Source organism: Neobacillus sp. S1115, from assembly GCF_055385565.1.
This window is the reverse complement of the sequence record NZ_AP038275.1, coordinates 4,331,244-5,253,989: the sequence shown is the minus strand read 5'-3', so window position 1 is coordinate 5,253,989 and position 922,746 is coordinate 4,331,244. Positions and strand designations below refer to the sequence as shown.

938 protein-coding genes, 23 tRNA genes, 3 rRNA genes, 4 other RNA genes, 8 pseudogenes, 8 riboswitches and 8 other annotated features (2 of these 992 running past the window's edge) are annotated in these 922,746 nt (G+C 41.4%); of the genes and pseudogenes, 774 read left to right on the top strand and 202 right to left on the bottom strand.

Translation table 11 applies throughout. From position 1 onward, the window contains the following. The 16 genes and pseudogenes from ACZ5B7_RS25870 to ACZ5B7_RS25795 all read left to right on the top strand — a co-directional run. Positions 1-532 carry the 3' portion of a DUF6241 domain-containing protein gene (locus tag ACZ5B7_RS25870; RefSeq protein WP_464491473.1) on the top strand. It extends 11 nt beyond the left edge of the window, so the window shows 532 of its 543 coding nt (coding positions 12-543); its start codon lies off the left edge, out of view; the stop codon is at positions 530-532. A gap of 117 nt (positions 533-649) precedes the next feature. Then, complete coding sequence (secG, locus tag ACZ5B7_RS25865; protein WP_213117762.1) at positions 650-883, top strand: preprotein translocase subunit SecG; 234 nt, start codon at positions 650-652, stop codon at positions 881-883. A gap of 597 nt (positions 884-1,480) precedes the next feature. After that, positions 1,481-2,739: pseudogene (gene ltrA, locus ACZ5B7_RS25860) on the top strand (group II intron reverse transcriptase/maturase). A gap of 230 nt (positions 2,740-2,969) precedes the next feature. After that, positions 2,970-3,716 carry an alpha/beta hydrolase gene (locus ACZ5B7_RS25855; RefSeq protein ID WP_464491472.1) on the top strand — a complete coding sequence of 249 codons (747 nt, stop codon included), beginning with the start codon at positions 2,970-2,972 and terminating at the stop codon, positions 3,714-3,716. A 35-nt stretch (positions 3,717-3,751) separates the two neighbouring features. Next, positions 3,752-6,139: a ribonuclease R gene (gene rnr, locus ACZ5B7_RS25850; RefSeq protein ID WP_464491471.1), complete on the top strand. Its 2,388-nt coding sequence runs from the start codon at positions 3,752-3,754 to the stop codon at positions 6,137-6,139. A 176-nt stretch (positions 6,140-6,315) separates the two neighbouring features. Next, positions 6,316-6,609: a transposase gene (locus ACZ5B7_RS25845; protein ID WP_213140605.1), complete on the top strand. Its 294-nt coding sequence runs from the start codon at positions 6,316-6,318 to the stop codon at positions 6,607-6,609. Then, the gene (locus ACZ5B7_RS25840; RefSeq protein ID WP_464494429.1) at positions 6,546-7,496 is read left to right on the top strand and encodes an IS3 family transposase; all 951 of its coding nucleotides are present in this window, start codon (positions 6,546-6,548) and stop codon (positions 7,494-7,496) included. Before ACZ5B7_RS25845 ends, ACZ5B7_RS25840 begins: the two co-directional genes overlap by 64 nt. 322 nt (positions 7,497-7,818) lie before the next feature. Further along, positions 7,819-8,286 (top strand): SsrA-binding protein SmpB, encoded by a 468-nt coding sequence (smpB, locus tag ACZ5B7_RS25835; RefSeq protein WP_213144254.1) that lies wholly within the window; start codon positions 7,819-7,821, stop codon positions 8,284-8,286. A gap of 163 nt (positions 8,287-8,449) precedes the next feature. Continuing rightward, positions 8,450-8,785, top strand: a transfer-messenger RNA (tmRNA) gene (gene ssrA, locus ACZ5B7_RS25830). A gap of 522 nt (positions 8,786-9,307) precedes the next feature. Next, complete coding sequence (locus ACZ5B7_RS25825) at positions 9,308-9,598, top strand: sortase (RefSeq protein WP_464491470.1); 291 nt, start codon at positions 9,308-9,310, stop codon at positions 9,596-9,598. Positions 9,599-9,721: 123 nt separating this feature from the next. Continuing rightward, positions 9,722-11,140 carry a sigma-54 interaction domain-containing protein gene (locus ACZ5B7_RS25820; protein WP_464491469.1) on the top strand — a complete coding sequence of 473 codons (1,419 nt, stop codon included), beginning with the start codon at positions 9,722-9,724 and terminating at the stop codon, positions 11,138-11,140. Positions 11,141-11,376: 236 nt separating this feature from the next. Next, positions 11,377-12,141: an SDR family NAD(P)-dependent oxidoreductase gene (locus tag ACZ5B7_RS25815; RefSeq protein ID WP_464491468.1), complete on the top strand. Its 765-nt coding sequence runs from the start codon at positions 11,377-11,379 to the stop codon at positions 12,139-12,141. Positions 12,142-12,155: 14 nt separating this feature from the next. Further along, positions 12,156-13,742, top strand: a complete 1,587-nt coding sequence (locus ACZ5B7_RS25810) for a class I adenylate-forming enzyme family protein (RefSeq protein WP_464491467.1) — start codon at positions 12,156-12,158, stop codon at positions 13,740-13,742. Between the two features lie 36 nt (positions 13,743-13,778). Then, on the top strand, positions 13,779-15,086 hold the full coding sequence (locus ACZ5B7_RS25805) for an MFS transporter (protein WP_464494570.1): 1,308 nt from the start codon (positions 13,779-13,781) through the stop codon (positions 15,084-15,086). Between the two features lie 73 nt (positions 15,087-15,159). After that, on the top strand, positions 15,160-16,221 hold the full coding sequence (locus tag ACZ5B7_RS25800; protein ID WP_464491466.1) for an alpha/beta fold hydrolase: 1,062 nt from the start codon (positions 15,160-15,162) through the stop codon (positions 16,219-16,221). Positions 16,222-16,242: 21 nt separating this feature from the next. Then, positions 16,243-17,424, top strand: coding sequence for a M20 family metallopeptidase (locus ACZ5B7_RS25795; RefSeq protein ID WP_464491465.1), 1,182 nt, complete (start codon positions 16,243-16,245; stop codon positions 17,422-17,424). A gap of 64 nt (positions 17,425-17,488) precedes the next feature. Here the strand turns inward: ACZ5B7_RS25795 and ACZ5B7_RS25790 are convergent, their stop codons facing one another. The 3 genes from ACZ5B7_RS25790 to ACZ5B7_RS25780 form a co-directional block, all read right to left on the bottom strand. After that, entirely contained in the window at positions 17,489-18,178 is a 690-nt protein-coding gene (locus ACZ5B7_RS25790; protein ID WP_464494569.1) for a spore coat protein, read from the bottom strand. Positions 18,179-18,549: 371 nt separating this feature from the next. After that, complete coding sequence (locus ACZ5B7_RS25785; RefSeq protein WP_464491464.1) at positions 18,550-19,479, bottom strand: pilus assembly protein TadG-related protein; 930 nt, start codon at positions 19,477-19,479, stop codon at positions 18,550-18,552. 92 nt (positions 19,480-19,571) lie between these two features. Beyond that, a complete protein-coding gene (locus ACZ5B7_RS25780) occupies positions 19,572-19,910 on the bottom strand; it encodes a DUF192 domain-containing protein (protein ID WP_464491463.1) in 339 nt (112 codons plus the stop codon). A gap of 233 nt (positions 19,911-20,143) precedes the next feature. Here ACZ5B7_RS25780 and ACZ5B7_RS25775 point away from each other — a divergent pair, with 233 nt between their 5' ends. The 9 genes from ACZ5B7_RS25775 to ACZ5B7_RS25735 all read left to right on the top strand — a co-directional run bounded on the left by ACZ5B7_RS25775 (position 20,144) and on the right by ACZ5B7_RS25735 (position 26,874). Then, complete coding sequence (locus ACZ5B7_RS25775) at positions 20,144-20,317, top strand: Flp family type IVb pilin (RefSeq protein ID WP_464491462.1); 174 nt, start codon at positions 20,144-20,146, stop codon at positions 20,315-20,317. Positions 20,318-20,400: 83 nt separating this feature from the next. Beyond that, positions 20,401-20,907 carry an A24 family peptidase gene (locus ACZ5B7_RS25770; RefSeq protein ID WP_464491461.1) on the top strand — a complete coding sequence of 169 codons (507 nt, stop codon included), beginning with the start codon at positions 20,401-20,403 and terminating at the stop codon, positions 20,905-20,907. Beyond that, entirely contained in the window at positions 20,907-21,269 is a 363-nt protein-coding gene (locus ACZ5B7_RS25765) for a TadE/TadG family type IV pilus assembly protein (RefSeq protein ID WP_464491460.1), read from the top strand. Before ACZ5B7_RS25770 ends, ACZ5B7_RS25765 begins: the two co-directional genes overlap by 1 nt. Positions 21,270-21,420: 151 nt before the next feature. Continuing rightward, positions 21,421-22,044, top strand: a complete 624-nt coding sequence (cpaB, locus tag ACZ5B7_RS25760) for a Flp pilus assembly protein CpaB (protein ID WP_464491459.1) — start codon at positions 21,421-21,423, stop codon at positions 22,042-22,044. Then, positions 22,041-23,222 carry an AAA family ATPase gene (locus ACZ5B7_RS25755; protein WP_464491458.1) on the top strand — a complete coding sequence of 394 codons (1,182 nt, stop codon included), beginning with the start codon at positions 22,041-22,043 and terminating at the stop codon, positions 23,220-23,222. The genes cpaB and ACZ5B7_RS25755 overlap by 4 nt, the downstream gene beginning before the upstream one ends. 13 nt (positions 23,223-23,235) lie before the next feature. After that, positions 23,236-24,579: a CpaF family protein gene (locus ACZ5B7_RS25750; protein ID WP_464491457.1), complete on the top strand. Its 1,344-nt coding sequence runs from the start codon at positions 23,236-23,238 to the stop codon at positions 24,577-24,579. Between the two features lie 2 nt (positions 24,580-24,581). Continuing rightward, positions 24,582-25,541, top strand: coding sequence for a type II secretion system F family protein (locus ACZ5B7_RS25745; protein WP_464491456.1), 960 nt, complete (start codon positions 24,582-24,584; stop codon positions 25,539-25,541). A 5-nt stretch (positions 25,542-25,546) separates the two neighbouring features. Further along, the gene (locus ACZ5B7_RS25740; protein ID WP_464491455.1) at positions 25,547-26,476 is read left to right on the top strand and encodes a type II secretion system F family protein; all 930 of its coding nucleotides are present in this window, start codon (positions 25,547-25,549) and stop codon (positions 26,474-26,476) included. 59 nt (positions 26,477-26,535) lie between these two features. After that, complete coding sequence (locus ACZ5B7_RS25735) at positions 26,536-26,874, top strand: helix-turn-helix domain-containing protein (protein ID WP_464491454.1); 339 nt, start codon at positions 26,536-26,538, stop codon at positions 26,872-26,874. Here ACZ5B7_RS25735 and ACZ5B7_RS25730 read toward each other — a convergent pair whose 3' ends face one another. Both ACZ5B7_RS25730 and ACZ5B7_RS25725 read right to left on the bottom strand, forming a co-directional pair. Next, positions 26,875-27,504, bottom strand: coding sequence for a DUF2085 domain-containing protein (locus ACZ5B7_RS25730; protein WP_464491453.1), 630 nt, complete (start codon positions 27,502-27,504; stop codon positions 26,875-26,877). A 70-nt stretch (positions 27,505-27,574) separates the two neighbouring features. Then, the gene (locus ACZ5B7_RS25725; protein WP_464491452.1) at positions 27,575-27,796 is read right to left on the bottom strand and encodes a hypothetical protein; all 222 of its coding nucleotides are present in this window, start codon (positions 27,794-27,796) and stop codon (positions 27,575-27,577) included. A 301-nt stretch (positions 27,797-28,097) separates the two neighbouring features. Here ACZ5B7_RS25725 and ACZ5B7_RS25720 point away from each other — a divergent pair, with 301 nt between their 5' ends. From ACZ5B7_RS25720 to ACZ5B7_RS25700, 5 genes and pseudogenes are all read left to right on the top strand, one after another. Next, positions 28,098-29,096, top strand: coding sequence for a polysaccharide deacetylase family protein (locus ACZ5B7_RS25720; RefSeq protein ID WP_464491451.1), 999 nt, complete (start codon positions 28,098-28,100; stop codon positions 29,094-29,096). 131 nt (positions 29,097-29,227) lie between these two features. Further along, positions 29,228-30,229 carry an AI-2E family transporter gene (locus ACZ5B7_RS25715; protein ID WP_423799529.1) on the top strand — a complete coding sequence of 334 codons (1,002 nt, stop codon included), beginning with the start codon at positions 29,228-29,230 and terminating at the stop codon, positions 30,227-30,229. An 85-nt stretch (positions 30,230-30,314) separates the two neighbouring features. After that, the gene (locus tag ACZ5B7_RS25710) at positions 30,315-30,548 is read left to right on the top strand and encodes a hypothetical protein (RefSeq protein ID WP_464491450.1); all 234 of its coding nucleotides are present in this window, start codon (positions 30,315-30,317) and stop codon (positions 30,546-30,548) included. A gap of 230 nt (positions 30,549-30,778) precedes the next feature. Next, positions 30,779-32,351 (top strand): annotated as a pseudogene (locus ACZ5B7_RS25705) (IS200/IS605 family accessory protein TnpB-related protein). Positions 32,352-32,574: 223 nt separating this feature from the next. Next, positions 32,575-33,009, top strand: a complete 435-nt coding sequence (locus ACZ5B7_RS25700; protein WP_464491449.1) for a GtrA family protein — start codon at positions 32,575-32,577, stop codon at positions 33,007-33,009. A 14-nt stretch (positions 33,010-33,023) separates the two neighbouring features. On the opposite strand, the gene ACZ5B7_RS25695 is transcribed toward ACZ5B7_RS25700, so the two are convergent. Further along, the gene (locus ACZ5B7_RS25695) at positions 33,024-33,731 is read right to left on the bottom strand and encodes a DNA alkylation repair protein (RefSeq protein ID WP_464491448.1); all 708 of its coding nucleotides are present in this window, start codon (positions 33,729-33,731) and stop codon (positions 33,024-33,026) included. 121 nt (positions 33,732-33,852) lie between these two features. Here ACZ5B7_RS25695 and ACZ5B7_RS25690 point away from each other — a divergent pair, with 121 nt between their 5' ends. Beyond that, on the top strand, positions 33,853-34,824 hold the full coding sequence (locus tag ACZ5B7_RS25690) for a cation diffusion facilitator family transporter (RefSeq protein ID WP_464491447.1): 972 nt from the start codon (positions 33,853-33,855) through the stop codon (positions 34,822-34,824). A gap of 173 nt (positions 34,825-34,997) precedes the next feature. Next, on the top strand, positions 34,998-35,999 hold the full coding sequence (locus ACZ5B7_RS25685; RefSeq protein ID WP_464491446.1) for a DUF3231 family protein: 1,002 nt from the start codon (positions 34,998-35,000) through the stop codon (positions 35,997-35,999). A 56-nt stretch (positions 36,000-36,055) separates the two neighbouring features. On the opposite strand, the gene ACZ5B7_RS25680 is transcribed toward ACZ5B7_RS25685, so the two are convergent. Beyond that, positions 36,056-36,568, bottom strand: coding sequence for an acyl-CoA thioesterase (locus ACZ5B7_RS25680; RefSeq protein WP_464491445.1), 513 nt, complete (start codon positions 36,566-36,568; stop codon positions 36,056-36,058). Between the two features lie 126 nt (positions 36,569-36,694). On the opposite strand from ACZ5B7_RS25680, the gene nadE reads away from it, so the two are divergent. Beyond that, a complete protein-coding gene (nadE, locus tag ACZ5B7_RS25675) occupies positions 36,695-37,516 on the top strand; it encodes an ammonia-dependent NAD(+) synthetase (protein ID WP_464491444.1) in 822 nt (273 codons plus the stop codon). 48 nt (positions 37,517-37,564) lie between these two features. Here nadE and spo0A (ACZ5B7_RS25670) read toward each other — a convergent pair whose 3' ends face one another. Next, positions 37,565-38,338: a sporulation transcription factor Spo0A gene (spo0A, locus tag ACZ5B7_RS25670; protein ID WP_464491443.1), complete on the bottom strand. Its 774-nt coding sequence runs from the start codon at positions 38,336-38,338 to the stop codon at positions 37,565-37,567. Positions 38,339-38,700: 362 nt separating this feature from the next. Between spo0A (ACZ5B7_RS25670) and ACZ5B7_RS25665 the strand changes: the two genes are divergently transcribed. The 6 genes from ACZ5B7_RS25665 (at position 38,701) to ACZ5B7_RS25640 (ending at position 44,877) form a co-directional block, all read left to right on the top strand. Beyond that, positions 38,701-39,870 carry an MASE3 domain-containing protein gene (locus tag ACZ5B7_RS25665; RefSeq protein WP_464491442.1) on the top strand — a complete coding sequence of 390 codons (1,170 nt, stop codon included), beginning with the start codon at positions 38,701-38,703 and terminating at the stop codon, positions 39,868-39,870. Positions 39,871-39,983: 113 nt separating this feature from the next. Then, positions 39,984-40,814 carry an amino acid ABC transporter substrate-binding protein gene (locus ACZ5B7_RS25660; RefSeq protein ID WP_464491441.1) on the top strand — a complete coding sequence of 277 codons (831 nt, stop codon included), beginning with the start codon at positions 39,984-39,986 and terminating at the stop codon, positions 40,812-40,814. Next, entirely contained in the window at positions 40,801-41,496 is a 696-nt protein-coding gene (locus ACZ5B7_RS25655; protein WP_464491440.1) for an amino acid ABC transporter permease, read from the top strand. The genes ACZ5B7_RS25660 and ACZ5B7_RS25655 overlap by 14 nt, the downstream gene beginning before the upstream one ends. A gap of 270 nt (positions 41,497-41,766) precedes the next feature. Continuing rightward, the gene (locus tag ACZ5B7_RS25650) at positions 41,767-42,501 is read left to right on the top strand and encodes an amino acid ABC transporter ATP-binding protein (RefSeq protein WP_464491439.1); all 735 of its coding nucleotides are present in this window, start codon (positions 41,767-41,769) and stop codon (positions 42,499-42,501) included. Between the two features lie 290 nt (positions 42,502-42,791). Continuing rightward, positions 42,792-43,334 (top strand): NfeD family protein, encoded by a 543-nt coding sequence (locus tag ACZ5B7_RS25645; RefSeq protein WP_464491438.1) that lies wholly within the window; start codon positions 42,792-42,794, stop codon positions 43,332-43,334. Between the two features lie 25 nt (positions 43,335-43,359). Next, positions 43,360-44,877: a flotillin family protein gene (locus tag ACZ5B7_RS25640; protein ID WP_464491437.1), complete on the top strand. Its 1,518-nt coding sequence runs from the start codon at positions 43,360-43,362 to the stop codon at positions 44,875-44,877. A gap of 114 nt (positions 44,878-44,991) precedes the next feature. On the opposite strand, the gene ACZ5B7_RS25635 is transcribed toward ACZ5B7_RS25640, so the two are convergent. Together ACZ5B7_RS25635 and ACZ5B7_RS25630 are read right to left on the bottom strand one after the other, a co-directional pair. Beyond that, the gene (locus ACZ5B7_RS25635) at positions 44,992-45,921 is read right to left on the bottom strand and encodes an ROK family protein (protein WP_464491436.1); all 930 of its coding nucleotides are present in this window, start codon (positions 45,919-45,921) and stop codon (positions 44,992-44,994) included. 11 nt (positions 45,922-45,932) lie between these two features. Further along, positions 45,933-46,382: an AAA family ATPase gene (locus ACZ5B7_RS25630; RefSeq protein WP_464491435.1), complete on the bottom strand. Its 450-nt coding sequence runs from the start codon at positions 46,380-46,382 to the stop codon at positions 45,933-45,935. A 284-nt stretch (positions 46,383-46,666) separates the two neighbouring features. On the opposite strand from ACZ5B7_RS25630, the gene ACZ5B7_RS25625 reads away from it, so the two are divergent. The 5 genes from ACZ5B7_RS25625 to ACZ5B7_RS25605 all read left to right on the top strand — a co-directional run bounded on the left by ACZ5B7_RS25625 (position 46,667) and on the right by ACZ5B7_RS25605 (position 51,817). Beyond that, a complete protein-coding gene (locus ACZ5B7_RS25625) occupies positions 46,667-47,467 on the top strand; it encodes a UTP--glucose-1-phosphate uridylyltransferase (protein WP_464491434.1) in 801 nt (266 codons plus the stop codon). Between the two features lie 40 nt (positions 47,468-47,507). After that, positions 47,508-49,490, top strand: a complete 1,983-nt coding sequence (locus ACZ5B7_RS25620) for a galactosyltransferase-related protein (RefSeq protein ID WP_464491433.1) — start codon at positions 47,508-47,510, stop codon at positions 49,488-49,490. Between the two features lie 72 nt (positions 49,491-49,562). Then, positions 49,563-49,688 carry a hypothetical protein gene (locus ACZ5B7_RS25615; RefSeq protein ID WP_464491432.1) on the top strand — a complete coding sequence of 42 codons (126 nt, stop codon included), beginning with the start codon at positions 49,563-49,565 and terminating at the stop codon, positions 49,686-49,688. 67 nt (positions 49,689-49,755) lie between these two features. Further along, complete coding sequence (locus tag ACZ5B7_RS25610; protein ID WP_464491431.1) at positions 49,756-50,466, top strand: response regulator transcription factor; 711 nt, start codon at positions 49,756-49,758, stop codon at positions 50,464-50,466. After that, positions 50,444-51,817: a HAMP domain-containing sensor histidine kinase gene (locus tag ACZ5B7_RS25605; protein ID WP_464491430.1), complete on the top strand. Its 1,374-nt coding sequence runs from the start codon at positions 50,444-50,446 to the stop codon at positions 51,815-51,817. The genes ACZ5B7_RS25610 and ACZ5B7_RS25605 overlap by 23 nt, the downstream gene beginning before the upstream one ends. 42 nt (positions 51,818-51,859) lie before the next feature. On the opposite strand, the gene ACZ5B7_RS25600 is transcribed toward ACZ5B7_RS25605, so the two are convergent. From ACZ5B7_RS25600 to ACZ5B7_RS25580, 5 genes are all read right to left on the bottom strand, one after another. Next, the gene (locus ACZ5B7_RS25600; RefSeq protein ID WP_464491429.1) at positions 51,860-52,618 is read right to left on the bottom strand and encodes a (S)-benzoin forming benzil reductase; all 759 of its coding nucleotides are present in this window, start codon (positions 52,616-52,618) and stop codon (positions 51,860-51,862) included. Between the two features lie 366 nt (positions 52,619-52,984). Next, the gene (locus tag ACZ5B7_RS25595; RefSeq protein WP_464491428.1) at positions 52,985-53,728 is read right to left on the bottom strand and encodes an ABC transporter ATP-binding protein; all 744 of its coding nucleotides are present in this window, start codon (positions 53,726-53,728) and stop codon (positions 52,985-52,987) included. After that, complete coding sequence (locus tag ACZ5B7_RS25590) at positions 53,725-54,423, bottom strand: ABC transporter permease (RefSeq protein ID WP_464491427.1); 699 nt, start codon at positions 54,421-54,423, stop codon at positions 53,725-53,727. The genes ACZ5B7_RS25595 and ACZ5B7_RS25590 overlap by 4 nt, the downstream gene beginning before the upstream one ends. 63 nt (positions 54,424-54,486) lie before the next feature. Next, positions 54,487-55,356 (bottom strand): ABC transporter substrate-binding protein, encoded by an 870-nt coding sequence (locus ACZ5B7_RS25585; protein WP_464491426.1) that lies wholly within the window; start codon positions 55,354-55,356, stop codon positions 54,487-54,489. Beyond that, positions 55,353-56,297 (bottom strand): substrate-binding domain-containing protein, encoded by a 945-nt coding sequence (locus tag ACZ5B7_RS25580; RefSeq protein ID WP_464491425.1) that lies wholly within the window; start codon positions 56,295-56,297, stop codon positions 55,353-55,355. Before ACZ5B7_RS25580 ends, ACZ5B7_RS25585 begins: the two co-directional genes overlap by 4 nt. Positions 56,298-56,599: 302 nt before the next feature. Here ACZ5B7_RS25580 and ACZ5B7_RS25575 point away from each other — a divergent pair, with 302 nt between their 5' ends. Next, on the top strand, positions 56,600-57,262 hold the full coding sequence (locus ACZ5B7_RS25575; RefSeq protein ID WP_464491424.1) for an FMN-dependent NADH-azoreductase: 663 nt from the start codon (positions 56,600-56,602) through the stop codon (positions 57,260-57,262). Positions 57,263-57,299: 37 nt separating this feature from the next. On the opposite strand, the gene ACZ5B7_RS25570 is transcribed toward ACZ5B7_RS25575, so the two are convergent. Beyond that, positions 57,300-58,082 carry an undecaprenyl-diphosphate phosphatase gene (locus ACZ5B7_RS25570; RefSeq protein ID WP_423799502.1) on the bottom strand — a complete coding sequence of 261 codons (783 nt, stop codon included), beginning with the start codon at positions 58,080-58,082 and terminating at the stop codon, positions 57,300-57,302. 197 nt (positions 58,083-58,279) lie between these two features. Here ACZ5B7_RS25570 and ACZ5B7_RS25565 point away from each other — a divergent pair, with 197 nt between their 5' ends. Beyond that, positions 58,280-59,038 (top strand): DUF4931 domain-containing protein, encoded by a 759-nt coding sequence (locus ACZ5B7_RS25565; protein ID WP_464491423.1) that lies wholly within the window; start codon positions 58,280-58,282, stop codon positions 59,036-59,038. A 103-nt stretch (positions 59,039-59,141) separates the two neighbouring features. Further along, positions 59,142-60,311: a rod shape-determining protein RodA gene (gene rodA, locus ACZ5B7_RS25560; RefSeq protein WP_464491422.1), complete on the top strand. Its 1,170-nt coding sequence runs from the start codon at positions 59,142-59,144 to the stop codon at positions 60,309-60,311. A gap of 262 nt (positions 60,312-60,573) precedes the next feature. Here the strand turns inward: rodA and ACZ5B7_RS25555 are convergent, their stop codons facing one another. Then, positions 60,574-61,566: an ABC transporter substrate-binding protein gene (locus ACZ5B7_RS25555; protein WP_464491421.1), complete on the bottom strand. Its 993-nt coding sequence runs from the start codon at positions 61,564-61,566 to the stop codon at positions 60,574-60,576. Positions 61,567-61,820: 254 nt separating this feature from the next. Here ACZ5B7_RS25555 and ACZ5B7_RS25550 point away from each other — a divergent pair, with 254 nt between their 5' ends. Genes ACZ5B7_RS25550 through ACZ5B7_RS25530 form a run of 5 tightly spaced genes read left to right on the top strand, consistent with a single transcriptional unit; the run spans position 61,821 to position 65,725 of the window. Then, positions 61,821-62,825, top strand: a complete 1,005-nt coding sequence (locus tag ACZ5B7_RS25550; RefSeq protein WP_464491420.1) for a FecCD family ABC transporter permease — start codon at positions 61,821-61,823, stop codon at positions 62,823-62,825. Further along, on the top strand, positions 62,822-63,877 hold the full coding sequence (locus ACZ5B7_RS25545) for a FecCD family ABC transporter permease (RefSeq protein WP_464491419.1): 1,056 nt from the start codon (positions 62,822-62,824) through the stop codon (positions 63,875-63,877). The genes ACZ5B7_RS25550 and ACZ5B7_RS25545 overlap by 4 nt, the downstream gene beginning before the upstream one ends. A gap of 25 nt (positions 63,878-63,902) precedes the next feature. Beyond that, the gene (locus ACZ5B7_RS25540; RefSeq protein WP_464491418.1) at positions 63,903-64,724 is read left to right on the top strand and encodes an ABC transporter ATP-binding protein; all 822 of its coding nucleotides are present in this window, start codon (positions 63,903-63,905) and stop codon (positions 64,722-64,724) included. Next, positions 64,717-65,514, top strand: a complete 798-nt coding sequence (locus ACZ5B7_RS25535; RefSeq protein WP_464491417.1) for an IucA/IucC family C-terminal-domain containing protein — start codon at positions 64,717-64,719, stop codon at positions 65,512-65,514. The genes ACZ5B7_RS25540 and ACZ5B7_RS25535 overlap by 8 nt, the downstream gene beginning before the upstream one ends. Continuing rightward, positions 65,474-65,725 (top strand): DUF2573 family protein, encoded by a 252-nt coding sequence (locus tag ACZ5B7_RS25530; RefSeq protein WP_378582858.1) that lies wholly within the window; start codon positions 65,474-65,476, stop codon positions 65,723-65,725. The genes ACZ5B7_RS25535 and ACZ5B7_RS25530 overlap by 41 nt, the downstream gene beginning before the upstream one ends. A 164-nt stretch (positions 65,726-65,889) precedes the next feature. Here the strand turns inward: ACZ5B7_RS25530 and ACZ5B7_RS25525 are convergent, their stop codons facing one another. Further along, positions 65,890-66,021 (bottom strand): YuzL family protein, encoded by a 132-nt coding sequence (locus tag ACZ5B7_RS25525; RefSeq protein ID WP_213117818.1) that lies wholly within the window; start codon positions 66,019-66,021, stop codon positions 65,890-65,892. 220 nt (positions 66,022-66,241) lie between these two features. On the opposite strand from ACZ5B7_RS25525, the gene ACZ5B7_RS25520 reads away from it, so the two are divergent. From ACZ5B7_RS25520 to ACZ5B7_RS25485, 8 genes are all read left to right on the top strand, one after another. Further along, positions 66,242-68,629, top strand: coding sequence for a 3-hydroxyacyl-CoA dehydrogenase/enoyl-CoA hydratase family protein (locus ACZ5B7_RS25520; protein ID WP_464491416.1), 2,388 nt, complete (start codon positions 66,242-66,244; stop codon positions 68,627-68,629). Between the two features lie 108 nt (positions 68,630-68,737). Continuing rightward, positions 68,738-69,913, top strand: a complete 1,176-nt coding sequence (locus ACZ5B7_RS25515) for an acetyl-CoA C-acetyltransferase (RefSeq protein ID WP_423799493.1) — start codon at positions 68,738-68,740, stop codon at positions 69,911-69,913. Positions 69,914-69,986: 73 nt separating this feature from the next. Continuing rightward, on the top strand, positions 69,987-71,768 hold the full coding sequence (locus ACZ5B7_RS25510) for an acyl-CoA dehydrogenase family protein (protein ID WP_423799492.1): 1,782 nt from the start codon (positions 69,987-69,989) through the stop codon (positions 71,766-71,768). Positions 71,769-71,946: 178 nt separating this feature from the next. After that, positions 71,947-72,306 (top strand): arsenate reductase family protein, encoded by a 360-nt coding sequence (locus ACZ5B7_RS25505; protein ID WP_217032103.1) that lies wholly within the window; start codon positions 71,947-71,949, stop codon positions 72,304-72,306. 72 nt (positions 72,307-72,378) lie between these two features. Then, complete coding sequence (gene gcvH / locus ACZ5B7_RS25500; protein ID WP_464491415.1) at positions 72,379-72,762, top strand: glycine cleavage system protein GcvH; 384 nt, start codon at positions 72,379-72,381, stop codon at positions 72,760-72,762. Positions 72,763-72,871: 109 nt separating this feature from the next. After that, positions 72,872-73,111, top strand: a complete 240-nt coding sequence (locus ACZ5B7_RS25495; RefSeq protein WP_213144319.1) for a YusG family protein — start codon at positions 72,872-72,874, stop codon at positions 73,109-73,111. 145 nt (positions 73,112-73,256) lie between these two features. After that, entirely contained in the window at positions 73,257-73,613 is a 357-nt protein-coding gene (locus tag ACZ5B7_RS25490; protein ID WP_213117825.1) for a toprim domain-containing protein, read from the top strand. Between the two features lie 8 nt (positions 73,614-73,621). Next, positions 73,622-73,933, top strand: a complete 312-nt coding sequence (locus tag ACZ5B7_RS25485; RefSeq protein WP_464491414.1) for a thioredoxin family protein — start codon at positions 73,622-73,624, stop codon at positions 73,931-73,933. 585 nt (positions 73,934-74,518) lie between these two features. Here ACZ5B7_RS25485 and ACZ5B7_RS25480 read toward each other — a convergent pair. Further along, positions 74,519-75,298 carry a nuclease-related domain-containing protein gene (locus tag ACZ5B7_RS25480; protein WP_464491413.1) on the bottom strand — a complete coding sequence of 260 codons (780 nt, stop codon included), beginning with the start codon at positions 75,296-75,298 and terminating at the stop codon, positions 74,519-74,521. Between the two features lie 388 nt (positions 75,299-75,686). Between ACZ5B7_RS25480 and ACZ5B7_RS25475 the strand changes: the two genes are divergently transcribed. From ACZ5B7_RS25475 to yunB, 15 genes and pseudogenes are all read left to right on the top strand, one after another. Then, positions 75,687-76,043 carry an SCP2 sterol-binding domain-containing protein gene (locus ACZ5B7_RS25475; RefSeq protein WP_464491412.1) on the top strand — a complete coding sequence of 119 codons (357 nt, stop codon included), beginning with the start codon at positions 75,687-75,689 and terminating at the stop codon, positions 76,041-76,043. Between the two features lie 81 nt (positions 76,044-76,124). Then, positions 76,125-76,227, top strand: a riboswitch (SAM riboswitch). A gap of 69 nt (positions 76,228-76,296) precedes the next feature. Further along, positions 76,297-77,613 carry an O-acetylhomoserine aminocarboxypropyltransferase/cysteine synthase family protein gene (locus tag ACZ5B7_RS25470; RefSeq protein WP_464491411.1) on the top strand — a complete coding sequence of 439 codons (1,317 nt, stop codon included), beginning with the start codon at positions 76,297-76,299 and terminating at the stop codon, positions 77,611-77,613. Between the two features lie 125 nt (positions 77,614-77,738). After that, positions 77,739-77,845: riboswitch (SAM riboswitch) on the top strand. Between the two features lie 122 nt (positions 77,846-77,967). Next, complete coding sequence (locus ACZ5B7_RS25465) at positions 77,968-78,993, top strand: methionine ABC transporter ATP-binding protein (RefSeq protein WP_464491410.1); 1,026 nt, start codon at positions 77,968-77,970, stop codon at positions 78,991-78,993. Further along, entirely contained in the window at positions 78,986-79,651 is a 666-nt protein-coding gene (locus ACZ5B7_RS25460; RefSeq protein ID WP_213144325.1) for a methionine ABC transporter permease, read from the top strand. Before ACZ5B7_RS25465 ends, ACZ5B7_RS25460 begins: the two co-directional genes overlap by 8 nt. Positions 79,652-79,666: 15 nt before the next feature. Next, on the top strand, positions 79,667-80,497 hold the full coding sequence (locus ACZ5B7_RS25455; RefSeq protein WP_217032090.1) for a MetQ/NlpA family ABC transporter substrate-binding protein: 831 nt from the start codon (positions 79,667-79,669) through the stop codon (positions 80,495-80,497). A gap of 373 nt (positions 80,498-80,870) precedes the next feature. Beyond that, complete coding sequence (sufC, locus tag ACZ5B7_RS25450) at positions 80,871-81,656, top strand: Fe-S cluster assembly ATPase SufC (protein ID WP_464491409.1); 786 nt, start codon at positions 80,871-80,873, stop codon at positions 81,654-81,656. A 24-nt stretch (positions 81,657-81,680) separates the two neighbouring features. Then, positions 81,681-82,991: a Fe-S cluster assembly protein SufD gene (sufD, locus tag ACZ5B7_RS25445; RefSeq protein WP_464491408.1), complete on the top strand. Its 1,311-nt coding sequence runs from the start codon at positions 81,681-81,683 to the stop codon at positions 82,989-82,991. Continuing rightward, positions 82,991-84,220 (top strand): cysteine desulfurase, encoded by a 1,230-nt coding sequence (locus ACZ5B7_RS25440; protein WP_464491407.1) that lies wholly within the window; start codon positions 82,991-82,993, stop codon positions 84,218-84,220. The genes sufD and ACZ5B7_RS25440 overlap by 1 nt, the downstream gene beginning before the upstream one ends. After that, entirely contained in the window at positions 84,210-84,647 is a 438-nt protein-coding gene (sufU, locus tag ACZ5B7_RS25435) for a Fe-S cluster assembly sulfur transfer protein SufU (RefSeq protein ID WP_213144330.1), read from the top strand. The genes ACZ5B7_RS25440 and sufU overlap by 11 nt, the downstream gene beginning before the upstream one ends. A 71-nt stretch (positions 84,648-84,718) precedes the next feature. Continuing rightward, a complete protein-coding gene (sufB, locus tag ACZ5B7_RS25430) occupies positions 84,719-86,116 on the top strand; it encodes a Fe-S cluster assembly protein SufB (protein WP_213144331.1) in 1,398 nt (465 codons plus the stop codon). A 284-nt stretch (positions 86,117-86,400) separates the two neighbouring features. Next, entirely contained in the window at positions 86,401-87,246 is an 846-nt protein-coding gene (locus ACZ5B7_RS25425; protein WP_464491406.1) for a DUF72 domain-containing protein, read from the top strand. Positions 87,247-87,273: 27 nt separating this feature from the next. Continuing rightward, positions 87,274-88,097, top strand: a pseudogene (locus ACZ5B7_RS25420) (sulfite exporter TauE/SafE family protein). Positions 88,098-88,101: 4 nt separating this feature from the next. Next, on the top strand, positions 88,102-89,457 hold the full coding sequence (locus ACZ5B7_RS25415; protein WP_464491405.1) for a bifunctional metallophosphatase/5'-nucleotidase: 1,356 nt from the start codon (positions 88,102-88,104) through the stop codon (positions 89,455-89,457). A gap of 67 nt (positions 89,458-89,524) precedes the next feature. Next, positions 89,525-89,827, top strand: a complete 303-nt coding sequence (locus tag ACZ5B7_RS25410) for a YunC family protein (RefSeq protein ID WP_378582819.1) — start codon at positions 89,525-89,527, stop codon at positions 89,825-89,827. A 92-nt stretch (positions 89,828-89,919) separates the two neighbouring features. Next, complete coding sequence (gene yunB / locus ACZ5B7_RS25405) at positions 89,920-90,705, top strand: sporulation protein YunB (protein ID WP_213144336.1); 786 nt, start codon at positions 89,920-89,922, stop codon at positions 90,703-90,705. A gap of 155 nt (positions 90,706-90,860) precedes the next feature. Here yunB and ACZ5B7_RS25400 read toward each other — a convergent pair whose 3' ends face one another. Continuing rightward, entirely contained in the window at positions 90,861-91,841 is a 981-nt protein-coding gene (locus ACZ5B7_RS25400) for a M23 family metallopeptidase (protein ID WP_464491404.1), read from the bottom strand. A gap of 178 nt (positions 91,842-92,019) precedes the next feature. Here ACZ5B7_RS25400 and lipA point away from each other — a divergent pair, with 178 nt between their 5' ends. Continuing rightward, a complete protein-coding gene (lipA, locus tag ACZ5B7_RS25395; RefSeq protein WP_213144504.1) occupies positions 92,020-92,940 on the top strand; it encodes a lipoyl synthase in 921 nt (306 codons plus the stop codon). A 56-nt stretch (positions 92,941-92,996) separates the two neighbouring features. Here the strand turns inward: lipA and ACZ5B7_RS25390 are convergent, their stop codons facing one another. Then, positions 92,997-93,638 carry a YhcN/YlaJ family sporulation lipoprotein gene (locus ACZ5B7_RS25390; protein ID WP_464491403.1) on the bottom strand — a complete coding sequence of 214 codons (642 nt, stop codon included), beginning with the start codon at positions 93,636-93,638 and terminating at the stop codon, positions 92,997-92,999. 112 nt (positions 93,639-93,750) lie between these two features. On the opposite strand from ACZ5B7_RS25390, the gene ACZ5B7_RS25385 reads away from it, so the two are divergent. Next, on the top strand, positions 93,751-94,026 hold the full coding sequence (locus tag ACZ5B7_RS25385; RefSeq protein ID WP_213144339.1) for a YutD family protein: 276 nt from the start codon (positions 93,751-93,753) through the stop codon (positions 94,024-94,026). A gap of 34 nt (positions 94,027-94,060) precedes the next feature. On the opposite strand, the gene ACZ5B7_RS25380 is transcribed toward ACZ5B7_RS25385, so the two are convergent. Further along, on the bottom strand, positions 94,061-94,354 hold the full coding sequence (locus ACZ5B7_RS25380; protein ID WP_464491402.1) for a cytosolic protein: 294 nt from the start codon (positions 94,352-94,354) through the stop codon (positions 94,061-94,063). A gap of 58 nt (positions 94,355-94,412) precedes the next feature. Continuing rightward, entirely contained in the window at positions 94,413-94,679 is a 267-nt protein-coding gene (locus tag ACZ5B7_RS25375) for a DUF3055 domain-containing protein (protein WP_213144341.1), read from the bottom strand. A gap of 188 nt (positions 94,680-94,867) precedes the next feature. Here ACZ5B7_RS25375 and ACZ5B7_RS25370 point away from each other — a divergent pair, with 188 nt between their 5' ends. From ACZ5B7_RS25370 to ACZ5B7_RS25360, 3 genes are all read left to right on the top strand, one after another. Continuing rightward, positions 94,868-96,169 carry an EAL domain-containing protein gene (locus tag ACZ5B7_RS25370; protein WP_464491401.1) on the top strand — a complete coding sequence of 434 codons (1,302 nt, stop codon included), beginning with the start codon at positions 94,868-94,870 and terminating at the stop codon, positions 96,167-96,169. A gap of 27 nt (positions 96,170-96,196) precedes the next feature. Continuing rightward, positions 96,197-96,634, top strand: coding sequence for a DUF86 domain-containing protein (locus tag ACZ5B7_RS25365; protein ID WP_213144343.1), 438 nt, complete (start codon positions 96,197-96,199; stop codon positions 96,632-96,634). A gap of 61 nt (positions 96,635-96,695) precedes the next feature. Then, positions 96,696-97,460 carry a TIGR01457 family HAD-type hydrolase gene (locus ACZ5B7_RS25360; RefSeq protein WP_464491400.1) on the top strand — a complete coding sequence of 255 codons (765 nt, stop codon included), beginning with the start codon at positions 96,696-96,698 and terminating at the stop codon, positions 97,458-97,460. A 39-nt stretch (positions 97,461-97,499) separates the two neighbouring features. On the opposite strand, the gene ACZ5B7_RS25355 is transcribed toward ACZ5B7_RS25360, so the two are convergent. Beyond that, complete coding sequence (locus ACZ5B7_RS25355) at positions 97,500-98,000, bottom strand: phosphatidylglycerophosphatase A family protein (protein WP_423799470.1); 501 nt, start codon at positions 97,998-98,000, stop codon at positions 97,500-97,502. A 184-nt stretch (positions 98,001-98,184) separates the two neighbouring features. Here ACZ5B7_RS25355 and yutH point away from each other — a divergent pair, with 184 nt between their 5' ends. Next, positions 98,185-99,195 (top strand): spore coat putative kinase YutH, encoded by a 1,011-nt coding sequence (yutH, locus tag ACZ5B7_RS25350; protein ID WP_464491399.1) that lies wholly within the window; start codon positions 98,185-98,187, stop codon positions 99,193-99,195. 62 nt (positions 99,196-99,257) lie between these two features. On the opposite strand, the gene ACZ5B7_RS25345 is transcribed toward yutH, so the two are convergent. Next, the gene (locus ACZ5B7_RS25345; RefSeq protein ID WP_241114018.1) at positions 99,258-99,500 is read right to left on the bottom strand and encodes a NifU family protein; all 243 of its coding nucleotides are present in this window, start codon (positions 99,498-99,500) and stop codon (positions 99,258-99,260) included. A gap of 136 nt (positions 99,501-99,636) precedes the next feature. Here ACZ5B7_RS25345 and ACZ5B7_RS25340 point away from each other — a divergent pair, with 136 nt between their 5' ends. Further along, a complete protein-coding gene (locus ACZ5B7_RS25340; protein ID WP_464491398.1) occupies positions 99,637-99,963 on the top strand; it encodes a YuzD family protein in 327 nt (108 codons plus the stop codon). A 50-nt stretch (positions 99,964-100,013) separates the two neighbouring features. Here ACZ5B7_RS25340 and ACZ5B7_RS25335 read toward each other — a convergent pair whose 3' ends face one another. Both ACZ5B7_RS25335 and ACZ5B7_RS25330 read right to left on the bottom strand, forming a co-directional pair. Then, positions 100,014-100,379, bottom strand: coding sequence for a HesB/IscA family protein (locus ACZ5B7_RS25335; protein ID WP_464491397.1), 366 nt, complete (start codon positions 100,377-100,379; stop codon positions 100,014-100,016). Positions 100,380-100,516: 137 nt separating this feature from the next. Beyond that, positions 100,517-100,756, bottom strand: coding sequence for a YuzB family protein (locus ACZ5B7_RS25330; protein WP_213144349.1), 240 nt, complete (start codon positions 100,754-100,756; stop codon positions 100,517-100,519). 264 nt (positions 100,757-101,020) lie between these two features. Here ACZ5B7_RS25330 and ACZ5B7_RS25325 point away from each other — a divergent pair, with 264 nt between their 5' ends. Beyond that, positions 101,021-102,088, top strand: a complete 1,068-nt coding sequence (locus tag ACZ5B7_RS25325; protein WP_423799467.1) for an NAD(P)/FAD-dependent oxidoreductase — start codon at positions 101,021-101,023, stop codon at positions 102,086-102,088. Positions 102,089-102,135: 47 nt separating this feature from the next. On the opposite strand, the gene ACZ5B7_RS25320 is transcribed toward ACZ5B7_RS25325, so the two are convergent. After that, a complete protein-coding gene (locus ACZ5B7_RS25320) occupies positions 102,136-103,131 on the bottom strand; it encodes an NAD(P)/FAD-dependent oxidoreductase (RefSeq protein ID WP_464491396.1) in 996 nt (331 codons plus the stop codon). Between the two features lie 435 nt (positions 103,132-103,566). On the opposite strand from ACZ5B7_RS25320, the gene ACZ5B7_RS25315 reads away from it, so the two are divergent. From ACZ5B7_RS25315 to kapD, 10 genes are all read left to right on the top strand, one after another. After that, complete coding sequence (locus ACZ5B7_RS25315; RefSeq protein ID WP_464491395.1) at positions 103,567-104,784, top strand: NAD(P)/FAD-dependent oxidoreductase; 1,218 nt, start codon at positions 103,567-103,569, stop codon at positions 104,782-104,784. A gap of 84 nt (positions 104,785-104,868) precedes the next feature. Beyond that, entirely contained in the window at positions 104,869-105,360 is a 492-nt protein-coding gene (locus ACZ5B7_RS25310) for an NUDIX domain-containing protein (protein WP_423799465.1), read from the top strand. 155 nt (positions 105,361-105,515) lie between these two features. Continuing rightward, the gene (locus ACZ5B7_RS25305) at positions 105,516-105,644 is read left to right on the top strand and encodes a YuiA family protein (RefSeq protein ID WP_213144354.1); all 129 of its coding nucleotides are present in this window, start codon (positions 105,516-105,518) and stop codon (positions 105,642-105,644) included. Between the two features lie 135 nt (positions 105,645-105,779). Beyond that, a complete protein-coding gene (locus ACZ5B7_RS25300; RefSeq protein WP_464491394.1) occupies positions 105,780-106,103 on the top strand; it encodes a YuiB family protein in 324 nt (107 codons plus the stop codon). Between the two features lie 120 nt (positions 106,104-106,223). Beyond that, on the top strand, positions 106,224-106,832 hold the full coding sequence (locus ACZ5B7_RS25295) for a 3D domain-containing protein (RefSeq protein WP_464491393.1): 609 nt from the start codon (positions 106,224-106,226) through the stop codon (positions 106,830-106,832). A gap of 361 nt (positions 106,833-107,193) precedes the next feature. Then, positions 107,194-107,571 carry a DUF309 domain-containing protein gene (locus tag ACZ5B7_RS25290; RefSeq protein ID WP_213117866.1) on the top strand — a complete coding sequence of 126 codons (378 nt, stop codon included), beginning with the start codon at positions 107,194-107,196 and terminating at the stop codon, positions 107,569-107,571. A gap of 65 nt (positions 107,572-107,636) precedes the next feature. Next, a complete protein-coding gene (locus ACZ5B7_RS25285) occupies positions 107,637-109,145 on the top strand; it encodes a leucyl aminopeptidase (RefSeq protein WP_464491392.1) in 1,509 nt (502 codons plus the stop codon). A gap of 101 nt (positions 109,146-109,246) precedes the next feature. Next, a complete protein-coding gene (locus ACZ5B7_RS25280) occupies positions 109,247-109,492 on the top strand; it encodes a hypothetical protein (protein WP_464491391.1) in 246 nt (81 codons plus the stop codon). A 116-nt stretch (positions 109,493-109,608) separates the two neighbouring features. Next, positions 109,609-109,989: a hotdog fold thioesterase gene (locus tag ACZ5B7_RS25275; protein WP_464491390.1), complete on the top strand. Its 381-nt coding sequence runs from the start codon at positions 109,609-109,611 to the stop codon at positions 109,987-109,989. Between the two features lie 170 nt (positions 109,990-110,159). Then, a complete protein-coding gene (kapD, locus tag ACZ5B7_RS25270; RefSeq protein WP_464494568.1) occupies positions 110,160-110,783 on the top strand; it encodes a 3'-5' exonuclease KapD in 624 nt (207 codons plus the stop codon). 36 nt (positions 110,784-110,819) lie between these two features. Here the strand turns inward: kapD and kapB are convergent, their stop codons facing one another. Continuing rightward, on the bottom strand, positions 110,820-111,200 hold the full coding sequence (kapB, locus tag ACZ5B7_RS25265; protein ID WP_464491389.1) for a kinase-associated lipoprotein KapB: 381 nt from the start codon (positions 111,198-111,200) through the stop codon (positions 110,820-110,822). A gap of 127 nt (positions 111,201-111,327) precedes the next feature. Between kapB and ACZ5B7_RS25260 the strand changes: the two genes are divergently transcribed. The 7 genes from ACZ5B7_RS25260 to ACZ5B7_RS25230 all read left to right on the top strand — a co-directional run bounded on the left by ACZ5B7_RS25260 (position 111,328) and on the right by ACZ5B7_RS25230 (position 116,839). Continuing rightward, positions 111,328-112,068, top strand: a complete 741-nt coding sequence (locus ACZ5B7_RS25260; RefSeq protein ID WP_423799460.1) for a peptidylprolyl isomerase — start codon at positions 111,328-111,330, stop codon at positions 112,066-112,068. 79 nt (positions 112,069-112,147) lie between these two features. Next, on the top strand, positions 112,148-112,357 hold the full coding sequence (locus tag ACZ5B7_RS25255) for a hypothetical protein (protein WP_217032069.1): 210 nt from the start codon (positions 112,148-112,150) through the stop codon (positions 112,355-112,357). Positions 112,358-112,456: 99 nt separating this feature from the next. Then, on the top strand, positions 112,457-113,011 hold the full coding sequence (locus ACZ5B7_RS25250) for a superoxide dismutase family protein (RefSeq protein ID WP_464491388.1): 555 nt from the start codon (positions 112,457-112,459) through the stop codon (positions 113,009-113,011). 150 nt (positions 113,012-113,161) lie between these two features. Then, on the top strand, positions 113,162-113,491 hold the full coding sequence (locus tag ACZ5B7_RS25245; RefSeq protein ID WP_464491387.1) for a hypothetical protein: 330 nt from the start codon (positions 113,162-113,164) through the stop codon (positions 113,489-113,491). A 134-nt stretch (positions 113,492-113,625) separates the two neighbouring features. Next, positions 113,626-114,828, top strand: coding sequence for an alanyl-tRNA editing protein (locus tag ACZ5B7_RS25240; RefSeq protein ID WP_464494567.1), 1,203 nt, complete (start codon positions 113,626-113,628; stop codon positions 114,826-114,828). 147 nt (positions 114,829-114,975) lie between these two features. Beyond that, positions 114,976-116,388, top strand: a complete 1,413-nt coding sequence (gene gndA / locus ACZ5B7_RS25235; RefSeq protein ID WP_464491386.1) for an NADP-dependent phosphogluconate dehydrogenase — start codon at positions 114,976-114,978, stop codon at positions 116,386-116,388. Between the two features lie 73 nt (positions 116,389-116,461). Beyond that, positions 116,462-116,839 carry a PH domain-containing protein gene (locus ACZ5B7_RS25230; protein WP_423799456.1) on the top strand — a complete coding sequence of 126 codons (378 nt, stop codon included), beginning with the start codon at positions 116,462-116,464 and terminating at the stop codon, positions 116,837-116,839. Between the two features lie 74 nt (positions 116,840-116,913). On the opposite strand, the gene ACZ5B7_RS25225 is transcribed toward ACZ5B7_RS25230, so the two are convergent. Further along, positions 116,914-118,077 (bottom strand): MalY/PatB family protein, encoded by a 1,164-nt coding sequence (locus ACZ5B7_RS25225; protein ID WP_464491385.1) that lies wholly within the window; start codon positions 118,075-118,077, stop codon positions 116,914-116,916. Positions 118,078-118,169: 92 nt separating this feature from the next. On the opposite strand from ACZ5B7_RS25225, the gene ACZ5B7_RS25220 reads away from it, so the two are divergent. Continuing rightward, positions 118,170-118,433: a DUF1871 family protein gene (locus ACZ5B7_RS25220; protein WP_464491384.1), complete on the top strand. Its 264-nt coding sequence runs from the start codon at positions 118,170-118,172 to the stop codon at positions 118,431-118,433. A gap of 139 nt (positions 118,434-118,572) precedes the next feature. Here ACZ5B7_RS25220 and ACZ5B7_RS25215 read toward each other — a convergent pair whose 3' ends face one another. Continuing rightward, positions 118,573-118,794 (bottom strand): helix-turn-helix domain-containing protein, encoded by a 222-nt coding sequence (locus ACZ5B7_RS25215; protein WP_423799453.1) that lies wholly within the window; start codon positions 118,792-118,794, stop codon positions 118,573-118,575. A 229-nt stretch (positions 118,795-119,023) separates the two neighbouring features. On the opposite strand from ACZ5B7_RS25215, the gene yugI reads away from it, so the two are divergent. From yugI to ACZ5B7_RS25165, 10 genes are all read left to right on the top strand, one after another. Then, positions 119,024-119,422, top strand: a complete 399-nt coding sequence (yugI, locus tag ACZ5B7_RS25210) for a S1 domain-containing post-transcriptional regulator GSP13 (RefSeq protein WP_423799452.1) — start codon at positions 119,024-119,026, stop codon at positions 119,420-119,422. 181 nt (positions 119,423-119,603) lie between these two features. Then, positions 119,604-120,803: an ornithine--oxo-acid transaminase gene (locus ACZ5B7_RS25205; protein WP_464491383.1), complete on the top strand. Its 1,200-nt coding sequence runs from the start codon at positions 119,604-119,606 to the stop codon at positions 120,801-120,803. A gap of 79 nt (positions 120,804-120,882) precedes the next feature. Beyond that, on the top strand, positions 120,883-122,154 hold the full coding sequence (locus tag ACZ5B7_RS25200) for a Glu/Leu/Phe/Val family dehydrogenase (protein ID WP_464491382.1): 1,272 nt from the start codon (positions 120,883-120,885) through the stop codon (positions 122,152-122,154). Positions 122,155-122,278: 124 nt separating this feature from the next. Then, positions 122,279-123,442: an iron-containing alcohol dehydrogenase gene (locus tag ACZ5B7_RS25195; RefSeq protein ID WP_464491381.1), complete on the top strand. Its 1,164-nt coding sequence runs from the start codon at positions 122,279-122,281 to the stop codon at positions 123,440-123,442. Between the two features lie 196 nt (positions 123,443-123,638). Continuing rightward, positions 123,639-124,988 carry a glucose-6-phosphate isomerase gene (locus tag ACZ5B7_RS25190; protein WP_464491380.1) on the top strand — a complete coding sequence of 450 codons (1,350 nt, stop codon included), beginning with the start codon at positions 123,639-123,641 and terminating at the stop codon, positions 124,986-124,988. Positions 124,989-125,199: 211 nt separating this feature from the next. Further along, positions 125,200-125,607 carry a YugN-like family protein gene (locus ACZ5B7_RS25185; RefSeq protein WP_464491379.1) on the top strand — a complete coding sequence of 136 codons (408 nt, stop codon included), beginning with the start codon at positions 125,200-125,202 and terminating at the stop codon, positions 125,605-125,607. A gap of 183 nt (positions 125,608-125,790) precedes the next feature. Then, complete coding sequence (locus ACZ5B7_RS25180; protein ID WP_464491378.1) at positions 125,791-125,955, top strand: Spo0E family sporulation regulatory protein-aspartic acid phosphatase; 165 nt, start codon at positions 125,791-125,793, stop codon at positions 125,953-125,955. A 434-nt stretch (positions 125,956-126,389) separates the two neighbouring features. Further along, on the top strand, positions 126,390-128,063 hold the full coding sequence (locus tag ACZ5B7_RS25175) for a DUF6044 family protein (protein ID WP_464491377.1): 1,674 nt from the start codon (positions 126,390-126,392) through the stop codon (positions 128,061-128,063). Between the two features lie 18 nt (positions 128,064-128,081). Then, a complete protein-coding gene (locus ACZ5B7_RS25170) occupies positions 128,082-129,101 on the top strand; it encodes a glycosyltransferase family 2 protein (protein ID WP_464491376.1) in 1,020 nt (339 codons plus the stop codon). 91 nt (positions 129,102-129,192) lie between these two features. After that, a complete protein-coding gene (locus ACZ5B7_RS25165; RefSeq protein ID WP_213144376.1) occupies positions 129,193-129,816 on the top strand; it encodes a LysE family transporter in 624 nt (207 codons plus the stop codon). A gap of 43 nt (positions 129,817-129,859) precedes the next feature. On the opposite strand, the gene ACZ5B7_RS25160 is transcribed toward ACZ5B7_RS25165, so the two are convergent. Both ACZ5B7_RS25160 and ACZ5B7_RS25155 read right to left on the bottom strand, forming a co-directional pair. Continuing rightward, complete coding sequence (locus tag ACZ5B7_RS25160) at positions 129,860-131,224, bottom strand: amino acid permease (protein ID WP_464491375.1); 1,365 nt, start codon at positions 131,222-131,224, stop codon at positions 129,860-129,862. A gap of 34 nt (positions 131,225-131,258) precedes the next feature. Continuing rightward, positions 131,259-131,420 (bottom strand): hypothetical protein, encoded by a 162-nt coding sequence (locus ACZ5B7_RS25155; RefSeq protein ID WP_213144378.1) that lies wholly within the window; start codon positions 131,418-131,420, stop codon positions 131,259-131,261. 230 nt (positions 131,421-131,650) lie between these two features. On the opposite strand from ACZ5B7_RS25155, the gene ACZ5B7_RS25150 reads away from it, so the two are divergent. After that, positions 131,651-132,409, top strand: a complete 759-nt coding sequence (locus tag ACZ5B7_RS25150; RefSeq protein ID WP_464491374.1) for a TraR/DksA C4-type zinc finger protein — start codon at positions 131,651-131,653, stop codon at positions 132,407-132,409. A gap of 61 nt (positions 132,410-132,470) precedes the next feature. Here the strand turns inward: ACZ5B7_RS25150 and ACZ5B7_RS25145 are convergent, their stop codons facing one another. Further along, positions 132,471-132,677, bottom strand: coding sequence for a DUF4025 domain-containing protein (locus tag ACZ5B7_RS25145; protein ID WP_464491373.1), 207 nt, complete (start codon positions 132,675-132,677; stop codon positions 132,471-132,473). Positions 132,678-132,816: 139 nt separating this feature from the next. Here ACZ5B7_RS25145 and ACZ5B7_RS25140 point away from each other — a divergent pair, with 139 nt between their 5' ends. The 8 genes from ACZ5B7_RS25140 (at position 132,817) to ACZ5B7_RS25105 (ending at position 138,846) form a co-directional block, all read left to right on the top strand. Continuing rightward, positions 132,817-132,954, top strand: a complete 138-nt coding sequence (locus ACZ5B7_RS25140; protein ID WP_213144381.1) for a hypothetical protein — start codon at positions 132,817-132,819, stop codon at positions 132,952-132,954. Positions 132,955-132,988: 34 nt separating this feature from the next. Further along, complete coding sequence (locus ACZ5B7_RS25135) at positions 132,989-133,879, top strand: cation diffusion facilitator family transporter (RefSeq protein ID WP_213144382.1); 891 nt, start codon at positions 132,989-132,991, stop codon at positions 133,877-133,879. Positions 133,880-134,154: 275 nt separating this feature from the next. Then, positions 134,155-135,093 carry a magnesium transporter CorA family protein gene (locus ACZ5B7_RS25130; protein ID WP_464491372.1) on the top strand — a complete coding sequence of 313 codons (939 nt, stop codon included), beginning with the start codon at positions 134,155-134,157 and terminating at the stop codon, positions 135,091-135,093. 212 nt (positions 135,094-135,305) lie between these two features. Beyond that, a complete protein-coding gene (locus tag ACZ5B7_RS25125; RefSeq protein ID WP_464491371.1) occupies positions 135,306-136,562 on the top strand; it encodes a S8 family peptidase in 1,257 nt (418 codons plus the stop codon). A 188-nt stretch (positions 136,563-136,750) separates the two neighbouring features. Continuing rightward, complete coding sequence (locus tag ACZ5B7_RS25120; RefSeq protein WP_464491370.1) at positions 136,751-137,971, top strand: helix-turn-helix domain-containing protein; 1,221 nt, start codon at positions 136,751-136,753, stop codon at positions 137,969-137,971. A gap of 17 nt (positions 137,972-137,988) precedes the next feature. Continuing rightward, positions 137,989-138,141, top strand: a complete 153-nt coding sequence (locus ACZ5B7_RS25115) for a hypothetical protein (protein WP_464491369.1) — start codon at positions 137,989-137,991, stop codon at positions 138,139-138,141. A 73-nt stretch (positions 138,142-138,214) separates the two neighbouring features. Next, positions 138,215-138,388: a hypothetical protein gene (locus ACZ5B7_RS25110; RefSeq protein ID WP_464491368.1), complete on the top strand. Its 174-nt coding sequence runs from the start codon at positions 138,215-138,217 to the stop codon at positions 138,386-138,388. A gap of 59 nt (positions 138,389-138,447) precedes the next feature. After that, the gene (locus ACZ5B7_RS25105; RefSeq protein WP_378582753.1) at positions 138,448-138,846 is read left to right on the top strand and encodes a cytosolic protein; all 399 of its coding nucleotides are present in this window, start codon (positions 138,448-138,450) and stop codon (positions 138,844-138,846) included. 235 nt (positions 138,847-139,081) lie between these two features. Here the strand turns inward: ACZ5B7_RS25105 and ACZ5B7_RS25100 are convergent, their stop codons facing one another. The 10 genes from ACZ5B7_RS25100 to ACZ5B7_RS25055 all read right to left on the bottom strand — a co-directional run bounded on the left by ACZ5B7_RS25100 (position 139,082) and on the right by ACZ5B7_RS25055 (position 152,735). Continuing rightward, entirely contained in the window at positions 139,082-140,056 is a 975-nt protein-coding gene (locus ACZ5B7_RS25100; protein WP_464491367.1) for a nuclease-related domain-containing protein, read from the bottom strand. A gap of 268 nt (positions 140,057-140,324) precedes the next feature. Further along, positions 140,325-141,851 (bottom strand): MDR family MFS transporter, encoded by a 1,527-nt coding sequence (locus ACZ5B7_RS25095; protein WP_464491366.1) that lies wholly within the window; start codon positions 141,849-141,851, stop codon positions 140,325-140,327. Between the two features lie 164 nt (positions 141,852-142,015). Next, positions 142,016-142,579: an NAD(P)/FAD-dependent oxidoreductase gene (locus ACZ5B7_RS25090; protein ID WP_464491365.1), complete on the bottom strand. Its 564-nt coding sequence runs from the start codon at positions 142,577-142,579 to the stop codon at positions 142,016-142,018. A gap of 168 nt (positions 142,580-142,747) precedes the next feature. Further along, positions 142,748-143,950: an MFS transporter gene (locus ACZ5B7_RS25085; protein ID WP_464491364.1), complete on the bottom strand. Its 1,203-nt coding sequence runs from the start codon at positions 143,948-143,950 to the stop codon at positions 142,748-142,750. Positions 143,951-143,964: 14 nt separating this feature from the next. Further along, positions 143,965-144,369 (bottom strand): MarR family winged helix-turn-helix transcriptional regulator, encoded by a 405-nt coding sequence (locus ACZ5B7_RS25080; RefSeq protein WP_464491363.1) that lies wholly within the window; start codon positions 144,367-144,369, stop codon positions 143,965-143,967. 140 nt (positions 144,370-144,509) lie between these two features. Continuing rightward, positions 144,510-147,959, bottom strand: a complete 3,450-nt coding sequence (gene metH, locus ACZ5B7_RS25075) for a methionine synthase (protein ID WP_464491362.1) — start codon at positions 147,957-147,959, stop codon at positions 144,510-144,512. Next, positions 147,937-149,799 carry a bifunctional homocysteine S-methyltransferase/methylenetetrahydrofolate reductase gene (locus ACZ5B7_RS25070; RefSeq protein WP_464491361.1) on the bottom strand — a complete coding sequence of 621 codons (1,863 nt, stop codon included), beginning with the start codon at positions 149,797-149,799 and terminating at the stop codon, positions 147,937-147,939. Before ACZ5B7_RS25070 ends, metH begins: the two co-directional genes overlap by 23 nt. A gap of 2 nt (positions 149,800-149,801) precedes the next feature. Continuing rightward, on the bottom strand, positions 149,802-150,983 hold the full coding sequence (gene metC / locus ACZ5B7_RS25065) for a cystathionine beta-lyase (protein ID WP_464491360.1): 1,182 nt from the start codon (positions 150,981-150,983) through the stop codon (positions 149,802-149,804). Continuing rightward, positions 150,983-152,095, bottom strand: coding sequence for a methionine biosynthesis PLP-dependent protein (locus ACZ5B7_RS25060; protein WP_464491359.1), 1,113 nt, complete (start codon positions 152,093-152,095; stop codon positions 150,983-150,985). The genes metC and ACZ5B7_RS25060 overlap by 1 nt, the downstream gene beginning before the upstream one ends. Positions 152,096-152,177: 82 nt before the next feature. Then, positions 152,178-152,292, bottom strand: a riboswitch (SAM riboswitch). A gap of 98 nt (positions 152,293-152,390) precedes the next feature. Continuing rightward, positions 152,391-152,735 carry a helix-turn-helix domain-containing protein gene (locus tag ACZ5B7_RS25055; protein ID WP_464491358.1) on the bottom strand — a complete coding sequence of 115 codons (345 nt, stop codon included), beginning with the start codon at positions 152,733-152,735 and terminating at the stop codon, positions 152,391-152,393. An 819-nt stretch (positions 152,736-153,554) separates the two neighbouring features. Here ACZ5B7_RS25055 and ACZ5B7_RS25050 point away from each other — a divergent pair. The 3 genes from ACZ5B7_RS25050 to ACZ5B7_RS25040 all read left to right on the top strand — a co-directional run bounded on the left by ACZ5B7_RS25050 (position 153,555) and on the right by ACZ5B7_RS25040 (position 157,524). Beyond that, a complete protein-coding gene (locus ACZ5B7_RS25050; RefSeq protein ID WP_464491357.1) occupies positions 153,555-155,387 on the top strand; it encodes a polysaccharide biosynthesis protein in 1,833 nt (610 codons plus the stop codon). A gap of 84 nt (positions 155,388-155,471) precedes the next feature. Next, on the top strand, positions 155,472-156,629 hold the full coding sequence (locus ACZ5B7_RS25045) for an aminotransferase class I/II-fold pyridoxal phosphate-dependent enzyme (RefSeq protein WP_464491356.1): 1,158 nt from the start codon (positions 155,472-155,474) through the stop codon (positions 156,627-156,629). 127 nt (positions 156,630-156,756) lie between these two features. Then, the gene (locus ACZ5B7_RS25040) at positions 156,757-157,524 is read left to right on the top strand and encodes a tyrosine-protein phosphatase (protein ID WP_464491355.1); all 768 of its coding nucleotides are present in this window, start codon (positions 156,757-156,759) and stop codon (positions 157,522-157,524) included. Between the two features lie 31 nt (positions 157,525-157,555). On the opposite strand, the gene ACZ5B7_RS25035 is transcribed toward ACZ5B7_RS25040, so the two are convergent. After that, positions 157,556-157,789, bottom strand: coding sequence for an IS110 family transposase (locus ACZ5B7_RS25035; protein ID WP_464491354.1), 234 nt, complete (start codon positions 157,787-157,789; stop codon positions 157,556-157,558). A 299-nt stretch (positions 157,790-158,088) separates the two neighbouring features. Here ACZ5B7_RS25035 and ACZ5B7_RS25030 point away from each other — a divergent pair, with 299 nt between their 5' ends. The 13 genes from ACZ5B7_RS25030 (at position 158,089) to ACZ5B7_RS24970 (ending at position 170,200) form a co-directional block, all read left to right on the top strand. After that, positions 158,089-158,721, top strand: coding sequence for an acetyltransferase (locus tag ACZ5B7_RS25030; RefSeq protein ID WP_464491353.1), 633 nt, complete (start codon positions 158,089-158,091; stop codon positions 158,719-158,721). A gap of 28 nt (positions 158,722-158,749) precedes the next feature. Next, a complete protein-coding gene (locus ACZ5B7_RS25025; RefSeq protein WP_464491352.1) occupies positions 158,750-158,983 on the top strand; it encodes an acyl carrier protein in 234 nt (77 codons plus the stop codon). A gap of 33 nt (positions 158,984-159,016) precedes the next feature. Further along, positions 159,017-160,564: an amino acid adenylation domain-containing protein gene (locus ACZ5B7_RS25020; RefSeq protein WP_464491351.1), complete on the top strand. Its 1,548-nt coding sequence runs from the start codon at positions 159,017-159,019 to the stop codon at positions 160,562-160,564. Between the two features lie 107 nt (positions 160,565-160,671). Further along, positions 160,672-160,902, top strand: a complete 231-nt coding sequence (locus tag ACZ5B7_RS25015; RefSeq protein ID WP_464491350.1) for a hypothetical protein — start codon at positions 160,672-160,674, stop codon at positions 160,900-160,902. Then, positions 160,899-161,963 (top strand): 3-oxoacyl-ACP synthase III family protein, encoded by a 1,065-nt coding sequence (locus ACZ5B7_RS25010; protein WP_464491349.1) that lies wholly within the window; start codon positions 160,899-160,901, stop codon positions 161,961-161,963. Before ACZ5B7_RS25015 ends, ACZ5B7_RS25010 begins: the two co-directional genes overlap by 4 nt. 31 nt (positions 161,964-161,994) lie before the next feature. Continuing rightward, entirely contained in the window at positions 161,995-162,363 is a 369-nt protein-coding gene (gene acpS / locus ACZ5B7_RS25005; RefSeq protein WP_464491348.1) for a holo-ACP synthase, read from the top strand. Between the two features lie 67 nt (positions 162,364-162,430). Then, the gene (locus tag ACZ5B7_RS25000) at positions 162,431-163,177 is read left to right on the top strand and encodes a YveK family protein (RefSeq protein ID WP_464491347.1); all 747 of its coding nucleotides are present in this window, start codon (positions 162,431-162,433) and stop codon (positions 163,175-163,177) included. Next, positions 163,146-163,844, top strand: a complete 699-nt coding sequence (locus ACZ5B7_RS24995) for a tyrosine-protein kinase family protein (RefSeq protein WP_464491346.1) — start codon at positions 163,146-163,148, stop codon at positions 163,842-163,844. Before ACZ5B7_RS25000 ends, ACZ5B7_RS24995 begins: the two co-directional genes overlap by 32 nt. Positions 163,845-163,964: 120 nt before the next feature. Next, the gene (locus tag ACZ5B7_RS24990) at positions 163,965-165,497 is read left to right on the top strand and encodes a lipopolysaccharide biosynthesis protein (RefSeq protein WP_464491345.1); all 1,533 of its coding nucleotides are present in this window, start codon (positions 163,965-163,967) and stop codon (positions 165,495-165,497) included. A gap of 48 nt (positions 165,498-165,545) precedes the next feature. Then, positions 165,546-166,808 (top strand): O-antigen ligase family protein, encoded by a 1,263-nt coding sequence (locus ACZ5B7_RS24985; RefSeq protein WP_464491344.1) that lies wholly within the window; start codon positions 165,546-165,548, stop codon positions 166,806-166,808. Positions 166,809-166,847: 39 nt separating this feature from the next. Then, positions 166,848-167,969: a glycosyltransferase family 4 protein gene (locus ACZ5B7_RS24980; RefSeq protein ID WP_464491343.1), complete on the top strand. Its 1,122-nt coding sequence runs from the start codon at positions 166,848-166,850 to the stop codon at positions 167,967-167,969. Positions 167,970-168,185: 216 nt separating this feature from the next. Continuing rightward, positions 168,186-168,794, top strand: a complete 609-nt coding sequence (locus tag ACZ5B7_RS24975; protein WP_464491342.1) for a sugar transferase — start codon at positions 168,186-168,188, stop codon at positions 168,792-168,794. After that, positions 168,791-170,200, top strand: a complete 1,410-nt coding sequence (locus ACZ5B7_RS24970; protein ID WP_464491341.1) for a glycosyl hydrolase family 28-related protein — start codon at positions 168,791-168,793, stop codon at positions 170,198-170,200. The genes ACZ5B7_RS24975 and ACZ5B7_RS24970 overlap by 4 nt, the downstream gene beginning before the upstream one ends. 505 nt (positions 170,201-170,705) lie before the next feature. Here the strand turns inward: ACZ5B7_RS24970 and ACZ5B7_RS24965 are convergent. From ACZ5B7_RS24965 to ACZ5B7_RS24955, 3 genes are all read right to left on the bottom strand, one after another. Beyond that, positions 170,706-171,620: a beta-1,6-N-acetylglucosaminyltransferase gene (locus tag ACZ5B7_RS24965; protein ID WP_464494566.1), complete on the bottom strand. Its 915-nt coding sequence runs from the start codon at positions 171,618-171,620 to the stop codon at positions 170,706-170,708. Between the two features lie 238 nt (positions 171,621-171,858). After that, positions 171,859-172,728 (bottom strand): metallophosphoesterase, encoded by an 870-nt coding sequence (locus ACZ5B7_RS24960; RefSeq protein ID WP_464491340.1) that lies wholly within the window; start codon positions 172,726-172,728, stop codon positions 171,859-171,861. Between the two features lie 70 nt (positions 172,729-172,798). After that, complete coding sequence (locus ACZ5B7_RS24955) at positions 172,799-173,857, bottom strand: lactonase family protein (protein ID WP_464491339.1); 1,059 nt, start codon at positions 173,855-173,857, stop codon at positions 172,799-172,801. 179 nt (positions 173,858-174,036) lie between these two features. On the opposite strand from ACZ5B7_RS24955, the gene ACZ5B7_RS24950 reads away from it, so the two are divergent. Both ACZ5B7_RS24950 and ACZ5B7_RS24945 read left to right on the top strand, forming a co-directional pair. Next, positions 174,037-174,738, top strand: a complete 702-nt coding sequence (locus ACZ5B7_RS24950) for a DsbA family protein (RefSeq protein WP_464491338.1) — start codon at positions 174,037-174,039, stop codon at positions 174,736-174,738. Between the two features lies 1 nt (position 174,739). Continuing rightward, positions 174,740-175,162 carry a disulfide oxidoreductase gene (locus ACZ5B7_RS24945; RefSeq protein ID WP_464491337.1) on the top strand — a complete coding sequence of 141 codons (423 nt, stop codon included), beginning with the start codon at positions 174,740-174,742 and terminating at the stop codon, positions 175,160-175,162. Between the two features lie 115 nt (positions 175,163-175,277). Here ACZ5B7_RS24945 and ACZ5B7_RS24940 read toward each other — a convergent pair whose 3' ends face one another. Further along, the gene (locus ACZ5B7_RS24940) at positions 175,278-176,168 is read right to left on the bottom strand and encodes a DUF2935 domain-containing protein (RefSeq protein ID WP_213144436.1); all 891 of its coding nucleotides are present in this window, start codon (positions 176,166-176,168) and stop codon (positions 175,278-175,280) included. An 88-nt stretch (positions 176,169-176,256) separates the two neighbouring features. Next, the gene (locus tag ACZ5B7_RS24935) at positions 176,257-176,496 is read right to left on the bottom strand and encodes a glutaredoxin family protein (RefSeq protein ID WP_464491336.1); all 240 of its coding nucleotides are present in this window, start codon (positions 176,494-176,496) and stop codon (positions 176,257-176,259) included. 274 nt (positions 176,497-176,770) lie between these two features. On the opposite strand from ACZ5B7_RS24935, the gene ACZ5B7_RS24930 reads away from it, so the two are divergent. From ACZ5B7_RS24930 to ACZ5B7_RS24920, 3 genes are all read left to right on the top strand, one after another. After that, complete coding sequence (locus ACZ5B7_RS24930) at positions 176,771-177,367, top strand: cell wall hydrolase (protein WP_464491335.1); 597 nt, start codon at positions 176,771-176,773, stop codon at positions 177,365-177,367. A 194-nt stretch (positions 177,368-177,561) separates the two neighbouring features. Beyond that, a complete protein-coding gene (locus ACZ5B7_RS24925) occupies positions 177,562-178,980 on the top strand; it encodes an NAD-dependent succinate-semialdehyde dehydrogenase (RefSeq protein ID WP_464494565.1) in 1,419 nt (472 codons plus the stop codon). Between the two features lie 155 nt (positions 178,981-179,135). Then, positions 179,136-180,260, top strand: coding sequence for an HAD family hydrolase (locus tag ACZ5B7_RS24920; RefSeq protein WP_464491334.1), 1,125 nt, complete (start codon positions 179,136-179,138; stop codon positions 180,258-180,260). A gap of 295 nt (positions 180,261-180,555) precedes the next feature. On the opposite strand, the gene serA is transcribed toward ACZ5B7_RS24920, so the two are convergent. Continuing rightward, positions 180,556-182,199: a phosphoglycerate dehydrogenase gene (serA, locus tag ACZ5B7_RS24915; RefSeq protein ID WP_423799403.1), complete on the bottom strand. Its 1,644-nt coding sequence runs from the start codon at positions 182,197-182,199 to the stop codon at positions 180,556-180,558. Between the two features lie 102 nt (positions 182,200-182,301). Beyond that, positions 182,302-182,515: a binding site (T-box leader), on the bottom strand. A 291-nt stretch (positions 182,516-182,806) separates the two neighbouring features. On the opposite strand from serA, the gene ACZ5B7_RS24910 reads away from it, so the two are divergent. Genes ACZ5B7_RS24910 through thrB form a run of 3 tightly spaced genes read left to right on the top strand, consistent with a single transcriptional unit; the run spans position 182,807 to position 186,070 of the window. Beyond that, positions 182,807-184,102, top strand: coding sequence for a homoserine dehydrogenase (locus tag ACZ5B7_RS24910; protein ID WP_423799402.1), 1,296 nt, complete (start codon positions 182,807-182,809; stop codon positions 184,100-184,102). Next, entirely contained in the window at positions 184,099-185,169 is a 1,071-nt protein-coding gene (gene thrC / locus ACZ5B7_RS24905; protein WP_213144442.1) for a threonine synthase, read from the top strand. The genes ACZ5B7_RS24910 and thrC overlap by 4 nt, the downstream gene beginning before the upstream one ends. Then, positions 185,156-186,070 (top strand): homoserine kinase, encoded by a 915-nt coding sequence (gene thrB / locus ACZ5B7_RS24900; RefSeq protein WP_464491333.1) that lies wholly within the window; start codon positions 185,156-185,158, stop codon positions 186,068-186,070. Before thrC ends, thrB begins: the two co-directional genes overlap by 14 nt. Before the next feature lie 27 nt (positions 186,071-186,097). Here the strand turns inward: thrB and ACZ5B7_RS24895 are convergent, their stop codons facing one another. Both ACZ5B7_RS24895 and ACZ5B7_RS24890 read right to left on the bottom strand, forming a co-directional pair. After that, positions 186,098-188,638 carry a bifunctional diguanylate cyclase/phosphodiesterase gene (locus ACZ5B7_RS24895; protein WP_464491332.1) on the bottom strand — a complete coding sequence of 847 codons (2,541 nt, stop codon included), beginning with the start codon at positions 188,636-188,638 and terminating at the stop codon, positions 186,098-186,100. A 74-nt stretch (positions 188,639-188,712) separates the two neighbouring features. After that, positions 188,713-188,856: a hypothetical protein gene (locus tag ACZ5B7_RS24890; protein WP_423799399.1), complete on the bottom strand. Its 144-nt coding sequence runs from the start codon at positions 188,854-188,856 to the stop codon at positions 188,713-188,715. Positions 188,857-189,013: 157 nt separating this feature from the next. Here ACZ5B7_RS24890 and ACZ5B7_RS24885 point away from each other — a divergent pair, with 157 nt between their 5' ends. From ACZ5B7_RS24885 to ACZ5B7_RS24840, 10 genes are all read left to right on the top strand, one after another. Beyond that, the gene (locus ACZ5B7_RS24885) at positions 189,014-192,253 is read left to right on the top strand and encodes a BTAD domain-containing putative transcriptional regulator (RefSeq protein WP_464491331.1); all 3,240 of its coding nucleotides are present in this window, start codon (positions 189,014-189,016) and stop codon (positions 192,251-192,253) included. Positions 192,254-192,407: 154 nt separating this feature from the next. After that, the gene (locus tag ACZ5B7_RS24880; protein ID WP_378583421.1) at positions 192,408-193,604 is read left to right on the top strand and encodes a substrate-binding domain-containing protein; all 1,197 of its coding nucleotides are present in this window, start codon (positions 192,408-192,410) and stop codon (positions 193,602-193,604) included. A gap of 77 nt (positions 193,605-193,681) precedes the next feature. Next, positions 193,682-194,437, top strand: a complete 756-nt coding sequence (locus ACZ5B7_RS24875; RefSeq protein ID WP_464491330.1) for an ABC transporter ATP-binding protein — start codon at positions 193,682-193,684, stop codon at positions 194,435-194,437. Next, the gene (locus tag ACZ5B7_RS24870; RefSeq protein WP_464491329.1) at positions 194,434-195,141 is read left to right on the top strand and encodes an ABC transporter ATP-binding protein; all 708 of its coding nucleotides are present in this window, start codon (positions 194,434-194,436) and stop codon (positions 195,139-195,141) included. The genes ACZ5B7_RS24875 and ACZ5B7_RS24870 overlap by 4 nt, the downstream gene beginning before the upstream one ends. Before the next feature lie 17 nt (positions 195,142-195,158). Next, a complete protein-coding gene (locus ACZ5B7_RS24865; RefSeq protein WP_423799396.1) occupies positions 195,159-196,019 on the top strand; it encodes a branched-chain amino acid ABC transporter permease in 861 nt (286 codons plus the stop codon). A 4-nt stretch (positions 196,020-196,023) separates the two neighbouring features. After that, the gene (locus tag ACZ5B7_RS24860) at positions 196,024-197,022 is read left to right on the top strand and encodes a branched-chain amino acid ABC transporter permease (RefSeq protein WP_378582662.1); all 999 of its coding nucleotides are present in this window, start codon (positions 196,024-196,026) and stop codon (positions 197,020-197,022) included. Positions 197,023-197,034: 12 nt separating this feature from the next. After that, positions 197,035-197,214, top strand: coding sequence for a hypothetical protein (locus tag ACZ5B7_RS24855; protein WP_213117939.1), 180 nt, complete (start codon positions 197,035-197,037; stop codon positions 197,212-197,214). A 14-nt stretch (positions 197,215-197,228) separates the two neighbouring features. After that, positions 197,229-198,239, top strand: a complete 1,011-nt coding sequence (locus tag ACZ5B7_RS24850; protein WP_464491328.1) for a 3-oxoacyl-ACP synthase — start codon at positions 197,229-197,231, stop codon at positions 198,237-198,239. Between the two features lie 5 nt (positions 198,240-198,244). Further along, positions 198,245-199,147 (top strand): intracellular short-chain-length polyhydroxyalkanoate depolymerase, encoded by a 903-nt coding sequence (gene phaZ, locus ACZ5B7_RS24845; protein WP_464494564.1) that lies wholly within the window; start codon positions 198,245-198,247, stop codon positions 199,145-199,147. Between the two features lie 233 nt (positions 199,148-199,380). Continuing rightward, the gene (locus ACZ5B7_RS24840; RefSeq protein ID WP_464491327.1) at positions 199,381-200,865 is read left to right on the top strand and encodes a class I adenylate-forming enzyme family protein; all 1,485 of its coding nucleotides are present in this window, start codon (positions 199,381-199,383) and stop codon (positions 200,863-200,865) included. Between the two features lie 25 nt (positions 200,866-200,890). Here the strand turns inward: ACZ5B7_RS24840 and ACZ5B7_RS24835 are convergent, their stop codons facing one another. Then, a complete protein-coding gene (locus tag ACZ5B7_RS24835) occupies positions 200,891-201,202 on the bottom strand; it encodes a spore coat protein (RefSeq protein WP_464491326.1) in 312 nt (103 codons plus the stop codon). Beyond that, positions 201,199-201,405, bottom strand: coding sequence for a hypothetical protein (locus ACZ5B7_RS24830; RefSeq protein ID WP_464491325.1), 207 nt, complete (start codon positions 201,403-201,405; stop codon positions 201,199-201,201). The genes ACZ5B7_RS24835 and ACZ5B7_RS24830 overlap by 4 nt, the downstream gene beginning before the upstream one ends. Before the next feature lie 136 nt (positions 201,406-201,541). Between ACZ5B7_RS24830 and ACZ5B7_RS24825 the strand changes: the two genes are divergently transcribed. Genes ACZ5B7_RS24825 through ACZ5B7_RS24815 form a run of 3 tightly spaced genes read left to right on the top strand, consistent with a single transcriptional unit; the run spans position 201,542 to position 203,271 of the window. Next, entirely contained in the window at positions 201,542-201,745 is a 204-nt protein-coding gene (locus ACZ5B7_RS24825) for a spore coat protein (RefSeq protein WP_464491324.1), read from the top strand. A gap of 15 nt (positions 201,746-201,760) precedes the next feature. Next, entirely contained in the window at positions 201,761-202,120 is a 360-nt protein-coding gene (locus ACZ5B7_RS24820) for a spore coat protein (RefSeq protein WP_464491323.1), read from the top strand. A gap of 14 nt (positions 202,121-202,134) precedes the next feature. Continuing rightward, positions 202,135-203,271 carry a zinc-dependent alcohol dehydrogenase gene (locus ACZ5B7_RS24815; protein ID WP_464491322.1) on the top strand — a complete coding sequence of 379 codons (1,137 nt, stop codon included), beginning with the start codon at positions 202,135-202,137 and terminating at the stop codon, positions 203,269-203,271. Between the two features lie 73 nt (positions 203,272-203,344). Here ACZ5B7_RS24815 and ACZ5B7_RS24810 read toward each other — a convergent pair whose 3' ends face one another. After that, complete coding sequence (locus ACZ5B7_RS24810) at positions 203,345-204,229, bottom strand: selenium metabolism-associated LysR family transcriptional regulator (RefSeq protein WP_423799386.1); 885 nt, start codon at positions 204,227-204,229, stop codon at positions 203,345-203,347. A 215-nt stretch (positions 204,230-204,444) separates the two neighbouring features. Between ACZ5B7_RS24810 and ACZ5B7_RS24805 the strand changes: the two genes are divergently transcribed. Continuing rightward, positions 204,445-204,810 carry an SCP2 sterol-binding domain-containing protein gene (locus ACZ5B7_RS24805; protein ID WP_464491321.1) on the top strand — a complete coding sequence of 122 codons (366 nt, stop codon included), beginning with the start codon at positions 204,445-204,447 and terminating at the stop codon, positions 204,808-204,810. Positions 204,811-204,948: 138 nt separating this feature from the next. Beyond that, entirely contained in the window at positions 204,949-206,202 is a 1,254-nt protein-coding gene (locus tag ACZ5B7_RS24800; RefSeq protein ID WP_464491320.1) for a DEAD/DEAH box helicase, read from the top strand. 763 nt (positions 206,203-206,965) lie between these two features. Here ACZ5B7_RS24800 and ACZ5B7_RS24795 read toward each other — a convergent pair. From ACZ5B7_RS24795 to ACZ5B7_RS24780, 4 genes are all read right to left on the bottom strand, one after another. Next, the gene (locus tag ACZ5B7_RS24795; RefSeq protein WP_464491319.1) at positions 206,966-208,504 is read right to left on the bottom strand and encodes a solute symporter family protein; all 1,539 of its coding nucleotides are present in this window, start codon (positions 208,502-208,504) and stop codon (positions 206,966-206,968) included. After that, positions 208,504-208,830: a DUF485 domain-containing protein gene (locus tag ACZ5B7_RS24790; protein WP_464491318.1), complete on the bottom strand. Its 327-nt coding sequence runs from the start codon at positions 208,828-208,830 to the stop codon at positions 208,504-208,506. The genes ACZ5B7_RS24795 and ACZ5B7_RS24790 overlap by 1 nt, the downstream gene beginning before the upstream one ends. 303 nt (positions 208,831-209,133) lie before the next feature. Beyond that, positions 209,134-209,206, bottom strand: a tRNA-Ala gene (locus tag ACZ5B7_RS24785). Positions 209,207-209,287: 81 nt separating this feature from the next. Then, on the bottom strand, positions 209,288-209,983 hold the full coding sequence (locus tag ACZ5B7_RS24780; RefSeq protein ID WP_423799382.1) for an MgtC/SapB family protein: 696 nt from the start codon (positions 209,981-209,983) through the stop codon (positions 209,288-209,290). Positions 209,984-210,556: 573 nt separating this feature from the next. Between ACZ5B7_RS24780 and ACZ5B7_RS24775 the strand changes: the two genes are divergently transcribed. The 29 genes from ACZ5B7_RS24775 (at position 210,557) to ACZ5B7_RS24635 (ending at position 226,010) form a co-directional block, all read left to right on the top strand. Then, positions 210,557-212,106: ribosomal RNA gene (locus ACZ5B7_RS24775) — 16S ribosomal RNA — on the top strand. A 319-nt stretch (positions 212,107-212,425) separates the two neighbouring features. Then, positions 212,426-215,360: ribosomal RNA gene (locus ACZ5B7_RS24770) — 23S ribosomal RNA — on the top strand. A 132-nt stretch (positions 215,361-215,492) separates the two neighbouring features. Next, positions 215,493-215,609, top strand: a 5S ribosomal RNA gene (rrf, locus tag ACZ5B7_RS24765). The 16S, 23S and 5S rRNA genes sit together here with 21 tRNA genes alongside, the layout of an rRNA operon. Before the next feature lie 8 nt (positions 215,610-215,617). Then, positions 215,618-215,693, top strand: a tRNA-Val gene (locus ACZ5B7_RS24760). A gap of 21 nt (positions 215,694-215,714) precedes the next feature. Continuing rightward, positions 215,715-215,787, top strand: a tRNA-Thr gene (locus ACZ5B7_RS24755). Between the two features lie 4 nt (positions 215,788-215,791). Continuing rightward, a tRNA-Lys gene (locus ACZ5B7_RS24750) sits at positions 215,792-215,867 on the top strand. 9 nt (positions 215,868-215,876) lie between these two features. Continuing rightward, positions 215,877-215,961: transfer RNA gene (locus ACZ5B7_RS24745), tRNA-Leu, on the top strand. A gap of 10 nt (positions 215,962-215,971) precedes the next feature. Continuing rightward, positions 215,972-216,046 (top strand) — tRNA-Gly (locus ACZ5B7_RS24740). A gap of 5 nt (positions 216,047-216,051) precedes the next feature. Further along, positions 216,052-216,140: transfer RNA gene (locus ACZ5B7_RS24735), tRNA-Leu, on the top strand. Positions 216,141-216,154: 14 nt separating this feature from the next. After that, positions 216,155-216,231 (top strand) — tRNA-Arg (locus ACZ5B7_RS24730). Positions 216,232-216,247: 16 nt separating this feature from the next. After that, positions 216,248-216,324: transfer RNA gene (locus ACZ5B7_RS24725), tRNA-Pro, on the top strand. Positions 216,325-216,341: 17 nt separating this feature from the next. Beyond that, positions 216,342-216,417 (top strand) — tRNA-Ala (locus ACZ5B7_RS24720). A 21-nt stretch (positions 216,418-216,438) separates the two neighbouring features. After that, positions 216,439-216,515, top strand: a tRNA-Met gene (locus tag ACZ5B7_RS24715). Positions 216,516-216,668: 153 nt separating this feature from the next. Then, positions 216,669-216,745, top strand: a tRNA-Ile gene (locus ACZ5B7_RS24710). Between the two features lie 17 nt (positions 216,746-216,762). Then, positions 216,763-216,855, top strand: a tRNA-Ser gene (locus tag ACZ5B7_RS24705). Positions 216,856-216,880: 25 nt separating this feature from the next. Continuing rightward, a tRNA-Met gene (locus ACZ5B7_RS24700) sits at positions 216,881-216,954 on the top strand. A gap of 3 nt (positions 216,955-216,957) precedes the next feature. Further along, a tRNA-Asp gene (locus ACZ5B7_RS24695) sits at positions 216,958-217,034 on the top strand. A gap of 7 nt (positions 217,035-217,041) precedes the next feature. Beyond that, positions 217,042-217,114, top strand: a tRNA-Phe gene (locus ACZ5B7_RS24690). A 23-nt stretch (positions 217,115-217,137) separates the two neighbouring features. Next, positions 217,138-217,213: transfer RNA gene (locus ACZ5B7_RS24685), tRNA-His, on the top strand. Positions 217,214-217,220: 7 nt separating this feature from the next. Next, positions 217,221-217,294 (top strand) — tRNA-Gly (locus ACZ5B7_RS24680). A 4-nt stretch (positions 217,295-217,298) separates the two neighbouring features. After that, positions 217,299-217,375 (top strand) — tRNA-Ile (locus ACZ5B7_RS24675). Between the two features lie 9 nt (positions 217,376-217,384). Then, positions 217,385-217,459: transfer RNA gene (locus ACZ5B7_RS24670), tRNA-Asn, on the top strand. A 3-nt stretch (positions 217,460-217,462) separates the two neighbouring features. Continuing rightward, positions 217,463-217,553 (top strand) — tRNA-Ser (locus ACZ5B7_RS24665). A gap of 3 nt (positions 217,554-217,556) precedes the next feature. Then, positions 217,557-217,628 (top strand) — tRNA-Glu (locus ACZ5B7_RS24660). Positions 217,629-218,032: 404 nt separating this feature from the next. Next, a complete protein-coding gene (gene glgB, locus ACZ5B7_RS24655) occupies positions 218,033-219,982 on the top strand; it encodes a 1,4-alpha-glucan branching protein GlgB (protein WP_464491317.1) in 1,950 nt (649 codons plus the stop codon). Next, the gene (locus ACZ5B7_RS24650; protein WP_423799380.1) at positions 219,924-221,069 is read left to right on the top strand and encodes a glucose-1-phosphate adenylyltransferase; all 1,146 of its coding nucleotides are present in this window, start codon (positions 219,924-219,926) and stop codon (positions 221,067-221,069) included. The genes glgB and ACZ5B7_RS24650 overlap by 59 nt, the downstream gene beginning before the upstream one ends. Before the next feature lie 72 nt (positions 221,070-221,141). Further along, the gene (locus ACZ5B7_RS24645; RefSeq protein WP_464491316.1) at positions 221,142-222,176 is read left to right on the top strand and encodes a GlgC family sugar phosphate nucleotidyltransferase; all 1,035 of its coding nucleotides are present in this window, start codon (positions 221,142-221,144) and stop codon (positions 222,174-222,176) included. Continuing rightward, positions 222,173-223,624: a glycogen synthase GlgA gene (gene glgA, locus ACZ5B7_RS24640; protein ID WP_464491315.1), complete on the top strand. Its 1,452-nt coding sequence runs from the start codon at positions 222,173-222,175 to the stop codon at positions 223,622-223,624. Before ACZ5B7_RS24645 ends, glgA begins: the two co-directional genes overlap by 4 nt. Next, positions 223,614-226,010, top strand: a complete 2,397-nt coding sequence (locus tag ACZ5B7_RS24635) for a glycogen/starch/alpha-glucan phosphorylase (RefSeq protein WP_464491314.1) — start codon at positions 223,614-223,616, stop codon at positions 226,008-226,010. Before glgA ends, ACZ5B7_RS24635 begins: the two co-directional genes overlap by 11 nt. Before the next feature lie 45 nt (positions 226,011-226,055). Here ACZ5B7_RS24635 and ACZ5B7_RS24630 read toward each other — a convergent pair whose 3' ends face one another. Continuing rightward, a complete protein-coding gene (locus tag ACZ5B7_RS24630; RefSeq protein ID WP_213144519.1) occupies positions 226,056-226,994 on the bottom strand; it encodes a 1,4-dihydroxy-2-naphthoate polyprenyltransferase in 939 nt (312 codons plus the stop codon). Positions 226,995-227,339: 345 nt separating this feature from the next. On the opposite strand from ACZ5B7_RS24630, the gene ACZ5B7_RS24625 reads away from it, so the two are divergent. The 5 genes from ACZ5B7_RS24625 to ACZ5B7_RS24605 all read left to right on the top strand — a co-directional run bounded on the left by ACZ5B7_RS24625 (position 227,340) and on the right by ACZ5B7_RS24605 (position 233,688). Continuing rightward, entirely contained in the window at positions 227,340-228,740 is a 1,401-nt protein-coding gene (locus ACZ5B7_RS24625; RefSeq protein WP_464491313.1) for an isochorismate synthase, read from the top strand. 1 nt (position 228,741) lies between these two features. Next, complete coding sequence (gene menD / locus ACZ5B7_RS24620; RefSeq protein WP_464491312.1) at positions 228,742-230,493, top strand: 2-succinyl-5-enolpyruvyl-6-hydroxy-3-cyclohexene-1-carboxylic-acid synthase; 1,752 nt, start codon at positions 228,742-228,744, stop codon at positions 230,491-230,493. Beyond that, entirely contained in the window at positions 230,490-231,326 is an 837-nt protein-coding gene (gene menH, locus ACZ5B7_RS24615) for a 2-succinyl-6-hydroxy-2,4-cyclohexadiene-1-carboxylate synthase (RefSeq protein WP_464491311.1), read from the top strand. The genes menD and menH overlap by 4 nt, the downstream gene beginning before the upstream one ends. After that, positions 231,316-232,134 (top strand): 1,4-dihydroxy-2-naphthoyl-CoA synthase, encoded by an 819-nt coding sequence (gene menB / locus ACZ5B7_RS24610; protein WP_213144523.1) that lies wholly within the window; start codon positions 231,316-231,318, stop codon positions 232,132-232,134. The genes menH and menB overlap by 11 nt, the downstream gene beginning before the upstream one ends. A gap of 63 nt (positions 232,135-232,197) precedes the next feature. Continuing rightward, positions 232,198-233,688, top strand: a complete 1,491-nt coding sequence (locus tag ACZ5B7_RS24605) for an o-succinylbenzoate--CoA ligase (protein WP_464491310.1) — start codon at positions 232,198-232,200, stop codon at positions 233,686-233,688. 30 nt (positions 233,689-233,718) lie between these two features. Here ACZ5B7_RS24605 and ACZ5B7_RS24600 read toward each other — a convergent pair whose 3' ends face one another. Together ACZ5B7_RS24600 and ACZ5B7_RS24595 are read right to left on the bottom strand one after the other, a co-directional pair. Next, positions 233,719-233,877: a DUF1540 domain-containing protein gene (locus ACZ5B7_RS24600; protein ID WP_213144525.1), complete on the bottom strand. Its 159-nt coding sequence runs from the start codon at positions 233,875-233,877 to the stop codon at positions 233,719-233,721. Positions 233,878-233,998: 121 nt separating this feature from the next. After that, the gene (locus ACZ5B7_RS24595) at positions 233,999-234,934 is read right to left on the bottom strand and encodes a metal ABC transporter solute-binding protein, Zn/Mn family (protein ID WP_464491309.1); all 936 of its coding nucleotides are present in this window, start codon (positions 234,932-234,934) and stop codon (positions 233,999-234,001) included. A 196-nt stretch (positions 234,935-235,130) separates the two neighbouring features. On the opposite strand from ACZ5B7_RS24595, the gene ACZ5B7_RS24590 reads away from it, so the two are divergent. Beyond that, complete coding sequence (locus ACZ5B7_RS24590) at positions 235,131-235,703, top strand: beta-class carbonic anhydrase (protein WP_464491308.1); 573 nt, start codon at positions 235,131-235,133, stop codon at positions 235,701-235,703. On the opposite strand, the gene yidD is transcribed toward ACZ5B7_RS24590, so the two are convergent. Then, positions 235,700-235,939 carry a membrane protein insertion efficiency factor YidD gene (yidD, locus tag ACZ5B7_RS24585; RefSeq protein ID WP_213119822.1) on the bottom strand — a complete coding sequence of 80 codons (240 nt, stop codon included), beginning with the start codon at positions 235,937-235,939 and terminating at the stop codon, positions 235,700-235,702. The genes ACZ5B7_RS24590 and yidD overlap by 4 nt on opposite strands. 140 nt (positions 235,940-236,079) lie before the next feature. On the opposite strand from yidD, the gene ACZ5B7_RS24580 reads away from it, so the two are divergent. After that, on the top strand, positions 236,080-236,553 hold the full coding sequence (locus ACZ5B7_RS24580) for an S-ribosylhomocysteine lyase (protein ID WP_464491307.1): 474 nt from the start codon (positions 236,080-236,082) through the stop codon (positions 236,551-236,553). A 37-nt stretch (positions 236,554-236,590) separates the two neighbouring features. On the opposite strand, the gene ytzI is transcribed toward ACZ5B7_RS24580, so the two are convergent. Then, positions 236,591-236,758: a YtzI protein gene (gene ytzI, locus ACZ5B7_RS24575; protein WP_423799368.1), complete on the bottom strand. Its 168-nt coding sequence runs from the start codon at positions 236,756-236,758 to the stop codon at positions 236,591-236,593. Between the two features lie 107 nt (positions 236,759-236,865). Next, entirely contained in the window at positions 236,866-237,123 is a 258-nt protein-coding gene (locus ACZ5B7_RS24570; RefSeq protein ID WP_213119825.1) for a DUF6154 family protein, read from the bottom strand. A gap of 221 nt (positions 237,124-237,344) precedes the next feature. Here ACZ5B7_RS24570 and ACZ5B7_RS24565 point away from each other — a divergent pair, with 221 nt between their 5' ends. Together ACZ5B7_RS24565 and ytkD are read left to right on the top strand one after the other, a co-directional pair. After that, complete coding sequence (locus ACZ5B7_RS24565; protein WP_464491306.1) at positions 237,345-237,668, top strand: hydrolase; 324 nt, start codon at positions 237,345-237,347, stop codon at positions 237,666-237,668. Between the two features lie 81 nt (positions 237,669-237,749). Then, on the top strand, positions 237,750-238,229 hold the full coding sequence (ytkD, locus tag ACZ5B7_RS24560; protein WP_464491305.1) for an RNA deprotection pyrophosphohydrolase: 480 nt from the start codon (positions 237,750-237,752) through the stop codon (positions 238,227-238,229). A gap of 22 nt (positions 238,230-238,251) precedes the next feature. Here ytkD and ACZ5B7_RS24555 read toward each other — a convergent pair whose 3' ends face one another. The 3 genes from ACZ5B7_RS24555 to ACZ5B7_RS24545 are packed head-to-tail and all read right to left on the bottom strand — an operon-like array spanning position 238,252 to position 240,853. Continuing rightward, a complete protein-coding gene (locus ACZ5B7_RS24555) occupies positions 238,252-239,058 on the bottom strand; it encodes an ABC transporter permease (protein WP_378584374.1) in 807 nt (268 codons plus the stop codon). Next, positions 239,039-239,815: an ABC transporter ATP-binding protein gene (locus ACZ5B7_RS24550; RefSeq protein WP_464491304.1), complete on the bottom strand. Its 777-nt coding sequence runs from the start codon at positions 239,813-239,815 to the stop codon at positions 239,039-239,041. Before ACZ5B7_RS24550 ends, ACZ5B7_RS24555 begins: the two co-directional genes overlap by 20 nt. 21 nt (positions 239,816-239,836) lie before the next feature. Beyond that, entirely contained in the window at positions 239,837-240,853 is a 1,017-nt protein-coding gene (locus tag ACZ5B7_RS24545) for an ABC transporter substrate-binding protein (protein WP_464491303.1), read from the bottom strand. 747 nt (positions 240,854-241,600) lie between these two features. Here ACZ5B7_RS24545 and ACZ5B7_RS24540 point away from each other — a divergent pair. From ACZ5B7_RS24540 to ACZ5B7_RS24525, 4 genes are all read left to right on the top strand, one after another. Then, positions 241,601-242,389 carry an alpha/beta hydrolase family protein gene (locus ACZ5B7_RS24540; protein ID WP_464491302.1) on the top strand — a complete coding sequence of 263 codons (789 nt, stop codon included), beginning with the start codon at positions 241,601-241,603 and terminating at the stop codon, positions 242,387-242,389. 41 nt (positions 242,390-242,430) lie between these two features. Then, on the top strand, positions 242,431-242,673 hold the full coding sequence (locus ACZ5B7_RS24535; RefSeq protein WP_213144537.1) for a DUF2584 domain-containing protein: 243 nt from the start codon (positions 242,431-242,433) through the stop codon (positions 242,671-242,673). A gap of 99 nt (positions 242,674-242,772) precedes the next feature. After that, complete coding sequence (locus tag ACZ5B7_RS24530; protein WP_464491301.1) at positions 242,773-243,297, top strand: RNA polymerase sigma factor; 525 nt, start codon at positions 242,773-242,775, stop codon at positions 243,295-243,297. Next, positions 243,278-244,228, top strand: a complete 951-nt coding sequence (locus tag ACZ5B7_RS24525; protein WP_464491300.1) for a hypothetical protein — start codon at positions 243,278-243,280, stop codon at positions 244,226-244,228. The genes ACZ5B7_RS24530 and ACZ5B7_RS24525 overlap by 20 nt, the downstream gene beginning before the upstream one ends. Before the next feature lie 45 nt (positions 244,229-244,273). Here ACZ5B7_RS24525 and pckA read toward each other — a convergent pair whose 3' ends face one another. Then, the gene (gene pckA, locus ACZ5B7_RS24520) at positions 244,274-245,860 is read right to left on the bottom strand and encodes a phosphoenolpyruvate carboxykinase (ATP) (protein ID WP_464491299.1); all 1,587 of its coding nucleotides are present in this window, start codon (positions 245,858-245,860) and stop codon (positions 244,274-244,276) included. 263 nt (positions 245,861-246,123) lie between these two features. Then, positions 246,124-246,257, top strand: a riboswitch (SAM riboswitch). A 265-nt stretch (positions 246,258-246,522) separates the two neighbouring features. On the opposite strand from pckA, the gene metK reads away from it, so the two are divergent. After that, positions 246,523-247,725: a methionine adenosyltransferase gene (gene metK, locus ACZ5B7_RS24515; RefSeq protein WP_464491298.1), complete on the top strand. Its 1,203-nt coding sequence runs from the start codon at positions 246,523-246,525 to the stop codon at positions 247,723-247,725. A 232-nt stretch (positions 247,726-247,957) separates the two neighbouring features. After that, positions 247,958-249,856 (top strand): asparagine synthase (glutamine-hydrolyzing), encoded by a 1,899-nt coding sequence (gene asnB / locus ACZ5B7_RS24510; protein ID WP_464491297.1) that lies wholly within the window; start codon positions 247,958-247,960, stop codon positions 249,854-249,856. 24 nt (positions 249,857-249,880) lie between these two features. Here asnB and ACZ5B7_RS24505 read toward each other — a convergent pair whose 3' ends face one another. After that, positions 249,881-250,405: a gamma carbonic anhydrase gene (locus tag ACZ5B7_RS24505; protein ID WP_464494563.1), complete on the bottom strand. Its 525-nt coding sequence runs from the start codon at positions 250,403-250,405 to the stop codon at positions 249,881-249,883. Between the two features lie 153 nt (positions 250,406-250,558). Here ACZ5B7_RS24505 and ACZ5B7_RS24500 point away from each other — a divergent pair, with 153 nt between their 5' ends. Together ACZ5B7_RS24500 and ACZ5B7_RS24495 are read left to right on the top strand one after the other, a co-directional pair. After that, a complete protein-coding gene (locus tag ACZ5B7_RS24500) occupies positions 250,559-251,362 on the top strand; it encodes an alpha/beta hydrolase (RefSeq protein ID WP_464491296.1) in 804 nt (267 codons plus the stop codon). A 17-nt stretch (positions 251,363-251,379) separates the two neighbouring features. Then, positions 251,380-252,465, top strand: coding sequence for a tetraprenyl-beta-curcumene synthase family protein (locus ACZ5B7_RS24495; RefSeq protein ID WP_464491295.1), 1,086 nt, complete (start codon positions 251,380-251,382; stop codon positions 252,463-252,465). Between the two features lie 32 nt (positions 252,466-252,497). Here the strand turns inward: ACZ5B7_RS24495 and mnmM are convergent, their stop codons facing one another. Both mnmM and mnmL read right to left on the bottom strand, forming a co-directional pair. Continuing rightward, a complete protein-coding gene (gene mnmM / locus ACZ5B7_RS24490; protein ID WP_464491294.1) occupies positions 252,498-253,070 on the bottom strand; it encodes a tRNA 5-(aminomethyl)-2-thiouridylate-methyltransferase MnmM in 573 nt (190 codons plus the stop codon). Then, positions 253,067-254,029 (bottom strand): tRNA modification radical SAM protein MnmL/YtqA, encoded by a 963-nt coding sequence (gene mnmL, locus ACZ5B7_RS24485; RefSeq protein WP_464491293.1) that lies wholly within the window; start codon positions 254,027-254,029, stop codon positions 253,067-253,069. The genes mnmM and mnmL overlap by 4 nt, the downstream gene beginning before the upstream one ends. Positions 254,030-254,229: 200 nt before the next feature. On the opposite strand from mnmL, the gene ACZ5B7_RS24480 reads away from it, so the two are divergent. The 5 genes from ACZ5B7_RS24480 (at position 254,230) to ACZ5B7_RS24460 (ending at position 259,237) form a co-directional block, all read left to right on the top strand. Then, the gene (locus tag ACZ5B7_RS24480; RefSeq protein WP_464491292.1) at positions 254,230-254,511 is read left to right on the top strand and encodes a YtzC family protein; all 282 of its coding nucleotides are present in this window, start codon (positions 254,230-254,232) and stop codon (positions 254,509-254,511) included. Continuing rightward, a complete protein-coding gene (locus ACZ5B7_RS24475; protein ID WP_464491291.1) occupies positions 254,508-254,678 on the top strand; it encodes a glycogen biosynthesis protein GlgD in 171 nt (56 codons plus the stop codon). The genes ACZ5B7_RS24480 and ACZ5B7_RS24475 overlap by 4 nt, the downstream gene beginning before the upstream one ends. Before the next feature lie 192 nt (positions 254,679-254,870). Further along, positions 254,871-256,058: an MDR family MFS transporter gene (locus tag ACZ5B7_RS24470; protein ID WP_464491290.1), complete on the top strand. Its 1,188-nt coding sequence runs from the start codon at positions 254,871-254,873 to the stop codon at positions 256,056-256,058. 142 nt (positions 256,059-256,200) lie between these two features. Continuing rightward, positions 256,201-256,421, top strand: a binding site (T-box leader). A gap of 41 nt (positions 256,422-256,462) precedes the next feature. Then, positions 256,463-258,880, top strand: a complete 2,418-nt coding sequence (gene leuS, locus ACZ5B7_RS24465; RefSeq protein WP_464491289.1) for a leucine--tRNA ligase — start codon at positions 256,463-256,465, stop codon at positions 258,878-258,880. Between the two features lie 51 nt (positions 258,881-258,931). Beyond that, positions 258,932-259,237, top strand: coding sequence for a rhodanese-like domain-containing protein (locus ACZ5B7_RS24460; protein WP_378584352.1), 306 nt, complete (start codon positions 258,932-258,934; stop codon positions 259,235-259,237). Positions 259,238-259,264: 27 nt separating this feature from the next. Here the strand turns inward: ACZ5B7_RS24460 and ACZ5B7_RS24455 are convergent, their stop codons facing one another. The 3 genes from ACZ5B7_RS24455 to ACZ5B7_RS24445 are packed head-to-tail and all read right to left on the bottom strand — an operon-like array spanning position 259,265 to position 261,085. Next, entirely contained in the window at positions 259,265-259,789 is a 525-nt protein-coding gene (locus tag ACZ5B7_RS24455; protein WP_464494562.1) for a ferric reductase-like transmembrane domain-containing protein, read from the bottom strand. Beyond that, positions 259,782-260,669, bottom strand: a complete 888-nt coding sequence (locus ACZ5B7_RS24450; protein ID WP_464491288.1) for an FAD:protein FMN transferase — start codon at positions 260,667-260,669, stop codon at positions 259,782-259,784. The genes ACZ5B7_RS24455 and ACZ5B7_RS24450 overlap by 8 nt, the downstream gene beginning before the upstream one ends. Then, on the bottom strand, positions 260,669-261,085 hold the full coding sequence (locus tag ACZ5B7_RS24445) for a hypothetical protein (RefSeq protein ID WP_464491287.1): 417 nt from the start codon (positions 261,083-261,085) through the stop codon (positions 260,669-260,671). The genes ACZ5B7_RS24450 and ACZ5B7_RS24445 overlap by 1 nt, the downstream gene beginning before the upstream one ends. Before the next feature lie 145 nt (positions 261,086-261,230). Between ACZ5B7_RS24445 and ACZ5B7_RS24440 the strand changes: the two genes are divergently transcribed. Then, the gene (locus ACZ5B7_RS24440; protein WP_213144558.1) at positions 261,231-261,416 is read left to right on the top strand and encodes a sporulation protein Cse60; all 186 of its coding nucleotides are present in this window, start codon (positions 261,231-261,233) and stop codon (positions 261,414-261,416) included. Positions 261,417-261,425: 9 nt separating this feature from the next. Here the strand turns inward: ACZ5B7_RS24440 and ACZ5B7_RS24435 are convergent, their stop codons facing one another. Continuing rightward, positions 261,426-262,700 carry a BaiN/RdsA family NAD(P)/FAD-dependent oxidoreductase gene (locus tag ACZ5B7_RS24435; RefSeq protein WP_464491286.1) on the bottom strand — a complete coding sequence of 425 codons (1,275 nt, stop codon included), beginning with the start codon at positions 262,698-262,700 and terminating at the stop codon, positions 261,426-261,428. 193 nt (positions 262,701-262,893) lie between these two features. Between ACZ5B7_RS24435 and ACZ5B7_RS24430 the strand changes: the two genes are divergently transcribed. The 5 genes from ACZ5B7_RS24430 to ACZ5B7_RS24410 all read left to right on the top strand — a co-directional run bounded on the left by ACZ5B7_RS24430 (position 262,894) and on the right by ACZ5B7_RS24410 (position 267,603). After that, the gene (locus ACZ5B7_RS24430; protein ID WP_464491285.1) at positions 262,894-264,525 is read left to right on the top strand and encodes a putative polysaccharide biosynthesis protein; all 1,632 of its coding nucleotides are present in this window, start codon (positions 262,894-262,896) and stop codon (positions 264,523-264,525) included. Next, the gene (locus ACZ5B7_RS24425) at positions 264,515-265,234 is read left to right on the top strand and encodes a pseudouridine synthase (protein ID WP_464491284.1); all 720 of its coding nucleotides are present in this window, start codon (positions 264,515-264,517) and stop codon (positions 265,232-265,234) included. Before ACZ5B7_RS24430 ends, ACZ5B7_RS24425 begins: the two co-directional genes overlap by 11 nt. 566 nt (positions 265,235-265,800) lie before the next feature. After that, positions 265,801-266,283 carry a sigma-70 family RNA polymerase sigma factor gene (locus tag ACZ5B7_RS24420; protein WP_464491283.1) on the top strand — a complete coding sequence of 161 codons (483 nt, stop codon included), beginning with the start codon at positions 265,801-265,803 and terminating at the stop codon, positions 266,281-266,283. Positions 266,284-266,287: 4 nt separating this feature from the next. Then, on the top strand, positions 266,288-267,310 hold the full coding sequence (locus ACZ5B7_RS24415; RefSeq protein WP_464491282.1) for an anti-sigma factor: 1,023 nt from the start codon (positions 266,288-266,290) through the stop codon (positions 267,308-267,310). Further along, on the top strand, positions 267,295-267,603 hold the full coding sequence (locus ACZ5B7_RS24410; RefSeq protein WP_464491281.1) for a hypothetical protein: 309 nt from the start codon (positions 267,295-267,297) through the stop codon (positions 267,601-267,603). The genes ACZ5B7_RS24415 and ACZ5B7_RS24410 overlap by 16 nt, the downstream gene beginning before the upstream one ends. Before the next feature lie 49 nt (positions 267,604-267,652). Here the strand turns inward: ACZ5B7_RS24410 and ACZ5B7_RS24405 are convergent, their stop codons facing one another. Beyond that, complete coding sequence (locus ACZ5B7_RS24405) at positions 267,653-268,087, bottom strand: Dps family protein (protein ID WP_423799345.1); 435 nt, start codon at positions 268,085-268,087, stop codon at positions 267,653-267,655. A 92-nt stretch (positions 268,088-268,179) separates the two neighbouring features. Then, positions 268,180-269,433 (bottom strand): TolB family protein, encoded by a 1,254-nt coding sequence (locus ACZ5B7_RS24400; protein ID WP_464491280.1) that lies wholly within the window; start codon positions 269,431-269,433, stop codon positions 268,180-268,182. 189 nt (positions 269,434-269,622) lie between these two features. Between ACZ5B7_RS24400 and speD the strand changes: the two genes are divergently transcribed. Further along, positions 269,623-270,429 (top strand): adenosylmethionine decarboxylase, encoded by an 807-nt coding sequence (gene speD / locus ACZ5B7_RS24395; RefSeq protein ID WP_423799343.1) that lies wholly within the window; start codon positions 269,623-269,625, stop codon positions 270,427-270,429. 23 nt (positions 270,430-270,452) lie between these two features. On the opposite strand, the gene ACZ5B7_RS24390 is transcribed toward speD, so the two are convergent. The 4 genes from ACZ5B7_RS24390 to ACZ5B7_RS24375 form a co-directional block, all read right to left on the bottom strand. Further along, entirely contained in the window at positions 270,453-271,202 is a 750-nt protein-coding gene (locus tag ACZ5B7_RS24390) for an AAA family ATPase (RefSeq protein ID WP_464491279.1), read from the bottom strand. Between the two features lie 125 nt (positions 271,203-271,327). Further along, complete coding sequence (locus ACZ5B7_RS24385) at positions 271,328-272,698, bottom strand: amino acid permease (protein WP_464491278.1); 1,371 nt, start codon at positions 272,696-272,698, stop codon at positions 271,328-271,330. 113 nt (positions 272,699-272,811) lie between these two features. Then, positions 272,812-273,345: a hypothetical protein gene (locus ACZ5B7_RS24380; protein ID WP_464491277.1), complete on the bottom strand. Its 534-nt coding sequence runs from the start codon at positions 273,343-273,345 to the stop codon at positions 272,812-272,814. 141 nt (positions 273,346-273,486) lie between these two features. Beyond that, positions 273,487-273,708, bottom strand: a complete 222-nt coding sequence (locus tag ACZ5B7_RS24375) for a DeoR family transcriptional regulator (protein WP_173058944.1) — start codon at positions 273,706-273,708, stop codon at positions 273,487-273,489. A 435-nt stretch (positions 273,709-274,143) separates the two neighbouring features. Here ACZ5B7_RS24375 and dat point away from each other — a divergent pair, with 435 nt between their 5' ends. Then, positions 274,144-274,998 (top strand): D-amino-acid transaminase, encoded by an 855-nt coding sequence (gene dat, locus ACZ5B7_RS24370; protein ID WP_464491276.1) that lies wholly within the window; start codon positions 274,144-274,146, stop codon positions 274,996-274,998. A gap of 306 nt (positions 274,999-275,304) precedes the next feature. On the opposite strand, the gene cysK is transcribed toward dat, so the two are convergent. After that, entirely contained in the window at positions 275,305-276,234 is a 930-nt protein-coding gene (cysK, locus tag ACZ5B7_RS24365) for a cysteine synthase A (protein ID WP_464491275.1), read from the bottom strand. Positions 276,235-276,381: 147 nt separating this feature from the next. On the opposite strand from cysK, the gene thpR reads away from it, so the two are divergent. The 4 genes from thpR to ACZ5B7_RS24345 all read left to right on the top strand — a co-directional run bounded on the left by thpR (position 276,382) and on the right by ACZ5B7_RS24345 (position 281,037). After that, positions 276,382-276,951 (top strand): RNA 2',3'-cyclic phosphodiesterase, encoded by a 570-nt coding sequence (gene thpR / locus ACZ5B7_RS24360; RefSeq protein ID WP_464491274.1) that lies wholly within the window; start codon positions 276,382-276,384, stop codon positions 276,949-276,951. A gap of 14 nt (positions 276,952-276,965) precedes the next feature. Then, the gene (locus tag ACZ5B7_RS24355; RefSeq protein WP_464491273.1) at positions 276,966-277,949 is read left to right on the top strand and encodes a diacylglycerol/lipid kinase family protein; all 984 of its coding nucleotides are present in this window, start codon (positions 276,966-276,968) and stop codon (positions 277,947-277,949) included. After that, on the top strand, positions 277,936-280,071 hold the full coding sequence (pulA, locus tag ACZ5B7_RS24350) for a type I pullulanase (protein WP_464491272.1): 2,136 nt from the start codon (positions 277,936-277,938) through the stop codon (positions 280,069-280,071). Before ACZ5B7_RS24355 ends, pulA begins: the two co-directional genes overlap by 14 nt. Before the next feature lie 192 nt (positions 280,072-280,263). Beyond that, positions 280,264-281,037, top strand: a complete 774-nt coding sequence (locus tag ACZ5B7_RS24345; protein WP_423799335.1) for a phosphotransferase — start codon at positions 280,264-280,266, stop codon at positions 281,035-281,037. On the opposite strand, the gene ACZ5B7_RS24340 is transcribed toward ACZ5B7_RS24345, so the two are convergent. After that, a complete protein-coding gene (locus tag ACZ5B7_RS24340; RefSeq protein ID WP_213144573.1) occupies positions 281,034-281,312 on the bottom strand; it encodes a YtzH-like family protein in 279 nt (92 codons plus the stop codon). The genes ACZ5B7_RS24345 and ACZ5B7_RS24340 overlap by 4 nt on opposite strands. Before the next feature lie 158 nt (positions 281,313-281,470). Here ACZ5B7_RS24340 and trmB point away from each other — a divergent pair, with 158 nt between their 5' ends. Further along, the gene (trmB, locus tag ACZ5B7_RS24335; protein WP_464491271.1) at positions 281,471-282,130 is read left to right on the top strand and encodes a tRNA (guanosine(46)-N7)-methyltransferase TrmB; all 660 of its coding nucleotides are present in this window, start codon (positions 281,471-281,473) and stop codon (positions 282,128-282,130) included. A gap of 73 nt (positions 282,131-282,203) precedes the next feature. Then, a complete protein-coding gene (locus ACZ5B7_RS24330) occupies positions 282,204-283,043 on the top strand; it encodes a YtnP family quorum-quenching lactonase (RefSeq protein WP_464491270.1) in 840 nt (279 codons plus the stop codon). A gap of 46 nt (positions 283,044-283,089) precedes the next feature. Here ACZ5B7_RS24330 and ACZ5B7_RS24325 read toward each other — a convergent pair whose 3' ends face one another. Next, positions 283,090-283,419 carry a PepSY domain-containing protein gene (locus tag ACZ5B7_RS24325; protein WP_284036176.1) on the bottom strand — a complete coding sequence of 110 codons (330 nt, stop codon included), beginning with the start codon at positions 283,417-283,419 and terminating at the stop codon, positions 283,090-283,092. Between the two features lie 182 nt (positions 283,420-283,601). On the opposite strand from ACZ5B7_RS24325, the gene ACZ5B7_RS24320 reads away from it, so the two are divergent. The 12 genes from ACZ5B7_RS24320 (at position 283,602) to ccpA (ending at position 295,595) form a co-directional block, all read left to right on the top strand. Next, entirely contained in the window at positions 283,602-284,675 is a 1,074-nt protein-coding gene (locus ACZ5B7_RS24320; protein ID WP_464491269.1) for a M42 family metallopeptidase, read from the top strand. Positions 284,676-284,739: 64 nt separating this feature from the next. Further along, positions 284,740-285,261 (top strand): DUF84 family protein, encoded by a 522-nt coding sequence (locus tag ACZ5B7_RS24315; protein ID WP_464491268.1) that lies wholly within the window; start codon positions 284,740-284,742, stop codon positions 285,259-285,261. A gap of 62 nt (positions 285,262-285,323) precedes the next feature. Further along, complete coding sequence (locus tag ACZ5B7_RS24310) at positions 285,324-285,872, top strand: hypothetical protein (RefSeq protein ID WP_464491267.1); 549 nt, start codon at positions 285,324-285,326, stop codon at positions 285,870-285,872. 143 nt (positions 285,873-286,015) lie between these two features. Next, complete coding sequence (locus tag ACZ5B7_RS24305) at positions 286,016-286,330, top strand: thioredoxin family protein (RefSeq protein ID WP_213119873.1); 315 nt, start codon at positions 286,016-286,018, stop codon at positions 286,328-286,330. An 87-nt stretch (positions 286,331-286,417) separates the two neighbouring features. Next, a complete protein-coding gene (locus ACZ5B7_RS24300) occupies positions 286,418-287,212 on the top strand; it encodes a DUF1444 domain-containing protein (protein WP_378584324.1) in 795 nt (264 codons plus the stop codon). 154 nt (positions 287,213-287,366) lie between these two features. Continuing rightward, complete coding sequence (locus tag ACZ5B7_RS24295) at positions 287,367-289,892, top strand: DNA translocase FtsK (protein WP_464491266.1); 2,526 nt, start codon at positions 287,367-287,369, stop codon at positions 289,890-289,892. 289 nt (positions 289,893-290,181) lie between these two features. Beyond that, on the top strand, positions 290,182-291,483 hold the full coding sequence (murC, locus tag ACZ5B7_RS24290) for a UDP-N-acetylmuramate--L-alanine ligase (RefSeq protein WP_464491265.1): 1,302 nt from the start codon (positions 290,182-290,184) through the stop codon (positions 291,481-291,483). Between the two features lie 174 nt (positions 291,484-291,657). Continuing rightward, entirely contained in the window at positions 291,658-292,122 is a 465-nt protein-coding gene (locus ACZ5B7_RS24285) for a DUF948 domain-containing protein (RefSeq protein ID WP_464491264.1), read from the top strand. 20 nt (positions 292,123-292,142) lie between these two features. Continuing rightward, on the top strand, positions 292,143-292,607 hold the full coding sequence (locus tag ACZ5B7_RS24280; protein ID WP_464491263.1) for a YtxH domain-containing protein: 465 nt from the start codon (positions 292,143-292,145) through the stop codon (positions 292,605-292,607). Between the two features lie 86 nt (positions 292,608-292,693). Beyond that, a complete protein-coding gene (gene ytxJ, locus ACZ5B7_RS24275; RefSeq protein ID WP_464491262.1) occupies positions 292,694-293,026 on the top strand; it encodes a bacillithiol system redox-active protein YtxJ in 333 nt (110 codons plus the stop codon). A gap of 279 nt (positions 293,027-293,305) precedes the next feature. Beyond that, a complete protein-coding gene (locus tag ACZ5B7_RS24270) occupies positions 293,306-294,382 on the top strand; it encodes a bifunctional 3-deoxy-7-phosphoheptulonate synthase/chorismate mutase (protein WP_213144584.1) in 1,077 nt (358 codons plus the stop codon). Positions 294,383-294,590: 208 nt separating this feature from the next. Then, the gene (gene ccpA / locus ACZ5B7_RS24265) at positions 294,591-295,595 is read left to right on the top strand and encodes a catabolite control protein A (protein WP_213144585.1); all 1,005 of its coding nucleotides are present in this window, start codon (positions 294,591-294,593) and stop codon (positions 295,593-295,595) included. 707 nt (positions 295,596-296,302) lie between these two features. On the opposite strand, the gene ACZ5B7_RS24260 is transcribed toward ccpA, so the two are convergent. The 5 genes from ACZ5B7_RS24260 to ACZ5B7_RS24240 form a co-directional block, all read right to left on the bottom strand. Then, positions 296,303-297,178 carry an IS3 family transposase gene (locus ACZ5B7_RS24260; protein ID WP_464494408.1) on the bottom strand — a complete coding sequence of 292 codons (876 nt, stop codon included), beginning with the start codon at positions 297,176-297,178 and terminating at the stop codon, positions 296,303-296,305. A gap of 11 nt (positions 297,179-297,189) precedes the next feature. Then, complete coding sequence (locus tag ACZ5B7_RS24255) at positions 297,190-297,483, bottom strand: transposase (RefSeq protein ID WP_213140605.1); 294 nt, start codon at positions 297,481-297,483, stop codon at positions 297,190-297,192. 323 nt (positions 297,484-297,806) lie between these two features. Continuing rightward, positions 297,807-298,979, bottom strand: a complete 1,173-nt coding sequence (locus ACZ5B7_RS24250) for an acetoin utilization protein AcuC (protein WP_464491260.1) — start codon at positions 298,977-298,979, stop codon at positions 297,807-297,809. Beyond that, positions 298,976-299,623, bottom strand: a complete 648-nt coding sequence (locus tag ACZ5B7_RS24245; RefSeq protein WP_213144586.1) for an acetoin utilization AcuB family protein — start codon at positions 299,621-299,623, stop codon at positions 298,976-298,978. Before ACZ5B7_RS24245 ends, ACZ5B7_RS24250 begins: the two co-directional genes overlap by 4 nt. Before the next feature lie 35 nt (positions 299,624-299,658). Continuing rightward, entirely contained in the window at positions 299,659-300,291 is a 633-nt protein-coding gene (locus tag ACZ5B7_RS24240; protein WP_464491259.1) for a GNAT family N-acetyltransferase, read from the bottom strand. A 195-nt stretch (positions 300,292-300,486) separates the two neighbouring features. Between ACZ5B7_RS24240 and acsA the strand changes: the two genes are divergently transcribed. After that, positions 300,487-302,205: an acetate--CoA ligase gene (acsA, locus tag ACZ5B7_RS24235; RefSeq protein ID WP_464491258.1), complete on the top strand. Its 1,719-nt coding sequence runs from the start codon at positions 300,487-300,489 to the stop codon at positions 302,203-302,205. A gap of 203 nt (positions 302,206-302,408) precedes the next feature. On the opposite strand, the gene ACZ5B7_RS24230 is transcribed toward acsA, so the two are convergent. Then, positions 302,409-302,603: a DUF6954 family protein gene (locus ACZ5B7_RS24230; RefSeq protein ID WP_464491257.1), complete on the bottom strand. Its 195-nt coding sequence runs from the start codon at positions 302,601-302,603 to the stop codon at positions 302,409-302,411. Positions 302,604-302,709: 106 nt separating this feature from the next. Next, complete coding sequence (gene tyrS, locus ACZ5B7_RS24225; protein ID WP_464491256.1) at positions 302,710-303,969, bottom strand: tyrosine--tRNA ligase; 1,260 nt, start codon at positions 303,967-303,969, stop codon at positions 302,710-302,712. A 43-nt stretch (positions 303,970-304,012) separates the two neighbouring features. Next, positions 304,013-304,226 (bottom strand) — a binding site (T-box leader). A 146-nt stretch (positions 304,227-304,372) separates the two neighbouring features. Between tyrS and ACZ5B7_RS24220 the strand changes: the two genes are divergently transcribed. Next, positions 304,373-307,120: a transglycosylase domain-containing protein gene (locus tag ACZ5B7_RS24220; RefSeq protein ID WP_464491255.1), complete on the top strand. Its 2,748-nt coding sequence runs from the start codon at positions 304,373-304,375 to the stop codon at positions 307,118-307,120. 124 nt (positions 307,121-307,244) lie between these two features. Here the strand turns inward: ACZ5B7_RS24220 and rpsD are convergent, their stop codons facing one another. Next, on the bottom strand, positions 307,245-307,847 hold the full coding sequence (gene rpsD / locus ACZ5B7_RS24215; RefSeq protein ID WP_423802675.1) for a 30S ribosomal protein S4: 603 nt from the start codon (positions 307,845-307,847) through the stop codon (positions 307,245-307,247). Between the two features lie 350 nt (positions 307,848-308,197). On the opposite strand from rpsD, the gene megL reads away from it, so the two are divergent. Next, entirely contained in the window at positions 308,198-309,376 is a 1,179-nt protein-coding gene (gene megL / locus ACZ5B7_RS24210; protein WP_464494561.1) for a methionine gamma-lyase, read from the top strand. Between the two features lie 24 nt (positions 309,377-309,400). Here megL and ACZ5B7_RS24205 read toward each other — a convergent pair whose 3' ends face one another. Continuing rightward, a complete protein-coding gene (locus ACZ5B7_RS24205) occupies positions 309,401-309,880 on the bottom strand; it encodes a GAF domain-containing protein (RefSeq protein WP_213144593.1) in 480 nt (159 codons plus the stop codon). 153 nt (positions 309,881-310,033) lie between these two features. On the opposite strand from ACZ5B7_RS24205, the gene refZ reads away from it, so the two are divergent. The 8 genes and pseudogenes from refZ to ACZ5B7_RS24165 all read left to right on the top strand — a co-directional run. Beyond that, complete coding sequence (refZ, locus tag ACZ5B7_RS24200; protein ID WP_464491254.1) at positions 310,034-310,666, top strand: forespore capture DNA-binding protein RefZ; 633 nt, start codon at positions 310,034-310,036, stop codon at positions 310,664-310,666. A gap of 248 nt (positions 310,667-310,914) precedes the next feature. After that, the gene (ezrA, locus tag ACZ5B7_RS24195) at positions 310,915-312,603 is read left to right on the top strand and encodes a septation ring formation regulator EzrA (RefSeq protein WP_464491253.1); all 1,689 of its coding nucleotides are present in this window, start codon (positions 310,915-310,917) and stop codon (positions 312,601-312,603) included. Positions 312,604-312,782: 179 nt separating this feature from the next. After that, a complete protein-coding gene (locus ACZ5B7_RS24190) occupies positions 312,783-313,928 on the top strand; it encodes a cysteine desulfurase family protein (protein WP_464491252.1) in 1,146 nt (381 codons plus the stop codon). Further along, a complete protein-coding gene (gene thiI / locus ACZ5B7_RS24185) occupies positions 313,925-315,133 on the top strand; it encodes a tRNA uracil 4-sulfurtransferase ThiI (protein ID WP_464491251.1) in 1,209 nt (402 codons plus the stop codon). Before ACZ5B7_RS24190 ends, thiI begins: the two co-directional genes overlap by 4 nt. 97 nt (positions 315,134-315,230) lie before the next feature. Further along, a complete protein-coding gene (locus ACZ5B7_RS24180) occupies positions 315,231-315,434 on the top strand; it encodes a small, acid-soluble spore protein, alpha/beta type (protein WP_423799313.1) in 204 nt (67 codons plus the stop codon). 137 nt (positions 315,435-315,571) lie between these two features. Further along, positions 315,572-317,158 carry an acyl-CoA synthetase MbcS gene (mbcS, locus tag ACZ5B7_RS24175; RefSeq protein ID WP_464491250.1) on the top strand — a complete coding sequence of 529 codons (1,587 nt, stop codon included), beginning with the start codon at positions 315,572-315,574 and terminating at the stop codon, positions 317,156-317,158. A gap of 146 nt (positions 317,159-317,304) precedes the next feature. Further along, positions 317,305-318,228 (top strand): EamA family transporter RarD, encoded by a 924-nt coding sequence (gene rarD / locus ACZ5B7_RS24170; protein ID WP_464491249.1) that lies wholly within the window; start codon positions 317,305-317,307, stop codon positions 318,226-318,228. A 404-nt stretch (positions 318,229-318,632) separates the two neighbouring features. After that, positions 318,633-318,854, top strand: a pseudogene (locus ACZ5B7_RS24165) (hypothetical protein); the annotation flags it as partial. A 173-nt stretch (positions 318,855-319,027) separates the two neighbouring features. On the opposite strand, the gene ACZ5B7_RS24160 reads toward ACZ5B7_RS24165, so the two are convergent. After that, complete coding sequence (locus tag ACZ5B7_RS24160; protein ID WP_464491248.1) at positions 319,028-319,828, bottom strand: NAD kinase; 801 nt, start codon at positions 319,826-319,828, stop codon at positions 319,028-319,030. A gap of 156 nt (positions 319,829-319,984) precedes the next feature. Between ACZ5B7_RS24160 and sppA the strand changes: the two genes are divergently transcribed. The 9 genes from sppA to ACZ5B7_RS24115 all read left to right on the top strand — a co-directional run bounded on the left by sppA (position 319,985) and on the right by ACZ5B7_RS24115 (position 328,082). Continuing rightward, entirely contained in the window at positions 319,985-320,995 is a 1,011-nt protein-coding gene (sppA, locus tag ACZ5B7_RS24155; protein ID WP_464491247.1) for a signal peptide peptidase SppA, read from the top strand. A gap of 11 nt (positions 320,996-321,006) precedes the next feature. Then, positions 321,007-321,444, top strand: coding sequence for an RDD family protein (locus tag ACZ5B7_RS24150; RefSeq protein ID WP_464491246.1), 438 nt, complete (start codon positions 321,007-321,009; stop codon positions 321,442-321,444). 70 nt (positions 321,445-321,514) lie between these two features. After that, positions 321,515-322,210 carry a DUF2953 domain-containing protein gene (locus ACZ5B7_RS24145; protein WP_464491245.1) on the top strand — a complete coding sequence of 232 codons (696 nt, stop codon included), beginning with the start codon at positions 321,515-321,517 and terminating at the stop codon, positions 322,208-322,210. Positions 322,211-322,227: 17 nt separating this feature from the next. Further along, positions 322,228-322,707: a GerW family sporulation protein gene (gene ytfJ / locus ACZ5B7_RS24140; RefSeq protein WP_213144604.1), complete on the top strand. Its 480-nt coding sequence runs from the start codon at positions 322,228-322,230 to the stop codon at positions 322,705-322,707. 401 nt (positions 322,708-323,108) lie between these two features. Next, positions 323,109-323,609 carry a thiol peroxidase gene (gene tpx / locus ACZ5B7_RS24135; RefSeq protein WP_213119901.1) on the top strand — a complete coding sequence of 167 codons (501 nt, stop codon included), beginning with the start codon at positions 323,109-323,111 and terminating at the stop codon, positions 323,607-323,609. Between the two features lie 52 nt (positions 323,610-323,661). Continuing rightward, positions 323,662-324,645: a class I SAM-dependent methyltransferase gene (locus ACZ5B7_RS24130; RefSeq protein WP_464491244.1), complete on the top strand. Its 984-nt coding sequence runs from the start codon at positions 323,662-323,664 to the stop codon at positions 324,643-324,645. 785 nt (positions 324,646-325,430) lie between these two features. After that, complete coding sequence (locus ACZ5B7_RS24125; RefSeq protein ID WP_464491243.1) at positions 325,431-326,624, top strand: acetate kinase; 1,194 nt, start codon at positions 325,431-325,433, stop codon at positions 326,622-326,624. Between the two features lie 106 nt (positions 326,625-326,730). Continuing rightward, the gene (locus ACZ5B7_RS24120; protein WP_464491242.1) at positions 326,731-327,573 is read left to right on the top strand and encodes an EcsC family protein; all 843 of its coding nucleotides are present in this window, start codon (positions 326,731-326,733) and stop codon (positions 327,571-327,573) included. Next, the gene (locus ACZ5B7_RS24115; RefSeq protein WP_464491241.1) at positions 327,570-328,082 is read left to right on the top strand and encodes a MogA/MoaB family molybdenum cofactor biosynthesis protein; all 513 of its coding nucleotides are present in this window, start codon (positions 327,570-327,572) and stop codon (positions 328,080-328,082) included. The genes ACZ5B7_RS24120 and ACZ5B7_RS24115 overlap by 4 nt, the downstream gene beginning before the upstream one ends. A 69-nt stretch (positions 328,083-328,151) precedes the next feature. Here the strand turns inward: ACZ5B7_RS24115 and ACZ5B7_RS24110 are convergent, their stop codons facing one another. Beyond that, the gene (locus ACZ5B7_RS24110) at positions 328,152-328,466 is read right to left on the bottom strand and encodes a hypothetical protein (RefSeq protein ID WP_464491240.1); all 315 of its coding nucleotides are present in this window, start codon (positions 328,464-328,466) and stop codon (positions 328,152-328,154) included. Between the two features lie 117 nt (positions 328,467-328,583). Further along, complete coding sequence (locus ACZ5B7_RS24105) at positions 328,584-329,036, bottom strand: universal stress protein (RefSeq protein WP_464491239.1); 453 nt, start codon at positions 329,034-329,036, stop codon at positions 328,584-328,586. Between the two features lie 103 nt (positions 329,037-329,139). Here ACZ5B7_RS24105 and ACZ5B7_RS24100 point away from each other — a divergent pair, with 103 nt between their 5' ends. Next, entirely contained in the window at positions 329,140-329,298 is a 159-nt protein-coding gene (locus ACZ5B7_RS24100) for a hypothetical protein (RefSeq protein WP_378584303.1), read from the top strand. A 161-nt stretch (positions 329,299-329,459) separates the two neighbouring features. Then, positions 329,460-330,578, top strand: a complete 1,119-nt coding sequence (ald, locus tag ACZ5B7_RS24095; RefSeq protein ID WP_464491238.1) for an alanine dehydrogenase — start codon at positions 329,460-329,462, stop codon at positions 330,576-330,578. 98 nt (positions 330,579-330,676) lie between these two features. Here ald and ssrS (ACZ5B7_RS24090) read toward each other — a convergent pair. Then, positions 330,677-330,873: non-coding RNA, 6S RNA (gene ssrS / locus ACZ5B7_RS24090), on the bottom strand. A 55-nt stretch (positions 330,874-330,928) separates the two neighbouring features. Next, entirely contained in the window at positions 330,929-332,026 is a 1,098-nt protein-coding gene (locus ACZ5B7_RS24085; RefSeq protein WP_464491237.1) for a M24 family metallopeptidase, read from the bottom strand. 177 nt (positions 332,027-332,203) lie between these two features. Here ACZ5B7_RS24085 and ACZ5B7_RS24080 point away from each other — a divergent pair, with 177 nt between their 5' ends. From ACZ5B7_RS24080 to ACZ5B7_RS24070, 3 genes are all read left to right on the top strand, one after another. Next, the gene (locus ACZ5B7_RS24080; RefSeq protein ID WP_464491236.1) at positions 332,204-332,884 is read left to right on the top strand and encodes a metal-dependent hydrolase; all 681 of its coding nucleotides are present in this window, start codon (positions 332,204-332,206) and stop codon (positions 332,882-332,884) included. Positions 332,885-332,946: 62 nt separating this feature from the next. Continuing rightward, complete coding sequence (locus ACZ5B7_RS24075) at positions 332,947-333,183, top strand: hypothetical protein (protein ID WP_423799297.1); 237 nt, start codon at positions 332,947-332,949, stop codon at positions 333,181-333,183. Positions 333,184-333,430: 247 nt separating this feature from the next. Then, the gene (locus tag ACZ5B7_RS24070) at positions 333,431-334,747 is read left to right on the top strand and encodes a DRTGG domain-containing protein (RefSeq protein ID WP_464491235.1); all 1,317 of its coding nucleotides are present in this window, start codon (positions 333,431-333,433) and stop codon (positions 334,745-334,747) included. A 49-nt stretch (positions 334,748-334,796) separates the two neighbouring features. Here the strand turns inward: ACZ5B7_RS24070 and ACZ5B7_RS24065 are convergent, their stop codons facing one another. Beyond that, positions 334,797-335,105 (bottom strand): YtpI family protein, encoded by a 309-nt coding sequence (locus ACZ5B7_RS24065; protein WP_213144618.1) that lies wholly within the window; start codon positions 335,103-335,105, stop codon positions 334,797-334,799. A gap of 98 nt (positions 335,106-335,203) precedes the next feature. On the opposite strand from ACZ5B7_RS24065, the gene ACZ5B7_RS24060 reads away from it, so the two are divergent. Next, complete coding sequence (locus ACZ5B7_RS24060) at positions 335,204-336,136, top strand: DHH family phosphoesterase (protein ID WP_464491234.1); 933 nt, start codon at positions 335,204-335,206, stop codon at positions 336,134-336,136. A gap of 33 nt (positions 336,137-336,169) precedes the next feature. On the opposite strand, the gene ytrI is transcribed toward ACZ5B7_RS24060, so the two are convergent. Together ytrI and ytrH are read right to left on the bottom strand one after the other, a co-directional pair. Further along, positions 336,170-336,673, bottom strand: coding sequence for a sporulation membrane protein YtrI (ytrI, locus tag ACZ5B7_RS24055; RefSeq protein ID WP_213119916.1), 504 nt, complete (start codon positions 336,671-336,673; stop codon positions 336,170-336,172). Continuing rightward, positions 336,670-337,008 (bottom strand): sporulation membrane protein YtrH, encoded by a 339-nt coding sequence (gene ytrH / locus ACZ5B7_RS24050; RefSeq protein WP_213144620.1) that lies wholly within the window; start codon positions 337,006-337,008, stop codon positions 336,670-336,672. The genes ytrI and ytrH overlap by 4 nt, the downstream gene beginning before the upstream one ends. A gap of 160 nt (positions 337,009-337,168) precedes the next feature. On the opposite strand from ytrH, the gene dnaE reads away from it, so the two are divergent. From dnaE to pyk, 7 genes are all read left to right on the top strand, one after another. After that, positions 337,169-340,534, top strand: coding sequence for a DNA polymerase III subunit alpha (gene dnaE / locus ACZ5B7_RS24045; RefSeq protein WP_464491233.1), 3,366 nt, complete (start codon positions 337,169-337,171; stop codon positions 340,532-340,534). Between the two features lie 115 nt (positions 340,535-340,649). Further along, the gene (gene ystJ / locus ACZ5B7_RS24040; protein WP_464491232.1) at positions 340,650-341,888 is read left to right on the top strand and encodes an NADP-dependent malic enzyme; all 1,239 of its coding nucleotides are present in this window, start codon (positions 340,650-340,652) and stop codon (positions 341,886-341,888) included. A gap of 55 nt (positions 341,889-341,943) precedes the next feature. Next, positions 341,944-342,510 (top strand): FadR/GntR family transcriptional regulator, encoded by a 567-nt coding sequence (locus ACZ5B7_RS24035; protein WP_464494560.1) that lies wholly within the window; start codon positions 341,944-341,946, stop codon positions 342,508-342,510. Between the two features lie 189 nt (positions 342,511-342,699). Further along, positions 342,700-343,587 carry an acetyl-CoA carboxylase, carboxyltransferase subunit beta gene (gene accD, locus ACZ5B7_RS24030; RefSeq protein ID WP_464491231.1) on the top strand — a complete coding sequence of 296 codons (888 nt, stop codon included), beginning with the start codon at positions 342,700-342,702 and terminating at the stop codon, positions 343,585-343,587. After that, positions 343,572-344,549 carry an acetyl-CoA carboxylase carboxyl transferase subunit alpha gene (accA, locus tag ACZ5B7_RS24025; protein ID WP_213144624.1) on the top strand — a complete coding sequence of 326 codons (978 nt, stop codon included), beginning with the start codon at positions 343,572-343,574 and terminating at the stop codon, positions 344,547-344,549. Before accD ends, accA begins: the two co-directional genes overlap by 16 nt. Before the next feature lie 303 nt (positions 344,550-344,852). Beyond that, positions 344,853-345,812: a 6-phosphofructokinase gene (gene pfkA / locus ACZ5B7_RS24020; protein ID WP_423799292.1), complete on the top strand. Its 960-nt coding sequence runs from the start codon at positions 344,853-344,855 to the stop codon at positions 345,810-345,812. Between the two features lie 20 nt (positions 345,813-345,832). Further along, on the top strand, positions 345,833-347,593 hold the full coding sequence (gene pyk, locus ACZ5B7_RS24015) for a pyruvate kinase (protein ID WP_464494559.1): 1,761 nt from the start codon (positions 345,833-345,835) through the stop codon (positions 347,591-347,593). 242 nt (positions 347,594-347,835) lie between these two features. Here pyk and ytvI read toward each other — a convergent pair whose 3' ends face one another. Further along, entirely contained in the window at positions 347,836-348,939 is a 1,104-nt protein-coding gene (ytvI, locus tag ACZ5B7_RS24010; protein ID WP_464491230.1) for a sporulation integral membrane protein YtvI, read from the bottom strand. A gap of 627 nt (positions 348,940-349,566) precedes the next feature. On the opposite strand from ytvI, the gene citZ reads away from it, so the two are divergent. The 17 genes from citZ (at position 349,567) to thrS (ending at position 369,617) form a co-directional block, all read left to right on the top strand. Further along, on the top strand, positions 349,567-350,685 hold the full coding sequence (gene citZ, locus ACZ5B7_RS24005) for a citrate synthase (RefSeq protein ID WP_423799290.1): 1,119 nt from the start codon (positions 349,567-349,569) through the stop codon (positions 350,683-350,685). Positions 350,686-350,820: 135 nt separating this feature from the next. Next, complete coding sequence (icd, locus tag ACZ5B7_RS24000; protein ID WP_464491229.1) at positions 350,821-352,089, top strand: NADP-dependent isocitrate dehydrogenase; 1,269 nt, start codon at positions 350,821-350,823, stop codon at positions 352,087-352,089. Between the two features lie 93 nt (positions 352,090-352,182). Next, the gene (gene mdh / locus ACZ5B7_RS23995) at positions 352,183-353,121 is read left to right on the top strand and encodes a malate dehydrogenase (protein WP_464491228.1); all 939 of its coding nucleotides are present in this window, start codon (positions 352,183-352,185) and stop codon (positions 353,119-353,121) included. Positions 353,122-353,206: 85 nt separating this feature from the next. Continuing rightward, positions 353,207-353,683: a MaoC/PaaZ C-terminal domain-containing protein gene (locus tag ACZ5B7_RS23990; RefSeq protein WP_464491227.1), complete on the top strand. Its 477-nt coding sequence runs from the start codon at positions 353,207-353,209 to the stop codon at positions 353,681-353,683. Positions 353,684-354,615: 932 nt separating this feature from the next. Further along, the gene (locus ACZ5B7_RS23985) at positions 354,616-355,332 is read left to right on the top strand and encodes a response regulator transcription factor (RefSeq protein WP_213144630.1); all 717 of its coding nucleotides are present in this window, start codon (positions 354,616-354,618) and stop codon (positions 355,330-355,332) included. Further along, on the top strand, positions 355,329-356,753 hold the full coding sequence (pnpS, locus tag ACZ5B7_RS23980) for a two-component system histidine kinase PnpS (protein ID WP_464491226.1): 1,425 nt from the start codon (positions 355,329-355,331) through the stop codon (positions 356,751-356,753). The genes ACZ5B7_RS23985 and pnpS overlap by 4 nt, the downstream gene beginning before the upstream one ends. Positions 356,754-356,757: 4 nt before the next feature. After that, the gene (gene polA, locus ACZ5B7_RS23975; protein ID WP_464491225.1) at positions 356,758-359,394 is read left to right on the top strand and encodes a DNA polymerase I; all 2,637 of its coding nucleotides are present in this window, start codon (positions 356,758-356,760) and stop codon (positions 359,392-359,394) included. A 27-nt stretch (positions 359,395-359,421) separates the two neighbouring features. Continuing rightward, entirely contained in the window at positions 359,422-360,273 is an 852-nt protein-coding gene (gene mutM / locus ACZ5B7_RS23970) for a DNA-formamidopyrimidine glycosylase (RefSeq protein WP_464491224.1), read from the top strand. Between the two features lie 102 nt (positions 360,274-360,375). Then, positions 360,376-361,011 (top strand): sporulation membrane protein YtaF, encoded by a 636-nt coding sequence (ytaF, locus tag ACZ5B7_RS23965; RefSeq protein WP_423799283.1) that lies wholly within the window; start codon positions 360,376-360,378, stop codon positions 361,009-361,011. 26 nt (positions 361,012-361,037) lie between these two features. Next, positions 361,038-361,649: a dephospho-CoA kinase gene (coaE, locus tag ACZ5B7_RS23960; RefSeq protein ID WP_464491223.1), complete on the top strand. Its 612-nt coding sequence runs from the start codon at positions 361,038-361,040 to the stop codon at positions 361,647-361,649. A 167-nt stretch (positions 361,650-361,816) separates the two neighbouring features. Then, positions 361,817-362,848 (top strand): glyceraldehyde-3-phosphate dehydrogenase, encoded by a 1,032-nt coding sequence (locus ACZ5B7_RS23955; RefSeq protein ID WP_423799282.1) that lies wholly within the window; start codon positions 361,817-361,819, stop codon positions 362,846-362,848. A 101-nt stretch (positions 362,849-362,949) separates the two neighbouring features. Next, on the top strand, positions 362,950-363,348 hold the full coding sequence (locus tag ACZ5B7_RS23950; protein ID WP_464491222.1) for a hypothetical protein: 399 nt from the start codon (positions 362,950-362,952) through the stop codon (positions 363,346-363,348). A gap of 102 nt (positions 363,349-363,450) precedes the next feature. Then, positions 363,451-363,912, top strand: a complete 462-nt coding sequence (gene nrdR, locus ACZ5B7_RS23945) for a transcriptional regulator NrdR (protein ID WP_464491221.1) — start codon at positions 363,451-363,453, stop codon at positions 363,910-363,912. Between the two features lie 48 nt (positions 363,913-363,960). Further along, positions 363,961-365,349 carry a replication initiation and membrane attachment family protein gene (locus ACZ5B7_RS23940; RefSeq protein WP_378584422.1) on the top strand — a complete coding sequence of 463 codons (1,389 nt, stop codon included), beginning with the start codon at positions 363,961-363,963 and terminating at the stop codon, positions 365,347-365,349. Between the two features lie 16 nt (positions 365,350-365,365). Beyond that, positions 365,366-366,295 (top strand): primosomal protein DnaI, encoded by a 930-nt coding sequence (gene dnaI / locus ACZ5B7_RS23935; RefSeq protein ID WP_213144639.1) that lies wholly within the window; start codon positions 365,366-365,368, stop codon positions 366,293-366,295. Between the two features lie 116 nt (positions 366,296-366,411). Further along, a complete protein-coding gene (locus tag ACZ5B7_RS23930; protein ID WP_464491220.1) occupies positions 366,412-367,290 on the top strand; it encodes a putative sporulation protein YtxC in 879 nt (292 codons plus the stop codon). A gap of 87 nt (positions 367,291-367,377) precedes the next feature. Beyond that, positions 367,378-367,638: a binding site (T-box leader), on the top strand. Between the two features lie 47 nt (positions 367,639-367,685). Continuing rightward, on the top strand, positions 367,686-369,617 hold the full coding sequence (gene thrS, locus ACZ5B7_RS23925; protein ID WP_464494558.1) for a threonine--tRNA ligase: 1,932 nt from the start codon (positions 367,686-367,688) through the stop codon (positions 369,615-369,617). A 646-nt stretch (positions 369,618-370,263) separates the two neighbouring features. On the opposite strand, the gene ACZ5B7_RS23920 is transcribed toward thrS, so the two are convergent. The 3 genes from ACZ5B7_RS23920 to ACZ5B7_RS23910 all read right to left on the bottom strand — a co-directional run bounded on the left by ACZ5B7_RS23920 (position 370,264) and on the right by ACZ5B7_RS23910 (position 372,424). Beyond that, positions 370,264-371,139: an IS3 family transposase gene (locus ACZ5B7_RS23920; RefSeq protein WP_464494408.1), complete on the bottom strand. Its 876-nt coding sequence runs from the start codon at positions 371,137-371,139 to the stop codon at positions 370,264-370,266. Between the two features lie 11 nt (positions 371,140-371,150). Continuing rightward, entirely contained in the window at positions 371,151-371,444 is a 294-nt protein-coding gene (locus ACZ5B7_RS23915) for a transposase (RefSeq protein WP_213140605.1), read from the bottom strand. A gap of 65 nt (positions 371,445-371,509) precedes the next feature. Then, a complete protein-coding gene (locus ACZ5B7_RS23910) occupies positions 371,510-372,424 on the bottom strand; it encodes a nuclease-related domain-containing protein (protein ID WP_464491219.1) in 915 nt (304 codons plus the stop codon). 218 nt (positions 372,425-372,642) lie between these two features. Beyond that, positions 372,643-372,774 (top strand) — a sequence feature (ribosomal protein L20 leader region). 106 nt (positions 372,775-372,880) lie between these two features. Here ACZ5B7_RS23910 and infC point away from each other — a divergent pair. From infC to ACZ5B7_RS23880, 6 genes are all read left to right on the top strand, one after another. Then, positions 372,881-373,384 carry a translation initiation factor IF-3 gene (gene infC / locus ACZ5B7_RS23905; RefSeq protein WP_277398316.1) on the top strand — a complete coding sequence of 168 codons (504 nt, stop codon included), beginning with the start codon at positions 372,881-372,883 and terminating at the stop codon, positions 373,382-373,384. A gap of 16 nt (positions 373,385-373,400) precedes the next feature. Then, the gene (gene rpmI, locus ACZ5B7_RS23900) at positions 373,401-373,601 is read left to right on the top strand and encodes a 50S ribosomal protein L35 (RefSeq protein ID WP_213119942.1); all 201 of its coding nucleotides are present in this window, start codon (positions 373,401-373,403) and stop codon (positions 373,599-373,601) included. Positions 373,602-373,640: 39 nt separating this feature from the next. Further along, on the top strand, positions 373,641-374,000 hold the full coding sequence (gene rplT / locus ACZ5B7_RS23895) for a 50S ribosomal protein L20 (RefSeq protein ID WP_423799276.1): 360 nt from the start codon (positions 373,641-373,643) through the stop codon (positions 373,998-374,000). Positions 374,001-374,058: 58 nt separating this feature from the next. Next, complete coding sequence (locus ACZ5B7_RS23890) at positions 374,059-374,319, top strand: DUF1294 domain-containing protein (RefSeq protein WP_423799275.1); 261 nt, start codon at positions 374,059-374,061, stop codon at positions 374,317-374,319. 2 nt (positions 374,320-374,321) lie between these two features. Continuing rightward, a complete protein-coding gene (locus ACZ5B7_RS23885; RefSeq protein ID WP_464491218.1) occupies positions 374,322-374,813 on the top strand; it encodes a dUTP diphosphatase in 492 nt (163 codons plus the stop codon). A gap of 64 nt (positions 374,814-374,877) precedes the next feature. Next, positions 374,878-375,963 carry a M42 family metallopeptidase gene (locus tag ACZ5B7_RS23880; RefSeq protein WP_213119946.1) on the top strand — a complete coding sequence of 362 codons (1,086 nt, stop codon included), beginning with the start codon at positions 374,878-374,880 and terminating at the stop codon, positions 375,961-375,963. A 212-nt stretch (positions 375,964-376,175) separates the two neighbouring features. Here ACZ5B7_RS23880 and sspI read toward each other — a convergent pair whose 3' ends face one another. Further along, positions 376,176-376,385, bottom strand: coding sequence for a small acid-soluble spore protein SspI (sspI, locus tag ACZ5B7_RS23875; protein ID WP_213119948.1), 210 nt, complete (start codon positions 376,383-376,385; stop codon positions 376,176-376,178). Positions 376,386-376,614: 229 nt separating this feature from the next. Here sspI and ACZ5B7_RS23870 point away from each other — a divergent pair, with 229 nt between their 5' ends. From ACZ5B7_RS23870 to ltrA (ACZ5B7_RS23855), 4 genes are all read left to right on the top strand, one after another. Further along, on the top strand, positions 376,615-377,370 hold the full coding sequence (locus ACZ5B7_RS23870; protein WP_464491217.1) for a TrmH family RNA methyltransferase: 756 nt from the start codon (positions 376,615-376,617) through the stop codon (positions 377,368-377,370). A gap of 349 nt (positions 377,371-377,719) precedes the next feature. Beyond that, positions 377,720-378,757 (top strand): phenylalanine--tRNA ligase subunit alpha, encoded by a 1,038-nt coding sequence (pheS, locus tag ACZ5B7_RS23865; protein WP_423799271.1) that lies wholly within the window; start codon positions 377,720-377,722, stop codon positions 378,755-378,757. Between the two features lie 12 nt (positions 378,758-378,769). Then, positions 378,770-381,184 (top strand): phenylalanine--tRNA ligase subunit beta, encoded by a 2,415-nt coding sequence (pheT, locus tag ACZ5B7_RS23860; protein WP_464491216.1) that lies wholly within the window; start codon positions 378,770-378,772, stop codon positions 381,182-381,184. Positions 381,185-381,782: 598 nt separating this feature from the next. Next, entirely contained in the window at positions 381,783-383,042 is a 1,260-nt protein-coding gene (ltrA, locus tag ACZ5B7_RS23855; RefSeq protein WP_464491215.1) for a group II intron reverse transcriptase/maturase, read from the top strand. 73 nt (positions 383,043-383,115) lie between these two features. Here the strand turns inward: ltrA (ACZ5B7_RS23855) and ACZ5B7_RS23850 are convergent, their stop codons facing one another. Further along, positions 383,116-383,406: a 4a-hydroxytetrahydrobiopterin dehydratase gene (locus ACZ5B7_RS23850; protein WP_464491214.1), complete on the bottom strand. Its 291-nt coding sequence runs from the start codon at positions 383,404-383,406 to the stop codon at positions 383,116-383,118. 20 nt (positions 383,407-383,426) lie between these two features. Beyond that, positions 383,427-384,395 (bottom strand): ribonuclease HIII, encoded by a 969-nt coding sequence (gene rnhC / locus ACZ5B7_RS23845; protein WP_464491213.1) that lies wholly within the window; start codon positions 384,393-384,395, stop codon positions 383,427-383,429. Positions 384,396-384,499: 104 nt separating this feature from the next. Here rnhC and zapA point away from each other — a divergent pair, with 104 nt between their 5' ends. The 13 genes from zapA to ACZ5B7_RS23780 all read left to right on the top strand — a co-directional run bounded on the left by zapA (position 384,500) and on the right by ACZ5B7_RS23780 (position 399,466). Continuing rightward, the gene (gene zapA, locus ACZ5B7_RS23840) at positions 384,500-384,760 is read left to right on the top strand and encodes a cell division protein ZapA (protein WP_213144651.1); all 261 of its coding nucleotides are present in this window, start codon (positions 384,500-384,502) and stop codon (positions 384,758-384,760) included. Positions 384,761-384,765: 5 nt separating this feature from the next. Beyond that, complete coding sequence (locus ACZ5B7_RS23835) at positions 384,766-385,308, top strand: CvpA family protein (protein WP_378584258.1); 543 nt, start codon at positions 384,766-384,768, stop codon at positions 385,306-385,308. A gap of 82 nt (positions 385,309-385,390) precedes the next feature. Beyond that, positions 385,391-387,106: a DNA polymerase/3'-5' exonuclease PolX gene (gene polX / locus ACZ5B7_RS23830; RefSeq protein ID WP_464491212.1), complete on the top strand. Its 1,716-nt coding sequence runs from the start codon at positions 385,391-385,393 to the stop codon at positions 387,104-387,106. An 18-nt stretch (positions 387,107-387,124) separates the two neighbouring features. Next, on the top strand, positions 387,125-389,488 hold the full coding sequence (locus ACZ5B7_RS23825) for an endonuclease MutS2 (protein ID WP_464491211.1): 2,364 nt from the start codon (positions 387,125-387,127) through the stop codon (positions 389,486-389,488). A gap of 114 nt (positions 389,489-389,602) precedes the next feature. Further along, on the top strand, positions 389,603-390,010 hold the full coding sequence (locus ACZ5B7_RS23820; protein WP_423799264.1) for a DUF350 domain-containing protein: 408 nt from the start codon (positions 389,603-389,605) through the stop codon (positions 390,008-390,010). Between the two features lie 339 nt (positions 390,011-390,349). Continuing rightward, positions 390,350-392,056 carry an AMP-binding protein gene (locus ACZ5B7_RS23815; RefSeq protein WP_464491210.1) on the top strand — a complete coding sequence of 569 codons (1,707 nt, stop codon included), beginning with the start codon at positions 390,350-390,352 and terminating at the stop codon, positions 392,054-392,056. Positions 392,057-392,222: 166 nt separating this feature from the next. Beyond that, entirely contained in the window at positions 392,223-392,807 is a 585-nt protein-coding gene (locus ACZ5B7_RS23810) for a TetR/AcrR family transcriptional regulator (protein WP_378584250.1), read from the top strand. Positions 392,808-392,831: 24 nt separating this feature from the next. Then, the gene (locus tag ACZ5B7_RS23805; RefSeq protein WP_464491209.1) at positions 392,832-393,605 is read left to right on the top strand and encodes an enoyl-CoA hydratase; all 774 of its coding nucleotides are present in this window, start codon (positions 392,832-392,834) and stop codon (positions 393,603-393,605) included. A 113-nt stretch (positions 393,606-393,718) separates the two neighbouring features. Further along, positions 393,719-394,492: an electron transfer flavoprotein subunit beta/FixA family protein gene (locus ACZ5B7_RS23800; RefSeq protein ID WP_423799261.1), complete on the top strand. Its 774-nt coding sequence runs from the start codon at positions 393,719-393,721 to the stop codon at positions 394,490-394,492. Positions 394,493-394,533: 41 nt separating this feature from the next. Next, the gene (locus ACZ5B7_RS23795) at positions 394,534-395,511 is read left to right on the top strand and encodes an electron transfer flavoprotein subunit alpha/FixB family protein (RefSeq protein WP_464491208.1); all 978 of its coding nucleotides are present in this window, start codon (positions 394,534-394,536) and stop codon (positions 395,509-395,511) included. A 168-nt stretch (positions 395,512-395,679) separates the two neighbouring features. After that, the gene (gene trxA / locus ACZ5B7_RS23790; RefSeq protein ID WP_423799260.1) at positions 395,680-395,994 is read left to right on the top strand and encodes a thioredoxin; all 315 of its coding nucleotides are present in this window, start codon (positions 395,680-395,682) and stop codon (positions 395,992-395,994) included. 131 nt (positions 395,995-396,125) lie between these two features. Continuing rightward, positions 396,126-397,901: an excinuclease ABC subunit UvrC gene (uvrC, locus tag ACZ5B7_RS23785; protein WP_213119966.1), complete on the top strand. Its 1,776-nt coding sequence runs from the start codon at positions 396,126-396,128 to the stop codon at positions 397,899-397,901. A 66-nt stretch (positions 397,902-397,967) separates the two neighbouring features. Beyond that, positions 397,968-398,145: riboswitch (Lysine riboswitch) on the top strand. A gap of 103 nt (positions 398,146-398,248) precedes the next feature. Continuing rightward, the gene (locus ACZ5B7_RS23780; RefSeq protein ID WP_464491207.1) at positions 398,249-399,466 is read left to right on the top strand and encodes an aspartate kinase; all 1,218 of its coding nucleotides are present in this window, start codon (positions 398,249-398,251) and stop codon (positions 399,464-399,466) included. Positions 399,467-399,561: 95 nt separating this feature from the next. On the opposite strand, the gene ACZ5B7_RS23775 is transcribed toward ACZ5B7_RS23780, so the two are convergent. After that, on the bottom strand, positions 399,562-400,005 hold the full coding sequence (locus ACZ5B7_RS23775; RefSeq protein WP_464491206.1) for a YslB family protein: 444 nt from the start codon (positions 400,003-400,005) through the stop codon (positions 399,562-399,564). 420 nt (positions 400,006-400,425) lie between these two features. Here ACZ5B7_RS23775 and ACZ5B7_RS23770 point away from each other — a divergent pair, with 420 nt between their 5' ends. The 19 genes from ACZ5B7_RS23770 (at position 400,426) to yihA (ending at position 420,616) form a co-directional block, all read left to right on the top strand. Further along, positions 400,426-401,034: a succinate dehydrogenase cytochrome b558 subunit gene (locus ACZ5B7_RS23770; RefSeq protein WP_213144665.1), complete on the top strand. Its 609-nt coding sequence runs from the start codon at positions 400,426-400,428 to the stop codon at positions 401,032-401,034. Positions 401,035-401,093: 59 nt separating this feature from the next. Beyond that, complete coding sequence (gene sdhA / locus ACZ5B7_RS23765; RefSeq protein WP_464491205.1) at positions 401,094-402,845, top strand: succinate dehydrogenase flavoprotein subunit; 1,752 nt, start codon at positions 401,094-401,096, stop codon at positions 402,843-402,845. A gap of 21 nt (positions 402,846-402,866) precedes the next feature. Next, positions 402,867-403,628 (top strand): succinate dehydrogenase iron-sulfur subunit, encoded by a 762-nt coding sequence (sdhB, locus tag ACZ5B7_RS23760; protein ID WP_464491204.1) that lies wholly within the window; start codon positions 402,867-402,869, stop codon positions 403,626-403,628. Between the two features lie 126 nt (positions 403,629-403,754). Beyond that, positions 403,755-404,351, top strand: a complete 597-nt coding sequence (locus ACZ5B7_RS23755; RefSeq protein WP_464494557.1) for a class D sortase — start codon at positions 403,755-403,757, stop codon at positions 404,349-404,351. 175 nt (positions 404,352-404,526) lie between these two features. Beyond that, positions 404,527-404,751 (top strand): spore germination transcription factor GerE, encoded by a 225-nt coding sequence (gerE, locus tag ACZ5B7_RS23750; RefSeq protein ID WP_019154738.1) that lies wholly within the window; start codon positions 404,527-404,529, stop codon positions 404,749-404,751. Between the two features lie 143 nt (positions 404,752-404,894). Continuing rightward, positions 404,895-406,184 (top strand): NO-inducible flavohemoprotein, encoded by a 1,290-nt coding sequence (gene hmpA / locus ACZ5B7_RS23745; protein ID WP_464491203.1) that lies wholly within the window; start codon positions 404,895-404,897, stop codon positions 406,182-406,184. 168 nt (positions 406,185-406,352) lie between these two features. Next, the gene (locus tag ACZ5B7_RS23740; RefSeq protein WP_464491202.1) at positions 406,353-406,802 is read left to right on the top strand and encodes a MarR family winged helix-turn-helix transcriptional regulator; all 450 of its coding nucleotides are present in this window, start codon (positions 406,353-406,355) and stop codon (positions 406,800-406,802) included. Between the two features lie 103 nt (positions 406,803-406,905). After that, positions 406,906-407,700 carry a glutamate racemase gene (gene racE / locus ACZ5B7_RS23735; RefSeq protein ID WP_423799251.1) on the top strand — a complete coding sequence of 265 codons (795 nt, stop codon included), beginning with the start codon at positions 406,906-406,908 and terminating at the stop codon, positions 407,698-407,700. Between the two features lie 135 nt (positions 407,701-407,835). Then, positions 407,836-408,888: a GerMN domain-containing protein gene (locus ACZ5B7_RS23730; protein WP_213144670.1), complete on the top strand. Its 1,053-nt coding sequence runs from the start codon at positions 407,836-407,838 to the stop codon at positions 408,886-408,888. A gap of 133 nt (positions 408,889-409,021) precedes the next feature. Next, positions 409,022-409,780: a ribonuclease PH gene (rph, locus tag ACZ5B7_RS23725; RefSeq protein ID WP_464491201.1), complete on the top strand. Its 759-nt coding sequence runs from the start codon at positions 409,022-409,024 to the stop codon at positions 409,778-409,780. A gap of 11 nt (positions 409,781-409,791) precedes the next feature. Then, complete coding sequence (locus tag ACZ5B7_RS23720; RefSeq protein ID WP_464491200.1) at positions 409,792-410,403, top strand: XTP/dITP diphosphatase; 612 nt, start codon at positions 409,792-409,794, stop codon at positions 410,401-410,403. Further along, entirely contained in the window at positions 410,400-410,912 is a 513-nt protein-coding gene (locus tag ACZ5B7_RS23715; protein ID WP_464491199.1) for a metallophosphoesterase family protein, read from the top strand. Before ACZ5B7_RS23720 ends, ACZ5B7_RS23715 begins: the two co-directional genes overlap by 4 nt. A 106-nt stretch (positions 410,913-411,018) precedes the next feature. Beyond that, positions 411,019-411,095: transfer RNA gene (locus ACZ5B7_RS23710), tRNA-Arg, on the top strand. A 103-nt stretch (positions 411,096-411,198) separates the two neighbouring features. After that, the gene (locus ACZ5B7_RS23705) at positions 411,199-412,227 is read left to right on the top strand and encodes a tetratricopeptide repeat protein (protein ID WP_464491198.1); all 1,029 of its coding nucleotides are present in this window, start codon (positions 411,199-411,201) and stop codon (positions 412,225-412,227) included. 165 nt (positions 412,228-412,392) lie between these two features. Continuing rightward, positions 412,393-413,679, top strand: a complete 1,287-nt coding sequence (gene tig, locus ACZ5B7_RS23700; RefSeq protein ID WP_464491197.1) for a trigger factor — start codon at positions 412,393-412,395, stop codon at positions 413,677-413,679. Positions 413,680-414,055: 376 nt separating this feature from the next. Beyond that, positions 414,056-415,318 carry an ATP-dependent protease ATP-binding subunit ClpX gene (gene clpX / locus ACZ5B7_RS23695; protein WP_213144676.1) on the top strand — a complete coding sequence of 421 codons (1,263 nt, stop codon included), beginning with the start codon at positions 414,056-414,058 and terminating at the stop codon, positions 415,316-415,318. 486 nt (positions 415,319-415,804) lie between these two features. Further along, positions 415,805-417,472: an ATP-dependent protease LonB gene (lonB, locus tag ACZ5B7_RS23690; RefSeq protein WP_464491196.1), complete on the top strand. Its 1,668-nt coding sequence runs from the start codon at positions 415,805-415,807 to the stop codon at positions 417,470-417,472. A gap of 238 nt (positions 417,473-417,710) precedes the next feature. Continuing rightward, on the top strand, positions 417,711-420,038 hold the full coding sequence (gene lon, locus ACZ5B7_RS23685) for an endopeptidase La (RefSeq protein WP_464491195.1): 2,328 nt from the start codon (positions 417,711-417,713) through the stop codon (positions 420,036-420,038). Continuing rightward, the gene (yihA, locus tag ACZ5B7_RS23680; protein WP_423799244.1) at positions 420,035-420,616 is read left to right on the top strand and encodes a ribosome biogenesis GTP-binding protein YihA/YsxC; all 582 of its coding nucleotides are present in this window, start codon (positions 420,035-420,037) and stop codon (positions 420,614-420,616) included. The genes lon and yihA overlap by 4 nt, the downstream gene beginning before the upstream one ends. Before the next feature lie 38 nt (positions 420,617-420,654). On the opposite strand, the gene ACZ5B7_RS23675 is transcribed toward yihA, so the two are convergent. Then, positions 420,655-421,143: a LiaF transmembrane domain-containing protein gene (locus ACZ5B7_RS23675; RefSeq protein WP_213144680.1), complete on the bottom strand. Its 489-nt coding sequence runs from the start codon at positions 421,141-421,143 to the stop codon at positions 420,655-420,657. A 214-nt stretch (positions 421,144-421,357) separates the two neighbouring features. Between ACZ5B7_RS23675 and hemA the strand changes: the two genes are divergently transcribed. From hemA to ysxE, 8 genes are all read left to right on the top strand, one after another. Further along, positions 421,358-422,695, top strand: coding sequence for a glutamyl-tRNA reductase (hemA, locus tag ACZ5B7_RS23670; RefSeq protein WP_464491194.1), 1,338 nt, complete (start codon positions 421,358-421,360; stop codon positions 422,693-422,695). Between the two features lie 15 nt (positions 422,696-422,710). Next, the gene (locus ACZ5B7_RS23665) at positions 422,711-423,544 is read left to right on the top strand and encodes a cytochrome c biogenesis protein (protein ID WP_378584221.1); all 834 of its coding nucleotides are present in this window, start codon (positions 422,711-422,713) and stop codon (positions 423,542-423,544) included. 14 nt (positions 423,545-423,558) lie between these two features. Beyond that, positions 423,559-424,494: a hydroxymethylbilane synthase gene (hemC, locus tag ACZ5B7_RS23660; RefSeq protein ID WP_464491193.1), complete on the top strand. Its 936-nt coding sequence runs from the start codon at positions 423,559-423,561 to the stop codon at positions 424,492-424,494. Continuing rightward, positions 424,491-425,270 (top strand): uroporphyrinogen-III synthase, encoded by a 780-nt coding sequence (locus tag ACZ5B7_RS23655; RefSeq protein ID WP_464491192.1) that lies wholly within the window; start codon positions 424,491-424,493, stop codon positions 425,268-425,270. Before hemC ends, ACZ5B7_RS23655 begins: the two co-directional genes overlap by 4 nt. Before the next feature lie 132 nt (positions 425,271-425,402). Then, positions 425,403-426,383, top strand: coding sequence for a porphobilinogen synthase (gene hemB, locus ACZ5B7_RS23650; protein ID WP_464491191.1), 981 nt, complete (start codon positions 425,403-425,405; stop codon positions 426,381-426,383). Between the two features lie 24 nt (positions 426,384-426,407). Next, complete coding sequence (hemL, locus tag ACZ5B7_RS23645) at positions 426,408-427,694, top strand: glutamate-1-semialdehyde 2,1-aminomutase (protein ID WP_464491190.1); 1,287 nt, start codon at positions 426,408-426,410, stop codon at positions 427,692-427,694. Between the two features lie 797 nt (positions 427,695-428,491). After that, positions 428,492-429,625, top strand: coding sequence for a stage VI sporulation protein D (gene spoVID / locus ACZ5B7_RS23640; RefSeq protein ID WP_464491189.1), 1,134 nt, complete (start codon positions 428,492-428,494; stop codon positions 429,623-429,625). Positions 429,626-429,718: 93 nt separating this feature from the next. Next, positions 429,719-430,771: a spore coat protein YsxE gene (ysxE, locus tag ACZ5B7_RS23635; protein WP_464491188.1), complete on the top strand. Its 1,053-nt coding sequence runs from the start codon at positions 429,719-429,721 to the stop codon at positions 430,769-430,771. Positions 430,772-430,797: 26 nt separating this feature from the next. On the opposite strand, the gene ACZ5B7_RS23630 is transcribed toward ysxE, so the two are convergent. Beyond that, positions 430,798-430,986, bottom strand: a complete 189-nt coding sequence (locus tag ACZ5B7_RS23630; protein ID WP_213119996.1) for a hypothetical protein — start codon at positions 430,984-430,986, stop codon at positions 430,798-430,800. Positions 430,987-431,209: 223 nt separating this feature from the next. Here ACZ5B7_RS23630 and ACZ5B7_RS23625 point away from each other — a divergent pair, with 223 nt between their 5' ends. The 4 genes from ACZ5B7_RS23625 to ACZ5B7_RS23610 all read left to right on the top strand — a co-directional run bounded on the left by ACZ5B7_RS23625 (position 431,210) and on the right by ACZ5B7_RS23610 (position 438,760). Beyond that, positions 431,210-432,535, top strand: a complete 1,326-nt coding sequence (locus ACZ5B7_RS23625; protein WP_464491187.1) for an O-antigen ligase family protein — start codon at positions 431,210-431,212, stop codon at positions 432,533-432,535. A gap of 108 nt (positions 432,536-432,643) precedes the next feature. Next, positions 432,644-432,877 (top strand) — a binding site (T-box leader). Positions 432,878-432,928: 51 nt separating this feature from the next. Continuing rightward, on the top strand, positions 432,929-435,571 hold the full coding sequence (locus ACZ5B7_RS23620; protein ID WP_464491186.1) for a valine--tRNA ligase: 2,643 nt from the start codon (positions 432,929-432,931) through the stop codon (positions 435,569-435,571). Between the two features lie 67 nt (positions 435,572-435,638). Further along, entirely contained in the window at positions 435,639-436,967 is a 1,329-nt protein-coding gene (locus tag ACZ5B7_RS23615; RefSeq protein WP_464491185.1) for a bifunctional folylpolyglutamate synthase/dihydrofolate synthase, read from the top strand. A 71-nt stretch (positions 436,968-437,038) separates the two neighbouring features. Continuing rightward, positions 437,039-438,760: a sensor domain-containing diguanylate cyclase gene (locus ACZ5B7_RS23610; RefSeq protein ID WP_464491184.1), complete on the top strand. Its 1,722-nt coding sequence runs from the start codon at positions 437,039-437,041 to the stop codon at positions 438,758-438,760. Between the two features lie 70 nt (positions 438,761-438,830). On the opposite strand, the gene ACZ5B7_RS23605 is transcribed toward ACZ5B7_RS23610, so the two are convergent. From ACZ5B7_RS23605 to ACZ5B7_RS23595, 3 genes are read right to left on the bottom strand one after another with little or no spacing between them, the layout of a single operon-like run. Further along, positions 438,831-440,057, bottom strand: coding sequence for a hypothetical protein (locus tag ACZ5B7_RS23605; RefSeq protein WP_464491183.1), 1,227 nt, complete (start codon positions 440,055-440,057; stop codon positions 438,831-438,833). Next, the gene (locus ACZ5B7_RS23600; protein ID WP_464491182.1) at positions 440,057-440,512 is read right to left on the bottom strand and encodes a type II secretion system protein; all 456 of its coding nucleotides are present in this window, start codon (positions 440,510-440,512) and stop codon (positions 440,057-440,059) included. Before ACZ5B7_RS23600 ends, ACZ5B7_RS23605 begins: the two co-directional genes overlap by 1 nt. Before the next feature lie 12 nt (positions 440,513-440,524). Then, positions 440,525-440,953, bottom strand: a complete 429-nt coding sequence (locus tag ACZ5B7_RS23595; RefSeq protein WP_464491181.1) for a type IV pilus modification PilV family protein — start codon at positions 440,951-440,953, stop codon at positions 440,525-440,527. A gap of 350 nt (positions 440,954-441,303) precedes the next feature. On the opposite strand from ACZ5B7_RS23595, the gene ACZ5B7_RS23590 reads away from it, so the two are divergent. The 31 genes from ACZ5B7_RS23590 to pheA all read left to right on the top strand — a co-directional run bounded on the left by ACZ5B7_RS23590 (position 441,304) and on the right by pheA (position 469,265). Next, entirely contained in the window at positions 441,304-442,116 is an 813-nt protein-coding gene (locus ACZ5B7_RS23590) for a hypothetical protein (protein WP_464491180.1), read from the top strand. Positions 442,117-442,169: 53 nt separating this feature from the next. After that, positions 442,170-443,483 (top strand): G5 domain-containing protein, encoded by a 1,314-nt coding sequence (locus tag ACZ5B7_RS23585; RefSeq protein WP_464494556.1) that lies wholly within the window; start codon positions 442,170-442,172, stop codon positions 443,481-443,483. A gap of 12 nt (positions 443,484-443,495) precedes the next feature. After that, the gene (locus tag ACZ5B7_RS23580) at positions 443,496-445,160 is read left to right on the top strand and encodes a GspE/PulE family protein (protein WP_464491179.1); all 1,665 of its coding nucleotides are present in this window, start codon (positions 443,496-443,498) and stop codon (positions 445,158-445,160) included. A gap of 12 nt (positions 445,161-445,172) precedes the next feature. Further along, entirely contained in the window at positions 445,173-446,222 is a 1,050-nt protein-coding gene (locus ACZ5B7_RS23575) for a type IV pilus twitching motility protein PilT (RefSeq protein ID WP_464491178.1), read from the top strand. Continuing rightward, positions 446,215-447,432 carry a type II secretion system F family protein gene (locus ACZ5B7_RS23570; RefSeq protein ID WP_464491177.1) on the top strand — a complete coding sequence of 406 codons (1,218 nt, stop codon included), beginning with the start codon at positions 446,215-446,217 and terminating at the stop codon, positions 447,430-447,432. Before ACZ5B7_RS23575 ends, ACZ5B7_RS23570 begins: the two co-directional genes overlap by 8 nt. A gap of 134 nt (positions 447,433-447,566) precedes the next feature. Further along, a complete protein-coding gene (locus ACZ5B7_RS23565; protein ID WP_464491176.1) occupies positions 447,567-448,073 on the top strand; it encodes a prepilin-type N-terminal cleavage/methylation domain-containing protein in 507 nt (168 codons plus the stop codon). 16 nt (positions 448,074-448,089) lie between these two features. After that, the gene (locus tag ACZ5B7_RS23560; protein WP_464491175.1) at positions 448,090-448,842 is read left to right on the top strand and encodes a prepilin peptidase; all 753 of its coding nucleotides are present in this window, start codon (positions 448,090-448,092) and stop codon (positions 448,840-448,842) included. A 17-nt stretch (positions 448,843-448,859) separates the two neighbouring features. Continuing rightward, complete coding sequence (pilM, locus tag ACZ5B7_RS23555; RefSeq protein WP_464491174.1) at positions 448,860-449,843, top strand: type IV pilus biogenesis protein PilM; 984 nt, start codon at positions 448,860-448,862, stop codon at positions 449,841-449,843. Continuing rightward, positions 449,843-450,700 carry a PilN domain-containing protein gene (locus ACZ5B7_RS23550; protein ID WP_464491173.1) on the top strand — a complete coding sequence of 286 codons (858 nt, stop codon included), beginning with the start codon at positions 449,843-449,845 and terminating at the stop codon, positions 450,698-450,700. Before pilM ends, ACZ5B7_RS23550 begins: the two co-directional genes overlap by 1 nt. After that, positions 450,697-451,515 carry a pilus assembly protein PilO gene (locus tag ACZ5B7_RS23545; protein ID WP_464491172.1) on the top strand — a complete coding sequence of 273 codons (819 nt, stop codon included), beginning with the start codon at positions 450,697-450,699 and terminating at the stop codon, positions 451,513-451,515. Before ACZ5B7_RS23550 ends, ACZ5B7_RS23545 begins: the two co-directional genes overlap by 4 nt. Positions 451,516-451,637: 122 nt before the next feature. Then, the gene (locus ACZ5B7_RS23540; RefSeq protein WP_464491171.1) at positions 451,638-452,702 is read left to right on the top strand and encodes an SPOR domain-containing protein; all 1,065 of its coding nucleotides are present in this window, start codon (positions 451,638-451,640) and stop codon (positions 452,700-452,702) included. A gap of 237 nt (positions 452,703-452,939) precedes the next feature. Next, positions 452,940-453,512 carry a Maf family protein gene (locus ACZ5B7_RS23535; RefSeq protein ID WP_213144707.1) on the top strand — a complete coding sequence of 191 codons (573 nt, stop codon included), beginning with the start codon at positions 452,940-452,942 and terminating at the stop codon, positions 453,510-453,512. 43 nt (positions 453,513-453,555) lie between these two features. Next, positions 453,556-454,245, top strand: a complete 690-nt coding sequence (gene radC / locus ACZ5B7_RS23530; protein WP_213144708.1) for a RadC family protein — start codon at positions 453,556-453,558, stop codon at positions 454,243-454,245. A 149-nt stretch (positions 454,246-454,394) separates the two neighbouring features. Beyond that, positions 454,395-455,417 (top strand): rod shape-determining protein, encoded by a 1,023-nt coding sequence (locus ACZ5B7_RS23525; RefSeq protein ID WP_213144709.1) that lies wholly within the window; start codon positions 454,395-454,397, stop codon positions 455,415-455,417. A 149-nt stretch (positions 455,418-455,566) separates the two neighbouring features. Then, positions 455,567-456,448 carry a rod shape-determining protein MreC gene (mreC, locus tag ACZ5B7_RS23520; RefSeq protein ID WP_423799214.1) on the top strand — a complete coding sequence of 294 codons (882 nt, stop codon included), beginning with the start codon at positions 455,567-455,569 and terminating at the stop codon, positions 456,446-456,448. Further along, positions 456,445-456,963 (top strand): rod shape-determining protein MreD, encoded by a 519-nt coding sequence (mreD, locus tag ACZ5B7_RS23515; RefSeq protein ID WP_423799213.1) that lies wholly within the window; start codon positions 456,445-456,447, stop codon positions 456,961-456,963. Before mreC ends, mreD begins: the two co-directional genes overlap by 4 nt. Positions 456,964-457,161: 198 nt before the next feature. After that, a complete protein-coding gene (minC, locus tag ACZ5B7_RS23510; RefSeq protein ID WP_464491170.1) occupies positions 457,162-457,842 on the top strand; it encodes a septum site-determining protein MinC in 681 nt (226 codons plus the stop codon). A 1-nt stretch (position 457,843) separates the two neighbouring features. Then, a complete protein-coding gene (gene minD, locus ACZ5B7_RS23505) occupies positions 457,844-458,647 on the top strand; it encodes a septum site-determining protein MinD (protein WP_213120020.1) in 804 nt (267 codons plus the stop codon). 250 nt (positions 458,648-458,897) lie between these two features. After that, complete coding sequence (locus tag ACZ5B7_RS23500) at positions 458,898-459,314, top strand: type IV pilus modification PilV family protein (RefSeq protein WP_464491169.1); 417 nt, start codon at positions 458,898-458,900, stop codon at positions 459,312-459,314. Beyond that, positions 459,311-459,799, top strand: a complete 489-nt coding sequence (locus ACZ5B7_RS23495) for a PulJ/GspJ family protein (RefSeq protein WP_464491168.1) — start codon at positions 459,311-459,313, stop codon at positions 459,797-459,799. The genes ACZ5B7_RS23500 and ACZ5B7_RS23495 overlap by 4 nt, the downstream gene beginning before the upstream one ends. A 15-nt stretch (positions 459,800-459,814) precedes the next feature. Next, the gene (locus ACZ5B7_RS23490) at positions 459,815-461,332 is read left to right on the top strand and encodes a hypothetical protein (protein WP_464491167.1); all 1,518 of its coding nucleotides are present in this window, start codon (positions 459,815-459,817) and stop codon (positions 461,330-461,332) included. Positions 461,333-461,486: 154 nt separating this feature from the next. Next, a complete protein-coding gene (locus tag ACZ5B7_RS23485) occupies positions 461,487-462,272 on the top strand; it encodes a peptidoglycan DD-metalloendopeptidase family protein (protein ID WP_378584175.1) in 786 nt (261 codons plus the stop codon). Then, positions 462,265-463,134 (top strand): M50 family metallopeptidase, encoded by an 870-nt coding sequence (locus tag ACZ5B7_RS23480; RefSeq protein ID WP_464491166.1) that lies wholly within the window; start codon positions 462,265-462,267, stop codon positions 463,132-463,134. Before ACZ5B7_RS23485 ends, ACZ5B7_RS23480 begins: the two co-directional genes overlap by 8 nt. Positions 463,135-463,255: 121 nt before the next feature. Next, positions 463,256-464,701: an Rne/Rng family ribonuclease gene (locus ACZ5B7_RS23475; protein WP_464491165.1), complete on the top strand. Its 1,446-nt coding sequence runs from the start codon at positions 463,256-463,258 to the stop codon at positions 464,699-464,701. A gap of 35 nt (positions 464,702-464,736) precedes the next feature. After that, positions 464,737-464,818 (top strand) — a sequence feature (ribosomal protein L21 leader region). A gap of 13 nt (positions 464,819-464,831) precedes the next feature. After that, positions 464,832-465,140, top strand: coding sequence for a 50S ribosomal protein L21 (gene rplU / locus ACZ5B7_RS23470; RefSeq protein WP_213120024.1), 309 nt, complete (start codon positions 464,832-464,834; stop codon positions 465,138-465,140). A gap of 15 nt (positions 465,141-465,155) precedes the next feature. Beyond that, entirely contained in the window at positions 465,156-465,488 is a 333-nt protein-coding gene (locus ACZ5B7_RS23465) for a ribosomal-processing cysteine protease Prp (protein ID WP_213144716.1), read from the top strand. A gap of 12 nt (positions 465,489-465,500) precedes the next feature. Next, entirely contained in the window at positions 465,501-465,791 is a 291-nt protein-coding gene (rpmA, locus tag ACZ5B7_RS23460) for a 50S ribosomal protein L27 (protein ID WP_213144717.1), read from the top strand. A 191-nt stretch (positions 465,792-465,982) separates the two neighbouring features. After that, positions 465,983-466,510, top strand: a complete 528-nt coding sequence (locus ACZ5B7_RS23455) for a Spo0B C-terminal domain-containing protein (RefSeq protein ID WP_464491164.1) — start codon at positions 465,983-465,985, stop codon at positions 466,508-466,510. A 69-nt stretch (positions 466,511-466,579) separates the two neighbouring features. Then, on the top strand, positions 466,580-467,872 hold the full coding sequence (obgE, locus tag ACZ5B7_RS23450) for a GTPase ObgE (RefSeq protein WP_464491163.1): 1,293 nt from the start codon (positions 466,580-466,582) through the stop codon (positions 467,870-467,872). A gap of 23 nt (positions 467,873-467,895) precedes the next feature. Beyond that, complete coding sequence (locus ACZ5B7_RS23445; RefSeq protein ID WP_378584168.1) at positions 467,896-468,351, top strand: ACT domain-containing protein; 456 nt, start codon at positions 467,896-467,898, stop codon at positions 468,349-468,351. 59 nt (positions 468,352-468,410) lie between these two features. Next, the gene (gene pheA, locus ACZ5B7_RS23440) at positions 468,411-469,265 is read left to right on the top strand and encodes a prephenate dehydratase (RefSeq protein WP_464491162.1); all 855 of its coding nucleotides are present in this window, start codon (positions 468,411-468,413) and stop codon (positions 469,263-469,265) included. Positions 469,266-469,934: 669 nt separating this feature from the next. On the opposite strand, the gene ACZ5B7_RS23435 is transcribed toward pheA, so the two are convergent. Together ACZ5B7_RS23435 and ACZ5B7_RS23430 are read right to left on the bottom strand one after the other, a co-directional pair. Further along, positions 469,935-470,474 (bottom strand): transcription repressor NadR, encoded by a 540-nt coding sequence (locus tag ACZ5B7_RS23435; protein ID WP_378584166.1) that lies wholly within the window; start codon positions 470,472-470,474, stop codon positions 469,935-469,937. Between the two features lie 53 nt (positions 470,475-470,527). Next, on the bottom strand, positions 470,528-471,676 hold the full coding sequence (locus ACZ5B7_RS23430; RefSeq protein ID WP_464491161.1) for an IscS subfamily cysteine desulfurase: 1,149 nt from the start codon (positions 471,674-471,676) through the stop codon (positions 470,528-470,530). 101 nt (positions 471,677-471,777) lie between these two features. Here ACZ5B7_RS23430 and nadB point away from each other — a divergent pair, with 101 nt between their 5' ends. From nadB to yajC, 13 genes are all read left to right on the top strand, one after another. Then, complete coding sequence (gene nadB, locus ACZ5B7_RS23425; protein WP_464491160.1) at positions 471,778-473,346, top strand: L-aspartate oxidase; 1,569 nt, start codon at positions 471,778-471,780, stop codon at positions 473,344-473,346. Beyond that, the gene (gene nadC, locus ACZ5B7_RS23420) at positions 473,315-474,163 is read left to right on the top strand and encodes a carboxylating nicotinate-nucleotide diphosphorylase (protein ID WP_464491159.1); all 849 of its coding nucleotides are present in this window, start codon (positions 473,315-473,317) and stop codon (positions 474,161-474,163) included. The genes nadB and nadC overlap by 32 nt, the downstream gene beginning before the upstream one ends. Before the next feature lies 1 nt (position 474,164). Beyond that, positions 474,165-475,268 carry a quinolinate synthase NadA gene (gene nadA, locus ACZ5B7_RS23415; protein WP_464491158.1) on the top strand — a complete coding sequence of 368 codons (1,104 nt, stop codon included), beginning with the start codon at positions 474,165-474,167 and terminating at the stop codon, positions 475,266-475,268. Positions 475,269-475,420: 152 nt separating this feature from the next. Then, positions 475,421-477,091 carry a SafA/ExsA family spore coat assembly protein gene (safA, locus tag ACZ5B7_RS23410; protein ID WP_464491157.1) on the top strand — a complete coding sequence of 557 codons (1,671 nt, stop codon included), beginning with the start codon at positions 475,421-475,423 and terminating at the stop codon, positions 477,089-477,091. Then, positions 477,078-478,064, top strand: coding sequence for a phosphotransferase (locus tag ACZ5B7_RS23405; RefSeq protein WP_464491156.1), 987 nt, complete (start codon positions 477,078-477,080; stop codon positions 478,062-478,064). Before safA ends, ACZ5B7_RS23405 begins: the two co-directional genes overlap by 14 nt. A 99-nt stretch (positions 478,065-478,163) precedes the next feature. After that, positions 478,164-478,850 carry a YhcN/YlaJ family sporulation lipoprotein gene (locus tag ACZ5B7_RS23400; RefSeq protein WP_464491155.1) on the top strand — a complete coding sequence of 229 codons (687 nt, stop codon included), beginning with the start codon at positions 478,164-478,166 and terminating at the stop codon, positions 478,848-478,850. A 126-nt stretch (positions 478,851-478,976) separates the two neighbouring features. Beyond that, the gene (locus tag ACZ5B7_RS23395) at positions 478,977-479,507 is read left to right on the top strand and encodes an intercompartmental signaling factor BofC (RefSeq protein WP_213144731.1); all 531 of its coding nucleotides are present in this window, start codon (positions 478,977-478,979) and stop codon (positions 479,505-479,507) included. A 287-nt stretch (positions 479,508-479,794) separates the two neighbouring features. Further along, complete coding sequence (gene ruvA, locus ACZ5B7_RS23390; RefSeq protein ID WP_464491154.1) at positions 479,795-480,406, top strand: Holliday junction branch migration protein RuvA; 612 nt, start codon at positions 479,795-479,797, stop codon at positions 480,404-480,406. 10 nt (positions 480,407-480,416) lie between these two features. Further along, positions 480,417-481,418, top strand: coding sequence for a Holliday junction branch migration DNA helicase RuvB (gene ruvB / locus ACZ5B7_RS23385; RefSeq protein ID WP_213144733.1), 1,002 nt, complete (start codon positions 480,417-480,419; stop codon positions 481,416-481,418). Then, on the top strand, positions 481,418-481,621 hold the full coding sequence (locus tag ACZ5B7_RS23380; protein ID WP_213145286.1) for a DUF2905 domain-containing protein: 204 nt from the start codon (positions 481,418-481,420) through the stop codon (positions 481,619-481,621). Before ruvB ends, ACZ5B7_RS23380 begins: the two co-directional genes overlap by 1 nt. 18 nt (positions 481,622-481,639) lie before the next feature. Further along, positions 481,640-482,668, top strand: coding sequence for a tRNA preQ1(34) S-adenosylmethionine ribosyltransferase-isomerase QueA (queA, locus tag ACZ5B7_RS23375; RefSeq protein ID WP_464491153.1), 1,029 nt, complete (start codon positions 481,640-481,642; stop codon positions 482,666-482,668). Between the two features lie 127 nt (positions 482,669-482,795). Next, positions 482,796-483,935, top strand: coding sequence for a tRNA guanosine(34) transglycosylase Tgt (gene tgt, locus ACZ5B7_RS23370; RefSeq protein WP_213144735.1), 1,140 nt, complete (start codon positions 482,796-482,798; stop codon positions 483,933-483,935). 29 nt (positions 483,936-483,964) lie between these two features. After that, a complete protein-coding gene (gene yajC / locus ACZ5B7_RS23365; protein ID WP_423799193.1) occupies positions 483,965-484,243 on the top strand; it encodes a preprotein translocase subunit YajC in 279 nt (92 codons plus the stop codon). 46 nt (positions 484,244-484,289) lie between these two features. Here yajC and ACZ5B7_RS23360 read toward each other — a convergent pair whose 3' ends face one another. Then, the gene (locus ACZ5B7_RS23360) at positions 484,290-484,649 is read right to left on the bottom strand and encodes a TIGR04086 family membrane protein (RefSeq protein ID WP_213120644.1); all 360 of its coding nucleotides are present in this window, start codon (positions 484,647-484,649) and stop codon (positions 484,290-484,292) included. A 264-nt stretch (positions 484,650-484,913) separates the two neighbouring features. On the opposite strand from ACZ5B7_RS23360, the gene ACZ5B7_RS23355 reads away from it, so the two are divergent. Continuing rightward, positions 484,914-485,576 (top strand): DUF421 domain-containing protein, encoded by a 663-nt coding sequence (locus ACZ5B7_RS23355; RefSeq protein WP_464491152.1) that lies wholly within the window; start codon positions 484,914-484,916, stop codon positions 485,574-485,576. A 96-nt stretch (positions 485,577-485,672) separates the two neighbouring features. Here the strand turns inward: ACZ5B7_RS23355 and spoVB are convergent, their stop codons facing one another. Next, the gene (gene spoVB / locus ACZ5B7_RS23350) at positions 485,673-487,226 is read right to left on the bottom strand and encodes a stage V sporulation protein B (protein ID WP_464491151.1); all 1,554 of its coding nucleotides are present in this window, start codon (positions 487,224-487,226) and stop codon (positions 485,673-485,675) included. Between the two features lie 129 nt (positions 487,227-487,355). On the opposite strand from spoVB, the gene ACZ5B7_RS23345 reads away from it, so the two are divergent. The 6 genes from ACZ5B7_RS23345 (at position 487,356) to dtd (ending at position 495,916) form a co-directional block, all read left to right on the top strand. Further along, positions 487,356-487,640 (top strand): post-transcriptional regulator, encoded by a 285-nt coding sequence (locus ACZ5B7_RS23345; RefSeq protein ID WP_464491150.1) that lies wholly within the window; start codon positions 487,356-487,358, stop codon positions 487,638-487,640. Positions 487,641-487,770: 130 nt separating this feature from the next. Then, entirely contained in the window at positions 487,771-490,032 is a 2,262-nt protein-coding gene (gene secDF, locus ACZ5B7_RS23340) for a protein translocase subunit SecDF (RefSeq protein WP_464491149.1), read from the top strand. A 113-nt stretch (positions 490,033-490,145) separates the two neighbouring features. Beyond that, positions 490,146-492,509, top strand: a complete 2,364-nt coding sequence (gene recJ / locus ACZ5B7_RS23335) for a single-stranded-DNA-specific exonuclease RecJ (protein WP_464491148.1) — start codon at positions 490,146-490,148, stop codon at positions 492,507-492,509. Then, entirely contained in the window at positions 492,500-493,012 is a 513-nt protein-coding gene (locus tag ACZ5B7_RS23330; protein WP_423799187.1) for an adenine phosphoribosyltransferase, read from the top strand. The genes recJ and ACZ5B7_RS23330 overlap by 10 nt, the downstream gene beginning before the upstream one ends. Positions 493,013-493,266: 254 nt before the next feature. Continuing rightward, positions 493,267-495,462 carry a RelA/SpoT family protein gene (locus ACZ5B7_RS23325; protein ID WP_464491147.1) on the top strand — a complete coding sequence of 732 codons (2,196 nt, stop codon included), beginning with the start codon at positions 493,267-493,269 and terminating at the stop codon, positions 495,460-495,462. A gap of 13 nt (positions 495,463-495,475) precedes the next feature. Next, positions 495,476-495,916 (top strand): D-aminoacyl-tRNA deacylase, encoded by a 441-nt coding sequence (gene dtd / locus ACZ5B7_RS23320; protein WP_213120052.1) that lies wholly within the window; start codon positions 495,476-495,478, stop codon positions 495,914-495,916. A 43-nt stretch (positions 495,917-495,959) separates the two neighbouring features. Here the strand turns inward: dtd and ACZ5B7_RS23315 are convergent, their stop codons facing one another. Next, complete coding sequence (locus tag ACZ5B7_RS23315) at positions 495,960-497,747, bottom strand: SH3 domain-containing protein (RefSeq protein WP_464491146.1); 1,788 nt, start codon at positions 497,745-497,747, stop codon at positions 495,960-495,962. Between the two features lie 164 nt (positions 497,748-497,911). Here ACZ5B7_RS23315 and ACZ5B7_RS23310 point away from each other — a divergent pair, with 164 nt between their 5' ends. The 16 genes from ACZ5B7_RS23310 (at position 497,912) to trhO (ending at position 513,105) form a co-directional block, all read left to right on the top strand. Beyond that, positions 497,912-498,088, top strand: coding sequence for a hypothetical protein (locus ACZ5B7_RS23310; protein WP_464491145.1), 177 nt, complete (start codon positions 497,912-497,914; stop codon positions 498,086-498,088). 63 nt (positions 498,089-498,151) lie between these two features. Then, positions 498,152-498,391 (top strand) — a binding site (T-box leader). A gap of 78 nt (positions 498,392-498,469) precedes the next feature. Continuing rightward, complete coding sequence (hisS, locus tag ACZ5B7_RS23305) at positions 498,470-499,741, top strand: histidine--tRNA ligase (RefSeq protein ID WP_464491144.1); 1,272 nt, start codon at positions 498,470-498,472, stop codon at positions 499,739-499,741. Between the two features lie 15 nt (positions 499,742-499,756). Next, entirely contained in the window at positions 499,757-501,526 is a 1,770-nt protein-coding gene (gene aspS, locus ACZ5B7_RS23300; protein ID WP_464491143.1) for an aspartate--tRNA ligase, read from the top strand. A gap of 67 nt (positions 501,527-501,593) precedes the next feature. Next, a non-coding RNA gene (ssrS, locus tag ACZ5B7_RS23295) (6S RNA) lies at positions 501,594-501,791 on the top strand. 97 nt (positions 501,792-501,888) lie between these two features. Next, complete coding sequence (gene larC / locus ACZ5B7_RS23290; RefSeq protein WP_464491142.1) at positions 501,889-503,064, top strand: nickel pincer cofactor biosynthesis protein LarC; 1,176 nt, start codon at positions 501,889-501,891, stop codon at positions 503,062-503,064. A 2-nt stretch (positions 503,065-503,066) separates the two neighbouring features. After that, positions 503,067-503,693, top strand: coding sequence for a nucleotidyltransferase family protein (locus tag ACZ5B7_RS23285; protein ID WP_464491141.1), 627 nt, complete (start codon positions 503,067-503,069; stop codon positions 503,691-503,693). An 86-nt stretch (positions 503,694-503,779) separates the two neighbouring features. After that, entirely contained in the window at positions 503,780-504,547 is a 768-nt protein-coding gene (locus tag ACZ5B7_RS23280) for a tRNA threonylcarbamoyladenosine dehydratase (protein WP_464491140.1), read from the top strand. A gap of 103 nt (positions 504,548-504,650) precedes the next feature. Further along, positions 504,651-506,195 (top strand): spore germination protein, encoded by a 1,545-nt coding sequence (locus ACZ5B7_RS23275; RefSeq protein WP_464491139.1) that lies wholly within the window; start codon positions 504,651-504,653, stop codon positions 506,193-506,195. Between the two features lie 7 nt (positions 506,196-506,202). Beyond that, positions 506,203-507,312, top strand: a complete 1,110-nt coding sequence (locus tag ACZ5B7_RS23270; protein ID WP_464491138.1) for a GerAB/ArcD/ProY family transporter — start codon at positions 506,203-506,205, stop codon at positions 507,310-507,312. Continuing rightward, the gene (locus ACZ5B7_RS23265; RefSeq protein ID WP_464491137.1) at positions 507,287-508,534 is read left to right on the top strand and encodes a Ger(x)C family spore germination protein; all 1,248 of its coding nucleotides are present in this window, start codon (positions 507,287-507,289) and stop codon (positions 508,532-508,534) included. Before ACZ5B7_RS23270 ends, ACZ5B7_RS23265 begins: the two co-directional genes overlap by 26 nt. A 1-nt stretch (position 508,535) precedes the next feature. Further along, positions 508,536-508,691: a hypothetical protein gene (locus tag ACZ5B7_RS23260; RefSeq protein ID WP_464491136.1), complete on the top strand. Its 156-nt coding sequence runs from the start codon at positions 508,536-508,538 to the stop codon at positions 508,689-508,691. A gap of 148 nt (positions 508,692-508,839) precedes the next feature. Continuing rightward, positions 508,840-509,766, top strand: a complete 927-nt coding sequence (locus ACZ5B7_RS23255) for an ABC transporter ATP-binding protein (protein WP_464491135.1) — start codon at positions 508,840-508,842, stop codon at positions 509,764-509,766. After that, a complete protein-coding gene (locus ACZ5B7_RS23250) occupies positions 509,759-510,709 on the top strand; it encodes an ABC transporter permease (protein WP_464491134.1) in 951 nt (316 codons plus the stop codon). The genes ACZ5B7_RS23255 and ACZ5B7_RS23250 overlap by 8 nt, the downstream gene beginning before the upstream one ends. Positions 510,710-510,825: 116 nt before the next feature. Beyond that, positions 510,826-511,119: a HesB/YadR/YfhF family protein gene (locus tag ACZ5B7_RS23245; protein ID WP_378584136.1), complete on the top strand. Its 294-nt coding sequence runs from the start codon at positions 510,826-510,828 to the stop codon at positions 511,117-511,119. 150 nt (positions 511,120-511,269) lie between these two features. Then, entirely contained in the window at positions 511,270-512,109 is an 840-nt protein-coding gene (locus ACZ5B7_RS23240) for a 2OG-Fe(II) oxygenase (protein WP_464491133.1), read from the top strand. A gap of 21 nt (positions 512,110-512,130) precedes the next feature. After that, complete coding sequence (trhO, locus tag ACZ5B7_RS23235) at positions 512,131-513,105, top strand: oxygen-dependent tRNA uridine(34) hydroxylase TrhO (RefSeq protein ID WP_423799171.1); 975 nt, start codon at positions 512,131-512,133, stop codon at positions 513,103-513,105. A 58-nt stretch (positions 513,106-513,163) separates the two neighbouring features. Here the strand turns inward: trhO and ACZ5B7_RS23230 are convergent, their stop codons facing one another. After that, on the bottom strand, positions 513,164-514,435 hold the full coding sequence (locus ACZ5B7_RS23230) for a replication-associated recombination protein A (protein WP_464491132.1): 1,272 nt from the start codon (positions 514,433-514,435) through the stop codon (positions 513,164-513,166). Positions 514,436-514,590: 155 nt separating this feature from the next. Between ACZ5B7_RS23230 and cymR the strand changes: the two genes are divergently transcribed. The 5 genes from cymR to recD2 all read left to right on the top strand — a co-directional run bounded on the left by cymR (position 514,591) and on the right by recD2 (position 520,734). Beyond that, a complete protein-coding gene (gene cymR / locus ACZ5B7_RS23225) occupies positions 514,591-515,010 on the top strand; it encodes a cysteine metabolism transcriptional regulator CymR (RefSeq protein ID WP_213144757.1) in 420 nt (139 codons plus the stop codon). A 45-nt stretch (positions 515,011-515,055) separates the two neighbouring features. Continuing rightward, the gene (locus ACZ5B7_RS23220) at positions 515,056-516,198 is read left to right on the top strand and encodes a cysteine desulfurase family protein (protein WP_464491131.1); all 1,143 of its coding nucleotides are present in this window, start codon (positions 515,056-515,058) and stop codon (positions 516,196-516,198) included. A 41-nt stretch (positions 516,199-516,239) separates the two neighbouring features. Then, positions 516,240-517,358 (top strand): tRNA 2-thiouridine(34) synthase MnmA, encoded by a 1,119-nt coding sequence (mnmA, locus tag ACZ5B7_RS23215; protein WP_464491130.1) that lies wholly within the window; start codon positions 516,240-516,242, stop codon positions 517,356-517,358. Between the two features lie 260 nt (positions 517,359-517,618). Then, a complete protein-coding gene (locus ACZ5B7_RS23210; protein ID WP_464491129.1) occupies positions 517,619-518,272 on the top strand; it encodes a tetratricopeptide repeat protein in 654 nt (217 codons plus the stop codon). Positions 518,273-518,307: 35 nt separating this feature from the next. Further along, positions 518,308-520,734, top strand: a complete 2,427-nt coding sequence (gene recD2 / locus ACZ5B7_RS23205; RefSeq protein WP_464491128.1) for an SF1B family DNA helicase RecD2 — start codon at positions 518,308-518,310, stop codon at positions 520,732-520,734. A 33-nt stretch (positions 520,735-520,767) separates the two neighbouring features. Here the strand turns inward: recD2 and ACZ5B7_RS23200 are convergent, their stop codons facing one another. Then, positions 520,768-521,460 carry a peptidoglycan recognition protein family protein gene (locus ACZ5B7_RS23200; RefSeq protein WP_464491127.1) on the bottom strand — a complete coding sequence of 231 codons (693 nt, stop codon included), beginning with the start codon at positions 521,458-521,460 and terminating at the stop codon, positions 520,768-520,770. 147 nt (positions 521,461-521,607) lie between these two features. On the opposite strand from ACZ5B7_RS23200, the gene ACZ5B7_RS23195 reads away from it, so the two are divergent. The 16 genes from ACZ5B7_RS23195 to ACZ5B7_RS23120 all read left to right on the top strand — a co-directional run bounded on the left by ACZ5B7_RS23195 (position 521,608) and on the right by ACZ5B7_RS23120 (position 536,071). Next, complete coding sequence (locus ACZ5B7_RS23195; protein ID WP_213144763.1) at positions 521,608-522,084, top strand: PRC-barrel domain-containing protein; 477 nt, start codon at positions 521,608-521,610, stop codon at positions 522,082-522,084. A 12-nt stretch (positions 522,085-522,096) separates the two neighbouring features. Continuing rightward, positions 522,097-522,288 carry a hypothetical protein gene (locus ACZ5B7_RS23190; protein WP_213144764.1) on the top strand — a complete coding sequence of 64 codons (192 nt, stop codon included), beginning with the start codon at positions 522,097-522,099 and terminating at the stop codon, positions 522,286-522,288. A 179-nt stretch (positions 522,289-522,467) separates the two neighbouring features. Then, positions 522,468-522,602: a YrzQ family protein gene (locus tag ACZ5B7_RS23185; RefSeq protein WP_213144765.1), complete on the top strand. Its 135-nt coding sequence runs from the start codon at positions 522,468-522,470 to the stop codon at positions 522,600-522,602. A gap of 93 nt (positions 522,603-522,695) precedes the next feature. Then, entirely contained in the window at positions 522,696-523,775 is a 1,080-nt protein-coding gene (locus ACZ5B7_RS23180) for an AI-2E family transporter (protein ID WP_464491126.1), read from the top strand. A gap of 334 nt (positions 523,776-524,109) precedes the next feature. Beyond that, the gene (gene alaS / locus ACZ5B7_RS23175) at positions 524,110-526,749 is read left to right on the top strand and encodes an alanine--tRNA ligase (protein WP_464491125.1); all 2,640 of its coding nucleotides are present in this window, start codon (positions 524,110-524,112) and stop codon (positions 526,747-526,749) included. Between the two features lie 55 nt (positions 526,750-526,804). Next, the gene (locus ACZ5B7_RS23170; RefSeq protein ID WP_066311816.1) at positions 526,805-527,071 is read left to right on the top strand and encodes an IreB family regulatory phosphoprotein; all 267 of its coding nucleotides are present in this window, start codon (positions 526,805-526,807) and stop codon (positions 527,069-527,071) included. A gap of 3 nt (positions 527,072-527,074) precedes the next feature. After that, complete coding sequence (gene ruvX / locus ACZ5B7_RS23165) at positions 527,075-527,491, top strand: Holliday junction resolvase RuvX (RefSeq protein WP_423799162.1); 417 nt, start codon at positions 527,075-527,077, stop codon at positions 527,489-527,491. A gap of 12 nt (positions 527,492-527,503) precedes the next feature. After that, positions 527,504-527,806 (top strand): DUF1292 domain-containing protein, encoded by a 303-nt coding sequence (locus tag ACZ5B7_RS23160; RefSeq protein ID WP_213120080.1) that lies wholly within the window; start codon positions 527,504-527,506, stop codon positions 527,804-527,806. Between the two features lie 179 nt (positions 527,807-527,985). Continuing rightward, positions 527,986-529,110 (top strand): endolytic transglycosylase MltG, encoded by a 1,125-nt coding sequence (gene mltG, locus ACZ5B7_RS23155; RefSeq protein ID WP_423799161.1) that lies wholly within the window; start codon positions 527,986-527,988, stop codon positions 529,108-529,110. Positions 529,111-529,342: 232 nt separating this feature from the next. Then, the gene (locus tag ACZ5B7_RS23150) at positions 529,343-529,987 is read left to right on the top strand and encodes an O-methyltransferase (protein WP_464491124.1); all 645 of its coding nucleotides are present in this window, start codon (positions 529,343-529,345) and stop codon (positions 529,985-529,987) included. 2 nt (positions 529,988-529,989) lie between these two features. Continuing rightward, a complete protein-coding gene (locus tag ACZ5B7_RS23145) occupies positions 529,990-530,919 on the top strand; it encodes a peptidase U32 family protein (RefSeq protein WP_464491123.1) in 930 nt (309 codons plus the stop codon). A 24-nt stretch (positions 530,920-530,943) separates the two neighbouring features. Then, a complete protein-coding gene (locus ACZ5B7_RS23140; protein ID WP_464491122.1) occupies positions 530,944-532,212 on the top strand; it encodes a peptidase U32 family protein in 1,269 nt (422 codons plus the stop codon). A gap of 1 nt (position 532,213) precedes the next feature. Then, entirely contained in the window at positions 532,214-532,849 is a 636-nt protein-coding gene (gene udk, locus ACZ5B7_RS23135) for a uridine kinase (RefSeq protein WP_213144773.1), read from the top strand. Between the two features lie 166 nt (positions 532,850-533,015). Then, positions 533,016-533,492, top strand: a complete 477-nt coding sequence (greA, locus tag ACZ5B7_RS23130; RefSeq protein WP_423799157.1) for a transcription elongation factor GreA — start codon at positions 533,016-533,018, stop codon at positions 533,490-533,492. 66 nt (positions 533,493-533,558) lie between these two features. Next, complete coding sequence (locus ACZ5B7_RS23125; RefSeq protein ID WP_464491121.1) at positions 533,559-535,307, top strand: peptidoglycan D,D-transpeptidase FtsI family protein; 1,749 nt, start codon at positions 533,559-533,561, stop codon at positions 535,305-535,307. A gap of 95 nt (positions 535,308-535,402) precedes the next feature. Beyond that, positions 535,403-536,071, top strand: coding sequence for a YrrS family protein (locus tag ACZ5B7_RS23120; protein ID WP_464491120.1), 669 nt, complete (start codon positions 535,403-535,405; stop codon positions 536,069-536,071). Positions 536,072-536,101: 30 nt separating this feature from the next. On the opposite strand, the gene ACZ5B7_RS23115 is transcribed toward ACZ5B7_RS23120, so the two are convergent. Then, entirely contained in the window at positions 536,102-536,305 is a 204-nt protein-coding gene (locus ACZ5B7_RS23115; protein WP_213120089.1) for a YrzA family protein, read from the bottom strand. A gap of 188 nt (positions 536,306-536,493) precedes the next feature. On the opposite strand from ACZ5B7_RS23115, the gene mtnN reads away from it, so the two are divergent. After that, positions 536,494-537,186: a 5'-methylthioadenosine/S-adenosylhomocysteine nucleosidase gene (mtnN, locus tag ACZ5B7_RS23110; RefSeq protein ID WP_423799154.1), complete on the top strand. Its 693-nt coding sequence runs from the start codon at positions 536,494-536,496 to the stop codon at positions 537,184-537,186. A gap of 49 nt (positions 537,187-537,235) precedes the next feature. Here mtnN and ACZ5B7_RS23105 read toward each other — a convergent pair whose 3' ends face one another. Beyond that, positions 537,236-537,496, bottom strand: coding sequence for a YrhC family protein (locus ACZ5B7_RS23105; protein WP_464491119.1), 261 nt, complete (start codon positions 537,494-537,496; stop codon positions 537,236-537,238). Positions 537,497-538,017: 521 nt separating this feature from the next. On the opposite strand from ACZ5B7_RS23105, the gene ACZ5B7_RS23100 reads away from it, so the two are divergent. Beyond that, entirely contained in the window at positions 538,018-538,158 is a 141-nt protein-coding gene (locus ACZ5B7_RS23100) for a YrzI family small protein (protein WP_464491118.1), read from the top strand. 56 nt (positions 538,159-538,214) lie between these two features. Next, positions 538,215-538,355 (top strand): YrzI family small protein, encoded by a 141-nt coding sequence (locus ACZ5B7_RS23095; RefSeq protein ID WP_213144781.1) that lies wholly within the window; start codon positions 538,215-538,217, stop codon positions 538,353-538,355. A gap of 430 nt (positions 538,356-538,785) precedes the next feature. Here ACZ5B7_RS23095 and ACZ5B7_RS23090 read toward each other — a convergent pair whose 3' ends face one another. Together ACZ5B7_RS23090 and ACZ5B7_RS23085 are read right to left on the bottom strand one after the other, a co-directional pair. Beyond that, positions 538,786-540,588: a M3 family oligoendopeptidase gene (locus ACZ5B7_RS23090; RefSeq protein WP_464491117.1), complete on the bottom strand. Its 1,803-nt coding sequence runs from the start codon at positions 540,586-540,588 to the stop codon at positions 538,786-538,788. A 120-nt stretch (positions 540,589-540,708) separates the two neighbouring features. Beyond that, entirely contained in the window at positions 540,709-540,876 is a 168-nt protein-coding gene (locus ACZ5B7_RS23085) for a hypothetical protein (protein ID WP_464491116.1), read from the bottom strand. Between the two features lie 160 nt (positions 540,877-541,036). Between ACZ5B7_RS23085 and ACZ5B7_RS23080 the strand changes: the two genes are divergently transcribed. Next, a complete protein-coding gene (locus tag ACZ5B7_RS23080; protein WP_464491115.1) occupies positions 541,037-542,011 on the top strand; it encodes a F510_1955 family glycosylhydrolase in 975 nt (324 codons plus the stop codon). A gap of 223 nt (positions 542,012-542,234) precedes the next feature. Here the strand turns inward: ACZ5B7_RS23080 and sigK are convergent, their stop codons facing one another. Continuing rightward, positions 542,235-542,954, bottom strand: a complete 720-nt coding sequence (gene sigK, locus ACZ5B7_RS23075; protein ID WP_213144785.1) for an RNA polymerase sporulation sigma factor SigK — start codon at positions 542,952-542,954, stop codon at positions 542,235-542,237. A gap of 171 nt (positions 542,955-543,125) precedes the next feature. Continuing rightward, positions 543,126-543,665, bottom strand: coding sequence for a CDP-diacylglycerol--serine O-phosphatidyltransferase (gene pssA / locus ACZ5B7_RS23070; protein WP_213120099.1), 540 nt, complete (start codon positions 543,663-543,665; stop codon positions 543,126-543,128). A 131-nt stretch (positions 543,666-543,796) separates the two neighbouring features. Here pssA and ACZ5B7_RS23065 point away from each other — a divergent pair, with 131 nt between their 5' ends. Then, complete coding sequence (locus tag ACZ5B7_RS23065; protein WP_464491114.1) at positions 543,797-544,579, top strand: phosphatidylserine decarboxylase; 783 nt, start codon at positions 543,797-543,799, stop codon at positions 544,577-544,579. 64 nt (positions 544,580-544,643) lie between these two features. Here ACZ5B7_RS23065 and sda read toward each other — a convergent pair whose 3' ends face one another. Beyond that, positions 544,644-544,784 (bottom strand): sporulation histidine kinase inhibitor Sda, encoded by a 141-nt coding sequence (gene sda, locus ACZ5B7_RS23060; protein WP_213144787.1) that lies wholly within the window; start codon positions 544,782-544,784, stop codon positions 544,644-544,646. 488 nt (positions 544,785-545,272) lie between these two features. Between sda and ACZ5B7_RS23055 the strand changes: the two genes are divergently transcribed. From ACZ5B7_RS23055 to ACZ5B7_RS23020, 8 genes are read left to right on the top strand one after another with little or no spacing between them, the layout of a single operon-like run. Then, a complete protein-coding gene (locus ACZ5B7_RS23055; RefSeq protein ID WP_213144788.1) occupies positions 545,273-545,788 on the top strand; it encodes a YqeG family HAD IIIA-type phosphatase in 516 nt (171 codons plus the stop codon). Between the two features lie 3 nt (positions 545,789-545,791). Continuing rightward, a complete protein-coding gene (gene yqeH, locus ACZ5B7_RS23050; protein WP_464491113.1) occupies positions 545,792-546,898 on the top strand; it encodes a ribosome biogenesis GTPase YqeH in 1,107 nt (368 codons plus the stop codon). Positions 546,899-546,925: 27 nt separating this feature from the next. After that, positions 546,926-547,756, top strand: a complete 831-nt coding sequence (gene aroE, locus ACZ5B7_RS23045; protein ID WP_464491112.1) for a shikimate dehydrogenase — start codon at positions 546,926-546,928, stop codon at positions 547,754-547,756. A 3-nt stretch (positions 547,757-547,759) separates the two neighbouring features. Next, positions 547,760-548,050, top strand: a complete 291-nt coding sequence (gene yhbY, locus ACZ5B7_RS23040; RefSeq protein WP_213144791.1) for a ribosome assembly RNA-binding protein YhbY — start codon at positions 547,760-547,762, stop codon at positions 548,048-548,050. A 17-nt stretch (positions 548,051-548,067) separates the two neighbouring features. Next, positions 548,068-548,637, top strand: coding sequence for a nicotinate-nucleotide adenylyltransferase (locus ACZ5B7_RS23035; protein WP_423802666.1), 570 nt, complete (start codon positions 548,068-548,070; stop codon positions 548,635-548,637). After that, positions 548,627-549,196 carry a bis(5'-nucleosyl)-tetraphosphatase (symmetrical) YqeK gene (gene yqeK, locus ACZ5B7_RS23030; protein ID WP_464491111.1) on the top strand — a complete coding sequence of 190 codons (570 nt, stop codon included), beginning with the start codon at positions 548,627-548,629 and terminating at the stop codon, positions 549,194-549,196. The genes ACZ5B7_RS23035 and yqeK overlap by 11 nt, the downstream gene beginning before the upstream one ends. Continuing rightward, positions 549,197-549,553 carry a ribosome silencing factor gene (gene rsfS / locus ACZ5B7_RS23025; RefSeq protein WP_213144793.1) on the top strand — a complete coding sequence of 119 codons (357 nt, stop codon included), beginning with the start codon at positions 549,197-549,199 and terminating at the stop codon, positions 549,551-549,553. After that, positions 549,550-550,299, top strand: coding sequence for a class I SAM-dependent DNA methyltransferase (locus ACZ5B7_RS23020; RefSeq protein WP_464491110.1), 750 nt, complete (start codon positions 549,550-549,552; stop codon positions 550,297-550,299). The genes rsfS and ACZ5B7_RS23020 overlap by 4 nt, the downstream gene beginning before the upstream one ends. Before the next feature lie 314 nt (positions 550,300-550,613). Here ACZ5B7_RS23020 and ACZ5B7_RS23015 read toward each other — a convergent pair. After that, positions 550,614-550,918, bottom strand: a pseudogene (locus ACZ5B7_RS23015) (transposase); the annotation flags it as partial. A gap of 391 nt (positions 550,919-551,309) precedes the next feature. Then, entirely contained in the window at positions 551,310-552,134 is an 825-nt protein-coding gene (comER, locus tag ACZ5B7_RS23010; RefSeq protein ID WP_464491109.1) for a late competence protein ComER, read from the bottom strand. An 87-nt stretch (positions 552,135-552,221) separates the two neighbouring features. Here comER and ACZ5B7_RS23005 point away from each other — a divergent pair, with 87 nt between their 5' ends. The 3 genes and pseudogenes from ACZ5B7_RS23005 to ACZ5B7_RS22995 all read left to right on the top strand — a co-directional run bounded on the left by ACZ5B7_RS23005 (position 552,222) and on the right by ACZ5B7_RS22995 (position 555,803). Further along, entirely contained in the window at positions 552,222-552,875 is a 654-nt protein-coding gene (locus tag ACZ5B7_RS23005) for a helix-hairpin-helix domain-containing protein (RefSeq protein ID WP_464491108.1), read from the top strand. Between the two features lie 73 nt (positions 552,876-552,948). After that, positions 552,949-553,395, top strand: a pseudogene (locus ACZ5B7_RS23000) (ComE operon protein 2); the annotation flags it as partial. 77 nt (positions 553,396-553,472) lie between these two features. After that, positions 553,473-555,803 (top strand): DNA internalization-related competence protein ComEC/Rec2, encoded by a 2,331-nt coding sequence (locus tag ACZ5B7_RS22995; protein ID WP_464491107.1) that lies wholly within the window; start codon positions 553,473-553,475, stop codon positions 555,801-555,803. Between the two features lie 68 nt (positions 555,804-555,871). On the opposite strand, the gene ACZ5B7_RS22990 is transcribed toward ACZ5B7_RS22995, so the two are convergent. Next, positions 555,872-556,006: a YqzM family protein gene (locus ACZ5B7_RS22990; protein WP_213120113.1), complete on the bottom strand. Its 135-nt coding sequence runs from the start codon at positions 556,004-556,006 to the stop codon at positions 555,872-555,874. 341 nt (positions 556,007-556,347) lie between these two features. Here ACZ5B7_RS22990 and holA point away from each other — a divergent pair, with 341 nt between their 5' ends. Further along, entirely contained in the window at positions 556,348-557,364 is a 1,017-nt protein-coding gene (holA, locus tag ACZ5B7_RS22985; RefSeq protein ID WP_423799139.1) for a DNA polymerase III subunit delta, read from the top strand. Positions 557,365-557,398: 34 nt separating this feature from the next. Here the strand turns inward: holA and rpsT are convergent, their stop codons facing one another. Next, on the bottom strand, positions 557,399-557,659 hold the full coding sequence (gene rpsT / locus ACZ5B7_RS22980) for a 30S ribosomal protein S20 (protein WP_464491106.1): 261 nt from the start codon (positions 557,657-557,659) through the stop codon (positions 557,399-557,401). Positions 557,660-557,879: 220 nt separating this feature from the next. On the opposite strand from rpsT, the gene gpr reads away from it, so the two are divergent. The 12 genes from gpr (at position 557,880) to mtaB (ending at position 572,154) form a co-directional block, all read left to right on the top strand. Next, entirely contained in the window at positions 557,880-558,995 is a 1,116-nt protein-coding gene (gpr, locus tag ACZ5B7_RS22975) for a GPR endopeptidase (RefSeq protein ID WP_213144799.1), read from the top strand. A gap of 105 nt (positions 558,996-559,100) precedes the next feature. After that, positions 559,101-560,300 carry a stage II sporulation protein P gene (gene spoIIP / locus ACZ5B7_RS22970; RefSeq protein ID WP_464491105.1) on the top strand — a complete coding sequence of 400 codons (1,200 nt, stop codon included), beginning with the start codon at positions 559,101-559,103 and terminating at the stop codon, positions 560,298-560,300. Between the two features lie 18 nt (positions 560,301-560,318). Further along, positions 560,319-560,645, top strand: a complete 327-nt coding sequence (locus ACZ5B7_RS22965) for a DUF3679 domain-containing protein (protein WP_213144801.1) — start codon at positions 560,319-560,321, stop codon at positions 560,643-560,645. A gap of 110 nt (positions 560,646-560,755) precedes the next feature. Beyond that, a complete protein-coding gene (gene lepA, locus ACZ5B7_RS22960) occupies positions 560,756-562,591 on the top strand; it encodes a translation elongation factor 4 (RefSeq protein WP_464491104.1) in 1,836 nt (611 codons plus the stop codon). A 74-nt stretch (positions 562,592-562,665) separates the two neighbouring features. Then, on the top strand, positions 562,666-563,808 hold the full coding sequence (gene hemW / locus ACZ5B7_RS22955; RefSeq protein ID WP_464494555.1) for a radical SAM family heme chaperone HemW: 1,143 nt from the start codon (positions 562,666-562,668) through the stop codon (positions 563,806-563,808). 77 nt (positions 563,809-563,885) lie between these two features. Continuing rightward, positions 563,886-564,917, top strand: coding sequence for a heat-inducible transcriptional repressor HrcA (gene hrcA / locus ACZ5B7_RS22950; protein WP_213145290.1), 1,032 nt, complete (start codon positions 563,886-563,888; stop codon positions 564,915-564,917). Between the two features lie 101 nt (positions 564,918-565,018). Then, positions 565,019-565,645, top strand: a complete 627-nt coding sequence (gene grpE / locus ACZ5B7_RS22945) for a nucleotide exchange factor GrpE (RefSeq protein ID WP_464491103.1) — start codon at positions 565,019-565,021, stop codon at positions 565,643-565,645. A 34-nt stretch (positions 565,646-565,679) separates the two neighbouring features. Beyond that, positions 565,680-567,515, top strand: a complete 1,836-nt coding sequence (gene dnaK / locus ACZ5B7_RS22940; RefSeq protein ID WP_464491102.1) for a molecular chaperone DnaK — start codon at positions 565,680-565,682, stop codon at positions 567,513-567,515. Between the two features lie 303 nt (positions 567,516-567,818). Next, complete coding sequence (dnaJ, locus tag ACZ5B7_RS22935) at positions 567,819-568,955, top strand: molecular chaperone DnaJ (RefSeq protein ID WP_423799133.1); 1,137 nt, start codon at positions 567,819-567,821, stop codon at positions 568,953-568,955. Positions 568,956-568,972: 17 nt separating this feature from the next. Continuing rightward, positions 568,973-569,914 (top strand): 50S ribosomal protein L11 methyltransferase, encoded by a 942-nt coding sequence (gene prmA, locus ACZ5B7_RS22930; RefSeq protein ID WP_464491101.1) that lies wholly within the window; start codon positions 568,973-568,975, stop codon positions 569,912-569,914. A 109-nt stretch (positions 569,915-570,023) separates the two neighbouring features. Further along, a complete protein-coding gene (locus tag ACZ5B7_RS22925; RefSeq protein ID WP_464491100.1) occupies positions 570,024-570,773 on the top strand; it encodes a 16S rRNA (uracil(1498)-N(3))-methyltransferase in 750 nt (249 codons plus the stop codon). Positions 570,774-570,780: 7 nt separating this feature from the next. Then, entirely contained in the window at positions 570,781-572,154 is a 1,374-nt protein-coding gene (gene mtaB, locus ACZ5B7_RS22920) for a tRNA (N(6)-L-threonylcarbamoyladenosine(37)-C(2))-methylthiotransferase MtaB (RefSeq protein ID WP_464491099.1), read from the top strand. A gap of 35 nt (positions 572,155-572,189) precedes the next feature. On the opposite strand, the gene ACZ5B7_RS22915 is transcribed toward mtaB, so the two are convergent. Continuing rightward, on the bottom strand, positions 572,190-572,582 hold the full coding sequence (locus ACZ5B7_RS22915; RefSeq protein WP_464491098.1) for a hypothetical protein: 393 nt from the start codon (positions 572,580-572,582) through the stop codon (positions 572,190-572,192). A 195-nt stretch (positions 572,583-572,777) separates the two neighbouring features. Beyond that, positions 572,778-573,722: a Na/Pi symporter gene (locus tag ACZ5B7_RS22910; protein WP_464491097.1), complete on the bottom strand. Its 945-nt coding sequence runs from the start codon at positions 573,720-573,722 to the stop codon at positions 572,778-572,780. A 218-nt stretch (positions 573,723-573,940) separates the two neighbouring features. Here ACZ5B7_RS22910 and rpsU point away from each other — a divergent pair, with 218 nt between their 5' ends. From rpsU to ACZ5B7_RS22790, 24 genes are all read left to right on the top strand, one after another. Next, complete coding sequence (gene rpsU, locus ACZ5B7_RS22905; protein WP_007087607.1) at positions 573,941-574,114, top strand: 30S ribosomal protein S21; 174 nt, start codon at positions 573,941-573,943, stop codon at positions 574,112-574,114. A gap of 13 nt (positions 574,115-574,127) precedes the next feature. Then, on the top strand, positions 574,128-574,574 hold the full coding sequence (locus ACZ5B7_RS22900) for a GatB/YqeY domain-containing protein (RefSeq protein WP_464491096.1): 447 nt from the start codon (positions 574,128-574,130) through the stop codon (positions 574,572-574,574). 114 nt (positions 574,575-574,688) lie between these two features. Then, a complete protein-coding gene (locus tag ACZ5B7_RS22895) occupies positions 574,689-575,327 on the top strand; it encodes an NfeD family protein (protein WP_423799129.1) in 639 nt (212 codons plus the stop codon). Positions 575,328-575,358: 31 nt separating this feature from the next. Continuing rightward, positions 575,359-576,330: a flotillin-like protein FloA gene (gene floA, locus ACZ5B7_RS22890; RefSeq protein ID WP_372447637.1), complete on the top strand. Its 972-nt coding sequence runs from the start codon at positions 575,359-575,361 to the stop codon at positions 576,328-576,330. Positions 576,331-576,354: 24 nt separating this feature from the next. After that, positions 576,355-576,780, top strand: coding sequence for a hypothetical protein (locus ACZ5B7_RS22885; RefSeq protein WP_464491095.1), 426 nt, complete (start codon positions 576,355-576,357; stop codon positions 576,778-576,780). Between the two features lie 90 nt (positions 576,781-576,870). Further along, on the top strand, positions 576,871-577,155 hold the full coding sequence (gene yqfC, locus ACZ5B7_RS22880; RefSeq protein ID WP_213144813.1) for a sporulation protein YqfC: 285 nt from the start codon (positions 576,871-576,873) through the stop codon (positions 577,153-577,155). 15 nt (positions 577,156-577,170) lie between these two features. Then, positions 577,171-578,364: a sporulation protein YqfD gene (gene yqfD, locus ACZ5B7_RS22875; protein WP_464491094.1), complete on the top strand. Its 1,194-nt coding sequence runs from the start codon at positions 577,171-577,173 to the stop codon at positions 578,362-578,364. Continuing rightward, positions 578,361-579,323 (top strand): PhoH family protein, encoded by a 963-nt coding sequence (locus ACZ5B7_RS22870; RefSeq protein ID WP_464491093.1) that lies wholly within the window; start codon positions 578,361-578,363, stop codon positions 579,321-579,323. The genes yqfD and ACZ5B7_RS22870 overlap by 4 nt, the downstream gene beginning before the upstream one ends. Before the next feature lie 174 nt (positions 579,324-579,497). After that, positions 579,498-581,669, top strand: a complete 2,172-nt coding sequence (locus tag ACZ5B7_RS22865) for an HD family phosphohydrolase (RefSeq protein WP_464491092.1) — start codon at positions 579,498-579,500, stop codon at positions 581,667-581,669. 50 nt (positions 581,670-581,719) lie between these two features. After that, positions 581,720-582,136, top strand: coding sequence for an rRNA maturation RNase YbeY (gene ybeY, locus ACZ5B7_RS22860; RefSeq protein ID WP_464494554.1), 417 nt, complete (start codon positions 581,720-581,722; stop codon positions 582,134-582,136). After that, positions 582,114-582,503 carry a diacylglycerol kinase family protein gene (locus ACZ5B7_RS22855; RefSeq protein ID WP_464491091.1) on the top strand — a complete coding sequence of 130 codons (390 nt, stop codon included), beginning with the start codon at positions 582,114-582,116 and terminating at the stop codon, positions 582,501-582,503. Before ybeY ends, ACZ5B7_RS22855 begins: the two co-directional genes overlap by 23 nt. Positions 582,504-582,703: 200 nt before the next feature. Then, positions 582,704-583,105 (top strand): cytidine deaminase, encoded by a 402-nt coding sequence (locus ACZ5B7_RS22850; RefSeq protein WP_423799123.1) that lies wholly within the window; start codon positions 582,704-582,706, stop codon positions 583,103-583,105. Further along, positions 583,095-584,018: a GTPase Era gene (gene era, locus ACZ5B7_RS22845; protein ID WP_217033700.1), complete on the top strand. Its 924-nt coding sequence runs from the start codon at positions 583,095-583,097 to the stop codon at positions 584,016-584,018. The genes ACZ5B7_RS22850 and era overlap by 11 nt, the downstream gene beginning before the upstream one ends. 154 nt (positions 584,019-584,172) lie before the next feature. Next, the gene (locus ACZ5B7_RS22840; protein WP_213120142.1) at positions 584,173-584,316 is read left to right on the top strand and encodes a YqzL family protein; all 144 of its coding nucleotides are present in this window, start codon (positions 584,173-584,175) and stop codon (positions 584,314-584,316) included. A gap of 31 nt (positions 584,317-584,347) precedes the next feature. Next, a complete protein-coding gene (recO, locus tag ACZ5B7_RS22835; protein WP_464491090.1) occupies positions 584,348-585,100 on the top strand; it encodes a DNA repair protein RecO in 753 nt (250 codons plus the stop codon). 289 nt (positions 585,101-585,389) lie between these two features. Then, the gene (locus tag ACZ5B7_RS22830; protein WP_213144822.1) at positions 585,390-586,772 is read left to right on the top strand and encodes a glycine--tRNA ligase; all 1,383 of its coding nucleotides are present in this window, start codon (positions 585,390-585,392) and stop codon (positions 586,770-586,772) included. A gap of 205 nt (positions 586,773-586,977) precedes the next feature. Continuing rightward, positions 586,978-587,613: a helix-turn-helix transcriptional regulator gene (locus ACZ5B7_RS22825; RefSeq protein WP_464491089.1), complete on the top strand. Its 636-nt coding sequence runs from the start codon at positions 586,978-586,980 to the stop codon at positions 587,611-587,613. Between the two features lie 32 nt (positions 587,614-587,645). Continuing rightward, positions 587,646-588,455, top strand: a complete 810-nt coding sequence (locus ACZ5B7_RS22820; RefSeq protein ID WP_423799121.1) for a pyruvate, water dikinase regulatory protein — start codon at positions 587,646-587,648, stop codon at positions 588,453-588,455. 659 nt (positions 588,456-589,114) lie between these two features. Next, the gene (gene dnaG / locus ACZ5B7_RS22815) at positions 589,115-590,923 is read left to right on the top strand and encodes a DNA primase (RefSeq protein WP_464491088.1); all 1,809 of its coding nucleotides are present in this window, start codon (positions 589,115-589,117) and stop codon (positions 590,921-590,923) included. A gap of 43 nt (positions 590,924-590,966) precedes the next feature. Continuing rightward, positions 590,967-592,109 (top strand): RNA polymerase sigma factor RpoD, encoded by a 1,143-nt coding sequence (gene rpoD, locus ACZ5B7_RS22810; RefSeq protein WP_213144825.1) that lies wholly within the window; start codon positions 590,967-590,969, stop codon positions 592,107-592,109. A gap of 352 nt (positions 592,110-592,461) precedes the next feature. Further along, on the top strand, positions 592,462-593,601 hold the full coding sequence (locus ACZ5B7_RS22805; protein WP_464491087.1) for an acyl-CoA dehydrogenase: 1,140 nt from the start codon (positions 592,462-592,464) through the stop codon (positions 593,599-593,601). A 375-nt stretch (positions 593,602-593,976) separates the two neighbouring features. After that, a complete protein-coding gene (cccA, locus tag ACZ5B7_RS22800) occupies positions 593,977-594,345 on the top strand; it encodes a cytochrome c550 (protein ID WP_423799118.1) in 369 nt (122 codons plus the stop codon). Between the two features lie 79 nt (positions 594,346-594,424). Further along, complete coding sequence (locus ACZ5B7_RS22795) at positions 594,425-595,147, top strand: tRNA (adenine(22)-N(1))-methyltransferase (RefSeq protein WP_464491086.1); 723 nt, start codon at positions 594,425-594,427, stop codon at positions 595,145-595,147. Continuing rightward, complete coding sequence (locus tag ACZ5B7_RS22790; RefSeq protein WP_464491085.1) at positions 595,134-596,249, top strand: Nif3-like dinuclear metal center hexameric protein; 1,116 nt, start codon at positions 595,134-595,136, stop codon at positions 596,247-596,249. The genes ACZ5B7_RS22795 and ACZ5B7_RS22790 overlap by 14 nt, the downstream gene beginning before the upstream one ends. Before the next feature lie 30 nt (positions 596,250-596,279). Here the strand turns inward: ACZ5B7_RS22790 and ACZ5B7_RS22785 are convergent, their stop codons facing one another. Both ACZ5B7_RS22785 and vrrA read right to left on the bottom strand, forming a co-directional pair. Further along, complete coding sequence (locus ACZ5B7_RS22785) at positions 596,280-597,224, bottom strand: 4-hydroxy-3-methylbut-2-enyl diphosphate reductase (RefSeq protein WP_464491084.1); 945 nt, start codon at positions 597,222-597,224, stop codon at positions 596,280-596,282. Positions 597,225-597,350: 126 nt separating this feature from the next. Next, the gene (gene vrrA, locus ACZ5B7_RS22780; RefSeq protein ID WP_464491083.1) at positions 597,351-598,091 is read right to left on the bottom strand and encodes a VrrA/YqfQ family protein; all 741 of its coding nucleotides are present in this window, start codon (positions 598,089-598,091) and stop codon (positions 597,351-597,353) included. A 340-nt stretch (positions 598,092-598,431) separates the two neighbouring features. On the opposite strand from vrrA, the gene ACZ5B7_RS22775 reads away from it, so the two are divergent. Further along, positions 598,432-599,745 carry a DEAD/DEAH box helicase gene (locus tag ACZ5B7_RS22775; RefSeq protein WP_213144831.1) on the top strand — a complete coding sequence of 438 codons (1,314 nt, stop codon included), beginning with the start codon at positions 598,432-598,434 and terminating at the stop codon, positions 599,743-599,745. 17 nt (positions 599,746-599,762) lie between these two features. After that, the gene (locus tag ACZ5B7_RS22770; protein WP_464491082.1) at positions 599,763-600,656 is read left to right on the top strand and encodes a deoxyribonuclease IV; all 894 of its coding nucleotides are present in this window, start codon (positions 599,763-599,765) and stop codon (positions 600,654-600,656) included. Between the two features lie 763 nt (positions 600,657-601,419). On the opposite strand, the gene ACZ5B7_RS22765 is transcribed toward ACZ5B7_RS22770, so the two are convergent. Then, entirely contained in the window at positions 601,420-601,677 is a 258-nt protein-coding gene (locus ACZ5B7_RS22765; protein ID WP_423799111.1) for a DUF2624 domain-containing protein, read from the bottom strand. Positions 601,678-601,856: 179 nt separating this feature from the next. Between ACZ5B7_RS22765 and ACZ5B7_RS22760 the strand changes: the two genes are divergently transcribed. Genes ACZ5B7_RS22760 through ACZ5B7_RS22750 form a run of 3 tightly spaced genes read left to right on the top strand, consistent with a single transcriptional unit; the run spans position 601,857 to position 603,895 of the window. After that, positions 601,857-602,624 (top strand): metal ABC transporter ATP-binding protein, encoded by a 768-nt coding sequence (locus tag ACZ5B7_RS22760; protein WP_464491081.1) that lies wholly within the window; start codon positions 601,857-601,859, stop codon positions 602,622-602,624. 1 nt (position 602,625) lies between these two features. After that, on the top strand, positions 602,626-603,465 hold the full coding sequence (locus tag ACZ5B7_RS22755) for a metal ABC transporter permease (protein WP_464491080.1): 840 nt from the start codon (positions 602,626-602,628) through the stop codon (positions 603,463-603,465). A gap of 16 nt (positions 603,466-603,481) precedes the next feature. After that, complete coding sequence (locus ACZ5B7_RS22750) at positions 603,482-603,895, top strand: Fur family transcriptional regulator (RefSeq protein WP_464494553.1); 414 nt, start codon at positions 603,482-603,484, stop codon at positions 603,893-603,895. A 54-nt stretch (positions 603,896-603,949) separates the two neighbouring features. Here the strand turns inward: ACZ5B7_RS22750 and ACZ5B7_RS22745 are convergent, their stop codons facing one another. Then, positions 603,950-604,552 carry a 5' nucleotidase, NT5C type gene (locus ACZ5B7_RS22745; protein WP_464491079.1) on the bottom strand — a complete coding sequence of 201 codons (603 nt, stop codon included), beginning with the start codon at positions 604,550-604,552 and terminating at the stop codon, positions 603,950-603,952. Positions 604,553-604,923: 371 nt separating this feature from the next. On the opposite strand from ACZ5B7_RS22745, the gene ACZ5B7_RS22740 reads away from it, so the two are divergent. After that, entirely contained in the window at positions 604,924-605,283 is a 360-nt protein-coding gene (locus ACZ5B7_RS22740) for a DUF4190 domain-containing protein (RefSeq protein WP_464494552.1), read from the top strand. A 54-nt stretch (positions 605,284-605,337) separates the two neighbouring features. Here ACZ5B7_RS22740 and ispG read toward each other — a convergent pair whose 3' ends face one another. The 4 genes from ispG to ACZ5B7_RS22720 all read right to left on the bottom strand — a co-directional run bounded on the left by ispG (position 605,338) and on the right by ACZ5B7_RS22720 (position 608,556). Further along, a complete protein-coding gene (gene ispG, locus ACZ5B7_RS22735) occupies positions 605,338-606,438 on the bottom strand; it encodes a flavodoxin-dependent (E)-4-hydroxy-3-methylbut-2-enyl-diphosphate synthase (protein WP_213145294.1) in 1,101 nt (366 codons plus the stop codon). Positions 606,439-606,552: 114 nt separating this feature from the next. Further along, the gene (locus tag ACZ5B7_RS22730) at positions 606,553-606,882 is read right to left on the bottom strand and encodes a hypothetical protein (RefSeq protein WP_213144837.1); all 330 of its coding nucleotides are present in this window, start codon (positions 606,880-606,882) and stop codon (positions 606,553-606,555) included. 95 nt (positions 606,883-606,977) lie between these two features. After that, positions 606,978-607,751, bottom strand: coding sequence for a DUF1189 domain-containing protein (locus ACZ5B7_RS22725; protein WP_464491078.1), 774 nt, complete (start codon positions 607,749-607,751; stop codon positions 606,978-606,980). Between the two features lie 109 nt (positions 607,752-607,860). Beyond that, complete coding sequence (locus tag ACZ5B7_RS22720; protein WP_464491077.1) at positions 607,861-608,556, bottom strand: Crp/Fnr family transcriptional regulator; 696 nt, start codon at positions 608,554-608,556, stop codon at positions 607,861-607,863. 371 nt (positions 608,557-608,927) lie between these two features. Here ACZ5B7_RS22720 and ACZ5B7_RS22715 point away from each other — a divergent pair, with 371 nt between their 5' ends. The 21 genes from ACZ5B7_RS22715 to ACZ5B7_RS22615 all read left to right on the top strand — a co-directional run bounded on the left by ACZ5B7_RS22715 (position 608,928) and on the right by ACZ5B7_RS22615 (position 628,398). Further along, positions 608,928-609,536 (top strand): superoxide dismutase, encoded by a 609-nt coding sequence (locus ACZ5B7_RS22715; RefSeq protein WP_423799104.1) that lies wholly within the window; start codon positions 608,928-608,930, stop codon positions 609,534-609,536. A gap of 112 nt (positions 609,537-609,648) precedes the next feature. Next, entirely contained in the window at positions 609,649-610,866 is a 1,218-nt protein-coding gene (locus ACZ5B7_RS22710; RefSeq protein WP_423799103.1) for an MFS transporter, read from the top strand. Positions 610,867-611,039: 173 nt separating this feature from the next. Continuing rightward, on the top strand, positions 611,040-613,130 hold the full coding sequence (locus ACZ5B7_RS22705; protein WP_464494551.1) for a peptidoglycan D,D-transpeptidase FtsI family protein: 2,091 nt from the start codon (positions 611,040-611,042) through the stop codon (positions 613,128-613,130). 192 nt (positions 613,131-613,322) lie between these two features. Next, a complete protein-coding gene (locus ACZ5B7_RS22700; RefSeq protein ID WP_464491076.1) occupies positions 613,323-614,231 on the top strand; it encodes a phosphate ABC transporter substrate-binding protein in 909 nt (302 codons plus the stop codon). A 94-nt stretch (positions 614,232-614,325) separates the two neighbouring features. Next, complete coding sequence (gene pstC, locus ACZ5B7_RS22695; protein WP_464491075.1) at positions 614,326-615,249, top strand: phosphate ABC transporter permease subunit PstC; 924 nt, start codon at positions 614,326-614,328, stop codon at positions 615,247-615,249. After that, on the top strand, positions 615,246-616,133 hold the full coding sequence (pstA, locus tag ACZ5B7_RS22690; RefSeq protein ID WP_464491074.1) for a phosphate ABC transporter permease PstA: 888 nt from the start codon (positions 615,246-615,248) through the stop codon (positions 616,131-616,133). Before pstC ends, pstA begins: the two co-directional genes overlap by 4 nt. A 38-nt stretch (positions 616,134-616,171) precedes the next feature. Then, positions 616,172-616,969, top strand: a complete 798-nt coding sequence (gene pstB / locus ACZ5B7_RS22685) for a phosphate ABC transporter ATP-binding protein PstB (RefSeq protein WP_423802662.1) — start codon at positions 616,172-616,174, stop codon at positions 616,967-616,969. Between the two features lie 13 nt (positions 616,970-616,982). Next, entirely contained in the window at positions 616,983-617,756 is a 774-nt protein-coding gene (pstB, locus tag ACZ5B7_RS22680) for a phosphate ABC transporter ATP-binding protein PstB (RefSeq protein ID WP_423799099.1), read from the top strand. 13 nt (positions 617,757-617,769) lie between these two features. Then, positions 617,770-618,429, top strand: a complete 660-nt coding sequence (gene phoU, locus ACZ5B7_RS22675) for a phosphate signaling complex protein PhoU (protein ID WP_464491073.1) — start codon at positions 617,770-617,772, stop codon at positions 618,427-618,429. 250 nt (positions 618,430-618,679) lie between these two features. After that, complete coding sequence (locus tag ACZ5B7_RS22670) at positions 618,680-619,366, top strand: DUF4912 domain-containing protein (RefSeq protein WP_464491072.1); 687 nt, start codon at positions 618,680-618,682, stop codon at positions 619,364-619,366. After that, positions 619,308-620,600, top strand: coding sequence for a glycosyltransferase family 4 protein (locus tag ACZ5B7_RS22665; RefSeq protein WP_464491071.1), 1,293 nt, complete (start codon positions 619,308-619,310; stop codon positions 620,598-620,600). The genes ACZ5B7_RS22670 and ACZ5B7_RS22665 overlap by 59 nt, the downstream gene beginning before the upstream one ends. 16 nt (positions 620,601-620,616) lie before the next feature. Further along, a complete protein-coding gene (locus ACZ5B7_RS22660) occupies positions 620,617-621,255 on the top strand; it encodes a hypothetical protein (RefSeq protein WP_464491070.1) in 639 nt (212 codons plus the stop codon). A gap of 54 nt (positions 621,256-621,309) precedes the next feature. After that, positions 621,310-621,459: a 50S ribosomal protein L33 gene (gene rpmG, locus ACZ5B7_RS22655; RefSeq protein ID WP_082692947.1), complete on the top strand. Its 150-nt coding sequence runs from the start codon at positions 621,310-621,312 to the stop codon at positions 621,457-621,459. A 63-nt stretch (positions 621,460-621,522) separates the two neighbouring features. Further along, positions 621,523-622,089, top strand: a complete 567-nt coding sequence (locus ACZ5B7_RS22650) for a 5-formyltetrahydrofolate cyclo-ligase (protein WP_464491069.1) — start codon at positions 621,523-621,525, stop codon at positions 622,087-622,089. Further along, complete coding sequence (locus tag ACZ5B7_RS22645) at positions 622,086-622,871, top strand: DUF92 domain-containing protein (protein WP_464491068.1); 786 nt, start codon at positions 622,086-622,088, stop codon at positions 622,869-622,871. Before ACZ5B7_RS22650 ends, ACZ5B7_RS22645 begins: the two co-directional genes overlap by 4 nt. Before the next feature lie 27 nt (positions 622,872-622,898). Further along, complete coding sequence (locus ACZ5B7_RS22640) at positions 622,899-623,855, top strand: L-lactate dehydrogenase (RefSeq protein WP_464491067.1); 957 nt, start codon at positions 622,899-622,901, stop codon at positions 623,853-623,855. A gap of 90 nt (positions 623,856-623,945) precedes the next feature. Continuing rightward, positions 623,946-624,140, top strand: coding sequence for a hypothetical protein (locus tag ACZ5B7_RS22635; protein WP_213120176.1), 195 nt, complete (start codon positions 623,946-623,948; stop codon positions 624,138-624,140). Positions 624,141-624,478: 338 nt separating this feature from the next. Beyond that, a complete protein-coding gene (locus tag ACZ5B7_RS22630; RefSeq protein ID WP_464491066.1) occupies positions 624,479-625,861 on the top strand; it encodes a rhomboid family intramembrane serine protease in 1,383 nt (460 codons plus the stop codon). Positions 625,862-625,928: 67 nt separating this feature from the next. Further along, positions 625,929-626,138 (top strand): YqgQ family protein, encoded by a 210-nt coding sequence (locus ACZ5B7_RS22625; protein ID WP_423799090.1) that lies wholly within the window; start codon positions 625,929-625,931, stop codon positions 626,136-626,138. A gap of 9 nt (positions 626,139-626,147) precedes the next feature. Beyond that, positions 626,148-627,116 carry an ROK family glucokinase gene (locus ACZ5B7_RS22620; protein ID WP_464491065.1) on the top strand — a complete coding sequence of 323 codons (969 nt, stop codon included), beginning with the start codon at positions 626,148-626,150 and terminating at the stop codon, positions 627,114-627,116. A gap of 145 nt (positions 627,117-627,261) precedes the next feature. After that, entirely contained in the window at positions 627,262-628,398 is a 1,137-nt protein-coding gene (locus tag ACZ5B7_RS22615; RefSeq protein WP_464491064.1) for a YqgU-like beta propeller domain-containing protein, read from the top strand. Positions 628,399-628,429: 31 nt separating this feature from the next. On the opposite strand, the gene ACZ5B7_RS22610 is transcribed toward ACZ5B7_RS22615, so the two are convergent. Continuing rightward, a complete protein-coding gene (locus tag ACZ5B7_RS22610; RefSeq protein WP_423799087.1) occupies positions 628,430-628,606 on the bottom strand; it encodes a DUF2759 domain-containing protein in 177 nt (58 codons plus the stop codon). Between the two features lie 103 nt (positions 628,607-628,709). Then, a complete protein-coding gene (locus ACZ5B7_RS22605; protein WP_464491063.1) occupies positions 628,710-629,186 on the bottom strand; it encodes a hypothetical protein in 477 nt (158 codons plus the stop codon). Between the two features lie 94 nt (positions 629,187-629,280). On the opposite strand from ACZ5B7_RS22605, the gene ACZ5B7_RS22600 reads away from it, so the two are divergent. Continuing rightward, entirely contained in the window at positions 629,281-629,916 is a 636-nt protein-coding gene (locus tag ACZ5B7_RS22600; RefSeq protein WP_423799085.1) for an MBL fold metallo-hydrolase, read from the top strand. A gap of 186 nt (positions 629,917-630,102) precedes the next feature. Beyond that, positions 630,103-631,200, top strand: a complete 1,098-nt coding sequence (locus ACZ5B7_RS22595) for a class I SAM-dependent methyltransferase (RefSeq protein ID WP_464491062.1) — start codon at positions 630,103-630,105, stop codon at positions 631,198-631,200. 33 nt (positions 631,201-631,233) lie between these two features. Here ACZ5B7_RS22595 and ACZ5B7_RS22590 read toward each other — a convergent pair whose 3' ends face one another. Continuing rightward, a complete protein-coding gene (locus ACZ5B7_RS22590; RefSeq protein ID WP_213120184.1) occupies positions 631,234-631,476 on the bottom strand; it encodes a DUF2626 domain-containing protein in 243 nt (80 codons plus the stop codon). 85 nt (positions 631,477-631,561) lie between these two features. Beyond that, positions 631,562-632,260: a helix-turn-helix transcriptional regulator gene (locus ACZ5B7_RS22585; protein ID WP_213144859.1), complete on the bottom strand. Its 699-nt coding sequence runs from the start codon at positions 632,258-632,260 to the stop codon at positions 631,562-631,564. Positions 632,261-632,518: 258 nt separating this feature from the next. Between ACZ5B7_RS22585 and comGA the strand changes: the two genes are divergently transcribed. The 8 genes and pseudogenes from comGA (at position 632,519) to ACZ5B7_RS22545 (ending at position 636,901) form a co-directional block, all read left to right on the top strand. Then, entirely contained in the window at positions 632,519-633,571 is a 1,053-nt protein-coding gene (gene comGA / locus ACZ5B7_RS22580) for a competence type IV pilus ATPase ComGA (protein ID WP_464494550.1), read from the top strand. Further along, positions 633,555-634,589, top strand: coding sequence for a competence type IV pilus assembly protein ComGB (gene comGB, locus ACZ5B7_RS22575; protein ID WP_464491061.1), 1,035 nt, complete (start codon positions 633,555-633,557; stop codon positions 634,587-634,589). The genes comGA and comGB overlap by 17 nt, the downstream gene beginning before the upstream one ends. Before the next feature lie 147 nt (positions 634,590-634,736). After that, positions 634,737-635,093, top strand: coding sequence for a competence type IV pilus major pilin ComGC (gene comGC, locus ACZ5B7_RS22570; RefSeq protein WP_464491060.1), 357 nt, complete (start codon positions 634,737-634,739; stop codon positions 635,091-635,093). Then, on the top strand, positions 635,090-635,530 hold the full coding sequence (gene comGD, locus ACZ5B7_RS22565; protein ID WP_213144861.1) for a competence type IV pilus minor pilin ComGD: 441 nt from the start codon (positions 635,090-635,092) through the stop codon (positions 635,528-635,530). Before comGC ends, comGD begins: the two co-directional genes overlap by 4 nt. Then, positions 635,514-635,846, top strand: coding sequence for a competence type IV pilus minor pilin ComGE (gene comGE / locus ACZ5B7_RS22560; protein WP_464491059.1), 333 nt, complete (start codon positions 635,514-635,516; stop codon positions 635,844-635,846). Before comGD ends, comGE begins: the two co-directional genes overlap by 17 nt. Further along, positions 635,731-636,270 (top strand): annotated as a pseudogene (gene comGF, locus ACZ5B7_RS22555) (competence type IV pilus minor pilin ComGF). Before comGE ends, comGF begins: the two are co-directional and overlap by 116 nt. After that, positions 636,267-636,647, top strand: a complete 381-nt coding sequence (gene comGG, locus ACZ5B7_RS22550; protein ID WP_464491058.1) for a competence type IV pilus minor pilin ComGG — start codon at positions 636,267-636,269, stop codon at positions 636,645-636,647. Before comGF ends, comGG begins: the two are co-directional and overlap by 4 nt. Positions 636,648-636,703: 56 nt before the next feature. After that, the gene (locus ACZ5B7_RS22545; protein WP_213120191.1) at positions 636,704-636,901 is read left to right on the top strand and encodes a YqzE family protein; all 198 of its coding nucleotides are present in this window, start codon (positions 636,704-636,706) and stop codon (positions 636,899-636,901) included. A gap of 44 nt (positions 636,902-636,945) precedes the next feature. Here the strand turns inward: ACZ5B7_RS22545 and ACZ5B7_RS22540 are convergent, their stop codons facing one another. Together ACZ5B7_RS22540 and ACZ5B7_RS22535 are read right to left on the bottom strand one after the other, a co-directional pair. Further along, positions 636,946-637,737, bottom strand: a complete 792-nt coding sequence (locus ACZ5B7_RS22540; protein WP_423799078.1) for a YqhG family protein — start codon at positions 637,735-637,737, stop codon at positions 636,946-636,948. Further along, positions 637,715-639,403, bottom strand: coding sequence for a DEAD/DEAH box helicase (locus ACZ5B7_RS22535; protein ID WP_213144865.1), 1,689 nt, complete (start codon positions 639,401-639,403; stop codon positions 637,715-637,717). The genes ACZ5B7_RS22540 and ACZ5B7_RS22535 overlap by 23 nt, the downstream gene beginning before the upstream one ends. Positions 639,404-639,562: 159 nt before the next feature. Then, positions 639,563-639,652, top strand: a riboswitch (glycine riboswitch). 3 nt (positions 639,653-639,655) lie between these two features. After that, a riboswitch (glycine riboswitch) is annotated at positions 639,656-639,732 on the top strand. Positions 639,733-639,883: 151 nt separating this feature from the next. On the opposite strand from ACZ5B7_RS22535, the gene gcvT reads away from it, so the two are divergent. The 3 genes from gcvT to gcvPB are packed head-to-tail and all read left to right on the top strand — an operon-like array spanning position 639,884 to position 643,808. Beyond that, entirely contained in the window at positions 639,884-640,990 is a 1,107-nt protein-coding gene (gcvT, locus tag ACZ5B7_RS22530; protein WP_464494549.1) for a glycine cleavage system aminomethyltransferase GcvT, read from the top strand. Positions 640,991-641,008: 18 nt separating this feature from the next. Continuing rightward, complete coding sequence (gene gcvPA, locus ACZ5B7_RS22525; protein ID WP_423799076.1) at positions 641,009-642,355, top strand: aminomethyl-transferring glycine dehydrogenase subunit GcvPA; 1,347 nt, start codon at positions 641,009-641,011, stop codon at positions 642,353-642,355. Further along, on the top strand, positions 642,348-643,808 hold the full coding sequence (gene gcvPB / locus ACZ5B7_RS22520; protein ID WP_423799075.1) for an aminomethyl-transferring glycine dehydrogenase subunit GcvPB: 1,461 nt from the start codon (positions 642,348-642,350) through the stop codon (positions 643,806-643,808). Before gcvPA ends, gcvPB begins: the two co-directional genes overlap by 8 nt. A 136-nt stretch (positions 643,809-643,944) precedes the next feature. Here the strand turns inward: gcvPB and ACZ5B7_RS22515 are convergent, their stop codons facing one another. Then, positions 643,945-644,328: a rhodanese-like domain-containing protein gene (locus ACZ5B7_RS22515; RefSeq protein ID WP_213144868.1), complete on the bottom strand. Its 384-nt coding sequence runs from the start codon at positions 644,326-644,328 to the stop codon at positions 643,945-643,947. 181 nt (positions 644,329-644,509) lie between these two features. Here ACZ5B7_RS22515 and ACZ5B7_RS22510 point away from each other — a divergent pair, with 181 nt between their 5' ends. The 6 genes from ACZ5B7_RS22510 (at position 644,510) to ACZ5B7_RS22485 (ending at position 653,422) form a co-directional block, all read left to right on the top strand. Further along, on the top strand, positions 644,510-645,346 hold the full coding sequence (locus tag ACZ5B7_RS22510; RefSeq protein ID WP_464491057.1) for a lipoate--protein ligase family protein: 837 nt from the start codon (positions 644,510-644,512) through the stop codon (positions 645,344-645,346). A gap of 329 nt (positions 645,347-645,675) precedes the next feature. After that, positions 645,676-648,231, top strand: coding sequence for a vitamin B12-dependent ribonucleotide reductase (locus tag ACZ5B7_RS22505; RefSeq protein ID WP_464491056.1), 2,556 nt, complete (start codon positions 645,676-645,678; stop codon positions 648,229-648,231). Between the two features lie 365 nt (positions 648,232-648,596). Next, positions 648,597-648,803, top strand: a complete 207-nt coding sequence (gene copZ, locus ACZ5B7_RS22500) for a copper chaperone CopZ (RefSeq protein WP_213144871.1) — start codon at positions 648,597-648,599, stop codon at positions 648,801-648,803. A gap of 40 nt (positions 648,804-648,843) precedes the next feature. Next, positions 648,844-651,258, top strand: coding sequence for a heavy metal translocating P-type ATPase (locus ACZ5B7_RS22495; protein ID WP_464491055.1), 2,415 nt, complete (start codon positions 648,844-648,846; stop codon positions 651,256-651,258). A 101-nt stretch (positions 651,259-651,359) separates the two neighbouring features. Further along, on the top strand, positions 651,360-652,070 hold the full coding sequence (locus ACZ5B7_RS22490) for a response regulator transcription factor (protein WP_464491054.1): 711 nt from the start codon (positions 651,360-651,362) through the stop codon (positions 652,068-652,070). Then, complete coding sequence (locus ACZ5B7_RS22485; protein ID WP_464491053.1) at positions 652,046-653,422, top strand: sensor histidine kinase; 1,377 nt, start codon at positions 652,046-652,048, stop codon at positions 653,420-653,422. Before ACZ5B7_RS22490 ends, ACZ5B7_RS22485 begins: the two co-directional genes overlap by 25 nt. Positions 653,423-653,456: 34 nt before the next feature. Here ACZ5B7_RS22485 and efp read toward each other — a convergent pair whose 3' ends face one another. The 3 genes from efp to ACZ5B7_RS22470 all read right to left on the bottom strand — a co-directional run bounded on the left by efp (position 653,457) and on the right by ACZ5B7_RS22470 (position 655,673). Further along, positions 653,457-654,014, bottom strand: a complete 558-nt coding sequence (efp, locus tag ACZ5B7_RS22480) for an elongation factor P (protein WP_213144875.1) — start codon at positions 654,012-654,014, stop codon at positions 653,457-653,459. Between the two features lie 21 nt (positions 654,015-654,035). Beyond that, positions 654,036-655,097, bottom strand: a complete 1,062-nt coding sequence (locus ACZ5B7_RS22475) for a M24 family metallopeptidase (RefSeq protein ID WP_464491052.1) — start codon at positions 655,095-655,097, stop codon at positions 654,036-654,038. Between the two features lie 78 nt (positions 655,098-655,175). Further along, on the bottom strand, positions 655,176-655,673 hold the full coding sequence (locus ACZ5B7_RS22470) for a YqhR family membrane protein (protein WP_213144877.1): 498 nt from the start codon (positions 655,671-655,673) through the stop codon (positions 655,176-655,178). Between the two features lie 237 nt (positions 655,674-655,910). Between ACZ5B7_RS22470 and ACZ5B7_RS22465 the strand changes: the two genes are divergently transcribed. Beyond that, positions 655,911-656,855 carry a DUF1385 domain-containing protein gene (locus ACZ5B7_RS22465; RefSeq protein WP_213144878.1) on the top strand — a complete coding sequence of 315 codons (945 nt, stop codon included), beginning with the start codon at positions 655,911-655,913 and terminating at the stop codon, positions 656,853-656,855. 57 nt (positions 656,856-656,912) lie between these two features. Continuing rightward, a complete protein-coding gene (locus ACZ5B7_RS22460; RefSeq protein WP_423799067.1) occupies positions 656,913-657,302 on the top strand; it encodes an SA1362 family protein in 390 nt (129 codons plus the stop codon). Positions 657,303-657,334: 32 nt separating this feature from the next. Here the strand turns inward: ACZ5B7_RS22460 and ACZ5B7_RS22455 are convergent, their stop codons facing one another. Next, positions 657,335-658,219: a patatin-like phospholipase family protein gene (locus ACZ5B7_RS22455; RefSeq protein ID WP_464494548.1), complete on the bottom strand. Its 885-nt coding sequence runs from the start codon at positions 658,217-658,219 to the stop codon at positions 657,335-657,337. A 253-nt stretch (positions 658,220-658,472) separates the two neighbouring features. On the opposite strand from ACZ5B7_RS22455, the gene ACZ5B7_RS22450 reads away from it, so the two are divergent. The 36 genes from ACZ5B7_RS22450 (at position 658,473) to spo0A (ACZ5B7_RS22275) (ending at position 689,615) form a co-directional block, all read left to right on the top strand. Further along, positions 658,473-660,266 (top strand): urease accessory protein UreH domain-containing protein, encoded by a 1,794-nt coding sequence (locus ACZ5B7_RS22450; RefSeq protein ID WP_464491051.1) that lies wholly within the window; start codon positions 658,473-658,475, stop codon positions 660,264-660,266. A gap of 171 nt (positions 660,267-660,437) precedes the next feature. After that, the gene (locus ACZ5B7_RS22445; protein WP_338088289.1) at positions 660,438-660,890 is read left to right on the top strand and encodes a PCYCGC motif-containing (lipo)protein; all 453 of its coding nucleotides are present in this window, start codon (positions 660,438-660,440) and stop codon (positions 660,888-660,890) included. Between the two features lie 10 nt (positions 660,891-660,900). Beyond that, positions 660,901-661,554: a c-type cytochrome gene (locus ACZ5B7_RS22440; protein WP_464491050.1), complete on the top strand. Its 654-nt coding sequence runs from the start codon at positions 660,901-660,903 to the stop codon at positions 661,552-661,554. A gap of 251 nt (positions 661,555-661,805) precedes the next feature. Beyond that, a complete protein-coding gene (locus ACZ5B7_RS22435; protein WP_464491049.1) occupies positions 661,806-662,864 on the top strand; it encodes a hypothetical protein in 1,059 nt (352 codons plus the stop codon). Positions 662,865-662,877: 13 nt separating this feature from the next. Continuing rightward, positions 662,878-663,330 carry a cytochrome c maturation protein CcmE gene (locus ACZ5B7_RS22430; RefSeq protein ID WP_464491048.1) on the top strand — a complete coding sequence of 151 codons (453 nt, stop codon included), beginning with the start codon at positions 662,878-662,880 and terminating at the stop codon, positions 663,328-663,330. 25 nt (positions 663,331-663,355) lie between these two features. Beyond that, positions 663,356-665,338 carry a heme lyase CcmF/NrfE family subunit gene (locus ACZ5B7_RS22425; protein ID WP_464491047.1) on the top strand — a complete coding sequence of 661 codons (1,983 nt, stop codon included), beginning with the start codon at positions 663,356-663,358 and terminating at the stop codon, positions 665,336-665,338. Position 665,339: 1 nt separating this feature from the next. Continuing rightward, on the top strand, positions 665,340-665,843 hold the full coding sequence (locus tag ACZ5B7_RS22420) for a cytochrome c-type biogenesis protein (protein ID WP_423799058.1): 504 nt from the start codon (positions 665,340-665,342) through the stop codon (positions 665,841-665,843). 12 nt (positions 665,844-665,855) lie between these two features. Beyond that, entirely contained in the window at positions 665,856-666,227 is a 372-nt protein-coding gene (locus tag ACZ5B7_RS22415) for a hypothetical protein (RefSeq protein ID WP_213144888.1), read from the top strand. Next, a complete protein-coding gene (locus ACZ5B7_RS22410; RefSeq protein WP_464491046.1) occupies positions 666,224-667,219 on the top strand; it encodes a hypothetical protein in 996 nt (331 codons plus the stop codon). Before ACZ5B7_RS22415 ends, ACZ5B7_RS22410 begins: the two co-directional genes overlap by 4 nt. A gap of 25 nt (positions 667,220-667,244) precedes the next feature. Beyond that, positions 667,245-667,949 (top strand): ABC transporter ATP-binding protein, encoded by a 705-nt coding sequence (locus tag ACZ5B7_RS22405; protein WP_213120223.1) that lies wholly within the window; start codon positions 667,245-667,247, stop codon positions 667,947-667,949. After that, positions 667,946-668,626: a heme exporter protein CcmB gene (locus ACZ5B7_RS22400; protein WP_423799056.1), complete on the top strand. Its 681-nt coding sequence runs from the start codon at positions 667,946-667,948 to the stop codon at positions 668,624-668,626. The genes ACZ5B7_RS22405 and ACZ5B7_RS22400 overlap by 4 nt, the downstream gene beginning before the upstream one ends. Before the next feature lie 3 nt (positions 668,627-668,629). Continuing rightward, entirely contained in the window at positions 668,630-669,391 is a 762-nt protein-coding gene (locus tag ACZ5B7_RS22395; protein ID WP_213144892.1) for a cytochrome c biogenesis protein, read from the top strand. 12 nt (positions 669,392-669,403) lie between these two features. Next, positions 669,404-669,535, top strand: coding sequence for a CcmD family protein (locus tag ACZ5B7_RS22390; protein WP_213144893.1), 132 nt, complete (start codon positions 669,404-669,406; stop codon positions 669,533-669,535). A 43-nt stretch (positions 669,536-669,578) separates the two neighbouring features. Next, a complete protein-coding gene (locus tag ACZ5B7_RS22385) occupies positions 669,579-670,088 on the top strand; it encodes a TlpA family protein disulfide reductase (RefSeq protein WP_464491045.1) in 510 nt (169 codons plus the stop codon). Positions 670,089-670,265: 177 nt separating this feature from the next. Further along, positions 670,266-671,183: a stage III sporulation protein AA gene (spoIIIAA, locus tag ACZ5B7_RS22380; RefSeq protein WP_464491044.1), complete on the top strand. Its 918-nt coding sequence runs from the start codon at positions 670,266-670,268 to the stop codon at positions 671,181-671,183. Continuing rightward, complete coding sequence (gene spoIIIAB, locus ACZ5B7_RS22375; protein ID WP_213144896.1) at positions 671,184-671,699, top strand: stage III sporulation protein SpoIIIAB; 516 nt, start codon at positions 671,184-671,186, stop codon at positions 671,697-671,699. A gap of 11 nt (positions 671,700-671,710) precedes the next feature. Beyond that, a complete protein-coding gene (spoIIIAC, locus tag ACZ5B7_RS22370; protein ID WP_007084610.1) occupies positions 671,711-671,914 on the top strand; it encodes a stage III sporulation protein AC in 204 nt (67 codons plus the stop codon). Positions 671,915-671,939: 25 nt separating this feature from the next. Continuing rightward, complete coding sequence (gene spoIIIAD / locus ACZ5B7_RS22365) at positions 671,940-672,320, top strand: stage III sporulation protein AD (protein WP_241113860.1); 381 nt, start codon at positions 671,940-671,942, stop codon at positions 672,318-672,320. Positions 672,321-672,349: 29 nt separating this feature from the next. Continuing rightward, on the top strand, positions 672,350-673,558 hold the full coding sequence (gene spoIIIAE, locus ACZ5B7_RS22360) for a stage III sporulation protein AE (protein WP_213144897.1): 1,209 nt from the start codon (positions 672,350-672,352) through the stop codon (positions 673,556-673,558). A 15-nt stretch (positions 673,559-673,573) separates the two neighbouring features. Further along, positions 673,574-674,203, top strand: coding sequence for a stage III sporulation protein AF (gene spoIIIAF, locus ACZ5B7_RS22355; protein WP_213144898.1), 630 nt, complete (start codon positions 673,574-673,576; stop codon positions 674,201-674,203). Then, positions 674,196-674,858, top strand: coding sequence for a stage III sporulation protein AG (gene spoIIIAG / locus ACZ5B7_RS22350; RefSeq protein WP_378584028.1), 663 nt, complete (start codon positions 674,196-674,198; stop codon positions 674,856-674,858). Before spoIIIAF ends, spoIIIAG begins: the two co-directional genes overlap by 8 nt. A gap of 16 nt (positions 674,859-674,874) precedes the next feature. Then, entirely contained in the window at positions 674,875-675,435 is a 561-nt protein-coding gene (locus tag ACZ5B7_RS22345) for a SpoIIIAH-like family protein (RefSeq protein ID WP_213144900.1), read from the top strand. A 136-nt stretch (positions 675,436-675,571) separates the two neighbouring features. After that, positions 675,572-676,081 (top strand): acetyl-CoA carboxylase biotin carboxyl carrier protein, encoded by a 510-nt coding sequence (gene accB, locus ACZ5B7_RS22340; protein WP_423799051.1) that lies wholly within the window; start codon positions 675,572-675,574, stop codon positions 676,079-676,081. 13 nt (positions 676,082-676,094) lie between these two features. After that, positions 676,095-677,450, top strand: a complete 1,356-nt coding sequence (gene accC, locus ACZ5B7_RS22335; RefSeq protein ID WP_213144902.1) for an acetyl-CoA carboxylase biotin carboxylase subunit — start codon at positions 676,095-676,097, stop codon at positions 677,448-677,450. 18 nt (positions 677,451-677,468) lie between these two features. Then, positions 677,469-677,876 carry an Asp23/Gls24 family envelope stress response protein gene (locus tag ACZ5B7_RS22330; RefSeq protein WP_213120236.1) on the top strand — a complete coding sequence of 136 codons (408 nt, stop codon included), beginning with the start codon at positions 677,469-677,471 and terminating at the stop codon, positions 677,874-677,876. A gap of 187 nt (positions 677,877-678,063) precedes the next feature. Continuing rightward, positions 678,064-678,462, top strand: coding sequence for a transcription antitermination factor NusB (nusB, locus tag ACZ5B7_RS22325; RefSeq protein WP_213144903.1), 399 nt, complete (start codon positions 678,064-678,066; stop codon positions 678,460-678,462). A gap of 35 nt (positions 678,463-678,497) precedes the next feature. Next, a complete protein-coding gene (gene folD, locus ACZ5B7_RS22320) occupies positions 678,498-679,355 on the top strand; it encodes a bifunctional methylenetetrahydrofolate dehydrogenase/methenyltetrahydrofolate cyclohydrolase FolD (RefSeq protein WP_464491043.1) in 858 nt (285 codons plus the stop codon). A 123-nt stretch (positions 679,356-679,478) separates the two neighbouring features. Continuing rightward, complete coding sequence (xseA, locus tag ACZ5B7_RS22315) at positions 679,479-680,834, top strand: exodeoxyribonuclease VII large subunit (protein ID WP_464491042.1); 1,356 nt, start codon at positions 679,479-679,481, stop codon at positions 680,832-680,834. After that, positions 680,824-681,057 carry an exodeoxyribonuclease VII small subunit gene (locus tag ACZ5B7_RS22310; RefSeq protein WP_213144906.1) on the top strand — a complete coding sequence of 78 codons (234 nt, stop codon included), beginning with the start codon at positions 680,824-680,826 and terminating at the stop codon, positions 681,055-681,057. Before xseA ends, ACZ5B7_RS22310 begins: the two co-directional genes overlap by 11 nt. A gap of 2 nt (positions 681,058-681,059) precedes the next feature. After that, positions 681,060-681,953: a polyprenyl synthetase family protein gene (locus ACZ5B7_RS22305; RefSeq protein WP_464491041.1), complete on the top strand. Its 894-nt coding sequence runs from the start codon at positions 681,060-681,062 to the stop codon at positions 681,951-681,953. 158 nt (positions 681,954-682,111) lie between these two features. Then, positions 682,112-684,007 (top strand): 1-deoxy-D-xylulose-5-phosphate synthase, encoded by a 1,896-nt coding sequence (gene dxs, locus ACZ5B7_RS22300; protein WP_464491040.1) that lies wholly within the window; start codon positions 682,112-682,114, stop codon positions 684,005-684,007. Positions 684,008-684,010: 3 nt separating this feature from the next. Further along, positions 684,011-684,841 (top strand): TlyA family RNA methyltransferase, encoded by an 831-nt coding sequence (locus ACZ5B7_RS22295; RefSeq protein ID WP_213144909.1) that lies wholly within the window; start codon positions 684,011-684,013, stop codon positions 684,839-684,841. 141 nt (positions 684,842-684,982) lie between these two features. Beyond that, positions 684,983-685,432 carry a transcriptional regulator AhrC/ArgR gene (ahrC, locus tag ACZ5B7_RS22290; protein ID WP_213120243.1) on the top strand — a complete coding sequence of 150 codons (450 nt, stop codon included), beginning with the start codon at positions 684,983-684,985 and terminating at the stop codon, positions 685,430-685,432. A gap of 16 nt (positions 685,433-685,448) precedes the next feature. Then, positions 685,449-687,137, top strand: coding sequence for a DNA repair protein RecN (recN, locus tag ACZ5B7_RS22285; RefSeq protein ID WP_464491039.1), 1,689 nt, complete (start codon positions 685,449-685,451; stop codon positions 687,135-687,137). Between the two features lie 122 nt (positions 687,138-687,259). Beyond that, positions 687,260-688,549, top strand: coding sequence for a SpoIVB peptidase (gene spoIVB, locus ACZ5B7_RS22280; protein ID WP_464491038.1), 1,290 nt, complete (start codon positions 687,260-687,262; stop codon positions 688,547-688,549). 271 nt (positions 688,550-688,820) lie between these two features. After that, the gene (gene spo0A, locus ACZ5B7_RS22275; protein ID WP_213144912.1) at positions 688,821-689,615 is read left to right on the top strand and encodes a sporulation transcription factor Spo0A; all 795 of its coding nucleotides are present in this window, start codon (positions 688,821-688,823) and stop codon (positions 689,613-689,615) included. Between the two features lie 56 nt (positions 689,616-689,671). On the opposite strand, the gene ACZ5B7_RS22270 is transcribed toward spo0A (ACZ5B7_RS22275), so the two are convergent. Then, positions 689,672-689,812 carry a YycC family protein gene (locus tag ACZ5B7_RS22270; protein ID WP_213144913.1) on the bottom strand — a complete coding sequence of 47 codons (141 nt, stop codon included), beginning with the start codon at positions 689,810-689,812 and terminating at the stop codon, positions 689,672-689,674. A 35-nt stretch (positions 689,813-689,847) separates the two neighbouring features. On the opposite strand from ACZ5B7_RS22270, the gene ACZ5B7_RS22265 reads away from it, so the two are divergent. Next, the gene (locus ACZ5B7_RS22265) at positions 689,848-690,576 is read left to right on the top strand and encodes a glycerophosphodiester phosphodiesterase (protein ID WP_464491037.1); all 729 of its coding nucleotides are present in this window, start codon (positions 689,848-689,850) and stop codon (positions 690,574-690,576) included. 12 nt (positions 690,577-690,588) lie between these two features. On the opposite strand, the gene ACZ5B7_RS22260 is transcribed toward ACZ5B7_RS22265, so the two are convergent. Continuing rightward, entirely contained in the window at positions 690,589-690,837 is a 249-nt protein-coding gene (locus tag ACZ5B7_RS22260) for a DUF2627 domain-containing protein (RefSeq protein ID WP_213144915.1), read from the bottom strand. Positions 690,838-691,006: 169 nt separating this feature from the next. Between ACZ5B7_RS22260 and ACZ5B7_RS22255 the strand changes: the two genes are divergently transcribed. From ACZ5B7_RS22255 to ACZ5B7_RS22180, 16 genes are all read left to right on the top strand, one after another. Continuing rightward, complete coding sequence (locus ACZ5B7_RS22255) at positions 691,007-693,082, top strand: sigma-54 interaction domain-containing protein (RefSeq protein ID WP_464491036.1); 2,076 nt, start codon at positions 691,007-691,009, stop codon at positions 693,080-693,082. Between the two features lie 131 nt (positions 693,083-693,213). Continuing rightward, positions 693,214-694,113, top strand: coding sequence for a phosphate butyryltransferase (gene yqiS, locus ACZ5B7_RS22250; protein ID WP_464491035.1), 900 nt, complete (start codon positions 693,214-693,216; stop codon positions 694,111-694,113). A 35-nt stretch (positions 694,114-694,148) separates the two neighbouring features. Beyond that, complete coding sequence (bcd, locus tag ACZ5B7_RS22245; RefSeq protein WP_378584019.1) at positions 694,149-695,252, top strand: branched-chain amino acid dehydrogenase; 1,104 nt, start codon at positions 694,149-694,151, stop codon at positions 695,250-695,252. Positions 695,253-695,358: 106 nt separating this feature from the next. Next, positions 695,359-696,462 (top strand): butyrate kinase, encoded by a 1,104-nt coding sequence (gene buk, locus ACZ5B7_RS22240; RefSeq protein WP_464491034.1) that lies wholly within the window; start codon positions 695,359-695,361, stop codon positions 696,460-696,462. Positions 696,463-696,483: 21 nt separating this feature from the next. Beyond that, positions 696,484-697,905, top strand: a complete 1,422-nt coding sequence (lpdA, locus tag ACZ5B7_RS22235) for a dihydrolipoyl dehydrogenase (RefSeq protein WP_464491033.1) — start codon at positions 696,484-696,486, stop codon at positions 697,903-697,905. Between the two features lie 42 nt (positions 697,906-697,947). After that, positions 697,948-698,952, top strand: a complete 1,005-nt coding sequence (locus ACZ5B7_RS22230) for a thiamine pyrophosphate-dependent dehydrogenase E1 component subunit alpha (RefSeq protein WP_277398328.1) — start codon at positions 697,948-697,950, stop codon at positions 698,950-698,952. Positions 698,953-698,963: 11 nt separating this feature from the next. Further along, positions 698,964-699,947 (top strand): alpha-ketoacid dehydrogenase subunit beta, encoded by a 984-nt coding sequence (locus ACZ5B7_RS22225; protein WP_423799034.1) that lies wholly within the window; start codon positions 698,964-698,966, stop codon positions 699,945-699,947. Between the two features lie 18 nt (positions 699,948-699,965). Beyond that, a complete protein-coding gene (locus ACZ5B7_RS22220; RefSeq protein WP_464491032.1) occupies positions 699,966-701,270 on the top strand; it encodes a dihydrolipoamide acetyltransferase family protein in 1,305 nt (434 codons plus the stop codon). A 141-nt stretch (positions 701,271-701,411) separates the two neighbouring features. Then, a complete protein-coding gene (locus ACZ5B7_RS22215) occupies positions 701,412-703,268 on the top strand; it encodes a methylmalonyl-CoA mutase family protein (protein ID WP_464491031.1) in 1,857 nt (618 codons plus the stop codon). 37 nt (positions 703,269-703,305) lie between these two features. Beyond that, a complete protein-coding gene (gene scpA, locus ACZ5B7_RS22210; RefSeq protein ID WP_464494547.1) occupies positions 703,306-705,447 on the top strand; it encodes a methylmalonyl-CoA mutase in 2,142 nt (713 codons plus the stop codon). Continuing rightward, positions 705,448-706,572 (top strand): methylmalonyl Co-A mutase-associated GTPase MeaB, encoded by a 1,125-nt coding sequence (meaB, locus tag ACZ5B7_RS22205; RefSeq protein WP_464491030.1) that lies wholly within the window; start codon positions 705,448-705,450, stop codon positions 706,570-706,572. A 108-nt stretch (positions 706,573-706,680) separates the two neighbouring features. Beyond that, positions 706,681-707,118, top strand: coding sequence for a BrxA/BrxB family bacilliredoxin (locus ACZ5B7_RS22200; RefSeq protein WP_213144926.1), 438 nt, complete (start codon positions 706,681-706,683; stop codon positions 707,116-707,118). A gap of 255 nt (positions 707,119-707,373) precedes the next feature. Next, positions 707,374-708,150 carry a transporter substrate-binding domain-containing protein gene (locus ACZ5B7_RS22195; RefSeq protein ID WP_213144927.1) on the top strand — a complete coding sequence of 259 codons (777 nt, stop codon included), beginning with the start codon at positions 707,374-707,376 and terminating at the stop codon, positions 708,148-708,150. Positions 708,151-708,192: 42 nt separating this feature from the next. Further along, positions 708,193-708,852: an amino acid ABC transporter permease gene (locus ACZ5B7_RS22190; protein WP_213144928.1), complete on the top strand. Its 660-nt coding sequence runs from the start codon at positions 708,193-708,195 to the stop codon at positions 708,850-708,852. Continuing rightward, on the top strand, positions 708,845-709,567 hold the full coding sequence (locus tag ACZ5B7_RS22185; protein WP_464491029.1) for an amino acid ABC transporter ATP-binding protein: 723 nt from the start codon (positions 708,845-708,847) through the stop codon (positions 709,565-709,567). Before ACZ5B7_RS22190 ends, ACZ5B7_RS22185 begins: the two co-directional genes overlap by 8 nt. Positions 709,568-709,640: 73 nt before the next feature. Further along, complete coding sequence (locus ACZ5B7_RS22180; RefSeq protein WP_464491028.1) at positions 709,641-710,153, top strand: L,D-transpeptidase; 513 nt, start codon at positions 709,641-709,643, stop codon at positions 710,151-710,153. Between the two features lie 40 nt (positions 710,154-710,193). Here ACZ5B7_RS22180 and prli42 read toward each other — a convergent pair whose 3' ends face one another. Next, positions 710,194-710,292 (bottom strand): stressosome-associated protein Prli42, encoded by a 99-nt coding sequence (gene prli42, locus ACZ5B7_RS22175; RefSeq protein WP_213120267.1) that lies wholly within the window; start codon positions 710,290-710,292, stop codon positions 710,194-710,196. 160 nt (positions 710,293-710,452) lie between these two features. Here prli42 and mce point away from each other — a divergent pair, with 160 nt between their 5' ends. The 4 genes from mce (at position 710,453) to ACZ5B7_RS22155 (ending at position 715,426) form a co-directional block, all read left to right on the top strand. Next, positions 710,453-710,866: a methylmalonyl-CoA epimerase gene (gene mce / locus ACZ5B7_RS22170; protein WP_284036013.1), complete on the top strand. Its 414-nt coding sequence runs from the start codon at positions 710,453-710,455 to the stop codon at positions 710,864-710,866. 4 nt (positions 710,867-710,870) lie between these two features. Then, the gene (locus ACZ5B7_RS22165; RefSeq protein WP_464491027.1) at positions 710,871-712,418 is read left to right on the top strand and encodes an acyl-CoA carboxylase subunit beta; all 1,548 of its coding nucleotides are present in this window, start codon (positions 710,871-710,873) and stop codon (positions 712,416-712,418) included. Between the two features lie 99 nt (positions 712,419-712,517). Further along, on the top strand, positions 712,518-713,639 hold the full coding sequence (locus ACZ5B7_RS22160; protein ID WP_423799026.1) for a tripeptidase T: 1,122 nt from the start codon (positions 712,518-712,520) through the stop codon (positions 713,637-713,639). A gap of 518 nt (positions 713,640-714,157) precedes the next feature. Beyond that, positions 714,158-715,426 carry a DNA polymerase IV gene (locus tag ACZ5B7_RS22155; RefSeq protein ID WP_464491026.1) on the top strand — a complete coding sequence of 423 codons (1,269 nt, stop codon included), beginning with the start codon at positions 714,158-714,160 and terminating at the stop codon, positions 715,424-715,426. A 32-nt stretch (positions 715,427-715,458) separates the two neighbouring features. On the opposite strand, the gene zwf is transcribed toward ACZ5B7_RS22155, so the two are convergent. After that, on the bottom strand, positions 715,459-716,955 hold the full coding sequence (gene zwf / locus ACZ5B7_RS22150; protein WP_464491025.1) for a glucose-6-phosphate dehydrogenase: 1,497 nt from the start codon (positions 716,953-716,955) through the stop codon (positions 715,459-715,461). A 168-nt stretch (positions 716,956-717,123) separates the two neighbouring features. Between zwf and rnz the strand changes: the two genes are divergently transcribed. Further along, entirely contained in the window at positions 717,124-718,065 is a 942-nt protein-coding gene (gene rnz, locus ACZ5B7_RS22145) for a ribonuclease Z (protein WP_464491024.1), read from the top strand. A 19-nt stretch (positions 718,066-718,084) separates the two neighbouring features. Here rnz and namA read toward each other — a convergent pair whose 3' ends face one another. The 3 genes from namA to proC all read right to left on the bottom strand — a co-directional run bounded on the left by namA (position 718,085) and on the right by proC (position 721,230). Further along, positions 718,085-719,104: an NADPH dehydrogenase NamA gene (gene namA, locus ACZ5B7_RS22140; protein WP_464491023.1), complete on the bottom strand. Its 1,020-nt coding sequence runs from the start codon at positions 719,102-719,104 to the stop codon at positions 718,085-718,087. 75 nt (positions 719,105-719,179) lie between these two features. Then, the gene (locus ACZ5B7_RS22135; RefSeq protein WP_464491022.1) at positions 719,180-720,328 is read right to left on the bottom strand and encodes a glycosyltransferase family 2 protein; all 1,149 of its coding nucleotides are present in this window, start codon (positions 720,326-720,328) and stop codon (positions 719,180-719,182) included. Between the two features lie 62 nt (positions 720,329-720,390). Beyond that, positions 720,391-721,230 (bottom strand): pyrroline-5-carboxylate reductase, encoded by an 840-nt coding sequence (gene proC / locus ACZ5B7_RS22130; RefSeq protein WP_464491021.1) that lies wholly within the window; start codon positions 721,228-721,230, stop codon positions 720,391-720,393. 489 nt (positions 721,231-721,719) lie between these two features. On the opposite strand from proC, the gene ACZ5B7_RS22125 reads away from it, so the two are divergent. Further along, positions 721,720-722,682: an MBL fold metallo-hydrolase gene (locus ACZ5B7_RS22125; RefSeq protein WP_464491020.1), complete on the top strand. Its 963-nt coding sequence runs from the start codon at positions 721,720-721,722 to the stop codon at positions 722,680-722,682. A 35-nt stretch (positions 722,683-722,717) separates the two neighbouring features. After that, a complete protein-coding gene (locus ACZ5B7_RS22120; protein WP_464491019.1) occupies positions 722,718-723,512 on the top strand; it encodes an SDR family NAD(P)-dependent oxidoreductase in 795 nt (264 codons plus the stop codon). 35 nt (positions 723,513-723,547) lie between these two features. Here ACZ5B7_RS22120 and ACZ5B7_RS22115 read toward each other — a convergent pair whose 3' ends face one another. Beyond that, complete coding sequence (locus tag ACZ5B7_RS22115) at positions 723,548-723,739, bottom strand: YqzH family protein (protein ID WP_464491018.1); 192 nt, start codon at positions 723,737-723,739, stop codon at positions 723,548-723,550. 159 nt (positions 723,740-723,898) lie between these two features. Here ACZ5B7_RS22115 and ACZ5B7_RS22110 point away from each other — a divergent pair, with 159 nt between their 5' ends. After that, complete coding sequence (locus ACZ5B7_RS22110) at positions 723,899-725,158, top strand: Y-family DNA polymerase (RefSeq protein ID WP_464491017.1); 1,260 nt, start codon at positions 723,899-723,901, stop codon at positions 725,156-725,158. A 110-nt stretch (positions 725,159-725,268) separates the two neighbouring features. Beyond that, positions 725,269-725,604, top strand: coding sequence for a YolD-like family protein (locus ACZ5B7_RS22105; RefSeq protein ID WP_213144954.1), 336 nt, complete (start codon positions 725,269-725,271; stop codon positions 725,602-725,604). Positions 725,605-725,646: 42 nt separating this feature from the next. Here ACZ5B7_RS22105 and ACZ5B7_RS22100 read toward each other — a convergent pair whose 3' ends face one another. Then, positions 725,647-725,853: a CDGSH iron-sulfur domain-containing protein gene (locus ACZ5B7_RS22100; RefSeq protein WP_213120283.1), complete on the bottom strand. Its 207-nt coding sequence runs from the start codon at positions 725,851-725,853 to the stop codon at positions 725,647-725,649. 150 nt (positions 725,854-726,003) lie between these two features. Between ACZ5B7_RS22100 and ACZ5B7_RS22095 the strand changes: the two are divergent. After that, positions 726,004-726,330, top strand: a pseudogene (locus ACZ5B7_RS22095) (iron-sulfur cluster biosynthesis family protein). A gap of 21 nt (positions 726,331-726,351) precedes the next feature. On the opposite strand, the gene ACZ5B7_RS22090 reads toward ACZ5B7_RS22095, so the two are convergent. The 3 genes from ACZ5B7_RS22090 to ACZ5B7_RS22080 all read right to left on the bottom strand — a co-directional run bounded on the left by ACZ5B7_RS22090 (position 726,352) and on the right by ACZ5B7_RS22080 (position 728,468). After that, positions 726,352-727,272 carry an alpha/beta hydrolase gene (locus tag ACZ5B7_RS22090; protein ID WP_464491016.1) on the bottom strand — a complete coding sequence of 307 codons (921 nt, stop codon included), beginning with the start codon at positions 727,270-727,272 and terminating at the stop codon, positions 726,352-726,354. A gap of 88 nt (positions 727,273-727,360) precedes the next feature. Next, positions 727,361-727,501, bottom strand: coding sequence for a hypothetical protein (locus tag ACZ5B7_RS22085; protein WP_464491015.1), 141 nt, complete (start codon positions 727,499-727,501; stop codon positions 727,361-727,363). Between the two features lie 61 nt (positions 727,502-727,562). Then, positions 727,563-728,468, bottom strand: coding sequence for a hydroxymethylglutaryl-CoA lyase (locus ACZ5B7_RS22080; RefSeq protein WP_464491014.1), 906 nt, complete (start codon positions 728,466-728,468; stop codon positions 727,563-727,565). Positions 728,469-728,595: 127 nt separating this feature from the next. Here ACZ5B7_RS22080 and ACZ5B7_RS22075 point away from each other — a divergent pair, with 127 nt between their 5' ends. Then, positions 728,596-729,783 (top strand): acetyl-CoA C-acetyltransferase, encoded by a 1,188-nt coding sequence (locus tag ACZ5B7_RS22075; protein WP_464491013.1) that lies wholly within the window; start codon positions 728,596-728,598, stop codon positions 729,781-729,783. Between the two features lie 106 nt (positions 729,784-729,889). Further along, positions 729,890-730,141, top strand: coding sequence for a YqkE family protein (locus ACZ5B7_RS22070; protein WP_464491012.1), 252 nt, complete (start codon positions 729,890-729,892; stop codon positions 730,139-730,141). Between the two features lie 474 nt (positions 730,142-730,615). Here the strand turns inward: ACZ5B7_RS22070 and ACZ5B7_RS22065 are convergent, their stop codons facing one another. Then, positions 730,616-731,527, bottom strand: coding sequence for an aldo/keto reductase (locus ACZ5B7_RS22065; RefSeq protein WP_464491011.1), 912 nt, complete (start codon positions 731,525-731,527; stop codon positions 730,616-730,618). Positions 731,528-731,591: 64 nt separating this feature from the next. Then, positions 731,592-731,723, bottom strand: coding sequence for a Z-ring formation inhibitor MciZ (gene mciZ, locus ACZ5B7_RS22060; RefSeq protein ID WP_423799009.1), 132 nt, complete (start codon positions 731,721-731,723; stop codon positions 731,592-731,594). Between the two features lie 74 nt (positions 731,724-731,797). Between mciZ and ACZ5B7_RS22055 the strand changes: the two genes are divergently transcribed. The 18 genes from ACZ5B7_RS22055 to lysA all read left to right on the top strand — a co-directional run bounded on the left by ACZ5B7_RS22055 (position 731,798) and on the right by lysA (position 748,087). After that, the gene (locus ACZ5B7_RS22055) at positions 731,798-732,349 is read left to right on the top strand and encodes an NUDIX domain-containing protein (RefSeq protein ID WP_464491010.1); all 552 of its coding nucleotides are present in this window, start codon (positions 731,798-731,800) and stop codon (positions 732,347-732,349) included. Continuing rightward, positions 732,349-733,515 carry an endonuclease Q family protein gene (locus ACZ5B7_RS22050; RefSeq protein WP_464491009.1) on the top strand — a complete coding sequence of 389 codons (1,167 nt, stop codon included), beginning with the start codon at positions 732,349-732,351 and terminating at the stop codon, positions 733,513-733,515. The genes ACZ5B7_RS22055 and ACZ5B7_RS22050 overlap by 1 nt, the downstream gene beginning before the upstream one ends. A gap of 748 nt (positions 733,516-734,263) precedes the next feature. Next, a complete protein-coding gene (gene spoIIM / locus ACZ5B7_RS22045; RefSeq protein ID WP_464491008.1) occupies positions 734,264-734,905 on the top strand; it encodes a stage II sporulation protein M in 642 nt (213 codons plus the stop codon). A gap of 111 nt (positions 734,906-735,016) precedes the next feature. Continuing rightward, the gene (fur, locus tag ACZ5B7_RS22040; protein ID WP_423799005.1) at positions 735,017-735,508 is read left to right on the top strand and encodes a ferric iron uptake transcriptional regulator; all 492 of its coding nucleotides are present in this window, start codon (positions 735,017-735,019) and stop codon (positions 735,506-735,508) included. Between the two features lie 112 nt (positions 735,509-735,620). Further along, positions 735,621-735,848, top strand: a complete 228-nt coding sequence (locus tag ACZ5B7_RS22035; RefSeq protein ID WP_213120295.1) for a YqzK family protein — start codon at positions 735,621-735,623, stop codon at positions 735,846-735,848. Between the two features lie 4 nt (positions 735,849-735,852). Next, positions 735,853-736,746, top strand: coding sequence for a site-specific tyrosine recombinase XerD (gene xerD, locus ACZ5B7_RS22030; protein ID WP_464491007.1), 894 nt, complete (start codon positions 735,853-735,855; stop codon positions 736,744-736,746). 264 nt (positions 736,747-737,010) lie between these two features. Continuing rightward, positions 737,011-738,195 (top strand): phosphopentomutase, encoded by a 1,185-nt coding sequence (deoB, locus tag ACZ5B7_RS22025; protein ID WP_464491006.1) that lies wholly within the window; start codon positions 737,011-737,013, stop codon positions 738,193-738,195. A 33-nt stretch (positions 738,196-738,228) separates the two neighbouring features. Then, positions 738,229-739,047 (top strand): purine-nucleoside phosphorylase, encoded by an 819-nt coding sequence (locus tag ACZ5B7_RS22020; RefSeq protein ID WP_464491005.1) that lies wholly within the window; start codon positions 738,229-738,231, stop codon positions 739,045-739,047. A 26-nt stretch (positions 739,048-739,073) separates the two neighbouring features. Beyond that, positions 739,074-740,378, top strand: coding sequence for a pyrimidine-nucleoside phosphorylase (locus tag ACZ5B7_RS22015; RefSeq protein WP_464491004.1), 1,305 nt, complete (start codon positions 739,074-739,076; stop codon positions 740,376-740,378). A gap of 122 nt (positions 740,379-740,500) precedes the next feature. After that, positions 740,501-741,691, top strand: coding sequence for a D-alanyl-D-alanine carboxypeptidase family protein (locus ACZ5B7_RS22010; protein WP_464491003.1), 1,191 nt, complete (start codon positions 740,501-740,503; stop codon positions 741,689-741,691). Positions 741,692-741,821: 130 nt separating this feature from the next. Next, positions 741,822-742,172: an anti-sigma F factor antagonist gene (gene spoIIAA, locus ACZ5B7_RS22005; RefSeq protein WP_213144969.1), complete on the top strand. Its 351-nt coding sequence runs from the start codon at positions 741,822-741,824 to the stop codon at positions 742,170-742,172. A 1-nt stretch (position 742,173) separates the two neighbouring features. Continuing rightward, positions 742,174-742,614, top strand: coding sequence for an anti-sigma F factor (gene spoIIAB, locus ACZ5B7_RS22000; protein WP_464491002.1), 441 nt, complete (start codon positions 742,174-742,176; stop codon positions 742,612-742,614). Positions 742,615-742,626: 12 nt separating this feature from the next. Beyond that, entirely contained in the window at positions 742,627-743,385 is a 759-nt protein-coding gene (gene sigF, locus ACZ5B7_RS21995) for an RNA polymerase sporulation sigma factor SigF (protein ID WP_213144971.1), read from the top strand. Between the two features lie 112 nt (positions 743,386-743,497). Then, positions 743,498-744,118, top strand: coding sequence for a stage V sporulation protein AA (locus tag ACZ5B7_RS21990; RefSeq protein WP_464491001.1), 621 nt, complete (start codon positions 743,498-743,500; stop codon positions 744,116-744,118). Beyond that, a complete protein-coding gene (locus ACZ5B7_RS21985; protein WP_464491000.1) occupies positions 744,108-744,530 on the top strand; it encodes a stage V sporulation protein AB in 423 nt (140 codons plus the stop codon). Before ACZ5B7_RS21990 ends, ACZ5B7_RS21985 begins: the two co-directional genes overlap by 11 nt. A gap of 28 nt (positions 744,531-744,558) precedes the next feature. Beyond that, positions 744,559-745,164 carry a stage V sporulation protein SpoVABEA gene (gene spoVAEA, locus ACZ5B7_RS21980; RefSeq protein WP_464490999.1) on the top strand — a complete coding sequence of 202 codons (606 nt, stop codon included), beginning with the start codon at positions 744,559-744,561 and terminating at the stop codon, positions 745,162-745,164. Continuing rightward, entirely contained in the window at positions 745,121-746,608 is a 1,488-nt protein-coding gene (locus ACZ5B7_RS21975) for a spore germination protein (protein ID WP_464490998.1), read from the top strand. Before spoVAEA ends, ACZ5B7_RS21975 begins: the two co-directional genes overlap by 44 nt. Positions 746,609-746,782: 174 nt before the next feature. After that, complete coding sequence (lysA, locus tag ACZ5B7_RS21970) at positions 746,783-748,087, top strand: diaminopimelate decarboxylase (RefSeq protein ID WP_464490997.1); 1,305 nt, start codon at positions 746,783-746,785, stop codon at positions 748,085-748,087. Positions 748,088-748,132: 45 nt separating this feature from the next. Here the strand turns inward: lysA and ACZ5B7_RS21965 are convergent, their stop codons facing one another. Next, positions 748,133-748,999: a DUF1002 domain-containing protein gene (locus ACZ5B7_RS21965; protein ID WP_423802659.1), complete on the bottom strand. Its 867-nt coding sequence runs from the start codon at positions 748,997-748,999 to the stop codon at positions 748,133-748,135. A gap of 471 nt (positions 749,000-749,470) precedes the next feature. On the opposite strand from ACZ5B7_RS21965, the gene ACZ5B7_RS21960 reads away from it, so the two are divergent. Continuing rightward, on the top strand, positions 749,471-749,821 hold the full coding sequence (locus ACZ5B7_RS21960; protein WP_423798995.1) for a GNAT family N-acetyltransferase: 351 nt from the start codon (positions 749,471-749,473) through the stop codon (positions 749,819-749,821). A 21-nt stretch (positions 749,822-749,842) separates the two neighbouring features. Here the strand turns inward: ACZ5B7_RS21960 and ACZ5B7_RS21955 are convergent, their stop codons facing one another. After that, positions 749,843-750,364, bottom strand: a complete 522-nt coding sequence (locus ACZ5B7_RS21955) for a DUF309 domain-containing protein (protein WP_464490996.1) — start codon at positions 750,362-750,364, stop codon at positions 749,843-749,845. Between the two features lie 124 nt (positions 750,365-750,488). After that, positions 750,489-750,590: a YjcZ family sporulation protein gene (locus ACZ5B7_RS21950; protein WP_213144979.1), complete on the bottom strand. Its 102-nt coding sequence runs from the start codon at positions 750,588-750,590 to the stop codon at positions 750,489-750,491. Positions 750,591-750,786: 196 nt separating this feature from the next. On the opposite strand from ACZ5B7_RS21950, the gene ACZ5B7_RS21945 reads away from it, so the two are divergent. From ACZ5B7_RS21945 to ACZ5B7_RS21860, 18 genes are all read left to right on the top strand, one after another. Further along, positions 750,787-751,560, top strand: a complete 774-nt coding sequence (locus tag ACZ5B7_RS21945; protein ID WP_464490995.1) for a segregation/condensation protein A — start codon at positions 750,787-750,789, stop codon at positions 751,558-751,560. Continuing rightward, complete coding sequence (gene scpB, locus ACZ5B7_RS21940) at positions 751,547-752,134, top strand: SMC-Scp complex subunit ScpB (protein ID WP_464490994.1); 588 nt, start codon at positions 751,547-751,549, stop codon at positions 752,132-752,134. The genes ACZ5B7_RS21945 and scpB overlap by 14 nt, the downstream gene beginning before the upstream one ends. Before the next feature lie 92 nt (positions 752,135-752,226). Continuing rightward, positions 752,227-752,646 (top strand): hypothetical protein, encoded by a 420-nt coding sequence (locus ACZ5B7_RS21935; RefSeq protein WP_464490993.1) that lies wholly within the window; start codon positions 752,227-752,229, stop codon positions 752,644-752,646. Between the two features lie 17 nt (positions 752,647-752,663). Beyond that, positions 752,664-753,152: a YpuI family protein gene (locus ACZ5B7_RS21930; RefSeq protein ID WP_464490992.1), complete on the top strand. Its 489-nt coding sequence runs from the start codon at positions 752,664-752,666 to the stop codon at positions 753,150-753,152. A gap of 111 nt (positions 753,153-753,263) precedes the next feature. Beyond that, positions 753,264-754,160, top strand: coding sequence for a superoxide dismutase (locus ACZ5B7_RS21925; RefSeq protein ID WP_464490991.1), 897 nt, complete (start codon positions 753,264-753,266; stop codon positions 754,158-754,160). Positions 754,161-754,379: 219 nt separating this feature from the next. Next, positions 754,380-755,525 carry a D-alanyl-D-alanine carboxypeptidase family protein gene (locus ACZ5B7_RS21920; RefSeq protein WP_464490990.1) on the top strand — a complete coding sequence of 382 codons (1,146 nt, stop codon included), beginning with the start codon at positions 754,380-754,382 and terminating at the stop codon, positions 755,523-755,525. Beyond that, positions 755,518-756,105: a nucleoside recognition domain-containing protein gene (locus ACZ5B7_RS21915; RefSeq protein WP_464490989.1), complete on the top strand. Its 588-nt coding sequence runs from the start codon at positions 755,518-755,520 to the stop codon at positions 756,103-756,105. Before ACZ5B7_RS21920 ends, ACZ5B7_RS21915 begins: the two co-directional genes overlap by 8 nt. Before the next feature lie 6 nt (positions 756,106-756,111). Next, entirely contained in the window at positions 756,112-756,648 is a 537-nt protein-coding gene (locus ACZ5B7_RS21910; RefSeq protein WP_213144987.1) for a spore maturation protein, read from the top strand. A gap of 486 nt (positions 756,649-757,134) precedes the next feature. After that, positions 757,135-757,878, top strand: a complete 744-nt coding sequence (rluB, locus tag ACZ5B7_RS21905) for a 23S rRNA pseudouridine(2605) synthase RluB (protein ID WP_464490988.1) — start codon at positions 757,135-757,137, stop codon at positions 757,876-757,878. 98 nt (positions 757,879-757,976) lie between these two features. Then, positions 757,977-758,501: a thiol-disulfide oxidoreductase ResA gene (gene resA, locus ACZ5B7_RS21900; protein WP_213144989.1), complete on the top strand. Its 525-nt coding sequence runs from the start codon at positions 757,977-757,979 to the stop codon at positions 758,499-758,501. A gap of 22 nt (positions 758,502-758,523) precedes the next feature. Then, positions 758,524-760,143, top strand: a complete 1,620-nt coding sequence (resB, locus tag ACZ5B7_RS21895) for a cytochrome c biogenesis protein ResB (protein WP_464490987.1) — start codon at positions 758,524-758,526, stop codon at positions 760,141-760,143. After that, the gene (ccsB, locus tag ACZ5B7_RS21890; protein ID WP_464490986.1) at positions 760,144-761,328 is read left to right on the top strand and encodes a c-type cytochrome biogenesis protein CcsB; all 1,185 of its coding nucleotides are present in this window, start codon (positions 760,144-760,146) and stop codon (positions 761,326-761,328) included. 180 nt (positions 761,329-761,508) lie between these two features. After that, on the top strand, positions 761,509-762,225 hold the full coding sequence (locus tag ACZ5B7_RS21885) for a response regulator transcription factor (protein ID WP_213120323.1): 717 nt from the start codon (positions 761,509-761,511) through the stop codon (positions 762,223-762,225). Next, positions 762,222-764,003 (top strand): ATP-binding protein, encoded by a 1,782-nt coding sequence (locus ACZ5B7_RS21880; protein WP_464490985.1) that lies wholly within the window; start codon positions 762,222-762,224, stop codon positions 764,001-764,003. Before ACZ5B7_RS21885 ends, ACZ5B7_RS21880 begins: the two co-directional genes overlap by 4 nt. Positions 764,004-764,173: 170 nt before the next feature. Beyond that, positions 764,174-764,746 carry an RNA polymerase sigma factor SigX gene (sigX, locus tag ACZ5B7_RS21875; protein WP_213144994.1) on the top strand — a complete coding sequence of 191 codons (573 nt, stop codon included), beginning with the start codon at positions 764,174-764,176 and terminating at the stop codon, positions 764,744-764,746. Next, complete coding sequence (locus ACZ5B7_RS21870) at positions 764,721-765,899, top strand: negative regulator of sigma-X activity (RefSeq protein WP_464490984.1); 1,179 nt, start codon at positions 764,721-764,723, stop codon at positions 765,897-765,899. Before sigX ends, ACZ5B7_RS21870 begins: the two co-directional genes overlap by 26 nt. Positions 765,900-766,066: 167 nt before the next feature. Continuing rightward, on the top strand, positions 766,067-766,816 hold the full coding sequence (locus ACZ5B7_RS21865) for a peptidoglycan DD-metalloendopeptidase family protein (protein WP_464490983.1): 750 nt from the start codon (positions 766,067-766,069) through the stop codon (positions 766,814-766,816). Positions 766,817-766,944: 128 nt separating this feature from the next. After that, positions 766,945-767,077: riboswitch (FMN riboswitch) on the top strand. A gap of 167 nt (positions 767,078-767,244) precedes the next feature. Beyond that, positions 767,245-767,808 (top strand): ECF transporter S component, encoded by a 564-nt coding sequence (locus ACZ5B7_RS21860; RefSeq protein ID WP_464494546.1) that lies wholly within the window; start codon positions 767,245-767,247, stop codon positions 767,806-767,808. A 108-nt stretch (positions 767,809-767,916) separates the two neighbouring features. On the opposite strand, the gene ACZ5B7_RS21855 is transcribed toward ACZ5B7_RS21860, so the two are convergent. Continuing rightward, entirely contained in the window at positions 767,917-768,165 is a 249-nt protein-coding gene (locus ACZ5B7_RS21855) for a ferredoxin (protein WP_042355233.1), read from the bottom strand. Positions 768,166-768,412: 247 nt separating this feature from the next. Here ACZ5B7_RS21855 and ACZ5B7_RS21850 point away from each other — a divergent pair, with 247 nt between their 5' ends. The 5 genes from ACZ5B7_RS21850 (at position 768,413) to ACZ5B7_RS21830 (ending at position 772,821) form a co-directional block, all read left to right on the top strand. Beyond that, the gene (locus ACZ5B7_RS21850; RefSeq protein ID WP_464490982.1) at positions 768,413-769,459 is read left to right on the top strand and encodes a YpbB family protein; all 1,047 of its coding nucleotides are present in this window, start codon (positions 768,413-768,415) and stop codon (positions 769,457-769,459) included. Beyond that, entirely contained in the window at positions 769,450-770,958 is a 1,509-nt protein-coding gene (locus ACZ5B7_RS21845; protein ID WP_464490981.1) for a RecQ family ATP-dependent DNA helicase, read from the top strand. The genes ACZ5B7_RS21850 and ACZ5B7_RS21845 overlap by 10 nt, the downstream gene beginning before the upstream one ends. Beyond that, the gene (locus ACZ5B7_RS21840; protein WP_464490980.1) at positions 770,955-771,566 is read left to right on the top strand and encodes a lysostaphin resistance A-like protein; all 612 of its coding nucleotides are present in this window, start codon (positions 770,955-770,957) and stop codon (positions 771,564-771,566) included. The genes ACZ5B7_RS21845 and ACZ5B7_RS21840 overlap by 4 nt, the downstream gene beginning before the upstream one ends. Continuing rightward, positions 771,559-772,275 (top strand): LysM peptidoglycan-binding domain-containing protein, encoded by a 717-nt coding sequence (locus tag ACZ5B7_RS21835; RefSeq protein ID WP_464490979.1) that lies wholly within the window; start codon positions 771,559-771,561, stop codon positions 772,273-772,275. The genes ACZ5B7_RS21840 and ACZ5B7_RS21835 overlap by 8 nt, the downstream gene beginning before the upstream one ends. A gap of 90 nt (positions 772,276-772,365) precedes the next feature. After that, entirely contained in the window at positions 772,366-772,821 is a 456-nt protein-coding gene (locus tag ACZ5B7_RS21830; RefSeq protein ID WP_464490978.1) for a DUF2663 family protein, read from the top strand. 27 nt (positions 772,822-772,848) lie between these two features. Here ACZ5B7_RS21830 and ACZ5B7_RS21825 read toward each other — a convergent pair whose 3' ends face one another. From ACZ5B7_RS21825 to ACZ5B7_RS21815, 3 genes are all read right to left on the bottom strand, one after another. Next, positions 772,849-773,418, bottom strand: coding sequence for a manganese catalase family protein (locus ACZ5B7_RS21825; RefSeq protein WP_213145002.1), 570 nt, complete (start codon positions 773,416-773,418; stop codon positions 772,849-772,851). A 237-nt stretch (positions 773,419-773,655) separates the two neighbouring features. Further along, positions 773,656-773,916, bottom strand: coding sequence for a spore coat protein CotJB (locus ACZ5B7_RS21820; protein WP_213120334.1), 261 nt, complete (start codon positions 773,914-773,916; stop codon positions 773,656-773,658). Beyond that, on the bottom strand, positions 773,913-774,143 hold the full coding sequence (locus tag ACZ5B7_RS21815; RefSeq protein ID WP_423798972.1) for a spore coat associated protein CotJA: 231 nt from the start codon (positions 774,141-774,143) through the stop codon (positions 773,913-773,915). The genes ACZ5B7_RS21820 and ACZ5B7_RS21815 overlap by 4 nt, the downstream gene beginning before the upstream one ends. Positions 774,144-774,289: 146 nt before the next feature. On the opposite strand from ACZ5B7_RS21815, the gene ACZ5B7_RS21810 reads away from it, so the two are divergent. From ACZ5B7_RS21810 to fni, 15 genes are all read left to right on the top strand, one after another. Continuing rightward, positions 774,290-774,922 (top strand): CBS domain-containing protein, encoded by a 633-nt coding sequence (locus ACZ5B7_RS21810; protein ID WP_464490977.1) that lies wholly within the window; start codon positions 774,290-774,292, stop codon positions 774,920-774,922. Between the two features lie 64 nt (positions 774,923-774,986). Next, positions 774,987-775,343: a hypothetical protein gene (locus ACZ5B7_RS21805; RefSeq protein WP_464490976.1), complete on the top strand. Its 357-nt coding sequence runs from the start codon at positions 774,987-774,989 to the stop codon at positions 775,341-775,343. Positions 775,344-775,365: 22 nt separating this feature from the next. Next, entirely contained in the window at positions 775,366-776,154 is a 789-nt protein-coding gene (locus tag ACZ5B7_RS21800; RefSeq protein ID WP_464490975.1) for a metallophosphoesterase, read from the top strand. 75 nt (positions 776,155-776,229) lie between these two features. Beyond that, positions 776,230-776,811 (top strand): adaptor protein MecA, encoded by a 582-nt coding sequence (locus tag ACZ5B7_RS21795; RefSeq protein WP_423798968.1) that lies wholly within the window; start codon positions 776,230-776,232, stop codon positions 776,809-776,811. Between the two features lie 226 nt (positions 776,812-777,037). Next, the gene (locus tag ACZ5B7_RS21790; protein ID WP_213120339.1) at positions 777,038-778,315 is read left to right on the top strand and encodes a Glu/Leu/Phe/Val family dehydrogenase; all 1,278 of its coding nucleotides are present in this window, start codon (positions 777,038-777,040) and stop codon (positions 778,313-778,315) included. Between the two features lie 104 nt (positions 778,316-778,419). Further along, the gene (locus tag ACZ5B7_RS21785; RefSeq protein ID WP_464490974.1) at positions 778,420-779,391 is read left to right on the top strand and encodes a YpdA family putative bacillithiol disulfide reductase; all 972 of its coding nucleotides are present in this window, start codon (positions 778,420-778,422) and stop codon (positions 779,389-779,391) included. Between the two features lie 7 nt (positions 779,392-779,398). Further along, entirely contained in the window at positions 779,399-780,355 is a 957-nt protein-coding gene (locus ACZ5B7_RS21780; protein WP_213145009.1) for an asparaginase, read from the top strand. Positions 780,356-780,437: 82 nt separating this feature from the next. Beyond that, complete coding sequence (gene prsW / locus ACZ5B7_RS21775; RefSeq protein WP_213145010.1) at positions 780,438-781,127, top strand: glutamic-type intramembrane protease PrsW; 690 nt, start codon at positions 780,438-780,440, stop codon at positions 781,125-781,127. 93 nt (positions 781,128-781,220) lie between these two features. Further along, positions 781,221-781,976, top strand: coding sequence for a spore cortex-lytic enzyme (sleB, locus tag ACZ5B7_RS21770; RefSeq protein ID WP_464490973.1), 756 nt, complete (start codon positions 781,221-781,223; stop codon positions 781,974-781,976). A gap of 12 nt (positions 781,977-781,988) precedes the next feature. Beyond that, complete coding sequence (ypeB, locus tag ACZ5B7_RS21765; RefSeq protein ID WP_464490972.1) at positions 781,989-783,338, top strand: germination protein YpeB; 1,350 nt, start codon at positions 781,989-781,991, stop codon at positions 783,336-783,338. Between the two features lie 102 nt (positions 783,339-783,440). After that, the gene (locus tag ACZ5B7_RS21760) at positions 783,441-783,620 is read left to right on the top strand and encodes a DUF5359 family protein (RefSeq protein WP_213120345.1); all 180 of its coding nucleotides are present in this window, start codon (positions 783,441-783,443) and stop codon (positions 783,618-783,620) included. A 283-nt stretch (positions 783,621-783,903) separates the two neighbouring features. Next, entirely contained in the window at positions 783,904-784,578 is a 675-nt protein-coding gene (gene cmk, locus ACZ5B7_RS21755; protein WP_464490971.1) for a (d)CMP kinase, read from the top strand. A 1-nt stretch (position 784,579) separates the two neighbouring features. After that, a complete protein-coding gene (locus ACZ5B7_RS21750) occupies positions 784,580-785,161 on the top strand; it encodes a lysophospholipid acyltransferase family protein (protein ID WP_464490970.1) in 582 nt (193 codons plus the stop codon). Between the two features lie 121 nt (positions 785,162-785,282). Beyond that, the gene (rpsA, locus tag ACZ5B7_RS21745) at positions 785,283-786,422 is read left to right on the top strand and encodes a 30S ribosomal protein S1 (RefSeq protein WP_464490969.1); all 1,140 of its coding nucleotides are present in this window, start codon (positions 785,283-785,285) and stop codon (positions 786,420-786,422) included. A 12-nt stretch (positions 786,423-786,434) separates the two neighbouring features. After that, positions 786,435-787,487, top strand: coding sequence for a type 2 isopentenyl-diphosphate Delta-isomerase (gene fni, locus ACZ5B7_RS21740; protein WP_464490968.1), 1,053 nt, complete (start codon positions 786,435-786,437; stop codon positions 787,485-787,487). A 155-nt stretch (positions 787,488-787,642) separates the two neighbouring features. On the opposite strand, the gene ACZ5B7_RS21735 is transcribed toward fni, so the two are convergent. Further along, positions 787,643-787,789 carry a YpzI family protein gene (locus ACZ5B7_RS21735; protein WP_213145018.1) on the bottom strand — a complete coding sequence of 49 codons (147 nt, stop codon included), beginning with the start codon at positions 787,787-787,789 and terminating at the stop codon, positions 787,643-787,645. A gap of 106 nt (positions 787,790-787,895) precedes the next feature. Between ACZ5B7_RS21735 and ACZ5B7_RS21730 the strand changes: the two genes are divergently transcribed. The 29 genes from ACZ5B7_RS21730 (at position 787,896) to ACZ5B7_RS21590 (ending at position 813,458) form a co-directional block, all read left to right on the top strand. Continuing rightward, positions 787,896-788,504, top strand: coding sequence for a YphA family membrane protein (locus ACZ5B7_RS21730; protein WP_464490967.1), 609 nt, complete (start codon positions 787,896-787,898; stop codon positions 788,502-788,504). A gap of 161 nt (positions 788,505-788,665) precedes the next feature. Continuing rightward, positions 788,666-789,976 carry a ribosome biogenesis GTPase Der gene (gene der, locus ACZ5B7_RS21725; RefSeq protein ID WP_423798959.1) on the top strand — a complete coding sequence of 437 codons (1,311 nt, stop codon included), beginning with the start codon at positions 788,666-788,668 and terminating at the stop codon, positions 789,974-789,976. A gap of 19 nt (positions 789,977-789,995) precedes the next feature. Further along, positions 789,996-791,045: an NAD(P)H-dependent glycerol-3-phosphate dehydrogenase gene (locus ACZ5B7_RS21720; protein ID WP_213145021.1), complete on the top strand. Its 1,050-nt coding sequence runs from the start codon at positions 789,996-789,998 to the stop codon at positions 791,043-791,045. Positions 791,046-791,256: 211 nt separating this feature from the next. After that, the gene (locus ACZ5B7_RS21715) at positions 791,257-791,442 is read left to right on the top strand and encodes a DUF2768 domain-containing protein (protein WP_213145022.1); all 186 of its coding nucleotides are present in this window, start codon (positions 791,257-791,259) and stop codon (positions 791,440-791,442) included. A gap of 28 nt (positions 791,443-791,470) precedes the next feature. Next, on the top strand, positions 791,471-792,178 hold the full coding sequence (locus ACZ5B7_RS21710) for a hypothetical protein (protein ID WP_213145023.1): 708 nt from the start codon (positions 791,471-791,473) through the stop codon (positions 792,176-792,178). A 308-nt stretch (positions 792,179-792,486) separates the two neighbouring features. Next, positions 792,487-793,965 (top strand): stage IV sporulation protein A, encoded by a 1,479-nt coding sequence (spoIVA, locus tag ACZ5B7_RS21705; protein ID WP_213145024.1) that lies wholly within the window; start codon positions 792,487-792,489, stop codon positions 793,963-793,965. A 344-nt stretch (positions 793,966-794,309) separates the two neighbouring features. Then, the gene (locus ACZ5B7_RS21700; RefSeq protein WP_213120357.1) at positions 794,310-794,582 is read left to right on the top strand and encodes an HU family DNA-binding protein; all 273 of its coding nucleotides are present in this window, start codon (positions 794,310-794,312) and stop codon (positions 794,580-794,582) included. 362 nt (positions 794,583-794,944) lie between these two features. Next, positions 794,945-795,511 carry a GTP cyclohydrolase I FolE gene (gene folE / locus ACZ5B7_RS21695; protein ID WP_213145025.1) on the top strand — a complete coding sequence of 189 codons (567 nt, stop codon included), beginning with the start codon at positions 794,945-794,947 and terminating at the stop codon, positions 795,509-795,511. Between the two features lie 30 nt (positions 795,512-795,541). Then, on the top strand, positions 795,542-795,778 hold the full coding sequence (mtrB, locus tag ACZ5B7_RS21690; RefSeq protein WP_213120359.1) for a trp RNA-binding attenuation protein MtrB: 237 nt from the start codon (positions 795,542-795,544) through the stop codon (positions 795,776-795,778). Positions 795,779-796,002: 224 nt separating this feature from the next. After that, a complete protein-coding gene (locus ACZ5B7_RS21685) occupies positions 796,003-796,803 on the top strand; it encodes a heptaprenyl diphosphate synthase component 1 (RefSeq protein WP_464490966.1) in 801 nt (266 codons plus the stop codon). 3 nt (positions 796,804-796,806) lie between these two features. Continuing rightward, positions 796,807-797,511: a demethylmenaquinone methyltransferase gene (locus ACZ5B7_RS21680; RefSeq protein WP_213145027.1), complete on the top strand. Its 705-nt coding sequence runs from the start codon at positions 796,807-796,809 to the stop codon at positions 797,509-797,511. Between the two features lie 39 nt (positions 797,512-797,550). Beyond that, on the top strand, positions 797,551-798,513 hold the full coding sequence (gene hepT, locus ACZ5B7_RS21675; RefSeq protein ID WP_213145028.1) for a heptaprenyl diphosphate synthase component II: 963 nt from the start codon (positions 797,551-797,553) through the stop codon (positions 798,511-798,513). Between the two features lie 97 nt (positions 798,514-798,610). Then, positions 798,611-799,057: a nucleoside-diphosphate kinase gene (ndk, locus tag ACZ5B7_RS21670; protein ID WP_464490965.1), complete on the top strand. Its 447-nt coding sequence runs from the start codon at positions 798,611-798,613 to the stop codon at positions 799,055-799,057. A gap of 164 nt (positions 799,058-799,221) precedes the next feature. Further along, complete coding sequence (gene aroC, locus ACZ5B7_RS21665; RefSeq protein WP_464494545.1) at positions 799,222-800,394, top strand: chorismate synthase; 1,173 nt, start codon at positions 799,222-799,224, stop codon at positions 800,392-800,394. After that, positions 800,394-801,464 (top strand): 3-dehydroquinate synthase, encoded by a 1,071-nt coding sequence (aroB, locus tag ACZ5B7_RS21660; RefSeq protein WP_464490964.1) that lies wholly within the window; start codon positions 800,394-800,396, stop codon positions 801,462-801,464. Before aroC ends, aroB begins: the two co-directional genes overlap by 1 nt. A gap of 20 nt (positions 801,465-801,484) precedes the next feature. Then, the gene (aroH, locus tag ACZ5B7_RS21655; protein ID WP_213145031.1) at positions 801,485-801,859 is read left to right on the top strand and encodes a chorismate mutase; all 375 of its coding nucleotides are present in this window, start codon (positions 801,485-801,487) and stop codon (positions 801,857-801,859) included. Between the two features lie 44 nt (positions 801,860-801,903). Further along, positions 801,904-802,992 (top strand): histidinol-phosphate transaminase, encoded by a 1,089-nt coding sequence (hisC, locus tag ACZ5B7_RS21650; protein ID WP_464490963.1) that lies wholly within the window; start codon positions 801,904-801,906, stop codon positions 802,990-802,992. Positions 802,993-803,075: 83 nt separating this feature from the next. Then, positions 803,076-804,182, top strand: coding sequence for a prephenate dehydrogenase (locus ACZ5B7_RS21645; RefSeq protein WP_464490962.1), 1,107 nt, complete (start codon positions 803,076-803,078; stop codon positions 804,180-804,182). A 26-nt stretch (positions 804,183-804,208) separates the two neighbouring features. Further along, on the top strand, positions 804,209-805,498 hold the full coding sequence (aroA, locus tag ACZ5B7_RS21640; RefSeq protein ID WP_464490961.1) for a 3-phosphoshikimate 1-carboxyvinyltransferase: 1,290 nt from the start codon (positions 804,209-804,211) through the stop codon (positions 805,496-805,498). Positions 805,499-805,602: 104 nt separating this feature from the next. Then, positions 805,603-806,502, top strand: coding sequence for a hypothetical protein (locus tag ACZ5B7_RS21635; RefSeq protein WP_464490960.1), 900 nt, complete (start codon positions 805,603-805,605; stop codon positions 806,500-806,502). Positions 806,503-806,525: 23 nt separating this feature from the next. Then, complete coding sequence (locus ACZ5B7_RS21630; RefSeq protein WP_213145036.1) at positions 806,526-807,791, top strand: tetratricopeptide repeat protein; 1,266 nt, start codon at positions 806,526-806,528, stop codon at positions 807,789-807,791. 42 nt (positions 807,792-807,833) lie between these two features. Continuing rightward, positions 807,834-808,400 carry a ReoY family proteolytic degradation factor gene (locus ACZ5B7_RS21625; protein WP_213145037.1) on the top strand — a complete coding sequence of 189 codons (567 nt, stop codon included), beginning with the start codon at positions 807,834-807,836 and terminating at the stop codon, positions 808,398-808,400. A 138-nt stretch (positions 808,401-808,538) separates the two neighbouring features. Next, positions 808,539-809,003, top strand: a complete 465-nt coding sequence (locus tag ACZ5B7_RS21620; protein WP_464490959.1) for a YpiF family protein — start codon at positions 808,539-808,541, stop codon at positions 809,001-809,003. Positions 809,004-809,143: 140 nt separating this feature from the next. Next, positions 809,144-809,647, top strand: a complete 504-nt coding sequence (locus tag ACZ5B7_RS21615; protein ID WP_213145039.1) for a QcrA and Rieske domain-containing protein — start codon at positions 809,144-809,146, stop codon at positions 809,645-809,647. A 3-nt stretch (positions 809,648-809,650) separates the two neighbouring features. Next, positions 809,651-810,325 (top strand): menaquinol-cytochrome c reductase cytochrome b subunit, encoded by a 675-nt coding sequence (qcrB, locus tag ACZ5B7_RS21610; protein WP_213120374.1) that lies wholly within the window; start codon positions 809,651-809,653, stop codon positions 810,323-810,325. Between the two features lie 62 nt (positions 810,326-810,387). Further along, on the top strand, positions 810,388-811,164 hold the full coding sequence (locus tag ACZ5B7_RS21605) for a c-type cytochrome (protein WP_464490958.1): 777 nt from the start codon (positions 810,388-810,390) through the stop codon (positions 811,162-811,164). An 88-nt stretch (positions 811,165-811,252) separates the two neighbouring features. Next, positions 811,253-811,846 carry a lipoprotein heptaprenylglyceryl N-acetyltransferase LhaT gene (lhaT, locus tag ACZ5B7_RS21600; RefSeq protein ID WP_464490957.1) on the top strand — a complete coding sequence of 198 codons (594 nt, stop codon included), beginning with the start codon at positions 811,253-811,255 and terminating at the stop codon, positions 811,844-811,846. Positions 811,847-811,924: 78 nt separating this feature from the next. Then, positions 811,925-812,719 carry a sporulation protein YpjB gene (gene ypjB, locus ACZ5B7_RS21595; protein WP_241114049.1) on the top strand — a complete coding sequence of 265 codons (795 nt, stop codon included), beginning with the start codon at positions 811,925-811,927 and terminating at the stop codon, positions 812,717-812,719. 61 nt (positions 812,720-812,780) lie between these two features. Continuing rightward, positions 812,781-813,458 carry a zinc metallopeptidase gene (locus ACZ5B7_RS21590; protein ID WP_464490956.1) on the top strand — a complete coding sequence of 226 codons (678 nt, stop codon included), beginning with the start codon at positions 812,781-812,783 and terminating at the stop codon, positions 813,456-813,458. Between the two features lie 34 nt (positions 813,459-813,492). Here ACZ5B7_RS21590 and ACZ5B7_RS21585 read toward each other — a convergent pair whose 3' ends face one another. Then, a complete protein-coding gene (locus ACZ5B7_RS21585; RefSeq protein ID WP_213145043.1) occupies positions 813,493-814,365 on the bottom strand; it encodes a YitT family protein in 873 nt (290 codons plus the stop codon). A 217-nt stretch (positions 814,366-814,582) separates the two neighbouring features. Here ACZ5B7_RS21585 and ACZ5B7_RS21580 point away from each other — a divergent pair, with 217 nt between their 5' ends. The 16 genes from ACZ5B7_RS21580 to ACZ5B7_RS21505 all read left to right on the top strand — a co-directional run bounded on the left by ACZ5B7_RS21580 (position 814,583) and on the right by ACZ5B7_RS21505 (position 830,221). Next, on the top strand, positions 814,583-814,909 hold the full coding sequence (locus ACZ5B7_RS21580; RefSeq protein ID WP_464494544.1) for a nucleotide pyrophosphohydrolase: 327 nt from the start codon (positions 814,583-814,585) through the stop codon (positions 814,907-814,909). Between the two features lie 5 nt (positions 814,910-814,914). After that, on the top strand, positions 814,915-815,718 hold the full coding sequence (gene dapB / locus ACZ5B7_RS21575) for a 4-hydroxy-tetrahydrodipicolinate reductase (protein WP_464490955.1): 804 nt from the start codon (positions 814,915-814,917) through the stop codon (positions 815,716-815,718). Positions 815,719-815,741: 23 nt separating this feature from the next. Beyond that, positions 815,742-816,449, top strand: coding sequence for a bacillithiol biosynthesis deacetylase BshB1 (gene bshB1, locus ACZ5B7_RS21570; RefSeq protein WP_464490954.1), 708 nt, complete (start codon positions 815,742-815,744; stop codon positions 816,447-816,449). A 3-nt stretch (positions 816,450-816,452) separates the two neighbouring features. Beyond that, a complete protein-coding gene (bshA, locus tag ACZ5B7_RS21565) occupies positions 816,453-817,580 on the top strand; it encodes an N-acetyl-alpha-D-glucosaminyl L-malate synthase BshA (protein WP_213145045.1) in 1,128 nt (375 codons plus the stop codon). A gap of 12 nt (positions 817,581-817,592) precedes the next feature. Then, the gene (locus tag ACZ5B7_RS21560; RefSeq protein ID WP_464490953.1) at positions 817,593-818,807 is read left to right on the top strand and encodes a CCA tRNA nucleotidyltransferase; all 1,215 of its coding nucleotides are present in this window, start codon (positions 817,593-817,595) and stop codon (positions 818,805-818,807) included. After that, positions 818,777-819,754 (top strand): biotin--[acetyl-CoA-carboxylase] ligase, encoded by a 978-nt coding sequence (locus tag ACZ5B7_RS21555; RefSeq protein ID WP_464490952.1) that lies wholly within the window; start codon positions 818,777-818,779, stop codon positions 819,752-819,754. The genes ACZ5B7_RS21560 and ACZ5B7_RS21555 overlap by 31 nt, the downstream gene beginning before the upstream one ends. Before the next feature lie 249 nt (positions 819,755-820,003). Further along, positions 820,004-820,840 (top strand): 3-methyl-2-oxobutanoate hydroxymethyltransferase, encoded by an 837-nt coding sequence (gene panB, locus ACZ5B7_RS21550; RefSeq protein ID WP_464490951.1) that lies wholly within the window; start codon positions 820,004-820,006, stop codon positions 820,838-820,840. Next, entirely contained in the window at positions 820,837-821,685 is an 849-nt protein-coding gene (gene panC, locus ACZ5B7_RS21545; protein WP_464490950.1) for a pantoate--beta-alanine ligase, read from the top strand. The genes panB and panC overlap by 4 nt, the downstream gene beginning before the upstream one ends. A gap of 29 nt (positions 821,686-821,714) precedes the next feature. Continuing rightward, complete coding sequence (panD, locus tag ACZ5B7_RS21540) at positions 821,715-822,098, top strand: aspartate 1-decarboxylase (protein WP_464490949.1); 384 nt, start codon at positions 821,715-821,717, stop codon at positions 822,096-822,098. A 691-nt stretch (positions 822,099-822,789) separates the two neighbouring features. Beyond that, positions 822,790-825,588: an ATP-dependent DNA helicase DinG gene (gene dinG, locus ACZ5B7_RS21535; RefSeq protein WP_464490948.1), complete on the top strand. Its 2,799-nt coding sequence runs from the start codon at positions 822,790-822,792 to the stop codon at positions 825,586-825,588. A gap of 48 nt (positions 825,589-825,636) precedes the next feature. Then, complete coding sequence (locus tag ACZ5B7_RS21530) at positions 825,637-826,485, top strand: ComEC/Rec2 family competence protein (protein WP_464490947.1); 849 nt, start codon at positions 825,637-825,639, stop codon at positions 826,483-826,485. A 138-nt stretch (positions 826,486-826,623) separates the two neighbouring features. After that, positions 826,624-827,100 (top strand): cell wall elongation regulator TseB-like domain-containing protein, encoded by a 477-nt coding sequence (locus tag ACZ5B7_RS21525; RefSeq protein ID WP_213145053.1) that lies wholly within the window; start codon positions 826,624-826,626, stop codon positions 827,098-827,100. A gap of 29 nt (positions 827,101-827,129) precedes the next feature. Continuing rightward, the gene (locus ACZ5B7_RS21520; RefSeq protein WP_423802655.1) at positions 827,130-828,317 is read left to right on the top strand and encodes a pyridoxal phosphate-dependent aminotransferase; all 1,188 of its coding nucleotides are present in this window, start codon (positions 827,130-827,132) and stop codon (positions 828,315-828,317) included. Positions 828,318-828,440: 123 nt separating this feature from the next. Then, on the top strand, positions 828,441-829,139 hold the full coding sequence (locus ACZ5B7_RS21515) for a DnaD domain-containing protein (protein WP_464490946.1): 699 nt from the start codon (positions 828,441-828,443) through the stop codon (positions 829,137-829,139). A gap of 67 nt (positions 829,140-829,206) precedes the next feature. Next, positions 829,207-829,869 carry an endonuclease III gene (gene nth, locus ACZ5B7_RS21510; protein ID WP_464490945.1) on the top strand — a complete coding sequence of 221 codons (663 nt, stop codon included), beginning with the start codon at positions 829,207-829,209 and terminating at the stop codon, positions 829,867-829,869. Further along, positions 829,862-830,221: a YpoC family protein gene (locus tag ACZ5B7_RS21505; protein WP_423798930.1), complete on the top strand. Its 360-nt coding sequence runs from the start codon at positions 829,862-829,864 to the stop codon at positions 830,219-830,221. Before nth ends, ACZ5B7_RS21505 begins: the two co-directional genes overlap by 8 nt. 128 nt (positions 830,222-830,349) lie before the next feature. Here the strand turns inward: ACZ5B7_RS21505 and ACZ5B7_RS21500 are convergent, their stop codons facing one another. Both ACZ5B7_RS21500 and recU read right to left on the bottom strand, forming a co-directional pair. Further along, on the bottom strand, positions 830,350-832,908 hold the full coding sequence (locus tag ACZ5B7_RS21500; RefSeq protein ID WP_464490944.1) for a transglycosylase domain-containing protein: 2,559 nt from the start codon (positions 832,906-832,908) through the stop codon (positions 830,350-830,352). A gap of 35 nt (positions 832,909-832,943) precedes the next feature. Next, a complete protein-coding gene (gene recU / locus ACZ5B7_RS21495; RefSeq protein ID WP_464490943.1) occupies positions 832,944-833,558 on the bottom strand; it encodes a Holliday junction resolvase RecU in 615 nt (204 codons plus the stop codon). A 189-nt stretch (positions 833,559-833,747) separates the two neighbouring features. On the opposite strand from recU, the gene ACZ5B7_RS21490 reads away from it, so the two are divergent. From ACZ5B7_RS21490 to ACZ5B7_RS21480, 3 genes are all read left to right on the top strand, one after another. After that, on the top strand, positions 833,748-834,725 hold the full coding sequence (locus ACZ5B7_RS21490) for a DUF2515 domain-containing protein (RefSeq protein WP_464490942.1): 978 nt from the start codon (positions 833,748-833,750) through the stop codon (positions 834,723-834,725). A gap of 343 nt (positions 834,726-835,068) precedes the next feature. Further along, positions 835,069-835,341, top strand: a complete 273-nt coding sequence (locus ACZ5B7_RS21485) for a hypothetical protein (RefSeq protein WP_464490941.1) — start codon at positions 835,069-835,071, stop codon at positions 835,339-835,341. An 83-nt stretch (positions 835,342-835,424) separates the two neighbouring features. After that, entirely contained in the window at positions 835,425-835,796 is a 372-nt protein-coding gene (locus tag ACZ5B7_RS21480) for a DUF1798 family protein (protein ID WP_464490940.1), read from the top strand. 16 nt (positions 835,797-835,812) lie between these two features. On the opposite strand, the gene yppF is transcribed toward ACZ5B7_RS21480, so the two are convergent. Beyond that, positions 835,813-836,025, bottom strand: coding sequence for a YppF family protein (yppF, locus tag ACZ5B7_RS21475; protein WP_423798924.1), 213 nt, complete (start codon positions 836,023-836,025; stop codon positions 835,813-835,815). A gap of 175 nt (positions 836,026-836,200) precedes the next feature. Between yppF and ACZ5B7_RS21470 the strand changes: the two genes are divergently transcribed. After that, positions 836,201-836,752: a YppG family protein gene (locus ACZ5B7_RS21470; protein ID WP_464490939.1), complete on the top strand. Its 552-nt coding sequence runs from the start codon at positions 836,201-836,203 to the stop codon at positions 836,750-836,752. 56 nt (positions 836,753-836,808) lie between these two features. Here ACZ5B7_RS21470 and ACZ5B7_RS21465 read toward each other — a convergent pair whose 3' ends face one another. Then, on the bottom strand, positions 836,809-837,297 hold the full coding sequence (locus tag ACZ5B7_RS21465; protein ID WP_464490938.1) for an Hsp20/alpha crystallin family protein: 489 nt from the start codon (positions 837,295-837,297) through the stop codon (positions 836,809-836,811). 112 nt (positions 837,298-837,409) lie between these two features. Then, complete coding sequence (locus ACZ5B7_RS21460; RefSeq protein ID WP_213145064.1) at positions 837,410-838,108, bottom strand: Crp/Fnr family transcriptional regulator; 699 nt, start codon at positions 838,106-838,108, stop codon at positions 837,410-837,412. A 139-nt stretch (positions 838,109-838,247) separates the two neighbouring features. Here ACZ5B7_RS21460 and ACZ5B7_RS21455 point away from each other — a divergent pair, with 139 nt between their 5' ends. From ACZ5B7_RS21455 to ACZ5B7_RS21420, 8 genes are all read left to right on the top strand, one after another. Then, positions 838,248-840,527 (top strand): DEAD/DEAH box helicase, encoded by a 2,280-nt coding sequence (locus tag ACZ5B7_RS21455; protein WP_464490937.1) that lies wholly within the window; start codon positions 838,248-838,250, stop codon positions 840,525-840,527. Between the two features lie 14 nt (positions 840,528-840,541). Further along, positions 840,542-841,810 carry a ribonuclease H-like domain-containing protein gene (locus tag ACZ5B7_RS21450; protein ID WP_464490936.1) on the top strand — a complete coding sequence of 423 codons (1,269 nt, stop codon included), beginning with the start codon at positions 840,542-840,544 and terminating at the stop codon, positions 841,808-841,810. A gap of 377 nt (positions 841,811-842,187) precedes the next feature. Then, positions 842,188-842,565, top strand: a complete 378-nt coding sequence (locus ACZ5B7_RS21445) for a CotD family spore coat protein (RefSeq protein WP_464490935.1) — start codon at positions 842,188-842,190, stop codon at positions 842,563-842,565. 122 nt (positions 842,566-842,687) lie between these two features. Continuing rightward, entirely contained in the window at positions 842,688-843,248 is a 561-nt protein-coding gene (locus ACZ5B7_RS21440) for an SLOG family protein (protein ID WP_464490934.1), read from the top strand. 137 nt (positions 843,249-843,385) lie between these two features. Further along, complete coding sequence (gpsB, locus tag ACZ5B7_RS21435) at positions 843,386-843,688, top strand: cell division regulator GpsB (protein WP_213120405.1); 303 nt, start codon at positions 843,386-843,388, stop codon at positions 843,686-843,688. 80 nt (positions 843,689-843,768) lie between these two features. Continuing rightward, positions 843,769-844,161, top strand: an RNA gene (rnpB, locus tag ACZ5B7_RS21430) — RNase P RNA component class B. 158 nt (positions 844,162-844,319) lie between these two features. Further along, positions 844,320-845,465: a THUMP domain-containing class I SAM-dependent RNA methyltransferase gene (locus tag ACZ5B7_RS21425; RefSeq protein ID WP_464490933.1), complete on the top strand. Its 1,146-nt coding sequence runs from the start codon at positions 844,320-844,322 to the stop codon at positions 845,463-845,465. Positions 845,466-845,512: 47 nt separating this feature from the next. Next, the gene (locus ACZ5B7_RS21420; RefSeq protein ID WP_464490932.1) at positions 845,513-847,438 is read left to right on the top strand and encodes an ATP-dependent DNA helicase; all 1,926 of its coding nucleotides are present in this window, start codon (positions 845,513-845,515) and stop codon (positions 847,436-847,438) included. Between the two features lie 43 nt (positions 847,439-847,481). Here the strand turns inward: ACZ5B7_RS21420 and ACZ5B7_RS21415 are convergent, their stop codons facing one another. Genes ACZ5B7_RS21415 through ACZ5B7_RS21400 form a run of 4 tightly spaced genes read right to left on the bottom strand, consistent with a single transcriptional unit; the run spans position 847,482 to position 849,521 of the window. Then, positions 847,482-847,781 (bottom strand): metal-sulfur cluster assembly factor, encoded by a 300-nt coding sequence (locus ACZ5B7_RS21415; protein WP_213120408.1) that lies wholly within the window; start codon positions 847,779-847,781, stop codon positions 847,482-847,484. A gap of 14 nt (positions 847,782-847,795) precedes the next feature. Further along, positions 847,796-849,040: a hypothetical protein gene (locus ACZ5B7_RS21410; protein ID WP_464490931.1), complete on the bottom strand. Its 1,245-nt coding sequence runs from the start codon at positions 849,038-849,040 to the stop codon at positions 847,796-847,798. Between the two features lie 13 nt (positions 849,041-849,053). Further along, the gene (locus ACZ5B7_RS21405) at positions 849,054-849,260 is read right to left on the bottom strand and encodes a DUF2249 domain-containing protein (RefSeq protein WP_423798914.1); all 207 of its coding nucleotides are present in this window, start codon (positions 849,258-849,260) and stop codon (positions 849,054-849,056) included. A 24-nt stretch (positions 849,261-849,284) separates the two neighbouring features. Continuing rightward, positions 849,285-849,521: a DUF2249 domain-containing protein gene (locus tag ACZ5B7_RS21400; RefSeq protein WP_464490930.1), complete on the bottom strand. Its 237-nt coding sequence runs from the start codon at positions 849,519-849,521 to the stop codon at positions 849,285-849,287. Between the two features lie 228 nt (positions 849,522-849,749). Here ACZ5B7_RS21400 and ACZ5B7_RS21395 point away from each other — a divergent pair, with 228 nt between their 5' ends. Next, positions 849,750-852,113 carry a nitric-oxide reductase large subunit gene (locus tag ACZ5B7_RS21395; RefSeq protein ID WP_464490929.1) on the top strand — a complete coding sequence of 788 codons (2,364 nt, stop codon included), beginning with the start codon at positions 849,750-849,752 and terminating at the stop codon, positions 852,111-852,113. A gap of 20 nt (positions 852,114-852,133) precedes the next feature. Here ACZ5B7_RS21395 and ACZ5B7_RS21390 read toward each other — a convergent pair whose 3' ends face one another. Further along, complete coding sequence (locus tag ACZ5B7_RS21390) at positions 852,134-852,283, bottom strand: hypothetical protein (RefSeq protein ID WP_213120412.1); 150 nt, start codon at positions 852,281-852,283, stop codon at positions 852,134-852,136. Positions 852,284-852,401: 118 nt separating this feature from the next. Here ACZ5B7_RS21390 and ACZ5B7_RS21385 point away from each other — a divergent pair, with 118 nt between their 5' ends. Both ACZ5B7_RS21385 and ACZ5B7_RS21380 read left to right on the top strand, forming a co-directional pair. Beyond that, the gene (locus ACZ5B7_RS21385; RefSeq protein WP_213145314.1) at positions 852,402-852,635 is read left to right on the top strand and encodes a DUF2249 domain-containing protein; all 234 of its coding nucleotides are present in this window, start codon (positions 852,402-852,404) and stop codon (positions 852,633-852,635) included. Between the two features lie 189 nt (positions 852,636-852,824). After that, the gene (locus ACZ5B7_RS21380; RefSeq protein WP_464490928.1) at positions 852,825-854,324 is read left to right on the top strand and encodes a carboxypeptidase M32; all 1,500 of its coding nucleotides are present in this window, start codon (positions 852,825-852,827) and stop codon (positions 854,322-854,324) included. Between the two features lie 768 nt (positions 854,325-855,092). Here ACZ5B7_RS21380 and ACZ5B7_RS21375 read toward each other — a convergent pair. Genes ACZ5B7_RS21375 through ACZ5B7_RS21365 form a run of 3 tightly spaced genes read right to left on the bottom strand, consistent with a single transcriptional unit; the run spans position 855,093 to position 857,396 of the window. Further along, a complete protein-coding gene (locus ACZ5B7_RS21375) occupies positions 855,093-856,748 on the bottom strand; it encodes a b(o/a)3-type cytochrome-c oxidase subunit 1 (RefSeq protein WP_464490927.1) in 1,656 nt (551 codons plus the stop codon). Further along, the gene (locus ACZ5B7_RS21370) at positions 856,748-857,224 is read right to left on the bottom strand and encodes a cytochrome c oxidase subunit II (RefSeq protein ID WP_464490926.1); all 477 of its coding nucleotides are present in this window, start codon (positions 857,222-857,224) and stop codon (positions 856,748-856,750) included. The genes ACZ5B7_RS21375 and ACZ5B7_RS21370 overlap by 1 nt, the downstream gene beginning before the upstream one ends. A gap of 22 nt (positions 857,225-857,246) precedes the next feature. Beyond that, entirely contained in the window at positions 857,247-857,396 is a 150-nt protein-coding gene (locus tag ACZ5B7_RS21365) for a cytochrome c oxidase subunit 2A (protein ID WP_213120417.1), read from the bottom strand. Between the two features lie 657 nt (positions 857,397-858,053). On the opposite strand from ACZ5B7_RS21365, the gene ACZ5B7_RS21360 reads away from it, so the two are divergent. From ACZ5B7_RS21360 to ACZ5B7_RS21335, 6 genes are all read left to right on the top strand, one after another. Further along, positions 858,054-859,145, top strand: coding sequence for a type III polyketide synthase (locus ACZ5B7_RS21360; RefSeq protein ID WP_464490925.1), 1,092 nt, complete (start codon positions 858,054-858,056; stop codon positions 859,143-859,145). Beyond that, on the top strand, positions 859,142-859,711 hold the full coding sequence (locus ACZ5B7_RS21355) for an isoprenylcysteine carboxyl methyltransferase family protein (RefSeq protein ID WP_338088315.1): 570 nt from the start codon (positions 859,142-859,144) through the stop codon (positions 859,709-859,711). The genes ACZ5B7_RS21360 and ACZ5B7_RS21355 overlap by 4 nt, the downstream gene beginning before the upstream one ends. A 319-nt stretch (positions 859,712-860,030) precedes the next feature. After that, positions 860,031-863,708: a dynamin family protein gene (locus ACZ5B7_RS21350; protein WP_464490924.1), complete on the top strand. Its 3,678-nt coding sequence runs from the start codon at positions 860,031-860,033 to the stop codon at positions 863,706-863,708. 21 nt (positions 863,709-863,729) lie between these two features. Next, positions 863,730-864,557, top strand: coding sequence for a sulfurtransferase (locus ACZ5B7_RS21345; protein WP_464490923.1), 828 nt, complete (start codon positions 863,730-863,732; stop codon positions 864,555-864,557). Positions 864,558-864,626: 69 nt separating this feature from the next. Then, a complete protein-coding gene (locus ACZ5B7_RS21340) occupies positions 864,627-865,520 on the top strand; it encodes a 5'-3' exonuclease (protein ID WP_213145081.1) in 894 nt (297 codons plus the stop codon). Between the two features lie 100 nt (positions 865,521-865,620). Continuing rightward, positions 865,621-865,797, top strand: coding sequence for a hypothetical protein (locus tag ACZ5B7_RS21335; RefSeq protein ID WP_464490922.1), 177 nt, complete (start codon positions 865,621-865,623; stop codon positions 865,795-865,797). 171 nt (positions 865,798-865,968) lie between these two features. Here ACZ5B7_RS21335 and sspL read toward each other — a convergent pair whose 3' ends face one another. Continuing rightward, the gene (sspL, locus tag ACZ5B7_RS21330; protein WP_213120425.1) at positions 865,969-866,109 is read right to left on the bottom strand and encodes a small, acid-soluble spore protein L; all 141 of its coding nucleotides are present in this window, start codon (positions 866,107-866,109) and stop codon (positions 865,969-865,971) included. 82 nt (positions 866,110-866,191) lie between these two features. On the opposite strand from sspL, the gene ACZ5B7_RS21325 reads away from it, so the two are divergent. Beyond that, positions 866,192-866,683, top strand: coding sequence for a divergent PAP2 family protein (locus ACZ5B7_RS21325; protein ID WP_464490921.1), 492 nt, complete (start codon positions 866,192-866,194; stop codon positions 866,681-866,683). A 41-nt stretch (positions 866,684-866,724) separates the two neighbouring features. Next, positions 866,725-866,994, top strand: coding sequence for a DUF6123 family protein (locus tag ACZ5B7_RS21320; protein ID WP_464490920.1), 270 nt, complete (start codon positions 866,725-866,727; stop codon positions 866,992-866,994). Between the two features lie 34 nt (positions 866,995-867,028). Here ACZ5B7_RS21320 and ACZ5B7_RS21315 read toward each other — a convergent pair whose 3' ends face one another. Beyond that, on the bottom strand, positions 867,029-867,949 hold the full coding sequence (locus tag ACZ5B7_RS21315) for a DMT family transporter (RefSeq protein ID WP_464490919.1): 921 nt from the start codon (positions 867,947-867,949) through the stop codon (positions 867,029-867,031). Between the two features lie 178 nt (positions 867,950-868,127). On the opposite strand from ACZ5B7_RS21315, the gene ACZ5B7_RS21310 reads away from it, so the two are divergent. Beyond that, positions 868,128-868,784 (top strand): reverse transcriptase-like protein, encoded by a 657-nt coding sequence (locus ACZ5B7_RS21310; protein WP_464490918.1) that lies wholly within the window; start codon positions 868,128-868,130, stop codon positions 868,782-868,784. Beyond that, complete coding sequence (locus ACZ5B7_RS21305) at positions 868,705-868,992, top strand: zinc-finger domain-containing protein (RefSeq protein WP_213145086.1); 288 nt, start codon at positions 868,705-868,707, stop codon at positions 868,990-868,992. The genes ACZ5B7_RS21310 and ACZ5B7_RS21305 overlap by 80 nt, the downstream gene beginning before the upstream one ends. Positions 868,993-869,035: 43 nt before the next feature. Here ACZ5B7_RS21305 and cspD read toward each other — a convergent pair whose 3' ends face one another. Beyond that, positions 869,036-869,236 (bottom strand): cold-shock protein CspD, encoded by a 201-nt coding sequence (gene cspD, locus ACZ5B7_RS21300; protein WP_023627628.1) that lies wholly within the window; start codon positions 869,234-869,236, stop codon positions 869,036-869,038. Between the two features lie 261 nt (positions 869,237-869,497). On the opposite strand from cspD, the gene ACZ5B7_RS21295 reads away from it, so the two are divergent. From ACZ5B7_RS21295 to mntR, 3 genes are all read left to right on the top strand, one after another. Beyond that, positions 869,498-869,761, top strand: coding sequence for a hypothetical protein (locus ACZ5B7_RS21295; protein WP_213145087.1), 264 nt, complete (start codon positions 869,498-869,500; stop codon positions 869,759-869,761). A 161-nt stretch (positions 869,762-869,922) separates the two neighbouring features. Beyond that, positions 869,923-872,085: a DNA topoisomerase III gene (locus ACZ5B7_RS21290; protein WP_464494543.1), complete on the top strand. Its 2,163-nt coding sequence runs from the start codon at positions 869,923-869,925 to the stop codon at positions 872,083-872,085. Positions 872,086-872,179: 94 nt separating this feature from the next. Beyond that, entirely contained in the window at positions 872,180-872,602 is a 423-nt protein-coding gene (gene mntR, locus ACZ5B7_RS21285; protein ID WP_378583869.1) for a transcriptional regulator MntR, read from the top strand. A 109-nt stretch (positions 872,603-872,711) separates the two neighbouring features. On the opposite strand, the gene ACZ5B7_RS21280 is transcribed toward mntR, so the two are convergent. Next, entirely contained in the window at positions 872,712-872,960 is a 249-nt protein-coding gene (locus ACZ5B7_RS21280; protein WP_464494542.1) for a DUF3892 domain-containing protein, read from the bottom strand. Positions 872,961-872,997: 37 nt separating this feature from the next. Beyond that, complete coding sequence (gene metA / locus ACZ5B7_RS21275; protein ID WP_464490917.1) at positions 872,998-873,906, bottom strand: homoserine O-acetyltransferase MetA; 909 nt, start codon at positions 873,904-873,906, stop codon at positions 872,998-873,000. A 227-nt stretch (positions 873,907-874,133) separates the two neighbouring features. On the opposite strand from metA, the gene ACZ5B7_RS21270 reads away from it, so the two are divergent. The 23 genes from ACZ5B7_RS21270 (at position 874,134) to ACZ5B7_RS21160 (ending at position 896,442) form a co-directional block, all read left to right on the top strand. After that, complete coding sequence (locus tag ACZ5B7_RS21270) at positions 874,134-875,816, top strand: formate--tetrahydrofolate ligase (protein WP_464494541.1); 1,683 nt, start codon at positions 874,134-874,136, stop codon at positions 875,814-875,816. 17 nt (positions 875,817-875,833) lie between these two features. Next, a complete protein-coding gene (locus ACZ5B7_RS21265) occupies positions 875,834-876,367 on the top strand; it encodes a hypothetical protein (protein WP_464490916.1) in 534 nt (177 codons plus the stop codon). 14 nt (positions 876,368-876,381) lie between these two features. Continuing rightward, positions 876,382-876,861 carry a glutathione peroxidase gene (locus ACZ5B7_RS21260; RefSeq protein WP_423798891.1) on the top strand — a complete coding sequence of 160 codons (480 nt, stop codon included), beginning with the start codon at positions 876,382-876,384 and terminating at the stop codon, positions 876,859-876,861. 116 nt (positions 876,862-876,977) lie between these two features. After that, positions 876,978-877,826, top strand: coding sequence for a DegV family protein (locus ACZ5B7_RS21255; RefSeq protein WP_464490915.1), 849 nt, complete (start codon positions 876,978-876,980; stop codon positions 877,824-877,826). 98 nt (positions 877,827-877,924) lie between these two features. Next, positions 877,925-878,575 (top strand): HD domain-containing protein, encoded by a 651-nt coding sequence (locus tag ACZ5B7_RS21250; RefSeq protein ID WP_464490914.1) that lies wholly within the window; start codon positions 877,925-877,927, stop codon positions 878,573-878,575. Next, positions 878,572-880,464, top strand: a complete 1,893-nt coding sequence (locus ACZ5B7_RS21245) for an ABC-F family ATP-binding cassette domain-containing protein (protein ID WP_464490913.1) — start codon at positions 878,572-878,574, stop codon at positions 880,462-880,464. Before ACZ5B7_RS21250 ends, ACZ5B7_RS21245 begins: the two co-directional genes overlap by 4 nt. A gap of 265 nt (positions 880,465-880,729) precedes the next feature. Beyond that, positions 880,730-881,866, top strand: a complete 1,137-nt coding sequence (locus ACZ5B7_RS21240) for a conserved virulence factor C family protein (RefSeq protein ID WP_464494540.1) — start codon at positions 880,730-880,732, stop codon at positions 881,864-881,866. Between the two features lie 36 nt (positions 881,867-881,902). Further along, positions 881,903-882,337 (top strand): BrxA/BrxB family bacilliredoxin, encoded by a 435-nt coding sequence (locus tag ACZ5B7_RS21235; protein WP_423798886.1) that lies wholly within the window; start codon positions 881,903-881,905, stop codon positions 882,335-882,337. Positions 882,338-882,403: 66 nt separating this feature from the next. Continuing rightward, positions 882,404-883,177, top strand: a complete 774-nt coding sequence (locus tag ACZ5B7_RS21230) for a class I SAM-dependent methyltransferase (protein WP_464490912.1) — start codon at positions 882,404-882,406, stop codon at positions 883,175-883,177. A gap of 83 nt (positions 883,178-883,260) precedes the next feature. After that, positions 883,261-883,848, top strand: coding sequence for a YpjP family protein (locus tag ACZ5B7_RS21225; RefSeq protein ID WP_464490911.1), 588 nt, complete (start codon positions 883,261-883,263; stop codon positions 883,846-883,848). Between the two features lie 87 nt (positions 883,849-883,935). Further along, the gene (locus ACZ5B7_RS21220) at positions 883,936-884,517 is read left to right on the top strand and encodes a TerD family protein (protein ID WP_213145098.1); all 582 of its coding nucleotides are present in this window, start codon (positions 883,936-883,938) and stop codon (positions 884,515-884,517) included. An 80-nt stretch (positions 884,518-884,597) separates the two neighbouring features. Continuing rightward, entirely contained in the window at positions 884,598-885,371 is a 774-nt protein-coding gene (locus tag ACZ5B7_RS21215) for a TerC family protein (RefSeq protein WP_464490910.1), read from the top strand. A 76-nt stretch (positions 885,372-885,447) separates the two neighbouring features. Continuing rightward, the gene (locus tag ACZ5B7_RS21210) at positions 885,448-886,644 is read left to right on the top strand and encodes an HpcH/HpaI aldolase/citrate lyase family protein (protein WP_464490909.1); all 1,197 of its coding nucleotides are present in this window, start codon (positions 885,448-885,450) and stop codon (positions 886,642-886,644) included. Continuing rightward, positions 886,586-887,950, top strand: coding sequence for a phosphoribosyltransferase family protein (locus ACZ5B7_RS21205; RefSeq protein WP_464490908.1), 1,365 nt, complete (start codon positions 886,586-886,588; stop codon positions 887,948-887,950). Before ACZ5B7_RS21210 ends, ACZ5B7_RS21205 begins: the two co-directional genes overlap by 59 nt. Continuing rightward, positions 887,931-889,052, top strand: a complete 1,122-nt coding sequence (locus ACZ5B7_RS21200) for a cysteine protease StiP family protein (RefSeq protein WP_464490907.1) — start codon at positions 887,931-887,933, stop codon at positions 889,050-889,052. Before ACZ5B7_RS21205 ends, ACZ5B7_RS21200 begins: the two co-directional genes overlap by 20 nt. Further along, on the top strand, positions 889,049-889,843 hold the full coding sequence (locus ACZ5B7_RS21195; protein ID WP_464490906.1) for an HAD family hydrolase: 795 nt from the start codon (positions 889,049-889,051) through the stop codon (positions 889,841-889,843). The genes ACZ5B7_RS21200 and ACZ5B7_RS21195 overlap by 4 nt, the downstream gene beginning before the upstream one ends. Positions 889,844-890,306: 463 nt before the next feature. Further along, positions 890,307-891,944: a YceG family protein gene (locus ACZ5B7_RS21190; protein ID WP_464490905.1), complete on the top strand. Its 1,638-nt coding sequence runs from the start codon at positions 890,307-890,309 to the stop codon at positions 891,942-891,944. 3 nt (positions 891,945-891,947) lie between these two features. Further along, a complete protein-coding gene (locus ACZ5B7_RS21185) occupies positions 891,948-893,054 on the top strand; it encodes a toxic anion resistance protein (protein ID WP_464490904.1) in 1,107 nt (368 codons plus the stop codon). Positions 893,055-893,074: 20 nt separating this feature from the next. Then, on the top strand, positions 893,075-893,689 hold the full coding sequence (locus tag ACZ5B7_RS21180) for a TerD family protein (protein WP_423798876.1): 615 nt from the start codon (positions 893,075-893,077) through the stop codon (positions 893,687-893,689). A gap of 18 nt (positions 893,690-893,707) precedes the next feature. After that, positions 893,708-894,286 carry a TerD family protein gene (locus tag ACZ5B7_RS21175; RefSeq protein ID WP_464490903.1) on the top strand — a complete coding sequence of 193 codons (579 nt, stop codon included), beginning with the start codon at positions 893,708-893,710 and terminating at the stop codon, positions 894,284-894,286. A 117-nt stretch (positions 894,287-894,403) separates the two neighbouring features. Then, complete coding sequence (locus tag ACZ5B7_RS21170; protein ID WP_464490902.1) at positions 894,404-895,099, top strand: anthrax toxin lethal factor-related metalloendopeptidase; 696 nt, start codon at positions 894,404-894,406, stop codon at positions 895,097-895,099. A gap of 60 nt (positions 895,100-895,159) precedes the next feature. Next, positions 895,160-895,954 carry a thymidylate synthase gene (locus ACZ5B7_RS21165; protein ID WP_423798873.1) on the top strand — a complete coding sequence of 265 codons (795 nt, stop codon included), beginning with the start codon at positions 895,160-895,162 and terminating at the stop codon, positions 895,952-895,954. After that, entirely contained in the window at positions 895,951-896,442 is a 492-nt protein-coding gene (locus ACZ5B7_RS21160; RefSeq protein WP_464490901.1) for a dihydrofolate reductase, read from the top strand. Before ACZ5B7_RS21165 ends, ACZ5B7_RS21160 begins: the two co-directional genes overlap by 4 nt. Positions 896,443-896,474: 32 nt before the next feature. Here the strand turns inward: ACZ5B7_RS21160 and ACZ5B7_RS21155 are convergent, their stop codons facing one another. Next, positions 896,475-896,708, bottom strand: coding sequence for a hypothetical protein (locus ACZ5B7_RS21155; RefSeq protein WP_213145111.1), 234 nt, complete (start codon positions 896,706-896,708; stop codon positions 896,475-896,477). Positions 896,709-897,017: 309 nt separating this feature from the next. On the opposite strand from ACZ5B7_RS21155, the gene ACZ5B7_RS21150 reads away from it, so the two are divergent. After that, positions 897,018-897,212, top strand: coding sequence for a twin-arginine translocase TatA/TatE family subunit (locus tag ACZ5B7_RS21150; protein WP_213145112.1), 195 nt, complete (start codon positions 897,018-897,020; stop codon positions 897,210-897,212). Between the two features lie 108 nt (positions 897,213-897,320). Continuing rightward, positions 897,321-898,052, top strand: a complete 732-nt coding sequence (gene tatC, locus ACZ5B7_RS21145; RefSeq protein ID WP_464490900.1) for a twin-arginine translocase subunit TatC — start codon at positions 897,321-897,323, stop codon at positions 898,050-898,052. Positions 898,053-898,085: 33 nt separating this feature from the next. Here tatC and ACZ5B7_RS21140 read toward each other — a convergent pair whose 3' ends face one another. After that, positions 898,086-898,985 (bottom strand): MBL fold metallo-hydrolase, encoded by a 900-nt coding sequence (locus ACZ5B7_RS21140; protein WP_423798866.1) that lies wholly within the window; start codon positions 898,983-898,985, stop codon positions 898,086-898,088. Between the two features lie 181 nt (positions 898,986-899,166). Between ACZ5B7_RS21140 and ACZ5B7_RS21135 the strand changes: the two genes are divergently transcribed. The 8 genes from ACZ5B7_RS21135 to msrB all read left to right on the top strand — a co-directional run bounded on the left by ACZ5B7_RS21135 (position 899,167) and on the right by msrB (position 906,252). After that, entirely contained in the window at positions 899,167-900,681 is a 1,515-nt protein-coding gene (locus tag ACZ5B7_RS21135; RefSeq protein WP_464490899.1) for a spore germination protein, read from the top strand. 12 nt (positions 900,682-900,693) lie between these two features. Continuing rightward, complete coding sequence (locus tag ACZ5B7_RS21130) at positions 900,694-901,815, top strand: GerAB/ArcD/ProY family transporter (protein ID WP_464490898.1); 1,122 nt, start codon at positions 900,694-900,696, stop codon at positions 901,813-901,815. Next, positions 901,799-902,956: a Ger(x)C family spore germination protein gene (locus tag ACZ5B7_RS21125; protein ID WP_464490897.1), complete on the top strand. Its 1,158-nt coding sequence runs from the start codon at positions 901,799-901,801 to the stop codon at positions 902,954-902,956. Before ACZ5B7_RS21130 ends, ACZ5B7_RS21125 begins: the two co-directional genes overlap by 17 nt. A gap of 78 nt (positions 902,957-903,034) precedes the next feature. Then, positions 903,035-903,613, top strand: a complete 579-nt coding sequence (locus tag ACZ5B7_RS21120; RefSeq protein ID WP_378583805.1) for an SCO family protein — start codon at positions 903,035-903,037, stop codon at positions 903,611-903,613. 105 nt (positions 903,614-903,718) lie between these two features. Next, positions 903,719-904,549 carry an SGNH/GDSL hydrolase family protein gene (locus tag ACZ5B7_RS21115; protein ID WP_464490896.1) on the top strand — a complete coding sequence of 277 codons (831 nt, stop codon included), beginning with the start codon at positions 903,719-903,721 and terminating at the stop codon, positions 904,547-904,549. Between the two features lie 5 nt (positions 904,550-904,554). Then, positions 904,555-905,139, top strand: coding sequence for a YpmS family protein (locus tag ACZ5B7_RS21110; protein WP_464490895.1), 585 nt, complete (start codon positions 904,555-904,557; stop codon positions 905,137-905,139). A 145-nt stretch (positions 905,140-905,284) separates the two neighbouring features. Then, entirely contained in the window at positions 905,285-905,821 is a 537-nt protein-coding gene (gene msrA / locus ACZ5B7_RS21105) for a peptide-methionine (S)-S-oxide reductase MsrA (protein WP_464490894.1), read from the top strand. After that, positions 905,818-906,252: a peptide-methionine (R)-S-oxide reductase MsrB gene (gene msrB / locus ACZ5B7_RS21100; protein WP_423798858.1), complete on the top strand. Its 435-nt coding sequence runs from the start codon at positions 905,818-905,820 to the stop codon at positions 906,250-906,252. The genes msrA and msrB overlap by 4 nt, the downstream gene beginning before the upstream one ends. Before the next feature lie 135 nt (positions 906,253-906,387). On the opposite strand, the gene ACZ5B7_RS21095 is transcribed toward msrB, so the two are convergent. Further along, positions 906,388-906,987, bottom strand: a complete 600-nt coding sequence (locus ACZ5B7_RS21095) for a DUF502 domain-containing protein (protein ID WP_464490893.1) — start codon at positions 906,985-906,987, stop codon at positions 906,388-906,390. 119 nt (positions 906,988-907,106) lie between these two features. Here ACZ5B7_RS21095 and ACZ5B7_RS21090 point away from each other — a divergent pair, with 119 nt between their 5' ends. Next, a complete protein-coding gene (locus ACZ5B7_RS21090; RefSeq protein WP_464490892.1) occupies positions 907,107-907,268 on the top strand; it encodes a YjcZ family sporulation protein in 162 nt (53 codons plus the stop codon). Between the two features lie 39 nt (positions 907,269-907,307). On the opposite strand, the gene ACZ5B7_RS21085 is transcribed toward ACZ5B7_RS21090, so the two are convergent. Further along, on the bottom strand, positions 907,308-908,660 hold the full coding sequence (locus tag ACZ5B7_RS21085) for a TrkH family potassium uptake protein (RefSeq protein ID WP_464494539.1): 1,353 nt from the start codon (positions 908,658-908,660) through the stop codon (positions 907,308-907,310). Positions 908,661-908,830: 170 nt separating this feature from the next. Here ACZ5B7_RS21085 and ACZ5B7_RS21080 point away from each other — a divergent pair, with 170 nt between their 5' ends. The 10 genes from ACZ5B7_RS21080 (at position 908,831) to ACZ5B7_RS21035 (ending at position 918,259) form a co-directional block, all read left to right on the top strand. Then, positions 908,831-910,174, top strand: a complete 1,344-nt coding sequence (locus ACZ5B7_RS21080; RefSeq protein ID WP_464490891.1) for an aspartate aminotransferase family protein — start codon at positions 908,831-908,833, stop codon at positions 910,172-910,174. A gap of 17 nt (positions 910,175-910,191) precedes the next feature. Beyond that, entirely contained in the window at positions 910,192-910,884 is a 693-nt protein-coding gene (locus ACZ5B7_RS21075; protein WP_464490890.1) for a CoA transferase subunit A, read from the top strand. Continuing rightward, on the top strand, positions 910,869-911,534 hold the full coding sequence (locus ACZ5B7_RS21070) for a 3-oxoacid CoA-transferase subunit B (RefSeq protein ID WP_464490889.1): 666 nt from the start codon (positions 910,869-910,871) through the stop codon (positions 911,532-911,534). Before ACZ5B7_RS21075 ends, ACZ5B7_RS21070 begins: the two co-directional genes overlap by 16 nt. A 32-nt stretch (positions 911,535-911,566) precedes the next feature. Next, complete coding sequence (locus ACZ5B7_RS21065) at positions 911,567-912,835, top strand: peptidase (RefSeq protein ID WP_464490888.1); 1,269 nt, start codon at positions 911,567-911,569, stop codon at positions 912,833-912,835. 96 nt (positions 912,836-912,931) lie between these two features. Then, positions 912,932-913,792, top strand: a complete 861-nt coding sequence (ablB, locus tag ACZ5B7_RS21060) for a putative beta-lysine N-acetyltransferase (protein ID WP_464490887.1) — start codon at positions 912,932-912,934, stop codon at positions 913,790-913,792. Positions 913,793-913,855: 63 nt separating this feature from the next. Next, a complete protein-coding gene (locus ACZ5B7_RS21055) occupies positions 913,856-915,247 on the top strand; it encodes a sigma-54 interaction domain-containing protein (RefSeq protein ID WP_464490886.1) in 1,392 nt (463 codons plus the stop codon). 164 nt (positions 915,248-915,411) lie between these two features. Next, the gene (gene kamA / locus ACZ5B7_RS21050) at positions 915,412-916,845 is read left to right on the top strand and encodes a lysine 2,3-aminomutase (protein ID WP_464490885.1); all 1,434 of its coding nucleotides are present in this window, start codon (positions 915,412-915,414) and stop codon (positions 916,843-916,845) included. A gap of 12 nt (positions 916,846-916,857) precedes the next feature. Then, complete coding sequence (locus tag ACZ5B7_RS21045) at positions 916,858-917,139, top strand: YokU family protein (RefSeq protein WP_213145325.1); 282 nt, start codon at positions 916,858-916,860, stop codon at positions 917,137-917,139. Positions 917,140-917,213: 74 nt separating this feature from the next. Next, on the top strand, positions 917,214-917,444 hold the full coding sequence (locus ACZ5B7_RS21040) for a YozE family protein (RefSeq protein WP_464490884.1): 231 nt from the start codon (positions 917,214-917,216) through the stop codon (positions 917,442-917,444). A 119-nt stretch (positions 917,445-917,563) separates the two neighbouring features. Then, positions 917,564-918,259, top strand: coding sequence for a hypothetical protein (locus ACZ5B7_RS21035; RefSeq protein WP_213145134.1), 696 nt, complete (start codon positions 917,564-917,566; stop codon positions 918,257-918,259). A gap of 3 nt (positions 918,260-918,262) precedes the next feature. Here the strand turns inward: ACZ5B7_RS21035 and ACZ5B7_RS21030 are convergent, their stop codons facing one another. Beyond that, positions 918,263-918,427, bottom strand: a complete 165-nt coding sequence (locus ACZ5B7_RS21030; RefSeq protein ID WP_464490883.1) for a hypothetical protein — start codon at positions 918,425-918,427, stop codon at positions 918,263-918,265. 170 nt (positions 918,428-918,597) lie between these two features. On the opposite strand from ACZ5B7_RS21030, the gene ACZ5B7_RS21025 reads away from it, so the two are divergent. The 5 genes from ACZ5B7_RS21025 (at position 918,598) to ACZ5B7_RS21005 (ending at position 921,794) form a co-directional block, all read left to right on the top strand. Further along, positions 918,598-918,771 (top strand): YozD family protein, encoded by a 174-nt coding sequence (locus tag ACZ5B7_RS21025; RefSeq protein WP_213120491.1) that lies wholly within the window; start codon positions 918,598-918,600, stop codon positions 918,769-918,771. 172 nt (positions 918,772-918,943) lie between these two features. Beyond that, positions 918,944-919,120 carry a hypothetical protein gene (locus ACZ5B7_RS21020; protein WP_241114008.1) on the top strand — a complete coding sequence of 59 codons (177 nt, stop codon included), beginning with the start codon at positions 918,944-918,946 and terminating at the stop codon, positions 919,118-919,120. Between the two features lie 24 nt (positions 919,121-919,144). Then, a complete protein-coding gene (locus ACZ5B7_RS21015; protein WP_464490882.1) occupies positions 919,145-919,966 on the top strand; it encodes a serine/threonine protein kinase in 822 nt (273 codons plus the stop codon). Beyond that, complete coding sequence (locus ACZ5B7_RS21010) at positions 919,953-920,723, top strand: sporulation protein (RefSeq protein ID WP_464490881.1); 771 nt, start codon at positions 919,953-919,955, stop codon at positions 920,721-920,723. The genes ACZ5B7_RS21015 and ACZ5B7_RS21010 overlap by 14 nt, the downstream gene beginning before the upstream one ends. Before the next feature lie 747 nt (positions 920,724-921,470). Next, positions 921,471-921,794, top strand: a complete 324-nt coding sequence (locus ACZ5B7_RS21005) for a hypothetical protein (RefSeq protein ID WP_464490880.1) — start codon at positions 921,471-921,473, stop codon at positions 921,792-921,794. Positions 921,795-921,821: 27 nt separating this feature from the next. On the opposite strand, the gene ACZ5B7_RS21000 is transcribed toward ACZ5B7_RS21005, so the two are convergent. Further along, a complete protein-coding gene (locus ACZ5B7_RS21000; RefSeq protein WP_213120496.1) occupies positions 921,822-921,950 on the bottom strand; it encodes a hypothetical protein in 129 nt (42 codons plus the stop codon). Between the two features lie 177 nt (positions 921,951-922,127). Here ACZ5B7_RS21000 and deoD point away from each other — a divergent pair, with 177 nt between their 5' ends. Continuing rightward, positions 922,128-922,746: the 5' portion of a purine-nucleoside phosphorylase gene (gene deoD / locus ACZ5B7_RS20995; RefSeq protein WP_464490879.1), read on the top strand. 86 nt of this gene lie beyond the right edge of the window; only the first 619 of its 705 coding nucleotides appear in the window; it begins with the start codon at positions 922,128-922,130; its stop codon lies beyond the right edge, outside the window.

Below are 922,746 nucleotides of genomic sequence, written 5' to 3'. Positions count from 1 at the left end.
TCTGAAAAGGTTATCGAAGATACAGTGGGTGCTTATAATTGTTGCTGTTCTTGCTGCTGGATACTATCTTTTCAACGGAGCTTTGCCTTTTCAAAAAGCGGATGTCACCATGAAGGAGCAAAAAGCAAAGAGTGGGGAAACTGTCATCCAAATTGAGGATGCTGACCTCAGCCAAATTGCAGTGGAGTTCCCGATGGATATGTCAGAAACGGCAGTCATGGATGCCATTCACAAAATGTCTCACCAAAAGGTGATCGCCAATAAAAAGTGGGGAGCAATCCCTTTAACAAAGGAACGGGTGGAACGATTGCTGGAAATAGTCAATACACACCCTGCCAATTATGAAAATGCTGCCCTTTATATTGCTATATTGAACCGCTGGGAAAAAGGAGAGTTTTCAAGGGTTGATACTGATCACAATGCTATTTGGAACCTTCAAGGCGGAACGATTGGAAAAGCGACTGGAGTATTATCACTGGATGAGGAGAAAAAGTATATTGAGGCCAATTTCAATATTAAGGTGAAACAATAAGCCATTCGCACCGTCCTCCAATCCCAAAACCTGTCACAGAAACGTGTATTGTTAAAAAGGCTTAATTATGGTAAATTTAATATACTGTGTATTGTACGTCTACAGGAGGTGGCCTTCATGCATGCATTATTAGTTACATTATTAGTGATCGTAAGTATCGCACTGATTGTTGTTGTCTTACTTCAGGCAGGTAAAAGCGCTGGTTTATCCGGTGCCATTTCCGGTGGTGCTGAACAGTTATTCGGTAAGCAAAAAGCACGTGGACTCGACTTGATCCTTCATCGAATCACAGTCGTCCTATCAGTCCTATTCTTCTTGCTCACCTTAGCCGTTACCTACTTCAAAATCTAATATAACTAAACAAAAACCCGGCCCCGCGCCGGGTTTTCTGCATTGTGCGCCCGGCATGGGTGCAGTCTCTAGGGTGAAAGTCCCGAGCCATGAAGGCAGTAGTAGTGGTTAGCTTAACGCAAGGGTGTCCGTGGTGACGCGGAATCTGAAGGAAGCGAACGGCAAACCTCCGGTCTGAGGAACACGAACTTCATATAAGGCTAGGTATCATTGGATGAGTTTGCAATCCAAAACAAAGTCCATACTGCCGAAGGTGGTACAGAGTAAATGAAGCAGATAGATGGAGGGAAAGACTGCACTCTTACCCGGGGAGGTCTGATTGACAAGCCAAGTACACTTGGTAACCTGTCTAGCAATGGATAGCTGAACAATCAGAAGTCAGCAGAGGTCATAGTACCATTCTAACTCGAGAATGAATGGGAAGGACTGAACTATTAAGAGAGAATGAAGTCTGTACATTCGGCAATTGCATTGAACACAGACAATCCGAAAGGACCTACCTAAAGGAGGAAGCGATGAATCCGCTGGGGACTCTAGGAGGGTGGAGCAAGAGTCGGCATAAACAGAGCCTTCATTCACGTGGAAAGGAATATTATCATGTTAATGGAACGAATCTTGTCACGAGAAAATCTCTTAACTGCCCTTAAACGGGTAGAGCAGAACAAAGGAAGTCACGGCATAGATGGAATGTCCGTAAAATTCCTACGACGACATCTCTATGAAAACTGGGATTCCCTTCGGGAAGCTTTGAGAACAGGTAACTATCATCCTTCCCCTGTTCGCCGTGTCGAAATCCCGAAACCAAGCGGAGGAATAAGGCTTTTAGGCATACCAACTGTGACAGACCGTTTCATCCAACAGGCAATTGCCCAAGTATTAACCCCAATCTTTGACCCAACCTTTTCTGAAAACAGCTATGGTTTCCGTCCTAATAGGAGTGCCCATAATGCGGTAAGAAAGGCAAAGGGATTTATCAAGGAGGGTTTCCGTTGGGTAATTGATATGGACTTAGAGAAATTCTTTGATAAGGTCAATCATGACAAATTGATGGGGATACTCGCTAAAAGAATGGAAGACCGCATACTTCTCAAACTAATCCGGAAATATCTTCAATCAGGTGTAATGCTCAACGGTGTCGTTCAATCAACGGAGGAAGGTACTCCGCAAGGAGGACCTCTGAGTCCTCTCCTTTCAAACATAATTCTTGATAAACTAGATAAAGAATTGGAAACCAGAGGACATAAGTTTGTCCGTTATGCGGACGACTGCAACATTTATGTTAAGTCATTAAAAGCAGGAAAACGTGTAATGGAATCCGTTTCGACGTTTATCGAGCAGAAACTGAAGTTGAAGGTAAACAGGGATAAGTCGGCAGTTGACCGCCCGTGGAAACGGAAATTTCTTGGTTTCAGCTTTACTTTAAATAAAGAACCGAAGGTACGAATTGCGAAAGAAAGTATTAAACGCTTTAAGACGAAGATCCGAGAAATTACCTCTCGGTCAAAATCTTTTCCAATGGAAGTAAGGATTGAAATGTTAAACCGTTATCTAACAGGATGGTGTGGGTACTTCGCCTTAGCTGACACACCAAGCAAATTTAAAGAATTCGATGAATGGATAAGAAGAAGACTCAGAATGTGCAAATGGAAACAGTGGAAGAAACCTAAAACCAGAGTCAGGAAACTAATGGGTTTAGGTGTCCCTGATTACAAAGCATATGAATGGGGCAATTCCCGAAAGAACTACTGGAGAATCGCATGTAGTCCAATATTACACAAAACCCTCGATAACTCATATTGAGTCAACGAGGGTTGAGAAGTCTATATAATCGTTATGAATTTCTACGTCAATCTTAATGGAACCGCCGTATACCGAACGGTACGTACGGTGGTGTGAGAGGTCGGGGGTTAGTCACCCCCTCCTACTCGATTCTAGAAAGAACGTGTTGGAGGGGGTGTCCATATGGGGAGGACAATGTCCACGGACGGTGCCTGACAACTATTCAAGCATTTTGGTAGAATGTTCACTTCTTGTTTGATTAAACTAAGGAATAGCGATATTTTGTGTTAGTGAAGGAGTAGTAAGTATGAGAATTTCATTGCCTAAACCATTTACCTTTGAGGGAGGGAAGCGGGCTGTTTTGCTGCTGCATGGATTTACCGGTAATTCTTCAGATGTTCGGATGCTGGGCCGTTTTCTAGAGAAAAAGGGCTACACCTGCCATGCGCCGCATTATAAGGGACACGGAGTACCCCCAGAAGAACTGGTTCACACTGGTCCCGAGGATTGGTGGCAGGACGTATTGAACGGATATCAATATTTGAAAAATAAAGGCTACGATGAAATTGCGGTTGCCGGTTTATCCCTTGGCGGCGTATTTTCCTTAAAATTGGGATACACTGTACCTGTAAAGGGAATTGTCACCATGTGTGCCCCGATGTATATCAAAAGTGAACAAGTTATGTACGAAGGAGTTCTAGAATATGCCCGTGAATTTAAAAAGCGGGAAGGAAAATCAGACGAGCAAATCGAATTGGAAATGGATGAATTTAAAAAGACACCAATGGGGACGCTTAAGGCTCTCCAGGAATTGATTGCCGATGTACGCGACAACGTCGATATGATTTATGCCCCAACGTTTGTGGTTCAGGCCCGCCACGACAACATGATCAACACCGAGAGCGCCAATATTATTTTCGAAAATATTGAATCGGTAAAGAAGGAAATCAAATGGTATGAAGAATCCGGCCACGTCATTACGTTGGACAAAGAGAAGGAACAACTGCATGAAGATGTGTACGCCTTTTTAGAAAAACTAGATTGGCTCGTATAACGATTATTTAAAAACCTTTTAAAGGAGGGATTAATATGGAAGAAAATATTAAAAAGCATGTCGACAGGCTTTTGCAATATATGAAGGACGAGGCATACAAGCCGTTAACGGTACAGGAGCTGGAATCCGCGTTGGGCATATCGGATTCTGCTGATTTTAAGGAATTTGTCAAAGCACTTGTGCAAATGGAGGAAAAGGGTCTTGTTGTAAGAACCCGGGCGAACCGCTATGGTCTTCCGCAAAAAATGAATCTAATCCGTGGCAAGTTGACAGGTCATGCAAAGGGATTTGCGTTTGTTATTCCCGAAGAGCCAGGGATGGATGATATTTTTATCCCGCCGACAGAAACGAATAATGCCATGCATGGGGATACCGTGCTAGTTAGAATTTCCTCGGAAAGCTCTGGCCAGCGCCGCGAGGGAAGCATTATCCGGATCATCGAACGGGGCATACAACAAATTGTCGGTACTTATGTTGAAAGCAAAAGCTTTGGTTTCGTTATACCGGATGACAAGAAATTTGCTAGTGATATTTTTATCCCAAAAGAGGCATCCAAGGGTGCGGTCGAAGGACATAAGGTAGTCGTCAAGCTTACCTCCTATCCTGAGGGGAGAAAAAGTGCTGAGGGTGAAGTCGTCACAATCCTCGGCCATAAAAATGACCCTGGTGTAGATATTTTGTCTGTCATACATAAGCACGGGTTACCGATGGCGTTTCCGGATGAAGTTCTGCAGCAGGCCAATGAGACACCAGACACAATCGATGAAAGTGAGCTGGTAAATCGCCGTGACCTTCGTGGCGAAACCATTGTGACGATTGATGGTGCGGATGCAAAAGACTTGGATGACGCTGTTACCGTTACGCGACTCGAAAATGGTAACTACAAGCTCGGCGTCCATATTGCTGATGTCAGCTATTATGTAAAAGAAGGCACGCCGATTGATGTCGAAGCTGCGGATCGGGCCACTAGTGTTTATCTGGTAGACCGTGTAATTCCGATGATTCCACATCGGTTGTCGAATGGAATCTGTTCCCTAAATCCAAAGGTAGACCGGCTAGTGCTATCGTGTGAAATGGAAATCAACGAGGAAGGCCAAGTCGTCTCTAATGAAATTTTTCAAAGCGTGATTAAAACGACTGAGCGGATGACGTATTACGATGTCAACCGGATACTCGTCGATAAGGACGAGGAGACAAGGGAACGGTATAAAGCGTTGGTCCCGATGTTCGAATTGATGGGCGAGCTTGCTTCGATTCTTCGGGCTAAACGAATGAAGCGGGGCGCAATAGATTTTGATTTTAAAGAATCAAAGGTATTGGTAGATGAAGAAGGGAAACCAAGCGATGTGGTCTTGCGCGAACGTTCGGTGGCCGAACGCTTGATTGAGGAATTCATGCTGGCGGCCAACGAAACGGTAGCCGAGCATTTCCACTGGATGGATGTTCCGTTCATTTACCGTATCCACGAAGATCCGAAGGAAGACAAACTGCGCAAGTTTTTCGAGTTTATTACTAACTTCGGGTATTTTGTAAGGGGCACAGCAAACAATGTCCACCCGCGGGCATTGCAGGAAATTATTGAAGAGGTCCAGGGCAAGCCAGAGGAAATGGTTGTTTCCACTGTGATGCTGCGATCCATGCAACAGGCGAAATATGATCCGGAAAGTCTCGGACACTTCGGGTTATCTACACAGTTTTATACCCATTTCACCTCGCCAATCCGCCGTTATCCGGACACGATTGTGCACCGGTTAATCCGGACATATATTATTGAAGGAAAACTGGATGAGGCCACAAGGGCAAAATGGAATGCCGAGCTTCCAGATATAGCAATGCATTCTTCAAAAATGGAGCGCCGTGCTGTTGATGCGGAGCGCGAAACCGATGAATTGAAAAAAGCGGAATATATGGAAGATAAGATTGGCGAAGAGTACGATGGAATTATCAGCTCCGTCACGAACTTCGGTATGTTTGTAGAGCTTCCAAACACGATTGAAGGCCTTGTCCATGTCAGCTACATGACAGATGATTATTACCGTTTTGATGAGCGCCATTATGCGATGATTGGCGAGCGAACCGGGAATGTGTTTCGCATTGGTGATGAAATTACCGTTCGGGTGGTTAAGGTCAATAAAGACGAGCGCTCGATTGATTTTGAAATCGTCGGCATGAAGGGTACGCCACGGCGTGAGCGTTCTGATGCGCCGAAGGTCTTTAGGACGGGCAGCAATGAGTCCAAGCCACGCCGGAATAAGCAGGGTGAGCGCGGGCAGCAAGGCGGCCGAGGAGGCAAACAAGGTGACGGCAAGTCCGATGCTGGCGGCGGTGGCGGTCAGGGCGGCGGAAAGTCGAGAAAGAAACGTAAATTTTATGAGAACGTTCCGAAAAACAAGAGCACGAAGCGGAAGAAAAAGAAATATTAGGGGAGAGCCTATTTGGGCTCTCTTTATTAACTTTAATTGAGTATGAAGACGAAAGCTCAGTTGTGTGAGATAGAAAATGTCCTTCATGAGGAGGATGTGAGGTTAGTCTAAAAAGTGGACACGTAAAAATGAGATTTAGATTATAATACAATCATCATTTAAAAGGACGTGTTCACATGGGTAAACATCATTCTCAAGAGTATAAAGAATATGTTGCAAAGTTAATCGTTGAGGAGGGGAAAAAAGCCTCCCAGGTAGCTTTTGAACTCGAGATCTCCCCTAAAACTGTTAGTCGATGGGTGGCAGCTTACAGGACTAAAACAAGTGCTGGGAAAGCTGGAGAAAACTATCTTACACCCACAGAACTTGAAAAACTGAAAAAGCAACACGAGAAAGAGATACAAAAATTGAAAGAGGAAAACGAAATTCTAAAAAAGGCCATGCACATCTTCACGAAAAACCAAGCGTAATTTATACGTTCATTCAAGCCCACTCTGATGAGCACGCTGTGGCGAAGATGTGCAAAGTTCTTAAAGTATCATCAAGTGGCTATTATAAATGGCTAAGGATCCAGAATAAACCTCAATCTGAGAAAGATGCCTACCGTAAAGAAATCAAGCAAAAAATAAGTAAATCATTTCACGAGAGCTATGGTACGTATGGGAGCCCCAGGGTCCATGCCGACTTGGTGGAGTGGGGTTATACCATTTCTCAAAAGACGGTTGCACGTATGATGAAAGAGATGGGTTTAACAGCCACACCAAAAGAAAAGTTTGTCATTACTACTAATTCAAATCATGATTTACACATTTATCCTAACCTGCTTAATCGCCAATTTAATGTTGAAAAGCCCAACCGAGCATGGGTAACTGACATTACGTACATTTGGACGCTTGAAGGCTGGGTTTATTTATCATCCGTTATGGATCTATTCTCAAGAAAAATCGTAGGCTGGAGTATGGCTTCACATATGAAAAAGGAGCTATCCATACAAGCATTAAATATGGCGATTGTTACAAGGCAGCCTAGTGAAGGGTTAATCCATCATTCGGACCGTGGGTCCCAGTATTGTTCAAATGATTATATCGACATCCTGAAAGGGAAAAACATGCATATCAGTATGAGCAGAAAGGGCGATCCTTACGACAATGCATGTATTGAGTCTTTTCATGCCACAATCAAGAAAGACTTGATCTACAGAAGACGCTTTAAGACCAGGGCTGAAGCCGTAAAAGCCATTAATCATTATTTAAATAGTTTTTATAATGAAAAACGAAAACACTCTACTTTAGGGCACAATTCACCGAATCAATTCGAGAGAAACCACCGGCAAGATGAAGTTGCATATACCTCATAATATAGCCATTTGGTGTTAGGAAATGAGCAGTCATGCTTTTCGACTGATCATTTCTAATACCGTACCAAACGAAGTGCGGTAGTGGTTTGGTTTCTAAAAGTCTTAAATTTTACTGTCCACTTTCTTGACAGAAGACCAGATGAAGGACAAAGTGCAGAGGTGGAAGTCGAAAAATGTCCTTCATAAGGCGGATGAAGGACAAAAAGCAGAAGTGCAGGGCTGAAAATGTCCTTCATCCACCGCATCATCCCTTTCACCTTCTTTTCTAATTGTATAGACTCACCTGTTCTGTTAAAATTAACTCGTAAACGAGGTGAAAATTATGCCAAAAGGTGAAGGAAAAGTCGTCGCCCAGAATAAAAAGGCTTATCACGACTATTTTATCGAAGAAACATACGAGGCTGGAATCGTCCTGCAGGGAACGGAGATCAAGTCCATTCGTGCCGGCAAAGTAAACCTAAAAGACTCCTACGCGCGGATTCATAATGGAGAAATCACCCTTATTGGAGTGCATATCAGCCCATATGAGCAAGGAAACCGCTACAATCATGACCCAGAACGAGAACGAAAGCTGCTGCTTCATAAGCGCGAGATTTTAAAGCTTTTTGGAGATACTAGAGAAGCGGGCTATTCTTTAATTCCATTAAAGCTTTATTTGAAAAATGGTTTTTGCAAGGTGCTGCTTGGACTTGCAAAAGGTAAAAAGAACTACGATAAGCGTGAGTCTTTGAAGCAAAAAGAAGCAAAACGCGAAATCGAGCGTGCTTTTCGCGATCGTCAGAAGATGTAAAAAAGGCAATTCGATATGTCTTACAAATACTTACAATTGAAAAATCCTCTAAATGTGTTATAATAAATTTGTCGCTGAGATGAGCGGCAAACAACTTGGCTCAAGAGCTTGCCATTTTCCTAACGTCTTGCTTCATAAAAGCAACTTTTTATAATGGGGACGCTACGGATTCGACAGGGGTAGTTTGAGCTTAGGTTGCGAGTCGAGGGGATCGGCCTCGTTAAAACGTCAAAGCCATAACTGGCAAAACTAACAACAACTTAGCTTTCGCAGCTTAATAACTGCATAGCTGTTCGCCCCTCCATCGCCTATGTGGTAGGGTAGCGGACTCACTCTTAGTAGGCTACGCCGGAGTCCACCGCCTGAGGACAAAGGAAGAGAACAACCAGGCTAGCTGACCGGACGCCTGTCGATAGGCAGATGGATCAGCGAAGCGCGAATATGTCGACTACACTCGTAGAAGCTTAAGTGCCAATATTCTTGGACGCGGGTTCGATTAATTGATAGTCGCCTTATGTGGTAACACATAAGTGAAAATCCGGCTTTATCGGTGAAACCTAAGTCGCTTGAAAAAGCGATAAGGCAATGCCGAGCGGTATGTGGAGCAATCTAACAGCCGTGTATCGACTTATAGGCTGCCAAACAATCCATTGGTAGTACTAAGATGCGAAATCTCATGCCCCAAAGAAGGGTAAATCTACGTTTCGCATAAGACGCCGGAGGACCTGTAAACAATAAACAGGTTCAAGATATAGTCAGTGCCATGACGAAAGCATGGAAACGCACGTCCCGCCGTCTCCACCATACATAGGTGGATACAAGATCAGCAGAAATGCTGGTCTTTTTTAATGCTCTTTTTTCCCTAAATAAACCAAACACATCCTAACCAGACCTTCGCCTCTCGACACATCCCAAAAAGTTTGTCGAACAATATATTGATACGAAATAGTACTCTGGTAGTATAATGGAAATTAAATGTTACTACATAATTATGAATTTACCAAAAATTCTACAATTTTAGTTGAGTGCGACCGCGTTCCCGGGCCAAGGTGAGCAAATTCTTTTAGCTGGGCACAGAGACACGGTATTCCGAAAGTTTGGCGAACTGAAACCGGGAGATATTTTAATCCTTGAATTCCCTTATGGTACTTTTAAATACAAAATGGCTACTTCGAAAATTGTCGATAAAAATGATCGGACCATCATTAGAAAGGCGGGCAAGGAGGAATTGGACCTGTCCACCTGCTACCCGTTCCATTTTGTCGGGAAAGCGCCGAAACGATATATCATTTATGCCTATCCGGTTGAGTAAAACCGGATTTTTTGTATTTAAAAAGAGGAAATTTAGAATATTTGGAGAATATTTGATTAAAAAAGGAATCAAACAGAAAAGTTGATTCGAATTTTCATCAACAATCGTTAGGGGTGAGCGCCAGTGGAAAATGAGAACTTCTTTATATCAGAAGCCATGCGGATGAATGGAGTAGAAAAGTCGGATATCGAAACTATTTTGGTGTCGATATTTCATGGAAGCTACGATGGAGTCTATGTTGCGGATAAAAACGGTGTCGGCGTGATGGTCAACCGGGCTTACTCCAAAATAACCGGTGTGAAAAGTCACGAACTGCTTGGAAAAAGTATGGAGACTGTGGTGAAAGAAGGGATTGTTTCTGAGTCGGTCACATTAAAAGTATTGGAAGAAAAAAGACCGGTCACAATTATACAGACAGTAAGAGGCAAGGAACTATTGGTAACCGGGAGTCCGATTTTTGATTCTGGCGGTGACATAGCGTTTGTTGTCACGAATGTTAGGGATATATCAGATTTAAATCAAATGAAAAGCGCACTCTATCAATCTAGAAAATTAACAGAAAAATATTTAAGTGAAATTGAAGATTTCAAAAAACGAGAATTAATCCAGATGCATGTTGATGGAATTGTGGCACAAAGCCAGGAAATCATGAGGGTTTACCATCTGGCAAGAAAAGTGGCAAAGGTTGACTCGGGTGTGCTTATTTTAGGGGAGTCCGGGGTAGGAAAAGAAGTCATTGTTAATTATCTCCACAACGAAAGCGACCGGGCCGATAAGCCGCTAATTAAAGTCAATTGCGGTGCCATTCCGAAACACCTGCTTGAATCTGAATTATTTGGCTATGAAAAAGGGGCGTTTACCGGAGCGGACAGCAATGGAAAACCAGGATTGTTTGAGCTGGCAAACGGGGGCACCATCTTTTTAGATGAGATAGGTGATATGCCGATTGATCTCCAGGTGAAATTATTAAGGGTGCTGCAGGAGTTTGAAATCATGCGGGTCGGCGGACGAAAAAGCATCAAAATTGATGTTCGGGTCATCTCGGCGACACATATGAATTTGGAGGAAATGGTGGATAAGAATGATTTCCGAAGGGACCTTTATTACCGCTTAAACATCGTTCCTATCCGTATTCCGCCATTGCGCGAAAGGAAAGCAGACATTGTGCCGCTTGCGTTCTATTTTTTAAATAAAACGAATAAAAAAAGCAAGTCGAATAAGCGATTTCACCCTGAAATTCTGAATTTCTTTGAAAAATACCATTGGCCAGGAAATATCAGGGAGTTGGAAAACCTGGTTGAAAGACTGGTAATTACCTCTGACCATGACGAAATTCAGATAAAAGATCTGCCGCCAAATTTACTCAGAGGTTTGGAAAAAACAACAACAGAAAAGGGGAAGTTAAAGGAAATTTTGGCCAATGTGGAGCGGAAGGTCATAAAAGAACAAATGGAGGAATCCAGGACGACCAGGCGTGCTGCGATGGAATTAGGAATTAGTCAGTCTGCGCTAGTAAAAAAGATGCAAAAGTTAGGTATTTAAAATCTTTGATGAAAAAAGGAATCAAACCCTAATATCCTTATTTTAGAGCCGACGTTTATTTGTCGGCTTTTTTCTGTTCTTTTCAACATTGTTTGACAAAAATTTTATAAGAATTTGTCGATTAATATCTAAATATTGAATATTTTCCATTTATTCAAAAATTGGCACGATAATTGCAATATAAAAATATGGATTGTCATTAAAAAAATAAATTTGACGGAAGGTGATGAAAATTGATGGATTTTCCAACTTTTGAGCTTAGTGGAAAAGTGGCCCTTGTAACCGGAGGAAGTAAAGGAATTGGCTTAGGTATGGCACAAGCTTTGGGTCGTTATGGGGCAACGGTTGTCATTACCAGCCGGGGGGCTGATGAAGGAGAAACAGCCGTACAACAATTAAAGGAAGAAGGCATGAATGCTGCTTATATTCAAGCTGATGTGACAAAAAAGGAGCAGGTAGAAAAGCTTGTCAATGAAATCGTCGAGCGCTTTGGCACGCTTGATATCCTAGTCAACAATGCCGGGATGAATATCCGCAAGCCGTTGGTCGAAGTGGAAGAAAGTGATTGGGACCGAGTTTTGGGGGTCAATTTAAAAGGGATTTTTCTGGTCGGGCAGGCTTGTGCCAAGCAGATGATCAAACAAAACTACGGGAAAATCATTAACATCTCCTCCATTTTTGGAAGCGTGGGAATGTCGTTTCAAACTTCCTATGCTGCCAGTAAAGGCGGCATTAATCAATTAACAAAAATCTGGGCTGAGGAATTGGCACCAAATAACATTACTGTCAACGCGATTGGCCCTGGCTATATTATGACGCCGATGACGCAGGATTGGCTTTCTGATCCTGCGCGGGTCGAAAAGATCGTCAACTCTACGATGATCAAAAGATTTGGGGAAATATCAGACCTCGTTGGTCCAGTCGTGTTCTTGGCATCTGATACATCAAAATATGTGACAGGCCAAGTGCTCCACGTCGACGGCGGTTGGACGGCACGTTAAAGGAGGTTTACTACATGAAAATCGTAAAAGAGACCCATTTTAACCGAGAACTAAAAGTATTTGAGAACCGGCCCCGGAATCTTTTTGCAATGTTGGAGGAAGCATCTCGGGAGTACCCTGAACACGAAGCGCTGGTCATGAACGGAGTACGCTTGACCTACAAAGAAACGCACGATAAAGCACTAGAAATTGCCGGCAATTTACAAAGTTCCTTATGTGTAAAAAAAGGCGACAGAATTGCCCTTTTGTTGGGGAACAGTATTGAATTTAGTTTGCTGGTGTTTGCCTGCGCCAAATTGGGGGCTATTTTTGTACCATTAAATACCCGTTTAAAAGAAAACGAGCTTTCCTATATGCTGGAGCAATCAGGCAGCAAGCTTTTGTTTGTCGATGATGAATTTTTGGAAACAGTCGAAAGCATGAGGGACAGCAAGTCTATTGAAACGATTCAAAATTTCTTTTTAATCGGAAATAAAACTCCTAAACGAAAAGACTATTTACCTTTTGAAATCCTTGAGCAGCCTGCATCTGTCTCCGAGGTTCCTGTTTCAGAGGATGACCCACTATTTATTATGTATACTTCTGGAACTACCGGGTTGCCAAAGGGGGCAGTAGGAAGCCATTTAGGTGCCATTCACAGTTCCATCAATTATGAAACAGTCTTTAAAACAACGCACAAGGCAAAAACGCTGATTGCGGTTCCGCTTTTTCATGTGACCGGATTGATTGGCCAGCTTTTTCATATGGTACGAGTGGGCGGCACGTCCGTGATCATAAGGAGATTTAAGACGGAGGAATTCATCCGCCTGGCAGCCGAAGAACAGGTAACCTTCTTATTTAATGTACCGACCATTTATGTCATGATGATGGCCCATCAGGATTTTTCATTATACAGCTACACAAATGTAAACTGTATCGCGTACGGCGGCGCGCCGATGTCGACAGAAACCATTTATAAATTGAAAAAGTACTTTCCAAACGCCTATTTGCAAAATGCCTATGGCGCAACGGAAACTTCTTCTCCTGCGACGCTTATGCCACAGTCATATAACGAAGCGAAATTTCAATCGGTCGGCTTGCCGGTACCAGTTGGCGAGTTAAAGGTTGTAAATGATAACGATGTGCCATGCCCACCGGGAGAAGTCGGGGAACTATTAATTAAGGGGCCGATGGTTGTAGAGGGATATTGGGACAATGAAACAGCCAATCAAACCTCATTTGTTAATGGATTTTGGCGCTCCGGCGACCTGGCCAAAATGGATGAGGACGGCTTTGTTTATATAGTCGACCGGAAAAAGGATTTGATTAACCGCGGTGGTGAAAAAATATTTTCCATCGAGGTCGAAAATGTCCTTTATAATCACCCAAAGGTGCACGAAGCAGCCGTAGTCGGCGTTCCTGATGCCATTTTTGGAGAAGTGGTCAAAGCGGTCATTGTACCGAAAGACCAGGCGGTTATTGACCCTCAGGAAATAAGAGATTTTGTAGCTGAAAGATTGGCAAATTACAAGATTCCGAAACTAGTAGAATTTGTTTCCGAGCTGCCTCGCAACCCTGCGGGGAAGGTTTTAAAAAATGCATTGAAGAACCTGCAAAGCTAATTTTACATTCGAAAGGATTTGATTCCATTGTCCACCATGGCAAAAAAAGCTTGGAAATATCGTTATGTCGTTCTTGTCATTCTTTGGTTAGTCTACATTATTAACTATTTTGATAGAATGGCCGTTCTCACCTTCCTTCCGTTTATCCAGAAGGATTTAAATCTGACACCTGTTGAGGTTGGCCAGCTTGCTTCCGTGTTTTTCTTTGCCTACGCTGCCGCCCAAATCAGCGCCGGTTTTCTCGCTGATAAAATTGGTGCCAAAAAGGTTATGTATATCGCCATTACCGTATTCACCGCTGTTACAGCTGTAACTGGCGTGGTGAAAAACTTCGCCCAGTTTTTAGCTCTCCGCATCGGTTTGGGACTAGGGGAAGGGCATCATTTTGCACCAGCCATCCGCGCCATCAATAACTGGTTCCCATTCAAGGAAAGAGGAAGAGCGGTGTCGTTTTTTGCTACCTCTTGGGCTGTTGCACCTGCTATTGTTCCGGTTATCGTTACCAGCATTTCGGTTTACTTTTTCGCAGGAGACTGGCGTCCGGTATTCTATGTTCTGGCCATCCCGGGTGCACTTGGAATCTTTTTATTATGGAGATTTGTAGCAGATTCTCCAAAAGAAATGATTGAAAAGGGACGATTGAGCAAGGACGAAGATATTGAAGCTGGAGCAGTTTCTGCCACTCTTACAAAAGAAGAAAAAAGAAAGCAATACGGAGTTTTCTTAAAGGATAGTAATTTTTATGTGTATACGTTGTGCTTATTTTGCCAGCTTGCCGTATATTGGGGTTCATCCACTTGGCTGACTTCTTTCTTGGTTACCCAACACGGATTAAATATTAAAGAAATGGGCTTTTTCGCATCTGCTCCTTACATTGTGGCGTTCTTCGCGATGATGCTTGGCGGCTGGCTGATGGATAAAGTTCTACATCGTATGAAGCCTGTTGCCTTGATTGCCTATATCGGCTGTATTCCAGTTCTATGGATGCTTGGTGCTGTTGAAAAAGGGAATACAGGTATGTTACTGACGCTCCTTTTACTTACTGGTTTCTTTGTTAACTTAAACTTCGGTTCCATCTATGCTTACTTGCCAAAGCGCTATCCGAAGGAAATTGTCGGAAGTGCAACTGGATTAGCAAATGGTATTGGCCAATTGGGTTCGTTTGTATCGCCGCTTGTTGCCGGCTATTTAGTAAAAGTAGGTGCTAATGGTTCCCAGGATTTTAGTGGTGTATTCATTTTCTTTGCCCTGACGGCAGCGTTGGCGGCTGTGTGTGCGATTATTTTGAAAGAGAAGCAGATACATCAGCTTGCGGTAGTAAAAAATGAGAAATCTGTAATTTAATTTTTAGAAAATAGGGAATGAAGTCTTTTCTAAGTATCTTCGTTCCCGCTATTTGAAGCAAGGGGGACAAATCGTGCCAACAAATACAGCAAATAATGAGTCATCTATTCTTGAAAAAGAACAGAAGCGCTGGGAAAGATTTTTCAAAACTCTTAACAGTGGTGATTTCCGATTCGGTCATACGTCCAGACAATTAGTTTGGAAAAAGAATAAAGCCACCTTATGGCACTATCCAGCAGCAACAACAAAAAAATATGATGTTCCTATTTTTATTGTTTATTCGCTATTCAATCAGCCAACGATTCTCGACTTTGCTCCAGGCTCAAGTGTTCTCGAAGGACTGGTAAACAGGGGTTATGATGTCTATTTATTAGACTGGGGCGTCGCCGGGTACGAAGATAAAAATATTTCAATTGAAGATTATGTAGCCAGCTATATCAAAAAAGCGGTTCAGCGGGCATTAAGGCATGCCGGTGCGGAGGAAATATCGGTGGTCGGATATTGTCTGGGCGGTACGCTGGCAGCGATGTATGCTTCCTTAGCGGAAGAACCAATCAAAAACCTAGTGACGGCTGCTGTTCCAATTGATTTTAGTGTGGCGGCCACCTTGCCTGAAAATTGGGCGGAAGCAATGCTTGAAGGGAACATGGATCTTGACCGCTTTATCGAAGTGTATGGATTGGTACCGCCTGTTTATGTAGAGGCCATGTTCAGGTCAATCACTTCACCGGTGTACAACACCCCTTATACGCTCCTTTTATCACGGGCGCATGATCAAAGGTTTACGGAAAAATGGCACCGGATGAACACTTGGACAAAGGGGCACGTCCCGTTAACCGGCGGAGCGTTTAAGCAGTTAAACGAAGATTTGTTTAAAGGAAATAAGCTGGTTAAAGGTGAGTTTACCGTTCACGGCAAAAAAGCAGATTTAAAAAATATTAAGTCAAACCTTTTGGCTGTCAGCATGAAAAGCGACAACCTAATTCCAGAAGAGCAAAGTAAGCCAATTATGGATTTAGTTTCAAGTGAAGATAAAACGTTTTTACGTATAGAAGGCGGCCATGTGAACTTAGCAATGTCCGGTAAATTTGCTGGAATTTTGGATGACTGGCTCAGTGAACGTTCAACGAAATAAAATAGCAAGGTGGGGAAGCAAATGCAGAAGCTGCATTCGATATATGAGATGGTAAATGTAGAAGAATCGGTCCAATTTTTGCAATCTCTTATCCAAGTTAACAGTGTTAATCCTGACGGCAATGAAAAAAGGGTCGCTGAGGCTATTGAAACGTTTTTAGCTTCATCCAAGCTTCAAGTGGAGCTAGATGACCTAGGCAATAACCGGGCCAACTTGTTTGTTACTTATCCAGACAGAAAAACGGACGAGAGGTATTTAGTTTACAGCGGCCATTTTGACACCGTCCCAACCGGTAAAGTGGAGTGGCAGCATGGTCCTTTTTCCGGGGAAATCGTCGGCAACAAAATGTATGGCCGCGGCACTACTGACATGAAAGCTGGAGTTGCTGCAATGATTCTGGCGATGGAGTATTTATCTCGTGCCGGTGTGAAACTTAAGGGTAAGCTGCAGTTTGTTGGAACTGCAGGAGAAGAGGTCGACGGCTACGGTGCTAAGACGGTTGTCCAAAAGGGCCAGATTGACAAGGCTACAGCCATGGTCATCTCGGAGCCAAGCGAAAACGAAATCTATAACGCCCATAAAGGCTGCTTGTGGCTGGAGATTACTACGAATGGAAAAACTGCCCACGGTTCCATGCCAGATCAAGGTATTAACGCCATTTTGGCCATGAACGACTTAATTAACGAGCTTCTTAAGTATGAGTTTTCTTATATACCACATCCAATCCTGGGGCATCCAACCTTAAATATTGGCACCATTGAAGGTGGCGTCAAGACAAATGTAGTGCCTGACCAATGCAGCGTGACGCTTGATATTCGAACAGTTCCGGGACAGGATATTGACCGGATTTTAAAAGATATTGAAGATATGCTAAAGGGAATCACTGAAAAATCAAAGGCGTCTTATCAGATTAAAATAATTAATAGAATGGAATCGGTTAGTACAAAGGAATCCGACGAATTTGTCCAAATGGCGGTCCGAACTGGTAAGAAAGAGTTGAACTTGGACTTGAATCCAACCGGTGTTAATTATTATACAGATGCATCTGTTTATCAGCCTCATTTGCAGATTCCAACATTCATCTTTGGCCCGGGGCACCCAAAACTTGCCCATCAGCCGGATGAATATGTGGAAATTGACAAGTTCATTGAATCCATACGTTATTTTATGGCACTGGCCATTGAGTATTTAGGGGAGAAATAAAAGAGCTGGAGGCTGTCTTATTAGGGTCTGCCCCCCCCTTTAAGACAGTCTCCAGTTTTTATGTTTAATGCTTCAAATTCATGTTGTTGTTCATGCCCATATTCATATTAGGATTCATGTTCATATTCATGTTTTGAGTTTGCGGCATCCCTTGAGCAGGTGCAAAGGAATTAACGATTTGCGTCATATCCTGCTGGGCTAGCTGCGGTACCTGGTAGTAATGGTTTTTATTTTGATAAATGGAAAGCTCATAAGCCATTTCAATGCAGTTTGGCACAGAGTCCGCAAGCACGCGGCGGACAACCGGATTGGTCGTTTCACACGCAGCCATAGTCTTGTGTGTAGCACCGGATTTGCACGCAGTTAACATACAGCCGGAAATAAACTCATCGGAGATTTCCGTCATGTTCTGCATTGGCTTCTTCGGCTGGGTCGGAGTTAACCCATACACAAAGTCATTCCCCTGCTTCATTTTATAGCTCTGCGTCGGCTTTGACGGGTCCTGCCCGGATTGGAAGCACTGCAATGTTATATTATATTCATCCTGAATGAATTGATATTGACGGTCTAAAATATCAAGCAGCTCAGGATCTTTTACATGCGGGCGCAGCATCAAATACTGATTTAAGGTCCCAATTGACCCATTCAACACTTCATGTACATCAAACATTTCATGGCCGCCGTGGTTCAACTGTTGCGGCACAGCCCCTGTATGCATATTTTGGTGCATTTGCCCCTGCTGATTCTGTAACATCAATCGAATCTCCTCCTCAAAAAAATTGGACACAGCCACTCATTATTTTGGTTAATGGAGGGATTGTTATTCTCTATTGAAATTTATAAAAACTTTCCATTGAGGCATGGGGACTGTTTGCGCATCAACAGCTAAAATAAACTGTGTTACAAAGGGCTAGTTTTTTGAAAATATTGTAAGGTATCCCGAAGCAAAATTAGCTTAGTATAAGTATTATTCAGCTGACAGATTAATTTGAATTGCAATCCTTTGATTCGTGATACACATGAACATCGACGTTCTGGTTGTATTTTTTGATAAAACCAAATGATGCATAACACTCAAATAAAAAAGGACCTCATCCATTTCAGGGGATTCGGTCCTATTAAATGTTACATAACTATTTTTGTAGTATATTTTGCGTTATCTGACATTTCTTTAGGTGTTATAATTCTTATGAATTTCCCTCTCACAGATTGTGGTTTTGGCTTTGCCTTATCATCCACATGTTCTAGTTCAAAAGCTGCAAATCCAATCACCGTTCTAGTGCTAGTACCTGTACCGCTTCCACTAACAATTGGTACGATAACATAGTCTCTTTTGTTTAATTCAGTTAAGATGGGGTTACTATCTATCGGATCGCCAGTTTCTGTACAGATAATCATATTAACTGATATTGGTTCAGGAGCACCATCTCTAATGTAAGACGCAACTGTTGGGCTGCCACCGCTGTTACATTTTACATTTAAGGTACCAGGGGCTTCTATTATATCAAAATTTAATAAACCATAGTTTCCTGTCTCTCCATCTCCTGGTGGGTACGTTAAATCATAAATATTTCCGGGTTGGTCAGGAGTATATTTAATTCCAATAGGAATTACATCGGAGTAAGCAGGTGTAATAATTTTCACTTTTGAGAATGCCTTTACCTCAGAATTGGAAAATCCTAATACTTTCATTAAAGCGAAATCAACTGTAACTGTACCTCTCACTTGATAATAGTTTTCTTTTCGACCTTCAACATAATTGGCAGTTGGTTCATAGGAGGCAGTAAGGTTATTATTAGCAACAACAGTTGCGACCGCTTTTATCTTAGTGTCGTTACTAGGTTCAAATTCCTTTTTGGGTACCAAATAATCATCTATTAAAGCATCTGCACCAGCCAATGCCCCTGCATCAACGGCCTTCTGCAATTCTGACTTAGCAAGATATAATCTTCCGCCATCGATAGCTAAACCAGCAAATCCAATTAGGACAGTTAACATTAATGAAACTAGAACCAAAGATTGTCCTTTTTCATCTATCAATATTTTTTTTATCAAAAATATTCCCCTCCTTTTTGTTCTTTATAAAGAATGATAATACGAAACTATTTCATTGTATAGAAAATTCATAAATAAAATTCATTTCAAGTTTAAATGGTTTTGGAACAACTTATTATACTCCCGTTCTTTATTCCTAACTTTTTTATAGATCCTGCAGGAAGCTCCAGCGTTGAATGGGCAGCTTTTTCAGGTTTTGTAATTTTCCACGGCATTAAGTTTTCATATACTTTTACAACTTTATTTTGTTTGCTAAGAAAAACCACATCGATTGGAAATCTCACAAAAAACATATGCACAGCATTGCAGGGGATTATCCAAAGGCCTTCATTAACAATAGGTGCCTTTCTAAACATTAACCCAATAACCCTTTTTGTAATTGAATCCGCTAATTTTATCTGATAAGGAATGTTAACAATATCTCTTTCCATAAAAATGCCCCTTTCGATTATATATATTTATTATAGTGAACAATTAGTTTCTTTTAAAGAACAAAAAGTAAGAAATATTTAGATATTTTAAGAGAATCGTTGAAAAACATATAAAAATACGCTAAAACGAACAAAAATGAGAGTTTTCAATATATTTTGTTCATTATATATTTAATTTAAGTTCTGAATATAGAACAAACAAACTCTAAAAAAAGTAATAGGAGGAGAAAAGAATGAACATTGTTAAAAAGTTGTGGAAAGAAGAAGAAGGACAAACTTTGTCTGAGTATGGGTTGATAATTGGTTTAGTTGCTGCTGTTGTCATAGCTGCTGTAGTTACACTAAAAGCTGGAATTGACGATGTTTTTTATGATATTAAAACTAAACTTCAAGATGCAATAAAGTAAGAGAGTTCCAAAACTTATTTACATCAGCCCTGCTCATAAATTCACAGCAGGGCTGATGTTATAGAGGGAGGCGGTTTCAAAAAATGCAATCTATTATTTTGTGTATAGTCTTATTAATTTGTTTAGTTACAGATATTAAAGCACGAAAAATATTAAATATCGTTACAATACCAGCTATTATTTTTGGACTTGTTTATTCAGTAATTACATCTGGATTAAATGGGTTTTTATTTAGCGGCAAAGGTTTTCTAGTAGGTTTATGTTTACTGTTAATCCCATTTATTTTAGGTGGAATGGGTGCAGGGGATGTAAAGTTAATGGCAGCGATTGGGGCCTTAATGGGCACCGAATTTGTATTTTATTCGTTTATTTATACTGCACTGATTGGTGGAGTAATTGGTCTTTTATTAATTATAAAAAATAAAGGCTTTATACCCCTGCTTAAGTCTTTTCTTTTTAATTTAGTATTTTTAAGAAGCAATCTTGGGGAGATTATTATATCTCAAGATAAAAAGGGGAGTATTTCATTTCCTTATGGAGTTGCAATTGCCCTTGGTACACTATGCACACTGGTTTGGGGTGGATTTTAATGAAGTCGGAAAAAGGCCAATCACTAGTTGAATTTGCCTTAGTCTTACCGGTATTACTGTTACTATTATTTGGAATTGTGGACTTTGGACGAATTCTCCATGCATATCTTACGATTGATCATGCTGGTAGAGAAGCAGCACGTGCTGCAAGTATTGGCGGTGGAAATATTGAACAAGTCGCTGTTGATAATGCTGTAGGAATTAGCTTAACAACAGGAAATGTGAAAGTAACTAAAGGAGTACCAACTTCAAACGATGTAACGATTGCTATTACCTACCCAATTACATTTCTAACACCAATAATCAGTAGTGTAATTGGGGAAGTCGAACTAAAAGATAAAACGGTAATGAGAGTGGAATAAGAAAAGTTAAATTTGCAAGAAGCAAGCAGTGAAAGATTGTAATAGTTAGATTTTCATAACTATTATTTTTTCCACAGCTTTAAAGATAGATAAAGTGTGAGTAATTATATTAATGGAAATTCAGGTCATAAGGGAGTTAGGGAGGTTCACAATGAACACAAAAAAAATCTGGCTAATATCATTAATCTTCGGAATAGCTGTCGCGGGTGTTGTTTATTTTACAGTATTTTCAAAAGGAAACGGGTCCACCCCAGCAAGTGCACCAATCACCGAGAAACTGAAGGACGTCGCAGGTGAAAAGTCTAAGGAGGAAATTGAAAAAGAGAAACAATCTGAAAAAGAAAATGCGCTTGCTAGGGACTTTGTTAACCCAGTGGTCGATGTCAGCGAGGGGAAAAGAGCAATCTCAATAAGGGCTGAAAAGGAAGAAGGAGTTTCTGGGTATATAGCGCCAAATTCAATGGTCGATGTCATTGCCTATGAATCTACCAAAGACGATGCTACGGGAAAAGAGTTTAAATCCGCGGTGCTTGTCCTTGAAAATGTGAAAGTCCTTACGTCCGGTAAATCGGCAGATAATAAGGAAGCTGCTCTTAACTATGAAACGGTTACGCTAGAAGTGAAGCCTGAGGAAGGCGTCATGCTTAGTCTAGCCGCTAAGGATAAGGACGGTTTCTACTTAATGCTTCGCAATACAAAAGATTCAGAAACAGGAAAAGCTGGTATTAAACAGACAAGGGAAGTCATTAAAGAGGGGGATTCTGGTAAGAAATGAACATAAATTGGGTTTATTTTTCAGACTCTTACACTTTTCCGGAAGGCGTCAGTACATTTTTAGAAAAACAGGAATACACTCTGACCTTCGTTAATCAGATCGAAAAATTACGGCAAGCATTAGAAAGTCAAATAACGGTGTTATTTATTAATGTCCAATCACAATATGACGTCTATGAACTATCTCAAGAGATTTCGGTACTATACCCCCAGGTTTACATCATTCTTATGGTACCTGAGGAAATGGAAAATTTGAAAAAGGCAATGCAAGTAGGAGCTTCGGATACCCTTCGCACAAACTACAGAATCGAGGACCTTGCTGAAACAGTTGCCCATGCCAAGAAATTTATGCAGCATCGGGCAAAAATGGAGCCTAGTGTTGCCAGTCTCAGAAAGGACATCGGGAGAGTCATTGCGGTAACAGGTCCTAAGGGAGGCATTGGAAGAACGGTTCTAACCGTAAATCTGGCAGTTGCATATGCCAGATTGGGAAAAAAGGTTGCGGTGATTGATGGCAACTTCCAATTTGGTGAAATCTCTATCTTCTATAATGTGAAGCCTAAGCGAACCATTTACGAATGGGTCAAGGAGGGGTATGGGCAAGACCATTATTCCTTACGTCAATACATGACTCTTGTGGATGGGGACATCTCAGTTCTTGCCGCACCAACACGCCCTGAATTTTTTGAAGGGATTACAGAATTACATATGAAAGCGGCAATCGAGGAGGCAAGGGAACTATTTGATATTATCCTAATCGATTTGCCTGCCTATCTATCCGATATTCATTTGCGCAGCCTTAATATGGCGGACGAAATTTTGCTGATGACAGGAAACGATTTATCTGTTTTAAGGTTAACGAAGCTTTACCTGGAAACCTTGGAAGCCATTCAACTCAAGGAAAAAGTAAAGCTGGTATTGAATCGTTATGTTAAGGGTCAGGGGCTTGAGCTTAATCGAATTGAAGAAATTTTAGAATCTAAGGTTTATCATACTCTTCCGGAGCAGACTAATGTCGCAGCTTCCTCCATTAAGGCGGGGCAGCCATTCATGTTATCGAGTTCACGGAGTCAGCTTGGTAAGGCTGTTTGGCAAATGGCCGAAAACTCTAATTTCCAAAAGCCGGTGGTAGTTAACGGGAAAAGGAAAGAGAAAAAATGGTATCAACTAGGAAAGTGAGGCGGTGATGTAAGTGTCATTATTTAAACGATATTTAGAAGAGGCCCAGGGTAGTGCTCCCAAAATGGATGTTCCCGTTTTAACTGAGGCAAAAAAGTCCCAGGAATTTTGGGAGATTGAAACCAATCTTCATAATCATCTGCTGGAGGAGTTGAAGAAATACCCAGGGCAAGATAAGGAAAAGGAAAAACGTAAAATCGTGGAATTGGCAGATGCGTTCTTTGAACAGGAAGGCACCAGGCTTACCTTTGAAGAAAAACAGGAAATCATTGATTATGTGACAAATGAGCTTCTCGCCTATGGTCCCATTACTTCACTTTTGCAAAATCCATTAATTTCTGAGGTAATGGTTAATCATTTTGATGAGGTTTATTTCGAGCAGGAGGGGAAAATCTCAAAGAGCCATGTTCATTTTGTGGATAATCAGCATGTGATGCGGGTTATTGAAAGAATTGTCTCACCAATTGGACGCCGTATCGATGAAAGTTCCCCTATGGTAGATGCCCGCCTGCCTGATGGTTCTCGTGTTAATGCAATCATTCCGCCGCTGGCATTAAAGGGTCCAAGTTTAACGATTCGTAAATTCTCTGAAACCCCCTTTACGATAACGGATTTGATTGGATTTGGTACTCTTGATCAAACGATGGCGGAGTTTCTTGAAATTTGCGTGAAATCCAGACTTAATGTCTTTATCAGCGGGGGTACCGGTTCAGGGAAAACCTCGACATTAAATGTGTTATCCTCCTTCATTCCGAATAAAGAGCGGATTGTCACCATCGAGGATGCCGCCGAGTTGAAGCTTAATCAGGAGCATATTGTGGGATTGGAATCAAGGCCGCCGAATATTGAGGGCAAAGGGGAAATCACCATCAGGGATTTGGTAAGAAACGCCCTAAGGATGCGGCCGGACCGAATTGTCGTCGGAGAGGTTCGCGGTGCCGAAGCGCTGGATATGCTTCAGGCGATGAACACGGGCCATGACGGTGGACTCAGTACGGGACACGCCAACTCACCGCGCGATATCCTATCCCGGATTGAGACGATGGTATTAATGGCAGGCTATGAACTGCCGGTAAAGGCTATCCGGGAACAAATTGCGAATGCGATTGATTTAATTGTTCATCAAGCCAGAATGAAGGATGGAACAAGAAAAATCACTCATATTACCGAAGTTTTAAACTTGGAAGGGGATACCATTGTTCTTCAGGATCTATTTGTTTTTAAGGAACAAGGCTATACCGAAGATGGCAAGATTATCGGCAATTTTGTCAGTACCGGTATCCGCCCGAGGTTTACCGAACAGCTTGAAATGAATGGTTATAAACTGCCAGCAACATGGTTTTATGGAGGTTGGTAGAAATGGATACAGCGCTCCAACTGATTCTAATCTGTATTGGCGTAACCATTGGATTTTATTTATTTTTGAGAAGCTTTTCTGCGAAAAAAAGGCTGGATAACCGTATGAAAACCTTTTTGCACTCTTCACAAACAACGGAAGAGAGCGAAGAAGAGAAACAGCCTTTCATTTTTAAGAAATTCTTTTCCTCTTTTGCTGCTATTTTCAAAAATATTAAGGTTAGTAGAGATACAGAAAAATTATTGAATGAAGCCGGAAGCAGCTTTAAACCGGAAGAGTTTTTGGCTCTTAGATTTCTTGCCGCAGCCGGACTCATCATTTTGGTGTTCCTGCTAGGGCTCCCATGGTATCTGTGGATTGTGGCCTTTGTTATTGGATTTATCGTTCCCAAAACCTTCATGAAGCAAAAAAGAAAGAAGCGGTTAGCACAAATTAATTATCAGTTAATTGAGGTATTAGGGATGATGGCAAACTCCATGCGGGCAGGCTTTAGCTTCATGCAGGCCATGCAGCTAGTCGGCAAGGAAGTCCCAGATCCGCTTGGTCCGGAATTTGACCGAGCATTCCGCCAGGCAGGGTTGGGCATGCCGATGGAGGATATTTTCGAAGAAATGATGGAGCGTTTGCCGAATAATGAATTGGAGGTCGTAGTCAGGGCCATCTTGGCGCAAAGGAAGAGTGGTGGAAATTTGGCCGAACTTCTTGAAACAATGGAAGAAACCATTAGGGGCAGGATTCGGATATTAGAGGAGCTGCGGACGTTAACTGCACAGGGAAGAATGTCAACGTGGATTATTACTCTTCTCCCAGTAGCACTTGCTGCCTATTTATCTTTGGTAAACTGGGAATATTTTGCGCCGATGCTTCAGCACCCACTAGGCTGGATGATGATATTTGTTGGGGCAGCCGGAAATATCATTGGCTGGGTTTTTATCAGGAAAATCATCCAAATTGAGGTGTAATGAAGATGGGAGATTTGTTATTAGTTTTTTTAATAACCGGGTTTGTTACGACTTTGTTTGCTGCCATATTATTAACGATCTATAAAAGGAAAATTGCCTTTAATGAGCGTGTGAATACGTATTTTGGCAGCGTGGCAATAAAAAGTGATGAGCGAATCCCGGAAAAACAAGAGAAAGATGTCAAACATTTCTTTAGTCAATATTGGGAAAAAGGAACCGATGTTTTGAACAAAAAGGTTTCAAAAGAGGAAAGAAGAAGGCTTGATTCCTTACTAAGAGATGCGGGATATCCATTTAAGTCAGCTATCGATTTCAGGCTATTCCAGATACTCCTTAGTGCTGTAATGGGGCTTGTTGTTTTCATGCTTTTTATGCCGATAGCCGGGAATAAAACGTTAGCCTGGGTCATGGTCGCTGTCGTGGCATTATTAGGGTTCCGGCTGCCCATTTTTTATCTTGGAAAAAATAAAACGGCAAGAATCAAAGCGATTAACAAGGCAATGCCGGATTTCTTTGATACTGTTAATCTCCTGCTTGAAGCCGGGATGGGGCTTGATCTCGCTTTAAAAGAAGTTTCAAACAATATTAAAGGACCGCTGGCTGATGAGTTCTTACTTACATTAGAAGATATGAAACTCGGCAAATCAAGAAGGGAAGCATTTTACGAGCTAAGGAGGCGAGTTCCATCTCACTCCTTTCAAAGTTTGATTACTTCGCTTATCCAAGCCGATCAGCTTGGAATCGGAATGGCTAAGGTGTTAGGGAACTTAACAATACGGGTACGTGAGCAGCGGCGTGAGGCAGCCCGTGAGCAAGCTATGAAAGCTCCTGTTAAAATGCTGTTTCCAATGGTATTTTTCATCTTCCCTTCACTTTTTATCGTGATTTTAGGTCCTTTGGTTATTACATTGATTACTAAGGGATTTGGAGGTTAAGAGTAAGATAGTCTAGGATATTTTTGTATTGGAAGGTGTTAACAAAAGGGAGAGGTACGATGGATGGTGCAAAACTTAAGAGTCTCCGGAAAGAAAAAGGGTACTCAATCACAAAGCTTGGTCAACTAACAGGTATTTCGAAGTCCTATTTAAGCTTAATCGAACGTGATATTCAAACAAACCCAAGTTTAGAAATACTAGAAAAAATTTCAAAAGCTTTAGAGGTTGATGTTGAACATTTAGTGAAAAATAAAGAAGATAGTACCCTATCGAATAATGGAAAAAAAACAGTTAAGAGTGTGTTAAAGGTTGAAATCGAATTGTCTGAGAACCAATTGAGTCCTCAGAAATTAAAACAAATAAAGACATTGATTGCTGCGATAAATGCAGAAGAGTAATTAAATGACCAATTGATGCAATAGGGAAAGAATAGAAAGAAACGCAAAACTGCTCAATATAGATATTGCCCATTTTAGCGGTATTACACGAAGCCGTGAGAATAGGAATGAGGAGCATAAGCTAAACCATATGACGATCATCAAAATGATGAAGCCATCAAGTAGATAGTATGGGAGTCTTCCCCAATAGACCAAACTTCCAAGGCCAACACTTAGAAACAGGGGAATAAGTACATCCTTACGTTGATTTATAATTGGCAAGCTGACTGGATCAAGCGCTTTTGCCGAAAGTAACGGATAAAGAAAGTAGGGGAGTACCAATCCAAAGCATATCCCGGTCACTAGTCTCCGTGCATTCGTACTTTCAAACAAGTGCGCATACGAGCCTACACCGTCAATTATTAAAGGGAGCATAAATGAAAGAAGAAAAAAGCTTATTTTTATTGACGGAATGGTGATGCTGATTTTTCGTTTAACAAAATGTAAGTAAATGAGTGATGAAAAGATACCAATGTAGATTCCCGTGTCACGGGCACAGACAGACAGGACTCTCCCGGAGGCATGAAGTGAGCGTTCCTCGATTTGATGGCAGATCGCCCCGCCGAAAAAATGTAGAATCTCTTGCAGCATACACATCACTCCTTCCCAAAAGAACCCAACCTCATAGAGTTGGGTTCTTTACTTTAGAATCCAGCCTATCCTAATACCCCGTCATAAACGCCGGTGACAGTGACAACGCCGACAGGGCAAACCAACAGATGCAGCTTAACACAATGGAGACGATTCCAACAGTTAAACAAGTTTTCCCAATAGCCTTTTTCTCCATGTCTTTGTCATTCATCCAGATAATTCCTAATATAATTCCAACAACGGGTATGAAAAACGATAAAATGTAAAGCAGTGCTTTTAATCCACCCGACACGAGATCACCTCCAAATGTCGAAAACTTACGACGGGAAAATCCTCACACACTGATATGTATGTCATGGAAAAATGGAATTTGCCTGTACCATTTGGAAATTTCTGATTAATTTTCCACCCGTTTGCAGTGTTTTTGGGTTACAATGAGGAGGAAGGATTTTGTAAGTACTTGTCTAAATATCTATTAATCTGCCAGTTATCTTAATATAATTGTAATATTTTTAATAGATTTGTAACAACGTGGAGGGAAAATCGTCTATAATGGTGGATGAAAAATAAATACCTTCAAAGAGGGATGAACGATGGGGAAACTGAAGAGGAGAAGACAGGTGAGGGGGGCTGTATTCCTTCTTACCATGATAGGGCTGCTTGCCATTGGAATATTTGCCGTAAACTATTTTCAGGCAAACGCGGCAGGCAAATCTGCTAATCAGGCAAACAACGAGCCTATGAAAAAGGCAAATGCTGCGATGAAGGGAAAAGGGGCCCTTAATTACCAGCAGGAAAAAGAAATGATACGAAAACAAATGGAAAAAGCCATGGCGTCTAGAAATGAACAAGAGAAAAGAAAGGACCAGGAAAATCCACCATCTGATCCGGCTTCGGCCCACCCACCAGCAAATACACCTGCTCCTGAAACTACAACAGTACCCAACACGAATCCACCACAACCGGCAGCAGCCCAACCACCTGCTCAGCCAACTGGCAAAAGAACAATTTATTTAACATTTGACGATGGGCCGTCTGCCATATCGGGCGACATCATTGCACTCTTGGAGCAACACCATTTTAAGGGAACTTTTTTTATGATTGATGGAAATATCCGCAAATACCCAGATGCAGCGAAATTAATGGTTCAGACCGGAGAAGCGGTGGGACTGCATAGTGTCTCGCATCGGAAAGAAGTATTTTATGCTTCAGCCGATTCTGTTTTAGGCGAGTTGACCCAGAATCGGAAAACATTAAGGGAAATTACTGGGGTAGATTCTTTTTTAGCAAGAACACCATACGGAAGTTCGCCTTATATGACCCCTCAGTATAAACAGGTTGTTAAGGATAACGGCTATTTCATGTGGGATTGGAATATTGACAGTAAAGACTGGTATTATAAAGACGCGCGGTACATCGACAATGTTATTGCCCAACTCAATGCAAAGGCAGGCCACAATGGGCCTCTTGTGATTCTTCTTCATGAGAAAAAAGAAACGCTCGCCCATTTGCCGCAACTGCTCGATTATTTAACCCAGCAGGGCTTTGAAAGTAAGGCGATTGACAGCACGATACCACCTGTTCAATTTTAAAAAGTATGTGTTCACATTTAATCCAATATTTAAATTCGAAAAAATGTAAACAAATTTGATATAATAAATTTGTAAATTTCACAATTTTAGTGAAGGTTATAGAAAAACATAATGGGGTTCGATAATTACCGATGATGAATAAACTTTACCAGACCAGAGGCTTCAAGAGAATCTTAATCTTCATTGTGATTGCATTGGCTTTATATGCGATGAAATCAATTATTAATTTAATATTGCTGACCTTCATTTTTGCGTTTTTAATGGATCGGCTCGTTCAATTCATTGAAGACAAAATCCCACTAAATAGAAAGCTGCTGGTGGTTATTTCGTATGCTACCATTGTCGGTTTGCTTACCTATGGTTTGGTTATGTACCTGCCAATGATTGCGGGTGAAATCACGGCCCTCATTAAACAGCTGACGGCTTTTTATACATCGAAGCATGATAATGTGGTCCTGAATTATATTGTCAGCCAAATGAATGAAGTGAAAATCTCCAGTTACTTGGAACAGGGAGTCACATACCTTTTAAAGTACTTTACAGACATTAGCAAAATAAGCCTGCAGGTTTTGCTGGCGCTTCTATTAAGTTTATTTTTCCTATTGGAAAAACCTAGGTTGATTGAATTCACCGGGAAATTTAAGACGAGTAAGGTTGCATCGATTTACGTTGAAATTGAATTCTTTGCGCAGAAGTTTGTCCGGACGTTTGGTAAAGTAATCGAAGCGCAATTAATTATTGCGGTTGTAAACTGTATTTTAACAACTATTTCTCTTTGGCTGCTGGACTTCCCGCAGCTCGGCGGCTTGTCCATCATGATTTTCCTGCTCGGCTTGATTCCGGTTGCAGGGGTCATTATTTCTTTGATTCCGTTAACCATCATCGCCTATAGTATCGGAGGCCTGATGAAGGTCCTTTATGTTGGAATTGCGATTGCCATCATCCATGGCATCGAGGCCTATATTTTGAACCCGAATTTAATGAGCTCGAAAACGAATTTGCCGGTTTTCTATACCTTCATTGTGTTGATTTTTTCTGAGCACTTCTTCGGAGTTTGGGGGTTAATTATCGGGATCCCGGTATTTGTCTTCCTCCTTGATGTTTTGGAAGTTACCGAAACCAAGAAGAAATAATTTGCGAAAAGCCCTTAACCTGGGGCTTTTTTGTTTTGCTAGAAAAATGGTATTCTAATGTTAATTAGACATGGGAGGGAAGCTTATGAGTGAATGCAAATTGGATCATTCACATGAGGATGTGAAAAAGAAGTACGAATCACAGGCGGAATTCTTACCGGAAGAAATGAAGCCATTGTTTGAGCAGTTTTTCGAAAAAGAGCACACCCAAGAAATTTTTAATGAAATGTTTCATTTATTGAAAAAATATGATTTAGTATCCGAGGAAGAAAAGAGTGAACGGATAAACCGTTTGAATATGGTGTTGAGAAATTTATAAAATGAAGTTGTAGCCTCCCGTGTATTAAACTTGGGAGGTTTTCGTTGTTTAAGGTGGGGTATTCATGGGAACTTTAGAAACAATTGAATAGTACTTTACGGAGGTATAAGCAGTTAAATAATATTTTTAATTTTTTGTGAAACCTGGTGAATTTTTAATTCCAGTAATATACCATTATCTTAACAGTATATGGAAACCGGAATTTTAAAAAATGATCGAGGTCATGTTCAATGAAAATAACTCGAATCTGCCAGATTAAAGACGCTGATCAATCCGATGTACATTTCTTGAATCAGCTAATGCGGGTATTTTGTTCCGCCCAACGTTTTTCATTCAACCGTTTACTTGAAGGAGGAAATCCCGGTGAGTTAATCAAAAAGGTTCAGGAAAAGTTTCGCTTGAACAAGCGTTATGCGGAGGATGCCGTCATGCAGGCACAAGCGATTATTTCTAGCCAAAAGGAATTATTGCCTGTCAGGATTGAAGGCGTTCAAGGTAAAATCCATAAAACAAGACAGAAAATAGAAGATTATACAACTGGGAAGAAAAAACCGAAAAAAGTTGGTTTGGAATTGTGTCTAAAAGGTCTTCAATCACGTTTGGAAAAGCTGAAGAAACAAGAGGATCTTCTATTGCACCATAAAGGAAATGGAACGATTCCCCCTGTTGTTTTTGGCGGGAAGAAAAACTTTTATGAACGATTGAAAAACAAAATTTCTAAAGAAGAGTGGAAAGACCTCCGTTCGAACACGCTTTACTCCCGCGGGGATAAGTCCAAAAAAGGGAATTTGAATACAAGGATTGTTTTCGATGAAACAGAACAACAATTCTATTTGGAAGTAGCCAATCCGCTGCAGTTGGAAGCAGGAAAGAGAAATAATCCAAGATTGCGTTTTATGCTTCAAATTCCACATAAGTATTTTAAAGAAATCATTAATGTCGTCTTGCCTGAAATTACTGGGCAAAACGAAAAAGGCAAACCAATCGAGGAATACAAAGTATATTCTATTGAACTTAAGCGAAAAGGCAAAAAATATTACGTTCATCTTACGTATGATTTTGAAACACTAGCTTCAGAACTCAAATGGAATGAAAAAAATCTCTTCCGATATTGTAGCGGGTATTGATGTAAATATTGATCGAATCGCTGTTTCGGTTTTAACGAAGCAAGGAAATTTATCAGAATCCAAAACTTTCTATTGTCACGAAATGGAGTATGTAAAAAGTACAAGAAGAACAAATATAGCAGGCGAAAAGGCAAAAGAGGTGATTGATTACCTTCTACAATGGAATGTTGGAGCTTTTGTTTTAGAGGATATCAAACTAAAACAAGACCATGACACCAACAAACATTTTAACCGGATAGTCCATTCATTTGCAAAAAACAAGCTTCAAAAAGCTCTCATTTCAAGAGGATTGAGAAATGGTTTTAAAATTAAAAAGGTCAATCCAGCCTATACATCGGTCATTGGAAGATTTAAATACAGCCGAATGTACGGCTTGTCCGTTCATGAAGCGGCATCGTTTGTGATTGGCAGAAGAGGATTGGATTTGGAAGAAAAAATTCCAAGGGAATTAATTAAAAAGCTTCACTCGATAGTTAAAACACATTTGATTCACATTCTTGGGTCAATGGAAGAATCCGAGAAAAAATCAAAAACAGGGAAACAAAGGCGAAAATATATAGGTATGCTGCTTGATCATATTGTTCATTTCAAGGAAAACCACAGCTGGAAGCTATGGAATGTAATTCATAAAACATTCATGTTAAAGAACCAGGAATTACAATTGAAGGAGGTGTAATCCTGGTACTAAAATCTTTGTGGCAGGCTGACCAGTGGAAGGAATGGTCTGTCGCAATAAGCTGGCTCTAACAGAGCACTGCGGGGTGTCTTGGACAAAAGGTTCATGACAAGGGTTAATCCCTTCCTGACAGAATGGCGTGAGAATCGCCACGGAAGTCCCACTTTTCTTGGTTCGGGGGCGAGTTTTAGAAATCATTAGATTTTAGTAACCAGGTTCATTAATGAAGTACTCCTTTATTCGTTTTTTAATTGTCGGAGTCATTAATACGATTGTAGGGTTATCTACCATGTTTGTACTGCTTAACGGGTTCCGTTTGTCTTACTGGTGGTCCACGCTATTGGGTAATATCGTCGGTGCAGGGGTCAGTTTTCTATTGAACCGGACTTTCACCTTCAAAAATGAGGCGGCGATTGGGGGAAGCCTTATTCGGTTTGTCCTTGTGATTGGTATTTGTTACTTTGTTTCATACTCTTTTGGATTGAAACTAGCTATTTGGTCTTTAAAAAAATTGCCTTGGATTCCGAATGGGCTTACTAAGGATTTGGCTGTATTAATAGGGACTGGCATTTATACTATTATGAATTATTTAGGCCAGAAACATTTTGTTTTTAAAGGAGCAGAGAAACGCAAAACGGACCCCAATGTTATTACATAAGGGGTCCTTTCAAATTAGCAAATACACGTTTTCCTCTTAACGCCAATTTTATCTCGTTCTTCGATTTTCTTAATATATTCACTTGCCAGCGGTACCTTACAAGCTGTCCTGCCGACATTAACGTGAACTTTACCAATTTTCTCTGCCACACTTTTGGCTTCTTCATTCAGTTCAGTCACATAGGCACCGACACTAATAACAAACCCATTCATCACATAGCGAACACGGTTTTTCTCCTGATGGACTGTAGACTGGACCTGATCTAGTAGGCTCCGAATCTCCACAAGATCGAGCAATTCGTCAGGAGTTATGGAGAGATAGTTCGAATAGGTACTCCACCCAGCAACAGCAATCATTTCCTCATCCGATTTCATCCATTCCCGGGCCAGTTCAAGTGCATACGGGCTTTCTGCCGCAATTCCTGCAACCGTGTATTCGGCCAGCATGTACCAATCGGCCTTTTGAACCCATCGCTCGAGTGTTTCCTTCGACATTAATTTTGGATTAACAGATAGACCGGCCAGGTACATCGCATCACTATTCCCGGTTTCGTATAAAGCGAGCGCCAAGTCTTGATCCTTTTTTACATTTTTGACGAGTTTTTTTAAATCGCCTACTTTTACTCCAAATAAAGACCCGCGCGCCCCATGATTGATAAATATCTTCTTCGTTTGTTCCGAACCGAGCTCCTCGAGAGTCTGCATAATCTCTTCTAACTTCATTTTTTGCCTCCGGCTTTTCTTCTATTTTATCATCATTATGGAAATTTTTCTGTTATCGCATTCATTAAACCTTTTTAGAAAATATTAAGATTAGCCAATTTTAAGAGAAAAGGGGATACGGATGGGAGAACTATTTAAGTTATTAAAGCGTGGAAATAAATCGGCAATGCTGGCGGCTATTGTGAATACCGTTATTGCTATTATCAAAGGCGTAGCTTATATGTTTACCGGAAATGTAGCGATGTTTGCGGAAACCATGCATAGTTTAGGGGACGCTGCAAACCAGTTTTTTGTGTTTATCGGTTCGGCTTTAAGTAAAAAAGCCCCGACGGAAAAATTTCCAAACGGATTTGGCCGCCTTGTCAATCTAGTTTTGCTAGGTGCAGTGTTGATTGTCGGGATTATGGCGTTTGAAACGATTAAAGAAGGATATCACCACATGGTTCATCCAACTGCGTCTGGCGGTTTTATCATCAATATTATCGTTTTAGGGGTGGCGACCATACTTGAGACTTATGTTCTTTTTAAAGCGATGAAAGAGGTCCTCCATGAAATTGGCTTGGAAGCAAGCGGTCCTGGCGTATTTGCTAAGAGCTTTGCCAATCTGGGCAGAGCCAAGCCGGCGACGAAGCTTGTATTTATGGAGGACCTTGTTGCAACCATGGGCGGTTTGCTGGCCATTATCGCAGTAGTTATTGCCCATTTTTCCAACATCCATTGGCTCGAAGGATTAGCTTCCATTTTGATTGGAGCCATGATGTTTTTTGTGGTCGGCAGGGTCTTTTTGGACAATGCAGCAGGGGTAATTGGCCAAGCCGACGAAGAAATGGAGAACAAAATTGGCTCGCTTGTTATTGCAGATCCAGATGTCAAGGATATTCAGGGAATTACCGTCATCAAGGAAGGGGAAGACCTTCATGTTGAATTGGAGATCGAAGTCGACCCGCAGCTTACAGTTGCCGAGGCGGATGATATTAGAGACCGCTTAGCGGAAAAAATATTGGCTGAAAACGGCGTAGTCGATGTCAAGATTGAAATTGATGAAGAAGACGAAATTATGCATTGGGAAAACAAACCCCGGCCTACTGTGTAGCAGGTCTATTTTCCTGACGGCTTGTTCTTTATAATGAAAATTTGGTGTTTTTTAGGTGCATCTTACTGATGCACAAGAACCGTCCCCATGCTTCACCCATGCTTCACTTTGTATAAAATGGATGATTTACAGGGATTATATTCTTAGAGTACTTTTTTTAGGGAGGCTTACGTATGTCTGAGCGCAGCATTAGGTTGTCAAGTTCGGAAATTGCCGCATTATGGGCTACGTACATACAGGAAAACATGACGGTCTGTTTGCTCACCTATTTCCTGCATCACAATAAGGATGTGGAAATTAAGCCGATCCTTGAAAAGGCAATGCAGAATTCGGAAGCACACCTTCAACAAATTACTGACATTTTTGTAAAAGAAGGCATTCCAATACCCGATGGTTTTTCAGAAAAAGATGTGAATTTGACGGCTCCGCCTTTATTTTATGATATGTTCGGACTCAGCTTTGTTTATTCCTTGACCCGTCTACTGATGATTAATGGGAGTTTTTTGACGGCTAATGTGGCAAGGAAGGATGTTTTGGATTTTTTTATCACGATGAACTACAAATCAACCGAACTTTATAGGCAAGCAACTGAGCTAATGCTGTCAAAGGGGATTTACGACCGTCCGCCATACGTTCCTTATCCGGATAAGGTGGAATATGAAGACAAACTTTCCTATATTAATGGTTTTGGAAAAAAAAGGCCATTAAATGTAGCTGAAATAATGGAGATTTTCTTTAATATCGAACGAAATTATTTTTCGGTACTGCTTTGTATGGGCCTTCTTCAAGTAGTAAAGGATAAAGAAATTCATAGCTTTATTAAGGAAGGAAAAAAAATCTCTGAACAACAAATTAGAACGTTTAATGATATATTGATGAAAGAAGAGCTGTATGGCATTATTACAACCAATATTGAAGTGACGGATTCAACCGTCTCTCCATTTTCTGATCGGCTGGTTGTTACCCTTTTTCATTCCTTAAACGGCATTGATATCGCCCTGCTCGGTCATGCGGTATCGTTATCGATGAGAACTGATTTAGTGGCCTACTATCAGAAATATATTGCTGAAATTCTTTTATACTCTGCTAAGGGAGTGGACCTTTTGATGGACCGAGGCTGGTTCCAAAAGCCGCCTCATGCTCCTAGCAGACGAGATCTTCAAAAAATAGACTAGGTTCGAGCAGTGTGCGGTGAACCTAGTCTATTTTCTTACCTATTAAAGATTCCAGGTTATTCCCACGGTTTTTGCGTTGTAAAGTATCCGGCCAGTTCTTTACTGTGTCTCCGATGTTCTTTCCGTTTTTCGGCCCTTTCTTTCCCTGTATCATATAACTTTTTTTCTTCCTCAGTCTCAGGGATGATACCAGGGACTTTAGTTGGCTTGCCATCGTCATCTAATGCCACAAATGTTAAAAAGGCAGTGGCGGCAATTTTTCGATCGCCGGAAATCAGGTTTTCGGCAATAATTTTCACAAAAACCTCCATTGAAGACGTACCAGTCCAAGTGACAAATGATTCAAAGCAGACCGAATCCTGCGGTGTAATCGGATGAAGAAAGTCGACGGAATCTGTCGAGGCGGTAACACATTCGCTCCGTGAATGTCTTGTTGCCGAAATTGATGCGAGCATATCAACATCGCTCATCAGCTTTCCGCCAAACAATGTATTATGGTTGTTGGCATCGTTCGGGAACACCCGACTGGTCCTGACAACTCGAGACTCATTGCATGTTTTAGCTTCCATTTTATAAAAACCTCCATTTAACGTAACTACTTTTATTTTGCCCCAATTCCATTGTAATTTTTAGTGAAAAATCAGCGATTGTGGTACATTACAATATAATAGCACTTTCCAGGAGGTTTCAAATCAATGAGCATGCAGGAACAAATTATGAAGGAGTTAAACGTCTCTCCCAACATACAGCCGAAAGAAGAAGTCCGGAAGAGAATCGATTTCTTAAAAATGTATTTAACCAAAACAAAGGCAAAAGGCTACGTGCTTGGAATCAGCGGTGGTCAGGATTCCACGCTGGCAGGACGCCTGACGCAACTGGCGGTCGAAGAGCTGCGAAATGAAGGAACGGATGCCTTATTCATCGCTGTCCGCCTGCCATATGGAGTCCAGCAGGACGAGGAAGACGCGAAGCGGGCGTTAGAATTTATTCGTGCCGATCGGGAAATGGTGTTTAATATTAAAGGAGCGGTGGACGAGGTCCAGAAGGAATACGACACAGCTACACCAACACGGCCGTTGAGCGACTATCAAAAAGGAAATGTTAAGGCTCGAATGAGAATGATTGCTCAATACGCCGTCGGCGGGATGGAAGGGCTGCTTGTAATCGGGACAGACCATGCAGCTGAGGCGGTCACTGGTTTTTACACAAAATACGGGGACGGCGGGGCTGATGTTCTGCCGCTGACCGGCTTATCCAAAAGGCAGGGCAAGGCACTTCTGAAGGAATTGGGTGCAGACGAATGCCTTTATTTAAAAATCCCGACTGCCGACCTGCTCGACCAAAAGCCTGGTCAGGCCGATGAAACGGAGTTAGGCATTACCTACGACGAACTTGACGATTATCTTGAAGGCAAGCAGGTTTCCGAGGAGGTTGCGGAAAAAATCGAACAACGTTATATCTTGACTGAACATAAACGAAGACTTCCTGCCAGCATGTTTGACGAATGGTGGAAGTAATAACACGTAAAAATGAGACTGCCCTCTTAAATGGCAGTCTCATTTAAATCAACCCACTTTTTGCAGCCGCAGATGATCAGCAATCAGTGCAATAAATTCACTATTCGTCGGCTTGCCTTTTAAAGGGCTTACAGTGTTGCCGAAGACCAGATTTAAATGCTCGATACTGCCCCGGTTCCAACCCACCTCAATCGAATGCCGGATGGCTCTTTCAACCCGGCTTGGGGTAGTATTGTACAATTTGGCAATGGCCGGATAAATCAATTTTGTGATCCCGCCTAATAATTCCACATTGCGGAACACCATTTGGATGGCTTCCCGTAAGAAAATATACCCTTTTAGGTTTGCTGGGATTCCCATTGAGCGGAGCACATCGGTGATTCTTACTTCTAAGCTCTCGCCACTCTTATTTTCGTTCGCCGGTTTAGATTCTCTTGAGATTTTTATTGAATAACTTTCGTTTGAACAAATCGTTCTAAGTGTATCGGATAACTGAGATAGCTCAAATGGCTTTAACAGAAAATAAGATACCCCTAACTCATTTGCTTTCTTAATGATATCCTCTTTTCCAAAGGCCGTTAACATTAAGACTTTGGTCGAAATATGATCGGCATAAAGTTTTTCGAGTAAAGAAAATCCGTCGGTATGAGGCATGATTAAATCCAGAATGACCACATCCGGCTGTTCCCGTTTAATCAACTCCATTCCCTCCATGCCATTATGGGCGATTCCGACCACCTTCATATCGACTAGTTTTGACAGGTATTCATTAAGTATTTCCGTTAATTGAAAATTATCATCTATAATTCCAATTTTTATCATTTTTAACCAATTCCTTCCTAAAAATATCCCACTACTAAGTATTTTTCGATAAATTTCGTTAGGAGACAAGTAATACTTTCCAACAAAAAACTTAGTATTTATATAAAACCCCAATGGTATTTGTTTGTTCCTGTCGAACCTTTGCCTTTATTGTAAAAATAAAAAGGCTATTGACCTAGACTGTACTTTTCAATTTCGGTATTAATGTCTAATCCAAAGATAGTATAGAAGGATGGAACCTTTACTACATAAGTCCTATATTGAAAGCGATTGCTAAATAGTCATAAAAATGCAACAATTACAGATGTTGTAAGGGGCGTTTCCCGTTTTATAATAAAATCATAACGGGGAGGTGTACCTAAATGAGATCCCATTTAACGGAAGGTAAATTTCTAGTTTATTCAACCATTGCGATCATTCTGCTGTTAGCCATTCATTTATTTCAGCAGAAAATCATAACCCTGTATAATCCGGAAAACTACGTTGGCTTCCATTTCATCTTGGAGGTTTTCAGCATTTCCATATCTGTGGCCATCTTCCTGTATGCTTTAAAAACCTATGGGAAAACTCGGTCGAGAAGGATGCTTCTGCTAGCCTTTACTTTTTTCATTGTGGGGGCGCTAGATACAATCCACACCTTGTCCTTTAAGGGGATGCCTTTTTTCTTTACCGAGAGCTCTGTTGCAAAAGCTACTTGGTTTTGGGTAGCGGCAAGGGTTTTTCAAGCGCTGTTTATTTTTCTGATTCTTCTTCTCCCCGACAGAACACTAAAAAAAGACTATCGATGGCCAATGTTTATCTTTGCCACAACCTTGGTTGTGCTCATTAGTTCCATTTTTATTTTTTTCGAGAAAAGCCTTCCGCTGCTGGTGATTGAAGGAAAAGGAACAACACCGTTAAAAAATGGCTTTGAGTATTTTGTCAGCTTCGTCCAGTTTGTTTCACTCATTATTACCTTATATCAATATTATTTGGCGAAAAGTGAAGCGAAACTGGCAATCGCCTTGGCACTTGTCTATCTATTGCTAACAAGCTTAATTTTTACCGTCTATCAGAGTGTCTTTGATTTAGACAATTTTACTGGTCATTTATTCAAAACGATTGGATTTTACTATATATTAAGAGGTTTTTATTTTATCAGCAGTGAACAGGAACACGAGAACCAAAAGGAAAAAACGATTATCCAGCAGCTGCCTGGTTTTGTTTTTAAAGCTATAAAAAGCGAGAGTGAATTTATTCTAACTTATGGGGAAGGAAATATGACTGAACATTTGGGCCATAATCAGAAAAACCTGCTGGGGCAGCCGCTAGCTAATGTTTTTTGGGATTCTCAAGGTATTCTTAGTGATTACTGTCGCTTGTGCATAAACAGACAAGAGGAGCGTACTTTTGAAATAGACCTAAATGAGAAGGTATTGTTATTTTCCATTAAACCATTTGTGGAGAACGATCAAGATGTCATTCTCGGTACAATCGTGGATGTAACCGGAATGTATCAGGTGCCTCCCTCCAAACTGAACGCCATAATTTAAGAAATTTTAACCTATCAGAACCATTCTGGTAGGTTTTTAATTTTTATAAAAGGGCAAAATAAACCCATCACTTTTATGGGATTAGCATAACTCAAACTTGGGAGGTAATCATCATGAAAAAACTATCCATCATTTTCGCCTTGCTGTTGAGCTTCATGGTTGTATTGGCAGCCTGCGGCAAGGATGACAAGGCCGATAAAAATAAAAAGACGGACAATAAAACGGCAGAGAAAACGGAAAATGATTTATTAGCTAAGGTTAAGGATGACGGAAAAATTTTAATCGGAACAGAAGGTACATACCCACCATTCACCTTCCATGATACAAGCGGGAAATTAACTGGATTTGATGTGGAGCTTGCCGAAGAGGTGGCCAAGCGGATTGGCGTAAAAGCAGAGTTCAAGGAAACCCAGTGGGATGCCATGTTTGCCGGCCTTGATGCAAAGCGATTTGACATGATTGCCAATGAGGTCGGAATTCGTCCTGACCGTCAGGAGAAATACGATTTCTCAGATCCATACATTACTTCTGCTGCTGTTCTAGTTACCAACAAGAGCAACACAAAAGTTAAATCTTTTGAAGATATCAAAGGGTTAAATTCCGCACAATCATTGACAAGCAACTATGGCGATATGGCGAAAAAGTACGGCGCAAATCTTGTTGGTGTGGATGGCTTCCAGCAGGCAGTAGAGCTGCTTGCGCAAAATCGCGTCGATGTAACGATTAATGACAAAATTGCTTATTTGGATTATACAAAACAGAAGCCAGATGCACCGATTAAAATAGTGGCTACCGGTGAAGATGCGTCATCAAGCGGATTTATGTTCCGTAAGAAAAGCGACACGCTTGTTGATTCCGTGAACAAGGCCTTAAAAGACATGGTCGATGACGGCACCTACAAAAAAATCTCCGAGAAATGGTTTGGTGTAGATGTACTTAAATAGTATTTTCGCTGACCCGGAACGAACGGCCCGGTTAATGGATATCGCCAAAACCTCCCTCCAGCCAATGCTGGAGGGTGCAATTATGAACACCATTCCCTTAACCATTATTTCGTTTATTGTCGGGATCATTTTAGCTGTATTGACAGCCCTTGCCCGAATTTCGCAGGGGAAAGTATTACGGGGGATTGCCGGAGTTTATGTATCTGCCATCCGCGGGACACCTCTGTTAGTGCAATTATTTATCATCTTTTACGGGCTGCCGAACGTCGGAATTACACTCGATCCGTTTATATCTGCTGTTATTGGCTTTTCGCTGAGCGTTGGGGCATATGCATCGGAAATTATCCGCGCAGCGATTCTTTCGATCCCAAAAGGACAGTGGGAAGCCGGGTATTCCATTGGCATGACCTACACGCAAGCTTTAAAAAGAATCATTTTGCCGCAGGCAGCGAGAGTATCCGTACCGCCATTATCGAATTCATTTATTAGTCTTGTTAAGGATACTTCACTCGCATCGCTCGTGCTTGTAACGGAAATGTTCCGCCGCGCCCAGGAAATCGCATCACGGAACTATGAGTTTCTGTTGGTCTATACAGAAGCAGCCCTCATTTATTGGGTTATTTGCTTTTTCTTGTCTGTGCTCCAGCAATACATGGAAAAGCGGTTGGATCGGTATGTGTAATGAAACTTTTCGCTAAAATATGGTGAAATTTTCGCAGAATCAATAACAAAAGGGTTCAAATAAGTAAATTTTATTACTTAAAAAGGGTTTCGTTTACGATTTTTTGCTTTCGATAAGATTCTATCAGCAAATTTCAAGGGTCTATCAGCGAATTCGGCCGTTCTATCAGCGAATTTCACCGTTCTATTGGCGAATTAAGCCATTCTATCAGCGAATCGATTTTTAATGACCTTTTTTAGAAAAAACCCGATTGAAAAAGGGAGTATTCCAATGATTTCAATTAAAGGCTTACATAAGCAATTCGATCAATTAGAGGTATTAAAGGGAATAGATCTTGAGGTGGGGAAAGGAAAGGTTGTGGTTGTGATCGGTCCGTCCGGATCGGGGAAAACGACGATGCTCCGCTGCCTGAACGTACTTGAGATTCCTACAAAAGGTATCATTTCTATTGAAGGCAACAGTCTTGACTTTTCAAAAACCGTTTCGAAAAAAAGCATTGCCTCGTTCCGCCGTTTAACAGGAATGGTGTTTCAAAACTATAATCTCTTCCCGCATAAAACGGCTCTTGAAAATGTTATGGAGGGGCCGGTAGTGGTGAAGGGGATGGATAAATCGAAGGCCCGCGAGAAGGCGGCGGCCCTGCTTCAAAAAGTAGGCCTCGGCGATAAAATGGATTACTATCCTTCGCAGCTATCAGGCGGTCAGCAGCAACGGGTCGGAATTGCCCGGGCCTTGGCAATGGAGCCGGAGGTAATGTTGTTTGATGAGCCGACATCAGCGCTCGACCCTGAGTTAGTAGGCGAGGTGTTAAGGGTCATGAAGGACCTTGCCCAAGAAGGGATGACGATGATTGTAGTTACCCACGAAATGCGTTTTGCCCGCGAGGCAGCAGACGAAGTCATCTTCATGGACGGCGGCGTCGTTGTCGAGAGAAACAAACCGGAAGAAATCTTCACTAACCCGAAAGAGGAACGTACCCGGAAGTTTTTGAATATGATTCAATAAGTGCTTCAGCCGAGGGCTGGGGCACTTTTTGTTGTGCGGTCGGATTGGTCTGTTCTTATTGTCGTATAAACCTAGTTAACTGTCGGATAACTCGCTCTTACTGTCGCATAAACCATTTCAACTGTCGCTTAACATTTTTGTGAAAAATTTCATAAAAAATCCCCAAAAAGTGAAACTTTTCCCTTTTTTATCCGTATTATTGACTATACATATGACAGAGGAAAGGGACGGATGCCCTATGCTCAAATGAAAACAAACATTCCCCATTATGAAGGAAAAGGATGATGCACATGGAACTTTTCGGCTTGCCAATAGCCACGATTTATTTGTACGGTCTCATCATTTCTGGAGTATTAACTATTTTATATGTGCTGTTTGCTGATGTGTTTCATTTTGACACAGGAGACGGCGGCTTGCACTTTCTTAATCCGGTGCTTGTCTTTGCCTTCGTCACGGTACTTTCCGCAAGCGGTTACCTATTTGAAAGGCTGACGGCCCTTCATTACTTATTGATACTAGGAATATCGGCCGTTATCGCAATTATAGTAGTTACTTTATTAAATGTTTTTGTTCTTGTACCGTTATCCTCCGCTGAGGAATCGCTTGTTTATAAAGAATCTGATCTAAGAGGTCGGGTTGGCACCGTCATTACGCCGATTCCTGCTGATGGCTTTGGCGAGGTTATCATTGAAAATGCCAGCGGACGGATTGCCAAGCCTGCCACAAGCTTTGAAGGGGAATCCATACCAAACGGTGTGAAAGTGCTCATTGTTCAGGTGAAAAATGGTGTCCTTGAAGTAACCATTCACCAGGAACTTGAAAGCTTTTTATAAAAGAGAGAAAGAGGAGGTTTACAATATGGAATTTGGTTTTGTATGGGTAATTATTGGGATAGTAGCACTTATCTTAATCGCATTAATCGGAGTATTTATTACCAAGTACCGGACGGCCGGGCCGGATGAGGCGCTGATTGTAACCGGCAGTTTCCTCGGAAACAGAAATGTCCATGTCGACGAATCTGGTAACAAAATTAAAATCATCCGCGGTGGCGGTACGTTTATTTTACCAGTTTTTCAACAGGCAGAACCGCTAAGCTTGTTATCTAGCAAGCTAGAAGTAACGACACCAGAGGTTTATACAGAGCAGGGCGTACCGGTCATGGCTGATGGGGTATCCATTATCAAAATTGGCGGTTCCATCACAGAGATTGCCACAGCTGCTGAACAGTTCCTCGGCAAGCCGAAGGAAGAAAGAGAAAATGAGGCAAAAGAGGTTCTCGAGGGCCATCTGCGTTCCATTCTTGGTTCGATGACAGTCGAAGAAATTTATAAAAACCGGGACAAATTCTCGCAGGAAGTGCAGCGTGTGGCATCACAGGACTTGGCTAAAATGGGTCTTGTCATTGTCTCATTTACGATTAAAGATGTTCGCGATAAAAACGGTTACCTTGAGGCCCTTGGTAAGCCGCGGATTGCCCAAGTGAAGCGAGATGCTGATATCGCTACAGCTGAAGCGGAAAAAGAAACCCGCATTAAAAAGGCGGAAGCCGATAAGGAAGCGAAGCGTTCAGAGCTGGAGCGGGCAACAGAAATCGCCGAGGCTGAAAAAGTCAATCAGTTGAAAACAGCGGAATTCCGCCGTGAGCAGGATATTGCCAAGGCCCGTGCCGACATGGCTTACGACCTTGAAAGCGCCAAGGCCAAGCAGGACGTAACTGAGCAGGAAATGCAAGTAAAAATCATTGAAAGACAGAAGCAAATTGAACTCGAGGAAAAAGAAATCCTACGTCGTGAACGTCAATATGATTCTGAGGTGAAAAAGAAAGCCGACGCCGACCGTTATTCGATTGAACAGTCTGCTGCTGCAGAAAAAGCCCGGCAAATTGCTGATGCGGAAGCGAATAAATACCGGATTGAAGCGATGGCGAAAGCGGAGGCGGAGCGCGTGCGTTTAGACGGTCTTGCTAAAGCAGAATCGCAAAAGGCACAGGGTCTTTCTGAAGCCGAAATCATCCGCATGAAAGGTCTGGCCGAAGCGGAAGCAAAGCAAAAGATTGCGGAAGCATTCGAACAATTCGGCCAGGCTGCGATTCTCGACATGATTATCAAAATGCTTCCAGAATACGCGAAGCAGGTGGCAAGCCCGCTATCCAATATTGAAAAAATTACAGTCGTGGATACAGGCGGCGGTTCCGGCCCAAATGGCGGTGCCAATAAAATCACCGGATATGCTACTAACTTGATGGCCAGCCTGCAGGAGTCATTAAAGGCATCAAGCGGTTTGGATCTGAAAGAGCTGATTGAAAACTACTCCGGCAAATCGAACGTGAAAAGAAGCATTGAGGAATTAACAGACGAAATCAAAAAGAAAGATTAATAGAAAGGGGCTGACCGGCTTAACTTCGGTCGCCCCTTTTTCGATGTGCACAGCATGAGCGAAGTCCAGGAGTCGCAGCGGGATTCAACCCAAACACCACGGCTAACTCAGAACTTACCTCCCCTGTTTTTCAATAAAATTGTACATCGCGCCAATCATTCCAGCATCATTTTGATACTTGCAGCGCTCAACCGGTATCTTAATCCGTTTCCACCAAGGGAGCTGGTCAAGTTTATGATTGATTTTACTAATCAATCCTTGTTGGGCGATGACTCCTCCACCAATTAAAATCTTTTGCGGGTTTAAGGTTGCGGCCAGATTGAAAATTCCATAACTTATGTGTTGAACCCACTCATCAACTAGTTTTCGTACCGAACTATTTTTCTTGGATTCCAGAAACACTCTTTCTCCTTCAATATGTTCGTGTTCACTAATGCCCTTTAGGTGTTTATAGGCTTTAATTAAGGCATTCGTAGAAGCATTGGTATGCAATATGTCAAAGTTATAATTTCCTGCTCTAGTAATCATAAAGCCAATTTCGCCGCCCCTAAAACTGTGGCCATGTAAAAGGCTCCCGTTTACAAAGATACCGCCGCCAATTCCGGTACCAATGGTCATACAAATAAAGTCGCTGCAATCTTTGGCGTTGCCGCTCACTTTTTCAGCTAACGCCGCACAATTTCCATCATTTTCAACTTCAACTGGCAGATAAATTCTTTTTTCTAATAGTTTTTTTAGGTTTTGATGATCCAGCGCTGTGACCGCGCCCCCGCTTTCTGAGTAACCTGTATGCGGATTGATAAAGCCCGGTAAGCTAATGGCAACACCGCTCACTTGATGATTTTGGGTATACATTTGAATTGTTTCTGCCATTTCTTTTAAAAATAGGTCCAAGTTCGTGCAATTGGTATCGTAGCTGTCCTTTGAAAGAATGGTTCCATCTCCTAACAATAGCCCATGCTTTACTTTTGTCCCGCCAACATCAAAACTGATATATTTTTTAGCTTCAGTCCCATCCATTTCGAAACTAGTATACTCTTTCACCGTTCATCCTCCTATTTGCGATTATCAAGCCCAGAAATTTGACTAATAGTCCCCTCATCCGAAGTAGGCTTCTCGAATTCCTTGTATATTTGTTTTAAAACATTATCTGATAACCGCTTTAAAACTCTGTTTCGTTTTTTACAAGTTTCATAATCAGTATCCACATAGAAAATTTCCAAAGTAAGGCCAAATTCTTTTGCCACCCGCCTCCATTTTTTTCGTCTGTCTCTCGTTCTGTTGGTGGTATCAACAAGCACATCATGTCCGCTTTTCAGCAATGTCCGGACCATGAGTTCAGCGTTTTCCCACACGAGAGGTTCTGCCTCTGCTTTATAAACTTGGCCGTGTAAAGCAAGCCTAAGATCATCGAGAGATACGCGTACCCAACCTTGCTTTTGAAGGGTTTTGCCGTAGGTTGATTTTCCACTAAGCGGCATCCCGCACATAATTCCCAGTTTCACTGTTCATCCCCTCCAAAAAAAAATTCCTGCCTGTATTCGAAATGACAGGAACAGACACATCTTCACTTAAGCAGCAGGTTTTCTACTTTATTGAATGCGAATGAGCATACATTTGAAAGGTACAAAAAACTATGTTGAATTAATCGAAATATTCAGCTTGGGTGTGATACAAGCCGTTTCCATCCCATATCGGTTCACATAAGTATAAAAGAAACTTCTAATGTCCACTTAGAAGAAAAATGTTCGGTTGTTTATTAACAATCAGAAGAAGGTGAGAAAAAGTTATGGTCAGGAAAGCAATCATTCCTGCTGCAGGGTACGGCACGCGAAATCTTCCAATTACAAAAGTAATACCGAAAGAAATGCTGCCTGTGGGTTTAAAACCGGCCATTCATTATATCGTCGAGGAAGCAGTTCAATCGGGGATTGAACAAGTACTAATCATCACTTCAAATTCAAAAAACGCGATTATGGACTATTTTGATCATTCATTGGAGTTAGAGACATTGTTAAGAAGCAAAAACAAAGAATATTTGCTTAAACATTTGGAACTACCAAAAGTAGAAATTTTTTATACAAGGCAGTCCTATGCAAGAGGTCTTGGGGACGCGATTCGACTGGGCAAAGAATTTGTGGGAAACGAACCGTTTGGTGTACTGCTTCCGGATGATTTTGTCATTTCCAGCGAAGCCCCTGCTCTTAAACAATTAATTGATGTCTATAAGAAGACAAATAGCAGTGTTATCGGATTAAAACAAGTTCAACAAGAGCAATTAAAAAATTATGGTGTCATTCAATGTTCAAGTAAAAAAAATCCAATCGAAATCGAGAATATTGTTGAGAAACCTAAAACAGACCCACCTTCGGATATGGCTGTTATCGGGAGATATATTTTCACCCCAGAGATATTTAAATGTCTGGAGGGAATAAAAGCAGGGGTCGATGGGGAAATTCAGTTGACTGATGCTATTAAAAACTTGCTTGGCACAGAATCCATCTATGGAAAAATCATTTCCGGAGATCGCTACGATATTGGGGTTTTGGATGAATACGTTGAACTAATGAAAATCATGAGCAAAAGATAAAAAAGGGAGAAAAACGGGAGAAAAAAGGAGAGCGTTGTCGTTGTTAGAAAATGTATCAATCATTATGCCATTCCAAACAGACAATGGGCCAAGGGCGAGGGCTTTTGAATGGATCAAAAAGTACTATGCCAAGGTCATGCCCGAAGCTGAATTATGTTTGGGAATCATCAGTGGAGACATTAATAAAGCGAAAGCCATCAACTTAGCAGCTAAAAAGGCTACAAAAGATATTTTTGTCATAGCAGATGCGGATGTCGTTTATGACCCTTCACTTATTGAGGAAGCTATCAAAGTACTAAAAAAAGCAGCATGGGTTGTTCCTTTTACTGAGATATATAATGTTGAAAAGCAAGGCACTAAAAAATTGCTTCAAACAAAACCAAAATGGCCGATGGATGTAAACTCCGGAGATTGTACAAAAGCAAATTGGCTTTATCAAGGTTTTGCCGGTAAACTTTTTGTCATACCAAGGGCAAACTTTGAAGCAGTCGGTGGTTTTGATGAACGGTTTATTGGCTGGGGAGGGGAGGATGATGCTTTTTCACATTCTGTCCGCACCCTATGCGGGGACATTGTAAACGTTAAAGGAAGAATCTATCATTTATGGCACCCAAGTTCAAGCTATCAAACAAACCCAAATGGAAAGGCGAATGCCAATCTTCTCGGACGCTATCAACGTGCAAGTGGCAACAAGAAGAAGATGGCAGAGATTATTAATGAACGACGGGAAAGGAATAATCCTATAAAAATAGAAAATGTAAATGAATCAACAGCTTCCCCCAACAGTAAAATCTGTTTTGCCATTCTTGTTCATGAAGACAGAGAGTTAGTTAAGCAGCTAATTGATAATGTTCGCTATTATTGCCCAAGCTGTACCATTGTCTTATACAACGGGGGAGAGGACCCGAAACTATGTGAGGGATTAGGTGTTCCTGTCTGCCCTTCCAGCCATAAATTAAAGCGGGGATGGACGACCATTTATTTTTTGGAAACAATGGAATGGCTCGAGAAGCAGGGGATACAGTACGATTATTTTATTAATATTGATTCGGATGCCTTGTTTATCAGAAAAGGCTATGAGGAATTTGTTCAAGAAGAAATGAAAGATACGGATTATATGGCCGTCAAACTGAGAATCCCAAAAAGCGGCTGGTATATTGGAAAAGAACTGAAGAAGGACATTAATCGTTGGAAAAAATTATTTAATGTTAACCCTTTCTATGGCGTATTTAATGTGGGCCAGGTGATTTCAAGGCCGCTCGTTCAAGCTTTACTAAAACAGGAACGGCTGGAAAGGCTAAAAAATGCTCTAAACAAAACGATTTCCTTCGGCACAGATGAGGTCTTGTTTGTTAACATGGCAAAGGAGCTTGGCTTCAAAATGAAAAAATATCCAAATGATACGGCCTCAACGATGATCCGCTATCGTCCATACTTTACACTGGACGAGATGATATCCTGCCTGAACAATAACGAAACGGGCGGGCTGTGCCACCCGGTGATAAGAGATCATGACGATCCAGTCCGAAAACTAATCCTTCATATGAACAGTGGGACTCATACTAAACGATATAAAAGCAAGGAGTATCCATGGCACGATAGTAACCCCAATAATTATTCGATTACGATTCCAATCAAAAGTAAATTCGGAAACAATGAGCTTATCGTAAGGTCAGGTTCGTCCTTGACCCACTATTGGCAGGACCCGGATGGGGAATGGAATAAAAGTGAGACATTTGCTACTAACGTTGTCGGAACCCCGATATTTTTTCAAAATAATGCAGGTCAATTTGTAGTAGTCTGTAAATTAAAAAATGGCAGGCTTGGATTTTGGCTCAGGGACAATGAAGCATCCGGCTATCCTTGGTATGGACGGTCTGTTTCCCGGCAGGAGAATATCGATGAGCTGATCATGGGAACACAGCTTCAGAATAACGGCTGTGTCATCGTGTATAAATCCAACAATCAATTTTATTATTGGGAGTTTGATAAAAGTATATGGAAAGACATCTTTCCCAAATAAAAAAATTGGTGCCCCGACATCGGGACACCTTTTTATATTTTAAGAGAGGTATTTTGGGATGAGTAAGAGGCCATGAAGACCAACTACCATTCCGAAGAGGGGATTGCTTCGATAACTTGGGGGTCCGTCGAGAATCCCTTCTTCTTAGATGTCCTTATTTTAGCGGGAAAGATTGAAGATGTTATGAAGAACTTATGATGATTTTGTGAAGTTACAAAAATCACAGACCCAAGATGATATATTAATGATATGGGGAGTGATAATAATGAAAATATTATTAGTCGACGATGAACGTAGAATCATAGAAGTTCTCGAAGCTTACCTAGAAAGAGAAGGCTATGAAATTCATAGCGCAGATAATGGAATAGATGCTTTGAAAAAGGCGAAAACCCTGCAGCCGGATTTAATCATATTAGACTTAATGCTTCCCGATATTTCCGGTGAAGAGGTTTGCCGGCTTGTCCGCAAGGAATCCGATGTGCCGATTCTGATGCTGACGGCCAAGTCAGCAGAAGACGACCGAATTAACGGCATCGTAATGGGCGCTGACGATTATTTAACGAAACCGTTCAGCCCGCGCGAGGTTGTTGTCCGCGTTCAGGCTATATTAAGGCGCGTCAAAAAGACCGAAAAGGTAGACCGCCTTGAATTTAACAGAAGGAAACTGGCGATAAATTTAGAGAAAAAAGAAGTAACCGTTAATGGACAATATATTACGCTTACCCCCATTGAATACAAGCTGTTAACTAACATGGCGGGCAATCCCGGCCGGGTGTACAGCCGGATGGATTTGCTTGAAAAAATTCAGGATGAAGGCATCTATTATGAAGGATATGAGCGCAGCGTTGATACCCATATCAAAAACCTGCGCAAAAAAATCGAGACCGACTCACGGCAGCCGGAATTCATCATGACTGTTTTTGGCATGGGCTACAAATTTGGAGGGGTTCCCGATGTTGCAAACGCTCCGGTCTAAAATTCTCTTTTACCTGCTTTTGATTTCGATGATCGGTATATTGATCGTCAGCTTTTTTATACAGTACGGCTTTGAAGAGAGTTTTAATAGTTACTTGGATCGGAATCGGGAAAAAAAGATTGATAGGGTGATCACCGAAATTGAAAAGGATTTTCGGCAAAATGGCCATTTTACAAGGGACCCGGTGTTTGCGATGCTGCACGAATATGCGATGGGCGAGCAGCTTTATTTTCAGCTGTATGACCGCTACGGACAAATCCAGATGGACTCCTCCAATATCCGCAGCATGCTAAACAGTCTGGGCCTGACCGAACCGGAGCCAAGCGGTGAGGAATGGCATTCGAAAAATTATACACTCAAGGTCGACAACGCCATTATTGGTAAACTCGTCGCCATTTATCCGGAGGGCTTAATTGATGACGAGTATACATTTATCCAAACTATCCAGTTATACATATATGCCGCCGTATGCTTAACCGTTGTGCTGGCGATTGTCTTCAGTATGCTTTTTTCAAAAAAATTAACCTCTGGTTTGAAAAAGCTCTCGTTTGCGGCCGATGAGTTGCAGCAGCACAACCTCAATATCCGCATCCCATTAAAGGGGCTGCCAACCGAGATCAAGCAGCTGGCCATTTCCTTTAATAATCTGGCGCAATCGCTGGCAAAGGAGGAAATGCTGCGGAAACAGTTTACGGGGGACTTAGCCCACGAGCTCCGAACCCCGCTTGCTACCTTAAGAAGTCAGATTGAGGCTTTTCAAGATGGAATTTGGGAGCCGACACCACAGCGCCTGCAGGCAAGTCACGAGGAGCTGATGCGGTTGGTTAGGCTTGTGAACGAGCTGGAAAAATTGCTCGCCGCAGAAAACCCGCAAATGAAGCTCGAAAAAATAGAACTCGATGCCGGCAGCGTACTGGCGGCATTATGGGAAATGTTTATGCCGATTTTTAAGGAAAAAGGAGTTCAGTTACATATTGAAGAGCCTGAGCAGGAGGAGATTTTTGAAGCAGACAAGGATCGCCTCATGCAAATTCTCTCTAATGTTCTTAATAATGCTTTGAAGTACACGCCGGAAGGAAAAAATGTGACCATTTCGGTGGCAACGGACCGCGATGGCTACGTCGGCTTTAGGATACAGGATGAAGGCAACGGCATGGCGGAGGAAGACATCCCGCACATTTTCGAACGTTTCTATCGCGGAGATAAGTCCCGGGACCGAAAAACAGGTGGAGCGGGTATTGGACTTTCCGTTGTGAAAGCCTTAATGGACGCTCATAAAGGGATGATCAAGGTGAAAAGCAAGCTTGGAAAAGGAACAACTATGACGTTGTGGTTTCCGCGGGAAGATTAGTATAAAGAAAGGGCCGCAGCAGGTTGTGCAACGGCCCTTTCTTTATGTAAGTAAATCATTAATATGGTAAACCTTCCCGCTTTCAACAGTTCCACTTAAGACAAGGTCTACTAATGCTCCGGCCACTACATCCGCTTTTAAGAGGACATTTTTTTCCTTGAACTCGATGAATTTTTCGAGATCTTTAAAGGCATCTTGGGATGAAGAGCGAATCGTTTCTTGCATCTTTGTATCCATAACCCCGGGGCTGAAGGCAAAAATTTTATGATTGGTTCCAAGTTCCCTTTGCTCGAGAGCCACTGTTTGCGTAAACATATTTAACCCGGCTTTTGAGCTGCAATATACGCTCCAGCCTTCAATAGGGTGGACAGCAGCCCCCGAAGTCACATTGATGACCTGAATGGTAGTGTTTGTATGCAGGGCTTTATTTAAAAATAGATTGGTAATCAAGATTGGCGCAATTAAATTCACCTTGATGTTCCGAATAGTCGGCGTTTGGTCCAGGCTGCCAACCGTATGGATCGGCTCAATCACACCAGCATTGTTGAAAAGAAGAATTTCTTCAGGCTCACCTTTAAAGATAAAATGGGCAACTTCCATAAAAACTTCCTGAACTTCTTTATCCAAGGCAAGATTACAGGAAAAATGTCTATAATTTACGCCTTTTTCAGCAGCAAGTTTTTTTAGTTCCTCATTTTCAGTTCGGGACACCGATATCACGGCCATTTGTTCTTGGAAAAGGCGCTTCGTAATAGCTTCGCCCAATCCTTTCGAGGCTCCGGTAACAATCGCATATTTCATGGAAAAATCCCCCTTAATTTTCATCCTTTCATTATTTTATGTTTGTAAAAGCTTTAATTCAAGAAAGAGGTTTCGGGAAAAATAAGTTTTATCAGCGGATCTAAGGAGTCAATCGGCGAATTTTAGACGTTAATCGGCGGATTGAACCAGTTTATCGGCGAATCTAAGCATTCTATCGGCGAATTGAAGGGGGCAATCGGCGAATTAAAAATGTCTATTAGCGAATTGAAGGGTTCTATTAGCGAATCAAAGCATTCTATTAGCGTAATTCAGGCCCCCTATTAGCGAATCCAAATTCCCGCTCCTCATCAGTACAGAACCAACAACCAAAAAAAGCAGCCCCCCGTAAAGAGAAGCTGCAAAAACTTAACGTGCAATCGGATAGAACTTCTTCCACTCATTTAAGAAGGACTGGGTGGAAGAATTGGGATGTTCAAGGACCCGAGGGGTAGGTCCGGATTGCTTCACTTCGCCGCCAACGATAATTGCCAGCCGGTTTGTCAGATAATGAATTTCCATCAAATCGTGACTCACAAACACAGCAGTTGTCCCGGTTGTGGAAATAATCTCCTTGAAATCCTCCATCAGCTTGATTTTCGTGGGAAAATCTAAAGCAGAAAATGGCTCATCAAGAAACAGGATTTCCGGCTCGACAATCATCGCTCGCGCCAAATTCACTCTTTGTGCTTCGCCGCCCGATAAATAGAGGGCATTTTTTTTCGCCAAATGACTAATACCAAACAACTCAAGCCAGCGCGTAACTTTTTCCTTAATGACACTTTTGGGAATCTTTCTTAACGTTAAACCAATGGCAATATTATAAAAAACAGTACCATCTAATAGTAATGACTGCTGCAGGGCAATCGAAAATTTCCGCCGCAACTCAAGAGGAGCGCTGCCAGAGGGAATTGTCTCACCGCGGTAAAGAATTTCACCACCCGAAGGCTTCTCTAAAAAAGCAATCAGCTTCAGCAAAGTGCTTTTCCCCGCACCGTTCGGGCCCATAATCCCCAGAAATTCGCCGCTTTCAATTTGAAATTCAGGAATGTTAAGGATGCTCCGGTTCCCCGCATCATAAGTGATATTTTTCAATTCAATTAACGGTGTCACGAAAAACGCCTCCTTTGCTGCAGAAAAGTTAACGCCGCTGTAATCAACAGGGCAAGGGATAACAGGATAAACGACAAAGCCAATGCGATATCAAAGTTACCTTTTGAAACCTCCATCACGATGGTGGTCGTTAGGATGCGGGTATCTCCCTGGATATTCCCGCCGACCATCATCGCAGCCCCCACCTCGGCAATAACCCGGCCAAAGCCCGCCATTATAGCCGCCACAATCGCAATTTTCGATTGCTTTAAGAGAATCATTAATGTTTGCAGCTTAGTAGCGCCTAGGGCTTTAATCTGTAGTAACATTTTCTCGTTTATTTGCTGGAAGGCAGAACTTGTCAGGCTTGTCACGATCGGTAACGAGACTAGTACCTGGGCCATTACAATGGCGGTCGGCGTATACAACATCCTCATCTCACCCAGCGGACCGGATCGCCATAAAAACATCGTAATCCAAAGACCGGCAACAACAGGGGGCAGGCCCATTCCCATATTGATAAATAATAATAAAACTCGACGGCCGCGGAATCGTGACAACCCAAGCAGGATCCCAAGCGGCAAGCCAATCAGGGTGCTAATCAAAATGGCAATCAGACAAACTTTTAGAGTCAGCCATGTAATCGCAAAAACCTCTGGATTACCGGTAAATATCATCTCTATCGCTTTCTTCAGTCCATCGATTAGCAGTTCCATAAGTACCTCCTGGTGCCGGGAAGGCCGTCCAATTAAAGGGCGGCCTCAAGCTTTGTTAAGATTTTATTCTGTATAGCTAATAAATAAAGATTGTCCGTATTCTTTCTTGCCAAAGTTTTCAATGACTTCTTGAGTCTTCTTATCTACCATGAATTTAACAAACTTTTCTCCGTCCTTGCTGTTGACCATATTATGTTTTTCAGGGTTAACCTGCATGACATGGTAAATGTTCATTAAATCTTGGCCGCCTTCAACGACGATTTTCAACGTGTCTAAGTTTTTCTCTTGAGCTAACCATGTGGCACGGTCTGTTAATACATAGCCTTTTTTCTCAGCAGCAACCTGGAGGGTTTGTCCCATTCCTTGACCAGTGGACACGTACCATTCACCTTCTGGCTTTATTGTATCTGCCTGCCAGATGCTTAGTTCTTTTTTGTGTGTACCAGAGTCGTCACCGCGTGAAATGAAAACACCCTTCGTATCAGCAATCTTTTTGAAGGCTGCTTTAATATCCTGGCCGCTTACACCGGCTGGGTTTTCCTTCGGCCCTACTAAAACAAAATCATTGTACATAACGCGTTTGTAGTTGATGGCATCGCCAGCGTCAACTACCGCTTTTTCAGCTGCAGGAGCGTGAACTAACAGGGCATCTGCTTCACCTTTTGTTCCCATTTCAAGGGCTTGTCCAGTACCAACTGCAATTGTTTTCACTTTTACGTTATTTTCTTTTTCAAACATTGGAATGATAACATCAAGCAGGCCGCTGTCCTGTGTGCTTGTAGTGGTTGCTAAAATCATTTCCGTTGGAGCTGGCTTTTCTGCTGTCTTCTTTTCTTTAGGAGCAGCATTTGTTTTCGTATCGGAATTGCCGCACGCTGATAAAATTAGAAGCATAAAAGCAAATAGAGTAATCAACAAACGATTTTTTCTCATAAAATTAGTTCCTCCGATGTAGTAGTTTGATAGATGATTTTTCCTAAATCTGAAACATCATAACCTTCGAGATTGGTTAAGCTGTTTTTGAAACTGTCTGATTGCAGGAAGCGAATGAGTTCCGCCAGGCTTTGTTTGTTCTCTTCTGTGAAGCGAAAAACAAGGTCGAAATTTTCCTTTGCTACCGGTATAAAATCAAGCCCTAACTGAATGGCAGCGGACTGAATGCCAAAGGCGACATCGACAATTCCACGGCTTATGTAGGAGGCGGCAGATAGATGGTTCCATTCTTCGTTACCATAGCCAAAAATTTTACTAGGATCTATTCCATAGCTTGATAGTTTAGAATCTAGTAAAAAGCGCGTTCCTGCACCTTTTTGCCTGTTAATAAAATGCACGTCTTTTCTTGTTAGGTCGTGGAAATCCTGTATCCCTTTTGGATTCCCTTTATTTACGATGAAGCCCTGCTCACGGGCGGCCAATCTCATCACCAAAATCGATTCATAAATAAATAATTGATGGATAAATGGCAGATTATATTCTTGTGATGTCGGGTCCAATAGATGGATGGCGGCAATATCAGATTGCCCTCGATATAAGAGCATCAACCCTTCCAAACTTCCGATATAGGAAGGCTGGATTTGCAGGCTTAGGGCACTCGCTACCTGTTTGGAAATATGCTCAACTAGAAAATCGTGGCTGCCGGACAAACGAATTGGTGCTGTATGATGGTAAACGGGTGAAGCCTGTTCTGTAGCCGGTTTCTTTGTTGGCGCTTTCATGTTTTCTTTATATCTTTCCAGTTCCGCATGTTCAATTCTCATTTTATTTCCTATTTTGAAGGCCTGGAGCTCTCCGCGTTTGATGAGCTCATAAACGGTGTGCTTGGAAATTTGAAAAATCTGCGCGACCTCATCGGGAGTATAGGCCTTTTCCTCCATAACAATCCCTCCTTTTTCCTTAACGCATAAGTGCAACTACGCCTCATGAACCGTCCTTTGGGGTTCGCCAATCGGCTAGTTTTCTAATATTTTAAAAAAATCATATCATATTGAATGTGACTTTTGTTAAGTTTTGTAAGGTTTTATTAAGTTTTGTTTAGAAATGTCACGAATCGTTCATGGTTATAATTAGAATTCATAATACGTTCACAAACTTCACCTATTGTTCAATAATGAGCATATGAAGTTTGTTGTACTATTAATAGAAGGAGATTAATTTTTCAAAAAGGGAAGGGATTTGAATGTCCAAGCTTTTATATATAACCGCCAATCCGAAAGTAGATTCAAAGCTTTCAAAAGGGGCACAGATCGGGGAAGTGTTTCTTGAGGAATTCAAGAAAATACAGCCAGATGTTGAAATTGAGCATATGCACCTTTACAGCATGGATATCCCTGAAATAGACATGGATTTATTATATGGCCGGGCCAAGCTTTCTTTTATGGGTTATACGAAGGAGCAGTTGTCTGAAGGCGAGCGGACGAAACTTGAAAAAATGCATGCGCTGGCCGAACGATTTATCGCGGCCGATTACTATGTGTTCGTGACGCCAATTTGGAATCTCGGCGCACCGCCGATTTTAAAATCGTTTATGGATTGTATGTTTCTTCATGGAAAAACCTTTACGAACACGGAAAACGGCCCGAAAGGATTGCTGACAGGAAGGAAGGCGCTTCATATCCAAACCCGCGGCGGCATTTATTCAACCGGCCCATTGGTTGAATTTGAAATGGGTGACCGCTATTTAAGAAAGGCCCTAGAATTCCTCGGCTTTGAATTAATGGACACCGTCTATGCCGAAGGGCTGGACCATTATCCAAAACAAATCCCGGAAATCATGGCAGCGGCAAAAGAAAAAGCGGCTGATGCGGCCAGAGAAATGGCGAAAGTAATTGTTACAATATAAAAAAACACGGCTCGCACCGGATTGCGAGCCGTGTTTTTTAGAATTTTCCCGTAAACTGAAAGAACAGCACAATTAATCCCAGCACCCAAACGTACACCGCAAACGGCTTCAAGGAATGCTTTTTCAAATAGCCGATCATCCATCTGACCGCTATATAACCGAAGAACGCAGAAGAGACAATTCCGACGAGTAAGGCAGACAGTGAAATTTCCTCCGCACTGCCGCCAAACAAATCCTTTGTTTGCAGAACAATCGCTCCGGCAATCGCCGGTGTTGACAACAGGAAGGAAAAATAGGCTGCCGTTTCCCGGTCAAGCTTACGCCAAAGCGCCGCCACAATCGTCATTCCCGAACGCGAAATGGCCGGCATAATCGCAACCGCCTGAAATGTGCCGATGATAAAAGCATCCTTATAGCTGATGTCGTCCATTCTCTTATGGCCGTTTTTCGCTGAATCGGCCAGCCACAGGAATAAACCTGTAATTAAAAACTCCCAGCCAATCGTTACACCCGTTTTCGAAATTTCATCAATATAATCTTTAAAGGCCAGACCGAAGATCACCGCTGGAATTGTTCCGACAATAAGCAAAAACGTTAATTTACTGAACGGTTTCTTGATGATTTTAATAAATTCATCCTTATAAAAGACAAACACAGCCAGCAATGTTCCCACATGCAGCATTGTATCAAGCAATAGGCCCGCTTCCTGCAGCCCGAACAAATTTCTTCCTAAATAAAGATGACCGGTGCTGGAAATCGGCAGAAATTCCGTCAGCCCTTGAATAATCCCGAGGATAAGTGCTTCAAGTTTGGTTAACATATATTCCCTCTCAGTTCATATTTTTTTGGCAAAGCCTGTACATTCCATTCATATGCGTATTTTTACTTATTCATGAAAATCATCTGTGTTTTTACAGTTATGAAAAACAAAATATCTCCTAAAAGACAAAATAGGTGCAAAGGTGCTGTATTCTCCCATAAAATAAAAGTATAGTAATCCTCGAGAGGAGAATCGGGTTGGAAAATAAACATCTTTATTTTAATACTTCCATTGGGGTCAAAAAGCCGGAAAATTACCGTAATAAAGAGCAGGCCTGTCCATTTTGCGCCAGAGAAGAGCTTACCGACCTGATTGAGGTCGATGGTCCGATTATTCTCTTGAAAAATAAATATCCCGTATTGGAAAATGCCTATCAAACCGTGTTAATTGAAACGGACGATTGTCATGGGGAACTATCCACCTATTCAAAAGAGCATTTACATAGATTGATTAGGTTTGGATTGAAGCATTGGCTGGAGATGGAAGAAAGCGGAGGCTTTAAGTCCGTTATTTTTTTCAAAAATCATGGCCCGTTATCTGGAGGCACCCTGGCCCATCCGCATATGCAAATTATTGGACTGAATGATCTTGACTATAAAGAAAAAGTCGAGCCTGAAATGTTTGATGGCATACTGATTGCTGAAGAAAATGGGGTCCGCTTTACGCTTTCCACTAAGCCCCGTGTTGGTTTTTACGAGTTTAATGTGGAAATGCCGGAGTTCGGCTATCAGGAGCGCTTTTCGGAATATATGCAAATGGCTGCTCATTATATTCTTCATCATTTTCCCTTTAGGGCGACGAGCTATAATATTTTCTTCCATCATCTTGATGGGAAAATTTACGCCAAGGTTGTACCTAGGTTTGTAACGACGCCGCTCTATATTGGCTACGGTCTTCCGCAGGTGCCAAATAATCTGAATTGGATGGCGGACGAACTAAAGCGGATTTATTTTTAGATTATGTAAATTCACCCAAACACAGTTTGAAAGTTGTGATTTGTGTTCATTAAAAATATAATGGAGGAATGTACAAGTTCTTTTTTTAAGGTGGGACTTCTTCGTGACTTCAAAGAACACAACCTCCAAGATTGATTACAGTCTTGTTTTGATAGTTTTATTGTTGTTTTTGGCTAGCTGTGTGTCGATATATAGTGCGCAGGCGAGCGGTCAATACAAGGAAAACTTTCTGCTGAAGCAAATTGTCTGGTATGCGGTTGGCGGCGGAATTGTCGCGGCGGTAATGACGCTGGATTCCGATCAGCTCCGCAAATTAACCTGGTACGCTTACGGCTTTGGTATCTTTTTGCTCGGCTTTTTAATTGTTGCACCGACCAGCATTGCTCCTGTAATTAACGGGGCGAAAAGCTGGTATAAGGTTCCTGGCATGGGATCTTTGCAGCCTTCTGAGTTTGTAAAGATTTTTATCATTTTGGCACTGGCGCGGGTGATTGATGACCATCATCAAAAAAATCAAGTTAAAACGCTGCAGACTGACTTTTGGCTGCTGGTGAAGCTTGGTCTTGTGACAATGTTGCCGTTGCTCTTGGTGATGCAGCAGCCTGACTTAGGAACATCGCTCGTATTTCTGGCCATTTTATTAGGGATGATCTTTATCTCGGGCATTTCATGGAAACTGCTTGTGCCGATGTTCTCAGCCGGAATTGTGCTTGCATCAACCATTCTCTATTTTGTTTTATGGAAGCCTGATTTGCTGGAAAAATATCTAGGTGTCAAACAGTATCAGTTCGGCCGGATTTATTCATGGCTCGACCCTTATAATTTCCAAAGCTCGGCCGGTTATCAGCTAACCAAATCGTTAATGGCGATTGGCTCTGGGCAAACTGGAGGGAAAGGCTATGGCCACCGGGAAGTATATTTGCCGGAAAGCCATACTGACTTTATTTTCAGTGTTGTCGGCGAGGAATTCGGTTTTATTGGTGCAAGTGTGCTGATTAGTTTATTCTTTTTGCTAATTTACCATATTACAAAGGTCGGAATGGAAACAAAGAATCATTTTTATACCTACATTTGTGTTGGTGTCATCAGCATGATTACCTTCCACGTCTTCCAAAACATCGGCATGACCATCGGCGTCCTGCCGATCACCGGTATTCCGCTCCCGTTCATCAGCTACGGGGGAAGCGCGTTGATGGGGAATATGCTGGGGCTGGGATTGATTTTTTCTATCAGGTATCATTATAAAAAGTATATGTTTTCGACAACGGCATAATTGGTTTGAAAAAGAGCGACATGGTTTCGCTCTTTTTTTCTGTTTGAATGAGTTTGGCGGATACATTTGGAAATCGGCGGATATCCCCCTGAACTTGGCGGATATCCGGCCAGATTTGGCGGATAACTTCTACGTTTCGGCGGATATCAGCCCCAATTTGGCGGATAACCCCCAAAGACAAGTCTCAATAGGAGAAAGAGCAGGGCTATTGTCTTGCCCTGCTCTTTCAATGTGAATTGTATATGGGAAGTTTTTTTAAAAACTATTTCTTAAGCATGATTTTTTCAAGATCATCTAGCATCAAGTTTGCCGCAATAACCCCTCCGGCAGTGTTCCAAACAGCATCGCTAACCTCATGGGCATTGCCGTTTTTAACTACATTTAAATTTTTCCAAAGCGGGTCCGTTGTCCATTCCTTAGCGGTATTTAAAGCAGTCTGGTCGCCGTTAGGAGCGTAAGTGAAGTAGAAAAGAACGTCCGCGTCCATTTTCGGGATGACCTCTTTGCCAACCTCAACTGCCAGATTTCCAAGTTTATTAGAAGGTGTAAACAGCTCAGCCTGCTGGGCAGCACGCTTAAATCCTAACTCTTTAAAAATCACCCCAGAGAAGGAATCTGTATAATAGATTCGGGATTTTCCAGCCATAAAGCGGACGACTGAAACCTCCTGATTTACTTTGTCACCGAGTTTTTCCTTTAATGATGCAACTTTATTATCGAAATCACTTAACACTTTGTTGCCTTTTTCTTCTTGATTGACAGCTTTTGCATATAATTTAAAGTTTTCCTTCCAATCTCCCCGCAGCGTTTCAGAAAAAACGGTTGGGGCAATTGCACTAAGTTGATTGTATACTGCTTCCTGCCGCATCTTGGTACCGATAATTAAGTCCGGCTTCAGTGCAACAATTTTTTCCACATTAACTTCGCTTTCAGTTCCGACAACTTCTACGCCATTCATGTCTTTTTTAATATGATCATACCATGGGTCGCCCAGCCAGGATTGAACAGCGCCGACTGGTTTAATGCCTAAAGCTAATAATGCTTCAGTTCCTTCGTTTGTCAAAACCACCACGCGTTTAGGTGTGCCTTTAATTGTGGCAGAGCCCATCGCATGTTCAACTGTATACGATTTTTCGGTTGTAGTTTCATTTTCCTTCTTCTCTGTTGATTTTTCTGTATTCCCGCCGCCGCAAGCCGCCAATAAGAAAACAGCCATGACGGAAAAGAGGGTTAGAAATGATTTTAATGCTTTCATCTAGGTATGTATCCTCCCTTATCTAATTGTGAATGATAATCATTTTCATTTACAATTTAATCATAAAGTGCCTGCCGTTCAACTGTCAACAGTTTTATTGAAAATAACTTTCAAAATCAATGACAATTTCCTGAAGGCTGGCAGGATCATAATTGAAAACGGTTATCAATTCAATTGACAATCATTATCAATTAGCGATAGACTAAAGTAGTGAGAGGATTTGACTAAAGATAAAGAGAGAAAGGTTTTTTAACATGCTTTTAAAAAGTTCCTCCTTAAAATGGGCCGGCCTATTGGCGGCTATTATTCTAATGCTGTTACTTATGTGTGCCAGTGTCATCTTTGGATATACAGACACGAATTTGCAAATGGCGATTGACGCTTTTACAAACAATAATGGCTCAAATGAGCATATCATCATTCAAACGGTCCGGCTGCCGCGGGCACTGATTGCTTCCGTAGTCGGCGCAAGTCTCGCTATTGCCGGAGTGTTAATGCAAACCCTAACAAAAAATCCGCTCGCATCGCCTGGAATCTTTGGAATAAATGCTGGAGCAGGGTTCGCAGTAGTCGTTGCGATCACCTTATTTTCTATTGATAGTACCCAGGGATTTAATGCGTTAGCCTTCCTTGGAGCAGCGGTCGCGGCCATCAGCGTTTATGTCATTGGCTCCGTAGGTCGCGGCGGTTTAACACCAATGAAACTCACATTAGCGGGTGCGGCCATGGCGGCTATGTTCTCGTCTTTTACGCAAGGTTTGCTCGTTTTGAACGAAGCCCTCTTGGATCAGGTGCTGTTTTGGCTCGCTGGCTCGGTCTCCGGCCGAAAGCTGGAAACGCTTGTTTCAGTCTTGCCATACATAGGAGCAGGCTGGCTTGGCTCCCTCCTGATTTCTGGAAAAATGAATATCCTTGCTATGGGGGAAGACGTAGCGAAAGGGCTTGGGTTAAATACCGGGTTCATTAAAATCGGCATTGGGGTGCTTGTCATTTTATTGGCTGGCGGATCAGTTGCCGTGGCCGGACCGATTGGTTTTGTGGGAATTGTCGTGCCGCATCTCACGAGGTCGATTGTTGGCATTGACCATCGCTGGGTCATTCCAATGGCCGGGGTTTTAGGTGCCATATTACTATTGGCAGCCGATATTGCTGCCCGATATTTGTTAATGCCGTCAGAGGTCCCTGTCGGCGTGATGACTGCCATCGTTGGAACTCCGTTCTTCATATACATTGCAAGAAAGGGGTTCAATGCACGATGAGCAAATATAAAAATTTCCGTCTGTTTAATGGCAGGTTCTCCGTTTTAATGGACCGAAAAGCTGGAATTACTTTTACCGTCCTGCTGATCATCACGTTTGCGGTTTTTGTCCTGAGTACGGGATCCGGGGAAATGAAAATTAATCCTCTAACAGTTTTAAAGGTTTTATTTGGCTCCGGGCCGGATATGGAGACGCTGGTCATCACCTCCTTCCGCCTGCCGCGCATTATTGTCGCCCTCATTGTTGGCATGTGTTTAGCAACAGCTGGCGGTATCTTACAAGGGATGATCCGCAATCCGCTGGCATCTCCTGATGTGTTGGGAATTACCGGCGGGGCGGCGGTTGCTGTTGTCGGCTTTTTGGCGATATTTAGCGACAAAAACCACTCGCTGACCGTCAGCATTGCTTGGCTCCCGCTAGCCGCTTTTATTGGCGCTGGGGTTGTAGCATTTTTAGTTTATTTCCTTGCTTGGAAAAATGGAGTTTCACCGATAAGGCTTGTGTTAATTGGAATCGGAATTTCCACCCTTATGCAGGCATTAACAACCCTTTTGATGGTGATGGGTCCCATTTATCAGGCGAGTCAGGCAAATATTTGGATTACCGGAACCGTCTATGGATCCAATTGGAAAAACGTCGCCATTCTTGCCCCATGGGCAGTGATTTTTTTGATTATTGCCTTTGTGGCAGCGCGGACGCTAAATATCCAAGAGCTTGGCGATGACGTAGCGACTGGCTTGGGTGAAAAGGTACAGAAGCACCGCTTTCTATTATTAATGATTAGTACGGCATTAATCGGCGGTTCCGTGGCATTTGCCGGCGGCATTGGCTTTGTCGGGCTAATGGCACCGCATATGGCGCGCAGGCTTGTCGGGTCGTCCTTTGGTGCGTTGCTGCCGGTTTCAGCATTGCTTGGCGGAATCCTTGTGATGCTGGCAGACCTGATTGGCCGGACGATGTTTTCACCGTTGGAGGTGCCTGCAGGAGTATTTACAGCAGGAATCGGTGCCCCTTACTTTATTTACTTACTTTTTAAAACTAGAAATATCTAAATCTTGCTGAAGGAGCTGGCTTTATATGACAAGTTCGATTGAAACAAAGGAGTTGTCCATATCCTACGGAGAAACTCTCATCATAAAGGAATTAGATTTAAAAATTCCTAAGGGTGAAATTACTGTCTTTATAGGTGCAAATGGATGCGGGAAATCGACTCTGCTTCGTTCAATTGCCCGTCTTCTAAAGCCGAAAAGCGGCTCTGTTCTTCTTGATGGTAAAGCAATCTCCAAGTTATCGACAAAGGAGATTGCAAAAAAAATGGCGATTTTGCCACAGTCACCGACTGCACCTGAAGGCTTAACTGTCCTGCAACTTGTTAAGCAGGGACGCTATCCACACCAAACTTGGCTGCGGCAGTGGTCGGAAGAGGATGAGAAAAAGGTAAACGATGCCCTTAAAGCAACACGGCTAGAGGATTTAAAGGACAGACCTGTGGATTCCCTTTCCGGCGGCCAAAGGCAACGGGCTTGGATTGCCATGACCCTGGCTCAGGATACGGAAATTATTTTACTTGATGAGCCGACGACCTACCTGGACATGACCCACCAAATCGAGATTCTTGATTTGCTTTTTGAATTAAATGAGAAGAAAAAACGGACGGTGGTCATGGTGCTACACGACCTAAATCTTGCCTGCCGTTATGCCCATAATATTGTCGCCATCAAGAATCAAAACGTCTACGCCCAGGGAAAGCCGGAGCTTGTAATCAACTGCAGCCTGGTGAAAAACGTCTTTGATATGGACTGCGAGGTAACAATGGACCCGCTGTTCGGAACTCCACTATGCATTCCATATGGCAAGGGAAGATGTATATTAGATAAGGCGGCGGCTGCCAATGGTTAAACTGCTAACAGATGAAGAAATTGCTGTACTAAGTAAATACAGGCTTAAAGCTGCTTTGAAAGATTCCTTTGAAGCAGCTCATTTACTTGATGAAGCCTTCTTAAAAAATTTTATGGCGGACCTTTCCGATGCGATTGGTGCTCCTTCGGAAAAAATAGCTGCCTCGATTTTTATCAAAAGATATGCCTTTTTAGCGGTAATTTCGCTTTATGCGATGACCGCTTGGAATAAAAAAATCAATGTTTCGTTAGATAAAGTGAGGATGGCGTCAGCATCTAAATTGGAAAACTGGCTCCCGGCCTTTTCTCTCAAGGATTTTACAGCTGACGATTGGGATACCAGGGAAGCACGTTCTGAATGGCGGAAAGGTGTGATCAAAGAGCTTTTTGCAAAAAATATTTACCCGCTGATAACACTGTTTGAAAAAACATTTGGTATTTCGAAATTGATTCTGTGGGAAAATATTGCTGTTTATATATTTTGGCTGTACGAATCACAATTAAAAGAACATAAAAATGCAGTAGAGGATTTTTCGTTCTTAATTTTTGAAGCGGAAGGGTCTTTGTTTGGCCGCTATAAGCTGAACCCACTGCAAAAATATTACGTTGAAAAAATCTATTTGGATGAGCAGGCAGAGGAGGTACGTATCAGAAAAACGTGCTGCTTTACATACCAGCTTGAGGGCAGCAGCAAACGCTGCAAAACTTGCCCGTGCAGTCTAAATGTCAAGAATGGAAGGTGTCAGGAAGATGGAGAAGGATTTTGCTCAGCAGTTCGAGGCCTTGCTTGAGAAATATAGTGAGCTGTTGGTTGGGGAAACTGATGGAGAGACAAAAGAAAAAGTTAAGGCTTGGGCCCTGTACTCGCACATCGCCAAGTCGATGCCAGCGTTAATCGGCCACTGGAGTGCGCTTTATCCGGAAGCGCGCGCGGAAATGAAGGAAATTATTAATGAAATTAAGGTCTTAAATGAACAGCATCGGCAGTCTACGCAGAAGTAATTTTTCGATTCGCCGATAGAATTGCCGGATTCGCCGATAGAGACTTGAAATTCGCCGATAGAAGTCCAGAATTCGCCGATAGAATCGAAAAATTCGCCGATAGACAACTCCGAATGCGAATTTCCACCAAAAAAGGTGCTCCCAGAGCACCTTTTTTCTAACAATTATCGTTTAAATTGACTATTCTGGCTGTTTTGCTTGTCCACTCCGCTTGCTTCGCGGCCCGGTCCGGCATTTCCTTGCACACTCGCTGCGCTGACGCCTGCCTTAGACGGATTTTTCTTCATTTTCGCCATTGATTATCACCTCAAAACATAGGTTGCCCAGCACCCAAAATATATATCGTAGTGAGAAGAAGAATCATTATTCAAAAAAATTTCAATTTTCCACGTTTACCGATTGCACAATTTTTTGAAATATCTTATAGTAATTAGTAGTAAAACTCATTCAGGTGTTTGAAATTTTTTTTACCCAAAAAATGAATGAGGATTCATTCAAAGTTTGAAGGGGGAGACAATGTTGAACCAATTAATCAAAAAAGCAGCCGTTTTAGGATCCGGAGTTATGGGTTCAGGTATTGCGGCACATCTAGCAAATATCGGCATTCCAACACTATTATTGGATATCGTGCCACGTGAATTGACAAAAGAAGAAGCAGCCAAAGGACTTACATTAGAAGATAAACAGGTACGTAACCGCATCGCAGCCACAAACATACAAAAATTACTTAAGCAAAAGCCAGCACCACTTTCAGCCAAGAAGAATATCGCGCTAATCGAAGCAGGTAATCTTGAAGATGACCTAGAGAAACTGAAAGATGTTGACTGGGTGATCGAAGTAGTTGTTGAAAACCTCAATGTTAAGAAGCAAGTTTTTGAAAAAGTTGACCAATACCGCAAACCAGGCAGCATCATTAGCTCCAATACTTCTGGTATCTCTGTTGAAGCGATGGTGGAAGGCCGTTCAGAGGATTTCCAAAAGCACTTCCTTGGAACACACTTTTTCAACCCGCCGCGCTACCTGAAATTATTAGAGATCATCCCTACACAGTATACTGACGCAGAAGTGCTTTCATTCATGAAAACATTTGGCGAGGATGTCTTAGGTAAAGGTGTCGTTGTAGCGAAGGATACACCAAACTTTATCGCCAACCGCATCGGAACTTACGGCCTGCTCGTCACTGTCCGCGAAATGTTAAAGGGCGGGTACAGTGTCGGTGAAGTTGATTCCCTCACTGGTCCACTAATTGGCCGTGCAAAAAGTGCTACCTTCCGAACTCTTGATGTAGTTGGACTAGACACTTTCTATCACGTTGCTGGAAACGTGTACGAAAAAGTCGAAGGTCACGAGAAGGAAGTTTTTGAAGTACCTGCTTTCCTAAAGCAAATGATTGAAAACGGCTGGTTAGGAAGCAAGTCTGGGCAAGGTTTCTTCAAGAAACAAGGTAAAGAAATTCTTGAACTGGATCCACATACACTTGAATACGGACCGCGCAAAAAACTGTCCACCCCTTCCATGGAGTTGGCGAAACAGGAGAAGGGCACTGGCAACAAATTGAAAGCGCTTGTTTACGCAAATGACCGTGCCGGACAATTCTTGTGGAATACCAACTCTCAAAACTTAGTTTATTCCGCTAAGCTTTTAGGAGAAATTGCAGACAATATCGTCTCCATTGACCGTGCCATGAAATGGGGCTTCGGCTGGGAGCACGGACCGTTCGAAGCATGGGATGCCATCGGTGTTGAAAAATCGGTAGCGAAGATGAAGGAACAAGGCATGGAAGTCCCTTCGTGGGTAACCGAAATGCTCGAAAAAGGCTTCACTTCCTTCTATAAAGAAGAAAATAACGAGCTTTACTACTACGATAAAAGTGAATACAAGCTTGTTGAGTTCAATCCAAAAGCGATTGACCTTAAGAAAATTAAGAAACAAAAAGGCGTTATTAAGAAAAACAGCGGCGCAAGCCTAATCGATATCGGTGATGGAGTAGCACTCTTAGAGTTCCATTCTCCAAACAATGCACTTGGCATGGACACGATCCAAATGATTAACTTTGCTGTTGATGAAGTGGAGAAAAACTACAAGGGTCTTGTTATTGGCAACCAAGGCAAGAACTTCTGCGTCGGTGCTAACCTGGCAATGATGCTGATGGAAGCGCAGGATGACAACTATTGGGAGCTTGACATGGTAGTTCGTCAGCTTCACAAAGCATTATTAAAAGTAAAATACAGCGCCAAACCGGTTGTCGCAGCGCCATTTGGCATGACACTTGGCGGCGGTGCTGAGGTTTGCTTGCCATCTGCACATATTCAAGCTTCTGCTGAAACGTATATGGGTCTTGTTGAAGTCGGTGTCGGCCTGCTGCCTGGCGGTGGCGGAAACAAAGAGCTTTACATTAAGCACTTGGAAAACATTCCAAACGGCGTACAATTTGACCTGCAGCAGGTTGCCAATAAAGTTTTTGAAGCAATTGCAACTGCGAAAGTTTCCACTTCTGGTGAAGAAGCACGCGAAAACAATTTCTTAAGCAAAGCCGACGGCATCAGCGTCAACGGCGACCATCTTTTATACGATGCGAAGCAGGCTGTTCTTGCACTACATGAGAAAGGCTACAAAGCACGCGTGAAGAAAAAGGTTCCGGTTGTCGGTGAAACAGGCTATGCAACACTTTTACTTGGTGCAGAAGCGATGAAGCTTTCCGGCTACATCTCTGAGCATGATTTAAAAATTGCCAAGAAAGTTGCTTACGTCATTGCCGGCGGTAAAGTACCATATGGTACCGAAGTAGACGAGGAATATCTATTAGACCTTGAAAGAGAAGCTTTCTTAAGCTTAATCAAAGAACCTAAAACACAGCAGCGCATGCAGCACATGCTTGTGAAAGGGAAGCCGTTAAGAAACTAGAAAACGAGCTATAAGCATTAAAAAATATGTGACAGCAGGGGCCCTCGTGCCCTTGGCAGACATATAGATTCGTATATTCCAAGATTGGAAGAAAGAGAGGGAACTTGCATGAGAGAAGCGGTAATCGTTGCCGGAGCAAGAACACCGGTCGGCAAATCGAAAAAAGGAACGCTTGCCCAGGTTCGTCCTGATGATTTGGGGGCATTAGTCGTTAAAGAAACATTAAAGCGTGCCGGAAATTATGATGGAAATATCGATGATTTAGTCATTGGCTGCGCGACCCCTGAAGCAGAGCAAGGCATGAACGTGGCAAGAAACATTGGGGCATTGGCAGGACTTCCGCACACGGTTCCAGCCATCACTGTCAATCGTTTCTGTTCATCCGGTTTGCAGGCAGTTGCGTATGCAGCACAGTCCATCATGCTTGGGCACACTGACACAGCGATCGCCGGCGGCGTGGAATCAATGAGCTTGCTGCCAATGGGCGGACACGTGATCCGGCCAAACGCAAAATTAGTCGAAAGCGCACCGGAATATTACATGGGAATGGGTCATACAGCTGAAGAGGTAGCGAAAAAATATGGCATTTCCCGTGAAGAGCAGGATGCTTTTGCAGTAAGAAGCCATCAAAGAGCTTTCAAAGCTATCCAGGAAGGCAAATTTGTTGATGAAATCGTTCCAGTTGATGTTACTTTCCGTTCTGTCGGCAAAGACAATAAACTGGTTGAAAAAACAATCAAGTTTTCTGTTGATGAAGGTGTTCGTCCGGAAACAAATCTTGAAACACTTGCAAAGCTTCGTCCTGCATTCTCGGTAACAGGTTCAGTAACTGCCGGTAATGCATCACAAACAAGTGATGGTGCGGCTGCAGTTATGATTATGGACCGCGAAAAAGCTGAAGCACTTGGCCTTAAGCCATTGGCAAGATTCCGCTCCTTCGCTGTCGGCGGCGTTCCGCCGGAAATCATGGGTGTCGGTCCTGTTGTTGCCGTTCCAAAGGCACTTAAGCTCGCTGGCCTTGAGGTTTCCGATATCAACCTGTTTGAATTAAACGAAGCCTTTGCTTCCCAGTCCATCCAGGTCATCCGCGAGCTTGGCCTTGATGAAGAAAAAGTGAACGTAAACGGCGGTGCGATTGCATTAGGCCACCCGCTTGGCTGTACAGGTGCAAAATTAACCTTAACGCTAATCAATGAACTAAGACGCAGACAGGAACAATTCGGTGTCGTTACCATGTGTATCGGCGGCGGAATGGGTGCTGCAGGCGTATTTGAATTACTTTAATTTATTTGGCGGCGGCCCTCCCCTTGAGCGAGTCGCCCCCACCCTGCCAATTTAAAATTAGGAGGAATTTTCGATGACTGAAACTAAAAAAATCGTTAAAGGCGGAGCCTTTTTAATTGAAGATCTTACTTATGATCAAATCTTTACCCCGGAAGATTTTACGGAAGAGCATTTAATGATTGCTAAGACAGCTGAAGACTTTGTGGAAAAAGAAGTTCATCCTGTTCTTGAGCGTCTTGAAAACCATGAATTTGATATTACTGTCAAGCTTTTAAAGGAAGCTGGCGAACTGGGTCTATTAGCTGCTGACGTGCCTGAAGAGTACGAAGGTTTAGGCTTGGACAAAATCACTTCATCTTTAATTACTGAAAAAATGGCCGGCGGCGGCGGTTTCGCGCTTTCCCACGGTGCACACGTAGGTATCGGTTCACTGCCAATCGTTTTATTCGGTAACGAGGACCAAAAGAAACGCTATTTACCAGCCCTTGCATCTGGTGAAAAACTTGCCGCTTACGCACTAACTGAGCCAGGTTCAGGTTCTGACGCTCTAGGCGCAAGAACGACTGCCAAATTAAATGCAGAAGGCACTCACTATATTCTAAACGGCGAAAAGCAATGGATTACCAACGCCGGCTTCGCAGATGTATTTGTTGTTTACGCTAAAATTGACGGTGAAAAGTTCTCAGCATTTATCGTAGACCGTAGCTTCCCTGGAGTTTCTACCGGCGCTGAAGAAAAGAAAATGGGGATCAAGAGCTCATCCACTCGTACCCTTATTTTAGAAGATGTCCCAGTTCCAGTTGAAAACCTACTAGGTGAAATCGGCAAAGGCCACGTTATCGCGTTCAACATCTTAAATATCGGTCGTTACAAGCTTGCAATTGGTGCTGTGGGCGGTTCCAAGAAAGCATTTGAAATGACTGTAAAATATGCAAACGGCCGTCAGCAATTCAAAACACCAATTTCCCAATTTAATTTAACAAAAGAAAAATTCGGAACATTGGCTTCTGAAATTTATGCTGCTGAAAGCTCCGTATGGCGTACAATCGGCCTATATGAAGAAAACCAAGGCAAGCTTTCCGATGAAGAAACTAAAGATATTAAGAAACTTGCGGATTCTATCGCTGAATATGCCATCGAGTGTTCATTAAACAAATTCTTCGGCAGTGAAGTACTTGCCCATGTGGTTGACGAAGGTGTGCAAATCCATGGCGGTTACGGCTTCATGCAGGAGTATCCAATTGAAAGAGCCTACCGTGACGCACGTATCCAGCGTATTTTCGAAGGAACAAACGAAATCAACCGTCTTCTTGTTCCAGGAACGCTTGTGAAAAAAGCGATCAAAGGCGAGCTTCCATTATTCCAAAAAGCAATGGCCCTTCAAGAAGAATTAATGATGTTAATGCCTGAAGAGCCAGGCGATGAGCCATTGGCACAGGAAAAATATCTAGTAAAGCAAGCTAAGAAACTTGCGCTGGTTGCTGCTGGTTTATCAGCTCAAAAATTTGGCAAGGCCCTTGAAAAAGAGCAAGAAATCCTGGCAAATATCGCTGATATCATTTCAGATGTATATTCAATGGAATCTGTTGTGTTACGTACTGAAAAAGCAATTGCCAAAGACGGTGCAGAAAAGAACCAACAGAAGCTTCTTTACACTCAAATCTTCTGCCAAGAAGCGTTTAACCGTATCGAAGCTGTTGCTAAAGAAACCCTTGTGGCTGTTGAACAAGGCGACATGCTGCGCATGATGCTTTCCACACTAAGAAAGCTGACTCGCCACACTCCAATCAACGTAATTGCGAAAAAACGCGAAGCTGCCGATGTCATCATCGAAGCAGAACGTTATTTAGTTTAATATCTTGTAACAGGTCCCCTTTGTTCATGTAGGGGCCCTTTTTTATTTTTGAATTTTTTCGAAACTTGGCAGGATTTTCACGAAATTAGTCGAATTGTTTGGTTGGATATTTTTTATTTTGAAAATAGTTATGGTAATATTCAATTATGACTGAATTTTAGTAAAAGGCGGTGAAAGGATGTCTTTGACTTTTTACTGGTATCCGAAGTGCGGAACATGTCGAAACGCAAAAAAGTGGCTTGACCAGCATGAAGTTAATTACGAGCCAGTACATATCGTGGAAAACCCTCCATCCCGTGAGGAAATTCGAGATTTTTATCAAAAAAGCGGCTTGGAATTAAAGAAGTTTTTCAACACTAGCGGAATGAAATATCGTGAATTAGGCGTTAAAGACAAATTAAAGACCGCTTCCGAAGATGAACTGTTAGACTTGCTTGCGTCTGATGGCATGTTGCTGAAACGCCCGATTTTAACAGACGGTGAACATGTCACTGTCGGCTTTAAAGAAGATGAGTTTGAGAAAGTATGGACGAAATAGTCCACATTAAATTGGCAATCGATATATTTCGATGATAGATATTATTAGCAAAATCATGGAGGGATTTAGACAATGAGTACACCAAAAGAATTGCGTTATACTGAAGAACATGAATGGGTAAAAAACGAAGGCAGCCTCGTGCGTATTGGAATCACCGACTTTGCACAGCATGAATTAGGAGACATCGTGTTCGTTGAACTTCCTGAAGTCGGCGATGAGATCAATGCCGGCGAACCATTCGGCAGCGTTGAGTCTGTTAAGACGGTTTCCGAACTTTATTCTCCCGTAAGCGGCAAGGTTGTTGAAATTAACGAAGACCTGAACGATAACCCTGAATATGTGAACGAATCTCCATATGAAAAAGCATGGATGATCGTGGTTGAAGTCTCAAATAACGGCGAGCTGGATGAACTGCTGACTGCTGAGCAATACGAAGAAATGATTAAAGAAGATTAATTTTTTGAGCGAAAAAGCGCCCATTGCGGGTGCTTTTTCTTTTTATTACCACTTTTTCTTCTGCGTTAATGGGGAAACTATAAATAAAATTATATGGCAGGTGGAAAAAATGGCATTGAATCAACATAAGATAGACGTAACAGACCGGGTAGTGGGCAAGCTCAAAAATGGAGAATTAGAGCTGTTTTTGGAAAATCAGTCAATCGGCATATGTAAGCTTCCAGAGAATGTTCAAATGAAGCTCGAACATCATTTTGAAGCCGAAGGCCAAAAAATATATCAGCATGTCACCACAACAGAGGGCCGGGATGCCAAGTATACTGACTGTGATGATGGTGGATGGTGCTGAGACATGAAAAGATTCCATCATCTTTTAAGCAAATTCCTATTTTTAAAATACTAATGATGGTATAGTTGACATACAAAGATGTGTACACGTATTAGTAATTCCGGAATATGTTAACAGTAAACCACTTCATATCAGGTGATGGATGATGAATGATTCGTATGTTGACAAAGTTCTTATTGTGGAAGGAAAGTCGGACAAAAACAAGGTCAAGAATATTTTAAAAGAGCCCGTCGAAATAATTTGTACAAACGGGACCATTAGCCACACAAAGTTGGATGAGTGGATTGATATTCTTGAGGACAAAGATGTCTACATTCTTGTTGACGCCGATGCTGCAGGTGAAAAGCTGCGCAAGCTTTTTAAAAGAGAATTTCCAAATGCAGAGCATTTATATATAGACCGAATGTACCGCGAAGTGGCAACCGCCCCAGAGCACCACTTAGCAACGGTTCTGCTGGGGGCAAACATTGACGTGCATAAAGAGTTTTTAGAGATGGGCTGAAGTTACTGATGTTAGAATGGAATCGAGATGAATTTTCCGCGTTTTGGGAGAGCGGCGAGCGCGGCGTAGTTTACTTTTATACACCCATGTGCGGGACCTGCCAGGTGGCCGGGAAAATGCTAGTTGTCGCGGAGGCAGCACTTGGGGATGTTAGTATTGGAAAAATGAACTTAAACTACTACCCTGATTTGGCTCGGTCTTTTGCGATTGAGAGTGTGCCGTGTTTATTGTTTGTGGAAGGTGGGCGTGTTGCAGAGACGCTTTATGCATTTCATTCGGTTCCGTATGTGTTGGAGAAAATAAAAGGGTATTTGAGATGATGAACAGACGCCGGGCGGGGCGTCTGTTTTTTGGTTTGAGGAAAAAGATAACCATTAAGGCGTCTTAGAGCCCGAGCTGCCGAAAAATCGAGAGGAAGGGTAACCAATAAAGGGAATGGGTGCCCGGTCCGGTGCAAAATCGAGAGGATAGGTAACCAATAAGGGATATGGGTGCCCAAACCGCTGTAAAACCAAGAGGAAGGGTAACCAATAAAGGGAATGGGTGCCCGGTCCGGCGCAAAATCGAGAGGAAAGGTAACCAATAAGGGGAATGGATGCCCAAACCGCTGTAAAACCAAGAGGAAAGGTAACCAATAAAGGGAATGGGTGCCTGGTCCGGCGCAAAATCGAGAGGAAAGGTAACCAATAAGGGGAATGGGTGCCCAAACCGCTGTAAAACCAAGAGGAAGGGTAACCAATAAAGGGAATGGGTGCCCGGTCCGACGCAAAACCAAGAGGAGGGGTAACCAATAGGGGATATGGGCGCCCGACCCGCTGTAAATCCAAAGGGAAAGGTAACCAATAAAAGGAATGGGTGCCCTAGCCGTAAACTTATTATCCCCCAATACCCAAAAAGGTAATTATTTACTCAAAAAACGACCATTGACCATGTCCTATTAGTTTGTAGTTTTCCTTAAGAACCCTTCGAATCATTTTCTTAGAAAAAACACCCCCGCACCACTCAAACACCAAATTCGTCGTAATCTTAAACTCAGGAAAAAGCAACCTTAACTCCCCAACACTGCGCAGCACTACAGACTCCAGTTTCTCCTGACAACCACACGTATTACAAACCATTTTCCTCTCCCCAACAGAAACAGAAAATGAGCTGCACTGCTGACAATAAGGACCCTTTTTCAGTTCCTCATAACTATAAGCGGGCTTTGTAGCATTTGGATAATCACCTTGATCCAGAGAAATTAACAGGTCTGCCAATCTCTCATGGCCACCATTAAGGTTTGATGGGATATTTTCTAATTTTCTTATGAAGCGATTGAGTTGTGTTGGGTAAATAACATGATTGTTTTGAGGAGCATTGTATAAGGCGAACGTGGGGTTAATATGAACCACGTAGGATTCAACCGGCAAATTAAATCTGTATTCGTCGAGAAGCTGCCGCAGCTTTGACTCGCTCCGAATTAATTGAAGGATAGGGTCGTCAATTTCGGTATCATTTTTACAAAAACGGTCGGGATCAGATTTATAAATATAGTCTCCTTCAAAATTTTTAACATCAATCAGGTAAATTGTTTTTTGAAAAATAATAATAGTATCGATTTGAAAGTATTTTCCTTTCAATTTAAAGAGCAAGTCATTTAATACGATGCAGTTATTCTTCAATCCTTCGGTAATAGCATCAAACATCACTTCTCCTTGATAGCCTTTTTCAAGAGAGTAATACTGTAATACTTTCTCCTGTCTGTATCAGCAAGTGCCATACGCGGGTTTAAGGCACGTAACATAAGCAACTCCTTTGGTACTCCGCGCGATTTTTTTGGTATAGGCATAGTCCGCATCCTCTCAAATAATTAAAAATACCCATATCCAATTTTACTTCAACTTACTGAAACGCAAATTAGAATGTATGAATATTTTGTTAACATTACCAGCATCCAGCATAGTCCGACATATTTCTCGGGAAATGTTAATATTTCCCCACCCGTCCGAAGATAATGTCGAGCAATTCATAAAGGAATAGGCGAATCGCTGCTGAATAGTAATTGGTATAGACGTGGATTCCGGAGTGATTAAAATGATAGAAGAGGTTAATAGCTTTTTAAAAACATTAAAAGACCAAGGCCATATTCTTCCGCTAATTCAGCACGCAGAACTTAGGATTAGCCTAAGCACCACCGAACAGCAATCGGTTCAACTGGTTATTAAAAACGGGGAAATATTCGCCCTCTATGACTCACACTCGGATCAGGCAAATTGCCAAATCCACGGCGGCCCGCAAGAACTAAAGCAACTTCTCGGGGGGCAAGAAAGATTAAGGGTACTGCAACGGAATGGCGCCCTGAACGTAAAAGGCGCACTAAGGACCATATTACTACTGGAATCACTATTTTATTTAACTAAAGGTCAGACAAATCTTGCCAAAATAATTTAATCAAAGGTATTGACTCGGAATTAAAGTTCAGGTATTATTTTTTTAGAATATTCAAGCAACGAACAGCAAACTAAATATACATTCTTATCAAGAGCGGCGGAGGGACTGGCCCGTTGAAGCCCGGCAACCGGTGGACCACACGGTGCTAAATCCAGCAGAGCAAACGGGCTCTGAAAGATAAGAAGAGCGGAGAACCCCCATCTTCTTATAGGAAGCATGGGTTTTATTTTTATATTGGGAGGGAATAAGAACTATGTCAGAAAAACAAAAGAAGTTAAGGTTTGAAACATTAAGTGTTCACGGTGGACTCTCACCAGACCCTGTAACAGGAGCACGGGCGCTACCTATCTATCAAAATAACGCCTACCAATTCAAAAGCACAGAGCATGCCGCCAATCTATTCGCGTTAGCGGAACCTGGGTACATATATACACGGATTCACAATCCAACGACAACTGTTTTTGAAGAAAGAGTATCGCTTCTAGAAGGCGGCGTTGGCGCACTGGCAGTGGCAAGCGGTATGTCTGCCATCACATTGGCCATCTTAAACATTGCCGAAGCGGGTGATGAGATTGTTGCTGCATCCAATCTATATGGTGGAACGTATAATCTATTTGCAGTGACCCTGCCTAAATACGGGATTAATGTGAAGTTTGTCGACCCAGAGAATCCGGAAAACTTCCGTGCCGCCATTACGGAAAAAACAAAAGCTGTTTTCGCTGAAACGATCGGCAACCCAAGCTTAAGAATCCTGGATATTGAAAAAGTAGCCAATATTGCTCATGAAGCAGGGGTTCCTCTTATCGTGGACAATACCTTTGCAACACCATACTTGTGCCGTCCAATTGAGCATGGCGCTGATATCGTCGTTCACTCCGCAACCAAGTGGATATTAGGTAATGGAACAACTACAGGGGGCATTATTGTCGACGGAGGCAAGTTCGATTGGAATTCACCGAAATTCCCTGGCTTAACAACGCCAGACTCCAGCTATAATGACCTTGTTTATGCAGAGGCACTTGGACCAGTTGCTTATATTATTAAAGCACGCGTACAGCTTCTCCGCGACATGGGGCCGGCTTTAAGCCCGCAAAGCTCATTCCAGTTTGTTCTTGGGTTAGAAACGCTTCATGTACGGATGAAAGAGCATGTCGCCAACACCAAAAAGGTAGTGGAATACTTGCATAATCATCCTGCGGTTGAATGGGTTTCTTATCCGGGGCATCCATCACATCCTGACTATGAATTGGCACAAAAATATTTACCTAAGGGCGCTGGTTCAATGGTTGTATTTGGCATTAAAGGCGGAAGAGAAGCCGGTGCGAAATTAATCGATGCGATCACCCTATGGGCGCACGTGGCTAATGTCGGCGATGCCAAGAGCTTAATTATCCACCCAGCAAGCACCACACACCAGCAGCTGGATGCGGAAGGATTAAAGTCAGCGGGTGTTTCTGAGGACTTGATCCGTCTATCCATTGGAATCGAAAATGTTGAGGACTTAGTGGAAGATTTAGAGGACGCAATCGAAGCTGCAACAGGCTTAACATCTTTAAAAACCAATGCCTAAATTTTCCTTAAATAGTTTTTTGAAAATGTAGAATTTTGTCGTTGACACTACTATCTAACCGTGATACTATTACTTTCATAATAATAGTATTAATGCATGTATAATTAAATATAGGATAGCTTTTGCTCTTATCAAGAGAGGTGGAGGGATGTGCCCTATGAAGCCCGGCAACCGTCAATTTTATTGAAATGGTGCCAATTCACACAAAGCCTGCGGCTTTGAAAGATGGGAGAAAGGATTCATTTAATAATGATGCCTTTCTGCCTTTGCAGAGAGGCTTTTTATTTTACTAAAATAGAATTCTTTCATGAAAATTATCAAATCCTATAATAAGGACAAGAAGTAGGTGATTCAATGATTTCCATTAAAAATGTACGAAAGATTTTTTCTACCAAGCAGGGACAGTTAAAAGCTGTTGATGAAGTAAACCTGGATATAAAAGAAGGAGAAATCTTTGGTGTGATCGGATATAGCGGGGCTGGTAAAAGTACCTTAATCCGCATGTTAAATGGCCTTGAGCTGCCTACGGGTGGAACTGTCAACGTGGCTGGCCGGGAGATTTCAAAAATAAAGGGTGCAGAGCTTAGAAAAGCCCGTCAGGAAATCAGCATGATTTTCCAGCACTTCAATCTACTTTGGTCAAGAACAGTTAGCGAAAATATCTCTTTTCCATTAGAGATTGCCGGTGTGAGCGCACCGGAAAGGAAAAAACGAGTTGAAGAGTTGATCAAGTTAGTTGGCCTTGAGGGCAGAGGTGACGCCTACCCTTCACAGTTGAGCGGCGGGCAGAAACAGCGGGTCGGGATTGCCCGGGCCCTTGCCAATAACCCAAAGGTGCTGTTATGTGACGAGGCAACATCAGCGCTCGACCCGCAAACAACAGACTCTATTCTCGACCTTTTAGTGAATATCAATAAACAATTCGGCTTAACGATTGTGCTGATTACTCACGAAATGCATGTCATCCGGAAAATCTGTCATCGAGTAGCGGTCATGGAAAGTGGGCGGATTGTGGAGCTTGGTCCGGTGCTTGATGTATTTAAAAACCCTCAGCAGCCGATTACGAAACGGTTTGTCCAGCAGGTAACCGAACCGGAAAAAACAAAGGAAACAGCAGAGCATTTGCTAGAGCGCTATCCGCATGGAAAGGTCATTCAACTATCGTTTCTTGGGGAAGCAACAGAACAGCCATTAATCACACGTGTGATTCGTGATTTTGATGTCGTAGTAAATATTCTCCAAGGGAATATTTCTCATACGCAAAACGGGTCTTATGGAACATTATTTATTCATTTGGATGGCCAAGCTAATGAAATTCAGAAAGCCATCGATTATATTCACTCGCAGCAAGTGGGCGTGGAGGTGATCAGTAATGGCTGACTTTATGGAATTAGTTAAGTGGGATGAGCTGTTACTGGCAACACGTGAAACGATCTATATGACCGCCATCTCGGTCCTTGCGACATTTATTTTGGGCTTGCTGCTTGGCCTGCTGCTATTTCTAACGAGTAAAGGAAACATATGGCAAAGCCGCGGAGTAAACATTATTATTGCTGGCTTTGTAAATATTTTTAGATCCATTCCCTTTATTATCTTAATTGTTTTATTAATCCCTTTTACTAAAGTTCTCGTTGGGACAATGCTCGGTGCCAATGCTGCACTGCCGGCACTGATTATTGGAGCAGCTCCGTTTTATGCTCGAATGGTGGAAATCGCCCTTAGGGAGATTGATAAAGGTGTGATTGAAGCATCCCAATCAATGGGTGCAACACATGGACATATTATTTTTAAGGTATTAATACCAGAATCCTTGCCAGCATTAATTTCTGGGATTACCGTTACGGCGATTTCACTTGTTGGTTTCACTGCAATGGCTGGGGTCATTGGAGCTGGTGGACTTGGCCATTTTGCCTATCTAGAAGGCTTTCAACGCAACAGGCCAATGGTTACATTAGTGGCAACAATTGCTATTTTAATCTTAGTTTTTATTATCCAATTTATTGGAGATTATTTTACAAAGAGAACAGATAAACGTTAACAGGAGGAGTAAAAAATGAAAAAAGTTCTGGGTTTGATCTTCATTGCGTTTACCGTATTTGCCTTAGCGGCCTGCGGCGGTGCAAAAAATGATTCAGCAGATAAAGATGGGAACAAAAAATTAGTTGTTGGTGCAACTGCTGTACCACACGCAGAAGTACTTGAAGCTGCAAAGCCAATATTGAAGAAAAAAGGTATTGATTTGGAAATTCAAGTTTTCCAAGACTATATTCTGCCAAACGTAGCATTAAAGGATAAAGAAATAGATGCAAACTATTTCCAAACACCTGGGTATTTAGATCTGCAGATGAAAGAAAATAAAGATTTTGATTTTGTCAGTGTGGGCGGGGTTCATAAAGAACCAATCGGCATTTACTCAAAAAAGTATAAAAGTCTAAAAGATCTTCCAAATGGTGCAACCATTATTATGAGTGATTCTTTAAGCGACCACGGCCGTATCCTGCCGATTTTTGAAAAGGCTGGATTAATCAAGCTTAAAGAAGGCGTTGGTGCAAACGCAAGAATAGATGATATCGTTGAAAATCCAAAGAACCTGAAGTTCCCTAAATTAATTGAAGCAAAATTATTAGCATCTTCCTTCGAAAACGGTGAAGGTGATGCGGTTGCCATTAATACTAACTATGCATTAGAAGGCGGCATTGATATTGGAAAATATGGTATTGCCTTTGAAGGCAGTGACGTGGTTCCAGCCAACCTTGTAGTAGTTCGTTCAGAAGACAAAGACCGTAAAGAAATCAAAACACTTGTAGAGGTTCTTCAATCGAAAGAAATTCAAGATTTTATTAAGGATAAATACAAAGGTGCTGTTATTGCGGCAACCGAGTAATTATTAAATATGTAGCAATATTGCAGAAAAGTCAGTGAGGATTCACTGGCTTTTCTGCATTCATTACATGAAAGCTCATTAAGTAGTAAAAAATAGATGCCATAACCACCCATGGCATTTTAGCAAAAAATAAGGTATCATTTTATTCGGGCTTGTATTACATAAAAAGTCTTTATCTGAATTTTCTTTAAAAACTTCCTGCTATTCTCATTTAGCATGTTCTTAGTGAAAATACATGCTAGTTATTACTATTAAAAAGTTGCTAACAAATTTCATTTGTTATAAGATTGTAATGAGAATAAAGTGAGAATGAATGCGGAAGATCTTAAAAAATCTGTCTGCAAAGATACAATACATTTTCGGAGGTATGAATATGGCTGGATCAACTTTAACAATTAAAGATCTGCACGTAGCAATTGATGGGAAAGAAATTTTAAAGGGTGTCAACCTTGAAATAAAAGGCGGCGAAATTCACGCCATTATGGGTCCTAACGGAACTGGTAAATCTACATTATCTTCTGCTATCATGGGTCACCCTAAATATGAAGTAACAAGCGGCAGCATTACGCTTGATGGGCAAGATGTTTTAGAAATGGAAGTAGATGAGCGCGCTCGTGCTGGACTATTTTTAGCCATGCAATACCCAAGCGAAATTAACGGTGTAACGAATGCTGACTTCTTGCGTTCGGCGATTAACGCCCGTCTTGGCGAAGGTAACGAAATTTCTTTAATGAAATTCATTCGTAAAATGGATAAGCAAATGGAATACCTTGAAATGGATCTAGATATGGCGCAGCGTTACCTTAATGAAGGCTTCTCCGGCGGTGAGAAAAAGCGCAATGAAATCCTGCAATTAATGATGTTGGAGCCAAAGATTGCGATTCTCGATGAAATCGACTCCGGACTTGATATCGATGCCTTAAAGGTAGTATCGAAAGGTGTCAACGAAATGCGCGGTGAGGATTTCGGCTGCTTAATTATTACTCACTATCAACGTCTGTTAAACTATATCACTCCTGACCATGTGCATGTGATGATGCAAGGCCGTGTTGTAAAATCCGGCGGGCCAGAGCTTGCACAGCGCTTAGAAGCAGAAGGATATGACTGGATCAAGCAAGAGCTTGGTATTGAAGATGAAACAGTTGAGCAAGAAGCTTAAAAGCTTTTGTTAGGAGGGTTAGCAATGACAACAGAAATAACATTACCGTTTGATAAGGGTTTTGTGAGCTCTTTTTCAAAAGAAAAGAGCGAGCCTGCTTGGTTTGAAGAGCTTCGACTGAAGGCACTTGAGCATTTTCACGAACTGCCAATGCCTCGACCAGATAAAACAAAAATAGATAAATGGAATTTTACACAGTTTGAGCAGCATACAGTTAAAAGTGCTCCATATACATCTTTGGCAGAATTGCCAGAAGAGGTTAAAGCATTAGTTGATTTGGATGCGGCAAAACAAAATTTATATATTCAGCGCAACCAAACTCCAGCCTTTATTTCTCTTTCAGAAGACCTAAAGGCAAAGGGTGTTGTGTTTACCGATATTTTTACTGCTGCTAGAGAGCACGGCGATTTATTGAAAAAATATTATATGACACAAGCGATCAATGCTGATGAGCACCGTTTGACTGCTCTCCATGCTGCATTTGTCAATGGCGGAGCTTTCCTGTATGTTCCGAAGAACATCGAAATTGCGGAACCGATTCAAGCAGTGTTCGTTCATGACAATGTGGAAGCAAACCTGTTTAACCATGTTCTTGTCGTCGCAGAAGATAACAGCTCTTTAACATATGTGGAAAACTATATTTCCACAGTGGAAGAGTCCAATACCTTGGCAAATATCCTGACAGAGGTAATTGCCAATACAAATGCAAAGGTGCAGTACGGTGCTGTCGATACTTTGGCAAAAGGCATCACAACCTATGTGAACCGCCGCGGTGTCACCGGCCGCGATTCCCGAATCGAGTGGGCGCTTGGCATGATGAATGAAGGCAATACCATTTCTGAAAATACCACCAATCTTCTTGGTGACGGTTCTAATGGCGATTCGAAAACTGTTGTGGTTGGACGTGGTGAGCAGACCCAAAACTTTACCACAAAGGTTGTTCATTTTGGCAGACATACAATAGGAAATATCTTGAATCATGGCGTTGTTAAGGATAAGGCTACTTCTATCTTCAACGGAATTGGCAAAATTGAACATGGCGCCTCTAAATCTGACGCTGAGCAAACATCACGCGTGTTAATGCTGAGTGAAAAAGCTCGCGGCGATGCGAATCCAATTTTATTAATCGACGAAGATGATGTTATGGCTGGCCACGCTGCTTCTGTAGGACGCGTTGACCCAGTGCAATTATATTATTTGATGAGCCGCGGTATTCCGAAGAAGGAAGCGGAACGTTTAGTCATTCATGGCTTCCTAGCACCGGTGGTAAATCAGCTTCCAATTGAGAAAGTAAAACAGCAATTAGTGGAAGTTATTGAAAGGAAAGTAAGATAATGAATATCCAAGATATTCGCAAACTGTTTCCTATTTTAGACCAGGAAGTTAACGGCAAGCCATTAGTTTATCTGGATAGCTCTGCGACATCGCAGAAGCCCGTCCAAGTTATTGAAACACTTGACAGATACTACCGCGAGTACAATTCAAATGTCCACCGCGGTGTGCATACATTAGGTACAAAAGCAACAGATGCTTACGAAGGTGCCCGTGAAAAGGTCCGTAAGTTCATCAATGCTAAATCCATTCAAGAAGTTATTTTTACAAGAGGAACGACGACCTCCCTTAACACGGTGGCGGCAAGCTACGGCGCCGCCAACCTGAAGGAAGGCGACGAAATCGTCATTACCTATATGGAGCACCACAGCAATATCATCCCATGGCAGCAGGTAGCTAAACGGACTGGTGCCCAGCTGAAATACATTCCGCTCCAAGAGGATGGAACGATTTCATTAGATGATGTCCGTTCGACTATCACACCAAACACAAAAATTGTGTCGGTGATGCAGGTATCCAACGTGCTTGGCGTCATCAATCCTGTTAAGGAAATCGCCAAGATTGCCCATGAAAATGGCGCTATTATGGTAGTTGACGGTGCACAAAGTGCTCCGCATATGAAAATTGATGTTCAAGATTTAGATTGTGATTTCCTTGCTTTTTCCGGCCATAAGATGTGCGGACCAACCGGGATTGGTGTCCTTTACGGGAAAAAGCATCTGCTTGAAAAAATGGAGCCGGTTGAATTCGGCGGTGAAATGATTGATTTCGTGGAATTATATGAATCAACCTGGAAAGAGCTGCCGTGGAAGTTCGAGGGCGGAACACCTATTATTGCGGATGCCATTGGTCTTGGTGCAGCGATTGACTTTTTAAATGAAGTCGGCTTAGACACTATTGTCGAGCATGAACATAAGCTTGCAGCCTATGCGCTGCAAAAAATGTCAACTGTTGAAGGCATCACGATTTATGGACCACATGATCCGGCTAAACGCGCTGGTTTAGTGACTTTCAATTTAAGTGATGTTCACCCGCATGATGTAGCGACGGTTCTGGATGCGGAAGGAATCGCTGTCCGCGCCGGCCATCACTGCGCCCAGCCGTTGATGAGATGGCTTAAGGCATCTGCAACAGCTCGTGCCAGCTTTTACCTATACAACACAGAAGAAGATATTGATAAACTCGTAGAAGGGCTTGTCAAAACGAAGGAGTATTTCAGCGATGTCTTCTAACTTAGATGCACTTTACCGAAGAGTAATCATGGACCATTACAAAAACCCGCGCAACCGCGGGGTTTTGGAGGATGGAAGCCATACGATCAATATGAATAACCCGACCTGCGGTGACCGCATTCAATTAACATTGAAGGTGGAGGACGGCATTGTTGTTGATGCCAAGCAGGAAGGGGAAGGCTGTTCGATTTCCATGTCATCTGCTTCGATGATGACGCAGGCCATTAAAGGTAAGAAAATCGAAGACGCATTAAAGCTGTCGAAGATTTTTTCTGATATGATGCAAGGTAAAGAAGTGGATGATGATATCGATTTAGGCGATATCGAAGCACTTCAAGGGGTTGCCAAGTTTCCAGCCAGAATTAAATGCGCAACATTGGCTTGGAAGGCAATGGAAAAAAGCTTGAAAGAAGAGAATCAAGATTAAAACGGTTCTGAAAGTATCCTGCCTCTTGCCTGGAGCTTTCACCTCTCGTAAAAAAAGGAGGAATACTTGCGATGGCGAAGAAAATGCCGGAGATCGGCGAGTATAAATATGGTTTTGCCGATAAAGACGTTTCCATATTCCGATCAAAACGTGGTTTAACACGTGAGATTGTTGAAGAGATTTCAAAAATGAAGGGTGAACCTCAGTGGATGCTTGACTTCCGCTTGAAATCACTTGAAATATTTTACAGTAAACCAATGCCGCAATGGGGCGGTGACTTAAACTCATTGAATTTCGATGAAATTACCTACTATGTAAAACCATCGGAGAAATCAGAAAAGTCATGGGATGAAGTACCGGAAGAAATTAAAGCGACATTTGACAAACTTGGAATTCCTGAAGCCGAGCAAAAGTATCTTGCAGGGGTTTCTGCGCAATATGAATCCGAGGTTGTTTACCATAACATGAAGGAAGACCTTGAGGCATTAGGAATCATCTTTAAAGATACCGATTCTGCGTTAAGGGAAAACGAAGATATTTTCCGCAAGCACTGGGCAACCGTTATTCCGCCAACTGATAACAAATTTTCTGCATTAAACTCAGCTGTTTGGTCCGGCGGCTCTTTCATTTATGTACCGCCTGGTATTAAGGTGGATACACCATTACAGGCCTATTTCCGGATTAACTCAGAAAACATGGGGCAATTTGAAAGAACGCTGATCATTGTTGATGAAGGTGCATCTGTCCACTATGTTGAAGGCTGTACAGCACCAGTTTATACAACTAACTCCTTGCACAGTGCAGTTGTAGAAATCATCGTTAAAAAAGGCGGCTACTGCCGTTATACAACGATTCAAAACTGGGCAAATAACGTATATAACCTTGTAACAAAGCGGACTGTCTGCGAAGAAAATGCGACAATGGAATGGATTGACGGTAACATCGGTTCTAAATTAACGATGAAATATCCTGCTGTTATTTTAAAAGGCGAAGGTGCCCGCGGCATGACCTTATCGATTGCGATTGCTGGTAAAGGCCAAGTGCAGGATACTGGTTCTAAGATGATTCACTTAGCACCAAATACTTCTTCAACGATTGTATCTAAGTCGATTTCTAAACATGGCGGAAGTGTAAACTATCGCGGCATGGTCCATTTTGGCCGTAAAGCAGACGGCGCTCGCTCTAATATCGAATGCGATACGTTGATCATGGATAATCAATCTACTTCAGATACGATTCCATACAACGAAGTGCTAAATAACAACATCTCACTTGAGCACGAGGCTAAGGTTTCCAAGGTTTCTGAAGAGCAATTATTCTACTTGATGAGCCGTGGTATCTCCGAGCAGGAAGCTACTGAAATGATCGTTATGGGCTTCATCGAGCCATTTACAAAGGAACTTCCAATGGAATATGCTGTTGAGATGAACCGCTTGATCAAGTTCGAAATGGAAGGCTCAATCGGTTAATATTTTTGAAAAATTAAACCCGCTTGCTGGGATAGGCAGGCGGGTTTTTGCATTGGGAATGGGGTTACTCTCGGATGGGGGCAGGATACTCTCGGATGGGGGCAGGATACTCTCGGATGGGGGCAGGATACTCTCGGATGGGGGCAGGATATTCTCGGATAAGGGTGGAATACTCTCAGAAAGGATGCTTACTATCGTATAGGTCCTTCCAACTGTCGGATAAGCCCGCCCAACTATTCCCAACTAAAAAGTTTATGCTATTATAAAAAGCGGAGGTGAACTCATTGATATATATCGGTCTGACAGGCTGGGGCGACCACGACAGTTTGTATACAGGTCCAATCACGCCCAGAGACAAATTAAAGGAATACGCAGGCCATTTTCCAATCGTGGAAGTGGACACCGCTTTTTATGCGATACAGCCCCAAAGGAACGCCTTGAAATGGGTCAATGAAACGCCGCCTCAATTTCAATTTATCGTCAAAGCCTATCAAGGCATGACAGGCCACAATCACGGTGAAATACCATTTGAAAATAAACAAGCAATGTTTCAAGCATTTATAGAATCATTGGACCCTTATATTGAGAAAAATAAACTTGCCATGGTTTTATTTCAATTTCCTCCGTGGTTTGATTGCAAACGGGAAAATGTTGATTACTTAAGATGGTGCAAACAGCAAATGGGGGAAATCCCGTGTGCACTCGAATTCAGGCACCAATCCTGGTTTGCGCCGCAATACCGTAAACAGACACTGGAGTTTATGAAACAGGAAAATTGGATTCACAGCATATGCGATGAACCGCAATCCGGGGATGGTTCCGTTCCGACGGTTCTTGTATCCACAAACCAAGATAAGGTTCTTGTCAGATTCCACGGCCGCAATGTCCATGGCTGGCAAAAGAAAAACGCCGAGAATTGGCGGGATGTCCGCTACCTTTACCGCTATAACGAGCAGGAGCTTAGTGAATGGGCCGGACACATCCACAAGCTTGCCGAGAGATGCGACGATGTGTACCTCCTGTTTAACAACAATTCCGGCGGCGACGCAGCAGATAACGCCAAGCAGATGATGGACATATTAAATATTGATTATGAAGGATTGGCTCCAAGACAGCTGGACTTATTTTAAAAGCAGACATAGAAAGAAAGTGAAACAATGGAATGGATTGTTCTTCTGATCATCGGAATTTGCGCAAGCTCATTGGGCTCGCTGATTGGCCTTGGCGGCGGAATCATTGTCGTGCCGGCGTTGCTCTATTTGGCGACAGTAAACGGGTTTGCCCACATCACGCCGCAGGTTGCCGTTGGGACATCGCTTTTTACGATGATTTTCACGGGGCTTTCCTCGGTGTTGGCCTATGCAAAACATAAAGTGGTTGATTATAAGAGCGGTCTTATTTTTCTAATCGGCAGCGGCCCGGGGAGTATTTTAGGGGCGTGGGTAACAGAAAGAATGAACCTCCATGCTTTTAATTTATATTTTGGTCTATTTATTATTCTCGTCTCGATTATCCTGTTTATAAAAGATAAATTAAAGCCAATACCATATCGGAAGGACAGGGGAATTACCCGTACTTTTACGGATAACAGGGGTAAAACCTATGAATATGGCTACAGCCCCGTTGTTGCAGTTATTGTTTCGTTTGTTGTCGGGTTTTTATCAGGTATTTTTGGTGTAGGCGGCGGCTCGCTGATGGTTCCAACGATGATTCTCGTCTTTTTCTTCCCGCCTCATGTGGCTACAGCAACATCGATGTTTATGATTTTACCAACCTCCATTTTAAGCTCCATAACGCATATCTCATTAGGAAACGTCAACTGGCTTTATGCTTTAGCACTTGTGCCGGGGGCTTATATTTTGGGGCGAACATTGGCGTATTTTTAAATACGAGATTAAAGAGCAAAACGATTGTCTGGATATTAAGAACGGTTCTTGTCATCGTCGGGGTTCGGCTAATCTATGAAGGAATAGCAGGGTAGGTAGATGCAAATGGAAAGAATACATATATATCATACGAACGACATCCACAGCCACTTGGAAAATTGGCCGCGCATCGAGCAATTTTTGAAGCAGCAAAGGAAGCACCACCAAGATCAAGACGAGGTTTTCCTATTTGATATTGGCGATTTCATTGACCGCTGGCATCCGTTGACAGAGGCGACCATGGGTAAAGCGAGTATTGACCTCTTAAACGAATGCCAATATACTGCGGTCACAATTGGCAATAACGAAGGAATCAACCTACCCCATGACGGGCTCGATCAGCTTTATGATGATGCACAATTTGATGTGCTGGCAGCAAATCTTTTTCAAAAAAATAACCAGCAGCCAGGCTGGGTAAAGCCCTATCAAATTTATCGAACCAAATCGGGTACTCGCCTTGGCGTCATCGGCCTAACGGCTAACTTCGCGCGTCTCTACGAATTACTTGGCTGGAATCTGACCGAGCCGATTAATGAGCTTAAAAAATGGATCATAGCCGTAAAGGAACAATCGGACATGGTTATTCTGCTTTCCCACCTCGGTCTTCGTGATGACGAACGAATTGCAGCAGAATTTCCTGAGATTGACGTGATTCTGGGTGCTCATACTCATCATTTTTTGGAAAATGGGAAGCTTGTAGACAATACGCTTTTGGCGGCCGCGGGAAAATTTGGCTATTATGTGGGCCAGGTTACGATTACGTTGGACAGCCAGAAAACCATCCAAGACAAACAAGCCATTCTTTATGATACAAAGGAGCTTCCGGCCGCTCAAAATGAGGCTCAGATAGCAGAGGCCTTCCTAGATAAAGGGAAAAAGCTGCTTAATGGAAGAGTCACGACTCTAACGAAGCCATTCTTAAGCAATCCGTTTAAAGAAACAGAATTCTCGCATTTCCTATGCAAAGCTTTACGGGATTGGTGCCATACAGATTGTGCGATGATCAATGCTGGCCTTCTTCTTGGTCCGTTATCCGGCCATGTGACAGAATTTGACCTTTTAAACATCTGCCCGCACCCGATTAATCCATGTGTTGTCGAGGTTAACGGCGAAGAATTAAAAGATATATTAATTGAAACGATGGATGAAAGACTTCATCAAAGGCAAATTAAAGGGCTTGGTTTTAGAGGAAACATGCTGGGAATCTTTGTTTATGACGGATTCACGTTTCATTCCGGAGAAATTTTTATTAATGGAGAAAAGCTGGAGCCTCAAAAAATCTATACACTTGCACTACCGGATATGTTTACGTTTGGGCATTTTTTTAAAGGAGTTCTGCCTCATAAGGATAAGCAATATTTTCTGCCGGAATTTTTGCGCGATATCCTGAAATGGAAACTAAAGACCCAGTCTTAATCCTGGGACACACGCTTTTTCCTTTTCCTACATAATGTGATAGTAGGGAAAGGAGTGTGGAATCCTGATGATTGATCTTTCACCAATTGAAATTGACGGCCATACGTTCCTGGCGGTCTCCGTGTTACTTCCGAAAACGACCTTGCTTGCTGTGACAAGCGATAAAGGATATATAATGTGCGGTGCGTTGGATGTCGGCTTATTAAATGATAAACTAAAGGACCGTAACATTATCGCAGGAAGAGCTGTCGGAGTAAGAACGATTGACCAGCTGTTGAACGCGCCGCTGGAATCCGTCACAATTGGCGCGGAGGAATTAGGAATCTCAAAAGGCATGATCGGCAAAGACGCCTTGCTGAAAATGATATAAAAGTCTGCTATCGTAGCAGGCTTTTTACCATTTATTTATTGGGCTAGTTCACCCCTTTTTCGCATACACATACGATGAAGGGGTGATTTTTGTTGGCAAAATTTCGCATGTACCGGCGGCGAAGAGGTCCGTTGCCTTTCCGATATGTCATGCTTTTAACTTTTGTCTTTTTCCTGTTGACATCAGCAATCAGTGTATTGCTTGTGAACAAAGGGATTGAACCTACCTTAATGAGATATGCCGAATCCGAAACCCGGAATATCGCTTCACTTGTGATAAATAGAGCTATTACGAAAAGGACCACCAATGTCGGAGAAAATAATCAAGTCGTGCAAATCATCCCAGGCAGCGATGGGGAGAAACAAAACTTTCAGTTAAATACGGATTTAATTAACAGAGTATTGGCTGAAACAACGGCACAAATTCAAAAGAATTTGAAGGCGGCAAAACAAGGTAATCTTGCCCAGCTGGAACAGATTACAGATGTGGAAATTGAAACGGAGAACACGAAGGATGAGAACTCGATCACCTGGTATGTTCCATTAGGGCAGGCAACCAATATTGCTTTGCTAGGGAACCTTGGTCCGAAAATCCCTGTCAAATTTCAAGCCATTGGGGAAGTGGAACCGGATGTGCATATCCAAACGAAAGAAATGGGGATTAATAATACATGGGTGGAAGTCTCGATTGAGATTGAGGTATCCGTTCAAATTATTACTCCATTTGCTACGAAAATTACGAAACTGAAGCAAAGTATTCCAGTCGGAAGTGCTCTTGTCGAGGGAACGGTTCCGCAGTTCTATAACGGCGGAGGAGGCATGATTCCATCCATTCAGGTTCCCGAGAAAAAGCAGGATACCAAAAAATCAGGAAATTAGCAAAAGGACTATCCAAATCGGATAGTCCTTATTTGTCTAGCTCCAGCGCCTAGGGGCTCGGGGTCATAAGCCAATCCGTCAAGAAGGCTAAAAAGCTGCCTTCTCGCCGGCTCGTCTTATGCCTGTCGCCCCTGGTCAAGGCGCTTCCGCTTTTCTTATTTTCTAGCGTTTATTCGTTCAAGACGTTTCCACTTTGCCAAATACGGATAGGGGTCAAATGACCATTCGGTAATCCCATTATCTTTATACATGCCATAATGGAGATGCGGCGGGAATTTCCCTGATGTGCCTGGAGGGCCGTACCCGGAGCTTCCTACTCCGCCAATTACCATCCCGGGTTCAACAATTTGCCCGACCTTTAAGTCTTTGGCAAACCCACTGAGATGGGCAAAGTAATGATATGTGTTATTGATATCCCGGATGCCTATTCTCCAACCGCCAAATTTATTCCAGCCCTTCATTTCCACAATCCCGTAACAAGTAGCCCTTACCGGTACACCATAGCCGGCAAAAATGTCAGTACCCTCATGAATTCTTCGTCCGCCCCAGCCCCGGGCATCTCCCCAGGTGCTGCGATAGCTGTGATTGCTTCTTAAAGGAACTGGGAAAACATTTGTATCCAAATTCAGCCGTCCAAAATGACGGTACATTTTGGCATAGCTGACGATGCTGCCAACCGATCGATCCCGGTGGTAATAATCCCATAAACCGATTTTAATATTATCTTCATCTACTCCATAAGAAAGCAGATAATGAGCAAAGGAATACAATACATCTTCATCATTTTTCAGGCTGGCATTTCCATCTCCATCCCCATCAACTCCGACTCCATTAAAAAACTGGATAATTGCAGGATTCTCTTCGGATGGATTAGGATTAGTCAGCCCGGCCCATTGTTCAGGGCGAAAATAAATGCCAATCAGGCTCTCTGGTTTTGACAAATCGCGGCGTGCCAAGCGGACATTTCGTTCATATTGGTCAACCGCAGCTAAATAATACCAAGGAATTTGGGTGATGGTTTCAACCTTCTTATAAAGTTTCATTCGTTCTTGGTATGGATTGGCTTCCGCAGCTTTTGCCTCTATACTTGAGGTAAATAACAAAAGGAAAGCTGCTATTATCAGCACAGCCCGCATAGGAATTCTCCCTTCCCATTTATAGTTCAAGGTTAGTTTATGAATTCTAGAACATTTCATTATGGTCAATAATTGGAAATCGGGAAAATCATTGCGGCAGATGCTGACTTCTTGTCGTTGTCGACCCAAGTATGTTAAAGTGACATCAGGAGTGTTTAAACATAGTCGGGGGTGCATGATGAGCAAGAAAGAGGAAGTCCTGAGAAAACCTGATTGGTTAAAAATAAAGCTTAATACAAATGAATCATATACAGGATTAAAGAAATTGATGCGGGAAAAGAATCTTCACACCGTTTGTGAAGAGGCGCGCTGTCCAAATATTCACGAATGCTGGGCAGTACGGCGAACGGCTACCTTTATGATTCTCGGTGATACATGTACCAGGGCCTGCCGCTTCTGTGCTGTAAAAACAGGTCTACCTACGGAACTTGACTGGCAGGAACCGGAAAGAGTCGCTGATTCCGTTCAGCTTATGAACCTGAAACATGTTGTCGTAACCGCAGTTGCCAGGGATGATTTAAAGGATGGCGGTGCAGCAGTATTCGCAGAAACCATCCGGGCCATCCGCCGGAAAAACCCGTTTACAAGCATTGAGGTCCTTCCGTCTGATATGGGCGGAAAAGAAGAGAACCTTCGAACATTGATGGATGCAAAGCCAGATATTTTAAACCATAATATCGAAACGGTGAGACGCCTGACACCAAGAGTCAGAGCGCGTGCAAAATATGATCGTTCCCTAGAATTCCTGCGCCGGGCAAAGGAAATGAATCCAAGTATTCCTACAAAATCAAGCTTAATGATTGGCCTTGGCGAAACAAAAGAAGAGATTATTGAGGTTATGGATGATTTGCGGGCAAATCATGTTGATATCATGACGATCGGCCAGTATTTGCAGCCGACCAAAAGCCACCTAAAGGTTATAAAATACTATAGCCCTGATGAGTTTAATGAATTACGTGACATTGCCATAAGTAAAGGGTTCAGCCATTGCGAAGCGGGACCGCTTGTTCGTTCTTCTTATCACGCTGATGAACAAGTAAATGCTGCTGCAAAGCATAAGCAATTACTTGGCGAACAAAGTACGCAGGAAGCCCAATAACTTGAATTTAAAAAAGAGTTCAGCCCTTAGTTTAATTCGGGTCTGAACTCTTTTTATTAGCGTTTGTGATTATAATCCATATCGTCCTTTGTCAGACCGTTTTCATCTTCACTATCGTTCATTCTCGTCCCTTGTGGGGATTTTTTCATTTGTTTGATTACATAATTTACCTGATCCCGTGATTTACTGCTGAGGGAATCCAAACTAGCCAAGTTTTGGATATCTCGGATATGGACCTTATTATCACTGACATATACATGGTAATACCTTGGGACTACGGATAACGCTGTTTTCTTCACCTGGTCAGCAGTTAAGTTTCGGTTTTTCGAATCGGTATGGTAAGCGACTAGAACTTCTCTGTCCGTTACTAATGTAGCCACATCATTAACGTTTGGTATATTGGCACTTAAGCGGCTGATGACATGAGCTACCTGTTCACGGTCTAGAGCCGTGTAACCATCATTTGTGTTATTATCGTTCATCAGGGGACTTTTCTGATGACGTACAAAGCCATAGTCATTGCTGGCGTTACGGATATCCTTGCTTGCACCTTCACGGTAGAGCTCGTGACGTTTATTGTTCACATTGATGGTATTGCCAGACTCTTCATATACGTCGTTTTTACCCATGTCCTTTGTGCAGCCTGTCATTGCTGTCAGTGCACATAATCCAATGATTATGCTTAATTTTTTCAACATTAACACCTCCTTTTATTAGATTTTCCAAAGCACTCATTTTTTTTCTTAGTAATTGATGGTGAATCGGTTATAATGGGATAAAGAATAGCTGGCAAAATTTGAGGTGAAAACCATGATTCTTATTAATAACACTACTTATGAACTTGTACAGGAATTTCGGAATGGTTTTAATGAGGAAGCCCTAAAGGCTAGATATAGTGACATCTTATCCAGATATGATTATATTGTGGGAGACTGGGGCTATGGCCAGCTCCGATTAAAAGGCTTCTTTGAGGACCAAAATCAAAAAGCAACCTTTGATACAAAAATCAGCACTTTAAGCGAGTACCTTTATGAATACTGTAATTTTGGGTGTGCTTATTTTGTGTTAAAAAAGGTTAAAAAATAAACGAAGGGGCGATTTAATCCCCTTCGTTTATTTTTTAAGCTTCGTTATTGTTATACGGGGCCTGTTCATCGGTTTCTTTATCATCATGCGGAGGATGCGCTCCCGGGTATTCTCTTGGCAAATCCTGATGCAGGGCCTTAAACTCATAGTTAAATGCACTGTACCGGCGCTGCTCCTCTTTCCACGAGGTACTCTTCAGTTCGACAGGGTCTTCTTTACGAATCGGCGACCCTAAAGGGCCCTCGGGAAATTCTTCCGCAGTCAGATAGTTCCGCTGTACTTCCACATTCGAGAAATCCCCGTATTTATCGGAATCCTTTTCAGCCATGTTCCTCACTCCTTTTTCTTTTATTATTTCATCCTGAGTGAAAAACATGAGTCAACCTTTAGATAATCTCCTGTAAGAAGGATTTTAGCTCTTCTGCCTCTGCTTCATTAATATTAAAAGCATATTCTAAATATCCTTCCTCCTCGAGATCATCATGTCCAATGATGGCAAATCGATTTCCTTGCATATTCATTACTAGGGATTTGCCGTAGTGCCTGTCCGTTTTTACGACTGCTAAATCATAACGCTGATTTTCCCCGACAAAGCTGACAAACCTTGTTTTGGTATTTTCGGTATCATCATATAAGAAAAAACGCTCGCTCATTTCATATCTCCTTTTAAAAAATACTCTCACATTATCTATAGTAACAAATTCCTGCAGTGGATGGGAGAAGGATTAAATTTCTCAACCATTGGTTTAGGAATATTTTTCTTCGAAAAATACGGATAATGTAAAAATATGTTATAATATAACTAAATATGTAAGCTAAACTGGTTGTGAGGGATGAATGTATGGCTCGTCGCATCATGAATATGCTATTAGGGGTAATGGAATGGGGGAAGATTTTGCTTCCTGCTGGTTCCTTGCGCTTTTATCCGCCTCAATTTATAATGCGCAACCCTGTATTAGAGGGTGTAACAGCCGCCTTTCAATCAGGCTTGGAGGCAGCAGTTATTGTTTTTCACCTGCAAAATATGAATGAATTGTCGGTTTTAAAAGGCAAAACACAGCAAGGTTATTTCATGAAGCAGTTAAAAAAGTATTTTCGCCATGCTGTCCAAGAGGAACTGAAAGAAGAGGAGATCATCTCGCTGCATGACTTTTATGGCGATGTGGTGACCTTGATTATGAAGGTGGATGTTGATAAAAACACTTTGTCTGATATGGATCATGTCATAAACGGATTGCTTTATTATGTTGAGGGAAGTCTGCAAAAACATTATCCTTCACAGCAAATTCACTTTGAAACCGGATATATGTTTATTGACAAGAAACATTACTCCATTTCTGATTCCATCCAAAAAGCCCATCGACAGGCCATTGCGATGGCTGAAAAAAGACTGGCAGTAAAATATGATGATATAGATTATATGATCAATCAAATTATCACTAGTAAAAATATCCGTCTGCTGGCCCAGCCCATTATTGATGTGGCAACAAATGAAATACGTGCATGGGAGCTTTTGACACGGGGGCCTAAAGGTACGGCAGTAGAAAATCCTTTGCCGTTATTCTCGGTTGCAAGGCAGACAGGGACATTATATGCACTCGAAATGCTGGTATTGGAAAAAGCGTTTGAACAAATTAAGAAAGCAAAATGCAGACAGGATATTTTTATCAATTGTACTCCGTTAACCCTTGGAAATATTCGTTTCACAAGGGATATAAAGAATTTATTGCAAAGATTCACTAGTATATCACCAAAACAAATAACAATTGAAATTACAGAAAACGATTCAATCGAAGGTTTAAAGAATTTCATTTATAATATAAAAATGTTACGATTAATGGGGTTTCGAATTGCCATTGATGATACAGGCGCGGGATACTCCAATTTAAGTACCATTAGTGAAATTATGCCGGATATTATAAAAATTGACCGATCTCTTATTCAAAATATCGATAAAAACTCGCTTAAGGAATCGATGTTAAAGGGGATTCTCCTAGTCGCGCGGGAGGCCGGTTCACTGGTTGTCGCGGAGGGAATCGAAAATGAGGATGAGGCATCTGTCCTCACAAGAAACAAGGTCGATTTGGCACAAGGCTATTTCTACGCTCCGCCTACTGTACTAAACATGGAAATGGCAACTTAGAACAGAAAATAGAAGGAAGTGGAGTTCATGTACTTTGTTGACCGGGATAAAATTGAAACGACATTAGTTTATTTGGAAACACAGATCACTCATTTCTCTACCCAGCAGGTATGGTCGACCCCCATTGAAAAGGCGGCATTAGAAAGGCTTACGCACATGATGCTCGAGTCGGTATTGGATGTCGGTAATGCCATGATTGACGGCTTTATCATGCGTGATCCAGGAAGCTATGAAGACATTATAGATATTTTAATGGATGAAAAGGTCGTTACTGAAGAAACAGGAAGCAGCCTGAAAGCTCTAATCAGTTTTCGGAAAAAACTGGTGCAGTTTTATACGGAAATTGACCATAGCGAATTAACCCGGGAATTTTCAAATCATCTGCCTGCACTGACTATTTTTTCAGTGAATGTACGGGATTATCTTACGAATGAATTGGGACCAGTTTCAGCATTTAAAAACTAAGACCGCAATCGGTCTTTTTCTTTTTAAAGAGGAGGACAAGATCAATTAAGGAGTGGGATGATTGAAGAAATATAAAGGATATTTAATTGATTTAGATGGAACGATGTACAAAGGCACGGAGAGGATAGAAGCGGCTTCTGATTTTATTAAGAACCTTCAGAAAAAGGAAATACCCTATTTATTTGTGACAAATAATTCTACCCGGACCCCGGCACAGGTCGCGGAAAAATTAAACAGCTTTGATATTCCAACTACGGAAGATAGGGTCTTTACGACAAGTCAGGCAACCGCCAATTATATCGAGGAACTGAAAAAGGATGCCTCTGTCTATGTTATTGGTGAAGAAGGGATTCGCACAGCACTTGATGAAAAGGACTTTCGGTTTGCCGGGGAAGATGCCGATGTTGTCGTAGTGGGCCTTGACCGCTCGATTACTTATGAAAAGCTGACAATTGCCTGTCTGGCTGTCCGAAACGGAGCCACATTTATTTCGACAAATGGCGATATCGCCCTGCCAACTGAAAGAGGGCTAGTACCGGGCAATGGCTCGATAACATCGGTTATAGCAGTATCAACGCAAACAAAGCCGATTTTTATCGGAAAGCCGGAAGCTATTATTATGGAGCAGGCGTTAAAGGTTTTAGGTGTGGCCAAAGAAGATACGCTGATGGTGGGCGATAATTATGATACCGATATTTTAGCGGGAATAAATGCAGGGATCGACACTTTGCTCGTTCATACGGGCGTCACCACGAAGGAACTATTAAAAGGATATACTATTCATCCTACATATACAATCGATACACTGGACCACTGGGAACCATAAAAGGATGGCTGAAATAGCCATCCTTTATCATTTTTAAGCTTATTCACAATTGGCTGCAGCGTGTGCCAGTCTGCTTGAGGCGGCAGCGGCAATGGCGCCAACGATATCATCTAAAAAGGTATGGCATTGGCCAGTTGATTTATCATTTAAATGTGCCAAAATACCAGGCTTTTGCTTATCGATATAGCCGTAATTAGTAAAGCCGATTGAACCGTACACATTCACGATCGAAAAAGCCAAAATCTCATCCACCCCGTAGAGACTTTCATCTGTTGCGATAATTGATTGAAGCGGCTCCTCAAGCATCCCTTTTTCAGCTAAGACATCAAGCTGGATTCCGGTAATAATGGCATTTTGGACTTCCCTTTTAGTAAGTACTTTTTCCACGTTCGCAATACAGTCTTCCATTTGCAGGTTTTTATGATATTTTTCCTGGAGATAAAAAACCAAATTGGCAATATCTTGGATTTCTACTCCTCTTTCTTTCAATAACCTCCGAGCCGTTTCCTGAACAACATTTGTCTTTTTTTGTTCTGCCATCCCTTATATCACCTTTTCTGTAAATTTTTCTATAATTGCTCTATTAACTTATGATATGCAATTATCCTTTCAAGAATCAAATAAAATAACTTTATGATTTGTTATTACTAAAAGGAAGACAACAAGTTTTCTTGGCTTTACTCATATATATGACGTAGAGGTGAAAAGAAGAAGGGGTGGAGAGATGCTGCGAAAAATGCTGGAGGATCAATATGGAATCAAGGCTGAGGAACAGGTTAAAATAGATGCTTTTGATGCGCTAAGAGGAAATGGCTTGCTATATTTGATTGTAAGTCCTGGGGGCAGAGAGGAGGAGGATATGAAGGAACTGGCAAGCATTGCTGAACATATGCGCCAAACAGGTGACAAAAATGTCCCTGCATTCATGCAGACTAAGGATGGCAACTATATTACAACCTGGGAACAAAATAAATACTGCGTATTAGTAAACCGGCAGACGGCCCAGCAGCAGCGAATATCCAAATTGGGGCGGAAACTGGCAAAATTTCATGAGCGGGGCAGAAGGGTGCCTTTTCAGATTCAGCGGTCGAGCAGAGTTGGACAATGGAAGGGGATTTGGGAAAAACGTCTGGAACAGATGGAAAAAGTGTGGAGTGGACTGCTTTTTCAAACACCCGAGGATGAATTTGAAAAATTGTTTATTGAGTCATTTCCGTATTACATGGGATTAACAGAGAATGCGATCCAATATTTAGTGGATACGGAAATTGATGATTCCCCCTTGGAAACAGACAGCGGGACAGTTTGCTATGAACGTTTCACGAAAAAAACGTGGGGCGGGCAATATATGATCAGAAATCCATTTGAATGGGTATTCGACCACCGCAGCCGTGATTTGGCTGAGTGGACAAGGGAACAATATTTTAATAATATCCAGACATATGATATGGAATTAAAACAGTTTTACGATGAATATCAGGGGATATCCCCATTGTCCTCTTTTTCATGGCGGCTTTTATATGCCCGCTTAATTTTTCCGCTCCATTACTTCGAATGTGTGGAAAATTATTATATTACCCGCTCGGAACAGGAAAAAAAGCTGTTGGAGGATACTTTAGGGAAAATTTTGCGGCAGTCCTCCGAATATGAACGTTTTCTGGCAGGCTTTTTTCATATTTCAGGGGCGCCGGTGAAACATTTAAGCCTTCCGCAGCTGGATTGGTTATATTCTTAATGGGCTTTAACTGAATACAAAAAAGCGATTGCATCTTTAGGCAATCGCTTTATTATTATTTTTTAAAAAACTTGCTCGACTTCAACAACACCAGGTACTTCTTCTAGTAAAGCCCGTTCAATACCTGCTTTTAGTGTGATGGTAGAACTTGGGCAAGATCCGCAAGCGCCAAGTAAGCGAAGCTTAACAATGCCTTCCTCCACATCAACTAGTTCGCAGTCTCCGCCATCGCGAAGAAGAAATGGGCGTAATTTATCTAATACTTCTTGTACTTGTTCAAACATTTCCTGTTCTGACACTTTCATCGACTCCTTTCCTACTTATATTATACTGTCGGTGCAAGGAAAAATCCATTCTCAGAAACTGGAGAAATAAAGTCATTTTCTTAGGTTTTGAAGGGGCTATATTGTAAAATAAAAGAAAAATATAAGGAATGGTTTTATGGAATTTACGGAAGTGGAAATTATCCTATATGGAGCGGCAGTACTCTGCCCAAGCTGTGTGAATCTGCCATCCTCAAAGGAAACATTTGAATGGCTGGAAGCAGCGATTGCGAGAAAATTCCCGAAGCAACCTGTTAAAATGACCTATGTAGATATTTTTCAGCCGACTGAAGATAGCGATAAATCGCAATTTGCCCAGAGGGTTATTGAAGAGGATATGTTTTATCCGGTTGTGGTGATAAAGGATAAAGTGGTTGGCGAGGGTAACCCTCGTCTTAAAACGATTTTTTCCGAATTGGAAAAGTACGGGTACAAGGCGATATAAGAAGGAAAGAGGCTGTCTCGAAAGACAGCCTCTGATCTTAAAACAAAGTCTTAACACTCTTCAGGTGTTCCAGCCGCTGTTGCGGTACGGAAAGATGAACCACAGCCGCAAGACGCAATCGCGTTAGGGTTATCAATCGTAAATCCCCCGCCCATCATCGATTGCTTGTAATCGATTTTCGTTCCATTTAAGATTGGAGCACTCTCTTTATCGACAAGAACCTTTATGCCAAATTGTTCAAATTGATGGTCATTTTCTTTAACTTCGTGCTCAAAACCCATGCCGTAAGATAAGCCGCTGCAGCCGCCGCCTTTTACACTGACTCGCAAAAAAGCGCCTTCCTCTTCATTATGCTTCATCATATCTTTAATTTGCAGTGATGCTGCTTCTGTTAAAATAACGATATCTTTGCTCATAATCTGACCCCTCCTTAAATAATTGAGGCTTATAAAATTAGTATATACACTAGCTGAAAACTACTCAACTAATACGATTTTTTAGTAATAGGATATGCTGTCAATATAGAAAAGGGAGCGGCTAGCTCCCTTTATATTTAGAACATAGGATTTTCTTCGAGATACTGATAAATATTATCCACCAAATCTTCAGGGGTTTTACCCGTAACAACTTCTCCATTCACAAGCGCATAGAGAGTGGATGCGCATTTACCACAATAGCCGAGACATCCATATTCAATGATATCCAAATTTGGATCTCTTTCTAATATTTCTAGTGCTTTCTGTGCCCCACTAGCAAGATTACTGACACAAAATTCAATGATCGGCTTAATCATTACCTTCACCTCTCCACAACTTCTAATCCTACCGCTTTTAGGCTGCTTCGTCAATTATCACGTTCTTGGCAAACCTGTCAAGATGTATTTTAAATGTGTTGTTATTTAGCCATATTTTCGTTATACTCATATTTGTGTGTTAAATGGACGGAATATCTATTTCAATAAAATCCCACTCGTAATTTCAATTGAAATACTGTCTTTCTGAACAAAATAAAAAAATAGAAAAATCTATAGTACAGTTATGACAAAGGGGAAATAAGCATGAAAAAATTAGTCATTCTTGGAGGCGGTTATGGGGGCATGAAAATTCTCTCCGAACTTCTTCCCAATAACCTGCCTGAGGACGTGACCATCACACTTGTGGATCGTGTTCCTTACCATTGTTTAAAAACAGAATACTATGCTTTAGCTGCTGGGACGATTTCAGATAAAGAAATACGCGTTTCCTTTCCAGAGCATCCTAGACTTGAGGTAGTTTTTGGGGAAGTCATCGGGATTGACAGAGAAGAAAAAAATGTCCTGTTAAAAGACGCTCAGCCAATAAGCTATGATGACCTCGTTATCGGATTGGGCTGTGAAGATAAATACCATGGTGTGCCGGGTGCTGATCAATATACCTATAGCATTCAAAGTATCGGTAAATCACGGGAAACCTATTCTGTCTTGAATAATTTACCCCCTGGTTCAGTCGTTGGGATTGTTGGGGCAGGCCTATCCGGGGTGGAGCTTGCCAGCGAATTAAGCGAAAGCCGCGATGATTTGCAAATAAAATTATTTGACCGCGGGAAGCATATTCTCTCTGCATTCCCTGACAGGTTGAGCAAATATGTAGAGAACTGGTTTGTAAAGCATAACGTTGAAATCATTAATAATTCCAATATCACCAAAGTAGAGGAAAACACCCTTTATAACCATGACAAGTCCATTTCTTGTGATGTAATTGTATGGACAGCAGGGATCCAGGCGAATAAAGTTATCCGTGAAATGGAAGGGGAAAAGGATAGCTCGGGACGAATGGTGTTAACCCCGCAGCACTTTTTGCCTCATGATGAACATGTTTTTGTTCTCGGTGATTGTGCAAGTCTGCCGCATGCGCCAAGTGCACAGCTAGCAGAAGGACAGGCCGAACAGATTGTCGAAGTTTTAAAAAAGCGCTGGAACGGCGAAGAACTGCCTGATTCTTTCCCGCCTATCAAATTAAAGGGAGTTCTTGGTTCATTAGGGAAAAAGCATGGCTTTGCGATGCTAGCAGATCGGCCTTTAACCGGCCGCGTTGCCCGTCTGCTAAAATCAGGGGTACTGTGGATGTACAAATTTCATAATGGATAATACTAAAAAGGCGTCCTAATTTGGACGCCTTTCGTATTAGTTAATAATTATTTATCGAACATGGAAGAACTATGAAGTGGTTGGATTTTTGCTTTAGGGTCCATGTATGCCTTCGCATTATTTACAGCAGTTGGGGCTTCACCGAAGCCGCAGGCAATTAATTTTACTTTTCCATCATAGGTGCAGATATCTCCGGCAGCGTAAATTCCAGGGATATTGGTTTCCATCTTGGAATTTACCTTAATGGAATTCTTTTCAATTTCGAGGCCCCATTCTTTAATAGGTCCGAGGGAGGAAACGAAGCCATAGTTGCAAATAACGGCGTCAACGTCAACGGTTTCTTTTGTTTCTCCGTTTACGGTTTCAAGAACGACCTGTTTAATGCCAGTTTCATCACCGATTAATTCTGCAGGAACATATGGTGTTTTCACATCTACTTTGGAATTCATCAAGTTTTCTACGCTGTGTTCATGGGCGCGGAACTTGTCACGGCGGTGAACAATCGTTACTTTTTCGGCAATTGGCTCAAGCATTAGTGCCCAGTCGACCGCAGAGTCGCCGCCGCCAAATACAACAACCTTTTGTCCGGCAAATTGATTCAAATCATCGATAAAGTAATAAAGGTTTTTGCCATCATACTGGGCAGCGCTCTCAAGCTCCAAACGACGAGGCTGAAATGCACCATTTCCGGCAGTGATAATAACGGTTTTAGAATAGTGGACCTCTTTGTTTGTTGTTAATTTAAAGGTTCCATCATCCTGCTTTTCAAGCTTTTCCACGGATTGCTCCAGAGCAACAGTAGGCTCAAACTTGGCCATTTGCTCCTTTAAGTTATTTATTAACTCCTGTGCACGGACTTTTGGGAATCCGGCAACATCATAAATATATTTTTCCGGATAAAGCGCAGATAATTGACCGCCCAACTGAGGCAAGCTTTCTATAATTCTAACGGATGCTTGTCTCATTCCCCCATAAAAGGCAGTAAAAAGACCAACGGGGCCTCCTCCAATGATGGTAATATCATAAACCTTTTGCTCTTGCACTCCGTATCCCCCCAACTAGTAGTTACGATTCCACTCATATCATAACATAAAATATGTAAATCCTCATATCTTTGTTGAGAAAATTATGACAATGAATAATAATATGTGAAAATTTATACTATTTTTGCGATAAATATATTCGATAAATTGCTTGAATTTCGGATAGAAGTAGCATATGATGTATTGTGGATATATTGTTAAGATTTTGTGACAAAACAGGTACAATTTTTTATGAAATGTCTTGCTCTGTTTTTCACAAAATAGCATTTGTTTGGATTCCCAAACTTTATGTTTGCTAGGTTCTTTATTTTTATCCTCGTTCGTGAATTATATCACATACATTTTCCAGTAAACCAAAATAATAATCGACAAAGCTGTGGAAGATAAGAAAAAGAGGATTTATTAAAATATTTTATAAGGGTGGAAGTGATTGCGTTGAGAAAGCCTAAAATTGTTATTCTCGGAGCGGGCTACGGCGGGCTGATGACGACTGTACGCTTGCAAAAGCACCTTGGTGTTAACGAAGCGGATATTGTCTTAGTGAACAAAAATGATTACCACTATGAAACCACTTGGCTGCATGAGGCTTCAGCCGGTACATTGCACCACGACAAGGTTCGTTATGATATTCGCGATGTCATTGATCGCAGCAAGGTTGACTTTGTTCAAAGTACCGTTGTTGAGATTAAGAAGGATGAAAAGAAAGTTATTTTAGAGAACGGCGAAGTGGAATATGATTATCTTGTGATTGCACTTGGCGGAGAGCCTGAAACCTTCGGCATCAAAGGTTTGAAGGAATATGCTTTCGGTATTACGAATGTAAATTCCTCCCGTTTGCTTCGTGAGCATATGGAATATCAATTTGCCACTTACAATATGGAAGAGGAAAAGGATGATACACGCTTGACAATTGTTGTCGGCGGCGCTGGTTTCACAGGAATCGAGTTTCTTGGAGAATTGACCAATCGTGTTCCGGAATTATGTCATGAATACGATGTGGATCAGCATAAAGTGAAAATTATCTGTGTGGAAGCTGCACCAACTGTACTGCCTGGATTTGATCCTGAATTAGTAAAGTATGCTGTATCACAATTGGAGCGTAAGGGTGTTGAATTCTTAATCGGAACGGCAATTAAGGAGTGCACGCCTGAAGGGATTTTTGTTGCAAAAGGTGAAGATGAGCCTCGTGAAATCAAAGCGGGTACTGTTGTTTGGGCGGCCGGTGTCCGCGGAAACTCCGTTATCGAAAAGTCCGGTTTCGAAGCAATGAGAGGGCGTGTCAAAGTTCAACCTGATTTAAGAGTTCCTGGCTTCAATGATGTCTTCATTCTTGGCGACAGCTCGCTGGTTATTAATGATGAAATCAACCGCCCATATCCGCCGACTGCGCAGATAGCGATGCAGCAGGGTGAAGTGTGTGCACGTAATATTGCTGCACTTGTACGCAATAAGCAGGACCTTGAAGAGTTCAAGTTTGATAATAAAGGTACTGTCTGCTCTCTTGGTGAGGATGACGCTATTGGAGTTGTTTTTGGTAAGAAAATAACAGGGGCAAGTGCTTCTTTCATGAAGAAAGTAGTCGATAACCGTTCTCTTTATATGATTGGCGGAGCTGGTCTTGTATTGAAAAAAGGTAAATTTAATATCTTTTAATAAATCTCCGTAACAAAAAAAGGACAGGGCAGCCCTGTCCTTTTTTTGTTAGAATAGTTTTAAAAGCTTATAAGGGGGAAAATTATGAGCAGTCGGGAAAAACGCGGGAAGGTCTGGCTGGCTGTTTCCGGATTAGTTCAATCCGATGCGGGGGAATGGCTGGTAGTTAAAAAAAGGTATGGCGGGTTAAAAGGCAAGTGGTCCCTCCCTGCAGGCTTTGTGGAAGAAGGTGAGACGGCAGATGAAGCCGTGCTTCGAGAGGTGAAGGAAGAAACGGGAATTGCTTGTACCGTTAAAGGACTGATTGGGCTGCGTACGGGTGTTATTAAAAGTGAAATTAGTGATAACATGCTGCTTTTTTTACTTGAACCAGTCGGGAAAATGGACATTACCCATCAGGAATATGAATTATACGAAGCTAGATTTATGGCGCCGGAAGAACTGCTAAAGGAAAAGGAAGCCTCGATTCTTTTGGAGTATCTGATTGGGCAAAAGGATTTGCTTGAGAAGCCTATTATTAACGGCATAAATCCTGGTGACCAGTTTGGTTATACCGCTTATAAACTATTTTTATAATTTTTTGAAAATTTACGTCACACTTAGAAAATGAAAGAAAACGGTAGGTGTATCCGTTTTCTTCCGTCCGAATTGCCTGAATTTCGCTCTTTCCTTTTATTTGAATACTTGGTATATTATCAGAAAATTAAGTTAATAGAAAAGGGATGATGATAATGACAGTTCAAAGTGTTGACACAAAAACCTGTGATTATTGTTCCGGAAACGGCTATTTTCAATTGGTTCTCGGCGGAAGCGAAACCTGCGCAAGCTGCGGCGGTACTGGCAAGAAAGTTGAAAAATAACCGTTCCTAGGAAAAAAGGCAAACCCAGTTCTTCGAAAACTCGAAGGGCTATTTTTTTGCGTCCAAAATGCTGTTAATATTGACTCCCACATGGACATTGAGTACACTATATGTTGATGCAAAGGGGGAGTTTCAATGCAAATGAGCATTGTTGTCTTGATTATTTCAATTGTACTGTTTTTTGTGTTGTTTTTTGGAATTGGCTTTATTCTTAATATGCTTTTAAGAATGTCGTGGATTATGGCTGTCATTTATCCGATTGTCGCCATTTTTATCATAGATAAAGTCTCGTTTTTTGAATATTTCACCAATAGCAAAGCTGCCTTTTTAGACTTAGGACATAGACTAGGCTCCTTAGCAACTGCGGATGTCCTTATTTTATCTAGTGGTTTGGCAGGGGCAATTGCCGCAGGTCTTACTATCAAATTCTTAAGAAAAAATGGATATCAAATGTTTTAGACCTTCTCTTATATGAAGGTCTTTTTTAATATAAAATTTAATTGGTAATTTTTTTCACTTCTTTTTTGAATAATTCATTCCTACTTGGGAATGAATATTTTGGGAGGAGTGAAAAAGAGAATGAATAAAATGAAAAATTGGACGAAACGATTTGCTATGATTATTTTGTTCTTTTTGGCATTATTCGCGACGTTCCAATCTATTTCAGGTTTACCTGTGCAGACTATGTTTTTTCATTTAGTTAAAGCCGTTTCGGTAAGCGAGACAGTTACCGCGCCTGCCCAAACACTGGAAAATTCCATCGATTGGTCCCAATACCCTAAACATACGGTGACAGCAACCGGCTATACGGCAGGGGCAGAATCCACCGGGAAAAATCAGGGCCACCCCGAATATGGAATCACTTATTCCGGTGTTAAGGTAAAGCGTGATTTGTTTTCCACCATTGCAGCCGACCTAACTGTTTTTCCAATTGGAACCGTCCTTTTTATTCCAGGGTATGGGTATGGAGTGGTCGCTGATAAAGGCGGCGCTATTAAGGGAAATCGTTTGGACCTTTATTATGAAACAGTTGAGGATGTTTACAGCCATTGGGGCAAGAAAACGGTCGATGTATATATTGTTCAAAAAGGAAATGGCAAACTGACTGAGGAACAGCTGCAAGCATTAAATGAAGATAAATCCCTGCAGGTCTTCAGGCAGCAATATACAAGCTCAGAAAAAAAATAACAGGCCCTGTGCCTGTTCAGAATGTCGAGAAAGGGTATTTTTCTCGGCATTTTTTTATTTTGTCTAGATCTAAATTATTGTTTTTTTATTAATTGATTTTTTTCTGCAAACCGGCCTGTTGATTTACGCTCCGGGCACTCGCTTTCCGCGGGGAGGTCCTGGAGCCTCCTCGGCGCTATGGCGCCTGCGGGGTCTCCAGTGACCTCTATATCCCGCAGGAGTCGAGTGCCCTACTCTCCAATCAACAGACATGTTGAAAAGCTTAAATATAAGAACAGGCCTGTGCCTGTTTTAGGTTTTTGTGGAATTCTTAAAAACTATCTAATAAAATGATTAAAAAGGCTTAGGGGCAGGTGGTTTTATGGATTATCCAATCGAGTATTATGAGTTTTTTGTCAGTTTTAATGAAGGGGATTATTACACTTGCCACGACCTGCTCGAGGAAATGTGGCTGATTGATCGGGATAATCTTTTTTTAAAAGGATTATTGCAAATGAGTGTGGCCATTTATCACTATGAGTACGGAAATGTGAAGGGAGCCAGGCCTATGATGGCGACAGCCCACCGCTACCTGCAGGCATACCGTCCCAAGTTTTGGGGGCTGGACTTGGAAAAAGTCTATCCATTTATTGAACAATGCTTGGCTTTATTTCCTCAAGACATAGACAGTGTCCCGTTTGAACAGGTGGGGGAATTGCCAAAGCTGCCGCAGTTGTTTTTGTATTTGGAGGATGTTTAGAGTATCGAAATAAATTGCCTGATTCGGTATAATGGATTCGAATCAAAAAGCGGAGGTCGATTAAAATGTTTGATGTAAAAAAAGAATTCGATTTATCAGCAGAGCATGAAAGCTTAGTTATAGGTCTATTGGATAAACCGGAGAAGTTTTCCGGACTGCTGGCGAACTTGGATGAGGCTTTTGATGGGCAGTTGACAGAACTCGTCAAAGCAGGGGATCTCTCGGCAAAGCTAAATAAAATTAACAAAGTACATAGCTTCGGCAAAATCGGTTCCAAGCGGCTTTGGATTGTCGGTCTTGGCAAAGAAAAGGAACTATCCTTTGATAAATTGCGGAAGGCTTTTGGACGTCTGTTCAAAGAGTTAAAGGCGGGCAAGCAGACAGAAGCGTCCGTATATTTGGATTCTTTCATAAGCGAAAAGGTAGATGGACCGGATGCTGCTCATGCGCTAAGTGAGGCATATGCTCTAGCCACTTATCAGTTCGATGGCTATAAGCAAAAATCAAATGAACCTGAGAAGAAGCTTGAACAGCTAACAATTTGTTGTAACAGTGTTGATGAGGGGGAAATATTAGCCTCATTAACGGTTGGATATGCCTTTGGCAAGGGAACCAATTCAGCCCGCACGCTCGTTAACACTCCAGGTAATATGCTGACTGCTACTGATATGGCTGATTATGCTGTAGAACTCGCTAAAAAGTACGATTTTGAGGCAGAAATCCTCGATAAAGCTGAGATTGAAAAATTGGGTATGGGGGCTTTCCTCGCTGTCAATAAAGGGTCTGTAGAGCCGCCGAAAATGATTGTTTTAAAATATCAAGGTAAAGAAGAATGGAAGGATGTCATCGGCCTTGTTGGAAAAGGGATCACTTTTGATACCGGAGGCTACTCCATTAAAACGAAAGCAGGCATCGTTGGAATGAAATCTGACATGGGCGGTGCAGCCGCTGTTCTTGGTGCCATGGAAATTATCGGCGAACTTAGACCAGAGCAGAATGTTGTGGCTGTTATCCCATCAACGGACAATATGATTAGCGGAAATGCCTTTAAGCCGGATGATGTAATTACTTCTATGAGCGGGAAAACAATTGAAGTTTTAAATACAGATGCGGAAGGCCGGCTCGTCCTTGCTGATGCGGTAACCTATGCAAAGCATCATGGAGCCGAGTACTTGGTGGATGTTGCTACCCTGACAGGAGGTGTTATTACTGCCCTTGGTTTAAACACCACAGGCGCTATGACAAATCATGAGACGTTATATGAGCAGGTATTGGAAGCCTCGATGGAAGCAGGCGAGCAGATGTGGCAGCTGCCTCTGTTTGAAAGTGAAAAGGAACGGGTCAGGAACAGTAAAGTGGCTGACCTTAACAATTCTCCAGGCAGCGAAGGTCATGCCATTGTTGCTGGAGCGTTTATCGGCGAATTTGCTGAAAATACACCCTGGGTTCATTTGGACATTGCTGGGACAGCGACGACATCAAAATCCCATGACCTTGGCCCTGCCGGGGCAACAGGCGTCATGACCAGAACGCTCGCCCTTTTTGTTGAACGCTTTGAGCCTATTGAAAAATAGGAAAGGGGCTTGCCATAGACTAAGCCCGCCCACTCCAAACCAGTTATCCTTGCATATGAAATAGTATAGGCAAGTATAAAGGAAAAGGAGGAAAGGCCTTCATGTACCCATATTATCGAAATCCATACCCGGTCCAGGATCAAAGGTTTATTGGAGGATGGGGATGGGGCTTGCCGTTGGCTATTGGCGGGCTTAGTTTTTTAGGAGGTTTGATTGGCGGTGGATTAGGGGCTTCTTGGGCTGTTAGACCGCCGTTCTATGGTGGTTTTGGCTACCCTGGCATTGGCTATCCGGGCATTGGCTACCCTGGCATTGGCTACCCTGGTTTTGGTGCACCTTATTATTAATATTTGAAAAAGCAGCTCTGCGCGGGCTGTTTTTTCTTTTAAAAAAATATAAAGGAAATTGTTCGAAAAACGAGAATAGGTTAATGTGGACCAAATACATATCGGAGGGAAAATACATGATAGAAAATACATTATTACAAGCACTTGGAATTGAAGTCACCCACCTTGAAAAGGGAAAAGTTATTGCCACTATGCCGGTTGATGAACGCACCCGCCAGCCATTTGGAATTTTGCACGGCGGAGCATCAGTTGCCTTGGCGGAAACGGTGGCAAGTGTGGGTGCCTATGAGTTAGTTGACCATGAGACAGAGGTTGTCGCTGGACTTGAAATTAATGCCAATCATGTCCGCTCCAAACATGAGGGAGTGGTTACGGCTGTCGGAACTGTCCTGCACCAAGGGAGAACGACACAGGTTTGGGATATTAAACTTACTGATGAACAGGACCGCCTTATTTGCGTATCAAGGTGCACGATGGCTGTCATTAAAAAGAAATAGTCATAAGTGGGGATGGGGGATAATTCCCGTCCTTTTTTACCATATTGTACAAAAATTTAAAAAATTTACTTCAAATTCATGCTATAATGTAAGAAATGAGCACAATTTTTTGTACAGGTATCGTTATATAATGTAATAAGACGACTTAAATGGAAAGGTGGGTGAAAGTGATGAAGGCAGCGCGGCAGCATTTGTTTATTGATTTTGAATTTACAATGCCTGAACGGAATGTTCGAGTGAAGGACTTTTTTGCGGAAATTATTGAGGTCGGAATTGTTGCGGTAGTGGACGATCATATTACCGAGCAGTTTTCCTCTTTTGTTACACCGCTTAAATTTCCAAGATTAACCGAACGCTGCAAGTCCTTCTTACATATTACGCAGCAGCAAGTGGACACGGGGTTATCCTTTTATGAGTTTATCCGAAAGCTCGAGGAGTTTAATAAAAATAAATTGGATACCACCATTGTTACATGGGGAAATATGGATATGAAGGTACTTCGCCAGAATTGTTTAGCGGCAGGCGTTGTGTTTCCATTCCATGCCGCAGAATTAGATTTATCGATGGAGTATAAACGATTCTTCGGTGATCAAAATCAAACCGGTCTTTGGAAAGCGGTCCAGGAATATGGGAAGGAAGGGACAGGCAGGCACCACCGGGCCCTGGATGATGCGTTGACTACCTATAATATATTCAAGTTGGTAGAAAAGGATAAACGTTATTTAGAGAAGCCAAAACCAACGACCATTGGTGATCGTATTGATTTTTCAAAGTTCTTAAATGAATTCGCATAAAAGGCCAAATCACCTTAATGGATTTGGCCTTTACTATTACTTAAAATAATCCTTTTCAAGGGAATCCAACATGTTCAGGCTCATTTCGGCCCATTTGGTTTGCATCTCCTCTAGTTCGTTTCTCATTTTTCCACATGCTTCCTTCAGTGATGATAAATATTCAGGTACGTCTCCTTCGAATGGTTTGACCATTTGTTTCAGAATATTCGCCTGTTCCCGATGTGCCAGGGCCCGTCTTTCATGAAATATCATAACATCAGCATCCTTAGGATTATGTAAATCCCCCTGCATCGGGTGCTTGGCAACCGCCAAAACCCTTACCAAATAGGCTTGTGGTCTTACATCCGTGATTTCCCCGATATATTTTCCAGTCTTATAAATCCCCGTTACAATCGTTCCTAGTTCTAATTCTGACACAATAAAACACTCCTAACTCTAAATTCATTCTTTTGCTTCTTCCATTTTATTATGAAAAATAATAAATTAAAAACATGATGCAAAAAATTTAATCTCGTTTAAAGCGAGAGAATGGAGGAAAGCTAATATGAGAAGGAATGTACATATCTTTATTTTATTTTTAATCATGGTTGTTCTATTGGCCGCATGTGGGACAAGCAGTAAGACGGAAGAAAGTAAATCGGACACTGCCGCGCCAAAAACTGAACAGAAGAAAGGAGAGCAGCAAGTGGGAAATACAGTTTATCCACAGCTTACAACAGAAGTAGCTGAGAATGAACGGCTCGTGGAAATGGAAACTTCAATGGGGAATATCAAAATCAAATTATTTCCGGAGTACGCTCCAAAAGCAGTCGAAAATTTTGTAAAACATAGCGAGGCTGGTTATTATGACGGCCTGATTTTTCATAGGGTCATTAAGGACTTCATGATTCAAGGCGGAGACCCGAACGGGAATGGGACAGGCGGCCAAAGTATTTGGGGTAAGCCGTTTGAGGATGAGTTCTCGAAAAACCTGTTTAACTTGCGCGGGGCGTTGTCAATGGCAAACGCAGGTGCCAATACGAACGGAAGCCAGTTTTTTATCGTTCAAAGCACTAAGCTTGATCCATCGATGAAGTCACAAATGGAAAAGGCCGGTTATCCGAAAGAAATAATTGAGGCATATGCAGAGAATGGCGGGACTCCATGGCTCGACTTTAAGCACACTGTTTTTGGACAAGTGGTCGAGGGAATGGATATCGTTGACAAAATTTCCGATTCAAAGGTTGATGCAAAGGACAAGCCGGAAACAGATGTTGTGATTAAGCATGTTAAGATTCTAAAATAGGAGAATAAAAAATTGGTCTGAAACATCATTTATTGTATAATTAGGCTTTAGACAGGTCTCTGTAGAAAGGGAGATTAATATGTTTCAGCCATTTATTCTATCCTTGTTTTTATACTTCCCGGAAGATAAATCAGAATATATCCCAGCTGTCATCAGCTTTGCGATTTTCTTTGTGGCAGCCATACTTACGTTTCGCTTTATCATAAAGATTTCAAAGCGGGAAGCGCTGAAGGCAAAAGAATTAGAGAAACAGCTTGAACAAAATAACACTTCACAAAAGAACAGCTAAAATAGGCCGTTCTTTTTCTTTTTGGCACAGCGGGAATAGGACAATATTCGATTGTTCATACTAATCGCAAATTGTCTATTGTGGGGGGGATCCATAAATATGAAAAAACTTTGCCTGTTTATTCCGCTCCTGTTTCTGTCGGGATGTATGGAAAAGACGATTACAAAAGTGAATGTGGAAATGTATAATGCTTCAGGAGACTCGCTTGGAACGCTTGAATTGGCTGAGCAGTCAAGCGGGGTGAAATTGACTGGAAGCCTAAAGGGCCTGACGCCGGGTGTACATGCTATTCATATCCATGAAAAAGGCACATGCAAAGCACCCGATTTTAAATCGGCAGGGAACCATTTTAACCCGGAAAGCAAAGAACATGGCCTCCTTCATCCCAAAGGTGCCCATGCCGGCGATTTGCCGAATTTAATTGTTGAGGATGACGGATCTGCGAAAGTAGACCTGATGGCCCAGAATGCGACGCTAAAGGATGGGAAGAAATCCTTGTTCACAAAGGAAGGTACCTCCATTGTCGTAACCCAGAAAAAAGATGATGGTATGACGCAGCCGGCAGGCAATTCTGGAAAAAGAGTCTCCTGTGGGGAGATTTCCAATGATAAACAGAAACCGGGCCAAAAGAAAGCTCAGGATGAAAAAAAATAGTTGAAAAACTTTTCTTTGGAAAACAGGCTGAAAAGGTTAGGCTGTTTGCTTAAAGGGGGAACAGCCTTTTTTTATGAGAATAGGTATCTATCTATGCTTATCCCACTATTTGTACATACACTACCATGAAATAGTTTAGGAGGGATAAGGATGAGCAAGAGACAAATGGGTGGATTTCCAGGTCAGTTTGGACCAATGGGGTCTCCGCAAATGACAGGATTTCCACAAATGGGCGGTTTTCCACAGCAAGGATTCCCGCAAATGGGCGGCGTTCCACAGCAATACTACCCGCATATGATGGGCGGTTACCACGGCTATCCACAAATGGGCGGTTTTCCACAGCAAGGGTTCCCACAAATGGGCGGTTTTCCACAGCAAGGGTTCCCACAAATGGGGGGTTTTCCACAACAAGGATTCCCGCAAATGGGCGGTTTTCCACAGATGACTACTCCTACTGGCACGAGAAAAGAAAAAAAATAATCCCTCAATGAAATTAATACGAACTTAATCATTTTTGCCTGTTCCTTTATGGAGCAGGTTTTTCTCTGGCTTGATTAATTTATCATTTTTTTCCACAATGAGTATAGTGAAATTCTTCGGAGGCGAGATTTATGATGAAAAATAAATTGTACTATACTGACTCGTACATAAAATCCTTTACAGCGGAAGTTGTAAAGCATGAACAGGATTCTTCAGGCAATTGGTTCGTTGTGTTATCACAGACTGCTTTTTACCCGACCGGCGGCGGACAGCCTTTTGATACAGGCTTGATAGAAGGAGTCAAAGTGGTCAATGTGGAGGAAGTCGATGGTGAAATTCGCCATTGCCTTGAGGTCCCATTACCCTTGGATAAAATAGAAGTAAGCGGGAAGATTGATTGGGAGCGGCGGTTTGACCATATGCAGCAGCATGCCGGCCAACATATATTGTCCGCGGCGTTTGAGCATTTATTTGAGTATAAAACTGTTGGTTTTCACCTAGGTAATGAAACCCTCACGATTGACTTGGATACGGACCATTTAACCGAATTAGAAGCAGAAAAAGCCGAGGAATTGGCCAATCAAATTATTTTAGAAAATAGACCGGTTGAAACAAAATGGGTGACCGAGAAGGAATTATCTCAATACCCTTTACGAAAAGAGACGAAGGTTAAGGAAGATATCCGCCTCGTTATCATTCCGGATTTTGATTATAACGGCTGCGGCGGGACGCATCCGAAAGGAACAGGTGAGGTAAGGGCAATTAAGATTTTAGATTGGGAAAGACAGAAGAAAAAGGTCCGCCTTCAATTTGTCTGTGGTGAACGTGTCCTGAAGCAGTTTTCTCAGAAACAAAAGGTGTTGCTGAGCTTAACAAACCTTCTTAATACACCAGAACCAGAGATGGAACAAGCTGCCATTCGGCTACTGGAAGACAGGAAGGCAATGGAGAAGGAACTGGAGCAGCAGCAAGGGCTCCTACTAAAATATGAAGCTAAAGAGCTTCTGGGCAAGACCTCATCCGCTGGTGTTATTGGTGAAGTATTCCAAAACCGTTCGATTCAGGAACTGCAAAAGCTGGCAAGGCTTGTGACTGGCGAAAATGATGCAACGGTGGTTGTGCTGGCAGCAGAAAATGAAGACCGGCTCCAGCTAGTATGTGCTAGGGGGGCGTCCCGAACCGAAAAGATGAATAAGTTGATTCAAAGCGGACTGGAACTCATGAACGGCAAAGGCGGGGGCAATGACTCCTTCGCCCAAGGCGGCGGTGCCCCTCAAGTTTCAAGCGAAGTGCTTTTGCAGCATATACTAGATTCACTAAAAGTGGCATCCACATAAATTAAAAAATTTGGATGAACATCCCTTCTCAGTGAATACTAAAATTGAATTTTCTAAATTAGTGTATTAGAGTTGTTTGAAATATTTTTTCGTTTATAATAAAAAATGGTGAAATATTTTTTAAGCATCTTGAAGGGATGATTTAGATTGGCAAAACAACAAGTGGGCGTTGTAGGAGTCGGAGTGATGGGGAGAAGTTTGGCATTGAATTTTGAAAGCAAGGGTTTCTCCGTGTCTATCTACGACCTATCTGCCGAGAAAGTAAACGAAATATTAGAGCAGCATAAAGATAAAAACATTACCGGAACCACAAACATCGGGGAATTTATCCAATCGTTGGAAACACCTCGGAAGATTTTGTTGATGGTGAATGCCGGTGTGATTACGGATAAGGCAATTGAATCACTCGTTCCACATTTGGAGCAAGGGGATATCCTTATTGATGGTGGGAACAGCTATTATCAGGATACGATTCGCAGGAATGCGGCGCTTGCGGACAAAGGGATTCTTTTCATTGGTGCCGGAGTTTCTGGAGGAGAAGAAGGGGCATTAACGGGTCCTTCCATCATGCCGAGCGGTCAAAAAGAAGCATACGAGCACGTAGGGCCGCTGCTTACAGCAATTTCGGCACAGGTAGATGGTGAGCCGTGCTGTACATACATAGGACCAGATGGAGCGGGACACTTTGTCAAAATGGTACACAATGGCATCGAGTATGGGGATATCCAGCTTATTTGTGAAACTTACCATCTTATGAAATCAATGCTGGGCTTGTCCGCAAAAGAACTTCATGAAGTTTTTCATGAATGGAACCAAGGAGAGCTAGACAGCTACCTTATCGAAATTACTGCGGATATTTTTACAAAAATCGACCCTGACACCGGCAAGCCCTTAGTTGACGTCATTCTTGATACGGCCGGACAAAAGGGAACGGGAAAATGGACCAGTCAAAGTGCGCTTGAATTAGGTGTGCCGTTATCAACGATTACTGAATCGGTCTTTGCGCGGTTTATCTCAGCTATGAAGGATGAACGTATGAAAGCCAGCAAAATTTTAAGTGGGCCGCGCGAGAATAAGTTTGTTGGAAACAAGCAGGATTTTATTGAGCACATCAGAAAAACTTTATATTTTAGTAAAATCATTTCCTACGCACAAGGATTCAGTCAATATCAATCGGCCTCCAAGGAGTATAAATGGGACCTGAAGCCAGGTGAAATTGCAAAGATTTTCCGGGGAGGCTGCATTATTCGAGCGGCATTTCTGCAAAATATCATGGATGCTTATGACCGCGATCCGCATTTGGAAAATTTATTGTTGGATTCTTATTTTCAGTCGATTACCGCTGATTATCAAGAGTCTGCTAGGGAAGTGGTGGCAACTGCCGTAAAGATTGGAATTCCAGTTCCAGGATTGTCAAGTGCCGTTGCCTACTATGATAGCTACCGTTCAGCGGTATTGCCTGCCAACCTGCTGCAGGCGCAAAGGGATTATTTTGGAGCCCATACTTATCAGCGAGTCGATAAGGAAGGAACCTTCCATACCGACTGGCTGGAAATCTAGAAAAACTCACAGTATCTCTGTGAGTTTTCTTGTATACTTAAATGAGATAAGTTGGAAGAATGGGGGATTATTGATGGGATTTTTGGATGGCTTAATGGGTAACGCTTCGGAAGTAAATGTTGCAGAAATTCAAAAGGAATTTGCAAAGGTGCTGGCGCCGAATGAACAAATTGAGAAGGCGTATAAGCTGATTCGCGACTTGTTCCTCTTTACAAACAAGCGCTTGATTTTAGTGGACAAGCAAGGTTTAACAGGAAAGAAAGTCGAGTATCATTCGATTCCTTATAAGAGTATTACTCATTTTAGCATTGAAACGGCCGGGAATTTTGATTTGGATGCAGAACTAAAAATTTGGGTTTCTGGCAGCGCCCTGCCCTTGCAAAAACAATTTAACAAAAATTTAAATATCTATGAACTGCAAAGCGTATTGGCTGAATATGTACTAAAATAAAAAAATCCTGTCCCTGCTGAATTACGTGTGGGGCCAGGATTTCTTTTATTTAGCTATAGTCGGCGAGTTTTCATTTATTCAAATGCTTTTTTCAGCCGCTTCAATCCTTCGATTAAATCATCCATTGGGCAGGCGATGTTCATGCGGACGAAGCCTTCGCCGCCTGGCCCGTATTTTGGGCCGGGCTCGAGCGCCAGTTTTCCTTTTTGGAGGAGGCGCTGCCTAAGTTCCTTATCGCTAAGTCCAAGCTTTCGGCAATCCAGCCAAAGCAGATAGGTTCCTTCCGAGTCGATGCAAGTAATTTCAGGCAGATGCTTCTTAAGATAGGAAATTGCGAAATCTTTATTACTCTGAAGATAATCAAGCAAATCTTCGAGCCAAGCCTCGCCTTCACGATAGGCAGCTTCCATCCCGGTAATGCCAAAAGTATTCAGTGAAAAGGACCCCTGCCTCCTCATTGTTTCCTGGAATTGAGTACGCAAGGTCTCATTTTTGATTACAACAGCGGAAGCGTGCAGACCGGCAAGATTGAAGGTTTTGCTGGGGGCAATAAAAGTAATCACCTTTTCAGCTATTTCCTCATTCAGTGACGCAATCGGTATATGCTTATGCTTTTTATAGACGAGATCGGAATGTATTTCATCAGAAAGAATAAGACAGTTATACTTTAAACAGAGTTTAGCCATTTTCTCAAGCTCTTCCTTGGTCCAAACTCTTCCTCCAGGGTTATGCGGACTGCACAGCAAAAAGAGCTTGCAGCCTCGCTTTAAAGCATTTTCAAAAGCGGTAAAGTCAATCCTGTACCTATCTTCATCAAGAATAAGCGGTGCATTGATAATCTTTCGGTTGTTTTTTTCGATCATATCGAAAAAAGGTGTATACACTGGTGATTGGAGCAGTACCTGATCGCCCTCTTCGGTAAACGTTTGAATCGCCGTGCTGATTGCCTGTACTACGCCGCCGCAATACAGAAGCCAATTCGGCTCAATACTCCACTGATGCCTTTTCAAAAGCCATTCTGCTATCGCTTGAGATGTGGAGGGAGGTACAAATGTATAGCCGAAAATACCGTGCTCCACCCGCTCCTTTATTGCCGTGATGACAGCCTGTGGCGGCTTGAAATCCATATCTGCAACCCACATCGGCCACAGGTCCTCTTCTCCAAAAAGCTGCTTTGTTGCCTCCCATTTAACTGAGGAGGTATTCCTCCGGTTAATTCTTTCATTAAATATTGACATCTTTGTCCCACCACCCGAAATATTTTTATAGTACCTATCTCTTATGATAAAATATTTTAAGCAAAATGGAAAAGTAATAGGAGATTTTTAAGATGAGAAAAGAGATTCAAACAAATTTGAAGATCGTTGATTTATTGAATGAATGGAACCCATTTCAGTTGACAAACGCCAGTTATGAAACAGAGATTGCGGATGTGATTCAGGCTGTCCATGAATTAGATGAACCTGCCAAGCTGGCAAGGAAAATCCAAAGCATTTATGAATTTTCTTTTGAGAGAATCATTCCGTTGGAGAACTGCTTGAAAATGGCGGAAGAACTTTTAACCATTAAATCCAATGATTCATGTTCGATCTAACAAAAAAAGCGGACCAACTGTTAGGCGGTCCGCTCAAAAAGGGGGGGAATACTAGAAAGCTTATGTTATCATAATTTCCACATTTTCCCCTTTATATACATTGATAAATAAAAAAAGCGGATATTTCCGCTTTTTTTTATCAATCATTCACAGATGGTTCTTTATGGTTTTTTAAAAGCTCCGCGGCCGGAATATCGAGAACAGTAGATAGTTTTAAAATCGTTTGAGAGCTTGGCATTTGTTCCCCTGACTCATAATTCTCAATCGTTTGAGTCCCTACTCTAACCTTTTGTGCAAGTTCCTCCTGGGTCATGTGGCGTCTTTCACGGGCCTCTTTAATAATATGACCGATTGAATTCATACTGTTCACCCCTATTTTTGGATAGTTTGCTGTCTATTATTATATCATGGTAACAATCCTTTTTTTTAATCTCATTGCAAAATAATGTTACGATATTCTGACAATTTGAAAATATTGAAGAATTTGTTTATTTTTTGGAAAATAGTTTTTGATTATGACTAACTGATGTGATATAATTTTATAATGCGTATAAAAGGGATATATAATTTATTTACTTAGGAGTGTTTTCATGTCAGGAAAAATTGAAACCGGTAGTATTATAACAGGTAAAGTAACAGGTATTCAACCATATGGAGCATTTGTTGCTTTGGACGGAAATACACAGGGTCTTGTTCATATTTCTGAAATCACGCACGGATATGTGAAGGATATAAACGACCATTTAAAAGTAGGCGACGAAATAAAGGTTAAAGTTTTGTCGGTAGATGAAGGGGCTGGAAAAATTGGCCTTTCCATCAAAGCTACAGAAGAAGCACCAGTTCAACAAGCGGCACGCCCTAAAAAGCCGCGTAAGCGCCAGGCTGCTGCCATTATCCAAGAAGGCGATGGACAGCAAGGATTCAATACATTAAAAGAAAAGCTTCAGGAATGGATTGACCAATCTTCACGAGAAGAAATTAAAAAATAGTATTTTTAAAGCCTAGACTCAGCATATAAAGGGTCTAGGCTTTATTTTTTCTGTTAACCGTCGCTATTGATTCTTTTAAAGAAGAATATAAAAATTTTTGTGAACAAATTCATTCTTTTATCATGCTGGGCTACAATAAAGATGTATCTAACTAAATTGCCTGAAAACGGAGGATTCATAAATGCCTGCAAATATAAATTCGCAAGAAATTATTGAAAAAACCGAGAAGTATGGCGCTCATAATTATCATCCCCTGCCAATCGTGATTCATAAGGCCGAAGGAGTTTGGGTGGAAGACCCGGAAGGCAATAAATATATGGATATGCTAAGCGCCTATTCAGCGGTCAATCAAGGCCACCGCCACCCCAAAATTATTCAAGCGTTAAAGGAACAGGCCGATAGGGTAACGCTGACTTCCCGTGCTTTCCATAACGATCAGCTTGGACCTTGGTACGAAAAAATTTGTAAAATGACAAACAAAGAAATGGCTCTCCCAATGAATACAGGTGCTGAAGCTGTGGAAACTGCTGTGAAAGCAGCAAGGCGCTGGGGCTATGATGTCAAAAAGATTCCTGATAACCAAGCTGAAATCATCGGCTGCGTCGGAAACTTCCATGGCAGAACGATGCTTGCAGTTTCTTTGTCTTCTGACGACGAATACAAACGTGGTTTTGGCCCGATGCTTCCAGGGATTAAACTAGTTCCATACGGCGATATTGAGTCTTTAAAGTCGGCGATTACACCTAACACTGCGGCTTTCTTAATTGAACCAATTCAAGGTGAAGCGGGAATTATTATCCCGCCTGAAGGATATATCAAGGCAGCATATGACCTTTGTAAGGAAAATAATGTTCTGTTCATTGCCGACGAAATTCAAGCAGGCCTGGCACGGACAGGAAAGATGTTCGCCTGTGAATGGGAAGGCATTGAACCGGATATGTATATCCTCGGAAAAGCACTTGGCGGGGGCGTATTCCCAATCTCCTGCGTTGTGGCCAATAACGAGATTTTAGGAGTCTTCAATCCGGGCTCACACGGGTCCACTTTTGGCGGAAATCCGATGGCATGCGCAGTATCAATCGCAGCACTCGACGTTCTTCAAGAAGAAAAACTTGCGGAAAGGTCATTGGAATTGGGAAAATATTTCGTTAAGAAACTAAGGGAAATCCAGAATCCAAAAATAAAAGAAATTCGCGGGCGAGGCCTGTTTATTGGTATGGAACTCTCTGAACCTGCTAGAAAATATTGCGAGCAATTAAAAGATGAGGGTCTTTTGTGTAAAGAAACCCATGACAACGTCATTCGCTATGCTCCACCGCTGGTCATTACAAAAGAAGAACTCGACTGGGCAATTGAACGAATTCAAAAGATATTAGGATAACGACTTTCATTCATGAAAGCAGCGGGGCCTTAGCCCTGCTAAACGTATGGGGATTTTTTGATATAGTAGGGGTGCAGTGATGGGGAATACGGTTGGAGATGGAAAGGAAAAAGAGACATTAAGCCTGCTTACATCTACACAAATGGTCTTTCGCGAAGTATTAGATAAACTTGGGTTTAAACCGGAGATGTTTGATTTGCTGTCTGAGCCAATGAAGTCGCTCATTGTGAGAATTCCAGTGAGGATGGATGATGGATCGACACAAATTTTTACAGGCTTCCGGGCCCAGCATAATGATGCCCTTGGGCCAACAATCGGGGGAATCCGATTTCATCCCCGCGTTTGTGAAGATGATATAAAGGCATTGGCAATTTGGATGAGTTTAAAATGCGGGATTGCCGGTCTCCCTTTCGGAGGAGGAAAAGGGGGAGTCCTTTGTAATCCAAGAACCATGTCAATGGGAGAACTTGAACGGTTAAGCCGCGGTTATGTACGGGCAATCAGCCAAATAGTCGGGCCGACAAAAGATATTCCGGCACCGGATATTTACACGAATGCCCAGATTATGGCATGGATGCTTGATGAATATAGCAAGCTTAAACAGTATGGTTCAGCTGCATTCATTACTGGAAAGCCGCTCGTGCTCGGGGGTTCAGAAGGCCGTGATATAGCCGGAGCATTGGGGGCAGCAATCTGCATTGAAGAAGCAGCCGAAAAACAGGGGATAAGACTTAAGGGAGCCCGGGTCATCATTCAAGGGTTCGGCAATGCCGGAGGCTTTATTGCCAAGTTTCTGCATGAAGCAGGAGCAGATATTATCGGAATTTCGGATGTATATGGTGCCCTATATGACCCGGACGGCTTAAATATAGAGTACCTTCTTAAACGGCGTGACAGCTTTGGGACGATATCAACTCTTTTTGACGGTGCCATTACAAATGAAGAACTACTGGAGCAGGACTGTGATATATTGATTCCTGCTGCTGTCTCCAATCAAATTACGGCAGAAAATGCACATGCCATAAAAGCAAGGCTTGTGGCTGAAGTGGCCAACGGGCCAACGACCATTAAGGCAACCAGAATCCTTACTGAGCGTGGCATTTTTCTGGTGCCCGATGTTTTAACTGGGGCCGGGGGTGTAATTGTATCTTATTTTGAATGGGTTCAAAATAAACAAGGATACTATTGGGGCAGAGAAGAAATCCTGGATAAACTGCGAGAAAGAATTGTCCAATCCTTTACCACGGTCTATAACTTGTCGCAAAGTCGAAATATTAATATGCGTTTGGCTGCCTATATGACGGGAATCCAAAAAATGGCCGAGGCATCTATTTATAGAGGATGGGTTTAAATGAAAATAGGAATGCCCGCCTGCAGGCGGGCATTCCTTTGTCCCCATGGTTATGCAGGTCGCCAACTTTGCAAAAAAACTTAATATCCTTAATAATAAAGAATGGAAGGGAGTGTTCAAAAAAATGGATAATTTTATTTTTCAAAATCCAACCAAATTAATTTTTGGAAAAGATCAGCTTCAACAACTAAAAGTAGAAGTTCCGCGCTATGGAAAAAAGGTCCTGCTAGTTTATGGGGGCGGAAGCATCAAGCGTACTGGTCTCTATGACAAGGTCGTGACAATTCTAAATGAGATTGGGGCAGAGGTATTTGAACTTCCTGGAGTAGAACCCAACCCACGTATAACAACGGCCCGAAAAGGGGTAGAAATCTGCAAAACAGAAGGAATAGACTTCATTTTGGCCGTAGGCGGCGGAAGTGTAATTGATTGCAGCAAATTAATCGCTGCCGGAGCGAAATATGACGGCGATGCCTGGGATATAGTCATTAAAAAGGCATTTGCTAAGGAAGCGCTTCCGTTCGGTACCGTCCTGACACTGGCCGCAACCGGTTCGGAAATGAATGCGGGTTCCGTCATCACAAATTGGGAAACAAATGAAAAATACGGCTGGGGAAGTGCAGTAACATTTCCGAAATTCTCTATTCTTGATCCAGTTCATACTTATTCCGTTCCAAAAAATCAAACCATATATGGGATTGTCGACATGATGTCCCACGTTCTTGAACATTATTTCCATCTTACTGAGGAAACGGATTTTCAGGACCGCATGTGCGAATCTCTGTTAATTACAGTTATGGAAACAGCACCAAAATTGCTGGAAGACCTTGAGAATTATGATCACCGGGCAACCATTCTTTATTGCGGCACCATGGCTTTAAACGGTATTTTAAATATGGGCTACCGCGGCGATTGGGCAACCCATAATTTAGAGCACGCAGTGTCGGCAGTTTATGACATTCCGCATGGCGGCGGCCTTGCGATTCTTTTCCCTCATTGGATGGAGCACAATCTTAAAGTCAAGCCTGAGCGTTTCAAGCAGCTTGCCGAACGGGTTCTTGGCGTTAATTCTGAAGGAAAAAGCGCTGAGGAAGCAGGCCTTGAAGGTATTCGTAAGCTGCGGGAGTACTGGAACAGCATCGGTGCCCCTGCTCGTTTAGCTGATTATGACATCGATGAAAGTAAGCTTGACCTGATGGCAGACCGTGCGATGGCCAACGGGGAATTTGGCAGCTTTACCAAATTGAATAGAGAAGATTGCTTGGCGATTTATCGTGCAGCATTATAAGAAGAGTGGCTCGGGCATACTGCCCGGGCCTTTTTCTGCGGGCAAAACGCAAAAATAAAAGCAAAAGACGAAAAATGTCCAATTTTGTAAAAAAATCATCAAAATTGGGTACGCTTACAACAGGGGGCTTTCCTTGCTAATCCACCCCTTATTCGATAAAGTGATTTATGAAATATAAAATAATGGAGGATCATGCATGACACATGTTCGTTTTGATTACTCAAAAGCTCTCTCCTTCTTTGGAGAACATGAACTTACATACTTAAGGGATGCTGTTAAAGTTGCCCACCATTCCCTGCATGAAAAAACCGGAGCTGGCAGTGACTTTTTAGGGTGGATTGACCTGCCAACTAATTATGACAAAGAGGAATTTGCCCGGATCCAAAAAGCAGCTGAAAAAATCAAGACAGATTCCGATGTTCTGCTTGTTATCGGGATTGGCGGCTCTTATTTAGGAGCAAGAGCTGCAGTTGAAATGCTTCAGCACAGCTTTTACAATGCCCTGCCAAAAGACAAGCGAAAGACCCCGCAAATTATTTTTACGGGTAATAATATCAGCTCTTCTTATATGCGGGATATTATGGACCTTCTTGAAAATAAGGATTTCTCGATTAACGTGATTTCCAAATCCGGAACAACCACAGAACCGGCGATTGCTTTCCGTATTTTCCGTAAACTACTCGAAGAAAAATACGGTGTGGATGAAGCCCGCAAGCGAATTTATGCGACAACCGATAAAGCGAGAGGAGCTTTGAAAACACTTTCGAATGAAGAAGGCTATGAAACCTTTGTCATTCCTGATGATGTCGGTGGCCGCTATTCCGTGTTAACAGCTGTCGGCTTGCTGCCAATCGCTGCGAGCGGAGCGGATATTGTGAAAATGATGGATGGGGCTGCGAAAGCTCAAGAGGACTATAGCCATTCAGAGCTTGAGGACAACCAGGCTTATCAATATGCTGCCGTCAGAAACGTTCTCTATAATAAAGGTAAAACCATTGAAATGCTGATAAATTATGAGCCAGGGCTGCAATATTTCTCAGAATGGTGGAAGCAGCTGTTCGGAGAAAGTGAAGGAAAAGACCAAAAGGGCATCTATCCTTCATCGGCTAATTTTTCAACGGATCTTCATTCACTTGGTCAATATGTGCAGGAAGGGCGCCGTGACCTATTTGAAACCATCATCAAGGTAGAAAATCCACGTCACGAGATGACTATTGAGAAATTTGATAACGACCTTGATGGACTTAATTATTTAGCAGGTCAAACTGTGGATTTCGTTAATAACAAGGCATTTGAAGGAACAATGCTTGCCCATACCGATGGAGGCGTTCCGAATTTAATTGTATCGATCCCGGCAATGGATGAGTATACATTTGGCTATCTTGTCTATTTCTTTGAAAAGGCATGTGCCATGAGCGGTTACCTGCTTGGCGTCAACCCATTTGATCAGCCTGGTGTGGAAGCCTATAAAGTGAATATGTTTGCTCTTTTAGGCAAGCCTGGTTTTGAGGAGAAAAAGGCGGAACTGGAAAAGCGTTTGAAATAATGATTATTTGGAGTGCTGATTTAATCTACAGCACTCTTTTTTAGCTAATAAGGAATAATAAAATTTTTCCAAATTTTAATATTCCTTAACGCATAAATTCAACTACGCCTCATGAACCGTCCTATCGGACTTGCCAATCGGCGAGTTTTCATTTACTGAAATTTCTTCAAACGGGAATACTAACCTTAATGCTTAAAAGGGGTGATATGTTATGAAGGAATTGCCGTCTAAAGTTGAAGGAAAACAGTTTGATTTGTATAAGCTTGAGCAAAAGTTAAAACCCATCGGCTATTCGATTGGTGGGAATTGGGACTATGACCATGGTTCCTTTGATTACAAAATAGATGATCAAGATGGCTATCAATTTTTAAGGCTGCCTTTTACAGCGATTGATGGCAGCCTTGACAAAAATGGCTGCACGGTCGAACTTGGCAGACCGTTTCTGCTTGCTCATCAATATGAAGCAGGGGTTGATGTGCAAGGAACTTCCGGTAACTTTTCCGGTTCCTTTAATCAGTTCCAAGAGCCAACCGACAAAGATGCCAGTCTTTCAGATCATGCCTTGAACGCAGGGCAATCACTTGTAGCGGAACTGGAATCCGTATTGTTAACAGATTAGGCTTTGCTTAATAGGGAGAGGAGGAGGTGAAGACTGCCTCTCTCCTTAACACCAAGAATTCATGTTCACAAAATCTTCACAAAATGAACTATCTTTTTGGCATTAAGGTACTTGTATATATCTAGGAAAACTTGTAAATTATGTTTAATACTATTGTTATATTATGAAATTGAGGGTTGGAGCATGATGACGAGCGAGAATTCTTTGTTATCCATTATTGAAAAAACGAGGCAGGAAATGATTGAATTAGCTCATCTTTATGGGTACTCCAATCCTAATGTAGTCCAATGCAGTCAGCAGCTGGACCAACTTTTAAATACATATGACCGGAAAACTGTAAAACATTAATACACGAAAAAACCTTCCATTTGACGGAAGGCTCTGGCTGTCGGAAAACCTTCGATAGCCTTTTTTATTCTTTTTCTTTAATGATTCACCGCTGCTTTAATTTATTATCATATTTTTAATATAAAGGCTATGAAACAGGTCTGTTGATTTGCGCTACAGGCGCTTCGCTTTCCGCGGGCGTGCCGGGGAGCCTCCCCGCGGAAAGCGAATGCCCGGAGCGGAAATCAACAGGCCCACTAGCAGGGACAAAAAATAGATATTGATGTTTAGATTCTGAGAAGTAAAAAATTGCCGAAAAAAAATACTCTTACCAGACAATCTAATCCTTCCAATTGACGGAAGGTTTTTTTTATGGAATAATTTCCAGCCGAAATGCAAAGTTTAAAAGGGAATATGGAACTATTTACAATCATGTTTTTGAGGTGCAAAAAGTGATGATGGAAACAAAAAAAGAGCGAAGATATATCATCTTTGCCTTGCTTGTTTTAGCAGTCTATCTTTCTCCGTTATTTATCCTTCAGGAAAATGCTCATATTCGGGTTCACGATAATTTGGACTCTAACATCGCCTGGTATAAGGTCTTGGCAAGGAGCGGCGAAATATTTGGCGGTGTTGAGGGGGCAGTTCCGCAAATTATTAATGGGCTCCTTTCAAGGAATGCCTTTGGAACGGAGTACAGTGTCATTGTTTGGCTTCATTCTTTGCTGCCAACGATGACGGCCTATGCGTTGAGTCAGGCATTAACGAGAGTTACTGCATTTTTAGGGATGTATTTGCTGTTAAAAAATCATTTTCTTCCTGATGGGCGCTGGCTTTCATTAAACATTGCCGCGGCCCTGGCCTTTGCCCTGACGCCGTTTTGGCCATCTGGGATGTTGAGTACATTAGGGATGCCGCTTGCTCTGTGGGCGTTTTTAAATATCCGCAGCGGTAAAGGTTCTTTAAAGGATTATGCGGTGTTAACCTTCCTGCCTTTTTACGCCAGCATCGTTTTGGGTTTTTTCTTTTTCTTAAGTGCGATGGGAGTTTTTTGGCTGGTAGATTGTCTTCGTAAAAAGGACTGGAACCTTCCCTTCTTGTTTGCGATTGTTTATATGACATTTGTGTTTGCAATCGTTGAGTATCGTTTAGTCTATTCTTTTTTATTTAAAGGCGAACCGAACAGCCGCGACGAATATTTCCATGCGCACCTTCCCTTTTGGCGTGCTGTCCGGCTCACCTTTAAAAATTATCTACTGGGACACACCCATGTAATGACCGTGCATACTTTAATCATCCTGCCCGCTACTTTTATCGCCTTTTATTTTATTGTTTCAAAAAAGCTGTGGAGGCAGGAAAGAATCTTTGTTTTTCTATTTGCCCTAAATTTCCTATTGTCGTTATGGTATGCGTTCTGGTTTTATGAAGGCTGGCTGCCTTTGACGGAAAAATTCCACTTTATGGATACCTTTAATTTTGCCCGTTATCATTTTTTACGGCCGATGGTGATCTATGCAAGCTTTGCGTTAGCTCTAAAAATCATCACCATGCAAGGAATCAATTGGGCGAAAACAGCCCAGTGTTTGGCGGTCATGCAGCTTCTGGTGCTGGGATTTTTCAATGATGAAATCATTTACCGCGATAAACCGACAGTGAAACAGTTTTATGCCGAAGATTTATTTACGGAAATTAAAGATTATATTGCGCTGCCTCAGGAGGAGTATCGAGTCGCAAGTATTGGCATCCATCCGGCAATCGCCCAGTTTAATGGGTTTTACACACTTGATACCTATAATAATTTTTATCCATTAAGCTACAAACATCAATTTAGGAAAATAATTGAAAAGGAATTGGCTAAAAATAAAACCATTCAAAAGTATTTCGACCAATGGGGCGGGCGCTGCTATATTTATACGGCACAGCTTGGAAAGAGATATATGATAAAAAAAGATTCGAAGAGGCATCTGAAAAATTTGGAATTAAACACGGCTGTTTTTAAGGAAATGGGCGGGCGTTATATTTTTTCGGCTATCCCGATCGATAACGCTGCTAAAAATAAGCTGACACTTGAAAAGGTGTTTGTCACCAAAACGTCTGCCTGGAAAATTTACTTGTATAAGACATTTTAACATCGGGGGTATTAGCAGATGATGGAACCAATCCTTACTATTGTTGTACCGTGCTATAACGAGGAGGAGGTTTTGCCAGAAACGATGGTGAAGCTTCAGCAGCAGCTTGAGGAGCTGATTGCCGATTCGCTTGTTTCAAAGCAAAGCAAGCTTTTGTTTGTAGATGACGGAAGTAAGGATCGAACATGGGAACTGATTTATAAAGAGGGGCTGCGAAATAAGTATGTCCGCGGCTTAAAATTGGCCCGCAATGTCGGTCACCAAAACGCACTTGTGGCTGGACTCCATGCGGCCAAAGATTTTTCTGATTGCGTCATTTCGATTGATGCGGACCTTCAAGATGATATTCAGGCCATCCGCGAATTTGTTATTAAATTTAATGAAGGCAGCGAAATTGTTTACGGTGTACGAAAAGGCCGGGAAACGGACACCTTTTTTAAGCGAAGCACGGCCCAAGGCTTTTATAAAATGATGAGGAAATTAGGTGTTGACCTTGTATACAACCATGCTGATTTCAGGCTGATGAGTAAACGGGCCCTACATGAATTGGAGCGTTTTAAAGAGGTGAATTTATTCCTGAGAGGAATCGTACCGCTTCTCGGGTTTCGCACGGATGTGGTGTATTATGACAGGCTCGAAAGACAGGCAGGAGAGACTAAATATCCGTTAAAAAAAATGCTGGCATTTGCCTTTGATGGGATTACCTCCTTTTCTGTTTCGCCGATCCGTTTTGTGCTGGTAATTGGCTTTGTTTCTTTTTTGATGAGTTTATTCTTTGGCGGCTATTTCTTGACGCTAAAATTTTTAGGCAATACCGAAACAGGCTGGACCTCTCTGATTACCTCCATCTGGTTAATCGGCGGACTGCAGTTAATTGCGATTGGTCTAATCGGGGAATATATCGGAAAAATATATAAGGAAACAAAGCAGCGCCCTAAATACATTGTTGATATTGATACGTTAAATCTGCCGATTCCTCGGCGTCATTTACTGAACACCACCAATGATGAAGAACTATATCCTGTAAACCTAAAATAAGAGGAGGGCCTACCCTCTTCTTTTTTGTCGTACAACCTCCCTCCTATGAATACATATGGATAGACAGGCTTTTTTGGGGGGAGAAGAGCAAATGAATGTATTTTTGAGTTATATTTTACTTGGGTTATCGCTGGCTGCTCCCATTGGTCCAATCAATGCAGCGCAAATTGACAGGGGAATCCGGAGTGGCTTTATGCACTCATGGCTGATTGGAGTAGGTGCGGTCGTTGCCGATGGCGTGTATATGCTGGTCGTTTACATAGGAGTTGTAAAGTTCCTCGATACTGAGTTTATGCAGACATTTCTTTGGCTGTTTGGCTTTTTTGTGCTCATTTATACGGGGGTGGAAACAATCCTCAATGCTGGGAAAATTCATTTGAAGCACTATCGGGGAAAGGAACCGCTGTTAAAATCATTTTTGACGGGGTTCTTTATGTCGATTTCCAATCCTTTAACCATCCTTTTTTGGCTAGGAATATACGGCTCTGTTCTTGCGAAAACGGCCGCTTCTTATGATGCAGGGCGGCTTATATTGTACAGCAGCGCCATTTTTATTGGGCTGTTGATTTGGGACATCATGATGGCGAGTGTGGCCAGCAGTTTTCGAAACTTTTTAACCTCAAGGCTTCTCGTGGTAATTTCGATACTTTCAGGTCTATCTTTAATAGCGTTCGGCATGTATTTTGGTTTTCAGGCGATAAGTATTTTATTTTAATCACTTTAGGGAAAAGGCGGCATTTAGCCGCCTTTTTGCCGGATTAAGCTGTTGGCCATGGTTTAAGGATGGTTTTCTTTTTGTTCTTCTCGCTTCTTTTCCATTTCACTCTCATGATTAAGGTAATCGCACCAATCACTCCCACAAACGCAATGCTGATGAAGAAACCAGGTCTGCTTGAAGCATGGAATAAGGTGCCGCTTACCGCAATTAAAATCAACAGAATTCCAAGATAATATTTTATTTTATCTTTAGCAGTTATCTTAAGAATTTTTCTTGGAGAAACAAGAATAAACATCCAATTATAAAGCAGCATCAATCCGGCAGCCGTCGTTATATATTCATAAATTCGATTTGGCATCAGTAAAGCCGACAAGACAGATGCAGTAATGCCGAATATCGTAAGAATTAGTGTAGGCAGCGGAATCTTTAGCTTTCCTTCCTTTGCAAAGCTTGCCGGAGCATCCCCTTCTTTTGCAAGGGTAACTAAAACACTCGTAACTCCATAAAGAGAAGCAGCCATGGTAGAAAAGCCGGCAATTATTAAAGCTCCATTAAAGATATGCGGCACAAACGAAAGGTTGTAAGCATCCAATGCAATAACAAACGGGCTTTCCTTCGTATTAAATTGTTGCCAATTGACCATGGTGACGGCAATCCCTATCGAAAGGGCGTAGATGAACATCAGGGAAAAGAGCATAACCCTGCCGGCCTTTGGAGCTTCCTCAGGGTCTTTTAATTTAGTTGCCATCAGACCCAGAATTTCAATGCCGCCAAAAGCATAGTAGGCAAAAATAACAGCAGACCACAGTCCTTTCATTCCGCCCGGAAAGAAATCTTTTTTGCTGTTAGGATATTGAATCGGACGGTCACCATCAATCACGCCAAATAAGGCCAACAGGGCAATAATGATAAACATTAAAATGGCTGCCACCTTTAAGACAGCAAGAACATTTTCCAGCTTATTTAAAATGCCCACACCAATTAGAATGACGGCCAATCCTAGGATGGCGTAAACGGCGGCAAATACCCAGAGGGGAATGTTTGGGAACCAGAATCGTGAAAAAATAGATAGAGCGGTCATTTGGCTTCCCATAATCAAAACTTCTGAACACCAATAAACCCAGCCGCTGCTAAACCCAGCCCATCTGCCGTAAGCCTTTTTGGCATAAGACCGAAAGCCGCCCTCGAGCGGCTCTTTGGCGGTCATTTTTGATAGGGCATCAAATACAAAATAGGTGCCAAGCGCAGCGATTAAATAGGCAATTAAAATGGACGGTCCCGCCATCTTAATTGCCAAGCTCGAGCCCAGGAAAAAACCTGTCCCAATTGTACAGCCAATCCCAAACAAGGAAAGCTGCCACCAGCGCAAAGTAGTTTCCTTTGCGCCAGACGTTGACTTGCCCATATAATATCTCCTTTTATACTGATCTTTGCCCCGGCTATACGTTGCGCCCAGTGGCACCTGGTGATTTGTCAGTAATGCTTTGGTTATTATAGTCTTCATCATTTAGGCCAGGCATTTGTCTTCTATCTGACCCTAAATACTCTCCCTGGTGTTTTTCTTGCACCTTTTTAAACTTATCAAAGTTTTCATTTACCAAATTAATCCCTCTTTTCTAATGCTCAAATATATTTCTTAAGATATACTCCTGCCTGTTTCTTATTCAATCTTGAAAGGATGTTTGTTTGTTTTTTGATGGAATTAAATTTTTATTACATAAACCGCCGCGAAACAAATGAAACTAAAGAGGAACTAGACAAAATTGGACACATCAGGCATGATATAGATTTTTTATGACAAACGCTTTTCTAATGAAAGGGGTAGATTTGGATGTTATCGACAGAAAAGCTGGCTGGTTTGCGCTTGCAATTATTAGAGGAAAAGAGTGAACTGGAGGCACATTTGGAGCAAAATGACCACTTGGGTTTGGAAAGAGGACATGCTCATGAGTCAATGGGGGAATTATCCTCCTACGACAATCATCCGGCCGATGAGGCGACGGAGTTATATGAGCGGGAAAAAGATAATGCCTTACTTGAACACTATAAATTAGAGCTCCACAATGTTAACCAGGCTTTAGAGGCGATGGAAAATGGGACATACGGGAAATGTGAAGTATGCGGCAAAGAGATTCCACTAGAGCGTTTGGAAGCTTTGCCGAACACTACGTACTGCATTGAGCATAGCCCGGATCAGGTGACCTCTCATAAACGTCCTGTCGAAGAAGGTGTCCTCATGCCGCCATTTGGTAAATTTGATATGGATGAAAAGGACGAGAGCGTTGCCTTTGATGCAGAGGATTCCTGGCAGACAGTTGCCCAATGGGGAACGTCGGACACGCCATCCGACCTGGCCTTCCCGCAGGATGATTATCAGGACGTGTATGTTGAGGCAGACGAAAATATCGGCTATGTTGAGGACTATGAAAATTTTGTCGGCAATGATATGTATGGAAAAAATATCACCGTTTATCCGAATCCACAGCATGAAAAATATGAGGACTCACTTGATGAAGAAGGCATCATGACAAGCTTCGGGGATTTACCTGCTTATGAACATGACCCGTATGTGGACCGGGATGATAGATAGCAAAGGAACTGATTCTAAAAAAAGAAAACAGCTTTCAAACGAGAGCTGTTTTCTCTGATTTTTACTCTGATTTATTGTTATTCAGTGGAATGTCCGCACCGTCTTCATTTTCGATGACGGCACCGATTTCACCCTCAGCATAGACATCGCTTACCTGCTCATGCGTCGTGGCAAAACCGGAGGAAAGTGGATCGCTATTTTGATAATAACTGGCATGAAAGAAACTGCCCGCTACTTCAGTTCCTTTTTTGGGGTCTTTTTTCACCATGTATCTCTCTCCTTTTTGTTATAATTGTCTAGCTGCAGCGCCTGGTTAAGGCGCATTCGCTTTTCGTATTACATCTGTATTGTTTCTTTTTATTTTAGTATTACTCCTATAAAATAAATCCATGGAAGGGGCACTATATATGAAGAAGAGAAATGAATTTCCATCGCAGGAACAATTGGATCAGGCATTTCACTTTTTGCATGATGAAATTAACAGAATCTCGATAATCGAAGAAATTGAAATGATTAAAAAAGAAAAAGACGGGCATGAAGAGTAGAGGGAGCAGCTTGGGCTAGTTTTAGGGGGTTGTTATGGGAACAAGAGAAGCTTTGGCAAAAAAAATTGCCTGGATAAGTGTCATAAGTAATATTATCCTTACTTTAGGAAAAATGATAATAGGCTGGTATGGCCATAGTGATGCCGTATTTGCCGATGGAATCCATTCGGCTGCCGATGTTTTTGCATCCGTTATTGTTCTGCTTGTCATCAAAATTGCCAATAAACCTGCCGATAAGGAGCACCCATATGGACATGGGAAAGCAGAGGTCATTGTTTCAGGTATTGTGGGTATTTTATTGTTCCTTGTGTCCATTTATCTTGTATTCGAAGGGATTACAGGTTTCTTCAAGGAAGTCGAATCACCGAGCCTTTTGGCGATGTGGGTGGCGGTATTTTCTTACGTTGCAAAAGTGGTTTTATATAGAAGTTCTATGAACGTAGCCAAACAGAATAACTCAAAAGCAATTGAAGCAATCGCTTTTGATCACAAAGCCGATATTGTTGCTTCGCTTGCGGCTGCCATTGGTGTTCTGATGTCCATCATCGGTGAACGCTTTTCAATTCATCTTCTGCAGTACGGTGATAAGGTAGCAAGTATTTTTGTTGCCTATCTCATTTTTAAAATTGCCAAAGAAATGTTAACTGAAGCATTCGATATTTTACTGGAGCGGAATATTAACAATGAAACCATTCAAGAATATATTGCTATTATCAATGAATTTTCCGATGTGAGGCGGATCGACCGCATTAGAGCTAGAGAACTCGGCCATTACATTTTGGTTGACTTACGGATTTCCATCGACCATTTTAAGACCATTAAGGAAGGGCATGATCTTGCCAGATCTATCAAGGTAAAGCTGATGGAACAGCATGACAATATCGAAGAAGTGCTTATTCATTTAAACCCTTATTTTCCGGATTAAAAATAATTTACCAAAAAAAACTGATTTGTACTTTCGGAAATTTGGGTTTATGATAGGATTGGTATAGGGTGCTGCATCTGGCGGTACCCTTAAAAAAATAAAATAACACTACAGTAAAGGAGTTGATATTTTTGAGTTATTCCATAGACCCTGACCCTGAAAGGAGCGGGGAAGTCAATGTGTTTTTTGAATTGATGAAATTGGCTGCTGCAAGAATATCAACTCTAAAAAAAGGCGGTTGGCTTCCTCAAAAATGAGAGTGAGGAGGTTTTGGCATGTTGGAAATTTTTAAAAGCACTGAGACAAGAATGTTAGAAAAGGTGGATGCCATTTCAAAGGGCTGCTGGGTAAATATGTACGCCCCGACAGCAGAAGAAATAGCCAAAGTTTCAAATGACGCACAGGTCGACATCGACATTATCAAAGACGCGCTGGACGATGAAGAGCGCCCAAGGATTGAGCGTGACGATGGCAGAATCTATATTATCGTCGACTTTCCTTATATCGTTCATGACGAAACTGGCCTTGCTGTTTACGAGACAATCCCAATCGGCATTATTCTGACCGATGATAATATTATTACCGTTTCTTTGAAGGACTCGCCAATTATTGATGAATTTCGCAAAAACAGGGTAAAGGAATTTTACACCTTCAAAAAAACACGTTTTGCCCTGCAGATATTATTTGTCATTTCATCTTATTATCTTCGATATTTAAAACAAATCAATAAGAAAACCAATGAGATTGAGCGGGTTGTCCATCAATCCTTGAAAAATAAAGAGCTTTACGCATTTCTTGCGTTGGAAAAAAGCTTGGTTTACTTCACTACTTCTCTAAAGTCAAACAAGGTCGTTATGGATAAAATTTTGCGCTTTAATTACTTGAAAATGTATGAGGAAGATAAGGATTTATTAGAAGACGTGATTATTGAAAAAACACAGGCGATCGAGATGGCGGAAACCTATCATTCTATTTTAACGGGAATGATGAATGCATTTGCCTCGATTATCTCAAATAACCTTAACATCGTTATGAAATTCCTAACTTCCATCACTATTATTCTTGCACTGCCGACGATGGTGGCGAGTTTTTACGGAATGAACGTCGAGCTTCCATTTGAGAAAAACACCTATGCATTTGCCATCCCATTGATTCTCTCGGCTTGTTTAGCCTGTTTAACGGCCTATATCTTTTGGAAGAAGAAATATTTTTAAAAGTCAAAACCGCCCCTTGGAAAGGGAGCGGTTTTTTTGCTGTAAGAGCTCACGATTAGTAAGACTATAATTTTTTGCAGTTAATTATTAAAAAAATAAATAATTTTCCCAACATTAGATAGCTTGACTACCAGTCATCGGTTGTGATTTTGCCGAATAGTTTCTTGTATCAGCGCTAAACGCTGTACATACTTTTCGGAGGGAGTTTCTGGATGAAAAAAAGACGATTATTGGGGATGGTTCTACTCAGTGCAGTCATGGGAATTTCGACGTTTGCTTCAGGTGCCTTTGGACAATCAAGCAGTCATGAGTCTTACCGAGTATTCATTCAAGGCCCGGCAGTGGAAAAAGCCAAAGCCAAAGCCAACTATGGTGTCCGCTGGGATTTTGGAGCGGAGGGCTTTACGACTACTGTCAATTCCCAGCAATACCAAGCACTTTTGAAAAATAAAAACCTGACAATTGAAAATCTCCCGGAAATGCAGCTCACAGATAAACCAGAGCCTAAGGCAAAACCGGGGGGCGGGACTGCTACGGGACCAAGTGACAGGACGCCATGGGGAATAGAGGCAATTTATAATGATGCTGGTATTTCAGCGACATCCGGCGGAAGTGGAATAAAGGTTGCGGTGTTAGATACAGGGGTTATTAATCATAAGGACCTTGCTGGTAAGGTGGAACAATGCAAGGATTTTTCACAAATGAAGACCAATTTGGTGGATGGCAGCTGCAATGATGGAAACGGTCATGGCACCCATGTATCTGGCACTATACTCGCTAATGGTGGCAGCAATGGCACCGGGATCTATGGAGTTGCCCCAGATTCCAAGCTGTGGGCTTATAAGGTGTTAAGTGACCGCGGATCAGGATATTCGGATGATATTGCTAATGCCATTCGAATGGTTGCCGATGAAGGTGTTCGTACCAGTTCAAAGGTCATCATCTCAATGTCGCTCGGCTCAAGCACAAAGAGCACTCTCATTGAGGATGCTGTTAATTATGCATATGGCAAAGGAGTGCTTGTTGTCGCCGCCGCTGGGAATGATGGACCTGGTTCAAACACCATCGGTTACCCTGGCGCTCTTGTAAATGCCGTAGCCGTAGCTGCATTGGAAAATGTTCAGGAAAATGGCACCTATCGTGTCGCGGATTTCTCATCACGTGGAAATCCAGCAACTGCAGGCGATTATATCATTCAGGAACGTGATGTTGAAGTTTCTGCGCCGGGAAGAGCGATTGAATCGACGTGGAATGATGGCGGCTATAACACGATTAGCGGAACATCTATGGCAACTCCGCATGTTTCCGGGCTTGCAGCGAAGCTATGGGCGGCAAATCCAACCTGGTCCCATACCCAGCTTCGCACAGAACTGCAAAACCGGGCAAAATTAGTTGATATTAAAGGAGGCTCTGGAGCAGCAACAGGCGATGACATCGCATCAGGTTTCGGTTTCCCTAGAGTAAAATAATAATAATAGGTGGCGGGGGCACAGGTCCCCGCCGCTTTGACACATGATTCTTTCTCAGCTAAATAACCACTAGGTAGCGAAAAGAGCCTCTCCTTTACTATTTTACAAATAGTCTGAAAAAAATATATTTAAGAAAAGAAAGTATTGTTGTAAAATAGTGTAAAAAAGAGAGGCAAGCTGGTGACATAATGGAATTTGGAGCACTGATCAAATACTATCGTACCCAGAGAGGAATCACCCAGGCAGAGCTTGCTAAAGGGATATGCTCGGTTCCCCATTTAAGTAAAATTGAAAACAACTCTAAAGAAGCAAACGAAGAGACCATCGCCCTTCTGCTTGAACGGCTGCAAATTAGCATGGAAGAGATGGAGGAAAATGAGGAAAAAATAAAAGTACTCATACGAGAATTTAGCAACAGGATTAACTTTTATTTAAAAGAAGAAATAGAAGAGACTTATCAGAAACTAAAACTGATAGAACATTTAATTCCATTTTCTAAATATATCTATATTTGGGAATTATATAAGTATAGGTATCTATTATTTAAGGGGAAAATGGACGAAGCTGAGCATCAAAAAGATTTATTGTATAAACAAAAGAAAAATTTTTCCCAACATGAAGATTATTTATTTCGTTACTATAATGCGGTATTTTTAATACTAAAGGGCCAGTTTAAAAATGCAGATGATATTTTTGATACCTTGTATATCGATAATGAACATGAGTCAGCTAGCGGTGAATTCCTTTACCATAGAGCATTGGCAAAGAGTTCGCTTGAGCAATCTGGCCATGCCATTCATTTTGGCAAGCTGGCGCTGCAGATGTTCATGAATCAGCATAACTTTATCCGGATTCTTCATACACTTATGCTGTTAGGAATCAATTATACTAACTCAAATATATATGAAGAAGCGGAAGAATGTTTTCAGCATATTATTCGGAATGCTAAATTACTTAAAGAAGAGCAGTTACTTCCGCAGATTTACCACAATATGGGGCATCTGCAATTTAAAATGAAGCATCTTAATGAGTCACTGTTCTATTATGAAAAAAGTTTGGAACAGCAGCCGAATATTAATCAGCATTATCTCGTTACTTTGTATTCCATTGGAGAAATTAATTACTTTTTAGGGGCAAAGGAAAAATCGATAGAATGCTTTCAAGAAGTAAATTCTCTGGCAAAGGATCTAGGGGTAAAGAAATTTAGACTTTTAAGCGAATATTATCTGTTGCTTATGTCTTCTCCGGTAAAGGGCTATAAATACTTAGAATCAAAAGTAATACCCTTTTTAGAAGAGGAAAATGAATCCCATGAGGACCTTACTCATTATTATAAAATGCTAGCTGATTATTACTCAGAAAAGGGTATGGCCTTGGAAGCAGTCAATTATTTAAATAAAATAACATAAAAAGAGGAGGCAGATTTATGAAGAAGTTTATTATTGGAGTAGTTCTTTCTGTTTCAGTGCTTGGTCTGGTCACATTTGCAGGCAGTGGGAAGGTAGAAAAGGCAACTAACGATGTGGCAATTTCTACTTACATGTCTTCACCACCGCCAATCCAACCTCCAGTTGGTTGATGAAAAATCCCTGGTTATTCAGGGATTTTTTTTGTGCATACTAAGTAGTAAATTTTTTGAAGAGGTGTTACTGATGACCGATAGAAACAAAGAGCCGCAGTTTCAAAGCGGGGAGGCAGAAGTCAAGTCCGATAAAGGACTTTACGGATTAGATCCGGAAATGAGCTTATTATCTGTGAATTTTGCCACGACGGAAAATCCCTTCCTGAATGAATACTATCAGGAAGACTCGAAAGAAAACCAATAAAAATGGTTATGCTATTCATATGTGTTTAAATTTTTGGCAGTGATTTGGGAGGTATTTTAATGAAATCTTTTGTGGTAAGTTTTCATCAAGAAGATAATGTTGATACGATGCAGGTGCAGAAATTAAATCAAGAGGAATTTGAAAAAGCGACAGAAGGCGGTACAAGACATCTATTTGAACTGGACACAAACATAGGCCTTTTCATTTTTTTCGATGGAGCAGACAAAGATGGGGACATCTCCTACATGGTGCTCCAGTATGAAGAAGACAACGAAGATCCAGTTGCCTGCTATTCCTTCCAGCTTAAGGATTTTTACGAATTTATGGCTCTCTACCTGAATGATTTCGAATTTAATGAAGAACAAGATGAACAGGACGAAGAAGAATACGGCCCGGTTCATCATTTAGCGCATTTACTATTTCATATTGCGGGTGAGGGCAGGGATTTGGAAGTTTAAACAGTAAAAGGACGCCAATTTTAGGCGTCCTTTTACTGTTTTTGGTCTAAAAAATTGGTTACTGCAGTCTTTAAAAAGGGTAATTTCATGAATTTTGGGACTTAAGAAGGGAAAACTACATCTTTTAAAATTTCTATTAGCGAATTTTTGATGCCTATTAGCAGTTTTGGAACTTCTATTAGCGAATTTTAATCATATATTAGCGGATTTGACTCTTCTATTAGCGAATTGAATTTTACCAAGGAAAAGACTTTGGAAAATAAACTCGATACTTGTTTTTACCTGAATAATTGATTTTATCAGAAAGCAGCAATCTTTTAGCGGTATGAATCGAATCAATTTGCGCGAACTCCCTAAACTCCTTATTGGTAATTTTTAAATCATACAACAAAAAATAATCCATCAACGCATTCATATGAGCATCAGTTGAATATTTATCGCAGTGGGAGCAGTACCATTTTTGTTTTTTACGAATTAGTGGAAGATAGCCGCAATAAGGGCACTGAACTCCGGTTAGCAGATCTGACCTTTTAAGTCCAAACTTTTGTAATAGATACTTAGTTGGCGGTGTATTCAGCTTTACCAGAAGTTTGCAAAGTTTTCGGAGTTCTTTCGCGTTGAGGATTGCAGCTGGATACAATTTTTCGAAGAATTCAATTCTGTTGAGAAGAACATCAGCCTTACAGGTACGGGGCTTTACTTTGCGGGAATTGGGGCCAGATACGATATATGTACAATATGAATTACTAAAGACAATCAGATATTCAACGGGTAAAGGGGGAAAACCATGAGCCGCCAGCAACTTTTTAATATATTTTTGGTGCCTCTCTACTTGAGCAACCGGATAAGGATAACCCTTCTCTTTCTCATTAACGATTTGCGTAAATTGCTCATTTTCGGTATCAATTATTAATTTCCCGGCCATATGTTTAACTGAAATAACTAGGGCGTATGAAGGAGTAATCAGAAGGGTGTCAATTTGAAGGTTAAATTCATCATCAGGAAGATTTAAATCATGAAGTATCATATATTTGTCTTTCGGGAGCATTCGAAAATAGAAATCGAGTGATTTTTCTCCCTGGTATCCAGCTTCCCTTCTCCTAAGTTCATCCAAAATGTCTTGATACTTCTCGTTACTTAGTGGCAAACGCCGTAAAATGGCTGCCAAAATGAGTATCTTTAATGGAATTGACCTGTCTTTTATAAGCAAAATAATCTCTCCTTTCTTTTTGAAAAATAAATTCGAAAAAGAGAGGTAGAATCCTGCTGAATTTCATCGAAATTTGTTAAATATATGTGTCTGATATAATTAATTTAAAATTGTAAAGATCTAAATAAATTCTATTAGCGAATTTTAGAGGTCTATTAGCGAATTTCAGCCTCCTATTAGCGAATTTTAATGTTCTATTAGCGAATCTGACACTTTTATTAGCGAATCAATAAAGCACTGGCTCCCCAACAGGAATCAGTGCTCTAATTTACCCCCGCGAACCTTCTTTATTTACCTCAACCCGAGCTTTCCCCATAAAGAATATTGTCACAGCCGCCAAAGCAATAGGAATCAGCGTAAGCGTAAAGGTATAGGTAATTGATTCCGACAGCGCATGAATGATCTTATCTAAAATAACAACAGGAATTTTCGCACGTTCACTTGCTTCAAAGATTTCCCGAGGATCCCCCATTTTAAACCCACCGCCGCCCTGTCCGCCAGCGCCTTGCATTCCCTTAAATGCCTCTTTCAAACGATCTGTAAAGACATTATTTTGAATCGTACCGTAAATCGTTACCCCTAGCGTCATTCCAAACGAGCGCAAAAACGAGTTCGTGGAGTTCGCTGTGCCCCGATATTGCGGCTCCAGGTTATGAAGCGAGGCGGTCGGCAGAAGGGAGAAGGAGAAGCCGACGCCAAAGCCGACAAGAATCATAAAAATGGTCAACATCAAGCGGGACGTATCCTCGGTCATGGTACCAAGGCAGTACATGCCAACAGCATATGAGATTATCGATATCACCATCAAATTCCGATAAGACGTTTTTGTTAAAAAAATACCTCCGATAGAGCTCCCGGCAACAGACCCGAGCATCATCGGGGTTAAAATCAAGCCTGCATTTTTGGCTGTTCCGCCGTAAACTGCCTGCACAAAAATCGGAATAAACACTGTTAAAATAATAAACGTGCCGCCATATAAAAAAGCGAGAATCTGCGATGCAGCAAACAACCGTCTTTTAAAAAGCCATAACGGTAAAATCGGTTCTGCAGCCTTGAATTCCGCTATAAAAAATGCAACAAAAAAGACCACAAAACTAACAAACAGGCTGATAATCAGAGCAGAATTCCAATCATATTCTTTTCCGCCAAGCTCCAACGCGAACATAAGGCTGACAACCGAAATGACCAGGGTAACCGCGCCAAGCCAATCAATTTTTAGCTTTGAATGCTGTAAGGATTCATGATAATAACGAACAATTAAAATAATCGAAACGAGTCCAAGTGGGATATTAACATAGAAAATCCAATGCCAGCTGATATAATCCGTAATATAAGCACCCAATAGCGGACCAAGTACGCTTGACAGGCCGAAAACAGCGCCAAGCAGGCCGGTCATCTTTCCACGTTTCTCCGGCGGAAAAATATCAAAGACAATCGTAAACGCGATTGGCATTAAAGCGCCGCCGCCAATGCCCTGAATGGCTCGAAAAATACTTAATTGAACAATGGTTTGCGCGAATCCACAGAGGGCCGAACCAATCAAAAACACCGTTAATCCAAACAGGAAAAAGCGTTTCCGCCCATACATATCGGATAGTTTCCCGAAAATCGGCATGCCCGCCATGACGGCTACCATATAGGCAGAGGTGACCCAAACAAATTTATCGAGCCCGCCAAGGTCAGAAACAATCGTCCCCATTGCTGTGGCCACAATCGTGTTGTCCATGGCGGACATCAAAATAGCCAGAAGCAGACCGGCTGTCACCAGGTTAATATTGCTATCATGTTTGATCATAAAAGTCTCCTTATTTCTATTTTCATCTAATGGGCCATAGGCCAAGAAACCTCCTACGCCTCAATTTTAACTGACAGCCGACAGAAAATAAATTTGAATTTTTAATAAAAAAAATCCCCTAACAAAAGGGGATACGCTTATCACTGGGTAAACTCCAGTTATAATTAAGCTTTTAAAACATCATGGTCAACATAGCGCTCACCATTGATTTCGCTGATCACATTAATGGCAACCTTGGCGCCGTCACCGGCAGTAATAATTGTATGTACGCTGACACCAGCAGCAGTACCGGCAGCCCAGATACCGTCAATGTTTGTTTTTCCTTCGGTATTTACATCAAAAACTGTTTTGATTCTTGGTTCTGTACCTGGCTTTGTATTTATGCCAGCCTTTTCAGCTAGGTCAGTCAAAGCGCCAGTTGCAATAATGACATGTTTTGCTTCGAATGTTTTTTGATCTGTCTCTACTGAAAATCCAGCATCAGTTTTCGTAATGTTTGTAACGGTAGCTTGAACAATTTCAGCACCGAATTTGCGAGCCTGGTCTTTCCCGGTTTCCACAAGTTCAGGGCCTGTAATTTCTTTTACACCATAATGGTTTTCAATCCACGCGCGTTTAGTCATGCTCTTATCATTATCAATAACCAATGTTTGTTTCCCAGCTTTTGCAGTAAATAAAGCAGCACTAGCGCCAGCAGCGCCTGCACCAACGATGACAACATCAAACATATTAAAACCTCCAATATTTTATTTTCAAATATTAATGTAGCCAATTACAAACTAAAAGTAAAATGAACTGCCTATTTCAAACCTTTTGTAAACGAAATAAAAATAAAAAGAACCATCATTTCCGTCTAAGATTTGATGGTTCTTAGGTTCATTTCCTGTATAAGCATTTTATGAGATTTCCTGTGCTCTAGATTGCGCCTTTGCAGTCGTTTTCCTTTTTGTATGAAGAACATAAAATAAACCAACGCCGATTAAAATATAAAATGCGCAAATGAAATACATCGAGCTATATTCCATTTTGGCGGCAATTATGCCCACTAAAAATGACCCAAGTGCGATTCCTGTGTCGTAAATGGATAGGAACGTTGCTGTAGCCAAGCCTCTTTTTCGAGGTTGTGCATTTTGAATCGCAATCGTTTGGAAGGTTGGGAAAAGTGTTCCCCAGCCTAACCCGATTAGGCCTGCTGAGAGGAGGAACGTAAACGCTCCATTACTTTGGCTCAAGACGACCATTCCAATTGCAAATAGAATGAGACATGGATAAGAAATCACATTTGGACCATATAAATCCAGCCATTTTCCCGTAAATGGTCTTGAAATTAGCAGTACCACCGCATAAACGACAAAGAACAAGCTCGAAACATGCTCCAAATGAATTTGGGCTGCATAGATGGATACAAAAGAAAGCAGCGCTGAATAAACAATTGCCAGGAAACCGCCGACGATGGCAATCGGAACAGCGGAAGACTCAAACAGATTACGTACTGAGAAGGCTGCAGCCGCCTTTTGTCCGTCTTGTTCCTGTTTCGGAAGCTTAACGCTTAGCCCGGTAATCAACGCGCCAATTGCCACTGCAATGCTTATAATAAACATGATTTTAGCGCCCCATTGCTGCATCGTCATCAACCCGACAAATGGTCCTAATACCATGGCCATATTGGTTGATAAGACGAAATAACCCATTCCTTCCCCTCTTCGTGAAAAAGGAATGATGTCAGCAACGATCGCTCCTGCCGCTGTTGTTGCCATTCCAAAACCGATACCATGCAGCAGGCGGATCACTAAAAATCCAGCTGTTGTTTTAGGGAATAGGTAAAAGGGAGCCGCTGCGGCAAAAAGAATCAGCGCGGTTAACAGCACCTTTTTGTTTCCAGCACGTTCAAGCCAGTTACCTGCAAGCGGCCGCGAAATAATAGCAGAAAGCAAAAAGACGGTTGTCATTAATCCTGCCTGTGAAGCACTTGTGTGAAGCTCATTCAACGCATAGCTTGGAAGTGTCACTAGCAAAATATAAAAGGTCAAAAATAAGAAAAAGTTACTTGCTGAAATACCAATAAAATTTTTCGTCCATAATTTTGGTTTGTTAGACATTTAATGCACTCCTTTTAATAGAGCTGTTCAAGCCAGTTTTTTTGCAGCTGATAAAGCTCCTCCTTATGTGATTTTGGGAGCAACGATTTATTCAATTCGATGACGATTTTCTCCCACTCCGGATATTTGGCATGCGCCTCCTCCGTTAATTGAACTCGTTTTTCACGTTTATCCTGACCGGGAATCTGTTTAACGTAGCCTTGTTTAACCATGCGCTGGATCGTTCGGGTCATGGGAGGGGCTTCAACAGCTAAATATTCACTGAGCTCTTTTTGAGTTAATGAGCCTTTGTTTTTTAAAACAAAAATAACGGCCCATTGCGAACCGTATAATCCCGTTGGTTTCAGTGCTTCATTCAGTTTATTCGTTAGACGTCGTGACAATTGATGAAGGGTATGGATTAATTCGTGATTGATCATAAATACGCTCCAAATTAATATTAGTTACCTAGGTAACTATAATGGATATATTATTAAATGTCAAGAAATGTTCACAATATGTCGACCTTCCTAAACAAAAAAACTCCGCGGAACATTATTCCGCGGAATCTTGCATAAGACTATCTTAACACATTAAAATACCTAGCCTCTGGATGGGCGAAAACAATGGCAGAAACAGATGCTTCAGGTTCCATCATACAGCCATCTGTTAATTGGACACCGATATCCTCCGGCTGGATTAGCTTAAAGAGCTTCTTCTGATCTTCCAGCTCAGGGCAGGCGGGGTAACCAAATGAGAACCGCTGGCCTTGATAATGGGCCGCAAAACGGTCCTGCATGGTAAAGGTTAGAGGATCCGGGAAGCCCCAGCGGTCACGCATCTGCCGGTGAATCAATTCTGCCAGACCTTCGGCACTTTCAAGAGCGAGAGACTGCAGGGCATGGCTTTCAAGGAAGCGGCCGGACGCTTTAAACTGATCAGCTTGCTCGCGAATGCCCCTTCCGGCAGTTACCGTAAAGAAGCCGACATAATCCATCACGCCGCTATCGACTGGCTTTAGGAAATCTGCCAAACATAAATATGGTGCAGATTCCTGACGAGGAAAATCAAACGTCTCAATAACCTGTTCAGGATTTTCTGGATCATAAATATGAACTTTATTTCCCTCGGATTGTGCCGGGAAAAATTGATAGACGGCCGCAGGTGTAATCCAGCTATTTGCGCTGGCATCTGCGAGCAGATTATCAACCATGTCTTTTACTTTCCAAGCCTTCTCATCCTTCTCGGCCAGCAATTTTGAAATTTTTCCTTTAACTCCAAGATGGTGGCCCAACAGCATCTGCATATTGATATATGGTTCAATATGCGACAAGGAATAGGATTTTAGGACATGTCGTTTTGTATCTTTTGGAATAAAAACTGGAACCTCAGTAGAGATAGCAGCCCTTTGCTTTACAGCCACTGAGGCGGCAGACCGGACTGGCAGCTCTCTTGGAACATCTAGGGAGGCCAGCTTTTCCTGTTTTTCGGCAAATAATTTTTCAAGCTCCTCTGGGGATTGAAGCTGGTTGGCGAGTGCCAAGCCATTCATCGCATCCTTTGCGTAAAGAACAAGTCCTTCGTATTCCTTGGCAATTTTCGTATCCGTAAATTTGCGGGAAAGTGCCGCACCACCTACAAGAATAGGGAGGGAGATGCCTGCTTCCTTCATATCCTGTGCCGTTAACACCATTTGCTGGGCCGACTTTACCAAAAGACCGGAAAGTCCAACCATGTCCGGCTGTATCTCGCGAATGGATTTAATCAATTCAGCGGGTGCTACCTTAATCCCAAGATCAATGACTTCGTAGCCGTTATTGCTGAGAATAATATCAACCAGGTTTTTCCCAATATCATGGACATCGCCTTTTACCGTGGCCAAAATGACTTTTCCTTTTGAGGCAGACACATCGCCTTTTTCCATAAACGGTTCCAAGTGGGAAACGGAGGCTTTCATGACCTCTGCACTCTGGAGAACTTCGGCGACGATTAACTGGTTATCATTAAACAGCCGTCCAACTTCCTTCATCCCGTCCATTAACGGGCCGTTGATAATATCAAGCGGAGCAGGGTACTTCGCAAGCGCCTCATCTAAATCCGGAAGGAGCCCTTCCTTTGTACCTTCGACAATATAGTAGCCGAGCCGTTCCTCAAGACTCATATCGAGTGTAGTACCTTTTGCTTCCTTCTTTTTATCCCGATAAAAATCAGTGAAAACAGCCAATGTTTCATCGGTAGTATCGAATAATAGAGCTTCCGCCAGCGCCACTTCCTCTTTGGAGATGGAAGCAAAGCGTTCCAGCTTTTCTGTATTGACAATCGCATAATCCAGTCCCGCCTGGGTGCAATGGTAGAGGAATACAGAATTCAAAATTTCCCTGCCGACAGGGGGCAGCCCAAAGGATACGTTACTAATGCCGAGTATCGTTTGTACACCTGGAAGCTGTTCCTTGATTAACCGGATGCCATCAACCGTGGCTTTAGCGGAACCAATATATTGCTCATCCCCTGTACCTACAGGAAACACTAATGGGTCAAAAATTAAGTCCTGTGGCTTCAATTTATATTTGTTGACTAAGATATCATGAGAACGGCGGGCAATTTCCAATTTACGTTCTGCAGTAACCCCCATGCCGGTTTCATCAATAGTCCCGACAACAACGGCAGCCCCGTAGCGGTGAATTAACGGAACTACCGCTTGGAAACGTTCTTCGCCGTCCTCAAGGTTAATGGAGTTAATAATCGCTTTTCCCTGCGAGTACTTCAACGCCTTTTCAATAACCTTTTCATCTGTTGAGTCGATGACAAGCGGCACCTTTACCTTTTTGACGACTTCAGTGATGAATTTTTCCATATCGATAAGCTCTTCACGGTCCGGGTCAGCAAGACAGATATCGATGACGTGAGCTCCGCCTTTTACTTGGGCCCGGGCGATTTCTGCCGCTTCTTCAAATTTACCTTCTGCTATCAAACGTTTAAATTTGCGTGACCCAATAACATTGGTCCGTTCTCCGACCATGATTGGTCTTAAAGTTGGATCATCGTAAATGAAAGGTTCGATTCCTGAAACCATATGATGGGAGGATGGCTGGAATTCCCTTGGCTTGTAATCCTTCATTGCATCGGCAATGGCGCGAATGTGATCAGGGGTCGTACCGCAGCAGCCGCCGACAATATTGAGCCAGCCATGAGCGGCAAAGTCACCCAGCTTTTTCGCCAGTGTTTCCGGTGTCTCATGATAGTGGCCCTCCTCGTCAGGCAGGCCAGCATTCGGATAGCAGCTGACTGCCGTTCCAGACAGATTGGCGAGCGAGCGCACATGGTCCTGCATAAACTCTGGTCCTGTTGCGCAGTTCAACCCAACAGCCACTGGATTCATGTGTTCGATGGAAATATAAAAGGAATCAATCGTTTGTCCCGCCAAAGTCGTTCCCATTGGCTCGATTGTTCCAGAAATAAACAGTGGCAATGTTTTGCCGGTTTTTTCAAACGCTTTTTCGATGCCGACATAGCCAGCCTTAACATTCAGCATATCTTGAGAAGTTTCTAGAAGGAGCAGGTCAACTCCACCGTCAATCAAGCCAATAGCCTGTTCCTCATAGGAGGCAGCCAGTTCATCAAAGGTGGTTCCGCCGGTAACGCTTAATGTCTTTGTCGTCGGTCCCATGGAGCCGGCCACATAGCGAGGCCAATCCTCGCTGGAAGCTGCCTGAGCTTCCTTCACAGCAATCATCGCAGCAATTTTATTGATTTCATAAGCTTTATATCCAAGCTCATACTCATCTAAGACAATGCTGGTGGCACCGAATGTGTTAGTCTCGATGATATCAGCTCCGGCCTCTAAATATTCGCGGTGAATGCGCGCAATAACTGCTGGAGCAGTTAAATTGAGATTTTCATTACAGCCCTCGTATTGTTCACCGCCAAAATCATTAGCAGAAAGACCTGCTTGCTGCAGCATCGTTCCCATTGCCCCGTCCATGACAAGGATACGTCTTTTTAACTGCTCAATAAATGGTCTTTTCGACATAGCTGTTCCCCCTCAGTTCACACGCACGCTGTCGGGCATAAAGGGCCAGTTCAGCAGTAAGCTCATAGCGTAAAAATGGTGTGATTAAATAAATTCCATTAAATAAATCTAAGGCTGCATCGATTAACCCCTTGGTAATTTCAACGCCTTCTTTTGCCGCTTGGAGCGGGTTATCATGAAGCGCGGCCATCCGTTCACGAATAGAGTCGGCAATTTTAATGCCTGGCACTTCATTATGAAGGAACTCCGCGTTTTTACTGCTGGTAAGCGGCATTAAGCCGATGTAGATTGGTGCTTTTAAATGTTTTGTATGTTCATAGACTTCAAGCAGTTTTTCTTCGGAAAAAACCGGCTGGGAGATAAAATAGTCGGCCCCATGCGCAATTTTCTTCTCCAACCGTTTGACTGCTTTTTCCACTGAGCGGACATTCGGGTTAAAGGCTCCGGCAATGCTGAACGCCGTTTTCTGGCCCAAGTCCTTTCCGGAAAAAGATAAACCTTCATTTAATTGTTTAATCATTTGAATCAGTTCAAATGAAGAAACATCATAAACGGAAGAAGCCCCCGGAAAATCGCCGACACGCGCAGGGTCGCCAGTGATTGCCAGAACATCATGCATTCCTAACGTGTGTAAGCCCATCAAATGGGATTGTAGACCGATAATGTTGCGGTCCCGACAGGATATATGGATAAGCGGACGCATTCCTAGTTCTTTTTTTGCTAAATATCCTAAAGATTCATTGGAAATCCTCACTTGCGCAAGAGAATTATCTGCTAGTGTAATCGCATCAATTCCGGCTTCCTTTAGAACCTTTGCCCCTTCAAAAAACTTCGTTGTATCAAGCTTTCTAGGCGGATCTAATTCAACAATAACTGATGGCCGTTCCTTCACAATATCTTGAAGTGGGGCGTAATCCCGCTTGGCAGGACGATCTTCAACTATGATTTTCTTTGGTTTTAATTCTACTACTTTATCTGTTATCGGAGCGCTGTTTTTTAATTCGGTGGCAAATGCCCTGATGTGTTCAGGTGTTGTGCCGCAGCATCCTCCTAAAAGTCGGACACCTTGCTTGCGGAATTCAGCCGCTGACCTGCGGAAGTAATCGGCATCACCATCATAATGAAACTTTCCATCCGTATAAGCAGGGAGACTGGCGTTTGGATAGGCTGAAAGAAAGGCTCGCTTAGGCAGTTCGATTTGTTCGAGCGCAACCAGCATATGATGCGGGCCAAGCCGGCAGTTTAGGCCGACAACGTCAGCGCCTAGCCCTTCAAGTCTCTGCAGAGCATCATTGACAGGAGTACGGTCCTGCAGAATTCCTGGTTCTGCAAGGGAAACTTGCGAAACAATTGGCAGATTGGTTTCCTTTCTGGCGATGGTCAGGACGGTTTCAAGCTCTTCCAGGTCGTAGAAGGTTTCGAGTAAAAGCCCGTCAACTCCCTCTAATAAAAGGCAATACAGCTGCTCGCGAAAGCTTCGTTTAATTTCTTCTATTGAAATGGATTTGGGCTTGATGCCACGGTTGCCGCCCAAGGTCCCAAGCACATAGGCACGGTTCTCGGCAGCCTTTTTGGCATTTAGTACAGCGGCGCTGTTGATGTCCTTGACTGAATCCTCTAGCCCGTATCGTCCAAGCTTTAAATAGTTGGCCGCATAGGTGTTCGTTTGAATAATATCGGCACCGGCATCAATATAGGCTTTGTGGATATTCTGAATTTGCTCAGAGCGGGAAAGATTCAATTCTTCAAAACAGGAATCTTTGCCATAGGAATAAAGCATTGTTCCCATGGCCCCGTCGGCAATCAAAATTTGATTTTGTAATTTTTCTAAAAAACTCATCGTTATTCTCCTTGAGAGAGCTTATTCACCTGCAGCTTTTCCAAAGCTTGTGAAAAATCCTTAATCAAGTCTTCAGGCTTTTCAAGTCCGACTGAAAGTCGTAGCAGGCTGTTTTTAATTCCCCGCTTTTCCCTTTCCGCTTGCGGCATGGCCGCATGGGACATTTTAGCCGGATACGACAAAATGGATTCTACCGCACCAAGGCTGACAGCGAAGACAGGAATTTTTACATTTGAAACAAAGGTCCGAAGGGCATCCTCGTCAGCCAGTTCAAATGAAAGAACGGCACCCGCGCCACTTGCTTGCGCTTCCTGTAATTCCTTCTCTGGGTGATTTTCAAGCGCCGGATAATATACTTTTTCAATAAGCGGATGCTCTTCTAGGAATCCGGCAATCTCCAATACGGCTTTCTGTGATTGCTCAAGGCGGACATGAAGAGTTTTTAAGCCTCTCATCACAAGCCATGCGTCCTGTACGCCAAGCACTGCACCAAACGAATTTTGTAAAAAGTAAAGTCTTTTTGCCAGTGCTTCATCCTTAACTACCGCTAGACCCGCGACAACGTCACTGTGGCCAGATAAGAATTTGGTGGCACTGTGAAGGACCACATCGGCGCCAAGTTCCAATGGCTTTTGCAGGGCTGGGGTTAGGAAGGTGTTATCAACAAAAGTCAGGGCGTTATGTGCCTTTGCTAATTGGCTGATGGCCTGAATATCGGTCACCTTCAATAATGGGTTAGATGGTGTTTCTACATAAAATGCTTTTGTATTTGGCCTAATGGCTTGCTTAACCTGATCAAAATCAGTCATATCAACAAAGGTATGCTCAATTCCGAAGCGTGTTAGAACTTCAGTGACCATTCGGTAAGTACCGCCGTATACATCCTCTGTAATAACAACGTGGTCTCCGGAGGATAGCAACAGGAAGGCGGTGGAAATGGCGGCCATCCCAGAAGAGAAGGCAAACCCGCGGATTCCGCCTTCGAGTTCCGCAATGATATCCTCGAGAGCTTCACGAGTTGGGTTTAAGCTGCGGGCATAGTCATATTTTCCGAAACTATCAATTTCAAACTGATGAAAGGTGGATGCATGCTGGATCGGGACACTGACTGCTCCTGTTTGTGCATCCATTTTATGCCGATTATGAAGAAGTCTCGTTTCAAAACTAAATTCTTCGTGTTCCATCACACATTCACTCCTTCAACTAATTTGGCAAAAGCTTGCTCTAAGTCAAAAATGATATCTCCTGCATCTTCAATTCCTACAGAAAAACGCAGTAGACGGTTACAGACACCTTGTGCAATTCGGATTTCTTCCGGGATATCAGCGTGGGTCTGAGTCGCCGGATACGTGATAAAGCTTTCAGTTCCGCCAAGGCTTTCAGCAAACGAAATCAGTTTTATGTTTTGCAGGAACGGATTTACCCACGTTTCATCTTTAATACGGAAAGAAACCATTCCGCCTCTTCCTGGGTAAAGGACATCTGTCACCGCATCGCTATTAGAAAGAAACTCAACAACAGCCTTAGCGTTTTTCTCATGCCGTTCCATACGGAGCGACAATGTTTTCATCCCGCGCATTAACAACCAGGAATCGAAGGGGCTTAAAACGGCACCTGCACCGTTATGATGGAAGGCCAATGCCTCACAAAGTTCCTTACCCTTCGCGACAATCAGTCCAGCTAGAACATCATTGTGGCCTCCAAGGTATTTCGTTGCACTATGAATCACGATATCTGCACCAAGTGCAATCGGCTGCTGCAGAAGAGGGGTATAGAAAGTGTTGTCCACAATTAACAAAATGTCATGCGCTTTGGCAATTTTTGCAATGGCGGCAATATCAGCTTCCTGCATAAGCGGATTAGTTGGTGTCTCCAAGAAGATTGCTTTTGTATTTGGTGTAATGTTGTTTTCAACCTCTTCAGGACAACAGGTATTTACATATTGGCTTTTCAAGCCCCACTTTTGAAAGCCTTTTTCGAGCAAACGGTAGGTTCCGCCATATAAATCCTCGCTAACCAGCCATTCATCACCAGACTGAAATAAGGAAAGAATCGTTAAAATGGCCCCCATTCCAGAACTGCAGGCAAAGCCTTGGTCTCCGCCTTCTAAATCGGCGATAGTTTTCTCAAGGAGCTGACGTGTTGGATTTCCGGTTCGAATATAATCAAATCCTGTGGATTGTCCAATCCCCTCGTGCCGGAATGCAGTTGAAAAATAGACTGGGGGATTAACAGTTCCTGTTGTAGTTTCACTACGGTTCCCAATTTGAGCAAGCTTAGTATCGATTTTATACATTGTTGTCTACACTCCTTTTTGATATTAAAAAAAGGCCTTCTATAAGAAGAAGACCTTTGCATGTACAATACATCTGTCACTCTTCTTATCTCGCAAATTAGTAACAATTTGCAGGACTTAGCACCGTTTCAATGTAAAAGACATTGAAGGTTGCTGAGGTGTCACCGGGCCCTTCCCTCAACCTCTCTTGATAAGAACATATTAATATTTTGACTATTTATAAAATTTACTACACTAAATGCATGGTGTCAATGTATTTTCTTTATTTCTTGTTTAAGTTGTTGAAGTAAGCGTTTTATTGATTTTTTTCCCAGATTTTGAATTTAATATAGTTAATGTATTCTCGGAAATCATCTTTATTTATTCCGTCTTCAATTGCCTTTTCAATAATTTTCTTCCATTCTTCGTCCAGTTCATTTTCGCCGGGGGGGAAATCATCATTATCAAGTCCGGTCAGCAAATATTCTATAGTGACATCTAAAGGCCTTGCTACTTTTTGTAAAAAATAGATGGATGGGTTTTTATTAAGGTTCCGCTCGATATAACTTAGATATGATTTTGAGACGTTCGCGAGTTCAGCAAGCTCAGTTATCGAAAAGTTTTTTTGTTTTCGTAATTTTTTTATTCGTTCACCAATCATAGTAATCTCCCTTATTCCCTAAATTTCAATTGATTTGTTTGTTCCAGGAAAAGGCCTGAAAGAAACTAAGAATAATTAATTTTGATTGAAACGATGAAGAACGCCAAAAGACTTGGTTATAAGATTTAGAGGATAAATTAATCTAAATAGATAGGTTTCTAAGAACTTTGGTATTGGAAGGTGGAATTTATTGAATAAGTAAATTAATTATTTTTTCACAGTTGAGAATATTATAACTTACATTTTATTCTTTTTAAAGAACGAATCAAAAGAGAGTTGTACATTATTTTTACTTGATTTTCATAAAGAAGAGGTTAAAGGCCGTACAATATATAGAATTGGAGTAAATATTTTTTGGATATTTCAATAAAAAAGTGAGTCGAAAAATTTCACCCTTGATTGTTCTTTACCAAGAACAGTCCGTTTGTTATAATGTTAATATTAAAAGAGGAATTTATATTAATAAAAGTTAGGAAAAAAGTTTTAGGTAAAATTAACTAATTTATGTTATTGGTATTTTTTTAATTAATACGTTCTTTATATAGCACATATTTTTTATCTAACAAACAATAGAGTTTTCTATTAATAATGGGTGATGTCTCCTTACCACTATCAATGGAGACACTCGGTCATGCTGTGGGTTGAGAAAAACCTTAGACGCTTGTCGTCGAGAGTGTGATGTGAGGGGGGGTTGGATGCCCTGTTTTACCATTAAAGCTTTTGCTTAGGCGGGATTCAAGAACTCTTCTAATCAAAAGCTTTAATTTAATAATCAGCATGAACATGTTATTAAATTGCACCTAAAAAAGGGGGGGGATTATGACCTACCGACAGAGACTGTCTATATTTTTTTTGGTTGATTCTTGTATCGTCATTAGTGTTATCTTTTTTAGCCGATTTCTGGTTGATGCAACAACAAATGTGTTCACCGTCTTGAATTTATTTACCTCAATTGCCATTTTATTAAGTCATCATACTTTTTCATTTATCTTTAAGCTTTATAAAAAAGCCTGGCAATATGCCAGTATAGGGGAATCCATTCTTATTATAAAGGTAGTTTCATCTACTATCTTCATGGCGGCTGTTTTGCAGAAGTTGTTTTTCTATAAAGTTGATTTCAGGCTCTTGGCTGTTATTTGGTCCCTTCATATTTTGTTTATTGGCGGATCCAGATTTTGCTGGCGGATGTTTCGTGATTCCTTCATTATAAAAAATCAACATAAAAATCGAACACTCATTATTGGAGCAGGGGAAGCAGGAACAATGGTTGTAAGACAGTTATTAAAAAACCGCGACACTAATCTTCTTCCAGTGGGATTCATTGATGATGACACAAAAAAACAAAAGCTTGATATTCTGGGGATTCCCGTTGTCGGGGGAGTAGATTCGATAGAACAGGCTGTTCAAAATTTAAAAATTGAAAATATCGTCATTGCTATTCCATCACTTAGCCGAAAGCAATTAAACGTGATTTTTCAAGAATGTGCAAAAACGGCCGCAAAAACGCAAATCCTTCCAATGCTAGAAGACCTGGTTACTGGAAAGGTTTCAGTCAATCAATTTCGAGATGTTCTGGTTGAAGATCTTTTGGGAAGGGAGCCAATAGAGCTCGATATTACCTCAATTTCAAAAAACATCACGGGTAAAACAGTGCTAGTAACCGGTGCTGGAGGATCGATTGGGTCAGAAATTTGCCGGCAAGTCGCTAATTTTATTCCCAATACATTAATTCTTTTAGGCCACGGTGAAAACAGTATTTATTCAATTGAAATGGAACTAAGAGAAAGTTTTAGGGGAGCACCTATACAATTCTTAACTGAAATTGCGGATATTCAGGATGAAGTAAAAATGAACTCGATTGTTCAAATTCATAAACCAGACGTTGTGTATCACGCAGCTGCCCATAAACATGTACCTTTAATGGAACGCAACCCTGAGGAAGCAGTTAAAAATAATTTAATTGGCACAATAAATATTGCGAATGCTGCATCTGCAAATAACGTAGAAACGTTTGTCATGGTTTCCACCGATAAAGCAGTGAATCCAACTAGTGTTATGGGGTCAACCAAAAGATTAGCAGAAATGATTATTCAATGGATGGCACAAGAAAGCTCAACAAAATTTGTTGCCGTAAGGTTTGGGAATGTTTTAGGCAGCAGGGGGAGCGTTATTCCATTATTTAAACGGCAAATTGAGAGGGGAGGTCCTGTTACCGTTACCCATCCGGATATGGTTAGGTATTTTATGACTATACCGGAGGCTTCCAGACTGGTCATTCAGGCTGGGGCCCTTGCCCTGGGCGGGGAAATATTTGTGTTAGATATGGGGGAGCCAGTAAAAATAGTCGACCTTGCTAAAAATTTAATCAAGTTATCGGGAAATTCCATAGAGGAGATAGGGATTGAATTCACGGGTATTAGACCAGGTGAAAAGCTGTTTGAGGAACTATTAAAGGAGGAAGAAGTACATCAGGAGCAAATTTATCCGAAAATTTATATAGGAAAATCCTCTAATTTATATATCGAGGAAATAGAAGAATTGCTTACTCATTTAAATAGTCTTGATAGACATGAGCTTAGGGAGAAACTTTTAAAAATTGCTAATTATAATGCGGTTGCCCAACCGGTCTCTGTCCATTCCATTTTGGGATAGCATAAATGTAGCAATCTTCTCAAAAAATGGCAGGATAATAGATTTATAGCGGTTGCAGAAGATGAAATTTTGGGGGTGTTTAGCTTGCTGAAATCAACCAAGAAAAGTAGAGTCCTTCTATCTCCTCCCCATATGAGCGGGGTAGAAATGAAATACATCCAAGAGGCATTCGAATCTAATTGGATTGCTCCGTTGGGTCCAAATGTAGATTCATTCGAAAAAGAAATAGCCAGTTTTGTAGAGGTCAATGGTGCTGTTGCCGTAAGCTCAGGAACAGCAGCCATCCATTTAGCTCTTTTATTATTGGGTGTTCAAAAAGGGGATATTGTGTTCTGCTCTAGTTTAACATTTGTTGCATCTGCTAACCCCATTTTGTATCAGGGGGCAGAGCCAGTTTTTATTGACTCGGAACCGGACACCTGGAATATGTCTCCTGTAGCACTTAAGAAAGCATTTTTGGATGCTGTTTCTACAGGTAAACTACCAAAAGCTGTCATCGTTGTAAACCTTTATGGGCAATCTGCCAGAATGGATGAAATTGTTTCCCTTTGCCAGAACTATGGTGTTCCCATCATTGAAGATGCGGCAGAGTCCCTGGGAGCAAAATATAAAGGAAAAGCGAGCGGAACTTTTGGAGAGTTTGGAATCTTTTCATTTAATGGCAATAAAATTATTACTACTTCAGGCGGCGGCATGCTAATTTCCAATCATTTTGATGCACGAAACAAAGCCAGATATTTGGCAACGCAGGCCAAGGATCCTGCCCCATATTACCAGCATAGCGAAATAGGATATAACTATCGAATGAGCAATATTTTGGCCGGACTTGGGCGCAGTCAGTTAAGTGTTTTGAATGAAAGAGTTCATGCAAGAAGAGCTATCTTTAATACCTATCAGCAGGAGTTATCCCACCTTCCAGGTATTTCTTTTATGCCGGAATTAGAGAATACATTTTCTACTCGGTGGCTGACTGCATTAACGATAAATGAAGGTGAAACCGGTGTCTCCATAAAAGACTTACTTGCCCACCTCGAATCGGAGAATATTGAAGCAAGACATGTTTGGAAACCGCTTCATATGCAGCCGCTTTTCAGCAAGTGTAAGTATTATCCGCATGACGAACATGACAGTGTTTCGGAAAAACTATTTAAAACAGGAATATGCTTGCCTTCCGGTTCGAGCATGACATTAGAGGAACAAATGAGAGTGATTACCTGTATAAGACAAGTTATAGACTCTTAATTAAATATTTTGAAACCTGAAGTGGAAGGAAAATATTATATTCCGGTTTTTTTATTTATAAGGCAACAAATCTATGTTTTAACTATTTAAGATTAGTTAGGAATTACTCATAAGGGGGCATGGATAAATGATTGATATACATTGTCACATTCTTTCTGGACTTGATGATGGTCCCCAAGGTATTACTGAGTGTCTTAATATGGTGAATGCAGCAGTAGAAGCTGGAATCACTCATGTATTTGCAACACCACATCATTTGAATGGACAATATGAAAATTCAAAGAATGTTATTATGGGCCGTGTCAATGAGTTAAATCAGTATTTACTTAAAGAAAATATCCCTCTTACAGTACATTTTGGTCAAGAGTTAAGGATTCATCGGGAAATATTTCTGTCGCTAGAAATGGATGAAATACTCACCCTTGATAATAAAGGTAAGTACTTATTATTAGAACTTCCTTCGGGTGAGATACCCACTTACACTCTGGATATTGTCTACGAACTGCTATTAAAAGGGATTACACCTATTATTGTACATCCTGAGCGTAATAGGGGATTTATTGAGGACCATAATCGCCTATTAGAATTGGTTCAGGAAGGAGCGTTAACACAGCTTACGGCAGGAAGCATAATTGGTCATTTTGGCAAAAAGGTTAAATCCTTTGCTGAGAAAATCGTTGAACATAATTTGACACATTTAATTGCCGGTGACGCCCATAATACAACGACAAGGGGATTCCTACTTCAGGAAGCATATAAAACTATCAATAAAAAGTTCGGTATTGACCGCACTTTTTATTTTATAGAAAATGCTGAACTTCTTCTAAACGGTCAACAAATATATATCGAAAAGCCAGTTTCTATAAGAAAATTTTTAGGTATCTTTAAAATCTAAATATATATAGATAAAAAACTTACTAATTTGATTATCTTGCCTTAGTCCACAGGTGCCAGCTGTATAAATCCGTGGCTTCCATCCCAATTTTTAGTTGATCAACCTGACTTTTTTCCGCTGTTTCCAGCATTCTTTTGACCAGAGTTTCGGCCCCGTTTTGATCATTGGGAACAGAAAAGTCAGCAAGAGATGAACCGTCCTCAGACATGAAATGGAAATGATGGGACTTTAAACTTACGTCTACACCAACAAGCATTTGTGACATACTAATCACCTCCAGTATGTTAGTTAATCAAGTGCGTTTCAGACCTGGGTGCCCAAGGGAATCATCCCCCTGCGAAAAATGACCAACACATAAATCTAATAATAATCAATTAAATCTTTACTTCGGCTTCCCCATCAAGTGGGTGAAACAAGGGTAAAACAAAAACATTTTAAAGATGGGGAAGCCGAGAGGAAAACCTTGATAACCTATAGGAATCTAGAGTGAATTTTAGACGATCCGGATCAACTGGAAATTCTTCTAGAAGGAGCTCTTACTACTAATATACGAGGAGAATTAGTATGACAAGATTATTAATCGTTGGTGCCGGCGGTTTTGGTAAAGAGGTATTATTCTGGGCTAAACAAATTCAAAGGGAAAATAATTTATGGGAAGAAATAGGCTTTATTGATGATAACCTGGATGCTCTTAAAGGGATAGACATTGAAAATAGTGTAGTATCCACAATTGAGCATTATGAACCCCATGAAGATGATTATTTAATTTGTGCGATTGGGAACACAGCAGATAAAGTTCGTATTTGCGATCAACTTTTACAAAGAGGTGCCAAATTTACTAATTTAATTCACCCTACAGCGATAGTGGCAGAAAATGCGGTATTAGGGACAGGTGTCATATTAGCCCCTTATTCAAGTGTTTCTACCAACGCTGCGATTGGTAATTTTGTTACATTAATGAGTTACTCAATTATCGGTCATGATGCAAGAGTAGGTGATGGTTGCATAATTTGCGACCACTGTAATGTAATGGGCAACGTCAGTATAGAGGACTCTGTCTTTCTAGGTGGAAGTGCAGCCGTTTTACCAAATATTCATATCCAAAATAATGCAACAGTAGGTGCTGGAAGTGTAGTAACACGTAAAGTAAAAGAGTATACAACAGTATTCGGCAATCCAGCTATAAAGGTTTTTTAATTATATTAAATTAGAAAGGGAGTTCAAAATGAATAAAGAAGACTTTATTGTAAAAATTGCTGAAGCCTTATATGAGGAGGAAACGATCTTAACTAAAGATACCATTTTAGATGATTTGGATGGATGGGACTCCTTGGGCAGATTGGAGCTTTTTGCCCTAATTAAAGAGGAATTTGGAAAAACTATAGACCCTGAATCTCTTCGGAACTGTGAAAAGGTGGGAGACATTATTGACTTAGTAGTAGTAGGTTTAAAGGTTTAAAAAAAGATGATTTTGAAAGAGGAGAAATTTAATTTGAAAATCAATGCATTAGAATATTTAAGAGAGGCAGCAATAAAATCCCCCAATAAGCCGGCAATTATTGACAGAGAAAGAAGTATCACGTTTCATGAATTGAATTTAAAGTCAAAATGGTTAGGGTTTATTATTAGCTCGCAAACAAAAAAGCGTAATCAACCGATTGGGGTTTTTTTGCCAAAAGGATTAGATGCGATTGTTTCCTTCATGGGTGCGCTCTATAGCGGAAATTTTTATGTACCTTTAGATGTTAAGTCCCCCAATACAAGAATAAATGCCATATTATCTAATCTTAATCCTTCAATCATAGTTACAAATAAACATTATAAAAGTATGTTACTTTCTTATGGCGTACCAGAACATATAATAATACAAGTTGAGGAAATAGACGAGGAACCGGGTGACTTTGATCAGATATTTGGAGATGACATTACTTTTAATATTATTGATAAAGATCCAATTTATACAATTTTTACTTCCGGGTCAACGGGAATCCCGAAAGGTGTCGTCGTCTCACATAGGGGTGTTATTGACTATATTGATTGGGCAAAAACAACTTTTAATATAGACGAGGAAACGATTATTGGAAATCAGGCACCTTTTTATTTTGATAACTCAACTCTGGATATTTATCTTTCCATAGCAGCCGGCTGTACTTTAGTAATCATTCCGGAACATTATTTTGCATTTCCAGCAAAATTAATGGAATACGTTTATGAAACGAATATTAACTTCATATTTTGGGTACCTTCCATTTTAATAAATATTGCGAACTTAGATATATTAAGTCAAATTCAGAATGGCAGCTTAACGAAAGTATTATTTGCCGGGGAAGTAATGCCTAATAAGCAACTTAATTACTGGAGGGAAAAATTACCTAATGCCCTATATGCAAATTTATATGGTCCTACTGAAATTACTGTTGATTGCACTTATTATATCGTAGATCGCGAGTTTGATGATAATGAACCATTACCAATTGGAAAGCCTTGCCGTAATACTAATATTATTATTCTAAACGATGACAACAAGGAGGCCGGGGTTAACGAAATTGGTGAATTATGCGTAAGAGGTTGTTCTTTGGCCCTGGGCTATTGGAACGATCCTGAAAAAACAAATGCAAGTTTTATCCAGAACCCTTTAAACAGCAACTATCAGGAAAGAATATATAAAACTGGTGACTTAGTCTATCTAAATGAAAATAAAGAAATTATTTATGTCGGTAGAAAAGATACACAAATTAAACATATGGGCTACAGGATTGAACTTGGGGAAATAGAAATGGCAGCTTTAAGCCTGGAAACAATTTTTAATACGTGTGCGTTATATGATCATGAAAAAAAAGAAATTATTTTATTTGTTGAATCAGAAAATCAATTACCTGTTTCTGAAATTAGAAAAGAGTTGGTGAATTTGCTGCCTAAATATATGATACCAGCAACAATAATCCAACTAAGTAAATTGCCCTTAAATTCTAATGGGAAAATCGACCGAGTTTTATTGAAAGAGACTTACATGAACAAAGGATTTCCAATTGTACGATAGTGATTGAAATGTGTGTAATAATTACTGGGCATCGTTTTATCTGAATGTATCAAGAATTATTGAAAGGGCAAACATTTATAATTTTATTTTTTTTAAAGGAGATTATTATGGAAAAGGTTTTAAGAATGTTAGAAGAGATACGGCCTGAATTTGACTTTCGAAATACCAGCAATTTCATTCAAAATGGGCTCCTGGATTCACTGGATATCATTACTCTTGTTTCAATGTTGGATGAATTTTTCCACATATCAATAAATGGAATTGATATAATTCCCAATAATTTCGAAGATATCGAATCTATCAACAAACTAATATTAAAATGTGGTGGTACTCTATGAACCTAACTTTCCATAATAAAAAAATAACTGGTATATTGACAGTTCTTCCAAAAAATGAAGTAAAGTTTGATGATGAAGCGGCTAATTATAACTTTCCTATAGAAAAATCTTTAAGATTGAAAAAAATCATGGGATATAATAAGCATCGAATCGTCACAGGAGAGACATGTGTTTCGGACTTATGCGTTTTTGGCATGGAACATTTAATCGAATCAAATCTTTTAAAAAAAGACGACATAGACGCTTTAATACTAGTAACACAGACTCCTGATCATTTCATACCTCCTACAAGTAACATTATCCAAGGGAAGCTTGGTTTAAAACATGACATGATTTGTATGGACATTAATCAAGGATGTGCAGGATATTTATTGGGCTTGATTCAGGCTTTTATGCTTTTAGATCAAGACTCCATTAAAAAGGTCGTGTTATTAAATGCCGATGTATTGAGCAGAAAGACTTCATCAAAGGACCGAAACAGTTATCCGCTAGTAGGGGATGGAGCTTCTGTAACGATTGTTGAAAGAGGAGATCAAAACGTTCCAATATATTGCAACTTAAAAATGGATGGAAGCAGAGGGGAGTCTTTAATTATACCTGCCGGAGGTTTAAGAATGCCTTCTACGCCGGAAACTAGCAACTTGGAAGACACTGGTGATGGTAACCTTAGGAGTAAGGATGATTTAATTATGGATGGAACAAGTGTTTTTAATTTTGTTCAAACAGAAGTTCCGCCAATGGTAAGAGATTTATTTGAAATAAGTGGAGTTAACAAGGACGATGTCGATTATTTTATGTTTCACCAACCAAATAAATTTATGCTTGAAAAGTTAGCAGATAGTATGGAAATTCCTTCAGTGAAAATGCCAAATAATACTGTTACTAATTTTGGAAACTCAAGTAGTGTAACAATTCCAACAACTATTACACTCAATCTGGGGGAGCAGCTGCATGATGAATCATATAAGATTTGTCTAGCTGGTTTTGGTGCAGGTTTGACATGGAGTTCAATGATGATTGAACTAGGGAATTTAGACTTCAGCAATATCATTGAATATTAAATTTGCTTAATCTGGGATGTGGAAATTTTCCGTGTATATTGGCGTTGATATTATTGAAATAGATAGAATCTCCAAGCTTCTTGATTATGAAAAATCTCTATTGAATATTTTCACTAAAAATGAGTTAGATTTTGCAAATAAGCTCGGAAAAAAAAGGAAAATAGAAACTCTAGCTGGTAAATTTGCAGCAAAAGAAGCTACTGTAAAGGCTCTCGGAAGTGGATTTAATGAATGTATTCATCCAAGTGATATTGAAATTTTAAATAATGAAAAAGGAATGCCTTTTCTGATCCTTCACAATGAATCACTGGAATATGCAAAAAAATTAAATATTCATGAATATAAAATTTCAATATCCCATAATAAAACAATGGCTATTTCATTTGTAATGCTGTTATAAAACAATACTATACATTAACTGGTCAAATCGTGGCCATTTTTTTGAAACAAATATTTTGGAGGACAATATGGATAGCACAGTGAGTTTAATGGATATTTTCAAAACCTTGAAGAAGCGCTGGAAGTTAATTGTGCTTTTAACATTGACGGCTGCATTAATAAGCGGTGCTGTTTCTTATTTCTTAATGAAACCTGTTTATCAGGTATCGACACAAATTCTGGTTAATCAAAAAAATGCGGATAACCAGCTTGATCTTACTCTATTACAAAGTAATGTAAATTTGATTAATACGTATAGTGATATTCTGAAAAGTCCAGTTATTTTAGAAAAAGTCATTAATAATCTTAATCTATCTCAAAGTGTGGAGGAACTGAATAAAGATATTTCTATTACCAATCAAGCAAATTCGCAAGTCTTTACTTTAAATGTAGAAAATGCAAATGCCAGTGTAGCTGTCAAAATCGCAAATACATTGTCTGAAACATTTCAGCAGGAAATTAAAGGAATTATGAATGTGGATAATGTGAGTATTCTTGCAAAAGCCGAACTAAAGAGGAATCTTGACCCTGTCAGGCCTAAGCCGTTGTTAAATATCTTAGTGTCGGTCGCATTAGGTTTAATAGCTGGACTAGGGATTGCATTAATTTTAGAATTTTCTGATAATACATTAAAGGATGATCAGGATGTTACTGAATTAGGGCTGCCCGTTCTAGGGTCAGTTCAGAAAATGCCAGTAGTTCATAAAAAGGTGAAAGGAAAATCAATTACACCTTCAGTGAGGAGTGAAACAGTTGTCTCGTCGGGGGAAAAATAATTATAAAAGAATGGTAAATTTAATTACACAGTATGATTCTAATTCAGCCATTTCTGAACAGTATCGGCTAATTCGAAATAATTTACACTTTTCCTCTGTGGATAAGGATATCAAAACAATCGTTGTAACTTCACCGGATGCCTCGGAAGGAAAATCTACAACGTCTGCCAATTTGGCCATTGTTCTTGCTCAGAAAGGAAAACGAGTAATACTTGTGGATACAGATTTAAGGAAACCCACTGTACATCATTCATTTAGTACAAGTAATTTGGATGGTCTCACTAGTGTACTTACAAAGGACATTAACTTAAAACAAGCAATTTCGAAGACATTTATAGCAAATTTGGACATTTTAACATGCGGACCGATACCTCCAAATCCCTCAGATTTATTGGATTCAAAAGCGATGGAACAGGTGACGGATAAGCTAAAACAAACCTATGATTATATTGTTTTTGATACTCCGCCAATACTTTTGGTTACAGATTCGCAAATTATTGCAAGTAAAAGTGATGGAGTCGTGATGGTTGTTACCAGTGGGAAGACTAGAAAAGACAGGGTAATAAAGGCAAAGGAAATATTAGAAAAGGCAAACACTATGATACTTGGTGTTGTTGTAAATGGGGTAGAGACAAAGAAAAGTGATTACTTTGGTCATTACGCTTAATGGAAAGCTCAAATGAATTATTATTATTAGAATTTCCTTTGGTGATGTCCATAAATCCCAACAATGATAGCTGAGATATGATATTTGACAGGCGCTAAATAAAATAAAGGCGGCACTTTAATGAGAACAAAAAAAGCTTTTTATATAATAATTTCCAATCTGTCTTACCAACTGGTTTACACGCTAATTTGGCTGGTTTTACCAAGGCTGTTTATGACCGTTTATGGATCGATAATAAACGGTCTAATCTTATCAATTAGGCAATTTCTTAATTTTTTTAATATTGTTGAAGCTGGAATTGGACTTGCGTCGATAACCGCTTTGTTAAAACCATTAGCTTCTAACGATAAAACGGCTGTAAATCAGATTCTTTCCTCTACAAAAATATTTTACATACGGGCTGGTTATATATTTTTAGGTTTAATCACATTGCTCGCATTTATTTATCCTTTTTTCATTGCCAATCAAGTAAGCTTCCCAATATCATTTTCCCTGATTCTGATATTGGGAAGCAGTAATTTTTTGGATTTCTTCATTATCGGCAAATATAAAGTACTGCTTACAGCTGACCAAAGGGTTTATGTGCTAACAAATATCCAAATTATTAGTCAGCTATTAAATTTGGTATCCTACGTGGTCTTAATTAAATGTGGATTCAATATCCTTCTCGTAAATGGTATTGCAACCTTAATGTTTACATCGAGAACCTTTATGGTATTTGCCTATGTCAAAAAAAATTATTCCTACGTCAATTTTAAAGAAAAGCCAAATACCGCTGCATTAGCGCAACGCAGGGAGGTTTTTATTCAGCAAATTGCCGGTGTTTTTGTATATAATACCCCAGTTATTATCATTACAATCTTTTTGGGGCTTAAGGAAGTCAGCGTTTATACAACTTATAATATGGTATTTTCCGCGATTGTTTTATTGGTTAATTCCTTTTCTAGCGCATTATTCGCAGGTTTGGGGGATTTGCTGGTAAGAGGTGAAAAACAAAGAGTTATTGAGGTTTTTACTATTTTTGAATCGATGTTTTATGCGATTATTGCTTGGGTTTTTACGACGACTATTTTTCTAATCATTCCATTTATAAGAATCTACACTCATGGTGTTTCAGATGCCAACTATATACGGCCTAATTTAGCGATTTTGTTAATTGTTGTGGGGGTTATCAACAATATTAGAACACCTGCCTCTACACTCATTAATTCTGCTGGACATTTTAAAGAAACAAGGAATGGTGCAATTGCTGAAGCAATTATTAACCTTATGGCATCACTAATTTTAATTGGAAAATTTGGTACCGCAGGTGTACTGATTGGTGCATTTTGTTCTTCCATATATCGGACAGCAGATATCATTTTTTATGCTTCTAGAAAAATATTGAATCGTTCAGTAAAACCTACCATTTCTAAATTGGGTATCAATTTTGCTTTGTCATTAGTTGCTGTACTTCCTGTTCAATGGCTGTTAAAAATAAATCCGGAAAATGCTTATGAATGGGTTGTGTATGCTGTAATTCTATCCATATGGAATTTAATAGTCATACTGACCGGCAATATCATTGTCGACCTAAAAATGTCAAGAAACGTGTTCCATAGATGCAAGGTAGTTCTCTCAAGAAAAAGAGGCGTTACAACTGAAGAAATGTAAAGAATTAAGAAAGGATAAATATCCAAAATTCTAATATAGGAGGGGAGGTTGAGGGACATCTATAGTTTAACTGCCGTTAATCATAAGGAAATGGAAAGAAACCTCTTTTATTATTTTGTGGTTTTATTTTCCGTTTTTTTTAATCAAACGAGTATAGTTGGGGGAATTAATTTTTCATTAAGTGATTTAATTATTCCCTTTCTACTTTTTTTCTTGATCTGTAAAGGAATCAAAGTCCCCGGTTACCATTTCGTGTACTTTTTGTTTTTGTCTGTTGTTATCATTGCAACTTCTATATTCTATACCCCTTATAAATTCGGCGTTGTATCAAACTTAAGTTCAACAATGAAAGAATATATAAAACTGGCTGTAGAATTTATGTATTTGTTAGTAGGGTACAATTTAATTCAAGAAAAAATGGTCCGCTTATCATTAAAGTGGTATTCATATGCTGCTCTATTCATAGGAATATTGGGGGTATTCATTTATATCCTGGGAATGAAATTTCTTTTTCATATATATAATTTTGGTATATTTGATCGTTATAACGGTTTTATGAATGATCCCAACTATTTTGCTATTATTCAAATCAGCGCTCTGCCTTATTTTCTACGCTCCAAAAATATTTCATATAAGGCCAAAATAATCATTTATGCCATAATGACAGTCAGTGTTTTTCTGTCAGGATCAAAAACAGGGTTTATCACATTATTCCTCTATACAATGCTTTTTGTTTTAGGAGAGGTATTAAAAAACAAAATAAGCAAGAGGGCAATTTTATTTGGGTTTTCTGCCATATTATTTTTACCAATCTTAATTGCGGCTGTACAATTTATCGGTTCAAATTTTAATATAAATTTGGACAAATTCGTACAATTTCAAAGAATTTCCCTTCTTTTCACCAATTTTGATGCAGCCTTAAATCATAATGGTTCGGGAAGATTACCAATATGGATGGCAGGTATTCAGCTTATTAGTTTGTCTCCTCTATTTGGAGTCGGAGTAGGGAAGTATTTGGAGGTTTCTGAAAAAGTTTCAGGAATTGAAGAAGTTGCTCATAATACGTATATACAAATCTACTCTGAATGGGGAGGGGTATTTGCAACAATCCTTTTCTTGTATTTAGCTGCTATTTTGTTAAAAGTTACAATTAGCAAAAAAATCAAGAATGTGATCAATATTGTATTAAGGGATATATTAATCATTTTGTTGATTGGATCAATTGCTATCTCCTTAAATAATGCAAGAATGTTTTGGTTTTTCTTAGGTGTGTTGGCTTATAGAATGAATCAGATACAAGCAAAAAACTAAATTGCAATGTCGTATTATTTCTTAATGGAGGGCTATAAGTTGAAAAAAGTATTATTTGTTGCATCAGTATACAGCCATTTTGTAGCATTTCATAAACCATTTATGCAAATGTTTCAGGAAAAAGGATATGAAGTTCATGCGGCCGGCAGTAATTCCCAGACCCGCAAGGATGAACTGATTGAAATGGGTATTATATGCCATGACATCGAATTTGCCCGGTCACCATTCTCCAAAAATAATATAAAAGCCATAAAGGAACTGCATGCATTATTCCAAGAGAACCATTTTAATTTGATACATGTCCATACACCGACAGCAGCTTTTTTGACAAGATATGTTGCCTCTAAACATAAACAAGGAAAAGTTCTATATACGGCGCATGGATTTCATTTTTTTAAAGGAGCCTCTCTAAAGAATTGGCTCTTTTTTTATCCTGCAGAGAAAATGGCGAGACACTGGACTGACGGCTTACTAGTAATGAACGAGGAAGATTACCATTTGGGTAAAATGCTTGGGTTTAAAGAAAACGATAATATGTTTCACGTCCATGGTGTGGGTGTAGATTTACAAGAGTTTGGTGTAAGAACAGAAGAAGGGATGAATATTAAGAGCGAACTAGGTCTTGACTCAGATGCTGTTATTATCAGTTGTGTAGCGGAGTTAATAGCCCGGAAAAATCAAATGTTTTTGCTGGAAAACTGGAGGAACATTGTAAAGTACTGCCCGAATGCACATTTATTATTAATAGGCAATGGAATGGATTTTGAAAAAATTAAAATATTTATTCAGGAGCAGGGGATGAACAATGTTCACCTTCTGGGATATAGGCGTGATATACCAAAAATTCTTGCCGCCTCTGATATTGTAACACTTGTATCCAAACAGGAGGGGTTGCCCCGCTGCCTAATGGAGGCAATGGCCTGTGCAAAACCAATTATTACAACAAATGTTAGAGGGTCAAGAGACTTAATAGAAAATGGGCACTGCGGTATGGTCGTCAATCTAGGTGATCACGAACATCTTTGTAAAAGCTTTATTACATTAATCAACGATAAACAATTAAGGAATGTTTACGGGGAAAATGGTCAACAAAGAATCCAAAATTATAGTTTAATGAATGTATTAAGTGAAATGGAAGACATCTATACTCGTTATATATAATTCTTGGAATATGGAATTGATATCTACTATTTTAGGGAAATGCTTGATGTGATAACGCACATATATTTTTAAATAAAGAAGAATGACCTTTTTTGTTATGTATCACCGAAGGTTTAGATTTAATAAATCAAAATTTGTGGTGATTTTTTTTGCAATTGCCCTGTGCAAGAGTGTGCCTAAGGATTACTTGAATTCGAAAAGAATGGAAGGTATTTTATGAAAAGAACAGTAGATATCTTTATCTCATTATGTCTTTTAATTATATTTTCAGAAATACTAGTGATAGTAGCTCTAATGGTTCGGTGGAAATTAGGTTCTCCAATATTATTTAAACAGCAGCGTCCAGGACTTTATGGGAAGCCTTTTTATATATATAAGTTTCGAACAATGACGGATGCTAGGGATCATAAGGGGGAACTTCTACCGGATGAAATTCGCTTAACTTCTTTTGGAAAATTTTTAAGGAAAGCCAGCTTAGATGAATTACCCCAGCTTTTTAATATCCTGAAAGGAGATATTAGTTTAGTAGGCCCAAGACCGCTATTAATGGAATACCTTCCCTTATATACTTTTGAACAAGCAAGAAGACATGAGGTACGGCCGGGCATTACTGGCTGGGCGCAGGTTAATGGACGTAATGCGATAACTTGGGAAGAAAAGTTTAAGTTAGATGTATGGTATGTAGACCACCAATCATTATGGTTAGATATAAAAATATTAATTCTTACAGTGATAAAGGTTTTTAAATCAGAAGGAATAAATCAGCAGGGGCATGTTACTGCTGAATATTTTACTGGGAGTAAAGATAAAGAAGGGATCTCATGAGGAAAATTACCTTTATTGCAGCCATTAGTATTTTTCTTGTGTTACTAACAACTTTTATAGGATGGAAAATAAAAGTTGGAGAGTCATTTATTTCAGAGGTCAGAGATAATTTGATTCTGGAAAATCCCCTTTCCCTTTCAGCAAACCATCGAACAAATGTTAAGGATTTTGGAGCTAAAGGGGATGGCAATACAGAAGATACTGCAGCATTTCAATCAGCTATAGATGCGACGAGTAAAAAAGGCGGTGGGGATGTTTATGTTCCTGCTGGCACATATATATTAAATTCGTTTTATTTGAAGTCGAATGTGAAGTTAATTGGTGAAGGTCGGGATGTAGTTACACTAAAACTCACAAAAAATGCAAATGCTAAGAAACAAACCAGGCTATTAAATATCAAGAACATAGATAATGTATTAGTGAAAAATATAACATTTGACGGAAATTACGAAAACCACCGTAAAGGAACAGAACATATGCATGATGTTTTTATTTGGGATAGTAGTAATGTAGTTATTGAAAATTGCCGCATGGAAAATGCGGTTGGAGACGGCATTTCTGTTACAGGGTCTAAAAAGGCAAGCAATAATGTAACTCTTTCCAATAATATTTTCATAAACAATCACCGTTCCAATATAGTTGTTGAACAGGTAAACAATATAAAAATATTCAACAATCTTAGCGAGTCGGATATAGGGAGGCCAACCTTGCATTTCGAGCCCTTTGAAGAAGTCCAGGTTTATAACGCCAAAATTTATAATAATACATTTGTTACGAATGCAACTGAAAATAATTCTATACATATTAATGGAGGGGATGATAATGGGAGGTTTCATGAAATCGAATTCTATAACAATACAGTTAAAGGTGGGAATTCAGGAATTTTAATCAATAGAACGGTCGATACTAAAATTTATAATAATGACATATCCACCGATAATGTGAATATTTGGTTTGAGAATGATAATTTGGAACTCTACAAAAATAATTTAAAAACGAAGAACGGGATTTTAATCGAAGGTAATTTTGGAAAATCGGTTGGGACCAAAATTTACGAAAATAAAATTTCCACCAATAACAACGCAATGGTGATTCGGACTGAATCAGCTGATACCTTAATAAAAGGGAATACCTTCATTGGAAAAGGAAATAAGGATGCGATCTTTTTATGGGCAATTGGTGCATCAATCAAAAATACACATTTTATTGGTAATACCTTTACCAATTTTGATAAAGTTTTGTCAACTGATTTTTATAAAGAATCAAGTATTAATGGTTTGGTGTTTAATGGGAATCAATTCAATCAATTTATAAATAAAACGACATATTCAAGCAGACCCATTCAAAACTTGGTTATAGATGATAAAACTTACAGTTCTATTCAAAATATAACATTAATAAAGTGAGTATTTAAATTTATCAAAAAAAGATATTGTAAATGAATATCATACATACAAGTTGGTATTCTAGAAAGGTTATACGTAAAAAATTCACAAACTAGACCTTTCAATTCTCTTAATAGAAATATCTGATATTGGTATACTGGTTGGAAAATTGTTGATTCTTGCCTAACGAAAAGACTCGAATTGTAGTAGTTCTTCCAATGTTAAGAATTGCTATAGGTGAAGACTACTTAGTGCTACCAAATACGGCACGTTCTTTACTAACTACATTGCTTTTATATGTAATCTATCGCTTTGCCTGATATAAAAGCGTATAAGACCGCTGATGACCCCATGATGATGGCAGCTATAGAATTACCCTAAAACGGACAGAATAAATCTGTCCATTTTAGGGTGAAAGTCATAAAATCGCTCGGGTTGCACTTCTGCGTTGCCCAATCCTGATTTTATGGCAAAAGCCAATATTATTTTTTAAAGGATGACGCTTTTATAAATCTATTATATTTTTCTAAGCTAGATTGTTGGATTTTCCATAAACAAGATTTTCCGCAGACCTTTCTAAATTGTATGTTACATGATCCTTAAAATAGTGAATAACTTCATTATCAATATTCTCATCAAACTTCCTCGCAAAAAATTGGTTTGAGGTTTTTATAGATTTAATGTCGTCATTTTTTAAAATAATTGGATGTGTTTTATCTGTGTTTTTAAGTCCCCATTTTATGAACATTAAATTGTTATCCACTACTCTATTTTTATATGGCGAATTCATTAATAGCGTTTGAAAGAACCATTCATCTGGAATTAATGCATTTTGAAATGACTTGTAATACCAACTATTTTCCTTTAGAAAGTTCAATATATACCTAGCTGTTTCTAAAGGAATACAAAACCATTGGGATCCATGGTATAAAGAATAATCTTTTGGCAATTTATACTTATTGGGAGATAAATTAATGCCTCTTCTATAAAGGAAAAAAACTAAATTTCTAAAGATTCTAAACGGATGATAATAAGAATATTGATTTCTCATTACCGGACTCCATTGAATATCAAAATTAGGATGACGTAAATTCTTCTTAGCCGTCATAAAGATATTATTCTTATTATTGAATAAGTATTCTTTCAATCCATTTTTGACTACTAAGTCTTGGCCGCTCCTTAAGCAAACAAAATCATAGTCTACTCTCGAATTTACTACTTCTTTTAGCAGTAAAATTGTTGCGTCTACTTGACTTATATCCCCCCATATAACATCTATAGGCTCCTTTAAAATATATACATTTTTATCTTTTAAAATTTGTTTAGAGACAGAATCATAATGTTTCCTATCTATGTGAATGTAAACGTCTGCTAAATCCTGAGCAATTAGCTGTTTGATAAAAACATTTACCTGCTCAGGATTCTTATGAACTAGTAATATAAAAGCTGTCCGTTTGTCAATAATTTTAATCCCCCCTACAATAACTTTTTAAATGATTATCTTTAAATGAATTACATGTTAAAAAAAGCCTTCTTCCTTTCGTTCTTTATAATGAACTAATTTAATTTTATATCTAAAACTAATAGTTTTCAAGAACAAGGAGTGGGGAAATTTAAATTATTTTCTTGCTTCAATAAATAGTTATATCTATTATTTAAGAATCCTTTTTATACTAAATCTAAAGTGTCAAATGAAACACCGTTATTTCCGGTCTGCAAAAAAGGCGAATCGGTAATTCAGTGGTGCCAATCCCTCGATTCACATACAAGGGCATTTTTCTTTTGCCTAACAGATAAAATCCATCGGAATAGTTGCTTGCAAGTTCCGGTTTAAAAATCGGTCCATAAAAGGGAATTCGTACCTGCCCCCCATGAGAGTGGCCGGAAAATTGGGCGCTGATTGGATGGTTTATACATTCATCAGCAATATCGGGCTCATGAGACAGCAACAGCACACAATCTTGATCTGTTAAGCCCTTAACAGCCTTTTCGATATCGGGATTCCCATACAATACATCATCAATACCGGCAATATAAAGGCGCTGCCCGTTAATCTCGATAAAATCATGATTATTTTCCAATACTTTGAATTGTGATTTCTCCAATGTTTGAATCACTTCGTCCTTTGTATAAAAATCATGATTTCCAATGACAGCCCATTTTCCTCCATGAAGTCCCTTTAAAGATTGTAGTAATGGAATAGCAGCTTCAGGTTGCTGGTAACCCCTTTTGACGAGATCGCCTGTTAGGAATATAATATTGGGTTTTAATTCATTTATCTTACTTATAACCTGTTGAAATTCCTTCACCCCATAATGGAACCCCAAATGCACGTCACTGAATTGAACAATCTTCCATCCCTCAAAAGCCTTAGGAAGGTTGCTTATTCTCAACTGCACTTCATTAATTTGATACCAGAAACGTTCAACCTTGAATGAATAGGTTCCCGTCATGAATCCAGCCGCAAGGAGACCTGCAAACATTTTGAAAGATTTAGTTAAAAAAGTTCGGCGGCTAATCATCCGCTGTTTGAATTCTAATTCAGTCATGCAGGACTCCTTTTTATAAAATGTTCTTATTTAAGAACATTATATAAAAAAGTCAAATATTACTCAACTTTTATACATGCAAAAACTTTACACACACCGGAAATGGGACCATGATATCTGATTTTAACAATGAGAGTTTTCCTGTTTTGGGATCCCTTGCATATAAAACAAGATTCCCCGATTCTTGATTCGAAGCAACAATAAACTTTTCAGACGGATCCAGCGAAAAATCCCTCGGCCAATCTCCTTCGGTAGACGTATGTTCTAAAAAGGTAAGTTCACCTGTTTCCCCATTTACCCCAAAAACAGCTATGCTGTTATGTCCGCGGTTTCCCGCATATACAAACCGTCCATCAGATGAAATATGAATCGCACTTCCCTGATTATTTTCTGTAAAATCATCAGGGAGAGTTGAAATATATTGTTTTTCAGTGAAGTGGCCATTTTCCGGATGATAGGTCAAAACTATAACCTCTGAGCTAAATTCCGTCATTAGGTAGGCATATTGGCCGTTTGGATGGAATGTAAGGTGGCGCGGACCGCTGCCTGCTTTCAAGGGCAATAGCTTTACTTTTGTCAATGTGCCATCCTCCTGCACTTCATAGGTGATAAGTGCATCCGTTCCTAATTCAACAACTGCCAAATACTTTTCATCAGGAGTAAGGGTAGCATAATGGGTATGGGCTTTCTCCTGCCTTGGGTCCGGTCCGCGGCCTTCATGATTTATGCTGGATGCTGCCGGCTGAATGGACCCATCTTCACGGTTAATAAGATGTGACTCAACCATTCCCTTATGGTAATTGGCGGTAAAGACATATTTCGTTTTGCTGTCAACACTTACATGGCAGGGAGGAGATCCCAGGCTCATTTGCTGGTTTATGGCTATAAGCCCCCCGTCCTCGTTTATTTTAAATGCGGCCACCCCGCCAGCATCCCCATCTTTCCCCACGGAGTAAAGGAACCGATTGTCCTTGCTTATATTTATGTATGTAGGGTTCTCTAGCTCTGCTGCAACCTGAACATCTTCTATTTTTCTTCCCTCAGTGTTTAAAGTAAAAGAGTAAATTCCTTTGCTCTCTCCTTTTGTGTAGGTTCCTATATAGCCGATATAATTATTGTCACTAGTCATGTCTGAACTCCTTTATATGTGATCCCATTTATTTTATCAATTTTTAGTGAAAAATATAAAGAATACCAACTAATCGCAAAATCAATTATTTGATTTATTACAGTAGATAAGTAATATTAAATCTATCTGGGTTTAAAATTCACTAAACATATAATAGTTTTCATTAAAGGAGTTTGATCATGGCAAATAATAAAAATACGAAAAACCAGAAGAATTCTTCGTCGAAATTCATATTTTGGGTAGTAGGGTTGATAGCCGTTGGTGTTTTGGCACTTATTTTTCTTGGAAACCACTCTAAGGACAAAGAGACGGTGAAGTCTAATGAAATTGACTACAGCCATCAGCCGTTCTTAGGTAAGGAATCTGCCCCAGTATCCATCATTGAATTTGGGGATTATAAATGTCCGTATTGTAAGCAGTTTTCTGCATCTGCTATCCCGTTTATTGAAAAGGAACTGGTGGATACGGGAAAAGCTAAATTCTACTTCTTTAATGATTCCTTTATTAATGTGGATTCTGAGCGTTCAGCGAAATTTGCGGAATCTGTATATGCGGTTCTTGGAAACGATACATTCTGGAAATTCCATGAACTTCTTTATAAAAAGCAGCCAGAAGATCAGAAATATGAAAAAATCGATCTTTATACGGAAGAGTTCTTAACAGATACACTAAAGGAAGTGGCCAGTGACAAAGAAGTGGATAAGGTGGTTAAGCACTTCAAAGCCGACAAATCTAAGGATGCCTGGCAAAAGGATATGGATTATGTGAAAAAGTTAAATGTTCAAGGAACTCCCGCATTATTTGTTAATGGTAAAAAGTTCGAAGGTCAATCCATCGACGACTTAAAAGAGATGGTCGAAAACGCCGCGAAGGGGAAGTAATATGAACAAATCCCTGCTTCTTTCCTGGATTGCCGCGCTTATCGCCACTTTAGGCAGCTTGTATTTTAGTGAGGTTCTGCATTTTATTCCCTGTACGCTGTGCTGGTATCAGCGGATATTTATGTATCCATTGGCGATTATATTAGGAATTGCTGTCTATCGAAACGATCTTGATATATATAAATACGTACTGCCATTATCAGTCATCGGTATGCTGGTATCCGGCTACCATACACTGCTTCAAAAACTTCCTTTCTTACAAAGGTTTGAAATGTGTACCAGCGGCGTACCGTGCTCCAAAGATTATATTAACTGGCTTGGGTTTATTACGATTCCTATCTTAGCCTTTATTGCGTTTACAATCATAACAATCAGCATGGTAATCGTTGCGCGCAGCCAAAAAGAAGAGACTATCCGCGGATAGTCTCTTCTTTAGCTAATAGGAATTATAAATTTTTCAAATTTATAATTCCTAACGCATAAATTCAACTACGCCTCTGTCTTCGTCCTAACGGACTCGCCAATCGGCAAGTTTACATTTATAGGCGCTGCTGTTCCTGCTGTTTTACCTTTAATCGTTCTTCTAAAACATGCACGATTTGCAGGAAATGATCAGCCTCTCTAACGACATGGTCGGCTAACAGCGGGTCGATGACATTTCTAATTTGGCAGGTCTTAATAAAATCCAGGCCGGCTTGCTTGAAAGCACGCAGTTCCTGAGTGGCACTTTCACTGTCTTTATTGAGTTTTCCAATAATAGGATACGTAGGGCTTTTTTTATACAACATTGATTCAACATCACGTGCCTGATTTAGGAGGACCTCAAAATCATCCCCAAATTTTCTGGCGGTAATCACCAAATTCCGTTCAGATTGATCGAGAAGGGAGGCGATAAAGCGCGAATGCTCCATCATAATTTTTAACCAAAAAACATTTTCTTTGATAATCGCATCCTGGATAGGGTCTAATATTCCATCATTTAATTTTTTTAAAGTCCTCATAAAGTATTCAGCTTCACGGGCGATATGGTCCACAAGAAGCGGGAAGTTAAACCCCATGACTTTACAATTAATGATTAAGATGAGCAGGTTCCGCTTAAAATTCCGCAATCCTAATACTAACTGAATGGTATCTTCATTTAATTTCCGTACTGCTGTTACATTATAAGGCGTTTGATGAGCCCTTTTTTCCTGCTCTGCAAAGTATTGATAAAATCGGTCCGTTTGCTGGATAAGCTGCTTGTCTTTTCGATTGAAGCCTTCCCCTAAAAAATAGGAATGCTCCTTCATAATTCGCAGCCAAAATTTATTCTCAGTTAAAGAACGTTCAATAAACATTTGCTCTGTAAGAGATTCGGGTGGTGCTGCAAAGTTTTCTGGGGCAGTTAACATTTTGTTAAATTCCTGTTCGCTAAGTCCTTGATAGACCATGAGCCGCCCTCCTTAAACACGCATAGTACATTATATTGATGCTTTTAGTGTTTATGTTAGGCCTGCTTGGTCCAATTTTTAAGAATTCTTACGTTAATTCAAGAAGCTTGTTCAATTTCTTCTCCTGAAATCCCAATACCAGTTTTCCATCAATAAAGGTAGCGGGGGTAGCGAAAATTTTCTTTTCCTTTAACTGATCCAAGTACGCTTTATTAATAGAGGCATTCCGCTCTTCGAATTTAATTCCCTTTTCTTTTAAAAATGTTTTTACCTGATCACAGTAAGAGCAGCCATTGCTGCTATATACAATTACTTCATGTGGGGACACCTGAAAAACCTCCATATACAATCTTGTAATTAAAGATAATCAATCACTTACTATATTACAATCTTGAAACATTATGTAAAAAAAGGACCGGAATCATCCATTTTCTCCAACCACTGGATTAACAAATAAGTTGGTGATTAATACCAAAGAGCATGGGAAGCCTATTATGCTAGTTACTGCACGAGTTTTCCACTTTTTAGGTAATGAATAAGTGTGTTACAACTGATAGCCTTGGTTGTAGAGAAAACGAGCTACGAATTTAGGAGGTTATCAAATGAATAAACTTAAAAAACTAGTGATTGCAGCCGGGTTAATGTTATCAATGTCAGCTTTTACTTTAAATGGACAAACAGAAGCAGCAACAACTACACACACAGTACAATATGGTGAGACATACTGGAATATAGCAAAAGGATTCGGTGTTCCTGTCAACAGCTTAATGGCTGCGAATAATAGCAGACCATTGATTGCAGGTAAAAATATTACTCTGCCAAACTCTCCAGTTACTGCGGCAGACAAAGAGTTAATGGCACGTTTAGTCCGTGCTGAGGCTGTTGGTGAGCCATATGCAGGTAAGGTCGCAGTGGCAGTTGTCGTCTTGAACCGAGTAAAAAGTGATCAATTCCCAAATAGCGTTAGAGAAGTTATCTATCAAATTTCAAATGGACACTATGCGTTTACTCCTGTAGAAAACGGTCAAATCAATCAGGCCGCTGATGCTGAATCAAAAAGAGCTGTCAACGAAGCAATAGCTTTAATGGGTAAAGGGAATGGTTCACTATTTTTCTATAATCCTAATACCGCTCAAAGCTCTTGGATTAAATCACGTCAAGTGACTGTAAAAATCGGCAATCATGTATTTGCAAGATAAGCTTAGTATTTCCAATAAAATATTTTTTAATAAAAAGCAGTGGATTCCAACAATTGGAATCGCTGCTTTTTTGTTCCTTAATTTAGATGCTTCTAATAGCCGTGTGATTGGATGAGTTGATATAATGGAAGCAGTACAAAAGGGAAGGGGAGAATGCAATGGATACTTTAGGACAGAAATATCAAATTTACCCAATGTATCTTGATGGTAAATGGGTAGGCCAAGATTATGAAACGTTAACGGAAGTCGTAAACCCGGCGACCAAGGAAGTCATAGGAGCAGTACCAACCGGAGGTGCTTTTGAAGCGGAGCAGGCAGTCGATGCGGCCCACAAGGCATTTAAAACCTGGTCGAAAAAAACGGCTGAAGAACGCTATCAGCTCCTCATGAAATGGTACCAGTTGATTGATGAGAACAAACTTGAAATCGCTAAAATTATGACAATGGAGCAAGGCAAGCCGTTAAAAGAGGCAGTTGGTGAGGTCCAGTACGCCAATAGTTTCATTTCTTGGTTTGCTGAGGAAGGCAAGCGGGTTTATGGGGAAACGATACCTGCTTCTCATCCAAACAAGCGCATTCTCGTACGCAAGGAGCCTGTAGGTGTTATTGCGGCGATTACTCCTTGGAACTTCCCTGCGGCGATGATTACTAGAAAAGTGGGTCCTGCGCTTGCAGCCGGTTGTACGGCGGTAGTTAAACCAGCTAATCAGACGCCTCTAACCGCGTTAAAGATAGCTGAACTTGCCCATGAAGCGGGAATACCAGAAGGCGTATTAAATGTGATAACCGGAAAATCCTCAGAAATCGGGGATGTTTGGTTGAAAGACCCTCGTGTTACTAAAATTACTTTTACCGGTTCGACCGAGGTCGGTAAAACATTAATGAGGGGCGCTGCCGAAACTGTGAAAAAAGTATCACTTGAGCTTGGCGGAAATGCACCGTTTATCGTTATGGACGATGCCAATTTGGCTAAAGCTGCGGCAGGCCTTGTCCAATCAAAATTCCGCAATGCCGGACAAACCTGTATTTGTACGAACCGTGTCTATGTTCAGGAAGGTGTAGCAGAGGAATTCACGAAGCTATTCCAAGCGGAATTGGAAAAGCTTAAAGTAGGAAATGGACTTGAAGACGGTGTTGATATCGGTCCATTAATCGACCAAGCCGCCCGCAGTAAAGTGGAAGAACTCTTACAAGATGCAATCGAAAAGGGAGGCAGGGTCGTTTATACAGGACTAAAACCGGCAGAAGAGAATGGCTATTTCTATGCCCCAACAATTTTAACGGATGTGCAGGATGACATGGAATGCATGAAGGATGAAATCTTTGGCCCGATTGCACCGATTGCGACCTTTAAGACGGAAGAAGAAGTGATTGAACGTGCTAATAATTCAAACTATGGTTTAGCTGCTTATGTCTATACCGAGAATTTGAGCCGATCGTTTAGAATCACGGAGCAGCTTGAATACGGTATCGTTGGTCTCAACGATGCGCTGCCTTCAGTTGCGCAAGCACCGTTCGGCGGATATAAGGAAAGCGGTATTGGCCGTGAAGGTGGTCATTTCGGAATTGAAGAATTTTTAGAAGTGAAATATATTTCCATCGGTTTGGACTAAAATAAAAAGCAAGCCGTGCACCAGAATGAACACCGGCGCACGGCTTGTTTTTATTTTTGCTATCACTGAATCTTCTCTCTTTTTACTTTTATTCAGTTCGTTTACTGTGGTACGATAACGTATAAAAGCAGACAGAGAAATGGGGTAATAGGAAATTGATTAAAACGATTTTATTCGACGTTGACGGGGTTCTATTAAGCGAGGAACGTTACTTTGATGCATCGGCGCTAACCGTCTGGGAGATGCTTATAAGCAGTAATTACTTGGCTTTATCACCTGAAAAATTCAAAACAGATTATAGCGATAAAGAAATAGAAGAAATTCGAAATGTTGTATTTGAAAATGATAAAATCCTGAAATTCCAAAAATCACGCGGCCTGAATGCCAACTGGGATATGATTTATTTATCATTTGCCCACCAGCTAATTCATCTACTTTCACAAATCAAAGAATATGAAATTGAAAACATTAGAAAATGGTGTCAAGAACCAATCAATCATAAAACCTTACTTGAGATTGGTGGGGTGTTGAATAATTATTCGGTTGAACTGGATTTTGGTTTGTTTGTGAAGGAGTTTGAGAGGTCCGAGGCAACTAAGCAAGAACTGCTTGATTATTTGAATGTGCTGACCTTTGAGAAGCTTGGTGTTGAAACCTCTAGTTTTCAAAAAGGGGAGCTTTGGTCTGTATGTGAGCATGTTTCTCAGGAATGGTATGTGGGCGATGACAATATTATTGCTTCAACCGGCAAGCCTTCTGTTCAGAAAGGCAAGAAAGGCTTTTTAGTTAATGAAACAACATTGGCTCCTAAAGAAGATATAGGAGAGCTATTTCAATTTTTAACAGCCTCGGGGATTGAGATTGGGATTGGAACAGGCCGTCCCGAATTGGAAACGATTCAGCCATTTCAACACTTGGATTGGTTAAAGCATTTTGATGTGAGTCGGATTGTGACTGCGGATGATGTCGCCAAGGCTGAGCAGGAACTTCCAGAAGGGAAATCTTTATCAAAGCCGCATCCGTATACCTACATATTGGGTCTGCATCGCAAAGATCTGTCCGTGCAGGAGTGTTTGAACACGCCGCTGCCAATCAAGGATGGCTATTCTGTCCTGATTGTGGGGGATTCATTGGCAGATCTTCTCGCTGCAAGGCAAATGGGTTGTCAATTCGCCGCTGTATTAACCGGACTCTCAGGAAAAGACGCCAGAAGTGAATTCGAAAAGCATAAAGCGGACTATATTCTCGAATCTGTGCTTGATTTGAGGGGTATTCTTTAAAAAGTTGCCTGCTATTAGCGTTTTTTTAAGTTTATTAGCGAATTTGAGGATTCTATTAGCGAATCAAAGTCATTTATTAGCGATTTTTAACGTTTTATTAGCGAATCTAACAGTAAGAACCGAACCCTAAAATTTCTATCGGCGAATTTTGAGGTCCAATCGGCGAATCGAAGCTTTTTATCGGCGAATCTCCGCCCTCAATCGGCGAATTCAACCATTCTATCGGCGAATTAAAAAGTTCCAACATAAAAAGGCTGCCCCTATAAAAGGAGCAGCCCTATTCAAATCCAAAAAATCAAACACTCTCCACAGCCTGCGGCTCAACGCGGCCTGCCTCAAACGTATCGACATTTGATAACTCCAAAAATTGTGCTTCGTCTAAACCAGGAATTTGGACAAGTTCACGGCTGACTTCAGTACCGAGCGTCTTATCAAGCGTCAACACCATGATGGCCTCGCCGCCAACTTCTGTACGGCCAACCTGCATGGTACCGATGTTGATTTGATAGTCTCCAAGTAAAGATCCTACCTTTCCAATCATCCCCGGCACGTCCTGATGTTTAATATATAATAGATATTTCTCAGGCTTCACGTCAATCCGGTATTGATTAATCTTTACAATCCGGGCACCGTAGCCGTTTAACACAGTGGCCCCAATCCGAGCCGTTTCATCACCTTGCGAAACTGAAAGCTCCAAATAATTGGCAAAGCCTTTATTCGTAGCATTTTTCTGCACATTATATGAAACGCCCTGCTCCTTCAACAAATGAAGCACGTTGATGAGATTGACAGAATCGCTTAAATGATAGGATAAAACACCTCTAAGCATTGTCCGTGTCAATAATTCTGTATCCTCATCGATTAGATCACCATAATAATTGATTTCTATTTTTGTAGGTGCAGAGTTTTTTAATAATTGAATGACAAGCTGGCCCACTTGGTCGCCAAGGACTAAATAAGGCTGGAGCTTGGCTTGCGTTTCGCCGGACATTTGCGGCATATTTACTGCATTTTGGATCGATTGGTTTTCAAAAATCTCAACGATTTCCGCGCTGACTTCTTCTGCTACTTTCTCTTGTGCCTCAACGGTAGAAGCGCCAAGATGCGGAGTAACGATAATATTCGGATTTTGCAATAGCTCTGGGTCACCAACCGGTTCTTTTTCAAATACGTCAAGGGCAGCACCGGCAACATGGCCAGATTGAATAGCCCGAACCAAGGCTTTTTCATCAATGATACCACCGCGGGCACAGTTCACGAAGCGGACGCCTTTTTTCGTTTTGCTTAAAAATTCATCATTAATAATTCCGCGAGTATCATTAGTCAGCGGTGTATGGATGGTAATAAAATCAGCCTCGGCCGCAATTAAATCAAGGCTTGCTTTTGTAATGCCAAGCTTTTTCGCGCGGTCTTCCGTCAAATATGGGTCAAAGCCCAAAATATTCATGCCGAAGCCTTTTGCTCGTTTGGCCACTTCAGTACCGATCTTGCCCATACCAACAACACCAAGTGTCTTTTTGTACAGCTCCACTCCTTTAAAAGAGTTGCGGTCCCATTCACCGCCGGAGGTCTTTTGGTGGGCTTGCGGAATTTTTCTTGCCATCGCCAGCATCATCGCCAATGTGTGCTCAGTTGCAGCAATCGTGTTGGCACCAGGTGCGTTAATGACGATGATCCCTTTCTTGGTAGCAGCGTTGACATCAATGTTATCCACGCCGACACCTGCTCTAGCAATGACACGCAGGCGGCCTGCTGCCTCAAGAAGCTCTCCTGTTACCTTTGTTTGGCTTCTCACAATAAGGGCGTCGTAATCACCGATAATCTTTTTTAATTCATCTGTAGGCAGTGTTGGCTGTCTTTCCACAATGAAATTGGCATGGTCGACTAAGCATTTTAAACCTGTCTGGCTGATTCCGTCGGTTACAAGCACTTTGTACATTTTTAAAACCTCCAGTTTGTTTTTTTATAAAAATTTTAATAGCTTACGGTATTTCATTGAAAAATAAAAAACGCCCCTCATAACAGACACAGTGGTCGTGTTATGAGGGACGTAAGTTAACGTGGTGCCACCCTCTTTTGCCGCAACACCGGTGCGGCCTCTAAGCAAATAACGGGTTGGTTATACCCGGGCTAGCCTACTAAAATTTCAGCAGCCAGTTCAGAAGGGCTGGGCATTATAGAAATTAGCACCGGTTCGCAGCGTCCACCGGCTCTCTGAAACTATTTCCTATTGCCGTCTTCATCATCACTTTTTCATTAATAGAATACACCCAATTGAGTGAAATTTCAAAATTCAACTGAATATAGGCATTATTCTACATCCCGCTTTCGGGCTTGTAAAGGGGTTAAATTCAAAAAAATTTGCCAGTTTTCTCTGAAAATTTTTACTCAAAATGAAGAACCTTGCTATAATGCAATAGTAAGCGATTACAGCGGGGAAAAGTCAGAAATATATCTATTGTAAAAAAATGAACAGACCCTTATAATGTCTACAATAGAAATACAATTGTTCACACCAGAAGGACATAGGAACGGAGGGGAAATGGGTGAAAGCAATTTCGATTGGATTACTGGGGTTGGGTACCGTTGGCTCAGGTGTTGTCCAAATTATTAAAAATCATCAGGATAAATTAATGCACCAGGTGGGCTGCCCAGTAACGATTAAAAAAATTCTGGTTCAAAATTTAATTAAAACTAGACCTGTTGAAATCGAAGCAGGATTATTAACGAATAATGCTGATGACATCTTATTGGATGAAGAAATAGATGTTATCATCGAGGTTATGGGCGGAATTGACGCCACAAAAGACTATTTGATTACGGCCCTCCGTCAAGGCAAGCATGTTGTGACTGCCAATAAGGATTTAATGGCGCTCCATGGCTCCGAACTGTTAACGGTGGCATCAGAGTATGGCTGTGATTTGTTTTATGAGGCGAGCGTGGCTGGCGGCATTCCGATTCTTAGAAGTTTGGTGGATGGCCTTGCTTCTGATCGTGTTACGCAAATGATGGGGATTGTCAATGGAACAACAAACTATATTTTAACGAAAATGAGCAATGAAGGCCGCTCCTATGATGAGGTGCTGAAAGAGGCACAGGCTCTCGGTTTTGCGGAGACTGACCCGACATCTGACGTTGAAGGATTGGATGCAGCACGTAAAATGACCATCCTTGCTACATTGGGCTTCTCCATGCACATTGATTTAGAGGATGTAAAGGTGAAGGGCATTTCTGGCGTAACGGAAGATGATATCCGCTATGGGAAACAGCTTGGCTATACGATGAAGCTGATTGGATATGCCCACCGTGAAGGAGAAAAGGTCGAAGTCAGTGTCGCCCCTACTTTCTTGTCTGACAATCATCCGCTTGCTTCCGTTCAAAATGAATACAATGCTGTTTATGTGTACGGTGAAGCTGTGGGGGAAACGATGTTTTACGGGCCTGGAGCAGGCAGTCTGCCAACCGCAACCTCCATTGTTTCTGACCTGGTCGGTGTAGTGAAAAATTTGCGGCTCGGCGTGAATGGGAAAAGTGCCGTCACTCCGCAATATCCAAAGCAATTAAAGGATGATAACGAAAAATATTCGAAGTACTTCCTGCGTATCCACGTCCGCGATGAAGTTGGTGTTTTTGCCGATATAACGACGATTTTTGCCAAGTATGGGGTCAGCTTTGAAAAAATTCTTCAGCTGCCAATCAAGAAACATGAAACATCAGAAATTGTCCTAGTAACCCACAAAGCTTCTTTAACAAGCTACGATGGAATTCTACAGGAGTTAAATGACCTGCAAGCTGTAAAAGAAATAAAAAGTGCATATAGAGTGGTGAGGAAAACGATATGAGATGGCCAGGATTAATTGAAGCATATAAAGAATTTTTACCAGTAAATAATGAGACACCAAGGCTAACGCTAAATGAAGGAAATACCCCGCTAATTCACTTGCAGAATCTTTCCAAGGAATGGGGAGTAGAGCTTTATGTAAAAGTAGAAGGAGCCAATCCAACTGGTTCCTTTAAGGACAGAGGAATGGTAATGGCGGTTGCCAAAGCAATTGAGGAAGGCAGCAAAACTGTCATCTGCGCCTCCACCGGAAACACTTCAGCTGCCGCTGCAGCATATGCAGCCCGGGCGGGTATCAACTGTATCGTTGTGATTCCGGAAGGGAAAATTGCCATGGGCAAACTTGCTCAGGCGATGATGTATGGGGCCGAAATCATCTCCATAGAGGGGAATTTTGACCAGGCTCTTAAAATGGTGCGAGATATCAGCGAAGTAGAGCCAATCACATTGGTTAACTCAGTTAACCCTTTCCGTCTGGAAGGGCAAAAAACAGCTGCATTTGAGGTTTGTGACCAGCTTGGTTCAGCACCTGAAATTTTAGCGATCCCGGTTGGAAACGCCGGTAACATCAGTGCTTATTGGAAAGGCTTTAAAGAATATAACAGCAAAAAAGAAACTGGTCTGCCAAGAATGTTCGGTTTTGAAGCTGCAGGGGCCGCCGCTCTCGTACATAACCGGGTGTTTGAAAATCCGGAAACAATCGCAACAGCGATTCGGATTGGAAACCCGGCTAGCTGGGATTTGGCGGTTAATGCAGTAAAAGAATCTAACGGTCAGTTTGATGAGGTTACCGATGATGAAATCGTCGCGGCTTATAAAAAATTAGCATCCACGGAAGGTGTTTTTGCAGAGCCGGCATCCTGCGCTTCCATCGCTGGTGTTTATAAATCATTACAAAACGGGAAAATCGCCAAAGGCACCAAAATTGTCGCTGTTCTTACAGGAAATGGCTTGAAGGATCCGGACACAGCTATTCAGAGCAGTTTGGTGAAACCTGTTGTATTGCCAAACGATGAAAAGGCTGTAGCAGAGCATATTCGAGGGGTTGTCGGGCATGCCGCTGAATAATCAATGGTTGATCAAGGTTCCGGCAAGCACAGCCAATCTTGGTCCGGGATTTGATTCCATGGGACTTGCGGTAGATCTGTATTTAACTTTAGAGGTGGAGAAAAGTGACAATTGGGAATTCTTTTCTCCTAACCCTGAATTAAACCAGCTTCCAACTGATGAAACCCATTTTATTGCACAAATTGCCCTTGAGACAGCTAAGAAATATGGAAAAGAGCTAACTCCTTGCCGTGTAAAAATGGAAAGTGAGATTCCCTTGGCACGAGGACTAGGTTCCAGCGCTTCTGCTATCATTGCAGGGATTGAACTTGCTGATATCGTGGGTGGCTTAGACCTGACAAAGGAGGAAAAGCTTCTATTGTCAACTGATATAGAGGGCCATCCGGACAATGTCGGGGCATCCCTTTATGGGGGCCTTGTCATTGGAAGTTATCGGCAAAACGAAGTGGAGATGCTGAGCTTTTCTAATCTTTCCTTTGAAATGGCTGCTGTTATTCCAAAAGAAATCTTATTAACTAAGGATTCACGTGGAGTACTGCCAAATAGCTTTTCGATGAAAGAAGCGATCGAGGCTTCTTCAGCTGCGAACGTATTGGTGGCATCCCTGTTAAGTGAAAATTGGGAAATGGCCGGAAAAATGATGGAACGAGATCGGTTTCATCAGCCTTATCGGAGACCGCTAATTCCTTTTTATCAAGACGTTGAACAATTTGCAAAAGAGAATGGGGCATTCGGAACAGCATTAAGCGGTGCAGGCCCAACTGTCCTTTGCTTTGCTGAAAAGGGCAATGGCCGTCAGCTGGTTACAGATATCCAAAAGGCCTTCCCGGAAATGACCGTAAAGCTCTTGCAAATTGATTCCTCCGGCAGCAGAGTCTGTGAAACAGCGAAACGGAAGTAATTTAAAACAAAGCAAAAAGAGGCTGAATCATTCAGCCTCTTTTTGCTTTCTCAAATATTCCTCAAAATCGCTTTTATTTAATGGTCTACTAAATAAATAGCCCTGCATCAAACAACAATCTCTAGAAAGTAAAAATTCCTTCTGATATTCCTTTTCAACTCCTTCTGCAATTACTTGAAGCTTTAAGCTTCGGCCCAGATTAATAATCGCTTCGGGAATCTCGGAGTTCTCAAAATCTTCTTCGATATTCTGAATAAAGGATTTATCTATTTTTAAGCAATCGATCGGTAAATCTTTTAAATAGCTTAAAGACGAATAGCCCGTCCCAAAATCATCAATAGAAATGGAGATTCCTAAACTTTTAAGTGTACGAAGTGATTGAACAATTTCTCGTGAATTATTCAAAAGAATGCTTTCTGTAATCTCAATTTCAAAACAGTCAGGACGTAATTCACTATTGGCAAGAATTTCTTCAATCATCGTGACCATCTTACGTGGTTCCTGAAACTGCCGGGCAGAAAAATTTACCCCTACTGATAACGGAATAGGCAGATTCCTGTTCCAGACGCTTACCTGACTGCAGGCTGTTTTCATCACAAATTCCCAGATTGGCTGAATTAATTCTGTTTCTTCGGCAATCGGGATAAAAATTTCCGGCGAAACAATACCCAATTCATCATCCGTCCATCGCAGCAATGCTTCAACACCAAAGATGGTACCTTCTTTTACATTCATTTTTGGCTGGTAATAGACTTCTAATAATTCATTTTCAATCGCTTTTCTTAAGCGAGCCTCAAGATGTGGTCTTTTTATATTCGCCTTTCTTAACTGTTCTGAAAAAACAACAACTTTGTTTCCTCCCATTTTCTTCGCCGTATACATGGCCGTGTCTGCGTAGATAATGAGACTTTCGATATTATCTGTGTGCTCGGGGTAGATGCTGACACCACAGCTGGCTCCCATATAAATTTCTGTTTCATCAAGAAAATAAGGGGCTTTTAGGTTGGTAATAATGCTCTCTGCAGCACTCTTTGTATCTTGTAAATTATAATTGAACAATAAAATAATAAATTCATCGCCGCCCTGCCTGATGATGAAATGATTTTCATTATTGGGCAGGCTATCCTTTATTCGGCTGGCAGTCATTTTGAGGATTTCGTCCCCTTTGGAATGCCCAAAGGAGTCATTAACTTCCTTAAAACGGTCCATATCCATGAAAATAACCGATAAGGTTTCTCCATTTTCATTCGCCCTATTTACAATCGAAGGGAGTTTTTCTTGAAAATATCTTCTGTTAAGCAGTCCTGTTAACGCGTCATGATTCGCTTGGTATTCGATAAATTCCCTGCTCTGCTGGAGGTCCGTTACATAGTTGTGCAGGTCCTTAGACAAGGCATTGACGTTTTCCGCCAGCATGCCAAGCTCATCTTTTCGTTTTAAATGAAGGTTTTTTCCAAAATTGCCTTTGGCAATTTCATTGACCCGATCCACAATATAACCAATCGGCCTTGTAATAGAGCTTGAAAAAATAAAGCTGATAATTAACACGATAATCATAATGATGATGGAAAGCAGGATATGAACCTTCAGTTCATGCGCCAATTCGTTTTCTATCAGGCCATAATCATAGACAAGGCCAATCACAAAGGCTGTGCCATTGGCAGAAGCAGGGACAAAGGTTTTCATTACGCTTTTTCCATTTAATTGGGCTTTGTAGGATTGTGTTTTTCCCGTTTTCATCGCTTTTTGGACTAAAGGAGTATCCTTTTTATAGTTTTTGTACTTTTTATAGTCACCGTACCACCAAGGCCGGGCAGAAATGCGCATATAGCTGTTTCCGTTTAAAAAGACGAATTCCTTCTTTTTTCCGAAATTCTTTGGATTAAAAACAGTTAACTCCAAAATGCCTTTTTGCTTTGTATAATCTTTAATAAACTTTGTAGGGCCAAAAAGATCTTCGTATTCAATAGCTTCGCTGTCCCGGAAATAAGGGTTAATGATATAATTCGTTGTCCCATCATAATAATAGCCCCATTTGTCAATATGGTCCGGGTTCGAGGAAGCAACTTCGATCGGTCCTGACCAATAATTTGGCAGAGTTAACCCCTTTCCGACCGTAACTGGCTTTAAAGCAAAAAGCTGCTGATAGGCATCATACCAATAGCCCCATCCCTTGGTGGACATGTTAATTTCTTGAGGGTCGGATGATTTCACGCCAATAATGTCATCCTTTGTCTTTGCCATTAAAGTAATGTGTGAGACACCGACATCCTTGGCTATTTTTTTGAGCTGCTCGTTTGAGACATCCTCCCAGCGGGACGGAAGCTGATCCTTGATGGCGAGGGAGGCAATCCGTAAATCCCTGCCAAGAATATCTTCAACATATAAGGAGCCCTTGGTTGTATTTTTGACATGATAGGAAATTTCCTTTGTGATCATGGAAATCTCTCGATTGTTATTACTAATGAGCTGATTTTTTGACCGAATATAATGAAAGGCATTATTGGTAACTAAAATGATAAATACAAGCAGACAAAATAATAGCGGAAGTTTTTTCTTTATAGACAAGCTTTAACACTCCAATGAGCAGCATACACTTCCTTTTAATAAGGTGTGTATGCTGTTGTAGATTAGGGGACAGATTAACCCTTTATTCCATGGAGCCATTCTTCATAGCATTCATCACATAGCGTTTCATGCCTTTCTTGATCGGCTGAAACAAACGAAACTTGATGAAGATGTTTTTCCTCAAACTGGTTTGTGCAATAAAAGCATGTATCAGGCATTTTCTATCCTCCTTTATAAATATAGATAGTTTAGTTTCTTCCCGCAACCTTAGTTTTATAATAGAAAAAAATCTTTCAGTAACTCGTCCTATGATCTCCCAGTATGGTAAAATAGTGTAAAAATTGGGAATTTTTTTAGAGGGGGAGGCCTTCAAGTATGAAGCTTCCAATTATTCAAACGAAGCTGCGGGTTCCTGCGGTGAAAGATGAGTTTCTAAGAAGAGCAAATCTTACGAGGAAGCTGAAGAAAATACCAGAACATCCCTTAACTATTATTCATTCCGGGGCTGGCTTTGGAAAAAGCACCGCACTTGCCTTGTTCATGAAGGACGAAAATATTAATGGCTGCTGGTATTCCATCTCTTCTATGGATGATGATGTCCTTCCGTTTCTGTCTCATATTATCCATTCCATTCGAAAAGCTGCCCCTGAGTTTGGCAGAGAGTTGTTAACCTTTGTGGAAACCACAGATCGTTATATCCGCAATGAAGAAATAGGTTTCCTCTGTTCTTTGTTTATTAATGAAATCCTTGAAACCAGTTCTAAAATCATTTTGATTTTGGATGATTTTCACCAAATTGAACAGTCCTATACCATTAATAGTTTCATGGAAAATCTTCTCGAGCATATCCCCGCGAATTTGCATATTGTGATCTCCAGCCGAAGCCGTCCGGTTTGGAAGCCTCTTACAAAAATGAAAGTGTGCGGACAATTGCTGGAAATTACCAAAGAGGACTTAATTCTGACCATCGAGGAAATGGAATTGCTCTTGTTGGACTTATATGGGCTGTCGATGGAGCATCATCATTTATTAGCCATTTATCAAGTAACAGAAGGATGGATTATTGCCACATGTATGATTGCCCAGCAAATTCCCTTGAAACAGGACATTTCCGCTTTAATTGAGCAATCTTCCCTGTCCCTTCATGACTTTTTTCAGTATCTAGTTTTGGAAGTGTTTTCAAAGCAGCCGCCTATCATTCAGCAATTTCTTGAACAAACATCTATTTTTGAGGAGATTGAAGAGGAATTATGTGACGAAGTCATCGGCATTCAAGCGGCCTCAAGTATGTTGGAACAGTTAAAAGACCGAAACCTGTTTATCCAAAAAGTCGACTCAAAGCATTATCGTTACCACGCATTATTTAAGGATTTTTTAGAAAATCATTTTGAAAAGAATCATCCGGAAAACTTTATCTTCCTGCATGAACGATGTGCCCGTTTTTATGAAAAAAGGGAGCTTTGGGAAAAGGCACTTTATCATTACAAAAAAATAAAACAGTTTAAAGCGATTGCCTCCATATTGCAGGAAAAGGGCTTTCACATGCTGGAAAGCGGTAAATTGGAAAGCTTAGCGGATTTGTTAAAAAAAATCCCTGAGGATGAGTTCGATACCTACTATCTTCTTTGGCTATTGAAAGCGGAGGTATACCGATACCGTTCCCAATATCTTGACGCCGAAGAATGTTATCATGAGGCTTGCGAAGGTGCCCGGAGGAGAAATGATTTCCTAGGAATGAGCAGGGCCTTAGAGGGAAAAGCAAAGATTTACTTGGACACGATTCAGCCTCAGCGTGCAGAACAGCTTTTATATGAAGCGATTGCCCACCGAGAAAAAAGCAATAGCCCCGTGGAGGAGAGCGGCAGGCTTTATGAGTTATTATCCGAGAATCTGCTTAACTCCGGGAAAGCAAAAAAAGCGGAGGTTTGGCTAAAAAAAGCCAAGGAGTCAACTATTTCCAAGCTTGACGGAAGCCTCGAGGCAAGATTGTATCTACGAACAGGACGGTTTGAGGAAGCAAAGAAATTTCTATATATGAAAAAAGCTGAAGTGACTAATGTTCAACTTTCTTCCCTGCCGCAGGCACACCGTGAAATTGACTTATTGCTTTCCATTATCGAGGCGTTTACAGGAGAAGGGAATAAAGCAAAGGAGCTTGCCCAGGCAGGCATCCAGCAGGGAATCAGCTTGAAGGCTCCATTTGTGGAGGCCTGCGGGTGGATTAGGATGGGGCACGCTGTTCAAATTTTGAATAAATATGATTCTTCGTTAGCGGAAAACTGCTATCAGACGGCACTAGAATTGATGGATAAATTGCAAGTTGACCGTGGTAAGGCAGAGCCATTAATGGGACTTTGCATTTTATATGGCGTCAGAGGGGAATTCGAACGGGCGATGATGGCCGGTAAACGTGCTTTGCAGGAGACGGAAAGAGTGAATGACCTTTGGCTTTCGGCCATGATTACGCTTGGCATGGGAATCACTTGCATTCATAATGAACGATTCTCAAAGGCCCTGGATTACTTGGAACAAACGAATACCATGTTTGTACATTGTGAGGACTCTTATGGTCAAATGCTCAGCAATTTCTGGCTGGCCTATTGTTTTCACATCGAGAAAAATCGGGAACAATTCAGGACAGCAATGCTTGAGTTTTTAAATATTGTTCAAACACACGAATATGAATTCATTTTTCATAAAAGATCTGTCTTTGGTCCAAGAGATTTGCAGGTGTTCATTCCTATGTTAATAGATTGTTTAAAAGAAGACGGACAAACAGGATATGCGGCCAAAATTCTGCAGGATATGGGAATTGCCGCCTTAGAATCCCACCCTGGCTATTCCATCAGGGTCCAAACCCTTGGGCAATTCAGGATTTGGCTGGCGGATAAGGAAGTCGGTGAAAAGGAATGGCAGAGAGAAAAGGCAAAGGAACTATTTCAATTATTGATGACTACCGGTGAATTAATTTCAAAAGAAGAGATTATTGCAATCCTTTGGCCAAATCAAGAGCGAAAAAGTGCTGACCGGGACTTTAAGGTGGCCTTAAACAGCCTGCAGAATGTCCTTGAACCCGCACGGAAGGCAAGGGCTGCCCCTTTTTTTGTGATAAGAGAAGGAAGCTTTTATGGATTAAATCCACTGGCGGTGATTGAATTGGATACAGTCCTTTTTCAGGACTTGATTCAAAAAGGGCTTCAGGAAGCAGAACCTGAGAAAGGGCAGCTTTTTTTGGAAAAGGGCTTAAAGCTCTATCAGGGGGAGTATTTGCCTGACCGCCGCTACGATGATTGGTGTATCAGCAAAAGGGAGAGGATGCTCGTTTATTTCCTAAGAGGAGCGGAAAAAATGGCTCAAGCCTATGTTCGTCATGAAAATTATAATGGGGCCATTTTCTGGTGTGAAAAAATATTGGAGCGGGACCGTACCTGGGAAGAAGCATACCGGCTGCTCATGTACTGCTACTATCGTAAAAATAACCGGCCGCAGGCCTTAAAATGGTATCAAAAGTGCACCGAGGTCCTCGAAAAAGAACTAGGTGTTTCGCCGCTTGAGCCAACAAGGCATATGCGTGACATGATTATGGAATCTGACAGCTATATACAACCAATCTGACAGCCTGAAAAAAAGGCTGTTTTTTTTTGTAACTTCTTTGTAACTCCTATTTCCTATGATGAAGTCAAAGCATTTCCATGATTGACCTGAAAAATTTTAAGGGGGAAGAGATGTGAAGGGAAGCAGAAAAAGATGGGCATTTTTAGGATTACTAATGTTTGTGATGCTGTTTGCCAGTGCATGCAGCTCGGACAAATCATCATCAGAGCCGAAGGACAACGGTGGAAAGAAGGAAGAAAATAAAGCCCCAATTAAAATCGGTGTGCTTGCATCAAAAACTGGAGCCTTGGAGTCCTACGGTAAACAAACATTAAGAGGCTTTGAGCTGGGACTACAATATGCTACAGACGGAAAGATGGAAGTGGATGGCAGAAAAATTGAATTCTATGTGGAAGATACCGAAACGAAGCCGGAAGTAGCTGTACAAAAAGCAACGAAACTATTAGAAGAAGATAAGGTGGATTTCTTGGTTGGATCGTCTAGTTCTGCTGATACATTAGCAGTACTTCCGCTGGCTGAGGAATATAAAAGAATTATGGTGGTTGAACCAGCTGCAGCGGATACGATTACTGGATCCGAGTTCAACCCTTATATTTTCCGAACAGCACGGAACTCTTCACAGGACGCAGTTGCCGGTGCAGCAGCCATCGCGAAAAAGGGTGTCAAAATTGCGACCCTAGCTCCTGATTATTCATTTGGACGTGACGGGGTAGCGGCATTTAAAGAAGCGGCTAAGAAATTAGGTGCTGACATAGTAAAGGAAGAATATGCGGATCCGGCAGCAACGGATTTTACCTCTAATATTCAAAAAATCATTGATGCCAAACCTGATTACCTATTCGTAGTCTGGGCGGGTGCTAACTCTCCATGGAAACAGATTGCCGATATGAAGGTTCAGGAAAAAGGCATCAAAATCTCAACCGGAGCACCGGATATTGCGGCCTTATCTACAATGGCGCCGCTTGTAGGAATGGAAGGCTTCACTGTCTATTATCATGATCTTCCAAAAAATAAAATCAATGATTGGCTTGTCGCTGAACATAAAAAGAAATTTAACAATGAGGTTCCCGACCTATTTACACCAGGAGGTATGAGTGCGGCAATCTCCATTGTGGAAGCTGTCAAGAAAACAAAAGGCGATACTGACGCCGATAAATTGATTAAAGCGATGGAAGGAATGAGCTTTGAAACACCGAAAGGAAAAATGACCTTCCGACCTGAGGATCACCAGGCACTGCAGTCATTATATGCGATTAAGCTTGAGAAAAAGGATGGCGTGAATTATCCGGTTCCGGTATTAATGCGCGAGCTGACTCCCGAGGAAACCGCTCCGCCAATTCGTAATAAATAAATTTCACAGGTGAGTGGGGGGATTAAGGTTTAATCGGGTCCCCCTCTTCCTATTTGTAATCTAGGGTGGTGATATGTTTGGCAGCATTGATTGAAACAAATGATTTATCGATAACCTTTGGCGGCCATACCGCGGTTGATTCCGTTACATTAACAGTTCCTGAAAAACACTTTAAGTCAATTATCGGGCCGAATGGCGCCGGAAAAACGACCTTTTTTAATCTATTAAGCGGGCAGCTTACACCGACAAAAGGGAAAATTTATTACCGGGGGAAAGACATCACTGCTTTTTCACCGACGAAACGAACCAGGGCAGGAATTGGCCGTTCCTTTCAAATTACAAATGTATTTCCCAATTTAACCGTTTTGGAAAATGTCCGGCTCGCTGTCCAATCGCAGGCGGGAATCCGCTATCAAATGCTATTTCATTATAAAAAATATCGCCAATTTGAAGAGAAGGCGCTGGAATGGCTGAGGCTGGTGCTTCTCGATGACAAACAGGACTCACTTGCCGCTAACCTTGCCCATGGTGAAAAGCGGAAGCTGGAAATTGCCATGCTGCTGGCATTGGAAACAGAGGTTTTGCTACTGGATGAACCGACCGCGGGGATGTCCCTGGAGGAGGTTCCAGCGATTTTGGAAGTCATCAAGCGGATTAAGCAGCAAGGGGTTCGAACCATCATTCTAATTGAACACAAAATGGATATGATTTTAGATTTGTCCGATTCTGTAATGGTTTTGTTTAACGGCAGGCTTCTGGCTGACGGCACGCCAGAGGAAATCATGAAAAATGAGACGGTTCAGTCGGCCTATTTAGGAGGGCTTTACGAATGAGCGAACTACTGCAGCTAAAGGACATAGAAACACATATTGGCCAATATCATATTCTTCAGGGTGTTTCGTTGGAAGTGAAAAAGGGAGAAGTGACCGTTTTGCTTGGCCGAAATGGAGCAGGTAAGACGACCACTTTACGGACTATCATGGGGTTTACGCCTGCTTCCAAAGGAAGTGTGATCTTTAAAGGGGAGTCCATTCAGACTCTTGCCCCCTATACCATTGCCAAAAAAGGGATTGGTTTTGTACCGGAAGACCAAGGGATTTTTTCAGGCTTAACCGTTGAGGAAAATATGAAGGTGGCAATGCAAAAGGAAAATACAGAAACCTTGAAGAGAATGGATTGGATCCTGAAGCTGTTTCCCGACTTGAAAAAGTTTTGGAAAAAGCCGGGAGGGCTGTTAAGTGGCGGGCAGAAGCAAATGCTGGCCATTGCCAGGGCCTATATTAATGAGAATGAATTGCTGTTAATCGATGAGCCGAGTAAGGGATTGGCTCCAATCGTTGTGGAAAAGGTGATGGAATCCATTACCCAAATGAAGGAGCAGACAACCATTGTTTTGGTCGAGCAAAATTTCATGATGGCGAGTACGATCGGTGACCGTTATTACATTATTGATGACGGCCAGACAGTAAGCCATGGAACAATGCAGGAATTGAAAGAAAACGAGGAAAAGAAACGAAAATATTTAGGTATCGCCTAGGAAAGGGGAAGACCTTTGTGGATTTATTCTTCAATTTGGCCTTAAATGGGCTGGCGACTGGGATGCTCATTTTCCTGCTGGCGGCCGGGTTAACGCTAATATTTGGGTTAATGGATGTATTGAACTTTGCCCATGGCGGGTTATTTGCCTGGGGAGCTTACAGCGGTTTATGGATTTATGGAAAAACGGGGAGCTTTCTGATTGGGATTGCCGGTGCCATCCTGACCGGATTCCTTTTGGGAATCATCACGGAAAAATGGATTATCAAACCGGTTTACGGCAATCATGTCCAGCAAATTTTAATTACACTTGGGCTCATGCTTGTGCTTTCGGAAATGCTGAAGGTGATTTGGGGACCTAATCAAATTACCGCCACGCCACCGGATTATTTAAAGGGAAGCTGGGAACTAGGCGGCGTGATTATCATTAAATATCGGGTATTTATTATTTTGGCTGGCCTGCTTATTTATACGTGTGTGCAATTTTTGCTCAAAAAAACGAAAATCGGCCTTGTCGTCCGAGCTGGCGTAATGAATAAGGAAATGGTCCAGGCATTAGGTATTAATATTCAAAAGGTATTTATGTTTGTATTTATGATTGGTTCAGGAATGGCCGCTCTCGGCGGAGTTCTTTTGGGGCCGTATTCCGGAGTCATCCATGCCGGGATGGGAATGGAGTTTGCCATTTTAGCCTTTATCGTGGTAGTCATCGGGGGCATGGGCAATTTCAGTGGTTCCATTTTGGCGGCCATTCTGGTGGGGCTGTCCGGTTCGTTTATGGCGTACTATGTTCCGGATTTGTCGCTTGCTGTTAATATGCTGTTGATGGCAGTTGTATTGATTATTCGGCCGCAAGGGCTATTTGGGGCAAAGGGGTGAGAATATGAAGTGGTTACGAACCAATAAGGGGACAACATTATTTTGGATAGTTGCAGCATTTCTCTTCCTCTTGCCATTTGTCTATGAATCTCGTAATCTGATGATTTTATTAACGCAAATATTTATTTTTTCGGTATTTGCAATGAGCTATGACCTGCTCCTTGGTTTTACCGGTATTGTTTCTTTTGGTCACGCGATGTTTTTTGGAATCGGAGCTTATTCGATTGGGATTTTTATGAAGCGATTTGAGCCGACGATGCTGAATTTCCTGCTTGCACTATTGGCAACACTTGCTTTAACGGCGCTGGTCAGCTTTTTAGTCGGGCTTTTGACGCTCCGCTTAAAAAGCCACTTTTATGCGATGTTAACGTTGTCTTTATCGGGATTGTTTCTAGTAGCGGCGGAAAAATGGCGGAGCCTGACCCATGGGAATGATGGCTTTACATTTCGTGTTCCGGAGCAATTTATTGACCGGACCGATTACTATCTGATTTGTCTGCTGATTATGGCGGCGGTGTTTATGATTTTAAAGCGGTTTACCAATTCACCATTGGGACGGGTGCTTCAAGCGATTCGCGAAAATGAGCAGCGCACCGAGTCACTTGGCTTTCATGTCCTCCACTATAAAATTGCCGCAAGCATTGTTTCCGGAGTATTAGCTGGTGTTGCGGGTATTCTTTATGCGATGTCACTACGGTTTGTCAATACAAGTGTTTTTTCGATGGACATCACATTGGATGCGTTGTTAATGACGATTATCGGCGGTGTCGGCACACTATATGGTGCGATGATCGGTGCCGGATTAATTGAATTTGCCCACGACTGGCTGACAGAGCTGGCGAAAGAGCATTGGATTTTTGAACGCTGGATTATCTTTTTTGGCATTATTTATATTTTAGTCGTCATGTTTTTCCCGAAAGGAATTGTCGGTACGTTAAGGACCATAACCTGGAAGCGGAAAAAGCAGCAGGCAGTCAATAAAAAAGAAAAGCTGGCGGGCTAGAAGGAGGCGGCGATGGATACGAATCAAGTTACCTCCTTTGTCGTTCGTTTTCAATTAGCTGCAGTCGAAAAGGAGACTGGGTCACGGCACTGGAGGATTAAAGTGACCCATGTGCAGGAAGACCGGGAAACTTTATTCGAAACGATTGAAGAGGCGATGTCGTTTATGAAGGAAATTGCGGAAGATTCATAGAGTAGGTGATCGTTTTGCAAATAGGCATAGTCAGTACAGGGATATACTTGCCGGAAAAAACAATGACTGGTCGGGAAATCGCCGAAAAGGCAGGCATTCCGGTGACCGTTGTAGAAGAAAAAATGGGGATTAAGAAAAAGCATATTCCAAGTCCCGATGACCATACCTGTGAAATGGGCATCCTTGCTGCAAGAAAGGCGCTTGAGAAAGCCTCGTTTAATCCTTTGGATATTGACCTCGTCATTTATATCGGTGAGGAGCATAAGGAATATCCACTCTGGACGGCGGGAATCAAACTGCAGGAAGCAATCGGCGCTTTTAATGCCTGGGCGTTTGATACGGCTTTAAGGTGCGGCACAACCGTGATGGCGTTGAAGGTAGCGAAAAGCATGATGCTCTCTGACCCAGGTATACGCACGGTTCTTCTTGCCGGGGGTTACCGAAATGTTGATTTTATAGATTACGAGAACCCTAGAACAAGATTTATGTATAATCTTGGCGCTGGCGGCGGGGCCATTCTTCTTCAAAAAGATTATTCGGAAAATCTTTTGCTTGAGACGGTAATCCTGACGGATGGTTCTTTTTCCGAGGACGTCGTTGTCGTTGCCGGGGGCACTAAACATCCAATCTCGAGCGAGGCGATTGCCAAACGCTTGAACATGCTCGATGTACTTGACCCTGAGGGGATGAAACAGCGCCTTGAGGAAAAATCAATGAGCAATTTTTTAAAAGTCATTCGCGAATCGGTTCGGAAGAGTGGGTATACAGTGGACGATATTGCGTATTTAGCGATTCTTCACATGAAAAAATCCGCCCATGAATATGTTTTAAGAGAACTGGGCTTGTCCGATGAGCAGGCAATTTATTTGGAGGATTACGGTCATATTGGGCAGATAGATCAAATCTTGTCGTTGGAGCTGGCTTTACGGGAAGAGAAAGTGAAGGACGGTGATCTTGTCGTTTTTGTCAGCGCCGGGATTGGCTATGCGTGGGGAGCTACAACCATTAAATGGGGGAAGGGATGATAGGGATGGTAAACGTTTCAGTAAAGAGTGTCGAGCTTTCAAACGGAGAAACGCTTTTCTACCGGGAAAGGGAAGGCGGAGATATAAAGGTATTATTGGTTCATGGTAATATGACTTCATCCAAGCACTGGGATCTCGTTCTTGAAAACATGGATGAGAAATATAAATTGTTTGCCGTTGATTTGCGGGGATTCGGCCTGTCTACCTATAACAACCTAATTATGTCGATTAAGGATTTCGCTGATGATGTCAAGCTGTTTGTAGACGCGATTGGTTTGAAAGACTTTGCTCTTGTCGGCTGGTCAACCGGAGGTGCAGTGAGCATGCAATTCGCCGCTGATTATCCAGGATACTGCAATAAATTAATATTGCTTGCTTCCGAATCCACGAGAGGCTATCCTTTTGACGGGAAATTGAGTGATGCTGATGAGCCGCGACGATTTACCTTACATGAAGAGATAAAGCGAGACCTAGTTCGCACCATTCCTGTGCAAGCCGCCTATGATACCAATGATGCTGCGTTACTGAAATTAATTTGGAACGCAGTCATTTACACTCACAACCAGCCGGCACCTGATCTTTATGATGAGTATGTTCAGGACATGCGGACGCAGCGCAATTTGGCTGAGGTCCATCACTCCAACAATACCTTTAATATCAGCCATTTTCATAATGGACTTGTTCCTGGAAATGGCAGGGTCGACGACATTCATGTTCCTGTTCTGGTCTTATATGGTGAAAGGGATATGGTCATTGCCAGAGAAATGACGAATGAGCTTTTAGCAGATTTGGGAGATAAGGCGACCTATGTGGAATTGAAAAACTGTGGTCACTCCCCATTAGTGGATGACCTGCCGCAATTGTTGAAGGAGATGACAAAGTTTTTGGAGAAAGAAGTGCAGGTATAAGGGGTGAGTTAAGGGAACGGCCTTTCTGGGTCGTTTTTTTATTTGGCTTTTCCTGTTTGTTCCAAAATGTGTCGTGAAAGTCCGGAATTTTGTAGTAAAAACCTGAAATTATGTAGTGAGCACCCAAATTTACGTTGTGAAACCGTGATTTTATGTAATGAACTCTTCTGTAACTCCTCTGTAACCACCCCCAGCTAAAATAGCACCATCTAGTAGTGAAGGAGCGAGTTTTGGTGAGGTGGGAACTGGATTGGCTGGAAAATAGAGCGAGATTATCGCCGAATAAAGCTGCCATAATCGATGTTAAGACTAACGAGACTTGGACTTACGGACAATTGAGCGCACGGGCGAACAATACGGCAGCAAACCTGCAAAACAGAGGCGTAAAAAAAGGCGATCGGGTAGCTCTCTTGGCCCCAAACGATATATGCTATTTTGATTTATTATTTGCCTGCGGAAAAATTGGCGCCATTTTTGTACCGCTGAACTGGAGGCTTTCGGTTCATGAAATAAACGAAATATTGCAGGACTGCACACCGATTCTGATCGGGGTACATGAACAATTTATTCATATATATGATCAGCTTCCTGAGGAAAAACCACACTCTTTTATGGTCGGAGGCTCTATTTATTCTGAAATTAAATTTCTCCAAAAAGTAGAAGAAATTTCTGAAACCGACTCATTAGCGATGATTTACACGGGCGGTACAACCGGGAAGCCAAAGGGTGTTGTGTTAAGCCATCGCTCCATCCTCTGGAATGGGATAAATTCTATTTTGAGCTGGGGGCTGACGGATCAAGATGTCACAGTCAATTATATGCCCATGTTTCATACCGGCGGCCTGAATGCGTTAAGCATTCCTATCCTTATGATGGGCGGGACCGTTGTCATTGGGGACCATTTTGATGCGGCGGAAGCGGTAGAATCCATCAATCGTTACCGATGTACAATTATTCTCCTAGTACCAACGATGTATCATATGTTAATCCAATCGGAAGAATTTAAGAGCAGCCATTTTCCTTCTATGAAAATCTTCTTATCTGGGGCGGCGCCATGTCCTATGCAAATTTATGAGGCGTTTCAAAAAAAGGGCTTGGCTTTTAAAGAGGGGTATGGGTTGACAGAAGCGGGACCGAATAATTTTTATATAAGTCCCGAGGAAGCGCAGATAAAGCGCGGCTCAGTCGGCAAACCGATGATGTTTAATTCCATCATCCTTGAAAAGACAGATGGCAGGGAAGCCACAGCAAACGAAGTCGGCGAACTTTTAATCAGGGGCAAGCATGCTTTTTCGTTCTATTGGAATAATGAACAAGCGACGAACGAAACAATGACGGATGGCTGGATCCGCACCGGGGATTTCGCCAGAAGGGATGAACAGGGCTATTATTATATTGTCGGCCGGAAAAAGGATATGATCATCACTGGCGGCGAAAATATTTATCCCTTGGAAATTGAGCATTGGCTTACGGAACATCCAGCTATCGAAGAGGCTGCTGTCATCGGCCTGCCAGACGAAAAATGGGGCGAAGTGGTAGCTGCTTTTATAGTTTTTAAGGAATGGAGCATAACTGAAGGCGAACTAAAAACATATTGTGAAGCCAAACTAGGGCGTTATAAAATTCCTAAAAGATTTATTAAAGTAAATGAACTTCCTAAAACCCATGTGGGAAAGATTGATAAGAAGAAATTAAAGGAAATGGCCATCAAAATATAAAGGAGAACCGAAGTGTTCTCCTTTTCTATTGCTGACCCATTTTTTGCGCAAGATTTATGGCCGTGTCCGCAACAGTTAAATCAAGGTTCAATTGTTCACTTAAATCATGTGGATGATAAAAGCCTTTTGCCAACATATAGTTTGTTATTTTTTCATGCGTGGCGATTGCTTCGTTTAACTGTTCACGCAATGCCGCTTTTAATTCAGGTGTGGCGGTTTCTGTGATCGCTGCAGCATAATTCCTTATAGCCGCTTTGGCTGAAACAAGAAAATCAGTCGCGATGACCTGGTCTGTCAATCCGCCCATACCTATCAGGTTTTGGATTAATTGATTCACTCATTTTCCCCCCGATTTGTTAAAAACTCCTTTAGCCTTTCGATGTGCCGGATTCCTGCAGCGGCATCAGCCGTAAGAATGGCCTGCAGCTCCTCATCCTGCGCCAATTTACTCATTGTTGCCGTTTTCGTAAGGCAAAGATTTTTAAAAGCGATTATTTCATGGAGATCCACAGTTTCATGGAGTGCTAATCGTTTAATCACATAACTCCCCCCAATCGTACCTAATCGTTCTTGTTTATCGTTTCTATCCTTCCTGATTGTTATACACCTTCTGGTTTTGCATAAAAGAAATTGCCCTATGGAGAAAATAACAAGATATCAAATTGGAGGTGAATCCATGGACAGGTTGGCTTTGCATGAAACGATGGAAACGCATGAATTAATAAATTTTAAAACTGTCTGCTTATTGAAATCAAAATTAATGCAAGGTGTCTGCTTTGATAACGAATTAAAAGCCTTAATGGCCAAGGATGTAAAGCAGTCCATTCAGGATATGAACGAATTACTTCGATTTTATCAACAAAGCCAGTTACTGCAGTAAAGAGAGGTGAATGGAATGGAGGACTTTTTAGACCCAAGGAATGCGGAAGGGATGCCGAATCTGGCAGATTCAGCAATTGCGATGGACTTTTTGCTGGGCATCAAAACTGGAATCCGGACGTATAGCTTTGCCATTACCGAAACAGCCAACCCGGAGCTGCGGAGGACTTTACATCGGCAAATGGAAGCGGCCATTGATTTGCACACGGAGATTTCAGACCTAATGATAAAAAAGGGATGGTTGAATCCTCATAGCGTTAAAGAACAGTTTCCGGTCGATCTTAAAGCGGCAGAAACCGCCATACAGATTGCGGAGTTGGACATATATCCTAGTGACACAGATCGCCGCGGGATGTTTGCAACTCCAAACAAATAGGGAGGTGAAAATAAATGAAGGCTGTTACATACCAAGGTATAAAAAATGTAGAGATCAGGGAGGTGAAGGACCCGTCCATTAAAAATGCTGATGATATTATCGTAAAAATCACCACTTCGGGGATTTGCGGCTCTGATTTACATCTCATCCATGCGATGATTCCGAATTTGCCTACCGATTATGTGATCGGTCACGAACCGATGGGGATTGTCGAGGAGGTCGGCCCGGAGGTAACCAACTTAAAAAAAGGAGACCGGGTCATCATTCCGTTTAATGTCAGCTGCGGGCACTGCTGGTATTGTACTCACGACCTGACAAGTCAATGTGATAACGGCAACCCGCATGGTCAAGGGTCGGGCTTTTTCGGCTATTCGGAAACAACGGGCGGGTATGCCGGTGGTCAAGCAGAATATATGAGGGTTCCGTTTGGGAACTTTACACCTTTCAAAATCCCGGAAAACTGCGAAGTGGAGGATGAAAAACTGGTCTTACTGGCAGATGTTATGCCGACCTCCTACTGGAGTGTGGACCATGCAGGTGTAAAACCCGGTGATACTGTTATTATTCTTGGCTGCGGACCGGTTGGCTTAATGGCACAAAAATTTGCCTGGCTTAAAGGGGCAAAACGGGTTATTGCTGTAGATTATGTGGGCTACCGCCTTGAGCACGCAAAACGGACGAATAAAGTGGAAATTGTCAATTTTGAGGATCATGAAAATGTCGGGGATTACTTGTTGGAAATCACCCAGGGCGGAGCGGATATTGTCATTGATGCTGTAGGGATGGATGGGAAAATGACCCCATTGGAATTCCTAGCTTCAGGGATAAAACTGCACGGCGGGGCGATGGGGGCGGTTGTTATGGCCAGCCAGGCGGTAAGAAAAGGCGGTACGGTACAACTTACCGGAGTTTATGGCGGCAGATACAATGCCTTTCCGCTGGGGGATTTCTTTCAGCGCAATGTGGACATTAAGATGGGACAGGCACCGGTAATACCTTACATGCCGTTTCTGTATGACATGGTAAACAGGGGGGAATTTAACCCATCAGACATTATCACACACGTTCTTCCACTAGACCGAGCCAAGCACGGTTACGAAGTATTTGATACTAAAACCGAGGACTGCATCAAAGTAATCCTTAAACCTTAAATCATTAAAGAACTTGGGAACTGCCGGACGTAATACTTTACAGCAGCGGGGGCATGCCCCCCGTCAAAGTTTTTTAGAGCAATTCAGCGGCTTTTTCAATAAATAGTTTGGCTAGGATGGATTGGGTTTTATGGATGTTATAGGTGAGGTAAAAGTATCTTTCCTCATCAAATCCAGGAATTTCATACATTTTAAGTCTGTTTTGGGCAGCATATTCTCGTGCGGCTATTTCGGAAATAATCGAGATGCCAATATCTTGTATGACAAACTGTATTAAGCTCTGACTGGAATCTGTATAAGCAATAATATTCAATTTATCCTTTGATATTTTATGTTTCTTTAGAACCCTTTCAAGGATGGCATTTGTTCCAGACTCGGAGTTCCTCATGATAAATGGATACTTCAAAATCTCTTGAATGTTTACCGGTTCTGTTATATTTCGTTCATTTGCTGTAATCAGAACAAGCTTCTCCTTTAATAGCGGTATATAGTGAAGTTTATCGCTTTCATACTTTTCTCCTAAGACCCCAACTTCGACGGATCCGTTTAGTACTTTTTCCACGACATTTTTTGAGGAGGACTGGCTAATATGAAACATGGCATTTTCGTAACCTTCTCTAAAACTCTTGACCATTTTCGGCAGAAGGAACTGCCCCGGCACCGAGCTTGCGGCAACCCGAATCATGCCTCGAAGTTCAGTCATTCCTTGTTTTAAATCCATTAAAGCCTGGTCTTTTAAGAGCAATAGTTTAAGCGCCCACTGATAAAGCCGCTCACCGTGGGGAGTCAGTATACTTTCACGGCCAACGCGATCAAAAAGCTGTACATTTAATGTTTTTTCCAAGGCCTGAATATGGGAACTGACAGTTGATTGACTTAGAAAAATATCCTCAGCGGCCTTCGAAAAGCTTTTATGTTCAACCACCTTTGTAAACACATATAACTGGTGTAAATCCAACGAGAGTTCCTCCTATGTTTCATTCGTGAAAATCGATAATTGCTACCCGAATTAATAGATAGTTTAAATATATCATTGATATTTATGAATCCAATATTTCAAGTAGTTAATTTTTTTATTAGGTATTTTAAAGAGTTCATAAAATTGTCACTTTATCCTTGTGATACGAAACAGTATCATTGAATTAAAGGTCTATTTAAAGGAGGACTTCCTTAATGGAAAAGGCGATTAAAGAGTATTCTTTAACGGATTTAATGGCAAGAATTGAAGAAATCTTTAATGAAAATCCAGGTCCAATCCAAGGTTTTAACGCTGTTGTTCAATACGATGTGTATGACCAGATGCCGTCAACCTATCAGCATTATTTTCAAGATGGTACATTAACAATTAAAGAAGGAGTCCAAGTCGCCCCTAACGTGACGATGTCTTTAAACTATGATACCTTCAAAAAATTTATTTTGTGTAAAATGAGCGGTACGATGGCCCTGCTGACAGGAAAAGTGAAGGTGAAAGGTGACGTAAGTACTGGTTTGAAAATAGAAAGCATTCTCAAAAAATATAATCTAAAAGAACCTTTATAAAAATACCAGGCTGCCTGAGATAGCTCAGCAGCCTTTTGCTTTTTTGCTGGTAAATTCAATTTTCGCAAATGAATAATTGAAATTACTGTGGAAAACAATCATTATTAGTGGAAGGTAATACAGAAAGTAGGCGGTTATTTGTCAGAATTTTTATCATTAGGGATTTCAACCACAGTAGTGGATAAATTACGCGGGTATGGGATTGCAACCCCAACACCGATTCAACACCGGGCGATTCCGATTATTATGAAGGACATGGATACAATTGCCCAAGCACAAACAGGTACAGGCAAGACGCTGGCCTTTATCCTGCCCATCCTTGAAAAATTGAATCGAAAGGACGGTCATATTCAAGCCCTTATTGTGACGCCAACGAGAGAATTGGCTTTGCAAATTACGGATGAAATTGAAAAATTGATTCATGATTTCGATGATATTAATGTTCTAGCTGTTTATGGCGGGCAAGATGTTGACAGACAATTAAAGAAATTGAAGAACCATCCACAGATTGTTGTGGGGACTCCGGGCAGGCTTCTCGATCATATTCGAAGGGAAACAATCCAATTAGCGAATGTATCTTATCTTGTTCTGGATGAAGCAGACCAAATGCTTCATATTGGTTTTCTCAGCGAGGTTGAGGATATCATTAAAGAAACGCCCGGAAGCAGGCAGACCATGCTTTTCTCAGCAACAATTCCTCCTGAGGTTAAAAAGCTTGCAAATAAATACATGCGGACCCCGGAATATATTCAAGTCGAAAAAGTTCAGGGACCAGCTGACAATGTGAAACAGATTGCCATTCATACGATTGAACGTGCGAAGCAGGCAACTCTTATCCAATTAATTGAAACGCATCGGCCATTTTTAGCAGTGATTTTTTGCCGGACAAAACGGAGAGTTTCCAAGCTTTATGAAATTCTAAAAAGCCATGGATTTCCCTGTGATGAGTTGCATGGTGATTTGTCACAGGCAAAACGAGAGCAGGTCATGAAACGGTTTCGGGATGCGGAAATACAATTGCTAATTGCCACCGATGTAGCAGCAAGAGGACTTGATGTAGAAGGTGTAACCCATGTGTTTAATTACGATATTCCTCAGGATCCCGAGAGTTATATTCATAGAATCGGCAGGACCGGACGGGCAGGGACGAAAGGACTAGCTATCACTCTTTATTCTACAAAGGACCGGCCGACTCTTGATTTAATTGAAAAAGAGCTAAATATTAGAATAAATAAACAAAATATAGGGAATGCGAATAAGGAAAAAGAAACTCAACGGGACACTTCTGCAAAAAAACGACAAGATGGACAACAAATGAAAATTGTCCATCAAAAGAAAAATGGTGAAAGAAAACATCAGAAGAAGAATTTCATAAGAAAAAAACCCCGTTAATGGGATTTCAGACTGTCGACAAATCCGAAGATTTTGGAAATCGACAGTCTTTTTTGTTTGGCTACATTAAACTTGTCTGTTGATTTCCGTTCCAGGCGGCTTCGCTTTCCGCGGGCGGTTCGGGGAGCCTCCTCAGCGCTTTCAGCGCCTGCGGGGTCTCCCCTGTCCCGTACTCCCGCAGGAGTCTTCGCCGCCTTCCACTCCAATCAACAGGTGTATTCAATAAAGACTTTCAACTCACAATATATTATTTATATGAGTGATAAACTTAATGTTACGCCAAAAGGGGCTGGTTAAAGTGAATATGAATTTGTTTTCTATTGAAAAGTAAGTTCAAGACGGCACCTTCTTTGCTTGATAGACAAATATATTGATTTTCGTTTATTTTTAAGAAGTTCGGATTATTGCGGCCATCTAATCCATGAAAAGGCTATCCTTACCATAACCTTCGCGACATATTTAGCAAGATTATAAAAATTGTGTGGCAAATCTTTATATTGATTTGCCTCCATGTTGATTGGAGCGGAGGGCACCGACTCCTGCGGGATACAGAGGTCACTGGAGACCCCGCAGGCGCCATAGCGCCGAGGAGGCTCCAGGACCTCCCCGCGGAAAGCGAGTGCCCGGAGCGGAAATCAACAGGCCCATTAGCAGAGGAAGTTAATTAATAATAAAAATCAGTTTTTAGACAAATAAAAAATTGCCGAGAAAATCCCATTCTCGGCAATCTGATCCCATTAATAGGTTTTTTTACCTTTATATTTTATCTACCTAAACCAATCCCTGTATTGGATTTAACGAGGACTTCCTCATATTTTTTAACATCAGCTTTTTGGCTGGAAAAGATGGTTCCAAGGTAACCAGCCAGGAAACCAAGCGGAATGGAAACTATCCCTGGTGTTGTGTAAGGGAATAATGGGTTCCCTACAAAAATAGCTTTACCAACTTCCGGACTGAATACATTCGGACTGATCAGCACTAAGCCGATAGCTGAAATTAGACCGACAACCATCGCCCACATCGCGCCGGTTGTATTAAAGCGTTTCCAATAGATGGTGAAAAGAATGACCGGTAAATTCGCGCTAGCTGCAACAGCAAAGGCGAGTGAAACAAGGAAGGCGACATTCAGCGTCTGTGCGCCTAAGGCAAGAATAATGGATACGACAGAAACCCCAATGGCTGCGTAACGGGCCATCAATACCTGTTGCTTTTCGGTTGCTTTTCCTTTTTTCAAAATTTCATTGTAAAAGTCATGGGAAAAAGCTGAAGCTGCTGTCAGCACCAGCCCTGCAACAACAGCAAGAATAGTTGCAAACGCCACCGCAGAAATAAAGGCAAACAACATATTACCGCCAATTGCTTGAGCTAATAAAGGAGCTGCCATATTTCCGGCTGGGTTGGCAGCAATAATTTTTTCATTGCCGACAAATGCTGCAGCACCGAAACCAAGGAAAATGGTCATAACGTAAAATATTCCAATAACCCAAGTAGCATAAACAACAGACGAGCGTGCCGTCTTGGCATCCTTTACGGTAAAGAAGCGGACAAGAATGTGCGGAAGCCCTGCCGTTCCAAGAACAAGCCCCATATTTAGAGATAATGTATCCAGGCCGTCTTTGTACTTTACACCTGGATTTAGGAAGGATTCCTTTAAAGGAGTTGCTGTTTTCATTTGGGCAAACATATCGGTAAGGCTGAAATTAAACTTGGCAAAAACAATCATAGAAATAATGAAGGTGCCGCCCATTAACAGGATCGCTTTAATGATTTGCACCCAGCTTGTTGCATGCATTCCGCCAAAGATAACGTATACCGTCATTAACACCCCGACGATTAAGACAGAGGTTGTATACTCCAATCCTAATAATAATTTAATAAGTGCACCAGCACCGACCAGCTGAGCAATCATATAAAAAATAGAAATCGTCATTGTATTCATGGCGGCGAAGCCGCGGATCTTTTTGGCATCAAAACGAGCCGCTATCATATCGGCAAAAGTGTATTTGCCAAGGTTTCTTAACGGTTCCGCTACCAAATAAAGAACGACAAGGTAAGCCACTAGAAACCCAATGCTATAGAAAAATCCATCAAAGCCGGTCAGGGCTACAGCTCCGGCAATTCCTAGGAAAGATGCTGCAGACATATAGTCACCTGCGATGGCAAGTCCATTTTGCCAGCCGGTAAGGCCTCCGCCAGCCGTGTAAAATTCACTGGCATTCTTAGTTTTCTTGGAAGCGAAATAGGTGATGACCAGCGTTACGAGAACAATGGCAAGAAACATAAGGAATGCAGGGGTATTCATTAGCTATTCCCCCTTTCTTGAATGACCTGGGATGATAACTCATCAAACCTTGCCGCTTTCTTAGAATAAAGCATGCACAAACCCCATGTCATAACAAACTGAAGGAAAGCAAATACCCATGCCCAAGTAATATCTCCGATAAATTTTGTATTAAGTATCGTTGAATATGAGGTTAAGATTGGCAAGGCAAAATAAAAACAGAAAAAGAAGATAGTAAATGGAATTATAAATTTTTTCTTTTCGGAGAGTAATGTCTGAAACGAAGAAGACTGGACAATAGAACTGTAATCGCTTTCAGTTTGAGCGTTTATTTTTTTAGCTTCCAAAGAGAAGCTCCCCCTTTCGTATAAACCACTGGATTAAGGAATGTGGAATTAAGATAAAAAAGATGATGACAGGTAATGATGCAGGGGCAAAAGGTGTTATAAAGCTTCTGATACAATAGGCTTGAGATTTCCCTCCTTTTGATTACAAATATTTCTAAAATTTGAAAATATTTTACGTTTTTTATTATAATTTTAAGAGAATCATAGTTGCAAGGGAATATTTTCTTATTTTGGAAATTTTTTATCAACTTTGGAGAACTAAAAAAAACCTTTGCAGTTGCAAAGGTTTTTTCTGAATAATGATGGAGACTATCGGGATCGAACCGACGACCTCTTGCATGCCATGCAAGCGCTCTCCCAGCTGAGCTAAGCCCCCGATGGATTAGTACAAGAAAAATTATATCTGCATTACGAGCGTATTGCAAGAGGAAATTTAGAGAATCACAAAAAAATATTTTTAACTAATGCTTTCAATTTCCACTTTTTTAACACCTTCTATATCGGAAACAGCCGTATATACATCTGTTGTTTTTTCGCGGTAGTCAACAGCAACTAAAATTTGTACCAGGTGATCACCGTTATCTAGATCCTTAATCCGTATTCTACGCAAAATATATTTTTTCTCAAGTAAATAAGATATAGCTTTTTCAATCTGATCCTGGTCTCGAATAAATAATTGAAGCATGATTTCTTTTTCCCGTAATTGCTTTGGTCCGAAAATTTTCATAACGGCAGGGATAAATTCTACACTAATTATAAGTAGGGCAACGCCGACGAATGCTTCTAAATAAAATCCCGCTCCTACGGCAATCCCGATACCGGCAGCCCCCCAAATCATGGCAGCAGTAGTTAGCCCGGAAATGCTGTCATTGCCTCGTCTTAAAATGACACCAGCTCCAAGGAAACCAATTCCCGAGACGATTTGTGCCGCCAGCCGCAAAGGGTCCATAGTAATTCTAACTCCCTTTGAATCAGGGAACATATAAGCCGATTCAATAGATACAATTGTCAGCAAGCAACTGACAACTGAAATGACGAGACTTGTTTTTAATCCTACTGGCTTTCTTTTTAATTCTCGCTCAAGGCCAATAATTAGACCGAATACAGCTGAAATTCCTAATTTCATCAGTATATCTAAATCCAAGCTGCTCATAAATTCACGTCCATTTTATATATTCGTTTTTGAAAACCCATTTGTTATTATATATACTCTGATTCTTGCATAAAGGACTGCAATATGGAAGAACAAAAGCGTACGCTTCATTAATTACATATACAATGTTTGTTTGTTTTATGTATTTGCAGTCTAGAATCTGTAATATGCTTCTAACATTTCTTAAGGATGAAATTACAAGGATAAAATTCGTTTCTTGAGGTTGATAATATTTTTTAATGGATATAAAGGTGGAGAACTTAAAATCATTTCAAAAAAAGTTATAAATTATATTGCAAACATTTATTTATCATGGTATATTAATTCTTGTCCTCTTCGAGAGTGTCAAACAACTGAAAAAGAAATTTAAAAAAGTTGTTGACATCAAGAAGTTGACTGTGATAAATTAAGGGAGTCGCTTTTGAGAGCGAGGCTAGAAAATAGCGAGTGAACAAACACTCAACAGTATGATAGTTCTTTGAAAACTAAACAAACAAAAACGTCAACAAACAATAATATTCGTTTCATTTGAAACGAAGCCAACGTAACATTTTTGAGCTAATCAACTCAACTTTATTGGAGAGTTTGATCCTGGCTCAGGACGAACGCTGGCGGCGTGCCTAATACATGCAAGTCGAGCGAATCATAGGGAGCTTGCTCCCGGTGGTTAGCGGCGGACGGGTGAGTAACACGTGGGCAACCTGCCTGTAAGACTGGGATAACTTCGGGAAACCGGAGCTAATACCGGATAATTTCTTCCCTCACATGAGGGAAGGTTGAAAGTCGGTTTCGGCTGACACTTACAGATGGGCCCGCGGCGCATTAGCTAGTTGGTGAGGTAACGGCTCACCAAGGCAACGATGCGTAGCCGACCTGAGAGGGTGATCGGCCACACTGGGACTGAGACACGGCCCAGACTCCTACGGGAGGCAGCAGTAGGGAATCTTCCACAATGGACGAAAGTCTGATGGAGCAACGCCGCGTGAGCGATGAAGGCCTTCGGGTCGTAAAGCTCTGTTGTCAGGGAAGAACAAGTATCGGAGTAACTGCCGGTACCTTGACGGTACCTGACCAGAAAGCCACGGCTAACTACGTGCCAGCAGCCGCGGTAATACGTAGGTGGCAAGCGTTGTCCGGAATTATTGGGCGTAAAGCGCGCGCAGGCGGTCCTTTAAGTCTGATGTGAAAGCCCACGGCTCAACCGTGGAGGGTCATTGGAAACTGGGGGACTTGAGTGCAGAAGAGGAAAGCGGAATTCCACGTGTAGCGGTGAAATGCGTAGAGATGTGGAGGAACACCAGTGGCGAAGGCGGCTTTCTGGTCTGTAACTGACGCTGAGGCGCGAAAGCGTGGGGAGCAAACAGGATTAGATACCCTGGTAGTCCACGCCGTAAACGATGAGTGCTAAGTGTTAGAGGGTTTCCGCCCTTTAGTGCTGCAGCTAACGCATTAAGCACTCCGCCTGGGGAGTACGGCCGCAAGGCTGAAACTCAAAGGAATTGACGGGGGCCCGCACAAGCGGTGGAGCATGTGGTTTAATTCGAAGCAACGCGAAGAACCTTACCAGGTCTTGACATCCTCTGACACTCCTAGAGATAGGAATTTCCCCTTCGGGGGACAGAGTGACAGGTGGTGCATGGTTGTCGTCAGCTCGTGTCGTGAGATGTTGGGTTAAGTCCCGCAACGAGCGCAACCCTTGATCTTAGTTGCCAGCATTCAGTTGGGCACTCTAAGGTGACTGCCGGTGACAAACCGGAGGAAGGTGGGGATGACGTCAAATCATCATGCCCCTTATGACCTGGGCTACACACGTGCTACAATGGATGGTACAAAGGGCAGCGAAGCCGCGAGGTGGAGCCAATCCCATAAAACCATTCTCAGTTCGGATTGCAGGCTGCAACTCGCCTGCATGAAGCCGGAATCGCTAGTAATCGCGGATCAGCATGCCGCGGTGAATACGTTCCCGGGCCTTGTACACACCGCCCGTCACACCACGAGAGTTTGTAACACCCGAAGTCGGTGGGGTAACCGTAAGGAGCCAGCCGCCTAAGGTGGGACAGATGATTGGGGTGAAGTCGTAACAAGGTAGCCGTATCGGAAGGTGCGGCTGGATCACCTCCTTTCTAAGGATATAAGCTGGACATATGAGCCAGACAATACATGTTTGTTTGATTGTTTCTTGTTTGTTTAGTTTTGAGGGAATTATCTCTCAAAACCTTATTTTTTTGCTCCTGCGCCGCAGTAACTCGAGGAAGTGAATCCTCAGCTCGTCGCAAGGCTGCAAGAAGTAACGCTCTGATGTTTAATCATGATGTGATTGAAGTCAGTAGCCTTGTTCCTTGAAAACTAGATAATCGTAAAAGAAGAAGTAACCAAGTAAGAACCGAGTAATCGCCATTTTAGTTTTTCTCTCTTATTTTTAAGAGTAAGTAAAACCTTTTAGGTTAAGTTAGAAAGGGCGCACGGTGAATGCCTTGGCACTAGGAGCCGATGAAGGACGGGACTAACACCGATATGCTTCGGGGAGCTGTAAGTAAGCGCCGATCCGGAGATTTCCGAATGGGGAAACCCACTGTTCGTAATGGAGCAGTATCTTTACCTGAATACATAGGGTATTGAAGGCAGACCCGGGGAACTGAAACATCTAAGTACCCGGAGGAAGAGAAAGCAAACGCGATTCCCTGAGTAGCGGCGAGCGAAACGGGAACAGCCCAAACCGAAAGGCTTGCCTTTCGGGGTTGTAGGACACTCAACATGGAGTTACAAAGGAACGGGGTAGATGAAGCGGTCTGGAAAGGCCGGCCATAGAAGGTAAAAGCCCTGTAGTCGAAACTTCGTTCCCTCCTGAGTGGATCCTGAGTACGGCCGGACACGTGAAATCCGGTCGGAAGCAGGGAGGACCATCTCCCAAGGCTAAATACTCCCTAGTGACCGATAGTGAACCAGTACCGTGAGGGAAAGGTGAAAAGCACCCCGGAAGGGGAGTGAAAGAGATCCTGAAACCGTGTGCCTACAAGTAGTCAGAGCCCGTTCATGGGTGATGGCGTGCCTTTTGTAGAATGAACCGGCGAGTTACGATTGCATGCGAGGTTAAGTTGAAGAGACGGAGCCGCAGCGAAAGCGAGTCTGAATAGGGCGAATTAGTATGTAGTCGTAGACCCGAAACCAGGTGATCTACCCATGTCCAGGGTGAAGTCCAGGTAACACTGGATGGAGGCCCGAACCCACGCACGTTGAAAAGTGCGGGGATGAGGTGTGGGTAGCGGAGAAATTCCAATCGAACTTGGAGATAGCTGGTTCTCTCCGAAATAGCTTTAGGGCTAGCCTCACGTAGTTAGAGTCTTGGAGGTAGAGCACTGTTTGGACTAGGGGCCCTCATCGGGTTACCGAATTCAGACAAACTCCGAATGCCAATGACTTATCCGTGGGAGTCAGACTGCGAGTGATAAGATCCGTAGTCAAAAGGGAAACAGCCCAGACCACCAGCTAAGGTCCCAAAGTATACGTTAAGTGGAAAAGGATGTGGAGTTGCTTAGACAACCAGGATGTTGGCTTAGAAGCAGCCACCATTTAAAGAGTGCGTAATAGCTCACTGGTCGAGTGACTCTGCGCCGAAAATGTACCGGGGCTAAACGTATCACCGAAGCTGTGGGTGGACACCTTGTGGTGTCCGCGGTAGGAGAGCGTTCTAAGGGCGTTGAAGCTAGACCGTAAGGACTGGTGGAGCGCTTAGAAGTGAGAATGCCGGTATGAGTAGCGAAAGATGAGTGAGAATCTCATCCACCGTATGCCTAAGGTTTCCTGAGGAAGGCTCGTCCGCTCAGGGTTAGTCGGGACCTAAGCCGAGGCCGAAAGGCGTAGGCGATGGACAACAGGTTGATATTCCTGTACCACCTCTTTATCGTTTGAGTGATGGGGGGACGCAGGAGGATAGGGTAAGCGCACTGCTGGATATGTGCGTGCAAGCAGTTAGGCTGGCAAGTAGGAAAATCCGCTTGCCATAAGGCTGAGCTGTGATGCCGAGGGAATTATAGTACCGAAGTTCCTGATTCCACACTGCCAAGAAAAGCCTCTAGCGAGATAAAAGGTGCCCGTACCGCAAACCGACACAGGTAGGCGAGGAGAGAATCCTAAGGTGAGCGAGAGAACTCTCGTTAAGGAACTCGGCAAAATGACCCCGTAACTTCGGGAGAAGGGGTGCTTTTTGGGGTGAATAGCCCCGAAGAGCCGCAGTGAATAGGCCCAGGCGACTGTTTAGCAAAAACACAGGTCTCTGCAAAGCCGCAAGGCGAAGTATAGGGGCTGACGCCTGCCCGGTGCTGGAAGGTTAAGAGGAGGGGTTAGCGCAAGCGAAGCTCTGAATCGAAGCCCCAGTAAACGGCGGCCGTAACTATAACGGTCCTAAGGTAGCGAAATTCCTTGTCGGGTAAGTTCCGACCCGCACGAAAGGCGTAACGATCTGGGCACTGTCTCAACGAGAGACTCGGTGAAATTATAGTACCTGTGAAGATGCAGGTTACCCGCGACAGGACGGAAAGACCCCATGGAGCTTTACTGTAGCCTGATATTGAATTTTGGTACAGCTTGTACAGGATAGGTAGGAGCCTGAGAAGCCGGAGCGCCAGCTTCGGTGGAGGCGTCGGTGGGATACTACCCTGGCTGTATTGAAATTCTAACCCGCACCCCTGATCGGGGTGGGAGACAGTGTCAGGTGGGCAGTTTGACTGGGGCGGTCGCCTCCTAAAGTGTAACGGAGGCGCCCAAAGGTTCCCTCAGAATGGTTGGAAATCATTCGCAGAGTGTAAAGGCACAAGGGAGCTTGACTGCGAGACCTACAAGTCGAGCAGGGACGAAAGTCGGGCTTAGTGATCCGGTGGTTCCGCATGGAAGGGCCATCGCTCAACGGATAAAAGCTACCCTGGGGATAACAGGCTTATCTCCCCCAAGAGTCCACATCGACGGGGAGGTTTGGCACCTCGATGTCGGCTCATCGCATCCTGGGGCTGTAGTCGGTCCCAAGGGTTGGGCTGTTCGCCCATTAAAGCGGTACGCGAGCTGGGTTCAGAACGTCGTGAGACAGTTCGGTCCCTATCCGTCGTGGGCGCAGGAAATTTGAGAGGAGCTGTCCTTAGTACGAGAGGACCGGGATGGACGCACCGCTGGTGTACCAGTTGTCTTGCCAAAGGCATCGCTGGGTAGCTATGTGCGGACGGGATAAGTGCTGAAAGCATCTAAGCATGAAGCCCCCCTCGAGATGAGATTTCCCATAGCGTCAAGCTAGTAAGATCCCTGAAAGATGATCAGGTTGATAGGTCAGAGGTGGAAGCGCGGTGACGTGTGGAGCTGACTGATACTAATCGATCGAGGACTTAACCAAGTCATGTTTTTAGGTGAACTCGTTCTTATTAACTTCTTCTGCATTATCTAGTTTTGAGGGAATGAAAAATTTTAAATTTCCTCTTGCAAAATATGAAATAGACATTATAATAAAATAGTGTCTGATAAATGGTCTGGTAGTAATGGCGAGAAGGTCACACCCGTTCCCATCCCGAACACGGAAGTTAAGCTTCTCAGCGCCGATGGTAGTTGGGACGCAAGTCCCTGTGAGAGTAGGACGCTGCCAGGCTGTTAAATGGAGGATTAGCTCAGCTGGGAGAGCATCTGCCTTACAAGCAGAGGGTCGGCGGTTCGATCCCGTCATCCTCCACCATAATAATTTAATTATCATTTTGCCGGCTTAGCTCAATTGGTAGAGCAACTGACTTGTAATCAGTAGGTTGAGGGTTCAAGTCCTTTAGCCGGCACCTTGAGCCATTAGCTCAGTCGGTAGAGCATCTGACTTTTAATCAGAGGGTCGAAGGTTCGAGTCCTTCATGGCTCACCATTTAAATATGCGGGTGTGGCGGAATTGGCAGACGCACCAGACTTAGGATCTGGCGCCGCAAGGCGTGGGGGTTCGACTCCCTTCACCCGCACCATTTATATATTGCGGAAGTAGTTCAGTGGTAGAACACCACCTTGCCAAGGTGGGGGTCGCGGGTTCGAATCCCGTCTTCCGCTCCAAAATTGCCGGGGTGGCGGAACTGGCAGACGCACAGGACTTAAAATCCTGCGGTAGGTGACTACCGTACCGGTTCGATTCCGGTCCTCGGCACCATTTAAAATCAAGATGCGCCCGTAGCTCAATTGGATAGAGCGTCTGACTACGGATCAGAAGGTTATGGGTTCGACTCCTGTCGGGCGCGCCATTTAAATTTAATAGTACGGGAAATAGCTCAGCTTGGTAGAGCACTTGGTTTGGGACCAAGGGGTCGCAGGTTCGAATCCTGTTTTCCCGACCATTCTCACTAAATTCAATGGGGCCTTAGCTCAGCTGGGAGAGCGCCTGCTTTGCACGCAGGAGGTCAGCGGTTCGATCCCGCTAGGCTCCACCATTTAATTTTAATATGTAATTTGGCGGTGTAGCTCAGCTGGCTAGAGCGTACGGTTCATACCCGTAAGGTCGGGGGTTCGATCCCCTCCGCCGCTACCAAGATTATTAGGACCTTTAGCTCAGCTGGTTAGAGCAACGAGCAAGGCTCCGCTGAATATGCTACGAGTTGTACCCATCGAGCTGCTGCTTGAATTTGCTTTCTGAGATGGGGACAGACGGGTTTTAACCATATAGGTTAAAGAACTTTAACTTGGACCTTTAGCTCAGCTGGTTAGAGCAGACGGCTCATAACCGTCCGGTCGTAGGTTCGAGTCCTACAAGGTCCACCATTAGTTTCATATTTTATGGAGGAATACCCAAGTTTGGCTGAAGGGATCGGTCTTGAAAACCGACAGGCGGGTTAAACCGCGCGGGGGTTCGAATCCCTCTTCCTCCGCCATAAAACATTTTATACTTTTTATTATCGCGGGGTGGAGCAGTCCGGTAGCTCGTCGGGCTCATAACCCGAAGGTCGCAGGTTCAAATCCTGCCCCCGCAATCCGGTCTGGTAGTTCAGTTGGTTAGAATGCCTGCCTGTCACGCAGGAGGTCGCGGGTTCGAGTCCCGTCCAGACCGCCACTAAAGTGGCTCAGTAGCTCAGTCGGTAGAGCAAAGGACTGAAAATCCTTGTGTCGGCGGTTCGATTCCGTCCTGAGCCACCTTTATTTTTAAAAACATCACGGCGGTTGTGGCGAAGTGGTTAACGCATCGGATTGTGGTTCCGACATTCGTGGGTTCGATTCCCATCAGCCGCCCCATTATAATGCGGGTGTAGTTTAGTGGTAAAACCACAGCCTTCCAAGCTGTTGTTGTGGGTTCGATTCCCATCACCCGCTCCATTATGGGCCTATAGCTCAGCTGGTTAGAGCGCACGCCTGATAAGCGTGAGGTCGATGGTTCGAGTCCATTTAGGCCCACCATAGTATTATTCCGCAGTAGCTCAGTGGTAGAGCTATCGGCTGTTAACCGATCGGTCGTAGGTTCGAGTCCTACCTGCGGAGCCATATAGAGAAGTACCCAAGTGGCTCAAGGGGCTCCCCTGCTAAGGGAGTAGGTCGCGTAAGCGGCGCGAGGGTTCGAATCCCTTCTTCTCTGCCATTTGGCCCCTTGGTCAAGCGGTTAAGACACCGCCCTTTCACGGCGGTAACACGGGTTCGAATCCCGTAGGGGTCATACGAAAAAGCTGATGACAATATGTCATCAGCTTTTTTGTTGTTTTTGAACATGCAAATCATTATATTAATATAACCTCTTTGCTATCTCTGCAATGCAATAAAGTGTTGAAATCGCTTGCAAGACTTCAATTTTCCGCAAATAAAGTTATCTATTTTTTCAAAAATTGAATAACTTTTCAAACTACTTTAACAAAAAAATCACAAAAAAACTTAATAGATTCCTGTCGAAACACGAGAGATTTTTTGTCGTATCCTGGTGATAGCTGTCAAAAAACATCTAATAGTGGAGCCATTCCCCGCTTGCTGTCAGAAAAGATAAAAAAGTTTTACAAGGAATATTTGTTATTTGCACTTATAATTGGTTTTTGAAATACATAATTTCAGGTGAGGATGAGGAGAGCCATGGCAGTGAATACATTTTTTCCGACTGATTACCAACTTCACTTATTTCACGAGGGAAATCTTTTTCAAAGTCATCAGCTTTTTGGCGCTCATATCTTTAAGGATTCCGCAGAGACTTATACACGATTTTGCGTTTGGGCTCCGAATGCCCTCCAAGTAAGGCTTGTGGGGGATTTTAATCACTGGAATGGTGATGGATATGAATTACAAAAAGTAAATGGTGAGGGTGTATGGATTATTGTCATCAAGCAAAATCTAGATGGCTGCAATTATAAATATGAAATCACCACAAAATCAAAGAAACAATTGTTAAAAGCAGATCCCTATGCTTTTTACTCAGAATTAAGGCCAAATACAGCCTCTGTCGTTTATTCGCTTGAGGGCTATAAATGGCAGGACACTCAATGGATGAACCGCAAAGCACAATCGAACTTCCTGGCGGAACCAGCCGTCATTTATGAGGTTCATGCGGGCTCATGGAAGACCAAGGATAATGGTGATTTTTTAACCTATCGAGAACTGGCGGAAGAACTTGTCCCTTATGTATTGGAGCTTGGCTTTACGCATATTGAGCTGCTGCCGCTGGTTGAACATCCACTTGACGCTTCTTGGGGGTACCAGGGGACTGGGTATTTCTCCGTAACATCGCGGTACGGGACTCCGGATGATTTCCGCTATTTCGTCGAACAGTGCCATCAGCATGGCATAGGGGTCATCCTTGACTGGGTACCCGGGCATTTCTGCAAGGACGCTCATGGGTTATACAATTTTGACGGTACACATCTTTATTCCTATTCCCATCTAAATGATAGGGAAAACCACATCTGGGGCACAGCCAATTTTGACCTTGGAAAAGGAGAGGTGCAAAGTTTCCTCATTTCAAACGCTCTATTTTGGATGGAACATTATCATATCGATGGCTTCAGAATGGATGCTGTTGCCAATATCATTTATTGGCCGAATGCCTCAAATAGACAAAGTGAAAACCCCTTCGGTATTGCTTTCTTAAAAAAACTTAATCAAGCAATAAACGACTATAATCCATATTTTTTAATGATAGGGGAAGACTCCACCGATTTTTCGAAGGTAACGACCCCAGTCCGTTATGGCGGTCTTGGATTTGATTACAAATGGAATATGGGTTGGATGAATGACATGCTTGAATACATGGAAACGCCGCCGTTTGCAAGGTCACAGGCCCATTCAAAGGTCACTTTTTCACTTTTATATGCGTTTTCAGAAAACTTTATGCTCCCGTTTTCACATGATGAGGTTGTCCACGGGAAAAAATCATTATTGGATAAGATGCCCGGTGATTATTGGGAAAAATTTGCCCAGCTAAGGCTTTTACTGGGCTATATGTTTGCCCATCCCGGGAAGAAGCTGCTATTTATGGGATTTGAACTGGGGCAGTTCGCGGAATGGAAAGATAAAGAACAGCTAGATTGGCATCTTTTGGACTATGAGCTGCACCGAAAACTGAATACCTATGTGAAAGTCTTAACGAAAGTTTACAAACGCACCAAAGCCCTCTACGAACTCGATCATCTGTGGGATGGATTTGAATGGATGGATGTTAATAATAACGAACAGTCGATGTTTTCCTTTATTCGAAAAGGGAAGAAGGCGGAGGATGCGATAATCATCATTTGCAATTTTACGGGTATTAGCTATCAGGATTATCAGATAGGTGTGCCTAACCCTGGTGAATACCGTGAAATTCTTAATAATGACGACCTAGAATTTGGTGGTGCCGGCCACATTAATAAGCACACCATTCCGGCTTCAGATGAGCCGTTCCACGGAAGACCGTATTCTATCAAGCTCACAATTGCCCCGTATGGGTTTCAGATGATAAGACAAGTGAAAAAACGGAAGGAGAGAAAAGGCAATGGAAAAGAAAAGGTGCGTAGCCATGCTGCTGGCAGGAGGGAAAGGGAGCAGGCTTAATGCTCTTACAAAGGACCTTGCAAAACCTGCTGTGCCATTCGGAGGGAAGTATCGGATCATAGATTTTACCTTAAGCAATTGTGCAAATTCCGGAATTGATACTGTCGGCGTCTTAACGCAATATCAGCCGCTCTTGTTAAATTCATATATTGGAATAGGCAGTGCATGGGATCTTGACAGTAAAAATGGCGGGGTTACCGTTTTACCCCCTTACAGTGAATCCTCAGAAGTGAAGTGGTACACCGGTACGGCAAGCGCGATCTATCAAAACCTTAATTACTTAAAGCAGTACCAGCCGGACTACGTTTTAATCCTTTCTGGTGACCATATTTATAAAATGAATTACGAATCCATGCTGGAATACCATATTGAAAAACGAGCAGATGTAACGATCTCCCTGATCGAGGTACCTTGGGCGGAAGCCAGCCGGTTTGGGATTATGAATACAAACGATGAACTAAGAATCCTGGAATTTGAGGAAAAGCCAAGTGAGCCTAAAAATAATCTTGCATCGATGGGCATATATATTTTTAGTTGGAATATATTGAAAGAATATTTGGAAATGGATGCACGAAATCCGGACTCCAGTCACGACTTTGGGAAAGATGTCATTCCAAGGCTTCTTGAAGAAAATAAAAAATTATATGCCTATCCGTTCAAAGGCTATTGGAAGGACGTTGGCACTGTTAGAAGTCTTTGGGAGGCCAATATGGATTTATTGGAGGAGGATTGCGAATTAGATTTATTTGACCATGACTGGAGAATTTATTCTGTTAATCCTAATCGTCCTCCGCAATATATTTCCCCGGATGCCATAGTAATGGAATCACTCATTAATGAAGGATGTACAATTGAAGGGGAAATTGAGAAATCAGTACTCTTCCAGGGTGTAACAGTAGGGAAGGATTCCACTGTTAAGGAGTCTGTGATCATGCCGGATGCAACAATTGGCAGCAATTGTTTTATTGAAAAAGCGATTGTGCCTTGTGACGTGAAAATACCGGACGGAACGGTCATTCGTTCCTTCGATGATGAAATCATCCTAGTCACAGAGGAAATGTTAAAAGCATTGTACTCTGCCTATTAAAAATAGAATGAAAGCCCAGTAGGACTGGGTGCTACAGATATTAGGTGATAAGAAACTGGAGGGGACTTTGGCGTGAAAAGAAAGCTTTTAGGTATTATTGATGCAACTACCTATCATGAGGATTTGGATGACCTATTAACACATCGTTCTTTGGCGGCGCTGCCTTATGCAGGCCGTTATCGTATTATTGACTTTGTCCTTTCAAATATGGTGAATTCCGGCATTCGCAGTGTCGCAATTTTTCCAAAAATGCAGTACCGTTCCTTGATGGACCACTTAGGGTCAGGGAAGAATTGGGATCTAAATCGGAAAAGGGATGGCCTTTTCTTTTTTCCTTCTCCAGTCGTAGGCAGCAGCAATCCTAAAGGGATAGGTTCCTTTGATCTTTTCGCGGCAAATATGGATTATTTTTATCGCAGCACTCAAGAATATGCGATTATCTCAAATTGTTACACTATTTTAAATATGAATTTTAAACCCATGCTGGAATGGCATATGCATGCAAACTGCGATATTACCGAAATCCATCATCAGGATGGAAGATCATTAGAAATGTATTTAATCAAAACCTCTCTGTTGATGAAGCTGATTGAAACTAGATTTGAGACTGGGTACAGTTGTATGAAGGATGTCGTCAGCGATATTCATAATGATTACACTGTTTGCCAATATGATTATGATGGATATGCCGTCAAGATAGATTCAATTGAGAATTATTACTCGACCAGCATGAATTTGCTAAAGCCTAACGTTTGGAAAAATCTTTTTAATAATGACCAGCCTATTTTGACAAAGGTTAAGGATGAGCCGCCTGCTAAGTATTTAAAAGGATCATCCGTAAAAAATTCAATGATTGCAAACGGCTGTTTAATTAGCGGCACTGTTGAAAACAGTATTGTCTCGCGCGGAGTAAAAATCGGCAAAGGTACAGTTATTAAGAATTGTGTCATCATGCAAAAATGCCAAATTGAGGACAATTGTTACTTGGATTCGGTTATTTTGGATAAAGATGTCCGGGTTGAATCAGGGACACATTTAACTGGCACAGCGGGGGCACCGTTTGTAATCAGAAAAGGTACAAAGCAAGGAGCGTTGATGAATTCGTGAAAGTATTATTTGCAGTGTCAGAGTGTGGACCATTCGCAAAGTCGGGAGGCCTTGCTGATGTAGCCGGATCTCTGCCAAAAGAATTAAAAAGTCTAGGTACGGATATAAGGGTCATTCTTCCCAAATATGGAACCATTTCGGACGAATATAAAAAAAGAATGAAGAAGATAAAGGAGTTTTCCGTTTCTGTCGGCTGGAGAAAGCAGTATTGCGGGATTGAGGAACTAGTCCATCAAGGTGTTACGTTTTATTTTGTTGATAACGAATATTATTTTAAACGTGAAGGATTTTACGGTTATTACGATGATGGAGAAAGATTTGCCTTTTTTAACCGTGCGGTGCTAGAGGTCATAGAAGAGTTGAACTTTTATCCCGACGTACTGCATTGCCATGATTGGCATACGGCCATGATTCCCTACCTGCTTCGAAAAGAATATTACAAGAAGACAGGTTATGGTCAGATAAAAACTGTATTTACCATTCATAATCTGCAATTTCAAGGGGTTTTTTCAAAAGAGGTCTTGAGAGACCTGTTCGATCTTGATGAACAATCCTTCCATTCTGGACATTTAGAGTTTTTCGGAAATGTCAATTTCATGAAGGGTGCGCTTGTTGCAGCGGACACCATCACAACCGTGAGTCCAACCTATCGAAATGAAATTCAAACAGTGAACTACGGAGAAAAGCTTGAGGGCTTGTTGAAGGCAAGAGATGAAGATCTTTTGGGAATTTTAAACGGAATTGATGATGAATTTTATAACCCTGAACATGATCCATTTCTTTTGCAAACCTATTCAAGCCAAGACATTAAGAAGAAATCCATTAATAAAAAGGAAATTCAAAAGCAATTTGGCCTAAAGCAAACTGCTGCTGCTCCGTTAATGGTGATGATTTCAAGGTTGACTAGACAAAAGGGACTTGATCTCATCAAATGTGTCCTTAGGGAGATTTTACAGGAGGATATCCAAGTTATTATCCTTGGAACCGGGGATTATGAATATGAAGAATATTTACGGCAGGCAGCCCGGATTTATCCGGAAAAATTGAAGGTTCATACCGGCTTTGATGAGGGACTTGCGCATCGATTATACGCAGCGGCAGACCTATTCTTGATGCCATCCCTATTTGAACCGTGCGGCCTTTCCCAGTTGATAGCCATGAAATATGGAGCCATCCCAATTGTTCGGGAAACGGGCGGTTTAAATGATACGGTGAAGGCATGGAATGAGTTCACAAAGAAGGGAAATGGGTTTTCCTTCCGTAACTTCAATGCTCACGATATGCTTTATACGATTCAGCGGGCAATTAACTTCTATCATGATAAAAAAACATGGGGATCAATTGTAAAACAGGCAATGGAAATGGATTATAGCTGGGCTCAATCCGCTTTCCGCTATAACCAGCTATATGCTGAACTCACCACAAGGAGTGAAACCCATGTTTTCTAATAAAGAACGGTTTAAGGCAGACTTTTTAAAAAGGCTTGAGATGCTCTGCGGGAAAAGCTTTTCAGAAAGCACTTCAAGGGATCATTACCAAACCCTCGGCAACATGATCAGAGAATTTGTTAGTAATGATTGGATTGCCACCAATGAACGTTACATGGCAGTTAGAGAGAAACAGGTATATTATTTATCGATTGAATATTTGCTAGGCAAGCTGCTCCGGCAGAATCTGCTTAATCTGGGCGTGGAGGAAACCGTTGAGGAAGGCCTAAGTGACCTAGGTATTGAACTGGCGGACCTTGAAGACCTGGAACCGGATGCAGGCTTAGGAAATGGCGGCTTAGGCAGACTAGCCGCCTGCTTTTTGGACTCACTTGCCTCCACTGACCTGCCGGGACATGGCCATGGAATCCGCTATAAACATGGGTTATTTGAACAGAAGATAGTCGACGGCTATCAGGTTGAACTGCCGGAGCAATGGCTAAGAAGCGGCAATGTTTGGGAAATACGCAAGGCCGATTTGGCGGTCAGTATCCCGTTTTGGGGGAAAGTTGAAACCCGGCAGGAAAATGGAAGGCTTGTTTTTCAACATATAAACACTGAGGTAGTTACTGCTGTTCCATACGATATGCCTGTTGTCGGCTTTCAGACAAAGACAGTTAATACCTTAAGGCTTTGGAGTTCAGAGCCCGCACAGTTTCCAGTTCATAAAGATATTTTACAATATAAGCGGAGGACAGAAGCCATTTCCGAATTCCTTTATCCGGACGATACCCATGATGAAGGCAAGACGCTAAGGCTAAAGCAGCAATACTTTTTAGTTTCGGCAAGCCTCCAGTCAATTTTAAGATCCTATAAAAAACAGCATGGCAGCCTTGAAGAGCTGAATCATCATGTTTGTATTCATATTAATGATACCCATCCTGTTCTAGCCATTCCGGAACTGATGAGGATTCTGATGGATGAGGAAGGCTTTTCTTGGGAACAAGCATGGGAGATTACTACTAATACAATCTCTTATACCAATCATACCACCTTATCAGAAGCCTTGGAGAAATGGCCGATTCATATCTTCCAGCCGCTCCTGCCGAGAATTTACATGATTGTTGAGGAAATAAATGAAAGATTCTGCAAGGAACGTTGGGAAGAGACCCCAGGCGATTGGGGGCGAATTGCGGGACTAGCAATAATAGCCGATGGCTATGTCAAAATGGCCCATTTAGCGATTGTTGGCAGCTTTAGTGTAAACGGTGTGGCAAGATTACATACCGAAATCTTAAAGGAACGTGAGATGCGGCCCTTTTTTCAGCTTTTTCCTGAGAAATTCAACAATAAGACGAACGGCATTGCCCACCGCCGCTGGCTGTTAAAAGCAAACCCCAAATTGTCCTCGCTCCTAAGCGAAACAATCGGGGATGGGTGGACTCACTCCGCACATGAACTGATGCAGTTCCTTAAATATCAAGACGATCACTCGATTTTAGGGAAATTAGCGGCAATCAAGCAGGAGAATAAGCAAAATATGGCTGAGGTGATTTATAAGCAAAATGGTATTTCCGTCAATCCTGATGCCATCTTTGATGTCCAGGTGAAGAGGCTGCACGCTTATAAAAGACAGCTTCTAAATGTTCTGCATATCATGCACCTATATAATCGAATTTTGGAAGATTCCAGTTTTTCCATGGTGCCGAGGGTATTTATTTTTGGAGCAAAAGCATCTCCTGGATATTATTACGCGAAGAAGATTATTAAATTAATCAATACAGTAGCTGAGAAAGTTAACCATGACCCAAAAGTCGGCGATAAGATGAAGGTTGTGTTTTTGGAGAACTACCGCGTTTCATTGGCGGAGAAAATATTTCCTGCTGCAGATATAAGCGAGCAGATCTCAACGGCCAGCAAGGAAGCATCAGGTACGGGGAATATGAAGTTTATGATTAATGGGGCATTGACGTTAGGGACTTTGGACGGGGCAAATGTAGAAATTCATGAAAGGGTAGGGGACGATAATATTTTTATCTTCGGTCTAACGGCCGAGGAGGTTCTTCATTATTATCGGCACGGCGGATATGAATCCGTAGAATATTATCATCATGATAACCGGATTCAGCAGGCTGTCAATCAGCTGGTGAACGGATTTTTCCCGGGCGTCCATAACGAATTTGAACCAATCTTTGACTCGCTGCTTGAAGAAAACGATCAATATTTTGTCTTAAAGGATTTCGCTTCCTATGCAGATACCCAGCGGAGGGTAGGAGAAGCCTATGCGGATTCACTAAAATGGCAGAAAATGTGCCTGACTAACATCGCCCATGCAGGCTACTTCTCGAGCGACCGAACGATAAAAGAATACGCCAAAGATATATGGGGAATCCATCCAGTAAAATAATATTTAAAAAGCTTCTGCTCTCGGCAGAAGCTTTTTTGATCTTATTTAAGAAAAAAAGTAACCGGCGAAAATCCCAATAGCCAGTAAGAAGCCGAAGATGGTGTTCGTTTGGGCCGTAGCTTTCATCGCTGGTGCCATTTGAATTGGCACTGTTCCTTTAATAAAGCCTTTAACTGATTTAATAGGTTTCGGTGTGCTTATTAATACGAGCGCCGTCCAAATTGGGGCAATATCCGCAATTATCAGCCCCAAAATCCAGACATACGAAAAAGCAAACATCCCGGCCAATAGGAAGATGGCCTTTTCTTTGCCTAGAAGAATGGCCAATGTTTTCCGGCCAAATTCTTTGTCGCCGTCAAGGTCGCGGATGTTATTGGACAAAAGAATTCCGCCGACCAAAATAAAACTTGGCACTGATACAAGAATACTTGTGCTGTCCACTGTCCCTGTTTGGATAAAGAATGAGATTAAAATAATCATCATCCCCATAAAGAAACCGGCAAACAATTCTCCGAAAGGTGTGTAGGCGATTGGCAGCGGCCCGCCTGTATATAAATACCCAATCAACATACATACCAAGCCCACTAAAGCTAACCACCAACTGCTGTTTGCACATATATAAACTCCCAATAATAAAGCAATTCCATAGAGTCCTAATGCCAGCTGCATCACAGTCTTTGGCTTAATTCCGTCCCGGACAATACTTCCGCCAATGCCGACAGAGTCCTCTGTATCGAGTCCTCGTTTAAAATCATAATATTCATTAAACATATTTGTAGCGGCTTGGATTAACAGGCTTGCAATCAGCATGGCGAAGAAAAGACCGAAATGAATTTTCCCATGCCGAAGTGCCAGTGCAGTGCCTAGCAATACAGGAACAAACGCTGCTGTTAAAGTATGGGGGCGGGTCATCTGCCACCAAACCTGGAAGCCGCGGTTTGAGTCAACAACAGGTTTAGAACCTTCCCGTAAATTTGGCTGCATATTTTTTTCTCCTCCCTTTTAAATGCATCTATCTGTACAAAACGAATTTATAAAGAATGGTTATTACCCAAACCTAAGTGTAGGAAATATCAAGTGGAGTGTCAATTAAATTTTACTTTCAAAACTAGAAGATAATCCCTTCTCGAGTAATATCCATATTTAGTGGAAAAATGAGTGTATCGAAGCCTTTTGCAACCGATTTTCGGAAATTTGACATATAATAAGGAAATGAAGCAGGAGAAGTAGTGACAACCATTATTGACTTCTTTACAATGGGAGTAGTATCTTTAAAAAGGTTTAAAATGAATGGAGACAGCCCTATTTGGCTGTTTTGGAGGGATTTGCTTGATTACCATTCAGGAAATCGAAACGAAGGAAAGAAGTCTTTTGGCGATGAAGCGCGCAAAAGAACTTGGCCGTCCCATTTTAATGAGTGAAGTTGAAAAAATGAATCATATCGACCCCCTTTTATTCTTTTCTAGTGGGAATGAACACTATTCAGGCGAACGGTTTTTTTGGAAGGATCCAAAGGACGAATTTATTTTCGCGGGACTGGGAATTTCTAAGCAATTTCAAATAGATCAGTCAGATGACCGTTTTGGCCTTATTGAAAGAGAATGGAAGGAATTTTTAAAGGACAGCCTTATTTCTAATCCATTTTCCGAAATTGGAATAGGCCCGCTGATATTTGGAGGATTTTCTTTTGATCCATACAAAGAGAAGACAGTGCTTTGGTCTAAATTTGATGATTCTTTATTTTATCTGCCAAAATATCTTTTGAGTGTTATTAAGGGACAAGTCTTTTTGACAACTAATTTTATCTTTACACCGAACGATGATGAATTGTTATATAAACATATAATCGATGAACGGAATAAACTTTTTCAGTCTCTTCAGAAACACCACCACACAGCTCTGCCTGCCCTTATGGAAACAAAGGAAATTTCACCTGAGAAGTGGAAAAATACAGTTGATGCAATGGTAAAGGAATTAAACAGAGGCCCGCTTAAAAAAGTAGTTCTTGCCAGGGAACTTCGGTTAAATTTTAATGACATTGTTGCTTCAGAGGCAGTCCTGCAACATTTAAATGAACAACAGCATGAAAGCTTTATCTTTGCTCTTGAATCGAATGGCGATTGTTTTCTTGGAGCATCTCCAGAGAGACTGGTGAAAAAGAATGGCACCGAACTTTTCTCTACCTGCCTTGCTGGTTCCAGCTCACGGGGACATAACCCGGAGGAGGATCGATTACTGGGAGAAAAATTGCTTTCTGACCAGAAAAACTTGCTTGAGCATCAATATGTTGTGGAAATGATAAAAGAAGCACTAGAGGAATCATGTGAAGAAATCATCCTTCCTGATAAACCTCAGCTAATGAAAATCAGGGACATACAGCATTTGTATACGCCGGTCATCGGAAAATGCAGTGGTGACAGTTCACTATTGCATTTGGTCGAAAGATTGCATCCAACCCCTGCTCTTGGCGGACTTCCGAAGAAAGAAGCGGTTGAAAAAATTCGTCAAGTTGAGGAGCTTGACCGCGGTTTTTATGCTGCACCTGTAGGTTGGCTGGATTATGAAGGAAATGGGGAATTTGCAGTAGCCATTCGCTCGGGTCTCTTACAAGGCAAGGAAGCATCCTTATTTGCCGGATGCGGCGTTGTAGCTGATTCTGATTCCGAAAGTGAATATTTAGAGACAAGCTTGAAGTTTAGGCCAATGCTTCGGGCACTTGGGGGAAAATAGTATGAATCATCAAGAATCGTTAACTGCTTATATCGCGGCATTTGTCGGGGAGCTGGTTCTTTCCGGGATTACCGATGTGGTGGTCAGTCCCGGGTCAAGATCCACCCCAATGGCATTGGTTATGGCAGAACATCCGGATTTAAACGTCCATATCCATGTGGATGAGCGCTCTGCCGCCTTTTTTGCATTGGGAATTGCCAAGGCGACAAATCGAACTGTTGCTATTCTTTGCACATCAGGTACCGCTGCAGCCAATTACTTTCCTGCTATTGTCGAAGCGCGTTATTCACGAGTCCCATTGCTGGTTTTGACAGCAGACCGGCCTCATGAGTTGCGAGAGGTAGGGGCACCGCAGGCGATTGACCAAATTCATTTGTACGGAAAACACGTCAAGTGGTTTGCAGAAATGGCACTTCCTGAGAAAAATGATGAGATGATCCGCTACGCGCGGACAGTCTGCTCCCGTGCTGCCGCATATGCAGCCAGCGCTCCACCTGGTCCGGTTCATTTGAATTTTCCTTTTAGAGAACCACTTATTCCTAAAATGGATGAGGAACTCTTTGCAGTGTGTGAGCGACCGGAAGGATATGTGCAGGTACATAATGGTGAACTTAACATAAACGAAATGGAGTATCAAGAAATCGCCGGGCGGTTGGCTGGCAAAGCGAAGGGGATCATTGTTTGCGGAAATGTTGCCGATGAACGTTTCGCAATTGCTGTAACAAAGCTCGCTAATCAATTAAAGTATCCAATCTTAGCAGACCCGCTATCACAGCTTAGAAGTGGGCAGCATGCAAATGATCAAATTATTGATACTTACGACACATTCTTACGAAATGAAGATGCGAAATCTTACCTTAAACCGGACGTGATTATCCGCATTGGTTCGATGCCGGTGTCTAAAGCGTTAACCATTTTTATCAAAGGAAATCCGAATGCAGATCAATTTGTAGTCGATGGCGGAGGCGGCTGGCGGGATCCTGCTATCTTGTCGACCGATATGATTTTTTGTAATGAAGCAATTTTTTGTGAAAAACTTTCAGCGTATTCCAAACCTCGGGTGGAGACGGGATATTTAGACGCTTGGAAAAAAGTAAATGACCTTACAAAAGAAAATATGTCTCCAATCCGGGATATTCCAGAATTAAGTGAAGGAAAACTTTTTTATCAGCTTGCTGAGATGCTGCCGGATGGTGCCGCATTATTTGTTGGAAACAGTATGCCAATTCGTGATTTGGACAGCTTTTTCTTAACAAATGGCAAGTCAATTAAGATTATGGCTAACAGGGGTGCGAACGGCATAGACGGGACCGTATCCACAGCCTTGGGTGCGGCGATGTACTCAAAGCCGTTATATTTGGTCCTTGGAGACTTAACCTTTTTCCATGATTTAAATGGACTTTGGGCAGCTATGAAGCATCAAATTAATATAAACATTATCCTTATAAACAATAATGGCGGCGGGATTTTCTCCTTCCTTCCGCAATCGGAACATCCGAAGCATTTCGAGCTTCTTTTCGGTACACCATTAAACATTGAATTTGAACATGCCGTCAAAATGTTTAACGGACAATTTACGAAAATTAAGGATTGGGATCATTTCCAAATTGAAATGGAAAAATCAAGAGATGCGGCAGGCATAAATGTCTTTGAAATTGTCACAAACAGAGACAAAAATCGAGACGAGCACCGCGAATTTTGGCATGTGGTTTCCCAGGAAATATCAAATTTTGTCAAAGGGGAGCAAAAATGAGGATAGTTACCGGCGGAATCCGCTATCATGTCGAGTTATGCGGGAAGGGATTCCCCCTCGTTATGCTTCATGGATTTACGGGAGATTCATCAACGTGGACTACTTTTTGCGAACGACTGGGAAAACACTCGCGGTTGATTATTCCTGATATCATCGGGCATGGAAAAACAGAATCTCCTGAGGCTGCGGGCCGATACCGGATGGAGGAGGCAGCTCAAGATTTAATTTCCATTCTTGATGAACTCCAGATTGAGCAAATTGATTTATTAGGTTATTCAATGGGGGGCAGGCTTGCCCTTTCATTTGCCTGTCTATATCCCGAAAGGGTTCGAAAATTGATTTTGGAAAGCGCTTCGCCTGGTCTTGAATCAGAGGACGAAAGAAAACAGCGCCGTTTGAAAGATGCCGAATTAGCCCATTTTATTAAGGATAAAGAAATAAAGGAGTTTGTTGAATACTGGGAGAATATCCCCTTATTTTCAACCATGAAGAGGCTGCCGGAGAAAGTACAAGGAAAAGTAAGGGAACAGCGTTTAAACAATTCTCCTATTGGTCTTGCCAATAGCTTGCTAGGTATGGGGACGGGTTCTCAGCCCTCTTGGTGGGGGCAATTAAATAAGCTAGCCTGTGAAGTTTTGCTGCTCACCGGTGAGGAAGATTTGAAGTTCTGCAGGATTGCTGAAAAAATGCACAAGGAGCTGAAAAATAGTTCTTTGGTAACGATTGCACAATGCGGTCATGCAATTCATGTGGAAGAACCCGAAAAGTTTGGTACAATAGTAAGTGACTTTTTGTCAAATACAAACAAAGGAGGAATTTATAGTGGCAGTTGAATGGATTCCAGTTCGTAAATACGATGAAATTATTTATGAAACGTATAACGGAATAGCTAAAATCACGATTAACCGTCCCCATGTACATAATGCTTTCACACCAAAAACAGTGATGGAATTAATCGATGCTTTTGCCTATGCCCGTGATGATTCCGAAGTCGGCGTCATTGTTTTAACAGGTGCAGGAGACAAGGCATTCTGTTCCGGCGGCGACCAAAGCGTCCGCGGACATGGTGGCTATGTTGGTGAGGACCAAATTCCGCGCCTAAACGTACTTGATCTGCAGCGTCTGATTCGTGTTATTCCAAAACCGGTTGTGGCAATGGTTAAAGGCTATGCAATCGGCGGAGGTCATGTTCTGCATGTAGTCTGTGATTTAACGATTGCAGCTGACAATGCTGTTTTTGGACAAACAGGTCCTAAGGTAGGCAGCTTTGATGCCGGCTACGGTTCAGGTTATCTTGCCCGTATTATCGGTCATAAAAAGGCACGAGAAATCTGGTATTTATGCCGCCAATACAATGCTCAAGAGGCGCTCGATATGGGCTTAGTCAATACCGTTGTTCCGCTTGAACAGGTAGAAGAAGAAACAATCAAATGGTGCGAGGAAATGCTTGAAAAGAGCCCAACCGCACTTCGTTTCATCAAAGCTGCCATGAATGCAGATACCGATGGATTGGCTGGACTTCAGCAATTTGCTGGTGACGCAACGCTGTTGTATTATACAACCGACGAAGCGAAAGAAGGACGCGATGCCTTTAAGGAAAAGCGCAAGCCAGACTTCGGCCAATTCCCTCGTTTCCCTTGATGAAAAAACGTTACAACAGCTTGATGGTCTCCATCAGGCTGTTTTTTATAAAGGATGATAAATATGAATAACGAAACAATGCCAAATTTTTTGATGAAAAGAGCCTTTCTAACACCGGATCGGACTGCCGTTTATTTTCAGGATAAAGCTTTAACATTTAAAGAGCTTTATAATTATTCACTTAATGTCGCAGGGCAACTTCAAGGGCTTGGCGTTCGAAAGGATGATTTTGTAGGTGTTCTGTTGAAAAATCATCTAGATACTGTCATTATATTTTTTGCTCTTCAACTTTTGGGAGTCAGATCAGTCATTTTAAATAATCGCTTAACACCATCGGAGCTTGTTTGGCAACTAGAGGACTCAACATCCTCTTTATTGATACTAGAGGATTCATTTACTGATATTAAAATGGTCATTAATCAACAGCTTGCATCTCTTGCCACAATTACAAAGAGTGATTTGTTTGCAAAAAAAGAAAATGAATACGCTGATATTCAAGAAGAAATCAACCTATCAGATATCTGCACGATCATGTATACCTCAGGAACTACCGGTCATCCAAAGGGTGTCTTGCAAACCTATGGCAACCACTGGTGGAGCGCAACTGGCTCGGCGTTAAATTTAGGCTTCGTAGAAAGTGACTGCTGGCTTTGTTCAGTGCCGCTGTTCCATATCAGCGGATTCTCTATTTTAATGCGGAGCGTCATTTATGGAATGCCGATTGTCCTTCATGAAAAATTTGATGTGCAGAAGACGATTGAAGATATTAGTGATAAAAAGGTTACGATTATGTCAGTTGTGGGAACGATGCTTACAAGTATTGTTGATGCTTTGACAGTTAGCGGACTGCCGGAACATTTTCGCTGTTTTCTGTTAGGCGGCGGCCCAGCCCCGCTGCCATTGCTAGAGGCGTGTGTTAAAAAGAATTTGCCTGTGTTCCAAAGTTATGGAATGACGGAAACTTCATCGCAAATTGTTACCCTTTCTCCGGAATATAGCCTAAGCAAGCTTGGTTCGGCAGGAAAACCGTTATTTCCATCCCAGCTTAGAATTGAACTGGATGACCACACGGCGGCATCGCCACAACATGCAGGAGAAATTGTAGTGAAGGGACCAAATGTAACCGCAGGATACTTGAAAAGGCCGGACGCAACCAAAGAGAAGATCCGTGAAGGATGGCTCCATACAGGTGATATCGGGTACGTTGATGAAGAAGGTTTTTTATATGTATTGGACCGGCGCTCCGATTTAATTATTTCAGGAGGTGAGAATATTTATCCTGCAGAAATTGAATCCGTTTTGCTCTCACACCCGGATGTAGCAGATGTCGGGGTTATTGGAGTGGATGATGCTAAATGGGGACAAGTGCCGATTGCTTTTATAGTGAAAAGGGAAAGTGCGGCATTGCCACAGAAGGAACTCCAACAATTTTGCCAAACACGGCTTGCCAAATATAAAGTGCCGAAACAATTCTATTTCACAGAACAGCTGCCGAGAAATGCAGCAAAGAAACTTCTAAGAAGAAACCTACGTGAAATGATAAACGAAAAATAAAGAACCAGCCATCGACTGGTTCTTTATCTTTTATAGTTCGCTCGCTTCAAATGTTTGACAATCAGTTTCTTTGCTTGTATCAGCCTTTTTACCAGTGTGGCTGACAACGTAAATTTGGTCGGCACTGCACTTGTTTCCCTTTGCCCAAAATGTACAGTTATTGACCTCGCATAAAACATCCTGTGCCATGTGTATCACTCCTTACGTATTTGGTAATACAGGTATAGCATTTGATGATTGTGTGATATGCATGTCAGTAAGTAATTGGGTGAAAACGTAAATCATTGGCCGGAAATCCAAATTGTTTCAATTAATTATTTAATGCTGTTTCCAATGTTTTTAAGTTTTTATTCATTAATGAAAAATAGGTTTCCTTATTTTTGATGTCGTCCTTTGTCAAAATCGCCAAGTTATGAATTGGCAGCGCACGTGCGCCAATTTCTTTTTGCACGACCTTGCCGAGCTTGGATTTGACATTTTGTTCAAACAGCATATAGTGAAGTCCTTCATGGTCAGCCATGGAAATGATTTTCTCTAATTCTTTTTGGCTTGGTTCGTTGGTTGTGGATAGTCCAGAAATGCTGATCTGTTCAATTCCATAGCGGGTTTCCCAATAGCTGAAGGCCGCATGGGTGACAATGATTTTTTTATGCTTTGCCTGCGAAATCGTATTGGCAAAATTTGCGTCTAACTCGTCAAGCTCGCCAGCAAGCTTTTGGTAGTTTTCATCAAAGTAAGCCTTTCGCTGTGGGAGTTTTTTTGCTAATTGGTCGCGGATTACTGCTGCCATTTCCTTTGAATAAACAGGGTCGAGCCAAACATGAGGATTAACCCCAGCATGATCTTCATGATCTTCCTCTTCAGATGAATGGTGATCTTTTGGCAGTTTCAGCCCTTCCGCAGCAGGTACTAAGGTAACATTTTCATCTTTTAAGGTACCTTTGGCTTTTTCCACAAATCCCTCAAGGCCAAGGCCGATATAGAAAAATAAGTCTGAATCAGCCAAATTCATCATATCCTTTTGCGAAGGCTCAAAGGTATGTTCATCAGCGCCTGGCGGGTAGATTGTAGCCACCTTTACATATTTTCCGCCAATCCGTTCCGTAAAATACTGCAGTGGAAAAACGGTCGTATATATCGTCAATAGATTTTTCTTTTTTGGAGTTTGTTGGGTATTATTTCCACATGCTGATAAAACCAAGCTTAACGGCAGTAGAAAAGAAAGAAAAAGAATTAGTTTTTTCATAAAAGCTCCTTTTTAAATCGTATTTATTCCGATTTAACAACTAAAAAATTTTAAATATTATGAATCTAATACGTAACAATTCCGATTTACTTATGTATCTTACAAAAAATTTGCCGTTTCTGCAAGTGAAAAAATTGTATATTCGAATGAATTTTATGTATCCTTAAAAAAGAGATACCTAAAGGGGAGTGAATAAATGGATAGTTCATCATTATTAAATGATATTCTTGACTTCAATAAAAAATTTGTGGAAGAGCGCGAGTATGAAAAGTATGAGACAACTAAATATCCGAATAAAAAAGCAGTAATCCTGACTTGTATGGACACAAGACTGCTGGAACTTTTGCCAAAGGCCTTGAATTTAGGGAATGGGGACGTAAAACTGATTAAAAATGCCGGGGCGATTGTGTCTCATCCGTTTGGAAGTATTATGCGGAGCATTTTAATTGCCCTTTATCAGCTTCAGGCAAAAGAGGTTTTTGTGATTGCACATCATGATTGCGGGATGAGTGGATTGAAAGCAGAACCAGTCGTGGCAGAGATGAAGGAACGGGGTGTTAGTCAGGAAACACTTGATACACTAGCCTATTCCGGAGTTGATTTTAATCAATGGCTGCATGGCTTTGATAGTGTAACTGAGAGTGTAAAGCATAGTGTCGAGATGATTAAAAAGCATCCGCTTATGCCGGGGGGTGTGCCTGTTCACGGACTCGTTATTGATCCAAGGACGGGAAAGCTCGACTTAGTGGTTGACGGTAATCTGGATTAATGTTTTTTGTGGTCCTGCCATTTTTCAGGAACAGGATCGACTCCTCCTGGGTGAAAGGGATGGCATTTCAAGATCCTTTTAATAGCCAAATATCCGCCTTTAATAGCCCCGAAACGCTGAACAGCCTCAAGACCATAATGAGAACAGGTTGGATAAAAGCGGCAGGAAGGCGGTTTTAAAGGCGAGATAGCTATTTGATAAAACCGGATAAGAGCGATGAATAATTTCTTTAACATATAGAGCTGCTCCTTTAATATAATTTCCTTCAAGATATCACAAAACCAATAAAACGTCTAAATTGGTAATTAATACGTTGCAGAAAAAATACGGAATTTATAGTATGATAGAGAATAGATTTATAGAGGAGATGATTAGGATGCCTTCAGTAGAGAGCTTTGATTTAGATCATAATGCCGTGAAAGCTCCTTATGTCAGACACTGTGGTGTCCATAAGGTAGGTTCTGACGGTGTTGTTAATAAATATGATATCCGCTTCTGCCAGCCAAATAAAGAGGCGATGAAGCCGGATGCTATTCATAGTCTTGAGCATATGCTTGCCTATACTATCCGCAAGCATGCAGAGAAGTATGACCACTTTGATATAATTGATATTTCTCCAATGGGCTGCCAAACGGGTTTTTATCTAGTCGTCAGCGGAGAGCCGACAGTGGAGGAAGTCATTGACCTTCTTGAGGATACCATGAAGGATGCTTTGGAACTTACCGAGGTTCCTGCGGGAAATGAAAGGCAGTGCGGTCAGGCAAAGATGCATACTTTAGAAGGGGCAAAGCGCCTAATGCGCTATTGGCTTGAGCAGGACAAGGAAGAGCTAAAGCAGATATTTGCATAAAAGAAAAAATTCCTATTCAGCAAGAATAGGAATTTTTTTATGCGTTCTTTGGCTCATCATCTTTTTCATTTGCATCGTTTAAATGTGGATTGTTTTCCAACGGGTCAACCGTATGCTTGTAGGTGTATGCTTTTGATGTTGTAATGACTGCTAAGAAAAGAACGACAAAAACAATAATGATTGATACGATCATCACAATAGACAAAGATTTCTCCCCCTTTTTACCCTCTATTGTAACATGTTTTTTATTTTTTAGTTGTAAATAAAAAGGAAACTGATGAATTCAGCTTCCTTTTTGCCATTATGTAGAAATCAATGAATATTTCGAGGATAGTAAGTATGAGTCCGCTGTCCGCCGTATTGTTCCTGAGCAAACTTCCCCTTTAAGCTTTCAATGAGGTAAAGCCCCATCAAATCGTATAGTTCCTGCTTATCCATGTCATGAATTAAAGCAATCAAGTCCTCGTGTGACATTTCTTCTAAAAAAGCAAAGGCAAGCATATCAATGTCCTCTTCATCGCCGGTCAGTTTGTTCCGGTACATTTCATACAATTCATCGACAAGTTTCATTTCCAGCACCTCCTATGTGCATTCAAAAATTTTCTTCTTACTTAATCCATTCCCATTCAAAGCTAAAAAAATCCATATTTCCAATTGTTTAAATTAACAGAAAACTCTGTCATTTTTTATTAGGATTATTATAACGTATTCATTTATAAAAAATAAATCGAATTTTGTAATCGAATAAATTTTTTATTTTTGTGGATTACTAAAGATTAAAAGGGGATGAAATGATGAGTGAACAAAAGAAAACCTATTATATAGATATTGGAACAGGTGAGATTTCACAAAGTGCGACTTCGTCAACTTGGAGCTATCAAATTCAAGCGAATGATGAAGAAATTACTCAGCTGCGTGAGTTATTCGATCAAAATTATTCGACAGAGTGGAAGAACTTTTTTCGAGCACATACACCATATGTTCAGTATCATTATGACCGTGAGAATGATGATTATGACAACACCATGCAGCAAATTTACGGAATGATTCATAAGCTCGGTGACGAGGACGCAAAAAAGCATATTGAAAGCATGAACATCTTACCCAACTCATAAACAATGAAAGGAAAATCCCTGCCTTTAGGATTTTCCTTTTTTCATTTATACTTAAATCAAAAAATAAAGCGGGGAAGAGGTATGATTCAGTTTTTGGATGATCATGGAAATACCGTGGAAATGGCTTTTAAGAAAGACGCCTTTTCAGATGAAGTAAAACATGTTCTTGTCATAAGTCAGTTTGGTGATGAGTGGATTTTAACGAACCATAAAAAAAGAGGACTCGAATTTCCAGGCGGCAAAAGGGAACCGGGCGAAACTTTGGAGGAAGCAGCTAAACGTGAAGCATATGAAGAAGCCGGAATATTTTTTTCAGATTTAATGTATCTGGCTGAGTATAAGGTGTATGAGGAAAATGGTTCATTTGTTAAAGCTGTTTTCTGGGGGAAAGTCAAAAGGATGGAGGAGACTGGCAGCTATCATGAGACATACGGACCTGTCAGGATCAAAGGAGACCTCCTTAAGAAGCGGTATGGTAAGGAATACAGCTTTATCATGAAGGACCAAGTGGTAGAGGAATGCCTGAAATTCATTGAGGCATATAAAAACGAAAAAGAATAGAAGAATGCCCTGATGCAATCCCCTATTCTTTGATAAGTTTTTTTTCAAGAAAATCAACAAGCTGATACATAATCGTGGCGAACACGGCAATAACCAATAGTGATAAAAAGACAAGGGTAAAATTAAAGACCTGGAAACCGTAAATAATCATATAGCCAAGCCCTTTAGAGGAAACGAGGAATTCCCCTACAATGACGCCAACCCATGAAAGTCCGACATTGACCTTTAAGGTAGAAATGATAGTTGGAAAGCAGGCGGGAATAATGGCTTCCTTAAAGCATTGAAATCTGGTCGCTCCAAAGGTTTGCAGCACTTTTAAATAATTGGGATCTACTTCTTTAAAGGCTGTGTATACAACGATGGTTGTGATGATGACAGAAATAATTGCACCCATCGCGATGATGGACGGGTACCCTGGGCTCAAAGCAACGATTAGTACGGGCCCAAGCGCCACTTTTGGCATCGCATTTAGGATAACTAGATAAGGGTCAAGGATTTTGGAAACCATCGGTGACCACCATAGGATTGCGGCCAGCAGCACACCAAGAAAGGTTCCCAAGATAAAACCAAATACCGTTTCAGTTAAGGTCACTCCCAAATTCGTTAACAGTGAACCATCCTGTAATTTATTAATAAACAGAATCCAAATTTTCGATGGAGAGCTGAAAATAAGCGGGTCAATCCACTGTTTTGCGCTAAAAAGCTCCCAGCTTGAGAAAAAGACCAGGAAAATGATGGCTTGGTAAAACCGTATCCACCTTTTTTCAACCTTTAATGAGCGAATATAATTTTTATGGAGGAGTTCCACCTTATCCGTTTCCTTGTTCAAGAGACTCCAACTCCTTCCATATCGTTTGAAATAAACTTGGATATGCTTCATGGTTTCTGGCATTAAATGGGGATAATGTTTTCAGTTCCTCAGGCATTTCAAACGTTTTGTGAATTCTTCCGGGGCGAGATGACAGTAAGTAAACACGGTCACTCATGGCAATGGCTTCCCCGATATCATGTGTGACCAAAATAGCTGTCTTTCCAAACTCATCCAATGTTTGCGAAACAAGATCCTCAAGCTTAAGCTTCGTTTGATAATCGAGTGCGGAAAAAGGCTCATCAAGCATCAAAAGCTTTGGCTCAGTTGCCAGCGTCCTTACAAGGGCAACTCGCTGCCTCATGCCGCCGGACAGTTGTTTTGGCAGTTGCTTTTCAACATCGCCCAAACCCATTTGCTGGAGCAGGCTTAATGCGGCTGACTTGTTTTTTTCAGTCAGCTGTTTTGATAATTTAAGGCCTAAAAGGATATTTTCTTCGATTGTTTTCCAAGGAAATAGATAGTCCTGTTGAAGCATGTAGCCAATATCGTTATTTGCGGTGGATACCGGCTTATTTTCAAGCAAAACAGTCCCCTGAGTTGGTTTAATCAAGCTTGAAATAATGGAGAGCAAAGTCGTCTTTCCACAGCCGCTAGGGCCGAGGATGGAGACAAATTCTCCCTCCTCAACCGTAAGCGAAATATCGGAGAGGGCCGTGGTTCTAGAGTCTTTGGTAAAATACGTGTGTTGTATATTTTGAACCTTTAAGAAGCTCATGTGCCGGCCTCCCTTTCGGAGTTATTTTTTCATGACTTGTTCGGCAATCTCTGTATTGACGAGCGTGTCATGTTTTACTTCTTTTGGAAGCTCCCCGGCTTCCTTCATGATGTTTTGCAGATTATTCCATTCTTCTTCATCAAGAATTGGATTAGTGGCAAAGGATCCCTGGCTCTTATAACGATCGACAACAGTTTTCATAATTTCAGGGTTTGTATCAGGGAAGAATGGTTCTACGGCTTTAGCAATTTCCTCAGCACTGTGGGACTGGACCCATTGCTGAGCTTTATAGACTGCTCTTGTGAATTTTTCGATAACGTCCTTGTTATCTTTTATATAGCTCTGTTTAGCCATGAAGGTCGTATACGGAACATGCCCAGATTCCTTTCCGAAGGAGGCAACAATATAACCTTTACCCTCTTTTTCAAAAATGCTGGCAGTTGGTTCAAATAATTGAACAAATTCTCCACTTCCTGAGGCAAAAGCATTGGCGATGTTTGCGAAGTCAATATTTTGGATTAGGTTTAAATCCTGATGCGGGTCAATTCCATGCTTCTTTAACACGAATTCACCAACCATTTGCGGCATGCCGCCTTTACGCTGGCCAAGGAAGGTCGTACCTTTTAATTGATCCCATGAGAAATTGTCAATTTTCTCTCTTGAAACAAGGAAGGTGCCGTCAGTTTGGGTGAGCTGGGCAAAATTGATGACCGGATCGTTTGCCCCTTGAGCATATACGTAAATGGAAGTTTCCGAGCCGACCAGAGCCACATCGGCGCCGCCCGAGATGAGGGCAGTCATTGTCTTGTCACCGCCGGGTGTTGTCGTTAATGTGACATCAAGACCTTCATCCTTGAAGAATCCCTTTGATAAAGCAACATATTGAGGGGCATAGAAGATTGACCTGGTAACTTCTGCAATACGGACCTTTTCCAGTTTCTTCGGTTCTTTAGCGGTATCTTTATTACAAGCAATTAGGGAAAACATAAGTATACTGATGAGGAGAAAGGAGAAACTGATTTTTGACCATTTTTTCATAAAATTAACCTCCTTATCTGGGCTGATTGCCTAGAATATCGTATGAAAAAGAAAAAAATGTGTGAATGCCCAGTTCCAGAATTTTTTTATTTAATGGGGTAGTACCTTAAAAAGGCTAAGTGCCAGTATATTGATTAAACGGTTAGGGATACCCGGTTCGGGTAGTTATGAAAGGTTTATAACGCCCGGACGGTAAAGGTAAATCAGGTTCAGGTAGTTATGAAAGGTTTATAACGCCCGGACGGTAAAGGTAAATCAGGTTCAGGTAGTTATGAAAGGTTTATAACGCCCGAACGATAAAGGGAAACAAGATTCAGGTAGTTATGAACAGTTTATAACGCCCGAACGGAAAAGGTAAATCAGATTCAGGTAGTTATGAAAGGTTTATAACGCCCGAACGGAAAAGGTAAATCAGATTCAGGTAGTTATGAAAGGTTTATAACGCCCGAACGGTAAAGGGAAATCAGGTTCGGGTAGTTATGAAAGGTTTATAACACCCGAACGGTAAAGGGAAATCAGGTTCGGGTAGTTATGAAAGGTTTATAACGCCCAACGGAAAAGGGAAATCAGGTTCGGGTAGTTATGAAAGGTTTATAACACCCGAACGGTAAAGGGAAACAAGGTTTGGGTAGTTATGACGGGTCCATAACTACTGGCTGATCGAAGTAAACACATAAACTCTAGCTATTGAAACATTAAACAAGAGTTAACAAAGGACCCTTAATATACAAAAAGGATTAGACACATATGACCCCATTCAACAGTAAAATAATCGATATTAAACGCTTTCCATCGCCAAACCCTAATGTAGAGTTAAAGGAAATCATTTACCTTTCAAACGGGTTAAGAGTAATAGGGATGCTGGCAGAGCCAAAGAACGAGCCAACGACTGATGGATTTCTTTATTTGCGGGGAGGAATCAAAAACGTCGGAAAAGTTCGGCCAGCACGGATTGCCCAGTTTGCTCAGGAGGGCTTTATTGTTTTTGCCCCCTATTATCGCGGCAATCAGGGGGGGGAAGGGAATGAGGACTTTGCAGGAGAGGACCGTGCGGACGCTTATGCGGCCTACGACCTGCTAAAATCACTTCCTAATGTAAAAAGGATACATATCTTTGGTTTTTCCCGCGGCGGAGTAATGGCGCTTTTGACGGGAATTGAATTCCCAGATGCATCTTCCTTAGTCACCTGGGGCGGTGTCAGTGACATGAGCTTGACCTACTATGAGCGGAAGGATTTACGAAGGATGATGAAACGGGTCATCGGCGGGACACCGGAGAAATTCCCTGACCGATATCAAGATAGAACACCTTTATTCGAGCTTGAAAGGCTGGCTGCCCCCGTCCTGATTATTCACGGTGTAAACGACCAAAATGTATCTGTCGAACACGCCTATCGTCTTGAAAGAAGGCTGCGAAGTCTGGACAAGCCAGTCGAACGCTGGTATTTTGATCATTTCACACATTATTTTCCGCCGGCAATTAACCGAAAAGTAGTGGAAGATTTGACGAAGTGGATGAAAATGCAAAACAAATAATGGTAATATAAAGATATAAATAGCAGAGGAGCGGATATGTTATGGGTATGCCTCTTGAATTAAATACTTTAATCGTCACAAAAGGGAATGAAAAAAGGATTGGAGAAAATCTGTTTGTACTTGTGAAAGAAGGATACAGATTATACCCGATTGAAATCCCTGTGGATGTCAGAAAAACACTGGACACAAACTCAAATGGTACAGCTTTAATAAAAAAAGTTGAATGGGAAAACAGCCGCACAACACTAACATATCAATTAATATCCTTAAACTCAACGAACTAGCAGGTGTTATCACCTGCTTTTTTTCTTTTGGAAAAGTGTAAGATTTGCCAAACAATAGCGTCTTATATAGAGATTAACAAATAGAGAGGGGGGGTAAGGTTGGAAGGGATTCAGCAAATAGAGAAATGGTTTATTCATTATGAGAAGGACGTTACCAATTTTCTTGTTTACTATACCGGAACGACAGATGTTGAGGATTTGGTACAGGAAACTTTTCTCCGTGCACTTCAAGCCTTTTCCCGGTTTAAAAATGAAGCAAGTCCCAAAACCTGGCTTATTTCCATTGCAAGAAATACAGCCATTGATTTATATCGAAAAAAATCAGTATGGCAAAAGCTGAAGGAACGATTAAACCGAGAATCAGCTGATCAAAAAGAACTTCATACTGAAGAGAAAATCTTAAAAAAGCAGGAGTATGCCCGCTTATATGAAGCAATTAACGAATTAAAGCCAAATTATCGGGATGTAATTTTGCTTAAGGGCATTGCCGAGCTTTCTTCACAGGAAACTGGCCACATTCTTGGCTGGTCGGAAAATAAAGTGAATGTTACCTTTTTTAGGGCCATGAAAAAAATAAGTGAGCAATTAAAGGAGGGTGAATATTTTGAGCAATTTATCGGATAAAGAGCTGCTGGAAATGATGGCGGATTTTCCGAAACATGAGCTTTCTACAAAACAGAGAACGGACATGTTAAAAAGGATTGGTGAAGCAGGCACAGTCAAGCCAAGAAAGCCGTTTAACATCCAAAGACTGGGGGCTGTGGCAGCATTGTTCATACTTGCTCTTATTGCCCCGATTTTCTATTTTACGAATACAGCGGAGGAAAAGAATCCCGGCGGCGGCAGTTCCGTTATAACCAAAGCCCAAGAGGGTGATTATTTCGCATTAAAGAATGAAGAGGGGAAACCTATTTATGCAGATAGTAATTTTGGTATCCCAAACAAGGTGAGCCTGCTTGCACCTCAGGACTGGATTGCAAAAGATAAAGGCACCGTTGCTAAGATGATGATTTTTTTATGGGGAAACTATGATTATTCGAAATCTCTCAAGGTCGATGCGGTCCACGTTAAAACAGGAGTCAAAGAGCACCTTGCTGAAACTCCTTTATCTGGAGGAATCTACGGAACGGATGCTCACACTGTAACAACCTTCAAACCATTGCCTTTTTCAGGAGTTTGGAATCTTCAATTCACAGTTGGTGATAAGAAGGTTGGTGCATTTTCCATTTATGTAAAGGAGCCGTATATCACAATTGGCAAATCAACATTAATGATTTCTGCGGAGGATCTTTATACCGGCTTTTATGAACACGAGTTTATTGAAATCGAGGGAAGCAATCTTCCCGATGAAATAGAATTGGAGATATTTCAATTAGAAACCGCTGAGGCATCGAAATTTACTTTTAAGAAGGTTGCAGACTATACAACAACGGATGGAAAGCATATTACGGAGTATGGCGGCGGGTTTACCATCAAAAAAAGCGGTAAATATCGTTTTACTGTTCTCCAGCAATCGGAGGCAGTCGAAGTAAGGAAACCAGTTGACGGGAAATAGAAAAAAGAGGCTGATTTTGGAGGTCAGCCTCTTTTTTTCTACTGTTTAAACGATTGGTCCGCCTTTTTCTTCAATCTCGACGGCAACGTTAGCGAATTTCTTAAAGTTCTCACGGAATTGCTCTGCCAATTCTTTTGCCTTTTTTTCATAAGCATTAGGATCTGCCCATGTTTTCATTGGCTGAAGCACTTCATCAGGGACCCCAGCAATATGGAGCGGGATATTTAGGCCAAAGAATGTATCCCTAACGGTTTCTACGTGATTTAGTTCTCCTTCAAGAGCTGCCTGCACCATTGCTCTTGTATATGAGAGTTTCATACGATTGCCGACGCCGTATTCTCCGCCAGTCCAGCCTGTATTAACCAAAAACACATTAACGTTATGCTCAAGTATTTTTTCTCCTAGCATTTCAGCATAGCGTGTAGCCGGCAGCGGCAGGAATGGTGCACCAAAACAGGTTGAGAAGGTTGCCTGCGGTGAAGTAATGCCACGCTCTGTGCCAGCAAGCTTTGATGTAAATCCGCTTAAGAAATGGTACATTGCTTGTTCCCTTGTTAATTTAGCGATTGGCGGAAGAACACCAAATGCATCTGCAGTTAAAAACACAATGGTATTCGGGTGGCCGGCAATGCTAGGCTGGACAATATTATCAATGGCCTCCATTGGATATGCGGCCCGAGTGTTTTCTGTTAATGTTCCATCATCGTAATCCGGAATTCTCGATTCCTGGTTAATCACAACATTTTCAAGAACGGTCCCGAAACGGATGGCATCAAAGATTTGCGGTTCTTTTTCACGGGATAGATTAATACATTTTGCATAGCAGCCGCCTTCAATATTAAAGACGCCGTTTGATGACCAGCCGTGCTCATCATCGCCGATTAGACGGCGATTAGGGTCAGCGGAAAGAGTTGTTTTTCCAGTTCCGGATAAACCGAAGAATAATGCTACGTCCCCTTCAATGCCGACATTCGCTGAACAGTGCATAGAGAAAATATTGTTTTCAGGCAGTAAATAGTTCATGACAGAGAAAATTGATTTTTTCATTTCCCCCGCATATTCAGTTCCTCCAATTAGAACTACGCGGCGTTCAAATGATATAATAATGAAGGTTTCAGAATTCGTACCGTCGACTGCCGGGTCTGCTTTGAAATTAGGGGCAGAAATTACTGTAAATTCAGCTTCATGAGTCAGAAGTTCATCTTCCGAAGGCCGAATGAACAACTGGTGGGCAAAAAGATTATGCCAAGCAAATTCATTTATGACCTGAATCGGCAGTTGTGATTTCTTATCAGCACCAGCAAAGCCTTTAAATACATAAACTTCTTCTTGCTGTTTTAAGTATTCTAATACCTTATTATAAAGATGATCGAAAGTCTCTTGTGAGATTGGCTGATTTAAAGAACCCCAGGCAATTTTATCTTTGGTTGACTCCTCCAAAACAGTGAATTTGTCTTCTGGAGACCGCCCAGTATATTTTCCTGTTGAAACACGAACCGCTCCGGTGGAAGTGAGTGTCCCTTCTTTTCTGCTGAGGATTTTTTCAACTAGCTGCGGCACAGATAATTGGACTTGGACATTACTTTCATTAAGTAATTCCTTTAATTCATTTGGGATATGAACAGAATTCATTTAATGAACCTTCCTTTTTATGGTTTTTTTAATTTGATATATTAATATTGAATAGTATAACACAATTAAAATAATAGTCTATACTAATTGACGAAATTATGCTGTATTTTATACCTTATTCTAAAGGTGATTAAAAAGTCATGAAAAAAACAGTTTAAGCATATTTTGTATCATACTCCATTGTATATTTTGGTTAATGTTGCTAAAAAATACATTGACATACTTTAAGAATCTGGGGTATGATTTAACCTTGAACGGATACTCTCTTATCCCGAGCTGGTGGAGGGACAGGCCCTATGAAACCCAGCAACCTGCAACTAGGAAAATGTCTATTTTTAGTCGTTTTTCGGGCAAAGGTGCTCAACCTGATGCAAGGCTTGTCCTTGAACGATAAGAGTGAAAGGCACGCAAAATGTTTGCATTCAACCTTTCCTCATGGAAAGGTTTTTTTGTCTATTTGGCAAACACACGTGCTGTTTGAATCGCTTTACTAATCTTCTAAAGAATTTCGGTTGGGTTTTTTCGGTAGTATTTCATAAAAACCTGATGTTTATTTCATACTATTAGGGATGAGTTCCGTATCAAAATGGAGGTTATTTGGAAAGGGTGTTAACCTTTGAAAAAAGCAGCCTCATTATTTCATTATTATAGGAGGAATTCAGATGTCACTAAAACGCCATTTGTTCACTTCTGAATCAGTAACTGAAGGTCATCCTGATAAGATTTGTGACCAGATTTCTGATTCTATTTTAGACGCCATTCTAGCAAAGGATGCAAATGCCCGCGTAGCTGCTGAAACATCAGTAACGACCGGTTTAGTTCTAGTTGCCGGCGAAATCACTACCTCTACATATGTAGATATCCCAAAAATTGTTCGTGAGACGATCAAAGAAATTGGCTACGTTCGTGCGAAATATGGCTTTGATTCGGAAACATGTGCGGTGTTAACCTCGATTGATGAACAGTCTCCTGACATTGCCATGGGTGTCAATCAAGCACTTGAAGCTCGTGAAGGTCAAATGTCAGATAAAGAAATTGAAGCAATTGGTGCAGGTGACCAAGGCTTAATGTTCGGCTTCGCCTGTAACGAAACGAAAGAGCTGATGCCTCTTCCAATATCTTTAGCCCATAAGCTTGCCCGCCGGTTAACTGAGGTTCGTAAAGAGGATATCCTTCCATACCTTCGTCCGGACGGAAAAACACAAGTAACGGTCGAATACGATGAGAACAACAAACCGGTTCGGATTGATACAATTGTTATTTCCACCCAGCACCATCCGGAAATTGGACTAGAGCAAATCCAGCGCAATGTTAAGGAACATGTCATTAATCCGGTTGTACCAAAAGAATTAATCGATGAAAATACAAAATATTTTATAAACCCAACCGGCCGCTTCGTAATCGGCGGACCGCAGGGGGATGCAGGACTGACTGGCCGTAAAATTATCGTGGATACTTACGGAGGCTATGCCCGTCACGGCGGAGGCGCTTTTTCCGGTAAGGACCCGACAAAGGTTGACCGTTCTGCCGCTTATGCTGCACGTTATGTTGCAAAAAATATTGTCGCAGCAGGTTTAGCTGAAAAATGTGAAGTCCAGCTTGCCTATGCTATTGGTGTAGCAAGACCGGTATCGATTTCCATCGATACTTTTGGCACAGGCAAAGTCAGCGAAGGGGTATTGGTTGACTTAGTAAGTAAAAACTTCGACCTGCGCCCTGCAGGAATCATTAAAATGCTGGATTTACGCCGCCCCATCTATAAGCAAACAGCAGCTTACGGACATTTTGGCCGTACGGATGTTGATCTCCCTTGGGAACGCACTGATAAAGCAGATGCATTACGTGAGCAGGCAGAAGGAAAATAATATGGAGTGGGAGTTGCATTAAGGTGTAACTCCCATTTTTCATTAAACGTCTATTTTCTTGTTCAGTGTTTTAAAAATTGGAATAAAATGTTTAAGTAGGACTATTGAAGTGAAAAATGATGATACATGATTTTCCTTTTGTTCACAGTGCCATTTTTGAAAAAAAAGTGGTAGTATTAGAGAGTATGTTTTTACAAAAGGATATTTTGAAATAGAGTAGGTGAGGTACATAATGTGCGGTTTTATCGGTTGTGTACATGACAAAACGCAAAATTATCGTGACGAAGAAAAGCAGCTTTTTAAAAATATGAACGATATTATAACCCATCGTGGACCAGATGATGATGGTTATTATTATGATGATCATATTCAATTTGGTTTCCGCCGGTTAAGTATCATTGATATTGAATCCGGGCACCAGCCGCTAACGTATGAAAACGAAAGATACTGGATTATTTTTAACGGTGAAATTTATAACTATGTCGAGCTTCGTGAAGAGTTGCTCAAAGAAGGACTAACTTTTTCCACAAGCTCTGATACAGAGGTTATCATTGCCCTCTACAGCCATCTAAAAGAAAAAGCAGTTGAACGCTTGCGCGGGATGTTTGCTTTTGTAATCTGGGATAAGCAGGAACAAACACTTTATGGGGCACGAGATCCGTTTGGAATTAAACCATTCTTTTATATGGAGGATGGTGACAGAACCTTCTTTGCTTCTGAGAAAAAGAGCATTTTGCTGGCTCTTAAAAATGATGTGCTGGATTATGATTCATTGCAGCATTATTTAACCTATCAGTTTGTTCCAGAACCTGATACCCTATCTGAAGGAATTAAAAAGCTTGAACCAGGCCATTATTTTACAAAAAAAATCGGCTCGAAGATGGAAATGAACCGCTACTGGAAGGCACATTTTCACCCAGTACTAAAATCGGAAGATGATTTCGTAAAGGAAATCCGTGATATTCTGTTTGATTCGGTTGAAAAGCATATGCGCAGTGATGTTCCGGTTGGTTCCTTCTTATCAGGTGGGATTGACTCTTCCATCATTGCCTCGATTGCAAAGCAATTCCATCCGTCTATTAAAACGTTTTCCGTCGGATTTGAGCACAATGGCTTCAGCGAAATTGATGTTGCCAAGGAAACAGCTGAAAAGCTTGGCGTAGAAAACATCAGTTATATCATTACGCCTGAGGAATATATGAAAGAAGTTCCGAAAATTATTTGGCATATGGATGACCCGCTTGCCGACCCAGCCTGTGTTCCATTATATTTTGTCGCCCGTGAAGCGAGAAAGCATGTTACGGTTGTTCTTTCAGGCGAAGGCGCTGATGAATTGTTTGGCGGCTATAATATTTACCGCGAACCTGGCGATTTGGAGATTTTTAATAAAATTCCTAGAATCGGAAAGGTCCTTTTAAAAGGAATTGCCGATATGCTTCCGGAAGGGATGAAAGGAAAGAGCTTTATTGAACGCGGGGTGACACCGATGGAGCAGCGCTACATTGGTAATGCCAAGATGTTCGACGAAGCGGAAAAACGTGAGCTTTTGAGTGTCTATCGTGAAGGCTTGAACTATACCGATATCACCAAGCCTCTTTATGAGGAATCAAGAGGCTATGATCCGGTTGACCGGATGCAATATATCGATATCCATACTTGGATGCGCGGCGATATTTTGCTAAAGGCTGATAAAATGACAATGGCTCATTCATTGGAACTGCGCGTGCCGTTCTTAGATAAAGCAGTATTTGAAGTGGCCTCGAAAATCCCAACTAGCTTGAAAACAGCTAACGGCACTACCAAGTATGTTTTGCGTAAGGCTGCTGAAGGGGTCGTTCCTGACCATGTTCTAAACAGGAAGAAGCTTGGCTTCCCTGTTCCTATCCGCCATTGGCTAAAGGCTGAGATGAATGATTGGGCAAAAAATATCATTCGTGAAAGCCAGACAGACCATTTAATCAATAAGACGTACCTGTTAAAGCTTCTTGATGACCATTGTCAGGATAAAGCAGACAACAGCCGAAAGATTTGGACTGTTCTTATGTTTATGGTTTGGCATCAGGTGTATGTTGAAGGAGTATATTCCTTTCAAAGCGAGTATAAAAAAGATATAGTATTAGCGAGTAGATAAATGGAAAAGTAAAGGCACCCATCGTTAAGATTGGGTGCCTTTTTGCAGGGATTTATAAAATTGCCCTTTTTCTGCATATTCTCTTGTGATTCTTTCCATTTCCTTAATGTCTTCAGGCGTGATTTCCCTAATAACTTTAGCTGGTCTTCCAAATGCTAATGTATTAGGAGGGATTTTTTTGCCTTGCGGAACAAGACTGCCAGCACCAATAAAGGCACCTTCGCCAATTTCCGCCTGGTCCAAAATAATCGATCCCATTCCAATAAGTGCACCTTTTCGGATGATGCAGCTATGTAATATGACCTGATGGCCAACGGTCACTTCATCCTCTAAAATAAGTGGGTTATTTGGGCTTTGATGCAGGACGGAATTGTCCTGGATGTTTACTTTGTTACCGATTCTTGTCGGCGCTACATCGCCTCTGATAACGGAATTAAACCAGACGCTGGATTCATCGCCGATTTCAACATCTCCTGTAATGGTTACATAATCTGCAATATAGGCAGTGTCGGAAATAACAGGGTATTTATCTTTAAAAGGGTAAATCATCATGCTCGCTCCTTTTTGAATGATAATTCTATTTTAACGAATCAAGACAAGGAATGACAAAAAATATCACAATTAAAAAATTCATTTAGATTCTTATTCGTCTTTCCTATATGGTAAAATACAAAAAATGATAACGTTTTAGGGGGATCAGTTATGTGGAAGTGGGAAGCAGAAGGGGAAGCGAAGGCTGTTATTGTCATGGTTCACGGCGCCATGGAGCACCATCGCCGCTACGGATGGCTGATTGAGATGTGGCGCACGTCCGGCTTTCATGTCATTATGGCCGACCTTCCCGGGCAGGGAATGACAACGCGATCGCGCCGCGGACATATCGATTCCTTTGATGAATACATATTTGAAGTAAAGGATTGGGTTCAAGCAGCCTATCGATATGAATTGCCTGTTTTTTTGCTGGGCCATAGTATGGGCGGATTGATTACTATTCGACTCCTTCAAGAAGAAAGAGTAAACATTGCTGGCGTGATTTTGTCCTCTCCATGTTTAGGCTTGATCAAGCCGCCATCCAAATTGTTAAACTTTCTTTCCTATGCCTTAAATGTGGTTTTTCCGTCCTTTAGAATGAATTCAGGGCTGACAGTACAAATGGCAACGAGGAATGAGGATGTCAGGGAAGCTGATTCGAATGATACTCTTTACGTGACAAAGGTTTCGGTAAGATGGTATCGTGAACTTGCGGATGCTATTAAACAAGCTTTCCTTAACCTCGGAAAAACACGTGATGTCCCTATGCTGGTAATGCAGGGCGGGGATGACAAAATTGTGAATAAAGGCAGCGTGAAAGAATGGTTTAATCATGCGCCATTATCGGAAAAAAGATTTAAAGAATGGCCTAAATGTTACCACGAAATTTTTAATGAACCTGAACGGGAAGAAGTATTTGAATATGCTAAGGATTTTGTTTACAGCCAGTTAAAAGCCATCGGTTATATCGTATAGAATGGGGGGACTTTTCCATGAAGCCAATCACCCTTATGTCGAGGGTTTATCGCAAAATCATTCCGACTGTCCATCAAGAATTGGCGTATTGGAAAAATCGCGCCGAAAAAATTCCTAATCCGGAACTCAGGAAGCAGGCACTTGCCAGCATCGAGCATAAGACATTTCATTGTGAAGGCGGTGCGATAATGGCATTGACCGCAAACGAGCACTTTAAAAAAGCGGTCAAGTTTATTGTCGCCTACCAAACAATTAGCGATTACTTGGACAATCTTTGTGACCGGAGCACATCACTTGATCCAAATGATTTTGCGGCTCTTCATGAATCGATGTCGGATGCCCTAGTATTACATGCGGATCGGAAAAACTATTACCGTCTTCGCGAGGACCAGGATGACGGCGGTTATTTAAATGATTTGTCAGAGAAATGCCGCAGTGTTTTAAGGGAATTGAAACATTATGAATTTATAAAAGAATATCTGCTTGAACTTTGCGAATACTATTGTGATTTGCAAATTCACAAGCATGTAAAAAAGGAAGAACGGGTGCCCAGGCTTGAAAATTGGTTTCAACGCCATCAAAACAGCTTGCCGAAAATGGAATGGTACGAGTTCTCAGCCTGCTCGGGTTCGACATTGGGAATATTTTGTCTAGTGTCTTACGCGATGCGGGATGATTTTACAGCCAGCGATGCTGAAAATATCCGTAATGGCTATTTCCCTTACATACAAGGCTTGCATATTCTTTTGGATTATTTTATTGACCAAGAGGAGGATATGGCCGGAGGCGACCTAAATTTCTGCTTTTATTACGAAAACCAGGAAACCCTGTTTAATCGCTTAAAGCATTTTGTCGTGGAAGCGGACAGGCATACCGAGTTTCTTCCTCACAAAGGATTTCATCAGCTTATTAATCGCGGCTTGCTTGGCATCTATTTATCCGACTCGAAGGTCCGTAAGCAGAGGGATGTCAGGAAGCTTGCCAAAAAAGTCATCAAAGCAGGCGGCTGGATTAGCTATTTCTTTTATTTTAATGGACTAATGTACCGTTCTTTGCAAAAAGCGATGCCATCATTTGTGACTCGGCTGCTTTTAAAAATGTAATAATAAAAAACCAGGCACCCGCCTGGTTTTTGCTATTTTTTTTCAATCGCCACAATAAATGGCGGATTATTTTTTTGATTGATGAATTGATATTGCAGGACATGGGCTATATTTTGGTCCAGGCTGCGGCAGTATTCCAAAAGGGCATCGCGCTCAATCGCGCCTCCTTCATGACCATGGTATATAACAAGAACGATAATTCCTTCAGGAGCCATCAGTTCAAGTAATTGTTCGATCGCGGTGATGGTTGTTCCGGGCCGAGTGACAATCGTTTTGTCGCTGCCAGGCATGTAGCCGAGGTTAAAAACAGCACCCGTAATCTTACTGTGATAAACAGCTGGTATAAGCTCGGCGGATTTTTCATGACCGGCGTGAAAAAGAGTGGCCCTTTCTGACAGCATTTGCTGTTTTAATCGATCTTGAGCAGCCTGGACTGCTTGTTCCTGAACATCAAAACCGAAAACATGGCCGCTTTCTCCAACCAGGTCAGCGAGAAATACAGTATCATGCCCATTCCCTAATGTCGCATCCACAACTATATCCCCTTCGCTAACTGCTTTTTGAAGTAGTTTTCTGGCATAGGGAAGAATTCTTTCCAGTTTCATCGGTCAACAAACTCCTTTTGAAAAAACTTACCTTGCCAGCTGTCCCGTCTTTTTAATTCCGCATCAATACTGTTTAAGACTTCCCACTTATTAACGCTCCACATCGGTCCAACCATTAAATCAATCGGTCCGTCACCGGTAATTCGGTGAACAATCATTTCCGGCGGTAAAATTTCCAATTGGTCACATACTAAGTTTACATAGTCTTCCTTTGATAAAAACTCGAGCATGCCTTTTTCGTATTGCTTTACCATTGGTGTTCCTTTTAACAGATGCAGAAGGTGGATTTTAATGCCCTGCACATCCAACTTTGCGACCTCTCGCGCAGTTTCCATCATCATGTCATAGGTTTCAAGCGGGAGTCCGTTAATAATATGGGTGCAAATTCTAATACCATGCTTTCTTAATTTGGCCATACCATTGACATAACACTGAAAATCATGGGCACGATTGATGAGCCCAGCGGTTCGTTCATGAACAGTCTGCAAGCCAAGCTCAACCCATAGATAAGTTCTTTCATTTAGTTCGGCTAAGTATTCCACAACATCATCAGGAAGGCAGTCAGGCCGTGTTGCAATCGACAAACCTACCACTCCTTCCTGCTTAAGAACCGTTTCGTATTTTTCACGAAGAACCTCGACAGGAGCATGGGTGTTGGTGAATGCTTGGAAGTAGGCCATATATTTGCCGTCTTTCCATTTCGTGTGCATTTTTGTCTTTATACCGTTGAATTGTTTCTCCAAGCTTTCGACCCGGTTTCCGGCAAAATCGCCTGAACCTGCGGCGCTGCAAAACGTACAGCCGCCGTGGGCAACGGTACCGTCACGATTCGGGCAGTCAAAGCCGCCGTCTAAGGCTACTTTAAATACCTTGTGCCCAAATTGCTGGCGCAGGTGATAGTTCCATGTATGGTAACGCTTATCATCAGTTGCATATGGAAAAGGTTTTGTCTGAAGCATTCAGGAAAACTCCTTTATATTTAATTGCATAAATTCAATTTTATCATGAAGGAATTCCTTATCCAACTGTATTAATCACTGCCAGGATTTATCAATTTAATCGTGTAATAGGAAAAAGATTGAGGAACAAAATAAGAAATGAAGCAGTGCGCTTCAATTAGTGATTTTAAGTCGCGCCATATCAAGAAGGGGGTTCTTACATGGCTACTCGCGAATCAATGGAAAACTTAACTCAGCAGGTGGAGGATTGTCTTCGCTGCGCCGAGCAGCAGTATAAGCAAAGCAGTCTTCAGGAGCATTACAATGATAATGATTATACGACGGCGCTGCAAAATCTTGAGCAGACGTATCAGGATATCTGTACGATGGCTCATAGCGCTAATGGACAACAGCGGGAACAGCTGCACAGAATGAGAATGCAGGTTCAGCAGCTGCAAAATAGTTTGATTTTACAAGGGACCCGAGGAGGAGAACAGTTTTGAAAAAACGTTCAAAACAGCAAAACCCTGAACAAAAAACGCGGAACGGAATTAACAATCAGGACATTGAGTTTGGACAAGATACAGACATCATTAAACAAGCTAAAAAGAAGTATGAACAAACTGGCGGGCAGCCTGTAAAATCGAAATTCCACCAGGAAAATAATTAATCTTCATAAATTTGTCAAAATCTCTCAACGTATTGTTGAGGGATTTTTTCCATTTACAAAACCTCAACGAATCAATTTTTTCATAATCTCTTCCATGCGAAAAATGGTAATCGAAAATGATTGCGGTGCTACTAAAAAAGGGATAAAATTACCAAGGATATCGAAATATTTTTTATCAAAGGAGCGTTTTTCATGCCACGTGCCTTATGGCTTTTAATCATTGGGATGGCAGTGAATGTAATAGGCTCTTCTTTTTTATGGCCTTTAAATACAATCTATATTCACGATTATTTAGGTAAGTCCCTATCGGTAGCGGGAATCGTCCTGATGTTAAATGCAGGAGCCACCGTAATCGGAAATCTGTTTGGTGGAAATTTATATGATAAACTAGGCGGTTATAAATCGATTCTGCTGGGAATTGGAATTTCACTTCTAGCCTTGGTGGGATTAACCATCTGGCATAGCTGGCCATCCTACGTTGTCTTTTTAACTATTGTTGGTTTTGGAACAGGTATTATTTTTCCTTCGATGTATGCCATGGCAGGTTCGGTTTGGCGAGAAGGAGGCCGGAAATCCTTTAATGCCCTCTATGTTGCACAAAACCTCGGGGTTGCTGTTGGTACTGCTTTAGGAGGCATTGTTGCCGACTATTCCTTCCAGCTAATCTTCCTAGCTAATACCATCATGTATGTGATCTTTTTATTTATCGCAGTTTTCGGATATAAAGGAATTGTGGTTGACTCAGCTAAGCGTGAAACTAACACCAAAACTGCTCCAACCATAAAAAGCAAAGCCAACCTGCAAGCTTTACTTATTATTAGTACGGGATATTTACTATGCTGGGTTGCGTATGTCCAGTGGACCACAACAATTGCTTCCTATACGCAGGAAATCAACATCACCCTCACACAATATAGCTTGTTATGGACGATAAACGGGGCATTAATCGTATTGGGGCAGCCTGTTTTAAATGGTATTTTAAAACATCTTAGTGCTTCCCTTAAGGTGCAAATTCTGATTGGAATCGCCATCTTTATCATATCATTTATAGTTGCTGGAAATGCGGGGGCTTTTTCCGGCTTCCTAGCCGCAATGATTATTTTAACAATTGGGGAAATGTTCGTTTGGCCGGCGGTGCCAACCTTAGCCTTCGCTCTTGCTCCTAAGGGCCGCGAAGGATTTTATCAAGGCATTGTTAACAGTACAGCAACCGGCGGAAGAATGATTGGACCACTCCTTGGCGGCGTCATTGTTGATTTGTACAGCATGTCTGCTTTATTCACAATTTTAATCGGATTATTTATCATCGCGATTGTTACCACGCTAATATATGACCGTCATTTGAAAACACAAGAGCAGGTGACGGCAAAAGCGTTATAAATACTTTACGCAACCAAAACCACAGCTGATTGACTGTGGTTTTTAATGTTTAAAATCAAGTATCCCTGTCAACCATGAAAATAGGCTCAAGTTTACTTGCATACTGTTAGAAAATTTAATACAATTACGTTATATTTATATTTTAATAACAGTGAGTAGGAGTAGTAGTGATTTAAGTCCCGTATTTAGAGAGTTGACGGCAGGTGCAAGTCAACCGGGAGGGTCATGAACTCGCCTAGGAGTTGCAGGCATGAATGAAAAGTAATGTTTGCCGTTTTCCGCGTTAAGGATTAATGAAGCGAGTGCATTGCACTAATGTGGGTGGTACCGCGGGAAGATACATACAGTCCTCTCGTCCCTGTTGGGGATGAGAGGTTTTTTATTTTTTAAGGAGGATTACAGATATGAGTTTCGATCATCAACAAATCGAAAAGAAGTGGCAAAAGAAATGGGAAGAAGAAAAAACATTTAAAACAAGCGAAGAGCCGGGCAAACGGAAATTCTACGCTTTAGATATGTTCCCATATCCGTCAGGGGCCGGACTGCATGTGGGGCATCCGGAAGGTTATACTGCAACGGATATCCTTTCACGGATGAAACGGATGCAGGGCTATAATGTCCTTCACCCAATGGGCTGGGATGCATTCGGGCTGCCTGCTGAACAATACGCTCTAGATACAGGCAATGACCCTGCTGAATTTACTGCGAAAAACATTGACACATTTCGCAGACAAATTAAATCTCTTGGTTTTTCCTATGACTGGGATCGCGAAGTCAATACGACTGACCCTGAGTACTACAAATGGACACAATGGATTTTCTTGAAGCTATGGGAAAAAGGTCTCGCCTATGTTGATGAGGTACCGGTCAACTGGTGTCCAGCGCTTGGAACTGTTTTAGCCAACGAAGAAGTCATTGATGGAAAAAGTGAACGCGGAGGCCATCCGGTTGAACGCCGTCCAATGAGACAGTGGATTTTAAAAATTACAGCTTATGCCGATCGTCTACTTGAAGATCTAGAAGAACTGGACTGGCCGGAAAGCTTGAAGGAAATGCAGCGGAACTGGATTGGCCGTTCCGAGGGTGCGGAAGTGACTTTCCAAATCGATGGACACAATGAAACCTTCACGGTATTTACGACCCGCCCTGATACACTATTTGGTGCCACTTATGCTGTGCTTGCTCCAGAGCATGCTTTGGTGGATAAAATTACAACTGCTGAGCAGCGGGAGGCGGTTGACGCTTATTTAGATAAAGTAAAATCAAAGAGTGACCTCGAGCGTACCGACCTTGCAAAGGAAAAAACAGGGGTATTCACGGGCGCCTACGCCATCAATCCTACTAACGGCGAGAAAATGCCAATCTGGATTGCCGATTATGTATTAGTCAGCTACGGTACCGGTGCGATTATGGCCGTTCCTGCACACGATGAACGCGACTATGAATTTGCGAGAAAATTTGAACTGCCAATTAAGGAAGTTGTTGCCGGCGGAGATGTCGAGAAAGAAGCCTATACCGGTGATGGCGAACACGTCAATTCCGATTTCTTAAATGGTCTAAACAAAGTAGATGCGATTAAAAAAATGATTTCCTGGCTTGAGGAAAAGGGCATTGGTACGAAGAAGGTAACCTTCCGTCTCCGCGACTGGCTGTTTAGCCGCCAGCGTTATTGGGGTGAACCGATTCCAATTATTCAATGGGAAGACGGCACCATGACAGCCGTACCTGAAGAAGAGCTTCCATTAATGCTGCCAAAAACAACCGAAATCAGACCGTCCGGGACAGGTGAATCACCGCTAGCCAATATTAAGGATTGGGTAAATGTGGTTGACCCTGTTACAGGCAAAAAGGGCCGCCGTGAAACCAACACGATGCCGCAGTGGGCTGGCAGCTGCTGGTACTTCTTGCGCTATATTGATCCGAACAATAAGGAAGCATTAGCTTCACCGGAAAAATTAAAGCAATGGCTTCCAGTTGATATTTATGTTGGCGGTGCAGAGCATGCCGTACTTCATTTGCTATATTCACGTTTCTGGCATAAATTCTTGTATGATATCGGCGTTGTGTCAACTAAGGAACCATTCCAAAAGCTGTTTAACCAAGGAATGATTCTTGGTGAAAACAATGAGAAAATGAGTAAATCAAAAGGCAACGTCGTCAATCCGGATGACATCGTCAATACCCACGGTGCAGATACGCTGCGCCTATATGAAATGTTTATGGGACCGCTTGATGCTTCAATCGCTTGGTCCACAAACGGCTTAGATGGATCCCGCCGCTTCCTCGACCGTATCTGGCGTTTGCTGGTAGAGGAAAACGGTGAATTGAATCCAAAAATTCAGCCGAACGAAGAGGCTTCCAATCTGGAAAAAGCCTACCATCAAACCGTAAAGAAAGTAACTGAGGATTACGAAGGAATGCGCTTCAACACTGCCATTTCTCAGATGATGGTATTCATTAATGAAGCATATAAAGCAACTGTTCTTCCAAAGCATTTCATCGAAGGCTTTGTTAAGCTTCTTTCACCAGTGGCACCGCATATTGCTGAGGAACTTTGGGAAAAACTAGGGCATAATGATACAATTTCCTATGAAGCTTGGCCTGCATATGATGAAGCAAAGCTAGTGGATAACGAAGTTGAAATCGTGATTCAGGTCAACGGCAAAGTAAAAGCGAAGCTATTGGTTCCGACTGATGCAAGTAAAGAAGCACTTGAAGGAATTGCAATGGATGATGACCGGGTTAAGGAACAAATCGAAGGGAAAACTGTTCGCAAAGTGATTACTGTTCCAGGAAAACTTGTAAACATTGTCGCTAACTAATATTATAGGAGGCTGTCCTTGGGGCAGCCTCTTTTGAAGGGGATGGATAAAATGGAAGAAATCAAAACAATCACTACTGAGGAATTGAAAAAGAAGCTTGAAGCAGGAGAAAAACCTGAAATGGTGGATGTCAGGGAAGACCACGAGGTTGCTATGGGCATGATTCCAGGTGCCAAGCATATCAAAATGGGCGATATCCCGATACATCTCGATTATTTTGATAAAGACAAAGAATATATATTTATCTGCCGTTCCAGCGGCCGCAGCGGTAATGTCTGCCATTACCTGCAGGAGCAAGGATATAAGGTCCGCAACATGGTCGGCGGCATGCTTGAGTGGACGGGTGAAACAGAATAACCGATTCCTTTTTGGAATCGGTTTTTTTTATGAATATGGAGCGTCAAGTTCCTTTTTATCTTTTAATAGCAAAATCCCAAAAAACATAAATGGAAGAAGGTTTACAGCTGCTACAATAATCCCTTGAAAATCTGAACCCATCATGAGTCCATGCATGGTTGTAAAAATATATAGAATCGGGTTTAAAGCATGTACTTTCCGGAAAGCCTGATAGCCGATTGCTTTCCGAGCCTTTGATGTTACTATGGTTAAAATCAAGAAGTAGAGGGCAAGTATGCCTAGTGCCATTGGGATTGGCTGATAGTCTGTTTGAAATGGAATCAGCACTTCGAACCACTGAAATGACATATACTGATCAATAAGTGTAATGACGACATGTCCTAAAGTAAGGATAAAAGCCCAGTTCGACAATGACTCATGCCAGATTAAAGGTACAGCAATTTTTTGCTTTCGTTTTTTCTGTACTTGTGTGTAAAGACCAATCATGACAGACAAGTAAAGCAATACATAGGCAATAGTTCCTGTCGTACGTATTAGGTACCACTCAAACATTTCCAAATAAATTTCCTCCTTTCCAGATGCCGCAGTTTTGATTGATTAAAACGGCTCCAAGTCCTTTTTCCAAAACCTTTCCCGGTCCGTCCTTTTCCCCAATTAAAAGGATGATTTTAGCCCAAACATCCGCTTCTATAGCAGTCGGGGCAGTGATAGTGGCGGAAATAATGGAACTTTCGGATGAATGACCTGTTCTTGTGTCAATTAAATGGTGCTTTAATTTTCCATTTACAAACCACTTTCGCTTTGCTGAAGTAGAAGTGGCGATGGCCCCTTCGTGAACCTGAACAGAAGAAATCATATTGGATAGATTCATTGGATGTTCAATCCCGATGTTCAGCGGGCGGGGCAGTGTTCCAAAAATTCGCATGTCACCGCCAACATTGATGAATCCATAGCCATATTTTTCGAGCATTTCAGCGGCACGGTCAATCACCCATCCCTTGGCAATGCCGCCAAGGTCGATTTTCGTGTGCAGCGTAACTGCCTGCCGCTCCCGGTTTAACTTAAATGGCTGGGATGTTACCCCAACAGCATCTAGAGGCAGGTCCATATTTTGACCTCTGACAAATTCAATAGATTGATAATATCCATTTGTTTCAAGAGCAGATAAAATCCCTGGATTGAAGATTCCGTTTGACTCCCAGAAAAATTTATCCGCTTCCGTTAAAATCGAAAACATTTCAGAGGAGACAATGGCCTCCTTTTCAATTTGCCTGTTTAAAAGGGACAACTCACTGTCGCTTCTAAAGCGGCTGCAGGTTTTTTCAATTAATTCAAATAGCTGATAGATTAAGCTCAAATCATGGTTAGAAAGCTCATAGCTAATGGCAATTTTAACTGTAGTACTCATCGAGTTAAATTGATAGTTAAACATCAGGTGCCACCTGTCGTTGTGTCAAAGCTCCCATGATGCCCAAATCCAGAGTCGCTATTTGAAAATTGATTTTGCCCGTTGTCATCTTGAGAGAACCCGCTGCTGGAGTCAAAGGAGCCATTATCTCCGTTTGTTTGTCCGGAATAATCCCCGCCAAAACGGTCATGGCCATGCCGGAATCCAAAGCTTCCTTGCCTATCTTGGGATTGGGAGCCAAAGCTGTTCTCTCCCTGCCCAGATTGGGTTCCAAATTGCTGTGGCTGGTTTCCGGACCCATCCTGCTGCAGCAAGGCAGCCCCCTGATTCGCGGTAAATGGATTGCTGCCGTTTGAAAATCCTAGATATGACATCATTCCTGCTACTAATGCTAAACTCCCGAAGCTAACTCCCCAGGAAATCTTTTGTTTTTTATCCAAGTGAATCTCTCCTTTCTGAACTAACAACCTACAAAAAGAAGTGTATAGGCTTAACCTTAACTTCATCTTAATTTTTAGCGGAAGTTAATTTTTAAAATTTTGAGAAAATGGTCATAATGATAGAAAAAAAGAAAGGGAGAGCCCGATGATTCAGGTAAAGTTGTTTGACCGTGAGCATGAGAAGGATTTGGAGAAAGAAATGAATAGCTTTTTAAGAGGTTTGGATGATAAGAGTCTCTTGGATATTAAATATAATGTTGCGGCATTTCAGGAAGATGAGGAGGAAGATCAGATTTATTGTTTTTCGGCGATGATTATTTACCGGGCCTGATATAAAGAATCAGGCCCATTGTTTTTTGGCAGAGAGGGCAGCGTTGGTCCCTGCAAGTCTCCCGGTCACAAGTGCAGAGGTAATATTATATCCGCCCGTATATCCATGGATATCAAGGATTTCTCCGCAAAAATATAAACCATTCATAAGTTTCGATCCCATTGTTTTTGGGTCTATTTCTTTGACAGAGACACCCCCGCCGGTGACAAATGCCTTTTCGATTGAGAGCGTTCCATTCACTTTAAATTCGAACTGCTTGCAGTTCTTAGCGAAACTGCGGATTTTTTCATGCGCAATCGTTCCGCCCTGTGCCGAAGTATCAATCTCGTTTTGTTCGAGCAGAAATAGCAGGTACCGTTCAGGTAATAATCCTTTTAACGTATTTTTGATGCTTTTTTTCGGTTCGGCTTTTACAAGCTTCATCATCTCTTGAAAAATCTCTTCCTCGTTGCGGTCAGGGAGAGCATCAAGACTCATTGTTACCTGTGTTAAATTCCACTTTTTCATCGCCTTGACAATAAACTGGCTGCAGCGCAGAACGGCCGGCCCACTGATTCCGAAATGGGTAAAAATCATGTCCATACGGTGGGAAATCAAGGGTTTCCCTTTTGGGTTCAATACACTTAGTTCAATATCCCGGAGTGACAAACCTTGAAGGGTTTTATTTTTAATAAAAGACTCAGCGGAAGTTACTGGCACTTCGGTAGGGAACAAATCTGTAATATTATGGCCAGCTTTCTCTGCCCAGGCATAGCCATCCCCGGTTGACCCTGTATGCGGAACGGATTTGCCCCCGACTGCAATTACAACCGATTTCGCGGCAATCGTTTGTCCGTCCCTTAACAGGACTCCTGCGGTTTGTCCATTTTCATATAAGACCTCGGCGACAGCGCAATTTTTAAAAATTTTAACCTGTAATTTTTCTAATTGAGATAACAGTGCTTCGACGACTGATTGGGCTTTGTCTGTTACCGGAAACATCCGCCCATGGTCTTCTTCCTTTAAGGTAATTCCCAACCCTTCAAAGAAACGAATGATATCTTCATTATTAAATATCGAAAAAGCGCTATATAAAAACTTGCCGTTTCCGGGAATATGCTTAATAATTTCTTCAACAGGCAGGCGGTTTGTGACATTGCAGCGCCCGCCGCCGGAGATCGCTAGCTTTCGGCCAAGCTTGTCCCCTTTATCAATTAATAGCACCTTAGCGCCTTTTTCCCCTGCGGCGATGGCTGCCATTAGTCCGGATGGCCCGCCGCCTATGACTATACAATCAAATTCCATATATACACCAACTTAAAATATATTCACTTCATTATAAGCATAACATAAGGAAAATAAACGACTTTTCATAAATTTGCTTTGGTTGTGAGTAGCATCGAGGGAGAAGAAGTTGTAAACTATCAATAGTGTGCAAAAAAAGTCGAATTTTTTCTAAACGAATGCGCACGTATTTCTGCAAGCAGGAAGGGATTCTATGCAATCTAAGCTATTAAGAGGAACCTTTATATTAACAGTTGGAACGATTCTTTCAAAAATTCTCGGACTTATTTATGTTATTCCATTCTTTCAAATAGTTGGCCGGGAAGGGACAGTTCTTTACCAATTTTCGTATGTCCCATATACCATTTTTATCAGTATTGCAACGGCCGGAGTTCCGCTGGCTGTTTCTAAATTTATTTCCAAATATAATGCACTCGAAGAGTATGCGGTTGGCAGGAAGTTGTTTAAATCCGGCTTAGTGATCATGCTGGCAACTGGTTTTGCCGCCTTCTTGGTAATGTATATTGCTGCACCCGTTTTAGCGGAAATGAGTATAGGTGATGAAAAAGCAAACATAGGAAATGTTACCACTGTCATGCGAGCAGTCAGCTTTGCCTTAATAGTGGTTCCATTTATGAGTCTCATTAGAGGCTATTTTCAGGGCCATCAATCAATGGGGCCTTCGGCTCTTTCTCAGGTAATCGAACAAATCGTGAGGATTACCTTTACGCTTTTGGGAGCCTATATCGTCCTTCAAGTTTTTCATGGAAAAATGGTTACCGCCGTCAGTGTTGCAACCTTTGCCGCCTTTACCGGGGCTATCGGGGGCTTGCTCGTTTTATTTTGGTATTGGTATAAACGAAAGCCACATTTGGACGAACTTCTAACCCATGACAAAGGCACAATAGATATATCACTAAAGGAAATTTACAAGGAAATCTTTATTTCTGCTTTTCCGTTTGTGCTGGTTGGAATTGCTAATCCATTGTTTCAAGCAATTGATCAATTTACCTTTACGAAGGCCATGGCTGCCATCGGAAAGGCAAAAGTGGCGGAAGATTATTTTTCTATTTTGAATTTTGAATCGCATAAAATCGTCATTATCCCTGTTTCGTTAGCTATAGGCTTTTCTTTAGCGCTTGTCCCAAGCATCACAAAGGCGTTTGTGGAGGGGAATGGAAAAAGTTTAAATCATCAGTTGAACCAAACCTTTCAAGTGCTTTTGTTTTTGACGTTGCCGGCAGCAATCGGGCTTTCTTTGCTGGCTGAGCCTGTCTATACGGCGTTTTATGAACATAATTTATTGGGCGCGGGAGTTTTAAGCACATATGCTCCTGTTGCGATATTGTTTTCGCTTTACTCTGTAACAGCCGCAATCCTGCAGGGAATCAATGAACAGCGTTTTACGATATTGAGTTTGCTTGTCGGCTTATTAATCAAATTAACCTTAAATATACCCCTGATTGAGCTGATGGAAATAAAAGGGGCGGTGTTGGCAACGACACTTGGCTACACAGCCTCCATAATCATTAATATCATTATCATTAAGAAATTTGCCAAATATCCGTTCCGGCTGGTTTGGCGGAGAAGCTTATTGATTGCCATTTTTGCCGGACTGATGTGGGTTGGCACCGAGGTTGTTTATCGATTTTTATTGTTATTTTTATCACCGGAATCAAAGCTTCAATCTGTGGCCATTATTTTAATAAGTGCAGGGGTTGGCGCTGGTATTTATTTTTACCTTGGAGTAAAATCGGGTCTGGCCCGCCGCTTATTTGGAAATAGAGTAGACCGTTTACTATCCAAATTAAAATTATTTGGAAGGAGAAAAGCTGTTGAGAATTGATAAAATGCTTGCCAACCTTGGCTTTGGCAGCCGTAAGGAAGTCAAACAGCTTCTGAAAAATGGTGCTGTTAAAGTAGATGATGTTGTCATCAAGGATGCCAAGCAGCATGTGGATCCAAATACACAAACCGTGACATTAAACGGGGAAGTGATTGAATACAAAGAATTTATCTATTTAATGATGAACAAGCCCCCAGGAGTAATTTCTGCAACAGAGGATAACGTAGATGAAACCGTCATTGATTTACTGGAGATGGAGGATCAGGTGTATGAACCGTTTCCTGTCGGCCGTCTCGACAAGGACACAGAGGGCTTGCTGTTGATTACCAATGATGGTCAATTGGCGCATCGACTTCTATCACCGAAAAAGCATGTTCCGAAAACCTATTTTGCTGTTATTGATCGTGAAGTAACAGAGGACGATGTGAAAGCCTTCGCAAAAGGTGTTGTCCTAGATGATGGCTATTTGACCAAGCCTGGTGAGCTGAAAATCATAAAATCCGGTATCCGCTCAGATATCGAGCTGACAATTACCGAAGGGAAATTTCATCAAGTGAAAAGAATGTTCGAAGCTGTGGGCAAAAGAGTCGTCTATTTACAGCGGATATCGATGGGACCATTGCAGCTGGATGAAACGCTCGAACTCGGAGAATATCGGGAATTGTCAGATGAAGAACTAGAGTTATTAAAAAATTACCAGTTGACTTAAAAAAGCAGCCTAAATTTCTAACGGGTTCCGTTTACTGTCGCAAACATTAAAAATGAATTGCAAAATGACCTTCAAATTGTATTTTGGAGGTCTATTTTTGTTAATATAAAGGGATTTTGATAATAATTTTGGGAGAATTTAAAGTGCAATTTGTATTTTAAAATGTGGGGGTACAATAGCCAGTGTTTCGCAGCAAAATACACTACATTTTTACATGCAAATTGAAATACAGAAAGTTTATTTAAGGTTAGGCTTTGTTTGAACTGAATGTTGATTTCACTGCGTATGAAAAATTAAACGGAGAAATTCCGGCTAAATTGGGAAATACCCATATTTCCTTAAAAATAAGGGGAGCTTTTCCGTTTATATTATCCTAATCTTTGGATTTTGTCTTATTTAGAGCAGTTAATCGGAATATCTCCGCTTATCTCCGCTTCTAAGCCTCCGCTGTATACATTAGCAGGAAATTCTCCGCCTATGAATTCTCATACCTACATTAAAAAATTTTCCAAAACTGCAACCTTTTGCTATCGTTAAACGTGGTTATGGTGAAAGGGGGAACAAAAGTGGAGCTAGATCAAGTATACCGCGACAATGTAAATGATTTATACCGATATCTGTACTCCCTTTCAAAGGATCATTTTTTCGCTGAGGATTTGGTTCAGGAAACCTTTTACCGAGCCTATTTGCATCTAGAGGACTATGAAATCTCAAATATCCGGGCGTGGCTGTTTAAGGTCGCCTACCATGCCTTCATTGATTTGCAAAGGAAAAATAAACGGTTCGTCATTCAGGAACCTAAAGAAGAGCGGCATTCATCTAAAGAAACGCCTGAAAAAAGATTGCTGGAAAAAGAAAGTTTTCAATTGTTGATTAATGATATTCACTCATTAAAGGAACAGGAAAAGCATGTTCTGCTGCTATGCGATTTACACCAGCTTTCTTACGGTGAGTCTGCAGAAATTTTGGAAATGAACTTAAATACACTGAAAAGCCATTTACATAGGGGACGGAAAAAAGTAATCGAAAGAGTGAAGGAAAGGAAGTAGTTAGATGAGCGAGGATAAGAATCAATTTGAAGATGATTACCAAAAACTTCTTAATGAAACACTGAATGAAGTAAGTGAAATACAACCTTATTGTAAAAATAGTCAAACTGAAATCGTTACGATCGGTAAGAATAGGGCCCGAAGAACAAATATCATGATCAGCCTTGCTATTATCTTATTAATCGTTCCCGTCATGACTTTAATGACCTCTTTGTATTACGCTATCGGCGGGCGTGCGGACCATCTGATAGACGTAGTCACAAAAACAATCTATGTAACGGAACCCAATATGGGCTTAGAAAAAATAAAGCTGGAAGATGAAATTGGTTTTTTTTCTATGAATATAAGCTTTGATGTTTTTAAAAGAATTGGGAAAGAGAATTATCGGGCGGGATACTATGAAATCGATTTTTTTCTAGACCATCCTAATTTTCCAAAGAAGAATATGCTTTTAGACCGTCCATTGCCTGAAAATCCTGACAAGGAAACCGAAGTGTTGTTTCACCCGAAGGCTTCTATTCCATTTAATAAAACAGATCAATGGGACATTTTAAATAAACTGCCGGACGGAACTGTTGCCGAAGTCTATGTGTCATTAAACGAGTTAATGAAGCCGGATGTGTTACAAAAGCAATTGCCAAAAAATATGGAGCTTCGTTGGCTGGCTGTTGATACGGGAATGGAAGCGGCCCAGGTAGATAAAGAGGGGGTACCTATAACGGCGCTCGGCTACCCGGCACAATATGATCCAACGATTTGGTCCCCATTTAGGACAGACGAGCAAACCAATGAAGAGGTGTTTGTGGACATTTTATCTTTGCTGGAAAAAAACGAACCGGTTGCAGAAAAAGTGGCCCGTGCCAAGTCCTTAGCTTTAAAAAGCAGGCTGGCCTACATTAAAAAACACGGAATAAATGTGTATGGGGTGGTTATTACCGGACCAACGGAGGAATTAAGAAAATTGCAAGACTTAAAGGAAATTCGTGCAGTGAAAGTGGGGGAAGTGAAATTATGGAACTGGGAGTAAAGAAAAAAAGGGGGGATAGACGCCTCCCCACCATTTCAGGATTTCTTTCTTTTTTGGTTGCATTAATATCATTGGCCGGTTTAAATGTGGCTCTGTTAATAAAAGAAAAAGTTTTCCCTGGAGTCTTTATTATCCAGATGCCGATTGTGGGATTTTTTCTTGGAGTCATTGGTCTATTTGCATTAAAAAGATCGCGACTGTATGCCATCTGGGGTCTTTCCCTTAACATCTTTCTGCTCATTTTTACCTTATTAATGATCATTTCATCGCTTGGAATAAATTATAAACCTTAATAAAAATAGGACAAAGCATCACACAATGCCTTGTCCTATTTTTTTTTGATTAAGCACCTAAAAAGGCTTTTAACATCCAGTTATGTTTCTCAAGTTTGCCTTTCAGTCCCAAGAACATGTCGCTGGTTACTTCGTCATTGTTTTGTTCAGCTGTTTCCATTCCAGCTTGTAATTCAGCGATGATTTGTGTGAAGTCCTTTACAATGGACTGGACCATTTCCTCAGCCTTCAAAGTATCTGTAGTTTCCTTGATTGTTGCGATTTCCAAATATTCCTTCAAGGTTGAGACTGGGCTGCCGCCGATGGTAAGTAATTGCTCAGCAAATTCATCAATGGTTGCTGCGGCTTCCTCATATAATTCCTCAAATTTAGCATGTAATGTAAAGAAGTGAGGTCCCTTTACATACCAGTGAAAACGGTGAAGCTTTGTATATAATACATTCCAGTTTGCAATTTGTTGGTTAAGAACTTTCTCTAGTGTCATTTAGCATTCCTCCTATTTTTCTATCTGTTTCAATTATAACATATATAAGATTATAATTAATACTAAATTATAATAATTATAAATAAGGATTTTTACTCAAAAAAATCATAGCCCCCGACGTTTTTAATCCATACCTTGGCGTTTTTACCATCAGGGTCTGAAATCCATAAGTCTCTTGTTGTCATGGCTATATCCTGATATCGCAGCCAAGTTATTTTACCAGCTGCAGGAAGATATATTGGATCGTAATCTCCAGAGTCCTTTGGCGGATAGGTAATTTGTTTCTGTGATGAATCACCGATTTTTATAAAAAATAACGATGGGTCAGGCCGCTGTTTTGGGTTATTTGACCATTCACTTTCTTTTACCCTTGAGACATAAAGAGAATGGTCATCCTTCCAAGAGAAGCCTAATTCTGCAAAATGGGCTGGTGTCAGGCTGGTGGTTTGAAAGGCAGGCAGATCCGTGACCTTCATATCTTTGTTCTTAAAGCCGGAGACAATTCTCCCGCCTCCCGCGATATATCCAATCCGATTTTGCTTAAACGCCCATTTGGGTGCCCCCACTTCCCAAATAATTTCGTCTAAAACCTCAAACGTTTGCCCATCAGACGAGATAATACAAACCAAATTGCTGTCCATTGACCAAGAGGCAGTAGGGCTGACCATAAAGGAAATCCATTTTCCATCAGGAGAAAATTTAAAATCAGTCGCATCAATTGCTAACAAACTGATGTCCCCTTTTTTCAATTCACTGGGAATGGTATAAAACTTGTTCACATTCTTAGTGAGGCTGGTGATTTTGTCTAAATTCCTTTCAAGCCCAATCTTGTAGAGAATAGGATTGGTCCATCCATCAGGCCTTAGGGAAGCCCCCGAGCTTGTGATGAAAGACCGTCCATCCGGAAACCAATTGTAGTCTCCCACACCAAGGGCAATATTATAAAAAGATTCAAGATTCGAGACATTTAAGACACCGCCGCTTTTAAAAGCAACAAGGTTTTCCACTGGGGACCATTTCGGATTAGTTCCATCTAGAGTTATTCTCTTATGTTTTTTCGTTTCTAGATTGTATACCCAAACCTCCGTCTGAAATTCTACATTGGGACTAAGCTTCTCTTTAGGTTCGACTTGATACACAATCCATTTGCCATCATGGGACCATTGGGGCGGATATGGATATTTTGCCGGCTCTTTTGTAATTTTTTCTTCCTTACCATCTATTTTTGTCCAGAGGAACCCATCCCTTACAAAGGCAACCATCCCCTTGTTGCTTCTTGGCTCTGCTCTTGCAAAGTTCGGCATTAGTATTAGGAAGATCAATACTATCAAAAACCTTTTTTTCATTTCTTCACCTCATTGTCAATCCTTCAATTATTTTCCTCCGAAATTTGAAAAAAATTAGGGTTTTCTTCAAAAAATAAAACAGAGGCAACACTTTGCACCTGTTTCTAAATGATAATTCCCATAAAAATGACGATTAATGGGTAAATTAATATTATTTATAAGCGAAAAAGGTCTTTAGGGGGAAGTGAAATGAAATTAACACATCAACAACGTATCGAATTACACGGCTTTAATAACTTGACGAAATCATTAAGTTTTAATATGTATGATATTTGTTTTACAAGAACGAGAGAAGAGAGGGAAGCATATTTAAAATATATCGACGAGCAATACAGTGCAGAGCGGTTAACTAGGATATTAAAGGATGTAGCAGACATTATAGGAGCACATGTATTAAACATCGCGAGTCAGGATTTCGAGCCTGCGGGAGCAAGTGTCACGATCTTAGTATCGGAAGGCCCGGTTGAAAATGCACCGTCTGAAATCTTTGAGGAATCACCTGGTCCGTTGATGGAATCTGTAGTCCTCCAATTAGATAAAAGTCACATTACCGTTCATACATACCCTGAATATCATCCTGACGAGGGAATCAGCACATTTCGAGCAGACATAGATGTTTCTACATGCGGAGAGATTTCGCCTCTTAAGGCGCTCCATTATTTAATCCGTTCTTTTGAAACGGACGTGATGACAATTGATTACCGTGTTCGAGGCTTTACGCGTGATAAGGATGGATATAAGCTGTTCATTGATCATGAAATTAGCTCCATCCAAAACTATATTCCTGAGGACGTCGGTGAAATGTTTGATATGATTGACGTGAATGTCTATCAAGAGAACATTTTTCACACCAAATGTAAGCTGAGGGAATTTGACCTTAATCATTATTTATTTGGCTATACAAAAGATAGATTGTCACCTGATGAGGTTATTGAAATAACAGAGAGAATTAAGTTTGAAATGGACGAAATCTTTTATGGAAAAAATATTATCTAAAAAAGCTCAGGTTCTCCTGAGCTTTACTCATTTAATAAATGATGCAGCATCCTATTTTTATCCTCAAAAAACTGCTTCATAAGCCTGTAATGATTTGTGTTCTCGAGCCGGCTTTCCCTAATGCCATCTTCAGTGAACTCGAAAATTCTCGCATTAGGGTAGGCCATGATGATTGGTGAATGGGTAGCAATGATAAATTGGGAATTCTCATTCACTAAATCATGAATCCGCGTCAGCATCGACATTTGCCTCAGCGGTGATAGAGCTGCTTCCGGCTCGTCCAAAATATAGATTCCATTGCCGCGAAAACGATGAAGGAACGTGGCAAAAAAAGCCTCACCATGAGACTGTTCATGAAGAGAAATACCCCCGAAAGAGTCAATCACCCGCCCGCCAAGGATTTCTCGGTCCATCTCTTCAATATTAGAAGCCACATTATAAAAGCTTTCCGCTCTTAGGAAAAAACCATCCCGCGGTTTTTCTGCGCCTTTAATAACTTTAAGATATTCTCCAAGTTCTGAATGGGAGTCATAGGTGGAAAAATTAAAATTGAAGGAACCTCCTTCCGGGTTAAAACCAAGTGCGACCGCAACGGCCTCTAATAATGTGGATTTACCCATTCCGTTTTCCCCGACAAGAAAAGTAACCTTTGGATGAAAAAATAGTTCATCCAAATTTTTTAAGCATGACAGATTAAAAGGATATCTTTTTGAAGGAATTTTTTCCTTTTTTAATTTGATGCTTCTAAGATATTGACTACCAATAAAATTCATCTGGACTACCTCAAGGCGTTTTTATCATTTTATCACTTTTGGAACTAAATTACTGTATTACTATCGCAAAGCCACTTCGAAACAAAAAGAAAAGGCAGACATGTAAGTCTTCCTCCTCTTTTTGTTTATATAGAACTAGATGGATTTATGTTTAGATTAGTTCCTCTGTTTTGTGTAAAAAATGAAAGGATAACTAATACTCCAACAGTAATTACACAAACACTTGACCCAATTAAATTGTTAGGGTTAAGCAAAAACATAATAAAAATGGTACTTAGAGAAATAACAGCGAAAATGGTAGTGTACGGGAACCATTTTACTAGAAATCTCGGTTTTTCGTTATAATATGGGCGGAGCTTTAATTGCGCAAGGCAAATACTAATCCAAATTAACATGATTGTAAATCCGGGGATGGTCATTAGATAACTGATGACCTGGCTGGGTGTTAAATAGGCAAGATAAACCCCCGCTGCAATAAAAACACTTGTAATGGAGATCCCTGCAATAGGAATTCCGTTTGCAGATGTCTTGGCTAGCCCTTTCGGTGCTACACCACTTTGGGCCATTGAAAACAGTGTCCTTGAAGTTGCATAAATGCCAGAATTGGCAGCAGACAAAACAGCTGTTAACAATACAAAATTCATGATGTGGGCCGCACCCGGCAGTCCGGCGCTGCTGAATACCTGAACGAAGGGGCTATCCTCGCCGGTTACCTTATTCCAAGGCATAATTCCGCAAATAATAAGGATTGGAAAAATGTAAAAAATGATTACACGGAAAATGGCACCTTTAATAATTTGCGGCAGAACACGCTCACTGTCTTTCGTTTCTGTAACGGCAACTCCAATTAGCTCTGCGCCTCCATATGAAAACATAACAACCAAAAAGGCGCTCATGATCCCGCCAATACCATTAGGGAAAAATCCACCGTTTCCTGTATAATTTGATACCGGGTCATGTACGGTGCTTGGAATAAATCCAAATATCAGTAACGCTCCTAATATAATAAAAGCCACTAAGGCAAGGATTTTGATTCCGGCAAACCAAAATTCAAGTTCACCATAATATTTTACTTGAAAAAGATTGATCCCAACTATTACCGCTGCGCATATAAAACTTAGTAGCCATAGCGGGGCAGTCGGAAACCAAAATTGCAAGAAGCTTCCTGCGGCCAGGAGTTCCACGATGGTGACGAGAATCCAGTTAATCCAATAAAGCCAACCGACGATAAAGGAAAAGCGGAATCCAAAGGCTTTATGGACAAGATGCTGGACGTTGTAATTGGGGTTTGCTAGCGCCATCTCTCCCAATGCCGCCATAACGATAAACAATAACAGTCCGCCGATTAAATAGGTGATAATGACACTCGGACCGGCAATATGCAACGTATCTGAGCTTCCTTTAAAAATACCCGTTCCAATCATTCCTGCTAATGCCATAAACTGTACATGTCTCGGCAATAGCCCTTTTTTTAAATCCTGTTGACCTTTTTTCACAATAATCCGACCTACTTTTTCTTTTTTACTTAAACGCTTTTAAGTGCTAAAGTATTTTATACTAATATACCATTTTTTCTTCGTTTGTCAAAGAAAATATTATACTAGTAATATTAATGTGCAACGATTCTAAGCCGATTATGTTCATTTACTCTAATATCCCATGAGGAATGTGAGAGATGAAATTTTTCATTAATAGATTTCCGGTTTTTTCTCATCCACCTGACGGCAAATTGGTTTGCGTCTTTTTCAACCCATTGTTGGCTGTAGGGTCCTGAATTTAATGAATATGAACGAAACTGCTGTTTATTAAGGGAAAACTGCTGATGGTGACGGATTTCATGAAATAAACAATAGGCACCATGGAGCTTGACTAAATGCTTATCTTTATAAGGTAAATTAAAAAGGTAAATGAATATTATATTATGTTTAAAGTTAAAAGTTGAAAAAACTCCTTTTTGAATAATAGATTTTAATAGACTGTAGCGTTCAAACAGGCTGGCGTGAGCACCTATTAATGAAACTACAGATTGGCAATTTTCGAAAAGATAAATATCAGGAAGAAGTTCTAAATTATTTGGCAATAGATTAAGAAGGAATTTCACATCTCCTTCAGTCAGAATAGAAGAGTCGCTATAAATATTCATGATAAATTCCGCCTTTTAGATTGTTTACCTATTTATAATATTCTGCCAAAAGGGGTGATTCCCTTGTTAAACAAAACAAAACAGCACAGGCAATTTTTCCCTGTGCTGTTTTTATGTTCAAATGAAATTTTAGTTGATAATTTAAGATGACATCTTCACTTTCTTTTCTGTTGTTGTCCATTTTCCGCGGCTTGGGCTGATTACCAAGTCATTGTAGGCTAAGACATTTAAATCTCGTTGTATGGTGCGAGGAGTGATACCAAATTCCTCTACAAGTTCCTGCGTTGTTACAGTGCCGTTATTGCGGATAAACATGTAGATACATTTGATGCGGTTTAACATCCGGTTAGTTGAAGGTTTCAAAGAACCACTCCCTATCCTTTTTTCAAACCTATGGCTTAATCCCTCTACCGACAGCCTCTTTGAAGAAGATTCTTCAACATATGTAGTTTTCTTTTCCGCGCAGACATCTCCTTTTTTGGAATCATTGAAGTGGTACTTAGATGTCATACATCTACCCATATTGTACCCATAATTTCAGAAAATTTCTACCACAATAGTAAAGTTTACGTAAAAATGCATACAAGGTTTCAAATTTTTTAGATTTTCTGCCTCCTTTTTTATTTTTATACTATAAGGTATGGGGATACATGTTTGGATTATGATAATTTTTTGAATTTTTAGTAAAAATTACTCTGTTTAAACTTTGAATAAATGTAAACAGGATGTCCGTGACTACGTTTTTTACGAAAATATTGGTAAAATAGTATAAAAAGCAGACAAAAAGGAGTATTGAATATGAATTTTGTCATTTTAAACGGTACACTGATAGACCGGTCAGAAGCTATGGTCGACATTGAAGACCGCGGCTATCAATTTGGTGATGGAGTATATGAGGTCATTCGCGTCTATAACGGAAAAATGTTTACCATTAATGAGCATTTGGATCGCTTTGTAAAAAGTTCAGAAAGTATTGGCATAATGCTACCATACTCTAAAGAACAATTATCAGAAATGCTGGAGGAAATGGTTGGTAAGAATAAGCTGCATACCGGCATCGTTTATATGCAGGTTACTAGGGGTGTTGCGCCTCGTAATCATTCTTTTCCGGCAAAAGAAGTTTTACCGGCCCTGACTGCCTATACGAAGGAGCTTCCAAGGCCGGCTGAGAATTTGAAAAATGGTGTGAAAACGATACTTACAGAGGATATCCGCTGGCTTCGCTGTGACATAAAAAGCTTAAATTTGCTCGGCAGTATCCTTGCCAAACAACAGGCCGCTGAGAAGGGCTGCTTTGAAGCAATCCTGCATCGTGGACAGGATGTGACCGAAGGAAGCTCTACTAATATCTTTATTGTGAAAAATGGCGTGGTCATCACGCATCAATCGGATAACTTGATTTTAAAAGGGATTACCAAGGACGTTGTTTTGCAGGTCTGTGCTGCCAACAATATCTCGGCTAAGGAACGGACCTTTACGCTGGATGAATTGGCTGCTGCTGATGAAGTGTTCTTATCAAGTACAACAGGTGAGGTTATGCCAATCATTGAAGTTGCGGGCAAAAAGGTTGGAAACGGGGTTCCCGGCCCGTTAACAAGCAGATTACAGGATTTATTTACTCAAGAAATTGAAAAACAATGCGGATCGTTATAAGGGAAAAGACGTGGATTAGGTTCCACGTCTTTTTATATTAGAGAATAATCGGCTTTCGAGAGTAAACCGAGCTTATCCGAGAGTAAACCGAGCTTATCCGAGAGTAAACCGAGCTTATCCGAGAGTAAACCGGGCGTATCCGAGAGTAAACCGAGCTTATCCGAGAGTAAACCGAGCTTATCCGAGAGTAAACCGAGCTTGTCCGAGAGTAAACCGAGCTTATCCGAGAGTAAACCAAACGTATCCGAGAGTAAACCAAACATATCCGAGAATAAACCAGGTTGTCCAATCATGAGGCCCTATGGATTAAAACTGAAACAAATCACTCGATAAATACCGTTCTCCTGTATCACAGGCGATGCAGATAACGATTTCATCAGGAGATAAACGCTTGGCAACCTGTAGAGCGGCAAAGCAGGCTCCGCCTGATGACGGGCCGACGAGTATTCCTTCCTCCGTCGCTAATCTCCGCGCAATATCGTAGGCATCTTCATCGCTAATTTGATGAATTTCATCATAAACATCCTGATTCAGAATCTCCGGAATAAATCCCGGGCTTGTTCCGACAAGCTTGTGCTTTCCGGGTTTGCCCCCTGATAAAACAGGCGATCCCTTTGGTTCGACGACGTGGACGGTTATATTCGCAAAATGCTCCTTTAACACTTCACCAGTCCCGGTAATCGTACCACCTGTTCCCGCTGTTGCAACAAACGCTCCAAGCGGCTTGCCAATTTCTTTAACAGCCTCGACAATCTCCAAAGCCGTGGAAGTCCGATGTGCATTGGGATTTGCTTCATTTTCAAACTGCATTGGAATAAAACTGTTTGGTATTTCAGCGGCAAGTTCCTGCGCCTTCCTAATGGCACCTGGCATTTTTTCATCTCCTGGGGTAAGCACAACCTCAGCCCCGTAAGCTTTTAAGATATTAATGCGTTCCTTGGTCATTGTATCAGGCATGATAATAATGGCTTTATATCCGCGTGCCGCTGCATTCATGGCCAGCCCGATTCCTGTGTTACCGCTTGTCGGCTCAATGATTGTTGCACCAGGAGTTAACTTTCCTGCCTTCTCTGCTTCTGCAATCATATTAAAAGCAGCTCGGTCCTTTACACTTTTACTTGGATTAAAATATTCCAGCTTCAAATAAACTGAGGCCCCGTCTCTAGGAGCAATCCGATTGAGTTTGACTAAAGGTGTTTCTCCAATTAAATCTGCAATATTACTGACAACTTTCACTATTGGGACCTACCTTTCCTTTACTTCTACTTTCTATAATAAATAAAAATAATTTCAATGTAAAAAATATCGGATAATCTTTGTTGCAAAATAGATATAATGAGAAGAAAAAATACTAAAATGGAAATAAAGGAATGAAAAAAGCCGGTGGAACATCAAACTCATTTTTTCTATGCTATAAGAATTCCTAAAGAAACGAAAGGAATTCTGAAAAATCATATCGAACAATTAAGGACAGCGCTTCCTTTCCAGCGCTGGGTGCACCATCTGGACCTGCACATCACATTGGCGTTCCTTGGGTCTGCACCAGCTGAAAAGCTTGAAGCTTCCGTAAACAATGTCAAATCAGCCATAAAATCTGAACAAGCATTTACACTTAAAATTAATGACCTGGGGATATTCGGTGCGAAGGATTCCCCGCGAGTGTTTTGGGCGGATACAGAAGAAAGCCCCGAGTTGCAAGCCCTTCGAAAAAAGGTATTCCAAGCATGCGAGGGAGCAGGATTTGCACTCGAAAAGAGGCCTTTTCGCCCACATATCACAATGGCAAGAAAATGGCGTGGAGACGTTCCCTTCCAAAAGGAGCAGCTCACAATTTGGGAAGAGCTTCAGCCCGAACCGCTCCCATTTCTAGCTGGAGAAGTGGTGTTATATCAAACCCATCTTAATCAAACACCGAAATATGAAGCCATTAAACTTTTTCCTTTACAAACATAAAAAAGGTTGGTTATATGAAAGAATTATACTTTGTGATAAATCCTAAAGCCGGCAATGGCCATTGTTATAAAATTTGGAGAAAAATTGAGCTGAAGTTGAAGTCAGAGGAAATTTCTTATTTGGCTTTTTTTACGGAGTATTCTGGACATGCTAGAAAACTGGCTGCGCAAATTGCGGTCCAGAATAACCATTCTAAAATCGTCGTCGCCGTCGGAGGTGACGGGACACTTCATGAAGTGGTGAATGGAATCATTAACCATCCAACTATTACGTTAGGATTTATTCCGGGCGGATCAGGAAATGATTTTTCTAGAGGATTTCAAATTCCAGCGGACCCAGCTGCCGCCCTAAAAGTGATGCTCCGTCTAATGAAAAGTGATGCTCCATCGATGGATGCTGGGAAAATTACGATGCAGGACAAGTCCGAACAATATTTTATTAATAATATGGGAGCCGGATTTGATGCATTGATTGCATATCAGGTCAATCATTCGCGGGTAAAAGCCCTACTAAACAAACTCTCTTTGGGCCGTCTGGTTTATGTTTACTTTCTTCTGAAAGAACTATTTTGTTATAAAACTTCTACAATTGATTTATCAATTGACGGTAAAGAGCATAAATTTAAACAAACATGGTTTGTGACTGTCTCCAACCAGCCTTACTATGGGGGCGGAATGAAAATTGCACCTGCTGCTGAACCGCAGGATGGTTTACTTGATATTACAGTGGTTCATGAGTTATCAAGATTGAAGCTTTTAATTGTTTTTATCAGTGTTTTTTGGGAGAAGCATATTTATTTCAAAGAGGTAAAATCATTTCAAGGAAGAGCAATAACAATTCGTTCAGATGTGAAGCTCTATGTTCATGGAGATGGGGAGCATTTTGGACATATTCCATTAAAGGCAGAGATTATTCCAAAAGCCTTACAAGTGTTAACGCGAATGCGCTATAAGGACGAAGTTGATTTGAAAGAGAGGGACTCGAATGGAATCCACTAAAAGGATCTTTCAGGCCTATTTGGATGAAATAACCATCATTACGATACTTCTTCCCCTTTCCTACCACAATGGCCAGTCATCTTCATTTTCTTTAATCTGCGGTGCGGAAAAGAGTCCTTTGAACATCATCGATAAAATTCCTATAGAAAATTATCTGAAATACACTTGCCGGTTAGCTGATGAGATTTGTTTTGGCAAAGAATATGTGATTGCTGATGACCATGGCGGCAGGACGGACCTTCAAATAGGGGCAGTTATTCGGACAGAAGCGTTTGATAATAAGTTTCTTTATGAAGGAAATGACTTGGGGGTAACGTATCAACGTGATAGGTCCCAAATTAAATTATGGGCTCCGACTGCCACGCAAGTGAAATTAAAATTGCGCCACCCCGCCACCCAGTATGCGGAAATCATAAAAATGAAGCTTGGGGATCGAGGCGTATGGTGTTTAGATATTAATCGCGACTTAGAATTGTATCAATATAGCTTCCTGGTACAGGTTAACAAAACATGGCGGGAAGCAGTGGATCCGTATGCTAAGGCGGTATCAGCCAATGGGGAGCATGGAGTTATTGTTAGTTTTGAGAAAACAGCACGGCCAAAGGTAGAACTGCCGCCGATGACCAGTCCAGTAGAGGCAATCATTTATGAAGCCCATGTCCGCGATTTTACGATTCATCCGGAAAGCGGTGTGAAAAATAAAGGACTATATCTTGGTGCTGGTGAACTAAATACCAAAGGTGTGGATGGAGAACCCACAGGCCTATCCTATGTAAAGGAATTGGGCATTACCCATCTTGAACTCCTTCCTTTCCACGATTTTGCAGGAGTCGATGAATGGAATCCAGATAAAGAGTATAACTGGGGTTATAACCCGCTCCATTTTAATGCTCCGGAAGGCAGCTATTCCACCAATCCCTCTGACCCGTATTCCCGGATATCCGAATTAAAAGATCTAATTGACCAAATTCACCGAGTCGGCCTCAGGGTCATTATGGATGTTGTTTATAATCATGTCTATATCCGTGAAGAATCCTCTTTTGAAAAAATTGTTCCCGGTTACTACTTCCGGCATAACGAAATAGGCCTTCCTGCCAATGGAACAGGTGTGGGAAATGACATTGCCTCAGAGAGGAAAATGGTCCGAAAATTTATTGTTGACTCCATCCGCTACTGGCTGGAGGAATATCATGTTGACGGTTTCCGCTTTGATTTAATGGGAATCCTGGATATTGAAACAATGAACGAGGTCAGAAAGGTATGTGATAGCCTGTCAAAGGGTATTATCATCCTCGGTGAGGGCTGGAACTTAAATACACCGCTTCCTTTTCAGAAAAAGGCAATTATTTCCAATCAGGCGAAACTGCCTAATATTGCCCAGTTTAATGACCAGTTTCGCGATACCATCAAGGGGAGTACCTTTAATATATTGGATAAAGGATATGCTTTAGGGAATAAACAATATCTCGAGGCGGCCTTTGAAATGATTACTGGAAGTATTGGGTTGAGGACCAAAGGGGCAGGAAGCTTTAATGAACCAGTCCAATCCATCAATTATGTGGAATGCCATGATAATCATACCCTATGGGATAAGCTGCAATCTTGTCTGCCGGATGTCGATGATGCTGTAAGAATGAGGTATCATCGTCTTGCAACAGGGATCGTTCTTCTCGCGCAGGGAATTCCTTTCCTTCACAGCGGTCAGGAATTTTTTCGAACAAAACAAGGTGAAGGTAACAGCTACCGATCTCCAGATTCCATAAACCAACTGGACTGGAATCGTAAAAGTCAATTTAAAGAAAATATAGATTATGTAAAAGGGCTTATTCAGATCAGAAAAGAATACCCTTGTTTCCGGTTTAGAACCGCAGCAGAAATTCGCAATCAAGTAAGCAGGTTGCCACTTCCATCGCCAATTTTGGGATGCTCTTTTCAACAGGGAGATTCTGTCGTTATTCTAATCACTAATCCTTCCTTAACTTCTCATAAGGTTAATATTCCAAACGGAGAATGGAGCATTTTAGCCGACAGAGATTCTGCCTGTATTATTGCAAAAAAAGTTTTTCAAGGCCCAGAAATTCAGGTAGAACCTATATCGTTAAATGTTTTAGTGAAAAAATAGTTTTCCAGGATTACTTGACGAAAAATAGCAATAGGAGATAAAATTTATTATGATGGCTATTGTATGCTATTATTCAATAGCTTTTTTTTATTAATAAAACAATTCGTAAAACCTTCGCACGTCTGGGTTTTACTTCTGATTTAGATGAGGGCCCCAACCTCAAAGAACGGCATAAGTTGAAGGTGAACAGTTTTGGAGCATATATTAGGACAAGAGTGGGAAATTATTCCTGCCGGCGGGGCCACCGGAGAGGCCTTTTATGCGAGGCATGAAGACCAACGGCTTTTTTTGAAGCGAAATTCGTCTCCATTCCTTGCAGTACTTTCGGCAGAGGGAATTGTCCCAAAGCTTGTTTGGACAAAACGATTGGAAAATGGAGATGTCATTACAGCCCAGCAATGGCTTGAAGGCAGGGAACTGAAATCGACGGAAATGAATCAAGAGGTTGTTGCCAAACTTCTAAAGAAAATTCATCGTTCTGAGCCTATGCTTGGAATGCTGAGCAGACTGGAAAAATCACCATTGCAGCCTGAAACAATCTTTCAATCGGTGGTCTCTGGATTGGATGAAGAGCTATTTATCCTTCCGGAAGTTCAAGAAACACTCAGCTTTTTAAAAAAAGAAGCGAAAAACGTTTATTGTGAGGAAAAGGTCGTTTGCCACGGTGACGTCAATCATAATAACTGGCTTTGGACTGATGACAATCAGTTGTACCTCATTGATTGGGATGGGGCGATGATTGCGGACCCTGCCATTGACTTAGGAATGCTCCTTTATTGGTACATTCCTGAAGAAAATTGGCAGGATTGGCTGAAAATGTACGGGGAAAACTTAACCGATGATTTGAAACTTAGAATGCAATGGTATGTGGCATTGCAGACCCTATCTTCGATCCAATTTTATAAAAATAAACATCGTATGGATGAGATGAATAAGTGGATTCAATTCTTAAGGGACATACTTTAAGAAAATTGCCCAATATCATCTACCCATTGTGACAGGTTTTCTTGATGGGCTGTAATATGCCCGTCTAAATCTGCGGTTTGCGCTCCTGCCTGGCTGTAATGGTAAACTTCCTGTAAGATCGATTTGACATTTTGATCAACCTGATTGTTTACCATCAAGGATTTGATTAATCGTTCCAATTGTTCACATTCGGCAACGGACCCGCAGCAATCTGTTTGATGATTGCTTAATATATCTTTGAGCAAGGTTACTTGGTCATGATGACTTAATGGCATAAAAAGCACACCCTTTCAAGTGGGAATGAAAAAAGAATTCACAGTTAGGTTGTGAATTCTTTTTTTATTTATTCACACCAGCATCACGGTTTTACTTGCAAGACAAAAATGAGCATGCTATGTATTAAACGATAATATTTTTTAGGAGTGGCAAATAAATGAGACTCAGAAATAAGCCTTGGGCAAAGGATAAAATAGAGGAGTATCCGCAATATGCAGTCCCAAATCCGGAATTAAACAAAGGAAAATGGGATGAAGTGTTTGGAAATAACAACCCGCTTCACATAGAAGTTGGCACTGGCAAAGGGCGGTTCATAACTGAAATGGCCAAAGCCCATCCGGACATTAATTATATGGGAATTGAGCTATATGACAGCGTGATTGTGGCGGCTTTGGATCGCTTGATTGAAGCGGAATTGCCTAATGTAAAGCTTCTTAATGTCAATGCTGCAGAATTAGAAAAATACTTCGCCAAGAATGATGTGGATCGGGTTTATTTGAATTTCTCCGACCCATGGCCAAAGACCCGTCATGAAAAAAGAAGATTAACCTACAAGGATTTTCTTAAATCCTATGAGAATATCCTCGTCGATGGCGGAGAGATTCATTTCAAAACGGATAATCAAGGTCTGTTTGAGTATTCCTTAATGAGTTTTTCTGAATATGGTTTGTTATTAAAGTTCCTTAGCCTAGATCTTCACAATAGTGATTTTGAAGGAAATATCATGACCGAGTATGAACAGAAATTTTCCGAAATGGGCAATCGAATTTATCGGTGTGAAGTGAAATACCAGAATGATACCGAGGGGCAGTCTTAAAAAAGACTGTCCTCTTTTAATTTTCATACAATTCCGGTAATGGTAAACTATAGAAAAGGGAAGGAGAGGAAACATGCAATCATTAAAAATTGGTACTGTTACTTTGACTTGGGTTTCAGGAGGGGTTACGAATTTGGATGGCGGGGCCATGTTTGGTGTGGTCCCAAAACCGTTATGGTCAAGAAAATATCCGGCGAATGAGAATAACCAAATTGAATTGCCAACAGATCCAATCTTAATTCAATTTGATGGAAAAAATCTGCTGGTGGAGTCGGGGCTTGGCAGCGGCAAGTTGACTGAAAAGCAATTAAGAAACTTTGGCGTCACAAAGGAATCCGAACTTGATGCCTCTTTAGAAAAAATAGGCCTAACTCCGAAAGACATCGATTATGTGTTAATGACCCATCTTCACTTTGATCATGCAGGCGGTTTGACTAAGCTTGTCAATGGGGAGTATGTATCAACATTTCCAAATGCCCAGATCATCGCTTCGAAGATTGAATGGGATGAAATGAGACAACCCAATATTCGTTCAAAAAATACATACTGGAAGGAAAATTGGGAAGCGGTGCAAACGCAGGTTGTCACCTTTGAGGAGACGTGGAGCTTTGGGCCGATTCAAATGTTTCGCACCGGAGGGCACAGCAACGGGCATTCGATCCTTATAATTGAGGATGGAGGCGAAACAGCCATTCACATGGCTGACTTAATGGCTACCCACGCCCATCAAAATGCTCTATGGGTAATGGCCTATGATGATTATCCAATGGACTCCATCCGGGCGAAGGAAAAATGGCTTCCATATGCACTCAAGAAAAATGCCTGGTTTACCTTTTACCATGATGCCTTTTACCGGGCTGTTAAGTGGGGACCGGATCATAAAATAGCGGAAAGCATTAAAAGGGAAGTTTAAAGCTTAATGAAAAATAGCCGTATCATTAAGATGCGGCTATTTTTCATTAAGACACCAAGTTCTCAGATAGCTTGCGGATATCCAAAATCGTTCCGGTTAAGGCATCGGCAATAAATTCATATTGTTCGTTGTTTCCATCATTATTTTTTGAAATACCGCCCTTATAGACCTGATATTGCACCTGATGCTGTTCATAAGGCTCCACTTTCATATGTATCCATGACCCATTGATTGGTCCGTTTTGTTTAAATTGTTCCTTCACATGCTCTAACACCTTTTCAGGTGAGACCTTGGTTTTTTGAGAAATAATCTGTTTCGCCGCATATCCCCCAACTATACCAACCGATACTCCGATTAAAAAAGACTTCCAGTTCATCACAAAGCCCCCTTTTCTTCAAAAAAATGCCAGGAATTTTTCTCCTTTCAGTATATCGTATTTTAAAATAAGAAGATAATAATACCTATAGAAAAATGAAATATTGGAAAGCTGTTTATAACTTCTGTAAAATAAAAATGATACATAGTATGAGATAAAAAGACTAAAGGAGTTTTCTACATATGAATGAACAAACCTTGAAGCTTTTTCAAACCTTAACCGAGCTGCCTGGGGCTCCAGGTAATGAACATTTAGTCCGCAAATTTATGAAAGAACAGCTTTCGCAATATGCCGATGAAATAGTTCAGGATAAGCTTGGCAGTGTTTTCGGCGTGAAAAGAGGGAATGAGGCCGGCCCGACAATCATGGTCGCAGGGCATATGGATGAAGTTGGTTTTATGGTTACGGCCATAACCGAGAATGGAATGATCCGTTTCCAGACGCTTGGCGGTTGGTGGAGCCAGGTACTTCTCGCCCAGCGCGTCCAAGTCATGACAAAAAACGGCCCGGTCATCGGTGTTGTAGGATCCATCCCGCCGCATCTGTTGGATGAATCAAAGAAAAACAAACCGATGGAAATTAAGAATATGCTGATTGATATTGGGGCGGATAACCGTGAAGACGCTGAAAGAATCGGCATTAAGCCAGGGCAGGCCATCCTGCCGATTTGTCCGTTCACTCCAATGGCAAATGAAAAGAAAATTTTAGCGAAGGCATGGGACAACCGCTATGGCTGCGGTTTGGCGATTGAACTGCTTCAGGAGCTAAAAGATGAAACATTGCCTAATATTCTTTATTCGGGAGCAACGGTTCAAGAGGAAGTAGGACTGCGCGGTGCTCAGACTGCCTCTAACATGATTAAGCCGGATCTCTTCTTTGCGCTTGATGCCAGCCCGGCCAATGATATGACTGGAGATAAAAATGAATTTGGTCAATTGGGCAAGGGAACATTATTGCGTATCCTTGATAAGTCAATGGTAACACATCGCGGGATGAGGGAATTTGTTCTCGATATGGCCGAGACGCACAAGATTCCGTATCAATACTTTGTTTCACAAGGTGGAACAGATGCCGGCCGTGTTCACCTGTCAAATGAAGGGGTACCAAGCGCTGTTATCGGAATTTGCTCCCGTTACATCCATACCCACGCTTCCATCGTCCATGTCGATGACTACGCTGCGGCTAAGGAATTATTGGTTAAGCTAGTAAAGGCATGTGACGAAACAACTGTGGAAACAATTAAATCAAACAGCTAATTTAGCGGGGGCGTGATGTTACATCATGCCTCCTTTGCTGTATTTCTAAAAAGGAGCAACGAGCATGAAAATTATTATTGGATCAAAAAATCCTACCAAAATTATGGCGGTCAAAAATAGCTTTCAACACCTGGAGGCAGAATTTATATCCTTAGACGTACAATCAGGGGTTAGCGAGCAGCCCTTCTCCGACGAAGAAACAATAAAAGGGGCGATCAACAGGGCAAAAGGCGCGCTTGAACAAGGAAATGGCAATATCGGCATCGGACTTGAGGGAGGCGTCCATGAAACTAGTCACGGACTGTTGCTTTGCAATTGGGGAGCGCTTGCCACCCTCGATATGGAGCCGATTGTAGCTGGCGGCGCAAGATTTTTACTGCCTGAGGAAGTGGCGGTAAGGTTAAGGGCTGGTGAAGAGCTTGGCCCGGTTATGGAGGATTACGCGAAAAAGAAAAACGTCAGCAAGCAGGAAGGTGCTGTCGGGGTCTTTACGAATGGAATGGTCAATCGGGCCGAGATGTTTACGCATGTTATGAAGCTTTTAGTAGGGCAATTTACCTATCAGCAAAAATTAAAAGTAAAATAAGGTATATTTTTCGACACTATTTTTCGACAAAGTCTTGTCATTTGAATATTCTGGCAGTTATTATGGAGATAGAATATTGTTTTTATAAGGGGGAGAGCAGTCTGAGACTCTTTAAAATCATAACGATCTTCATAATATTGTTGGGATTATTAACTGCATGTGGAAATGCATCATATAAAGAGGAAAGTAAAGCAACTATAAAAACTGTGAATACAACGTTTCATGAGAAGGCAAAAAAGCCTTCGAAAAAAAGTGAAAAAATTCATTTTTACCTTCCGTTCGGATATGAAATTGATGACACCACACCGAATAATATCATTTTAAAAAATGGCTCGAAAACTTATATTCTGTTTGTGAATCCCCAAGAAGGCCCTTCAAGTGAAGTGGTGTATAAAACGACAGTTGAACAGTATAAAAAACTGGATACAAATGAGAAATTCACAGACGATAAAATGTTCGGTTATTTGACCATTAAAAAGCTAAAAGATGATATGAATGAAATGACCGTTGGTGTAGGAGGCTCAAAAATAACCACTCAGGTGAAAACTTCAAGCCTTGAAGAAGAAGCGAAAGCAATGACGCAAATAGTCCATTCGGTTACATACAAATAAAAAAACGAAGGTAATCCCTTCGTTTTTAGTTTGGCATGGTTGGTTAAGATAATAGGGGATGTCCGATTGCATATTATTGGACTGACAAGCGGATGGATTGTTATGATTGAAAAAACATTCTTTCAATACGGGGGTCGTTAATAATGAAACATTTAGAATCCATGGAGCAATTTGAGCAATTGCGTGACCAGGGAAAAACGATTTTTATGTTCTCAGCTAATTGGTGCGGGGACTGCCGGTTTATTGAACCAGTCTTGCCAGAGATTGAGTCCAAATTCACGGAATATACCTTTATCCATGTAGACCGTGATCAATATATCGATTTATGCCAGCAGCTCGATGTTTTCGGGATCCCAAGTTTTATTGCCTTCGAAAACGGTAAAGAACTGGGCCGCTTTGTTAGTAAAGACCGTAAAACACAAGAGGAAATCGAAAAATTTATTACAGGTTTAAAATAAATTAGCACAAGGCTCCATCTCCTTTTGGAGAAGGAGCCTTTTTATCTAAAAAAGAAAACTACTCCTTTTAATATCGGAGGGATATAAATGAAAATGGACAGTAAAAAGATGAGGCGAGAACTAGAATCGCGTTTAGATAATGAAGATAGAGTAGTAACCTATGATCGTGATAAAGATCAGCTGCGTATTGAAAGCAAACGAACAGGAAAAGGGATTACGGTTGCTCTAGCAGGGATTGTGGCTAAATGGCACGATGAGAAGGATAAAGCGATAGACGAGGTTGTTTATTATGTGGAAGAAGGGCTTCGGGCCATGGAGGAAACCGTCCAGTTAACCGACCATGAGAAAAAAATCTTCCCGGTTATCCGCTCGACCTCTTTTCCGAAGGAAGCCGAAGAAGGGGTTCCTTTCCTGACTGACGACCATACTGCGGAAACAAAAATCTATTATGCCTATGATATGGGGAAAACCTACCGATTAATTGATTCCCGCATTATGCAAAAAGAAGGATGGGATCCATCACGGATTAAGGAAATTGCCTTATTTAACGCAAGATCGCTTTCCACATCTGTAAAGGAGGATCAGGTTGCTGGAAATATTTTCTACTTCCTTAACACCAATGATGGCTATGATGCAAGCCGGATTTTAAACAAGGGATTCCTGATTGATATGGAAAAACGGATTACCGGGACAATGGTAGTGGCCGTTCCCCATCAGGATGTCTTAATTATCGCGGATATCCGCAATGACAGAGGCTATGATGTGATGGCACAAATGGCGATGAGCTTTTTCGCAAGCGGCCGCGTACCTATCACCGCCTTGTCGTTTTTATATGAAAATGGAGAATTGGAGCCGATATTTATTTTAGGGAAAAATAAATAATAAACTGGGATCACTTGATGAAGGTGATCCTGTTTTTCTGTGTCTCAAGAACGAAATTTCATATATTTTGGCTGTTTCTAAAGAATAGTGTCGAAAAAATAAAAAATGCTGATAAAATAGAGTGACAAGAAGTGAAATAGAAAGAGTGATAGTTTTGAGCTGGATCCAAAACTTTTTTCAAAAATTAAAAAAAGATGAGGAAGGGGAATTTGACAAGCACCCCTTACATCATGATAAATCGGAAGTTCCTTCATTTGCTTTTCAAAGTGAAAGCACTAAGGATTTGGATGCAAGAGTTTCTTATCAATATCCAAAAAACAAATTAAAGGCACCCTTACCTTTGGAATCAATAAAACCCCTAGAAGGAAAGTGGCGGAAAAAGAAAATTGGAAGAGAGACAGAGAATCTCCCACAATCGGTTAAAGAACGGCAAAAAGTAATTCAAAAAGAACCAATTAAGGCGAAAATAGAACCGTTAAAAAAAGCCCGGGGGCCGTTTCACCCAACCGAAATTCCTTCCCCAGTATTTGGGTTCAATCGGCCGAGAAAAACAGACTCGGTAGTTGAACATGAATTATGTCATTTTTTCGAGGAAGAAAAATTAAGCAAGTCCGCTCCGCTGCTGACGGAAGAAAATCCCACAATGACAATATCAAATTTTGTCCATAAGAGTTTGGAAACAGAAACTGAAATTAAAGAGAATGTGGCCCTTGATGAAGTCACTCCAGTGGACAATACATACTCCGAAGAGACAGATAACAGCTCTGTTCTGATTGAAGATGTTCAAGAACCTGAAGGCAAGGTTGGTGAACTGCTACTTCGTATCGAGGAATCCACGATACCACTAGGTGTTGAAGATAACCAGAGCGATGAATCCAAACCACCACTTCGTATTGAAGATAACCAAAACGAGGAATCCGAATTTCCACTTCGTATCGAAGAGGACCAATTCGAGGAATCTGAACCTCCTAAGCCTAAGCGTTCTCATCTTCCTTTCAACGTCATGATGTTAAAGCAGGATCGGGAAAAATGGGAAGTAAAGAAAAGAAGACTCGACGAAGAACGGCAAAAGCAGGCTTTAATTGCCGCTTCTCAACAAGAGCAAGTCGTGGAAAACAACAGCCTCCTTAAAGTGAAAGAGGAACCGCAACAGCAGGAATCAATTAATACAGAGCAAAAAGAAATAATCGTTGAAACCAATAGCTGTCATGAAGAGCAAAAAGACCACCATATCCAAGAGATTGCCGCAGCGGGCGAATATCAATTCCCAATGGCGGATTTGCTCCATCCCCCGGTTTCCGAAATCATCGATACAAAATGGATGCTTTATCAAGAGGAATTGCTAAACCAAACCTTGCAAAACTTTAATGTTGGCGCAAATGTGGTAAATGTAACGCAAGGTCCGTCTGTTACCCGTTTTGAAGTACAGCCTGAACCTGGTGTCAAAGTGAACAAGATTACCAATCTAAGTGATGATATCAAATTAAGCCTTGCTGCCAGGGATATCCGGATCGAAGCACCAATTCCGGGGAAACACACGATTGGAATTGAAGTGCCGAACCAACAATCAAGGCCGGTGAGAATCAGCGAAATTATCGGCAGCGGCGTTTTCAGTGATACAGCATCCCCATTAACGGTGGTGCTTGGCCTCGATATTGCCGGCAAGCCGATTGTGACAGATTTAAAGAAAATGCCCCACGGTCTGATTGCCGGGGCAACAGGATCCGGAAAAAGTGTCTGCATTAATTCGATTTTAGTTAGCTTATTATATAAAGCCAGACCTGAAGATGTTAAGCTCATGCTAATTGACCCGAAAATGGTGGAGCTTGCACCATATAATCGGATTCCTCACCTAGTCAGCCCGGTTATTACCGATGTTAAGGCAGCAACCGCTGCGTTAAAATGGGCAGTCGATGAAATGGAACGACGCTATGAGCTATTTGCCCATACCGGCGTCCGCGATATCAGCCGCTTTAATGAACTGGCTATGGAGCATAAAAGATATTCCGACAAGCTCCCATATATCGTCATTATAATTGATGAGCTGGCTGATTTAATGATGATGTCGCCTGCTGATGTAGAGGAAGCCATTTGCCGGATAGCCCAAAAGGCAAGAGCGTGCGGTATCCATTTAATTATCGCAACGCAACGGCCGTCTGTGGATGTCATCACTGGTTTAATAAAAGCAAACGTCCCGACAAGGATTGCCTTTTCGGTCTCATCCCAAGTGGATTCACGTACCATCATTGATATCAGCGGTGCTGAAAAGCTGCTTGGCCGCGGTGATATGCTCTTTTTGGAAAATGGCTCATCAAAGCCGGTCCGCTTGCAGGGCACATTTGTAACCGATGAAGAAATTGATGTGGTTGTCGCCCATGTTAGAGAACAGCGCGAGCCGGAATATTTATTTGTGCAGGAAGAACTTTTAAAAAAGGCCCAAATAACGGAGGAGGAGGACGAGTTGTTTTATGATGCCTGTGAATTTATCATCGAACAAGGAGCAGCCTCAACTTCCAGCCTGCAGCGCCGCTTTAAAATTGGCTATAACCGGGCTGCACGCTTAATGGATATGCTGGAGCAGCAGGGTTATATTTCAGGTGCAAACGGAAGCAAGCCGCGGGAAGTGTTAATCAACGAAGCGGATTTGGAATCCATCCAGGATGCAAGTCTAAATATGTAAATATAGACAAATAATAAATGAAAACTCAACGATTGGAGAGTCCGATAGGAAGATTCATGAGTTGTAGTTGAACTTATGCGTTCAAATTTACAACAGTAAATTCTGATTAGCGAATAGTACCATTGGAGCAATTCGGGTTCGAAAATAGTTTTTACGGATAAACAGTGATATAATATTGAAATATGTTCAGGAAAAGCAGGTGTGCAATTCTCCCTGCTTTTTCAGATTAGCAAATACAGACAGATGTCATATACTGTTTTACAGATAGACGTTGGTTGGAGGTTCTTCTATGACAATTTACCATTTTGTCGGTATAAAGGGGTCTGGTATGAGCGCACTTGCACAAGTGCTCCACGATATGAAATTTCAGGTCCAAGGCTCCGATGTCGAAAAGCGCTTTTTTACTCAACTGGCCCTTGAACAATCGGGGATTAAAATACTCCCGTTCCAAAAAGAAAATATCGAGCCAGGGATGACAATCATTGCCGGGAACGCATTTCCTGATACGCATGAGGAAATTCAAGAGGCCATGAAACTAGGGCTTCCTATTATACGTTACCATCGCTTTTTAGGCGACTTTATGCAAAACTTTACCAGCATAGCCATCACAGGTGCCCATGGCAAAACATCCACCACGGGTCTGCTTTCGCATGTAATCGCAGGCGCGAAGCCTACTTCCTTTTTAATTGGTGACGGTACCGGTAAAGGAGAAGAAGGTGCGGAGTATTTTGTTTTTGAGGCATGTGAGTATAGACGGCATTTTCTTTCCTACTTCCCTGATTATGCCATAATGACTAATATTGACTTTGATCATCCTGATTATTTTGCCAATATCGATGATGTTTTTTCGGCTTTTCAGGAGTTGGCCTTCCAAGTGAAAAAAGGGATATTTGCTTATGGTGATGATGAGCAACTTCAAAAAATTCAGGCTAAGGTTCCTGTCTTGTTTTATGGATTTGCGGAGGAAAATGATTATCAGGCCGCAAATATTGTGAAAACGACAGAAGGAACAAGCTTTGATGTATTTATTCGCAATACGTATTATGACACCTTTTCCATTCCAACATTCGGTGACCATAGTGTTCTAAATGCTCTAGCTGTCATTGGCGTTTGCCATTATGAAGATATTAATGTGGAAGTAGTGAAAGAACTTTTAACGACCTTCCAGGGAGTTAAGCGAAGATTTACGGAAAAAAGGATGGGCGGCCAAATTTTAATTGACGATTATGCCCACCATCCGACAGAAATCAAAGCAACCATCGATGCAGCCATGCAAAAATATCCTGATCGTGAAATTGTTGCCGTGTTCCAGCCGCATACCTTTACAAGGACGCAGGCCTTTTTAGAAGATTTTGCTGAGAGCCTAAGGCTGGCGGATAAAACTTATTTGTGTGAAATTTTTGGGTCAGCTCGTGAAAAACAAGGAAAGCTTTCTATTCACGATCTTGAGGAAAAAATCCCTGGTGCTGAAATTCTCACTGAAGAGACCACATATTTATTAGGGAACCATGATAATAGTGTCATCCTCTTTATGGGGGCTGGAGACATTCAGAAATTCCAGGAATCTTATGAAAAACAAATTGCTAAATAAGAAAAGGATTCCGCCAAGTGCGGCATCCTTTTTTCATATCAATAATATAAGGAATTTTTTTAAACAAATTGCAGGAAAACAAGACAAATCACTGGAAGTAGTATAAGATATGAACGAGGTTTAAACCATAGTTTGAACGGTAATACATAATTAATAGGATATATCGGAGGTTTTATGATGATCTTGATTTTATACATAAGCGTAGCCTTGATTGCAGTAGCTTTTTTAGTGCTGGTTTTCTATTTATCAGCGACACTTAAATCCCTGAAAATTACCCTTACTAGTGTTTCGGACACTTTAAAGGGACTCGAAAAACAAGTTGAAGGTGTCACAAGTGAAACAACACAGCTCTTACAAAAAACAAATGCCCTTGCCGAAGATTTGAAAGATAAATCAGTGCGCTTAAATAGTGTCGTCGATTCTGTTAAAGAGGTTGGAACCTCAGTCAGGAAATTTAATGGAACCTTAAAGAATATTACGAATACGATTGATGAGCAAGTCGAAGAGAGCAAGGAAAAAGTTTCGCAAATTATTCAGTGGAGCAATGTATTTTTTGAATTAAAAGACATGTGGCAGGCTCGTAAGGAAGCCAAAAATGAAGAAACCATTTATGAAAGGCAAAAGGAACGTTCACATTAAAAAAGAGGAGTGAAGGGATTATGACAAAAAGAGAGTATGAATCACGTGAAACCAATCAAGTTCGAAGCGACGAATCTGGCAGCAGCAGTTTTCTGCTGGGCGTTATCATTGGCGGTCTGGCGGGTGCTGCAGCGGCGCTGCTCTTAGGTACAAAAAAAGGCCAGGAATTTCGCCACACACTTTCTGACCAAACGGGATCTCTTCTCGATAAATCTTCACCGCTAAGGGAAAATGTAAAGTCCAAAACTATCTCACTTACCCAGGGGCTTGCCCAGCAATCCTCTAATCTAATGAATAAAGTGAAAGGGAAAACAGATACCACTTTTGAGCAGCATGAGGATTCCGAAACCACCTATATTTCGATTCAAGGTTCAAACGAAAAAACGGCATCAACAAAAGCTTCTGCAAATAGCGATGATATTCGAAAAAAATTAGAGGAAGCTCAAAAAGCACTAGAGGAAGAAGAGAGCAAGGTTAGGATTTAAAAGGAATATAAGTCATACAGTTTGTGAAACATTACGGTGAAGTGTTAAAATTACTTCACCGTTTATTATTATCTGGAGGTAAAATTATGCTGAAAAAAATTGATTCAATTGAAGAGTTTACGGAATTACTAAATAACGAAAATTCATTTTATCTATTAAAGCACAGCTTAACTTGCCCAATCAGCCAAGCAGCCTACAAAGAATACGAGAAATTTTCGAATGAACATAAAAATATCCCAACTTACTACTTGGCAGTTCAAGATTCCCGCCCATTATCAAACGAAATCGCTGAGCAATTTCAAATTAAGCACGAATCTCCACAAGCCATTCTTTTTGCTGATGGGAAACCATCGTGGAATGCTTCACACTGGAAAATAACGAATCGTTCTTTGGCACAAGCTATTCCCGTTCAGGAATAAAAAATAGTTCCATATTGCCGCATAACAGTCACCATTTTTCAAAAAACACATATATTACTTTAATATATATCAAAAAACACTTTAATACTTAAAAGCGTTTAATCGTTAAAGAAAAAAGTGATGACAAAGAAATTTATTTCGGCTATAATAACCCTAATTATAAAAAAGTTTATAATTTTTAAAAATCTTTGATTGTGAGGCAGTAAACTTAATCCTATTTAAAAAAGATAACTTTACTTAGGAATAAATGCCGACAAAAGAAAGGACGGGGACGAAAAGATGGGCAATAATGAATTGGATCAGTTAAGAGACCGTGTAGATGAGTTAAACTTGGAATTGTTGAGGTTAATAAATGAAAGAGCTCGACTCGTCCAAGAGATTGGGCAGGTAAAAGGAAGTCAAGGCGTTTTCCGCTTCGATCCAGTCCGTGAAAGAATGATGCTCGATAAAATTAAAGAGAATAATGATGGTCCATTTGAAAATTCAACAATTGATCACCTGTTTAAGGAAATTTTCAAAGCGGGGCTTGACCTCCAAAAGGACGACCATAAGAAAGCTTTGTTAGTTTCCAGAAAGAAACAGCCAGAAAATACAATCGTAGACTTAAAAGGTGAAAAAATTGGCGATGGCAAGCAGCATTTTGTCTTCGGTCCATGTGCGGTTGAATCATATGAGCAGGTGGCAACTGTTGCTAAAGCTATGAAGGAAAAAGGCTTAAAGCTTTTGCGCGGTGGTGCTTACAAGCCAAGAACGTCTCCATATGATTTCCAAGGATTAGGTGTAGAAGGACTGAAAATATTAAAACGTGTTGCAAATGAATTTGATATGGCCGTCATTAGTGAAATTGTCAGTCCTGCCGATATTGAAATGGCTATTGATTACATCGATGTTATCCAAATTGGTGCACGTAATATGCAAAACTTCGAATTATTAAAGGCTGCGGGTGCAGTGAATAAACCTGTTCTATTAAAGAGAGGGTTAGCTGCAACCATCGAGGAATTCATCAATGCTGCCGAATATATCATGGCGCAAGGAAATGGACAAATTATCCTTTGCGAGCGTGGAATTCGGACCTATGAGAAGGCAACTAGAAATACCTTAGACATTTCCGCTGTTCCTATTTTAAAGCAAGAAACACATTTACCCGTAATGGTAGATGTTACTCACTCAACTGGAAGAAGAGATTTGCTGCTTCCATGCGCGAAGGCTGCAATTGCAATTGGGGCAGACGGCGTTATGGCTGAAGTACACCCAGACCCTGCTGTAGCACTATCTGATGCACAGCAACAAATGAACCTTGAGCAATTTGATCACTTCTACAATGAACTCCTTGCATCCAACTTTGTAAGAGTATAATCAACAAGAACCTTCTGCCATGATAGCAGGAGGTTTTTTCCTGCTTTTAAAAAAATATTGACAATATAATTGCGGCTTTTTTCTTCTTGTCGTATCATAAGTACATACTTAAAGATTGTTTACTTTATCACATAAGCAATAATGACTAGATTTTAGCTAAATGCTATAAAATAAAGAAAACAATGTACGTTTTAGGAGAGTGTTACAAGTGAATAATATTACAATTTATGACGTAGCTCGTGAAGCGAATGTTTCCATGGCCACAGTATCCCGCGTTGTTAACGGGAATCCTAATGTAAAGCCGGTTACCCGGAAAAAGGTCCAAGAGGTAATCGAAAGATTAGGATACCGTCCAAATGCGGTTGCCAGAGGATTGGCAAGTAAGAAAACAACTACAGTAGGAGTTATCATCCCTGATATCTCCAATATCTTCTTTGCAGAGCTTGCACGCGGGATTGAAGATATTGCCACCATGTATAAGTACAATATTATCTTAAGTAATTCAGATCAAAACAAAGAAAAGGAACTACATTTATTTAACACAATGTTAGGTAAACAGGTAGACGGGATTGTCTTCATGGGAGGACATATTACTCCTGAGCATGTCGATGAGTTTGAAAGGTCTCCAGTTCCAGTTGTGCTAGCGGGATCTATCGAAGAATCTGAAAAAATTCCTTCTGTTAACATTGATTATGAACAGGCTGCCTACGATTCAGTAAAAGAGTTTATCGGTAGAGGGCATAAACATATTGCTTTTGTTATTGGACCGCTTTATGAACCGGATATCACCGTTAAAAAGCTAAATGGCTATAAGAGAGCCTTGGAAGATGCAAATATTCCTTTTAATGAAGAGCTAATTATTGAAGGAGATTATACGTACGATTCCGGAATTGAAGCATTTGAAAAAATGCTGGAACTATCCGAAAAACCAACGGCCATTTTGGTTGGTGCGGATGAAATGGCACTTGGCGTCGTCCATGGTGCTGAGGATAAGGGCTACAGTATTCCAGAGGATTTTGAGGTTATTACTTCTGACAATACGAGACTGTCGCTGATGGTCCGTCCGCAGCTTACGACGATTGTTCAACCTCTTTATGATATTGGGGCTGTTGCAATGCGCTTGTTAACCAAATTAATGAACAAAGAAAAAGTAAGTGAACAAAAAGTGGTTCTTCCACATCGAATTGAACATCGTCAATCAACAAGGGAATAATAAAAAAGGGCGGCTAATTAGTCGCCTTTTTTATTTTGTCTAAACCCTGCTAATGGGCCTGTTGATTTCCCCTCCGGGCACTCGCTTTCCGCGGGGAGGTCCTGGAGCCTCCTCGGCGCTGAAAGCGCCTGCGGGGTCTCCAGTGACCTCTATATCCCGCAGGAGTCGAGTGCCCTCCGCTCCAATCAACTGGGAGTCAAATATCCTAAAGTATTGCAACACACATTTTCTCCACCTGGTAAGTGTGCTGCTTTATGAGGACATTTCCATCCAGGAAGTGTCCGAACCTGCGCAACCCTCGGACAAAATCGCTTGAAAAAGAGGAGGGAGTGTCCGAACCAGTGCAACGTTCGGACAAAATCGCTTGAAAAAGAGGAGGAAGTGTCCGAACCAGTGCAGCCTTCGGACAAAACCGCTTGAAAAAGGGGCGGAAGTGTCCGAACCAGTGCAACCTTCGGACAAAATCACTTGAAAAAGGGGCGGAAATGTCCGAACCAGTGCAGCCTTCGGACAAAATCGCTTGAAAAGGAGGTAGAAGTGTCCGAACCAGTGCAGCCTTCGGACAAAATTGGTCTTCTGTCAAGAAAGTGGACAGTAAAATTTAAGACTTTTAGAAACCAAACCACTACCGCACTTCGTTTGGTACGGTATTAGAAATGATCAGTCGAAAAGCATGACTGCTCATTTCCTAACACCAAATGGCTATATTATGAGGTATATGCAACTTCATCTTGCCGGTGGTTTCTCTCGAATTGATTCGGTGAATTGTGCCCTAAAGTAGAGTGTTTTCGTTTTTCATTATAAAAACTATTTAAATAATGATTAATGGCTTTTACGGCTTCAGCCCTGGTCTTAAAGCGTCTTCTGTAGATCAAGTCTTTCTTGATTGTGGCATGAAAAGACTCAATACATGCATTGTCGTAAGGATCGCCCTTTCTGCTCATACTGATATGCATGTTTTTCCCTTTCAGGATGTCGATATAATCATTTGAACAATACTGGGACCCACGGTCCGAATGATGGATTAACCCTTCACTAGGCTGCCTTGTAACAATCGCCATATTTAATGCTTGTATGGATAGCTCCTTTTTCATATGTGAAGCCATACTCCAGCCTACGATTTTTCTTGAGAATAGATCCATAACGGATGATAAATAAACCCAGCCTTCAAGCGTCCAAATGTACGTAATGTCAGTTACCCATGCTCGGTTGGGCTTTTCAACATTAAATTGGCGATTAAGCAGGTTAGGATAAATGTGTAAATCATGATTTGAATTAGTAGTAATGACAAACTTTTCTTTTGGTGTGGCTGTTAAACCCATCTCTTTCATCATACGTGCAACCGTCTTTTGAGAAATGGTATAACCCCACTCCACCAAGTCGGCATGGACCCTGGGGCTCCCATACGTACCATAGCTCTCGTGAAATGATTTACTTATTTTTTGCTTGATTTCTTTACGGTAGGCATCTTTCTCAGATTGAGGTTTATTCTGGATCCTTAGCCATTTATAATAGCCACTTGATGATACTTTAAGAACTTTGCACATCTTCGCCACAGCGTGCTCATCAGAGTGGGCTTGAATGAACGTATAAATTACGCTTGGTTTTTCGTGAAGATGTGCATGGCCTTTTTTAGAATTTCGTTTTCCTCTTTCAATTTTTGTATCTCTTTCTCGTGTTGCTTTTTCAGTTTTTCAAGTTCTGTGGGTGTAAGATAGTTTTCTCCAGCTTTCCCAGCACTTGTTTTAGTCCTGTAAGCTGCCACCCATCGACTAACAGTTTTAGGGGAGATCTCGAGTTCAAAAGCTACCTGGGAGGCTTTTTTCCCCTCCTCAACGATTAACTTTGCAACATATTCTTTATACTCTTGAGAATGATGTTTACCCATGTGAACACGTCCTTTTAAATGATGATTGTATTATAATCTAAATCTCATTTTTACGTGTCCACTTTTTAGACTAACCTCAAAATCGCTTGAAAAAGAGGTAGAAGTGTCCGAACCAGTGCAACCTTCGGACAAAATCGTTTGAAAAAGAGGCGGAAATGTCCAAAACCCCGCGAAAAATCGAATCGCCCTGGGCGCAAATCAACAAACATGTTAAAAAGGCTTTATATTAATATTTTTATAAATAAATTAACGTGGTGAATCGATAATGATAATGAGGTAAAATAAATGGCTATCGAAAGTTTTTCGATAGCCGCCTATTCCTATTATCTAGATTCACTTTTCTGATGATTACGAATTGGATATAGTGCTTTTTCAAGTGTGATTAAGTTCTTTTCTGTTATTTCTGCTTTTCTTGGGATTGGAGGATAAATATCCTCTGAATCATCCCACTCCCTTGGCAGTGTCACCGGGGACTCTTTTTGCCACTGCTCTATCCAGTCTTCAGGCAAACTGCCAAAACAATTGGGATTTTCAGTCATCTCCATCCAAATAAATGCCCAAGCCCTTGGGACAACACGCCAAATGTCATATCCGCCGCCGCCCACGGCAATCCATTTGCCGCCGCAATATTGATGCGCAATTTCATGGGCAAGCTTTGGGATTTCCCGATATATTTTCATGGTTGCCGACAAATGGGTTAATGGGTCATAATAATGCGAGTCTGCTCCGTTTTGCGTCAAGATCACATCAGGCTTAAAAAACTCGGCCACATCCCTGATTGCATTTTTATAGGCATGCAGCCACGAATCATCTTCTGTAAAGGCATCAACAGGGATGTTGAATGAATAGCCGTATCCCGCTCCCTGGCCTCTTTCGTTAATATTGCCTGTACCCGGAAACAGATATCGGCCTGTCTCATGAATCGATAGTGTACAGACATTCGGGTCATCGTAAAAGGACCATTGAACTCCGTCACCATGATGGGCGTCTGTATCAACGTATAAAACGCGGGCATTATATTTTTGCTGGATATATTTAATCGCAACAGAACTATCATTGTAAATGCAAAATCCGGAGGCTTTCCCCCGAAATCCGTGATGCAGACCGCCGCCAAGGTGCAGGGCATGAAGTGTCTTTCCAGACATTACCTCATCAACAGCCGTTAAGGTACCTCCCACCATCAAAGAACTAGCCTCATGCATATTAGCGAAAATAGGGGTATCTTCAGTACCTAAACCATAGTTTTCAGCTATTTCTTTCGGAAGAAGCCCCTGGCCGGCCTTTTTTACTGCTTCTACGTAGCTTGGGTCATGGATTAAGGTTAACTCCTCTTCAGTCGCCATTCTTGGCTTAACAATCTGATTAGGGTCTAAGGCATTTATTCTATTTAATAAATCTACTGTGAGTTTAAGCCGGAATTGATTGAAAGGATGATGGCTGTTGAATCGATAATTCAGAAGGTCTTCTGAGTAAATAAAGGTACAGCGATCATTCATATAGACATCCCCGGCAAATTTGGCCATAACACCTGGTGGCCAGCTTCTTTAAGGTCTTGAATCAATCCGGTAGGGTTCATTAATTGAACTCTGATAACAAGTATTTTATATTGCTCATCCTGTTTATCTGGGTAAACCAGAACACTTAAGATGTTTGCCTTCCGTTTTCGGATAATTTCTGCGATTTCACTGAGAATTCCGGAGATATTCGGCACTTTTATTTCTATTTGCGAGCCAGGCTGATGAACACCTGTTAACTCAATCATTGTTCTTAATAAATCGGTTTCCGTCACAATTCCCACTAATTTTCGATTATTGATGACCGGAAGGCAGCTTATTTTATGTTCATAGAAAAGAGCGGCGATCTCTTCAACAAAATCCAGGGGATGGCTTGTGATGACGTTTTTTTCCATTATCGTATCTAGGGGTTTTTTCAAAATTTCTGGGTGTTCATTTGCATGAAAAATGGACGGTGTAGCCTCTCTTATTTTAGCAACGGTAACAAGACCAACCAGGTGCCCATCTTTATCAATAATTGGGATGTGGCGAATTTTCCTTAATTCCATTAATGCCATGGCGTCTGCAATGGTATCAGTGGGAGAGAGGGCAGCTACATCCGATTGCATAATTTCTTCCACGATCATAGGATTTCCCCCAATTCTCTATAGTTCAATCATGTTTAATACATAAAACGATTCATAAAACGAAGACGGTCGAAACGCTGAATGGATTCATGATCAATTCGTTTGCCCATTTTGGCCATCAAGCAGTTGGCTGGGTGGGAGCAGATTTCCGGGTCATCGGTCGCATACCATTCCAATCCGCCGGCATTCATCATTTTCTCCATGATCTTTCGATATTCCCAAACATTGAGTTTGGTTCCTTTTAAATCCCAATGCCAATAATACTCGGTGGTGATGATAATATAGTCTTCCATGGCATCATCCATCATCGAAACAATCAGGAGGTTTTTACCGACGGCACAGCCTCTAAATTGAGGGATCACCTCGATAGCGCCCAATTCTATTAAATTATCCATCTTTCCTTCCGACCAGCGTTCGAGAGGGTCCGGGTATAAATAGGTAACATAACCGACGATTGTATTTTGATGCCGCGCAATAATAATTCTTCCTTCCGGTAAATCGGCGATCCCGATTAATGCCTCGTGCTGCTGGGCAGGGGGGCGAAACGCAACAAGGTCTTCATGAAAATCATAGCCTGCTAATTTTTCTGCAGTGACAGGGCCTTCAATAATTAATTTGCCTTGAGGAGTTTTTAATTCCTTAGCATTATAGGTTTTTTTGTGCTCCATTTGGTCACCCCTGGAAAAAATCTAGGTACTTCAATTCTATTATACATGAAATTAATATCTTTAAAGATTTTTCACTAAATTTTCGAAAAATTAAACACTAGGTTTATATTTTTTTAAAAAAATGTTTTTTTAAAATTGTGAATAGTTATTATTTGTACTATAATTATTTCAAATACTTCAGAGGGGGAGATAGGAATGAAAGTGGAAGCGCTGCCAGTAGTCCAAGGGGATTTCAATTTGCGAAACTATGAAGAAACATATAAGAATTTTGACTGGAAAGATACAGAAAAGGAATTCTCTTGGAGTGAGACAGGCCGTGTTAATATGGCTTACGAGGCGATTGACCGCCACGCGGGTACGTATAGAAAAAATAAGGTGGCATTATATTATCGTGATGCTTCGAGAAATGAAAAATATACTTTTAAGGAAATGAAGGAGCTTTCCAATAAAGCCGGGAATGTGCTGAAAAATTACGGCGATGTCGAAAAAGGCGACCGTGTCTTTATTTTCATGCCGCGTTCTCCAGAACTTTATTTTACTGTTTTAGGAGCAATTAAGCTTGGTGCGATTGTTGGCCCGTTGTTTGAAGCCTTTATGGAAGGGGCTGTCAGGGATCGTCTGCAAGACAGTGAAGCAAAAGTATTAGTAACTACACCAGAATTATTAAGCCGTGTACCTGTGCAGGATTTACCGGCATTAAAGCATATTTTCCTCGTTGGAAAAAATGTGGAGGAACAAGGGAATTGTATTAACTTTTTAGAAAAATTTGAGACTGCCAGCAAAGAGCTGAAGATTGAATGGGTTGAGCGGACAGATGGATTAATCCTGCATTACACTTCTGGGTCCACTGGAAAGCCAAAGGGCGTACTGCATGTGCATAATGCGATGATTCAGCATTATCAAACAGCTAAATGGGTTCTTGATTTAAAAGAGGATGATGTTTACTGGTGTACAGCAGACCCAGGCTGGGTGACAGGAACTTCGTACGGTATCTTTGGCCCATGGCTGACTGGTACTTCGAATGTTATTGTCGGCGGACGTTTCAGCCCAGAAGCCTGGTATCAAATGATTGAAGACTTCGGTGTTACGGTTTGGTACAGTGCACCAACAGCATTCCGGATGCTGATGGGAGCGGGGGACGAGCTGGTTAAGAAATTTAATTTAAGCAGTCTTCGCCATGTCTTGAGTGTTGGTGAGCCATTAAACCCAGAAGTGGTTAAATGGGGTGCTAAGGTATTCAATAAGAGAATTCATGATAACTGGTGGATGACTGAAACCGGTGCACAGTTAATCAGTAACTATCCTTGCATGGAAATCAAGCCTGGTTCGATGGGTAAGCCAATCCCTGGCGTTGAGGCGGCGATTGTTGATAATCAAGGTAACGAGCTTCCGCCATACAGAATGGGGAACCTTGCAATTAAAAAAGGCTGGCCTTCGATGATGCATACGATCTGGAACAATCCTGAGAAATATGAGTCATATTTCATGCCAGGAGACTGGTATGTCTCTGGAGATTCTGCGTACATGGATGAGGATGGCTACTTCTGGTTCCAAGGCCGCGTCGATGACGTCATCATGACATCTGGAGAGCGTGTAGGTCCATTTGAAGTGGAAAGCAAGCTTGTTGAACACCCAGCAGTTGCTGAAGCAGGGGTTATCGGAAAACCGGATCCTGTGCGCGGGGAAATTATTAAAGCCTTCATCGCGTTAAGAGATGGTTATGTAGCAACTGAAGAGCTTAAAGAGGAAATTAGACAGTTCGTCAAAAAAGGTCTGGCAGCACATGCCGCACCTCGTGAAATTGATTTCCGTGACAAGCTACCAAAAACACGAAGCGGCAAGATCATGAGACGTGTTTTGAAAGCATGGGAGTTAAATTTGCCGACTGGTGATTTATCGACGATGGAAGATTAATTTTTAAAGATATAAAGATAGAGGCTGAATCCAATTGATGACTGGAGCAGCCTCTTTTTTTTGTTGGTATTAAATCCTTCTTTTGGATTTGCTGATATATTGGAGAATTCGCTGATATATTTGAAAATCCGCTGATATGTATCAGGAATTCGCTGATATATTTAGAAATCTGCTGATAAATGGCAAAAATTCGCTGATATATGCTAATTCCGTTTGCGTTTGGCCCAGCTAATTCCCTTTCGATAGCCGAATCCCAAGATTAGATAGATTACCAAAATAATTACTCCCGTAACCAATCTTTCCTGCATGCTTCCATCTGCCATAAGAACCGGTCCAAGGCCAAAAAACGTAACCAAGCCAATGAGAAGGATAAAAACAGCGTGTACTAAAATTCTCACTACTTTCACCTCCAAATTTCCTTTTTATATATTGACGTTGAAAAGAAAAAAGCTGTTACAAATAAAAAGGACTTTGGGTTGCAGTCCCAAAGCCCCTTTATACCAATTAATATTTAATTAACGTATATTTCTTTTTCCCTCTTCGGACAATCGTAAACTGGCCTTCAATTTTGTCAGTTTCCTGAAGAGTATAAGAGGTATCAGTTACCTTTTCTCCATTAATGGCAATGGCACCATTTGAAATATCTTCACGAGCCTGGCGCTTGGAAGGAGAGATCTTTGCCGCTACTAATAGCTCAACCAAATTATTTTCCTCTTCATTTTGCAGCGCGTAAGACGGTACATCTTTAAAGCCCTGCTTGATTTCAGCAGCCGATAAACTGCGAACGTCTCCGCTAAATAGTGCTTCGGAAATCTTGATGGCCTGCTGCAAGGCATCCTCTCCGTGAATCAGACGTGTCATCTCTTCCGCCAGTGCCTTTTGGCCTTTACGGAGATGCGGCTCTTCTTGGACACAGACTTCTAATTGTTCAATTTCCTCACGAGAAAGGTAGGTAAACAGCTTCAAGTATTTCACCACATCGGCATCGGCTGTGTTAATCCAGAACTGATAGAACTCGTAAGGAGTGGTTTTTTCCGGGTCGAGCCAGATAGCGCCGCCTTCTGATTTTCCAAACTTGGTACCGTCGGATTTGGTTACAAGCGGAATCGTCAGCCCAAAGGCTTTCGTCTCTTCGTTATGCATTTTCCGAATTAACTCAAGACCTGAGGTAATGTTCCCCCACTGGTCACTGCCGCCAACCTGTAATTTGCAGTTATAATGATCATATAAATGGTTGAAATCCATCGCCTGTAAAATCGTGTAGGTGAACTCAGTAAAAGAGATCCCTGTTTCAAGCCTAGAGGCAATCGTATCCTTTGCCAGCAGGTAGTTGACACCGATATGCTTGCCGATATCACGCAGGAAGGCAATGACACTCATGGGCTCGGTCCAGTCGTAGTTGTTGACCATAACTGCGCCATTTTCTCCTTCAAACTCAAAAATGGCCGCTAATTGCTTTTTAATGCCTTCAACGTTTTTCTGTACCGCTTCGATTGTTTGCAGCTTTCGTTCTTCGCTTTTACCGCTCGGGTCGCCAATCAGCCCAGTTGCGCCTCCGACCAATACAAGCGGACGATGTCCATGCTGCTGGAATCTCCTTAGTGTTAAAAACGGCACCAAATGGCCGATATGAAGACTGTCAGCGGTTGGGTCTGTCCCGCAATAGAGGGAAATTTTTTCGTTATCTAAAAGATTTTGCAACCCTTCTTCATCTGTTTGCTGATAAATAATGCCCCGCCATTTCAAATCCTCTAATAAGTTCATTACTCAAAACCTCCAATAAAAAATAAAAACGCCCCTGCAATTATGCAGGGACGTAAAATATACGCGGTACCACCCAGCTTGAGGAAATTCCTCCAACTTGAAAAAGTAACGGTTTAAACCGTTCTCCGCTACTGTTTCTTCACAGAGAAAGCTCCAGGATGTAATTCACTCTTCTATATGTGGCAGCTTTCACCGGCCGCTGCCTCTCTATTTACAGGGATAGAAGAACTACAATTGATTCCCTTCAAAGCCTTAAATTATAAAAAAATGCTTATTGATTTTTTAACATATATTAAAGATAAAGTCAAACGGTAAAATGGAAATTTCAGAAAAATGTAGAAGCTTGTCAAATTTTATACCACCGATATGCTATAATGGATGTGATTTTATTAGAGGTGATGCTATGAAAGAAAAGTGGCAAATATGGAAGGAAAAAGCTGATTCCCTCCTAAATTTTATTACTCATAAAAAAACCGTCAAAGGTGCCAGGATTACGTATCAGGTTTTCTGGAACCTGTTTCTGCTTTTATTAACGGTTGTAATCCTTGGAGGGGCTTTTGCAACAGGTGTTGGCGCCGGTTATTTTGCCTCGCTCGTCAAGGATGAGCCTGTGCGTTCATACGAAGGTATGAAAAAAGATATTTACAACTATACGGAAACGTCGGACTTATATTTTGCTGATAATGTTTATCTTGGAAAACTACGGTCTGACCTGGTCCGTGATGAGGTCAAATTGAATCAGGTCTCCGATAACGTAATCAATGCTGTAATCGCTACGGAGGACGAATATTTTTACGAGCACAAAGGGGTCGTCCCAAAGGCCGTTTTTCGAGCCCTTTTTCAGGAAGTGACCAATTCTCCTATCCAATCGGGCGGAAGCACGCTGACACAGCAATTAATTAAAAACCAAATTCTAACCAATGAGGTTTCCTTCCAAAGAAAAGCAAATGAAATTTTGTTGGCTCTTCGTTTGGAGAAATTTTTCGATAAAAAGGAAATTCTTGAAGCCTACTTAAATGTGGCGACTCTTGGCAGAAATTCATCAGGGCAGAACATCGCCGGTGTCCAGGCCGCAGCAAAAGGGATCTTTGGAAAAAATGCTAGTGAGCTTACACTGCCGGAGGCTGCTTTTATTGCAGGACTGCCGCAAAGCCCGTTTGGTTATACCCCATTTACACGAGAAGGCACAGTGAAGAATAATCTGGAGCCGGGCATAACAAGAATGAAAACAGTTTTAAAAAGAATGTACGATGGCGGATATATTAATGAAAAGCAATACGCAGAAGCGTCTGCCTATGACATTACAAAGGATTTTACTCCGTCAGTACCAAATCCGCTTGATAACTATCCTTGGGTGACATTTGAAATTGAGAAACGGGCCATAGATGTTCTGACAACGGTATTGGCTAAGAAAGATGGCCATACAGAAAAAGATTTAAAACAAGATGAAAACCTTTATTACAAGTATAAGACGATGGCCAGCCATGACCTGCGGCAAAATGGCTATCAAATTCATACAACTATTAACAAAGATATATATGATGCCATGCAGGTGGTAAAAGATAACTACAAATATTACGGACCAGATAAACCGGAGGAAAAAGAAGACCCGGAAACCGGTGAAAAGAAAACCGTAATGGAACCTGTTGAGGTCGGTGCAGAACTGATTGAAAATAGTACCGGCAAAATCATCAGCTTTGTTGGCGGCAGAGATTATAATAAACAGCAGCTCAATCACGCTACCAGTGCAGTCCGCCAGAACGGTTCGACGATGAAGCCGCTGCTCGTTTACGGGCCGGCTATTGAACTCGGAAAAGCGGCGCCGGGAACCCCGCTGCCGGATGTCGAACTTAGACTGGATAAAAGCAAAAGTACACCATGGCCTCATAACTATGACAAAAGATATAGCGGGCTAGTATCAGCACGGTATGCTTTGGCCAAATCCTATAACGTGCCGGCTGTAAAGCTATACTCTGAAATCGTGGACCAGCGTCCAGCACAGTATCTGGAAAAGATGGGCTTTACCTCGCTAACAAAGGGGGACTACACGAATCTCGCTACCTCTATCGGGTCTTTGGATAACGGCGTAACTGTTGAAGAAAATACAAATGCTTTTAGTACCTTTGCCAATGGCGGGAAATTTATCGATGCTTACCTGATCGATAAAATTGTCGACAAGGACGGTAAAATTATCTATCAGCATGAAGTAAAACCTGTTGATGTCTTTAAACCTCAGACTGCATTCTTGACCATTGATATGATGCGGGATGTAATAAATATGGGTACAGCAGCAGGTGTAAAGAGCAAACTGAATTTCAGTGCTGATTGGGCAGGAAAAACCGGTACTGGTAACAATTATTTTGATTCGTGGTTTGTTGCCTTCAACCCGAATGTAACACTTGGAATTTGGACTGGATATGATACGCAGAAATCTTTAAAAACCAGCGGAATGTCTTACAGTCAGCGGACCAATAATCTTTGGGCTGAACTGATGAATGCGGCACATAAAATTAAACCGGATTTAGTTGCTCCAAAAGAAAGCTTCCAAATGCCTGAAGGAATTGTTAAAACCTCCTATTGCGCAGTTTCTGGCATGCTTCCGTCAGCGGCCTGTTCAAAGGCAGGCTTGGTTGAGAGTGATTATTTCAATGCCAAAGATGTTCCTACGAAAGTTGATGATAGTTTAATCGAAGGAAATTATGTAACGATCGGAAATAGTAAATATCTGGCTCTTGATTCCACACCAAAAGAGTTTACCCAGTATGGAACAATCTTAAACCCAGACTTTATCAACAGAATGGTAGGCAATGACTTTAAAAATATCAGCCAGCTTATTCCAAACAGGGGCAGATGGGACAATGTGTTTGTCTCAGGTGCTAAAATGGCCGATAACGGCAAGAAACCGGACAGTGTCACCTTGGCCGCATCCGGCAATACCCTCACATGGAGCGCACCGGCAGACAATGATATCGTCGGCTACCGTGTCTATCAGGGTGGATTTTTTGGAGCGAAGATCGCAAGCATCAACAGCGGTTCCTCACTATCCTATAATGTTGGAAATGGAAGCTTCTATGTAACGGCAGTTGATATTGCAGGAAATGAATCCGCACCTTCAAATGTAGTGGAAGTAGGAGTTTTAACTCAACAATAACATTTAATGGGGGTCTCAAAATTAGATTTTGGGACTCCTGTTTTTTATTTCCAAATGCATTTTCAAAAAACATAAAAAAGCCCCAGAATAGAAATTCTGGGGCTTTACAAATGCTAAATACAAATTAACGAGAGTAGAACTCGACGATAAGAGTTTCGTTAATTTCAGCAGGTAATTCAGATCGCTCTGGTAAGCGAGTGAAAGTACCTTCTAATTTGTCAGCATCGAAAGTTAAATAATCAGGAACGAAGTTAGTTGCTTCGATTGCTTCTTTGATTACATCAAGGTTGCGAGATTTTTCACGAACGCTGATAGTTTGGCCAGCAGCAACGCGGTATGATGGGATATCAACGCGAGCGCCATCAACTAAGATGTGGCCATGGTTAACTAATTGACGAGCCGCACGGCGAGTGCGTGCAAGACCTAAACGATAAACTACGTTATCAAGACGAGACTCAAGAAGAACCATGAAGTTTTCGCCATGAACGCCGCCTAATTTGCCAGCTCTGTCGAATAGGTTGCGGAATTGACGCTCATTAACACCGTACATATGACGAAGCTTTTGCTTCTCTTGTAACTGCAATCCGTATTCAGAAAGCTTTTTGCGTTGGTTTGGACCATGTTGTCCAGGAGCGTAAGGACGCTTTTCTAATTCTTTACCTGTGCCGCTTAGAGAGATTCCAAGACGACGGGATAGTTTCCAGCTTGGGCCGGTATATCGAGCCATGAATGACTCCTCCTTTAAGTTTTTATTTTGGTAAAATAAAAACCGTAACGAAACATCGATAACAGCCATTTTGTTTTCATGCACCATCGCCCTAGCAGCTAAGGGTTACGCGATGCACCTTCGCAAGAAGCTCTCGCGAGGAACAAAATGGAACAGCTAAAATCGTTTCATAGGCTGCAATATTTTACACAAAGAGTATTATATAATTTTTATTCGTGGTAAGTCAAGCTAATTTTTATTATAACACTGAAGTCATTCAGATAAGGTGATTTTAACAGACCAATTTTATTATACATATACTACAGAGAATTGAAATCGGTTTCAGTCAGGAGGGGACTTGCATTTTGGAAATGAAGAAAGCCCGATTTGAAACGGAAGTGATTCATGCCGGTTATTGTCCCGAGCAACACCAAGGAAGCTTAGTGCCACCGTTGTATCAAACATCTACCTTTACATTTGCCGATGCGGAACAAGGAGAAAAGCGGTTTGCCGGTGTGGAAGAGGGTTTTGTTTATTCGCGGTTGGGGAATCCGACCGTAAAAGTTCTTGAGGAAAGGATTGCTGCGCTCGAAGGCGGGGAGGCCGGATTGGCCTTTTCTTCAGGAATGGCCGCTGTCAGCGCTGTGTTGCTGGCTTTAACAAAGTCCGGCCGTCATATTCTTTGCTCCAAAGGGTTGTATGGCTGCACATTTGGTTTACTGCAATTGATGAAGGAGAAATTTGACATTGATCATCATTTTTCCGAAATGGATTCGGCGGAAACCTTAGAATCCGAGATTCGCCCCAATACTTCCTGCATCTATATCGAAACCCCGATTAACCCGACTATGAAGCTCGTCGACCTGGAATTGGCGGCAGCAGTCGCAAAAGAGAAGGGGATTCCGGTGGTTGTTGATAATACCTTTAGTTCTCCCTATATCCAAACGCCGCTCACTTGCGGCTGTGATATCGTCATTCATAGTGCAACAAAATATATATGCGGCCATGGTGACGTTATTGCTGGTTTAGTGGTCGGGAAACAGGAGTTTATTAAGCAGGTTTCTAAGACTGTTCATAAGGATTTTGGCGGAATCATGTCACCGTTTGATGCCTGGCTTCTGCTAAGAGGCATCAAAACCCTGCCGGTTCGAATGGATCGTCATTCTGAAAATGCCCTAAAGCTATTCAAATTTTTGAAAGGTCATCCAAAAGTAAAGGATATATTTTATCCTGGTGACCCGGAACATCCTGATTATTCCATAATGAAAAAGCAGATGAAACAAGCTGGCGGGCTGCTTTCCTTTTCACTTCATGGGACAAAGGAAACAGCGCAGCATTTTATGAATCAATTGGAACTAATTAAAATTGCGGTAAGTTTGGGAGACACGGAAACATTGATCCAGCATCCGGCGACAATGACTCACGCGGTCGTACCAGAAGAAGAACGGCTAAAAATGGGGATTGACAATACATTACTTCGGCTTTCCTTCGGTCTTGAAGCTTGGGAGGACTTAAAAGAGGATTTGGAACAAGCGCTTGATAAAATATAAAACTCGCCGTATGGCGAGTTTTCTTTATACGTGTTCGATTAGGATGGAGACGAATTCCTCAAGCTTTTCTTGGTCCAACTCATCAAAACGGTTTTTTTCCGGCGAATCAATATCTAGGACACCTATAACCTGATCACCTTTTACAAGTGGAATGACAATCTCTGACTGGGATGCAGCATCACAGGCGATATGGCCCGGGAATTGATGCACGTCTGCGACCCGAAGCGTCTCTGCTTTCTGGACTGCTGTCCCGCATACACCTTTTCCAACCGGAATACGGACGCAGGCAGGCAGGCCTTGAAATGGTCCAAGCACTAGCTCCCCGTCCTCCATCAAATAAAAGCCGACCCAATTAATCCGGTCTAAAAATTGGTTCAACAAGGAGGAAGCATTGCTCAAATTGGCAATTTGATTTTTTTCATCGTGGATGAGGGCATGCAATTGCTTCTTTACTAATTCATAATTTTCTTCACGAGTCCCTTTGTACATTTCGACGTTAAACATCCTTTTTCCCCCTACTTTTTAAAGTTTTATAGTCTATTTTAGCAGATTGAAAAGAAAAAGAGCAGACTTTGTCGATTTTTTCATGGAGGAATCCTTATCAAGAAAAAGAACAATTATATTAGGGGATTTTGTGTTCGAAAAGGGGGAAAAGGGATGAAGAAAAGTTCAAAGGATTCGGTCGTTGCAGCTGCTATTTTGTTGTTCAATTCCAAAGGCTACTCAGGTACGTCGATAAGGGATATCGCTGATGCCGCGAAAGTAAATACGGCCACCATTGCTTACTACTTTGGCAACAAAGAGGGGCTTTTGGAATATTGTTTTACCTATTTTTTTGAACAGTACATCAATAAAATGGAAGCGGCCTTTGCCACCATTGAAAAAGGGGCAGCAATTTGTCTGAAGCGCGTGGTAGCGGATTTGCTCCATTATCAATGGGAAAACATTCAGCTTGCCAGCTTTGTGTACAGGGAAATGTCAATTGATTCGCAAATGGTAAGAGAAATCATGGCCACCTATTCCTTGAAGGAAAAGTACTATTTTCAAAAGATATTTGAAAGAGGCTTTGAGTGGAATGAATTTCGGCCGCATTCGATTCCTTATTTAATTATCCAGCTAAAGGGTCTTTTAATGATGCCGTTTATGAATACTCATTACATGAGAGAAGTGCTGTATGTTTTCCCAAATGAAAAGTTTTTCGAGCAAAAATATTTAAAGGACCTTTTTCAATGGATTGACAAAACTCTTTGTTCCGATGTTCAAATAAAAAAAGAAGCGATTATAAAGTAGAGTCCAGGATTTGAATAAAAGCCCTCAGCTGAAAAGCTCCCTCAAAATGATCTAAAAAAAGGTAAAGCACTGGCTGTCATGATGAATTTATACAGCAGAGTGCTTTTTTTGATTTTCTTTTACAAAAAAATTGAAATTACTAGTCAAAAATTGTCGTATACATGGTATCATTAAGGCATCGAATTTAATCATTAACGGATTTTTTAAATAGATGTGAATGACAGCTGTTCGGAACAGGAGGCTTGCAAGTGAAATATATAATAGGGTTATTCATCCTTATCCTTGCGATATTTGTATTAGGGTATCTAATAAAGAAAAAGCATTTTAAAGAAATGGACCATCTCGAGGCCTGGAAAATTGATTTGTTTAATAGACCAATCCCTGATGAAATGGCTAAAGTAAAACAGCTTAATATGACCGGACAAACAGAGGAGCTTTTTGAGCGCTGGCGGAATGAATGGGACGATATTGTGACTGTCAAGCTGCCGGATTTGGAAGAAATGCTGTTTGATGCAGAAGAATACATAGACCGCTATAGATTCAAAAAAGCAAAAGAGGCCCAAAGCAAAATCACGGAAAAATTACAAGAAACTGAAAAACAAGTTAATAAAATTATCGAAGAGCTTCATGAACTGGTCGGCAGTGAGGAAAAGAACCGTGTAGAAATTGAGGAATTAAAGGAACTGTATCGAGAGACAAAGAAAACCTTGCTCGCGCATCGCCATAGCTTTGGCAATTCCGAGAAACATCTGGAAGCGGCGCTTACTGAGGTCATGGGGAAATTTCATGAATTCGATGAAAAAACAGAGCAAGGAAATTACTTGGAGGCACGTGAAGTCGTACTATTCATTCACGATAAACTAACTGGTATAAAGAATAATATGGATTTAATTCCGCAACTTTTAATTGAATGTCAGTCGCTGATTCCAAACCAGTTGGCCGAGGTAAAGTCTGGTTTACGGGAAATGATGGAACAGGGGTATTATTTAGAACATGTCCATGTGGAAACAGAAATAGAGCGTCTCGAGGAAAAAATCAGAGAAAATTTAGCTTTAGTTGAAAAAAGCGAAGTTGATCAGGCTCAGGATGGAAATAAAGAAATAAAACAGCGGGTGGATATTCTTTTGGACCTTTTAGAAAAAGAGGTACATGCCAAGCATTTTGTAAAGAAAAATGAACAGGCTGCAAGCAGTCTGCTTGCTGAGGCGGAAGAAGTGAATAAATATCTCGCATCGGAAGTCCTTCATGTACAGGCTACCTACCAATTGGCTGATCAGGATTTGGAAACACTGAACAATTTGGAAAGAGAGCTTGAGGCTGTTTACAAACGCTATGAAATATTATCAGAGAAAATAAAGCAAAACCAAACAGCTCAGTCCATCATGGGTGAAGAGTTAAATGAAATAAAAGAACACTTAGACCTCATACGTGAGGAGCAGCAAACCTTTGCCTTTAAACTTCAAGCCCTTAGGAAGGACGAACTGGAAGCAAGAGACAAAGTCCAAGAATTGGCTAAAAAGGTTGGAGAAACCTTCCGCCTTGTTCAAAAACAAAATGTTCCAGGACTGCCTGAAGAATATCGGTATTTATTGGAGGATACGAACGAGAGCATCCAAAATGTCAGATACCAGCTCGAGGAAAAGCCTCTTAATATAGCGGCACTAAATCAGTATTTAGAGATTGCTGTTCTATCAGTTGATAAATTGGTAAATTCTACTTTGGAATTGATAGAAAATGTTACGCTTGCTGAGAAGGCAATCCAATACGGGAATCGATACCGGAGTCAGTATCCTTCTGTTGCAAATGGATTAAGGAATGCAGAAGAGGCTTTTCGCCGTTATGATTATCAAGAGGCATTAGAGCAGGCTGCTGCTACGATCGAGGGGATTGACCCGGACGCATTGAAAAAAATAAAGACACCTGTAACTATTGATTAGGAAAAACCGATTGTCATATCGGTTTTTTTTCTTTGGCTAATAAGAAAGTATAAATTCAACTACGCTTCTGTCTTCATCCTATCGGACTCGCCAATCAGCAATTTTTTATTTGCTTTTTCAAGATAATAATTTATGGTAAGATTTATTTCGGCAGAGGTGTTAAAGGAAGGTTGTAAACCATGATTTATTTTGATAATAGTGCAACAACTAAACCATATAAGGAAGTATTGAACTCATTTCTAACTGTTTCGAGTGAATATTTTGGGAATCCCTCTTCATTGCACAGTTTCGGGGGACAGGCAGAAAAGCTTCTTTCCCAGGCAAGAGAACAAACAGCCAAGCTCATTGGGGTTAAAACGATTGAATTATATTTTACCTCGGGTGGTACAGAGAGCAATAACCTTGCCATTAAAGGGGCAGCTTTAGGTAACCGAAACAGGGGGCGCCACCTGATTACATCAAGTGTGGAGCATCCATCTGTTCTAACTGTAATGGAGCAGCTTGAGCAGGAAGGCTTTGAAATAACCCGCCTCCCTGTTGATAAGGATGGGCGTGTATCTGTTGACGATGTAAAAAGCTCGATTAGAAAAGATACTATTTTGGTTTCTATCATGAAGGTCAATAATGAGGTTGGTACAATTCAGCCCATTAACGAAATAGGGGACATGTTAAAAAGCTACCCATCCGTTATATTCCACGTTGATGCGGTCCAGGGAATTGGCAAGGTTCCTATAAACATATATGAAAGCAGGATAGATTTATTATCCATATCGGCTCATAAAATCCATGGATTAAAGGGGACAGGTGCCCTTTTTATTCGTGAGGGGGTCAGGATAGCACCGCTTTTTTCCGGAGGAAATCAGGAACGGAAAATCCGCAGTGGTACGGAAAATGTTGCCGGTGCAGTTGCAATGGCCAAAGCACTCAGGATGACACTGGATAAAAGTGCTGAAGCAATGGAGAGCATGGTTAAGCTTAAAAACCTGTTAAGAAATAAGTTAAATGAAATGGAACAGATTCAAATCAATACTCCGATAGAAAACTCAGCACCGCATATTTTAAATTTTTCTTTAAAAGGGATCAAATCAGAAGTGTTCATTCATGCACTTGAGCAGAAAAACATTTTTGTATCGACCACGAGTGCATGCTCTTCAAAAAAGAAGGCCCCTAGCAATACTTTGCTTCAAATGGGAGTGCCTGAAGGCCTTGCTGAAAGTGCAATAAGAATCAGCCTTTCCTTTGACAATACAGAAGAAGAAGCAAGGAAGGCGATCTTAGCGATAGAGGAAACAGTAAAACATTTAGGAAGGGTAATGAATAAATGAATTATGACCGTATATTAATCCGCTACGGGGAAATATCTACAAAGGGAAGAAATCGCAATAAGTTTGTTGATAAACTTAGAAAAAGTGTGAGAATTGCCCTGACCCCGTTTCCAAATATCAAAATTGAAGCTAGCCGCGATCGGATGTATGTTCTATTAAATGGAGAAAACGGGATAGAAATCATCAAAAAATTAAAGAATATATTTGGGATTCAGTCCTTCAGCCCGGCCATAAAGGTCGAGAGGGAAATGGAGTCCATTAAAGAAGTGTCTTTAACATTAGTAAAGTCTCTCTATAAAGAGGGGAAAACCTTTAAGGTAACAGCTAAAAGATCAGATAAAACCTTTGATCTGAATACAGATGAAATTAATAATGCTATAGGCGGCCATTTATTAACAAACATACCTGGGATTAAGGTGGATGTTCGAAATCCCGATATTAATTTACGGGTAGAGGTACGTAAAGAGGCCGTTTATTTGTCCTGCGAAACGATAAAAGGAGCGGGGGGACTTCCTTCAGAATCAAGCGGTAAAGCCATGTTGATGCTTTCCGGAGGAATTGACAGCCCGGTAGCGGGATATATGGCAATGAAGCGTGGCCTGGAAATTGAAGCAGTTCATTTTTTCAGTCCACCGTTTACTAGTGAACGTGCAAAAGAAAAAGTTATTGACCTTTCAAAAAAACTGGCCGAGATGGCAGGCGGCACATTAAAGCTTCATATTGTGCCATTTACCGATGTTCAGCAGGCCATCCGCGAACAGGTGCCTGAAAATTATACGATGACTTCAACAAGAAGAATGATGCTCCGCATTACGGATGAAATCCGCATAAAACAAGAGGGGTTGGCAATTGTTACCGGCGAAAGCCTTGGCCAGGTTGCCAGCCAAACACTTGAGAGCATGTATGCGATTAATGAAGTGACAAATACACCGATTTTACGTCCCTTGATTTCAATGGACAAAACGGATATTATTAAAATCGCGAGTGAAATTGATACACTTGAAATTTCCAATCGGCCGTATGAAGATTGCTGTACTATTTTTGTGCCAGCATCACCGAAAACAAAGCCAAAAAGAGAAAAAGTGAATCAATACGAAAGTTATTTCGATTTTGACCCATTAATTCAAGAGGCTGTACAGGAAGTTGAAACGCTTTTAATAAAACCTGACAGTGAGACTCATTCGGAATTCAGTGAATTATTTTAAACGTATTTAAGTATATTTTGTGAACATTTACCAATTCTAATTTTGCATGAAGCTTTAGTGTTCTACACATTCTATACTCACAAGGAGGTGAGTATAGATGGCTAACAACAACTCTAACCAATTACTAGTAAATGGTGCTCAGCAAGCTCTTGATGCAATGAAATATGAAATTGCTCAAGAATTTGGCGTAAACCTTGGTGCAGACACTACTTCACGCGCTAACGGATCTGTTGGTGGTGAAATCACTAAACGTCTAGTAGCTATGGCTGAATCACAATTAGGCGGCGGATTTGCTCGTTAATTAAAAAAGAATATGATGGCTACAGAGAGCGGGATTTTTTCTCGCTCTCTCTTTTTATTTTTCAGAAAAGGGCGTATAATTAGGACTAGGTAATAACATCAAATATAATACATTGTTACCAAGTGGAGGGGATATTAATGAAGCGGGAAGATTTAATTGCACCGGAAAAATACAATCTTGTTGCCGAGGTTGAGCAGTTTGCGAAGGACCCACACAAATTAGCCCTTAAATGGGAAAATGAATCAGGTGAAACAAAAGAAATTACATATGAAAATTTAATGAAGCAAGTAAATCAAGCCTGCAATGTCTTTGCCCAGAATGGGTTACAAAAAGGCGATGTAGTTCTTGTCATAGTCCCGCGGCTGATTGAGGCATACGTTGTCTATCTGGCTGCATTAAAAGCAGGTATGGTTGTAATCCCAAGCTCGGAAATGCTAAGGGAGAAGGACCTTCAGTACCGTATTACCCATGGTGATGTAAAAGCACTCATTAGCTATTATCCATATGTCGACCAATTTAAAGACATTGCAGAAGTACAAAAACTAGTCAAGTTCACAATCGGGGCCGACGTGGAAGGGTGGAAACGATTGGATGCTGAAATGAAAGAAGCATCAGATGTATTTCTTCTTGCGGAAACCAACCGTGATGACATGGCTTTCTTATCCTATACATCGGGTACAACAGGCAACCCTAAAGGGGTTGTTCACACGCATGGATGGGCTTTTGCTCACCTTAGGACAGCAGCAGCCAAGTGGCTTTGCATTGAAAAAAGCGATACGGTTTGGGCGACTGCCGGCCCTGGGTGGCAAAAGTGGATTTGGAGTCCGTTCCTGTCGGTATTAGGGTCAGGGGCAACAGGATTCGTTTACAACGGCAAATTTGAGCCGCAAAAATATTTAAGCCTTCTTCAGAAATATGACGTCAATGTATTATGCTGTACACCAACCGAATATCGTTTAATGGCGAAGGTCGATAATTTAGCTGACTATCAGCTGCCAAATCTTCATAGTGCTGTATCGGCTGGCGAACCACTAAATCGTGAGGTTATTGATACATTCCGTAAATATTTCCATTTGGATGTTCGAGATGGCTATGGTCAAACAGAAAATACATTGCTTGTTGGAGTTACAAAAGGTATGGAGTTGAAACCAGGTTCCATGGGCAAACCAACGCCTGGCAATCGCGTTGAAATCATTAATGAAGAAGGTCAAGTTTGCAGCGTTGGTGAAGTAGGCGATATTGCTGTACACGTCGAAACCCCTGCCCTGTTTAAAAACTACTATAAAGATCCTGAAAGAACAGCCATGCAATTCCGCGGTGATTATTATGTCACCGGAGATAAAGCAAAAATGGATGAAGACGGCTATTTCTGGTTTGAAGGACGAGGCGATGATATCATTATCAGCTCCGGCTATACGATTGGACCATTCGAAGTGGAGGATGCCCTTGTTAAGCACCCGTTTGTCAAAGAATGTGCGGTTGTGGCAAGTCCAGATGAAGTCCGTGGAAATATCGTTAAAGCCTTTGTTGTTCTAACAGAGAATGTGAACCAAGCTGACCCTGAATTGACGAAAACCCTTCAGGAGCATGTCAAAACGCTGACAGCGCCATATAAGTATCCAAGAAAAATAGAGTATATCCCAGAACTACCAAAGACCACTTCTGGAAAAATACGAAGAATCGAGCTGCGTCAAAAGGAATTGGAATCAGCCAAAAATCTATAAAATGGTTTCTTAAAGGCACACGGTAAACCGCGTGCCTTTAAGAATAGAATGAAAAATTTGTCAGGCAGAAAAATCCCCAATCATTGCTGTTTCAAGTTATAATAAGGAGTATTTCGAGAATAGAAAGAATTGGGGATGCGGAATTAATGAATAAGAATGAAACGCAGCAAGGGGTTATTTATGCCGCTGTTTCCTATTTGCTTTGGGGATTGCTGCCAATATATTGGAAACTTTTAGGGAATGTGCAAGCGGAAGAAATCCTTGCCAGCCGTGTTGTTTGGTCGTTTGTTTTAATGCTTTTTATACTTATTTTCACGAGGAAAATGGGACTATTTACAGAGACTTTAAGAGGCTTCGCGAAAAATAAAAAACAAATGTACGCATTAATATTGGCGTCCTTGTTAATAAGTGTAAACTGGTTTACTTTCATTTGGGCGGTCAATAATGGCCATATGATTGAAACAAGCCTTGGATATTATATTAATCCACTGGTCAGTATTTTATTGGGAATGATTGTCCTGAAAGAAAAGCTATCATTTTATCAATTTATATCCTTTGGGCTGGCAGCCATTGGCGTGTTAATCATCAGCATTTCCCATGGCACATTCCCGTGGGTTGCCATTGTTTTGGCGCTGACGTTTGGATTATACGGGCTTGTAAAAAAGCTTGTTAACGTTGAATCATCCGTCGGATTGACTTTAGAGACACTAGTGGTTACACCGCTTGCAGTTATTTATATAGGATATTTGTTTATCAACGGGTCCATGGCGTTTTTGCATAAAGGAATTGGCACGGATTTGCTCTTAATAGGGGCAGGTGTCGCAACAGCAGTACCTCTTTTATATTTTGCAAAGGGAGCGCAAAAAATTCCATTATCATTACTTGGCTTTTTGCAATATATTGCACCGACACTCACCTTACTTTTAGGGATTTTTGTATATAATGAACATTTTTCAAAAGTGCAATTGCTATCCTTCATCTTCATTTGGTCAGCATTAACCATCTACTCCCTATCCAAAACAAAGCTACTACCGGGAAAAGAATTTAAATGGAAAAAAAGAGCGGTATAACAAAAAGGCGGCTGACTTTCAGCCTCTTAGGCTGTCGAGAAACTATCGATAGCCTTTTATTTTATCCATTTTCTTTAGTGATTCACCACTTTAGTTCGTTATAATCGTAAAAGGCTTTTCAACAAGTCTGTTGATTGGCGCTCCACAAGGAAAGCTTCGGCAGCATAGGCATCGCACGCCTGAAAGCGTTAGCTTTTAGGAGGAGGCACTTCGCTTTCCGCGGGCGTGCCGGGGAGCCTCCTAAGAGCTATCGCTCCTGCGGGGTCTCCCCTGCCCCGTACTCCCGAAGGAGTCTTCGTGCCTTCCGCGCCAATCAACAGGTGGAATCAATAAAGAACTTCACCTCAACAAAAAAATAAAAAATAACTGGTGAATTTAATATTAATGCCAAAAAGAAAAGTTAAAAGTTAAATCGCTTATCTATCTTGGAAAGAATGCTTTATAAATTTAGAAAGAAAAAAATTGAGCGAAGCTTCGCAGATTTAAAAGAGCTGCATTGTCTTCATATTGTTGTTACGGGGATAAATAATGATAGAGAACGGACTCTGCATACTGTAGCCTGCCAAAACATGAAAAAGATAGCAACACGTTTATCAATGATGGAAATTGTATGTTGCAATACTTAGGTTGATTTGCCTCCCTGTTGATTGGAGCGGAGGGCACTCGACTCCAGCGGGATAGAGAGGTCACTGGAGACCCCGCAGGCGCCAAAGCGCCGAGGAGGCTCCAGGACCTCCCCGCGGAAAGCGAGTGCCCGGAGCGGAAATCAACAGGCCCTTTAGCAGAGACAATCAAAAAATTATAAAAACGTCCTTTTTACCTTTTCAAAGAAGGAGTTGTCCTTTAATTTTAGCGTTTTTAATTTTTTATCACTTAATTGAATTTTGATTTTATCAACATGGCGAATGCTAAGTGCTTCATTATCCATCCCCATGGTCGGGTAATCATTTTCCTCTGAAACAACTTTAAGTGTAAGCGCCCTTTCTCCGCTCAAAATAAACGATGCGCCAAGTGTCCGGTAATTGTTGTTGTTAATTGAAGCAACCTCGCTTACCTGCATGCAGGAGAGAAGCGGATCAACGACCGCACCCCGCACTGACTTATTATAGGCAGTGCTTCCCGTTGGTGTCGCAACAATCAGCCCATCCCCACGGAAGGTTTCGAAATGCACATCATCCACAAGAACATCAATGACAAGAGTTTTAATAATGGACGAGCGGATGCTGAATTCGTTGAGACACGTAAAAGTTCCTTTCCCATCTACAGAAACGTCGATAAGCGGGTAGCGGCGGACCTCCAACTGTTCTTTCAGCATGGCATTAATCATATTTGAGGTTTCGCCAATACGAAAATCACAATACATATTTAAATTGTTTTTTGTGGATATCCCCATATATAGGCAATCTTCCCGAAAACCGGTTTTTCTGACGGCCTGAAGAAAAGCCCCGTCATCCCCGATACTAGCAATGATATTTGCTTTACGATAATCATCGACAATCGTAAAACCATAGCGTTCAGTGGCTTCAAAAAGAGGGGCGGCTTTAATGAGGGTATCGTTATCGTGTTTATAATCATAATAAATCATTTGCCTTTCTGGCATATATTAGACCTCCTGGAAAAAATTAAAGTATTATAGTCCTGTTAAAATCCAAATTTTGATAAAATAATAGTAATCTCAAATTAGTTTAGCATTTTTTTGAAACAATATGAGAACAGCTAGGGAAATTTAACAGAATCGTTAAAAAGGGGGATATTTATGAGTGGTAAACGCTGGGCCGCACTTGGAATTGCTGCGGCATTATTTATTTTTTCAATTCTAATTAACTTTTTATCAGCATTTGCTTTTAAAGGTATCAAAACAGATTTTAGTGAATTGATGGCCGCAGGGGAAGAACCCTTTACGGAAGAAGTTGTGGATGATGGAAGCGAATTAAAAAAAATAGTCATCCTCGATGTAGATGGGGTCATTCAGGATACAGGAGAAACGGGCTCGCTCTTGCAAAGCTCTGGCTATAATCATCAGGGCTTTATGAAAAAACTGAACCATATTAAAGAGGATGATTCCGTCAAGGGGGTCATTATCAGGGTTAACTCCCCAGGTGGCGGGGTCGTTGAAAGTGCGGAAATTCACGATAAGCTAAAGGAAATCCAGAAAGAAACGAAAAAGCCGGTATATATTTCAATGGGCTCCATGGCCGCTTCAGGAGGCTATTATATTTCAACCGCTGCTAAGAAGATCTATGCGAGTCCTGAGACTTTGACAGGGAGCCTTGGGGTAATCATGGAAGGAATCAATTATAAGGGGCTGGCAGATAAATACGGCGTTGATTTTGTCACGATAAAGAGCGGTAAGTATAAGGATATTATGAGTCCGACAAGAGAAATGACCGAGGAAGAGCGGCAAATCCTACAAAAGATGATTGATAACTCTTATGACGGATTTGTTAAAGTCATTTCAGATGGCAGGGGGATGACGATCGACCAGGTTAAACAGATTGCTGATGGCCGTGTTTACGACGGACATCAGGCGAAGGAATTGAAGCTGATTGATGGGTTTGGATACTTAGATGATGTTATTTCGGAAATGAAGAAAAATGAAAAGCTAAAAGGTGCAAAAGTAGTCCGTTATACGGATGACCTTGGCTTTGCCTCCATGTTTCAATTTCAAGCACAAAAATGGCTAGGCGACAGTGCGGAAATGGCCGGTTTGATGAAAATCCTTTCCAAACCAAATTCACCGCGTCTCATGTATTTATATGCGGAATAGGGGGAAAGCAGATGGACACGAATGAAGTAAGGCCTGTTCGATACGCAGGTTTTTGGATGCGCTTTTGGGCATTTCTGCTCGACTTGATCGTTGTAGGCAGTATAGAGCGAATATTAATTAATCCTCTTTTCCGCTTATTTGATATATCTTTATCTGAATTTAATATGTTTTCACCTGTTTCTATCTCATCAGCTGTGATCTTTTACTTATATTTTGTATTGATGACCAAGTTTTTTAACCAAACGCTCGGAAAAATGGTATTTGGACTGAAAGTCATAAACCTTGATCAGGAAAGGCTTACATGGGGAACAGTTTTGTTTAGGGAATGGATTGGCCGCTTTATTTCTGCCACGATCGTTATCGGCTATATAATCGTCGCCTTTTTACCTAAAAAACAAGGTTTGCATGACCTTTTTACTGATACGACCGTTATTCATACTGAATCATAATACAGCCTGCCGATTCAATTCGGCAGGTTTATTTTTTTTTCTATGGGAAATAATAGCACGTTGAAAGGTTGTGAAAACTTTGATCTGGCTGTTGGCATCCCTGATAATTCTTTTGCTCTTATTTATTCTCATCCTTTTCACTAAACTGACGATTCTGCTGACTTATTTCCATCACAATGATAATGATGATTTAAAGGTAGAGTTTAGGATCTGGTTTGGACTTATTAGGTATAAGAAAAGCATCCCATTAATCAAGGTAGATGAAGATTCCCCGAGCATTGTTGTTAAAAGCAGCACAGAAACAGGAAAGGCCGAAAGTTCCAAACCGAATTTGACCCAAATTACAAATAAAGACGTGAAGTCCTACTGGAAACGTACCCAGGATCTCTTAAAAAAAGTAAATGGACTCCAAATTATTATCAGGAAATTTTTACGAAAAATAAGTATTAAAGAATTTGAATGGCAGACTATGATTGGTATAGGTGATGCAGCACATACAGCTATTTTGACAGGAGCTCTTTGGACGTTGAAAGGATCGGTTATCGGGGTTCTCAGTCAATATTTAAACCTAAAAACAACGCCAAAATTAAGCATAACTCCGCAGTTTCAAGGAAGCGTAGTCCAAACTTATTTTCAATGTATTTTTCAGTTTCGAATCGGGTATGCTATTTTGGCAGGATTAAAACTGATTAAATTTTGGAAGGGGGGAAAACCGCCTTTCAAAAACAAATCTAATTTTTCAAATGATAGAACCAATTCAATTTGAAAGAGGAGGAGACTGCTATGTCTGATCATCCAATTCAAGGTTTAATGACGACAGCGATGGAAAGCTTAAAGGAAATGATTGATGTAAACACCATCATCGGAGATCCTGTGGAAACTCCGGATGGAAGTGTCATCCTGACTGTTTCCAGGGTAGGCTTTGGATTTGCAGCGGGAGGCAGCGAGTTCAAAATGGATACATCACAAGGCCAAGGACAAGGCGGTCAAGGGGGCCAAAGCCAGGGCGGGATAAAGCTTCCATTTGGCGGCGGTAGTGGTGCCGGTGTATCGATTACCCCAATTGCCTTTTTAATTGTCAATTCACAAGGGGTTAAGATGCTTCATTTAGACGAAAGCACACACTTATATGAGAAAATCCTAGAGCTTGCCCCTCAGGCAGTTGACAAGATTCAGCAGATGTTCGCGAAAAAAGATGAAGCAAAACAGCAGAGCAGCCCGCAATATCAAAACAACCAGGCAAAACATGATTTTGATATATAAGTTGAAAGGTTAATCTTCCAAACCACTTTAGGAAGGTTAACTTTTTTCATGGTCTAGAAATTATAGATTGGATCATTGTGGATAACTTGTCACTAAGATAGACACGTCCAGCTCCAGCGCCCTAGCGGCTAGTGTCCTTCGCTCTCCTCCCTACGATAAGTCAACATCGAATCGCTAGCGCTCTTCGTGTTTCCTTTATCTCAGTTGGAGAGCTCCAGGCCATACGCCGCTGAGCAGGGCGCTTGCGCTTTTGTTCTGATGGAGGCTCTAAAAATGTGTTCTTTCTAAAAGTCTTAATAATTGCAAAAATAGTATTGAAAGGATATATTTACTCTGTACATATTCCAAGTGAGCAGGTTTTAGTGCCTGATTTACTTGAACTGACAAAGGAGGATGTAAAGATGGCAAATGTTACATTTAAGGGAAATCCGGTTACTCTATTAGGCAATGAGGTAAAAGTAGGAGACAAAGCTCCTAATTTCACAGTACTTGCCAATGACTTATCAGAAGTTACTTTAGACAACACCAAGGGGCAGGTTCGTTTAATTACTTCCGTTCCATCATTGGATACTGGGGTTTGTGATGCAGAAACACGCCGCTTTAACGAAGAAGCAAACAGTTTAGGTAATGTTAAAATTTTAACTGTAAGCGTGGACCTTCCATTTGCTCAAAAACGCTGGTGTGCAGCAGCTGGCATCGAAAATGTCCAAACCTTATCTGATCACCGTGACCTTTCTTTTGGAGAAGCTTACGGAGTAGCAATCGAAGGCTTAAGATTATTAACTCGTGCTGTATTTGTGGTAGATTCAAGCGATACAGTAACATATGTTGAGTATGTAAGCGAAGCTACGAATCATCCAAATTACGAAGCGGCTCTTGAAGCAGCAAAAAGCGCTAAGTAATAATTAAATGAAGGCCTCCGCGGCAGCGGGGCCTTTTATCGTGAGGTGTAATATGAATATTTCTTCAACTGAAAAATTGTTTACAATGTTTAATGAAACAGCTTTAGTCTTACAGGAAGAATTGGATTGTTCTTTTTTGGAAGCTTTAGCTGAGACCGGCGAGAATCTTTTCCAAGCGTCTATCCTTCAGGAAGAACTAAGTGAATTAACGCTAAAAAGACTGAAAAAGCAATATGAAGAGATAGATTTGGAGAAATACTCAAATGAGGATATTCGTAAGGCATTTCAGCTGGTTATTTTAAAAGGCATGAAAGAAAATGTTCAGCCCAACCATCAAATGACTCCTGATTCCGTTGGGATGCTCATTGCGTATTTGGTTGAGCGTTTTATTAAAAAACCATCCTTCCGTTTGCTTGACCCTGCAGTTGGTACCGGGAATTTATTAATGACGATACTAAACCATGTTCATAAAGAAATTGCGGCTGTTGGGGTAGAGATTGATGATCTTTTAATAAAGCTTGCTTATGTAAATGCAAATTTACAAGAAAATCCTGTCCAGTTCTTTAATCAGGATAGCCTTGAACCATTATTTATTGAATCAGTTGATGCTGTAGTGGCGGATTTGCCGATTGGATTTTATCCAAATGATATTCGTGCAGCAGATTACCAGCTACAAGCGAAAGAGGGTCATTCCTATTCGCATCATTTGTTTATTGAGCAAAGCGTCCGCCATACGAAACCGGGGGGCTATTTATTCTTCCTTATCCCTAATGTTCTTTTTGAGAGCCCCCACGCTGGACAACTCCATGAGTATTTAAAGGAAGAGGTAATCATTCAAGGGCTTATGCAGCTGCCGAACAGCATGTTCCGTGATAAAAATTCCGCGAAAAGCATTTTGATTGTGCAGAAAAAAGGCGAGGAAATAAAGCCGCCAAAACAGGCGTTGCTTGTCAACCTTCCAAGTCTATCCAATCGTCAGGAAATGGATAAAATTTTAGTGAATATCGAAAAATGGTTCCAGGAAAACAAAGGGTGACGTTAAAAGTCACCTCAGATTGTCGAGAAAGGGTATTTTTCTCGGCATTTTTTATTTTGTTTAAATCTAAATTACGGATTTTTTATTAATTGATAATTTCTACAATGGGGCCTGTTGATTTCCGCTCCGGTCACTCGCTTTCCGCGGGGAGGTCCTGGAGCCTCCTCGGCGCTATGGCGCCTGCGGGGTCTCCAGTGACCTCTATATCCCGCAGGAGTCGAGTGCCCTCCGCTCCAATCAACAGGGAGGAAAACAACCTATTTATTGCAACACACATTTTCTTTTTCCAACCAGACTAATTAAGTCGCTAGAATTTGTCGTTCATTTATGATATATGAGAGGGACATTTCCCACTTGGATTCCATCGATTTTGTCCTTCATTGCTCTTCTGGCAAGAATATAATTGCTTCAACATTGTGAGTTGAAGTCTTTATTTATACACCTGTTGATTGGCGCGGAAGGCACGAAGACTCCTGCGGGAGTACGGGGCAGGGGAGACCCCGCAGGAGCGCTGCGACGAGGAGGCTTCCCGGCACGCCCGCGGAAAGCGAAGTGCCTGGAGCGCCAATCAACAGACTTGTTGAGAAGCCTTATATTAATAATGTTTTAAGAAAAATGGGAATATAATTATTATTTGCCGAAAACGCTGCCACTTGAAATTGACCTTGAAATGTATGTTCTTCAGTGTTTAAATGTGAAATTGAGGGAGAAAAACAAGAACGGTTTGCACAAAATAAAAGTGGGTATATGTATATAGATCGGTTTAAAAAAGGAGCGTTTAGCAAATGGCAAAAATAATCGCAATTAATGCAGGTAGTTCCTCTTTAAAATTTCAATTATTTGAAATGCCGGGAGAGGAAGTCATTACAAAAGGGTTAATTGAACGAATCGGATTGAATGATTCCATTTTCAATATCACTGCTAACGGTGAAAAAATTCAAGAGACACTTGATATTCCAAATCATGAAGTAGCAGTTAAAATGCTGTTAGATAAACTGACATCACTTGGTATTATCCAATCCTTAAACGAAATCGAGGGAATTGGCCATCGCGTCGTCCATGGAGGAGAAGAATTTAACGATTCTGTTATCATTACAGACGAGATATTAAATAAAATAGAAGCATTATCGGAGCTCGCTCCATTACACAATCCGGCGAATGTTACCGGAATTAAGGCATTTAAACAGGCGCTTCCAAATGTTCCGGCAGTGGCGGTGTTTGATACCGCATTTCACCAAACCATGCCTGCGAGCTCTTACCTTTATAGTCTGCCATATGAATATTACAAAAAATATGGCATCCGTAAGTATGGGTTCCATGGAACCAGCCATAAATATGTTTCACAGCGGGCTGCTGAATTATTAGGCCGTCCGATCGAACAACTGCGGTTAATTTCCTGCCACTTGGGAAATGGGGCAAGTATTACAGCCATTCAAGGAGGTAAGTCGATTGATACCTCCATGGGCTTTACACCGCTTGCCGGTGTTACGATGGGGACCCGCTCAGGAAATATTGACCCTGCTCTTATTCCATATATCATGGAGAAAACAGGGAAAACGGCTGAAGAAGTATTGGATGTTTTAAATAAAAAGAGTGGGATGCTGGCAGTGTCCGGTTTTTCAAGTGACCTACGCGATATAGAAATCGAGGCAAAGCAAGGAAATGAACGGGCGAAGCTTGCGTTGAACGTGTTTTCAAATCGAATTCATAAATACCTAGGCTCCTATGCAGCCCGTATGTACGGTGTCGATGCGATTATTTTTACAGCGGGTATCGGAGAAAATAGCGATGTAATTCGTGAAAATGTTTTAAAAGGTCTGGAGTTTATGGGAGTTTACTGGGACCCTGCTCTTAACAAGGTAAGAGGCAAAGAAGCGTTTATCAACTATCCGCATTCACCGGTTAAAGTATTGGTCATCCCAACTAACGAAGAAGTAATGATAGCTAGGGACGTGCAGCGCTTAGCAGCATCTCATTAATTCATAAAAAGGCAAAGGCTAAAATAATGCGGCTTTTGCCTTTTTATCATTGAATTTTAATATGATATACTGAATAAAAAAGGCTTTCAAAGGGTGGGATGGAAGCATGCCATTAACAGACCAGGAAAGAAAAAAATTAGCCGAAATCCGGCAATGGGAAAAAAACTTATTAAGCTATGAAACAAACGACTTTCAACTAACCTATGAAAAATATTTGGAACGGTCCTTCTCCATTATGCCAGAGAATCTTCAAAGGCAGTTTTTTTCAGGTCTAGACAGCTGGCTGTTTCATTTGCACGGAATTATCCAAGGCTCACAGCTTCAAATGGATGCAAAGGACAGAATCATCACCTCCGCGAGAATTTTTAACAAGGACACAGAAAAAATAGAAGACCTAAGGCAATTGGATTTCGATCAATTGCAATACATAGCTGAACAGCAAATTGCCAAACACCGGCTATATTCGTTTATCCAGGGTGGTTTGGCAGGGACTGGCGGGAAACTTTTGCTTGGGACGGATATTCCAGCCATTGCAGTAATTAATTTAAGAGTCGTTCAATTAATTGCCATGTCCTATGGTTTTGAAGTCAACACTCCCTATGAATTGATGACTTCTTTAAAGGTATTTCATACAGCGACGCTGCCGCCAAGAATGAAAAAAGATGGCTGGGCCACTTTAATGGCTGAATTGGAGCAGAATGAAAATCCTTATTTTTATGAAGGAACAGAAGAGATAACAGATATCACCTGGCTTGAGCAGCCACTTCAGCAGCTGTTTAAAGCGGTGGTCATTACATTATTCAGAAAAAAACTTGTTCATGGGGTTCCGCTAATCAGTATGGCAATTGGAGCAGGCGCCAATTATCAACTGACGAGGAAGGTGACGGAACTGGCTCAGAAATATTATCAGCTTCGTTATTTAAAAGAAAAAGAGGAGTTTGGCGAATGAGTATTCAAGAACATAGAAAATCAGCCCAGATTCAAGTGAATTGTAAAGTGATTACAGTTAGTGATACACGTGACAAAGAGACGGATAAAAGCGGCAGATTGATGATTGATTTGCTCGAAGAAGCAGGCCACAAGGTTGTTGACTACTGTATTGTAAAGGATGAGGCTCTGCCCATTCAGGAGGAAATACTGAAAGGCTGTGAGCGTGAGGAGATTGATGTGATCCTGACAAATGGCGGAACAGGTATTGCCAAACGGGATGTAACAATTGAAACGGTTCAAAGTCTGCTTGAAAAGGAAATGACCGGATTCGGTGAAATCTTTCGCATCCTGAGCTATCAAGAGGATATTGGTTCTGCGGCTATACTTTCAAGGGCAGTTGCAGGCGTTATTAAAAATAAAGCTGTTTTCTCAACACCAGGCTCCTCCGGCGCTGTAAAACTTGCTATGAACAAACTGATTTTGCCCGAAATCGGCCATGTTGTAAAAGAAATTAAAAAAGATTTATAGGATGATAAGGGGCCATTACCCAGCACTGCTCTAATACTACGTAGCAGTGAGGTTATGGCCCTTATCTTTTTATTGATGAACTTTTCCTGAAACTCTTTGGTCTGCACGGTACCAGAGCCATAAATCATTGATGATGGAAGCCAATTCGGAAATTTCTGTGTTTAATTGACACGAGCGGGGGAAGTCATTTTCATCGGAAAGCTGTGCTTGTTTATGATTGATTTCCTGTTCCAGGTCCGCAATTCGGTCGGGAATCGAACCTCGTATCCGTTCCCAACAATAGAGAATAGCTTCTTGATTTGCTTTGCTGTACTGATTCCAATCCGCCCGTAAATCAGGTATATAAATGCCAAGACGTGAGTCGAATGTAAAGTCCTCTTTCATAGAAGCCTCCAAAAATCAATTATAGGTTGATTTTATTTTACTACACATCTATGGTGCATTCACGTAAAAAAGTTCAAAATAAAGCACGAAGCCTATCTAGCTTCGTGCAGTATGTCTTTAATCTATATCTTTTGAGGTACGGACGATGAGAACATCACATGGCGCGTAACGGGTAATATGCTCAGAAACGCTGCCAATAAAGAATCTTTCCACCATATTCATTCCGGTTGCACCGCAAATAATTAAATCTACATTATGCTTCTTAGCCAATTCCCTAGGAATCCTTACTTTAGGAGAACCGAAATCAATTTCATACTGAACATTTGAGAGACCGGCATCCTCTGCCTGCTTTTGGTAGTTTTCAAGCATATCCTTGGCTAGTTTCTCTGCTCTTTCTCCAACAACCGTGTCATAGGCTTCAATTAAGGCAAATGATCTAGTATCAATGACATGAACTAATAGAAGGCTGGAATTGTTCCTTTTTGCGACTTCAATCCCCTTTTTAAAAGCCCAATCTGCTTCCTTTGATCCATCTATCGCGACTAAAATATGTTGATATTTAAGTCCCATGATTATCATCTCCTCACCTTGATTATACAATATTTTACAACGAATAACTGTTGCAATTTTTCGAACAATAATGAAGGAACTAACATAAAAAGGGGTGGGGTAGATGACTAAATTTGATCCGAATAAGCAATATTCATTTGAGTTTGATGAAAATGGGGCAATTGAGGTAAGTGAACAAATTATGAATTCTTATAACAGCGGTTTTATTGGCGAAGGAACGGCAATAGCGACAAATGGAGATTTTTCAGCAGTTGAGGAATAGTTAATGGAGGAGGGGCTGTTCAATGAACAGCCCTTATTATTTGTGCATTAGTCTATGAAATTCTTCTGGAAAGGGCATTTACCCAAGAATTTACCTCCGCGTACGCATATTCTTTAGTGAATTCTGAAAAAAAGAGGCAAATAGATTTGGAGGTATGGAAAATGCGAATTGGAGTACCTAAAGAAGTGAAAAACAATGAAAATCGTGTGGCCATGACTCCAGCAGGAGTAAGCAATTTGGTAAACTACGGCCATGAGGTTTACATTGAAAAAGGAGCCGGAATGGGGTCTGGATTCACCGATGATGATTATTTGGCGGCCGGGGCTAAATTAACTGAATCTGCAGACAAAGCTTGGTCAATGGACATGGTTATGAAGGTGAAAGAACCAATTCCAAGTGAATATAAATATTTTCGGGAAGGTCTGATCCTATTTACATATTTGCATCTAGCGCCTGAACCCGAATTAACAAAGACTTTAATCCAAAACAAAGTGGTTGGTATCGCGTATGAAACGGTCCAGCTTCCAAACGGAAGCCTTCCATTGTTAACACCAATGAGTGAGGTTGCAGGAAGAATGGCGGCCCAAGTTGGTGCGCAATTTTTGGAAAAGGTTTATGGAGGCAAGGGAATCCTTCTCTCAGGTGTACCAGGTGTGCAAAGAGGAACGGTGACAATTATTGGCGGCGGTGTCGCGGGGACAAATGCAGCCAAAATGGCGATTGGTTTGGGAGCAAAAGTGACAATCATTGATTTGAATCCAGACCGCCTTCGCCAATTAGATGATATTTTTGGCTCAGAAGTCACAACGTTAATGTCAAACCCTTATAATATTGCTGAAGCAGTAAGGGAATCGGATTTAGTAATTGGGGCGGTACTAATACCCGGTGCGAGAGCCCCGAGGCTGGTAACGGAAGAAATGATTAAGACAATGAAACCTGGGAGTGTTGTGGTGGACATCGCGATTGACCAAGGCGGGATTTTTGAAACAACCGACAAAATCACCACCCACGATAACCCGACCTATATTAAACATGGTGTTGTCCATTATGCTGTTGCCAACATGCCGGGTGCTGTTCCAAGAACTTCGACCATTGCTTTAACAAATGTAACCGTTCCTTATGCCGTTCAGATTGCCAATAAAGGCTACCGGCAGGCCTGTTTAGAAAATGTAGCATTATTAAAAGGTATCAATACACTAGACGGCTATGTAACCTATAAGGCGGTTGCGGAGGCTCAAGGACTGGAATACAGAGAAGCAAAAGGCTTACTTGGTCAGTAAGGAACAGGAAAAAAGGGAGGCCGCCAAAGCGGTTCTCCCTTTTGTATTGAAAAAATAAAAACCAGCTTCATATGGAAGCTGGTGAGAAAGACCCAAATTAAAAAGCCGCATTTGCCGTACCTCATATAAGAAAGTTTTAAACCACCACTCCTCAAAGTGGGTGTTTTCAGAAGCTTTTCTGCGTGTCCTCCACGTCATATAGACAGAGGCTTGTCATTCCAGCTTCGATGTTTAAACTCCCTATAACAGCTTAAAGGTTAAAACTTTATTATTGTTACGTACAACGCAGCCTGTATTTGTATGTTACATCAAATCAATCTACAGTTCAATGTTAAAAAAATCCAAACAGGTTACTTTATTATTTGTAACTCTTTCGGGAATTTTGTTAATGCTCTCGCTCCATCGGCTGTAATATACACATCATCTTCAATGCGTACGCCTGCAACATCAGGAACGTAGATGCCCGGTTCAATAGTGTATACCATCCCTTCTTGAAGAACAAGCTGGTTTGTTTCCTTAATGGAAGGATATTCATGGATGCTAATTCCCAGTCCATGGCCAAGCCGATGTGGAAAATATTCTCCATAGCCTGCATCTGCGATGATTCTTCTGGCAGTCAAATCAACTTCCGCTGCTGTAACACCTGGCTTGCTTGCCTCTAATGCGGCTAACTGGGCTTTTAATACTGTATCATAGATTTCCTTTTGCTTATCGTTAATATCCCCGTAAGCAACTGTTCTTGTAATATCAGAACAATAGCGGTCAACGATTACACCCAAATCAAATAAGATGAAATCGCCTTTTTTAATTCTGGTCATGCCTGGATTGCCGTGTGGAGAGGCGGCGTTCGCACCAGTTAACACCATAGTTGAAAACGACATTTCTGTTACGCCTTTTTGCTTTAGTGCGTATTCAAGGGCATTAAGAACATCAAGCTCGGTTTTCCCTTCTTTAATTTCACTGGAGCCAAACTGAACTGCGTAATCTGCAAGGGCGCACGCCTCTTCAATCGCTTTTAATTCTTCTGCATCCTTAATCATGCGGAGAAGTCTTAATTTTTCTTCAGCAGAAATGAACGCTGCATTTGGGAATAATTCCGTAAGCTGTTCATAGCGTTCCACATTCATGTGTTCTTTTTCGATTGCAGCTTTTCCAACAGTAATTCCGCGCGTCTTAATCGCATTTACAATCATATCCCATGGATTGACAATGTCGTTAAAGCCAATGATTTCATGCTGCCAGCCAGCATTTTTTGCATTGTAAATCTCCATTTCCGGACAAACCAAAAACGGCTCTTCTTCTTGAAAGACAGCAAGAGCAAGCAATCGTTCATGCGGGTCTGTATAGTAGCCGCTTAAGTAAAATACATTTTCAGATGAAGTAACAAAGCTTACATGAATATCATTTTCCTTCATCCAGCTTTGCAGCTTTTCAATTCGTTGATTCATTATCAGGGTCCTCCCTTTTTAAAAGCATTTTCTATTTGAGAGTATCAATAGAAAAATAAAATGTAAACTATCTGATTTTATGATGTGCTAAAACAGGATTGATATGGGTATATTGTGGAAGGATTTCCGAAACTTTTATGGAAGTAATTAATATAGTTCTTGAAAGGGGTAATGTAAATGAAAATTTATTATCACGGTCATTCTGTCGTCCAAATTAACACTAATGGAAAAACGATTTTAATTGATCCGTTTATTACAGGAAATAGCTTAACAGATTTAAAGGCCGAGGAAGTTCATGCAGATGTGATTGTTTTAACGCATGGGCATAATGACCATGTCGGTGATACTGTGGCAATCGCGAAAAGATGCGGATCGCTTGTTGTTGCTAATGCCGATTTGACTACATATCTTAGCTGGCAGGGCGTTGAAACACATGGAATGAATATCGGCGGCGCGTGTCATTTTGATTTTGGAACAGTTAAACTGACCCAGGCCTTTCATGGTTCAGGCTATGCAACACACAACAATGAAATCATTTATTGCGGCATGCCGACAGGGGTTTTATTTAGCAGTGAAGGCAAAACCATTTACCATGCAGGCGATACTGGATTGTTTTCCGACATGAAGTTGATTGGCGAACGTCATCCAATTGATGTGGCCTTCCTTCCAATTGGCGATAATTTTACAATGGGGCCAGAGGATGCTGCCTATGCGGCTAAGCTATTGCAGGCAAAAACAGTGGTGCCAATTCACTACAATACATTCCCGCCAATCAAGCAGGATCCTAATCGATTCATTGAATTACTTGAAGAGAAAAACGGAAAAGTGTTAAACCCGGGTGAAGCAATCGAAATTTAACTACTTTTTTTCCTCCTTATAGCATAAAAATAAAACAAGCAGTCTGTTAAGGAGGAAGGAAGATGAAAAAGAATAGATATTTACTATGTATTTTACTTGCAGCACTTATGCTGTATTTTGCGGTTCCTAGGCTTTCGGTAACGGCTGAGGGGACGCAAGGAATTTTTTCAATCGCTTGGCTAGGATTTGCTCTAGTGGTCATTGCCGGAAATCTTACCGCGCTTCTTTATACACCAAAAAAGCAAATCTCAAAGCAGCAATTGGGGCAATTAAAGAAGAAATCCCGCTCTTTTCATTAAGGAGCGGGATTTCTATTTGTGAGATTCCTAGCTCCAGCGCCTAGGGGCTCGGGGTCATAAGCCAATCCGTCAAGAAGGCTAAAAAGCAGCCTTCTCGCCGGCTCGTCTTATGCCTGTCGCCCCTGGTCAAGGCGCTTCCGCTTTATTTGTCATCCGCATTGAATCAAGGCTTTTTTAACTTTATAATGAAATTGGAGACATTTTCGGATACGGATAGATTGGAATTTGATTATAAAGGGTGAAGGTCTTGGCGACAAAGCATGAACAAATTTTAGAATATATTGATGGACTGCCGATTGGGGAGAAAATCTCTGTCAGGCAAATTGCCAAAGCAATGAGTGTCAGCGAAGGAACTGCCTATCGTGCCATTAAAGAAGCCGAGAATAAAGGCTACGTCAGTACGATAGAACGGGTTGGCACGATTCGGATTGAACGGAAGAAAAAAGAAAATATTGAAAAGCTAACCTTTGCGGAAGTGGTCAATATTGTCGACGGTCAAGTATTGGGCGGAAGAACGGGACTACATAAAACACTCAATAAATTTGTGATCGGTGCTATGAAATTGGAAGCCATGATGCGCTACACTGAGGCAGGAAATCTGTTAATCGTCGGAAATCGGACACAGGCCCATGAGCTTGCGTTGAAAGCTGGAGCAGCCGTACTCGTTACCGGAGGCTTTGACACGGAGGAGCAAGTTAAACGACTAGCAGACGAACTTGAGCTTCCGGTTATTTCTTCAAGCTACGACACTTTTACTGTCGCTACGATGATAAATCGTGCGATTTACGACCAATTAATTAAAAAAGAAATTATTTTAGTAGAAGATATCTTAACACCCTTATCGGAGACTTATTATTTAAAAACAATCGATAAGGTTTCAAGATGGCATGAATTAAACCAGCAAACTACACATAGCCGCTACCCTGTTGTTGACCATAACATGAGAATCCAGGGGATGGTAACAAGCAAAGATGTTTTGGGGCAGGATATGGATATAACGATTGATAAAATAATGACAAGGCAGCCTATGACTGTAAACGGTAAAACAAGTATTGCTTCAACGGCGCATATGATGGTCTGGGAGGGTATTGAAGTACTTCCTGTAGCGGACGATTCCAATCACTTAGACGGGCTGATCAGCAGGCAGGATGTCCTGAAGGCACTGCAAATGAACCAGCGGCAGCCGCAGGTGGGGGTAACTCTTGATGATATTGTCACCAATCAGATAGGAATTTTACAGGGGAAAGATAAAGGAGAAGATGCTTTTACCTGTGAAGTGACCCCGCAAATGACAAATCACCTTGGGACCATTTCCTATGGTGTATTTACGACCATCGTCTCCGATGCTGCCAACCGAGTGCTGAAAAGCTATAAAAAAGGTGATCTTGTCGTCGAAAATATGACAATTTACTTTATTAAACCGGTTCAAATGGAAAGCACATTGGAAATCTATCCAAGAGTGCTGGAAGTAGGGCGAAAGTTTGGAAAGGTAGACGTGGAAGTATTTAATGAAGGCGTTCTTGTCGGAAAAGCAATGATGATGTGCCAATTGATTGACAGATAACATGACAAATAGCCGCTTCCTTCGTATTCAGGGAGCGGCTATAGTTATGTTACTTTTCTGCCTCAAGCATTTCAGCTTCTTCAATGGCAAACCGATGGTAATGCTTATATTTTTTGAATCCTACCCAACTAAATAAGACTCCATATATAATGAATATGGCTGCAACGATATAAGCCGCAGTTGAGGTGGAAAGGAAGATGGTATTAATCCCAAACATAAGGACAAAAAGCCCGAGGGCAATATTGGACTTAGCGGAAAGCCATTTCTTTTCAACAGGACGATTGCTCCGGATGTATTTTGTTTTATAAAATAAATAAAAAGCAAATAAAATAACGATAAGAAAAACCAAACCTAGCATCTAATGTTCCTCCAATTTTAAAAATCACCTAATATTTTACCTGTATTTGAAGGAAAATGCTACAATGTTCATAAAAGGATGGTTGAAAAGGAGAATATATGAAAGAGAAAATACTGGAAACAATCAAACAATACGACACGATTATTATCCATCGCCACGTTCGTCCTGATCCTGATGCCTATGGTTCACAGGGCGGATTGGCAGCTATCTTAAAGGCGTCTTTTCCGGAAAAGAATATTTATGCAGTAGGGCAGGAGGAGCCGACCCTCCACTTTATGAGAAGGCTGGATGAAGTCGCAGACGAAGTTTATGAGGGCGCACTGGTGATAGTCTGCGATACGGCCAATCAAGAAAGGATTGACGATAAGCGCTACACTAAGGGGGATATGCTGATTAAAATCGATCATCACCCAAATGAAGATCCGTATGGCGATTTATTGTGGGTCGATACGACTGCAAGCTCCTGCAGCGAAATGATTTATGAATTTTATTTAGATGGAAAAGAAAAAGGGCTAAAAATAAATGATGAAGCAGCAAGACTGTTATTCGGCGGCATTGTCGGGGATACCGGAAGATTTCTGTTTCCGAGTACAACGGACAAGACATTTGCTTATGCGGGAGAGTTGGTCCACTTTAATTTCTCGCGTACGGAGTTGTTTGACAGAATGTACGAACTAGAACCAAATATTATTAAGTTAAATGGGTACATATTGCAGAACTTTGATATGCAAGAAAACGGCGTTGCAACAGTTAGACTGACAAAGGAACTGCTTGAGGAATACCATGCAAGACCTGCAGAAGCGTCATTGTTAGTCAGTACCTTAGGGGATGTAAAAGGGATTAAAGCATGGGTTTTCTTCATTGAGGAAAGTGACCAAATAAGGGTGCGGCTTCGTTCAAAGGGACCGGTCATCAATGTAGTCGCCAGAAAGTTTAACGGAGGAGGTCATCCGTTAGCGGCAGGTGCCTCCATCTATTCTTGGGATGAAGTAGATAATGTACTTAGAGAACTACATGCAGTTTGTAAATAATACGCAAAGAAACGGCCAGATGCGGCCGTTTCTTTATTCAGCGAATTCCATTTCCAACTGTATGGTCAGAGTGGTATAGATAACCATTTCCTTTACCTTAAGGCGATAGCGCTTTTCGTTTAATTCATATGGTTTGTTTTCAATGATTTTTTTCAGCATGTCTTTGCTTTTAGCGACTGTTTCCAAATCTTTTGCCAGTACGATTTTGATATCATCTCTGACGGCTTCTTCTGTTTGAAAAACACTGAACTGATCTAATTTATATTTCTCCCAGTTGGTTATTCGGATATTTATTTTTTCAATCGTGATTTTTCCTAAATTTTTATTATTCAATTCAGCGTAATCTTGTTGCCAAATTTTAACGTCGTCTTTTAACTCTGCTATATCCTTCTGCTGCTTTCTGATTAATTTTGCATTGTCCTCTTGAAAAACTCCATAAATATATAAAAATATGCACCAGCTGATGGCACCGCCAACGGCCATTCCGGAAATAAAACGCTGCCACGAAGGTCTGCGGTAATAAGGCGGAATTCTCATGATGAAATATGCTCCTGGGTCAGCCAGTTAATAATCAGTGCACCTGTCTGGGCACCGCCCAAGGCCGAAAGAATTAATAGAAATTGTTTAAATAGGTCTTTCGTATCGGCGTTTAAAAAACCGCGTTCAAATGTATAAACCGTATCAAAAGTTCCTCCTATCGCCGCAACAATCGCCCAAATTCTAAGGGCGGATGATAATCGGTAAACCGTTGTTAATGGAGGCTGTCCAGTTATAAAGGAGGCAATCCCCCCAATAAGCGAACCTCCCAGCACAACTCCTAACGCAATAAAATAGCTTTCGATAAAAGCTGGAAAAAAACCAAGTTCTTTCATTCCTTCAACCGCCTTTGTCTAGCCAAATGATCTTTATACATTTATATGGACAAGTGCAATTTAATATGAGTTGGCAGTGAAAAATAGAACATATTTTCTTTTTTTTATATCAAGTTTTATAATGGAAGTAAGATAAAAGTAGAATGAGAGGTGCGACCGGATGTCTTTTATTCACCTTCATGTATATAGTGCCTATAGTTTATTGACCAGCACGGCGTCTGTATCCGATTTAGTGGAGAATGCCCGAAGCAAAGGATTTCGGACGCTGGCATTAACCGACCGGAATGTTATGTACGGGACGATTGAATTTTATAAGCTTTGCAAAAAACAACAAATAAAACCGATTATCGGACTGACGGTGGATATCGAAAGTGAACGGATGGAAGAAGGACCGTATCCACTTGTGTTGTTAGCGGAAAATGACGCAGGCTATAAGAATCTACTAAAAATATCCAGTGCTGTGCAAACAAAGGCTGAAAATGGACTTCCTCACAAATGGCTCAAGGCTTATTCTAAGGGGCTCATTGCCATTACACCGGGAATAGAAGGGGAGATTGAGCAGGCTTTATTAACAAACGAAGTGGCTTTGGCCAAAGATCTTGCTCTTGAACTTTCTGATATTTTTGGCCGCGGCAATTTTTATCTTGCCCTTCAAGACCATCAGCTTGAACAGGAAAAAACACTTAGGGAACCGCTCCTCCGGCTTTCAAAAGAATGGAATATCCCGCTCGCGGCCACCAATCAAGTTTATTATTTGGAAAAAGAAGATATGTTTGCTCATGAATGCCTGTTAGCCATTAAAAATGGTGACAAATTGCAGGACGACCATCGTCAGCAGCTGGGCAGTGACCAATTCTATTTAAAAAGTTCCGCTGAAATGGCTGAGTGCTTTGCGGATGTCCCGGAGGCGCTGGAAAATACGCTTAGGATTGCTGAACGTTGTAATATAAACATAAATTTAGACAAAACGTACCTACCATCCTTTCCAACGGAAAACGGCATGCCGGCGGAAGAATATCTCGAAAAACTTTGTCAAAAAGGTTTAAAGGAAAGAATTTCGGAGGAACCATCAACGGAGTACTTGGACCGCCTGGCCTATGAATTGAAAGTAATTAAGCGGATGCAGTTCAGCAATTATTTTTTAATTGTTTGGGATTTTATGAGATACGCACGGGAAAAGGGGATTTTAACCGGACCGGGCAGGGGATCTGCTGCTGGGTCCCTAGTCGCCTATGTGTTATACATAACCGATGTTGACCCTCTAGAGCATCATCTGTTGTTTGAGAGATTTTTAAACCCTGAACGGATTTCCATGCCTGATATTGATATCGATTTTCCCGACCATCGCCGGGATGAGGTCATTGAATATGTTGCACAAAAATATGGAGAGCTGCATGTTGCACAAATTGCTACATTCGGTACACTTGCTGCGAAAGCGGCCTTAAGGGATGTCGGAAGGGTGTTCGGTCTAAATACGAAAGAGTTGGATTATATGTCAAGGCTTATTCCTTCTCGCCCGGGTCTAACCTTAAAGGATGCCTATAAGGAATCGGAAGGTTTACGGAAATTCATCCAGGAGACTCCTTTAAATAGCCGATTGTTTAATACAGCGCTGAAGCTGGAAGGGCTGCCCCGTCACACCTCAACGCACGCTGCAGGTGTTGTCATCAGTGAGAAGCCGTTAATCGACTTAATTCCGATTCAGCAAGGATCAGGTGAGATTTTTTTAACCCAGTTTTCTATGGAATATTTAGAGGAACTGGGCCTGCTCAAAATGGACTTCTTGGGGCTTAGAAATTTATCCTTAATTGAAACGATCCTGTCTTCCATCTATCGCCACACAGGAAGGAGATTGGATATTGGCTCTATACCGCTTAATGATGATAAAACCTTCAATCTATTAGCTCAAGGCGAAACAACAGGTATTTTTCAGCTTGAATCAGAGGGAATGAGGAAGGTGTTAACACGCCTGAAGCCGACTCGTTTTGAGGATATTGTCGCTGTCAACGCTTTGTACAGGCCGGGTCCGATGGAAAATATCCCGCTTTTTATTGACAGGAAGCATGGCCTGCAGAAAATTGATTATCCGCATCCTGACCTTCAGGCGATCCTTGAGAATACGTACGGCGTCATTGTCTATCAAGAACAAATTATGCAGATTGCTTCCATCATGGCAGGATTTTCCCTTGGTGAAGCAGATCTGTTAAGAAGAGCGGTTGGGAAGAAACAAAAAGAAGTGTTGGATAAAGAGCGTCAGCATTTTGTCCAAGGCGCGCTGAAGAAGGGATACAGCGAAACTTTGGCAAATGAAATATATGATTTGATTGTCCGATTCGCGAATTATGGGTTTAATCGCAGCCATGCCGTGGCTTATAGCTTAATTGCCTATCACCTCGCCTTTTTAAAAGCCAATTATCCGGTTCACTTTATGGCTGGCCTGCTTACCTCCGCCATCGGAAACGAGGCGAAAATCGGCCAATATATTTTAGAAGCAAAACAAAAGGAAATTGATATCCTATCTCCTTCCATTAATTTGAGCAGTTATTTATTTCAAGTGGAGAAAGGGAAAATCCGCTATAGTCTGGGTGCCATCCGCGGGGTTGGGGCGGCTGCTTTGAAGGAAATTTTTCAAGCGAGAAAACGAAAGAAGTTTAGTGATTTATTTGATTTTTGTATCAGGGTATCGGGAAAGGCAATCAATCGTAAAACACTTGAATATCTAGTCCATTCCGGCAGTTTTGATGAATTCGGGGAGGACAGGGCCGTCCTATTGGCCAGTCTGGATGTTGCGATCGAGCATGCGCAAATATTTAAAACGGATGACACAAATCAAATTGATATGTTCGAGGATGAACTGATTCCGAAACCGAAATATGTGCAGGTTGATGAAATGACCCAACAAATAAAGCTTTCCTATGAAAAAGAGGCGCTTGGTTTATATCTTTCCAATCACCCGATCTCCATTTTTGAAAAAAAGCTTAGACGGGCAGGTGCTCAAGCCTTATTTCAATTAAATAGCCAGATCAGGAAGGCGCAAGCAGGAGTCTACATTACATCCAAAAAATCAATCCGGACGAAAAAAGGGGAATCAATGGCCTTTTTAACTATAAGCGATCCAACCGGTGAAATGGAGGCAGTCGTTTTTCCTGATGCATACCGAAAATACTCCCAATACTTAGGGGAAGGATGCTTTGCCCTGCTTGAAGGGAAAGTCGAAGAACGTGATGGAAAGCGGCAATTGATTATTCAACAAGTTACAGAAATCGAGAAATGGCTGGATGCTCATGCAGTCAGACAGACTGTGCTGTATTTAAAAATCACCCATGACAAGGAAGATGAAAGGACTCTCCAAGAATTAAACATGCTTCTAAGTAGCAATAAGGGGAATGCAACGGTAGTCTTGCATTATGACATCACAAAGAAAACAGTAAGGTTAGGCGCGGAAAAAAATATTAACCCCCATCCGGAAATTATCCAATCCTTAAAGGATTTATTGGGTAGTCATAACGTAGTCTTGAAAGATTAAATCTTTACAACTTTGGAAGATATGTTATAGTGGTAAGGAGACATGTGTGGTCTGACCACCAATGTTAAAACGGGGAATTTATTTTATTTTTTTATTCATTTGCGGGGTGACAGTCTTGACTTTAAGAGAAGAAGCATTACATATGCATCGAATTAATAAAGGGAAATTAGAGTCGAAATCGAAGGTGCCAGTAAGAAATGCACAGGATTTAAGCTTAGCCTATTCTCCAGGTGTAGCAGAACCTTGTAAGGATATTTATGAAAAACCGGAAACTGTCTACGACTATACAATGAAAGGGAATATGGTTGCAGTTGTTTCTGACGGTACAGCCGTTCTTGGACTTGGCAATATTGGCCCTGAAGCAGCGCTGCCGGTTATGGAGGGTAAAGCGGTCTTGTTTAAGAGCTTTGCCGGCGTCGATGCCTTTCCAATTTGTTTAAACACTACCGATGTAGACAAAATTGTTGAGACTGTTAAGCTTTTAGAACCTACCTTTGGCGGGGTAAATCTTGAAGATATTGCCGCCCCAAACTGCTTTGTCATTGAGGAAAGATTAAAGAAGGAAGCGAATATTCCAGTGTTCCATGATGATCAGCATGGAACAGCTATAGTAACCGTAGCAGGACTTGTCAATGCTTTAAAGCTGACAGGCAAGAAAATGACGGAAATTAAAGTCGTGGCTAACGGTGCAGGAGCAGCAGGGATTGCCATTATAAAATTATTATTTAGCTATGGTGTAAGAGATATCATCATGTGTGACACTAAAGGTGCGATATATGAAGGTCGTCCGGAAGGCATGAACAATGTGAAGGCTGAAGTGGCGAAGTATACGAACCGCGACAGCTTGGCAGGAAGCCTAAAGGATGTAATTAAGGGTGCCGATGTATTCATTGGTGTTTCCGCTGCGGGTTCGTTAACGAAAGAAATGGTTGCATCCATGAATACTGACCCGATTATTTTTGCGATGGCAAATCCGGTACCGGAAATTATGCCTGATGAAGCAAAAGAAGCAGGGGCAAAAGTGGTGGGAACAGGACGTTCTGATTTTCCAAATCAGGTAAACAATGTTCTTGCATTCCCTGGGATTTTCCGCGGAGCACTTGATGTTCGGGCTACCCATATTAATGAAAAAATGAAAATTGCTGCAGTTGAAGCCATTGCCGGTTTGATTGAGGAAGAGGAAATCAATGCAGATTATGTCATTCCGGGGCCATTTGACCAGCGGGTTGCTCCAAATGTTGCCGCTGCAGTAGCAAAAGCTGCCATGGAAACAGGTGTAGCAAGGATAAAAGTAGATCCTGAAGATATAAAGGAAAAAACAAAAAGGCTCGCTCTAATTGGCAAAAGTGAGTGATTCTTTCGTGAGCAATTCTAAAGTGTACCTAGAGATTTTAAAACAGCTAAGAGAAATGATAACGGATGATGGACTAAAGCAGGGGGATAAAATTCCTTCGGAACGTGAACTGTCTGAGCGCCTGAATGTCGGGCGCTCTTCCGTTAGAGAAGCACTGAGAGCTTTGGAACTGTTAGGCTTAATTGAAACACGCCGGGGTGAGGGTACTTATCTTCGTGACTTCCGGGGAAATCAATTGGTCCAGCTTCTCAGCACGTTTATTTTGCAGGATGAAAAAGCAAAACTGGATGTCTTCGAAACAAAAAACTTTATCGAAATGGATGGTCTGCGCCTCGCACTGAAAAGAATGGACCGATCGAATATCGCTGCCGTGAAAGAATGGGTGACGGAGTCAGAAGGATTCCAGGATGATCAATTTTTTTATCAGATTTTTGAAGCCGCAGACAACCATCTTTTTTTTAAGATATGGGAAATCTTAAAGGATTACTATCATTCGTTATCATCTTCTTCTGTAGAGTACAAGCGTGAAGACTATCTATATTTATTGGATGCAATGGCTGATAAAGACGAAATGAAGGTCCTTTTGGCATACGTTCAATTACGAAAATTGTCATCTGTCTAACGACAGAAAGCAACAGATTTTGAACTTTTTTTATTTTATAGTAAATTATACAAGCCCCTTTATAGGGCATTTTTAAATCCTTCAGTGGTCTGGCCACCTATCGGTATATGTATGAGAAAGCCAATTGTTAGAAAGACTGCTGATAGATTATCGTCATCAGCCAAGATTCCATACAAGGAGGTTTATTTTTTGGCGCTTAAAGATTTATTTTCCAAAAACCAGACAAAAAAGAAGAAATACGCAACCATTCCTACAGAAGCGGCGAAAAGCGACGTTCCTGAAGGAATAATGACAAAATGTCCTTCATGCAAAAAAATTATGTATACAAAAGAACTTTCAAAAAACTTAAAGGTTTGTCTTCATTGCAGACATCATTTTCCTATGAATTCAAAGGAGCGTATTGAAAGTTTTCTTGATGAAGGAAGCTTCGAGGAATTCAACGAAAATATGATTTCAAAGAATCCTTTGAATTTTCCCGACTATCTAGAAAAGGTTGAAAAGGACCGCAAAAAAACCAAAATAAATGAAGCGGTTGTCACTGGGGTTGGTACAGTTAACGGCCATAAAGTCGTTGTGTCCGTTATGGATTCAACCTTCCGAATGGGCAGTATGGGATCGGTTGTCGGCGAAAAAATTACCTTAGCGATTGAAAAAGCGGATGAATTGTCCGTTCCATTCGTTATTTTTACAGCATCGGGCGGAGCCAGGATGCAAGAAGGTGCACTAAGTTTGATGCAAATGGCGAAAACAAGTGTTGCCTTAAAGAAATTCAGCGACAATGGCGGTTTAATCATTTCAATTATGACCCATCCAACAACTGGCGGGGTGTCTGCTAGCTTTGCATCATTGGGGGATTATAACCTTGCCGAACCTGGAGCATTAATCGGTTTTGCGGGACGCAGGGTGATTGAGCAGTCAATCCGTGAAAAATTGCCGGAAGACTTTCAAACAGCAGAGTTTTTGTTAAAACATGGGCAGCTTGATGCCATCATTTCCCGATTAGAATTGGCAGAGAAAATTGCAACGATACTTGATATCCATCAGCCAGGGGGTGTGATTGAATGGCAGGCGAATTAGAATTTGAACGCCCAATCAATGAACTGAGAAAAAAAATAGCTGAGCTTAAGGAATTTACAGATACCACTGATGTGGATTTGAGTTCGGAAATCAATAAATTAGAGGCTCGGTTGGAGAAGCTGGAACGGGAAATATATGAAAATATTAAACCGTGGGACCGGGTGCAAATAGCCCGCCATCCTAACAGGCCAACAACCTTGGATTACATTTCCTATCTATTTGACGATTTCTTTGAATGCCATGGGGACAGGACTTTTGGCGATGATGAAGCGATTGTTGGCGGGATTGCCAAATTTAAAGGGTTGCCTGTCACAGTAATAGGCCATCAGCGGGGAAAGGATACAAAGGAAAATATCCGCAGAAACTTTGGAATGCCACATCCTGAGGGCTACAGAAAGGCTTTGCGGTTGATGAAGCAAGCTGATAAGTTCAACCGGCCGATTATTTGTTTTATTGATACGAAAGGCGCATACCCTGGTAAAGCAGCAGAAGAGCGGGGACAGAGTGAAGCAATTGCCCGTAACCTGTTTGAAATGGCAGGGTTGAAAGTACCAGTTATCTGTATTGTCATTGGTGAAGGCGGAAGCGGCGGCGCGCTTGGACTAGGTGTTGGCAACCGGATTTACATGCTTGAAAACTCCACCTACTCAGTCATTTCGCCTGAGGGAGCGGCGGCAATTTTATGGAAGGACGCTGCCTACGCTAAAAATGCGGCAGAATCTATGAAAATCACGGCGCCTGACCTAAAGGAACTAGGAGTTATCGATGATATCGTTCCAGAAATTAAGGGCGGTGCTCACAAGAATGTGCAAGGACAAGCTGCGGAAATTGAACCTGTCCTAATCAAATCCTTGGAGGAGCTTTTGAAGCTTTCTGCTGACCAATTAATTGCTGATCGATACAAGCGTTTTAGAACAATTGGAGAGTTTGGATTGATAAATGAATACATTGGAGTAAATTAAGGAAAATGCGTGCTCATTTGGGCACGTTTTTTCGTTGGGCATTCACAAAAAGTTCATATAAAATTGGCTGTAAAACCCATGATAACGTTCTCATTATGATATGAAACGCTTTCAGTTAACGAACTATTCCGTCTATTCTAAAATGGCTATTGACATAGTTGTTATGGTTATTCCTTCGTGATATTTTATTAATATTCAAGGGTTTTATGTTAATAATAGAAGAAGGAAAACAAATGTAATTTTAAACCATCCTTCTTAAAGAGGCTTACATAGTACCTTTATCCTATTAATGAGGTGATTACCATGAAAAAAATTGGGGTGCTGACAAGCGGCGGGGATTCACCGGGAATGAACCCAGCAATCCGCGCTGTTGTCCGAAAAGCCATTTATCACAATGTTGAAGTTTATGGCATCTACGGTGGTTACTCAGGGTTAATTTGCGGCAATATAAAAAAGCTTGAGCTCGGTTCAGTTGGAGATATCATTCATCGCGGAGGAACAATGCTTCAATCGGCCCGCTGCCCGGAATTTAAAACAACAGGGGGCCAGCAAAAAGGAATTGAACAGTTAAAGGCTCATGGTATTGAAGGACTTGTCGTCATTGGCGGTGACGGGTCATATCGTGGTGCGAAGGCATTGACAGAGCTTGGCTATCCTTGTGTTGGTGTACCGGGTACGATTGATAATGACATTCCAGGAACTGATATGACAATCGGTTTTGACACGGCATTAAATACAGTCATTGATGCAATAGATAAAATTCGCGACACGGCTACCTCGCACGAAAGAACTTTTATTATTGAGGTAATGGGGCGAGATGCCGGTGATATTGCCTTGTGGGCAGGGCTTGCCGGAGGAGCGGAAACGATTCTGATTCCAGAAGAGAATTACAACATGGACGAGATTGCTGATCGTTTGAGAAAAGGTCAAGAACGTGGGAAAAAGCATAGTATTATTGTGGTCGCCGAAGGTGTATGCAGCGGGGGTGAGTTTGCTAAGCAGCTAAAGGATGCCACCAACCTCGATACAAGGGTATCAGTATTGGGACATATTCAACGTGGGGGTTCGCCAACTGCCGCAGATCGGGTGCTTGCCAGCAGATTGGGTGCGAGAGCAGTGGAACTTCTAATTGAGGGCAAAGGCGGCCGTGCTGTCGGTGTGGAGAATAACAAGCTTGTCGACTACGACATTATTGACGCTCTTGCCAAAAAACATACATTGGATCTTGAACTATTTAATCTTTCTAAAGAACTTTCGATTTAAAAAAGGGAGGGCAAGAAATGTTGCGCAAAACAAAAATTGTTTGTACGATTGGCCCTGCAAGTGAAAGTGTTGACAATTTAACACAATTAATGAATGCAGGAATGAATGTAGCACGATTAAATTTTTCTCATGGGAATTTTGAAGAACACGGCGCTAGAATCAAGAATATCCGTGAAGCAGCCGGTTTAACAGGTAAAACAGTTGCCATTTTGCTTGATACAAAGGGGCCAGAAATTCGTACCCACAATATGCAAAATGGAGCTATTGAACTGAAGTCCGGAGAAGAAATTATTGTATCAATGACCGAAGTGGAGGGAACCACAGAGAAATTTTCCGTTACATACGAAGGTTTAATTGATGATGTACAAGCAGGTTCCAAAATTCTGTTGGATGACGGTTTAATTGGGCTGGAAGTGATCAACATTGATCATTCTAAGGGCGAAATTAAGACCAAAATTTTAAACAGTGGTACATTGAAAAATAAAAAAGGTGTTAATGTGCCGGGAGTTTCAGTTAACCTGCCAGGTATTACAGAGAAGGATAAACAGGATATTTTATTTGGAATTGAGCAGGGCGTTGATTTTATCGCGGCCTCATTTGTTCGCCGTTCCAAGGATGTCTTGGAAATTCGCCAGCTTTTAGAAGAAAACCAGGCAACACATATCCAAATTATCCCTAAAATTGAAAACCAAGAAGGCGTCGATAATATTGATGAAATTCTTGAGGTTTCAGACGGACTGATGGTAGCACGCGGTGACCTTGGTGTAGAAATTCCTGCAGAAGAGGTTCCATTGGTGCAAAAATCTTTGATTAAGAAATGTAATGCCCTAGGTAAACCGGTTATTACTGCAACACAAATGCTTGATTCAATGCAAAGAAATCCAAGGCCAACTCGTGCGGAAGCAAGTGACGTGGCCAATGCCATTTTTGATGGAACAGATGCTATTATGCTTTCTGGAGAAACTGCTGCAGGGCTATATCCGGTTGAAGCAGTGCAAACGATGCATAATATCGCTTCACGGGCTGAGCAGGCTCTGAACCATAAAGAAATCCTTTCACACCGCAGCAAGAATGCAGAACACAACCTAACTGATGCGATTGGTCAATCGGTTGCTCATACAGCATTAAATTTAGAGGTAAAGTCAATTATCACGCCAACTGAAAGCGGACATACAGCTAGGATGATTTCAAAATATCGTCCGAAGGCAGCGATCGTGGCAATTACTGCGGATGAATCAACCTGCAGGCGTCTAGCACTTGTCTGGGGAGTTTATCCACGGATGGGAAGAATGTGTACCACGACGGATGAAATGCTTGAAAGCGCCGTAGAGGAAAGCTTAAACAGCGGCATTGTTAAACACGGTGAGCTGGTGGTTATTACTGCTGGTGTTCCTGTCGGAGAAGCGGGAACAACGAATTTAATGAAAATCCATGTAGTGGGCGATATTATTACGAAGGGACAAGGGATTGGACGCAAGTCCGCTTTTGGAAAAGTCGTTATTGCCCATGATGCAAATGAAGCTACTGAAAAGGTAAAAACGGGTTCCATACTTGTAACCATCGGCTCCGACCGGGAAATGGTTCCGGCCCTTGAGAAATGTGCCGCCCTTATTACAGAGGAAGGCGGCTTAACAAGCCATGCTGCTGTTGTTGGTTTAAACTTAGGTATTCCTGTTATTGTGGGAGTTGAAAATGCACTCAAACTGTTTAAGGAAGGCCAAGAAATCACGGTGGACGCATCAAGAGGCATTATTTATAACGGACATGCTAGTGTACTATAATAAAAAAACTCGCCAGCCGGCGAGTTTTTTTATGGTCTAGGAAAGTATACATTAAATCATTGTGGATAACTTGTTACCTGGATAGACACGTCCAGCTCCAGCGCCCTAGCGGCTAGTGTCCTTCGCTCTCCGCCCTACGATAAGTCAACATCGAATCGCTTGCGCTCTTCGTGTTTCCTTTATCTCAGTTGGAGAGCTCCAGGCCATACGCCGCTGACCAGGGCGCTTACGCTTTTGTTCCTTTAAGCTTCTTTTCCCACGATAAACTTCCATAAATCATGAAAAACATTGGCCCTGTATAGCGTGCTTATGATCACAAGAGTTACGGGACCGACAATTAATCCAAGAAAGCCGATTAGTTTAAAACCTACGAAAAGTGCAATTAATGTTGCCAAAGGGTCCAGTCCAATGTTTGAAGAAAGGATTTTTGGCTCCATGATCTGTCTTTGAACCAACACGATTATGTAAAGGACACCAAGCCCAATGGCAAGCCCAACGTCGCCGCTTATAACTTCATAGACAATCCAAGGGACGAATACCGCTCCTGTACCAAGGTAGGGAATAATGTCGACTAGACCAGTCAAAAGGGCAATGGTAATGGCATAGTCCACACGAAGAATAAGCAATCCAACAAGAATGATAACCGTTGTTATGGAAATCAGCGTCAACTGCGCTCTAATAAAGCCGAAAAGCGCCTTTTTCAAATCAACAAATACTGTTTTTCCACTTGTTCTGGCTTTTTGTGGCAATAGCCTTCCACCCATCGCCTTTAAATGGTACCAATCCTTGCTGATGAAAAAGGTTGCCAACAAGGAGAAAATCAATACGGTTGCAGCATTTGGAATCCATGAAATAACATTAGGAATGCTGCCAAAAAAGCCTTGAATAAAGTTTCCGACAGTTGACCCTACCCTTTTGCCGATATTCTGAATATTGGTAATGATCGTGTCTTTCTGCCCGGGATTCAACTTATTAAAGACGCTAGTTAATTGATTGTACAAATCTGTAAAATAGTCTTCTAGGAATTTAATTAAAGTGTTTAAATGCTCTGGAATAACTTTAGCTAAGTAAGTGGCTCCGGTAACGATCTCGACTACGAGCAAAGTAATCAAGCCGGCAAAGATGGCAAATATAATAATGAGAGCAACAAAAACAGCAAGTACTCTTGGCATTTTTGTTTTATTTTCAAAAAGATTGACTAGCGGGTTTATGGCCAGTGCTATAATAAGGCCGATTAAAAATGGATAGGTTATTTTTGATAAATAGTAAAAGGAAAGCAGCCCTAAAACAACAACGCCGATAACAATTAAAAACCTAATGCTCCGGTTTATGTATTTGGGATTCAAAAGTAATAGACCTCCATTTTTTTAAAATCGCTTACTCTATTTTACCATTTTATTAATTTTTCTGCATATTTTTCCATCGCCTAAAATTTCTTCTTAAATTTATACGTTTAGTTATTAAAATTAGTTTCAGAGGAATATAGAAAAAAACTACTGGAGTTATTGTATTCCACATCATCGATAATGTTATGGTAAAATAACTTTAAGGGAGATTCGGTGAAAATACAGGCTGAAACTAAGTGAAATGGCTCGTGTTTTTAGCGCCGTTTTTTTTGAAATAATATTTTTTTGCTATTTTTAATTCCTTTTCATTCACAAAAATCTGATTATTGTTTATAATAGGCTTGTAAGCAATATCTTTTTTTACATAAACCGTATAGGAATACTGGAATACTTGAAAAATTATTTATTCCTGTGAATGAAAGGGCATACAGACTTTTTGGTTTTAATCCGAGCAATCGCTCAGTCACCTAGGGTAATGATCAGTTTATCGGCGATGATTTTGCAGTGGAAATCTTCAAATTACTTTATGCCGTTTCTTTTTATCCTAGACTGGGGATTTTCCGGTTTAAAAGAATTAATGAAGCAGTGGGTAATGGGGAATTTTACAATGTAAAGGAGAGATTTTTGATGACAGTAACACGTGGTCTCGAAGGGATTGTGGCAACTACTTCTTCCATTAGTTCAATTATTGATGATACGCTGACATACGTTGGCTATAACATCGATGATTTAGCTGAAAATGCAAGCTTTGAAGAGGTTATTTATCTATTATGGCATCGTAAGCTGCCTAATTCAGAACAATTGGCTGAATTAAAGCAACAGCTTGCTGAAAGTGCTGCACTTCCACAGGAAGTAATTGAGCACTTTAAATTGTTCCCGGTTCAGACAGTACACCCAATGGCAGCACTTCGTTCAGCTGTTTCTTTATTAGGACTTTACGATACGGAAGCAGATGTAATGGAGAAGGAAGCTAATTATCGTAAAGCGATTCGTCTTCAAGCTAAAATGCCTTCTATCGTGGCAGCTTTTGCACGTATCAGAAAAGGACTTGAGCCAGTTGCACCTAGACAGGATTTGAGCTTTGCAGCGAATTTCTTATATATGCTTTCCGGTAAAGAACCGGAACAAATTGCAGTAGAGGCAATTGATAAAGCCCTAGTTCTGCATGCCGACCACGAATTAAACGCTTCTACATTCACAGCTCGTGTCTGTGTTGCTACATTATCCGATGTTTATTCTGGTATCACAGCAGCAATCGGAGCGTTAAAAGGACCTCTTCACGGAGGAGCAAATGAAGCGGTAATGAAAATGCTTACCGATATTGGTACCCTTGAAAACGTCGAGCCTTATATCCGCGGCAAGCTTGAGAATAAAGAAAAAATTATGGGCTTTGGCCACAGGGTTTACCGCCAAGGAGATCCTCGGGCCAAGCATTTAAAAGCAATGTCCAAAAAATTAACAGAACTAACTGGCGAACCACAATGGTACGATATGTCAGTGAAAATTGAGAGCATCGTAACCGGTGAAAAGAACCTGCCGCCAAACGTTGATTTCTATTCCGCATCTGTATATCACAGTTTAGGTGTTGACCATGACCTAATGACGCCAATTTTCGCTGTCAGCCGTGTATCTGGATGGCTTGCTCATATTTTAGAGCAATACGACAACAACCGTCTAATCCGCCCGCGTGCTGAATACACAGGTCCTGGAATGCAGAAATATATTCCAATCGAACAAAGAGGATAACATTTTACTTTTTTTCGAAAAATTGGTTAAATAAGATTTGGTAGAGGTTAGGGGTGAATACCTGCTAACCTTTACTTAAGTCTTTACCATATCATCAGGTTTTCACGTTTTTACATACTAGGAGGGAGAACTACCATGCAAGGTGAAAAAATCACGGTAACAAATGGAGTCTTAAACGTACCAAACAATCCAATTATCCCATTCATTGAGGGAGACGGCATCGGTCCAGATATTTGGGCTGCATCTGAGAGAGTTTTAAATGCAGCTGTTGAAAAAGCCTATAAAGGCGAGCGTAAATTAGTTTGGAAGGAAGTTCTTGCTGGAGAAAAAGCATTCAATCAAACTGGCGAATGGCTTCCAAAAGAAACTTTAGATGTAATTAATGAGTACCTAATTGCAATCAAAGGTCCACTTACTACTCCTGTTGGCGGAGGAATTCGTTCGTTAAACGTAGCTTTACGCCAAGAGCTAGATTTGTTTGTGTGCTTGCGTCCTGTAAGATGGTTTGAAGGTGTTCCTTCACCAGTTAAGCGTCCGCAAGATACAGATATGGTTATCTTCCGTGAAAACACTGAAGATATTTATGCAGGTATTGAGTATGAAAAAGGAACTGAAGCAGCTAAAAAGGTAATTGACTTCCTTCAAAACGAAATGGGCGTAAATAAAATCAGATTCCCTGAAACTTCAGGTATCGGTATTAAGCCTGTTTCTCAAGAAGGTACAACACGTCTTGTCCGTGCTGCTATTAATTACGCAATTAAAGAAGGCCGTAAATCCGTTACACTCGTGCATAAAGGCAATATCATGAAATTTACAGAAGGCGCGTTTAAAAACTGGGGTTATGAGCTTGCAGAAAAGGAATTTGGCGATAAAGTCTTTACTTGGGCTCAATATGATCGCATTAAAGCTGAGCAAGGTGCAGATGCTGCTAACAAGGCGCAGGCTGATGCTGAAGCTGCTGGCAAGATTATCGTGAAAGATGCGATTGCTGATATCTTCTTACAACAAATCCTAACTCGTCCACGTGAGTTCGATGTTGTGGCTACAATGAACTTAAACGGCGACTTCATTTCAGATGCACTTGCAGCACAAGTTGGCGGTATCGGGATTGCTCCAGGAGCTAACATCAACTATGAAACTGGACACGCAATCTTCGAAGCAACACACGGTACTGCACCGAAGTACGCAGGTCTTGATAAAGTAAATCCTTCATCTGTCATTTTATCAGGTGTACTACTGCTTGAGCACTTGGGCTGGAATGAAGCAGCTACAATGGTCATTAAATCAGTGGAAAAAACGATTGCTTCAAAAGTTGTTACTTATGACTTCGCTCGTTTAATGGAAGGCGCAACTGAAGTTAAAACTTCCGAATTTGGTGACGAACTAATTAAGAACATGGAATAAGAAAAGCTAATGTGATAACAACAAAGTGTATTTAGGGCTGTTTTTATAACAGCCCTTTATTTAAAAAGTTCATTCAAAAAGGGGAGAAAAAGTATGTCATTAAAACGTAAAAAGGTTTCTGTAATTGGCGGAGGTTTTACTGGAGCAACTACTGCATTTTTGCTTGCCCAAAAAGAGCTTGGTGATGTTGTATTAGTTGATATTCCGCAAATGGAAAATCCCACTAAAGGGAAAGCGTTAGATATGCTTGAAGCAAGCCCTGTTCAAGGATTTGATGCCAATATTACTGGAACATCAAATTATGAAGATACGAAAGACTCAGACATCGTTGTTATCACTGCAGGTATCGCACGCAAACCGGGCATGAGCCGTGATGATTTAGTGCAAACAAACCAAAAAGTAATGAAAGCTGTTACCTCTGAAATCGCAAAATATTCTCCAAACTGTACCATCCTTGTATTAACGAACCCGGTGGATGCCATGACCTACACTGTGTTTAAGGAATCTGGCTTCCCTAAAAACCGTGTAATCGGCCAATCCGGTGTACTTGATACAGCTCGTTTCCGCACCTTTGTTGCACAAGAATTAAACATCTCTGTTAAAGATATTACAGGCTTCGTACTAGGCGGACATGGGGATGACATGGTTCCGCTTGTACGGTATTCTTATGCCGGTGGTATCCCATTAGAAACTCTAATTCCAAAAGATCGGTTAGAAGCAATTGTAGAACGCACAAGAAAAGGCGGCGGTGAAATCGTTAACCTTCTTGGTAACGGAAGTGCCTACTATGCTCCTGCAGCCTCATTGGTTGAAATGTGTGAAGCGATTTTAAAAGACCAACGCCGTGTATTACCTTCTATCGCTTACCTTGAAGGTGAATATGGTTATGAAGGCATTTATTTGGGTGTGCCGACTATCCTAGGTGCCAATGGTATTGAAAAAGTAATCGAACTTGACCTGACTGCAGAAGAAAAAGCTGCGCTAGATAAATCGGTTGAATCTGTACGTAATGTCATGAATGTTTTAGTTTAATAATGGTGTTTTATATTCGGGAAGGGCATAAACCCTTCCCGAATTTTCCTGAGGTAATGAAATCGTTTTCAAATGGAGGTTCGTGATGCTTTTAGGAAAAAAACGTAAGCTAGGAAGAAGAATTGAAGAAATAACCGTTGGGGAAAAACTCTCCTTCTCGGAGAAGGTGGAGGATAAAGATCTTCTCTTATATTTAGGATTAACCGACGATGCGAATCCGCTCTACATACAGCACGACTATGCTTCACAGACCCCTTTTGAAAAGCCGATTGTCCCAAGCGTGATGCTGACAGGGATGATGACTTCAGCCATCTCAAAATATCTCCCTGGCCCGGGAAGTCATGTAATGAGCCAAACGATTGAATTTACAAAGCCCGTTTACCATTATTCATCAGTTGAATTTCTATTTGAAGTAATCGAGGTAAATCGTGAAGGGCATTTTGTTGCTATTCGAGTTTTGGCATTCAATGAAAAAAATGAAACGGTTATCACCGGTGTGCTTAAAGTCTGTCCGCCATATCGCCTGGAAGAAATCCATGCCAGAGCATTAGATAATTTTTAATAGAACCTTTTTTTTATTAATAGATTGTCTCTGCATTTGGGCCTGTTGATTTCCGCTCCGGGCACACGCTTTCCGCGGGGAGGTCCTGGAGCCTCCTCGGCGCTGAATGCGCCTGCGGGGTCTCCAGTGACCTCTATATCCCGCAGGAGTCGGTGCCCTCCACTCCAATCAACAGGGAGTCATTCAACTAAAGATTGCAAGACACTTTTTCTAAGATTATTAAGTGTGTTGCAATCTTTTTTTATTTTTGGTCTGTTATAACTGAAAGTTGATTTCACTGTGTTTGTAAAATAAACGGTAAAATTCCGTTTAAATTGGGAAATACCCATATTTCCTTAAAAATAAAGGAAGCTTTTCCGTTAATATGCTCCAAATCTTTGGATTTTGTCTTATTTAGAGCAGTTAATCGGAATAACTCCGTTTATTTGTGCTTCTTAAGCTTCCTCTATATACATTAGCGGGAAATTCTCCGCCTATGAATTCTCTTAGCTACAAGAAATCAACAATGAATAATAACAGAGCCTATTTTTTAATGTGAGATTAAGGTCCTTATTAAATACACCTGTTGATTGGAGCGGAAGGCGCGTAGACTCCTGCGGGAGTACGGGGCAGGGGAGACCCCGCAGGAGCTTTAGCGACGAGGAGGCTCCCCGGCACGCCCGCGAACCGCTCGCGCCTGGAGCGCAAATCAACAGACCTGTTGAAAAGCCTTTAAACTAATAAAATCATAACAAATTAACGCGTTGAAATTGTTATAGATTGAGGTGAAATAAAAGGCTATCGAAAGTTTTTCAACAGCTTAAGGAATGTGCAAATACACATTCCTTTTCATATTTTCAGTGCGAGTTATCCGATAAAGGTTTTCTTTTCGGATTTATAATATAATAATGTTAAATGAAGGAAAGAGAGAAGCGAAATCGGAGGGCCTTACGATGAAAACAAAGGTATTGGTAGTTGATGATGAACACTCTATTGTGACACTTCTAAAATACAATTTGGAACAGGCGGGATATGAAGTAATTACCGCAATGGATGGGGAAGAAGGGCGGCAGCTAGCTGTACAGGAATCACCAGACATCATCCTGCTGGATTTAATGCTTCCCAAAATGGATGGTATGGAAGTGTGCAAGCAGCTTCGGCAAGAGCGTATAATGACACCTATATTGATGTTAACGGCAAAAGATGAAGAACTTGATAAAATCTTGGGCTTGGAGCTTGGCGCGGATGACTATATGGTGAAGCCGTTCAGTCCAAGGGAAGTGATTGCACGTGTTAAGGCGATTCTCAGAAGAACTTATTTGCAGACGGATGCGGGAGACCCAAGCCCAAAAGAAGATTCATTGATTACAATCGGGAAAATAACCATTTTTCCGGGAAAATATGAAGCATTTATTGAGGGGAATTTGCTTGAGCTAACTCTTAAAGAATTCGAATTGCTGCACTACCTTGCCCAAAACAAAGGAAATGTCTTAACCCGGGATCAATTATTAAGTGCTGTTTGGAATTATGACTTTGCTGGCGATACTAGGATAGTCGATGTACATATTTCTCATTTAAGAGAAAAAATTGAAAAGGATACCAGAAAACCGGCTTATATAAAAACTATTCGCGGACTTGGTTACAAATTGGAGGAGCCAAAAGAAGAATGACAAAGTTTCGAACTAAACTTTTGTTTTCTTTAATTATATTAATTTTTTCAGAATTAATCGGATTGGGAATTCTGTTCGGTCAGTTGTTCCATAGCTATTTTGTACATTCATTTAATGAAAGGCAAATATGGTGGATCCTATCCGTCAGTCTTTTAGTTGACCTTATCATCATTGTTTATCTCGGAATCCGAATTTCCACCAGATATATAAAGCCGATAAAGTCTGTGACAAATGTAGCCGTCGAACTCTCAAAGGGAAATTACCGTGCCCGGACAACTGTTGACAGAAATGATGAAGCAGGGATGCTGGCTGTAACCATTAATAGGCTGGCAGAAAATCTTCAGGAACTCAAAAAAATGCAGGAAATGCAGCAGGACCGTTTACAGGCATTGATTGAGAACATGGGAGCAGGTTTAATTCTTATTGACAGCCGGGGGTATATTAATTTAATTAATAAAGGCTATATCGAACTATTCCAAGTAGAACCATCTGATTATTTAGATAGGCTTTATTATGAAGTTCTTCAGGAAAAAGAACTATGCCAGATCATAGCAGAGGTTTTCCGGACAGAACAAAAAGCAAGAAAGCAGCTGCTTATCCCATTACAAATTGAAAGAAGATATTTTGATGTATACGGTGTTCCAATCATTGGGAAAAACAATGTCTGGAAAGGAATTTTACTCGTTTTTCATGACATTACGGAAATGAAAAAGCTCGAACAAATGCGAAAAGACTTTGTCGCCAACGTTTCGCACGAACTAAAAACACCAGTCACATCAATTAAAGGTTTTTCAGAAACTCTTCTGGATGGGGCAATGAATGACAAAGAGACATTGGAATCATTTCTTTCTATTATTTTAAAAGAAAGCGATCGGCTACAATCCCTAATCCATGACCTGCTAGAACTTTCAAAGATTGAGCAGCATAACTTCCTGTTAAACATTAATGAATTGGATTTATTTGAGCTGCTAGAGGACGTCATTACTCTATTAGCCGGTAAAGCACAAGCGAAAAACATTCAGCTTGAGCTTGTCAGTGAGCAAAAAAGTGCCAGCCTTAAAGGTGATATTGACCGATTAAAGCAAGTTTTTATTAATCTTATAGGGAACGCCATTACCTACACACCTTCAGAAGGAGTGGTAAAGGTATTACTCGTTGAAGAGGACGAAGTTGTCCGTGTTCATGTTAAGGACTCCGGTGTAGGGATAAAGAAGGATGAAATTCCCCGGATTTTTGAACGTTTTTACCGGGTCGACCGGGCCAGAGATCGAAATTCAGGCGGGACAGGCCTTGGTTTGGCCATCGTGAAACATTTGATTGAGGCACACCATGGAAATATCAAAGTGAAAAGTGATTTAGGAAGCGGCAGCGAGTTTATAATCGAACTGCCGAAGAACGTGAACTATTTTTTAGGAAGGTGATTGAATGGAACACAAAAAGCTTGTACTGATTGATGGAAATAGTATTGCATACCGGGCCTTTTTTGCATTGCCGCTTTTGAACAATGATAAAGGTATTCATACTAATGCGGTCTACGGCTTTACAATGATGCTGATGAAGATTTTGGAGGAAGAGAAGCCAACCCATATTTTGGTTGCTTTTGATGCCGGCAAAACAACCTTCCGCCACAAAACCTTTGAAGAATACAAAGGCGGCAGACAGAAGACACCACCGGAATTATCAGAGCAATTTCCGTTTATTAGGGAGTTATTAGATGCTTACGGAATCTCAAGATATGAATTGGAGAATTACGAAGCGGACGATATTATTGGGACGCTTTCGTTAACAGCTGAAAAAGACGGATTTGAAGTAAAGGTTATTTCCGGCGACAAGGATTTAACACAGCTTGCTTCACCGCATACTACCGTGGGGATTACCCGTAAAGGGATTACAGATATAGAGGTGTACACGCCGGAGCATGTTCAGGAAAAGTATGGCTTAATCCCTGACCAAATTATTGATATGAAAGGTCTGATGGGGGACTCATCCGATAATATCCCTGGTGTACCAGGAGTAGGTGAAAAAACTGCCATCAAGCTGCTGAAGGAATTTTCCACTCTTGAACAATTATTAGAATCAATTGACAAGGTTAGCGGGAACAAGCTGAAGGAAAAGCTTACAGAGTTTAAAGAGCAGGCGGCAATGAGTAAGCAGCTTGCAACGATTGAAAGACATGCGCCGGTGGAGGTAGACTTAGAGGATATCTCATATGATGGGTTTACGAGAGAAAAATTAATAGGCTTGTTTAAGGAATTAGGATTTTCATCGTTATTGGATAAACTTGGTGAAGATTCGGCAGTAGATGTGATACAAGAGCTTGAAGAGGTTGAATACATAATTCCATCCGAAATTAGCGGCGATTTATTTGCAAATACCAATTATTTTTATGTGGAAATGCTAGAAGATAACTATCATCAAGCGGAAATCATCGGATTTTCGATCGTTAACGACAATGGACATTTCTTTCTCCCGACGGAACAAGCGCTAAATTCGGAATCGTTTAAGAACTGGGCTGAGGATGAAGGGAAGAAGAAAACGGTATATGACGCAAAACGCACCGAAGTTTCCTTAAGAAGACAGGGAATTCATTTAAAAGGGGCGGATTTTGATATTTTAATGGCTTCTTATATTTTGAATCCATCAGAAACGGGTGAGGATTTAGCGGCAATTGCGGGTAAGTATGGCATTCGTAATATTCAATCTGATGAATCGTTTTATGGAAAAGGGGCTAAACAAAGGATTCCTGAAACAGACCGGCTTGCCGAGCACCTAGTCCGCAAGGGGATGGCTATGGCCGAATTAAAAGACAAATTAGAAGATGACCTAAAGAAAAATGAACAATATAGTTTATTTACGGAACTTGAAATGCCGTTATCACTCATCTTAGCTGATATGGAATCATGCGGCATTAAGGTGGAGCGGGAGCGCCTGGAGTCAATGGGTCGTGAGCTTAACGAACGGCTTATTGAAATCGAGGAGAAAATCTGTGAATTAGCCGGTGAAAAATTTAATATTAATTCTCCGAAACAATTAGGCGTCATTTTATTTGAAAAATTGCAGCTCCCTTCTTTTAAGAAAACGAAAACCGGGTATTCGACCTCGGCCGATGTTTTAGAAAAGCTGGCTGGTGAACATGAGATTATTGAACATATTCTTCTTTACCGTCAATTAGGCAAGCTGCAATCCACTTATATAGAAGGATTGCTAAAGGTAATCGAACCAGAGACAGATAAGGTTCATACAAGATTCCAGCAAACCTTAACGGCTACAGGGAGGTTAAGCTCCATTGATCCCAACCTGCAAAATATCCCGATCCGTCTCGAGGAAGGAAGAAGAATCCGTCAGGCCTTCGTTCCGTCCGAGAAAGACTGGTTGATTTTTGCAGCGGACTATTCACAAATTGAGCTGCGGGTTCTTGCACATATTTCCGGTGATGAAAAGCTAATCCAAGCTTTTAAAGAGGATATGGATATTCATACACGCACAGCCATGGAGGTATTCCATGTTGATGCAGACCAAGTTACCTCCAATATGAGACGGCAGGCAAAGGCTGTAAACTTCGGGATCGTTTATGGAATCAGCGATTATGGACTCTCCCAGTCGCTCGGCATTACGAGGAAGGAAGCAGGGCAGTTCATCGAGCGTTATTTGAACAGTTATCCGCGTGTAAAGGAATATATGGAGACAATCGTCCATTCAGCGAAGCAGAAAGGATATGTCTCTACATTGCTCCATAGGAGAAGATACCTTCCGGAAATAACGGCCCGAAATTTTAACTTAAGAAGCTTTGCCGAAAGAACGGCAATGAATACGCCCATTCAGGGGAGTGCCGCTGATATCATAAAAAAAGCGATGATTGATATGGATGAGGCATTAAAAGATAAAGGGTTGAAATCACGATTACTTTTGCAGGTACATGACGAATTGATTTTTGAAGCTCCTGAGGAGGAATTGGAAATACTTAAACAATTAGTGCCGTTAGTGATGGAAAATGCGATTGAGCTATCCGTCCCGTTAAAAGTAGATTATGCTTACGGATCAACATGGTTTGATGCAAAGTAAATAAACCAGCAAAGGGGGCTGCATTATATGCCAGAGCTTCCAGAAGTAGAAACAGTCAGGAGAACGCTGGAAAAGCTTGTTCTTCATAAAACCATCGAAGATGTAACCGTGTATTGGCCGAAAATCATTAAAAATCCTGCTGAAGCGGAACAATTCATCGATGCTTTAATAGGTGAGACTTTTGCTGCAATCGGAAGAAGAGGGAAATTTCTAATTCTTTATACAGAGAATTTCGCCTTAGTTTCCCATTTACGTATGGAGGGCAGATACGGATTATACCCGAAGGAAGAGCCATTCGATAAGCACACCCATGTGATTTTTCACTTTACAGATGGGACTGAACTGCGCTATCGGGATGTCCGGAAATTTGGAACCATGCATCTATACAAAAAGGGTGAAGAATTTACTAAGCCTCCCCTTATCCAGCTTGGTCCTGAACCTTTTTCAGAAGACTTTACCAAAGAGTACTTAGGGAAAATGCTTAAAAAAACGAATCGAAAAATTAAAACGGCTTTATTGGACCAAAACCTATTTGTTGGTCTTGGAAATATATATGTTGATGAAGCGTTATTTCGTTCAGGTATCCACCCCGAAAGGCTGGCGGGATCACTGAAGAAAAAAGAAATTGAGTTGCTGCATAAGGAAATTGTTGAAACTTTAAGTGAAGCAGTCGAAAAAGGCGGCAGCACGATTCGCTCCTATGTGAATTCTCAAGGGGAAATTGGCATGTTTCAACTAGAGTTATATGCCTATGGCCGCAAAGGGGAACCTTGTAAGAAATGCGGAACGCCCCTTGAAAAAACGACCGTAGGGGGAAGGGGCACCCATTATTGCCCGAAATGTCAAAGGCTTAAACATAAAACTTCGAGGAGTGTCTAGCTACAGCTCCTGGTCAAGGCGCTTCGGCTTTTCAGTTAACACTGGATAGGCTCCTGCCATATACTATCGTAGTATTTTGCAGGAAGGAGTCCTAGACACATCATGGTTCAGTTGTTCTCACTTCTCATACTCGCTCTTGCTCTCAGTCTTGACAGCTTTAGCGTAGGGTTTACGTATGGATTAAGAAAAATGGTTATGCCGTTTAAGTCCATTCTCATCATTGCATGCTGCTCAGCCATCTCATTGATGATTGCGGTATCAATTGGACATGGACTTGAAAAAGTATTATCACCGAGTATTACAGCAAGACTTGGAGGATTTATTTTAATCGGGCTTGGAGCATGGGTGTTATACCAGTTTTTCCGCCCTGAGAAAGAAAAAGAACCGATTGAACATGAAAAAACAATTGTAAACTTTGAAATTCGGTCATTGGGGCTGGCAATCAATATCTTAAGAAAACCGATGTCGGCGGATTTTGACAAATCCGGGACGATCACCGGAATCGAGGCATTAATGTTAGGCTTCGCTCTCTCACTGGATGCCTTTGGTGCAGGAATTGGAGCAGCAATGCTTGGATTCCCTCCCATTTATTTAGCCTTGACTGTTGCGGTTATGAGTTCATTATTTGTGTTATTGGGAATTAAATTCGGGTCCTTTTTTTACCGTTTTGACTGGGTTCAAAAGTTTACGTTTATACCGGGAATCTTATTAATCATCATAGGAATATGGAAGATATAACAATAGGAAAGGGAAAGGGCAGGAGTATGTCACTTGTTATCGGTTTAACAGGCGGAATCGCCAGTGGAAAAAGCACAGTATCTAATATGTTAAAAGAAATGAATATAACAGTTGTTGATGCAGATGTCGAAGCGCGTCTGGCGGTAGACAAAGGAGAACCTGCCTACCTGAAAATCATTGCCGAATTTGGTCAGGACATCTTATTAGAAAATGGGGAAATAGACAGACAAAAACTCGGCGCGATTATTTTTTACCAAGAAGAAAAAAGGCAGCTTTTGAATCAAATTGTTCATCCTGAAGTTAGAAAAAGAATGATGGAGAAGATTCAAAAGGCTTCGGAGAATCAAGAAGAAGTAATTATTCTTGATATTCCTTTGTTATTTGAAAGCAAGCTGACCTTCATGGTTGAAAAAACCATCCTTGTTTATGTAGACAGAGAAACGCAGTTGAATCGGCTGATGCAGAGAAACCAACTATCAGAAGCGGATGCACAGGCCAGGGTCAACTCGCAAATGCCGCTTGCTGAAAAAGTAAAACTGGCCAATGCCGTGATTGATAATAATGGATCAATAGAAGAAACAAAAAAGCAGCTCATTGAAATATTAGCCGGATGGGGAATTCAAAAAACATATCAATAACCTATGGAAGGGGGGCATTCACCCCTTCTTTTTTTATGTGGAGTTATCTGAATTATAAAACTTTTAAAAAATACGCTTTTTATTCATCACAAATAAAACTAAATGTGTTATACTAATACCATCAGATGGAGATAAAAGTATAACATTAATGCGGAAGGGGCCGTAAAATGAGAGCAAGAATTGCCATTAACGGGTTTGGAAGAATTGGAAGGATGGTTTTTAGACAAGCAATCCTTGAGAAAAAGCTGGATGTTGTCGCAATCAACGCAAGCTATCCTGCTGAAACGTTAGCACATTTAATTAAATATGATACCAATCACGGAACATTCCAGGGAGAAGTCATCCCTTTAGATAATGAACTGCTTGTAAATGGAAAAAGAGTCAAGCTTTTAAGTAATCGTAATCCAGAAGAACTTCCATGGAGAGAATTGGGAATTGATATTGTCATTGAAGCAACTGGAAAGTTTAACGCTAGGGAAAAGGCTGCGCTGCATTTAGAAGCGGGAGCAAAGAAGGTAATCCTTACTGCACCTGGTAAGAATGAAGACGTTACGATTGTTATGGGTGTAAATGAAGAAATGCTCGATATTGAACACCATGAAGTGATTTCTAATGCATCTTGTACAACAAACTGCCTTGCACCAGTTGCAAAGGTTTTAGATGATAAATTTGGAATTGAATGCGGATTAATGACCACTGTTCATGCTTACACAAATGATCAAAAAAATATCGATAATCCACACAAGGATTTACGACGGGCTCGTGCGTGCGGACAATCTATCATTCCGACTACGACAGGTGCAGCGAAAGCACTATCCCTTGTTCTGCCGCAATTGAAGGGCAAACTACATGGTATGTCACTGCGCGTTCCAACGCCAAATGTTTCCCTTGTTGATTTAGTTGTAGACCTTAAGCAAGATGTAACGGTGGATGATGTTAACAAGGCGTTTAGAGAAGCTGCCGGAGGTCCGTTAAAAGGAATTTTAGACTTTACGATGGAACCATTAGTTTCAGTCGATTTTAATACGAATGAACATTCCGCCATTATCGATGGACTTTCCACGATGGTAATGGGGACAAGAAAAGTAAAAGTGTTGGCTTGGTATGATAATGAGTGGGGCTATTCTACACGTGTAGTCGACTTAAGTTTACTTGTCGCCGAAGAAATGGCTAAAATGTCGCAGGTAAAGGTTAGCTAAATAAGATAAGATTAAAAAGAGGTTGCTTTACAGGCGCCTCTTTTTATATTTTCGGGATATTGATATACACTAGAAACAAAGGTTTATAAGGAGGAACGCTAATGGCGATTTTATTGGGGCTCTTTACCCGTTTTAAAAGACAAATTGAAACAACAGATAAACAAACTGATGATTCTTTAAAAACTCATTATTATAAAGGGACATTCAATCAAGTTTTCGATTCAGTAGAACAAATTTTTAAAGAAGATGCTGATTGCCATGTTACAACGGTTTCTAAGGAGCACGGCGAGATTGCTGTTGATATCCAGAAGCCCTTTCCATGTTTTCTTATTGCAACAATTGTCTCTGTTAAACCGATGGAAACAGCTGTGGATTTTACTATTTCATCCGAAAAGTTCGCAATGCTTGGGACCTATCCGGAATTAAAAAAACGTATTGTCGCCTACTATAAGCGAATTAGCCAAATACATACCAATACTGGAACAGGAAAAAACTATTAATACTTTTACTTGTGAAAAGGTGTTCTTTTTTATAAGATAATAGTAAGAATTGCTGCGGAAAATGTTCGGATTTACCTATTAGATTTGGAGTTGGTTTAGGAGATGAAATGCCCTTCATGTCAGAATTATGGCACACGCGTACTTGATTCCCGGCCCGTGGATGAGGGACGTGCAACACGAAGAAGACGAGAATGCGAAGAATGCGGGTACCGTTTTACTACATTTGAGAAAATCGAAGAGATTCCTTTAATTGTCGTCAAAAAGGAAGGAATGAGGGAAGAATTCAGCCGCGATAAAATCCTGCGCGGGCTTATTAAGGCATGTGAAAAGCGCCCTGTTGCTTTAAAGGAATTAGAGGACATTACACATGGTGTAGAGAAAGCTCTTCGAAGTCAGGGTGTTTCCGAAATTAAAAGTGATGAGATTGGCGAAATGGTGATGGACAGGCTATCAAAAGTAGATGAGGTTGCATATGTCCGCTTTGCATCAGTTTACCGCCAATTTAAAGATATCAATGTTTTTATCGAAGAATTAAAAGAATTAATGAACAAAGAGAAATTATAAAGAGCTGTTTCGGCTCTTTTTTAGCTAATAGGAAAGGTTTGAATGAAAATGGCGCAGCATTGGCAGGAAATACTTCCAATCGATCGTTATATTGTTACCGCTAATGGACTGCTGCATGAGTATGACCGAAAAGTGCTGACATTTTTATACCAGCCTTTAATTGGGTCAACTTGCTTTAGCTTGTATATGACACTCTGGGCTGAACTGGAAGAAAATCGATTATGGTCGGAATCCTCCACACACCATTTATTAATGAATCTACTAGGTCGGAATCTAAATGAAATCTATGAAGCACGCCTAAAACTTGAAGGAATCGGCTTGGTGAAGACTTATGTTAAAACGGAGGATGAGGTGCGTTCCTTTATTTATGAACTCCACCCTCCGTTAAGCCCGGACCAGTTTTTTTTGGATGGTATGCTTAACATTTATCTTTATCGTAAAATTGGAAAAAATCATTTTTCCCGTTTAAAACGCTTTTTCTCGGAACAGCAAATCCCAAAAGGTACAGGATATCAGGAAACCACTAAGGCGTTTCAGGAAGTGTTTATGTCAGCAACACCCGGTACTATCCAATATATGCAGGATAACTCTGAGGATCTTGCTGCCGATACAGACCAGCACTTTATAGGGCGTCACGATTCAAGTGGTGTGCAAATTGATATCGGTACGTTTGATTTTGATCTGCTTATCGCCGGTTTAAATGAATCGCTTGTCCCGAACAAAGCTTTAAACCATAAGGTAAAAGAGGTTATTAGTAAACTCGCATTTCTTTATAATATCGATGCTATTCAAATGAAAAATATTATTCTCAGTGCTGTTAATGAGGCAAATGAAATTGATTTGGAAGAGTTGCGAAAAGCTGCGCGTGATTGGTATCAATTTGTGAACTATGACCAGCTGCCGACACTCATCGAACGTACCCAGCCGGCTGCCCATCGGGTTCAAACGGAAGAGCCAAAAACAAAGGAAGAGAAGCTCATTCATTATTTGGAAACAACGTCCCCTTTACAGTTTTTAAAAGACCTGTCGGGAGGGGCAGAACCATCAAAATCGGAAATTGAGCTGATTGAAGAGATCATGTTCAATCAAAAGCTTCTTCCAGGTGTTTTAAATGTGCTGATGCATTTTGTGATGCTAAAGACCGATATGAAGCTGACAAAGGGGTACACCGGGACAATTGCCAGCAACTGGGCAAGGCTGCAAATAAAGACGGTCAAAGAAGCGATGGAGCAAGCCAAGAAGGAATCTCAAAAAACGGCCAAAAATAAACAGGCTACCGGAAAAACATCAAAGCAAAAGCCAATCCGGACGGAGTTTCTTCCAGAATGGTTTGACGAAGATCCATCCAAAAAGGCTGAGCCGCACAAGGAAACGACCAAAGATTTAGAAGCAAAAAAACGTGAAATAGAAGAAATGCTTAAGGCATTTGATGACTAGATGCTGGAGGTGAATTATGGAAAAGATCAACAAAACTCTAAAACGGTTAGCCTCACATGAGAATTTTCAAAAACGATTTGCGCAAATGCGTGAGGACACATTGGCCAATCCTGATGTCAGGGATTTTTTAAGGAAGCATCAGCAGGACCTCACGGAGGAGATTATTGAGAAAAGCCTGATGAAGCTTTATGAATATACGCAGCAAAGCAGGTACTGTCACAAGTGTGAAAGTCTTGAGGCATGTACCAACATGATGAAGGGGTATCATCCTGAATTAATTTTAACGAGGAGTTCCATCGATTTGCGGTATGACCGCTGTCCGCGAAAAATTATGGAAGATGAGAAGAGGAAAAATGAGAAACTCATTAAAAGTTTACATGTGCCAAAGGATATCCTGAATGCCTCGTTCGAGGAACTTGAACATGATGAGGAACGGATCGATGCCGTTCAGAAAGCTGCCGCTTTTTTACTGAAATATGAGCAGGGCAAGCCGGTGAAGGGACTTTATTTTTACGGGAAGTTTGGTGTTGGAAAGTCCTATTTATTAGGTGCCATTGCCAATAAACTTGCCAAAAAGCAGATTTCTTCGATGGTTGTCTATGTTCCGGAGTTGCTGCGGGAGATGAAAAGCTCCATCGCCGATTCGACTTTAAACGAAAAAATCGATGCGTTAAAAAAAGAGCCGATTTTAATGCTTGATGATATTGGTGCTGAAGCGATGTCCAGCTGGACGCGCGATGAAGTTCTTGGACCAATCCTGCAATTTCGCATGCTTGAGAGCCTGCCGACCTTCTTTACTTCTAATTTTGATTTTCAAGGGCTCGAGCACCATTTAACCTACAGCCAACGCGGCGAAGAGGAAAAAATGAAGGCCCGCCGCATAATGGAGCGAATTCGTTCTTTGAGCGAACCCGTAATGGTGGGCGGTTCCAACCGCAGAAATTAATGTTACAAGGGATTCCGGTATTCGCCGGAGTCCTTTTTTGCACTTTTAAAACTTCTATTTTGGCCAAGTCCCCCATATATATTAAAACAGAGATTCGGTTTTTAGGGGGGATTTGGTTGGCAGAAATCATCTTCCAAAATAAGATGGATGCAATCCGTTTTTATAATCATTTGCAAAAAGTATTAAATAATCTTCTTGATTATGAAAATATTCTTCTTTTTGAAGATCGACATATAGTGAAAATAATGGATGGCTCTTGTTCTGACCATTTATTTGCCAAGGTTAAAGACGCTTTTTATGAGTTTATTACATGTATTAAACGCGATGACTGGTTTATGGATATTTTGGAGCAGCAATTTTTTTACGAAGACCTGGAAGAACGGCAGCAAATTTTGGAGATTCTTTATTCCATTTTAGAAGGGCATCGCTTTGAACTGTCTTCTTTTTTACAGGAAAATAATGAGGAACCTAATATTAAGGAAGCCATTCATCATGTTTTTCAGGAAAATATTTCGTTCTCGTTTGATTCGTTTGCGAAATTTAGGTTGCGCTCGTATCTTCAGCTCCTTGAAAGCTATGTGGAGCTTTCAATTGATGAATATAAAATGGAGCAGGAATACCAAATGTTTGTGAATATGCTGAGAGATTTTTTGGCAAATCGGGAGCCGAAAATTGATGTGCTCCATCTATTATTTGATGATGAAATCACCTTTTACAATGAACATTTTGAAGAAATGAAACGAAGCGAATTGATACGTCTGATAGACCGAAAGCTGTTGGTGAATCATCCAGTTTACGTCGATTCGGCCTCGATTGCCCCGCTATTATCTTTGGCGCCGACATCTATTTTTCTTTATACAAATGATCCGGAGGCCCCGCTTGTCAGAACAATTAAGAATATTTTTGAGGAAAGAGTGAAGCTCAGGCAATTCGAGGCGCTTCGGGAAGTGAAAAATTGGGTAGGAAAAGCAACTTCCTCCGAAAACCATGGATAAAAAATACAAATTGTTAAAATAATTTGTTTTATGAAGTTGATTTTTTAAAACTAAATCATTATAATAACGTACATAGCTTATATCATAGTAAATGTAATGATAAGGACAACAGTATTTTTTTACGGTTTTTAGAGAGGGAGGACGCGGCTGAAAGCCTCCTAACACGAAAGAAATACTTACCACCTTTAAACTTCACCAGTGAACACTTCATTTTCTCATGAAGCTAGTAATTGTTGACGGCAATCAGCCGTTACCCTGACCTAAAGTCATTTTCAGTATGCCCTGTTGGCAGCTTCTGAAAATGAAAAATTGGGTGGAACCACGTGTTAATCAAAACTCGTCCCTATTCCTAGGGACGGGTTTTTTATTTTTTATTTTATAAGGAGGAATTGATGATGTCAGATGTTGTAAAAATTGCATTTCCTGATGGGGCAGTAAAGGAGTTCCCAAAAGGAACGACAACAGAAGATATTGCGGCATCCATCAGCCCTGGTCTGAAGAAAAAGGCTATTGCCGGCAAACTAAACGGTCAAATGTATGATCTTCGCCGTCCAATTCAAGAAGACGGTTCAATAGAAATCGTGACACCAGAATCTAAGGATGCCCTTGAGGTATTGCGCCACAGTACTGCCCACTTAATGGCACAGGCTGTTAAGCGTTTGTACCCGGGAGCGAAGCTTGGTGTCGGCCCGGTTATTGAAGGCGGATTTTATTACGATATGGATTTAGAGGAATCTCTGACACCTGAAGACCTTCCTAAAATCGAAAAGGAAATGGCGAAAATCGTTAGCGAGAACATTGAAGTTGTCCGCAAAGAAGTCAGCCGTTCCGAAGCGGTTCAGCTTTTTAAAGAAATCGACGATGAGTATAAGCTTGAGTTGATTGAAGCTATTCCTGATGATGAACAAGTAACGATTTATGAGCAGGGGGATTTCTTCGACCTATGCCGCGGTATCCATGTTCCATCAACTGGAAAAATTAAAGAATTTAAGCTGTTAAGCATTGCGGGTGCCTACTGGCGCGGCGACAGCAATAACAAAATGCTGCAACGCGTATACGGCACTGCCTTTTTCAAAAAGGAAGAGTTGGCTGAACATCTTCGTTTGCTTGAAGAAGCAAAAGAGCGTGACCACCGCAAGCTTGGTAAGGAGCTTAACTTATTTACTAATTCTCAAAAGGTAGGGCAAGGGTTGCCGCTTTGGCTGCCAAAGGGTGCAACAATCCGTCGTATCGTTGAGCGCTATATCGTGGACAAAGAGGTCAGCCTAGGCTATGACCATGTTTATACACCGATTATGGCAAACGTGGAGTTATATAAAACTTCCGGCCACTGGGATCATTACCATGAAGATATGTTCCCGGTAATGGAAATGGACAATGAGCAATTAGTGCTCCGCCCGATGAACTGCCCACACCATATGATGGTGTACAAAAATGCGATGCACAGCTACCGTGAGCTTCCAATTCGGATTGCTGAGTTAGGAACAATGCACCGTTATGAAATGTCTGGTGCTTTATCCGGATTACAGCGTGTCCGAGGGATGACTTTGAACGATGCGCATATCTTTGTTCGTCCGGATCAAATTAAGGAAGAATTCCAGCGCGTTGTTCGGCTGATTCTAGAGGTTTATAAAGATTTCGATATTAAGGAATATTCATTCCGATTATCGTATCGTGATCCTCAAGATAAGGAAAAGTACTTCGATGACGATGCGATGTGGGAAAAAGCACAAAGCATGTTAAAAGAAGCGATGGATGACCTTGGCCTTGATTATTTCGAAGCTGAAGGAGAAGCGGCATTCTACGGTCCTAAATTGGATGTTCAAGTCAGAACAGCTTTAGGTAAGGACGAAACATTGTCGACTGTGCAATTGGATTTCTTGCTGCCTGAACGTTTTGATTTAACTTATGTTGGTGAAGATGGCAAGCAGCACCGCCCAGTTGTTATCCACCGCGGTGTCGTTTCTACTATGGAACGGTTTGTTGCTTACTTGATTGAAGAATACAAGGGCGCATTCCCAACTTGGCTGGCGCCTGTACAGGTTCAAGTGATTCCTGTTTCGCCAGAAGCGCATTTTGATTATGCCCGAAAGGTACAGGAACAGCTTAAGGCTGCAGGCTTCCGCGTTGAATTGGACGGCCGTGATGAAAAAATCGGCTATAAGATCCGCGAAGCGCAAATGCAAAAAATCCCTTATATGCTGGTTGTCGGCGACAAGGAAGTCGAGGAAAACGCTGTTAACGTACGTAAATATGGCGAGCAGAAGTCTGAGACTAAGGCGTTTGAGGAGTTTCTTGCTGGGTTGAAGGCGGAAGTGCAGAAATAATTTTAGGAGGGGAGAGCAATCTCCCTTTTTGGTTTTTTAAGGACAAAACTGCTTGAAATAGAGACGGAAGTGTCCGAATCAGCGTAACCTTCGGACAAAATCGATAGAAAAAGAGATGAAAGTGTCCGAACCCGGGCAACCTTCGGACAAAAACGATTGAAAAAGCGATGGAAGTGTCCGAACCCGGGTAAACTTCGGACAAAACCGGTTGAAAAAGCGATGAAAGTGTCCGAACCCGGGTAAACTTCGGACAAAACCAGTTGAAAAAGCGATGGAAGTGTCCGAACCCGGGTAAACTTCGGACAAAACCGATTGAAAAAGCGATGAAAGTGTCCGAACCCGGGCAACCATCGGACAAAACCGGTTAAAAAAGCGATGGAAGTGTCCGAACCTGAGTAACCATCGGACAAAACCAGTTAAAAAAGAGGCGGAAGTGTCCGAACCTGGGTAACCTTCGGACAAAATTGTCCCGGACTTACTCATAAAAAGTATTTGAACTAATCCCGATTGGTCTTCTGTCAAGAAAGTGGACAGTAAAATTTAAGACTTTTAGAAACCAAACCACTACCGCACTTCGTTTGGTACGGTATTAGAAATGATCAGTCGAAAAGCATGACTGCTCATTTCCTAACACCAAATGGCTATATTATGAGGTATATGCAACTTCATCTTGCCGGTGGTTTCTCTCGAATTGATTCGGTGAATTGTGCCCTAAAGTAGAGTGTTTTCGTTTTTCATTATAAAAACTATTTAAATAATGATTAATGGCTTTTACGGCTTCAGCCCTGGTCTTAAAGCGTCTTCTGTAGATCAAGTCTTTCTTGATTGTGGCATGAAAAGACTCAATACATGCATTGTCGTAAGGATCGCCCTTTCTGCTCATACTGATATGCATGTTTTTCCCTTTCAGGATGTCGATATAATCATTTGAACAATACTGGGACCCACGGTCCGAATGATGGATTAACCCTTCACTAGGCTGCCTTGTAACAATCGCCATATTTAATGCTTGTATGGATAGCTCCTTTTTCATATGTGAAGCCATACTCCAGCCTACGATTTTTCTTGAGAATAGATCCATAACGGATGATAAATAAACCCAGCCTTCAAGCGTCCAAATGTACGTAATGTCAGTTACCCATGCTCGGTTGGGCTTTTCAACATTAAATTGGCGATTAAGCAGGTTAGGATAAATGTGTAAATCATGATTTGAATTAGTAGTAATGACAAACTTTTCTTTTGGTGTGGCTGTTAAACCCATCTCTTTCATCATACGTGCAACCGTCTTTTGAGAAATGGTATAACCCCACTCCACCAAGTCGGCATGGACCCTGGGGCTCCCATACGTACCATAGCTCTCGTGAAATGATTTACTTATTTTTTGCTTGATTTCTTTACGGTAGGCATCTTTCTCAGATTGAGGTTTATTCTGGATCCTTAGCCATTTATAATAGCCACTTGATGATACTTTAAGAACTTTGCACATCTTCGCCACAGCGTGCTCATCAGAGTGGGCTTGAATGAACGTATAAATTACGCTTGGTTTTTCGTGAAGATGTGCATGGCCTTTTTTAGAATTTCGTTTTCCTCTTTCAATTTTTGTATCTCTTTCTCGTGTTGCTTTTTCAGTTTTTCAAGTTCTGTGGGTGTAAGATAGTTTTCTCCAGCTTTCCCAGCACTTGTTTTAGTCCTGTAAGCTGCCACCCATCGACTAACAGTTTTAGGGGAGATCTCGAGTTCAAAAGCTACCTGGGAGGCTTTTTTCCCCTCCTCAACGATTAACTTTGCAACATATTCTTTATACTCTTGAGAATGATGTTTACCCATGTGAACACGTCCTTTTAAATGATGATTGTATTATAATCTAAATCTCATTTTTACGTGTCCACTTTTTAGACTAACCTCACGATTGCTTTAAAATACTTATTCAAAATCCTTCTAATTCTCTTTTTACATTCAACAACCCCGCACCATTCATAAACAACATTAGTCGTTATTTTCATCCCAGGAAAAAGCAGCTTAATTTCCCTCACACATCGCAAAACAGCATCTGTCACCAACTCTTCATGCCCACAATCCAAGCAAATACAATTCTTTCCTTCAACAGAAATCGAAAACGAGTTGCAGATTTTACAGGTATGTCCTTTTCTCAGCTGGTCATATCGATATGAAGGCAATTGTGTATAAGGTGATTTTTTAATATGGAGAGAAACAAGCTTATCTGCTAGCCTCTTATAATAGTCATTCAGCTTTAATGGCGAATTGTCCAATTTTTCCAAATAACCGGATACTTGTGTTGGAAAAATAAAAGGCTTGGTGAGGGGGGCTTGGTATAGGGTGAACTTCGGATTGATGAAAATTACCTTGGCTTCAATCGGCAACTTTACTCCCAGGCTTTGGAGCAATTGGCGGAGCAAAGATTCACTTCGATTTAACTGGTAAAGTGGATTAGTATATTCTGTCTTTGGAAGCTTGTATAATCTATCTGATTCTGCCTCCGAATCTGGTCCTAACTCGTAAAAATAATCTCCTTCAAAATTTTTTACTTCACTTAAATAAATTTTTTCAGGAACAATAATTAATGTGTCAATTTGAAAAGTAGTGTTGTGCACCTTAAGCAGCAAATCGTTTAAAATATAGCATTCGCATTTGAGTTTTTCTGTAAGCTTATCAAACATTATCTCTCCCACGTACCCTTTTTTTAGCCGTAAATATCGTTGTCTGTCATCTTCTGATAAACTCATCCGGGTATTTAAAACTCCCAAAATAATTAATTCTTCAGGCTCTGTTCGGGGTTTATAAGCCATATGCCACATCCTTTCATCCAAATTAATTTTAATAAAAAATGCCAGCACTTTTTCCTTCGAAGGGTGAATATTTTGTTAACTTTTACCTGTAATAAAAATATGTTGAATAATTTCCGCTTTCCTGCTAAAATAAATTTCGTTGTCACAAAAGGAGTTCATTTGACAAAAGTTCTTTGCTTGTGATATAGTATCTAAGGTATAAATTGAATACTAGTTTCTAGGAAAAGAAGAAGCACCCGCTTCTCACCTGATTGACGCAGTTTGGCAGTTGGCAGGTTTTACGAGGACTTTTAGTTATTTTAACTTTGTTCGTAAAGTGTGGGTGTGTACATCCACACTTTTTTATTTGTACTTCTCATGGACTGCCAAACATAAAAAAATCTTGGTGGGGAGTATGTTTTTCCAAACGTTGTATTCTTGATTAAACCTTGGAGGTGGCTAATTATTAGCAAAGACATGTTAGTAAATGATGGGATTCGCGCTCGTGAAGTTCGCTTGATTGATCAAAATGGCGAGCAGTTAGGAATTAAATCCAAAATCGAAGCGCTGGAGATTGCCGGACGAGTGAATTTAGATTTAGTGCTTGTAGCACCAAACGCTAAGCCTCCGGTAGCCCGGATTATGGACTACGGCAAATTTAAATTCGAGAATCAAAAGAAAGAAAAAGAAGCTCGAAAGAACCAAAAGATTATCACGACAAAAGAAGTTCGTTTAAGTCCAACAATTGATGAGCACGACTTTAATACAAAGCTTCGCAATGCTATTAAGTTCTTGGAAAAAGGCGACAAGGTAAAGGCCTCCATCCGTTTCAAGGGCCGGGCAATTACCCATAAAGAAATCGGTCAGAAAGTATTAGACCGTTTTGCAGTAGAGTGTAAGGAAGTAGCTACGATTGAGTCTCATCCAAAAATGGATGGCCGTAGCATGTTCTTGGTTTTAGCACCTAAAATCGAAAAGTAATAAGGAGGACATCCCAATGCCAAAAATGAAAACTCACCGCGGCGCTGCTAAGCGTTTCAAGAAAACTGGATCTGGTCAATTAAAGCGTGACCACGCTTATACAAGCCACTTATTCGCAAACAAATCTACAAAAGCTAAGCGTAAGCTTCGCAAGTCTTCACTTGTATCTAAAGGTGATTTCAAACGTATTCGTCAATTATTAACAAACGTAAAGTAATCGATATAAGCATTGATTTAAATCTAGGAGGGAAATTACATGCCACGTGTAAAAGGCGGTACAGTTACTCGCAAACGTCGTAAAAAAGTTCTTAAATTAGCTAAAGGTTATTATGGTTCAAAACATACATTATATAAAGTTGCTAACCAACAGGTTATGAAATCTTTAATGTATGCATTCCGCGACCGTCGCCAAAAGAAGCGCGACTTCCGCAAACTTTGGATTACTCGTATCAACGCAGCAGCTCGCATCAACGGTCTTTCTTACAGCCGTTTAATGCATGGTTTAAAGCTTGCTGAAATCGAAGTAAACCGCAAAATGCTTGCTGAATTAGCAATCAGCGATGCAAACGCATTTGCTGAATTAGCAAACGCTGCTAAAGCTCAACTAAATAAATAATTAAACATATGGCCATTCTCTATGATGAGGATGGCCTTTTCTGTAGAGGAGATTGTTTATGGTAGGATTATGGGCAGCTATTATGGCTATAAACATAGTTGCGTTCAGCTTAATGGGTGTTGATAAAAACAGAGCGAAGAAACATCAATACCGGATTCGGGAAAGAACGTTATGGCTTGCAGCGTTATTTGGCGGTGCTGTTGGCGCTGCGGTTGGGATGTACTTTTTCCGGCATAAAACAAAGCATCTGCAGTTCAAGATTGGCTTTCCGATTCTGGCAATCATCGATGTCATACTTTTTATAAAGGGAGTGTTCTAATAATGAACCTTGTGAAGTTGTTTCAAATGCAAAAGGCATTAGATTCGCATATTGAGGAAAAGCATCAGCTTCAGGACGAGGATTTATTCAGCCGAAAAGTTCTCGCTTTATTAGTTGAGCTTGGTGAGCTCGCTAACGAAACCCGCTGCTTTAAATTTTGGAGCGTTAAGCCTTCATCATCAAAAAATGTGATTCTTGAGGAGTTCGTTGATGGGGTTCATTTTATTTTATCGCTGGGGATTGAGTGCGGATTTGATCAAAAGGGAATGGAATTAAAGGCTGCACAGCCTGAGTGCAGCGTGACGGAACAGTTCTTACGTGTTTATGAAGGGGTCACCATTTTTCAAAAAACAAAAAGCTTTGAGGATTACCTGCGATTATTCGAAGCATATTTGCAGCTTGCAGTCCTGCTTGGGATATCTTATGAAGAAATGGAACAGGCATATTTTTCAAAAAACGAAGTAAATTATCAAAGACAGCAAAACAACTATTAATTTGTTAATTGTCAGATAGTTTCGTTATAATGAAAGTGAACGTACATAAAAAGGGGGCTAAATAATGGCAAAAATGGATGAAACATTGACCATGCTGAAGGATTTAACCGATGCCAATGGAATTCCCGGCAATGAGCGTGAAGTCCGCGAAGTCATGAAAAAATACATAGCACCATATGCGGATGAAATCACGACTGACGGATTAGGCAGTTTAATTGCAAAGAAAGTCGGCAAGGAGGGCGGCCCTAAAATCATGGTAGCCGGCCACTTGGACGAAGTTGGCTTTATGGTGACGGCGATTGATGACAAAGGCTTCCTGCGCTTTCAAACGGTCGGCGGCTGGTGGGGCCAGGTGATGCTTGCTCAGCGAGTGACCATTGTAACAAGAAAGGGCAATGTAACAGGGATTATCGGATCTAAGCCGCCGCATGTTTTATCTGCGGAAGCCCGCAAGAAGCCAATTGAAATCAAAGACATGTTCATTGATATCGGTGCCTCAAGCCGTGAAGAAGCGTCCGAATGGGGCGTGCGTCCTGGAGACATGGTCGTGCCATATTTTGAATTCACCGTAATGAACAATGAAAAGATGCTTCTTGCGAAAGCTTGGGATAACCGCATCGGCTGTGCGATTGCGATTGATGTTTTAAAGCAATTGCAAGGTGTTGATCATCCGAATGTTGTTTACGGCGTCGGAAATGTTCAAGAAGAGGTTGGCTTACGCGGTGCCAAGACAGCTACTTATAAAATCCAGCCTGATATCGGCTTTGCTGTTGATGTAGGTATTGCCGGCGATACACCTGGAATTAGCGAAAAAGAAGCGATGAGCAAAATGGGCAAAGGGCCGCAAGTGGTTGTCTATGATGCGTCGATGGTAGCGCACAAGGGACTGCGTGATTTTGTAACGGATACTGCGGATGAACTCAACATCCCTTACCAGTTTGAATCCATCCCAGGCGGTGGAACAGATGCGGGCTCCATCCATTTAACGCATAATGGAGTTCCGGCGCTGGCGATTACGATTGCAACTCGTTATATTCATTCACATGCTGCAATGCTTCATCGTGATGACTATGAAAATGCTGTTAAGCTGATTGTAGAGGTCATTAAGCGTTTGGATCGCGAGGCTGTTGATAAGATTACGTTTGAATAAGGTTTTGGGGTCCCCGGCTGCTGTGTTTGCGCCGGGGATTATTTGTAATTTGGCGATTCGCCGATAGAATGCTCCGTTTCGCTGATAAAACCCAAAAATTCGCCGATAGACTTCTCAAATTCGCTGATAGAACTCCAAAATTCGCTGATAGACCCAGCCTCCCCCAAAAAAACAGCCGCCAACCCATCGGCCGGCGGCTAAAAATCCCATTTTTAATGCTTTAACCCGCTTTCAAGCGTGCCAAGCATCTCTTTTTTCTCTTGTTCAGATGAATTTTGCCAAATAACTTCAAATAAAACGCCTAAACCCGGCAGCATTTTCTCTTCCCCGCTTTGAATCGCATCGACAATGGTATCCTCTAATTGGTCTTGCGTATTATTGGAAACATTGTGAATAACAGCATTCCGCAAATTGAAATTCATAATGGGCCACTCCTTCTTTAACCTTAATTCTTTAGTTAATAGGGAATTAAAAAATTCCCCAAATTTATACTTCCCTAACGCATAAATTCAACTACGCTTCTGTCTTCGTCCTAACGGACTCGACAATCAGCAAGTTTTCATTTATTATCATTTCTAATTTTGGTTTTAATATGTATTTTAAATGGGCTATAATGTAAAAATCAGAGTAATTTTTAAAGGGGAAACAGAATTGAAATATATCCAATCGCAGCAAAATCCACAGGTTAAGCAATGGAAAAAGCTTTTAACGAAAAAAGAGCGAGACCGCTCAGATACATTTTTAGTGGAAGGCTTTCATTTAGTGGAAGAAGCACTCAAACAGGATGAACAAGTTTTAGAAATCATTATTTCTGAAAAAATAGGTGTGCCGCCGCGCCTCGATGCAGGTCAGACACCTATTTACATGGTGACGGAGGAAATCGCAGATTCCTTATCGGAAACGGAGACCCCCCAGGGGATTTATGCTGTCTGCCGGCAAGCCGATCAAAAAACAGACTTAAAAAATGCAAAAACGTACCTCCTAATCGATGCTGTTCAAGATCCGGGAAATCTCGGCACGATGATTCGGACAGCCGATGCGGCGGGAATTGATGCGGTAATTGTAGGCAAAGGCAGCGTCGATGTCTTTAACGGAAAGGTTCTTCGCTCTGCTCAAGGAAGTCACTTTCACCTTCCAATCATAAGAGGCGACCTTCAAGAATGGACGGCAAAACTGAAAGTAAAAAATATACCTGTTTACGGAACAGCACTTGAGGGAGCTTCTGCATATACTGATATTTCAACCGGTGAAGCTTTCGCCCTGATTGTCGGCAACGAAGGGAGCGGCATGAATAAAGAACTTCTGTCCCAAACAACCGCCAACCTTTATATTCCGATTTACGGCAAAAGCGAATCGCTGAATGTCGCGGTTGCGGCAGGAATTCTTTTATATTACTTGAAAAAATAAATTTGAAACACTCAAAAAATTAGTATATAATAATGAACAATGTTGATATTTAAAAGACAATGACGGAGAAAAGTATCTTGTCAAATGGCCATTTTTAGGGAGAAAGTGCCGCGACTGAAAGCACTTTTATGGACAGGGTAGGAGAAGTTCACCTCCCGAGTCGGCATCGGGACCATTTCTTAGCGGAGATGTAAAGATGCATCGGCACAAGCCGTTATCTGAATCGAGCGAACACAATATGTGTATACATACGTGTTTACAAGGGTGGTACCGCGATCTAATACCTCGTCCCTTTTTTGGGGGCGGGGTTTTTTTATTTTTTACATAAAAAATTTAAGGAGGAATCCAAATGCAAGAGCGTTTAAAGGAATTGCAAGCTGAAGCAATTCAGAAAGTGGAACAGTCTTCAAGCTTAAAAGACTTGAATGACATCCGTGTTGCATATTTAGGGAAAAAAGGCCCGATTACCGAGGTATTGCGTGGCATGGGCAAATTATCGGCGGAAGAGCGTCCGGTGATTGGAGCTCTCGCTAATGAAGTACGTGAAGCCATCGCTGCTAAAATTGAAGCTAAGCAAAATCAGTTGGAAGAAGCAGCTGTCTTAGAAAAATTGGCTTCTGAAAGCATTGACGTCACCCTTCCAGGGCGTCCTGTTAAGGTTGGGAACCATCATCCATTAACAAAAATCATCGAGGAAATCGAAGACTTGTTTATCGGAATGGGCTATGAAATAGCAGAAGGACCTGAGGTAGAGCAGGATTATTATAACTTCGAAGCGTTGAACCTGCCGAAAGGCCACCCAGCCCGCGACATGCAGGATTCCTTCTACATTACGGAAGAAATCTTGCTTCGCACCCATACATCGCCGGTTCAGGCCCGGACGATGGAAAAGAACAACGGCAAAGGTCCGATCAAAATCATCTGCCCTGGTAAAGTATACCGCCGCGATAATGATGATGCGACGCACTCACATCAGTTCATGCAAATTGAGGGCTTAGTGGTAGGCGAAAATATCCGCATGAGTGACCTTAAGGGAACATTGGATGTATTTGCTAAAAAGATGTTCGGCCAAGACCGTGAAATCCGTCTTCGCCCAAGCTTTTTCCCATTCACAGAACCTTCCGTTGAGATGGATATTTCCTGTAAAGTATGCGGCGGCCACGGCTGTAATGTTTGTAAGCAGACAGGCTGGATTGAAATCCTTGGCGCCGGAATGGTTCATCCAAACGTACTTGAGATGGCTGGCTATGATTCAAAGAAATACACTGGATTTGCTTTTGGAATGGGACCTGAGCGGATTGCGATGCTGAAATACGGTGTTGATGATATCCGTCATTTCTATACAAATGATGTTCGTTTCTTAAAGCAATTTTCGGTAGAAGAATAGGAGGTTGACGATATGTTCGTTTCATATAAATGGCTCCAGGATTACGTAGACTTAACTGGAGTATCGGCAAATGAATTAGCTGAAAAAATTACTAAAAGCGGGATTGAAGTAGAAGGCGTTGAAATCCTAAATGAAGGTATTAAGGGTGTTGTGGTTGGTCATGTAGTAGAACGTGTGCAGCATCCAAATGCCGATAAATTAAGCAAGTGTCAGGTTGATATTGGCGAGGGTGAGCCGGTTCAGATTATCTGCGGTGCGCCGAATGTCGCCCAGGGTCAAAAGGTAGCCGTTGCAAAAGTTGGTGCCGTTCTTCCAGGAAATTTTAAAATTAAGAAAGCAAAGCTTCGCGGCGAAGAATCAAACGGTATGATTTGTTCTTTACAAGAGCTTGGCATGGAAGGAAAAATTGTTCCTAAAGAATACGCAGAAGGAATCTTTGTTTTTCCAGCAGATGCAGAGGTCGGGACAGATGCACTTGCCTTGTTGAATCGCGACGACGAAGTTCTTGAACTTGGGTTAACGCCAAACCGTGCTGATTGCTTAAGCATGTTAGGTGTTGCTTATGAAGTGGCAGCGATTCTTGGCAGAGAGGTTACGCTTCCGGAAACAAGCCTAGAGCCGATTAGTGAAAAGGCAACGGATTATGTAAAGGTTGTTGTCGAGGCGACTGAGGATAATCCGCTATACGTTGCGAAAATGATTAAAAATGTGAAAATCGGGCCGTCACCACTTTGGATGCAAACCCGCTTAATGTCTGCGGGAATCCGTCCGCACAATAACGTGGTTGATATCACAAACTACATTCTTCTCGAATATGGCCAGCCGCTTCATGCGTTTGACTACGACCGTTTGGGTTCAAAAGAAATCCTTGTCCGCCGTGCGAACGATGGCGAGAAATTTGTGACGCTTGATGATGTAGAGCGCACATTAACGGCTGACCATTTAGTGATCACGAACGGAACAGAACCTGTTGCGCTTGCTGGTGTAATGGGCGGTGCCAATTCTGAGGTAACTTCTGATACGACTACTGTGTTATTGGAAGCAGCTTATTTTAACGGAGCAGCAGTAAGAAAAGCGTCTAAAGATCACGGCCTGCGCAGTGAAGCTAGTGCCCGCTTTGAAAAAGGGGTAGACCCGAACCGTGTACGTGTTGCTGGTGAACGTGCGGCCTACTTAATGGCTAAATACGCTGGCGGTGAAGTTTTAGAAGGTGCAGCAGAGGTTGATACATTAACTGTTGAGCCGGCAGTGGTTTCAGTTACTCTTGAAAAAATCAATCGCGTACTTGGAACCGGCCTTGAAATGAAGGATGTGGAAGCCATCTTCGACCGCCTTCAATTTGGGGTTTCTGTTGAAGGGGACACGGTTACTGTAACGGCACCAACACGCCGCGGCGATATCAAAATCGAAGAGGATTTACTCGAAGAGGTTGCCCGCCTATTCGGCTATGACAACATCCCGAAAACCTTGCCGATTGGTTCCACAACACCAGGAAAGCTATCTGAATACCAAAAGAAACGCCGTGTCGTCCGTGCTTATTTAGAAGGAGCCGGTCTGTACCAGGCCGTAACTTATTCTTTAACAAGTGAAGAAAAAGCATCTCAGTTTGCTATGGAAAAGCGGGATTTCATTCGCCTGGCGATGCCAATGAGCGAAGACCGCAGTATACTTCGCCTAAGCATCCTGCCACAGCTGCTCGAAGTATTGAAATACAACAGCGCTCGTCAAAATGACAGCCTAGCAGTATACGAAACCGGAAATGTCTTTTTATCTAACGGTGTGGAAGTTCTTCCTGAGGAAAAAGAGCATTTGGCTGGAGCGATTACCGGCCTTTGGAACAATCATTCTTGGCAGGGCGAAAAGAAACCTGTTGATTTCTTCGTTTTAAAAGGTATTTTGGAAGGATTATTCGCAAAGCTAGGTCTGACAGAACGTGTTTCATATGTTCAAGCACAAGTAGAAGGCATGCACCCAGGGCGCACCGCTGAAATCCGGATAGATGGCTCGAAAATTGGTTTTGCCGGCCAGCTGCATCCAAGCGTCCAAAAAGACTTAGATTTAAAGGATACCTATGTATTTGAAATATCATTAAAAGCAGTTCTTGGTGAAGAAACGGAAGCACTGCAATATCAGTCTATTCCGCGCTACCCATCCATCACAAGAGACATTGCTCTTGTGGTAAACCGAGAAACGGTGTCAGGCACGTTGAAGGATATTATCGTTAAAGCTGGTTCACCTCTTTTGAAAGAGGCTTATGTCTTTGATTTATATGAGGGCGATAAAATGGAGGAAGGCAAGAAGTCGATTGCGTTCTCATTGAAATATGTGGATCCAGAACGTACTTTGACAGATGAAGAGGTAACAAAGGTTCACGCGCGCGTGCTTGAGGCATTAAAAGAGCAAGCAGGTGCGGTTTTAAGGGGATAAGTATTAAAAAAGAGTATCCATTGGCGTGGATACTCTTTTTGCGTTGTGCGCCCGGCATGGGTGCAGTCTCTAGGGTGAAAGTCCCGAGCCATGAAGGCAGTAGTAGTGGTTAGCTTAACGCAAGGGTGTCCGTGGTGACGCGGAATCTGAAGGAAGCGAACGGCAAACCTCCGGTCTGAGGAACACGAACTTCATATAAGGCTAGGTATCATTGGATGAGTTTGCAATCCAAAACAAAGTCCATACTGCCGAAGGTGGTACAGAGTAAATGAAGCAGATAGATGGAGGGAAAGACTGCACTCTTACCCGGGGAGGTCTGATTGACAAGCCAAGTACACTTGGTAACCTGTCTAGCAATGGATAGCTGAACAATCAGAAGTCAGCAGAGGTCATAGTACCATTCTAACTCGAGAATGAATGGGAAGGACTGAACTATTAAGAGAGAATGAAGTCTGTACATTCGGCAATTGCATTGAACACAGACAATCCGAAAGGACCTACCTAAAGGAGGAAGCGGTGAATCCGCTGGGGACTCTAGGAGGGTGGAGCAAGAGTCGGCATAAACAGAGCCTTCATTCACGTGGAAAGGAATATCATCATGTTAATGGAACGAATCTTGTCACGAGAAAATCTCTTAACTGCCCTTAAACGGGTAGAGCAGAACAAAGGAAGTCACGGCATAGATGGAATGTCCGTAAAATTCCTACGACGACATCTCTATGAAAACTGGGATTCCCTTCGGGAAGCTTTGAGAACAGGTAACTATCATCCTTCCCCTGTTCGCCGTGTCGAAATCCCGAAACCAAGCGGAGGAATAAGGCTTTTAGGCATACCAACTGTGACAGACCGTTTCATCCAACAGGCAATTGCCCAAGTATTAACCCCAATCTTTGACCCAACCTTTTCTGAAAACAGCTATGGTTTCCGTCCTAATAGGAGTGCCCATAATGCGGTAAGAAAGGCAAAGGGATTTATCAAGGAGGGTTTCCGTTGGGTAATTGATATGGACTTAGAGAAATTCTTTGATAAGGTCAATCATGACAAATTGATGGGGATACTCGCTAAAAGAATCGAAGACCGCATACTTCTCAAACTAATCCGGAAATATCTTCAATCAGGTGTAATGCTCAACGGTGTCGTTCAATCAACGGAGGAAGGTACTCCGCAAGGAGGACCTCTGAGTCCTCTCCTTTCAAACATAATTCTTGATAAACTAGATAAAGAATTGGAAACCAGAGGACATAAGTTTGTCCGTTATGCGGACGACTGCAACATTTATGTTAAGTCATTAAAAGCAGGAAAACGTGTAATGGAATCCGTTTCGACGTTTATCGAGCAGAAACTGAAGTTGAAGGTAAACAGGGATAAGTCGGCAGTTGACCGCCCGTGGAAACGGAAATTTCTTGGTTTCAGCTTTACTTTAAATAAAGAACCGAAGGTACGAATTGCGAAAGAAAGTATTAAACGCTTTAAGACGAAGATCCGAGAAATTACCTCTCGGTCAAAATCTTTTCCAATGGAAGTAAGGATTGAAATGTTAAACCGTTATCTAACAGGATGGTGTGGGTACTTCGCCTTAGCTGACACACCAAGCAAATTTAAAGAATTCGATGAATGGATAAGAAGAAGACTCAGAATGTGCAAATGGAAACAGTGGAAGAAACCTAAAACCAGAGTCAGGAAACTAATAGGTTTAGGTGTCCCTGATTACAAAGCATATGAATGGGGCAATTCCCGAAAGAACTACTGGAGAATCGCATGTAGTCCAATATTACACAAAACCCTCGATAACTCATATTGGAGTCAACGAGGGTTGAGAAGTCTATATAATCGTTATGAATTTCTACGTCAATCTTAATGGAACCGCCGTATACCGAACGGTACGTACGGTGGTGTGAGAGGTCGGGGGTTAGTCACCCCCTCCTACTCGATTATTTGTATTTTTCGTAGAGGGTTTCATATTGTTTTGCAAGGGAGATATCTAGGTCGGTTAAACCTCCAGCATGCCAGGAGGTTATTTTTATAGTGACCATTTTATAGTCAATCGATATGAATGGATGGTGATTTTTTTCTTCGGATAATTGGGCGATGTCATTAACGAATGCAATCCCTTTTAAAAATTCCTGAAAGCGGTACTTTTTTACGATGAACTTGCCGTCCAGTTTCCAGCCGGTTAGACTATTAAGCTCAGCAGCAATTTCTTCTTCACCTAATCTCTTCAAGTCAATCCCTCCCTTAATTTTCACTTTCTCTTCTTATTAACTAAGGCCACTGCTTTTTCAGTATTCGCAAAATGCATCTTTACAAACGATGACAGCACATCTTGCCCTTTTTTCAAAATAAGCCTGGCAGCTGCCTCATCCACCTGGGCACCGGCTCCCTTCGGTACTCGAAAACCGGCCGCCTCACTTAACTTGTCAATGTATTGGATAAATGCATAACGAGCCAGGATGCTGGCAGCGGCAACCGCCAAATGAATGCCCTCGGCCTTGGTGCTAAAATAAACATTTTCCCGCGCGATTGCTTTTTGTCCCTTTAGATGCTGAAAATAGGTGCCCTCCTGGACGAATTGGTCAATCAAAATCGCGTCAGGCTTTTCAGGAAGAATCTTCTCTAAAACCTTCAAAATAGCCTGATTATGAAGCAAAGCCTTCATTTTCCCCTGTGACATACCAGCCGCTTGAACCTGATTATACTTTTCATTTCTCAACGTCATTAGGCTAAAGGGAACAATATCCTTGATCACCTTTGCGATTTCAATTATTTTGTCATCGTTTAAATCCTTCGAATCTCTAACTCCCAATTCTTTTAATAAAGGAATATCCTTTTTCCGTACATAAGCAGCTACAACCGTAATCGGACCGAAGAAGTCCCCAGTGCCGACTTCATCCGAACCAATGACAGACCATTCACTAAAACCGGCCGGAAGCCCCGCCCCTGCCTTGGCAGAGGAAGACGTCATTTTTCCATTGCCGGCTGCCTTCTTGGCAGGCCCGGCTCCTGAAGCGGCCCCGCCCCATCTTCCCGCTTCCTTCTCACAATCATTCCCTTGAAACAAAACCTTTCCCGATTTATAAGCGGTAATGGCACAACCGGGAGTTTTCGCGGCAAACACGCTTCCGGGCGGAACCTTATCCGTTAAATGCTTGCTGTAAAAGTCTTTCATCTTTAAAATGGTATTCATATTACATACTAAAACAACATTTGCCATTAAAAGCACCACATTTCTATTATATATATTCATTATTACAACTTTTCGACTTTAATCTTTTCATGTTATGATATACTGTAGGATTCCTGAAAGGGGCATTAACATTGTCGAATACTCAGAAAAATAGAATTACCGTAGAAATTTACGGGCAACAATACGTGATCTTAGGCACGGAAAGTCCGAGTCATATTCGCTATGTAGCATCGTTGGTCAACGCTAAAATGCGCGAAATTAGTTCTAAGAATCCAGGACTCGAGGTAAATAAACTTGCAGTTTTAACAGCAGTTAACGCAGTCAATGATTATATCAAAATAAAAGAAGAGATGGAACGACTGACGATAGAACTTCAAAAAGAAAAGGAATAAAAACAATGTTAGATTTAGTGATTATTTTATTTTTAATTATTGGTTTTTTTGTCGGCCTGAAAAGAGGCTTTATCCTGCAGCTTGTACATTTAACAGGGTTCATAATTGCCTACATCGCCGCCTATATTTACTACGACGATCTTGCACCAAAACTGACCCTTTGGATTCCTTACCCAAACCTTGGCGAGGATACGGCATTAAAAATTATCACTGATGCCGCAAACATGGAGACCGCCTTTTATCGGGCGATCGCTTTTGTTATTATCTTTTTTGCTGTAAAGGTGATTATGCAGATTATCGGGTCCATGTTTGATTTTATCGCCCATTTACCGGTACTAAGGCTGTTGAACGTATGGGCTGGTGGAATTTTAGGATTTTTGGAAGTCTATTTAATTATCTTTATTGTATTATATATTGGCGCCTTATTACCAATTGAGATTTTCCAAAATATGCTAGATGGCTCCTTCATGGCAAAGGCGATTGTGAATTACACCCCTGTTCTTTCTCAGCAGATTAAGGACTGGTGGATCGAATATAAAGCTGCGTGAACTTCTCTAATGCAGAGAAGTTTTTCTATTGTTGGAAAAAAGGTTAAAATGAAAATGTGTTAATTAAAGGCAGGTGGAGTTTATGGAAGTGAATAAAAAAGAAGTCATTCGTTTATTGGAAACAATCGCGATTTATATGGAATTAAAGGGTGAGAACCCATTTAAAATTTCGGCCTTCCGCAAGGCTGCAAATGCTTTGGAGACGGACGAACGAAGTTTATTAGAAATAGACGACTTTACAGCACTATCCGGTATTGGCAAAGGGACTGCTGCTGTTATCGAAGAATACATAAAGGAAGGCTTATCCACTGTATTAAAGGAGCTTAAGGAACAGGTTCCGCCGGGTTTGATTCCGCTTCTGCAAATCCCAGGTCTTGGTGGGAAAAAAATCTCCAAGCTTTATCAGGAATTAGGAATTACCGATGTATCAAGCTTAAAAGAAGCATGTGAAGCCGGCCGAGTACAGGGGCTGGCGGGTTTTGGAAAGAAGACGGAGGAAAAAATTTTAAGTGCAATCTCGAACGTGGGGACAAGACCAGAGCGGCTGCCCCTCGCTTACATGCTTCCGATTGCGGAGTGGATTGAAGTGAACCTGGGGAAATTGACCAATATTGACCGGTTCTCAAGGGCCGGAAGCCTGCGGAGGATGCGGGAAACTATTAAGGATCTGGATTTTATCATTGCTACTGATCAGCCAGAAACTGTCCGTGAACAGCTGTTAAAATTGCCGAATATTAAAGAAGTGATTGGCGCGGGGGATACAAAGGTATCAGTTACCTTGGAATTTGATTATGATATATCCGTTGATTTCCGCTTGGTGAAGCCGGAGGAATTTATTACAACGCTGCACCATTTTACCGGTTCAAAGGACCATAACGTGCGGATGAGACAATTAGCTAAGGAACGCGGCGAAAAAATAAGTGAATACGGCGTTGAAAACGTGGAAACAGGGGAAATCCTCACCTTCTCTTCCGAAGAGGAATTTTTCAAGCATTTCGACCTTCCATTTATCCCTCCTGAAGTGAGAGAGGATGGCCGAGAAGTAGATACATTCAAAGCCGATGAGGAATTAATCGAACTTGAAGACATCAAAGGCGACCTGCACATGCATTCGACCTGGAGTGATGGGGCCCATACCATTGAACTAATGGTGGAGGCCTGCCGGGCCAGGGGCTATCAATACATGGCTATTACCGACCATTCTCAGTATCTGAAGGTGGCGAACGGATTAACTCGCGAAAGACTGTTGCAGCAAAAAGAAGAAATTAAGAAGCTAAATGAAAAATATGATGACTTTTTGATTTTATCTGGTGTGGAAATGGACATTTTACCGGACGGCAGTCTGGATTACGAGGATGAACTTCTAGCGGAAATGGATTTTGTGATCGCCTCCATCCATTCAGCTTTTTCACAGCCAAAGGAAAAAATCATGGAGCGCCTAAAGAACGCGCTGCAAAATGCCCATGTTGATTTAATCGCCCATCCGACCGGCCGCAAAATTGGCCGTCGCGAGGGCTATGAAGTGGATATGGACCTACTGATCCAATTGGCGAAAGAAACGAACACAGCATTAGAGTTGAACGCGAATCCAAACCGGCTTGACCTTGCCGCAGAGCATTTACGGAAAGCCCAGGAGGCTGGCGTAAAAATATTAATCAACACCGACGCCCATCAATTGGATACATTAAAGCATATGGAAATCGGTGTGTCCGCGGCTAAAAAAGGCTGGATTAAAAAATCAACTGTAATTAATGCCTTGGATAAAAAGGACTTGCTTAATTTTCTGCATAATAGATAAAAAAGGAGGCTCGCCCTCATGCAAGATAGAGTTTTAAAGGTTTTAGAGTTTACCAAGGTCAGGGAGCAGCTGTTAGAGCACGCTTCCTCCTCCCTTGGAAGAGAAAAAATAAAAAATTTGGTGCCCTCAACAGATTACAATGAGGTCGTTAAGCTGCAAGCCGAAACAGATGAGGCGGCAACTGTTTTACGTATAAAAGGCAATGTACCGCTCTCAGGCATTCACGATATCCACCCGCATATAAAACGCTCTGTAATTGGTGGTGTTTTGAGCCCGCATGAGCTTGTGCAGATTGCCAGCACAATTCATACAAGCCGCCAAATGAAGCGTTTTCTGGAAGAAATTTCCGAGGAACGGACGGAAATCCCAATATTACTTGATCAGGTGGATCAAATTATTCCACTAACGGATCTCGAGCAGGCCATCAAAATGGCCATTGACGAAAGCGGTGAAGTCCTTGATGGCGCAAGCGAACTGCTTCGTTCGTTAAGACATCAGCTTCGTACCAGCGAAGCGCGGGTACGTGAAAAGCTGGAAAGCATGATTCGCTCTTCTAGTGCTCAAAAGATGCTTTCCGATGCGATTATAACGATTCGTAATGACCGTTTTGTCATACCTGTAAAGCAGGAATACCGCGGGCATTATGGCGGGATTATTCATGATCAAAGTTCATCGGGGCAGACGCTATTTATCGAACCCCAAGTGATTGTGCAGCTGAATAACCAGCTCCAGGATATCCGAGTGAAAGAGCATCTGGAGATTGAGCGGATTTTAATAGAGCTTTCCGCCAAGGCAGCAGAATACGAGAGTGAACTTCAGGTCATTGTAAAGATTTTGGCCAATTTGGATTTTGTTTTTGCAAAGGTCCGCTATGGGCGAAAGATAAAAGCGTCAATGCCGGCGATGAACAATGAGGGCAGAATCTCCTTATATAAGGCAAGACACCCCTTAATTCCTATCGAGGAAGTGGTCGCGAACGATATTATGCTCGGTAAAGACTATACGACCATTGTCATTACCGGTCCAAACACCGGGGGAAAAACGGTTACCTTAAAAACACTCGGCCTATGCACCTTGATGGCACAGGCGGGCCTGCAGGTACCAGCCCTGGATGGTTCTGAGCTGGCTGTGTTCGGGGCCGTCTACGCCGATATTGGTGATGAGCAATCGATTGAACAGAGCTTGAGTACATTTTCCTCTCATATGGTGAACATTGTTGACATTTTAGAAAGGGTTGATTTCAACAGCCTCGTCCTGTTTGATGAACTTGGGGCTGGTACGGACCCGCAGGAGGGGGCTGCATTGGCCATTTCCATTCTAGACGAAGTTCATAATCGAGGAGCAAGAGTAGTTGCTACAACCCACTACCCGGAATTAAAAGCATACGGCTATAACCGTGAAGGTGTGTTAAATGCAAGTGTAGAGTTTGATGTAGAAACATTAAGTCCAACCTATAAGCTGCTCTTAGGCGTCCCAGGCCGGAGCAATGCTTTTGAAATCTCGAAACGGCTCGGCCTGAATGAGCGGGTCATTGGGGCAGCACGATCGCATGTAAGCGAGGATACAAATCAAATTGACAAGATGATTGCCTCTCTTGAAGAAAGCAGACGTCAGGCTGAAAACGACCGTGATGAGGCTCTTGATTATTTAAAGCAGGCTGAAAAGCTGCACAAAGACTTGCAACAGCAAATGATCGAGTTTTATGAGAAGAAGGACTCGATGCTTGAAAAAGCCGCAGAAAAGGCGGAGGTAATCGTCGAAGAGGCGAAAAGAGAAGCGGAGCAAGTAATTCGCGATCTTCGCAAGATGCGGACCGAAAAGCATGCTGATATCAAAGAACACGAATTAATTGAAGCAAAAAGGCGCCTAGAAGGCGCGGCACCGGAAATCAAGAAATCGGATAAGCTCATCAATAAGAAAACGAAAAAGTATACTTTCACACCAGGGGATGAGGTAAAGGTACTTACGTTTAACCAAAACGGAATTCTGGTGGATAAAGTCTCGGATAACGAATGGCAGGTGCAGATAGGCATCTTAAAAATGAAGGTTAGAGAAAAGGATTTAGAATATATCGGTGCTTCTCAAACAAAACAAACGGAAATGAAGCCGCTGGCGATTGTTAGGGGGCGGGATTCCAATGTGAAGCTTGAATTGGACCTAAGGGGAGAACGTTATGAGGATGCTCTCTTAAAGGTGGAAAAATATATTGATGATGCCCTGCTGGCCAATTATCCGCGTGTTTCCATTATCCATGGAAAAGGAACAGGGGCATTGAGACAAGGAGTTCAGGAGTATTTGCGGAACCATCGCTCCGTCAAGAAAATCCGCTTTGGAGAAGCCGGTGAAGGCGGTTCAGGTGTCACCGTCGTTGAATTTAAATGAAAACTCGCCGATTGACAGGTCCGATAGGACGAAGGCAGAGGAGTAGTTGAATTTATGCTAATCGGAATTTGGAAAAATCTCGATTAGCAAAATAGATTCAGGGGAGAGTAGGCAATGGACCAGTTCTGGGAAAACGAATATATTCAAATAGCGGCCTATTACAGTGTTGTCATTTTATGTATGATTGTATTTTTAGCCGTTTTCGAAATGGTTACGAAATACAAAAATTGGGATGAAATAAAGAAGGGAAATTTGGCTGTGGCAATGGCAACCGGCGGAAAAATTTTTGGCGTTGCCAATATTTTTAGACATACCATTGAAGACCACAGTTCATTGCTTTCCATGATTGGCTGGGGCATATACGGCTTTGTACTGCTGCTGGCCGGTTACTTTATCTTTGAATTCTTAACTCCAAAGTTTAAAATTGATGAAGAAATTCAAAATGATAATCGGGCTGTAGGCTTGATTTCGATGATTATTTCCATTGGGCTATCCTATGTCATCGGGGCAGGAATATCATAAGGGGAGAGAGTTTGTGGAAACATTAGCTAAAGTACTAATAGGATTATGCGGACTATTCGTGGTGCTGGGCGTTATCTATCTCTTATTTTAAATTAAGGAAAATCACCGTGTGAAATTATTGCATGGTGATTTTTTATTTTATAAACATAATGATTACGAAAAAAATCATGAATTTGAAACGTGAATAGACTAGATAAACTATTGCTTATTTAGTTGATAGACAAAAGGTAGTAATTATTTCAAGATATGGAAATGGAAATTGTTTATTGTAAAAATTTGTTCTATAATAGGTTTAGATGTTGGAATTTTCACAATTTAATAAACATAAGGGGGCATATTATGTCGGAGTTAAAACCGTGGTTGAAAAATTATCCTAAAGAAGTACCTGCCACACTGGAATACTCCACAGAACCAGTACACAAATACTTGGAAGTAACAGCCAAGAAGTTTCCGGATAAAGTGGCACTCCACTTTATGGGGAAGGAGCTTACCTTTAAACAGCTCTATGAAGATGCCCAAAGCTTTGCCGGCTATCTGCAGGCGAATCTTGGAGTTCAAAAGGGTGACCGGGTTGCAATTATGCTTCCGAATAGCCCGCAAAATGTTATCTGCTTCTTCGGAATTCTGATCGCCGGCGGGGTAGTCGTGGAAACCAATCCATTATACACAGAACGAGAGCTTGAACACCAAATGAATGATTCTGGCGCAAAGGTCATTGTCACAATGGATATCCTTTACCCGCGCGTCGCAAAAGTAATGCCGCACACTGATTTAAAACACATCATTGTTACCGCTATCAAAGATTTCCTCCCATTTCCTAAAAACTTAGTTTACCCTTACATCCAGAAAAAACAATACGGAATTGTTGTAAATGTAAAACATGAGGGCAGCACCCATTTGCTGACAGAGGTTTTAAAACAAAAAAAGAAAAAATTAATGGAATATGACTTCAATATTGATGAAGATATTGCCTTGCTTCAATATACCGGTGGAACGACCGGCGTGGCCAAAGGTGTCATGCTAACCCATAAAAATGTGAATGCCAATACCACGATGAACCAGGCCTGGGTCTTTAAAGCCCAGCCAGCAAAAGAAGTCATCCTGGGAATATTGCCTTTCTTCCATGTCTTTGGCTTAACCACGGTGATGATTCTGTCCGTAAAGATGGCTGCTAAATTAATTTTAATGCCTAAATTTGATGCGCTTGAGACGTTGAAAACGATACAAAAACACCGTGTAACACTTTTTCCGGGAGCACCAACGATTTTTATCGGACTGTTAAAACATCCAGATTTGAAAAGATATGATTTATCATCAATTGAGGCATGTATCAGCGGCTCGGCTCCGCTTCCCCATGAAGTCCAGGAAAAATTTGAGGCAATTACAGGTGGTAAGCTTGTCGAGGGCTATGGTCTTTCAGAAGCATCACCAGTTACTCACTCAAACTTCTTATGGGGGGCAGTAAGAGTTAAGGGCAGTATCGGCGTTCCGTATCCTGATACGGATTCCAAAATTGTATCTTCTGAAACAGGAGAAGAGATGCCTGCTGGAGAAATTGGCGAACTCATCATTAAAGGTCCGCAGGTAATGAAGGGATACTGGAATCGTCCTGAGGAGACAGCGCAAACAATAAAAGACGGCTGGCTGTATACAGGTGATCTGGGATACATGGATGAAAACGGTTATTTTTATGTGGTTGACCGGAAGAAAGACATGATTATCGCCGGCGGATTTAATATTTATCCGCGTGAAATAGAAGAAGTTTTATATGAACATCCCGATGTTGTCGAAGCAGTCGTCGCGGGTGTGCCAGACCCTTATCGGGGTGAAACGGTTAAGGCGTACATTGTTTTAAAAGAGGGCGTAACAGTTACTGCTGAGGAAATGAACAAGTATGCCAGAAAATTTCTTGCTGCTTATAAAGTGCCAAGACTTTACGAATTCAGGAGTGAACTTCCGAAAACCGCTGTAGGAAAAATACTGCGAAGGATGCTGGTCGAGGAGGAAATTCAAAAATTAGAAGATGAGGCTAAAAAGCACGCGTAACTTGTCAAATATTAATTTTTAAAATATTATGAAGAAAATAGCTTGTCTTTCTTGACAGAAAGTTATATAAAAACTATTATAAAAATATGAATGATGATTCATTCATATTTTTTCTTTTTTAAATTTTCATTGGTTTGTAAATTTTTCTTCAAAGGGGGGAACGTAAGTGAAAAAAATGAAACCAAAATACATGCAAATTATCGATGCCGCAGTGATTGTCATCGCTGAAAACGGCTACCACCAAGCTCAGGTTGCAAAGATTGCCAAGCAAGCAGGAGTGGCTGATGGCACGATTTATTTGTATTTTAAAAACAAAGAAGACATCCTTATCTCACTCTTTGAAGAAAAAATGGGTAGTTTCGTTGAAAAAATAGATGAAGAAATTGCAGGAAAAAAGACGGCGGCAGAGAAATTATTAGTGTTGGTGGAAACTCATTTTCAGCTTCTATCGGAAGACCATCATATGGCAATCGTCACACAGCTGGAATTACGCCAATCCAATAAGGAATTGCGGATGCGGATCAATAATGTTCTTAAAGGCTACTTGCAGGTGATCGACAAGATTATCATTGAAGGCATAGAAACTGGTGAGTTCTCAGAAACCCTGGATGTTCGACTGGCCCGGCAAATGGTCTTTGGCACCATTGATGAAATCGTTACTTCATGGGTGTTGAACGAGGAGAAGTTTAACTTAACAGCACTTGCACCTAAAGTCCATCGTCTTTTAATCAACGGGTTTGCAGGCTGCTAGATCACAAATTAGAGGAGGGATACTATGGATTATTTAAAATGGTCAGTGGAGGACTCAATCGCAACCATTACGTTGCAGCGTCCTCCGGCAAATGCGCTTTCATCAGGTCTCTTACGGGAATTAACCGCAGCACTAGATGAAATTGAACCAAGCCGCGAGATTAGAGCAGTTGTCATCCATGGTGAAGGCCGCTTTTTCTCGGCAGGTGCCGATATTAAAGAATTTACAACGGTAAGTTCTTCAGAAGGTTTTTCAAACCTCGGCAAATTTGGACAAGATTTGTTTGACCGGATGGAGAAGTTTCCAAAACCTATTATTGCCGCAATCCACGGTGCAGCACTAGGCGGCGGGCTGGAACTGGCTATGTCATGCCATATCCGTCTTGTTAGTGAAACCGCGAAACTAGGGCTTCCTGAATTGCAGCTTGGGATCATTCCAGGCTTTGCTGGTACCCAGCGTCTGCCAAAATATGTTGGCACTGCAAGAGCGGCAGAGATGATGTTAACATCCGAGCCAATCACTGGATTGGAAGCGGTTCAATATGGATTGGCTAACCATGCTTATCCGGAAAATGAAGTCTTGGAACAAGCCTATAAACTGGCTGGAAAAATTGCCAAGAAGAGCCCTGGCTCTGTCAAAGCCGCTATTGAACTATTAAACTATTCAAAAACAAAAGAATTTTATGAAGGTGTAAAGCGGGAATCAGAACTATTTGGTGAAGTATTTGTTTCTAAAGATGCCAAAGAAGGCATTCAAGCCTTTATTGAAAAAAGAGAACCTCATTTTAAAGGTGAATAAACTTTCCTAGTCCTCCGAGCGAGTGCTCGCTAGGAAGCTTATTATATTTTTTTATAAAAAATTTTCTCAATCTTTCAAACTAAACAAATGTTTGAATATTTAGGAGGGTAACCATGAACATATTTGTGTTAATGAAAAGAACCTTTGATACAGAGGAAAAAATTACGATTTCCGGCGGCAAAATCAATGAAGATGGTGCTGAATTCATCATTAACCCTTATGATGAATACGCCATCGAAGAAGCGATTCAGGTCCGTGATGCAAACGGCGGCGAAGTAACTGTTATTTCTGTCGGCAACGAAGAAGCTGAAAAGCAATTGCGTACTGCGCTTGCCATGGGTGCAGATAAGGCTGTTCTCATCAATACTGAGGATGATGTTGAAAACGGCGACCAATTTACAACTGCCAAAATTCTTGCTGAATACTTAAAAGATAAAAATGCCGACTTAATCCTTGGCGGAAATGTTGCCATCGACGGCGGATCTGGCCAGGTTGGACCGCGTGTGGCTGAACTTCTAAATATTCCTTATGTAACTACTATTACAAAGCTGGAAATTGACGGAACAAAGGCGACCGTTACTCGTGACGTTGAAGGTGATTCTGAAGTAATCGAAACAAGCCTTCCGCTTTTAGTTACTGCTCAGCAAGGCTTGAACGAGCCGCGCTATCCATCATTGCCAGGTATCATGAAGGCAAAGAAAAAGCCTCTTGATGAGCTGGAATTAGATGATCTTGATCTTGAAGAAGATGATGTGGAAGCAAAAACAAAAACAATTGAAATTTACCTGCCGCCAAAGAAAGAAGCAGGCAAGGTTTTATCTGGCGATTTAGCCGACCAAGTAAAAGAACTTGTTCAACTGCTCCACACTGAAGCAAAAGTAGTCTAATCGGTTTATCATAAAAATTGATTTGCAGGAGGTAAACACTAATGTCTAAAAAAGTATTAGTTTTAGGAGAAGTTCGCGACGGATCCTTACGTAATGTATCTTTTGAAGCAGTTGCTGCAGCTAAAACTGTTGCTGAAGGCGGAGAAGTAGTAGGAGTATTGCTTGGAGAAGCAGTACAAAGCCTTGGTGCAGAATTAATTCAATCCGGTGCAGACCGCGTCGTTGTTGTTGAAAACGAAAAATTAAAGCAGTATACATCAGATGGCTATTCTCAAGCACTATTAGCTGTCATCGACCAAGAAAAGCCTAAAGGTCTTGTTTTCGGTCATACAGCACTTGGGAAAGACCTTTCTCCAAGAATTGCAGCTAAGCTTTCATCAGGTCTAATTTCTGATGCTACAGCTGTTGAAGTGGCTGGCGGAAACGTTGTCTTCACAAGACCAATCTATTCTGGTAAAGCATTCGAAAAGAAAATTGTGACTGACGGTTTAATCTTTGCAACCGTTCGACCAAATAACATTGCTCCACTTGAAAAAGATGAGTCAAGAAGCGGCGAAGTTTCTTCCCTTTCTGTAGAAATCAAAGACCTTCGCGCCATCGTTAAAGAGGTAGTTAGAAAAGCTACTGAAGGTGTAGACCTGAGCGAAGCAAAAGTCGTTATTTCCGGCGGACGCGGCGTGAAGAGCGCAGAAGGCTTTGCACCTCTAAAAGAATTGGCTGCTGTATTAGGCGGAGCAATAGGAGCTTCCCGCGGTGCGTGTGACGCTGAATACTGCGATTACTCCCTGCAAATCGGGCAAACTGGTAAGGTTGTAACTCCAGACCTATACATTGCCTGCGGTATTTCCGGCGCTATCCAGCATCTTGCGGGTATGTCCAACTCTAAAGTTATTGTAGCCATTAACAAAGATCCCGAAGCAAACATCTTCAAAGTGGCAGACTACGGTATCGTTGGTGACTTGTTCGAAGTTGTTCCACTTTTAACGGAAGAGTTTAAAAAACTTAAAGTTCATTCATAATAAATAATGGGGGCGAGCGGGATGTTCCGCTCGCCTTTATCATGAGTTTGCATAGAATACTTACTAGGCAAAAAGGGAAAATTACCTGCGAAACAGATTATTAGCGTGATTTTCCAAACGATGTTATACTTTCGTTAGATTTAAGTATTAATTAGGGAGGCAATGAAAATGGCTATTGCACACGTAACAGATCAAAACTTTGCGGCTGAAACAGGTTCAGGTCTTGTTCTTGTAGATTTCTGGGCACCATGGTGCGGACCTTGCAAAATGATTGCGCCAGTTTTAGAAGAGCTTGATTCTGAAATGGGAGATAAAGTAAAAATTACGAAACTTGACGTGGATGAAAATCCACAGACAGCTTCAAATTTTGGAGTAATGAGCATTCCAACTTTACTAGTGTTGAAAAACGGTGAAGTTGTTGATAAAACTGTCGGCTTCCAACCAAAAGAAGCTTTAGCTGGCTTACTTCAAAAGCATCTATAAGCCCTCAATTAAAATAACCTTAACCGGTACATCGGTTAAGGTTTTCTTTTTTCTAAAGACTCCCTCTTTAATTTACTGGCAGATTGATTTAAAATTTGAAGAGAAACTCTAAGTGGAGAGGAGCGGCCGGAATGAATGAAACCATTAAACAAAAGTTAACACTGCTGCCGGACCAGCCCGGCTGCTACTTGATGAAGGATCGTCAAGGATCAATTATCTACGTTGGTAAGGCGAAGGTATTAAAGAACCGTGTCCGGTCTTATTTTACCGGTTCACATGATGGGAAAACCCTTCGCTTAGTAAACGAGATTGAAGACTTTGAGTATATCGTGACCTCATCCAATATCGAAGCACTTCTGCTTGAATTAAATTTAATAAAAAAATATGACCCGAAATATAATGTTATGCTTAGGGATGATAAGACTTATCCATTTATTAAGCTGACTGCGGAAAGACACCCAAAGCTAATTATTACAAGAAAAGTAAAAAAGGATAAAGGTAAGTATTTTGGGCCATATCCCAACGTAGGGGCGGCCAACGAAACAAAGAAACTGCTTGACCGGATTTACCCGCTCCGCAAATGTTCTACGCTTCCTGACCGAGTTTGCCTCTATTATCACTTGGGGCAGTGCCTGGCGCCTTGCGTAAATGAGGTATCTGAAGAACAGTATAAACAAATGACCGATGAAATTACCCGCTTTTTAAATGGCGGTTATAAGGAAATAAAAAAGGACCTGACAGAAAAAATGCAGGCTGCCGCGGAAGAGCTTGATTTTGAAAGAGCAAAGGAATTCCGTGACAAAATCATTCATATTGAAACGATCATGGAAAAACAAAAGATCACGATGACTGATTTTACTGACCGTGATGTATTCGGCTATGCCGTTGATAAAGGCTGGATGTGTGTTCAAGTATTTTTTGTGCGGCAAGGGAAGCTGATTGAACGAGACGTTTCGATGTTCCCTATCTATAATGAGCCGGAAGAAGAAATCCTTACCTTCCTCGGCCAATTTTATCAAAAGACGAACCATTTTAAACCGAAGGAAATTCTCATCCAGGACGATGTGGATTTGCAGATGGCTGAGCAGTTATTGGAAGTAAAAGTCATTAAGCCGCAGCGGGGCCAGAAAAAGGACCTTGTCAAAATGGCAATTAAAAATGCGAAAATCGCCTTGAATGAAAAGTTCTCTCTTATTGAAAAAGATGAGGAAAGAACGATCAAAGCCGTTGAAAATCTCGGAGAAATGCTTGGCATTTATACTCCCCACCGGATAGAAGCCTTTGATAACTCTAACATTCAAGGAACAGACCCAGTTTCAGCGATGATTGTTTTTACAGATGGCAAAGCAAACAAGCGGGAATACCGGAAATATAAAATTAAGTCTGTTGAAGGCCCGGATGATTATGAATCGATGAGAGAGGTAACGAGGCGAAGATACTCGAGGGCTCTAAAGGAAGAGCTTCCACTGCCTGACTTGATCATCATTGACGGTGGAAAGGGACATGTGGAAGCTGTCCGCGATGTACTAGAAAATGAATTGGGGCTGGACATTCCTCTTGCTGGACTGGTCAAGGATGAGAAGCACCGCACATCACAGCTTATGTATGGGAATCCATTAGAAATTGTAGCGCTTGCCCGGAATAGCCAGGAATTTTATTTACTCCAGCGAATCCAGGATGAAGTTCACCGCTTTGCGATTACCTTCCACCGGCAGACACGCGGTAAAACTGCATTCCAATCCTTACTTGACGACATTCCTGGGATTGGCGAAAAACGGAAGAAGCAGCTATTAAAGGAATTTGGCTCCGTTAAGAAAATGAAAGAGGCAACTCTTGAGGAATTTAGAGGGATTGGAATTCCCCAAAATGTGGCAGAAGAATTAATAAAAAAACTTCAGTCACAATAATTGTCACTCTAATATTACTATGCTATAATGAATAAAAATTTAATAGACTATCACTTTTATAAGTAAAGTGAAGGTAGAGGTGCGAGCTTCAAGAGTAAAGGCCTGGAGAAGGATGAGCTTCAACGATAGGCTTTGAAAGGGAATGTTCGCCGAAGTAGGGAAACTCTCATTATTTTCTCCGCTGGTTCGTCATTGAAAAAATGCCGGATTGTCAAGACCGTTGTCTTGGAGCGCTATCTTTCATTGTCTACTAACGCGAAAATGTTAATTTTGTGTTTTCAAAGCAATGGGATATGCTCCCATTGCTTTTTATTTTTTTACAAGAATGACTGAGAGAAGGGGAAGACATGGGTTTAATAGTACAGAAATTTGGCGGGACCTCCGTTGGCAGCATTGAAAAAATTCTAAATGTCGCAGAATGTGTGCGGGGGGAAAAGGAACGTGGAAACCAAGTAGTGGTCGTTGTTTCGGCGATGGGAAAATCGACGGACCAGCTTGTTAATATGGCAAAGGAAATATCCGAGCAGCCGAATAAGCGGGAAATGGATATGCTGCTCTCAACAGGTGAGCAAGTAACGATCGCATTGCTTTCAATGGCCTTAAACCAAAAAGGGCTGGAGGCTGTTTCCTTTACAGGCTGGCAGGCTGGAATTATGACAGAGCCTGTTCACGGCAATGCAAGGATTTCGAAAATAAACACTGATGCTGTTCAAAACCAGCTTGATGCTGGAAAAGTCGTCATTGTGGCCGGATTCCAAGGGGTTACTGAAGACGGGGAAATCACTACGCTCGGACGCGGGGGTTCCGATACAACTGCCGTTGCGTTGGCGGCTGCGTTAAATGCGGATAAATGTGATATTTATACCGATGTAACCGGGGTATTTACAACGGATCCCCGTTATGTCAAGAATGCTCGGAAATTATTATCAGTATCGTATGATGAAATGCTTGAACTGGCCAATCTGGGTGCGGGAGTTCTACATCCAAGAGCGGTCGAGTTTGCAAAAAATTATAATGTAAGGCTTGAGGTCCGCTCTAGCATGGAAAAGGTTGAAGGAACTGTAATTGAGGGGGAAGCAACGATGGAACAAAATTTAGTCGTACGCGGAGTCGCGTTTGAAGATGGAATTACACGGGTTACTGTTTTAGGGCTTAGAAATTCATTAACAAGCTTATCAACTATTTTTACGACATTGGCCAAAAATCACATTAACGTGGATATTATTATTCAAAGCACAACAGAAGAGGGAGCAGCCAATCTCTCCTTTTCCATCCATACCGATGATTGGATCCCAACCTTAAATGTGCTCGAAAACAATAAAGAAACACTTGCCTATGACCAGCTTGATGCTGAGAATAAACTGGCAAAGGTATCAATTGTTGGATCCGGAATGATTTCTAATCCTGGTGTGGCTGCGAAAATGTTTGAGGTTCTTGCGAACAGCAATATTCCTGTAAAGATGGTCAGCACCTCAGAAATCAAAGTATCGGCTGTAGTAGAAGAAAAAAATATGCTGAATGCAGTAGAAGCCCTGCACGAGGCATTTGAACTTGGGCAAAATTAAATGAAAACTCGCCGATTGGCGAGTCCGGCTGGAAGGTTCATGAGGCGTAGTTGAATTTATGCGTTAAGAAAAGGGGGGCTTTGCCCCCCTTTCTTTTAGTCTTTATCCCATTTGACTGTGAAGCAAACTTTGTTCGATTTTTTGACCGGGTGTTCGAAGGTTTCCGCAATAGCCCCTTTTTGGACTTCGATTTGCTGAGCAAGGAAGCCTGCTTCAAGTTGAAAGAAGTTTTCCGCTTTTGATTTAACACGCGATACAATCATTGGACTTGCCAACTCGAGTTCCAGCTCATTTTTTGCTTCCTTCTTAATTTCTAACTCACCCCATGAAGCTTTTGCAAAAAAATCTATCAGGCTTTCGTAGCTTTCCAAAGGATATTTTCGAGCGAGACGTTTCCCTGCCCAGTAAAGAATTTCAGGAGTGTCCTTGCCGAAAATCTCAGGGAGAAGAACTTCTCTAATTAATTCATAGCCAAATATAGAGACTGTCCTTGGTTCAGGCGTTTGTAGATCTTGGTCCATTACTGCACTATCTTTCATTTACTTCCCCTCTTTCTATCATTCTATTATATACAAATCGAGTTCTGTTTCAGTACAGTTTTCTAATAATGTAAAGAAGTCGCAAAGAAATTTATTATTTTACAATATATGTTCTTATTTCTTATCATAATTATCGTTTCCGATATAGGAAAAAAATTCTCCCGTAAGATGTTGGTAATTACAAGCAAAAATAAAGCGCTTACAAAATGATAACATGCTGAAATTCATATCTATCATAATATCAATATATTATAAAAATTTTAGTTTTCAACGCTTTTTTATGTATCCGTTTCCTTGACGCTCTATGATGTTGGGAGTAAAATGGACATGTCACATAATTGTCACAGTGATGCTAGGTTATATTAATGAAGGAAGTTAAAACTTAACATCATTTTTTAAAATTTAAAAGGGGGTAAATCAATGGCGGGGAATCGCGAATTTTTCAATCGGAGACTGCACTCGTTGCTTGGGGTTATCCCAATCGGGGTATTCATTGTTCAGCACCTGATTGTCAACCACTTTGCAACAGAAGGAGTGGAATCCTTCAACAAGGCAGCAAATTTCATGGGGACACTTCCGTTCCGTATTGTCCTTGAAACAGTAGTAATTTATTTACCTTTGCTATTCCATGCAATCTATGGTCTGTACATTGCATTTACAGCAAAAAACAATGTTTCAAGATTTGGTTTCTTTAGAAACTGGATGTTCCTGCTTCAGCGTGTATCAGGGGTAATCACTCTTATTTTTATCGCATGGCATGTGTGGGAAACACGTATTGCCGCTGCATTTGGTGCTGAGGTTAACTTCCAAATGATGCATGATATTCTTTCTTCACCAGTCATGTTTGCATTTTATGTAATTGGTATTATTTCAGCTATTTTCCACTTTGCGAACGGATTATGGTCTTTCATGGTAAGCTGGGGTATTACGCAATCCCCACGGTCACAAACTATTGCTACATATTTTACAATGGTAGTTTTCGTACTTCTATCTATCGTAGCCGTTCAAACTCTATTAGCTTTTGTTTAATAAATTAATGATTTCTTGATTGGAAAAATATTGGATTTGGATTAAGGGAGTGAGTCACGATGAGTAAAGGTAAGGTGATCATTGTCGGTGGCGGATTGGCCGGCTTGATGGCAACTATTAAAGTTGCAGAACACGGAACTCCTGTAGAATTATTTTCTCTTGTTCCTGTTAAACGCTCTCACTCTGTTTGTGCCCAAGGCGGTATTAATGGAGCAGTAAATACTAAAGGTGAAGGGGATTCCCCATGGATTCACTTCGATGATACGATTTACGGCGGAGATTTCTTGGCTAACCAGCCTCCGGTTAAGGCAATGTGTGATGCCGCGCCTGGTATTATCAATTTATTTGACCGGATGGGTGTTATGTTTAACCGTACTCCAGAAGGCTTATTAGACTTCCGCCGTTTCGGAGGAACTCAACACCACAGAACTGCATTTGCAGGTGCAACAACTGGTCAGCAGCTTTTATATGCATTGGATGAGCAGGTTCGCCGCCACGAGGTAGCAGGGCTTGTTACTAAATATGAAGGCTGGGAGTTTTTGGGTGCAGTCGTTGACGAGGAAGGCGTTTGCCGTGGAATCGTTGCCCAAGACTTAAAAACAATGGAAATCAAATCTTTCGTTGCAGATGCCGTAATTATGGCAACTGGCGGACCTGGTATTATTTTTGGTAAATCTACAAACTCAGTAATTAACACTGGATCGGCAGCATCGATTGTCTATCAGCAGGGTGCCTATTATGCAAACGGTGAAATGATTCAGATTCACCCTACTGCAATCCCTGGCGATGATAAACTTCGCTTAATGAGTGAATCAGCACGCGGTGAAGGCGGTCGTGTCTGGACGTATAAAGACGGTAAGCCTTGGTACTTCCTTGAGGAAAAATATCCTGCTTACGGAAACCTTGTGCCACGTGATATTGCAACACGTGAAATTTTTGATGTTTGTGTCAATCAAAAACTGGGTGTTAACGGCGAAAACATGGTATTCCTTGATTTATCCCATAAGGATCCGCATGAACTTGATGTCAAGTTAGGCGGAATTATTGAGATTTATGAAAAATTCGTAGGCGATGACCCGCGTAAAGTTCCAATGAAAATTTTCCCTGCCGTTCACTATTCAATGGGCGGACTTTGGGTTGATTATGACCAAATGACTAGCATTCCTGGACTTTTTGCTGCAGGAGAATGTGATTATTCTCAGCATGGTGCGAACCGTCTTGGAGCAAACTCACTTCTTTCCGCTGTATTTGGTGGAATGGTTGCCGGACCAAATGTAGTCAAGTATATTGAAGGTCTTGAAAAGAGCTCTGATGCTGTTTCTTCTACTGTCTTTGACCGTCATGTTAAAGAGCAGGAAGAAAAGTGGAACAAAGTTATGTCATTAGACGGTAATGAAAATGCCTATGTTCTTCATAAAGAGCTTGGGGAATGGATGACCGATAACGTGACAGTAGTGCGTTACAATGACAAGCTGCTAAAAACAGATGAAAAAATCCAAGAACTATTAGAGCGTTATAATAAAATCAACATTAATGATACATCTAAATGGAGCAACCAGGGAGCAGCATTCACTAGACAGCTACAAAACATGCTTCAATTGGCACGCGTTATTACGCTTGGCGCATACAACCGTAATGAAAGCCGCGGCGCCCATTATAAGCCTGATTTCCCTGAACGTAATGATGAGGAATTCTTAAAAACAACTATGGCTAAATTCGTTGATGCAAAATCTGCTCCAGCCTTCCATTATGCAGATGTAGATATTTCCTTACTTCAGCCGCGTAAGCGCGACTACACAACAAAACATTAATAGGAAAGGGGAGAAGAAAAAATGGCTGAAACAAAGACTGTAAAATTTATTATCCAACGTCAGGACAACGAAAATTCTGCCCCTTACGAGGAGGAATTTGAAGTACCGTACCGCCCTGGTATGAACGTTATTTCGGCTTTAATGGAGGTACGTAGAAACCCTGTTAATGCAAAGGGACAAGCTACAAGCCCAATAACATGGGACATGAACTGTCTTGAAGAGGTTTGCGGAGCATGCTCAATGATTATCAATGGCAAGCCGCGCCAATCCTGTTCGGCATTAGTCGATCAATTGGAGCAGCCAATTCGCTTAGCGCCAATGCGGACATTCCCAGTCGTGCGTGACCTTCAGGTTGACCGCAGCAGAATGTTTGATGCGTTAAAGAGAGTGAAAGCATGGATTCCAATTGATGGAACCTATGACTTGGGACCAGGACCTCGTATGCCTGAGAACAAACGTCAATGGGCTTACGAGCTTTCAAAATGTATGACATGCGGTGTTTGCCTTGAGGCATGTCCGAATGTTAACAGCAAATCTAGCTTTATCGGACCGCAGCCATTATCACAGGTTCGCCTTTTCAATGCGCATCCAACAGGTGCAATGAACAAAGCAGAACGTCTTGAAACCATCATGGGTGAAGGCGGCCTTGCAAATTGCGGTAACTCACAAAACTGTGTTCAATCCTGCCCAAAAGGTATTCCATTGACTACCTCTATTGCAGCATTGAATCGTGAAACAACTTTCCAAGCATTTAGAAACTTTTTCGGTTCCGACAACGACTAAAAATGTTAAAAACCTCCTTTTCACACAGAAAGGGAGGTTTTTTCTTGTTTTAAAATAGTCGTTTCCCTGCCCGTTTGTTATACTTGAACTAATAGTATGAGCTTTTTGAAAAGGCAGGTATTTATGGTGAAAGCTAAGATTCCACTTCTTATTATATTGGTTGGACTAATTGTGTTAGGTATCGGATTATGGCAGATTGCAGACACAAAAATGCAAACAAATGCCTCCCTTCAAGAAGCAAAAAACTTAGTGCGTGAGCAGCCCAAAAAGGCTTCAAGCAATAATCAACCAGGACAGAAACAGGGTGAAAGCAAACCGCCGGATATGGGGGATACAGTCGGTCTATTGGTCATTCCGAAAATAAAAGCAGAACTGGCGATCGTGGAAGGGACAAATCCGGATGATTTAGAAAGAGGAGTAGGCCACTATAAAGGTTCGTATTTTCCCGGCGACAAAGGGCAAATTGTTTTATCGGGACATCGCGATACCGTTTTTCGCCACTTAGGTGAACTGAAAGTCGGCGACTCCTTAAATATGCAAATGCCCTATGGTAACTTTACTTACGAAATAACCCATACGAAAATCGTGAAGTCAGACGATACCAGTATTATCACCTTGCAAAACAAAGAAGAAGAATTAATTCTAACAACATGCTACCCCTTCCGTTACGTCGGAAACGCCCCAAAACGATATATTTTATATGCAAAGCTAAAGAGCTCATAAAGGAAGGGCTCTTGTCTTTTTTTATTAGAAAGTTTTTTTGGGAAATTTTTTCATAAAATTCATATCTAACGAGTAAATATAGTCACTCCCCCTGACCAGTTCACATAGGATATGGTGACTAAATATATACCCACCCCCGGTGCATAACTGGCGAAGGCAAGGAGGGTTACAATACTTGAAGGAGAATGAATATACTCACAAGCCATTACTCACCAAACGAGAAAGAGAAGTATTCGAACTGTTAGTACAGGACAAAACAACAAAAGAAATCGCTAGTGAATTATTTATCAGCGAAAAAACAGTTCGGAATCATATTTCGAATGCCATGCAAAAGCTTGGTGTGAAGGGGCGATCACAGGCAGTTGTAGAACTCCTTCGTATGGGAGAGCTAGAACTTTAAACATGACCGGCATCCTTATGGGACGCCGGTTCATAATTTATATGGACATTTTTTTGTAATAACATAACAATACTTACCTCCTTTTTCATCTTCAAGTCAGGAGATACTTTAGTTGTAAGGCTAAAGGAGGTAAGAAATACATTATGTCTATTACGCAAATTAAAGAAAAAAATTCTTGGCAAGAGGTCGTAAAGACGGTAAAAACTCTTGATCCGAATAAGCTTGAAATCATAAAAGCCACACTTCCGATTGTGAAGGATCATGGTGAACAAATAACCAAGCATTTTTATAAGCGTATGTTTAAGCAGCATCCGGAGCTTCTTAATATATTTAATCAGACGCATCAGATTACAGGCCACCAGCCTAAAGCGCTCGCAGATGCTGTATATGGAGCGGCAGCTAATATCGAAGATTTTAGCCAAATTATGCCCGTTCTTGAGCGAATTGGTGAAAAACATCGAAGCCTGCAAATTAAGCCGGAGCACTATCCGATAGTTGGTGAAAATTTGCTGGGAGCCATCAAAGAAGTATTAGGCGATGCGGCAACACCTGAAATTATCGATGCATGGGCGGACGCATATGGGGTCATTGCAGATGTGTTTATTAGAATGGAAAATAAAATGTACAAAACAGCGGAGACAATGCCTGGCGGCTGGGCCGGCTACCGGAATTTTGTTGTGGAGAAAAAGGTGAAAGAAAGCGATGTCATCACGTCATTTTACTTAAAGCCGCAAGACGGTAAGGAGATTGCAAGCTATATTCCCGGTCAATACATTACCGTAAAACTGGAGATTCCCGGTGAACAATACACTCATTTACGCCAATATAGTTTATCAGATCGTCCCGGTCAGAATTATTACCGAATCAGTGTAAAACGGGAAGACCCAAAAGGGGATAACATTCCTGCTGGGATTGTTTCCACCTATTTGCACACTCATGTAATAGAGGGAGATACGATTCCGATTACCGCACCTGCCGGTGATTTTTATTTAGATTTGGATACGAGTCTTCCATTAGTATTAATTAGCGGCGGGGTTGGTCTTACTCCGATGATGGCCATGTTAAACACAACCGTAAACGAAAGCCCAAATAGGGAAATTTATTATATCCATGCAGCCATAAACAGCCAACTGCATGCCTTCAGAGCCCATGTAAATGACCTGGCAGCAGGACATAAGAATGTCCACTCCCTCGTTATTTATGAAAAACCATCAGAAGATGATAAAGAAATGAAAAATTACGATAAAGAAGGATTTTTTAACCTGGAGTGGCTGCAGCAAAGTTTACCAACGAAGGATGCCGATTTTTATTTCTGCGGACCAGAGCCTTTCATGAAAGTGGTTAATAAAGCTTTAAAACAATGGGGAGTCCCAGAAGAGCGGATCCATTACGAATTTTTTGGCTCCTTTGGAAAGCTGGAAGAGATCGAATAATTCAACTGGCAAGATGAAGCACCTTCATCTTGCCAGTTTTTTTGAGAAGCTGACAAGACAGTTCCGGCTTGAAATTTTCCTGAAAAAAGTAGACAATAAGTACAAGCTTGAAAGTATTTTTATTTGGTCATGTCATGAGGAGAAGCCTATTTTAGGAGTGTAGAACAAATGAAACTCGAAAATACCCAAAAAATGACTGGGGACGTTGTCGCAAATATCGAAAAAGAACTGCGGTATATATCAGGCATCATTAAGCAAAAGGGAAGAGAGATGTTAAGTAATTATAAAATTACTCCTCCCCAATTCGTTGCCCTGCAATGGCTCTTTGAAGACGGAGATATGACAATTGGCGAGCTCTCTACTAAAATGTATTTAGCCTGCAGTACTACCACTGATCTGGTCGACCGTATGGAGAAAAATCTCTTGGTAGAGCGGGTGAAAGATACAAACGATCGCCGTGTTGTGAGAATCCATCTTCTCGAAGAGGGCAAGAGAATCATTGATGAAGTGATTAAAAAGCGTCAAGTCTATCTTGAAGAAGTCTTAAAAAACTTCAATAAGGAAGAAATTCAACTCTTGCAAAACAACTTAATAAAACTGCATCAGGAAATGAAGTAAGTACAGTAGACGGATTGGCGAGCCAGAGGTTCGTTTATGAACGCAGTTGATATGATGCGTTCGAATATAAAGAAGTTGCTAACAGCAAAATGAGGCGAAAAGTTTGAAGCAAGCAATTGGTGTTATAGATTCTGGTGTCGGCGGCCTGACCGTTGCTAAAGAGGTCATGAGACAGCTGCCAAACGAGAAAATCATCTATTTGGGTGATACCGCGCGCTGTCCCTACGGCCCAAGATCGACGAAAGAAGTAAAAAGATTTACATGGGAATTGACCCACTTTTTATTAGAAAAAAATATAAAAATGCTGGTAATTGCCTGCAATACGGCAACAGCAGCTGCGCTCGACGATATCCGCAGGGAATTGTCGATTCCTGTGCTAGGGGTCATTAACCCTGGAGCAAGAGCGGCAATAAAACGGACAAAAAACTATCGTGTCGGAATTATTGGGACAGATGGAACTGTTAAAAGCGGTGCCTACGAAAAGGCATTAAAATCACTTAACAGCCGTCTTTTTGTCAAAAGTCAATCCTGCCCCAAGTTTGTGCCGCTAGTGGAAAGCGGTGAATACGATGGGCCGATTGCTGCGAAAATTGTGGATGAAGCGCTGCAGCCTTTATTGAATCAAAACCTGGATACGCTTATTTTGGGGTGCACCCACTATCCACTGCTCGAACCGTTGATTAAAAAATTCATGGGTGAAAAGGTTAGTGTCATTAGCTCAGGTGATGAAACGGCCAGGGAGATTAGCGCCATTCTCCAATATAAAGGACTCCTTGAATCAGACGAGCAGGCACCAGAACATGAATTCTATACGACTGGCTCCACTTGGATTTTTTCAAAAATAGCGTCGCAATGGCTCGGGACCCCTATCGAAAACGTGAAAAAAATAAAATTGTAAAATAGAGTCTTTAAAGGGCTCTATTTTTTATTGAAAAAAATTTAATAAATTTGTCCTATTTTTCTTTTCGAGGCGGTCTAATTTTTTGATAGGCTCGTATACATGATAGTACAAACAGTCTTAGGGGGGAAAAATATGTTCAAAAATAAAGCAAAAATTCTTGGCCTGGCTGTGCTCACTTCCACGGTTGTGCTATCCGGCTGCGGCCTATTTGGCAGTGAAACACAAAAGAAAATTGATCCGCCAAAAACGGTGACGACAACGAGTGAGAAGAACATCAATAAGGAAACAGCGGCCGAAAAGAAGGAAAATGCAGAAAATGTGTTGAAAACGGAGCTATATCTCATTGACAAGAATGGTTATGTTGTCCCGCAAACATTAAATCTTCCAAAAACAAAATCAGTCGCTAAACAGGCGCTGGATTACTTAGTGGTGAACGGACCTGTAACGGATATGCTGCCGAATGATTTTAGAGCCGTTCTTCCTGAGGATACAAAACCATCGGTTAATATTAAAGATGGGGTTGCAGTTGTTGATTTTTCAAAGGAATTCAAAAACTATCAGCCTGAGGATGAATTGAAAATCCTTCAGTCAGTCACCTGGACCCTGACGCAGTTTGCTGGTGTCAATTCTGTTAAGCTGAAAATGAACGGCCATGAATTAACGGAAATGCCTGTAAAAGGAACGCCAATCAGCGAAAAGCTTTCCAGGGCAACAGGCATCAACTTAGATACAAAGGATGTAGTTGATATCACGAATACGAAGCCAATTACTGTATACTTTATTGGCGGTGAAGAAGGCTCCTACTATTATGTGCCAGTTACCCGCAGGGTGAAAGCAAGTGAGAAGGATCCAATCACAGCGGCAGTAAATGAATTAATCAAGGGCCCAAGTGAAAAGTCGAACCTTGTTTCCGAATTTATGACTGATGTTAAACTCAATGAAACACCGAAATATCAGGACGGAACTGTAACCTTAAACTTTAACAAAAATATTTACGGCAGCTTTGAAGAGAAAGTGATTTCGCAGAACCTATTGGATACACTTGTGCTTTCCTTGACTGAACAGAAGGGCGTGCAAAAGGTAGCTGTTTTAGTTGACGGTAAAGCGGAATTGAAGAATGACAAGGGTAAGAAGCTTTCTGCACCGGTTACCCGCCCAGAAAAAGTCAATACAGGTAGTTTTTAAAAAATAATTTTTGTTATACTATATAATGACAATCAAAGAGGTTGGCTGACTGCCGCCTCTTTCTATTTTGTATTTAGTGTTTTTGTAAGGGGGGAGAGTCCCTTACAGTGACCACGGAGGAGGAGTTTGGGATATGGCACGTGCAGACGGAAGAGAGCCATTGCAATTAAGACCCGTACATATTGAAACCAATTATTTAATGCATCCGGAAGGCTCGGTCCTTATTTCAGTCGGCAATACAAAGGTGATTTGTACCGCTAGCATTGAGGATAAAGTCCCGCCGTTTATGAGAGGGCAAGGCAAGGGCTGGATCACCGCGGAATATGCGATGCTTCCTAGGGCAACGGAAACAAGGAATATCCGAGAGTCCTCGAAAGGCAAGGTTACCGGCCGGACAATGGAAATCCAGCGATTAATCGGCCGTGCCTTAAGAGCGGTAGTGGATCTTGAAGCGCTGGGCGAGCGAACTGTTTGGATTGACTGTGATGTCATTCAGGCGGACGGCGGAACAAGAACAGCTTCGATAACGGGGGCTTTTGTGGCTTTGTCTCTTGCCTTACAGTCGTTTTCTGGGAAAAAATCATTATCGAAGTTTCCGATTATTGATTATTTAGCAGCAACAAGTGTCGGAATATTAGAGGGCGGCCAAGTAGTGTTAGATTTAAATTACATAGAGGATTCCAAGGCACAGGTCGATATGAATGTTGTCATGACAGGCAGCGGCGAATTTGTTGAGCTGCAGGGAACGGGTGAGGAAGCGACATTTTCCTACAATGATCTCCAAGGGTTGCTTGGTGCTGCTCAAGAGGGGCTCATGGAGCTGTTTGAACAGCAAAAGGCGACCCTTGGTGAGGAAATTATGCAAAAAATTGAAAATCGCAGAAAGAAATAGAGGAGATTCATATGAATGAAGTTATCATTGCCACGAAAAATCCCGGAAAGGCCAGGGAGTTTGAGCATATTTTTGCAAGCAGAGGAATTACCGTGCTGACGTTGCTGGACTTTCCGGAGCTTCCGGAGGTAGAAGAAACCGGGACAACCTTTGAGGAAAATGCCACATTAAAGGCGGAAACCATTTCGAAGGCACTTGGGAAAATGGTAATTGGCGATGATTCCGGACTAATCGTTGACGCGCTTGAAGGCCGTCCGGGCATCTATTCGGCCCGCTATGCTGGGGAACCGAAAAATGACTTGAATAACACGAATAAGGTACTGAGAGAGCTAGAGGGTGTTCCAGAGGAGCAGAGAACATCCCGCTTCTATTGTGCTTTAGCAGTTGCCATCCCTGGTCAGGAGACGTTTACGGTGTCAGGTACCTGTGAAGGCCGGATATTGGAAGAGCCAAGGGGTACCAACGGCTTCGGCTATGACCCGGTTTTCTTTGTGCCGGAAAAGGGAGTAGCAATGGCAGAGCTATCTGCTGATGAAAAAAATAAAATCAGCCATCGGGCGAATGCGTTAATGAAATTGGATTCGGTGCTAGATTCGAAGCTTGAAAGCGCTGAAGGCAAATGAGCAAGGTATTGGTCGTAAGCGACAGCCACGGTATGACGAAAGAGCTTGAGGTAATCAGGGAAAGGCACTTGGCCGATGTCGATTTAATGATTCATTGCGGTGATTCCCAGTTGGACCCGGACAACAAGTCCTTAATGGGGTATTTTACGGTTGGCGGAAATTGTGATTTTGGCGGATTCCCGCTGGAGCTGGTAACGGACCTCTCTGGAAAAAAGATTTTCATTACCCATGGCCATCGATATTCGGTCAAAACTTCGTTGATGAAATTGACCTACAAAGCTCAAGAATCTGGTGCTGATATTGTCTGTTTTGGGCATTCGCATATCCTCGGGGCAGAGGTGATCGACGGTACCCTGTACCTGAACCCAGGCAGCATCCGCCTCCCACGCCAGCGTGTTGAAAAAACATACGTGATCCTTGACTTGCAGGAGAATTCTGTCAGGATGACTGTTTATGAATTAAACGGCAAGGACATACCGGGATTGGCTCGTGATTTCAAGGTTAATTAATAATGGGGGGGAGCGCCCCCCAATTATTTCTCAGAAAAAATTTATAATCTGTTGACAATAAAATACTAAGGTAATATAATAAATCTTGTCTTTGATTACTGATTATGTCCCAGTAGCTCAGCTGGATAGAGCACACGCCTTCTAAGCGTGCGGTCGGGAGTTCGAATCTCTCCTGGGACGCCACTACTACATACCAAAATATATACTCACCTCATCAGGTGAGTTTTTTTTATGCTTTAATTATGTTACACTATTTTCCAATGATAACCTACAAGGACGGATTCTTATGAAAAAGCGGGAAAAAGTGAAAAAAATAGATAACGTGATTTTTTTCCCCGGAATGGAAAAAAGATTAACGGACAAAGGCTTAGAAAGCCTGCAAAATAAAAAATATACTGAAGCCATCAGGCTTCTCGAAGAGGCGAAAGAACTGGATCAGGATAACGATGATGTTTTAATAGGCCTGGTCCTTGCCTATTTTGAGGCTGGGAATTTTCAAAAGGCAAAGGTCCTTGCAAAGGAATTGCTTCATAAGGGAATTGGTGACTATTTTCAATTGGTGGATTTATACGTAACAGTGCTTATTCAGCTTCATGAATATCAGGAAATCGTCTCAACTATTGAGGCGCTCTTGGAGGAAAAAGAGATTCCGCCGGAAAGAATGGAGCATTTCTTAACCCTTCTCCAATTCAGCCGAAAAATGGCAGAGAACAAAAGCCTTGATCTGAGGAGTGAAGAGCCTGAGGAGGATACCGATCCGGATTCATTAAATCTATTATCCTTAACCAGTCTGAACGAGCAAATGCTGGCCATTTCAAGACTTTCAGATAAAAACATCAGGCCTTATGTCCCCGAAATAGAAGATTACTTAAAAGCGGAAATAGGCCATCCCTTTTTAAAAACAATCCTATTAACTCTTTTAAAAGAGCAGGAAGTCGACAAAAACATAAAAATGGTTAAATTTTCGGAAGAAATAACCATAAATCCGATAGGAATAGCAGATGTAAGACATCAGCCGAAAATGATCTCCATTAAAGAACTACTTGAGAATCGGCTTGAAAGCAGCAATCCCGTTCTGTTTGCCAGCATCAGTGAAATGGTAGAGCGCATTTTCTTTATCAGCTACCCATTCGAACTGGAGCCAGAGACCCCGGCTGCCTGGGCTGCTGGCTTTCAATATTTGGCGCAGGAATATATGGGGATAAACTCGGAAATAAATGAATTATCTAAAGACTATGACGTATCGCCGGTTGAAATCACCCTTGCTATACAGGAAATAGAAGAAATTGAGAAAATTTCTTATCCTAATCTATAACCTTCGCTGTTGAAAGAAACAAATCCTGTGTTATAATGTAAGGGTTGCATTGTGTAAAAAACTATTTTACAGCAAAAAAAGTGGAAAATGGCTTCGTGGACAAGACATATTCCGAATTTAAATTCGTTACGAATGAAATGAGTAATAGATGTTGGAGGGAAAAGAATGACTGCAAAATGGGAAAAGTTAGAAGGAAACCGCGGTGTCCTTACAATTGAAGTAAGTGCAGATAAAGTAAACGAAGGTTTAGACGCGGCTTTCAAAAAAGTAGTAAAACAAATCAATGTTCCAGGCTTCCGTAAAGGGAAAATGCCTCGTGGAATGTTTGAAAAGCGCTTTGGTGTAGAAGCTCTATACCAAGATGCATTAGATTTTATTTTTCCAGATGCATACATGACTGCTATCGATGAAACTGGTATCGAGCCAATTGCTCAGCCTGAAAATGTTGATTTTGACCTTGAGCAAATGGGCAAAGACAAAGACTTTACTTTCAAGGCAACTGTTCAAGTAAAACCTGAAGTAACTTTAGGCGAATACAAAGGCCTTGAAGTAGAAGAGCTTGACACCACTGTTTCAGAAGAAGATGTTCAAAAAGAATTAGAAGCTCTTCAAAATCGTCATGCTGAGCTTGTTGTGAAAGAAGAAGGAACTGCTGTACTTGGCGACACAGTTGTAATCGACTTTGAAGGCTTTGTTGATGGCGAAGCATTCGAAGGCGGCAAAGGTGAAAACTACTCTCTTGAACTAGGTTCAGGCTCTTTCATTCCTGGCTTTGAAGAACAACTTGTGGGCGTTACTGCCGGCGAATCTAAAGATGTAGAAGTAACTTTCCCTGAAGAATACCATGCAGCAGAGCTTGCAGGTAAACCAGCTGTGTTCAAAACAACTGTTCACGAAATCAAAGGTAAAGAACTTCCTGCATTAGATGACGAGTTTGCTAAAGATGTAGACGATGAAGTTGAAACTTTAGATGCATTAAAAGAGAAAATCAAAACTCGTTTAGAAGACAGCAAAAAGCATGAAGCAGAACACAACCTACAAGATACAGTAGTGGAAAAAGCTGCTGAAAATGCTCAAGTTGAACTTCCAGAAGTGATGATTGACAACGAAGTAAATCGTCTTCTTCAAGATTTTGAACAACGTCTGCAAATGCAAGGCATGAACCTTCAGCTTTACTATCAATTCTCTGGTCAAGGCGAAGAAGCTCTTCGCGAACAAATGAAGGCTGATGCTGAGAAAAATGTTCGTGTAAGATTAACTTTAGAAGCTATTGCTAAGGCTGAAAACTTAGAAGTTTCTGAAGAAGATGTAAATGCTGAGCTTGAAAAAATGGCAGGAATGTACAACATGCCTGTTGACAACATCAAAAAAGCTCTTGGCGGAACAGAAGGCATCAAAGAAGAACTTAAATACAAAAAAGCAATCGACTTTCTTGTTGAAAACAAGAAGTAATACGTAAATAGTTACAAGGCACGATTTTTATCGTGCCTTGTTTTATACATTTTTTCAATTACATATTATAATAAGGACAGGGTAACCTTTTTTATAAACGGGTGGCAGGAATAAAATTTTTGCCGGCGAATTAATTAAATCCAAGATTGATTTTTAAAAATTATGGTTAAGCTGTTTGAGGTACATATTTCATTTTTTAAGCGAAGTCCAGACAAATAAAAAACATATTTTAAGAAAAGCTTTTTAGTTCCAGTCCGCCCGCTAAATGTGTTACAATGCAAAATACATACCTAATGAATTGTAAAAAAAATCGGATTTGTTTGGAATTTTCGCGAGCTTTAAATAAAGAAATAAGTCGTCTTAAGGGGTGAAAGGGTTGTTTAAATTTAATGATGAAAAAGGACAACTGAAGTGTTCATTCTGTGGAAAAACACAGGATCAAGTCCGCAAGCTTGTTGCTGGACCTGGAGTCTATATATGTGACGAATGTATTGAACTCTGCACAGAGATTGTGGAGGAAGAGCTTGGAACAGAGGAAGAAGTAGAATTTAAAGATGTTCCGAAGCCAAAGGAAATTTGCGAAATCCTTGATGAATATGTAATCGGACAGGATAAAGCAAAGAAAGCATTATCGGTGGCTGTTTATAACCATTACAAGCGGATCAATTCCAACAGCAAAATTGATGATGTCGAGCTTTCAAAAAGTAATATTTGTATGATTGGACCGACTGGTAGCGGTAAAACATTGCTGGCGCAGACATTGGCGCGCATCTTAAATGTGCCGTTTGCGATTGCAGATGCTACATCGCTTACAGAGGCCGGCTACGTTGGTGAAGACGTTGAAAACATCTTATTAAAATTAATCCAAGCTGCTGATTACGATGTAGAGAAGGCAGAAAAAGGGATTATTTATATTGATGAAATTGATAAAATTGCCCGTAAATCTGAAAATCCTTCGATTACCCGTGATGTTTCCGGTGAAGGCGTTCAGCAGGCATTATTGAAAATTCTAGAAGGAACGGTTGCGAGCGTTCCCCCACAAGGCGGAAGAAAGCATCCGCATCAGGAATTTATTCAAATTGATACAACAAACATCTTATTTATCTGCGGCGGAGCCTTTGATGGAATCGAGCCAATCATCAAGCGCCGTTTAGGACAAAAAGTTATCGGCTTTGGCGCTGATCCGAAACAACAGCAGGAAATCAGTTCAAAAGAATTGCTTTCCAAGGTTCTTCCTGAAGACCTTTTACGCTTCGGCTTGATTCCTGAATTCATCGGCCGTCTGCCAGTTATTGCTAGCCTAGAGCAGCTTGACGAAGGAGCGTTAATTGAAATTTTAACGAAACCAAAGAATGCTCTTGTAAAGCAATATCAAAAAATGCTTGAAATCGATGATGTTGAGCTTGAGTTTGAAGAAGGAGCACTGCAGGAAATCGCGAAAAAGGCGATTGAGCGTAAAACCGGTGCCCGCGGCTTACGTTCCATCATTGAAGGCATCATGCTTGATGTCATGTTCGACCTTCCTTCCCGCGATGATATTACCAAATGTATCATCACGAAGGATACAGTCGCGGACAACAGCGTTCCAAAGCTGATCCTTGAAGATGGTACGGTTGTTAAAGAAGAGAAATCTGCATAATAGGTGAGGACCCGGACTTATTGGTTCGGGTTCTTTTTATTGGGGTTAAGTGTTACTGACGGATAAGTGCGCGTTACTGTCGTATAAACTGTTCCAACTGTCGTATAGGTGCTCGTAACTGTCGGATAAACCGTTCCAACTGGCGGATAACGTACTCCAACTGTCGCTATATGCGGAATACTCTCGGATAAGAGCCGAATACTCTCGGATAAGAGCTTAATACTCTCGCATAACGATGAAATACTCTCGGATAATCGCGGATTACTCTCGATTCATGAATTTACTCTCGGATACGTTCAAAATACTCTCGGATAAGAACAGAATACTCTCGCATACCCCAGATTTACTCGCGCGTAACTGGATTTTACTTACATCTTCATTTTTTCCTCACCCTTCAGTTTTTTCAATTCATGGTTTATTCCGCCAGCCTGCAGGAAATACTTATTAATATCTACAGGAGTTAATTAGATACTGGAGGGAAACGAAATGAGTTGGACGGGGATCGCCTTATTTATACAATTGTTTTTTGGAATCATCATTGGTCTTTATTTTTGGAATTTGCTCAAGAATCAGCGCACGCAGAAGGTGTCAATTGACCGGGAGTCCCGGAAGGAAATGGAGCAGCTTCGCAAAATGAGATCTATTTCATTAACCGAACCGCTTTCTGAAAAAGTGCGTCCGACAAGCTTTCAGGATATTGTCGGTCAAGAGGATGGCATTAAATCTTTAAAAGCGGCCCTTTGTGGACCGAATCCGCAGCATGTGATCATCTACGGGCCGCCCGGTGTCGGTAAAACGGCGGCAGCAAGGCTCGTTCTCGAAGAAGCCAAAAAGAATGCAAAGTCACCATTTAAAAAAGACTCCGTTTTTATAGAATTAGATGCCACAACGGCCCGATTTGACGAAAGGGGAATTGCTGACCCGCTAATCGGATCCGTTCATGACCCAATTTATCAGGGAGCTGGTGCAATGGGTCAAGCGGGGATTCCGCAGCCAAAACAAGGGGCAGTCACTAATGCTCATGGTGGTGTCCTCTTTATTGATGAAATTGGCGAACTGCACCCGATTCAGATGAATAAGCTACTCAAGGTACTCGAGGATCGCAAGGTATATTTGGAAAGTGCTTATTATCACGAGGAAAATACACAAATACCTACCCATATTCATGATATTTTTAAAAATGGACTTCCCGCCGATTTCCGCTTAATCGGGGCGACAACGCGGACACCAAGTGAAATTCCGCCCGCCATCCGGTCGCGCTGCATGGAAGTGTTCTTTCGCGATTTAAACCAAGAGGAAATTGTGAAAGTAGCACGAAAGGCTGCGGAAAAGGTTAATATGGAAATTAATGATACCGGTGTCCATACTCTTTCTACATATGCCAGAAATGGCCGGGAAACCGTCAACATGATTCAGATTGCGGCGGGGCTGGCTATAACCGAAGATCGGCAATATATTAAGGACGAAGATATTGAATGGGTAATTCATTCCAGTCAAATGACACCGCGCATGGAACGGATGATTAATGATGCTGCACAGGTTGGGCTGGTAAACGGCTTGGCTGTTTATGGACCGAATTCAGGAGCACTACTCGAAATTGAAGTGACCGTTATTCCGGCAAAGGAGAAAGGATCCATTAACATTACCGGAATTGTCGAGGAAGAAAGCATTGGCGGACAAGGGAAATCAATCCGCCGTAAAAGTATGGCGCGCGGTTCGATTGAAAATGTCATCACCGTTCTCCGGTCGATGGGTGTTCCTGCGAATGATTATGATATTCATGTCAATTTCCCTGGGGGTGTGCCGATTGATGGTCCGTCCGCAGGTATCGCAATGGCGACAGGGATTTACTCCGCTATTTATAATATTCCAATTGACAATACGGTTGCGATGACAGGTGAAATCAGCATCCATGGAAACGTTAAGCCAATCGGAGGAGTCTATCCAAAGATAAAAGCGGCGAAAAAAGCAGGGGCGAAAACGGTCATTATTCCACAGGAAAATATCCAAACGATTTTAAACGAAATAGACGGAATTCGAATTGTGCCTGTTACCCATCTGCACGAAGTTTTTGAGATTGCGTTTTTGACCGAATTTAAGAAAAATCATGCCGTGCCGGCTTCCATTGAGTTAACAAAAAAAGAATCGATCTAAATTTCCCACTTCGGTTTGTCCTTAAAAGCAAACCGAAGTTTTTATTTCGTATGCTGTAAATTACTTTTTCATAGCTTATATTGAAGTAATTTTTTTGGTTAGGGAGAAACTAACGTATATTGAAAAAAGCGCTGTCTATAAAAATAGACACGTTAATTCAAATAAGATAGAATTGTACAAAGACTTATTCTGCATTAGCAGTATAAATTCATGTTTTTGCATGTGGAGGTGCTGTATTTTGGCGAAAAAGAAAGAATTGATCGTCCCCCTCCTGCCGCTTCGGGGATTGCTCGTATATCCGACCATGGTTCTTCATTTAGATGTGGGCCGTGATAAATCGGTTCAGGCACTCGAAAAAGCGATGGTTGATGACCATATCATTTTTTTAACAACCCAAAAGGATGTTTCCATTGATGAGCCTGCCGAGGAGGATCTTTACCGATTTGGAACGCTAACCAAAGTGAAGCAAATGTTAAAGCTTCCAAACGGTACGATTCGCGTTTTGGTGGAAGGGTTAAGCAGGGCAGAAATCGTAACATTTCACGATGAGGACGATCATTATGCTGTCAGCGTTGTAACCTATGAAGATTCCGACACTAAAGATGTTGAAGACCAGGCTCTAATGAGAACCATGTTGGAATATTTTGAACAATACATAAAATTATCTAAAAAAATCTCGGCGGAGACATTTGCTACTGTTGCCGATATTGAAGAACCCGGAAGAATGGCGGACATTATCGCTTCCCATTTGCCAATCAAGCTGAAGGAGAAACAAGAAATCCTTGAGACAATCGAGATAAAGCAAAGAATGAACCGGGTGATTGACCGAATTTTTAACGAAAAAGAAGTCCTCAATCTTGAAAAGAAAATCGGCCAGCGGGTTAAGCGGTCAATGGAAAGAACGCAAAAGGAATACTATTTGCGCGAACAGATGAAGGCAATCCAGAAGGAATTAGGGGATAAAGAAGGCAAGACTGGCGAAATCGCCGACCTCACCAAGAAAATCGAAGAAGCGGGAATGCCTGAGCACGTTTATAATGCGGCCATGAAGGAACTGGATCGTTATGAAAAAGTGCCGACAAGCTCCGCGGAAAGTGCGGTCATCCGCAATTATATTGAGTGGCTGATTTCCCTGCCATGGTCGAAAAAGACGGAAGACGATATTGATATTCGTCGAGCAGAAAAGATTCTAAATGAAGAACATTACGGGCTTGAAAAGGTAAAGGAGCGAGTACTCGAATATTTGGCTGTTCAGAAATTGACCAATTCCTTGAAAGGGCCGATTCTTTGTCTAGCTGGACCTCCAGGAGTAGGGAAAACAAGCCTTGCCAAATCGATTGCGACCTCACTTAACCGGAATTTTGTCCGTGTCTCGCTTGGAGGCGTCCGTGATGAATCCGAGATTCGCGGCCATCGCAGAACGTACGTCGGCGCGATGCCTGGACGGATTATTCAGGGAATGAAAAAAGCAGGAACGATTAACCCGGTTTTCTTGCTCGATGAAATTGATAAAATGTCGAGTGACTTCCGCGGCGATCCATCTGCGGCACTTCTAGAGGTATTGGACCCGGAGCAAAACCATAATTTCAGCGATCATTATATAGAAGAAACCTACGATTTATCGAAGGTCATGTTTATTGCTACCGCCAATAACCTTAGCACCATCCCAGGACCGCTGTTAGACCGGATGGAGATCATTACAATTGCGGGCTATACGGAATTGGAAAAGGTTCATATTACAAGGGACCATTTGCTGCCTAAGCAGATTAAGGAAAATGGACTTTCCAAGAGTACCCTGCAGGTTCGTGACGATGCGATTTTAAAGGTCGTCCGTTACTACACTCGCGAAGCAGGAGTTAGAAGCCTGGAACGCCAGATGGCCACCATCTGCCGGAAAACGGCGAAAATTATTGTTTCTGGAGATAAGAAGCGAGTTGTCATTACGGATAAAAATGTGGAAGAATTTTTAGGAAAACCAAGGTTCCGTTACGGCCAGGCTGAAGCAGAGGACCAGGTAGGAGTAGCGACCGGACTCGCTTACACAACTGTTGGCGGGGACACCCTGCAAATCGAAGTTTCGCTTGCACCTGGTAAAGGCAAGCTTGTTCTGACTGGTAAGCTTGGAGATGTGATGAAGGAATCTGCACAGGCTGCATTCAGTTATGTACGCTCTAAAGCAAAGGAACTTGGCATCGAAGAAGACTTTCACGAGAAACACGATATTCATATTCACGTACCGGAAGGAGCTGTTCCAAAAGACGGTCCATCTGCGGGAATCACCATCGCTACGGCTTTGGTATCGGCGCTGACCGGCAGACCAATCCGACGTGAAGTGGGGATGACAGGTGAAATCACCCTCCGCGGCAGAGTCCTCCCGATTGGCGGACTTAAAGAGAAAACGTTAAGTGCTCACCGCGCTGGGCTGACAAAAGTTATTTTACCGAAGGACAATGAAAAGGATATTGATGACATTCCGGAAAGCGTCCGCGATGAATTGGAATTTGTCCCGGTTTCCCATGTCGATGAAGTATTGAAGCATGCCCTTCGTGAAGGAGAAGCACGATGAAGGTAACAAGTTCAGATATCGTCATTAGTGCGGTAAAGCCAGAGCAGTACCCTGACACGGATTTGCCCGAGTTTGCTCTGGCCGGCCGGTCTAATGTTGGAAAGTCTTCTTTTATTAATAAAATGCTGAATCGCAAAGGGCTGGCGAGAATTTCCTCCAAGCCCGGAAAAACACAGACACTTAACTTTTATCTGATAAATGAAATCCTGCATTTTGTAGATGTTCCCGGCTATGGCTACGCTAAAGTTTCAAAAACAGAGCGGGCCGCATGGGGAAGAATGATTGAAACCTATTTTACAACGCGTGAACAATTAAGGGCCGCTGTCCTGATTGTCGACCTAAGACATCCGCCGACCGAAGATGATGTGATGATGTATGATTTTTTAAAGCATTATGAAATCCCATGTATAGTCATTGCCACGAAAGCGGATAAAATTCCAAAGGGGAAATGGCAGAAGCATGCCAAGGTTACCCGCGAAACATTAGATCTTGACGAAAACGACCAGATTGTCATTTTCTCTTCTGAAACAGGTGAGGGTAAAGATAAAGCTTGGTCCATACTTGAGAGTTATATGTAGAAACATAAAACGCCCGGCGGGTTTATCACCGCAGGGCGTTATTTTTTCTTTTTAAAAAGGAAGTATATACCAATGAGAATTAGAAGGACAGGCCAAAATTTCCAAACTAGACTCATCCCGTTTTGCAATAATCCGAAATACCCGGCTATCTTATCATAAAAAAGCAGCAATACAGCAACAATAAGAAAAAGGAAGGCTTGAAATAACCCTGATCCTGTTTTTTGAAAACGCAAGAAAAAGCCAATTGAAATAATCAGGATTAACATGCCAATCGTATTTTGCGGCCAGAAGGAAACGTGGCCAACCAGATGAAAGTGAAGGCCGAACCCGGTCATAATGACTCCCGGAAGAACTGCTTCGGACTCATTGCCAGAATAGCCTTGGCCTAAAAAGGCAATCCCGACAATGAACATAAGCGTAGGCCAGGTAAAAAATGCAGGGAACAAAGTCATTCCGATTTGCTGTAATAAAAAGTAAGCACCAAAACCGATTAAAATGATTCCAGGAAAAATTCTTTGACTTTTCATTAAAAAACACCACTTCCAGTAAGGTTCACTTGAAACTAGTCTGTTTTTTTGATACTGTACATAAGGAAGTATTCCTATTTAACCAACTTATTCATTTTTCTATATTAACATATAGTGTCGTTTTATGTTCACATTTTTCGTGTTCTGACGGAAAATGTTCATGATATAATCAGTCTAGTTATTACTGTAAACATATTGGGGGTGTCCAAAACAAATGCATATTCTAGCGATCGGTCTAAATTATAAAACTGCCCCTGTTGAAATCCGCGAGCGGTTAACTTTTAATGAAACTGATGTTATGGATGCCGTCAAAAAATTAAGCACAAAGAAAAGCATCCTGGAAAATGTTATTTTATCAACATGTAATCGGACGGAAATCTACGCGGTCGTTGATCAATTGCATACAGGCCGTTACTATATTAAGGAATTTCTCGCTGATTGGTTCGGAATGGAACAGGCGGAGTTCTCTTCGTTTCTTTTTGTTTATGAAGATGATGGTGCGGTCGAGCATCTATTTAATGTAACCTGTGGATTGAATTCCATGGTTTTAGGAGAAACACAAATCCTTGGACAGGTTCGCACAAGCTTTATGAATGCCCAAGAGCACGGGGCAACAGGTTCGGTCTTTAACCATTTGTTTAAGCAAGCCATTACCTTGGCAAAGCGTGCGCATTCTGAGACAGAAATCGGTGCTAACGCCGTATCTGTCAGCTATGCGGCAGTTGAACTGGCCAAGAAAATTTTTGGTTCGCTTGCCAATAAGCATGTGTTGATTTTTGGTGCCGGAAAAATGGGCGAATTAGCTGCTCAAAACCTGCATGGCAATGGTGTAAGAAAGGTTACGGTTATTAACCGGACTTATGAAAAAGCGAAGGATCTTGCCGGACGTTTCGACGGTGAAGCAAGAACCATCGATGAATTGCAGAAATTGCTTGTCGAGGCCGATATTCTAATCAGCTCAACAGGTGCGAAGGATTTTGTCATTACAAAAGAGATGATGGCGGCGGTTGAGAAAAAGCGTAAAGGCAAGCCATTATTTATGGTCGATATTGCTGTGCCGCGCGACTTGGATCCGCAAATCGCAGAACTTGAAAACGTCTTTTTATATGATATTGACGATCTAGAGGGAATTGTCGAGGCTAATCTTCAAGAGCGGAAGAAAGCAGCTGAAAAAATCATGCTGATGATCGAAAAGGAAGCGGTCGATTTCAAACAATGGCTTGGCATGCTTGGTGTCATTCCGGTTATTTCAGCACTCCGGGAAAAAGCACTCGCCATTCAAGCTGAAACAATGGAAAGTATTGAACGGAAGCTTCCAAATTTATCTGACCGCGATAAAAAGGTCTTAAATAAGCATACAAAGAGCATTATTAACCAGCTTTTAAAAGATCCAATTTTACAGGCGAAGGAATTGGCGGCAAGACCGGATGCCGAACAGGCAATGGACTTATTCATGAAAATCTTTAATATCGAAGAGCTGGCAAAGGAACACCATTCAAAAACAGCCGAAACGAATAAATTAACGGTTGCAGAAGCACAGGCTTCTTTTTAAATGGGGGCCTCGGCTATGTATGATGTCTTGATGACGAGGCTGCACGAATTTACGGTTGTTCTTTATGCCTTCAGTGTTCTTTTATATTTTTTCGACTTTATTCATCATAACCGGAAGGCAAATCGGATTGCCTTCTGGTTACTTGCATTTGTATGGGTTTCGCAAACTGTATTTCTTTTTTTCTATATGATGAAAACAGGAAGGTTCCCTGTCTTAACCATTTTTGAAGGGCTCTATTTTTATGCCTGGGTATTAATAACATTGTCAATTGTTATAAATCATTTATTACGAGTTGACTTTATTGTGTTTTTCACTAATATCCTTGGCTTTACGGTCATGACAATTCATACGTTTGCACCTATGCAATACCATTCCCATGTCATGGCTAAACAGCTGATATCCGAGCTGCTATTAATTCATATTACAATGGCAATACTGTCATATGGGGCCTTTTCATTATCATTTGTTTTTTCAGTGTTGTACCTACTTCAATATGATTTATTAAAAAGGAAGAAATGGGGTACAAGACTAATCCGTCTTGCCGATTTAGACAAACTCGAAAAATCATCTTACATATTAGCAATCATCGGCGTTCCAATGCTTCTGTTAAGCTTAATCTTGGGCTTGCAATGGGCGTTTCTGAAGCTTCCGGGAATGCCTTGGTATGACATTAAAATTGTCGGTTCCTTTATTTTACTCACAGCGTATAGCATTTATTTATATTTGCGGACAGTGAAAAATCTCTCAGGAAAGAAATTGGCGATTTGGAATGCCGGTTCTTTTCTAATTGTATTAATTAACTTTTTCTTATTTGGGCAACTATCATCATTCCATCTATGGTACTCGTAAATTAGGAGGCAGTCATGAGAAAAATTATCGTAGGATCCAGACGCAGCAAGTTAGCTTTAACACAAACCAATTGGGTGATTGACCAACTGAAAAAAATTGACCCCCGCTTTGAATTCGAGGTCAAGGAAATCGTCACCAAAGGTGATAAAATTCTAGACGTTACCCTTTCTAAGGTCGGCGGTAAAGGTCTTTTTGTAAAAGAAATTGAGCAGGCGATGCTTGATAAAGAGATTGATATGGCCGTCCACAGCATGAAGGATATGCCGGCTGTATTGCCTGAAGGGCTAACTATCGGCTGTATTCCGTTCCGTGAAGACCATCGCGATGCGCTGATTTCCAGGGACCATGTGAAATTAGCTGATTTAAAACCAGGTGCGATTATCGGAACAAGCAGTCTGCGCCGCAGTGCCCAGCTTTTGGCGAAACGCCCTGATTTAGAGATTAAATGGATCCGCGGCAATGTTGATACTAGATTGGCAAAATTGAAGGAAGAAGAGTACGACGCCATCATTTTGGCGGCAGCAGGCCTATCCCGCCTTGGCTGGGCGTCTGATGTCGTCACTGAGTTCTTGGATGCTGATATCTGCATCCCTGCGGTTGGTCAGGGAGCTCTATCTATCGAGTGCCGTGAAGATGACCGTGAACTTCATGAACTGTTTGAAAAATTCACTTGTAAGAAAACTGAAAGAGCAGTTCGGGCAGAGCGTGCCTTCCTGCAAAAAATGGAGGGCGGCTGTCAGGTGCCGATTGCCGGCTTTGCGCGTGTCGAGGATAACGATGAAATTGTCTTAAATGTGCTTGTAGGTTCTCCAGAAGGCCAGGAAATTTTTAAAGAAGAAGTACTCGGGCAAAATCCGGAAGAACTCGGGATTAAGGCGGCAGACCTTTTGATTGAAAAAGGAGCGAAGGATCTGATTGACAGGGTAAAGCGGGAGCTGGAGGGTCAATGAGCCCCTCCCTGCCTTTATTGAATAAAAAGGTACTTGTTCCGCGCGGGGAAGGCCAAGCGAAATCATTTTCTGAGCTTGTTGAGAGATACGGCGGGATTCCGATTGAAATTCCGCTGATTGCCTTCCGCCCGATTGAAAAAAACCAGCGCCTTCAGGAAAGCCTAATGTTGCTGGATACATATGACTGGATTATATTTACGAGCAGTGTCACAGTGGAGACGTTTTTTTCGTTTGTTGATCGTGTTGGGGCGGGGTTCCCAAGGGTTGCGGTTATCGGCAAAAAGACTGAAAAGGTACTGAGGGATAGAGGTATACGGGTAGATTTTGTTCCCTCTGTCTACGTGGCTGAAGAGTTTGTTGCAGAATTTTTGCCTCATGTAAAGCCGGGCATCCGGGTTTTGTTGCCAAAGGGAAACCTTGCCCGTGAATACATCGCAACTGGTTTACGAAAGGCCGGGGCAGTGGTGGACGAGCTGATTATTTACGAAAACTACATGCCTAAGGAAAGCCGAGAAAAACTTCTAAAGATGCTTTCCGAGCGGGAGCTGAACATTTTAACCTTTACGAGCCCATCGACGGTGGACCACCTGATGGACGTGGTTGGGGAGTATGGGCTGGCCGACCATCTGAATGAGTGTATCATCGCCTGCATCGGACCAGTTACCGAGAAGAGGCTGCTTGAATACGGGCTGCCGATTCATGCCTCACCGGAGGAGTATACGGTGGATGAGATGGTTAAGAGCGTTATCGTTTTCTTGGAAAAGATTGATGGCTGATCCGCAAGTTGGGGCTGGCTATCCGCAAGTAGGGAAGGGTTATCTGCAAGTTGGAGAGGGCTATCCGCAAGTTGAGAAGGGTTATCCGCAAGTTACATATTAAAATAGCTAAATTTAATGGAGGTATACACAATGGAACTTCAATTTTCACGTCATCGCCGTTTACGTTCAAGCGCCAGCATGCGTGCGCTTGTTAGGGAAAATCATTTAAAGGCGGACGATTTCATCTATCCGCTGTTTATTTATGAAGGGGAAAATATCCGTAATGAGGTATCTTCCATGCCTGGAGTATATCAAGTATCGATGGATCACCTCCATGCAGAAATGGAAGACATCGTCAAACACGGCATCAAGGGCGTTTTATTATTCGGTATCCCGGAGACAAAGGATGAGTGCGGCGGCGGAGCGTATCATGACCATGGGATTGTCCAAGTAGCCACCCGCTTTATCAAAGAACACTTCCCTGAAGTGCTAGTTGTTGCAGATACCTGCTTATGTGAATACACAAGCCACGGTCATTGCGGCGTTGTTGAAGGTGAAAAAATCCTTAATGACCAATCATTAGACCTGCTTGTAAAAACAGCCATCGCTCAGGCTAAAGCAGGCGCAGATATCATTGCGCCATCCAACATGATGGATGGTTTCGTGGCCGCGATTCGTGCAGGTTTAGATGAGGCTGGTTATACAGAAATTCCAATCATGTCATACGCTGTTAAATATGCATCTGCATTCTACGGACCGTTCCGTGAAGCGGCTGAAGGTGCACCGCAATTCGGTGACCGCAAGACCTATCAAATGGACCCTGCTAACCGCATGGAAGCATTCAGAGAAGCTGAATCAGATGTGGCGGAAGGGGCAGACTTCTTAATAGTGAAGCCAGGCATGCCATACCTTGATATTGTTCGTGATATTAAAAACAACTTTAATTTGCCGGTCGTTGTTTACAACGTCAGCGGTGAATATGCGATGATCAAAGCGGCTGCGCAAAACGGCTGGGTTGACGAGAAAAAGACTGTTCTTGAAATGTTAATGGGAATGAAGCGCGCAGGTGCGGATTTAATCATTACCTACCATGCCAAAGATGCAATCCGTTGGCTGAAGGAAGAAGAATAATATTTTTTGAAAAGAGGGAAAAGGATGCGTTCGTATACCAAATCGATTGAAGCATTTAAAGAAGCCCAAACATTGATGCCTGGCGGTGTAAACAGCCCTGTTCGCGCCTTTAAATCTGTAAACATGGACCCCATTTTCATGGAACGCGGCAAAGGTTCGAAAATCTATGATATCGATGGCAATGAATATATTGATTACGTTCTTTCATGGGGACCGCTTATCCTTGGTCATTCCAATGACCAAGTAGTCGAAGCGTTGAAAAAAACAGCCGAGTCAGGAACAAGCTTTGGAGCGCCGACGCTATTGGAAAACAAACTGGCCAAGCTTGTGCAAGACCGCGTACCATCAATTGAAATTATCAGAATGGTCAACTCGGGTACGGAAGCTACGATGAGTGCCTTAAGGTTAGCAAGAGGATTTACAGGCCGCAATAAGATTTTAAAATTCGAGGGCTGCTACCATGGCCATGGTGATTCATTATTAATTAAAGCAGGATCCGGAGTTGCTACACTTGGTTTGCCTGATAGCCCAGGTGTACCTGAAGGTGTTGCTTCCAATACAATCACAGTACAATACAATGACCTTAAAGGGGTAAAATACGCTTTTGAACAATTTGGCGATGATATTGCTTGTATCATTGTTGAACCAGTTGCGGGCAACATGGGGCTTGTTCCACCACTGCCAGGGTTCTTGCAAGGACTACGTGATATTACCACCGAATACGGGGCGCTGTTAATTTTTGATGAAGTTATGACTGGTTTCCGTGTCGGTTACAATTGTGCTCAAGGGTACTTCGGTATTACCCCAGACTTGACCTGTTTAGGAAAAGTAATCGGCGGCGGTCTTCCTGTCGGCGCTTACGGTGGCCGTGCAGATATTATGGAGCGTATTGCACCAAGCGGCCCGATTTATCAGGCGGGTACATTATCCGGCAATCCGCTTGCGATGACAGCTGGCTATGAAACCTTAAGCCAGTTGACACCAGAGCACTACAATGAGTTTATCCGCAAGGGAGATATCCTAGAAAAAGGTATTAAGGCTGCTGGGGAAAAATATGGAGTTCCAGTTACCTTTAACCGTGCTGGTTCCATGATTGGTTTCTTCTTCACGAATGAAGAGGTTATCAATTATGAAACAGCCAAATTATCCAATTTGGAATTCTTTGCCGAATACTACCGCCAAATGGCCGACCAAGGCGTATTCCTGCCGCCATCTCAGTTTGAGGGATTATTCCTATCAACTGAGCATTCGGATGAGGATATTGAAAAGACGGTTAAGGCTGTTGAGGTTGCTTTTTCGAAGCTTAAATAAAGTTTAATCTCTTATATAATAACCAAATATGAAAGCAAGCAGGCAGTGGATTTAGCTAAAATAGTCCACTGCTTTTTTTGATGGTTTAATATGTTAAAGTCATTTCATACAGTGAATGAAATTTGGACTGAACGAATATACGAGCAGCCTTCTGTAGGCAAGGATTGGCGACCGAACCGATAAAAAAATTGGATGCCGGGTAACCAATAAGGGGTATTGGAGACCGAACCGATAATAAAATGAGCTGCCGGGTAACCAATAAGGGGTATTGGCGCCCGAACCGAAGAAAAAATGACTAGTAGAGTAACCAATAAGGTGTATTGGCGACCAAACCAATGAAAAAAGATTAGTAGAGTAACCAATAGGGTGGATTGGCGACCAAACCAATGAAAAAATGAACGGCAGGGTAACCAATAAGGTGGATTGGCGCCCGAACCAATGAAAAAATGATTGGTAGAGTAACCAATAAGGTGTATTGGCGCCCGAACCGATGAAAAAGTGATTAGTAGGGTAACCAATAAGGTGTGTTGCTACCTAACCGATATAAAAATGATTAGCAGGGTAACCAATAAAGGTATAAGCTGCCTATAAATGCACTTTCAGATGCCCTGAAACGACGATGCCCAAATTAATAAGTCTTTGATTAACCAATAAATCCAACCCCTCCAACAAGGGGAGTTTATTTTTTTGCCTCTTTTCTGCACAATCCAGCTTTTTTATTCATAAATAAAAATTTCCCCTCATAAAGTGTAAGTGACATAGTGATTTTGCATTAGGAAACGAAAGGAGGAGTCGCTTTGTCTCAGGAGAATCAATCGTACCTAAGATTTTCTGTGGAGGAGTCCCTGTGGTTTAGAAAAGGACAGGAAGTCGAAGAGCTTATTTCCATTTCCTTAGACCCGGATATTACCATCCAGGAAAACGATCAGTACGTCACCATACGCGGTTCGCTGGAGCTTTCCGGCGAATATAAATGCTACAAGGACCAAGAGGAAGGAAATGAAGAGGGTGCTGTCTCACAGAAGTTTGTAGAACGGGTGGCCGAGCGTGAGGAGGGAGTAGCTGAATTTTCACATCGATTCCCGGTTGATATCACGATTCCTAACAATCGAATTCAAAGTGTGTATGATATCGATGTCCTTGTGGAAACGTTTGATTATTCCATGCCTGAGCGCAGCTGCTTAAAGCTGTCAGCAGAGTTGACCATCAGCGGCCTCTATGGAAATGAGCAGCAACAGCAACAGCAGCAGGAGGAAGAGCCTGAACTTGAACTCCTGTACCGCGCAGGAGCCGAGGAAGAGGAGGAAGAATACGAATTCCCTCAACCAACAGCACAAAGCCCGTATCAAAACAATTTCTTATTCCAGACGGAAGCACGTAAACCGCAGGAGGAAGAACAGAGCACAGATGCATTTCCAAAGTTCCCAAACTTTAATTATCAACCTCAGGAACACACTCAGGAGCAGCAGGAATATCGGCCGCCTTGGCAGTACCAGGAGTATAATGCCGAAGCAAATGAACCTGCATGGCGTTATCAGGAGAGAAAAGAAGAAAAACAGCCTGTAGAGGTTGAAGTTCAGTTTGAGGAAGAGATCATTGTGGAGGAATCCCCAGCAGTAGTCGTGGAATATGAAGAGGAAAGCTCGTCATCTTCATCGTCATCTGAAGAGGAGCCAAAGCAAAAGAAGAAGCTGTTTGGTGCCAAGAAGAAATCGATGACCCTGACAGAATTCTTTGCCCGAAAGGACGAAGGTTCTTCACAAACAAGGCTAAAGGTTTGTATTGTTCAAAGAGGGGATACGGTAGAAAGTTTGTCTAAACGTTATGATGTTTCTGTTCAAAATCTCCTTCGCGTTAACAATCTGGAACTGAATCAGGATGTTTATGAAGGTCAAGTATTATATGTTCCGGCAGCCTTTGCCAAAAAATAACCAGACCTAAGAAGGTGAGCGGGTTCGAACGGGGCCTGCTCTGCTTTCTTTTTATGCCCTTTTGCTTTTCTAAATGAAAGAGAGTGAATTCTCATGAATGACTCGAATAGGCTGGAGACCCTTACGCCGATTTTGGAGAACTACCAGGTAGAGCCGTATTTTGTAGAGGATTTTGGCGGCATTCAAAAAATTTATTCTAACAAAGGTACCTTTGCCCTGAAAAAAATTCCCCCAGCCTTAGGGACAGATTTCATTCGGCATGTCCATTATCTCTATCAAAAAGGCTATAACCGGATTGTTCCTATTTATCCCACGATGGACGGCAGATATGCGGTATTGCATGATAATAATCTTTACTATCTCATGCCATGGATGGCGAACGACCAAAGAGAAGACCACCAGTACAAAAGCCAGCAGCTCTTTCGCGAATTGGCCCGGCTTCATACCCTTTCCGCAAAGGAAATCGAAGTAAACAAGGAGGAGCGGGCAGAGCATTACGAAAAAACCTTGCAGCTGCTTGATAAAAATCAAGAATTTCTTGATGGATACATTGATGTTTGCGAAAAGAAAACCTATATGTCACCATTCGAACTGCTGTTTTGCCTATACTACAATGAAATCAGCCAGGCGCTCCGGTTTTCAAAATCAAAATTTGAAGAATGGTATGAGAGCACAAAGGAAAATGAGAAAGCCCGAATGGTGGTTGTCCATGGGAAGCTTTCATCCGATCATTTTCTTTATGATGAACGGGGATACGGCTTTTTTATTAATTTTGAAAATGCCCGTTACGGCTCACCAATCCATGACCTGCTCCCATATGTATCAAGGACTTTAAACACAAGTCCAAAGCGAAATGATGATGTGATTGGTTTGGTTTATCATTATTTTAAATATTTTCCGTTTAAGCCGGAGGAAAAATTATTATTCAACAGCTACTTGGCCTACCCAATACCCATCATCCAAATGGCAGAAAAATATTATCGGAAGCCTCGTCCGAAAAATGAGTTAAAATATGTCCGCCAGCTGCAGCATCGCTATTGGCATTTAAAAAATACCGAATATATTGTAATGAGAATGACGGAAATTGAGAACCAGCAAAAAGCAGCCCAAGAGGCAGCCCAGCAGGCAAAAGAAGGAGCCCAATAGCAGGAATCATCTGCACATAGGGCTCCTTAAATAATTTCAAAATAAATGGAAATGGCAATGACGATAAAAAGGGATAATAACAAGACATCAAAAATAGTTGGCAGAAAAATAGTTCGTATAAATTGAAAGATAATAAATGGGACCACCAGCTGTCCGGACAATCTCCGAAACGTTCTAAACCAGGGACGGTGTTTATACTTATGGAAATTCTTCACCCCAAACCCCCCCTTTCCCAATTTACCCTTATCATATGTATATTCAAAAATAGTGTGAATGACCTATAATTCTTCCAAAAAATATTCAATTTGATTTGTTTCATAAATAATGACATGGTAAAATTATTAAGCTATAAAGTATGACTTTTGGAATATTAACCTTTTTAGAAAGTCTGTATTAGAAAATCTTTTTTCGTATTAACACACGTGAGGAGTTATCAAAATGTACTGGTTCATCATTCTTTTCCCGCTTCTTATTTATCCCTGGGGGCCATTTACGTATTATACATTTCCAAAGGTCTTTTATTTAGATATGTTTGTCTTGTTTACATGGTTATATTTAATAGTCAAAAAAAAATATTGGACATCCAATCTATCTAAATCTGAATTAAAGATTGAATTCATAGTCTTAATATTTATGTGCTTAATTGGAATTTCAACGGTATTTTCAGTTGATTTTTATTCCTCATTTTATGGTACAGAAACACGATTTGAAGGATTAGTAACTTTTTTTTCATATTGCAGTATACTATTGTTTTCTTATAGACTGCTAGATGTTAAGAAAATAGAAAACCTTCTTAAATGGATGGCTTTTGTTTCAATCTTTGTTTCTATTTATGGAATTCTTCAACATTATTCCTTAGATTTCTTTCCGAGAAATATCTCTAAATTAAATGAGATAAGAAGTTTTTCTTTTTTCGATAATGCAAACTTTTACGGTTCATATCTTGTCTTAATAATTTTGTTAACAATAACACTTTATTTAGTTGAAAAAAGTAGAAAATTGCTAACTTTATATTTAACCACAATTTGTATTAATTTTATAGCTCTAATTTTTTCTGAGACAAGAAGTGGATGGGTGGGTCTTGCATGTGGGATTATCTTTCTTACAATCTTTGCCGTAGTAAAAAGAAGGCATCTCTGGCTTAAATGGACTACAATGTTAATTGCTTTAGGCCTAATCTTTATTTTGATAAATCTAGTCGAGGATGGAAAATATTCTGGGCGTTTAGCTTCATTTTTTCTTGACTCATACAATGTTGCATCCCATCATACCACTGGGCATGAAGGTTCAGCCAGAATGTTTATTTGGAAAGAATCTTTTCCGCTGATACACTCTAATTTTTGGCTTGGTTCTGGACCTGACACCTTTAAGTATGTATTTCCAGCTAAACCGGAAGAACTTGAAAAATATTATGGGACTTCAAATATTATTGTGGATAAGGCTCATAATGAATATTTACAGATTGCAGTAACATTAGGAATACCTGCTTTATTAATATATTTAACTCTCTTGTGTATTGTCCTTGGACGAGCTTTCAAAGCAGTAAAAATTATTAACGGGAAAGAAAAACTTCTTTTGTATGGATTGATATCTGTTATAATTGGTTATCTAATTCAAGCATTTTTTAACATAAGTACAGTTCCTGTTGCCCCGTTATTTTGGGCAACTATTGGTATAACGCTATCTAAAGCTGAATTGCACCTTAATAAAAAAAATAATAATAATTCACTTTGTACTTCTGAAGAAATATATCGATCTGCCTAATTTGCAAGCGAGCACCATGCTTCACGCATATAGTATAAAATACAAAAAACAAGGATATCCTGATTGACGAAGGCACTGTTTTTTGGGTAGTATTATATATAATTGAAAAATAAAGCTTTGACAGGGAAGAGTACGGTGAAAGCCAGCTTTTAGAGAGGGGAACCATTAGCTGAAAGGTTTCCTAAGCGGAGCATCGGAAGGTCGCCCAAGAGCTTCTTCTGTGAACAGGTCAAAAGGCTCCAGTAGTAGAAGACGGATGAAATCCGTTATCCGATGAAGTGCCAATCATCATTATGATTGGAAAAAAGGTGGTACCGCGAAGCAACTCCATTCGTCCTTTTATGGCGAATGGGGTTTTTTGTTGTTTTTAAAAGATAAAAGGAGGCAATTCAGTTGGAAACAAAAGAAATTACGATGCCAACCAAATACGATCCGCAAACAATTGAAAAAGGTCGTTATGAATGGTGGCTGCAAGGGAAGTTTTTTGAAGCAAAAGATGATGAGGGAAAACAGCCATATACAGTCGTTATCCCACCGCCTAACGTTACTGGAAAACTCCATTTAGGGCATGCATGGGATACAACTCTTCAAGATATCATCACACGCATGAAGCGGATGCAGGGCTATGATGTTCTTTGGCTTCCGGGTATGGACCATGCTGGAATCGCGACCCAGGCAAAGGTTGAACAAAAGCTTAAAAGCGAAGGCAAAAGCCGTTATGACCTTGGCAGGGAAAAATTCGTTGAGGAAACATGGAAGTGGAAGGAAGAGTATGCTTCCCATATCCGTGAGCAATGGGCAAAGTTAGGTTTAGGACTTGACTATTCCCGCGAGCGTTTCACTCTCGATGAGGGACTTTCAAAAGCGGTTCGCGAAGTATTCGTTACCCTTTACAACAAAGGCTTAATCTACCGCGGCGAATATATCATTAACTGGGACCCATCCACAAAAACGGCCCTTTCTGATATTGAGGTTATTTATAAGGATATTCAAGGTGCCTTTTATCATATGAAGTATCCGTTAGCTGACGGTTCCGGCTACATTGAAGTAGCAACAACTCGTCCGGAAACGATGCTAGGGGATACAGCGGTTGCTGTTCACCCGGAAGATGACCGTTACAAGCACTTGATCGGCAAAACGGTTATCCTGCCAATCGTTGGCCGGGAAATTCCGATTGTTGGCGATGATTATGTTGATATGGAATTCGGTTCTGGGGCTGTTAAAATTACTCCTGCCCATGACCCGAACGACTTTGAACTCGGAAATCGCCATAATCTTGAGCGTATTCTTGTTATGAATGAAGATGGAAGCATGAACGAAAAGGCCGGAAAATATCAAGGTCTTGACCGTTTCGAATGCCGCAAGCAAATTGTTAAAGACCTTCAAGAACAAGGCGTTCTGTTTAAAATTGAAGATCACCTGCATTCCGTTGGCCACTCTGAGCGCAGCGGGGCAGTAGTAGAGCCTTATCTTTCTACACAATGGTTTGTTAAAATGCAGCCGTTGGCAGATCAAGCCATTGAGCTTCAATGCAAGGAAGAAAAAGTACACTTTGTTCCAGACCGTTTCGAAAAAACATACCTGCACTGGATGGAAAACATCCGCGACTGGTGTATTTCCAGACAACTATGGTGGGGACATCGCATTCCTGCTTGGTATCACAAAGAAACAGGTGAAGTATTTGTCGGTCATGAAGCGCCAGCTGACAGCGAAAACTGGGAACAGGACAAAGACGTATTAGATACATGGTTCAGCTCAGCGTTATGGCCATTCTCGACTATGGGCTGGCCAGACATAGAAGCGGCTGATTTCAAGCGGTACTTCTCAACGGATGTTCTTGTAACAGGCTACGATATCATCTTCTTCTGGGTATCCAGAATGATTTTCCAAAGCTTAGAGTTCACCGGTGAGCGTCCATTTAAAGATGTTCTCATCCACGGACTTGTTCGTGACGAGCAGGGCCGGAAAATGAGTAAATCGCTTGGAAACGGCGTTGACCCAATGGAAGTAATCGACAAGTACGGTGCGGATGCCCTTCGTTACTTCCTATCTACGGGATCATCACCAGGTCAAGATTTACGTTATAGCACGGAAAAAGTTGAAGCAACCTGGAACTTTGCCAATAAAATTTGGAATGCTTCCCGTTTTGCTTTAATGAATATGAACGGTCTCAGCTATGATGAAATTGATTTCAGCGGGGAAAAATCTGTTGCCGACAAATGGATTCTAACACGCTTAAATGAAACAATCGAACATGTGACAAAGTTGTCAGAGCGGTATGAATTCGGTGAAGTTGGCCGTGCCCTTTATAACTTTATCTGGGATGACTTCTGTGATTGGTATATTGAAATGGCGAAGCTTCCTTTATACGGTGAGGATGAGGCGGCTAAGAAAACAACCCGTTCCATTCTTGCCTATGTTTTAGACCAAACAATGAGATTATTGCATCCGTTCATGCCATTTATCACCGAGGAAATTTGGCAGAACCTGCCTCATTCCGGTGAATCGATTACCGAAGCCAATTGGCCGGAGGTAAAATCGGAGTATACAGATGAAGAAGCGGCACAGGAAATGAAGCTTCTGATGGAAATGATCCGCTCTGTACGTAATATTCGTGCTGAAGTTAACACACCTATGAGTAAGAAAATCAACATGTTGGTGAAAGCTAAGGATGAAAAAATATTAACGGCTCTTGAGAAGAACCGCAGCTACATCGAAAAGTTCTGTAACCCAGAAGAACTGCAAATGGGGCAGAACATCGAAACCCCTGAAAAAGCAATGACCGCGGTTATTACGGGTGTCGAGATTATCCTTCCGCTCCAAGGCCTGATCAATATTGATGAAGAAATTGCCCGCCTTGAGAAGGAATTGGATAAATTAAATAAAGAGGTAGAGCGTGTTCAAAAGAAATTAAGCAATGAAGGCTTTATGAAAAAAGCACCTGAAAGTGTTGTAGCCGAAGAACGTGCCAAAGAACAAGACTACCTAGAAAAACGAAATATTGTAGAAGCTCGTATTAAAGAGTTAAGAGGTTAATGAAGCTGAAGGCGAATCCACTTTGGATTCGTCTTGGCTTATTTTTTTAACAAAAGGGGTGTAAGACATGTTTACTACTTATAAAGAAGCCCTTGATTGGATTCATGCAAGGCTCAGGCTCGGCATTAAACCGGGGTTAAAACGGATGGAGTGGATGATGGACAGGCTCGGCCACCCGGAAACAAAAATCAAAACTGTCCATATAGGCGGGACAAATGGGAAAGGTTCAACGGTTACATATTTCCGTTCCATTCTACAGGAAGCAGGGTATATAGTCGGTACATTTACATCTCCCTATATTGAAACATTCAACGAGCGAATCAGTGTTAACGGTAAGCCCATCACAGATCAAGAAATACTTGAATTAACAAATGTCATTCTTCCTTTGGCAAATGAATTAGAGGAAACAGATCTTGGCGGACCGACAGAATTTGAAGTTATCACGGCCATGTCGTTCTATTATTTTGCCAATCAACCTGAAATTGATATCGTCCTTTATGAGGTCGGGCTTGGCGGACGATTTGATTCCACGAATATTGTGCAGCCATTGGCTTCACTTATTACAAACATTGGTCTTGATCATACCAACATCCTCGGCAACACCCATGAGGAAATTGCGTTTGAGAAGGCGGGAATCATCAAGGAAAGGACGCCGATTTTTACAGCAGTCAAACACCCTGGAGCACTTAAGGTAATTGAGGAACAGGCGGAGAAAAAAGAGGCACCAATATTTCGCTTAAATCAAGAGTTTTCGATTGATGCTCATGAATCAATCTTAAAAGGTGAAATATTTACTTTACAAACAACGGGGGATACATTAGAAAAGCTTGAAATAAGCATGATTGGCCAGCACCAAACCGAAAATGCAGCACTTGCCGTCAGTGCAGTTCTATATTTAAACCAACATGCCAGCATTTCAGTTACTGAACAGGCCATCAGGAGAGGGTTGAAGAAGGCCTATTGGCCGGGCCGCTTTGAGGTTTTATCTGAAAGCCCTCTAGTCATCATCGATGGTGCACATAATGATGAGGGAATTACAGCATTGGTTCATGAATTATCGACTCGATACGCCAATCGCAATATCCATATTATATTTGCGGCATTAAAAGATAAGAAGCTAGACAAAATGATAGCCAAGCTTGACGAAATTGCGGCTCAGATTTCTTTTGTAAGCTTTGATTTTCCAAGAGCGGCTAATGCTGAAGACTTGCTGAAACTCAGCCAATCTGCAAATAAATTCGCAGTCGAAGATTGGCTGCCTTTTATAAAAGAAGAAATTTCTCACCTGCCTCCCAATGACAATGACATGCTTGTCATCACGGGCTCTCTTTATTTTATCTCAGAAGCAAAGCCAATTATTTGTCAATATTTGAAAAATATGACGATTTCTCTGTGACAGATTGGCTATTTTTTGGTAAAATAAAATTATCTTGAATTAATAATAATTAGGTGAGGAGGGGAAGGAAGATGGGTGTTAAACCACATGTCCAAACAGCAATTTATCTGATCTGGATTATGTTAGTACCAGCTGGAATGTGGTTCACCTATCAAACTTTTCCCCCGCACCTGTCGGGAAATTGGCATGAACTTATTGCCTTTTTAGCGCTTATGGCCATTGTGGCAAGTATGCCAATTATGATCAATAATGTGCCGATTTTTCTCATTCAATGGGTGTCTTTTACCGTTTTTTTAATTTTCGGATTGTTTGTGGAAATGGTATTTACTCAGATTGCAGTACTTGTTTTACTACTAAAACTAAGAATTCAAAAAGAGCAACTATTTCGCTTGCCGCTTAATATGATCATGTTCTTTATTGTTTCGTTCTTGAGCGGTACTGTTTATTTTCTGCTCGGTGGTCAAACGGCTCCGCTCCTTACGAAGGATAGCGAAGCTTTTTTGCTGGCTATTTTGTATGCGGTGTTAAATTATTTTATTAATCAAGTCATTGTTTCTTTCAATCTATTTTTTATCTATAAGCGTAAGAACGCTTACTTTGGAAAAGATTTATTGGTAGAGACTTTGACGACAATTATTACCATTCCAGTCGGTGTTGTGTTATACATTCTTTATAATGAATTACGGTTATTGTCGCTTCTTTTTGTAGGGATTCCGTTCGTCAGCTTATCGGTTATTTTTAATCTCTATTACTCTAGTGAAAAAATTAATAAGTATCTGCAAAAAGCGGCTGAAATCGGGCATCAAATGGCGGAACGCCTCCAAGTGGATGATGTTGTTACCTTATTTATCCAAAAAATTAGGGGAATGCTTCCAGTAGATTATGCATATGTCTTTGAAGTTTCCGGTGATGAACTGAAATTGACCCGCTATGTTGAAGAAGGAAGGGTAGATCCTTATCATAGGCCGCCATTAAAAAAAAATGAAGGAATCTCCGGAATGGTTTGGGAGAAGCAAAAGGCCTGTCTTTTTTCGCGAAAAAAGGAATGGATACATATTACGAGTGGTGGGTATCTGCCAAAGGATGCCGGAAGTATTTTAAGCGTTCCCATTATGCGCAATAAAATAATTATTGGCGTGTTGCTGCTTGCTTCGAAGAAGGAAAGAGCCTATGAAAAATATCAGCTGACGATTGTCGATATTCTCTGCTCGTATTTTGCCGTTGCCTTGGAAAATGCCAAGCATTACGAACGCACGAAAATGCAAAGCGAACGCTGTTCACTCACTAAATTATATAATTACCGCTACTTTGAAAACGCATTAATGAAGGAGTTTGAGCTGCTAAAGCGCTTTGAGCGAGATGTGATTTCGTTAATCATTCTTGACATTGACCATTTTAAAAAGATTAATGATACATATGGCCATCAAAGTGGAAATGAAATTCTAATAGATATTGCAGGAAGAATCAATAAATTAGTAGGAAGTCGCGGTACCGTTGCCCGCTATGGCGGTGAAGAATTCGTTGTTCTCTTACCTGATGTTTCCAAAGAGGAGGCCTATCAAACGGCTGAGTTAATCAGAGAATCCATCGCCAATTGGCCATTTACCCTCTATCAAACGATTGATCAGGAACAAAAGAAGCAACATGTCAAAATAACGGCATCAATTGGAGTGGCGACCGCACCAGAGGATGCAGAGGATGCCCTTGCCCTGATCCGGCATGCCGACCGAGCGCTTTATGTAGGGGCGAAAAGGGCTGGACGGAATCGAGTTGCGGAGTATTCGTCGTGTTAAATATTATTAAATAAAGAAGGGTGAAAGGAGAAAGTGTTAAACAATCTCCCTTTCACCCTTTTTTATGGTATTAATTGTATGTTACATCACCAATAACGGCACCATTAGATTTACTCCAATCGATGGAATTATAATCATCAAAGGTGTTTCCGCAATTCTGTGTAAGAAAATCTTTATCGGTGGAATTCGTAACGATGATGGGTGGATTGCCGCTGATTTTACTTGGGTCGACATTCACACTTCCTTTGATAATTAAACGTCCTTTTTGGGTTCCATTAACCTGAATATTCAGCTGTTGGGCAGATAAATCCCCCTTTACACACATCGTAGAGGTGGGATCAATTGTTAAGATTTTCCCAATTGAGGCAGTGCCTCTCGTCCAAATTCTAGAGGATAAAGCAAGTGTCACGTGATCATCCGTAGTCATATTTCCGCCTATATACAAATCGGAATTTTCTACTCTTAGCTGGCCGCCAAAGTTGGCATTTTTTTCTGATTCAAGGGTTATGTCGACAATACTGTTTAAGTTCCCATTAAGTGAAACTGAATCAGCATGCAGAGTTAACTTTGATTTATTTCCATTACCGCTTAATACTAGGTCACCGGTTGAATAAATAGTTCCCACGTAGCCATTGTATTGTTCAGTATAGGTCATACTTTTGTCTATGATTACCCCATTCGGACAGCTAATATCAGTAAAAGTAGATGGGTTAATACATTGGGTAGAAACATTTGTAGGCTTTTCGACCTGGTTATATTCAGGGATAATTGACCCTCCAGCTAAATTAATCAGTGCTAAGTCAATTACCATATCCGCATTAAGGGTAGTTGTTTTTCCATTTTCTGATCCTTCTACATCAAATTTCAAAGCAATTTTTCTATTCGTTGGATCAGCAGTAGTGGTGAAATTTTTTATGGTAAAGATGGAATTTGGATAGCCCTCTACTTGTACTGTTGTTTTGATAAGTCCGTTCGACATAGCCTGGTCTAAAGCTGTTTTCATGGCTTTGGTAGCTTCCGCCTTATAGTCCTTCGTAGAATCCGCCTTTAAAATATTGATGACTTGATTGTTAACATCAACCTGTTTTACCTCAAAAATTCTTTGAAATTCCACTTCGTAATAGGATATTCCCATTTCTGCTAGTGCAACTGACTGCGAGGATTTCTCCACAATTTTGTTTTGTTTAGTTCCGCTGAAAGCCTGTCCCATGAACGATAAAAAAATTATGGAGAAAACAGTTATAATAAGTAAGACTAAAACTAGGGTGTATCCTTCTTCAGACTTTTTATTGAACATCAATTACCACCCTTATAGCGATAGAGTATTGTATCAATTATGACTTTATTTGAGTTGTTTTTCTTATCACTTGCTGTTAATTTTATGGTCACGTTATTTGTTGTAGTGGGAACGACTGGATTTGTAACCCCATTTTTTATTTCAAAAGTTAAGCAAATTTGCGGATTGTTAAATACCTCCGTTTGATTTGCTCCATTTTTGTCAATATATGAAACTGTGATTTCACAATTGGAGTCTGTATTAGTAATGGTATATTGTTTTGATTTTTGATGAATTCTTGTCAGGTTGGTTATGACAATATTTGATTCTTGAATCATAAAATTTTTAGAAATGGCCTTTTTCGAAAATTGATAGCCTTGGAAAAAAGCATTCCAAATAATGATACCAATAAAGGAGAGTATGGTAATGGCTGCCAGCAGTTCGATAAGTGTTATTCCTCTTTCACTCTTTGTCAATCGCATCTACTCCTATCTTACAACATAGCCGTAGGTAACACTCACGACATTGCCCTTGTTATTTAATAGCTGAACGATAATAAGATGTGCTTTTAACTTAATGGAAGATGGGTCTGGTGGATTTTTTTTTATTTTAATGGTTACCGAAAATACACCCTCTGTGGTTTTAAAAATATGATAATTCCCTTCGTCACCTTTATATTCCGCTATAACGGTCCCAGCTGGATTTGCTAGGAATTTCTTTACATTTGCATCATTTTCCCACTTTACTAGTATTTGTTTAGCGGTACTAATTCCCTGGCTCTTATCTTCATTTTGTTTATTGGTGAAACCCATTTGCGGGAAAAAAGTCATGATGGATAAAAATATGATAGACAAGATAGTGATGGATAAGAGTACCTCGAGAAGAGTTACTCCTTTTTCATTTTGGTGAAATTTCATATATAAACATTCCCTTCAGGGATAATCAAGTCGAATAAAGCAGAAAAAACAAAGAACTATGACTATAATAATAGTTTAATAAAACCATATAAAGCAACTGCAAATATTAGCAAATTTCACCTATTCCAAGTATTAATATTACCAATTAAAGAGGTAATTTGACATGGTCCATTAGTTGTAATTATATATGTAAAATTGTTACATGCTTCTTTTAAACTAAGTAAAAATATAATACAATATTTAGTAGATGAAATTTGTCTAATTGTTGAATATTATAACGAATGAACGATTATTTTAGTGAAATATGTAAAATGATAGGATAAATGAATGATAGATAGGGGAGTGGATGAATGCTAACCATAATTTTGGCCATTGGGTCTTTTCTTGTAACTCTAGTGGTAATGGCATTAATACAGGTTGGATTTACATTTAAAGGTAAATTCCTGATTGCGATAACAAGTTTTTTACTTGCTCTTGGAGGAGTTGGGGCAGCTGCCGTTATTCCATTATGGCAGACTGCGTTAGTGCTTTTGCTATTAGTCTTATGCGTCGGTTACCTCTTTGACAAACGTTTTGGGACACTTTTATATAAACAGAATGACAAATATGCGGAAATTTTTGTTGAAGACTATGAGACAGTGGAAAAAAGCAGTAAGAGTGATGATGTAATCGAAATGAAGGAAGAAGTATTGTCTGAAGCTTCCATATTAAATATGGAGTTAGAACCATTGAAAGAAGAGAAATATACACCGTCAATAAGTGACAGAACTGTAGAGGAAAATCAAGAACTTGAAGGTATGGATGAAGATATTTCGTTTTTACTAGACCGAGATACCAATCTTGATGTTAGTTCTCTAACAGATGAAATAGAAGTAGAAGAAAACTACTTATTAGATATTGAGAGTTTACTTGCTGAAGGGGAACATGAGCAAAAAGATGTTGAGGATGATGGCTTGCTTGTTGAACTTAAAACTCACCCCCTATTTGAAATAGAAAAAGATGTCCAGGCTGTTCAGGAAAACAATGAAAATGATTTAGATGAGTCACTATTGGAATTCCTTCATGCTTCTAAAGAAGCTGCTTCAAATCTTGAGGATGATACATTAGAAGAACTCGATGAAATTAAGCCAGTGAACAAAATTCCTTCGCTTAATAAAAAATAAAAAGCCAGTCACATTAAGAGTGAATGTTGGGTCTAGGGGAGGCAGGTAAATTGGTGAAAAATCAACAAATCATAAAATTACTAGTTGTACTGTTAATCAGTACAGCTTTTATATTCAGCTCTTCCCATTTTGGAGCTAAAGCATTTGAAAGCTTATCAAATGCAGATGGGAAATTTTCCGAGGGGACAACCATTGGTTCTTTGGATGTTACTGGTAAAACACCGGACGAAGCTATTTCCCTTTTGGAAGAAAAGTATGTTAATTGGGTTAAAGATACTTCAATGGAATTACAATATGGGGAAAAAACTGCTCCATTTGATTTAAACCAATTTGATTTGGATTCTACAACGACAGTAGCATCTATTAAAGAGGGGCAAAGTAACCCTGTCTATATTAATGTGGATAAATCTCAAGTGGAGGAACAGCTGCAAGCCCTGTTTCCGCAAATAAAAATTGGGGACATTGATCTTGATAAACTGAACCATAGTTTGAATGAAACGGCGCTATTATTTGAACCGGGTGCTCATACCTTTAATATTTACGATGATTACCTGCTTGCTGAAAAAATCAATAAGGATGCTGTCATCAATACCTCCATTATTCATTTAAATGAGATACCAGGTGAATTAGAAAAATCCATCACTAAACATTCAAAAGTTGAGATTCCAGCAGAAAAACAATTTTCTTTATTAGCTTTTGCCAAGGAACAAAACATTACTGATTCAAAAACCTTAAATATAATGGCAACTGGTATCTATCAAGCTATATTACCTTCTAATATCACAATCATAGAAAGAAACATTGGGAATACTCTCCCCGAATATGCAAATTTAGGATATGAAGCGAAGGTGGACCAAGCTAAGCCTGCGGATTTGTTGATTGCAAATCCAAATAAATTACCATATTTTTTGGAGTTAACAATTGAGGGGCAGAACCTTAAAGTTACTTTGAAGGGTCAAAAGTTCTTATACGAATATGAAATTATTGCAAAAGATGAGCAGAAGCTAGAGCCAAAGACGATTATTCAATATAGCCCACAAATTAGCCCTGGAAAAACAATGGTTCAAAATAATGGGGCAGAAGGAAAAGTTGTTAAGATATACAGAGAGGTCTATCAAGGAGAACAACTAGTTAAAAGTGAATTCCTTTCAGAGGATTATTATTCGCCAGTTTATAAAGTCGTGATTAAAGGATTAACATCTGCAAGTTCTTCGGGTGTATCAAGTTCATCCAGTACTGTGAATAATTCTCCAGGAACAACAGGCAGCAGTCAAACAACCGATTCTTCTAATCAATCGCCGACTACATCTGATTCAGGCCAGCAAGAGAGCGACATTTGGGGAAAGCCAAATGAACAACCAAAATAAAAGCAGGTGTAAATGATGAGGCAAACACGAAAACGGCTTGGTGATTTGTTAATTAAAGAAGGCTTGATCACAGCCGAGCAGCTTCAAACTGTTTTAAATGAGAAGGATTCAAATCAAAAACTTGGTGAAGCCCTCCTGCAAAGGGGATTTATATCAGAGCAACAATTAATTGAAGTGTTGGAATTTCAGCTTGGTATTCCACATATCAATCTGTTCCAATATCCGTTTGATGCGAATCTTTTTTCGTTAATTTCAAAAGAAACGGCCAGAAGAAACTTAATTATTCCGTTAAAGCGGGAAGGAAACAAGCTTTGGGTGGCAATGTCGAATCCGATGGACTTTATTGTCATTGATGATTTACGTTTGTCAACAGGATTTCAAATTGAACCAACCATTGCCACAAAGGATGATATCCTTCGCACTATTAATAAATATTATGAGGTCGACGACGGTCTGGATGAGCTCTTGGATGAACTTCCACAAAATGAGCGTGGGCCGGCTGATAGTATAACAGATGTGGATTCACCGATTGTTCGGCTTGTTAATCAGATTTTAACAAATGCTGTCATTCAAAAAGCCAGTGATATTCATATTGATCCTCAGGAGACAAAGGTTCTTGTTCGCTATCGGATAGACGGTGTCTTGAAGATTGAGCGAGTTCTTCCCAAAAACATGCAAAGTGTCTTGACTGCGAGAATCAAAATTATGTCCAGTCTTGATATTACAGAGCACAGAGTCCCGCAAGATGGCCGGATCAAATTAAATCTTGATTTTCATCCAGTAGATCTTCGTGTGTCTACACTGCCAACTGTGTTTGGGGAAAAAATTGTTATGCGTCTTTTAGACATGGGGTCCACTTTAAATGACCTTAATAAATTGGGATTTAACGCTTTGAACTTTAAACGGTTTAATGAAATGATTGAAAAACCCACGGGGATTGTTTTAATAACAGGCCCCACTGGCTCAGGTAAATCCTCCACCCTCTATGCTGCACTAAATAAATTAAATAGTGATGCGGTTAATATTATTACGGTAGAAGACCCAGTGGAATACCAGCTTGAAGGCATCAATCAGGTTCAGGTGAATCAGAATGTGGGGATGACCTTTGCTGCCGGCTTAAGATCTATTCTCCGTCAAGACCCGAACATCATCATGGTGGGGGAAATCCGGGATACAGAGACGGTAGAGGTTGCAATTAGGGCCTCCCTTACAGGGCATCTAGTTTTAAGTACTTTACACACGAATGACTCGCTAGGGACAGTTACTCGTCTGCTGGATATGGGTGTGGAGCCATTTTTACTTGCTGCTTCATTAAGCGGGGTTGTCGCACAGCGGCTGGTCCGTAAAGTATGCCGCAATTGTGCTGAGGTGCAGGAACCTTCTAAAAGAGAAGTGGAAATCTTCGCAAAACGTGGGTTGAAGCTCGATAAAGTCACCCGTGGGAAAGGTTGTCCTTCCTGCAATATGACCGGATATAAAGGTCGGATTGCTTTACATGAAGTACTTGTCATTAATGATGAAATGCGCAGAATTATGATGAATGGAGAAACCTTTCAAAAAATGAAGGACACTGCGATTAAAAATAAGACTATTTTTTTAATCGATGATGGACTATTAAAAGTAAAGCAAGGCTTAACCACAACTGAAGAAGTTTTGCGAGTAGCAATTCCAGAGTAGGAGAACGATGATATGAAGGAAAAAATCGACTCAATCTTACGAGCGGCTGTTGAATATAAAGCCTCAGATGTACATTTATCTGTTGGTGTTCCTCCCGTTATGAGGATTAATGGTGATTTAAAAAGATATGGAACAGATAAATTACTGCCAGCTGATACCGAAGCGATGGCAATGGCAATTATTCCAGAAGATATGTGGGAGTTATTTAAGGAAAAAGGTGAGCTTGACTTTTCCTATGGTGTACCAGGAAGCTCGCGTTTTCGTGTGAATGCCTATCATCAAAGAAAGAGTGTGTCAATTGCACTTAGGACCGTTGCTTCAAGGACCCCAACATTAGAAGAATTAGATTTACCAGAAGTAATATCAAAATTAGTCCAAAAGCCTCAGGGGCTGATCTTAGTTACAGGACCTACAGGTAGCGGGAAATCAACGACATTGGCATCAATGATTGATTACATGAATCGCCATATGAGGAAACATATCATTACCCTTGAAGACCCAATCGAGTACCTGCACCGTCATGGAAATTCGATTATTGATCAGCGTGAAGTTGGTTTTGACACGAAGAGTTATGCAAGTGGATTAAAAGGAGCACTCAGACAGGACCCTGATGTTATTCTTGTTGGGGAGATGCGTGACTTGGAAACGATTGGGATTGCCATCACTGCTGCCGAAACAGGACACTTAGTTTTAGGCACACTTCACACATCAAGTGCACCAACTACGATAAACAGGATTATCGATGTATTTCCGCCTTCTCAGCAGCCGCAAATTCGAGTTCAGCTTGCTTCAGTCTTAGTAGGTGTAATTTCACAACGCCTGTTTCCAACTGCAGATAAGAAAGGCCGAAGAGCGGCCACGGAAATCCTGGTAAATAATCCTGCTATTGGAAACCTAATTCGAAGTGAGAAAATACATCAAATTCAAAGCACGATGCAAACGTCCCGTGCCCAGGGGATGCACACGCTTGAAATGAGTATTCGTGAATTAATTGAACGTGGATTAATACAACAAGAGGCAGCAGCGCAATATTTGCAGGAAAAGATGATGCAAAATGGCTAAGTTTAAATATGCCGGACGTGACAGAAGGGGAAAACGGCAGGGTACCGTAATTGCCTCTTCCAGACGGGAAGCAATGGAAAAGCTCAAGGAACAAAGTATTCGTGTTATTGAGATGAATGAAATTCCTGAGACAATGTTTACAAAAGATATTACAATTGGGAATCCTGTGAAATTAGAGCACTTTGTTATTTATATTCGGCAGTTCTCTACATTAATTAAAGCTGGGGTAACTGTTGTTGAGGCCACAACTATTCTTGCTCATCAAACTGAAAGCAAAGGGTTAAAGAAAGCTTTATTTGCGGTGGAACAGGATTTGAGGGAAGGAAATCCACTGTCTGATTCTATTGCTAAGCATAAAAAGATTTTTAATTCCATGTTTATCAATATGGTGAAAGCAGGGGAAGTTAGCGGTAATTTGGACGAAACGCTGGACCGATTAGGCGATCACTTTGAAAAACAACATTATACGAGGCAAAAAATTAAATCTGCATTATCATACCCAATAGTTGTCGGAATTATTGCCATTGCTGTTACTATCTTTTTACTTGTTTCGATTGTACCAACATTCGTTTCCATGTTTGATCAAATGGGAGGGGATCTACCTGCGATAACAAAAATTACTCTTGCAGCAAGTGATTTTATGCAATCTTTTTGGTGGCTAGTTGCTATAATCGTTATACTTCTTGTAATTTCATTAACATTTTTAAATAAGAATAAAAAAACAAAATATTATATGGATTATTTTCTACTAAAAATGCCAGTCTTCGGTAATTTACTTCAAAAAGCGGCACTTGCACGAATGATGAGGACGCTTAGTTCTTTATTTTCGAGTTCGGTACCTATTCTTCAGGCAATGGCAATTGTCGAAAAAGTAGTTGAAAATGATGTTCTTTCTAAGGTTATTCGGGAATCTCGAGATGCTCTTGAAAAAGGCCGTTCTATGACCGGCCCCATGGAAAAGCATTGGGCTTTCCCGCCACTTGTAACACAAATGATTGTTATTGGGGAGGAAACTGGTGCATTAGATGCAATGCTTTCGAAAATTGCCGAGTTCTATGAAAAAGAAGTTGAAACAGGAACAGATCAATTAAAATCCTTGATAGAGCCATTAATGATTGTGGCACTGGCTGGTCTTGTTGGGACTATCGTAACATCAATTATGGTACCAATGTTTAGCATGTTTGATCAATTCCAACAATTGAATCAATAAACGACAAGATTGTAAAATACTTGCGAAAAAGTGACAAAATACCAAAAAATACTCTTTTCTTCTATTTGTTTATTAATGTATAATACAAGTGACAATATTACTAGGTTAATAGAACCATTAAGGAGAGTGGAAAAATGATACAAAAGTTAAAGAAGAAACTGAAAGACCAACGTGGGATGACCCTAATTGAATTATTAGCTGTTATTGTTATCCTTGCGATTATTTCAGCTATTGCTATTCCAAGTATTTTAGGACTGATTGACAACAGCAAGAAAGACGCTCACGTTGCAAATGCCCGTCAAATGATAAATTCAGCAAAATTAGCTGTCGCTGGTGATGATGAAATGCGGCCTGCACCTAGTGGTACTGTATATATTCCACTAGCATACCTTGAAACAAAAGGATATATGGAAGCAGTTAAAGATCCTGATGGCGGAAACTATGCTACAGGTAGTGCTACAATTGCAACTGCATCTGCACCAACATCTGGATCATTTGTAAAAGTTGAAGCTAATTCTACAGGGAAATTATCTTATTCTGTTTATTTAATAAACGATAAATCGACTCCAAGAAAAATTGGTACTGATAAAGATAATCCAAAAGCAGAAAATGATTTAAAAAGAAGTTCAGTACTAAATTAAGAATATGTTTCCAATTATGTTAATGCTGATTTTTCTTTATGGAATTACTCTTGGTTCATTTTTTAATGTTGTTGGTCTACGGGTTCCAATTGAAAAATCAATTGTTTCCCCACGTTCATCATGTCCAACTTGTGGGCATCAATTAAAGGCTTATGAATTAATTCCAGTAATATCCTATTTAATCCAAAAAGGGAAATGCCGCGGCTGTCAGTCGCGGATTTCTCCTATATATCCGATTATGGAACTATTAACGGGTATATTGTTTGCAGCAGCACCATATGTAGTAGGATGGTCAGGAGAGTTAGTAGTTGCGTTAACACTCATTTCACTGTTTATGATTATCATAGTTTCAGATATTCATTATATGATCATCCCTGATAAAATTTTAATTTGGTTTGCAGGGATTTTTTTATTGGAACGAATTATTTGGCCGCTAAATCCTTGGTGGGATAGCTTGTTAGGGGCGGTTTCTGGATTCACTCTTTTATTAATCATCGCCCTTGTCAGCAAAGGCGGAATGGGCTTTGGGGATGTAAAACTATATGCGGTACTTGGCTTAGTCTTAGGCTTTAAACTAGTTCTTTTATCATTCTTTCTTTCGACACTATACGGTGCTGTTCTCGGTGGTCTAGCGATGCTATTCAGAATCGTTAAAAAACGGCAGCCCATTCCATTTGGACCATTTATTGCAGCAGGAACATTATCTGCTTATTTTTGGGGATCGGATATAATTCAACTTTATATAAATTTTTTAAATCAAGGATTCTAACCTAAGGGGTTTTCAACATGGCTTTTTCCCTTTTTACTCCTAAAAATCGAATAATAAATCTGGTACTAAACGACCACTCTATCCGCTATGTGGAATTAAAGCAGTCAAATCCACCTGCAGTCCAAAAATGGGGAGAGCGTTTTTTGACACCTGGAATCATAACTGACGGAAAAATTGTCGATATTGATTCCTTAACCAATATTCTGGAAGAGTGCGTGGACGATTGGAAGCTTCAAAGACGTCCCATCCGTTTCATTGTGCCGGACCAGCTCGTGATCATAAGAAAAGTGAATGTACCTGCTGATATACAGGATGATGAACTCAAAGGGTATTTATATTTAGAACTTGGTTCAACCATCCATTTGCCATTTGAAGAACCGGTTTTCGATATCTATCCACTTGATAACAATGGTAAATCAAAGGAACTGCTTTTGTTTGCTGCACCTGAACAGAATGTAACGGAATACTCTCAGTTATTCTCAAGCGTCAAGTTAAAGCCGGTTGCTGCAGATATTTCTCCTTTATCTTTGTATCGCCTATACCATCAGCTTGAATTAGCGGAGGAAAATGAAACCTTATTTACGATTCAATTTGATTTAACATCTGTTAATTTGAGTATTTTTGAAGGAACGGTTCCCGTAGTTATGCGCCCGTTCGCTTTACCTTTTGATGTAGAAAAGTGGGATATTAAAAGGGACCATTTTGGGCTTGCAATTTGTAAGTACACTGGGGATACTGATGAATTGGCTGGGCAGTTTGAGGATATTTTAAGAGAAATTAGTAAATTGATAGATTATTATCGTTATACCCTTAATAATGAGAATCATGATATTAACAAATTTCTTTTAACAGGCGATCATCCGATGCTTCAGGCAATCGAGGATGAAATGAAAGAAAGATTCGAACTGCCTGTAATTGGTTTGAATTCAACAGAAAAAATGGACAATACACCTGATCAATTATTGCTTCCTTTAGGTCTTGCGTTAAAAGAGGTGAAATAATGTTAGTAGAAATCAACCTGCTCCCGCAGAAAGAACGGAAAAAATTTGCCTTTTTTATGGTATTAGCTGGTTTGCTGGCATTATTTCTTTTAACCGGTGCCTTTTATTTCTATCAGATTAGTTCTATTAATAAAAATTTAGAGGGTGTTGACAGAGAAATCGCAATGACTCAAAAAATTAGGGAGAAAGAAGAAGCAAAAAGCCAGTCGGTGGAATCCTCTAGTTCTGTAACCCAGCTTAAGAGTGCAATTGAATGGGCTAATACTTATCCTATCCATACTATACCGGTAATGCGTCATCTTACTTCACTGCTGCCGGAACGGGGATTTATACAGTCGTTTGGCTACACAGAAGCAGGGACAGTTACCTTAACTGTGCAATTTGACAGTCCAAGGGAAGCGGCATCTTTCTTAAATAATCTTCATGAATCAAAGTGGATTTCTGATGCAAAGCTTAGCTCATTAAATCCTGCGGCGCAAGCTGAAGCCAGTGCGACGGGTTCAACAACTAGCCAAACTGCTGCAACCAATCAAAACACAGGAACGGTAAATACAGGAATAGCTTCAGATGGGCAAACACAGGCTGGCACAGCAGCAAACACAGGAGTTCAGCAAGATTCAACTAATACCGCAACTGGCACCACTACACAAACTGATGCTAGCTCGACGACAGCATCAGCAGCAGCCTCAACGAGTAACAATACAGCAACAACTCAAACCGGTGCCGTGTCAAATGCAATAACGAATCTATACTTACCAAGATATACGGGACAATTTGAAATAACGTTTAATAAGGATGTTATCAAACAAGAAAATATTGCGGGCAAGACAGATGAGAAGGGAGTGAGCGGATCATGAAGCTTCATTTCTCAAAACGGGATAATTTGATTTTAGCGATTGCTGCTCTTTTATTAATTCTTCTCATTGTCTATGCTCAATTTTTAAAACTATCGCCTTTAAAAAAAGATTTAGAGTCAAAACAGCAAACCTTGAAAACAGAACAAAAGCATTTAGATACAGTTGTTAAACAAAATGCTGAAAGCAATACTAAAGTAAATGAAAATACCAGGGAACTGCAGAAAAAAGTACCGGTTAAACCGTTGCAGGAACAGCTAATTCTTGACCTTGAAAAAGCTGAAACAGTTTCTGGCAGCCAAATTAAGTCAATGGGTTTTTCAATGGATGGTACAGTGTCTGTCCAGCCCCAGCAGCCTGCTGCTGAGAATAGTTCTGGTGCTCAGAATACTACCGGACAGGCCGGTTCTAATCAAACAACAGCCAATCAAGGAACTGATAGCCAAGCAGCTGCAAACCAAGGAACTTCCGGTCAAGCTGCAGCCCAGCCAGCTACCGCTGCACCAGCATTAAAAAAGCTGACAGTTCAATTATCAGTAGAATCACCAAACTACCAACAATTTGAAAAATTTGTAGAAACATTGGAATCATTGAAACGGATTGTGGTAATGGAGGCCATTAGTTACTCTGGTGGACAGGAAGTAACTGCAGTGCAGACAGAAGAGCAAAAATTAACGTTTACATTGACAGTTTCTGCTTTCTATATGCCTGATTTAGCAGATTTGCAGGCGGATGTGCCAAAAATTGATGCGGAACCACCTGCAGGGAAAACCAATCCTTTAAGCGAGTTTCCAACAACCTCTCAAACTCAGCCGTAATGCAAAATGACGAATAATTTGACGAAACTCTAAGATAACAAGACGACAAAAGTCTTGTTATTTTTTTTTACCGGTATGTTAGGATGGAACATATTACTGTCGAACAGAAAGGAGAGCGTATTGTGGACAAGCCTAAAAAGGGCCATACCATCACGATAAAATTAAATGGAGAACCCAAATCCTTTCGTGAAGAACCCCGAAAAAATATGCCGGAACCTACACCAGAACCTATTCCAAACGAAATAAAAATAGATTCAGAATTACACGAATCAGAAGGAGTCAATGAAGCAGCAGCGGCTCAGGAATCCATCGAAGAAAGCTTTGATTGGATTATTCCTGAATCCTCTGAAAATGATCTAGAGGAATTTACAATAGTCAATTCCCCGAACGCTAAAAAAAGTAAATCAACAAAATCTTCAATTTCATTTGCTAGTTTTTCGAACAAAAACAATCGCCGGCCAATTGGATCTATTGTCATTACTGCCGTTTTCGCGATTCTCATTGGCTTAACGATTGGCTTTTTTATGCTTAAACTAGTCATAACAGAATCCGGTGAAAAGCCTGTCACCGAACCAAATGTGGTTGGAGAAACTGGAAATGAAAAAGAACAAACGGAAACAACAGATAAAACAGCGGCAACTTCGATCGAACAGCTTTCTACTTATGTAGTCCAAGGCGGTGTTTTTACCTCGAAAGCAGGTGCTGAGGATACTGCTAAACAATTAAAGTCTAAAGGTATTCCTTCCGAACAGGTAGAAATCGGCGGAAAGTTTTATTTATTTTTGAGCGTGGCGGATTCGCTTGAAACGGCCAAATCAATTAGTACTAAATACAAAGATAAAGGTGCCGAGGGGGCCTTCGCCAAACCGTTGATGCTAGATGAAAAGAAGCTTTCAAACCTTACAGATAATGAAAAGAGTTTTATCGAATCGCTTCCTAGTATCTATCAATCTCTTTCAACCATGGTTTCTGGTGCTCTCGTATCAAGCAGCGTGTCTGCTGATGCTGGTATAAGTGAAAAACTAAAAATTAACAACATTAAAAACGAAAGTATCAATAAAATGAAAACAGAGTTATTGGGCGCTGACGAAAAGGTAAAAGTTTTTCAAAAATCTAAGGATACAAAAAGCTTGGTTGATGCTGAGCAGCATTTACTAAACTTCCTGTCCATTTATAATTCGTTGTAGCATCTTTTGACAAACTAAACTACCGCTCGATATTTTCCGGGAAATTATTGCAAAATAAAGCCTGCCGAATCGACGGCGGGCTTTTTATAGCACACCATTCGGCAAATATTGATAAAAGTTGTATAATCTGACAAATTTCTTCAAAATTTAATAATATAAAAATTGTTTGCACCGCTCTTTTTTGATACGATTAACTTGTATCTCCCTAAGCGTTGCAAAAAAAGGTAAGGTGATAAAATGCAGAACCTCATTTTAGCCTCTTCTTCTCCACGGCGAAAAGAACTTCTAGAAAATCTCCATTTAACATTCACAATTTCAAGCAGTGATGTGGATGAAAGCTTTGACCCCAAGCTTTCTCCGGAAGAAGTCGTAATGGAATTGGCCGAACGCAAGGCACAGGCTGTTTTTAAGGAAAACAGGGATGCCTTTGTGATTGGTTCAGACACGATTGTGGTTGCGAACAATCAAATCTTGGGAAAGCCAGCTGATGAGGCAGAAGCCGTACAAATGTTAAAGACCCTTTCAGGCAGTCAGCATGATGTATTTACAGGTGTTTCAATACTATCTCCAACTAGCTCGACTAAGTTTTATGAAAAAACAGAAGTTTGGTTTTGGGAGTTAACGGATGATGAAATACGGTCATATGTAAAAAGCGGTGAACCGCTTGATAAAGCAGGGGCATATGGCATTCAGCAGCTTGGAAGCATGCTTGTCAAAAAGATCCATGGGGACTATTTTGCGGTTGTCGGCCTGCCTGTTGCAAGAACAAGAAGGGAATTGAAACGGTTAGGCTATCATTTGCCGTACTAATTTTTTCTGACAATAACTCCCGACACTAAGGGAGGAAAAAGTTATGTCAACCAACACATTAATGATTCGTGATTTCCCGCAAGATGAACGGCCAAGAGAACGGTTTATCCAGCATGGCCCGCAAAGTTTATCCAATCACGAGTTAGTTGCAATATTGCTTCGGACCGGAACGAAGGATGAATCAGTGCTGCAATTATCGAATCGCCTCTTAACTCATTTTGAGGGTTTAAGGCTGTTAAAAGCGGCCACTTTGGAGGAAATTACCGAAATAAAAGGGATTGGCTCGGCGAAAGCGATACAGCTTCTGGCGGCTGTCGAAATTGGCAGGAGAATTGCCAATTTGGAATATAATGACCGCTATGTAATCCGCTCGCCGGAAGACGGAGCCAAGTATGTCATGAACGATATGCGCTTTCTGTCACAGGAGCATTTTGTCTGCTTATATTTAAATACCAAGAATCAGGTCATGCATAAACAAACGGTATTTATTGGCAGCTTAAACGCTTCCATCGTTCACCCGCGTGAGGTATATCGGGAGGCACTAAAGCGGTCTGCTGCATCCATCATTGCTCTTCACAATCACCCGTCCGGTGACCCCGCGCCAAGCCGGGAGGACATTGAGGTGACTAAGCGGCTGGTAGAATGCGGCAAGATCATTGGAATCGATCTTCTGGATCACATCATCATCGGGGAAAATAAGTTTGTCAGCTTGAAGGAAAAAGGATATTTGTAATGCTATGATTTTATTTGACGTTAGGATATAATATTGGTTATGATTTTTTAGGACTGCCTATTCAATTACGTTACAATTATTGGAAAATTTTACGATAAACACCTGCCTTAGGACAGAGCATTTAGTATCAGAAAGGGAGATACAACGTTATGTTTGGAATTGGAACAAAGGATCTTGGGATAGATTTAGGAACTGCCAACACCCTTGTGTATGTAAAGGGGAAAGGGATTGTCACAAGGGAGCCATCTGTGGTGGCGATGCAGACGGATTCAAAACACATTGTTGCGGTCGGAAATGACGCGAAGAACATGATTGGCCGGACTCCGGGAAATGTGGTTGCCGTTCGTCCGATGAAGGATGGCGTCATCGCTGATTTTGAAACAACAGCTGTTATGATGAAGCATTTATTCCGCGAGGCCCAAAAGAATAAAGGCTTTTTCGCCGGTAAGCCGTATGTGATGGTCTGTGTACCATCAGGGATTACAGCTGTTGAAGAGAGAGCGGTTATTGATGCAACTAGACAAGCGGGAGCAAAGGATGCCTACACGATTGAAGAGCCGTTTGCTGCCGCTATTGGTGCCAACCTTCCAGTCTGGGAACCGACGGGAAGCATGGTTGTTGACATCGGCGGCGGAACAACGGAAGTAGCGATTATTTCTTTAGGGGGAATTGTTACTTGCCAATCAATCCGTGTTGCCGGTGATGAGATGGATGAGGCGATTATTTCCTATATTAGAAAAACATATAATTTGATGATTGGTGACCGTACTGCGGAAACAATCAAAATGGAAATCGGTTCTGCAGGCACGCCTGAAGGTATCGATAACATGGAGATTCGCGGCCGAGACCTTCTGACTGGTCTGCCAAAAACAATTGAAATTTCCGCAAAGGAAATTGCCTCCGCTTTAAGTGATACTGTTTATGCCATTGTTGAAGCAGTGAAGAATACGCTTGAAAAAACACCACCGGAATTGGCTGCCGATATTATGGACCGAGGCATCGTCCTCACGGGCGGCGGGGCGCTGCTGCGCAATATTGACCGTGTCATTAGCGAGGAAACAAAAATGCCTGTCCTGATTGCAGAAAACCCGCTCGATTGCGTGGCAATCGGTACAGGAAAAGCTTTAGACCATATCCATTTGTTCAAAAACAAAGCTAAAGATTCAAGATAGATAGAAAAGCGGAAGCGCCTTGATCAGGGGCGACAGGCATAAGACGAGTCGGCGAGAAGGCTGTTTTTTAGCCTTCTTGACGAATTGGCTGTAGACCTGCGAGCCCCTAGGCGCTGGAGCTGGACAATGAAAAATAGAGGTGTAATATCATGCCACAGTTCTTTTTGAATAAGCGTTTGATCATTTTGCTCGTCAGCATCATTGTTCTCGTGGCATTGATTGGGTTTTCTTTAAGGGAGAGGAGTAAACTTACCTGGCCGGAGCAGTTCGTCAAGGACTCAACCGGCTGGGTTCAATCCCTGGTTTCAAGGCCTGCCCAGTATGTTGCAGGCTTTTTTGAGAATCTTCAGGATTTGCAAGATACATATGATGAGAATAAGGAATTAAAATCACGCGTTGAGAAAATTGCCAGCCTTGAAGCAGAAGTTCAAGAACTGAAAAAAGACAACAAAGAATTACGTGACGTTCTCGATGAAAAAAAGACCCTGAGAGATTTGGAACCAATGCCGGCAACAGTTATTGGCAGAAATCCTGATCGTTGGCATGAAATGATTATTATCAATAAAGGCAAATTAGATGGAATTAAAAAAAATATGGCTGTTATAACAGCAACAGGATTGATCGGAAAGGTGAAAAACGTCACCCAATTTAGCTCAACAGTGCAGCTATTGAGTGCAATGGACCCGAAAAACCGGATCTCCGCTGTGATTCAGGGGGAAACCGAGGTTTACGGATTCGTTCAGGGCTTTGATGATAAACAAAAAATGCTTCTCGTTAAAGCTATTCCATCAGGAGCAAAGGTGGAAAAAGGACAGACGGTCATCACCTCAGGAATGGGCGGTGTCTTTCCTAAGGGGTTGATGATTGGAAAAGTAGAAGAGGTGAAACCGGACCAATATGGCTTAAATCAAACCGCACTAGTGAAGCCGGGAGCGGACTTTTACGATATTGAAAATGTCATGGTCATTAAAAGGTTAATGACGAGCCCTGAGGAAAGTGCGATGAAATCCGGGAAGGAGGAAGATCTGTGAGGAAATTCTTTCTCCCTCTTTTGTTTTTGCTCCTTTTTATTTTTGAAAGTCTGTTTGTTCAATTTTTGCCCGCTGATTCCTTTGGAAACCGTATACTAGTTCCGCGGTTCTTGTTTGCCACTTTGCTTTTTTTGACGATATATGTTGGGAAAAATCAGGGGATTATTTATGCGGCCATCTTTGGACTTCTATTTGATATCGTATATGTCGAAATTATCGGCATTTATTTTTTCTTGTTTCCATTTATCTGCTACCTAGCAGCAAAGGTTATGCAGGTGATTCAGTCCAATATCGTTGTCGCTTTCTTCGTTTCCCTTTTGGGAGTTGCGCTGTTAGAAGTGGGCGTGTATGAAATTAATTATTTAATCCATGTGACAAATCTTGATTTTATGAGCTTTGTCAATTTGCGTTTCTATCCCACTCTTATATTAAATGGAGTTTTTCTCGTGTTAGCAGCCTATCCTTTAAAACGCCGCTTTGAAAAACATGCCGAGGCAATGCGGGAGGATTTATGAATCGGGGAAAAGTCTTGGTTTGGTCGCTTCCTCATTCACAAATTGTTCCTGATGACAAAGTTTGGGGAATGTTTTTTTTAAAAAAGGAGAATGGACATTTCGTGTCGAACTCTTTAAAGATGGATGTTTATGATTTGGATTTGGGAAATAATGGCTTAGATCCGAAATTGTTTTTGTATTTTGAGGTGAAAATTCTCCATGAAAAATCGGCAAAATGTTACAATAAAAGGAACAAAGGACGGGCTTGTTCTTTATCTTGATGATACCTGTTCCTATGAGGAATTAAAGCAAGAACTGGACCAAAAGCTCTCCGCCAACTCCAGAACGCAGGAGGAACGCCACTTAATTTCTGTGAAAGTGGATATTGGCAATCGCTTTTTAACGGACGAACAAAAGGAAGAACTAAAAGAATTAATCCGCCAAAAGAAAAACTTAATGGTGGATGATATTGAATCGAATGTGATTACGAAGGAAGAAGCCAATCGACTAAAGGAAGAAAACGAGGTCGTAACGGTTTCAAGAATCGTCCGTTCCGGGCAGGTATTAAGAGTATCAGGGGATTTACTGTTAATTGGAGATGTGAATCCAGGCGGAACCGTGATTGCAGGCGGGAATATTTTTATAATGGGTGTCCTCAAAGGAATTGCTCATGCAGGGTGTTTTGGCAATGAACAGGCAGTCATTGCCGCTTCGAGCATGAAGCCATCGCAGCTAAGAATCGGCGAATATATAAATAGATCCCCAGATTCGAATCCTGCTAATGAGCACAGAGAAATGGAATGTGCTTACATAAATGAGAACCATTATATTATTATCGATAGATTACAAGCTTTAAATCATTTAAGGCCTAATTTAACGAGATTAGAAGGGGGACATTAAAGTGGGAGAAGCAATCGTAATTACATCAGGTAAGGGCGGCGTCGGCAAAACAACAACCTCTGCCAATATCGGCACTTCGCTGGCTCTTCAGGGAAAGAAAGTATGCTTAATAGATACGGACATCGGCCTTCGAAACTTAGATGTCGTAATGGGGTTAGAAAATAGAATTATCTATGATTTAGTCGATGTGGTTGAAAAAAGATGCAAAACCCATCAGGCACTCGTTAAGGATAAGCGATTTGACGGCCTTTTGTATTTGCTTCCGGCAGCGCAGACTGTTGATAAGTCAGCTGTTACACCCGAGCAGATGCAAGAGTTAATTACAGAGTTAAAGCAGGATTATGACTACATAATTATCGATTGTCCTGCCGGAATCGAGCAGGGCTATAAGAATGCCGTGGCCGGTGCGGATAAAGCCATTGTAGTGACAACGCCGGAGGTTTCTGCTGTCCGCGATGCCGACAGGATCATCGGCCTTTTAGAAAAAGAAAAAGACATGGAGCCGCCAAGGTTAATCGTCAACCGGATTCGCAATCATATGATGAAGACCGGTGATATGCTTGATATTGATGAAATTACCCAACATTTATCAATCGAACTGATTGGCATTGTCGCTGACGATGAAGAGGTCATCAAAGCATCGAATCATGGTGAGCCGATTGCACTAAACCCAAACAGCAAGGCATCGATTGCCTACCGAAATATCGCCAGAAGAATTCTCGGAGAGTCTATCCCGCTTCAATCACTCGAAGATCAAAATAAAGGTGTATTTTCAAAACTGAAGAAATTCTTTGGAGTTCGATAAAATCAAAGCCTGTTCACAATATTTGTGGACAGGCTTTTTCTATCCAAAAGACAATAATTATATACTATTAATAAAATTACGCATACAACAATTTCTCCTAATTTTCCGCTCAATTGTGAATTTTTTGTAAAAAAATATCACATTTTTGGTAAATAAGTGGTATATTATAAAAAGTCCTATATTTTTCCTTTAATATAGTATTTTAGTATTATTTCGCTTGTTACTATAGTTCTAGAATGAAGGTGGTACTATGAAGAAAAACGATGGTTTCACTTTAATAGAAGTCCTAGTCTCCATTGTCATCTTAGGTATGCTCTTAACAAGCTTCTTCCAATTCTTTGTCTTTTCCCAAAAAACGACGATGACTAATAAAGAAAAACTGGTGGCTGTGAATATTGCTCAAGCGGTGTTGGAACAAGTTAAAAACGAGGAATATCCTGAAATTACAAACACAATTACGTCTTATGACAGTAACATTTGCGCAGGTAATAGTAATTGTATAAAAAGATACCAAATTATTGAAAACGGGGATACATACAAAGTAAATGTAAATATAGGTGAAAAATTAATAGATTTAGCCGAATCCAATGATGATTTATACCAAGTTACAGTAACTATTACTGGCGAAAGTTCGAAGGCTTCCGTGAAGGGTGTTATGGAATTATGAGAAGAATAAAACACTCGTCTGAGAATGGACTTACCCTAGTAGAATTACTTGTTGGACTTGCTATTTTTAGTATTATTTCAGTTATGATTATTAGTAATTTAATAGGAGGAATGAACAGCTTTAAAAGTGTCAACAAGCAAATTTCCTTGCATGATGAAGCGAACTACATAATGTCAACATATGTAAATGAAATTTTTGTGGCCGGAAAGGTCACCGAAATAAGCGGGACAGATACAGGCTGCGGTCCTCAATTAGAACTTACCGATTATTATGGTGCTAAAACAAAAATCGGCTTGTCGGGGGATAAAGCCTTAATGGGGGATGTTCCATTAAACTCGGACAGCTTAAGAATTGTCTGCAGTGAATCTAAAATGACCTTAGATACGGTCAATCATACAGTTTTGATTAAGATGGTCATTATGGATGATGCCAATAAAAAGAAATTAGAATTAAATAATTCGGTTTCTTTTGAAGAAGTCCAATGAGGAGGGTAGGGTAAAATGAAACTGAATGAGAGGGGCTCTTCGCTGGTAACTGTATTAATGGTTGTTTTAATATTTTCAGTTCTTGGAATGGCGTTAATGGGGAATGTGATTAATGAAAATAAGCGGGTAATGGCGACAGAGTCGGACGTTCAGGCAAGGTATTTGGCAGAGAATGGACTCACTTATTTTGAAAAAGATTTTCAGGTGTCCATACCAGATATAAAAGCTCAACTTAAAGAACGAGTCAAAAAACAAACCGAACCTAATATCGTTCAAATTGATGACCTTGGCGCCTTCGCAGCGGAAGAATTTATATTGTCACAGTATCCAAATGAAATACCAGTGGGGGATTCAAGTAACCCGAATGAAACAAAAATCAAAGCAGAACTCATTACTAGTAACGGTGAAAAAGTAATAAAGGTGACAAGTACTGGAACCTCCGGAAGCAAGGTAAAGAAGTTAATAGGGTATTATAAACCGAATATCTCTATAGATTTTGATACTCCTAAATTTAAATTTGCTAATTTTGAAGGAAGAGCCATTGATTTTAGTGATAATAGTGCAATCGGACTAAATTTACTTTCGGCTGTCTCTTTAAGTTTATTTCAATTTGACAGAACAAAGGATGAGAATCATAACTATCGTGTGCCTGATGACGAACTTTTAAAGCTCAATTTTCTTAATTCTCTGGGGATTAATCTTGGAGTCGGTAATAGATTTCAAATGATGGAAAAATACCCTATTCTTGCAACGAGGAAGAATACCCTTTTGGGAGCGAAAGTTTTAAAAACTAATGAATATCCTTTGGTAACTGCTGATTTGTTAACATATAAAGATGATCAGCCGACCAATGTCCTAATTGACGGCAGTTACAATGTTTTTGATGCATTAGTATTTAAATATGTTAAGTACCAGGATATAAATTTTAAAAAGCTGGCGGTTATGGGAAACGCAATTATACAGCAAGATAAGTATAACGAATTCACTTATGGTTATGTAGATGAGGGCAACAAAAATAATGGAGGTGGCAACAACAGTTCCCCTCGAACATTTTCATTTGAAGATGGTCTATATGTTAATAAATCATTAGTCATAGGCGATTCACCAGGAGGTGTTGGAAATTTAAAGATCCTAGGTGACATTGTTGTAATAGGAAATCTCTTAATTAAAGATATCGATTTAATAATGGGTCCCAAAAAAGGTAACGAAGCAATTTATGTTGATGGTGATGTCACAATTACAAATTCTTGTTTGAGTTCTGAGCCTGATAGCTTTCAAAGCCGTATATTTGCAAAAGGTGAAATAACTATAAACGTTGGTCAAGATTGCAGTAATAAATTTAATGCTGTGCTTTATTCTGAAAAGGGGATTAAAATAAATAATAAAGGCAAAGAGCTCCTTTATAAGGGTGGGCTAATTGGTGATGTAACTGGTAAAGAAAACCTGAAGTTTGGGGAAAGAAATGCTAATTACTTAGACATATTGCAATTAAAGGGAAGTTTAACTCCTAAAGGGAGAGAATTTCAGAAGTAAAATAACCAAATGTGATACAAAAGGACCTTTAAAGTTAGAAAGGTCCTTTTTTAATACACATATATAACTATCTCAATATATTAATTTAATCCAGTCATACTTTGTCCACCCCCTTCATAAACTTGTACAAACTGTGTGAAAAGGGTTGATGGGTATGGCGCGGTCTACTCCGGATGAAATACGGCGGCGAATCGCAAAGAGAAAAAAAGAAATGGGCGGCAGCAAGGCAAATGCGCCAGATCGGAATTTGTTATGGCCAGGGGATGAGGAAAAATATGAATTTAATTATATACCCCCGTCTGCAGGCGGTGATGGTGATGATGGACACCCCTTATTTAAAAAGGAAGTATTCTTTTTCAAAATTCTAGCATCGGTCCTCTTGTTCTTAGTAGTGGCGATTATGTTCCGCAATCAAACGGCCACTTTTCAGCCGGCTAGGGATGTCGTCTTAAAAACGATGGATCAAGATTTCAAGTTTGCCGTTGTTTCCAAGTGGTATGAAGATAAGTTTGGCAAGCCGCTTGCTTTGCTCCCTTTTTCTGAAAAAGACAAATCAGATGCGAAAGAGCAGGTCCAAAAAGGGGCTGTTCCGGTAACAGGAAAAATTCTTGAGAACTTTGAGAAGAACGGTCAGGGAATCATGATTGAGACTGGCAAAGGAGCGGCGGTCCAAGCGATCAGTGACGGGTTTGTCATGGATGCTGGAGAAAAGGAAGGCATCGGGAAAACAGTCGTTATTCAGCATTCCGATGGAACAGAAACATGGTATGGAAATTTAAAAGATATCAAGGTCAAACTCTATGAATATATCGATAAAAGAGCAGTGGTGGGGACAGTTTCTGATTCAGCGGGAGAAGACAAAGCAAAAGGCCAATATTATTTTGCTGTTAAAAAAGGCGATGAGTTCATCGACCCGATTCAGGTGATTCGTCTTGAATAAAGTGATCGAGTTACTCCGGCATGTTCATATCCACCCGCTGTTATGGTTAGTCGTTGCACTCTCAATCGCTACGGCTCATTTTATGGAAGTCAGTTTACTCCTGGGCATCATTTTCGTACATGAAATGGGGCATGCGGCGGCGGCTTCTTTTTTTTCCTGGAGAATCAAAAGGATCACCCTCCTGCCATTTGGCGGGGTCGCCGAGATGGATGAGCACGGGAATCGTCCGTTAAAGGAAGAGGCGATTGTTGTCTTGGCAGGTCCGTTCCAGCATGTATGGATGGTGGGAGCGGCATTTGCTCTCCTTCATTTCAATCTGTTTCCCGAGGATTTATTTCCATTATTTATTGAATATAATCTGATGATTTTAATTTTTAACCTTTTTCCAGTTTGGCCGCTCGATGGCGGGAAACTGGTATTTTTACTGTTATCATTGAAAAATTCTTTTGCAAGCGCCCATCGCACCACGCTGATGATTTCCTTCGTCAGTTTATGCATTTTTTCATTTGTAATATTAGCTACAGCACCAGCCCATATCAATGTTTGGGTAGTAATCGGCTTCTTATTCTTTTCGCTTTATTACGAATGGAAGCAGCGGCGCTTTATTTTCATGCGCTTTTTACTTGAACGTTATTACGGGAAAAAATCATCAAGTCCAGACTCCTTGAAACCCATCCAGGCAGATGAGCAGGATCTTTTGATTAACGTCTTGGAAAAATTCCAGCGCGGTTGCAAGCATCCTATAATAGTCGAGGTCGACGGCAGGGAAAAAGGCACTCTCGATGAAAACGAATTGCTGCATGCCTATTTCACCGAAAAACGTTTAAACGACAAAATAAGCGACCTTCTCTTTTTGTATTAGTAAGGTATAATAGATAGAAAGCAGAGAGCGCTCGTCTGGGTACGAGCGCTTTTTCCTGTAACTTTGGGTAAAATAATGGTTAACCCAATAAGCTATTTATAAAAAGGTGAGGAAACAAGGTTTGGAAACATTAATTATAAATTACATAGGGCGGGAAAAGCGCTTCGCTTATCTCCGCGGAAATCGTATAGAAAAGATTATTTTTGACCGGCCAGAACATCGATCGTTGGTTGGTAATGTTTATTATGGGACCGTGACAAAGGTTTTACCCGGGATGAATGCTGTTTTTATCGATATCGGGGAAGAGAAAAATGCTTATTTACATCGTGATCAGCTTTCCGCATATGTGTTAGCATCAGAAAAACAAGGAAATGTATCGTCCTATGTACATCAAGGGGAAAAGCTGCTTGTACAGGTTGACAAGGATGCGACAGGCACCAAGGGTCCGAAAGTGAAAGGTATTATCGAAATACAAGGCACAAACCTAATTTACATGCCAAAAGGGCGATATGTCGCAGTATCCAAAAAAATCGCGGACGAAAAACAAAAAGCACGGCTTCGACAAAAAGGTAACCACGTGAAAACCGAAGAAGAAGGCCTGATTTTTCGGACATCAAGCATTACCGCAACCGAAGATGAGCTCCGCGAAGAATTAAGCAGCCTGCGTGAACAATATCAAGAATTTACCAAAAAGGCCGCTGCCTTAAAAAAGCCGGGACTAATTTTTCAAAAAGATACCTTTTTGGAAATGATTCAACATCAAGCTGAAAATATGTCATCAGGTGAAATTATCATAGATGACCTGGAACTAAAAAAACTACTCGGAGAAAAGCATGCCTGCACCTATTATAATGGAAAAGAAAATATCTTTTCCGCCCACCAAATTGAGCATGAAATTGATAAAGCTCTAAAGCGGGTTGTCTGGCTTGACCATGGTGCCTATCTCATCTTTGATGAAACAGAGGCGCTCACCATTATTGATGTGAATACCGGGAAGTTTTCCGGCAAGCAAGATTATCAGGATACCGTACTTAAAACCAATCAGCTGGCGGCGAAAGAAATCGTCAGACAGCTGCGCCTTCGTGATATTGGCGGGATAGTGCTCATCGATTTTATTGACATGAATCGTGAATCGGACAAGCAATCGATTTTAAATCTTTTTGAAAAAGAGCTGTCAAAAGATGAAAAAAGAACGAAAGTGATTGGCTTTACGCCGCTAGGGATTCTGCAGCTGACTAGAAAAAAAACGAAGGTTACTTTGTCGGAAGCGTTGCAGGAAAAATGTCCGGTATGTGAGGGGACAGGAAAAATCTTAAGTGCAGAGACGATTGCGTTCCGACTAGAAAGGGAGCTATTGGAGCATCGCTATTCTGAATTTGAAGCAGTCCTGGTAGAAACGACAAAAGAGGTTAAAGAGCAGTTTCTTCCCCATTTAGAAATCTTGGAAGAAATGCTTTATTTTAAAGTGTTTTTTACAACCACCATAGCCCCAGCACATTATTATTTATTGAAGCAATTCGGGTCAGTGGATGAGATATCCCAAAAAGCTGTTGACACTTCCGTCTAAATTATGTATGATTTTAATGTTATGTTTGTAGCGCACCCGTGCTACAACCGCACATGACAGGTAATAAGTCTTACGCTTTAGCATAAGCGCCTGTTTTTGGCGAGTCTGAGTTTATAAGGAGGTGCAGTTCATGTACGCAATTATCGAAACTGGCGGAAAGCAAGTGAAAGTTGAAGAAGGTCAAGCTATCTACATTGAAAAACTAAATGCAGAAGCTGGCGAAACAGTTACTTTTGACAAGGTTCTTTTTGTTGGCGGTGAAAATGTAAAAGTAGGAAGCCCTGTTGTTGCAGGCGCTACTGTTACAGCTAAAGTTGAAAAACAAGGCCGTCAAAAGAAAATCATTGTTTTCAAGTACAAGGCGAAGAAAAACAACCGTAAGAAGCAAGGTCATCGTCAACCTTATACTAAAGTAGTCATCGAAAAAATCAACGCATAAGGTGTTGAGTAATAGATGATTCACATTACGATTAATCGTACTGAATCCGGACTCGTTCATTCCTTTACGATGAGCGGACATGCTGACTTTGCAAAACGTGGCCGAGATATTGTTTGTGCTGGTGCATCGGCTGTTTCATTTGGAACAGTGAATGCCATCGAGGCTCTTACGGGAGTCAAAGCACAGGTTAAACAAGGGAATGGCGGCTTTCTCCAATGTACGTTTCCTGAGAATATTTCAAACGAAACACAAGAGAAAGTTCAGTTGTTGCTTGAGGCGATGATTGTCTCACTTGAAGGGATTGAAAAGGAGTACGGAAAGCACATAAAATTAACCTTCAAACAGTAGGAGGTGGAACAAATGTTAAGATTAGATCTTCAGTTTTTCGCTTCTAAAAAGGGAGTAGGTTCAACAAAGAACGGTCGTGACTCTATCGCAAAGCGCCTTGGCGCTAAGCGTGCGGACGGTCAATTTGTAACTGGCGGTTCTATCCTGTACCGTCAACGCGGTACTAAGATTTACCCAGGTGAAAACGTTGGCCGCGGTGGAGACGACACTCTATTTGCGAAAATCGACGGCGTTGTAAAATTCGAGCGCTTTGGTCGTGACCGCAAAAAAGTGAGCGTATATCCAGTAGCTCAAGAAGCTTAAAGTTACTAGAAAACTCTAACCATAACGGTTAGAGTTTTCTTTTTACCTTAACACCCTCACCTGTTTATTCATCATCATTGCACTTTTGCCTCTCCAAATCGTATCATTCAACATAAAAATTGCTTACTCATGGTTGTTTTTTTGATATACTAACAGAAAATAGTTTCCGATAAAGGATTGGGAGAGTACGCATGGAGAAAGAATGGGATATTATCGAAGTGCTGCGGCATTCACGACATGATTGGTTAAACAAGCTGCAGCTCATCAAAGGTAACCTCGACTTAAATCGAATTGACCGGGTTAAAGAGGTCATTACGGAAATTGTAGTGGAGACACAGCATGAGACAAAACTGTCTAATCTGGGACTTCCGCAATTTGCCTCATTATTATTTACAGCTAATTGGGAAAGTCATGCCTTTCAGCTAGAATATGAGGTTTTTGAGGATTCTGAGTACATAAAGATTAATGACTTCAAATTAACTGAATGGACAAAATCCCTTTTTGTCCGTTTAAATCAGACGATTGAAGCATTTCAAGAAAACCATTTATCCATAACAATTGAACCGCAGTCAGATGGAATTCGTTTCTTTTTTGATTTTCGCGGGATAATAAATAACAAGGAACTGATTGAACAATTCCTGGCTGGTTCACAAGAGGTGACCATTAAGGAATTTACCGAAAGCGAATTCGCGTTAGAGGTGTTTATGCCTGCTGTTTAATTCTGTGTGCATACGCCCGCGATCTCGTCGCATTCATCAGTTATTTCAAAGAACGACGGGAGGATCAACATGTTTGTCGATCAAGTAAAAATTTATGTAAAAGGCGGCGATGGCGGTAACGGAATGGTTGCGTTTCGCCGTGAGAAATATGTACCTAATGGCGGTCCAGCTGGGGGCGACGGCGGTAAAGGTGCAAATGTAGTTTTTGAAGTGGAAGAAGGCTTGCGTACGCTGATGGATTTCCGTTATCAGCGTCATTTTAAGGCACCGCGGGGTGAGCACGGCATGTCCAAGGGGCAGCATGGAAGAGGCGCTAAGGATATGATTGTTAAAGTGCCGCCAGGAACGGTTGTAATGGATGCGGCTACAAATGAGGTCATTGCCGATTTAGTTGAGCACGGTCAGCGCGCGGTTATTGCTAAAGGCGGCCGCGGAGGACGTGGGAATACCAGATTTGCGACACCGGCAAACCCAGCTCCTGAGATTGCTGAAAACGGCGAACCGGGCCAAGAGCGCGACGTCATTCTAGAATTGAAGCTTCTTGCCGATGTGGGTCTTGTTGGGTTTCCGAGTGTCGGAAAATCAACATTATTATCAGTTGTTTCTTCAGCCAAGCCGAAAATTGCGGAATATCATTTTACGACCATCGTTCCCAATCTCGGAATGGTTGAAACCGAAGATGGCCGCAGCTTTGTCATGGCCGACCTTCCTGGGCTTATTGAAGGCGCACATGCCGGAGTTGGGTTAGGGCACCAATTTTTACGACATATTGAACGGACAAGGGTCATCGTCCATGTTATTGATATGGCGGCGGCTGAGGGAAGAGACCCATATGAGGACTATCTAACGATTAACAGGGAACTGCAAGAATACAATCTCCGTTTGACCGAGCGGCCGCAGGTTATTGTCGCGAACAAAATGGATATGCCTGATGCGGAAGAGAATTTGCAAATATTTAAAGAGAAGCTGCAGGAGGATTATCCGATTTTTCCAATTTCTGCGATATCACGAAAAGGTCTTCGTGAGCTGTTGTTTGCAGTTGCTGATAAGATTGAGGAAACACCGGAATTCCCGCTTCAGCATGAAGAAGAAGAGGAAACAGGCGTTCACCGTGTTGTCTATAAACACGAAGCCGATGCTGAAGCGTTTAACATTACAAGAGATCCGGATGGAGCATTTGTCCTTTCTGGTGATAAAATTGAAAGACTGTTTAAGATGACTGATTTTTCAAGAGATGAATCTGTGCGCCGTTTTTCACGCCAGCTCCGCGGCTTTGGAGTTGACGATGCCTTAAGAAAAAGAGGAGCAAAAGATGGGGATATCGTGAGGCTGCTGGAATTTGAATTTGAGTTTTTAGAATAAGTTGAGGTCCCTAAGAGGGAGAGATGAGCATGGCTAACTTTGATAAAAAATTTTATTTGGTCCGTGAGGATGTTCTGTCGGATGCGATGAAGAAAACCATCGAAGCGAAGGACATGCTGGAAAGAGGGAAGGCAGAATCCATTTGGGATGCAGTTCAAAAGGTGGATTTAAGCAGAAGTGCTTTTTATAAATATAGAGATACTGTCTTTCCTTTTTCTTCGGTTTCAAAGGACCGAATCATTTCGTTATTTTTCCATTTAGAGGACCGTTCCGGAACCCTGTCAAAACTGTTAAGTGTTGTGGCGGGTTCAGGCTGCAATGTTCTAACGATTCACCAAACGATTCCGCTTATGGGGCGAGCTAATGTTACACTTTCATTAAACACTGCCGGTATGTTACATGATATAGATTCTTTGCTGGCCGAACTGAGAAAGCTTGAATTTGTAGAAAAGGTTGAAGTGCTGGGAACAGGTGCATAGTGAACAAAAGTTCACTGGCCCGGCTCTCAGCTTTCTTTTTAGAAAGGGAGTAGAGAAAAGTGAAGGTAGGATACTTAGGACCAAAGGCGACATTCACAGAGATAGCCGTTAGAAGAGTTTTTTCGGGATTTGAACATATACCGTTTCAGACGATTCCGGGATGCATGGACGCTGTTGTTGAACAGGAAGTGGATTTCGCTGTTGTTCCGCTTGAGAATGCCCTCGAAGGATCCGTCAATATTACCCTTGATTATTTAACCCAGGAAGTCGATCTTCCGATTATTGGCGAAATTACGCTTCCTATTAAGCAGCATTTAATGGTTCATCCTTCAAATGCTTCGGACTGGCAGCAGGTTTCAAAAGTCTACAGCCATTCGCATGCGATTGCCCAGTGCCATAAATTTTTACATACTCAATTAAAAGGTGTTCCGTTTGAAAGTGTGTCATCCACAGCGGCGGCTGCAAAAATGGTGATGGAAGCACCTGAGGCTAATATTGCGGCCATCGCTAATGAGCTTGCGGCGGAGGAATACGGCCTTTCAATTGTCCGCAGAAATATCCATGATTTTGATTATAACCATACTCGATTTGTTGTTTTGGCAAAAGAACAAACCGAATTAAAGGGATTAAGCGGATCAGCTCACCATAAAACTACCTTAATGGTTACTCTTCCATCAGACCAGGCAGGTGCGCTGCATCAGGTGCTGTCCGCATTTGCGTGGAGACGGATTAACCTCTCGAAAATAGAGTCTAGACCAATGAAAACCGGTATCGGCAATTACTTTTTCATTATTGATTTAGAAATGAAGCTTGATGAAGTGTTAATTCCAGGGGCCATGGCTGAGTTGGAAGCATTAGGCTGCGGCGTGAAGCTGTTGGGGAGTTATCCTTCGGTGATGGTTGAGATGAATTAGAATTTAAAAGTTCTGAATGTAAAAAAAAAGGTTCATAATGTCCGATTCGATGAAAGAAGGACGCACCGAGTCGTTATAAAAGGTTCATAACGCCGTAATTGATGAAAGAAGGACGCGCCGAGTCGTTATAAAAGGTTCATAACGCCGTAATTGATGAAAGAAGGACGCGCCGAGTCGTTATAAAAGGTCCATAACGCCGTAATCGATGAAAGAAGGACGCGCCCGGTCGTTATAAAAGGTCCATAACGCCGTAATCGATGAAAGAAGGACGCGCCCGGTCGTTATAAAAGGTTCATAACGCCCGAACTAATGAAAGAAAGCAGTGCCCAGTCGTTATAAAAGGTCCATAACGCCCGAACCGATGAAAGAAAGCGGTCGCCGGGCGTTATAGAAAGGTTCATAACGCCCGAACCGATGAAAGAAAGCAGTGCCCAGTCGTTATAAAAGGTTCATAACGCCCGAACCGATGAAAGAGGGTAGTGGCCGGTCGTTATAAAAGGTTTATAACGCCCGAACCGACGAAAGAAAGAAGACTCCGGTCGTTATGGAAAGGTTTATAATGCCCGAACCGTTAGAAAAATTCAACACTCAGTCATAATAAATAGGAATACCTCCCAATCTTATAACGAACGATAAAGAAAATCAGGACCCGTCAACCGACGAGTCCTTTTAATATTCCATCAAAAATCCTGCTTCCTTCATGGCTGCTTCCGTACGCGTTATTGCTTCCTCACTAGAGGCAGTAATGGTATGCAGATGGATGCCATCTGTCAGCTCCGATAAAAAAGCTGCCTTATTGCTACGGATTCTTTCGATAAACTGCTTCACTTCCTGCCGGTTCGAAACCATAATCGAAGCTGTTAAGTCCCCGTAAACAGCATGCTCAATTCTAACATCCTTTACGGTCACGCCATGATCAACAAAAATATACAGCTCTTTTTCCGTGTCCTCTGGGTTATGGCGGCAGGCAATTGTTTTTTCATATACATGGGCGCCGGGAGTTTGGCTAAAATACAAGTACCCCTGACTTGTCGCAATTATCGGTTCATTTTTCGCTTTAAGGAGAGTGATATCGCCTACGATGACCTGCCTGCTTACATTAGTTCTGGCAGCAAGGTCGCTTCCAGTTAGTGGCGAAGCACTTTCCTTTAGCAGTTTTAATATCAGAGTCCTCCTTTCCTCCCCTAAGATTTTCTTTTGCTCCGTCATAAAAACCCTCCCATTTGATATCTGTGAACCTATTCTAACATAATATCGGCTAATTAAATAACAGATGAGACCGCAAATTCATTGGCAATCTTCAATATCCCTGCGCCCAAAGCTTCGACTTCATTCATCGTTGTGGGATGGCCGAATGAGATCCGGATAAATTCCTTGGATTCATCAATTGTCAGCCCCAATGCCTGGGTAACCTTTGCAGGCGTCTGCATGCCAATCTGACAGGCGCTTCCGGTTGATATTGCAAAGCCCAACCGGTTGCATTCGAGCATCATCCATTGTCCCTCGATGCCGGAAATCCGCATGCCGATGATATTCGGCAGCTGTGAATCGCCTTCAGCCTGATAGACGTGGACTCGTTCACTGATAGGTTGAAGGGCGTTAAGAAATGCGCACCGGAGTTCAACAAATCTTCGTGCATTCTCCTGAATTTTGCCCGTAATTTTCTGGGCTGCGGTGGTCATCGCGGCAATCGCTGGCACATTCACCGTCCCGGGTCTAAATCCTTTTTCATGAGAAGTTCCCGGAAAAAACGGACTCCATCCAATTTTTGGATTAACATACGCTCCTCCAATTCCTTTTGGACCGTAAATTTTATGTCCGGAAAAAGAAAAGCTGCTTACCAAAGATGTAATGTTTCGTACATCGATTTTTCCAAAGGACTGGACCATATCGGTATGAAAATGGATATCGTGCTCAGTGCAGATTTTCGCAAGATGCTCAATAGGCTGGATGGTGCCTATTTCAGAATTAACATGCTGGATGGCAACAAGAATGGTATCCGGCTTTATTGTCTTTAATAGATTTTCAGGGTCAATCACCCCGGATGAATTGAACGGTAAATAGGTAATAGAATAACCATCTTTTTCAAGCCGTTTCAAGATTCCATGGACAGACGAGTGCTCCGCCATTCCGGCAATGATATGTTTGCCTGGTTTTTTTGGAGCAGATAATAATGCCTCAATAGCTAAGAAGTTTCCTTCAGAACCCCCGCTTGTAAAAAACAACCCCTGTTTATCCACGCCCAAAAGCTGGGCCATTTCTTCCCGGCAATGCTCAAGCAATGCGGCAGATTGTCCCCCGATATCATGGAGGCTGCTGGAATTACCAAAGAACTCGGTCGACGCCTTTACAAAAATCTCTGCAGCTTCCGGATCCAACGGGGTGGTGGCAGCATAATCAAAATATTTCATATCCGCTCTCCCTAAAGTTTAATAGAAAAATATCTTGTGTTTAGTGTAATTCTGTGTAAATATATATGTCAAGACACCTGTTAATCCAGGAGGGTCAAACAATGACAAAATCAGATGTTGTAATTATTGGAAGCGGGATAGCGGCTTTACAGCTGGCTGCCCACTTAAGTGAACATAAAAATGTGAGAGTTCTCACAAAGTCGAAATTACGAACAGCAAACTCTTACCTTGCCCAAGGCGGAATAGCCGCAGCCATCGGACCAGCAGACCATCCGGAAAAACATGTAGAGGACACCTTGGAGGCGGGGGCGTTTCATAATGACCCGGAAACTGTTCGAGAAATCATTTATGAAGCACCTAACCTAATACAAGAAATTTCCAAGGTATTTGACCGTGATTCGGAGGGGAAATTGCTGCTTGGAATGGAGGGTGCCCATAGTGAACACCGAATTGTCCATGCAGGCGGTGATGCGACGGGTAAGAACGTCGTGGAGCACCTTATTAGCACACTTAAAGCACATATCACGGTTGAAGAGGACGCCTTTGCATATGAGTTGGTCATCAACCCTGAAAACAACCGCTGTATTGGGGTAAAAGTTAAAGACTCAAAAGGTAACCTCAAAGTGCATTTTGCCAGCCACATCATCCTTGCATCTGGCGGCTGCGGGCAATTATATCGCTATACTTCCAATGCACAAACAGTCAATGGTGATGGGATCGCCCTTGCTTACCGGGCGGGTGCTGACATTATCGATATGGAATTTATTCAGTTTCATCCGACGCTTTTATATGTCAATGGTGAAACCAAAGGCCTTATTTCTGAGGCGGTGAGAGGAGAAGGGGCAAAGCTTATAACAGAGGAAGGCACTCCGATGATGGAAGGAGTTCATCCTTTCAAGGACCTTGCCCCAAGACATATTGTCTCGCAAACCATCTATGACTATTTGAAAAATGGCCATAAAGTATTTTTAGATATAACGAATGTAAGAGATTTTGAGACAAGATTCCCTACCATCACCGAGCTTTGTGAAAACAATGGAATTAACTTAACTGAGGGGAAAATTCCAGTTGTGCCCGGAAGCCATTTCTTAATGGGGGGAATAAAAACGGACCTAATCGGCCGCACATCAATCCAAGGATTGTATGCCATTGGGGAATCGGCTTGTACAGGCCTGCACGGAGCCAACCGGCTGGCCAGCAACTCCTTGCTGGAAGGACTGTATCAAGGAAAAAAACTGGCGGAATGGATTAATAAAGCACCGACAGAGATCATTTCAGCAATCTCAGTTACAACTAAAACCAGGCACACCCATAAAAAACTAAAGCTGCCTTCCATCCAGCAAATAAAAGATTCGATGATGGACCAAGTAGGAATCGTTCGCAATGAGCTTGCCTTAACAAATCAAAAAAAGTGGCTTGAGCAATTTAAAATCGATAAATTGCAAACGATTGATTCTTTTTCAAAACAAGAATTAACAAAAATCTTTATGCTGATTTCCGCCAAATTGATAACAGAATCAGCCCTAAAAAGGACAGAAAGCCGCGGCGGACACTTCCGAAGCGATTACCCAGCCGAGGATGATGAAAATTGGCTTCAGAAATCCATCATTCATACAAAAAAAGAAGTGGAGAGGAATCATGAACAAATTAAAACTGCGCTCACTACTTGAAAGCTTTTTTATCGATGATATCGGCGAACAGGATATCACAACAGATTTAATTTTTTCGGATGATACGCAAGGCGAGATCGTTTTTCTTGCCAAGGATGAAGGAATTTTTTGCGGGGAAGAAATTATCAAAACAGGATTCGAATTATTAAATCAGGATCTTTTAACCCGGGTTCTTGTAAAGGATGGGGAACCATTCGAAAAGGGACAGCAGCTGGCAACCGTCACCGGGAAAATTTCCGACTTGTTAAAAGGGGAACGGGTTGTGTTGAACCTGGTGCAGCGGATGAGCGGGATTGCAACGCTTACCAACAAAGCCGTGACAACTCTTAATAGCGATTTTACAAGGATTTGCGACACAAGGAAAACGACGCCGGGGCTCCGTATGCTGGAGAAATATGCAGTCCGCTCTGGAGGCGGATATAATCACCGCTTTGGGTTGTATGATGCCGTGATGATTAAAGATAACCATATTTCGTTTGCGGGCTCCATCAGCAGGGCAGTGGAGGCAGTAAGAAAACAAGCCGGCCATATGGTGAAGGTGGAAGTAGAGGTTGAAACCGAGGAGCAGGTAAGAGAAGCCGTCCAAGCCGGTGCCGATGTCATCATGTTTGACAACCGAACACCTGATGAAATAAAAGAACTTATTAAATTGGTGCCGCCGGGAATTATCACTGAAGCTTCAGGCGGGATTCAATTGAGCAATCTTGCTTCCTATGGAGACACAGGTGTTCATTACATTTCCTTGGGATTTTTGACTCATTCCTATAAAGCGTTAGATATTAGTGTAAAAGTGCTATGGAGCAAAGGAGAGGAATAAGATGAGCATTTTGGCAGCCTTCCAGGCAAATAAAATGATTCCTGAAAAATACAAGCAGATGTCCCGCGAGGAGCTCGAAGCGCGAGTTAAGGAAGTAAAAGAAAAATACGGCTCCCGTCTGTTTATACCGGGACACCATTATCAAAAGGATGAAGTTATTCAATTTGCCGATGCAACTGGGGATTCCCTGAAATTAGCGCAGTTATCGGCTGAAAATACCGAAGCAGAATTCATTATTTTCTGCGGAGTCCATTTTATGGCGGAAACAGCAGATATTTTAACCAGTAAAAGTCAAAAGGTATTTTTGCCTGACATGAGGGCCGGCTGCTCAATGGCTGATATGGCCGACCTAAACCAAACTGAAAGAGCGTGGGATAAACTCCAAAGTTTATTTGGGGACACCATTCTGCCATTAACCTATGTCAATTCTACTGCAGCCATAAAAGCCTTTGTCGGTGCAAACGGAGGTGCAACCGTTACTTCTTCCAATGCTGAAACAATGGTCAAATGGGCATTTGAACAAAAGGAGCGGATTCTCTTCCTGCCGGATCAGCATCTCGGGCGGAACACAGCTGTCGAGCTAGGGGTTGGCTTGGATGAAATGGCGATTTGGAATCCTATTAGTGACAGCCTCGAATACGAGGGTGATTTTTCAAAAATTAAAGTCATCCTATGGAAGGGGCATTGCTCGGTCCATGAAAACTTTACGGTGCAAAATGTGATTGACACACGAGAACAATATCCAGACATGAAAATCATCGTCCATCCGGAATGCCGTCGCGAGGTAGTGGAAATTTCCGACTTGGCCGGGTCAACAAGCTTTATCATTAATACGATTGAAAAGGCGAAACCAGGCTCTTCATGGGCCATTGGTACAGAAATGAATCTTGTTAACCGCTTAATCCAGAATCATCCGGATAAGCAGATTATTTCTCTAAACCCTCATATGTGCCCATGCCTGACGATGAACCGGATTGACCTTCCGCATCTTGTGTGGAGCCTCGATACCATTGAGGACGAAAATAACAATAATATCATTAAAGTAAGCTCAGAGATCGCGAAAAACGCAAAATTAGCATTAAAGAGAATGCTAAACCATTCATGACATAGATGCTGTGACTGCATCTATTTTTTTTGCCCTGCAATGGTCCTATTCATAATTTTTCAATAAATAGCATAAGTTTTTGTGAAGAATATTAGCATTTTGCCTATTTCCACATACACTATATGGACTTATGCCATAGGAGGGAAATCAGAGTGAAGATCCATATCGTACAGAAAGGGGATACTCTTTGGAAGATCGCCAAGAAGTACGGCGTGAATTTTGAAGAGCTGAAGAAGTTGAATTCGCAGCTCAGCAACCCTGATATGATTATGCCCGGTATGAAAATAAAGGTTCCGACAGTTGGCGGATCCATAAAAAAAGAAGGCGCAATCAATTTAGGAGCGAAAAAAGAGGTTCCGCTGAAAGAACACCCATTTGCCAAGGAGAAACCAATACCCATTAAAGAAATGCCAGTAAAAGAAATGCCAGTAAAGGAAGTGCCGATTAAAGAGCAGCCTATCGTTAAAGAAGTACCAAAGGTACCATATACTCCAAAAATGCCTCTACAAGTCGTCCCTGAAATTGACATCAATAACTACTACCAAGTGAACATGCAAAAAATGACGGTTAAAGAACAACCGAATCTCCCGCCAAAACCAGTAAATATTCTTCCAGAAGTTAAAGAAGTTCCAAAGAAAGAAATTCCTATTCCAGCACCTGTTGCTCCTGTACAAGAAATGCCGCAGGATTATTGTGTACCGATGACTCCAGTCATGCCTGGACCGGGATTCTGTCCGCCATACGGTGGTTTCCCTGCAGGGCCGTATATGCCGTACGCAGGCGGTCCTGGAATGCCAATGGCCCCGGGTATGGTAGGCGGTCCTGGAATGCCGATGGATCCGGGTATGGTAGGTGGCGCTGGAATGCCAATGGCACCAGGAATGGCTGGTGTTCCAGGAATGGCCGGCGTACCGGGTGCGGTGGGCCCAGCCGGATATCCTGCAGCTGCAGGCCCGGGCTATATGCCATATCATTATGATGATGAATCGTCAGCTTTCATGCCGCATATGCCGGCTGTAAATCCGGGTTATAACCCAGGTGCTGTTATGGGCGCTCAAAACCCAGGATTCAATCCGGCTATGCAAACAACTTACATGGACCCGGCAGCCTTTGGACAGATGCCTGCGGGATACAGCCAGGCTCCGGTTGGATACGGTCAAGTCCCGGCAGGATACAGCCAGGCCCCGGTTGGATACGGTCAAGTCCCGGCAGGATACGGTCAGGCGCCAGTTGGTTATGGCCAAATGCCAATGGAATATGGCCACGTGCCTGGAGGGTATGGTCAAATGCCAATGGAATCCGGCCAAATGCCTGCAGGATATGGGCAGATGCCAGTCGGATATGGCACTACTTCAGCAGGAGTTCCTCAACAAGGAGGTTATCCAGCAGGAATGGAATTTGGTCCATCCATGCCAGCTGGGCCTGAAGCATCATTTGGCGGCCAGGTACCTGGCGTTCCTTACGGAGCTGGAGCACCATATGGACAATTGCCCTACGGTTATCCGCAAATGTCTGGGCCGGCCCCTCAGGTAATGGGGGCAATGGATTTCCCATCGTCAGACGATATGGTGCAAGGAGCTGCAGCACCATTCATGCAAAATCCTGCACAGGGTCTGCCAGTAGGAACAGGAGCATTGGTTGACTGCGGCTGCGGAGCACCCGCTCAAGCACCAGCACCACAAGCTTTTGTTCCACCGACACCGCCAATTTACAGTGCGCCATATACAGCACCATTAAATGTTGCCCAGCCGCCATTTATGAACCCTTATGGAATGGGGCCGGCAGGCTATGGCATGACGGGTTTTCCTGATGAGAGCAGTTAATATAAGAAGTGGAAACGGAGACGATGCATATTTTGATCGTCTCTTCTCTTATTTTCAGTCACAGTTTCAGGGTGAAATAAGCAAATTTGTTCCAATTCGTGGAAATGTATTTTTAATCAAGACGAAAAAACAAAGCTATATCCTTAAAGGGTATTCGAACCATCGAAAGCAGAAATTGCAGGAGGCTTTTACTGCAACGCTGAGAAAAGAGGGATTCAAGAAAACCTATCGTTTTTTAGAACCTCCCTCAAAGGAACAGTTATATTTTGAAGGAACCCATTATGGCTGTCTCGAATATCTTTCCGCAAATAAATCCGCCTTTTCTTTTCATACCCGCAGTAACCGCCAAGAAGGATTGGACCTAATTGAACAATTTCACGATACGACTAAGTCTTTTGAAAAAAGGTATCGCACATTGCTGCCGAATGGAGATATTCTGGCAAAATGGACGGAAAGGTATCATTTATTTTTAAATAATCTTCCCTTCCTTCGCCATTTTATAAAGGAGCCTTTTGTCTCGGAAATGGTGTCGTGGGCGTATTGGTCTTTAACAGGAATGGAACAGCAACAAACTTTTTTTCATAACGAAGCCGATGTGATATTGCATGGTGATGTTGCCCATCATAATTTTTTACGGGACAAAACAGGTAAACTGCATTTAATTGATTTTGATTTGATTAATATTGGACCGCCGGTTTTTGATTATTTACAATATGCAAATCGAATTCTTCCTTTTATCGATTGGTCCTACGACAATTTGCTGACCTATACTCAAATTAAGAAATACAAAAGAGAACCAGCTTTTTTATATGCTTTAGCATATCCTGCAGATATTTTTCGGGAATGGAATCGGATTATCAGGGAAAAATCTTATTCTGATGAGACGAAATTAAAGCAGGTTATTGATTTATCCGTCGACCAGTTTACTGACAGAAAAAACTTTGTGGAGCAATTAAAGGACCTTTTGGAATAATCATGTAGCTGTTCTACGAGAATGAAACTTCCTTAAAATTAACACCCTAATAAAGAGCATGCTTCATATGCTCAGGATGTTTAGAAGGGGGTTTTTCGCTTGAACAAGAAACAGTGGATGATTCCTTTTTCTGCCCTAATGCTAATGGGTGCAGCCGGCTGTGCAAACGACAACAAAAGCTCCGACCAAAATAATAATTTGATGCGGCCGGTTGGTTATTATTCCAATGAAAACCATTCCGATAATAATTATGGGTACTTAAGGGATAATGACGGTGCCTTGCCAGAAGTATTGGATCACACAATTGGCGACGAGGACAACGTGATTAATGAAAACAGACGTAATGCGCTGCAAACAAAAGATGAAAATGGGAATCCGAAAAATCCTACAACACCTTTAGCCAAAACTGACAGGAATTTTTTCCAGCGAGATAACCGTTTCAGTACGGCGGATATGAATTATCACGGCCACTTGAATAAACCTATAGGGTCTGGAACAGTGACTGATCCAGGGTTTCAAGAGCAAGTGACAGATCAAATTAGAGACAGGGTAGCCGATATCGATAATGTTCGCAGCATAAGGTCGGTTTCTTTCGGTGATCAGGTGATTATCTCGGTAAAACTAAACAACCAAGATCGTGCGGCTGAAACTAAGCGGGCAATCAAGAATGCGGTAAAAAAATATGCTGAAGGAAGAAGCATAAACGTTATCACCGATGAAGGTTCCCTAGGACGGGACCGCAATCATAACAACGAACTTCCACAGCCAGAGCCTGATGGCCGATAGAACTGAGGGGCAAAGCAAAAACATGCTTTGCCCTTTTGTATTGTTTGGGTTCGGATAAAAAAGGAAAAAAAGGCTAAACTAGAATTGTAAACATGTTCAATTCTTAACATTTAAGAGGTGATTAGCATGAGGTTCAAACAAAAAATGCTGTCGTGGTCATGGTTTGCTATTCTCTTAATAGGAGGAGAAGTCTTTGGTGGAACAAGCACTGTCACAGCAGCCCAGCTCAATGACCAAAGAAATACCGAACCTCTGCAAATGACAGTGACTTTAGAACGAGTCTACCTTGATGGTGAAATCAGTCAAGAAACATTCCAGGAAACAGTCTGGTCCATGGAAAACTTTTGGGCAAAGTATGACCAATGGCAGGTTTTGAGTATTGATGAATCTACTGTAGTATTTAAACAGCAGGTCGATGATATTTCCCCGTTATTAAAGGGAAACGGCTATTTTGGAATTACTGATGACGGCGTCTTAACTATTTTTAATGGAAGACCTGACCGCTCTCGGATTATTCAATCTTTTTTTCAAATAGACATCAAAAAGCTTGAAAGCAAGGCGCAAAAAGAACTACTTCAAGGAATTCCTATTAAAAACAAAGATCGATATGTAGAGGTTTTGGAGACATTTAAGCCATATTCAATAAAAAAAGAATAAAAAGGAATCAAATCAGTCTGAAATTAAGTTATCAGCCTGATTTTTTTTCATTAACTTTGAAATATTTACCTGTTTTTTAAAAAGAAAAACGTTCTATTGGCGAATTTTAACGTTCTATCAGCGGATTTAAGCATTCTATTAGCGATTTTAAACATTCTATTGGCGAATTTCGCAATTCTATTGGCGAATCAAATAAACGGACCGATTTTCTTCAACTCACCCAAAATTGTATGATAGAATGGAATACAGTGTGTAAGCACAGCAGGAAACTAGGGGAGAGAATCAAATTGTTTGAATTTATAAAAGGTACCGTTGAGTTTGTCGGTCCAGAATATATCGTTATCGAAAACAATGACATCGGCTACCAGATTGCCACGCCAAATCCGTTCGTTTATTCACGAAAAATCGAAACCAAAGTGACGGTCTATACGTATCACTATGTACGGGAAGATATCATGGCGTTGTACGGTTTTGAATCTCGTGAGGAAAAAAGGCTTTTTACAAAGCTGTTAAATGTATCAGGTATCGGGCCGAAAGGGGCTCTGGCGATCCTGGCATCAGGCGAGGTCCAGCAAGTGGTCAACGCGATTGAAAATGAGGACGAAGGCTTTTTAATTAAATTCCCTGGGGTCGGCAAAAAAACTGCGCGGCAAATGATCCTTGATTTAAAAGGAAAATTACAGGATATCGTTCCGGATTATTTTCCGAATCTTTTCAATGCGGATACACTTCCAGTACATACACAGGACGGCGGCGAGGCATTTGAGGAAGCAGTGCTTGCTTTAAAAGCTTTGGGCTACTCCGATAAAGAAATTAAAAAGATTTCCCCTGAATTAAGAAAGGAACAGCTGACAACTGACCAATATATCAAAAAGGCCCTTCAACGGCTTTTGAAATAGGTGATGGTTTATGGAAGAACGGATTATTTCCGGTGAAGTAAACGAGCAGGAGATAAGCTTGGAACAAAGTCTTAGGCCGCAGACATTAAAGCAATACATCGGGCAAAATCAGGTGAAAGGGAATCTGGAGGTTTTTATTAAGGCTGCAAAGCTGCGGAGAGAAACCTTGGATCATGTCCTCCTTTACGGACCGCCCGGACTCGGTAAGACGACGCTTGCTGTCATCATCGCGAACGAAATGGGCGTCAATATCAGGACCACGTCCGGGCCGGCAATTGAACGTCCGGGTGATCTGGCTGCGATTTTGACTGCTCTTGAACCGGGAGATGTATTGTTTATTGATGAAATACATCGGCTCCCAAGGTCCATTGAAGAAGTTTTATATCCGGCGATGGAGGATTTTTGCCTGGACATCGTCATCGGGAAGGGGCCGACCGCCCGATCGGTGCGCCTCGACCTTCCGCCGTTTACCCTTGTCGGCGCCACTACAAGGGCTGGGGCACTTTCCGCCCCGCTTCGTGACCGATTTGGGGTTTTGGGCAGGCTCGAGTATTATAAAGAGGATGAGCTTAAAAATATCGTTAAACGAACGGCTGAATTGTTCGATACGGAAATAGATGACCAATCGGCAGGAGAAATTGCCAGACGTGCTCGTGGGACCCCGAGGATTGCCAACCGCCTTCTTAGACGCGTCCGGGATTTTGCCCAGGTAAAAGGGGACGGTTCCATCAATCTTGACCTGGCCAAGGAAGCATTGGAACTTTTGCAGGTCGACCGGCTTGGCCTTGACCATATTGACCATAAACTCTTAAAGGGGATTATTGAAAAATTTCGCGGCGGCCCTGTCGGACTGGACACAATTGCTGCTTCCATCGGAGAAGAGGCAGAAACAATTGAAGATGTATATGAGCCTTATTTGCTGCAAATTGGTTTTCTTCAGAGAACTCCAAGGGGCCGGATGGTCACCCCTAAAGTTTATCATCATTTCGGTATGGAGGTACCTTCACCGTGATGGGGCTATCGAAAACAATTATGATCATAGGCGGAGTCCTTTTTCTAATCGGTTTTTTAATGCAGTTTTTGCATCTCGGAAAGCTTCCGGGGGATATTGTTTTTAAAAAGGGGAATACTACCTTTTATTTCCCTGTAGTTACATCCATTTTGGTTAGTATTGTGTTATCCCTGATTTTTTACATCATGGGAAGATTTCGTTAAGAGTAGGGATGTTTAAATATGAAAGTTGATATTTTTGATTTCCATTTGCCTGAGGAATTAATCGCGCAGGTACCGCTTAAAAACAGGACGGATAGCCGATTAATGGTCCTAAATAAAGAAACAGGCGACATACAGCATGAAGTGTTTAAAAATATTACTGAATACTTGCGTGAGGGAGACTGCCTTGTCCTTAATGATACCAAGGTTCTTCCTGCACGCCTTTTTGGTGTCAAAAATGATACTGGCGCCAAAATTGAAGTGCTGCTCCTAAAGCAGACCGAAGGTGACCGATGGGAGACATTAGTAAAGCCTGCAAAACGTGTGAAGGAAGGGACCGAAATCGAGTTCGGCGATGGTCTTTTAAAAGCTGTTTGCACTGGAACTTCGGACCATGGCGGACGTATTTTGGAATTTAGCTACGAGGGAATTTTTTACGAGGTGCTCGACCAGCTCGGCGAAATGCCGCTTCCGCCATACATAAAAGAACAGTTGGAAGACCGCGATCGCTATCAGACAGTCTATGCCCGCGAACCGGGGTCAGCAGCGGCGCCGACGGCCGGCCTCCATTTCACAGAAGAACTATTGGAAGAGATTAAAGCAAAAGGGATCCATGTTACCTTTATCACCTTACATGTTGGTCTCGGTACCTTTAGGCCGGTAAGTGTGGATGATGTTGAAGGGCATGACATGCATTCTGAGTTTTATATAATGACCGAAGGAACGGCTGAGCTTCTTAATGAGGTAAGAAGGAACGGCGGCAGGATCATTACTGTCGGAACCACTTCAACACGGACGTTGGAAACAATTGCTTCCGCAAACGATGGTAATTTCAAGGCAGGCAGCGGCTGGACCAGTATTTTCATTTACCCAGGTTACGAATTTAAAGCCATCGATGGCATGATTACAAACTTTCATTTACCAAAATCCACACTAATTATGCTGGTCAGTGCCTTGGCTGGCCGGGAAAATATTTTGCGAGCTTATCATACAGCCGTTGAGGAACGTTACCGCTTCTTCAGCTTTGGCGATGCGATGTTTATTATTTAGTGGAAAAGGGGCGGAGCGACGCATAAATGAATCACTTTAGCAAAGCTTGGTATAAAAAATACATTCTTCACTTAAATAAGTTTTTGCTTAGCACTAATCACACCGCCTTTTGGAAGGAGAAAACAATTTGACTGCAATTCGCTATGAATTAATCAAAACGTGTAAGCAGACGGGTGCCCGCCTTGGCCGGGTTCACACCCCGCACGGTTCTTTCGACACCCCGGCATTTATGCCGGTAGGAACGCTGGCAACCGTGAAAACAATGTCACCGGAAGACCTTAAAGAAATGGGTGCCGGCATTATTTTAAGCAATACCTATCATCTATGGCTCCGTCCCGGACATGAAATCATTAAAGAGGCGGGTGGACTGCATAAATTTATGAACTGGGACCGGGCGATTTTGACCGATTCAGGCGGCTTCCAGGTGTTCAGTTTAAGTGAGTTCCGAAAAATTGAAGAAGAAGGAGTTCATTTCCGCAACCATCTTAGCGGCGAGAAATTATTTTTATCGCCGGAAAAAGCGATGGAAATTCAAAATGCCCTTGGTTCGGATATCATGATGGCTTTTGACGAATGCCCGCCCTTCCCTGCAACCTTTGAATATATGAAAAAATCGGTGGAGCGGACTTCAAGATGGGCCGAACGCTGCTTAAATGCCCACCAGCGCCCTGAAGATCAGGGGTTATTTGGAATTGTTCAAGGCGGGGAATATGAGGAGCTACGCAAGATGAGTGCCCAGGATCTCGTGTCGCTGGATTTCCCAGGGTATGCTGTTGGCGGTTTGTCTGTCGGCGAACCTAAGGATGTTATGAATCGTGTGCTTGAATTTACCACGCCGCTGCTGCCAGCCAATAAACCTCGCTATTTAATGGGGGTTGGTTCACCAGACTCACTTATTGACGGGGCTATTCGCGGGATTGACATGTTTGACTGCGTCCTGCCGACTAGAATTGCCCGGAACGGGACTCTGATGACAAGCTCTGGCCGGCTTGTTGTAAAAAATGCCCAATATGCAAGAGATTTTGGCCCGCTTGACCCTGAGTGTGATTGCTATACATGCCGAAATTACAGCAGGGCGTATATTCGCCACTTAATTCGCTGTAATGAAACGTTTGGAATTCGTCTAACGTCTTACCATAATCTATATTTTCTGTTAAGATTAATGGAGAAGGTCAGACAAGCCATCATGGAAGACCGGCTTGGTGATTTCCGCGAAGAATTTTTTGAGCGTTACGGGTTTAATCAGCCAAACGCGAAGAATTTCTGATAGATATTTTTTGAAAGGAGGGAAACAGTATGGGAAATCTGGGATCCATTATTCCATTAATTTTAATGTTTGTCTTGTTTTATTTCCTGTTAATTCGCCCGCAGCAGAAGCGCCAAAAGGCGGTTCAGAACATGCAAAGTGAATTGAAAAAGGGTGACAAGATTGTCACGATTGGCGGCTTGCATGGTTTTGTCGATTCAATCGATGAAAATAAGGTTGTCATCAAATGTGGCGATGGAAGCCGTCTTACATATGACCGCTCTGCCATTCGTGAAGTGACTGAATCAAGTAAGGAAGTACAAGTATAAGACAGGAAAGGAAGCTGTTTCGATAACAGCTTCCTTTTTTTGTATTTTACGCAGTTCTTGAATTATTGGTGGCAATATTAACTCCTAAAATTCCGCCCATCATAGAAATTAATGTATAGCAGGTATGATAGATTACTTGCTCAGCAGAAAACAGCCGGTCATAGCCGAGGTATTGAAATAAAAAGACGATTAGTGAGTAAATCAGACCAGTAACGCCGCCGATCAGCCAGCCTTTTTCTTTCCGCTTGCCGCCGGACAGAAACCCTCCCCCAAACAAGCCAATAAATGATAGGGCTGTTACCACATATTGAAGGGTTGACTCCTGGGCGGACGTGAATCTTAACACAAAGGAAAAAATAAGGCTGGCAATGCTTGCAAAAGCGAAAATAAAAATTAATCCGTACAGTATGGCTGTACCAAAACTCTTTGATTCGATGGCTCTCTCCCCCTTTTGTTCCTGCCGGGCGAAATTTAATCTATTTTGGATATTTTAATCGCGAAGGCCCGGAATACAGTTTTCTTCCTAGTACAAGCGTATTCAGAAGGGCGGCAAAGTAGAATTAAATTTTCGTTTATTCCTAAAAAGCACATCTGGGATATTATTCCTTTCATGATTTTTTCATTAGGGGCAAACAATATAATGGAATGCAATTAAAGGAGCGACAATAGGGTGGAAGATTTTCTAACGATACTTTTTAGGACTCTTTTTTTATATGCTGTTATTCTTGTCATTTTTCGCTCTATGGGAAAACGGGAAATTGGGGAACTTAGTATTCTGGACCTCGTTGTCTTTATCATGATTGGTGAATTGGCCGTTGTCGCAATCGAAAGACCAAACGTTAAATTATTTCATGCTGTTTTACCGATGTTCTTGCTCATGATTATCCAAATTGTAATGGCGCTTCTTTCCTTAAAAAGTAAAAGGTTCCGCGATATGGTCGATGGAAAGCCGACTGTTATCATTAACAGGGGGAAGGTAGACGAGGATGCAATGCGGAAGCAGCGCTATAATTTTGATGATTTATTGACCCAATTAAGAGAGAAGGACATTCGCAGCATTTCAGATGTTGAGTTTGCTATTTTAGAGTCATCTGGAAGTCTGTCCGTGATTGAAAGACAGAAGGGAAGTCAGAACGAGCCGAAAAATGGCGATATCACCATTCCATTAATTATGGATGGGACGATTGTTGAGGAGAATCTAAAAAAAATAAACAAAACAAATCTCTGGCTTCGACAGGAATTAAAGAAAAAGGGGTACCGTGACATTAAAAAAATTTCCTTTTGCAGTTATGAAAACGGAAAGTTTTTTATTGATTTATTAGACGAAGAATAAAAGACACGCCAAGAAATGTGCGTGTCTTCTTAACGCATAAATTGAACTACGCCTCATGAACCGTCCTATCGGACTCGCCAATCGGCGAGTTTTCATTTATTTTGCTATAAAAAATTTTTTAATCCATGGGATTCTTTGCAGTTCATCTTTTTTAATTAGACCTAATAATAAAAGCATTAAACAATATGATATACTCATCGCGAATAAAGCGGACAGAACTCTCACAGCTAAAGGTTCTGATAAAAGCATGTTGTCAAATAGCCAGAATCCCAGCCAGCCTGATGCTCCCATTACCAAAAATCCTTTTAAGTAGTCGCGGATATAAAAAGGAAAGGAAATCCTTTTTAAGACCGTCGCAAAGTGAAGGAGGGTAACAGCGACAAAGCCTACGATAATCCCTAGCGCAGCACCGGTAATTCCGAAGGCAGGCTGGGCAGCAAGGATAAAGATGACGGCCGTTTTCACAATCGCCCCGATTAAACTATTAATCATTGCCGCTCTTGCTAGGTTCAATGCTTGAAGGACGGCCTGAAGCGGGCCTTGATAATAATAAAACAAAAAGAATGGCGCCATCAGCCGGATAAAATAAGCCCCCTTTGTGGAACCATACATCAATTGCATCAGAGGATCAGCTAACACGTAAAGCACGATGACAGCAAGTCCGCCTGTCAAAAAAGTCAATCTTAATGCCTGCTGGAGCCTGTACTCTATTAATTTATAGTTTTTCTGCGAATTCGCTTCGCTGATGGCTGGCACAAGGGAGGTAGCCAACGAGAAAGTCACAAAAGAAGGAAGCATCAACAGCGGCATTGCATAACCTGTCAGGGCGCCGTATTGTTTTGTCGCATCAACCGCCATCACACCCGCAATTGCCAGGCTGTGAACGACCACAATTGGCTCAAAGAACCACGAAACTGACCCAATCATTCGGCTTCCCATTGTCGGAATCGCGATCTCCATCAAATCTTTAAAGGTTTGTTTCCCCTTATGGACAAACTGGAAAAAATTCTTGCGCAGCCTGAAACGTTTTTTAAATTTAAAGGTTGTCATTAAGTAAATAAGAGAAACTACCTCACCTAAAACGGAAGCCGCCATCGCCGCCGCTGCCGCATATTCGACTCCATAAGGGAGAAAGGCTTTGGTCATAACGGCAATTAAGGTGATCCGCACAAGCTGTTCCAAAATTTGCGATACAGCTGATGGCCGCATGTTCTGTCTTCCTTGGAAGTATCCTCTTAACACAGAAGAGATAGCAATAATGGGAACCGCCGGTGCAATCGCCATCAAAGGATAATAGGTTCTTGGGTCGGTAAAAAGTGTTGTTGACAAAACTGGTGCCAGCAATAATAATGCAGGCGTTATAATGATGGACAGTGTAATCGTTGTGGCAAGGGAGACAACAAGAATCTTTTTAATCCCGGCATGATCACCTTTTGCCTCCGCCTCAGCAATATTTTTCGAAATCGCCACAGGCAGCCCAAGCTGTACAATCGTCACCACAAGGATAAATGTAGGATAAGCCATCATATATAAGCCGACGCCTTCTTCACCAATGCTGCGCGCCAGGACAATCCGATAAATGAAGCCAAGGACTCTTGTAATCAATCCAGCAACTAACAGGATAAAAGTCCCCTTTAAAAACTTTGACATACTACTTCCCACCTTCTCAAAATAGGCGATATCATATACAATTATCTATATGCGTTATGGTGGACAAAGCATGACAAGCATTTGTACGGCAGTTCAATTTAAAGACACTTCTTTCGGGGGGCAATGAAGATGGATTATGGGCAATTTCGTACTCAAGTAAAACCTGCTATTGTGAGCAAGCTGGAAGAATTTCGTTTGCTGGGTTATGATTCAGTCAGCGAAACAGAGCTTTGGGAATACCTGACCAAGAAAAAGTGGAGAAAGGTAACAGACGAAAAGAAACTTTACGAAATCATCCAGGATATTCTCTCCATTAAGGTAAGTGATTACATCAGCTTTGCAACGATTGAAACATATAAAACTGCCGAATTCTCTCTTGAAGATGAAGAGGAATGGAAAGAGCTTTTAAAATAGTCTTATCTATCTTTTTCTAAATTGACAGTGCTGTTGACATATTCCATAATGAAGGAAGTGATTTTGGACAGTATTGGACTAAGAAAAAGCAAATGGTGCTTTTGTTTTATTTAAGGAGGAACAATACATAATGGTGAAACGCAGTCGAATTTTGGCCTTCCTTCTAATAGTTGTGTTATTAGGAAGTACGATGGGAGTTACAGCAAAAGGAATTTTGAACAACATGAAGCTTGGATTGGACCTGCAAGGTGGTTTTGAGGTTTTATATGAGGTGCAGCCGGCGAAAAAAGGTCAGAAAATTGACAAAGATATCCTGGCCAGTACGGCTAAAGCGCTCGATAAGCGGATTAACGTCCTCGGGGTCAGCGAGCCAAACATTCAAATTGAAGGGACAAATCGAATCCGCGTCCAGCTTGCCGGTGTCGAAGATCAAAATCAAGCGCGGGAAATTTTGTCTACCCAAGCAAATCTTTCCTTCCGTGATGCCAATGACCGCCTAATGATGGACGGTACTGATTTAAAAGAAGGCGGAGCGAAGCAAACTTTTGACGAAAATGGTAAACCAAGTGTTTCGTTAACGTTAAAAAGCGCTGATAAGTTCAAAACAGTAACGCAGGAAATTGTCAACACGTCTCCAAATGTTTTAGTCATTTGGCTTGATTTTATTGAAGGAAAAGATTCCTTTAAAGCAGAAGCAGCAAAGCAAGATCCTAAATATTTATCTGCTCCAACAGTAAACCAAGTCTTTAACCAGAATACGGTTTCTATCGTCGGTAACTTTACTGCTGAGGAAGCACAAACATTAGCTTCACTTTTAAATGCCGGTGCTCTACCTGTAAAACTGAAGGAAGTATATTCTACATCTGTCGGAGCTAGTTTTGGTGAGCAGGCATTAAATGAAACCATTCTGGCCGGTATTATCGGGATCGCTATTATTTATCTTTTCATGCTTGTGTATTATCGCTTCCCTGGATTCATTGCAACAATTACATTATCTCTATATATTTATCTCGTTTTACTCATCTTTGACTGGATGAACGGAGTGTTGACGCTGCCGGGTATTGCCGCCTTAATCCTCGGGGTGGGGATGGCTGTTGACGCCAACATCATCACCTATGAGAGAATACGGGAAGAAATTAAGGTTGGTAAATCCATTAAATCCGCGTTCCAAGCAGGAAGTAAGAATTCCTTTTCATCGATTCTTGATGCCAACCTGACAACGATTTTGGCCGCCGGCGTGCTGTTCTTCTATGGTACAAGCTCGGTTAAAGGCTTTGCTACGATGTTATTGGTGAGTATCCTGCTAAGCTTTGTGACAGCCGTTTTCGCGTCCCGCTTATTCTTAGGATTCTGGGTAAACAGCGGTTTCTTGAATAAAAAGCCGGGCTGGTTTGCTGTTAAGAAGTCTGCGATTAAGGATATTGCCGAAAACTTTGATACATTGGATTTGCCAACACGATTTGATAAGCTGGATTTTGTTAAAGGCAGAAGGGTGTTCTTCATTATTTCCGGAGTGCTGCTAACCGTCGGTTTAGTTCTGCTCCTTGTGTTCCGTTTGAATTTGTCTATTGACTTTTCAAAAGGAACCAGGATTGAAGTCTTATCTAATAACCCTTTAACATCACAAACGGTCGAAACGGCCTTAAATAAGCATCATATTAAGCCGGATGATATTGTGATTTCCGGGGATAAAAAGGAAATTGGATCTGCACGTACGAAGGATGTACTATCAAAGGATGAGATTGCTAAGTTAAAATCAGACTTCCAAAAGCAATTTGGGGCAGAGCCAAATGTCAGCACCGTCTCGCCGACGGTCGGTAAAGAACTGGCAAAGAATGCGTTTATTTCCTTGATTATCGCATCAATTGGAATTATTCTTTACGTTACGATTCGGTTTGAATGGGCGATGGCTGTTTCCGCCATTGTTTCCTTATTGCATGATGCCTTCTTCATGGTTGCTTTCTTCAGCATCACAAGACTGGAGGTCGACTTAACGTTCATCGCTGCCGTCTTAACGATTGTCGGTTATTCGATTAACGATACAATCGTTACCTTCGACCGGATGCGTGAAAACATGCAGAAGAAGAAGCGTCTTAAAACGAATCAAGATATTGCCGATGTACTTAACTTAAGTATCAGACAGACATTGACGCGCTCTGTTAATACAGTCTTTACCGTATTAGTAACAGTTGTTGCGATGATAATCTTTGGCAGTCCGTCCATTCAGAACTTCTCGATCGCCTTGTTTGTCGGCCTAATCACTGGTGTGTATTCATCCATTTGTGTCGCCGGTCCATTATGGTACGTTTTTAAAACACGTGAGCTTAAAAAGAAAGGCGTTATCAAAACCGTTAAAGAAAAAAGAAAGTATTCGGATCAGCCGCAAGTATAATAAAAAACAAAACCGCAGCCCAGGCTGCGGTTTTATTTTGGCTAATATATCCATCATTGAAAGGGACCTCATGCTCCTGTATAATAAGAAGGTCTAAAGGGGTGAACTTCTACATGTTAAAGTCTAAAACAAGATGGATTGTTCGTGAATCAGATCCGACCCTAGTAAAAGAACTGGAAAACGAGTTGAAAATTACACCTCTAGTGGCTTCGCTGCTTGTTAACCGCGGATTAGATACCGTTGATTCTGCACGGTATTTTTTATTTGGAAAAGATGACTTCCACGATCCTTATTTGTTAAAAGGGATGGATATCGCTGTTAAACGTATTCGTGAAGCAATCGAACGGAAGGAACCGATTCTTATATTTGGCGATTACGATGCGGATGGTGTCAGTAGTACATCCGTGTTAATAATTACACTCAGAGATTTAGGGGCAGACGTCCAATTCTATATTCCAAACCGTTTTACAGAAGGCTATGGCCCTAATGAGCCTGCATTTCGCCATGCGGCGGAAGCAGGAATAAAGTTGATTATTACCGTAGATACCGGAATTGCCGCTATTCATGAAGCGGCGGTGGCAAAGGAATTGGGTGTGGATTTAATCATTACGGACCACCATGAACCAGGGCCTGTTTTGCCGGAAGCTTTGGCGATTATTCATCCAAAGCTGCCTGACAGCATTTACCCGTTTCGCGAACTTGCTGGTGTGGGGGTTGCCTTTAAATTAGCCCACGCTTTATATGGAAAAGTGCCTGAGCATTTGTTTGAAATTGCGGTGATTGGTACAATCGCCGATTTAGTCTCTTTAAAAGACGAAAACCGGCTGATTGCCAAAAAGGGCCTAGAAAGATTGAAGGTCACTGAGAACATTGGTTTGCGGGCCATTTTTAAAATCGCTGGTGTTAATTCGCAAACAATAAATGAAGAAACCATTGGTTTTACACTCGCACCTCGTATCAATGCCGTAGGCAGGCTTGAGGATGCCGATTTGGCGGTCCGTCTCCTTCTTACCGATGACTCTATGGAGGCAGAGGAATTAGCCGCTGAGATGGATGTCCTAAATAAAACAAGGCAAACCATCGTAAACACAATAACCGAAGAGGCAATTGAGGAAGTTGAAAAGAATTTCCCGATTGAGGCCAACAAGGTTTTGGTGATTGGCAAGGAAGGCTGGAATGCCGGTGTCATTGGGATCGTCGCCTCGAGACTGGTTGAAAAATATTACCGCCCGACAATCGTGCTAAGTTTTGACCATGAAAAAGGGCTGGCAAAGGGCTCGGCACGCAGTATTCCCGGTTTTGATCTTTTTCATAATTTATCAACTTGCAGGGAAATCCTGCCTCATTTTGGCGGACATCCCATGGCTGCAGGAATGACACTGAAAATTGATGACGTACCAATCCTAAGGGCGCGCTTAAATAAGTTAGCCGATGACCTCCTAACGGATGAGGATTTTATTCCGGTAACCTTTCTTGATGAAGAGGTTCATCTAGAGGATATTCATTTAACCTCCTTGGAAGAAATGAACCTGCTGTCACCATTCGGAATGGATAACTCCAAACCAAAGGTGTTAATCAATCAGGTGGATGTTGCCAGTATCAGAAAAATCGGCAGCGAACAAAATCATCTGAAACTATCGCTTAGTGAAAATGACGCCAATCTTGATGGAGTAGGCTTCGGTTTGGGTTCCATTGTTGATGAGATTTCTCCATCGGCTAAAATTTCGTTAATTGGTGAATTATCGATTAATGAATGGAACAATATACGTAAACCGCAAATCATGGTACAGGACATTGCTGTACAGTCGTGGCAGCTGTTTGATTTTCGCGGCCAAAAGCGGCTGAATAGCATTGCTGCTAAGGTGCCTGCAGAAAATAGGAAGATTATCTTTTTTAATCAATCCCATCTTGAAAAACTTGCTCCAAACCTTCAACAGGAAAGCATTATGATCCGGGACACAATGGAAGCGAGTGCATTTAATGGCTATGAGGGTAACATTATACTAGCAGATTTTCCATCTTCAAAAGAGCTTTTAACGGAATTGTTAAAGGGGAATAAGCCTGGAAGGATTTACGCTTATTTTTATAAAGAATCCAGTGATTTTTTCAGCACCTTACCGACAAGAGAACATTTTAAATGGTATTATGCTTTTCTTTTGAAAAATGGACCTATTGATTTGAAAAGGTATGGCGATGATATCGCCAAGCGCCGCGGCTGGTCAAAGGAAACGATTAATTTTTTGTCAAAGGTGTTTTATGAATTGGATTTTGTTACAATAAATAATGGTTTTATTACTTTAAATCGGTCAGCGCAAAAGCGCGATTTAACTTATTCGCCAACCTATCAATTGAAAAAGAACCAATATGATCTTGAAAGGGAATTATTGTTTTCATCCTATCAAGAATTAAAAGGCTGGTTTGATGGGATTATTGGTGAGTCAGTTGTAATTGAGGAGGCAGTAAAGGAATGGATTTAACAAAGTTTGTGGCAATTGTACCGGATTACCCAAAACAAGGTATTGTTTTTAAAGATATTACTCCTTTAATGGGTGATGGCGAGGCCTATAAATATGCGACAGACCAAATCGTCGCCTATGCCAAGGATAAGGACATCGATATTATAGTTGGACCTGAAGCGCGCGGCTTCATCATTGGCTGCCCGGTTGCGTATTCTCTTGGAGTGGGCTTTGCTCCAGTTCGTAAGGAAGGAAAGCTTCCTCGTGAAACAGTTAACGTCAGTTATGGACTGGAATATGGGACAGATGTCTTAACCATTCATAAAGATGCGATAAAACCTGGTCAGCGTGTCTTGATTACGGACGATTTGCTGGCAACCGGCGGAACGATTGATGCAACGATTAAGCTGGTTGAGCAGCTCGGCGGTGTAGTGGCTGGAATCGCCTTTATCATCGAGTTGACTTACCTAAACGGCAGAAGCAAGCTTGATGATTATGATATACTAACATTAATGCAGTATTAACGTTTCATGAGGGCACTCGAAAGCATGAGTGCTCTCTTTATATAATGAAAAAAGATTAAACTCTTTACATCTTGGTTATTTTTTTCGATAATAGTAACAATCATTCTAATTTAGGAACAATTTTTCCTAGATTGAATTTATATAAAAATACAAATTCCGTTTTTTGGCATATAGAGAAACAACAAGCTCGTCAGATTTATAAAAAGAATGCTGATGGCTCATAAAACGAGATGGAAAATAAAAAAGGTGATTTCATGGCGAATGATCAAGTGTTAACATCCGACCAAGTCATCGACAAGACAAGAAAATATTTAAACGAAGAGCATGTGGAATTAGTCAAGAAGGCATATGATTTTGCTAAGCATGCTCATCGTGATCAATATCGTAAATCAGGTGAGCCATATATTATCCATCCAATTCAGGTCGCCGGCATTTTGGCTGATTTGGAAATGGATCCATCAACGGTGGCGGCAGGTTTTCTTCACGACGTCGTTGAGGATACGAATGTTTCCTTGAAGGATATTGAACATACTTTTAATGCCGAAGTGGCTATGCTTGTCGATGGGGTTACGAAACTGGGGAAAATTAAATATAAATCTCATGAGGAACAGCAGGCGGAGAACCATCGGAAAATGTTCGTGGCCATGGCACAGGACATCAGGGTTATCCTTATTAAGCTTGCCGACCGTTTGCATAATATGCGGACGTTAAAGCATCTTCCGTTGGAAAAGCAGCGTCGGATTGCCAATGAGACACTTGAAATATTTGCCCCTTTAGCCCATCGTCTTGGTATTTCAACAATTAAGTGGGAGCTTGAGGATACTGCATTACGATATTTAAATCCGCAGCAATATTACCGGATCGTCAACTTAATGAAGAAGAAGCGGGCGGAGCGGGAGCAATATCTTGACGATGTTATTGACGAAGTGAAGGCGCGCCTTTCTGATGTCTCCATTAAAGCAGATCTTTCTGGACGTCCCAAGCATATTTACAGCATTTATCGGAAAATGGCCTTGCAGAATAAGCAATTCAGTGAAATTTATGATTTGCTCGCTGTTCGTATTGTCGTCAATAGCATAAAGGATTGCTACGCCGTTTTAGGGATTATTCATACATGCTGGAAGCCGATGCCGGGGCGTTTCAAGGATTATATTGCGATGCCAAAGCCGAATATGTATCAGTCCCTTCATACCACGGTTATCGGTCCAAAAGGCGATCCTCTTGAGGTGCAGATCCGTACGTCTGAAATGCACCGCATCGCCGAGTTCGGGGTTGCCGCCCACTGGGCCTATAAAGAGGGAAAATCCCTCAGCGATAGTTCTTCCTTTGAACAAAAGCTAACCTGGTTTAGAGAAATTCTTGAGTTCCAGAACGATACAGCTAATGCTGAAGAGTTTATGGAATCATTAAAAATTGATCTCTTCTCGGATATGGTGTTTGTTTTTACACCAAAGGGCGATGTAATTGAATTGCCGTCCGGTTCTGTTCCGATTGACTTCGCTTACCGGATTCACTCAGAAATAGGCAATAAGACGATTGGAGCCAAAGTGAACGGCAAAATGGTTACGCTTGATTACAGGCTGAAAACGGGCGACATCATTGAAATTCTAACCTCCAAGCATTCCTATGGACCGAGTCAGGACTGGTTAAAGCTTGCGCAAACATCTCAGGCGAAAAATAAGATTCGCGCTTTCTTTAAGAAGCAGCGCCGCGATGAAAATGTCGTCAAGGGCAAAGAGCTGGTTGAAAAGGAAATCCGGAATTTGGAGTTTGATATTAAAGAAATTTTAACACCAGACAATCTTAAAAAAGTAGCCGAAAAATTTAATTTTACCAATGAAGAGGATATGTATGCGGCTGTCGGCTATAATGGGGTAACTGCGCTCCAGGTGGCCAACCGCTTAACGGAAAAATGGCGCAAAAAACGAGATCAGGAGCAGTCAGCAAGCCTTGCGAATGCGATTACTGATTTAAAGGCGTTCCCGCAGTCTAAAAAGCGCGAATCTGGAGTCCGTGTCCAAGGCATTGATAATCTGCTAATCCGCTTGTCCAGGTGCTGTAATCCTGTTCCAGGGGACGAAATTGTCGGCTATATTACGAAAGGGCGCGGCGTTTCCGTTCACCGTTCGGATTGTACGAATATTGACACCGGCGATGCCCAGTCGAGACTTATTCAGGTAGAATGGGAATCCGCCTTAAATGACCGGAAAGAATACAATGTCGATATCGAGATCAGCGGCTATGACCGGAGAGGGCTGTTAAACGAGGTTCTGCAGGCTGTGAACGAGACGAAAACAAATATCTCCGCCGTATCCGGCAAAACGGACCGCAATAAGATGGCGATGATTAACATGTCCATTGCGATTCATAATGTTGCTCATTTACAAAAGGTCGTTGACCGAATTAAACAGATTTCTGATATTTACTCGGTTCGCCGGATGATGAATTAAAGGAGTTTTTGTGATGCGAATAGTAGTTCAACGTAGCAAGGCGGCCAAAGTAACGGTGGGTGGCGAGGTGATTGGGCAGATTGAGAAAGGTCTTGTCCTGCTTGTTGGAGTCACCCATGACGATAAGATAGAGGATGCTGCATATCTTGCAGATAAAATCGTCAATTTAAGAATTTTTGAGGATGCGAACGAAAAAATGAACATGTCCTTGCTGGATGTTGGCGGGGAGATTTTGTCCGTTTCGCAATTTACCCTTTACGGGGATTGCAGCAACGGAAGACGGCCAAGCTTCATCAAAGCGGCGAGACCCGAATATGCGGTGGAAATTTATGAAACCTTCAATCGCTTATTACGTGAAAAAGGAGTCCATGTCGAAACCGGTCAATTCGGGGCTATGATGGATGTGCAGTTAACTAACGACGGCCCTGTAACGTTAATTGTCGAAAGCAAATAACTGCTTTAGAGCGTTAAAAAGAGACTGACCTGGTCAGTCTCTTTTAATTTGCTTTAAAAAATCTTGCAAGTCCCTCGTACAGCCCTGATGCAGCATTTTCTTGGTAAGTGCTGGAGTTCAAAGTCATTTCTTCTTCCGGGTTGCTTAAATAACCTAACTCCATGAGTACAGCTTTTTGATTATTTTCCCGAATGACATGATAATCGCCAATGCGAACTCCGCGATTTTTCAGTTTCGCTTGTCCTACCGCAGCGTTGTATAGGGTGTCAGCCAGATTTCTTTGATAAACGTGATAATAATAGCCTGTCATTCCGCGCACACTTCGATCTAAGTCACTGTCATAATGGAGACTGACGAACGCATCCGCATTATATGAATGGGCCATTCCAACCCGAGACTGCAGGGAAATAAAGGAATCATTGTTTCTTGTAAGATAGACATTTGCTCCGGCTGCCTTCAATTTATCATATAAAAGACGGGCAGTCCGAAGTGTCAAATCCTTTTCTAATGTCCCGTTCGCTCCCGTTGTTCCATTGTCGCCGCCGCCGTGACCTGGGTCAAGGACAATCGTTTTATTTTTCAAATAGCCTTCTGCTCCTGCTTTCTCAATCTGCGGTACAGAGCCGTTAGACGAGACGACCCAGCCGGCTACATAAGCAGTACTTCCATCTTTCAGTTTAATTTCATACCAATCATTCTGCACGCTGCTGACAGAATAAGCTTTACCTTCATTTGCCCGCACCACTACATCTGATTGTACGCTAGGCGATTTACGGATGTTAGTTCCATTTTGCAGAATGGTGATGGCACTTTCCTTTACAGTTTGTCCAGCATCCGAAGAGGTCTTTGTTCCGCTCTTATCCAGATAAAACCCGGATACCCAGCCGAAGCTGCCTGATTTTAACTCTATTTTTGCCCAGTTATTGTTCTCTTCAACGATAGTAAAGCGTTGTCCTCTTGTTACAGTTCCAATCACTGAGGAATTTAAAGTAGCCCCGGAGCGAACTCTTAAACTATCGGCGGTAACAAAACCGGACATACTGGTTGTTTGCTTGATTTTCGCTGTATCTTTTGAGACCTCCGAATCAAGGTTAATAAATTCAGCACTGACCCAGCCCTTCACATTTAAATAGCTAACCTGTACCCATTTATTTTGCTGGGATAAAATCGCCACACTTGTCCCTTTTGTCAGTTTCCCGATAACCGGACTTGCTGCATTTGGTGACTGCCTTACATTCAACGTGTCGCCAATTACACTGCCCGTATCGGCACCGGCACGTGTACTTGTTTTATTACCCGCATTAGTAGTTGAACTATTTTCCTGCTGCCCAGCTGTTTTTAAATCAATAAATTCCTTCGCAACCCAGCCCTCCCCGAACATTGAGGAGATTTTGTACCAATTTTCATTTTGGTCAATTACCTTAACTGCTTGACCTTTTGTTAAAGAACCAATGACGCGGAAGCTTGTCCCTGGGCCGGTTCGGATTCTTAATTGACTGGAATTGGCAGTTGCAGCAGATTGACCGGAAGAGGAGACGGCTTTGGCTGTTTGTTCATTATCCTTTGTTACGAGCCAATTGACTACCCAGCCTGTTTTGGCAAAGGAAACTTGAATTTGTATCCATTCTCCTTGCTCTTTTACGATTGGAAATGTTTCGCCGCGGTTCACTTGCTTCAATAATGGATAGCTTAAACCGGGTCCGGTGCGAACATTAAGCGAATCCACGGCAATCGATACGCTGCCGCTTGCAGCGCTGCTTTTTCCTTCAGGCAGGAAGGCTCCCAAAAAAAGAATGATAGATAATAATAGCAGACTAAACTTTTTGTGCATATCTTCCTCCTTTACCATTTTATTTTAACGTAAAATATACTGAAAATCATTCCTTAAATGGTCATTTTTGGACAAGCTTTATTAAAAAATAAAAAGTGATGAAATTTTTTCTCCCGAGATGGAAAGAATAAACACAAAAGGAAGTTTAACAGGGGGGATTTGCGATGCGGTCAAGTGACAAGGGAATGGACATCCAATCAATGAATGGCCGGCTGTTCGGTATGGATTTCCATGATTTTATTGAAAAAGAACAGCATTCTGGTTCCTATGAGCTTGCATCTGAATATGGATTAACGATGAGGGATGTAAGAAAGCTAAAAAAACGTTTGGAGCGATCTTAAAACTTGCTTGACAAAAGTTGCTGTTGCTCCGTATTATTATTAAATAATCAAAATATTATTTGCATAAAACCAATGATGGAGCATAGTAGTTAAGACAATCCATGAAAAGAGAGAAAATGCCCTGGGCTGAAAGCATTTTTGCATGAATCTTAATGAATGAACACTCCGTAGGTTTCTCTCTGAAAAAGGGTATTCCTCTATTAGGAGAAGAACGTGGCAGGCGTTAACTGTTTGAGAGGAAGCCGCTGAACTTAAGCGCGCTTCAACTAGGGTGGCACCGCGGAATAAACTTCCGTCCCTTGTTTTTATACAAGGGATGGGAGTTTTTTTATTTTGTTTTGAACCGCCATACATAAATACGTATTTAAGGAGGTCATTGGCATGTTAATAAACATACCAAGAGGAACCCAAGACATATTGCCAGGAGAAGTAGAGCTATGGCAGATGATTGAAGAGAAGGCTAGAGAACTTTGTGAAAAATATCAATACCAGGAAATCCGAACTCCTATCTTTGAACACACGGACCTTTTTTCCAGAGGTGTCGGTGACACCACCGATATCGTTCAAAAGGAGATGTATACATTTGAAGACAAGGGCGGCCGCAGCATTACTTTAAGACCGGAAGGAACGGCTTCCACTGTACGGGCATTTGTGGAGAAAAAGATGTTTGGGCTTCCAGGCCAGCCGATCAAGCTTTATTATATGGGGCCGATGTTTCGATACGAACGTCCCCAATCTGGCCGTTTCCGCCAATTCGTCCAATTTGGCGTTGAAGCATTAGGCAGCAACGACCCGGCGATTGATGCGGAAGTCATTTCGCTTGCGATGAATCTATATAAAGAAATGGGTTTATCAAAGCTGAAGCTGATCATTAACAGCCTTGGTGACAAGGACAGCCGAAATGCGCACCGTGAAGCGCTAATCAATCATTTCAAACCAAGAATCGGTGAGTTTTGTTCGGACTGTCAAAACCGTTTGGAAAAAAATCCGCTTCGAATTTTGGATTGCAAACAGGATCGCGACCATGAGCTAATGAAGACGGCACCGTCCATCATTGATTATCTCAATGAAGAATCTAAAGCTTATTTTGGAAAAGTCCAGCAGTATTTAACCCAGCTTGATATTGAATTTGAGGTAGATCCAAACCTTGTCCGTGGTCTGGATTATTACAACCACACCGCCTTTGAAATTATGAGTAATGCCGAGGGCTTTGGTGCCATTACGACACTCTGCGGGGGCGGCCGCTATAACGGGCTGGTCGAGGAAATCGGCGGTCCAGAAACACCGGGCATCGGTTTTGCTTTAAGTATTGAGCGTTTCATTGCCGCTCTTAAAGCAGAAGGCATTGAAATGGAAATCAATCAAGGGATTGATTGCTACCTTGCAGCACTTGGAGAGGAAGCAAAGGATTACACTGTCGGCCTCCTGCAGCAGCTTCGTTTGGCTGGTTTTTCCGCAGAGCGGGATTATTTAAATCGAAAAATTAAAGCTCAATTCAAGGCTGCTGACCGCTTACAGGCGCGTTATGTAGCTGTTCTTGGCGATGATGAATTAAAAAACAATAAAATTAATGTAAAAAATATGGAGACAGGCGAACAAGTGGAGGTTGAACTGAATTCCCTCGTCAACTATTTTCAAGGTTTAAAAGCATAAAGGAGGATTTTTAGCATGTTTGGGAGATCGTATTTTTGCGGCGAAGTGCCAGAGACCGCAGTTGGGGAAAAAGTAACGTTAAAGGGATGGGTTCAAAGAAGACGCGACCTTGGCGGATTAATATTTATCGATTTGCGCGACAGATCCGGGATTGTTCAGATTGTTTTCAACCCGGATGTTTCAAAAGAAGCTTTAGAAACAGCGGAAAAAATCCGTAATGAATATGTTCTTGATATAGTCGGCACAGTCATTGCCCGCGAACCTGGAACAATTAATGAAAATCTTAAAACAGGAAAAATTGAAGTTCAAGCAGAAAAGGTAACGATCATTAACGAGGCAAAAACACCGCCATTTACCATTTCTGACAGGACCGACGCTTCTGAGGATGTCCGCCTGAAATACCGTTATTTGGACTTCCGCCGTCCGGTCATTTTTGAAACATTAAAGATGCGTCACCAAGTGACAAAAGAAATCAGGAACTTCCTTGATGGGGAAGGCTTTTTGGATATTGAAACACCGATTTTGACCAAAAGTACACCAGAAGGAGCCCGTGATTATTTAGTTCCAAGCCGCGTGCATCCTGGTGAATTCTACGCACTGCCGCAATCGCCGCAGCTGTTTAAGCAATTATTGATGGTTGGTGGCGTAGAACGCTATTATCAAATTGCCCGCTGCTTCCGCGACGAAGACCTGCGTGCAGACCGCCAGCCGGAATTCACACAAATCGATATTGAAACAAGCTTTTTAAGTCAAGAGGACATAATGGCCTTAATGGAAAAAATGATGTCCAAACTGATGAAGGAAGTAAAAGGTGTAGAGGTGGCAACGCCATTCCCGCGTATGGGCTATGACGAGGCAATGAGCCGTTACGGTTCGGATAAGCCTGATACCCGCTTTGGATTGGAGCTAGTCGATGTTTCGGAAATTGTAAAAGAGTCTGGCTTTAAGGTATTTGCTTCTGCCGTTTCGAGCGGCGGACAAGTGAAGGCGATTAATGTAAAAGGTGCAGCGGCTCAATACTCCCGAAAAGATATCGATGCGCTGACCGAATTTGTGGCTGTTTATGGTGCGAAAGGTCTGGCTTGGCTAAAAGCAGAAGAAGATGGACTAAAAGGACCGATTTCAAAGTTCTTCTCTGAAGATGATGCTGCAGCCCTGAAAGCTACACTGGAAGCTTCCGAAGGCGACCTGCTGCTGTTTGTAGCTGATAAAAAGAGTGTAGTAGCTGACGCGCTGGGAGCTTTACGGTTAAAGCTTGGCAAGGAATTAGAGCTAATCGACCAAAGCCGTTTCAATTTCTTATGGGTGACAGACTGGCCGCTGCTTGAATTCTCAGAAGAAGATGGCCGTTATTATGCTGCTCATCATCCGTTCACGATGCCTGTCAGAGAAGATCTGGAGTACTTAGATACTGATCCTTCCAAGGTTCGCGCCCAAGCCTATGACCTTGTATTAAACGGCTATGAGCTAGGCGGCGGATCGTTAAGAATATTTGAACGGGATATTCAGGAGAAAATGTTCAGTGTTCTTGGTTTTACGCCTGAACAGGCAAAAGAACAATTTGGCTTCCTGCTGAATGCTTTTGAATACGGTACACCACCGCATGGCGGAATCGCCCTTGGGCTCGACAGATTGGTTATGTTGTTAGCTGGCAGCACGAACCTTCGCGATACGATTGCCTTCCCTAAGACAGCGAGCGCAAGCGACTTGTTAATGGCTGCACCAAGCGAGGTTTCCGAGGCCCAATTACAGGAACTAAATTTGTCACTAAAAATTAATAAATAGCAGGCATTAGTTCACATGGTCACCTTGAAGGTGCTTTGAAAATATGCTATGATTAAATCAATCAAGAAGAGTCCTGAAATGTACGTTGTGTTACCTGAAGTTTTGACCGAACATTGTTTATTTGGGAGTCCGGAGTTTTCTGAATGCGTAAATGCCCCACTCCATTGCGAGTAAGGGGACTTACAATAACAGGAATAGGACACCCCCCTGCTGAGTGCGGGATCAAAACGAAGGATCAAAAAGCGACGGCACCATTGGGACTCTTCGTTTTTTTCGCAAACACACCTTCTGTCAGTGATGGCAGAAGGTTTTTATTTCATTTTTGATATATACAAAAAATTAAGAATGGGTGGAAGCCAATAATGAATACGCTCTATCTTGATTGTACTTTTGGCATTGCCGGGGACAGGGCTTTGGCCGCACTAATCGATATAGGAGCCGACATCTCTTACATAGTTGGTCATTTGAGAAGGTTACCAATAGAGCCGTTTGGAATCGAAGTACATAACATTACGAATCAAGGCATTGCTGCAAAAAAAATAAGCATCTTTTACCAATCGGAAAAAAAGCAACATCAGAGTGCGCAAGAGATATCTAAAATAATTGCAGAAAGTGAGCTCCCAGATAAAACTAAGGATCGCAGTCTGGCAATATTTTATGAATTCGCAAATGCCAAAGGAAAGCTAAATGGTATCGACTCCAATGAGGTTTATTTTGAAATAGCTTCTATAATCGAAATCATTGGCTTTTGCCTAGCGCTTGAAAGCCTCGAAATCGAAGAAATATTCGCATCACCCGTTCCGGCAGGTTTTGGCCACAAAATGACAGCTCACGAGCTTTATCCAATACCGTCTCCAGTCACGCTTGAGCTGCTAAAAGGGATTCCGCTTGCAGAACTAAACGTCCAAGGAGAATTGACCACACCAACAGGGGCAGCAATCTTGCGGGCGCTTGTGAAAAAATTTATGCCTATTGGCGGTCTTGTTGTGGACAAGGTGGGTTATGGGGCAGGTGAAGAGGATTTTGACCACCCGAATGTTCTAAGGGCATTATTCATCTCCCTTATTAAGCAAGACCCAATTCAAGAACGGGAATCTATCTATATATTGCAAGCCCAGCTTGATGATATGACTGGTGAGGGTCTTGGGTTTGCGATGGAACGCCTGCTGGCTGCAGGAGCTCTTGATGTTTTTTATACCCCTGTTTACATGAAGAAAAATAGGCCGGGCACCCTTGTAACCGTTTTGGTTTCCTTAAACCAGGCAGACCGCTGTGAACAAATTTTATTGGAAGAGACTACTACCTTAGGGGTCCGAAGAAGCATGTGGAGCCGCAATATTCTTGACAGAAGATTTATTGAGGTTGAAACTCCATATGGGCCAATTAAGGTGAAGCAGGCCTGCAGGGGGAATAAAATCCTTCACCAAGCTCCGGAATATGAGGATGTTGCAAGAGCGGCAAGGGAGCAAAAGGTACCGTTTCAAACGGTTTACCAATATGCCATGAATTTAGCAATGAATGAGCAGATGGGGGATTAAATATGGTCCATTTGATTCCCATTACAGCTGTTGTGTTAGCGGCAGGCAACTCCTCAAGAATGGGGGATTTTAAACCTTTGCTGTCTATCCAAGGGATTCCTATGCTTGAGTTGGTGCTAAGGAATGTTTTATCCTTCCCATTTGATAATGTGATGGCAATAATCGGCCATAATGAAAATAAAATTAAAGATGCCATACATATTCCTGATCAGCGCTTTAAATGGGTAAGCAACATCCATTTTAATCAAGGTTTAAGCAGTTCAATAAAAACAGCTGTTCAGCAATGCAATGATGAAACATGCGGTCTAATGGCCTTTCTGGGCGATCAGCCTTTACTTAAGAAGTCAACCATACAACAAATGATCCAGACAATCTTCGAAACGAACGCAATTCAATCAAAGTACATTATTCAGCCAATCTACAACAGTATTCCAGGACATCCAGTTTTTATATCTTCACAGCTGTTTTCATATGTTGGTGAAATAACCGGAGATCAAGGGGCAAAAGCGATATTTAAGTTTGCCGATAAACATTTCCAAATTCCCATAGATGATGAAGGGACCATTTTAGATGCAGACACCTATGAGGATTATCAAGATATTATCCAAAAGATAAAAAAATCATTCTAGGTGCTTCTGTTTTCAGGAAAGTATGATATATTTTTTAAGGTGAAAAAATAATAAAATAAATTGAATTTAATTTTGGAGTGAACACTATGCTGCATCAATTTTCTCGTAATGAGCTTGCAATTGGTAAAGAAGGCCTAGATATAATGAAAAACAGCACGGTTGCCGTATTAGGGATTGGCGGCGTCGGTTCTTTTGCCGCGGAGGCGCTTGCCCGTTCTGGAGTCGGCCGTCTAGTGTTGATCGATAAAGACGATGTTGATATTACTAACGTTAACCGCCAATTAATTGCCTTGCTGTCCACTGTAGGCAGACCTAAGGTTGAAATTATGGAGGAGCGGATTAAGGATATTAATCCCGATTGTGAAGTTATTTCCCTAAAGATGTTTTATACAGAGGAAACATATGAAGAAATTTTCGGCCACAAGTTAGATTTTGTTGTTGATGCTTCTGATACGATTATGTATAAAATCCATTTGATGAAGGAATGTTTAAAGCGAAATATCCCTATTATATCAAGTATGGGTGCCGCCAATAAAATGGATCCCACTCGCTTCCGAATCGCGGATATTTCAAAGACGCATACAGACCCGATTGCTAAGGTAATCAGAACAAAATTGCGTAAAGAACGAATTCACAAAGGCATTCCGGTTGTCTTCTCAGATGAAAGCCCAATTGTCATTCGCGAGGATGTAAGAAAAGTGGTTGGTAACGAAAAAGCTGAGATTCGGAAGGCGAAAATGCCGCCATCTTCTAATGCATTCGTGCCTTCTGCCTGCGGGTTAATCATGGCTAGCTATGTGGTCAGAGAATTACTAAAAGATATCAAAATATTGCGTGTAGCAGATGAGAAATAGTTCACAGGGCTCTAAGCATAAAATGCTTAGGGCTTTTTTTGGCTGAAAAATCATAAATACCCCTAAAATTGGAAAGCTATAAAAAAATGGGGTGAGGTGGTTTATGATGAAAAAAAGCTTTTTAAAGCCGCTTCGCAATTTGTTTAAAACGGAACCTCAATTTTACGAACAATCAAACCAACAAAGAATTCATTTAAAAGAACAGGATATAAGCAGTCATTATGAGCAAAATTTAGAAACTTTTAAGTCCATTTTTTCCATACCAAGAAACTTCGATGTCAAGATTCACGAGTTCAACATCCGTGCTCTTAATCGCCGTGCATTTGTTCTGTATATCTGTACCATGGTCGACTTAGAACAAATTCGAAAGAATATTTTCGGACCTCTAATTGAAAGCAATCAGCCGATAAGAGAGATTCAAGATATTGTTACCGCCCCAATTGAGCGGATAAGCACCCAAATAGGGGATATTACTGAAATCGTCACCAGTGGTTTTACCGCGTTATTTATCGATGGTGATGATCAATGCTATTTATTTGGAACAACGGAAGTTCAAGGGCGCAGTATCGAAAAATCCGATAATGAAGTCATAGTCAGAGGAGCAAAAGAGGCCTTTAATGAAAAGTTGGTCGATAATATTGCGTTAATCCGGAAAAAAGTTAAAAACGAAAACCTTATTTTTGAGGCGCTTGTTGTTTCAAAGCGCTCCAGAAATGACGTTTTGATTGTTTATGAACAAGACCTAGTGAATGATGAATTGCTGAAGACGATAAAGGATAAGCTTGAATCTTTGAATACTGACAGTATTATCGATTTAAGCATATTGGAGCAGTACCTTGAGGAACGGCCAAGATCGTTGTTTCCGACCATTTTAAACACAGAACGTCCAGACCGGGCGGTGTCATTTATAGAAGAGGGGCACATTATTTTGTTGATGTCCAACTCGCCTAACTGCCTTGTTTTGCCGGCAACCTTTTGGGCCTTGTTCCATTCACCGGAAGACCATTACCTGCGGACACCGTATGGTAATTTCATTCGGCTTTTGCGATTTATGGCATTATTTATTTCAATGTTTTCCTCTTCCTTTTATATTGCGATAACAAACTATCATGTCGGGATGATTCCGCCTGATTTGTTGATGGCCATGGCTGGTACAAGAGAACGAGTCCCTTTCCCTTCCATCATTGAAATTCTCATGATGGAACTGGCCTTTGAACTAATTAGGGAAGCAGGGCTGCGCGTGCCCTCTCCGATTGGGCCAACGATTGGGATTGTCGGTGCTTTGATTTTGGGCCAGGCAGCCGTTCAAGCCAACATCATCAGTCCAATTGTCATCATCGTCATCGCCTTAAGCGGGTTAAGTTCCTTTATTATCAGTGATACCAGTATGAATTTTGCGATTCGTTTAAGCCGCTTTTTGTTTATTTTTGCTGCAGGTTTTATGGGGATTTATGGAATGGGGGCATTAATTGTATTGGGCCTCTTTTATTTGGTCTCATTAAAGTCATTCGGTGTTCCTTACTTTGCACCGATGACCCCGCATTTCTCTTCGGGAAGGGACTTAATCATCCGTCCAGTACCTATGAAGCAAAGGTTACGCCCGGGTTATCTAAAGCCGAAAGATATGGTTAAACAAAGAAAGGATTAAGATTAGCATGAATCAGCAGCCGGGAAAACTTGGTATTAGAGAATATGTGTCAATCGCGATTTTGATGGTCGGTTTAAAAGCGACTGAAGAAACGCCAGCCGGTTTATATAATATGGTCCAAAATGCAGCGTGGATGATTCCACTTTTATCGGCTGTATTCTTCTTCATCCCGCTCTTTTTATTGATTAAAACAATGTCTTTATTTCAGGGGGAAAACTTGTTTTATGTGATTCAAAAATTACTTGGCCGCTATTTCGGTTTTTTTGTTTGCCTTGTTGTTTTTGTCCTTAGTTCATTTGCCATTTCGTTTGATTCTCGAGATTATACCAATATCATACGGGCATTTTATTTTAATACGACTCCCGTGTTGGTCCTTTATGCCATTTTAATAACGATTTGTGCTTACGGAGCGAAGAAAGGAATTCAGCATATCGGTTCAGTTTCTTATTTGATTATTTTTTATGTCATTCTCTCTTTCATTGTTGCGTTATTATTAAGTACTCAAGATAGTAATATTCAGGCCATGCTGCCAATTTGGGGGGCGGGAAAACTTTCTATTTTAAAGCATAGCTCGCAAAGAATTTCAATGTTTGCTGAATTTTTTATGCTTACCATGCTCGTTCCTTACTTAAAGACAAATAATGAATTTCGAAAAGGCACTTGGATTGCTTATTTTTGTGTCAGCATTCAAACAAGTGTTTCAACGCTATTTTTCATTTGTTTAATGGATCAATCTTTAGGGGGAATGGGTTTTCCATTTCATACGACGATTCGCTATATTTCACTGGGAAGTTATATTCCCAATATCGAAATCTTCTTTTTTGTCATCTGGATTATGGGAGTCTTTATCCGCTTCGCTGCTTTTTTGTATATAATTGCCCTGATGTTCGGTCATATTTTCAAAATCAAGGACTTTGAATACTTGATTCCACTGCTTGCAACTTTTTATTTATTGATTGGTAATATGCCAAACAATCCAATTGAGGTGTCGCTGGAACTAAAACCTTTGATTGGGGTGATATCCGGTCCCGTGTTTTCTGCCATTGCCCTGCTATTATGGATGTCTGCCTTGTTAAAAGGAGAATTTAAACATGCAAAAAACAAAAACAGTATGTAAAATTTTGTTGATAGTCGTGATTGTTTTTTCCTTAACAGGCTGCTGGGATCGTGAGGAAATGGAGGATAGATCCTATGTGATTGGACTTGGTATTGACCGTTCTCACCATAAAGGGAAAATCAAAGTGACCATGCTGCTTGCTAACCCGGAAGTAGGGAGTCAGCAAGGCGGCGGCGGTTCAACGGAAAAACCCAGAGAGATTGTTTCCTTTGATGCCAACGATATCATTGCCGCAAAAGTGACGGCAAATTCGGTTGTCTCGCGAATTATTAGTTATGATTTATTAAAGATTATCGTGGTTTCCGAGGGATTTGCGAAGGATCCAAAATTTTATAATATCCTTAATGACGTAGTCTTTGATAAAGAAATTCGCATGAACGCCTATTTGGCAGTTTCAAAAGAAAAGGCCGCTGAGTATTTCTTGAAAAATAAACCAAAAATGGAGACCAGGCCGCATAAGTACTTTCAATACATGATCGACCATGGTATAGAAAATGGTTTAATCCCCGATTCGACCCTTTTCCGCTTTTTTAAGACAACAGATAGAGGAGCAGACCTTTTTTTAGCGATGAACACCTCAGCTGTTAGGGAAAAGCATCCTAAATTTAAAGGGGAAGATGAATATTTTGCCGGGCAGCTGAATGCATCTGGAGAGTTTGATGATACTCAATTTATCGGGTCGGCAGTGTTTAGAAAAGGTGTAATGATTGGGAAGTTAACCGGCCAGGAAACAAGTATGGTCAATATTCTTGATGATACTACAAACATGAGTGATTTTTTTCTGGATATCCCTAATCCATTTCCAGGAAAACGAAATTCATTTGCCGTAAGAGTAATTAAAAAAGAAAACAATAATATCAAAATGGACCTAAAGGGTCCAAGGCCCAAGATTTTTATTACCATACCCGTAAAATTTGAAATCATGTCAAATCCTTCGAGGATTGACTTTACGAAAAGGAAAAATCAAGAAGTCATAAAAAGGCAAATCGCCAGCCATTTTAAAACGGAACTTGAAAAGTTTTTGAAAAAAACACAGAAAGAATTAAAAGGTGCCCCATATCCGTTGTCCTTTTACGCTCGGAGGTATTTTGGAACCAACCCGGAATTTGAAAAATTCAATTGGCCGAAATCGTATTTAAAAGCAGAAATTTCCGTAAATCCCGACGTTGAAATAATAGATTTCGGTAAAAGGCAAAAGAAAAACTTAAAGGTGGAGAAATAACGTGAGAATCATATCAATCGTTGTGTTGTTTGTTATTATCCTTTATTCCCTTGGCTTTGGCATCACCTTGTGGAAGGATAAACAAAGATTGGGGGCGATAGCCGTTTTTTTCCTTTGTCTAGCTATTGTTGTCCTTCCGTTTTTTTCGATCTTTTAATCATTCTCAGTCTCCAGCCCTAGTTTCTTTCCATCTTCAGCCGCTTAATTCCCTCCTAAAATTAAGTTAAGATCATTAGTGAATTAGTAGGAAAATTTTAACTGATGGGTTAAAATGTAGGGGCACTCGAAGAGAGGGGAGAAAATTTTTGGAATCAATTGTAGAATTAAAAAATGTAACGAAAGTGATTAAAGGCAGAACGATTATTGACGATATCAGCTTTCAGGTATATAAAGGCGAGGTTTTTGGTTTTTTGGGTCCGAATGGTGCTGGGAAAACGACGACTATTAGGATGATTGTCGGCTTAATGGGAATTACTTCTGGGGACATTATTATTGACGGTTCCAGCATTAAAACACAATTTGAAGACGCCGTCCGCCATGTTGGGGCCATTGTTGAAAATCCGGAAATGTACAAGTTTTTAACAGGTTATCAAAACCTGATACATTATGCGAGAATGGCCAAGGGAATAACGAAGGAAAAAATTGCTGAAGTGGTCGAACTGGTAGGGCTGTCTGACAGAATTCACGATAAAGTAAAAACCTATTCACTTGGGATGCGGCAGAGATTAGGGCTTGCACAATGTTTATTACATGACCCCGAAGTATTGATTCTTGATGAACCGACAAACGGTCTTGACCCTGCTGGCATTAGGGAAATCCGCGACTATGTCCGTCTGCTTGCCCTTGAAAAAAATATGGCGGTTATTGTTTCCAGTCACCTCTTGTCCGAAATGGAAATGATGTGTGACCGAATCGGCATTATTCAAAATGGGCAATTGATTGATGTCCAGCAGGTGAAGGAATTCATTCAAGGCAATGAAACGGTCCATGAATTGGAAGTAATTCCGAGCGAAACTGCATTATCAATCGTACACGCTTCCTTCCCGGATGCAGAGGCAAATCTGTCACGAAACGGAATATCTGTCAGTCTTTCAAAAGAAGAAATCCCCCATCTGGTTAAAATCCTCGTCCAAGAAGAAATCAAAATTTTTGCCATTAAGGAAACAGCGAAAACTTTAGAGGACCGCTTCCTTGAAGTGACGAAGAAGGAGGTGGAGGAAGCCCATGCTTAATTTAATTAAAAATGAATGGATGAAAATCTTTCGGCGTCCCGGCACCTATGTCATGATTGCGCTGCTGATTGTCATATCCTGCATCGTCGGTGCCTTTTTTAAATATCAGGAAACTGGCTCAGATTCTGGTCCGGAGAAGAATTGGCAGCAAACATTAAAGGAAGAAAACGATGCCTTAAAGAAGCAGATGGAACAAAGCCGGACCAAAATAGAAAAGGACTTTTTCAAAGAGGAAATCGCCATCAATGACTATCGAATTAAACATAATCTTCCGGCAAAAGAGAAATTTAATGTTTGGTCGTTTGTTAAAGAAGCATCCGAACTCATCACACTGGCTGGCTTGTTTACGATTATCATTTCCGCCGGAATTGTTGCGAGTGAATTTAATTGGGGTACCATTAAGCTGCTGTTGATACGGCCAATCAATCGAAGCAAAATATTAATTTCAAAATATCTGACCGTTTTATTGTTTGCGCTGACTATGCTGGCAATTTTATTTGTGTTTTCAGCGGCCCTTGGCGCACTGTTATTCGGAATGCCCGAGCATGCCGCTCCGTATTTAAACTACCATAACGGTACTGTTACTGAGCAAAATATCGTGGTCCATTTATTAATCTATTATGGTTTAAGCTCCATTGATATGATTATGCTTGCGACGATGGCGTTCATGATTTCTTCTGTCTTCCGAAACAGTTCACTTGCCATCGGATTATCTATTTTCTTATTATTTACTGGAGCACAATTTACCGCGCTGCTGTCTCTTAAGTTTTCCTGGGCAAAATATATTCTATTTGCCAATACAAATTTAATGCAGTACTTTGAAGGAACCCCGATGGTCGAGGGGATGACGATGAATTTTTCAATCTTTATTCTAGTTATTTACTTTGTTATTTTTCAATTTTTGGCATTCTTTGTGTTCAAAAAACGGGATGTTGCTGCATAATCAGATGAAATGGGGCTGTCTCATCTTAGCTGTTGAGACAGCCTCCTTTTTTCCAATTATAGTGAAATGATATGGGTAAACTATTTTGTAGAAAAAATTATCTGGAGGACTTTTTTATGGAAATTAAAATCAGCAATCAGGCATTAAAATGGTTTAAAGAAGATATTGGCCTTAAGAAGGGAGATAAATTGCGATTTTATACGCAAGTTTATGGAAATAGTCCGATTCAGAAGGGGTACTCTTTGGCGTTTACTCAAGAGGAGCCCTTAAAAATAGCAGCCAGTACTGATCTGGATGGGATCCTTTTCTTTGTTGAAGACGGTGATGTCTGGTATTTCGACGGGCATGATTTACATGTTGATTATGATGCAAAAGAAGATGAATTGAGATATGAGTATGTTAAACCCTGACTCAGTCCACGGGGCAAGACCGCTTGGTTTAACGGGCTATTTATAACCTAATAGGATAATTCGGGCAGGAACAAGGATATCCATCGCTGGTAATTTTTTTGTCGTTAAGAGATAATTGTTTGGTACTCGTTCTAAAAGGAGAAATATAGAGTGGAAAAAATCAAGCATATCTCCAGCGAATTTAAAGATTGGATCATACAGACATTAAATAGCGGTGCAAGCCCGGAGAAAATCGTCGATGCGATGATTAGTAAGGGATTCGATGAAACATTTGCATTAAGGATTTTATTGCGTATTGGTGGAAACCAATCGATTGTAACAGCAGATAAGCAAAGCCCTTATTATTATGAAATTCCTGAAATTGGTCAAAAGGGCAATAAACTAAATGCAGGGGACCGGGAAATTAAGGTGCTTTCTAGAGTGGAGCATCCATTTATTCTGCATTTAGATAATGTGTTAAGCGACGAAGAATGTGACAAACTGATCAGCCTTTCAAGCGACAGATTACAGCCTTCTCATATTATTGATAAAAACACTGGGGAGAACCGTGCAGCTTCTGGCAGAACGAGCAAAGGAATGTATTTTACAATCAATGAAAATGGACACGTCTCCACAATTGAGAAAAGAATTGCTGAATTAACTGGCTATCCGATTGAAAATGGTGAAGGGCTGCAGGTATTGAACTATAAAATAGGCGAGGAATATAAACCCCATTTCGATTATTTCCCGGCAAACCAGGTTATAGAAGATAAAGGGGGACAGCGGATCGGCACCTTTTTAATCTATTTAAATGATGTCGCTTCAGGAGGAGAAACCGTATTCCCAAAGTTAGGAGTATCGATTGTTCCGAAGAAAGGAACAGCTGTTTACTTTCATTATGGGAATAGTAAGGGACAAGTCGATCGACTGTCCTTGCACACCAGTGTGCCGGTATCCGAAGGTGAAAAATGGGTTGCCACCAAGTGGATCAGGCAAGGGAGAATTTACTAACAAAGATAGGGGCAGTAACAAATGACAGAAAATAAACCATATAGAGTATTACTATATTATATGTATGTACCAATCGAGAATCCGGAGGAATTTGCCGCTCTGCATTTGCAGTTCTGTAAGGAACTAGGACTTAAAGGACGAATTTTAGTGGCTGCCGAAGGGATTAATGGTACGGTATCGGGAACGGTCGAGCAGACTGAAAAGTATATGGAAATCATGCATCAAGACGAACGTTTTGCTGATATGGTTTTTAAAATTGATGAAGAGGATGAACATGCCTTTAAAAAGATGCATGTCCGCCATCGGTCGGAGCTTGTCACCCTTCGCTTAGAAGACGATATCAATCCTAATGAAACGACCGGTAAACATTTGAGTCCGAAAGAATTCTATGAGGCAATGCAGGATCCAAAGACCGTTGTCATTGATGCCCGAAATGACTATGAATTTGATTTAGGTCACTTTAGAGGAGCTGTTCGGCCAGACATAACAGCCTTTCGCGAGCTTCCGGACTGGATTCGGGAAAATAAACAGCAGTTTGAAGGAAAAAAAATCTTGACCTATTGTACTGGCGGAATTCGCTGCGAGAAGTTTTCAGGCTGGCTTGTAAAAGAAGGCTTTCAAGATGTTGGACAACTACATGGCGGTATCGTGACCTACGGGAAGGACCCTGAAGTGCAAGGACAGCTGTGGGACGGACAATGCTATGTATTTGACGGAAGGATCAGTGTGCCGGTTAATCAGGTTGAACATGTTATCGTCGGAAAAGATTATTTCACGGGTGAACCTTGTGAACGATATGTAAATTGTGCAAACCCGGAATGCAATAAACAAATTATTTGCTCAGAGGAAAGTGAGCACAAATACCTTAGGGGCTGCACACATGAATGCCGAGTGCACCCAAGGAACTTGTATGTGAAGGAACATGAGTTAACGGAAGAAGACGTTGAATTGAGATTACAGCAGATTGGTGAAGAGTTTTCAGTTAAAAACAGCTGATCTAATTTATATAAAAAAATGACGTGTGAATTGGTACACGTCATTTTTTTATACATGTTTAATTTTTTCGTGTAAGCTTTTCATAGACAGATGCGAGTGCCTGTTCGAATTTCCCTGTCTTTTTCGGCTGATAGTATTGTTTGTTCTTGATCCGGTCCGGCAGATATTGCTGCGGTACCCACCCGTTCTCATAGTCATGCGGATACTTGTAGCCAATGCCTCTGCCAAGCTCTTTCGCCCCTTTGTAATGGGCGTCTTTTAAATGGTCCGGGACATCGCCGGTTATTCCTCTTTGAATATCGGATAGGGCCGCATCAATCGCCAAAATAGCAGAATTGGATTTGGGCGACAGGCATAATTCAATTACAGCATTGGCAAGTGGAATACGTGCTTCGGGAAAGCCTAGCCTTTCTGCAGTTTCAATGGCCGCCAATGTCCGTGCTCCCGCCTGAGGGTTGGCAAGTCCGATATCCTCATAGGCAATTACAATTAACCGGCGGCTAATGCTTACTAAGTCCCCGGCTTCAATTAATCTGCCAAGATAATGAAGGGCAGCGTTTACGTCACTGCCGCGGATTGACTTTTGGAAGCCTGACAATACATCGTAATGAGCGTCCCCGTCTTTATCCGCGGCAATGCTTTTCTTCTGCAGGCATTCTTCAGCTGTTTGAATATCGACATGGATAACGTCATTTTCATCTGGATCTGACGAAAGAATGGCTAATTCCAAGGCATTTAAAGAGCTGCGGACATCTCCTCCTGAGCCTTGGGCAAAATGCTGAAGCGCCTCCTCGGTTATATCAACTTTTAATCTGCCGTAACCCCGTTCCTCATCTTCTAATGCCCGAACTAAGGTTTGCGTAACTTCATTAGGTGTTAATGGTTTAAGTTCAAAAATTTGACAGCGGCTGCGAATGGCTGGATTAATGGCATGATAAGGGTTGCTGGTTGTAGCTCCGATCAATACAATCATTCCGTTTTCCAAATAGGGCAATAGGAAATCCTGTTTGGCCTTATCTAACCGGTGGACCTCGTCCAACAGCAGGATTACTTTTCCGGACATTTTCGCCTCGGCAGCGACAATTTCCATATCTTTTTTATTATTTGTAACGGCGTTTAACGTTCGAAAGGCATATTTGGTACTGCCGGCAATGGCGCTCGCTATCGAGGTTTTTCCTATCCCGGGAGGACCATACAGAATCATTGAAGTCAGCTGCTTGGCTTTTACCATTCTAGCAATGATCTTGCCCTCACCGACAAGATGCTGCTGGCCGGCAACTTCTTCAATTGTTCGCGGCCGCATTCGAAATGCCAACGGTTTTTGCTGCATAGTAATCTCTCCAATAAATATTTTGCTATATCTTAACAATACCATTTCCTCATGGAAAAGCATATTAAAGAAGAATATGTTATAATTCTAATGCCTACCAAAATACTACGGATTTTTTTGAATATATATTTTTTAAAAAATAGAGGTGTTATTTTATGAAAATATCTACAAAGGGCCGCTACGGCCTGACAATTATGATTGAATTAGCAAAAAATTACGGAGAAGGGCCAACTTCTTTAAAAACAATAGCCCAAGCGAATGACCTATCTGAGCATTATTTGGAGCAATTGATTGCACCGTTACGAAATGCTGGATTAGTGAAAAGTATCAGAGGCGCATACGGGGGTTATATATTAACTGATGTACCTGCCAAAATTACCGCTGGCGATGTAATTCGTGTGCTTGAGGGCCCGATTACACCGGTTGAAGGAATTGAAGATGAAGAACCGGCTAAACGGGAGTTGTGGATTCGCATTCGCGATGCAATTAAGGGTGTATTAGACAACACGACTCTTGAGGACTTAGCAAGCCACAGTGAAGATGGTGAAATGGAAGGTTATATGTTTTATATTTAATGACGAAGCTAATAATAGAGAATTATGTTGATTTGAGGTGTCATAATGGAACGAATTTATCTCGACCATGCCGCAACCTCTCCGATGCATCCAAAAGTGATTGAAAAAATGCATGAGACGATGAAATCCGTTTTTGGAAATCCATCAAGCATCCATGCTTTTGGCAGGGACGCGCGACATTATATTGATGTGGCGCGGGCAACACTCGCGGGGAGCATTGGGGCAAAGGAAAACGAGATTATTTTTACAAGCGGCGGTACCGAAGCGGATAATATGGCCTTATTTGGCGTTGCGGAAAGCTATCAGCATTTAGGAAAGCATATTATCACTACCCAGGTAGAACATCATGCTGTTCTTCATGCTTGCCAGAAGCTTGAAAAAATGGGCTTTGAGGTCACCTATTTGCCAGTTGATGAAACAGGCAGGATTTCCGTTACTGACCTTCAGGAGGCGTTAAGGGACGATACCATATTAGTTTCCGTCATGTATGGAAACAACGAGGTTGGCACCATCCAGCCGATTGCAGAAATTGGCCGGCTTGTGAAGGATCATCAGGCAAAATTTCATACAGATGCTGTCCAGGCCTATGGGATGGAAAAAATAAATGTCGATGAAAGCTATATTGATTTGCTATCGGTTTCTGCTCATAAAATAAATGGACCAAAAGGGATCGGTTTTCTTTATGTAAAGTCAAATGTTAAAATTTCACCACGTTTATTTGGCGGCGAGCAGGAGAGAAAACGGCGCGCTGGAACAGAAAATGTCGCATCTATTGCCGGGTTCCATGAAGCGGTTCTGATTGCGATGGAAGAACGTTCTGCAAAGAGAGAACTGTTTGCTGAGTATAAGCAGCTTTTGATGAACAAGCTTCAAGAATCAGGGATTGAGTTCACTGTAAACGGATTGCTTGAAAATTCCTTGCCGCATGTATTAAACTTAAGCTTTCCCGGAACTAACGTGGAAGCTATGCTGGTCAATCTTGACTTGGCGGGGATTGCGGTTTCGAGCGGTTCTGCCTGTACGGCCGGATCAATTGAACCATCGCATGTCCTTGTGGCGATGTTCGGAAAAGGCTCAGAGCGATTGTCGAATGCAATCCGTTTTAGTTTTGGCTTTACCACGACAACCGAAGAAATCCTACAAGCGGCGGAGGAAACAGCAAAGGTTGTTTCGCGGCTTAGAAAATAAAAGCAAGATTATTTTGTGTGTAAAGAGAGGTGAATTTTTAGATGGAAAGAAAAGACCCAAAAGATATCCGAGTTGTTGTCGGGATGTCCGGAGGTGTTGATTCATCTGTTGCGGCACTGTTGTTAAAGCAGCAGGGCTACGATGTGATCGGCATTTTTATGAAAAACTGGGATGACACCGACGAAAACGGTGTTTGTACAGCAACGGAGGATTATAATGATGTGATTCGTGTCTGCAACCAAATTGGCATCCCTTATTATGCGGTTAATTTTGAAAAGCAATATTGGGACAAGGTATTCACCTATTTCCTTGCTGAATATCGGGCCGGCCGGACACCGAATCCAGATGTCATGTGCAATAAGGAAATTAAGTTTAAAGCCTTTTTGGAGCATGCGATGAATTTAGGTGCCGACTATCTCGCGACAGGTCACTATGCCCGTGTTGAATATCGCGACGGTGAATATAAAATGCTGCGAGGCCTTGATGAAAATAAGGATCAAACCTATTTCCTAAATCAATTGTCGCAAGAGCAAATCAGCAAAGTCATGTTCCCAATCGGAAATCTTGAAAAAGCGAAGGTGCGGGAAATTGCGAAGGAAGCGAGTCTTGCTACGGCGGCGAAAAAGGACTCGACCGGAATTTGTTTTATTGGAGAACGGAATTTTAAGGAGTTTTTAGGTCAATACCTGCCTGCTCAGCCCGGCAACATGGAAACGTTTGACGGCGAAGTTAAAGGCAAACATGAAGGCCTGATGTATCATACCATTGGTCAGCGTCATGGGCTCGGCATTGGTGGATCGGGTGAACCTTGGTTTGCCATTGGCAAGGACTTAAAACGAAATGTTTTATATGTTGGCCAAGGTTTCCATAATGAAAAGCTCTATTCCGATTCGATTATTGCGACGGATGTTAGCTGGGTTTCTGACCGAGAAAAGCCTGTGGAATTTAGTTGTACTGCGAAATTCCGTTACCGCCAGGAGGACCACAAGGTTAAAGTTCGTCTATTAGATGGTGGTAAGGTTGAAGTTATTTTTGCAGAACCGATTCGTGCTGTCACACCTGGACAAGCCGCTGTTTTTTATGACGGTGACGAGTGTCTTGGCGGTGGAACGATTGATGAAGTTTATAAAAATGGTGAACGTTTGACATATGTTGGCTAAGTTTAAGGACCCTGATTCCAGTTTTGGAGTCGGGGTTTTTTGGTGCAGGAAAATAGGTTTGGCGGATTACTGCTGGACTTCGGCGGATAATCTAACAGGGGTGGCGGATAACCGTCCAGTTTTGGCGGATAATCTCTTCAAATTGGCGGATACCTAGCCAAGTTCGGCGGATATCTCCAATCACTTGCCTGCCCCCCTTTTACAACCTCAACTTTTAATCAAAATATGGTATACTTCCATGTAGAACGGAGTTGAAAAACATGGACAAAAACCAATTAGGTGTTCAATATATGCAAGAAGGCAACTGGGAAATGGCTGTGAAGGTTTTCAATGAGGGTATCCAGGAAAATCCTGCTGACCCAGTCGGCTATATTAATTTTGGCAACGTCCTCAGCGTTGTCGGTGAGGCTGAAAAAGCGCTAAAATTTTTCCAAAAGGCGATTGAACTTGACGAAAATGCAGGTGCAGCCTATTACAGCGCAGGTAATCTATATTTCAGCAATGACCGTTTCCAAGAAGCCAAGAACATGTTTGAAATGGCGATGAGAAAAGGACTGGAAACTAGCGACAACTATTTTATGCTGGGGCTTTCATTAGTCAATCTTGACCAGAGCAAATTTGCCTTGCCCTACTTCCAAAGAAGTGTTGAATTGAATGAAAATGATGCCGAGGCACACTTCCAATACGGATTATGCTTGGCAAACCTGGAACTGATTAGCGAAGCCATCAGCCAATTTAAAAAATGCGTTGAACTCGATCCAAACCATTCAGATGCATACTATAACCTGGGCGTTTCCTACGCATTCCAAGAGCAAGGCCAGCAAGCGCTGGAGATGTTCGACAAAGCGTTAGAAATCCAGCCGGACCATCTATTGGCCGGAAATGCGAAAAAAATATTAGAAATGAATCAGTAATCCATTAATTTTTCACGAGGAAGGAGGGAGCAGATATGGTGAAAAAGCAGGAATCGCTTGATTTGTTCAGTGAGCAGGGGAAATTTATTAAAGGCCGTCCGATAGTGACCATCTTTCACAATGAGCAAAACCTCTATACCGTGATTCGAATCCGGGTAGATGAGACCAATCATCAGTATGATGACAAAGAAGCCGTCGTTACTGGCTATTTTCCTAGAGTACATGAGCAGGAAACGTATATTTTTTACGGGGAATTTAAAGAGCATCCACGCTTTGGTACACAATTTCATGTCAACCATTTTCGCAAAGACATGCCCCAATCGAAGCAAGGGGTTATTGCTTATTTATCCGGAGAAATGTTCAAAGGAATCGGTAAAAAAACGGCGGAAAATATCGTCGAAACCCTGGGTGAGGATGCGATTTCGAAAATTCTCAATCAGCCTTCCCTCCTTGATACCGTACCAAAGCTCCCTCCGGATAAAGCAAAGCAGCTTTATGACACGTTAATGGAGCATCAAGGCCTCGAGCAGGTGATGGTAGCGTTAAACCAGTATGGTTTCGGCCCGCAGCTGTCGATGCGGATTTATCAAACTTATAAAGAAAATACACTCGAGATTATTCAAAAAAACCCCTACCAGCTGGTTGAGGATGTCGAGGGAATTGGTTTTGGCCGGGCTGATGAGCTAGGTTACCAGCTTGGCATATCAGGCAGCCATTCTGACCGAATTAAGGCAGGCTGCCTCTATACATTAGAAAATGAATGTATGCAGACTGGGCATGTCTATATGCAAGCCGAAGCACTGCTTGAACAGGTAAAAGCCCTTCTAGAAGAGAACCAGCGTGACGTCATTGATTTTCTGGCTATCTCAAACGAAATTATCGGGCTTGAAAAGGAAGGTAAAATTATTGGCGAAGAGAAACGAGTTTACCTGCCTTCCTTGTACTTTGCGGAAAAAGGACTCGTCACCAGCATTAAACGAATCCTGCAGCAAACAGAGTATCAGGACCAATTCCCGGAATCGGAATTTTTGCTGGCATTAGGTGATTTGGAAGAACGGCTTGGGGTCCAGTATGCGCCAACCCAAAGGGAAGCCATCCAAACAGCGTTAATGTCACCGATGCTGATCTTAACAGGGGGGCCAGGAACAGGGAAAACGACCGTGATCAAGGGGATTGTCGAGCTTTATGGAGAGCTCCACGGCTGCTCCTTGGAAATAAAGGATTATCAAAAAAAGGACGAACCATTTCCGTTTCTGCTTGCGGCACCTACCGGGAGAGCAGCGAAACGGATGAGTGAATCGACTGGATTGCCTGCTGTCACCATACACCGTCTGCTCGGCTTCAACGGGACGGAAGGCTTTGATCGTGATGACGGGAGCCCGCTTGAAGGAAAAATTCTCATTGTCGATGAAACTTCAATGCTCGATATTTGGCTCGCGAATCAGCTCTTCAAAGCGTTGCCGGAAAACATTCAAGTTATTATGGTAGGTGACGAAGACCAGCTGCCGTCTGTCGGCCCTGGTCAGGTTTTAAAGGATTTACTAAGATCGGAGCGAATCCCGACAGTACGGTTAACGGATATCTACCGCCAGGCGGAAGGCTCCTCTATTATTGAACTGGCGCATGAAATCAAAAAGGGACATTTGCCGGCTGACATAACCCAAAAACAAGCCGATCGTTCCTTTATCAGATGTACTACCGCACAAATTGCAGAAGTAATCGAAAAGGTCGCATTAAATGCTAAAAATAAGGGTTATACGGCAAAGGATATTCAGGTCCTAGCCCCAATGTACCGGGGTCCAGCCGGGATTGACCGATTAAATTTGCTCCTGCAGGAAATCTTTAACCCAAACCCGGATGGCAAAAGAAAAGAAATCCAATTTGGCGATGTTAAGTACCGGATTGGCGACAAAGTTCTTCAGCTAGTCAACCAGCCTGAGAATAATGTGTTTAATGGCGATATCGGGGAAATCATCTCCATCATTTATGCAAAGGAAAATACTGAAAAACAGGATATGATTTATATTTCCTTTGAAGGCAATGAAGTGGAGTATACAAAGCAGGATTTGACGCAAATTACCCATGCCTATTGCTGCTCGGTCCATAAATCACAGGGAAGTGAATTTCCGATTGTCATTCTTCCTGTAACTAGAAGCTATTACAGAATGCTGCAAAGGAATTTAATTTATACGGCGATAACAAGAAGTAAACAATCCTTGATATTATGCGGAGAGGTCGATGCACTGCAAATGGGGGTTGCGCGGGCGGATGAAATGTCAAGACTGACCACACTTTGTGAAAAACTTCAGGAAACCATTACCATTGCCGATAAAACAGCCGAGCCTCAAAAGGACCAAGAACAGAACAAATTGTCTCTTGAGGAAGAATTAATGGCCGTCAATCCGATGATTGGGATGGAAAATATAACGCCATATGATTTCATGGAGAAAACTGGCAGCTAAATGAAAAAGGACCCCGGAGGATGGGTCCTTTTTTCATTCACTTGATAGTTCCTGTATTTTTCGAGACACAAGCGGGTAAAAATTATTGATGGCGTCGGTAGTCGAGTTACCCCCGAAAAAACCTGTTCCCGGGCAGGTTTTTACATTGTAATCCGGACCTCTGTCTAGAACTCGCTCACCCGTTTTTACATTCCACCAATGATGATAGGTAATACTGTCAATGGAGGGAGTCAGTCCGAATCTTAAGGAAAGTGCAGCCGTGATATAAACAATCGTTTCTTTTTGCTCAGCTGTCATCACATCATGGCCGATATCGAAGTTGCCGACATTTTCAATCATGATTCCGGTCGTGTTAGCGATCGGGCCAATCGAGCCTTCCGGAGCAATGTCAAACGGCCTGGACACTGCAACCTTTCCATCGGGAAACGTTGTTAAGTTTTGCGCGATATTCTTCCAGCCTCTTTGCTTCACATGGAAGTTTTCCATGCTCTCGAGCATTTTAAAATGATTATTCCCATAAAACTGCTTGTAGGACGGAAGCCAGGTATGATGCTGCTGGATGAGGTTTATATTTCTGGTAAATTTATTTTGAAATAACCAATTCTTAAATTCCTCTCTAGTCATCAAAATATATTGTCCATGTGTAGCCGCCCCAAGCGCACGGGAAGGGAAAATAGTAATCATCATGATAAAAATGAAACTAAAAAAGATTAGATTTTTTTTCATTTCTTCGACCTCTGCTTAACCTCTTTTCTACATTGTTTGTTAAACAACCTATCTTATTCCAAACATCTCTTTATGGAAAACGTTTCACCTTATGAATTGATGAAAGATAACGGAAACTAAGATTGTTCGAAGGAGGTGGGATACTCTTTGCGAACATTTTCCTTATTGAAGGGGCAGCCGGTTTTTGAAACGAAAAGAGGAACGAAAATCGGCGAGGTTTGCGATCTTTGCATTTCAAAAAACGGAACCGTCAAAGGCCTATTGATTAAAAAAGGCGTTTTCTTCAAACAATCCTGTTTCTTGGACATTCAGAAGGTTTCTTCCTTTGGCTGGGATGGGGTCATGATTGAGGATGCTGGCAGCTTAGAAAAGCTGAAAGAAACTCCTGAGTTTACATTGAACCATCAGCATTCACTTGAAGGGATGATGATGCTTTCCAATAGCGGTCAGTCGCTCGGATTGTTAAAAGATGTATACTTTCAGGAAGAAGTGGGAACAATCGTAGGGTACGAAATCACGGATGGCTTCTTTTCAGATATCACTGATGGGAAACAGGTAATTCAGTCCGAGAAACCCTTAACGGTTGGAAAAGATGCCATTATCGTTGACGTTAATCAAACGTGAGGTGTCTTTTCCATGCTTAAGTGTCCCAATTGTGCGAGCAAGGATATCGGAAAAATCGGTATCAATCAATACTATTGCTGGAACTGTTTTATTGAATTGTCTGTTGCTAAAGGAATTATCAATACCCATCAAGTCGAGGAAGACGGAACCTTAAGTTCATTAGACGATTTGTTTGAAGAAGAATTACGTCGTTACACACTCTAAATAGAATAGCGGAGGCGCCTTGAACAGGGGCGACAGGCATAAGACGAGCCGGCGAGAAGGCTGCTTTTTAGCCTTCTTGACGGATTGGCTTATGACCCCGAGCCCCTAGGCGCCGGAGCTGGACAGTAGTCTCAGTTATTTGACTAACTTGTTTTCAACCATAAAAAGAGGTGAAACGTATGAACAAAATGATGACGACCATGGTTGCTTTTGGTGCCGGGATGGCTGCTTATAATTTGGCGCAAAGAAATAATTTGATGTCAGGCCGGCAAATGAAAAGAATGCAGAGAAAAGTAAAACGAGCGATATTTTAAATGGTTAGGTCCCCCTCACATGAAGAGGGGGATTTTTAATGAATATTTATTTACCGAGTCTCCAAAAATAACCACTAAAGGAGGGCGCGGGCGTTGGATATTCGTATGAAATGGTATTACCGAATCGGTTTTTCTCTCCTTTTATTAATTGTCATTTACGTATTTTTAAAAATACGTTTTGTCTGGTTGCCGGTTGTAAAAGTGGCCATCATTATTGCACTTCCGTTTGTCATTTCAGGATTTATCACCTATTTGCTGCATCCGATAGTTGAAAAACTGCATGAAAAAGGACTTCATCGTGGCATTGCCATTCTGCTCATTTATGTCATATTTTTTGGTGGACTTGGGTTTACCCTTTATAAGGGGATTCCAGCAGTCATAGATCAAATAAAAGACCTTTCGGAAAGTGCACCTGTTTTCGCTGAGCAGTATCGAGATTGGATTCGTACTCTCCAATCCCATACAAGAGAATGGCCTGACGGACTGCAAACGAGAATCAATGACGGCATTGATGCCTTTGAGAAAAGACTTGATTCTCTTTTATCTATTATTGTTGGCTATTTAGGTCAATTGTTAAATTCAGCAGCACTTTTGCTGATTATCCCTTTTATCACCTTCTATATGCTGAAGGATTTTGCCCTAATTAAACGAAGTGTTTGGTATATGACACCTAAAAAATGGCGGAAAAGAGGAACCCTGTTTCTAAAGGATGTTGATGATTCACTTGGCAGATACATTAGGGGCCAGCTGCTTGTTTGTGTCATTATCGGAACAGTCTCGTCTCTTCTTTTCTGGGTGTTTGATTTAAAGTATCCCTTATTGTTAGGAATGATTGTAGGAGCGACAAATGTCATCCCCTATTTTGGCCCCATCATCGGTGCTGTTCCAGCGGTAATTGTGGCAGCAACGATCTCGGTGAAATTGGTCATTATCACGCTGATTATTGTATTTGGATTGCAGTTTCTCGAAGGTAATATCCTATCGCCCTATATTGTGGGTAAAAGCCTTCATATGCATCCCTTAGTCATCATGGCGGCACTGACGGCAGGCGGTGAGATTGGCGGGATCTTAGGGTTGATTTTAGCGGTTCCGGTGGTAGCGATTCTGAAGGTTGGCATCATTCATGCAAAAAATCACTTTATCGCTGCCCGAAGTAATGAAACATCTCCATAGGTATTTGACAAACTAAGTCAGTACTAGCTATAATTCGTCATAGATAATATTGGTTAAAATGAAGAAGGAACAAGTATGTTATAGACCATCTGTAACGCATCATGCGCTGAAGAGAGGGGCCCCCCTTGGCTGAAAGGGGTTCTGGATGAAGGATAACAGAACGCTAATCCGGAGTGCAGCTAACCACTGCCGTAAGACCTGCGTTAAAGGCTTTTGAGAGATGGGTGCAGTTTTTGTATCCATAATCAGGGTGGTACCGCGAGATATGCTCTCGTCCCTGTTTTGGGATGAGGGCTTTTTTGTGTGCTTTTTTAAAATAAAGGAGGTATAAAATATGAAAAATTTAACTGGATCGCAAATTCGCTCGATGTTTTTACAATTTTTTAATGAGGAAAAAAGTCACCATGTTGAGCCAAGCGCATCTCTAGTTCCCCATGATGACCCGTCATTGTTGTGGATTAACAGCGGTGTCGCAACCTTAAAAAAATATTTTGATGGCCGTGTCGTGCCTGAAAATCCAAGAATCACAAATGCTCAAAAATCGATTCGGACTAATGATATTGAAAACGTCGGCAAAACCGCCCGTCACCATACTTTCTTTGAAATGCTTGGGAACTTCTCTATCGGTGAGTATTTCAAGAAGGAAGCCATTGAGTGGGCTTGGGAGTTTTTAACGGACGAAAAATGGATTGGTTTTGAGAAAGAACTTCTTTCTGTGACGATTCATCCTGAAGATCATGAAGCCTATGAAATTTGGCATAACACGATCGGCATTCCAGAGGAGCGGATTATCCGTCTTGAAGGGAACTTCTGGGATATCGGCGAAGGCCCAAGTGGTCCAAATACGGAAATTTTCTATGACCGCGGACCTGAGTATGGCAATGACATTAACGATCCAGAATTGTATCCTGGCGGGGAAAACGAACGCTACTTAGAGGTTTGGAACCTTGTGTTCTCTCAATTTAACCATAATCCTGACGGTACATATACGCCGCTGCCAAAGAAAAACATTGATACCGGTATGGGACTTGAGCGGATGGCATCAGTTGTGCAAAATGTTCCGACCAACTTTGACACAGACCTATTTATGCCGATTATTCGGGCGACTGAAGAAATCTCAGGGGTAAAATATGGTGTTGAAAAGGGGCAGGATGAAGCTTTCAAAGTGATTGCTGACCATATCCGAACCGTAGCTTTTGCGATTGGTGACGGAGCGCTGCCATCAAATGAAGGCCGCGGCTATGTGCTAAGACGCTTGCTCCGCCGTGCTGTTCGGTATGCTAAGCAAATCAACATCAATCGTCCATTTATGTATGAGCTTGTTTCGGTTGTAGGTGAAATCATGCATGATTTCTATCCGGAAGTAAAGGATAAGGCTGAATTCATTCAGAAAGTCATCAAAACGGAAGAAGAACGCTTCCATGAAACCCTTCATGAAGGCTTAGCGATTTTAGCAAGCGTTATTAAGAAGGAAAAGGAAAAAGGCAGCGACATCATCTCTGGTGAAGATGTTTTCCGTCTTTATGATACGTATGGTTTCCCAGTTGAATTGACTGAAGAATATGCCGAAGAAGAAGGCATGAAGGTTGACCACGATGGCTTTGAGTCAGAAATGGAAGTCCAGCGGGAACGTGCCCGTGCGGCCCGTCACGATGAAAATTCGATGCATGTTCAAGGCGGCGTATTAAGGGATATTACTGTGGCAAGTAAGTTTGTTGGGTATAATGAACTGACCACGAACTCCTCAATTTTAGCGATTATTAAAAATGGCGAACTGATGGATGAGGCTTCAAGCGGTGAAGAAGTTCAGCTTATTCTTGATATTACTCCGTTTTATGCAGAAAGCGGCGGACAAATTGCCGACCGCGGTGTCATTCAAGGCGATGGGACAGTGGTTTCAGTTAAAGACGTTCAAAAAGCGCCGAACGGCCAGAACCTTCATAAAGTAATAGTGGAAAGCGGAACAATAAAGACAAACCAGCAGGTAACTGCCCAGGTGGATTCGGAAAATCGTGTGAAAATCATTAAGAACCATACAGCTACCCACTTATTGCATCGTGCGTTAAAGGATGTATTAGGGGAGCATGTGAATCAGGCAGGGTCACTTGTCGAACCGGACCGTCTACGCTTTGACTTCTCGCATTTTGGTCAAATTAAACCAGAAGAACTGGAGCAAATCGAAAAGATTGTCAACGAAAAAATCTGGAGCAGCATCGAAGTGGATATCAGCCAAAAGCAAATTGCTGAAGCAAAAGCAATGGGAGCAATGGCCCTGTTCGGTGAAAAATACGGCGACATCGTTCGCGTCGTCAAGGTTGGCGACTACAGTCTGGAGCTGTGCGGTGGCTGCCACGTTCCAAACACCTCTGTTATCGGCGTGTTTAAAATCGTCTCTGAGGGTGGAATTGGTGCCGGCACAAGGCGAATTGAGGCTGTTACCGGCGAATCAGCATACAAAGCTTTAAATGAGCAGGTCGGCATGTTAAAGGATGCTGCGGAGAAATTGAAGGTTATTCCAAAAGAAGTGGGGCATCGAATTGATGGTTTACTGGCTGAAATCAAACACCTTCAACGAGAAAATGAATCGCTCTCTGCCAAGCTTGGGAATATTGAGGCAGGAAATCTGGTCAACAAAGCAAAAGAAATCAATGGAGTTACTGTCTTAGCCGCAAAAGTTCAAGCGCAGGATATGAACAACTTGCGAAACATGGCTGACGATCTGAAACAAAAGCTCGGTTCTGCAGTGATTGTATTGGGAAGCGCCCAAGATGGCAAGGTGAATTTAATTGCAGCCGTTACAAAGGATTTAATTGAACAAGGTTACCATGCCGGCAAGTTAATTAAAGAAGTGTCTGCCAAGTGCGGCGGCGGCGGCGGCGGCCGTCCTGATATGGCTCAGGCAGGCGGCAAGGACCCTGAAAAACTGGATTCAGCGCTATCCTTTGTCGAAGAATGGGTAAAATCTGTTTTGTAATAAGGACAAAGTAGTGTAAAATGTAGGTAACAATTCCAATTCGAGGTGCACGTTCATGAGCTCATTTGATAAAACAATGAGATTTAATTTTCCTGAAGAGCCTTTTGAACATGATGTCAATGATGTTCTTTTTCAAGTGTATGAGGCATTAAAGGAAAAAGGGTATAACCCTATTAATCAAATTGTCGGTTACCTATTATCTGGAGACCCAGCCTACATTCCGCGTCATCGCGATGCCCGCAATATCATCCGTAAGCTGGAACGGGATGAAATCATTGAAGAACTGGTAAAATCGTATTTAAAACAGCAGCGAGAGGGTTAATCAATGCGTTTAATGGGTTTAGATGTAGGTTCAAAGACAGTTGGAATCGCCTTAAGTGATGAACTTGGGTGGACCGCGCAAGGCCTGAAAACACTCAAAATTGATGAAGAAAAAAAACAGTTCGGTTTTGAGGAAATTGGCCAATTAATCAACGAAAATCAAATTAATACTGTAGTAGTAGGCTTTCCAAAGAATATGAACGGTACAATCGGACCGCGCGGAGAGGCAAGTCAGTATTATGCGGAAGAACTGGAACGCCGGTTTGCCGTTCAAACCGTTTTATGGGACGAGCGGCTGACCACTATGGCAGCAGAACGAATCCTGCTTGAAGCAGATGTCAGCAGGAAAAAGCGGAAGAAAGTCATAGATAAAATGGCGGCCGCCATGATTCTTCAAGGCTATTTGGATAGTAAAAAATAATGAGGTGAAAAAATGGCGCACGAACACCATTATGATGATGAACAATATATTACCCTGATCAATGAAAACGGTGACGAGGAGTTATTTGAAATTCTGTTTACCTTTGAATCTGATGAATTCGAAAAGTCATACGTTTTATGTTATCCGGTTGGTGAGGCAGAGGATGATGAGGAAGTCGTTGTCCACGCCTATTCCTACATCCCTACTGAAGAAGGCGAAATTGGAGAATTATCACCTGTCACAACCGATGAAGAATGGGACATCATTGAAGAAGTATACAATACCTTCATCCAAGATGAAGAAGAAGAAGAATAACACTCAGGAGGAATCAGCTGTCAAAGCTGGTTCCTTTATTTTTTTATCGTCCAATTTCCGTCGACAAATTAAATGTAAAATTGACATTTTTCCTACCTTATGCTGAAATTATTACGACATGGTTCAAGTTTAATATAGAATAAATAAAGCACCCGAGCTAACAGGGAGGGGGAAATTAGATGACAGAAGACAAGAAACATGTAATTCGGCAAAAAATGCTCGAACATCAGAGTGAAGCACGAATCGTCAGAAGAATTGTGTTAATTATTACGATTATATTGGCGGTCACCATCGTCCTCATTGGCGGCGGGGGATACCTCTATATACAATCAGCACTTAAACCCGTAGATTCTAGCAGCAAAGTGCAGAAAAATGTGGAAATTCCGATTGGCTCCTCAGTAACTGGGATAGGTGAAAGGCTTGAGCAAAACGGGATCATTAAGGATGCCAAGGTGTTCAAATATTATGTAAAGCTCAAAAATGAAGGCGGCTTTATGGCGGGGGACTATCAATTAAGTCCTTCCATGGATGTTCCTGAAATTGTCAGCCGCTTGAAAACAGGCAAGGTCCTTGCCAAGGCATCGTTTAAAATTGCAATACCAGAAGGAAAACAGCTGAAGGAAATTGCGGCCATTATGGCGAAGGCAACAAATCAGGATGAAGCCCAGGTACTTGCTAAATTGAATGATAAAGAATTTATAAAAACATTAATGGCAAAATACCCTGATATTCTAACGAATGAAATCTTGAACCCTTCAATCATGTACCCGCTAGAGGGGTATTTATATCCAGCCACCTATCCATTCTTTAAACCGAATCCATCTGTTGAGGAAATGGTTACAGCCATGCTTGATAAAACGAGAGAAGTTCTAGCTGACTACACAGATGAGGCGAAAGATAAAAAGCTGTCCGTTCATCAGCTCCTTACAATGGCATCCTTGGTTGAGGAAGAGGCCACGGAGAAAGCTGACCGAAAAAAGATTTCCAGCGTCTTTTATAATCGGATGGAAAAGGGGATGCCGCTGCAGACGGATCCAACCGTTCTATATGCCCAAGGTAAGCATAAGGAAAGAGTGGTCTATAAGGATTTGGAAGTGAATTCTCCTTACAATACGTATAAAAATCCCGGACTTCCACCAGGCCCTATTGCTAATGCAGGAAAATCATCCATTGAAGCTGCGTTAGAACCGGAACAAACGGATTATTATTATTTCCTGGCAACCGCGGACGGCACGGTTATTTTCACTAAAACGCTAGAAGAACACAATCAGGAAAAAGCCAAGCATATTTCCAGTAAAAAATAGTACGTCACCCGAGGGAATTATTCGCATTCCCTCTTTTTTTATGGTAGAATACTAAAGTGTTTCATAAGGTATCTATAGCGTCACTCACAGGTTATTTTGGCGGTTTACTGCCAGTGTCAATGGTCCGAATGAATATCACTCGGTTCGTTGTTTTTCTGTGAACGCTATTTTTTATGTCTAAAGAGCTATATTTTGGCAACAATGCAGTTTAAAAGGATTGAGGTGAAGCAGCTTGTTAAATGAAAAGCTGCATTCTTATATAGAAGGTCTAATTCCGGAGCGTCATTCTTTGTTAATGGAAATGGAGAGTTATGCCAACGAGCATCATGTTCCAATCATGGAGCTGGCCGGAATGGAAGCGATGCTTCAAATGCTAAGAATCCATGGTGCTAAAAATATCCTTGAAGTGGGCACCGCCATTGGCTACTCTGCATTGAGAATGGCTTTTGCACTTCCGGATTCGAATATTATCACGATTGAGCGGGATGAAGAACGCATTCAATTAGCAAAAGAATTTATTGCTAGGTCCGATTACCATGAAAATATTTTTCTCATCGAAGGAGATGCGCTGGATGTTGAAGAGCGTGTAAGAGGCCATGCTCCCTACGATGCTATTTTTATTGATGCGGCTAAGGGGCAATATCAAAAATTCTTTGAAATTTACTCAAAATATTTAAAAGCAGACGGTTTGATTATTACGGATAATGTATTGTTTAAAGGTCTTGTTGCAGAATCGGATATAGAATCTAAAAGGACGCGGAACCTTGTCAAAAAAATAGACGAATTTAACCGCTGGTTAATGAATCATAAGGATTTTGATACGGTTATTCTCCCAGTCGGTGATGGGGTCGCAATCAGTAAACGAAGAGGTGAATGAAAATGAAAAAGACAGAACTATTGGTAACTCCCATTTCTGTTAATGACATTTTGCCATTGGCAGAGGCAGGGGCTGATGCCTTTGTTGTTGGGGAGCAGCGCTACGGCTTGAGACTTGCAGGGGAATTTACTCGAAGTGACGTGCAAAAAGCTATTGAACTGGCTCACTCAAAAGGAAAAAAAGTATATGTGGCTATGAATGCCATTTTTCATAATGATAAACTTCCAGAGCTGAACGATTATATTCGCTTTGTATCTGATGCAAAGGCTGATGCTATTATATTTGGCGATCCGGCTGTATTAATGGCTGCGAAAGAAACAGCTCCGGAAATGAAGCTGCATTGGAGCACCGAGACAACTGGTACCAACTGGTATACCTGTAACTATTGGGGCAGAAAAGGAGCGAAAAGAGCTGTCCTTGCCCGCGAAATTAACATGGATTCAATCGTGGAAATAAAGGAACAAGCAGAGGTTGAAATTGAAGTTCTCGTTCATGGAATGAGCTGCATGTTTCAATCGAAGCGTTCGCTCTTAGGCAACTATTTTGAGTACCAAGGCAAAGTCATGGAAATCGAAAACCGCAAACAGCAAAAGAATATGTTCCTCCACGATAATGAACGCGAGAACAAATACCCGATTTTTGAAGATGAAAATGGAACTCATATTATGAGCCCAAATGATATCTGCATTATCGATGAGCTGCAGGATATGCTTGAGGCCGGAGTTGATTCGTTTAAAATTGATGGAATCTTAAAGAGTCCGGAATATATTTTAGCTGTTACAAAATTATACCGCGAAGCCATTGACCTTTATTTTGAAGACTCGGACAATTATGAGGACAAAAAGGACGAGCTGTTAGAGGCGATTGAACAAATCCAGCCGGCTAACCGCCCATTAGATACAGGATTCTATTTTAAAGAGACAGTTTACTAATTAAGAAAGGGAGGAGTTCAAATCATGAGTACTGTAAAAGATAAGATTTCAGAGATTATTGATGGAAAACGCGTCATTGTCAAAAAGCCGGAACTCCTAGCTCCTGCAGGCAATCTTGAAAAATTAAAAATCGCTGTTCATTATGGTGCTGATGCCGTATTTATCGGCGGACAGGAATACGGACTGCGCTCCAATGCCGACAATTTCTCTCAAGAAGAAATCAAAGAAGGCGTAGAGTTTGCGAAAAAGTACGGGGCTAAAATTTATGTAACCACTAATATTTATGCTCATAATGAAAATATTCCCGGTCTGGAAGAATATATTCTAGGACTAAAAGACGCGGGAATTGCGGGAATTATCGTGGCAGACCCGCTGATTATTGAAACCTGCCGCAGGCTTGCACCTGAAATTGAAGTTCATTTAAGCACACAGCAATCTCTTTCTAACTGGAAAGCCATTCAATTCTGGCAGGAAGAGGGGCTTGAGCGTGTCGTATTGGCCCGGGAAACAAGTGCGGAAGAAATCCGTGAAATGAAGGAGAAGGTGGATATTGAAATTGAGACCTTCATCCATGGAGCGATGTGTATCGCTTATTCCGGCCGTTGTACTCTCTCTAATCACATGACAGCCCGCGATTCTAACCGCGGCGGCTGCTGTCAATCATGCCGCTGGGATTATGACTTGTATCAGTTAGAGGGCATGGATGAAAATGCCTTATTTGCTGAGGGTGATTCTCCGTTCGCGATGAGTCCGAAGGATTTAAACCTTATTCAGTCCATTCCGAAAATGATTGAGCTGGGCATCGACAGCTTGAAAATTGAAGGACGGATGAAGTCCATTCACTATATTGCCACTGTCGTAAGTGTCTACCGAAAAGTGATTGATGCGTACTGTGCGGATCCTGATAATTTTGTGATTAAGAAGGAATGGCTTGAAGAGCTTGATAAATGTGCCAACCGTGAAACGGCTACGGCCTTTTTCGAGGGTGTTCCCGGGTATAAAGAGCAAATGTTTGGTAATCATAGCAAAAAGACTAGTTTTGAATTTGTCGGTCTTGTCTTGGATTATGACAATGAAACGCAAATGGTTACCCTGCAGCAGCGTAATCACTTCAAACCTGGTGATGAAGTTGAATTCTTTGGACCGGAAATTGAGAACTTTACCCATGTAATCGATAAGGTTTGGGATGAAAAAGGAAATGAATTGGATGCGGCAAGACATCCGCTTCAAATTGTACGATTTAAAATGGACAAACCGGTTTATCCTAACAACATGATGCGAAAGGAGAACTAGCATGATGCATAGGCCGGTTGTGATCGGTGTTGCCGGAGGGTCAGGCTCCGGTAAAACGAGTGTGTCAAAAGCGATATATGAAAGCTTTAAGGGTCACTCGATTTTAATGCTTGAACAGGATTATTATTATAAAGACCAAAGCCATCTGCCGTTTGAGGAGCGGTTAAAAACGAATTATGATCATCCGCTTGCCTTTGATACGGATTTACTTATCGAGCATATCGAACAGCTCTTGAGGTATGAGCCGATTGAAAAGCCGGTATATGATTATTCCATTCATACACGCTCTGACCAGGTAATTGATGTAGAGCCGAAGGATGTTATCATCTTAGAGGGAATTTTGGTTCTTGAGGACGAGCGGCTCCGTGATTTAATGGATATTAAATTATTCGTCGATACCGATGCGGATATTCGTATTATCCGCCGCCTCCAGCGAGATATTCAGGAACGCGGGCGTACACTTGATTCGGTTATAGACCAATATGTCAATGTTGTCCGCCCGATGCATAACCAATTTATTGAGCCGACCAAGCGCTATGCAGATATCATTATTCCTGAAGGCGGGCATAATCATGTGGCGATTGATTTAATGGTCACAAAAATTCAAACAATTCTTGAACAAAAGTCATTTTTATGAAACAATAGCAAGTGATAATCCTAAAAATGTCCACAAAATGGATGAATATTAGCTGCGCGCCCTGTAATAGGACGCGCTGCTATCAATTTTTTGCCAATTGGCATAATGCTTACATACCATACATACACAATCTATGGGGGTTGTGAGATCAGAAGGAGTGAGGGTTTTGGCTGCAGAAAAAGTTTTTCCAATGACTCAGGCAGGAAAAGAAAAATTAGAACAGGAACTTGAATATTTAAAAACGGTTAAGCGTAAAGAGGTAGTAGAAAGAATTAAAATCGCCAGAAGTTTTGGGGATTTATCTGAAAACTCCGAGTACGATTCTGCTAAAGAAGAGCAAGCTTTTGTTGAAGGCAGAATCACTACGTTAGAAAATATGATCCGCAATGCCAAGATTATCAGTGAAGGTGAATTGGCAGGGGATACTGTGTCTCTAGGCAGCTCAGTAACATTTGTTGAGCTTCCGGACGGCGATGAAGAAACCTATACAATTGTCGGTAGTGCAGAGGCAGATCCGTTCGAAGGGAAAATTTCCAACGACTCTCCAATTGCCAAGAGCTTAATGGGCAAAAAGGTAGGGGACCAAGTATCTGTCCAAACCCCTGGCGGCGAGATGAGTGTCCGTATTGTTAGTATAAAATAAGGAAAAATCAGCCTGAATAGTTTGAAAACGCTAAACCTCGTCAAAACTTTTGACGAGGTGTTTTTTATGTGGAGAAGAAGAGCAAAAGGCTGGCTTATAATTTGTATCGTTTGCTTTATGCTTTTAATGGGGCGTCTTATGCAAATTCAATTGTTTGAGACGGAAACCTTTTCCAAGCATAATGTGAATTTGCTTGAAGACAGCGTCCAGCAGAGGACACAGGAACTGGTGATTGATAATGGGAGGGGGAACTTTCTGGACCGAAACGGCACCATGCTGACACATAAAAAAGTCAGTGTACTTGTCTTATTCCCATTCCTAAAAAAGTTGGACTGGGATATTAAAAAGGTGTCCGACATCTCAGGCATATCGGAAATTGCTCTGAAAAATGCGGTGAACTCAGCGAAAAAGCCATTTGCCTATGGTGACCCGGCCCCAATTGAATTGACACCTTCACAGATGGAAAGAATCAATGCGTTAAACATACCTGGCGTATTTGCGATAGAGAAGAAATTTGAACGGGCCAATGTGCCGGCAGAACAATTGCTTGGACTGACAGGAGAAAATGCAGCCGAATTGCAAAAGCGCTATCCTAATAAAGAGCTGTCCGAGAAAACCTTAATAGGTGTTTCTGGGCTTGAGGAAAGCTTTGATGAATTCCTGCTTCCTGAAGGGAAATCGAAGCTTGTCTACCATGTAGACGGGGGAGGGGCGCCTTTATTTGGCATAAACGTAAAATATGTTGACCCGGCTAATCCATTTTATCCTGTCAATGTTCGGACAACCATTGATAAAACAATTCAGCAAAAAGCCGAGGAGCTGGTTGATAAGTATCAAATTAAAAAAGGTGGACTGGTTCTGCTGAACATCGAGGATAACAGTGTTCTGGCTATGGTTTCAAGGCCTGACGTCAATAAGAAGGATCCTTACAGCGGGACAGGCATTACTAATAGAATGCTGAAGCAGCAAATCATGGGTTCTGTTTTTAAAACAGTTGTTGCGGCGGCCGCAATTGACCATAATCTTGATGATCCAAACAGACTGTTTGACTGCAGTAAAAAAATCAATGGCAAACCGGAATTAAAATATGATTACGGCATGTTAAATTTTACGGATAGTTTTGCCAGAAGCTGTAATCGCACCTTTGGTGAACTGGCGAAGGAGCTGCAAAAGATCGATCCAAATCTTTTGGAAGTGTATGCAGAGAAATTGTCTTTAACGGGTTCTGTCGGTTGGCAGGGAGACGTTTATCATACAAGTGATTTCAAACAGTTTGATAATGAAGACAAGGGCAGGGTCTTTCTGTCCGATGAGGCTAGAAAGGATCCGAACTTTGCCGCAATGTCCGGAATTGGCCAGAATGAGGTCAGGGCAACTCCACTGGCGGTTGCCAATATGATGGCGAGCATCGCTAGGGGCGGCAAGAAAGAATCGGTCCGCGCCGTTTCAAAAATAGAGTATAAAAACGGAACTACGATGGTTAATTTCCCTGAACAGCCGCTTAAAGGAGATTCCATTTCCCCATATACGGCGATGAAACTACAAAAATTACTGAGAGAGGTCGTATTGAACCCAAATGGGACGGGCCGCTGGTTTAAGGAACTCCCGTATGAGGTGGCCGGAAAATCCGGTACAGCTGAAACTGGTAAATATGAGGATGGCAAGCAGCTGCATAATAAGTGGTTTGCAGGCTATTTTCCCTATCAGAATCCAAAATATGCACTAGTAACCGTTAATTTGGATGTGACAGAAAATGAAGGAGGGGTAAATTTATTATTTGCCGATATGGTGAAAATGCTGTCCGAGCAGGATTGATGGCTTAATTCAATGTTAAATCGAGGAAATTCCTTCAAGTTGTTTTGAAATCATGTTAAAATATTCACAGCCTAGCTTTTTAGGAGGGATTATTTTTGAATAATGATTTCAAGCAAAATTCACGGTCTACTTACCGTGCCAAAAGAAAAAAAACGAATATTGTCTTAAATAGTTTAATTATCATTGTCCTGGCCTTAATTATTTTGGTAGCTTATAATATTTTTGCATCCGGAAGTGACGAGAAAGCTGTGACTAAACAGGAAACGCCGAAACAAGAACAAAAACAGGCGGCACCTAAAGAGAAAAAAGCTGAAGAGACCAAGAAAAAGGAAAAGCCTTCAGAAGATAAAGCAGCCGAAGAGGAAGATGTAAAACAAAGCGAGGAAGCCACAGCACCAGAAAAAGCTGATGATTCACAGGCTGTTGTTACTGATGGAGGGACTTCGCCTAATGTGGTAAAAACCATTGAAAATCCAGCTTGGAAGCCAGTAGGTACAACGCAAACAGGAGAACATACAGCTGTCTACGATCAATCTTCAGTTGATTGGCAGGAAATGCTGAAGGCCGTCTCCTATGCAACTGGGCTGGATTCTGGCAATATGACTGTTTACTGGCTCGGCCGGGATAAAACTACTGCTAATGCATCCTTTGCTACAGTTGCATCCAAGGATAAACAGCAGAAATATAATGTATATATCAAGTGGGTTGATGGCGAAGGCTGGATGCCGACAAGGGTCGAAGAATTAGCGGAAATCCAGCAATAGTGAGCAGGATGGGCCTTAACCGGTTCCATCCTATTTCTTTTTAAAATGGACCACTGCCGAAAAGTAGGTTTGTCCTTTTTCATTCACATGGACTTGATGGGAAACGGAGTGGACCCCCAGCAGGATTCCTTTGTTGACCTCGATTTGGTTCGCGATTTTCTTTTCCAGCGTTTTTAAATCTCCGGCTTCAAAAAATTCCACTTTATCTTCAATAAAATCAAGTTGAAAATTCATCTATACAACCTCCTTCCATGCATAATTCTAATGAAATATTTATTCTAAATCAATGATTTGATAGAAAGCTGTCAGCAAAAAAGGTACAATGATGTTTGCGGATACGATGTATCAATTTGAAGAAAATAATAAAACAATCGTTTAAGCGAAAAATAAAGCAAAAGCTTTTAGGAGAGAGGTTTATACATATGAAAATTGCTATCATTGGTGCAATGGAAGAGGAAGTAACCTTACTAAGAGACCATATTGAAGGACAAACAAAAGAAGAAGTAGCTGGCTGTGAATTTACCTTTGGGAAAATGCACGGCAAGGATGTCATCCTGTTACGTTCAGGCATTGGTAAGGTAAATGCCGCCATGTCTACAACCATTCTATTGGATAAATATAAGCCAGATTGCATCATCAACACTGGTTCTGCTGGCGGTTTAAATCCAGACCTTAATGTGGGAGATGCTGTCATTTCAACAGAAGTGCGCCACCACGACGTTGATGTAACGGCTTTTGATTATGAATATGGCCAGGTACCCCAGCTGCCGGCAGCTTTCTTGGCTGATGAAAAGTTAATGTCGATTGCCGAAGCAGCAGCAGAGGAGTTGGAAAATTTCCAGATTGTCAGAGGCTTAATTGCAACAGGCGATTCCTTTATGGAGGACCCTAAAAAAGTGGAATTTATCCGTGGGAAATTTAAAAATCTACAGGCAGTGGAAATGGAAGCAGCGGCAATTGCGCAGGTCGCCTTTCGATTTGGTGTTCCATTTGTGATTATTCGTTCCCTTTCGGATATTGCTGGGAAAGAGTCAGAAATTTCCTTTGACCAGTTTATCGATAAAGCAGCCACAAATTCGGCGACTTTAGTTATGAAAATGGTAAAGGCTTTATAAGGTACATTCCTTGAATAACAAAAAAGCGCCTCATTCACAGCAGAGGCGCTTATTTCTTCGAGTAATAATCCTGTCCATCCTCTATCTCATGCAATTTCATTTCGCATTGCTTGGAAAAAGTAAAGAAAAGTATCGATGCAGCCAAGAAGGACATAGAGGATAGAATGCATATATTTAAATCCATATCCGTTTTTATATCGGACGGAATAATGACACCAATAAAGAAAAAGATACCCACAGCCAATAAAACAGTTCCAAACCGCTTAAAATCAGCCATCTTCTCATAAAGACTTCGCGTTTTCTGCTTCACAGCTGATTCACCCCTTCTTTAAAAAATCTACTAAACCACTTTACCATACAAATTTCCGATAAACAGTAAGTAAATTTTTGAAAAGATGCCTAACACTTAATACTATGGGACTTTTAACCATTTTTGAAAAAATTTTCGAAAAGTGGTTTACAAAACACCTGTATGTGGATATAATTACCGTAGCAAGTAAAAAATTCCAAAAAGGAGGTCGAAGGTAATGTTATTAGCGATTAATGTAACGAGTTGTTTCCCGAAAGCAATGGCTGAAACTGAATATTTGAATATCATGCATTCGACCAGATTGGAATGGACTGCTTAGTGCTAATTTGCATCTACATATCCATGCCGCAGGGAGAATGACGCCTTGCGGTATTTTTGTGCCCTTTTTTCAGGAATGGCCGCAAGGAACTATCTTCTTGCGGCCTTTTTGTGCCCTTTTTGCGAGCCGATTGGATATGTTCTGCATAAATTAAAAATGTTGTTGGACTAACAGAAATAACTTTATAAGGAGGTGATCAAACATGACACTGAATATTCTATTCTTCACCATCACAATTCGAAAAAGAACAGTAACATTGCAGGAAGCTGCTCAGCAGGAAATGGTTGAAAAGCTTTACGAGCAAAATAGGGACCGCCAGATTTCTATGCATCATTTCATGTAATCAAGAATTTGGCTGCAGTGAAAAAATTAGGGGTTTAACTAAAGGAAGTGATAATTATGACCCTGAATATATTGTTTTTAACGATTACGATTTCAAAAAGAAAAGAAAGCCTTGATGAAGCTCTTAATCAAGAAAGGATTAACAAGCTTTACGAAGAAAACAAAGACCGACAAATATCTATGTACCGTGTTATGTAAGTGGGAACAAAATTAAAATTATGAAAGGTGGTTTTTATAATGATTTATTTAATGCAGGGAAGAGGAGCTTATTTCTGGGATTTGAAAGATACCACTTAGCCAAGGGAATTTGGGATAGGGAAGTAGTCGGTATGCCGCTGCATATTTTGCTTTTGTCGCTTATTTTTAAGTCTAATAAAAAGGAATCATAATTTCATTTTAGGATTGAAGTTTGTTAACATAATGTTCACATTTCCTGAAGTTAGATACTGTGAAAATATGATAAATTGAAGGTAAGAAAGCAGTATCCATTAAGGGGTGGGGAAGATGTTCATGGTGGCAATAGCCTTCGTTATTACGGGCGCAATTGGCTGTGTAATCTCTGCTGAGATCAGTGTTGTTGAATAACAAAGAAGCATCGGCCAATTGGCCGATGCTTTTATAATGTTCTTCATTTTCCTTCAGTCAGTTCCAAGAATTCATCGATGTCATCCAAACAGATACCTACAGCTTTTTCCCAGAAATCCTTTTCTGTCAAGTTTACCTGAAGATGTTTCGCTGCAAGGTCTTCAACTGTCATGGATGCTGTATCACGCAGCAAGGAAATGTATTTTTCTTCGTAGCCTTTCCCTTCCGCTAGTGCCTGTGCGTAGATCCCCAATGAGAAAAGATACCCAAATGTATAAGGGAAGTTATAGAACGGAACACCTGTAATAAAGAAATGCAGCTTTGATGCCCAGAATAATGGATGATACTCCTCAAGGGCGTCACAGTACGCTTCTTTTTGTGCCTCTAACATTATCTCATTTAACCGTTCAACAGAAATAGGTCCCTGCTTTCTTTCTTCGTAAAAACGGGTTTCAAACAGGAAGCGGGCATGGATATTCATCAACAGAGCAACGGTTCTTTGAATCTTATCATCAAGGAGAACCAGCTTTTCATCGTCATTCTTCGCACTCTTAACAGAAGCGTCGGCCACAATCATCTCAGCAAACGTAGAGGCAGTTTCGGCCACGTTCATCGCATATAAGCGGTTGATGTGCGGGACGCCTCTCATTGCGTACGTATGGAAGCCGTGTCCTAGCTCATGGGCTAATGTGGAGACATTTGACGGCGTGCCTGAGTATGTCATGAAAATGCGAGATTGTTCGCTCTCTGGCAGATAGGTACAGAATCCGCCCGGTGCTTTGCCTGGCCGGTCTGCTGCTTCAATCCACTGCTCCTCAAACGCCATTTTGGCAAATGCTGAAAGCTTTTCGCCGAATTTTGCAAAGTTTTCTTCAATAAATTGGGCGCCTTCCTGATAAGAAAGTTTGGATTCTGTTGTGCCGTATGGGGCATCAAGGTCAAACCAGCTTAACTTTTCAAGGCCAAGGATCTGTGCCTTCCGCTCTAAATATTTCACGAGTTTTTCCTTGTTTTCTGTGATGACCGCCCACATGGTGTCAAGCGTCTCTTTTTTCATTCGGTTGATGCTAAGGGGTTCTTTTAACACCTCATCCCAACCCCGTTTTTTGTATACATTTAAACGGAATCCGGAGAGATGATTTAAGGTTTTTGCCAAGAAGTCTGCCTGATCGCCCCATGCCTTCTCCCAGTTTTCAAAAACAGCTTGTCGGATTTCTCTGTCTGGGTTGGAGAATTTATTGAAAGCCTGACCGACAGACAGCTGTTTTTCCTCACCATTTTCGTCGGTATATTGAACTTTGATTTTGCTGACGATTAAGTCATATAATTGGCCCCAGCTGTGATAGCCGTCGACACCAAGAGCGTTAATGAGTGCTTCCTCTTCTTTTGAAAGCTTCTCTTTGGCCCGATCACGCCATTCCGATAAAATAAAGCCAAGCTCCTTTAAAGAAGCTAAAGATATAATGTTATCCCATACTTTATCGTCTATTGATGTCAGCAGATTGTGAAAAGCTCCAAGCTCTGTTTGGAAGGCTGCACTTAATCCGGTAACCTGTGCATCAAGTGCGTACGCCTTTTTATCCTCGGTATTTTGTGCCAGCAGGCATCCGATAAATGCACCTGCCTGACGGAGCTTTTTTCCAGTTTTCTCAAAATCACGAAGCACCTCTTGCAGGAACGCACTGTCCTGGGCAGAGTTGCTTGGTGTCCAGTTATTTATTTTTGTTTGGAAAAGGTTAATCAATTCTTCGGTTTGTCTCAGGTGATTCTGCAATTCCGGGGAATCGCTTCCTCCTTTAAAAAACACATCAAGATTCCAAATATCTGAATATGTAACCGCTGCCATAATGGGACCTCCTTTTTATATGTACGTTCTTAATTATATTGTTATTTTTCAAAAAATTCCATCAAAATGGCAAGGCGGTATAGAAAAAGCTTATGCCAAAACGCATAAGCTACAAAAAGTTTAATAATAAAAACAGCTAAACCACCACCAGGCGAAGAAGATTAACAGCAGTATAAAAAGGACAATCACAACTGCAAACCAAATCCAGCCGCGCCGTGCGCAAGGGGCTGAATATGCAGCATAGGGAGCCCCGAAGCCGGCGGGGGCGTATGGGTAACCAAAAGCCATCTAACACACCCCCTTTTCCTGTTTTTAATAGTCTATGTGGTTGTATGCCTTCATGAATAGGCACCTGCTGAAAGAATGTCTATAAACTGATTATTTGACAATGATACTAAGGCTGAGTTATAAGTGATAAGAATTAATATTCTCGCTTGGAGGAATAGAAGTGAAGGGTCATAAGTTAATTTACTTTACGATTTTAATCGTGTTTATTTTGGCTGCTGCTGGCTGCACAAATAATACGAAGGAATCTAAAAAGACTGAACAGAATCAAAAAACCGCTGTACTGCCGAAGTTTGATGTTACAGAAGCAAAATCGATAAAGGTTAACCGGATCTATGGGATTGGTTATCCTGGTAATGACGACGCTCTCTATGTAGCAGCGGGTAATGGTCTAAAGATATATAAGGAAGCAAATTGGTTCGAAACGACAACGAACCGTCATCAATATATGGGGTTTCAGGCCGTGGAAGATGGCTTTATCTCAAGCGGACATCCGCAAAAAGGGACAGGTTTAAAAAATCCGCTTGGGCTTGTTAAAAGCGATAATAAAGGGGAGACCTTAAAAAAGCTGGCCTTTTATGGAAAAGGTAACTATGTTTTCATGGCCTCAAGCTATTCAGGTAAAGGTCTTTATGTGATCAGTGATCAAGAGACGGACCAATTAAATACTGGTGTGAATTATTCTAAAGATAACGGGCAGACCTGGCAGCCTAGTAAATTCAAAGACTTTCAAGCAGATTCGCTTGGAATGATGGCTGTCCACCCGGTCAATGGAGACATTATGGCCATGTCTACTCGGTCAGGCATTTATTATTCCACCGATAATGGAAACACGATGAAGCTTATGACAGAGCCATTTATGGTTACTGCTGTTACTTTTGCCGGAGATTCACTTTTATTTTGTAGTGTTGAAAACGACAAAATACTTTTAAAAACTTTAGATCCTGCAACGGCCGAGCAAACGAATATTGCCATTCCATTCTTGGACTACGATAATCCGATTACATATTTGGCAGTAAATCCTAAGAATCCAAACCAAATGGCCTTCACTACTTACAAAAATGACCTTTATGAAAGCCCAGATGGCGGGAAAACGTGGAATAATTTATTTTTAAAAGGGGAAAAAGAGCAGGAGTAGCCTGCTCTTTTTTACGGTCTAGGAAATTATAGATTAAGTCATCGTGGATAATTTGTTACTAGGATAGACACGTCCAGCTCCAGCGCCCTAGCGGCTAGTGTCCTTCGCTCTCCGCCCTACGATAAGTCAAGCACGAATGCGCTTACGCTCTTCGTGTTTCCTTTATCTCAGTTGGAGAGCTCCAGGCCATACGCCGCTGAACAGGGCGCTTGCGCTTTTGTTCTTATGAGTTTTTTTTCTTTTTTTCCTTCTCGGCCCGGTAAAATTCATGGAACATTTTCATCAGAGCCCGCTTTTCAATCCTAGATACATAGCTTCTTGAGATGCCAAGCTCTTTGGCAATTTCGCGCTGGGTTTTTTCTTTTTGCAGATCAAGACCAAAGCGGCCGATAATCACTTCTTTTTCCCGGCTGTCTAAAACCTCGATATATTTCTTGATTTTTTCAAGTTCCATATTCAGCTGGATCGTATCAATAACATCTTCCGATTCTGATTTCAAGACATCGATTAAGGAAATTTCATTCCCTTCTTTATCCTGGCCAATCGGGTCGTGCAGGGAAACATCTTTTTTTGTCTTTTTTAAAGCGCGAAGGTGCATTAAAATTTCATTCTCTATACAACGTGCAGCATACGTGGCCAGCTTTGTTCCTTTACCCTCTGAATAACTCTCGATGGCTTTGATTAACCCAATCGTTCCAATCGAGATTAAATCCTCAGAATCCTCACCGGTATTTTCAAATTTTTTTACGATATGGGCAACCAGCCGCAAATTGTGTTCAATCAACATATTTCGCGCATGGGAATCCCCTTCTGCCATCAAGCGCAGGTACTTTCTTTCATCTGCAGCGGATAGGGGTTGAGGAAAGGCGTTGTTCTTTACGTAAGATACAAGAAATAAAAATTCCTTAACCAAATAGCCAAGAGCCGTTAAGATTCCAGACATTCACTTCCACCCCGTATCTTTATTGGACTTTAGCCTATTATTAATTCCTATGAAGAAAACGGGAAATTGTGTCTGTCCAGTTAATTTTATTTGAGTGCGGTAGGAAATATAAAAAAAAAGACCTACTTAGTACTAAAACCAAGTAAGTCAAATTTATTAAATTTGGAATTTTTAAACTTTTCTAAGCTTAAAGGTGCTAACCATAAGGAATGAAAGAATGATAATAATAAATAAGAACGTTTGTGACGGCAGGTATGGTATCGCCAAAAAGCTTAGGGTTGCCAAACAGCCAGCAGCTGTAATCGGCAGACCAGTAAAGTAGCCGTTGCTTTCGGTAATATTAAACCTAGCTAAACGAAAGGCACCGCAGCCAATATAAAATACAGTGAAAAATGAACCCGGGCCGCCGAATTCATTTAAAATTCCTTGGTATAGTAATAGTGCAGGGGCAACTCCAAATGATATAATATCACTCATGGAATCTAATTGTTTACCTAATTCCGACTCAATATTAAATTTTCGGGCGATCATTCCATCAAATCGATCTGCCAGCGCCGCAATAAAAATGAGCAATAAGCTTAATCGCAAATTCCCGTGCAGACCAAACACGATGGCAAATCCACCTAATGATAAATTGGCTAAAGTGATGACATTTGCAGTTTGCGATTTTAACTTCTTGATGGTTTGATCTATAACATCCAATAAAAACATTTTTTACCTACCACTCCTTTCTTCAAGCCGAAGGAATTTATAATTTCCACAGTTTACTTTATAATATTTAATTTTAAGGGTTTTATGTCTATTCGTAAAGAGTATTTTTACACTATTTGGGGGTAATACCAGTGATACAGTCCTTTTACCGATTATTTATTGAATTAACGAATGGAAGGTGGACATCAAGATTCTTAAAAAGATTTGCCAGGTCCCGTGCGAGCCGCGTCATTGTCCCTTCCTTTGCAAGAGTTTATCATCTCAATTTAGGAGAGATGGAGAAGGAACTGCACGAGTTCCCTACCCTGCATGATTTATTTGTCAGAAGGCTGAAGAAGGATGCACGGAAAATTGATGAAGCAACCGATTCTGTGGTGAGTCCGGTTGATGCAGTCATTGAAGATGTTGGGAAAATCAATCAGAATAGTGAGATTCTTGTAAAAGGAAAAACGTATTCTATCGAAGAAATGCTGGGGGACGCAGGAGCTTTGCCAAAATATTTAAATGGTACATATATGATTCTATACTTAAGCCCAAGTCACTACCACCGGATTCACAGCCCGGTAAGCGGTACGGTTACTAAGCAATGGAAACTTGGTTCAAAATCCTATCCTGTTAATAAGCTCGGGCTAAAATACGGAGTTCGTACACTAGCCAAAAACTATCGTGTCATTACAGAAGTTCAAACAGAGTTTGGGCATGTGGCGATCGTGAAGGTTGGGGCTATGTTTGTTAATTCTATTGAAACCATTCATGAGGGTTCAGATTTAACAAAAGGCGGTGAGATGGCTTATTTTACCTTTGGGTCAACAGTAGTGTTGCTGTTTGAACATAACATTTTCGAGCCTGCTGCGGATCTGGAAACTCCTAAAGAAATTAAAGTCGGCGAAAAAATTGGTACCCTATTAAAATAAAAATGAGGCGCGCAAAAATAGCGCCTGCTTTTGGGCAAAAAGAAAAGCCCATTTGGGCAGTTAATTATGATGATTTTTTTATTTTATAAGAAAGGGACCGACGGCGAATTTCGGACTCAATAAGGTTAATAAATTCGCTGCTTAGGTTTAATTCTCTTGCTTTAAAGTAAGATTCAATCAGTAATTCATCGGAAAGTTTACGCATGTCTGATTCCACCTCCGGTTTATAAATTGATGGTTCTATTTTAGTAAAAGGGAACATAATATAGTAAGTTCAGATGGTGTACCCTAAATCTACCAAATTTATTCCTGTAGAACAATCGTTCTAATTATCCACAGGATAAGGTGGATAACTTGTGATTAGCTTGTTTATAAAACGATGAAAGGTGTATGATTCAATAGGTATAATGTTAATAACGTTATCCACAGGTGTCGGGAAAGTAGATGTTTGTCGAAAAATATTTTTATTTTTTTATAAAACTGCCTTTTTCTTCGTAAATCTGATATGATTCTGCCTATTTTGCATACATACCTATCATGTATTGTCGGGATTTGAAGAACAATAAGATTAAGAATAAAATGGTTTTGCTTTTTCTTTTGAAACCAAAGTTAAAATTAGTTATGATGGTACAAGAATAGGGAAATCCTTGGCTTCATCACCAAAGATTAGTAATTTAATGAGGTGTACGCTTAGTGCTAAAACAATTTTTACCTGATGAACACGTGAAGAGCATTCTTGAGATATCTCCGGAACAATTAAAATCAAGAGGCATAAAGGGAATTATTACTGATTTGGATAACACATTGGTGGAATGGGACCGTCCAAACGCAACTCCCGCTTTAATTAAATGGTTTGAGGAATTAAAAAAGCAAAATATTCTAGTTACAATTGTTTCAAACAATAATAAAGAACGGGTAGGAGCCTTTGCAGATCCTCTCGATATTCCGTTTATTTTTCAAGCCCGAAAGCCGCTTGCAAAGGCTTTTAAGAAAGCAATTACACAAATGGGCATAAAAAAAGAAGAGGCTGTCGTAATCGGCGATCAGCTGTTAACCGATGTGCTTGGCGGAAATCGCAGCGGCTTTCATACCATTTTGGTGGTGCCTGTTGCCCAGACAGACGGCTTTTTCACAAAATTCAACCGTTTTGCAGAACGGCGGATTTTAAATTGGTTTCGAAAAAAAGGAATGGTTTCATGGGAGGATTAATTAGTGAGTGACCTACAACATATATGCATAGGCTGCGGAGTAAAGGTTCAGACAGAAGACCCTGAGAAAATTGGTTATGCTCCCGCTTCCGCATTGGAAAAAGAAACAATTATTTGTCAAAGATGCTTTCGTCTTAAGCATTATAATGAAGTACAGGATGTCAGCTTAACAGATGACGATTTTTTAAAAATACTAAATGGAATCGGCAAAACCGATGCGTTGGTTGTCATGATAGTCGATATTTTCGACTTTAACGGCAGTTGGCTTCCAGGGCTGCACCGGTTTGTCGGCGGCAATAAAGTGATCCTCGTTGGCAACAAGGTCGATCTGCTGCCGAAATCAGTTAAACATAATAAATTGATTCATTGGATGAAGCAGGAAGCATGGGAGCTAGGTTTGCGTCCTGAGGAGGTATTTTTGGTCAGTGCGGCAAAGGGCTGGACGATGAAAGAAACAGCCGCTGCCATAGATGAATACCGCGATGGAAAGGACGTCTATGTAGTCGGCTGTACGAATGTTGGAAAATCTACCTTTATCAATCGGATTATAAAAGAGGTGACCGGCGAAGGGGATATCATTACGACCTCTCACTTTCCTGGCACGACGTTAGATATTATCCAAATTCCGCTTGATGACGGAAAATCATTAGTGGATACACCGGGAATTATCAATCACCATCAAATGGCGCATTTTGTTGATAAAAGGGATTTAAAAGTGATTACGCCTAAAAGAGAAATCAAGCCGATGGTTTTTCAATTGAATGAGGGGCAGACATTATTCTTTGGCGGGCTGGCCCGGTTTGATTACGTAAGCGGAGGCAGAAGATCTTTTGTTTGTTATCTTTCCAACGATTTAAACATCCATCGGACAAAAATCGAAAATGCCGATGAGCTTTATGAAAAACATGTTGGGGAAATGCTGACCCCTCCTCGGCAAGAGCAACTGGAAACATTTCCGGAGCTTGTCAAACAAGAGTTTTTCATTAAGGAAGCTAAGACAGATATTGTTTTTTCCGGTCTTGGCTGGGTGACTGTCAATGAACCAGGAGCTAAGGTAATCGCCTATGTTCCCAAAGGTGTTCAAGCATTATTACGAAAATCATTAATATAAAAAGTGAAACTGGGTGGGGAGAAATACGTGAAAAAGCTATATGCGGTTATTGGATATCCAATCGGGCACTCCATGTCCCCGGTGATGCACAATGATTTATTTTCTTTTTATCAAATCGATGGCCATTATCTCTCTTTTCAAGTGGAACCGGAGAACCTCGAGGATGCTGTGAAAGGCTTAAAAGCAATTGGGGTTGGTGGATTTAATGTAACTGTTCCTCATAAAAGCAGGGTCATCCCTTATCTTGATGGGGTAGACGAACTGGCGAATGCAATTGGTGCGGTAAATACCGTCGTTAATGAAGACGGCCGTTTTATTGGTTATAATACAGACGGACTTGGATTTCTAACGGGATTGGAAAACCAATTTGCTTCTATTGAAGGAAAAAAAATTCTTGTGATTGGAGCGGGCGGTGCGACCAGAGGTATTTATTTTACTTTGGCAAAGGAAAAACCCGCTAAGATTGACATTGCCAACCGGACCGTGGAGAAAGCTTGGAGTCTCATTAATGATTGTCCGTATCCCAATTCATCAGCTGCCTTTTCTTTGGAGGAAGCGGAACAGGTACTGGAAGATTACGACTTAATTATCCAGACAACCATAATTGGGATGGCGCCGGAAATTTCTGAACAGCCGCTTAAACTCGACAACTTAAATAAACAGGCGATTGTTTGTGATATTATTTACAATCCGCTGAAAACAAAATTTTTACAAGATGCGGAACAAAAAGGTGCACAAATTCAAAATGGGATTGATATGTTTGTTTTTCAAGGGGCTCTTGCTTTTGAAAAATGGACAGGGACTTTCCCGGATGCAGAACGAATGAGAGCAATTGTGCTCAAACAACTCGGAGGTTAATACATGTTAACAGGAAAACAGAAACGATTTTTACGTTCAAAGGCCCATCATTTAGATCCAATTTTTCAAGTTGGAAAGGGCGGCGTAAATGAGAACATGGTAAAGCAAATTGCCGATGCTCTTGAGGCAAGGGAACTCTTCAAAGTAAGTGTCCTACAAAACTGCGACGAAGATAAAAATGTGGTTGCCCAGCAGCTTGCTGATGGGGCAGGGGCAGAATTAGTACAAATTATCGGAAATACGATTGTCCTTTATAAGGAATCGGTTGAAAATAAACAAATTACTCTTCCCTAAAGTAAAGGTGGGGTTGTATTGTGAAGGTTGGAATTTTGGGCGGAACGTTTGATCCACCGCATTTCGGACATCTTTTGATTGCTAATGAGGTTTTAGCCGCTCTTTCGCTTGATGAAATTTGGCTCATGCCGAATCGAGAGCCTCCTCATAAGAAAAAATCGGAATCGATTTCGAACAATGACAGGCTTCAGATGCTGGATTTGGCCATTGAAGGGAATCAGGCATTCAAAATTCAGCCAATCGAACTTGACAGGGAGGGGCCATCCTATACCCTTGATACGATGAAGGTCCTTAATGAAACCTATCCAGGGCATCAATTTCATTTCATAATTGGAGCTGATATGATTGAATATTTGCCTAAATGGCATAAAATTGATGAACTGGTAAAGCTTGTCCAATTTGTCGGCGTGCAAAGACCTTCCTACAGCCATCTTACAGAGTATCCTATTCTGTATGTTGATGTACCGGCGATGGAGGTATCTTCAAGTATGATTAGAGAAAGATTTAAAAACGGAAAAACTGCGCGTTATTTAATGCCTGATTCCATCATCCAATATATCGAGGAGAACCATTTATATGGAACGTGATGTAGCATTAAAGCTTGTAAAGGAACAATTAACGGAGCATCGCTACCAGCATACCTTAGGCGTAATGGAAACAGCCATTGCGTTGGCTAGAAGGTATGGGGCAGATGAAAAAAAGGCCGAAACGGCTGCTATTTTTCATGATTATGCCAAATTCCGCCCAAAAGAGGAAATGAAAGAAATTATTAGGACCCAGGGTTTTTCTCAGGATCTGCTCAGGTTTAATGCTGAACTTTGGCATGCTCCTGCCGGCACCTATCTTGTTGAGAAGGAAGCAGGGATTCAAGACCGAGAAATTCTCGACGCTATCCGTTACCATACATCAGGAAGGCCGGGGATGAGCCTGCTTGAAAAAATTATCTATTTAGCGGATTATATTGAACCAGGCAGACACTTTCCGGGTGTTGAGGAAGTACGGGAAATGGCAAAAGAGAATTTAGATAAAGCATTAATCCAATCAGTCAAAAATACGATATTATTTTTAATGAAAAAAAATCAGACTGTCTATCCAGAAACGTTTCATACGTATAATGATTTAATCCAAAATGGAAGGGTTGAGTAAATGGACAATCAAGAACTACTTCAATTGACAGTTAAAGCAGCGGATGATAAAAGGGCTGAAAACATTCTTGCACTAAACATGAAGGGAATTTCGCTAATTGCCGATTACTTTATGATTTGTCATGGAAATTCTGATAAGCAGGTTCAGGCAATTGCAAGAGAAATTAGGGAAAAAGCCAATGAAAACGGGCTTGATGTGAAGAGAATGGAAGGTTTTGATGAAGCGCGGTGGGTGTTAATCGATTTGGGGGACGTTGTTGCCCATGTATTCCATCGTGACGAAAGAAGCTATTATAATTTGGAGCGCTTGTGGGGAGATGCCCCGCGGGTTGACGTCTTGAGTGAATTAAATTCATGACAAGCTACCAGCATTTCGCCTATCTTTATGACGAACTCATGAAGGACGCACCATATGATGAATGGATTCGATTTGTGGAAGAGAAGCTTGCCAAATACGATATTAAAGGCAGAAAGCTGCTTGACCTAGCCTGTGGAACAGGGCAACTTTCTGTTCGTTTTGCCAAGCAGGGCTTCCAAGTGACCGGATCTGATTTATCGGCTGACATGCTGGCTGTTGCCCAAGCAAAAGCAGAAGCAGAGGGGCTTGTGATTCCATTCTTTGAACAGAATATGGCTGAATTCGAAAACCTGGAACAGTTTGATGTCATCGGCATCTTTTGCGACTCCTTGAATTATTTGGAAACGGAACAAGAGGTTAAAGAAACCTTTTTGCATGTTTTTCAACATTTACAGCAGGGCGGACTTTTTATTTTTGATGTTCATTCTATTTATAAAATCACTCAAGTCTTTATGAACCAAACCTTTGCTTTAAATGAAGACCATATCGCTTATATTTGGAATAGCTTCCCAGGGGAGGAGCCAAATAGCGTGGAGCATGAGCTAAGCTTTTTTGTCTTGGATGAAAAGTCGGGAAGGTATGATCGTTATGATGAGCTTCATTATCAGCGAACCTTTAGTGTTCAGCAATATTCCAATTGGCTGGATGAGGCAGGCTTTCAATTATTAGAGATAAATGCTGATTTTGAGCATGCTAAACCACAAACCCATTCAGAACGAATTTTTTTTATTGCACAAAAAAAATAAAGCCATCATAAAAAAGATGGCTTTCAGATTGTCGAGAAAGGTTCTTTTTCTCGGCAATTTTTTATTTATCCCTGCTAACAGGCCTGTTGATTTCCGCTCCGGGCACTCGCTTTCCGCGGGGAGGTCCTGAAGCCTCCTCGGCGCTATGGCGCCTGTGGGGTCTCCAGTGACCTCTATATCCCGCAGGAGTCGAGTGCCCTCCGCTCCAATCAACAGGGAGGCAAATCAACCAGAGGTATTGCAACACACATTTTCCAGCCTTGCCAAGTGTGTCGCAATCTTTTTTATATTTTGACAGGCTGCTGCCGGTAAGGTCTGTAAATATTAGTACCTTTAAAACAGTGTTGACGATTCCAACTAATCGTAGAATGATGTGGAACTGGATCATGGAATTTTAAGCCTAAAAACCAACGATAGGCAATGTTCATTTTTATTTCTCGTTCTAGTTGTCTTTCAGAACGAATACCAAAAAGATACCCAAATAACATATTTTAAAAATAATGAGGGGATCAGATGGGCGGCCATTGTCCTCACTATAAAAAGTACGAACTTTTTCGAGAAGAAACGAGAAATCAATATATTTGTCAATCAAGCGAAGAAGGTGGTCATCCGGGACCATTTCATAAATAAATTCATATTCACTTGGCTTAAACAAAATTCACCACTTATTATATTGAAATTGAAGGACTTTATTAAATACACCTGTTGATTGGCGCGGAAGGCACGAAGACTCCTGCGGGAGCACGGGACAGGGGAGACCCCGCAGGAGCGTAGCGACGAGGAGGCTCGCCGGCACGCCCGCGGAAAGCGAAGTGCCTGGAGCGCCAATCAACAGCCTTGTTGAAAAGCCTTATTATTAATAATATGATAGCAAATAAACCGCGGTGAATTATTAAAGATAGTGAATAAAATAAAAGGCTATCGAAAGTTTCTCGACAGCCTGAAAGCCATCATAAAAAAGATGGCTTTTTTTTATTTATACTTGCAGGAATTTGCGGAAATTTGGCGAATTAATGTTTTGAGATATGCAATTCTACTTTATCAAGATCTTCCTTGAATTTTGCGTGGGTGGCTTGAAATACATGTTCAAACATTTCCCCAAGCTCATTGTCGAGCACCTTAATTCCTTCTCCGGTAATTCCGCCTTTCACACAAACTTTTTCCTGGAGCGATGGTAAGGTATAATGGCCTTGCTTAAGCAATTCACCAAGACCTACAATCATCTCACTTGCCAAAACTGTGGCTACTTTTTCATCGATTTCCGTTTCCTTTACGGCTGCATTAATAAATGCCTGCAGTAAATAACTGAAAAATGCAGGTCCGCAGCTGACAATATCCGATGCTACTCTTGTTACCTTTTCATCAATATCGACCGGGACTGAAATCTTCGTCATTAAATTGTCCATTTCCAATCTCCAATTATCCCGACAGCTTTCCCCATAGGTCATTAAGGAAACTCCCGAAAGAGCCCGATTCGTGATGCTTGGGATGACTCTTACCACAGAACAAGAAACCTTACTCTCAATTTGTGCTGTACTGATAGGGCTTGTTATCGAAACAAGACATTTATTTTCCGTCAAATGGGGATTGATCTTATCTATCACCTTAAAAACATCTAATGGCTTTACACAAACAAATATTAAATCGGATTGAGCCGCAACTTCTACTTCACTTGCCCCAACCCTAATTTCCTTGTATTTATCTTTAAGCAGCATGGCTTTAGCGATTGTTCTGTTCGTAATCAGCATCGAAGAAGGAGATACGGCTTCTCCGTCAATTAACGCTTCCACCAAAATCCTCCCCATATTACCGGTGCCGATAATGCCAATATTCATTGTTTCGACCCTCCTTCACCTCAGAGTTTCTTTTATAACCTTATGAGGAATGTTTGTAAAATATACCTTTAGAAAGGATGGAGCCAAGTGAAAGACTGGTTGATGGAACATAAGAGTTATGCTGTTGCTGTTGCATCGCTTGTCGTGGTCTTGATTTTTTATTTTTACCAAAACGGTGCTAGTGAGGCTATCCAACCGCAGCCCTTAGCGACTGATAAAGCATCAGAGGCTGGCAGTGTTCAAGAAAAATCCGAGGGAAATATGGGGAAGACACAGCGTCAAACAGCTGCAGTAATCATAGTAGATGTAAAGGGACAGGTGAAACAGCCGGGTGTTTATAAAGCCTCAGAGGGGGAGCGGGTTATTGATGTGGTTAGCCGTGCGGGAGGTGTAACCGAACAGGCCGAGCAAGGCCAAGTGAATTTTGCTGAACGGGTAAAGGATGAAATGGTCATTTATATTCCGGCAAAGGGTGAAGGGGCGGTGGTTCTCCCGGAGGCATCGGGAAATGGAGTAATGGTCTCAGGGGGGACAGGTCAGAATGAAGGGAAAATTAATCTCAATAAAGCGGAGGTCAATGAACTGCAAAACCTGCCTGGTATCGGGCCGGCAAAGGCAGCGGCGATCATCGATTACCGGGAAACAAGCGGACCCTTTAAACGAGCAGAAGATTTAAAGAATGTCAGCGGAATCGGTGAAAAAACGTATGAAAAATTAAAGGATTTGGTTACGGCGCCATAATTCTATCATTGACGTTCATGGACAAGCACTATTAAACTTAAACAAAGAAAACATCATCAAGGGAGTGGCTAAGGTGAATCGTATTTCATGGGATCAATATTTTATGGCGCAAAGTCATTTGCTTGCACTGAGGAGCACTTGCACCCGGCTCACAGTTGGGGCGACCATTGTCAGGGATAAGCGGATTATCGCCGGGGGCTATAACGGTTCCATTGCCGGCGGAGACCATTGTATCGATAAAGGTTGTTATGTCGTAGATAATCATTGTATTCGTACTATTCATGCTGAAATGAATGCCCTTTTGCAATGTGCAAAATTTGGCGTTCCGACAGCAGAAGCGGAAATTTATGTGACCCATTTTCCTTGTTTGCAATGCTGTAAAGCGATTATCCAGGCTGGCATTAAAACTGTTTATTATGCTGAAGATTATAAGAATCATCCTTATGCAATTGAACTGTTTAAACAAGCGAATGTAAAAGTGGAAAAGGTAGAATTAACCGAATCAGTGATAGATTTTCGAAAGGTTAATTCATAACCTTTGTTTGGCGCCGGACTTGAATCCGGCGTCAATATTATTCAAAGACTGGAGAAGGCACGATGACCGGAAAATATATTTATTTTGCAGTTGCAGCTCTTTTAGGAGTATTGGCGGCATTGAACCATTTTCTGCCCTATTTTATGTTGTCCATCCTTTATCTGTTTGTTTTGCACCATTATAAAAAGTTTCAACCATACCTATTATCTGTAATAACCGCAGTATGGCTTGTATTTTTCCTCATTGGCTTTCAGGCAGCCAGCCACAATCATTCGAAAATTCCTGAGACTGTCGCTTCATTTTCCCTTGAATATATTCAAGACCCCAAAATAGACGGTGATTTATTACAAATCCAGGCAAAAGAGCATGTTTATAAAGAAAAACTCCTTATCCGCTATAAAATGAATTCACAACAAGAAAAAGAAGATCTTAAAGATAAGTCTTTTTATGGTTATGTATGCAAGCTGTCTGGTGATTTGAAGAAACCAAAGATAGCTAAAAATCCGAATGGCTTTGACTATCGTAATTACCTTAAAACAAAAGAAATTTACTGGATTGTTGAAAGTAAGGAAAATCCTCTGAGTAACTGTACTCCTGTAAAGAGAAATTCCCCGTTCGCTCTCATTCAAGATCTCCGCTTTATGGGAATACATTACCTCGAAAAACAGTTTCCAACCGAAATTGCATCATTATCTTCCGCTTTAATTTTTGGCGAGAGGGGAATGCTTAGCCCAGATTTACAGGAGGATTATCAAAAGACAGGACTCGTTCATTTATTGGCGATCTCAGGTCTCCATGTTTCCCTCCTGATCGGGATGGTTTTTTATATGGGGATAAGATTGGGTTTGACTAGACAGACGATGACGAATTTTCTTTTGATGGTATTGCCTGTATATGTCATCTTAACTGGCGCGTCTTCGTCAGTAATTCGTGCAGGGCTTATGATTTTTCTTGTTCTGGCAGTAATAAAGTGGAAGAACCAGCTTAAGTTGCTGCCCCTTGATGCAATAAGCCTTGCCTGTATCATATATCTGAGCTTTAATCCGTTGGTACTGTTTGACGTCGGCTTTCAATTATCGTTTACAGTAAGTGCCGCCATCATCTTGTCTGCAAAGTATATTTTAGGGAAATACTCGATTCCTATTATCCAAATGATTGTCATTTCCGCAGCCTCTCAATTAACAGCACTTCCTTTTCTGCTGTATCACTTCTTTGGATTGTCCTTCATAGGAATAGTAGCTAACTTAATCTATATCCCGTTATTTTCATATGTTTATCTTCCTGGATTGTATGGTTTATTTTTTATTCAACTTGTATTAGGGTGGACTCCGGGAATCCTCATAAAATTCTTCATGTCTATAATTACCCTTTTTAACACTTTAATTGCTTTACTTGCTGATTTAAACTTTGCTGCATTAGTGCCCGGAAGACCAAATCTTTTCTTTTTACTATTTGATATTGTGGTGATTGTTTGTATTTTTTACATTTGGGAAAAGAGGGGCTATCCAAATAGAAAATGGCATCTTGTCGGTTTATCTGCCGCTCTATTGACATTTCAATCAGGCTGGAACTGGGCCGACCCCTTTGGTGAGGTAACGATGATCGATGTGGGTCAAGGAGATAGTATCTTCATCCATTTTCCCCGTGGTGGCGGGAATTATTTGATTGACACGGGTGGAACGATGAATTTTATGGATGAAAATTGGCAGAAGCGGGCGAAACCGTACGAGGTGGGAAGAGATGTTGTTGTTCCATTTTTAAAGGGAAAAGGGATCACAAAAATTAATAAATTAATCTTAACACACGGGGATATGGATCATATCGGGGGTGCCAAATCTATAATAAAAGAACTTAAAGTAGAAGAAATTCTTCTGCCCTCAGTCGCCGAACCATCTGCCATGGAGGAAGAAATCAAGGATGAGGCGGAAAAAAAGGGAATAAATCTCGTTCACGTTTCTTCTGGATATCGATGGGGAAACGCGGATCATCAATTTTATATACTTAGTCCGGATGAGAACTTTAAAGGAGAACGAAACAGCGGGTCGCTTGCCATTTTTGCCCGTTTCGGAGGGTTGAATTGGTTTTTTGGCGGAGATTTGGATAAGCCGGGTGAGGAAAGAATTATCGAGAGATATCCAGAATTAACGGTGGATGTCCTTAAAGCTGGACATCATGGGAGTAAAACATCAAGCTCTGAAGCCTTTATTCGGCAGGTTAAGCCTAAAGCGGCCATTATTTCTGTCGGGGAAGAAAATCGATTTGGACACCCCCATCAGGAGGTGATTAAGCTTTTAAAAGAAGTAAATGCAGTAATTTATCGAACTGACCTGCAGGGAGCAATTACTTACAGTTTTTATAAAAATACAGGAACCTTTTCTACGTTTTTGCCATAAGATACATCACTTAATAAAAAAAGAGGCTGTGGGTAATACAGCCTCCTGAAACTCTTATGTAGCATTAATTAAGAACCGATCAGCTTAATGACTGTAGCAATGATAAACATTACAGCAAAAAAGCCAAAAGACACACCAAATCCAACCCCTGAATCAATTGCATCGTTACGCTTGCTTTGCGGATTTTTTTCAAATTGGTTCACAGTCTACCCCTCCTATTTCACAATATAGTATAAGCGATTTCCTTAAAAAAATCCAGCCTCCCCTAAATGCTTTTCCTGTACTGACAAGTGTTGTCAAAATAGTTTGACTAACAAAGGGCTACAATAAGCTTACCAAAGGAACTCCGCCTGACATATCGGTACCTAGGGCCGATAAAAGCAGGCGTTCATTATAGATCGGGAATTGGCACTATGGCGAATGCTGTCAATTCCCTTTTAATTATTCGGAAATAACTATTTCAAACCTAGTGTTTTGTACTTGTCAAATTGTCCAAGCTTCATTACGATAATAAAGAGTGAAATAAAGGGGAGCGCTGGACAAAATGGTAACAGATGTGTGGCGGAAAATTAAACAAAATCATATTGCTCCAATTTATTTATTATATGGAACAGAAAGCTTTTTAATCAATGAGACCAAGCAATTGCTGCTAAACCATATATTAAATGAAGAGGAAAAGGACTTTAATTTTGCAGCCTATGATTTGGAGGAGACTCCGCTTGAAATTGCGGTAGAGGATGCGGAAACCTTTCCTTTTTTAGGGGAAAGAAAGGTTATTTTTTTACATAATCCGATTTTTTTAACAGCTGAAAAATCGAAAGAAAAAGTCGAGCATAATATAGCAAAGCTTGAGGCCTATATAAGGGAGCCTGCACCGTATACTGTCTTGGTCATTTCGGCACCTTATGAGAAATTGGATGAACGAAAGAAAATTACAAAAGAACTTAAGCGAACTGCAGAGGTTGTCGAGGCCAAAAAATTAAATGAGCATGAACTGAAAAATTGGGTAAGGGACCGGGCGAAGACAGCAGGAATCGAAATCGAGACTGATGCTGTGGAGCAGCTGCTCGCACTTTCGGGCACCAACTTATTCATGCTTTCGAGTGAACTAGAAAAGCTTGCTTTATATGCTGCAAATGAGAAAAGAATTGATGGGGCGCTTGTGGAAAAATTGGTTGCTCGTTCATTGGAGCAAAATATTTTCACGCTAATCGAAAAAGTGGTGCAGCGTAAATTGGAGGAAGCATTAAGGATTTATTTTGATTTGTTAAAGCAAAATGAGGAACCAATCAAAATATTGGCGCTGCTTTCCAATCAATTTCGCTTGATTTATCAAGTGAAGGAGCTGTCACGACGCGGATATGGCCAGCAGCAGATTGCCGGTTTCTTGAAGACCCATCCATTTCGAGTGAAGCTAGCTCTCGGACAGGCAGCGCAATTTACGGACGAGGAGCTTGCAAATCTCATGAGCCTCCTTGCCGAAGCCGACTATCAAATGAAAACCGGCGGGATGAATAAGTCTCTGCTGATTGAAATGTTACTGTTCAAATTAAAGAAATAAAAAAACGATTCCTGAAAAAGGAATCGCTTTTTTATTATAGTGCGTTGATTTTCTTCATTAGGCGAGCTTTTTTACGAGCTGCAGCGTTTTTGTGGATAAGACCTTTTGCAGCTGCTTTATCTAATTGGCTAGCAGCATTTACTAAAGCATCCTTCGCAGTAGCAGCGTCGTTAAGAGTAACAGCAGCTTCTACTTTCTTTACTGAAGTACGCATTGCAGATTTCGCCATTGTATTTTGAGCATTACGAGATTCGCTAGTTTTTACACGCTTAATAGCAGATTTAATGTTAGGCATCAATTTCACCTCCTGTAAAGAATCGAGACTATATGAACTCGACTAAACATTCATAAACAATTATTCGCAACAAGAGATATTTTATCAAATGGTCAACTAGATTGCAATATAGAATTCATTAGCTAGGATAGAATAAATTGCATGTTTTCTTTGAAAAGGGGCAAAAATAGGAAATAGTTTCTATTTGCAGGAAATCTTTTTTTCTAATGGAGGATTGAACATGAAGGAATCTATCGACTTAAGTCAATATTCGGTCCGCACTGATTTAGCGATTGAAGCCAGGGAAATGGTACTGGCCCAATCTGTTGAACAAGAGGAAAACTTGTCTCAAATTGAAGGGGTCATTATTAAAGAAAAAGATGTTGACGATATAAAAATCTCCTTAGTAGAAGTGACGAAACAAGGAGAGGCGCAGCTTGGAAAAAAAGCCGGACGATATTTAACCTTGGAGGTCCAGGGGATCCGTCAGCAAAATACGGAAGTGCAGCAAAAAGTGCAGAAAATTTTTGCTAGCGAGTTTGCCCATTTTCTAGAGGGGTCAGGGGTTAAAAAAACCGATTCCTGTCTTGTGGTTGGATTGGGGAACTGGAATGTAACGCCGGATGCGGTTGGTCCGATGGTTTGTGAAAACCTGCTTGTGACACGCCATCTTTTCCAGTTACAGCCGGAAAATGTGGAGGAAGGCTACCGATCTGTCAGTGCATTGTCACCTGGAGTTATGGGGCTAACGGGCATTGAGACCAGCGACATTATTTTCGGAGTTGTAGAAAAGATCAAGCCGGATTTTGTAATCGCTATTGATGCCTTGGCATCACGGTCTATCGAAAGGGTAAATTCTACCATCCAAATCTCTGATACTGGCATCCATCCCGGTTCTGGGGTGGGAAACAAACGAAAGGAATTAAGTAAAGAAACATTGGGTGTTCCTGTTATTGCTGTAGGAGTTCCTACAGTGGTTGATGCCGTTTCGATTACAAGTGATACGATTGACTTCATTTTAAAGCATTTTGGCAAAGAAATGAAAGAAGGGAACAGACCTTCAAGAGCACTTGCTCCGGCCGGGATGACCTTTGGAGAACGACGCAAACTGACTGAAGAAGATTTACCGGAAGAAAAGCATCGTAAAACCTTCCTTGGCATTGTCGGGACACTTCCGGATGATGAGAAACGTAAACTGATTCAAGAAGTCCTTTCACCGCTTGGCCATAATTTAATGGTTACGCCAAAAGAGGTAGATGTGTTTATTGAAGATATGGCAAACCTCCTCGCCAATGGGCTAAACGCCGCCCTCCACAGCACTGTTGATCAAGGTAACGCAGGGTTCTATACACGATAAAAATGTTAGAGGCAGTCTGATTTGGACTTGCCTCTAAAAAATGGTTCTACCAACTCTATTAATGTCATAGGATTTACTAGAATCCTTTTTGTGAGAGGTGGAACCATGAAAACCAAAGCTTCAGGAACCTTTATTATGGTGCAAGGGACAAGTGTCCTTAAGTTTATGGCAGCACTGTTTATATTTTTATTGTTTATTTTTTCTATCAGCGGGCTCTTAACATCCATAAAGCCCCAATATAGACTATCTTCATCCTCCGTCAACCAGGCGGCAACGAAAGTGAACGGCGAACTTCTTTTTCAACTAATGGGCTGGGAAAACCACCACTTTTTAAAAGTGAAGCCTGACTTTACGATGCCAACATTAACGAATTTGGTTTTTAAACTGTCAAGCAACATTAATTTGGATGACCCAAGGAGTATGCTTGGCCGAGAACTGCCAGGATTTTTTCAGTTTGATGGGCAGATATTGGTTGCTGGGGAAGGGACAAATTATACAAATATGCCATTGGAATCCTCGCCGCCGATTGAAATTATGAAAGCGGAACAAGAGGCATCCCTGCAGAATATAGAAGGCTTGGACAAACCTTCGGATGATAATCCGTCACCTGCACCCGGCCAAACGACTGGAGATCGGAAGGTTGTCTACGTTTACTTTACTCATAATCGGGAATCCTATTTACCGTATCTAAAAGGCGTTACGAATCCGAATTTGGCCTATCATTCACAGATTAATGTGACTAAAATTGGAGACCAATTAAAAACAAGCCTCGAGGAAAGAGGAGTTGGAACCTTTGTCGACAAGACGGATGTCCAAGGAAACCTAAATAAAAAAGGCCTGAAATATTGGAATTCCTACACGGAATCTCGCTCACTTGTGCAAACTGCGATGGCCTCGAACCGGGATTTGCAATATTTTATTGATGTTCATCGCGATTCACATCGGAAAGATGAAACAACCATTTCAATTAATGGGAAATCCTACGCAAAGCTAGCTTTTATTATCGGTGGTAAAAATCCAAACCATGAAAAAAATGCGCAGCTGGCGAGCGAACTCCACACCCTTATGGATAAGAAATATAAAGGCTTAAGCAGGGGAGTTATTGTCAAAAACGAATCTGGGTCAAACAGTGTCTACAATCAAAACCTTTCGGATCATGCCATTTTAATTGAGTTTGGCGGTGTCGATAATACATTTGAAGAACTGAACAGGTCGGCAGATGCACTCGCAGATGTGTTCAGCGATTATTTCTGGCAGGCAGAAAAAGTGAACAAGGATGCGGAGCAATCTACTAATAAACAATAGATGATAGGAGCATTTCATATGAAAATGTTCATGGTAAAAAGTTTCATTATCGCAGCGCTAATGTTTATTTCAGTTTTAACGGGAATGGAACTGGCGAACAATGGAATCCAAAAAATGAAAGGGTATCAGGATCCCAATTTTCAAAACGCGGTCTCGATTAATGAAACAGGGACTGATCTAAAGGCGACCTTTCTTGGCAAAAATATTTCCAATCATGATATTGAAGCAAAAAAGAAAAAACTTGAAGAAATCAATGCCTATAATTTTTTCTCCTCAATGGGTAGAAAAATGTCAGATGGCTTAACCAAAGCTTCTGAGAGTCTGATTGATTTGGTAGTGAAATAAACGGCGGCACCAGTGAAGGTGCTGCTGTTTTAGTTTTCGTTGAATCTTGATAATCCTCTTGTTATAATGAAAAATAGTGTATCTGCGCCAATTTAGTAGGAGTGAACCACATGAATAGAGATGAACGACTGAAACGACAAGAAAAAATCAGAAACTTTTCAATTATTGCCCATATCGATCATGGTAAATCGACATTGGCCGATCGAATTTTAGAAAAAACCAATGCCCTCTCCTCCCGAGAAATGAAAGCCCAGCTCTTGGACTCGATGGACTTGGAGAGAGAGCGCGGGATAACGATAAAATTAAACGCGGTCCAGTTACAATACAAAGCCAAAGATGGCGAGGAATATATTTTTCATTTAATTGACACCCCGGGACATGTCGATTTCACCTATGAGGTGTCGCGCAGCCTGGCTGCTTGTGAGGGGGCTATTCTAGTTGTCGACGCAGCGCAGGGAATTGAAGCGCAAACATTGGCAAACGTTTATCTAGCATTGGATAACAATCTTGAAATCTTACCTGTAATTAATAAAATCGACCTCCCGAGTGCAGACCCAGAAAGGGTGCGCAATGAAATTGAAGAAGTCATCGGGCTTGATGCTTCCGAGGCAGTTTTAGCCTCGGCAAAAGCAGGAATCGGAATTGAAGATATCCTTGAGCAGATTGTTGAGAAGGTCCCTGCCCCTGTGGGAGATCCTGGAGCGCCATTAAAAGCACTGATTTTCGATTCGCTATATGATGCCTATCGCGGTGTAATCGCCTATATTCGTATCGTCGACGGGACTGTAAAGGTCGGCGATAAAATTAAAATGATGGCCACCGGTGCGGAATTTGAAGTGACTGAAGTCGGCGTTCATAATCCAAGAGAAGTGCAGCGAAATGAATTAACTGTCGGTGATGTGGGCTATCTTGCGGCATCTATTAAAAATGTCGGTGATACCCGTGTCGGGGATACAATTACGAATGCCAAAAACGGCGCGAAAGAAGCGCTGCCCGGCTATCGTAAATTAAATCCAATGGTTTATTGCGGAATGTACCCAATTGACACGGCTAAATTTAATGATCTCCGTGAAGCGTTGGAAAAGCTGCAGTTGAATGATTCCGCCCTGCAATTTGAACCGGAAACCTCACAGGCGCTGGGGTTTGGCTTCCGCTGTGGATTCCTGGGACTGCTTCATATGGAAATTATCCAAGAGCGGATTGAGCGGGAATTTAAAATCGATTTAATTGCGACTGCTCCAAGTGTTATCTATCATGTCCATATGACAGACGGAGAACTGATCAACGTAGACAACCCATCCAACATGCCTGACCCGCAAAAAATCGACCGGGTAGAGGAGCCATATGTGAAAGCAACCATGATGTCGCCAAATGATTATGTTGGCGCAATTATGGAGCTTTGCCAGCAAAAACGCGGCAATTTTATCGATATGCAATACTTGGATGAAAACCGGGTCAGCATTATTTACGAAATTCCGCTTGCAGAGATTGTTTATGATTTCTTTGATCAATTGAAGTCAAATACGAGAGGCTATGCTTCATTTGATTATGAACTGATCGGTTATAAACCGTCCAAGCTGGTTAAAATGGATATCATGTTAAACGCCGAAAAAGTTGACGCTCTAAGCTTTATTGTCCATAAAGACTTCGCCTATGAACGGGGGAAAGTAATTGTCGAAAAGCTGAAGGAACTAATTCCAAGGCAGCAATTCGAAGTTCCTATTCAGGCTGCCGTCGGGCAGAAAATTGTCGCCCGTTCCACCATCAAGGCGATGCGGAAAAACGTTTTAGCGAAATGTTACGGTGGTGACATCTCCCGTAAACGTAAATTGCTCGAAAAGCAAAAAGAAGGTAAGAAGCGGATGAAACAGGTTGGCTCCGTTGAAGTGCCGCAAGAAGCGTTCATGGCTGTACTAAAGATGGACGACAATAATACAAAAAAATAACTTCAACACGAGGTCAGGACAAGCCGATAAAGGTGAAGCCTGCCTCTTTTTGTTAGTAAGGAGTTGAAACCTTGATGATTAAAGCTGCCTATCTGCACATTCCTTTTTGTGAACATATTTGCCATTATTGTGATTTTAACAAAGTGTTTCTTAAGGGGCAGCCTGTTGATGAATACTTACTAGCTCTGGATCGGGAAATGCAAATGACTCTGGCGCAGTTTCCAGTGAAAGAACTTGATACTATTTTTGTTGGGGGAGGAACGCCCACCTCTTTAAATGAAAAGCAGCTTGAACGATTCTGTGAAAGCATTAACCGACATTTATTGAAAAGTTCAGATGTAGAATTTACTTTCGAGGCAAATCCTGGTGATTTATCGAAGGAAAAATTACAAATATTAAAGGATGCAGGTGTCAACCGGATTAGTCTTGGTGTCCAAACCTTTAATGATGAATTGTTGAAAAAAATCGGCCGTGTTCATCGGGCTGAAGATGTCTATCGAACCATTGACGATGTGAAGAAGACAGGATTTCAGAATATTAGTATCGACCTGATTTACAGTTTGCCCGAGCAAACACTTGAAGACTTTCAAGCTTCTCTTCATACGGCGTTTTCATTGGACATTCCGCATTACTCAGCCTACTCGTTAATTATCGAGCCTAAGACCGTTTTTTATAATTTAATGAAAAAAGGCCGCCTTCCAGTCCCAGGTGAGGATATAGAGGCACAAATGTACGAAATGGTAATGGAGGCAATGGAAAAACACGGCTTCAAACAGTATGAAATAAGCAACTTTGCCAAGCCCGGCTTTGAAAGCAAGCATAATTTAACCTATTGGGACAACGAAAACTACTTTGGTTTTGGGGCTGGAGCGCATAGCTACGTAGATGACTTTCGCCGTTCTAATTATGGGCCTTTGAAAAAATATATGGACCAGATTAACAGTGGAAAACTTCCCTTCATTGAGGAACATCAAGTAACATTAGCAGAACAAATGGAGGAAGAAATGTTTTTAGGCCTGCGAAAAACGGAAGGTGTTTCAATCTCAAGTTTTAAAATAAAATTTGACCGTGATCCCGAGCAATTATTTAAGCAGGAATTAGCTGAATTAACATCAAGACTATTGTTAAATGTACAGGATGGCAGAATATATTTAACTAAAAAGGGCCGTCTGTTAGGAAATGAAGTTTTTCAGTCGTTTTTAGGAGTATGTAATTGACACCATAATTCCTTTTTGATAATTTATTAGTATAATTAGCACTCGTTAATGCGGAGTGCTAACAGAGGTGATGAATGTTGTTAACAGATCGTCAATTGTTGATTCTTCAGGTTATTGTTGATGACTTTATTCGATCTGCACAACCAGTCGGCTCTAGAAGTTTGTCGAAAAAAGAGGAGATTTCCTTTAGTTCGGCAACAATTCGAAATGAAATGGCCGATCTTGAGGAAATGGGGTTTATCGAAAAAACTCATACCTCATCGGGGCGTGTCCCTTCGGAAAAAGGTTATCGTTACTACGTTGACCATTTGCTTTCACCGCAGACTTTGAATCCTCAGGATATTTCAATCATTCAATCCATCTTTGCGGAGAGGATTTTTGAATTTGAAAAAATAATTCAAAGGTCTGCGAAAATTTTGTCAGAAATGACGAATTATACTTCCATTGTTCTAGGGCAGGATGTCGGCATCAATAAGCTGAAAAGAATTCAAATCATCCCCTTAAACAAAGAAACAGCTGTTGCAATCTTAGTGACAGATACTGGCCATGTGGAAAATAGGACCTTTTCACTGCCGGCTGTACTTGATATGAGCGAATTGGAGAAAATCGTAAACATCCTAAACGAAAAATTATCCGGTGTCCCGCTTGAAGATTTACATGATAAGATTTTTAAAGAGGTGGCAATGCTTTTAAAACAGCATATCCGCCGTTATGACCTTTTTCTTCATACCATTGCGGAAACCTTTAAAATGCCAGCAACTGAAAAGTTATTTTTCGCAGGGAAAACGAACATGTTAAGTCAGCCAGAATTTCATGATATTGCCAAAATACGTAATCTATTAACCATGATAGATCGAGAAGATTGGATTACAAATTTAATCAGAAGCAATCAAAAAGGTATTAGCGTGAAGATTGGCAGTGAGAATCAAAATAGTATCATGGAAGATTGCAGTCTAATCACGGCTACTTATTCTGCCGGCACAGAAAAATTGGGGACGATTGCGATTCTTGGCCCGACAAGGATGGAATATTCACGTGTTATCAGCTTATTGCAGTTATTAAGCCATGATTTATCGGCAGTATTAACAAAGCTGTATCAATACAAATAACACTGGTAATATTGAGTAAGGGTGAAATCAACCATTTCACCCTCTTACCATGGTTATCAGCCATTAAATAAGTGAGATTTGATTCTTTAAGGGAGGTGAGTATGTTGTCAAACGAAAAAAACAATACCTTGAATGAAGAAATGGAAGATTTAAGAGGCAGCGAAAGCGTTGAATTTACTGATAATGAAGCCGCTCGTGCCGGACAATCAATTGAACAAACAATTGAAATGGAGGCAGAAACTGCTGAACAGCCTGTTCATGCTGAAGCTGAAGCGCAATTGCAGGAAATTCAAATGTTAAAGGATAAACTGGAGGCGGCAGAGAACCGCTACCTTCGCCTGCAAGCAGACTTTGATAATTTCAAACGCCGTACCCGCTTGGATCAAGAGGCGGGCGAAAAATATAGAGCGCAAAAACTAGTGACCGATTTACTTCCGGTACTTGATAACTTTGGAAGAGCTTTGGAGATTGAGGCAGACAACGAACAAACAAAGTCAGTGCTGCAGGGAATGGATATGGTCTACCGCAGCTTAATCGATGCTTTGAAAAAAGAAGGTGTCGAGCCTATTGAAGCAGTGGGGAAGGAATTTGACCCCCATCAGCATCATGCTGTAATGCAGGGAGACGATGCTGCTTATGGCTCAAACATAGTGATTGAGGAATTCCAGAAGGGCTATTTACTAAAAGACCGGGTGATTCGGCCATCAATGGTAAAAGTGAATCAATAAGCCTACATATTATTTTATAAGGAGGATAAAGGCAATGAGCAAAATTATCGGTATTGACCTTGGTACAACCAACTCCTGTGTTGCTGTACTTGAAGGCGGGGAACCAAAGGTAATTCCCAATCCAGAAGGCAACCGTACAACTCCATCTGTTGTAGCCTTCAAAAATGGGGAACGTCAAGTAGGGGAAGTGGCAAAGCGCCAGGCGATCACAAACCCAAATACGATTATTTCCATTAAACGTCATATGGGTACTGCCCATAAGGAAGAAATTGAAGGAAAGCAATATACACCGCAGGAAATTTCGGCTATCATTCTTCAGTATTTAAAATCCTATGCAGAGGATTATCTTGGTGAGCCAGTAACAAAGGCAGTCATTACAGTTCCTGCTTACTTTAACGATGCTGAGCGCCAGGCTACGAAGGATGCAGGTAAAATTGCCGGTCTTGAAGTAGAACGGATTATTAACGAACCGACCGCTGCTGCTTTAGCATACGGTTTGGATAAAACAGACCAAGATCAAACGATTCTTGTTTATGACCTTGGCGGCGGTACATTTGACGTTTCCATTCTTGAACTTGGAGACGGTGTTTTTGAGGTAAAATCAACTGCCGGTGACAACCGTCTTGGCGGTGATGACTTTGACCAAGTGATTATTGATTATTTAGTAGATCAATTCAAAAAGGAAAATGGCATTGACCTTTCTCAAGATAAAATGGCCTTGCAACGTTTGAAGGATGCTGCTGAAAAAGCGAAAAAGGATCTTTCCGGCGTGACTTCCACGCAGGTATCCCTGCCATTTATCACTGCAGGCCCTGCAGGTCCGCTTCATTTGGAAGTAACTTTATCAAGGGCTAAATTTGATGAATTAACAGCACATCTTGTTGAACGTACGATGGGACCTGTCCGTCAGGCATTGAGCGATGCAAGTATGTCTCCAGCAGAACTTGACAAAGTTATTCTTGTCGGTGGTTCTACTCGTATCCCTGCTGTTCAAGAAGCCATTAAAAAGGCAACTGGCAAAGAGCCGCATCGCGGAGTAAACCCTGATGAAGTTGTAGCGATGGGTGCAGCAATTCAGGGCGGCGTTATCACTGGTGACGTAAAAGACGTAGTACTTCTAGATGTAACGCCATTATCCCTTGGTATTGAAACAATGGGCAGTGTATTTACAAAATTAATCGACCGTAATACAACCATCCCAACTTCCAAGTCACAGGTGTTCTCAACTGCTGCTGACAACCAAACAGCCGTGGATATTCACGTTCTTCAAGGGGAGCGTCCAATGGCAGCGGACAATAAAACATTAGGCCGCTTTCAGTTATCTGACATTCCACCGGCACCACGGGGAATTCCGCAAATCGAAGTAACTTTCGATATCGATAAAAACGGAATCGTAAATGTTCGTGCTAAGGATCTTGGTACAAATAAAGAGCAGCAAATTACCATTAAATCATCTACAGGACTTTCTGATGATGAAATTCAAAAAATGGTCCGCGAAGCAGAAGAAAACGCGGAAGCGGATAAACAACGCAAAGAAGAAGCAGAACTTCGCAATGAAGCGGATCAGCTAGTCTTTACAACAGAAAAAACCTTAAAGGATCTGGAAGGTAAGGTTGACGCTGCTGAAGTAGCAAAAGCAAATGATGCGAAGGATGCTCTAAAGCAAGCTATCGAGAAAAACGATTTAGCAGAAATGCGTGCGAAAAAAGATGCTCTTCAAGAAATCGTTCAGGCTTTGACTGTAAAGCTATATGAACAGGCTGCTGCGGCACAGCAAGCGCAGGCAGGCGGCGCTGATGCAGGTGCCTCTGGCAAAAAAGACGACAATGTAGTTGATGCAGAGTTTGAAGAAGTTAAAGACGATAAATAGAAAAGCGGAAGCGCCTTGACCAGGGGCTTATGACCCAGAGCCCCTAGGCGCTGGAGCTAGACAGTAATCGTTGTATTAGACGGTTACTTGTATTACTGATAAAAAAGTCAAAGTCAGACTAAAGGCTTTGGCTTTTTTAGCTAATCAGAATTTATTCCATAAGTTCTGAACGCATAAATATAACTACGCCTCTGTCTTCGTCCTAATGGACTCGCCAGTCGGCGAGTTTTTATTTATTGCTATACCTTTCCTAGGGTGTTAGAATAATCTTTATGTGAAAAGATTCGGGAGTGATGGTAATCAATGAGTAAACGGGATTACTATGAGGTGCTTGGTTTAAGCAAAGGTGCCTCTAAGGATGAAATAAAAAAGGCTTATCGCAAACTGTCTAAACAATATCACCCGGATATCAATAAAGAACCGGATGCAGCGGATAAATTTAAGGAAATTGCAGAAGCCTATGAAGTGTTGAGTGATGACCAAAAACGGGCACACTATGACCAATTTGGACATACTGACCCGAATCAAGGCTTCGGAGGATTTGGCGGGGGTTCTGATTTCGGCGGCGGTTTTGGCGGCTTTGAAGATATCTTTAATACCTTTTTTGGCGGAGGCGGTTCTCGTCGGAGAGACCCGAATGCGCCAAGACAGGGTGCAGACCTTCAATATACTATGACCATTTCTTTTGAGGAAGCGGCATTCGGTAAAGAAACGGATATTGAAATTCCTCGTGAAGAAACATGTGAAACATGTAGTGGTACAGGAGCAAAGCCTGGAACGAAGCCAGAGACCTGTAAACATTGTCAGGGTTCAGGACAAGTAAGTGTGGAGCAGAATACTCCATTCGGCAGAATTGTGAACAGACGTACCTGCCACTACTGTAACGGAACCGGTAAAGAAATTAAAAATAAATGTGCCACATGTGGCGGCGCTGGTAAAGTAAAGAAGCGGAAGAAGATTCATGTGAAAATTCCTGCGGGAATCGACGATGGCCAGCAGATGCGTCTCTCTGGACAAGGCGAAGGTGGTATTAACGGCGGGCCGGCAGGAGATCTTTATGTTGTTTTCCACGTTCGTGACCATGAATTTTTTGAACGTGATGGCGATGACATTTATTGTGAAATGCCAATCACGTTTGTTCAGGCCACACTCGGAGCCGAGATTGAAGTGCCAACCTTGCATGGGAAAGTAAAATTGAAGGTACCTTCTGGTACACAAACCGGAACAAAATTCCGATTAAAAGGAAAAGGCGTTCCGAATGTCCGTGGTTATGGTACGGGAGATCAACATATTCTTGTTCGGGTTATCACCCCAACAAAATTAAGTGATAAACAAAAACAATTGCTGCGCGAATTTGATGAGGCAAGCGGCAATGCTCCTCTAGGGGAACATGAAGAAAGCTTTTTTTCAAAAGTAAAACGTGCCTTTAAAGGCGAGTAAGGATTGGAGCTGGTAGAATGAAGTGGTCTGAAATTAGTATCCACACAACAAATGAAGCGATTGAGCCAATTTCTCATATTTTACACGAAGCTGGGGCGAGCGGTGTTGTAATTGAGGATCCATTTGAATTGACAAAGGAAAGGGAAGATCAATTCGGTGAAATCTACCAGCTTAATCCAGATGATTACCCTGAGGAAGGTGTCATTGTAAAGGCCTATTTGCCGGTCAATAGCTTCTTGGGCGAAACAGTCGAAGCGATTAAAGATTCTATTAATAATCTTATCCTATTCAATATTGATATAGGCTTAAATAAGGTTACAATCAGTGAAGTAAACGAGGAAGAATGGGCGACTGCTTGGAAGAAGTATTATAACCCTGTTAAGATCTCTGAAAAGTTCACGATTGTGCCTACATGGGAGATATATAACCCCGTCAGCAGCGATGAATTAATCATTGAATTGGATCCAGGCATGGCGTTTGGTACGGGGACACATCCGACGACGGTGATGTGTATTCAAGCCCTTGAAAGAACGGTCCGCCCTGGTGATCGAGTCATTGATGTTGGAACAGGTTCGGGTGTTCTAAGTATTGCTGCTGCCATGCTGAGGGCAGAGGATGTCAGGGCTTTTGACCTTGATGAAGTGGCAGTTACACAGGCAAAATTAAATATTAAGTTAAATAAAGTTCACAATATGGTGAATGTTTCTCAGAATAACCTGCTTGATGGCGTTGAAGAAGGATCAGCTGATGTCATTGTAGCCAATATTTTAGCCGAAGTCATTTTGCGTTTTACCGATGATGCGGCCCGGGTTGTAAAGCCGGGAGGTTATTTCATTACTTCAGGTATTATTCAGCAGAAAAAAGATCAAGTAAAAGAGGCACTTGTATCATCCGGTTTTGAAATTACAGAAACCATTTTAATGGAGGATTGGGTTGCCATTATTTCTAAAAGGGTATAATGAAGAAGCGAGGGGGGATATTCATTCCCCTTTTTGTATTTCATTCTTTATTATTGCTTTAAATTTTAGTAAAATAAGACGTATTCTGTTTTAGAGAGGGTGCAAAGTTGTGCAGCGCTACTTTGTTAAAAACCGAGCAAGTGAAGATCGTTTTTTCATAGACGAAGAAGATTGCCACCATATAGTCAAGGTGATGCGCATGGAACTTGGCGATCAAATCATCTGTGTCGATCCTGATGGAAAGCAGGCCATCTGCCGGCTTGCAGAAATTACCGATGAAAGAGTTGCTGCAGACGTTGTACAATGGAAAGAAGAGGTTTCTGAGCTGCCGATTTCAGTTACTATTGCAAGCGGGCTGCCTAAAGGGGACAAGCTTGAGTGGATTATCCAAAAAGGAACGGAATTAGGAGCTCATCAATTTATCCCTTTCTCGGCCGCACGCTCGGTTGTTAAATGGGATGAGAAAAAGGCTGCGAAAAAAATAGAGAGATGGCAAAAAATTGCCAAAGAGGCGGCCGAGCAATCACATCGTGCCGTGCTGCCAAAAGTGGAAAGAGCGATGAGTTTTAAAGAATTGCTTGCTAAAAGTAAAGAATTTGATTATAGATTAGCTGCGTATGAGGAGGAAAGTAGAAACGGAGAAACATCCGTTTTTTCTGCTGTCCTGAAACAATTAAAATCTGGTGAATCTCTCCTTCTTGTCTTTGGACCCGAAGGGGGCCTTTCAGAAGAAGAGGTCCAGCAGTTAACGCATAATGGTTTTAATCTTTGCGGACTCGGTCCGCGCATATTAAGGACGGAAACGGCCCCATTGTATTCCCTTGCGGCCATTTCCTATCATTTTGAATTACTGAGGTGAACATTCAATGGCAACAGTTGCTTTTCATACATTGGGTTGTAAAGTCAACCACTATGAAACAGAAGCCATTTGGCAACTATTTAAGCAAGAAGGCTATGAGCGCGTGGATTTTGAATCCATGTCAGATGTTTATGTGATAAATACCTGTACGGTTACGAATACAGGAGATAAAAAAAGCCGCCAGGTCATCCGTCGTGCGGTTAGAAAGAACCCAGATGCGGTAATCTGTGTTACAGGCTGTTATGCACAAACATCGCCGGCAGAGATCATGGCTATCCCTGGCGTAGATGTTGTTGTAGGAACACAGGATCGTGTTAAAATGCTGGACTATATCGAGCAGTATAAAACAGAACGGCAGCCAATTAACGGTGTCGGCAATATTATGAAGAATCGCGTCTATGAAGAACTGGATGTACCATCCTTTACAGACAGAACACGTGCCTCTTTGAAGATTCAAGAAGGCTGCAATAATTTTTGTACGTTCTGTATTATTCCATGGGCACGCGGCCTGATGAGATCACGTGAACCGCAGGAAGTTATTCGCCAGGCCCAGCAATTAGTGGATGCGGGCTATAAGGAGATTGTCCTTACAGGTATTCACACAGGCGGTTATGGCGAGGACATGAAGGATTATAATCTTGCGATGCTGCTTCGTGACTTAGAGGCACAGGTTAAAGGAATAGAACGACTGAGAATTTCTTCGATAGAGGCCAGCCAAATTACCGATGAAGTAATTGAAGTCATCAAGCATTCGAATATTGTTGTCCGCCATTTGCATATTCCGATTCAATCTGGTTCAAATACTGTTTTGAAAAGAATGCGTCGTAAATATACAATGGAATTTTTCGCAGAGAGATTGGAACGTTTGAAGGAAATCCTGCCAGGTCTAGCTGTAACCTCTGACGTAATTGTTGGTTTCCCTGGTGAAACGGAAGAGGAATTTATGGAGACTTATAATTTTATAAAAGAACATAAATTCTCCGAGCTTCATGTTTTCCCTTACTCCAAGCGTACAGGAACACCCGCTGCCAGAATGGAAGATCAAGTTGATGAAGAGGCCAAAAATGACCGCGTTCACCGCTTAATCACTCTTTCTGACCAACTAGCAAAAGAGTATGCTTCAGAATTTGAAGGTGAGGTTCTGGAGGTTATTCCGGAAGAGGCGTTTAAAGAAGAGGCTGAATCAGGCCTTTACGTTGGCTACACTGATAACTACTTAAAGGTTGTTTTCCCGGCAACTGAAGATATGGTTGGCAAAATTGTAAAAGTCAAGATTACAAAAGCCGGATACCCTTACAACGAGGGACAATTTGTCCGTGTGGTTGAAGATACAGCAACTGTTAAGGAAGAAGTTTTTACAACTGAAGAAGCAGCTATTTAATAATAAAGGGTGCCCCGTCACGGGACACCCTTTAATTAATTGTTCAGCAAATAATTTTGGAACAAAAGCGAATTGGTGCCCCAATTGGTAAATGATTCAGGCTTTAGGTAACCAATGACTCGTATTGGTGCCCGAACTGTAGAATAATCCTGCTCTTCGGTAACCAATGGGCCGTATTGGCGCCCAAACTGTAGAATAATCCTGCTCTTCGGTAACCAATGGGCCGTATTGGCGCCCGAACTGTAGAATAATCCTGCTCCTCGGTAACCAATGGGCCGTATTGGCGCCCGAACTGTAGAATAATCCTGCTCTTCGGTAACCAATGGATCGTATTGGCGACCGAACTGTTGAATAATCCTGCTCCTCGGTAACCAAATGGGCCGTATTGGCGCCCGAACTGTAGAATAATCCTGCTCCTCGGTAGCCAATGGCCTGTATTGGTGCCCCAACTCGTGAATTATTCAGGCTTTCGGTAGCCAATGGCCTGTATTGATGCCCCAATTGGTAAATAATTCAGGCTTTGGGTAACCAATGACTCGTATTGGTGCCCCAATGGGTGAATAGTTCAGCCTTTCGGTAGCCAATCTCCTTCTGATTAGAATGTAAGGTTAAAGTCCAGCTGATTATTTCACAATAGGTTGTTTTGGTCTTCTATCGTGTAAAAATAATATCATCTCGCCAAACTTTGTTGCAAACGGCAGCACTAAAAGAGAGGACACTACATTAAAAATAACGCTGATATGAGCCAGTTGAACATCCTTCCTGGCTGCGAGCAGCGGGGCATTTTCGGTCAGCAGAGGGATGAGCGGGATAAATAATAATACGCCAAAAACATTCAGCCACACATGCGCATAGGCCGCCAATTTTGACTCCTTCCCGCCGCCAATGGATGCAATAATGGCGGTGATACAGGTTCCAATATTAGCCCCTAGAACAATGGCAATTCCCGCATCAAGCTGCAGGAGCCCTGCAGTTAGAAATCCCATTGTAATCCCGGTCATTGCCGTACTTGATTGAATAATGGCAGTAATGACCGTTCCCGTTAATAAACTCATCAGAATATTATCATTTATGGAAAGAATGAATTGATGGATCACATTCATCGATGTTAACGGCTCGGCTAACCTTTCAAATCCCTTCATTGCCGTAAAAACAGAAGCAATGCCAAACAGAAGCATTCCGATACTTCTTGCTTTTTTATTGGGAAATATAATTAGAATTGCCCCAATAATCGCAAATGGGACAAGAACAGCATCTATGTCAAACGTAATTAATTCTGTCTTAAAGGTAGTACCAATATTGGTACCAAGAATAATCCCAATCGATTGAGGAAAAGTCATGATTCTTGCGGAAATTAAGCCGATTGTAATAACCATTACCGCAGAACTGCTTTGCAGGAGTGCGGTTATAAATGTCCCGGTCAGCATTCCTTTTAAAGGTGTACTGGTTAGTTTAATCAGCCATGTCTTAAGTTTGTTGGCGGACAAATTAAATAGTCCAAATCTGATAATTGTCATGCCAAAAATAAATATTAAAATGCAAAGTACAAATAATAATATGTAAAGCATGGTCTATCCTCCCCTCCCTTCATTGTATGGTCCGATAGGGAGGGACATGCCATCTTTAAAAGGAAAATTAAGACATGCTAAAAAAATATCTGCATAAAATGTACATTCCTTGTCACTTCACTGTGAAATACAGTTGACCTTGCACCTAGGTTATATTATAATTGCAAGGTACATGGATTGAATGTAAGTGTGTTGTGTTTCGGAGGGAGGGAAAGAGAATGTCTAAAACCGTTGTTCGTAAAAACGAATCGCTTGAAGATGCTCTTCGTCGCTTCAAACGTACAGTATCAAAAACTGGTACTTTGCAAGAGGCAAGAAAGCGCGAATTCTACGAAAAGCCAAGTGTAAAACGTAAGAAAAAGTCTGAAGCAGCAAGAAAACGTAAGTTTTAAGAGGGTGTAATAAATGAGTCTTCTCGAGCGTTTAAATAATGACATGAAACAAGCGATGAAAAACAAGGAAAAAGACAAACTTTCTGTTATTCGGATGATTAAAGCTTCGATTCAAAACGAGGCGATTAAGCTTGGTGTAAGTGAGCTGTCCGATGCAGATGAGTTAACGGTCCTTTCTCGCGAATTAAAACAACGCAAAGACTCCCTCCATGAGTTTGATAAGGCCGGTCGTGAAGACTTGGTTGAAAAATTGCGTACAGAGATCGCTATTGTCGAACTGTATATGCCGAAACAGCTTTCCGAAGAGGAACTTTCAGAAATAGTAAAAGAAACTATTTCTGAAGTCGGTGCAAAATCAAAAACGGAAATGGGAAAAGTGATGGCTGCTATAATGCCTAAAGTAAAGGGCAAAGCAGACGGGTCACTTGTTAATAAATTTGTACAACAACACCTTTCATAGTATTCTGACACTAAGACCATAGGTAAATGCCTGTGGTCTTTTACTTTTTAAATGAAACTTTCAGGCCAATAATCCGTAAATATTATTATGAGATGTAAAGAAAGGAGGGCTAGGATGGTTGAGTTTCTTATGAACCCTGTTGTTGTAACCGTTCTCCTGACGATTGGCGGAGTTGGACTGGTATTAGAGCTTTTTTCGCCAAGGTTTGGACTGTCCGGCTTAATTGGACTATTGGCGCTTGTTTTATTTTTTTATGGGCATTTCATGGCAGGCTATGCCGGTGTTGGCACTCTGGTTCTATTTGCTGGGGGAATCCTGCTGCTTTTCTTTGAATTGTTTCTTCCGGGTGCAGTTGCAGGAACTTTGGGTCTGGCAGCTTTGATTTTAAGCTTCTTTCTTGCCGGGGAGGATGCATTACAAATGGGTGTTTCAATTTTAATTTCAATTTTCTTAACAACCCTCGTGTTCTTTTTAATGATAAAGGTGCTTGGGAAAAAGCTTGTTTTATTCAATAAAATGGTTTTATTTGATTCCGCCAAAAAAGAAGATGGTTATGTTTCCAATATTAATCGTACCGATTTATTGGGGAAAGAAGGAGTCGCATTAACTATTTTAAGGCCTGCTGGTACAGCAATTTTTAATAATGAAAGAGTTGATGTGGTAAGTGAGGGCGGGTTTATAGCCCAAAATGCAAAAATTAAGGTCATCAAGGTTGAAGGTGCACGAATTGTTGTCAGAGAGGTAATTTCATAACAGAAGGGAGTAATGGACTGTGGACGGATCTATTTTTATTATTGGCTTTGTGGTTATTGCCTTAATTTTATTTGGCATCCTGTTATCGTTTGTACCGGTTATGCTTTGGGTTTCTGCGCTTGCTGCGGGTGTTAGAATCAGTATTTTTACCTTAATAGGAATGAGGTTGAGAAGGGTAACACCAAGCAAGGTGGTTAATCCCCTAATTAAAGCCCATAAGGCTGGTTTAAATGTTACCACAAACCAACTCGAAAGCCATTATTTGGCGGGCGGGAATGTTGACCGTGTGGTAAATGCACTTATTGCAGCACATCGGGCAAATATTGAGTTATCATTTGAGCGTTGTGCTGCTATTGACTTAGCGGGACGTGACGTACTGGAAGCCGTGCAAATGAGTGTTAATCCCAAGGTTATTGAAACACCGTTTATTGCAGGTGTTGCCATGAACGGAATTGAAGTAAAAGCAAAGGCAAGAATTACTGTTCGTGCCAATATTGATCGCCTTGTTGGGGGCGCCGGCGAGGAAACGGTCGTTGCTCGTGTTGGCGAAGGCGTTGTCTCCACCATCGGTTCATCAGATAGCCACAGCAAAGTCCTAGAAAATCCTGATTTGATTTCGCAAACGGTACTGGCCAAAGGGCTTGATGCAGGCACCGCTTTTGAAATTCTCTCAATTGATATTGCTGATGTCGATATCGGTAAGAATATTGGGGCTGAATTACAAACTGAACAAGCGGAGGCCGACAAAAAGATTGCCCAAGCGAAAGCGGAAGAACGGAGAGCTATGGCTGTCGCCCTAGAACAAGAAATGAAGGCCAAGGTGCAGGAAATGAAGGCAAAGGTAGTAGAGGCCGATGCAAAAGTGCCGCTTGCGATGGCTGAGGCATTGAAATCGGGCAATATCGGCGTCATGGACTATCTTAACTTTAAAAACATCTCCGCTGATACTGAAATGAGAGGGTCAATCGGGAAAATAACAGGGGAAAACAAAGATGGTCAGTAAAATTCATCTTAGGAGGCGGGTGTAATGGAAACGCTGCTTTTCCTAATCATTATTGGAATCATCTCCACGATTTTTCGCAAAGGGAAAAAACCAACGACAAAATATAAACCATTTTCTATGAACACCTTTGAGGATTTAAGAGCTCATTTTCAAAATGAGCCGGTTAAAACGAAATTTAAACATTCTAAACAAAACAACGAAAAGGATATAGAAAAAGCTTATCAAAAGGCAAAACAGAAGATGGCAACCGGTTCAACCGTTAATCATAGTCAGGAAAAGCCTGCCGAAATCAGCCAGAAAGCAAAGGTAGATCATAATGTAGTTGAGGAGGAAACTGACATTTCTGTGGAGCCAACTCCGCAAAAAATAATCAACGGTATCATTTGGGCTGAAATTCTTGGTGAGCCACGATCTAAAAAAACGTATTACGTAAAAAAGGGTAGAGGGTAATGCCTTAAGAACGCAGAACCCAATACGAAAAAGATGTGCTAGAACCCCTATTCATTTCATAAACATGAGATGAAAGGGGGTTCTTTTTTTATGGCAAAAAAATGGGGCCAACGGATTCGCAACTGGATGGCTAATAAAATGGATCTTCCTCAAGACGTTTTGATGGATTTGCCCCGAATTACGATGATCGGACAAATCCATATTTATATAGAAAATCACCGAGGCTTGCTCGCCTTTACCGATAAAGAACTCCGTCTGCTATTAAAACAGGGGCAGTTACAGATAAAAGGAAAATCTTTCGTCATTAAAACCATCTTACCTGAAGAAATATTACTCGAAGGAAAAATAGATCAGGTTCTGTTTATTAATGATTAATCTGGGAGGAACAAAATGAAGAATTTGTGGATGGAATATTTATTTGGAATTGTCACAGTAAAAGTATCAGGTAAAGGGATGGAGCGCTTTATTAATGTCCTGATTAGGAATGGCTTTTTTATCTGGAAGGTAAAGCGGCATGGAACAGAAACCATTACGTTTAAAATGAGGCTTGAGGATGCCAAGAAAATCAGATATTTTGTTCGTAACAGCGGGTGCAGGGTTTCTTTTTTACGAAGAACCGGCATGCCCTTTTTATTTAAAAGAATGTTGAAAAACAGCGGCTTTTTGATAGGTGCGGGAGTCTTCCTGATCATAATTTTTGTTTTATCAAATGTCATTTGGGGAATCCAAATTAAAGGGGCTAAGCCCGCAACTGAGTATCAAATTCGCAAAGAATTGGACAAGATGGGCGTTAAGATTGGCAAGCTGCAATTTTCGGTAAAAAATGTTGAGGGAATTCAAAGACAGTTAACCAATAACATTGGTGATCTTACGTGGGTTGGTGTGGAATTAAAAGGGACAACCTATCATCTCCAGGTGGTTGAAAAAAACGAACCGAAGAAGCCTGAGCAACTATCTCCGCAAAATCTCGTCGCCAAAAAGAAGGCGATTATTGTTAAAAGATATATTGAAGAAGGACAACCAGTGGTGGATAAGAACGATCATGTGGAGGAAGGGCAATTACTCGTTTCTGGTGTAATCGGAGAAGGGGAAAATTCCAAAATGATCGCAGCAAAAGGAGAGGTCTGGGGCGAAACTTGGTATATGAGCCATGTTGAGCTGCCGTTTGAAACCAGCTTTAAAGTCTATAACGGAAACGAGGAACAAAAGCATTCATTATTATTTGGAAAATTTGAGCTGCCAATCTGGGGCTTTGGTAAACCGGATTTCAAGGAATCTGAAACCGAAACGGTTGAACATAAAATTCATTTCTTAAAATGGGAGCTGCCCATCTCCTATGTTCATAAAACCATTCGAGAAAGAGAGGAATACACGAGAAATTACACAGAAAAAGAAGCGGAAGAAAACGCACTCGAATTAGCCAGAAAACAAATAAAAAGTCTTTTAGATGAGGATGCTATCATTAAAGATGAAAAAATTTTACACAAAGATAATAAAAATGGTAAGGTTATACTGGACGTTCATTTTAAAATCATTGAAAACATTGCAGTCGGACAACCGATTTCCAAGGAGACTCATGAATGACAGAAAAGTTAACAACCATTAAGGTACAGCTTGAAAATCCTGCAGAAGCAATGGCGCTGCTCGGAACTTCAGACCAACATTTAAAAATTATTGAACAAGAGCTTAATGTTTCGATTATTACAAGGGGTGAGTCGCTCAACCTCTCAGGAGATGAGGAGCAGGTTTCTCTTGCTGGGCAAATACTCGACCGCTTAATGTTTGTCATCCGAAAGGGAATTACCATTAGCGGGCGAGATGTCTTATATGCCGTGCAAATGGCTCAAAAGGGAACCCTTGATTACTTTGTGAATCTATATGAGGAAGAAATCGGCAAAAACGTTAAAGGAAAATCCATCCGTGTTAAAACGCTTGGCCAAAGGCAATATATCAACTCGATTAAGAAAAATGATTTAGTGTTTGGCATTGGCCCTGCTGGTACAGGAAAAACGTATTTAGCCGTTGTTATGGCCGTTAACGCCCTGAAAAATGGACAGGTTAATAAAATCATTTTAACTCGCCCTGCTGTTGAAGCAGGAGAAAGTCTTGGATTTCTTCCTGGCGATTTAAAAGAAAAGGTCGACCCATATTTACGGCCATTGTATGACGCGCTCCATGATATATTGGGGGCAGAACATACAGGAAGGCTTATCGAACGGGGGACAATTGAAATTGCTCCGCTTGCGTATATGAGGGGACGGACGCTTGATGATGCTTTCGTTATCCTGGATGAAGCGCAAAATACGACACATGCGCAAATGAAAATGTTCTTGACCAGACTTGGATTCGGCTCAAAAATGGTCATTACAGGCGACCGGACCCAGATAGACTTGCCAAAAGGAGCTAAATCAGGCCTAGTTGAGGCTGAGGAAATTCTACAAAATATAAAGGGTATTTCCTTCGTCTATTTTGAAGCGGTCGATGTCGTTCGCCACCCGCTTGTCGGAAGAATCATACTGGCATACGAAAAAAAGGAAAAATAAGATGGGCTTGAAAGGGACTCACTGCATATAAAAGTGATTCCTTTTTTTTTTGAGGATGAAACTTGACGGAAAAACTGTTATCATTTTACATAAAGCAAGCTTTCATCTAAAATCAATAAATAACATAAGTGTAAAGACTTGATCATTCAGGGAAACGTGGTTGGAGGGATATAGTTGGAAAAACTGCAGGAGCATTTCATTCGAATTCGCAAACTGCTGGATAATACATTCTTTCGTATTCTTTTTTTCCTGGTATTAGGAATTGTTCTTTTCACAGCTATGTTTAACAACGTAAAGCCGGAAAAGCTGGATATTGAATTGTTTTCAGTGGCAGGAAAAACGATACGGTCTCCAGGGACAGTCGAGGATAAGCAAAGCACGGAGAAGAAAAGAAAAGAGGCGCGCGACCAGGTTCAGGCTGTCTATACATTAAAAAATGAATATACGCAAAACCGCGTTGACCTAATTACCTCCATTTTCAGCGCTGCGGCTGAAGTAAATGATGAAGTAAAGGATAATAAAAAAAAGCAGGCTGCAGAGGCTTCTGAGGAGCCGCCACAAATTATAGAGCCTAGTGTTTCAGAAAAAGTTACGATGCTTAAGTCGAAATTAACGCCGACCGTATCGAAGGATTTATCCGATCAGGTTTTTTCCGCATTAGTTCAGGCAAATAACGAAGAATTGTCCATTGCAAAAGATTTAACGGTTACCGCCATAAACAATGTAATGACGAAAAGAATATCTGCGGATGAAGTCGAAAATGCTAAAAAAAGGGTTGAGGAAGAGGTAAAATACTCAGCATTGAGCGAGAATATGAGAATTGCGGCAATTGATCTTGGCAGGTATGCTGTGATCCAAAATGAATTTTATGACCCTTCTGCAACCGAAGAACTTAGGAGGCAGGCGGCGGAAAGTGTTGAACCCGTTAAGATTCTACAAGGGCAAATTATTGTAGAAGAAGGGAAACTCATAAACCAGGATATTTACCGTCAATTGAAGCTTGTTGGACTGCTACATAACGAAAAATCCTTTAAGCCGTTCATTGGATTAGTTGTTTTAATAAGCATTATACTTACATCGCTTTATTGTTACTTTTACCAAATGAAATCGCTCCCCGAAAAGAGACAAAACTTTTTGTTATTGTTCGGGATGATTTTCATTCTATCAATTTTTTTATTGAAAATACTCAGTATGCTGCAAGTATTTAATTATTCTGCGATTGGCTATCTATTTCCTGCAGCCTTGGCGGGGATGATGATAAAAATTTTAATTGATGAAAAGCTGGCTATTATGACCTCTATCATCCTTGCAGTTTGCGGCAGTGTATTATTTAATGAAGGCGTATCGGGGACATTAAACTTTTCAGAAGGTATCTATATTTTATTCAGTGCTTTGGGAGGCATATTATTTTTAAGTAATCAAAACCAGCGGTCAAAAATTCTGCAGGCTGGGATATTTTCTGCAGTAGTGAATCTGTTGACCATTTTGGCTTTAATGTATTTGCCTAACGGGCAATATTCCGGTTTGGAATATGGGTATTATTTTATTACAGCCCTTGTATCAGGTATTGCCTCTGCGGTGTTGACGATTGGCTTACTGCCTTTTTTTGAGGCAAGTTTCGGCATACTATCAACCATTAGGATGATCGAATTATCGAATCCAAATCATCCGCTTTTAAGGAAAATCTTAATGGAGGCCCCTGGGACCTATCATCATAGCGTGATGGTTGCAAATTTAGCGGAGTCTGCCTGCGAAGCTATTGGTGCAAATGGTTTGCTGGCAAGGGTAGGAAGCTATTATCATGATATAGGCAAAACACGGCGGCCAAACTTTTTTATCGAAAATCAAATCCACCATGATAATCCGCATGACCGTCTGCCGCCGGACAAAAGCGCAAGCATCATCATTGCCCATGTAACGGATGGTTCGAATATGCTAAAGAAGTGCCATATGCCAAAGGAAATAATTGAAATCGCTGAACAGCATCATGGGACCACCTTACTTAAGTTTTTCTATCATAAAGCGCTTCAGGCCGATCCTGATGTAAGGGAAGATGATTTCCGTTATCCCGGTCCGAAGGCACAGTCAAAGGAATCGGCCGTGGTGGGAATTGCAGATAGTGTTGAGGCTGCAGTACGTTCCTTATCACAGCCTACGCCAGAGTTGATTGAGTCTCTTGTGAAAAAAATTGTGGCTGACCGTCTTCAAGATGGGCAATTAAATGAATGTGATCTGACCATGAAGGAAATTGAAACTGTCACTTTCACATTATGTGAAACATTAAAGGGGATCTTTCATTCTAGAATTGAATATCCTGAGCTAATAAAGAAGGTGAAACAAGCATGACATTACTTATTGATTCATTAGATGAAACAGAGCAGCTGTCTGACCAACAGATGCTTGATGTTGAAAGGTTACTAAATTTTGCAGCAAATAAGCTAAGCATTGAAGAACATAGTGAAGTTTCGGTTACCTTTGTGACAAATCAAAGAATCCAAGAAATTAATCGTGAATACCGTGATAAGGACGCGCCAACTGATGTGATTTCATTTGCCATGGAAGAGTTAGGTGAGGGAGAAATAGAAATTGAGGGCGCTGAGATGCCAAGGGTATTGGGAGATATTATCATTTCAATTCCTAAGGCAATGGAGCAGGCAGAAGAATATGGCCATCCTTTCGTAAGGGAACTTGGCTTTTTAGCTGTGCATGGATTTCTCCATTTATTAGGGTATGACCACATGACAGAGGAAGAGGAAAAAGAAATGTTCTCTCTACAGAAGGAAATTTTAAATGAATATGGACTCGCTAGATAAGCCTAAACGCAGAAAATTTTGGCACACCTTTGCCTATGCCATAGAAGGAATTGTGACGGCCTTAATGCAGGAAAGAAATATGCGGTTTCATGCAATAAGCGCTGTTATTGTGATTGCCTTTGGCTTGTTCTTCTCTATTACTAAAATAGAATGGCTGTTTATTCTCGTTTCAATCGGCGGCATGTTTTCGTTGGAATTACTGAATACGGCCATTGAACGCGTAGTAGACCTGGTAACAAATGAGTATAAACCTCTTGCTAAACAGGCTAAGGACATTGCTGCCGGAGCAGTGTTCATTTTTGCCATTATTACACTTGTAATAGGAATCGTCATATTTTTACCCTATGTCTTGAAATTGTTTTTGTAAGCTTTTGATTACAGGATTTGAAATGGCCGCTTGATTTAGGTAAAATGACTAAACAGCTTCTTCTTAGAAAAAAACTATTTTTAAGAATATTTCAACTATTTTAAATTTTTTATTTTTTTCTTTACAAATAATGTTTTTTTGGAAAATTTGAGGTAAAATAAAGAAACAGCAGGACTCCTGCTGGAAAGGAAAGAAGACTAGTGAACATCGAACAACTAATCGAAGAAGCTAAAAAGGCAAGAGAAAAAGCTTATGTTCCTTATTCTAAGTTTGGCGTGGGAGCAGCGCTTTTAACAACAGATGGTAAAGTATATCATGGCTGTAATATTGAGAATGCCGCCTACAGTATGTGTAACTGTGCAGAGAGGACTGCTATTTTTAAAGCGTTTTCAGAAGGCGACCGGCAATATCAAATGATGGCCGTTGTTGCTGACACTGATCGGCCATGCTCGCCATGCGGGGCCTGCAGGCAGGTCATTGCAGAATTATGCCCGAGGGAAATGAAGGTGGTTTTAACCAACCTTAAAGGGGATGTTCTAGAGACCACAGTAGAGCAGTTATTGCCAGGTGCTTTTTCGCCGGAGGATTTAAATGGTAAATAATACGAGTTCAGGAACAGATTATAAATCAGGGTTTATATCCATTATTGGCCGCCCGAACGTTGGAAAATCAACTTTTCTGAATCGGGTAATCGGCCAAAAAATCGCCATCATGAGCGACAAGCCGCAAACAACGCGCAATAAAATCCAAGGAGTTCTGACCCTTTCAGATGCCCAAATGGTGTTTATCGATACCCCTGGTATCCATAAACCAAAACATAAATTAGGCGACTTCATGATGAAGGTTGCCCAAAATACTCTTAAAGAAGTAGACTTAGTTTTATTTATGGTCAATGCCGAAGAAGGTTTTGGGCGTGGTGAAGAATTTATTCTTGAAAAATTTCAAACCATTAATACACCAGTCTTTCTCGTCATTAATAAAATTGATCAAGTTCACCCTGATGAGCTGTTGCAGATTATTGAATTGTATAAAGAAAAGTATGCTTTTCAAGAAATTGTGCCAATTTCTGCACTGGAAGGAAATAATGTCGAAAGACTGCTTGAGCAAATTAAAGCGATTCTTCCTGAAGGGCCGCAATACTATCCTGCCGATCAGGTAACCGATCATCCGGAACGCTTTATCATTACAGAGTTAATCAGGGAAAAAGCCCTTCATTTAACAAGGGAGGAAATCCCTCATTCCTTGGCTGTTGTTCTTGATAAAATGGAACGGCAGGGGAATAAAGACATTATTCATGTCATGGCAACCATTATTGTCGAACGTGATTCACAAAAAGGGATTATCATTGGCAAGCAGGGAAGCATGCTGAAGGAAATAGGCAAGCGTGCTCGTGTTGATATTGAAAACCTTCTAGGTTCCAAAGTCTTTTTGGAACTGTGGGTAAAGGTTCAAAAGGATTGGCGCAATAGAATGTCCCAGCTTCGTGAATATGGCTTTAATGAAAACGAATATTAGTGAATCACTTTAACTAAAGTATTAACACTCTTTCAAGAATATGCATAATCAGTTTTAACAAAATTTACGTCTTATGATTAATGCGTAGGCAGGCTATGATAATTGTAAGGTTTGAACTGTAACGCTAGTCTAAATATCGAAAGGTGGGGTTTTCATGTTGGATTTTACGTGGAAAATATTTAGCCAAACAGGTAATATTGACACATATCTTCTCTTTAAAGAGCTTGAGAAGGAAAACCAAGAAATACCCGGTAATCTGAATGAAGAGCTAGCTCAAATCGATTTTCCAGTTTCATAAGCAAGTCACGCGCCTGAAGAAGGTGACAATCATGCTTCAGAAATGTGAAGGCATCGTCATTAGAACAACAGATTATGGTGAAACAAACAAAATTATTACACTATATACAAGGGAATGGGGAAAGGTTGGCTTTATGGCCCGTGGAGCTAAAAAGCCTAATAGCCGTCTTTCAGCTATTACCCAGTTATTCACTCACGGTTACTTCCTCGTTCAAAAAGGAACAGGCCTAGGAGGCCTTCAGCAGGGTGAAGTCGTTTCCTCGATGCGCTCGATTGGGGAAGATATTTTTCTAACCGCATATGCAAGTTATATTGTCGAACTAACGGATAAATGTACTGAGGAGAAAAAGCCTAATCCTTTTCATTTTGAATTGCTTTATCAGACCCTTCACTATATGAATGAAGGCTTTGATGCTGATATTCTTGTGAATATCTATGAGATGAAAATGTTGAATGTTTTAGGATTATATCCTATCTTGAATCAATGTTCCGTTTGTGGAAGCACAGACGGGCATTTTTCTTTTTCGATCCGGGAAGGCGGATTTATCTGTCACCGATGTTTAGCCAAGGACCCTTATCATATAAAACTGTCACAAGCAGCGGTAAAATTATTAAGATTGTTTTATTATTTCGATTTGTCTAGATTAGGGAATATCTCCGTTAAAGATGAAACAAAGGCAGAACTGAAGAAAGTTATTTCGGTTTATTATGAAGAATATTCTGGGCTTCATTTGAAGACAAAGAAATTCCTTGACTCAATGGGGCAGTTTCGTAATCTTTTATAAATGCGATGTTGACATTGTTAAAAGTTTTGGTTAATATTAGCTTTAAAATTAATATTTGCGTTGACAGAAAGTAGTACTTAGTCCCCTCTATAAAAGCGAACCTAGGATAGTGTAAGCTAGGGTATAGAGCATTAAGGAAGGCGTTCTTGAGCAAAGTTGTATTAAGGTGGCTGCTATTTAGGGCAGCAAATAGGGTGGAACCGCGGGTAACTCTCGTCCCTATGCTTATTATAGGCATAGGGACGGGAGTTTTTTTATTTATTAAGAATATGAAAAAGGAGTTATTACGATGAGTGTAACAATGGAACAGATTGTCTCACACGCTAAGCACAGAGGTTTTATTTTTCCGGGGTCTGAAATTTACGGCGGACTTGCGAACACTTGGGATTACGGTCCTTTAGGTGTCGAATTTAAAAATAATATAAAAGCTGCCTGGTGGAAAAAGTTTGTTCAGGAGTCACCATATAATGTTGGCTTAGATGCGGCAATCCTCATGAACCCGAGAACATGGGAAGCTTCAGGGCATATCGGCAACTTTAACGATCCAATGATTGACTGCAAAAACTGTAAAGCCCGTCACCGTGCTGATAAATTGATTGAAAATGCGCTTGAAGAAAAAGGAATTGAGATGGTGGTCGATGGCCTTCCGTTTGAAAAAATGGAAGAGCTGATTAAAGAGCATAATATCGCCTGCCCAGACTGCGGCAGCCACGATTTTACCGGCATTCGCCAATTTAATCTTATGTTTAAAACATTCCAGGGCGTCACGGAAACAAGTGCAAATGAAATTTTTCTTCGTCCGGAAACAGCTCAAGGTATTTTCGTAAACTTTAAAAATGTACAGCGGACAATGCGTAAGAAACTGCCATTCGGTATTGCCCAAATCGGTAAAAGCTTCCGTAATGAAATTACACCGGGTAACTTTACCTTCCGTACAAGAGAATTTGAGCAAATGGAGTTGGAATTCTTCTGCAAACCAGGAGAGGAACTAAAATGGTTTGATTATTGGAAGCAATTTGCGGAAAAATGGCTCATGTCATTAGGTCTTAACCAAGAAAACTTAAGACTTCGCGACCATTCGGAAGACGAACTGTCCCATTACAGCAATGCTACAACTGATTTTGAATATAAATTCCCGTTTGGCTGGGGTGAGCTTTGGGGTGTTGCCTCTAGAACTGATTATGATTTGAAGCAGCATATGCAACATTCCGGTGAGGATTTCAATTATATTGATCCGGAAACAAATGAACGATATATTCCATACTGCATTGAGCCTTCCCTTGGTGCAGACCGGGTAACGTTGGCTTTCTTAATCGATGCTTATGATGAAGAGCAGTTAGAAGATGGAACATCTAGAACAGTTATGCGTTTCCATCCTGCTCTCGCACCGTTTAAGGCAGCAATTCTTCCGCTTTCGAAGAAGCTTTCCGATGGTGCACGAGAAGTATTTGAACGATTAGCAAAACACTTTAACGTAGATTATGATGAAGCAGGCTCTATCGGCAAACGATACCGCCGCCATGATGAAATCGGTACTCCATTCTGTATCACATATGATTTTGATTCCCAGGAAGATCAAATGGTTACCGTCAGAGACCGCGACACAATGGAACAAACAAGGGTTCCAATAGCGGAGCTTGCTGCATTCTTGCAAGAAAAGGTATCATTCTAAGAAAAAGGTGCGGAAACCCGCACCTTTTCCTATTTGGCTAATAGGAAATTATAAATTCAACTTCGCCTCATGAACCGTCCTATCGGACTTGCCAATCGGCTAGTTTTCATTTGTAGTTCACAGCCGATTCATTTCAATTAGTTAGCATTTAGTATATAATATTGCTAAATAAGAGGCTTCCGGGATACTTTCAGGAATTAAAAGGGTGGTGAGGACAATCGAACTGACAAAACGCCAAGAGCTGATATTAGATATAGTAAAGGAAAATGGACCGATCACAGGAGAGCATATCGCCGACCAATTGAACTTAACCAGAGCTACATTAAGGCCGGATCTTGCTATTTTGACAATGGCTGGTTTTTTAGATGCCAGGCCCCGGGTCGGATATTTTTATACAGGAAAATCAGGAGCGCAATTATTAACGGAAAATCTTCAACGAATATATGTGAGGGACTACCAATCCATCCCGGTTGTCGTAAGTGAAAACGTCTCGGTTTATGATGCTATTTGCACCATGTTCCTTGAGGATGTCGGGACATTATTTGTGGTCGACCAAAATACTGTTTTGGTTGGAGTTCTATCCAGAAAAGATTTGCTTCGGGCAAGTATTGGGAAACAAGAGTTAACGACCATTCCTGTCAATATCATCATGACAAGAATGCCCAATATAACCATGTGCGAGCGGGATGACCTGCTTATTGAAGTTGCGAAAAAGTTAATTGAAAAACAAATAGATGCACTGCCGGTAGTGAGAGAAACCGAAAAAGGCTTTGAAGTGATCGGCAGAGTAACGAAAACGAACATTACCAAAGCCTTTCTTGCATTAGGTGATGATGAATAAAAGTTTGGTAATAAGAAGGAGTTGATTTGGGAATGGTCTCGCCAGTGATTTATGTGGTATCAGATTCAGTAGGTGAAACGGCCGAATTAGTAACAAAAGCGGCTATCAGTCAATTTAATGGATCCGGGATGACATTAAAGAGATTCCCTTATGTAGAAGATAAGGAAAATATTGATGAAGTCTTGTCACTAGTTTCTTTGGATCATGCAATGGTGGCATATACACTTGTCAAACCGGAAATGCGTACATACATGAAAGAAAGAACAGATATAGAAGGAATATCAGCTGTGGATTTAATTGGCCCGATTATCGATCAAATTCAAAGCTTCAGCGGCAAAGAACCATTGTGTGAACCAGGGCTTGTCCGCAAATTGGATGAGGATTATTTTAAAAAGGTGGAGGCAATTGAATTTGCTGTAAAGTATGATGACGGGCGTGATCCCAGAGGGATTTTAAAGGCAGATATTGTGCTAATAGGTGTATCTCGAACCTCAAAGACTCCTTTATCCCAGTATTTAGCCCACAAACGCCTAAAAGTAGCCAATGTCCCGCTTGTTCCAGAGGTTGATCCGCCGGAAGAACTTTATAAAGTCCCGAAAGAGAAATGCTTTGGCTTAAAAATCAGTCCGGAAAAGTTAAATAACATAAGAAGAGAAAGACTGCTTTCTTTAGGATTAAATGATCAGGCTAGCTATGCAAACATTGACAGGATAAAAGAAGAGTTGGATTTTTTTGAAAAGGTAGTACAGAAAATTAATTGTCCTGTTGTTGATGTAACCAATAAAGCAGTTGAAGAGACGGCCAATGTTATTTTAAACTATATTCAAAAAGGCAGGCCTTAGCACATAATCTTATGATTATGTGTTTTTTGCTTACTGGGTAAAAAAAATAATAAATAAAAAGTTATGGCAAAATGATAACGAATATACTATAATAAAAAATTGTGATAAAAATATATGTTTTTAGGTTTAGACTTGCATTTGAACGAATAAACTATTTACTGTGAGATGTCAAGGGGACCTACAAAAAAAAATTCGACATAAATCCTTTTTTTCACTCTAAGGAATTTTTTTTTGAAATTCTTATTTTATCGGGAAAATTTCTCCATAACCCGTTTGCCTGCTCGTAAATCGGCGAGTTTTCCCAATAAAATTAATCTGGAAAGAAGGAATATTCGGAGTGATGTAGAATTAATAAAATGGTGAGGGACCACCCGACAATTTTATGTCGATGCTGATTCCTGCCCGGTCAAGGCGGAGATTGTCGAAATTGCAAAGAAATTCGCCATTGACATATTTTTTATCGCCTCCTTTGACCACTAAAACAAGGAAAAGTTCCTTAACGCGAAGGCTAGAAGGAAGGGAGTTTACGGTAAAGGTCCAAAACCTTTTCGTTTAGCGGATCGGAAAAATTTACGGCGGAATTAACAAAAATTTTGTCGAAATTTGCAGGAATTTAAAATGAAGGTGTTGAATACCTGTATACCAATGGAGTTGTTTTCATGGCAGACCGTATTGCCGAAGAAAAAATAGAACAAATTCGTCAGGCTGTTGATATTGTCGAGGTAATCAGCGATTATGTCGGGTTGAAAAAGCAGGGGCGAAATTACTTCGGATTATGTCCTTTCCATGGAGAGAGCACCCCGTCATTTTCAGTATCGCCTGACAAACAAATCTTCCATTGCTTTGGCTGCGGTGCAGGCGGAAATGTTTTTTCTTTTTTAATGGAACTAGAGGGAATTTCATTTCAGGAAGCGGCTATGAAACTGGCTGCTAGAGGAAATATTAATCTTGAAATAAATTTATCCTCCGCTCACTCCGAGAAAAAAATTTCTGATGAACTTCAGGCCATGCTTGATGCTCACGAGCTGTTACGTAAATTTTATCATCACTTGCTGGTAAATACAAAAGAAGGACAGCATGCATTAGAGTATCTGCTTGGAAGAGGATTTACACATGAGTCGATTGAGAAATTTCAAATTGGTTATTCCTTGAATTCGTGGGATTTTGTTTATAAGTTCCTAACGAAACGGGATTTTTCTCCCGAATGGATGGAAAAAGCCGGACTCATCATTAAACGTGAAAAAGATGGAACATACTTTGATCGATTTAGGGACCGAATTATGTTTCCGATATTCAACAGAAACGGAAATACGATTGCTTTTTCAGGGAGATCACTAGGGGCCGATGAGCCCAAATATTTAAACAGTCCCGAAACAGCAATCTTTAATAAAAGCAAAATTTTATACAATTACAACTTGGCTAAGCCCAGCATAAAAAAATCCCAGCAGGCAGTTTTATTTGAAGGGTTTGCAGATGTGATTTCCGCTGACCGCGCCGGAATCGAAAATGGCATTGCGACAATGGGGACATCGTTGACTGATGATCATATCGCCCTTTTGCGTACAAGCGCGCAAACCATCACTATTTGCTATGATTCAGATAAAGCAGGAATTGAAGCAGCGTTTCGAGCAGGCAACCATTTGAACGATGCAGGCTTTCAAATAAAAGTAGCTTTAATGCCTGATGGCATGGACCCGGATGAATATATAAAGAAGAACAGTCCGGAGAAATTTCGCGGCGAGGTAATTGGAGCAAGTTTAACTTGGATGGCTTTTAAAATTCTTTATTTTCGAAGAGGAAAAAATCTTCAGAATGAAGGAGATAGGCTTGCTTATATCGAACAAATAGTAAAAGAAATCAGCAAATTAACAAAAGCCGTTGAAAAGGATCATTATTTGCGGCAAATTGCAGCAGAGTTTTCCCTATCATTAGATTCCTTAAAACAGCAGGAACAGCAGATATATTTTGCGGAGAAGAAAAAGGAAATTGGTAAGAACGAACCAAAATCTAAGCCGATTCTAGTGCAAAAAAAAGTAAATGAATTAAAACCTGCGTATTATCGGGCAGAAAGATGTCTCATTGCCCATATGCTAAAAAGCAGGGATAACACCTATAAGGTACAGGAGTTACTACAGGGCGATACGTTTAACGAAGATGAACATCAGGCAATCATAACCTATCTTTTGGCATTTTACGAAGAACATATTAACCCTGATTCAAGCGCATTTTTATCCTATATTCATGATGAAAATCTAAGAAGAATAGTTGCCAACATCGAAATGATGTCAATTAATGATGAATTAAGTCATCAGGAATTAACTGATTATATCAAACAGGTGTTGAAACATAAAAAATTGTTAAAAATAAAGGAAAAAGAAGCTGAGTTAAAAGAAGCGGAGCGACACAGTGATTTTAGGCTGGCTGCTGCGATTGGAAATGAAATCAATCAATTGCGTAAATCACTATAGAGTAATTTAGTGTGTTTGATTAATTGAAGGAGGGGACCCCCGTATGGCTGCTGAAAAATCAGCACGTGCAAGCGAGGTCGAGAATGAATTGACCCTTGAGCAAGTGAAAGACCAGTTAACCGCATTGGGTAAAAAAGTTGGTGTCCTTGCCTATGATGATATTGCCGAGAAAATGGCAAATTTCGACGTGGAATCCGATCAGATGGATGAGTTTTACGAATTCCTTGGTGACCAGGGAATTGAATTAGTTGGTGATAGTGATGATGAGGACGATGATGATCCAAGCATCAAGGCGCTATCAAAAGATGATGATAGCGATGAATTTGATTTAAATGATCTGAGTGTACCTCCAGGTGTAAAAATCAACGACCCTGTTCGTATGTACCTAAAGGAAATTGGCCGGGTTGATTTGCTTTCTGCTGAAGAAGAAATTAACTTAGCCCACCGCATTGAACAAGGTGATGAAGAAGCAAAGCGGCGCCTTGCTGAAGCAAACCTCCGTCTTGTTGTTAGTATTGCAAAACGCTATGTTGGCCGTGGCATGCTGTTCCTTGACCTTATCCAGGAAGGAAATATGGGTCTGATCAAAGCGGTTGAAAAATTTGATTATCGTAAAGGCTTTAAATTTAGTACATATGCCACATGGTGGATTCGCCAAGCGATTACCCGCGCCATTGCCGATCAGGCGAGAACAATCCGGATACCCGTGCATATGGTAGAGACAATTAACAAGCTTATTCGTGTTCAGCGTCAGTTGCTGCAGGATTTAGGCCGCGAACCAACTCCGGAAGAAATTGCCGAAGATATGGACCTGACACCTGATAAGGTAAGGGAAATTTTAAAAATTGCCCAGGAACCTGTCTCACTTGAAACACCAATTGGTGAAGAAGATGACTCACATCTTGGAGATTTCATCGAGGATCAGGATGCTACATCCCCTTCAGAGCATGCTGCTTACGAGTTATTAAAGGAGCAGCTTGAAGATGTTCTCGATACCCTGACGGACCGGGAAGAAAATGTTCTTCGCCTTCGTTTTGGGCTGGATGACGGCCGTACCCGCACCCTCGAAGAGGTCGGCAAGGTTTTTGGTGTCACCCGCGAGCGAATCCGGCAGATTGAAGCAAAAGCATTAAGGAAACTGCGTCACCCAAGCCGCAGCAAACGCCTTAAAGATTTCTTGGAATAAGGCTCAAAAGATAGTTTACTTCTTACAAGAAGTAAACTATTTTTTTTTCCTTTTTTGAAAGCACTTTCTCTTTGTTCTCTATTTTACTGAATTGTCTCTCATTTTGCAAATAGGCCAATTGGTGTTTTCTCCCAAATAACAACCTAATTATTATCGTAAAAAAGGTGAATTAAAGTCAATTTTTCTTATTCAGATAAGGTTTGTAGTGCTAAATACCCTACCTGAATGGGTTTATCATCCCATATTCAGATAATATTATATTTTCTAAAATTTATTAAAGTTGAGAATTGTTAGGTGAAAAGAATATAATATATTTGTAAGCGTATACATAGGTGATTAGGGGGAGATGGACTTGAACTTTGACTTAACATCTGAACAACAAATGATTAAAAAGACAATTCGCCAGTTTGCAGAAGAAGAGGTTGCGCCAGATGCAATAGAACGTGACAGAACAAAACAGTTTCCGACAGATGTGTTTAAAAAAATGGCAGAAATGGGAATGATGGGGCTTCCCTTCCCGGAGGAATACGGCGGGGGAGGGGCAGACACCGTTAGTTTTGCGATTGTGGTGGAAGAGTTAAGCAGAGTTTGCGGTTCAACAGGTATCACTTATTCAGCGCATATTTCCTTAGGGGGCGCTCCTTTAAACTTATTTGGTACAGAAGAGCAAAAGCAAACGTATTTAACACCCATTTGCACAGGCGAATCGTTAGGTGCCTTTGGATTGACAGAGCCAAATGCCGGATCCGATGCCGGGGGAACTAAAACAACCGCAAAGGAAACGGAAGGCAAGTTTGTCATCAACGGGAATAAATGCTTCATCACGAATGCCAGTTATGCCAAGCATTTGGCACTAACGGCTGTAACGAATGAAACAAACGGTAAAAAAGAAATCAGTGCCATCATTGTTCCGACGAATACAGCTGGATTTACAGTTATTGATAATTACGAAAAAATGGGCTTAAATTCCTCCAATACAACTGAGCTTGTCTTAGAAGATGTCAAAGTACCTGTGGAAAACCTGCTGGGAAAACGAGGCGAGGGTTTTAAGCAATTTTTAATTACCCTTGATGGCGGCAGAATTGGAATCGGCGCCATGGCTGTCGGGATTGCTCAGGGTGCTTACGAGAAAGCGCTAGCCTATGCTAAGGAAAGAAAACAGTTTGGGAAATCAATTTCAACTTTCCAAGCTATTCAATTTAAGCTGGCTGACATGGCGATGAAAATTGAGCTAGCCCGCAATATGGTCTATAAGGCGGCTTGGTTAAAGGATCAAGGAAGAACATTTTCAAAGGAAGCAGCAATGTGTAAATTATACGCATCGGAAATATGTATGGAAGTCACCAGCCAAGCAGTACAAATTCATGGCGGCTATGGCTATATGAAAGAATATCATGTGGAGAGAATGATGCGTGATGCCAAGCTCCTGGAAATAGGCGAAGGAACCTCCGAAGTTCAGCGGATGGTGATTTCAAGATTAATTGGTTGTTAAAACAGGCCCTATAAAGGCAAAATGTTATTTTTTACACTCTGTTGATTGGAGCGGAAGGGGCGAGACTCCTGCGGGAGTACGGGGCAGGGGAGACCCCGCAGGCGCTAAAGCGCCGAGGAGGCTCCCCGCAACGCCCGCGGAAAGCGAGCCCCTGGAGCGGAAATAAGCAGACTATTCATAGCAAAAAAATAATTGGGAAATATAACAAAGAGGCTGAAATAAATAATTATTTTAGCCTCTTTGCTCTTTTTTTAAAAGATTATAGTGATAAAATAACATTAGGGCTTTTCCTTCTGTTCATTTTCAAGTAAAATAGTAGTTGTTTGTAGGCGGTTTTATTTATTTACAGATGTTCATACATAGGGAGGTAAAATTATGAAAAAGAATCCGGTAATTCCTTACATTCTCATCATGGTTTTTGGGATTGTCCTTATGTTCACTTTGTCTTTTAAAGGACTAGGGGATAGTAAGGAGCTTGCTGCTGAGAAAGGTGAAGGCAAAGGCAGTGAGAAAACAGAAGTGGCTGCATCCAAGCCAGAAGACATTTATAAAACAACTTGTATTGGCTGTCACGGCGATCAATACCAAGGGGTTGTAGGTCCTCCGTTAAAAGGTGTTGGCGACAAGCTTTCTAAAGAAGAACTTAAAAACATCGTGACTCACGGTAAAGGCGCCATGCCTGCAGGTCTTGTTCCCGAGGATAAAGCTGCTGCAATGGCAGATTGGTTATCGAAACTTAAATAATTTGACAAAAGGTCCTTTGCATCTGTAAAGGACCTTTTATATTATTAAGGCATACATATTGAAAAGCAGGTGTGTTAATTTGAATGCAGAAAAATTATCAATGCGTTTGACGGCTGTTGCGAAATACGTTCCAAAAGAGGCAAGATTAGCAGATATTGGTTCTGATCATGCTTATCTGCCCAGTTACTTAGTAAAAAACGCTGGCATTCCGTTTGCCGTTGCCGGTGAAGTAGCGAAAGGTCCATACCAATCTGCAAAAAGCAACGTAATGGCAGAAGGACTGTCAGATAGAATTTCAGTCAGGATGGGAGACGGCCTCGAGGTTATCGAATCTGGTGAAATAGATTGCATTACGATTGCCGGCATGGGTGGCGCTTTGATTGCCAGTATTTTAGAAAATGGAAAAGAAAAGCTGGAAACCGTCAAGAGGCTTGTGTTACAGCCAAACATTAGCGCCATTTCCATCCGTTTATGGTTTTTGGAAAATGAATGGGAGTTGATTGCTGAAGAAATTCTTGAGGAAGACGGCAAAACCTATGAGATTTTAGTTGCTGAAAAAGGTAATGCAAAACGCCCTTATAAAAAGAATAAAATGGAGATGGAGCTGTTAATGGGACCATTTCTCATTCAGAACCAAAATGAGATTTTTAAGAAAAAATGGCTGTCTGAAAGCAGCAATTGGGAAAGAGTTAAAAAACAGTTAGAAAACGCTGCTGCGACCCCTGAAACAGTTGAGAAAAGAAAGGAAATAGAAGATAAGCTAAAACTTGTGGAGGAGGCATTGAAAATTGAAAAAAGCTAATGGTCATGAAATTATTCAGCTGTTTGAAAAATTTGCACCAAAGAGTCTGGCAATGGAAGGCGATAAAATCGGCCTGCAAATTGGACGCCTTAATCAAAAGATAGAACGGGTAATGATTGCCTTGGACGTTCTTGATTCCGTCATTGATGAGGCCATTGAAAAAAAGGTTCAGCTTATTATTGCTCATCACCCGCCGATTTTCCGACCACTAAAAAATATTATTACTGATACTGTTCAAGGGCAGATCATTGAGAAATTACTCAAACATGATATCGCCGTATACGCGGCCCATACCAACCTAGATGTGGCCAAGGGCGGGGTGAATGATTGGCTGGCTGAAGCTTTAGGGTTGGAGGATGCTGAGGTTTTAGTTCCAACTTTTGATACAAAACTAAAGAAATTAGTGGTGTTTGTACCTGTCAGTCATGCTGATGAACTAAGACACGCGCTAGGGAATGCGGGTGCAGGTTTTATTGGCAGCTATAGCCATTGCTCATTTACGGCAAACGGTACTGGCCGATTTTTGCCGGGGGAGGATACGAATCCTTTTATCGGTAAGCCTGGGGAGCTAGAAAGGGTCGAAGAGGTTCGGATTGAAACGATTGTCCCTGAGCCTATCTTAAAAAAGGTAATCACCGCTATGATTAAAGCTCATCCATATGAGGAAGTGGCCTATGATGTTTATCCGCTTGAAAATAAAGGAGAGGTACTTGGGCTAGGCAGAATTGGAAAGATCCCGGAAATGACGTTAGAGGAGTTTGCCGAAAAGGTAAAAGTGGCTCTTGAGGTGGACAGGGTCCGCGTGGTGGGCGATATGCAGGCAAGAGTGAAGAAGGCCGCCGTATTAGGTGGAGATGGCAATAAATATTATTCCCATGCCAAATTTAAAGGGGCCGATGTTTATGTGACAGGGGATATTTATTATCACACCGCTCATGATGCGATGATGGATGGCTTGAATATGATTGACCCAGGGCATAATGTTGAAAAGGTCATGAAAAAAGGCCTGACCAAAACGTTGCAGACATTATGCCAGGAAGCAGGCTATGAAGTGGAGATTTTTCCTTCACAAATTCATACTGATCCTTTTCAATTCATATAAGAATAGGCTGACCTATGTCAGCCTACTCACTTAGCTCTCTTTTTTTACCTTCGGCAAGATTTTTGCCAATGGAACGTTTTTCTTGCGTTCCCATGTAGCTTCATTATTTGGATCGAATTGTTCAAGGAACGCGATGACTTCCTTCGTAATTGGTGTCGGAGTTGATGCACCCGCAGTAACAGCCACGTTTTTGGCGTCTTTAATCCAATCGATGTCAAGTTCTGTAATATCAGCAATCCTATATGCTGTTGTACCAGCAATTTCCTCAGAAACCTGAGCAAGGCGATTAGAATTGTTGCTTTTTGGATCACCGACGACAATGGTGACATCCGCTTGTTTAGCCTGCTCGGCAACAGCTTCCTGACGGATTTGGGTGGCGTGGCAAATCTCATTAAATACCTCGACATGAGGATATTTTTCTTTTACCTTTTCCATCGTATCGAAAACGTCCCATTGGCTCATGGTTGTTTGGTTAGTGACAATGAGTTTATCATAATCGAGATTCAATGCTTCGACATCAGCAGGTGTTTCCACAAGGTGGACCATGCCAGGTGCCACTCCAAGTGCCCCTTCAGGCTCTGGATGCCCTTTTTTGCCGATGTAAATCGTTTGGTATCCTTCCTTGGCCTTTTCTTCAATAAGGTCGTGTGTCCTGGTTACATCCGGGCAGGTTGCGTCAATGGCGACTAGCCCTTTCATTTTCGCAAGTTCCCTTACCTCTGGCGAGATACCGTGGGCTGTAAAAATAACGGTCCCTTTGTCAACTTTCTCTAAAATATCAAGACGATTCTTGCCGTCAAGGGTGATAATTCCTTCTTCTTCAAAGGCATCTGTAACATGTTTATTGTGAACAATCATCCCCAAAATGTAGATGGGACGGGGCAGCGTTTTATCTAATGCCGCATTCCTCGCAATGACCATGGCATCAACAACACCATAACAATAACCACGCGGCGAAATTTTAACGATTTGCATATATGAAGTCCTCCAAAAGGATTTTAGTAGATTATATGTCCATTATATAAAACTAATAGATATATTACAAAGAGACATTTTTCCTGCTCAAAATAGTAAAGAATGCCGGAGGCCGGCATTCTTATGTTAAATATATAATTTTGGTATCGAGGTTCCTTTTGGGTGCTGTCTTTTTTCCGGCGCACTGGTCTTGTGTGTTCTTTTTCTGCTGCTTTCCCTGTCGGAACTGGTTTTCTGGGTTCCTTTTCGGCTCGTTTTTTTAGATGAAGTTTTGGTTGTTCGATTTGTTGATGTTAAGCGGCTGCTAGAGGATTCTTCCCCTGACTGCTTTTTCTTTTCACTCGATTCCTCCTTATCGGAATCAGAGCTTTTTAAGCCGCGATATAACTTCCATAAGGCTGGCAGGTTTCTCACTAATGGACCATACTGCTGGATCATCGGGCCGATTGTCTGGGCCGTCTTTATAACCTGTTGAGTATTGTTAAGAATACTTGATAGTCCTCCCGGGTTAGACAAGGATTGGAGCAATCCGCCGCCTCCTGCGGCTCTGCCGGCACCCTGCATTCCCATCAGGCCGCCTGGTCCGCCGCCGCCCATCATTCCGCCTGGTCCGCCCATGCGGTTTCCTCCGCCGAAAAGCCTAGAGAGTAATCCGCCGCCTCTGCCCATTTGTTGTCCGCCCATTCCGCCAAAGGGATTTCCTTGTGGGCCCATCATTGGATTTCTTCCACCGCCCATCAGTCCTCCGCCGGGGCTCATCATTTGATTTCCCCCGCCGAATAAACCGCCCGGTCTGCCCATCATTGGTCCACCGCCGCCAAACGGTCCCATTCCCCCTGGCATTGGGAATCTAGGTCCTGGTTGCATACCATAAAACCTCCTCTCGTTTCTCAGCACATGAAGACACCGTTTTCCCATAAAAAAGAAATTATAAAAGGAAAAAGTGCGGAAGGGGAAAACTCTTGAACATGTGCGGAATTTCCACTTTTACCCTCTTGAATTACAATATGCATACACCTTGTTTTTGTTTAGGTATTATACTCAGAATCAAATGAAATTTATGGTTTTAAAAGCTGCAGGAAAGTAAAAGATGATAATAACTGGAGATTTACCTTGAACTCTACTATAATTACTTGATGGACGCGAAAATCGCAGGTCCCAATCATTTGACTTAAAAATAAGATATTTTTATATAAGGAGTACGTAAATGAAAGAAACTAAATTTGAACGTTTTGATTTTCAAGGCTTTATTAATGAGGCGCTAAACAAGCTGGGCTTCACTCAACCGACGGAAATTCAGGAACGAATGATTCCGTTGGTATTAAAAGGTGAAAGTGCGATTGGCCAATCACAAACCGGAACGGGAAAAACATTTGCCTATGTGCTGCCAATCCTTGATAAGGTGGATGCTTCGAGACAAGAGGTTCAAGCAGTCATCACAGCACCTACCAGAGAGCTTGCCAGCCAGATTTATCAACAAATTTTAAAAATTACTGAGCATTGTCCCTCTGAGAAAACAATTACCGCTAAATTATTTACAGGCGGGACAGACAAGCAGCGGACGATCGAGAAATTAAAAATACAGCCTCATATTGTTGTCGGAACGCCTAGTAGAATTAACGACCTTGTAAAGGAACAGGCGCTATTAGTACATACAGCCCGGATTCTTGTCGTCGATGAAGCGGATATGATGCTGGACATGGGCTTTATTGAGGATGTTGACCGTGTTGCGTCAAGGCTGCCGGAAGACCTGCAAATGTATGTTTTTTCCGCTACCATTCCGGAAAAATTAAAGCCTTTTCTGAAAAAATACATGGAGAATCCAAAAAACATTCAGATTGAACCGACAAGGAAGGCAGCTGAAAACCTGGAGCATTATTTGCTTCCATCAAGACACCGCGATAAGAAGGGGCTTGTTCATGATACTCTTATCGCCTGCAATCCCTATTTAGCCATTGTATTTACAAATACGAAAAAAATGGCTGATGAGGTGGCGGATTATTTATATCAAAAAGGCTTGAAGGTTGGACGAGTCCACGGAGATTTAACTCCAAGAGAACGAAAAAAAATGATGAAGCAGATTCAAGATTTGGAATTTCAATATATTGTTGCGACAGATCTGGCTTCAAGGGGAATTGATATTGAAGGGGTAAGCCATGTCATAAACTATGAAATTCCTTCTGACTTGGATTTTTATATTCACAGGGTTGGCAGAACCGCTAGAGCAGGAAATGCCGGGATTGCCTTAACGATTTATGATTTATCAGATGAAGATGCTTTAATTCGTCTTGAAAAGATGGGCATTCAATTTAAGAATGTTGACTTGAAAAATAACGAATTTGTTGAACTAGAAGGTCGAAACCGCCGGAAAACACGAGTAAAGCCAGAGGATGAGATTGACCATCGTGTAAAGGCTGTCATTAAAAAGCCGAAAAAGGTAAAACCAGGGTATAAAAAGAAAATGCAAACAGAAATAGAGAATATCAAGAAGCGGCAGCGCAGATTAGATAAGAAGAAATAAGAGAGGGAGAGGAAATAATGTTAAAAATAGGGTCGCACGTTTCAATGAGCGGCAAAGAAATGCTTCTCGCTGCAAGTAAGGAGGCCATTTCTTACGGTGCCAACACCTTTATGATTTATACGGGAGCCCCGCAAAACACTAGAAGGAAAAAAATCGAGGATTTAAATATTGAGGCGGGAAGAAGACATATGGAGGATAATGGAATTTCCGAAATAGTTGTCCACGCTCCCTATATTATCAATATTGGAAATACCTCCAATCCGGATACATTTGAATTGGGCGTCCGGTTCTTACGGTCGGAAATCGAACGGACAGAAGCCCTCGGAGCCAAGCAAATAGTCCTTCACCCAGGTGCTCACGTCGGTGCCGGTGAGGAGGCTGGGATTAAAAAGATTATCGAGGGTCTTAATGAAGTGCTAACCGGAAAAGAACAGGTTCAAATCGCTTTAGAAACAATGGCGGGAAAAGGCTCGGAGTGCGGGAAATCATTCGAGGAACTTGCGACGATAATCAATGGTGTCAACTATAATGAAAAACTGTCAGTATGCTTTGACACATGCCATACCCACGATGCCGGCTATAATATCATCGAGGATTTTGATGGTGTTTTAAATGAGTTTGATAAAATTATTGGGGTAGATAAATTAAAGGTGCTCCATATCAATGACAGCAAAAATGCATCAGGAACAAGAAAAGACCGTCATGAAAACATCGGATTTGGCCATATTGGATTTAAGGCACTAAACTATATTGTTCATCATCCGCAATTGATGGATGTACCGAAAATCCTTGAAACTCCGTTTGTCGGTGAAGACAAAAACAATAAAAAGGCGCCATATCGCCACGAAATCGCCATGCTTCGCGAGCAGACGTTTGAAGAGGATTTACTGAATAAAATAATGCAGTCTTAAATTCCAAATAAAGAAGCTGTGCAGATGCGTACAGCTTTTTTATTTAAATCTATTGATTGTCTCTGCAACTAGGCCTGTTGATTTCCGCTCCGGGCACTCGCTTTCCGCGGGGAGGTCCTGGAGCCTCCTCGGCGCTTTAGCGCCTTCGGTGTCTCCAGTGACCTCTATATCCCGCAGGAGTCGAGTGCCCTCCGCTCCAATCAACAGGGAGGCAATTCAACCTAAAGTATTGCAACACACTTTTTTCTAACAGGCTATGTGTGTTGCAATTTTTTTATTTTGACAGGCTTTTTTCGATTAGATAAGGAACAAATGAACAATGCCTAAGTTATATATCATTTGAAAAATAATATTAAAAGTCATACCTGTAGTGTTGGTTAAGACAACAGAACACCACTTTTATTATTATTTATTGTAAATCGAGGTCTTTATTAATACACCTGTTGATTGGCGCGGAAGGCACGAAGACTCCTGCGGGAGTAAGGGGCAGGGGAGACCCCGCAGGAGCTTTAGCGACGAGGAGGCTCCCCGCAACGCCCGCGGAAAGCGAAGTGCCTCGGGACAGGCAAAGAGCAGCCTGTCCCTGCGATGATTATTCGAGGAAGCTTTCCTTAGTGGAGCGCCAATCAACAGACTTGTTGAAAAGCCATTATATTTACATAATTTCACAATCTAACGCGGTGGATTTTTAAAGAAAAATAACAACATAAAAAGGCTATCGAAAGTTTTTCGACAGCCTCGGCTGTATAATCCGCAATGCTTCTCATTTTTTTACTAATTCTGCAAAAAGTTTATTGACCTCCCGGGCTGTTTGCGGGCCGGCGGCTTTGGCAATTTCCCTTACCAATTGGGCACGCTGCAGGTCATCAAAAATATTAATATTTTTTCCTCTTAAGTATTCGGCTATTTTTTTTGCCTGACTGCGGGTTATGGCTATATTAAATTGGTTTGCATATTTTAGCAGTTCATCGGCAGTGATGGTATTTATTTTATGATTGATAATACTTTCAAAAATCTTCACCTTAATCACTCCTCCATGCTAATTTATGAAAAAGCGGCTGGAGTGTGACAGTGACTTATAAAGGCGGTTAAATTAGACATTCGCGAATTGCTCTGCTTTACAAACACAAAATAACTATTGTATACTACATAAAGTTAAATCGGAATGATTCTTAAAATTAAAGTGAGAGTGCGAAATCTATGCAATCAATTATTGATATTAAACAGCTGTCCTATAGATATGAAAAGGACATCGTCCTTGAAAACATCAATTTATCCGTGGAAAAGGGTGCGTTTCTCGCCATTGTCGGCCCCAACGGTTCTGGAAAATCAACACTATTAAAGTTAGTTTTGGGATTGTTAAAGCTGCAAAAGGGAGAAATTTACCTATTTGGCCAAGAAATCAATAAATTTAAAAATTGGGACAAAATCGGTTACGTTTCCCAAAAGGCCAACTCCTTTAACACGGGTTTCCCGGCGACCGTATATGAGGTAGTGGCAAGCGGGTTAACAAAAAAGCTGGGCCTGTTGTCTTTTTTCAAAAAGGAGCACTCGGAAAGAGTATTAGCCTCATTGGATGCAGTAGGGATGAAAAAATTTAAAGACCGAAATATTGGCGAGCTTTCAGGCGGGCAGCAGCAGCGGGTATTTATAGCTAGAGCCTTGGTGAGTGAGCCAGAGCTGTTGATACTTGACGAACCAACAGTTGGGGTTGATGCAGAGAACATAAAGGCTTTTTATGAAATGCTTGATGTGTTAAATAAAAATAAGGCGATTACATTGGTGATGGTCACACATGACATCGGGACCGTTTCCGATAAGGTATCCCATGTAGCCTGTTTAAATAAGCATTTGCATTTTCACGGATTGACAAATGAATTTGAGCAGATGAGAATGGAAGACCTGTCATCATTCTATGGACATGATGTGCAATTGCTGACTCATCATCATGAACACGGAGGCGTATAGTATGATTCAAGGGATTTTACATTATGAATTTTTACAAAACGCCTTCTTAACTGGAATGTTAATTGGCATTCTAGCTCCATTATTGGGAGTATTTATTGTGGTTAGAAGATTGTCTTTGATTGCCGATGCGCTTAGCCATGTAACTTTGGCAGGGATTGCGGCAAGTCTGTTGCTTGAGCGCTATGTTACCGCACTTACGGGCCTGAATCCATTGTATATGGGCATGGTTTTTTCGGTTGGCGGGGCCTTATTTATTGAAAAGCTAAGAGGAGTCTACAAGCACTATCAAGAGCTGGCGATTCCGATTATTCTTTCCGGAGGAATCGGGCTGGGGGTTATATTTATATCTCTTGCCAAAGGCTTTAATACAGATTTGTTCAGTTATTTATTTGGTAGCGTATCAGCCGTCAGCCGTACCGACCTTTGGGTGATTCTGGTAATTAGTATTGCAGTGGTATTGGCTGTGGTTCTCTTGTATAAAGAGCTGTTTTTATTGTCTTTTGATGAGGAATACGCCAAGGCTTCCGGTATTGCAGCAAAAAGCATCCATTTCATTTTCATTATTTTAGTGGCGCTGGTCATAGCAGCTTCAATGAGAATTGTTGGAATCCTGTTGGTTTCTTCGTTAATGACACTTCCTGTTGCAGCAAGTATCCGAATTGCCAAAGGGTTTAGGCAGGCCATCATTTTATCGGTTATCTTCGGTGAAGCTTCGGTGCTTGGCGGGCTGAGCCTTGCTTATTATTTGGACTTGGCTCCAGGTGGAACAATTGTCATGCTCTCTGTATTGATATTAATATTGGCGATATTTTATAAAAAAATCTTGGTGAATAAAGCATAAGCGAGGTGTGTAAATGATGAATGTACAAGAAGCACTTCAATTTTTAAAGGAAAATGGATTTAAGCAGACAGGAAAAAGGGAAGATATGCTTCAATTGTTTGCTGAAAGCGATAAATATTTAACAGCAAAAGATGTTTTAGATCTATTGAAGGATGATTACCCGGGCTTAAGTTTTGATACTATTTACCGTAACCTTTCCCTTTTTGTTAACATGGGGATACTAGAGATGACGGAGTTGTCAGGCGAAAAACATTTTCGGTTTTCCTGCTCGCACACCCATCATCACCATCATTTTATTTGCTTAAGCTGCGGCAAGTCGAAAGAAATTGAAACATGTCCGATGGAGGGCCTCAGTGCAAATTTAAAAGGCTACGACATCTCCGGGCATAAATTCGAAATATATGGCCGCTGTCCGGATTGTGTACAATAAAAAAGCTGACCCATGAGCGGAGTGACTGCTCATTTGGGACAGCCTTTTTTATTTTTATTTCATTGACCCAGCCATTTCTCGTATATTTTCCTGCTTCCTAAGCCAGTTCTCCACCCAAATGGCTGCTTCTGCCCAGTCGTTGACCCGGATGACACCTTGTGGAATGGGCTCTTGATTATAGGGAGTATCAAATAAAATGACCGGAATTCCGCATTCTTCATGAAGGGCAACGGCGTTGTCGTGTTTATCCTCAAAAAAGAGATCCACTTTCAGATTTTTAGCCGTTTCTACCTTGTCATGACTGCCAATCAGCTCGATGTGATGGAAGGTTAATCCATGCGCTGAAAACCAATTTTCGGTCACCTCGAGCAGATGCGGTCCACGGGCACTGATAAAAAACAATTCATGTTCATTTTTCCATTTATTTAATACCGGCTTTACGCCTTTAGCAAGTGGAGAACCTTCATATATAATCGGCTCATTTTCTGAAAACCAATGGGCAAATACTTTTTCATCCACTTTCACAAAAGGAGTTAAATCGTATTGGGTGATGTCCTCATAAGCAATGTTCATCCCAAATGCCTTGTTTATAAAAGGCAATAACGATGTAGGGCAGGTAACTGTTCCATCAATATCAATTCCAAATCTTTTTTTCATTTTTAAATTCACCTTCTGTTGTTTCCTCAGTTCTATTTTTATTTTACCAAAGACCGTGAACTGTTTGGCATGAAATATTTTGCGGAATATGAAATAACTAACTAGTTAAGACAAACATTGTCATAGTAAAAAGGCTTTAATGACAAACAATAATAAATGCTCCTACATTGAAAGTGAGGGATTAAAGGATGGCAGATGAACGCGACACGAAGGTGCAAGAAGCTCTTCGTGGCCCAATTATCGGTGAAGATATACCAAATTCTCCATCGGATTATCGTGAGGCCACAACTTCCGAAATCGCAACACCTGTAACAACCCAAGCTTCCAAATATAATGAGGAAACGGCAGAGGAATTTGGAGCGTCTGTCCCAATGAGAGTATCTTTAAAGAAAGATGATCCGCCAATTGGGGCATCCGTGCCAATCCGTTCTTCCTATAATGAAGAAACCGCTGCCGAAATCGCTGCCCCTGTACCTATTATAAGAGGCAGGGAAAAAGACGATATTGGTGATAATGGTCGAGAACGTGCGGTCGGCGGTGCCGGACTAGGGACTGTCGCACTGGTCCTTTCCATTTTATCCTTGTTCGTAATGCCAATCCTGTTTGGCGCAGCAGGAATTATTCTGGGATTTGTTGCTAGGCGCCGCGGCTCCGAAGGGCTTGGAGCGTGGGCTATTGGGATTGGAGCGGTATCGATTATCATCGGAATCTTTATTCTTCCGTTCTTTTAAAATAGGAGCAAAAAAAAGAGGCTGTCTCTCGGGACGGCCTCTTGTGACGTTTACCTATTTGTTTACCTTTTCTTCTGCTTCCTTCTTGCGGAAATATTCTTCGGCAAGCTGGTCAATTTCCTTTTTGAGTTCTTCGACCATTTGTGATTCTGGCACCTTCCGGACAATCTCGCCTTTTCTAAACAAAAGACCTTCACCACGGGCACCGGCAATTCCGATGTCTGCTTCACGAGCTTCACCAGGTCCATTTACTGCGCAGCCTAGAACTGAAACCTTGATAGGTGCTTTAATATGGGAGATATATTCCTCTACCTCATTGGCGATGCTGATCAGGTCTATTTCAATGCGCCCGCAGGTAGGGCAGGAAATTAAGGTAGCAGCATTGGAGGAAAGGTGGAATACTTTCAAAAGCTCACGAGCTACTTTAACCTCTTCAACTGGGTCTGCACTTAATGAAACCCTTACCGTATTACCAATACCTTTGCTGATAATTGCACCTAATCCGGCTGCACTTTTAATGGTTCCGGAGAAAAGTGTTCCGGATTCGGTTATCCCAAGATGCAATGGATAATCGAAGGTGCGGGCAGCTTTTTCATATGCTTCAATAGCCAGATTGACATCAGAAGCCTTCATTGAAACGATAATATCGTGGAAGTCCAAGTCCTCTAGAATTTTGATATGATGGAGGGCGCTTTCGACCATTCCATCAGCGGTTGGGTAGCCGTATTTATCAAGAATTCGTTTTTCCAATGACCCCGCATTTACACCGATCCGGATAGGAATTCCTTTTTCTTTAGCGGCTTTTACTACCGCTTCAACCTTTTCTTTTCTGCCGATATTTCCAGGATTGATCCTGATTTTATCAGCACCGCCTTCAATCGCCTTTAGTGCCAATTTATAATCGAAGTGGATATCAACAACAAGTGGAATGTTGATTCTTTTTTTGATTTCAGGAATGGCATTTGCAGCCCTTTCATCTGGGCATGCGACCCGGACAATTTGGCAACCTGCTTCCTCAAGACGTTTGATTTCGGCAACAGTAGCCTCTACATCATGGGTTTTAGTGGTTGTCATACTTTGAATGATGATTTCATTATTGCCGCCGATGGTTAAATTGCCAACCTTAATCGGCCGTGTTTTCGTACGATGTATAATTTCACTCACGTAGAATTCGCTCCTTTAGCTGGATTCGAATATAGAATTAAAAACAATTCACCTTTTATTGTATCAGCCTGCATCTAATTTTGACAAGAATAAGGATTATCCTCATTAGTTTGAGTAATCCGGAAAATGATATGTAGAACCGATTTGGATTTTTTCTGGTGACTTTCCTGGATTTAATGCCTGAAAGTCTTCTATTAACTCAGAAATAGATACAGGAAGAGATTTTCCTAATTGGTGCTCGACGATGGAAATAACAGTTTGACCTGGTTTTACCTTTTCTGTAAAAGAAGGGATGCTGGTACTAGGTTTAGCGGTTTGATTAACATTTGCCTCTACCTGAATGTTTGCGGTAGAAGGCAAAGTGCCGACAGTTAAGTCGAAATAAATCACATATATGACTAAAATGGCAATTAGAACACCAAACAATTTTTTCATTGGACAAGCCTCCAAACAAAAGTTTCTACAAACCTATGCTTGTCCACCTTTAAATAGAACTCATAAATGAAAAAAGCATCCGTTGAATGGATGCTTTAACTACTTTTTTTCGGTTTTGGGATTTCATTTATCGCCAAATATAAAACAATGATAACGACAAACCAATTGATCCAAAAGCTGTTTGGTACGGCTGTTTTCAGTGCAGCCATTATCGTAAAAAATAATGTCGGCAATGTTTCACTGTATGCGGCCATTCTCCATAAATGGCGATAGGTAAGCTTTCTTCCGGCAAGATTTTTTAACACAAGTCCGATTAAAGCAAGAACAGAAACTTCAATGAAACTAGCGGCACTTGAAAACAAATAGATGAATAAGGAGACAATCGGGATAATAATGCCCTTTAGTCCACTAATCGAGTTAATAAAGTCAACGAGATCATTCTTTGAAAGTTTCAGCCCTTCCATCATGGAATAGGGGTATGTATCGCTTTGGCCACCGGCTGTCATAACAAACTCATCTTTTAACAGGGCGAACGTATTTCCTTGATCGGCTGCATCTTGACTAGAAACGGCGCCGGTAGGGTCCAAAATAATCGTAAAATTATCCTTATTAATCGTTACAGGGACCTTAGTATCTGCCTCTAATTGTCCATTCTTTATCGTAAAATCAGGAGCCTCCTTTTTCAGAAAGGTTTCGGCAGAATCCAATCCGGTTGTTAAAGCTGTACTGAAATAAACAATCGACGGAAGGACGGAAATAAAAGTCAATAAGAAAACAAAAAGAATTGTTTTTCCGATACCTTGGAAACGAAATAAGGCTATGTCCTTCGGCGAGTAGATACTTTTAAATAATTGCTTGAAAATATTCATAATAACCACCTCATATAGATTCACCATTCTATTGTAGCTTTTGAAGCTATGATAGACAAGAACAAGGTAGTTAACACTTTAAATAGAACCGCCATAGAGGCAAATTCAATCAGTTTAAGCCGCAAATTTCCGCAGAACAGTTTTGGCAATCCACGGTTTGCTTGAGGTAGTTGAGATTTCTTATCGTAAATTTTTGATTGTCATAGGAGATAATGTTTTGCTCTCGTAATTCCTTGAGGGCGCGCTGAATCACTTCCCTAGTGCCAAAAGTCAAATTGGCCAATTCTTGGTGAGTCAAGAGTATATCTATCAGGATTCCATCGGGTGTCATGACTCCATACGAATTACATAGACGGATAAGGATTGAGTATAGCCCGCCTTTTTTACCGTTCATGATTAAATCCTGGCATTTCATCTGCACCTTCAAATAGCTTGTTGATAGCCATGTGGCAAGTGCTTGCATGGCTTCCGGATCCGTTAACACGAAATTTTCAAATTCCTCCCGTTTGATGGCAATCACTTCACAATCCGTCAAAGTTTTGGCATAGAACTGATAGCGGGGATTTGTTTTAAAAAGCTGGTATTCAATTATTAATTCTTGGTCATTAACGATTTTTAAAATAAATTCCTTTCCTCTAACGTGCATTCGCCCTAAGGCAATACCGCCATTTAGGAGCAGGTATATAAATTCGGCCGGATCTTTCTCATGGAACAGCACACTACCTGCTGTTATCTTTTGTACCGGCTCAGTCTTTTTGAAAAAATAATGTACTATTTCATAAATAGAAAGGCTGTTTTTCTGCATGTCCTGCCACTCCTTAAAACCATGTATATGATGATTAAAAGGAATAAAATCCATCTAGTCAATACGTTAGTTTACAAAATGTGTAAATAAAAATAACTGCTATGACATAAATCGTTGACAGCATGCCGATTGCATGATTCATGACAATTTTTCGAAAAGTGGATAGGTGTGAAATGCTAATGTGAAAAAAACTGCATAAAACGCTGAAAAGTGGATATTTTATATATGGTGGTTTAAGCAAATTATTTGATACTTGCCACTCAACTTTGGTAATCTAAAGTCACAAAGCTTTGGAAATATTTTAAAATTCTTTGCGATGAATTTTAGTGTGCCAAGGCCTTTAAAAAATAGTACATAGGGAGGAATTTTTCATGGCATTTGAATTACCAAAATTACCTTACGCGGAAGATGCACTTGAGCCGCATATCGACAAGGAAACTATGAACATTCACCACACAAGACATCACAACACTTATGTGACTAACCTAAACAACGCTTTAGCAGGCAACGAAGAATTGCTTTCTAAGTCAGTTGAAGAAGTTATCTCAAACTTGGATGCTGTTCCAGAAGCAGCACGCACTGCTGTTCGTAACAACGGCGGCGGTCATGCGAACCACTCTTTATTCTGGCAAATTCTTTCTCCAAATGGCGGCGGTGCTCCAAGTGGAGAACTTGCTGATGCGATTAACAGCAAATTCGGCAGCTTCGAAGCGTTCAAAGAAGAATTCGCAAAAGCAGCAACTACTCGCTTTGGCTCTGGCTGGGCATGGCTATCCGTTAATAACGGCGAATTAGAAGTATCCAGCACACCAAACCAAGACTCTCCATTGATGGAAGGCAAAACTCCAATCCTTGGCCTAGATGTTTGGGAGCATGCTTACTACTTAAAATTCCAAAACAAGCGTCCAGACTACATCGCTTCATTCTGGAACGTAGTAAACTGGGACGAAGTTTCCAAGCGTTACAGCGCAGCAAAATAATTAATATTTATAAAAAAGGCAGCTCTTTGCAGCTGTCTTTTTTCATGCCCAAATTTGAATAATAACCTGCCGCTTGTTAAAGACTACCTTTTAAGACAAAGGGGAGTTTTTTATGGCAAAAAAATTTAAGTTTTTAGGGGATGTTGAATTAACAAAGGATTTAACCCTTTTACTGATGATTGGCGGCTTATATTCCTTAAGCGTTGCCTTATCCAACACATTCGTAAATATTTATTTATGGAAGCAAACTGGCCAATACTCTGATCTCGCCTTGTATAACCTTTCCATCGTCGTTTTGCAGCCACTCACATTTATCTTGGCAGGCCGATGGGCAAAGAAAATTGACCGCGTGATTGTTCTCCGAATAGGAGTTACTTTTTTAGCGTTCTTCTATTTGGCCGTCTTACTAACCGGGACTAAGGCTGCCACTTATTTGCTGCTCTTAGGGGGACTGTTAGGAGTAGGGTACGGTTTTTATTGGCTAGCCTACAATGTGCTGACGTTTGAAATCACCGAACCGGAAACAAGAGATTTTTTCAATGGTTTTTTGGGAATATTATCTTCCTTAGGCGGGATGATTGGTCCGATCGCAGCAGGGGTGATTATTACCCGATTCGAAAAGTTTACCGGCTATACGATTGTTTTTGGCTTGTCGTTAGGATTATTTGCCCTTGCGGTGTTGTTAAGCTTTTCTTTGAAACCTAGACCAGCGAAGGGGAGATATTGCTTCAAACGAATATTGGAAGAAAGAAAACAAAATGAAAATTGGCGTCTTATCACGAACGCCCATTTTTTTCAGGGGCTCCGAGAAGGGACGTTTTTATTTGTCATTTCTGTCTTTGTGTATATTTCAACAGGCAGTGAAATGGCTTTGGGGACCTTTGGACTGCTAAATTCGGGAATCTCGTTTGTAGCCTATTTTCTTGCTTCTAGGCTGATTAAAAAAAGTTATCGGAAAAAGGCCATACTCATTGGCGGACTTATGCTTTATGCCGCAGTCATTCTGATAGCCTGGGAAGTAAACTACGCAAAGCTGTTAATTTATGCTGCTATGATCGCGATTGCCTATCCGCTTTTGCTCGTTCCGTATATGTCAACAACGTATGATGTGATTGGATCGGGTTGGAAGGCAGCGGAAATGCGGATTGAATATATTGTAGTGAGGGAAATTTTCTTAAATGTTGGCCGTATTGTTTCCGTCCTTGCTTTCCTCGCAGCAGTCACCTTATTTAATGAAGAAAAAAGCATCCCATATTTATTATTGATTTTGGGTGCTGGGCATACATTGATTTATCTATTTATCAAAAGGGTCCGACTGCCTGCTGTATAAAGCGAATGAGTGAAGATTTGCTCATCGCTTTTTTATTTTGAAAAAATGGTAAGTCTTCTCCATAGAAAAAAACTACACTTTCTTATACAATTAATTAGGTTATTGACTTAGGGAGGTGCGTTTTGACCTTGAAGAAGAAAAAGAAGAAGCCGGCGGTTCCTTTTCGCTTAAACATGCTTTTCTTTGTCGTCTTTTTGCTTTTTTCCATCCTTGTTTTACGGCTTGGAGAATTACAAATTGTATTCGGAGAAGATTTTAAAAGGGAAATTGAACGAACAGACAATATTACGGTCTCAAATCCCGTGCCTAGAGGGAAAATGTATGACCGAAACGGGAACGTTATTGTAGATAATTCACCGCTAAATGCGATTACGTATACTAAATATCAAAATACAACACCGCAGGAAATGCTGGAAACAGCTAAAAAATTAGCAAAATTAATTACTATGGACACCTCAAAGGTCCGTGAACGTGATAAAAAGGATTTTTGGATCCTAATTCATCCGGACAAGGCAAAAGAAAAAATCACCGATAAAGAATGGACCGAATTTAAAAATAAAAAGCTGGATGATAAAAACATTTATAAACTACAGCTTAAGAGAATTACGGACGAAGATTTGAACAGTCTGACCTCGGATGAGGTAGAAACGCTGGCTATTTATCGGGAATTCAACAGCGGTTACGCTTTAACGCCGCAAATCGTCAAAAATAAAGATGTAACCCCAGAGGAATTTGCTGCTGTCAGCGAAAACCTGGAAAATCTCCCAGGGATTGATACCACCACAGATTGGGCCAGAAACTATGTTTTTGGAGATACCCTAAAATCTATTTTAGGGGATGTATCATCATCTGATTCGGGGCTGCCAAAGGAACAATTGGACAAGTATCTTGCCAAAGATTACAGCCGAAACGATCGGGTCGGAAAGAGTTATCTGGAATTAAAATACGAAGATGTCCTTCGCGGTGAGAAGGCTAAAGTAAAAAATACAACCGATAAGTCAGGTAAAATTTTATCTTCCGAGGTCATATCGGAAGGCAATCGAGGAAAAGATCTTGTCTTAACCATTGATATGGACCTTCAAGCACAAGTAGATAAAATTATTGAAGAAGAGATTTGGAACGCGAAAAAGAGCCCGAATACTGGACTTATGGATAGGGCCTTTGCCGTTATGATGAACCCAAAAACGGGTGAAATCCTAGCATTGTCAGGTAAACAGCTGGTAAAGAATAAGGAAACAGGCAAACTGGAAATGCGGGATTATGCCCAAGGGACGTTTACAAGCTCATACAACATGGGGTCAGCTGTTAAAGGTGCGACCATTTTAACAGGCTATCAAACTGGTGCCATAAGACCGGGATCTGTCCTTCGGGATGAACCTCTAGTCATTAAAGGAACACCTGTTAAAAAATCTTGGAAAACCTTCGGCGACATTAACGATTTACGGGCGCTTCAGGTCTCCTCGAACGTGTACATGTGGAAAACTGTGATTGCCATGGCTGGCGGCCGTTATGTTCCAAATGGACCGCTTGTATTGGATACGGACAAAGGCTTTAACACCATGCGGAAATCCTTTAACCAGTTTGGACTTGGAATTCGTACAGGTATTGACCTTCCCAATGAAATGAGCGGTTTTCCAGGCTCTGATAAACGGTCAGGTCTGCTTCTTGACTTTGCCATCGGCCAGTACGATACGTATACACCTATTCAACTTGCGCAATACATTTCGACCATCGCAAACGGGGGCTACCGGATTCAGCCGCATGTTGTGAAGGAAATTCGTGAACCAGAATTGGATAACAATGAATTGGGTCCGATTGTGGAGGAAATTCAGCCGAAGGTATTAAATCGTGTTGAAATGAAGGATGAATGGATTAAACGCGTCCAAGAAGGATTCCGAATGGTTATGCAGGTTGGCGACGGTACCGGTACCGGTTTCTGGAGAAGTAAGCCATATAATCCGGCGGGCAAAACCGGTACAGCGGAAGCTTTTTATGATGGCTCTGATAAATCGAAACGTGGAACCGAAGTTTGGAACCTAAGTCTTGTCAGCTTTGCGCCGTACGATAATCCTGAAGTGGCCATTGCTGTAGTGGTGCCATGGGCTTATGAAGGAAACAGCGGTCCAAGTATTAACCATCTAATTGGCACAAGGGCTATGGATGCTTATTTTAACTTGAAAAATGCCCGCCAAAGCGGAACAGCAGTTGCCGGGCAGGATAACACAGCGGCAAACAACCAAAGCGCTGAACAACCACAACATTAATTAAAGTGACACCTGTCTCAAGGATGATGAGGCAGGTGTTTTTTTTTGCCAGATTGCTAGATTACGATTTACAAAAACTAAACATTCATTTACATAACCTTTACAAAACATTAAAACTCTATTTACAGTCATCCTTTATTCTTATGTTTGTAAGGCAGAACAAACAGCCAAACTCTTAGGGGGAATTAGTAAATGAAAAGTTTAAAAAACATTAGCCTAATGATGTTAATTGCGGCATTCATGATTATAGCAGCAGCATGTGGAAGTGATTCTTCTTCAGATAAAGATAGTGGTGGAGCAAAAGACTCTGGGGAACTATCAGGCTCAATTTCTATTTCAGGATCGTCAGCCATGCAACCGCTAATTGCTGCAGCTGCTGAAGAATTTATGGCTGAAAATCCTAAGGTTGATATACAAGTAAATGCCGGCGGCTCTGGGACAGGCTTATCACAGGTTGCTGAAGGATCAGTACAAATCGGTAACTCAGACGTTTTCGCTGAAGAAAAAGAAGGTATTCCTGCTGACAAACTTGTTGACCACAAAGTGGCAGTGGTGGGGATGACAGCTGCTGTTAACCCTAAAGTAGGAATTAATGATATTAAAAAAGAAGATCTAATCAAAGTATTTACTGGAAAAATTACAAACTGGAAAGAGCTTGGCGGTAAAGACCAAAAGATTGTTCTTGTAAACCGTCCTGATTCATCCGGAACTCGTGCAGTATTCAATCACTTTGCTCTTGATGGTGCGACACCTGCTGAAGGAATTACTGAGGATTCTTCTAACACGGTTAAAAAGATTATTAACGAAACTGAAGGTGCAATTGGATACCTTGCATTCTCTTACTTCACTGATGATTCTGTAACGCCGCTTTCGATTGATGGTGTAAAACCGACTGCAGAAAATGTACAATCCGGAAAATTCCCGGTCTGGGCATACCAGCACTCTTATACTAAAGGTGAAGCAGAAGGTTTAACAAAAGCGTTCTTAGATTATTTAATGTCAGATGATATTCAAAACACTCTTTTAAAGGAACAAGGATATCTACCTGTTACAAAAATGAAAGTAGAACGTGATGCTGAGGGAAATCAAAAAAATATCTAATAGAAACATCTAGAATGAACTGTTGAAAAATAAAAGAGGGTAAATGCAGAGCGTTTACCCTATTATGACGTATTCAAGAGGAGTTTGGTTTAATATGGAGAAACTTCTTCCCGCAAAAGATAGATTGCTAAAATCAAAGAAAAGCAGTCTTGATGGGGAATTCAGAGGGAAATTAATTGTCATTTTGTGTGCCGTTATCATGATATCGGCTACAATTGCGATTACGATCTTCCTCGGAACAAAAGGAATGCAATCATTTACGAAGAACGGGATCAGCATCATCGAGTTTTTAACAAGTACTAACTGGAATCCTACAGATAAAGCAAGCCCGATGTATGGAGTTCTTCCGTTTATTTTCGGATCCTTTGCTGTTACCTTTCTTGCCGCACTTATTGCCGCGCCACTAGGAATTGGCGGAGCGATTTTTATGACAGAAATTGCTCCTTCTTGGGGAAGAAAAATTCTTCAGCCGATTGTGGAACTATTAGTAGGTATTCCATCAGTTGTGTATGGATTTATTGGTTTAACCGTGTTAGTTCCGTTTATCAGAGAAAATGTCGGCGGGCTTGGATTTAGTTTACTATCCGGGATGATTGTCCTTGCCGTCATGATCTTACCGACGATTACAACGATTGCAACGGATGCAATGAGTTCACTTCCGAATCATCTTCGGGAAGGATCTTATGCCTTAGGTGCAACAAGATGGCAGACGATTCGAAAAGTGTTGGTGCCGGCTGCAATGCCTTCTTTGCTTACAGCCATCATTCTTGGTATGGCGAGAGCATTTGGTGAAGCATTGGCAGTTCAGATGGTCATCGGAAACGTGAGAAATTTGCCATCAAGCATTTTGGATGCATCAGCAACATTAACGACCATTATTACATTAAATATGGGGCATACCACTTATGGCAGCGTGGAGAATAACACGCTTTGGTCAATGGGTCTTATTTTATTGATTATGTCGTTTGCCTTCATTCTCCTCATTCGTTATCTGTCATCAAGGAGGAAGTTACGATGAATAGTAAAGCAGCCGATCGAATTGCAACAGGGGTCTTCGTAGCCATTGCCATCACGATCGTAACGATTCTCGCAGGATTGTTTTTCTATATTTTCGTCAATGGATTTAAACATATTTCGCTTGAATTTTTAACATCTCCTTCAAGTAATGTCCGGGCTGGAGGAGGGATTCGCGACCAATTATTTAATTCATTTTATATTTTGTTCATCACGATGCTGATTACCGTTCCGATTGGAATTGGCGGCGGCGTCTATATGGCTGAGTATGCGAAACCGGGTAAAGTAACCGACTTAATCCGGACCTGTATTGAAGTGTTATCGTCATTGCCTTCCATAGTTATTGGTATGTTTGGATTATTGATTTTTGTCAACACAACCGGTTGGGGTTACACCATTTTAGGCGGAGCATTGGCTCTTACAATCTTTAACCTTCCAACAATGGTACGTACAACCGAGGATGCCATCCGGGCAGTACCTCGCGATTTAAAAGAGGCCAGCCTTGCTTTGGGAGTTACCCATTGGCATACGATTAAAACGGTTATTTTACCAGCGGCATTTCCGTCAATCTTAACTGGCGCCATCCTAGCTGCAGGCAGGGTATTTGGTGAAGCGGCCGCATTATTATTCACTGCTGGTCTTTCAACACCAAGACTGGATTATACAAACTGGAATCCACTTTCTGAACAATCACCGTTGAATATTTTCCGCCCTGCCGAGACATTGGCGGTTCATATATGGTCAGTAAATACACAAGGATTAATTCCTGATGTCGATGAAGTTGCCAGCGGTTCTTCTGCTGTCCTCGTTCTTTCAGTCTTGATCTTTAACCTATTGGCACGCTGGATCGGAAGTTTGATTCACAAACGGGCAACAGCTACTAAATAAAGAGGTGGAGTCGTATGTTGACAGCGATAAAGGAGAGAATGAATGTGGAATTACCTTTTCAAACAACAAGTGAATTCCAGCCTGAAACCATTTTAGCTGTGAAGAATTTAGAAATTTTTTATGGAGAAAAACGAGCGGTAAATGGGATTTCTTTGGATATTGAGAAAAATTCTGTGACTGCCCTAATCGGTCCGTCAGGCTGCGGAAAATCAACGTTTCTAAGGAGTATCAACCGCATGAATGACTTGATCCCCGGGGCAAGAGCAGTAGGGGAGATTATCTATGAAGATCTCAATATTTTATCTGAAGATATCAATGTAGTCGCTTTAAGAAAGGAAATTGGCATGGTGTTTCAAAAGCCAAACCCCTTTCCAAAATCTATTTATGAAAATATTACCCATGGCTTAAAATTTGCTGGGATTAAGAAGAAAAGCAAACTTGATGAAATTGTCGAAGAGAGTTTACGAAAAGCGGCTCTATGGGATGAAGTGAAGGATAGACTTCATAAATCAGCCCTCTCGCTTTCTGGCGGGCAGCAGCAGCGCCTTTGCATTGCCAGAACGATTGCCATGAAACCGACCGTCATCCTGCTTGATGAGCCATCTTCAGCACTTGACCCAATCTCGAATGCCAAGGTTGAAGACCTAATTGTTGATTTAAAGAAGGAATACTCAATTATTATTGTTACTCATAATATGCAACAGGCTTCCCGGATTTCGGACAAAACGGCTTTCTTCTTAAGCGGTGATTTAATTGAATATGACAGCACGGAAACAATCTTTACTAATCCATCAGTTAAAAAGACAGAAGAATACATTTCCGGCCGATTCGGATAAGGGGGGAAATCTCATGTCCACACAGACATTAACAAGAGATATTTTCGATGTAAAAGATCTTAATTTATGGTACGGTGAGCACCATGCCTTAAAAGGCATCAACTTTCCCATCCAGAAAAAAGAAGTAACAGCGATGATTGGTCCTTCGGGCTGCGGGAAATCAACTTTTCTAAAGACGCTTAACCTGATGAATAAAATGATACCGAATGTAAAAATAACCGGAGAAGTGAACTTTGACGGTGGAAATATTTTAAATCCAAAAACCGACTTAGTGGAGCTGCGTAAACACGTTGGCATGGTCTTTCAAAAGGGGAATCCGTTTCCGCAATCCATTTATGATAATGTTGCATATGGTCCTAGAATTCATGGAATAAAGAAAAAAACACATCTTGATGAAATTATCACGAAGGCATTAATCGATGTGGCTTTATGGGACGAAGTGAAGGATCGTTTGCATGCCCCTGCGCTTGGTCTGTCAGGCGGACAGCAGCAGCGTCTTTGCATTGCTAGGGCTCTTGCAACTAAGCCGGATGTGTTATTAATGGACGAACCAACCTCGGCGCTAGACCCGATTTCAACCTTAAAAATCGAGGAGTTAATCCTTGAATTAAAAGAAAAGTATACCATTGTCATCGTCACTCACAATATGCAGCAGGCTGCTCGTGTTTCAGACAAAACGGCCTTCTTTCTTATGGGGGAATTAATTGAGGTAGATTTGACACCAAACATTTTTTCAATGCCAAAAGATTCAAGAACGGAAGACTATATCACTGGACGATTCGGATAATGGGGTGAAAAGGATGAATACAAGGTCTAATTTTGATAACAATTTAAAACATTTAAAAGAAATGCTGCTTAAAATGGCCGAGAAATCGGAACAGGCAATTAAAGACGCTATGCTTGCTTTACTAAATCAAGATCTTGAATTAGCAAACTGTGTCATAAACGGTGATAATGCCATTGATGACTTGGAACAGGAAATACATGAAAAAGCATTAATGTTGATTGCTACAGAATCACCGGTAGCCAGGGACTTAAGAAGAATTAATGTCGCATTGAAGGTATCATCCGAGGTTGAGCGGATGGGGGATATGGCTGTCAATATTGCTAAGTCAGTCGTCCATATTGGGGAGGAAAAATATATTAAAGAAATTGTTGATATCCCGCAGATGATGGAAGCTGCCTTGGAAATGGTGACTGATTCCATAACCGCATTTTATACCGAGGATATCACGATTGCTCAAAAATGTGCGGAAAAAGACGATGCAGTCGACAACATGTTTGGGAACCTAGTCCATGAGCTGATGACCTATATCCCACAAAATCCAAACTCGATGAACCAAATTATCCAATTGTCCTTTATTTGCCGGTTCATTGAAAGAATTGCCGACCACTCAACGAATATTGCGGAAAATGTAATTTACCAAGAAACTGGGAAACGGCTGAATTTAAATAAATAATATGATGAAGGATGGGGCTTTAGGCCACATCCTATTTTGTTTCGTTGTCGATTTTTAATTGAAATTCGCATAATTTATTAGTTAATAAAAATTTCCCGGCGTCAAACACGCTTTGCATATGGCTTAGGCAAAATACGACAAATTGCGTTCATTGTCTGACTCTCTTTCTGGTGTTACGATTAAATAAACACTGATAGGAATAAATTGTTACTTAATGCATATATTGTTTGTTTGCAGAATGGAGGAAACCATGATTAACGAAATTATCGAATTAAGAAGGAAGGGGCTTTCCTTTCGTAAGATTGCCGTAGAACTTAATACTACCGTTGGGAAAGTCCAATACAGCTGGAATAAATGGATGGAAAGCGAGAACCAAGATAATAATGAAAGTCTCCATGTTCAAAAGAACATGAACCAGGAAAAATCTTCGGTTACATCTACTCCACAAACCTTTGTTCCTCTTAAGGGTGAACTTACAGCCAAGCTTGTTACACCCCAAAAAATGTTTCTTTATTGGGATTTTTCAGAAACCCCCAAAAAAATCGTTCGTTTATATTTCAATCAACCTTTTGAGGAGTTAGTTACTGTATTAAGGGTTTACGATGTGAAGGATATCATTTTTAATGGAAAAAATGCACACCATTATTATGAAATTACTGTTCCTTATCAGAACGGGTATTGGTTTGTTAAAGGATTAACAGGAAATAGAAGCTTTATAGCGGAGCTGGGTGTGCTTTTGCCGGAAACAGGATTTTTCCCTCTATACAGGTCCAATTGTATTCAAACACCAGCGGCTGAGATACCAAGTGGGAATGAATTGCATCAGGATTTACTGCAATTCAAACGGTATGAAGACCGCCCTCCAAAGTGGCGAAACCATGTCAGTACGTATAGTTATTATGAAGAATCAACTAAATTGGAGAATAAAAATGCCTAACATGCTTGTCCCTGAGGCTGACTTGAAGCAAAGTCGATTATCTGGAAAAAAGGTAAACTTGCTGATGCTTTGCTGGGAGTATCCGCCGAATGTCGTTGGGGGCTTAGCAAGACATGTATACGGATTATCGGTTCATTTGGCCAAAATGGGTTACGAGGTTCATGTCATCACTGCCGGAGACAGTAAGCTTCCTGACCATGAAATCGCAAACCAAGTAAACATACACCGTGTTTTTCCCATCAATGAACTGGACGAAAACTTTCTGTCATGGATTGGCGGACTTAATTTAACAATGGCTTTTCGGGCGGAAAAATTGGCAGAAGAAATCTCTTTTGACTTAATCCATGCCCATGATTGGCTTGTGGGTGCCGCCGCCATTACTTTGAAAGAGTTACTGGACATTCCGCTTTTAACGACCATTCATGCAACGGAGCATGGCCGGAATAATGGGATTTTTACAGGTATCCAAAGATTTATCCATGAAAAAGAAGAGCAATTAATGAGGGAATCAAATCAGCTTATTGTCTGCAGCAGCTACATGAAGGAGCATCTTGCTGGCGTTTTTCAGACTGATGATAAAAAAGTAATCGTCATACCAAACGGGGTTGATGAGCCGAGTTCAAATATGGGTGCCGGAGAGGTAATTCCTTGCTTGCAAGAAAAAAAATATATTTTTTCAATTGGCAGAATCGTAAAGGAAAAAGGGTTTGAAACAATTATTGAAGCAGCGGCAATTGCCAAGGTAAAGGGTTTGGATTACTTTTTTGTTATTGCCGGAAAGGGGCCTATGCTCGAGACTTACCGCCTGCAAGTTCTGGAAAGGCAATTGGCCGGCCAGATTGCTTTTGTCGGCTATATTACAGATGAACAGAGAAATGCGTTAATTGACAAGTGTTCAATGGCTGTTATTCCTAGTTTGTACGAGCCCTTTGGAATTGTTGCTTTGGAAACAATGGCACTTGGAAAACCAACTATTCTGTCCAATACGGGTGGCATGAAAGGGATCATCAAGCATTTGCAATCGGGCCTGTTGATGAATCCAGGGGATGCGGAAAGCATGCTTGACCAGATCGGCTATCTCGCGGAAAATCCAGCCATTGCCGAGGAAATCGGCTCTAAAGGCAAGGAAATTGTAAAAAGCTTATATGGCTGGAGCCGAATTGCTTCGGAGACTGGCAAAGTCATGGGAGATATGGCTCTACAGAAAAAGGTAAACGAAACTATGAAAAAATAATAAGGTGAAAGGTGCAGTGATGAAGGAATTAATCGAGTCCCAAAAAAGTAAACAGAACACGATCCGCCATGGTTTAATGGAGCAGCTGCAAATAGTTCTCGGCATCTGGGTAAATGGAAAATGCTACTTTCTGCATAATAGTGCCGAAAAGGTCATCTATGAAGAAGGCTTAATTCTAAGAATTAAACCGGAGCAGGTCCATTCTAAAATTCGCTTCTTCAGCGTTTATATTAGCAATCATAGCAATGTCAAGAAGGACATTAAAGTCATTGTCATGCATCATTTTTCTAATGTCAACACAGACAGCCTTACGTTTATTTCACCAGCAGAAAACAAAATTTTTCACGCCCATGACCATAAGGTATTTCTCGTCAATGGGAATTTTAATGGGGCGGGATTAAGTGAGTATACAACCATTCCGCTTTGGAGTGCGTATACCGACCAAATTTGGAGTTCATTGGAGAATGGGGCCTTAAGATACCAGCCGATGGCAAAAGGGCCGGCAGCGAGCATTTATACCGTTAAAATGTCCCTTGGTTCTCGGGAAACTCAGAAAATGAATGCCTGGGCGATTTCCGGGTCGAGTAAAAAGGAATTATTCTTAATGGAGCAAGCACTTTTAAAAAACCCACTAGCATTTCCAAACGAAAAATGATATTATAGAAAAGTCGTATGAACGAACAGCTTAATCGTTTGGAGGGAAATAGACATGCGTGTAAATATTACGTTAGCTTGCACTGAGTGTGGAGACCGTAACTATATTTCAAACAAAAATAAACGCAACAACCCAGATCGTCTTGAGCTTAAGAAATATTGCCCAAGAGAAAAGCGTACAACTGTACACCGCGAAACAAAATAAGCAACAGGGCTTCCTGTTGCTTTTTTTGTTGCCTAAAAACAAAAAACATGGGGGTGCTCTAAAATGCACGATAAAAATTCCATTCGTCAACAAATGAAAGAATCACTGTCAAAGCTCACAAAACCTATTTATGAGGATTACTCTTATAAAATTGCCAGCAGGCTTTATCAAATGGAAGATTGGGAGCAAGCGCAAGTGATTGGCATTACCATCTCTAGGGCACCTGAAGTCGATACATATCAAATTATTAGAAAAGCATGGGAATCAGGCAAGCAAGTTGTTGTTCCAAAATGTTACCCAAAGGAAAAAAGGTTATCTTTTCGAAGCTTAACTGAGTTTTCTCAATTAGAATCCGTTTTCTATGGGTTGCTTGAGCCAAATGTAGAACAAACTACAGAAGTCAGTCCAGATAAAATTGACCTTCTCATCGTACCCGGGCTTGCCTACACTCGTTCGGGGTTTCGCTTGGGCTTTGGCGGCGGATACTACGACCGGTTTTTATCAGGGTACTTTGGGAACACCCTATCCCTTGCTTTCCAAGAGCAGTTGATTCCTGAATTTCCTGTTGAACCATATGATATCCCAGTAGCAAAAATTGTTACAACAAATGAGGTTATCAAAACTGTATGATTGTACCAATCCTTATCATTGTTATCCTCCTTGCAGGAGGTTTAGCTGGTTACCGGGAGAAATCGCTGACAGCCTCAGGTGCTATTGCAGCTGTTTTTGTCGGTCTTGCCATTTATGCTGGATTTGGAATTAAGGGGCTTGTTATATTAGGCGTGTTTTTTGTTTCCTCAAGTTTCTGGTCAAAATATAAAAGTTATGCCAAAAGGGAATTGGAAGAGAAATTAGCAAAAGGGTCTACAAGGGATTGGCGCCAGGTAATCGCCAATGGCGGCATGGCTGCATTATTTAGTATCTGCTATTATTTTCATCAAGGAGAAAGCTGGGTAATTGGCTTTATTGTTTCATTGGCTAGTTCCAATTCTGATACCTGGGCTTCGGAGATTGGCAGTTTAAGCAGGAAAGAGCCGATTTTTATTCGGACATTTAAGCGAGTAGAAAAGGGCACCTCCGGGGCAGTCAGTCTGCTTGGCAGTATGGCAGCACTACTAGGGTCACTGATTATCGCATTGGTTAGTTTTTGGTTATTCCAGTTAACTCTCGTTAATGTAATGTTGGTATTTTTATTTGGCTATATTGGGAATGTCATTGATACATTATTTGGCGCATTTTATCAACAGGCTTATGTTTGCAAGCAATGTGGAATCGAGACAGAAAAAAGAAACCATTGCGGTCTGCCGACTTCCCGCATTAAGGGCATTTCTCTGGTGGATAATGATATGGTTAATTTTCTATCCGGTTTGTTGGCAGCGGCCTTAGCAATATTTGTCGCTCCAATGCTTTAATAATATTTTGTTAATGGGGGATTTAGTTTGTTGAATCGTGTGAACAGGGTGGTCGTAATCGGAGCAGGGTTTGTGGGTTCAAGCTACGCCTTTGCTCTGTTAAATCAAGGTATTACTGAAGAACTTGTTTTAATTGATTTAAATAAAGAAAAAGCCGAAGGAGATGCGATGGATTTAAATCACGGTCTCCCTTTTGCGCCGTCCCATACAAAGATCTGGTACGGGGACTATTCCAAATGTGGTGAAGCGGACATCGTAGTTATTACAGCCGGTGCTAACCAAAAGCCAGGTGAAACCCGCCTTGATCTGGTTGAAAAAAACACGAAAATTTTTAAAGGTATCGTTGAAGAAATAATGGCCAGCGGATTTAATGGGATTTTTCTCGTTGCTACTAATCCGGTAGACATCCTTACTTATGCTGTTTGGAAATTTTCCGGATTTCCAAAAGAACGTGTAATTGGTTCAGGGACTATTCTAGATACGGCCCGGTTCCGTTTCTTGCTTGGTGATTATTTCGATATTGATACGCGTAATGTTCATGCTTATATTATTGGTGAACACGGGGATACTGAACTTCCCGTATGGAGTAATGCTGATATTGCCGGTACAGCTATCTCTAAATGGGCAGAAAGCAAGGACGGGTTCCGGCAGGAAGAACTTGATCAGATTTTTATGAATGTACGTGATGCCGCCTATCATATCATCGAGAAAAAAGGTGCCACTTATTACGGAATTGCTATGGGACTTGTGCGATTAACAAAGGCAATCTTACAAAATGAAAATTCTGTTCTGACGGTTTCAGCTTATCTCGATGGAGAATATGGACAAAAAGATCTGTATATTGGCGTTCCGGCCGTCGTGAACAGGGATGGTGTAAGAGAAATTGTAGAGCTTGAATTAAGTGAAGAGGAACAACAGAAATTTACTCATTCTGTCGATGTACTAAAGAAGACAATGAATTCCGTATTTCCTGCTGGTAAATAATTTTTCTTATTCGGGTAAATTTTTATTTTTTCTGGAAAGTTTGGATAATTTTTCAGTCAGAATCACAAAATAATGGCAGGAGGGATAAAAATGTCTCGAATGCTGACTTCTATTTTAATGATTGGTTCGCTTGGTTATTTTGCTTATAGGTTTAGATACCGTATTATCAACACACTCCTTTCTTCCGGTTGGTTGAGAAGAATTGCGGTTAGCTCAATGATGAGTCTGCCCGGAATAAAACGAAGAATGATGCAATCGGTATTTGGAGGACCATCTGAATGGTGAAAACCACAGATGGTTTTTTATTTTTGACAAAAAATCAACATCTCAGGTTTTTAGAGCCTATTAAACGGTAAAGCCTTTAGTTTCGTTTATAATGAAAGAAACGCGGCAAAAATGAATACAAATATTTATAAAATAATTGTTATGAAAGAAAGCAGGGGAGAGCCATTAATCGAGAGAAATATATTTTTTGGAGGCTTGTCTTTTCTTTTATTTCTGAACAAGACTATCGAATTATTCAATTATTTGAGAACCAAAAGGAAATATGGCTGGAAAAATTAGAAAACAAAAAAGCCCCAATCATTAGAGTTCATCTTGAAAATCTTGATTGGAGCAATGTTATGCAAAGAGATATCGAGTTTGCGGCAGCCAATGGAGAAAAAATACGCAAGCAGTTAGGGCGCCCTCAACTGGATATCGCTAATATTTATATCAGTGAATTCCCACCTGTCGATGAGTATGAATTTAGGCTGAGGAATCCCTACCTTTTTCCTGAAGGAAGTAAAACATCCGTCAGTTCTTTTCTATTAACGAAGGGAGAATGGGAAACAGGCCTGAAGGATCTTGCAGAACGGCTGCAAAAAGACATCCATTTTGATATCCAAAATGATTATTCGGAAAATGAAGTGGAAGAGCTGAAAAGATTAACCTTGGGGACGGCAGTAAATAAGGTAAAAAGGGAAAAGGCTGTCCTTACTTATAGCAAGCCTTTCTTTACTTATGTGTTTATCGTGATTCAGCTGGCCGTTTTTGTATGGCTGGAATTAAATGGGGGAAGCACAAATACTTCGACATTAATCAAATATGGGGCCAAGGTTAATCAGCTAATATATGAAGGAGAATACTGGAGGTTCATAACACCTGTTTTTCTTCATATCGGTTTTTTGCATTTGGCGATGAATACCTTGGCATTATATTTTTTGGGCACGGCTGTCGAACAAATCTTCGGCAGATTCCGTTTTTTCCTTATTTATTTATTTGCTGGTGTAGCTGGCGTCATCGCGAGTCTTTTGTTTAGTACGCATTTATCTGCTGGAGCAAGCGGGGCCATCTTTGGGTGTTTCGGAGCTTTGCTTTATTTTGGCATGATGAACCCAAAATTATTTTTTCGAACGATGGGGCTAAATGTAATTGTCGTTCTCGCTATCAATCTTGTATTTGGATTTTCAGCATCTGGCATCGATAATGCCGGCCATTTAGGCGGTTTGGCCGGAGGATTTCTGGCTGCCGGTGTGGTCAATCTCCCGAAGAAATCAAAGCTTTCGCTTCAGCTCATCTTTTTAATCATGAGTGCAGGTATTGTTTGGGGCTCCTTAAACTATGGATTTAGTGCTGCAGGGCAAAAACAGGATGAAGATTCGCAAATCCTGCTGGCGCAGGAGTATATCAAACAAAACAATTACGATAAGGCATACAGTGTTTTAAAAAGTTTTGAGGATCGGTCAAAGTCCGAAACAGAAAAAACCTATTTTCTTTTATCCTACGTTGAAATAAAAAAGCAAATGCTTACGGACGCCAAACTCCATTTGCAGAAAGCTATTCGGCTTGATCCGAAATTTCATCAAGCTTACTTTAATTTGGCGTTAATAAATCTCGAGGAAAATGATCTAAATGCGGCAAAACTCAATGCTGAAAAAGCAGTCAAGTTAAACCCGAACCAAAAAGAATATACAAATTTGGTTGATGAAATTAATCAACAGATAAAAACATCAGGCAGTGAATAGATTTGCCTTGAGGACAATTTTGGCATAGGTTATACTTTTTGTTGACTAGGAATGAGGGAGACCCACGATGAAAACGGTTTATGAAATTCAACAATTTCTAAAAAGGTTTGGAACCATCATTTATATTGGCGACAGGGTAGCAGACCTTGAGCTGATGGAGGCTGAACTGAAAGAGCTGTATCAGTCTCAGCTTATGGAGCCTAAAGAATATCAAACGGCCCTGTTAATCTTAAGACATGAAATCCAATTTTTAAAAGAAAAAGGACAAAAGAAATAGGTGAGAATATTGTCAGAAAAATGGATAGCGGGAGTTGACCTAGGGGGGACAACGACGAAAATAGCTTTTATCACATTGGATGGGGAAATTATTGATAAATGGGAAATCCCAACCGATAATTCTGATGAGGGCCAGTATATTACGAGTAATATTGCGAAATCGATAGAAGAAAAACTGCTTGAGCTTAATCAGTCGAAAAATATACTGGCAGGGGTTGGAATGGGTGCTCCAGGCCCTGTCGATTATGAAACAGGTGTGATCTTAAATACAGTTAACCTGGGCTGGAAGGATAATTTTCCGCTAAAGGATAGTCTGGAGAAAGCAACATCACTTCCTGCTGTTGTTGAGAATGACGCAAACTGCGCTGCCTTGGGAGAAATGTGGAAGGGTGCCGGCAGTGGTGCGAAGAATCTGGTTTGTGTCACGCTGGGGACTGGAGTAGGCGGCGGTGTGATTTCAAACGGAAACATTGTTCAGGGAGTAAACGGAGCCGCGGGGGAAATTGGTCATATCACTGCTACTCCGTTCGGAGGGGCACCTTGTAATTGTGGAAAAACGGGCTGCCTTGAGACTGTTGCTTCAGCAACAGGAATTGTGCGGCAGGCGCTTGCAGAAATTCAGAAGGATGGAGTTAAAGGTCCGTTAGCGGATGTTTATGCAAAAAATGGGAAGATAACTGCAAAGGATGTTTTTGATACAGCAAGAACGGGTGATGAACTGGCGCTTACTATCCTTCAGGAGGTTGCCTTTCATCTAGGGCTTGCTTTAGCCAATATTGCTAATCTGCTAAATCCTGAGAAAATCGTTTTGGGCGGTGGTGTATCCAAAGCAGGTGAGATTCTGTTAGAGCCTGTAATCGAGAATTTTAGGCGGTTTGCTTTTACACCTGTCAGAAACTCCACCAAACTGGCAATTGCGAATTTAGGAAATGACGCTGGAGTGCTAGGAGCAGCCTGGCTTATTAGAAATAAATTGTAAATAATTAGGATGCTTTTAATTTTTGAAAAAAGCCGAATTTTCTGCGGCTTTTTTCCTGTTTTTGTAATAAAGTTAATATTATTGAAACAAAATAGGCTGTTTTTTCGTACTAAATATGGAGAGGAAATTGGAGGGGAGGGGAAAAGTGATTCAAATAAAGGAAAGTGCTCTAAAAGGTTTAGCCATAACCATGTTTTTAATCGTTTTAGCCCTCCTGCTCGGTGCGTGTGCAGACCATAAGCAGATAAAGTCTAAAGGCTCAGCTGGGACAGAAAAGCCGAAGGCATCAAATACAGAGAATAGTGATGAGCAGGTCATCCCCATTTCCATTCCGGATGGTGAATTTTATAAAAGCTTTGGCTGGCTGACAGATGAGGAAATAGTTTATATCACCAATGTCGGACAATCTTCTAATGTATATCGTTATCATCTCTTGACGGGGAAGAGCGAGTTAATCTACAAAAGTGAATTTCCGATTGTCACCGCGCAAATTAGTCCTTCCAAAAGTTTTATTTTAATTCATTCTTCGCCATCTTCCTACGAGGGTTTAGTAACAATAATCGATACGAAGGGAAATGAAAAACTTAAGCAGTCGTTTCCATCCTACGAGTTATCCTTTGAGTGGAATCCGTATGATAACTCAAAAGTGCTTGTATCAACTTTCAGTGAAGATTGGGATTTTAACGTTTTCCTATTGGATTTTAAGTCTGGTGAGACAAAGGAATTGTCACTCCCGCAGCCATTTAATAAATGGATGAGTGCAAATGAACTTGCTTTTCTAGATTGGGATCAAGAACATCCTTCTTTATTTGCTCCGCTGATTAAGAAGGGGTTAAATAATGGGATGGAAAAAACATTATTTCCAACTGTTTTACAATTTTCAACATTTAAAGATCTTATTGTCAAGATTGAGATAAATGACCAAAACCAATTAGCGCGTTATTCTTTCTTGGATAAAGATTTGCAGGAAATCTATTCTTTTTCAAACCCACTGCTGACGAAATATTCTGATTGGCTCGTCCCTTATTTTGATTATAACGAGAAGGAGAAGGAATTTATTACTTTAAATGCAGTAAAAGATGGGGAAGCTGATGTGTACACAGAAGGTTTTAATCTTGTTGCTTATGATTTGAGGAAAGACAGCAGCCAAAAAATTTTAACCGGCCTTAAAAATGCTCCAATAATGATTTCACCATCAGGAAAAACGATTCTATATGGAGAGCGGTTTGAAAAAATCATTGATTTGAATACCAAGAAAATTTTCGACTTGGTCAAGGAATAATCATAAAAAAGACTGCCAAGGGCAGTCTTTTTTAGTGGCTTCCTGTAGGGTAACCTGAGTTGATAAGAGTCATAACGGTGAACCAGCCGAAAACTAGAAAGGAAGCGATTCCCCAAAATGCACCTAATAAATTTTTTTTCTTTAGTGAACGAAATCCACCGAATGCTGCTAAAATGGTTACTAACGCGAAAATGATGACCAATCCCATGAATAATCCCCCTTTTCCAATAAAATTAGGTAGTTACCTGCATGATTAGAAAATTATGTAACAATATTATATACATTCGCTTCTTATTTTATATTTTTTTCTTTCATTTGTCGATAGTAAATGAAAGAACAGTTTTATATGCCTTAGCAATATTCTGAATCAGTTCTTTATTATGTGTCTCTGAAAAAAATAAAGCTGTCTCATTATGGATGGTTTCAAACACCAAATGCTCTTCTACCTGATATTTGGCCATCTGAATATCATTTGGGTTTCCTGCGGTAAACGAGAAATAAAGTAAATCTGCTTTAAACAAACAATAGCAATCGTCTAATAACTGAATGCCAAAATCCTCGAAATACGGTCCTGCTATTCCGTTATTAGTAAGAATGACTTGATGCAGTTCCTCAAACAATTCTGCCGCCGTTAAAATTTCTTTTGCATAATCCGCATCATCGGCACGTAGATAAATAAACATGTTATCTTTTTGGAAGGCTATGTTTGTCTCCTTTAATATTAACTCTTTAATCTCAGGCAGAAATTCTATTTCTCCCTTAGCTTCAACCGCAAAGGCCGATTTCATTCTCATTCCCCCTTGTATTTCATTCATTTCTTTCTCCAAGACATGAATATAGTGTAAAATAATTCTAATGCAAATCCAAATTGGAGGTAAAGTAATGAAGTGGCAGCAAATTCCCTTAGGGAGCATTCAAACAAATTGTTACATTGTTGAAAACAAAGATAAAACATGCTTAATTGTCGACCCTGGCGGTGATGGAAAAAAGCTGTTGAATCTTTTAAACACAAGAGGATTAAAGCCGCTGGCCGTGCTATTGACACATGCGCATTTTGATCATATTGGGGCAGTTGAAGACGTCCGAAACGCTTATCAAATCCCGGTTTATATTCATAAACAAGAAGAAAAGTGGTTAGGGGATCCAGCTCTAAATGGATCACAGTTTTTCCCGTTAATTGAACCTATTAAAGCCAATGCGGCTGATCATCTAATCAAGGATGAAGGGGAAATGAACATCGGTGAATTTACATTCCACGTTTATCATACTCCTGGGCACTCACCGGGAAGTGTGTCTTATTATTTTGCAAAGGAAGGGTTTGTGATTTCTGGTGATGCCTTATTTCAAGGCAGTATTGGACGTACTGACCTTCAAGGGGGAAATCATACCCAGCTTTTAAAAAGCATCCATGATAAGCTGTTAACATTACCAGAAGAAACGTATGTATTGTCAGGTCACGGAGCCGTTACCACCATCGCAGACGAAATGGACAGCAACCCTTTTTTAAATGGATTTTAATAAGAAAAGCGGTGCGAGCCTGGAGCAGGAGCACGTGAATAAATAGAAAGACCCTTTTCCATTTAGGAAAGGGTCTTTCGGGGGATGTTCTATTCATATAATGGGAGGGGATATTGTTAAGCTACTAACTTTACAATATACCAAAGTTAACACCGTGTCAATAGTGTTAATTCAAAAGGAGAAAATATGATTTCGTACATAAAGAGCTTTATTCAACACTCACCTAACCAATTGATTACCTATGCAGATTATATAAGTGCTGCCCTTTACCATCCGGAATATGGGTACTACATGCGAGACCAGCAGAAAATCGGGCGGCAGGGTGATTTTATTACAACCAGCAATATTTCAGATATATATGGCAGGCTGGCGGCAAAATGGTTTGCTTATGTTTGCGAAAAAACGGGACTTCCTAATGCCTTTTGCGAAATTGGCGCAGGAAACGGACGCTTTGCCCATGCCTTTTTACAGGAGTGGCAGGAATCCATAAAAAGACCTTTACAATATGTCATTGTCGAAACAAGCCCCTACCATCGGAGACTGCAACAAAATTTATTAGATCAATATCCTTCAGTTATTCAGGTAGAGGATATAACGGCTATAAAGGACTTCGAAGGAATGATTTTTTCAAATGAGCTTTTCGATGCCCTCCCTGTTCATGTCATTGAAAAAATAAATGGTGAATTGCTTGAGGTTATGATAGGCATTCAAAACGAAGGATTTGTTGAGCAAAGGGTTCCATTGACTAATCCAGCTATTTTGCAATTTTTGCAGGAAAGCGGGCTGGAATTAAAAGAGAAGCAGCGGATTGAAGTGCCTTTAGCGATGAAGGAGATGTTAGGTTCCATCGCGCCTGCCATCAAAAAGGGGCTGATTGTAACGGCTGATTATGGCTATACGAACGAGGAATGGATGCATCCAGCAAGGTCGACCGGAAGTCTGAGAGGATTTTTTCAGCATCGAATGTATGATAATATTTTAGAAAATCCTGGAGCGATGGATGTCACCACGCATATCCATTTCGACTACCTGATTGAAAGAGGGAGACAGTTAGCGTTAGAATTTGTCACCATGCTGCGTCAGGATGAGTTTCTGTTGAAGGCAGGAATTCTTCAGGAGCTTGAGAACCATTATGACCCTAATCCATTTTCTGAGGTCAGCAAAAGAAATCGGGCCATCCGCAGTTTAATTATGCCGGGTGGGATGAGTTCTTATTTTCATATTGTTATTCAGGAAAAAGGAATGGTAACGCGGGATATAAATTTATTTCAAAATCAAAAATAAAAACGCCGTATCGAAACGGCGTTTTTATTTTTCTTAGTGGCCTCCACCAAGCGGCATCATGAACGTAGTCCAATATGTAAAGCCAGCAAAGAAAATAGTTAGATATGCTCCGAACACATACATATACATACGTTCAGACAATTTAAGATAACTAAGTAGAACGAAGAATCCTGTTTGGGCTAGGAAAAGCAATGCTGTTTTGTTTAAATCGCCAAGATATAACATCACAGTAAAAATGCCCGTCCAGAAACCACATACTCTGAACATGCGGTCCATATGTATCCCCTCCTTTTACCCTTTCGATACCATCATTACAATATTATAAGTAAAAGAAGGAATAATGTAAATAATGGTTTCAGAATTAGTTTGTTACAAATGCTTGATAAGAGCAAGTTTCACAGCCAGCAATCATATTTTCCTTTTCAATCAGGTCAACTGAATCGAACAGCGCTTCAAACATTCCCTTTAAAAATTCATGATGCATATTGCAGACAGCTTCGGTATGTTCTTCCGCTATTTCTTTGAATGGGCAATTGAAAATCGAGAAATAAATTTTCGTTTCATCCCCATTTGCTTCAAATTCCGGATAGAAGCCTGCCAGCGTGGCTGCATTTTTTAATATGCTTAGCTTTTCATCAAAATTTAATTCATCGCCAAGAGCTTTTTTTGCTTTTTCCTGTTCAATCACTTCAACCCCAAAACGCTTCCCTGTTAAATAAAGTGCATCTCTTCCAGCCTCGCCAAGGGAAATCATTGTTTGAATGGCCACTTTTGATAAAAGCATATAATCGCGGAATGGGAAGTGGAGCTGGATTACATCCTCTGACAAACGATATAATCTGCTTGGCCGTCCGCCTTTCCCTGTTTTCTTTGTTTCCGAAACCAGCATGTTCACATCTTCGAGCTTAGAAAGATGCAATCTCGCCACATTCGGGTGGATGTTGAAATTATCCGCGATCTCCTGAACGGTTACTTCCTTGTGGCGTTTGGTAATGTATTGATAAATGTAATATCTAGTTGGATCTGACAACACGTTAGTAATTTTTAACGTTTGTTCCATCTCGTTTCACCTCGGACCCCCATGATTTATTCCATTATAATACAGCGATACTAAAGTGGGAATGAGGTTAACAAGGTAAACACTATATGTTTAGAAAATGTTCACAATTATTGACGATAAATTGTAACAAAATTAGAAATATACTCCTTTTCTTTACAAAAAAACTTTTTTAAAATAAAGAAGGAAGGGTAAGAAGACTGTCGAAAAAACAGAAAAGAAAATTTAAAGGCGGTGATTCCCATTGTTAGTTCAATTGAAATGTTAGCTGACAGAATTATTTGTGACGCTGCAAGAAACCAAGCAACTGACATTCACATAATTCCCAGGCAGAATGACACACTCGTTCAAATCCGGTTAACCAACAAACTTATCCCTCGATTATCCCTTCCAAAAGATGAATGCGACAAATTGATCTCCCATTTTAAATTTAAAGCGAATATGGATATCGGCGAAAGAAGACGTCCACAAAGCGGTGCAATTTTTTGTGAAGTTAACGGACAATTAATGGGGCTTAGGCTATCTACCCTGCCATCCAATACACGCGAAAGCCTTGTCATCAGGCTATTACCCCAGCAGGAGCAAATCCCTTTTCATCAGCTTTCCTTATTTCCGGCAATGACCAGAAAACTTCTAGCTTTATTAAAACATGCTCACGGTTTGATCATTTTTACCGGGCCGACTGGCTCAGGGAAAACAACTACACTATATTCCCTTTTAAATGAAACCGCCCACCTATTCCATCGCAATGTTATTACACTCGAAGACCCGATTGAAAAAAATTACGATTCCGTTTTGCAGGTACAAGTGAATGAAAAAGCTGGTGTCACTTATGCGGCCGGCCTCAAAGCCATCTTAAGACATGACCCGGACATCATAATGGTCGGGGAAATACGGGACGCAGAAACAGCTAGGATTGCTGTACGCGCAGCCTTAACCGGGCATTTAGTGCTTTCAACAATGCACACTAGAGATGCGAAGGGAGCGGTGTTCCGCCTGCACGAATTTGGAGTGAATTGGCTGGAGGTTGAACAGACTTTAATTGCGGTGACTGCCCAAAGACTTGTTGAATTAACCTGTCCATTTTGCGAGGGTGAATGCACTCCATTTTGTTATTCGTATGGAAGGTGGAAGAGGGCGAGTGTGTTTGAGCTTTTGGCGGGGAAAAATTTGAATAGCGCCATGAAAGCTGCAAAGGGAGAGAAGGTTGAAACCCGTTATCGGACAATCCGGGATGTCATTAAAAAGGGGATTGCCTTAGGATTTATTCAGGAATCTGAATACGACAGGCTGGTTTATGATGAAGAATCATAAATGGTCTGTAACTGAGCAAGCCAACTTCTTAAAACAAATTGGCGAGCTGTTGGCACGGGGATATCCAATTGCCGAAGCAATTGATTCCATAGCATTGTACTTGCCTCAGAAGAGAAAGGAGGAGTTATATCAATCATTAACAGTTTTAAAAAACGGGCTGCCGTTTCATGAGGTCCTTGAAAGGCTTGGCTTTCACAAGGATTTAACCGGTTTTGTTTACTTTGCTGAGCAGCATGGAAGTTTTGCCGAAGCGCTGCTTGAGGGCAGCCGTCTCGCATTGTTAAAGGAGAAGGATCTGCATAAGCTTTTAAAATTGCTTCAATATCCAGTATTGCTGCTTTTTATTACCGGGATTCTCTTCGTTTTTCTAGAGAATACATTGCTGCCAAGGTTTACAGAACTTTTTTCATCGCTTGGTTTGGAGGAGAATTTTTTTTCAAAGGTCATCTATGCTTTCGATGAAATTTTCCCAATCGTCATTGGCGCTTTGCTTGCATTCTTATTGGCAACAGCAATTTATTATTATTTTATCTTCCGAAACTATCCCATTTTAAAGCAGCGAATGCTGCTCGTGCGTCTGCCCTTTATCGGCAGAATCCTCAAATTGCTGTTTACTCATTATTTCTCCATTCAATTAAGCTTCCTTTTATCTGGCGGAATTTCAGTTTCAGAGAGCTTGGGTCTCTTTGAGGAAAACAAAAGACAGCCTTTTTACAGTGAACTTGGTAAAGAAATTAAGGCCAAGCTTGTAACGGGCGAAAAATTAGAAACCATATTGGCTTCGATGATTTTTTTTGACAAGGGTTTTCCGATGATTATTAAACACGGCCAGGAAAATGGCAAATTGGAACAGGAATTGCTCTTTTTCAGCAAGCATTGTGTGATGAACCTGGAAGTACTAATTGAAAAAAGCCTAAGGACGATTCAGCCCATTCTTTATCTGTTTATCGGTTTATTAGTTGTTTCCATGTATTTAGCGATCCTTTTACCCATGTTTCATATGCTTGATGGAATTTAGAAAAGCGGAAGCGCCTTGCACAGGGGCGACAGGCATAAGACGAGCCGGCGTGAAGGTTGTTTTGTAACCTTCAGGACGGATTGGCTGTAGACCTGCGAGCCCCTAGGCGCTGTAGCTAGACAATTAAAAAAATGGAGGTTTTGGAAAATGAAAAATATTAAAAGAGATAAACAGGCTGGTTTCACACTGATTGAAATGATGATTGTTATGCTCGTGATTTCTGTAATTTTAATTATTACAATTCCAAACGTCGCTAAACATAACGCAAATATAAAGACTAAGGGCTGTGAAGGCTTTCAGAAAATGGTCGAGGCTCAGGTACAAGCCTATGAAATGGAAAAAGATGAACCAGCAACAATGGAAAAACTAATAAGTGCAGGATATATAAATAAAGATGCCAAGGGCTGCCCAGGAAAAGAAGTTGTGATTGGGTCGGATGGTTCTGTTACGTTGGAAGATGCCATCGATACAAAAACTGCATCTGATACCACCACTAACCAATGAAACATAACCAGCAAGGCTTCACTTTAGCCGAGTCATTAGTAGTCCTATCCATTTTCATGATTTTGTCTTCGGTAACCGTTTTTTCGTTAAAACCACAGCATACGATGGTCGAGGATGAAGCCTTATTAACCCAATTAAAAGCGGATTTATTTTATGCCCAGTCCTATGCGATGTCCCACCAGCAGGAAGTGTCGGTCGTCATTTTGCCTAACGAATCAAAATACTCGCTTGTTTTGCGCTCTGACCAGCCGCATCTGCTCGACAGAACTTACTCCTCAAGTTTTCATATCATCGAAGGTTCGATGCCCTTATATTTCAAATTTCAGCCTGATGGAAATGTAAATAAATTTGGTTCTTTCTTCATAGAAACTGAGAAGAAGACTTATCGAATGACCATTTTAATTGGAAAAGGCCGGTTTTATGTTACAGAACAATAAAGGGTTCTTTTTATTAGAATTACTGTTGTCTTTATCAGCTATGTTTTTGATTTGTTTGGTTTTCATTCCGTCGGTCACGGAATTAAGAAAGCAATCCGTAAATTTGCAGATTGAGAAAAAGATGAGGCAGATCATGTATGAGGAACTGGAGGCAAAATTAATTGATAATCGGACATTTGCCAATTATACATTGGTACAAAATGAGATTGGTTATCAAATTAATTGGAAGGACTCCTTCGGGCAAAAGGAGGTTTGCGTTAAAGTTGAAAAAACGCCCTTACATTTGGAAAATGAAATCTGTGGCAGTCTCGAATGAAAAAGGTTTTACGCTCATTGAGGTAATGTTTTCGTTGGTAATTCTTTCAATTATTGTTTTTTATATGACACCTCTCTTTCAACTTATTCTTGACAATAAGGAGAATCAAGCGAGTATTCAGGCAATGGAATGGGAGGTTTTCTGCAGCCAAATAAAAAAAGAAATCCGCTGGTCGACCAAAGCAGAGGTAGTTTCCAATCGGCTGATCCTAACAAAAGACGGAGAAACCATTTATTATGAAATTTACGGCAGCAATTAAAGAAGACGGGTTAACTCGACGGGGCATGAAATTATCCTGCAGAATGTTTCACAGCATTCGTTTGCTTTGGTGAATAATGCCGTAAAGGTAACGGTAAAGGATTTTAAAGGAATAGAGTATTCTGTTACCGCCTATTCTTTAATTGATTGGAATAAGAGCACATGAAAAATTGCCAAAAAGGCTTCACTTATCCCCTTACATTATGTCTGTTGATCATTTTTCTGCTGTTTTTTTCAATGGAGGTGGAGAAGCTTCTGTCGGAGAGAAAGCTAGCGCACGAATCAGCCGTTATTTTGCAGGAAGAGTATTATTTCTTGTCATCGGTAAAGAAATTTGAAACTCAGGCTCAGGTGTCAGGAACAATCCCGTCTAAAGGAACGTTTGGGTTTCAGAAGGGGAATATGGATTTTCTCGCCGATCCCCCGTCAGGATATGTCCAAAGAGTTTCCTTTACACTCCGGCTTCAGTCGGGAGAATTGGTAAACGGGAAAGGATATTTTGACACGAGGTCAAAAAAGCTAATGAAATGGATTACTTATTGATTTGAAAGGATAAACCTTGGACATACTTGTAATGTAAGTTAAAGGCAGGTGTGTACATGAAAACGAATGATTATGTAAAATATATGACGCAAACAATTGTCAAATATGCGGACCAGCCGAAAGACGAACGAAAACGTCAGCGCCTCGAGCGAAAACAGACCAAAGCATCCTTCTGGTATCGCTGGTTTGGCATCCTTCCCTATATTGTGTATTCAGAGGTTAAGAGACGGAAAATGAAAGACAGTGGACTTTAAAAAGTAACCCCCAAGCATAATTTCACGGCTTGGGGGGTTTCTTTTTATATTGCTTTTTCTGTTAAGTAAAACAGCCCGCCATTGATAAAGGAAATGTGAATTCGCGGCTCATATTGATCCTTGAGAGCCTGTTTTTCTGTCTCATAGCTTTCGTTTTCATCTTCAATGTCCTCATAAAAATGATTCAGCAGTTCTAAATCCTTCTCCCAGCGTATCTTTGCTTCATCGGCCCAGGTATGGTCATCATTTTCAATTACTGATTTTAAATAATTTTCAATTCGAACCATTCCACTTTTTGGTTTAACCAGTGGTGATAATGTAAACGAGTAATCAGGGATTTTCGGCGTTAACGAAATTTTAAGCAGGTAATTATGAAAATCCTCCACCATTTTCCCGTTAATAAGCTGAAGGCCGATTGATTTAAAGATATCGCGTTTACGGTCACATTGATAGGAGATTTTTACATTCATGCACAGCCATGGCAGCAAGGGAGTCTGGACGGCAGAGTTGCCGTGATTTTCATAAAGCCTTATATATCTTGCTAAATTTTTTGTAGACTCAAAAATTTGATGCAGGCGGGGCGAACCAAAATGGATGGTTTCCCCTTTGAGATTTTCAGGTGCTGCTTTTTGGTTGGTGATAAGGGTCAATCTCATTGGATTTGGTATTCCGCCAGTTTTCTCTAAATAATGCCAGTAAAAGGGCCGATTCATTAGTTCCTTATCCATTTCAATTGTTAGTTGGACATCTAAGTATCCAGGGTGATTAGTGACAATGGGACATTCATTTGCCATAAAATAATTTAAAAGAAACTTATGAATTTCCTGCTGCTGCATGTGATTCTCCTTTTTTCATATTTTGTGCAAATTCAATCATTGAAGATAAATTCTCCATTTTAATCCGCATTTCCCCTTCTGAGCAGGAGTCGCCAAAGATATCCATTATATGATCTTCAATATTTCCGAATTCTAGTTTTGTTAGAATATCATCAAGTTCTCCGATGACTCTTTCAAATAAATCAATCTTTTCGTATAAAAGCTTTAAAATATGCTCTTCCACCGTATCTTTGATGGCAAAATTATAAATCATGACATCTTTTTCCTGACCGAGGCGGTGAATCCTTCCTATGCGCTGCTCTAGTCTCATCGGGTTCCACGGCAGATCAAAATTGATAATGTGGTTGCAAAATTGCAGGTTAATCCCTTCCCCGCCCGCTTCAGTGGCAATCAGCACCTGGGCATGCTTTTGGAATAACTCGCGCATCCAGTCCTTTTTCCCGCGCTTGAAACCGCCGCGGAAAGGAACGGAGGAAATTCCGTGCTGCTTTAAGTACCACTGTAAATATAATTGGGTAGCCCGGTATTCCGTAAAAATAATCACTTTATCATTTATTTTCTGAATTAATTCAAGGGCTTTTACTGCCTTGGAATTTTGCTCAACGGTCTCTACCTTTTTAATTAAAAAGTTGATTTGTTCTTGATAGGCCTGCGTTGGGTTTTCCTTTTTAAGAAGCATGTTTTTTAAGGTATAGAAAACGGCCTCGCGGCTTGAGCATGCTTCACGCTGCAAAGTCATCACAGAAAAACTGCTCGTTTGAACCCAGTCTCCCTCATTTTTAAGCTCTAAGATGGAGTCATACAGGTCGCGTTCCGATTTTGTAAATTCAATCGGAATCGTCTCCACATGCCGTTTCGTCCATTCGATTCCTGTATCGGCACGGCGGTTGCGGATCATGACTTTATTGACTAGCTCTTTTAGATGCTGGTCATCATTTAAGGAACGGGAATCACGTTTATATTTTTCGTAAAAGACAGTTTCATTCCCTAAGTGACCAGGCTTTAATAGGGATACGAGGTTAAAAATCTCTTCAATCCTGTTTTGAATAGGTGTTGCCGTCAGCAATAAACAAAACTTCTTTTTTAAGTTTTGAACAAATTCGTAGTTTTTGGTTTTATTATTTTTTAATTTATGGGCTTCATCGATAATGATGAGGTCATAGTCTTGCTTGTAAATGATCTCCCGATGCGGATTTCGTTTCGCCGTATCGATGGAGGAAACAACGACATCACATTGTTCCCAAACATAACTTTTTCTTTGAGTGACAGCCGGTATATAAAATTTGCTATTTAATTCCTGTGCCCACTGGGTGACTAAGGAGGCGGGAACAAGAATTAACACTTTTTTCACTAATCCGCGAATCATGTATTCTTTTAAAATTAACCCCGCCTCGATAGTCTTTCCGAGACCCACTTCATCCGCAAGGATGGCCTTTCCGTTCATGTTTTCAACCACCTGCTTGGCTGTTTCAAGCTGATGAGGGAGAGGCGTCAAATTTGGCAGATGCTTTGGGGCCTGCAGGCCTTCGAATTCCGGGACCACCAAGTGTTTTTCAATATCGATAGCCAATTTAAAAAGCTCCCAATTCCCCCAAGGTCCATCATGATCAATTTTATGTAAAAAATCATCCTGCCAGGAGGAATCAAATTCCATTTCGACATTCATCCGTTTCAGCTCCTTTTTCCGATAAATTGTTATTGCCCGATATGTTGTTTTAATGGTAGGATGATAATAGCTTTGAAAGTTTCAAATATTTAAATAAGGTAATCTATTTTTTAAGTATAATTAGTATGACCAAATTGGAAAAAAATATTATAAGTGCGAATGAAAACAAGGGGAGAGACTACTTTTTGTAGCGCCGAAGGAGCAAGCAGCTTATGTGAATCTCTCAGGCAAAAGAACTCTTGTTGGACGCAGCTCTGGAGAGTGCTGGATGATTCCAGCCACCAAAGGGGACAGCCGATTTAGGTAAACTTTCAGGTGCAAGGACAGAGACCTTCTTTATTGGTAAAGGGAGGTTTCTGTCCTTTTTTGCACCTTTTTGTTGTTTTTAGGAAAACGGCAAGGAGTTTTCCTATTTTTGTTAATTGGCAATAATTCATTTTTACAAATAATGAACATGTAGTAAATGAAGGGGGATTTATGATGACGGAATTAAAACGCACTCCGCTGTTTGAAGTTTACAAGGAATACGGCGGAAAAACCATCGATTTTGGGGGCTGGGAGTTGCCTGTCCAGTTTTCAAGCATCAAGGATGAGCATGAAGCTGTCCGCACGAAAGCCGGTTTATTCGATGTATCCCATATGGGCGAAGTTGAGGTAAAGGGCCCAGACAGCCTTAACTATTTACAAAAATTGATGACAAATGACATCTCAAAAGTGAAAGACGGCGGGGCACAATATACTGCGATGTGCTATGAAAACGGCGGAACTATTGACGACCTGCTTGTTTACAAGGTTGAAGACAATCATTATTTGCTTGTTGTCAACGCATCGAATATTGAAAAGGACTACAACTGGCTGGAGAAGCATCTTGAAGGCGATGTAACAATCGAAAATTTGTCTGAAACAATGGCACAGCTTGCGCTTCAAGGCCCTCTTGCTGAAAAGGTATTACAGAAGCTTGCTTCAGAGACGGATTTAAGTCAAATCGGCTTTTTCAAATTCCAGCAGGAAGTTGTTTTAAATGGGAAAAAAGCACTTGTATCTAGAACTGGTTATACAGGGGAAGACGGCTTTGAAGTATATTGTGATGCCGGTGATGTTATCGAACTCTGGACTGCCATTCTGGAAGCCGGAAAAGACGAGGGAGTTATTCCTTGCGGCCTCGGTGCACGCGACACACTTCGTTTTGAAGCAAACTTAGCGCTTTACGGCCAGGAATTATCACCGGAAATTTCCCCGCTTGAGGCAGGAATTGGCTTTGCAGTGAAATTGAATAAAGAGGCTGATTTTATTGGAAAAGAAGCTCTCGTGAAACAAAAGGAAGCAGGTTTGTCCCGGAAGCTTGTTGGGGTTGAGATGGTTGACCGGGGAATTCCGCGACACGGCTATCCAGTTTACAAAGGGGAAGCGCTAATTGGTGAAGTTACCACCGGTACACAGTCCCCAACCTTAAAGAAAAACATCGGTCTTGCCCTCATTTCTTCCGAACATGCAGGACTCGATACCGAAGTGGAAGTTGAAATTCGCGGCAAACGTTTAAAAGCGAAAGTGGTTCCTACACCTTTTTATAAAAGAGAAAAGAAATAGCAGAAGGGAGCAAGGTTTATGAAACATCGCTATTTACCCATGACTGAACAAGATAAGCAGGCAATGCTGGAGACAATTGGCGTTTCCACTGTCGATGAACTATTCAGTGATATTCCTGAAAAAGTACGATTTAAAGGTGAATACAATATTAAACCGGCAAAATCAGAAACAGCTTTGATGAAAGAACTTTTTCAGTTAGCAAGCCGGAATGCTGATTTAAAATCGAATGTGTCTTTCTTAGGTGCCGGAGTTTATGACCACTATATGCCGGTTATCGTTGACCATGTCATCTCAAGATCAGAGTTCTACACAGCCTATACACCTTACCAACCGGAGATCTCCCAAGGGGAACTGCAGGCGATTTTTGAATTCCAAACAATGATTTGTGAATTAACAGGAATGGATGTGGCTAACTCCTCGATGTATGACGGCGGTACCGCACTTGCTGAAGCAGCAATGCTAAGTGCTGGTCACACTAAACGGAAAACCATCCTGGTTTCCGGTGCTGTTCACCCTGAATCCCGTGAGGTTCTGGAAACTTACGCAAAGGGTCAATACCTTGATGTGATTGAGGTTCCTGTGAAGGATGGCATTACTGATGTTGACGCCCTAAAAGGATTGCTAAATGCTGACGTAGCCGCGGTTGTCGTTCAATATCCAAACTTTTTAGGTCGAATTGAACCATTAAAAGAGCTTGAAGAGATTATTCACGAAAATAAAGCAATGTTTGTTGTTTCCAGCAATCCATTATCACTTGGAATTTTGACACCTCCAGGAAAATTTGGTGCAGATATTGTTGTCGGCGATGCCCAGCCATTCGGAATCCCGACTGCCTTTGGAGGTCCGCACTGTGGCTATTTTGCGGTTACGACAAAGCTAATGCGTAAAGTTCCCGGACGTCTTGTCGGCCAGACAACAGATGACCAAGGCCGCCGCGGTTTTGTTTTAACACTGCAGGCACGTGAGCAGCATATCCGCCGCGATAAGGCGACTTCTAATATTTGCTCCAACCAGGCCTTAAATGCCCTTGCTGCATCTGTTGCGATGACTGCCCTTGGAAAAAAAGGTGTCCGCGAAATCGCAACAGCCAATTTACAAAAGGCTCATTATGCGAAAATCGCTTTTAAAGAAGCAGGGCTTGAAGTAGTTAATGATGGTCACTCCTTTAATGAGTTTGTTGTCAATTTAAATAAACCGGTAAAAGAGGTTAATCAGCAGCTGCTCCAAAAAGGAATCATTGGCGGTTATGATTTGGGCCGTGACTATCCTGAGCTTGCAGGCCATATGCTGATCTGCGTGACAGAGCAAAGAACGAAGGAAGAGATTGATACATTAGTGAAAGAATTGGGGGATTTGCATGCATAATCAAGACCAGAAGCTGATTTTTGAAGTGAGTACACCAGGCCGGGTCGGATACAGCCTTCCGGAAATGGATGTTCCTGAAGCAGATGTTGCTGCGCTCCTTCCAGAAGGATATTTAAGGGAAGAGGAGCCTTTGCTCCCTGAAGTTTCTGAACTGGATATCATGCGCCATTATACGTCCCTCTCCAGACGGAATCACGGTGTAGACTCCGGTTTTTATCCATTAGGGTCTTGTACGATGAAATACAATCCTAAGATTAATGAGAATGTTGCCCGCTACAACGGGTTTGCGCATATTCACCCGCTCCAGGATGAAAGTTCCGTTCAAGGTGCGCTCGAGCTTTTATATGACCTTCAGCAGCATTTAAAAGAAATTACCGGTATGGATGAAGTGACCTTACAGCCGGCAGCAGGTGCCCACGGGGAATGGACCGGATTGATGATGATTCGCGCATACCATGAAGCAAATGGCGACCTAAAACGGACCAAAGTTATCATACCTGACTCCGCTCATGGTACAAACCCAGCTTCTGCAACAGTTGCAGGACTTGAGACGGTTACAGTAAAGTCGAATGAAAATGGTCTTGTAGACTTAGAAGACTTAAGAAGAGTGGTGGGAGAAGATACAGCTGCGTTAATGTTGACGAACCCGAATACACTTGGCCTTTTTGAAGAGCATATTGTCGAAATTGCTGAAATCGTCCACGAAGCTGGCGGTAAGGTTTATTACGACGGGGCGAACCTAAACGCAGTTCTATCAAAAGCCCGCCCGGGTGATATGGGCTTTGACGTAGTTCACTTGAATCTTCACAAAACGTTTACTGGCCCGCACGGAGGCGGCGGTCCTGGTTCCGGTCCTGTTGGTGTGAAGTCAGATTTAATTCCGTTCCTGCCAAGACCGGTTATTGCCAAACGAGGCGACGAATATGTCCTAGATTATGATCGTCCGCAATCAATTGGCCGCGTTAAGCCATACTACGGAAACTTTGGCATTAACGTCCGCGCTTATACCTATATTCGGTCTATGGGGCCAGACGGCTTAAAAGCAGTGACTGAATATGCTGTTTTAAATGCTAACTATATGATGAGAAGATTGGCGGAGTATTATGATCTGCCGTTTGACAGACATTGTAAGCATGAGTTTGTATTAAGCGGAAGACGCCAGAAGAAATTGGGCGTCCGCACATTGGATATTGCGAAGCGACTGCTTGATTTCGGCTTCCATCCACCAACCATTTACTTCCCATTAAATGTGGAAGAATGTATCATGATTGAGCCGACAGAAACAGAATCTAAGGAAACGTTAGATTCCTTTATCGACATCATGATCCAAATCGCCAAGGAAGCCGAGGAAAATCCGGAAATCGTCCAGGAGGCTCCGCACACAACCGTGGTAGGCCGCTTAGATGAAACGACAGCTGCGCGTAAGCCGGTCTTACGATATCAGAATGCATAAAAAGATTAACAGGCTCTGGATTGTTCCGGAGCCTGCTTTTTTTGCTTTTATATCAATTCGCCAATAGACTGTTGTGATTTTTCATAAAAATCAATATAAAGGGCCCCAGAAAGGTTCTGGAGCCCATTAATGACGATTATTTTTTAGCTTTCACTTTACCAGACCACTTTTTGAACCCGCCTTGAAGCTGGGTTAGATCCTTGTAGCCTTTTTTGTGTAAAAATTGTGCTGCACGAGCACTGCGCATGCCGCTTTGGCAATATAAATATACAGGCATGTCCGGTCTGATTTCTTTCATGCGCATTCTAATTTGTGACATTGGAATATTACGTGCTCCTAAAATATGTCCGCCTTCAAATTCATTTGGTTCACGAACATCAATCAGCTGAGCCTTTCTGTATCCTGCACGGAATTCCTCTTCTGTTACTGTTTTTACAATCCTTTTTTGATAAAAAAAAGTAAAAACAGAGTAGATGATAACCGCTACGACAATGATTAATAAAACATAAAGTGAATTCAACTTCTATTTGCCCCCTTCAAGCTTGTTGCACTAGTATTTATTATATAAGTCATTTTCTTAAAGATAAAGAAGAATGGACAAAAATCTTCTTAAAAAATTATACCAAAAACATCTCATTTTGAAATTCCCCTTCATTTTGATAGACTAGTAAAAGGAAATTATAAATAAAAGAGGTTTTTCTATGGAAAAAGAAATATGGCGGTTTATCGATTCTGGCAATAGTTCTCCTGCTTTTAACATGGCATTGGATGAAGCCTTGTTAGATTGGCACAGTGAAGGAAAGATTCCACCGGTAATCCGATTTTACGGCTGGAACCCGCCGACGCTGTCCGTTGGTTACTTTCAAAAGGTTGAAAAAGAAATTGATATGGAAGCGGTAAAAACACACAGGCTTGGCTTTGTCAGAAGACCAACTGGAGGCAGAGGGGTTCTCCATGAGCATGAACTGACATACAGCGTCATTGTTTCAGAGGAGCATCCAGCAATGCCCAAAACAGTTACTGAAGCTTATCGTGTTATTTCTGAAGGGATTTTAAAAGGATTTCATCAACTGGGACTAGAAGCATATTTTGCTGTTCCGAAAACAGCAGAGGAACGGGATGCCTTAAAAAATCCTAGGTCCGCGGTTTGCTTTGATGCCCCCAGCTGGTATGAGTTGGTGGTGGAAGGGCGCAAGGTCGCAGGAAGTGCTCAAACACGGCAGAAGGGTGTCATTCTCCAGCATGGCTCGATTCTTTTGGATCTGGATGACGACAAGCTTTTTAGCTTATTCAAATACCCGAATGACCGGGTGAAGGAGCGGATGAAAAAAGCATTCAAGGATAAGGCTGTTGCCATTAATGCGATTAGTCCGCGAAGGATTACTCTCGATGAGGCCAAGGAAGCTTTTTATAAAGGATTCGCAGAAGGTTTAAATATTGAGCTTGAATCCTATCAGTTGACAGATGAAGAGCTTGCCTATGTTAATAAGCTCGCAAAAGAACGGTATGAAAATGATGAGTGGAATTTTAAGAGATGACTTGCTAAAGCGGCTTTGCCGCTTTTTTCCTATTTCATTGGAGGCAACCGGCGAAAATTGTTAAAATTTCTCGTTTTATAGCGAAAATTGCACTATATCTTTTATTTTCTCGTGAATATATTTATTTTAAAGTTTGACAAAATAATTGTTTTTTGCATGACATACAATATATAGGGGTGTCGAAAATATTTTCGGTACTATATATTGATTTTTTGTTGCCATGCTATGTTCAGATATGGTAACTTAAATTTATTAAATCAACTAGATAAGCAAAAGCTTACTAGATTCTTACACAAGATAGAGAATATATAGATAAAGGAGTTGTATTCATGTCTGTAGTTTTTAGACAAGAATTGAATATTGATTTTGGGAGGTTGAATGAGGATATCCGCCTATTTCCACAGGTGCACCCGGTCACCCCAGATATGAAAATAACTCACAAGGGTGTTTCGCGTTTAGTCATGTTAGACCGCTACACCTTCAAAGATACTGAAAAAATCACCCTCACAAATGGCGACTTTGTTGTTCTTACGATTAAAGAAGATCCAAAATTCCCGGCACGCGGCCTAGGATACATTCAGGAAATCGATTGGGAGAAGAAGAAAGCTAAGGTTTTAGTAGAAGAGGAATTTAGAGGTGTCCTCGATGGTGAAGCAGCAGAAACTGGAGTTATTTATAGTTCGCTGGATGTCATTGAGAAGCCGTTAGAGCTTTTCTATGAGCAGATTGCTAAACGTGTTGCGACTGGCATTGCTGCTGTAGAAGAGACGGAAGAGAAGCGCATCGAATGGACAGAAAAGTTCTATCAAGAGCTAGTGAGCTTGAACTTCATTCCTGCCGGCCGTGTGCTTTATGGCGCGGGCTCTGGCACTGAGGTAACTTATTTCAACTGCTATGTAATGCCGTTCGTAGCGGATTCCCGTGAAGGAATCTCCGACCACCGCAAGCAGGTAATGGAAATCATGAGCCGCGGCGGCGGTGTTGGAACCAATGGTTCGACATTACGGCCAAGAAACACTTTGGCAAGAGGTGTAAACGGCAAATCGTCTGGTTCGGTTTCTTGGTTAGATGATATTGCGAAGTTGACTCATTTGGTCGAACAGGGGGGCTCGCGCAGGGGCGCCCAGATGATCATGCTGGCGGACTGGCATCCTGACATCATTGAATTCATTATTTCTAAGATGCAAAATCCTAGAATCCTTAGATTCTTAATTGAAAATACATCTGATGAAACAATCAAAAAGCTTGCTAAAGAAAAGCTGAAATTTAAACCATTCACCCTTCAAGAAGAAGCGATGTACCAAGGAATTGTAAATTATAAGAACATTCCTGGTTATGGTGGTTTCAGCGAATCAATTATTGCAGATGCTGAGGAAAAACTCGCAACTGGCGGTACTTATTCAGTTCATAATCCAGAGTTCCTCACTGGGGCAAATATCTCTGTTTGTTTAACAAAAGAATTTATGGAAGCTGTTGAAAACGATGGTGAATATGAACTTCGTTTCCCTTACGTAGAAAACTACGACCAAGAGGAAATGAAAATCTATAATGAAAAATGGCATGAAGTTGGAGATGTTCGTGAGTGGGAAAGACTGGGTCACAAAGTTCGCGTCTACAAAAAAATTAAGGCAAAAGAACTTTGGAACTTGGTTAACATTTGTGCGACTTACTCTGCAGAACCTGGTATCTTCTTCATTGATAATGCAAATGACATGACAAATGCGAAAGCATATGGTCAGCAGGTAGTAGCAACGAATCCATGTGGTGAGCAGCCACTCGCACCATTTTCCGTCTGTAACCTTGCTGCAGTAAACCTTGCAGAAATGGCGGATAAGGAAACTAAAACAGTAGACTTTGAAAAATTGAGAAATACAGTAGCAGTTGGCGTCCGCATGCAGGATAACGTCATCAATGCTACCCCATACTTCTTAGAAGAAAACAAAAAGCAAGCTCTCGGTGAACGCCGCGTCGGTCTTGGGGTAATGGGTCTGCACGACCTGCTTATCTACTGCGAGACTGAGTACGGTTCGCCTGAAGGAAATAAGCTGGTCGATCAAGTTTTCGAAACAATTGCAACTACAGCCTACAAAGAATCTGTTGAATTGGCGAAAGAAAAGGGAAGCTTCCCATTCTTAACTGGTGAAACACTTGAGGAAACAAGCCGCTTACGCCAAGCTTTTATTAATACTGGATTTATGAAGAAAATGCCTGAAGGAATCCGTGAATCTATTGTGGAAAACGGAATAAGGAATTCACATTTGCTAACTGTTGCTCCAACGGGTTCCACTGGTACCATGGTTGGCGTTTCAACTGGATTAGAGCCTTATTTCTCATTCTCATATTTCCGCAGCGGACGCCTTGGTAAATTTATCGAAGTAAAAGCAGACATCGTTCAAGAGTATTTAGACCGTAACCCAGAAGCAGATTCAAATAACCTGCCAAACTGGTTCGTCACTGCGATGAATCTTGCTCCTGAAGCACACGCGGATGTCCAATGTGTCATTCAGCGCTGGATTGACAGTTCCATCAGTAAAACAGTTAATGCACCAAAAGGATACAGCGTTGAGCAGGTTGAAAAGGTATACGAGCGTTTATACCGTGGCGGTGCAAAAGGCGGTACTGTCTATGTAGACGGATCACGCGATTCTCAGGTTTTAACGTTGAAAGCTGAAGAAAACACAAATGAACAATTATCTATCTTTGAAAAAGAAGAAAAGCAGCATGTAGTCTTAGTTGAAACCATCACTGACCTTCGTTCAACGGATGTAACGATTGGTTCTGAAGTCGGCAACACATGCCCGGTATGCCGCAAAGGAAAAGTTAAAGAAATTGGCGGCTGTAATACATGTACTAACTGTGGCGCACAATTAAAGTGTGGACTTTAATAGTTAAAAAGGGATGGAGAGTGATTTCTCCATTCTTTTTTATTTGAATAATATTATATCGACATAACTTTGTGATCGAATTGTAATTTCCTTTTTGTTAAAAGTAAAATATTCCTATATTTTCACCCCAACTAACGCCATCTTCAAACGAAAAAGGCAAATTAAATTTGACCGTTTCATGACACATAAAAAACTACATACGGTCTTTATATTGTTTTGCTAGATTAAAAACATAAACAAGCTACAGCAGCATATGAGGACATTTTGTGAAACCCAGACAAAACACTTTACATAGGGTAGGGGGGTATAGTAACATGAAATTAGAAATCAAAAATAACAAATACATTTTTGAAAGGATGATTAACATGGAAAAAGTAACATTAAACGTAAAAGGAATGTCTTGTGGACATTGTGTAAAGGCGGTTGAAGGAAGTGTTGGGACCCTGGATGGTGTCACTGCCGTTAAGGTGAATTTAGACGCAGCAACGGTTGATGTCGAGTTCAACCCGCAAACCGTCAGCCTCGATCAAATCAAAGAAACAATCGATGATCAAGGCTATGATGTAGTTTAAAAAGACAATTTCAACTCACTATATGAGGAGTTGACTTACTATGAGTCAAACTATAAAAGAAACAAGCCTGCAAATTTCCGGTATGACCTGTGCAGCCTGTGCGGCCAGAATTGAAAAGGGTCTGAAAAAACTAACCGGAGTAGAAACAGCAACTGTCAATCTTGCATTAGAAAAATCGGCAATTAAGTACGATCCTTCCCAGATAAAACTGGAAGAAATCGAACAGAAGATTAAAGATTTAGGCTATGATGTCGTAACCGAAAAAGTGGAATTTGATATTACAGGAATGACTTGTGCAGCCTGCTCGGCACGGATTGAAAAGGGCTTAAATAAGCTAGAGGGCATCACAAAGGCAAACGTTAACCTGGCACTTGAAAAAGCAACTGTAGAATACAACGGTTCCGCCCTGACAACTGCAGACATCATAAAAAAGGTTGAAAATCTTGGCTACGGGGCAAGACTCAAAGAGGAAACAAAAGATCAAGTAGACCATCGCCAAAAGGAAATCGAAAAGCAATCAAAAAAATTTATCTTCTCGGCAATTTTGTCTTTTCCGCTTTTATGGGCAATGGCAGGGCATTTTTCGTTTACATCTTTTATTTGGGTACCGGATATGTTCATGAATCCATGGTTTCAACTGCTCCTCGCTACACCGGTTCAATTCTTAATTGGCGGCCAGTTTTACATCGGTGCCTATAAAGCCTTAAAAAATAAAAGTGCCAACATGGATGTACTTGTTGCATTGGGAACATCGGCCGCTTATTTTTACAGTTTATATTTGTCAATCACCACGATTGGCGAAGGTGTTCATATGGTGGAACTCTATTATGAGACCAGTGCTGTTTTAATCACCTTAATCATATTAGGCAAGCTTTTTGAAGCAAGAGCAAAGGGACGATCCTCAGAGGCAATCAAAAAATTGATGGGGCTCCAAGCCAAAACGGCTACTGTAAACCGCGATGGCCGCGAAATGGAAATCCCGATTGAAGAAGTCATTGTCGGCGATATCCTTTACATCAGACCAGGCGAAAAAATTCCTGTTGACGGCAGAATTGTAGAGGGCCAATCTGCTATCGATGAGTCAATGCTGACCGGTGAAAGTGTTCCGGTTGATAAAAAAATTGGCGATGAAGTCATCGGAGCCACGCTGAACAAAAATGGTTTTCTAAAAGTTGAAGCAACAAAGGTTGGCCGGGATACCGCTTTAGCACAAATTATTAAAGTGGTTGAAGAGGCGCAGGGCTCCAAAGCCCCTATCCAACGGCTTGCCGACAAAATATCCGGAGTTTTTGTTCCAGTTGTCGTGACCATTGCTGTAATAACCTTTATTATCTGGTATTTGTGGGTAGAACCCGGTAATTTCGCTGAAAGCTTAGAAAAAATGATTGCTGTATTAGTGATTGCCTGTCCGTGTGCTTTAGGATTGGCGACACCTACCTCCATCATGGCCGGTTCCGGTCGTTCCGCTGAATATGGAATTCTTTTTAAAGGCGGCGAACATTTGGAAATGACCCACCGCATCACAACGGTGGTTTTGGATAAAACGGGTACAGTAACAAATGGGACACCGGTGTTAACTGATGTCCGCCACACCAATTCAATTACTGAGGAAGAATTTTTAAGCTTGGTTGGTTCGGCTGAAAAACAATCAGAACATCCGCTTGCCCAGGCCATTGTGCAGGGAATTAAAGACAAGGGTGTATTATTAAAGGAGCCAACTGATTTTGAAGCCATCCCCGGTTTTGGAATAAAAGCGTCACTGGAAGGAAAGCAATTAATAATTGGTACAAGAAAGCTTATGACAAAATTTAATGTGGAAATAGAAGCTGTACTTCCTCAAATGGAGGAACTCGAAAGAGCCGGGAAAACTGCAATGTTAGCAGCTATCGACGGGCAATATGCAGGGATTGTGGCGGTCGCTGATACAATTAAAGCAACCTCCAAAACAGCCATCAGCCGCCTCAAAAAGATGGGTCTTGAGGTTATCATGATTACTGGTGATAATCAGCAGACAGCAAAGGCCATAGCAGGCCAAGCAGGAATTGACACCGTCATCGCGGAGGTTTTGCCTGAAGGAAAAGCAGCAGAAATTAAAAAGCTGCAAGCGGAAGGCAAGAAAGTGGCAATGGTCGGGGACGGCATTAATGATGCACCTGCTCTCGCCGTGGCAGATATTGGAATGGCGATTGGGACAGGCACCGATGTCGCCATGGAAGCGGCTGATATCACGCTCATTCGCGGTGACTTAAACAGCATTGCAGATGCTATCTTCATGAGCAAAAAAACAATCACAAACATAAAGCAGAACTTATTCTGGGCGATGGCCTACAATTCCTTGGGCATTCCGATTGCAGCCCTTGGGTTCCTAGCTCCTTGGCTAGCTGGGGCAGCAATGGCGTTCAGTTCGGTTTCTGTTGTCCTGAACGCACTTAGATTACAAAAAGTTAAACTATAAATTTTTAAAAGGCTGACACACAATTGTCAGCCTTTTCCTGCGTTTTCACCATTGCCAGCAAGTATACTTTACTTATCAAAACAGCAATCAGGTGATTTCAAATGAACCAAATTTTATTGATTGAGGATGAACGAAGCGTATCAGATGTAATTAAAGCTTATTTAGAGAAGAACGGCTACAAAGTCTACTGGGCTGGCAATGGATCAAAAGGATTGGAAATCTTTAAATCAGCGAATATAGACCTTGTTATTCTCGACCTGATGCTCCCCGATATGGCTGGAGAGGATGTTTGCAAAAAGATGAGGGAAACATCAGATGTCCATATTTTTATGCTGACAGCAAAAGGTTCTCTAAATGACCGTGTTGAAGGATTAAATATTGGCGCCGATGAATATCTCGTTAAACCCTTCAGTCCAAGGGAATTGACAGCAAGGGTCAATGCTCTTTTCCGCAGATTAAACGGTACAAACTCATCAGTCTGGATGATTTTTGATGATGGGAACTTATCCATTCATTTTGAAAAAAGGCTGGTTACCGTGAGGGGAGAAGAAATCCCGTTCACACCGAATGAATTTGATATTCTCTGGGCATTAGCGGCTTGTAAGGGCAAGGTATTATCAAGAGAGCAGCTAATTGGGAAGGTATATGGTGAAAATTTTGATGGCTTTGATCGGACTATTGATGTCCATATCAAAAATATCCGCAAGAAAATTGAAATGGATACGAGAAACCCAAAATATATTATCACGGTCCTAAAAGCAGGCTATAAATTTGGCGGTGAGCTAAAATGCATTCCATTAGCCGCAGATTAAGTTTATTTTTTATTGCATGCACCATTGCCTCTATCCTGCTTGTGACATTGACTGTAAATCTTACAGTTACCAATAAATTTAATCAATACATGATGGACATTCAAAACAAGAGGTACGAAAGAATTATTGCCTATTTTGAAGATGCCTATAAAAAAGATGGCAGATTAACAGAAAACACCGGAATTGAACTCATGCATGAGGCCTATATGGGCAATTATTGCATTACGTTAAGGGACCAGCATGAGCAAACGATTTGGGGAATGGACCCGAAGGAAGTCAAAAACCAATTAAACATGGGGACAATGCCAGTCCAGCAAAAAGGAGTCTATACCACAAAGACATTTAAGCTTAATGAGGAAGATAAAGTAGTTGGCTATGTGGATATCGGCCAGTATTCTTCTGTCCTCCTAACGGAGGAAGATCAAAACTTTAAATCGTCCATAAATAAAAGCATAATTGCCAGCGGACTGTTGACCCTCCTCATCATAACTGGTTTAAGTCTCTATTTTTCGAAGCAATTTTCGAGTCCTATTAAGGAAGTGGCCAAGCTTTCTGTTGACTTGTCCAAGGGGAATTTTAACAGTAAATCCGTTGTGAAAAGCAACATTCACGAGCTAGAGGACTTGCGAAAAAGTGTAAACATATTGGCTGGTAAATTACAGTTTCAGGATATGCTCAGACAGAGATTAATCTCAGATATTTCACATGAAATAAGGACACCGTTAAATGTCCTGCAAAACAATCTAGAAGCCATGATTGACGGGGTATATCCAGTTACGCAAGAAAAGCTTCATTATCTAAATGAGGAGGTAATCAGGTTTGGCAGGCTGATTAACAACTTAAATGTCTTAAAGGAATTTGAGTATGAAAGCACCAAGCTGAGTTATGAAATCATCGAACTTGAACAATTGCTTCTGGAGCTTTGTCGTGATTTTCATGCACCTTCTGAAAAGAAAAAACTTAAAATCGATCTCGCCATCCAACCGGATAAAAAGTTTTCAATTACCGGAGACAAAGATAAAATCAAGCAGGTATTTGTTAACCTGCTGGCAAATGCCATTAAATTCACTACTGCAGGCGGCAGGATTCTTGTCCAATTATATGAAAAGAATGATGATATTATTGTGGAAGTAGTTGATACTGGCATTGGTATTAACAAAGAGGACCTCCCTTTTATTTTCGAAAGATTGTACAGGGGAGATAAAAGCAGGCAGGAAATTGAGGGAAATGGAATTGGCCTGACCATAGTTAAAAACATCTTACAACTGCACGATGCCTCCATCGAAGCAGAGAGTGAAGAAGGAATAGGTAGTAAATTTACCATCTGTTTTCCGAAAATAAAAAAGCCTTAAGCGCCCAAATAGGGTCTTAAGGCTCTTTTCACAATTAAGCTCTTGATACGTAAGTACCTTCAGCTGTGTTGATGATCAAGCGGTCACCTTGGTTAATGAAGAAAGGAACCTGAACAACAAGACCGGTTTCCATCGTAGCCGGCTTGGAGCCGCCTGATGCAGTGTCACCTTTAATGCCAGGCTCAGTTTCAGTTACTTCAAGTTCAACCGTGTTTGGCAGTTCAACTCCAAGTGTTTCGGTCTGGAACATCATGATATGAACTTCCATGTTTTCCTTTAAAAACTTTAATTCATATTCAATGCTTGCAGCAGGCAGTTCAACCTGCTCGTAGGAATCCATGTCCATAAACACGTGTTGGTCGCCGCTTGCATACAGATACTGCATTTTACGGTTATCAATTTGTGCTTTTTCTACTTTTTCGCCAGCACGGAATGTTTTTTCCTGCATGGCTCCGGTACGCAGGTTACGCAATTTGGAGCGGACAAACGCTGCTCCTTTACCAGGTTTTACGTGCTGGAAGTCCATGACGCGCCATAAGCCGCCATCCACTTCAATGGTTAATCCAGTACGGAAGTCGTTAACAGAAATCATTGGCAAATCCTCCTAAAATAGTTACAAAATAATTAAGTCTTTTGTAGAATGTGTGAGCCTTTCGTTATGATCCTTCGTAATAAGCGTATCGTCTTCAATTCTAACGCCGCCCAGTCCAGGAATATAAATGCCCGGTTCACAAGTTACAACCATACCTGGTTCTAAGATAATGTCAGATTTTAATGAAAGAGCCGGTCCCTCGTGAACCTCAAGCCCAATCCCATGTCCGGTGGAATGTCCAAAGTACTCTCCGTACCCTTGCTCTGTTATGTAGTCCCGAGTTAAAGCATCCGCTTCTTTTCCTGTCATTCCAGGTCTGAAACCATCGATGCCGCGTAATTGAGCGTCGAGGACAATCTGATAAATTTCCTTCAGCTTGGCGTCAGGCTCGCCGACAGCAACAGTCCTTGTAATATCGGAAACATACCCTTTATAATAGGCACCAAAATCAAGGGTGACCATATCTCCTTTTTCAATGACTTTGTCAGAGGCAACACCATGCGGAAGGGCCGAGCGATACCCTGAAGCGACGATGGTATCAAAGGAAGAAGATACTGCTCCGGCTTTTCTCATAAAGAATTCCAGCTCATTCGATACTTCCAGCTCCGTTTTTCCCGGCCGAAGGAAGTCTAAAATATGTTTAAATGCGGCATCAGCTATATCCGCTGCTTCCTTTAATATCTTAATCTCTGAATCGGTCTTTATCAAGCGTAACTTTTCGATTAATCCCGAAACAGGGACAAGTTCAGCTTCTACCTCTTTTTCATATACTTTAAAGGAGGAGTATGTTAAATAGTCCTCTTCTAAACCTAATTTTTGAATCCCTATTTTTTTCGCCTGTTCAGCGACTTCTTTAGGAAGCGTATCTGAAAATTTAATGATTTCAAACCCTTCACATTGCTTTTGGGCTTGTTCAACATAACGAAAATCTGTAATAAATAGAGCCTTATCAGCACTGATTAAAACAATGCCTGCTGTACCTGTGAAATTTGATATGTAACGGCGGTTATAGGGGCTTGTAATAAGTATGCCATCGATTCCCTCTGCTGAAAAACTTGACCTTAATTTTTCTAATTTCTCCATCGTGTCCACTCTCCTTTTCCAATCCGTTAACGGACACAATTATTTTATCATAACCACACAAATACGACTAATAACAGTTTAAGTGGCTGGTTCGTTTTTTTGTACTTCTTGATTTTGATATTCATAGCTGATCGAGTAACCAACGAAAATCCCATACAGAATATAGAGACAAAGGGAAGACAGGATGGTATCTCTGCTTAAATCGAATATTGGTTTCATCCCAGGAAAAAGAGGATTCAGAACAACAAAAACAATTAAAAATAAAATGATTCCATATCCTAAGCCAATCCACATACCTTTCAGCTTTTTTAATAACGCATAATATAGGTAGGCTGCACCAACTGATAGGACGCCCATGATGAGAATGGACAAAATCGTTCCTTTCCAGCCATATTTCCAGTTCCCCAGCATCCATGGTTCAAGGATTATATTTGGACGAATTTCTGTTAAACTAAAGTAGCTTGCAAAAAAACCAATCGTTCCCCAAAAAACACCTCCAAATAAACCAGTCCAAAAGACCATTACCGGCAAGGACATCGGCTTAGGATATTTTCCCGCTTTTTTTTCAGAAGCCATACAACAACCTCCATAACTTTTTGATACAAATTATTGATTCGTACCTTAATAAATACCAATTTTATTATGCCCCTGTAACAACAATCCTTGCATAAAAAAATTTTTTTCTAATTTAAATGGAAAATGTATGTCATTTCCTAGAGGTTTTTTCGTTTTTCTAGTAGAATACATTTAAGTACATACAGATTTATCATTTCTGCTATCGTGCTACTTTTGCATAGGTTGGTGTTCTAGCTAATGTCTGATACTCAAAAGAATGTTTATGGCGGTCAAGCCGTGGTTGAAGGAGTTATGTTCGGCGGTAAACATCATTATGTTACCGCAATAAGGAGAAAGGACCATTCGGTCGAATATTTCCATCTGCCACGTAAAACGAATCCTTATTTAACGAAAATTAAAAAAATTCCGTTTATTCGTGGAATCGTTGCTATAATAGAAGCAAGTGCCAATGGTTCTAAACATTTAAATTTTTCAACTGAAAGATTTGATTTAGACCCAAAGGAGGATGACACCTTAAAGGAAAAAGAAGTTTCTAAAATGACCATGTACCTGGGTGTGGCGGTAATCGGGGTTATTTCATTTTTATTTGGTAAATTTGCCTTCACGCTTATTCCTGTTTTCTTAGCGGAATTGACAAAGCCCATTTTTTCATCGGATTTTTCCCAGGTCATGATTGAAGGTTTCTTCAAGCTTATCCTTCTCCTTTCCTATATTTATTTTGTTTCCTTAACTCCGTTGATTAAAAGGGTGTTTCAATATCATGGTGCTGAGCATAAAGTAATAAATACCTACGAGTCCGGAGCTGAGCTGACAGTAGCTAACGTTCAGGCCCATTCAAGGCTTCATTACCGCTGTGGAAGTAGTTTTATCCTATTTACTGTCTTTGTCGGTGTTTTTGTATATTTGATGGTACCGACCTCGCCGCTGTGGTTGAGGATTGTTGACCGCCTTTTATTAATTCCGGTAGTGTTGGGGATTTCCTTCGAAATTCTCCAATTTACAAATAAACTAAGAGACGTTCCTGTCTTAAAATATCTAGGTCTGCCAGGTCTTTGGCTTCAGCTTCTTACAACCAAGGAGCCAAATGATGAACAGGTGGAAGTAGCCATACTCTCCTTTAAGGAATTATTAAGAAGAGAAGAGGAAACAGACAGATTCGTCAAACAAGAAGAAATTGTCTAAATCGTTGTTAGGAAGTGTTTAAAAGGATAAAAAAATGCTTATGATGCTCTTAGGGAGGTGGCTTTCTTGAAAAATCGGACATCCGCATATATTGTGGGGGTACTAATTATCCTTGCTTTACTTGGGCTTTATGGTTCTTTTACGGCTGACCCGGCTGCATTTTTGCAAAAAATAGCTGTCTTCGTTTTAATTGGTTTGGTCATATATTTTGTTGTTCGCAAGTTTTCAAATTCGAGCCCTCAGAAAAAAGAGCAGCGGGCATTTCTTAAAGCAGCAAGAAGGTCTAAAAAACGCTTGCAGCATCGAAGTGGAGAGACAAATGCAAAAGGTTCCACTTTAGGTACATTGACGACATTAAAGAAAGGCAAGGTCAAAAAGAAATCTCCTGCCCATCTTACCGTCATTGATGGAAAAAAAGGAAAAAAGAAAAATCGGGCGTCTTTTTAAACGCTCGATTTTTCTTTTTTCTAACTGCTTTATTAATAACTCCATTTAATCAAAAATTTCTTCGCCCGTTCTCTGCCTAAGTTTACAAGCTCCTGTTTCTTTGCCTCGGTTAAATGAAATTCAATGGTCATTATCCCTTCTGTAGGGATAAATATAATATTTTCTGCATGTTTTTTGGAAATATATCTGGAATCGTGAGCATCCTTCATGGTTTCAAACAATGCCCCGAAAAGCTCAATCGCGTTGTTTATTTTATGCTTTTCATGTTCGTATTCACTTGGACTTAATTTGATGCCGAGGACAGGTCTTGTTTTTTTAATATTCTCCTGGTCAAAAAGCCACATTGGAAAATTGCTTAATACCCCTCCGTCCACTAAAACATTAGTCCCGTCCTTTGTCCGTAATCTTACAGGTTCAAAGAAATATGGGATGCTGCAGCTCATGCGGATGGCCTTGGCAATTGGAAAAGAGCCCGGTGAAATTCCGTATTTCGGTAAATCATCAGGAATAACAACCATTTGTCCGGTAGAAAGGTCTGAAGCGATAATTCTTAACGTTTGAGGCGGTAAATCGGAAAATGTTCTCAGTCCTTTGGCCTCTAATTTTATCCTAAGCCACTTTTCCAATTCGTTCCCTTTGTAGAGCCCTAATCTCCAATAAAGTAAAAGCCATTTGGCGAGTTTAAAAGGTATGATGGTTTTGCGGGTATCAAGCAGTTTAGTTAGATCCACTTCGTCAATGAGCTGATAGATTTCTTTGCTTGTATAACCAGCGGCAATTAAAGCGGCTATTATGGAGCCAGCACTGGTTCCAGCGACTCTGACAAATTTAAAACCTCGTTCTTCAATTTCTTCACACGCCCCGATAAGCGCAAATCCCTTTATTCCTCCTCCGGAAAAAACTCCATCAATATTCATGGCAGCCACTCCCAATGATGTACTCATTGTTACATCTTTAAGCGGCTGTTTTACAAAATAGTACGGGAGACAAGATAAATATTTTAGTGGATAACCCCCTTTGGGCAGCTTGAAGGTTGTTCAAGAATTAGAAAAATTATGTCCACAAATTGGTCACCAGGCCCTTATTTTTCTTCATACCACCAACATATCGGTTTTTTATACTTTAGCTATCAAGAAGGTAAAGGAATTCGTTTAAAGGCTGGTGGCCGCTATGAATGTCAAACGGATCAGATTAAAGGTTTACGATATGACTTGTTCGTCCTGCGAAAAACGGGTAGAAAGAACCGTGAAAAAGCTAGATGGGGTAAAAAATGTTCAAGCAAGTTTCAGTGGTCAATTTGCTGATATTGAATTTGACGAAGACCAATGTACTTTAAGCTTGCTGAAAGACGCAATCCGACAGGCCGGATACAGTACGGAGGGTTCAAAGGGTTATAAATTTATCGGCATATTTATCATTGTTGCTGCTATTGTCCTCCTTGGCATCAATACCGGCAGTTTTAATATGGAGGAAAAACTTAACTCAGCCTCGTATGCCGTTTTGTTTGTCGTTGGGTTAATCACCTCGCTCCACTGTGTAGGGATGTGCGGTGGCATCATGCTCTCCCAGACAATTGGTAAAGAAAAAAATAATAGATGGGATGCCGTAAAGCCATCGCTTCTTTATAACCTAGGTAGGGTGACTGCTTACACCAGCATTGGCGGAGTTATTGGAGCAATCGGGTCGGTGTTTGACCTTTCGTTGGCAGCCAAAGCCGGACTTCAGATATTTGCAGGGGCATTTATGATGATTATGGGCTTTAATATGGCCGGATTCCGCGTCTTTAGAAAGCTGCATTTTAAATTGCCTGCTATCACTTGTAAGACGGTGAAAATGCCAAGAACGCCCTTTCTGGTTGGGTTTCTTAATGGCTTAATGCCCTGCGGACCGTTGCAGACGATGCAAATCTATGCGCTTGGTACGGGTAGTGCCTTAACCGGGGCATTGTCCATGTTTATGTTTTCCATTGGTACGGTCCCGCTGATGCTAAGCTTTGGAGCTCTTTCGGGACTGTTAAGCAACGGGTATACAAAGAAAATCCTTAAATTCAGTGGAATTCTCATTATTGTGCTCGGGCTGATTATGAGCAACAGGGGGCTGGCACTTGCCGGTGTGCAAACTGGTCCGCTGGACATCATGGCAAGCGTCGGCGGAACCAGCTCAAATTCGTCGGCGGATTCCACTGATGCGATTAAAGCAACCATCAAGGATGGCGTGCAGGTTCTAAATATGACGGCGGACGTATACGGCTACACCCCAAGAGTTTTATATGTAAAAAAAGGGATGCCTGTAAAGTGGGTCGTTGATGTCAAACAGCTGACCGGTTGCAATAATACGATTGTGGTGCCTGATATGAATGTGCAGCAAAAGCTGCAAAACGGTAAAAACGTTATTGAATTCACACCGGGAACTGGAGATATCCCATTTAGCTGCTGGATGGGAATGAAGCGGGGCATGATCAAGGTGGTTGATAATCTTGGGGAAATTTCTGCTTCAAGCAGCAATGCGGACGGAATCGATGCCTCGACTAAGTCAACTGCCGAAAGCTCTTCCGAGACAAATGCAAGCATATATGGAAATGATATTAGCAAGGTCCCAACTGAGCGTCTGGTAAGAAAGGCTGAGGTTACTAATAATCAACAATCCTTAGCTGTCAAAGGAATTGGCTACGAGTTTGAACCTTTAGTTATGGTGGTTAATAGAGGAATTAAGACGAAGCTGACAATCGATTTATCCCAATTTGATCAAGCTGCCGGGAGCTTTTTAATCCTCAATACGAAAACAAAGCAAATTGCGGCTGAATTTACCGGTAAGGAGGCGATTGCTGAAGTTGATTTCACACTGGACCGCACTGGATCTTATGGAATTTATCTTAATGAGGAGGAATTACTAGGGATTATTGAAGCTGTTGATGATGTAACGGCTGTTGACTTAGAAGCAGTTAGAAAGCAGTTTCTTAAATAAAAAAATGTTTGATTCCTATTGGAGCCGAACATTTTTCTTCCACATTGAATTTAATATTTTTACTTTATCAAGCTTAAAAACTTCACTAAATAGTAAGAATTAGCGTCTGATGGCTGTCTTTCTTTTTGTTAAAATAAATTTGTGATATCAAGCTGGAAGGGGTGACAACTTTTGAAAAGAATACCTTCGCTTTTTGTTCTTTGTTTTGCTATTGTCCTAATAGCAGCTGGGTGCGGATCCAATGTCAGTGATAAAAAATGGGCCCTTGATAAAAAGCACGAACCACTGCCTGACTATGTGTTAAATTCATCTGATCAAATTAAAGAAACCTATATTATGGCAGCTACATACCCAAAGGTACTGGCGCAGGTCCCATGCTATTGCGGCTGTTTTGCGCAGGATGGCCATGAGAGTAACCTCGATTGCTTCGTTGACCAATTCGGGTCTGGTAATGCTGTAAAAGAATGGGATTCGATGGGAATATCGTGAGACGTCTGTATAGATATCGCCCGGGAGGCGGTAGAGATGCATCTTGACGGTAAAAGCCCTAAGAAGATTTATGACCTAATTACGACGAAGTACGAAGATTTTGGGGAACCGACTCCTACACCTGAACCAAAATAAGGAGCAGCCCATGAAGAAAATTTTAATCGGAACCTATATTTTAATTACAATTGGCATTGTTTTTTGCATTGCCAATAGCGGCATTTTCAGCAGTGAAAATTCTAAGGCCATTGCGGCAGGTGAAAAAGTGTATGCAAAAAACTGTCTTGCCTGTCATGGCGAAACAGGAAAAGGTGAAGGAGCAAAGGACGGGACAGCAATCAATAATCAACATTTTTTAAGCTCCGTTTCTGATCAAGACCTTTACAATTATGTGAAATATGGGCGTGAAGGGACAAACATGCCCTCCTATGAAACTCGTTTGTCCGACAAGGATTTGAAGAATCTAGTTGCGTTTATGAGAGAGTGGCAGACTGAAGAACTGGAATTAAAAGCATCTGCAACTGTATTAGGAGACCCTGAACGAGGCAAGGAACAATATAAGCTTTATTGTCTCTCCTGCCACGGGGAAAATGGAGCAGGAAAAATCAAAATGGGAACAGCCCTTTCCAGTCCCCAATACTTGAAATATACAAGTGACAAACAAATTTGGATTGGGACAGCTTATGGGCGAGAAGAAACCCGGATGGGACCATCATTGAAAGGCCTAGAAGGCGCCCGACAACTCACCGAACAGGATATTTCTGACATAACCGCCTATATCCGATCACTAGAACCGAAATGACATAAAAAACAGCCTTGAATCTTTTAAAGGATTTAGGGCTGTTTTTTTATTTTGTAAAAAATATCCCCTTTTTACAAATGTGAACAATTTATGGTTATTTTTTGACGGAAAGGTAACGATTTTTGCCGGTTAACAAAATGTTCAATAGTCCATCAACAATAGGCAACCGAGAAAGATTATATTTATTTCAAAGAGGACTATAGTGAAAAAGTCACGGTTTTAACGAGCTTTTTGATTCAAGGAGGATAACTATGCGGAAAAAGAAATGGATGGCATTATTCGTTATTTTAGCATTTATGACAAGCCTGATCGTACCAAAGGCAAGCGCAGAGACAGTATTTCAGCCGGAAAAGTTTCCATATAAGAGTATGCAGGTTCAAGTCATGCCGGAGTTTGACTATCCGGAGGATTGGCCGTCGAGGGAGATTCCTTCCTTGCTGGTCGGAATGTACGGAACAATTACCAATAAAAGCGGGCAAGATTATGATGGGAAAATAGAAATTCCTGTTCCTGCAAAGGATAAAGGGTTTGAGGCCTTCCTAGTAGCCGAATTTCCAGAAAAAGATAAGCCGGAGGTTCAGCGGCCGTATGATGTTGACAAAGACAAGGGAGTGGTTGTCTGGAAACCGGGTAAGACCATTAAAAATAACGAAACCTATCAATTCGTAATTGAATACTATACGCAGTCTATTGATGTGAAAGACCAAAAAAGTTTTACATACGAATTTACAAACAGAGCTGAAACAGAACAGCTTGATGTTGTGTTTTACGCGCCGATGAATGCCAAGGATATTCAAGCTGAGCCAAAGGCGCAGGAGAATTCAAAAAATGAATATGGAGAAGACCTCTATTTTTATCAATATAAAAATGTAAAAGCCGGTGAAAATTTAAAATATTCCTTTTCTTACAAGAAACCGGGAACACAATCAACGATGGAAGCGATGAGCAAGGTTCAACCACCAAATGATGAAAACCATTCCGGCGTGAAAGGCAGCGCGACAGATCAAGTTTTAGATGGCAATGGTACTAAGGACACTGAAAAACAGCCTATTATCGGCATCGGCGGAGCGTCTATTATCGGAATCGCCCTGATTATTGCCGGAGCATTCGTCTACCTAGGAATGAAGGCAAATGTTCAAAGTGCGGCCAAAAAACAGAAACATACAAAACCCCAAGTTATGAAACAAGCTTCGAGCAAAAAGGAAAATAAGACAATGAATGTTGAAGCTAAAAAGGATCTTAGGAAAAAGCTGTTAACAGGCAAGATTGATCAAGAAACGTACGATGAGGAAATGAAAAAATTAATTTAATGAGGTGAGAAGAATGAAGAAAAATACGTTAGTTCTCCTCGGGGGATTTATCATTGCCGGTGCAATTGTTTTTCTCTTAATGGCTGCCACTCCAGGTTCGAGCGGAATTGAATTAACCTTAAAAGATCTCTTGACCACCCAAGATGAGCACAAAGATGATTTTGTAACCGTTGAAGGACTTTTAATCGAAGACTCTATTAAATGGAATCCTGACAAAATAGAGTTGAAATTTGATGTGAAAGACAACGAAGGACATATCATGCATGTCATTCATAATGGGCCAAAGCCAGACAATTTCTCTGAAGGGGTAATCACCATTCTCCAAGGCTCGCCGACCAAAAAAGATACTTTCGCTGCTGAAACAGTGAAAACGAGATGCCCTTCCAAATATGAAGGAAAAGACATGAAGAACTACGATCCGGAAACCCATAAGGACAAGCTGAATCAGCCACCGAAAGAAAAATAACAGGCAAACATAAGAAGGTGACGAAATGTATCTATTTGCTAATGCGGCCATTTATATTGGATTTGCGGTTGCAATCTATTCACTGTTAGTTATAACACTGGGAATCAGCACGAAAAATCAAAAGCTGATAAATAGTGGAAAAGGCGGAACTGTTGCATTGCTAGTTTGTACGTCAATGGCTATGCTGTCGATGTTCTACCTATTAGCTACTTCCCAATTCCAATTTGAATACGTAAAAGACTATACAAGCAGCGAACTACCGATTATTTATAAACTGACTGCCCTGTGGGCAGGTAATGCCGGCTCCTTGTTACTTTGGACATTCTTCTTAACTTTATACACCGTCATGATTGTGTTTTCAAGGAAGATGAAAGGGAACCCAATGGTTCCATACATTTCAGCGATCCTGATGGCCAATGCGGTTTTCTTTTTCTTTATCTTGGGATTTGTTGCAAAGCCATTTGTGTTACTTGATGAGATCCCGCTTGAAGGAAAAGGATTAAACCCAATGCTGCAAAATCCAGGGATGATTATCCACCCTGTCACACTTTACCTTGGTTATGTAGGTCTTGCCATCCCATTTGCATTTGCAATGGCGGCCTTAATCATGAAAAACGTCGATGATTTCTGGATTAAAATGACAAGACGCTGGACCATTATCGCGTGGTTATTCTTGAGTCTCGGAAATATCTTTGGCGGCCAATGGGCCTATGTAGAGTTAGGCTGGGGCGGCTACTGGGCCTGGGATCCGGTTGAGAATGCTTCGTTTATGCCGTGGTTGACAGCTACTGCCTTCCTGCATTCTGTGATGATTCAAGAGCGGAAGAACATGCTGAAGATCTGGAATATCTGCCTAATTATCGTTTCCTATGCCCTGACACTATTCGGCACATTCCTGGTTCGAAGCGGAGTATTGACATCAGTGCATGCCTTTGCGAATTCCAATTTGGGATTATACTTCTTAATCTTTATGGCTATTGCCGTAATTGGTGCATTGTATGTGCTAATGAGCCGCTATAATCTGCTAAAACGCAGTGCGGGAGAATTTCAATCCTTTGTCTCAAAGGAAAGCAGCTTTTTAGTTAATAACTTACTTCTTGTTGGTGCAGCCTTTGCTGTTTTTTGGGGAACGATTTTCCCGCTCGTTTCAGAAGCAGTTCGCGGCACAAAGGTAACGGTCGGCTTGCCATTCTTCAACAAAGTAGAAGCGCCGATTCTATTGTCCATGATGTTTGTGATGGCAGTTTGTCCGCTCTTGGCTTGGCAGCGTTCAAGCGTGAAAAATCTTCGGAAGAACTTTTTGATTCCTGCCATTCTTGCTGTTATCGCTATGGTTTTAATGGTGGTGCTGGGTATTCAGAAAGCGTGGGCCGTCATTGGCTACGGAGTTATTACTCTATTATTTATCACTCACTTTTTAGAGTTTTATAGAGGGGTTCAGGCAAGAAGAAAAATGACGAAGGAAAAACCGTTTACTGCCCTTTACCGCCTGATGATTCGAAACCGTCGCCGTTACGGGGGATATATTGTCCACCTTGGAATTGCCTTTATCACCATGGGGATTATTGGTTCACAAAACTATGATGTTGAAACAATGAAAACTGTACCATTAGGCGGTTCGCTTGAGATTAATAATTACCGTCTAAATTACGAGCGGCTTGATCAAAAACGGGAAGGAATAAACGATATTGTTTACGCTGATGTAACGGTATTTAAAAATGGAAAAAGATTAGGCACTTTCCAGCCCGAAAAAGTTTTCTATGGGAACTGGGAGCAGCCTTCTTCTGAAGTGGCGATTATCTCCTCAATGAAGGAAGACTTATATATTGTTTTAAGTGCCTGGGAGGATGATGGGAAAGCCACATTTGTGGTAAAGGTTAATCCGATGATGAACTGGTTATGGATGGGATCATTTATGATTGTCATTGGTGCACTTTTCGCCGTTTGGAACGGAAAATATGGAAATGTTACTCCGAGATACACCGGGGTACGCAAAGAGGTGGCATAGCATGAGAAATAAAATTTATCTGGGGCTCCTCCTTATTGCGTTTATCTTTCAAGGTTCAATCTTTCATGCCGAAGCAAAAGAATTTGACTATAAATCACCAGAATTTAAAGCCGTTGCGCAGCAGTTTGCCTGCACATGCGGGTGCGGACAGGACCATTATGAATGCGATCCTAATACTTGCCAATTAACAAAGGATTTTAAATCTGACCTGGTCGATATGATGAATAAGGGCTGGGATAAGGACAAGATTCGGGACTATTACGTGAATATTTATGGCGAAGAAATTTTAACAGCGCCTGAGAAAAACGGATTTAGCTTGACTGCCTGGGTACTGCCGTTTGTGGCATTAGGTACCGCTGGTGGTGGATTGTTCTTTGCTATTCGTAAATGGGTCAAACGAAAAGGGACGGAAGAACCAGTGATGGAAAATCAGACGGCTGAGGAAGAAGTGGAAGGCGAAATTCTCTCTTCCATAATTGATGAAGAACGTAAAAAGTATCTATAGGATGTGAACAAAATGCACGATATCTCCATCATTTCAATGATTTTTTCCGCTGCCTTGGCGTTAACTTGCTTGTTTCTAATTTTGTCACCGTTATTTAAGTGGGATACGTACTTACATCTCGGTTCGAAAAATCAAGACTTAGCCTCAACAAAGGAAGCCCTATTGACTACGTTAAACGAAATAGAGTTTGAGTACAAAATGGATAAGATTTCCCCTGCTGATTATAAAAATTTAAAAAGACAATATGAAATAGAAATAGCGAGCATTATGAAGGAAGAAGAAATAATCAGCGGCACCACAGATAAAGATTTAATGGCAGAAGTGGAAAAAGAAATTGAAGAACAAATGAAAAGTTACAAAAGCAAAAGGAGGGATGAAAAGTGATTCGTAAAATCACCGTTATCCTCCTGGGCCTGATGCTGTTTATTCCTGTAAAGGGTTTGGCAGCATCCGACGCCAATATTTTAATTGATATGCATTACCTCGTTGTCAGTCCGGCCGAAGACGGTTCAACAAATCTGATGAATATGGTCGATTACACCAATAAATCGGCAGAAGAGTATAAAGGCGATGACCAGAATGAAGCGGTACTAACTGTAACGCTGCCAGAAGGGGCCAAGGATTTAAATTTTCTAGATAACAAAATTGCGTTTAAACAGGTGGATAAAGGATTTATTACAACTACGTCGATTCCAGGCAACCAAACCATGGTGCTGCCATATAGCTATCGGATGCAAAAGGATAAAGAAATCAATCTTACGGTGGACTACCCGGTTCAGATGCTCCAAATTCTCGTACCAGAGGGCAGGGGAAGCATTGAGATAAAAGGGGCACAATCAACCAATCAGGGTCTGTTTAAATTTGATGATCAAAATTATTGGGGATACAGTATTGAAAATTTAAAAGCAGGTCAGTCCTTTAAGCTGGAGTATAACAAGGATATCCAGCCCAAAGCTGATAGTACCTCGCAAACACAGGAAACTGGGGGAACCGCTAAAAATACGTCCGTTACCCACACTGCACCGGCTTTCCATAATCCGGGCCACCTCAGGATGTGGGCGCAATCACCATTGCATCGTTTTAATCCGCATATTTTTCTGATTATTTTAGGGGCAATCGTTATCGCAGGATTATCCTATTATGCCTACTTTAGAAGAAAAGCGAGATTTGAAAGTGAGCGACTTGGTGCTGATAAGGAGGAAAAAGCCTTTAAGCTGTTAATGTCAAAGCAGAAAGCGATCATGGATAAGATTATCGAATTGGAAGAAACCTTCGGTGATGGAAAGCTGACTGAAGAGGAATATCATGCCAAGCTTGATGCTTACAAACAGCACTTGGTTCAGGTGAAATTAAATTTACGCAATTTTGTAGAATAGCAGCTGGAGTGGGAGGGATGCGCAAATGATAGAAATTAAAAAACTGACGAAGCAGGCTGACAACAAGCTGATCTTACGTGGTGTTGACCTCTCTATCCATAAAGGGGAAACTGTCGGGATTCTTGGTCCAAACGGGGCAGGAAAGAGCACGCTTCTAAAGGTGCTGGCCTCATTAATTAAACCAACATCAGGAATGATCAAGATCAATGGTTTGGACTTGAAGAAAGATTCGCTTGAAATAAAAAAAATATTAGGCTATCTGCCTCATTCCAGCTTGCTTTACGACCATTACTCCCCATTAGAAAACCTCGTCTTCTTCGGGAATATATATGGGGTTAAAAATGTAGAACAAAAAGCGGCCGAGCTTGTTAAAGAAGTGGGCTTATCCTTCTTTTTAAATGAACCGGTCAAAAATTTCTCGCGCGGCATGATCCAACGAATTGCCATTGCCAGAGCGATTATTCATGAACCTGAAGTATTGTTGCTGGATGAGCCGCATACCGGTCTGGACCAGGGCGCTATTGCCATTTTAAACAATGTGATTCTCTCCATGAAAGAGAAAGGAACGACAACCTTAATGGTCACCCATGATTTCAAGCAGGCAGCCGAAATCTGCGACCGCATTGTTATTGTCAAAAACGGCAAAATTGTCGATGACTTCAGAATTGAAAATTCAAGCTTGGGATATGTTTCACAAAAATATGAGCTGCAGGTGGAGGGTGTATCATGAATCTATTTCGCACAGCCTTCTTGCTTGCCCAAAAAGATTTATATTCAGAGTTAAAAACAAAACAAATTTTGGTCACGCAAATTATCTTTGCCGGACTCGTCATCGTTGTATTCAGTTTTGCCTTTGATCCGGCCAATAACACGACAAAGGCTGTAATCCCCGGGATTATTTGGGTCATTATTGTGTTTTCCGGTATTTTGGGTCTTAACCGGTCGTTCATTTCGGAGCAGCGGAACGATACGATGCAGGGGCTGCTTGTTTCACCGATGGAGGCTGCCAGTATTTACTTAGGCAAGTTCTTGGCAAACTTTGCGATGATATTAGTTGTTGAAATTGTTTCTGTTCCGTTTTTATTCTTATTATTTGATTTTAAATTTCTTGGCAGTTTTCCGTATTTTCTATTGGTGATTTTTTTAGGAAGCTTTGGCTTTATTGCCATCGGGACTTTTTTGGCAGCTCTTGCGGCGAATTCCAAAAGCAGTGAAATGCTGCTGCCGCTGTTGTTATTTCCAATTACCACCCCTATTTTAATCGGTGTGGTTCAGGCAACTAAAATCATTTTAACGAACATGGATCAGTTTTCGAGCGCTTTGGCGTGGATTCAGCTGGTTACAGCGTATGATGTGATTTTCTTTGTTGTTTGTTTCTTATTAATTGATTATGTGCTGGAGGTTTAAGTGATGAGTATGAATCTCGAACGGGAAAAAGCGGTCCTGCCCCCTTCGCAATTGACAGACACGAAAAGTGTTAACCTAGGAAAAGTATTGTTTGGCGCAACCATCATATCGATGTTTACGGCACTATATTTTATCTTTATTTTTGCAGATGAAGAAAAAACCATGAGGGCTGCGCAAAAAATTTTCTATTACCATGTAAGCTCAGCGTGGCTTGCCTTCTTGGCGTTTTTTGTAACATTCGTTTTCAGCATTTTATTTTTAATAAAGCGGAAAAGAATTTATGATACGTATGCCTATGTTTCCGCAGAAATTGGTGTTGTTTTCACGATTATCGTTCTGACAACAGGTCCAATCTGGGCAAGATCCGCTTGGAATACCTGGTGGGTATGGGAACCGCGCCTTATTACAACGCTCATTCTATTCTTTATTTACATTGCCTATATCATGATTCGGCAAATGGATGGGGTTTGGGATAAGAAAGCAAGACTCGCCGCAGTCTTCGGAATTATTGGCTTTGCCGACGTACCGATTGTCTTCTTTGCAATCCGCTGGTGGCAGACAAAGTTCCACCCAATTGTTTTTGGTGATGGACCTTCTCAAAAAGGCGGCGGAATTGAGGATACAATGCTTGTCGCCTTGCTGGTCACGATTACAGCTTTTACTATTCTTTATTCCTATCTACTTCATAAGGGTGTTTCTTTTGAAAAAATGAAAATAACAGTAGAACAATATAAGGAAAGATTAAGAGAGTCATTAGATAAATAGGAGGAACCAATCATGAATTATGAATATATGTTAGGTGCTTATTCTGTTGCTTGGGTTGTGATTTTTGCGTATATGCTCATTATTGGAAAACGGCATGACAAGCTGAAAAAGGAAATTGAGTTTTTAAAGCAGTTAGATAAATAGGAAGGAATAAGGCTGGGAGACAGCCCGTCAGGAGGAAGTGCGAATGAACCAGCGGGTGATTAAACCACTTGTGTTGATTCTTATTATCGCGATGTTCGGATTTTTTGGTTATAGCCTTGTCACAAAAGGCAAACATACCGATGTTGGCGATAAAGCCTTTAATTTTGAACTGCCTAATTATGATGGCGGAACGACAAAGCTTTCAGATTATAATGGTAAAGTCGTAATTTTAAACTACTTTGCAAGCTGGTGCAAGCCTTGTAAGGATGAGTTCCCGGAATTAGCAGCCTTTCAAAAGGATTATGGCGGCAAATATCCATTGCTTATGATAAACCGTGGCGAAACCATTGACCGAATTAAAAAGGTAACAAATGACAATAAAGAAGGAATGGTTTATTTATTCGACTATAATGCCAAAGTTTCCAAGCAATATAACGTAACTGGCCAGCCTGAGACTTTTGTCATTGATAAGCAAGGAATTATAAGAGAACACTACAATGGTCCGGTTACCGAAATGCAAATGTATAACTGGATCAAGAAATACGATAAATGATGCACGGGGACGGTTCTTCTGCTATTGAGCAGAAGAACTGTCCCCGTTTTTCGTTTCTATTAAATAGATGTAAAAAAATAGAGTGAAAGCAATTTTTAGAAGATTTGTCAGTCATAATGTGTCCAAGCAGGCATACATTTTAATTAATGAGAAGGGTAAATCAAGGAGGAAGCTTTCGTGGAAACCTTACTTAATTTTTTACCAAGAAAAATCGCCGACCTGATCAATCAAATCCCTCCTGTCCAAAAAAAGGAAATCGAAGAAATTCGGATTCGTATTAATCGGCCCATCGAATTAACGATGAGGGGAGCGCCAACCTTTCTATCGTATATTATTCAGCCTGAAGATGCCGTTCAGTTAATGAATAAAATTAGCCATTTTTCCATTTATACCTTGGAAGAGGAGCTTAAGCGCGGATATATCACTGTTTCAGGCGGCCATCGAATCGGTCTAGCCGGAAAAGTCATTCTGGAGAATGAAAGAGTAAAGGCGATAAGGGATATATCTTCGTTTAACATTCGAATTGCGAAAGAAAAGCTCGGCAGTGCCGAACCTATTATTCCCTACATCTGCAATGGAAACTGGATGAACACGATGATTATCGGGCCGCCGCAAACAGGAAAAACAACACTGCTGCGGGATGTTGCAAGGATTATCTCAACAGGTTACCGGAACATTGCTGCTTCCAAAGTAGGCATTGTCGATGAGCGGAGTGAAATAGCGGGATGTGTAAATGGAATCCCGCAATTAACCTTCGGGTACCGTGTGGATGTTCTTGATGCCTGCCCTAAAGCGGAGGGAATGATGATGATGATCCGCTCGATGAGCCCGGAAGTTCTGGTCGTAGATGAAATTGGCCGTAAAGAAGATGCCGAAGCAATCCAGGAAGCCGTTCATGCCGGCATCAAGCTGTTCATGACGACACATGGGACGAGCCTGGAAGAAATCAACAAAAGGCCTTCGTTAAAGGAAATACTCAGCCAAGGAATCTTTGAACGGTTTATAATCCTTAGCCGTAAGGCTGGTCCGGGGACGATCACGGAAATTTTGGATGGAAGCGGACAAAAATTGAACCAAAAAGCGAGCGTGACATAGATGGTTAAGCTGATTGGTGCCATTTTTATTGTTGTTGCCACTACCTTCACAGGCTTTGAGGCCGCAAGAAACCTTAGCGAGCGGCCGAAGCAGCTGCGAGCTTTGAAATTTGCCCTGCAATCCCTTGAGGCTGAAATCATGTATGGGCATACGCCTCTTCATGAAGCCGCAAGACGGCTGGCAGCCCAGATGGCTAAGCCTCTATCGACTTTTTTTGAGAGCTTTGCAGGGAAGTTGACCAATTCGGAGACAACTGTAAAAGAGGCTTGGGAATCGAGCCTAAAGGAAATATGGAAATCGACTGCATTAAAACAGGGCGAATATGAAATTATGAGGCAATTTGGCGAAACCCTTGGCCGACATGACCGCTTTTCCCAGCAGAAACACATCATGCTGACCCTTTCCCATCTGGAAAGAGAAGAAGCAGAGGCTGTCCAAGCACAAGCGAAGTACGAAAAAATGGTCAAGAGTCTTGGATTCTTATCAGGATTATTGTTGATAATTTTATTATTTTAGGGGGAAAAGCAATGGGTTTAGAAGTGGATATTATTTTCAAAATAGCAGGTGTCGGCATTGTGGTCGCCTTTTTGCATACAGTTCTTGATCAAGTTGGGAAAAAGGAATATGCGCAATGGGTAACCTTGTTTGGCTTTATTTATATTTTATTTCAAGTGGCATCCATCGTAGATGATCTGTTCCAAAAAATAAAATCGGTCTTTTTGTTCCAATAGAAAGGGGGGCTTTGCCATTGAAATTATTAAAATAGTTGGAATTGCCCTCGTCGCTACCTTTCTTGCCTTAATTATTAAGGAACAAAAACCGAACATTGCCTTCCTATTAATTGTCTTTGTTGGCTGCTCGATATTTCTTTTTCTGGTGGACAAGATCTACGAAATCATTCATATGCTCGAAAGACTGGCCATAAATGCAAAGGTGAATCTCGTTTATGTTGAGACGATTCTTAAAATAATCGGGATTGCCTATATCGCCGAATTTGCCGTTCAGATTACAAAGGATGCGGGCCAGGGGGCCGTCGCCTCAAAAATCGAATTAGCAGGAAAAGTCATTATACTCGCCATGGCTATACCAATTCTTACTGTATTAATCGAAACCATAATCAAACTAATTCCGAATTAATCGTTTTCGGGAAGAGGTGTTAGTAAAAGATGAAGCAGTGGCTGCAGATTATTCCAATTATCATTCTCTTAGTCTTTTTTTGCTATAGTCCAAGTGTCCAAGCCGCACAGGGGTCAGAGCCCACTCAAGCCAATACCAGCCCTCTTTCGCCGCAGGAGCTGGTGGATTCACAGCTAGAAAGCTTGGATTTAACAGAGCTTAAACAGTTTTGGGAAGATATTAGCAATAAATACGGCGGTTTTCTTCCGGAGAGTCAGAAGGGAAGCTTGTATGACTTTATCAAAGGCGAGAAAGAGTTTTCGTTCAAGCAGTGGGGTATGGGATTTCTAAAATTCCTTTTCCATGAGTTCCTGGCCAACGGCAAATTGCTCGGTTCATTAATCATGCTATCGATTTTCAGTATGTTTCTGCAAACGATGCAAAATGCCTTTGAAAAAAGCAATATCAGCAAAGTGGCCTATGCGATTGTGTATATGGTGCTCGTGATTATCGCTTTAAATAGTTTTCATATCGCCATTTCCTATACAAACGAAGCGATTGGAACAATGATCTCCTTCGTTCTCGCCTTGATTCCTTTGCTGCTCGCTTTGATGGCTGCATCGGGCGGACTGGTGTCGGCAGCGTTTTTTCACCCCGTTATCTTGTTCTTGATGAATATGAGTGGATTATTAATGCAATACGTAATCCTGCCGCTTTTGTTCCTGGCAGCTTTACTAAGCATTGTCAGCACGATGTCTGATCAATATAAGGTCACTCAATTGGCTGCGCTGTTAAGAAACTGGAGCATCGGTTTAATGGGACTGTTTTTAACCGTATTTCTAGGAGTAATTTCCGTCCAGGGAGCATCTACAGCGGTAACAGACGGAATTACGATACGGACTGCTAAATTTATTACCGGAAATTTCATCCCGGTTATTGGCAGGATGTTTACCGATGCGACTGATACGGTTGTCAGTGCCTCAGTGCTTTTAAAAAATTCAGTCGGGATTGCCGGAGTGGCCATTTTGCTGATTATAGTTGCCTTCCCTGCATTTAAAATTTTGATGATTTCATTTATCTATAAATTTGCTGCCGCCATCCTTCAGCCGTTAGGCGGAGGGCCCATTATCACTTGCCTTGATATTATCAGCAAAAGTGTCATCTATGTTTTCGCCGCATTAGGGATTGTCTCATTGATGTTTTTTCTAAGTATAACAGTCATAATCGCAGCCGGAAATTTGACGATGATGATGCGATAGGGATGGGTGAGCAAAATGGAATTTTTAAAAGAGTGGGTTACAAATATCATTCTATTTATCCTGCTGGCCACGGTGATTGATATGCTGCTGCCAAATTCAAGCATGCAGAAATATACGAAGATGGTGACGGGCCTTTTGTTAATTGCCATTATTCTAACTCCTCTCTTCAAGATTATTTCAAAGGATTTTGAGGGAGCTATTGCAGCTATTCCTTCTTATCAGGCTCCTGAAGAAAAAAATATGAAAAATTTAATAGATTCGAAGAAAAAAGAAATACAAGCCTCTCAGCATGCATATATTTTAAAAGAAATGGCTGTCCAGCTAAAAAAGGGTGTAGAGGGGGAGTTAATGGAGCAGTATGGATTGGAAATCGCACAAATTGATGTAGAAACAAATGCAGAAAGTGACCGAGCATTCCCTGAAAACCTCCAAAAGGTAATGGTTCTTCTGAAACAGCCAGAAACAGGCGAAAAGACAGTCGAAGCAGTTAAACCAGTAGTAATCAACACAGAAGCACCTCTTCCATCTAAAAAACGGGCAGAAGAAACAGAAAAAATTGCCGCATTTCTCTCTAAAAAATGGAACGTAACAGAAGAAACAGTTGATGTTTCGATTGAAGGGGGGATCCAGAAGAAAAATGGGTAATAATAAAGGGCCAATTTCATGGCTAAAAAAACTGCTTAGAATGGATGAGCAGGATGAAAAATCAGGTAAAAAGCCGGGGAAATTCCAGTATATGCTTCTTGTTCTGTGTATTGGAGCAAGCCTAATGCTTGTTGGAAATATCGTGTTAAAAAATGACACTGGCTCCACGGCCATTCCGGCAGCCACAACCGCAAAGACGGGTGGCGATGAGGATGTCGCCGCTTTTGGTTTGAATAAAAGCTCTGGCAATAAAACCATTGCTGAATATGAAGAAAAATATGAGGACCAATTAAAGAAAGCACTCCAGGAAATGCTGGGTGTCGATGATGTTACCGTGATTGTTAACATTGATTCTTCAGACAAGAAAATTTTCGAAAAGAATCGGTCAAACAAATCGCAAACAACCGAGGAATCGGATACTCAGGGCGGCCAGCGCAAGGTTCAGGATAATACCGTTGATGAGCAGCTGGTGATTATCCGAAATGGCGAAAAAGAAGTGCCGGTTGTCGTGGAAACCAAGAAGCCGGATATCCGCGGTGTCTTAGTCGTAGCGAAAGGTGCAGAAAATATTCAAGTGAAAAAATGGATAGTCGAAGCTGTTACACGGGTTTTAGGAGTTTCGAGCCATCGTGTATCAGTTGTTCCTAAAAAATAAAAGGGGGATTTTTAGAATGCTATTGAAAAAGCAAACAGTTTGGTTATTAACGATGTTGAGTCTGGTCGTGGTATTGTCGGTTTATTACATCACTTCTCCAGAGCAAAAGAGCACAGACCTTGCCTCTGTGGAGAAAAATGTGAAGAACGAGGTGGCAAATAAGGATACTAAAACGAAAACCGAAGCAAAGGATGGAAAAACAGTCGTTTCTACAGTTGCCGGTGATGCGGAATTTGAAGAGCTTCGCTTAAAGCTTGATGAACTGCGTGGCGAACAGAAGGAAGAATTAACAGCTACTATGGCTTCCACTGATCTTCCAGCAGAAGAGCGGATGAAAGCGAAGGATCAAATGCAAAAGCTGAATGACATTGCCCAAAAGGAAGAATTATTAGAAACGATGATTAAAACAATGGGCTATGAGGATGCATTGGTAAGAGCTGATGGTGAAAAGGTAAGAGTAACTGTTAAATCCAAGAAAAAGCCATCTGCTTCAGCTGCAAATAAAATAATCTTAGAAGTGAAAAAGGAGATCGGTGAAAGTAATTTTGTAGCCGTTACTTTCCAGCCGTCCAAATAAAGAGAGGTTAGGAAAGCGCTTTTGCGCTTTCCTGTTTTTGTGTTTTATAATTAAGAATATTGAACTCTTATTAAGTATTAAGGTATAGTATTAGTAGCAAGTAATAATTTTAAATTGAACAAGAGGGTGTTATTCAATGTTAAAGGTTCAAGAAATTCGCGAATTAATTAAACTTGTTGACCAATCCAGTATTGAAGAATTTGTATATGAAAACGAAGGCTCTAAAATTCAAATGAAAAAGAATAATGGTGTAACTGTTGTTCAGCCTGCTGTACAACCGGCAGCTGCGCTAGCTCCTGTGGCCGTTCAAGCAGCCCCAGTGCCGGCTCCGGCCCCGGAGGCACCTGTTCAAGCTGTTAAACAGGAAGCACCAAAGGCTGCAGCTGTTGAAACAGAGGATACGAATTTACATAAAATTACTTCACCAATGGTAGGAACATTCTATGCTTCCCCAAGTCCAGATGCAGAGGCTTATGTAAAAGCAGGTTCAAAAGTGACGAAGGATTCCATCGTTTGTATTGTAGAAGCGATGAAGCTATTTAATGAAATTGAGGCAGAAGTAACCGGAGAAATTGTCGAAGTGCTAGTTAAAGATGGCCAATTAGTCGAGTACGGACAGCCGTTATTTTTAGTAAAGCCAGAATAAGGAGCGTAACGGAATGATAAAAAAACTGTTAATTGCAAACAGAGGAGAAATTGCAGTTCGGATTATCCGCGCCTGCCGCGAAATGGGAATTGAATCGGTTGCGGTATTTTCTGAAGCGGACCGTGAAGCATTGCATGTTCAGCTGGCTGATGAAGCTTACTGTATTGGACCAACGTCATCAAAAGACAGTTACTTAAATGTTACCAATATTATAAGTGTCGCAAAATTAACAGGCTGTGATGCGATTCATCCTGGTTATGGATTTTTAGCAGAAAACGCCGATTTTGCAGAGCTTTGCCGCGAATGTAATATTACCTTTGTGGGCCCAAGTCCTGAAGCGATTACAAAGATGGGAACCAAGGACATCGCAAGAGAAACCATGCGGGAAGCAGGGGTTCCAATTGTTCCTGGATCGAAGGGGATCATTAATGATATTGACGAAGCTCTTGAGCTTGTCAAAAAAATCCAGTATCCGGTGATTATTAAAGCAACTGCCGGCGGTGGCGGTAAAGGAATCCGCGTAGCCAGAAACGAGCAGGAATTAATCAAAGGCATCAATATCACACAGCAGGAAGCGGCGACAGCCTTCGGAAATCCGGGCGTTTATATCGAAAAGTTCATTGAAGATTTCCGCCATGTCGAAATTCAGGTCCTTGGTGATAATTATGGGAATACCATTCATTTAGGTGAAAGGGATTGCTCGATTCAGCGCAGACTTCAAAAGCTTCTTGAGGAGACTCCTTCTCCTGCCCTTGATGGAGAGATTCGTGCGGAAATGGGAAATGCTGCTGTAAAAGCTGCAAAAGCGGTTGATTATTCAGGTGCTGGAACGGTAGAATTTATATATGACTACCGCAATCGGAAATTTTATTTCATGGAGATGAACACAAGGATTCAGGTAGAGCATCCTGTAACTGAAATGGTCACTGGAATTGACCTTATTAAAGAAATGATTCGCGTGGCAAATGGTGAAAAACTATCGTTAACCCAAGCGGATGTGACCTTCAATGGCTGGGCGATTGAGTGCCGGATCAATGCCGAAAATCCGGAGAAGAATTTTCTTCCTTCAGCTGGAAAGATTAATATGTACTTACCGCCTGGCGGGCTGGGAGTTCGGATTGATTCTGCTGCCTATCCGGGATACACCATTCCACCTTACTACGATTCCATGATTGCAAAGGTAATTGCATACGGCAGCACCAGGGAGGAAGCAATCGCAAGAATGAAACGTGCCTTAAGCGAATTTGTTGTGGAAGGAATTCACACAACGATTCCATTTCATTTAAAGCTTCTTGAGCACGAAAAATTCGTCGAAGGCCAGTTTAATACGAAATTCCTGGAGTTGTATGATGTGATGAAGTCAGTATAAATCTGGAGGGATCGCACGATGAGCGAATTTAGCATTTTGGAAATGGAACATGAGAACAATGGCCTGGGGAAAATCGAAATTGCTCCTGAAGTGATTGAAGTGATTGCCGGTATTGCCGCATCCGAGGTTGAAGGTGTAGCCGGAATGCGCGGAAACTTTGCAACAGGTGTGGTGGAGCGTCTAGGCAAGAAAAATCACGGAAAAGGCGTAAAGGTAGAACTGACAGAGACAGGAATCAAAATTGATGTTTACTGTTTAATGAAATTTGGAATTTCCATTCCATCAGTGGCAGGGAAAATTCAAGAAAATATCCGCCAAGCACTACTTAACATGACTGCACTCGAAGCAGAAGAGGTAAACATCCACGTAGTCGGCGTCCAATTCGAAACACAGAAAGTAGAACCAATTGTGGATGAAGAAGTATAAAAGCAAAAACCAAAGGATTCGCTCCTTTGGTTTTTTGTTTTCCGGAGAAATCGATTTCAAAGTGCGAATCAATTTTAATTATGCTATTATCAATTTATGTCTAAGGTTTCGACATTATTTTAATACTATAATATGGATGAAAAATAGTCATAAATTACTTAAAATCCCTAAAGGAGTTAACGGTATAATGAAAAGAAGAACTGCAAGAGAAAAGGCTTTACAAGCACTCTTTCAAATTGATGTCTCACAGAGCGAGCCATCCTCTGCAATTGAACACGTATTAGAGGGGGAAGCAGGCGACGATTATCTATCCCGGCTTGTTCTCGGAGTAGTCGAGCATAAAGAAGAAATTGACAAGCTAATCATTGAGAACTTAGAAAAATGGTCCATTGATCGTTTGGCAGCAGTTGACAGAAATATTTTAAGAATAGCTGCCTATGAATTAAAATTTATGCAGCCTGATGTCCCTGAAAATGTAATTTTAGATGAAGCAATTGAGATTGCCAAAATATATGGAGATGACCAATCAAGCAAGTTTATTAATGCTATTCTTTCAAAAGTAAAACAAAAGCTTGTTATGGAATAACTAATGGATGGATAACGGGAAGGGAGAAAAGGAAAATGACAACTGTTATTATCAATGGAAAAGAAGTCGCAGACAAAAAAAAGCATGAAATCGCCCAAGCGGTCTCAAGTCTGAAAGGTCAGGGGGTAACTCCGGGTTTAGTGGTTATCCTTGTCGGCAATAATCATGCATCCCGTACTTACGTCACCAATAAAGAGAAAACATGTAAAGAGCTTGGCATGAACTCATTATTAATTGAAATGCCGGAAGAAACGTCAGAGGCGGAACTTCTTGCAAAGATTGAAGAACTGAATAATGATGCTGCGATCCATGGCATTTTGGTCCAGCTTCCACTGCCAAAGCATATTGATGAGACAAAGGTCATCGAAACGATTTCGCCTTTAAAAGATGTTGACGGCTTTCATCCCATTAATATAGGCCGAATGATGACTGGACAGAAAACATTTTTGCCATGCACACCATATGGAATTATGGTATTGCTCGAAGAATATGGAATTTCTGTTGCCGGTAAACATGCAGTTGTCGTCGGCAGAAGCAACATCGTCGGGAAACCGGTTGGCCAATTACTGCTTAATCAGCACGCTACTGTCACCTATTGCCATTCAAGAACGAAGGATTTAGCCGAGCAAACAAGACAGGCAGATATTCTGGTTGCAGCCGTGGGAATTCCAAACTTTATTACTGCTGAACATGTTAAAGAGGGGGCAGTGGTTATTGATGTTGGAATTAACCGAAATGAGGCAGGAAAGCTTTGCGGCGATGTGGCATTTGCTGAAGTTAGTGAAAAAGCTGGATACATAACTCCTGTTCCAAAGGGTGTGGGTCCGATGACGATAACAATGCTTATGTATAATACCTTACAGTCTGCGAAGGAAAGTATGAACCGCAAATAAGTCTAAGAAATTGTCCTTATCTATGATGATTAGCCCTTATGTTCTTTTTGCGGACAAACCGGGGGGCTGATTATATAATGGATAGGGACAGTTTTTATCTTGTGGACTTAAAAAGGAGAACTTATGCAGGAACAAAGATATTTATCTGTGAATGCTTTAACCAAATACATAAAAAGAAAATTTGATGCCGACCCGCATTTAAGGGATCTTCATGTGCGCGGGGAAATTTCGAATTTTAAGCAGCATTCAAGCGGGCATATGTACTTTACGCTAAAGGACGAAAAGGCGCGAATTCTAGCTGTTATGTTCTCAAGCCACTCCAGGGCAATGAGATTTCAGCCGGAAAATGGGATGAAAGTGATTGTCAAAGGCGACATCTCCGTTTATGAACCGAGTGGACAGTATCAAATTTATATTAAAGACATGCAGCCTGATGGAATTGGCGAATTATTTCTCGCTTATGAACAATTAAAACAAAGGCTTGAAGCAGAAGGCTTGTTTGCACCGGAGAGAAAAAAGGCACTGCCTCTGTTTCCAAAAACAGTGGGCGTCATAACCTCACCAACTGGTGCAGCCATCCGTGATATTATCACAACGATTAAAAGGCGATTTCCGATCGTCAATATTCTGGTGTTTCCTGCCCTTGTGCAGGGGGATAACGCAGCTCCTTCTATTGCAAAGGCCATTGAAAAAGCCAATAATAAAGACATTGATGTTTTAATAGTCGGCCGCGGCGGCGGTTCGATTGAGGAGCTTTGGGCATTTAACGAGGAACTTGTGGCTCGGGCCATCTACCAATCAGCCATTCCGATCATCTCTGCTGTTGGACATGAAACGGATTTTACCATTGCTGATTTCGTTGCTGATTTAAGGGCACCTACTCCGACCAGTGCCGCAGAACTTGCTGTTCCTCATATAGAGGAATTGCTGGATCGAACCCTGCAGCGGCAAACACGACTTATTCGCGCTATGCAGGAAAAATTCCGCTATGAGAAAGAACGATTAAATCGCGTCCAAAAATCTTATGCTTTTCGTTATCCGCAGCGCCTTTATGAACAAAAGCTTGAACAGGTTGATAAGGAGACAGAAAGACTTGTGCGCGGCATATCGCGATTATTTTCATTAAAAAATGAGCAGTTAACTAATTTGGATAAATCACTCGAGCGAAACCACCCAAGTGAGGCATTGCAGGAAGCAGAAAAACATTTCGAACGTACCCAAAAAGAATTGAACCGGGCATTAAAGCAAATCCTGACAAAAAAACAAACTGATTTTGACCATATTCTTTCGACCTTGCAGGCGCTTAGCCCTCTAAAAATTATGGAGCGGGGCTATAGCTTGTCTTATACAGAAGATAACCGACTTGTTAAAAGCGTCAATCAAGTGAGTGTGTCTGATCAGGTCCAAATCCAGCTGACTGATGGCAGTCTATTCTGTAAAGTGGAAGAGATAAAGGAGAGGGATAAAAGTGACAAATGAACAAAAGTTAACCTTTGAAGAGGCGATGAACAAGCTCGAACAGCTTGTCGGGAAGCTTGAGGAAGGAGATGTCCCTTTAGAGGAAGCGATTATTTATTATAAAGAGGGCATGGAGTTATCTAAGCTTTGCCACGATAAATTGAAAAGTGTTGAGGAACAATTAACGCAAATTATTACGGAGGATGGACGTACGGAGAATTTCTCCGTAGTTGAGGAGGAATAGATTTGGAAACCGGACAGTTAGAGGCATTTGCAAAACAATATAAGCAGCTGCTTGAAAGCAATCTTCGTTCTCTGGTTGGAAAGCTGGATGCACCGGCGATAATAAAAGAATCTATGATCTATTCCCTTGAAGCAGGCGGTAAGAGGATTCGACCTCTCTTAGTTTTTGCTACAATAGATGCATTTGGAATGGATCCGAAAAAGGGGCTTTCTGCAGCAGCAGCGATTGAAATGATCCACACTTATTCTTTAATTCATGATGATTTGCCAAGCATGGATAATGATGATCTTAGACGAGGAAAGCCGACAAACCATAAAGTTTTCGGTGATGCTGTTGCAACTCTGGCCGGGGATGCTCTGTTAACCTACAGCTTTGAGGTGCTTGGAAATATTCCAAATGACTCTATTACTGCTGAAACAAGACTAAAACTAATCGTGGAAATGGCTAAGGCAGCCGGCACGGAAGGAATGGTTGGCGGCCAGGTGGCGGATATGGAGGGAGAAGGGAAATCCCTGTCCCTTCAGGAACTTGAATATATTCACATCCATAAAACTGGAAAGCTGTTAGGATTTAGTGTTTTAGCTGGTGCATTGATTGCCGGAGCGAATCAAAGTCAAATAGAGAGTCTGTCTGCATTCGCCCATCACTTGGGACTTGCCTTTCAAATTCAGGATGATATTTTGGATGTAGTTGGAAATGAGCAAGAAATCGGAAAACCGGTAGGAAGTGACACAACCAATTCAAAAAGCACCTATCCCAAATTGCTATCTCTTGATGGCGCGAAGGCGGCCCTCCGAGAGCAGACTCATCGAGCCAAAGAAAATCTGGCGAAAACCGGTTTAAATACGACATTATTAATGGAAATTACCGATTTGGTCGCTTCCCGAAACCATTAAAAAGCAGTGATTTGAGGCAATAGATTAAGTATGTTATAATTGTTTCCATGTGGAAAACGTTGTCAATCTGCCGTTATCACGATTGTGTTAGCGGCTATTTTATCATTATCTGTAAAGACACCTTAGAACGAAAAAGTATGAAAGTGAGTGGTCCATAAATGGATCTATTATCAATAAAAGACCCATCCTTTTTAAAAGGGATGTCCAATAAAGAACTGGAGGCTTTAAGTCAAGAAATTCGCCAATTCTTGATTGAAAAGCTGTCTGCCACTGGTGGGCATATCGGTCCAAATCTTGGGGTTGTTGAATTAACCATTGCTTTACATAAATGCTTTGACAGCCCAAAGGACAAAATTCTTTGGGATGTCGGTCACCAATCCTATGTCCACAAAATTCTAACCGGAAGAGCCTGTGAATTTGATACGTTGAGACAATTTAAGGGCTTATGCGGCTTTCCGAAACGGATTGAAAGTGAGCATGACGTGTGGGAGACAGGACATAGCTCTACATCTCTTTCGGCGGCTATGGGAATGGCAATTGCAAGAGACTTAAAAAAGGAAAAGAGCTTTGTCTTACCGGTGATTGGCGATGGGGCCTTAACAGGAGGTATGGCACTCGAGGCATTGAATCACATCGGCCATGAAAAAAAGGATATGATCGTTATTTTAAATGATAATGAGATGTCCATTGCCCCGAATGTCGGCGCGCTTCATAACATCCTTAGCCAATTGCGGACAGCGGGCAAATATCAATGGGTCAAGGATGAGCTTGAAGTCCTTTTGAAGAAGGTGCCTGCAGTCGGCGGAGTATTGGCTGCTACTGCGGAACGCATTAAAGACAGCCTAAAATATTTGCTGGTTTCCGGTATGTTTTTTGAAGAGCTGGGATTTACGTATCTTGGTCCGATTGACGGCCATAATTTCGAAGATTTATTTGAAAACTTCAGCTACGCCAAAAAGACCGAAGGACCTGTACTTCTTCACGTAATCACAAAGAAGGGGAAAGGCTTTAAACCGGCAGAGACCGATAAAACAGGGACATGGCATGGGACGGGCCCATATAAAATGGATACCGGCGATTTTGTTAAACCAAATAAAAAGCAGCCACCAGCCTGGAGCAGTCTTGTCAGTGAAACTGTGCGCAGGATGGCACGAAGCGATGAAAGGATTGTCGCGATTACTCCAGCCATGCCTGTTGGCTCAAAGCTTGAAAGTTTTGCAAAGGAATTCCCAGACCGAATGTATGATGTCGGAATTGCCGAACAGCATGCGGCTACTGTTGCGGCGGGCTTGGCAACCCAGAATATGAAGCCGTTCTTGGCGATTTACTCGACCTTCCTGCAGCGGGCATATGACCAGGTGGTCCATGATATTGCTCGGCAGAATTTAAATGTTTTTATCGGTATTGACCGGGCGGGACTAGTCGGTGCAGATGGCGAAACCCATCAAGGTGTGTTTGATATTGCCTTCCTAAGACATGTTCCAAATATAGTGCTAATGATGCCAAAGGACGAAAACGAAGGCCAGCACATGGTTTATACGGCATTGACCTATGATGACGGCCCGATTGCCATGAGGTTCCCACGCGGCAATGGTTTAGGGGTTCCGATGGACGAGGAATTGCAGAGTCTTCCGATTGGGTCCTGGGAAGTTTTAAAAGAGGGCGATGATGCTGCTATTTTGACTTTTGGCACGACAGTTCCAATGGCCATGGAAGCGGCTGAAATTCTTGGAAAGCAAGGAATTTCAGTAAAGGTAGTAAATGCTCGTTTCATTAAACCTATGGATGAAAAAATGCTAAGCGGCATCTTGGACGAAAATATCCCTATACTCACCATTGAAGAGGCCGTTTTACAGGGCGGGTTTGGCAGCTCGGTTCTTGAATATGCACACGATAAGGGATATTATTATTCGCAAATTGACAGAATGGGCATCCCTGACCAGTTTATTGAACATGGGGATGTCGGTTCCCTTCTTGAAGAAATCGGGTTAACAACTGAAGAAGTTGTGAAACGGGTTTCCATTTTGGCCAGGAAAAAACAACAAAGGGCATAATCAATGAAAAATAAAGAGCGTTTAGATGTATTATTGGTGGAAAAAGGTTTATTTGAAACCCGTGAAAAAGCCAAACGGGCAATTATGGCAGGGCTCGTTTATGGAAATGAAGAGAGGCTTGATAAGCCTGGTGAAAAAGTAAAAATTGATATTTCACTAAGCGTAAAGGGAAATGTGCTCCCATATGTAAGCCGAGGCGGGCTAAAGCTTGAAAAAGCCCTCAAGGTTTTTGATGTAAGTGTCACGGATAAGGTTCTGATCGATATTGGTGCATCAACTGGAGGGTTTACTGATTGTGCCCTGCAAAATGGCGCCAAGAAGTCATATGCCTTGGATGTCGGTTATAATCAGCTGGCGTGGAAGCTACGTCAAGATGAGCGGGTGGTAGTGATGGAAAGAACGAATTTCCGTTATGTCACACCTGCTGATTTAAGCGGGGAAATGCCCAATTTTGCTGTAATCGACGTTTCTTTTATATCCCTAACCTTAATTTTGCCTGTACTAAAAACACTTTTAGTCCCGGACAGCGACATAATTGCGTTAATTAAACCTCAGTTTGAGGCGGGCCGTGAACAGGTAGGCAAAAAAGGTATCGTACGTGATGAAAAAGTCCATTTGCAGGTTATTGACAAAATTATTGATTTTTCGATTACCCAAGGCTATACGGCAGCCAATTTATCCTTCTCTCCGATTACTGGCGGGGATGGAAACATTGAATTTCTTCTTCACCTTAAATGGGTAGGCGAACGGGAGGCAGGCGTTAACTCCCTGCCTGCAGAACCTGAGACAATAGTCAAAGAAGCACATAAAGAATTTCATACAAAACAACAATAAAAGGATGGGCGAATGCCTATCCTTTTTTGTTTGGCTTTTGTATATTACTGTATTTTTATGAAGAAAAAATGTACAAGTCTTCAAAAATGGGCTAACATATGAGTAGAAGTGCTCATTTTTTATTTAAACAGGAGTGGAAGAATGAATAAAGGTCAACGTCACATTAAAATAAGAGAAATTATTGCGGGAAATGATATTGAAACGCAGGATGAGTTAGTCGAGGAACTAAGAAGTGCCGGTTATAACGTAACCCAGGCGACAGTATCTCGTGACATAAAAGAATTGCATTTGGTAAAAGTTCCGTTAAGCGACGGGCGTTATAAATACAGCCTGCCTGCGGACCAAAGGTTTAATCCGCAGCAAAAATTGAAACGGGCTTTAATGGATGCCTTTGTCCGTATTGATTCGGCAGGCCATATGCTCGTGATGAAGTGTCTTCCCGGCAACGCAATGGCAATTGGCGCGCTGATTGATCACCTTGATTGGGATGAAATTCTTGGAACCATCTGCGGTGACGATACGATGCTGATTATTTGCCGGACACCGGAGGATACAGAGGTTATTACAAAGCGTTTTTTAGATATGCTTTAATTTGGGGGAGAGTCTCTTGTTGTCAGAACTATCGATTAAAAATTTCGCGATTATCGAAGCCTTAACGATTTCTTTTGAAAAAGGTTTAACTGTTTTAACGGGGGAAACGGGCGCGGGAAAATCGATTATAATTGATGCCATTCATTTGCTAGCAGGAGGTAGAGGGTCGGCTGAATTTGTCCGACATGGCGAAGATAAGGCAGAAATCGAAGGTTTGTTTCAAATTGACGAACCTCAGCATCCGGTCTACTTAAAGGCGCTTGAATTTGGCATTGATATAGAGGAAGGTATGGTCATATTGCGGCGGGATATTTCCCGCTCTGGCAAAAGCGTCTGCCGTATAAACGGTAAGCTCGTAACCATTTCAACATTAAGGGAAATCGGTTCCGCTCTTGTTGATATCCATGGCCAGCATGAACATCAGGAACTGATGGATGAAACGAGGCATCTGCCGCTTCTCGACCAATTTGGAGCAGAAGAAATCGCCGCCTCTTTAGAAGAGTACCAGGAGGTTTTTGCACGCTTTGAGAAGACGCGCCAGAAACTTAAAGCGTTAAGTGAAAACGACCAGCAGATGGCCCATCGTCTAGATTTGATTCTTTTTCAGTTAAATGAAATTCAAAAAGCCGATTTAAAGCTCCATGAAGATGAAGAATTAGCTGAGGAGAAAAGGAAATTGGCGAATTTTGAAAAGGTCTATGGGGCTTTTCAATTAAGTTATTCCGCATTAAACGGCGAGCAAAAAGGACTTGACTGGATTGGCATGGCTATGGGCCATCTTGAGGATGCCGGTTCCCTTGATAGCAACTATAAAGCATTATATGAACTAGTATCAAATTGCTATTATCAGCTGGAAGATGCGGCTCGTTCCTTAAGAAATGAAATGGATGACATGGAATTTGATCCGCAAAGATTACACGAAATCGAAGACCGCCTGAATGAAATTAACCAATTAAAACGAAAATACGGCAGAAGCATTAAGGAAATATTAGAATATGCCGCAAAAATAGAAGAAGAAATTGAAACATTGCAGAATAAAGAAACGCATATCAGTGAATTGGAAAAAGAATTGGCTTCCATCAATAAGGATTTAATTCTTGAGGCAAAAGAATTATCCGCCCTTAGGCAAAAGTGGGCTAAGAACCTCACTGGTCTTATACATACAGAGCTGAAGGAATTGTATATGGAAAAAACTGTTTTTGAAATACGAATCGAAACAGAGCCCCAGCATTTTTCAAAAACAGGAATAGACCATGTTCAGTTCTATATTTCCACAAACCCTGGCGAACCGCTAAAGCCATTGTCAAAAGTGGCATCCGGAGGGGAACTATCACGCATCATGCTGGCGTTAAAAAGTATTTTTTCCAAACATCAGGGAGTTACTTCGATTATCTTTGATGAAGTTGATACGGGTGTAAGCGGAAGGGTTGCCCAAGCGATTGCTGAAAAGATTTATAAAGTATCAGTAAATTCACAGGTTTTATGTATTTCCCACCTGCCGCAGGTTGCAGCGATGGCGGATACTCACCTATATATATCGAAACTGATTAAGGGTGGAAGAACGACGACTTCGGTTAAGCCGCTAAATGAACAAGAAAAAATAAAAGAGGTTGGCCGCATGATTTCGGGGACCGAAATTACGGAGTTAACGAAGCAACATGCGAAAGAATTATTGCAAATGGCAGAAGAAAATAAAAAAATTTGAAAAGCTATCCATCTTGGGTAGCTTTTTTATATAGAACAAAGTTATAAATGGTTGTCAAGGAGGCAAAATTATAGATGTAGCCATTTCAATTGCAGAAAAAGAAGCGAGGAGAGTGAAAAGATTTGAAATTAGAAATCGTTAGAAAAATAATTGGTGGAATTCTCCTTGTTTCATTATTCAGCCTTATTTTTTTTCAGCCTATGCGTGAGTATGTAAGTGTTCCGAAGAATATTACCCTTTTTGAGGGGCAGGATTTTAGCTTTAAAAAGGCTGCATTTGTTTCAGCTACGGTCCAATCACCCAATTCTAATATCACACTTGATCAGGAAAACCATTCAGTCGCTGTAAAAGCATCGGAAAACGGTAAGAACGAAATGCTATTAGAATTTGCAGGTATCCCCATTAAAAAGGTCGATGTAAACGTCTTAAAGGATTTTCGAGTGATTCCTGGCGGACAGTCGATTGGTGTAAAATTAAATACAGTTGGCGTATTAGTGGTTGGTCACCACCTAGTCAATACTGAAAACGGAAAGAAATCTCCAGGCGAAATTGCAGGAATAAAAATTGGCGATATCATTACAGAAATTAATGGAAATAAGATTGAAAAAATGGCTGATGTCGCGCCATTCGTTCAAAGTGCAGGGCAGGATGGAAAACCGCTTGAAATGGCAATCAGCCGTGAAAGCGGTAAATTTACAACGAAATTGACTCCTTTGAAGGATAAAGGAGAAAACAGCTATAAACTTGGTTTGTATATAAGGGATTCGGCTGCGGGCATCGGAACGATGACATTTATTCACCCGCAATCGAAGAAATATGGTGCGCTTGGTCATGTTATCTCGGATATGGATACAAAGCAGCCAATTGTCGTAGAAGATGGACAAATTGTCCGCTCTACGGTGACTTCCATTGAAAAGGGGAGCAACGGTGACCCCGGTGAAAAACTGGCCCGTTTCTCATCAGATCGTGAAATTGTAGGAAATATTAAAAAGAATAGTCCTTTTGGAATTTTTGGTGAATTGAACAAAGAATTAAAAAATGGAGTATTGGATAAACCACTGCCAATTGCCTTATCCCATCAGGTAAAAGAAGGGCCAGCTAAGATTTTGACAGTGGTCAATGATGACAAAGTAGAAGAATTTAACGTAGAAATTGTTAGTACAATTCCGCAAAAGTTTCCGGCGACAAAAGGCATGGTCATCAAAGTGACCGATCCAAAACTGCTTGAAAAAACAGGTGGAATCGTCCAAGGAATGAGCGGCAGCCCAATAATTCAGGATGGAAAATTAATCGGCGCTGTCACCCATGTGTTTGTGAATGATCCGACCTCCGGTTACGGGGTTCACATTGAATGGATGTTAAATGAAGCCGGAATTAACATATACGAAATGCCGAAAAATAAAGCAAGTTAAATGATAAGCAAAATGGGATAACTTTCCTATTTTGCTTTTTCTTTGATATAGATTTTTCGACAAAAATTAGTTATAATTTGGAAAAATGGCGTTTTTAGTCGAATTAACGAGAAAAATTAAGAAAAGATGAGATTTTATCACTATTTTAAGAAATATTAAAAAAATGAGAGGATTTTTTGTTGCATTGTCGAATTTCTAATTTAGAATAGAATTAGAGGATTTTTGACATTTACAAGATAGAGTATTGTGATAAGTTGAGGAGGAACCGGAGTTGAAGAAGATAAAAGTATGTGTCGTTGATGACAATAGAGAACTTGTAGGGTTATTGGAGGATTACATTTCTTCTCAAGATGACATGGAAGTGGCAGGTGTAGCCCATAATGGCCAGGAATGCCTGGATATGTTAAACACGATTGACCCAGATGTGCTTGTTCTTGATATTATCATGCCTCATCTTGACGGGCTGGCAGTACTGGAGCGCCTTCGCGAGTTGAAAAAAGGAGTATTGCCAAATGTCATTATGTTAACAGCTTTTGGCCAGGAAGATGTTACGAAAAAAGCAGTGGAGCTTGGTGCCTCCTATTTTATCCTAAAGCCTTTTGATATGGAAAATTTAGGCAGCCACATTCGTCAGGTTAGCGGCAGCAGAAGCTCATTCTCCGCACGGAAGGTTTCCGCCTCCACCTATCGAACACAACCGGATGCAAAACCAAAGAATCTCGATGCCAGCATTACAAGCATTATCCATGAAATTGGTGTACCTGCTCACATTAAAGGGTACTTATATTTGCGCGAAGCCATTTCGATGGTATTTAATGATATAGAACTGCTCGGCTCGATTACAAAAGTGTTATATCCTGATATTGCAAAAAAATATAATACAACCGCAAGCCGCGTGGAACGGGCCATCCGCCATGCCATTGAAGTAGCGTGGAGCCGCGGAAATATTGATTCCATTTCATCCCTATTTGGCTATACCGTCAGCATGTCCAAAGCAAAGCCGACCAATTCCGAATTCATTGCGATGGTGGCTGATAAACTGCGTCTGGAGCATAAGGCTTCTTGAAAGGAATAATAATAAAAAAGCCTCATTAGTTTGAGGCTTTTTATTGTGCAATTTTTCTAGTTCTTTTTATCTTTTTCCAATTCTATTAATTTTTGAATGAGAATATGCTGTGGCATATGCATAATCTGTTCTAGTGGGACTTTTAGTTTTTCGGCCAGTTTGACTGCAGTTTCAGGTGATATTTGTAAAGGTTTCATACAAGGCCCTCCAATCTGTTTAAGGAAGTGAAATAATGACACAAATATTTGCTCACCGCGGTTTTTCCGCAACGCATGCTGAAAATACAATGAGTTCCTTTCTGGCGGCTGAAAAAGCGGGTGCTGACGGGTTAGAGCTTGATGTCCAATTAACAAGTGATGGCGAAATCGTTGTTATTCATGATGAAAAAATTGATCGGACTACAAATGGGAATGGCTTTGTGAAAGACTTTTCATACAAAGAAATCAGGAAATTTAACGCCAATAACAAAGGATTTAAAAAAGAACCAATTCCAGCTTTGGAAGAAGTTCTGGAATGGATGAAAACAAACAAGCTCTTATGCAATATTGAGTTTAAGAACGGTCTTATTCCATATGAAGGAATGGAACAAAAGGTGATAGAAATGGTAGGGAAATATAATCTGTCGGATCGGATTATCATTTCTTCCTTCAACCATTATAGCATTGTTAACACATATCGTTTAGCGCCGGAAATTGAAACAGCCCCTCTTTTTATCGAAAGCATATACATGCCGTGGATTTATTCGCAATCAATAAGGGCCAGTGGAATTCATCCAAAGCATTCTACAATACCGGATCAAATTGTCAAAATGACAATGGAAAATGGTATCGCTGTACGGCCGTATACGGTTAATCGCGAAGCGGATATGCATCGTTTGTTTAATGTGAATTGTACAGCAATTATCACAGATAACCCGGTTAAGGCTAGAAAGGTTCGAAAACAATATGAAAAGAGACCGTGACAACGGCCTCTTTTATTTTTTGGTCCTCGTATCCTTAAATCGAGCCTGTACCTTATTTCTTTTACGGTCGCGATAAAGGATAAATCCTGCAACAAAACCTAAACCGCCTAAAAGTAAGAGTAATCCGACGATAAATTGAAGCCATAATTTCGGAAAGGGTGCTTGCAGAACCCCAAAGGTCATGTCACGCATTAATTTAATTCCAACCGCTGCCAAAAATCCAGGGATGACTAAAATGATGAGGGCAATAATCCGCTTCATAAAAATATCCTTCCGCTTTTTATTTAAGCATATCACATAAAAATAATAGTACATGGTTTTAATTTGTCAAGATGCGGGTTACGGTTTACAATTAATCTGAAAAAAATTGCATAAAAAACAATCTAAAATAGAAAAATTTTGCGTACTTTGATACATAGGGGCGGATTTCATGCAAAATATCATGATAGTCGGGGCCGGAAAAGGCGGAAGTGCCATTTTAAAAATTTTAAAAGAATCGGAAGTGCTTAATGTCTCTGTCGTAATTGACCGGAACTTAGACGCCCCCGGTATCCTTTTAGCCCAAAAGGAAGGAATCAAAACCGGAACGGATTGGCAGCCATTTTTAACCGAAAACCTTGACATCATCATTGAAGTAACAGGCGATGAAAACGTTTTTCAAAAATTACGAAACGAAAAGAGTCAAAAAACGATTTTAATCCCAGGCAGTGTCGCCTTTCTTGTCTCTAAATTAATGGAAGAAAAAGAAGAGCTAATTGAAAAGCATCAATATGAATCCTATCTTCAGGAGCTTATCTTTAATTCGACCAATGATGGAATGGTGGTTATTGACCATCAAGGATATATCATTCTTTTTAATCGAAGAGCCGAAGAAATGATGGGGGTAGACAAAGAGGAGACAATTGGTCAATATGTTACAGAAATCATCCCCCATAGCCGGCTGCCGATTATTTTGCAAACTAGAAGAATCGAAACAAATCAGGAGATGGTCTTGGGGAATGGCCGCAAGATTATCACAACTAGGATTCCGATTGTTGAGGAGAATGGAACTTTAATCGGTGCTCTCGCCGTTTTTAAGGATATAACCGAAGTGGTAAAGCTTGCTGAGGAAATCACTGATTTAAAAGAGATTCAGACGATGCTCCAAGCGATTATTCATTCTAGTGACGATGCCATTTCCGTCGTGGATGAAGAGGGCCGGGGAATCCTTATTAATCCCGCCTACACAAGATTAACAGGCCTTACGCAGGAGGAAGTAATCGGAAAACCTGCAACAGCTGATATTTCCGAAGGTGAAAGCATGCACATGAAGGTACTGCAAACGAGAAGGGCTGTGAGAGGTGTGCCAATGCGGGTAGGACCGCACAAACGGGAAGTCATCGTCAATGTGGCGCCAATCATCGTTACCGGGAAATTGAAAGGCAGCGTCGGGGTCATCCATGATATGTCAGAAATGAAATCGCTAAGCAGGGAATTGAACAGGGCCAGGCAGTTGATTCGTAAACTTGAAGCAAAATATTCATTTGAGGACATTATCGGAAAATCGGATGAAATGATGCTTGCCATTGAGCAGGCCAAATTGGGAGCAAAAACCCCTGCAACAGTTCTGCTGCGCGGTGAATCAGGGACAGGTAAAGAATTGTTTGCCCATGCGATCCATAATGCGAGCGACCGAAAATATAACAAGTTTATCCGAGTGAATTGTGCAGCTATATCCGAATCGCTGCTTGAAAGTGAACTGTTTGGCTATGAAGAGGGGGCGTTTTCAGGAGCGATAAGGGGAGGAAAGCGAGGGCTGTTTGAGGAAGCTAATAACGGAAGTATTTTTCTTGATGAAATAGGCGAGCTGTCCGCCAATACCCAGGCGAAGCTCCTCCGAGTTCTGCAGGAAAATGAAATTATCCGTGTAGGTGGAACTAAACCAATGACTATCAACGTACGAATCATTGCAGCTACTAATGTCAATTTAGAAAAGGGTATTGCGAAGGGAAGCTTTAGGGAAGACTTATACTACCGTTTGAATCGTATGCCTATCCACATTCCCCCATTGAGAAAACGGAAAGAGGAGATCCCCTCATTATCAGAACGGCTGATTCAAAAAATTAACCGTGATTATGGCCGGAACGTAGAAGGGATTACGCAGGCTGCTTTACATTTTTTGATGGAATATGACTGGCCGGGGAATGTCAGAGAACTGGAGAATATACTTGGCAGAGCGATTATTTTTATGAACTATTCCGAAACGCTCATTGATGTCCCTCATTTGCCACAACTAACAAGTAATATGGTACATAATGATCATTCCGATGATCGGATACAGGGTTCCATCTCTTTGGAGGGCACATTATCAGAAATGATAGAAAAGCATGAGGCAAAGATTATCCTGCAAACATTGGCCCGCCTCAACGGAAATAAAACACAAACGGCGAAAGCCCTTGGACTTTCAGTGAGAAACTTATATTATAAGCTAGAAAAATACAATCTTGAAAATAATAGCATGCAATAAATTTCAAGGTGTGAAATTTTTTGCATGTTTACATTCTGTTAAATAAAGCGTTTTCATAAAAAGAGCTTTGGCATGATTATTGCATATTAAATATATGGAGTTGCAGGAAAGGTGAAAGGGTTGATGATAGCTTGCTGCTTGAAACATTGATTGACAAAGCAACCCAAAATGATGCTAAAACAGTTGCAGTTGCGGCTGCAGAAGACGAGGAAGTGATTGAAGCAGTCCTTGATGCGCTAAATCGTAACTTGGCACATTTTTTACTATTTGGTGATCAAGAAAAGATCAAGCCCATCCTTCAATTGAAAGGAATAGATGCAAATAGCGAGAATCGTCTTACGATTTTCCATACTGCCTCATTAGCCGAAGCGGCTGATTCCGCTGTTAAAGCAGTCTCAAGCAAAGAGGCTCATGTGTTAATGAAGGGGAATCTTCCTACTAATATTATTTTAAAGTCAGTTTTAAATAAGGAATTTGGCTTACGGACAGGGAGTGTGCTATCTCACACGGCTGTATTCGAAGTGCCCGGATTTGAACGGTTTATTATCGTAACGGATGCAGCTATGAACATTGCTCCTGATTTACAGCTGAAAGTACAAATTGTCAAAAACGCTGTTGCCCTGGCTAAGGCTATTGGGATTGAAACCCCAAAGATCGCGCCCATTGCGGCAGTCGAAGAAGTAAACCCTGCCATGCAGGCAACCTTGGATGCTGCTGCGTTAACCATGATGAACAGAAGGGGACAAATAAAAGGCTGCCTTATCGATGGCCCGCTTGCATTGGATAACGCCATCTCTACACTTGCTGCCGAGCACAAAGGGATTCAAAGCGAGGTTGCAGGGGAAGCTGACATTCTATTGGTACCTGCGATTGAAGTGGGAAACGCCTTATATAAATCATTAATTTATTTTGCAAATGCCAAAGTGGGTGCCGTCATCTCTGGAGCAAAAGCACCAATCGTCTTGACTTCAAGAGCTGATTCGGCTGAGAGCAAGCTATATTCGCTGGCATTGGCATTGTGTTCTGTATAGTACAAGTACGCTTATTTTTCAGAGGAGGAATTAATATGGAAATTTTTAAATACCTAGAGCAATATGATTATGAGCAGGTAGTGTTCTGCCAGGATAAACAATCCGGATTAAAAGCGATTATTGCCATTCATGATACAACCTTGGGACCAGCACTTGGCGGTACACGGATGTGGACATATGAATCAGAAGAAGCGGCAATCGAAGATGCGCTAAGACTTGCTAAAGGGATGACATACAAAAATGCGGCAGCAGGATTAAATCTTGGCGGTGGTAAAACGGTTATCATCGGCGACCCGCGCAAGGATAAAAACGAAGAAATGTTCCGTGCTTTCGGGCGTTATGTTCAGGGCTTGAATGGACGCTATATTACAGCGGAAGACGTTGGAACAACTGTTGCGGACATGGACTTGATTCATGAAGAAACTGACTATGTTACTGGTATTTCTCCCGCATTCGGTTCATCGGGAAATCCTTCTCCGGTAACGGCATATGGTGTATACCGTGGAATGAAAGCCGCAGCAAAGGCGGCATTTGGTTCTGATTCCCTTGAAGGAAAGGTAGTCGCAATCCAAGGGGTTGGAAATGTAGCTTATAGTCTTTGCCGTCATTTACATGAAGAAGGTGCCCAGTTAATCGTTACTGATATAAATAGGGAAGCCGTTAACCGTGCAGTAGAAGAATTTGGCGCCCGTGCAGTGGACCCAAATGAAATCTATGGAGTAGAGTGTGATATTTATGCTCCATGTGCGCTAGGTGCAACGGTTAATGACGATACAATCCCACAATTGAAAGCAAGAGTAATTGCTGGTTCTGCTAATAACCAATTAAAGGAAACCCGTCATGGCGACCTCATTCATGAAATGGGAATTGTATATGCACCTGATTACGTCATAAATGCGGGCGGAGTCATTAACGTTGCGGATGAATTATATGGCTATAACTATGAGCGCGCTATGAAAAAAGTAGAAACCATCTACAACAGCATTGAAAAAGTGATTGAAATTTCTAAGCGGGATGGTATTCCAACCTACGTGGCAGCAGACCGCATGGCAGAGGAACGGATTGAAAGAATACGCAATTCCAGAAGCCAATTCCTGCAGAATGGCCACAATATTTTAAGTAGAAGAAGAACCAGATAGAAACAACTGAAATACTTTAGCAAAGCGCTGAATGGGGGAAATTCAGCGTCTTTGCCTTTAATATTCGAAAGTCAAGTGTTTCAGAAGTAAATTGGAGGTTTATCCGTTGCCAAATAAAGAATATCGAATTCTCGTCATTAACCCCGGTTCCACCTCCACAAAAATTGGAGTATTCGATAATGAAATTTCCATTCTTGAAAAAAACCTTCGACATGACATGGAGATTCTTAATACTTTTGCTAATATTATTGACCAGTATGAATTCAGAAAGAATGTGATTTTGGAGACACTGGATCATGAAGGAATCAATCTTTCGAAATTAAATGCTGTCTGTGGGCGGGGCGGCCTGCTTCGTCCAATTGAGGGCGGAACATATGCAGTTAACAGCCAAATGCTAGAAGACCTTAAGAAAGGTTATTCCGGTCAGCATGCATCTAATCTCGGCGGTATCATTGCCTTTGAAATAGCTTCGGGACTTAATATTCCTTCATATATCGTCGACCCGGTTGTTGTCGATGAACTTGACCCCATCGCCAGAATCTCAGGCTTTTCATTAATCGAAAGAAAAAGCATTTTTCATGCGTTAAATCAAAAAGCTGTCGCCAGACGGGCTGCCAAAGAGCTTGGAAAAAAATACAACGAATTAAATTTGATTGTTACTCATATGGGGGGCGGAATTACTGTCGGAGTACATAAACAGGGCAGGGTCGTCGATGTCAATAATGGCCTCCATGGCGAAGGCCCCTTCAGTCCGGAGCGTGCCGGAACAGTTCCGGCGGGTGATTTAGTTGCTTTATGCTATTCAGGTGAATATTTCAGAGAAGAAATGATGAAAAAGCTGGTCGGCCAAGGCGGGCTTGTCGGGTACCTTGGTACAAATGATGCACTGCAGGTTGAGCAGCGAATCGCGGTTGGGGATCAGGAGGCAAAGCTGATCTATGAGGCAATGGCATACCAGGTGGCAAAAGAAATTGGCTCTGCCAGCGCTGTTCTGTCCGGAAAAGTAGATGCTATTTGTTTAACAGGCGGCTTGGCATATGGTAAAGAATTTGTTAAATCAATTATTGATCGGATTAAATGGATTGCAGACGTAATTGTCCACCCGGGTGAAAATGAGCTGCAGGCGTTAGCGGAAGGGGCACTTCGTGTCTTACTCGGCGAAGAAGAGGTTAAGGATTACCCAGGGAAATTTAAAACAGTGAAAATTTAGGGGAATTTGGGAGGGAACCAAATGGCACAAGAATATGATTTGGTCATACTTGGCGGAGGGACCGGCGGCTATGTAGCGGCGATCCGCGCCTCACAGCTTGGTTTGAAAACGGCAATTGTTGAAAAAGGCAAACTTGGAGGTACCTGTCTTCATAAGGGCTGTATTCCAAGTAAGGCACTGCTCAGGAGTGCGGAAGTGTTTGCAACAGCAAAGCGCAGCGATGAATTCGGTGTGATCACTGGAGAAGTTTCGGTTAATTTTGGCAAGGTTCAAGAACGAAAAAACAAAATTATTGACCAGTTGCATAAAGGTGTCCAGCATCTAATGAAGCAGGGGAAAATCGATGTATTTGAAGGAATTGGCCGGATATTGGGACCTTCGATTTTTTCGCCGATGCCAGGGACCATTTCCGTTGAAATGAACAATGGTTCTGAAAATGAAATGCTCATCCCAAAGAATGTCATTATCGCGACCGGGTCAAGACCGCGGACATTGCCAGGTCTTGACATTGACGGCGAATACGTCATGTCCTCTGATGAAGCCCTTCAGCTTGAAGCCCTTCCCAGCTCGATCATTATTGTGGGGGGGGGAGTAATTGGAATTGAGTGGGCCTCGATGCTTTCCGATTTTGGCGTAGAGGTGACTGTTCTTGAGTACGCAAACCAAATTATACCGACGGAGGATCATGAGATTTCGAAAGAAATGCAGCGTTTGATGAAGAAGCGGAAGATTAATATTATTACAAGCGCAAAAGTTCTTCCTGAAACATTGGTGAAAGATAATGGAGTGGCCATCTCGGCAGAAGTAAAGGGTTCGGTGAAAGAGTTCAAAGCGGAAAAGCTGCTTGTATCAGTAGGGCGGCAGGCCAATACTGAGGGCATTGGACTTGATAATACAGAGATTCAAATTGAAAAAGGTTTTATTGTAACGAATGAGGTTTTTCAAACAAAAGAATCCCATATATATGCCATTGGTGATGTGATAGGCGGGCTGCAGCTTGCCCATGTTGCCTCGCATGAAGGGATTATTGCTGTGGAGCATATTGCCGGTGAAAAAACGTCACCGCTTAATTATGACCTAGTTTCCAGATGCATTTACAGCAGTCCCGAGGTTTCCAGTGTCGGTATTACAGAGAATCAAGCAAAGGAAAATGGGCATAAAGTAAAAGTGGGGAAATTTTCTTTCCGTGCTATTGGGAAAGCCCTTGTATTCGGTGAAGCAGATGGATTTGTTAAAATTATTGCTGATGAGGAGACCGATGATATTTTAGGGGTGCATATGATTGGTCCTCATGTTACTGATATGATTTCGGAAGCTGGCCTTGCAATGGTGCTTGATGCTGTACCATGGGAAATTGCCCACACCATCCATCCTCATCCAACCCTTTCGGAAGCAATTGGCGAGGCGGCATTGGCTGTTGATGGGAAGGCCATACATGGATAAGTTTTTGGGAGAGAAATGATTTAAAGCGAACAAACGGGAGGAATGAAGTTAATGGTGGAAAAGCGTCATGAAGCTTTAGGCTTAAGCGATGAAAAAGTGCTGGAAATGTTTGAAACGATGCTTTTGGCCCGCCGTATCGATGAGCGGATGTGGCTGTTGAACCGTGCAGGTAAAATACCATTTGTAATATCCTGCCAAGGGCAGGAGGCTGCACAGGTAGGTGCTGCCTTTGCCCTAGACCGGGAAAAAGATTATGTATTGCCCTATTATCGTGATATGGGTGTCGTATTAACGTTTGGGATGACTCCAAAAGAGTTGATGCTGTCAGGTTTCGCCAAAGCAGAAGACCCTAACTCCGGAGGGCGGCAGATGCCGGGACATTTTGGGCAAAAGAAGAATCGGATCGTCACCGGTTCATCGCCTGTAACTACGCAAGTTCCTCATGCGGTGGGGATTTCACTTGCCGGTAAAATGGAGAAGAAGGACTTTGTTTCCTTTGTTACGTTCGGGGAAGGATCCTCAAACCAGGGGGATTTCCATGAGGGTGCCAACTTTGCTGGTGTTCATAAACTACCGGTCATTTTTATGTGTGAAAATAATAAATATGCGATATCTGTGCCAATTGAAAAACAATTGGGTTGTGAGAAGGTTTCTGACCGTGCCATTGGTTACGGCATGCCCGGCTATACAGTAGACGGCAATGACCCGTTAGAGGTTTATAAAGTTGTTAAGGAAGCGGCCGAGCGCGGGCGCCGCGGCGAAGGTCCGACTTTAGTTGAAACTGTTTCTTATCGTTTAACTCCGCATTCTTCTGACGATGATGACCGCTCATACCGGGCGCCTGATGAGGTTGCAAAGGCAAAATCGCAGGACCCAATCATCACCTTTGGTGCATATCTGAAGGAAACCGGCGTGTTGAATGATGTATTGGAGCAGGAAATCAATGACCGCGTCATGCAGATCGTCAATGAAGCCACTGACTATGCAGAAAATGCACCTTATGCAGCGCCAGAGGATGCATTGAAATATGTATACGGGGATCGTTAGGGGGAAGAAATATGGCAGTTATTTCATATATTGATGCAGTTACTATGGCCATTCGCGAGGAAATGGAGAGAGACTCACGAGTTTTTGTTCTTGGTGAAGATGTGGGGCGAAAAGGCGGCGTTTTTAAGGCTACACAAGGACTGTATGAACAATTTGGTGAAGATCGCGTAATTGATACGCCGCTGGCGGAATCAGCGATAGCCGGTGTCGGAATCGGGGCCGCCATGTACGGAATGCGGCCAATTGCGGAAATGCAGTTCGCTGATTTTATTATGCCCGCAGTAAACCAAATTATTTCCGAGGCGGCAAGGATCCGATATCGTTCTAATAACGATTGGAACTGTCCAATTGTCATCCGCGCTCCATATGGCGGCGGCGTTCATGGAGCTTTGTATCATTCACAATCAGTTGAGGCCGTATTTGCAAATCAGCCAGGCTTAAAAATTGTGATGCCATCCACCCCATATGATGTAAAGGGACTTTTAAAAGCGGCCATTCGCGATAATGACCCGGTGTTATTTTTCGAACATAAACGGGCCTACCGCTTAATTAAAGGTGAAGTGCCTACTGAAGATTATACCCTGCCAATTGGTAAAGCAGATGTAAAGCGTGAAGGAGAGGACATCACTGTTATCACTTACGGGCTTTGCGTGCATTTTGCCCTGCAAGCGGCAGAGAAATTAGCCAAAGACGGCATATCTGCGCATATTTTGGATTTACGTACCGTTTATCCGCTAGATAAAGAAGCGATTATCGAAGCAGCATCGAAAACAGGTAAGGTACTGCTCGTCACGGAGGACAATAAAGAAGGCAGCATTATGAGTGAGGTTGCCGCCATTATTGCCGAGAACTGCTTATTTGAACTGGATGCTCCAATTAAAAGGTTAGCCGGCCCAGATGTTCCAGCAATGCCATATGCGCCAACAATGGAAAAATTCTTTATGGTCAATCCGGATAAGGTCGAAAAAGCAATGCGCGAGCTTGCGGAGTTTTAGGTTTAGGAGGATGAAATAGTGGCAACTGAACAAATTAAAATGCCGCAGTTAGGCGAAAGTGTAACGGAAGGTACAATCAGCAAATGGCTAGTCTCTGTTGGAGATAAGGTAAATAAATACGACCCTCTGGCAGAGGTCATGACAGATAAGGTTAACGCGGAAGTTCCTTCTTCTTTTTCAGGTGTAATTAAGGAACTAATTGCTTCCGAAGGTGATACAATGGCTGTTGGGGAAATTATCTGTACCATCGAAACGGAAGGCGGCGCTCCTGCTCCGGAGGCAGCTGTTTCCGCACCTGAACTAAAAGCGGCTGTAGGGAACGGTATTGCCACTCCTGTTGATCAGGGGAATCGGGCCAGGTATTCGCCGGCTGTTCTTAAGTTATCGCAGGAGCATGGCATTGATTTAACGCAGGTTTTAGGTACTGGTGCTGGGGGCAGGATAACTCGTAAGGATTTATTGCAAATCATTGAGTCTGGTAATATTCCAGCAGCAGGACAAAAAGCGGAAGCACCAGTGCAAGCAGCTAGTAAACTGCCTGTTCAGGAGGCTGTGGCTCCAAGTCAGCCTGCTCCAGCAGCAATTGCACCGGCACCTGCCGTATCGGTTCCGGTGGCAGCGGGGGATATCGAAATTCCAGTTACCGGCGTTCGCAAAGCGATTGCCACGAACATGCTGCGCAGCAAGCATGAAATACCGCATGCCTGGACAATGGTGGAAGTCGATGCCACCAACCTTGTTGACTACCGCAATTCCATAAAAGATGAATTCAAGAAAAAAGAAGGATTTAATTTAACATTCTTTGCTTTCTTTGTAAAAGCTGTTTCTCAGGCTCTAAAAGAATTCCCACAAATTAATTCGATGTGGGCCGGCGACAAGATTATTCAAAAGAAGGATATCAATATTTCGATTGCAGTCGCCACAGATGACGCTTTATTCGTGCCTGTCATCAAAAATGCCGATGACAAAACGATTAAAGGTATTGCCCGTGAAATCTCTGACCTTGCCGTGAAGGTGCGGTCCGGAAAGCTTCGTCCGGAGGATATGCAGGGTGGTACGATAACAGTCAATAACACCGGCTCTTTTGGTTCTGTCCAGTCAATGGGCATCATTAATTACCCGCAGGCCGCGATCCTTCAGGTCGAATCGATTGTGAAACGTCCTGTTGTCATGAATAACGGGATGATTGCAGTTCGTGACATGGTTAATCTTTGTATGTCTTTAGATCACCGTGTTCTTGACGGGCTTGTTTGCGGCCGGTTCCTGGCTAGGGTGAAAGAAATCATCGAAAACATGTCTAAAACAACAACCTCTATTTACTAAAAAATTTGCCGGCAACAGCCGCCATTCAAGTTTTGATTGGCGGCTGTTTATTTTTAAAGTTTTGAAAATGTTTGCCTGAATCGAGGTTGTACCCTAAAATAGAATTAATTGAATATTAGTTCAATAATATGCGGAAGGGGGATGAGGAGTTTGGAAAATATACGTAATCAATCTTTCCCTGTAAAAACAATAGATGATTGGAAGGAACAGGCCGAGAAATCATTAAAAGGGAAAAAGATTGAATTATTACAAAGTACCACCTATGAAAACATTATTTTGAAACCGCTTTATACTGAGCAGGATGAACAACAGGTACCTGACTATCCTGGAGGATCTGATTTTAGAAGGGGAATTGCCCCATTAGGATATGTAACAGACGAATGGAAAGTTGCCCAGAAAATATCTTATCAAACACCCGAAGAACTTAAACAAAAGCTCCAAGAGGCCCTTGAAAAGGGTCAAACAGCAATTTCTTTTGAAGTTTCGAAAAACAATAGTTTTCCAGATTTATTGGCGGTTTTAGAGAAAAAATACCCATTTGCTATCAACGCCAGATGGGAACTGAATGACATTTTAAAAAATCTTGCCGGCCAGTATAGTGATGGAACAAACCTTACAGGCTACATAGGCAATGACCCCGTTTCCCTATTTGCAGAAGTTGGAGCAATCGAAGAGGAATTACTTAAAGAACGGACAAGTCAAATCCTGCAAGCAGATGGAAAGTTTCCTGATTTACGTACTGTTCTTGTCGACACCACTCCGTACCATAATGGCGGAGCTAACGCTGTTCAAGAGCTCGGGATTGCCGCAGCCACAGGAGTCTATTACTTACAGGAGCTTCTTGATAATGGCATGAACATTGAAAAAGCTCTATCAAAAATAGTTTTCCAATTTTCCATCGGCAGCAACTTTTTTATGGAACTCTCCAAGCTTAGAGCAGCCCGCGTAATCTGGAAGCGGATTGCGGAACTTTACGGTGCCGAAGCGGAAGCAAGGGGTATGCAGATTGCCGCCACAACCTCATCTTTTACAAAAACTATCTTTGACTCTCATGTCAATATCCTTCGTTCCGCCAACGAGGCATTTGCCGCTGTTTTAGGGGGAGCCCAATATTTGCATGTGGAGCCGTTTAATGAATTGACTGGGCCTACTTCTTTCTCCGAACGGATTGCTCGCAACATCCAGCTAATTTTAAAAGAAGAAGCACACTTGCAGAAGGTGGTTGACCCTGCAGGCGGCTCTTGGTATGTGGAGACGCTGACCAATCAGCTAGCGGAAAATGCATGGGAATTTTTTAAGGAAATTGAGGCTTCGGGAGGCATTTTGGAGGCATTAAAGTCAAACTGGCTTCAACAGCAAATTGCTGCTGTTTATGAAAAAAAGAACCTCGATATTCAAATAAGAAAGCAAAGTATTGTTGGGACAAATGTTTATGCCAAATTGGATGAAGCGGTACCTAGCCAAAAGCAGCTAATGAAAATGGCCGGAGCCACAAAAGACTTCGAGGCCATCCCTCAGCACAGATTAGCAGAACCATATGAGGAGCTTCGTTTCAAGGCAAACCAATTACAGGAAACAACAGGTGCTGCACCTTCAGTCGGCATGCTATGTCTTGGCGAACTAAAGCAGCATAAACCAAGACTTGATTTCATGAAGGGCTTTCTTGCAGCCGGCGGAATCCATCCTGCTGAAAGCAAGCCGGTCCACACGATAGAGGATGCCAGACAATTTATCATAGACATAAAAACTAACTTTGTCTGCATTTGCGGAACAAATGAACAGTATGAGCAAATCGGACATGAGATGCTGACAGCGTTGAAATCTGAATTTCCAAACCTAATCTTCCTTCTGGCTGGGCTTCCTGAAAAAGAACTGCAGGCCCAGTGGTACGAAGAGGGGCTTAAGCGGTTTATTCATGTAAAAAGCAATTGCTGTGAAACCATCGATGAAATCCTATCTGACATGGAGGTGAACTCTCTTGAACAAACAAAAGCCTGATTTTCAAAACGCAAAACTGTTTGAGAACCAGAATTTTATCACGGAAGAAGCATGGCGGGAAAAAGTTGATAAAGAGATTGCCTCCTCCCTTGATGATTTACTGTTCGAGACCAATGAACAAATCATGCTAAAACCGATTTATACAAAGGAAGACCGAGACGGGACAGAACAGCTCGGCAGCCTGCCGGGGCTTCCTCCATACACAAGGGGTCCATATCCGACCATGTATGTGAACCGTCCTTGGACAGTCAGGCAGTATGCCGGATTCTCCACTGCCGAAGAGAGTAACGCCTTTTACCGCCGCAATCTGGCGATGGGGCAAAAAGGCTTATCGGTGGCATTTGACCTGGCCACTCACCGCGGCTATGACTCTGACCATCCAAGGGTAGTCGGTGACGTTGGGAAAGCTGGGGTGGCAATTGATTCAGTGCTCGATATGAAAACCCTCTTTGACGGAATTCCGCTCGATCAAATGTCCGTTTCCATGACGATGAATGGCGCCGTTCTCCCGGTACTGGCTTTTTACATCGTAACGGCCGAAGAACAGGGAGTCAGCCAGGAAAAACTGTCCGGAACGATTCAAAATGATATTCTAAAAGAGTACATGGTCAGGAATACGTATATTTATCCGCCAGAAATGTCGATGAAGATCATTGCCGATATTTTCGAATATACGTCCAAATACATGCCTAAGTTTAATAGCATTAGTATTTCTGGCTATCATATGCAGGAGGCCGGGGCACCTGCCGATATCGAACTCGCTTATACGTTAGCAGACGGCTTGGAGTATGTAAGAACTGGACTTAAAGCCGGAATCGACATTGATTCATTTGCCCCAAGACTGTCCTTTTTTTGGGCCATCGGCATGAACTACTTCATGGAAGTGGCCAAAATGCGGGCAGCAAGATATATCTGGGCAAAAATGATGAAATCCTTCCATCCGAAAAACGAAAAATCAATGGCACTCCGCACCCATTCGCAAACATCAGGCTGGAGTTTGACCGAGCAGGATCCGTTTAATAATGTAACCCGGACGCTGATTGAAGCGCATGCGGCGGCAATGGGCCACACCCAATCCCTGCACACAAATGCGTTGGACGAAGCGATTGCCCTGCCGACAGACTTTTCTGCGCGGATTGCCCGTAATACGCAGTTATTTTTACAAGAAGAAACTGGCATAACCAAGGTTATCGATCCATGGGCAGGCTCCTACTATGTGGAAAAACTGACGGATGAATTAATCAAGCGGGCTTGGACACATATCGAGGAGATTGAAAATCTCGGCGGAATGGCGAAGGCCATTGAAACCGGGCTGCCGAAAATGAAAATTGAAGAGGCGGCGGCAAGACGGCAGGCACAAATCGACTCTGCAAAAGAAACGATTATTGGCGTTAATCGCTACCGGCTTGAAAAAGAAGAGCCAATTGATATTTTGGACATTGATAATACAGCTGTCCGTTTAAAGCAAATTGAAAAACTAAATTCCTTAAAAGTAAATCGGAACTTACAGAAAGTGGAAGAGGCTTTAATAGCTTTAGCCAATGCGGCTGCTTCCGGGGAAGGGAATTTATTAGAGCTTGCTGTCAAGGCGGCACGCGAAAGAGCGACGCTAGGCGAAATTTCCGATGCGATAGAAAAAGCAGCGGGTCGTCATAAAGCTATCATCCGTTCCATTAGCGGCGTCTACAGCACTTCTTTTACAAACGAAGAAGAAATTGCCGAAGTCCAAAGAATGACAGAAGAATTCCTTGAAAATGAAGGCAGACGGCCGCGGATTCTGATTGCGAAAATGGGGCAGGACGGGCATGATCGCGGGGCGAAGGTCATTTCTACGGCATTTGCCGATCTTGGCTTTGATGTCGATATCGGCCCGCTCTTCCAAACACCGGAGGAAACAGCCCTGCAAGCGGTGGAAAATGACGTTCACGTGATCGGAATGAGTTCACTTGCTGCTGGTCATAAGACGCTCCTTCCGCAGCTTATTAATGAATTGAAAAGATTAGGCCGCGAGGATATTTTGGTTGTTGTCGGCGGCGTTATCCCAGCCCAGGATTATCAATTCTTATATGACAATGGTGCGGCGGCCATCTTCGGTCCTGGTACGATTATTCCAGTAGCTGCGCAAAAGGTAATCAAGGAGATATATAGACAGCTTGGGTACGAGGAAGTGGCAAATTAAATGACGGGTGAACAAAGACCGGAATGGGCAAACCCTGAAGAGCCGGATAAATTTTCAACTGTCATCAGGAAAGGCAAGGAGCAGGAAACAGGAGAAGTGACTTTTCAAAAAAATGTCCGTTTTCAAAAACGCGGATCGACTGAGCCCTCGCTAGACGAATTGTATGAAGGGGTCCTTAAAGGTGATCGAAGCCTGCTTGCTCGGGCGATTACCCTTGTGGAAAGCAACGCTGAACAGCATTTTCAAAAAGCACAGGCGCTCCTGCAAAAGCTGCTGGTTCACTCTAGTAAGTCAATTCGCATCGGTATTACCGGGGTGCCTGGGGCTGGAAAAAGCACATTTATTGAGGCGTTCGGAACCTATCTATGTGAACTTGGACTAAGAGTTGCCGTTTTGGCGATTGACCCAAGCTCAAAGATTAGCGGCGGGAGCATCCTCGGTGACAAAACCCGAATGGAAACATTGGCCCGGAATCCAAAAGCGTTTATCCGTCCCTCGCCAACGGCTGGGAAGCTTGGCGGGGTTCACCGGAAAACAAGGGAAGCAATGCTGATTTGTGAAGCAGCTGGCTTTGATGTCATACTAATTGAAACGGTCGGTGTAGGCCAAAGTGAAGTTATCATTCGTGATATGGTCGACTTTTTCATGCTGCTTGTCCTAACAGGTGCTGGTGACGAATTGCAGGGAATGAAAAAAGGCATTATGGAACTGGCCGATTGCCTCATCGTCCACAAAGCGGACGGGACGAATAAGCAAAATGCCGAGAAAACGAGGAAAGAATATAACCGTATCCTGCATTTTCTCCAGCCGGCCACAAAGGGATGGGGAACGAAAGCCTATACCTGTTCGTCTTTGACCCACGAGGGAATCGCAGATATCTGGAAGGTCATCCAAACCTTCGAAACGACGGTGAAAACCTCAGGTGTTTTCGACGAAAGAAGAAAATTTCAATCCAGAGAATGGCTGTATTCGATGATTACCGATACTCTTCACTATCATTTCTTTCATCACCCTGGTGTGAAGAATTTGCTTCCTAAGTATGAAAACGAAGTCATCACCGGGGACGTAACGGTGGCCACAGCCGTGGAAAAGCTTTATGAGACATTTATAAACTCTAATCAATAGCTGTCGATTCATCGGCAGCTTTTCTTTTTCACGTCAGGAATAATCATTTGAAAAAAACATATTTTAACTGTTATGATGTAGGTATGTAAGACATAAGGAGTGAATTCAATGAGCATGGATTTTAATATTTTTATGAATGATGTTGTCCGCCAGGCGCGTCAGGAAATCTCCACTGCCGGATACCAAGAGCTAAAGACAGCCGATGAGGTTGAAGAGGCTTTAAACCAAAAGGGTACAACTCTAGTCATGATTAATTCTGTTTGCGGCTGCGCCGGCGGTATTGCCCGTCCAGCGGCAGCATACTCCGTTCATTATGATAAGCGCCCAGATCACCTAGTAACGGTTTTTGCCGGTCAGGATAAAGAAGCGACAGAAAAGGCAAGAAGCTATTTTACAGGCTATCCGCCATCCTCTCCTTCCTTCGCCTTATTAAAGGACGGAAAGATTTGTTCCATGATTGAAAGACATCAGATTGAAGGCTATGACCCAGCAACAGTGGTTGCCAAGCTTCAGCAGGAATTTGATAAATATTGCGAAGAAATATAATAATTTAACCCAATAAAGGTTAAATATCCCTATTTAACACCTCTTCATAAAAGAGGTGTTTTTTTATGAAAATACACATAAAAAAATGGTTTGTGCCCATTTTAACTAGTATAAAGGTACGCTTAATTTTTTTTGAATATTTTTATATTAGAAAAATATCTTTTCAAAAATTCATTGCTGTGTTAATATCCATTTTGTTGAATAAAAATTCAAGTCATTATATAATTTCAAATTTTAATAATCAGGAGGGACATCATGAAGAAGACATTTTTATTTCTAACTATTATTTTTTCATTAGTCGTTATGGCTGCTTGCGGCCAAAGTAATAAGGACGGAGCCAACGGTGAAAAATCGTCGGACAAAAAAGTACTAACAATGGCAACATCGGCTGATTTTGCTCCCTTTGAATCTAGAAATCCATCAGGTGACATTGAAGGCTTCGATATTGACCTGGCAAATGCGATTGCTGACGAATTAGGATATAAGCTTGAAATTAAAGACATGAAGTTTGATGGCTTAATCGGAGCATTGCAGGCAAAACGTGTTGATATGGTCCTTGCTGGAATGTCAGCAACTGAGAAGCGTAAAAAGAATGTAGATTTTTCAACCGAATATAATCGTTCAGGTGAAATGTTCATTACTTTAAAGGATTCTAACATTAAAACAGTAGATGATTTAAAAGGAAAAACACTTGGTGTTCAATTAGGAACCATCCAAGAAGAGGGTGCTAAGGAACTTCAAAAGAAGATTAACTTTACAGCAAAGCCATTAGACAATGCTACAACTTTAATTCAAGAACTATTAACTAAGCGAATCGATGCCGCTTATTTAGATAAGTCAGTGGCTACCGGTTATATTAAAGAGCAAAATTTAGCGGGATTTGATGATCCTACAAGCAGTTCACCAGGGATGGCCATCGCTTTTCCTAAAGGCAGTGCGCTTGTAAAGGATGTTAATAAGGCTCTTGATAAATTGGAGCAAAATGGAAAGCTGCAAGAATTGAAAGATAAGTGGTTAAAAGACCAACAATAATAGCATTTTTTAAAAGAAAATATTTGAGGTGAGGTGTAAGGCATGAATTTGGATTTTAGCCAAATTGTGCCTTATATTCCTTTTATACTAAAAGGAATATGGGTAACATTAAAATTTGTCGTTGTCGCCATTATATTTGGATTTGTTCTCGGTACCATTCTGGCATTATTGAAAATTTCCAGAGTCAAGGCTTTAAATTGGCTTGCAGATATATATACATCCATTTTCCGCGGAACGCCATTGATTTTACAACTAATGTTAATTTATTTTGCGGTTCCGCAATTAACAGGTTACGATATTGATCCATTCCTATCGTCCATTCTGGCATTTGGGCTGAATTCATCTGCGTATGTGTCAGAGATTATCAGAGCGGGCATTCAAGCCGTGGATAAAGGTCAGACAGAAGCAGCCCTGGCGCTCGGTGTTCCTTATCGCCTGATGATGAAGGACATTATTTTGCCGCAGGCCCTTAAAAATATTTTACCGGCCCTTATGAATGAATTTGTTACCTTAACAAAGGAATCGGCGCTTGTATCAACAATCGGCTACTTGGATTTAATGCGCCGTGCCCAGGTTGTGGGAGCAGATACGTATCATAATTTTGAACCATTAATTTTTGTCGGACTGATCTATTGGGTCCTCGTTTTCGTTTTAACAACTGCTGGCAAACTGGTTGAAAGGAGGCTGAAATATAGTGATTAAAGTAGAGAACCTCTATAAACAGTTTGGCGATAATGAAGTCTTAAAAAATATTTCAACCAGTATCGAAAGCGGTGAGGTAGTCTCCATTATCGGACCATCAGGGTCAGGAAAATCAACCTTTCTTCGCTGTTTGAATTTGTTGGAGGAACCGACAAAAGGGAAAGTGTGGATTAATAATCAAGACATTACCGACCGAAAAACGGATATTTCGAAAGTCAGACAGGAAATCGGCATGGTCTTTCAGCATTTCTATTTATTCCCTCATATGACTGTTTTGCAGAACTTAACGTATGCACCGATGAGAGTTAAAGGTGAATCCAGGGAAACTGCTGAGAAAAAAGGCCGCGAACTATTAGCCAAAGTGGGACTGTCTGAAAAAGAATCAGCCTATCCTAATAATCTTTCAGGGGGGCAGAAGCAGAGGGTGGCCATCGCCCGTGCCCTTGCCATGGAGCCAAAGTTAATGCTATTTGATGAGCCGACATCTGCACTTGACCCAGAGATGGTCAAGGAAGTTCTTAATGTTATTAAGGACTTGGCTCATACAGGTATTACGATGGCAATCGTTACCCATGAAATGGGATTTGCGCGGGAAGTTTCCGACCGGATTATGTTTCTTGATGATGGGAAATTGTTAGAAGAAGGCTCGCCGGAAGAGTTTTTCAAAAATCCAAAGACCACTCGTGCAAAGGACTTTTTAGAAAAAGTTTTATAAATCGTTGATCGTAGAAAATGAATAAGAATGTTAGATTGATGCAAACTAGGGGAAAAACGGCAGGAGGATGATTATGATCAAAATCTTTTCGTCAATCCTGATGGCACTTTCCCTATCCCCCATCTGGCCATTGGGTCCGAACCCATTGCCTGGGGATCCATTTGTGATCGTGAATAAAAGTAATAATGAACTTGCCTTTATTAGTGAGAATAGAGTCCAAACCGTAGTTAGTGTCGGGACAGGAAAGACAGAGGATTTAACGCCGGAGGGCCTGTTTACCATTACGGTAAAAGCAGAGAATCCATACTATCGCCGCAGCGACATTCCAGGGGGCGATCCGAAGAATCCGCTAGGTTCGCGGTGGCTTGGCTTTGACGCAAGGGAGACTGATGGCAGAATCTACGGTATTCATGGCACCAATCAGCCGGCTTCCGTTGGAAAATATGTATCTCAAGGATGCATCCGGGCGCAAAATGAGGTGATAACTTCATTATTTCCTTTGATTCCGCTTGGGACAAAAATTTTAGTAACATCATCGAAAAAATCATTTGAAGCACTAGCGGAGGAATTCGGTGCTATCAAATAAGAAAAAGGGACTGTCCATCAATGCGGACAGTCCCTTATTGTTATGATAAGAATTGGGCAATTCCAATTAGAAGAGTGGAAGCCAGCATAGCAAAGAGCATTAAATAAACAATAATTTTTCTGGATTTTTTATTTTTCAAAAGAAATGCCTCCCTTAATTAAAGGTTTTATCTATATTGTACTTGTAAAAGCCCAAATGGACAACGGAACAACTCAGCAATTCAGGAAGGATTTATGAACTTTTTCACGAATAATGTTATTGTCGAATTTATGTTAAAATTTAAAAAAGGGGATTTTAAAATGATTAAAAAAATCGATCATATTGGAATTGCTGTAAAGTCTCTGGAGGCGACTCTTCCCTTTTATACGGAAGTGTTAAAGCTCCCGCTGTTAAAGATTGAAGAAGTGGCCAGCCAAAAGGTAAAGGTTGCATTTTTGCAGGCCGGCGAGACCAAGCTTGAGCTACTCGAACCTACTTCAGAGGAGAGCACGATTGCCAACTTCATTGAAAGACGCGGCGAGGGCATACACCATGTAGCTCTTGGGGTGGAATCAATTGAAGCAAGAATTGCGGAAATGAAGGAGCATGGTATTAGGATGATCGATGAGGTGCCAAGGCCAGGGGCAGGCGGGGCAGATATTGCCTTCATGCATCCAAAATCGGCATCGGGCGTTTTATTTGAGCTTTGCGAAAAGAAACAGACAAAGGGGTAACAAAATGGATATCTATGAAGTGTTAAACGAGCTGTATGACAAACGCCGGGAGGTAGAACTCGGCGGCGGTGATGAACGGATTGAAAAGCAGCACGAAAAAGGGAAGCTGACAGCCCGCGAGCGGATTGACCTGTTAGTCGATAAGGGGACGTTTGTTGAATTAAATCCATTTATTGAGCACCGCACAAACGATTTTGGGATGGAAGACCAAAAGGGGCCTGGCGATGGCGTTGTAACTGGATATGGAAAAGTGAACGGCCGTCCAATTTATTTGTTTTCACAGGATTTTACCGTTTTTGGCGGCGCTTTGGGGGAAATGCATGCCAAAAAGATTGCTAATGTAATGGATTTGGCAGCCAAAAATGGCACCCCGTTTGTCGGCCTGAATGATTCCGGCGGTGCCCGCATCCAAGAAGGGGTTGTATCCTTAGACGGCTACGGACAAATCTTTTACCGCAATTCTATTTATTCGGGAGTCATTCCGCAGATTTCCGTCATCATGGGCCCATGTGCCGGTGGTGCGGTTTATTCACCCGCAATTACCGATTTTGTATTCATGGTGGAAAAAACGAGCCAAATGTTCATTACTGGGCCGAAGGTTATTGAAACCGTTACCGGGGAGAAAATTTCGGCAGAAGACTTGGGCGGTGCCGGTGTACATAATACCATCAGCGGGAATGCTCATTTCCGCGGTGCATCCGAGGAAGAAGTTTTGGCAAATGTACGAAAGCTGCTGAGCTACTTGCCGCAGAATAATGAAGAAAAACCGCCAAGAGTGGAAGTGGCAGAAGAGGAAGATTACCGTCCTGATTTGACGGATGTGATTCCCTTCGATGCGGTCCGCCCATACGACGTAAGAAATGTTATTGAACAGGTTGTTGATGCGGATTCTTTCATGGAAATTCATAAGGATTTTGCCAGAAATATTGTTGTTGGGTTTGCAAGAATTAAAGGGGAAACAGTGGGACTTGTTTGTAACCAGCCAAAAGTAATGGCCGGCGGTCTTGACATCGATTCTTCTGACAAAGCAGCCCGATTCATTCGCACCTGCGATTCTTTTAATATCCCGATTATCACCTTTGAAGATGTAACTGGCTTCTTTCCGGGCGTTAAGCAGGAGCATGGCGGCATCATCCGCCACGGGGCAAAAATTTTATTTGCTTATTCAGAAGCGACCGTTCCGAAGTTGACGGTAATTCTGCGTAAAGCCTACGGCGGCGCGTATGTGGCGCTTAACAGTAAGTCAATCGGCGCCGACCTTGTCTTTGCCTGGCCGAATGCGGAGATTGCCGTCATGGGTCCACAGGGAGCAGCTAATATTATTTTCGCAAAGGAAATCCAAAACAGCGATAACCCTGAACAGACTAGACAGCAAAAAATAGAGGAGTACCGTGAGAAATTTGCGAACCCTTATGTCGCGGCATCCAGGGGAATGGTGGATGACGTCATCGACCCGCGCGAAACTAGAATCAAGTTGATTCAAGCATTAGAGATGCTAAGGTCAAAGAAAGAATCGAGACCATATAAAAAACACGGAAATATTCCGTTGTAGATTTTTTGGGACCATTTTTAATGGTCCTTTCATTTGTAGACTCGTTTGAAAAAAAGGTATACTGAAAAAGTAAAGTACATATATTGGAGGCTTCGGCAAATGATTAACCAAGAACGTCTTTTAAATGAATTTTTAGAGCTGGTCCAAATTGATTCAGAAACTAAACATGAGGCCGAAATTGCTAAAGTGTTAAAGAAAAAGTTCAGCGACTTAGGACTTGACGTATATGAGGATGATACAACTTCTATAACTGGCCATGGCGCTGGCAACTTGGTCTGCACCCTTGCTGCAACGAAAGAAGGGGTAGACCCAATTTATTTTACCTCTCATATGGATACAGTTGTGCCTGCCAGGGGAGTTAAGCCTTCGATAAAAGACGGTTATGTAGTGACCGATGGAACGACCATCCTTGGAGCAGATGATAAGACAGGTTTATCTGTTATGTTAGAAGTGATTCGTGTGATGAAAGAACAAAACATTGCGCATGGCCAAATCCAGTTTGTGATTACCGCTGGGGAAGAATCCGGCCTTGTCGGGGCAAAAGCTCTTGATCCTACGCTAATGAAGGCAAAATATGGCTACGCGCTTGACAGCGACGGGTTAGTCGGAAACGTGGTTGTGGCCGCACCGACCCAAGCGAAAATTAAAACGGTTATCTATGGAAAAACAGCCCATGCCGGGGTTGCACCTGAAAAAGGTGTTTCTGCTATTACGATTGCGGCAAAGTCTATCGCGAGAATGTCGTTAGGGCGAATTGACCACGAGACAACTGCCAATATTGGACGCTTTGAAGGCGGCCAAGCGACAAACATTGTCTGCGACCGGGTTGATATTTTAGCTGAAGCCCGTTCTTTAATTCCTGAAAAAATGGAAGCGCAGGCTGCGAAAATGAAGGAAGCCTTTGAAACAGTTGCTTCAGAAATGGGCGGACGTGCTGAGGTGGATGTGCAAGTTATGTATCCGGGCTTCAAATTTGGCGAAGGCGACCAGGTGGTAGAAATCGCTCGTAAAGCAGCTGCTAAAATTGGCCGCAGCTGCGAGCTGCAGCACAGCGGCGGCGGCAGCGACGCGAACGTCATCGCAGGCTTCGGCATTCCGACAGTGAACCTCGCTGTCGGTTACGAAGAAATCCACACTACCAATGAGCGCATGCCGATTGAGGAGCTATACAAGCTGGGGGAAATGGTCTTGGCGATCATTGATGAAGTGACGAACCAATAAAGTTTTTTGATGGGGAACCTGATTTTTATGGGTTCTCCTTTTCTTTACAAAGGATACAGTCAAGATGGAATCAATTTTACCCGAAGGACGTTGCAAGCGGAGCCGTTGGAAAAATTGCGGCCCTATATTGCCCGAAGAGAAGTTGGAAGAGGGCCAGCGGTAAAAATAGCGGCCCTATATTGCCCGAAGAGGAGTGGGAAAAGGGCCAGCGGTAAAAATAGTGACCCTATATTACCCAAAGAGGGGTTGGAAATGGGTCAGCGGTAAAAATAGCGGCCCTATATTGCCCGAAGAGAAATGGGAGGAGGACCAGCGGTAAACATAGGGTCCTTATATTGACCGAAGAGGAGTTGCAAGCGGAGCCGGCGGTAAAAATAGTGCAACCTATATTGCCCAAAAGGGGCCGCCAGAAAAGATTACGGTAAAATTTGAAAAAAGTCATCCATTCCCAAGCAGTCAGCTCAGTGGTGTATAATAAAGGGATACGAGAACTATTACTCAAAAGGGATGTGCCTTTCATGAAGGAAATGTACCCAAAAAACGGGCGGGTCATTTTACATGTGGATATGAATAGCTTTTATGCTTCCGTGGAGATGGCGTACGACCCTTCCCTCAAAGGAAAGCCACTTGCCATTGCCGGAAACGTTGAGGAGCGCAGAGGGATTATTGTCACCTGCAGCTATGAAGCGAGAAAATTTGGCGTGAAAACAACGATGCCCCTTTGGGAAGCGAGAAAGCTTTGCCCGCAGCTGATTGTCAAATCACCCAATTTTGACCGTTACCGGGCGGCCTCGATGGGCATGTTTGCTATCCTCAGACAGTACACAGACCTAGTTGAGCCCGTATCCATTGACGAGGGCTATATGGATATTACCGAAAGCTTTGAGTTCGGCAGTCCTATCGAAATCGCCCAAACCATTCAAAAAAGAATCCTTGAGCAGCTGGATTTACCCTGCAGCATCGGGATTGCCCCTAATAAATTTTTAGCCAAAACGGCTTCAGATATGAAAAAACCGATGGGAATCACGATTCTTCGCAAACGTGATATCCCCGCCAAACTCTGGCCTTTAAATACAAACGAAATGCACGGTGTGGGTAAAAAGACGGCCGAAAAACTAAAAACCATCGGCATTCATACCATTGGCGAACTGGCAAAAGCTAATGATATTCAGCTAAAAACACTGCTTGGCATCAATGGTATTCGTTTAAAAGAGCGGGCAAATGGAAATGACCACCGGCCTGTCGACCCCGAATCGATTGATGAATTTAAAAGCATCGGCAATTCCACCACCTTGCCACGAGACGTCAGCAACCAGCAGGAGCTTTTTCATGTCTTGGAATCGCTGGCCGAAACCGTATCCGTTAGGCTGAAACGAAAAAGTGTCCTGGCAACTACCATCGGTATCACGATTCGTTACAAGGATAGAAAGACCATCACACGGAGTAAAAAGCTTGCTAATCCAATCGGCCAAAAAGAGGAACTTGCTTCATTAGCCAAGCAACTACTTTTAAAACATTGGAGCGGGGACCCGGTTAGATTGTTAGGAATCACCGGAACTGACTTAGTGGAACATGATAACGCCTATAAACAGCTGGATTTGTTTTCCTATGAAAAAGACGCCAAAAAAGAGCCGCTTCTTAAAACCCTTTCCAGCCTTCGTGACAAATATGGAAAAAATATCATTGAAACCGCTGGATCCCACCATATAGAACCTGACCAAAATAAAGGTACTGCGACTAGCTTTAACAAAGATTTTTTACAAAATCATAAAGAAAGCTCCACTTAGCCTAATAGGAAGGCCTAGTGGAGCTTCTATTTTTATTGTTTACAAATATCGACATACATTTCGTTCACCGGCCACCAGAAAAAGCCATCCTTCTCTAGCAGCTCATCTGCCTCTTTCGGCCCCATAGAGCCTGACTCGTAATTTGGATAGGCAGCCTTCTCACTTTCCCAAACCTTCGAGATTTTATCTACGAACGCCCACGAGTAGGCAACTTCGTCCCAATGGGTGAAGTTAGTGGCATCACCGCGCATGCAATCGTAGAGAAGCTTTTCGTAGCCTTCCGGCGTGTTCATCGCATGAATACCGGTATTGGCAAAGCTCAATTTTACCTCTTGGGCATCTAAATGGCCGCCGGCTTTTTTTGCATTCAGATGCAGGGTGATTCCTTCTTCCGGCTGAATATGAATTACCAATAGGTTTGGATTGAGCATTTTTTCCGTCTGATAATATAAATTCATTGGGATGTCTTTAAATTGAACGACAATTTTGGTTGTTTTGGCGGTCATTCTTTTTCCGGTTCGAATGTAAAAAGGAACACCGGCCCAGCGGAAATTGTCAATCATAATTTTCCCGGCGACAAAGGTTTCGGTATTGGATTCTATATCTACATTCGGCTCATCACGGTACCTTGGAACCTGCTTATCACCAATTGTACCCTCGCCATATTGGCCGCGGACAAAGTAATCCTTTACCTGCTCACCCTCAATGGACCGAAGTGACCGGAAGACACGAACCTTTTCAGAGCGAACTTCATCTGTCGTCAGTTTGATCGGCGGCTCCATTGCAAGCAATGCCACCATTTGCATCATATGGTTTTGCAGCATATCTCGTAAGGCGCCACTTGATTCATAGTAGCGGCCCCGTTCTTCGACGCCGAGCGTTTCACTGGAGGTCACTTGAATATTGGAAATATAGCGGTTATTCCAAAGCGGTTCGAAAATCGCATTAGCGAAGCGGATCACTTCAATATTGCGGACCATTTCTTTTCCTAAATAATGGTCAATCCGGTAAATTTCCTCTTCTGAGAAAGCGGTTCTGATTTGCTTGTTTAATTCCTTAGCAGATTCAAGGTCATGTCCAAATGGTTTTTCAATGACAAGCCGCTTGTAGCCTTTTACATCGGTAAGGCCGTCTGAATTTAAATGAAGCGCAATCGGTCCGAAGAACTCAGGCGCCATGGCCAAATAGAAAATGCGGTTGCCTTCAAGGCCGTAGTGGCCGTCTATTTCATCCGCCAGATTTTTTAAAGCGGCATAGGAATTGGAATCCGCCACATCGTGACTTTGATAGTAGAAATGGGACACAAACTCATCAAGGTTTGGCTTCTCTCCTAATGCAGCAATGACAGAATTCTTAACGGACTGCTTGAATTTCTCATGCGGCTGCTGGGTTCTGGCAATTCCAATCACGGCAAATTTGTCTAAACGGCCGCGTTCATATAATCGATAAAGGGATGGAAACAGCTTTCGTTTGGATAAATCCCCGGTTGCTCCAAAAATCATGATTAATGATGACAGATTTTGATCCATTATGTATTAACCTCTTTCCTAGCGATAATAGCCTTTATATAATCTTAGATTTCGCTAATATCTAAAATAGCATGTATCATTTTTGGAGGAAACAAATAAGCATTGGTTTATACTTTATGATATAGTTACGATAATAAAACAGGTACGGAAGAGAGAGGAGTTTTTACTGTGGATGTCTTTTTCTTAGGAACAGGGGCAGGCATGCCGGCCAAGCTTCGCAATGTGACATCAATTGCCCTCAAGCTCTTGGAGGAGCGCGGTTCTGTTTGGTTGTTCGATGCCGGCGAAGCCACCCAGCACCAAATCTTACATACATCCATCAAACCGCGGCGAATTGAAAAAATATTCGTTACCCATTTGCATGGCGACCATATTTATGGATTGCCCGGACTGTTATCGAGCCGGTCTTTCCAAGGCGGGGAAACAGAAGTTACAGTTTACGGACCGAAAGGGATTCGGGACTTCCTTCAAATAAGTCTTTCTATCAGTCAAACCTATTTAAAGTACCCGTTGAAAGTGGTCGAAATTGAAGAAGGAATTGTTTTTGAAGATGAGCAATTTTCGGTAGAAGCCCGCCTGCTCGACCATGGAATTATGTCTTACGGATATCGGGTGGCTGAAAAAGACAGACCGGGAACCTTGCTTGCAGATAAATTGAAGGAAGCAGGCGTACAGCCAGGACCAATTTTTAAAAAAATTAAAGATGGGGAAACCGTTACGCTTGAAGACGGGCGGGTGATTGAACCTAACGAGTTTCTCGGACCAGCCCAAAAGGGCCGGGTTGTGACGATTCTTGGTGACACAAGATTCTGCGAAAACGCGATTTTCTTGGCTAAAGGGGCAGACCTGTTAGTTCATGAAGCAACGTTTGCCAAGGGGGAAGACCAGCTGGCATTTGACTACTTCCATTCGACGACCCATCAGGCAGCCGAAGTGGCGAAACAAGCGGAAGCAAAGCAGCTTTGCCTGACGCATATCAGTTCGCGTTATGACCGGCATGCGTGGCGGGAATTAGTCAAAGAGGCAGCAGAAATCTTTCCAAATACGGATATTGCCGAGGACTTTAAGGAAATTAACATTCCATTAAAAGGTGAAAAGCACTTACCATAATCGGTAAGTGCTTTTCTGCTTAAACCCAGCCGCGTTCATACTGCTTTGGACCGTCGATAGAAACTCCGAGCTCTTTTGCTGCTTTTCTAGGCCAGTATGGATCACGCAGCAATTCGCGGGCTAAAAAGATCAGGTCAGCCCGTTCGTTTTGCAAAATTTCTTCGGCGTGCAGAGGTGATGTGATCAATCCAACTGCTCCTGTTGGAATGTCTGCTCCATATTTAATCGTTTCGGAATATTTCACTTGGTAGCCTGGATAGACATCAATCCGCGCAGGGACAACCGCACCTGAACTGACGTCAATTAAATCCACACCTTGCTCTTTTATCCAATTGCCAAAGGTTATATAATCTTCGGGGGTTAACCCATCCTCATGGTAATCGTGGGCAGAAACGCGGACAAACAGCGGTCCGTCCCAAACTGTTTTAACAGCATCAATTACCTCCCGCAGGAAACGGTAGCGATTTTCGGCAGATCCGCCATATTCGTCCGTCCGTTTATTGGAAAGCGGGGATAAGAATTCATTAATCAAATAGCCATGGGCTCCGTGAATTTCAATCACATCAAACCCGGCTTTTTTAACCCGTTCTGCTCCTTTTTTAAAGGCTTCAATAGTTGCTGCGATATCGTCCTTCGTCATTTCCTTCGGCGTTTTTGATTCTTCGTTAAAAGCGATAGCAGAAGGGGCTAATATCTCGCCTTCTAAAACAGCTTTTCTGCCGGCATGGGCAAGCTGGATGCCAATTTTGGCGCCATGTTCTTTAACAAGCCCGGCAAGCTCCTGGAAGCCTGCGATATGCTCATCGTTCCAGATCCCCAAATCCTGCGGCGAAATCCGTCCCTCCGGACTGACTGCCGTTGCCTCGACAATGATGAGGCCGACCTGCCCGACGGCTCTTGATGTATAGTGGGTGCGATGCCAGTTTTGCAGATGACCATCTTCATTATGGCTGGAGTACATGCACATCGGCGCCATGACAATCCGATTTTTAAAGGTAACCCCCTTAACAGTGTAAGGAGAAAATAATTTTGCTGCCATTTGCGAACCTCCTAATTTTCAAAAATAAGCCACTATTAGTATAGCAAATACTGGTTATTTCATGAAAAATCCTGCTTACTCATGATCCCTCAGCTTGCTTAACGGATAAGTTGTTCCCCTCCAAACAATCCCGCCTCGTTTGAAGGTCAGCCAGCTTGCCCGGATAATGGAATAAATAAACAATAAGGCGGTAAGGGGCAAAACGAGAAACAAGGCAGGGGAGAATACCGTCATTCTTCTGATAATCATGGAGTAATGAATGCCGCTTAGGAGAATATTTCCTAAACTAAGCAGGGCAATGGTTTTATTTCCGGAAAAAATCGTAATAAAAGGGAGAACATTAGTGGTGAATACTCCGAAAATAGCAAAAAACACCATACTGATTCGATAGTTTAATCCGGCGAAGGTGTTTTTTTCGAGACCAACGAAAGCTTCATGAAGGCTGCCGTACCACTCCACTTCGATTAGTTGGAGTGCCGTTACAATTCTCTGCCGATACCCTTCCTTTTTTAAAAGCATTCCCAGCTGCAGGTCATCGTCGGGCCGCATCTTGATCCGTTCATGCGTGCCAAATGTTTCGTAAGCTTCTTTGCAAATTAGGTTAAAGGCGCCAATGCCTGTTCCGGTTTTCGATTTTGGATTATTCGCCAGCCAAGGGCGTTTAAAATAGGAAAACCCAAACAAGAAAAAGGCGACGAAGGTTTTCAGCCAGAAGCTTTTTGCGGATAAATTCGGTGCGGCAGTTAAATGGTCAAGCTGGTGCTTTTCTGCATAATGGAGCGCCTTGGCGAATGCTTCTTTTTCGTATTTGATATCAGCATCGGTGAACAACAGCCATTTACCTTGTGCAATTTGCGCACCAGTGAATAAGGCGTGGTTCTTGCCAAGCCAGCCATCGGGAAGGTCGTGAACATGGATGACCTTTATTCTTGAATCCTGGTGTGCCAATTGCTCCATTGATTTTCCGGTTTCATCAGTGGAGCGATCGTTCACCAGGATCCACTCGACATTTTTATAGGTCTGTTCAAGCTGACTTAAAATACTTGCTTTAATATGTTCCTCTTCATTCCGAGCCGCGACAACGACCGATAATAATGGCCCCCAATCAAGAGGCTCCTCATCTTCTAACGAATCTAATTTTCTTAAGCCGATTATGGCATCTAAGAGAAAAACAAGCCAAACGAAGAGGCCTAATGAAAACAATAGAATAAGTATGTTTTCCATTTCCACAATCCTTTGTTTTGCGTCTTACTCTTAGTTTACCAAAATTTTAAAAAAGTCTCTTCCTAACGTTTCCCAACCTGTAGCTGACTGCACAAGGCATCTCCCATTCTTTTAGATTGGGCTGCCGCCGCTTTAATACAGGAAATGAACGCTTGCTGCACGCCGTTTTCCTCAAGGACACGAATGCCTGCCTCAGTGGTTCCGCCAGGGCTTGTCACTTCCCGGCGTAATTGCTCCGGTGATTTGGAAGAGTTTTTGACCATTTCTGCGGCGCCGATTAACGTCTGCACAATCAGCTGCTTCGCCATTTCTTTTTCCAGGCCGATTTCAACCGCGCTTTTTTCCATCGTTTCAATTAAGTAATAAATATAGGCTGGGCCACTTCCGGACAGGCCTGTTACCGCATCAAGCTGGACTTCCTCTACAAACTCCGCCAATCCGACGGTTCCGAAAAGCTGTCGGGCTGTTTCAAGCTGTTCCTCTGAAACACGAGCATTAACGGCAATCGCCGTTGCGGATTTCCCGACTGCTGCCGATGTATTTGGCATTGCCCTTGCAATGGATAGTGGCTTTCCGGCGAGCGCTTCAATTGATTCCGTCGAAACACCTGCAAGAACGGATACAATCAGCATTTCACCACGCAGATGGTCACGAATATAATCGATTGCACTCGCTGCATCCTTCGGTTTCATCGCCAGCATGACAATGTCCGCCTCTGAAAAAAGAGCATTTAAATCGTACGTTCCAACAACACCATAACGATTCTCCAAGTTATTTAATCTTTCTTGGTTTGAGTTGTTGGTCACCCAAACATTTCTCCGGTCCATTAAACCATTTTCCAGAATTCCTGAAATAAGGGCTTCCGCCATCGAACCCGCACCGATAATCGCCATCTTTTTCATGAAAAAATTCCCCCTTTTCACCGTGAATAAAATAAAAAAGACCCTTCATCCGTAAAGGACGAAAGGTCTTAGCTTCCGTGGTACCACCTTCATTTGCCCGGCTGCTATTTTTCGCAGTTGGGCTTACTCAACACCGTTAACGCCGGGATACGTTAGGTTTGCCTAAATGCTCATAAGGTAGGTTCGATGTTCAAGAGGGCGGTGAAGTCTTTCAGCCTCCGGACTTCACTCTCTTTCGCCGTTTTCCATCTACTGGCCTTACTCATTGCATGTCAACGAATCAAATTTTAATAGTGATTATGCAGGAAAAATGGCTTGTCTGTCAAGAGATAAATTTGCCAATTTTTTGTTTTTTCGAAAAAGTTATGTAAAAATAATGACAATGGTAAAAAAAATCGGTACACTTTATTTTATTATAAGACAATACATAACTATCATACTTCATGCATAATTATTCTTTATTCAAAAATAACGTTAGGAGTTTTTTAGATGACAGAATGGAAAGACGGCGTTGCCAAAATGTCACTGCCGACCCCATTTCCAGTCGGGGATGTCAATGTATATTTAATAAAAGGGGAACGGCTGACCCTAGTAGATGTAGGACCGAAAACCGAAAAAGCATGGAACTCCCTTACGCAGCAGCTGGCTGAATTAGGATTGCAGCCGGAAAATATTGAACAGGTAATCCTTACCCATCACCATCCGGACCATTGCGGTCTGCTTGATTTTTTTCCAGACGAACTTGATGTGTACGGTCATCCGTTAAATGAGCGCTGGATTCAACCAACGGAAACATTTTTACAGGAACAAGAGGCATTTTTCAAAGAACTGTTTGAAGAGTTTGGGCTGCCAAATGAGTATTTTCCGTTGACATCTTTTTTCAGGGAAGGCCATAAATTCTTATGCAATCGTCCGTTGACTGGGCAGCTTGTGGAAGGGATGAGACCGCTGGGCCTGTCGGAATGGCAGGTCATTGAAACACCAGGGCACGCCCAGAGCCAGATTGCCCTTTATCGGGAAAAGGATGGCGTTCTGATTGGCGGCGATTTGATCATCGCTCATATATCCCCAAATCCATTGCTCGAACCGCCGGGACCAGGGGAAAAGGAGCGGCCAAAGCCTCAGCTGCAGCATAATCGTTCGATGCAAAAATTGCTGTCGTATCCGATTCAGGTGGTAAAATCCGGGCACGGCGAAGATGTCTACGAATTAGCAGAGCTTGTTGAGAAACGGCTTATCCGCCAGCATGAACGGGCGATGACGGTCAACAGCTGGCTGAAGGAAGAACAGCTGACCGTTTTTGAAATCTGCAAACGGCTATTCCCGACTGTTTATAAACGTGAATTGATGCTGACGATATCGGAAACCGTCGCCCAGCTTGACTATTTGGCATCCATCGGAGAAATTAGTAGTAAAGATACTCATCCCGTTCTTTATTACGCCAATCTTTAAGGCGGGTGGGATGACCCTGATGAGGTGTTTTATTGATGAACGGAAGATTGAAGGATAAAAATATTGTCATAACTGGTGCTTCCGGTGGAATTGGAGCGGAAATTGCGAAACTTTGTGCCGCGAGCGGCGCCAATCTCGTTTTATTGGCTAGGAGCATCGATAAGCTCCAGCAGCTTATGATAGAGCTTGAAAAAAGGTATTCTGCCAAGGTTGAAGTGTTTCAGCTGGATGTAGCGGATACGGATCGAGTTAAGAAGGTTTTTGAGCAAATTTTTGAGGGATTCGGCCGTGTCGACATTCTTGTCAATAATGCCGGGTTTGGTGTTTTTCGTGAAGCCCATGAGGCATCGATTGATGAAGTAAAGGGCATGTTTGAGGTGAATGTTGTCGGGCTGATGGCGTGCACGAGCATGGTCTTGCCTAGGATGCGTGAGAGACGATTTGGTCATATTATCAACATCGCTTCTCAGGCTGGAAAAATTGCCACCCCGAAATCGAGTGTTTATTCGGCTACTAAGCATGCGGTGCTTGGCTATACGAATGCATTAAGGATGGAGCTTGATGACTACAACATTCAGGTAACCTCGGTGAATCCAGGCCCGATTGCCACGAACTTTTTTAACATCGCCGATGAACAGGGCACCTATGTAAAAAACGTCCAAAAATTCATGCTCCAGCCGGAGTATGTGGCCCAGAAAGTCGTTGACAGCATGCTGACAAAAACGCGGGAAATCAACCTGCCGCGCTGGATGAACATGGGCAGCGTGGTTTATGTACTGTTTCCGCGGTTGTTTGAGCGGATTGGGAAGAAGATGCTGAATAAGAAGTAGTTTTAGCCTCTATTTTATTAGGGGCTTTTTCTATTTTAGCCAGTTAAATAATCATACACCATATCATTTACAACCTCATATAAATCGGCAGTGGGGTCTTCGTCTTTCGCTTTCAGAATCCGAGTAACCAACTCCTCCAACTCTTTATCGCCAATCGGTGAAGAATCCGCCTCATAATACTGTTTAAAACAATTCCTGATCATTTTCACAATCAGCTTTTTATCCATTCACATGCACCTCACCTTCATTATATCGCTTTTTTGCACCTTAGCCATATTTGGTAAGCCTTAAAAAATTTCCATTGAATACGAACGCATATTCGCTTAAGATAATAGATATAATATTAAAGAACAAATGTTCGAATCTTGAAACTGTGAGGGATAATCATGGTTGATTACAACACGTTACCGCACAATAAAATTTTATGTGTCGACATGAAGAGCTTTTATGCCAGCTGTTCGGCTGTCATGGAGGGGCTTGACCCGCTGGATTGTTATATTGCGATTGTCGGCGACAAAGAACGGCAGGGGAGCGTCGTGCTTGCCGCTTCCCCAAGATTGAAAAAAGAATTTGGCATCAAGACGGGCTCACGGCTATTTGAAATTCCAAACGATCCGCGCATTCGGCTGGTCGAACCGAAAATGGCCACTTATTTACGTATTTCAACAGAAATCTCCCGCGTCTTTAACCGCTATGTTCCAAAAGAAGCTATTCACACCTACAGCGTCGATGAAAGCTTTATTAAAGTGGACGGCGCTCTGCATTTGTGGGGTGATGCCCAGACGATTGCAAAAAAAATAAAGGACGATATTGAGCGGGAATTCCAGCTCCCATGCGCGGTCGGAATCGGCCCCAATATGCTGCTGGCAAAGCTCTGCCTTGATTTAGAGGCTAAGAAACACGGGGTTGCCGAGTGGACCTATGATGATGTGCAGACAAAACTTTGGAAGGTGTCGCCGCTTCGGGAAATGTGGGGAATCGGCAGGCGGGTTGAAAAAACGCTCAACGGCATGGGCATTTTCACAGTCGGTCAGCTTGCTCGCTATGACTTAGAACAGCTGGAGAAGAAATTCGGTATCATGGGCAATCAGCTTTATCATCATGCCTGGGGAGTCGACCTTTCCGATTTGGGCGCGCCGATTATCGAGGGGCAGATCAGCTTTGGAAAAAGCCAAATCCTGCTGCGGGATTATAAAGACGAAGAGGAAATTAAACATGTCATTTTGGAGATGTGCGAGGAGGTTGCCAAGCGAGCGAGAACAAGGTGGAAGGCGGGGCGGACAGTCAGCCTTGGCGTCAGCTACAGCCAGGATGAATTCGGCGGCGGCTTTAACCGCTCGAGAACCGTTCAGCAGCCGACTAATGTGACGATGGACCTTTACCGCGTCTGCCTCGAACTATTTCACGAGCACTATAACGGCAAAACCGTCCGGCAGATTTCCATTGCGCTTAGCAATATTGAGGACGACTGCGAGCTTCAGATTGATCTGTTTGACCAAGGTGCTTATAAACGACGTGAGCTGGGCTATGTTGTTGATTCCGTCCGCAGACGCTTTGGCCCGGGCTCTCTCCTGCGTGCTGTTTCCTATACCGCTGGAGGAACTGCCAAGCACCGGGCCACGCTTGTGGGCGGGCATAAGATGTAAAATAACTGGTTTGCGCAAGTAAAAGCGGATTATCCGCAAGTAAGAAGGGCTTATCCGCAAGTAAAAAGACGCTATCCGCGAATAAAGACTAGAGAAAGAAGGCGAGGCAAATGATTCGCGACCGTGGCAGAATTAAATGGACGTCGATGATGCTGCCTGAGCATGTGAAAATGCTCAGGGATTGGGTGAAGGAAGATCAGTATGAACAGCAGAAAGAAATGGATGAGCAGCAGCTTGAGCTCATGAACGAAATCTTGGCAGAAGCCATCGAATTTGACCAGTACGTGACAATTACCCATTATCGGAACCGAAATTATGAAATTGTCATTGGAAAAATCCATTATTGGAACGAAATCGCGCACAGGCTGCATGTGATTGACCGCTTTCAAGAAGTACATCGAATTCCCATCGATACTATTGCCGACGTTCGAATGACGGACATATAAAAGAGCGACTCCAACTAGAAAGCCGCTCTTTTTTCACCTTATTTATTCTTCCTTAGGCACCCGAACCTGAGACTCGAAATTTCCTTTATGCGAACCATCGCAGAAAGGTTTGTTTTTACTCATTCCGCACCGGCAAAGAGAAAAGGAAGGTTTTGTTGTATACACATTCCCCTCGCCATCCAACAATTCCACATCGCCTGTAATTCTAAGTGACCCATTATCGTTAACTTTAATTGTAACCTTTGACATCCGAAGCACTCCTTTAAAAAATATTCTATTATCCATGAGAATAACTGGTTTAATAGGGAAATGCAACCAAATGGCGGCGAGCAAAATAAAAACAGCCCAAACCAACATATGCTACAATCATCATATGCCTAAATGAGGAGAGTGTTAAACGTGGAAATCATCATAACCGAAGAGGCTGCCAAAAAAATCAATGAGCGGACAGCGGGACGTGAAGGCTATTTACAGCTTAAATACGATACGGATGGCTGTGGCTGAGCAGTCAGTGGTGTTGCCGCTCTGTGGTTCACAGGCGAATTAGACGATACTGAAGTTGAAATTGAAACGAATGACAGGCCAGTGTATATCGAAAAACACAAAATGGTGTTCTTCGACGAGCAAATGAAAATTGATTTTTCGACAGCCAGCAATTGCTTTCAGTTAAAAAGTCCGCAGCAAATCCTGAACGGAAGGATGAGCCTCGTCATAAAAACAGACTGATCCATTATGGACAGTCTGTTTTTAGCATGGGTAGGCATAGAGGACGTATTTTTCCAAAAATTCATCCACAACCCGTTTATAGTCATCTGGGTTTTCGTTAAAGGATTGGGCGTGGACGCCTTCCTCTGCAATATAAAGCATTTTCGGGCCTTTTTTGTGTTCGAATAAATCATGGGTCATCGATGGCAGAATATAATCATCCTTCTGGCTATGGATAAATAAAACCGGATGCTTGATGTTTTCGATAGCCGAAATCGGTGAAACATGGCGGATGGAATACTTATCGCGCAGGCGCAGGAAAGCATCCCCAATCGGAAGCAGCAGCCCTGGAAAAATCTTAAAATCCCTTTTAATGAGATGGGCAACCTGATCTTTAAAGTCAGAAAATGGACAGTCTGCAATGTAAAAATCGGCCCCATCTTCAAGGAGTCCGGCATACAGCAGCATCGTTGCCGCCCCCATCGATTCTCCGTGAATCCCGAGTAGCAAGTCCGACCCCTTTTCTTGTTTCAGCCAGTCGACCACTGCTTTTAAATCAAATTTTTCGTAATGGCCATAGCTCGTGGTTTTGCCGCCGGATTCCCCGTGGCGGCGATGGTCGTAAATCAGGGTATTAAAACCGCGCTCGAGGAACAGGTTCATGTATTTCACTGAATTCATTTTGTTTTCCGTTACGCCGTGCGATATGATCACATAGCGATTGGTCTGATGGGGTTCCACTAGCAAGGCTTTAATCGCATAGCCGAACGGAGAGGGGATATCCACATCTCGTTTAGGCAGGGACTCAAATTCATCGGGATTGAACCTGCCCGCCTCCTTTTCCCGCTTTAAAATGAAATCCTCATCCTTCTTCTTCATATACATGATTCGGTTGGTAAAAAACAAACCGATCGCGAGCCAAAAAAATAACAAAATAAACAGGGTTCGAAAGGCCTTCTTCAAACTTGGCACCTCCAGATGGTTGGTAATCCATATTTTAACATAAGAAAAGCCGCGGCATCTAATGGGCGGCTTTGAATGAAAGGCATGATTATGATTCTGCGTTTTGGCGCTTTGTCGGATGAAGGGCTTTTTCCATTTCTTCTGCAGCAATCATCCGCTTGCCGCCTCCTTTAGTGTCTGCGTAGTTTTTCCCTTGCATGCTGTTTCCTTTATCGCGCTTTTGGCTCATGAACAAATCTCCCTTCAATGGTCTTATCATCTATAAGATGCTTAAACACAGGGGCATTTATTCACGAGACGGTTTGGCTATTAAGACTGAAATAGCCGCTTGTGATTTCCCTGGAGATATGGGGACGGACGATTTCAATGGCATCGACAAGCTTTTGGAGATCAATTCCTGTATCTATTCCCATCCGCTCGAGCATGTAGACGACATCCTCTGTTGCTGTATTTCCGCTTGCACCTGGGGCAAATGGGCATCCGCCCAGCCCGCCGGCAGATGTATCAAAACGGTCTACGCCTGCTTGGAGAGAAGCAAGGATATTAGCCAGCCCAAGTTTTCTGGTGTCATGGAAGTGGGCAGTAATAAGGGTTTCTTTAAACTCCGCATTAATTTTTGAAAATAACGAGTAGGCTTCGTGTGGCGCGGCCATTCCAATCGTATCGGCAACGCTTAGTTCATCGGCACCGGCCTCGACAAATTCACGGCATAGCTTCAATGTTTCTTCCTCTTCAATTTTACCCTCATATGGGCAATAAAAAGCGGTTGAAATGCAGGCACGGACAAAATAATTTTTTTCCTTAAGCTCTTTAATAATCGGTTTTAATTCAGTCATGCTGTCAACAGTTGATTTGTTGATATTTTTTTGATTAAACGTATTGCTAACGCCGACAAAAACAGCGACGGCTTGACAATCGGTGGAGTAGACCCGGTCGATTCCCCGGCGGTTTGGAGCGAGGACAATATTTCTAGTTGTATCAGCAAGGCTGTCGGCCACAATTTCCGCTGCATCGCCCATTTGCGGCACCCACTTCGGCGAAACAAAGGAGGTCAGTTCCATTTCTTTAAGTCCCGCGTTTCTTAAGGCAGCAATAAATTGTTTCTTAATTTCTGTCGGCACAAACAATTTTTCATTTTGCAGGCCGTCGCGCGGCCCAACCTCAATAATGGTTGCTTTTTTCGGTAAAGTCAGCATTCCGTTCCCCCTCGTCCTGTCATAATTCCATTGTAACGGGGTTGATTTTTTAAAAGCAAGAATTTTAACAAAAATGGTAATTTTCTGTGTTAAAATAAGGTGAGAAATTCCATAAGGGGGAGAGTACATGAGTCAAACCGAAGTTGTAATTGTTAGCGCTGTCAGAACCGCGCTTGGAAGTTTTAATGGTGGATTAAAAAGTGTAAGTGCACCTGAGTTAGGAGGAGTTGTCATCAAGGAGGCACTTCAGAAGGCAGGCGTCAAACCGGAGCAGGTCGATGAAGTGATTATGGGGAATGTCCTTCAGGCTGGCCTTGGGCAAAACCCGGCTAGGCAGGCGGCGTTTAAAGCAGGAATCCCAGAAACTGTTTCCTCGATGACTATTAACAAAGTGTGCGGATCAGGTTTAAAAGCTGTGCACTTAGCGGCACAAGCTATTTTGGCAGGAGATGCGGAAATTGTGGTCGCCGGCGGAATGGAGAATATGAGTCAGGCACCGTACATATTAAAAAATGCCCGCGAAGGCTTTAAAATGGGTGACCAAAAGCTGGTGGACACGATGACATCAGACGGACTTACTTGTGTATTCAATGACTATCATATGGGGATCACAGCGGAAAACCTAGCGGAAAAATATTCGATTACAAGAGAAGAGCAGGAAGAATTTTCCGCATGGAGTCAGGAAAAAGCAGTGAAGGCGATAGAAGAAGGACGGTTTAAAGAGGAAATCGTTCCGGTTGTGATTCCGCAGCGAAAAGGGGAGCCGGTTGTATTTGCCGTGGATGAATATCCGAAAAAGGGTACCACTGTGGAAAAATTGGCTGGACTGCGTCCTGCGTTTAAAAAGGACGGTACGGTAACAGCGGGAAATGCATCTGGTATTAATGACGGCGCAGCAGCTTTAGTGGTAATGAGCAGAAAAAAGGCGGATGAACTAGGCTTGAAGCCGCTTGTAACGATTAAGGCAAATGCCAGCGCTGGAGTGGATCCGAGCATCATGGGTATCGGGCCAGTTCCTGCGGTTAAGAAGGCATTGGAAAAGGCGGCCGTTTCTTTGGAGCAGTTAGAGTTGATTGAAGCGAACGAAGCCTTTGCGGCACAGTCGCTGGCTGTAGACCGTGAGCTTCACTTTAACAAGGAAATCTTGAATGTAAACGGCGGTGCGATTGCACTTGGGCATCCGATTGGTGCAAGTGGGGCGCGAATTTTGGTTACACTTATCCATGAGATGAAGCGGAGAGATGCCAAGTTAGGACTTGCCACACTGTGTATTGGCGGCGGCCAAGGAGTGGCAACAGTCGTGGAAATGGCGTAATAGAGTAAAGCAGGCTGACCTAAGAGGGAGCCTGCTTTTTATATGATTTTCGAAATGGTAGGTTGTATAATGGAATAAAAGTAGTTTTTGAAGGAGCATCAAACCTATGAAGAAAAAACAACAACAACCTAAACGTCAGCCGAAAAAAGACGAAGCTGCTGTAACGCTTAAAGACATGATGAATCCCGATTTAATAAAAAAGTTAAAAGAGCAGCAGGAGCAGCTCAAGGCAGAAGAAGATAGAAAACGCGAGGAAGAAGAGCAGAGAAAACGGGAAGAAAGAAGATTGAAAGAAAAGAACAAATCCTTTGAAGAGCTGTTAAATGAGAGCGGCATGAATTGGAAGGAATTTAAATAGAAAGAAATATCAATTTGAAAATTCGGATGTGCTATTGGTGCCCAAAGCTCCGAAAATGTAAAAAGTTGGGTAACCAATAAGCTTTATTGGTGCCTGAAACTCCGTATATTTCAAAGGTTAGGTAACCAATAAGCCTTATGGGTGCCTGAAACTCCGTATATTTCAAAGGTTAAGTAACCAATAAGCCTTATAGGCGCCCGAAACTCCGTATATTTCAAAGGCTAGGTAACCAATAAGCCTTATTGGTGCCTGGAACTCGGTAGATTTCAAAGGGTAAGTAACCAATAAGCCTTATTGGTGCCTGGAACTAGGTAGATTTCAAAGGTTAGGTAACCAATAAGCCTTATTGGCGCCCGAAACCCGATAGATTTCAAAAGTTGGGTAACTAATAAGCCTTATTGGTGCCTGAAACTCCGGAAATGTCAAAGGTAGGGTAGCTATTAACCCTCTGGCACATCCCCTCAAAAAAAAGAATTACCGATGCTCCAAATAAACACTACCCTTAGTCAACTCTTTAATCACCGCAACCTCCTCATCGGTCAACGGCTGACTTCTAACCGCAGCAGCATTGCTTCGAATCTGTTCCACGCGGCTCGCACCCGCCACAACCGAGGCGACCGCAGGATTAGCTAGATTATACTGCAACGCAACTTCTGTAAATGAACGGCCTGCCCCCACTTTTTCCTTCAAATGAGGCAAAACCTCACTCAATTCATCTAAACTATAATCGAGATACCCTTTCCCTGAAGCCTTGTTTAGCAGCTTGTCACTCAACAGCCCTTTGGCCAGCGGTCCGCGTGTGACAACGCCCACGCCATGTTCAGCCAATAGCGGCAATGCCTCTTCCTCCGGACGGCGGTCAAGGATACTGTACTGCATCATCACCGATACAATATGTGATGTCTCCACATATTCACGGATGACATTCGGACGGATTGAGGAAATTCCGTAATAGCGGATCACTCCTTCAGAAACTAGTTCCTCAAACGCTTCTATTGTTTCATCAATCGGGTCATCAATCGTGCCGCCATGTAATTGATAGAGATCAATATAATCTGTTCCGAGCCGTTTTAAACTATTTTTCACCGCTTCTTTGATATAGACCTTCGAGGGGTCCCACGTCCAGCTAGAATGATCCGGCTTCCATCGGTTCCCGACCTTCGTAGCGATAATCACCTTTTCGCGGACACTTTTCAACGTCTTCCCGACAATTTCTTCGTTAACCCCAAAATCATATAAATCCGCAGTATCGAAATAATTGATCCCTTCCTCAAGAGCCGCTTCAATAATTTCTTGAGCCGCTTTTTCATCAGTTCCAATTGACATACAGCCAAGTCCAAGTTCCGTCACATACAAGTCAGATCTGCCCAACCTTCGCTTCTTCAAAAAAATCCCCCCTCATCTTTCTATAATTTTAATCAAGAACGGGGGAGACTACAAACAACAGGATCTATTTTGGCTTGACGTTTTGCACCCAGTCGGAAACATTCTCAAACTCTTTCCGATATTCCTTTAGCTTTTGCAGTACTTCCCAGCCTTTGCCGACAAGGATAATCCCCTTTTCATGCACATACACCTTCATCCCATACGCCTCCCAATCAAGTATGGTAAAATGTATGACGTGAATGAACCGGACTAGAACAGGAGTTGACGATAATGAGCAAGCTTGAGGAAAAAACACTTAAAAGCGAAGAAATCTTTTCAGGGAAAATCATCAGCCTTCACTTACAGGAAGTGGAACTGCCGAACGGAAAAACATCCAAGCGGGAAATTATCAAGCATCCAGGGGCGGTAGCCATTTTAGCCCTCACCCCTGAAAATAAAATCATCATGGTCGAGCAATATCGTAAAGCACTAGAACGAACCATCGTGGAAATTCCTGCTGGCAAGCTTGAAAAAGGCGAAGAACCGGCCAGCTGCGCCCGCCGGGAATTGGAGGAAGAGACCGGCTACGTGTGCGAAAGCCTTGAGTTGCTTACATCTTTTTTTACCTCGCCGGGCTTTGCCGATGAAATTGTCCATGTTTATCTCGCAAAAGGCTTAACGAAAAAAGAAGATTCCGCAGCCCTTGATGAGGATGAGTTTGTCAATTTGGAAGAATTGACGCTGGAAGAAGCCCTTCAATATGTGAAAGAACAAAAGATTTATGACGCAAAAACGATTTACGCAGTCCAATACTTACAACTACAAGAGGCGTTGAATAAATAATGAACCGCTATTATGTGGATTTACATATTCATATTGGCCGGACCTGGACGGGCAAGCCTGTTAAAATAACCGGCGCCAAATCTCTTACATTTACAAATATTATTGAACATGCACGCCATGTAAAAGGGCTAAACATGGTCGGAATCATTGACAGCCATTCTCCAGAAGTCATTTTGGAAATGGAGAGCTTAATTCAAAGTGGAGAGGTTTACGAGCATGAGGATGGGGGCTTGATATTTGGCGATTTGACCGTCATTCCGGGCTCGGAATTGGAAATTTATGATGAAAACTGCCACGGCCCGATTCATCTTCTTTGCTACTTCCCAACACTCGCTGTTATGAGGGATTTTTCTAATTGGCTGTCGGGCCATTTGAAAAATATCCAGCTCAGCTCGCAAAGGATTTATATCACCGGCATGGAGCTGCAGAAAAAGATCAAAGAAATGGGCGGCATTTTTATTCCGGCTCATGTTTTTACACCTTTTAAAAGCCTATATGGAAAAGGGGTTAAAAAGTCTCTCGCAGAGGTTCTCGACCCCAACAAGATTGACGGTATTGAGCTGGGCCTAAGCTCCGACACACAAATGGCTGACCAGTTAGGCGAACTGCACAATTATACGTTTGTGACTAACTCGGATGCCCATTCTCTGGCAAAAATTGCCCGTGAGTATCAGGTGGTGGCGATGGAGGAACCAACCTTTAAAGAACTATATAAGGCCTTAAAGGGTGAGGATGGGCGTAAAGTAATTGCTAACTTCGGTCTGGACCCACTGCTCGGCAAATACCATAAAACCGTTTGCGCCGAGTGTCTGAATCCGCTTCAGGAAGATGACCAAATTTGTGATTTGTGTGGTCATAGCAAAATCATTAAAGGAGTGGCTGACCGAATCCTTGAACTAAAAACTGCCGAAACGAGCCCGCCCGGACGCCCGCCTTATGTTCATCAGGTACCGCTCGAATTTATCCCCGGCCTGGGACCGCGCATGCTGGAAAAACTCGTCAACCACTTCGGAAGCGAAATGGCCATTTTACACGAGGTTCCTTTTGAAGCATTAAAAGAGGTCGTTCCTGAGAAAATTGCGGACTTGATTATGAAAGCACGTGAAGGAAAAATAAATCTTGCAGCTGGCGGCGGGGGAAAGTACGGAAAAATTGCGGATCAATAACTGCGACAGCGCATATGAACTATCTATTAAGCTCGCCAATAGGCGAACTCTCTTTTATGAAGGATTCATAACGCTCGAACGATTGAAAAAATGAAGTGTTCGGTCGTTATGGGGAGCACATAACGCCGAACGGCTGAAAAAACTAAGCGCCCGGTCGTTATGAAGGGTTCATAACGACCGAATGGCAGAAAAGACCAAGCGCTCGGTCGTTATGAAGGTCTCATAACGCCCGAACGGCCGAAAAGACTAAGTGCCCGGTCGTTATAGAAGATCTCATAACACCCGAACGGCTGAAAAGACCAAGTGCCCGGTCGTTATGAAGGGTTCATAACGACCGAATGGCAGAAAAGACCAAGCGCTCGGTCGTTATGAAGGTCTCATAACGCCCGAACGGCTGAAAAGACTAAGTGCCCGGTCGTTATAGAAGATCTCATAACACCCGAACGGCAGAAAAGACCAAGCGCTCGGTCGTTATGAAGGGCTTATAACGCCGGAACGGCTGAAAAGACCAAGCGCTCGGTCGTTATGAAGGGCTCATAACTACCGAATGTCTAAAAATACATATACCCGGTTGTTATAAAAAGTTCTATCAGCACAAATACCTTAAGAATTTTGGCTGTTAAAGTTATAAAATAGTTTTTCTAATTAAAAAACTGAATTTTTTATGGAATCTATCAATTTTAATCATAGAAAAACTAGACTGGCATAGAATGTATTAATCATTAGCAAATGCCAGGAGGAACCGCAAATGAAAAAACGTTTGTACCCATCCAATGCAGTAAGTTTCCGTGAGCATTCCTCAATTTTCTTATTTATTGTTGTCCTGTTTTTTATGGGGGTTATTTTTGGCGCAATCGTCGTCAATAGTATGAGCTTTACGCAAAAGGAAGATTTATTCTATTATTTATCGCAGTTCTTTGGACAAGTCTCCACAGAAAACGCAGGCGAGAACAGCGATTTGTTCTTGCAAAGCTTCCTTCATAATAGTAAATTCATAGGATTAATTTGGATTCTGGGAATTTCCATTATCGGGCTTCCTGTTATTCTCATTCTTCTGTTTGTCAAAGGAATGGTGGTAGGCTTTACAGTTGGGTTCCTTGTCAGCCAAATGGGCTGGAAAGGGTTTTTGCTGGCAGTCTCCTCGATTCTGCCGCAAAACTTGATTATCATCCCAGTCTTTATTATCATGGCGGCCTTGTCAGTCATTTTTTCATTGAGAATGATTAAGAAGCAATTTATGAAGCAGTATGCAAAGCCTTTAGCGCCTTTATTGAAGGGATATATTTTCGCCCTCATCGCGGCGGTCGTGTTTATTTCAGCGGCGTCAGTTGTTGAAGCATATTTATCGCCATGGTTGATGAAAACTATGATTACCTCAATTAGTATATAATTATTATTAAATAATAATATATATAAACCCCACTTTATAATAATTTTATTTTGAATCTCCTTCCCTATCTGTTATAATGTGAATTAACAGTGGCGTGGGAGGGGCTTCAGGATGGAAACTAGAATTGAGAGAATAAAGAAGCAGTTGCATTCAGCAAGTTATAAGCTAACACCTCAGCGTGAAGCAACCGTCAGAGTTTTATTGGAAAATGAAGAGGATCATTTAAGCGCGGAAGATGTGTACCTCCTCGTTAAAGAAAAATCGCCTGAAATAGGCTTGGCAACTGTTTACCGGACTTTAGAATTATTAACGGAGTTAAAAATTGTCGATAAAATAAATTTTGGTGACGGTGTCTCCCGTTATGACCTTCGTCAGGAAGGTGCTGCCCATTTTCACCACCACCTTGTTTGTATCGAATGTGGTGCTGTTAGTGAAATTCAGGAGGACTTACTTGAAGATGTCGAAGCAGTGGTAGAAAAGAGATGGAATTTTAAAATAAAAGACCATCGTCTTACCTTTCATGGTATCTGCCATCGCTGCCAGGATAAAGTCAAAGATGAAGAACAACCCAAACAGCATAAAATCAAACAGTCCTTTGAATGAAAAGGGCTTTTTCTTTTTTTTATGAGCATGCGAAAACCTGATGCAGCAAGGTATAAAACCTGTCCATTTTGGCATACCTTGTTAATAGAAAACTATTTTGGGGGAACGTGACATGCTCTCTTTTATGAAAATCATTCTGCAAACCGTAAAGGTATTTATCATATTCACAGGGTGCACGATTCTTTTTTATTATGGTATCATGTGGGTATCTGAAGAATATCAAAACTATCACCGCTACGACGAACCCGAAGGAACGGCGCTTAAGGTCTCAAATACAATGAGCGAAAGCGATTCTTCTCTAGTAGACCGGCTGATATTTTTTTATTTAAATGGGGAGTAAGGCAATGGAACAGCATTTACAGGAATTCAAGCAATATATGGGCGTTGAAAAAAGACTGGCCCTAAATACATTGCTGTCATATGAGCGCGATTTAAAAAGCTACCTGGACTATTTAAACAAGGTAGAACTGATTCCTTCATTAAATGATGTCCAGCGGGTACATATCATTCATTTTTTGGAGTTTTTGAAGGAGCAGGGGAAGTCTGCTAAGACATTGGCAAGACACATTGCTTCCATTCGCGCATTTCATCAGTTTTTATTAAGAAGTAAAGTGGTTGAGGATGACCCTACCGTGCAGATTGAAACACCGCGAATGGAACGGTCGCTTCCGAAGGTGTTAACCCTAAAGGAAGTGGAACAGCTGTTAGATACTCCTAAAGCCAATGATCATTATGGTTTAAGAGACAAGGCTATGCTTGAGCTTCTTTATGCAACAGGAATTCGCGTCAGCGAGCTGATTGACTTGGATATCGAGCATGTCCAATTGACGATGGGGTTTATCCGCTGCAGGGGCAAAGCGGATAAAGAGAGGATCATCCCAATTGGCAAAACGGCTGCCGATGCCGTCAAACACTATCTTGACCAGGGTAGACCCCATTTTGTCTCCTTAAAACATGCTGATAATGCCTTATTTTTAAATCATCAAGGAAAGCGCCTCTCTCGTCAGGGCTTTTGGAAGATTTTAAAGAAATTGGCGCTTGAAGCAGGTATTGATAAAGAGCTAACACCGCACACACTGCGTCATTCCTTTGCAGCCCACTTGGTTGAAAATGGGGCTGATTTAAGGGCCGTCCAGGAAATGCTCGGCCATGCCGATATCTCGACAACACAAATTTATACTCAAGTTACGAAGCCTCGTTTAACTGATGTTTATCGGAAATTTCATCCGAGAGCTTAATAGATTGATAGAGTCATACAAATGTCATAAGCTGCCGAAAAAACGGGCAGCTTTTTCCTTGTAATTTTCCCTGCATTTAGTAAAATAAAAGAGGTCAGACTTCCGACGAATGCTCGGCTGCTTTTTAGAGTAATAGAGCCTAAATAGGACAACATATTGTTGTGAATTGTTTCTTTTTTAGAATATGTGAAAACGTTGTCAATGCTGTGTGGCCAGTTAACAGGCGGCCATATCCGTTGAACAATTAAGGAGGAAAAGAGTAAAATGACGGCTAATACATATAAACGTATTTTTATTGTCGTAATGGACTCCGTAGGTATTGGTGAAGCCCCTGATGCCGAAAAATTCGGCGACAAGGGGGCCGATACGCTTGGACATATCGCGGAAAAAATGAATGGGCTCAACATGCCCAATATGGGGAAGCTAGGTCTGAGTAATATTCGTGAACTAAAAGGAATTCAAAAGGTGGAAAAACCTCTTGCCTTTTATACAAAAATGAAGGAAGCCTCCAATGGGAAAGATACCATGACGGGGCATTGGGAAATCATGGGTTTAAATATCAAGACACCATTCCGCGTCTTCCCGGATGGTTTTCCAGAGGAGCTTGTTTCGGATCTTGAACAGCGGACAGGAAGAAAGGTCATCGGCAATAAACCGGCAAGCGGAACGGCAATCATCGATGAACTCGGCGAGGAGCATATGAAAACAGGTGCATTAATCGTCTATACATCGGCCGATTCCGTCCTGCAAATTGCGGCCCATGAAGAAATTATTCCGATTGAGGAGCAATATCGTATTTGTAAAATAGCCCGTGAACTAACCCTGGATGAGAAATATATGGTTGGGAGAGTCATTGCCCGACCGTTTGTTGGAGAACCGGGCAGTTTTAAACGGACGCCGAACCGCCATGACTATGCCTTAAAGCCTTTTGACAGAACCGTCATGAGTGAATTAAAGGATACCGGCTTTGATGTGATAGCAATTGGAAAAATATCCGATATTTTTGATGGTGAAGGTGTAACCAAATCATTAAGAACGGTTTCGAATATGGATGGGATGGATAAATTGGTTGAAACCTTTGATATGGACTTCACAGGCATCAGCTTTTTAAATCTAGTTGACTTTGATGCCCTGTATGGCCACCGCCGTGATCCGGAAGGGTATGGGCGTGCCCTGGAGGAATATGATGCCCGACTTCCTGAGGTATTCGCCAAAATGAAGGAAGATGACCTGTTAATTATTACGGCGGACCATGGAAATGACCCTGTCGCCCCTGGAACAGACCATACCCGTGAATATGTGCCACTTCTTGTCTACTCAAAAGGTAAACAAGCGGGCCGTGAACTTCCTTTACGTGATACCTTTGCCGATGTAGGCGCAACAGTTGCTGAGAACTTTAACGTGAAAATGCCGAACTATGGGAAAAGCTTCTTAAACGAATTGAAATAATGAAATGAATGCTTCTAAAAAGGGAGAATGAGGATGAATTACGAAAATATTCAAAAGGCAGTCAGCTTTTTAAAAGAAAAATATGAGAAGGTTCCGAAAATAGGTCTTATTCTAGGATCAGGTCTCGGTGTACTGGCAGAGGAAATCGAACAGCCGGTCAAAATACCATATAACGAAATTCCCGATTTTCCAGTTTCAACTGTTGAAGGCCATGCCGGCCAGCTTGTGTTTGGTTTGCTTGACGGAGTAGAAGTTGTTGCGATGCAGGGCCGGTTTCATTTTTACGAAGGCTATAGCATGGATAAGGTAACCTTTCCTGTAAGAGTGATGAAGGAACTGGGGGTCGAGATTTTAATTGTCACGAATGCCGCCGGTGGGGTAAATGAAAGCTTTACGCCGGGCGACTTAATGATTATTACCGACCATATAAATAATATGGGCACAAACCCTCTGATTGGCCCAAATGACAGCCATTTCGGTGTCCGCTTCCCAGATATGTCGGAAGCCTATACAAAGGAATTGCGGACAATGGCTAAGGAGGTTGCTTCCCGCTTAAATATTGATGTGAGGGATGGTGTTTATTTTGGAAATCCCGGACCCGTTTATGAAACACCTGCTGAAATCCGAATGGTTCGCACCCTTGGCGGGGATGCGGTTGGAATGTCAACTGTGCCGGAGGTTATTGTTGCCCGTCACAGCGGCATGAAGGTGCTCGGCATTTCCTGCATTTCCAATATGGCAGCGGGGATCCTCGACCAGCCACTAACCCATGACGAGGTTATCGAAACAACAGAAAAAGTAAAAGCAAATTTCCTTTTGTATATTAAAGAAATTGTAAAGAGTCTTGCTTAATTTTGATGGTAAAGTGGTGAATAAAAATGAGAATGGTTGATTTGATTGAGAAGAAACGTGACGGACATGAACTGTCTACTGAAGAGATTAATTTTATCATTCAAGGCTATACCGAGGGATCCATCCCTGATTATCAAGTAAGTGCTTTTACCATGGCGGTTGTTTTTCGTGGTATGACGGAAAAGGAACGGGCTGATTTAACGATGGCGATGGTGAAATCAGGTGATCAGATTGACTTATCGCAAATCGAGGGAATCAAAGTCGATAAGCATTCAACTGGAGGAGTGGGCGATACGACAACACTAGTTCTCGGCCCACTTGTGGCATCAGTCGGTGTTCCGGTTGCGAAAATGTCCGGACGCGGGTTGGGGCATACTGGGGGAACCATTGATAAACTAGAATCAGTGGCTGGCTTCCATGTGGAAATTGACAGTTCGGAATTTACCGAGCTAGTGAATAAAAATAAAATTGCTGTCATTGGTCAAAGTGGGAATTTGACGCCTGCTGATAAGAAACTGTATGCGCTGAGAGATGTAACGGGAACTGTTGAAAGCATTCCGTTGATTGCCAGCTCGATTATGAGCAAAAAAATTGCCGCTGGTGCGGACGCGATTGTTCTTGATGTAAAAACAGGAGCAGGAGCATTTATGAAGACCCTTGAGGATTCAAGGGAATTAGCTCGTGCGATGGTCGGGATCGGCAACAAGGTCGGCCGGCGAACCATGGCGGTGATTTCCGATATGAGCCAGCCGCTCGGGTTTGCCATCGGAAACGCCTTAGAAGTAAAAGAAGCAATTGACACCTTAAAGGGTGAAGGTCCTGAGGATTTAACAGAGCTGTGTTTGACCTTAGGCAGCCATATGGTGTTCTTAGGAGGAAAGGCGCCGTCACTAAAAGAAGCGCGCTCCTTATTGGAGGAGGCAATCCAAAACGGGTCGGCTCTTGAAAAATTAAAGATATTCTTAAGCTCCCAAGGCGGAGATGCAACTGTAGTCGATAATCCGAAAAAGCTGCCACAGGCAAAATATACGTTTGAACTAGAAGCCAAAGAGGACGGCTATGTTTCCGAAATTGTGGCTGATGAAGTAGGGACCGCAGCCATGCTTCTCGGGGCAGGCCGGGCAACAAAGGAATCTGTGATTGACCTCGCAGTTGGCCTCGTCCTCAGAAAGAAAATCGGCGACCAGGTAAACAAAGGTGAATCTCTAGTCACCATTTACAGCAATTTCGAAGACATCAAAGAAGTATCAGAAAAGCTTTATGAAAATATTAAAATCTCTTCATCCAAAGTAGAAGCACCGACCCTCATATACGGAGAAATAACGGAATAAATAAAGTCTTAGGCGGGTGTCAGGCACCATGTGAATTTTTCACGTGGTGCCTGACACCTTTTTATGTATAAAGTTGGTAATTTTGGAAAAAATGTTGGCTATAAAGATTGGAGGGTTTTGCGATGAAGCGTCGTTTAGTCTATTTAATAGTTATGCTATTTATGTTTACAAGTTTAGGGGGGCCTCATGCCTTTGCGGCGGAGGAGAAAAAAGCGGAGGAAAAGCAAGGGACTGAGATTGTCACGGGTGTCCGTTCCGCTATTTTAATGGAAAGAGATACAGGAAAGATTCTTTATGATCAAAATGGCAACGAGAAGTTACCTCCTGCTAGCATGACAAAAATCATGACCATGTTATTAATCATGGAGGCGATTGACAAAGGAAAACTGAAGTGGGATGAGAAAATCCGCACAAGTGAGTATGCCGCTTCAATGGGAGGCTCGCAAATTTTTCTTGAACCGGGCGAAGAAATGACCACCAAGCAAATGCTGCTAGGGATTGCCATCGGTTCAGGTAACGATGCTTCTGTTGCGATGGCCGAAAGAATTGGCGGTTCCGAAGAAGCATTCGTTGACATGATGAATGCAAAGGTAAAGGAACTAGGCTTAAAGCAAACTTTCTTTAAAAATACGACTGGCCTGCCAGAAAGCGGTCATTATAGCTCTGCACATGACATGGCCGTATTGGCAAAAGAATTATTGAAATATGAAAACATTACGAAATTCACGGGAATGTATGAAGCTTATCTCCGTGAAAATACGGATAAAAAATTCTGGCTGGTTAATACAAATAAACTAGTTCGTTTCTATCCAGGAGTGGATGGCTTAAAAACTGGATTTACGGCTGAAGCAAAATACTGCTTAACAGCAACTGCACAAAAGGATGGAATGCGAGTCATTGCTGTAGTATTTGGGGCTCCAACATCCAAGGACCGCAATGCCCAAGTCACAAAAATGCTTGACTATGCGTTCAGCCAATATCAAACACATCCAGTCTACAAACGAAATCAAACCATTGGTGAAGCAAAAGTAAGTAAAGGCCAGGACAAAACAGTCAAGGCTGTAACAAGTGAGCCGCTTTCTCTCCTAACGAAAAAGGGAGAAAAGACCAAGGACGTGAAGCAAAAGATAACTCTTGAAAAGAAACTAAAGGCTCCCGTTCAAAAAGGTGACCGAGTAGGAACCATTAAGCTAATTAAAGATGGCAAGGTGGTTTTGGAAAGCCCTCTGGTTGCCAAAAGTACTGTCCAGGAGGCAGGTTGGTGGACCCTTTATAAACGTTCCTTCGGCATGTTTACAAAGGCTGGAAAATAAGGGGAATGTCGAATCGCAAAACGAAATCACTACTTTTAGCGAAAATCGACTAGTTTTGTATGTTGAGAAGGAAATGAATGGACAAAAGGCGAATTGACTCACTATACCTGAATAAGGAGGACGAAGGATAGTGAGTCTTAACATTGAACTTGAAACTAAACACGATGTTTTGCTGATTCGTTTAAGCGGTGAATTGGACCACCATACAGCTGATGAGCTTCGCGAAAAAGCCTCAAGTGTAATTGAAAACAATGGAATCCGCCACATTGTCTTGAATCTGGCACAACTAACCTTTATGGATAGCTCTGGGCTTGGTGTTATATTAGGCAGATATAAGCAAATTAAACAGGTGCACGGTGAAATGGTCGTTTGCGCAATTTCCCCTGCAATCCAAAGATTATTCGATATGTCGGGCATGTTTAAAATTATCAAAATGGAACCGACTGAGGAATTTGCATTGCAGAGATTGGGGGTGGCCTAACATGAAGAACGAAATGACTCTTCAGTTTAGCGCATTAAGCCGGAATGAATCCTTTGCCCGTGTAACGGTTGCTGCCTTTATCGCCCAGCTTGACCCGACTATGGATGAGCTGACAGAGCTAAAAACGGTTGTTTCAGAGGCAGTTACAAATGCAATTATTCATGGGTATGAAAATGACCCGAATGGAATTGTTTATATTCATGTTTCAATAGAGGATAGTTTCATTGAATTGTCCATTAAGGATAATGGATTAGGTATAGCAGATGTGGAAGAAGCTCGTCAGCCATTATTTACAACAAAGCCGGAACTCGAAAGATCCGGCATGGGCTTTACCATCATGGAAAATTTTATGGATGAGTTAGAGGTCTTCACACAGCCTGGCAGCGGGACCGAGGTTAGACTACGAAAGCATTTAAAATCTAGCAAAATGCTTTGCAATTAAGGAGACTTGCCGATGGATGTGGAGGTCAAAAACGAAAAAAATCAAACGTATTTAAAGGATCATGAAGTCAAGGAGCTCATTCAAAGAAGCCAGGGCGGGGATCAGGAAGCGCGCGATTTAATCGTTGAAAAAAATATGCGGCTTGTTTGGTCTGTTGTTCAGAGGTTCCTGAATAGAGGCTATGACCCGGATGACCTATTTCAAATCGGCTGTATCGGTCTATTAAAATCAGTTGATAAGTTTGACCTATCTTATGATGTCAAGTTTTCTACGTATGCTGTCCCGATGATCATTGGAGAAATCCAGCGGTTTATCCGTGATGATGGTACGGTCAAGGTCAGCCGATCGCTGAAGGAGATGGGGAATAAAATCCGCAAGGCCAAGGATGAGCTGTCGAAAACACTTGGCAGAATTCCAACCGTTAATGAGATATCAGAATACCTTGAGATATCACCTGAGGACGTCATACTTGCCCAGGAAGCAGGCAGGACACCTTCATCTATTCATGAAACAGTCTATGAAAATGATGGGGATCCGATTACCCTGCTTGATCAAATTGATGATGGGAACGACGGCAAATGGTTTGATAAAATTGCATTAAAAGAAGCCATCCGCGAGCTTGATGAGAGGGAGCGGCTAATTGTCTATTTGCGCTATTATAAGGACCAAACCCAATCAGAAGTAGCGGTAAGACTGGGAATTTCCCAGGTTCAAGTTTCAAGACTAGAAAAAAAGATACTTTTGCAAATGAAAGACCGAATGGATCTCTAATCCATTTGGTCTTTTTATTTTTGAAAAAAATCATTCCATTTTTTGTTTTCATAAAAAGGCAGTTTTTACCCATACTACATATACGAGAAATCTTTGTGTGGGAAGTGATGTTTTGGAAAAAACAATCTACATTCGCATGCGGAATCGTGTTCAAGTCCCTCCGGAGGGAAAGGTTTTATTAAAAGATGCTGCTCAGATGATTGCCACTGAAGAGGTCCTTCATGATTTACAATCGATGGAGATTTACCAATTAAGAAAAGAGGACGGAAATATTGTTGTGATCGATATCATGAAAGTCATTCGGTTAATAACGGCCAGGTTTGAGGATGTTGAGGTCCAAACAATCGGACCGGCGCAGACGATTATTGAAGTAGTAGCCAAGAAAAAAGGAGTTTCGATTCCTTTTTTTCTTTTAATATGGTTTCTTTTATTTTTCGGTTCGGCCATGACACTGATGAATTTTCATGATGATGTCAGTATGAAAAGTGTGCAGGAGAAAATCTACACAATCATTACAGGTAAGAAGGAAGCAAAACCGCTGCTTTTTCAAATTCCCTATTCAATTGGCTTAGGACTTGGCATGATTCTCTTTTTCAATCATGTCTTCAAGAAGAGAATTAATGATGAACCAAGTCCGCTCGAGGTTGAGATGTTTAATTATCAGATGGATTTGGATAATTATGTGATTCTCCATGAAAATAAAGAAAGTATGAAACGGGTTCATGACGATTAAAATTATTGCTGTTATGTTTCTGGGAATTGCCAGTGGGTTGGCCGTTGGCTCGGGATTTGTTGCATTTCTTACCGTTCTGGGGGTTATCCCCAGATTAACGCAGCTTACCAAAACGATGAAAATGATTTATCAGTATGAATGGGGAGTCGTTATCGGGGCCTTAACGGGAGTTTTTGCCAGCTTAAGGGACCCCGTATTGGATTTATCCGCTTATTTCTTAATCCCCTTGGGGCTTTTTGGCGGTGTCTTTGTTGGGATGCTGGCTGCAGGTCTTACAGAGGCTTTAAACGTTTTCCCAATTCTTGCTAAGCGAATTCATTTAGATGGGAAGATTGTCATTTTAATAATGGCAATTGTTTTAGGAAAAATATTTGGTTCCATCTTTCAATGGCTTTACTTTGTCCATCATTAAAATCTTTAAAAGGGAAGGACATCAAAGTATGAGCACCAAAAGGAATGTTATTTTAGTAACAGATGGCGATGAACACACCAGGAGGTCTTTAGAGCAGGTTGCCAAGACGGTCGGCGGACGCTGTATTACACAGTCCAAGGGAAATCCCTCCAAATTGTCGGGGCCGGAGCTTGTCAAACTTATTAAGAAAGCACCCCACGACCCGGTTCTTGTTATGTTTGACGACAGCGGCATTGTTGGAGAAGGCGCCGGAGAAAAGGCCTTAAAATACGTGGCGGAACATGAGGACATCAATGTTCTCGGCGTCGTTGCTGTTGCAGCCAAATCTAGGCACGAGGAATGGACAAAGGTAGATGTAAGTATTGATCGGGACGGGGAATTAACACCATATGGAGTAGATAAATATGGTATACCTGAACTGGAAATAGGGAGACTAAATGGAGATACCGTTTATTGCCTGGATCAATTAAATGTACCGCTAATTGTAGGAGTAGGGGATATCGGCAAAATGGCGAGGCACGATTCCTACAAACTTGGTGCGCCGATAACAGAAAAAGCTGTTGAACTTATCCTTGAAAGGAGTGGATTTTATGACGACGACACAATCCAAAGTGGAACATTGGCCGATTCCTGAATCAGTGAATGAAGTGGAAAACTACATGAAGCAGAGTGTCGGCTTAGGGATAAGCTTTGATTTGGGCGTCAGGAAATTAACAATCTTAAAGAAAGAAATCCAAATCTACTATGTAAATGGTTTATGCGATACGATGTACATTATTCAATTGATCAAAGAGCTGGTCGGCATCAATAATCGAGAAAAGCTTTCTACCGACCTTTTTAAGCTAATTGAAAATAGATTAGTAAACCAATCGGTAGAGCAAATTACCCAGCTTGATCAATTGGTGGATAAGGTTTTATCTGGGTTAATCGCGATTGTCATTGATGGTGAAAGTACAGGGTTTGCGATTGATGTCAGGAGTTATCCAGGACGGTCGCCTCAAGAGCCTGATACGGAAAAGGTAGTGAGAGGCGCCCGTGATGGATTTGTTGAAAATATTATTTTAAATACAGCTTTAACAAGACGGAGAATTCGTGACGAACGGCTCCGCTTTGAAATGATTAAGGTAGGCAGGCGCTCAAAAGCAGACATTGCTTTAGGCTATCTGGAGGATGTGGCCGACCCTGATTTACTTAATATTCTAAGAAAAGAATTAAATGCGATAGATATTGACGGAATTCCCATGGCAGATAAAACTCTAGAGGAATTTATCGTAAAACAAGGATTTAATCCATATCCGATTGTCAGATATACGGAACGGGCAGATGTTGCTGCTGCCCATATCTTAGAGGGGCATGTAATTATTTATTGTGACACCTCACCAAGTGTCATTATTACACCTACTACATATTTTCATCATGTCCAGCATGCAGAGGAATTTCGAGAATCACCTGCAATGGGAACCTTCGTCCGTTGGATGCGGTTTTTGGGAGTTTCAGCATCCATTTTTTTACTTCCGTTTTGGCTGTTGATGGTCCTAGAACCATCCTTGTTGCCGGAGAAAATTGCCTTTATTGGTCCAAATGAGCAGACAAATATTCCATTAATTGTCCAACTGTTTTTGGCGGATTTTGGGTTAGAATTTTTGAAGCTTGCTGCCATTCATACACCAACACCGTTGTCAACGGCCATGGGCTTAATTGCAGCAGTATTAATTGGACAAATTGCCATTGATGTCGGCCTTTTTGTGCCTGAGGTCATCCTTTATGTAGCGGTCGCCGGCATCGGGACCTTCACGACCCCAAGCTATGAATTAAGTGTTGCCAATAAAATCGCCAGAATGATCTTGATGTTAGCGGTAGCATTTTTCCATGCACCGGGTTTCATTATTGGATCAACCATCTTTTTTATCTATCTTATTCATATGCGGGCGCTCAACACCCCTTATTTATGGCCGTTTCTTCCGTTCGAACCAAAAGGATTTTTACAAATTGTCTTCCGGCGGGCCATCCCGGGTGCTGTTCTTAGGCCAAGCATTGTCCATCCGAGAAACCGTTACCGTCAGCCTCCAAATGGGTAAGTTGTTTCAAAACAAATTGCAGAATGTGTATAATTATGCTAAAGTGTTTAATTAAATAAAGGATTAAAGAAATAAAAATAGGCAGGTTCTAATGCGGATTCTGTCTATTTGTTTATTATTTTTACTCATTGTCTACATAGACTGTAGTGAGTCGTTACGGAGAGAGGGAAGGGAATGTATTTTTACGGTACAACAGGTGTAAATAAGGATGGGCATCTGGAAATTGGCGGTCTCGATGCTGTCGAGCTTGCGAAAAACTTTGGAACTCCCCTGTATGTTTATGATGTTGCTTTAATCAGGGAACGTGCAAGGGGATTTAAACAAACCTTTGAACAACAAAATGTAAGGGCTCAGGTTGCATATGCCAGCAAAGCATTTTCGACCGTTGCAATGGTGCAGCTCGCGGAGGAAGAAGGTCTATCATTGGACGTTGTTTCCGGCGGTGAATTATATACAGCCATAACAGCTGGTTTCCCTCCCGAGAAAATTCATTTTCATGGAAATAATAAGAGCAGGGAAGAATTAGAAATGGCAGTGGACCAAAAAATCGGCTGCATTGTCGTTGATAATTTTTATGAAATGGAACTATTAAAAGCAATTTGTTTGGAGAAACAGGTAAAGACAAATATTTTGCTGAGGATCACTCCTGGCATTGAGGCCCATACCCACGATTATATTTTGACCGGTCAGGAAGATTCAAAATTTGGGTTTGACTTGCAAAATGGCCAAGCGGAAAATGCATTAACCGCCGCTCTTCCGTTTGACCATTTTAATGTGCTGGGGATCCATTGTCACATTGGTTCGCAAATCTTCGAAACAACCGGATTCATATTAGCAGCACAAAAAATAGTTGAAAAGCTGGCAGAATGGAAGGAACGTATTGGCTTTGAGTCAGAAGTTTTAAATCTTGGCGGCGGTTTTGGAATCCGCTATACAAAAGAGGACGAGCCAATTCCACCGTCGCAATATGTCAGTGAAATCATTAAAGAGGTTAAAAAGCTGGCTGGCGAATATTCACTTAAAATGCCAGAAATTTGGATTGAACCAGGGCGCTCTCTTGTAGGAGATGCCGGGATTACTCTTTATCAGGTCGGAGCTTCCAAAGATGTTCCGGGTGTCAGGAAATATTTGGCGGTTGATGGCGGGATGAGTGATAATATCCGTCCGGCACTCTACCAGGCAAAATACGAGGCGGTCTTTGCCAACAGGCCGCTGGCACAAGCATCAGAAACTGTCTCGATTGCCGGCAAATGCTGTGAATCAGGAGATATGCTGATTTGGGATTTGCCATTGCCGGAGCAAGAGGATGAGGATATTTTAGCCGTATTCTGTACTGGTGCTTACGGCTATTCCATGGCCAACAACTATAACCGGATTCCACGTCCGGCAGTAGTTTTCGTCGAAGATGGAAAAGCCACCCTCGTCGTGAAAAGAGAAACATACGAAGATCTTGTAAGATATGATTTACCATTAAAATAATAAAACTGCCGCTCGCGAGCGGCAGTTTTCATTTATAGAAAAAAACTATGAGAATAGGGCCTTAATGGCATCAATGAGCCAAATGAAGAATTGTTTGACCTTCTCCAGGAATCCCTGCCCTTCCTCAGATTGCAGGAATTTGGAAATACGGTCTTTTGCTTTGTTGAGTTGGTCACTAACCTGATTCCAGTCAATATTCAAGCTTTTCAATTTATTAAATAAATCCATCAACCTTTGAATCTGTTCCTCAGTAAGAGTTACATTTAGTTCTTTCGCCGCTTGCTCGATAATGGCCCGTAATTCCTGATCGTTTTTCGGCTGGTTCTTGGCAATTTCCTCTTTTATTTTTGCGATTAAGGCGGCTGCATTTTCTGCACCGATGGCGTCACCAAGCTTTGCTGTTTCTACCATTTCCTGATTGGCCGCCTGCTTTACTTCCTCAGGGATTGTTTTATCGGCGGAAATTTCATACGCCTTAATAATCCCTGTCAGTGCTGCGGTGCCCGAAACAGAGATCGGAGCGGTTATGTAGATGTCAGCATCCTTCACGCCAGCCGTGATCAAAGCATTGACATACATTTCATCTGTAACCCAGTTAATGTTTTTCGTTTTTACTTTTATGCCAGAGCCGCTTGGTGCAATTGTAATCGCTGATGAAGAAATTGCCTTCGTTCCAATCAATGATTTTGAGACATATTTCCCTAAATATTGATGTTCTTCTTGATTGGATACGGTCACAATTTGAACATCCTTCGGCGCGCCCATTTCCTCCAACAATTGATTTTTTTGCGTTTCTGTTAAATTTTCACCTAATGTTACAATCATATCTCCTTCAGCCATGTCTGCAAAACTGCGGATAGGAACGAGAAATAAACAGACTGCCGTGAGGAGTATCAATAATTTTTTCATAATAGCCTCCTTGATTTTTAAAACGCTTTTGACAATAATAAAGATTCTTCTTTAATAATATAACCGATTCCATTATTATATAACGATAAAAACAAATTAGAAGTTTCATAGGTTCAAATTATTCACGAAAAATTGTCTGACTTAGGAGAAATGGATTATTTTTGTATTTTGGTGTAGAATGTAGGACAGGTAAGTAAGTTAATGGGGGATTTGTATGAATAGAAATAACTGGGCTTTATTTGGCATTCTTATTGTGATATCAATTATTTGGGGAATTATCTATTGGATGTTCATAGCGCCAGGCAAGTAGAGATTTTCCATTGAAGAATGATGACGAATTCGGTATGATTGTGGTTAGTGAACATAAAGATTTTCAAATACATATACTGCATAAAGAAAATCATTAAACCAGTTTGAAAAATACACTATTGTTAAACCAAACTATTGGTTTATTGAAAATAATGAGGGATACGTATGTTAATTCGCTATAAGAAAACATTCGAAAAAATTGCGATGGGGTTAATGTCTTTTATGCCAACTGAAAAAGATCTCAAGAAACTCCAGCAAACCATGAAGGAATACGAAACAGAAGAGAATCACAGGCTGTTCCTTTGGAAGGAAGAAGATATTATTGGACTGATTGGGGCGATTTATCATCAGGATACCAATACTTTGGAAATTCAACATGTTTCTGTTAATCCCTCACACCGCTTCCAAGGAGTAGGCAAAAGAATGGTTAAAGCTTTAAAGGAAATGTATCCGGATAAAAATATTACTTCGAACGCGAACACAGCTTCTTTTATTGAGAAATGTGATGTTTGCTAAATATAGGAAAAGGCAGCGGCCTCATGCCCCGCTGCCTTTTTTTAATATCGCGTTGTTTCTTTCTGCAATGACACTTGACCGGTCCCGCAATTTGTGGCGATGGATGACCTCTAGATCCGCCAAATCACTTTCCCTTTGCCAGTCAAACCCTTTTTCATCACACAATTTCATACACGCTTGGAGCAATTCAGGATCGCTTATGGGCAGATTCATGCTTTTATATTCTTCGCGATTTTGCAGACCTATTAACTGTTCTTTTATGGTCTGAAGGAAAAGTCGGCCGTCCAAACCCAGATCCGGTAGTAAGGAAGATTGGTCAGAAATGATTGTAATCGCCTTTTCCAATGTTCTCTGTGCACCGTTAAAATTCTTGCGGCGATGGTGGTAAGCCGATACTGCCAATAATATAAACCCTACCCAAATAGACTCTTTGTTGCCGGGGTCAGACCCTTTCCAAAAGTCTTCGAGGATCTCATGGCACTCAAAATAATCCCTGTCGCCATGAAAATGACTTAAAAATTCGATATATTCTTTTGGGTACAAGCATTTCCCCTCCAGTTTCTTTATATATGTACAGTTTAACATATTCGGCAATTGAAGGTCATGCAGGCTGTAAAACAATAGACCCGTTTGAAACGGGTCCTTTAGTTATAAAAATCATTTTTAATTACCAAACCCAGGAAGCACCGATGATAATTAATAAAATGAACAATACGACGATTAACGCAAAGCCGCCGCCGAGTCCAAAGCCTGCTGCTCCATCAGCCATAATTATTACCTCCCGTCACTTTTTCTCTTTCCATGTCATCATATGTGATGAATTTGTCCATTGTTATGGGCGCACTTACCAGTATTTACGGAAGGGCAGAGTGTTCGGTTGATTTTTCTATTGGATAACCATCCTGAATCCTCTATACTATTAGTAGTCGTTTGTATAATATGATTTTAGAATTTTGGTGAGATGAATGCCTTATCAGGTGAAAATTGATGCATTTGAAGGGCCGCTTGATTTGCTGCTCCATTTAATAAACAGGCTTGAAATTGATATATATGATATTCCCGTGGCACAGATAACGGAACAATATCTAATCTATATTCATACCATGAAGGAATTAAAATTGGATGTTGCCAGTGAATATTTGGTAATGGCGGCAACACTGCTGGCGATAAAAAGCAAAATGCTTCTTCCTAAGCATGAGGAAGAGTTTGAAGACGTTGATCCACTCGAGACAGCCTACGAGGAAGACCCGAGGGACGAACTGGTTGAGCGATTGATAGAATACCGAAAGTACAAGGAGGCTGCTCACGATTTAAAAACGATGGAAGAAGAGCGATCCCTTATGTACACCAAACCGCCAAGTGATTTATCCGACTTTACGAAGGAAGTACAGCCTGGGAAAAAAGATATGAATGTTTCCCTTTACGATATGCTGGCTGCGTTCCAAAAACTAATGAGAAGAAAGAAACTGCAGCGGCCGCTTGCCGCGAAAATTACTCGGCAGGAAATTTCCATTGAGACAAGAATGACCGAGATCATGGAAGAATTAAAGCATCTTAAGGGCAGGAGAAATTTTACTGAATTATTTCCTTTTCCGGCAAAGGACCATATCGTTGTTACTTTTCTAGCTATTTTAGAACTGATGAAAAGAAAGGAAGTTAACGTCCATCAACAAGAAAACTTTGGGGACATTTTAATTGAAGCAGTAATAGAAGGAGCAGATGTTGGTGGAAATCATTAATTGGACAAGTATATTGGAAAGCCTGTTGTTCGCCGCAGGAGACGAAGGGCTTTCCCTTAAACAAATCGCCGAGGTCCTAGAAGTGGATGATCTTCATGCAAGTGAGATTATTGAGAATATAAAACAAGAGTATGAATCTAATGAAAATCGAGGAATTATGATAGTTCAACTGGCCGGGACGTTTCAGCTTGCCACAAAGAAAGACAATGCAGACTACTTAAAAAAGCTTGTTGATTCTCCGCATACCTCGACATTGTCGCAGGCTGCTTTGGAGACTTTGGCAATTATCGCGTATAAACAGCCAATCACCAGGGCTGAAATTGAGGAAATTCGTGGTGTCAAAACGGAACGGCCGTTAAACACGCTTATGGCAAAGGCCTTGATCAAAGAAGTCGGCCGTGCTGAGGGGACTGGACGCGCCATTTTATATGGTACTACCAAAGAATTTCTTGATTATTTTGGCTTGAAGAACTTGAATGAACTGCCGCCTCTTCCTGAAAAAGTCGAGGATGAATTTGTTCAGGAGGAAGCCGATTTATTTTTTGAAAAATTTCAAGAAACATTGAACTCATAATATCCGCACAGAGAATATGTGATAAAATAAAGCTATCCATATTTTTTTATGCAACAATGGTTTAAGCATATTTACAAGGAGCGGGATTTAAGTTGCTGATTAAAGAATGTAAAGGGTATGAATTAGAAAAAGAAAAATCCAATACTTCAGAGGATTTCTTTAACAGAAGTGAGATAACATTTGTGGAAGATGGGACTGAAAAAACATTGCATGTTTTGTATGTCCGTTATTTTGATTCTATTTTTCAAGAATTTACTCCATTTAAGCAAGATCCCATTTTTGCCCAAGATGGACTTGAGGTGAGCTTTAAAGATATTGTTGCCCTTGTTTGTTTACTGAAAAATCCAGGCTTACGCGGGCGCAAACGGCTTTATATTAATACCAAGCAAGAATTTGCTTCCTATTTTCAAGGTGTCAATTTCGAAAAATTGCCGGAAATCTTTTCAAGCTTGAAGCAAAAAAACGGCTATCAGCTGCGTTCGCCGCTAGAGTTTATCTTGCAGCCTAATTAAACATAGGAGGGGTTAAGATGGGGAATTCATTAGTTCATTCACAATTACACGATGTCAAAAATTTCCTTGCAAAGACCATTACCGCGATTGGGGATTTTTTAAATGAAACAACAATTTCACAATTGCAATTAGAAAATGAGGAAGACGTTAACTATCATAAATTAATCTTTTCAACGTTAAGAAAGCTTGCTGTGTACAGCGAGGAGGGTTTCGAAGCATGTACGGTTATTTTGCAGGGAGATCCATTTCAAAAAGCTGCTGCCGAGAAAACCTTGTATAAGATTTATCATCAATGCATCGAAGAATTCTTCTCACCAAAAAATGATGCCTGGTTTGAAAACAGCCGTTCTGCTTATACCGGGAAAAATTCCATCAAGTTTTACCGGACTGCAGCCGAGCAAATCCAGCAATTGGTTAAAAGCTTGGAAGGTGAGTTTCAGCGCATAAGAGAAGAACTGGAATATTATGAAACAGATTATCGCACGAAGATGATTCAATCCAAATAATTAATATTTTAAGGCTGTCCTTGCAAAGGTCAGCCTTTTCTCTTGTTCTTACCGACCTTATTTCCTCATACCTTTTAGGGAGACTCGTGCAGTGGAAAGGAAGGGGAGAAAATGAGCCGGTTTAGCGGGTATGTAAATGAATTATTTAAATGGAATGAGCAGATGCGGCATTTTCTGCAGTCTGAACGGGTCAGCCAAAACTCTGAATTATGGGATGAACTTGAGGAATTTACGGATATGATTGAAGGTTCAAGAAAAGAGCTTTCCAATGAAGAACTGATCGGTCTTCAGGCAAGAGCTGAACAAATCCATGGTAAATTGGAAAATTATTTTAGCCAAAAACGTGACCAGGAGATAGGGACCATTTGGGCAATTGAAAAACAAATCCCACCGGGAGGACACAAACTACCCGATCTGCCCTATCCTTATAACGCGTTAGAGCCATATATCTCTGAGGAGATCTTGCGGCTTCACCATGATAAGCACCACCGTGCATATGTTGAGGGTTTAAACAAGGCAGAGTTAAACCTAAAATCAGCAAGGAAAAGAAACGATTTTTCCCTCGTCAAGCATTGGTCAAGGGAGCTGGCATTCCACGGGTCCGGTCATTATCTTCATTCGATATTTTGGAAAAACATGAGCCCAAATGGCGGAGGAAACCCGTACGGATTAGTGCAAAAGGAAATCACCAATTATTTCGGAACCATCACGGCTTTTAAGAACCATTTCACCGAGGCCGCCAAACAGGTTGAAGGGTCAGGCTGGGCGTTATTGGTTTGGTCGCCAAGAGCACACCATTTGGAAATTTTACAAACGGAACGGCACATGCTGCTGACACAGTGGGATACCATCCCACTGCTTGTCCTAGACGTATGGGAGCATGCCTATTATCTTCAATATCAAAACAACCGGGCCGAGTACATCAATAACTGGTGGAATGTTGTAAACTGGCACGATGTAGAAATGAGATTTGAAAAAACAGTGGACACGAAATGGTCTCCCCTATGACAAGGAAGCGGCGCCGCCGCTTTCTTTTTTTGTCCAGCTCCAGCGCCTAGGGGCTCGGGGTCATAAGCCAATCCGTCAAGAAGGCTAAAAACCAGCCTTCTCGCCGGCTTGTCTGTAGCCTTGCGCCCCTGGTCAAGGCGCTTCCGCTTTTCTTTTTGTCATATCACACTTTGTCCTGCATAAAATTTACTAAATAACGAGGAGGACGAGGTATATCTAATGAGAAGTATATTGAAAATAGCCTGTTTTTGCCTCATAGTCTCACTATTTGCCGCTAATCATCCTCAGAGAGCCGAGGCTTCCTTTGATGTTAGTGCTGCTAGTGCGGTTCTAATTGAGCAAAATTCCGGCCGCATTCTTTATGAAAAGGATGCTTTTACGAAAAGACGAATCGCCAGCATTACGAAAATTATGACCGCGATTCTAGCAATCGAATCTGGAAAACTAGATCAATATGTAAAGGTAAGTGAACAAGCAGTCCGTGCAGAGGGCTCATCCGTGTACTTGAAGCCGGGTGAAAAAATAAAACTTGAGGATTTGGTCTATGGGTTAATGCTGCGGTCCGGAAATGATACAGCTGTTGCCATCGCCGAATATGTCGGTGGAAGTGTCGATGGCTTTGCTTTTTTAATGAACCAAAAGGCAAAGGAAATCGGCATGTTAAACACTCATTTTGCAAATCCCCATGGCTTGGATGACCATGAAAACCATTATTCAACCGCCTATGATATGGCCATTTTGACACGTTATGCCATGCATAACAAAATCTATCAAAAAATTTCCGGCACAAAGGTGCATCGCGCTCCTAATCCAACCGAAAGCTGGGACAGGATATGGAAGAACAAAAATCGGTTATTAACAAAATATAAATATACAACCGGAGGTAAGACAGGCTATACAAAACGGGCCAAGCGGACGCTGGTAACGACAGCGGCAAAAGGTGATATGAATTTAATCGCGGTCACCTTGAACGACCCAAATGATTGGGATGATCATATTTCCATGTATGAATACGGATTTAAAGATTATGATATGGCAGAAGTCTTAACAAAAGGGAAAATTGATATCAAAAGTCCGAAATATTTTCAAAATCATTTGTTCTTAAAGAAATCAATTGTTTACCCGGCAACCAGCCAAGAGATGGACTTATTCAGCATTAAGTATAAGTTAAACAAGCCTGATAAAAAATGGGATGATGAAAATAAACAAGAGAGAGTAGTCGGAAAAGCTATTGTTTATTTGGATGGAAGGGCCGTAAAGGAATCGCCTATTTACTATCAAAGCTTGCCGAAAAAGGAGAAGGGTCTGTTCGAAAGTGTTAAAAAAATATTTTTTTCACTAATAGGTGTGAACGCGTATGGTTAATTATATCTGGGTTGGAATGACCGTCATTGGGATTGTGTTTGCCCTGTTTAATGGGACCATTGAGGATGTAAACAGGGCGGTATTTGATGGGGCGAAAGAAGCGGTTACCTTATGTATCGGCCTGATCAGCGTGCTTGTCTTTTGGCTTGGAATGATGCGGATTGCGGAGGAATCAGGACTTCTTGAAAAACTGGCTAAATTATTTCGCCCGCTTGTAAAGATATTGTTTCCGGACGTACCAGTTCAACATCCAGCGATGGGATATATGCTGTCAAATATGATTTCCAACATGTTTGGCCTTGGGAATGCCGCAACGCCGCTTGGCATCAAAGCAATGGAGGAGCTAAAAAAGTTAAATGGCGGAAAAAACTCGGCTTCAAGGTCCATGGTCACATTTTTGGCGGTTAATACGGCGAGCATTACCATTATCCCGACAACCGTCATTGCTATCAGAATGACCTATCATTCAACATCCCCTACCGAAATTGTTGTTCCAACCATTATTGCCACCATCCTTTCGGCGATAGGGGCCGTTCTCATCGACCGTTACTTCTATTATCGCAGAAGCCGAAAAGGATGATCATTTATGGAATTTATCTCATTAATATCTTTGACATTTATACCCTTATTAATAGGCTTTATCCTGATTTATGGCACCATTAAACAGGTGCCGACTTACGAAAGCTTTGTTGAGGGCGGTAAGGAAGGGATAAAAATCGCTGTTTCGATTATCCCGTTTTTAGTCGGAATGCTGGTGGCCATCTCCATTTTCCGGGCATCAGGTGCACTGGATGCCATCATGGATTGGTTTCGTCCATTTATGAAGATGATGGGTGTACCAGCAGAAATCGTTCCGTTATTATTGATTCGTCCCATTTCCGGTACGGCAGCCTTGGGTATGACCAGTGACTTAATCGCTGTGTACGGACCGGATTCCTTCATTGGCAGACTAGCGTCCGTATTGCAGGGGAGCACCGACACGACCTTTTACGTTTTAACTGTTTATTTCGGTGCAGTCGGCATCAAAAAAATGGGCGATGCCTTAAAAGTAGGGCTCTTGGCAGACGTAGTCGGTATCATCGTATCCATCATCGTCGTCGCCTTCATTTTCGGAACAAAATAACAAAAAGCAGGTTCTTGTATAATGTTTCTTAGGCTGTTGAAAAACTTTCGATAGCCTTTTTATTTTTTTTCATTAATCAACGCTTTATAAATATAAAGGCATAACAATAGGTCTGTTGATTGGCGCTCCAGGCGCTTCGCTTTCCGCGGGCGCGCCGAGGAGGCTTCAGGACCTCCCCGCGGAAAGCGAGTGCCCGTAGCGGAAATCAACAGGCCCATTAGCAGGGACAATCAATAAATATCGGTTTTTAATTCTGGTAAAGTAAGAAATTGTCGATAAAAACAACCTATCTCGACAATCTAAGCAGGTTCTTAACAGAGCCTGCTTTTTGTATTTTATCTGGCACGCCGCTTAGACTTTGAAAAGTGGAGAATTTGTGTCATAATTCAGTAGGATAGAACAAATGCATTTTTAAAATAAGAATTATTACTATAGCAAAATTATATTTGTTCCCTATACTATGGATAGATTTTTTGAGGTGAAAGAATGGAAAGATTGCAGAAAGTAATTGCCCGCGCCGGAATTTCTTCTAGAAGGAAAGCGGAAGAACTGATCAAAGAGGGCAGGGTAAAAGTAAATGGAAAAGTCGTCACCGAGCTAGGTGTAAAGGTTTCACCCTCCGATAAAGTAGAGGTAAATGAAGTACCGCTTGAGAAAGAGGTGCCTGTTTACTTCCTATTATATAAACCAAGAGGGGTTATTTCGAGTGTCAGCGATGAAAAAGGCCGAAAGGTAGTAACGGATTTCTTTCCGGCTATAAAAGAAAGAATCTTCCCTGTAGGGCGCCTGGATTATGATACTTCTGGGTTATTGCTGCTTACTAACGATGGCGAATTTGCCAATCTACTAATGCATCCTAAGAACGAAATCGAAAAGGTTTATGTCGCTAAAGTAAAAGGCCTTCCTTTAAGGGAAAATCTTAAAAAGCTTGAAAAAGGAATCCGTTTAGAGGATGGAAAAACAGCGCCGGCGAAAGTGAAGCTGCTGTCAACTGATAAGAAAAAACAAACCTCTATCGTTGAGATTATTATTCACGAAGGCAAAAACCGTCAGGTAAGGAGAATGTTTGAGGCAATCGGCCATGAAGTTTTGAAGTTAAAGAGGGAACGTTATGGAATTTTAACCTTAACAGGGCTAAGGGCTGGAGAAGCTAGAGAACTAACTACCCATGAGATGAAGCAGATAAGGGCACTTGCTTTGGATGTATCGAAGCGGCGAAAAAATTCATAGAATCGTCACAATTAGATTCTGTGGTAATCACTGTGGGTACATTGATAAATGATATAATTTAGACTAACTGTGCTCTGTAGTAAATGGAGGAGATTCGAATGAAAAAACGGCGATTGGTGATGAGAACGATTATTCTGCTTATTCTCGGTGCTGCCGTTGCTTACAGCCTATATGCCAATTTGACAAAGGATACGAAACAAAAGGTAGCCGTTGGGGAAAAAGCTCCTGATTTTGTATTAACGGATATGGACGGGAATAAACATCGTTTGTCCGATTACCGCGGTCAGGGAGTTTTCTTAAACTTTTGGGGAACATGGTGTCCACCATGCAAGAAAGAGATGCCATACATCAATAATCAATACCAACAATATAAAGACAAAGGGGTTCAAGTTTTATCAGTTGATATTCAGGAATCCGAGCTGCAAGTAAACCAATTTGCTGAGCATTATAAGCTGGAATTTCCGATTATGATTGATACCGATAAAGAAGTCATGACAGCCTATGGTATTAACCCGCTGCCAGCAACATTTCTAATCGATAAAAACGGGGAAGTTGTGAAATATCATACCGGCGAAATGACGGAAAAAATGGTAAGGGAGTTTATGGAGAAAATTAAACCTTAAAGGTTGTTGGGAGTTTTTTTTAATGAACGATGTAAAATGTGAATGCGGTCATGTGAATCCGCACGGCACTGTGTTATGTGAGGCCTGCGGTAAGGTGCTGGATGAAACAGACAACAAGAAAGAACTTCTTGATATGCGCTATGAGGGCAGTGCGCGCCGCTCGCAAACCTATAACAAAACCATCATTGATAAAATATGGAACTTCTTTTCCTCTGTAAAGGTTGGCGTCTGGCTGATTATTATCACGCTGATAGCTTCTATTCTGGGCACGATTCTGCCTCAGGAAATGTATATCAATCTGCCGCCGGATGTCTATTACGAGCAGGAATACGGCTGGTTTGGAAAATTGTACTACCAGCTAGGCTTTCATGATTTGTATGGGTCATGGTGGTATTTATTATTAATCGCCATGATTGGCATTTCCCTTGTTATTTGCAGTCTTGACAGGGTAGTTCCTTTGTATAAAGCATTAAAAGCACAAAGGGTCACAAGACATGAGGGATTTCTCAAACGCCAGCGGGTGTTTGGCACAAATTCCGAGGCTGAGCAAACCGACCTTGAAACGGTGAAAAAACATTTGCAGGCAAAACGCTACCATGTCCGTGAAGAAAATGGCGATATTCTTGCAGAGAAAAATCGTTTTTCCCGTTGGGGTCCATATATAAACCATATCGGACTAATAATTTTCTTATTTGGCGGAATGCTGCGCTTTATCCCTGGTTTTTATGTAAATGAGGACCTTTGGGTTCGTGAAGGGGAAACAGCATTAGTTCCGGAAACGAATGAACAATATTATATTAAAAATAATCAATTTATATTAGAACATTACGATAAAAACAATAAGACTTTCGAAAAGGCACTGAACCGGGCAGGCGAGGTTGTAAAGAACTATCAATCAAACGTCGTTCTGTATCAGCGGGAGGGAGAGAAAATCCCAGGGGAAAAGCCGAAGTTAAAGAAGTTAGAGGAATATAAGATTAGAGTAAATCAGCCACTAGCCTTCAATGGTTACTCTGTCTTTCAATCTTCCTTTAAAACTGAATTTAAAGCGATGACATTTACTCTCACTAATAAGAGCACAAATCAAGCCTTTGGCGAGGTGAGGGTTGACTTAACTAACCCGCAGGAGAAGTACGATTTAGGTAATGGCTATTCAGTGGAACTTCTAAACTATTTCCCGGATTTCGAATTTGACGATAACGGGGAACCATCAACAAAATCGCGGGTACCAAATAACCCGGCCTTCATTTTCCGGATGAATACACCAGATAAGCCAAAAGGGGAAACAAGCTTTGTAGCCATCAGACAGACTATCGAACCGTTTGGTGATAATACCTATAAACTGGCCTTCAAGGGAATTGAAACAAAAAATGTTTCCGGATTTATTGTTAGAAAGGATTCCTCTTTATGGGTGTTCATTATTGGCGGAATCATTTTCATGATTGGGGTTATTCAAGGTGCCTACTGGAACCACCGCCGTATTTGGGTTCAGCGCAAAAACGGACAGGTCTGGATTGCCGCCCATACAAACAAGAATTGGTACGGCATGAAACGGGAGCTTGAAACTATTCTAGCAGGTACTAAATTGACGATGCCGGAGGATCAGCTTCAAAGGGACAAAGAGGTTAAGGAGGTAGTATAGTTGGCAGCATTAAGCAGTAATCTATTGTTTGTCGCTTTTATCCTATATTTAATAGCGACACTGTTTTTCGGCGGTTCAATCAAGGAGAAAAAAGGTTTATCTGAAAAGAAAGAAACGAATAAGTGGGGAAAAATTGCTGTATTTCTAACCATCGTGGGCTTTGTTTCTCAGCTTGGCTATTTTATTACCAGATGGATTGCGGCCGGACATGCACCGGTCAGTAATATGTTTGAGTTTACGACATTCTTTGGAATGGCCCTTGTCGGCGCGTTTATCGTGATTTATTTTATATACCGCACGACGTTGCTTGGTCTGTTTACAATGCCTGTAGCCATTCTGGTCATCGCGTATGCTAGTATGTTCCCAAGGGATATTACTCCATTAATACCGGCACTGCAAAGCTATTGGCTGCATATTCATGTTACCACTGCTGCAATCGGGGAAGCCATTTTGGCAATAAGCTTTGCGGCAGGTCTTATCTATTTAGTAAAAGCCATTGATCAAACCAAATCCAGTAAACGAACCTTTTGGCTCGAAGCGGTTATGTTTTCTTTAGTCACGGTTTTGGGCTTTGTAGCCGTTTCTTCAATCTTCTCCGGAATGGGGTACCATGAGAAATTTAATTGGGTTGATAAGCATGATAACGAGGCAGTTGTCGAATATACGATGCCTGCCATTACAGGACCTCACGAAGGGGAACTGTTGACAAAGGATGGCTTTAAACCATTGGTTGAGATGCCAGCTATTGTTAATGCCAAAAAACTAAATACGGTTATTTGGTCATTGTTCGGTGGAATTATCCTTTACGGACTTATTAGGCTGATTATTAGAAAGCGAATTTCCGCCGCTCTTAAACCGCTGGTTAAAAATATAAACCTTGATTTTGTTGATGAGATTAGCTATCGTTCTGTATTAATTGGATTCCCTGTTTTTACACTGGGAGCACTGATCTTTGCGATGATTTGGGCACAAATGGCTTGGTCCCGTTTCTGGGGCTGGGACCCTAAGGAAGTTTGGGCATTAATAACCTGGTTATTTTATGCCGCCTTCATGCATCTTCGTCTGTCAAAGGGCTGGCATGGAGAGAAGTCTGCTTGGCTTGCCGTAATCGGCTTTGTTATCATCATGTTTAACCTTGTCGCCGTCAACCTCATCATAGCCGGACTCCATTCTTACGCAGGATAACTGTCAAAATTTAGCCTTCACTTTTGATTAAGTGAGGGCTTTTTTCAAATAATAGTAAAAAATTATTTGTCTTAATTCACATTGTCAAATTATTGACACTTTTTATCGGATTTATTAGCTTTCAACATATAGCAAAAATGGAGACCATTTTGTAAAATAAACAACATGGGGGGATTAATAATGGATCAGGACGTTAAAATCTTAGTTGTAGATGATGAAGAAAGAATTCGCAGATTATTAAAAATGTATTTAGAGCGCGAAGATTTTATAATTGATGAAGCAGAGGATGGTAATCAAGCATTAGCGAAAGCATTGGCTAACGATTATGATGTCATTCTTTTGGATTTAATGATGCCTGGCAAGGATGGCATTGAGGTTTGCCGCGAATTAAGGGAGAAAAAGGCGACTCCTGTTATCATGTTAACGGCAAAGGGTGAAGAGGTGAACCGGGTACAGGGCTTTGAAGTCGGTACGGATGACTATATCGTTAAACCATTCAGCCCGCGTGAGGTAGTACTAAGGGTAAAAGCACTGTTAAGACGATCATCACAAACTACCTTCCTGCAAACGGAGACAACAACAAAGGATGTCATTGTATTTCCTCATTTAACAATAGATAATGATGCCCACCGGGTATCTGCTGATGGTAAAGAGGTTAGCTTAACGCCTAAAGAATATGAGCTGTTATATTTTCTTGCCAAAGCACCGGACAAAGTATTTGACCGTGAGCAGCTGTTAAAGGAAGTATGGCATTATGAGTTTTTCGGAGACCTAAGGACAGTTGATACACATGTAAAACGTCTTCGCGAAAAACTAAATAAAGTTTCGGAACAAGCTGCTAGAATGATCGTTACCGTTTGGGGAGTAGGTTACAAATTTGAGGTAGTAAATGAATGACCTTCTTAAGAAGTGTAGTCGGTAAGCTTTGGTTTACCATCATTTTATTAGTTTCATTTGTCCTGTTTATTTTAACAGTGATGCTCCTTGAGTTTTTTCAAAACTATAATATTAATGAAACAAAGAATGATTTGACCCATACAGCCGAAAAAATTGCCACTGTACTGGAGGAGCATCCAGCGGATAAATGGCCGCTCGGTTTGGAAATCTCGTGGGAAATCATTGATGATGTCACCAAAGTAGTCATTATAAAAGGTGATGAAGTTTATTATTCTCCAAACACAAAGGGAGGAAATAAATTAACGATTGATGATATTCGGAACGATCCCGAGTTATCAAGTGTATTACACAAAAATAAACGGGTCGAGAAAATCTCCAATCTTTCATCCGAAAAAAATAGCGCTGGCACTGCCGCCAATTATTCAATCATCGGGGTGCCGCTTAAACTCTCCGGAAATCAAAATGGGGCAGTGTTTATTTACCAATCTTTAAGGGTAATGCAGGAAACATCCCGGTCAGCAACCAAATTTATTTTGCTTGTGGCTGGTGTTGCCATTATTCTTACAACCATTTTCGCATTCTTTTTGTCCACAAGAATAACCGCTCCGTTAAGGAAAATGCGGGAAGCTGCATTTGAGGTGGCAAGAGGGAAATTTGATACAAAGGTCCCTATTTTGACCCATGATGAAATTGGTGAACTGGCTACTGCTTTTAATCAAATGGGCCGGCAATTAAAGTTTAACATGAACGCGCTCAATCAGGAAAAAGAGCAGTTGGCAAGCATCCTAAGCAGTATGGCTGATGGGGTTATTACCTTCAACCGGGATGGAACGATTTTAATCACAAATCCTCCGGCAGACCGCTTTCTTCAATATTGGTATTATGAGAAAGGGGTTATCTCCGGATCGGAAGCCATTCCCTCTCAAGTCATGAATCTTTTTCAAAAAGCAGTTGATACAGAAAAGGAGCAGATCGGAGAAATTTCCCTGCAAGGACGCCATTGGGTCATACTGGTTAGCCCGCTGTACAGTAATCGGTTTATTCGTGGGGCAGTTGCGGTCTTAAGGGATATGACTGAGGAACGGCAATTGGAGAAAATGAGAAGAGACTTCATTGCCAATGTTTCACACGAACTGAGAACGCCAATTTCCATGCTTCAGGGCTACAGCGAAGCGATTGTTGACGATATCGCGGAAACGCAGGAAGAGAAAAAAGAAATGGCAAAAGTCATTTATGATGAATCGCTAAGAATGGGCCGACTTGTCAATGAATTGCTGGATTTGGCAAGAATGGAAGCAGGTCATATTCAATTAACAATGGAAGAGGTCAATATCTCTACTTTTATCAAACGGATTATTCATAAATTCCAAGGGTTAGCCAAAGATAATGGAATTCAATTACTGGCTGAAATCGACAACGACATACCAACCTTTACAATGGACCCTGATCGAATTGAACAGGTTCTTACGAATTTAATTGATAATGCGATCAGGCATACCCCGAAAGATGGTTCTGTGACCTTAAAAGTCGCTTCCGAGGACAAGGGCGTCAGAATGGATGTTGTGGACTCAGGAACAGGGATTCCTGAGGAAGATTTACCGTTTGTTTTTGAACGATTTTATAAAGCTGATAAGGCACGAACCCGCGGCAGGTCAGGAACAGGTCTAGGACTGGCTATTGCCAAAAATATCATTGATGCCCATCGTGGACATATTTCCGTTCAAAGTAAAGTTGAACAGGGAACGACATTTTCCTTCATACTCCCACGAAAATCGTAAAATGACCATGGATTTTGCCGATTTCTATTGATTCACAAGGAACATTTTTTAGAGGCTGGCTACTCGCGCCAGTCTCTTTTTATTTTTCCATTAAATACCTTCCTTTTCATCCCAAAAAAGTCTATATTTAAGAAAGTGTAACCTTTTATACATAAACATCGACTAATATTTTGAACGGGGAGGGGAAAAAGTTGGACTCCGTTTTCGATGAACTTTATCAAAAATATCACCATGATGTCTTTCAATTTCTTTTTTATATGGTTAGAAACAGAGAGCAGGCGGAGGATCTTGTTCAAGAGGTTTATATTAGAGTGTTTAAGTCTTATAATCGTTTTGAAGGAAAAAGCAGCGAAAAAACCTGGCTTTTTTCGATTGCGAGAAATGTTGCGATTGATTATTTTCGAAAGCAAAAGGGCTGGAAGGAAAGAATCCTTGAGAAATTTGATTGGTCTTCAAATCAGGTAAAGGACGACCATCCTATCCCTGAGGAAATGGCTGTTCAAAGAGAAGAAATTAAATGGGTATATAAATGCTTGGAATACTGTACCGTGGACCAAAGGGCCGTCGTTATATTACGATTTATTCACGATTTGTCAATAGCGGAGACAGCAGAGGCTCTAGGATGGACAGAAAGTAAAGTCAAAACGACCCAGCATCGCTCGTTGAAGGTTTTAAAGAAGCACATGGAAACATTTTACCGAAGGGAGGAGGGAAGTAGTGAGAAAGTCAGAGTGGAGCGATAAAGAGCTCATAGATTTGTTAAAACAAATGCCTAAAATAGAAGACTATCGCCATCCTCGTGACATTTACCAAAACCTTTCACGTAAAAAACGGAAAACTGTTTCATGGCTCCTGCCGGGTATTGCAGCTGCAGCGGCACTATTTTTATTTTTTATTTTGGCTCCTAAGTTTATGGATACGAATGATTATTCAATCAATAATGCCAAACAAGAATCAACAAAAGAAGCGAAAATTGCCAAGGATAATAGCGATGCGGGCGGTATGGCCAATCAGGAATCGCAAACGGGTCAAATTTCAACATTAAAGAAAGCCGAAGGGCAAAACAATCATGCCGGGAAAACGGCCGTTTATGATGATGAAATTAAAGACGGCATCGTGTTGACCTATTGGATCCCCGATAATCAGGCGCTAAATCTAGTACCAGTATCAACTATAGTCAAAAATACTGAAGGAAAAGACTGGCTTACCTTATATAATGAACATATGGCAAACCTAAATGAATCGGAATGGGGCCTAAGTGAATTTTATCCGCTCCAGGCAACATTGCATTATGATAATGCTAATGAAACTGTTATTGTCGATGTACCTTCAGACCATCCATACCGCCAAGGCAGTGCAACGGAACAAATTTTTCTCGGTGCGTTAAAAAATGATATTTCTTCCAATAGCAGCGTCAAAACGATTGAGTTCACCACAAATGGCGAACCTGGAATCGAACTAAGCAATGACTTTTTAGAAAAATTGACCATCACTGATGTGAAAAAACATGCCTACCTCTTTTACTATCCTAATGGCAGTGATGTTCCGCTCTTGGTGCCAACACCTGAATCATATAAGGATATTAAGGCTGCAATTGATGCGATGAAGTCAGTGGTAGAGGAATATCAATTACAAAGATCTTTGTTGCCAAATTTGGCAATTCAGGATGTAACAGCAAATGATAACACGTTGACCATCACTTTTGCGAAAGATGCCAGTTTAGAAGATGAACGTTTGGCAGTCTGGTCGATGGAGGCCATCCTTTTAACGGCAAAAGAATTCGGATTTGAAAAAGTGGTTGTGAGCAATCCTCCCGCAGCAAATATTGGCCCGTTTGATTTAACAAAAGAAATCAAGGTGCCAGCGGCCCCAAATCTTCGGACAATCGAGAAATGATAAAAAAATCAACCAAAACGGTTGATTTTTTTATGCATAAAATAGCAATTGACTCCAAATTATAACAAATATGGTCAGGCCGTCCCATGCCTCATCATATGTTCTAAACTCGAGTATAAGAACATATGGTGAGGTATGGACAAGATGTAAGGAGGATTAATAGTGAAATGCGTGACTATATAAAGAGGTTTTTTATTGCCATTATCATGGCGATTTGTGTAGGTTTGTTGTTTCTCGGAGGGAGACACTCGGAAGCTGCAGGATTGCCTGAGGCGAAAACGGAGAAGGAGAGATGGATTTGGCCGGCGGATGGTGTTATTTCTGATACATATGGGACAAGACAGGGTAAGCATAAAGGAATCGATATCGCCGGAAAATATGGCACCCCGGTCTTGACAGTTGAAGATGGGGCAGTGATCAAGTCTTATTATTCCAATACATATGGTCAGGTTGTATTTATCAAGCACCCAAGCAATTTCGTTACGGTTTATGCCCACTTAAGCAAACGGGCCGTTGTGCCAGGTCAAATGGTTAAGCGGGGGGAGGCCATCGGAACAATGGGAAGGACCGGTCAGGCTACCGGCACCCATCTTCATTTTGAATCACACCAATTAGAATGGAGATATGACAAAAAGTTTGCCATTAATCCGGAACTCCTATTGGGAGATGCCGATGTTGGTGAAGCGGTTCAGGGCGGAATTGCAGCCAGTGGCAAGGATGTTTTGGAGGTAAGCAGCCGTCCGCAAAATATTCCTGAACCCAGCCGGCAGCCACTTGTAAACCAATATATTGTAATAAATGGTGACAACTTGTCCTCCATTGCCCAAAAGTTTAATGTGACAGTGGCAAGATTAAAGGAAATCAATAACCTAAACACGGATGTAATCAAGCCTAATCAAGTCTTAATCGTCCGGTAAATTAAAACTTTTTAACCCGCATCCTATTGCTGCGGGTGTTTTTTATCTAAATATTCAAAAAACGGGAAATAACTTTAACTTAACAAAGTGACAGATTTTCAGTATAATAAACTTATAATTTTATATCGATCTATCTTCGGGGCAGGGTGAAATTCCCGATCGGCGGTATTAGAGTATAACTCTTCAGCCCGCGAGCCTAATTGGGCAGGATTTGGTGTGATTCCAAAGCCGACAGTATAGTCTGGATGGGAGAAGATGGAGGTTCTGCAGGCATTCGAAAAATTTTCTTGGATCGAATGTTTATTAAGCGTACCTAAATTTACTCCCTCAAGCTTCAATCTTGAGGGAGTTTTATTTTGCGTACCTATAAAAGCTGAATCTCTCTTCCTAACGTGATGGATCAAAAAGGAGAGAGGAAGATGAAGAAAATGAAGAACACAAAGGTAAAAGCAATGGTTTCAATCGGGATGCTGAGCAGCATCGCATATTTATTAATGTTTTTAAACTTTCCGCTGCCAATGTTCCCTAATTTTTTGTTTGTGGACTTTAGTGATATTCCTGCTTTGATTGCTGCGCTGATTTTCGGACCAGTGGCAGGAATTTTAGTAGAATTGTTTAAGAATATGTTAAATTATTTTGCAACAGGGAGCCCGACAGGCATTCCTATTGGCCACCTTGCCAATTTCGCAGCAGGGATTGTGTTTATTCTGCCGACTTGCTTTGTGTATAATAAATTGAAATCAAAAAAGGGAATGACACTTGCCCTAGTAGCTGGAACTCTAATCATGGCTGTTGTGATGAGTATTGCCAACTACTTTATTATTTTACCTGCCTATACGGCCTTAATGGGTTTCCCAGATATGAGGAACCTCGTCGTACCTGCGATTTTGCCTTTTAATATCTTAAAGGGCGTAATGATGTCGATCATTTTCATGCTTCTATTTATTCGGATGCAGGCATGGCTAAATAAATTTTCAGTAAAAAATGCTTAAAACGAACAGAGGCTGCAAAACTTGGGCCTCTGTTTTCTATCGAAAAAAATAACCCCCCGGCTTATATTAGGCGGGGGGTAGCAGCTTAAGAATATCTTCAGTCAAAGATTATTCAAATTTAGTTGGGTTACCGTCGAATGGCTCATCAGCAACTTTAATAGAATCAGTTGGGCAGCCTTCGAAAGCGTCCATCATGTCATCGATTAAAACATCTGGAATTTCAACGATACCTTCGTTATCGTCAAGTGTTACGAATGCGATACCTTCATCATCGTAATCATAGATATCTGGTGCAGCAGCGCCGCATGCGCCACACGCGATGCAAGTTTCCTTGTCAACAATTGTATACTTTGCCATGAAAAAAACCTCCCAGTAAAATAACAAGTAATATGCTTACTTATTTTCCATTTGTGATGGAAAATACAATTCACATATCTATTGTAAAGCTGTATGAATAACTTTTCAATAGAAATTTGATTTTGGTACCTTTAGTCCCATTATTTCTTAAACTTCCACATTTTTGGACAACACAATACCTGTTTCATGTTAAAATATAATAAAATTTAACTGTTTTTGTCGAATCAGGATAAGTGGTGAGTCTAAAATGGAATGGGTAGAATCAGTTATTCTTTATTGTTTGAAAAAAATTAATAACGAAAGAACTATTTATTCTGTTTACCACATTTTAAAAGGAAAGAAATCGTCGCAAACCATTCAGGATATTCATTTATATTCGTTAAAAAGATTATTTGGAGTACTTGAACCGCTGACAAGAGACTCCTTTGAAGCCATAATTCATAGTATGAGGGACAATGGGTGGATTATTGAGCAAGGTGAGCAAAAATACCTGCTCAGTTCTTCAGGAGAGCAGCGCTTGAAAAATATCGGTATTCCAATCTTTCTTAATGGCTGGCGTTATCACCAAATGACCACTATATTTTGGGAACGACTCTCTTTATTAGTTCAAGTAGTCTCTAACCTCATTAATCAGGAAACAAGCTATATACCGATTCAAAAAAATAAGAAGGTTCTTATCTGGGTTAAAGCTGTTCTTAAAGAAAGCCATCTCTCAAGAAACGAAATTGGCGAAAAATTATATGAAGAATTGAACGAATGCTTCGAAGATGGGCAGGAAATTGATCCGTCTATGATTGTCTTCCGTTTAACTGGATTCCGGCAAATAGGATTAACCGCTCAACAAGCATCCAAAAAAATGAATGTTAATGTGTACGAATATCATCTTACATTTACTAATACACTGCATTATTTGATTGAAAAAATAGAAACAAGAGGCGTTAATTTTCCGATATTAACCCATCTACTAAAGGGCTTGGAGCATGGGGATGAATTAACCATTACGGCGCGAAAAACATGGAAATTGCTATCGCAGGGATATTCGATAGAGATGATAGCCAAAAACAGAAATTTAAAAACAAGCACAATCGAAGATCATTTAGTGGAATTTGCACTGCAAATAGACCGGTTTTCAATCGATGATTTTGTTGATAGAGAATTACAGCTGGAAATTTTGCAAATTGCTAATCGAGCCGCCACAAAGCAATTAAAATTAATAAGGGAAAAAGTCAGCCGTGCCAGTTATTTTCAAATCAGGTTAGTGTTGGCGAAGTATGGTGACCGGCAATGGAATTAGAAAATCTTTTAAAAAAACATTTTGGCTATTTATCATTTAAAACAGGGCAAAAGGAAGCCATTTCAGCTATCTTAAATGGACAGCATACCCTGGCCATGCTCCCGACCGGAACGGGCAAATCCCTATGCTACCAGCTTCCTGGTTATGTTTTTGAGGGATCGATATTAATCGTTTCCCCGCTTCTATCCCTTATGCAAGATCAAGTTGAACAATTAGGTCGTTTGGGTGAGAAAAGGGTTATTGCTTTAAACTCCTTTCTTTCTTTGGAGGAAAAAAATTATGTTCTAGACCGGCTGCACGACTATAAGTTTATCTTTATATCACCGGAGATGCTTCAGTCCTCTTTCATCTTACAAAAGCTTCGGAACCTTGCCATCTGCTTATTTGTAGTGGATGAAGCGCATTGTATTTCTCAATGGGGGTATGATTTTCGGCCGGATTACTCCAAATTGGGTGAAATAAGGAAAAGCTTAGGGTGCCCCCTTACACTAGCTCTGACCGCCACCGCTACAAGAAAGGTCCGGAAGGATATTATCCAATCATTAGGCATAGAGGATGCTGTAAAAGTGGAATCGACAATTGACCGTCCTAATATAGCCATATGGATCGACGAAATAGAAGAGTATCAGAAAAAGACAGACCGGGTTTTGGAGCTTGCTGCAAAGCTTGAAAAACCTGGTATTATTTACTTTTCAAGCAAAAAAATGGCCGAACAAATGGCTTTATTGCTAGAGGAAAAGAATATTTGCAACGCAAGTGCTTACCACGGGGGATTGGATCAGGATACAAGAATATTAATCCAGCAACAATTTATTCATAACCAGCTAGATGTTATTTGTGCCACAAGTGCATTCGGGATGGGAGTGAATAAGGATAATATCAGATTTATTATTCATTTTCATATGCCGATGCAAATCGAGTCGTATCTTCAGGAAATTGGCCGTGCAGGACGCGATGGTCTGCCGAGTATCGCCTACCTTTTATATTCACCTGGAGATGAACAGCTGCCTTTTCAGCTTGCCGAAAGCGAACTCCCGTCGGAACAGCAAATTAACTGGCTGTTTCATGAATTGGAAATTGGACACGGAATAAAAGGCGATGCACTTCAATTCAATCAAGGCACCCAGGAAAGAGGAGGGTTTTCTGAGGTTCAGTGGAGATTAGTGGAGAATCTTCTCCGGAAAGAAGCCAAAGAAAAAAGTTCTCTTCTTGACGGCAAAGAAAGAATTAAAGGATTTGTTAATGAACGCATAACAATGAAGAAAAAAAATATTTACCAAATGTTACAATGGGTTTTGTCAAATCGGTGCCGGCGCGAATTCCTTTTGAATTATTTTGAGGAACAGGTGACAAGTAAAATTGAGCAATGCTGTGATATTTGCGGAATTGACGAAAAAAACTATTCAGCCTCCCATAAAATGAGGAAGAATCATTTAGGGAAAATTGAATGGAAGGAATACCTAGCCGGATTATTACTTAATAGCGAGTTGAGGGAATGAAAAAGAAATATAATGAACTAATTAGCAGCTTAACTGATAAAGATTTACTTTTTCACTTATATATGACACAGGTCATATTGCTTGTGATCTCACTCATTTTAGGATTGCTCCTATTTGACCATTTCTCTTTTTTGAAAACAATCGATGTAAGGGACGTTAAGATTATTTCCATAGGCGTGCCATTGGGGATAGCGATTGTCATCGTTGACTTAATCCTAATGAAATGGCTGCCTGCATCTTTTTATGATGATGGCGGCTTAAATGAACGGATTTTTCGGAAAAGAAATATATTCCATATTTTTATTATTGCCGCGTTTGTTTCCTTTAGCGAGGAAGTATTATTTAGAGGGATCATCCAAACGAAAGTCGGGCTTATTTTGGCTAGTCTTATCTTTGCGTTAATCCATTACCGCTACCTGTTTAATGTGTTTTTATTTATCAACATTATCACGCTTAGTTTTGTTATTGGGGCAGTCTATGAATCGACAAATAATCTGGCTGTCACCATTATGATGCATTTTATTATCGATTTCTTATTAGGTATTTTTATAAAGTATAAACATTCTTCGGCAGATGATCAGCAAGGAGGGGGAGGGCTTCATGAATAGAGAAGAACCATATCGAGAGCAAGCCGAAAGATTAAAACAACGAATACAAAAGGTGAATGAAAATATCGAAGTAAACGATGAATTGCCTCCAAGGGAACTGGTCCATCGGGAAAAAAAGAAAAAGGTAAAATGGAAAATAAAATATCCGGTTATTCGGATCCTGGTATTATTCTTTATTCTTCTTCCTGTGATTATTTTCAGTGTTATTTCTTATCTTGATGGAAAACAAATAAATGGCTCTAAGAAAGCTTCAACGGATCCTGTTGGCTATGAAACTATTAACCTAAAAAAATCAACTTCAGAAGAGGCTGATAAAGTGGAGGAAGACCAATCCGTAAATGCCGATGGAGCTGATAATCTGGAAAGTGTAGAAGCGGGCACCTCATTAACCCCACCAGCCGAAGAACAGCCGACTGCCAATACGGAAAAAAATGTGTCCACGGAAAGTCCTGTTTCACCTCAAGGGGCTGCCAGCAATAATGCACCAGTGCAGACTCAGAATCAACCAACACAAACGGATACAAGTAAAAGTGAACCAGTACAACAAACGATCATTCGTCATAAGGTTCAGCAGCAAGAAACATTATTTAGTATTTCGATGAAGTATTATAAATCTCAAAAAGGGATGGACATTATAAAAAAAGCAAACAACATGTCCAATGAAGAAATCTATGTTGGTCAGGTATTGAAAATCCCAATTAGCAACTAACCGATCGTTTTTAGGTCGGTTTTTTTGTTTTTTAATTCATAAGTTTGCGGACAAGTTCATATTTATTAATGGAGAAATGGAGGGATGGATATGGATTCTCCCATTAGGGAGCTTGAGCATACGGATGAAGCGACCAAGCAGGTTCTAGAAAATGTCCGGAAAAAGAAGGAAAAATTTGATAAAGCAGAAAAGTTACATTATCTTTCTATCTATTCGACTCTTTTATTGGCGGCCATCTTTTTTTGTTATTTTTATTTTGCCATTGCGAAATATTATTCTTATTCCTTTTTTGCCATGTTTTCTGCTTCGTTAAATGATTCGGTTATCATATTTTTAATGGCGATTACGATCATTGGGTACGGTTCAATGAATATTTTAAAGCAGCAAAAGGATAAGAAGGAGAAGGAATATCAGGAATTGAGGGCTGAGATTGCCGACCGCAGTAAAGATTTTTGGAAGAAGGAAGAAGAGTGGAAAAACCGCCATATCGTTTTTGCAATGATGAAAAAAAATTACGATATCAATCTATATCATGAAAAAAAATAAAGAAGCAGAATCTCTGCCTCTTCCTAATTAAAAAATCTTCTTCTTTCCTTTTTCTTCTTTTAAAATTTCGACCGCTTCGCGGAAGCGTTGCGAGTGGATGATTTCTCTTTCCCGTAGGAAACGAAGACCGTCATTTAAGTCGGGGTCATCGCTCATATTGATAATCCATTGGTAGGTTGCCCGTGCTTTCTCTTCTGCAGCAATGTCTTCATAAAGGTCGGCGATTGGGTCACCCTTAGCTTGGATATACTGAGTGGTAAAAGGAATTCCTGCGGCATTATGGTAAAATAGGGCTTTATCATGATCGGCATAGTGCCCGTCAAGCCCTGCTGCCTTCATTTGTTCAACGGTAGCGTCTTTTGTGAGCTTGTAGACCATAGTGGCAATCATTTCCAAGTGAGCAAACTCTTCCGTTCCGATATCTGTCAAAAGGCCGATGACTTTGTCGGGAATCGTGTATCGTTGGTTCAAATATCGGAGCGCTGCAGCAAGCTCTCCATCGGCACCTCCATATTGTTCTATCAAAAATTTGGCTAACATCGGATTGCAGGTGCTGACACGGACAGGATATTGCAGTTTCTTTTCGTATATCCACATTTTCCTTTATCCCTCCCTTTGAACATCTAACACTATCCAGCTCCAGAGCCCAGCGGCTAGTGTCCTTCGCTCTTCTCCCTACGATAAGTCAAGCACGAATGCGCTATCGCTCTTCGTGTTTCCTTTATCTCAGTCGAAGCGCTCCACAAGGAAAGCTTAGGCAGCATAGCCATCGCACGAAGAAAAAGCGTAGCTTTTTCGAGGAGGCCATACGCCGCTAAACGGGCGCTTCCGCTTTTAAATTTGCCATGGCCAAGGTGAATCGTCCCAATTCCATGGATGCCCCGAATAGCTGTTGCCAAACTGCTGAAGGGGGCCAAATTGGCTTTCGAAGGCTTTTTTTATTCTCTTTCTTTCCTTTACATAATGGTTAAATTGGTTTATCGCTTCAAGATCATCATTGTGAGTATCCAAATACAAAGTGAGCTCGACCAGGACAAAGTCGACGGCTTGGAGCTGTTCCATCAATTGATAATACTCGGCAGGAACTTGCTTCATGAAGGGATACCCCCTTTTGCAATTTCATTGGGGCCGTACCAGGGATCATAGAAATCTTTCCAAAGCGTACCTGCTTTAAGAGCCTCAAATGGAGAAAACTGTGGGAGATTTGGTGGTTGAAAACCCATATATAAATGAGGCGGTGTGGAATACTTTTTTTCAAGCATCGGCTTACAGGGGTCGAAAGGACTTACATACGGATGGTAGGTCTTAAGATGAGTGTTCATGGAAACCCTCCCTTTATTTCAGCATCAGTTAATCATATGATAATATTCTTATGACATGACATAAAAGTTTAATAAATGAAAGGTTTTCGAACGCTGACATAGAATTATAATATAGTTGAAGTATTAACCTTAGAGGTGATAGGGATATGTTCGTAAAAAATATGATGATTCCAAAGCATGACTGTATTACAGTACAGGAAAACGAAACGCTAAAAGCAGCCTTGGATCGATTGGAAGCTCAGCAAATTGACGGCCTACCTGTTTTGCAAGGTAATAAATATGTCGGTGTAGTAACCAGATATGGGATTTATGAAAATTACTTTCTTTCCAATAAAACAAAGGAAGAATATTTAACAACGACGAGTGTGAAAGACATTGCTACCCACCAAGAGATGTTTTTGGAAGGTGCGGAACTATTTGAAAGGACGATGCTTGATTTAAAAGATTTTCCTCTGCTTGCAGTAGTAGATGAGGATCGTACTTTTCTAGGGGTGATAACTCGCTCAGATGTTTTGAGCTTCTTTGAGAGTGCTTTTGGAGTCAATCGCCCCGGGGTGAGGATTGCGTTTACATCAGTTGAGACGGAAGGACGGATCGCTCGCTTGTCGGAAATCGCCCATCATTTTCACGAGCATATCATTTCGCTGGTCACCTTTGACGAAACAGATAAGCTGGTCCGAAGAATAGTCATGAAAATTGAAAAGAAAGATAATATTGATAAATTTACGAAAAAACTTGAAGAACATGGCTTTCGTATTTTAAGTATTGAAGAAGTGTAAAAATACTTAATCGTGGAAATAATACCAATCCCCCTCATACATTGTTATGGGGGGGATTTTTTGCATGCTTGCGGTAGGGAGGATTTTGTTTATCTACTTGTTCGGCTATTTATTCATTAAATGGATTTGGATTCCGAAACCATTTGTTTTGGCTGATTTTTTTATTGTTTTAATTACACACCCGCTTGAGTTTTTGGCTGCCTCCTTAGCCCTGTTCCTTGGTGTCCTTCTTACGGGTGGTCTTATCAAGGATTTCATACATAAATTAAGAGGTGCACAGAAGAAGCATATTCTCTTGAAGATTATAGAAATGGTTTTTCTGATTATCGTATTCACGATTCTTTTTCGATTTGGCTGGGAGCAGGCACTTGTTTTTTTTAGTTTAAGTATCGTTTATGGTACCATTTCATTAGAATCTTAGAGTTTTAAAGGGGTATGTGAATATGGGTTTAATCCCAATTATCTTGTTGATCTTTCTCATCATTGGGTTATGCCTGCTTTTATATATGCTGCGGGAGGCCTTTTTAAATGTTGTTGTCCGGCATGAATTCCATTTTCAGGATTTTCCTGAAACGTTTGGAAGAATGACCATCTTTTTTATTTCCGATATTCATAAACGGACAATATCTGATAAGGTCATTCAAACGGCCATAGGGAAGGCTGATTTTGTTGTAGTAGGCGGGGATTTGACAGAAAGAGATGTGCCTTTACAAAGGGTAAAGGCAAATTTAATGAAGTTAAGACAAATTGGTCCCGTTTATTTTGTATGGGGAAATAACGATTATGAGGCCAATTTGCACCAGTTACATACGGTGTTTCAGGAAACTGACATAAATGTCTTGGATAACTCAGCCGTCAGCCTGCATTCTAACCAAGGCGAAAAGATTTTTTTACTTGGAGTTGACGATGTCACTTTAGGAAGGGACCGGCTTGAGTTGGCCTTAGACAGAACAGAAGCCAATCACTTTAAAATTTTGGTCAGCCATTCCCCGGATATTATCAAGAAAGTTGGGCCAAAGCAGAATATCCGGCTGATTTTAAGCGGACATACACACGGTGGTCAAATCCGTCTTTTTGGATTCAGCCCCGGAGAAAAAGGGGGAATAAAAAGAGTTCAGCAAACAGTGCTTTTCATTAGCAACGGTTATGGAACAACTGCCATCCCCCTTAGATTGGGAGCCCCGGCACAGTGCCATTTGATTACTGTTAGAAAATGTTCCGATACTCCTTAGTTAGGGGAGACAATTCACAACCGCCTCTCTGCTTTCATAATCTAACACAAGAGATGTCTAGCAGGGGGCAAAAACATGCGCTTAGAACGCTTAGCAGCAAATAAAATAAAAATTATTTTAACGTCCGATGATTTGTTTGAAAGAGGGCTTTCCAAGGAGGATATTTGGAAAGAATCCGGCAAATGGAATCAGCTATTTCACGATATGCTTGAAGAGGCAAGTGAAGAATTCGATGTTGATATAAGGGGTTCGGTAGCGGTTGAAATTTTCTCCCTTCAAGCTCAAGGAATTATCATGATTATAACCGTCGACCATACGCGGGAAGATGAGGAAGCATTGGATGATGGTTTAATTGAAATGCAGGTAAGAGTAGGGGGCTGTGAGGACTTTTTATATGAATTTGAAGAATTAGAAGATATAATCGGTCTCGCGAAACGGCTTTCCTTATTAGGTATTTATGGTGGGAGTCTATATGTATATCGCAGCCGCTACTTTCTTTTGCTGACAAAAATAGAAACCGAACAGAGCTCTATTACCGCCTCATTGATGTCGGAGTTTGGCAATGCATCCATATTAAGTCCGTATGTCTTAAAAGAATATGGAAAACTAATCGTCGGTCACGCAGCGATCGAAACCCTTCTCCACTATTTCAAATGAATAATACACATATCTAATAAGGAGGGGGTTAAACCGCTCCTTAAGTTTTTTTACAATGCTATTTGTTATTTTAAAATAGTAAATAAATGCGAATGACCGCCTTTGCATAATCACAATATATAAAAGGAAAGGTGGATTTTTGTTCTTGCATTAATTGCCTAAAGGTGTATACTTGTGACTGATAGCGGACATTAATCGTTTTAGTATTTTCTTAGGAGGTTTATAAATGTCTACCGAAAAAGGTAATGAAAAGACTAATCATGAGGGTAAGCACGATGTGTTAAAATCAACACAGACCGTTATACATAAAGCCCTTGAAAAATTAGGTTACCCTGAAGAGGTATACGAGCTCTTAAAAGAGCCGCTAAGAATGATGACAGTCAAGATTCCAGTTAGAATGGATGATGGATCTGTAAAAATATTTACTGGATACCGTGCGCAGCATAATGATGCAGTAGGCCCAACAAAGGGAGGAATCCGTTTCCATCCAGGTGTAACAGAGACAGAAGTGAAAGCCCTTTCAATTTGGATGAGCTTAAAATGTGGAATCGTTGATCTTCCATATGGCGGCGGTAAAGGCGGGATTATCTGTGACCCGCGCGATATGTCATTCCGTGAGCTTGAAAGATTAAGCCGCGGATATGTAAGGGCAATCAGCCAAATTGTCGGCCCAACAAAAGATATTCCAGCTCCTGACGTATTTACAAACTCGCAAATAATGGCCTGGATGATGGACGAGTACAGCCGGATTGATGAATTTAACAATCCTGGTTTTATCACTGGAAAACCGCTTGTACTTGGCGGTTCCCATGGTCGTGAGTCGGCAACAGCAAAAGGGGTCACCATTTGTATCCGCGAGGCAGCGAAAAAGAGAGGCATCAATATCGAAGGAGCTAGAGTCGTTGTCCAAGGTTTCGGGAACGCTGGCAGCTATTTGTCGAAATTCATGCATGATGCAGGTGCTAAAGTAGTAGGGATTTCAGATGCCTATGGTGCGCTTTATGATCCGAATGGACTAGATATCGATTACCTGCTCGACCGAAGGGACAGTTTTGGAACAGTAACAAAGCTATTCAATAACACAATTACCAATAAGGAACTGCTTGAATTGGAATGTGACATTCTCGTTCCGGCAGCAATTGAAAACCAAATTACCGAAGAGAATGCCCACAATATTCGTGCCGGCATCGTGGTTGAGGCCGCAAACGGACCTACCACATTAGAAGCTACAGAAATTTTAACCGAGCGCGGAATTCTTCTTGTACCTGACGTATTGGCTTCTGCAGGTGGAGTAACTGTTTCATATTTTGAATGGGTACAAAATAACCAGGGTTACTATTGGTCTGAGGAAGAAGTAGAAGAAAAGCTTGAAAAAGTGATGGTCAAATCCTTTAACAATATATATGATACAGCCCAAACTCGCCGCGTTGATATGCGTCTTGCTGCTTACATGGTTGGTGTAAGAAAAATGGCTGAAGCAAGCCGCTTCAGAGGCTGGATTTAAGTTGTTACCATTGAAATATATCCTTAAAACTCCTATCATTAACAGGTAGGAGTTTTTTCTATATATTAAGACAGATGCATGAATGTTTTAAGGAGTGTTCCATTGTGCAAATAGAAGACGTAATTATTATTGGCGGTGGCCCGTGTGGTATGGCGGCTGCGATCGCCTTACAGGAAATAGGAAAAAGCCCGCTTATCATCGAAAAAGGCAATATTGTAAACTCTTTATATAACTATCCAACACATCAAACCTTTTTTAGTACAAGTGAAAAATTAGAAATTGGTGATGTCGCTTTTCTAACCGAAAATTATAAACCAAAAAGAAATCAAGCTCTAGTCTATTATAGAGAGGTTGCAAAAAGAAAAAAGCTTCGTATTAATCCCTTTGAAAAAGTGACGCAAGTGACAAAAGACAATCAATTGTTTACAGTTGTAACAGACAAAAATACTTATCGTGCCAATTATGTTGTCATAGCCACCGGCTATTATGATAACCCCAATTTTATGAAGGTACCTGGTGAGGATCTGCCTAAAGTGTTTCATTACTTTAAAGAAGCGCATCCCTATTTTGACCGGGATGTCTGTGTTATAGGCGGAAAAAATTCCAGTGTAGATGCGTCCATAGAGCTTATAAAGGCGGGTGCAAGAGTAACTGTTTTATATCGCGGAAATGAATATTCTCGAAGTATCAAGCCGTGGATTCTTCCGGAATTTGAAGCCTTGGTCCGGAATGGAGTCATCCATATGGAGTTTAATGCAAATGTCAAAGAAATAACTGAAAATGAGGTCATTTATGTAAAAGAAGGCCAAGAAAAGACCATAAAAAATGACTTTGTGTTTGCCATGACTGGGTACCACCCTGATCATCAATTCATTAAAAATATGGGAGTGATAATCGACCAAGAATCAGGAAGGCCGATTTTTAACTCTGAAACGATGGAAACAAACGTAGAAGGGATTTATATTGCAGGGGTACTAGCGGCCGGCAACAATGCAAATGAAATCTTTATTGAAAATGGAAGATTTCATGGCGGACAAATTGCAGGTTCCATCTTAGAGAAAGAATCAAAAGGGTGATATTACTATGAAAAAGGTTGTTTTGTTAACTACAGGCGGTACAATTGCAAGTAAACCAAATAAAGATTCTGGAAAACTTGCATCTGGTGCTTTAACGGGTGAAGAACTGGCTGCAATGTGCCAATTGCCAAATGATATTGAAGTCATTGTTGAATCTGTCTTTCAAAAAGCTAGTATTCATATTACTTTTGACGATTTACTTTTATTAAAATCAAAAATTGAGGGCTATTTTAAAGATGATACGGTTTGTGGAGTGGTCGTCACACACGGGACAGATACAATGGAAGAAACAGCCTACTTCCTTGATTTAACAATTGCCGATTCACGTCCAGTTGTAGTAACCGGATCACAGCGTTCCCCAGAAGATTTGGGGAGTGATGTCTACATTAACCTAAGGCATGCCATCTATTCTGCTTGTGCTAAAGATTTGCATGATGCCGGGGCAGTTGTCGTTTTTAATGAGCGGATTTTTGCAGCAAGATACGTCAAAAAGGAACACGCATCCAATATTCAGGGGTTTAACTCCTTTGGATTTGGCTATCTAGGAATCATTGATAACGACCAGGTTCATATTTTTCAAAAGCCTATAAAACGGGAATTTTATAAGGTTCTTACAGCTATCCCCCAGGTTGAGATCATTAAATGCTATATTGGTGCCGATGGAAAATTTATTAAGGCCGCAAGAGAAGCGGGAGTAAAAGGAATCATCCTCGAGGGGGTAGGGCGCGGCCAGGTAGCCCCTAAAATGATGGAAGAAATAGAACTATCAATAAAAGCTGGAATTAAGATGGTCGTTACCACCAGCGCTGAAGAGGGTTCTGTTTATACAACCTATGATTACGAGGGCAGTGCCTATGACCTTTATAAAAAGGGAGTCATCCTTGGCAGCGATAATGACTGCAAAAAGGCAAGAATTAAACTTGCTGTTTCGCTAGCAAGCGGACTAGAAAATATTCAATATTAATGGAAGCTGGAATAAATCTTTCATTTTCCTTACGTCATTTCCATGTTAGACTTAAGAAAATGGAGTTGAAAAGAGGTTCATCATGCTGGGAATCTTATCTGCCGGGATCGCTCCCGGCTTGGCCTTGCTAAGTTATTTTTATTTAAAAGATGAATATGAATCTGAGCCTATTCCCCTTGTTCTTAGAACATTTTTGTATGGTGCGCTGTTGGTATTTCCGATTATGTTTATCCAGCATGTCCTAAAGACAGAGCAATTACTTGATTCAAGCATGATTAACGCATTTATCAGTACCGGTTTTCTTGAGGAATTTTTTAAGTGGTTTATTGTTTTTTATGCCATTTATCAACATGTTGAATTTGATGAACCGTTTGATGGAATTGTCTACGGTGCGGCAGTTTCCCTTGGTTTTGCTACCGTTGAAAATATTTTTTACCTGATTGCTAACGGCATTGAACATGCCATAACCCGGGCGCTGCTCCCGGTCTCCAGTCATGCACTCTTTGGGGTTATAATGGGATTTTATTTTGGCAAGGCAAAGTTTACCGAAGGCAATAAAGCGAAATGGCTTGCTTTGTCGTTGCTACTCCCATTTGTTCTGCACGGCTTCTACGATTTAATCCTGCTATCTTTAGAAAATTGGCTGCTTATCATTTTTCCTTTCATGATCTTTCTATGGTGGTTTGGACTTAGAAAAGTGAAAAAAGCGAAATTGTTAAGTGCTAACCATTTTAAAAAACAATATTCACTTGAAAAGACCCTTCATCATTGATGTTGGGTTTTTTCATTTAATTGGAATAAAAACACCATTTAAACAAAAAATAGGATTAATGCAAAAAGATTTACAAATGGGGGTTAATGTTCCATGTTGAAGAAATCGATATTAATAAATCTGCTAATCTTATCCCTTTTAATAACGCCATTACCATTCGTAAAAACCAATCAGGTTCAGGCTTTTTCGGGACAGGTAATCCAGCATGGTGCGGTTGGCGCCGATGTCATTGAATTACAAGAAAGGCTCAAACATTTAGGTTTTTTTACAGGGAAAGTGGATGGAGTTTTCGGCTGGCGGACCTATTGGGCATTACGGAATTTCCAGTATGAATTTGGGATGCCGATTGATGGGATGGCAGGGCCGGATACAAAAGCCAAACTCGTGAAGGCGAGCAAAAACTATAAGGCGGGCAATAATTCTGCGGCAAAACCAAATGCAAAACCGCAGGCACCTGCCAAAAAGCCCACCGCCGCAAACACTCCGGCCGGTTTTTCGCAAAATGATATTCGCTTAATGGCCAATGCCGTTCATGGGGAGTCGAGAGGTGAACCATATATCGGCCAGGTAGCAGTTGCTGCAGTTATTCTAAACAGGGTACAAAGTGCGTCATTTCCAAACACGGTTTCTGGAGTTATCTTTGAACCGGGAGCATTTACTGCAGTCGCCGATGGACAGATTTGGCTGACCCCGAATGAAACTTCCAAGAAAGCAGTGATCGATGCGATAAATGGCTGGGATCCTACCGGCGAAGCCTTGTATTATTTTAATCCGGCAACGGCCACGAGCGGATGGATTTGGGGAAGACCGCAAATTAAAAAAATTGGCCAACATATTTTTTGCAAATAGAGGTGAAAACAGTTGATTAGAGGAATATTGATTGGCTTTCTCGCGGTAGCTATTGCGGGTACTGCCTACTGGGGTTACCAGGAACATCAAGAGAAAAACGCGGTGCTGTTAAATGCAGAAAACAATTATCAACGGGCGTTCCATAATCTTACTTATCGAATGGATCTTTTAAATGACAAAATTGGCACAACACTTGCTATGAACTCAAAAAGTTCATTATCACCGTCGCTAATTGAAGTCTGGAGACTCACGTCACAGGCGCACAGCGATGTTGGGCAGCTTCCATTGACGCTGCTGCCATTTAATAAAACAGAGGAATTTCTTGCGAATATCGGAAACTTCAGCTATCGGACTGCTGCCAGGGATTTGGATAAGGAGCCCCTTTCTGATCAGGAATACGAAACATTGAAATCCCTTTATAAGCAATCCGGACAAATCCAGTCAGAGCTTAGAAAAGTCCAGCATATGGTACTAAAGAACAATTTGCGCTGGATGGATGTTGAGCTTGCCCTGGCCTCAGGTAAGGAAAATACAGATAACACGATTATTGACGGTTTCAAAACGGTTGAGAAAACCGTCAGCGGCTATGAAGAAACTGCTCAGGGGCTTAGCTTAACAAACCTGCAAAAAAAGGATGAAAACTATAAAAAAATTAGAGGGAAATCCATTACAAAGCAAGAGGCTGCTGACATTGCGAAAAAATATATGAAAATTGACGACAATGCGGATGTGAAGGTCACCAAAAATGGCAAAGGGTCTGACTACGGCTTTTACAGTGTTTCCGTAAGGAATAACAAAACTGGTCAGGAAGCTAGTATGGACATTACAAAAAAAGCCGGCCATCCCATTTGGTTTATGAACAATCGCCCAATCGATAAGCAGGCGATCAGTTTGAATGATGCCAATAATAAAGCACTTGCCTTTTTAAAAGAAACCGGCTTTAAAGACTTAGAAACTTTTGAAAGTTTTCAATATGATAATGTTGGTGTCTTTAATTTTGTCACCACTATTAATGGGGTCAGAATCTATCCGGAATCGGTAAAGGTTAAGGTTGCTCTAGATAATGGCGATATTGTCGGCGTCTCTGCGGAGGATTACTTAAAGTCCTTTCAAACAAGAAATTTAGATAAACCAACCATTACACTTGAAGATGCCAGAAAGAAAGTGAATCCAAATCTAAAGGTGATGGAGGACCGGCTTGCTGTAGTCATCAATGATTTAAATGAGGAAGTATTATGTTACGAATTTCTCGGAACAATGGGAGAAGATACTTACCGCATTTTTATTAATGCAAAAACAGGTATGGAAGAAAAAGTGGATAAACTAAAAAATGCGGAAAATATGTATGAAGGTGTTTTATAAGGAAAGGCTAATGCCTTTCCTTTCTCTTTTGGCACACTACCGAGAATAAAATAACGAATCAGCCCCCATAATAGGAATAACTTGGTACCGGGGTGAATGGATTTGGAGAAAATCGAAAAAATTTTAATGAAGATAATCATCATACAGTTTCTGTTTTTACTTCTAACGCAATTTTTTCTTCATCAGCTTGACACGCTGCCAGAATTGCAGCAACTAACCAAATACGAAGGCGTCAACGAAAATTCCATCACCGAAATACTCCAGACCTTTCAAGGAAATTAATTTATTGCCTCTGCAAACGGGCCTGTTGATTTCCGCTCCGGGCACTCGCTTTCCGCGGGGAGGCTCCCCGGCACGCCCGCGGAAAGCAAAGTGCCTGGAGCGCCAAACAACAGACTTAATGAAAGCATAAATGATTAGAATTTCAACACGATAATTATTAATGAAGAAAAATATTAGCAGGCTTGCCTGCTTTTTTTGATTTAATGGATTAAATTAAGGAAGGATTCCATTCTCTTATGGTAAAATAAATATAGACAACTTTAGATATTCATTAGGAGGATTTATGAATAGAAAAATATCCATCGCAATTGACGGTCCTGCTGCTGCCGGTAAAAGCACTGTAGCAAAAATTGTGGCAGAAAACTTATCGTATATTTACATTGATACAGGTGCCATGTATCGGGCGTTGACATATAAAGCAATTGCGAACAATCTTGATCTTGAAGATGAAGACTCCCTAGTGGAAATGCTGCTCAAAACAGAAATAGGACTCCTGCCTTCTGATAACGGGCAAATCGTTTTACTCGATAATCTCGATGTTACTAACAAGATTCGCACATCTGAAGTAACCAATTTGGTATCCATTCCTTCCAAACACCTAAGGGTAAGGGAAGAAATGGTGAGAAGACAGCAATCGTTTGCGAAAAGCGGCGGTGTTGTCATGGATGGGCGTGACATTGGCACCCATGTTTTACCGAATGCAGAGGTAAAAGTCTTTTTACTCGCCAGTGTGGACGAAAGAGCCGAGCGGCGCCATAATGAAAATCTTCAAAAGGGATTCCCATCAGACTTGGAAAAACTAAAAGAAGAAATTGCGCGTAGAGATAAAATCGACTCTGAAAGAGAAGTAGCTCCTTTGAAAAAGGCCGAAGATGCCATCGCAATTGATACTACCTCTTTGACTATTCCGGAAGTAGTCGATAAAATTATGGCTCTTGTGCACGAAAGGATTGGATGAGTTGACGTTTTATACCTTTGCCAGATCAGTAGTAAACGCAATTTTTAAACCGTGGTATCGAGTTGAAACGATTGGAGCGGAGAATATTCCAAAAGAGGGCGGCGTACTTCTTTGTTCCAATCATATTCATAATTTTGACCCCATTATTGTCGGGATTACCGGGAAAAGACCTGTCTATTTTATGGCCAAAGAGGAAATCTTCCGAGTCCCAGTCTTGGGGAACATCGTGCGGAAATGTAACGCTTTTCCTGTAAAAAGAGGAATGAGTGATCGCGAAGCACTAAGAAAAGGAATCAACATCTTAAAGGATGGGCATGTGCTTGGGCTTTTTCCAGAAGGAACGAGAAGTAAAACTGGGGAATTAGGGAAGGGTCTTGCCGGTGCTGGTTTTTTTGCCTTGAAAACAAATTGTGCTGTTGTTCCGTGTGCGATTCTTGGCCCTTACAAAAACCTGCAAAAGTTAAAGGTAGTTTATGGTAAACCTATTCAAATGGACGAACTTAGAACTTCGAAGGCATCTGCGGAAGCAGCCACTGAATTAATTATGGCTGAAATTCATAAACTTATTAAAGAGGATCGATAGGTTTCCGCTTGACAAAAGACATGATTTATAAGAAGTTAAATAATGAGATTCAATTTTGGGCAAATCAGAATTTATAGACAATTATAGATTTTGCTAGTCAATGGATTAAGGAGGATTACATATGTCTGAAGAATTAAATCAGGTAGAAGTGAAAAGCTTTGAAGTTGGCGACAAGGTAACCGGGCAAGTTACTAAAGTAGAAGAAAAGCAGGTGCTTGTAAATATCCAAGGCAGCAAACTTGATGGGATTATTCCAATCAGCGAATTATCAAGCCTGCATATTGAAAAAGCCTCAGATGCCGTTAAAGAAGGCGATGAACTAGAGCTTGAAGTAATGAAGGTTGAGGAAGAAGCATTAATTCTTTCAAAAAGAAAAGTGGACGCCGGCAAGGCTTGGGAAAGCCTTGAGCAGAAATTCCAAAGCGGCGAGGTTATTGAAACTGAAGTAAAAGATGTAGTGAAAGGCGGACTAGTTGTCGACCTTGGAGTTCGCGGCTTTGTCCCTGCTTCCCTTGTTGAGACATATTTTGTCGAGGATTTTAGCGACTATAAGGGCAGAACGATTACTTTTAAAATTGTTGAACTCGATAAAGATAAAAATCGCTTAATCCTTTCCCACCGTGCTGTTGTTGAACAGGAAAAGGCAAAGCAAAAACTATCCCGTCTTGATGCAATCCAGCCGGGGGATATCATTGAAGGTACAGTTCAAAGATTGACTGATTTTGGTGCTTTTGTTGATATCGGCGGAATTGACGGACTTGTCCATATTTCCCAATTATCACACGAACATGTCAATAAACCAACAGATGTTGTACATGAAGGCCAAAAGGTTAATGTAAAAGTCCTAAGCGTGGATCGGGGCAGCGAAAGAATCTCATTATCCATTAAAGAGACACTTCCTGGGCCGTGGTCAAACATCTCAGAAAAGGCTCCAAAGGGCAGTGTGTTAACCGGAACCGTTAAGCGATTGGTTTCTTATGGAGCTTTCGTTGAGGTATTCCCAGGTGTTGAAGGCCTTGTTCATATCTCCCAGATTGCCCATAAACACATCGGTACCCCTCATGAGGTGTTAAAGGAAGGACAAGAGGTATCCGTTAAAGTTTTAGATGCAAATGAAGCAGAGCAACGCTTATCTTTGAGCATCAAGGAGCTTCTTGAAAAAGAGGTTGAGGAAACCTACGATTATGAACTTCCGGAAGAATCAAAAGGATTCCAGCTTGGTGAAATGATTGGAGATAAGTTAAAGAATCTGAGAAAATAATGGTGATAAAACGTGTCTAGATTGGAACGTAAATGGGATCACATCCGCCTAGCTATTGAAAATGGGCACACGCGTTCTTCAGCATTTGATGATATTAAATTTATTCACCAAAGCTTACCGAATATTGGTATTAGTGATGTTCGATTAAATCAAAAAATAGGCGAACTTTATTTAAGTTCGCCTATTTTTATCAATGCGATGACGGGCGGCGGCGGTGAAAAAACCTATTCGATTAATAAGGAACTGGCCATTGCTGCAAGCGAGCTTGGATTGGCGATGGCTGTCGGTTCTCAAATGTCGGCTGTTAAGGATCGAACTCAAAGCTATACCTATGAAGTGGCCCGTAAAGAGAATCCGAAGGGCGTTTTGATTGCCAATCTTGGCAGTGAGGCACAGTTGGATGATGCAAAATATGCGATTGAAATGATTGAAGCCAATGCGCTGCAAATTCATTTAAATGTAATCCAAGAGCTGACCATGCCGGAGGGGGATCGTGACTTTTCCGGAGCCTTAAAAAGAATTGAAACCATCGTAAACGGTGTAGAAGTCCCAGTGATCATAAAAGAGGTGGGCTTTGGTATGTCCCGTGAAACGATTCAAATGCTTTTCTCGATAGGGGTACAAATTGCCGATTGTGGGGGAACCGGAGGAACCAACTTTGCTGAGATCGAAAATAAACGCAGAGAGAAATCCCTTCCTTTTTTCACTGATTGGGGCATACCCACTCCTGTTTCTATTGCGGAAGCTTCATCCATTTCCAACATTTCCATCCTTGGCTCTGGCGGTTTTATGAACGGTTTGGATATCGTCAAAGGAATAGCCTTGGGAGCGGATGCGATTGGTGTTGCCGGTCATTTCCTGAGGATTCTTGTAGAAAAAGGGACAGAAGCCTTAGTGGATGAAATGCAGGAGCTGCTTATGGAGATTACCCTTATTATGACAGCCTTAGGGGTAAAATCCATTTCGGAATTGAAACGTGTTCCCTTGATTATTTCTGGGCAGACTTATCATTGGTTAACCCAAAGAGGGATCGAAACTAAACAATACAGTCAGCGACAAGTTTAAAGCTCCTGCAAAATGCAGGAGCTTTTCTTCTTGTCTGGCTGCAGCGCCTAGGGGCTCGGGGTCATAAGCCAATCCGTCAAGAAGGCTAAAAAACAGCCTTCTCGCCGGCTCGTCTTATGCCTGTCGCCCCTGGTCAAGGCGCTTCCGCTTTTCTTTTAGTAATCGTCCTTCCCATCATTTAAACCTCTTGCCTCATCAGGACCTGACAGCTTCGTGGACCCCTTATAGTGCAAGGCTTGATCACGGTCTGACTCCACTCTTCTGCTTGCTTTTAGCTTTTTCTCTTGGCGGTCTTTTCCCATTTTTCTACACCTCCTCTTTATAAGATGAATCACACAGGAAATATTATTCAGTGAGTATAAAAGTTCATCAGGAATATCAATAATGATAATAATAGGAGGTGTATGTATGGAAGGTGCAGCATTTTATTTGATTTTTTGGATGTTTTGGGTTTACCTTACGTTTATTTTACCTAAGGATAATCCGTATCGGCTAAGGGTTGCGGCTGCAGTATTAATCTTGATTATTTTTTCAAACCATCATTTTAGTTTCGGCATGGTTGACGTTTATGCAAGCGGGGTTGTCATCTTAGGTTATTCATATTTATTTATAAGCAAAGAAAAGCAGCGGGTTATCATATACCTTCTCATTTGTTCTTTAATTATCACAATTGCATACGTAACCTTCCATTTGTTCGAAATATTTGACCCGGTTTGGTTAATATTTAAGAAGGAATGGATGATGGGAATCGGTATCGGCTATTTGGCTATAATCCTGCAAAACACATTAAAGGGGAGACTGCTGATTATATTTAGCGGTACCATGCAGGGAGAGTTATTGTACGCGTATATTTTAAATAAATTTCAATTTCCGCATTCAATCGGAGATTTTGCTTATTTAGATGTATGTGCGTTGATTTCCGCAGTAACGGTTGGCTGGAGCCTTTTGGAAAATGCAGGAGCAGTACTGCAAAATCATTTTCATTTTTTGGAAAAAGCAAAACAAAAATCTTCTTAACAAGATTTATTCCCCCTATCCGTTGCAGGAGGAGATTAACATTTGCTAAGATAGGATAGTTAGACCTTTCTGGGGGTACCCCGAAGGGTTCTTTCATCATTTTTAGTAACTTTACATACTAAAAAAGTTTGATTAACGGATAAGAAAGGATGGCGATTTGAATGGTTAAACCTGTTATTGCCATTGTGGGAAGACCGAATGTCGGAAAATCCACTATTTTTAATAGAATTGTTGGTGAACGAATTTCCATTGTTGAAGATATCCCAGGTGTGACGAGAGACCGAATTTATAGCTCAGGCGAATGGCTCAACCATGATTTTAATATCATCGATACAGGCGGGATTGATATTGGTGATGAGCCGTTTCTGGAGCAAATCCGGCAGCAGGCGGAAGTGGCGATTGATGAAGCTGACGTCATTATCTTTTTAACGAATGGGAGAGAAGGGGTTACGGCTGCTGATGAAGAAGTGGCGAAAATTCTTTATAAAACAAAAAAACCAATTATCCTAGGGGTTAATAAGATTGATAATCCTGAAATGCGGGATATGATTTATGATTTTTACGCACTTGGGTTTGGAGAGCCAATCCCAATTTCGGGGTCTCATGGACTTGGCCTGGGGGATTTGTTGGATGCTGCTGCAAAACATTTTCCAAAGGGCGGAGAAGCAGAGTATGATGAGGATGTTATTAAGTTTTCTTTAATTGGCCGGCCAAATGTCGGAAAATCTTCTTTGGTTAACGCCATATTAAGAGAAGACCGGGTAATTGTCAGCAATATCGCCGGGACAACCCGTGATGCCATCGATTCTCCTTATACGTACGAAGGACAAGAATATGTTATCATCGATACAGCAGGAATTAGAAAAAAAGGTAAAGTATACGAAAGCACCGAAAAATATAGTGTGCTGCGGGCACTTAGGGCCATTGAACGATCAGACGTGGTTTTGGTGGTCATTAATGCGGAAGAAGGAATCATTGAACAGGATAAGAAAATCGCAGGCTATGCCCATGAAGCCGGAAGAGCGGTCGTCATTGTCGTCAATAAGTGGGATGCTATTGAAAAAGATGAAAAAACGATGAAAGAATTTGAGCAGAAGATCAGAGATCATTTTCTGTTTCTTGATTACGCACCGATCGTTTTCTTATCTGCTAAAACGAAAAAAAGAATCCATACCTTGCTGCCAGTGATTAATTTGGCTAGTGAGAACCATTCTATGCGTGTTGAAACAAGTGTCTTAAACGATATTATTATGGATGCGGTTGCCATGAACCCGACACCAACGGATAAAGGCAGAAGATTGAAAATTTATTATGCAACACAGGTTGCCGTGAAGCCGCCAACCTTTGTCATTTTCGTCAATGAACCAGAATTATTGCATTTTTCTTATGAACGTTTTCTTGAAAACAGGATAAGGGATGCATTTGGCTTTGAGGGCACCCCTATTAAGATTTATGCAAGAGAAAGAAAATAGCCTTGAGGCGGTGATCGTAATGGAAGAGAAACAAAAGGCTGCTGCCGTCGTCGGTGCTGGATCCTGGGGGACAGCTCTGGCGATGGTACTGGCGGATAATGGACTCGGGGTCCGGTTGTGGAGCCATAATGAGGAACAAGTTAAAGAAATCAATCAGTTTCATACAAACAAAAAATATTTGCCCGGAATAGACCTTCCTGAATTAATCGTTGGCTATGCTTCCTTAAGCGATGCCTTGGCAAATATTAAGCATGTTATTTTAGCGGTTCCCACAAAGGCCATTCGCGAGGTCATTCGGAAAATTCAAGCTGTCGTAACTTCTCCGATTATGATAACACATGTAAGTAAAGGGATTGAGCCCGATACTTTGATGAGAATTTCGGAAATCATCAAAGAGGAAATGCCTGAAGAGCTGTTAGATGCTGTCGTTGTTCTTTCTGGCCCAAGCCATGCCGAGGAAGTTAGTCTCAGACACCCGACAACGGTTGCGGTTACTTCGGAAAATATGGAGGCTGCTGAAGAAATTCAGGATTTATTTATTAACCACAATTTCCGTGTCTATACGAATTCCGATGTAATTGGGGTTGAGATTGGCGGTGCCTTGAAAAACATTATTGCCTTGGCTGTAGGAATTACCGATGGTTTGGGCTATGGGGATAATGCCAAAGCTGCCCTAATGACAAGAGGATTGGCTGAAATCGCGCGTCTTGGCACAAAAATGGGAGCTAACCCGTTAACTTTCTCCGGCTTGGCTGGAATAGGCGATTTAATTGTCACCTGCACCAGTGTTCACTCAAGAAACTGGAGAGCAGGAAATTTATTAGGGAAAGGAAAAACCCTAGAGGAAGTACTTGATAGCATGGGTATGGTCGTGGAAGGTGTCAGAACCACGAAAGCTGCTTACCAGCTGGCCGAAAAATATGAAGTAAAAATGCCTATTACCCGTGTGCTCTATGATGTTTTGTTTAATGGCAAAAATGCAAAAGACGGGGTAGAGGTATTAATGGGTCGCAGCAAAACGCATGAGATGGAGGATTTGGTTAATATTTTGGATGAAAGAAATATATAACGAAAAAATGTGCCTTTTCCTTCAAAAAATAGGCGTTCTTCTGATACGCTTTAACATGAAAATGCATACAATGCAACGAAGCAACTTGGTAGTATGACGCTGGAGTATGGGTTATTTAGTCTTGACCTGGCTGAAGTAAAGAACTCGCCCCTCTTTACTTCAGTTTTTTATTTTTATGTTATAATAACATTCGGACAAGGGGGGAATTACGTTGTCACCAGGTATGTTAAAGATGTGGATATCCGTTGGCGGAATGGCTTTAATGTTTCTCGCCATTATTACCATTTATTTGAGCAGGTATAAATTAACAGGAGTACTCCGTTTTGTTACAGCTATTCTTGCCTATCTATTTATGATTGCAGCAGGGCTGACACTGCTTATCGTATTCCTGACATGACGAAAAATATACATATAAAGGTGATTATATGAAGTGGAAGATGCTGGGCTTGTGTGCAGCTTTGGCTTTCCTGTTAACGGGATGTATGTATCCAAAGGAGGAATTGGCAAAGAATCAGATTCCGTACAAGGATCAAATACAAGCAGTTCAAACGGCTGTGGACGATTTTAGAAATGATAATGGCGGTATACTGCCAATCAAGACGAAAGAAGCGGGTACCCCCATTTATCAAAAGTATCCAATTGATTTTAAAAAGATTGCCCCCAAATATATAGCTGAACCACCCGGTAATGCGTTTGAAAACGGGGGTATATTCCAATACGTTTTGGTTGATGTGGAAACCAGTCCAACCGTGAAACTTATTGACTTAAGAATGGCTGAAACGATCCGGGATATGAAATTAAGATTAAAGGCAATGGGGTATCCGCCCTATAAAAAACAAATTGCTAAAAATGTGTTTACTCTAGATTATAAAAAATTGGGATATAAGGAGCCTCCATATGCCGTCAGCCCGTATTCCAATCAAAATTTATCCTTTGTCATCACTGGGAATGCCGAAGTATATATAGATTACAGCCCTGACCTTTATCAGGCAATTAAGAAATCAGACCAGAAGGTGAATCCTGGCGAGGATATCCGGCCTATTCTAGTCAATAACTCTATGTTCGTTCCGGCTTTTTCCCTGCCCTACACCGTAGACCCAAAAACAAATGAACCGGTATTTCTAGAAGAATAAGATTTAAAAGTCATAACCCTTTTCCTGCGAAATATATTGTAGGAGAAGGGTTTTTTTTCAATAAATAAACGCGGTACGGCGAATTCCTAATTCCATCGTATCGATGAACATAAATAGAAACCCTCCATCCATTTTGACCTTACAGGTACTGTAAATACCAGCATTACATGAAATTTTTTTTGAAGGAGGTAAAAAATTTTTTGAAAAGTGTCATAACTGGGTAGGACAACATCATAAACATATACTGTCCAAAAATACCTATATGGATGAAACTATCCCACTTTACTCTATGATCAGGAGGGGATCACTTGGAAAAGGTAGATATTTTTAAGGATATTGCCGAAAGAACGGGCGGCGATATTTATTTAGGAGTGGTCGGAGCAGTACGAACAGGAAAATCAACATTCATTAAAAAATTTATGGAGCTTGTTGTCTTGCCGAATATAAACAGCGAAGCAGATAGATCGCGAGCACAGGATGAGCTTCCGCAAAGCGCAGCTGGAAAAACAATCATGACAACTGAGCCTAAATTTGTTCCAAACCAGGCCGCAACTGTTCATGTTGATGAAGGCTTGGATGTCAACATAAGACTTGTGGATTGTGTTGGCTATACAGTACCTGGAGCTAAAGGGTATGAAGATGAAAATGGCCCTAGAATGATTAATACGCCATGGTATGAAGAACCTATTCCATTCCATGAGGCCGCTGAAATTGGCACCAGAAAGGTCATTCAGGAGCATTCCACAATAGGTGTGCTGGTTACAACAGATGGAACCATTGGAGAGATTCCAAGGAGTAATTATATCGAGGCCGAGGAAAGGGTTATTGAAGAGCTCAAAGAAGTCGGCAAGCCGTTTATTATGGTGGTGAACAGTGCCCAGCCATATCATCCAAGTACAGAGACTCTTAGGTCCAATCTGGCTGAAAAATATGACATTCCTGTTATTGCCATGAGTGTTGAGAGCATGAGGGAAAATGACTGCTTAAATGTACTCCGCGAAGCACTTTATGAATTCCCTGTTCTTGAAGTCAATGTCAATCTGCCAAGCTGGGTAATGGTTCTAAAGGAAAATCATTGGCTGAGAGAAAGCTATCAGGATGCTGTTAAGGAAACGGTAAAAGATATCAAGAGATTGAGAGATGTCGACCGGGTTGTACAGCATTTCAGTGAGTTTGAGTTTATTGACAAGGCAGGACTCGCCGGAGTGGAAATGGGTTCAGGTGTAGCTGAAATCGATTTATTTGCTCCGGATGAATTATATGATGATATTTTAAAAGAAATAGTCGGGGTAGAAATCAGAGGAAAAGACCATTTGCTAGAGCTTATGCAGGATTTTGCCCATGCAAAAGCGGAATATGATCATATTGCAGATGCCCTAAAAATGGTAAAACAGACCGGCTATGGAATTGCTAGTCCAACACTTTCAGATATGAGCCTCGAAGAGCCGGAAATAATCCGTCAGGGTTCCCGTTTCGGTGTTAGATTAAAAGCAGTTGCACCATCCATTCACATGATTAAAGTGGATGTGGAATCAGAATTTGCGCCGATTATTGGAACAGAAAAACAAAGTGAAGAGCTAGTCCGTTACCTAATGCAGGATTTTGAAGATGACCCGCTATCTATTTGGAATTCTGATATATTTGGCCGCAGTTTGAGTTCCATCGTCCGTGAAGGCATTCAGGCTAAGATTTCCTTAATGCCGGAAAATGCTAGATACAAATTAAAAGAAACACTTGAAAGAATTATCAACGAAGGCTCAGGCGGTTTGATTGCCATTATTTTATAAAATTGGACTCCTCTGGAGTCTTTTTTTTATGCGTTTCTACCTAATTATGATCAATAAAGTAGAATTTTGTAGAAGAAAAGAAAAGATTCCCATAATTTCTTGAAATCTTCTTGATATGCTGAATTGATTATGATAATCTTTTAACAGAATTACGTTAGTAGTGCATCAGTCCTTTATTTTAAAAGGTTTTTTCAAAGATTTAGAAATTGCTGCAAATGCGGTAATTTTTATAACTTTTACAATAAAACTGCGCTGTTGAACGTATAGAAATCAGAAAAAGTGTTTAGAAATGTAGATAAGTAATCTTATTTATCTCGATAAACCTTTGGGAGGAGGTGAAAGGCATGAACAAGACAGAACTTATTAATGCAGTAGCGGAAGCCAGCGAACTTTCTAAAAAGGACGCAACTAAAGCGGTTGATGCTGTTTTTGATTCGATTTTAGATGCTTTAAAGAATGGTGATAAGGTTCAACTTATCGGTTTTGGTAACTTTGAAGTACGCGAGCGCGCAGCACGTAAGGGGCGTAACCCGCAAACTGGTGATGAAATCGAAATCGCGGCAAGCAAGGTTCCTGCTTTCAAACCAGGTAAAGCGCTTAAAGACGCAGTAAAATAATTACATAAATTATTGCTTTAAGCGAATGCTTAAGAGCAAAGGCCATGGCAAACACCATGGCCTTTTTCTTGTTCTAAGAAATTATAGATGAAGACATTGTGAATAGCTTGTTTCCAGGATAGACACGTCCAGCTCCAGCGCCCTAGCGGCTAGTGTCCTTCGCTCTCCGCCCTACGATAAGTCAAGCACGAATGCGCTAACGCTCTTCGTGTTTCCTTTATCTCAGTTGGAGAGCTCCAGGCCATACGCCGCTGACCAGGGCGCTTGCGCTTTTGTTCTTCGGCACTGTTAAATTGCCTGCTAAGAAAACAATATGCTAATATGTATTTGACATCTATTAGAGGCAAATAGGAGGAGTTAACATGGCAGAGGTAAATCGTGCCCAAATTGAAGAGGCGGTACGTTTAATATTAGAAGCAGTCGGGGAAGATCCAAATCGGGAAGGACTTCTTGACACCCCTAAGCGTGTGGCAAAAATGTATGAAGAAGTTTTTAGCGGGTTAAAGGAAGATCCTAAAAAGCATTTTGAAACGATTTTCAGTGAGGATCATGAAGAATTGGTATTGGTGAAGGATATTCCGTTTTATTCGATGTGTGAACACCATCTTGTCCCATTTTTCGGGCATGCTCATGTGGCCTATATCCCGCGTAATGGCCGTGTAACGGGCTTAAGCAAGCTGGCAAGAGCAGTCGAAGCTGTTGCCAAAAGGCCACAGCTGCAGGAACGAATTACTTCCACCATTGCTGATAGTATTATGGAAAAATTAGAGCCGCACGGTGTAATGATTGTGGTGGAAGCAGAACATATGTGTATGACGATGCGTGGAGTGAAAAAACCGGGAGCAAAAACCGTAACAACTGCTGTTCGTGGAACACTCGCCGAGGATGTCAGCGCCCGCTCCGAAGTGCTCTCCTTAATAAAAAATTAACTTTTTTCTAAAACTTTAGAGGTGATGATGATGGAAAACCGGCAGCCACAAAGTAGTGATTATATTGTCATTAAAGCAAATGATGATGGAGTTAGTGTCATTGGTCTGACGAGAGGTACTGATACAAGATTTCACCATTCTGAAAAGCTTGATAAAGGTGAGGTATTAATTGCTCAATTTACAGAGCATACTTCTGCTATTAAAATTAGAGGGAATGCCAAAATTCTTACTCAATACGGGGAAATTGAAAGTGAAATAAAAAAATAGAGGACTTTTTGGTCCTTCTGTTTTTTATAAGAGTATTCTTAGTTAATGAGAAATATAATTATTTTGTGAATTCCTGCTCATGGATGTTTATATGTGTTATAATGGTGACTGCCTTGTTTATTGGCAGAGTTTTTCTTACTTAATTATTTAACATGCATTTTCCTTTTGGATTAGGAAATAAGAATACATAATGATACTACTTCGGGGAACAAGGGTGATTAAAAATGCAGGATATTCGACAAAAGTTAATAAGCATTAAGGAAAAAGTCGAAAACCGTGTTTTTGATCCTTACTTGCTACAATTTATTGAGACCCCAATAGTTGACGAGGATAAACTCCTAATTTTAGTTTCCATCATGGACCGGATGGATTTGTCTTATCACGAAATGGAAAACTATGCCCTCTCGACTATGCTGGTACAAATCGCCCTCGATACCCATGAACATATTACCTCAACAAATGAGGAAAAAAACCGGCAGCTTACTGTTTTGGCCGGGGATTATTTTAGCGGATTGTATTATAAGCTCCTGGCCGATTCAGATGACATTTTCATGATAAAAGCACTGTCGGAAGGAATTAAGCAAGTAAATGAACATAAGACTTCAGTATATTTTACTGAGTCAGAGGATATCGAACAGCTGATGAAAAGCATGATGGTCATTGAAAGCTCGCTGCTTTCGAAGCTTGCCGAATATTTTAATATCGACCTTTGGAATGATGTTCTAGCCTATTACTTGCTATTCAAACGGTTATTAAACGAAAAGGCTTTATTTCTTCAAACCGGCAGCTCCATTTTATTTGCTGCATTGAAAAAAATAATGGTACCACTCCACAACAAAGACTTGCCGGATATTCAGAACGATCAGCTTTTAAAGGTATGTGACCGGTATCTTGAACTTTCAAAGCAAATAATTGAAAAAGGGATTCCAAAGCTTCCATTTCTAAATCATTTGCTTGAAGACAGGATTTCCAACTTATTAAATCAATATCAGCCATATGCCAAAACATTTGTGGAAGAAGGGTGAAGCATGCAGCAATCGAAAGAACAACGTGTTCATCAAGTGTTCGAAAAAATTTCTGATAGCTACGACAAAATGAACTCTGTTATCAGCTTTCAGCAGCATATTAGATGGCGTAAGGACACGATGAAAAGAATGAATGTACAACCTGGTTCAAAAGCCCTGGATGTCTGCTGCGGGACAGCTGATTGGACAATTGCTATGGCAGAAGCTGTCGGTCCATCCGGAAAAGTGATTGGCTTGGATTTTAGTCAAAATATGCTAAACGTAGGTAAGGAAAAAGTCCGCGAGCTTGGGTTGAATCAAGTTGAACTCATCCATGGCAATGCAATGGAACTGCCTTTTCCTGATAATAGCTTTGACTACGTCACCATTGGCTTTGGTTTAAGGAATGTGCCGGATTACCTGCAGGTACTAAAAGAAATGCAACGGGTTGTAAAACCGGGCGGAATCGGGGTTTGCCTTGAAACATCTCAGCCAACCCTTATTGGTTACAGACAGCTGTTTTTCTTTTACTTCCGCTTTATTATGCCTTTATTCGGAAAGATGTTTGCGAAAAGCTACCAGGAATACTCTTGGCTTCAAGAGTCTGCGCGCGATTTTCCAGGGATGAGAGAGCTGGCTAGAATGTTTGAGCAGGCTGGCTTTCAAAATGTTAAATATAAGCCATACAGCGGCGGTGCGGCTGCTGTTCATATCGGACATAAGAAATAACATGGAACAAAGACAGGATGAAAAGCTAGGTGGATACAAATGAAATTAAAAATGATGTATTCATTTTTGAATTCGGATATTAGTTTAATCGAGAAAAAACTGGAGGAGACGATTAAATCAGAGTCTATCCTCCTGCAGCAAGCTTCGTTGCATACATTACAAGCCGGGGGAAAAAGAATTCGTCCTGTTTTTGTTTTGCTTGCAGGAAAATTTGGCACCTATGATATAAACGTCATGAAGAATGTTGCGGTTGCATTGGAACTAATTCATATGGCCTCGCTTGTTCATGACGACGTCATCGATGATGCTGACTTAAGAAGGGGACAGCCTACTGTCAAAGCAAAATGGGATAACAAGACTGCGATGTATACGGGTGACTTCGTGTTTGCCCTTGCACTCGAATTGATGACTAATATCAAGCATCCTTTAGCCCATAAAATTTTGGCCAATGCCATAGTCGAAGTAAGCGTAGGGGAAATCCAGCAATTTAAGGATAAATATCGTTTTAATCAGAACCTTCGGGACTATCTCCGAAGAATTAAAAGAAAAACGGCTTTGTTAATTGCTGTCAGCTGCCAGCTTGGGGCGGTTGCCGCAGATGTTGAAGAAGCCATTCATAAAAAGCTTTATCGGTTTGGGTATTATGTGGGAATGTCCTATCAGATAATTGACGATATTTTGGACTTTACGGGAACAGAAAAAGAATTAGGCAAGCCTGCTGGCGGTGACCTTCTGCAAGGCAATATCACGGCTCCTGCTCTGTTTGCAATGGAAAATGAGGCAGCCCGGAAAGAAATAGAAAAGGTCCATGCAAACAGCTCAAAAGCCGACATAGAAAGAATTATTTCTTTGATCAAGCAAACCGGTGCAATTGAAAAATCGCTTGCTTTAAGTGACCTTTATTTAGAAAAGGCCCTGTCGATTCTAGAGGAACTGCCTGCCAACAAAGCAGGTAAAGCGCTTCGGGATATTGCCAGGAACATTGGCAGAAGGAAATTCTAGTTTGATTATAGTCTTGCCATTTATACCAAACAATGTTAATATTTTCGTGGATTGTTTTCGCTAGCAATCATATACATAATTTTTAGGAGTGGAATAGATGGAAAGAACTTTTTTAATGGTTAAACCAGATGGCGTACAACGTAATTTAATTGGTGAAATTGTTGCCCGTTTCGAGAAAAAGGGCTTCCAATTAGTTGGAGCAAAATTAATGAACATCTCTACAGAACTTGCTTCTGAGCATTATGGCGAGCATAAAGAGCGCCCATTCTTCGGAGAATTAGTTGATTTCATTACCTCGGGACCAGTATTTGCAATGGTATGGCAAGGTGAAAACGTGATTGCGACTGCCCGCCAAATGATGGGTTCTACCAATCCTAAGGATGCTGCACCTGGAACAATCCGCGGTGACTTTGGCATAACGGTTGGCAAAAATGTTATTCACGGCTCTGATTCACCTGCAAGTGCACAACGTGAAATCGGCATTTTCTTTAATGAGGCTGAATTAGCAGAATACACAAAATTAGTAAACGAATGGATCTATTAATCCAAATAATGAAAGCACTTGTATAACAAATACAAGTGCTTTTTTGTATACGCATTCATAAAGAAAATTTCTTTTTTCTGAATTGTCCTACTATGTTTATTCGGCTGTATATGTTATATTGATACATAATTCTTTAATGAGTTGAAGGGGGAAAGAATATGGGAATGAGGTACTTAACTGCGGGAGAATCCCATGGTCCGCAGTTAACGACAATATTAGAAGGTTTTCCAGCAGGTATGCCTTTAGAGGCAGATGATATAAATAATGATCTTTCAAGAAGGCAAAAGGGCTACGGCCGCGGCAGAAGGATGCAAATCGAAAAGGATACTGCAGAGATTATGTCAGGTGTCCGCCATGGATTGACACTCGGCTCACCGATAGCTTTAGTCGTTAAAAATAACGATTGGAAGCATTGGACAAAAATCATGGGGGCTGAACCACTTGAAGAAGGCCAGGAGGACGAAGTAAAAAGAAAAGTTAGCCGGCCAAGGCCAGGCCATGCAGACTTAAATGGTGCGATTAAATATGGACATCGTGACATGAGAAATGTCCTGGAACGTTCGTCTGCACGTGAAACAACGGTTCGGGTAGCAGCAGGGGCAGCAGCCAAAAAGCTCTTGTCGTTAGTGGGTGTGGACATTGTATCACACGTTGTTGAAATTGCCGGGATTAAGGCGAATGTTGACAGTTCAATTACACTGAAGGAATTAAAAGAGCGGACAGAAAATTCACCAGTGCGGACCGGGGACCCAAATGTGGAGCAGGAAATGATGAATGCTATTGATGAGGCCAAGAAAAATGGTGATTCCATTGGTGGCGTAGTGGAGGTCATTGCGACTGGGATGCCGGCTGGCGTGGGCAGCTATGTTCATTATGATCGTAAATTAGATGCCAAATTGGCAGCGGCGATTGTCAGCATTAACGCATTTAAAGGTGTGGAAATCGGCATTGGTTTTGAAGCAGCCTCTAAACCAGGCAGTCAAGTCCATGATGAAATAGCTTGGAATAAAGAGCAGGGCTACCACCGTTTGACAAACCGGCTAGGCGGTTTTGAAGGCGGAATGACAACAGGTATGCCAATTGTTGTCCGCGGTGTCATGAAGCCGATTCCGACTCTTTATAAACCGTTAATGAGCGTAGATATTGAAACAAAAGAACCGTTTTCAGCCAGCGTTGAACGTTCCGACAGCTGTGCCGTTCCAGCTGCTGCTGTGGTGGCGGAAAGTGTCGTAGCTTGGGAGCTTGCAAACGCGTTAGTAGAGCAATTTTACAGCGACCGTTTCGACACCTTTGCGGCAGAAATCGATAAGCAGCGTGCCTATGCGAGGGATTTCTAATGGACACAATTCAAATCCATACAAAGTCAAAAAACTATCCTGTCTTTGTTGGAGAAGGTACCCTTCAAGACATAGGCCCGTTTTTAACGGATCACTTTCCTAAATTGACAAAACTATTCATTATCACGGATGAAACAGTTGCAGGGCTTCATCTAGAGAAGCTTCTGGCCGTCTTAGAACCATTCAAAACGACTGTTTTTACAGCTCCGAAGGGTGAGAAGGCTAAAACCTTTGAGGTCTATTATAATGCCTTATCAACCGCACTTGAGAACCGTCTTGACCGGAAATCCATCGTATTAGCCTTGGGCGGGGGTGCTGTTGGAGACCTGTCAGGATTTGTTGCGGCTTCTTTTATGAGAGGAATTCCATTTATTCAGATACCAACCACAATCCTTGCACACGATAGTGCCGTAGGCGGTAAGGTAGCCATTAATCACCCGCTTGGCAAAAATATGATCGGCGCTTTTTATCAGCCAGAGGCTGTTTTTTATGACTTGGAATTGCTTAAGACTCTGCCGATCCAGGAGATTCGCTCGGGATTCGCGGAAGTGATTAAGCATGCCCTTATCAATGATGCTTATTTTTATCAATGGCTTTCCTCAAATATAGATGATTTAAATTCCCTAACACTGGAGGAATTATCGAAGTCATTAACAAAAGGAATTCGGATTAAAAATGAATTTGTCAGTCAAGATGAAAGGGAAACAGGCGTCCGTGCCTTTTTGAATTTCGGGCACACATTGGGTCATGCCATTGAAGCGGAAATGGGCTATGGAAATTTCACTCATGGTGAATCGATCATGATTGGGATGGTGTTTGCCTTAAAGCTCAGTATCGAGTATAGAGGGCTCTCTTTTCCATTGCCAGAATTCATCCAATGGGTTGAAAGGCTGGGGTATCAAACCAAGATACCTGATCATTTATCTCTTGAGAAATTAGTAACCAAAATGAAACAGGACAAAAAGTCCATTGGGGAAACGATTCATTTTGTATTCCTCGAAGAAATAGGGAAACCGGTACTTCAAGAAGTAAATGATGCTGATATTCTTGAAAGACTCAAAAGTTTTTAAAGCGAAGGGGGAGTTTAGCCATGATTAGAGGGGTGAGAGGAGCGACAACGGTTGACGCAAACACGGAAGAAGCGATTGTATCTGCAACCGAGGAGCTTTTGGCAAAATTGATTGAGGTCAATCATATCGAGCCGGACTCCGTCGCATCCGTTTTTATTTCTACAACTGAGGATGTCAATGCCGTTTTTCCTGCAAAGGCATTGCGTAATTTCGCTGGCTGGACATATGTTCCGGTCGTATGCATGAGAGAGATTCCTGTTCCAGGTTCTTTAAAAATGTGCGTAAGAATCATGATGCACGTCAACACATCTGTTTCCCAAAAAGACATCATTCATGTCTATTTAAAGGATGCAGTGGTACTTAGACCAGACTTAGGCAGCAGTTTGTCATTATAGGGCTCTGTCCATTTTAGAAAAATACAGAAAGGATGTAAATGATCATGAGATGGAAAGAACAATTATTAACTCTTACACCATATCAACCAGGGAAATCCATTGAATCAGTAAAAAGACAATATAATTTAGAGCAAATTATTAAGCTGGCTTCGAATGAAAATCCGTTTGGATGTTCACAAGCGGCTCTTTTAGCACTAAAGGAAAATTCGACAAGCCTTGCTATTTATCCTGATGGGTATGCCACAATTTTAAGAGAAAAGCTTGCTTCCTTCCTACAAGTGGGCGAGGATGAAATTATCCTTGGAAACGGTTCAGATAACCTAATCCAAATGATTTCAAGGGCGCTCCTGCATCCAGGTGCCAGCACGATCATGTCGACTCATACGTTTTCCCAATATAAGCACAACGCTGTAATTGAAGGGGCTATCATTAAAGAGGTGCCTGACATTGATGGGGAGCATGATTTAGAGGGATTTTTGACGGCCATTGATGATCAAACCAATGTTATTTGGGTGTGCAGTCCGAACAATCCAACTGGTACATATATACCGGAAAATAAACTGATCCCATTCCTTGATCAAGTTCCTGAACATATTCTTGTCGTACTTGATGAAGCCTACTATGAATATGTGGTGGCGGAGGATTACTATGATTCCACCAGTCTCGCACAGAAGTATCCGAACTTGATTGTGCTAAGGACATTTTCAAAAATTTATGGCTTAGCAGCGCTCCGTGTCGGTTATGGGATTGCCAATAGCAGCATTATCAAAGCGCTTGAGCCAGCCAGAGAACCATTTAACGTAAACTCATTAGGGCAGCTTGCCGCAGCTGAAGCTCTTTCCGACCAAGAGTTTGTCGAACAATGCAAGCAGAAAAATAGACAGGGTCTTGCTCAATATTACGAATTTTGCAAGAACAACAGCCTGAAATATTATCCATCCCAAACGAATTTCGTTTTAATCGATTTTCAAGTAGATGCGAATGAGGTATTTCAGTATTTGTTAGAACGAGGCTATATTGTCCGCTCCGGTAAAGCACTTGGTTTTCCAACAGCAGTTAGAATTACAGTAGGCTCTCCTGAACAAAATGAAGGATTAATTAAGGTTCTAGAGAAATTCCTTTCAGAAAAATAAACAGCAGTGCCTAAGAAAATTGTCCAGCGAATGGCGCCGATAGAAAGGCGCCTTACGCTTTTTGTTTTAGGGGGAGTGATCCATTGAAAGGCCGGGTTTTTGTTATTGGATTAGGGTTAATCGGGGGCTCGCTGGCGCTTTGTATAAAAAAGGAGCATCCGGAATCGACCATTATTGGATTTGATATTAATAGAGAACAGGTCAGACTTGCCAAAATGCTGGGTGTCATTGATGAAACAGCGGAGAATATTCCCGATGGCTCACAGAATGCTGATTTAATTATCGTTTCCGCACCTGTAAATGATTCGAAAACGATACTCAAGGCTCTCTCCACATTACCATTAAAACCGGATGTCATTATTACTGATACGGGCAGCACAAAGAAGATAATCGTCGATAATGCTGCTGATTTAAGGGCCAAGGGAATCACCTTTATTGGGGGTCATCCGATGGCGGGGTCGCATAAAAGTGGTGTTTCAGCTGCGAAGGATATCTTGTTTGAAAATGCTTTTTATCTTTTAACCCCTGAAGAAATGGTCGATATAGACAAGGTAGATGAGCTTAAGGGCTGGTTAAAAGGAACAAAGGCAAAGTTTTTGACAATAACACCTGAAAACCATGATTATCTGACAGGCATTGTCAGTCACTTTCCGCATATTATTGCCGCATCCATTGTCCGCCAGACAGAAAAATTGTCTGAATCGGAATCCCTAATCCCCCGTCTTGCGGCAGGAGGCTTTAGAGACATTACCAGGATTGCCTCCAGCAGTCCAAATATGTGGAAGGATATTTTGCTGCACAATCGGGAAAATCTAATTGCTCTATTAAATCAGTGGCAGGAAGAAATGGAAGGGGTAAAGGAATTACTCCAAACAGGTAACGAAAAGGATATCTATCAATATTTCTATCAGGCTAAACAATATCGGGACGGCCTGCCAATCAAAGAAAAGGGTGCAATCCCAGCCTTTTATGATTTATATGTTGATATTCCAGACGTTCCCGGGATTGTTTCTGAAGTGACCGGTTATTTGGCGAAGGAAAATATCAGTATCACAAATATTCGTATCCTCGAAACACGAGAGGATATTATCGGAGTCCTTGTCATTAGTTTTCAAACAGAAGGAGACAGGCAAAGAGCCGAGAAGTGTATTCTTACTTATACAAACTACTCCACCTCCAATGGGAGTTAAAAAGATTTAAATTAAAAGGTGATGACATGACTTCATTAAAGCTAGCAACAAATAAAAAAAGTTTAACCGGTGAATTAACGATTCCAGGGGATAAATCAATCTCCCATCGTTCTGTCATGTTTGGTTCGATTGCCCACGGAGAAACGCGGGTCACGAATTTCTTACCAGGTGATGATTGCCTAAGCACCATTTCCTGTTTTCGTAAACTCGGAGTAACCATTGAAGAAAATGGCGGAGAACTCCGCATTCTAGGCCAAGGTTTTGAAGGCTTAACCGAGCCTGACGAAGTTTTAGATGTGGGCAATTCCGGCACAACCATACGATTACTAATGGGAATATTAGCAGGCAGACCATTTTTCTCTACACTTGTGGGTGATGAGTCGATAGCGAAAAGACCTATGACCAGAGTAACAGGTCCATTATCGAAAATGGGTACGGCCATCGACGGTCGGAAAAATGGAGCATTTACTCCCATCTCCATAAGAGGTGGCAAATTAAATGCTATTCATTACGAACTTCCAGTTGCAAGTGCACAGGTAAAATCAGCACTGATTCTCGCCGGTCTTCAGGCCGAAGGCGAAACGACGATTTTAGAACCGGCCGATACTCGTGATCATACCGAGAGAATGATTCGTAAGTTTGGCGGAAAGATTTCTAAAGAAGGTCAAACCATTAGGGTAGAAGGGGGACAAAGGCTGTCTGCAGCAAGTGTAAATGTGCCAGGAGACATATCTTCCGCGGCGTTTTTCCTAGTTGCCGGCGCTGTTGTGCCAAATAGTGAAATCGTTCTGAAAAACGTAGGTTTAAATCCGACCCGGACAGGGATCATTGAGGTTCTGAAAAACATGGGCGCTGAACTAGAGATTATCCAGACTGAGGATGATTCTTTCGAGCCAGCGGGTGATCTTGTGATCAGAACATCAAGCTTGAACGGTACGGTAATCGAGGGAGAGTTAATTCCTAAATTAATCGACGAAATTCCCGTCATTGCTCTTCTTGCCACGCAGGCCGAAGGTCAAACGGTCATAAAGGATGCAGAGGAGTTAAAGGTAAAGGAAACTAACCGGATTGACACAGTTGTTCATGAACTGAAGAAACTAGGTGCGGACATCGAAGCAACAGAGGATGGGATGATTATTCACGGCAGAACCAAACTTCATGGCGGAGTAGTGTCCAGTCACGGGGACCATCGAATCGGTATGATGCTTGCTATCGCTTCTCTCCTTTGTGAAGGTGAGGTCACCTTGGATAACCCAGAAGCAATCTCCGTCTCCTACCCTAATTTCTTTACACATTTAGAAAGTCTAATTCAGTAAAAAGCTGCCTTCCGGGGCAGTTTTTCCTTTTTAAGCCTCATGTCCTATCATACTTTTTCAAAAATCTGCATAGCTTGTCTTAAACAGATGAAAAGGGTGAGAGGATGGCGTATATCATTGAAAATGCCAATATCCTAAAAAGGAAAGAGCTGAAAACGTGCTCGTTATTCATACAAGACAACCGGATTGCTTCCATCCAATCAAATTTTAAGTACTACCGTCATATTAAAATGGACCTAGAGCCATACATCATGACCCCTTCATTTGTCCTGTTGAATTCAAACATTCCACTGAAAAACTCGTTTCAAGACATGAAAAAATGGATGATTGATTACTTTCTTACCAAAGGCTCCACTACCGTATTCACTTATGTACAGGCTTCCTTTGCAGAGGAAATACCCGATAAAATCAATGAACTGAAAGTTGCCCTCAGCAGCAGCCCAATTGATTATCTAATCGGAGTAAAAATACCAATGCGATTGATTACCCCTTCAATGATCCGCAAATGTAAAAAAGAAAAAGTGCCTGCCATTTTTGTTGATTTGGATAACCCTGATGAATTAGCGTCCGTACCATGGGGATGGATTAGAGAAGCGTTATTTCCCTACAATTGTCCGTTAATTCCAATTTTTTCTTCAACAGAAAAGAAGGAAGCAAAGGCCGTTCTGTCGAAATGGTTAACTATAATGGAAAAGGAAAAAATACCGGCCCTATTAGAGGAATTAGAAGAAAACATACCGCTCTCAGCAACTGTTTTAAATAAAATTGGTTTATTTCCGCATAAAGGCAGCCTGATGAACGGGACAGAACTAAGCTATAATCTATATGAAAAGTCCAGGGAAATCATCAATGTTGATGAAGCTGCTTTATTTCATTATTATGGTGATAGACTAGCAATCACAGTACACAAGGGAAAAATCGTCCGTTCTGGGAAAGAGGTATTATTTAAACCAGGATATGGAGAATATGTAAAGGTGCGAACACCATCGTTTTTTTCCTTGTAAGTAAACGGGAGAGGTATTTGTCAATGGAGCGAATCAAGAAAATTATTACGATGTTAGAAAACGGCCAACATAAAGAGGCCTTAAATGAATATAATGTTGTACTACAAAGCGGCATGCCAGAGGAGAAATTTCTTCTTGGTGAAGAGTTATTCCAATATGGTTTTCTCGATGAAGCAAGGGCCTTGGTAGAGAATTTGTTAAACAGCTATCCTGAAGAAGGAGAACTGCTGATTCTTCTTGGTGAAATTCTGATTGAAGCAGGTGAAGAGGAAGAAGCCATTCTTGTTTTGGAAAGAATCTCCGAACTTGATGTTCATTATGCGCAAAGCTTGCTGCTCATGGCTGACCTTTATCAGCTGCAAGGATTATATGAAGTTTGTGAAAACAAACTCTTAAAAGCAAAGGAAATCTTACCCAATGAAATCATCATTGATTTTGCACTAGGCGAGCTTTACAGTGAACAAGGGGAAGTAACAGCAGCATTAAATGCCTATGAAAAGGTTCTTAAAGAGACAACTGAAGTTGCCAGTGTTAACATTTATGCCCGAATGGCAGACCTGTTAAGTGCATCCGGCGTTTTTGAAGAAGCATTAGTTTATTACGACAAAGCGCTTGAAGAGAAATTAGAAATAAACACACTTTTTGGTTACGCTTTCACAGCCCTGCAGGCAGGATACAACCGGACAGCTATTGAAAAGTTTATCGAATTAAAAGAACTAGATCCGGAATATCACTCGCTTTACTTACTTCTTGGAAAGGCTTATGAGCGGGAGGAAGAGCTTGAAAATAGCCTCCGGATTGTTCAAGAGGGCATTAAAATTGACGAGTTTAATAAAGATTTATTTTTCTATGGTGGTCAAATTGCCGCCAAGCTAGGGAAACTTCCCGAAGCTGAACAATATTTGCGAGAAGCACTTGTGTTGGACCCTGGATTCACTCAGGCTGTAATGGTGTTGAATAAGCTATTTTTACAGGAAGAGCGCTTTGAGGATGTTTTACTTCTTCTATCAGATCTTGGATTGACCGACGACGAAGAGCCTCAGCTTTTATGGGACTCAGCCCTTGCTTATCAAAAGTTGGAGTCATATTCAAAAGCATTAGACAAATATGAAAGTGCATATACTTTTTTTAAGAATAACGAAACTTTTTTACAGGATTATGGATATTTTCTAATGGAAGAAGGAAAAACCACCCCTGCCGCCGAAATTTTTAAACAACTGCTCGCATTTGATCCAACCAACAGCGAGTATCTGGATGTGCTTGAACGTCTTGGCGAATTTGAAGAATAAATAAAACAAAAAAGATGAATATGCAGAGGAGGGAATACGACTATGGCAACCCCTGTTTCTGTCAACGAGAAGAAGGATTTTATACGCTGGTTTTTAAATCATTATCAATTAAAAAGAAGAGAATGTGTATGGATTCTAAATTATTTAATGAGTCACGATCAGCTTATGGAAAAAGTTCATTTTGTGGAGCAGGCCCAATATTGTCCGCGCGGCCTGATCATGTCGACTCATTGTGTGGATAAAGTGCCATTCCGCTTTTATAAAGAAAATGTGATGACCACAGATGCCGAAAAGTCCTTCCATGATATTCGCTTGAATCGCGATGAGGACATTTATATTCAATTAAATTTTCATGCTTCTAATCAAGCACACCAGTATGCAGCTGTTTTGGAGGAGAATCCATACGTTCCGAAACACCTCCAGGTAAATGAGAAGGATGGAATCGTAGCAGAGCAATTTTTGCAAAACAGTATCGAACGCTTTCAGCGGGAAAAACTCCTCCAATTAATAGATGAGGCCCTAGATAAACAAGACCGCCCCGCTTTTGAACGATTAACCAAACAACTAAATAAATTAAAAGCAACCGAACCAAAAGGAAGCCTGCGCTAAGCAGACTTCTTTTTTTTAATCTAGCTGCAGCTTTTTATGTTATTTTAAACAAATTTTTTTAGAAGTTTTATTTTCTTTTAAAGTTTTAGGAAATAATGATAATATAGGGGTAGATGAATAAAGGTTGGTGTAACATAGATGAAATGGATATCCCAAGAGGTTGAGACCTACTTAAATGCGAAGGAGTACGTCGATACCGCTGTTGTACCGTTATATTCAGTAGCCATTGGCGGGGAGATGAAAGAATCAGCAGAAGCTGCCGAATTTATTGGCCTGTTGACTACTCATCTCGAAAGGCAATTTACAGGAAGAATTTTGCTATTCCCGCCATTTACATATTTAAAAAATGATTCAGGCGAAAAAGTTTTAGGCGAATTAAAGAATTGGGAGGTGAACATATTAGAGGCTGAATTTAAACATGTATTTTATATTACCTCGGATATCGAATGGAGAACACGTGAAAACGAACTTGATGGTGCTGTAATCTGGGTTCCCTCGATACCTCTCGAACAGATGAATGATTCGCAAAAATTAAAAATGATGGACAGCCAAGTAAAGCAGCTTTTAACACTTTTTACACAAAAGTGGCATCAAAAAGCGTAAAAACTATGCATAAACCTTATTTTAAAACAGTATTGATATTGACCTTACTCAGAAGTTGATATATCATTGTTATGTCCTAGTTTTATATGTGTTTAATTAATGTCCGCTGGACTTACTTCGTGAATAGAGGGGGGATAATCATGAGTAAAGAGCGCGTTTCTAGACGTCAATTCTTAAGCTACACATTAACAGGTGTAGGCGGTTTCATGGCTGCCGGCATGTTAATGCCAATGGTAAGATTTGCAGTTGACCCAGTGTTAAAAGCCGAAGCTGGCGGTGATTTCATCGCAACTCCGAAAAAAGTGTCAGAACTTACTGACGAACCGGTTCGTGTAGACTTCACATTCAAGCAGAAAGATGCTTGGTATGAGTCAGAAGTAACCGAATCTGCGTGGGTTTACAAGGACGGAGATAAGATTATTGCACTGTCGCCAGTATGTAAACATTTGGGCTGTACCGTTAACTGGAATTCTGACAAGGAACATCCGGAACAATTCTTCTGTCCGTGCCATTACGGCCGTTATACGAAGGATGGAACCAACATTCCTGGTACACCACCACTTCACCCGCTAGATGTATATCCATACAAGGAAAAAGACGGTTTCCTATACTTAGGAAAAGCAAAACCACGGAAGGAGGCGTAATCATTGTTAAACAAAATTTACGATTGGGTAGATGAACGTTTAGATATTACGCCTATGTGGCGCGATATCGCAGACCATGAAGTGCCAGAGCATGTTAACCCTGCCCATCATTTTTCTGCGTTTGTCTATTGCTTTGGCGGTCTGACATTCTTCGTTACTGTAATTCAAATTCTTTCCGGTATGTTTTTAACCATGTATTATGTGCCGGACATCAAAAACGCATGGGAATCTGTTTTTTATCTGCAAAACCAAGTAGCGTTCGGACAAATTGTCCGTGGAATGCACCACTGGGGAGCAAGCTTAGTATTAGTTATGATGTTTTTACATACGCTTCGGGTCTTTTTCCAAGGAGCCTATAAAAAACCTCGTGAATTAAACTGGATTGTCGGAGTACTGATTTTCTTCGTCATGCTTGGCTTAGGTTTTACAGGCTACCTTTTACCTTGGGATATGAAGGCATTGTTTGCAACAAAGGTAGGTTTGCAAATTGCTGAAGCGACACCGTTTATCGGTTCCTATGTTAAAATTCTGTTATCCGGACATGAAACTATTGTCGGTGCGCAGACATTAACCCGTTTCTTTGCGATTCATGTATTCTTCCTGCCTGGAGTATTATTTGGTTTAATGGCAGCACACTTTGTCATGATTCGCAGACAAGGTATTTCTGGACCGCTATGATTCAAATTCTAATCTAAACTAGAAAGTTATCATATTACGTTGAAAAAGGAGGGGATTGCTCAATGCATCGCGGTAAAGGTATGAAGTTTGTCGGTGATTCACGTGTAGTTGCACCTGAATCACGAAAACCGAAACTTCCTAAAGATTATTCAGAATACCCTGGCAAAACTGAAGCGTTCTGGCCTAACTTCCTTTTGAAAGAATGGATGATAGGTGCAGTTTTCCTTGTTGGCTTTTTATGTTTAACCGTTGCTCATCCGGCTCCGCTTGAAAGGATTGCGGACCCGACGGATACAGGTTATATTCCATTACCAGACTGGTATTTCTTATTCTTGTACCAATTGTTAAAGTATACTTATGCATCCGGGCCATATACGGTTATTGGTGCAATGATTATCCCAGGACTTGCTTTTGGAGGATTATTATTGGCTCCATTCCTTGATAATGGACCGGAACGCCGTGCAAGTAAGCGTCCAATTGCAACAGGAGCTATGTTATTGGCATTGGCTGCAACTGTGTTTTTAACTTGGCAATCTGTAGCTACACATGACTGGAAAGCTGCTGAACGTCAAGGGAAAATCGTTGAAAAAGTCGATATTGATAAGTCTTCAGAAGGATATCAAATCGCTAAAGATAACACGTGTATAACATGTCACGGTGAAAATCTTCAAGGCGGTGCCGGTGCACCAACCTTGATCGGTACAGGTTTAAAACCTGAAGAAATTGCTAAGATTGCAAAAGAAGGTAAAGGCGGCAAAATGCCTCCAGGTATCTTCAAAGGTGATGACGAACAGCTGAAAAAGCTATCTGAATTTATCGCGGGTCTTGGCGCAAAATAATGCTGCACTATAAAAGCTGACGGGATTACGTCAGCTTTTTTGTATATTCTGTAACAAACTAAAAACGAATAATGGAAGGGGAGTCGTTGTGCGCTGGATTTACCCTCTTTTGGCCAATCGGTCGATTCTTAAATTGCTATTAATTGTCAATATAGTAGGAACAATCTATGGGTATTATTGGTATGGATGGCAGTTGGAGAATACCCCAGCTATATTTTTAATTTTTGTACCGGACAGTCCCACTGCAAGTCTCTTTTTTGTCTTTGTTCTTATTGCCTTTTTATTGAAAAAAAATTGGCCGCTGATGGAAGCACTGGCGATTGTCACACTTTTTAAATATGGAATTTGGGCTGTCGTGATGAATATCCTTGTTTTTGTTGTTCAAGGGGAATTGGATCCAGTCGGTTTTATGTTGATTTTCTCTCATTTTGCCATGGCAGTCCAAGGACTGTTATTCGCACCGTTTTATCGTCTCAAACTATGGCATTTAGTAGTGACTGCAATTTGGACACTGCATAACGATATCATCGATTATGTTTTCTTTATGCTGCCAAGCTATCAAATGCTTGACCGCTATATCCCGCAAATCGGCTACTTTACGTTTTGGCTGTCTATTCTTTCCATTGGAATTGCCTATTACCTCTGTATCCGCCAAAAAAGTTTTAAACTTGAAATTAAATAATTCAATACTGTAAATTATGGTCTAACCTTGTCCACCCTTTCATACATTTTATTAGTAACGAAAAGGGGGACAAGGTTAGTGAATATAAAGAAGTTCCTGTTATTAGCAATTATATGTTTACTAATGCCGATATCAGTATATGCGGAAGGACAATCCCCGATGGAGCGGCTTGATGACATTTCCGATGAAGCTCTTCAAATGGTCAAGTTTCATAGATATGATGACGCCAGGAAGTTGCTTGATTATTTTTCTGATCAGTTTAAAGGTGTGACAGTCACCGGACAGCCATTAACAATGGATGAGGTTCGAATCATTAACACTTCCCATGACGAAGCAATGGAAGCGGCAGTAAGTCCAGATATGAAACATGAGGAACGTATTAATAAGTTGACGAAATTCAGGCTGGTTATGGATGCGATTGCCACAAGTCATCAGCCCCTATGGACGGAGATGGAAGGTCCAATCATGACAGCGTTCCATCAAGCCAGGGAAGCGGCTGTGAACGGTAATTCTGCGAACTTTCATGCAAGTTTTAATACGTTTTTATCTCTCTATAACGTCATTTACCCAAGTATGAAAATTGATGTTCCTGTGGAAAATATACAAAGATTAGATGCACGTATCAAATTTATTGATGAATATCGCTCTCAAGTTTTAACTGATTCACAAGGCCGGGTAGAGCTAGATAAACTTGATACAGACCTGCAGAATTTATTTGCCAATATAGAGGATGATGAGGCCGATCCTTCCCTTTGGTGGGTGATCATTTCAACAGGGAGTATTATCATTGCGACATTATCTTATGTCGGCTGGAGGAAGTACCAAGGGGAAAAGGATGTTAGAAAAGACCGGTCCAGAGAGCATAAAGATTGACGCCTTTAATCCCTTTTACTAAAATGTAAATCATCATAGAGCTCTCTTAGGAGGTTTCATCATGTATTTGCTATATTTTGCTTTCATCATTCTGATTCCTTTATGGGCACAGTGGAAAGTAAAAAGTACATTTACAAAATATTCTAGAGTTTCTACCTCAACATATCGTAGAGGTGCAGAAGTGGCGAGGGAAATATTGAATACCAACGGTTTATATAATGTTGCCGTAGAAGAAGGCCGTGGATTTTTAAGCGATCATTATGACCCAAGAAGCAAAACCGTTCGTTTGTCACCAGAAAATTACCACGGACATTCCATTGCAGCGGCAGCAGTTGCGGCTCACGAATGCGGACATGCCATTCAGGATGCTCAAGGATATGCATTTTTGCGGTTTCGCCATGCCTTAGTTCCGGTTGCAAACCTTGGTTCAAATGCCTCGTGGATTCTTATCATGATCGGCATATTTGCCCATCTGTCAGGAATGCTGCTGTTAGGAATTATTTGTATGGCAGCAGCTGTACTTTTTCAAATTGTAACTCTTCCTGTTGAATTTAACGCCTCAAGCCGGGCCATGAACCAAATTGCCTCACTTAGATTGGTCGGCAGCGGTGAGGAAAGGGAGGCCCGCAAGGTTTTAAACGCGGCAGCCCTTACCTATGTAGCAGCGGCTGCAGTTGCCGTTCTGGAATTACTTAGATTAGTATTAATTTTTACTGGGATGAATCGAAGTGAAGATTAATCAGAAAAGGCTGACTCGTTCTCGAGTCAGCCTTTTAATCTGTTATCGGCATTTTATTTTCATCCAGCGTAAAGCCTTCCCCGTGGACATCATGGACGATAGAAATGGAGATAAATGCATACGGATCGACTGAAGTAATCAGATTTTTCAAACGCATAATTTCATTCTTAGCGACTACACAATATAGGACGTCCCGTTCATTTTTTGTATAGGAACCGAAACCTTTCAGAGCTGTAACACCGCGTTCCATCTCCTCCATAATTTTAGCGGCAATTTCTTCGTTTTTCTCGGAAATAATCATCGCCCCTCTTGCTGAGTAGGCACCTTCTTGAATAAAGTCAATTACCCTGGCCCCAACAAAAACGGCAACCAAGGTATACATCGCCTGTTTGTAATTCAAATAGGTGATTAAGGAGAGAGTGATGACACAGGCATCAAACAGAAACATCGTTTTGCCCATGTTCCAGCCAAAGTATTTTTGGACGAGCCGGGCAATAATATCAACCCCACCAGTTGTGCCGCCATACCTGAAGATGATCCCTAATCCGATACCGGCAAAAACTCCAGCAAACAGGGCAGCAAGCGTTAAATCATGATTTAATGGCATGTCAATCGCGTTGCGTTGAATAATCCATAGAAAGACGGACACACTGACTGTCCCAATTAGTGTGTAAAAAAAGGCATTACGACCAAGCATTTTCCATCCTATAAAAAATAGCGGGATATTTAAAATCAGGTTGGTATACGACGGATCCCATTTCCAAAGGAAAAATAACAAAAGCGTGATTCCCGTAAACCCACCTTCCGCCAGTTTGTTCTGCATATTAAAATGAACTAGTCCAAATGAAAATATCGCTGCTCCAAGCAGGATAAAAAGTATATTTTTTATCTTAAGGCTAAATATCATATCCTTCCTCCTCATCCATATTTTTCTTCCTAAGGCGGATTTAATTATATCGAATAATCTATTGTTGGGCAATCTGGCCAGCAAATTCCAATCATTCCGGTGAAAACATTTGTAAATCAGCCATAATTTAGCTAACATAAAATAGTGAGCAGGAGCATGCCTGCCTGACAAATAACAGCATCGTATGGAGTGATAAGGTTTGGCTAATGGGAAGACAATGAAAGAACTTCAAGAAGAAGTTGATGCATATATAAGTCAATTTAAAGAAGGATATTTTAGTCCTTTGGCAATGCTCGCAAGAATGACAGAGGAGCTAGGTGAACTGGCACGGGAAATCAACCATTATTACGGTGAGAAACCGAAGAAATCAACAGAAAGCGAGAAAGCTGTTGATGAGGAGCTTGGCGACCTTTTGTTTGTGTTAATTTGTCTTGCCAATTCCTTAAACATTGATTTGGAAAAAGCCCATGATTATGTGATGAACAAGTTTAATACACGGGATAAGGATCGTTGGACAAGAAAAGATCAGGAAAATATGGAGTGAGAAAAATGGAACAGATTAATATAATGATCGCAGGTCCTAGAGGGCGAATGGGCAGTGAAGCAGTAAAGCTTGCGGCAAGAACTGAACACTTTAACCTAGTGGCTGTCCTTGACCATAAATATGATGGAATGATGCTTAGCGACATTGAGGGTTTTCAATCGATACATAACGTTCCCATTTATACCGATATTGAAAAGTGTCTACAAAATGTTCAGGCAGATGTACTAATCGACTTAACAACGCCAGAGTTTGGCATGCTGCACGCCAAAACAGCACTTAGCTATAATGTAAGGCCTGTGGTAGGTACGACTGGTTTTTCAAAAGAAAATCTGGAAGAATTAGAGCGCCTTTGCAAGGAAAAGGAACTAGGCTGTATTATCGCTCCAAATTTTGCAATAGGAGCGGTGCTAATGATGAAATTTTCGCAGCTTGCGGCAAAATATTTTCGTGATGTTGAAATTATTGAATTGCATCATGATAAAAAGCTAGATGCCCCGTCCGGTACAGCAGTTAAAACGGCTGAAATGATTTCGGCTGTCAGGAAAGCGAAAAAACAAGGTCATGCAGATGAAAAAGAAACTATAACAGGAGCACGAGGTGCTGAATTTGACGGGATGCATATCCATTCTGTCCGCTTGCCTGGGCTGATTGCCCATCAGCAGGTATTATTCGGTTCAGACGGACAAACCTTAACCATCCGCCATGATTCCTATAACCGTGAATCATTTATGTCCGGTGTAAAGGTCGCTGTTGAAACGGTTATGAAACATAACGGCTTTGTGTACGGGCTGGAAAATATTTTGGACTAAAATAATCAAAGTTGGTGAATGACATGCAAGGAAAATCACTTGATATTCTTGCATTTGGGGCCCATGCCGATGACGTCGAAATCGGCATGGCAGGCACAATTGCAAAATTAACAGCAGAAGGGTATCGGGTTGGAATATGTGATTTAACGGATGCGGATCTTTCCTCTAACGGAAATGTGGCACTAAGGAAAGCGGAAGCGGCTAAGGCTGCAGATGTTTTAGGGGTCTCATACCGGACCTCACTTGGGTTTCCTGATAGAGGGTTATATTTAAAGGATGAATACATTCGGAAGATAGCGGATATCATTCGTCAACATAAGCCGAAACTCGTGTTTGCTCCTTTTTTGGAAGATCGTCATCCTGATCATGGGAATTGTGCCCGTCTCGTCGAAGAGGCGGTTTTTTCGGCGGGAATAAAAAAATATGAAACAGAATCTAGCGAGCCCCATCGGGTAAATAGATTGTATTTTTATATGATAAATGGCTTTCACAAGCCGGACTTTACTGTCGACATTTCCATGTCCATGGAGAAAAAGATAGCGGCATTACAATCCTATAAAAGCCAGTTCGACCGGACAGATACAAGCTACGAAACACCTCTTGTCAATGGTTATATTGAAACCGTCGAGGCAAGAGAAAGAATGTTTGGGAAGCTGGTCAATGTTACATATGCGGAAGGCTTTAAAACAAAGGTTCCTATTCTATTGAACCGTGATTTGCTGGGAGATTAACGTATGAAAAAATTAAAAATTGGCATTACCTGTTATCCGACTGTCGGAGGTTCCGGGGTTGTCGCGACAGAATTGGGAAAACTCCTGGCGGAGAAGGGGCATGAGATTCACTTCATAACATCAAGCATCCCATTTCGGCTGAACAAAATCTATCATAACATCTATTATCATCAGGTAGAAGTAAACCAATATTCGGTTTTTCAATTTCCACCCTATGATATCGCTCTCGCCAGTAAGATGGCAGAAGTGGCCAATCGAGAGAAACTGGACCTGCTACATGTCCATTATGCTATCCCGCATGCGGTGTGCGCTATTTTGGCTAAGCAAATGGCAGGAAGGGATATAAAAATAGTCACCACCCTGCACGGTACTGACATCACCGTGCTTGGGTATGATCCGTCCCTCACAGATGCAATAAAATTTGGCATTGAAAAGTCAGATGCGGTGACGGCTGTTTCAAGTGCATTAGTCCAGCAGACATATGAGGTCATCAATCCCGACAAGCAAATTGAAACAGTATATAACTTTATTGATGACCGAGTTTATCAAAAAACAGATTCCAACCATTTAAGAGCTGAATTTGGGATAAGGGAAGATGAAAAGGTCATTATCCATGTATCCAATTTCCGCGGCGTCAAGCGCGTCCAGGATGTGGTTAAAACATTTGCCAATATTTCCGCTGTGATGCCGGCGAAGTTGTTGCTAGTCGGGGATGGACCCGAAATGACCATCGTTTGCAAGCTAGTCAGACAGCTTGGATTAGAGGATCAAGTCATTTTCCTAGGAAAACAAGAAAACCTCGAAGAGTTATATTCCATCAGTGACTTGATGCTCCTATTGTCGGAAAAGGAAAGCTTCGGTCTTGTTGCCCTAGAGGCAATGGCCTGCGGAGTGCCGGTGATTGGAACCAATGTAGGAGGCATCCCTGAGGTTATTGAGGACGGCAAAACGGGCTATACTTGTAACGTTGGTGATATTGGGGATATTTCTGATAAAGCAATTCGTTTATTGAATGATGGAGCTCTTCATCAGCAATTTTCACAGCAGTCAGAAGTAACAGTCAAAACGAAATTTAAAGCAGAGCAAATTGTCGAGCAATACGAAATGCTTTATTTTAAGCTGCTGAAATAAGGTGAGATAAATATGAAAGAACCCTTTTTATCGGCTGTTTCAGTCATCAAAAGGCTTGAGTCCGCCGGATATGAAGCCTATTTTGTGGGCGGATCGGTTAGGGATTATTTACTTGGAAATAAAATTAGCGATGTCGACATTGCGACGTCAGCCACACCTGATGAAGTGAAAGCCATTTTTCCTAAAACTGTTGATATCGGTATTCAACATGGAACGGTTCTTGTCCTGTTAAAAAACAATTCTTATGAAATTACCACCTTTCGGACAGAAGGAGAATATCAGGATTTTCGGAGGCCTAAGCAGGTTTCCTTTATTCGCAATCTTAACGAAGATCTGATGCGCAGGGATTTTACCATGAATGCCATCGCAATGGATGCAAATGGCAGCATTATTGACCCTTTTGACGGCCAAACAGCCATTAAGGAAAGGGTTATTCGAACGGTAGGAAGCCCGGAGGAACGGTTTCGCGAAGACGCCCTAAGAATGATGAGAGCGGTACGCTTTGTCAGCCAGCTCTCTTTTCATATTGCAGGTAAAACATTACTAGCTTTAAAAAAGGATGCGCACCTGCTCGATAAAATTGCTGTTGAGAGGAAGAGAGCCGAGTTTGAAAAGCTGCTTTCTGGCGACAATCGAAAAAAAGCTTTCAGGATTTTGCTTGAAACGCAGGTTTTTGAATATTTACCTGGGCTCAAGAAGCAGGAATTGAAAATTGAAAAATTACTTTCTTATCTATGTGATTCGTTAAATAAGAAAGAAATGTGGGCATTGCTTCTTTATTGTCTAGAACTTAATCAACAAGATAGCGAGGCTTTTCTTCGGAATTGGCGACTTCCTGTAAAGGAAATGAAAGAAATTCAGGACATCTTGCTATATGCCAAACAAAGACTTATAAAAGATTGGTCCCGATACGATTTGTATACGGCTGGCAGCGAGACAATTCAATCTGCAGAAAAGCTTTATCTTGTTTTAAAAGGCATAAATGATTTTGACTCTGTAAAGTATTGGTTAAACACTTACGACCATCTGCCTATCAAGCAGCGATCTGAACTGGCTGTGACCGGAAGCGACATAATGGCTTGGCGGGAACAGGCAGGTGGCCCATGGCTGAAAGAACTGCTTACTAGAATAGAACATGCAGTTTTGCAAGATGAAGTTGTAAACGAAAAAGAAAAGATAAAGGAGTGGCTGAAGGCGTGCAGTCAGAAATCAGAAAAAAATTGCTAGATTCCTTTACCAACGCTGGTGAATCCTATTTATCCGGCCAATTTCTTGCTGAATTAATTGGCTGCTCGCGAACGGCAGTTTGGAAGCATATCGAGGAATTAAGAAAAGAAGGCTTTGAACTTGAGGCGGTCAGGAAAAAAGGCTATCGAATTATCAAAACACCTGAAAAAATTACTGCCGATGAAATTAGACTTGGCTTGACTACAAAGTTTATTGGGAAAAACATCCATTACGAAGAAACCGTGGAATCAACCCAAAAGATTGCCCACAGATTATCTTCTGAAAATGTGCCAGAGGGAACAGTTGTAATAGCAGAGGAACAAATTTCCGGCAGGGGAAGAATGAATCGCCCGTGGCATTCACCAAAATATACAGGGATTTGGATGAGCCTTATCCTCCGTCCTAATATTCCATTGACAAAGGCGCCACAGTTAACGCTTTTAACAGCAGTAGCTATTGTCCAGGCAATCGAAGAAGTGACAGGCCTTAATCCGGAAATAAAATGGCCAAATGATATTTTGCTGAATGGGAAAAAAATAACCGGCATTCTGACTGAAATGCAGGCGGAGGCTGATCAGATTCATTCTATCATCATTGGGATGGGCTTGAACGTCAATCAGACAAAGGATGATTTCCCACCTGAATTGCAAAATATTGCAAGCTCTTTGTTAATTGAAAAAGGAGATGCACTTTCACGGGCCAGCATCATAAGAAGTATTTTTACCCATTTTGAAAAATTATATTTGCTCTTCCTCGAAAAAGGTTTTTACCCAATTAAACTGCTATGGGAAGGCTATGCCATAAGTATTGGGAAAATGATCAAAGCTAGAACCTTGACAGGTGTCATTGAAGGAAAAGCCCTCGGGATTACCGATGAAGGCGTTTTAAAGATTGAAGATGCATCCGGTGTGATTCACCATGTTTATTCCGCTGATATAGAACTATAGTCCTAACATTTCATTCTGTACGAAATGGATAATATTTGCTATAATTTTTTATGGGCAGTATCCCGAAGGAACTGCACCTTGGAAGTCTATAAAACTAAAAGGTATCTGCCTAGATCCGTCAAACGGACCGGGACAGAGGGATGGAACAAGAAGTAAAGTAACGAAAATCCTTCTGCCTTCAGAAGGATTTTTTTATTTAGCTTCTTATTTGTTTTATCACCTCTCCCCTAATTTAAGGAGGGAATAAGGATGAAGCAAACGACAGATTTTCTGAAGATGAAAGAAAAGAATGAAAAAATTGTAATGTTAACGGCTTATGATTATCCTTCGGCAAAGCAGGCGGAACAGGGTGGCGTAGATATGATTCTCGTCGGTGACTCTCTCGGAATGGTGGTTCTTGGTTATGATTCTACTATCCCTGTCACATTGAATGACATGATCCACCATGCAAAAGCTGTCAAGCGCGGGGCTAAAGAAACATTCATTGTTGTGGACATGCCATTTTTAACCTACCATTTATCGGTAAGGGATACATTAGTGAATGCAGGCAGATTGATTCAGGAAACCGGAGCACATGCTGTTAAGCTTGAAGGGGCGGATGAAGTCATCGAACATATTGCTGCCCTGACGAGGGCGGGAATTCCAGTGTGTGCCCATCTTGGCTTAACACCGCAGTCAGTCGGTGTATTAGGCGGCTACAAGGTTCAAGGCAAAGATGCAGATGCGGCAAAAAAGTTAATTGAAGACGCTAAAAAATGCGAAGAAGCAGGAGCATTCGCGCTCGTCTTGGAATGTGTTCCAAAGCAGTTAGCGGAGCAAGTAACAAAAGCCTTGTCTATTCCGGTAATTGGCATCGGTGCAGGAATTGATGTCGATGGCCAGGTGCTTGTCTATCATGATATTCTTGGCTACGGTGTTGAACGGGTTCCTAAATTCGTCAAACAGTACCATTCTGTGAGTCCATTTATGATTGAATCGATTCAAGCGTATGCCCAGGATGTGAAAAACAAACAGTTCCCTGAAGATAAGCACAGCTACACCATGAAGGAAGAGCAATTGCTCGTTTTATACGGAGGTAAAGAATGAAGGTTATTACAACCATAAAAGAGATGCAGACTGAAATCAAACAACAAAAAAGTGAGGGTAAATCGATTGGCTTTGTCCCAACGATGGGATATCTTCACGAAGGGCATCTCACTCTTATAAAGCAGGCCCGACAGGAAAATGATATTGTGGTCTTAAGTATCTTTGTCAACCCATTGCAATTTGGACCAACAGAGGACTTTTCCACATATCCTCGCGATTTTGAGCGAGACCGGGCACTGGCCGAATGTGAACATGTCGACTACATTTTCCACCCAACAGTCAAGGAAATGTATCCAACTGAACCATCGGTGAAAGTCATTGTCCAGGCTCGGACCGATGTGTTATGCGGGAAATCGCGCCCTGGTCATTTTGATGGCGTCGCTACAGTTGTGTCTAAACTTTTCCATATTGTCATGCCGACAAGGGCTTATTTTGGCAAAAAAGATGCGCAGCAGGTGGCGGTCATTGAAGGATTAGTTTCCGACCTCAATTTTCCATTAGAAATAGTGGCGGTGGATATTGTCCGCGAAGAAGACGGGCTGGCCAAAAGCTCTCGTAATGTCAATTTGCTGCCCGAAGAAAGAAAGCAGGCAGTTGTTTTGTATAAAAGCCTGCAGGAAGCAAAAAAGGCAATTGATCAAGGCGAACGGAACCCTAACAGTTTAATCATTTTAATGAACGAAATGATTATGAGCAACTCGTCTGGGGTAGTCGACTATGCGGAGATTTATTCCTATCCTCAGTTAAAACCACTGGAAAAATTAGAGGGTAGGATAATCATAGCGCTTGCTGTAAAATTTACAAAGGTTCGTTTAATTGATAATCTCATTCTGGATATAGAGTAGACACTTGAATAGAGGAGGAACCACATTTTATGTTTCGCCACATGATGAACGGAAAAATCCATCGAGCAACAGTCACAGAAGCGAATTTAAACTATGTTGGCAGTATTACAATAGATGAAAATTTATTAGACGCAGTTGGCATGGTGCCGAACGAAAAGGTGCAAATTGTCAATAACAATAACGGAGCTCGTCTTGAAACCTATATCATCCCGGGTGAAAGAGGGTCTGGTGTTGTCTGCTTAAATGGGGCAGCCGCCCGCCTCGTACAGCCTGGAGATATTGTGATCATCATTTCCTATGCACTTGTGGCAGAAGACAAAGTCCCTTACCATAAACCAAAAGTAGCGATTATGGACGAACTTAACCGGATAAAAGAACTTATTCATGCCGAACCGGCACATACAATTATGTAAAAACCCCCTTTATTGGGGATCAGTTTGTCGAGAAAGAATATCTTTCTCGGCAATTTTTCTATTTATTGATTGTTTCTGCTATCGGGCCTGTTGATTGCAGCGAAGTGGCCTCGCTTTCCGCGGGGAGGTCCTGAAGCCTCATCGGCGCTGAAAGCGCCTGTGGGGTCTCCAGTGACCTCTATATCCCGCAGGAGTCGAGTGCCCTCCGCTCCAATCAACAGGAGTACAAATCAACCTAAAGTATTGCAACACACTTTTTCGAACCTTGCTTAGTGTGTCTCTAGATTTTATCCTTCATCAGTTTTGTGAGGGACATTTCCCTCTCAGATTCCTTCAATTTTGTCCTTCATCGACTAGTTTCCTGGCAATTAATATGTTGCTTCATCCTGTGAGTTGAAGTTTTTATGGATTACACCTGTTGATTGGCGCGGAAGGCACGAAGACTCCTGCGGGAGTACGGGGCAGGGGAGACCCCGCAGGAGCGATAGCTCCGAGGAGGCTCCCCGGTACGCCCGCGGAAAGCGAAGTGCCTGGAGCGCCAATCAACAGACTTGTTGCCTGGCCCATTTTTATTAGAGGATTTTTCTTTTCAATGGGACTTTATTATAATGAATAGCGAATATATAATTGTTTTCATTTTTTATTTTTTTATGTTACCGTTTAAGGAATGAAGCTTTGGGGTGTTATGTATATGTCTAATAAATTTGTTGTAATCGATTTAGAAACTACCGGAAATCTTCCGAAGAAGGGCGACAAAATTATTCAATTTGCCGCTGTTGTAATTGAAGATGGACAAATAACGGAGAAATTTTCGTCACTGATCAATCCCCAAAAATCCATTCCGATATTTATAGAAGAGTTAACTGGAATCAATGATGAAATGGTGAAGAATGCCCCTGTTTTTTCAGAGATTGCTGCGAAGGTTTTTTCCTTGCTGGACGGGGCTTATTTTGTAGCCCATAACGTTTTATTTGATTTATCCTTTCTTCAAGAGGAATTAATCCAAGCCGGATTTGAAGGGTTTTACGGGTCTGTATTGGATACCGTGGAAATGTCGCGGATTTTATATCCGACAGCGGATGGATATAAACTTACTGATTTGGCTGAAATGCTAAACCTCAAGCACGATCGGCCTCACCAAGCCGACAGTGATGCGGAAGTGACCGCGGAAATTTTCCTGCTGTTGGTCCAGCGTTTACAACAGCTGCCCTTTATTACGCTTAAGCGGCTTTTTCCGTTATCCGGCGGATTAAAAAGCGACCTTGAGCAGCTACTTGAAGAAATGATTGACAGCATGGATGAAAAGTCTGTACATAATGAAGATTTTGAGGCGTTTAGGGACCTCGCCATAAATAAAGTGCTGGCTCAGCCGGAAACATCGTCAGAATTCCAGGCTTATCATTATCCTCAAGCTGAAGAAGAGAAATTAAGGCTGATGAAAAGCGGCCTTAAATCCTTTGAGAATCGGACGGGGCAATTTAAGATGATGGATGTGGTTTACAACGCCTTCGTATCCGAGCGTCATACGTTAATTGAAGCAGGAACGGGAGTAGGAAAATCGTTAGGGTATCTGCTGCCAGCTGTCTTCTTTGCTAAACAGAGGAATCGGCCGATCATCGTCAGTACACATACCACTCAGCTGCAGGAGCAAATATTAAGAAAAGAAATGCCACTTCTGGAAAAAATGATTCCTTTTCCGGTAAAGGCTGTGCTCTTAAAAGGCAGGAGCCATTATATCTGTTTGGAAAAATTTCATCAGTCGCTGCTTGATGAAAACGATAACTATGATACCACCTTAACAAAGATGCAGATTCTTGTTTGGTTAACCGAGACAGAAACTGGTGATAAGGATGAGCTGAATCTTTCCAGCGGAGGATTCCTTTTTTGGAATAAAATTAAAAATGAGCAAACCGCTTTTTCAAAACATCCTGATTGGCAAGAACGGGATTTTTATTTGCGAGCAAAAAAAGAGGCTAAAGTCTCGGATATTGTTATTACCAATCATTCCTTATTATTAAGTGATATTAAAGGGAACGGCGCTGTATTGCCTGAATATGATTTTGTCGTTATTGACGAAGGACATCATTTGGAAAAAGTGGCAGTTCAATTCTTTGGTACCTCCTTGGATTACCTATCTGCAAGAATGCTGGCCGGTCAATTTGGTTTATACGAACAAGAACAGCTTTTTTATGAACTAGAAAAGATTCTTGCTATTTATCCTTTCACGAAGGAACCGATTATCCATACATTTGAGCTTAATCAGATGATGATAGACTTTTCGTATGAAATGGATGAATTTTTTAAGTTAATTGCTCTATTTGCTAAAAAGAGGATTAATAACAAAAATGGATATTACCGCACAAAAATCCCTTTTAGTAAAGCTGATAGTTCTAAAGAAAGAATGGCTTTAGTGCATAGTGCGGAAAGGCTATCATTTTTAATAAAAGATTTGCATGCCGCAATTAGTAAAAGGGTGGAATGGATTATTTCCCAAAAGGATGGGTTAACCAGAAAGCAGGAGGGGAAAATCGAGGAAGTCCATGTGTTTCTTATGGAATTAGAGGAATTAAGGGGCAGGGTAATAAACAGCTTTTTAAGGGACACCAATGATGTTAAATGGATTGAAATCGATGTACGTGCACCGCAGAATATAACAACCTTTATCGCACAGCCGGCCAGTGTAGCGGCTGCTTTAGAAAAATATTTTTTTGCTAGTAAAAAGGCAGCAGTCATTACTTCTGCAACGTTAACTGTTAATAATACCTTTGACTATTATCTTAAGGAAATCGGCCTTGATTCCAGTAATCCGGAAAAGGTAATCATCCCCTCTCCTTTTAATTACAAGGAACAGGTACAGCTGATAATTCCTGATGATTTGCCCGAAATCAATTCAGTTTCCTTGGATGAATTTGTGATTGCTATAACCGAGCACATCATCACGATTGCTGAGGCGACGAAAGGAAGGATGCTGCTTCTTTTTACTGCGTACGACATGCTAAAGAAAACGTACGAATTGATAAAGGAAAGCGGCTTTCTCGATGACTATGTATTAATTGCCCAAGGGATTACGAGCGGGAGCAGAACAAGGTTGACGAGAAATTTCCAGCGCTATGAAAAGGCCATTCTGTTAGGAACGAGCAGTTTTTGGGAGGGTGTGGATATCCCAGGGGAGGATTTATCATGCCTGTGTTTAGTACGGCTTCCCTTCAGCTCACCGGATGAGCCGTTAACAATGGCGAAATGCCAAATAATTGAGGAAAGTGGCGGCAATGCCTTTTTTGAATATTCTCTGCCTGAAGCGGTCCTGCGGTTTAAACAAGGCTTTGGCCGGTTAATCCGAACTGAAACAGATAGGGGGATTGTGATTGTTTTTGACAAGCGGATAATCACAACGAAATATGGAAAGGCCTTCTTAAATTCCATTCCGCCAGTCACGATAAAAAAAGAATCGGCCAAAGAAATAGTCAAAATTATTCAATCCTGGTTATGATAAAATTTGGAAGAAATACACATCCTATACATGACAGGAGGAATGTGTATGCGAATTTTATTCATTCTATTGGCCTTATTTTGTCCGGCTGTTTCAGTAGTTCATGCGGAAACGGCTATTTCAGGTAAGGTTGAAAATATAGATTTAAATATAAAGGAACACGAAATGGCCGTTACTTTTATAGGACTGTCCGCTGGCGAGGCTACTTTAATTCAAGGCCCGAACAACGAGAATATTTTGGTCAATGTCGGGGGGCAAGACACGGAAGCGGAATTGGAAGAGTGGCTCAAACTTTATGATGTAAAAAGCATTCAAACCTTAATCATTACTACAGATGAAAATAGCCTGTCGTTTAAAAAAGTAAATAAGCTGATGGACAAATATAACATAGAAAAATTGATTACTACTCCAAAAATATCAGCCCAGGCAGCCTTTGGCCTTGATGATCAAAAGCAGGCAGCGGTATCAACATGGAAAGAAGGGACAATAGAATCACTTTTTCCTGACCTGATGGCCGAAGTCCAATTTGTCGGAAATGAAAAAAACGAAGGGATGGATTTTATCCTTAAGTTTTTCAATCACCGTCTCTTTTTAATGTCATCCTGCAGCGAAAGGGCGGAGCAGGCATTACTGACAAAAAACCTTGAAGATGTCCATGTTTTAAAAATTCCGGATTACGCTAAGGCATCTTTTTTATCAACTAACTTTATCCACTATTTGAATCCGGAAATTTCTGTATTGTTTACACCGGAGGAATATCATCCGGACCGTGATATCCTTCAAGGCCTGCACGAAACGTGGTCTGAAGTTTATTTTACAAAAAAGCATGGAACGGTGACGCTTAAGTTCACGGATTCCAAATACGAGGTTTTTACCATCCCAACAGAAGAAGAATAAAAACTTAAAGAAAAATTACGATTCCTTGGTTTCAGATAGGGCATTTTTCCTTTTACCTGTTATAATGATATTTGGTAGGAAACAAGTAACAAGAATTAATTGGAGGAAAAATATCGTACATAAAAGAGTGATTTGAAAGTGAAAAAGTGGATTATAATTGGAGCATGTTTATTACTTGCTGTGGTGATCGGGGTTTCGATAAAAGTATATCATAGTGCAATGGAACCATTAATTACCGCTGAAGAACGTGCTGTTCAGGCCGCTGAAAAAAAGGTTCCATTAAAAAGCGTTGAAGATTTTCATGTTTATAATGGTCAAGAAACCGTTAATGTCATTGAAGGGAAAAATAACAAGGGCGAAGAGATTATTGTCTGGGTTCCCGAAAAGAGCAAAAAGGTTATTGTCCGAAAGGCCAAGAGCGGCCTTACAAAAGAGGAAGCAATTCAAACATTGAATAAAGAAAAAAATCCCCAAAAAATCATTTCAGTCCGGCTGGGAATGGAACAAAACATCCCCTTATGGGAAATTTATTATCGTTCTGATAATAATTTAATAAATTATTATTATCTCCATTTCGAAACCGGCGAGTGGCTGAAGGAAATTGAAAATCTATAGGGTAGAGACAGGAGGAAAACATAATGAAAGTGGAATTGGCAAGCCGGGTGTTGTCCTTAACACCTTCAACAACATTGGCCATTACTGCGAAAGCAAAAGAATTGAAGGAACAAGGTGAAGACGTAATTGGACTCGGTGCAGGTGAACCCGATTTTAATACCCCTCAGCACATTTTGGATGCTGCGGTAAAATCGATGAATGAGGGACAAACCAAGTACACTCCTTCGGCTGGTCTTCCTGCCTTAAAAAAGGCGATTATTAAAAAGTTCGAAACAGATCAAGGCTTAACCTATAAGCCAAATGAAGTGATTGTTGGGAATGGTGCAAAACATGTCCTCTATACGCTGTTTCAGGTTCTTTTAAATGAAGGGGATGAGGTTATTATTCCTACTCCTTATTGGGTAAGCTATCCGGAGCAGGTTAAGTTAGCGGGCGGAGTTCCTGTTTATATCGATGGATTGGAAGAAAACCATTTTAAAATAACACCGGAACAACTGAAAAAGGCGATTACCAATAGAACCAAAGCTGTCATCATTAACTCTCCAAGCAATCCAACAGGGGTCTTATATTCCGAAGAGGAGCTTTTGGAAATTGGTAAGGTATGCTTGGCAGAAAACATCTTGATTGTTTCTGATGAGATTTATGAAAAGCTCGTATACGGCGGTGTAAAGCATGTTTCGATTGCGGAAATTTCGCCGGAGCTTAAAGAACAAACAATTATTATTAATGGTGTTTCCAAGTCCCATTCGATGACAGGCTGGAGGATTGGCTATGCTGCTGGTAATGCTGAACTTATTAAAGCAATGACCAATCTCGCTAGCCATAGCACATCTAACCCGACCACTACCGCTCAATATGCAGCCATCGCGGCTTACAACGGGCCGCAGGAGCCAGTTGAAGAAATGCGGAAGGCATTCGAAGAAAGATTGGAAATTATCTATGATAAGCTGGTTGCCATTCCTGGGTTCACTTGTGTAAAGCCGCAGGGTGCTTTCTATCTGTACCCAAATGTGAAAAAGGCTGCTGAAATGGCTGGCTACAGCAATGTCGACGATTTTGCATCTGCCCTTTTGGTTGAAGCAAAAGTAGCTGTGATTCCGGGGTCAGGATTCGGAACACCTGACAACATCCGTCTATCCTATGCAACATCACTAGACTTATTAGAAAAAGCCGTATCCCGCATGCAGCAATTCGTAGAATCAAAAGTTAGGGTATAACCTTTAGTAAAATCAAAAAGTCTGCGACCTGCAGGCTTTTTGATTTCTTTACCAAAACAGGATGCCTAATTCTCTTACTCGAAATCACCTGTTCGTGATATACTTTTTAGGAGGTGTCCTAACATGAAAGATAATATAGTAGCTTGGCTAGAAGAAGGTACCATTACCGTACCCTCTTTACTATTTTCCGAATATCGCAATTTGAATTTAAACGAAGCAGAATTAGTTCTGTTACTAAATATCATGACGTTCGTAGAAAAAGGTAATGATTTTCCAACCCCTGAAGAGCTTTCCGCAAGAATGACCATTTCGCTATCAGAATGCAGTGACATGCTTAGAAAGCTGATCCAAAGAGGCTTTCTTGCCATCATTGATGAATATTCGCAAGACGGCATTCGTTTCGAGAAGTACACAATAAAACCATTATGGGAAAGACTCGTGACACAATTTTTAACAAGCACGCAGAATGTACATGAGAATCAAAAGAAAACGGATGAAACCGATTTATATACGTGTTTTGAAAATGAATTTGGCCGTCCTTTGTCTCCTTTTGAATGTGAGTCTCTTGCGATGTGGATGGATGATGACCATCATGATCCTGTCATTATCAAAGCCGCACTTCGTGAAGCAGTCATGTCAGGTAAATTAAATTTTCGCTATATTGATAGAATTCTTTTTGAGTGGAAGAAGAATGGCATTAAGACACTTGAGCAGGCCAAAAATCAGGGTCGCAAATTCCGGCAGAAACAAGTTCAAAAAGGCAATCCAAGGGAGGATGCCCCGCCATCATCCATTCCATTCTATAACTGGTTAGAGCAATAATTTTCCAATGACGAGTGACAATTCACTCGTTTATTTTCTGTAATAAACATTTAGAGGGGTGAAAACCTTGCTTAATAATACACAAATTCGGCATTGTTTAGATACAATGGGTGAAATGTTTCCAGATGCCCATTGCGAATTAAATCATTCCAATCCTTTTGAACTCGTTATCGCTGTCGCTTTATCTGCCCAATGCACCGATGCACTCGTTAATAAGGTAACTGTTGGTCTATTTAAAAAATACAAGACCCCAGAGGACTACTTAAAAGTCCCTTTGGAGGAATTGCAAAATGATATCCGCTCAATCGGTCTTTATCGGAACAAAGCGAAAAACATTCAAAGTCTTTGCCGTATTTTATTAGAAGAATATAATGGGGAAGTGCCTATGGATAGGGATGAATTAACAAAGCTGCCGGGAGTGGGCCGGAAAACAGCCAATGTTGTTGTTTCGGTTGCCTATGGCATTCCCGCCATCGCTGTTGATACCCATGTTGAACGTGTCAGTAAGAGGCTCGGCATTTGCCGTTGGAAGGACTCTGTATTGGAAGTGGAAAAGACGCTGATGAAGAAGGTACCAAAAGAGGAGTGGTCTGCCACACATCACCGCTTAATCTTTTTTGGCAGATATCATTGCAAGGCGCAAAACCCGCAGTGCCCAAGCTGCTCGCTCATAGGTCTTTGCAGGGAAGGGAAGAAAAGAATGAAAGGAAAGGCTGCTGTAAATGAGTAAGCCTTCAGAGTCTTTAAACGATATTCTTAAAGAATGGGCCAGTACACAGGAGCATCTTGAGAAAGTTTTTCGAAACAGGGACCAAATAGGGGCGAAAGAATGGATGAATAAAGGAATTCAATTATACCTTAGGTTTTTGTTTCTGACGAATGGATTGCCACTTAGCTGCACCGATCCCATTCCATTTGAAAGCTTCGAATACAAGCCTGTCAATCTTAAGGAGCGATTCGCTTTTATCAAGTCCAGACCATCACTCTATCATTCATATCGACAGTTATCAGAACTCATGGTAGAACAAGAAAAACAATATGCCCGGAAAAATATCCAAAAAAACAAGAGGCCGACAACCTAGTGTCAGCCTCTTGTTTTTTTAGCTAATAGGAAATTATAAATTTTCACAAATTTATAATTTCCTAACGCATAAATTCAACTACCCCTCTGTCTTCGTCCTATCGGACTCGCCAATCGGCGAGTTTTCATTTAATGCCCGCTGGAAGGAGTTCCAGGGGTTACGATTGGCGGGATCACGACTCCGCCGGTGTTATTGCCGCTGCCATTTCCACTGCTAGTACCAGTTCCAGTACCATTACCGTTCTCATTGTTAGTGCCGTTTCCGTTTCCATTTCCGTCCCCAGTGCCATTATTTCCATTTCCTTGTTCATTATCGATTTCTGCCTGCGGAACCTCAATGGTAGTTGTTGCAGGATCGCTCTTCCGATCTCCGATAATAGCCAGAACGGTAATAGTGTATTTCTCACCCGGCTTAACTGGGAATAGGAATCCTTTTTCTGCCTGCACCACATGATTTGGAGTAGTGCCATTTTCAACGGTAATATCAAACTGAACATTTTGTTGTGCTGTATTTGGATAATCCCAAGTTACAGCGATTTTTTGTGTATCTTGATCAAATTTTGCTGCCAAGCCGCTAGGTGCCTCAAGCTTGTTATATTTCTCGGATACTGTTTTCGGGGCATGGCCCTTTACAGCATATTCCGTGAGTACTTCGCTGTCAGGAGTGTATTCACTCGCAAGCACAGCCGGCATGGAGCCTTTTTCGATTCTGACCTTCTCCACACTATTTGGCATAGTAAAGTCAGCTGTTTGTTTGCCTTTTGAGACATGCGCTAGTAAATTTTTAAAGATTAACTGGGCAATTCTTTGGTTATTTCCCTTTGCCTCAATCGGCGTTTTATAGTCACCGTAACCAGTCCAAATGGATGCTGTATAATTGGTCGTATACCCTGTAAACCAAGAATCTGGTACCGCGCTTTTACTAATATTCCAGGCATTTCTTTGTTCTTCCGAATAGTTTGTAGTTCCTGTCTTACCTGCCATTGGGAGTCCTGGTACTTTTGCGTTTGTCCCCGTACCCGGAGAAACTAGAACACTCTTTAGCATGTCGGTAACCATAAACGCTGTGGAATCCTTCATGGCCACCTTTGGTTCAGGTGCTGTGTCAATAACGGTACCATCGCGCAGTTGAATTTTCGTGACAGCATGCGGCTTATTGTAAATACCTTTGTTGCCAAATGCCGCATAAGCTCCAGCCATTTCTAAAGGTGATACCCCAACGGTTTTTCCGCCAAAGCCGCCAATCGCATAGGATTCAGAGATTTCTTTTAACGGGATGCCCAGATTTAAGGCAAATTTCATGGCATTATCCAGTCCAACCTGTTGAATGGCCTGAACCGCCGGTGTGTTCCTTGATAACTGAAGGGCCGTCCTCATCGTCATCGGACCCTTATACTTGCCATCCCAGTTTCCGAATTTCTTACCTGATGAATACGTAATTGGTTTATCCTCAATCATTTGGTAGGTGCCCCAATTCAGGTATTCGATGGCAGGGCCGTAATCCAACACAGGTTTAATGGTAGAGCCGGGCTGGCGCTGTATATCAATGGCATAGTTGTAGCCGCGCTGCACCTGTTGGTTTCTGCCGCCGCCAATCGCCCTGATTTCTCCAGTCTTTGTGTCGAGAAGTGCGACTCCTGCCTGGAATTGATCATCAGGATATGGAATAAGGTCTTTGGAGTTTAAAAGTTCGTTAACATAGTCTTGCGCGTTTTTGTCAAGTGTTGTATAAATTGTTAAACCGTCAGAAAAAATATCAAAATCGGTTGTTTTTTTAACTTCATCAATGACAGCATCTACGAAGGCATCATATGGTTTGTCATTTATTTTACGCTGTTCCTCTTTCAGGACCGTATCTTTTACGGCAACCTTCTTAGCTTCTTCCATCTGTGCCTTTGAAATAAAACCATGCTGATACATTAAACTCAATACGATATTTCGTCTTTTTTCGGCTAAATCCGGATGGTTAAAAGGATTGTAATTATTCGGGCTTTGCGGCATCCCAGCCAATTGGGCTGCTTCCGCAAGTGTCAACTGATCAAGTGTTTTTCCGTAATATATTTTTGCAGCAGTGGCAATACCCCAGCTATTTTCCGAGACATATACCTTATTGACATACATTTCAAAAATTTGATGTTTTGTATATTTTTGTTCCAGCTGATAGGAAAGCCATGCTTCCTGAACTTTTCGTTTCAAGGTTTTATCACGTGATAAAAAGGCGTTTTTGACAACCTGCTGGGTAATCGTGCTGCCGCCTTCCGAACCAAAGCCATCACGGAAATTTGCGAGAACCGCACCGCCAAGGCGTATCGGGTCGATGCCATGATGTTTATAAAAACGATAATCCTCCGTTGCCAAAATAGCATTTTCAACCTGCTCCGGTATATCTTTATAAGTAACATATTCCCGGTTCACTGAGCCGGCTTCGGAAATAAGCTCTCCATCTTTATCTAGAATCTTTGAAGGGATAGGATCTTTTAATAATTTAGGATCAAGCTTGGGAGTGTCCTTTACTAAATAGGCGAAAGTGCCGACACCAGCCAATAAGCCGACAAAACAAAGCACCACTAGGGAAAGGAAAATTTTCTTTGCCATTCCGCCTTTCTTAGCCTTTGCTTTTGGTTTGGCCTTATTGTTTGACTGCTGTTTCTTTCGGCGCTCCTCTCTTGATTGGTATTGCTCAGCCATTTTGAAATTCCTTCCTTTCTGCTCTTTATTTGTTTTTAATAAAGAGGTAAAAGATTATCTAATATTTTAATATAATCAATTCTTGGATGAAATCCAAGCGGTATGAGATAACCGTTGTGTATAATTTCTTCCCTTGTAATCGATTTTCTTCCTCCACTCATCATTCTGTCCCAAAAACCTAACATATGCCTTGCCTCTAGCAAATATACCTCATCAAATCGCGAAAAACGGATGATAACAAAGCAAATCCCACCCTGATTCATCACTTCTTCCATATGGGTAATTTGGTGCTGATGGAAATTTTTCAACGGAAATGAAGTTGGATTTTCTGTTTCCTTTGCTTCAAAATCGATATATTTCCCTTTATAAACGCCATTATAATCAGTGGTGGAGGCAAGTTTAAAATAGGCTTCTTTAATTACTGCAGCACTTCGCTTTGGGTAATCCACTTGGACGATCTGAATTGGTGTCGGTTTCTTATGGATAACGGCCATCTTCCTGGAACGGTAATATTCATTACTCTCATTTAAGTCCTCTTCAAGTGTCATTCCCCGATTGCCATATCCATCATTTTTTTTGATTTTTACCGGTGCTTTTTTCGCTTGATTCAAGCGAACATACTTTTTTCCATTTGGATAATTAAAGCTCATTTTCTTCACCTCTTAAGACACTCACTATCATATCAAATCTTAGAAAAAAGTGGGTGAATAAAATAGCCCTTCAGGTAAACGCTAATATTAATTGTACCGTTTTTGTTATAAAAATAAATGATTCATTCTTCTTAAGGGATTAGCATGCGCTAATAATCTATTAAAAACTGAAGGAAAGATGCACAAAATATGAGTCTCCTTACAATACACGAACAAAATATCATTCGTCAAATTGAAACCGAAACAAGCAAAAAGAATATCGATAATATTTCAAGGACTAATGCATATTTTTCCTACTTTAAAGAAAATTCGGATATTCAATGGTCTTTTCTGGCAAGCATGGTATCCCGAAATGGCGGCTGGAATATGTGCGATCTTGAAGGATCTATGTTTCGGCAGCTGCTTGCCCCCCAGGTCAGAAAACAGCTTTTTTTTACATATGAAAGGGCAAATTGGCTAATCTTTCATGATGTTTTCCCGCAATTATTGGTCTATCAATATTCGACGAAATTAGGTCGGCCTCTGTTTCATTTACTTCCCTATTTTCATGTTTCATCCTTTATTCAAAATGAGTGGCACCGCTTTTGGAGGGATAAAGATAGTAAAAGGCTCACGACCGCCCTAATCATTAATGAACAAAATGTGATTCAGAAACCGGTCATTAAACACCCTGTTTATAAGAAAAAGGTATTTCAATCACTTATATTCAATTTTCAAGATTGGCTGCATTTTAGCTGCGTGTTGTTCCCAACCTGCGGCGGGGAGGTATATGGCGCAAGTGTGAATGGCTTTAGGTCTCTTTCCAAAAGGATTAATCTTGGAAAAAGGCTGGCGAGCATTCTTTTTCAGCCGAGGTTATTTCCTCATTTTTTTGAGTTTGCTGAAAAAACAACACATACAGGCTCAAGAAATGATTATGAACAGTATTTCAAAATGAAAACGGAAGGAACTACTCCTATCTTAAGAATGACCTACCCGGTAATCAAGCACCATCGGCAGGATGATCAGGATTGGAGTAAAGTTCGAAAGGTTTCTTCCTCGTGGCTGCATTTTCCAGTCCATCATCGCCACCCGATTCACCTAACCGATTGGTACGTGGCTAAATCCCATCAGCTGCAGCTGCTTGTTTCCTTGAAAAAGGCACTGGATTTAAAAAAATGGAAGTAAGAAAAAAGCAAGGAGGGTGTACTCCTTGCTTTTTTCTTACTCAGCCGGTCGGTTTGGTCCTTCTAACTTTTTATCGCCGTAACCTGTTCTTTTTTCTGTATCAGATTGCCGCGGTTGGCTTTTGTTTTGTTTATTGTTGTTAGACAAAATAAACACCTCCACTAATATCATGTGCTGAATTTTGGTTTTCATACGATTCTAGATTCTGTCGAATGAAAATAGAGAATATGCCAGAATGGCACTTTCTTTGCCGAAATGCTTCTAGTTTTGTCAAGGGTGAAGGAACCATAGATTGGAAAGAGAATATTAACTTTAGGAAAAAACGTGGGGGAGGTTTTAGAAAATGAATAGTTCATTTAGTGATAAGGATAGGCTCCTGTCTAAGCTGGCGGGGATATATGACCAATTGGAAGAATTAGATGAGGCACTAAAAGCATCCTTTTCTGAACTTCGCATTGAGCTTGATCAAAGGGAACAAGATAGACTGCTTGATTCGGCTAAAAAAATTACAAAATTGGAAAGAGTTACAGACCAATTGTTTTTGAATGGAGAGATGGTACAAAATCCGCTTTCCCACCATTCCGCAAAATCATTAAAGCTTGAAATGGGTTTTTAATATTCGGTATCATAGTTTTAAATCTGAAAGTGGCATTTAAAATAGTGCTGCTTTTTTATTTGGCGGGAAGGGAGTGAGCATTCTTGGAAAAGGAAATAGAGCATTTAACAAAGGAGTTATTATCATTCAATGAAGAATTTTTGAGGCATTTTCAGGAAGCAAGAGAAACGGGGAGTGAACAAAATTTTGATAAGGTGATAAAGCCATTTGCCAATAAGGTTAACTCAATAAACGCAGAGTGGAAAGAGGAGATGAAAAAATGGCTTATAAACTTTCCATTAAAACATATCCGCATTCAGCAAGTCGAATCTGTTTCAGAACATATTGAACAGCTCTCCATCCAGGCTTTCTTTCCGAAAACAAGCAAATCAAGATTTCTAAATGCCCAGCGGACAGTCGAATTTTTTCTGACGGAAGTTTTAAAAGAAGTTAATAAAGAGAAAAGAGATGCATGAGCATCTCTTTTTTTGACTAACTATTATGTTGGATGAGGGAGTTTTCCTGCGCTGCCTCTGGGGGCACCGCACCTTGATTTTCAAGTTCACGGACAAGATTGCGATATTCTTTAATGCTAATTTCATTGAAGATATAGGCCTTTTTAACAAAATCCATTAGTGCATTAACATCATCAGTGGTGTAATCACGGTTTTGACTAAATCTCACTTTTAATTCGCGTATGTCCATTTCTACTCCTCCTTCATCATTTTTACTATCGTAACATGAAATTAAGAGATTATTATTTTTTCAAAAATTTAAACTTTAGACAAAATCTTTGAAATTTTGACATTTCCTTGAATCACCAATTAGGCTTTTTTTTCATAATGTGAAGCAGAGATAAATACGGAGGAGATGTTTGCCCGTGTTTGGAAAAATGAGACCAAATACCTTCTTTCATAATGGATATTCGGGACAAATGATGCAATATGGTCCAGTTGGCCGACAATGGAACCGGCATTTAATAATGCGAAATCAAGCTTTTCCATATCAGCCACCTGTTCAGAATCAGACCTGGAACACTTTCCAGTCGCAGGGAGGCTATCATCCAAGTACGTTCCAGCCAATGGGGCCGGCTTATCAGCTTGGGTTTAACGCACAGAATATGAACTATCAAAACTCCCAGTATCCGCAAAAGGATTCACAATTCCTATTTCAGAATCCCCTGCAGCCAAAGGAGGATATGTATCCGGCTCCATATGCGCCAATGAATGGATATCCGGTTATGAACCCATATCCTAAACAAAGCTTTATTCCGAAACAGCCAAGTGGTATGCAGTCCTTAATGAATTCCTTTAAATCGCAGGATGGCTCAGTTGATTTTAATAAAATGATGAATACAGCGGGCCAGATGGTGAATGCGGTTACGCAGGTTTCTTCCTTAGTAAAAAACTTTAGCGGCATTTTTAAAGCGTAATAAAAAAGACGGCAAGCGTTGCCGTCTTTTTTATATAATATGGAAAATGATTATTCTTACTCGTCAATTTCAATAATTTTTCCTTTTTCGCGGGGAATGCGGATTTGTAGTAATCCGTCCCGGTAGGAGGCATTAATTTTTCTGTCATTAATCATATGAGGCAGGGAGATGGTTCTTGCGGTTTGCTGTCTGACAAAACGGCGCTGATAAATTTGATTTCGCTCATCCTCTGAGGTTTCTAATTCTTTATTCTCAACAGATATGGTTAAGTAGTTTCCGGTGATATTAAGATGGATTTGGTCTCTTTTGACACCGGGGAGTTCGGCAGACACTATATATTCATTTTCTCTTTCAACAGTCTCTACGTGAAAGCCTCCGCTGCTATCAAACGGAAAAGGTGTTTTGAAAAAATCATCGATGGACTGCAAGAATCCTCTAATAGGTTTCTCCATGAAAAAATCATTCATGGATTTCATCAAATGACTAAACGGTTCGGAAACAGGCTTTTTCTCATGATTTTTATCATTCGGAAGATTAGAAGACATCTTAAAACCCTCTCTTTCCAATTTTTCACACGATATCATATGCGTTTAGTCCCGACCCGGTGCCCATTATACAAAAAAAACCACCGCATAAGCTTGCGGTGGCAGTTTCCATTTAGATTAAATGAATTTCTTCCATAAGGATTTCGATATCGAGGATCATGTCGCCCTCTTCATCGACTTCGATTAATTCGTCTTTTTTCATTTTTGTCAATGTTCTGCTGATGGTTTCGCGTGTTGTTCCAATCATGTTGGCTAGGTCTTTATTGGTAAATTCCGATTTTAACAATATAGTACCATCCTCTTGTTCTTTACCGTGCTTTTGGGCGAGGCGGATTAGCAGCTTGACAATCTGTTCATAGGTATTATTGAGAATTTGCTCTTCCAGCCGGTTTTGCAGGTCGACGATCTTTTCACCTAGTACTTTAAATACCTTAATGCATAGCTCCGGATTTTCGATCAAAACATTTTCAAACTTGGAAATCGGCACGGCAATCAGGGTTGAAGGCTCTAGGACCTCAGCGTAGGCTGGATAGTCTCCTTTTCGGAAAAAGCCGACATGGGGAAACATTTCCCCTTTTTTCATAATGGCCACGATTTGTTCTTTCCCGTTTACATCGCTTTTATAAATTTTAAGCTTTCCATCAAAAATGAAATAAACATTTTCAAGCGGATCCCCTTGATGAAAAACATGGCTATTTTTCTTCCATTCTCTTGCAATCGCAATGTCGGTAACTTTGGATAATTCCGTGTCGTTTAAAGAGCGAAAGAGAGTAAATTCGGAAAGCACCCTTTTAATTTCATCGATTTTCATTACATCACCTTCAGTTTCGTTCGATATATTCTATTGTAACAAAATTTGGCCGAATAAAAAAAAGGTATTTGTAAAATATAAATTTCCTCTTTTTCTCCGAACGTTCATTCGCTAAAATAGAAGTAATGAGGTGAGCTAGATGAAGTTGAAAAAAGATTTGCAGGCCATCCTTTCAGATATTAAAGTAAATGAGGATTTTAAAGATAATATCGCTGCGTGGCATACACTCCCTAAGAAAGAAGCCCAAACGGTAACATTTCCTAGGGATTTACATCCGCTATTGCATGAAGCGCTTAATCAAAAAGGGATAGACGAGCTTTATACCCATCAGAGATCAGCATACGAAGCGACGATGGCAGGAAGAAGTATTGTGGCAGTTACACCAACGGCATCAGGAAAAACACTTTGCTACAATCTGCCAGTTCTTCAATCTATATTAAATGACCCGAGCACACGAGCGCTGTATATGTTTCCGACAAAGGCACTCGCCCAGGATCAAAAAAGTGAAATAAACGAAATTATCCAAGCGGCCTCCATGGATATTAACAGCTATACGTATGATGGAGATACGCCGGCAAATATCCGCCAGCGGGTCAGAAAAGCAGGCCATGTTGTCATCACCAATCCTGATATGCTGCATTCGGGCATCCTTCCCCACCATACAAAATGGGTGTCTTTGTTCGAAAATCTCAAATTTGTCGTGATTGATGAGCTTCATACGTATCGCGGCGTTTTTGGCAGTCATGTGGCAAATGTGATTAGGAGGCTAAAACGGATTTGCCATTACTATGGAAGCAATCCTGTATTTATTTGTACATCTGCGACGATCGCAAATCCTCTCGAACTGGCGGAAAACCTTACTGAGGAAAACATGGCGCTGATTGACAACAACGGGGCACCAAGCGGAACAAAGCATTTTGTTTTTTATAATCCGCCAATTGTTAACAAACCATTAAACATTAGAAGAAGTGCGACTCTTGAGGTTCGGAAAATTGCCGGGGAACTGTTAAAAAACAAAATCCAAACGATTGTTTTCGCCAGAAGCAGGGTAAGAGTTGAAATTATCTTAACGTATCTCCAGGAACTGGTGAAACACGAATTGGGCAGCAAATCGATTATGGGGTATCGCGGCGGTTATCTCCCCACAGAGCGACGGAAAATAGAAAAAGGCTTGCGCTCCGGGGAAATATACGGTGTTGTCAGTACGAATGCTCTTGAACTTGGTGTCGATATTGGACAACTTCAGGTTTGTATTATGACAGGTTATCCCGGAACCATCTCTAGTGCCTGGCAGCAGGCCGGAAGAGCAGGGAGACGGCATGGAGAGGCTCTTGTCATCATGGTGGCAAGCTCGAGTCCGTTGGATCAATATATCATCCAAAATCCTGATTATTTCTTCAATAAAAGCCCGGAAACAGCACGGATTAATCCGGACAACCTAATCATATTGATTGACCATATGAAATGTGCCGCCTACGAGCTTCCATTTAAGGCTGACGAAAAGTTCGGTAACGTGGGAACTGAGGAGCTTTTGGAATACTTAACTGAAGAGCGAGTTCTATATCGGAACGGCGATAAATGGTACTGGATGAACGACTCTTTCCCGGCCCACAATATCAGCCTGCGGTCAGCTTCACAAGAAAATGTCATCATTGTCGACCAAACTGATATTGCTAGTGTAAAGGTCATCGGGGAAATGGACCGTTTTTCGGCAATGACACTGCTTCACGATGAGGCCATTTATTTGCACCAAGGCACTCAATTTCAAGTGGAAAAACTGGATTGGGACGAAAAAAAGGCATTTGTCCGTGAGGTGGATGTTGATTATTTTACAGATGCCAATTTAGCGGTTCAATTAAAAGTACTTGAGGTTGATAAACTGCATCCGGTCAATGAAGCGGAAATGGGTTATGGGGATGTCAGCGTCAGGGCTATGGCGACCATTTTTAAAAAAATTAAATTCGAAACTCATGAGAATATCGGTTCCGGTCCGATCCACCTACCGGAAGAAGAACTTCATACGAATGCCGCGTGGATTTCACTTAATAGGGCGCTCTCAGAATTGGGGGCTGTTCGGCTGGAGCAAGGACTTGTTGGGGCGGCCCATGCTTTAAGGTCAATAGCCCCATTGTTTGTCATGGCCGACCCGCAGGATATTCATGTCATTCCGCAGGTTAAGGCCGACCATAATGAAAAGCCAACCATCTTTTTTTATGACCGCTATCCTGGCGGAATTGGCTTAAGTGAAAAAATATATTCAGGGATGGCAGAGGTTTTGCTCGAAAGCAAAAAAATGATTGAACGCTGCCAATGTAAATCAGGGTGTCCATCATGCATTGGCACGGATGCAGTTGGAGATGCCGCCAAACATGATTCATTAATGATTCTTGATGCCTTCTTAGAATCATCATCGCGGTAAGGGGGAGTGCGAGGATGTCTTTAAAAAATAAATTGAATCGCTTAAAGCCCCACTTGTCGACGGGGAATTCTTCAGAAAAAAAGGCTGTTCCCTTTCCAGTAGAAACGTCCGTTGAGATACCTTACAAAGAGCAATGGGAGCAAGAACATGTTTCTCCTTATTATTTAGACGAAAACTTCTGTTTAATAAGAGAGGTAAAATATCCGCTTGACCAACGGCACGGCCATTATCGATTTCGTGATTTTCTGACGGCAATGAAAACCTGGAACCAGCAATCAGCCGCTCATCCATTATCTGCTAAAGGATTTCAGGCGGAAGAATTATTTTTTTTCGATACAGAAACGACGGGGCTAGGCGGCGGGACGGGCAATACCATTTTCTTATTGGGGTATGCCAGCATTGAGGGAGAAGAGTTGATTTTAAGACAGCATATCCTTCCAAATCCCGGTGCCGAGGTCCCGCTATACCAAAGCTTTCTGGAAAAGATTAATTATCGGACACTTGTCACTTATAATGGGAAAGCCTTTGACTGGCCGCAGGTCAAAACGAGACATACGCTTGTAAGAGAGCATGTTCCAATGCTTCCGTCTTTTGGTCATTTCGACTTGTTTCACGCTGCCAAAAGACTCTGGAAGCACAAATTAGAACGGTTGAAATTAGCAGTAGTGGAAAAAGAGGTTCTCGGGGTAGAAAGGGTTGACGATATTCCGGGATTTTTAGCTCCGATGATTTATTTTGATTTCGTTGAAAACAAAAAGCCCGATGGCATGATTGGCATACTCAAGCATAATGAAATTGATATATTGTCGCTTGTCACTTTGTATACACATCTGACCTTTCAATTATGCGGATTAGACCACGACTCCACCAGAAAGGAAACCTTTGAAGTAGGCCGCTGGTTTGCGGCTATCGGTGAAAAGGATGAAGCAGAAAAAGTCCTCGGTAAACTCACAGACGGGCAGGATGTTACAGCTTGCCAAGCAAAGCTTGCTCTTGCGTTTCAGTATAAAAAAGACCGGGAATGGGACAAAGCAAGAAATTTGTTTGCCGAGGTTGTCCAATCTGGGGAGGGGCGTCTTGCTCTTGATGCATGTGTAGAATTGGCTAAAATCTATGAGCATAGATTAAAGGATTTAGAATTAGCTCTTCAATACTGTAGCCAAGCTATCATCATAAGTGAGCGAACCCCTAGTTTGCACAATCTTTCAGGTGATGCTTCAATGGACCAGTTACAAGCCCGAAAAGAGCGTTTGAATCGAAAAATCACTAAAAGCCCACGTTAAATTTCTTTAATTAACGGTTATTAAAAATATGTAACAAAAAGTTCACAATTTAATGCTGAAAAATTTGAAATTCCATATTGTTTACTGTCGTCTTAATAGGTAAAATTATAAATTGTGTGCTGTGTAAAAAAGGCGCAAAAACTTTATGGAGTGGGTAGGATGTATAAGGCAATTTTGTTTTTATTTTTTGTTGTTGTTTGTTTAACTGCTGTTGTTTTTACAAGCTTGAAAGATAGCTTTTATACTATGTTATAAGGATATACACCCAAGGATGCCATATTATTATAAAAAATAGGTGTTTTCATTAGTACAAGAGTATCCCTTTTTTCATAGGCTGTTAATGTAAACAGAATAAAGAAAAGAAGGGAGAGCATAACATGTTTCTTGGAACTAATTTTGCCCCGCCGGTGGTTCATCCGACGACAAACATTGTGAATCATACTTTCTCTACAACGGTGGTGCCTCATATTCATCCGGTTCACACTACTACCGTGAATCACCATATGTTTGAGCATAAACATTATTGCCCGCAGTCGGCTTCATGTGCTGAAGAGGTATGTAACCAGCATATTAACTGCTGTAATCCATGTGCACCGCAAGCAGTAATGCCTGCTTCAAACGCATTGCCAAATGCGATGCCAAATATGCCTGGTTATGGTATGGCAGGCCCTGGCTTTGGCGCACCTGGACCTGGATTTGGACCTGGACCTGGATTTGGACCCGGACCCGGACCTTATATGGGACCTAGACCTTAAAAGTTTGACTAATCTTACAAGGGCTTTAAGCCCTTGTTTTTTATTTTGTTACTTTATAATATGCTAATGGTAATAAAATGTTTGTCCCTTTTTAAAAAAATTTTCATTTGAGGAGAATGTTTTTGCTTAAGGTATTAGCCATTTCCGGATATAAACCATTTGAATTAGGGATTTTTAAAAAAGATCATCCATCGGCAAATTTTATAAAAGCGGCTATCAAAAAATCACTGGTACCCATGCTTGAAGATGGACTGGAATGGGTACTGATCAGCGGACAGTTAGGAGTGGAGCTTTGGGCAGCTGAAACTGTTTTTGACCTGCAGGGGGAATTTCCTGATTTGAAGCTAGCCGTTATCACTCCTTTTTTAAATCAAGAATCATCTTGGAATGAAAACAATAAGGAATGGTACGAATCTGTTCTCATGCAAGCCGACTTTATTGATTCAGTTACGAAAAAGGGCTATGAAAAACCGTGGCAATTCCGATTGAAAAATCAATTTTTTATTGAAAAGAGTGATGGCCTTCTGCTCTTGTTTGATCAGGAAAAAGAAGGAAGCCCAAAATATTTGTACGAACTAGCTGTCGATTATCAAAAAAATCATCCCTATTCGATTGAGCTGATTTCCTTTTATGATTTGCAGATGATTGTCGAAGAAGAACAGCTTAAACAGTCTGATTTTTAATCCTGCTCGAATATTTTAGAATATACTAAATAGAATATAATGTCTGCTGAATTACTTTACTGTAATTGAAAATTGACAAAACCGCTTATATTTGAAAAAATAATAGGTAATGATTGGCTAAACTTGAGGTGATTGGAATGCTGTCAGATAAAGTGAAACTAACTGCAAAGGATATTTTAGAAAAAGAGTTCAAAACTGGCGTACGTGGTTATAGACAAGAAGATGTTGATAAGTTTTTGGATTTGATTATTAAAGATTATGGTACTTTCCATCAGGAAATAGAAGATCTTCAGCAAGAAAATCTAAGGCTTCGCAAACAGCTGGAAGATACAGCAAAAAGGCAACCTGCTGCACAGCCTGCTGGGACAACCAATTTTGATATTTTAAAGCGTCTGTCTAATCTTGAAAAGCATGTATTCGGCAGCAAGCTTTACGAATAACAAATAATACCCTCATTTCCTTTGAATAACCATTGATAATGCTGAACGATATACATATAATAGACAATGTAACGTTAATGACGTTCGGGTAATCGCTGCAAGTTTTCTTGCAGAGGAAAGTCCATGCTCGCACGAGCTGAGATGCTCGTAGTGTTCGTGCCTAGCGAATTCATAAGCTAGGGCAGCCGGGTAGCTCATTCGGTTGACGGCTGGGAAAATACCTAAGTCCTTTGGATATGGTAGGAGTACCTTTAAAAGTGCCACAGTGACGATTACCTCCTTAGAAATGAGGAGGGTGGAACGGGTAAACCCCACGAGCGAGAAACCCAAATTATGGTAGGGGCACTTTCTCTATCGGAAATCAACGAGGAGAAGGACAGGTTCCACGTGAATCTGTAGATAGATGATTACCGCCTCAGTACGAGACTTGTAAGTCGTTTGCAGTACGGAGGCACAGAACATGGCTTATAGAACGTTATTAATGGATAGTTTTGATGGAAATGAACAGCTCTCCTTAAACGGGAGGGCTTTTTATTTGTTAACTGAATCCGGAGCTTGTTTTTAGACCATAATGATATTGGGAAATCAAACTTTACAATTATTTGATACATAAACGATTAAGGGTGAAAGAATGGGAAAATATCAAATTATAGCAACCGCAGCCATGGGTTTGGAGGCGCTTGTCGCTCAGGAGGTCCGGGCGCTTGGCTACGACTGTCAGGTGGATAATGGAAAGGTAATCTTCAGCGGGGATGAATATGCCATCGCCAGGAGCAATTTATGGCTCCGCACAGCAGACAGGATTAAGATTATAGTCGGCGAATTCAAAGCGTATACTTTCGATGAATTATTTGAAAAAACAAAGGCGCTTCCCTGGGAACAGTTTTTACCGGAGGATGCTGAATTTCCGGTGCTTGGAAAATCTGTGAAATCGAAGCTATTTAGTATATCTGATTGTCAGGCCATCGTAAAAAAGGCCATTGTGGAACGATTGAAACAGAAGTATAAAAAAACATGGTTTGATGAGAATGGTGCTTTATACCGAATCGAAGTCGCATTGTTAAAGGATACGGCCACTATTACGATTGATTCGAGCGGCACCGGCCTTCATAAACGGGGCTACCGCGCTGACCAAGGGGCAGCCCCGTTAAAGGAAACAATGGCAGCTGCGCTCATCATGCTGACCAATTGGCGGCCAGACCGTCCGTTTATCGATCCTTTTTGCGGGTCGGGAACGATTCCGATTGAGGCGGCCCTGATTGGCCAAAATATCGCACCTGGTTTTAATCGGGATTTTGTTTCCGAGAGCTGGAACTGGATGCCTTCCAGGGTTTGGGATGAAGTTAGGACAGAGGCAGAGGACCTGGCAAAATACGATACACCGCTTGATATAAGCGGATCGGATATTGATCATCGGATGGTCAAAATGGCACAGGAAAACGCCTTCGAAGCAGGTTTTGGCGACCTGATTCAGTTTAAACAAATGCAGGTAAAAGATATTTCAACGAAAAAGGAATACGGTGTGATTATCGGCAATCCGCCATATGGAGAAAGATTGGGAGAAAAGGCTGAAGTGGAGCAAATGTATCGGGAAATGGGTCAAGCCTTTAGCCCGCTTGACACTTGGTCGATTTACATCTTGACCTCAAACGAGGATTTCGAACAACTATACGGCAAGCCGGCCACAAAGAAACGAAAGCTGTTCAACGGATTTATCAAAACAGATTATTACCAATACTGGGGAAAAAGGCCGCCAAGGCAAAATGACAATAATTGAGGAATAATTTTAGCGTCTTTTGAAGCTTTTCTTTTTGGAGGGATAGGATGCAAAGCCGCATGCCATTTACAGTTTCGAAAACAGAAACATTTTATGATAAGTTAGGCGAATGGATTGGTGACGTCTTCTATGACATTTTGCCGGAATCCGGGTTTGAAATCCGCGATGAACAAATCTATATGGCCTTTCAGCTTGAAAAAGCATTTAAAGAGAAAAAGGTCATGTTTGCTGAAGCCGGAGTAGGGACAGGCAAAACAATCGTTTATTTGCTCTATGCCATTATGTATGCCCGTTATACAAACCGGCCGGCTGTGATTGCCTGTGCTGATGAAACTTTAATCGAGCAGCTGGTGAAGAAGGAAGGAGATATTGCCAAGCTTGAGCAGGCTCTCAACTTGAATATAGATGTCCGCTTGGCCAAATCCCAAGATCAATACTTATGCTTAAGAAAGCTCGAGAATGGCAGAAATAGTCATTTTTCGGATGACGTTCTTGATATTTATGAGAATCTTCCTGAATTTGTTCATATGGAAGGTTCCATGCTGCAATTTGAAAAGTACGGCGACAGAAGAGACTATCCAGCACTTTCCGATGAAGTATGGCAAACTGTCAGCTGGGACAAGCTCCAGGACTGTTTCTCATGTGAAAAGCGCCATCGCTGTGGTCTCACCTTACACCGGGAATTCTATCGGCATGCAAAGGATATAATTATTTGTTCCCATGATTTTTATATGGAGCATGTTTGGACAAAAGAGGCCAGGAAACGGGAAGGCCAGCTGCCGCTATTGCCGGAACATTCATCAGTGGTATTTGATGAAGGGCATTTGCTTGAATATGCGGCACAGAAGGCGCTAAGCTACCGGTTTACAGATTACACGCTTGATACACTCTTAACCAGACTAATGGAAAATGATGTCCGCGAAAAAACACTTTATACGATAGAACAAGCGCTTGTCGATAATGATGAATTCTTCGATTGCCTTGCACAGTTTTCACAACCCGCAATGGGATCGGATAAAGAGATCATTCATAGGCACCCTTTGGTCATGAAAAATTGCCGTAAACTTCTTTCGATATTACAGTCATTGGAAGAGGAACTTGTCTTTGAAAGTGAAATGTTTGTTATCAACGAATATGATTTAAAAATTGTTGAGGAATACTTGGAGCAAATCACATATTCCTTATCACTCTTCCTTCAAGAGCTAAATGGAATTACTTGGCTGGAAGAAAGCAGTGGTGAGCGTACCCTTGTCATTATGCCGAAAATGGTGGAGGAGGTTTTACGGGAAGAGGTATTTTCACAGAAAAAGCCTTATATCTTCTCATCCGCCACCATGTCCAATCAGAAATCTTTTGATTATATCGCGTCCAGTTTAGGGATTGATGATTACCTTTCCTGTTCGGTTGCTTCCCCATTTGATTATGACGAGAAAATGAAGGTATTCCTGCCATCTTTTAAACAAGATGCGATCAATAAAAAACTCGATTATGTGATTGAGAAAGTCAGTTTGACAGAAGGGCGGGCTCTTATTCTTTTAAATAATCGTGATGAAATGAGGAATTTAAAGGAACGGCTAAAAGAAGAGCAGAAGTTTCCAATCTACTATGAAGGTGATGAGGAGATTAGCACACTAGTCTCCAAGTTTCAAAATGAGGAAAATTCGGTGCTTTGCTCCATCCACCTATGGGAGGGTCTTGACATCCCCGGCCGCTCACTGGAAAATGTCCTGATTTTTTCACTGCCTTTCCCGCCGAATGACCCCGTTTTTTCGGCCAAAAAGGAAGGAATGGCTGACCCATTTAATGAGGTGGACCTTCCTTACATGTTGCTTAGATTACGGCAAGGTGTGGGCCGGCTGATAAGAAGTGAACAGGATCAAGGCACTGTCCACATCCTGTTGGAAGAATCTCTAGAACAAGATGTACTGCAAAAGATAAAAGAAGTATTGCCGACTAAAGTAATTGAAGGGTAAGAAATAAAAAAGAGGCTGACAATGAACTGTCAGCCTTTTTTTGCTATCTGCCAAGGGCGCGGCGGCCGTCTTCGGTCATTTTATCCGGTGACCAGGCCGGCTGCCAAACAAGGTTAACGTCAACCTTGTTTACTTCCTCGATTCCTTCGACACAATAACGAACTCCGCTTGTGATACTATTGTGAAGCGGACAGCCAGGAGTGGTCAGTGTCATCGTAATCGAAACATCATTTTCTTCTGTAATCCCTACACTATAAATTAACCCTAAATCTACAACATTGATGCCTAACTCCGGGTCATAAACGCTTTTTAATTCTTCAAAAATTTTCTCCTCGAGATTCATGGTAACTCACCTCATTATTTTTTTAGAACACTGAAAATGCTGCTTGCAATAGTTAGCATCGCTACAGACAGGACAAACTGGCCCAAATTAAAGAGAATAGTTGTTTTTAATAAAAGTGCCAAAAAGACAACTAGTACGGAACCGATGAATACTGATAAGACCGGCACAATCAATTTTTCATTCATCATTTCCTTTAACGAAGGAACTTTAGCCTTTCCTATTTCTTTGCTGTATTTATAGGTCCACCACAGGAATGGAACAATTTTATATAAATATCCGACAATACTTAAGACAATCCACAACAGTATATAGCAATATAGAAGCGGCCCGATAAGACTGGCAAACTTGCTGCTGAACAAAATCATAAAGGCTGCAGCATGAATCACATTCCCAAAGCCAATCGCCGAAAGGGCGAATGAAAATGGTTTGTCTAGCTTTTTCTTTAATTTCTTTTTAACAATGATACTGATGTGCCAGCTGAAAATAGAGAAGCCGGCAAACAAGAGGAAGAATCCAAATTTCAATAAAATACTGCTATTGCTAAAGAAAGAAATGATTGTCAAGACAAGCCCGGAAACATAGATTCCGTACACATATCGTGCCTGCATCATCGGAAAACCGTGAGCCAAGGAAAACATCGGCACCATCTTATAAGAAAAGCCAAAGATTAATAGTGTAAACCAACCGGATAACCCCAATAATAGATGGCTTTTAAAGATAGCTTGGTAATGTTCGCCAAGAAATCCCGTTTTCATACTGTAAATCATCGTTATTCCCAAGAATATCGTCATAAATAAGCAAATTAAAGCCGTTCCTACAAAAGCAGTAAGAATATTAGGGTTTGCCTGTGTTCTTAGCGTCATTAGCATCTGGAATAAGAACATGAAGATTCCGATAAGCGTAATGACACCAGGAATGACGGCAGTTTGCGGTGCTAAATAGAGCATGGCCGAAAAAGAGGCAACCCCTGCTGCGGTGATGAAAAATTGGACAAATCCAAATTTCTCATTCCAAATTTTCGTCAAAAACGCAACCGGAACAAGCTGGTACATTGCACCCATCGCCACCATTAAGGCCCAGCCCAGGATTAAGAGGTGGGCTGCTGACCAAATGGCAGGTATGCGAAAAGTTCCATCCGTCATCATATGCCCATTTGCCAACAGCAGAATCTGTGAGGCGATAAGGGCAATTAAACTAAAAAGTATAAATGAAAAAGGTAGTTTAATATTTGTTTCAGTTCCTAAATTCTGAGGAAGCATATGACTCACCTTCCTAGCGGAAGATTTCTATTTTAAAACTTCCGTCTGGTTGTTGTTCTGTTTTTTGTTGATATCCTAATTCTTCAAGCTGTTCATATAGAAACATCGGTCTTCTATCATTAATTATTGTTAAAACTTTCCCTTCGCCTAACTCTTCTAAAGCGGCTAAGGTTCGCATCATCGGCTGCGGCGGTTCGAGGCCGCGATTATCCAAAATCATTACAAATCACACTCCAAATCACTTTTAGCTTTTCTTTGTGAAAACTACTTTCCAATGCTTTTTCTCTAATTCTTCTTCTTCATGGGTAAAGCCCTTTGCCTTTAAGACAGTAAATAGTGGCATCGGCTTAAACGGTGCATGAAGAATGAACACATCTCCATCATTATTTAATTCTTTTACTGCCTCCATAATCTTTTGAAATGGTTCGAGTTTATTCTTTATATCCTCACGTACATCTAGTTCAATTATTCTTTGTCCCATAAAATCAACACCTCTTTAATCGTTTGTTTAATAACATTGTAGCAGTGTAATCCCCTAAGATATGTGATGAGCGTCATAGCTCAATGGATTTTAATGAAAATAGTTCTCAATGTGACAAATTTGTGAAAAAGTATACAAAAAATAATATGTGTGATAAAAGTCACTATTTTGCCTTTTTTTTAGGACTACAATACTTCTCGGATTGATAACCAGAAAGGGATGAAGGAAATGGAAATACAGCGAGGGACACAGCCGAAGAGCGTGGTAAAAGAAAATAAAAACGCACTTTTAAAATCCATTTTAATTATTACCATCTTAATCAGCTTTACCGTTCTGCTTGGCGGCGGCTATTGGATCTTTAAAGAGCAGGCGCCAAGACCATTGGAAGTAACCAATTCGAAAGGTGAAGTTATATTAACGAAAAAATCCATTATGGGCGGACAAGCTGTCTGGCAAAAGTATGGTTTAATGGACTACGGTACCGTTTTAGGACATGGTTCCTATATGGGTCCGGATTATACAGCAGAGTCTTTAAAAATCTATACAGAAGGAATGCAGGATTTTAAAGCGGAACAGCAATATGATATAAAATTTGCTTCATTAACTGAAGATGAAAAGCAGATTATCAAAAACCAAGTTATTAAAGAAATGCGCAAAAATCGCTATGATGCGAGTAAAGATACATTAAAGCTGACAGACGCACAAGTAAATGGCCTTGAAAAAGTTAGGGCTTACTATAAGGATATTTTTACAAATGGCGACGGCTGGGGTTTAAAAGCTAATCTAATCAAAGATTCTGATATACCATCAACAGACCGTGCCTATGTTGACAAAGGTGACCAAATCAAACAAATCTCTGATTTCTTCTTCTGGACAGCTTGGCTTTCAAGTACGGTTCGTCCTGGAGACAAAATCACTTACACGAATAACTGGCCATATTTTGAAGACGCCGGTAACCATCTATCCTTTTCCGCTATTTGGTGGAGCGGTGCTAGCGTTACAATCCTAATTTTAATGGTAGGGATCATCTTATATCTATTCTATCGTTATCAATTTGGTATGCAGGAAGCATATAAAGAAGGAAACTTCCCTCGTATTGATTTGCGCACGATGCCTGTAACAAGTTCACAGGTGAAAACAGGTAAGTATTTTACGGTTGTATCGGTATTATTCTTTGTTCAATGTATGTTTGGGGCTCTGTTAGCCCACTATTATATCGAGCCAGACAGCTTTTTTGGAATTAAGTGGATCCATGATATTCTTCCATTTTATATTTCCAAAGGCTATCACTTGCAGCTGGCGATTTTCTGGATTGCCACCGCATGGCTGGGTATGGGAATCTATGTTGCCCCGTTAGTTGGCGGTTATGAACCAAAGAAACAAGGTCTTTTAGTTGATATTTTATTCTGGGCATTAGTGGTTCTTGTTGGCGGAAGTATGGTTGGCGAGTGGCTTGGTGCCAATGGGAAATTGGGAAATGCCTGGTTCTTGTTTGGCCATACTGGTTGGGAATATATTGAGCTTGGACGAGTTTGGCAGCTTATCTTAATAGTAGGAATGCTAATCTGGCTGTTTATCGTATTCCGCGGTATTAAAGCAGGGCTTAAGAAAGAGTCTGACAAAGGTGGATTGATACACTTACTATTCTACTCTGCGATTGCGGTACCGGCTTTTTATATCTTTGCCTTATTTATCAACCCAGGTACAAGCTTTACATTTGCCGACTATTGGCGCTGGTGGATTATCCATCTATGGGTAGAAGGTATTTTTGAAGTTTTTGCAGTCGTTGTTATTGGTTTCTTATTAGTTCAATTAGGTCTCGTAACCAAGAAATCAACGGTAAGACAATTATATTTCCAATTAACCCTGCTTCTTGGCAGCGGCGTAATCGGTATCGGACACCATTATTACTATAATGGTTCAGCTGAAGTATGGATTGGTCTAGGTGCAGTCTTCTCTGCATTGGAAGTTATTCCATTGACATTGTTAATTCTTGAAGCTTATGAGCAGTACAAAATGATGCGTGACGGCGGTGTCGACTTCCCTTACAAAGGTACGTTCTGGTTCTTGATTTCTGTTGCGATTTGGAACCTTGTCGGTGCCGGGGTACTTGGTTTCTTAATAAATCTGCCAGCTGTAGCCTATTTCGAACATGGACAATTCTTAACACCAACCCATGGACATGCTTCGATGATGGGTGTTTACGGAATGTTTGCCTGTGCAGTACTTCTTTATTCGTTAAGGAATATTGTGAAGCCTGAGGCCTGGAATGACAAATGGCTTAAGATATGCTGCATTCTGTTAAACATTGGTCTTGCAGGAATGGTCTTCTTATCCTTGCTTCCAGTTGGATTTATGCAAATAAAAGAGGCATTTTATCACGGCTATGCAGCAAGCCGCGCTTCCTCCTTCCTGCAAAAGGATCTGGTGCAAACCATTTTAACCTGGCGTGCGGTACCTGACACCATCTTCTTAATCGGTGTAGTTATCCTGGTACTCTTCTGTATTAAGGCCCTATTTAACCTGCGTAAACCAACGCATAAAGAGGGAGAACGGCTTCCGGTTAAAGATTTATCCATTGATGAAGATTAATAGTAAAAATCCGCAAGGCTTTAGCTTTGCGGATTTTTCTCTTCTTTCACTTCTTCGTAGCAGTCGAAGCAATATGACTGTTTATCCTCGGTAATCACTCCATTAAAGAATCCATCCAAACAATAAATCTCTTTCCCACAGCATTTACATAAACCAACTAATTCTTTCATTTAGACTTGCCTCCCTTATGAACAAAATCATATTTCAACTGTGATGGTACTCACTAAGTCCTAACCTAAGTTTTTCTATAATAAAAGAGAAGTTAACCCAATTAAAGGAGTGATAATGATGCAAACCTACGCAAAAGTTATCAATGTACCAGATTATCCACCAAGAGAAAAGCATCCAACCATCTTTAAGGCATTTGATGAATTGGCATCAGGTGAAACCATGCAGATTGTCAATGACCATGATCCAAGACCGCTGCTTTACCAATTTATGATGGAAAGACCAGAGCAATTTTCTTGGGAATACCTTGAAGAAGGCCCAGAAGTTTGGAAGGTCGCCGTTAACAAAAAGTAATTTTTTGAGGCTGCGCTCTTATTAGACCTGTCTTCACCCAATCTAAAATTTGTTTCTATTTATTTTTCAGTTAAAACCTCTTTTTTCCTATAAACCTATTTTACAACAGAAATTCGTTTCTGTTGTTTTTTTATCCGTATCATTTGTCAGAAATATGTTAAAATTTATAGCGAGAAAGGGGGAAAGACAATGAATACAGAGCAATTTGAAAAGGAATTCTTAGAGTATGTCAAGAAAATGACCGCTTATCACGAAGCCCTTGGTTTAATTTACTGGGACTTACGGACAGGCGCTCCTAAACAGGGAGTGGGGCAGAGGTCAGAAGTGATTGGCGTGCTGTCCTCCGAGGTATTTAAAATGTCGACATCAGAGGAGATGGCAGCCTACATAGCAGGGCTTTCAAAAGTTGAATTGTCCGATAGAACAAGAAAAATTCTTGAAGAATGCAAAAAGAACTATGAGTTAAACAAAAAAATTCCTGCGGAGGAATACAGAGAATTTGTCATTCTTCAATCAAATGCCGAGAGTGTTTGGGAAGAAGCCAAAGAAAAAGCTGACTTCAATATGTTCAAGCCATACTTAGAGAAGCTGGTCGCAATGACAAAGCGATTTATCGGGTACTGGGGTTATGAAGGGAATAAATATAACGTTTTATTAGATATGTACGAACCGGGCTTGACGGTTGAGGTTTTAGATCAAGTTTTTGGAGAACTGAAGGACAAAATTGTTCCGTTAGTAAAACAGATTTCGGAATCCAGCCTCAAACCTAAAACTGATTTTTTGTTTCATCGATTCCCTAAGGAAAAGCAGCGGGAGTTCAGTTTGGAAATCTTAGCGCAAATGGGATTCGACTTTAATGCTGGCAGGCTTGATGAAACCGTCCACCCTTTTGCGACTGGTTTAAATCCTGGCGATGTCCGCGTTACGACAAAGTATGATGAACAGGATTTTCGAACCGCTGTTTTTGGCACCATTCATGAAGGCGGGCATGCCTTATACGAACAGAATATTTCCAAAGAGTTAATCGGTACACCATTATGCACAGGAACCTCCATGGGGATTCATGAATCGCAATCGCTTTTCTATGAAAATCTTCTTGGCCGGAGCCTCCCTTTTTGGAAAAAGAATTTTGACCTGCTGAAAAAATACACAAATGGTCAATTCGATCATGTGAACATTGAGGCTTTTTATCGGGCCATCAATGAGTCAAAGCCATCTTTAATACGGATTGAAGCAGACGAACTTACCTATCCGCTTCATATAATTATCCGTTACGAAATTGAAAAGGGATTGTTTAATGATGAAATAGAGGTTTCCGACCTTCCAACAGTTTGGAACGACATGTATGAGAAGTATCTAGGAATCCGCCCTGGACACGATGGCGAGGGTGTTCTTCAGGACGTTCATTGGGCAGGTGGAAGCTTTGGCTACTTTCCTTCGTACGCTTTAGGCTATATGTATGCAGCCCAATTTAAGCATAAAATGCTTGAGGACCTTCCAAATTACGACCAGCTTCTTGAAGAAGGGAATCTGCTTCCGATCAAAGAATGGCTTACGAATCACATCCATCAGCACGGCAAACTGAAAAAGCCGCTTGAAATCCTGCAGGAGGTAACAGGTGAAGGTTTAAATGCCAAGTATTTGATTGATTATCTCTATGAGAAATATCGAAAGGTCTATCAATTTTAAAAACCAAAAGGCTTCAATCGTTGAGATTGAAGCCTTTTGGTTTACTATTCTATTTTTTATAATTCACTACGTTAATTGGTTATGACATTATTAATATTAGGCTTTTCAACAAGTCTGTTGATTGGCGCTCCAGGCACTTCGCTTTCCGCGGGCGTGCCGGGGAGCCTCCTCGTCGCTAAAGCTCCTGCGGGGTCTCCCCTGCCCCGTACTCCCGCAGGAGTCTTCGTGCCTTCCGCGCCAATCAACAGGTGTATTAAATTAAGTCTTCAACTCTTAAATAGCTTATCTAAATCTGGAAAAATGCTTATAAATTTGGAAAGGAAAATTGTGCGAAGCTTCGCAGATTCAAAAGAGCTGCATGGGCTTCGCTGTTGCCGGTTGTGAGTATTCAATAATTAAGAGAACAGACTTTTCTTACTGCAGGCTTCTAAATATGGAAAATATTGCAACGCACTTAGCAAAGATGGAAAGTGTGTGTTGCAATAATTAGGTTAATTTGCCTCCCTGTTGATTGGAGCGGAGGGCACTCGACTCCAGCGGGATATAGAGGTCACTGGAGACCCCACAGGCGCTAAAGCGCCGAGGAGGCTCCAGGAGCTCCCCGCGGAAAGCGAGTGCCTGGAGCGGAAATCAACAGGCCAGTTAGCAGGGATTAACAATAAAAGTTTGGTAAATTTAGGTTTGGACAAAATAAAAAATTGCCGAGAAAAATACCTTTTCTCGACAATCTGCAAAGGCTTCAATCGCTGAGATTGAAGCCTTTTGCTATTACCACGTCTTAAATCCTTTGGATCCAGGCGGTGCATTTTGAATGATATCAATGAATGGTATTGTGTAAGCGAACAGGATTAAGGCCGCGGTGATGCCAAGCCATAATTTCCAGTTTTCAAATACCATTGGTGCTTTTTCCTGCAGATTTTCTGCTTCGCCGACAGGGAATTCTTCTTCACCTTTTGGTGCAAAGAACGCCAAGTTAATGAAAATAACTAATACTAAAATAATGCCAAGGAAAAGAATTGTTCCGCCAACTGCTTGGGCAATTTGGTAAGGAATCCACTCAAGCGCCTGCTTGGAGTCACCATAAGTGGAGAATGCTGAACGTCTTGGTGCGCCAAGCAGTCCTTGGAAGTGCATTGCACCGGACATGAATGCCATTCCGATAAACCATACCCATGCTTGGATAATACCTAATTTGTTCATCGCTTTAGTCAGCTTGCGGCCGGTTAAGTGCGGCACAAGCCAATATGAAATTCCAAAGAATGTCAGTACAACAGAAGTTGCAGCTGTCAAATGGAAGTGTCCTGTTACCCAGATGGTATTATGGACAACTTGGTCCATTTGGTTGGAAGCATTGATAATACCGCCGGCACCAGCAGGAATGAATGAAGCCATACCAATGAATGGGACTGTGAAACGGGCATCATTCCAAGGAAGCACTTTAAACCAGCCAAATAAACCGGTAGCTCCTTTAGAACGGCCATATCTCTCAAACGTTGCGAACAGAGAGAAGGCTGTCATTAATGACGGGATAATAACCATGAATGTTAAGATAACCTGAATAAATTTCCAAGCCGGATCAATGCCCGGTTCTGTCAACTGGTGGTGGAAACCAACCGGAATCGAGAAAAGCAAGAATAAGATAAAAGATAAACGGGCCAATGAATCTGAGAAAATCTTTCCGCCGATGATTTTTGGAATAACTGCATACCAGCACATATATGCAGGCAACAGCCAGAAATACACTAGCGGGTGACCGAAATACCAGAATAACGTACGGCTGATAAGAACATCAACAGTATCTACTAAACCTAAAGACCAAGGCAGCAATTGGAATAGAACAGTTGCAGCAACCCCTAGTGTAGCCACAATCCACATCACCGTGTTGATAACTGCCATAAAGCTTAACAACGGGCTTGGCTTGCCAGGGTTATTTTTCCGCCATTTTGCATAGGTCATAATTTGTGCGGTGCCATCAACCCAGCTGCCGACAACCACAAAGGTTAATCCTAAATAAAAGACCCAGTGTGCTTTAAGTGGTGCATAGAATGTATAAAGTACAGATGCTTCATTTAATAGAATCATCGTTCCTGACATAAGGGTACCGGCAGTCATTAACCAGAAACCAATCCAGCCGGTGCGTCTGGCTGCTGGGGAATGTGTTCCCGCAGTTCTGGATACAGCCGCATATTGAAATCCCATGATAAAGAATGTTGTTAAAACAAGCCCCATTAAAACACCATGAGCTGTTAAAATTTGATAGTAGCCAATTCCCCAAGGCAGTTCAAATTTTCCGGAACGGACAAGGGTTTGTAGTAATCCCATCAGACCGCCGAGAGCGAGTGCTCCGAAAGCCACAAAGAAATGCGCCATGGATAGCTTCGCGTCACGTGGGTCAACCTTTACTTTCGCTGCTGCGTTAACCATTATTTAACCACCTCAATCTTCGAGAACATTAAATGGTGCCCTGTACCACAGTATTCGTTACAAACAACTAGAAATTCGCCTGCTTTGTCAAAGGTTGTTGTATACTCGCTGACATAGCCCGGTTCAAGCATCATATTAATATTGGTTCCGGCCATTTCAAAGCCATGGACAACGTCCTTGGTGGTAGCGATTACTTTCACCTTTGCTCCAAGCGGAACCTCAACCTTTGCTGGGTTATAAGAGAAAGCAGATGCGACAAATACTAGTTCATAATCCCACTCTTTGCCTTCAACCTTATGAAGTCCCGGCTTATCGAAAGGTTTTGTGGTATCAACCTTTTCCGGATTTATTGTAGTTAAACAGCTTGCTGGTTTGTTGCCCAGGTAAAAAGCGCCGACACCGACTACTGTTAAAAAGACAACGAGACAGCCGATTCCAAACGTCAGCCAGATTTTTTCAAATTTATGCATATGCATATGTAATTCCCCCCTTTAATTCCTAAAAACGGTCTACGAACAGATAGTAAACTGAAACCCATGAAACAATGATAAATAGCCCCAGAATGAATACAGACGCCAGTGTCCCCTTTAAAGAAGAACTGTCTTCAATCTCTGTTTGGTGCTTTGTCTTTAGTTCCGCCTTTGCCATCCCCCTACACTCCCTTCAGAAAATGAAAAGTAAATAAATGATTTCTCTTTCATAATACAAAACAATTTTGAAAGTAAAATATCAAATTCAAGAATTCACAAATTGTTCATTCCTTAGTTATCTACTATGGTAATGTTAATAAGTTGGTATAACAGTGATTAAAGTCACAATTACCCACCTGAAATTGTGACTAAAGTGTGAAACATCACACCAAGCCTGTGATTTAGATAATTGATAATTTAATTACGTAATGGATGATTGGCAGTTCGTTTTTTGTCACAATTCTCTGTAAGAAAAATATGATAATAATAAAAATCTTTTTCTTTGGAAGTGGTTGGTTTGGAGAAATATTATTGCGAACATTGCCGTCTTTTGTATAATAAGATTGAAATTTGTAAGGTTTGCGGAACATTGGCGGGAAATAAAATAAAAATTGAGGTTCAAAAGCAACCGGAAAAATAAGATTCAGGATATGTTAGAGAATTGGAAAAGTTTATATAATGAAGGAATAACTATTACAAGATATAATAAACATGCACAACAACAACAACCTTCAAAACGTTTACTTCTCCGAATGGGGAAGTTTTTTTTGTGTCTGGAATAATTTTCTTTAAATTGGCAAAAAATACCCTTACCTTTGGTTAAGGAGAATGATGTATGCCTACAATTCTTTCCATTGCAGAAGTTATTCCTCCATATGAAATTAAACAGACGCAGGCGACAGAGTTTGCAAGGGAATTGTTTTCTGGTTCATTTAAAGAAATTGGGCGGTTATTAAAGGCTTTTGAAAATGGTCTTATTGAGAAAAGATATTTTGTTAATCCCGTAGGCTGGTTTCAGGAGAATCATTCCTTTGAGGAAAAGAACAATGTCTACATCGAATCGGCCGTTACCCTTGGGAGGGAGGCAATTGTAAAATGTCTGGATAACAATCAGTTTCTTAAGAAAAAAATTCCTTACGAAGACATTGATGCCATTTTTTATATTTCCACCACAGGGATTGCAACTCCAAGTATAGAAGCACGAATAATGAACCTGCTGCCTTTTCATCTCCACACGAAACGAATCCCAATCTGGGGATTGGGCTGTGCAGGCGGTGCTGCAGGTCTTGCCCGTGCGTTTGAATATTGCATGGCCTTTCCAAAAGCTAAAGTCCTTGTTCTTTCTGTTGAACTTTGCAGTATTACCTTTCAGCGAAATGATCTATCGAAGAGCAATTTAATCGGGACATCTCTTTTTGCAGACGGGGTTGCCTGTGCGTTAATATGTGGTGATTCCTGCGATATCGGGGATTTTCGCTTAAAAACCACATACCCGTCCATATTAGCGGTTCAATCCGCACTGCTCCCCGATTCTTTGGATGTGATGGGCTGGGATATAAAAAATGAAGGATTGTTTGTCCGGTTTTCTCGTGATATACCAAAAATCGTACATAATTGGCTAAAGCCAGTGGCAGAAGAATTTTTACATGAGCACCGGCTTCAAATAGATAAAGTAGACTATTTCATTGCCCATCCGGGCGGTAAAAAGGTGTTGGATGCCTATGTTGAATCGCTTGGCATACCTGCGTCGATGACAGACGTTTCGCTCGAAGTGTTAAAAAACTTTGGAAATATGTCTTCTGCTACCATTCTTTATGTGTTGAAACAATATATGGAAATGGATATTCCACGTGGGTCAAATGGGCTTTGTGCCGCTCTTGGACCGGGTTTCAGTTCGGAAATGCTTCTATTGAGGTGGTTTGATTGAGGGACTTGCTGCCATTTATTAGCTTTATGGGTTTCATCATTTTTCAGCGTGCAGCAGAGATTTTATTCGCAAAAAGAAATGAAAAATGGATGAAGAGTAAGGGAGCACTTGAATTTGGCATTGTCCACTACCGCTGGATTGTCCTTGTGCATGTACTATTTTTACTTAGCTTTAGTATGGAAAAGTTCATCTTTAATCACGGGTTATCACCTCAATGGCTGATTATTTTTATTGCTTTTATCTTCGCCCAGGCCTTGAGGATATGGGCACTTGCCTCACTGGGCAGGTATTGGAACACGAAAATACTCGTGCTTCCAAATGCAGACGTTATACGTAAAGGTCCGTACCGTTTTATTAAGCATCCGAATTATTTCGTTGTTTGTGTGGAAATCCTTGTCATTCCTTTACTGTTTCAGGCGTATTATACTGCCTGTTTATTTACAGTATTGAATATCATGGTGCTTGCCATCCGGATTCCCGAGGAAGAAAGGGCGCTTGAATGCTACAGCGAATATAACGGAGTTTTTCATGACTGCCGCCGTTTCTTGCCAAAGTTTGTTAAATAACTGTGACAATAATCTGCAAAGTATTGAAAATGATTATCACCTGTGTTAGAATTTGATTAACAATGAAAGTCATTCTCAACTAAGAGTCTGATTAAGGGAAGGTGTTACATATGACCTATGCTTTCGTCGGCGGAACCATTTTAATCTACGCATTTGTCATGAAGCACGTCTTAAAAAATGTCACCCAATAAATATATTTAGCATTAAATGAAGCCAGGGAATATTCCTTGGCTTTTTTTTAGTATGTCAAGATAGGAAAAGTTCGAATTATCGTATAAAATAAACATATTATCATGTTGTTTAAGGGGAATTAGTTTAAATGATCAAAATAGCCGATCAAAATGAAACGATACAAACATTAAAACAAAAAATAATTGCCATATATGAATATTTAATGGAGCAAAACGATGTTCAAAATGCGCAAAAAATTAAGCAGCTTGCTCGAAAATTAGAAAACCGCGAATTCGCGATAGCGTTTTGCGGCCATTTTTCCGCAGGCAAATCAACCATGATCAACCGGGTCGTAGGGGAAAAACTGCTTCCCTCAAGTCCAATTCCGACAAGTGCAAACCTTGTAAAGGTAAAGTCCGGAGAGGATTATGCCAAGGTCTTTTTTAAAAACGAGAAACCACGGCTTTATTTAGCGCCATATGATTATGAAATGGTCAAAAGGTATGCTAAGGATGGCGATAAAATCGAGGAAATCGAGATCAGCCATAGCGACTCAAACCTGCCTGCCAATACCGTAATAATGGACACACCGGGAATTGATTCAGCAGATGATGCCCACCGCATTGCCACTGAGTCTGCCATCCATCTAGCTGATTTAATATTTTATGTGATGGACTATAACCATGTCCAGGCAGAGTTGAATTTCCTGTTCACAAAGGAATTGGCGGAAGCAGGTAAAGAGGTTTATTTAGTTATTAATCAAATTGATAAGCACAAGGATGAAGAGTTAAGTTTTGCCGATTTTCAAAAAAGTGTTGTTGATGCCTTCGCCTCTTGGGGAGTTAGACCAGCACGGATTTTTTATACTTCACTAAAGGATGAAAAGAACCCCCGCAATGAATTTCAGGCATTACAGAAATTTATTGCGGATAAATTGGCAGCAAAAGATCAATTGCTTATTCCATCCGTTTTCCATTCGTTGAAAAAAATCGTCCAGGACCATATCAACCAGGCTGCAAAACAGGATGAAGAAAAGCTCCTTCCATATCATGAGCTATTAAATGAATTAACTGAGGAGGAAAAAGAGGGTCTGTTGAATTCCTTCCACCAGATTAAAGACAGCTTGACTAGGCTTGCCGGAGGGACGGACGCTAAGGAAAAGTCATTTGATGAAGAAATAGCGCAAATTTTAAAGAATGCTTATCTTATGCCTTTTCAGACAAGGGAAATGGCAGAGAAGTATCTAGAAGCCTGCCAACCTAATTTTAAAGTAGGCTTTCTTTTTTCTAAGCAAAAAACACAAGATGAAAAAAATGCGCGACTGGAGATTTTTTATCAGGATATTCTTGAAAAAACAAAATCCCAGCTTGAATGGCATTTACGTGAATTCCTGCTCCGTACATTAAAGGAAACAGAACTGGACCAGGGAGACCTGCTGGGGCTCGCTCAGGGCTATGCCCTTACCGTTCCTAAAGATGTCCTGATCAACACGATTAAGCCTGGTGCCCGCCTATCCGGCGAATACTTGCTTCACTACACAGAAGATGTGGCGAATGAAATAAAACGGATCGCCCGAAACCGACTTGCCGAGTTCAAAGAAAAATATCTAAATGCACTAAAGGATCAGGAGTCAAAATTATACGAACAATTTGCCAAGGAATTCAATAAACAGGAACGGTATGTAAAAGCTTTAACAGAGCTTGATAAATACGAAGAGGCTATTGTTGCAAAAGAAAACAACCTTATGAACCTATTGAACAATCCGCAAGGACTTGAAGATGGCCATTCCCAACTTTTCGACCTGCAGGAAGAGGAATTTGAACTAATTAAATCTGAAGTGGAACCGGATTCCCATAAGGCTGACATGATGAAGGAAAGCAAGCAAGTACCCGTCCAGGTCAGTCATGCTGAAACAACAAATAATGGCTCTAAGGGTGGAGGAAACAACGAAGCAGAGGACCGTCTGCAAGGCACCATTGACAAGCTTCTCAACGCTTCCAAGCTAATTAACGGTTTGCCGGGCTTTCAAAAACTGGCAGGTGAATTGGCGGAAAAAGCAGGCCGGCTTGAAACTCAGGGCTTTACCGTAGCTTTATTCGGTGCGTTTAGTGCAGGGAAATCGTCCTTTGCCAACGCACTGATGGGGGAAAAAGTTTTACCGGTTTCACCAAACCCCACTACAGCAGCAATTAATAAAATAAAACCAGTCACGGCTGAATATATGCATGGGACTGTCCTTGTAAAGTTTAAAGAACGAGACGCAATGCTCGATGACGTCAACCGCTCGCTTAAGGTCTTTGAATTACATGCGGCCGATTTCAAGGCTGCCGCTAAAATCATTGAAGGAATCATCTATGAGCAAAGCCAGGAAGGAATCGTTGAGAAGACTCATTATGCCTTCTTACAGGCGTTTCTTAAAGGTTATGCCTCTTTTGTCGAACTGCTCGGAACGGTTAAGGTAACAAGTTTAGACGAATTTCACGATTTTGTCGCCAAAGAAGAGAAATCCTGTTACGTGGAATGGATTGAACTCTATTATGACTGCGAACTGACGAGAAAAGGGATTACGCTCGTTGATACGCCAGGGGCGGACTCCATCAATGCCCGCCATACAGGAGTAGCCTTTGACTATATCAAAAATTCAGATGCCATATTATTTGTCACGTATTATAACCATGCTTTTTCAAAAGCTGACCGGGAATTTTTAATCCAATTGGGACGGGTAAAGGAATCGTTTCAAATGGACAAAATGTTCTTTATTATAAATGCGATTGACCTAGCCGAAGATGAAGAGGAAAAGGAAGCGGTGGTGGACTATGTTTCAGAGCAGCTGGTGAAGTATGGAATCCGGAATCCGCATCTATATCCTTTATCAAGCCTTGAGGCCTTAAAAGAAAAAATAGACTCAGCAGCGGTTTCCAGGTCAGGGATGAGCCAGTTTGAAAATAGTTTTTATCACTTTATTTCAAATGATTTAACCGAAATGGCGATTTCAGCGGCACAGAATGAATTGAACCGTGTCCATGAATTGGTAGAACGGCTCATCAAAAGCTCGCTGGAGGACAAGACCGTTAAAGAACAAAAACGCCGTGATATTGAAGGACAGAAGAATATGATTCAAGAGCTGTTTGCAAAACAAACGGTCGAATCAATGGAAAACCGCCTGTTCCAAGAGGCTGATGAATTAATTTATTATATTAAGCAACGGGTTTTCTTACGGTTTGGCGATTTCTTTAAAGAGGCCTTTAATCCTTCAACCTTAAGGGACGATGGCCGCAACTTGAAGAAGGCACTGCAAATGGCACTTGATGAATTTTTGGAAAGCTTAGGCTTTGATTTTGCTCAGGAAATGAGAGCTACAACGGTTCGAATCGAGCGGTTTATGGAAAAACTGCTTCGGGATTATCAGGCCGCACAAATTCGGACACTTCTGGACGTCAATCAAGACCTGTCCTTTTCACCATATGAAAAAGGTACGGCAGAAGAAATAGACTTTCCAATAGCGTTTGAAACCATGGAACAGCAAGCTTTTGCAAAAGCAAAATCTTATTTTAAAAATCCAAGGTCCTTCTTTGAGAAAAATGAAAAGAAATGGATGAGCGATGAACTTAATCAGGTATTAAATGGGCCAGCGGATGACTATTTGCAAAATCAAGGCAGTCGCTTAAAAGACCATTATGCAAAGAATCTAAACAATGAATACAAGCTCCTTTTAGCGCAAATGAAGGATCAGACCGATGATTTTTATTTGAGTTTATTGGCAGCATTAGAAGGCGGAGTTTCAACCGAAATTTTAACAGATATACTAAAGCGGCTTGAAAATTAGGAGAAACGGGGGAGAATCCCAATGAAAAATATTGTTACGAAGGAATGGCTGGAACATAATTTAAACATCGACACAGTCAGAATTGTGGATTGCCGATTTTCCTTGGCTGACCCGCAGAAGGGGAAACAGGAATATTTAGAAGGACATTTGCCGGGTGCTGTCTTCTTTGATCTTGAAAAGGATTTATCAAGCCCTGTTCAAACTCATGGCGGACGCCACCCATTGCCTGACTTGCAGGAATTGGTAAGCAAGCTTGAGGAGGCAGGGATTGATGAGACGACAACAGTCGTGGCCTATGATCAGGGAGAAGGCGCATTCGCCGGACGTTTTTGGTGGCTCTTGATGTACCTTGGGCACGAAAAAGCATATGTTCTAAATGGCGGATTCAGGCAGTGGGCAGAGGCTGGCCTGCCAATTTCAGCAAGTATTCCAACATTCACTAAAGCTCAATTACAGCACCAGATAAAACCACAATTATTAGCATCCGTTGACGAAGTGAAAGAGGTTATAGCAGGAAAAAAGGCAAACGTAGTGTTGATTGATTCCCGCGAAGAAAAACGCTATTTAGGAATTGTCGAGCCAATTGATAAGAAGGCAGGACATATTCCGGGGGCCATCAATAAGCCATATACGGAAGGATTTGCAGGAGGAGAATACAAATCCGCTGAGGAACAAAAGCAGCGGTTTTCTGATGTGAATCCTGAACAGGAAATTATTGTTTATTGCGGTTCTGGAATAACAGCAACCCCGAACTTCTTGGCCTTAAAGGAAGCAGGATTTCAAAAGGTCAAGCTCTATGCCGGCAGTTTCAGCGACTGGATTTCCTATCAGGAAAATAAAGTCGATTAAAATTTGAACCATACCTATGTTATAATAGAAATCGTGTTGTAAAAAAACATCCTTAGGAGGTTCAATTTTATGACGAATCAAAAGCCTTCGCTTATGCTTGTCGATGGTATGGCCCTTTTGTTCCGCGCTTTTTACGCAACGGCCGTAACAGGGCAGTTTATGATAAATTCAAAAGGGATCCCGACAAATGGGATTCATGGTTTTGTGAAGCATATGTTCACAGCCGTTTCGACCTTTAAGCCAACCCATCTTGCCGTGTGCTGGGATATGGGCAGCAAAACCTTCCGAACCGAACTTTTTCCTGACTATAAAGGAAATCGCGGTGAAGCACCGGTTGAATTAATTCCGCAGTTTGACCTTGTTAAAGAAGTGGTCGAGTCATTCGATATCCCCAATATTGGTTTGGCAGGATTTGAGGCGGATGATTGTATCGGTACTATTGCTAATCATGCGAAAGAAGAAGCCCATGTGTCCATCTTGACTGGGGATCAGGACATTCTTCAGTTGCTTGATGACAGAATTTCGGTCATTTTAATGAAAAAAGGATATGGAAATTACTTGGTCCATACTCCGCAGACCTTTAAGGAAGAGAAAGGTATTACGCCTAGACAAATGGTCGACCTAAAGGCATTAATGGGTGATACTAGCGACAATTACCCTGGTGTTAAAGGAATCGGTGAAAAAACAGCTCTGAAGCTATTGCAAGAGTTTGAACATGTTGAAGGAATTATCTCCAATTTGGACAAACTGTCAAAATCCCAAAAAATCAAAATTGAGCAGGATTTGGACATGCTTCACCTGTCCAGAAAACTGGCGGAAATCAAATGTGATGTTCCGGTAAATTGCAGTCTGGAAAGTGCCAGCCTTAAAATCGAGAAAGAAAAGGCGGAAAATAAATTAATGGAATTGGAGCTTCGCGGCCTTGGCAGGCTTTTCCCTCAGGTGGAAGCACATATTTCCTAATGACTCTGGTTGTCTCATGTTGAGGCAGCCTTTTTTTATTCACCACTAGTTACGAATTTAATAGGATAGTTATTAGGAATTGACTTGGAGGCAGTAGCCTATGCGAACATATACATTTCACCGCCTTATCAATAGCGGCGCTACCAGTCAGGTTTATGAAGCGGTTGATAACATTGGAAAAAATGTTATTGTCAAAAAGGTAAATAATGCTGCAGATGCCGAAGATGAGGTTAACATACTTAAACGCTTGCCAGCCCTGCAATATTACTCCCCATAATGTGATCATTTCAGAGAAAAATCCGGAAACGGTTAAAATTATTGATTTTGGGTCAGCTGTGTTGGTGAATGAACACCAATCGAATATGGAAAATTTCTGTTGGAGAACCGAAAGACAATTTCATAAAGAAAAGAAAGGCTGCCTGATGGACAGCCTTTTTTTTCTGCCATTTTATATTTTTGTATTTGATTTCTTTGCTCTATTTTCCAGTTTGCTTTTTGGCTCTTCAGCAAACTCGGCATCCTGGCCATATCCTTGTGGATTTACACCAGGTGCTTTAGCGCCGCGGTTATTGCTTACCTTTTTGGTCATACAAGTCACCTCCACTTTTTTAGTATCTCCATCCGGAATAATTAAACTCATCTATCTTCACAATAAAGATAGAGGTGATCAAATGAACAAGGCTGTTTATTTAGCACTTTTAAGCATTGGACTTGCCCAGGGGATGAAAATTCCGATTCACTATTTCAAAAAGAAGGAATGGCGGCCGGAAGTCTTTTTTGGAACAGGTGGAATGCCAAGCTCCCATTCTGCAGGAGTCGCTACTCTAACCACCTATATCGCGTTAAAAAGGGGATTGCCGACCATTGATTTTGCTTTGTCCCTTATCTACGGCTTAATTGTTATGTATGATGCCCAAGGAGTCCGAAGGCAAACGGGTGAACTGACATTAAGAGTAAATTCAATGAATGAATTAATCGACAAAATCAATGAAAAAGATAGTGTAGAGTTTAAAGAAAAGCCGCCAACAAAGCTGAAGGAAGTCCTGGGCCATCAGCCTGAGGAAGTGCTAGGCGGCGCACTTTTAGGAGTATTGGTCGGGATAATTGGTCATAAATGCACAGAAAAAGATAGAAAAATGTCGAAATTTAAGCTAAGATTTTAAAGGGGATATTTCTAGATTTACGGGAGAGGGTTGGATCATCAGTGCGGACGGTTGAGGAATATTTGCATTACTTGAAGGGAAAAGGCTTCCAATTTCAAGAGGATGCAATCGGCTTTATTTACTTCGGAAAACATTACACAAATGCTTCCGATGAGATAATTAATACAGCAATTGAACTGACCTTAAAAGCACAGAAAAGCTTTGATGGCAGCTTTTATGTTTCCTTACTGGAAACCTTTATCCAAAATCAAATAAGCAACAGAAAAGACGCCATCAGTTTTGTAAAAAATCACGAATTGTTGGCAATCTAAAAAAGGAGGCTGACCTATAAAGTCAGCTTCTTTTTTAGCTTCCGATACTCTTGTTTTTACTTAATATGAAGATTTTCTTAGCCGGCAGTTCGGCGAAAATCATTCCCATAAAAATAAGGATGCAGCCAATTAAAGCGCTGGAGGATAAACGTTCCTGCGCCCAGAAATAGCCCGTAATGGCTGCAAAAACCGGCTCCATGGCAAAAATAAGGGCAACCCTTGTTGCAGATGTATACTTTTGAAAGTTTGTTTGAATAAAGAAAGCAATTGCTGTTGCAAAAATACTGGTAATAACCAAAGCAATCAAAACTTCTTGTGATAATAAAATGTCAGTCCGAAATGACTTCCGCCAATCTTCAAAAATGAAAGAAGAAATAGTCGAAAGAATAGCAACAGTTGAGATTTGGATAACGGTCAAAAGTAAAGTCGGATATCTGCTTGAGAATTTTCCTGTTAAAATAATATGCATCGCAAAGCTGATGGCACAAACAAAAACAAATCCATCTCCAATATTTAATGCTGATATATCCGTCAAGGTCAGCAGAAACAAGCCAACAGTCGCCGTAAGAACACCAAGAATCGCGTTTTTACTTGGAATTTGTTTCATTAAAAACATCGAAAATAAAGGGACAAGAACAACACTGAGCCCGGTGATAAAACCGGCTTTCGAAGATGTTGTATACAAAAGGCCGATTGTTTGCGTAACATAACCCAAATAGAGCCAAAATCCAATAAAAACTCCGGAAATAATTAATTTTATATTTATTTGTTTAAGCTGATTTCTTTCAAATAGAATTAAAGCCAAAATGAGCAAAACTGCGGCAATAAAGAAGCGTATTCCATTAAACGCAAATGGCTCCAAAAAGTCTATCGCATTTTGCACTAAAACAAATGTCATTCCCCAAATCATTGTCACTAAAAGCAGGCTTAAATCTGCGAACAGTGGTTTTTTCATGGTGCTAGTGCCTCCGTTTTCAAAATTCCCCCATCAATACCTAACTGAAAGTTTATCATATATTACTTATACGTTGCAGGAAAATATTTTCTATGACGCTTCTGGGTATGATATAAATGAATTTATATAGATGGATACATTATTTACCATAATAATCAATTAGAAAGGTTGAATATCAGTGAAATATAAGCTTGAATGGGTGCATAAATTAAAAAGTAATGAAAAAGTGAAATGTACTTCCGACTGGGCTTCCGCTGAAACAGCTGTCCAGCTTGGGGAAGAGCTCGAGCGATTGGGGAAAGCGGTCGACCTATATTTTTATGATGAAAAAGGGACATCTTGGATTTTAAAGGAAATGAAAAAGCTGCTGACAGAAATAGAAGAGGAACCTCAAGAAATAACCGTTTATTTTGATGGCGGATTTCACAAGGAAACCAATCAGGCTGGTCTTGGCGCAGTTATCTTTTTTCAGCAGGGAAAAAAGAAATACCGTATTCGCGCCAATGAACTTTTTGATGAAATGGATACAAACAACGAGGCAGAATATGCCGCTTTTTATTTTGCCCTTAATATTTTGGAAGATCTAGGTGTGCAGTATCAATCATGCGAATTTAAAGGTGACTCCCAGGTCGTTTTAAAACAGCTGGAGGGTGAATGGCCTTGTTATGAAGAAAACTTGAACCGTTGGCTGGACCGGATTGAGGAAAAAATTAAACAACTTGGCATTTATCCAAAATACACAGCTATCCCACGAAATGACAATAAAGAAGCTGATAAGCTTGCAACCCAGGCGTTGGAAGGAAAAAATATCTTTGCGAAAACGATTATTCTATAATGGAACGGGGTGTCTAATCTTTGTGAAAGAATCAGCCAGAAAAGCTCTTTTTACTCAAGTGGAACATTTGCTGAATGAATACTGTGAAGGCTGTTTTGTACATCGGCAGCTAAAAAGGGAAGGGGGCAGGAGAACGGCCCACCGGTTTTGCATTTCACAATGTACCGTCGGGCAAAAAATTCAGGAATATGGAAAAAAGCTGACGTAAAAAAGGCTGACAATCCTGTCAGCCCTTCAAGATTTATGATTGATTATAATTTTACAACGTTTGCAGCTTGAGGTCCGCGGTTTCCTTCAACGATTTCGAAAGAAACTTCTTGGCCTTCTTCTAAAGATTTATAGCCGTCGCCTTGGATAGCGCTGAAGTGTACGAATACATCGTCTCCGCCTTCAACTTCGATAAATCCGAAGCCCTTTTCGTTGTTGAACCATTTTACTTTACCATTTTGCATGTACTTCTTCCTCCTAAGCCTTTCAGGACACCCTAATATATGGTGCCAGAGAATAAATATTATCATGGAACAAAACAAGAGCATAAGCAAATGTATTCGATTTCATGATGCTTTAAATATACAATATCAAATATGGACAGTCAAGAAATGGAGGTAGGTTTTTCCTCAAAAATCAAAACGTTTTTTGAATGATGGACATAAAACAAACCTTTCCTCAATATGTTTAACTAATAACTTTTCCATGCTGGGGTGGGGATGTAAGTGTTTCGATTTTCAATTGAGGGCGAGGAATGGATATTACGGTTCTCTCCGCAGGTTTCGATTGAAGAAGTTGAAAAACAAGCTATAATTATGTCGTTGCTCCATATCGGGGAGGAGCTTGGAAAATTTCCACATGGCAGCGCCTTTATCATGTTTACGAAGAAAATAGGCGCCATTATATTTGATGTAGAACGAATGCCCTCTCTTATCTTAACCGTTTCAAATATTATTCCGGAAGAGAATTGGTATAGTCAGGAGGCATGAGTTAACCAGCTCAGGGAAATACAATCATAAAAACCCTTTCAGTTTTTTCTAATCTGAAGGGGGTTTTTTGTGTGTGGAATTTTCGTGTCCAAACTATACGGGGAAGAGCAATAGATGTAAAATGATAGGCGGAGATGTATTAACAAAAGGGAGTAATTATGATGAAACTAATCATTGCCGAAAAACCTGATCAAGGCTCTACCCTTGCATCCATCTTTAAACATAAAAGACAAAATGGTTTTATTGAGATTTTTCCAAACGAGCTTTTTCCTGATGGGGGCTATGTTACTTGGGCCATTGGGCATATTTGTCAATTAGTTCAGCCAGAGAAATATGAGCTGGAATGGAAGAAGTGGTCCTTAACGAATCTGCCGATTATACCAGAGCATTTTAATTATGAAGTAACGAAGGACAAAGCGAAGCAATTTGCTGTGATAAAAAAATTAGTATCCGACCCGCAAGTGACCGATATTATCCATGCCGGTGACGCAGGAAGGGAAGGGGAACTAATTATCCGCAATATTTTAAGACTGACAAATTGCCGTAAGCCAATGAAAAGGCTGTGGATTTCTTCGCTAACCCCCAATTCTATTCGGGAAGGCTTTAAAAAGCTGCTGGAAGAAACAGACACCCGAAATCTTTATTTTGAAGCCTATACCCGGGCCTGTGCAGATTGGGTAGTGGGAATGAATGCTTCAAGACTGTACAGCCTGCTCCTTCAGAAACAAGGCTTTTCAGATGTTTTTTCAGTCGGCAGAGTACAAACTCCTACGCTAGCATTGATTGTAAAGCGGGAGTTAGAGATTGAAAATTTTAAATCTGAACCGTTTTGGGAAGTTGTGGCACAATTTTTAATTAATGATAAAAAGTACACGGGCAAATGGCAAAACAACGGTGAAACTCGTGTTAACACCAAGGAGATGGCAGAAAAGGTAGCAGCATTTTGCCGTGGGAAGAACGCGGAAGTCGACGATGTTCAATGTGAGCGGAAAGAGTTTTTACCGCCGCTCCTCTATAACTTATCTGCATTGCAGGCTGATGCCAATAAACGTTATAAATTTTCACCGAAAAAAACTTTGGATGTTCTGCAGCAGCTTTACCAAAAAGGATATGTATCTTACCCTCGTTCCGATTCTCGTTATGTGACGAAAGAGGAAGCGGCCAATTTCCCCGATACTCTTAAAAAATTAAGCCATCTCAAAGAATATCAAGGCTTTTTCCCATTACCTTTTGATTCAATAGCGGAGAATAAAAGATATGTAAACGAGAAAAAAGTGACAGACCACTATGCGGTTATCCCAACGGAACAAATACCGAATATTGAAAAGTTATCCGCTGATGAACAAAAACTTTATGACCTGGTGGTTAAGAGTTTAATTGCCGCTCATTACCAAAAAGCCATTTTTGAATATACGACCGTCATTACGTTAGTAGATGGGCGGGCAAAGTTTGTCTCGAAGGGGAAAGTGCAAATTGATGAGGGCTGGAGGAAGGTCATCAATCAAAAGGAACAGGATGACGAGCCGTCGCTGCCGCCGCTGGCAAAAGGGGAACAAGGCAAAACAATCAAAGTGGACGTGAAGGAAAGCCAGACACAGCCTCCAAAGCGTTATACTGAAGGACAGCTGATTACGCTGATGAAGACAGCCGGCAAGCATATTGAGGATAAAGAGCTGGAGAAAATTCTGACCAAGACTGAGGGGCTTGGAACAGAGGCGACAAGAGCTGGAATTATCACCATGCTCAAAGACAGGGCATATATCGAGGTTAGAAAAAATCTGGTTTATGCAACGGCAAAGGCTAAAATTCTCATTGAAGCGGTCGGCAAGGAAATTCTCGCATCGCCGGAAATGACCGCAAAATGGGAGCAGAAGTTGAAGGAAATTTCAGAGGGCTCAGCCTCCCCAAAGCAATTTATGGAGCAAACGAAAAAGATGGTTCACCATTTAATTACGACCGGGGTTGATCAGGCGGTTAATTGGACGTTTTCTAAGGAACTAAGCGAAAATTTCACACCTGGTAAACGGGGGGCAAAGAAAACTCAGACTAAGCTTGGACCATGTAAGAAATGTGACGGTACGATGGTCGACAAAGGAAGTTTTTACGGCTGTACGAACTATCAAAAAAATAAGTGTAACTTTACGATTTCAAAAAAAATTCTTGGGAAAAATATAACGCAGAAAAATATAAAGCTGCTTTTGACAGAAGGAAAAACTGAGGTCATTGAAGGCTTTACCAATAATGAGAAGACCTTTAATGCCAGACTGTATTTAGATGAAAAGGAAAAGCGAGTGAAATTTATATTTGAAAACGCAACTGTTTAAAGTTTGGCAGAGGAGTTATTGTGATAAAGAATCTTGTCACTCTTATTTTTCTATAGTAAACTTTTAGGTGATTCTGTTTAATGGAGGGTATCGGATGCCAACACCCAGTATGGAAGATTATATTGAACAAATTTATAATTTGATAGAAGAAAAAGGATATGCCAGGGTTTCCGATATTGCCGAAGCATTATCCGTTCATCCCTCCTCGGTAACAAAAATGGTTCAAAAGCTCGATAAAGATGATTATTTGGTGTATGAAAAATATAGAGGCTTCAGCTTAACAACAAAAGGGAATAAAATTGGCAAACGGCTAGTTTTCCGCCATGATTTGCTTGAGCAATTCCTTAAAATCATTGGCGTGAAAGAGGAAAACATCTATAAGGATGTAGAGGGAATTGAGCATCATTTGAGCTGGGATTCCATTGATCGGATCGGTGATTTGGTCCAGTTTTTTGAAGAAGACGAAAAACGGATAGACGCCTTAAGAGAAATTCAGAAAATAAATGAGAATGAATAATGAAAGAAGAGGCGGTCAGATGACTGCCTCTTTTAGCTAATAGGGAAGTATAAATTCAACTACGCCTCTGTCTTCGTCCTATCGGACTCGCCAATCGGCGAGTTTTCATTTAAAATAGGATTGGATAATGGTCAAAGCTATCTTCCTCAGCAGGGCTTAAATAGGCATTTCCGCTTTCATCCTCCTGCATTTGTATGCCTGCTAGTAATCCGCTCTCTGCTTCGAGTAATGCTTTTCGATATGAGATTACACGCCCCTCAGAGGTAATGAAACTAATAATTTCCCCAAGATGATTGCGGTGAAGTCCGACAATGGATTCTATTCTATATCCCTCCTTTTCCACCTCTATTTTGGTCATAACAATCAAAAAAAAAACATCGGGAAATCCCGATGCTTTATACCCAAAAAAATGGGGTTTCCTGATAGACATAATAATTGAGCCAGTTGGAAAAGAACAAATGGCCATGAGAGCGCCAGCGATTAATTGGAGGCTGGGTCGGGTCGTTATTTGGAAAATAGTTTTCCGGCATGTGAATTTCGAGGCCCTTAGATAAGTCTCTGTCATATTCCTGTGCTAATGTATCAGATTCATATTCTAAATGACCGGTAATCATGACATGCCTTCGGTCTGTTGAGGCGATTAATAATGCGCCTGCATCCTCGGAAGCAGCTAATAATTTTAACTGAGGGTTGCTTTTGATGGCCTCAATTGAAACATCCGTATAGCGTGAGTGCGGTGCATAGAATTGATCATCAAAGCCCCGTAATAAAATATCATTTTGTTCAAAAATTCGATGGGAATAAATGCCGGAGCATTTCCGTGTAAGCTCGAATTTTCTAATTCCATAATGATGGAAAAGCGCGGCTTGTGCTCCCCAGCAAATATGTAGTGTCGAGGTAATATTAGTTTTGGTCCAATCCATGATTTCGGTTAATTCCGACCAATATTTAACCTGTTCGAATTCTAATAACTCGACAGGCGCACCGGTAATAATCATCCCATCAAACTTTTGATTCTTAACTTCAGAGAAGGTAGTGTAAAACATCTCTAAATGCTGCTTGCTAGTATGAGTGGATTCATACGAGGATGTTTTTAAAAATTTGACATTAACCTGGAGCGGAGAGTTTCCTAATAGCCTTAACAGCTGCGTTTCCGCTTTTTCTTTTTCTGGCATTAAATTTAAGATTAAAATCTTTAATGGCCGGATATCTTGGCTCGTCGCCCGTTCATCGTCCATGATAAAAATGTTTTCCTGGTCTAAAACTTCCCGGGCTGGAAGAAGTTTCGGAATGTTAATAGGCAAGTGACCATCCCCTTTACAATTAAAAAAGTTATATTCATTTATACAATGGTTAATAAAAGAAATCAATGAATATTTTTAAAATTTGATAATTCTATTATAAACATTATTCTAAATTCAGAAAAGATAATAATTTGTTCATAATTATCTGTCGGAATGAAAACGCCTTTTTGATACAATTTAAAGGTAGTTACTTTTAAATATAAAGATTGCGGGGGATTGAATTGGCAATGGAGATTAGTGTAAAATCGGACATTGAAATTGCTCAAGGCTCAAAAATGCTGCCGATTGTAGATGTTGCAAATAGGCTGGGGCTTGAAGAAGATGATCTTGAACTGTATGGCAAATATAAAGCAAAGCTGTCCACCGATGCACTGGCCAAATTAAAAACAAAAGAAAGCGGGAAAATTATTCTCGTAACGGCGATTAGTCCAACCCCTGCCGGAGAAGGGAAATCGACGGTCACTGTTGGATTGGGAGATGCTTTTAACAGGATTGGCAAAAAAACGATGATTGCGATACGGGAGCCGTCCTTGGGTCCGACGATGGGCATTAAGGGAGGGGCTGCCGGAGGAGGTTATGCTCAAGTTCTCCCTATGGAGGATATAAACCTGCATTTTACCGGCGACCTTCATGCAATAACGACGGCAAACAACGCCCTTGCTGCGTTTATTGATAACCACCTTCAGCAAGGGAACGAGCTTAATATCGATCCGCGCAGAATTGTTTGGAAACGAGCGGTAGATTTAAATGACCGAGCCCTCCGGAAGGTTATTGTAGGTCTTGGCGGACCGCTTCAGGGAATGCCAAGGGAGGATGGCTTTGACATCACAGTTGCGTCTGAAATCATGGCAGTATTATGTTTAGCAACAGATATAAAAGATTTGAAATCACGGTTAGCGAGAATGGTAGTCGCCTACAATTACAATAAGGAACCGGTAACGGTCGGTGATTTAGGGGTTTCAGGGGCATTGACTTTATTATTAAAAGATGCGGTAAAACCAAACCTTGTCCAAACCATTGAACATACGCCGGCCCTAGTCCACGGCGGTCCTTTTGCGAATATCGCACATGGCTGTAACAGTGTGATAGCGACACTGACTGCAGCAAAATTAGCTGATTACGTGGTCACGGAAGCGGGTTTTGGGGCCGATTTGGGAGCGGAAAAGTTTTTACATATCAAATCGAGAATAGCCGGGATTAAACCTGAGGCTGTTGTCGTTGTCGCTACCATTCGGGCTTTAAAAATGCATGGCGGTGTGGCGAAGCAGGATTTAGCAGAGGAAAATATTCCGGCGCTGACACTTGGCTTTGCCAATTTGCAAAAACATATTGAAACGATTAAAAGCTTTGGGCTGCCGGTTGTTGTCGCCGTAAATAAATTTATCACAGATACCGACCTTGAAATCCAGTCACTGCTAGAATGGTGCAAACGGGAAAACGTCTCCGCCGCTTTGACAGAGGTTTGGGAAAAGGGAGGCGAAGGCGGAATTGAACTGGCTGAGACCCTTTTATCTGTCATCAGTAAGGAAAAGAACAATTTCCACCCTTTATATGATATGGCAGACCCGATTGATAAGAAGATAAGAACTATCGTCCAAAAGGTTTACGGCGGCAAAGATGTCGAGTTTTCCCCAAAAGCAAAAAAACAAATGCAGGATTTTGAAAAAAATGGCTGGTCCTACTTAGCTGTTTGTATGGCGAAAACGCAGTATTCCCTATCGGACGATCCGGCAAAGCTTGGCAGACCATCAGATTTTACCGTTACGGTAAGGGAATTCAAACCATCGATAGGTGCAGGATTTATCGTTGCTTTAACCGGTGAGGTTATGACGATGCCAGGCCTGCCGAAAAAACCGGCGGCCTTGAATATGGACGTAGATGAAAATGGGAATGCGGTAGGCCTATTCTAAAGGAGTCGAAGCGCAGTATGTTTGATCCAACAGCCTTTGATAACATGAAGGTCGTAATCGAAGGCGCCCTTTATGATTTGGATATGAGCGGTGATATCCTTGTAACCGATCGCAATGATTGGCTTAATCTAGCGAAAATGTCCCGATTGTTTACGATCAGCTTTGGTTTAAGAGAAAGCAGGCTTCCGATACATGCGAAAATGGAATTAGAAGCAAGGCTTAACAACTTAGCAGCGGAACTCCTTCCAGAGTCACTTTCAGAGCAGAATGCCGGGTGCTATGTGAAGCTGCAATTTTCACTCGAACTCCCTGAAAACCAAAGGGATTTTTACGGATTATATAAAATTTTCCAAAATATTTGGGGAGAAACAAGGAAAATCTCCCAGTCTGTTGAATATAACCCTTTAGAAAAGTCAAAAAATATCCGCTTAGTCATTTCCATTGACTTTGAGAGAATTGTCAAAGAGGAGCAAATGGAGGACTTTGCTGAGATGACGGAATTTATGATTGCCACTTTACAACAACTTGAGGAATACGGAAGTGGCAGCTAAAGGGGGAGACTTGGATGTCAATCTATCAGTTTAAGGCGAAAGCTATAGATGGAGAGGAAATTTCACTAAAGCAATTTGATGGGAAGGTTCTGCTAATTGTCAACACTGCCAGCAAGTGCGGTTTTACACCTCAGTATCGGGAGCTTCAAGGACTTTATGAAGCGTATAAAGAAAAGGGTTTCTCGGTTCTGGGTTTTCCTTGCAATCAGTTTATGAGTCAGGAGCCTGGGACGGAAGCAGATATTAAATCCTTTTGTGAATTAAATTACGGCGTCACCTTTCCGATGTTTGCAAAGGTCGATGTAAATGGCGTATACGCTCACCCGCTGTTCGTCTATATAAGAAAGCAGACACCGGGAATCTTGGGTTTTAATACAGTCAAGTGGAACTTCACGAAATTTCTTGTTGACCAAAAAGGAAATGTTGTAAAACGTTTTGCACCGAACGTAAAGCCAAGTGAAATTGCCAAAGATATCGAAGCACTACTTAGCTAATGACAAGCCGGCATTTTGCCGGTTTGTTTGTTTTAGGTGTTATAAATATTTACAATATTCAGAACTACGGTTACTATTAGTAGTAGGTACTAAATTTCCAGCAAGGGGAGATGACCGTGGTTAAAACGGCATGGGTGACTGATAGCACCGCTTATTTAGACGCAGAATTAAAAAAACATCCTGATATATATAGTGTTCCATTATCCGTTATTCTTGACGGAGAGGTATTTGCAGATGGGATTGACTTGTCTTCACATGAATTGTTTGAGAGGCTAAAGCACCTTAAAAGCCCGCCTAAGACATCCCAGCCTTCAGTGGGGGCTTTTCAGGAAGTGTTCGAACGGCTTTCTAAAGATTATGACCAAATTGTTGCTGTCCATCTTTCCGGGAAGCTGAGCGGTACAGTTTCTTCCAGTGAGCAGGCCGCAAAGCTGGTGGATATCCCAGTAACAATTTTTGATTCAAATATTCTTACTCTGCCAATGTCGGCATTGATGAAAAAAGGAATGGAATTATTGGCGGGAGGTCATAATCTCGAACACGTCATCAAAAAAATGGAAGAAATAAGAGATACAAACGAAACATACGTATTGGTTGGAAGTCTCGAGCAGCTTCACCGCGGCGGCAGAATGTCGGGCGTGCAATTCTTTCTGGGCAGCATGTTAAACGTCAAGCCAGTGATTTCATTTGATAATGGAGCCTTGTATGTGAAGGAGAAAGTCCGCACCGAGAAAAAGGCCAAGGATAAAATTCTCGAATATTTTAAACAGGCGTATGAAAAGTATCACTTTAAAGAAGTGTATTTATTGTATGGTCTGCATGAAGAGCATACAGTTGATTGGCGGCAGGAAATACAAACACGCTATCCGGAACTGAATGTGCTTGATGCACCATTAGGGGCCGTCATCGGTGTCCATGCAGGGGAAAATACACTCGGCATCAGCTGGTTTAATGGATTAAAATAAAAATGCTATAAAAAGATAACCTCGCTTTTTCGGGGTTATTTTTTCTTGTTTGGCTGATATTCGTGTTAAAATAGCAAGGATAAAGGCAGGTGCTAAATTTGATAGACAAAATTATAGAGCAGACGGAAGAATTTGTCCGCAATCAATTAGGTGAGGATTCAACCGGTCATGACTGGTTCCATGTGGACCGTGTCAGACGGAATGCCATACATATTAGCAAGGCAGAACAGCAGGGCGATCCATTTATCATAGAAATGGCTGCCTTGCTTCATGATATTCCTGATGAAAAGCTGAATTATAGTGAAGAAGCAGGGAAACAGAAACTTGAGAGCTTTATGGAGACGATTCCCCTCAAGGATGTTGAAAAAAACCACATTAGGGAGATTATTTTTTCTATTTCCTATAAAGGCGGTCATGGCAGCAAGCTTTCATCGGTGGAAGCAAAAATTGTTCAGGATGCAGATCGCCTGGATGCCATCGGCGCGATAGGCATTGCAAGAGCCTTTGCTTACGGCGGCAAAAAAGGGCAGTCCATCTATGACCCGGCTATCATGGTGAGGGAAACAATGAGCCAGGAAGAATATCGAAAAGGAAAATCAACGAGCATCCATCATTTCTATGAAAAATTATTAAAATTAAAAGATTTATTGAATACCGAGACGGCAATGCAAATGGCGGAGCCAAGGCAGCAAATGATGCAATCGTTTTTAGAACAATTTTACCGTGAATGGAATGGTCAACAATCATGAAAATGCTGACAGTCGAAAATGTTTCAAAAACATACGGAGAAAAGCAATTATTTTCTAATATTTCGTTTACCATCGGCGAAAAAGAACGTGTCGGGCTGATTGGAGTAAATGGAACTGGAAAATCTTCATTGTTAAAAATCGTAGCAGGTTTAGATGTGCCTGATGAAGGAAAAATCATTTCCGGTAAAGATTATTCCATTGCTTACCTGTCGCAGCAGCCTGATTTTGAAATGGACCGGACTATACTAGAACAAGTTTTTGATGGGGATGCGCCAATCCTAAAGCTGATGCGGGAATATGAAAATATACTTATGGAGCTAAATGCTGCACCAGATGATGTGAAACTTCAGGATGAACTTTTCCGTCTGCAGAAGCAGATGGATGCTTTGGACGCCTGGGATGCAAGCACAAATGCCAAGTCGGTCTTAACAAAATTGGGCATTGAAGATTTTACCCAAAGAGTTGGCAGTTTGTCCGGGGGCCAGAAGAAACGGGTTGCGTTGGCACAGGTATTAATCGCTGAACCCGATTTACTTATATTGGATGAACCGACAAACCACCTTGATTTTGATAGCGTTAAGTGGCTTGAGGATTATTTGAGCAGATATAAGGGCTCCATCCTCCTCGTCACCCATGACCGCTACTTTTTGGATCGGGTTACCAATCGGATGTTTGAGCTTGATGGCGGCAATTTATACAGCTATAAAGGCAATTATGCCGCTTTTCTGGAGGCAAAAGCAATCCGCGAGGAAAATGAAGCGGCCACATTTGAAAAAAGAAAGAACCTGTTCAGACGAGAACTGGAATGGATCCGGCGCGGGGCAAAGGCGAGGACGACGAAACAAAAGGCGCGGATTCAGCGTTTTGAAGAGCTTGACGAAAAGCTCTCAAGCGGAAAGTCGTCAGGTGAAAAGCTTGATATTTCTTTGAATGGCAGCCGCTTAGGTAAGCAGGTATTTGAACTAAAAGATGCATCCAAGCGGTATGGTGAAAAAGCAATCCTTAACCACTTTGATTTGCTTGTCAAACCGGGGGACAGAATCGGCATTATCGGTAGGAACGGAACTGGTAAATCCACATTATTAAATATCCTCGCTAAGCGCATCCCTCTTGATGAGGGAGAGTTTAATTTGGGTGCTACTGTGAAAATCGCCTACTATACCCAGGAAAGCGAGGATATGGATGAAAATAAGCGGATGATTGAATATATTAAGGAAACAGCGCAAATCGTCGAGACATCAGACGGGAAGACGATTTCCGCGGCACAAATGCTCGAGCGCTTTTTATTTCCTCCATATACGCATGGGACGCCTATTCGCAAGCTGTCGGGCGGGGAGAAACGCCGTTTGTATTTATTGAAAATCCTGATGACAGCACCGAATGTCTTGCTGCTTGATGAGCCGACCAACGATCTTGATACTCAGACATTGACGGTTTTGGAAGACTACCTTGAGGAGTTTCCAGGTGTCGTGATTACTGTTTCCCACGACCGATATTTTCTTGATAAAGTCGCTGAACAGCTTTTAGTTTTACAAGGCGAAGGGCAGATTGATTTCTTTTTCGGGAATTATACGGAGTATTTAGAAAAGGAAACGGTTGCCAAGGAAGTTATGAAACCGGCATCCACTTCCACTCCTTCTTCAAAAGCCCATGAAAAGGAAAAAAAGAAGAGAATGACCTTTAAAGAGAAAAAAGAGTGGGAAGAAATTGATGAAATTATTTCCAAAACTGAAGCGAGGCTTGAAGAAGTTGCAATCGAAATGGCGGGAGCGGGCAGCGATTTTTCAAAATTGCAGGATTTAATGAAAAAGGAAACTGAGCTAAACGAAAAATTGGAGTATTTAATAGAAAGATGGTCATATTTGGCCGAATTAGCTGAAAATGAGTGAGAGTACGCCTTAGTGCGTGCTCTTTTTTGTAACTTGGAAATATATCTACAAAATTAGGCAGATATCTACAATTTTTTTGTGATATCTACATTTCTTGAAATTTATCTACAAAAATAATGATGATATCTACAAATTTTCAAAGGATATCTACAATTACCATGAAAATAGAAAATGAGAACTAACCATTTATTAGGCATCTTACATGAATATACTCCTCTCATTATGTTAAACTTGTTAAAGAAAACATATGAATAAGGTGAGTATGTTGAAAATTAAGTCAATTGAACCGACGCCAAGTCCGAATACGATGAAAATCCTTCTTGACCATGAGCTTCCAATGGGCAAGAGCCATAATTATAAAAAGGAAACAGCGCTGGATGCACCACCTGTTATTCAAGCCGTCCTGCAAATAGAGGGCATTAAGGGTGTATATCATGTGGCTGATTTCCTAGCTGTTGAACGCAACGCTAAATATGACTGGAAGGAACTTCTACCAAAGGTCCGCCAGGCATTCGGTGAAGATACTGACCAAATCGCAAACACTGCAAAAGCAATCAACGACCATTTTGGTGAAATCAAAGTGGAAGTTCAAATGTTTAAAGGGATTCCGCTCCAAGTTAAGCTGACAGATGGCACTTCTGAAAAAAGGTTCGGAATGCCCGACTACTTTTTAAAAGCGCGGGAAAATGCCCAGCTTCCGGATGATAATTATATTTTGCTGCGGAAATGGGATCATCAAGGAGTTAGATATGGTGAAATGGATCAGGTTGGGCCGGAGGTTGTCGAGGAACTAATCGCGGCTTATCCCACGCTGCGACTTGAAGAACTTGTCCAAAAAGCGCAAGCTGCAGAAACTCAATCGGAGCAAAAAACAAAGCCGAAGCGCCGTAAAGTGACGGCTGACGACATGAGTAACCCTGATTGGCAGGTCCGTTACCAGTTGCTTGAGCAAATGGATGATCCGGATTTGGAGGATTTGCCAATGCTCGAAAAAGCACTCTCTGATGAAAAGCCGTCTATCCGTAGACTTGCCACTGTTTATCTTGGAATGATTAAGGACCAAGCGGTATTGCCGCTGTTATATCGCGCTTTAAAGGATAAAACCGTAACCGTCCGAAGAACAGCAGGCGATTGCTTATCGGACCTCGGCTTCCCCGAAGCGCAGGACGAAATGCTTGAAGCCTTGAAAGACCCGAGCAAATTGGTCCGCTGGCGGGCCGCGATGTTCCTTTACGAGGTTGGAGATGAAAAGGCGCTTTCAGCTCTAAAGGCTGCTGAAAATGACCCTGAATTCGAGGTAAGCATGCAAATCAGGATGGCAATTGAGAGAATCGAGGGCGGGGAAGAAGCAAAAGGCTCCGTTTGGAAGCAAATGACGGAAGCAAGGAAAACAGAAGAGTAAATGGGTTCATACTAAAATTTATGGAGGTTATAAACTATGTCAAATGCTTATGAAGAATATATGAGACAAATGGTCATGCCAATGCGTCAGGAGTTAACAAACGCGGGTTTTGCAGAACTGACAACGGCAGAGGATGTTGAAAAATTTATGGAAGACTCATCAGGCACGAAACTTGTTGTCGTGAACTCCGTTTGCGGCTGCGCAGCCGGTTTAGCCCGCCCTGCGGTTACTCAGGCTGTTTTAAACAGCGAGAAAAAACCGGATCATCTCGTCACCGTTTTTGCAGGCCAAGATAAAGAAGCAACAGCGAAGATGCGCGAGTATTTCGAAGGGATCGAACCGTCATCACCATCGATGGCGTTATTAAAGGATAATAAAGTAGTCCATTTTATCCCGCGCCATGATATCGAAGGAATGCCGATGGAAACCGTAATGCAAAATATATTAGGAGCATTAGAAGCTCATTGCTAAGAATTTTAAGAGGACGTGCGAAAGCCGTCCTTTTTTACTACTAAATACACAATAGGATGGAATGCAATGTTTATTACCACTTCAGGCAGAACGAATCAGCTTAAGAAAGAAGAAGCCATCCAGATTTCAAAGCTCTTGGATGCACCCTATATCCCCCGCAGGAAAAAATCCATTAGCCAATTACAAAAGGAAGCAAATAGCGATTGTCTTGTAGTAGGCAAAGAACGTCTGGAATTACATAAGGCAGAATCTGCTGAGCCTTTTTTCTTTCACCCAAACTCCGCGATGTTCCGCATCAAACGTCTCCTAAGAGGAGAGCATGACCCTTTTGCCGATGCTGCCAAACTGGAAATAGGGATGAACGTTTTAGATTGCACTCTTGGACTGGCCGGAGATGCAATAGTCGCAAGCCTTCTCGTCGGAAGTGAGGGAAAAGTCACAGGACTAGAAGGACAGAAATTTTTGGCCTATGTTGTGAAGGCGGGTCTCCAATCGTGGGATTCCGGCATCCTTGAAATGAACCAAGCAATGAAAAGAATCACAGTCATCAATTCCACTGCCCATGACTATTTAAAGCTGCAGGCAGATGCCTCCGTCGATTGTGTCTATTTTGACCCAATGTTTGAAGAAAGCATCAAAGAGTCTGAGGGAATTAAGGCTTTAGGGCAGTTTGCCATTTATGAAGAGCTGGGAATGGAAACAATTAATGAGGCGATACGAGTGGCCAAGCATCGCGTTGTCTTAAAGGACCATTACAAAAGCTCGAGATTTGAAAAATACGGATTTCAGGTAATTAAAAGACAAACCGCAAAATTTCATTATGGTTTTATTGAAAAATAATTCTGCTTTTCTATTTCTGGAAAAAAGCAGTATACTTAATAATAGAAACTACATATTTTTTACAGGATAAAGGTGAACCGAGGATGAATAAATGGGTTCGTAAATCACTTTTTGTTTTCATATCGATTTTAACTTTTGGGCTCGTCACACCTGCGCAGTTAATGAACGCTGTCAATGCCGAGACGCCAAAAGATCAAGATGTTTTCGAAATACAAACGGGAGAGGATGGATATTCTCAAGGATATTTCGAAGAAACAAAGTTTAATAGAGAGCGCTTTATACAAGAAATGATGCTGAAGGCAGAAACCCAATCCTATCAAAAATTCGGGCAAAAAATTAAGCCGGTCATCGAAAATGAATTCCGCGACCTAATTTTGCCGAACATGGAAATGGCGATTGAACAAACAGCTCTTCAATTTCCAGAGGAAGACCTAAAGAATCTTGTGATAACAGAGGAACCTGGTGCAGGATACTCCGAAAAGATTTTTCATATAAAAAACAGCCAAACAGGGAAAGATATTTTACGATTCCATGTGAGAAGGGATTTGCCGCCGCAGTCCGGGTACTGGTTCAATTTTCACTATCATACTTTTAAGGATAATTTCCAAACCCACCATAACCTTGGAACTATCTATTGGGCTAAAAACACACCCCCAAAATGGATGAATTAATATGTGAAAAAATTTTTATTGTAAAATTGAAACCTTTTTAAAGGAACGCTCGTAAATAAACTATTACCCAATTAGGAGGAAAGAAAAATGGCAATCAGTTTATCAAAAGGTCAAAAAGTTGATTTAACAAAAACAAATCCCGGCTTATCAAAAGTTGTTGTTGGACTTGGATGGGACACCAATAAATATGACGGCGGTAATGACTTTGATTTGGATTCTTCTGTGTTTTTATTAGGAGAAAACGGAAAAGTCACAACAGAAACAGATTTTGTTTTTTACAATAACCCGCAAGGTGCGGGTGGTGCGGTCGTACATACTGGGGATAACCGGACCGGTGCAGGTGATGGCGATGATGAGCAAGTAAACATTAATTTATCGGCAGTTCCAGCCAACATCCAACGGATTGCCTTTACGATTACAATCCATGATGCAGCAAGCCGTAATCAGAACTTTGGACAGGTTTCAAACGCATATGCACGGATTTTCAACGAAGAAACCGGCCAAGAATTAATCCGCTATGATTTGGGCGAAGATTTCTCGATCGAAACAGCGATTGTTGTTGGAGAATTGTATCGTCATAGCGGCGAGTGGAAATTCAGTGCCATCGGCAGCGGCTACCAAGGCGGGTTAGCAGCACTGGCAACTGATTTTGGCCTGCAGGTTGGTTAATTCATTAGAGAAAACAGAGACCCGGCGCTCGCTGGGTCTTTTTAACAAAAAATAGCGAACATCCAGGGGGAATTTTTTTAATGGCAGTATTGCAAGGAATTATAGACACGTATGCCCAATTCTTTAATTGGGAAATGTGGGGAGAAGTTTTAACAGACCCGGTAGCATGGGGACTTATTGGTACATTAGTGATTCTTGAAGGTCTGCTTTCAGCAGATAATGCCCTCGTTTTAGCCGTAATGGTAAAGCATCTTCCGCCTGAAAAGCGCAAAAAAGCTCTTTTCTACGGTTTGCTTGGAGCTTACGCATTTCGATTCATTGCGATTGGAATTGGCGTTTACCTCATCAAATTCTGGTGGGTAAAAGTGTTTGGTGCGGGGTATCTTGCCTGGCTTTCGATAAAATACTTCATGGATAAGAGAAGAGCCTCTGAAGCAGAGGAAGAAGAGGCTCAAGGCATGAACCAAAGCGGACTCCTCATTCGTCTTTTCGGAACCTTCTGGGGAACCGTTGTTGCAGTTGAGTTAATGGACATTGCCTTCTCTGTTGACAGTGTTCTTGCCGCATTCGGCGTCAGCGGTGAAGTATGGGTTCTTTTATTGGGAGGAATTCTCGGGGTGTTAATGATGCGAGGTGTTGCCGGTGTATTCCTATCATTAATTGACCGAATTCCTGAGCTTGAAACCACCGCGTATATTTTAATTCTATTAATATCTATTAAAATGCTTCTATCAGTTTTCCATATCGATGTAGGACATGTCACCTTCTTTATCATCTTGCTAGTAACGTTTGCCGCTACATTTGTGGTTCATTTTATGAACAAAAAGAAGGAAAATAGCACAGAAAATCATTAATAAAAAATTTGCATGAAAGAAAGGGAGCTGACGTGAGTTGTCTCCCTTATTTTTTACGATAAAGAGGAGTAAAAAAATGCGTTTTTTTACATATTTTTACGAAGATGAATTGACGCGGTATTTCTACAAAACGCCTGAGGAATTTAATAAATATTCGGGTCGTGAGCTATTATCCTATGGTCTGGGAGCAACCTTGTACATGCCTGCGGACCGCCCGGATTTTCATCAGGAAATCCTGTCAAAAAAGCTTTCCGGTTTAACATCTGTGGTTATTGATCTCGAAGATGCCGTAGGTGATAGCCGGGTTTTTGGTGCGGAGAGTTTGCTGATTGATGAACTGCAAAAATTATTCCGGGCACTGAACGAAGGGTTTATTGGCATCGAGGAGCTTCCATTGATGTTTGTGCGAGTTCGAAATCTAAAACAACTGCAAACGGTTAAAGAGCGGCTGGAAGATGCTGTACATCTATTAACTGGTGTTGTTCTTCCGAAATTTTCTTCGGAGAATGGGGCAGAGCTGTTACATGAGGTCCTGAAAATCCATACCAACGAACATCCTTTCTATGCGATGCCGATTCTCGAAACGGGCAGGGTTTTACATAAGGAAACAAGAATGGAAGAGTTGGTAAGGATTAAACAAATAGTTGATCGATACAAGGAAATTGTTTTAAATATCCGTATCGGCGCAACTGACTTCTGTGGGCTGTACGGGATTCGTCGCAGTCCGGATACAACGGTTTACGATATTGCGATTTTAAGAGATTGCATATCCGATATCATTAATATTTTCGGGCGCATTGACAGTCCGTATGTTGTTTCCGGTCCAGTCTGGGAGTATTTTTCCGCTAAAAACAGAATGCTAAAACCGCAGCTAAGGCAAACTCCATTCCGTGAGCGGTTTGGGGATGAGGGGCTTCATTGGCGAAGGCGGTTAATCGAAGAAAATCTCGATGGATTGATGAGAGAAACCCTAATGGACATTGCCAACGGAATATCCGGAAAAACGGTGATCCATCCGTCACACATAAAAATTGTTCAATCCCTAAATGTTGTCCCTTATGAGGAATATGTTGATGCATCAAATATAATCAAAGCGGCCACAGGGGAAATAGGTGTCATGAAAAGCGATTTTGCCAATAAAATGAATGAAATAAAGCCCCATCTCTACTGGGCAGAAAAAATAATGTTAAAATCACGGCTTTACGGGGTGTTACATGAAGAATTCACAAACATTGACCTTATCAAAAAAGAGGTATACATTTCCCATTCTTAATGCGATTGAGGTTACTATAAACATTACTGAAAATCCCTATGAGCTGCCGCCCGAAGAGCTCTTTACAATGGCAGCACGAATAAATAAGAAGCGGTCGTTTTTGTTTGTCAGCAAGGTACTAGGCAAGCATATTCCCGTTAAACCAAAAAGAAGTTTATTAACTGCAGCCCTGTTAGGCAGCCGGTTCATGGAGGTTGTGAAGGGATTAGACTTTGTGGAAAAGGAGCAAATGTTAAGAGCTTTTCTTCAGAATGAGGATTATATTCCCGCCCCATTTATCTCTGAAGCTATCAATCCTGTCATAATCGGTTTTGCCGAAACAGCGACCGCCCTTGGGCACGCTTTCTTTGATTGTTTTAAGGAAGCGGATTTCTTTCATACCACCAGGGAGAATATTGATGGTCTGAATCCAGACATCACTTTTGAAGAAGAGCATTCCCATGCCACCTCGCATCGATGCTATGTTCCTCGTGAAATGATGGAAAATGACCGGGAAATTATCTTGGTCGATGATGAAATAACAACAGGGAAAACGGCACTTAATATAATTCGCTCCATACATGCCCGCTTTCCAAGGAAACTGTATACCGTGGTTTCTATCCTGGATTGGCGCTCGCCCGAAAACCGTCGGGATTTTGCCCGCCTAGAAAAGGAACTTGGTATTACCATTCATGTGATAAGTCTATTAACTGGAGAGGTGTCGGTAACGCAATTCAAGGAGATTACACAAGGGACCAACGATGGGATGGATTCGAAGTATGAAGAGATGTCTGTTGAAAAATTAACTCTATCTGCTCATTTTTGCAAAACTCCTTATCTTACAAGTAATGCCTTCTATTTGAAGGAAACGGGCCGTTTTGGCTTAGCGGCGGAAGAAAATCGCTTGCTTCAGCAAAAAGCAGAAGAAGCAGCGGGGATTTTAAAGGAATTAAGAACCGGAGAGAAAACCCTTTGCCTTGGAACAGGGGAATTTATGTATGTGCCGATGCGAATTTCCGCTTTAATGGGGAGCGGTATTTCCTATCAGTCAACAACAAGAAGCCCCGTACATATTGAAAATCAGGATGGTTACGGAGCAAAATTCGGAGTCGCTTTTCCTAACCCGGAGGATCATAATATTCCTTATTTTGTGTATAATATCCCACCTGGCCATTACGATGAATTATTTGTTTTTTTTGAAAGAGAAATAGACTCTGAGAGTCTTCTTCCATTTCTAAAGGAATTGCAAAAGACGCAAATTCCTTCGCTAAAGCTTGTCTTTTTCTCTGATGCAGGAGGTGATGGTCATGTATCAAGCAAAAAATAAACCTGCCGAGATTGGTACTTACAGTCCGGATGATTGTTTATTTCTGTTAAAGGATTTAAGCAAGATTAAGCTTGAGGACTCTACAGAAAACAGGGAGTTGAAAATTCAAACAGGGGGCCATTACAGTGAATCTCTGCCGATTGAGTACCAGCCGCCTAAAGACTATGTAGAGCTGTTTTGGGATACATTACACGAATATAAACATAAGGTAGCCTTATGCATCGGTGTTGCTGCTGAGCAGATTTTTTCATTAAAAGGAAAAAATACAGTGCTGGTTTCTTTGGCAAGGGCGGGAACACCTGTCGGCATATTAATAAAAAGATATATCCAAAAACGCTATAATGTGTCACTGCCGCATTACAGTATTTCTATCATTCGCGACCGGGGCATTGATGAAAATGCGATTGCCTATATTTTGGGTGAACATCCCGAAGGAAGGATTCAATTTGTCGACGGCTGGACAGGAAAGGGAGCTATTTCGTTGGAGTTGACAAAGGCATGCCGTCAATTTGAAGAAAAATATGGAATCCAGCTTGATGATACGCTTGCCGTCCTTGCTGATCCCGGCTATTGTACGAGCGTTTTTGGGACGAGGGAAGATTTTCTTATCCCCAGCGCTTGTTTAAATTCAACTGTATCGGGGCTGGTAAGCCGGACGGTGCTAAATAATACCTATATCGGAAAAAATGATTTTCATGGTGCTAAATTTTACAAAGAGTTGACGGATGCTGACGTGTCCAACACCTTTATTGACATTATTGACGGCGAGTTTGCCGGAATTTCGGAGCAAGCAAGCGCTATGGCAGTGCAACGGTTAAATGAGAATATTACGGCTGAATTTCTCGGGATGCAGGCTGTCCAAAAAATCCAAGCCGAATTTGGGATTGAAAATACCCATCATATTAAACCCGGCGTTGGAGAAACCACCAGGGTGCTGTTAAGAAGGGTTCCTTGGAAAATATTAATGCGCGACAAAACAAGCCCATTTGTTAAGCATATCCTGATGCTCGCTGAAGAAAAGAGAGTCGAGGTTATCGAGTATCCGGATATTCATTATCTTTGCTGCGGCATCATTAAATCTGTTAAGGGGAACCAGCCATGATATTTGCATCTGACCTAGACCGGACGATTATCTACTCCACAAGGGCGGTTGAAGAACTTGGCGGTCCAAATATAATAGAATTAAAGCCGGTTGAACGAAGGGACGGGATGTGGATGGCCTACATGACGGAACCTTCGTATCAGGCACTTGCTGAACTTTCGCGTTCAAGCCTTTTTGTCCCCGTGACAACTAGAACAACAGAACAATTTAAGCGTTTTGTTATTTTTGATGAAAGCATTCACCTTCCCTATGCAATTACGACAAATGGTGCTGTGATCATGTATCAGGGTAAACCACTTCCAGAATGGGACGACCATATTTCCAAGGCGATAGATGAAGAGTCTACCGTGCCAGAGGAATTTCGTTCTGCTATAAGAAGAGAAGGGATTGAGCTAAACGGGCGGTTAAAGCAGGTGGGAAACCTATTTTTCTACTATATTCTAGATTGTTTCCCAACCATCGATGAAATAGCGATGTTAAGGGCATTGGCCGCCAAGCTCGGATGGAAAATTTCACTTCAGGGGAGAAAGCTTTATTGTTTACCAAGTGCGATTAGAAAAGGTGCGGCCCTGGAATTTATTTGCCACCGAGAACAGAAGAAAGCGGTTGCAGGGGCGGGCGACTCCGTCCTTGATTTGGATTTCCTTGAAATCTGCCAGCACCGCCTTGTTCCAGGGCATGGTGAACTGGCGAAAATGTCCGATACCGAGGGCCTTACCTTTACAAATCAAACAGGGGTTCAAGCCGGTGAGGAAATTTTGCAGATATTTTTAAAACTACTTAAAGGTTAGTTTTTATCCCCCTCCGAAAACCTGCTGATTATGAAATAAATACTGGAAAATATTCCGTAGGATCCAGCCAAGAACAAAATGGATATGACAAAGGATTGGAACACCGGTCCTAGGAGGAGCGTAAAAATTAAACTGAATACAAATAAATCAAGATATATAAAAAGGTCTGAGGCCATGACCTCCATTACAGTTTCCAGTTCCTCCTGCAGCATGTTTATATGCGGCCGTTTAAATAAAGATCTCATGAAGTCACCTACTTTAGTGTGAGTATTCAAATAATATGTAGGGACAAGGATAAAGGTGAAAACACAAGAATTGTGTCCAATTACGAAACATTTATTGACTTCATTCGTATAAACAAATGAACCATTTTGCTAACTGTGTTATGATGATATTGATGAGGGAATCTTACATAATTTGCTAACGAAGAATAAAAGCTTTTGCTTCAAAGGAAGGGACTACGATGCATCCACCTTTAAATCATTTAAATCCCAGGCCTTTAGCCCTTTCATATGAAAATTGGCTCGGCATGCTCCAAAAGATGCTGCCCGAGCGACCCAATTTTTCAATCGAGAATGGGACCATTCAAATCGGCCAAGTTGTTGGGATTTTCCTTGGAATACCATTTGACACAGATGAATATTATAATCAGCTTTTCGAATACGTCCATACGCCAGATTTAAATTTACACTTATTAAGTGACGATTCTCTCGATAAATCTATTAACAATGCCCACTTCCAATCCATCCAAAAGGTGATTAACATTAATCATGAACAAAAGCTGTCGATTAACCGTTTCACCGCTTTTTTGGAAGGGGAACAGCTGTTATTAAAATCAAAAGACCCGGTCATTCATCGGAAATTGCGGGAAGCAATGATTACTACCCTTGAATTATTTGACTTCCTTGAAAGGGAAGGAATCAAAAATCCGGACCTGAGGCGTGTTCTCGTTGATATCGTAAAATGGACCATTAATCATCTTCGGCCGGCACTCAAAGCAGCAGACCCGCAAAGGGAAATGCCGAGGTTTTTATGGTATGGCGATTTCAAAAAGAGTCATCAGTATTTTCTATTTTATTTAATCCAGCTTGGCTGTGACATTATCTTTTTCCATCCGGAAGGCAAGAATGCTTTAGAAGGGTTACTTAAGGAGTCCGTTTTTACTCATCAATTTGAGCAAAACCTTCCGGCCGAGCCCTTTCCTACTGAGAAGCGGACCCGTAAAGCAACCGTTGCTTACCGGGCATCCAAAGAAATTGAAAACATTCTTAATCAGGAAGGGTCAGGTCTTTACAAGCCTTGGCAGCTAAGGGACTATACCCCTTCTTCAATCACGCTTCGAACTACTTATGATGAGCTATATATTCTCAGTAAAGAAGCGGCAATGATTCGCCCTGATTTTGAAGTAAGGGATGGAAAAGTTCAGATTCCGTCACTCTTTGCCAAAATACAAGGTGTCAGCAAAAACAGAAAAGAATATTGGGACCGCCTTCATTCGTTAAGTCAATTGGAAAATACGCTGCTTATCCGCAGGCTCCCAATGACCATCCCTAGCACCAGTGATTTTCGGTTTCATTATCGAAACGCGCTCGGCAATGATGGTTTGGTCGTTCCGGAAAAAATGATGCAGGCTCACTACTGGCCTTATTCCTTTTTGCCGGCAGGGCTGCAAAAAGGAATCGCGGCAGCAGTTAAAAAATTGTGCGAAAAGCCGGATCTAAAGCCTTTGGCAATGGAAGGCATCGAGGAGCTGAAAGTATTTCTCTTCACTCAGGCGATGTTTATGCCCAAGAACATCATTCAGCTAATCGAAAAATTTGATTACTCGCAGGAGGTCCCAAAATTAATCATTTTTAATAATGAAACAACAGGGATGCTGTCGCGGTCCGATGCGGTTTTACTGCTGCTCTTGAATCAATTTGGAATTGATATCATCCTTTACAATCCAACTGGACATAATGACATTGAAAATTACCTTGATTCAATTAATTTCGATATCCACTGGCTTGATGATATGGTTTTTGACTTGGAATATAAAGAACCGTCTTTATTTAAAAAAGGTCTTTTTCATGGCATTTTAAAAAATTTAAGGGGAGATTAAAGCATGAATTTAACACCAAATCCATCCAGTGATGTTACCCCGCAGCCTGCCGAGGACATGCTGACGGAAAAAAAAGTCTCAGACATTAAGCTTGCCCTTCGCAAGGAACCGGAAATCCAAAACCTTGCTAGTTCGATTGACGAACGCGACCAAATTCAGGTACTTGAATTCGGAAAAGAACCTGCCGTGCAAATTTCCCGATTTTCTGACCAAATCTTAAGCAACATGCGGACAACTAAAGTGGAGGATTCCGGCGAACTGTTAAAACAGCTTGGACGCATTATGGATAAATTCGATCCGAAGGATTTTCAAAAGTCCTCAGGAGGCTTGTTCTCTAAACTTTTTAAAAAGGGCGAAAAAGTGGTTGAAAAGCTGTTTGGCAAATATCAGACGATGGGCTCGGAAATTGACAAGGTGTATGTGGAAATATCCAAGTACCGTTCTGAAATGGTTGATTCCACCAACATGCTTGAGTCCATGTACGAGCAAAACTACCAATATTATTTAACGCTTGAGAAATATGTAGTTGCCGGCGAATTGAAGGTTGAGGATTTAAAAAATAATCAGTTGCCGCAGCTTGAAGCCCGTGCTGCTTCTGGTGATCAGCTTTCTTCCATGCAGCTGGATTCATTAAAGAATGCCATCGAATTATTGGAGCAGCGGATTTACGATTTGGAAATGGCGAAAATGGTTGCCCTGCAAACGGCGCCGCAAATCCGTATGCTGCAGCGTGGAAATACGAAATTAATAGGAAAAATCAATTCTGCTTTTGTAACCACAATCCCGATTTTTAAAAATGGCTTAATCCAGGCAGTGGCCGCCAAAAGGCAAAAGCTAGTTGCTGATTCGATGAGCGAGCTTGACCGGCGTACCAATGAGATGCTGCTCAGAAACGCCCAGAATATTTCGCAGCAAAGTGCCGATATTGCAAGACTTGCAGGAGGCCCAAGCATTAAAATCGAAACCATTGAAGAATCTTGGAATATCATTCTCAAAGGCCTGCAGGAAACAAAGGCCATTGAAGAGGAAAATAGACGTCTGCGCCAGGAAGGCACAAGACGATTGGAGCAGCTGCAGGATAATTTTAAGAAAATAAAACAGCAATACTAAAATTTTATGAGGTGATAGACATGGCAATTAATTTACAAAAAGGACAAAGAGTTGACTTAACAAAAGGCAACCCTGGTTTGACTAAAATTGTGGTAGGATTGGGCTGGGATCCAGTTCAAAGCAGCGGAGGAGGAGGCGGCTTCTTCGGTTCTTTGTTTGGCGGCGGCAGTGCCCCGAATGTTGACTGTGATGCTTCCGTTATTATGTTAGGTGCGGGTGACCGCCTGCAGAATAACAAAGATGTTATTTACTTTGGAAATTTAAAGAGCGCTGACGGATCTGTCCAGCACTCCGGGGACAATTTAACTGGCGATGGAGACGGCGACGATGAGCAGGTCATGATTGATTTAAGCAGGGTCCCTTCGAATATTGAGAAGCTTGTTTTCGTGGTAAATATATATGACTGCGTGAAGCGGAAGCAGCACTTTGGGATGATCCGCAATGCATTTATTAGAGTCGTGAATCCGGGCAATCATCAAGAATTAATTCATTATAATTTGACTGATGACTACAGTGGCAGAACTTGCTTAGTAACAGGTGAGATCTACCGCCACGGCAATGAGTGGAAGTTTGCTGCTATCGGCAGCGGCACCAACGCTGCTTCCTTGAGTGAAGTTGTTCGTTCCTATAGCTAATTTTGTGAGGTGATACTTGTGGGAATTAACTTAGCAAAAGGTCAAAGAATTGATCTGACAAAAACCAATCCTGGCTTAACCAAAGTGATTATCGGCCTTGGCTGGGATACGAACCGCTATCATGGCGGCCACGATTTTGACTTGGATGCATCAGCATTCTTAACGGATGCAAACAGCCGGGTCACAAATGATATGGATTTTGTCTTTTATAATAATTTAACCGATCCTTCAGGGGCGGTTGAGCACACAGGCGACAACCGAACCGGTGAAGGCGATGGCGATGATGAGCAAATAAAGATTGATTTCAGCAAGGTACCTGCCCACGTCCATCGCATTGCGATTACTGTAACGATTCATGATGCTGAAATGCGAAATCAAAATTTTGGTCAAGTAAGCAACGCCTTTGCCCGTGTTGTCGATGAAGATACAGGCCGTGAAATCCTAAGGTTCGATCTTGGTGAAGACTTTTCCGTTGAAACTGCTGTCGTCATTTGCGAGCTGTACCGTCATAATGGAGATTGGAAATTCAATGCCGTAGGCAGCGGCTTTGCAGGCGGACTCGCTTCACTTTGCCGTAATTTCGGGCTGCAAGTATAGTATGAAAGGAAGCCGCCAGGGGATGTCCTGGCGGCTATTTTTGCTAAAATGTACAAATCTTTAACCCTATTTCCATGTTATAATCCTAGTAATATACTTACTAGATGAGGGATGAACATGCGTAAATGGGTTATATTTTTTTTGATTGTCACCTTGTCCTTAGTTTCTGTAACGACATCAAAAGCATCGATTAAGGGCATGCGGATCACTGATTTTCCAAAAAATTCACAGCTCTATGAATCTATTAAAATATCTTCTAATAATGTTAACCAAATTATTATTTTACCGCTGCAGCCTTTTGACGAAAAAGAGGCTGCAAAAATAATAAACAGGTTTAGTTCCTTACCGAAATCTTTATTAAGTAAAATATATCAAAATGGTATTAACCTAAAACTTTTTACCGGAAAGCTTACCGATAATCCAGCAGCAAGGCAGCTAAAAGGAAAAATCCCACGGGGCTATCCGACGAATACAACGTGGGATGATGTCCCTGGCATCGGCGGCGGGAAGGTCGTCTTGGTCAAGATCGGGGCAAGTGATAAAGGCAAGGGACACGGTTCCGTCAACCTGGAACTGCACGAAATGGCGCACTCCATCGATCATATTATTTTAAATAATATAAGCCAAACAAAGGAATTTAAAATACTGATGGAAAACGAGCACGAGAAATTGTTCCCGGGCAAAAGCTATTTTGAATACCCGGAAGAATATTTTGCTGAAGCCTTTTCGATGTATTTTTTAAATTCTGAAACTAGAGCTCAAATAAAATTGAAGGCTCCGAACACTTATAAATTTTTAGAAAACCTTTTCTAATCTGCTCCATATTTATGTTAAAATGAAAAAATATGAAAACCGATTAGGGGAGTGTCCAATTTGAAACAATATCTAGACCTATGCAAGCATGTGCTTGAGCATGGAACAGTTAAGGGCGACCGCACAGGCACCGGAACGATCAGCACATTCGGCTATCAAATGAGGTTTAATTTAGAGGAAGGCTTTCCTCTTATGACAACTAAAAAACTTCATCTAAAATCCATTATTTATGAACTTTTATGGTTTTTAAATGGTGATACAAACGTTAAATACCTTCAAGATAACGGAGTTAGAATCTGGAATGAATGGGCCGATGAAAACGGCGAGCTGGGTCCTGTTTACGGTCATCAATGGCGTTCCTGGACAGGCGCCGACGGCCAAACGGTTGACCAAATCAGTGAGTTAATCGAGCAAATTAAAACGAATCCCAATTCCAGAAGATTAATTGTCAATGCGTGGAACGTGGCAGAAATTGATAAAATGGCTTTGCCTCCATGCCATTGTATGTTCCAATTTTATGTGGCGGATGGAAAATTATCCTGCCAGCTTTATCAGCGCTCAGCCGATGTGTTCCTTGGAGTGCCTTTTAATATTGCCTCCTATGCCATGCTGACAATGATGATTGCTCAGGTTTGCGGCTTAAAGCCAGGTGAGTTTGTCCATACTTTTGGGGATGTTCATATCTACCAAAATCATCTGGAGCAAGTAAAACTGCAGCTGGAAAGAGACCCGAGACCATTGCCGCAACTAAAAATCAATCCTGAAGTTAAGGACATTTTTTCCTTCAAATTTGAGGACTTTACGTTAGAAAACTATGATCCGCATCCGCATATCAAAGGAGTCGTCAGCGTATGATTTCCTTTATTGTCGCAATGGACCAAAACCGGGTCATTGGCAAAAATAATCAGCTGCCATGGCACCTGCCTGATGATTTAAAATTCTTTAAGCGAGTAACCATGGGGCATCCGATTGCAATGGGGCGTAAGACACATGAATCAATCGGCCGCGTCCTTCCAGGAAGGGAGAACATCATTATAACCAGGCAAACAGAATATCGGCCTGAGGAATGTACCGTCTTTACCTCCGTTGAAAAATTCGTTGGCTACAGCAGGGAGCAACGCGACGAAATTTTTGTCATCGGCGGGGCAGAAATTTTTAAAGAGACGTTCCCTTTTGCCGATCGTCTTTACATTACCTTTATTAACGAGGAATTTGCCGGTGACACGTTTTTTCCGGAATTCGACGAGAATGACTGGGTACTTGTTTCCTCCGAAAAAGGTATAAAGGACGAAAAAAATCCCTACGATTATGAGTTTAGAATTTATGACCGAAGAGTGGTTTAAAAAATAAAAAGCATCAGCTGCGGCTGATGCTTTTAATATCCGTTTAATTCATACTCAGATAGTTTTGCTAACATTCCTCGGAATTCGTGTGGATGGCAGAATTCTTCCTCATGGAAATGTGCCTTAATCCAAGCAATTAATTCTTTTGGACTGTTAAAATATTCACCGCTCCGATCACTTTTCCGAATGGTATACCTTCCATTGTCATCGTCAATTGTTACCTCGACTGGGAGGGCACCGTCAAAACTAAAAAGAGAAAATTCCATCCCACTCACATCCTTTTTGTTAACTAAATTTTTCATAAGTATATGTTTTAATGTACCAATTATATGCAAAATTCTAATAATTGTCAAAATATTTTAAAAATTTAATCTAAAAAAAGAACGTTGACTTCAATTGATGTTATTGTTAAATTTTTATAGAGTTGATATATTAAATGCGAAATATCACAGTTATGTTATTTTTAGTGGATATTGTGAATTTAATATGAATTATTGCAAATAATTATCCCAAAATGATTATTCAATACTATAATCATCTTAAGAGGTTACTTTATTTCAAAGGGGCTGTAAATTATGTTTTCTAATATTGGCGTACCGGGTTTAATCCTTATTTTAACACTTGCACTGATTATTTTTGGACCGAAAAAACTACCGGAAATTGGCCGTGCCTTTGGACAAACGTTAAAAGAATTCAAAAAGTCAACTCGTGAACTTACTGACGATGTAATGGAAGACATCAAGGAAGAAAAGGAAAAATTGAGCAAATAGGGTGTAAGATTTTGTGTCTTGCACCTTTTTCTTCTCAGTTTTAAAACTATTATAACGAGAGAAAACTGGTTAATTAAGAACTACCATTGAAATTGGCAGGGGAAACACATGGAAGATAAAGAATTACAGTTAGTTGATCATTTAGAGGAATTACGAAAACGGATCATTATCTCGGCGCTGGCTTTTGTGGTCTTTTTTATAGTCGGCTTTATTTATGTTGATGATATTTATAAATGGTTTGTCGGCAGTACAAAGCTCTTGGTGCTCGGTCCAAGTGATATTATGTGGATTTATTTCATGCTCGCCGGAGTCGTCGCGATTGCAGGGACAATTCCAGTGCTGGCGCTGCAAATATGGCTGTTTGTCAAGCCTGCCTTGAAACCGATTGAAAGAAAAATTACGTTGTCATATGTTCCGGCCTTGTTTATTTTATTTATTGCTGGTCTTGCGTTTGGCTATTTTGCCATTTTTCCGATGGTTCTTAACTTTTTGGTGAACATTGGCCAAGATATGTTTGTGACCAATTTTACGGCTGAACGCTATTTCAGTTTTATCTTAAATATGACGCTGCCGTTTGGAGTGTTGTTTGAACTACCAGTTGTAGTTATGTTTTTAACCTCACTTGGAATTATTAATCCATTTGTGCTGACAAAGGTTCGTAAATATGCTTATTTTGTCTTAATTATCATAGCAGTTGTTATAACACCTCCAGATTTTATGTCTGATTTCGTCGTGACATTGCCCCTATTGCTTCTTTATGAAGTCAGCATTAATCTATCTAAATTTGTATATCGAAAAAAGCTGAAGAAAGCACAAGAAGAATTGGTAGAAGTTAATTAAATCAAATTAAAATAGAATGGTCCATGGACCATTCTATTTTAATTTAATAATTTCAGCTGCTTTTTCTTCAACTGAATAACCAAGTCGCCTTAGGTGCTTGCGGATGCCGCTTCGCTCCCATGTATTTAGAAGTGGATTGGCAAGAGAACTTTTGGGGTAAAATATCCCAATTTTAGTTATTTCTTCAAAACTCAAACCCTGCTGGATAAAGTCTTCGATTATCTCATCCCGGCGATTAATCACCGCAAGGAATTTATCCATGGCTTCTGTAAATTCCGCTTTCGTAAAAATCCCTTTTTGATGGCCTGTAATGTAAGTATCGGCATCGAGAGACAGAAGCCGTTTGCCTGAATTGATGAAATCCTCAATATTACCATCAGTCCCGTTATACCATGGACCAAAGGTGGTCATATCATAATCGCCAGCAAACACGACCCCAAGCTCCGGAAAGTATGGGCAGGCCAGGCCGCTTGTATGTCCGGGAGTATGCAAAAACACTACTTTTACATCATCAAATACATATTCTGTCTCGTATTCATATGTTCCTGAAAAACCCCCAAGATTTTGAACCCATTCCTGTGGAAGAGTTTTTTTCCATGCTTCCACACCTTTATAACCCCACTCTTGATAGACTCCATTGGCATGGGCAATTCCTTCCACTGACCTGGATGTCTCAAATTCTATCTTATTTATAAGTTTGGTCGCATCTCGGAACAGGTGATTATGTAGGGTATGGTCAGGATGGTAATGAGTATTAATGATGAGATCAATTCCTTTTTCGTGGTCCAGTTCAAGAAGAGCTTTTGCCTCTGCTCCACTGTCAATTAGCACCTTTTCCTCGCAGTCGATATACAAGCTCCGTGAGAAAGGGACTTTGCTGCTATTTGGACCTTCCACTATGATAATAGGGCCAATTCGATTCAATGAGTTCACTCTCCTTTTCTATCTATTTCCAAAATTCGCAATTTTCACCGATGAATGAATACTCATTCATAATACCACAATATTTTGTTCTTCTCAAAATTTTTTTTATCATTCAGACTGCTTTGGAATTTGGGTAAAAAATAATTATTTGGAAAAAATAAGATAAACTGACAACAATAGGTGCTGGAATATGTTCAAATGGAAAAAAGAGAGTAAGTCACAGGAAGAACTTAAAGCCCATAGCTTATATATCGATGAATTAAAAGAGCAATTAAAAAACGAACTCCTCTATTCGGATATTACCTTTCGTCATCTGAAGAAAAACGGTAATAGAATCGTCTTTTGTTTTTTAGAAAGCCTCATTGACAAGAGTAGCTTGGATGAATTTATTCTTGCACCGATTCAAAATAATGAGAAGATTGAATGGTCTGTCCAAGGATTCACGCAGGTTCTGCCATTATCGGTCTTGACAGTAACCAATCAACTGAGTGAAATTATCAGCGGGCTGATTGAAGGTAATGTTTATATATATGTGGAAGGGGACCCGTATGGTCTATTAACAAATCTCAGCAAGACGGTTGAACGTGGAGTGGAGAAGCCAGAAACGGAATCAAACGTTTATGGCCCGAAGATTTCGTTTACGGAGTCCCTTGTCAGCAACATGAATATCTTAAGAAACAATTTAAAGGACCCAAACCTTTGTATGCAGGACCTTGTAGTGGGAAAAAGGGTGAAAACAAAAGCGAAACTCGTCTACATACAGGGAATTGCCGATGAGGAACTTGTCACCACCTTAAAACAAAGGATCAGTGAGCTTGAAATAGATTATGTCCCCGGTAACACCGTTCTTGGACATTTGATTGAAAACAACAGCTGGACCGTGTTTCCACAGTTGATGACGACTGAGCTTCCGGACCGGATATCCATTGCTCTTTACAGGGGCAAAGTGGCTGTTCTAATGGACAGAAGTCCAGATTGCCTTTATGGTCCCACAACCTTTTTCTCCTATTTTGAGTCTACCGAAGATGTTTATATGCGGTGGAATATGGGGCTGTTCTTACGGGTCCTGCGATTGACGGCGCTTTTTTTATCGGTCCTTTTGACACCTGCCTATGTTGCGGTTCTGACCTATCATTATGAAGTTATACCGTCCCCCATGCTGGTTACATTGGGTGAGTCAAGGTCAAAGGTACCCTTTCCACCGGTCTTTGAAACATTGCTGCTAGAGTTTGTCATAGAGCTGCTTCGCGAGGCCGGTGCCAGGCTGCCAACAAAAGTAGGCCAGACCATCGGTATCGTGGGTGGTATTGTCATCGGACAAGCAGCCGTTCAGGCCGGTTTTACCAGTAACATCTTAATTATTATGATTGCATTAAGTGCTCTCGGGTCCTTTACAACCCCAAGTTATTTAATGGGTACGGCAATCAGAATGATTCGTTTTCCAATTATCATAATTGCTGGTATTTGGGGCGGAATTGGGATTATGGTTGCATTTTGTTTTTTTATCATTCATCTGCTAAGGCTGGAAACACTGGGCAAACCATATCTTTCGCCAGTTTATCCTTTGCAATGGCGAGATCTGGGATATAGTTTTTTCCTTGTGCCTTATCAATATCTTGCCAAACGTCCTCAGACCAATAAACCATTAGACAAAGAGCGTTTTTCGGAAAAAAAAGCAAAGCTAAAAAAAGATATAGATGAATAGAGGGCGATGTAAATGGAGGTGAATGTTAAGCCAAGAGATGGATTGCAGGTTCATGCATTCCTGCTCATTTTTATTGTTCACTCCACCCAAATTGGTGTAGGACTTGTAGGCCTGCCAAGAATTGTTTATTTAGATGCAGGCCATGACGGCTGGATTTCTGTTTTCTTGGCAGGGGTGCTGGGAGGCGTTGCCTTGTGGTTCATGGTAAAAATGCTTGGGAAATATGACAGTGCCGATTTATATGGCATCCATGCTGATGTTTTCGGAAAATGGCTAGGAAATTTCCTCAACCTGGTTTATATGACTTATTTAACGGCAGCCTTTTTTGTGATTTATATGAATTATATAGAAATTGTTCAGGTGTGGATTTTTCCGAACCTTCCAACCTGGCAGCTTGGGTTAGTGTTGCTTATGCTTTCTGCTTATGCTGTGTTTGGGGGAATAAGGGTGGTTGTAGGAACCGCTTTTTTGTCGGTAATGGGTACTATATGGATGGTTTTCGTCCTATTCGTTCCTTTAAAACATTCGGAAATTAATCATATATTTCCGATATTAGATGCCGATATCGAACAAATTCTTATAGGAGCTCATAATTCCTCCTTATCAATGATGGGGATGGAATTAGTCCTATTTGTCTACCCATATATAAAAGAAAAACAAAAAACTCAAATCTTCTCCCAAATAGGCAATGCATATACAGCCTTTATTTTTACACTTGTTACGTTTGTCTCGATAATTTATTATGCTGGTGGAAGTTTGGAACAAACCATTTGGCCTGTTATATCGTTGTTCAAAATAGTCCGCCTTCCCAATTTGGAAAGGTTCGAAATTATCGCTGTTTCTTTTTGGATGCTTATTATCCTGCCTAATTTGTGTTTTTATTTGTGGTCAGCCTCGAAAGGATTTTCACGTATATTTTCTGGAAAGCAAAAATGGGGGCTTTGGATTCTTGCCAGCTTAATCTTTGTATCTTCATTATTTGTCAAAGCAAGATATCAGATGAATCTTATTTCGGATATTATTGGGAAATTTGGTTTTTATGCAGCAATTTGCTATCCGATACTTTTATATTTTATTGTTTCTGCCAAAAAAAGATTTTTTAAGGGGAAGAATATTCATGCCAAAGGGTCTTAAATGGAAAATAGCTGTATCGTTGATAGCCTGCACCTTTTTATTATCCTCCTGCGTGGAGGAAAGGCAATTAGAGAAATTAGGGCTTATTACGGCTGTTGCCTATGACCTGGATGGGAAAAATACAATAAAGGGGACGGTGGTCGTCCATAAATTTGATGCACTGGCTCGAAATGTGACTAAGGTTATTTCAGTAGAGGCCCATACTAGTAAAACCTTAAGGCAGAAACAAAATCTTCGCTCTGACCAAAGGCTTGTTTCAGGGCAGCTGCGCTGTGTCGTGTACAGCAAGGAGCTTGCCAAGAAAGGAATTCATCATCTTGTTGATACGCTCAATCGTGACCCAACTGTAGGGACTATGGTTTTTTTGACGATTGCGGAGGATGAAGCTTCGTCTATCATTAACGTGGGTAAGAAGAATGAAAAGCTTAATCTCGGTACTTATTTGTATAATTTAATTAGGCAAAATGTTGAAAGTGAGCAGATGCTCTCACCAACCCTGCAGGAGTTTAATCATGGTTATCATGATAATGGAAAAGACCCGGTTTTACCTATCCTTAAAGTAGAGAATGGCGATGTAACCGTTACAGGCACAGCCCTTTTTAAGGATGACATGCTTGTTGCAATATTGCCGACTAATAAGCTTTTTTTCTTGAAAATTTTAGCGGATAAATATAAATCCGGTACAAAAGAATTGGGTTTTAATCGAGCAGACTTCAAGAGTATATTTAAGGAAGAAGAGGGGCGGAGTTTTCGGACGGTATACAATAAATTATTTCTAAATATCGATAATATCCGAAGTCATACCAAAATAAAATTAGTGGATAAGAAAAACCTTCGATTTAGAATTGAGATTAAATTTGCTTCGAGGCTATTGGAATCAACAGAGCCTCTCGAATTGACAAGCGCCAAAAATATTAAATTCATCGAGGGACAGATAGAAAAGAAAATGGAAAAGGAAATATACGATTTGCTTGTTTTTTTTCAAGAGAAAGGAGTAGACCCGGTCGGTATAGGAAATGAATATATTACTCATATACGCGGGAAAGAAGTTACTTCAAAAGATTGGAGAGGTATTTATAAAAATGCTAAATTTGAAGTGCATGTGAAAACTACCATTGTAAAAACGGGAGTAATAGATTAAAATACGCTTTTCCTTTCCTCTTTTTTAAAACTTTGTTAAACTATTCACGGATGGAATAGAGGAAGGTAGTGTGTTTAAATGAAATTTCGACTGGTCATGATATTATTAGTCATTTCTAGTATGCTGCTTGCAGCTTGCGGACAAAAGGAGATCAAGGATGCACTAAACTGGGAGGCAGCCGATTTTTCCGCGGTGAATCAGGATAATAAAGCAGTTGGACTAAAGGACTTAAAGGGAAAGATTTGGATTGCTGATTTTATTTTTACAAGCTGTGCAGATGTTTGCCCACCGATGACTGCGAATATGACAAAACTTCAAAAAATGGTTAAGGATGAAGGGTTGAAGAATGTCGAATTTGTCTCCTTCAGCGTTGATCCCACCGTTGACACTCCTGAAGTACTGACTCGATATGCGAACCAATTTGGGGCAGATTTTTCAAATTGGACCTTTTTAACCGGATACTCTCAGCAGTTTATTGAAGGTTATGCCATGAAAACATTCAAGACGCTTGTGAAAAAACCTCAGAATGAAAATCAGGTCATCCATCAGACCTATGTCTATTTGGTAGGTCCAGATGGAAAAATTAAAAAATCATATAATTTATATAAAGATGTTCCGTTTGATGAAATGATTCAGGATATAAAAATTCTGCAATAGACCGTTTTACAGGTCTATTTTTTTCTGGGAATAGGAGGGTATTTATAGATTTGTTTTGAATGAGTTTGGTCATGTTATAATAAAATTAGTTTAGAAGGCAGGTGAATGGGTATGTATAAATTTTTCCCCCTTCTAATTCTCACTGTATTGTTCCTGGGCTCTTGCAGCGAAACTGGGGAATGGGATTTACATCATGCAAAGCAAACGGCTGTACCGGTCTATGAACCTGTACCAGCTGATTTTATTCCGCGCACCTTAACAGTTCTCTCCGCAGGCGATTCCTTAACACAAGGTGTTGGCGACAGTACAGGTAAGGGCGGCTATTTGCCTTATTTAGAAACATTGCTGGAAAATGAAAAAGGCATTAAGGATGTAGATTTCTATAACTACGGGGTGAAGGGAAACCGGACCACTCAATTGCTGAAAAGGCTGAAGGCACCTGAAATAAAGCCTATCTTAAAGAAGGCCGATTTGGTTATTCTGACTATTGGCGGCAACGATATCATGAAGGTGGTCAGGGATCATCTCTCAAATCTTGAATATTCCGTTTTTATGGATGAAAAGGAGAACTATCGTAAACATTTGATTCAGATCATAGAGACAATAGTCAAGGAAAATCCAAACGCCTCCATTGTGTTGGTGGGTCTTTATAATCCTTTTTCAAAGTGGTTTTCAGATATTGAGGAATTTGATCAGATTGTTTCCGAGTGGAACCAAGCAGGTCAATCGGTCATATCACAATATCCAAATGCTTACTTCGTTTCGATTGAAGATATATTTTTAAACAGCAGTGAAAACCTCCTATTCACTGATAATTTTCATCCCAATGATAAGGGCTATGAATTGATTGCCCAGCGGCTCAATGAAACAATGGAAGAACGGGTCTTGCCTGATTTGGACAGGAGGCCGTATATGGTTAGTACAGAGGAGAATTAAATCTTATGAAAAACAAATGGAAAGTTGGATTCCTAGTCTTGGCGGGAATCAACCTTTTATTCGTGATTGTCGTCCTATCGCTTGTGTTGGGTACGGGCTCGGATGCGGATCAAAAAAGCACTCAAATGAAGGCAATAAAAGGGGACCACGTTTCCTTTCATGTGAAATCAAACAAATATGATTTGAATAAGTTAATTAATCATTATTTAAATGAAGAGTCTTCCGATTCCCCAGTTGCTTATCGTGTTTTATTGGGAGACGAGGTGGAGTTGTATGGTAGTATTCCGGTGTTTAGTGAACAGGTCAAAATGAAATTGACATTTGAACCTGATGCGCAAAAGAATGGGGATTTAGTTCTAAAGCAGAAATCCATGTCTGTTGGAAGTCTGCCTCTGCCCATTTCCTATGTTCTAAAGTTTATCGGAGATAATTATAAGCTTCCAGAAGGTGTCGAAATCAGACCGAATGACAAATTGATTTATGTCCATATGCAGCAATTAAGGCTAAAAAGTGATTTGAAAATTAAAGTGGACCAATTTGATTTAAAAAAGGACCAAATCGCCTTTACGATCTTGGTGCCAGTTGATTAAGCTTTTACGTGACAGAGAAAATATTGTGTTATTTTGCCGGACCAGTTGAACTGGTCCATTTTTTAATCAGCAAATTTCCTTTTTAAAGCAACATTTTGTATACTCATAACTAGCAAAGAATCTAAGAAGAACGGGGTTGAAGCGAATGGACAGTCAAGAACAATTGGCGACATTTGCCGGTGGTTGTTTTTGGTGTATGGTGAAACCGTTTGATGAGCTTCCGGGCATTAAGAGTGTTATTTCGGGTTATACTGGCGGGACGGTAGAAAATCCAACCTATCAGCAGGTTTGCTCTGATACAACTGGTCATTATGAAGCGGTACAAATTACTTTTGACCCAGAAATTTTTCCATATGAAAAATTGCTTGAATTATTTTGGCAGCAAATAGACCCAACGGACACCGGCGGCCAGTTTTATGACCGCGGTCAATCCTATCAAACCGCTATATTTTACCACAATGAAACACAAAAAAGACTTGCAGAAGAATCAAAGCGGGCACTCGAGGGAAGTGGCCGTTTTAACAGGCCGATTGTGACACCAATTTTGCAGGCTTTGCCTTTCTATCCGGCCGAGGAGTACCATCAGCATTACTACAAGAAAAATCCAGCTCATTATCAAAGGTATCATATTGGATCAGGAAGATCTGGGTTTATTCAAAAGCACTGGGGAGATAAAGAATGACGAATCATAACAAAGAAGAATTAAAGAAGAGGCTTACGCCTATGCAATTTGAAGTTACGCAAAATAACGGCACTGAACCGCCATTTAGAAATGAATATTGGAATGAAACAAGAGAGGGCATCTATGTAGATATTGTCTCAGGAAAACCACTCTTTAGTTCGCGCGATAAATTCGATGCCGGCTGCGGCTGGCCGAGTTTTACAAAGCCAATTGAAGAAGAGGAAATCACAGAAAAAGCGGATCACAGCCATTTTATGATTCGAACCGAGGTTCGGAGCAATTCTGCCGATTCCCACCTAGGCCACGTTTTTAACGATGGACCTGAACCAACCGGCCTGAGATACTGCATCAACTCTGCCGCATTGCGATTTATACCGAAAGAAAAACTCGAAGAAGAAGGCTACGGCCAATTTAACAAACTTTTCGATTAAAAAAAGCCGCAAGTGAGCGGCTTTTTTAGCTAATAGGAAATTATAAATTTTTACAAATTTATAATTTCCTAACGCATAAATTCAACTACGCCTCTGTCTTCGTCCTATCGGACTCGCCAATCAGCGAGTTTTCATTTACATTGGACTTTTTTCCTTCTGCTTTGAACTGGACGTCATCCCGCCGGATAGGATAAATTTCATGGCATCCTCCGGTTTCACATCAATAATTTCAATCTGCTCCTTTGGAATGAGAAAGGTAAAGCCCGCCACCTGAAAGGTCTGTGGAATATATACCGCCACATGGTCCTTTAATGGACTGTAAAAATCCTCTACCTGCTCGGATGTAATGAACCCCATACTTTTCATCTCGGTTCCGGGAATGACAACCAAAGCCACCTTTGAAAAAGATTTCTTATCCCCTAAAAAGGATTGTATAGTGTCCTTTATGACTGAATAAATCGTTTTTACTACAGGGATTTTTTCCAGCAGCCGATCAATTAGCCGGATAATTTTTCCTGAAATGTACTTTGTCGATAGCCAGCCCAACAGGGTAATCAGGATAATAGTCGTCAACAAGCCGATGCCTGGTATATAATCTTCCTTTAAGTACGGTCGTAACCGGTCACCAAGCAGCCCATCCAAAAATAAAAACGTTTTGTATATTACATAAATGACCAGTATAATCGGTACAATCGTCAAAATCCCGTTAATAAAGCTTTTTAAAATTGCTTTCATTCATTTCACCTGCCAAACTAATATCGTCTTTCATAATATAGGCGAATGCACATACAGGTCAAGCACCCACTACATAAAGTAATCTTGAAAAGATATAATTTTTGGAGGAGTGAATGCGAATGTATCATGGATATGGTATGGACGGCTGCTGTGGCGGCTATGGCGGAGGATTCGGCTATGGTGGCTATGGCGGAGGATTCGGATTTGGATATGGCGGCTTTGCGCTAATTGTCGTGTTGTTTATTCTCTTGATTATTATTGGCGCAAGCTGGGCCTACTAAAAAGTGCGGCTGACTCCTAAACCGGGGTCAGCCGTTTTTTTATCCGATAATAACCTTTTCCTTAGGATAATGGAATGTTTCTTTCCTTCCCTTGCCTCTTAACATCAGAAGGCAGGTAACAATTCCAACTCTTCCGATAAACATTAAGATAATAATCAGTATTTTACCGAACGTTGATAAATTCGGTGTTAACCCCAGCGACAATCCGTTCGTTCCGAACGCAGAAGTGACCTCAACGATCACAGGAATCACGCTGCTGTTTTCAGTAATGGATAAGATGATGATTGACATCAAACACAGGAATGCTCCTGTTGTCATGACTATAAAAGACTTTATTACATCGTCGTGGTGTAATTCCCTTTTAAATATTTTAATAGTCCCTTTGCCTTGGGCATAGAAAAATATCGTTAAAATAATAATGGCAAAAGTAGTTGTCCTAATTCCTCCGCTTGCACTGCTCGGTGAACCGCCAATAAACATTAACAGCGACATAAATAGCTGATTGCTTTGCGTGAATTCACTTAAATCTGTAGTCGCAAGGCCTGCACTCTTGGTTGTAACAGAGTGGAAAAAGGAATAAAAAAAGGATTGGTGCCAATTTTTATCCGCAAAAAAATGATGAATGTCCAGGAGGAAAATAATGATTCCGCCAAGTAGAGTAAGGATTACAAAGGTCAAGGTTGTTAATTTTGTAAACAGGGTAAAGTGAAATTTTTTTTTGCTCTTTAAATTTAAGAAGAAATCAAGTACCTCTACAATCACAGGAAACCCGATTGCTCCAATGATAATTAAGAGCATAACCATAAATTGAACAAAGTAGTCATGGTCATAAGGAATTAGGGATGCCCCCGTAAGATCGAATCCAGCATTCGTTGTTGCACTGATAGAGATAAAAAAACCATGTTTGAACGCGGGTAAGGCCCGGTCATAATATTTTAGTAAATGAATACCTAATATAATTCCTCCGATAAATTCAATTGTAATGATAAAAATAAATATTCTCTTGGCCAAATGGACCAATCCTGAAAGGTTTGATTGATTGTGGTCAATCATGAGCAATTGTCTTTCCTTTAATCCCACTTTTTTCCCCAGCATCACCCAAAGAAACGTACTTAAAGACATAACGCCAAGCCCTCCTACTTGAAGAATGGCGCAAAGTAGAAAAATCCCAAAATTATTAAACGTATCCTTCAAGGAAATGACGCTTAAACCGGTAACGCTGATGGCGCTTGCAGCTGTAAACATCGCATCAATAAAGCTAATTCTTACTTTTGGAAGGTGCACGAAAGGTAATTTCAATAGAAGTGTCGAAATAATTAGTGCAGATAAATAAAAGATAAAAATTAATTGAAATGTCGAAAATTCCCTCGTCTTCAATTGAAGCTTCTTCATTGAGTCCATTTAAATTCATTCCTTATATAATCTCCCTGTTATTCTATAATAAGCTTTGCAAATTGTAAAAGGCCGGAAAGAAACAATATTGTGAATCATACAATTTCAATAAGGAAATGAATCTATTAGCTTCTTAATTTTGCGTTATGCAGAGGGAAGTGGTTTATAGGGTGGAACAGTCGTATTTAATTAAGCCCATGCTTGATGTGTCATATACCGTTATCGATTATGGAAAAGGCGTCTATTTATATGACAAGAACGGAAAGAAGTACTTAGATGCCGCTTCTGGGGCTGTCACAGCCAATATCGGTCATGGAGAAAAAGAGATTATTAAGGCGATGGAAGAGCAGGCCCAAAAGGTCTCGTTCGTGTACCGCTCGCAGTTTACCAGTGAAGCAGCTGAAAAACTGGCTGAAAAGATTGCTAAGCTATTGCCTGGAGATTTGAATTGGAGCTTTTTCGTCAACAGCGGTTCCGAAGCCACAGAAACTGCCATGAAAATGGCAATCCAATATTGGCAGGAAAAAGGAATTACCACGAAAAATAAGATTTTGTCCAGATGGGTTAGTTACCATGGGATAACTTTGGGAGCGCTTTCGATGTCCGGCCATCCTGGAAGAAGGGCAAGATTTGTTCCACTTTTAGAGGAGTTTCCAGTCATCCATCCCCCTTATTGCTACCGCTGTCCATACCATCTTGAAGCACCTGCCTGTCAATATCTTTGCGCCCGTGAGCTAGAAACTGCCATCAACAGAATCGGGGCAGATAAAATTGCCGCCTTTATCGCAGAGCCTGTCATAGGTGCTGCTGGCGGAGCCATTTCCCCGCCAAAGGATTATTTAAAAGTGATAAAGAAAATTTGTGATGACCATGACATTCTGTTTATTGCAGACGAAGTAATGACAGGAGCTGGCCGGACTGGTGCGATGCTGGCATCTGAGCAATGGGGTGTCATTCCAGATATTGTCGCCTTAGGAAAGGGACTTGGAGCGGGATATGCACCGATTGCGGCTGCTGTTGCCAGCGATAAAATCATCGAGCCGATTCTGGCCGGCTCCAAAGTGGTCATGAGCGGTCATACATTAAGTGCCAATCCACAAAGCTGTGCTGCCGCTTTAGCCGTCCTTGAATATTTAGAAAAAAACCAGATTATGAGAACAGTTGAAAACAAGGGTGAGTTTTTACGAAAGGAACTTGAAAAACTAAAGAGCCAATTTTGGTTTATAGGGGATGTCAGAGGGATAGGCCTTCTACTCGGAATTGAATTTGTAGAGGACCAAACATCAAGAAGACCGTTTCCAAGAAATGTGCAAGTTACGCCAAGAATAGTGGAGCTTGCCAAGGAAAAAGGGCTGATCGTATATCCGGCAGGTGCGGGAATAGATGGGGTAAATGGTGACTCGATTATAATTTCACCTCCATTAACTATTACCGAAGTAGAGATGAATGAATTAATTTACTTATTAAAGGAAGCATTTTCAGTCTTTTCAAAGGAAATCAATTTATCGGAATGACTGGGTGGTGTAAAAGGATGAAAAACCCATTTGGGAAAATCACAACCTTGGAGAAGGCCATGGAGCTTTTTCATGACGGAATGACGTTAATGTTTGGCGGCTTTGGCGGTGTAGGGACCCCGCCGGGTTTAATCGATGGGATTCTCGAAAAAGGAATTCGCAATTTGACACTAATCGGAAATGACACTGGTTTTCCCCATATTGGAATCGGAAAATTGGTCAGCCAGGAAAGGGCGAAAAAAGTGATTGCCTCGCATATAGGGTCAAATCCATTTGCCGGTCAGTTCATGCATGAGGGAAAGCTTGAGGTGGAGTTTTCCCCACAAGGCATTCTCGCTGAAAGAATTCGTGCGGGCGGTGTGGGACTACCTGGAATTTTATCCGATATCGGCAAGGACATTGAGCTGGTAGCGGGAGGTAAACAGAGGGTCTTGCTGAACGGTAAAGAATATTTAGTTGAGGAAGCATTAACAGCGGAGGTTTCCATCGTATTTGCGAAAAAGGCTGATGAATATGGAAATTTAATTTATGACAAGAGTGCCCGCAATACCAATCCGCTTGTCGCCATGGCAGGTACCATCACGATTGCCGAAGTAGAAGAAATTGTTCCCCTCGGCACTCTTGATGCGGAAGAAATTATCACACCCGGAGTATTCGTGGATTACATCATTCCAACTAAAGGGGTGAACTGGAAATGGGCATGGGAGTAGATATACGTAATAAACTAGCAAAACGTGCCGCCGAAGAAATTCAAAATGGGATGGTAGTGAATCTAGGTATCGGCATCCCTTCCCTCGTTCCTAATCACCTCAAGAAAGGGGTAAACGTTATTTTTCATGCGGAAAATGGCATTACTGGAATGGGGCAAAGTCCGATAAAAGGTGAGGAGGACGAAAACCTTTGCAATGCAGGGGGATTTCCGGTCACGTTAAACATCGGCGGTTCCTATTGTGATAGTGCGGTTTCGTTTGGCATGATCCGCAGCGGCAAAATAGATATCACGATTTTAGGCTCCCTTCAGGTAAGCCAGAAGGGAGATTTAGCGAACTGGATTGTACCTGGCAAGAAGGTCCCGGGAATGGGCGGGGCAATGGAGCTTGCCCAAAAGGCAAAGAAAGTTATTGTCCTGATGAACCACTGTGATAAACATGGCCACTCAAAAATCGTCAAGGAGTGTACGCTGCCCCTTACTTCCAGGGAATGTGTGGATGTGATTATTACGGAATTAGCTGTTTTTCAAGTGACAGACGAAGGACTGCTTTTAACAGAAATATTTGCCCAAGGTAATCTTGAAGATATAGTCAATAACACCCAATGTGAATTTGCTATTAGTGAAAATTTGAAAGAAATCCCCTATTAAATGCAGCATAGTTAATAAAGGGAGTGGTGCAGATGCAAAATCATGAAGCTCAAATCAACACCTGGTTGAAGGAAAACCGGGCAAGAGGGGCAAGGCTCTTGCAAATCCTTGTCAGGGAAAACTCCACAAGAGGGAACGAAAGCAGTGCCCAGGCGATTCTCATTGAAAAATGCCGCCAGCTTGGATTAACACTTGATATTTGGGAAATTGGCAGTGAAGACTTAAAAAATCATCCAGCCTACTGCTGTGATCGACATAACTTCGAGGGAAACCCTAACCTAGTTGCTGTGTTAAAGGGCACAGGTGGAGGAAAATCTCTCATCCTCAATGGTCATATTGATGTGGTTCCGGTTGGCAATGAGTCAAGCTGGGAACGGGATCCCTTTAGCGGGCATATCGAATGCGGAAAGTTGTACGGCAGGGGGGCCACCGATATGAAAGGGGGAACCGCCGCCCTTTTAATGGCGCTTGAGTCCATTATTACCTCTGGAATAAAGCTTAAAGGCGACGTCATTTTTCAGAGTGTTATAGAAGAGGAAAGCGGCGGAGCGGGAACGCTTGCGGCTGTACTAAGAGGATACTGTGCCGATGGAGCGATAATCCCAGAACCGACGAATATGAAAATTTTCCCGAAGCAGCAGGGCTCTATGTGGTTTAGAATTACCGTAAAAGGCAAGGCAGCACACGGAGGAACTCGCTACGAAGGCGTTAGTGCAATTGAGAAATCGGTAAAAGTCATTCAAAGATTGCAGCAATTAGAGAAAGACCGGAATGCCAAAATTTCAGACCCGCTTTATCAAAAAATCCCAATCCCAATTCCTATTAATATTGGAAAAATCACAAGCGGTGAATGGCCGTCATCGGTCCCTGACACTGCTGTGATTGAAGGCAGGATGGGGGTTGCCCCGAATGAAACAATGCAATCTGCTCAGGCTGAAATGGAAGCTTGTCTTAACGAGCTTAATGAGCAGGATTCTTGGTTTAAGGATCATCCTTTAACCATCGAATGGTTTGGCGGCAGATGGCTGCCCGGTAATATGGAAAGCAGTCATCCATTAATGAAGGAGCTTTCTGCGAGTTTTCGAGAGGTCAATGGGGAGGAACCAGTGGTGGAGGCAAGCCCATGGGGAACCGATGGCGGAATTCTATCAGCCGTGGGGAATACGCCAGTTGTTGTGTTCGGCCCGGGGACTACGGAAATTGCCCATGATGCCAATGAATATATCATTCTCGATGAAATGTTTGCCGCAAGCGAGATTATCGCTCTAACCATTTTGAAATGGTGCGGAGTACAGGAATAGTGTTGAAAAATCAAAATACTGCAGGCGAAATGTCTGGCTTGGAAAAAAGCCAGACATTTTTCTGGAAAAAATAGAAATTTTTTGAAAAAAGGGGTGATGATGTTGAATTATTTACCAACGACAATTTTTGAAATTCATTCCACCTTCTATATGGAAGTCTGTATTGACTCATTTAATAAACGAATCCGAGTCGACGACTATCGCGGGAATATAAAGAAAATCCTGGTAAGGGCAGAGGAACTCGTCAAACAGCATCAGGTGGAAAAGCTAATCATCAAAGCTCGAATGGAAGATACGATTTCCCTTTTTGAATTTGGTCTTCAGCCTGAAGCGATCGTAGACCATTATTTCCGGGGTTCGGATGCATATTTTTATACAAAATATTATATTTCTGATCGGAAGAAAAACGACCATTGGATGACCGAAGACGCAATCATTCACAGTATTTATCAATTGGATCATGTCCAGCAAAATTTAACCCCGCCAAAAGATTACGAGATTAAAAAAGCTGATGAAAACCAGGCAGCCAAGCTATCTGCTCTTTACCGGCAGGTGTTTCAAATTTATCCAACTCCATTAAATGACCCGGAATATATAAAAAAGACAATGCAAGGTGGGACAATCTATTATGTCTTTTTACATCAGGGGGACATCGTCAGTGCAGCTTCTGCGGAAATAAACGATTTTTATAAAAATGCAGAATTAACAGATTGTGCAACGCTTCCGGAGCACCGGAAATATGGACTGATGAAGATTCTCCTGAATGAACTTGAGGGTGAATTAATTAAAAAAGGGATTTTTTGCAGCTATTCAATCGCCAGGTCATTGTCATTTGGGATGAATGCAGCCCTATATCAGCTCGGCTATTCTTACCGCGGAAGGCTCATGAATAATGTCTATATTTATGACAAGCTGGAGGATATGAATATGTGGGCAAAGAATTTGGCAGGCTGCTAGCTTTTTGGCAGATGGTGCCCGTTTTTCGGCACCAGGTATACTGGCGGAGGGGCAGGTGAAATAATGGGCCAATTAACTGCTTTAACACAGGAAGTTCTAAGTGCCATTTTAAAAAGTATTGATGAAGGAATCCATGTGGTTAATATCGAAGGGAAGACCATTTTTTATAATGAAGTAGCGGCAAGGCATGATGGAATGGAGGTGACAGAGGTTCTTGGGAAGCACCTGTTAGAGGCTTTCCCTTCCCTAACAGAAGATTCAAGCACCTTGTTAAAGGTCATCAAAACAGCTAAGCCAATCTATAACCAGACCCAAGAATACGTTAATTTACATGGCGCCAGAATTGACACCATGAATACTACCTTGCCAATTCTGCTGAATGATGAAATTATCGGTGCAGTTGAAATTGCAAAAGATTATTCGCGGATGAAACTGCTTGCGGAAAGGCTGCTAGACCTGCAAAAAGGACTGAACAAAAGCAAACGGAAAAAGACCCCTCCACAGGTCCGCTATACGTTAAATGATTTAAAAACGGTAAACCCAATCTTCAATAGAATGAAGGAGGAAGCCAGGAAACTGGCAAAATCGGATTCTCCCATCCTTGTATACGGTGAATCAGGTACTGGTAAAGAATTATTTATCCAAGGAATTCATCATGAATCAAGACGGTCAAACGGGCCCTTTATTGCGCAAAATTGCGCTGCCATCCCTGAAACCCTGCTTGAAAGTATGCTGTTTGGAACGGCCAAAGGAAGCTATACGGGAGCCGTTGACAGAAAAGGGTTATTTGAGCTTGCTGATGGGGGCACCCTGTTTCTTGATGAACTTCACGCGATGCCAATTGAATTGCAGGCGAAGCTTCTTAGGGTTTTAGAGGAGGGGATGGTCAGAAGGGTGGGGAGTTCTGAAACCAGTGCCGTGGATGTCCGTGTCATCGCTGCGATAAATGTTCATCCAAATAAATTACTTCAAGAAGAAAAACTGCGCTCTGACCTTTATTATCGCTTAAATGTATTTACCTTTTCTTTGTTGCCGCTTCGGGAAAGAAAGGAAGATATCATTTATTTATGCAAATTCTTCATACAAGAATATAATCATAAACTCAAAAAAAATATCCTAGGAATGGAAGAAAAACTGGAATTCCTCTTCATGGATTATCAATGGCCTGGAAATGTCCGTGAATTAAAACATACATTGGAATATATGATGAATGTCTGCAATGGCAGTTTATTAACCACTGAAGACTTGCCAATCATGTTAAAGCAGCATTCATCCCTTATAAGAAGGAATGTCAGGGAATGTGTAAATATATCACTGCGTCAACATGTTGATGACCTTGAAAGAAAACTGATCATCGAGGCGTTGGAACAATCCGGCGGCAATGTAAAACAGGCTGCCGAGCTTTTGGAAATCCCAAGACAGACCTTACAATATAAATTAAAAAAATTGATGTAATGTTAATGGGTGCCGACTTTTCGGCACCTTTTCATTTTCTAAAAATGAAAAAAGTATTAAATTCCTCCTTCGGACCGGCAGAACACAAACGGGCACCTTTGTTTTTCGCTTTGGCACGATACTTGCATAATATTAAAGTAAGCAAGGAGTAGGAGGAATAATGAATGAAACAATTTTTATATAAGCCTGACCGGCATTGGAAAGACATAGAGCTTTGGAAAGATGTAACGGAAGATCAGTGGAACGATTGGCTTTGGCAGTTAACCAATACAATTCGTACCCTTGACGATTTAAAAAAGGTAATCAATCTTACCCCCGATGAAGAAGAGGGTGTAAGAATCTCAACTAAAACCATCCCCTTAAACATTACACCTTATTACGCATCCCTAATGAATCCTGATGATCCACGATGTCCAATCAGAATGCAATCTGTCCCAGTCGGAAAGGAAATTTATAAGACAAAATACGATCTTGAAGATCCCTTATATGAAGACGAGGATTCGCCGGTTTCGGGATTAACACACCGTTATCCAGACAGGGTTTTATTTCTGGTCACGAATCAGTGCTCGATGTATTGCCGCTATTGTACAAGACGGCGGTTCTCCGGGCAGATTGGTATGGGCGTCCCGAAAAAGCAGCTTGATGCAGCCATTTCCTATATACGGCAGACCCCTCAGGTAAGGGATGTTCTTATTTCAGGCGGAGACGGGCTGTTAATCAATGATAATATTTTGGAATATATCTTGAAGAATTTGCGCGAAATCGACCATGTCGAAATTATTCGTATCGGGACAAGAGCACCTGTTGTTTTTCCACAAAGAATTACGGAAAACCTTTGCAACATTTTAAAAAAATACCACCCTATTTGGCTAAATACACATTTCAATACTTCAATTGAAATAACGGAAGATTCGAAACGTGCCTGTGAAATGCTAGCAAATGCCGGTGTTCCTGTTGGCAATCAGTCCGTTATCCTTGCCGGAATCAACGACAGTGTTCCGATTATGAAAAAATTAATGCATGACCTCGTGAAAATTCGGGTACGGCCCTATTATATTTACCAATGTGATTTGTCAGAAGGAATCGGCCATTTCCGTGCCCCAGTTTCCAAGGGGCTTGAAATCATTGAGGGACTTCGCGGCCATACTTCTGGGTATGCGGTACCTACCTTTGTGGTAGACGCTCCCGGCGGCGGCGGAAAAATTGCTCTGCAGCCGAATTATCTGATTTCCCAAAGCCCGGAGAAAGTTGTCCTCCGCAATTTTGAAGGAGTGATTACCTCTTATCCGGAGCCGGAAAATTATCTGCCTGGCAGAGCAGATGCCTATTTTAAAGAGGTTTATCCAGATATAGATGAGAAAAAATCGCTCAATGGCATCGCTGGAATTATGAATGACCAGCATTTTAATCTTGTTCCGGAAGGTTTGTCGAGATTAAATCGCCGTAAGGGATACACCGAAGATCCGGCCCACTCCACATTAAAAGATAAGCGAAGCAAGCGGGATGAATTAAAGGAGAAAAAGTATCAAGCGTTAATCCAAAAGGAAAATGAAACGGAGCAAAATACCGAAGTAAAGGCAGACTCGCCAACAGAGTAGGGAAAGGAGTTGATGGTCTTGGTTTGTGAATGGTGCAGCAGTGAAAACGTAAAAAGTGTTTCCAGTACAGTTTATTGGGAATTGCCTGATGGCTCGAGGGCAATTGAAATCACGGAGACACCTGCTTTCGACTGTCCTGATTGTTCCATGGTATATCAAAGCGAGGCGACCATTAAAGAAATAGAAGATCAATTATTTTTAATTGACAGCAAGAAGGTGGGGAAGATCATTACTTTTAAGGAGCTTATGAGCATCCCTCGCTTATTAAAAAGAAACTACTTTGATTTTTCATAAGTACTGGACACGTGAGAGTGGTTGGATTAATATTTATTGATAAAAAGAAGTCTTTTTAGAAAGGCGTTTTATCAATGAATAAATCATTTTACCATTTTTTAATGAAATACCGGCATCCGGCCCCAAAAGACGCAATCAGCCGGTTTGCCAATCAGGCCTATTTGGATCATGACTTTCCTAAATATTCACTGGATTATTATGAACTAACGGCCTATCTTGAACTTAACGGCCATTATTTGGATTCTATGTCAACCTTTGATGAGGCCTGGCAGATATATACTTTGTCAGAGTATAAAGACCGATAAATCGCCTTCATGATGAGGCGATTTTTTCATTTTAAAAATGTCTAGCGCTTTTAAAAAGATGTTCGCATATACTATTGTAATCAAAATTCACGGCTAATCTTTAAAGGGGAGGAGAGGAAATGACAAAAAGGAAAAAACCAAAGTATAAAATAGGTGATACGGTTGTGATTACAATTTACGGGACTGTAGGCAGAGTGACGGATGTAAAATGGCTGGACGGAGATTATGTGTATGAAGTCAATAAAAGCCATGGTTTATTTAATGAATCAGCATTGGAATTGCTCTCAGAATATGATGGCAAGGTCTTAGAACAGGAACAAATTGATATAGAATACAAGTTTTTTATCGGCGATTTGGTCCAAGTTAGCGGCTATGGTGCGGATCTTTTTAAAGTGATTGGCTTTCGGACAGAAATTTGGCGCTATAAAGAAGACGCCTGGGAAGATGTCATTTACGAATTGTCAAGGGTAAGTGATGGGGAATGGCTGGAAGTCGGGGAAGAAGAACTGACACTTGTCGCTGATGCAGAAAGTGCTGATACATTTATTCAAAAGCTTGGTCTTTTATACTTAGTGAACAAACAAGATAAAACCACAAAAAGCCCAAATATACAGAACATGGTGAGAAAAGCAGAATTTGAAGAAATTTCTCGCAAAAAGGAGAAAAAAGAATTAATTGATAATCTATTAGACATATTTAATGACTACCGAATTCTTTATGAATTATTTCATGATCAAGAATATTATCAAGTTATGCGGGTTATCCTGAAGAAGTTGGAAAGTCTTGTTAATAACGATGGCAAAAGCCATGTCTAGCTGTCAGGTTAATATTTCAAACAATAGATAAAGAATAAATGGAATACCAGCCCATTTAATAAGAAAAAACAAGGAATCTAAGATTTTTTCGAAATATTGGAGGGTGATGCCATCCTCACGATTTACATCTTCCATCCAAGCCTCAAGCTTCCAAAGTAAATTCGTCATACAATCACCTCGTCGATATCTTATTATTCATCCTATGCTTGTCCAGCAATTTCAGAACTGAAAAATTTTAATCTTCAATAGAATTTCACCTCGAACCAATTAGACATCCCAAAGTAACTAGCATGAAAAAGCTTTAACGGTCATACATTCTGTAAAAAGGGGGCGATGACTTGAGAGAAATTGAAGTATTTATTGATACAGAAGAAATTGCTGAATTTTTCTTTCACGAACTTGTCAAAAGAGGATACGTTCCTAGCGAAGAGGAATTAGAGGAAATCGCAGACATTACGTTTGAATATTTAATTGAAAAAAGCATTATTGATGAAGAAGTACAGGATGATTAAGTTATAACTGCTTTCCTAAAAAAATGACTATTATATAGATGAAAACGAAAGACGAGCAGTCCATGCTCGCTTTTTGTTTTATACGGGTAAAACGTCCTAAAAATTTTAAAAATCGCGAAACCTTTTTTTGTCCCTCTCGTATATATGAATACGAAAGATTGGGGGGATATGGATGTTCAAAAAAATCCTTAAATCAATTTTTAAGAACCAGCTTCATCATCAAAAGTATGGGTCTTCAAGTGACCATTGGAAAAAAAAGAACCATTATAAGCACAGCCAGATGGGGCATTATCACTATAAAAAGAAGCATAAAAGCGGCAGCTTCCTGTCTAGTTTCTTTAGCAGTTAACTGTGAAAAAAAAGGTCCGCCGAAATGTATAAAAAGTTAATTTTAGGTTTATCAAGTTTCATTGAAAAGCCGTTTTCCAAAGAAGAAATAATTTCTTGCCGCTATAAGGTGATGGAGCATCTTGGGATGGGGAGTTACGGACATAGCTATTTAGTACTTGATCTTTCCTCCCAAGATTACAAAGTTTTAAAAGCATTAAGACTTCATAAAAGAATCACCAGGACTGGCCTGAGAGGCTTTGAATTTGAAAAGGAAATGCTGAACTCCATTCACCATCCGGGTTTCCCACATTACTTTGAGGGGGGTACATATAAACATATACCGTATTTTACAATGGAATATATCAAGGGTAAGAATTACGAGCAGCTTATTTTCTCAGAGGGATGGAAGTTAACTGAAAGAGAAGCTTTTTTCATTGGCTATAAGCTGCTTGAGATGATCGGCTATCTTCATGAGCGGAATATTGTTCATAGGGATATCCGGATTCCCAATGTAATTTTTGACGGGTCAGCGATTAAGTTAATTGATCTGGGGTTGGCCAGATCTTTGGGTAACGGCGGAGGTAAAAAATCTAAGGAATCGAACCCCCGGAAAGAGCTGAATTTCCAGGCTGATTTTTATGGTCTGGGTCACTTTCTGCTGTTTTTGATATATTCAAACTTCTCATTTTCCGAAAATAAGAAGGAAAAGAGCTGGGAAGAGGAGTTAGATATAACAGAACATGCTAAACACATTTTACGAAAATTGCTCATGCTTGAGACTCCTTATGACAATTTCGTACAAGTAAAAAAAGATATACAAAATCTTATGAATGATTTAGGAGGAATAAACAATGTCACTCTTTAACAAAATGTTTGCCAGTGTTGGAATTGGCGCGGCGACCGTGGACACGAAGCTTGAAAAGGACACTTACATGCCGGGAGAAACAGTGAAAGGTGTTGTAGAAATAAAAGGGGGTAAAGTGGATCAACAGATTGATGAAATTTACCTTGCTTTAAATACTACCTACTTAAAAGAATCGGATGACCGTAAGTATACGGTCACTGCCACCATCGACCGTTTCCGGATTACTACACCGTTTACAATTAATGTAAATGAGAAGAGGGAAATCCCGTTTACGTTTCAGTTGCCATATGATACTCCCTTATCTATTGGAAGGTCTAAAGTGTGGGTTGCCACTGGATTAGATATTAAAGGAGCAGTGGATCCGGGGGACAAAGACTATCTCAAGGTTGTCCCGAACCCGTTAATGTCTGCGGTTTTTGATGCTGTCGACAGCCTTGGATTCAGAATTCGTGAGGCCGATTGTGAAGAAGCGCCGAGAAGATTGCGCGGACGCCTGCCATTTGTTCAAGAATTTGAGTTTGTTCCGGTATCCGGATCATTCCGTGGACGCTTAGATGAGCTTGAAGTTGTGTTCTTCCCTGCTGGAAATGGCGGCCTTGACCTAATGTTCCAGGTCGACCGCAAGGCAAGAGGACTTTCTGGTTTATTCTCAGAAGCACTCGGAACGGATGAAACAAATGTAAGAATGACCGTTACCAATTCAGATATCCCTTCTCTAAGACAGCAAATCCAAAATGTGATTGGCAGATATTCTTAATAATTTATAAGTGTTAAACAATGGTACCATTGTCAGGCTGTCGAGAAACATCGATAGCCTTTTATTTTATCCGCCTTTTATAGTGATTCACCGCGTAAAAAAAAGGCCTTTCAACAAGTCTGTTGATTGGCGCTCCAGGCACTTCGCTTTCCGCGGGCGAGACGGGGAGCCTCCTCGTCGCTTCGCTCCTGCGGGGTCTCCCCTGCCCCGTACTCCCGCAGGAGTCTTCGTGCCTTCCGCACCAATCAACAGGTGTATTTAATTAAAAATTCAGCTTTACAAGATGAAACAAGTATCTTCTAACCAGAGTTAATGAAGGACAAAATTAAAGGAATATTCGAGAGAAATGTCCCTCATGTGCCGATGAAGGACAAATGCAAAGGAATCGAAGAGAAAATGTCTCTCATAGAAGCTACAAACTTAGCAAGGTTCGAAAAAGTGTGTGGCTAAAACGCAGGTTGATTTGCCTCCCTGTTGATTGGAGCGGAGGGCACTCGACTCCTGCGGGATATAGAGGTCACTGGAGACCCCGCAGGCGCCTAAGCGCCGAGGAGGCTCCAGGACCTCCCCGCGGAAAGCGAGTGCCCGGAGCGGAAATCAACAGGCCCAATAGCATAGATAATCATCATTGTTTTTTATAAAAAAACTACTTTTCGACAAAAATAGTGTTGTTTCTTTGAAGGAATCGACAATACCCGTCTTTAATTATTAAAATAGACAAATTATTCAAATAATTGGAGGGGTATTATGATCAAAATGCTGACAAGAAGGACCTATATTCAATATGATGTGACGCTCTTTCAAACTCCAAAACATCGCGAAAGGAAAGGGCATAAACAGGTTTACCGGACAACCATTCAAGCGGGCAGCAGAGAACAGTGTCTTCAGGAAACCTTTAGCCAATTTAATGTTACGGATAGAATTCCTCCCAATTATAGAGGGAGATTTCTATCCACGTGGGATATTGTTTTAATTGATGAGGGGCGCGGCGGTCAATATTATTTTCAACTTCAGCCTGGCGGCTGGTTCCCGATAAATAGAATAATTCTTTTTATAGATAGAGAAGGCTGACCCGTTTTGTCAGCCTCTTTTAATGCATTAGTGCTTTCTGCCTCCGGTAGCACTATCCTCTTTTGCATGTGCCTCATGTTCAGCAATGATGGCTTCCGGCGGTACGTGATTATTTTTTTTCTGCCCGCGAATTCGGTTTCGATGTTTTTTTCCCATTTTCAAACCTCCAATAGGTAATTTCAAAATAAAAATTTGGGCCTACAAATATAATTCCCCACAAAAAATAAAAAATCATGTTTTTTCTCATTTTGGTTTTTATTAAAAAAAGCTGTATGTTATAGTGACTATGGTGCAACATGTTATTGCACATACATAATAAGGAGGGTTCCATTGATGAGTGTACATATCGGCGCAAAAGAGCATGAAATTGCTGAAACAGTACTTCTTCCGGGAGATCCGCTTCGTGCCAAATACATTGCTGAGACGTTTCTAGAGGGGGCAGTGTGCTATAACGAAGTTCGGAATATGTTTGGATTTACCGGTACATATAAAGGGAAAAAAATATCCGTTCAAGGAACAGGAATGGGAGTTCCGTCCATTTCTATATATGTGAATGAATTAATCCAAAGTTATAATGTAAAAAACTTAATTCGGGTCGGTACATGCGGTGCCATCCAAAAGGATGTAAAGGTCCGTGATGTCATCTTGGCGATGACCAGCTCAACTGATTCTAATATCAATCGGCTGACGTTTGGACATGTTGACTATGCTCCTGCGGCAAATTTTGATTTGTTGAAAAATGCCTATGATGCAGGGGTGCAGAAGGGGCTTAACTTAAAAGTAGGCAGCGTTTTTACAGCGGATTCCTTTTATAACGATAATGCCGAGCTTGAAAAGTGGGCGAAATATCAAATCCTTGCTATTGAAATGGAAACAACAGCGCTTTATACTCTTGCTGCCAAGTTTGGCCGGCGGGCCCTTTCTATTTTAACTGTCAGTGACCATATTTTAA

What these genes read in the sequence shown, in the direction of transcription:
- ald (WP_464491238.1), top strand. Translation starts at nt 329,460, where the DNA reads ATGCGAATTGGAGTACCTAAAGAAGTGAAAAACAATGAAAATCGTGTG.
- ACZ5B7_RS23800 (WP_423799261.1), top strand. Translation starts at nt 393,719, where the DNA reads ATGAACATATTTGTGTTAATGAAAAGAACCTTTGATACAGAGGAAAAA.
- spoIIIAC (WP_007084610.1), top strand. Translation starts at nt 671,711, where the DNA reads ATGGGTTTAGAAGTGGATATTATTTTCAAAATAGCAGGTGTCGGCATT.
- ACZ5B7_RS22635 (WP_213120176.1), top strand. Translation starts at nt 623,946, where the DNA reads ATGTCTCGAATGCTGACTTCTATTTTAATGATTGGTTCGCTTGGTTAT.
- ACZ5B7_RS23675 (WP_213144680.1), bottom strand. Translation starts at nt 421,143, where the DNA reads ATGAAAAGTCAAAGAATTTTTCCTGGAATCATTTTAATCGGTTTTGGT.
- recO (WP_464491090.1), top strand. Translation starts at nt 584,348, where the DNA reads ATGCTTCAGAAATGTGAAGGCATCGTCATTAGAACAACAGATTATGGT.
- rplU (WP_213120024.1), top strand. Translation starts at nt 464,832, where the DNA reads ATGTACGCAATTATCGAAACTGGCGGAAAGCAAGTGAAAGTTGAAGAA.
- ACZ5B7_RS25280 (WP_464491391.1), top strand. Translation starts at nt 109,247, where the DNA reads ATGTACCCATATTATCGAAATCCATACCCGGTCCAGGATCAAAGGTTT.
- ACZ5B7_RS22255 (WP_464491036.1), top strand. Translation starts at nt 691,007, where the DNA reads ATGCAAAATATCATGATAGTCGGGGCCGGAAAAGGCGGAAGTGCCATT.
- ACZ5B7_RS21215 (WP_464490910.1), top strand. Translation starts at nt 884,598, where the DNA reads ATGGCAGTATTGCAAGGAATTATAGACACGTATGCCCAATTCTTTAAT.
- panB (WP_464490951.1), top strand. Translation starts at nt 820,004, where the DNA reads ATGAAGCAAACGACAGATTTTCTGAAGATGAAAGAAAAGAATGAAAAA.
- ACZ5B7_RS25290 (WP_213117866.1), top strand. Translation starts at nt 107,194, where the DNA reads ATGGATTATCCAATCGAGTATTATGAGTTTTTTGTCAGTTTTAATGAA.
- ACZ5B7_RS24240 (WP_464491259.1), bottom strand. Translation starts at nt 300,291, where the DNA reads ATGGAGCACAAAAAAACCTATAATGCTAAGGAATTAAAAACTCCTCAA.
- ACZ5B7_RS23835 (WP_378584258.1), top strand. Translation starts at nt 384,766, where the DNA reads ATGTTAGATTTAGTGATTATTTTATTTTTAATTATTGGTTTTTTTGTC.
- ACZ5B7_RS24570 (WP_213119825.1), bottom strand. Translation starts at nt 237,123, where the DNA reads ATGAAACTTGTCGATGAATTGTATGAAATGTACCGGAACAAACTGACC.
- ACZ5B7_RS25415 (WP_464491405.1), top strand. Translation starts at nt 88,102, where the DNA reads ATGCAAATGGAAAGAATACATATATATCATACGAACGACATCCACAGC.
- ACZ5B7_RS25770 (WP_464491461.1), top strand. Translation starts at nt 20,401, where the DNA reads ATGCAATCTATTATTTTGTGTATAGTCTTATTAATTTGTTTAGTTACA.
- ACZ5B7_RS22225 (WP_423799034.1), top strand. Translation starts at nt 698,964, where the DNA reads ATGGCAGTTATTTCATATATTGATGCAGTTACTATGGCCATTCGCGAG.
- ACZ5B7_RS23465 (WP_213144716.1), top strand. Translation starts at nt 465,156, where the DNA reads ATGATTCACATTACGATTAATCGTACTGAATCCGGACTCGTTCATTCC.
- ACZ5B7_RS25410 (WP_378582819.1), top strand. Translation starts at nt 89,525, where the DNA reads ATGATTGATCTTTCACCAATTGAAATTGACGGCCATACGTTCCTGGCG.
- gcvT (WP_464494549.1), top strand. Translation starts at nt 639,884, where the DNA reads ATGACGGAATTAAAACGCACTCCGCTGTTTGAAGTTTACAAGGAATAC.
- ACZ5B7_RS23170 (WP_066311816.1), top strand. Translation starts at nt 526,805, where the DNA reads ATGAGCTCATTTGATAAAACAATGAGATTTAATTTTCCTGAAGAGCCT.
- ACZ5B7_RS25335 (WP_464491397.1), bottom strand. Translation starts at nt 100,379, where the DNA reads ATGAGCAAAGATATCGTTATTTTAACAGAAGCAGCATCACTGCAAATT.
- rpsD (WP_423802675.1), bottom strand. Translation starts at nt 307,847, where the DNA reads ATGGCTCGATATACCGGCCCAAGCTGGAAACTATCCCGTCGTCTTGGA.
- hisS (WP_464491144.1), top strand. Translation starts at nt 498,470, where the DNA reads ATGTTAATAAACATACCAAGAGGAACCCAAGACATATTGCCAGGAGAA.
- ACZ5B7_RS24470 (WP_464491290.1), top strand. Translation starts at nt 254,871, where the DNA reads ATGCCACGTGCCTTATGGCTTTTAATCATTGGGATGGCAGTGAATGTA.
- sspL (WP_213120425.1), bottom strand. Translation starts at nt 866,109, where the DNA reads ATGACCAAAAAGGTAAGCAATAACCGCGGCGCTAAAGCACCTGGTGTA.
- ACZ5B7_RS22470 (WP_213144877.1), bottom strand. Translation starts at nt 655,673, where the DNA reads ATGGCTTCTGAAAAAAAAGCGGGAAAATATCCTAAGCCGATGTCCTTG.
- ACZ5B7_RS22870 (WP_464491093.1), top strand. Translation starts at nt 578,361, where the DNA reads ATGACAGAAAAGTTAACAACCATTAAGGTACAGCTTGAAAATCCTGCA.
- ACZ5B7_RS24415 (WP_464491282.1), top strand. Translation starts at nt 266,288, where the DNA reads ATGAGCGAGGATAAGAATCAATTTGAAGATGATTACCAAAAACTTCTT.
- ACZ5B7_RS21805 (WP_464490976.1), top strand. Translation starts at nt 774,987, where the DNA reads ATGCTTGCGGTAGGGAGGATTTTGTTTATCTACTTGTTCGGCTATTTA.
- phaZ (WP_464494564.1), top strand. Translation starts at nt 198,245, where the DNA reads ATGGTAAACGTTTCAGTAAAGAGTGTCGAGCTTTCAAACGGAGAAACG.
- glgB (WP_464491317.1), top strand. Translation starts at nt 218,033, where the DNA reads ATGGCAGTGAATACATTTTTTCCGACTGATTACCAACTTCACTTATTT.
- thrB (WP_464491333.1), top strand. Translation starts at nt 185,156, where the DNA reads ATGCCGCTGAATAATCAATGGTTGATCAAGGTTCCGGCAAGCACAGCC.
- ACZ5B7_RS24975 (WP_464491342.1), top strand. Translation starts at nt 168,186, where the DNA reads ATGAAAAGAACAGTAGATATCTTTATCTCATTATGTCTTTTAATTATA.
- ACZ5B7_RS21345 (WP_464490923.1), top strand. Translation starts at nt 863,730, where the DNA reads ATGAAAAATATTGTTACGAAGGAATGGCTGGAACATAATTTAAACATC.
- pheT (WP_464491216.1), top strand. Translation starts at nt 378,770, where the DNA reads ATGTTCGTTTCATATAAATGGCTCCAGGATTACGTAGACTTAACTGGA.
- ACZ5B7_RS25370 (WP_464491401.1), top strand. Translation starts at nt 94,868, where the DNA reads ATGGCTCGTCGCATCATGAATATGCTATTAGGGGTAATGGAATGGGGG.
- ACZ5B7_RS21625 (WP_213145037.1), top strand. Translation starts at nt 807,834, where the DNA reads ATGGCAACCCCTGTTTCTGTCAACGAGAAGAAGGATTTTATACGCTGG.
- ACZ5B7_RS23655 (WP_464491192.1), top strand. Translation starts at nt 424,491, where the DNA reads ATGAGCCCCTCCCTGCCTTTATTGAATAAAAAGGTACTTGTTCCGCGC.
- ACZ5B7_RS21350 (WP_464490924.1), top strand. Translation starts at nt 860,031, where the DNA reads ATGATCAAAATAGCCGATCAAAATGAAACGATACAAACATTAAAACAA.
- spoVAEA (WP_464490999.1), top strand. Translation starts at nt 744,559, where the DNA reads ATGAGCACCAAAAGGAATGTTATTTTAGTAACAGATGGCGATGAACAC.
- ACZ5B7_RS22595 (WP_464491062.1), top strand. Translation starts at nt 630,103, where the DNA reads ATGATTTCGTACATAAAGAGCTTTATTCAACACTCACCTAACCAATTG.
- ACZ5B7_RS22415 (WP_213144888.1), top strand. Translation starts at nt 665,856, where the DNA reads ATGCACGATATCTCCATCATTTCAATGATTTTTTCCGCTGCCTTGGCG.
- ACZ5B7_RS25355 (WP_423799470.1), bottom strand. Translation starts at nt 98,000, where the DNA reads ATGGCAGAACAAAAAAAGACAAATGTTGTTCAGGAAACGGCTCGGAGG.
- ACZ5B7_RS21075 (WP_464490890.1), top strand. Translation starts at nt 910,192, where the DNA reads ATGAAAAACCCATTTGGGAAAATCACAACCTTGGAGAAGGCCATGGAG.
- ytaF (WP_423799283.1), top strand. Translation starts at nt 360,376, where the DNA reads ATGGTTCAGTTGTTCTCACTTCTCATACTCGCTCTTGCTCTCAGTCTT.
- ACZ5B7_RS22510 (WP_464491057.1), top strand. Translation starts at nt 644,510, where the DNA reads ATGGAAAAAGAAATATGGCGGTTTATCGATTCTGGCAATAGTTCTCCT.
- ACZ5B7_RS21090 (WP_464490892.1), top strand. Translation starts at nt 907,107, where the DNA reads ATGTATCATGGATATGGTATGGACGGCTGCTGTGGCGGCTATGGCGGA.
- mltG (WP_423799161.1), top strand. Translation starts at nt 527,986, where the DNA reads ATGACAGAAGACAAGAAACATGTAATTCGGCAAAAAATGCTCGAACAT.
- vrrA (WP_464491083.1), bottom strand. Translation starts at nt 598,091, where the DNA reads ATGCAACCAGGACCTAGATTCCCAATGCCAGGGGGAATGGGACCGTTT.
- ACZ5B7_RS21400 (WP_464490930.1), bottom strand. Translation starts at nt 849,521, where the DNA reads ATGGGACAAAGAATAATTGAACTAGATGTACGTGAGGATATAAAGAAT.
- ACZ5B7_RS23740 (WP_464491202.1), top strand. Translation starts at nt 406,353, where the DNA reads ATGAAACTCGAAAATACCCAAAAAATGACTGGGGACGTTGTCGCAAAT.
- ACZ5B7_RS25665 (WP_464491442.1), top strand. Translation starts at nt 38,701, where the DNA reads ATGAGATCCCATTTAACGGAAGGTAAATTTCTAGTTTATTCAACCATT.
- mce (WP_284036013.1), top strand. Translation starts at nt 710,453, where the DNA reads ATGATTAAAAAAATCGATCATATTGGAATTGCTGTAAAGTCTCTGGAG.
- ACZ5B7_RS21390 (WP_213120412.1), bottom strand. Translation starts at nt 852,283, where the DNA reads ATGAAAGAATTAGTTGGTTTATGTAAATGCTGTGGGAAAGAGATTTAT.
- ACZ5B7_RS24160 (WP_464491248.1), bottom strand. Translation starts at nt 319,828, where the DNA reads ATGCCAGAAAGGCAAATGATTTATTATGATTATAAACACGATAACGAT.
- bshB1 (WP_464490954.1), top strand. Translation starts at nt 815,742, where the DNA reads ATGCAAGGAAAATCACTTGATATTCTTGCATTTGGGGCCCATGCCGAT.
- ACZ5B7_RS22110 (WP_464491017.1), top strand. Translation starts at nt 723,899, where the DNA reads ATGGTTGATTACAACACGTTACCGCACAATAAAATTTTATGTGTCGAC.
- dxs (WP_464491040.1), top strand. Translation starts at nt 682,112, where the DNA reads ATGGATCTATTATCAATAAAAGACCCATCCTTTTTAAAAGGGATGTCC.
- ndk (WP_464490965.1), top strand. Translation starts at nt 798,611, where the DNA reads ATGGAAAGAACTTTTTTAATGGTTAAACCAGATGGCGTACAACGTAAT.
- sufU (WP_213144330.1), top strand. Translation starts at nt 84,210, where the DNA reads ATGTCTTCTAACTTAGATGCACTTTACCGAAGAGTAATCATGGACCAT.
- ACZ5B7_RS21180 (WP_423798876.1), top strand. Translation starts at nt 893,075, where the DNA reads ATGGCAATTAATTTACAAAAAGGACAAAGAGTTGACTTAACAAAAGGC.
- yhbY (WP_213144791.1), top strand. Translation starts at nt 547,760, where the DNA reads ATGTTAACAGGAAAACAGAAACGATTTTTACGTTCAAAGGCCCATCAT.
- ACZ5B7_RS21095 (WP_464490893.1), bottom strand. Translation starts at nt 906,987, where the DNA reads ATGAAAGCAATTTTAAAAAGCTTTATTAACGGGATTTTGACGATTGTA.
- accB (WP_423799051.1), top strand. Translation starts at nt 675,572, where the DNA reads ATGTTAAAGGTTCAAGAAATTCGCGAATTAATTAAACTTGTTGACCAA.
- ACZ5B7_RS21730 (WP_464490967.1), top strand. Translation starts at nt 787,896, where the DNA reads ATGGAAGGTGCAGCATTTTATTTGATTTTTTGGATGTTTTGGGTTTAC.
- holA (WP_423799139.1), top strand. Translation starts at nt 556,348, where the DNA reads ATGGTAACAGATGTGTGGCGGAAAATTAAACAAAATCATATTGCTCCA.
- aroA (WP_464490961.1), top strand. Translation starts at nt 804,209, where the DNA reads ATGACTTCATTAAAGCTAGCAACAAATAAAAAAAGTTTAACCGGTGAA.
- ACZ5B7_RS25855 (WP_464491472.1), top strand. Translation starts at nt 2,970, where the DNA reads ATGAGAATTTCATTGCCTAAACCATTTACCTTTGAGGGAGGGAAGCGG.
- refZ (WP_464491254.1), top strand. Translation starts at nt 310,034, where the DNA reads ATGAAGAAAAGTTCAAAGGATTCGGTCGTTGCAGCTGCTATTTTGTTG.
- ACZ5B7_RS22385 (WP_464491045.1), top strand. Translation starts at nt 669,579, where the DNA reads ATGAACCAGCGGGTGATTAAACCACTTGTGTTGATTCTTATTATCGCG.
- ACZ5B7_RS22425 (WP_464491047.1), top strand. Translation starts at nt 663,356, where the DNA reads ATGTATCTATTTGCTAATGCGGCCATTTATATTGGATTTGCGGTTGCA.
- ACZ5B7_RS23495 (WP_464491168.1), top strand. Translation starts at nt 459,311, where the DNA reads ATGAGAAGAATAAAACACTCGTCTGAGAATGGACTTACCCTAGTAGAA.
- ACZ5B7_RS25810 (WP_464491467.1), top strand. Translation starts at nt 12,156, where the DNA reads ATGAAAATCGTAAAAGAGACCCATTTTAACCGAGAACTAAAAGTATTT.
- aroB (WP_464490964.1), top strand. Translation starts at nt 800,394, where the DNA reads ATGGACACAATTCAAATCCATACAAAGTCAAAAAACTATCCTGTCTTT.
- yihA (WP_423799244.1), top strand. Translation starts at nt 420,035, where the DNA reads ATGAAGGTAACAAGTTCAGATATCGTCATTAGTGCGGTAAAGCCAGAG.
- ACZ5B7_RS25385 (WP_213144339.1), top strand. Translation starts at nt 93,751, where the DNA reads ATGATTCTTATTAATAACACTACTTATGAACTTGTACAGGAATTTCGG.
- dat (WP_464491276.1), top strand. Translation starts at nt 274,144, where the DNA reads ATGAATTTTGTCATTTTAAACGGTACACTGATAGACCGGTCAGAAGCT.
- ACZ5B7_RS25285 (WP_464491392.1), top strand. Translation starts at nt 107,637, where the DNA reads ATGTTTGATGTAAAAAAAGAATTCGATTTATCAGCAGAGCATGAAAGC.
- ACZ5B7_RS22020 (WP_464491005.1), top strand. Translation starts at nt 738,229, where the DNA reads ATGAATTACGAAAATATTCAAAAGGCAGTCAGCTTTTTAAAAGAAAAA.
- ACZ5B7_RS23435 (WP_378584166.1), bottom strand. Translation starts at nt 470,474, where the DNA reads ATGACGGAGCAAAAGAAAATCTTAGGGGAGGAAAGGAGGACTCTGATA.
- ACZ5B7_RS21120 (WP_378583805.1), top strand. Translation starts at nt 903,035, where the DNA reads ATGAAATTTCGACTGGTCATGATATTATTAGTCATTTCTAGTATGCTG.
- ACZ5B7_RS24550 (WP_464491304.1), bottom strand. Translation starts at nt 239,815, where the DNA reads ATGAGCTTCTTAAAGGTTCAAAATATACAACACACGTATTTTACCAAA.
- nusB (WP_213144903.1), top strand. Translation starts at nt 678,064, where the DNA reads ATGAAAAGAAGAACTGCAAGAGAAAAGGCTTTACAAGCACTCTTTCAA.
- hmpA (WP_464491203.1), top strand. Translation starts at nt 404,895, where the DNA reads ATGTCTATTACGCAAATTAAAGAAAAAAATTCTTGGCAAGAGGTCGTA.
- ACZ5B7_RS23405 (WP_464491156.1), top strand. Translation starts at nt 477,078, where the DNA reads ATGAGAGCAGTTAATATAAGAAGTGGAAACGGAGACGATGCATATTTT.
- mntR (WP_378583869.1), top strand. Translation starts at nt 872,180, where the DNA reads ATGCCAACACCCAGTATGGAAGATTATATTGAACAAATTTATAATTTG.
- ACZ5B7_RS21615 (WP_213145039.1), top strand. Translation starts at nt 809,144, where the DNA reads ATGAGTAAAGAGCGCGTTTCTAGACGTCAATTCTTAAGCTACACATTA.
- ACZ5B7_RS25765 (WP_464491460.1), top strand. Translation starts at nt 20,907, where the DNA reads ATGAAGTCGGAAAAAGGCCAATCACTAGTTGAATTTGCCTTAGTCTTA.
- ACZ5B7_RS25205 (WP_464491383.1), top strand. Translation starts at nt 119,604, where the DNA reads ATGCCTGCAAATATAAATTCGCAAGAAATTATTGAAAAAACCGAGAAG.
- ACZ5B7_RS21260 (WP_423798891.1), top strand. Translation starts at nt 876,382, where the DNA reads ATGTCAATCTATCAGTTTAAGGCGAAAGCTATAGATGGAGAGGAAATT.
- ACZ5B7_RS22625 (WP_423799090.1), top strand. Translation starts at nt 625,929, where the DNA reads ATGAAAACGGTTTATGAAATTCAACAATTTCTAAAAAGGTTTGGAACC.
- resA (WP_213144989.1), top strand. Translation starts at nt 757,977, where the DNA reads ATGAAAAAACGGCGATTGGTGATGAGAACGATTATTCTGCTTATTCTC.
- ACZ5B7_RS24870 (WP_464491329.1), top strand. Translation starts at nt 194,434, where the DNA reads ATGAGCGAACTACTGCAGCTAAAGGACATAGAAACACATATTGGCCAA.
- lpdA (WP_464491033.1), top strand. Translation starts at nt 696,484, where the DNA reads ATGGCACAAGAATATGATTTGGTCATACTTGGCGGAGGGACCGGCGGC.
- meaB (WP_464491030.1), top strand. Translation starts at nt 705,448, where the DNA reads ATGACGGGTGAACAAAGACCGGAATGGGCAAACCCTGAAGAGCCGGAT.
- ACZ5B7_RS23250 (WP_464491134.1), top strand. Translation starts at nt 509,759, where the DNA reads ATGCTTAATTTAATTAAAAATGAATGGATGAAAATCTTTCGGCGTCCC.
- ACZ5B7_RS21455 (WP_464490937.1), top strand. Translation starts at nt 838,248, where the DNA reads ATGAAGTTGAAAAAAGATTTGCAGGCCATCCTTTCAGATATTAAAGTA.
- ACZ5B7_RS25085 (WP_464491364.1), bottom strand. Translation starts at nt 143,950, where the DNA reads ATGTCTAACAAACCAAAATTATGGACGAAAAATTTTATTGGTATTTCA.
- smpB (WP_213144254.1), top strand. Translation starts at nt 7,819, where the DNA reads ATGCCAAAAGGTGAAGGAAAAGTCGTCGCCCAGAATAAAAAGGCTTAT.
- rpsT (WP_464491106.1), bottom strand. Translation starts at nt 557,659, where the DNA reads ATGCCTAACATTAAATCTGCTATTAAGCGTGTAAAAACTAGCGAATCT.
- ACZ5B7_RS23550 (WP_464491173.1), top strand. Translation starts at nt 449,843, where the DNA reads ATGTTAGTAGAAATCAACCTGCTCCCGCAGAAAGAACGGAAAAAATTT.
- deoB (WP_464491006.1), top strand. Translation starts at nt 737,011, where the DNA reads ATGACGGCTAATACATATAAACGTATTTTTATTGTCGTAATGGACTCC.
- ACZ5B7_RS21460 (WP_213145064.1), bottom strand. Translation starts at nt 838,108, where the DNA reads ATGAAAATCGATGAAATTAAAAGGGTGCTTTCCGAATTTACTCTCTTT.
- menD (WP_464491312.1), top strand. Translation starts at nt 228,742, where the DNA reads ATGAATCATCAAGAATCGTTAACTGCTTATATCGCGGCATTTGTCGGG.
- ACZ5B7_RS21860 (WP_464494546.1), top strand. Translation starts at nt 767,245, where the DNA reads ATGAAGAACACAAAGGTAAAAGCAATGGTTTCAATCGGGATGCTGAGC.
- ACZ5B7_RS25330 (WP_213144349.1), bottom strand. Translation starts at nt 100,756, where the DNA reads ATGATTAAGCCGATCATTGAATTTTGTGTCAGTAATCTTGCTAGTGGG.
- ACZ5B7_RS24250 (WP_464491260.1), bottom strand. Translation starts at nt 298,979, where the DNA reads ATGAATGATCGCTGTACCTTTATTTACTCAGAAGACCTTCTGAATTAT.
- resB (WP_464490987.1), top strand. Translation starts at nt 758,524, where the DNA reads ATGAACGATGTAAAATGTGAATGCGGTCATGTGAATCCGCACGGCACT.
- ACZ5B7_RS25535 (WP_464491417.1), top strand. Translation starts at nt 64,717, where the DNA reads ATGGTTAAACTGCTAACAGATGAAGAAATTGCTGTACTAAGTAAATAC.
- ACZ5B7_RS22840 (WP_213120142.1), top strand. Translation starts at nt 584,173, where the DNA reads ATGTTGGATTTTACGTGGAAAATATTTAGCCAAACAGGTAATATTGAC.
- ACZ5B7_RS25125 (WP_464491371.1), top strand. Translation starts at nt 135,306, where the DNA reads ATGAAAAAAAGACGATTATTGGGGATGGTTCTACTCAGTGCAGTCATG.
- ACZ5B7_RS23580 (WP_464491179.1), top strand. Translation starts at nt 443,496, where the DNA reads ATGATGAGGCAAACACGAAAACGGCTTGGTGATTTGTTAATTAAAGAA.
- ACZ5B7_RS21680 (WP_213145027.1), top strand. Translation starts at nt 796,807, where the DNA reads ATGCAGCAATCGAAAGAACAACGTGTTCATCAAGTGTTCGAAAAAATT.
- ACZ5B7_RS25035 (WP_464491354.1), bottom strand. Translation starts at nt 157,789, where the DNA reads ATGTCACAAATGCTTGTTGGTGTAGACGTAAGTTTAAAGTCCCATCAT.
- ACZ5B7_RS22450 (WP_464491051.1), top strand. Translation starts at nt 658,473, where the DNA reads ATGAATGTCAAACGGATCAGATTAAAGGTTTACGATATGACTTGTTCG.
- ACZ5B7_RS21925 (WP_464490991.1), top strand. Translation starts at nt 753,264, where the DNA reads ATGAGCCGGTTTAGCGGGTATGTAAATGAATTATTTAAATGGAATGAG.
- ACZ5B7_RS21030 (WP_464490883.1), bottom strand. Translation starts at nt 918,427, where the DNA reads ATGACGAATTTACTTTGGAAGCTTGAGGCTTGGATGGAAGATGTAAAT.
- ACZ5B7_RS24565 (WP_464491306.1), top strand. Translation starts at nt 237,345, where the DNA reads ATGATGAGTGAACAAAAGAAAACCTATTATATAGATATTGGAACAGGT.
- ruvB (WP_213144733.1), top strand. Translation starts at nt 480,417, where the DNA reads ATGGAAGAACGGATTATTTCCGGTGAAGTAAACGAGCAGGAGATAAGC.
- ACZ5B7_RS22080 (WP_464491014.1), bottom strand. Translation starts at nt 728,468, where the DNA reads ATGCTGACTTTACCGAAAAAAGCAACCATTATTGAGGTTGGGCCGCGC.
- ACZ5B7_RS22725 (WP_464491078.1), bottom strand. Translation starts at nt 607,751, where the DNA reads ATGAATATTTTCAAGCAATTATTTAAAAGTATCTACTCGCCGAAGGAC.
- rpsU (WP_007087607.1), top strand. Translation starts at nt 573,941, where the DNA reads ATGTCTAAAACCGTTGTTCGTAAAAACGAATCGCTTGAAGATGCTCTT.
- spoIIIAG (WP_378584028.1), top strand. Translation starts at nt 674,196, where the DNA reads ATGGGTAATAATAAAGGGCCAATTTCATGGCTAAAAAAACTGCTTAGA.
- ACZ5B7_RS25845 (WP_213140605.1), top strand. Translation starts at nt 6,316, where the DNA reads ATGGGTAAACATCATTCTCAAGAGTATAAAGAATATGTTGCAAAGTTA.
- ACZ5B7_RS22035 (WP_213120295.1), top strand. Translation starts at nt 735,621, where the DNA reads ATGCTCTCTTTTATGAAAATCATTCTGCAAACCGTAAAGGTATTTATC.
- ACZ5B7_RS23535 (WP_213144707.1), top strand. Translation starts at nt 452,940, where the DNA reads ATGCAGAACCTCATTTTAGCCTCTTCTTCTCCACGGCGAAAAGAACTT.
- uvrC (WP_213119966.1), top strand. Translation starts at nt 396,126, where the DNA reads ATGAATGAAACCATTAAACAAAAGTTAACACTGCTGCCGGACCAGCCC.
- dnaI (WP_213144639.1), top strand. Translation starts at nt 365,366, where the DNA reads ATGGAAAAGATCAACAAAACTCTAAAACGGTTAGCCTCACATGAGAAT.
- ACZ5B7_RS25025 (WP_464491352.1), top strand. Translation starts at nt 158,750, where the DNA reads ATGAATAAAGAAGACTTTATTGTAAAAATTGCTGAAGCCTTATATGAG.
- aspS (WP_464491143.1), top strand. Translation starts at nt 499,757, where the DNA reads ATGTTTGGGAGATCGTATTTTTGCGGCGAAGTGCCAGAGACCGCAGTT.
- ACZ5B7_RS22650 (WP_464491069.1), top strand. Translation starts at nt 621,523, where the DNA reads ATGCACGATAAAAATTCCATTCGTCAACAAATGAAAGAATCACTGTCA.
- ACZ5B7_RS21225 (WP_464490911.1), top strand. Translation starts at nt 883,261, where the DNA reads ATGAATAAATGGGTTCGTAAATCACTTTTTGTTTTCATATCGATTTTA.
- pstC (WP_464491075.1), top strand. Translation starts at nt 614,326, where the DNA reads ATGGAGAAACTTCTTCCCGCAAAAGATAGATTGCTAAAATCAAAGAAA.
- ACZ5B7_RS22440 (WP_464491050.1), top strand. Translation starts at nt 660,901, where the DNA reads ATGAAGAAAATTTTAATCGGAACCTATATTTTAATTACAATTGGCATT.
- ACZ5B7_RS24455 (WP_464494562.1), bottom strand. Translation starts at nt 259,789, where the DNA reads ATGTTTGAGTGGTACCTAATACGTACGACAGGAACTATTGCCTATGTA.
- ACZ5B7_RS25745 (WP_464491456.1), top strand. Translation starts at nt 24,582, where the DNA reads ATGGATACAGCGCTCCAACTGATTCTAATCTGTATTGGCGTAACCATT.
- prsW (WP_213145010.1), top strand. Translation starts at nt 780,438, where the DNA reads ATGCTGGGAATCTTATCTGCCGGGATCGCTCCCGGCTTGGCCTTGCTA.
- ACZ5B7_RS21290 (WP_464494543.1), top strand. Translation starts at nt 869,923, where the DNA reads ATGAAACTAATCATTGCCGAAAAACCTGATCAAGGCTCTACCCTTGCA.
- thiI (WP_464491251.1), top strand. Translation starts at nt 313,925, where the DNA reads ATGAATTATGACCGTATATTAATCCGCTACGGGGAAATATCTACAAAG.
- ACZ5B7_RS24190 (WP_464491252.1), top strand. Translation starts at nt 312,783, where the DNA reads ATGATTTATTTTGATAATAGTGCAACAACTAAACCATATAAGGAAGTA.
- dinG (WP_464490948.1), top strand. Translation starts at nt 822,790, where the DNA reads ATGTCTAATAAATTTGTTGTAATCGATTTAGAAACTACCGGAAATCTT.
- ACZ5B7_RS22670 (WP_464491072.1), top strand. Translation starts at nt 618,680, where the DNA reads ATGATTAACGAAATTATCGAATTAAGAAGGAAGGGGCTTTCCTTTCGT.
- folE (WP_213145025.1), top strand. Translation starts at nt 794,945, where the DNA reads ATGGCAGAGGTAAATCGTGCCCAAATTGAAGAGGCGGTACGTTTAATA.
- ACZ5B7_RS25250 (WP_464491388.1), top strand. Translation starts at nt 112,457, where the DNA reads ATGAAAAAACTTTGCCTGTTTATTCCGCTCCTGTTTCTGTCGGGATGT.
- coaE (WP_464491223.1), top strand. Translation starts at nt 361,038, where the DNA reads ATGTCACTTGTTATCGGTTTAACAGGCGGAATCGCCAGTGGAAAAAGC.
- ACZ5B7_RS22395 (WP_213144892.1), top strand. Translation starts at nt 668,630, where the DNA reads ATGAGTATGAATCTCGAACGGGAAAAAGCGGTCCTGCCCCCTTCGCAA.
- ACZ5B7_RS25300 (WP_464491394.1), top strand. Translation starts at nt 105,780, where the DNA reads ATGCAAATGAGCATTGTTGTCTTGATTATTTCAATTGTACTGTTTTTT.
- ACZ5B7_RS21405 (WP_423798914.1), bottom strand. Translation starts at nt 849,260, where the DNA reads ATGATTTTGGATAATCGCGGCCTCGAACCGCCGCAGCCGATGATGCGA.
- hemA (WP_464491194.1), top strand. Translation starts at nt 421,358, where the DNA reads ATGCATATTCTAGCGATCGGTCTAAATTATAAAACTGCCCCTGTTGAA.
- ACZ5B7_RS23950 (WP_464491222.1), top strand. Translation starts at nt 362,950, where the DNA reads ATGGCGATTTTATTGGGGCTCTTTACCCGTTTTAAAAGACAAATTGAA.
- ACZ5B7_RS23325 (WP_464491147.1), top strand. Translation starts at nt 493,267, where the DNA reads ATGGCGAATGATCAAGTGTTAACATCCGACCAAGTCATCGACAAGACA.
- ACZ5B7_RS24430 (WP_464491285.1), top strand. Translation starts at nt 262,894, where the DNA reads ATGCAATCTAAGCTATTAAGAGGAACCTTTATATTAACAGTTGGAACG.
- ACZ5B7_RS25165 (WP_213144376.1), top strand. Translation starts at nt 129,193, where the DNA reads ATGAATGTATTTTTGAGTTATATTTTACTTGGGTTATCGCTGGCTGCT.
- ACZ5B7_RS25195 (WP_464491381.1), top strand. Translation starts at nt 122,279, where the DNA reads ATGGATAATTTTATTTTTCAAAATCCAACCAAATTAATTTTTGGAAAA.
- ACZ5B7_RS23310 (WP_464491145.1), top strand. Translation starts at nt 497,912, where the DNA reads ATGCGGTCAAGTGACAAGGGAATGGACATCCAATCAATGAATGGCCGG.
- ACZ5B7_RS22160 (WP_423799026.1), top strand. Translation starts at nt 712,518, where the DNA reads ATGATTAACCAAGAACGTCTTTTAAATGAATTTTTAGAGCTGGTCCAA.
- nadB (WP_464491160.1), top strand. Translation starts at nt 471,778, where the DNA reads ATGACAAAATCAGATGTTGTAATTATTGGAAGCGGGATAGCGGCTTTA.
- dnaK (WP_464491102.1), top strand. Translation starts at nt 565,680, where the DNA reads ATGAGCAAAATTATCGGTATTGACCTTGGTACAACCAACTCCTGTGTT.
- ACZ5B7_RS24355 (WP_464491273.1), top strand. Translation starts at nt 276,966, where the DNA reads ATGAAAGAATTATACTTTGTGATAAATCCTAAAGCCGGCAATGGCCAT.
- ACZ5B7_RS22050 (WP_464491009.1), top strand. Translation starts at nt 732,349, where the DNA reads ATGAACCGCTATTATGTGGATTTACATATTCATATTGGCCGGACCTGG.
- ACZ5B7_RS24330 (WP_464491270.1), top strand. Translation starts at nt 282,204, where the DNA reads ATGCAATCATTAAAAATTGGTACTGTTACTTTGACTTGGGTTTCAGGA.
- ACZ5B7_RS22540 (WP_423799078.1), bottom strand. Translation starts at nt 637,737, where the DNA reads ATGCAGCAGCAGGAAATTCATAAGTTTCTTTTAAATTATTTTATGGCA.
- udk (WP_213144773.1), top strand. Translation starts at nt 532,214, where the DNA reads ATGATGCATAGGCCGGTTGTGATCGGTGTTGCCGGAGGGTCAGGCTCC.
- ACZ5B7_RS23380 (WP_213145286.1), top strand. Translation starts at nt 481,418, where the DNA reads ATGGGGCTATCGAAAACAATTATGATCATAGGCGGAGTCCTTTTTCTA.
- ACZ5B7_RS25215 (WP_423799453.1), bottom strand. Translation starts at nt 118,794, where the DNA reads ATGAATTCAATCGGTCATATTATTAAAGAGGCCCGTGAAAGACGCCAC.
- accA (WP_213144624.1), top strand. Translation starts at nt 343,572, where the DNA reads ATGGCAGGCGAATTAGAATTTGAACGCCCAATCAATGAACTGAGAAAA.
- ACZ5B7_RS25680 (WP_464491445.1), bottom strand. Translation starts at nt 36,568, where the DNA reads ATGGAAGCTAAAACATGCAATGAGTCTCGAGTTGTCAGGACCAGTCGG.
- ACZ5B7_RS25655 (WP_464491440.1), top strand. Translation starts at nt 40,801, where the DNA reads ATGTACTTAAATAGTATTTTCGCTGACCCGGAACGAACGGCCCGGTTA.
- ACZ5B7_RS25080 (WP_464491363.1), bottom strand. Translation starts at nt 144,369, where the DNA reads ATGATCAATCACGAATTAATCCATACCCTTCATCAATTGTCACGACGT.
- spoIIIAF (WP_213144898.1), top strand. Translation starts at nt 673,574, where the DNA reads ATGGAATTTTTAAAAGAGTGGGTTACAAATATCATTCTATTTATCCTG.
- lonB (WP_464491196.1), top strand. Translation starts at nt 415,805, where the DNA reads ATGAGTTGGACGGGGATCGCCTTATTTATACAATTGTTTTTTGGAATC.
- copZ (WP_213144871.1), top strand. Translation starts at nt 648,597, where the DNA reads ATGGAAAAAGTAACATTAAACGTAAAAGGAATGTCTTGTGGACATTGT.
- ACZ5B7_RS25225 (WP_464491385.1), bottom strand. Translation starts at nt 118,077, where the DNA reads ATGTCAATATTTAATGAAAGAATTAACCGGAGGAATACCTCCTCAGTT.
- ACZ5B7_RS21185 (WP_464490904.1), top strand. Translation starts at nt 891,948, where the DNA reads ATGAATTTAACACCAAATCCATCCAGTGATGTTACCCCGCAGCCTGCC.
- ACZ5B7_RS25700 (WP_464491449.1), top strand. Translation starts at nt 32,575, where the DNA reads ATGAAGTACTCCTTTATTCGTTTTTTAATTGTCGGAGTCATTAATACG.
- ACZ5B7_RS22485 (WP_464491053.1), top strand. Translation starts at nt 652,046, where the DNA reads ATGCATTCCATTAGCCGCAGATTAAGTTTATTTTTTATTGCATGCACC.
- ACZ5B7_RS24825 (WP_464491324.1), top strand. Translation starts at nt 201,542, where the DNA reads ATGGACAGGTTGGCTTTGCATGAAACGATGGAAACGCATGAATTAATA.
- ACZ5B7_RS21155 (WP_213145111.1), bottom strand. Translation starts at nt 896,708, where the DNA reads ATGGAATTTTCTCTTTTTAGTTTTGACGGTGCCCTCCCAGTCGAGGTA.
- ACZ5B7_RS22710 (WP_423799103.1), top strand. Translation starts at nt 609,649, where the DNA reads ATGGCAAAAAAATTTAAGTTTTTAGGGGATGTTGAATTAACAAAGGAT.
- ACZ5B7_RS24205 (WP_213144593.1), bottom strand. Translation starts at nt 309,880, where the DNA reads ATGTTTAACGTCGAAATGTACAAAGGGACTCGTGAAGAAAATTATGAA.
- comGG (WP_464491058.1), top strand. Translation starts at nt 636,267, where the DNA reads ATGAAAAATTGCCAAAAAGGCTTCACTTATCCCCTTACATTATGTCTG.
- ACZ5B7_RS24950 (WP_464491338.1), top strand. Translation starts at nt 174,037, where the DNA reads ATGGCAAATAATAAAAATACGAAAAACCAGAAGAATTCTTCGTCGAAA.
- ACZ5B7_RS24860 (WP_378582662.1), top strand. Translation starts at nt 196,024, where the DNA reads ATGAAGTGGTTACGAACCAATAAGGGGACAACATTATTTTGGATAGTT.
- ACZ5B7_RS21720 (WP_213145021.1), top strand. Translation starts at nt 789,996, where the DNA reads ATGGAAGAGAAACAAAAGGCTGCTGCCGTCGTCGGTGCTGGATCCTGG.
- ACZ5B7_RS21015 (WP_464490882.1), top strand. Translation starts at nt 919,145, where the DNA reads ATGTATAAAAAGTTAATTTTAGGTTTATCAAGTTTCATTGAAAAGCCG.
- ACZ5B7_RS22195 (WP_213144927.1), top strand. Translation starts at nt 707,374, where the DNA reads ATGAAGAAGACATTTTTATTTCTAACTATTATTTTTTCATTAGTCGTT.
- ACZ5B7_RS24580 (WP_464491307.1), top strand. Translation starts at nt 236,080, where the DNA reads ATGCCTTCAGTAGAGAGCTTTGATTTAGATCATAATGCCGTGAAAGCT.
- ACZ5B7_RS23565 (WP_464491176.1), top strand. Translation starts at nt 447,567, where the DNA reads ATGATACAAAAGTTAAAGAAGAAACTGAAAGACCAACGTGGGATGACC.
- ACZ5B7_RS22400 (WP_423799056.1), top strand. Translation starts at nt 667,946, where the DNA reads ATGAATCTATTTCGCACAGCCTTCTTGCTTGCCCAAAAAGATTTATAT.
- ACZ5B7_RS23445 (WP_378584168.1), top strand. Translation starts at nt 467,896, where the DNA reads ATGAGCATGGCTAACTTTGATAAAAAATTTTATTTGGTCCGTGAGGAT.
- ACZ5B7_RS21150 (WP_213145112.1), top strand. Translation starts at nt 897,018, where the DNA reads ATGTTTTCTAATATTGGCGTACCGGGTTTAATCCTTATTTTAACACTT.
- ACZ5B7_RS24930 (WP_464491335.1), top strand. Translation starts at nt 176,771, where the DNA reads ATGAATAAACTTAAAAAACTAGTGATTGCAGCCGGGTTAATGTTATCA.
- ACZ5B7_RS21700 (WP_213120357.1), top strand. Translation starts at nt 794,310, where the DNA reads ATGAACAAGACAGAACTTATTAATGCAGTAGCGGAAGCCAGCGAACTT.
- ACZ5B7_RS24500 (WP_464491296.1), top strand. Translation starts at nt 250,559, where the DNA reads ATGTGGAAGTGGGAAGCAGAAGGGGAAGCGAAGGCTGTTATTGTCATG.
- xerD (WP_464491007.1), top strand. Translation starts at nt 735,853, where the DNA reads ATGGAACAGCATTTACAGGAATTCAAGCAATATATGGGCGTTGAAAAA.
- ACZ5B7_RS21115 (WP_464490896.1), top strand. Translation starts at nt 903,719, where the DNA reads ATGGGTATGTATAAATTTTTCCCCCTTCTAATTCTCACTGTATTGTTC.
- bcd (WP_378584019.1), top strand. Translation starts at nt 694,149, where the DNA reads ATGGAAATTTTTAAATACCTAGAGCAATATGATTATGAGCAGGTAGTG.
- ACZ5B7_RS21505 (WP_423798930.1), top strand. Translation starts at nt 829,862, where the DNA reads ATGAGTAAGCCTTCAGAGTCTTTAAACGATATTCTTAAAGAATGGGCC.
- ACZ5B7_RS22100 (WP_213120283.1), bottom strand. Translation starts at nt 725,853, where the DNA reads ATGTCAAAGGTTACAATTAAAGTTAACGATAATGGGTCACTTAGAATT.
- ACZ5B7_RS25140 (WP_213144381.1), top strand. Translation starts at nt 132,817, where the DNA reads ATGAAGAAGAGAAATGAATTTCCATCGCAGGAACAATTGGATCAGGCA.
- comGB (WP_464491061.1), top strand. Translation starts at nt 633,555, where the DNA reads ATGATGAAGAATCATAAATGGTCTGTAACTGAGCAAGCCAACTTCTTA.
- menH (WP_464491311.1), top strand. Translation starts at nt 230,490, where the DNA reads ATGAGGATAGTTACCGGCGGAATCCGCTATCATGTCGAGTTATGCGGG.
- mdh (WP_464491228.1), top strand. Translation starts at nt 352,183, where the DNA reads ATGTCATTAAAACGTAAAAAGGTTTCTGTAATTGGCGGAGGTTTTACT.
- ACZ5B7_RS24480 (WP_464491292.1), top strand. Translation starts at nt 254,230, where the DNA reads ATGGCTACTCGCGAATCAATGGAAAACTTAACTCAGCAGGTGGAGGAT.
- ACZ5B7_RS23245 (WP_378584136.1), top strand. Translation starts at nt 510,826, where the DNA reads ATGGAAATTAAAATCAGCAATCAGGCATTAAAATGGTTTAAAGAAGAT.
- mbcS (WP_464491250.1), top strand. Translation starts at nt 315,572, where the DNA reads ATGAAGCGGGAAGATTTAATTGCACCGGAAAAATACAATCTTGTTGCC.
- ACZ5B7_RS25475 (WP_464491412.1), top strand. Translation starts at nt 75,687, where the DNA reads ATGATAGAAGAGGTTAATAGCTTTTTAAAAACATTAAAAGACCAAGGC.
- ACZ5B7_RS24405 (WP_423799345.1), bottom strand. Translation starts at nt 268,087, where the DNA reads ATGACACTAGAGAAAGTTCTTAACCAACAAATTGCAAACTGGAATGTA.
- mreC (WP_423799214.1), top strand. Translation starts at nt 455,567, where the DNA reads ATGCCACAGTTCTTTTTGAATAAGCGTTTGATCATTTTGCTCGTCAGC.
- ACZ5B7_RS25510 (WP_423799492.1), top strand. Translation starts at nt 69,987, where the DNA reads ATGACTGAAACTAAAAAAATCGTTAAAGGCGGAGCCTTTTTAATTGAA.
- ACZ5B7_RS24410 (WP_464491281.1), top strand. Translation starts at nt 267,295, where the DNA reads ATGGAACTGGGAGTAAAGAAAAAAAGGGGGGATAGACGCCTCCCCACC.
- ACZ5B7_RS22345 (WP_213144900.1), top strand. Translation starts at nt 674,875, where the DNA reads ATGCTATTGAAAAAGCAAACAGTTTGGTTATTAACGATGTTGAGTCTG.
- ACZ5B7_RS23220 (WP_464491131.1), top strand. Translation starts at nt 515,056, where the DNA reads ATGGAACGAATTTATCTCGACCATGCCGCAACCTCTCCGATGCATCCA.
- aroC (WP_464494545.1), top strand. Translation starts at nt 799,222, where the DNA reads ATGAGGTACTTAACTGCGGGAGAATCCCATGGTCCGCAGTTAACGACA.
- ACZ5B7_RS21930 (WP_464490992.1), top strand. Translation starts at nt 752,664, where the DNA reads ATGGGGAATTCATTAGTTCATTCACAATTACACGATGTCAAAAATTTC.
- ACZ5B7_RS22265 (WP_464491037.1), top strand. Translation starts at nt 689,848, where the DNA reads ATGACACAAATATTTGCTCACCGCGGTTTTTCCGCAACGCATGCTGAA.
- ACZ5B7_RS23915 (WP_213140605.1), bottom strand. Translation starts at nt 371,444, where the DNA reads ATGGGTAAACATCATTCTCAAGAGTATAAAGAATATGTTGCAAAGTTA.
- ACZ5B7_RS23230 (WP_464491132.1), bottom strand. Translation starts at nt 514,435, where the DNA reads ATGCAGCAAAAACCGTTGGCATTTCGAATGCGGCCGCGAACAATTGAA.
- metC (WP_464491360.1), bottom strand. Translation starts at nt 150,983, where the DNA reads ATGGAACACGAAGAATTTAGTTTTGAAACGAGACTTCTTCATAATCGG.
- ACZ5B7_RS24535 (WP_213144537.1), top strand. Translation starts at nt 242,431, where the DNA reads ATGGGTATGCCTCTTGAATTAAATACTTTAATCGTCACAAAAGGGAAT.
- ACZ5B7_RS23770 (WP_213144665.1), top strand. Translation starts at nt 400,426, where the DNA reads ATGGCGGGGAATCGCGAATTTTTCAATCGGAGACTGCACTCGTTGCTT.
- ACZ5B7_RS21865 (WP_464490983.1), top strand. Translation starts at nt 766,067, where the DNA reads ATGCGTGACTATATAAAGAGGTTTTTTATTGCCATTATCATGGCGATT.
- pssA (WP_213120099.1), bottom strand. Translation starts at nt 543,665, where the DNA reads ATGTTTTTATTGGATGTTATAGATCAAACCATCAAGAAGTTAAAATCG.
- ACZ5B7_RS25170 (WP_464491376.1), top strand. Translation starts at nt 128,082, where the DNA reads ATGATGGAACCAATCCTTACTATTGTTGTACCGTGCTATAACGAGGAG.
- ACZ5B7_RS21800 (WP_464490975.1), top strand. Translation starts at nt 775,366, where the DNA reads ATGGGTTTAATCCCAATTATCTTGTTGATCTTTCTCATCATTGGGTTA.
- pfkA (WP_423799292.1), top strand. Translation starts at nt 344,853, where the DNA reads ATGAAAAAAATTGGGGTGCTGACAAGCGGCGGGGATTCACCGGGAATG.
- ACZ5B7_RS22430 (WP_464491048.1), top strand. Translation starts at nt 662,878, where the DNA reads ATGAAGAAAAATACGTTAGTTCTCCTCGGGGGATTTATCATTGCCGGT.
- secDF (WP_464491149.1), top strand. Translation starts at nt 487,771, where the DNA reads ATGGTGAAACGCAGTCGAATTTTGGCCTTCCTTCTAATAGTTGTGTTA.
- ACZ5B7_RS23615 (WP_464491185.1), top strand. Translation starts at nt 435,639, where the DNA reads ATGTTTACTACTTATAAAGAAGCCCTTGATTGGATTCATGCAAGGCTC.
- recU (WP_464490943.1), bottom strand. Translation starts at nt 833,558, where the DNA reads ATGAGCTTTAATTATCCAAATGGAAAAAAGTATGTTCGCTTGAATCAA.
- ACZ5B7_RS25390 (WP_464491403.1), bottom strand. Translation starts at nt 93,638, where the DNA reads ATGTTGAAAAAATTAAGCATAATCATTGGATTATGTGCACTGACAGCA.
- alaS (WP_464491125.1), top strand. Translation starts at nt 524,110, where the DNA reads ATGAAAAATTTAACTGGATCGCAAATTCGCTCGATGTTTTTACAATTT.
- comGA (WP_464494550.1), top strand. Translation starts at nt 632,519, where the DNA reads ATGTTAGCTGACAGAATTATTTGTGACGCTGCAAGAAACCAAGCAACT.
- ACZ5B7_RS25275 (WP_464491390.1), top strand. Translation starts at nt 109,609, where the DNA reads ATGATAGAAAATACATTATTACAAGCACTTGGAATTGAAGTCACCCAC.
- ACZ5B7_RS24960 (WP_464491340.1), bottom strand. Translation starts at nt 172,728, where the DNA reads ATGACTGAATTAGAATTCAAACAGCGGATGATTAGCCGCCGAACTTTT.
- dtd (WP_213120052.1), top strand. Translation starts at nt 495,476, where the DNA reads ATGCGAATAGTAGTTCAACGTAGCAAGGCGGCCAAAGTAACGGTGGGT.
- ACZ5B7_RS21395 (WP_464490929.1), top strand. Translation starts at nt 849,750, where the DNA reads ATGGAAATACAGCGAGGGACACAGCCGAAGAGCGTGGTAAAAGAAAAT.
- ruvX (WP_423799162.1), top strand. Translation starts at nt 527,075, where the DNA reads ATGCGTTTAATGGGTTTAGATGTAGGTTCAAAGACAGTTGGAATCGCC.
- ACZ5B7_RS25575 (WP_464491424.1), top strand. Translation starts at nt 56,600, where the DNA reads ATGTCCAAGCTTTTATATATAACCGCCAATCCGAAAGTAGATTCAAAG.
- ACZ5B7_RS21065 (WP_464490888.1), top strand. Translation starts at nt 911,567, where the DNA reads ATGCAAAATCATGAAGCTCAAATCAACACCTGGTTGAAGGAAAACCGG.
- ACZ5B7_RS25440 (WP_464491407.1), top strand. Translation starts at nt 82,991, where the DNA reads ATGAATATCCAAGATATTCGCAAACTGTTTCCTATTTTAGACCAGGAA.
- serA (WP_423799403.1), bottom strand. Translation starts at nt 182,199, where the DNA reads ATGTACAAAGTGCTTGTAACCGACGGAATCAGCCAGACAGGTTTAAAA.
- larC (WP_464491142.1), top strand. Translation starts at nt 501,889, where the DNA reads ATGAATACGCTCTATCTTGATTGTACTTTTGGCATTGCCGGGGACAGG.
- yugI (WP_423799452.1), top strand. Translation starts at nt 119,024, where the DNA reads ATGTCAGGAAAAATTGAAACCGGTAGTATTATAACAGGTAAAGTAACA.
- ACZ5B7_RS21220 (WP_213145098.1), top strand. Translation starts at nt 883,936, where the DNA reads ATGGCAATCAGTTTATCAAAAGGTCAAAAAGTTGATTTAACAAAAACA.
- ACZ5B7_RS23885 (WP_464491218.1), top strand. Translation starts at nt 374,322, where the DNA reads ATGAACCTTGTGAAGTTGTTTCAAATGCAAAAGGCATTAGATTCGCAT.
- ACZ5B7_RS21235 (WP_423798886.1), top strand. Translation starts at nt 881,903, where the DNA reads ATGTCAAATGCTTATGAAGAATATATGAGACAAATGGTCATGCCAATG.
- ACZ5B7_RS22010 (WP_464491003.1), top strand. Translation starts at nt 740,501, where the DNA reads ATGAAGCGTCGTTTAGTCTATTTAATAGTTATGCTATTTATGTTTACA.
- ACZ5B7_RS23940 (WP_378584422.1), top strand. Translation starts at nt 363,961, where the DNA reads ATGGCGCAGCATTGGCAGGAAATACTTCCAATCGATCGTTATATTGTT.
- ACZ5B7_RS23570 (WP_464491177.1), top strand. Translation starts at nt 446,215, where the DNA reads ATGGCTAAGTTTAAATATGCCGGACGTGACAGAAGGGGAAAACGGCAG.
- ACZ5B7_RS24060 (WP_464491234.1), top strand. Translation starts at nt 335,204, where the DNA reads ATGAAAGAGAAAATACTGGAAACAATCAAACAATACGACACGATTATT.
- ACZ5B7_RS24805 (WP_464491321.1), top strand. Translation starts at nt 204,445, where the DNA reads ATGGAAAAGGCGATTAAAGAGTATTCTTTAACGGATTTAATGGCAAGA.
- ACZ5B7_RS25095 (WP_464491366.1), bottom strand. Translation starts at nt 141,851, where the DNA reads ATGATCAAACATGATAGCAATATTAACCTGGTGACAGCCGGTCTGCTT.
- hepT (WP_213145028.1), top strand. Translation starts at nt 797,551, where the DNA reads ATGAAATTAAAAATGATGTATTCATTTTTGAATTCGGATATTAGTTTA.
- panC (WP_464490950.1), top strand. Translation starts at nt 820,837, where the DNA reads ATGAAGGTTATTACAACCATAAAAGAGATGCAGACTGAAATCAAACAA.
- ACZ5B7_RS21590 (WP_464490956.1), top strand. Translation starts at nt 812,781, where the DNA reads ATGTATTTGCTATATTTTGCTTTCATCATTCTGATTCCTTTATGGGCA.
- ACZ5B7_RS21845 (WP_464490981.1), top strand. Translation starts at nt 769,450, where the DNA reads ATGGAATTAGAAAATCTTTTAAAAAAACATTTTGGCTATTTATCATTT.
- ACZ5B7_RS21410 (WP_464490931.1), bottom strand. Translation starts at nt 849,040, where the DNA reads ATGCTTCCTCAGAATTTAGGAACTGAAACAAATATTAAACTACCTTTT.
- ACZ5B7_RS22545 (WP_213120191.1), top strand. Translation starts at nt 636,704, where the DNA reads ATGAAAACGAATGATTATGTAAAATATATGACGCAAACAATTGTCAAA.
- mtrB (WP_213120359.1), top strand. Translation starts at nt 795,542, where the DNA reads ATGGAAAACCGGCAGCCACAAAGTAGTGATTATATTGTCATTAAAGCA.
- ACZ5B7_RS22600 (WP_423799085.1), top strand. Translation starts at nt 629,281, where the DNA reads ATGAAGTGGCAGCAAATTCCCTTAGGGAGCATTCAAACAAATTGTTAC.
- ACZ5B7_RS23200 (WP_464491127.1), bottom strand. Translation starts at nt 521,460, where the DNA reads ATGAAAAAAAATCTAATCTTTTTTAGTTTCATTTTTATCATGATGATT.
- ACZ5B7_RS21365 (WP_213120417.1), bottom strand. Translation starts at nt 857,396, where the DNA reads ATGGCAAAGGCGGAACTAAAGACAAAGCACCAAACAGAGATTGAAGAC.
- rsfS (WP_213144793.1), top strand. Translation starts at nt 549,197, where the DNA reads ATGGACAATCAAGAACTACTTCAATTGACAGTTAAAGCAGCGGATGAT.
- ACZ5B7_RS25295 (WP_464491393.1), top strand. Translation starts at nt 106,224, where the DNA reads ATGAATAAAATGAAAAATTGGACGAAACGATTTGCTATGATTATTTTG.
- dnaG (WP_464491088.1), top strand. Translation starts at nt 589,115, where the DNA reads ATGGCAGACCGTATTGCCGAAGAAAAAATAGAACAAATTCGTCAGGCT.
- mutM (WP_464491224.1), top strand. Translation starts at nt 359,422, where the DNA reads ATGCCAGAGCTTCCAGAAGTAGAAACAGTCAGGAGAACGCTGGAAAAG.
- ACZ5B7_RS23270 (WP_464491138.1), top strand. Translation starts at nt 506,203, where the DNA reads ATGAATCAGCAGCCGGGAAAACTTGGTATTAGAGAATATGTGTCAATC.
- ACZ5B7_RS23715 (WP_464491199.1), top strand. Translation starts at nt 410,400, where the DNA reads ATGAGCAAGGTATTGGTCGTAAGCGACAGCCACGGTATGACGAAAGAG.
- ACZ5B7_RS22075 (WP_464491013.1), top strand. Translation starts at nt 728,596, where the DNA reads ATGAGTCAAACCGAAGTTGTAATTGTTAGCGCTGTCAGAACCGCGCTT.
- ACZ5B7_RS23280 (WP_464491140.1), top strand. Translation starts at nt 503,780, where the DNA reads ATGCTGCATCAATTTTCTCGTAATGAGCTTGCAATTGGTAAAGAAGGC.
- ACZ5B7_RS23525 (WP_213144709.1), top strand. Translation starts at nt 454,395, where the DNA reads ATGTTTGGAATTGGAACAAAGGATCTTGGGATAGATTTAGGAACTGCC.
- ACZ5B7_RS23095 (WP_213144781.1), top strand. Translation starts at nt 538,215, where the DNA reads ATGACCCTGAATATATTGTTTTTAACGATTACGATTTCAAAAAGAAAA.
- ACZ5B7_RS22125 (WP_464491020.1), top strand. Translation starts at nt 721,720, where the DNA reads ATGACAGAATGGAAAGACGGCGTTGCCAAAATGTCACTGCCGACCCCA.
- ACZ5B7_RS23780 (WP_464491207.1), top strand. Translation starts at nt 398,249, where the DNA reads ATGGGTTTAATAGTACAGAAATTTGGCGGGACCTCCGTTGGCAGCATT.
- ACZ5B7_RS24130 (WP_464491244.1), top strand. Translation starts at nt 323,662, where the DNA reads ATGAATATTTCTTCAACTGAAAAATTGTTTACAATGTTTAATGAAACA.
- ACZ5B7_RS21585 (WP_213145043.1), bottom strand. Translation starts at nt 814,365, where the DNA reads ATGATATTTAGCCTTAAGATAAAAAATATACTTTTTATCCTGCTTGGA.
- ACZ5B7_RS24150 (WP_464491246.1), top strand. Translation starts at nt 321,007, where the DNA reads ATGGACACGAATGAAGTAAGGCCTGTTCGATACGCAGGTTTTTGGATG.
- ACZ5B7_RS23395 (WP_213144731.1), top strand. Translation starts at nt 478,977, where the DNA reads ATGAGGTTCAAACAAAAAATGCTGTCGTGGTCATGGTTTGCTATTCTC.
- ACZ5B7_RS25480 (WP_464491413.1), bottom strand. Translation starts at nt 75,298, where the DNA reads ATGTTTGATGCTATTACCGAAGGATTGAAGAATAACTGCATCGTATTA.
- ACZ5B7_RS22115 (WP_464491018.1), bottom strand. Translation starts at nt 723,739, where the DNA reads ATGGATAAAAAGCTGATTGTGAAAATGATCAGGAATTGTTTTAAACAG.
- ACZ5B7_RS21340 (WP_213145081.1), top strand. Translation starts at nt 864,627, where the DNA reads ATGACGAATCAAAAGCCTTCGCTTATGCTTGTCGATGGTATGGCCCTT.
- ACZ5B7_RS25345 (WP_241114018.1), bottom strand. Translation starts at nt 99,500, where the DNA reads ATGAAAGTGTCAGAACAGGAAATGTTTGAACAAGTACAAGAAGTATTA.
- ACZ5B7_RS24035 (WP_464494560.1), top strand. Translation starts at nt 341,944, where the DNA reads ATGATAACGGATGATGGACTAAAGCAGGGGGATAAAATTCCTTCGGAA.
- ACZ5B7_RS25015 (WP_464491350.1), top strand. Translation starts at nt 160,672, where the DNA reads ATGGAAAAGGTTTTAAGAATGTTAGAAGAGATACGGCCTGAATTTGAC.
- spoIIIAB (WP_213144896.1), top strand. Translation starts at nt 671,184, where the DNA reads ATGGTTAAGCTGATTGGTGCCATTTTTATTGTTGTTGCCACTACCTTC.
- ACZ5B7_RS24315 (WP_464491268.1), top strand. Translation starts at nt 284,740, where the DNA reads ATGAAAATTATTATTGGATCAAAAAATCCTACCAAAATTATGGCGGTC.
- ACZ5B7_RS21820 (WP_213120334.1), bottom strand. Translation starts at nt 773,916, where the DNA reads ATGAAGCAAGTTCCTGCCGAGTATTATCAATTGATGGAACAGCTCCAA.
- ACZ5B7_RS22215 (WP_464491031.1), top strand. Translation starts at nt 701,412, where the DNA reads ATGAGGAGTTTGGAAAATATACGTAATCAATCTTTCCCTGTAAAAACA.
- ACZ5B7_RS25175 (WP_464491377.1), top strand. Translation starts at nt 126,390, where the DNA reads ATGATGGAAACAAAAAAAGAGCGAAGATATATCATCTTTGCCTTGCTT.
- ACZ5B7_RS21830 (WP_464490978.1), top strand. Translation starts at nt 772,366, where the DNA reads ATGGATTCTCCCATTAGGGAGCTTGAGCATACGGATGAAGCGACCAAG.
- secG (WP_213117762.1), top strand. Translation starts at nt 650, where the DNA reads ATGCATGCATTATTAGTTACATTATTAGTGATCGTAAGTATCGCACTG.
- ACZ5B7_RS22475 (WP_464491052.1), bottom strand. Translation starts at nt 655,097, where the DNA reads ATGGAGAAATTAGAAAAATTAAGGTCAAGTTTTTCAGCAGAGGGAATC.
- kamA (WP_464490885.1), top strand. Translation starts at nt 915,412, where the DNA reads ATGAAACAATTTTTATATAAGCCTGACCGGCATTGGAAAGACATAGAG.
- recJ (WP_464491148.1), top strand. Translation starts at nt 490,146, where the DNA reads ATGTTAAAGTCTAAAACAAGATGGATTGTTCGTGAATCAGATCCGACC.
- ACZ5B7_RS25730 (WP_464491453.1), bottom strand. Translation starts at nt 27,504, where the DNA reads ATGCTGCAAGAGATTCTACATTTTTTCGGCGGGGCGATCTGCCATCAA.
- ACZ5B7_RS25110 (WP_464491368.1), top strand. Translation starts at nt 138,215, where the DNA reads ATGACCGATAGAAACAAAGAGCCGCAGTTTCAAAGCGGGGAGGCAGAA.
- mtnN (WP_423799154.1), top strand. Translation starts at nt 536,494, where the DNA reads ATGAAAATTGCTATCATTGGTGCAATGGAAGAGGAAGTAACCTTACTA.
- ACZ5B7_RS22405 (WP_213120223.1), top strand. Translation starts at nt 667,245, where the DNA reads ATGATAGAAATTAAAAAACTGACGAAGCAGGCTGACAACAAGCTGATC.
- tig (WP_464491197.1), top strand. Translation starts at nt 412,393, where the DNA reads ATGACTGCAAAATGGGAAAAGTTAGAAGGAAACCGCGGTGTCCTTACA.
- rpsA (WP_464490969.1), top strand. Translation starts at nt 785,283, where the DNA reads ATGTCTGAAGAATTAAATCAGGTAGAAGTGAAAAGCTTTGAAGTTGGC.
- ACZ5B7_RS24310 (WP_464491267.1), top strand. Translation starts at nt 285,324, where the DNA reads ATGGAGATAGAATATTGTTTTTATAAGGGGGAGAGCAGTCTGAGACTC.
- ACZ5B7_RS22900 (WP_464491096.1), top strand. Translation starts at nt 574,128, where the DNA reads ATGAGTCTTCTCGAGCGTTTAAATAATGACATGAAACAAGCGATGAAA.
- accC (WP_213144902.1), top strand. Translation starts at nt 676,095, where the DNA reads ATGATAAAAAAACTGTTAATTGCAAACAGAGGAGAAATTGCAGTTCGG.
- rpoD (WP_213144825.1), top strand. Translation starts at nt 590,967, where the DNA reads ATGGCTGCTGAAAAATCAGCACGTGCAAGCGAGGTCGAGAATGAATTG.
- ACZ5B7_RS21815 (WP_423798972.1), bottom strand. Translation starts at nt 774,143, where the DNA reads ATGAACACTCATCTTAAGACCTACCATCCGTATGTAAGTCCTTTCGAC.
- gcvPB (WP_423799075.1), top strand. Translation starts at nt 642,348, where the DNA reads ATGCATAATCAAGACCAGAAGCTGATTTTTGAAGTGAGTACACCAGGC.
- ACZ5B7_RS21005 (WP_464490880.1), top strand. Translation starts at nt 921,471, where the DNA reads ATGATCAAAATGCTGACAAGAAGGACCTATATTCAATATGATGTGACG.
- mtaB (WP_464491099.1), top strand. Translation starts at nt 570,781, where the DNA reads ATGGCAACAGTTGCTTTTCATACATTGGGTTGTAAAGTCAACCACTAT.
- ACZ5B7_RS21840 (WP_464490980.1), top strand. Translation starts at nt 770,955, where the DNA reads ATGAAAAAGAAATATAATGAACTAATTAGCAGCTTAACTGATAAAGAT.
- ACZ5B7_RS25260 (WP_423799460.1), top strand. Translation starts at nt 111,328, where the DNA reads ATGAGAAGGAATGTACATATCTTTATTTTATTTTTAATCATGGTTGTT.
- efp (WP_213144875.1), bottom strand. Translation starts at nt 654,014, where the DNA reads ATGATTTCTGTTAACGACTTCCGTACTGGATTAACCATTGAAGTGGAT.
- ACZ5B7_RS24495 (WP_464491295.1), top strand. Translation starts at nt 251,380, where the DNA reads ATGAAGCCAATCACCCTTATGTCGAGGGTTTATCGCAAAATCATTCCG.
- ACZ5B7_RS21975 (WP_464490998.1), top strand. Translation starts at nt 745,121, where the DNA reads ATGACGACGACACAATCCAAAGTGGAACATTGGCCGATTCCTGAATCA.
- yqfD (WP_464491094.1), top strand. Translation starts at nt 577,171, where the DNA reads ATGAAGAATTTGTGGATGGAATATTTATTTGGAATTGTCACAGTAAAA.
- ACZ5B7_RS21170 (WP_464490902.1), top strand. Translation starts at nt 894,404, where the DNA reads ATGCGTAAATGGGTTATATTTTTTTTGATTGTCACCTTGTCCTTAGTT.
- ACZ5B7_RS25470 (WP_464491411.1), top strand. Translation starts at nt 76,297, where the DNA reads ATGTCAGAAAAACAAAAGAAGTTAAGGTTTGAAACATTAAGTGTTCAC.
- ACZ5B7_RS23100 (WP_464491118.1), top strand. Translation starts at nt 538,018, where the DNA reads ATGACACTGAATATTCTATTCTTCACCATCACAATTCGAAAAAGAACA.
- yqfC (WP_213144813.1), top strand. Translation starts at nt 576,871, where the DNA reads ATGGCAAAAAAATGGGGCCAACGGATTCGCAACTGGATGGCTAATAAA.
- ACZ5B7_RS25755 (WP_464491458.1), top strand. Translation starts at nt 22,041, where the DNA reads ATGAACATAAATTGGGTTTATTTTTCAGACTCTTACACTTTTCCGGAA.
- ACZ5B7_RS23345 (WP_464491150.1), top strand. Translation starts at nt 487,356, where the DNA reads ATGGATTATGGGCAATTTCGTACTCAAGTAAAACCTGCTATTGTGAGC.
- spoIIAB (WP_464491002.1), top strand. Translation starts at nt 742,174, where the DNA reads ATGAAGAACGAAATGACTCTTCAGTTTAGCGCATTAAGCCGGAATGAA.
- ACZ5B7_RS21375 (WP_464490927.1), bottom strand. Translation starts at nt 856,748, where the DNA reads ATGGTTAACGCAGCAGCGAAAGTAAAGGTTGACCCACGTGACGCGAAG.
- rpmG (WP_082692947.1), top strand. Translation starts at nt 621,310, where the DNA reads ATGCGTGTAAATATTACGTTAGCTTGCACTGAGTGTGGAGACCGTAAC.
- pstB (WP_423799099.1), top strand. Translation starts at nt 616,983, where the DNA reads ATGTCCACACAGACATTAACAAGAGATATTTTCGATGTAAAAGATCTT.
- trxA (WP_423799260.1), top strand. Translation starts at nt 395,680, where the DNA reads ATGGCTATTGCACACGTAACAGATCAAAACTTTGCGGCTGAAACAGGT.
- ytxJ (WP_464491262.1), top strand. Translation starts at nt 292,694, where the DNA reads ATGCTGAAAAAAATTGATTCAATTGAAGAGTTTACGGAATTACTAAAT.
- ACZ5B7_RS21055 (WP_464490886.1), top strand. Translation starts at nt 913,856, where the DNA reads ATGGGCCAATTAACTGCTTTAACACAGGAAGTTCTAAGTGCCATTTTA.
- hemW (WP_464494555.1), top strand. Translation starts at nt 562,666, where the DNA reads ATGATTAAAGCTGCCTATCTGCACATTCCTTTTTGTGAACATATTTGC.
- ACZ5B7_RS25305 (WP_213144354.1), top strand. Translation starts at nt 105,516, where the DNA reads ATGACAGTTCAAAGTGTTGACACAAAAACCTGTGATTATTGTTCCGGA.
- ACZ5B7_RS21040 (WP_464490884.1), top strand. Translation starts at nt 917,214, where the DNA reads ATGAATAAATCATTTTACCATTTTTTAATGAAATACCGGCATCCGGCC.
- rpmI (WP_213119942.1), top strand. Translation starts at nt 373,401, where the DNA reads ATGCCAAAAATGAAAACTCACCGCGGCGCTGCTAAGCGTTTCAAGAAA.
- ACZ5B7_RS21850 (WP_464490982.1), top strand. Translation starts at nt 768,413, where the DNA reads ATGGAATGGGTAGAATCAGTTATTCTTTATTGTTTGAAAAAAATTAAT.
- ACZ5B7_RS21110 (WP_464490895.1), top strand. Translation starts at nt 904,555, where the DNA reads ATGAAAAACAAATGGAAAGTTGGATTCCTAGTCTTGGCGGGAATCAAC.
- ACZ5B7_RS23730 (WP_213144670.1), top strand. Translation starts at nt 407,836, where the DNA reads ATGTTCAAAAATAAAGCAAAAATTCTTGGCCTGGCTGTGCTCACTTCC.
- ACZ5B7_RS24940 (WP_213144436.1), bottom strand. Translation starts at nt 176,168, where the DNA reads ATGGTCTATCAAGGACTTAGCGAACAGGAATTTAACAAAATGTTAACT.
- tyrS (WP_464491256.1), bottom strand. Translation starts at nt 303,969, where the DNA reads ATGAACTTATTAGAGGATTTGAAATGGCGGGGCATTATTTATCAGCAA.
- ACZ5B7_RS24855 (WP_213117939.1), top strand. Translation starts at nt 197,035, where the DNA reads ATGGATACGAATCAAGTTACCTCCTTTGTCGTTCGTTTTCAATTAGCT.
- sufC (WP_464491409.1), top strand. Translation starts at nt 80,871, where the DNA reads ATGGCTGGATCAACTTTAACAATTAAAGATCTGCACGTAGCAATTGAT.
- spoIIIAE (WP_213144897.1), top strand. Translation starts at nt 672,350, where the DNA reads ATGAAGCAGTGGCTGCAGATTATTCCAATTATCATTCTCTTAGTCTTT.
- ACZ5B7_RS24270 (WP_213144584.1), top strand. Translation starts at nt 293,306, where the DNA reads ATGGGCAATAATGAATTGGATCAGTTAAGAGACCGTGTAGATGAGTTA.
- ACZ5B7_RS23625 (WP_464491187.1), top strand. Translation starts at nt 431,210, where the DNA reads ATGTACTGGTTCATCATTCTTTTCCCGCTTCTTATTTATCCCTGGGGG.
- ACZ5B7_RS24990 (WP_464491345.1), top strand. Translation starts at nt 163,965, where the DNA reads ATGAGAACAAAAAAAGCTTTTTATATAATAATTTCCAATCTGTCTTAC.
- ACZ5B7_RS23545 (WP_464491172.1), top strand. Translation starts at nt 450,697, where the DNA reads ATGAAGCTTCATTTCTCAAAACGGGATAATTTGATTTTAGCGATTGCT.
- thrS (WP_464494558.1), top strand. Translation starts at nt 367,686, where the DNA reads ATGTCAGATGTTGTAAAAATTGCATTTCCTGATGGGGCAGTAAAGGAG.
- ACZ5B7_RS21160 (WP_464490901.1), top strand. Translation starts at nt 895,951, where the DNA reads ATGATTTCCTTTATTGTCGCAATGGACCAAAACCGGGTCATTGGCAAA.
- ACZ5B7_RS25715 (WP_423799529.1), top strand. Translation starts at nt 29,228, where the DNA reads ATGATGAATAAACTTTACCAGACCAGAGGCTTCAAGAGAATCTTAATC.
- minC (WP_464491170.1), top strand. Translation starts at nt 457,162, where the DNA reads ATGAAAAATCGGCAAAATGTTACAATAAAAGGAACAAAGGACGGGCTT.
- ACZ5B7_RS25805 (WP_464494570.1), top strand. Translation starts at nt 13,779, where the DNA reads ATGGCAAAAAAAGCTTGGAAATATCGTTATGTCGTTCTTGTCATTCTT.
- ACZ5B7_RS24075 (WP_423799297.1), top strand. Translation starts at nt 332,947, where the DNA reads ATGAAAAAGAATAGATATTTACTATGTATTTTACTTGCAGCACTTATG.
- ACZ5B7_RS21415 (WP_213120408.1), bottom strand. Translation starts at nt 847,781, where the DNA reads ATGAATCTCGAGGAGAAAATTTTTGAAGAATTAAAAAGCGTTTATGAC.
- ACZ5B7_RS24780 (WP_423799382.1), bottom strand. Translation starts at nt 209,983, where the DNA reads ATGAGCAGCTTGGATTTAGATATACTGATGAAATTAGGAATTTCAGCT.
- ACZ5B7_RS25660 (WP_464491441.1), top strand. Translation starts at nt 39,984, where the DNA reads ATGAAAAAACTATCCATCATTTTCGCCTTGCTGTTGAGCTTCATGGTT.
- thrC (WP_213144442.1), top strand. Translation starts at nt 184,099, where the DNA reads ATGAGATGGCCAGGATTAATTGAAGCATATAAAGAATTTTTACCAGTA.
- ACZ5B7_RS21880 (WP_464490985.1), top strand. Translation starts at nt 762,222, where the DNA reads ATGACCTTCTTAAGAAGTGTAGTCGGTAAGCTTTGGTTTACCATCATT.
- spoIIP (WP_464491105.1), top strand. Translation starts at nt 559,101, where the DNA reads ATGAAAACCAAAGCTTCAGGAACCTTTATTATGGTGCAAGGGACAAGT.
- ACZ5B7_RS22750 (WP_464494553.1), top strand. Translation starts at nt 603,482, where the DNA reads ATGAATGTACAAGAAGCACTTCAATTTTTAAAGGAAAATGGATTTAAG.
- ACZ5B7_RS25525 (WP_213117818.1), bottom strand. Translation starts at nt 66,021, where the DNA reads ATGGCGAAAATGAAGAAAAATCCGTCTAAGGCAGGCGTCAGCGCAGCG.
- ACZ5B7_RS22895 (WP_423799129.1), top strand. Translation starts at nt 574,689, where the DNA reads ATGGTTGAGTTTCTTATGAACCCTGTTGTTGTAACCGTTCTCCTGACG.
- ACZ5B7_RS24605 (WP_464491310.1), top strand. Translation starts at nt 232,198, where the DNA reads ATGAATAACGAAACAATGCCAAATTTTTTGATGAAAAGAGCCTTTCTA.
- yajC (WP_423799193.1), top strand. Translation starts at nt 483,965, where the DNA reads ATGGGAAATCTGGGATCCATTATTCCATTAATTTTAATGTTTGTCTTG.
- ACZ5B7_RS25255 (WP_217032069.1), top strand. Translation starts at nt 112,148, where the DNA reads ATGTTTCAGCCATTTATTCTATCCTTGTTTTTATACTTCCCGGAAGAT.
- ACZ5B7_RS25580 (WP_464491425.1), bottom strand. Translation starts at nt 56,297, where the DNA reads ATGGAGGAAAAGGCCTATACTCCCGATGAGGTCGCGCAGATTTTTCAA.
- ACZ5B7_RS23115 (WP_213120089.1), bottom strand. Translation starts at nt 536,305, where the DNA reads ATGAATTTTCAACTTGATTTTATTGAAGATAAAGTGGAATTTTTTGAA.
- ACZ5B7_RS22135 (WP_464491022.1), bottom strand. Translation starts at nt 720,328, where the DNA reads ATGGAAAACATACTTATTCTATTGTTTTCATTAGGCCTCTTCGTTTGG.
- ACZ5B7_RS24820 (WP_464491323.1), top strand. Translation starts at nt 201,761, where the DNA reads ATGGAGGACTTTTTAGACCCAAGGAATGCGGAAGGGATGCCGAATCTG.
- ACZ5B7_RS21000 (WP_213120496.1), bottom strand. Translation starts at nt 921,950, where the DNA reads ATGGGAAAAAAACATCGAAACCGAATTCGCGGGCAGAAAAAAAATAAT.
- ACZ5B7_RS23160 (WP_213120080.1), top strand. Translation starts at nt 527,504, where the DNA reads ATGGCGCACGAACACCATTATGATGATGAACAATATATTACCCTGATC.
- sleB (WP_464490973.1), top strand. Translation starts at nt 781,221, where the DNA reads ATGTTGAAGAAATCGATATTAATAAATCTGCTAATCTTATCCCTTTTA.
- hemL (WP_464491190.1), top strand. Translation starts at nt 426,408, where the DNA reads ATGCGTTCGTATACCAAATCGATTGAAGCATTTAAAGAAGCCCAAACA.
- ACZ5B7_RS23210 (WP_464491129.1), top strand. Translation starts at nt 517,619, where the DNA reads ATGGACAAAAACCAATTAGGTGTTCAATATATGCAAGAAGGCAACTGG.
- xseA (WP_464491042.1), top strand. Translation starts at nt 679,479, where the DNA reads ATGCAGGAACAAAGATATTTATCTGTGAATGCTTTAACCAAATACATA.
- ACZ5B7_RS23275 (WP_464491139.1), top strand. Translation starts at nt 504,651, where the DNA reads ATGATGAAAAAAAGCTTTTTAAAGCCGCTTCGCAATTTGTTTAAAACG.
- sda (WP_213144787.1), bottom strand. Translation starts at nt 544,784, where the DNA reads ATGCGTAAACTTTCCGATGAATTACTGATTGAATCTTACTTTAAAGCA.
- ACZ5B7_RS22190 (WP_213144928.1), top strand. Translation starts at nt 708,193, where the DNA reads ATGAATTTGGATTTTAGCCAAATTGTGCCTTATATTCCTTTTATACTA.
- comGD (WP_213144861.1), top strand. Translation starts at nt 635,090, where the DNA reads ATGAAACATAACCAGCAAGGCTTCACTTTAGCCGAGTCATTAGTAGTC.
- aroH (WP_213145031.1), top strand. Translation starts at nt 801,485, where the DNA reads ATGATTAGAGGGGTGAGAGGAGCGACAACGGTTGACGCAAACACGGAA.
- ACZ5B7_RS21450 (WP_464490936.1), top strand. Translation starts at nt 840,542, where the DNA reads ATGTCTTTAAAAAATAAATTGAATCGCTTAAAGCCCCACTTGTCGACG.
- ACZ5B7_RS22855 (WP_464491091.1), top strand. Translation starts at nt 582,114, where the DNA reads ATGAATATGGACTCGCTAGATAAGCCTAAACGCAGAAAATTTTGGCAC.
- dnaE (WP_464491233.1), top strand. Translation starts at nt 337,169, where the DNA reads ATGTCTTTTATTCACCTTCATGTATATAGTGCCTATAGTTTATTGACC.
- radC (WP_213144708.1), top strand. Translation starts at nt 453,556, where the DNA reads ATGTCAACCAACACATTAATGATTCGTGATTTCCCGCAAGATGAACGG.
- ACZ5B7_RS25160 (WP_464491375.1), bottom strand. Translation starts at nt 131,224, where the DNA reads ATGGGCAAGTCAACGTCTGGCGCAAAGGAAACTACTTTGCGCTGGTGG.
- ybeY (WP_464494554.1), top strand. Translation starts at nt 581,720, where the DNA reads ATGCTTGATGTTGAAAGGTTACTAAATTTTGCAGCAAATAAGCTAAGC.
- trmB (WP_464491271.1), top strand. Translation starts at nt 281,471, where the DNA reads ATGAGACTCAGAAATAAGCCTTGGGCAAAGGATAAAATAGAGGAGTAT.
- ACZ5B7_RS25310 (WP_423799465.1), top strand. Translation starts at nt 104,869, where the DNA reads ATGAGCAGTCGGGAAAAACGCGGGAAGGTCTGGCTGGCTGTTTCCGGA.
- ACZ5B7_RS25150 (WP_464491374.1), top strand. Translation starts at nt 131,651, where the DNA reads ATGTTATCGACAGAAAAGCTGGCTGGTTTGCGCTTGCAATTATTAGAG.
- ACZ5B7_RS25520 (WP_464491416.1), top strand. Translation starts at nt 66,242, where the DNA reads ATGTTGAACCAATTAATCAAAAAAGCAGCCGTTTTAGGATCCGGAGTT.
- ACZ5B7_RS21795 (WP_423798968.1), top strand. Translation starts at nt 776,230, where the DNA reads ATGCGCTTAGAACGCTTAGCAGCAAATAAAATAAAAATTATTTTAACG.
- ACZ5B7_RS23805 (WP_464491209.1), top strand. Translation starts at nt 392,832, where the DNA reads ATGGATTATTTAAAATGGTCAGTGGAGGACTCAATCGCAACCATTACG.
- ACZ5B7_RS22270 (WP_213144913.1), bottom strand. Translation starts at nt 689,812, where the DNA reads ATGAAACCTTTACAAATATCACCTGAAACTGCAGTCAAACTGGCCGAA.
- rarD (WP_464491249.1), top strand. Translation starts at nt 317,305, where the DNA reads ATGAATAAGAATGAAACGCAGCAAGGGGTTATTTATGCCGCTGTTTCC.
- ACZ5B7_RS25000 (WP_464491347.1), top strand. Translation starts at nt 162,431, where the DNA reads ATGGATAGCACAGTGAGTTTAATGGATATTTTCAAAACCTTGAAGAAG.
- queA (WP_464491153.1), top strand. Translation starts at nt 481,640, where the DNA reads ATGAAAGTTGATATTTTTGATTTCCATTTGCCTGAGGAATTAATCGCG.
- ACZ5B7_RS24120 (WP_464491242.1), top strand. Translation starts at nt 326,731, where the DNA reads ATGCCATTAACAGACCAGGAAAGAAAAAAATTAGCCGAAATCCGGCAA.
- ACZ5B7_RS22490 (WP_464491054.1), top strand. Translation starts at nt 651,360, where the DNA reads ATGAACCAAATTTTATTGATTGAGGATGAACGAAGCGTATCAGATGTA.
- pnpS (WP_464491226.1), top strand. Translation starts at nt 355,329, where the DNA reads ATGACAAAGTTTCGAACTAAACTTTTGTTTTCTTTAATTATATTAATT.
- ACZ5B7_RS23720 (WP_464491200.1), top strand. Translation starts at nt 409,792, where the DNA reads ATGAATGAAGTTATCATTGCCACGAAAAATCCCGGAAAGGCCAGGGAG.
- ACZ5B7_RS21710 (WP_213145023.1), top strand. Translation starts at nt 791,471, where the DNA reads ATGAAGTGGAAGATGCTGGGCTTGTGTGCAGCTTTGGCTTTCCTGTTA.
- lysA (WP_464490997.1), top strand. Translation starts at nt 746,783, where the DNA reads ATGTATTTTTACGGTACAACAGGTGTAAATAAGGATGGGCATCTGGAA.
- panD (WP_464490949.1), top strand. Translation starts at nt 821,715, where the DNA reads ATGTTTCGCCACATGATGAACGGAAAAATCCATCGAGCAACAGTCACA.
- nrdR (WP_464491221.1), top strand. Translation starts at nt 363,451, where the DNA reads ATGAAATGCCCTTCATGTCAGAATTATGGCACACGCGTACTTGATTCC.
- ACZ5B7_RS24460 (WP_378584352.1), top strand. Translation starts at nt 258,932, where the DNA reads ATGGAAGAAATCAAAACAATCACTACTGAGGAATTGAAAAAGAAGCTT.
- ACZ5B7_RS21985 (WP_464491000.1), top strand. Translation starts at nt 744,108, where the DNA reads ATGACGATTAAAATTATTGCTGTTATGTTTCTGGGAATTGCCAGTGGG.
- ACZ5B7_RS23500 (WP_464491169.1), top strand. Translation starts at nt 458,898, where the DNA reads ATGAAGAAAAACGATGGTTTCACTTTAATAGAAGTCCTAGTCTCCATT.
- ACZ5B7_RS22155 (WP_464491026.1), top strand. Translation starts at nt 714,158, where the DNA reads ATGAAGGAAATGTACCCAAAAAACGGGCGGGTCATTTTACATGTGGAT.
- dapB (WP_464490955.1), top strand. Translation starts at nt 814,915, where the DNA reads ATGGAACAGATTAATATAATGATCGCAGGTCCTAGAGGGCGAATGGGC.
- ACZ5B7_RS21960 (WP_423798995.1), top strand. Translation starts at nt 749,471, where the DNA reads ATGTTAATTCGCTATAAGAAAACATTCGAAAAAATTGCGATGGGGTTA.
- ACZ5B7_RS25230 (WP_423799456.1), top strand. Translation starts at nt 116,462, where the DNA reads ATGGGATTTTTGGATGGCTTAATGGGTAACGCTTCGGAAGTAAATGTT.
- ACZ5B7_RS25245 (WP_464491387.1), top strand. Translation starts at nt 113,162, where the DNA reads ATGAGCAAGAGACAAATGGGTGGATTTCCAGGTCAGTTTGGACCAATG.
- ACZ5B7_RS25365 (WP_213144343.1), top strand. Translation starts at nt 96,197, where the DNA reads ATGTACTTTGTTGACCGGGATAAAATTGAAACGACATTAGTTTATTTG.
- ACZ5B7_RS24080 (WP_464491236.1), top strand. Translation starts at nt 332,204, where the DNA reads ATGAAAATTTATTATCACGGTCATTCTGTCGTCCAAATTAACACTAAT.
- ACZ5B7_RS23285 (WP_464491141.1), top strand. Translation starts at nt 503,067, where the DNA reads ATGGTCCATTTGATTCCCATTACAGCTGTTGTGTTAGCGGCAGGCAAC.
- ACZ5B7_RS23090 (WP_464491117.1), bottom strand. Translation starts at nt 540,588, where the DNA reads ATGGCAGCGGTTACATATTCAGATATTTGGAATCTTGATGTGTTTTTT.
- ACZ5B7_RS23955 (WP_423799282.1), top strand. Translation starts at nt 361,817, where the DNA reads ATGAGAGCAAGAATTGCCATTAACGGGTTTGGAAGAATTGGAAGGATG.
- ACZ5B7_RS22785 (WP_464491084.1), bottom strand. Translation starts at nt 597,224, where the DNA reads ATGCAAATCGTTAAAATTTCGCCGCGTGGTTATTGTTATGGTGTTGTT.
- ACZ5B7_RS21020 (WP_241114008.1), top strand. Translation starts at nt 918,944, where the DNA reads ATGTTCAAAAAAATCCTTAAATCAATTTTTAAGAACCAGCTTCATCAT.
- ACZ5B7_RS24110 (WP_464491240.1), bottom strand. Translation starts at nt 328,466, where the DNA reads ATGAAAGAGGACTTTACATTCGACTCACGTCTTGGCATTTATATACCT.
- ACZ5B7_RS21200 (WP_464490907.1), top strand. Translation starts at nt 887,931, where the DNA reads ATGTATCAAGCAAAAAATAAACCTGCCGAGATTGGTACTTACAGTCCG.
- cymR (WP_213144757.1), top strand. Translation starts at nt 514,591, where the DNA reads ATGAAAATATCTACAAAGGGCCGCTACGGCCTGACAATTATGATTGAA.
- ACZ5B7_RS21915 (WP_464490989.1), top strand. Translation starts at nt 755,518, where the DNA reads ATGGTTAATTATATCTGGGTTGGAATGACCGTCATTGGGATTGTGTTT.
- ACZ5B7_RS21735 (WP_213145018.1), bottom strand. Translation starts at nt 787,789, where the DNA reads ATGGGAAAAGACCGCCAAGAGAAAAAGCTAAAAGCAAGCAGAAGAGTG.
- ACZ5B7_RS25325 (WP_423799467.1), top strand. Translation starts at nt 101,021, where the DNA reads ATGAAAAAATTAGTCATTCTTGGAGGCGGTTATGGGGGCATGAAAATT.
- ACZ5B7_RS22590 (WP_213120184.1), bottom strand. Translation starts at nt 631,476, where the DNA reads ATGGACCGCATGTTCAGAGTATGTGGTTTCTGGACGGGCATTTTTACT.
- ACZ5B7_RS25790 (WP_464494569.1), bottom strand. Translation starts at nt 18,178, where the DNA reads ATGTTACAGAATCAGCAGGGGCAAATGCACCAAAATATGCATACAGGG.
- ACZ5B7_RS24340 (WP_213144573.1), bottom strand. Translation starts at nt 281,312, where the DNA reads ATGCCATTAAGTCATCATGACCAAGTAACCTTGCTCAAAGATATATTA.
- grpE (WP_464491103.1), top strand. Translation starts at nt 565,019, where the DNA reads ATGTTGTCAAACGAAAAAAACAATACCTTGAATGAAGAAATGGAAGAT.
- ACZ5B7_RS22465 (WP_213144878.1), top strand. Translation starts at nt 655,911, where the DNA reads ATGTCTGATACTCAAAAGAATGTTTATGGCGGTCAAGCCGTGGTTGAA.
- ACZ5B7_RS24285 (WP_464491264.1), top strand. Translation starts at nt 291,658, where the DNA reads ATGATGATCTTGATTTTATACATAAGCGTAGCCTTGATTGCAGTAGCT.
- ACZ5B7_RS24540 (WP_464491302.1), top strand. Translation starts at nt 241,601, where the DNA reads ATGACCCCATTCAACAGTAAAATAATCGATATTAAACGCTTTCCATCG.
- ACZ5B7_RS22330 (WP_213120236.1), top strand. Translation starts at nt 677,469, where the DNA reads ATGAGCGAATTTAGCATTTTGGAAATGGAACATGAGAACAATGGCCTG.
- gpr (WP_213144799.1), top strand. Translation starts at nt 557,880, where the DNA reads ATGAAGGAATCTATCGACTTAAGTCAATATTCGGTCCGCACTGATTTA.
- ACZ5B7_RS22180 (WP_464491028.1), top strand. Translation starts at nt 709,641, where the DNA reads ATGATCAAAATCTTTTCGTCAATCCTGATGGCACTTTCCCTATCCCCC.
- ACZ5B7_RS22295 (WP_213144909.1), top strand. Translation starts at nt 684,011, where the DNA reads ATGAAAAATAAAGAGCGTTTAGATGTATTATTGGTGGAAAAAGGTTTA.
- spoIIM (WP_464491008.1), top strand. Translation starts at nt 734,264, where the DNA reads ATGAAAAAACGTTTGTACCCATCCAATGCAGTAAGTTTCCGTGAGCAT.
- ACZ5B7_RS24305 (WP_213119873.1), top strand. Translation starts at nt 286,016, where the DNA reads ATGAAACATTTAGAATCCATGGAGCAATTTGAGCAATTGCGTGACCAG.
- cccA (WP_423799118.1), top strand. Translation starts at nt 593,977, where the DNA reads ATGAAAAAGAATCCGGTAATTCCTTACATTCTCATCATGGTTTTTGGG.
- spoVB (WP_464491151.1), bottom strand. Translation starts at nt 487,226, where the DNA reads ATGTCAAAGTTTTTAAAGGGGACTTTTATCCTGTTAGTTGCTGGATTG.
- ACZ5B7_RS21045 (WP_213145325.1), top strand. Translation starts at nt 916,858, where the DNA reads ATGGTCTTGGTTTGTGAATGGTGCAGCAGTGAAAACGTAAAAAGTGTT.
- pckA (WP_464491299.1), bottom strand. Translation starts at nt 245,860, where the DNA reads ATGAATTCTGTTCATATCCCAAATGAATTAAAGGAATTACTTAATGAA.
- ACZ5B7_RS24600 (WP_213144525.1), bottom strand. Translation starts at nt 233,877, where the DNA reads ATGGCACAGGATGTTTTATGCGAGGTCAATAACTGTACATTTTGGGCA.
- mnmA (WP_464491130.1), top strand. Translation starts at nt 516,240, where the DNA reads ATGGAAAGAAAAGACCCAAAAGATATCCGAGTTGTTGTCGGGATGTCC.
- ACZ5B7_RS25485 (WP_464491414.1), top strand. Translation starts at nt 73,622, where the DNA reads ATGTTAGAATGGAATCGAGATGAATTTTCCGCGTTTTGGGAGAGCGGC.
- mnmM (WP_464491294.1), bottom strand. Translation starts at nt 253,070, where the DNA reads ATGAAACTGGAAAGAATTCTTCCCTATGCCAGAAAACTACTTCAAAAA.
- cmk (WP_464490971.1), top strand. Translation starts at nt 783,904, where the DNA reads ATGAATAGAAAAATATCCATCGCAATTGACGGTCCTGCTGCTGCCGGT.
- ACZ5B7_RS25815 (WP_464491468.1), top strand. Translation starts at nt 11,377, where the DNA reads ATGGATTTTCCAACTTTTGAGCTTAGTGGAAAAGTGGCCCTTGTAACC.
- ACZ5B7_RS25185 (WP_464491379.1), top strand. Translation starts at nt 125,200, where the DNA reads ATGAAGGAATTGCCGTCTAAAGTTGAAGGAAAACAGTTTGATTTGTAT.
- lipA (WP_213144504.1), top strand. Translation starts at nt 92,020, where the DNA reads ATGAGCAAGAAAGAGGAAGTCCTGAGAAAACCTGATTGGTTAAAAATA.
- ACZ5B7_RS21945 (WP_464490995.1), top strand. Translation starts at nt 750,787, where the DNA reads ATGCCTTATCAGGTGAAAATTGATGCATTTGAAGGGCCGCTTGATTTG.
- ACZ5B7_RS22760 (WP_464491081.1), top strand. Translation starts at nt 601,857, where the DNA reads ATGCAATCAATTATTGATATTAAACAGCTGTCCTATAGATATGAAAAG.
- ACZ5B7_RS21485 (WP_464490941.1), top strand. Translation starts at nt 835,069, where the DNA reads ATGAATAGTTCATTTAGTGATAAGGATAGGCTCCTGTCTAAGCTGGCG.
- ACZ5B7_RS24925 (WP_464494565.1), top strand. Translation starts at nt 177,562, where the DNA reads ATGTATCTTGATGGTAAATGGGTAGGCCAAGATTATGAAACGTTAACG.
- asnB (WP_464491297.1), top strand. Translation starts at nt 247,958, where the DNA reads ATGTGCGGTTTTATCGGTTGTGTACATGACAAAACGCAAAATTATCGT.
- ACZ5B7_RS21530 (WP_464490947.1), top strand. Translation starts at nt 825,637, where the DNA reads ATGCGAATTTTATTCATTCTATTGGCCTTATTTTGTCCGGCTGTTTCA.
- ACZ5B7_RS24220 (WP_464491255.1), top strand. Translation starts at nt 304,373, where the DNA reads ATGAAAGAAAAGTGGCAAATATGGAAGGAAAAAGCTGATTCCCTCCTA.
- ACZ5B7_RS22885 (WP_464491095.1), top strand. Translation starts at nt 576,355, where the DNA reads ATGGAAACGCTGCTTTTCCTAATCATTATTGGAATCATCTCCACGATT.
- ACZ5B7_RS24180 (WP_423799313.1), top strand. Translation starts at nt 315,231, where the DNA reads ATGGCTAACAACAACTCTAACCAATTACTAGTAAATGGTGCTCAGCAA.
- ACZ5B7_RS21950 (WP_213144979.1), bottom strand. Translation starts at nt 750,590, where the DNA reads ATGGCTGATGGAGCAGCAGGCTTTGGACTCGGCGGCGGCTTTGCGTTA.
- ACZ5B7_RS21195 (WP_464490906.1), top strand. Translation starts at nt 889,049, where the DNA reads ATGATATTTGCATCTGACCTAGACCGGACGATTATCTACTCCACAAGG.
- ACZ5B7_RS22120 (WP_464491019.1), top strand. Translation starts at nt 722,718, where the DNA reads ATGAACGGAAGATTGAAGGATAAAAATATTGTCATAACTGGTGCTTCC.
- ACZ5B7_RS24505 (WP_464494563.1), bottom strand. Translation starts at nt 250,405, where the DNA reads ATGATTTACCCTTTTAAAGATAAATACCCTGTTATTTCCGACACTGCC.
- ACZ5B7_RS25120 (WP_464491370.1), top strand. Translation starts at nt 136,751, where the DNA reads ATGGAATTTGGAGCACTGATCAAATACTATCGTACCCAGAGAGGAATC.
- ACZ5B7_RS25590 (WP_464491427.1), bottom strand. Translation starts at nt 54,423, where the DNA reads ATGGAACTGCTAATCGATGGACTGAAGAAAGCGATAGAGATGATATTT.
- ACZ5B7_RS23705 (WP_464491198.1), top strand. Translation starts at nt 411,199, where the DNA reads ATGAAAAAGCGGGAAAAAGTGAAAAAAATAGATAACGTGATTTTTTTC.
- ACZ5B7_RS22700 (WP_464491076.1), top strand. Translation starts at nt 613,323, where the DNA reads ATGAAAAGTTTAAAAAACATTAGCCTAATGATGTTAATTGCGGCATTC.
- ACZ5B7_RS21445 (WP_464490935.1), top strand. Translation starts at nt 842,188, where the DNA reads ATGTTTCTTGGAACTAATTTTGCCCCGCCGGTGGTTCATCCGACGACA.
- nadC (WP_464491159.1), top strand. Translation starts at nt 473,315, where the DNA reads ATGAACAAATTAAAACTGCGCTCACTACTTGAAAGCTTTTTTATCGAT.
- comGC (WP_464491060.1), top strand. Translation starts at nt 634,737, where the DNA reads ATGAAAAATATTAAAAGAGATAAACAGGCTGGTTTCACACTGATTGAA.
- pstA (WP_464491074.1), top strand. Translation starts at nt 615,246, where the DNA reads ATGAATAGTAAAGCAGCCGATCGAATTGCAACAGGGGTCTTCGTAGCC.
- ACZ5B7_RS25455 (WP_217032090.1), top strand. Translation starts at nt 79,667, where the DNA reads ATGAAAAAAGTTCTGGGTTTGATCTTCATTGCGTTTACCGTATTTGCC.
- gcvPA (WP_423799076.1), top strand. Translation starts at nt 641,009, where the DNA reads ATGAAACATCGCTATTTACCCATGACTGAACAAGATAAGCAGGCAATG.
- ACZ5B7_RS22055 (WP_464491010.1), top strand. Translation starts at nt 731,798, where the DNA reads ATGAGCAAGCTTGAGGAAAAAACACTTAAAAGCGAAGAAATCTTTTCA.
- ACZ5B7_RS24300 (WP_378584324.1), top strand. Translation starts at nt 286,418, where the DNA reads ATGAAAATGGACAGTAAAAAGATGAGGCGAGAACTAGAATCGCGTTTA.
- ACZ5B7_RS24885 (WP_464491331.1), top strand. Translation starts at nt 189,014, where the DNA reads ATGAAGCTTCCAATTATTCAAACGAAGCTGCGGGTTCCTGCGGTGAAA.
- ACZ5B7_RS23665 (WP_378584221.1), top strand. Translation starts at nt 422,711, where the DNA reads ATGTATGATGTCTTGATGACGAGGCTGCACGAATTTACGGTTGTTCTT.
- ACZ5B7_RS22715 (WP_423799104.1), top strand. Translation starts at nt 608,928, where the DNA reads ATGGCATTTGAATTACCAAAATTACCTTACGCGGAAGATGCACTTGAG.
- recD2 (WP_464491128.1), top strand. Translation starts at nt 518,308, where the DNA reads ATGGTGAAAAAGCAGGAATCGCTTGATTTGTTCAGTGAGCAGGGGAAA.
- ACZ5B7_RS23890 (WP_423799275.1), top strand. Translation starts at nt 374,059, where the DNA reads ATGGTAGGATTATGGGCAGCTATTATGGCTATAAACATAGTTGCGTTC.
- ACZ5B7_RS25690 (WP_464491447.1), top strand. Translation starts at nt 33,853, where the DNA reads ATGGGAGAACTATTTAAGTTATTAAAGCGTGGAAATAAATCGGCAATG.
- ACZ5B7_RS21605 (WP_464490958.1), top strand. Translation starts at nt 810,388, where the DNA reads ATGCATCGCGGTAAAGGTATGAAGTTTGTCGGTGATTCACGTGTAGTT.
- ACZ5B7_RS25735 (WP_464491454.1), top strand. Translation starts at nt 26,536, where the DNA reads ATGGATGGTGCAAAACTTAAGAGTCTCCGGAAAGAAAAAGGGTACTCA.
- ACZ5B7_RS22605 (WP_464491063.1), bottom strand. Translation starts at nt 629,186, where the DNA reads ATGAAATCGGCCTTTGCGGTTGAAGCTAAGGGAGAAATAGAATTTCTG.
- dnaJ (WP_423799133.1), top strand. Translation starts at nt 567,819, where the DNA reads ATGAGTAAACGGGATTACTATGAGGTGCTTGGTTTAAGCAAAGGTGCC.
- ACZ5B7_RS25720 (WP_464491451.1), top strand. Translation starts at nt 28,098, where the DNA reads ATGGGGAAACTGAAGAGGAGAAGACAGGTGAGGGGGGCTGTATTCCTT.
- icd (WP_464491229.1), top strand. Translation starts at nt 350,821, where the DNA reads ATGCAAGGTGAAAAAATCACGGTAACAAATGGAGTCTTAAACGTACCA.
- pulA (WP_464491272.1), top strand. Translation starts at nt 277,936, where the DNA reads ATGGAATCCACTAAAAGGATCTTTCAGGCCTATTTGGATGAAATAACC.
- era (WP_217033700.1), top strand. Translation starts at nt 583,095, where the DNA reads ATGGTAAATAATACGAGTTCAGGAACAGATTATAAATCAGGGTTTATA.
- ACZ5B7_RS25030 (WP_464491353.1), top strand. Translation starts at nt 158,089, where the DNA reads ATGACAAGATTATTAATCGTTGGTGCCGGCGGTTTTGGTAAAGAGGTA.
- ACZ5B7_RS22730 (WP_213144837.1), bottom strand. Translation starts at nt 606,882, where the DNA reads ATGAAAAAATTGTTTGGTGTTCTAATTGCCATTTTAGTCATATATGTG.
- ACZ5B7_RS24545 (WP_464491303.1), bottom strand. Translation starts at nt 240,853, where the DNA reads ATGAAAAAATGGTCAAAAATCAGTTTCTCCTTTCTCCTCATCAGTATA.
- ACZ5B7_RS24945 (WP_464491337.1), top strand. Translation starts at nt 174,740, where the DNA reads ATGAACAAATCCCTGCTTCTTTCCTGGATTGCCGCGCTTATCGCCACT.
- ACZ5B7_RS25040 (WP_464491355.1), top strand. Translation starts at nt 156,757, where the DNA reads ATGATTGATATACATTGTCACATTCTTTCTGGACTTGATGATGGTCCC.
- ACZ5B7_RS25200 (WP_464491382.1), top strand. Translation starts at nt 120,883, where the DNA reads ATGGGGAATACGGTTGGAGATGGAAAGGAAAAAGAGACATTAAGCCTG.
- ACZ5B7_RS21790 (WP_213120339.1), top strand. Translation starts at nt 777,038, where the DNA reads ATGTCTACCGAAAAAGGTAATGAAAAGACTAATCATGAGGGTAAGCAC.
- ACZ5B7_RS23880 (WP_213119946.1), top strand. Translation starts at nt 374,878, where the DNA reads ATGGCAAAAATGGATGAAACATTGACCATGCTGAAGGATTTAACCGAT.
- ACZ5B7_RS22770 (WP_464491082.1), top strand. Translation starts at nt 599,763, where the DNA reads ATGTTAAAAATAGGGTCGCACGTTTCAATGAGCGGCAAAGAAATGCTT.
- ytrI (WP_213119916.1), bottom strand. Translation starts at nt 336,673, where the DNA reads ATGAGAATTCCGCCTTATTACCGCAGACCTTCGTGGCAGCGTTTTATT.
- ACZ5B7_RS24065 (WP_213144618.1), bottom strand. Translation starts at nt 335,105, where the DNA reads ATGCTAGGTTTGGTTTTTCTTATCGTTATTTTATTTGCTTTTTATTTA.
- comGE (WP_464491059.1), top strand. Translation starts at nt 635,514, where the DNA reads ATGTTACAGAACAATAAAGGGTTCTTTTTATTAGAATTACTGTTGTCT.
- ACZ5B7_RS25495 (WP_213144319.1), top strand. Translation starts at nt 72,872, where the DNA reads ATGGCATTGAATCAACATAAGATAGACGTAACAGACCGGGTAGTGGGC.
- ACZ5B7_RS25555 (WP_464491421.1), bottom strand. Translation starts at nt 61,566, where the DNA reads ATGAAAGCATTAAAATCATTTCTAACCCTCTTTTCCGTCATGGCTGTT.
- ACZ5B7_RS22505 (WP_464491056.1), top strand. Translation starts at nt 645,676, where the DNA reads ATGTCTGTAGTTTTTAGACAAGAATTGAATATTGATTTTGGGAGGTTG.
- rnhC (WP_464491213.1), bottom strand. Translation starts at nt 384,395, where the DNA reads ATGGCAAATGTTGTTTTAGTATGTAATATGAATACCATTTTAAAGATG.
- ACZ5B7_RS22740 (WP_464494552.1), top strand. Translation starts at nt 604,924, where the DNA reads ATGAGAGTATCTTTAAAGAAAGATGATCCGCCAATTGGGGCATCCGTG.
- ACZ5B7_RS21085 (WP_464494539.1), bottom strand. Translation starts at nt 908,660, where the DNA reads ATGAAGAAGCTTCAATTGAAGACGAGGGAATTTTCGACATTTCAATTA.
- metH (WP_464491362.1), bottom strand. Translation starts at nt 147,959, where the DNA reads ATGTCGAAAAGACCATTTATTGAGCAGTTAAAAAGACGTATCCTTGTC.
- ACZ5B7_RS24245 (WP_213144586.1), bottom strand. Translation starts at nt 299,623, where the DNA reads ATGATCGTGGAAGAAATTATGCAATCGGATGTAGCTGCCCTCTCTCCC.
- ACZ5B7_RS22630 (WP_464491066.1), top strand. Translation starts at nt 624,479, where the DNA reads ATGCAAAGAGATATCGAGTTTGCGGCAGCCAATGGAGAAAAAATACGC.
- ACZ5B7_RS22165 (WP_464491027.1), top strand. Translation starts at nt 710,871, where the DNA reads ATGGATATCTATGAAGTGTTAAACGAGCTGTATGACAAACGCCGGGAG.
- ACZ5B7_RS22435 (WP_464491049.1), top strand. Translation starts at nt 661,806, where the DNA reads ATGCGGAAAAAGAAATGGATGGCATTATTCGTTATTTTAGCATTTATG.
- prmA (WP_464491101.1), top strand. Translation starts at nt 568,973, where the DNA reads ATGAAGTGGTCTGAAATTAGTATCCACACAACAAATGAAGCGATTGAG.
- ACZ5B7_RS23430 (WP_464491161.1), bottom strand. Translation starts at nt 471,676, where the DNA reads ATGAAATATTTTGATTATGCTGCCACCACCCCGTTGGATCCGGAAGCT.
- yidD (WP_213119822.1), bottom strand. Translation starts at nt 235,939, where the DNA reads ATGTTAAAGAAATTATTCATCGCTCTTATCCGGTTTTATCAAATAGCT.
- ACZ5B7_RS21270 (WP_464494541.1), top strand. Translation starts at nt 874,134, where the DNA reads ATGGAGATTAGTGTAAAATCGGACATTGAAATTGCTCAAGGCTCAAAA.
- ACZ5B7_RS21420 (WP_464490932.1), top strand. Translation starts at nt 845,513, where the DNA reads ATGCAAAGCCGCATGCCATTTACAGTTTCGAAAACAGAAACATTTTAT.
- ACZ5B7_RS21370 (WP_464490926.1), bottom strand. Translation starts at nt 857,224, where the DNA reads ATGCATATGCATAAATTTGAAAAAATCTGGCTGACGTTTGGAATCGGC.
- ACZ5B7_RS25780 (WP_464491463.1), bottom strand. Translation starts at nt 19,910, where the DNA reads ATGGAAAGAGATATTGTTAACATTCCTTATCAGATAAAATTAGCGGAT.
- ACZ5B7_RS22645 (WP_464491068.1), top strand. Translation starts at nt 622,086, where the DNA reads ATGATTGTACCAATCCTTATCATTGTTATCCTCCTTGCAGGAGGTTTA.
- ACZ5B7_RS25375 (WP_213144341.1), bottom strand. Translation starts at nt 94,679, where the DNA reads ATGAGCGAGCGTTTTTTCTTATATGATGATACCGAAAATACCAAAACA.
- ACZ5B7_RS21885 (WP_213120323.1), top strand. Translation starts at nt 761,509, where the DNA reads ATGGATCAGGACGTTAAAATCTTAGTTGTAGATGATGAAGAAAGAATT.
- ACZ5B7_RS25775 (WP_464491462.1), top strand. Translation starts at nt 20,144, where the DNA reads ATGAACATTGTTAAAAAGTTGTGGAAAGAAGAAGAAGGACAAACTTTG.
- ACZ5B7_RS23265 (WP_464491137.1), top strand. Translation starts at nt 507,287, where the DNA reads ATGCAAAAAACAAAAACAGTATGTAAAATTTTGTTGATAGTCGTGATT.
- ACZ5B7_RS23575 (WP_464491178.1), top strand. Translation starts at nt 445,173, where the DNA reads ATGAAGGAAAAAATCGACTCAATCTTACGAGCGGCTGTTGAATATAAA.
- ACZ5B7_RS22965 (WP_213144801.1), top strand. Translation starts at nt 560,319, where the DNA reads ATGAAAATGTTCATGGTAAAAAGTTTCATTATCGCAGCGCTAATGTTT.
- ACZ5B7_RS22070 (WP_464491012.1), top strand. Translation starts at nt 729,890, where the DNA reads ATGAAGAAAAAACAACAACAACCTAAACGTCAGCCGAAAAAAGACGAA.
- ACZ5B7_RS25685 (WP_464491446.1), top strand. Translation starts at nt 34,998, where the DNA reads ATGTCTGAGCGCAGCATTAGGTTGTCAAGTTCGGAAATTGCCGCATTA.
- ACZ5B7_RS24970 (WP_464491341.1), top strand. Translation starts at nt 168,791, where the DNA reads ATGAGGAAAATTACCTTTATTGCAGCCATTAGTATTTTTCTTGTGTTA.
- ACZ5B7_RS25610 (WP_464491431.1), top strand. Translation starts at nt 49,756, where the DNA reads ATGAAAATATTATTAGTCGACGATGAACGTAGAATCATAGAAGTTCTC.
- ACZ5B7_RS23795 (WP_464491208.1), top strand. Translation starts at nt 394,534, where the DNA reads ATGTCTAAAAAAGTATTAGTTTTAGGAGAAGTTCGCGACGGATCCTTA.
- ACZ5B7_RS21490 (WP_464490942.1), top strand. Translation starts at nt 833,748, where the DNA reads ATGAGTCTCCTTACAATACACGAACAAAATATCATTCGTCAAATTGAA.
- ACZ5B7_RS25145 (WP_464491373.1), bottom strand. Translation starts at nt 132,677, where the DNA reads ATGGTGAAAAAAGACCCCAAAAAAGGAACTGAAGTAGCGGGCAGTTTC.
- spo0A (WP_464491443.1), bottom strand. Translation starts at nt 38,338, where the DNA reads ATGATAAAAATTGGAATTATAGATGATAATTTTCAATTAACGGAAATA.
- ahrC (WP_213120243.1), top strand. Translation starts at nt 684,983, where the DNA reads ATGAATAAAGGTCAACGTCACATTAAAATAAGAGAAATTATTGCGGGA.
- ACZ5B7_RS21010 (WP_464490881.1), top strand. Translation starts at nt 919,953, where the DNA reads ATGTCACTCTTTAACAAAATGTTTGCCAGTGTTGGAATTGGCGCGGCG.
- ACZ5B7_RS23605 (WP_464491183.1), bottom strand. Translation starts at nt 440,057, where the DNA reads ATGTTCAATAAAAAGTCTGAAGAAGGATACACCCTAGTTTTAGTCTTA.
- ACZ5B7_RS24280 (WP_464491263.1), top strand. Translation starts at nt 292,143, where the DNA reads ATGACAAAAAGAGAGTATGAATCACGTGAAACCAATCAAGTTCGAAGC.
- ACZ5B7_RS21035 (WP_213145134.1), top strand. Translation starts at nt 917,564, where the DNA reads ATGACAAAAAGGAAAAAACCAAAGTATAAAATAGGTGATACGGTTGTG.
- sppA (WP_464491247.1), top strand. Translation starts at nt 319,985, where the DNA reads ATGAGTGGTAAACGCTGGGCCGCACTTGGAATTGCTGCGGCATTATTT.
- ACZ5B7_RS22705 (WP_464494551.1), top strand. Translation starts at nt 611,040, where the DNA reads ATGCTTTTCTTTGTCGTCTTTTTGCTTTTTTCCATCCTTGTTTTACGG.
- ACZ5B7_RS21855 (WP_042355233.1), bottom strand. Translation starts at nt 768,165, where the DNA reads ATGGCAAAGTATACAATTGTTGACAAGGAAACTTGCATCGCGTGTGGC.
- comER (WP_464491109.1), bottom strand. Translation starts at nt 552,134, where the DNA reads ATGAATATTGGCATTATCGGCACCGGTAATATGGGGAGGATTTTGGTG.
- lepA (WP_464491104.1), top strand. Translation starts at nt 560,756, where the DNA reads ATGAATAGAGATGAACGACTGAAACGACAAGAAAAAATCAGAAACTTT.
- ablB (WP_464490887.1), top strand. Translation starts at nt 912,932, where the DNA reads ATGATGTTGAATTATTTACCAACGACAATTTTTGAAATTCATTCCACC.
- ACZ5B7_RS21380 (WP_464490928.1), top strand. Translation starts at nt 852,825, where the DNA reads ATGAATACAGAGCAATTTGAAAAGGAATTCTTAGAGTATGTCAAGAAA.
- ACZ5B7_RS24595 (WP_464491309.1), bottom strand. Translation starts at nt 234,934, where the DNA reads ATGAAAAAACTAATTCTTTTTCTTTCTTTTCTACTGCCGTTAAGCTTG.
- ACZ5B7_RS24635 (WP_464491314.1), top strand. Translation starts at nt 223,614, where the DNA reads ATGTTTTCTAATAAAGAACGGTTTAAGGCAGACTTTTTAAAAAGGCTT.
- bshA (WP_213145045.1), top strand. Translation starts at nt 816,453, where the DNA reads ATGAAAAAATTAAAAATTGGCATTACCTGTTATCCGACTGTCGGAGGT.
- ACZ5B7_RS21780 (WP_213145009.1), top strand. Translation starts at nt 779,399, where the DNA reads ATGAAAAAGGTTGTTTTGTTAACTACAGGCGGTACAATTGCAAGTAAA.
- folD (WP_464491043.1), top strand. Translation starts at nt 678,498, where the DNA reads ATGACAACTGTTATTATCAATGGAAAAGAAGTCGCAGACAAAAAAAAG.
- mnmL (WP_464491293.1), bottom strand. Translation starts at nt 254,029, where the DNA reads ATGCTTCAGACAAAACCTTTTCCATATGCAACTGATGATAAGCGTTAC.
- obgE (WP_464491163.1), top strand. Translation starts at nt 466,580, where the DNA reads ATGTTTGTCGATCAAGTAAAAATTTATGTAAAAGGCGGCGATGGCGGT.
- ACZ5B7_RS24390 (WP_464491279.1), bottom strand. Translation starts at nt 271,202, where the DNA reads ATGAATTTTATTGGTAGTCAATATCTTAGAAGCATCAAATTAAAAAAG.
- ACZ5B7_RS25795 (WP_464491465.1), top strand. Translation starts at nt 16,243, where the DNA reads ATGCAGAAGCTGCATTCGATATATGAGATGGTAAATGTAGAAGAATCG.
- ytrH (WP_213144620.1), bottom strand. Translation starts at nt 337,008, where the DNA reads ATGAAAGAACTTGGTTTTTTTCCAGCTTTTATCGAAAGCTATTTTATT.
- ACZ5B7_RS22390 (WP_213144893.1), top strand. Translation starts at nt 669,404, where the DNA reads ATGAATTATGAATATATGTTAGGTGCTTATTCTGTTGCTTGGGTTGTG.
- sdhB (WP_464491204.1), top strand. Translation starts at nt 402,867, where the DNA reads ATGGCTGAAACAAAGACTGTAAAATTTATTATCCAACGTCAGGACAAC.
- sigK (WP_213144785.1), bottom strand. Translation starts at nt 542,954, where the DNA reads ATGTCTGGAATCTTAACGGCTCTTGGCTATTTGGTTAAGGAATTTTTA.
- ACZ5B7_RS22495 (WP_464491055.1), top strand. Translation starts at nt 648,844, where the DNA reads ATGAGTCAAACTATAAAAGAAACAAGCCTGCAAATTTCCGGTATGACC.
- ACZ5B7_RS23020 (WP_464491110.1), top strand. Translation starts at nt 549,550, where the DNA reads ATGACAAGCTACCAGCATTTCGCCTATCTTTATGACGAACTCATGAAG.
- ACZ5B7_RS21280 (WP_464494542.1), bottom strand. Translation starts at nt 872,960, where the DNA reads ATGACCAAAATAGAGGTGGAAAAGGAGGGATATAGAATAGAATCCATT.
- ACZ5B7_RS22585 (WP_213144859.1), bottom strand. Translation starts at nt 632,260, where the DNA reads ATGGAACAAACGTTAAAAATTACTAACGTGTTGTCAGATCCAACTAGA.
- ltrA (WP_464491215.1), top strand. Translation starts at nt 381,783, where the DNA reads ATGTTAATGGAACGAATCTTGTCACGAGAAAATCTCTTAACTGCCCTT.
- ACZ5B7_RS21465 (WP_464490938.1), bottom strand. Translation starts at nt 837,297, where the DNA reads ATGTCTTCTAATCTTCCGAATGATAAAAATCATGAGAAAAAGCCTGTT.
- ACZ5B7_RS21835 (WP_464490979.1), top strand. Translation starts at nt 771,559, where the DNA reads ATGAATAGAGAAGAACCATATCGAGAGCAAGCCGAAAGATTAAAACAA.
- ACZ5B7_RS21580 (WP_464494544.1), top strand. Translation starts at nt 814,583, where the DNA reads ATGAAAGAACTTCAAGAAGAAGTTGATGCATATATAAGTCAATTTAAA.
- polA (WP_464491225.1), top strand. Translation starts at nt 356,758, where the DNA reads ATGGAACACAAAAAGCTTGTACTGATTGATGGAAATAGTATTGCATAC.
- tatC (WP_464490900.1), top strand. Translation starts at nt 897,321, where the DNA reads ATGGAAGATAAAGAATTACAGTTAGTTGATCATTTAGAGGAATTACGA.
- ACZ5B7_RS22420 (WP_423799058.1), top strand. Translation starts at nt 665,340, where the DNA reads ATGAGAAATAAAATTTATCTGGGGCTCCTCCTTATTGCGTTTATCTTT.
- ACZ5B7_RS24325 (WP_284036176.1), bottom strand. Translation starts at nt 283,419, where the DNA reads ATGAACTGGAAGTCTTTTTTAATCGGAGTATCGGTTGGTATAGTTGGG.
- ACZ5B7_RS25220 (WP_464491384.1), top strand. Translation starts at nt 118,170, where the DNA reads ATGAGAAAAGAGATTCAAACAAATTTGAAGATCGTTGATTTATTGAAT.
- hemB (WP_464491191.1), top strand. Translation starts at nt 425,403, where the DNA reads ATGGAACTTCAATTTTCACGTCATCGCCGTTTACGTTCAAGCGCCAGC.
- ACZ5B7_RS21360 (WP_464490925.1), top strand. Translation starts at nt 858,054, where the DNA reads ATGCCTACAATTCTTTCCATTGCAGAAGTTATTCCTCCATATGAAATT.
- ACZ5B7_RS21070 (WP_464490889.1), top strand. Translation starts at nt 910,869, where the DNA reads ATGGGCATGGGAGTAGATATACGTAATAAACTAGCAAAACGTGCCGCC.
- cspD (WP_023627628.1), bottom strand. Translation starts at nt 869,236, where the DNA reads ATGCAAAATGGTAAAGTAAAATGGTTCAACAACGAAAAGGGCTTCGGA.
- ACZ5B7_RS24100 (WP_378584303.1), top strand. Translation starts at nt 329,140, where the DNA reads ATGACTAAATTTGATCCGAATAAGCAATATTCATTTGAGTTTGATGAA.
- ACZ5B7_RS23125 (WP_464491121.1), top strand. Translation starts at nt 533,559, where the DNA reads ATGTGGAGAAGAAGAGCAAAAGGCTGGCTTATAATTTGTATCGTTTGC.
- ACZ5B7_RS25380 (WP_464491402.1), bottom strand. Translation starts at nt 94,354, where the DNA reads ATGGCTGAAAAGGATTCCGATAAATACGGGGATTTCTCGAATGTGGAA.
- rnr (WP_464491471.1), top strand. Translation starts at nt 3,752, where the DNA reads ATGGAAGAAAATATTAAAAAGCATGTCGACAGGCTTTTGCAATATATG.
- ACZ5B7_RS21135 (WP_464490899.1), top strand. Translation starts at nt 899,167, where the DNA reads ATGTTCAAATGGAAAAAAGAGAGTAAGTCACAGGAAGAACTTAAAGCC.
- ACZ5B7_RS25615 (WP_464491432.1), top strand. Translation starts at nt 49,563, where the DNA reads ATGAAGACCAACTACCATTCCGAAGAGGGGATTGCTTCGATAACTTGG.
- proC (WP_464491021.1), bottom strand. Translation starts at nt 721,230, where the DNA reads ATGAAAAAGATGGCGATTATCGGTGCGGGTTCGATGGCGGAAGCCCTT.
- fur (WP_423799005.1), top strand. Translation starts at nt 735,017, where the DNA reads ATGGAAACTAGAATTGAGAGAATAAAGAAGCAGTTGCATTCAGCAAGT.
- speD (WP_423799343.1), top strand. Translation starts at nt 269,623, where the DNA reads ATGAAATTAACACATCAACAACGTATCGAATTACACGGCTTTAATAAC.
- ACZ5B7_RS23085 (WP_464491116.1), bottom strand. Translation starts at nt 540,876, where the DNA reads ATGGCTTTTGGTTACCCATACGCCCCCGCCGGCTTCGGGGCTCCCTAT.
- ACZ5B7_RS24380 (WP_464491277.1), bottom strand. Translation starts at nt 273,345, where the DNA reads ATGAATATTTATAGCGACTCTTCTATTCTGACTGAAGGAGATGTGAAA.
- ACZ5B7_RS25490 (WP_213117825.1), top strand. Translation starts at nt 73,257, where the DNA reads ATGAATGATTCGTATGTTGACAAAGTTCTTATTGTGGAAGGAAAGTCG.
- ACZ5B7_RS23315 (WP_464491146.1), bottom strand. Translation starts at nt 497,747, where the DNA reads ATGCACAAAAAGTTTAGTCTGCTATTATTATCTATCATTCTTTTTTTG.
- ACZ5B7_RS23190 (WP_213144764.1), top strand. Translation starts at nt 522,097, where the DNA reads ATGCTTAAGTGTCCCAATTGTGCGAGCAAGGATATCGGAAAAATCGGT.
- ACZ5B7_RS22260 (WP_213144915.1), bottom strand. Translation starts at nt 690,837, where the DNA reads ATGAAGCGGATTATTGCCCTCATCATTTTAGTCATCCCTGGATTTTTG.
- ACZ5B7_RS24435 (WP_464491286.1), bottom strand. Translation starts at nt 262,700, where the DNA reads ATGGAATTTGATTGTATAGTCATAGGCGGCGGGCCATCCGGACTAATG.
- ACZ5B7_RS23455 (WP_464491164.1), top strand. Translation starts at nt 465,983, where the DNA reads ATGGAGAAAGAATGGGATATTATCGAAGTGCTGCGGCATTCACGACAT.
- ACZ5B7_RS22775 (WP_213144831.1), top strand. Translation starts at nt 598,432, where the DNA reads ATGAAAGAAACTAAATTTGAACGTTTTGATTTTCAAGGCTTTATTAAT.
- ACZ5B7_RS21315 (WP_464490919.1), bottom strand. Translation starts at nt 867,949, where the DNA reads ATGAAAAAACCACTGTTCGCAGATTTAAGCCTGCTTTTAGTGACAATG.
- ACZ5B7_RS25530 (WP_378582858.1), top strand. Translation starts at nt 65,474, where the DNA reads ATGGAGAAGGATTTTGCTCAGCAGTTCGAGGCCTTGCTTGAGAAATAT.
- pilM (WP_464491174.1), top strand. Translation starts at nt 448,860, where the DNA reads ATGGCTTTTTCCCTTTTTACTCCTAAAAATCGAATAATAAATCTGGTA.
- ACZ5B7_RS21425 (WP_464490933.1), top strand. Translation starts at nt 844,320, where the DNA reads ATGGGAAAATATCAAATTATAGCAACCGCAGCCATGGGTTTGGAGGCG.
- ACZ5B7_RS23910 (WP_464491219.1), bottom strand. Translation starts at nt 372,424, where the DNA reads ATGGCTTATAAACCCCGAACAGAGCCTGAAGAATTAATTATTTTGGGA.
- citZ (WP_423799290.1), top strand. Translation starts at nt 349,567, where the DNA reads ATGACAGTAACACGTGGTCTCGAAGGGATTGTGGCAACTACTTCTTCC.
- ACZ5B7_RS25010 (WP_464491349.1), top strand. Translation starts at nt 160,899, where the DNA reads ATGAACCTAACTTTCCATAATAAAAAAATAACTGGTATATTGACAGTT.
- sdhA (WP_464491205.1), top strand. Translation starts at nt 401,094, where the DNA reads ATGAGTAAAGGTAAGGTGATCATTGTCGGTGGCGGATTGGCCGGCTTG.
- rph (WP_464491201.1), top strand. Translation starts at nt 409,022, where the DNA reads ATGGCACGTGCAGACGGAAGAGAGCCATTGCAATTAAGACCCGTACAT.
- ACZ5B7_RS23590 (WP_464491180.1), top strand. Translation starts at nt 441,304, where the DNA reads ATGCTAACCATAATTTTGGCCATTGGGTCTTTTCTTGTAACTCTAGTG.
- ACZ5B7_RS22200 (WP_213144926.1), top strand. Translation starts at nt 706,681, where the DNA reads ATGAGCATGGATTTTAATATTTTTATGAATGATGTTGTCCGCCAGGCG.
- gcvH (WP_464491415.1), top strand. Translation starts at nt 72,379, where the DNA reads ATGAGTACACCAAAAGAATTGCGTTATACTGAAGAACATGAATGGGTA.
- acsA (WP_464491258.1), top strand. Translation starts at nt 300,487, where the DNA reads ATGAAAGTGGAAGCGCTGCCAGTAGTCCAAGGGGATTTCAATTTGCGA.
- ACZ5B7_RS25050 (WP_464491357.1), top strand. Translation starts at nt 153,555, where the DNA reads ATGACCTACCGACAGAGACTGTCTATATTTTTTTTGGTTGATTCTTGT.
- ACZ5B7_RS25070 (WP_464491361.1), bottom strand. Translation starts at nt 149,799, where the DNA reads ATGAGTTTTTTAGAAAAATTACAAAATCAAATTTTGATTGCCGACGGG.
- ACZ5B7_RS21500 (WP_464490944.1), bottom strand. Translation starts at nt 832,908, where the DNA reads ATGGCTGAGCAATACCAATCAAGAGAGGAGCGCCGAAAGAAACAGCAG.
- ACZ5B7_RS24115 (WP_464491241.1), top strand. Translation starts at nt 327,570, where the DNA reads ATGAGTATTCAAGAACATAGAAAATCAGCCCAGATTCAAGTGAATTGT.
- ACZ5B7_RS22610 (WP_423799087.1), bottom strand. Translation starts at nt 628,606, where the DNA reads ATGGGATTGGTCATCATTTTCGCGTTAGTAACCATTTTAGCAGCATTC.
- ACZ5B7_RS22015 (WP_464491004.1), top strand. Translation starts at nt 739,074, where the DNA reads ATGAGAATGGTTGATTTGATTGAGAAGAAACGTGACGGACATGAACTG.
- ACZ5B7_RS21245 (WP_464490913.1), top strand. Translation starts at nt 878,572, where the DNA reads ATGAAAATGCTGACAGTCGAAAATGTTTCAAAAACATACGGAGAAAAG.
- ACZ5B7_RS23185 (WP_213144765.1), top strand. Translation starts at nt 522,468, where the DNA reads ATGAACAAAATGATGACGACCATGGTTGCTTTTGGTGCCGGGATGGCT.
- murC (WP_464491265.1), top strand. Translation starts at nt 290,182, where the DNA reads ATGACAATTTACCATTTTGTCGGTATAAAGGGGTCTGGTATGAGCGCA.
- ACZ5B7_RS22085 (WP_464491015.1), bottom strand. Translation starts at nt 727,501, where the DNA reads ATGAGCCAAAAGCGCGATAAAGGAAACAGCATGCAAGGGAAAAACTAC.
- ACZ5B7_RS24085 (WP_464491237.1), bottom strand. Translation starts at nt 332,026, where the DNA reads ATGAATCAACGAATTGAAAAGCTGCAAAGCTGGATGAAGGAAAATGAT.
- ACZ5B7_RS25695 (WP_464491448.1), bottom strand. Translation starts at nt 33,731, where the DNA reads ATGAAGTTAGAAGAGATTATGCAGACTCTCGAGGAGCTCGGTTCGGAA.
- kapD (WP_464494568.1), top strand. Translation starts at nt 110,160, where the DNA reads ATGAAGGCAGCGCGGCAGCATTTGTTTATTGATTTTGAATTTACAATG.
- ACZ5B7_RS24650 (WP_423799380.1), top strand. Translation starts at nt 219,924, where the DNA reads ATGGAAAAGAAAAGGTGCGTAGCCATGCTGCTGGCAGGAGGGAAAGGG.
- ACZ5B7_RS21685 (WP_464490966.1), top strand. Translation starts at nt 796,003, where the DNA reads ATGCAGGATATTCGACAAAAGTTAATAAGCATTAAGGAAAAAGTCGAA.
- ACZ5B7_RS21385 (WP_213145314.1), top strand. Translation starts at nt 852,402, where the DNA reads ATGCAAACCTACGCAAAAGTTATCAATGTACCAGATTATCCACCAAGA.
- ACZ5B7_RS25650 (WP_464491439.1), top strand. Translation starts at nt 41,767, where the DNA reads ATGATTTCAATTAAAGGCTTACATAAGCAATTCGATCAATTAGAGGTA.
- hisC (WP_464490963.1), top strand. Translation starts at nt 801,904, where the DNA reads ATGAGATGGAAAGAACAATTATTAACTCTTACACCATATCAACCAGGG.
- yutH (WP_464491399.1), top strand. Translation starts at nt 98,185, where the DNA reads ATGCTGCGAAAAATGCTGGAGGATCAATATGGAATCAAGGCTGAGGAA.
- sufB (WP_213144331.1), top strand. Translation starts at nt 84,719, where the DNA reads ATGGCGAAGAAAATGCCGGAGATCGGCGAGTATAAATATGGTTTTGCC.
- ysxE (WP_464491188.1), top strand. Translation starts at nt 429,719, where the DNA reads ATGAATGACTCGAATAGGCTGGAGACCCTTACGCCGATTTTGGAGAAC.
- ACZ5B7_RS22720 (WP_464491077.1), bottom strand. Translation starts at nt 608,556, where the DNA reads ATGCAGAAAAACAGCCTTTCTATTTATGAAATAGTACATTATTTTTTC.
- ACZ5B7_RS21210 (WP_464490909.1), top strand. Translation starts at nt 885,448, where the DNA reads ATGCGTTTTTTTACATATTTTTACGAAGATGAATTGACGCGGTATTTC.
- ytfJ (WP_213144604.1), top strand. Translation starts at nt 322,228, where the DNA reads ATGTCTGATCATCCAATTCAAGGTTTAATGACGACAGCGATGGAAAGC.
- ACZ5B7_RS23330 (WP_423799187.1), top strand. Translation starts at nt 492,500, where the DNA reads ATGGATTTAACAAAGTTTGTGGCAATTGTACCGGATTACCCAAAACAA.
- ACZ5B7_RS21305 (WP_213145086.1), top strand. Translation starts at nt 868,705, where the DNA reads ATGACAATAAAGAAGCTGATAAGCTTGCAACCCAGGCGTTGGAAGGAA.
- ACZ5B7_RS21130 (WP_464490898.1), top strand. Translation starts at nt 900,694, where the DNA reads ATGGAGGTGAATGTTAAGCCAAGAGATGGATTGCAGGTTCATGCATTC.
- ACZ5B7_RS23595 (WP_464491181.1), bottom strand. Translation starts at nt 440,953, where the DNA reads ATGAAATTTCACCAAAATGAAAAAGGAGTAACTCTTCTCGAGGTACTC.
- trhO (WP_423799171.1), top strand. Translation starts at nt 512,131, where the DNA reads ATGACAGAAAATAAACCATATAGAGTATTACTATATTATATGTATGTA.
- infC (WP_277398316.1), top strand. Translation starts at nt 372,881, where the DNA reads ATGTTAGTAAATGATGGGATTCGCGCTCGTGAAGTTCGCTTGATTGAT.
- ACZ5B7_RS21810 (WP_464490977.1), top strand. Translation starts at nt 774,290, where the DNA reads ATGTTCGTAAAAAATATGATGATTCCAAAGCATGACTGTATTACAGTA.
- ACZ5B7_RS21230 (WP_464490912.1), top strand. Translation starts at nt 882,404, where the DNA reads ATGTTTATTACCACTTCAGGCAGAACGAATCAGCTTAAGAAAGAAGAA.
- ACZ5B7_RS23825 (WP_464491211.1), top strand. Translation starts at nt 387,125, where the DNA reads ATGCAAGATAGAGTTTTAAAGGTTTTAGAGTTTACCAAGGTCAGGGAG.
- yqeK (WP_464491111.1), top strand. Translation starts at nt 548,627, where the DNA reads ATGGAACGTGATGTAGCATTAAAGCTTGTAAAGGAACAATTAACGGAG.
- ACZ5B7_RS21325 (WP_464490921.1), top strand. Translation starts at nt 866,192, where the DNA reads ATGAACAAGGCTGTTTATTTAGCACTTTTAAGCATTGGACTTGCCCAG.
- ACZ5B7_RS25115 (WP_464491369.1), top strand. Translation starts at nt 137,989, where the DNA reads ATGAAGAAGTTTATTATTGGAGTAGTTCTTTCTGTTTCAGTGCTTGGT.
- ACZ5B7_RS21265 (WP_464490916.1), top strand. Translation starts at nt 875,834, where the DNA reads ATGTTTGATCCAACAGCCTTTGATAACATGAAGGTCGTAATCGAAGGC.
- ACZ5B7_RS21825 (WP_213145002.1), bottom strand. Translation starts at nt 773,418, where the DNA reads ATGTGGATATACGAAAAGAAACTGCAATATCCTGTCCGTGTCAGCACC.
- nadA (WP_464491158.1), top strand. Translation starts at nt 474,165, where the DNA reads ATGAGCATTTTGGCAGCCTTCCAGGCAAATAAAATGATTCCTGAAAAA.
- ACZ5B7_RS21635 (WP_464490960.1), top strand. Translation starts at nt 805,603, where the DNA reads ATGGCGTATATCATTGAAAATGCCAATATCCTAAAAAGGAAAGAGCTG.
- ACZ5B7_RS25645 (WP_464491438.1), top strand. Translation starts at nt 42,792, where the DNA reads ATGGAACTTTTCGGCTTGCCAATAGCCACGATTTATTTGTACGGTCTC.
- ACZ5B7_RS21125 (WP_464490897.1), top strand. Translation starts at nt 901,799, where the DNA reads ATGCCAAAGGGTCTTAAATGGAAAATAGCTGTATCGTTGATAGCCTGC.
- ACZ5B7_RS21335 (WP_464490922.1), top strand. Translation starts at nt 865,621, where the DNA reads ATGCGAACATATACATTTCACCGCCTTATCAATAGCGGCGCTACCAGT.
- ACZ5B7_RS24450 (WP_464491288.1), bottom strand. Translation starts at nt 260,669, where the DNA reads ATGTTTAACTATCAATTTAACTCGATGAGTACTACAGTTAAAATTGCC.
- rpmA (WP_213144717.1), top strand. Translation starts at nt 465,501, where the DNA reads ATGTTAAGATTAGATCTTCAGTTTTTCGCTTCTAAAAAGGGAGTAGGT.
- ACZ5B7_RS22995 (WP_464491107.1), top strand. Translation starts at nt 553,473, where the DNA reads ATGACCGGAAAATATATTTATTTTGCAGTTGCAGCTCTTTTAGGAGTA.
- ACZ5B7_RS24590 (WP_464491308.1), top strand. Translation starts at nt 235,131, where the DNA reads ATGGATAGTTCATCATTATTAAATGATATTCTTGACTTCAATAAAAAA.
- zwf (WP_464491025.1), bottom strand. Translation starts at nt 716,955, where the DNA reads ATGGATCAAAATCTGTCATCATTAATCATGATTTTTGGAGCAACCGGG.
- ACZ5B7_RS25460 (WP_213144325.1), top strand. Translation starts at nt 78,986, where the DNA reads ATGGCTGACTTTATGGAATTAGTTAAGTGGGATGAGCTGTTACTGGCA.
- ACZ5B7_RS24255 (WP_213140605.1), bottom strand. Translation starts at nt 297,483, where the DNA reads ATGGGTAAACATCATTCTCAAGAGTATAAAGAATATGTTGCAAAGTTA.
- ACZ5B7_RS23485 (WP_378584175.1), top strand. Translation starts at nt 461,487, where the DNA reads ATGGCGCGGTCTACTCCGGATGAAATACGGCGGCGAATCGCAAAGAGA.
- leuS (WP_464491289.1), top strand. Translation starts at nt 256,463, where the DNA reads ATGAGTTTCGATCATCAACAAATCGAAAAGAAGTGGCAAAAGAAATGG.
- ACZ5B7_RS23985 (WP_213144630.1), top strand. Translation starts at nt 354,616, where the DNA reads ATGAAAACAAAGGTATTGGTAGTTGATGATGAACACTCTATTGTGACA.
- ACZ5B7_RS21205 (WP_464490908.1), top strand. Translation starts at nt 886,586, where the DNA reads ATGAAGAATTCACAAACATTGACCTTATCAAAAAAGAGGTATACATTT.
- tpx (WP_213119901.1), top strand. Translation starts at nt 323,109, where the DNA reads ATGGCAAATGTTACATTTAAGGGAAATCCGGTTACTCTATTAGGCAAT.
- ACZ5B7_RS25130 (WP_464491372.1), top strand. Translation starts at nt 134,155, where the DNA reads ATGTTGGAAATTTTTAAAAGCACTGAGACAAGAATGTTAGAAAAGGTG.
- ACZ5B7_RS21515 (WP_464490946.1), top strand. Translation starts at nt 828,441, where the DNA reads ATGAAAGATAATATAGTAGCTTGGCTAGAAGAAGGTACCATTACCGTA.
- nadE (WP_464491444.1), top strand. Translation starts at nt 36,695, where the DNA reads ATGAGCATGCAGGAACAAATTATGAAGGAGTTAAACGTCTCTCCCAAC.
- ACZ5B7_RS22755 (WP_464491080.1), top strand. Translation starts at nt 602,626, where the DNA reads ATGATTCAAGGGATTTTACATTATGAATTTTTACAAAACGCCTTCTTA.
- ACZ5B7_RS25625 (WP_464491434.1), top strand. Translation starts at nt 46,667, where the DNA reads ATGGTCAGGAAAGCAATCATTCCTGCTGCAGGGTACGGCACGCGAAAT.
- ACZ5B7_RS25505 (WP_217032103.1), top strand. Translation starts at nt 71,947, where the DNA reads ATGTCTTTGACTTTTTACTGGTATCCGAAGTGCGGAACATGTCGAAAC.
- ACZ5B7_RS24890 (WP_423799399.1), bottom strand. Translation starts at nt 188,856, where the DNA reads ATGCCTGATACATGCTTTTATTGCACAAACCAGTTTGAGGAAAAACAT.
- ACZ5B7_RS22105 (WP_213144954.1), top strand. Translation starts at nt 725,269, where the DNA reads ATGATTCGCGACCGTGGCAGAATTAAATGGACGTCGATGATGCTGCCT.
- msrA (WP_464490894.1), top strand. Translation starts at nt 905,285, where the DNA reads ATGGACAGTCAAGAACAATTGGCGACATTTGCCGGTGGTTGTTTTTGG.
- ACZ5B7_RS25400 (WP_464491404.1), bottom strand. Translation starts at nt 91,841, where the DNA reads ATGCGGGCTGTGCTGATAATAGCAGCTTTCCTTTTGTTATTTACCTCA.
- sigF (WP_213144971.1), top strand. Translation starts at nt 742,627, where the DNA reads ATGGATGTGGAGGTCAAAAACGAAAAAAATCAAACGTATTTAAAGGAT.
- ACZ5B7_RS21920 (WP_464490990.1), top strand. Translation starts at nt 754,380, where the DNA reads ATGAGAAGTATATTGAAAATAGCCTGTTTTTGCCTCATAGTCTCACTA.
- mciZ (WP_423799009.1), bottom strand. Translation starts at nt 731,723, where the DNA reads ATGAAGGTGTATGTGCATGAAAAGGGGATTATCCTTGTCGGCAAAGGC.
- rplT (WP_423799276.1), top strand. Translation starts at nt 373,641, where the DNA reads ATGCCACGTGTAAAAGGCGGTACAGTTACTCGCAAACGTCGTAAAAAA.
- sufD (WP_464491408.1), top strand. Translation starts at nt 81,681, where the DNA reads ATGACAACAGAAATAACATTACCGTTTGATAAGGGTTTTGTGAGCTCT.
- ACZ5B7_RS25055 (WP_464491358.1), bottom strand. Translation starts at nt 152,735, where the DNA reads ATGATTGGTGAACGAATAAAAAAATTACGAAAACAAAAAAACTTTTCG.
- ACZ5B7_RS22665 (WP_464491071.1), top strand. Translation starts at nt 619,308, where the DNA reads ATGTCAGTACGTATAGTTATTATGAAGAATCAACTAAATTGGAGAATA.
- ACZ5B7_RS25340 (WP_464491398.1), top strand. Translation starts at nt 99,637, where the DNA reads ATGGAATTTACGGAAGTGGAAATTATCCTATATGGAGCGGCAGTACTC.
- megL (WP_464494561.1), top strand. Translation starts at nt 308,198, where the DNA reads ATGAAGAAAGCCCGATTTGAAACGGAAGTGATTCATGCCGGTTATTGT.
- ACZ5B7_RS25540 (WP_464491418.1), top strand. Translation starts at nt 63,903, where the DNA reads ATGACAAGTTCGATTGAAACAAAGGAGTTGTCCATATCCTACGGAGAA.
- ACZ5B7_RS23815 (WP_464491210.1), top strand. Translation starts at nt 390,350, where the DNA reads ATGTCGGAGTTAAAACCGTGGTTGAAAAATTATCCTAAAGAAGTACCT.
- ACZ5B7_RS24400 (WP_464491280.1), bottom strand. Translation starts at nt 269,433, where the DNA reads ATGAAAAAAAGGTTTTTGATAGTATTGATCTTCCTAATACTAATGCCG.
- ACZ5B7_RS22910 (WP_464491097.1), bottom strand. Translation starts at nt 573,722, where the DNA reads ATGCTTTACATATTATTATTTGTACTTTGCATTTTAATATTTATTTTT.
- gpsB (WP_213120405.1), top strand. Translation starts at nt 843,386, where the DNA reads ATGCTGTCAGATAAAGTGAAACTAACTGCAAAGGATATTTTAGAAAAA.
- ACZ5B7_RS25550 (WP_464491420.1), top strand. Translation starts at nt 61,821, where the DNA reads ATGCTTTTAAAAAGTTCCTCCTTAAAATGGGCCGGCCTATTGGCGGCT.
- ACZ5B7_RS21620 (WP_464490959.1), top strand. Translation starts at nt 808,539, where the DNA reads ATGAAATGGATATCCCAAGAGGTTGAGACCTACTTAAATGCGAAGGAG.
- ACZ5B7_RS24125 (WP_464491243.1), top strand. Translation starts at nt 325,431, where the DNA reads ATGGCAAAAATAATCGCAATTAATGCAGGTAGTTCCTCTTTAAAATTT.
- ACZ5B7_RS24440 (WP_213144558.1), top strand. Translation starts at nt 261,231, where the DNA reads ATGATTCAGGTAAAGTTGTTTGACCGTGAGCATGAGAAGGATTTGGAG.
- ACZ5B7_RS24105 (WP_464491239.1), bottom strand. Translation starts at nt 329,036, where the DNA reads ATGGGACTTAAATATCAACATATTTTAGTCGCGATAGATGGATCAAAG.
- der (WP_423798959.1), top strand. Translation starts at nt 788,666, where the DNA reads ATGGTTAAACCTGTTATTGCCATTGTGGGAAGACCGAATGTCGGAAAA.
- phoU (WP_464491073.1), top strand. Translation starts at nt 617,770, where the DNA reads ATGAATACAAGGTCTAATTTTGATAACAATTTAAAACATTTAAAAGAA.
- ACZ5B7_RS24880 (WP_378583421.1), top strand. Translation starts at nt 192,408, where the DNA reads ATGTTTGTGATGCTGTTTGCCAGTGCATGCAGCTCGGACAAATCATCA.
- yppF (WP_423798924.1), bottom strand. Translation starts at nt 836,025, where the DNA reads ATGGACATACGCGAATTAAAAGTGAGATTTAGTCAAAACCGTGATTAC.
- ACZ5B7_RS25240 (WP_464494567.1), top strand. Translation starts at nt 113,626, where the DNA reads ATGAAAAATAAATTGTACTATACTGACTCGTACATAAAATCCTTTACA.
- ACZ5B7_RS25585 (WP_464491426.1), bottom strand. Translation starts at nt 55,356, where the DNA reads ATGAGAAAAAATCGTTTGTTGATTACTCTATTTGCTTTTATGCTTCTA.
- ACZ5B7_RS25570 (WP_423799502.1), bottom strand. Translation starts at nt 58,082, where the DNA reads ATGTTAACCAAACTTGAAGCACTTATCCTCGGGATTATTCAAGGGCTG.
- polX (WP_464491212.1), top strand. Translation starts at nt 385,391, where the DNA reads ATGGAAGTGAATAAAAAAGAAGTCATTCGTTTATTGGAAACAATCGCG.
- ACZ5B7_RS21190 (WP_464490905.1), top strand. Translation starts at nt 890,307, where the DNA reads ATGCATCCACCTTTAAATCATTTAAATCCCAGGCCTTTAGCCCTTTCA.
- hemC (WP_464491193.1), top strand. Translation starts at nt 423,559, where the DNA reads ATGAGAAAAATTATCGTAGGATCCAGACGCAGCAAGTTAGCTTTAACA.
- ACZ5B7_RS23140 (WP_464491122.1), top strand. Translation starts at nt 530,944, where the DNA reads ATGAGTACTGTAAAAGATAAGATTTCAGAGATTATTGATGGAAAACGC.
- ACZ5B7_RS25190 (WP_464491380.1), top strand. Translation starts at nt 123,639, where the DNA reads ATGACACATGTTCGTTTTGATTACTCAAAAGCTCTCTCCTTCTTTGGA.
- ACZ5B7_RS25600 (WP_464491429.1), bottom strand. Translation starts at nt 52,618, where the DNA reads ATGAAATATGCGATTGTTACCGGAGCCTCGAAAGGATTGGGCGAAGCT.
- ACZ5B7_RS21560 (WP_464490953.1), top strand. Translation starts at nt 817,593, where the DNA reads ATGAAAGAACCCTTTTTATCGGCTGTTTCAGTCATCAAAAGGCTTGAG.
- ACZ5B7_RS25545 (WP_464491419.1), top strand. Translation starts at nt 62,822, where the DNA reads ATGAGCAAATATAAAAATTTCCGTCTGTTTAATGGCAGGTTCTCCGTT.
- ACZ5B7_RS23990 (WP_464491227.1), top strand. Translation starts at nt 353,207, where the DNA reads ATGCTTTTAGGAAAAAAACGTAAGCTAGGAAGAAGAATTGAAGAAATA.
- metK (WP_464491298.1), top strand. Translation starts at nt 246,523, where the DNA reads ATGTCACTAAAACGCCATTTGTTCACTTCTGAATCAGTAACTGAAGGT.
- ACZ5B7_RS21910 (WP_213144987.1), top strand. Translation starts at nt 756,112, where the DNA reads ATGGAATTTATCTCATTAATATCTTTGACATTTATACCCTTATTAATA.
- ACZ5B7_RS22455 (WP_464494548.1), bottom strand. Translation starts at nt 658,219, where the DNA reads ATGAATATTGATGGAGTTTTTTCCGGAGGAGGAATAAAGGGATTTGCG.
- ACZ5B7_RS24815 (WP_464491322.1), top strand. Translation starts at nt 202,135, where the DNA reads ATGAAGGCTGTTACATACCAAGGTATAAAAAATGTAGAGATCAGGGAG.
- ACZ5B7_RS22535 (WP_213144865.1), bottom strand. Translation starts at nt 639,403, where the DNA reads ATGAATGTCGAAATGGAATTTGATTCCTCCTGGCAGGATGATTTTTTA.
- ACZ5B7_RS25135 (WP_213144382.1), top strand. Translation starts at nt 132,989, where the DNA reads ATGGGAACAAGAGAAGCTTTGGCAAAAAAAATTGCCTGGATAAGTGTC.
- ACZ5B7_RS25710 (WP_464491450.1), top strand. Translation starts at nt 30,315, where the DNA reads ATGAGTGAATGCAAATTGGATCATTCACATGAGGATGTGAAAAAGAAG.
- namA (WP_464491023.1), bottom strand. Translation starts at nt 719,104, where the DNA reads ATGGCAGCAAAATTATTTTCTCCTTACACTGTTAAGGGGGTTACCTTT.
- ACZ5B7_RS23490 (WP_464491167.1), top strand. Translation starts at nt 459,815, where the DNA reads ATGAAACTGAATGAGAGGGGCTCTTCGCTGGTAACTGTATTAATGGTT.
- cpaB (WP_464491459.1), top strand. Translation starts at nt 21,421, where the DNA reads ATGAACACAAAAAAAATCTGGCTAATATCATTAATCTTCGGAATAGCT.
- ACZ5B7_RS24955 (WP_464491339.1), bottom strand. Translation starts at nt 173,857, where the DNA reads ATGACTAGTGACAATAATTATATCGGCTATATAGGAACCTACACAAAA.
- ACZ5B7_RS25090 (WP_464491365.1), bottom strand. Translation starts at nt 142,579, where the DNA reads ATGTTTGATGTTGTCATCGTTGGTGCAGGCGCTGCTGGCGCTAGTGCT.
- ACZ5B7_RS24795 (WP_464491319.1), bottom strand. Translation starts at nt 208,504, where the DNA reads ATGAATACCCCTGCATTCCTTATGTTTCTTGCCATTGTTCTCGTAACG.
- pheS (WP_423799271.1), top strand. Translation starts at nt 377,720, where the DNA reads ATGCAAGAGCGTTTAAAGGAATTGCAAGCTGAAGCAATTCAGAAAGTG.
- ACZ5B7_RS25060 (WP_464491359.1), bottom strand. Translation starts at nt 152,095, where the DNA reads ATGTATAAAATCGATACTAAGCTTGCTCAAATTGGGAACCGTAGTGAA.
- ACZ5B7_RS22830 (WP_213144822.1), top strand. Translation starts at nt 585,390, where the DNA reads ATGAGTGTAACAATGGAACAGATTGTCTCACACGCTAAGCACAGAGGT.
- ACZ5B7_RS22745 (WP_464491079.1), bottom strand. Translation starts at nt 604,552, where the DNA reads ATGAAAAAAAGATTTGGAATTGATATTGATGGAACAGTTACCTGCCCT.
- ACZ5B7_RS23775 (WP_464491206.1), bottom strand. Translation starts at nt 400,005, where the DNA reads ATGAAAGATAGTGCAGTAATGGACCAAGATCTACAAACGCCTGAACCA.
- ACZ5B7_RS22230 (WP_277398328.1), top strand. Translation starts at nt 697,948, where the DNA reads ATGAAGTTAATGGTGGAAAAGCGTCATGAAGCTTTAGGCTTAAGCGAT.
- ACZ5B7_RS23820 (WP_423799264.1), top strand. Translation starts at nt 389,603, where the DNA reads ATGGACCAGTTCTGGGAAAACGAATATATTCAAATAGCGGCCTATTAC.
- ACZ5B7_RS21630 (WP_213145036.1), top strand. Translation starts at nt 806,526, where the DNA reads ATGGAGCGAATCAAGAAAATTATTACGATGTTAGAAAACGGCCAACAT.
- ACZ5B7_RS23560 (WP_464491175.1), top strand. Translation starts at nt 448,090, where the DNA reads ATGTTAATGCTGATTTTTCTTTATGGAATTACTCTTGGTTCATTTTTT.
- msrB (WP_423798858.1), top strand. Translation starts at nt 905,818, where the DNA reads ATGACGAATCATAACAAAGAAGAATTAAAGAAGAGGCTTACGCCTATG.
- pstB (WP_423802662.1), top strand. Translation starts at nt 616,172, where the DNA reads ATGAATGTGGAATTACCTTTTCAAACAACAAGTGAATTCCAGCCTGAA.
- sspI (WP_213119948.1), bottom strand. Translation starts at nt 376,385, where the DNA reads ATGAATTTCAATTTGCGGAATGCTGTTATTCACAATGTTTCCAATAAT.
- ACZ5B7_RS22820 (WP_423799121.1), top strand. Translation starts at nt 587,646, where the DNA reads ATGGTCTCGCCAGTGATTTATGTGGTATCAGATTCAGTAGGTGAAACG.
- ACZ5B7_RS25640 (WP_464491437.1), top strand. Translation starts at nt 43,360, where the DNA reads ATGGAATTTGGTTTTGTATGGGTAATTATTGGGATAGTAGCACTTATC.
- ACZ5B7_RS24320 (WP_464491269.1), top strand. Translation starts at nt 283,602, where the DNA reads ATGAATGAACAAACCTTGAAGCTTTTTCAAACCTTAACCGAGCTGCCT.
- ACZ5B7_RS25105 (WP_378582753.1), top strand. Translation starts at nt 138,448, where the DNA reads ATGAAATCTTTTGTGGTAAGTTTTCATCAAGAAGATAATGTTGATACG.
- rluB (WP_464490988.1), top strand. Translation starts at nt 757,135, where the DNA reads ATGGAAAGATTGCAGAAAGTAATTGCCCGCGCCGGAATTTCTTCTAGA.
- ACZ5B7_RS25740 (WP_464491455.1), top strand. Translation starts at nt 25,547, where the DNA reads ATGGGAGATTTGTTATTAGTTTTTTTAATAACCGGGTTTGTTACGACT.
- ACZ5B7_RS24630 (WP_213144519.1), bottom strand. Translation starts at nt 226,994, where the DNA reads ATGCAGCCAAATTTACGGGAAGGTTCTAAACCTGTTGTTGACTCAAAC.
- ACZ5B7_RS25465 (WP_464491410.1), top strand. Translation starts at nt 77,968, where the DNA reads ATGATTTCCATTAAAAATGTACGAAAGATTTTTTCTACCAAGCAGGGA.
- ACZ5B7_RS23610 (WP_464491184.1), top strand. Translation starts at nt 437,039, where the DNA reads ATGGGTGTTAAACCACATGTCCAAACAGCAATTTATCTGATCTGGATT.
- ytkD (WP_464491305.1), top strand. Translation starts at nt 237,750, where the DNA reads ATGATTCAGTTTTTGGATGATCATGGAAATACCGTGGAAATGGCTTTT.
- ACZ5B7_RS25515 (WP_423799493.1), top strand. Translation starts at nt 68,738, where the DNA reads ATGAGAGAAGCGGTAATCGTTGCCGGAGCAAGAACACCGGTCGGCAAA.
- ACZ5B7_RS25605 (WP_464491430.1), top strand. Translation starts at nt 50,444, where the DNA reads ATGTTGCAAACGCTCCGGTCTAAAATTCTCTTTTACCTGCTTTTGATT.
- ACZ5B7_RS25180 (WP_464491378.1), top strand. Translation starts at nt 125,791, where the DNA reads ATGATGACGAGCGAGAATTCTTTGTTATCCATTATTGAAAAAACGAGG.
- ACZ5B7_RS23145 (WP_464491123.1), top strand. Translation starts at nt 529,990, where the DNA reads ATGAAAAAGACAGAACTATTGGTAACTCCCATTTCTGTTAATGACATT.